Genomic DNA, 884,330 nt, shown 5'->3' with positions numbered 1-884,330 from the left:
GACATCATCAAGGAGGTCTTCAACGAGCGCGGCTTCACGGACTATGAGTCCAAGCTTACCGAAGAGGGCTCATGTCCAAAGCTCGAATACTGCGTTCAATATCGCGAGACCGACCTGGATTTCGTCTGCCGGTTGATGGAGCAGCACGGGATCTACTACTTCTTCAAGCATGAAGGCGGCAAGCACACGTTGGTGCTGGCTGACTCCAAGTCCTCGCACAGCCCCATCAACGGTCTCGCCAAGATCCCCTACATCCCGCTCTCCGGCTCCGACCGTCGCGGCGAGCAGCATATTTATGAATGGGCTTCCGAACGCCGGTTCCGCACCGGGAAGATCGAGCTCAACGATTACAACTATCAGAAGCCCAACGCGCAGATGATCAGTGACGCCAAGGGCTCCGAGCACTACACACGATCCGAGATGGAGTTCTACGACTATCCCGGCAAGTTCAAGGAGAAGTCCGACGGCGAGCGATACGCGAAGATCCAGCTCCAGGCCGAGCAGGCGATGGATCGGCGCCGCCGGGGCAACGGCGACGCCGTCAACCTTTTCCCCGGCGGACTAACCAAGCTCGAGAAGCACGCGAAAGACTCGCAGAACGTCGAATATCTCGTGGTACGGGCAGCTCACTCGTTTTCCATCGAATCCTATCGCACTGGCGGCCCCGGTGACGCCGGACAGCACGTCTACTTCGGCAGCTACGAATTTCTGCCAAGCGATCGGCCGTTTCGATCTCCCATGACGACGCCGAAGCCGAGGATCAACGGCATTCAGACCGCCAAGGTGGTGACCAAGGACGACAATTCGAGCGAGGAAATCGACGTCGAGTCGCTGGGCGAAATCTATGTTCGCTTTTTCTGGGATCGGAAGAAGAAGCGCTCATGCCGGTTGCGCGTGGCGCAAGTCTGGTCCGGCAAGCGCTGGGGCGGTCAGATCATCCCGCGCGTCGGGCAGGAGGTGGTCGTGGAATTCCTGGAAGGGGATCCCGACCGGCCCTTGGTGATAGGGACCGTCTACAACGATGAATACAAGCTGCCCTACGATCTGCCGTCCAAGAAGACGATTGCGGGATTGAAGTCCGACTCGACCAAGGGAGGCGGCGGCTACAACGAATGGAACTTCGAGGACAAGAAGGGGTCCGAGAAGATCACCGTGCACGCCGAGAAGGACTACGACGTCACGGTCCGCGACACCGAGACCAGGACCATTGGCGAGGCCGCGTTCGGCGGCGATACCCGCAAGACCACGCTCAAGAACGGCAACGACAAGCTTGATATCGAATTGGGCGGTCAGCACATCAAGCTGGCGATGGATCAGTCGGTCGATGCGGGCCTGAGCATTACCCTCACGGCCAACGTCAATATCACCCTGCAGGTTGGTCCAAGCCAGATCATCCTGTCTCCAGCCGGCATCGTCATCAACGCGCCGACCATCACCATGACCGCGCAGGCCGCCATGGCGCTCGCGGCCGGCGGCCCGTTGGTTGCCCACGGCACGCCAACCATTGTCGGCTGACAGCCATGAATCAGGTTCGGTTCAGCACAGTCCACGATCTCTTCGAAGCCTATCCGCTGGCGCGCTACGACGTCGGCAAAGCCGCTCCGGACAAGTTGTCGTTGGACTTCCTGCAGGAGGCGGCCGATGCGGGCAACTGGCACCAGGCTGTGTCCTTCTGCGCGTATCTGCTCCCCAGGCGTGTGGCCGTCGCCTGGGGCTGTCGCTCGTTGCGGCAGATGTTCGACCATTTCGACGGCAATGAAGGCAGGTCGCTCAATTTTGCCGAGACCTGGGTCCGGCAGCCGGACGAGCAATCGCGCAACAAGGCTTTGGCGGTCGGCAATGCCAACGATCCCGAGCAGCCGGCGACCTGGCTGGCGCTGGCGGCGGGTTGGTCCGGCGGAAGCGTGGTTCCCGCGGAATTCGCACCGGTCGAAGCCAAGCCGGATCAGACGGCGCGGGCGGTTCGCGCAGCCCTTTTGATCGGCCTCTGCCGGCTCACCCGCGAGTCCAGGGACCGGATAATGACGGCCTGCCTGGAGGATGGTATTCAATTGGCACGCGGCGAACCGCGCCCTCCACGCTGACGAGACGATGTGATGGTGCTTCGCTTTAACATCGAGAACGAGCCGACCCTTCCAGACGGCGGCCCCGTGTCATTTACCGTCACCGGAAGGCGTTCGGTCGACATTGGCCGGGACCGCCATCTCGACTGGACATTGCCCGATCCGGCGCGGATGATTTCGGGGAAGCATTGCGAGATCCATTATCGCGACGGCGGCTACTGGTTGCACGACGTCTCGACCAACGGCACCTTTCTCAACGGTGCCGACCAGCGCATGCGGGGAGCGCACCGGCTGCGCAATGGCGATCGGCTCGTCATCGGCCACTATGTCATTGGCGTTTCGCTGGACCTGGATGAGCCTGCCGAGGGCACGCCGAGCCATGGCGCGCAGCAGCAAGCTCCGCTCGCTCGGCAGCACGCCGATTACCAGGAACTGTGGGCTCCCGGTCGCGACGTGCCGCCGCCGATCGACCCGCAGCAGTTGCGAAAACCGCGCGAGGCCGCGCGGCCCGTCAATCCGGAATTCCTGGACTGGGCGGCGAGCGTTCCGCCGGCGGGTATGGATCCTGTCCGGCATTCGCCGCAGATGCCTCAGCGCGAGCCGCCGCTGCACGACGACATGAGCTGGGCAGCCGGTCCGGTCGCCACGCCAAAACCGCCGGTCGACGTGCTGCACGCGATGCCGACGCCGCGCCGACCATCGGTATGGGCCGACGACGAAGCGGCTGTCCCGCCACCGCCGGCTCCCTCACCGGCAGGGCATATGGGAGCGCCGCGGCCGCAACTGGCCGAGCCGACACCGGCCACGGCCGCGCCGATCGGCAACCCCGAATTTGCGCGCCTGGTTGCACGTGCTGCCGGGCTGCCCGACGGTTTCTTTGCCGACAAGACCGAAGCCGAACTCGCGGAACAGCTTGGCGTCATCCTGCGCATGACGGTGGAAAACCTGATGGCCCTGCTGCAGGCGCGGACCCAGGCCAAGCAGCTGACGCGCAGCACCAGCCAAACCACCATCCAGGCCATCGAGAACAATCCGCTGAAATTCTCGCCGACCGCGGAAGACGCGATGCGTATCCTGTTCGGGCCGCCGACGCGCAGTTACCTCGATGCGCCGCATGCCTTCGCCCAGGGCTTCAAGGACCTCAAATCCCACCAATTGAAGACCTATGCGGCAATGCAGCATGCCGTCCGGGGACTGATCGCCAGTATCGATCCGACGCTGATGGCGCGCGAGCTCGAGCTTCAGCGCGGCGCAAGGTCCTTGTTTGGCTCGAACAAGAGCAAGCTCTGGGATGAATTTTTGACGCGCTGGAACGCGCATCTCGGTCGCGACGAAAGCGCGCCGATCGATACCTTCATGCTGCATTTCTCCGAATATTACGACCGCACAGACAAATCGGGGTCAAAGTGAACTGTCGGTGACGATGCAGTCGCCGATCATTGCCAAGTGGATGTAGGAATGTCCTGGTACAGCAAAGTTTTCTGGTCGGAAGGTCTGTTCCTGCGGCCGCATCATCTGCAGCAGAACGATCGCTATCTCGAGCATCTGCTGGAAAAGCGCGTTCGTTACACGACACCGTACCCCTGGGGCTTCGCCCAGCTCGAGATCGACAACGATCTTACTCAGCAGAGCAAGTTCGCCGTGCGCAGTGCGACCGGCGTCATGCCGGACGGAACGCCGTTCGATATTCCTGCCGACAGTCCGATCCCGGAAGCCATCGAAGTGCCGGATTCGGCCGCTGGCCAGATCGTCTGGCTGATGATGCCGGTCGCGGCGCCCAATACGCGGGAGGTGGATGAGGATCGCACCGACAGCGCAAGTCGCTACGTTCGGACTGCCGAGACGTTTATCGATTCAACCTCGGCGCTGCGCATCGAGGAAGAGATCGACATTGTCTATCCGCGGCTCTCGTTCGAGCTGCGCAAGACGAGCAAGCCGGGATACATGGGGCTCGGCATCGCTCGCATCCTCGAAGTGCGCGACAAGAATATCCTGTTCGACGACAAATTTGTGCCGCCGATGCTGGTCTGCGCCGCGCATCCGGTTGTCGATGGCTGGCTCAATCGAATCATCGGCTGGGTTGAGACCAAGCTCGACGAGCTGGCGCGCTACGCAGTCGATCCTTCGTCCGGCGGCGGCTTGCAAAGCGTCGATTATCTGGTGCTGCAGGTGCTGAACCGGACCATTCCGGTGCTGACTCATTTCAAGCGGTCCGGCAGCGTACATCCCGAGCGGTTGTACGAGGAACTGTTGAGGTTTGCCGGTGAGCTTGCGACCTTCGCGACCACCGAACGGCGCGCACGGGACTACCCGGTATATGATCACGACAACCTCGAATACGTCTTCACGCCCCTGGTGCGCGACATCCAGGATTTCCTGAGCGCGCGGTTGGGCAGGCGGGCGATCCGTCTGGAGATCATCGAACGTGCCCAGAACGCATTTGTATCGCCGATCCGCGATCGCGCGCTGTTCCGGAATGCGACGCTGGTGCTTGAGGTCGCCGCGCGGCGGCCGCTCGTGGAGATTCAGAATGAATTCCCGCACCTGTTCAAGGTCGGGCCCAACACGAAAATGACCGAGATTGTGCACGCAAACCTGCCGGGTTTGACCCTGGTGCATCTGCCGACGCCGCCACCGCACATCCGGGCCATCACAGACCACGTCTATTTCTATCTCGATCGCAAGTCGCCGCTGTGGCCCGAGTTCAGCACAGCGGCGTCGATCGGGATGCATTTTTCCGGCGACTGGCCGGAGCTTGAGTTGTACCTTTGGGCCATCCTGGAAGAGCGGCCATGACCGACAGGGACAAGCCGGTTAATCCTTTCGGTCGGGGTGAGCGGACCATCATCCGTCCGAACCCCGGCGGGAAGATGCCGCCGGCTCCGGCCCCTCAACCTCCGGCAGGCGAGGGGCCTGCCAGCCGTCCGGCGTACTCGCCATCGCCCATGGCTACGCCGGGTGGCCCTTCGCCACCGCCTTCATTTTCTCCCGTACCGCAGAGCGCAAGCTACGCCAACCTGCCGACCAGCCAGCCGTCAGAGGAATGGATTTCGACACCGGCGCCGGCTCAGGCGCCGCAACCGATCCTGCCGCCCGGACCACCGTTGCGTGTCGACGATCTGGTTGCACCAAACGCCAATCCGGTGATGCGCGCCGGTGGCCCTTTGCTGCAATTGCTTGGCCGGCTGCGCGTCGCGCTGATGCGGGCGTCATTCGCGAGCCTGATGGAGCAGGTCGCCGACGCCATCAAGTTCTTCGAGAAGGATATCCGCTCGGCCGGCATTTCCGAGCACCAGGCCAATACCGCGAAGTATATCCTGTGCGCTACCGCCGACGATATTGTGCAGCACATACCGACCGACGATCGACACGTTTGGGCCCAATATTCGATGCTCAGCCGGTTCTTCGGCGAGCGCGTGGGCGGCGTACGCTTCTTCGAGATTCTCGACCATTTGAAGACCGATCCGCTCGTCAACTATCCAGTGCTCGAGCTTCAGCACGCCTGCCTTGCGCTCGGATTCCAGGGCATTCACCGGACGTCGCCGGGCGGGCTTGCGAACCTCCAGGTGATCCAGCGCAACCTCTATGAAACGCTGCGCCGGGTTCGGCCCAAGCCGACCAACGATTTGTCGCCGCACTGGCGCGGCCAGGCCTTGGCCGGTCGGCGGAAGCACTTGCGTATCCCCGTTTGGCTGGTGGCGGCCGTGGTCGCCGCGCTGCTGACCGGATCCTATTTCGTTCTGCGGACGTTGCTGGCTGGCCGTGCAGAGAATGCTGCGCAAGTTGCGCTGGCACTGCATCCCGGCGATCCGATCGAGCTCAAGCGCCGCGTCGTTGCGCCGCCGCCACCACCGCCTCCGCCGCCACCCCCGGACCGCATCACGCAGCTGCAGCGCATTCGCAACGCACTTGCACAGGAGAAGACGGCCTGCGCCATGACCGCGGATCAGACGGCGAGCTTCATCGTGATCAGGGTCTGCGATCTCGCATTGTTTGCCTCGGGCCAGGCAACCATCCTGGATGGTTTCAAGCCGATCGCGGCCCGCGTTGCGGCGACGCTCGACAAGGAGCCGGGCCGAATCCGGGTGGTTGGCCATACCGACAGCTCGCCGATCCGCACCGTGCGTTTCCCCTCGAACTTCGAACTGTCGGTCGAGCGCGCCAAGGCGGTTGCCGCCGCGCTGAAGCCCAGCCTGGCCGATGGTTCGCGCATCGATGTCGACGGCAAGGGATCTGATTCACCGATTGCCAGCAATTCGACGCCCGAGGGGCGTGCCAAGAACCGTCGGGTCGAAATCTTCATCGAACGCAGCGAATAGGCGGACGCCAGAAGCTCACGCGATAAGCGACAGGTACCGGTCAATATGCTCGCCAAGGACATTCTACGCATCGTTCTCTATGGAGTCGGGTTCAGCTCGCTTGGGGCGGTGATCTACCTTGCCGGTCCCTTCGTTGCTTTCGGCGACTGGCATCCGTTGGAAAATCACATCGTTCGCCAGATCGCGATCCTGCTGCTCGGCGCCGCGGCCGCAGGCATCACCGGCCTTCATTTCTTCAAGCGACGCAAGAATGCCAAAGAGATCGCCGACGGCGTCAGCGGTGCGGACCAGGCTGTCAGCGACGAGCCGGTGCTCAAGGAGCGCATGAAGGATGCGCTCGCGACACTCAAGACCGCGAGCGGCAACAAGTCCGGTTATCTCTACGATCTGCCCTGGTACGTCATCATCGGCCCGCCCGGTGCGGGAAAGACCACCGCGCTGGTCAATTCGGGGCTCAAGTTTCCGCTCGCGCGCGGGGCGACGCCGGCGGCGATCGCCGGGGTCGGCGGGACTCGCTACTGTGATTGGTGGTTTACCGAGGAGGCGGTGCTGATCGATACCGCCGGTCGCTACACAACCCAGGATTCAAACAGCAAGGCCGACAAGGAAAGCTGGCTGTCCTTTCTGGACATCCTGAAAAAGAATCGGTCGCGCCAGCCGATCAACGGCGTTCTCGTCGCGATCAGTCTGGAGGACGTGCTGACGCTGCCGAAGCAGGAACTCGCGCTTCATGCCGATGCCATCAGGATGCGGCTCCTCGAGCTGCATCAAAGGCTGAAAGTGAGCTTCCCGGTCTACGCGCTGTTCACCAAGGCCGATCTGGTTGCCGGTTTCACCGAATATTTTGCCTATCTTAGCGAGGCCGGCCGGCGCCAGGTCTGGGGCGCCACGTTCCAGACCGCCGACAAGACCCAGAATCTGGTGGGACAGGTCCCGGTCGAGTTCGATCGCCTGCTGGAACGTCTGAGCGAGGAAACGCTCGATCGTCTGCAGGACGAGCCGACGCCGCAGCACCGGGTGCAGTTGTTCGGCTTTCCGGCGCAGATGGCGCGGCTCAAGCCGCAAATCCACGATTTCCTCAACCAGATTTTCGAGCCGACGCGGTATCACGTGAACGCCAATCTGCGTGGGTTCTATTTCACGTCGGGCACCCAGCAGGGTACGCCGATCGATCAATTGATCGGATCGTTGGCGCGCACGTTCGGCGCGGAGGAGGTCGGCGCCGGATCGTACTCCGGAACCGGCAAGAGCTATTTCCTCGCCGATTTGATTTCGAAGGTCATCATCGGCGAGGCCGACTGGGTCTCGACCGATCGTGCTGCGGTTCGCCGCGCTCTGATCCTCAAGACCGCGGCGCTGTCGGTGATCGGTTTGGTGGCGATCGGGCTGATCGGTGCGTGGCTGACCAGCTACAAGCGCAACTCCGAGCTGATTGAGCAGAGCCTGCAGGCGGACAACGAGTATGCGGCCGCCGGCGCGCCGCTCATCAAGCAAACGCTGATTGCCGATCACGATCTCGACAAGGTGCTGCCGCTGCTCTATCGGCTGCGGAATGCCCCGGCCGGCTATGCCTCGCGGAATGAGCCGGTAGCACTTTCGGCGCGCTACGGGCTCAGTCAGCACGCGCGCCTGTTGTCGCCCGCGAAGGCGGCCTATCACACCGCGCTTGAGCGCATGTTCAGGCCTCGCTTGCTGTACCGCCTGGAAGAGCAGCTCAATGCGCGTATCAACGAGCCTGCCTTCGTCTATGAGGCGCTGAAGGTCTACCTGATGCTCGGCGGCCTGCAATCCCCGGACCGCGAGCTCATCCGTTCCTGGATGCAGCGCGACTGGGCGGACAACCTCTATCCCGGCGCGACCAACGCGGAAGGGCGGCGTCTGCTCGATGAAAATCTCGTCGCCATGTTCGACCTCGAAACCGAACAGCCGCCGCTGGTCGAGCTTGACGGCCGGCTGATCAAGCAGGCCCAGAATTCATTGGCGCGCCTCAGCGTGTCGCAACGCGCCTACGAGTTCCTGAAGTCGGAGGCTCGTGGATCGACCGCCGGCGACTGGATCGCCAGCCGCCGAGGCGGTCCGGACGTGGCAGTTGTCTTCGAAGCCACAAATGGGCAGCCCTTGGACAATGTGCGGGTGCCCGAGTTCTTCACCTACAACGGCTTCAATCAGAAGTTCATCGCTCGACTGCCCGGATTGTCGGAGCGCATGAAGCGCGAGCGCTGGGTCTTGGGTGACGCCGGCCAGCAGTCGGCAATCGACCAGCAGTATGACAACCTGGCTGGCGATCTGCTCAGCATCTACTCCAATGAGTTCGTGACGACGTGGCGGACTGCGCTCGGCAGTCTGCGTCTGAAGAAATTGCTCGCGGACAAGCCGAAATACGAAGTGCTGAGAGCGCTCTCGGCACCGACCTCGCCGATGCGGCAAATCCTGGAGTCGGTGCGCGATGAGACGATGCTGACCAAGGAACGCCCGAAGCCGGCGAGCGCCGGCACGCCAGCCGCGCCGCCCGCGGTGACCACGCCAGCGCTGTTCAACAATGCCCAGGATGGTACGCCTGGCGCGGCGATCGAGTCGCAGTTCAAACCCTACCATGCAGTCCTTGAAGGGGAGAGCACCCGCCGGCCGATCGACTCGACGATCGCAAACCTGAACGACATCGCGCAGAATCTGACGCTGATGGTCGAGAATCCGCAACTGACGGCGCAAGCAACGGCGGGGCTTCAGACCCAGGTTGCAGCGCTGCGCAACAATGCCTCGCGTATGCCGCCACCATTTTCCGATATGCTGCGGGCGGCGGCCGCGGAGTTCGAAGGCAGCATCGCCGCCTCCACGGCCGGTCAGATCCTGCAGTCGTTGCGCGATCAGGTCACGCCGGTCTGTCAGCAGACGGTGACCAACCGCTATCCGTTCGTGCGGGGCAGTGGTCAGGAAGTCCCCCTTGCGGATTTCGCCAAGCTGTTCAGCCCGAACGGCATCATGGACAAGTTCTTCACTCAATTCCTGGCGCCTTATGCGGATACGTCGCGGTCCGAATGGGTCTGGCGGAAGGAGAGCCCCGTCGGCCGATCGTTCTCGCCCGACACATTGAAGCAGTTCCAGAACGCCGCCTATATCCGCGATGCCTTCTTCCAAACTGGCGGTGGTGTGCCGGCGGTGTCCTTTGCAATTCGGCCGCCGGCTGCGGCCGGACCGGGCATCACAGTCAAGACCGAGATCGGCGGCACGACGATCACGAGCCCAACCACACCAGGACCAGCCCCAACTCCCTCCATGTTTGGTGCGCCGCAAGCCGCTCCTCCGCCGCCGCCGCAGAGTAATTCACCGACAACGGTGCTCTGGCCCGGTCCGTCGCCGCGGACGGCAATTTCGGTCAGTAACGAGACCGGCTCGCCATCCGTGCTCGAGCGCATCGGCCCCTGGTCATTGTTCCGAATGCTGGAGGCCGGCTCGCTGGTCGCCAAGGCGGAATCCGCCAGCGCAACTTTCATTGTTGCCGGACGTGAGCTCAACTATCAGATTTCGACCGGATCGTTGCGCAATCCACTCAACCTGTCAGTGCTCCGCGAGTTTCGTTGCCCGACCGGAATATGACCATGCGATGCGGCTTATTCGGCAAGATCGGCGCGAAGCGTGATTTCATCGCGATCGCGACGCCGCGTAACTTCCTGGAAGTCTGGGAGCCGTGGGTGCAAGCTGCCATTTCCGCGAGCCGCCATCAACTCGGCGCCGGCTGGCAGGAAGCATTCCTGACTGCGCCGATTTGGCGATTCTGGCTTGGCGCCGCGATCTGCGGCACCACCGTCGCAGGAGCGATCATGCCCTCGCTTGACGGTGTGGGGCGATACTATCCGTTGACGCTGCATGCGGTGCCGGATGGTGACGCCGCGCTGCCGCCGCCGCACATCGACCCGCAGGACGAGTGGTATGGGCAAGTGGAGACGTTTCTGCTCTCGACCCTGGACCGGGCTGCGACGTTCGAGCAGATCTCCGATGCACTGGATCGTCTCGCGCTTCCGCGTCTGCGGACGCCGGGGACTGATGGACCGCCGGTCGTGCCGCTGGGCGACGCGACGCTGGGAATGGTTTCGACGGTCGATGGGTTTGCCGAGTCGTTCGGCACGCTCTGCGGCGCCAACCCTCAAGTCTATGCCGCGGCTAGCTTCTGGTGGACCGCCGGAGGCGAAGGGTTCTCGCCGATCGCACTTTGTTGCCGCGGATTGCCGGATCCGTTTCGCTATTCCACGTTGCTGACCGGCGACGTTGGCCGCGAAGTATCCGGGACGGGATGACGCGCGATGGCACACGTCCCCTCCTTGTTCGATGTCGGTAGCGTCACTCACGCCGGACGGGTGCGGGCCCGGAATGAGGATTCATACCTGGTAAGAACCGACGTCGGCCTGTGGGCCGTCGCCGACGGTATGGGCGGCCACGAGGCGGGCGATCTTGCCAGCCGCATCGTGGTGGAGTCGCTTGATGCGATCGGCGCGCCGGACTCCGCGGCGGACCTGTTGGCGCAATGCGAGGCGCGTCTGTTCAGCGCCAACCAGCAGATCCTGGCACTCAGCCATGAAAGGCAGGGTGCCATTGTCGGGACCACAACGGCAGTCCTGCTGGTACGCGACGGCCATTATGCCTGCATCTGGGCGGGTGACAGCCGGGTGTACCTGATCAACCGCCACGGCATCACACAGGTGTCGCACGATCATAGCGAGTTGGAGGAACTGATCGCCGATGGCGCGCTATCGCGCGAAGAGGTCCAGGACTGGCCGAGCAATGCCATCACCCGGGCTGTTGGTGTCGTCGCCGATCCCGAGCTCGAGGTGGTGACCGGTCCGGCCGAGCCGGAAGACATCTTCGTGATTTGCAGCGACGGCTTGACCCGACACGTGCGGGACGACGAGATCGAGCAGCACGCGGCCACTCGCCTTGCCCAGACAGCCTGCGACGACATGCTCGCGCTCGCGCTTGATCGCGGCGGGCTCGACAACGTCACGATCGTGATCGTGCGGTTGCTCGCGCCACGATCCTCGGAGCCCACGAGGACGCCGCTCGATCCGGAGCCGCGACCATGAGCGCGAACGATCCGTTTCGGTCATCCTACCGCGGTGTGCCGGCCGGCACCCGGCTCAACGGCATCTACGAGATCGAGGCGATGATCGGGGCAGGCGGCATGGGGGAGGTCTATCGATGCCGCGAGATCCAGACCGGATCGCCCGTTGCGGTCAAGATGCTGCTTCCCGACATGGTCGACAACGAGGCGGCGCTTGTGCTGTTCCGGCGGGAGGCAGCCGCACTTCACAATCTTCCGCACGAAGCAATCGTTCGCTACTTCCTGTTCACGGTCGAACCCGCACTGCAGCGCCCGTATCTGGCGATGGAGTTTGTCAACGGGCGCTCGCTGTCGAACATGCTCGACGATGGGCCGCTGACCTTCGAGGCGCTGATCAAATTGATGCGGCGGGTCGCATCGGGCCTTCAGGCCGCTCACGAGCACGGCATTATCCATCGCGATGTCTCCCCCGACAACATTATCGTGCCGCTCGACGATGTAAGGCGGGCGAAGATCATCGACTTTGGGATCGCCCGGTCAACGCAGATGGGCGACAAGACCATCATCGGTTCCGGCTTCGCCGGCAAGGACAATTACGCGTCGCCGGAACAGGTCGGCCTGTACGGCAACGATGTCACCGCGAAATCCGACGTCTACAGCTTTGGTCTCGTGCTGTTCCATGCCCTGACCGGACAGAAGCTCGATATGGGCGGGAGCCAGTTTCAACTGGTCGAGAAGCGTCGGCGCGTGCCCGATCTCGGCGCAGTCGACATGCGCATCAGGCCGCTTCTCGAGAGGATGCTGCAGCCGGACCCGGCCTTGCGCCCGACCATGGCGGAGGTCGCCAACTGGACGCCGACGGGTTCGGCACAGCCGTCCGCAGCACCGCTCTACGGCTTCGATCCATTGGCGAATTCTCAGGCTGGTGCATCTGCGCCGCAGGAGCGGGCGCCATCGACCACGCGGGACTCCCGCCGCATCTGGCTCGGCGCCTGCGTCGCGGGGTTGCTGCTTCTGCTGGGCGGCGGTGGGTACACCTTCTATAAATTTGTCTGGAGGACATCGGGCTTGGCGGCTTTGCCGCCACCTCCGAAACTCGCCGGGACATCCACGCCGCCGAGCGAGCCTGCTCCGCCACCGCCAGCACGTCAGGAGCCGGTGAAGCTGCCGTCTCAGCCGACGTTGACGCCGTCTCCGTCCCCCGACGGGCCGGGTCGAGCCGAGCGCATCCGCAAATATGTTGCCCAATATGCGGGCGGCGACTGCTTCTTCATCCTGCCTGTTGCCGTGAGCTCAAGTGCAGCCGTCATTGAAGGCTTCGGCGCTTCGACCGCCCCGTTCGATACCTTCGACAAGGCGTTTCGAAAGGAGCAGGGATTTGAGGCGTCGGTCGGCGTCAGGCAGGTGAATCAGGCACAATGTCCGGCCGTCAAATTCCTCAGTCAGGTCGGAAGCGATCAAGCGCGTGCGCCCCGCATCAACCTGTCGGCGACGGAGCTGAAGGCCGGCGAGACCCTCAATGGGACCGTCGAGAATTTTGCCAACCGGGTGGTGGAACTGCTCATGGTCTCGGATCGCGGCGAGGTGCGCAGCCTGTCCTATCTCCTGAAGCCGGGCGTCGACTCGCTTTCCTTTGCTCTGCCGATGGAGCGTACGACCGGTCCGCAACTCCTGTTGGCCGTCGCAGCCCCGCGGGTCCTGGATTCATTGCGCCAGCCGCGACCGATGGCTGCCGACACATTCTTCCTGCAGGCGACGAGCGAAGCTCAACGCGGCAACGTCACCATCACCGCGGCTGGACGGTATGTGATGCTCACCAATTGAGCCGCCGTTCAGAATCTGCCGATCATCAGGATCTTCAGGTCGGCATCCGGCTTGAAGTCGCTCGCCGTGAACTGCCGCGCGTTGTCGGCAGATGACGGCTTGAGATGCCCCGGACAAAAACTGACCAGACGGTCGTCGCCGCCCGGATCGATCGTCAACGTGAAGGACCGGATTGGTCCCGCCCAGTTCGCGCCCGTCTTGAGCACGTAGGAAATGCGCCGCTCCTGCAGCTTTGCGGTATTGGCCTGGCTGTCACCTGTGCGCTTGTCCAATTCGGCAAGGAACGCGTCCGTAACGCAATAGTCTCTCCGGTACCGCTCGACTTCCGGACCTAGCGCTGCGCTGCGACGCAGGCCCGAGCGCAGGACCGTGTCAGGGCTGGAGCCGACGCTCGGGCGATATTGATGTTCGACGGTGACGGTACGCGCCGCTGGAAACACCTGCTCGCGAACGGCGGACGTCTTGGTTATCCAGCCGGGCGTATATTGCTGGCGACCGTTGTCGCTCATGCCGGCAGGCATCAGAAGGCCATCATCGATCAGCTTCGTGCGGGTTGTCGCCGGCAGGTCGGCGACCCGGATCTCCCGATCACCGAGCGGCAGCAAAGGCAGTTTGAACTGACGGAGGAGGGCGGTGACGTCCTTGTTGCCGACCATGGCGCGCTGGTCGATGGTCAGCGGCACCGCGTTGCCGTCGATCCTGGTTTCGAACGCGACGAAGTTGACTGGATCGCTCGATGGAAACGCAATGTTCTCGGCTTCGGACAAATCGATGTCGGGCAGCGGAAAGGCAACGGTGAGCGCAACCGGCTTGCTCGTCTGGTTGACGAATTGGTAGCGAACGCTGACCCGGTCCAGCCCGATTCGAAGCTCCTCGCTCGCCATGGCCACGTCCTTGGTGCGGACGAATTGCAGCCCGCCGATGGACAATTCTGCCGCCGAATCGTTCGCCCGCGCAGGCCAGCCGGTTGCGGCCAACAGAACGATCATCAAGGCTCGCGACCTCAACGACAGCCCGCTTAACGCTCCATTTGCCATGCCGGCCTCCATGCGGCGCCGCAGCGTGTGTCGGTGTGGGTCAATCGATCGCCTGGTAAAGGTCGCCCCATTCCGGCTTCCAGACGCCATCGGGGTCGCAAACCACGATCGCGAGCTTCATGTCATTGGCGAGACGGATTGCGCCGCGAAAGGCATCCTGGGCCGGCAGATCGGCGCTGACCTGGTCGCTGCTCAGGCGTCCCCCGCTTGCGGCGGCCGGCAACACGATTGACCCGGAGGCGCCGGCATTGTCGCGTCTCAAAACCAGCGTAATCGCGTCGGGCTGGATTTCGCTGACTTGCTCAAATCTGTTTCGGGCCATGATTTTGCACTGCAAGCTGAAGGAGTTCGGACTATCACCGTCCAGTGAAAGAGTTGAACGGGATCGGGGTTGCTCGCCACTAATTGACGCTGCACTCGTGCAGTCTTGGATTAGGCAGTCTTGGATTAGTCGGACTGACGCCGCATTCGGTTCGGTTACATTGAGGCGGATATGCTTCGTCGATCTAGCTGGATCTGGCTCTCTATCGTCGGCGCGGCCATAGCTGCCACCGGGGCTAGGGCCGACGATGCGGTCGTGCGAAGCTTTGCCGGCGGTTCGGCTGCATCCATGGTGGGGATCGTCGCGGCCAGCCAGGACGTCGAACTCGCGGGCCCGCAAGCGCTCAGCGCTGACGGGCAGGGAAACCTGTTTGTGCTCGATCAAATCAATGGCCGCATTCTGCAGTTCGACCCCAAACAACCGAACACGGCTCCTGACATCCTGAAGATGCCCGGCGATGTGCAGCCCACCGACCTCGTCGTCCATAACGACGACATCATGGTTTGGGACGGCGGCGTACGGATGCTGAAGGCGGCACCAGGCCAGTCCACCCGCGGGCTGGGCGGAGACGTGATCCAGCTGGAGGAAGTCTCATCCCGCGGAACCGACGACCAGGTCGCCATTTCGGCCTTCGCGCAGATGGGCTCCCAGGCGCTGAGCAGCCCGACCGACTTGCTGGATCAGGATACGCGCGCGGCCATCGTGAGGACCACGCGACAGCCCGACCGGCAATATATCGCCTCGCGCAGCAAGGGATCGGTGATCGCCGATATCATTCCCGACAAGGGCAATGCCGGGGTTCGGGTCGAAATCCAGACCATGGTCTCCAACGAGACCATCGGTCAGCTCGGCCTGCGGGTCCGCAACCAGCTCGGCACCGTGGAGTTTCTCGAGATCGACAACAGCGACCGCTTCTACGTGCTGGCCGAGGACATTCCTCCGTCGGGCAAGAATGCCTCCACCTTCGTCGCACGCTATGCCGCGAACGGACGGCTTGAGGGGATCTACGAGCTGCCGCTGGAGAACACGCCCGTGACCCGGCGGTTCGTCACCGTCTCGGGCGACGGCGATGTCTATTTTCTGCGCACCAAGCCGGATGGTGTCGAGGTGGTCGGTGTCGGCTTCCGCCCCCTGGGGAAGGTGTCCGTCATTGACGTCAGGCCGTCGCGCACGGCGGCCGCGCCGGCGGCGGCGCGGCCGGATATCAAGTTCAATGCGACCGCCGCCGTGCGGCCGTCCAATCGTCAGCAGGCGATCGAGACCGCCTTCGCGTTTGAGGGCATTCAGTGGAAGCTGACACCGGCCAACTACGGCAGCGATCCCGACAGCCAATGCTCCGGTTTCAGCCGTATTCGCCGGCCGTGGTATCTGCAGGGCAAGGTAAACCAGGAAGTGCGAGGCGTGCCCTATTGCTGGGGCTGCCACGGTTCGCTCGCGAATTTCCGGCAGCGGATCGACAGCGGGACGCTGGCGGGCAATGTCTGCACCCGCAACGAGCCACGGCCGGATGTGGCCGGTGTCGACTGTTCGGCATTCGTCAGCGCCGCGTGGGGGCTTTCCGTCCACTACACGACCGCCGCCATCCCCGCGATCGCCGCGCCCGTGACCAACCCCTGGGACCTCAAGCCTGGTGATGCCCTGAACAAACCGGGTTCCCACGTGATGTTGTTCCTGCGGTTCACCCCGGATCGCAAGGCCGAGGTCATGGAATCCTCGACCGGTGGCTGCAACGGTCGGGTCTGCCGCAACGTCTATCCGCTCGCAAGCCTGCTCGCGCGCGGCTACGTTCCGGTCCGCTTTCGCGCGTTCGCAGACGATCAGACGACCGTTTCCGCGAACGCCTATCAGGAGACCGAGGCGCCGACAGGCCGCAAGACGGCGAATAAACGGCGCTGAACCTGAGGTCTTGCCAAGACTACAGATGAACAAGGCTACAGATGAACATGGATCACCGCCTGCGCGCTGGTTTCCGGAGGTCCGGACGGCATTCCTGCCGCTCTGCCTTGCCGTGCGGTTCCAGGGCGGACCTGCTTGATATCGAGGTGGATCGCGATGCGAACGTTCAAGGGCTTTGATCGAAGGACCGGTTGGCTGTGTGCCGCCATCCTGCTCGCTGCGTTGATCGGCCTGCCACTCCAGCGCGCGCATGCGGCGGGTGAGCTGTCGATAAGCAATCCTGACGGTGCGGCTCTCCGGGCGCTCGTCATCGGGATCGACGACTACCAGCATGTGCGCAAGTTGAAGGGCGCGGTCGCCGACGCCAATGACATCGTGTCGAGCTTGAGGACCATGGGCGTCAGCGATGTGGTCGAGCTGACCAATGCACAGGCCGACAGGGCGAGCGTGCTGCGCGAGATCAGCTCACTGGTGGAGCGGACAAAGAACAACGATCTCGTCTTCCTGTCGATCGCGGGCCACGGCACGCAGGAGCCGGAGCGGATCAAAGGCTCCGAACCGGACGGAATGGAGAACGTGTTCCTGCTGCCCGAATTCGCGACCACGCCAGCCGGGTCGGTCGAGCGTATTCTGGGAAGCGAATTCAACCATTTCATCCGGCAGTTCGAATTGCGCGGCGCAAGGGTGATCTTCGTCGCGGATACCTGCCATGGCGGCGGAATGGTGCGCGATATCGATCCGCGTGCGGCTGAGATGAGCTTTCGACAGGTGCCGCGCTACACGCTGCTGGTCGATGAATTGAAGCCGGTGTCGAGCAGCGACGACCCGAAGTCCGAACTCGATCTCGACCACACCGCGTTCATCGCCGCGGTCGATCGGCACACCAAGGCTCCGGAAGTGCGGATTCCCGGGATCGATGGCCTGCGCGGCGCCCTGAGTTATGCCGTCGCGCGCGCCGTGGAGGGCAACGCGGACATCAATCATGATGGCAAGGTGACTTTGAAGGAGCTTTTCAGCAATGTCCGGCAGGTGGTCTATCAGCTGTCCGACCAGCGCCAGAACATCGTGACGGTATCGTCGCCGGCACAGACGCCGGAAACCGAGGTCGCCTTCGAATTGACGCGCGGCGTGGTGCTGATCCAGGGGACGGCCGCGAGAGCTGCCTCCGGCCAGGTTGCCAACGTCGCGTCCGCCGAGAAACAGATCCCTGCGCCACCGGCCGTTACGGCCAAGTCGCAAACTGCTCCAACCAGTGCCGCTGCGACCGCCCCGGCCGCGCCCAGTGCCGCACTGCCGCCGTTCCGCCTCACCACGCCGATCCGCCTGGCGGCGCTTGACGGCAAGATGAACTATTTCACCAGCGTCAAGCCACAGGACGCCAGCGTGCAGGCCGTTCAACCGACTGATAATCCCGACCTGATCTGGGATCCCGTATCCCATGACGTGATTGCCTGGGGCGACGTCGTGGCCTATGGCGTTGACGTTGGCGGCTTGACGACAGTTGTCAACCGAACCGCGGCAATCCGGGAGCTGAAGCGCATGGCGACGAAGTCGCCGCAGCTGATGCGTATCTGGCCGGATGATCGACAGCAGCGCAGCGGACAGACCGTCGAGGTCGAATTGTCCGACGTCGGTTCACGGGCGGTGCTGCTGTTCAACGTGTCCGGCGATGGAACTATCCAAATGCTGTATCCGGTGGGGTCCGATGCCGCGCTGGCTCGATCGGCAAATCTGCGGCTGCCTCTCCGGGTGGGCGAGCCGTTCGGTGCCGAGCAGATCGTTGCGGTGACCTCGCAGCAGCGGATGGTCGATCTGGAGACGGTCCTGATGCAGCTCAACCGGCGTCGTGCCTCGGGGCAGGTGATCAAGAGTCTGGAGCGCTATCTGCCGGCTGACGCGCGGATCGCGTCAATCGGCTTTTTCAGCGTTCCCTGACAAAGCTGTGACAGCCAGTCATGTCGCCAGCGAAACTGTTTTCCCGGAAGCAATCCTGGCTCGCGCTCGTACCGTTGCTGGCGGGAAGTGGGGTCGCGTGCGCGGCGCCGCCGCCATCGGCATTTCCATCTGCAGCGACGAACGTTTCCTTGCTCTGGCACGTACAGGCCCCGCGCGGCCCGGCAAATGCTGCCGGCGTGACGCTTGAGATCCTGCCGGGTCCAACTGTCAACATTGGCGGCAAGGTGTCATTCGGCGTAACCGCCCGGAAGCCCGGCTATCTGATGCTGGTGGATGTGGATGCGGAAGGGCGGATGAGCCAGATCTTTCCGACTGCCGAGCTATTGGCGCAGTCGGTCGGACCCGACATGAATCTTGTGAAGCCTGGCGTCCAATTCATTGTTCCGACCCCGGCGGCTCAGCAGCGTGGATTTGAATATGTCGTCGCGCCGCCGGCCGGGTCCGCTGTGATCGTTGCGATCCTGAGCGAGCGACGTGTGCAATTGCTCGATTTGCCAGACATTCAGCGCAAGCTTCAGGGGCCGGCCGACACGTTGAGCTACCTGTCGGATTGGACCAGTCAGCTGCGGATACCGGAGGGCGGCGGCGGAAGACTGTTGCCGAACAATTGGTCGTTCGACATCAAATCATACTCCATCAAGTAGGTAAGCGAGAATATTCCTGCGGCCGGGCTGCTGTCCGGCGTCTTGCGTGCAGGGCCCTGCGCCCTTGCCCCCGGCATTGCCGATTGCGGGAGGAGACGGCGGCCCGTACATGATCTCGAGCCGCCGTGCATGCCGTCCTAATTGCAGACCTCGACATTGCCGGTACCGCCGCCGGGACCTCCGCCGCCACGGTAATCGAGATGACACCCGCGGCGGACCGGGCGGCATAGATAAGCATCACACACGATCTGGCCGCTGCCGCCCGAGGGCCTTGCAGTCGCCTGTCGTCGTCGGGGAACATCGGCTTGCGGCTCGGAGGTATCGCGGACCGGCCGATCCGCGCGCGACGGGCGCTCATCCGTGTTGCGCTTTGCCACCGGCTTTTTCCCGCGCCGCTTCTCGCATTCGTTGTCCTCGTTCAGGAACGAGCCTTCGGCGCAGGTGATTTTGCGGCACTGGTCGCCATCGGTCTTGTAGCCGTGTTCGCAGATCAACGGGCAAACCCGGGCCGGTTTCAGCTTGATCGCATCGAGCGCATCGAGGCTTGCAAGCTTGACGTCAAGTTTGGTTCCGGCGTGCCGGTTGAACAGGGTCAGGGAGCGACGCGAGGCCGCGTTCCACTCACCGTCGATGGAGCCTGTGAAACAGCCAACCCGGCTCAACTCGCTCTGCACCGATTTGGCAAGATCCTCCTGCGGCGGCGCCGTGTTCAAGGCGGCCACCTTCGCGCCCTCGCTATTCTGGGACGGGGTCGCGGTTGCGATATTGTCCGTCTTGGCGCTGTCGGGCGTGGATCCGTTCGCGGAAAGCATGGCGACCGTTGAGGTTTGCGATGCGGTCCGCTTCCGTTCAGCCTCAGCAGCCTGGTCCTGCGCCGCCTGCTTCGTTCTTTCTGCCGCGATGCGGGCATCCTCCGCAGCCTTGAAATCTGCGGCCGCCTTTTCCTGCTCTGCTCGCTGGGCACCTTCGGACGCAAGCCGAGCCTTCTGCTGCTCCGCTTCCTGCGCTTTCCGGGTCGCGGTAACGCGCGCGTCCTCCGCGTCGATCTGACTGAGCTGAAGCTTGGCCAGATTTGCGTAATAGCCGTCGGGATGCTGGGCGAGGAACGCGCTCATGGCGGCCTTGTTACCCAGTTGCAGGGCCAATTCGTAGTCGCGACGAATCTCCGACGAAGCGTTAGCCGGCGGCGCCGCCGGCTCCTCTGCCTTTGGTACGAGCGCAACGTCCTCACCGCCCAGCGATCCGTAAACGTAGGGCTCCTGCCGGTTGCCCGTGGCTTGCAGGACATCATCGCGGACGAAGCCGAAAGCCCTGCGCAGGTCGAGGCCAGGCTTTGCAATATATTTCACCAGCGCCGTCGCGTAGGGACTGTTCGTGCTGTTGCCGTCGAGCGCGGTCAGTCCCGCCTTGGCCGCAAACGCGATCAGCGTGTTGGACACGGCGGGTTCTACCCGGGCGAGCCCGCGGCTGATCGCGCGTGAGGCGACGGTTCGCTTCATCGTGTCGGCGAATGGATTGTTGCGGCAGGCGTCAACGATCACGACGCGCAGCTGCTTCGCGGGCTCGATCGCGAGCAGGACGCGATCGAGCGAGAAGGCCTCGTCATAGATATCGGTGTCGCGTTCCAGCCTGGCATCCGTCGGAATCAGATAATTCGTCCCGTCGATCTCGATTCCGTGACCTGCATAGTAGACGATGGCGATGTCTGCATCGCGAGCTTGATCGGCGAAATCCCTCAGTGCCCGCCGCATGTCGCTCGAGGTCAGGTTCAGCCGAGACTCCACCAAATCGAACCCGGCGCCCTTCAAGGTCGCGGCGATAGCGGTGGCATCATTGGCAGGATTTGGAAGCAATGGCGCATTTTGATAGTTCGAATTTCCGACCACCAAAGCCACCCGCTTCGTTGCCCAGGCGGGCTGAGACGCCAGGAGAACTGAAGCAGCAAGAACAACAAGAACTCGGAGGAGCGTGTAGCGCATGGCGAACGTCCAAAAATCGGCTCGAAACAACGGGAGCTTTATCGAAGGTGGCCGCGCGCAAACTCCACTGCGTCAAGCGTTACGAGCGCCGGCATTCCTCCGTACAGTAACAATCCTGAGTCCAATCCATTCCTGATGTTGTCGCTTGGGGAAGCGAGAATGTTCAAGGATACACCGAAGCGTGTAGGGCCGGTGGCGGACGGCCGAATAAATGTCAGATGACCTGTAAGATATTGAAATAGCTGCTTTTTATCTTTAGCGCCGGAATGGCTGGCAGTGCCGCCATTCGGGCGGCTTCGCCAAGCGAAGCTCCATCTCTCGATAGTGATCTCGGAATTGAACTCGCATGCTCGAGCGATGCGCGTGCCGGATCGTCAGGGTGTGACGGCCGCGTCGTTAGTCTCGGTGGCATCGACAAGGTTCAGCCCGTACGTCTCGGCCGTTTGTCGCAGCCCCGGGCCTCTTCCATAGGAGCGCGAACTGCGTCTATCTGGAAGCAACGCCGATCCGTTCGAGCTGAGACGTGCGAGTCCCGAAAGAATCGAAATCTGCGTCCTCGGGAACTGGCCGTCGACGTGTGGACGCCCACCGCAGGTGTCGTTGAAATCTCTAGCGTTGGAGACGCACATGTCTATTCCGCTGAAAATCTATGTCACCTCATTTGCCGAGAAAGGTGTCGCCGAGCCTCAAAAATGGAGTGGCGAGGCCGCCAAGAAGGCACTGGATGTGGTCAATAAGATCTGGGCGAAGGCCAAGATCGCGTTCGTGATCAATGATTACGTGGAAGACAAACCGCTCGATATGGCGAAGAGCGCGCGCAACAATGATCAGCGCGTGCTGGATGTTCTCAGTCTCCGGCATGCTCCCGACAATGCGGTCCACATCTATCTCGTCAATCCGATTGTCAATCTCTCGGCCGGTGGCGGCTCATACCTTCATAGCGATCCCGAGCCGGCAAGCTTTGTCCAATGGTATGGCAATGACTTTGCCAACGGACGCGCGTGGGCCCATGAACTTGGGCATTTGATGAGTCTCGACCACGTCGACGTAGATTACGCCGATGAGAAGCAGGCCGCCCTGCGCAGCAACTTGATGACGAAGGGATTGAGCGTGGGAAGCGATTTGACCGGTCAGCAGATCAGCACGGCCAAAAGTTCAAAACTGGTGAAGCGATTTGGCGGCTGACGTCGGAACCTGTTGCTGGCGCCTTCCATGAAACGGATTACCGCCAGCCCGATCGCTCGTTCGCCCGCCAACCGCCGGAGAGACGCCATGCCCAGGATCGACCTTGCAAACGTGCCGGAACGCAAGGGGACCGGCTATCCGGCGGAGTTTGCCGCGCCGTGCGCCGAGCGGGTGCGGCAGCGTCTCGGTGATGCCGGCGGGCTCGCCGACTTCGGCGTCAACCTGATGCGGCTGCCGCCCGGCAACTGGTCGAGCCAGCGCCACTGGCACTCGGATGAGGACGAGTTCGTCTATGTGCTGGCGGGCGAAGTGGTGCTGGTGGAAGACGACGGCGAGACGGTGCTGCGGGCCGGCGATTGCGCGGCGTTTCCGAAAAACTCCGGCAACGGGCATCATCTGATCAACAGGTCGCAGATGACGGCGACCTATCTCGAGGTCGGCTCGCGCTCGCGCGCCGACGTCATCACCTGCTCCGACATCGACATGATGAGCCCGAGCTCCGACGGCCGCTTCCTGCACAAGGACGGCACGCCGTACGAATAGCCCCACCTGCCGCGGTGCGCCCGAAATCGGGCGTTGCGGATTGGCCGGCGAAGGACCAATGTTCCGGCGAGGAGCTTTGGTCGCGTCCATGGCGGAATGGTATTTCATCTGGGTCGACGGTCCGCGCGGGCCCGAGCCGCAGAAATGGTCGTCGGACGCGCTGTGGGGCCAGCTGGCGCGTCAGGACGTGATTGTGCGTTTTCCCCTGAGCGATCGCGAGGCCGAATTGTCGCTCGACCAGCTCGCAAGGCTGCACCCGGTGCCGCAGTGAGCTGCGCCGCAGTTTCCGTCGACGTTCGATCCGCCGGGTTGAACATCAGACCGAAAGATCGAAGCCGGGCGTCGCGACCTCGGTCAGGAACGAGGCGACGAACATCTTGCCCAGCACGTGCTTGGCCGCCGGCGTGCCGGCCTTGAGCCGGCCGCCGCGTGTGGCCTCTGCGAGCTCGGCAAGCGTCGGTGCCGCAAGGCTCGTGTCGGGTGCGGCGCGCGGCGCCGTCGCCGATGCGCTGAGCAGCACGCCGGCGTAGTAGAGCCGGGTGAGTGCGCGGACATGTGCGAGCCGTGCGCGCAGCGCCTCGTCGAGCGGGTGGCCGAGCCAGGCACAATGCAAAATGCTTTCCAGCTCCAGCGTGCGCGCCAGGCTGTCGCCGACAATCGCAAGGTCGACCAGCGGATCGGTGCGATAGGCGGACTCCCAGTCGATCATCCAGAGCCTGTTGCCGTCGAACAGGATGTTGGCGGGGAGCGAGTCGTTGTGGCTCGACACCGAGTTGGCCTCATCCCAGGCATACGCCGCGCGGATGCGCGCGAGCTGCTCGTTGCAGCGCTCAAGCACGCCGGGCGCGAACAGGCCGGTGTGGCCGACATGGGCCCAGAGCCGGGCCACGATGTCGGGGTAGCGCACGAAAGCGGGAAAGGTCGGCGTCGCCTGCAAGCGCGCCAATAATTCGCCGAGTGCCTTCGCCAGCGCCGGCAAGCCGCCGGGATAGCGGCCGAGCGGCTGCCGTTGCACAAAATCCATCACCGCGACGCGCGAGGCCTCGTCGACATAATGGAGTCGCGGCGCGATGCCGGCCTCGGCCGCGATCCTGAGCGACACATACTGAAACGGATTGCGCAGCGGGCTCGGCATTCCTTCGATTCGGAGCAAATAATTCTCGCCGTGCGCATCGATCCGGAACAATTGCGCCGACGTTGCGCCGCCCGAGACGGATGTGACGGCGTCGATCGCTGCGGTGCCGATCACCTGACGCAGTGCGGCATGTGCTGCGTCGCGCTCTGCCGGCGGAAGTTTATCGAGAGCACTCATGCGCAAGAAGTTAGCATGGCCGCCATGCGCGCCGAAATCGTGTTGATGCAGCGTTCGCGATCTATTGCTGGAAGCGCACGACGAAGCATGAAACAATGCTGCAAAAATCATGTTGGGAGAGAACTTGATGTCGTTCGAGCGGGGGTTGCATTGCGCCGTTGCGTGCCGATCATGGATCGCGTTGCCATTATTCTGCCTGATCAGCACGTTCGGAGTGGTGCATAACGCCGCCGCGAACGAGTCCTTGCAGATTGTGGACGCGCGCGTGCCGGCGGTCGACAAAGCGGGCGGGGACCTTCCCTTGACCATGACGATCAAGAACGAGGCCGACAGCGCCGATGCGCTGCTTCGTGTCCGCTGCCCGGTTGCGAATTTTTCCGAGCGTCATACTGTGGATCGCGGCGAAGGGGCACCGGCGATGCGCTCGATATCCAATATACCAGTGCCGGCGAAGGCAATGCTCGAGCTGAAGCGCGACGGTTATCACGTCATGCTGCTGCAGATGCGTCAGGCGCTCACGCCGGGCGAGACCTTCAAATGCGCGATCGTTTTTCAGAAAGCAGGCACCATCGAGACGGAGGTACAGGTCCAGAAGTGACCTCACATAAGTGACTCAAGAAGGCGGCGGGTGGTGCACAGCCATGCGCCGGGACTCAAGGCTTCTCGCGTGATCGCCCGTGTGTGACGGGCGGTTCGATCAATGAAGAATGCTAGATCCGGAGGAAATGAACTCATGACAAGGTTGAATTGGGTAAAGTCGCATATGCTCGCCGCGGCAGTAGCATCCGCAGCGACCTTCGCGGGCTCTTTCGCGCTCGCCGACGATGTCAGCCAGGACCGTCTGCTCAATGCTGACAAGGAAGCAGGCAACTGGCTGCACCACCACAAGAACTATTCGGCTACGCGCTTCTCGTCGCTGGCGGATATCAACAAGGACAATGTCAAGAACCTCAAGGTAGCCTGGACCATGCATCTCGGCGGCGTCGAGGGCGGCGGAATCTGGTCGCATGGCGGTCTGGAGGGAACGCCGATCGTCGAGAACGGATTCATGTACGTCACCGACGGCTGGGGGTCGGTCTACAAGATCGATGCGCATGGCGGCAAAGGCGTGCTGCTCTGGAAGATGGATCCGAAGACCGACCATGACTGGGCCGGCGCGGTCGCCTGCTGCGGCGTCGACAACCGCGGCGTCGCATTGTGGGGCAACCTCGTCGTCTCGCACACGCTCGACGGCCGCCTGATCGCGACCAACAAGGAGACCGGGCAGGTCGCCTGGCAGCGCCAGGTCGCCGATCCCGACAAGGGCGAGGTGATCACCGGCGCACCGCTGATCGTCAAGGACATGGCGATCACCGGCGTGGCCGGCGCCGAATACGGCATTCGCGGCTGGATCGCCGCGACCGACCTGAAGAGCCAGAAGGAAGTGTGGCGCACCCACACCATCCCGGGCAAGGACGAGGCCGGTCACGAGACCTGGAAGGACGACAAGGACGCCAAGGCGAGCGGCGGCGGATCGACCTGGGTCACCGGCAGCTTCGACCCCTCGACCAACACCATCGTCTGGGGCGTCGGCAATCCCGGACCGGACTGGGACAACGAATATCGGCCCGGCGACAACCTCTACACCGACTCCTCGCTTGGTCTCGATGCCGACACCGGCAAGATCAAATGGCACTACCAGCACACGCCGAACGATCCCTACGACTATGACAGCGTGGCGGAGAACGTGCTGGTCGACGTCCCCGGTCCGAACAACACGACGCAGAAGCTCGCGCTCGAGGCCGACCGCAACGGCTTTGCCTATGCGATCGACCGCAACAGCGGCAAGTTCATCTGGGGTCTGCCGTTCGTCAAGAAGGTGACCTGGACCAAGGGTCTCGACCCCGAATCCGGCAAGCCGGTGGAGTACGATCCGAAGCAGGGCGTGCAGCGCTACAACGCGGCGGTCACGCCAAGCCGGACCAACAAGGTGACGGACATCTGCCCCGGCAACATGGGCGGCAAGAACTGGCCGCCGACCGCGTATAATCCGAACCTGAAGCTCTGGTACATCCCGGTGATCGAGAGCTGCAACCGGATCACGGTCGAGGAGACGACGCCGGACAAGTTGAAGAAGCGCGAGTTCTTCACGGGCGGCGGACCGAGCCAGCCGGTCAAGATCACCGGCAGCGTCACCGCGATCGACGTCACCACCGGCAAGGTGGCAGGGAAGGCGGAGACCGAATTCCCGAACCTCGGCGGCATCCTGGCAACACCGGACCTCGTGTTCTCCGGACAGCCGTCCGGCGAGGTGATCGCCTATGACGCGAAATCGCTGCAGCAGCTCTGGCAGTTCAACACCGGCGGCGGCGTCAACGCGCCTCCTATGACGTTCTCGGTGGACGGCAAGCAGTATGTCGCGATCCTGGTCGGCCTCGGCGGTGCCTGGGACAAGTGGTTCATCGATGCCACGCCCGAACTGAAGCGGATGCAGCCGGGCTCGATGCTCTACGTGTTCGCCCTTTGACGTCGCAGCGCGGGAGGCCTCTCATCGGGGCCTCCCGCGTCGATTGGCCGCGAAAGACAAGAAACAAGACAAATGAAAAAAATATCGCTGATTGGCGCGTGGCTCGGCTGCGCGCTGGTGATGGGATTTATCGGTACCGCGCAAGCGCAGTCGGCGAACGATCCGACCGATGCGGGCAAGGCGGTGTTCAAGCGCGGCAATTGCGTCGGCTGCCACAAATGGCATGGCAATGGCGGCGGCGGCTATGGCGGCGACGCGCTGTCGCTGCGCAAGACCGAGCTGACCCGGGAGCAGATCATCGAGACCGTGACGTGCGGCCGGCCGGGCACCGGCATGCCGTTCTTCGTGCGCGGCTCCTACGACACCGCGAAATGCTACGAGATGACCCGGCAGGACGTCGCGGACCGCATGCCGCCCGAGGCGAATGTGTTCCTGCGGCCGAACGAGATCGAGGCCGTCGCCGACTACGTGCTCGCCCGCGTCAAGGGCAAGAGCGAGCCGACCTACGATGAATGCATCGCGTTCTTCGGCGATGGCTCGCGGGTCTGCAACATCTATAAGGAGGCCGGCCACGCCGCCGCGCCGTCCGCCGAGAGCGAGAAGGCAAAGCCATGAGCAAGCAAAGATCGGCAATCCGTGGCCTGGTCTTCGCTGTCACCGTCACGGCATCGGTGCCGGCGATGGCGACCGCGGGAGACCTGCGCGACATCAGCGTCGGAATGGCGATCAGCAGCGTGCCGGACGCGGGCTACATCAACCTGACCTGCGTCGGCGAGAAGACCCACAGATTGGCTGATTGGGCGCAGTGGCAGGCTTGCCAGGCCGGACCGGACCAGCTGCGCGGCATCCGCTTCGAGTACGATCGCGAGAGCGGGCGGGAAGGCACCATGGTCGGCGGCCATCCCGCGATCCTGACCGTCATGATCGACAAGGACGCCAAGATCGCGGCGCTGATGATCGAGACCGATCCGAAGGCGCGGCTCTATCTGCGCAAGAAGGCCTTCCTGCTCGGCCTGCAGGCGAGGTCGCGCTATGGCGAGGACGGCTGGACCTGTTCGAAGGCACAGCCGGGCGCCGACAAGCAGGAGGTCGGCGGCATATTTGTCGACGAGAAATGCACCAAGACCATCGACGGCCGGACGGTCGAGATCGAACGTCATCTCTATCGCGAGCCGAACAAGGAGCTCAAGGACATGACTGACGAGACCCGGATCACGATTCGCCGTGCCGGGTCTTGAGCTGCAAACTGAAACAGCCAAATTTCAGTTGCCTAACTGATCTAAAATGACTCTCTTTCTCTTCGTCATGGCCGGGCTTGTCCCGGCCATCCACGTCTTTTCTTACGCGATTGCAGCGAAGACGTGGATGGCCGGGACAAGCCCGGCCATGACGGAGCTAGTCTAGTGCCGCGCCAGCAGCACAACGACAATCAGGGCCAGGATGGCGCACAGCACCTTCCAGAAGGTCACGGGATCGCGGTCGTGCAGTGACTTGCGGGTCGTGACGGCGGGGCCGGCCCAGGTTGCGCCGTTTTCCAGTTCGTGCGCGAACTCGATGGCGTCGCCAAAACGTTGCGCCGGGTCGACGCTGAGCGCCTTGCCGATCACCGCGTCGAGCCAGGCCGGCAGGTCCGGCCGGTAGCGCGACAGCGGCGCCGGCTTGCCGAAGCGCGGCCGCGAGAACGGCTCGATCTCGCCGAACGGATAGTTCGCGGTGAACATGCGGTAGACCGTGACGCCGAGCGCGAACAGGTCGGAGGCTTCGTCGCCGGCCTTGCCGCCGAACAGCTCGGGCGCCATGTAGCTCGCGGTGCCCGGAATGTCCTCGGCGGGAAAGTCCTCCAAGAGCGGCACCCGCGCGACGCCGAGGTCGACGAGGCGCAACCCGCCATCCTTCAGCAGGATCACGTTGTCGGGCTTGATGTCGCGATGGATGATGCCGGCGCGGTGCAGCGCGGTGACCGCGCGTACCAACTTGGTTGCAATCGCGATGCCGTCGGTGAGCGACAGCCGCGGCGCGCGGCCAAGCCGCTGCTCCAGCGTTTCGCCCTCGTACAGCGGCATCGCCGAATAGAGCCTGGTCTGCCGCTCCGCCGGCACCTCGATAATTTCGCCGATCCAGAGGCTGCGCACGCGCGCGGCGACCCAGGCCTCGCGCACGAAGGCGAGGCGGTAGGAGCCCTCGCTCGCGACCCGCGGATGCGGAAATTTCAGCACCACCTCGCGGCCGGCGCGCTTGTCGGTCGCCTTGAACAGGCGGCTGTAGCGTCCGTCGGACAAGACGTCGCCGAGGCTGAAATCGTCGATCGTATCGCCGGTCTCCGGCAAATCGAGGATCGGCAGCGTCGCGATCGCGTGGGTAAGATCGTCGCGATCCGCCGGCGGCAGGTCGACGACATCGAGCACCAGCGCGGTCGTGTTGTCGCAGCTGCCGGCCACGAGGGCGGCATCGACGATGCTGCGCGCGGACTCGTCGGGCGGCGTGCGTTCCTCCAGCAATTGCTGGAGGCGCAAATCGCCGAGCGTGCCGTGAACCCCGTCGCTGCAGATCAGCAGGCGGTCATGTTGCCGGAGCCCAAGGGACGTGTAGTCGAAGCGGGCGAATTCCTCGAAACCGATGGCGCGGCTCAGCATGTGGGCGAGCTCGCCGCGGCCGGCGATATGGTCCTGCGTCAGGCGTTCCAGCCGGCCGTCGCTCAGGCGATAGGCACGGGTGTCGCCGATGTGGATCACATGGCATTGCCGCCGCGACAGGACGATCGAGGAGAACGCGCAGGCCATGCCGCTGCGCGCGGCATCGACGCGGCCCTGGCCGTAGATCCAGCTGTTGGCGGCTTCCAGCGCCCGCGCGGCGCGGCGGCGGACGCCGAGCGTCTCGGGCAGCGAATAATAGGCGTCGATGAAGCTGCGGACCGCGACCTCCGCGGCCTCGCGTCCGCCCTTGTGGCCGCCGACGCCGTCGGCGACCGCGGCGACGACGTCGCGGTGAACCGCACCCGGCTGGCCGAGGCAGGCCGCGACATAGTCCTCATTGGCGGCGCGCTTGCCGGTCTCGCTGGCGAAGCCGAGGCGCACCCCCAAATCCCGTTGCGAACCGTTCGCCACGCCCGAGCCCCGTCACGTTGCGGAGCGGAGTCCTCAGACGCGCGCTCCCGATACCGCGCCCCAGGTGGTGCGCCAGCGTACCTTGACCATGGCAAGTCCGATGAAGCCAAGCAACGCCAGCCCGCCGAAGAACAGGAAGCCGGCGCCGAAGCCGCCGGTCATGCCCTTGGCGAAGCCGAGCGTCTGGGCGAGGAAGAAGCCGCCGATGCCGCCGGCGCAGCCGACAAGACCGGTCATCAGGCCGATCTCGTGACGGAAGCGCAGCGGGATCAGCTGGAACACCGCGCCGTTGCCCATGCCGAGCGCCAGCACGCCGATCGAGAACAGCAGCACCGAGATCCAGGCAATGCGCGGCAGTTCGGTCAACGCCCAGCCGGCCGGCGTCGGCGCGGTCGGGCCCTCCGGCATGAAGGCAATGACGAGATAGGCGGCGACCACGACACCGAACAGGATCGACAGCGAGCGAATGCCGCCGATGCGGTCGGCGATCATGCCGCCGACGGGACGGAATCCCGAGCCGAACGCGACGATCAACGCGACCAGCATGCCGGCGGCGACGCCGGAGACATGATACTGCACGGTGAAATAGAGCGGCAGCGCGTTGGCGAGGCCGACGAAGCCGCCGAAGGTGATGAAGTAGAAGAACATGAACCAGCGGCTGTCGGAATCCTTCAGCAGTGCGCCGTAAGCCTGCAGCGAGACCTTCTTGCGCTCGCCCGGAGCGTCCTTGGCTGCGAACGCGTAATAGGCGAGCACCATCAGCATCGGAATCAAGAGGCAGCCGAACACGGCCTGCCAGCCCCAATGCTCGGCAATGCTCGGCGCAAGCAGCGTGTCGAGCACGACGCCCATATTGCCGGCACCGGCGATGCCCATCACCACGCCCTGATATTGCGGCGGATACCAGCGGCTCGCCTGGGGCAGGGCGACGGCAAACGAGGCGCCGCCGACGCCGAGCGCAAGCCCGAACAGCTCGATCGCGAGCTTGCTGGTCAGCCCGAAGTGCCACACCGCCGCGGTCGCGGCGATCACCACGAGCTGGGCGATGATGCCGGTGCGCTTGGCGCCGATGATGTCGGCGAGAATGCCCAACGGCACGCGAAGCAGCGCGCCGGCGAGCACGGGAATGGCAACCAGGGTGAACTTCTCGTTCACGGCCAGATTCATGTCGCGCGCGATGTAGACGATCAGCGGTCCGAGCGCGACCCACGCCATGAAACTGATGTCGAAGTACAGGAACGCGGCAAGCAGTGTCGGCCAGTGACCTGCCTTCTTGAACTCGGCTAGCTTCATCGCAAGCATCTCGCGTTGATGCGGCGGAGGCAGCCGCACAAAGCGCGGCCGTCTCAAGCGCAGACAAATGGAATGTGGGTGAATGCGGAGCGCGCTCGTCGTTGAGACGCACTCCGTCAATAGCTGTGGTGAGCAATTACCGTGCCATCGATCAGGTCGCGTCGCTTTGCCGAGCAGTCGCAAGACGTTGCCGCGCAATCGCGAACAGCGTTCCGCCGCCGCGCGTGGCGTGGCTTGCGGCAAGTGCCGCCGCGCAAACGCGCACGCTGGTGTTTTTTTGTGCGATGCGCCAAGCCCGTGCGGTCGCGCATCAAATGCGACTTCGCGAGCGCCATCGCGGCCATCGATGCTGTGATGCACAAGAGATCATCGGCGTGGCTAAAATTTCGGCCGGATGTCGGCGCGGCGTGCGGACCGGTGGGTTTTGGTCGGCCGGAAACCTGTTGATTTTGTAGGCGGATTCGTCCGCCGCGAGTTGGCACGCGTTTTGAATAACACTCAATAACGGAACATCGGTCGTCATCGAAGACGGTCTGCGCCCGCGGCTGGGCTTCCTACAACTCCAAACCTTTATCGGTGCCTATCAACGACGCACGCCGCGTCGCTGCGCAGCGCCGTCGGAATTGAAAGGCAGACCATGCTCGACAAAGTGACCAAGCAGAAGCTCGTGGTGATCGGCAACGGGATGGCCGGCATCCGGACGGTCGAGGCGCTGCTGGAGCGCGCGCCCGATCTCTACGACATCACCGTGTTCGGATCCGAGCCCTACGGCAATTACAACCGCATCCTGCTGTCGCCGGTGCTCGCCGGCGAGAAGACCGTCGACGACATCATGCTCAACACCGTCGACTGGTACGAGGACAACAACATCACGCTGCGCAAGGGGGAGACGGTCACCATGATCGACCGTCGCACCTGCGAGGTCGTCACCGAAGCCGGCGAGCGCGTGCCCTATGACCGCCTGCTGATCGCGACCGGCTCAAACCCGATCATGCTGCCGCTGCCGGGCAAGGACCTGCCGGGCGTGATCGGCTTCCGCGACATCTATGACGTCGATCGCATGATCAAGGCCTCGACCGACTATCGCAACGCGGTGGTGATCGGCGGCGGCCTGTTGGGCCTCGAGGCCGCCAACGGGCTGATGAAGCGCGGCATGAACGTCACGGTCGTGCATCTGCTCGACACGCTGATGGAGCGTCAGCTCGATCCGGTGGCAGGCGGCCTGTTGCGCAAGTCGCTGGAAGAGCGCGGCATGGTGTTCAAGATGCCGGCGCAGACCCAGGCGATCCTGGGCGAGGACCGCGTCACCGGCGTACGGTTCGGCGACGGCACCGAGCTGCCGGCCGATCTCGTGGTGATGGCGGTCGGCATCCGCCCGAATTTCGAGCTCGCCAAGAAGGCCGGGCTGTACTGCGAGCGCGGCATCGTCGTCTCCGACACCATGCAGACCTATGACGGCCGGATCTACGCGGTCGGCGAGTGCGTGCAGCACCGGCGCCAGACCTACGGTCTCGTCGCGCCGCTGTTCGACCAGGCCAAGGTCTGCGCCAACCACCTCGCGATGAAGGGTTTTGCCACCTATGACGGCTCGGTCACCTCGACCAAGCTGAAGGTCACCGGCATCGACCTGTTCTCGGCCGGCGACTTCGCGCCGGGCCCGGACAAGGAGGAGATCGTGCTGCAGGACGCCAACCGCGGCGTCTACAAGCGCATCATCCTGAAGGACAAGAAGATCGTCGGCGCCGTGCTCTATGGCGACACCATCGACGGCCCCTGGTACTTCCAGCATCTGCGTGACGGCACCGACGTCTCGCATATGCGCGAGCGCCTGGTGTTCGGCGCCGCCAATCTCGGCGATGGCGGCGTCAGCGGCCAGAGCTCCGTTGCCGCGATGAGCGACGAGACCGAGATCTGCGGCTGCAACGGCGTCTGCAAGGGGGCCATCGTCAAGGCGATCAGCGAGAAGAAGCTGTTCACGCTCGACGACGTCCGCGCCCATACCAAGGCATCGTCGTCCTGCGGTTCCTGCACCGGCCTGGTCGAGCAGGTGCTGGCGTTCACGCTCGGCGGCGACTATTCGGCGGCGCCGAAGGTCAAGCCGCTGTGCAAATGCACCGATCACAGCCACGACGACGTTCGCCGCGTCATCGTCGAGCAGCAGCTCAAGACCATTCCCGCGGTCATGCGCTTCATGGAGTGGAAGACCCTGAACGGCTGCCACTCCTGCCGTCCGGCGCTGAATTACTATCTGCTCGCGACCTGGCCCGGCGAATATCGCGACGACCAGCAGTCGCGCTTCATCAACGAGCGCGTCCACGCCAACATCCAGAAGGACGGCACCTATTCGGTGGTGCCGCGGATGTGGGGCGGCGTCACGACGCCGAGCGAGCTGCGCGCGATCGCCGATGTCGCCGAGAAGTTCAACATCCCGACGGTGAAGGTCACCGGCGGCCAGCGCATCGACCTGCTCGGCGTCAAGAAGGAGGATCTTCCGGCGGTGTGGGCCGACCTCAACGATGCCGGCATGGTGTCGGGCCACGCCTACGCCAAGGGCCTGCGCACGGTGAAGACCTGCGTCGGCTCCGAATGGTGCCGCTTCGGCACCCAGGATTCCACCGGCCTCGGCGTCAAGCTCGAGAAGTTCATGTGGGGCTCGTGGACGCCGGCCAAGGTCAAGCTCGGCGTCTCCGGCTGCCCGCGCAACTGCGCGGAAGCGACCTGCAAGGACGTCGGCGTGGTCTGCGTCGATTCCGGTTACGAGATCCATTTCGCTGGCGCCGCCGGCCTGCACATCAAGGGCACCGAGTTCCTGACCAAGGTCGAGACCGAAGACGAATGCCTCGAGGTGATCGTGGCGCTGACCCAGCTCTATCGTGAGGAGGGCTGGTATCTCGAGCGTATGTACAAATGGTGCGACCGCGTCGGTCTCGAGCAGATCAGGAAGCGGGTGGTCGACGACGTTGCGAACCGCAAGGCGCTGTTCGCCCGCTTTGCCCATTCGCAGCAGTTCGCGCAGACCGATCCGTGGGCCGAGCGCGCCAGCCGCGGCGTCGACCGCAACGAGTTCGCGCCTCTCGCCGAATTGGAGCTCGCATGACCCAGTGGATCGAAATCGGCGCATTGGCCGACATTCCACGGCTCGGCTCGCGCGTGGTGCGCACGCCGGGCGGCAACATCGCGGTGTTCCGGACTGAGAGCGACGAGGTGTTCGCGCTCGACGACCGCTGCCCGCACAAGGGCGGGCCGCTGTCGCAGGGCATCGTGCACAACAAGCGTGTGACCTGTCCGCTGCATAACTTCGTCATCGAGCTGGCGAGCGGGCAGGCGGTCGCGCCCGACGAAGGTTGCACCCATACCCATCCGGCCAAGGTCGAGAACGGCGTTGTCTGGCTGTCGGTGCGGCAGGCGGCTGCGGTGAGCTGAGCGGTCAGGTCAGGCAATGTCCGTCAAGACCACGTGTCCTTATTGCGGTGTCGGCTGTGGCGTCATCGCGTCGAAGGACGCGGCGGGTGCCGTCACCGTCGAGGGCGACAAGCAGCACCCGGCCAATTTCGGTCGGCTTTGCAGCAAGGGCTCGGCGCTTGCCGAGACCATCGATCTCGACGGGCGTCTGCTCGAGCCGATGATGGACGGCGCGCCGGCGGCGTGGGACGACGCGCTTGATCGCGTCGCCGATGGCTTTAACAGGATCATCAGGGAGTACGGGCCCGATGCGGTCGCGTTCTATGTCTCCGGCCAACTCCTGACCGAGGACTATTACGTCATCAACAAGCTCGCCAAGGGTTTCGTCGGCACCGCCAATATCGACACCAATTCGCGGCTGTGTATGGCCTCCAGCGTCGCCGGGCACAAGCGCGCGTTCGGCAGCGACACCGTGCCGGGCTGCTACGAGGATCTCGAGCAAGCGGAGCTTCTCGTGCTGGTCGGCTCCAACGCCGCCTGGTGCCATCCGATTCTGCACCAGCGCATGCTGGCGGCGAAGGAGAAGAATCCGGCGTGCAAGATCGTGGTGATCGATCCGCGCCGCACCGCGACCTGCGAGGGCGCCGATCTGCATCTGCCGCTGCGCTCGGGCAGCGACTCCGTACTGTTCAACGGCCTGTTCGCCTTCCTTGCCGGCAGCAACGCGGTCGACCGCGGCTTTGTCGGCAATTGCACGACGGGTGTCGTCGACGCGCTGAAACAAGTCGGCGGCCAGACCGTGGCGCAGACCGCGGCGACCTGCGGCCTGACCGAAGGCGCGGTCGGGCTGTTCTTCGACTGGTTCACGCGCACCGAGCGCGTCGTCACGCTGTATTCGCAAGGCATCAACCAGTCGTCGAGCGGCGTCGACAAGGTCAACGCCATCATCAATTGCCATCTATTGACCGGGCGCATCGGCCGTGCCGGCATGGGGCCGTTCTCGCTGACCGGCCAGCCCAACGCGATGGGCGGCCGCGAGGTCGGCGGGCTCGCCAACCAGCTCGCCGCGCATATGGAGATCGACAATCCCGCGCACCGCGCGTTGGTGCAGCGGTTTTGGCGCGCGCCCGTGATTGCGGAGAAGGCCGGGCTGAAAGCGGTCGACATGTTCGACGCGATCGCCGACGGCCGCATCAAGGCGGTGTGGATCATCTCGACCAATCCGGTGGTGAGCCTGCCGGATGCCGATCGCGCGCGCGCCGCGCTCGACGCCTGCGAGCTCGTCGTGGTGACGGATTGCATGCGCGACACCGACACCACGCGCCATGCCGACGTGCTGCTGCCGGCACTGGCGTGGGGCGAGAAGGACGGCACCGTCACCAATTCCGAGCGCCGGATCTCGCGGCAGCGGCCGTTCCTGGCAGCTCCGGGCGAGGCGCGCGCCGACTGGCGCATCATCTGCGACGTCGCCGCCCGGATGGGATATTCCGGCTTCGACTATGCCTCGGCTGCCGAGGTGTTCCGCGAGCACGCCGAACTGTCGGGCTTCGAGAATGACGGCCGGCGCGATTTCGACATCTCGGCGCTGGCTGCGCTCGACGACGGCGCCTATGAGGTGCTGGCGCCGGTGCAGTGGCCGGTGACATCGGAGCATCCGGCCGGCACGCCGCGGATGTTCGAGAGCCAGCAATTCTTCACGCCGGACCGCAAGGCGCGCTTCGTGCCGGTGGCACCACGCGCGGCGCGCAACGCGACCAGCCGCGACTTTCCGCTGGTGCTCAACACCGGCCGCGTGCGCGATCAGTGGCACACCATGACCCGGACCGGCAAAACCGGACGGCTATTGTCGCATGTGTTCGAGCCCTATGCCGAGTTTCACCCCGAGGACGCACGGCAGGCCGGGCTGCAAAACGAAGGATTGGTGCGGCTGACCAGCAGCTGGGGCGAGATGATCGCGCGCGTCGTGGTCAGCGCCGACCAGCGCCGCGGCTGCGTGTTCGTGCCGATGCACTGGAACGCGGAGTTCGCCGGCGAGGGACGCGTCAACGCGCTGGTCAATCCGGCGACCGATCCGCTGTCCGGCCAGCCGGAGTCCAAGCACACGCCGGTCAAGGCCGTCCCTTACGCGCCGAAATGGCACGCCTTCATCCTGAGCCGCGACGCGATCAGGCGTCCGGCAAGCGGCTACTGGGTTTACGGCAAGGCCGGCGATTGCACGCGGCTGGAACTTGCGCTCGACACTCGCCCGGAGAGCTGGCGCGACTGGGCGAGGGCGCAGCTCGGCCTCGACGGTGTCGAGATCGAATGGATCGCCTATCGCGATCCGGCCGCGGGCCGCTTCCGCTACGCGGCGGTGCGCGACGGCCGGCTCGAGGGCTGCGTGTTCATCGCGCCCGATCACACGCTGCCGTCGCGTGCGTGGCTGACCGGGCTGTTCGCCGAACAGCAATTGTCGGCCAATGCGCGGATGTCGCTGCTGGCCGGACGGCCGTTCGGCGCGGGCGAGGATGTCGGTCCGATCGTCTGCTCCTGCTTCAGCGTCGGACGGCACCAGATCACCGCCGAGATCAGGAAGGGCGCCGACAGCGTCGATGCGATCGGCCGTTGCCTGAAGGCTGGCACCAATTGCGGCGGCTGCAAGCCCGAAATCGGCAAGCTGATCGGCACCACCACGCAGCCGCGGCAGGCGATCGCGTCCTGAATCTTCGCGCGTCGCGACCGCGCCAGGGCGAAACGCAAGCAGTGCAATTGGGTCGCGATCCGCCCGGAAGCGGACTCATCATGCCTCGAGTGCTTCCGGTCTCGACCCGGCGCGGACATGTGGGGCTCATCTTACCCATCTCGCCCGAGCGTGATAACGTCCGCGGTGCTCAACTGATACGATCAATTCTTCCTTGGGATCGACAAATGACTTTGCGAGCAATTTTCGCCGCATGCGCTATTGCGGCGTCTGGGTCGCTCATGATGACAATCGACGCGCTTGGTCAGAAGCAATCGCTAAAGGATCAACTGGTTGGTACGTGGACGCTGCTCTCATGGGAGCAAAAGAAAGGTGACGGCGCCAAGGTCCAGCATTATGGGGCCGCTCCGAAGGGCGTCGCGTTCTTTGATGCGGGTGGGCGATACATCATCACAGTGATGCGCTCAGATCGAGCTAAATATGCAAGCAATACCCTGCGGCAAGGCACACCCGAGGAATACAAGGAAACCGCCGACGGCACGATAACTTACTTTGGAACGTATTCGGCAAACGAGGCAGATAGCAGCATCGCAATCCACGTGGAAGGCAGTTCTTTTCCAAACTGGAATGGCACCGAACAGAAGCGCTTTGTCGCGATTGCGGGTGACCAACTGACGCTGACCGTTCATCCCCCGGCAGGAGATATAGTTGAAGTGATTTGGAAACGAGCGAAGTGATCTGGCCGTCAAGCCTGCTTGTGGCCTAACGTCGAAGGTCCACTCGTCCGTGAGCACGCCAGCTCATTTGAGCAGGGCGGACGCCGCCCGGTTTGGCCGCCATGGGCGGCTCCTGGCCCAACCGAGACATGCGCGGTTCAAGATTGGTGCGGCGCAAATTGACCTTTGAACCCTATTTTCATGGTCGCAATTTCCTGATGTGATCTTCAATATTGCGAGCCATTTTGCTGCGACGCTTGCTCAGCGGCACCCATGATGTTGTGACTAGAACTATTAGACAGGAAGGACATCGCATGCCTTCACGCCGTCATTTCCTGACCGGCACTGTCGCGACCGGTGTCGCGCTGTCAATGCAGCATGCCGCGACAGCAGTCGCGCAGCAAAAACGAGTGATCGTCGATTCGCAGGTTCACCTGTGGCCGGCGAGCACCCCGGAAAGACCCTGGCTCCCCGGTGCCAAACCGCAGCTTCCGGAGCCCTTCACCATCGAGCGAATAATTCCCCTGATGGACGAGGCTGGCGTCGATCGCGTCGTCATCGTTCCGCCAGTGTCGCTCGAAGGCGAGCGCATCGACTATGCCCAAGAGGCGGTCAAACGATACCCGGGCCGCTTCGCCATCATGGCGCGTGTCGCTCTCGACAAGCCCGACCGCGCGGCACGGCTTGCGACCTGGCGCGACCAGCCCGGCGTGCTGGGCGTGAGGTTGAACTTCGGCCCCGGCGAAGCGGTGTGGCTGACCGACGGAACCGCGGACTGGTTCTGGCCGGCGGCGGAGAAGGCCGGCCTGCCTGTGATGTTTCTCACGTCGGGCCAGACATCGCTGTTCGCCCAGATCGCCGAACGACACCCGCAACTTACGCTCATCATCGACCACATGGGGGTCGGCGCGGGCCTGCGCCCGCGTCCTGGCTCATCGGAAAACAACGCGGTGCCGGAAGCTATCGTCCAGGCGGCGGCGCTCGCAAAATATGCGAATGTGTCGGTGAAGTTGACGTCGGTACCGCTGATTTCGACCGAGCCATATCCATTCCGTGACGTGACCCCGCATATCCACCGCCTGTTCGACGCCTACGGCCCGGAGCGCTGCCACTGGGGAACCGATGTCACCAATTCATTCGCCCGGGCCACCTACCGGCAGCGTGTGACGCAATTCACTGAGGAGCTTCCGTTCCTTACCGAAAGTGACAAGGACTGGATCATGGGTCGCGCGATCCTGGCGCGGCTTCGCTGGACGTGAACCAAGCTTGCTGCGATGCAGGCACGCCAAGGTTTCGGTTCACCTCTCCCCGCCGGAAAGAGGCGAACCTCCGTTGCCGCTCCAGCGCCGCCTGATCCCATCGCGCTTTAGCAGCCGCGGCAGATGCTCTTCAGCTTGCTGTTGAGCAGGCGGTCCTCTTCGTCCGAGGCCGCCTTGGTGTAGGGGGCGTTGCCGTGGCGCTTGTCGTCGGCAAAACCGCCGGCGCCGGTGGCGCCGCCCACGTGCATCGCGTGCCCGCCGCCATGGCCATGGCCATGGCGCGCGTCAGCCGCCGGCATAGCGACTGCAAGCAGCGCCAGCAGCAGCCCGACCGTCGTGATCGTCCGCATGTTTTCCTCCTCGTCGCGCCAAATACCGCTGACGCTGAGGCAAATCGGTGTCGGCCATCTTCACAATTTCGCGTGGCGGCAATCGGGGCAGGGGCCGGCCGGTTCCGGCCAAATACCGCCGGTGCGTCGCACATAGGCCGCCCGTGGATGGCTTCATGCCGACAATGCAGTGCTCGTCACACCAAAATGGTGTATCGGCAGGCTTGAGCGCGCGCGGGCAGCGGCCCGGCGCCACACAATCAAGATATCGCAAGACTTTGGAGGAACGTTCATGTCGGCTCTGCCACTCTCGGGCATCAAGATTCTCGACCTGACGCGGGTGCTCGCAGGCCCGCTGTCGGCCCAGATGCTGGCGGATCTCGGCGCCGAGGTCATCAAGATCGAGCGGCCCGGCGGGGGCGACGACGCCCGCGCCTTCGGCCCGCCTTATCTCACCGATCCCGAAGGCAAGCAGAACAACAACAATTCGTTCTATCTCTGCGCCAACCGCAACAAGAAGTCGGTCACCGTCAACATCGCCAAGCCGGAAGGGCAGGCGATCATCCGCGAGCTTGCCAAGACGGCCGACGTGATGATGGAGAACTACAAGGTCGGCGACCTCAAGCGCTACGGCCTCGACTACGAGACCATCAAGCAGCTCAACCCCGGCATCATCTATTGCTCGGTCACCGGCTTCGGCCAGACCGGACCTTACGCACCGCGCGCCGGCTATGACGCGATCCTGCAGGCTATGGGCGGCCTGATGAGCGTCACCGGCCATATCGACGGCGAGCCCGGCGAAGGCCCGATGAAGGTCGGCCCCTCGATCGTCGACTACATGACCGGCATGAACACCTCGATCGGTATCCTCTCGGCGCTCTACCATCGCGACGCCAACAACGGGGAAGGGCAGCATATCGACGTCTGCCTGTTCGACACCGTGATCGCGTCGCTGTCGCACTGGCTGCAGATCTACCTCGTCAATGGCAAGACCCCGCCGCGCCGCGGCACCTGGGGCAATGGCGGCATGCCGGCCGGCGTGTTCCGCTGCACCGACGGTGAGCTGATGCTGGTGGTCGGCAATGACGGCCAGTTCCAGCGCACCTGCGCCGTGCTCGGCGAGCCCGAACTCGCGAGCGACAAGCGCTTCGTCAAGAACAACGACCGCGTCGTGCACGGCAAGGAGATCATGGCGATCTTCGCCGGGCTGTTCCTGAAGCACCCGGTGGCCTACTGGCTGGAGAAGCTCGAGGAGGCCGGCGTGCCGTCGGGCCCGATCAACAATTTCGAGCAGGTGTTCAGCGATCCGCACGTGCAGTCGCGCGGCATGCGGGTGAAGGTCGATCATCCGTTCGAACCGAACCTGTCGCTGATCCGCAACGCGCTGACCTTCTCCGGCACGCCGATCACCGAATACCGCGCCCCGCCGCTGTTAGGGGCCGACACCAGGGAAGTCCTGGCGACCATCGGCTATGACGACGCCAAGGTCGAGGGGCTGAAGGCGCAGGGGATTCTGTAGGCTCGCGCGCCCTCGAGCCGCCATTCCGTCATCCTGAGGAGCGGCCACTTGGCCGCGTCTCGAAGGGTCGACGGCCCGGCCGGTGGCCGTCGATCCTTCGAGACGGCCGCTGCGCGGCCTCCTCAGGATGACGGTCAGACAGTGGAGCCCGCGCGATAACACTTCGACCGATATCGAAGCATCATTGACATCCGCCCGCTAGATTGGCGCCATCGATCCCTCATCGAAGGTGCCAATCATGAAACGGGAAGTGGTCCGCGTCGAGCCGATCTCGAGCTGGCTCGAGCGCTGGAAGGCGCCGGCATCGCCGGTCACCCGCGCCGGCAACATGGTGTTCGTCTCCGGCCTGCCGCCGTTCGATCCCGCGACCGGCGAGTTCGCCGCCGGTGCGTCGATGGAGCGGCAAAGCGAGCTGGTCATGGAGCAGCTCAAGCAATGCCTTGAGGCGGCCGGCGCCACGCTCGACAATGTGATGAAGTGCAACGTGTTCTGCACCTCGGCAAAGCACTTCACAACCTTCAACGCAGTCTATGCAAGGTACTTCCCGCACCAGCCGCCGGCGCGGATCTTCGTCTGCATCCCGGAATGGACCGGGCCGTTCGACGTCGAGATCGACTGCATCGCGATGGTGTAGGGCGCGCCGACGGAGTCTCGCATCGCGCAACAGGCTTCGCGTCACCTCGCCCCGCGTGCGGGGAGAGGTCGGATCGCATCGTGAGATGCGATACGGGTGAGGGGGAGTCTCCGCGAGTTCGGCTGCAACCGTCTGCGCGGATCGGCCCCTCACCCCAATCCTCTCCCCGCAAGAGCGGGGCGAGGAGCGCAATCCTATTGCCGGCGTTATCCGGCCTGGCTTCTTCGCGCGCGTTTCACAGATCCTGGCGCGTCAGCCGACCGTGCATCGCGACCGGCCGCGCGGCCGGCCTGCTCGGCACGTCGCCCATCGTGAGTGCCGTCACCGAGACCGTGACCACGCGGTCGATGATGCCGCGGACGTCGTCCAGGTCGCATTTGCCTTCCGACAGCCGCAGCAGGCGTTCCTTCTCGCGGATGGTGTGGTGCGCCATCGCGAGCGCGAAGTGCAGGCCCCAATAGAGCTCGGTGTCGCTGCTGGCCGGCATCGCGCGGCGCATCGCGGCGGCAAACTTGCGCAAGTGATCGACCTCGCGATTCTTGATGCGGCGGATCGGCGGCACGGATTCGATCGAGGCGCGGATCATGAAGCGCGCCGCGGTCGAGCCCTCGCGATCCGGCCCGAGGCAGCCGCGCAGGGTGGGGCCGACGAGGGCGCGCATGATGTCCTCGATCGCGGCGCGGCCGCCGCCTTTTTCCTCCGCCGCCCGCAATTCGTTGAGACGCTCGCGGTTGGTCTGGATGCTGCGGGTGACGAACAGCTCCGCGATCAATTCGTCCTTGGAGCCGAAATGATAGTTCACCGCCGCGAGGTTGACGTTCGCTTCCGCGACGATGTCGCGCAGCGTGACGTCGCCGAAGCCGCGGTCGGCATAGAGCCGCTCGGCGGCGGCGAGAATGGCGGATCGGGTCTGGTCGCTGGCCATGGCTGGGAGCCTTTCCGTTATTCCGCGGTACGCCGGGGAATGACGAAGACGACAGGGAGTTGCATTTCAAACATTTGTATGAAACTATCGTTTGAAGAGCTGGAAATGTCAATCCGCTGATCGCGGGGCAGCATTCTGGCACACCACCGCCGCTCTTCTGCGAACGCCCTTGCGAGCCGCGGAGGCGGGGTCAACAATGTCGACAAATGGCTGCGGCCCGAGTGAGCGGCCCAAGTCTAGGAAACGAGGAGCGTCCCATGGATTTCACGATGTCGCCCAAGCAGAAGGAATGGCTGGAGCGCGTTCAGGCTTTCATGAAAGCGCATGTTCGGCCCGCCGTGCCGATCTACGACAAGCAGGACGCCGAAGGCCCGCGCTGGAAGGTGATCCCGATCCTCGAGGATCTGAAGAAGAAGGCGAAGGCCGAAGGCCTCTGGAACATGTTCATGCCGCCGTCCTCGCATGAAGACGATGAATTCCATGGCGCGGGATTGACCAATCTCGAATACGCGCTGCTGTCGGAGGAGATGGGCCGCATCTCCTGGGCGTCCGAAGTGTTCAACTGCTCCGCCCCCGATACCGGCAACATGGAAGTGTTCATCCGCTACGGCACCAAGGAGCAGAAGCGCAAATGGCTGCGCCCGCTGATGGACGGCGAGATCCGCTCCGCCTTCCTGATGACCGAGCCGGCGGTCGCTTCGTCCGACGCCACCAACATCGAGACCCGCATCGAGAAGGACGGCGATCACTACGTCATCAACGGCCGCAAATGGTGGTCGTCGGGCGTCGGCGATCCCCGCTGCAAGATCGCGATCCTGATGGGCAAGACCGACTTCAACGCCGCCAAGCATCAGCAGCAGTCGCAGATCCTGGTGCCGCTCGACACCCCCGGCATCAAGGTCGAGAAGATGCTGCCGGTGTTCGGCTTCGACGATGCGCCGCACGGCCACGCCCAGGTGCTGCTCGAGAACGTCCGCGTGCCGAAGGAAAACATCCTGCTCGGCGAAGGCCGCGGCTTCGAGATCGCGCAGGGCCGGCTCGGTCCGGGCCGCATCCATCACTGCATGCGCACCATCGGCCAGGCCGAGGAGGCGCTGGAGAAGATGGTGAAGCGGCTCGCCTCGCGCACCGCGTTCGGCAAGAAGATCATCGAGCATTCGGTCTGGGAGCAGCGCATCGGCGACGCCCGCACCGACATCGAGATGAACCGTCTGCTCTGCCTCAAGGCCGCCGACATGATGGACAAGGTCGGCAACAAGACCGCGCAGGCCGAGATCGCGATGATCAAGGTCGCGGCTCCCAACATGGCGCTGAAGATCATCGACCAGGCGATCCAGGCCTATGGCGGCGGCGGCGTCTCCGACGAGGCAGGCCTCGCCCGCGCCTATGCCCACATCCGCACGCTCCGTCTCGCCGACGGTCCGGACGAGGTGCACAATCGCGCCATTGCCAGACTTGAACTTCGGAAGTATGCAAACACGTCGCACTGATCTTGCTGCGCGATCACCATTCTGAACCTCATCCTGAGGAGCCCGCAGGGCGTCTCGAAGGATGCAGGCTACAGGCGGGGCCTCATGGTTCGAGACGCGCGTTCCGCGCTCCTCACCATGAGGGTGTGACGGAGTGAACCGAAGGGAACGCATGATAGCGTTCCCCAAGAATGATTGAGGGAGCGTCATCGTGGCGGACGGCGTCAGGAAAGACGAGGAATTTTCCGGCACAAGGGAAGTCGAGGAGCGCCATCGTATCAACGAGGCCAGTCTCGACGCCTGGATGAGGGAACACGTCGAGGGTTATCAGGGCCCGCTCACGGTCCTGCAGTTCAAGGGTGGCCAGTCCAACCCGACCTACAAGCTCGAGACCCCCGGCCGCAACTATGTGATGCGGCGCAAGCCGTTCGGTAAATTGTTGCCGTCGGCGCATGCGGTCGATCGCGAGTTCCGCGTGATCGCGGCGCTTGGCAAGCAGAATTTCCCGGTCGCGAAAGCCTACGCGCTGTGCACCGACGACGCGGTGATCGGCTCGGCCTTCTACATCATGTCGATGGAAGAGGGGCGGGTGTTCTGGGATCCGACGCTGCCGACCCAGGAGCCCGACGCGCGCCGCAAGATCTTCGCCAGCAAGATCGAGACGCTGGCCAAGCTTCATCTGTTCAATCCCGAGGCGATCGGCCTCGGCGACTTCGGCAAGCCCGGCAATTATTTTGCGCGGCAGGTCGACCGCTGGACCAAGCAGTACCGCGCCTCCGAAACCCAGCACATTCCCGAATTCGAGAAGCTCGCCGAGTGGCTGCCGAAAACCGTTCCGGAGCAGAAGCGCGTCTCGATCGTCCATGGCGACTATCGCCTCGACAACATGATCTTCCACGCCACCGAGCCGCGGGTGCAGGCGGTGCTCGACTGGGAATTGTCGACGCTCGGCGATCCCATGGCTGACTTCACCTATCTGCTGATGCAGTGGACCATGCCGGGCCTCGTCAATGCCGACCTCAAGGCATTGAACATTCCGAGCCAGGATGAGGCGGCGCAGATCTACTGCGACGTGACCGGCATCCCGGTGCCCGACCTGAACTGGTATTTCTCCTACAATCTGTTCCGCTTGGCGGGCATCACGCAAGGCATCGCGGGGCGGGTGCGCGACGGCACCGCGTCGAATGCCAAGGCCCTCGAGTCGGCCAAGCGCACCGTGCCGCTGTCGCAGGCGTCTTGGGAATACGCGCAGAAGGCCGGCGCAACCTGATCCAGGAACGCGGCGCGATCCTCAGGGCTCGCGCCGCATTTCTTTTCACCTCGCCCCGCGTGCGTCGCTTGCGGGGAGAGGTCGGATCGCATGCAGCGAAGCGAAATGCGATCCGGGTGAGGGGGACTCTCCGCGAGTCCGTCCTTCACGGAGTTTGCAGAGGCAGCCCCTCACCCCAAGCCTCTAAGAGCGAGCAGGACGCCGGCGAAGCTGATGCGATGACGCGATCCTCAGGGCTCGCGCCGCCGCTGCAAAGTGCGGCATGTTTCCGCATTGTAGCGATCTGTGACTTGAGTTCGCGCTGCCGCTTTGGCAAGTCAGTCCGGTCAACGCCCGCCCTGGTCCTGATCGGACATTTTCATTTTGACCCTTTCCTCGAATCTTCGCGGCAGCCTGTTCATGGCTGCGGCCATGGCCAGCTTCACGGTCAACGACACCATCACCAAGGCGGTGTCGGCGGAGCTCAACATCGGGGAGATCCTGCTCGTCCGCGGCCTGGTCGCCATGGTGCTGGTCGCGGCGCTCGCCTGGTACCGCGACGCGCTGCGCAGCTTCCGTGCGCTGCTGATCTGGCCGGTCGGACTGCGCGTCCTTGGCGAGATCGGCGGCACGCTGACCTATCTCTCCGCGATCTCGCAGATCCCGCTCGCCAACGCCTCGGCGATCTTCCAGGCGTTGCCGCTGGTCATCACGCTCGGCGCGGCGCTGGTGTTCGGCGAGCCGGTCGGCTGGCGGCGATGGCTCGCGATATCAGCCGGCTTCATCGGCGTCCTCGTCATCGTTCGGCCGGGTGCGGAAGGCTTTAGCCAGGCTGCGCTCTTGGCGCTGGCGTCGGTCGGCTTCTGCGCGGTGCGCGATCTCGCCACCCGCCGCATCCCGAAGCACTTGCCGACCGTGTTCATCACGCTGCTCACCACCGTGACCGTAACGACGGCGGGTGCTGTCGTTCTTGTCCCGCTCGGCGGCTGGCGCCCGCTGTCCGGCAATGCGCTCGGCCTGCTCACATTCGCCGCAGTGCTGATCCTGATCGGTTACCAGTGCATCATCGTGTCGCTGCGCACAGGCGACATCTCGGCGGTGGCGCCGTTCCGCTACACCGCGCTGCCGTGGGCGATGCTGACGGGCTATCTCGCTTTCGGCCACAAGCCCGACGGTCCAATGCTCGCCGGCGCCGCGATCATCGTCGCCTCCGGCCTCTATGCCTTCTACCGCGAGCGCAAGCGCGACAAGCTGCGTCCGGCCGCGACCGGACCGGGCCTGCCGCCGGACGGGCTGTGATGCATCCGTGATCCGTAGGATGGGTGGAGCGCAGCGATACCCATCATGGCGCCGCGGATACGAGGGGATGGGTTTCGCTTCGCTCTACCCATCCCACGCAATCATTTGCAAATCACTTCGCGCAATGCGCGATCAGCCGTGCGACGAATGCGCCGCACGCCTCGAGTTGCGACATCTCGACGAACTCATCCGGCGTATGCGCCTGTGCGATCGAGCCGGGGCCGACCACGACGGAGGGCACGTCCGCCATGCTGACGAACAGGCTGGCCTCGGTGCCGAAGGCGACCTTGGCGTGGTCGTTGCGGCCGGCAAATTGCTTGGCGAGCGTGACGATCGCAGCGTCCGCCGCGGTGTCGAGCGCGGGATAATCGAGGATCTCCTCGAAGTCGATGCCGCATTCGGGATGCCGCTTGCGCATCGCTGGCTCGATCTCGGCCTTCGCCCAGGCGATGATCGCATCGGTCACTTCTCTCGACTCGGTGATGCCGATGCCGCGGCACTCGAATTCCACGGCGCAATGGTCGGGCACGATGTTCAGCGCGGCGCCGCCATGCACGATGCTGGTGAGCAGGGTCGAGTGCGGGACATCGTAGAGGCTGACTTGTTCGGCATCCGCGGCCAGCAACGCGGCGCGACGGCGGATTTCGGTGATCAGGTCGGCGGCATATTCGATGGCGTTGACGCCGTCGGGCGCGATCGAGGAGTGGCGGGCGAGCCCGCGGAACGTGGCGCGCACGCCGTGCTTGCCCTTGTGCCCGATGATCACCTGCATCTGGGTCGGCTCGCCGACGAAGCAGCCAAGCGGCTTGATCGGCTTGCGTGCGACCTCGCGCAGCATCGGCCGCACGCCGACGCAGCCGATCTCCTCGTCATAGGAGATAGCAAGATTGATCGGCGTCTTCAGATCGGCCGCGAGCATCTCGGGAACCATCGCGAGGCAGACGGCGACAAAGCCTTTCATGTCGGTGGTGCCGCGGCCGTACAGCCGCCCGTCGCGCTCGACGAGCTCGAACGGGTTGTGGCTCCAGTCCTGTCCCACAACCGGCACGACGTCGGTATGCCCCGACAGCACCAGCCCGGCCTTGTCCTCGGGGCCGATCGTGACCCACAACGAGGACTTCTGTCCGGTTTCGTCGACGATGCGCTGACTGCCGACGCCAAGCGAGGCGAGGTAGCGCTCGATGTAGTCGATCAGGGGCAGGTTGCTGCGGTCGCTGACGGTGTCGAACGCGACGAGGTCGGCCAAGAGCTTGCGGATGCGGTCGGGACGTTGATTTTGCATTGCCTGTTCGTTTGCGAGGGACTGTGCGAGGAATGACGAGTGTGCGGGCGATCCTGCCAGCGAAGTATAACAGCTGGTTGGCCTGCCGGGGCCAAGCAATATTCGGACCGTTGCCGGCGGTTATTGCAGACCCATCCTACGGCGCACGGTTGCTCGGATCCGGTCGTCTCACCCGATCGAGGGCGCGCTTCGCGGTCGTCACGAACGTGGGTCGAGATGCGGTGGACGCTGCGCGTGGTAAATCATGTCGCGAGAACGCGGATGTATGACCCGCAGCGAACCACACCTTCGATGTCGTCCCGGCGAAGGCCGGCAACTGTTATGTTGGTTTGGTCTGCAGGTACGGCTTTCGGTCTCGCATCATGGCATTGAGGACCGTGAGCAGCTTCCTGGCGACGGCGATGAGGGCGAGCTTGGCTGGTTTTCCGGCCTGTCGCAGTCGTGCATAGAAGGCCTTGAACGGATCAGCTCTGCGAACTGCGTTGAGGGCCGCCATATAAAGGGCGTCACGAATGCGCTTTCGGCCGCCCGCAATCTTGCGCTTGCCGCGGAAGGTGCCGCTGTCGACGTTGAAGGGAGCAAGGCCAGCGAGCGCTGCGAGTTGTTTCGGTCCGACCCGCCCGAGTTCCGGCATCTGCGCGATGAGCTGCATGCAGGCCACGGGACCCACGCCGGGCAGCGAACGCATTAACTTCGCATCGTCCGCGATCTGCGCTTCGGCTTTAATCAATGCGCTGATGTCGGCCTCGATCTCGGCGATCTCGCTGTCGAGGACCTCGATGAGGCGGCCGATGCGTTCGGCCATGGCGCGATCGTCGGCCTCGCTGCGCCGGTTCTTCTCCTGGGCGCGCATGAGGACCAGCTGATCCCGCCGTTTTGCAAGCCTCGCCAAGGCGCCCCGTGCAGGATCGGCGACCTGCTCGGGGGCGGGCTGCATGGCCCGCGCAAAGGCCGCCAGCATCCGCGCATCGATCGGATCGGTCTTGGCGAGTAGGCCGCTGGCCCGTGCAAAGTCGCGGGCACGGGCCGGGTTGATCCGTGCGAACTGGATCCCGGCCTGACGCAGCGCCTCGCGAAGCGCGAGGTCATAGATACCCGTCGCCTCGAAGACCACCAGCGCATCGCATTGCCAACGCGCCACCTGCTGTGTGATGGCCTGTGTCGCGTTGGCAATGCGCCTCGGCACGCCGTCAGCCTCATCAAAGATATCGAGGTGTTTCTTGGAGATGTCGATTCCGACGTAACGAAGAGCTATGATCACGGTGCCTGTCCCTGTGATGCGAGGTCTGTTGGTGCAGCCTCGTGCAACTGTTCAGGTTGATAGATGGAACGGGCGGGAGACCGAGCCGGCTCACGGCGTCAAGCGCCAAGGACCCAACGGCTTCCCGCCCACCCTCATCCTGACACACTTCCAAGACACAGGGACCCATATGTGGACGGCCCCCGTGGCACAAGAGCTTTTTGGTGAGATCGGATCGCTTGCATCCATATGTCCGGCCTGTTGAGTGCGATCGGGTCGATCGCTGGCCAAGATGGGTTGCGCGATGCGAGTTCCAAACAACCAGGCGACCTGTTGACGGCCGATGGGTCCCACGGATTGTCTCGCATCGTTGCTCGATCGATCGCTCCATCTGCTCCTGCAGCTCCGGGTCGACCGGCGAGCGAGCCCGCCGGCCGGCCAATCTGTTAGGTGGCCGGAATGGGATTCATCCGTGCCACATCGTAGCTCTCACCTGTTGCCATCAGCTTCCAGGCGATGCGGGCCACCTTGTTGGCGAGCGCCACGGCCGCAAGCTTCGGCGGCTTGCGCCGGATCAGTGCCAGCAGCCAGCGCGAGTGATGACCGCGCCCGCGCCTGGCCTGCTGGATCACCGCCGTGGCCCCGATCACCAGCAGCCGTCGCAAGTCCTCGTCGCCCGCCCGCGTAATCTTGCCGAGCCTGGTCTTGCCGCCGGTGGAATGGTCTTGAGGTGTGAGGCCGAGCCAAGCCGCAAAGTGCCGGCCGGAACGGAAGGCAAGCGGATCCGGCGTCTTCATCACCAGCATCGTCGCAATGATTGGACCGATCGAGGGAATCTGCGCCAGACGCCGACCCGTGGCATCGGATCGGTGCCAGGCCATCAGCTTGGCTTCGATCTCCCCAAGCTCGCCCTCGAGCCTGGCGTACTCGCGGCCCAGCACGACAAACAACTCGCGCGCCAGGGCGGGAAGCGTCTCGTCCTGCGCAATCCGCGCCAGCAGCGGCTCGACCTTGTCGACCCCTTTGGCTGCGATCAGGCCGAACTCCGCCGCATGGCCACGGATCGTATTGCCAAGCTGGGTGCGCCGGGCGATCAATCCATCGCGGATACCCGTCAGCATCAGCGCGGCCTGTTGCTCGGCCGTCTTGACTGGCACAAAGCGCATGCTCGGCCGGCCCATCGCTTCACACAGCCCTTCCGCATCCCGCCCGTCGTTCTTGTTCCGCATCACGTAGGGCTTCACCAGTTGCGGGGCCATCAGCTTCACCTCATGGCCGAGCTTGCCAAGCTCTCGCGCCCAATGCTGCGAGCCTCCGCAGGCCTCCATCCCGATCACCGTCGGTGGTAACTTGGCGAAGAAGTCCAGCACCTGCTTCCGCGACAGCTTCTTGCGCAACACAACCTGCTCGGCTGCATCAACCCCATGCAGCACAAAAATATGCTTCGACGTATCCATACCGATGCGGATAATCTCTCTCACGGACGGCTCCCTTGTCTGAGATTGCAACAACCTCATTCTGGCACAACTGATGCCGTAGGGGGCCGTCCACCCCATCAACCACAAATGCCGATTGTTGCGTGACGCTGGGGCCACGGCCCGTTCCAACAACACAACCCTGTGGTTATGGGTCCCGGCCTTCGCCGGGACGACGGTCGTGAATGTGGAGTCATCTGGGCCGCCGCCGGGATGACCACTGGAGACTGGCGTTGCTAGATCGGCTTGCCCGTATACGGCATCGACGCCGTCAGGCCGCCGTCGACCGGGATGGCCTGGCCGTTGACGTAGGACGCTTCATCGCTCGCCAAAAACAATCCCATCGCGGCGAGCTCGTGCGGTTGGCCGGCACGCTTGAGCGGATTGAGCTGGCCGATCTTGTCCTGGGTGCCGCGCTCCTTGGCGCGATCGAACACCGGCTTGGTCATGCCGGTCTCGATCAGGCCCGGACACACCGCATTGATGCGCACCCCGGTGCCGGAGAGCGAGTAGGCGGTGGTCTGCACCAGGCTGATGACGCCGGCCTTGCTCGCGCCGTAGGGATGTCCGCTGGCACCCGACTTCAGGCCCGCGACGGACGCGGTGCAGACGATCGAACCGGAACCTTGCTTCGTCATATGAGGGATCGAATGCTTGATCGCGAGGAACGGGCCGATCAGATTGACGCGCAGCACTTCCTGCCAATGTTCGACGGTCTGGTCGGCGAGCGGGACGAGGCCGCCGCTGACGCCGGCATTGGCCCAGATCGCATCGAGCTTGCCGTATTTCGAAACCGCCTTCTCGATGAAGGCCTTCACGTCGCTCTCCGAGCCGGCATCGGCGGTGACGGCCTCGACGGTGCCGCCGGCGTCGCGCACCAGCTTGGCGGTCTCGTTCACGCCTTCGGTGCGATCGACCGCGATCAGCTTGGCGCCTTCCCTGGTGAACAGCAGCGAGGCGGCGCGGCCGATGCCGCTGCCAGCGCCGGTGATGATGACGGATTTGCCTTCGAGGCGGCCCATGATTTTCTCCCTGTTCACGTGATCCCCGACGCGTCTGCCGCGCGACGGAATTCAAACAAAATTTCAAACGTCCGAAGCACTTGAGACGATGTGCGGCGTGACGTACAGCGAGACGGGACACTATTGAAGGGCTCATCCGATGTCCAATCCAGACAAGCCTGACGTGACGGTGACGCGGTGGTGGTGGGTTCGCCACGCGCCGGTGCGCAGCGACGGCGGCAACATCTACGGGCAAGAGGATATCGACTGCGACACCGGCGACACCCAAGTGTTCGAGGCGGTCGCCAAGATGCTGCCGCGCGATGCGGTCTGGTATTCGAGCAATTTGAAACGCACGCACAAGACCGCGGACGCGATCTGGGCTGCCGGGTTTCCAAGACCTGAAATCATGACGCAGGAACGCGACTTCGCCGAGCAGCATCTCGGCCAGTGGCAGGGTATGAACCGCGCGGCGTTTCTCGCCAGCCGTCCGCCGGGCACGGCCTGGTTCGCCGATGTCAACGAGCCCGCGCCCGGCGGCGAGAGCTACATGGATCTCTATACCCGCGTCTGCCGCACCATCGTGCGGATCACCGCCGCGGAAGCGGGCAGGAATATCATCGCAGTCGGCCATGGCGGCGTCATCAAGGCCGCGGTCGGTCTGGCGCTTGGCGGCCAGCCGGACCGCGGATTGTCCTTCGACATCGACAACGTCTCGGTGACGCGGCTCGATCACATCGCGAGCGCCGGCCTGTCGACCTGGCGGCTGCCGATGGTGAACCAGCAGCCGTGGATTGCCGATCCGCGCCACGCCGCGATGCATCAGCCGTCCGGGCCGGAAGTCAGGCCGGCGAGCAAGCTTGCGTGATCGCTGCTATCGCAACCCCGCGACGCTGCTTAAGCTCAACGCAGAATTCAAACACCGCAACATCAGGGAGAGAAACATGACCTTGTTCGACATGAAGGGAAAAGTCGCCGTCATCACCGGCTCGACGCGCGGCATCGGACGCGCGATCGCCGAGCGCATGGCCGAGCACGGCGCCAAGGTCGTGATCTCCTCGCGCAAGGCTGACGTCTGCGAGCAGGTGGCGAAGGAGATCAACGACAGCTACGGCAAGGGCACCGCGGTTGCGATCGCGGCCAACATCTCGTCGAAGGAAAACCTGCAGAACCTGGTCGATGAGAGCAACCGCGCCTTCGGCAAGATCGACGTGCTGGTCTGCAACGCGGCGTCCAATCCTTACTACGGTCCGCTCGCCGGCATCTCCGACGATCAGTTCCGCAAGATCCTCGACAACAACATCGTCGCCAACAACTGGCTGATCTCGATGGTGGTGCCGCAGATGATCGAGCGCAAGGACGGCTCGATCATCATCGTGTCCTCGATCGGCGGCCTGAAGGGCTCGACCATCCTCGGCGCCTACGCGATCTCCAAGGCCGCCGACATGCAGCTCGCGCGCAACCTCGCCTGCGAATACGGCAAGCACAATATCCGCGTGAATTGCATCGCGCCGGGCCTGATCAAGACCGACTTTGCCAAGGCGCTGTGGGACAATCCGGACAATCTGAAGGCCTCGACCGCACGCTCGCCGCTGCTGCGGATCGGCGTGCCGGACGAGATCGCGGGCGCCGCCGTGATGATGGGCTCGCGCGCCGGCGACTTCATGACCGGCCAGACCATCGTGATCGACGGCGGCGCGACGATCAGCTGACGCCGACGTCGCCGAGGTCGCGATTTGTCGTCATGGCCGGGCTTGTCCCGGCCATCCACGTCGTCCTTCGCGACCCCAAAGACGTGGATGCCCGGGACAAGCCCGGGCATGACGAGGAGCAAGGGGAGGCGTGCTCGCCTTACTCCACCGCCGCATACACCCCGTTGCGCACCAGCGAGCGGGTATATTCGCGCTGGCCCGGGCCCTGCATCATGAAGACGGCGATCAGGTCTTCGCTCGGATCGATCCAGAAGAACGTGCCGGCCATGCCGCTCCAGAAATACTGGCCGACCGAGCCGGAGAACGGCGAGATGCCCTGCTGCATGCGCACGGCGAAGCCGAGGCCGAAACTGTGGCCGGGTGACACCAGCGTGCCCTGGATCGTGACGCCGGCGCCGAGGTGATCGGAGGCCATGAATTCGAGCGTCTTGCGGCCGATGATCCTGGCGCCGTCGAGCGAGCCGCCGTTCAGCAGCATCTGCGCGAAGCGGGCATAATCCATCGTGGTTGAAACCAGTCCGCCGCCGCCGGATTCCATCGCCGGCTTCTCCAGCATGTTGAACAGCTGCACCTTCTCGTTGGTCCAGGGATCGTTGGCAAACGCCTCGGCGAGGCGGCCGGCATTGGCTTCCCCGGTGTGGAAGGCGGTCTCGGTCATCTGCAACGGCGCGAGGATGCGCTCAGTGAGGTACGCGCCGAGCGTCTTGCCGCTGACGACCTCGATGATGCGGCCGAGGACGTCGGTGGAGCGGCTGTAGTTCCACTCGGCGCCGGGCTGGCAGACCAGCGGCATGCCGGCGAGCATGGTGGCGTGCTCGGCATTGGTGATCTTGCGGCTGCGCAGCCGCGACTGCTGGTAAAGCTGCTGCACCGGGCCGTTGCCGGTGTGGTCATAAGTAAGCCCAGACGTGTGGCGGAGCAGGTCCTGGATCGTCATCTGCCGTTTCGCCGCGACCAGCTCGAGCTTGCCGTTGTTCTCGACGCCGACCTTGGTCTCGGCGAATTCGGGGATGAACTTCGCAACGGGATCGTTGAGCAGGAAGTGGCCGTCCTCCAGCAGCTGCATGATGCCGACCGAGACGATCGGCTTGGTCATCGAGAAGATGCGGAAGATGGTGTCATGGGTCATCGGCGCCGAGGCGGTCGGGCTTTGCCGGCCGATCGCGTCGAACCAGCCGATCTGGCCGCGCCGAGCCACCAGCACCGTCACGCCGGGCACGGTTCCCTTGTCGACCTCGCGCTTGAAGGTATCGGATAGCGCCTGCAGCCGCGCGCCCGACAGTCCGATCGATTCGGGCTTGGCGAGGGGGAGGGACGGGGTGGTTGGGTTGGTGGCGTGCTTGGCGGCGGTCTGGGCGTTCATGGTCTCTCCCTGGTTCTTGATTCTTGCGGCGGAGCGCCGACGTGGGGTGATGGCCGAAGTCTGACGCAGAAGTTTTGCAATGAACAGAAGCTTCGCCGCTTCGCCCTTGCAAACCGGCCATGCCCTGTGCTTGAAACGGCGCGTACCGGCGGCGACGCTGGTTCCCTGCAGGAGTGTAGCTCAATTGGTAGAGCACCGGTCTCCAAAACCGGGGGTCGCAGGTTCGAGCCCTGCCACTCCTGCCAGCTAAATCAAATACTTAGCCATTATTGCGCGGCGAACGCACCGGGAACACTAGACGCGCGGGCCCCAGTTCGGACCCAAACGGGCTCAGCCGCCTCGCGAACGGCAGTCGACAGGCTGATGCAAGGGGGCGCATTTCGGATACGTCCGACGTGGAGCGATGACGTCCTGCGGAGCAGCTTCGCTAGGACTGCATTGGAATGTATTTCGTCCTTCGTACGAAGAATTGCTCGTACAATTTGTCGTCGCCAATTTCCCTGCCGACCTCCCTCAACGCGAAGAACGGCATCAGAACGACGAACATGATCAGCGCGACGACAAGTATTTCCTCCGGACTTCCTCCGCCCAATGAAGAGATGCTTTCGCCGAGCGTCTTGCCGCGCCACAAGCCCATAAGAGCGTCCTCAACCACGTGAAAGGACAGCAAGATCACGGCATACACGGCCGACTTGTATGCGATCGGATAGATCAGTGGCCTGTGCTTCATACCTTCGGCGATGTTGAACGCCTCCGCGACGAACATGATCTTCGCCAGCACCAATGCATTGATGAAGGCGAAGCCCTGATGATAGAATACGTTTTGCTGGTTCAGGACGATCGATCTGTGAACGGCAAACAGGCCGAGCAGGACCCAAAGGTAGAGAACAATCCAGAACAACCTCCGGGCCTCCGCGACGCCTTTCTCCTTGATATGAGCAAGTTGTTGATCGCGCATTGTCCGGTCTCCGACTCTGACGCACCAATCAAGGCTCGGCACCAATCCGCCGCCGTTCCAATTCATCCGCCAGGATCGGCACGCCGAGATTGCAGGCCTGCACGCCCTGCACAACGCAGAGCTTCAGCACCTCCATGATTTCCTCCATGGTCGCGCCTGCCTTGAGGGCACCCTTGATGTGCCGTCGCGTACCGGGCGCGTACATGTGGGTGTAGGAGGCATCGAAGGCGATGCTGAGAAGTTCGATGTCCTTTGGCGAGAAAGTGCCGCTGCCGTAAATGCCCGCGCCGGTCGCCATGAATTCATCGGTCCAGGCGGGGGCGAGTTCAAGGAACGGATCCCATGCGCTGTTCCATTGCCCGACCGTCTTCATCTTGTCGCAAGCCGGCGTCGCGGTTGCTTGCATCTTTGACGAGGATACGCCCGCTACCTTGGCCTCTTCGAGCAGAATGGGGGCGCCCAGACTGCATGAATGAATCGACATCACGGACGCCATCTTGAGAACTGTGAGGATTTCGTCCCGCGTCGCGCCCGCTTCGAGCGCAGCGCGGATGTGGCGCCGTGTTCCGTCTGGATTGAGATTTGTGCAGGCGGCGTTCAGTGCGACGCTGACGAGCTCGACAAGCTTCCGAGGCATGACCTCGTGGGCCCACGGGCCGGTTGTCATCTTGACACACGCGCGTGCCCAGGTCGGGTCCCATTCGTGGAGCGTACCGACCGCCGCATCCCATGGACCTGTCCGATGCGGCGAGCGGGTTGCGGTGTTCGCTTCAGCTTGCCGATTGCTGGTCATGTCCGCACCTCAACAAGTGTCGAGCAAATGTTGCTGGGTCCCGCATCAGTGGAATGCGGGACCCGTAGCACGGTCTATTCGGCGGCCACCTGTGTCGGCGGCACCATGCAGTAGGCCATCGGATGGGAATCGCCGCCGGTCTTTGCGACCGCCTTCTTGCCGTCGGTCTCCCACACCAGGAACCCGGTCTGTCCGTCCTTGCGGGTAGGCGGCAGGCCGAGGTTGTGCAACGTCTCCTCGACGCTGTCATACCAGACGCCGATCTTCATGATCTGGCGAGCTTCCTCCGCGGTTGCGACCTTGCGACCGAACTCCTTGCATATCCGCACGGCACCTTCGATCTGCTGCACGGTGGTCCGGCGCTTCTTGTCCGGGCCCCACAGATTGTCCTCATTGCCGACGCGCACGTGCTGCCCGAGCACGATCGCCATGGCGGAGATCGGAATCAGGCCGCGCATGCTGGTCCAGAAAGTCGCAGACGCTCCCTGCGGGACCTGACGAAGGAATTCCATCCAGTGATAGGGATTGCGGCCGAGCGTGCCGCCGCCATAGCCGGCAATCGCAAGGTTCATGGGCCCCATATAGACGCCGGCACGGATCAGCCGTTCTATAAGCTCCAGCTGATGGACATGGGCCGGGACGAAATACGGTTGAATCCGATTCTTCCGCAACCGCTTCAAGTGTTCGAGGTAGAAGGCCGGCCCAGCATCAACCCACATGCCTGCCCATGCCGCCTGGACCTTTGGGTTATTCTCGAGGTGGGTGCCCTTGATGTCGTCGGCTGACATCCAGGACATGATGTCCCACTGGGTTGTGCCGGTCGCGATCGTGACGCATTCCGGTTTTGGATCGAGCTCCGTCAACATGTGTCTCGTATCATAATCGAGCCATTTCGCCTTGGCGTCGGCCGACTTGGGAGCAAACGAGATCGAGCCGCCGACCTGCAGGATCATCTTGGGCACGGCCTGCTTCAGTCGGCCGATGAAGTAGTTGAACTGGTCGAAATCGATCGATCCGTGCCCGGTGGCGGGGTCACGCACATGCACGTGGAGCATCGTGGCTCCGGCATTGTAGCAGTCCACCGCGGCCTGAACCTGTTCATCCCACGTCACCGGGATGTCGGCGTCGCCGGGAATCCACTCCGGCCCATATGGGGCCGCGGTGATGATTAGTGGCGCCATGTTCTCAGGAAGAATCGAGTCGTCAGTGTAGTACATGTCCGTCTCCCTCTATCGTGTGGTCGTTGCATTTCACTTCAAAACCGCGCCTCGCAGTTCGTTGCCGCGACAGGAAGGCTGTTCAGTCGGGTTCTGGCGGTGGAAATGCAGTGCGGTCCGCCTGCCAGATGGCAAAGCAGTTTCCCTCGGGATCCGTGAGCACCGCATACCAGCCGGTTCTGGGCACGGCTGTCTTGGGACGCACGATATGTGCGCCGATGCGCTGCGCTTCCGAAAGAGTGTCGTCCAGCGCGCTGACGGTCACGTAAGGCAGCCATGAACTCGGTCCGTCCGCTGCGCGGTAGGTCAGACCGCCCCCGAAGCTCTTGCCATTCGCCGGTTCGGTTTGAATTCGCCAATAGTCGACGCCCGGCGCCTTCTCGATCTGCCAGCCGAAAAGGCTGGCGTAGAACCGCGCGAGCTGCGCAGGAGCTTCGCCGTAGACTTCAAAGTGAGTCACCAGGCTGGTCATCGATCCTCTCCCTCCATTGTTTGGCCGCAAGCCGTCGTCGCTGCATGTTGCGGCTCCCGACCGGAATACGTCGGGAGGCTAGCCGCGCTCTCCTGTTCCGCCTCTTGCTATCTGCAACACACAAAGGAGCGCAGAAATCGTCCATCCCGCCTTGTTGAACTTGACCAACATTGCAGCCAACAACATCGCAAAGATCGTTATCGATGCAGGCAATTGCGGGCTTCTCGTCAGAATACCGAATAGCCTTTTCGTGCCAGCCATCCGATTTTGATCAAACGAGCTCGGCGCTAAAGCCTGTGACCCTTCTGCCGTAGCGCTTCCGTCAGCCGCTGACGTAAATCCTCGCTTGCCTTGCGGCCGACGTCTTGACCGATCTGAGCGGTTTGCAGCGACATCGCAGACCACTTTTCGATTAGCTTTTGTCCTGCCGGCTGACGAAAGAAAGCGTCCATCTGGAACAATTCGTCGAGCGTGAAATTGGCGGCGTAGACGGCTGCCGCCTGCTCACGCATTTCATTGTAGTAGGGCGTATAGAGATCGCCGGCTTTGGTGACAATGAGATCGTAATCGCTTTCGAGCTCAGCTCTCTCTTGCGTGACCAGAGGTTTGATGCGGAACAGGATAGCAGGAAGCAGCGCCTTGTACTGATCCCCGAGCTTCAGGGTAACCACCAGGCTTCTCGCCACCGTCATTGCGTCGGGCGGCGGTGTTTGTGCGGACGTGGTCAAAGTCAAACCAAGAAGAATGCCGCCGATGACCAATGAATGTCTGGGCATGGAAAACCCCGCAAGGTTGTGTATTCCAAGCAATCGTCGCCTATTGAGCTGCAACTTGCGCCCCCTCGACGATGGTTTCTCCGACCTCGATCGCGGGTTGGCTGCCCTCTGTCACACGGATAAACAGGTCGGGCACCTTTGCCGCGCGGTCCAGAAACCAAGCTATGACCACCATGATCAGAACGCCGGCGAAACTAACCGCAAGCTGCTCCCAGGCACCCTTGGTGTACTGCGTCAGAATCCAATGCGCCGAAAATGACAGCAGCACGCCGATACAGAAGATCGGCAGGGAATGCTGACCGCAAAGTATCGTCGGGTGCAGCCATTTTGATTTCAACGGCTTCCACTCGGGTGAGATAAAGAGTGTGACGACGGTGGCGAGCGCCAGGAAGTGCGTGAAGCGCAGCATGTCGAGGTCGGTCTTGTCGATGGGATAGATCGCCTTGACCATCCATTTCGGGATCAGCGATTCGAGGAATGCGCTGTGCCAGGTCATGACGATGACAAAGGCGAACAAGAGCCAGGCCGCGGCTATCGTGAGCGCGGTCTTCGACCACACCCATTTCGAGTACTTTGCGATTTCTCCATGCCCGCACCAGGCGGCGAACACGAACAGGAGCTGCCAGCAGAACGGATTGAAGTACCAGGTCGTGCCCGGCGGATAGGATGCGATGTTCCAGTCGAACAGCCGCGACAGGACATAGAGCACCACGGAACCGGCCAGGGTGAGATTGGGACGGCGCACCAGGCACCAGACCATGAAGGGCGCTGCGAGCACCAGCGTAATGTAGAGCGGCAGCACGTCGAGATTGACCGGCTTGTACCGCAACGTAATCGCCTGCTGAATCAGCACGTCCGGGTGCTGAAGGAAGTTGAACACGTTGAATTCGTTTTCGTACATTGGATTGTCGAACCGCCGCGCGGTGCGCGCGATCTGCGCCGTAAAGATCAGAAACAGCATGATATGCGCGACGTACATCTGAGCTGCTCGCTTCCACAGACGTTTCATCGCCGCTGCGAACTGGCCACCGCGAACAATCGGGGTATAAATCCATCCGACCAGATAGCCGGAAATAAAGACGAAGAATTCAGCGGCGTCGCTGAATCCATAATTTCGCAACGTCAGCCACGACACGAGGTCGTGGGGGATGTGATCGAGAAAGATCATCCACAGTCCGATTCCGCGAAAGAAATCGAGCCGAAGGTCGCGTTCGACGGGGGTGAAGAGAGCTAGCGAGTCCCGGTTAAGCATGTCACGCTCCATTTGCTGGATGACGCGCCATTACGCTGTCACGCTTCTCGAACGCGTCGTGAGCAGACTTCCCGAGCGGGTCTCTCGGAAATGCCCGCGACATCGCACACAGGGGCCGTGTCGAAGGCGCCCGGCCTTGCACCCGAAATACCCATGCCAGACCTCTAGTCGTTACAAAGACCACGATTGGATTGTCAGGGTACCGCGTCATCTGACGTGACGTCTCAGTTTGACATGTTGATCGAGATCAATTCATGCCGCTTGTTATTTTGCGACACGTCCCATGGTCTCGCGTCCCCGAAGTGTAGTTAACCCGTAGGCGTCAAGCCGAGGTGCAGCGAATGGAAGGGCAGCAGCGTGTCGGAGCTCTGGTCGAGCTTCCCCAGGTCTTGCGAGAACTGGGCAAGGATCCCGCAGGCGTCATCGCGGGCGCGGGCATCAATCCCGACCTGCTGCGCAACCCCGAAAACTCGATTTCATTCATCGAGTTGGGCCGGCTCATCGAGGCTGGCGTAGCTGCGACGGGATGCCAGCATTTCGGATTCCTCGTCGGGCAGCGGTCAGGGACCGCCAGCCTTGGGCTCGTCGGGCGACTGATGCATACTGCTCCGACGCTCAAGGATGCGATCCTGGACCTCTGCACCAACCAGCGACGCTATGTGCGCGGCGCAGTTACTTATCTTGTGATCCAGGACGACGTCGCTTTTTGGGGGTATGCCGTGCACTATCCGGGTGTGCAGGCCGTTGACCAGATCATTGACGGAGCGATCGCGATCGGGTTCAATATGATGAGGGAGTTGGTCGGTGCGGCGCCCGAAGAGGTGCGCACCTCTCGTCGAACCCCAAGCAACGTTGAACCCTATCGCCGTTTCTTTGGATTCGTTCCTCGATTTGATGCAGAGCAGCATGCGCTGGTGTTTCCGGCCAGTCTCCTCGACCGTCCTGTTCGCGGTGCAAACGGGGAGCTGCGCCGAATACTGGAAAAGTCCATCGCCGCTTATTGGGCCGTCGAACTACCCTGCGTCACGGACACGGTTACCCGCATGCTGCGCGCAAGGGTGATATTTCCGGACGTCTCATTGGAAGAGGTCGCTAGCGAACTGTCGGTACGACCCCGGACGCTGAACCGCCGGCTGCAGGCGGAGGGCAAGAGCTTTCGCGAACTGGTGAACCAATCACGGTTCGAAGTTGCGCGCCAATTGCTCGCAGGCACGCGGATGGATATCACCGACATCGCGCTCGCGCTCGGCTACGCGGAGCTGAGCGGCTTCAGCCATGCCTTTCAGCGCTGGTCCGGTGTGGCGCCCAGCGAATGGCGGAGCAACTGATTGGCTTTGGCCCAATCCGGTTCTTGATGTGGTCTGTATGTTGAACTCGGAGCGAAACGCTGTCCCCCGCGAGCAAACAAGCCAGTAAGAGAGCCGCATCTGGCCGAGGTCCCGGACCCCGGCCATGATCATGTTTGCCTACTTGATGAGCGGGCAGCCGCCATCCTTGAGCGGCCGGAACGCCTGGTCGCCGGGGACTTCGGCGAGCACCTTGTAATAATCCCACGGCGCCTTCGATTCCTCGGGCTTCTTGACCTCGAACAGGAACATCGAGTGCACCATGCGGCCGTCCTCGCGGACCACGCCGTTATCGGTGAAGGCGTCGCGAACCGGGGTCGCGCGCATCTTGGCCAGCACCGGCTTGGTCTCCTTGGTGCCGGCGGCCTTCACCGCGTTGAGGTAGTGCAGGGTGGCGCTGTAGGTCGCGGCCTGGTTCATCGTCGGCATCCGCTTCATGCGCTCGAAGAAGCGCTTGCCGAAGGCGCGGGTGCGGTCGTTGAGATCCCAATAGTAGGCCTCGGTGATGATCAGGCCCTGCGCGAGCTTGAGCCCGAGGCTGTGGATGTCAGAGATGAACATCACGATGCCGGCGAGGTTCTGCCCGCCCGCAACGATGCCGAATTCGGAGGCCTGCTTGATGGTGTTGATGGTGTCGGCGCCGCCATTGGCCATGCCGATGATCTTGGCCTTCGAGGCCTGGGCCTGCAGCAGGAAGGACGAGAAGTCCGGCGTGTTGAGCGGATGCCGCGCGCTGCCGAGCACCTTGCCGCCGGCAGCGCGGACCACGTCGCCGGTGTCGCGCTCGATCGAATGGCCGAACAGATAGTCGGCGGTGATGAAGAACCAGGTATCGCCGCCGTTCTTCACGATCGCGCTGCCGACGGTGTGGGCGTTGGCGTAGGTGTCGTAGGTCCAGTGCAGCGTGTAGGGCGAGCAGGACTTGCCGGTGATGTCGGAGCTCGCCGCATCCGTCACGATCATGATCTTCTCGAACTGCTTCGACATCTCCATGCCGGCGAGCGCGGTCGCCGAGGTCGGCATGTCGATGATCATGTCGACATTCTCGGCCTCATACCATTTGCGGGTGATGGTGGCGGCGACGTCGGCCTTGTTGAGGGCGTCCGCGGTGACGAGCTCGATCGGCTTGCCGAACATCGACCCGCCGAATTCCTCGATCGCCATCTTGGTGGCCTCGACATTGCCGGCGCCGCCGATGTCCGAATAGACCGACTGGAAATCCGTGAGCACGCCGATCTTGAGCGGTGCCTGCTGCGCGAGCGCCGGCCCTGCCAGCACAGCCGCGATCAGGCCGGCGGCGGACAGACTCGTGACGATGGATTTCATGATGGTGTGCCTCCCCGAGGTGTTCTTATCAGTTTGTCCGACAAAGCTAGATTTGCCCGGTTCCGGTGTCAATTCCGGCCGCCTGGGTGCGACAATCAGGCCGAATATTGCTCGTTTGACGCCCCAAAAGCCTTCGCCTATCTTTTGTCCGACAAACGACAATCGGGAGTCCGGGGGAGCTGAAGATGCCCACCACGCCGCTGTTCCGACGCATCGATGTCGCGCCGGCCTATCAGAAGGTCGCCGACGCGATCGAACGCGAGATCATCAACGGCCGGATCAAGCCGGGCGAGCCGATCGGCACCGAGCAGCAGCTGGTTGCGCAGTTCGGCGTCAACCGCTCGACCGTGCGCGAAGGCATTCGCGTGCTCGAGGAGGGCGGGCTGATCCGCCGCGATTCCAGCCGGCGGCTGCAGGCCTGCCTGCCGCGCTACAACAAGCTCGCCACGCGACTGTCCCGCGCGCTGATCCTGCACGAGGTGACGTTCCGCGAATTGTTCGAGACCTCGATGACGCTGGAGGTCGCGAGCGTCGAGGGCGCGGTGGAGCGCGCCACCGAGGAGAACATCGCCGAGCTCGCCGGCAATCTCGAGCGCAGCGCAGCTGTCGTCGGCAATCCCGCTGCGCTTGCCGAGCTCGATGCGGAATTCCATGTGCTGATGGCCAAGGCTTCGCAGAACCGCGTGCTGCAGCTGGCGCGCGAGCCCGCCGCGCAACTGTTCTTTCCGACCACCGAGATGATCGTGGGCGGCGTGCCGGAGGGCGGCGCGCGCCTCGTCGAGGCGCACCATCATCTGCTCGACGCGATCAAGCGGCGCGACAAGGAGGCCGGCGTGCTGTGGACGCGGCGGCATTTGCAGGACTGGCGGCGCGGCTTCGAGAAGATCGCCTCGCTCGATCGCTCGGTCGAGCACACCTACATGGAACACGCTTACGCCGCCCGGCAATAGCGACGGCGCGGCCAAGACAAGACGCAAACAAGACAAGACGAAAACAAGACAGCGACAACAAGCACATTCGGGAGGGACAAATGAGCGGAGACATCGCAGCAACCATCCAGCGCGCCCGCGAGCACAGCATCGGCGATCTGTTGCGCCGGTCGGCGAAGCGCTACCCCGGCAAGACCGCGCTGATCTGCGGCGAGGTGAGCTGGAGCTTTGCGGAGATGGACGCGATCTGCAATCGGCTCGGCCGCGGCCTGCTCACGCTTGGCGTTGCGAAGGGCGATCGCGTCGCGGTGCTGTCGCGCAACTCGCACGGCTTCGCCGCGCTGCGGTTTGCGGTGGCCCGGATCGGCGCCATCCTGGTGCCGATCAACTTCATGCTCAATCCGGACGAGATCAATTTCATCCTCGCCAATTCCGGTGCCAAGCTGCTCGCGGTCGGCCCCGATTTCGTGGAGACGGCTCACGCTGCGGCTGCCAAGGGCTCGGCGGTCGAGACCCTGATCTGGCTGCCGGGCGAGGATCCGTCCACTGCGCCCGACGGCATCACGACATTCGACAGCCTGCTGCACAGCGACGCCTCGGCGCCGGATGTGTCGGTGGACAGCCGCGATCCCGCGCAGATCATCTACACCAGCGGCACCGAGTCGCTGCCGAAGGGCGCGATCCTCACCCATGAAGCCGTCATGTGGCAGTATGTCAGCTGCATCATCGACGGCGGCATGGCGACCGACGACACGGTGCTGCACGCGCTGCCGCTCTATCACTGCGCGCAGCTCGACGTCTTCCTGGGGCCCGCGATCTATCTCGGCGCCACCAGCCTCATTACCGGCAAGCCGGTGCCCGACAATGTCCTGGCGCTGATCGCGGCTCACAAGATCAACTCGTTCTTCGCGCCGCCGACGATCTGGATCGCGATGCTGCGCTCGGGCGCGTTCGACCGCACCGACCTGTCGACCCTGCGCAAGGGCTATTACGGTGCCTCGATCATGCCGGTCGAGGTGCTGCTCGAATTGCAGCGCCGGCTGCCCGACGTGAAGTTCTGGAATTTCTACGGCCAGACCGAGATCGCGCCGCTCGCGACCGTGCTTTCGCCGGAAGACCAGCTGCCGAAGGCCGGCTCGGCCGGCAAGCCCGCGATCAATGTCGAGACGCGGGTGGTCAGGCCGGACATGACCGACGTCGGGATAGGGGAGGTCGGCGAGATCGTGCACCGCTCGCCGCATCTCTTGTCCGGCTACTACAATGATCCGGTCAAGACCGCGGCCGCGTTCGCCGGCGGCTGGTTTCATTCCGGCGATCTCGCGACCGTCGATGCCGACGGCTACATCACCGTCGTCGATCGGGTGAAGGACATGATCAAGAGCGGCGGCGAGAATGTCGCGAGCCGCGAGGTCGAGGAGATGATCTACCGCCTGCCTTCGGTGTCGGAGGTTGCGGTGGTCGGGCTGCCCGATCCGCGCTGGATCGAGGCGGTGACCGCGATCGTCGTGGTCAAGGCCGGCCAAAGCCTCGATGCCGACGCCGTCATCAAGCATTGCGCGGCGTCGATGGCCCATTTCAAGGTGCCGAAGCAGGTCATCTTCGTCGACAGCCTGCCGAAGAACCCGAGCGGCAAACTGCTGAAGCGTGAGCTGCGGCAGCGCTATGTCGGCGGGACGACGCTAGATCAGGCGGTGCAGAAGAGCTTCGCCGGCTAGGCTGCCTATTGGCCAGCTGTCGCCGGCGCCTTGTCCGACCATTCCGGCGGCAGGCCAAGCTTGCCGGCGGCCATTCCGACCAGGCCGGGATTGCGGCCGAACGCCTCGCAGGCCGCGTATTTCGGCTTGCCGCCGAGCGTTGCGCCAATCTTGTCGAACGATGGCAGCTCCGGCGCCTTTCCGAATGGCGTCGCGCCGGTGACGACGAGCTTGCTGAAATCGTCGCTGAAGGAAGGGGCGAGATCGTAGGCGTCACCGGCGCTCGAGACCATGGGCGAGTTGGTGAACGAATTCGCCCCGCGGGCCCAGATCATCGCCGCCTGCTGGCGGCTGGCCTGATCGCGCACCTCGGCTTCGACGGTCAGGCTGCCAAGCCCGACCGGCAACCGCGGCACCGGCACCGGCACTCCCGCGCCGAGCGCGCTCGGCAGGAAGCTGACCACCTTGGAAGTGCCCGCCGCGACCTCGTCGGTGGGGGCCGCCTGGGTGACAAGCGCGTGCACGGACAGATCCGCGGGCTGATCGGGACCAACGACCTGAAGCCGCTCGCTCAGGCCGACGCATAGCGAACGATCGATCGCGTTGGCCACCAAGTGCCGCTGCTCCTGGGACAGCGTCGGCGACGCTGCCTGCGAGAAGGTCGTCGGGACGATCCGCACCGTCTTCGCGGCGAGGACCTCGTCCTTGTTGACGCGAACCAGCGATTTCGCCAGCACTCCGTCGGACGGCGTGAGATTGTCGTAGGATGCCAATGACCCGCCCCGCGTCATCGGTGCGCTGGCACAGCCCGACAGCAACGCCATCGCAACCGCAGCGCCGGCAAGCAGGGACGGCCGATTGGGCTGACCATTGCGCGACGCCGGGCCCGTGCTCTGCGCATCAGTCGCAGCGCCCGGCAGAAATTCGACTCTCATGTACCCCTCGAACGATCGCTCACCCCACGAACGATCGCACGTCACGATAGGGCAGGGCCGCCGAGGTCGGGATTAAGAGATATTAAGTCAGATGTAGCTCGCGAAACCGCGCGACCTATTTGAGCCACATTTGGCCGTGCAGGCTTAACAAAACGCTATATTTGCGCGCTGCGCATTTGGGGCCGAGGCCTCTAAAATGCCGTGATGCAAATCCTGGAATATGACCTCGTGGCTTTCCCCGTCACCAACGCACGCATCCTCTGCGTCGAGGACGATGCCGATATCGCTCGCATGCTGGCCGAGGTGCTGCAGGACAACGGCTTCAGACCGGTGCTGGTTGGTTCGGCCGTCGAGATGGATGCGCTGCTCAAGCGCGAGAGCTTCGATCTCATCGTGCTCGACGTGATGCTGCCCGGCGAGGATGGGCTGAGCATCTGCCGACGCCTGCGCATGTCGTCCACGATTCCCATCATCATGCTGACGGCGCGCGGCGAGGACATCGACCGCATCCTCGGCCTCGAGCTCGGTGCCGACGACTATGTCACCAAGCCCTTCAACTCGCGCGAGGTGGTGGCCCGCATCCGCGCGTTGTTGCGCCGGGTCGAGAGCGGCTCTGTGTCACCCAGCCGGCCGCGCCCTTTGACCTTCGCCGGATGGCGCATCAATCCCACGACGCGCGAGCTCCATGACCCGGCCGGCGTCCGGATCACGTTGACCGGCGCAGAATTCGACCTGTTGCTGACGTTCTGCCGCAATCCGGGACGGGTGCTGTCACGCGAGCAATTGATCGAGCAGGCCTTCGGCGGCCTGATCGCATCGGTCGAGCGCAGCGTCGACGTCCATATCAGCCGCATCAGGCAGAAGATCGAGCCGGATCCGAAGGACCGCTCGATGATCAAGACCGTGCGGCTCGGCGGCTACCTCTTCACGCCTGCAGTCGAGCAGATCTGATGGGATGGGCGCAGCGGCTGATACCGCGCAGCGTCGCTGCGCAACTCATGAGCCTCGTCGCGCTCTCGGAACTGATCGGCATCATGCTCGCGGCGGTGACCATCATCTATCTGTTCGATTCTCCCTCGATCACCGACACGCAGAAGTTTCTGGCAGGGCGGGTCGCGGAGCTCACACAGCTGGTGCGTTCGATTAAGACGCCGGCAGACGCGGATGAACTGCTGGCCGCAGCCAGGCGCGGCGGTCTCGACGTCAGGCGCGTCGCCTTGGGCGAACTGGTGCCTCGAACAACCGCGGAGACGCGGTCGTTTTCCATGCGAGCATTCCGGCAACTGGCGGCCGAGCCCGGAATTGAGTTGATGGAGGACCTGCGCCATCCGGCAGGCTCGTCGTCACAGGTGATCGTGAGGCTCGACGAGGGCCACGCGCTGATGGCCGACGTTGCGGTCAAGGGCGGCCTCTGGTCCACTTTGCTCCGTCCGGTGGCCGGGGGCGCGATCATCTTGCTGATTTCGATGCTGCTGCTGTCGGTCTATGCGGTGCGCTGGGTGATTGCGCCGCTGGCGGAGGTCGCACGCGCTGCGACCTCGTTCGGCCGCTCGCCGCGGACTTCCAAAGTGCTGCGTCGGCGCGGTCCGCGCGAGATCGCCCAGGTCGCGGACGCGCTGAACGACATGCGCACCCGTATCGCAGCACTGCTCGACGACCGCACCCGCATGCTGGCGGCGATCAGCCACGACCTGCGGACGCCGCTGACGCGGCTCAGGTTGCGCTCCGAGCGAGTGCGCGAAGACGCGCTGCGCACGGCGATGCTGGGCGATATCGCCAAGATGACGCGCATGATCAACGAGACGCTGGAGTATCTGCGCGAGGATGCCCGCACCGAGGCGGCATCGTGCATCGACCTGCCGAGCTTTCTGCAGACGATCTGCTCGGACTTCACCGATACGGGCCATGCGGTGTCCTATGCCGGGCCCGCGCGGCTGCCCTATGTCTGCCGGCCCCGCGCGCTGTCGCGCGCCGTCACCAATGTCGTGGAGAATGCGGTCAAGCACGGCAGCCTGGTTGCGGTGACGCTGCGCCGCGCGGAGGCCGATCACATCGAGATCGCGGTGGCCGACGATGGTCCCGGCATCCCGCCGGCGCTGCGTGACAAGGTCTTCAAGCCTTTCTTCAAGGCCGACAGCGCGCGTCAGGACAGCGGCGGCTTTGGGCTGGGGCTGTCGATCGCCCAGGATATTGTCAAACGGCATGGCGGCAGCATCGCGTTGAAGCCGGGCGAGCCGAGCGGATTGCTTGTCTCGATGCTGCTGCCGCCGACGCCCGTCCTGGCCTAGAGGAGGCCAGACAGCGGCTGCGATGCGCGACGGAAGCGTCCTCCTGCCGCCGGGTGCCGGCTAAGCCCTTGATTTGGAGAGGCCAATGCCCGATCGGCCCGAGCCGGGCATGCGCCGGATGCGACCCCGTCGACCTTGACGTTTGGCCGGTCTCGCAGTAGATACCCGGCACTCGCAGCCGGCCCGCTTTGATGGCGGATATCCGGCGCGGCCTAATTCCCCGAACATTCGAGCTCGTTTATCGGCTCAACCTTCCAAACGAGGGCTGGGTCCGCAAGGTCGGCTGTTCGGATTCCTTGAAACGTTGCAATCGTCCGGTCACGGACGCGGATCTCACGATGGCTTTCAGCCCGTTCAAATTCCTGCAGGAAGTGCGCTCGGAGACCGCCAAGGTCACCTGGCCGACGCGCCGCGAGACGACCATCACCACCATCATGGTGTTCGTGATGGTGGCGCTGGCCTCGATCTTCTTCTTCGCCGCGGATCAGATCATCCGCTACCTCATCACCCTGATACTGGGCATCCACTGATGAGCATGGGAACTCAATTGATGGACAAGCGCTGGTACATCGTTCACGCCTATTCGAACTTCGAGAAGAAGGTCGCGGAATCGATCCGTGAGCAGGCCAAGCAGCGCGGGCTGGAAGAGCTGTTCGAGCAGGTGCTGGTGCCGACCGAGAAGGTCACCGAGGTGCGCCGCGGCCGCAAGATCGACGCCGAGCGCAAGTTCTTCCCGGGCTATGTGCTGGTGAAGATGAAGCTGACCGACGAGGCGTTCCATCTGATCAAGAACACCCCGAAGGTGACCGGCTTCCTCGGCGCGGAAAACAAGCCGATGCCGATCTCCGAAGCGGAAGCGATGCGGATCCTGCACCAGGTGCAGGAGGGCGTGGAGCGTCCGAAGGCGTCGGTGTCGTTCGAAATCGGCGAGAACGTGCGCGTGGCCGACGGCCCGTTCGCCTCGTTCTCCGGCGTGGTGGAAGAAATCGACGAGGCGCGCTCGCGCGTGAAGGTTGCGGTGTCGATCTTCGGCCGCGCGACCCCCGTGGAACTGGAATTCGGTCAGGTCGAAAAGGTGGTCTGACCGGACGGCGCGGGGTATATGCCTCGCGTCAAGTCGAGAGGCCGTGGGAGGGAGGAGGCGGTCGCCAGCCCCTTCAACCGAACCACGGAACCTGAAACCGCCGGCCCTGTCCGGCACAACAGGAGTGATAAATGGCAAAGAAAGTGACCGGATACCTGAAGCTTCAGGTCCCGGCCGGTGCGGCGAATCCTTCGCCCCCGATCGGCCCCGCGCTTGGTCAGCGCGGTCTCAACATCATGGAGTTCTGCAAGGCGTTCAACGCGCAGACCCAGAAGGAAGAGAAGAACACCCCGATCCCGGTGATCATCACCATCTATGCGGACCGGTCCTTCACCTTCGAGATGAAGACCCCTCCGATGTCCTACTTCCTCAAGCAGGCCGCCAAGATCCAGTCCGGATCGAAGGCGCCGGGCCGTGACAAGGCCGGCCAGGTGACCAAGGCGCAGGTGCGCGAGATCGCCGAGAAGAAGATGAAGGACTTGAATTGCGACACCATCGAATCGGCCATGAAGATGGTCGAGGGCTCTGCCCGTTCGATGGGTCTGGAAGTTGCGGGGTAACGGGCCATGTCAATCGGAAAGCGTTTGAAGAAGGCCCGCGAGGGCGTCGATCGCGAGAAGCTCTATCCGCTCGCGGATGCCATCAAGATGGTCAAGGAGCGCGCCAAGTCGAAGTTCGACGAGACGATCGAGATCGCGATCAATCTCGGCGTCGACCCGCGCCACGCCGACCAGATGGTCCGCGGCGTCGTCAACCTGCCGAACGGAACCGGCCGTACGCTTCGCGTCGGCGTGTTCGCGCGGGGCGCCAAGGCTGAGGAAGCCAAGGCCGCCGGTGCCGACGTCGTCGGTGCCGAAGACCTGGTCGAGAAGGTGCAGGGCGGCGCGATCGATTTCGATCGTTGTATCGCCACGCCCGACATGATGCCTCTGGTCGGCCGCCTCGGTAAGGTGCTCGGTCCGCGCGGCATGATGCCGAACCCGAAGATCGGCACCGTGACCATGGACGTCACCAACGCCGTGAAGGGTGCCAAGGGCGGCTCGGTCGAGTTCCGCGTCGAGAAGGCCGGCATCGTGCAGGCCGGCATCGGCAAGGCCTCGTTCTCCGAGGACAAGCTGGTCGAGAACGTCAAGGCGCTGGCCGACGCGGTCTCCAAGGCGAAGCCGGCGGGCTCCAAGGGCACCTACATCCAGCGCGTGGCGGTTTCCTCCACCATGGGCCCGGGCGTGAAGGTCGAGCCGGGTACGATCCTCGGCTGAGATCCTTGGCCGTGACGAGATAAAGAGGGGCGGGACCGGGTAACCGGTTCCGCCCTTTGTTTTGCAAGAGCGTTTTCCAGCGAAGTGGGTGCCGGTTCGCGTGAAGAAAACGCGTCAGAACAACCAGCTGAAGCCTCTCGCAAGAAAGAAGAACAATGCCCGATAAGGTCCTGGTCTATTCGCGTTTTCCCAAGGCCCAGCTGATCCGCTTCGGCGAGCGCTATGAGCTGCTGAACGCGGCAGGCAAGCGATGGGACGAGGCGTTCCCGCCGGCCGAGCTCGCCGAGATCCGCGCCATCATCACTGCGGGCGGCACGGCGCTCGGCACGGAGGCCATGGACATGCTGCCGAAGCTCGGCGCGATCGTCTGCTACGGCACCGGCTACGACGGCGTCGATCTCGCCGCCGCCGCGAAACGCGGCATCGCGGTCGGTCACAGCCCCGGTGCCAATGCGGCGTCGGTCGCGGACACCGCAGTCACCTTGATGCTGGCGTCGGTGCGGCGGCTGCTGGTGGCTGACAATTACGTCCGGAGCGGCGACTGGGCACGTGCAAAGCCGTCGCCGATGATGCGGCCGCAGGCCGGCATGCGCGGCCGCAAGGTCGGCGTCTACGGCATGGGCGAGATCGGCCGCAAGATCGCCGCCCGCGTCGCCGCCTTCGAGACCGAGGTCGGCTACTTCAGCCGCTCGAAGCACGACGTGCCCTATCAATACTTTCCGACGCTGGAGGCGCTCGCCGATTGGTGCAGCGTGCTGCTGGTGGCCGTCCGCGCCGGCGCCGAGACCGAGCATGCGATCAATGCCGACATCCTGCGCCGGCTCGGCAGCGACGGCTTTGTCGTCAACATCGCGCGCGGCTCGGTCATCGACGAGACGGCGCTGGTCGCGGCGCTGACCGACGGCGTGATCGCCGGCGCCGGCCTCGACGTGTTCGCCAGGGAGCCGCATGCGCCCGATGCGCTGACCGCGTTGCCGAACGTTGTGCTGTCGCCGCATCTCGGCGGCCACACGCTGGAATCGCACGTCGCCATGCAGGATTGCGTGCTGGCCAATCTCGACGCGTTCTTCGCCGGCAAGCCGCTCGCCTATCCGGTGGCGACGGCGGCCTGACCGGAGCTTCAGCTCCGGCGCGGCGCGTGACGCAGCTTGTCCGGGTTGCGGACGATGTAGATCGCCGCAATCCGGCCGGTCTCGCCGTCGATCGCCATGCTCAGCGTGTGGTCGACTTCGCCATCGAGGAAGATCAGCGCGCCCGCGCAGCCATTGACCATCATCGGCTCGACGCGAACCTCGCTGCCGGCGTTCTTGCCGGCGATACCGATGATGAAGCGGACGATCTTCTCTGCCCCCTTGATCGGCTTCAGCGCCGCCAGCTTGCGGCCGCCGCCATCGGTGATCGCGATGGCATCCTCGCGCAGCAGGTTGGCGAGGGCGGAGACGTCGCCGCTGGCCGCGGCCTTGCAGAATGCCGTCAGCAGCCGTGCGTGGCCTTCGGGCGGCTCGACGGGAACAGGGCGGTTGCCGCGGACCGATCGGCGGGCGCGCGCGGCGAGCTGCCGGCAGGCCGCCTCGCTGCGCTCGAGGGTGCGGGCGACTTCCGCGAATGGCCGGTCGAACACGTCGTGCAGCAGGAACGCGGCGCGCTCGAGCGGCGTCAGGGCGTCGAGCGCCAGCATCAGCGCGAAGGAGAGATCGTCTGCGAGTTCGGTCGCCGCCTCGGCCGACAGCGTCTCGTCGAACACCGGCTCGGGCAACCAGGCACCGACATAGACCTCGCGCTGGGCGCGGGCGCTCTTCAGCCGGTCAAGACAAAGCCGGGTCACCACGGTGACGAGGAACGCCTCGGGATTGCGAACGTCGTCGGCCGCGGCGAACCGCAGCCAGGCGTCCTGGACCACATCGTCGGCATCGCCGCGGCTGCCGAGCATGCGATAGGCAAGCCCGGTCAGCCGCGCCCGATACGGCGCCAGCGGGTCGCGCTCAGGCAGCCTGCTTGATGACATCGATCTGATGGCCGGCCACGGTCACGCGGCGACACTCCCTGGCATATCCCAGCGCCAGCTTCATCATGGGGAAGATGCGGCCGATTTGTAGGGCCAAAGCGAGGTCGATCACGCCTTTTTCGCCCCAGCGCGCGCGAACCGCGTCGCGGCAGGCATCGTCGTCGGTCGAGCGCTGCACGATGGCGTTGGCGAAGTGGAAGCCGAGCGCGGTGTCCGCGGTCATGGCGGCAACATCGCGCCGGAGCACGGCGGTGACCTGCTGTTCCGCCATTCCGGCTCCGATCGCCATGTCGACGACGAGTTGCGCACAGGGACCGCAATCTTCCGCCAGGGCGCCGGTCAGCTTGGCGGCATAGAAGGCCTCAACCGGCGCGACCGCGCGGTAGGCGGCGGCCTTCATCGCGCCGGCGAATTTGAAGAACGCGGCGGGCGATTCCTTGAGCATGGTCTCGAGATAGGTGGTGTCGTAGCCGTAGCGCCTGGAATAGGCGCGCAGCATGCGGCGCGCGATGAAACTACGTATGTCTTCTCCTTGATTTGGCAGAGCGGAATAGAGGGCGAGCGCCGCGGGCAGGACGACCGCCACCAGATCGGATGCGGCGTGGCGGTCGTGGCCGCCGGCAATCATCACGAGATGCAGCACGCCGTGGCCGGCCAGGAACGCGGCGCCCGCGACCGCTGCCGGCCACCAGGCCGGCCACAAGGCTCGCGCCGCCAGGCCGAGCCCGGCTGCGATGAAGGCGATGCCGACATCCTGGACCAAATGAGGGTTGAACGGACCGGTATCGGCGGCGCCGGGCACCAGCGACCACCAGAGGGAACCGGCTGAGAGCATCACCAGCCCATTGCCGAGGTTGAATAGGGCGAGAATTCCTGCAATCCATCGTTTCATGCGAGCCTCCAGCGCCAAGACGAGCGACGGAGACGGCGCGTGACGCCGTCCGGGAAGAAATTTTTCGCTGGGCCGGGCCGGTCGCCGAACTGGTCTGAAATTTGCTCTTGGCAAGCAGGGCAGGACCGGCTACATAGCGCCTTCCGGGCGTGCTGGCACTTGCTGGCATGTCCGTGCTCGCAATCCGAAAACCTGAGATGATAGGAGATCATTCCTTTCCGCATGCCCGCAAGGATGCTCGAAAGGAAGGAAACCCGTCGCCTCTGACGGCGTGAGAGCAGGGGCCTTCAGCGTGCTGAAGTGCCTCGATCCTGTCCAAGACTGCAGGCGCCCGCGAGAACTTCGTGTTTTCAACGGCTTAATCGCATGGCCTGCATAGACGGGTGAAGACCGGATTTTGCACCCCACGTCGCGATCAGTTCGCGGCCGGGAGGCTGGTTTGGTTCGAACCTCGACAGCCCATGGCCGCAAGGCTCTGGGAGGGCAGGCTTCTAGATGTCGTCTTGCCCGGCATGTCCGAAGGGTGTTGCGCCCCAAGGATCAGGTTTAGGGCGGGACGATGGGTGCAACCCGGCGGTCCTGTCCTCGCGGAAAGGCCGCCAACCGGAGAGAGCTTGCTGTGGAACGAGCGGCAAAAAAAGAGGCGGTCGAACAGCTCAATGAGGTCTTCAAGACCACGGGCGTCGCGGTCGTTGCTCACTATTCCGGCCTCACCGTGGCCCAGATGCAGAAGCTGCGCATGCAGATGAAGCAGGCGGGCGCGTCGGTGAAGGTCTCGAAGAACCGTCTCGCCAAAATTGCTCTTGAAGGCACTGACGTCGCAGCCATCGGTTCCCTGCTGAAGGGGCCGACCGTGATCGCTACTTCGAACGATCCGGTTGCGGCGCCAAAGGTTGCCATCGAATTCGCCAAGGCGAACGAGAAGTTCGTCATCCTCGGCGGTTCGATGGGTAAAACCGTCCTGAATGTCGACAGCGTGAAGGCACTTGCCTCACTGCCGTCGCTCGACGAACTGCGCGGCAAGATCGTGGGCCTCCTCGTGGCGCCCGCGACCAAGCTCGCTCAGCTCTCCAACGCGCCCGCGGCCAAGCTCGCGCGCGTCATTCAGGCTCATGCCTCAAAGAGCGAAGCGGCCTGACCCCTTCGCTAATCTCAAACCTGGTTCGAACCAAACGTTTAAGGAACTGAACAATGGCTGACTTGCAGAAAATCGTCGACGACCTCTCGAGCCTCACCGTGCTCGAAGCGGCCGAACTCGCCAAGCTCCTCGAAGAAAAGTGGGGCGTGTCCGCCGCTGCCGCCGTCGCGGTTGCCGGCCCGGCTGCTGGTGGTGCCGCCGCTGCTCCGGCTGAAGAGAAGACCGACTTCACCGTCGTGCTGGCTGCCGCCGGCGACAAGAAGATCGAGGTCATCAAGGAAGTCCGCGCCATCACCGGCCTCGGTCTGAAGGAAGCCAAGGACCTCGTCGAAGGCGCTCCGAAGCCGCTCAAGGAAGGCGTCAACAAGGAAGAAGCCGACAAGATCAAGGCCCAGCTCGAGAAGGCTGGCGCCAAGGTCGAGCTCAAGTAATGCGCGATCCGGGAGCGCCGCAGGGCGCTCCCGGGCCATGCAAGCGGCGTGCGACAGGTTGTCGCGTTGCGCGTCGGACACAAAAAAGTGTGGGGATCCGTGGACTTAACCCTCGAATCTCCTTTATTGCCATCCCATATGGGGTTGGCAGCGGAAAAACACGGTAGGCGGCGGGGACGGCAGGGTCCTCGGCGGAAGCCGTTGGGAGACAGTCAGATTTCGGGCTTTTTCAGTCCGTAAAGCGGAGCGTTTGGACGAGCGGGTGCAGTGATGCGCCCCGCGCGTTGTTTTGCGTTTTGGAGGTGGTTGGGGCCGGGACGGGGATTTAATTCCTGACTTTGCGCTTCGTTCCTTCGAGACGATTCGAAATTCAACCCGGGGCCGATGGCAGTCGCGTCCCGGAAGGTTCGCCCCACAAAGGCGACGAAAATGAGAGGCCACGATGGCGCAGCAGACATTCACCGGTCGCAAACGCGTACGCAAGTTTTTCGGTCACATCAAGGAAGTCGCCGAGATGCCGAACCTCATCGAGGTTCAGAAGGCGTCCTACGACCAGTTCCTGATGGTGGAGGAGCCCGACGGCGGGCGCCCCGACGAGGGCCTGCAGGCCGTGTTCCGCTCGGTGTTCCCGATCTCGGACTTTTCCGGCACCTCGATGCTCGAATTCGTCCGCTACGAGTTCGAGCCGCCGAAATATGACGTCGACGAGTGCCGCCAGCGCGGCATGACCTTCGCTGCGCCGCTCAAGGTGACGCTGCGCCTGATCGTGTTCGATATCGACGAGGAAACCGGCGCCAAGTCGGTGAAGGACATCAAGGAGCAGGACGTCTACATGGGCGACATCCCGCTCATGACGATGAACGGCACCTTTGTCGTCAACGGCACCGAGCGCGTCATCGTCTCGCAGATGCACCGTTCGCCCGGCGTGTTCTTCGACCACGACAAGGGCAAGACCCATTCGTCCGGCAAGCTGCTGTTTGCCGCGCGCGTGATTCCGTATCGCGGTTCCTGGCTCGACATCGAGTTCGACGCCAAGGACATCGTGTTCGCGCGCATCGACCGTCGCCGCAAGCTGCCCGTGACCTCGCTGATGTACGCGCTCGGTCTCGACGGCGAGCAGATCCTGTCGACCTTCTACAAGAAGATCACCTACAAGCGGACCAAGGACGGATGGCGCGTGCCGTTCGACGCCAACCGCTTCCGCGGCTATTCGACCGTCAACGACCTGATCGACGCCGACACCGGCAAGGTGGTGCTCGAGGCCGGCAAGAAGCTGACCGTGCGCCAGGCGCGCCAGCTTCAGGAGAAGGGCCTGAAGGCGCTGCGCATGTCGGACGAGGAGCTCGTCGGCAACTATCTCGCCGAGGATCTCGTCAACCCGAAGACCGGTGAGATCTACGCCGAAGCCAGCGAGGAGATCACCGAGAAGTCGCTCAAGGTGCTGAACGAGCAGGGCTACAAGGACCTGCCGCTGCTCGACATCGACCACGTCAATGTCGGCGCCTACATCCGCAACACGCTGTCGGCCGACAAGAACATGACGCGCGAGGACGCGCTGTTCGACATCTACCGCGTGATGCGTCCGGGCGAGCCGCCGACGCTGGATTCGGCGCAGGCGATGTTCCAGTCGCTGTTCTTCGACGCCGAGCGCTACGACCTCTCCGCGGTCGGCCGCGTCAAGATGAACATGCGCCTCGAGCTCGATGCGCCCGATACCCATCGCACGCTGCGCAAGGAAGACATCCTGGCGGTCATCAAGACGCTGGTCGACCTGCGCGACGGCAAGGGCGAGATCGACGACATCGACCACCTCGGCAACCGCCGGGTGCGCTCGGTCGGCGAGCTCATGGAGAACCAGTACCGGATCGGCCTGCTCCGCATGGAGCGCGCGATCAAGGAGCGCATGTCGAGCGTCGATATCGACACCGTGATGCCGCAGGACCTGATCAACGCCAAGCCCGCGGCCGCCGCGGTGCGCGAGTTCTTCGGTTCCTCGCAGCTGTCGCAGTTCATGGACCAGACCAACCCGCTGTCGGAAATCACCCACAAGCGGCGCCTGTCGGCGCTTGGCCCGGGCGGTCTGACCCGCGAGCGCGCCGGCTTCGAAGTCCGCGACGTGCATCCGACGCATTACGGCCGCATCTGCCCGATCGAGACGCCGGAAGGTCCGAACATCGGCCTGATCAACTCGCTGGCGACGTTCGCGCGCGTCAACAAGTACGGCTTCGTCGAGACGCCCTATCGCAAGATCAAGGACGGCCGGGTCACCGACGAGGTGGTCTATCTGTCGGCGATGGAAGAGGGCCGCTACCGCGTCGCGCAGGCCAACGTGCCGCTCGATGCCAAGGGCCGCTTCACCGACGACCTCGTGGTCTGCCGTCATGCCGGCGAAGTGCTGCCGGTGACGCCGGACAAGGTCGACTACATGGACGTGTCGCCGAAGCAGCTGGTTTCGGTCGCCGCGGCGCTGATCCCGTTCCTCGAGAACGACGACGCCAACCGCGCGCTGATGGGCTCGAACATGCAGCGCCAGGCGGTGCCGCTGGTTCGCGCCGAGGCGCCGTTCGTCGGCACCGGCATGGAAGGCGTGGTCGCCCGTGACTCGGGCGCGGCGATTGCCGCGCGCCGCTCGGGCGTGATCGACCAGATCGACGCCACCCGCGTCGTGATCCGCGCCACCGAGGATCTCGATCCGACCAAGTCGGGCGTCGATATCTACCGGCTGATGAAGTACCAGCGCTCCAACCAGTCGACCTGCATCAACCAGCGTCCGCTGGTGAAGGTCGGCGACATCGTCAAGAAGGGCGACATCATCGCCGACGGTCCGTCGACCGATCTCGGCGAGCTTGCGCTCGGCCGCAACGTGCTGGTCGCGTTCATGCCGTGGAACGGCTATAACTTCGAAGACTCGATCCTGCTCTCCGAGCGGATCGTGAAGGACGACGTCTTCACCTCGATTCACATCGAGGAGTTCGAGGTGATGGCCCGCGACACCAAGCTCGGTCCTGAGGAAATCACCCGCGACATTCCGAACGTCTCGGAAGAAGCGCTGAAGAACCTCGACGAAGCCGGTATCGTCTACATCGGTGCGGAAGTCCGCGCCGGCGACATCCTGGTCGGCAAGATCACGCCGAAGGGCGAGAGCCCGATGACGCCGGAAGAAAAGCTGCTGCGCGCCATCTTCGGCGAGAAGGCCTCCGACGTCCGCGACACCTCGCTGCGCGTGCCTCCGGGCGTGCAGGGCACGATCGTGGAAGTCCGCGTGTTCAACCGCCACGGCGTCGACAAGGACGAGCGTGCGCTGGCGATCGAGCGCGAGGAGATCGAGCGTCTCGCCAAGGACCGCGACGACGAGCAGGCGATCCTGGACCGCAACGTCTACAACCGCCTCGCCGAGCTGCTGGAGAACCGCCAGGGCATCGCCGGCCCGAAGGGCTTCAAGAAGGATACCAAGATCACCCGCGCGGTGCTCGACGAGTATCCGAAGTCGCAGTGGTGGCTGTTCGCCTCGCCGAACGATAAGCTGATGGCCGAGATCGAGGCCATGCGGAAGCAGTACGACGAGTCGAAGAAGGGCCTTGAGCAGCGCTTCCTCGACAAGGTCGAGAAGCTACAGCGTGGCGACGAGCTGCCGCCCGGCGTGATGAAGATGGTCAAGGTCTTCGTCGCGGTGAAGCGCAAGATCCAGCCGGGCGACAAGATGGCCGGCCGTCACGGCAACAAGGGTGTGGTGTCGAAGATCGTGCCGATCGAGGACATGCCGTTCCTCGAGGACGGAACGCATGCCGACATCGTGCTCAATCCGCTCGGCGTGCCTTCGCGCATGAACGTCGGTCAGATCCTTGAGACCCATCTCGGTTGGGCCTGCGCCGGCCTCGGCAAGCGCATCGGCCAGACCATCGACGCCTACTATCAGAAGCAGGATCTCAAGCCGCTGCGCGAGACCCTGAAGAAGATCTACGGCGAGGATGAAACCATCAAGTCGCTGAACGACAACGAGCTGGTCGAGCTCGGCCGCAATCTGAGCCACGGCGTGCCGATCGCAACGCCGGTGTTCGACGGCGCCAAGGAGGCCGACATCGAGGAGATGCTGAAGCTCGCGGGCTTCGACGCCTCCGGCCAGTCGACCGTCTATGACGGCCGCACCGGCGATGCGTTCGATCGCAAGGTGACGATGGGCTACATCTACATGCTCAAGCTGCACCATCTCGTGGACGACAAGATCCACGCGCGTTCGATCGGTCCGTACTCGCTCGTCACCCAGCAGCCGCTGGGCGGCAAGGCGCAGTTCGGCGGCCAGCGCTTCGGCGAAATGGAGGTCTGGGCGCTGGAAGCCTACGGCGCCGCCTACACGCTGCAGGAGATGCTGACCGTGAAGTCGGACGACGTCGCCGGCCGTACCAAGGTGTACGAGGCGATCGTGCGCGGCGACGACACCTTCGAGGCCGGTATTCCGGAATCGTTCAACGTGCTGGTCAAGGAAATGCGCTCGCTCGGCCTCAACGTCGACCTGCACAATTCCAAGGTGGGACCGGCGCCGACGTCGGAAGCGGCCGAGTAACGCTGTGATTGACGCCCGGCGCGAAAGCGCCGGGCCTTCGCGCTCCGCTCGGACGTTGAGTGGGGCGCGCGCTGAATAAAACTTTCGAATTTGCTGCCGGTGACGATCGGCACGCGAGGAGAAGACCATGAATCAAGAGATTATGAATCTTTTCAATCCGACGACCCCGGCCCAGGTCTTCGACCAGATCCGGATTTCGATCGCGTCTCCGGAGAAGATTCTGTCCTGGTCCTACGGCGAGATCAAGAAGCCGGAGACCATCAACTACCGCACCTTCAAGCCGGAGCGTGACGGCCTGTTCTGCGCGCGCATCTTCGGGCCGATCAAGGACTACGAGTGCTTGTGCGGCAAGTACAAGCGGATGAAGTACAAGGGCATCATCTGCGAGAAGTGCTCGGTCGAGGTGACGCTGTCGCGCGTCCGGCGCGAGCGCATGGGCCATATCGAGCTGGCGGCGCCGGTCGCCCACATCTGGTTCCTGAAGTCGCTGCCCTCGCGCATCGGCCTCCTGCTCGACATGACGCTGAAGGATCTCGAGCGGATCCTGTACTTTGAATACTACGTCGTGCTCGAGCCGGGTCTCACCGCGCTGAAGGACCGTCAGCTGCTGTCGGAAGACGAGTATCTGAAGGCGCAGGACGAGTACGGCCAGGATTCCTTCACCGCCATGATCGGCGCGGAGGCGATCCGCGAGCTGCTCAAGGGGCTCGAGCTCGAGAAGCTCGAGGCAACGCTGCGTGCCGACATGGCGGAGACCGACTCCGACATCAAGCACAAGAAGCTCGCCAAGCGTCTGAAGATCGTCGAGGCTTTCCGCGTTTCCGGCAACAAGCCGGAATGGATGATCATGACGGTCGTGCCGGTGATTCCGCCGGACCTGCGTCCGCTGGTGCCGCTGGACGGCGGCCGGTTCGCGACCTCCGACCTCAACGACCTGTACCGCCGCGTCATCAATCGCAACAACCGCCTGAAGCGGCTGATGGAGCTGCGTGCGCCCGACATCATCATCCGCAACGAAAAGCGCATGCTGCAGGAGGCCGTCGACGCACTGTTCGACAACGGCCGCCGCGGCCGCGTCATCACCGGCGCCAACAAGCGCCCGCTGAAGTCGCTGGCCGACATGCTGAAGGGCAAGCAGGGCCGGTTCCGCCAGAACCTGCTCGGCAAGCGCGTCGACTATTCCGGCCGTTCGGTGATCGTGGTCGGTCCCGAGCTGCGCCTGCATCAGTGCGGCCTGCCGAAGAAGATGGCGCTCGAGCTGTTCAAGCCGTTCATCTACTCGCGGCTCGACGCCAAGGGCCTGTCCACTACGGTGAAGCAGGCCAAGAAGCTGGTCGAGAAGGAGCGTCCGGAGGTCTGGGATATCCTCGACGAGGTGATCCGCGAGCATCCGGTGCTGCTCAACCGCGCGCCGACGCTGCATCGCCTCGGCATCCAGGCGTTCGAGCCGGTGCTGATCGAAGGCAAGGCGATCCAGCTGCATCCGCTGGTCTGCGCCGCCTTCAACGCCGACTTCGACGGCGACCAGATGGCCGTGCACGTTCCGCTGTCGCTCGAAGCGCAGCTGGAAGCGCGCGTCCTGATGATGTCGACCAACAACATCCTGCATCCGGCGAACGGCCAGCCGATCATCGTGCCGTCGCAGGACATCGTGCTCGGCCTCTACTACGTCTCGATCATGCGCGAAGGCCTGCCCGGCGAGGGCAAGATCTTCGGCGACATGGCCGAGCTCGAGCACGCCCTGCATTCGAAGGTCATCCACCTCCACACCAAGATCAAGTACCGGTGGGAAGGCCTCGACGAGGAAGGCAAGCAGTCCAAGCGCTGGATCGAAACCACCGCGGGCCGCGTCATGCTCGGCAACCTGCTGCCGAAGAACCCGAAGATCTCGTACGACATCATCAACAAGTTGATGACCAAGCGCGAGATTTCCGGCGTGATCGATCAGGTCTACCGGCACTGCGGTCAGAAGGAGACGGTGATCTTCTGCGACCGCATCATGGCGCTCGGCTTCTACAACGCCTTCAAGGCGGGCATCTCGTTCGGCAAGGACGACATGGTCGTGCCGGCGTCGAAGTGGAAGATCGTCGATCAGACCCGTACGCTGGCGAAGGATTTCGAGCAGCAGTACAATGACGGCCTGATCACCCATGGCGAGAAGTACAACAAGGTCGTCGACGCCTGGTCGAAGGCCGGTGAAGAAGTCGCCAAGGCGATGATGAAGGAGATCTCGTCCACCAAGAAGACGGCAGCGGGCGCGGATGCCGACATCAACTCGATCTACATGATGGCGCACTCCGGTGCGCGTGGTTCGCCGGCCCAGATGCGCCAGCTCGCCGGCATGCGCGGCCTGATGGCCAAGCCGTCGGGCGAGATCATTGAGACGCCGATCATTTCCAACTTCAAGGAAGGTCTGTCGGTGCTCGAGTACTTCAACTCGACCCACGGCGCCCGCAAGGGCCTCGCGGACACCGCGTTGAAGACCGCGAACTCGGGCTACCTGACCCGCCGTCTGGTCGACGTCGCGCAGGACTGCATCATCACGCAGACCGATTGCGGCACCACGCTCGGCATCAAGATGCGCGCCATCGTCGACGCCGGCACCGTGGTCGCCTCGCTCGGTTCGCGCATCCTGGGCCGCGTGGCCTGCGATGACGTGCGCGATCCCGCCACCAACGAGGTCATCATCAAGCGTGACACCTTGATGGAGGAGAGCCACGTCGATGCGATCCAACAGGCCGGCATCCAGGAAGTGAAGATCCGCTCGGCGCTGACCTGCGAGCTGATCAACGGCATCTGCGCCAAGTGCTACGGCCGCGATCTGGCTCGCGGCACGCCGGTCAACCACGGTGAGGCCGTCGGCGTCATCGCGGCGCAGTCGATCGGTGAGCCCGGCACGCAGCTGACGATGCGCACGTTCCACATCGGCGGCGCCGCGCAGCTCAACGAGCAGTCGTTCGTCGAATCGAACTTCGACGGCAAGATCGTGATCAGGAACAAGGCGATCGCCCGCAACAGCGAAGGCAGCCTGGTCGCGATGGTGCGCAACATGGTCGTTGCGATCGTCGATGCCGACGGCACCGAGCGTGCGACCCACCGTATCCAGTACGGTTCGAAGATGCACGTTGACGAAGGCGACATGGTCAAGCGCGGCCAGCGCATCGCCGAGTGGGATCCCTACACCCGCCCGGTGCTGAGCGAAGTCGAGGGCACGATCGGTTTCGAGGATCTGGTCGAAGGCCAGTCGATCTCGGAAACGCTCGACGAATCGACCGGTATCGCCAAGCGCGTGGTCATCGACTGGCGCACGACGCGCGGCGGCTCGGACCTGCGTCCGGCCATCGTGGTCAAGGGCAAGGACGGCAAGGTGATGAAGCTCGCGCGTGGCGGCGATGCCCGCTACATGCTGTCGGTCGACGCCATTCTGTCGGTCGACATCGGCGGCAAGGTGATGCCCGGCGACATCCTGGCGCGCATCTCGACCGAGAGCGCCAAGACGCGTGACATCACCGGCGGTCTGCCGCGGGTGGCGGAACTGTTCGAGGCTCGCAAGCCGAAGGATGCGGCGATCATCGCGGAGACGGCGGGAACGATCCGCTTCGGCCGCGACTACAAGAACAAGCGCCGCATCTCGATCGAGCCGATGGACAAGACCGAGGAGCCGCGCGAGTACCTGATCCCGAAGGGCAAGCACATCCACCTTCAGGACGGCGATATCGTCGAAAAGGGCGATTTCATCGTCGAAGGCAATCCGGCGCCGCACGACATCCTGGCGATCAAGGGCATCGAGGAACTCGCTGCCTATCTGGTCAACGAAATCCAGGAGGTCTACCGGTTGCAGGGCGTGCTCATCAACGACAAGCACATCGAGGTGATTGTCCGTCAGATGCTGCAGAAGGTCGAGGTCACCGATCAGGGCGACACCGACATGATCTCGGGCGAGCAGGTCGACAAGATCGAGTTCGACGCGCTCAACACCAAGGCCAAGGAGGAGGGCAAGAAGCCCGCCACGGGTACGCCGGTTCTGCTCGGCATCACCAAGGCGAGCTTGCAGACCCGCTCCTTCTTCTCGGCGGCCTCGTTCCAGGAGACCACGCGTGTGCTCACCGAAGCTGCCGTCAACGGCAAGGTGGACCCGCTCGAGGGCCTCAAGGAGAACGTCATCGTCGGCCGCCTGATCCCGGCCGGCACCGGCGCCTCGATGGCGCGGATCCGCGAAGTCGCGGTCAAGCGCGACAAGCTGATCCTCGACGAGCGCGAGAAGCAGCAGGCGGCGATCGTGCCGACGGCTCCGGAAGCGGAGCCGCTGGCGCTGCCGCCCGCGGAATAGGCATCCGCAAGACTACGGGTATGGCGAGAAGGCCGGCGTTTAGCCGGCCTTTTTGCTGCTTTCTTTGCTTGCTGCGGTGCAGGGACGCAGTTTGTTCATCTTTCCTTCAGGCAAAAAAGTGCCTTTGCTAGGGTGACTTAGACCGGCTGTTTGGCTCGCGCCGGAGACGACGGAATCCATATGCTCGACTTGGCTATCGTAGGCGGCGGCCCCGGGGGGCTGATGAGCGCCTGGTATTTGAAGCGCAAACTCGGCGACCTCTGCCGCGTTACCATCTTCGAGGCGTCGAACCGCCTCGGCGGCAAGATCGTCACGCGCAAATTCGACACTGCGCCCGCGATGTATGAGGCCGGCGTCGCCGAGATCTATGATTACTCGATGACGGGGCCGGACCCGCTGCGCGAGCTGATCCAGCATTTCGGCCTGCAGACGATCCCGATGGATGCCGAGCAGGTGCAGCTCGACGGCGAGCTGCTCGCCGACGTTCCCGGCATGCGCCGCAAATACGGGGCGAAGACCGCGGCCGCGATCGAGGCGTTCCGCAGGCGCTGCAGCGACCTGGTGTCGCCGATCGAATATTACGAGGGCGTCGGCGCCCACGACAACGAACACCCGTGGGCCTACAAGACCGCCGAGCAGGTCCTCGACGAGGAGGTCGAGGACGCGACCGCCAAGCGTTTCTTCAAGGTGATGGCGCGTTCCGACATCGCGACCGAGAGCCACAACACCAACGGCCTCAACGCGCTGAAGAACTACGTGATGGACGTCGACGGCTATATCGGCCTGTATTCGATCCAGAACGGCAACGAGCAGCTGATCGATTGTCTGCGTTCGGAAGTCAGCGCCGACATCCAGCTCAACCATCGTGTGCTCAAGGTCGGCAAGACCGCCGATGGCCGCTACCAGCTCAACATGATGAACGGCAAGGGGCCGGAGACGCGCGACTTCGATCTCGTGCTGGTCTGCCTGCCGCACTCCTGGCTCGCGACCATGCGCTGGGACGGCGAACAGCTGCGCAAGTCGATGGTCAAGCACGTCGCCTATTTCGACCGGCCCGCGCATTATCTGCGGGTCTCGATCCTGTTCGACGAGCCGTTCTGGGGCGAGAAGATCCCGGGCGCCTGGTTCATGTCGGAAGCGTTCGGCGGCTGCTGCGTCTACAATGAGGGCGCGCGCCACGATGTCGGCAAGCACGGCGTGCTGAACTGGCTGATCGCAGGCTCGGATGCGCTTGCCTTCGCCAATCTCAGCGACCAGGAGCTGATCGACGCCGCGTTGAAGTCGCTGCCGGCCTCGCTCGGCGATGCGCGCGAGCATTTCCTGGAAGGCAAGATCCATCGCTGGCTGTCGTCGGTCAACGCGCTGCCGGGCGGCCTGCCGGTGCGCGACGTCATGACCAACCACCGCCCGGAGCCGAAGGAGCACCCCGGCATCGTGGTGGTCGGCGACTATCTGTTCGATTCGACGCTGAACGGGCTGCTCGATTCCTCCGATGCCGCGACCGACATCATCCTCACCGAGATGATGCGGCTGCGCCGCGCCCGCGCGCAGGACGAGGGCGCGCTGTCCGACAAGATCGATCGCAGCTATTTCGACAATTATCGCGGCGCCGGGCCCTACAGCGAGGCCTGGCGCAACTTCACCGACCCCGCCTATCTGACGGACCTGATCAAGACGGTGTGGGGCAGGGCGAAGGGCTACAAGCTGCTGATCGCCGGCTCCGCCAGCGGCGAACTGGTCGGCGCGCTGCGCGAACGTGGCATCGATGCCTGGGGCATCGAGAACAACCGCTACATCCACGGCAAGACGCCTAAGGCGCTCAAGAAGTACAACAAGCTCGGCTCGATCGCCGACATGCCGTTCAAGGCCAACGAGTTCGACTTCGTGTTCGAGACCTCGCTGTGCCATCTCGGCGAGAAGCAGGTCGTGCGCGGGGTGCGCGAGCTCAACCGCGTGGTCAAGACCGGCGTCGTGTTCGCGTCGGTGACCTCCGACATGGCGCCGGCGGTGATCGATCGCTACGACCTGCTGCGCGGGGTGAAGAAGCTCGGCACCTGGTGGGAGTGGTCGGAATTGTTCTTCGGCAACGGCTTCGACCTGTCGATGCACCGCCGCGACTGCACCGATGCGCTGTGGACATTGACGCTGGCCGCCAACAAGGGGCCGGGGCAGTGGTACGCCGACTCCGACAGCCTGCGCTATTCCTTCTTCGACAAGGTCGAAGCCGACCTCGACGACTAGCGGCACCGAGCGGAAGCCTTTGCCGCCAGGCGACCGGCCTTGTGTCGACCAGCTGTCAAACGGCGGCAATGCTGTGCTCCGCGATTCCGCGCGAGCGTGCGGCGGCGCGTCGGCCGTTCCAAACGCTTTGCCGAATTCGTCATGATCGCATAGAATTGCGGCCGCAGTGTTATCAGCTGCGGTTTCGATTTGCGGTCATGCCGGCCGTGGAGCATCGGTTGGTTTCATGGCGCCAAAACCTCCTGCATCAGACGATCCGACGAGAGCGGCGGCCGACGATCCCGAGCTGAAGAAGAAGCCCGCGTCCGGTCCGCCCGCGGCGGCCGCCTCCACAAAGCCAGCCGCGGCGCCGGCTGACGACGAAGAGGATGAGGACGCGGACGACGAGTTCGAGCTCGATGACGACGATGATGACGAGGACCTCGTCGTCTTCACCGCCAAGGAAGCCGCCGGCGCGCTCTCCACGATCTTTGGCTTCGTCAGACCGATCCTGGCGAACTACAAGAAGCCGTTCGCCTGCGTCGCCTTCGGCGTGCTGGTCGAGACGTTGTTCAACGTCATCATGCCGCTCAGCCTGAAATTCCTGATCGACGACGCGCTCGGCGAGGAGGACTTCGGAGCCCTCTACAAGATCCTCGGCGTGCTCGCGGTGGCCGGTATCGTCACCTCGATCATCGCGGTCTGGTACGAACGCTGGGATGCGCGGCTCGCCGCCGGCATCATCGCCGACGTGCGGACGCGGCTGTTCGACCATGTCCAGAACCTGCCGTCGGCCTATTTCGCGCGCACCAAGCGCGGCGAGATCCTGTCGCGCTTCTCGATCGATCTCTCGGCGTTCGAGGGCTCGGTCAAGACCTTTGCCAACAGCGCGGCGCTGCCGGGCCTCGAGCTGGTCGCAGGCATCATCCTGATGCTGTTCCTGAACTGGCAGCTTGCCGTGGTCGCCTTGCTGGTGTTTCCGATCACCCTGATCGGGCCGCGCATCCTGACGCCGAAGGCGGTGCAGGCCAACTACGAGCAGAAGCAGAACGAAGCCGCGCTGCTCGGAATCGTGCAGGAGAACGTTGCCGCCCAGGCGGTGGTGAAGGCGTTCAATCTGCAGCGCCGGGCGCTCGGCTGGTTCACGATGCGCAACCGCGACGTCCGGGCCAAGGCCGCGTCAGCCATGTTCCTGTCGACCATGGTGGAGCGCACCGTCACCATAGCGGTGTTGCTGCTCCACCTCGTGGTGCTGGCGATCGGCGCCTATCTCGCCACCAAGGGGCAGATCACCGTCGGCACCTTCGTGACCTTCGAGAGTGCGTTCTGGGAGGTGTCGTACAACATCGCCCATCTGATGCACTTCATCCCGGTGTCGATCCAGTCGGCGGCAGCGGTGCGGCACATCCAGGAACTGCTCGACGAGCCGACCCGCGGCGCCGACCGTCCCGGCGCGCCGGATCTGCCGCGCATCACCAACGACATCTCCTTCGATCGCGTCACCTTCCAGTATGAGGGGGCGCAGACGCCGGTGCTCGACAATCTCAGCCTCAAGCTCAATGCCGGCAAGAGCATTGCGATCGTCGGTCCCAGCGGCTCGGGCAAGAGCACGCTGATCAACCTGATCCTGCGGCTCTACGTGCCGGACGAGGGCCGCGTCGCCATCGACGGCGTCGATATCCGCCGGGTGACGCGCGAGTCGCTGCGGGCGAACATGGCGGTCGTGTTCCAGGAGAACATGCTGTTCAACATGTCGATCCGCGAGAACATCCGGCTCGGCAAGGAAGGCGCGACCGACGCGGAGGTCGAGGACGCCGCCCGGAAGGCCGAGATTCATCGCTACATCATGAGCCTGCCGCAGCGCTACGACACGCCGGTCGGCGAGCGCGGCGATACCCTGTCGGGCGGCCAGCGCCAGCGCATCGCGATCGCGCGCGCGATCATCCGCAACCCGTCCGTTCTGCTGCTCGACGAGGCGACTTCGGCGCTCGACCAGACCACGGAGGCTGCGATCAACCGGACGCTGCTCAAGGTCGCCAAGGGCCGCACCATGATCTGGTCGACGCACCGCCTGACTTCGGTGGTCGAGATGGACGAGATCATCGTGATCTCCGGCGGCAGGGCGATCGAACGCGGCTCGCACGAGCAACTGCTCGCCCGCAACGGCGTCTATCGCAAGCTGTGGGACGATCAGGGACATCTGAATCACGACGAGGACGCCGACGACGCGGATGATGACGATGATGAAGATGAGGACGAAGACGAGGATGAGGAGGCGTGAGGCCCGCGCCGCGTCGCGGGCGATGGCCGAGCGGTAGATTTTACTTTTACGCCCGGTCAGCGGCTTGCGGACGTTGCCGGAAGTGATTGGCCGGCCGCGTCGTTGACGCCGCCGCCGCGGGGTTGTGCAGCCGGCGCAGCCAGCCGCGGCCGAGATAGCCGAAAAAGCGTGCCCAGCGCTGGGCCTGCCAGGTGGGCCCGCTGCCGACCGACACCTCGCGGAAGCTGAATGCCTTGGCGTTCGACCAGGCGTCGCAGGCGGTCTTGACCGGATCATCGTAGAACGCGGTGATCTTCTCCTCGCCCATGCCGTCGGTCGACAGCCAGGCCGGGATGTGGACGTTGCAGAGCTGGACGACGTCGGTGAAGACCTTGTCGGTGCCGGTTCCGGTGACGGGGCAGGTGCTGGCGAAGGCATCACCGACCAGCGCGATGCCGGCCTGCCGATAGCCGGTGCTGACATAGATGTCGGCGGGCCTGATCTTGATATCGCCCGCGATGTCGAACTCGCCGGTGAGCCGGCGCAGCCGCGGCAGCGCGGCGTTCAGCGTCTCGACCGGATTGCGCCGCATCGCCCGCAGCCAGGGATCGTCGGCCTTGCGATAGGTGAAGAGGTTGGCGCGCATCCGGTCTCCGACCGGAAACAGCGTAATGTAGGGGATGCGGTCGCTCGGCCGCTCCGAGAAATAGGTCATGGCCGCGAACGGGAAGGCGGGGCGGCCGACGGGGACGAAGTCGAACCCGAGCGAGATCGAGTGGCAGAAGCTCGTGACCAGGCGCTCGATGCCCAGCATCCGGCGCAGTCCGACGTTCAGGCCGTTGGCAAGCACCACAAGGCGCGCCGAGATCTCCTCGCCATCGGCAAGCACGAGCCGCTGCCGCTCGGAGCTGGTCGCGACGTTGATCACCTTGTCGCAGACGAATTCCGCCGGCCCGGCGATCTCGTTCCGAATCGCAGCGATCAGCGCGTCGTACATGATGCCGTATTGCCGGCTCGGCTGCCGGTCGAGCAACCGGCCGAATCGCGCGATCCAGTTCTCGCCGTCCAGTGTCGCCGAGCGGAGCACCGACTCGGCAAGGCCGGTCCTGGCGAATCGCTCGAGCTGGAGGTCGCCGCCGATCTTTTCGACACGGAAATCGAACGGATAGACCTGGTGGGGGTCGATCAGGACCGTCGGTATCCCGGCACGGCCGAGCATGGCGGCTGCGGTCGAGCCCGCAAGACCGCCGCCGATGATCGCGATGTCGGTGTACCGCATGAGAATTCCGTGGCTGTGACCCCGATTTTTGCGCTGCGAATGGCAAATAAAGGCTTAGTTTCGAAGTTTGCCTTCGGGACTAACTTGGGGAGAGTTGTTTCTATTCATATTTTACCCGGATATAATGTGATTCCGCACGCGCCCGAAGATTCGGATGATGGGCGCGGGGAGGTTGGTTGGCGGTCACATTTCGCTTGCGCCGAACCTCGGCGAAATGCGAAATCCGCAAGTGCCAGAGGCGTTTCTTTGCTTGTCGTTTTGCTTGACTTCACTATCTCTCGATTATACAAGGCGCCCACTTAACGACAGGCGGTGAGCTACGCCAGCGTCGGAACGGAACACCCGAAGGCCCTTTTTGAGGAGCCGGACGGGCACCAACCTCGACGAATGCCGCTCAAACGCTGTCGATGATAGCTAGGCAATGCCAGGACGATATTAGTTCTCTTGAGCACGTCCTCTTGAGAGTGATTTCGGATGCATGACCTCGGTGGCGGACCGAACAGCGAACGCTGATCGGTTCGGGATCGCGGTCCTCTGTGGCGTCGATGCGCTTTCCGCTCAGCGATGAGTGGTTGGCGCGATTTCGCTTTGCGCGGTTGTTTGTTCCGTGTCGAGTGGGCCGTGCGGGACGGCTAGTCCTGAGAAGAAATTTGCGGAGCCATTCAAGGTTTTCGCGCGAACTAAAGGGTGAAGGCTGCATGCCGACGATCAACCAGCTGATCGCAAATCCGCGTGAAGTGCAGAAGTCGCGTAAGAAGGTGCCGGCGCTGCAGCAGTCGCCGCAGAAGCGCGGCGTGTGCACGCGCGTCTACACCACGACCCCGAAGAAGCCGAACTCGGCGCTTCGTAAGGTCGCCAAGGTGCGCCTGACCAACGGCTTCGAGGTGATCGGCTACATCCCGGGTGAAGGCCATAACCTGCAGGAGCACTCGGTGGTCATGATCCGCGGCGGCCGCGTCAAGGACTTGCCCGGTGTGCGCTACCACATCCTCCGCGGCGTGCTGGATACCCAGGGCGTCAAGAACCGTAAGCAGCGTCGTTCGAAGTACGGCGCGAAGCGTCCGAAGTAAGCGGGAACCGATCAGATGTCGCGTCGCCATTCTGCCGAGAAGCGTGAAGTTCTTCCGGATCCGAAGTTCGGGAACATCATCATTACGAAGTTCATGAACTCGGTGATGTACGCCGGGAAGAAGTCGGTTGCCGAAAACATCGTCTACGGTGCGCTCGGCATGATCGAGGCCAAGACCAAGCAGAACCCGCTCGGCGTGTTCGAGCAGGCGCTCGAGAACGTGATGCCGACCATCGAGGTTCGTTCCCGCCGCGTCGGCGGCGCGACCTACCAGGTTCCGGTCGAAGTCCGTTCGGTGCGCCGTCAGGCGCTCGGCATCCGCTGGCTGATCTCGGCCGCCCGCGAGCGCAACGAGAAGACCATGACCGAGCGTCTCTCGGCGGAGCTGCTCGACGCCTCGAACAATCGCGGCAACGCCGTCAAGAAGCGTGAAGACGTGCACCGGATGGCGGAAGCCAACCGCGCGTTCTCGCACTATCGCTGGTAAGGCGAACAACGGAATTTAAGGAACAGTCTCATGCCCCGCCAACATGCCATCGAGGACTACCGCAACTTCGGTATCATGGCGCATATCGACGCCGGCAAGACCACGACCACCGAGCGCATCCTGTATTACACCGGCAAGAGCCACAAGATCGGCGAAGTGCACGAAGGTGCCGCGACGATGGACTGGATGGAGCAGGAGCAGGAGCGTGGCATCACGATCACCTCGGCTGCGACCACCGCGTTCTGGAACGGCAAGCGCCTGAACATCATCGACACCCCCGGCCACGTCGACTTCACCATTGAGGTCGAGCGTTCGCTGCGCGTGCTCGACGGTGCCGTTTGCGTCCTCGACTCCAACCAGGGTGTCGAGCCGCAGACCGAGACCGTCTGGCGCCAGGGCGACAAGTACAAGGTTCCGCGCATCGTCTTCGCCAACAAGATGGACAAGACCGGCGCCGACTTCTTCAAGTGCCTGTCCGACATCGTCGACCGCCTCGGCGCCAAGCCGATCGCCATCCAGCTGCCGATCGGTGCCGAGAACAACTTCAAGGGTCTCGTCGACCTCGTGAAGATGAAGGGCGTCATCTGGAACGATGAATCGCTCGGCGCCAAGTTCGACTATGTCGACATTCCGGAAGATCTGGTCGAGCAGGCCAAGGAGTATCGCGAGAAGATGGTGGAAGCCGCCGTCGAACTCGACGACGACGCTTTGGCTGCGTTCCTCGACGGCAAGGAGCCGGACGAGGCGACCCTGAAGCGCCTGATCCGCAAGGCCGTGCTGACCGGCGCGTTCTATCCGGTGCTGTGCGGCTCCGCGTTCAAGAACAAGGGCGTGCAGCCGCTGCTCGACGCCGTCGTCGACTACCTGCCGTCGCCGATCGACGTGCCCGCGATCAAGGGCACCGACGAGGACGGCAACGAGGTCGTGCGCAAGGCGGACGACAAGGAGCCGCTGGCGCTGCTCGCGTTCAAGATCATGGACGACCCCTTCGTCGGCACCATCACCTTCTGCCGCATCTACTCCGGCATCCTGCAGTCGGGCACCGGCGTCATCAACTCGACCCGCGAGAAGAAGGAGCGGATCGGGCGGATGCTGCTGATGCATGCGAACAACCGCGAGGACATCAAGGAAGCCTATGCCGGCGACATCGTCGCGCTGGCCGGCCTGAAGGAAGCGCGCACCGGCGACACGCTGTGCGATCCCAACAAGCCGGTGATCCTCGAGAAGATGGAATTCCCGGAGCCGGTGATCGAGATCGCGATCGAGCCGAAGTCGAAGGCCGACCAGGAGAAGCTGGGCGTGGCGCTGGCGAAGCTCGCCGCGGAGGATCCGTCCTTCCGCGTGTCGACCGACCACGAGTCCGGCCAGACCATCCTCAAGGGCATGGGCGAACTGCATCTCGACATCAAGGTCGACATCCTCAAGCGCACCTACAAGGTCGACGCCAATATCGGCGCGCCGCAGGTGGCGTTCCGCGAGCGTGTCACCAAGCGGGTCGAGCACAGCTACACCCACAAGAAGCAGACCGGCGGTACCGGCCAGTTCGCGGCCGTCACCCTGATCGTCGAGCCGAACGAAGCCGGCAAGGGCTACGAGTTCGAATCGAAGATCGTCGGCGGCGCGGTTCCGAAGGAATACATCCCCGGCGTCGAGAAGGGTCTCGAGAGCGTGCTGTCCTCCGGCGTGGTCGCGGGCTTCCCGATCGTCGACGTCAAGGTGCAGCTGATCGACGGCAAGTTCCACGACGTCGACTCGTCGGCGCTGGCCTTCGAAATCGCCACGCGCGCCTGCTTCCGCGAGGCGCTGCAGATGGGCAAGTCCGTTCTGCTCGAGCCGATCATGAAGGTCGAGGTGGTGACCCCGGAAGACTACACCGGTTCGGTCATCGGCGACCTGAATTCCCGGCGCGGCCAGATCCAGGGCCAAGACATGCGCGGCAACGCCAACGTCATCAACGCGATGGTGCCGCTCATGAACATGTTCGGTTACGTGAACAACCTGCGCTCGATGAGCCAGGGTCGCGCGACCTTCACCATGCAGTTCGATCACTACGCCGAAGCTCCGGCGAACGTGTCGGCTGAAGTCCAGAAGAAGTTTGCCTGATTGTCGTTGATGGCAGTCAACGATTGAACGGAGAGTCAAATGGCCAAAGCTAAATTCGAACGTAACAAGCCCCACTGCAACATCGGCACCATCGGTCACGTCGACCATGGCAAGACCTCGCTGACCGCAGCGATCACCAAGGTGCTCGCAGAAACCGGCGGCGCGACGTTCACCGCCTACGACCAGATCGACAAGGCGCCGGAAGAGAAGGCCCGCGGCATCACGATCTCGACCGCTCACGTCGAGTACGAGACGACCAACCGCCACTACGCCCACGTCGACTGCCCCGGCCACGCCGACTACGTGAAGAACATGATCACCGGTGCCGCGCAGATGGACGGCGCGATCCTGGTCGTGTCGGCTGCTGACGGCCCGATGCCGCAGACCCGCGAGCACATCCTGCTCGCCCGCCAGGTCGGCGTGCCCGCGCTCGTCGTGTTCCTCAACAAGTGCGACATGGTCGACGATCCGGAGCTGCTCGAGCTCGTCGAGCTCGAAGTCCGCGAGCTGCTCTCGAAGTACGAATTCCCGGGCGACAAGATCCCGATCATCAAGGGCTCGGCGCTCGCCGCCCTCGAGGACAAGGACAAGAAGCTCGGCCACGACGCCATCCTCGAGCTGATGCGCAACGTCGACGAGTACATCCCGCAGCCGGAGCGTCCGATCGACCAGCCGTTCCTGATGCCGGTTGAAGACGTGTTCTCGATCTCGGGCCGCGGCACCGTCGTCACCGGCCGTGTCGAGCGCGGCGTGATCAAGGTCGGCGAGGAAATCGAAATCGTCGGTATCCGCGACACCCAGAAGACCATCGTCACCGGCGTCGAAATGTTCCGCAAGCTGCTCGATCAGGGCCAGGCTGGCGACAACATCGGTGCGCTGCTCCGCGGCACCAAGCGCGAGGAAGTTGAGCGTGGCCAGGTGCTGTGCAAGCCCGGTTCGGTCAAGCCGCACACCAAGTTCAAGGCTGAGGCTTACATCCTCACCAAGGAAGAGGGCGGTCGCCACACCCCGTTCTTCACCAACTACCGTCCGCAGTTCTACTTCCGCACCACCGACGTGACCGGTGTCGTGCACCTGCCGGAAGGCACCGAGATGGTGATGCCGGGCGACAACATCGCGATGGAAGTGCACCTGATCGTGCCGATCGCGATGGAAGAGAAGCTGCGCTTCGCGATCCGCGAAGGCGGCCGCACCGTCGGCGCCGGCGTCGTCGCCGCGATCATCGAGTAACTACGCGAATAGGGAATGGCGAGTAGCGAGTGGGTCACTCCATTCGCTATTCGCTACTCGCCACTCACTAAAGAAAGAATACGGCAATGAACGGCCAAAATATTCGCATCCGTCTCAAGGCGTTCGACCATCGAATCCTCGATACGTCGACCCGCGAGATCGTGAACACGGCGAAGCGCACCGGTGCGCAGGTTCGCGGACCGATTCCGCTGCCGACCCGCATCGAGAAGTTCACCGTCAACCGTTCGCCGCACGTTGACAAGAAGAGCCGCGAGCAATTCGAGATGCGCACCCACAAGCGCCTCCTCGACATTGTCGACCCGACCCCGCAGACCGTCGATGCGCTGATGAAGCTCGACCTGGCCGCCGGTGTCGACGTCGAGATCAAGCTCTAAGGTTTTGGATTTTTACGTCCGCCGCTTGCGGACAGAAAGACAGGAAGCACGCCGATGCGCTCCGGAGTGATCGCACAAAAGGTCGGGATGACGCGGGTCTTTACGGAGACCGGCGAGCATATCCCTGTGACCGTGCTGAAGTTGGGCAACTGCCAGGTGCTGGGCCACCGCACGACCGAGAAGAACGGCTATGTCGCTCTTCAGCTCGGCTCGGGCGCCCGCAAGACCGTGTACATGCCCAAGGCCGAACGCGGCCAGTTCGCGGTCGCCAAGGTCGAACCGAAGCGCAAGGTCGCCGAGTTCCGCGTGTCCGAGGACGCGCTGATCCCGGTCGGCGCGGAAATCCAGGCGGACCATTTCGTGGTCGGCCAGTTTGTCGACGTGACCGGCACCTCGATCGGCAAGGGCTTTGCCGGCGGCATGAAGCGCTGGAATTTCGGCGGTCTGCGCGCCACCCACGGCGTGTCGATCTCGCACCGTTCGATCGGTTCGACCGGTGGTCGTCAGGACCCCGGCAAGACCTTCAAGAACAAGAAGATGCCCGGTCACATGGGCGTCGACCGCATCACCACACTCAATCTGCGCGTGGTTTCGACCGATGTCGAGCGCGGCCTGATCCTCGTCGAAGGCGCCGTTCCCGGCTCCAAGGGCGGCTGGATCTCGGTGCGCGACGCCGTCAAGAAGCCGCTGCCGAAGGAAGCCCCGAAGCCCGGCAAGTTCAAGGTTGCAGGTGGCGAAGCTGCCGAGGCTGTGGCCGAGAAGGAGGGCGTGTGAGATGGAATTGAAAGTCACGACCCTTGAAGGCAAGGACGCCGGATCCGTCGAGCTCTCGGACGCGATCTTCGGTCTCGAGCCGCGTGCCGACATCATTCAGCGCTGTGTGCAGTGGCAGCTGAACAAGCGTCAGGCCGGCACCCACAAGGCCAAGGGCCGCGCCGAGATCTGGCGCACCGGCAAGAAGATGTACAAGCAGAAGGGCACCGGCGGCGCCCGTCACGGCTCGGCCCGCGTGCCGCAGTTCCGCGGCGGTGGCCGTGCGTTCGGTCCGGTTGTTCGCTCGCACGCGACCGACCTGCCGAAGAAGGTGCGCGCGCTCGCGCTGAAGCATGCGCTGTCGGCCAAGGCCAAGGACGGCGGGCTGATCGTGATCGACAATGCGCAGCTCGAGGCCGCGAAGACCAAGGCGCTGCTCGGTCACTTCTCCGGCCTCGGGCTCACCAACGCGCTGATCATCGACGGCGCCGAGCTGAACGCCGGTTTCGCGACCGCGGCCCGCAACATTCCGAACATCGACGTGCTGCCGATCCAGGGCATCAACGTCTACGACATTCTCCGCCGCCAGAAGCTGGTGCTGACCAAGGCTGCGGTTGATGCGCTGGAGGCGCGCTTCAAATGAAGAACATCGATCCGCGCCACTACGACGTCATCATCTCGCCGGTCGTGACGGAAAAGGCGACGCTCGCCTCCGAGCACAACAAGGTGCTGTTCAAGGTCGCCGGCAAGGCCACCAAGCCGCAGATCAAGGAAGCGGTCGAGAAGCTGTTCGATGTCAAGGTGAAGAGCGTCAACACGCTCGTTCGCAAGGGCAAGACCAAGGTGTTCCGCGGCAATCTCGGCTCGCAGTCGGATACCAAGCGCGCGATCGTGACCCTGGAAGAGGGCCACCGCATCGACGTGACTACCGGACTATAAGGCGCAACGACGATGGCATTGAAAACCTTTAATCCCACGACGCCGGGCCAGCGCCAGCTGGTCATGGTCGATCGTTCGGCGCTCTACAAGGGCAAGCCGGTGAAGACCCTGACCGAGGGCAAGCTCGGTAATGGCGGTCGCAACAACACCGGTCGCATCACCGTGCGTTTCCGCGGCGGCGGCCACAAGAAGGCCTACCGCACCGTCGACTTCCGCCGCGACAAGGTGGACGTGCCGGCGGTCGTCGAGCGGCTCGAGTACGATCCGAACCGCACCGCGTTCATCGCGCTGATCAAGTATCAGGACGGCGAGCTGGCCTACATCCTGGCGCCGCAGCGCCTGGCAGCGGGCGACACCGTCGTCGCCGGCAACTATGTCGACGTCAAGCCGGGCAACGTCATGCCGCTCGGCAACATGCCGGTCGGCACGATCGTGCACAACATCGAGCTCAAGATCGGCAAGGGCGGCCAGCTGGCGCGCTCCGCCGGCACCTACGCCCAGATCGTCGGCCGCGACCAGGACTACGTGATCATCCGTCTGAACTCGGGTGAGCAGCGTCTGGTGCACGGCCGTTGCCGCGGCACGATCGGCGCGGTCTCGAACCCGGATCACATGAACATCTCGATCGGCAAGGCCGGTCGTACCCGCTGGCTCGGCTGGCGTCCGCACAACCGCGGCGTCGTCATGAACCCGATCGATCACCCGCACGGCGGTGGTGAAGGTCGTACCTCGGGCGGTCGCCACCCGGTTACTCCGTGGGGCAAGCCGACCAAGGGCAAGAAGACCCGCACCAACAAGTCGACCAACAAATTCATTCTCCTCAGCCGCCACAAGCGGAAGAAGTAAGGAACGCCGGACATGGTTCGTTCAGTCTGGAAAGGCCCGTTCGTCGAAGGTTCTCTGCTCAAGAAGGCAGATGCCGCCCGCGCGTCCGGCCGTCACGACGTCATCAAGATCTGGAGCCGCCGCTCCACCATCCTGCCGCAGTTCGTCGGCCTGACCTTCGGTGTCTACAACGGCCAGAAGCATGTGCCGGTGGCGATCAACGAGGAAATGGTGGGTCACAAGTTCGGCGAGTTCTCGCCGACCCGGACCTTCCACGGCCACTCGGGCGACAAGAAAGCCAAGAAGGCTTGAGGAATAGACGATGAGCAAACCAAAGCGCGAACGTAGCCTCGCGGACAATGAGGCCAAGGCCGTCGCCCGCATGCTGCGCGTCAGCCCGCAGAAGCTCAACCTGGTGGCGCAGCTGATCCGCGGCCGCAAGGCGTCCGCTGCGCTCGCCGACCTGCAGTTCTCGCGCAAGCGGATCGCGGTCGACGTCAAGAAGTGCCTGGAATCGGCGATCGCCAACGCCGAGAACAACCATGACCTCGATGTCGACGATCTCGTCGTTGCCGAGGCGCATGTCGGCAACGGCATCGTGATGAAGCGTTTTGCTCCGCGCGGCCGTGGCCGTTCGGGCCGTGTGTTCAAACCGTTCTCGCACCTGACCATCGTGGTTCGTCAGGTCGAGGCCGAGGCAAGCGCTTAAGAAGGGCGCAGGAGAAGACGATGGGTCAAAAGATCAATCCAATCGGGCTGCGTCTCGGCATCAACCGGACCTGGGACTCCCGTTGGTTCGCCGGCAAGCAGGAATACGGCAAGCTCCTGCACGAGGACGTCAAGATCCGCGAGATCCTGCACAAGGAGCTCAAGCAGGCGGCCGTCGCCCGCATCGTTATCGAGCGTCCGCACAAGAAGTGCCGCGTGACGATCCACTCGGCCCGTCCGGGCGTCGTGATCGGCAAGAAGGGCGCCGACATCGACAAGCTGCGCAAGAAGGTCGCCGACATCACCTCGTCGGACGTCGTGATCAACATCGTCGAAATCCGCAAGCCGGAGCTCGACGCGACCCTGGTCGCTGAATCGATCGCCCAGCAGCTCGAGCGCCGCGTCGCGTTCCGCCGCGCCATGAAGCGCGCCGTGCAGTCGGCGATGCGTCTCGGTGCCGAGGGCATCCGTATCAACTGCTCGGGCCGTCTCGGCGGCGCCGAAATCGCGCGCATGGAGTGGTACCGCGAAGGTCGCGTGCCGCTGCACACGTTGCGCGCCGACGTCGACTACGGCGTTGCCACCGCGTTCACGACCTTCGGCACCTGCGGCGTCAAGGTCTGGATCTTCAAGGGCGAGATCCTCGAGCACGATCCGATGGCCCAGGACAAGAAGATGGCCGAGGGCGACAACACGCCGCGTTCGCGCCGCGACGCCGCTTGAGGCAAAGCAGGAATTTGAGGGCTTAAAGCCATGATGCAACCTAAGAAAACGAAGTTCCGGAAGGCGCATAAGGGCCGTATCCACGGCGTTGCGACCTCTGGCGCGACGTTGGCGTTCGGCCAGTTCGGCCTCAAGGCGATGGAGCCTGACCGCGTCACCGCCCGTCAGATCGAAGCCGCCCGCCGCGCGCTGACCCGTCACATGAAGCGCGCCGGCCGCGTTTGGATCCGCGTGTTCCCGGACGTGCCGGTGTCGAAGAAGCCCGCCGAAGTCCGCATGGGCTCCGGCAAGGGTGCCCCGGAATTGTGGGTGGTCCGGATCAAGCCGGGCCGCGTGATGTTCGAGATCGACGGCGTGCCGGTGCAGACCGCGAAGGAAGCGCTGTCGCTCGCCGCCGCCAAGCTGCCGATCAAGACGCGCTTCGTTGCGCGCATTGCGGAGTAATCGCCATGGCCGAGATGAAAGTTGAAGACATTCGCGCGATGAGCGACGACCAGCGGGAAGACGCGATCCTGAACCTGAAGAAGGAGCGCTTCAACCTGCGTTTCCAGCGCGCCACCGGGCAGCTGGAGAACACCTCGCGGATGCGGGAAGCCCGCCGCGATATCGCTCGTATCAAGACCATCGCTGCCCAGCAGCGCGCGAAGAAGAAGTAAGGGGCCAGCTATGCCGAAACGTACTCTGCAGGGCGTGGTCGTCAGCGACAAGCAAGCCAAGACCATCGTGGTGCGCGTCGATCGCCGCTTCACCCACCCGATCTACAAGAAGACGATCCGCCGTTCCAAGAACTACCACGCGCACGACGAGAACAACCAGTTCAAGCCGGGCGACATGGTCTGGATCGAGGAATCGAAGCCGATCTCGAAGCTGAAGCGCTGGACCGTGGTCCGGGGCGAACACAAGAAAACGGCCTGATTAATTCGGCCTGGCCGAGGGAATTCAGGGAAATTTTGAGCGCGCTTAAGCGCAGAAAGAGGACGAGGTGCATCAATGATTCAGATGCAGACCAACCTCGACGTGGCCGATAATTCAGGCGCACGCCGTGTCATGTGCATCAAGGTTCTTGGAGGTTCCAAGCGCCGCTATGCCACCGTGGGCGACGTTATCGTTGTGTCGATCAAGGAAGCCATTCCGCGTGGCAAGGTGAAGAAGGGCGACGTGATGAAGGCCGTCGTGGTCCGGGTCCGCAAGGACATCCGCCGCGCCGACGGTTCGGTCATCCGCTTCGACCGCAACGCCGCCGTGCTGATCAACAATCAGTCCGAGCCGGTCGGCACCCGTATCTTCGGGCCGGTGCCGCGCGAGCTGCGCGCCAAGAACCACATGAAGATCATTTCGCTCGCGCCGGAGGTGCTGTGATGGCTGCCAAGATCCGCAAGGGCGACAAGGTGATGGTGCTCACCGGCCGCGACAAGGGTCGCACCGGCGAGGTGTTCGAGGTGCGTCCGGACGAGAACAAGGCTCTCGTTCGCGGCATCAACATGGTGAAGCGCCACCAGAAGCAGACCCAGACCCAGGAAGGCGGCATCATCTCCAAGGAGATGCCGATCGACCTTTCGAACATTGCGTATGTCGGCAAGGACGGAAAGCCGACCCGCATCGGGTTCAAGATTCAGGCCGATGGCAAGAAGGTTCGTGTTGCCAAGAGCTCGGGAGCAGAGATCGATGGCTGATACAGCTTACACGCCGCGTCTGCGCGCGGAGTATGACAAGAAGATCCGCGGCATGATGACCGAGAAGTTCGGTTATGCCAATGTGATGCAGGTGCCGCGCCTCGACAAGGTCGTGCTCAACATGGGCGTCGGCGACTCCGTCAACGACCGCAAGAAGGCCGAGACCGCCGCCGCCGAGCTGACCCAGATCGCCGGCCAGAAGGCGATCGTGACCTATTCGCGGATCGCGATCGCGACCTTCAAGCTGCGCGAGAACCAGCCGATCGGCTGCAAGGTCACGCTGCGCAAGACCCATATGTACGAGTTCATCGACCGCCTGGTGAACGTGGCGCTGCCCCGCGTCCGCGACTTCCGCGGCCTGAACCCGAAGAGCTTCGATGGCCGCGGCAACTATTCGCTCGGCATCAAGGAGCACATCATTTTCCCCGAGATCGACTTCGACAAGGTCTCGGAAGCGCGTGGCATGGACATCACGGTCTGCACCACCGCCAAGACCGACGACGAGGCGCGTGCCTTGTTGACCGCTTTCAATTTCCCGTTCCGGCAGTGAGTAGCTGAGCCAAAGCCACTCAAACGCGGATACCCAGGAGCCAAGCATGGCAAAGAAGAGTTCAGTCGAGAAGAACAACCGGCGCAAGCGGATGGCGAAGAACGCCGGCCCGCGCCGCGAGAAGCTGAAGGCGATCATCGCCGACAAGACCAAGCCGATGGAAGAGCGCTTCGCGGCGACGCTGAAGCTCGCCGAGATGCCGCGCAACTCGTCGCCGACGCGCATCCGCAACCGTTGCGAGCTGACCGGGCGTCCGCGCTCGAACTATCGCAAGAACAAGCTCTCGCGCATCGCGCTGCGTGAACTCGGCTCCAAGGGCCTGGTTCCCGGCCTCGTGAAGTCGAGCTGGTAAGGGGAGGGTCGGAACAATGTCTACGCACGATCCGATCAGCGATCTCATCACCCGCATCCGCAACGCGCAGATGCGCTCCAAGTCCAAGGTCTCGAGCCCCGGCTCGAAGATGCGCGCCAACGTGCTCGAGGTGCTGAAGTCCGAGGGTTACATCCGCGGCTACGCCAGCGTCGAGCATGCCTCGGGCCGCAGCGAGCTCGAGATCGAGCTGAAGTATTTCGACGGCGAGCCCGTCATCCGCGAGATCGAGCGGGTGTCGAAGCCGGGCCGCCGCGTTTACGCCTCGGTGAAGAACCTGCCGCGCGTGAACAACGGTCTCGGCATTTCGGTGTTGTCGACGCCGAAGGGAATCATGGCTGACCACCAGGCGCGCGACGCCAACGTGGGCGGCGAAGTTCTCTTCACGGTGTTCTGAGGAAGGATATTGCGATGTCACGTATCGGCAAAAGGCCGGTGGCGATCCCGTCGGGTGTGACGGCGACCGTCGAGGGCCAGACGGTCAAGGTGAAGGGGCCGAAGGGCCAGCTTCAGTTCGTCGTGCATGACGACGTCGAGGTGAAGTTCGAGAACGGCCAGGTCAAGGTCGCTCCGCGGGTCAAGACCAACCGCGCGCAGGCGATGTACGGCACCGCGCGCGCGCAGGTCGCCAACCTCGTCGAGGGCGTCACCAAGGGCTTCGAGAGGAAGCTCGAGATCACCGGCGTCGGCTACCGCGCCGCGATGCAGGGCAAGAACCTGCAGCTCGCGCTCGGCTACAGCCACGACGTGGTGTACGCGATCCCGGAAGGCATCACCATCGCGGTGCCGAAGCCGACCGAGATCACGATCACCGGCAACGATCCGCAGCGCGTCGGCCAGGTCGCCGCCGAGATCCGCGCCTACCGTCCGCCGGAGCCCTACAAGGGCAAGGGCGTGAAGTACGCCAACGAATTCATCTTCCGCAAGGAAGGCAAGAAGAAGTAACGGAGCCGGTCATGTCACTCAAGGTTACGAATGCCCGGCGCAAGCAGCGCGTGCGCCTTGCGCTTCGCCGCTCGGCAGGCGGCCGTCCGCGGCTGTCGGTGTTCCGCTCGTCCAAGCACATCTACGCCCAGGTCATCGACGACCAGAAGGGCGAGACGCTCGCTTCCGCCTCGTCGCTGGAGAAGACCATGCGCGACGCCGGCAAGACCGGCGCCGACATCGATGCGGCGAAGGCGGTCGGCAAGCTGCTCGCCGAGCGCGCGGCGCAGAAGGGTGTCAAGGAAGTCGTGTTCGATCGCGGCGCCTACATCTATCACGGGCGCGTCAAGGCGCTCGCGGATGCGGCGCGCGAAGGCGGATTGAGCTTCTAAACTTTACGAACGATGACGAGGAAAGAGGCGCAAGGCCTCCTAGAGATTGGAAAACACCATGGCAGGTGAACGCGAACGCGGCGGACGCGAACGGAGCAGGGAGCGCGAGGAGCGCGACAGCGAGTTCGTCGACAAGCTCGTCCACATCAATCGCGTGGCGAAGGTCGTCAAGGGCGGCAAGCGCTTCGGCTTTGCGGCGCTGGTCGTGATCGGCGACCAGAAGGGCCGGGTCGGGTTCGGCCACGGCAAGGCGCGCGAAGTTCCGGAAGCGATCCGCAAGGCGACCGAATCGGCGAAGCGCAATTTGACGCGCGTCGCGCTGCGTGAAGGCCGCACGCTGCATCACGACATCGCCGGCCGTCACGGCGCCGGCCGCGTCTACCTGCGTGCCGCTCCGGCCGGTACCGGCATCATCGCCGGCGGCCCGATGCGCGCGGTGTTCGAGACGCTCGGCATCCAGGACGTGGTGGCGAAGTCGATCGGCTCGTCGAATCCCTACAACATGGTTCGCGCGACGTTCGACGCGCTGAAGCATCAGGATTCGCCGCGCTCGGTGGCGGCGCGCCGCAACATCAAGGTCTCCACCCTGCAGTCGCGCCGCGTCGGCGGCGATGCCGAAGTGGTGGCGGAATAACCCGCGCGACCAGCGCTTTCTGGAGTTCAAGACGATGGCCAAGGCCAGCAAGACGATCAAGGTCGAGCAGACCGGCAGCGCAATCCGCCGCCATCACTCGCAGCGTTCGACGCTGATCGGCCTCAAGCTCAACAAGATCGGCCGGGTTGCCGAGCTGCAGGATACCCCTGAAGTTCGCGGCATGATCAGCAAGGTTCAGCATCTCGTCCGCGTCGTCGGCGAGTAAGCAGAGATAAGGAGAAGGGCGATGAAGCTCAGCGATATCGCCGACAACGCCGGCTCGCGCAAGAAGCGCATGCGTGTCGGCCGTGGCATCGGTTCCGGCAAGGGCAAGACCTCGGGCCGCGGCGGCAAGGGCCAGACCGCGCGTTCGGGCGTCCGCATCAAGGGTTTCGAAGGCGGCCAGATGCCGATGCATCGCCGTCTGCCGAAGCGCGGCTTCAACAACATCTTCCGGCTCGACTTCGCCGAGATCAATCTCGACCGTCTGCAGGAAGCGATCGACAACAAGCTGGTCGATGCGAGCGCGACGGTGAACGTCGAATCGCTGGTGAAGGCCGGCGTGCTGCGCCGCGCCAAGGACGGCCTGCGGCTGCTCGGCCGCGGCGAGATCAAGACCAGGCTGACCATCGAGGTGCACGGCGCTTCCAAGTCGGCCATTGCCGCGGTCGAGAAGGCCGGCGGCTCGGTCAAGATCCTGGCCCCCGCCAAGGAAGAAGGCGAGGCGGCGTAACATCTGCGTCATTGCCCGCGACGCGCCGGCAATCCGCAGATCGAATGATGGACTTATCGAGGCCGAGCACCAGATAATGTCCGGTGTCTGCCGGCGCCCAGGGAATTGATCTCTTTGGGGGCGCCGGCGAAGCGGGCTCCGGGAGAAAGCCGAAACATGGTCTCAGCAGCCGAACAACTTGCCGCCAACCTCAATTTCGGACAGCTGGCGAAAGCCGACGAGCTGAAGAAGCGCATCTGGTTCACCCTGGGTGCGCTGCTTGTTTATCGGCTCGGCACCTACATCCCGCTGCCCGGCATCGATCCCAACATCTGGGAGCAGGTGTTCCGTAGCCAATCCGGCGGCATCCTCGGCATGTTCAACATGTTCGCCGGCGGCGGCATCCACCGCATGGCGATCTTCGCGCTGAACATCATGCCGTACATCTCGGCGTCGATCATCGTGCAGCTCCTGACCACCGTGTCGCCGCAGCTCGAAGCGCTCAAGAAGGAAGGCGAGGCGGGCCGCAAGACGCTGAACCAGTACACCCGCTATCTGACGGTGATCCTGGCGCTGTTCCAGTCCTACGGCATCGCGATCGGCCTCGAAGGCGCCGGCAATGTCGTCAGCGACCCCGGCATGTTCTTCCGGATCTCGACCGCAATCACGCTGACCGGCGGCACCATGTTCCTGATGTGGCTCGGCGAGCAGATCACCTCGCGCGGCATCGGCAACGGTATTTCGCTGATCATCCTGGCCGGCATCGTCGCCGAATTGCCGTCGGCGCTCGCCAACATGCTGGAACTTGGTCGCCAGGGCGCGATGTCGACCGGCCTGATCCTGATCGTCATCGTGATGGCGGTCGCCGTGATCGCCTTCATCGTGTTCATGGAGCGCGCGCAGCGCCGGCTTTTGATCCAGTATCCGAAGCGCCAGGTCGGCAACAAGATGTTCGAGGGCCAGTCCTCGCATCTGCCGCTCAAGCTCAATACCTCGGGCGTGATTCCGCCGATCTTCGCCTCGTCGCTGCTGTTGCTGCCGACCACGGTCGCGAACTTCAACGCCGGCAAGGGGCCGGAATGGTTCCAGTGGATCACGACCCAGCTCAGCCACGGCCGGCCGCTGTTCCTGTTCATGTATCTCGCGCTGATCGTGTTCTTTGCGTTCTTCTACACCGCGATCGTGTTCAACCCGACCGAGACCGCGGACAATCTGAAGAAGCATGGCGGCTTCATCCCGGGCATCCGGCCCGGCGAGCGCACCGCCGAGTACATCGACTATGTGCTGTCGCGCATCACGGTGCTCGGCGCGGTCTATCTCGCGATCGTCTGCCTGATTCCTGAAATTCTGATTTCCTACGCATCGGTCCCGTTCTACTTTGGCGGCACCTCGCTGTTGATCGTCGTCAGCGTGACGATGGATACGGTGTCGCAGGTGCAGGGCTATCTGCTCGCTCATCAGTACGAAGGGCTGATCAGGAAGTCGAAGCTCAGGGGAGGCCGCCGCCGCTGATCGCGGCTCGGCTTCGAATTCAAAACACAGGTGTGCGGACGTCGCCCACCTAGCCGGGGGGCGAAACAGATATGAGATTGATCCTTTTGGGGCCGCCGGGCTCGGGCAAGGGAACCCAGGCGCAGCGGCTGGTGCACAGGCACGGCATCGTCCAGCTCTCGACCGGTGAGATGCTGCGCGCTGCGGTTGCCGCGGGCACGCCGGTCGGCTTGCAGGCCAAGGAGATCATGGCCAATGGCGGCCTGGTTCCCGACGAGGTCGTGGTGGGAATCATCGCCGACCGGATCGAGGAGCCCGATGCCAAGAAGGGCTTCATTCTCGACGGCTTCCCGCGCACCGTGCCGCAGGCCGAGGCGCTCGACGATCTGCTCCGGAAAAAACACCTCAAGCTCGACGCGGTGGTTGAGCTCCGCGTCAACGAGAGCGCGCTGCTCGCCCGCGTTGAGAAGCGTGCCGAGGAAACCCGCGCGCGCGGCGAGGAAGTTCGCCTCGACGACACGCCGGAAGTGCTGACCAAGCGCCTGGCGCAGTACCGTTCGCTGACGGAGCCGCTGATTCACTATTATTCGGAGCGGCGGAAGCTCCTGACGGTCGATGGCATGATGACCATCGAGCACGTCACCCGCGAGATCAACCGGATCCTGACCGCGCTCGGCGCGCTGGAACCGAAGGATCACGAGGATCACGCTCCCAAGGCGGCTAAAAAGGCCGCCAAGGCGGCCGTGAAGGCCAGCAAGAAGCCGGCCAAGAAGGCAGCTAAACCAGCCAAAAAGGCCGCCAAATCGGCCCGGAAGGCTGCCAAGGCGCCCTCCAAGGCCAAAGCGGCCAAGAAAGTCGTGAAGAAAGCCGCGAAGAAGGCGGTAAAGAAGGCCGCCGGCGCCGCGAAAGCCCGCAAGGGAGCAAAGACCGCCAAAAAGGCGGCAAAAAAGCTCACGAAAAAGCGAGCTAAACGCTAGGAGCGGTTGACGAAACCGACATGAATCCTTTAATAAGCCCCGCATCCAAGTTGGATAGTTTTATGACGATGCCGGGCCCCGAAGGACATGAGGGGAGGGCGTCGTGTTCGCGTTTGTGGACACAAGCCCGAGAGAGCAAGAACTTGAGAAGCCCGTATCCGTGATGGATCGGCGACAGGAGAGAAGTCCGTGGCCCGTATTGCCGGCGTCAACATTCCTACCAACAAGCGCGTCCTGATCGCGCTTCAGTACATCCATGGCATCGGCCAGAAGAACGCTGCCGACATCATGGAGAAGGTCAAGATCCCGGTGGACCGTCGCGTCAACCAGCTGACCGACCAGGAGGTCCTGCAGATCCGCGAAGTGATCGACCGCGACTATCTGGTCGAGGGCGACCTCCGTCGTGAGGTCGGCATCAACATCAAGCGGTTGATGGACCTCGGCTGCTACCGCGGCCTGCGTCATCGCCGCGGTCTGCCGGTGCGCGGCCAGCGCACCCACACCAATGCGCGCACGCGCAAGGGGCCGGCCAAGGCGATCGCCGGCAAGAAGAAGTAAGTTTTGCGAATTGCAGGTGGGGAGTAGCGAATGGAAATTCGCTACTCGCCATTTGCGTTTTGAGGTGTAGCCGCTGGCACTACGGCGGCGTCGAGATCACAGGAAAGGTTTGAAATGGGCAAGGAAGCCACCCGCGTACGCCGCCGCGAACGCAAGAACATCGCCTCCGGCATCGCGCACGTGAATTCGTCGTTCAACAACACGACCATCACCATCACCGACGCGCAGGGCAACACCATCGCCTGGTCGTCGGCCGGCACCATGGGCTTCAAGGGCTCGCGCAAGTCGACCCCCTATGCCGCGCAGGTCGCGGCCGAAGACGTCTCCAAGAAGGCGCAGGAACACGGCATGCGCACGCTGGAGGTTGAAGTGGCCGGCCCGGGTTCGGGCCGTGAGTCGGCGCTCCGCGCGCTGCAGGCTGCGGGCTTCACCGTCACCTCGATCCGCGACGTGACCACGATCCCGCACAATGGCTGCCGTCCGCGCAAGCGTCGGCGCGTTTGATCTGTAAGTCGCGGGCGGCCTCTGGCCGCCCTGCGATGGTTTTTGGAATTGACCGCGCGGACTGATCCGCGATCTCCAACGCCGGGTTCGGCCAGTCGATTTGGCCCTGTGACCGGCAAATGGGTGAAACAGTGACGATCCAGAAAAATTGGCAAGAACTCATTCGACCGAACAAGCTGCAGGTGACGCCGGGCTCGGACGCGAGCCGGTTCGCCACCGTGGTCGCCGAGCCGCTCGAGCGTGGCTTCGGCCAGACGCTCGGCAACGCGCTGCGCCGCATCCTGCTGTCCTCGCTGCAGGGCGCGGCGGTGCAGTCGGTGCATATCGACGGCGTGCTCCACGAGTTCTCCTCGATCGCGGGTGTCCGTGAAGACGTCACCGACATCGTCCTCAACATCAAGGACATCTCGATCAAGATGCAGGGCGAAGGCCCAAAGCGCATGGTCGTGAAGAAGCAGGGTCCGGGCGCCGTCACCGCCGGCGACATCCAGACCGTCGGCGACGTCACCGTGCTCAACCCCGACCTGCAGCTCTGCACGCTGGACGACGGCGCCGAGATCCGCATGGAGTTCACGGTCACGACCGGCAAGGGCTATGTCGCCGCCGAGCGCAACCGTCCCGAGGATGCGCCGATCGGCCTGATCCCGGTCGACAGCCTGTTCTCGCCGGTCCGCAAGGTGTCCTACAAGGTCGAGAACACCCGTGAGGGCCAGATCCTCGACTACGACAAGCTGACCATGACGATCGAGACCAACGGCGCGATCACGCCGGAGGACGCGGTGGCCTATGCCGCGCGCATCCTGCAGGATCAGCTCAACGTGTTCGTTAACTTCGAAGAGCCGCGCAAGGAAGTTACGCAGGAGATCATCCCCGATCTCGCGTTCAACCCGGCGTTCCTCAAGAAGGTCGACGAGCTCGAGCTGTCGGTGCGTTCGGCAAACTGCCTGAAGAACGACAACATCGTCTACATCGGCGACCTCGTGCAGAAGTCGGAAGCGGAAATGCTCCGCACCCCGAACTTCGGCCGCAAGTCGCTGAACGAGATCAAGGAAGTGCTGGCCCAGATGGGTCTGCACCTCGGCATGGAAGTGCCGGGCTGGCCGCCGGAGAACATCGACGAGCTCGCCAAGCGCTTCGAGGATCACTACTGATCCGATTTCACCGTCGTGGCCGGAGAATCTCCGGCCACGATTTTTTAATGGGCGAACGCAGGATGCCCACCTGCAAAACTTGTCGCTGAACCACCGCGGCAGATTGAAGAAGGAAGAAGTCAATGCGTCACGGCAAGGTTCATCGGAAGCTCAACCGCACCGCCGAGCACCGGCGTGCGATGTTCGCGAACATGGCGGCCGCGCTGATCAAGCACGAGCAGATCGTCACCACGCTGCCGAAGGCCAAGGAGCTGCGGCCGATCGTCGAGAAGCTCGTCACCCTCGGCAAGAAGGGCGGCCTCGCCCTGCGCCGCCAGGCGATCTCGGAGCTGCGCGACGTCGACCAGGTCAAGAAGCTGTTCGATACGCTGGCGACCCGCTACAAGGACCGCCAGGGCGGCTACACCCGCATCATCAAGGCCGGCTTCCGCTACGGCGATAACGCGGCGATGGCCGTGATCGAGTTCGTCGACCGCGACGTCGACGCCAAGGGCCAGGACTCCGGTCCGGCGCAGGACAAGGAAGCTGAGGCGGCGTAAGCCTCGCTTAGAGCCAGGTTTCGAAAACGGCGCCTTCGGGCGCCGTTTTTATTTGGTGGCCACGCTCCATCCCGGACGTCGTCCTGGCGAAAGCCAGGACCCACTACCCCAAATCTAAATTGTTGCGCGACGCTGGGGCTCAAGTCCTTCTCATAATCACCAGCGGTGGTAATGGGTCCTGGCTTTCGCCAGGACGACGAGGTGTGTTCTGCTTCCTCACGCATCGGTGAGATGCAATTGCGGCGCTGCGTGCCACGCCCGATATCTCATCGACATCAATGGAGATGACAGATGAAAATCGACCTTTCCGGAAAGACTGCACTGGTGACCGGCTCGACCGCGGGCATCGGCAACGCCATCGCAAAGGGGCTTGCCGAGACCGGCGCCGAGGTCGTGGTCAACGGCCGCGGCCAGGCCAAGGTCGATGCCGCGGTTGCCGCGATCGGGAAGGCCGTACCCGGCGCAAAGGTCCGCGGCATTGCCGCCGACGTCTCGACCGCGGCGGGCTGCAAGGCGCTGCTCGCGGCGCTGCCGGACGTCGACATCCTCGTCAACAATGCCGGCATCTTCGAGCCGAAGCCGTTCTTTGACATTCCCGACGAGGACTGGAGCCGCTTCTACGAGGTCAACGTGATGTCGGGCGTCCGGCTGTCGCGCGGCTACATGCAGGGCATGCTGAAGCGCAACTGGGGCCGCATCGTCTTCATTTCCTCCGAGTCGGGCCTCAACATCCCGACCGAGATGATTCACTACGGCATGACCAAGACCGCGCAGCTTGCGATTGCGCGCGGGCTCGCCGAGCTGACCAAGGGCACCGCCGTCACCGTCAACTCGGTGCTGCCCGGGCCGACCATGTCCGAGGGTGTCGAGACCTTCGTCAAGGATCTCGCCAAGCAGAACGGTCAGTCGGTCGAGGAGGCGGCATCCAACTTCGTCAAGCAGCACCGGCCGACCTCGCTGCTGCAGCGCTTCGCCAGCACCGAGGAGATCGCCAATCTCGTGGTCTATGCCTGCTCCAAACAGGCCTCGGCGACCAACGGCGCCGCGCTGCGTGCCGAAGGCGGCATCGTCAACACCATCGCGTGAAGCCGCGTGCCCGCCTATGTGATCTCCGAGGTCGAGATGCGCGACGCCGCGGCGTTCGAGGCCTATCGCACGCTGGCGGCGAACACCATCGTACAATATGGCGGGATGGCGGGCGCTACGTCGTGCGCGGCGGCACAGTCGAGGTGGTGGAGGGTGGCCCACCACCGAACGCGATCGTTATCGTCGAATTTCCGACCATGGCGCGCCTGCGCGAATGGTACGCGTCAGCGGAATACGCCGAAGCGTTGAAGCTTCGCGCAACCGCGCTGGAGCGACGCCTGCTGTTCGTCGAGGGCGTGCCGCCGATCTAAAGCGCGATGTGATTGGGCTGAATCGTCATCGCGCCTTAGCTCTTTATTTGAGCATGATCTCCGCGCAAACGCGTCCGCGTTTGTCGCGAGGGAAAACCGCTTCGCACTCTTCCGGATCATGCTTTAGCTATCCCTTCGCGCCGTCCAGGAATTCGCTGAAGCCTGCGGGACGGTAGGGACCGAAGCAAATCTGCTCCAGCACGCCAATTCCGGTCTGGCCGCCCTGACGGGCGCGGACCACCTGCTGGACGTGCACATTCTCGCGGGCCAGCGGGTCGAGCGTCGATGGATCGAACGACTCGCCGCCGGTCTCGAGCTCGCCCTTCCACATGCCCTGGCCCCATTGCGGATGGCCGTAGCCGAGGCCCTTCATCTGGAATTTGAGGATCGGGTCGAGCGCGATGGTCGTGGTGTGGCCGTCGATATCGACGAGGTCGATTTCAGCTGACTGCGCGAGCCGGGTGTTCGGCACGTATTTGACGCGATGCCGCGCAGTCGCCATGCGGCGGTCGAGGCCGTCGATCACGCCGGGGATCTCGGCCTCGCTTCGGTAGAGCGGCGCGGTGATGCCCTCGCGGACCAGCGCCTCGCCCTGCGTCCCGTCGAAGAAGATCGCGTGCGAGATGTGGTCGTCCCAGACCAGCGGCGCCCAGAGGAAGAACACGCTCGGCGGCGGCATCGGCGCGCCTCCGACGTCGCGTTCGCCGACATTGCGCACGCCCCAGGAGCGATCCTTGGTGCCGTAGCAGGTGCGATCGTCGACCTTGATCCCGCCATCGGGGTGGCTGATGACGCCGCTCCAGCGACCGAACTGGTCGAACCGGGTCGAATCCATCGCGCGGCGATCGCCCGACCAAAGCGTCTGGCGCGCTTCCTGGATCGCCGCGGTGCGCGCGGAGAAGGTCAGGTCGCAGGCGAGGCCCGTCGCATTGTCGTCGAGCACCACCCGGGTCCGCAGCATCGGTTCGATGACCTCGAGCCGGAACGGACCGACCTGCATCTCGGTGCGCTCGATCGGGGCCCGCCGCGAACCGTAAAAGCAGTGCTGCCGCCCACCGCGTTCCACGACGCTGAAGGCGCAATCGAGGATCTTGCGGTGCGGGTAGATCGCAATGCCGATCCCGAAATAATACGCGCCGTCGGCGGTGTAGCCGTTGAACCAGGTCCGGTCATAGACATTGCGGTCGCTGGTCGAGGGAACCGCGATCGGCTCCGGCGTCTGGTGGATGGGGAAGTCGTCCAGTTTGTTGAGCACGCCGATCCCTTTCGCTGTCCTGACGCGCTTTCCGCATGCGAACCGATTTCGCTCGAAGCCGCTTCAGTCCTGCCAGTATGAGAAGCTGTTGTGATCCAGTGCTTGCGCGCAGGCGCCGCGGGTCATTTTCAGGAACAGCGCGTCGCCGCGCTCCGAGCGCTGCACGCTGAGGGCGGAGACCACGCCCATCATGATGCCATGCAGCGTGTACCGCCGGTAATCCCGCCAGCAACGATCCCAGTCATAGTCCCGCACGCCGCGCCGGATCAGTTCCGAATGATAGAACCGCACCAGGTCGGCTTCATGAAGCCGCCGTTCGATCGGGTCGATGCCCGCCGACAGGAAATAGGCGACGTCGACGATACCTGGACCCACCGTCAGCGTCTGCCAGTCCAGCGTCGCCATCGGATGGCTATTGCCGCGGACGTCGAACAGCATGTTGTCGAGCCGGAAATCGGCATGCTGGAGGGTTCGCGGCGCCGATCGATCGGACTGGTAGCGCAATAGCGCGTCCGGAAGCCGGTCGATCAGACCAAGGAATTCCGGCTCGATCACGCCGCGATATCGCTCCTTGTAGTGACCGATGATGCCGGGCAGCACCGCGCGAAGGTCTCTGCGCCGGCCTGCGGCCACCACGAAGCACGGCACCGCGTCGAGCGTCGGGTCGCTCCATCGCGGCGCATGCAACGCGGCGGCCTCACGCATCGCTGTCAGGCAGTCCGCGATCAGGCATCCGGCGAGCTGATCACCAGCGCGCGCCGGCGCCAGGTCTTCCAGAATCAGCGTGAAGTCGTCGGTCGCCGGATCGATTTCGGCGAGAATCGGCCGCGGCGTGTGAATGGCGACGGTGGCGGCCAGCTCGCGATAGAATGCGACCTCGCGGACGTAAAGCGTGTGCGCGGAACCGGAGCGGCGGCTGTCGGGATCCGCGGCCGGGAATTTGCCGACCACGCTCGCGGGCATGTTCGGCTCATCGCCGTCATAGGTCAGGCGAAATCGATAGCTGTCGCCAACGAGGCCATTGCCGACCGGCTTACACGCGAGATCGACGACCCTGACCTGGTCGATCACACCGGCTTCACGCAGCGCCCGCGTCATCCACTCCGGATCGATCCGCGACGGATCGGCCGTGAGCAAATTCATCGGTTTCCTCCCATCCCCGTGGGCGTCACCACCGCTCCGGCTGCGTCTCGCGTCAGCCGGATTGAGGACGGGGTGATCGTTGCGCAAATCATACAGGCGATGCCGTGGCTTTGGCAAAAGCCACCCGCCGGCCTGTGGGGATATCATGCCCGGGATGTTGCCCGGGCATGAGGAAGCAGACGTGAGGAGCCTTACCAGCCTTCCAGCACGATCTTGCCGCGCGACTTGCCGCTTTCCAGCAGAGCGTGTGCGCGCTTGAGGTTGGCGGCGTTGATGGTGCCGAAGGTCTGGTCGAGCGTGGTGCGCAGCACGCCCTTGTCGATCAGGTCGGCGACATCGTTGAGCAGATGATGCTGCGCGATCATGTCAGGCGTCTGGAACGAGGAGCGCGTGAACATCGATTCCCAGTGCACCGACACCGCCTTGCCCTTGAACGCGGCGACGTTGAACTCCGGCGGATCGTCGATCAGGCCGAACTTGCCCTGCGGCGCGATGAAGTCGGCGATCGACTTGTAGTGCTGGTCGGTGAAGGTGAGGCTGGCGACGAGGCCGACCGGCGGCAGCTTCAGTTTTTCGATCTGCTCCTTCATCGGCTGCGAGTGGTCGATCACCGCATGGGCGCCGAGATCGCGGCACCACTTTTGCGACTCCGGCCGCGTTGCGGTCGCGACCACGGTGAGCCCGGTGAGGCGGCGCGCAAGCTGGATCAGGATCGAGCCGACACCGCCGGCGCCGCCGGTGATCAGCAGCGTGCGCGGGTCGAGGCTCTTGCCCGGCACCGCGCCGAGCCGGTCGAACAGCAGCTCCCACGCGGTGATCGAGGTCAGGGGCAGGGCGGCGGCCTGCGCGAAGGACAGCGACGCCGGCTTGTTGCCGACGATGCGTTCGTCGACCAGATGAAATTCCGAATTGGTACCCTGGCGCAGGATCGAGCCCGCGTAGAACACCTCGTCGCCGGGCTTGAAGAGCGAGACCTCGGGCCCGACCGCGTCGACCACGCCGGCCGCGTCGAAGCCGAGGATCTTGTAGCCGCCGTCGGTCGGCGCCGCGCGCTTGCGCACCTTGTAGTCGACCGGATTGGCCGAGATGGCCTTCACCGCGACGCGGATGTCGCGCCCCTTCGGCTCGGGCTTGGCGATCTCGAAATCGACGAGCGAATCCACCGCCTCGATCGGCAGCGATTTTTGGTATCCGACGGCCTTCATGCCTGGTCTCCGTGGTGGGCGATTGCTTGCCGTCTTACCTGTCGCGCTGGCGTCCATTTGGCAAGTACTGTAAAAACAGGGAACTAGTCCCTGTTTGTATACTATTGGGAAAATATTGCATGAAACGGAAGAATTTCGCGCGCCGGCCGGGCTGCGCGGTCGAGGCGGCGCTCGACCTGATCGACGGCAAATGGAAAGGCGTGATCCTGTATCATTTGCAGGCCGGCACCCAGCGCTTCGGCGAGCTGCGGAAGCGGATGCCCGGCATCACCCAGCGCATGCTGACCAAGCAGCTGCGCGCGCTCGAGGACGATGGCCTCGTGATCCGCAAGGTCTATGCCGAGGTGCCGCCGCGGGTCGAATACACGCTTTCCGAACTCGGCGAGAGCCTGCGCCCGGTGATCGATATTCTGAAAGCCTGGGGCGAGGGCCATCAGGAGCGGCTGTCCTGCGCGCCGGCGCCGGAGGTCATTGTGAAGAAGTCGAAGCGCGCGGCCTGATGGGCGTTCGCGCTTCACCTCTCCCGGAGGGAGAGGTCGGATCGCATCGCAAGATGCGATCCGGGTGAGGGATTACGCTCCACCGAGGAAGCGGCGCCCCTCACCCGAATTGCTTCGCAATTCGACCTCTCCCCGTTGGGGAGAGGTACGTCGCCTCAGAACGCAACCTGCGTGCGCAGCGCGACCGCGTCGAACTTCGAGCCGACGTCCGCGGTCGAGGTCGCCGAGGCCTGCTTGGCGATATCGCCGTGCAGATAGTTCAGCATGAAGCGGACGTTGTTGTTGACGTACCAGTTCAGCGCGGCGGTGTAGACGGTCTGCCGTCCACCCGCGATGCCGACCGCCTGCGCGATCTGATCGTTGAGGTCCATCGTGCTGACGCGGCCGGCGATTTCCCAGGCGCCCCAGCCGCCGCCGGCGAGCGAGAACGGATCATGCGGCTTGATCCCGCTATAGGAGGCCGTCGCCGGATTGTAGGCATGGTTCTCGCCGGTCAGCACGTAGCCGACCTGCGCGTAGCCGCCGTCGAACTTCAGGCTCGGCGCGCCGAACGGCGGCAATCCGGTGTTCGCGGAGCGATCGACATTGAACCAGTAATATTCGCCCTGCGCGATGAACGGACCATAGGTCGCGGCCGCCTCGACGCCGTACACCTGCGCGCCGGAGACATTGGCGATCGCACCGGTCGAGATCAGCGTCGTCGGATCGATGCGCAGCTCGGGCCGGTCGCTGAGCGTGAGCGTCTGCGCCTGCGTCAGCTGGTTGCGCGGCGGCTGCACCAGCCATTCCGCATCGGCGCCGATATGCACCGAATAGTTCTTGCCGCTGATCGGATTGCCGGCGACACGGATGACGCCGCCATACTGCTCGGACGTGCCGGCCGGCGAGGTCGAGGACGCGGAGTGGATGGCGCCCGACGTCGGTCCGGTGACATAGCCGCCGATCCAGAACTGGTCGTTCCACCAGCGGGTGCCGGCCGCCGAACGGAAGTCGCCGGCGGCGATATTCTGTGCGATGATGCCGACCGAGGCGCGCTCCATGAACAGGATGTCGTTGGAGCTGGTCGCTTCGTCGAGCGTCCACGGCACGTCCATGATGCCGCCTTCGATCGCCATCTTGCCGCCGAACGGCTTGAAGCCGGTGTAGCTCAGATACGCGTTCTCGATGCCGGAGGTGCCGCCGCCGGGCAGCGATCCCGGCGCCGCGCCGCCGAAACCGTCGGACGAGCCGCCGAAGTCGTAGATCAGCGAGTAATTCCAGTCGCCGAAGAATTTGCCGACGATGCCGATGCGCGCGCGGCGGACGTTCTCGCCGCTGTCGAGCTTCTGCGGCGAGGTGCCTGCGGTGTTCGGACGATAGTCGTAGCCGCCGACATCCCAGTGCACGCGGCTCGTGATCGCAACGCAGTTCTGTTCGTCCGCGGTGCAGATGGTCGGCCGGTTGTTCGGCATCGTCACCACGACGCCGGATGGCGCGACCGGGCCCTTCACCGGGATCGCGGCGTTGGCGCTCGCCACCCGCGCTGCCTTGGCGTCCGCCGCCTTCGCATTGGCGTTTGCGCTGGCCGCGGTTGCGGTATTGGCGTTGGTCTGCTTCTGCAGTCTGTCGAGCTTCTGCTCGAGCATCTTCAGCTGCTGCTTCAGCAGCGCGATCTCCGCATCGCTGCCGCCTCCGGCCGATTGTGAATAGGCCGGCGAGGCGGCGAGCGCCCCGGCCAGGCCGATGGCGATGGCACCAACTTTTGTCGCACCCATTGTGCACCCCTGTTGTGTTTGAAGTCCCCACTCACTGAACGGTCCTAGGAGCGTATCGTGACTGATGCACGACAGTGCTTCCGGGCATCGCAGTTCCGCTTGTGGTCCGCAGGCAACAAGCGGAGCGGCGCAGTGAGATGACAGCCATCATAGAAGCTTGGCGGCGCGCTTCAACGTGGCTGCCGCGGGTTGTGCACCGGTCCGGCGGGGGGCCAGTTATCCAGCCGGGCGCCCTTCAATTGCCCGGCGAACACGCCTATATTCCGGCGTTTCCACGAGAGGTGAGAATGCTCCGACCTGTCCGTTTTGCTGCCGTATCCGCTCTGTGCACCTTGGCCTTCATGGGGAATCTTTCCGCAGCCGCGGCCCAGGACCGCCGCGTGCCGTCCTCGCAGGCCGAGCTGCAATTGTCCTATGCGCCGATCGTGCAGCGGGTGCAGCCGGCGGTGGTCAATGTCTACGCCGCCAAGACCGTGCAGAACCGCAATCCCTTCCTGGACGATCCGATTTTTCGCCGGTTCTTCGGCGTGCCGGGACAGCAGCCCGAGCAGATGCAGCGCTCGCTCGGCTCCGGCGTGATGGTCGACGGCTCCGGGCTTGTGGTCACAAACAATCACGTGATCGAGGGCGCCGACCAGGTGAAGGTCTCGCTCGCCGACAAGCGCGAATACGAGGCGGAGATCGTGCTGAAGGACAGCCGTACCGACCTTGCGGTGCTGCGGCTGAAGAACACCAACAAGGAAAAATTCGCGACGCTCGACTTCGCCAATTCCGACCAATTGCTGGTCGGCGACGTCGTGCTGGCGATCGGCAATCCGTTCGGCGTCGGCCAGACCGTGACGCACGGCATCATCTCGGCCCTGGCGCGCACTCAAGTCGGGATCACGGATTATCAATTCTTCATTCAGACCGACGCGGCGATCAATCCCGGCAATTCGGGCGGCGCGCTGGTCGACATGAGCGGCCGGCTCGCCGGCATCAACACCGCGATCTTCTCGCGCTCCGGCGGCTCGCAGGGCATCGGCTTCGCGATCCCCGCCAACATGGTGCGCGTGGTGGTGGCCTCCGCCAAGAGCGGCGGCAAGAATGTGAAGCGGCCGTGGCTCGGCGCGCGGCTGCAGGCGGTGACGCCGGAGATCGCGGAGACGCTGGGGCTGAAGCTGCCGAGCGGCGCGCTGGTCGCCAATGTCGCGCCGAACAGTCCTGCGGCGAAGGCCGGGCTCAAGCTCTCCGACCTGATCGTCGGGATCGACGGCACGCCGATCGACGATCCCAACGCGTTCGACTACCGCTTCGCGACCCGTCCGCTCGGCGGCAACGCGGAGATCGAGGTGCAGCGCGCCGGCAAGCCGGTGAAGCTCACCGTGCCGCTGGAGACCGCGCCCGATACCAATCGCGACGAGATCGTGCTGACCGCGCGCTCGCCGTTCCAAGGCGCCAGGGTCGCCAATATCTCGCCGGCGCTGGCCGATGAGCTGCATCTCGACGCCGGCGCCGAGGGCGTCGTGGTGACCGAGCTCGCCGATGACGGCACCGCCGCCAATGTCGGCTTCCAGAAGGGCGACATCATCATCGCGGTCAACAACGAGAAGATCGCGCGGACCGGCGACCTCGAGAAGGCTTCGAAGACGGGGTCGCGGATCTGGCGCATCACGCTGGTGCGCGGCGGCCAGCAGATCAACGTGACGCTCGGCGGATGAGCCCCAAGGTGAACCGCAAGTGAGCCCGAAGCAACCGCGCGAGGCCGGCAACCTGTTCGCAGCGGCGGGGATGGAGCAGGACGCGCCGCACCCGCTGCCGGACCGGCTGCGTCCGCGCACGCTGGCCGATGTCGTCGGCCAGGATCACATCCTCGGCCCCGACGGCGCGCTGACGCGGATGCTGGAGACGCGCACGCTGGGCTCGCTGGTGTTCTGGGGACCGCCGGGCACCGGCAAGACCACCGTGGCGCGGCTTCTGGCCGACGCCACCGAGCTGCATTTCGAGCAGATCTCCGCGGTGTTCTCCGGCGTCGCCGATCTCAAGAAGGCGTTCGATGCCGCGCGTGCCCGCCGCGAGACCGGCAAGGGCACGCTGCTGTTCGTCGACGAGGTGCATCGTTTCAACCGCGCGCAGCAGGATTCCTTCCTGCCCGTGATGGAGGACGGCACGGTGGTGCTGGTCGGCGCCACCACGGAGAATCCATCGTTCGAGCTCAACGCGGCGCTTTTGTCGCGCGCCCGCGTGCTGGTGTTTCACTCGCTCGATACGGCGGCGATCGAGAAGCTGTTTGCCAATGCCGAGAAGATCGAGGGCAAGCAGCTGCCGCTCGATGCGGAAGCCCGCGCCGTGCTGGTGCGGATGGCCGATGGCGACGGCCGCGCCTCGCTGACATTGGCCGAAGAGGTCTGGCGCGCCGCCCGCAAGGGCGAGGTGTTCAACGCCGAGCAGTTGCAGGCCATCCTGCAGCGCCGCGCGCCGATCTACGACAAGTCGGCCGACGGCCATTACAATCTGATCTCGGCGCTGCACAAGTCGGTGCGCGGCTCCGATCCGGACGCGGCGTTGTACTATCTCGCGCGCATGTTCGATGCCGGCGAGGATCCGCTGTTCCTGGCGCGGCGTGTGGTGCGGATGGCGGTCGAGGATATCGGCCTTGCGGATCCGCAGGCGCTGGCGGTCTGCAACGCCGCCAAGGAGGCCTACGATTTCCTGGGCTCGCCCGAAGGCGAGCTCGCGATCGCGCAGGCCGTGGTCTATCTCGCCACCGCGCCGAAATCCAACGCGGTCTACACCGCGTTCGGCGCAGCGATGCAGACCGCGAAGCAGGGCGGCTCGCTGCTACCGCCGAAGCACATTTTGAATTCGCCGACCAAGCTGATGAAGTCGGAGGGCTACGGCTCCGGCTATCAATATGATCACGACATGCCGGACGCATTCTCCGGCCAGGACTATTTCCCGGAAGCGCTGGGCCGCCAGACCTTCTACGATCCGCCCGACCGCGGCTTCGAGCGCGAGATCCGCAAACGGCTGGATTACTGGGCGCGGCTGCGCAAGGAGCGGGGCGGGAGCTAGATTAGGCTGCGGCCGCGAATGACGCGCGTTCCGGTCCTGTCTGCGGGGGCGAGGTACACTTGCACAAGTTCGGAATACTAGAAATATATCCCTGAGTTGCCCGACGTGTCAAGTTGCTTGGTGCCACGCTGATCGCCGCCGGCTCCTTTGCATGGGGTTGTTTTCGACATTTTGGCAACGCCCGCCCGCCAATAACTTCATATTGCTCTAGCGATCACTTGACGCTTTTCACGAACTCCAAAATCTCGTCCGTCAGCCGCGTGTCCGGCGTGTTGATCGCATAGACCTCCGACATGTGGCTGTGCTGCGGCAGCATGAAGCTGCGGGCGCAGCCGCTCGGCCGCTTGCAGCTGGCCTGCTTCATGAGCTCGAACTGCTCGACGAAGCGCGGCGGATCGAGCTCGGCCGCGGTGATCAGGAACGGGATCGGGCTCGTGACCAGGCCTTGCAGCGAGGAGCGCTCGGCATAGCGCGAGGGGTCCGAGCCGTAATAGGCGAGCTCGGCGTCGCCGGCCGGCGAGGCCGTCAGATCATAGATGCCCGACACCATGATCGCGCCGGCGAGGCCGCCGCCCTTCACCTTGTGGAATTCGCCATGGGAGACATAGCTCGCGACATGGATCGCGCCGGCCGATTGGCCCATCAGGAAGATGCGCTTCGGCTCGCCGCCGCGGGAGGCGATGTTTTCCGAAACCCACTGCACGATCGCGCCCATGTCCTCCGCGCCTGCCGGCCACGGAAAGGCCGGCGCCAGGCGGTAGGTGGCATTGACGCCGACGAAGCCGTTCTTCACCGCCCACAGCATGATGTTGTCGTAGAACGGGCTGCCGGGGGCGCGCTTGTGGCCGGCAATGAGGCCGCCGCCATGGATGTAGATCAGCACGGCTCGCCCCGGCGCCGTCGTCTCCGGCGTGAACACGTCGAGCAGATGCCGGTCGGCGGGGCCGTATTTGACGTCGCGCCCGACCTTGACGCCCTGATAGGGCTCCTTCTGTTGCAGCGGCGCGTAGAGCGCAGCGGTCTTGGGCGGGTCGATGACGCGGCCGAGTTCCAGGAGCTTCCAGGCCAGATCTTCCGGCATCGCGGCTTCGGGCATCGGGCTTTGCTGGGCGAGCGCCGGGGCCGCGAGCATCAGGGCCGCCGCCAAAGCCGATATCGCCAGTCTCATTCCAGGCCCCCCCCGTCGATTGCCGTATTCGACATGGCCGATGCCGCACCGGATTCACACCGATTTCGCCGTGACGATTCGCGGCATTTGCGCTAGGCACAATGCAGGTCTGGAGCCGAAAAATCACCATGAGCCGCCGCATCAAGAGAACCACATCGCCGGGCGACCGCGCCAAAGGGCGCGACAAGGGCCGCGACCGGGACCGCGCCGGCGATCGTGGCAAGAGCGGATCGGCGCAGCGCAGCCGCAAGCCGGACGAGCGCAAATCCGGTGACCGCAAGTCCGGTGAGCGCAAGTCCGGCGACCGTCCGTTCGCGCACCGCGCGGCCGGAAAGCCGCCGCGCTTTGCCGAGCCGCGCCGCGACCGGCAGGAGCGGGCCGAGCCCGCCATGTCGAAAACTGCCGCGGCCGAGCAGCCATTGCCAACCAAGGTGCAGACCGTTGTCGTCACCGCCGACGAGAACGGCATGCGCGTCGACCGTTTCCTCGAAGCGCGGTTTCCGGGCCTCTCGTTCTCCCATATCCAGCGCATCGTCCGGAAGGGCGAGCTCAGGGTCAACGGCAAGCGTGCCGATTCCAAGGACCGGCTCGAGGAGGGCCAGAGCGTGCGGATTCCGCCGCTGCGGCTCGACACGCCGAAGACGGCCGGCGCGCTCTCCGAGGCCGAGGCGAAGACGCTGCAGGCGCTGAAGGACATGACGCTCTACGAAGACGACGACGTGCTGGTGCTGAACAAGCCGGCCGGTCTCGCCGTGCAGGGCGGCTCCGGCATGACGCGCCATGTCGACCAGATGCTCGAGGTGATGCGCGATGCCAAGGGGCAGAAGCCGCGGCTGGTGCATCGGCTCGACCGCGAGACCTCGGGCTGCCTCCTGGTCGCCAAGACGCGTTTCGCCGCCACGCATCTCACCGGCGCATTCCGCCATCGCTCCGCGCGCAAGATCTACTGGGCGCTGGTCGCCGGCGTGCCGAAGCCGAAACAGGGCCGCATCTCGACCTATCTCGCCAAGGAGGAGAGCGAGGAGGACAGCATCATGCGGATCGCCGAGCATGGAGACGAGGGCGCGAGCCACGCGGTGACCTATTATGCCGTGGTCGAGACCTCGGCGACCAAGCTCGCCTGGGTGTCGCTCAAACCGGTGACCGGCCGCACCCATCAATTGCGCGCCCATATGGCGCATATCGATCACGCGATCGTGGGTGACCCGAAATACTTCAACAAGGAGAACTGGCAGCTGCCCGGCGGCCTGCAAAACCGGCTGCATCTGCTCGCCCGCCGTATCGTGATTCCGCACCCGAGGGGCGGCGTGATCGATGCCACCGCGCCGCTGCCGCCGCACATGCTGCAATCCTGGAATCTGCTCGGGCTCGAGGCCGACCGCTTCGACCCGATCGAGAACGCGCCCGAGGAGTGACGGTCGGGCGCCGCTATCCGGCGCGGACAGCAAGAACGATCAAACGGCTCTGCGCTTTGCGGCTATCCTCGCGCGCCGGCCTATGCCGGCCTGCAACGGAGACTCTCCATGATCGGCACCTGGCTGCGCGTCACGCTTTTCCTGATTGGGTCGGCTGTCGCCGCGGTGACGGCGCAGGCCGAGACCATCGTGCTCCGCGGCGGCACGCTCTACGCATCGGCCGATGCGGAAGCGCTGCCGGATGCGGTGATCGTGATGACCGACGGCATCATCAGCGCGGTCGGCAAGTCCGGCGACATCCAGGCGCCGCCGGATGCCCGCGTGATCGATTGCAGCGGCAAGACCATCGTCGCCGGCTTCTGGAACAGCCATGTCCATTTCACGCAGAATGTCTGGCGCAACTCCGGCGCAGCGCCGGCCGCGGCGCTGACGCAGCACATGCAGGAGATGCTGACGCGCTGGGGCTTTACGACGGTCTGGGATCTCGGCTCCGATCCGAGCGACACCTTGCCGCTGCGCAAGCGCATCGCCGCGGGCGAAGTCGCCGGCCCCAACATCCTGTTTGCCGGCAACATCTTCCCGAAGGGCGGGCACCCCGTCTACATCCCGCGCGAAGTGCAGCTTCCGGAAGTCGCAACGCCCGAGGAGGCCACGAAATGGGCGCGCGACTGGCTGGCTATGGGTGAGGACGGCATCAAGCTGTTCACCGGCGCCTTCATGGGCGACAAGCCCGTCGTCAACATGGACCCGGCGATTGCGAAGGCAGCCGTCGATGTGGCGCATGCGCAGGGCCGGCCGGTGTTCGCGCATCCGCAGAACAAGGTCGGCGTCGAAACGGTGATCCAGGCCGGCGTCGACGTGCTCGCGCACACCACACCCGGCGAACCCAGCTACACCGGGGATCAGCTGGCGCGGTTCAAGGCGCAGGGGACTGCGCTCGTTCCCACACTGTCGCTGTTCACCACCGTGGTGCTCGATCCGAACGTCACCAACCGTCTGGTGGCTTCGACCGTCAACCAGCTCAAGCAGTTTTCGGAGAATGGCGGCACGGTGCTGTTCGGCACCGATGTCGGCTTCACCACGCTGTACGACACCACGCAGGAATTTCAGCTGATGCACCGCGTGTTGTCGGAGCGGCAGGTGCTGGCCTCGATGACGACCAATCCGGCAGGGTTCTTCAAGGCCGCGAGGAAGGGACGGGTGGAGCAGGGCTTCGACGCCGATCTCGTGGTGCTCGACGGCGATCCGCTCGGCGACGTCGGCAATTTCGCGAAAGTGAGCGCCACCATCCGTGCCGGTCACGTGATCTACCAGAAGCCGTGACGAGGGCGGGGAACTCGCATCTCGGGGGCAGCGTCGACGCATGGTGCGTTCACTTGAAGCGTTGCTGCCGCGTCACGACATATAGCTGATGAAACGATCCTTGATTATCGGCGGCGTTTTGCTCTGCGCCATGAGTGCGGCGAGCGCGCAATTCCCTCCGCCCGGCCGCTCGATGTGGGACCCGCCGGTGCCCCAGCCTCCGCCGCCGCCGCGGATCGAGGTGCCGGCCATCCCGAGGATGGATGCACCGACGCAGCCGAGCCTGCGTTCGCGGCCGCGCAGTTCGTTCGGTGACCGCGTCAGCCGCTGCCTCGACGAGGCTGCCGCCGCCGGCCTGAACCAGGCCGAGCGCGCCGCCTATTCGCGATCCTGCGCCAACCACCGGGATTAGGGCAGGGTAATCGCACTTGGAAAGAACTGATTTTTCTGCACCGTCATGGCCGGGCTTGTCCCGGCCATCCACGTCTTTCTTTGCATGAAACGCAGACGTGGATGCCCGGGACAAGCCCGGGTATGACGAGTCGAGCGTGCGAATCTGTTTGGCTATCCAAACGGACCACTTTGATTGCGTCTCATGATCTTGAGCGTGAGCAGGGCCGCCCCGAGCACAAGAAGCAGGACACCGACGACAATTGTGCTTGTCGATTCGAATGTCACACCGACTGCTGTCAGCAAGCAGCCAACAACGATAGCGATGAGCCCACCCAGCTTCTTTACCAGCAGAAGCTGTCCGTCGCTTGTGCGCGCCACCATGATTAACCTCACTCTGCAAGTGATGCGGTCATTCCACCATCGCCGCTGGCCGGTGCTGCTTGGACCAAGCAGCGGGCTCACACCCGCATACGACAATCGTACTCTCGCAGGCCTACGATGGAAATCGCTCGTTGCTGATGACTTCATTTTTGATTCAATTGCGTCGCGCGGGCGATTGGACAATCTTGCTTACCTAGCCGCGCCGAAACGTCGCATGGCTATATCGAGTGTCGCATCGCGCAACGGCGCTGCAATTCCGCGACATGCAATGCGTTTAGCGCATTTGTCGTAAAGTGTTCTGGACCAACGCAAGCATTGCAAAGGCTGTGGGAGCGGATCGTTGACTCCGCGGTTTTTTGGGAGCCTACTTCTGGTTGCCGACTAGAAGACCTGATGCAATAAGGTCGAAATCCGGAAGGAGTGCCAATGTGGCCGCCTTCGATCGCGGAACAAGCGGAGCGGCCCTACATCTCGACTGGGCACTTGCCCAAGCCCGAGATGGTGCAGGAGCTCGTGTCTCAAGCGCATCTGCGCTTCAAGCCGAACAGCGAAGGGACCAATTCGCAGGTTTATCCGGCCCTGGCCAGGGTGCCGAGTGAACTGTTCGGCGTCTGCGTGGCCGGTACCAGCGGGCGCGTCTACGGCGCCGGCGATATCGAATACGAATTCTCGATCATGAGTGTATCGAAGCCATTCGTATTCGCATTGGTGTGCGAGGCCATCGGCCCTGAAGAGGCTCGCGCAAGACTGGGCGCGAACGCGACCGGGCTGCCGTTCAATTCGCTGGCGGCGATCGAGCATGGCGCCGGGCGCACCAACCCGATGGTGAACGCAGGCGCGATCGCGACCACAAGCCTCGTGCCGGGTTCGAGCGCGGAAGAGCAATGGCGGTTCATCCATGACGGCCTCTCGCGCTTCGCGGGCCGCAAGCTTTCGCTCAACGAGGAAGTCTACGCATCGGCATCCAAGACCAATTTTCGCAACCGAAGCATTGCGCGGCTGCTGGAGAGCTACGACCGGATCTACTGCGACGCCAGGCAGGCGACCGATCTCTACACCCGGCAGTGTTCGCTGAACGTGAGCGCCAGGGACCTGGCCGTGATGGGGGCGACGCTGGCCGATGGTGGCGTGAATCCGGTGACCCGGCAGCGGGTGGTCGATGCGGCCGTGTGCCACTATGCATTGGCCGTCATGGTCACGGCCGGACTGTATGAGACGTCGGGCGACTGGCTGTACGACATCGGTCTGCCCGGCAAAAGCGGCATCGGTGGCGGTATCGTCGCGGTGTCTCCGGGAAAGGGTGGATTCGGCACTTTCGGGCCGCCACTGGATGCGGCCGGCAACAGCGTGCGAGGGCAGCTCGCCGCGAAGTTCCTGTCGCAGAGACTGGGCATGGATCTGTTCGTGTCCCAACCGGACGAGTGAAACCAGATGCTGTGAGGATCGGTGGAGCTGTCGCTCGATCGATCGCAACACCAGGCAGGTTGGAGGACGCGATGGCAACGCAAGCGATCTCGATCGGCGACATTCAACAGGAAGAGCGCGCATCATGGGTGCCCATGATTGCGATTGCGGTCGGCCAGATGATCATGTCGTTCAACGTCGCGTCGTTGCCGGTTGCGATGGGGGGAATGGTGGCCAGCTTCGGCGTGCCGCCGACCACGGTCGCGACCGGAATCGTGGCTTACTCGATGCTCGTGGCCGGGTTCGTGATGCTTGGCGCCAAGCTCGCCCAAAGGTTCGGGGCGGTGCAGGTATTTCGCGGTGCCGTCGTGCTTTTTCTGATAGCGCAGATCGCGATGACGTTCAGCCCCACGGCCTCCGTCATGATTTCCGCTCAGGCGCTTTGCGGCGCTGCGGGCGCGGTGATCGTGCCCTCGCTCGTCGCGCTGATTGCCGAGAACTATGCTGGACGCCAGCAGGCGAGCGCCCTTGGTGCGCTGGGTTCGGCAAGGGCCGCCGCCGGCGTGCTGGCATTTGTCGTCGGTGGGTTGCTCGGCACCTATATCGGCTGGCGCCCGGCGTTTGCAATTCTCATCGTCGCCTCGGCGATCGCTTTCGCTCTGAGTTTTCGCTTGCGGCCCGACCACGGTCGCGCGGATGTCCAGATCGATCTGATCGGCGTCGCTCTAGCTGCGAGCGCAATCATTTTCATCAGCTTCGGATTCAATAATCTGAACGGTTGGGGGGTGATCCTGGCGACCCCCAACGCGCCGTTTGACTTGCTGGGCGTCTCGCCGGCGCCGATCCTGATCGTGCTCGGCACCGTGCTCGGGCAGGCATTCCTGATGTGGACGCATCGGCAACAGTCCGCGGAGAAGACGCCCCTGCTGGCGTTGGAGGTGATCGACTCGCCGGAGGAGAGGTGTGCGGTCTACGCATTATTCGCGGTCGTGGCGCTCGAGGCCGCGCTGAACTTCACGGTGCCGCTCTACATTCAGATCGTGCAGGGACGCTCGCCAATCGCGACGGCGATCGCGATGATGCCGTTCAATCTGACCGTCTTTCTCTCGGCGATGCTGATCGTCAATCTCTACGACAAACTGACGCCCCGCCAGATCGGACGCTTTGGCTTCGGCCTCTGCACCGTTGCGTTGCTGTGGCTCGCCTTCGTCGTGCGCAACGACTGGAGCGAGATTCCCGTTCTCCTTGGCCTCGTGCTGTTCGGCATTGGCCAGGGCTCGCTGGTGACACTGCTGTTCAACGTTCTGGTCACGGCTTCGCCCAAGGCGTTGGCCGGGGATGTCGGGTCTTTGCGCGGAACCACGCAGAATCTGGCGGCTGCCGTCGGCACCGCGGTGGCCGGAGCTCTGCTGGTCGGTCTTTTGAGCACGATCGCGCTCGGCAGGATCGCGGCCAGTCCGGTGCTGACCAACGAGCTTCAGAGCCAGGTTGACCTCAGCAACATCACCTTCGTCAGCAATGACCGGCTGCGCAGTGTGCTCGAAGGCACGAGCGGTACGCCGCAGCAGGTCGAGGAAGCCGTCCGGGTCAACACCGAAGCGCGCCTGCGCGCTTTGAAGATCGGATTGTTGATCATGGCCGGCCTCGCACTGCTTGCTGTCATTCCGGCGGGACGGTTGCCGAATTACCGGCCGGGCGAAATACCGGACGACGGAGCGACCGGCGAACGCGAGCGATCGGCCTGATCGGGATGCTGGCCGCCGCTGAGCAGCAAGGTCTCTGCACAACAAACGAGGTGCCGGATATGGATGAACTCGACCGTCGGATCGTGCTCCGGAAAATGCTCGGCGGCGTCGCTGCTGTTGGTCTCGGAACAGGCTTGCTGACGCAAGCGGCCAAAGCGCTGCCGCTGGCCCCTGAAGATGCCCTCGTGGCGAAGACGGATGATCCGGAGCGGCCGCTTCATATGGTCGTCGCCCGGCCACCACCGCGCCCGCGTCCTCCGCCACCACGCCGCCGCTGGCATCGCCGGCGCCGCTGGACCTGTTGGTGGCACAGAGGTCGCCGCCGCTGCGGATGGCGGTGGTGACGTCAGGCACAAGCTTCGGCAGCTCGAGTGGCGCGGCCTGGAACGCGCGACCGTGCCATGGCTGCCTGGGATCAGGGAGGACGACATGGCTACCTATGAGAACAGTTCCACGATGCTCCGCGGGCTGCCTGGCCCGCCTTTATGGGTCTGCGTTCTGCTCGGCCTCGTCATGATCGCCGCGGGCCTTCTGGTTCTGGGAGACGTCGTGCTTTTCACCGTGATCAGCGCCATCTTTATCGGCTGGACCGCCATCGTTGCCGGCGGGTTCGAAATCCTGCACGCCTTCTGGACCAAGGGCTGGGGTGGATTCGTGTGGCAGCTTCTGCTCGGAGTGCTCTACCTCGCCTGCGGAATCGTCCTGCTCAGCCAGCCGGTGGCGAGTGCGCTGCTCCTGACCTATGCCCTCGGTCTCATGCTTTTGGTCTCCGGGATTGTGCGCATGCTGGTCGGCATCGGCCATTGGCAGCAGTCCGGCTGGATCATGCTGGCGTCCGGTCTGTTTGGCGTCCTGGCCGGCCTCGTCATTCTGACGGGATTTCCGGCCACCGGGCTGTGGGTGCTCGGGCTGCTGCTGGGGATCGATCTGTTGTCCCATGGCATCGGATGGCTGAGCTACGCTTTGCAGCCTGCCGCCAGAGCGGCTCAATAGGCCGTCGATCCTCCAGGGAGCAGCAGAACTCTCACCAATAGCTGAAATCAGGTCGGTCCCTCGCGCACAGCGAGATCAATGAAGGTCTCGCGCGATGCGCCATCGGCGGAGAGTGGACATGTCGGGTTTGAGGAAGAGCGTCAGGGTTTCGGCGCTGGTTGCGTCGATTGCGATGAGCCTCGTCGCCTCGCGGCCGGCGCAGGCTCAGCAGGATGGTGGCGTGCTGTTCCAGAATGTACGCATTTTCGATGGCAAGAATGGCGCGCTGTCCGGGCCGTCCAATGTGCTGATCCGGAACAACAAGATCGAGAAGATTTCGACTGCGGCGATCACGGCCGACGCGCAGGTGATCGCCGGCGATGGACGGGTGCTGATGCCCGGGCTGATCGACGCGCATTGGCATGCGTTGCTGGTACGCCCGACGCCGGCGGCCGTGATGGCCAGCGACGTCGGCTACACCAATCTTCTTGCGGCCGCCGAGGCAACGGCGACGCTCATGCGAGGCTTCACCACCATTCGCGACATGGGCGGGCCGGCCTTTTCCCTCAAGCGGGCGATCGACGAGGGTCTCGTCGTCGGTCCTCGCATCTACCCATCCGGTGCCATGATCACCATCACCGGCGGCCATGGCGACTTCCGGCAGCTGTCCGATCTGCCCAGAACGATCGGCGGCATGCTCAGCCGCATGGAGAGGATTGGTGGCGCCATGGTCGCGGACAGCCCGGATGAAGTCCGCGTCCGCGCGCGCGAGCAACTCATGCAGGGGGCGACGCAGGTCAAGCTCACGGCGGGCGGTGGGGTGGCGTCGCCGTTCAGTCCGCTCGACGTGTCCACGTTTACTGAACCGGAGTTGCGTGCCGCGGTGGATGCTGCCGAGAACTGGGGTACCTATGTCGCCGTACACGCCTATACCTCGGTCGCGATCCAGCGATCGATCGCAGCGGGGGTCAAGTGCATCGAGCACGGTCATTTGATGGACGACGCGTCGGCCCGCCTGATGGCCGAGAAGGGAATTTGGCTGAGCACACAGCCCTTCCTCGATCTGTCGGGCGCAAGTGCCCTTGGGCCTGCGGAGCAGGACAAGATGCGGCAGGTCGTTGCCGGCACCGACAGGGTCTACGGCTTTGCCAAGAAGTACAAGTTGAAGACGGCCTTCGGTACCGACGTCTTGTTCTCGCAAGCGCTCGCTGACCGGCAAGGCGCCATGCTGACTGCCCTCACGCGATGGTACACGCCGGCTGAAGCGCTCATCATGGCGACATCGACGAATGCCGAATTGCTTGCTCTGTCCGGGCTTCGAAATCCATATTCGGGCAAGCTGGGCGTGGTGGAGGAAGGTGCGCTCGCCGACCTTCTGCTGGTCGAAGGCAATCCGATCGACAACATCAAGCTGATCGAAGATCCGGCAAAGAACTTCCTGGTCATCATGAAGGATGGAAAGGTCTACAAGAATCTTCTTGGTGGTGACCGGAACAAGTAGGCGGACATGATCACAAGGTGGGCAAGCGGCAGCGTCAAAGCATCGGCTTGTAGCCGATATGGCTGCCGACGTTGGCCGGTGGAGCAGCGATCGCCGGAAGGGCAAAGGCAGTCTGCTACCGCCGAAACTGCGTCAGAAACGTCCGCAAGGAATCGTGCTGGCTCTCGACATCCGAAATCACCCAGCCGTCGGGACCGTTGACGACGATGAAGTTGAGCGTGACGGCGCGGCCTTCATTGTCGAACGTCACCGTTACGTCGGTCTTGTCGAACTGCCGGCGCGGGATTGCGATCGAGATTGGGCCGAGCCGCCAGGTCGGGCTTTGCACCAGAAAATCGTAGGGCGCATCGTCCAGCGCGGTCCAGGCACCGCGCAGGGTGGGATCGAAGAATCGGCGAGCGGTTTCCTCGTCACGCGGCAGGCCGTTGGAATATTCGGCGCTGCCTCGCCCATAATGGGCGTAGACGTTGCGGATCAGCGATTCCGGTGTGCGGAACCCGGCGTCGGCGGTGGCGGCGCCCAGGGCGGCCGCAACGAGCGAGAAACCCGCGAGGATATTGACGCGTCCCATCAGCTTTATTTGCCGTTGCCCCTGACATATCTTGCAGGGAAATCCTTCCGAACGAAAGCCGGCCGGCGCGATGCGCGAACTTTTCGACGATGTCCCAGAACAATCTCCGTTCGATCCGCAGGAGGCGGTGCGGCGCCACATCCGCACGCCCCAGCGCAAGCGGTTCTACACCAGCGCCGGCGTCGCGGAGGCCGACGGCGGATTTTCGATCACGCTCGACGGCAAGGCGATCCGCTCGCCGTCCGGCAAGCCGATCGCGGTGCCGACGCGGGCCATTGCGGACACGGTGGCGGCGGAATGGAATGCGCAGGGCGAGACCATCGATCCCATGACCATGCCGCTGACGCGGCTTGCCAACAGCGTGATCGAGGGGGTGATCGATCGCGTCGACGAGGTGGCCGACGATGCGGCCAAGTTCCTCGGCAGCGACCTCTTGTTCTATCGCGCCGGGCATCCCGAAACGCTGGTGGCGCGCGAGGCCCGGCATTGGGATCCGATCCTGTTCTGGGCCGCTGACGCGCTCGGCGCCCATTTCGTGATGGCCGAGGGCGTCATGCATATCGGGCAGCCCGAGCCTGCGATCAAGGCGGCGCGGGCGGCGTTCCCGACCGACCCATGGTCGGTCGCCGCGCTCCATGTGGTGACGACGCTGACCGGCTCGGCACTGCTCGCGCTGGCGCTGGCGCACGGTGTCCGCGACGAGGACCAGGTCTGGGCCGCCGCCCATGTCGACGAGGACTGGAACATCGAGAAATGGGGTGTCGACGAGGAGGTCGCCGCTCGCCGCGCCGCCCGCCAGCTCGATTTCAAGGCGGCTGCCGGCGTGCTGAGGGAGCTCAAGCCCTCTGCCGGTTAACGAGGGGTTTACGGCGCCGGGCTAGCCTGCGGCACGTTCCTCGCGCCTGGCCGAGACCTCCGACATGGCACTCGCCATCAATCCCGTGCTGCCGGTGCTCGCCTCGAAGCAGGCGGACAGCGTTGCGCCTGATCTCACGCTCGAGGCCGGCAGCGTCGTCAACGCGCTGGTGCTGAAAGTGCTGTCCGCCGATCTGGTGCGGATCGCGATCGCGAGCCTGTCGATCGACGTCCAGACCGAGGTGCCGCTGCAGCAGGGTCAGAACCTGCAGCTTGCGGTGTCGCAGACCAATGACGGAATCCGCCTGCAGCTGGTCGGGCAGGGCCCGGACACCGGCGACGCCGCACGGCTGTCGCCGGCAGCGTCCGACGCCACCGATGCCGCCCAGCCCGTCGCCACGGCACCGAAGGCTGTGCTGACGCCGCTCGAGCGCGTCACCATCACGGCTGCGGCACAGAATGCGGCGGCGGTGCAGGGCAGCCAGGCGCCGCTGTTTGCCAATCTCGCCGCGGTTGCTTCGGCCAATCTGCCGCCGAAGCTGCAGGCTGCGATCGCACAAGTGCTGGCGCAGCAGACCGGGCTCGACGAGAATTTGAGCGGCGATGCGGTCAAGGCCGGCTTGCAGAAATCCGGCCTGCTGTTCGAGGCGACGCTGGCTGCGGGCGTCCCGCCGGCGGCCGGCAGCGCGCCGGATCTGAAGGCTGCGCTGATCGTGCTGCGCCAGGCGCTGAGCTCGCTCGGCGCCGGTGATGCGGCCAAGCCCGCGGCCACACCGCTGCAGCAGCCCGCGCTGCCCAATATAGGCACGGCGCCGAGCATCTTGCCGCCGGCCACGCCCGACCTCGACGTTCAGGAGATCCTGCTGCCGCAGGCGCGCGTGCCGGTCGCCGAGGATATCGCCCGCGGCGGCGCCACGGGGCTCGCCGGCGCGCTCGCGGATGCGCTCGACACCGGCCCGTCATCGGGCGGCGCGCTTAATCTCATTCAGGAAGCGCTGCACGAGCTCGGCAACCCGGCACGGCAGGGCGTCGCGCCGAGGGAGATGCTGCCCGGTGATGTGCCCGCACGCGGCAACGGGCCGCCACCGCCGTTTCATGGCGCGCTGCCGTCGGCCCAGGCCGTTGCGGAGCCGTCGATTGCCCCTGGCACGCCGCTCACAACCGTCGCGCATCGCCTGTTGGAAAACACCGACGCCGCACTGGCGCGGCAGACGCTGCTGCAGGTCGCCTCGCTGCCGGATCGCGCCGACATCGCGCGTCCGCAGCTCGACGCCATGGTGCCGCGCTGGAATTTCGAGATCCCGTTCCTGACCCAGCAGGGCACGGCGATGGCGCAGTTCGAGATTTCCCGCGACGGCGGCGGCAATGAGGTCGAGGCGGCCAAGCGGGTGTGGCGCGCGCGCTTCACGCTCGATGTCGAGCCGGCCGGCCCGGTGCACGCGCTGGTCTCGCTGAACGGCGAGCGCACCTCGGTGCGGATGTGGGCCGAGCGTCCGTCGACCGCCGCGCAGCTGCGCGCCGGCGCGTCCGAACTGAGCCAGGCGCTGACCAGAGCCGAGCTCACGCCAGGCGACATCGAGATCCGCGACGGCAGCCCGCCGCAACCCGCGCCGGCGCGCGCCGGCCATTTCCTGGACCGCGCATCATGAGCGAGGCCAACAACCAGCTCGCGGTCGCACTGCATTACGACCACGCCGGCGCGCCGCGCGTGGTGGCAAAAGGCAAGGGCGCGATCGGCGCCAGGATCATCGAGGTCGCCAAGGCCAACGACATCCCGATCGAGGAGAACGAGGTGCTGGCCGGCGCGCTCTCCAATGTCGAGCTCGGCGACGAGATTCCGGCCGAGCTCTACAAGGCCGTCGCCGAGGTGCTGGTGTTCGTGCTGCGGATGTCGGGCCGGGCGCGGTAACGGGCGCGTTTCAAGCGAAGTGCGCACCGGCTCGCGTGAAGAAAACGCGACAAACAAGCGAGTCTTGTTGCCATCCTTTCACCACGATGGCATCCACCATCGTCGTCAACCCGAACCTGCCCAGGACTTGTCGTGATCCATCGCCGCCATGCGCTCGGTCTGCTTGCTGCTACGATCCTGCCGTCACGCAGCTTCGCCAACGTGTCCTACCAGCGCAGCGAGTTTCGCGAGCAGCTGCAAAAACGGTTCTTCGATCTCGGAACTGAAGGCACATTCGTCGGCTACAAGATCGAGGACTACCTGATCATCGCCAGCGACAAGGTCCGCTCGGGCGAGGGCAAATTGCCGGCCTCGACCTTCAAGATCCCGAACGCGCTGATCGCGCTCGAGAGCGGCGTGGTGCAGGATCCCGACAAGGATGTGTTCAAGTGGGACGGCACAACCCGGAGCATCGAGGCCTGGAACAGGGATCACACGCTGCGTTCCGCGCTGGCAGTATCGGCCTTTCCGGTGTTCCAGGAGATCGCCCGCCGCATCGGCGAGGAGCGGATGAAGAAGTATGTCGACATCATCGACTACGGCAACCGCGACATCGGCGGCGGCATCGACCAGTTCTGGGTGTCGGGTAATTTGCGCATCGATCCGGTGCAGCAGATCGATTTCCTCGACCGGCTGCGCCGTGGCGTGCTGCCGGTCGGCAAGCGCAGCCAGCAGCTGGTGTGCGACATTCTCCCCGTCACGAAAGTCGGCGACGCCGTCATTCGCGCCAAGACCGGCCTCACCGACAAGGAGCACGGCTCGCTCGGCTGGCTGGTCGGCTGGGCCGAGAAGGGCACCGACGTCACGGTGTTCGCGATGAACATGGACTGCAAGACCCAGGCGCAGATCGACGCGCGGATGAGCGTCACGCAGCAATGCCTCATCGATATCGTCGCGCTGTGATGACCTGACCTGCGTGTTCATCGCTGGCTGGCGCTTCGTAGCTCGACTAGCATCCTCCGATAAAATCAAGCGGAGGAATCATGCATTCGGCAACAGTCTGGCTCTCGTCACTCACGCTGGCCGCGGCCGGCGGCTGGCTCGCGGCGACGGTGTTTTCGGCGCCGGCCACCAGCAAGGAGCCGCGCTTCCCGCAGCTCACGATGGAGCAGCTCAGCGACCTGCAAAAACCGCTCGGCGAGCAGATCATGAAGGTGTCGAGCGTCGGCATCGGCGGGCCCTACAATCCGATGATCCGGAGCCCGGTGCTCGGCCAGCGGCTCTATGATCTGTTCTATTATCTGCGCTGGCAGACCTCGGTGCCGACACGGCTGAATGAGTTCGCGATCCTGATCATCGGCCGGCAGTGGCGCTCGCAGGTCGAGTGGTTCGCGCACGCGCCGCTCGCCGCCAAGGCCGGCCTGCCGCCCGATGTGATCGCCGAGCTGAAGGCCGGCAACCGGCCGTCGAAGATGGCCGACGACGAGGCCGTCGTGTACGACTTCGTCACCGAGCTGACCACGACCAAGAAAGTCTCCGACGAGACCTTTGCGCGCGCCAAGAAGATCTTCAACGATCAGCAGATCGTCGACCTCACCGCGGTCGCCGGCAATTACGTGATGGTGGCGATGATCCTGGCGATGGCGGAGGAAACGGTGCCGCCGGGCAAGGAGGAGCCGTTCAAGGTCGGCGAGAAATAGGGCGCGGTGGCGATCGGGTGTGAATTACCGCCCGATCGCCCGTTGCAAGGTCGGCATCAGCTTCGGGTCGCGGCATTGCGCGACGTTGAAGCGCATGAAGGCGGCCGCCGTCTGCGAGGCGCTGAACACATTGCCCGGTGCCAGCACGATGTTGTCGGCAAGCGCGGCGCGCGCCACGTCGGCGGAGTCGCACCCGTCGGGCAGGTGGCACCACAGATAGAAGCCGCCGCGCGGCATCAGCCAGGGGGTGACGCCGATGCGCTGCAATTTGTCGCCGACGTCGCGGCGGGCGCGGGCAAGGCGCCGGCGCAACTCCTCGACATGCTTGCGATAGAAGCCGCTCGACAGCACGCTGGCGATGATCTCGGTCGCGACCGCGCTCGGGCCGCCGAAACCGGTCGCGACCTGGAGATCGACGAGATCCTCGATCCAGTCCGCGCGCGCGGCGATGAAGCCGCAGCGCACCGATGCCGACAGCGTCTTGGAGAAGCTGCCGATCCGGATCACGCGGCTCAGGCCATCGAGCGCGGCGAGCCGCGCCGAAGGCTCAGGCTCGAAGTCCGCAAAGATGTCGTCCTCGACGATGGTGAGGTCATAGGCTGTCGCGGCATTCAGCACGCGGTGCGCGGTCTGCGGCGACAGCGTCGCACCGGTCGGATTATGCAGCGCCGAGTTGGTGACATAGAGCCGCGGCCGCTCGGCGGCGAGCGTCGCCTCGAAGCTCGCGACATCGGGGCCCGACGCGGTGTAGGGCACGCCGACGATGCGAACCTGATGCGCGCGCAGCAGCGCGCGGAAATTGAAGTAGCAGGGATCGTCGACCAGCACGGTGTCGCCCGGCCGCAGCAGGAAGCGGCAGACGAGGTCGATCGCCTGCGTGCCGGACGCGGTCAGCAAAAGCTGCTCGGGCGGCACCTCGAGGCCCTCATCGGCAAACCGCGCCATCAGGATCCGCCGCAGCGCGAGCGAGCCGCGCGTCGCGCCATAGTCGGAGAGCACGGCGTCGTCGGCCCGCGCCAGGCCGCGCAATGCGCGCCGCAGCGCTTCGGTCGGCATCCACTCGGCCGGCAGCCAGCCGCAACCGGGCTTGAGCGCGCCGGTCTCGGCATCGAGCGATTGCCGCGACACCCAGAACGGATCCACCGCGCGGTCGCGCTGCGGCTGGTCCTTGGCGAGCGCGAGCGGCGGCAGCGCCGCGGACGAGACATAGAAGCCGGAGCCGGGCCGGGCCCGGATCAGGCCCTCGGCGACGAGGCGGTCATAGGCCTCGACGACGGTGGAGGGCGACACGCCCATGGTCGCGGCCAGGCCGCGGATCGAGGGCAGGCGGTCGTCGGCGACCAGCGCGCGGCTCGCCACCTTGGCGCGGATCGCGTTCATCACGTCGGTCGTCCGCGTCGCCTTTGGTGCATCGGATTGCTGTTGCAAGTGTATGCCTACCTTTGCCCATACAGTTTTGCGGTATTGTACTGATCTGTAGCTGCCTTGGCGAGCCTTCGCCGGCTATGTTCGCGGCGAAGGCCGCGTGAGATTCGGTTGAATCGGTCCGGCCGCAATCTCGCTGCACCTCTCCCGCTTGCGGGGGAGGTCGCATCGCATCGAAGATGCGATGCGGGTGGGGGCTCTTGTCACATAGAGATAGCCTCTTCGTGGAGAAACCCCCACCCCAACCCTCCCCCGCAAGCGGGAGAGGGAGCAGTTCGCGGCTCGACCTCATCTCGCGACGCGCCCCGAAGGTGAGGTACAATGGACAAGGCTTCGATCGACGGCTGGGGCAGCGGCTTGCTCGGCGTGATTATCTTCAGCGGCTCGCTGCCGGCCACCCGCGTGGCCGTCGCCGGGTTCTCGCCGCTGTTTTTGACTTCGGCGCGGGCGGCGATCGCGGCGCTGCTCGGCGCCGCGCTGCTGGCGGTGCTGCGGCAGCCTTGGCCGAAGCGCAAGGACCTGGTGTCGCTGACCATCGTAGCACTCGGCGTCGTGATCGGCTTTCCGCTGCTCACCGCGCTCGCGCTCCAGCACATCACCTCGGCGCATTCGATCGTGTTCATCGGGCTGCTGCCGCTGTCGACCGCCGTGTTCGGCGTGCTGCGCGGTGGCGAGCGACCGCAGCCGCTATTCTGGCTGTTCTCCTGCGTCGGCAGCGCGACGGTCGGCGCGTTCGCCTTGTCGAGCGACGGATCGGCGTCGCTGACCGGCGACCTCCTGATGGTCGCCGCCATCATCGTCTGCGGCCTCGGCTATGCCGAGGGGGCTGCGCTGTCGCGGCGGCTCGGCGGCTGGCAGGTGATCTCCTGGGCGCTGGTGCTGTCGGCGCCGGTGGTGTTCGTGATGACGATCATGACGCTGCCGCCGAGCTGGCAGGGCATCGGCGCGCCGGCCTGGCTCGGGCTCGCCTATGTCTCGATCTTCAGCATGCTGGTCGGCTTCGTGTTCTGGTATCGCGGGCTTGCGATCGGCGGCATCGCCAGCGTCGGCCAATTGCAGCTGCTGCAGCCGTTCTTCGGCCTCGCGCTGGCCGGCCTGCTGCTGCATGAGCAGGTGGCCTGGTCGATGATCGCGGCGACCATGCTGGTCGTCGCCTGCGTGGTGTTCGCGCGCCGCTTCGCGTGACTCGGTCGAACTGTAAAGCGGATGCTAACCATGCCAAGTGGTAATTCATCCCGCCCGCCGCGGGGTCCCGCACTGTTACGGATCGGGTTTCAGCGATCCTTAAGTGGAGTTGCCCACCTTGCGCGCTGACGCGACAGGAGAGGGGCAGATGACCTTCAGGTTCATTGCGCCTGATGCGATCAGGTCGGCAAGCCAGCGCGCACTGCTGGAAGAGTGGGATCAATTGGCCGCCGGCCGGCCATTTCCCGCTTTTGCCGAGCTGAGGCCGGATCCGGCGATGCACGATCCCCGGCAACTCGTGGCATGGGCTGTCGAAGGCGAGGGCCGCCTGCGCAAGTTCCGCGCGATGTATCAGGGCGAGAACGTCGCCGAGGCGTTCAATTCCGCCTGGGCCGGGAAGACCATGGAGCAGGTCGTCCCGATGTCGCTCCGGCGCATCACGCTCAGGCCGGCGAAGGAATGCGCCGCGAGCGGCTGCGCGGTCTACATGGTGTTCTCGACTGTCGATGCCAGTGACCGGCAGGTTGATTGCGAGCGGCTGCTGCTGCCGTTCGGCAATGGCCTCAAGGTCGAGCATCTGCTGGCGTCGCTGCAATTGACTGTGGTCGGAAGCAGGCCCCGCATTCTCAAGCATTTCGACATGCACAGCGAGGTCCGGCTGGAGGGCAGGATCCGTTCCGGCTTCTCGACCGGCGCGACCAGCGAGGCCGCCGGCGACCAGCGCAGGGCCGTCAGGCGCAACGTCGCGCGGGCGGCGCGGCTCAGCTTCGCCCGGCGCAGCATGACCTGCATCGTCCGCAACCTCTCCGCGACCGGCGCCGCGGTCGAGGCGACCGATCCTGCCGCGATCCCCGACAGTTTCCGCCTCGTGCTGGAGATGGAAGCGACCGAGCGGCGCTGCCGCGTCGTCTGGCGCAGGAAGGGCCGGATCGGCGTCCAGTTCAGCTGAGCTTCCCGATCCGCCCGAGATGGGTGAAGCCAAAACCAACAGAATATTTCAGCCCGTAGCCGAGCGCGCGGTCGATCCCGATATGGGCGAGCCAGATCATCGCGATCGAGAGCACCAGCGGTCCTTCGCCGGCAAAGCCCAGCGTCATCAGCGCCACCGGTGCCAGATAGGTGTGCGCGGCGTTGTAGGCGATGGCGCCGACCCGCGGGCTGATCAAGTAAGCGGCGAAGCTGATGTCCGGCACCAGGAACAGCAGGACGTAGACCAGCCAGGAACCCTCCCACTTGTAGTAGAGCACGGTCATGCCGAGGAACAGCACCAGGCCCTCCAGCCGGAGCAGGGTGCGCACCCCACCGGTCGCGGCACCGGTCTCGGCCGTGGTCGTATCGGTCATCACTGTCTCCCCAGATGTCGGAAAATCCTACCGTTTTTGCGCCCGAACCCGCTCACAAGCGGCTTTCCGGTTCCGAAACGGCCGTGCTAAAGCCATTTCCGAACGAAGCGGACCGGCTCGTGCCGGGACGCGGACTGTAGCTAACACGGGCGGAAACAAATGAAAGATATCCTCGATACCCTCGAAGAGCGGCGCGCCGGCGCCAAGCTGGGCGGCGGCGAAAAGCGCATCGAGGCGCAGCACGCCCGCGGCAAGCTGACCGCGCGCGAGCGGATCGAGCTCCTGCTGGACAAGGGCTCGTTCGAGGAATTCGACATGTTCGTCGAGCACCGCTCGATCGAGTTCGGCATGGAGAAGACCAGGATCCCCGGCGACGGCGTCGTCACCGGCTGGGGCACGGTCAACGGCCGCAAGACGTTTGTCTTCGCCAAGGACTTCACGGTGTTCGGCGGCTCGCTCTCCGAAACCCACGCGCTGAAGATCACGAAACTTCAGGACATGGCGATGAAGGCGAGGGCGCCGATCATCGGCCTCTATGACGCCGGCGGCGCGCGCATTCAGGAGGGCGTCGCGGCGCTCGCGGGCTATTCCTACGTGTTCCGCCGCAACGTGCAGGCTTCGGGAGTGATCCCGCAGATCTCGGTGATCATGGGCCCCTGCGCCGGCGGCGACGTCTATTCGCCGGCGATGACCGACTTCATCTTCATGGTGAAGAACACCTCTTACATGTTCGTCACCGGCCCCGACGTGGTGAAGACCGTCACCAACGAGGTGGTCACCGCCGAGGAGCTCGGCGGCGCCTCCGTGCATGCGACGCGCTCCTCGATCGCCGACGGCGCCTTCGAGAACGACGTTGATGCGCTGTTGCAGATGCGCCGGCTGATCGACTTCCTGCCGTCGAACAACACCGACGGCGTGCCGGAATGGCCGAGCTTCGACGATATCGGCCGGGTCGATATGTCCCTCGACACGCTGATCCCCGACAATCCGAACAAGCCCTACGACATGAAGGAGCTGATCCTGAAGGTCGTCGACGAGGGCGACTTCTTCGAGATCTCGGAGACTTTCGCCAGGAACATCGTCACCGGCTTCGGCCGCATCGCCGGCCGCACCGTGGGCTTCGTCGCCAACCAGCCGATGGTGCTGGCCGGTGTGCTCGACTCGGATGCCTCGCGCAAGGCCGCGCGCTTTGTCCGCTTCTGCGATGCCTTCAACATCCCGATCGTCACCTTCGTCGACGTGCCGGGCTTCCTGCCGGGCACCGCGCAGGAATATGGCGGCCTGATCAAGCACGGCGCCAAGCTCTTGTTCGCCTATTCGCAGTGCACGGTGCCGCTCGTCACCATCATCACCCGCAAGGCCTATGGCGGCGCCTTCGACGTCATGGCCTCAAAGGAAATCGGCGCCGACATGAACTACGCCTGGCCGACCGCGCAGATCGCTGTCATGGGCGCCAAGGGCGCGGTGGAAATCATCTTCCGCTCCGACATCGGCGACCCCGACAAGATCGCCGCGCGCACCAAGGAATACGAAGACCGCTTCCTCTCCCCCTTCATCGCCGCCGAACGCGGCTACATCGACGACGTCATCATGCCGCATTCGACAAGGCGGCGGATCGCGCGAGCGCTGGCGATGCTGAAGGACAAGAAGGTCGAGATCCCCGCGAAGAAGCACGACAATCTGCCGTTGTGAGGAGAGCGTGGGGTGGGTTGGCGTGGCGCAAGCGCAACCCACCATCTTCTCTCATGATCCGCGGCGGTTACGGCTTCCGCCTTCGTTCGTTGAGCTACGGCGGACGCAGTCGCCTAACCCGCCCTACAACCCACCTGACCTTTGGACCAAGACCATGAGCTTCGTCCTGCAAGTTGCCAGCGCTTCCGATCGTGATGAGTTGGTGACTGAAGTCTGGTGGAATGAGCAGTTGGTTGCGGAAGTGCGCCGGGGTGCTGACGGCAAGCGATTCATCGATCTGCATGCGAGCCCTTCACGGATGCCGTGGTCATTTGAATTCTCAGACTGGCTCGCCGTGATGAATAAAGTGAACGGTAGCGTGTAGGACGACACTGGAGTGTGATCGTGGCCCGGCTTTCGTTATCCGACAAGCTGACGATTGCTGAGTTAGAGACGGGGCGCGAACATTTACTGCTGGAGCCCGCGTCACAAAGGCTCTTGATGAGTTTGCGGCGTAGACTGCAATCCATCACTCAAAACATCTACATAGTTCGGCATATCTCTGAACAGGCTGAGGACCTGTTTGACGTCCTCGTCGATGGCAAGCTGGTCGTCCATATCGAGTTGCCACGCGATGCGCGTAGCGAAGAGGTTGTGTTCAAGATATTCGGTGTTGACGAGTACCTGAACACTCGAACGCACCTTACAAAAATAGGACGCCGTCGACTCAAACTGGCGCTTGAGCTTGCGGAACAACACGCAAGGCGGACGGACAAAACGTAAACCATCTTGTGGCGGGGAGCGCGGCAGGTTACGGCTTCTGCCCGACCCGCCCGACAGGTCCGAACCCGATGACCGAAGACGATCCGACCGACGAGATTTCCGAGATCGAGGCGCAGATCGAGGAGCTTGCCGAGAGCGCCGAGCGCTCCCGGCGGATCATTCTCGGGTCGAAGGTCGCGATCGCAGGCGGGTTTGCGTTGCTGGCCGTCGCGCTGCTTGGGCTGTTAGGCGCCGGTCAGACTGCGGCACTCGGATCGATCGCACTGGTGCTCGGCGGCATCGTGTCGCTTGGCTCGAATGTCAGCACGCTGCGGCAGACCGAGGCTGCGATCAGCACCGCCGAGGCGCGCCGCGCGCGCCTGATCGGCAACATCGACCTGCGGCTGGTTCACGATGCGCCTCTGAAGCTGATGTGAGATAAGGGCTCGAATCTCGGCGTAGCCCGGATGAGCGCAGCGATATCCGGGACTAATCCATCGTGCGGCGCGCATCGTCCCGCATATCGCTTCGCTCATGCGAGCTACACGCTACCCATTGCACGGGGCCATGGGTGCGATCGGCACCGGCTTTCTCTGCGCCCTCTGTTCAGGTGAGGGCGGAACGAAGAGCAAGACTCGGACAAATCATGTCGCGAGAATGTGGATGTGTGACCCACAAGCGGTGCCACAAATTCAGTGTCGTCCTGGCGAAAGCCAGGACCCATTACCCCAAATCTCAATTGTTGCGCGACGCTGGGGCCACAGCTTTTCTCACCAACCCAATCCTGTGGTTATGGGTTCTGGCTTTCGCCAGGACGACGACAATATTTGCAGCCGCGGTGCAACAGACTCACTGTTGTCCGTGCGAAAGCCAGGACCCATAACCACCGAAGCAAACTGTTATGCACTATTGCAACGACGAGTCCCTTCAACACCATCTGCTGCGGTGTATGGGTCCCGGCTTTCGACGGGACGACAGCGGAGGGAGTTACTTCGACGCCAGCGGCACGTAGTCGTATTCGCCGACGCCTTGCAGGATCAGGAACGTCAGCGACGTCGTGCCGGCGTTGGTGACGAGGTGAGGGCGGGTCGGACGGACGGCGTAGACTTCGCCGACCTTCAGGTTCACCTCCTCCTTGGGCTCCTGCAGGAACAGCCGCATCTGGCCCTCCAGCACGTAGAAGGTGTCCGAGATGTTGCTGTGGGTGTGCCACGGCACCTTCTGGGTCGGCGAGAGTTGCAGCTCCATGATGCGAAAGCCGGGACGGGCGGCGTGCTGGGCGCGGCGCTCGACTTCGTAGAGATGGCTGGCGTCCTTGACCGGTTGTCCTGGTTTCATGGCGGCCTCCCTGTGGTGTTGTCCCGTCGGGCGGGAAGGCGATGATGCTAGTCCTGTTCTGCCGCGCGCGGAACGGCCGGAATGGTCATGGCGGGCGCGCACGGTGCGTAGGGCGCCTCAGGCGCGGCCGTAACCCGCCCAGCAAGACCTCACTTCATCCCCATGCAGTTCGCATAGAATGTGGTCGTCGCCGGCCAGTCGGAGAACATCGCGCGGACGCCGACCTGTTTTGCCAGCACGTCGAGCACGGTCAGCGTGTCGCCGTCGCGGTCGATCGCCGCCTTCACCGACTTGTGGTAGAACGCACCACCCTTGTTCAGCGGGCCGTCGCGCTCCAGCGACCAGCCGATCAGATCGAGGCCGGCCGCCTTCGCCGCCCTGGCGTAAGCCGACGGGACGATCTCGCCCTTTTCGTTCAGCGCCAGCATCGCGAAGATCGGCGGCCCCAGGATCGCGACGCCGGAGGCCTTCAATTCCTGCATCGACGGCTTCCAGGTCTCCGGCCGGTTCGGATCGAGGCCTGCTTTCTCGTAGCGGTCCTCGAGATAGAGCGCCGGCTCGCGAAGTCGGGTTCGGTCTTCACCCAATACAGAATGTCCTTGAGGCTGAAGCTCTGCGGGAACACGTCGCTCGGCGGAATGCCGGCGGCCTTGTAGGCTGCGAGCATCTGGGTCGCATATGTCTCCTGGGTGTAGTCGCCGTCGAACGGCATCGCCACTTCCGGCGCCTTCAGTTCGGGCGTGAATTTTGCGCCGAGACTCCTGATCAAGGCGATGCTCTCGTCATGGCTCATCAGCGTGCCGGAATTGGCGTAGAGCTCGGTGCGCCAGCGCGGCGTGCCGTTCTGGAACTCCGCCGGCGTCTTCGCATCCGGATTGAAGCCGTCCATTTTCGCGGTGAGCCGCTTGAATTCGGCGAGCGTGATGTCGCTGGTGCAGCATTTCGCCGAGGCCTTCCTGCCGGTGGCGGGATCGGCAGGGCTGAAGGGTTGCGTGCATTTTGCGGCGAGATCCGGCACCGTCAGGATGTTGGTCGTGGTGTGCAGGTCGCATTGCGAATGCCGGCACACCAGCTGGCGATCCCGCGTGAAGGTGACATCGCATTCGATCACGCCGGCGCCCATCCGCGCGGCGGCGAGATAGGATTCGCGGCTATGCTCGGGGAATTCCAGCGCGGCGCCGCGATGGCCGATCGAAAAATCGGTCTTGTGGAACGGCCCGGTGCATTGGCTGAGCTGCTGCTTCAGGGGCCCGTCCTTCATCTTGTCGACCAGATAGAACGGGCGCGGCCCGAGCTGCGCCTCGCGCGGCAGCGCGATCTCCCCAGCGGCGACGGGCAGCGCGGCGCCGAGGGCGAGCAGGAACGAGAGCAGGGCGGTGCGGTGGCGGGCAAGCATGGGTGATCCCCCTGATCAGGCATTGTCAGCAGGCCGACATATCACGGAGCATATGCCGGCCGCCTGCGCGAAATGAAACCATGGAGGGAGCGCGCGGTGAATAGCGAGGACATGAAGCGGCTGGTCGCCGACTTCAACCGTGACTGGCCGGAGGTGACGCGCACGCGCGATCTCCTGGTGCTGGCGGAGGAGGCGACGGCGGCATGATGGTTGCGTGACGTCGCGACGTCGACAACCCTCGAGTTCCATGAAACGTGAACGCGCGGTTCAGCGAGCGTTCAGCTCGCGAGGCAAAAACTCGCCGCTGCAGTTGGTCCAACTCAGCAACAAAGGGAACGCTCATGGAACGCCGGGATTTTCTGAAGATGGCCTTCGGTGTCGCCGCCGGAGCCGTCACCTTCGCAGCGACGGCGGAGGCGGCGCCGCTCGCGCCGCTTCCCCTCAACCAGGATGCACGCGCACCGGCGGCTGGCGATGCGCATCCCGCCGTCACCACGGGCGAGGAGGTCGGCCGCATGAAGCCCGAGCAAGTACGCTGGCATCATCGCCGCTGGGGTTGGCGTCACCGGCACTGGCACCGCAGGCATTGGGGCTGGCGCCGCCACCATTGGCGCCGTCATCACTGGCGCCGCTGGTGATCTCGAAAAGAAAAACCCCGCGCCAGGCGGGGTTTTGTTAGTTCGGAATCTGCCGCGATCAGATCGGGCGGCAACGGCCGTAGCGCCAGGCAAAGCCGTAGGGGCAGGCGCGGACACGCGGCGCCACCACGACGGGGCGCTCGACCACGACCGGCGGGCGCACGACAACGGCGCCCGGTGCGACGACGACGCCGCGATTCCTGACGCAGCCGCCATAGGGGCCACGGTGCCAGCCGGGGCCGCAGCCACCGGCGGCATCAGCGGCGCTGATGCCGGCGAATGCGGTCGTCAGCAGAACTGCTGCAGCAAAAAGATACTTCATGTCTTCTCCTTTTTTATTTTTTGGGCCGCGCTGCGGCACCGCAACAAGCTTTCGTCTACCGATTCGCCCGGCCGGATCATTGCAGAAGGCGTGCCCGATGTCGCCGACCATAATGTTGCGGCCTGAATGCGACATGAATGTTGCAGCTCACAGCTGCGTCAGCACGCCGCAAGCCGGCTCAGCATCACTTCGAAATATTTCGCGGACGCGGGCAGCCGCGCGCTAATGGCGAGCGTACGAAAATACATCGGAAGGCGAGGCAAGCGAGACCGGCGGTTCATCGACGCTTGCCCGAAGGCGCGCCGCTATTGGTCGGGGCCGAACAGCGCGGCGAATCGCTTCTCGCCGTTGCGCGAAAAATTGACCACGCGGCTGCCCGGCGCAGCATCGCGCGCGGCCCATTTCAGTTCCGTGAAGCGGTCCATCATGGCAGCGCCCAGCGTGCCGGCGAGATGATGCCGCCGCTCGCTCCAGTCGAGGCAGGCCTTGCACACCGGACGGCGCGGATGCGTCAGCGCATCGGCGTCGATCTGCAGCTCCTCGGCCATGAAGCGCTTGCCTTCGCCGGTGAGCTCGATCGCCTGCTTGCTCTGGCGGACCAGCTTCTGCCGTTTCATGCTGTCGAGCATCTGCACGCCGAGATCGCCGGCGAGGTGGTCGTAGCAGATGCGGGCGCGGCGCAGCGCCGGATCCTTCGGCCCGGTGCGCACCCGCATATGGCCGGCGCGGGCGGCAATGCCCTGCAGGCCTTCCAGCACGTCGGCGACGTCGGGGTCGGAGAGGCGGTAGTAGCGGTGGCGGCCCTGCTTCTCGGGCTCGATCAGCCCGCCGGCCTCGAGCTTGGAAAGATGCGAGCTCGCCGTCTGCGGCGTGATGCCGGCCTCCTGCGCCAGCTCGCTCGCGGTCAGCGCGCGGCCGGTCATCAGTGCGGTCAGCATGTTGCAGCGTGCGGGATCGCCGACCAAAGCGGCGATCCGGGAAATGTCGGGTCCTGCTTTCATAGTTCGATGATAGCCGAAGCATCGAGGTCGGACAACCCGCTATTGTTCACCGTGCCGTCATTGCGAGGATTGCTCTGCTGACGCTCGCAACGACGGAAACATGACCGGAGGCCATCAATGACCGTCACCGTATTCATCCGCTACCAGCTCGATCCGTTCAAGCGCGCGATGTTCGAGGAGTATTCGCGGAACTGGCTCTCGATCATCCCGCGCTGCGGCGGCGATCTCATCGGCTACTGGATGCCGCATGAGGGAACCAACAATGTCGCCTTCGCGCTGATCTCATTCGAAAGCCTTGCCGCCTATGAAGCCTATCGCGCGCGGCTGCGCCAGGACAAGGAGGGCGTGGCCAACTTCAACTTCGCGGAAGAAAACCGCTTCATCCTCGCCGAGGAACGGACATTTCTCCGCAAGGTCGAGTTATAGTGGGACCACGAAAGCAATGTACGGGAGGTGCCCATGATCGCCGTGATCTTCGAAGTCTGGCCGAAGCCTGAGCATCGGGATCTCTATTTCGACCTCGCGGCCGAGCTAAAGCCGATCCTGCAGGAGATCGACGGCTTCATCTCGGTCGAGCGGTTCGAGAGCATCACCGAGAAGGGCAAGTTCGTGTCGCTGTCATTCTTTCGCGACGAGGCTGCGGTGGAAGCCTGGCGCAACACGATCGAGCATCGCCGCACCCAGGCCAAGGGCCGCGCGCGGATCTTCGAGAACTACCGGCTGCGGGTGGCGAGCGTGATCCGTGATTACGGCCTGAACGAACGCGATCAGGCGCCGAAGGACAGCCGCGCGGTGCATGAGCCGCACTAGCGGGCGGATGCGTGGGTGCCTATCTCTGCGCGGCCAATGACTCCAGGGAGCGACCAATGCCACTGCCAACTGCTGACAAACGCGCCGCCTTCAAGAAGCTGCATGAGAGCGGCTGCTTCATCATTCCGAACCCGTTCGATGTCGGCAGCGCCCGCGCCTTGCAACATCTCGGCTTCAAGGCGCTGGCGTCGACCAGCGCGGGCTTTGCCTGGACCATCGCCAAAGCCGACAACCGCGTCACCGTCGATGACGTCTGCGGCCACCTGACCGCGCTGTGCGCGGCGGTCGATATTCCCGTCAATGCGGATTTCGAGGGCGGCTTCGCGGTCGAGCCCGACAAGGTCGCCGCCAATGTCGCGCGCGGCGTCAAGACCGGCGTCGCCGGGCTCTCGATCGAGGATTCCACCGGAGACGCCGCCAACCCGCTGTTCGAGCACAAGCTCGCGGTCGAGCGCATCAAGGCGGCGCGCAAGGCCATCGATGCCGACAACAGCGGCGTGTTGCTCACCGGCCGCTGCGAGGCATTCCTGTGGGGGAGGAAGGACCTCAATCTGGTGATCGAACGGCTGCAGGCCTATTCGGAAGCAGGAGCGGACGTCCTTTATTCGCCGGGCATCGCGACCAAGGAGGAGATTTCCGCGGTCGTGAAGGCGGTCGCGCCAAAGCCGGTCAATCTGCTGATCGGCGGCGCGTCGGAGCTGACGCTGCAATCGGTTGCCGATCTCGGCGTGCGGCGGATCAGCGTCGGCGGAGCGCTGGCGCGGATGGCCTGGACCGGCGTGATGAAGGCGGCCAAGGAGATGGCCGAGAAGGGCACCTTCACCGAATTCGCCAACGGCTATCCCGGCGGCGAGCTCAACAAGATGTTCAAGTAGACTTCACAAAAAAGCAGCGGGCCGCTTGGGCCCGCTGCTTCACCACTCCGGGGACGGAAGCGGATTACTTGTTCTTGTCGCCGGTCGAGTCGGACGGCGCCGCCGAGCGGTCGATTTCCTGTCCGGTCGGCTTGTTGGCCGACGGAGACGCGGGCTGCGCCGGTGCCGCGCCCGTGGTCGTGCCGGGCTGGCTGTTCGGCTTCGGCGTCACATCGCGCATGCCCGGAGGCGGCGCGGCCGGATTGGCCGGCTGCTGCTGCGCGGTCTGCGTCGATGGCGTCGTGCCCGCCTCATGCACCGATGTATTGTTCAAGCCGTAGAACAGCGCGCCGAGCACCACGGCCACCGCAACTGCAAACATCGCGATCTTGGTGGTGCTGGCCGGTCCCTCCTGGAGTTCCGGATCCGGCTGCAGCTCGTTGTCCAGGCTGTTGAAGCGCGCCTGACGGCGCATTTCGTCCTCGGTCAGGTTGGCGCGATACGGATCGTCAGGTTGATAGGCCATTGCAAAGTTCCTCCGTTAGCACCTCAAAGCTAAACGCATGGGACAATGGCTGGCGCGCGAGGATGTTCCGCGCCAATGTTGCAACCTGTTCATGCCGGAACCGTCGATTCCTTGGGTTCCAACCTGTTTCATGAGGCCTTTTCAATGTGGACCATGCCGCCCACCGATTCGGTGCTGCAAGTGCTCTCGTTCATTGCGGTTGCGGCGCAGTCGATGACGGCGGCGCTGGCGGCCGGCAGGCGCAGCATGGATTGGGCCGGCGTCTGCATGCTCGGCGCGATCACCGCGCTCGGCGGCGGCACCATCCGCGACGTGCTGCTCGGGCATTATCCGCTGCTCTGGGTCGCGCACCCGATCTACCTTGCGGTCGCAGCCGCCGGCGCCTTCGCCACCATCCTGCTGGCGCGGCTGGTGCACCGGCTCAACCTCGCATTCCTGGTGCTCGATGCGATCGGACTTGTGGTGTTCACCATGGCCGGCTGTGACGTGGCCTCGCAAGTCGACGTCCCGCTGCCGATCGTGATCGTCGCCGGCATGATCTCCGGCTGTGCCGGCGGCGTGCTGCGCGACATTCTCTGCAACGAGGTGCCGCTGTTGTTTCGCAGCGAGCTCTACGCCAGCGTCTCCGTGGTGACCGGACTGTTCTATGTGGCCGGCTCCGGGCTGCAGGTGAACGCCCAGCTCTGGACCGCGCTGACCTTCGCGCTCGGGCTGACGTTCCGCATGCTTGCGATCCGCTACCGATGGGAAATGCCGAAATTCGTGTTCAGCGGCGAGGAGCGTTGAACGGCTATTTCGCGGTCCGCGCCTTCGCGACCTCGTCCGCGGTGACGGCCGGCGCCGCGTTGCCCCAGGCATTGCGGATGTAGGTCGCAACGTCCGCGACCTCCTGGTCGGTCAGCTTCGGATACGCCGGCATCGAGCCTGCGTTCGGCGCGCGCGGCGTGGTCACGGTCTGCGCGCCGTCGAGGATGACGCGCAGCGTGCTCGCCGGATTGGCCGATTGCAGATTGGCGTTGCCGGGCAGCGGCGGATAGATCCGCGGGCTGCCTGTGCCGTCGAGCTCATGGCAGGCGATGCAGGCGCCGCGATAGATACGCTCGCCATTGCTCATCTGCGCCGGCGAGGGCGGGGTGACCTCCGGCTCCGGCGCGCCGGCGGGCAGGCTCTTCAGATAGGCCGCGATCGCGCGCACATCGGCGTCGCTCATCTTCGAGGTCGAATTGAGCACCACCTCGGACATCAGGGGGCCGGCATGGCTGTGCCCGTTGCGGCCGCTCTGCAGATATTCGGCGATGTCAGCCACGCTCCATGATTTCAGCCCGCTGCGCGCGGCGCCATCGAGCCTGGGCGCGAACATGCCTTGCACCATGCTGCCGCCGAGCGCCTGGTCGCGCCTGTCGGCGCCGAAGGCGTTCTTGGGCGTGTGGCAGGCGCCGCAATGGGCGAGGGCCTCGACGAGATAGCGTCCGCGATTCCATTCCGCCCCCTTGTTCTGGTCCGGCTGGATGATGCCCGGCGTAAGGAACAGTGCGTTCCAGGCCCGCATCAGCACGCGGTAGTTCAACGGCCAGCGCAACTCCGGCGGCGGCGCCTTGTTGCTGACCGGCGCCAGCGTTGCGAGATAGGCGCGGATCGCCAGGATGTCGTCGCGGATCAGCTTCGTGAAATACGGGTAGGGGAAGGCGGGATAATAATGCGCGCCGCTCGGCGAAGCGCCGATCCGCAGTGCGCGCCGGAAATCGTCGTCGCTCCAGCCGCCGATGCCGGTATCGCGGTCGGGGGTGAGGTTCGGCGAGAACACCGCACCGAACGGCGTGTCGATCCGCTTGCCTCCGGCGAAGGGCTTTGCCGGGTCGGCCGTGTGGCAGCTGGCGCAGTCGCCGGCGATCGTGAGCGCCTTGCCGCGGGCGACGACGTCGTCGGTCGGCACGGCGGCACATTCGCGGGTCGCGAGCGCACCGCACAGCAGCGCTGCGACCAGAATCGCACCCGTGGTTCGAAATCGTCGCCGCATCCAATCACCTTTCGGTCCACAAGACGCGTCACGCCATTTCGCCGCGGGCCGGTCCTGCGACAGAAACCGAAACGGCCCTGCAATATTCCCGGCACGAAATTGCGATTTTTGAGCGACGGGCCTGGTCGCCCAGAATTGTGCTGCGCGAGCCGGAAAATCCGACATAGACTGGTTCTAACAAGCTCGGATGACTAGCTAAAAAGCAGTCGTCGCGACCAGCGAAAAGAGGGCTAAATGGGAATCAACCAAGGGCCTATCAGCCTCGACCAGAAGTACACCCAGGGCACCGGCCACGTCTTCATGACCGGCATCCAGGCGCTGGTCCGCCTGCCCATGGCGCAGATCAGGCGCGACCGCGCCGCGGGTCTCAACACAGCAGGCTTCATCTCCGGCTATCGCGGTTCCCCCCTCGGCGGCTACGACCAGCAGCTGTTCGCCGCCCGCAAGCATCTCGAGCAGTACAACATCAAATTCCAGCCCGGCGTGAACGAGGACCTCGCGGCCACCGCGATCTGGGGCTCGCAGCAGCTCGCCCTGTCGCCGGGCGCCAAATATGATGGCGCGGTCGGCATCTGGTACGGCAAGGGCCCCGGCGTCGACCGCTGCGGCGACGTGTTCCGCCACGGCAATGCGGCCGGCTCCGCCAAGCATGGCGGCGTGCTCTGCCTTGCCGGCGACGACCATGGCGCGAAATCTTCCACCGTCCCGCATCAGTCCGACCACGCCTTCATTTCCGCGCTGATGCCCTACCTCTACCCCTCCAGCATCCACGAAATGATCGAGATGGGCCTGCTCGGCATCGCGATGTCGCGCTACTCGGGCTGCTGGGTCGGCATGAAGGTGATTACCGAGACCGTCGAGACCACGGCCGAGATCGACCTCACCGACGAGATGACGCCGTTCATCATCCCGACCGATTTCGAACTGCCGCCGGGCGGCCTCAACATCCGCTGGCCCGACGACCGCTTCGAGCAGGACCGAAGGCTGCAGGACTACAAGGGCTTTGCAGCGATCGCCTTCGCCCGCGCCAACAAGGTCAACCGCATCACCATGGATTCGCCGAACGCGCGCTACGGCATCATGGCCTCGGGCAAGAGCTACGAGGACATCCGCCAGGCGCTGCGCGAGCTCGGCATCACGCCCGAGATCGCCGCCAAGATCGGCATCCGCCTCTACAAGATCGGCATGCCCTGGCCGCTGGAGCCGGAAGGCGTGCGCAACTTCGCCGTCGGCCTCGAGGAGATATTCATCGTCGAGGAACGCCGCGAGATCGTCGAGAACCAGGTCAAGCAGGAGCTGTTCAACTGGCGCGACGACGTGCGCCCGCGCATCGTCGGCAAGATGGACGATCACGACAAGCGCTTCCTGACCTTCGCCGCCGAGCTCAGCGTGGCCTCGCTTGCGAGCTCGCTCACCGAACGGCTGCTTCGACTTAATCTCAATCCTGAAATCGCCGAGATGCTGCGCGCCAAGGCGGACTGGTTCAACGGCCGTCAGTCGACGCAGATGCAGGCGACCGCGCCCGTCAGCCGTACGCCGTATTTCTGCTCGGGCTGCCCGCACAATACCTCGACCAAGGTGCCGGAAGGCAGCCGCGCGCTGGCAGGCATCGGCTGCCACTTCATGGCGCTGTGGATGAACCGCTCGACCGAGACCTTCACCCACATGGGCGGCGAGGGCGTGCCGTGGGTCGGTATCGCGCCGTTCACCAACGAGAACCACATCTTCGCCAATCTCGGCGACGGCACCTATTTCCACTCCGGCATTCTCGCAATCCGCCAGTCGATCGCCTCCAAAGCCAACATCACCTACAAGATCCTCTACAACGACGCGGTCGCGATGACCGGCGGCCAGCGCCACGACGGCGATCTCTCGCCGCAGCAGATCACCTTCCAGCTCCACGCCGAAGGCATTCGAGAAATCTACCTGGTCTCGGAGAATCCCGGTGCCTATCCGGCCGATACCATCGCGCCCGGCGTCAAGCTGTTCCATCGCGACGAGCTCGAGAACGTCCAGAAGATGTGCCGCGACACTAAGGGCACCTCGGCGATCGTGTTCGTGCAGACCTGCGCCGCCGAAAAGCGCCGCCGCCGCAAGCGCGGCCTGATGGAGGATCCGCAGCGCCGCGTGCTGATCAATCCCGCGGTCTGCGAAGGTTGCGGCGACTGCTCGGTGCAGTCGAACTGCATCTCTGTCGAGCCGCTGGAGACGGAGCTCGGGCGCAAGCGCGCCATCAACCAGTCGACCTGCAACAAGGACTATTCCTGCGTGAAGGGTTTTTGCCCGTCCTTCGTCACGGTCGACGGCGGCAAGCTCAGGCGGCGCGCGCCGCCTGAGCTCGGCAGCATCGATAATCTGCCGGAGCCGGCCTCCAAGCCCGCGCTCGACCGGCCCTACAACATCGCGGTCGGCGGCGTCGGCGGCACCGGCGTGCTGACGATCGGCGCGCTGCTCGGCATGGCCGCCCATATCGAGGGCAAGGCCTCGATGATCCTCGACATGTCCGGTCTCGCGCAAAAGGGCGGCGCGGTGCTGAGCCACGTCCGGCTCTCCGAGCACACCGCCGACGTGACTTGCTCGCGCATCGTGACCGGAACGGCCGATCTGGTGCTCGCGGCCGACGAGGTCGTGGCGGCGTCGAAGGACACCATCACGCTGTGCGATGCGAGCCGCACCGTCGGTATCATCAACAGCCACGTGATCCCGACCGCGGACTTCATCCTGAACCGCGACTTCAACTTCCAGAGCCGCAAGGTCAACAGCGTGCTGGAGACCGAGCTGCGCAAGGACTCCGCCTTCTTCGACTTCACCAAGCCGGCCGAAGCGCTGCTCGGCGACTCCATCGCCACCAACATCATGATGATGGGCTTTGCCTATCAGCGCGGGCTGCTGCCGCTGTCGGCGGAAGCGATCCAGCAGGCGATCGAGGTCAACGGGGTCTCGATCAAGATGAACACCCAGGCGTTCCAGCTCGGGCGGCTGGCCGCGGCCGATCCGGCGCGGCTCGCCGCGATGATGAAGGGGCAGGATGACGACGCAGCCCCGGTCAAGGCGCTGGATGCGATGTCGCTCGAGGAGATCATCACCCACCGCATGGCGCTTCTGACTGACTATCAGAGCGCGCGTTTGGCAAAGCGCTACCGCAAGCTCGTCGACCAGGTTCGCGACGCCGCCACCAAGGGCGGCTATGGCGAGGCGTTGCCGCGCGCGGTCGCGATCAACTACGCAAAGCTGCTCGCCTACAAAGACGAGTACGAGGTGGCGCGGCTGTTCACCGACGGCCGCTTCGAGAAGCAGTTGCATGACCAGTTCGAAGGTGAGTTCAAGTTCAACTTCAATCTCGCGCCGCCGATCCTCGGCGGCGGGCTCGACGCGCAGGGCCGTCCGAAGAAGCGCGCCTTCGGGTCGTGGATGATGTCGGTGTTCAAGGTGATGGCGCGATTCCGCTTCCTGCGCGGCACGCCGCTCGACATCTTCGGCTACAACGCCGACCGCAGGCTGGAGCGCGATCTGATCGCGGGCTATGAGAAGGATGTCGCGACGGTGCTGAATCTGCTGTCGCCGCTCAACCACGACATCGCGGTCGAATTGCTGGCGCTGCCCGATCGGATCCGCGGCTACGGTCCGGTGAAGGAGAAGGCGATCAAGGAGGCGAAGGTTCGCTACGCGCAACTCGCCGCCGACCTCGCCAACCCGCCGCCCGCGCCGCGGCAGATGGCGGCGGAGTAGCGGGTGTTCACGGCGCTCGATGCAGCTCCGGAGCGGCTCGACGAACATGAGCAGAATTTCGTCGGGCAGATCCGAAAACATGGCTGGTTCGGTACGCATGTCGCATCGGACGACGCAGGTCCGGGGTTCTCGTACACCACTGGATTTTGGCTGAAATTCAAGCTTCCGGAATTGATCCTGTTCTCAATGTCGATGGAGAACGCCCAGGATACGTTCTGGCACATCTGGCGCCAATTCGAGGCTGGACGACGGTTTCCCGTTGGCGAGCCAACGGAGGAGATATTCGAGAATGCTCTCGCGGTGCTGCTCCCGGTCGCTGTCGAGCATTATCGATCCCATCTCGGGTGGAGCAGATGGTTTTACGGTAACGACAACTTTGAATGCCACCAGATCATATTCCCGGATCGAGGCGGAGCGTTTCCGTGGGCACCGGGATCGTCAGATGAGTTTAGGTCGGCGCAGCCAGACTTGACCGCTGGCAATTGGTCCGGGCTACGCGGTCGATAGCGTGCCTCGCGATTTCCGCGCGGACCAAGCCTGAGAAGAGGTCGCTAGCAGCACCGCCTTTGCGAGAGGACGCGAAAGTTCGCTACGCGCAACTCGCCGCCGCCCTCGCCAACCCGCCGCCGGCGCCGCGGCAGATGGCGGCGGAGTAGTGTAGTCACACATTCGGTGTCGTCCCGGCGAAAGCCGGGACCCATAACCACCGCACTTCGTTGTAGCGCGACGCTGGGGCCACAGCTCACTCTCACCACACAACCCTGTGGTTATGGATCCCGGCTTTCACCGGGACGACGATTGAGTTGCGGATACGGTCTCGCCTGACGGAATATTATCGCGCTTGCCAAGGTCGCGTCGTCGGTTCAGAAAAACGCTCGAGCGAAGAAACGCCAGCGGAGAGCGATTTGACCATCAAGGGCAAGGCCTACATTGCCGGGATCTACGAACATCCCACCCGGCACGCACCCGATAAATCAACAGCACAGCTACATGCCGAGGTCGCCAAGGGCGCGATCGAGGATGCCGGGCTCACCAAGGACGATATCGACGGCTATTTCTGCGCCGGCGACGCACCGGGCGGGCTGTGGCCGATGGTCGATTATCTCGGCCTTAACACCAGGAAGCTGCGTCACGTCGACTCCACCGAGACCGGTGGCTGTTCCTATCTGATCCATCTCGGCCACGCCGCCGAGGCGATCGCAGCGGGCAAGTGCTCGGTCGCGCTGGTCACGCTGGCGGGCAAGCCGCGCACCGGCCCGATGCCGCCGCGCGCGTCGGGCGCCGAGGCCGATTTCGAATCCGCCTACGGGGCTACCACGCACAATGCCTACGGCATGTGTGCCATGCGCCACATGCACGACTACGGCACCACCTCCGAACAACTCGCCTGGATCAAGGTCGCGGCCTCGCATCACGCGCAATACAACCCGCATGCGATGCTGAAGGAGGTCGTCACCGTTGAGGACGTGCTGAACTCGCCGATGATCTCCGATCCGCTGCACCGGATGGATTGCTGCGTCGTCACCGACGGCGGTGGCGCGATGATCGTCACGACGCCGGAGATCGCCAAGAGCCTGAAGAAGCCGCTGGTGCGCTTGATCGGCCATGGCGAGGCGATGAAGGGCCCGCGCGGCGGCAAGGATCTCGATCTGACTTACTCCGCCGGTGTGTGGTCCGGCCCGCGCGCCTTCGAGGAGGCGGGCGTGACGCCGAAGGACATTAAATACGCCTCGATCTATGACAGCTTCACCATCACGGTGCTGATGCAGCTCGAGGACCTCGGCTTCTGCAAGAAGGGCGAGGGCGGCAAGTTCGTCGCCGACGGCAATCTGATCTCGGGCGTCGGCAAGCTGCCGTTCAACACCGATGGCGGCGGCCTGTGCAGCAACCATCCCGTCAATCGCGGCGGCATGACGAAAATCCTCGAGGCTGTACGGCAGTTGCGCGGCGAGGCGCATCCGAAGGTGCAGGTGAAGAACTGCGACCTCGCGATCGCCCACGGCACCGGCGGTCTGCTCGGCGTTCGCCACGCCGCCTCAACCTGCATTCTGGAGCGTGCGTGATGTCTGAAGCGAAGAAGTACAATGCCCCGGTGACCAACCCGGAGACCGCGCCGTTCTGGGAAGCGGCGAAGGCGGGCAAGTTCATGATCAAGCGCTGCAACACCTGCGGCGAGGCGCATTACTTCCCGCGCGCGATCTGCCCGTTCTGCTTCTCCGACAAGACAGTGTGGGAAGAGTCGAGCGGCGAGGCCACGGTCTACACCTACAGCCTGATGCGCAAATCACCGACCGGTCCCTATGCGATCGCCTATGTGACGTTGAAGGAAGGTCCGTCGCTGCAGACCAACATCGTCGATTGCGATCTGGAGACGGTGAAGATCGGCCAGAAGGTCAAGGTGGTATGGAAGCCGACCGACGGCGCCCCGCTGCCGTTCTTCACGCCGGCCTAGCCTAGAAAGTACCTTTCCCCCTTGCGGGGGAAGGTGGCAGCCGAAGGCTGCCGGAAGAGGGGTTCTCTCCGCGAGAGATGCGTTTGAGGAGCCAACCCCTCTCCCAAACGAGTTTGCGTTTGATGCCGGTGCGGCCCTCTCCCGCAAGGGGAGAGGGCGCAATAACGCGCAACGGCGAAGAAAGAACAGTTCGGGAGAAAACAACAATGCCGATCGTGTACGAACAGCTGATGGCCCTGAAGAATCTCGGCCAGAAATACAGCTACAGCGACCGCGACGTGATGCTCTACGCCTATGGCATCGGCTTGGGAGCCGATCCGATGGACGAGAAGGAGCTCGCCTTCGTCAATGAGGGCGTGCTGACGCCGCGTCCGCTCAAGGTGGTTCCGACGTTTGCCTCGGTCGCGGCCTGGGGCGCCGGTCCCGGCGAGATGAACCTCAACCGCGTCATGGTGGTCGACGGCGAGCGCGACATCACCTTCCACAAGCCGTTCGCGACCGCGGCGCAGATCACGGCCGACTCGACCGTGCTCGACGTGTTCGACAAGGGCAAGGACAAGGGCGCGGTGATCCGCCACCAGACCGTGCTGAAAGACGAGAAGGGCGAGAAGCTCGCCACGCTGGTCGCCTCGCGCTTCGCCCGCGGCGATGGCGGCTTCGGCGGCCCGTCCGACGGCCAGCCCGAGCCGCACAAGGTGCCGGAGCGCGCGCCGGACAAGATCGTCGACATCACGACGCGGCCCGACCAGGCGCTGGTCTATCGGCTCTGCGGCGACCGCAACCCGCTGCACTCCGATCCGGAGTTCGCCAGGAAGGCCGGCTTCCCGCGGCCGATCCTGCACGGCATGTGCACCTACGGCATCACCTGCCGCGGCGTGCTGCAGACCTACGCCGACTTCGATCCGTCGGCCTTCAAGCAGCACGTGGCGCGGTTCTCCTCGCCGGTGTTCCCCGGTGAGACCGTGACCATGGAACTGTGGAAGGACGGCAACGTGGTGTCGTTCGAGGCCAAGGTGAAATCGCGCGGCGTCACCGTGATCAAGAGCGGCAAGACGGTGCTGGCGTAGCCGCGCGTCAAGGCCGGGATGCTCCCTCGCCCCGCTCGCGCGGGGGAGAGGAAGAAGAAAGAACAAAACGGAGAGAACAACCATGGGATTACTCGACGGCAAGGTGGCGCTGATCACGGGCGCCGGCGGCGGGCTTGGTGAAGCCTACGCGAAGCTGTTCGCGCGCGAGGGCGCGGCCGTGGTGGTCAACGATCTCGGCGGCCCGCGCGACGGCTCGGGTTCGGACAAGTCGATGGCTGACAAGGTGGTCGACGCGATCAAGGCCGAAGGCGGCCGTGCGGTCGCCAACGGCGCCGACATCTCGACCTTGGCCGGCGGCCAGTCGGTGTTCGACGACGCCATCAAGCATTTCGGCCGCGCCGACATCCTGGTCAACAACGCCGGCATTCTGCTCGACGAGACCTTCCACAAGGCCAAGGAAGCGAACTGGGACAAGGTGATGAAGGTGCACCTCAAGGGCACCTTCTGCTGCACCCAGCCGGTGTTCAAATGGATGCGCGACAACGGCGGCGGCGTCATCGTCAACACGTCCTCGACCTCGGGTCTGATCGGCAATTTCGGCCAGACCAATTACGGCGCCGCCAAGGGCGGCATTTGGGGCCTGTCCAACGTGCTGGCGATCGAGGGCCGCAAGTACAACATCCGGATCTGGACCCTGGCGCCGGGCGCGCTGACCCGCATGACCGCAGACCTGCCCCGCTACAAGGAGAACCCGGGTGCGGCGCTCGGCCCGGACGGCATCGCGCCGGCGGTGCTCTACATGGTCAGCGACCTGTCCGGCGACCAGACCGGCAAGGTCCTCGGCGTCTCGGGTCCGCGTGGCGTCCGCGAGATGCGGATGATGGAAATGGAGGGCTGGAAGCCGCCCTTTACTGGCTGGAAGGCCGAAGACATCGTCACCCACGCCAAGGAGATCTTCTTCTCCGAGGAGCAGATCAAGATGGGCGCGCGCCGGTTCTGATGTATACCGTCATTCTGGGGCACGCGAAGCGTGAACCCCAATGCGCAATTGCGCATTGTGGAATCTCGAGGTTCCGGGTCTGGTGCTGGCGCACCGTCCCGGAACGACAGACCAGAGGATAGATGCCCAAATGACAAAACTCACCGCCCAGGCCGCAGGAACCTTTGCGATCGCGCCGACCCCGTTCCACGATGACGGCCGCATCGATGAGGCGTCGATCGACCGGCTGACCGATTTCTACACCGATGTCGGCTGCGACGGCGTCACGGTACTGGGCATCCTGGGCGAGGCGCCGAAGCTCGATGCCGCGGAGGCGGAGCAGGTCGCGCTGCGCTTCGTCAAGCGTGCCAAGAAGCTGCAGGTCATTGTCGGCGTCTCAGCGCCGGGCTTTGCCACGATGCGCTCGCTGGCGAAGAAGTCGATGGATGCGGGCGCTGCCGGTGTCATGATCGCGCCGCCGCCGCACTTGCGCACCGACGACCAGATCATTGGCTACTTCAAGCAGGCGCAGGAAGCGATCGGCGACGATATTCCCTGGGTGCTGCAGGACTATCCGCTGACGCTGACCGTCGTGTTCACGCCCGCCGTGATCCGCAAGATCGTGATGGATTCGCCGTCCTGCGTGATGCTCAAGCACGAGGACTGGCCGGGCCTCGAGAAGATTTCGACGCTGCGCAATTTCCAGAAGGACGGCTCGCTGCGGCCGCTGTCGATCCTGGTCGGCAATGGCGGCCTGTTCCTCGATTTCGAGATGGAGCGCGGCGCCGACGGCGCGATGACCGGCTATGCCTTCCCCGAACTCCTGATCGACGTCGTCAATCTGTCCAAGGCGGGAAAACGCGATGCGGCGCACGATCTGTTCGACGCGCATCTGCCGCTGATCCGCTACGAGCAGCAGCCCGGCGTCGGCCTGACCGTGCGCAAATACGTGCTGCAGAAGCGCGGCATCATCTCCTCGAGCGCGCAGCGCAAGCCGGGTGCTGTCATCACGCCGCAAGCGAGGGCGGAGGTCGACTATCTGCTTTCCCGCGTGGCGCGCGTCGATCGCCGCGCCAATCTGCAACCGCAATCCAGTGCAGCAGGCTAGTCATGAATGAGATCGTTGCCCCGCGCCTTGCCTCGACCGTGCTGCTGCTGCGTGACGGGACGTCGTCACGCGAAATCGAAGTCTTCATGATGGTCCGCCATCACCAGATCGAGTTCAACTCGGGTGCGCTGGTGTTTCCGGGCGGCAGCGTCGACAAGAATGACAAGGAGATCGCCGCCGATCCCGCGCTCTATTCGGGCGGAGAAGGGCTCGACGGCGACGCACTCGGCTTCCGGATCGCGGCGATCCGCGAGACCTTCGAGGAGAGCGGCATCCTGCTGGCGCGGCCGCAGGGGTCGAAGCATCTGGTCGATGCGAAGCGTGCGAACGAGATCGCGACCGCGCATCGCGCGGCGCTGAACGAAGGCAAGATCGGCTTCCTCAAGGTGCTGACTGACAACGGCATGGTGCTCGCGCTCGACGAGCTCGTGCCCTATGCGCACTGGATCACGCCGGAGGGCATGCCGAAGCGCTTCGACACCTGGTTCTTCCTCGCCGCCGCGCCGCCCGAGCAACTCGGCGCCCATGACGGCAAGGAATCGACCGACTCGATCTGGGTGTCGACGCGCGAGGCGCTGGAGGGCGGCGAGACCGGCCGCTTCAAGCTGCCGTTCCCGACCACGCGCAACCTGATCCGGCTCGGCAAGCAGCCGAACGTCGGCGCCGCGCTCGCCGACAGCAAGGGCAAGCCGATCGTCGCCGTGATGCCCGTGATGACCAAGACCGCCACCGGCCGCCAGCTCCGCATCCCCAAGGAAGCGGGCTACGACGGCGAGGTGTTCGACGTCGGGGCGCTGGGGTAGCGCGTTATCCTGAGAGATCGAGAGCGCCTCTGACTCGGAGGCGGCGCAATACAATACTAGGCGTCGTCCCGGCCTAGTGCGCAATTGCGCACGGGGGCCGGGATCCAACCACTGAACTGCAATGTTGCGCGACTCTGGAGCCACAGCTTCTTCTGACAACACAACCCTGTGGTAATGGGTCCCGGCCTTCGCCGGGACGACGGGGGAAGGAGAGTCGCTTCTCCACATTTCGGCTTAGATCGAAATATCATCACGTCGCAGCAGTGTAGCTTCCGTCTCAACCATCGAGACGGAATCCCGCCAATGACCGCCACCCACCGCCAGCCGAGCATGGGCTTCGAGCTCGCTTTGCTGCTCGCGCTCGCCACCATGTGGGGCGGCTCCTATACCTTCATCAAGCTTGGTGTCGCGACCATCCCGCCGATCACGCTGATCGCGGCGCGCACCGCGATCGCGGGGCTGTTGCTGCTCGCCATCATGCGGATGCGCGGCGTGACGATGCCGGCGGATGGCGCGACTTGGGTCCGCTTCATCTTCCAGGCGTGCCTCAACAGCGTGATCCCGTGGACGCTGATCGCCTGGGGCGAGCGCTTCGTTGATGCCGGGCTCGCCACCATCCTCAATTCGGCCTCGCCGATCTTCACCTTCCTGTTCACCGCCGCAATCACCCGCCACGAGGCCGCGAGCCTGCGCAAGCTGTTTGGGGTGATATCAGGCATGGCCGGCATCTGCCTGATCGTCGGCGTCGATGCGTTCCGCGATCTCGGGCAGGGGATCTTGGCCGAGGTCGCGATCGTCGCCGCCACCATCTGCTACGCCTGTGCCGCGATCTTCAGCCGCGGCTTCAAGGGGCTCGATCCGATGGCGCCGGCGGCGGGTTCGCTGATCGCGGGCGCTGCGATCCTCGTTCCGCTCAGCCTTGTCGTCGAGCGGCCCTGGACGCTGTCGCCGTCGACGACGTCGCTCGCCGCATTACTGGCGCTTGCGATGTTCTCGACCGCGATCGCGTTCGCGATCTACTTTCACCTGATCCAGACCCTCGGCTCGGTCGGCACCACCGCGCAGGCTTACTTGCGGGTGCCGATCGGGGTGGCGCTCAGCGTCATGGTGCTGGGCGAGCGGTTGAGCCCGACGGCGTGGATCGGCCTCGCCTGCGTCGTGATCGGCGTCGCCGCGATGACGATTCCTGCACGAAGGATCGCCACAGCCTGACGTCATCGCCGCGATGACGATTCCCTCGCGTAAGATCGCCACCGCCTGAAGTTTCGCCCGCTGAAACCGGCGCCTTGCTGCTGTCCGGCAATCCCTGCATGCTGCCCGCAACGAGATCGCAGGGCGGGAAACGGGACGATGTTGCGGCGGATCAGCCTCATTGCCGGTGCGTGCATGGCGTTGCTGGCGATGGCCGGCGCGGTGCGCGCGCAGGACTTCCCGAGCCGGCCGATCCGCATCGTCATTCCCTACGCGCCGGGCAGCGTCGCCGACGTGTTCGCGCGCATCATGGCGCAGGACATGCAGGAGCAGTGGAAGGGGACGATCGTCGTCGAGGCCAAATCCGGCGCCAACGGCTCGATTGCGGCCGAGGAGGTCGCACGCGCCGCGCCCGATGGCTACACATGGCTATTGGTGACGACCTTCTTCACCGCGAGCCCGGCACTGAACACGCAGCTGCGCTGGGATCCGGTCAGGGACTTCGTGCCGGTCGGGCAGATCTGTCTCGCCCCGAACTTCTTCATCGTGCCGACCTCGCTGCCGGTGAAGACCGTCGCCGACTATGTCGCGCTGGCCAAGGCCAAGCTGGGCACACCGAACTACAGCCATCCCGGCAAGGGCTCGACCGGCCATCTCGGCTTCGAACTGTTCAAGCGGCTCGCCGGGATCGACGTCACCGCGATCGGCTATCGCGGCTATCCGCAGATGGTGCCCGATATCGCGAGCGGGCTGATCACCTCGAGCTTCCTGTCGGCCAACCAGGCGCTGGCCCAGGTGCAGTCCGGCAGCATCAGGATCATCGGTGCGATCAGCGACGGCCGCTCGAAATACTTTCCCGACGTGCCGACCATGGCCGAGCAGGGCTTTGCCGAGGCGCAGGTGACGCCGTGGTTCGGCTTCGTGGTGCCGGCGGGCACGCCGCAGCCGGTCGTCGAACGCATCAGCGCGGCGCTCGAAACCGCGCTAGCCTCCGCCGAGGTGCGGAGGAAGCTGGATGTCGCCGGCTGCGACGCCCGGAGCGCGCCGCTGAAACGCTTTGCCGACGTCATCGCGGCGGACGTCGCCCTCTGGGCCCGGGTGGTCAAGGAGGCCGGCATCCAACCGGACTGAGCCGGCCGCTGGCCCCTACCGGAAGCGGTGGGCCGGGGGCAGGGGTGATACAGATCACACCGGCCGGCCCGGTCCTGCAGCATGTTTCCCCAAAATCCGTAATTTCCCGTATATTGGGGCCCATTGGACCCCGGCCCTTGATGACATGACCGCTGAATTGCCGCCGAATTCGCAAGCGCCGCGTGCGTTCTCCCTCTCCATTGGCCAGCTCACGTTCGGCAGCTTCCTGCTGGTCCTGGCTGTGATCATCATCACATCCACCGCCAGCGTGATCGCGATCCGCCACATCGATACGACCTTCGCCGAGCTGCAGCGGCTGCAGAGCGTCGGCGACATCGCCGAGGATATCGACCGCCGCATGAACGAGCTGCGGCTGGCGGCGCGCGACTTCGTCACCGAGCCGGGCAGCCAGTCGGTCCAGGTCGCGGAGGCGGCCCAGTCGCTGAGCGAGATCCTGAAAAAGACCCGCATCAAGCTGGCGCCCGAGCAGCAGGACATGATCGACGGCGTCACCCAGCGGCTGGCGACCTATCGCAACGGCATCGAGCGCATCTCGGCGCTGCTCAGCCGCCGCGCCGAGCTGGTCGCCGGGCTGCCGCCGCTGCGCGAGGCCTTCGACAAGGCGGTCGCCGCAAGCAACGATGCGGCGCTGGCCAATGCGCTGTCGCAATCCCAGAGCCGGATCGCCACCGCGCTGCTGGCGCACAATACGTCCGCCGCCGAGCAGGCCGCGCAGAGCATGCGGGCGATGACCATCTCCGATCCCGCGCTGCGCGGCGCCGTCGACGATTATGCCGAGGCGATCGTCGCGGTCTCGGTGCGCGAGGGCCAGATCGCCGACATCGACAAGGAGGTGCTCGGCGCCGAAGGCCGGCTGATCCAGAAGGTCACCGAGCTGCTCCGCGAGCTCAGCTCTCGCCGCGGCCACGTGCTGTCGCGCGATTTTGCCCGGACGCTGGCTGAAGCAAAATGGCAGAGCATCGTGCTCGGCACGGCGGGCGTGCTGATCGGCCTGTTCGCGTCGGTGCTGGTGGTTCGCCGCACCGTCCGCCCGCTCGCCAGGATCGCGGGCTCGATCCGCAAGGTTGCCGGCGGCGAGAAGAGCGCGTTCATTCCCGGCGCCGACCTCGACAACGAGATCGGTGACATCGCACGCGCCGCCGAAGTGTTCCGCCAGACCCTGGTCGACGCCGACAGCGCGCGCGAGGCGGCGCTGCGCGCGCTTGCCGAGCAGCGGCTCGCCGAGGAGAGCTACCACAAGCTGTTCGAGGCGTCGGTCGAGGGCATCTACGTCACGACGCCGGGCGGCGCGCTGCTCAACGCCAATCCGGCGCTGGCGCGGATGATGGGCTATGGCACGCCGCAAGACCTGATCAAGGGCATCGACGACATCGCCACCACCGTCTATGTCGATCCCGCGGCGCGCGAGCAGTACCAGCAGCTGATGCAGCGCGATGGCATGGTGCGCGACTACGAGTATCAGGTGCGCGCGAGCGACGGCACGGTGCTGTGGCTGTCCGATTCGGCGACCGTCGTCCGCAACGACGAAGGCGAGGTGATCCGCTACGAGGGCACGGTGCGCGACATCACCGACCAGAAGCGCGCCGAAGACGCGATCGCCGAAGGCCGGCGGCTGCTGCAGATGGTCATCGACACGGTGCCCGCCGTCATCAACGTCAAGGACCGCGACCTGCGCTACGTGCTGATGAACCGCTACATGGCCGGGATCTTCGGCATCGAGCCGCAGGACGCGATCGGCCAGACCACTGGCGACCTGATGTCGCGCTACGGCGCGGCGAAGACCGATGAGAACGACAAGCGCGTCCTGTCGGCGCGGCGCGAGCTCGGCTTCTATGAAGAGGAGTACAAGGACGTCGCCGGCAACATGCGGCAATGGCTGGTCAACAAGCTGCCGATCCTCGACGCGCAGGGCGACATCGAGAACATCGTCACGGTCGCGCTCGATATCGGCGAGCGCAAGCGCTCCGAGCAGGAGATGCGCAAGGCGAGGGATTCCGCGGAAGCCGCGCTGCGCAATCTGCGCGAAACCCAGAATTCGCTGATCGAGGCTGAAAAGCTCGCCGCGCTCGGCCGCCTGGTGGCCGGCGTCGCCCATGAGGTCAACAATCCCGTCGGGATCAGCCTGACGGTGGCGTCCGCGCTGGAGCGCAAGACCGCGAATTTCGCCACCCAGGTCGAGCGCGGCGACCTGCGCCGCTCCAGCCTCAACGATTTCCTGAACACGGCGCGCGATGCCTCCTCGCAACTCGTCGCCAATCTCAACCGCGCCGCGGAGCTGATCCAGTCGTTCAAGCAGGTCGCCGCCGACCGCAACTATTCCGACCAGCGCACCTTCGATCTCGGCGACCTCACCGAGCAGGTGGTGATGAGTCTGAGGCCCGGCCTGCGCAAGCACAACCTGACGCTCAACGTCGATTGCGAGCCGAACCTGATCATGAACTCCTATCCGGGACCGTATGGCCAGGTGCTGACCAATCTGTTCCTCAACGCGGTCGCGCATGCGTTCCCGGACGGTAAGGCCGGCGAGGTCGAGATCCAGGTCCACGCCGCCGGCGGCGACAATGTCGAGGTGATCTTCGCCGACAATGGCTGCGGCATGAGCCTCGACGTGCGCCGCCGCGCCTTCGATCCGTTCTTCACGACGCGGCGCGATCAGGGCGGCACCGGGCTCGGCCTGCACATCGTCTACAGCATCGTCACCACGCGGCTCGGCGGCCGGCTCTCGCTGGATTCCGCACCGGGCAACGGCACCCGCATCCAGATGATCCTGCCGCGCGTCGCGCCGCTGGAGCAGGCCGCGGAGTAGGCCGCACTATGGCTCAGACCGACTCGTGCGTTGTTCCGTCATCCTGAGGAGCGCGAAGCGCGTCTCGAAAGATGCTCGGCGCGCGCTGGTGGCCGTCGACCCTTCGAGACAAGGGCGCGCTCCTCCAGCGACAAAGGCAAAGCCTTTGCGCGGGGGTGACGGATCCAGCAGCGAGTTTCCAATCGCTAATTGATATCCGCGAGCTTGTGCAGCGTGGCGCCGAAGATCAGGCTCGCCTTGCCGACCAGTGCGGTGCCACTCATGGTACCGCGGGTATCGGTGAAGGTGCCGGAGACGCCGATGCCGACGGGCGCGGGCCCGCCGAACAGCGGGTTGTCGGTGTCGCGCGGTGTCGTGTGGCGTTGCACAAGGACTTCGCCCTTGAACGCATCGCCCTTCACCGTGTAGCTGCCGGTGTAGTAGAGATAGGCGTCGCCGCCCAGAATCTGGCCGTCGCGGAAGAGAATGACGCCGCTGCCCTTACCGACGCGACCGTCCAGCAGGGTGACGTGAATTGAGTAAAGTCCGTTCTTCATGACGTCCCGATTGCTGGCCGCCGCGCCCACGGCAAGCCAGTTGGTTTTTTATGCCAAAGCGAGCAACCTCGTGCAATGCGGCAGGTTGATTCCCGGGTGTTCCGCGTTCGGGTGACACCCTCGGTTCCTGCCAGGCAGTGTGACGGCGCGATGACAGCGGACCGTACGCGCGAATCAAAGTGGCCCGCGAAATGCATAGCTCTGGTTGCACTGGCCGGTGAGTGCTGGAGCAAACACATGTCTGACTGGATTGAATCCGGCGGCCATTGGGCACGCCCTCGCAGACTCAATGGAACTTCGGCCCGTCATGCGGGCCACGTCATCGTATTCCTCGGGTTGATAACGCTGGTGCTGGTTGCGGCCGTGCGAATCGCGCAAGCGCGCGATCCCGACGGCCGCTACGCCAATTCGCCGCTGAAGGAATGGTTCGACGGCCTGCGCAGCGGCAAAGGGCCGTGCTGTTCGGATGCCGACGGCACAGCGGTCAGCGATGTCGACTGGGAATCCAAGGACGGGCACTATCGTGTGCGCCTCGACGGGGCGTGGATCGATGTCCCCGACGAGGCCGTGGTCACCGAGCCCAACCGGGTCGGTCGCGCCATGGTCTGGCCGATTCCGAGCTACATGGGCGTGACGATCCGCTGCTTCATGCCCGGCAGCATGACTTAGCGCCGCACGCGTGGCTCAGACGTATTTCTGGTCGCGCTCGAGCAGTTCGATTGAGATGCCCTGCGGGCCGCGGATGAAGCAGATCCGCACGCCGGGGCGGATCGTGGTCGGCTCCTTGGTGAATTCGACGCCCTTGGCCTTGATCTCGGCCGCAACCGCGTCGATGTCCTTCACCGTGAGCCCGAAATGATCGAGCCCCTGATAGGGCGTCACCGGCGCGGCGTTGACGCCGTCGCCCTGGGTCACCTCGGCAATGAACACCTTGGCGCCGCCGAGCTGGACGTCGATGCGGCCGGGGCCGCGGATGATCTCGCCGCCGAGAATGTCGCGCAGCCAGGTCGCGGTGGCCTCGGGATCGGGACTGCGCAGGTGGACGTGGTCCCAGGTGACGACAGGCATTGCGATCTCCTTGTTGTTCTCGCGCCGCTTCGGCGCGCGGCACTCGCTCTCGGGCGGCGCGAACTTAGCGAGCGGCCGGCCGTGAGACCATCCCTCCGTGCTGCCGGCCGCAAGATTACCGTCCCGGAATGAAACCATTGCGGCCATCAGCGATTGTCTTTGCGTGGCCGCTCGACCTGCGGCCGACCCGGAAGTCGCACGGTGCGGCTTCCTCTCTGTGTGGGGGCGGCCCGATCAGGCCGCCAGGGTGAGGGCACGACGATGCGGATCGGCTTGGCGTCGTTTCGGAGGTTGGCCGCCGGACGTCTCGGTGAGGGGGGCTTCTACGCCGGCCTGCTACTGCCGCTGATCGCGCTCGCCGGGATCGCCGCCTGGTTCATGCTCCCCGAGCCGAGCGACGCCGGAGACCAGGATGTCTGGCCGGTGTCTTCCTCCATGGTCCGCACCGCGCAGAATGCCTCGACCGGCGCGCAACCGGCCCAAATCACAAATCAGGCCGCGAGGGATGCGCTGGCCGCACCGGCGGACGAGCCGACCACTGTCGGCGTGGCCACCGCCCCACAGGGGACAGAGGAGGCCAGGCCGTCCGGGCCTGGCGCTGAAAGGTCGCCGCTGGACAAGCTGCGGATCGCCTCGCAATCGTGGCGGCGCGGCGGGCTGGGTTCGAAGGCGCTCGTCACCCTGACGCTGCGCAATGCCAACGATTTCGCGGTCAAGGACATCGAGATCGCCTGCGCCTTCATCCGCCGGGACGGTCGGCCGCTGACCGAGCGCAAGCGGCTGATCTCCGACACCATCGCCATGAAAAGCCGCAAAACTTATTCGCGGATGTTGGTCGGATTCGTCAATGTTAACGCAAACAAGGCGAAATGTTCGGTCGTGACCGCGAGCCGCCTCTAATTCCCGGCATCTCGAAAAAGTGACCGCGAATTGACTTGTCGGGTGAACCGTAACGGCCGGACAGGAACTAACTAATAAACCAGCCGTTAGTGAGCGACCGGCAGCGCGGACAGCGTCCGGGTGATCATGCGCAGACGATGAAATCGCCCGCGCGATGACTTATGTCGTCGCGCCGAGATGAACCGCGCCCGCAGCGCGGGGGGAGCTACCAAAATGCCTGTGGCGCGTTATTTCCTGTTCGTTGGTGGCGTGCTGCTCGCGCTGCTCTTCGTCGTCAATGTCATCGTGCCGCAGGAGGCCGTGGTCGGCGGCCAGAACCAGGGCCTGTCGTCGCCGGGCGTCGACAAGACCATGGTGCGCATCAAGTCGATCCAGAAATTGCCCGAGCGGGTGGTCTACGACACCAATTTGCCGACCATCGTTCCGGCGCAGGTCAACGCGGTTGCCGCGGCCATGCCGTCGGCTACGGGCGACGCGTCGGCGCAAGCCCGCGTCCGCAATACGTTCGCCCAGTTCATTCCGCCGGAGAAGGCTGACGCGCAGAAGGTCGCGGCCGAGACAAAGCCGGCCGAGCAGCCCGCGCAGGCCCAGCCTCAGGCGCCGAAGAAGCGTAAGGTCGCGCGCTACCATGCCCATCCCCAGCAGCCGATGCGGCTGGCACAGCCCGGCATGTATCAGCCCTACCGCGTCGCGCAGCAGCAGCGCATGGGCTTCTTCGGTGGCTTCGGTACTTGGTAAGAAAGGCCGCCCGCAGCCGGCAATCGATCCGCCGCCGCAAGCACTTGCGGCGGCATTTTCATGTCCGGGATCAGGCGGGTGGCCGGATCCGCGACGGCGTCCGAGCGCCGCCCGCTACCTTTAGCGCGGCAGGCGCGGAATCTTGTCCGCGAAGCCGTTATAGCAGGTCAGCCGCTCGTCCTCCTCCTTCACGAAGCGGCAATCGTTGACGCCCTTGGCCGGGGCGGCCTTCGGCTTCGGCTGCGGCTTGAAGATCTCGTCGTAGCAGATCAGCCGTTCCTTGGTGGCGTCGTCGATGTCCTGACAGGCCTGAAGCTTCTGGGCGACCGATTGCGGCTTGTCGGGCGCGGCAGGCTTCTCGCCCTTCTTGGCGGCCGACTTCTTGCCGACCTGGACCAGCGGCTTGTCGCCGACCATCGGCTGCGAGGTCGCCGCCGGCTTGTCGGCGTCGGCGGGGGCCGGCGTGGTGCCTTGGGCAAGCGCGGCAGCCGGGCAGAAGAGCGCCAGCGCGAGGATGATATGTTTCATGTCGAAAATGTCCGAAATGGCGTGATGACCGGAAGGATGGCGCCGGGGATCGGAAAAGCCCGGCAAGCGCCGAGACTTAACGCAAGTCTTGCCCGAATCCTACCCCCAGAGGTGACCCGCCCGGCACCGATCCACCGGCAAAAAAGTGGGGGCAATTCGTCGCCGTTCGACCCGCGGGGAGAGCGTGAATTGCCTTTGCCCGGCGGGGTGGCTATGACGACGCCATCTGCGCGACTGGCGCTTGGATGGACCACCATCGGGGAGCGCAGAGACTGAACGCCGCGCGCCTGGGCACCGCTTCGAAACGGAGGTGCCATGACGGCGAACATTCTCGATGGGCATGCACATGCCCAAATTGTCATCGACAAGATTTCTGGCGAACTCGACCGGCTGCCCCGCGCGCCGGGGCTTGCGGTCGTGCTGGTCGGCTGCGACCCGGCGAGCCAGATCTATGTGCAGAGCAAGGTCAGGATGGCCGAACGGCTCGGCCTGCGCGGCGAGGTCGCACGCCTGCCGGATGATGCCAGCGAGGCCGATCTGCTTGCCAGAGTGGAGACGCTCAATGCGCGCGACGACATCGACGGCATCCTCGTGCAACTGCCGTTGCCGGCGCATATCGACGCCTTGCGCGTGATGGCGGCGGTCGATCCCGCCAAGGATGTCGACGGCCTGCATGCCCTGAACGCCGGCCGGCTGTTTCACGGCGACGATGCGCTGGTGCCGTGCACGCCGCTGGGCTGTCTCCGGCTGATCAAATCGACCCTGTCGGACCTCACCGGCGCGCATGCCGTGGTGATCGGCAGCTCCAACATCGTCGGCAAGCCGATGGCCGCGCTGCTGCTGCAGGAGCACGCGACCGTGACCCAGACTCATATCCACACCCGCGGCATCAGCAGGATCTGCCGCGAGGCCGACATCCTGGTGAGCGCGGTGGGCAAGGCCGGCCTCGTGCGCGGCGACTGGATCAAGCCGCAGGCCATCGTCATCGACGTCGGCACCACGCGCGTCGAGAAGCCGGACGGCGGCTATGCGGTGTGCGGCGACGTCTCGTTCGACGAGGCGGTGCAGGTCGCCGGCGCGATCACGCCGGTGCCGCGCGGCGTCGGCCCGATGACGATCGCCTGCCTGATGGAGAACACGGTGAAGGCCGCAAAGGCGAGGGCGGCCCGGCTGCAATAGCGCGGGATGCCTGCGGCGATATGCGCGCGGCGGTGTTGCTCGCGTATCGCGCGAAGTTTCATGACGTCCGGGGTAATGGAAAGCCCGCACCGTTCGTCTAGCATCGCGCGACAGATGGAGGCGCGCGATGCTGTATGCGGAAGATCTCACCGAGGGCCAGACGTTCGAGCTTGGCAGCTACACGATCGGCGAGGCCGAGATCCTGGAGTTCGCCGGGAAATATGATCCGGTGCCGATCCATACCGATCCCGTCGCGGCTGCGGCCGGCCCGTTCGGCGGCCTGATCGCAAGCGGCTTCAACACCATTGCGATCTATCAGCGGCTCGTCGTGGAGGCGATCTGGACCAAGGTGGCGGGGATCGTCGGGCGGAGCTTCGAGATTCGCCTGCCGAGCCCGGTTCGGCCCGGCGCCACGCTCACCGGCCAATCCCGGATCCAGAAGATCACCATCAGGCCTGAGCGGCGCGACGCCGTCGTGATCTTCAAGACGGAGCTGGTCAACGACGAGCAGCGCCCCGTTCTTGTCCTCGTGCTCGACGCGCTGATCCACATGCGGCCGGCGGAGCAGGGGCGGGCGCAGCTCGGCTGAGGGGCATCCCGAAGTCATCCGCCTCGGACCGCGGCCAACGCCGCCATGTGTTCCCCGCACGCGACTTGTCGTCGCGCAATGTTGCGGCAATTATGACAAGCTGGCGGCAGAACAGCAGCGCATCAATGACGTCATCATCGACGAGGTCGTGCTGCCCGGTATTCACTTTGTCGATGCGCCGAAGGCATTCGACCCAAACGGATGTGCCGACGTGAAACGCAGCAGGCAGACGCACGGAGGGATCGAAGCCAGGCGGCGCAAGGCGGAAGAATGGCGCCGCATCCAGACGCAACGCGCCGCTGAACGGCAACGTCTCCGCGACTACAAGATTGCGCTGGCGCGCGACGAGGTTGCCGTAGATACGACGCGGCTCGCACCATCGAACAGCTATTCGACTCCCGATTTCGTGCTGCGCGGAACCTATCGACCGGAGCCCTTCGTCTGCAAGGACTGCGGCGTTGCCGAGGTCTGGACGCCGTTGCAGCAGAAATGGTGGTACGAGACCGCCAAGGGCGATGTATTTACCGCGGCGGTGCGCTGCCGGGCCTGCCGCACCAGGGAGCGCGCGCGCAAATCCGCCGTACGCCGCGTGCATCTGGAAGGACTCGCAAGGAAGAAGCCTCGCGTCTCGTAGCGATGGGCGTGACTTCAGAGTCGCACTTCACATCTGATACGCGGGGAACCGGTGCGCAGGCGGTCAATGCGTCGCGCGTGCGGAACGTTTCGTTGCCTGATTGGTTCGAGACCTTGAAGCCCCCGGTGCGGGGTGCGGGCGGGGAGGAACCAGCCAAGGAAACTTGTCAAGGAAACCTGTCAAGGAAACCATTGCGGCCGGAACCAACGAGAAGGAGCAGCGGATGAAACTCAATTCCACGCAAGTCAAGCAGACCATGACGCAACTGAATGCCCAGGTGCTTCCGGACGATCACCCGGCCGTGGCGCAACTGAACAGCGTGTTCGGTGAGCACACATTCTTCGTCGACACCAGCGGGCTCAAGGTGCTTGAACCGGCCCAGACCTCCGACATGCCGGGGCAGACCGGCGAAGTCGTCAGTCTCGCCGAGTGGAGCGATCCGGAGCTGACCTCGCTTCGGCCGCACGAGCCCGAGCCGACCGGCGTGCTCATCGCACTTGAACCCAGCAAGCACTGAAGCGTTCCAGCGCGAAGTGGATACCGGTTCGCGCAAGCAAAACGCCACCAAGCAAGGGGATTGAGAGCATGATCCGATTCAATCGGATCATGCTCTTTGGGCTGCATCGCGCGGCACCCGCGCCTTCCTGATGGCGACAGCCCCGACGTCGCATCAAGAGGTGCCGAAAGTCACATGGCAAATCAGCGCCGCCTGCGTATGCATCGGTTTGAGATGGGTATCCAGGCGGTGAGGGGCAGATGGGGATCGTGCGGCGCTGGAGCCCTGACGAGGACGAGAAGCTCAGAGAACTCGCCAGGGCCGGCAAGAACGCTCTCGAGATCAGCAACGAACTGACCCGCAGCGCTTCGGCCGTGCGCCGGCGCGCCGAGGTCCTGTCGGTCCTGATCATGGCAAAGGCGTTTCGCGCGCGCCCCTCGCATGTCGCCACCCATCTCGAGCGGGTCGCGATCGACGCGATCCGCAACCGCCGCCCGTTTCCCGCGGGCGTCGGCCCGAGCACCATTGCCGGAATGATCGAGAAGGGCTGGATCGTCCCGGAGATGGGGCGCAGATACAACGTGACCGACGCCGGCGTGGAGGCCGTGCGGCGGAAGATTCCGAGCGGCTGAGAGCGGAGCAGGCTGCGCGTTCGAAGCACTGCGCCGAAGCGGCTCGGCCGGCGCGGTGCGAGCGGGCGGCTATTCGACACCGAACGCAAGATTTTGCGCTCGAGACGGCTGCCTGGTCCGTTCAATGATTGGAGGCGCGACGACCAGCGGTCTCCCGTCCGCCCTCCGATCTGATCGCCCCGATGCTCAACGCCCAGCAAGCCCAAGCCGACCGATACCAGCGTTTCGCCGATCTTGCGCCTTTCATCCGCGAGGCGATCGGTACCATCGGCGCATTGACCTCGGCTCAGCGGACCAACGTGGACTTCCTCGAACGCGAATTCATCCCGGCGCTGGGGCTCAATGACGAACTGCTTCATGAGCAGCCGCCGGAGCTGCCGCCGAACTTCGGCAAGGGCCTCCACCTCTGGCAATATCCGAACCAGCTTGCGCCCTACCTCGCCTGGCTCGCGCGCAACGCGTCCGGCGTCTCCTCGTACATGGAAATCGGCTGCCGCTGGGGCGGCATGTTCATCCTGGTTACGGAATGGCTCAGGAACAGCGGCGCCGACCTCAAGACCGTGATTGCACTCGATCCGATCGCGCCGACGCCGTTTCTCTCGGCCTATTTCGATCTGCCGCAGCAGCAGGCCGCTATCGAACCGATCTACATGCAGGATGTTTCAACCTCGCCGCTGGTCGGTGCGCATGTCGACCGGCTGAAGCCGGACTTCGTCTTTATCGACGGCGATCACAGCCTGCGCGGCGCACTACGGGATCATCTGCTGGTGCGTTCCCGCGCCCGCATCATCGTGCATCACGACATCCATTCCCAAGCCTGTCCCGATACCACGCTGCTCTGGAAGGCGCTGAAGCAGTTCGAGGCGCCGAGCTTCGATATGTTCGAATTCACCAGCCAGTATCCGTCGGTCAATGGCTCTTTCCTCGGCATCGGCGCCATGAAGCGGCGATCGGCGCAGATGTAGGACCGGGAGCCGTGCAATCGCCGCGATCACGAACTCGCGGGCCGATCTCGGAGGTTCAGCTTGCTCTTGTCGCCGCCGGCCCAGGCCAATGTCTTCGGATCCATCACGCGGAACCAGAGCGGCGGGATCGCCGCCAGCCCGAACATGCCGGTGTAACCGTTCGGCAGCCGCGGGATGTCGTCGAAATCGCGGAGCGACTGATAGGGACGCATCGGGTTGGCGTGGTGGTCGGAGTGACGTTGCAGGTGGAACGTCATCAGGTTCGAGACGATGTGGTTGGTATTCCATGAGTGGCGCGGCTCGACCGCCTGGTAGCGGCCGTTCGGCAGCTTCTCGCGCAGCAACCCGTAATGCTCGACATAGTTGGCCTGGGTCAGCGCGTACCAGCCAAGGAAATGGTGCGCGACGATGAACGGCGCGACCTTCCAGCCGAACAGCGCGATCAGGATGGCCGCGACGACGAGCGTCAGCGCAAAGCCCTGCAGGATCTCGTTGTTGACCGACCAGACCGGCTCGCCGCGCCGGGTCAGCCGTTCAGCCTCGTTGCGCCAGCCGCGCTTGAACGCACCCGGCAGCTCGCGCGTTGCGAACGCATAGATCGATTCACCGAAGCGCGCGCTGGCGGGGTCCTCGGGGGTTGCGACCCAGGTGTGATGGCCGCGATTGTGCTCGACGCGGAAATGCGCGTAGCCCACCGCGCAGTTGGCGAGCATGCCGAACAGGATGTTGAGCCTGTCCGGCTTGTGGCCGAGCTCGTGCCCGATCAGGAGCGCACCGCCATTGATGGTGCCGACGCCGAGCAGCAAGGCGACATAGGACCACCACGGCAGATCCTGGGTGCCGAAGAAGGCGATCAGCGCGACGTAGTTGATCCAGGGAAACACCACGGTGATGCGCGCGAGCCGCAGGTAATAGGGATCGGCCTCCATCGCGGCGACCACTTCCGCCGGCGGATTGTGGGTGTCTTCGCCGAACACGACGTCGAGCAGCGGGATCAGGATGAAGATGAAAACGAAGGGGATCAGCGTCACCAGCGGATTGTGCGTCCGCAGGAACAGCCAGTAGGACAACAGCGGGATCAGCGGCGGAATGAACGAGAGCATCCAGAGATAGCGTTTGCCGTCCCGGTAGGTGATGGTTTCCCCAGCAGCATTGGTGCCCGTGAAGATCATCGCATTCCCTCCAGTCTCTTGCGAGGCGGCGTTCGCCGTTGTTGGGCCAAGCATGCCGCGAGGCGGGCCTGCGCCGCCAGTTCACAACAGGCCAATTTTGTGGCATTTTGCGCCAAGCCTGTTCGGCCGGTCGTTCGCAAGGGGAAGGTCGCCGACGCCATGCACGGATCGGAATCCGATGCCCTTCGCACGCCGGTGTCCGCGGCTTATGCGCGGGCGCTGGTGCGGGCCTTTGGCCAGACGCGAAGCGACCGCGACGAACTGCTGAAGGGTACCGGAATTCGGCTCGAGGCGCTCGACCAGCCCGGCGCTCACATGCCGGTATCCTCGCTGGTGGTGCTGGCGGCCAACATCACCCGCCGGCATGGCGAGCTGTGGCCATTGTCGGCCGCGGCGGTCTGGTCGACATCGCTGCAAGGCGCGCTCGACGTCGCGACCAGGACGGCGCCGACCATCGCGGATGCGTTGGCGACCGGCGCGCGCTTCGGGTCGACCCGCGCGCCCTTCGTCCGCAATCGGCTGCGCAAGACCGCGCGCGCGATCCAGATTGAAATCTCTCCCGCGGTCAAGATGGACGGAGCGCTGTGGCACGCCGTGGCGCTGGCGGTCAGCCTCAACGTGCACGCCGTGTACGTCCAGCTGCTCGAGGATTCGATCGGGCAGGCGACGCTGCAATTTCCCTGGCCGCCACCTGCGGGCGCGGAGCGGCTGCTCGAGCATTATTCCTGCGTGGTGAAGTTCAACGCTGCCGCCTTCATCTTCGAGGTGCCGAAAGCGCTTGGCGCGCGGCCGTCGCCGTTTGCCGATCCGCAATTGCACGCCAAGGCGATCGAAGCGCTCGAGGCGATCGAGAATCCGCAGCCCGACACCGCGGCGCTGGCGGGGATCGTCGAGCGCCTGATCGCGGCGCGCCTGCCGCAGCGCCTGGCTGAGGAGGAGGCCGCGCGCCTCGTCGGCACCTCGCGGCGAACGCTGGTGCGGCGGCTCGCCGAGACCGGCAGCGCCTTCCGCCCGCTGCTCGATGGCGTACTGCGCGAGCGCGCGAGGATCATGCTCGCGGCAGGCGCCCAATCGCGCGACGAGATGGCGGCCGCGCTCGGCTACACCGATGCGACGAGCTTCAGCCGGGCGTGCCGGCGGTGGTTCGGAGAGAGGGGCGGGCGGGGTTAGGGCACAGTCGATGGCCTGCGCGAGCCCACAGATCCCAGTGGAGGGTACGCAGACTCAACGATGCCTATCCCCCGTCAATGCGTATGCAGGGCGTCGTAGGCGTGGGCAAAAAACACAGCGGCGCTGAGGAGCAACAGCGCGACAATGGTCGCTTCCATCATGACACTTCCCCATTATTGTTTGGGTAGATGCTACCGGTGAAATGTTTCCGCCCGGTTTCGTCCGCTGATGAAAATGGTTTCGTGGCTGCCGTCGCACGCTGGCGCGGGGGCGTCCAAATGATGGCGCGCTCGGAGAGATTCGAACTCCCGACCCTCGGAATCGAAATCCGATGCTCTATCCAGCTGAGCTACGAGCGCGTTGCGGGTCGATTATCAGACTTGGGCGGGGAGGGCCAGCAGCCACGGAGCGCGGCACCCGGCGGTGCCCGCGCGTCCCGGCGGCCCTCTCCCTTACAGTCGTCAGAAGCAGGGATGCCGGCGGTGGTCCTGGCCGATATAGGCGGCCGCGCTCTGATAGCACTTGTTGCGCGCGGGGCCGTCGTAATAGGCGAAGCTGCCGGCAGTTGGGCCGGGGCCGTAATTGTGCAGATAGCTGATGTGGTAGGGCAGGCCCCAATGGGCGTGGTGGTGATGCCGGTGGTGGCGCGGATGGGCCGTGAGGTCGGCCGCAGCCGCCGGGGTCAGGGCCATCACGGCCAGAGCGAGGGCGGCGAAAAGCTTGGTCTTGGTCATGGGCGGCCTCCGGGCATTTACGGGAATCGGCATTGAGGGCCGCCCCAAGGCCCATTTAACCCGGAATCGGGGCCAAAAGCTGCGGGAAATCAGTCACAGCGCGCCAAATTTTGCCTTTTTGCGGATGCTTAACGGATTGCCAACACAGTCCGGCCAGAGTCTTGCGGTCAGGTCCGCCCGGGCCCGGCCTTTCCCGCGGTTTCGAACGATCCATGCGCATCACGCCCCTTGTCGCCTTGCTGCTCTCGGTTCTGGCCGCGACGCCCGCGCGGGCGGTGCTGCACATCACGCGCGACCATGGCGGCTATGTCGAGGAGTACAAGGCCAAGTACAAGCAGATCCGCGAGCGCCGCGAGCGCGTCGTGATCGACGGCATCTGCAACTCGGCCTGCACGCTGGTGTTCGGCATCGTGCCGCTGAACAAGATCTGCGTCACGCCGCGGGCCAGCATCGGCTTCCACCAGGCCTACTACGACAAGGCCTTCACCTTCGGCATCAAGGTCACCAGCCTCGAGGGCACCTCCGACCTGATGTCCTACTACCCCGACACGGTGAAGGACTGGATCCGCCGCAATGGCGGCCTCACCACCGAGATGAAGAAGATCAAGAACGGGGTCGATCTCTGGAAGATCGTCGACCCCTGTCCGGAAGAGTGGTAGGCGCGCGCGCTCCGAACCTCCGTCCTCAGGTCTTTGTTTGAAGTCTTCGGCTTCAAGTCTTGGGCCTGACGTCGCCATCCGACACCAGCAGTACGGACGCCTTCGACTTGCCGAGCACGGCCGCGGCGATGCTGCCGAAATTCAGGCTGTCGCCCTGGATGCGGTCGACGCCGATCACGACGAGGTCGGCCCGGCTTGACGCGATCTCCTGCAGGATCGCGACCTCAGGCGCGGTGTTGGCGCGTAGCCGCGTCGTCACGTTGATGTCGTAGCGCGCCGCGGTCGCCGCGATGTCCTTCAGGATCGCTTCCTCATGCGCCAGCGACATGCTGGGACCGGTGCGGCGGGCCCCCTTGTCGCGCGTGGTCGAGACGTAGACCACCTGCAGCGGCTCGCTCGAGAGGCGCGCCAGCGCGATCGCGACCTCGGCGCCGCGCCGCGAGACGTTGCTGCCCGAGACCGGCACCAGGATCTTCCGCGCATTCGCCGTCGGCTCCTTCTCGTGCACGCCCTTGGCGGCCGCGATCGCCAGCGGGCCGTCGAAGCCGGAGGCGAGGTCGTCGAGCCGCCTGTCGAAGCCGCCATCGGGGCCGGCGACCGCGTCCATGCCGACCACCAGCAGGTCGAAGCCCTTTCTGGCTTCCTCGGCAATCGCCTCCGCTGCCGTCTCCTCGCGGGCGCGGCTGATGACGTCGACACTGCCGCCGCCGTCGGCATCGGCTTCGGCGCTCGCCTTGGCCGCGCTGATGACCGCCGCTTCGGGGCTCTCCTCATCGGCGCGGTTTTTCTCTTGCAGCTTGGCGTTGGCGCCGACATGCAGCACCGTGATCGGCAGGCCGCGCCCGCCGGCGAGCTGGCCGGCGAGATGCGCGGCGAATGTCGCATTGCTGCTCTCGTCGACCGCGAGCAGCAGTCGCTCGAGATTGGCGACAAAGCCGCGCTGCTCATATTCCTCGCGCTCCAGCCGCTCCTTCTCGTCCTGGCCGAGCGGCAGCCGCGCCAGCGCGCTGCGCAGCATCGGCGGCATCGCCATCGTGGTCAGGATCGCCATGGTCACGATCATCGAGAACATGGTCTGGCTCAGCACCCCCATCGACAGGCCGATGGTGGCGATGATCACCTCGGTCGAGCCGCGCGCATTCATGCCGCTCGCCAGCGCATACGATTCCCGCCGGGTCAGCCCGCCCAGCGCGCCGCCGAAAAAGGCGCCGCCGAACTTGCCGATGCTCGCGATCAGGACCAGCGCCGCGGTCAGCCCCAGCACCGACGGATCCTTCAGCACGGTGAGATCGGCGCTGAGACCGGCGAGCCCGAAGAATACCGGCATGAACAGACTTGAGATCAGCCCGCGCAGCCGCTCGTCGATCTGCCGGGTCAGGATCGGGGATTCTCCGACCAGCACGCCGGCGATGAAGGCGCCGAGCACGGTGTGCACGCCGATCAGGTGCGTGATCATCGCCATCGCGCACATCAACAGCAGGATTACGGTGATCACCGCGGCCGAAGAGACCAGATGGTCGTTGGCCCAACGGATCAGCCGGAACACCAGCCGCCGGCCGATCGTGAAGCTGATCGCGAGGAAGGCCAGCGTGCCGAACAGCGCCTGCGCGACCGAGAGGATGTCGAGACTGCCGCGCGAGGCGAGGCTGAAGATGACGGCGATGATGATCCAGCCGAGGGTGTCGTCGATGATCGCGCTGGCGACGATGATCTGGCCGACATTGCGGCGCATGAAGTTCATTTCGCGCACCACAACGGCGACGATCTTCACCGAGGAGATCGACAGCGCCGTGCCGAGAAACAGCGAGGCGATCGGCCGCGCTTCGGGATGCGGCAGCAGGCCGCCGGGGAGCAATTCGCCGAGCGCGAAGCCGCAGACAAAAGGCACCGCGATGCCAGCGACCGAGATCGTGGTCGCGGCGCGGCCGACCTTGCGCACCAGCTTGAGGTCGGTGTCCATGCCCGTCAGCAGCAACAGGAGCAGGATGCCGAACTGTGCAATGCCGTCGATCAGCGCCCTCTGCTCGCCGGACGGCGGAAAGATCACGCTATGCGCCGACGGCCACAGCCAGCCGAACAGCGATGGTCCGAGCAGCAGGCCGCCGAGCAGCTCGCCGATCACGGAGGGCTGGCCGATCCGCTGCATCAATTCGCCGAGGCTGCGCCCGACCGCGATCAGGAGCGCGATCTGGACGAGCAGGATGTACTCGGATGGCTTGCTCGCCTTGTCGCCCGCAGCGTCGGCTGCCGTGATGCTCACGAGCAGGATGACGGTCGCCCAAATCGCCGGTTGAAGCCGCCCCCAGCGGATCACCATGGCATCTCCGATTTCCAATTCCAGCGCGGCCCGGCCGGCTTGCCGCATGCGGTCAACGCCCGGGTTCCGAAAGTGATCCACCGGGTCAGATTTTGGAACGGAGGCACCGGCGGTTCGTTTCGCTCATGACGCGTTCATCCCGGTGATGCGAATGTCTCCATGAGCGAGCCTAACCGCCGGAGCGGCTGCGACTCGGCTCGCGCGAACGGGAGGCTGCAATGGCAACCAGATCCAATCTTTCGAAGGCTGAACTCGCGCGTAGCGTTGCCGGCGCCACATCGGCATTGGTGCTTAGCGCGCTCGTCCTGTTCGTCGCCGCGCATCACCTGAGCGGCGGATAGGCAGGCGGCGCGTGCCGCGCCGATCCTTCACAGCAGGAAGGTCCCGATCAGGAGACCGGCCGCAAATGCCCAAAGCCCGAGGGTGCAGGCCGATATGACCCGGACGAGATTGCGCAGATCCACGTCCTGCCAGCTGCTATGGGACCGATACGTCAATTGCAGGCACCCCCTGCGGTGGCCGCCTTGCTTCCTAGCCTGACAGCCTGTTCCCGATAGGTGCCCAAATGAAGGCAACCAATAGTGGCGCCCGATCACGCATTTGCGAGGCACCGCCTCAAGGCGCCCGGTATTTCCTTCCTGGCGGCGAAATGATGCCCGTCCGGATCAGGCCGCCCGGCGTTTGCGGGTGCGGGCCGCCTTTTTCGCCGAGCGCGACCGCTCCGCGGCGGGACGGCCCGCGGCCGCCTTGCCGCCGAGCTTGCCGCCCTTGCGCGATGGGGAATGATCCTCGCGCGTGCCGCGGCCGGAGCCGCTCTTCTTGCCGCCGTGGGTCTCCTTGTTGACGGTCGCCCATGCCCGCCGCTCGGCCTCGCGGCTGGAAATGCCGCGCTGCTCGTAGCCTTCCTCGATGTGCTCGGCCTGCCGCTTCTGCTTGTCGGTGTAGCTCGACTTGTCGCCTCTGGGCATTGCGCTCTCCTGTCTATTTTGATCGAGACGTCCGCCGGGCTTCGCCCGGGTCGTCGTCCGGCTCGACGACCTCGAATCTGGACCGGCTGAAGCGGCCCAATCCGCTGAGCTCGTAATAGCCGTCACGTTCGATATCCCTTGTCACCTCGTAGACGCGCCCGAGCGAGAGCGTGTCCCGCTGCAACGTGTTGTCGACGCAGCGAACGTGAAAAATCTTGCCGGTTTCGGCCATGCGCTCATCCTGAATTGTTGGTCTGGTTCGGCGTTACTTATCGCGCAACGTCACGATCGCAACCGGCAGCCCTGCCGTGGGCCGATCACGAAATCTCGTTCGGCAATTTCCATTCGGGCGCCGGCTCGCAGACTTCACCGTCGTCAGGAATCTGCTTCATGTGATAGCCGGCCGGCAGCACCTGTCCCGGAGCCTCATCCGCGACCGGAACATCGAAGACCAGCCCGGAGACCAGTGCATGTTCCCACGCCTGCTTCTCCGTCGGAAAGGCCTTGTCGATTTGTCTGTCGCGATCGAACAGCGCATAGGGCATCTGGCATCCTCGAGCATTGGCTTGGCGCAGGCGGCTCGCCTGTCGTTCGCCCGATATGTCGAAAACGTCCGTGGCTGACCGGTGTTCCTAAATTCGCCCGCCAGCCGCGAAGGCCGATCCGCTACCTTGCATGATATCGCTGAGATATCTCGCCGGTGGCTTGCCGAGCGCCTTCTTGAACATGGTGATGAAGGCTGTGACGGACTCATAGCCGAGTGCGGACGAGACCTGCTGAACGCTCGCGCCGGCGGAGAGTTCGCGCAACGCGACGATCAAATGCAGTTGCTGGCGCCAGCGCCCGAATGTCAGGCCGGTTTCTCTCAGGATGAGACGCGCCAGAGTGCTCTCGCTCAGCGCCACGCGTTCGGCCCATTCGGCCATCGTGCGCCGATCGGCCGGATCGTCGGCGAGCGCTGCCGCGATCCGTCGCAAGCGTGGCTCGGGCGAGATCGGCAGATGCAGCTGCTGCAGTGGCATGCGCGGCAATTCGCTCAGCAGCAATTGCGCAACGAGCGTCTCGCTGCCGCCGTCCTGCTGCATGCGATCGGAAAACTCGATGATCAGTTCGCGCAGCAACGGCGAGATCGACAATGTGCAGCAGCGATCGGGCAGGTCGGCGGCACCGGGCTCGATGAAGACGAAGAAGATCCGCGCATTGGCGGTTGCGATATTGGTGTGGCGCGTGCCGCCGGGAAGCCAGACGCCGCAATGCGGCGGCACCATCCACAATCCGTTCGGAACGCGGCACATCACGCCGCCGCCGAGCGCAAAGACGAGCTGTCCCTTCCGGTGCGCGTGCTCGGCCGCCTCGACCTTGTTTTCGGTGACGTCGAGGCGCACGGCGATGGCCGCCGCTGCGACGTCATCCGGATCAAGGTCCGGCCAGGGATAGCGAAGTTGAAAGCCCATAACGGAGCTGGAAACCTGTCGCGTGACTGAATTTAGCGATCGATAGAACAGATATGTAAATTCTTCCGGTAGCCAAGTCGATAGCTTCGCGCATGCAGATGGGCAGGAGAGCATGCGATGACGATGATTGCGCCGATGCGCACGCTGGGCGGGCAGGGGCTGTTGTTGACGGGGATCCTGCTGATCGCCTCGACGCTCCGCGCGCCCATTACCGGCGTCGCGCCGATGCTCGGCATGATCGGTGAGACCAGCGGGATCGGCGCGGCGGAGGCCGGGATCCTGACGACGCTGCCCTTGCTGGCATTCGCGGCGATCTCTCCGGTTGCAGCTGTGCTCGGGCGCAAATGGGGCATCGAACGGTCGCTGTTCGGTGCGCTGCTTGTCATCGCGGCCGGGATCGCGCTGCGCTCGTCCGGTCCGGTCTGGGCGCTGTTCGCCGGCACCGCCACCATTGGCGCCGGAATCGCCGTTGGAAATGTGCTGCTGCCGAGCCTGCTCAAGCGGGACTTTCCGACCCGCATCGCCAGCCTGACCGGCGCTTACGCGATCACGTCCGCATTGGCCCAGGCGCTCGCATCTGTCGTCGCAATCCCGCTCGCCCAATTACCGGGATCGAACTGGCATCTCTCGCTTGCGAGCACGCTGATCTTTCCGTTGGTGGCGCTGATAGCCTGGGCACCCCAGCTGGGGACGCACGCGGCCCCGACGGTCGAGCCGGCCTCGTCGCCGCGCGGGCGCATCTGGCACTCGCTGCTCGCCTGGCAGGTGACCGGCTTCCTCGGCCTGACCTCGCTCGTGTTCTACATCATCGTCGGATGGCTGCCCGCCATCCTCGTGCAGGCAGCCTACCCGGCGGCGACGGCGGGTATGCTGCACGGCGTGCTGCAATTGGCGACCGCGGTCCCCGGCCTGATCCTCGGGCCAATGGTCCGGCGCATGAAGGACCAGCGCGGCATCGCGATTGCAGTGTCGCTTGCGACCTGCGTCTCGCTGCTGGGATTGTGGCAGCTTCCGGCGCTCGCAATGCTGTGGGTCGCGCTGTTCGGCTTCGGGGCGGGTGCTGCCTTCATCCTCGGCTTGACATTCGTCAGCCTGCGAACCTCGCACAGCCACCAGGCGGCCGCGCTGTCGGGCATGGCGCAGTGCCTCGGCTACTCGCTCGCCGCTGCGGGCTCGCCGCTCGCCGGATTTGCCCATGATGCGACCGGAGGCTGGGAGGTTGCGCTCGCGTGCTGCGCCGTCGCGACGGTGCTGATGGCCGTCCTGGGCCGATCAGCCGGCCGCGCGGCGACAATCTGATTGTCGTTCGATGCGAAATATCGCGAGCCGGATCCGGCTCGCAACAAGGCGTGGCGAGGGCCGGTCGGTTGTCTGCGCTGCAGGCGCGCGCTACAGAAGGCGGGAAGCCTCACAAGCAAGAGCCAAGGGAAAAGTGTCGTTGAGAATATCTGCCAGCACGCGCATCGTGATCGGATCGACGCTCTTTGCCTTGGCGTCGAGCGCATTCCTTTTTCTGGTTCCTCCGAGTCCGATCGACAGAAACCTGTTGCGTGGCGCCTTCCGTCTTTACAAGGGATATGCGTATCTCATCCCCGTCAAATACGTGGACGGCACGCTCGAGACTGCCCGATTGTACGAAGACGACCAGCTGCTCGGGCCCGCGAACACGGCCCAGCAAGAGATCATCGACAAGGGTGCCGGCCGATTCGCATTTTACCGGGACACCTGGAATTACTTCGGCCCGGCCTTGATGTTCTCGACAAGCGACAACACCGACCCGAATACCAACGGCAGGAAGTATCATCTCAGATGACGAACTGACCCGCGCTGTGTCCGGCTGTCGTCACGTCGTGCGTATCACGCCCAGTTCCTTCGACCGTTGGAGAAGAGCCGGCCGGTAAGGCGGGGAGGGATCGTCGTCGTCAGGGATGGCGCAATGGCCGAACTCCTGCTGGATGCGCCGGATCTCCACAACCCGATCGTTCAACCGCTGCAGATGTTCAAGCGATGTTGCCTTCCAGTAGCGGAAGGTGTCGAGCGTAATCGGCACGAAGGCGGTGCCGAACAGCGTTGGATCGGGCACGACGGTCCGCCCGAGCAGCAGGTAGCGGTCCTGACCGACGATGACGAGGGTGGCATACGGCCGCCCTTCACTTACCCTGAGGCCCTTCAACGAAAGTTCGCTCAGCTTGCTGAAATAGGGTTCCTCGCGCCAGCGGTCGGGATCATCGAGGTCGACCTGCACATTCAGCGCGTCGAGCCCGAAATGCGGCACCATGCCCGTGGTCTCGGGAAACCAATCATCATCGAGGTGGCCTTGCAGCCAGGCACAGCTGAATGAGCGGCACTGCCGGGGACGCTCGTGGTAGATCTCGCATCCACCGCCCGCCAGGATGTGGCTGCAGACCGTATTCACCGGCTTGCCGAGATCGGTCACCTCAAGCACCTTGCAGCAGAGGGTGCATGATCCACATTGCCTGACCGTCGGAGCCACGGGAAAGCCGAGGGCCCACGAGCCCTGTCGTTCGCGGAGGAGCAGCTTCTGCTTCTCCAAGGTGCTCAGTGCACGCTCGACCTTGAGGCGCGACAATCTGGTCACGCCGATAATATCTTTCGTCGTCGTCGCGCCGCTCTCGACCGCCCGAACGATGACCAACGCCACTTGATCCATTGTTTTTCTTCTTGTCCGGCTCGTGGCCGGCTCTTCTTGCAGTGTTTTTGGCCGCCGGTATTCGGCGACGGTAGATTCCAGTGCAACCCGGAACGTGCCGCGACCGACGGCTGCGAGATTCCACCGAAGCGTATCGGCGAGGGCGGCATGTCGCATCCGATAAACGTGCATGGCATCCCTGAGGACAAATCGTCGTGATTGCAGCGATAGGCGTTGGGTCCGCGAGCGTCTGCAAGGTCGGAGTGGTCTCGTGTCATCGGCAATGTCGCGAGAATGCGAATGTGTGGCTAGCAGACCGTGCAGCACGTTCAGTGTCGTCCCTGCGAAAGCACTAGGTGGTGTGGACTCTAAGGATTCCCTTTTAGGACCAAATCAGATTCAAGACTGCTTTTGGGGAGGCAGTCTTGGGCGTGATGGATCGTTTGGTTTTGAACGACGCGGCGTGGGAGCGGATGGCGCCGTTGATCATAGGCCGGCCGGACCAGAAGGGTTCGACCGGCCGCGACAATCGGATGTTCGTGGAAGGGGTGCTGTGGATCGTGCGTACGGGCTCTCCCTGGCGTGATCTTCCGGAAGCGTTCGGAGATTGGAACAGCGTGTTCCGGCGCTTCAGTCGATGGAGTGCCAAAGGCGTCTGGTGGCGGATTTTTGAGGCGATGTCTGATGATCCGGACTTCGAATATCTGATCGTCGATTCCACCATCGTCCGCGCCCACCAGCACGCTGCCGGGGCCAAAAAAGGGGGTCTGAAGATCAGGCGCTCGGCCGCTCGCGCGGTGGTCTGAGCACGAAGATCCATCTGGCCGTTCGGGGGTTGGGATGCCCCGTGCGGTTCACCCTCACCGCAGGCCAGAAGGGCGATGCACCGCAAGCCGCCGCGTTGATCGAGGGATTGCCTGCCGAGGTCGTCATGGGCGATACGGCCTATGACGCCGATCACTTGCGCCAAGCCATCGCTGCCAAAGGCGCGCTTGCCGTCATCCCCAACAACCCGTCACGCGCGCTCAAATATCCGCTCGACAAGCATCTCTATGCCCAGCGCCATCTCGTGGAATGCTGCTTCTCAAAGCTCAAGCAATTCCGCCGTGTCGCAACCCGCTTCGAAAAGACCGCTCGAAATTATCGGGCGGTCGTCACCCTCGCAGCCATCATTCTCTGGCTGCGGTAAGTGTCCACACCACCTAGGGCATGCACATATCTCTGAGGCTCCATCCTGCTGCGACGGCCAGGAAGTATTCGAGGCCATTTTTGAAGGTGATGGGGCCTGGAGGTTTAGACGACGGGTAGCCGTCCCAACCGCCAAGGCGGCCGATGATCCAGGCTGCCCAGGTGAGGCTGTCGGGCGGATGTGGGTTTTTCAGTCGCTTGCTCCTGGCCTCGAGTTGCCGGTTGAGGGCGGCAAGCGCGTTGATCTCGTTGTCGTTGAAGGCAACGCGAATGGGCTGCTGACCGCCATCGCGCGCTTGCAGAAGCTGGATGGTGATGACGGCTGCCCTGGCGGCGATAGCGACCAGTTTGAGGAGACGATCGGCGGTTCCGATCTGGCTGTCTTCGAGCTTGAGGCCTTGCGTCTTCAGGATGCGGAAGAACTGCTCGATGATCCAGCGCTGCTTGTACCATTCGACGATACGCCAGGCGTCGTCGACGGTGGCGATCTCGTGAGAGGTGATCAGACGCCAGTGCAGCGGCTCTGCGCCGGGCCCGGCATTGATCTCGCACACGTCGACCACCGCCAGCGGCAAGCTTTTCGGCAAATGGCGCAGGAACTTGCTCTGCGGGCGGGCAAGCTCGATTGCGCCAAAGCGGAGTTCGAGATGGGCCTGACGTGCCGGTCGCGCCGCGCGCGCAGGCAGTTGGATCGCCCTCCGATCCACCACAGGCATGGCGTCGGTGGCCTCATACAGGCCGGTGCGGTCGGCAAGCTTGCGATCATGCATGCTGCGCGCGATGACATGGAAGTGCTGCTCGGCCGAGCTGGCATAAAGGGCAAAGATATCGCTCTCGCGATCACCGAGGACCGTCACCGTTCCGGCAGCGGTGAGCAGCGGCTTGGCCGCAATGGCGGTGGATATCCAGCGTTGCGATTCCTTGTCAGACAAGTCACGTGCGTCATGCGTCGTGGTGCGACGCCCCTGGCGCGTCCATACCTGCCCACTCAAAAGTCCAAGACAGCTGCCATCGTCGGCATCCACGGCCAGCAGCGGATGCAGCAGCACGCCGTGGTTATTGCCCTTGCCGATTTCGCCGAGCCCGCGCCGGCGTTGCGGCGTGGTGTTGAAGTGGATCTCGCTGCTGTCCTGGATCGCCAGCACATGGCGGCCCTCTACCGCGGCAACCGTGCTGTCGCCCCAGCTTTCGATGATCCGCTCCGCCGTCACCTTGTCGTGGCCGAGAAAGCGGTTGAACCGCACCTCCAGCGCACGATCACCCCTGGAAAGCCGCCGCAGGCAGACCGTCTTGCCCGCAACCATGCGTTCGACGAGCGCCGCCCCCCTTTATCGAGACGACGATCCCCGAACCGTCCTAACGTCCAGTCAATTCGTAACAACACCCGACACCCCCGTCCAACCTGGAGCGTCGCAATAGAAATCACACGGATCGCCGATTCTGGAATCCCCTGTCTCCATCCCGAGTCAATCCGCCGCACCAAATACGTGCATGCTCTAGTGCGAAAGCAGGGACCCATAACCACCGATGGTTATCGTTGAAGGCCGCTGGAACGACGAGTCCCTTTCACAACATCCGCCGCGGAGTATGGGTCCCTGCTTTCGCAGGGACGACACTGTGGGTGAGGCGCCATCTGCTTACAGCCGCGGGCTCGCCCGCCACCCTCGTTAAATTCGCGATTGCTGGCTGCCTCATCTTCAGGCAATGACGGCCTGCAATGAACAAGAGCTTCGAGGAAACTGCCGCTCGTCTGGCGCCGGCGATCTTTGTCGTGCTGTGGAGCACCGGATTCATCGGCACCAAATACGTCATCAACAATGCGGAGCCGCTGACCTATCTGGCGATCCGGATGGCGTTCGTGGTGGTGGTGATGGCGGTCATCGCCGCGATCGCGCGGCCGAACTGGCCGGATCGGACAGGCATCTTTCACAGCGCGGTCGCCGGCATCCTAGTGCACGGCTTCTATCTCGGCGGCACTGCGATTGCAATCGCGCATTCGGTTCCGGCGGGGCTGTCGGCCTTGATCCCGGGCCTGCAGCCGATCCTGACCTCGACTATCGCCAACCGCTGGCTGGGCGAGCGCGTCACGCCGCTGCAATGGGGCGGGCTGGTGCTCGGCCTCGCCGGCGTCGTCTTGATCCTGCACAACCGGCCGATGACGGGCGAGGCGGGGTGGGGCTGGCTCGCCTCCGGCGTCTCGCTGATCAGCATCACCTTGGGCACGCTCTATCAACGGCGCTATTGCAACCGGATCGACTGGCGCGCCGGCAATCTGGTGCAGTACATCGCGGTCACGATCTTCTTCGGCATCGGCGCCTTTGTGTTCGAGACCAATGTCGTGCATTGGACCGGCGAGTTCGTGCTGGCGCTGGCCTGGCTGGTGTTCGCGCTGTCGATCGGCTCGATCGGGCTGTTGTACTGGCTGATCCGTCACCACGCCGCGACCTCGGTCGCGAGCCTGTTCTATCTGGTGCCGGCGGTGACCGCTCTGATGGCCTACATCCTGTTCGACGAGCGGTTGGATCATGTCGCCATCGCCGGCATGGCCGCCTGCGCCGCGGCGGTGCTGCTGGTCAATCGCCGCGCTTAGTCTTTGCGACGGATCTTCGCGTAAGCTGCAAGCGCGCGTTCGCGCCCCTGCTTGTGATCGACGATCGGCAGCGGGTAGGTCTTGCCGAGCTCGACGGCGGCGCTCGCCAGCTCGATCGGCGTCGCGGTCCATGGCTGGTGGATCAGATCGTCGGGCAATTGCGCGAGCTCCGGCACCCAGCGCCTGACATAGCCGCCGTCGGGGTCGAATTTCTCGCCCTGCAGGACCGGATTGAAGACGCGGAAATAGGGCGCGGCATCGGCGCCGCAGCCCGCGACCCATTGCCAGTTCGCCGGATTGGAGCCGGCATCGGCATCGACCAGCGTATCCCAGAACCATTGTTCGCCTGTGCGCCAGTCGATCAGGAGATGCTTGACCAGGAACGAGGCCGCCACCATCCGCACCCGGTTGTGCATCACGCCGCTGTGCCAGAGCTCGCGCATGCCGGCATCGACGATCGGATAGCCGGTGAGTCCGCGCTGCCACGCCTCCAAGGCTAGAGCGTTGCGCTTCCACGGAAAGGCATCGAACTGCTCCTGCAAGTTCCGATCCGCCATGTCGGGGACGTCGAACAGTAGGTGGCGGCAGAACTCACGCCAGCCGAGCTCGCTGAGGAACTTGTCGATGTCGCCGGCAAGGCGCGAGTCTTCCGCGGCGGCGAAGCGTGCGGCATGCCAGACCTGCCGCGGGCTGATCTCGCCGAAGCGCAGATGCGGCGACAGGCGCGAGGTGCCGTCGCGGTCCGGCCGGTCGCGGTCGCCGGTGTAGCCGCTGATCCCCTCATCGAGGAATCGCTTCAGCCGCGCCTGTGCCGCGGTTTCACCCGGTGTCCAGGTCTCGCGCAGGCCGCCGGCCCAATCCGGCCCGTCAGGCTCGAGCTTCCAATCATCGAGGGCGTCGCTCGCGATGCCGCCGATGGATGTGAGTCTCCTCGGCGCCGGCAACGGCTTTGGCGGATCGCCGAGGCCTTGGATGCGCCGCCAGAACGGCGTGAACACGCGCAAGGCCCGGTTGTTCTTGTTGCGGATCGCCTTCGGTTCGACGAGCAGATCGCCGCGGAAAATTTGCGAGTCGATGCTGTCACTTGCGAGCGCTGCTTCGACTTCTCTGGCAACGGCCTGATGCGGCGCATGCGCGATGTCGTTCCAGAATACGGCGCGTGCGCCGATTTCGCGCGCCACCGTGGCGATCACCGACGCGGCCGGTCCGGTGCGCAGCACCAGCGATCCGCCTGCCATGGTGAGGCTCTTGCCAAGTGCGCGCAACGACTGCGCCAGCCACCAGCGCGTCGCACCCCCGAGCCGACGTACGGCCGGCGGCATCAATGCACGGCTCTCTTCGTCATGCACATAGAGGCCGACGACCGACGCGCCGCTTGCCGCCGCCTCATGCAACGCCGGGTGATCCGACAGCCGCAGATCGTCGCGAAACCAGACGATGATTGGCTGTGCGCGGGTCACCCGGACGCAGTGAGCCTGCCGTTACTTCGGCTGCGGCACGATGCGGATGTAGGGCTTCGGTTCTTTCCAGCCCTGCGGGTAGATCGTCTTGGCCTCGTCGTTGCTGACCGAGCCTGCGATGATCACGTCCTCGCCCTGCTTCCAGTCGGCGGGGGTGGCGACGCGGTGCTTGGCGGTGAGTTGCAGCGAGTCGATGACGCGCAGGATCTCCTGGAAGTTCCGACCCGTGGTCATCGGGTAGACCAGCACCAGCTTGATCTTCTTGTCGGGGCCGATGATGAAGACGTTGCGGACCGTCTGGTTGTCCGCCGGCGTGCGGGTGAGCGGGTCGCCGGACGTCGAGGCAGGCAGCATCTCATAGAGCTTGGAGACGTTGAAGTCGGTGTCGGCGATCAGCGGGTAGTTCGGGGCGGCGCCCTGCGTCTCCAGGATGTCCTCGGCCCATTTGGCGTGGCGATCCGCGGGATCGACCGAAAGGCCGATCAGCTTGATGCCGCGCTTGTCGAATTCCGGTTTCAGCTTGGCGAGCGCGCCGAGCTCGGTGGTGCAGACCGGGGTGAAGTCCTTCGGATGGGAGAACAGCAGGGTCCAGCTGTTGCCGATCCAGTCGTGGAACTTGATCTTGCCCTCGGTGGTCTGGGCTTCGAAGTCCGGTGCGGTCGCGCCAATCGGAAGTGTCATGATCTTACCTCATCTCTTTGAAGTCACAGTGGAATTTGTACTTGAGGCTGTCTGTTCCAGTATAGGACGGGATAAGGCTTAAGTGAACGGGTTCTGAAAAAAGGTGAAACATTTCTCCTTGAGGGTGGAATTCCAAGCAACTTGTTTTGATCCGGATCCCTGCGGCGAAATATCAGCTGCGGCACAAAGGCTTGGAAATGCCCAGATAATGCCGCTTATCGCCGTCATCACGCCGGCCCTGGCTGCTATAGGACTGAACCGTGACGACGTTTAAAGCGACCAAATAGCAACCATCTAAAAATCTCGGAACGCAAGTTCCGAATCGTTAACCACTCGTTTACGCCCGCATGGAAAAGCTGGCCTGAGATAGGAATTGAAAGCTCCCACAATGTCTACCCCAAGTACCAAGACCGCTGAGCCTCTCAGCGGTGCGTTGCATCCGTCCTGCCGCAAGACTGCCGCCCATGCGCTCACCATCGTGCGCGACGGCGTGATCACCGGCGAAGGCCCGACCACCAAGGGCCGCATCCATTTCTCCCGGTCGCTCGATGCCGATGACGCTGCCTGGTGCGCGCGCATCCTGACGGCGGCCGCGGTCGAGCATCAGCCGGTCAGCCGGGCCGAGATCGAGGCGCTGTTCGCGATCAACGAGGCCGCTGCCGAGCGCAGCGATGGCGGCCGGTTCGACGATCTGCTCGCCAAGGCGATCGCCCATCATGCCGCCTCGGAGTCCGGCCTGCCGGTGCCGCCGCGCACGGTGGCGCTGTCGCCCGACACCGAGATCGATCGCTGGGCGCCGAGGCAGGGCGCCAAGATGGACACCAAGGTCCTGGAGTGGATCGCGGGCCAGATGCGCGGTCAGCGCCGCACCGGCCGCGCGCTGGCGGCGATGGTGGCGACGCTGGTCGGCGCCACTGCGCTGCCGCTCGCGGCGCAGCTCCCCAACGTGTTCGACATCGGGATGATGTAAGCCATCATCCCGCGCGACTGGAATTCGACGAGAGCGGCGGGGATCACTTCCCCGCCGTTTTCTGTTTGCCGCCGGTTTCCTCGAGCCCGAGCGTCCGCCCCGGAAATCCGGCGACGTCGAAATAGCGGGTCGAGAGTACGCGCTGGAATTTCAGCACGGTGCGCAGGCCGTTGGCCGACGGCTTCTTCGACATGATGGTGCCCTCGGCCATCTTCGGCACCATGCCGTTCGGCAGCGCCTCCGACATCACCCGGCCGATCAGGCCGCCATTGTTCGGCGCGCGCAGACCGAGCAGCTGGGCCGCGGTCATGCCGACATCGGCGTTACTGACCGGCAGCGGATCGACATAGCCCGCCTTGAAGTCGGGGCCGATCGCCGCGGTGAAGTTGAAGGTGTCGCCGCGGCTGAAGCTGCCATGCATGCCCTGGCCCTGACGCAGCACGGTGTCGGCGACCTGCACCGAGCAGTTGGTCGGGATTTCGCAACCGCTCGACCAGGAGCGGAAATTGACCACGATCGACGGGTTCGGCGTCACCGCCTTGCCCTTCAGATTGAGGTTCGACATCGCCAGCGTGCCGGGGAAGGTGCCGAGCTTGTCGTCGACAAACAGGCCGCTGACATAGTCCTGCTCGAGCAGCGCCTTGATGACGCGGTCGGCGAGCTTCTTGTCGCGGTTCGGCAGATAGATCAGGTCCGAGCCGCCATTGGTTGCGATCACGACGTCGGGCTTGGCCGGGTCCTGGCCGAGCACGCCGTTGCCGGCCTTCGGGTGGGCATTGTCGGCGACCTTCGCGTTCTTGTCGTTGGGGTCGAACAGCGGCAGGCCCAGCGCCTTGGCGAGGTCGATCGCCACAAAGCCCATCGGCAGGAAATCCTTCGGCGTGTCGCTATAGGCGATCTTGGCCGAGGGGCTGCTCTTGCTCTCCTTCGAGATCGTCGAGAAGCCGTGGTCGGAGGAGATCATGATGTTGGTGTCGGCGGAAAGCCCGAGCTCGTCGAGCGCCTTGCGGAGCTGGGCGAGGTTGTTGTCGGCGTTCCTGATGCCGGCCATCGAGGTCGGGCCGTTGATGCCGGGGGTGATGGTGTTGAGGCTGTCGCCGGTGTTGTGCTGGCTGCCGTCCGGATCGCGCGACCAGAACACCAGCACGAACGGCTTGTTGCGCGCCTTGAACATCGGCAGCACGACCTTGGTCGCGACGTCGGCCATGTGGGCCTGCTGCGCCACGTTGGCGACCGTCGTGCCGGGCGTCTTGGCGTCGCCCGCCTTGGCATTGTCGCCGCGGCTCGGGGTGGCGAGCGGAAGACCCGCCTTGGTCAGGGCCTCCTTCATCTCGTCGGAGAGCGGCACGCCGGTTTTGCCGCCGGTGGAATCGTCTATCACGATCGTGTTCTTGCCGCGATCGGTGTGGTCGAACAGCAGGGTCGGGCCGACCTTGCCGATGGCGGCGGTGCTGAAACCCTGGCCGCGGGCCATCTTCAGCAGCGTCTCCTCGTTGAGGTAGTCGCCATTGAAGTGATCGTCGACATCGGCAAGCACCGCGTCGTTCTCGATGAAGGGGACCACGGTGTCGCCTGCCGGCGCCGACGCGTAGCCGGTATAGATCGTGTTGGAGAAGGTGCCGGTGTCGCCGAGGTAGTGGCCGGTCGACAGCGCCGAGCCGTTCGCCATCGTGAAGGTCGGAAACAGCGAGTGCGAATTCTTGAAGTTGACGCCCTTGTCGCGGATCTCGGCCATGGTCGGTGCCGTCTCCGGCGTCACGATGCCGCCGCGCAGGCCGTCGGGGACGAACAGGATGAGGTTGCGGGGCTTGGCGTTCTGCGCCGAGGCGGCGCCCGCCGAAAGCGCGATCATGCTCGCGGACAGTAAGGTAATGGCACGACGCATGGTGTTATTCCCCCTGATGAAGCCCCGCGGCAGCCCGCCGCAGTCTTCGTTTAGTTTTGCCATATGACAGAAATGTTACAGCGCTTGTTCGGCGCTGTAACGGCCGGATTTTTCCCGCGGAATGCCGGTCAACACACCGTCATTCCGCAGGTTGAATCGCGGTTCTCTCATTGCGCGCAGCGCTGCCGGCATGCCCGTACCGGGCATAGAGCGCCGGCAGCACGGCAAGCGTCAGCAGGGTCGCGCTGATCAGGCCGCCGATCACGACGGTGGCGAGCGGCTTCTGCACCTCGGCACCGGTGCCGGTGGCGAACGCCATCGGCACGAAGCCGAGCGAGGCCACCAATGCGGTCATCACCACGGGGCGGAAGCGGGTGAGGGCGCCTTGCTCGATGGCTTGCCGCATCGGTACGCCGCGTTCGCTCAACTGCCGGACGAAGCTCAGCATCACGAGCCCGTTCAGCACCGCAACGCCCGACAGTGCGATGAAGCCGACTGCCGCCGAGATCGAGAACGGCATGCCGCGCAGCCAAAGTGCGGCGATACCGCCGGTGAGCGCCAGCGGCACTGCGCTGAACACCAGCAGCGCTTCGCGGGCCGAGCCCATCGCCGCCAGCAGCAACAGGAAGATCATCGCAAAACACGCCGGCACCACGACGGCCAGGCGCTGGCGCGCCGCGGCAAGATTCTCGGATTGGCCGCCCCAGGTCATCCAATAGCCCGGCGGCAGCTGCACCGATTGCGCGACTTTTGCCTGGGCTTCCTCGACCACCGAGCCGAGATCGCGGCCGCGAACGTTGGCTGTCACCACGATGCGGCGCTTGCCGTTCTCGCGGCTGATCTGGTTCGGCCCCTCGGTGAAGGAGAACTGGGCGACGCGGTTGAGCGGCAGGCTCTGTACCGGCGAACTCGGCGTCGCCTTCGGCAACGCGACCGGCAAATTGCTCAGTGCCTCGAGATCGGAGCGCACGCTCTCCGGCAATCGCACCACGATGTCGAAGCTGCGATCGCCTTCGTAGACGACGCCGGCATCCTGCCCGCCGACCGCGGCACCGATCACGTCCTGCACGGCCGAAACGCTGAGGCCGCGCCGGGCGATCGCAGCCTTGTCGACCTTGATCTCGAGCACGGGCAGGCCGCCGGCCTGTTCGACCTTGACGTCGGTCGCGCCGCGCACGCTGCGCAGCGCCGCAGCAATCTGGTTGGCGGCTTTCTGCATCGGCCCGAACTCGTCACCAAACACCTTGACCGCGATGTCGCCGCGAACGCCGGCGAGCAGCTCGTTGAAGCGCATCTGGATCGGCTGGGTGAATTCATAGACGTTGCCGGGCAGCCGGCCGACCGCCTTCGAGATGTCCTCGATCAGTTGCTCCTTGGTCAGCGATGGATCCGGCCACTGCTCGCGCGGCTTCAGGATGATGAAGGTGTCGGACGCGTTCGGCGGCATCGGATCGCTCGCCACCTCCGCGGTGCCGGTCTTGGAGAAGACGAACGACACCTGCGGAAAGCGGCTGACGGCCTTCTCGACCGACAGCTGCATCGCCTGCGACTGCGACAGCGCCGTGCTCGGAATCCTGAGCGCGTGCATGGCGATGTTTTTCTCGTCGAGCGAGGGGATGAACTCCTGGCCGAGGCGGAAGAACCCGAACAGGGCGGTGGCGAACAGCACAACCGCCACCGCGATGACCGGCATAGGCGTTGCAACCGCGCGCCGGAGCAGCGGGCTGTAGCAGCGCTTCAGCGCCGCAACGAGCCGGTTTTCCTGCTCCTGCACGCGACCGGTGATGCCGATCGCGATCAGCGCCGGAACCAGCGTCAGCGACAGCACGAAGGCCGCCGCGAGGGCAAGGATCACGGTCAGCGCCATCGGCTCGAACATCTTGCCTTCGACACCGGTGAAGGTCAGCAGCGGCACATAGACCAGGAGGATGATGGCCTGGCCATAGAGGCTCGGCTGGACCATTTCCACGGCGGACGCCCGCACCGTCGCCAGCCGTTCGTCGCGCGTCAGCACGCGGCCAAGCGCATGCTGCTTCTCGGCGAGGTGACGCAGACTGTTCTCGGTGATGATCACGGCGCCGTCGACGATCAGGCCGAAATCCAGCGCGCCAAGGCTCATCAGATTGGCGCTGATGCGGCCCTGCCACATGCCGATCGCCGTCATCAGCATCGCGACCGGGATCACCAGCGCCGTGATCAATGCCGCGCGGAAATTGCCGAGCAGCACGAACAGCACGGCGATCACGAGCAGTGCGCCTTCACTGAGGTTGCGCGCCACGGTGCCGATCGTCGCATCGACCAGCTGGGTGCGATCCAGGACCGTCTTGACCTCGATGCCGGCCGGCAAGGACGGCATGATTGTCCGCAGTTTGGCGTCGACCGCGGCCGACACGGTGCGGCTGTTGGCGCCGATCAGCATCAGCGCCGTGCCGACCACGACCTCGCGGCCGTTCTCGCTGGCGCTGCCGGTGCGCGTCTCGCCGCCGATCGAAAGCGTCGCGAGGTCGCGGATCCGGACCGGGACCCCGCCGCGGGTGGTGACGACGACGGCGCCGAGCTCGTCGATATTCTCGAGCCGGCCGCCGGACCGCACCACGAAGCCTTCGCCGTTGCGCTCGATGTAGCGCGCGCCGCGGCTGACATTGTTGGTCTCGATCGCTTTGGCGACGTCGGCAAAGGTGAGGCCGAGCGCGATCAGCTTCGCCGCATCGGGGTGGACCTGATACTGCTTGAGGTATCCGCCGATCGTATCGACGCCGGCGACGCCAGGCACCATCTTGATCTGCGGCTTGATGATCCAGTCCTGCACGGTGCGCAGATAGGCGTCTTTCTCGACCTCGCTCTGCAGCATCTGGCCGTCCGCCGTCAGGAAGCGGCCGTCGCTTTGCAGGCCCGGCGCGCCGTCGGCCTGCACCTTCTGCCCGGAGTAATGGACGGTCCACATGTAGATTTCGCCGAGGCCGGTCGAGGTCGGGCCGATCCGCGGCTCGATGCCTTGCGGCAGCCGCGCGCGGACCTCGGTCAAGCGCTCGCCGACCTGCTGGCGGGCGAAATAGATGTCGGTGGCCTCGCTGAACACCGCCGTGATCTGCGAGAAGCCGTTGCGGGAGAGCGAGCGCGTGCTCTCGAGCCCCGGCGCGCCGGCCAGGGCCGTCTCGATCGGGAAGGTGATCTGCTTCTCGATTTCCGCCGGCGACAGCGCCGGGGCCACCGTGTTGATCTGGACCTGCTTGTTGGTGATGTCGGGCACTGCGTCGATCGGCAGCCTGGTTAGCGCAAGGCCGCCGATGAACATCAGGGTCGCCGCCAATGTGACGACCACCCAGCGCCGCTGGATCGCAAGACCAATGATGCGCTCAATCATGGTCGTGCTCCGCCTCGTCCTTCTCGAACTCCGCCTTCAGCGTGAAGGTGTTCTGCACCGCGATGGTCTCGCCGGCTGCGAGGCCGGCGACGATCTCGATGTCGTCGTCGTCCTCACGGCCGGTCCGCACCGACCGTGCCTCGAAGCCGTCGGCATCGCGCACGAACACGGTCGGCGTTCCCTTGATGGTCTGGAGCGCCTTCTTCGAGACGATCACGGTCGACGGCGCATCTGACAGCGGGACCTCCGCGGTGACGAAGGTGCCCGGCTTCCAGCGGTGGTCCTTGTTGGGCATGGTCGCGATCACGCGCGCATTGCGGGTCTCGCGGTCGAGCAGGGGGCTGACGAAGATCACGCCGGCACTGGCTTCATCCTCGGTGCCGATGGCGCGGATTTTCACCGAAACGCCTTCGCGGACAGCGCCGATGTCTTCGGGTGAGACCGCGAGGTCGACCCAGATGTCATCGAGATTGACGATGACATAGAGCTCGCTCTCCTGGCCCTCGCGCCCGATCAATCCGCCGAGATCGACGCGCCGTTCGGACACCCGGCCGCTGATCGGCGCGCGCAAGAACTGCGTCCGCAGGCTCTCCGGGGGCTGGTTCGGCAGATCGGCGATCTCGCTCTCCGAGAGGCCAAGCGCAAACAGCTTCTGCCGGGCGCCATCGAGCTTGATCTGGGCGTCGTTCGCGGTCAGCCGCGTCCGCAGGAACTCGTTTTCCGACACAATGCGGGTCTCGACCAGCGTCTTCTGCCGCGCGTAAAGGGTCTGCTGCAGATCGTTGGTGAGCCGCGCGGCGAGGTATTCGCTCTTGGCGTCGGCCACCTCGCGGCTTTCGATTGCGGCGACGATCTCGCCCTTCTCGACGACATCGCCGAGGCGCTTGCGCAGTTCCGTGACCGTCGCAAGCACGCGCACCGAGACCCGGCCGATGTGATCCGCATCGGGGATCAGCGATCCCGGCGCGAGGAAATGCCGCTTCAGCATGCCGCCGCTGGCTTGCGCGAAGGTAATGCCGGCTTCGCGAACCTGGTCTTCGCTCAGCTCGATATGTCCGGGGGCCTCGTGCCGGGCCTCGGTCTTTGTGTCTGTCGTCGCAGTCTCCTGCGTCGCGGCCGGGAACCTGACCGGCCAGCCGATCCATCCCGCCGCCGCAACGACCAGTGCAATGCCGGCGGCCACGCCGGCGAAAAATAGAACAACCCGTTTCATATGCGCCTCTCCGCAGCGCAGGCCTATGGCCCTGCGCTGTCGCGACATCGATCTGTGCGGAAGCGTGCGCTGGCGAATGGCAGCAACGCACGGCCGGTCATGTCGACCGGATCAGGCGCGGGGTGGCTTGAAGGGAGAGAGGCGATCGGCCGAAGCGGGCAGCCCAGTGCTGCTGTGGCCATAGCTATGCGGCGCATAGGCGATCGGGAACGCGGTCTCCTGCGGAGACACGGACGCGACGTGCGTCAGGCAATGGTCGCCGTGAGGTGAGGCCGGATGCGCCGGAGCCTTGCCGCCGGCGCTGGCGTCGTCGATCGACTGTGCGATCGAGAAGCCGTGAGCCGCGTCGGCATCGCCGTCGGAGGTCCAGCCATGGAAGAACGACAGCACCAGCGCGAGCGAAATCAGTCCCGCAAGCAGGCTGCGCCAGCGGCGCGATCCCGTTGCGTGAGGAGAAGACTGAATCATGGTGCGCGAAGCGTCCATGGGGCCTACTTAGCGCCGTGCCCGCGCGCATTCAAGTTCGGGGCCGCGACAGATTGGCCGTGGATACTATAACGTTACGCGCTGTCTGCGGTTCGGCGCAGCAGCCATCGGCGCGCCGCGACGACCGCCCAGATCGCTTCGACGAGGCCGAACGGCCAGGCGCCCTGCAGGAAACCGTAGGCCGAGCCGAGTGCGCAGGAGACAGCGAAGGCCAGGATGAACCAGGGGCTGCGATCTTCGGCCGCATAGCAGACGAGCATCATGGTCACGGCGAATAACCCGAACAGCGTCAGCGCATCCATTCCTCAGCAGAACCCCTGTTGTAACGCTGTTGATATCTGAGCATGCTTGGGATGGAATATCCATCCAGCGCCGCCGCCCTCGCCCCACAGTCCCAGGCCGCGCCGCCCGGGGCCTCGGCTTGCTGCAACTCGTGAGCATGGAGCGGCCGAGGGGCCGGTTGCGCGCGAGTCCACGCTCTCCTTAACCGTCCGATAACTGATTTTCCTAACCACCCCTTGGGCTGTGTTCCCGTACAAGGGCATCCACAGGGGCAGGAAAATGTCGGTTGTCTCAACGAGCAGCGTGCCGGAATACCGGCGGCTGTCGATCAAGGGTGTGTTGCGCGCCAGCAGAATGGGCGCCATCCAGTGGCTCGTCCTGAGCGCCGCGCTGCTGGTGCTCGCCATCACGCTTGGCACTGGCTATCTCGCGCTGCAGTTTCGCGAGCGCGCGCTGGAGATGTCCGAGCGCGAGCTCAACAACACCGCGCTGCTGCTGTCGCGGCATTTCGACCAGCAGCTTACCGACCTCCAGCATGTCCACGACGACATCGTGAATTATCTGCGGGCCGAGCAGGTCGAGACCGCCGATCAGTTCGAAAAGAACATGTCGCTGTTGAGCGCGCACGAGATGCTGCGCACGCGGCTGGCGGCGCTGCCGCATGTCGGCGGGCTCAATCTGTTCAACGCCAAGGGATGGCTGATCAACTCATCCGAGATGTGGCCGGTGCCCGACATCAGCGTCGCTGACCGGCGCTATTTCCGGGAGTTCACTTCGGGGCGGCCGACCTCACCTGTGATCGTCGAGCCCGCGATGAGCAAGGTGACCGGCAACTGGACCACTATCTTTGCGCGCAAGATCACCGGGCGCAACGGCGAGATCATCGGATTCGCCAGCCGCGGCGTCGAGCCGAGCCATTTCGAGGATTTCGTCGCCTCGCTGGCGCTGAGCGGCGACACCGTGATTTCGATGATCCACCGCGATGGCACCATCATCGCGCGCTATCCGCAGGATGCCGGCGTGATCGGCCGCAACATCATCAACCTGCCGGTGTTCCAAAAGGTCATCAGCTTTGGCGGCAACACGTCGGGACGGTTCGTTGGCGCTTCAGGCGAGGAGAACGTCGGTGCGGTCAGATCGCTGTCGCATTTTCCAATCCTGATCCTCGCTACCACGAAAACATCGAGCGCGCTGGAGGACTGGCGCACCCAGACCAAACTGCAGTTCTGCGCAGCCGTGCTGGCGGTCCTGATCATCAGCTTCGCGGTCTTCCTGATCGTCCGCCAGCTGCAGCGGCAGCACGACGCGGCAAGCCGCCGGCTGTCCGAGAAACGCCAGCACCTCGACACCGCGATCAACACCATGACGCAGGGGCTGCTGCTGTTCGACGCCTCGGCGCGGCTCGTGATCTGCAACCAGCAATATATCGACATGTTCGGCCTCTCGCCTGATGTCGCGAGGCCAGGCTGCCATCTGCGCGACCTGATCCTGCATCGCCAGGCGATCGGCTCGTTCGTCGGCGACGTCGATGAGTACTGCGCCCGCTTCACCAATCCCAGGGGTGACGAGGTCCGGGACTCCGTGATCATGACGCCGGACGGTCGCAGCATCCGCCTGATCTACAAGCGTGCGCCCGACGGCGGCTGGGCCACCACGCTTGAGGACGTCACCGATGGGCGGCGTGCGCAGGCGCGGATCGAATATCTCGCGCATTACGATGCGCTGACCAATCTGCCGAACCGGACGCTGTTCCAGCGCCACGCGGAAGGGCTGCTGCTCGAGGCCGCCACGCGCGAGTTCGCCATCCATTACATCGATATCGACGAGTTCAAGCGGATCAACGACACGCTGGGCCATCTGATCGGCGATGAATTTCTCCGGCGCGTCGCCGAGAAGTTGCGCCAGTCGGTCGGGTCGAACGATTTCATCGCGCGGCTCGGCGGCGACGAGTTCGCGATCGTCCAGCACGACATCACCTCGGACGACGACGTCGGCGACCTGGTCGCACGCATCTATCAGTCGCTGCGCACGCCGTTCGACTGCCTCGGCCATCATTTGTCGAGCGACGCCAGCATCGGCATTGCGATCGCCCCGCGTCACGGCTCCGACCTGTTCCGCCTGCTCAAATGTGCCGACCTTGCGATGTACGCGGCCAAGGCAGCGGGCCGCAGGACCCATCGCTTCTTCGATCCGGCGATGGAAGCGCAGGCCAATCTGCGCCGCGCGCTGGAGGCCGACTTACGCACCGCGCTGGCCGAGGGCGGCTTCGAGCTGCACTACCAGCCGCTGGTCGATCTGCGCAGCGACGAGGTAACCGGCTGCGAAGCGTTGCTGCGCTGGCGGCACCCCATGCGCGGCATGATCTCACCGGCGGAGTTCATACCGGTTGCCGAGGAGACCGGGCTGATCGAGGAGATCGGGCAGTGGGTGCTGCACACCGCCTGCACCGAGGCGGCAGCCTGGCCGGCGCATGTGCGCGTCGCGGTCAACGTCTCGCCGATCCAGTTCAAGTCGGAGACGTTGGCGCTGAAGGTTGCCAATGCGCTTGCCGAGAGCGGGCTCGATCCGCGCCGGCTCGAGCTCGAGATCACCGAGGCGGTGCTGATCGCCGACGACGATGCGGCGCTGGTCACGCTCGGCCAGCTCCGCGCGCTCGGTGTCCACATCGCGCTCGACGATTTCGGCACCGGATACTCGTCGCTGCAATATCTGCAGCGCTTCCCGTTCGACAAGATCAAGATCGACCGCAGCTTCGTCAAGGAAGTGACCCGCAACAGCGGCTCGGCCTCGATCATCCGCGCCGTGGTTTCGATCGCAGCCGACCGCAACATGATCACCACCGCCGAGGGCGTCGAGACCGACCAGCAGCGCGACACCGTGCAGATGCTCGGCTGCACGCAGATGCAGGGCTATTTGTTCAGCAGGCCGGTTCCTGCGCGGGACCTGCGGACGCTGCTCGCGGCCGATTGCGTCGCCGCCTGAGCGGCTGCCGATCCCCTCTGTCAGGAACAATCGTCGCTGTCTCCGATTGAGAGTGGAAGCTCTTGAGAGGCGAGGCGGTCCATGAAAAGCAAGCTCGTGTCCGATGCGCCCAGCGCGCAGGTTCACGTCGTCGTGCTCGATAGCGGCGAGGAAGCGTTCGGCGCGCTGACGAAGTTCGCCAATGATGCGAAGGTGACGGCGGCATCGCTCACCGCGATCGGCGCGTTCGAGCGGGCAACCGTCGGATGGTTCGACTTCGCATCGAAGAGCTATCGGAAGATCGAGATCGACGAGCAGTGCGAGGTGCTGTGCGCGATCGGCGATATCGCGACCGGCGACGACGGCAAGGCCAGCCTGCACATGCACATCGTGCTCGGACTGTCGGACGGGTCGACCCGCGGCGGCCATCTGCTTGCCGGCATCGTCCGCCCGACGCTGGAGGTTGTGGTCACGGAAGCCCCCGCCAGGCTTCGCCGGCGGAAGCGGCCCGAGCTCGGCCTTGCCCTGATCGATCCCGCCGCGACCGCCTGACGCCTTCCGTCGAAAAGTTCCTGAAAATCGACCTGCCGACGCTGAGGCGCGGAACCGAACCTGCGGAACCGCGTTCCCTTGCGGGGCTCTACCAGCAGGCGATCAATGAAGACCGCAGCAACGTCCGCGGCCATGCTGCTGTTTGCCTCGTGCATGGCAAACGCAGAGAGTGGCCTTGCGTCCTATTATCGAGGCATCGGCAGGAGTGGCGAGATGACCTGCGCGCATCGCAAGCGGCCATTCGCAGCATGATCACCGTCTCCTATCTGGGAAAATCGATCCGGTGCCGCGTCAACGACCGGGGCCCGTTCGTTCGTGGACGGATCATCGATGTGTCGACCACCGCGGCCCGCGCGCTCGGCATCCTTCAGCTGGGCGTCGCGCATGTCGTGATCCAGTAGAGCGCGGCGGGCGACAGGATCAGGGCTTGGAAGCGGTCGCCCGCTGTTCGGCGATTGCCTTTCGGAGCGTCCGTGACAGGGCCTCGACCGAATAGGGTTTCTGAATCAGCTCGAAGCCGCTGTGCGCATTCTCGGCGAGCACGTTGCTGTAGCCGCTGGTCAGCACCACCGGCAGGCCGGGAAAACGGTCGCGGATGATTCCGGCGAGCTCGACGCCGTTCATGCCCGGCATGATCACGTCGGAGAACACCAGGTCGGCGGCGAACTCGTTCTCCGAGAGGATCGAGAGCGCGGCATTGGCATTGGCCGCGCGCTTGACCGAATAGCCGAGATCCTCGAGCAGCTCGGTGGAGAACTGGCCGACATCGTCGTTGTCCTCCACCACGAGGACGCGATAGCCGCGGCCGATCGAAGCCTGCTCGGTGCCCGCGCTGGCTGCGACCTTGGCGTCCGCCGGGCGCATCGCGTGCGGCAGATAGATGGTGAAGGTCGCACCGTGCCCGGGCGTGGAGGTGACCTCGATGTCGCCGTCGGATTGCTTGACGAAGCCGAAGGCCTGGCTCAATCCAAGACCCGTTCCCTTGCCGACCTCCTTGGTCGTGAAGAACGGTTCGAAGATCGCGTCGAGATTTTCCGGCGAGATGCCGGTGCCGGTGTCCTGGATCGAGACCGTGACGAAATCGCCGCTGCGCGAGGCCTGGGCGCGCAGGGCAGGGATATTCTTGACCTTCCGGACGCCGATCGTCAGCTGGCCTTCGCCGCTCATGGCGTCGCGGGCGTTGACCGCGAGATTGAGCAGCGCGGTCTCGAACTGGCCGATGTCGGCGATCGCAAAGCAGTCGGGATCCTCGATCCTGACCTCGATGTGAATCCGCGCGCCGACCAGCGGGCGGATCAGCTGCGTCACGCTGTCGACCTGCGTCCCGACATTGAACACTTCCGGATTGAGCGGTTGCCTGCGCGCAAATGCCAATAGCTGCGCGGTGAGCTTGGAGGCTCGCTCCACGGTCTCGGAGATCGCGTCGATATAGCGGCGGCGCCGGTCGTCCGGCAGCTCGCGGCGGCGCAGGAAGTCGGTCGCGGAGCGGATGATGGTGAGCAGATTGTTGAAATCATGCGCGACGCCGCCGGTGAGTTGGCCGACCGCTTCCATCTTCTGCGATTGCCGCAGGGCTTCCTCGCCGCGGCGCCGTTCGGTGATGTCGACGGCCTCCGGCACGGCGCCGACGATGGTGCCGTGCTGGTCCTGCAGCGGCCGCATCGCGAAATCGAAATAGCGTTCGCCGATCGGCAGGCGCAGCTGCATCTCGATCTTGACTTCCTCGCCGCGCATCACGGTCGCAAAGGCATTCCGGATCACGCGCGGCATGCCCTCGGTCGCGGCGAACCACGGCGTGTCCCAGAACGGCTTGCCGACGACGTCGGCGGCATCGGTACAGATGCCGGCCAGCGCCGTCTGGTTGCTGTAGAGCAGGTCGCCATCGCGATTGAGCAGCATCTGGTATTGATGGCTGGTTTCCAGGATCGCGCGCGTCTGCGCTTCGCGGGATTCGAGCTGCGCGGTGCGCTCCAGGATGCGCCGCTCCAGCGACTCGTTGAGCTTGCGAAGCTCGATCTCGGCTTCCTTCGCCGCCGTGATGTCGTGGGCGACGCCGATGAAGCCGATGTGCTTGCCGTTCGGGTCCCAGCGCGGCTGCGATTCCGAGCGCAGCCAGCGCCAATCGCCCGCGGCGTTCCGATAGCGGGCCTCGAGCACGAATGGCTTCAGCGACAGCTCGCCGGTGATCTGCTCCTGCAGGATTTGCGGCAGGTCATCCGGATGCAGCGCCTTGCGCCAGTCGAACACGATCGCTTCCTCGAATGGCAGTCCAAGGAAGTCGAGATAGGCTTGGTTGGCAAAGGAGCGGGTGCGGTCGAGCTTGGTCACCCAGATCGGCACCGGCGCGCTGTCCGCGATCAGGCGGAATCGCTCTTCGCTCTCGCGGAGGGTCTCCTGCGCCAACATCTGATCGGTGACGTCGAGATCGGCGCCGACCAGCCGCAGCGCACGGCCGCTGCGGTCGCGCTCGATCTTGGCGACGACGCGGATCCAGCGGCTCTCGCCGTCGTTCGGGCGGATGATGCGGTATTCGGCCGTGTAGTCTTCGCCGCCGGCCTTGAGCACGCCGAACAGGTGCCGGATCGTGCGTTCGCGATCCTCGGGGTGGATGCGCGCGACCCAGTTCTCATAGGTCTCGTTGACCTCTTCGGGCGGCAGCCCGTGCACCAGGAGATATTCGGGAGAGCGGCGGTTGCGCACGCCGTCGCGGAAATCGATCTCGAGTCCGCCGACCCGCGCGATGCGCTGGATCCGCGCCAGTTCCGCCTCGCGCTCCTGGAGCTCGCGATGGGCGCGATCGCGTTCGCGCGCGATCTCCTCAAGATGCTGCCGCAGCCGTTCGGCTGCCGCAGCTTCGGGAAGCACATCAGCGGGATCGGATGGGGTCATGCGCGCCGGCAACCTCTCGGTGCAGTTTCACACAGGACGCGGCGGCTTTGCCAGCTTGATTTACGGCGGTCACTTGCCCTTCACTGGTTCTTCACTTGCCACTCACTTGGCCTTGGGCGGACGGCAATTATAGGCCCGGCGGAACCCGGCCGCCTGTGCATCCTCCTCGGAGCAGAACCAGCGATCCGGATTGCCGAGGCCCGGGTAACTGCGGCACGCTTGCAGATGGTAGATGCCGACATTGCCGGTGACGCGGGCGCGCACGGCGTACTTGCCCTTGATGTTGCAGCTGGCCGGCATCGGCAGGTCGTCGGGGAAGAGCGCGTCGCGGATCTGCTGGTCGCGGTCGCCGGGGCAGGCGTTGCCGAGCAGGGCGCCGTCCTTCCTGGCCGTACGAAAGTCGCGCGGCGCCACGAAGCAGCCCTTCCAGAGCCCGGCGCGATTGTCCTTGGCGGTGGCTTCGTCCGGCTTGAATCGGCCAGTGGCCGATTCCTCGACATTGAGAGCATAGCCCTTCTGGACCAACACCTGGCTGAGGCTGGTCGGGTCGCCCTCGATCTTGCAGACGCCGAGGCGGCGCTTCTTGAAGGTCGGATCGACGCCGATATCGTCGCAGTGAACCTGCTTGCCGCCGATCAGCCTGGTCAGCTGGTCGCGCGCCTCGATCCCGCAGGTCCAGACGTCGGCGTGCTCGTCGATGCAAAGCTGATCGACCGCCGGCGCGTCGATGCCGTCGAGCCGATAGGTCGTGTTGCCGAGCTGAACGGTGCCGGCGTCCTTGATGACCGCTGACGCCGTGGGGCCTGCGGTTGCAGTCAGGCTGGTGGTTGCAGAGAGGCAGGCCAGGAGAAGCGTGGTGGCGACCGGATTTCGAAACCGCATTTTCTCAACTTCAGATCTTTGGCGGGCATCTGAACTTCTAGCACAAGCCGGTACGATCCAACCAAGGACTGTTCGCGAATAGGGGCGTGCGCACCGTCACGTCCCGATCGGCATTCCGCGACGTAGAACGGCCGGACATTGCCATTGAAGGGATGCGCATGGCCGAGTTCAATCATCAACGTCCTCGCCGAAATCGTCACCGACATCTGGACCTGCAATGCCTCGCGCGCTGGCGGCGGAAGAGAGGGGCGGCCCAGGAGACCGCGTCCGATCGAAGATCCGATTGACTTGATGAGAACAAACTAGGAACATGATGCGCCACCTGAACCCGGATAACCAATGATGTCTGCACGGCCCGAATCTGACGACGATGACGGGCTGGAAGCCGCTGTCGATCAGGCCATTTCCGCCTGCGGCGGGAATCTGCGCGCCACCATCCGGGCGCTGATCGTGGCCAACGAATTCCTGGAGAACGAGGTCAGCGAACTGATGAAAGCCGTCGCCAAGGCGCATTCGCGTGGCCGCTTCAAGACCTATTCGGGCTGAAATACCCCTCAGGCTACCGCCGAGGATTTGGCCGAGGATTTGGCCAGGTATCGGGCAGGGCGTGCATTAGACCGTTGCCTCCGGGGCAATTTGCTGTACCACGGAGTGGTTACGCCCAATCGCCCGTGCCAGATTGCGCGGGGAGGAATCCTGCCAAAGCCCAAGTGCTAAGAAGCACAAGTCCTAAGAAGCCCAAGCAAGAAGAGCATGTTCAAGAAAATCCTGATCGCCAACCGCGGCGAGATCGCCTGCCGGGTCATCAAGACTGCGCGCCGTATGGGGATTGAGACGGTTGCCGTCTACTCCGAGGCCGACCGCGACGCGCTGCATGTCGAGATGGCCGATGAAGCCGTGTTGATCGGCCCGCCCGCCGCGGCCGAGAGTTATCTCTTGATCGACAAGATCGTCGACGCCTGCCGCAAGACCGGTGCGCAGGCGGTGCATCCCGGCTACGGCTTCCTGTCGGAGCGCGAGGCGTTTCCGCGCGCGCTGGAAGCCGCCGGCATCGTCTTCATCGGTCCGAACCCCGGCGCCATCGCCGCGATGGGCGACAAGATCGAATCCAAAAAGGCGGCGGCCAACGCCGACGTCTCGACCGTGCCGGGCTTTCTCGGCGTCATCGAGGACGGTAAGCATGCGGTGAGGATTGCCGATGCGATCGGCTATCCCGTGATGATCAAGGCCTCCGCCGGTGGCGGCGGCAAGGGCATGCGGATCGCCTATTCGACGAGGGAGGTCGAGGAGGGATTCGGGCTCGCCAAGGCCGAGGCCAAGGCCTCGTTCGGCGACGACCGCGTCTTCATCGAGAAATTCATCGTCGATCCCCGGCACATCGAGATCCAGGTGCTCGGCGACAAACATGGCAACGTGATCTATCTCGGCGAGCGCGAGTGCTCGATCCAGCGCCGCAACCAGAAGGTCATCGAGGAGGCGCCGTCGCCGCTGCTCGACGAGACCACCCGCCGCAAGATGGGCGAGCAGGCGGTCGCGTTGGCGAAGGCGGTGAACTACGATTCGGCCGGCACTGTGGAATTCGTCGCCGGCCAGGACAAGAGCTTCTACTTCCTGGAGATGAACACCCGCCTGCAGGTCGAGCATCCCGTCACCGAATTGATCACCGGCATCGACCTCGTCGAGCAGATGATCCGCGTCGCCGCCGGCGAGAAGCTCGCGATCGTGCAGAAGGACGTGACGCTGACCGGCTGGGCGGTGGAATCCCGCGTCTATGCCGAGGATCCGTTCCGCAACTTCCTGCCCTCGATCGGGCGCCTGGTGAAATATCGTCCGCCGGCCGAGGCCAGCCATGACGGCATCACGATCCGCAACGACACCGGCGTGCAGGAGGGCGGCGAGATCTCGATCCATTACGATCCGATGATCGCCAAGCTCGTCACCCACGCCCCCTCGCGCGCCGCGGCGATCGAGGCGCAGGCGACCGCGCTCGACGCGTTCTATGTCGACGGCATCCGGCACAACATTCCGTTCCTGTCGGCCTTGATGAATCATCCGCGCTGGCGCGAGGGCCGGCTCTCGACCGGCTTCATCGCGGAGGAATTTCCCAAGGGATTTTCGGCACGCGCGCCCGAGGGCGAGATCGCGCGGCGGCTGGCCGCGGTCGGCGCCGCCATCGACCACGTGCTGGGCGAGCGCAAGCGGCAGATTTCCGGCCAGATGGGCGGCCGCGTGGTGCAACGCGAGCGCCGCCGCGCGGTGTGGCTCGACCACGCCGAGATCGCACTCGACGTCGCGCGCGAGGCCGACGCGATAGCTGTGCGCTTCATCGGCACCGACGGGCTGCCGGGCAATCCGCACAATCTGGTGTCGAGCTGGGTGCCCGGCGAGCCGGTCTGGCAGGGCACCGTCGACGGCAATTTTGTCGCCGTGCAGGTGCGGGCGATCAACAACGGCTTCCGCCTCGCGCATCAGGGCTTTGAGGTCCCGGTCTATGTCTTCACCGAGACCGAGGCGACCTCGGCGCGGCTGATGCCGGTGGTCTCGGCCGCCGATACCGGCAAGAAGTTGCTGTGCCCGATGCCTGGTCTCGTGGTGTCGATCGCGGTGACCGAGGGGCAGGAGATCAAGGCCGGCGAGACCCTGGCGGTGGTCGAAGCCATGAAGATGCAGAACGTGCTGCGCGCCGAGCGTGACGGCACGGTCAAGAAGATCCACGCCGCCGCCGGCGCCACGCTCGCGGTCGACGCGCTGATCCTGGAGTTCGCTTAGCACCGTCATTGCGAGCGCCAGCGAAGCAATCCATCTAACCGCGCATGATGAGAGATGGATTGCTTCGTCGCTTCAGTGCAAAATTGCTTAGCAATTTTGCCGCGGGCTCCTCGCAATGACGTGGATGGAGACACATCATGGCCTTCCGCAAACGCCGCGAAGCACTGCGATCGATTCTCAACGGATCAACCTGCATCCGCCCGGGCTCGGTCTATGACGCGACCTCGATCCGGATTGCGGAGGATCTCGGCTTCGAGCTCGGCATGTTCGGCGGCTCGGTGGCCTCGCTCGCTGTGCTCGGCGACCCCGATATTGCGCTGATCACGCTGACCGAATTCGCCGAGCAGATACGCCGCATGTCGCGTGCGTCGACGCTGCCGGTGCTCGTCGATGCCGACCACGGTTACGGCAACGCGCTCAATGTCCGCCGCACCGTGCAGGAGGTGGAGGCGGCTGGCGCGGCCGGCCTTACCATCGAGGACACGCTGCTGCCGCAGGCGTTCGGCCAGGCCAAGACCCAGCTGATCTCGCTGGAAGAAGGTGTCGGCAAGATGAAGGCCGCGCTTGATGGCCGCAGCGATCCGTCGCTCGTCATCCTGGGCCGGACCGGTGCCGTCTCGATCACTGATCTCGACGATGCGATCGCACGCGCCAGGGCCTATGAGGCGGTCGGCGTCGACGGCTTGTTCTTCACCGGCATCAGATCGCGAGGCGAACTGGAGGCGCTCTCGGCCGCGACGACGCTGCCGATCGTGCTCGGCGGCGCGCCGGAGGAGATGACCGCGCTCGACTATCTGGCAAGCCAGCGCGTCAGGATCGCGCTGCAAGGCCACGCACCATTCGCGGCCGCAACCCAGGCCGTCTTCGAGACGCTGAAGGCGCTGCGCGAAGGCACCTCGCCGAAGAACCTCAGGGGCATTGCCTCGTCCGAACTGACCGGTCGCGTCATGCGCGAGGCGGAGACCAAGGCGCGCAGCGGCGAGTTCCTTGGTCTGAAGAAATGAGCGGCGTGATCCGCCACGTCACCATCAGCGGTCGCGTCCAGGGCGTCGGCTATCGCGCCTGGGTCGACGAGCAGGCAAACGCACGCGCCCTCGAAGGCTGGGTCCGCAACCGCCGCGACGGCAGCGTCGAGGCGGTATTTGCCGGCCCCGACGACGTCGTCACTGACATGATCGCGGCATGCAACCGCGGTCCGTTCTCGGCGCGCGTTGCTGCCGTGCACGCCGCATCAGGCAATTCCGATCTTTTGAACCAGCGCCAGGCAGGGGAGCGGTTCTCGGTCCTGCCGACGGTCTAACGCGCGGCATCACGCGACCGCCGAGATCACCAGCGCTTGAATCCGGCCTTCGATCGCGCCGCTGCCGAAGCGGCGGGCAAGCGCCGACGCGGCGTGCTCGGTCGCAGCATCAAGGCCGACACCGCCGCGCGCCTCGATCTCGCCGCGCAATGGTGATCCCTGGCAAAAGCCGATCGCAGGATCATGAGGCGCATTGGCCCGGCTTTGCAGCTGAACATCGTCGATCTCGATCTTGCTGAAGCCCGCGGCTGCAAGGTCGGCGCGGATCGGGTCGGCCGCGTAGTGGCCATAAGGCGTGCGCGCCAGGAAGCGCGGCGGATCGGCCGGAAAGACCTCCGCCAATGCCTGGGTCACCACGTCGGCAAACTCGTTGTCTTCGATGCGACCCCACATGCTGAACAGGAAACGGCCGCCCGGCTTCAGCACACGGCGCGCCTCCGAATAACCCTTGGGTTTGTCGGGGAAGAACATCGCGCCGAATTGGCAGGCGACGACGTCGAAGCTCGCATTGTCGAACGGCAGGTTCAGAGCGTCGGCCTGCCGCCACGTGATGGCGGTCCCGCCCGGCATCTGTGACTTCGCTCGTTCGAGCATCGGTTCATTCAGGTCGGTCGCCACGATCCTGGTGTCGCTGCCGAGCGCGGACGCCAGCGCGCGAGTGACGGCGCCGGTGCCGGTTGCCGTCTCAAGCAGGTCGCGCGGGCCAAGAACCTTGGCGCGTTGCGCCAGATCGCGTGCGTAGGGTTCGAAAATCATCGGCACGAGGAGCCGGTCGTAGAGCTCCGGAATGGACCCAACGAACTCCTTGTCGGACGCCGGCATGCGCAATCTCCCTTGCGGCCGCGACGCGGGCAACCCGGTGCACGGCTCAATCATCCACCCGGATCAGCTTGGACGAGGAGCTCGGGGGTCACAAAGGAAAACTCCTCACCTGTAACGAATGGTATTCGCGGGGGGGGGGGCGTCGGATAGGTCAGGAGACCTGCCATGCCTCCTGCGCTTTCGTTGAACGCAGGTCAGCCTTGACTTCTGCTCCGAATGATCTGATATTTCTGTCATGACAGAAATAACCGCCAAGAAAAAACTTCCTGCCGTCGTCGAGCGCTTCATCCTGCATTGGGGCGACATGGGCGACGAATGGGGCGTCAACCGCTCGGTGAGCCAGATCCACGGGTTGCTCTACCTCGCCGAAGCGCCGATGACGGCAGAGGACATTGCCGACACCCTCGGCATGGCGCGCTCCAACGTCTCCAACTCGATCAAGGAGCTCTTGTCCTGGGGATTGATCCGGCGAGTGCCGATCCTTGGCGACCGCCGCGACCACTTCGAGGCCGAGACCGACATCTGGGAGGTCGCGGCCAAGATCGCGGCGGGACGCAAGGAGCGCGAAATCGATCCCGCGCTCGCAGCGTTGCGCGCCTGCGTCTCCGACGCGGCCGGCGATCCGGCCATCAGCCCGCTCGCGAGCAAGCGGCTGAAGGAGATGCTGACATTCACCGAGCTTGTCGACCGCTGGTACACGCAGATGCTGAACGTGCCGCGGCCGCGCCTGGTCGCGCTGATCAAGCTCGGCGAGAAGATCGTGAGTTTCCTGCCGACAGGCAGAGTCAAATAAAGGCGGCGGCGTAACGAGAGTGTGCGATGGCGTCAGCAAGGATATCCACCTTAAAGACAGCGCCGGCTTCCGATACCAAGCTGCTCGACGACCATCGCTTCCGCGCATTGCTGTCGGACGAGGATTGGGGCCGCCTGCCGGTTGCCATCTGGCGGCGCTTCTCGAAACGGTTTGAAGACGGCAACACCGTCGTCTATGTCGGCGAGGTCGAGGAGGCCTCGTGCAGCCGCATCGGCTGGTGGCTGGCGCAGGCCGCGCGGCTGATCGGCGGGCCGTTCCCGACCGGCACCGAAACGCGCGTGCCGATGATCGTCACCGTCACCGAGGACGCGGCCAGCGGCGGCCAGGTCTGGACCCGCATCTGCGCGCGCCGCGACGGCTTTCCGCAGGTGATTCATTCCGCCAAGCGTTTTGCCGGGTCCACCGGGCTCGAGGAATATGTCGGCTTCGGTGTCAGCATGGCGCTGCGGATCGCGGTCGAGCACGAGGCGCTGGTGTTTCGCAGCGTCGGCTATTCGCTGCAGCTCGGCCCGTTTCGGATGCCGCTGCCCGAATGGCTCACACCCGGCGATCTCACCGTGACCCATTCCGATCTCGGCTGCGGCGACTTCCGCTTCACGCTGGAGATCATCCACCCGCGTTTCGGCCGGCTGATCCGTCAGTCCGCTGTGTTCAGGGAGGCCACGCCATGACGCCGCTGCTTTGGACGCTTGTCGCCATCCAGATTGCGATGGGCGCATTCGATACGTTCTATCACCACGAATTCACCGAGCGGCTGGCCTGGCGTCCTTCGCAGCGCCACGAGCTCCAGCTGCACGGCGTGCGCAACATGCTCTATGCGCTGGTGTTCCTCGTGCTCGGCTGGCTGGAGGTGCACGGCATTCTAGCGATCGCCATCATGGCCGTCCTCGTCGTCGAGGTCGTCATCACCTTGATGGATTTCGTCGAGGAGGATCTGAGCCGAAAGCTGCCGTCGAGCGAGCGGATCAATCACACGCTGCTGGCGATCAACTACGGCGCCATCCTCGTGCTGCTGGTGCCGGTCCTGATCGGCTGGGCGATGCTGCCGACCGCCGTCGCGCCGGCCTATGCGGGTCCGCTAACCCTGTTCGCGACCGCTGCGGCCTTCGGCGCCGCGCTGTTCGGCGCGCGCGACTTTGCCGCGGCCAGACGCCTCGGACGAATGGCCAGCGTGCCGGCCGCGACGCTGGTCGAGAAATTGCCGGCGCGGCAGACCGTGCTCGTCACCGGCGCGACCGGCTTCATCGGCAGCCGCCTGGTGGCGAGCCTCACCATATCCGGCCATCAGGTGATTGCGTTGATCCGCAATCCGGCAAAGGCCGACATGCTGCCGCCGCCGGTGACGCTGATCACGAGCCTTGACCAATTGCCCGCCGACTCCGGGATCGACGCCATCGTCAATCTCGCGGGCGAGCCGATCGGCAACGGCCTGTGGACCGAGGCCAAGCGCCGCAAGATCATCGCCTCACGTATCGACATGACGTCTGACGTGATCAAGCTGATCGCGCGCCTCGAACGCAAGCCGTCGGTACTCGTGAGCGGCTCCGCGATCGGCTGGTACGGACTCTGGCAGGACCAGGTGCTGACCGAGTCGGCGAAATCCCACGCCTGCTTCAGTCACGAATTGTGCGAGGCCTGGGAGAATGCGGCCAAGCCGGCCGCGGATCACGGCGTGCGCGTGGCATATTTGCGGATCGGTCTCGTGGTCGGCACCGATGGCGGCTTCATCACGCGGATGCTGACGCCGTTCGAGTTCGGGCTCGGCGGCCCGCTCGGCTCGGGCAAGCAGTGGATGTCGTGGATCGAGCGCGACGACCTCGTGCGCCTGATCGCGCATGTGATTGCGAGACCCGAACTGTCCGGTCCTGTCAACGCGACCGCGCCGATCCCGGTGACCAACACGAAATTCACCGAGGAGCTCGGACGCCGTCTGCACCGGCCGGCGATCTTCCGCGTGCCGGCGGCGCTGCTCCGTGCCGTTGGCGGCGACTTCGCCGACGAGCTCCTGCTCGGCGGCCAGCGCGTGCTGCCGAACAAGGCGCTGAGCAACGGCTTTGTGTTCCGGCACGAAACCCTGCGCAGCGCGTTCGATGCGATCTTGTGAGGAGGCCCCGGATGTGCAGCACCTGTTCCCGTGCATTCGGAGGTTGGCTTGCGGGCTGTGGCGCCGCGACGGCGGTGATTTCCGCCGTCGGTCAAACCATTCTGATGATGACGTCGCACGGCGATGTCGCGCGGCTGCTCTACGGCATCGTCGTGATGTTGCCCTCCGTCGGCCGCGGTCTTCATCATCACTTGTCTGCTCACAGCAATTCCCACTGTGATCGTCGTCTGGTTCACTGAGGAGTTCCATATCCGAGCCGCGGGATTTTTCGCCTGCGCAGGCGCGGCGATCGGCGCGTTGTGCATCACTGTCCTTCTACGATCCCTGGCTGTCTGGACATCCGGACTGGTTTGCCTGTTCGTCGTGGCCGGGTTTGTTGCCGGCCTGACCTACTGGTTCGTGATGTGCGAACTGGCGGCAGGCGAAGACTCGATGTGAACCGCTACGATGTTCAACCTATGCTGCCGAGGCCACGCTCCGAAACGTCGCAGCCAGCGTCCTGAGTGCCGCGAGCTTGGCGGGATCGCCGACCTTCGAATGCAGCATCACCTTCGACGTGCCGAGCCGAGGTAGCTTGTGGGCAGGGCCGATATCGACCAGGCCCGGCGGCGCGATGCGGCGGACGAGGGGCGCGACGGCCAGCCCTGCAAGCGCGGCCGCCACCACCGCGGTGACGCCGCCGCCGACGAAGCTTTCGGTCCACGCGATGCCGGCCTTGTCCAGCGCGCGCACGGCGAGGGCGCGCACGCCGCAGGGCGGCGCCAGCGTTGCCAGCGGCAACGCATCGCCGCGCGGCCAGACGAAGCGTTTGGCGGCGAACCAGCCGAATTCGTCCTCGGTCAGTTTCTCGCCGCCGCGCCGGCTGCCTTCCTGGCGCACGATCACGGCGTCGAGCTCGCCGCCATCGTAGGCATCGAGCATTTCGCGCGAGAAGCCGATGGTCACGGAGAGGGCAAGCTGGGAGGCCATCGCGTGCAGCCGCTCCAGCAGCGGCACCAGCTCCGGGCCCGCGGCGTGATCGCTGATCCCGAGCGTGAGCTGCTGGCGCGCCGGTTTCTCGCCGGCCAGCGCGCGATCATGCACCTCGATCAGCGCGCGGGCGTGGTGCAGGAAGGCCGCGCCGTCGGCGGTCAGCCGCACCGCGCGCGGCGAGCGCTCGACCAGCCGCTTGCCGAGCACCGTTTCGAGCCGCTGCAATTTCATGCTGATCGCCGCCTGCGTGGTGCCGAGTGCTTCGGCTGCCCGGGTGAAGCCCTGCAGCTCGGCGACGAGGAGGAAGGCCTGCACGGTGTCGATGTCGAGCGTCGTCGTCATGATCAATGATCGTTATCATTGCTATCCAGCTTGATAAGATACCAAGATGATGCGCAAAGGTCTAGCTAGAGGGCGCGCGATTGACCGCGCCAACCAAGTTCAAGGAGACCGAACATGCCCCTCATCACCGTCACCTATGCGACGTCCCGTGAGAGGCCGTCGCTGAAGTCCGACATCGCCGCCGCGGTGTCGGAGTTGACCGCCGGGATTCTGCACAAGGATCCCAAGGTCACTGCTGTTATCGTGAAGTCCGCCGACGCCGCCGACTGGTTCGCCGGCGGCAAGTCGCTGGCCGAGCAGGGGCTTGCGAGCTACTGGCTCGACATCCACGTCACCGAGGGCACCAACACCAAGGACGAGAAGGCGACCTATCTCGCGGCACTGTTCAAGCGGATGGGCGAACTGCTCGGGCCGCTCCACACCGAGAGCTACGCCCATGTCGACGAGGTGAAGGGCGATGCCTACGGCTTCGGCGGCCTCACCCAGGAGCGCCGCTATATCGCCGGCAAGCTCGAGATCGTGCCGCAGAACGCGGCGTGAAGCCTATGACGTCGCTTCCGGCAGGCGCGCTGCGCTATCGCCGAACACCGCGGAAAAGGCCTGCCGGAGCGCGATGTCGACATCGGCCATCGTGACCGGCAATCCGAGATCGACCAGCGAGGTGACGCCGTAGCGCGGATCGACCACGCCGCAGGGCACGATGGCCTGGAAGTGCGATAGATCAGGCTCGACATTGATCGCGATGCCGTGGAACGAGACCCAGCGGCGCAGCCGCACCCCGATCGCGGCGATCTTGTCCTCATGGCCCGGTCCCTTGTCTGGGCGCCGTACCCAGACCCCGACGCGGTCCTCGCGGCGCTCGCCGCGGACGTTGAAGGCGGCGAGGGTGCGGATGATCCATTCCTCCAGCGAAGCGACATAGGCGCGCACATCGGGCCGGCGCCGCTTGAGGTCGAGCATCACATAGGCGACGCGCTGGCCCGGGCCGTGATAGGTGACCTGGCCGCCGCGGCCGCTCTGGAAGGTCGGAAAGCGCGGCGCGAGCAAATCGTCGGCCTTGCCGCTGGTGCCGGAGGTATAGAGCGGCGGGTGCTCGAGCAGCCATACCAGTTCGGGAGCCGAGCCCGCCGCGATCTTCGCCACCCGGTCATCCATTGCGGCGAGCGAATCGGGGTAGGGCACCGCGCGGTCCGAAACCCGCCATTCGACCGCTTCGCCGCCCGAAGGGCGCGCAAAGGTCGTCAAATCGAGGCTCTGGCGGTCGTTAACCATTAGCTAACCCTAACGTGGTCAGGTGAACCCACAATCTAGTTCCCCGTTGGCGGTCCAGAAGTGCCCACCCTCGATAAAGTCAGCGTTGATCTCATGGTGGTCCTCGGCACCACCACGATGCCGATTCACCAGGTCATGCGGCTATCCCGCGGCGCCATCATCGAACTCGATGCCACCGAGGCCGACGAGGTCAAGATCCTCGCCAACAACCTGCCGGTGGCCAGCGGCGTGGTCTTGGTCGACCGAAACCGGATTGCGGTCGAGGTCAAGCAAATGCTGCCGAAATCTCCCGGCGTTCGCAGTTAATTCCCGCATTAATCGCCTTGTCCCTGCATCCGTGATTTGTTACATGGCCCCGTCGATCCGGCGGTGCCTTCGGGGTTCCATCCGGTATCCCAAGCGCTCGTGGCGGAATTGGTAGACGCGCTGCCTTGAGGTGGCAGTGGGTAACACCGTGGGGGTTCGAGTCCCTCCGAGCGCACCACACCTCAGCTGATCCTTGAAATCGCTGGACTTTTCGGAGCATGGCCGCTCGCCGGCTATGCCGGCCCGTGCCTCGGGGGGGGGGGCAGGTCCGACGAGAGGAGGCGCGTGACGTGGAGGTGCCGGTCGATGCGGTCATGTAACACCGGTCAGGTAGATTCGCGGATGCATGGCCTTACCGGTTTGGTGTTGCCGACCGAAGCCGGCCGCTTTCCCCCGATTACGCGGCCGCAAGCCTGCCCCACCCGGAGCGCCTGATGATCTTTGCCAGCTACGCCTACCGTGTCATCTCCAACTTCGTGTTTCTGGGGCTGGTCTATTTCACGCTGAACCTTCTGGAGAAGGACGAGCAGCGCGCGACGGTCGCGATCCTGATCCTGGTCTATGCGGCGATGCACGCCTTTTCCGGCCTGCGCTCGTTCTATTTCTTCCAGCGCATCGAGCGCCTGGTGGGTGAGACGCGGCGGCCAATGTCACTGTGCTCAGGCATGCCGGCGAGATCAAATCCTATATCGACATCTTCTTCCTGGCGCTGGTGATCCTGCTCTGCGTCGCCAAGATCATGGCCAGCTAGATCACGTCAATCGGGCACGCGCTTGCCGGCCGCCGCCGCCTCGGCGCGCGGCGTGCGCTTCTTCAAATTATTGGCGACGTGGACTGAAGCATTGTCCGCGGCCGGCGGCGCGACATGCAAGGGGGCGCCGTGCGCTCTGCCGTGCGCCGCGGCGGGCGCCTGATGCGCGGCGTGCTTCGGATGCCCGGCCTGGCGCGCGGAGAACGCCTGCGCGCGCGGTACGCCAGCGCCTACGGCCGCGCGCTGCGCCAGGCGGCGATTGGCCGTCGATCGGGCCGCGAGCAAGGTCAGGTCGAGCGCTTCGGGAACGCGGAACACGTCGGACGCCGGGACCGGCAATGTCGAGACCGATGCGAACCGCGCAAGCTGCGGCTGCGGCCACAGCGTGCGGACGGGCATCGCGACCCGGGTGCGCTGTGCGTGGTCGAGGATGTCGGCATCGCGCCAATCCATGTCGGCAAGCACCGGGGCAGGCAGCGCCCGCGTCGCGGTGAACACGAAGTTCGGAATTTTGGGCCAGCGCGTGGTCGCCACCGTCTCGGTCGGTGGATGCAGGTACCATTGCTGCGGCTGGGTCGGCGTCGCCGGGCGATCGGGCGTTGCGGGCACGACATGAACGATCCGGTAGCCGCGCTCCTTCAGCGTGTTGAGGATGCGCGGCAGCGCCGCAACGGTGCGCGGCTGGATGTCGTGCAGCAGCAGGATGCCCTTGCGCTTGGCTTCGATCCGCTGGATCGCGAGGTCATAGACCCGCTGCGGCGAGATGTGGCGCCAGTCGTCCGCGGGGAAGTCGGCGCTCCAGACCTGGATGCCCTGGGACGCCAGATAGGCCTCCGGGATCTCGGCGCGCATCAGGCCGGGAATCCGGAAGAACGGCGCGAGCTTGCTCTTGTCGCCATTGAGGGCGGCGAGCGTCGAGGCGATGCCGTCGTCGACCTCCTGCCGCACCTTCTCGAGCGGCATCTTGTTCATCGTCAGCGGATGGTTCTGGCTGTGCGTGCCGACGGTATGGCCGGCCGCGATCAGCTTGCGCACGCCCTCTGGATTAAACCGGGCCTGGGAGCCGATGGTGAAGAAGGTCGCCTTGACGCACTGGCTGGCGAGAATGGCCAGCACCTGGTTGCTGTATTTCGGCAGCGGCCCGTCGTCGAAGGTCAGTACCACTTCGTGATCGGCGAGCGGCAAGGTCTCCGGATACTGCATGGTGCCGATCCGGGGATGCTCCTTGGGATCGACGACGAGGGTCCGCGAAGTGCCGAGTGCGTTGGGGTTAGGGCAGTCTGCGGCGAGGGCAGCGTACGGCGTCATCAAGCCGCAGCCCAGCAGCGCCGCACGGACCACGGTCCGCGACCGCTTCCGGATCATCACCAGGACGTTTGCAATCATCGAATCTCGGCCGCATTCCAAACGCACTGACGAATCCTTAGGTGCGGCGCCATGAATGCCGCCTTAACGGTCTGTAATCCACCTAGGGTCCCGGGTTCAATGTGTCCGGTCGGACACGGTTTTCATCGCCGCCGGGACGATGTGGACGACGTGGTAATTATGCTCCTGCAGGTACCTCAAGAAGGCGGGCAGCATCTCGGCCGTCCGCATTTGCGGGTCATGCAGCAGGATAATTCCCTTGCGGTGGCCTTCGAGCCGCCCGGTAAGCAGCTTGAGTTCCTCCTCGGGGGCCATCTTGTTCCAATCGCTGGCCCAGAAATCAGCTCCGAACACCGCAATACCGCGCTTTTCCAGGTGGCCGAGCAGGGCGGGCGTCGACTCGAAATAGGGGAACCGGAAGAACGGCGTGCTCGGAATCGTGCTCGCGGTCCCGCGCAGGGCCTTCTGGACCGCTTCGATCCCCAAGTTGATGTTCGCCTCGGCCTGATCCGTCGGCATCCTGTTGAGATGCGGATGGTCCCAGCTGTGATAGCCGATGGTGTGGCCGAGGCGCGCGATCTTGCGGACCATATCGGGATGATCGGCCGCGTTGCGGCCGACCATGAAAAAGGTGGCCTGGACGCATTCGGCCGCCAGCGCTGTCAGCACCTTGTCGGTGACCCCCGGCGTCGGTCCGTCGTCGAAGGTCAGCACGACTTCGCCATCCCTGAGCGGCAGGGTCTGCGGAAAGCTCTTCAGCCCGACGCGCGGATAGGTCGCGGGGTCGACCTCGAGCACACGTGAGGTACCGAGCGCGTCCTTGCGCTGGCATTCGGCGGCGTGCGCCGAGCCGAACAGCGCAACAGGCGCGAGCGCGACCAGCGCCGCGAAAGCCTTCCGGAGCGGTCGCGGTGCGCTCGACATCTTTCTCATTGCACTGGGCCCCACCGATTAGGTAATCCGTTCCGCACTCATCCAACCAGTTTTTCCCCTCCTGTCAAACCGGCGAAACACGGCATGGCCGAGAATTTCGACGTTGCCGAACCCGCCGAGGCCGATCCGCTGGCCCGGATGCCGATGCGGAACGAGGAGGGCGAGCTCCGCGGCGAATTCGTCGCGGCGATCACCCGGGCCATCCACGCCGCCGACCGGCCACTGCTGTGCGAGGTGGTGGCGGAACTGCACGAGGCCGATCTCGGCGACCTGATCGCGGCGCTGGAGCCGGACGACCGCGTCACCCTGGTCGAGATCACCGGCACCGATTTCGACTTCTCGGCGCTCAACGAGGTCGACGAGACCGTCCGCGAGGAGATCCTCGAGGAACTTGAGCCGGAGACGGTTGCCGAAGGCGTCCGCGAGCTCGAATCCGACGACGCCGTCGAGCTCCTGGAGAGCCTCGACGAGGAGGACCAGGAAGAGATCCTGGAGAAGCTGCCGGCGGCCGAGCGCGAGGACATCGAGCGCAGCCTGCTGTACCCGGAGAATTCCGCCGGCCGGCGGATGCAGACCGAGTTCATCGCGGTGCCGCCGGATTGGAATGTCGGGCAGGCGATCGACTACATGCGCGACACGCCGGATCTGCCTGACCGCTTCTACGAGATCTATGTGGTCGACGCCGACAAGCATTTGCTCGGCGCGGTGCCGCTCGACGTGCTGCTGCGCACGCGCCGCCCGGTTCCGGTCAAGGACCTGATCGACGAGGACCGCCGCCGGGTCTCCGCGCTGGAGGACCAGGAAGAGGTCGCGCGGGTGTTCGGCAAGTACAACCTGGTCGCAGCTCCCGTGGTCGACACCACCGACCGGCTGGTCGGCGTGATCACCATCGACGACGTCGTCGACGTGATCGAGGAGGAGGCCGACGAAGACTTGAAGGCGCTCGGCGGCGTCACCAGCGACGAAGAGCTGTCCGACACGGTGTGGACCATCGCCCGCGGCCGCTTCAACTGGCTCTTGGTCAATCTCGCCACCGCGTTCCTGGCCTCGTCGGTGCTCGGCCTGTTCGAGGGCCAGCTCGAGAAGATGGTGGCACTTGCGGTGCTGGCGCCGATCGTGGCGAGCCAGGGCGGCAATGCCGCGACCCAGACCATGACGGTCGCGGTGCGCGCGCTCGCCACCCGCGAGCTCGGCCCGTACAACGCGATGCGGGTGGTGCTGCGCGAGACCATGGTCGGGCTCGTCAACGGCATCGCCTTTGCCGTCATCACCGGCGTCGCCGCGGTGGCCTGGTTCAAGATCCCCGGCCTCGGCATCGTGATCGGACTTGCGATCATCTGCAATCTGGTGGCCGGCGCGCTCGGCGGCATCCTGATCCCGATGGTGCTGGAACGGGTGCGGGCCGACCCCGCGGTCGCCTCCGGCACCTTCGTCACGACCGTCACCGACGTGGTCGGCTTCTTCTCGTTCCTCGGCATCGCCACGCTGTGGTTCGGGCTCAAGTAACGCGCTCGCGGGCAGGGCGGCGCATGGTTCGGGCGCGAGCCGCGCCGGGCCGCTTACCGTTAATCCGAACTTAACACGCTTCATCGATGATGCCGCTATCTCCAAGGGGGCCATCACGGGGGCCATCATGCAGCGGTTGCGGCTCAAGGCGGACGGACGGATCGTCGAATTGCGCGACGGGCAGGAAATTCCGCTCGCGCCCGCACATCCCGATCAGGCGGCGATGCAGCCTGCGGCCGCGCAGCCGGCCGTACGCGATCTGCGCCGCCGGGCCCGGCTCACCCAGCTCGAATTCGCCGCCAAGCTCGGCGTGCCGGTGGAAACCATCCGCAACTGGGAGCAGGGCAAGCGCGCGCCGCGCGGACCTGCCCGCGCGCTGCTTGCGGTGATCGCCCATTCGCCGGAGACGGTGTTCGCCGCGTTGTCGAGCGAGCCGACGGCGGCTTGAGCGGGTAGGGCGTACTTCGCCATCAGTATCAACCAACTGATCGCGCACTGCGCTGGCTGTGAGTCGAAGGCTGTGAGTCGAACTTCCGCATTCTCGCGACATGATTTGTCCGAGCTTTGCTCTTCGTTCCGCCCTCTCTTGAACAGAGGGCGCAGGGAAAGCCGGGTGCCGATCGCACCCATGGGCCCCGTGCAAAAGGTAGAAAGCACGGGGGTAGGACCACAGGTGTAACCGGATACAACCCGGCTTTCCCTGCGCGATGGTCTTCCGGCTTATACGTGCTCTCCCCGGTGAGACTGGGCTTTTTTGTCACCGTCTTCGCAACGACGCATTCACGTCCTGCGAAGAGACACCTGCCGCTAGGGCGTCAGGCCTGCACGATTTCACCGTCCGCGTCATGCGCACTCGTCAGTTGCGCTTGCCGCGTCCACCGCATCTCACCGCAACACCCGTGACGATGCGCAGCGCCCCTCGATCGGGTGAGACGGGTGCATCTATACACTGAGTTGTTCTTCGGATAAAGCGAAATATTTTCGCGCGCGAGGATTGACAGGTTTTGCTGAGTTGCCCGTCGGGGCCGATTGTCGCACCCAGTGGTGCTGCGTCGGCCGTATCAGCCCGTCATCGCGCCGCTACCACTTCGCCGTCTTCCTTCACGAACCGTCCAACCGGTGAGTCCAGAAGATCGATGACGGCCTCCGATGGCCGGCACAATCGCACGCCTTTTGGCGTCACCACGATCGGCCGGTTGATGAGAATGGGATGCGCCAGCATGAAATCGATCAACTCCTCGTCCGTCCATTTCGGTTGGTCCAGGCCGAGCTCCTTGTAAGGCGTTCCTTTCTCGCGCAGCAGGGAGCGCACGGGCATTCTCATCGTGGTAATTAGCTCCTTGAGCGTCTCGCGTGACGGCGGCGCCTTGAGATATTCGATGACGACGGGATCAGCGCCGCTCTGGCGGATCATCGCCAGCGTGTTGCGCGAGGTGCCGCAATCCGGGTTGTGATAGATCGTGACGGTCATTGACGCGCCTCCATTGCTGACACCGGTGCCGAGACGCCAGTTCCGGCTTCATACCAGCCTCTCGTTGCCTTGACGATGCGAACCACCGAGAGCATCACGGGGACCTCAACGAGAACGCCCACGACCGTCGCCAGCGCGGCTCCGGAATCAAGGCCGAACAGACTGATGGCGGCGGCCACCGCGAGTTCAAAGAAGTTGCTGGCGCCGATCAGGGCCGCAGGAGCGGCCACGCACCAGGCGACGCCGAAACGCCGGCTCAGCCAATAGGCCAGCCCCGCATTGAGGTAGACCTGGATCAGGATCGGCACCGCCAAAATTGCGATGACGGTCGGCTGCCTGATGATCTGCTCGCCTTGAAATCCGAACAGCAAAACGAGGGTCGCAAGCAACGCGACGAGCGAGATCGGCTGCAGCACACGCATGGTCCGGTTGAATGCTCCGCTGCCGCTGCGCAGCAGCGCGCTCCGCCAGACCTGTGCGATGGCGACGGGCACCACAATGTACAGGACCACTGACAGCAGTAGCGTCCCCCAGGGAACGGTGATTGATGCGACGCCTAACAGGAGGCCCACCAGCGGCGCGAACAGGAACACCATGATCGTATCATTCAGCGCGACCTGACTCAGCGTGTAGTGAGGCTCGCCCTCGCAGAGGTTGGACCATACGAACACCATCGCGGTGCAGGGCGCAGCCGCGAGCAGGATCAGGCCCGCGATGTAGGACGAAATCTGTCCGGGCGGGAGCAGGGGAGCAAAGACGTGGCCGATGAAGAACGATCCCAGCAGCGCCATCGAGAACGGCTTGACGGCCCAGTTGATGAACAGCGTGACGCCGACGCCCCGCCAGTGCTCGCGAACCCGGCCCAGCGAACCGAAGTCGATCTTGAGCAACATCGGCACGATCATTAGCCAGATGAGCATCGCGACCGGCAGGTTGACCTTGGCGATCTCGGCGGAAGCGACCGCGCCGAAGAAGCCGGGCATGATGTGCCCAAGTGCGACGCCGGCCACGATGCAGAGCGCGACCCAAAGGGTGAGGTATTTTTCAAAGATGTTCATTGTTTCATGCCACGTCGTTTCGTGAGGACGTCGCGCCCTCGGAACGCCCGATCTCGCGCAGCTTGGTGCCCAGCGAGAGCTTGTCGATGCTTCGCAGTGGAAGGTTGATGAAGAAGCCGATCCGGTTCTTCAGGTATCGGAACGCAGTCATGAAGGCCGCCTGTTTTTCCAGCTCGGTGCCCGTGGCCTCGGCAGGGTCTTCGATACCCCAATGGGCAGTCATCGGCTGACCCGGCCAGACCGGGCAGGCCTCGCCGGCGGCGTTGTCACAGACGGTAAAGACGAAATCCATCACCGGCGCATCAGGAGCGGCGAATTCCAGCCAGCTCTTTGGGCGCATGTCATCAACCGGGTAGTTCAGGCTCTCGAGCGTGTGCAGCGCCAACGGGTGCACCGCGCCCTTCGGAGAACTCCCGGCAGAAAAGGTTCTGAAGCGGCCGGCTCCATCTTTTCGCAGGATCGATTCTGCGAGGATCGAACGCGCGGAATTGCCGGTGCAGAGGAACAGCACGTTGTACGGATGGTCAGGCACGGCTTCGCTCCTTTCGCGCCGGAGGGCAACACGGTTGCAAGCTTTCGACGACTGGCGCGCAGACCTCGGGCCGGCCGTCGCAGCAATCACGAAGCAGGAACACAGCGACGTTGCGAAACTCGTCCAGGTTGGCGCGATAGACGATTGATCGGCTCCGCCTCTGCGATCTGACGAGGCGGGCCCGGGTGAGGATCGACAAATGAGCCGACAAGGTGTTCTGGGGCACTTCCAGGAGACGGGCGAGATCGCCCGCGGCCAATCCCTCGGGTTCGTGTTTGACGAGCGCCCGGAATGCTTCCAGACGGGTCGACTGCGAAAGGGCTGCGAGGGCCAGAACGGCTACTTCAGTTTCCATATATCCAGATTTATGGAAATGTTGCCGAGAGTCAACCGGATTTTGCGTTCGGTGCGACCGATGCATCCGGATATTTCGAATATTCTAGAAATATCGATTGACGCGGTGGGAATGTGGATGCATGATGTGATCATGAAGATCGATGATGCAGCAGCGCGCCTTGAGGCCTTGGGCAATCCAACGAGGCTCAAGATCTATCGAGCGCTCGTCCGTGCGGGCCATGCAGGCATGCCCGTCGGTCGCCTGCAGGAGCGGCTCAAGATTCCTGCGTCCACGCTGTCGCACCACGTGAAGGGGCTCGTTTCGGTAGGCCTTGTCTCTCAGAAGCGCGAAGGCACGACGCTGGTTTGTCACGCGGAGTACGATGCGATGCAGACGCTGGTGAATTTCCTCGTCGCCGAATGCTGCATCGAGGAGTCCGGCTGCGGCGCGGCGCAATCAGCCGCCTGATTTTTTGGATTATCATTCGATTATCCTAGAAAGATGGGAGAAAGCGATGAACTCGGCAAAGACGGTCGCTATCATCGGAGCAGGGCCGGTAGGCCTCGCCGCCGCGGCCCATTTGATGGAGCGCGACATGACGCCGGTGGTGCTGGAGGCTGGCGCCGAGGCCGGCCATGCGGTGAGCCAATGGCAGCACGTCCAGCTGTTCTCGCCCTGGGAGTATAATGTGAATCAAGCCGCCGCGCGGCTGCTTGCTGACATCGGCTGGAATCGGCCCGATCCCACCGTGTACCCGACCGGCGGCGAACTGCTCGATCAGTATCTCGTTCCGCTCGCCACCCGGACACCGCTCAAGGACGTGATCCGCACATCCAGCCGTGTCACCGCAATCTCGCGCGCCGGCTTTGACAAGGCCAAGACGAAGGACCGGGAAAAGGCGCGGTTCGAAATTCGCTATCAGAACGGCAAGGGCCACGAGACGATGCACGCAGATGCCGTGATCGACAGCTCCGGCACCTGGACGTCGCCGAACCCGGCGGGCGCCAACGGGCTTGCCGCCATCGGCGAGCGCGAAGCCCAACGGAACATCGCCTATGGGATGCCTGACGTGCTCGGCAAGGATCGGGACCGATATGCGGGCAGGGCAGTTGCCGTGCTGGGGGCCGGGCATTCAGCGATCGGCACGCTGATCGATTTGACGAAGCTGGCCGAGGAGGTGCCGAGCACGCGGCCGATCTGGCTGCTGCGTGGCAGCAACCCTGCAAAGGCCTTTGGCGGCGGTGCGAACGACAAATTGGTCGCCCGCGGCGAACTGGGCGTGCACTTTGCTTCGCTGGTCTCTTCGGGCCGTGTTCAGGTCGAAGCGGGCTTTCCGGTCGCCGCGATCGGCAGTCTGGATGGGCGGCTCCGGATCGCGACCGCCACGTCCTGTTGCGGACGCAGTGTCGTTGTCGACGAACTGGTCGTCGCGACCGGCTTCCGTCCCGACCTGTCGTTCCTCGGCGAGGTCCGTCTGCGGCTCGATCCGGCAATCGAAGCGCCGTTGGCATTGGCTCCCCTGATCGATCCGAACGAGCATTCCTGCGGAACGGTACGTCCGCATGGAGCGCGGGAGTTGGTTCAGGACGATCCCGGCTTCTACCTCGCGGGCATCAAGAGTTACGGCCGTGCGCCGACCTTCCTGATGATCACCGGCTACGAACAGGTGCGCTCGATCGCCGCCGATATCGCGGGAGATCGCGAAGCGGCGGAACGCGTGGAGCTCGAATTGCCCGAGACCGGCGTTTGTACGCGTGGAGGCGTCGAGGGCGAAGGCGCTGCGAGCGGCTGCTGCGGCGGCCCGGCCCCAGCTGGAGCCGACGCCTGCTGCGCGGACGACGCATCTGCCAAGGCGGCAGGTCGCGCCGGTTGTGGCTGCTCCTGATGGACCGCGGCCGACTCACGATCATTGCGGCGCTCGGTACGGCCCAGACCCTTGCCTGGGGTTCGAGTTACTATCTGCCCGCGATACTCGCAGATCCGATCGCGCACGATCTCGGGATTTCCAGCAACTGGTTCTTCGCGGCGTTTTCCGCATCGTTGGTGATCTCCGGGCTGCTTGGTCCGCGCGTGGGCCGGCAGATCGATCGCGTCGGCGGGCGGCAGGTGCTCTGCGCCTCGAACGTCGTCCTCGCAGCGGGGCTCGCCTTGCTCGGCGCCTCCGGGTCGGTGTGGACGATGTCGGCGGCATGGCTGCTGCTCGGCATCGGCATGGGGCTCGGACTCTACGACGCTGCGTTCGGCACGCTCGGACGCATCTATGGCAACGATGCGCGGGCCGCGATCACGGGCATCACGCTGATCGCGGGATTCGCCAGCACGGTCGGCTGGCCGCTGAGTTCGCTGGGCCTCGCCACGATTGGCTGGCGGGAGACCTGCTACGCCTGGGCGATTGCCCATCTCGTTATCGGACTGCCACTCAATCTATTGCTGCCACGCACCGAACGGGCGGCTTCATCCCAAGCTTTGCATGTGAAGCCCCATATCCGGATCGATCGGACCATGGTGGTGCTTTCATTCGCCTTTGCCGCCGCCTGGACGGTGACGTCGGCGATGGCGGCACATCTGCCGCGGATCGTGGAAGCCTTCGGGGCGACGCCGGCACAGGCCGTGTTCGCGGGCATGATGATCGGCCCGGCGCAGGTCGCCGCGCGTATTCTCGAGGCGGGCTTTCTCAGTCGTTTCCATCCGCTGCTCTCGACACGGCTTGCCTGCCTTACCCATCCGATCGGGGCGTGCGTCATCGGCATCTTCGGCGGCGGAGCCGCGGCCGCCTTCGCTCTTCTGCACGGTGCCGGCAACGGCATTCTGACGATCGCGCGGGGAACGCTGCCGCTCGCGATCTTCGGATCGGAGAACTATGCCTATCGGCTAGGATTGATCGGGGCGCCGTCGCGCATATGCCAGGCACTTGCTCCGCTGGCGTTCGGACTGCTGATCGAACCAATGGGACGGGCCGTGGTCGTGGTGTCGGCGGGGCTCAGCCTGTCGGCGCTGATCGCCCTGGCCATGCTGCCGCGAACCAAATCCGCGCCTTCGTCGGCGCCTGCGGAATAATCCACATCGATTCTGGCGTGGCTACGACAACCGCTGTGTCCCCCTCGCGCTAGCATCACGACCTTTCATCCGCCGGACCGTGTCGATGAACGCCTTGATGATCGGCGAATGACCGCGTCCGCTGTGATGCGCGATGCTGTACTGCGTCTTGATGGTGCGGTCGCTGATCTCCAGCGCGCGCAGATTGGGATGCGGCACGAATTCGAAGTCGGCGACGACGCTGATGCCGAGGCCGCGCTCGACCGCTTTCCACACGCCCTCGCGGCTCTCGATCTCGAACACCGGTTCGATCCTGATGCCCTCGGCCTGCATCGTCGCCTCGAACGCGCGCCGCGTGGTCGAGCCGCGCTCGCGCAGCACGATCGGCTGGTCGGCCAGCTCGCGCAGCCTGACCGACTTGCGCTTGAACCAGGGATGGTCGCGGTTGACGAACACGATCACGCGGTGGGTGCGGTAGGGGATCATGGTCACGCGCGGATCCTCCGGCACCTCCGCCAGGATCGCGACGTCGGCCTCGAAGTCGACGATGTGGCGGAAGGTGCGTTCGGAATTGCCGAGCAGGGTCGAGATCTGAACCTCCGGATGATCGCGTTTGAATGCCGCGATGATTTCGGTGGCATGGAACGGCCCGACGGTCGCGACCCGCAGGTGTCCTTTGGTGGCCTTGCCGTGCGCGGCCAGGAGGTCGTGAGCCTCGTCGCAGAACGTCATGATGCCGCGGGTGATCTCGAACAGCGCGGCGCCGGCCTCGGTGAGCTCGGTATGCCGCGGCTTCCGGATCAAAAGCTCGACGCCATAGGTCTCCTCCAACTCCTTGACCTGAATGGTCAGCGTCGGCTGACCGACGTTGAGCACGCGGGAGGCCGCGGTGAAGCCGCCATGGGCGGCGACCGCATGGAAGGCGCGCAGCTGGCTGAACACTATTGACATAATCAATAGAACGCATCCGTAGAATGAATTTGTCAATAGCAGCCGGCGCCGTACCTTCGCGCGAAACGGAGGACGCGCTGATGGACTGGACTTATTCCAACCCGGTGAGGATCGAATTCGGAGCCGACAGCTTCGACAAGCTGCCGGGACTGATCGGCAAGCGCGCCTATGCGCTCGTGACCTATGGCGAGCCGGTCTTCGACGAGCTCGAGCGGCGGCTGCGTGCCGCGGCGGGACCGTCCGTCCTGACCATCCGCGACGTCGCGCCCAATCCGGACTACCGCCTGCTTACCGAGCAGGCCGCGCGCTTTGCCGGGCTCGCGAGCCAGCCAGAGGTGATCGTCGCGATCGGCGGCGGCTCGGTGATCGATTCCGCAAAGGTGTTCGCGGCCGCCGGCGGCGACTTCGCGACGGTCAAGACCTATCTGGAAACGCAGCAGGGCGCCGAGCGCCTCGCGGCGATCCCGATCATCGCGGTGCCGACCACCGCCGGCACCGGCAGCGAGGTGACCTGCTGGGGCACGGTGTGGGACGAGGCCAGCGGCAAGAAATACTCCCTGGCGCGTCCGTCGCTTTATCCGACCCATGCGGTGATCGATCCGCGCCTGATGCTCGGCAAGCCGCAACTCCTCACCATCAGCACCGGGCTCGACGCGCTGTCGCATGCGCTGGAGAGCATCTGGAACGTCAACAACAATCCGGTGTCGGCCAACCACGCGGTGGCCGCGGCGCGCAGCATCCTCGACGTGCTGCCGAAGCTCGCCAATGACCTCGGCAATCTCGAGCTGCGCAGCCGGATGGCGCAGGCGGCGCTGTTCGCCGGCCTGGCATTCTCCAACACCAAGACCGCGATCGCGCATTCGCTGTCCTATCCGATCACGCTGCGGCACGGCGTGCAGCACGGCATCGCCTGCTCGTTCTCGCTGCCGATGGTGCTGCGGAGCGTCAAAGGGGCGGGCGGGCTCTGCGAGGACAGCTTGAAGCAGATCTTCGGCGCCGATCTGGCGCGGGCGGCCGACGATCTCGAGGACTTCATGGCGCGGCTCGGCATCTCCTGCAATCCGGCCGCCTACAGGATCGAGCGCGCGGAATGGCACGCGCTGATCGCGGACTCGCTCGAAGGCGAGCGCGGCCGCAACTTCTTAGGATCGAAGGAACGGCTGATCGAGGCAGCGCAGACGCTGCGGATGCCGAGCTCGGTGAGCGCGTGACGACGGCGCAGTGACAAGGAGAGGCATCATGCCAGACAAGCGCAAGACAATCACCGTCAACGGGCGCCGTTACGACGCGCCGACGCGGCCAACCGTCGTGATCTGCCTCGACGGCTCGGAGCCCGGCTACATCGAGCAGGCGATCGAGGCCGGCGTCGCGCCGACCTTCGCGCGCTTCATGAAGGAGGGCACGCATGTCCATGCCGCCAGCGTGATCCCAAGCTTCACCAATCCGAACAACCTCTCGATCATCACCGGACGGCCGCCCGCGGTGCACGGCATCGCTGGCAACTACTTCTATGACACGGCGAACAACGCCGAAGTCATGATGAACGATCCGAAGTTCCTGCGCGCGCCGACCATCCTGGCCGGTGTCCATGACGCCGGCTACAAGGTCGCCGCCGTCACCGCCAAGGACAAGCTGCGCACCTTGCTTGCGTACGGTCTGGACTATTCCAGCGGCCGCGCCATCGCGTTCTCGTCGGAGAAGGCCGACCAGGCCACCAAGGCCAATAACGGCATTGATGATGTGCTCGACTTCGTCGGCCTGCCGCTGCCCGAGGTCTATTCGGCCGATCTGTCGCGCTTCGTGTTCGCGGCCGGCGTCAAGCTGGTCGAGCGCTACCGTCCGGATCTGATGTACCTGTCGACCACCGACTACATCCAGCACAAGGTCGGGCTCGGCACCAAGATCGCCAACGACTTCTACGCCATGATCGACGCCTATCTTGCGAAGCTCGATGCCCTCGGCTGCAACATCGTGGCGACCGCCGACCACGGCATGAACGACAAGTTCCTGCCTGACGGCAGGCCCGACGTGATCTACCTCCAGGACGTCATGGACGACTGGACGGGTGCGGGCGCGGCGCGCGTGATCCTGCCGATCACCGATCCCTATGTCGCCCATCACGGCTCGCTCGGCTCGTTCGCGACCATCTACACGCCGGAGGGCGCCAACGTCGATACGCTGCTGTCGCGGCTGCGTGCGACCGGAGGCATTGAGGTTGCGCTGACGCGCATGGAAGCCTGCGCCAGGTTCGAGCTGCCGCCGGACCGGATCGGCGACATCGTCGTGATCTCGACCAGGCACAAGGTGCTCGGCACCAGCGAGGCCCGGCACGATCTTTCGGGCTTGACCGAGCCGCTGCGCTCGCATGGCGGGCTGACCGAGGAGCGGGTGCCGCTGATCGCCAACCGCAAGATCGCGCTGCCGGCCGGCCACGCCCTGCGCAATTTCGACGCCTTCGACGTCGCGCTCAACCGCATCCAGTGACGCCTTCGGACCCCAAGGACAGTGCCATGAACATGCAGAGCCCGGCCGTTCGCCACGAGCAGATGCGGATCGCAGGCAGCCTCGTCGACACCGACGAGCATGTCGAGGTTTTCAATCCCTATACCAACAAGGTGGTGGGCACGGTCCCGGCGGCGCGGCCGGAGCATGTGCGCAGCGCTTTTGCCAGGGCGGCCGCGTTCAAGCCGAAGCTGACGCGCTACGAGCGCCAGCGCATCCTGCTGCGCACCGCCGAGATCCTGGCCGGGCGCAAGGAGGAATTCGCGCGGTTGATCACCGCCGAGTCCGGCCTGTGCTGGAAGGATTCGCTCTACGAGGCGGGCCGCGCCTATGACGTCTATTCGTTTGCCGGCCAGCTCGCGATCAAGGACGACGGCGAGACGTTCTCCTGCGACATCAGCCCGCAGGGCAAGGCGCGCAAGATCTTCACGACGCGCACGCCGCTGCTCGGTGCGATCTCGGCGATCACGCCGTTCAACCATCCGCTCAACATGGTGAGCCACAAGATCGCCCCCGCGATCGCAACCAACAACCGCGTGGTGCTGAAGCCGACCGAGCTGACGCCGCTGACCGCGCTTGCGCTCGCCGACGTGCTTTACGAGGCCGGGCTGCCGCCGGAGATGCTGTCGGTGGTGACCGGCAATCCGCATTCGATGGGCGATGCGATGCTCACCGACCCGGACGCCGATCTCGTGACCTTCACCGGCTCGGTCAGGGTCGGCAAGCACATCGCCAGCAAGGCGGGCTACAAGCGCCTGGTGCTCGAGCTCGGCGGCAACGATCCGCTGATCGTGATGGAGGACGCCGACCTCGAGAAGGCGGCCGAGCTCGCGGTCACCGGCGCCACCAAGAATTCCGGCCAGCGCTGCACGGCGGTGAAGCGCATCCTCTGCGTCGAAGCGGTCGCCGACGATTTCTCTGCGCTGGTGCTGAAGAAGGCGCGCAAGCTGAAATGCGGCGACCCGATGGACCCGACGGTCGACGTCGGCACCGTGATCCACGAGGGCGCGGCGAAGGAATTCGAGCGCCGCGTCAATGCCGCCGTCGCCGACGGCGCCGAGCTCTTACACGGCAACGACCGCGACGGCGCGCTTTATCCGCCGACGGTGGTCGACCGGATTCCCTACACCAGCGAGCTGGTGATGCAGGAGACCTTCGGCCCGGTGATCCCGATCATCCGCGTGCCCAACGACATCGACAGCGTGATCCGGATCTCGAACGCGACCGCGTTCGGCCTGTCGTCCGGCGTCTGCACCAACCGGCTCGACTACATCACGCGGTTCGTCAATGAGCTCGACGTCGGCACCGTCAACGTCTGGGAAGTCCCGGGCTATCGGATCGAGATGTCGCCGTTCGGCGGGATCAAGGACTCCGGCCTTGGCTACAAGGAAGGCGTGCAGGAGGCGATCAAGAGCTTCACCAACGTCAAGACCTATTCGCTGCCCTGGCCGGCATAGGGACGTCCGAACGAGGGCCGCACGCGTACGACAAGAACAACGCGGCGGCCGACTGCAATCACCAATCAATCAGGGGAGGCCTCAATGTCGATCACGTTCAGTCCGTCGGGCGTCGGCTCGGTCGGAGTCCAGAATCCGGAGCTTGCGACATCGTTCCGCCGTGCGCAGTGGCGGATGCTGTTCGCGGCGATGTTCTGCTATCTGTTCTTCTACACCGGGCGGCAAACCTTCGGCTTCGCCATTCCCGGCATCCAGGCCGAGTTCGGCGTCACCAAGGAGGCGCTGGGCTGGGCCAGCGCGGCGCTGCTCTGGTGCTACGCGGTCGGGCAGGCCATCAACGGCAATCTCGGCGACAAGTTCGGCGGCCGCCGCGTGATGAGCGCCGGCGCGATCCTCTCCTTCATCATGAACTGGGCCACCAGCCTGTCGACCGGGATCGTCAGCCTCACCGCGTTCTGGGGCATCAACGGCTATTTCCAGTCGATGGGATGGGCGCCGGGCAGCCGGTTGCTGTCGAACTGGTGGGGCCGGCACGAGCGCGGCACGGTCTACGGGCTCTACACATTCGCGGCCGGTCTCGCCTCGGTGCTGTCGTTCGTCACCTCGCTGGTCGTGGTCGGCTATTTCCAGCTCGACTGGCGCTGGATCTTCCGCATCCCGGTGGTGCTGCTGCTGCTCGGTGGCATCGCGTTCTACCTGATCGCGCGCGAGAAGCCCGAGGACATGGGCTTTGCCTCGCCGCATGACGAGGCCGACGATGTCGCTGCAAGCGAAGCCGCGGTCAGCGCCGATGAGGGCTCGCTGGCGCGCTACAAGGCGGTGCTGTCGAACTGGCGCCTTTTGGTCGCCGGCGTCGCGATCGGCTTCCAGAACGCGGCGCGTTACGGCCTCTTGGTGTGGGTGCCCGTGCACTTCCTCGGCAGCAACTGGGCCAAGGCCGGCGCCGCCTCGGTGATCGATCCGCGCTGGATCAGCATCGCGCTGCCGGTCGGCATGGCGGTGGGCGCGTTCAGCAATGGCTGGGTCTCGGACAAGGTGTTCGGCTCGCGCCGTTACCTCGCCATCGTGCTCTACATGGCGCTCGCCGCGGTCACCTCGCTGTGCATGTACGCGATCCCGACCTCGGACGTCGTTCTCGGGATGGCCGTGCTGTTCCTGTGCGGCTTCTTCACCTACGGCCCGCAATCCTCGTTCTGGGCGCTGTGCCCGGATCTGGTCGGCCACAAGCGGGCAGGGACCGCAACCGGGGTGATGAACTTCTTCGCCTATCTGTTCGCAGGTCTCGGCGAGCCGATGATCGGCCACTTCATGGACAAGCATAACCAGACCTCGCTGGTGTTCCTGGTGGTCGCGGTCTGCGCCACCTCCAGCGCGGTGGTTGCGGCCTTCATCCGCCGCTGACGAACGATCCCTATCAGCGGCTCACCGCAGGTCCGCGCTTCCGACGGGAAGCGCGGACCACTGAGCGGAACGCCGTTGTGCGTGCGATCGCTGCAGCCGCACGCGGGGACCAATTCCCTGAACTTGCCTGGCTCGAGCGAGCGATCCGGCGCCCAATCCCTGATCATTGGTGCTCAATTATAGTGCCAAGATAATAATATATACAGTGATATCAGTACGATATCATAAATTGCATGCAGAATACAAAATGTGCTTGTCGGTTCGGCCGCCTTGAAGCAGACTTCGCGCATGGCAGGAGCGGCCAGCAACCTTCAAGGACGGGGGTCGCGCCAGGGCAAAACAATCTGTCGGGAGGAGCGAGCAATGAGCGATCAGGTGTCCACCATCGCAATGGCAGATACGGCAAAGCCGAGCGGCGTGCGCTGGAAGATCTTCCTGCTGATGCTGTTCCTGATCTCGATCAACTATATCGATCGTGCCTCGCTCTCGGTCGCGATGCCGGTCATCGCCAAGGAGTTCGATATCGATCCGGCGATGCAGGGCCTGATCCTGAGCTCGTTCTTCTGGACCTACGCGCTGATGCAGGTGCCGGGCGGCATGCTCGCCGATCGCTTCAAGCCGCGCATCGTGATCGCGCTCGCGACGTTGTTCTGGGGCTTCTTCCAGGCGCTGGCTGCGCTGTCCACCAGCTGGATGCTGCTGCTGTTGACCCGGCTCGGGCTCGGCGCGTCGGAAGCGCCGATCTATCCGGCCGGCGGCAAGCTCAACGCGATCTGGATGACGCAGACCGAGCGCGGCCGCGGCGCCACCTTGCTGGACGGCGGCGCGCCGCTTGGTGCGGCGCTCGGCTCGATCGTGATCGCCTGGCTGATGGCGGCGTTCAGCTCCTGGCGCGTCGCCTTCGTCATCGCCGGCGTCGGCACCATGCTGTGCGGGCTGTGGGCCTGGTACTACATCCGCAACGTGCCGCGCGAGCATCCGTCGGTCAATGAAGCCGAGGCGCGCTATCTCGAGGAGGCGCATGCGATCGAGGATGCGGCGACGCCGCCGTCTTCGGGCGCAAGTTGGATGGCGTATTTCCGGTTTCGCTCGGTGTGGTGCATGTGCCTCGGCTGGATGTTCTTCAACACCACCTTCTACGGGCTGCTGACCTGGATGCCGACCTACCTGTTCAAGGTGCACGGCTTCGACATCAAGGCGCTGGGCGGCGCGTCCTTCATCATCTTCTTCGCAGGCTTCGTCGGCGAGCTGGTCGGCGGCTGGATCGGCGATAACTGGCGGGAGCGGGGCGGGGCGCCCAACACCGTGTTCCGCACGCTGTTCGGCATCGCGGCGATCATGGCGACGGTCTCGATCTTCCTCGTCGCCTACGTCACCAACGCGGTCGCGGTCGTGGTGCTGCTGTCGACGACGCTGTTCTTCCTGCGCTGGTGTGGCATGTACTGGGCGATTCCGTCGGCGCTGGCGGGGCGCGGCAAGTCCGGCTTCCTCGGCGGCTGCATGAATCTCGGCGGCAACATCGCGGGCATCACGACGCCCCTGATCGTCGGCTTCATCGTGCAGGCCACCGGCTCCTACTTCCTGGCCTTGATGTACTTCGCCGCCGCGGGCATTGCACTGTTGATCTGCTCGACCATGATCGATTACAGCCGCAAGCTCCCGGTCTAAAACGGATGCGGCCGAATCTGCCAAGGGTTCGGCCGCTTGATGAGGCTCACCAATGACACGTCCCGTCCGGCTCGGCATGCTGACGCCGTCGTCGAATACCGCGCTCGAGCCGATCACCTGCGCGATGCTATCGGGAATCGACGACGTCTCGGCGCATTTCTCGCGCTTCAAGGTGACCGAGATCGCGCTGTCGGAGCAGGCGCTGCGCCAGTTCGACGCCAGCGAGATTCTTCGCGCGGCCGAGTTGCTCGCCCATGCCAAGGTCGACGTCATCGCCTGGAACGGCACCTCGGCAAGCTGGCTCGGCTTCGACCGCGACGAGAGCCTGTGCGAAGAGATCACGGCGGCAACGGGTATCAAGGCCTGCACCACGGTGCTGGCCTATCGCGACCTGTTGCGGCGGATCGGCGCCAGCCGCATCGGGCTGGTGACGCCATATCGCAAGGACGTGCAGGAGCGGATCATCGTCAACTGGAATTCGCAAGGGCTGCATTGTTTTGCCGAGCGGCATCTGTCGCTGCAGGACAATTTCTCCTTTGCCGAGGTCCGCGAGGCCGAGATCGCAAGGCTGATCGAGGAGGTGGTGCGCGAGGGCTGCGATGCCGCCGTCGTGCTCTGCACCAACATGCGCGGCGCCGGCGCGGCCGAGCGGCTGGAGCGGAGGTTTGGCGTCCCGGTGCTGGATTCGATTGCTGTGACGCTGTGGGCGTGCCTCACAGCTGCCGGCTGCGTTCCGTCGCGCGTGCAGGGCTGGGGCAGCCTGTTCACGAACCCCGATCTGCGCGCGGCCACCGCGATCCACGTGGGAGGGCGCGATCTCCAATCATGACAATGCAGGCAAGCGGTGACTGAAGCCAAGACCAAAACAAAGGCGACCAGACGTACCAAGGAACCCAAGCGGGCGATGACGGCGCTGCAACGGCGCCGCCTGCGCGTGCCGCGGGTCGGGCTGCACGAGCAGGCTGCGGCGCGGCTGCGCACCATGATCGTGCGCGGCGAGCTGGCGCCGGGGCAATCGCTGGGGGAGGCCGACTTGTCCGACGCGCTCGGCATCTCGCGCACGCCGCTGCGCGAGGCGCTCAAGCAATTGGCGAGCGAGGGCCTGGTCGAGCTGCGGCTCAACCACAGCGCCGTGGTGGCGCCGTTCCGCCGCGCCGAGCTCGCCGAACTCTTCGAGGCCGTCAGCGGCATCGAGCGCTGCGCCGCCGAGCTCGCCGCGCTGCGCATGGAGCCGGAAGACTTCGAACGGCTCGCGGCGCTGCAGGACAAGATCGAGTGGCATCACGGCCGCGGCGAGCTGCGCGACTATTTTCAAGTTAATCAGCAGATCCATTCGGCGATCGTCGGCTTCGCCCGCAATGCCGTGCTGAAGGCGACACACGAGGCGCTGCTGGCGCGGGCCGAGCGCGCGCGCTTCTTCGCGCTGTCGGTGCTCGGCCGCTGGGATGAATCGGTGCGGGAGCATCAGGAGATTTTGGCCGCGCTGAAGCGCCGCGATGCGGCACGGGCCGGGCAGATACTGGCCCATCACGTGCGCCGCACCGGCGAGATCGTCGCCGAGACGCTGGACGCCAAGACGCTGGATGCCGAGGCGGACGACGCTGCGGCACCGGAGGCACCGGCAAGACCGCGTGGCCGGAAGACGAGGAACGTTGCGCCATGAAGATCCTGCTGCTCAATCCCAACACGACGGCTGATGTGACGGATCTGCTTCATGCCGCCGGCAGCAAGGCGGCGTCGGCCGGCACCGAGCTCGTGCCGGTCACCGCCGCGCGCGGCGTGCCTTATATCGCGACTCGCGCGGAGGCCCAGATCGGCGGCGCGATCGCGCTGGAGATGCTGGCCGAAGCCGCCCCCGGCGTCGATGCCGCCGTGATCGCGGCGTTCGGCGATCCCGGCCTGTTTGGCGCGCGTGAGCTGTTCGCCTTTCCCGTCGTGGGATTGGCCGAAGCTGCGATGCTGACGGCCTGCATGCTCGGCCGCCGGTTTGCGATCGTCACCTTTGCCGGCGCGCTGGCGCCCTGGTACGAGGAATGCGTCGCCATGCACGGGCTGAACGCGCGCTGCGCCGGCATCCGCGCGCTTGACGGTCGTTTCCAGTCGATCTCGCAGGTGCAGGCCGAGAAGGAGGAACTGCTGGTCGCGCTCGCCAACCGCGCGGTCGAGCAGGACAACGCCGACGTCGTCATCCTGTCGGGCGCGCCGCTCGCCGGACTCGCGGCAAAGGTCCGCGACCGCATTCCGGTGCCGGTGGTCGATCCGGTCGCGGCGGCGGTGCGGCAGGCTGAAACGCTCGCCATGCTCAAGCCGCGCAAGGCGGTGGCCGGCACCTTCCGCCGTCCCGATCCGAAGCCGACGCGCGGGCTCGCCGAGCCGCTCGCCGCAATCATCGAACACCGCTCACCGAAGGAGGGGACAAACTGATGTCCTTCGACACCATCATCCGCGGCGGCACCGTGGTGACCGCTGCCGACACCTTCGCCTGCGACGTCGGTATCCGCGACGGCAAGATCACGGCGCTCGGCCATGATCTCGGCGATGCGGCCACAATCATCGATGCCACCGACCGCCTGGTGCTGCCGGGCGGCATCGACAGCCACGTCCACTTCGCCCAGCCGTCCGGCGACGGCATCGTGATGGCCGATGGCTTTGCCAGCGGCACCCGCTCGGCGGCGTTCGGCGGCAACACCACGGTGCTGCCGTTCTGCCTGCAGGAGAAGGGCCAGACGCTGCGCGAGGCGCTGAAGCATTACCATTCGCTGGCCGAAGGCGAGTGCCATGTCGACGTCGCCTTCCATCTCATCCTCACCGATCCGACCGAGCATGTGCTGGGCCAGGAGCTGCCGGCGCTGGTCGAGGACGGCTACACCTCGCTGAAGGTCTTCATGACCTATGAGGGGCTCGCGCTGTCGGACCGCGAGCTGCTGGAGACCATGTCGGTCGCGCGCGAGACCGGCGCCATGCTGATGGTGCATGCGGAGAATTTCGACGCCATCCGCTTCCTGACCGACCGGCTGGAGCGCGCCGGCAACACCGCGCCGCGCTTCCACGCGACGTCACGGCCGATCCCGGTCGAGCGCGAGGCCACCCATCGCGCGATCTCGCTGTCCGAGCTCGTCGACGTGCCGATCATGATCGTGCATGTCTCGAACCGCGAGGCGATGGACGAAATCCGGCGTGCGCAGCAGAGGGGCTTGCGGGTCATGGGCGAGACCTGTCCGCAGTACCTGATGCTGACCGAAAAGGATCTCGATCAGCTCAACATGGAAGGCGCAAAATACGTCTGCTCGCCGCCGCCGCGCGACGTCGCCAGCCAGCAGGCCTGCTGGGAAGGTCTGCAGCAGAAGGTGTTCTCGGTGTTCTCGTCGGACCATTGTCCGTTCCGTTACGACGACCCGCAAGGCAAGCTTGCGCCGAAGGGGCGCACCAGCTTCCGCTGGGTGCCGAACGGAATCCCGGGTGTGGCGACGCGCCTGCCGATCCTGTTCTCCGAAGGCGTGGTGAAGGGGCGGATCGACCTCAACAGCTTTGTCGCCTTCAGCGCCACCAACCACGCCAGGATCTACGGCCTCTATCCGCGCAAGGGCACGATCGCGGTCGGCTCGGATGCCGACATCGCGCTGTGGGACCCGAAGCGCAAGGTGACGATCCGTCACGAGCTGATCCACGACGGCGCGGACTACACGCCCTATGAAGGGCTCGAGGTCACGGGCTGGCCGGTGCTGACCATGGTGCGCGGCAAGGTCGTGGTCGATAACGGGATGCTCGTCGGCGGCAAGGATCACGGCACTTATCTGCCGCGCGCCAAGCCGCCGAAGGCCGCGACCATTCCGTAACGCGACCATCCCGTAACAAAAGAGAGAAGGCAGGAGATCAACATGCCCTATGCTGTGACAGACGACGGAGTGCGGCTCTATTTCGAGGAGACCGGATCGGGGCATCCGGTGATCCTGGTCCACGAGTTCGCCGGCGATTTGCGCAGCTACGAGCCGCAGATGCGGCACTTCGGCAAGCGCTTCCGGACCATCGCCTACAATGCGCGCGGCTTTCCGCCGTCGGATGTGCCGGATCAGGTCTCGTCCTATTCGCAGGCGCGCGCCGCCGACGATATCCTCGCCGTGCTCGACCACATCGGCGCGCCGAAGGCGCATATCGTCGGTCTGTCGATGGGCGGCTTTGCGACGCTGCATTTCGGATTGCGTCACCCTGATCGGGCGCTGTCGCTGTGCATCGGCGGCTGCGGCTACGGCGCGGAGCTCGACAAGCGCGAGACGTTTCGCGCCGAGGCCGACGTGATCGCGAACATGATCCGCAAGGAAGGCATGCCGGCCTTCGCCGAGCGCTACGCCTATGGGCCGACCCGCGTGCAATACGAGAACAAGGACCCGCGCGGCCACGCCGAGTTCAAGACCATGCTGGCCGAGCATTCGGCGGTGGGATCGGCCAACACCCAGCAGGGCGTGCAGAAGGAGCGTCCCTCGCTCTACACGCTGGTCGACGAGATGAAGCGCATCACGGTGCCGACGCTGATCATCACCGGCGACGAGGATTGGCCTTGCCTGCTGCCGGGCATCCTGATGAAGCAGAGCATCCCGTCGGCGGCGCTCGCGGTGATGCCGAACTGCGGCCACGCCATCAACATCGAGGAGCCCGACGAATACAACCGGATCGTCGGCGATTTCCTGTCGCAGGTCGAAAGCGGCCGCTGGCCGCAGCGCGATCCCAGAGCCGTCAGTGCCTCGATTACGGGGATGAAGGATTAGCCTCGTTCACCGCCGCGCCGAACTGACTTCGCGGCCTTCATCTGCTACTAGACCAAAAGATCCGCGCTTTTCGAGCATCCTCGGAAGCGCGGATTTTTCGGGCGTGAGCAAGCCGCGACGGCCGGCGGCGCATGACTTGTTCGCATGATTGCTGACTGCTGCAGTCATCTCCAACGCGATCCCTTCAATTCCAAGGCTTTTGACTGAAACCGCGGCCACAATTAGCCGCTCGTGTGAGACGGAAGAGGTGGGGCCTCTGTCGTACGCGCGGAAATTGATCTCCCGATCTCTGCTGCAACCGAAGCGAACATCAGCGCGCATCATCGTTCGTTGCAGTCATTCGACCGACACAGCGCTGTCATCGGCGATGGATAACTTGTCGCAGGTCGACGTCATAAATCTTTCAAAAATAAAAGGGGCGCTACGGTGAAAGCCAAATTTCTTTCGACGGTCGGAGTCTGTCTGCTTGCTGCCGCTGCGGTGATGTGCAGTGCCGCCGCTCAGGACGACAACAAGGGCAATAACGGCCACGATCATCATCCGCACGACATTCACACCCAAACGCCGATCAAGCATCTCGTCGTCATCTTCAACGAGAACCGCTCGTTCGATCACTACTTCGCAACCTACCCGGTTGCGACCAACCCGACCGGCTCGATTCCGTTCACGGCGAAGCCGCATACGCCGAAGGTCAACAACCTCGCGAGCGCCAATCTGTTGACCAACAACCCGAACACCAACCCGGCCAACGGCACCGGCGCGACCAATCCGTTCCGCCTCGACCGCACCCAGGCCAACACCAAGTCGCAAAATCACGCCTACACGCCCGAACAGCAGGCGGTCGACAACGGCAAGGAAGACCTGTTTCCGAAATTCACCGGTCGCGGAACCGCCGGCGGCGTCGGCGCTTTCGGCACCAACGGGCAGGTGATGGGCTATTTCGACGGCAACACCGTCACCGCGTTCTGGAATTACGCCCAGAACTTCGCGATGAGCGACAACAGCTGGACCGACACCTTTGGTCCGTCGACGCCCGGCGCCCTCGAGGTGGTTGCCGGCCAGACCAACGGCGCGCAGAACATCGTCGGCTCGTCATCGTCGATCGCCGACGGCCAGGGCGGCCTGACGCTGATCGGTGATACCGACCCTGCCTACGATGCCTGCTCGAGCACGACCAGCCAGGTCCTGATGACCAGCAAGAACATCGGCGACCTGCTCAATGCCGAGCAGATCAGCTGGGGCAGCTTCATGGGCGGCTTCGACCTGACGCTCAAGAACAGCAACGGCACCACCAACTGCGGCCGCAGCACATTCTCGAGCAACGTCAACGGCACCGTCGTGGACTACATTCCGCACCACGCCTGGTTCCAATACTACAAGTCGACCGCCAACCCGACCCATGCGCGGCCGAGCTCGGTGAATGCGGTCGGACACACCTATGTGCCCGGCGGCAAGACGCTCGACCCGGCCAATCATGCCTACGATCTCGAGGACTTCTACGCCGCGGTGAAGGCCGGCAACTTCCCGGCCGTCTCCTACATCAAGATGCCGGCCTATCAGGACGGTCATCCCGGCAACTCCGATCCGCTCGACGAGCAGGCCGGCAATGTCGAGCTGATCAATTTCCTGCAGAAGCAGAAGGAGTGGGGCGAGACCGCCGTCATCATCACCTATGACGACTCCGACGGCTGGTACGACCACCAGTATCTTGCGCCGATCAGTGCCTCGTATGATCCGACCGCCGACCAGCTCAACGGTCCCGGCCAGTGCGGTCGCGGTGTCGGCAAGCAGACGCAGCCGAACGGCCTCAACGGCCAGCCGGTGAACGGCCGCTGCGGTCCCGGTACGCGCGTCCCGTTCCTGGTGATCTCGCCCTTCGCCAAGCGGAATTACGTCAGCCACACCCGCATCTCGCAGGCGTCCGTCGTGCGCTTCATCGAGGACAACTGGCTGCACGGCCAGCGTCTCGGCGGCGGCTCGTTCGACGACAACGTCGAATCGATCGCTGACATGTTCGACTTCGAGCGCGGCCACGGCCAGGACCACGAGTACCGGCAGGACACGCTGTTCCTCGATCCGACCGCCGGCACGGTCATCGTCAGCCCGCCGGATGATCACCATCACCACTAAAGCATGAAGAGTTAGGTTGATTGGCAACGCGAAAGCGGTGCGCTCCCTCTCCCGCTTGCGGGGGAGGGCTGGGGTGGGGGCTCCCTCCACGAGTCACGTCGCGGAGAGAGCCCCCACCCGCATCGCATCGTGGATGCGATGCGACCTCCCCCGCAAGCGGGAGAGGTGAAGCCAGTCCGCCGCCGACACTCTACTTCCCGTCTTGACGCGTTTTCTTCACGCGAACCGGAATCCACTTCGCTCGAAAACGCTTAACGACACTGGATATGACATGAACGGCCGCACCTTGTGGCTTCTCGGCGCCGGCCTGCTGTGCATGGCCGGCACTGTTGCGGCCGTCGAGACGCAGGGACTTCCGGGGACCAATCCGAACCCGGTGCAGCTCAGGCGTCCGCCGGTCGCCCCGCTGTCCGCCATGGCGCGGCTCGGCCAGAAGATCTTCTTCGACGCGTCGCTGTCCTCTTCGGGCGCATTGTCATGCGCGTCCTGTCACAGTCCGGACCACGCCTACGGGCCACCCAATGATGGACCGGTGATGCTTGGCGGGCCCGCGCAATCCCGGCAAGGGACACGCGCCGTGCCGGGCCTGACCTATCTCGAGCGGCAGCCGAATTTCAGCATCGGGCCGGAAAAGGACGAGGACGACAATGTCGTCGACTTCGCGCAACTGGCCGCGCTCGGCCAGCAGGCCGCGCGCGCCAGGAAAGTGGCGACCGGGACTGCCACCTCGGCGGTCAACATCGTGCCGCAGGGCGGACTGTTCTGGGACGGCCGCGCCGATACGCTGCAGGACCAGGCGATCTTCCCGCTGCTCGATCCCAACGAGATGGACGGCGGCAGCATCGAGATCGTGGCGCAGAAGCTGCGCCGGGCGAGCTACGCGCCGCGCTTCGCCGAGCTGTTCGGCGCTGGTGTCTTCGACAATACGCGGCTGTTGGTCGCGGAGGCGATGTTTGCCGTCGCGCGTTATCAGGTGGAGGAGCCGAGCTTCCATCCCTACACCAGCAAGTTCGACTACTGGCTGGAGGGCAAGGCGCGATTGAACGAGAGCGAGTTACGCGGCCTGCAATTGTTCAATGATCCGGAGAAGGCCAATTGCGGCGGCTGCCATACGTCGCAGCCGACCCGGGATGGTCTACCGCCGCTGTTCACCGATCATCAATATGAGGCGCTCGGCGCGCCGGGCAACGCCGCGCTCGCCGGCAACCGCGATCCCGACCATTTCGATCTCGGGGTTTGCGGTCCGTACCGCACCGACATTGCCGAGCAGACGCAATATTGCGGGATGTTTCTGACGCCGACCTTGCGCAACACGGCAACGCGTCGCGTGTTCTTCCACAACGGCGTCTTCACCAGCCTCGAGCAGGTGCTCGACTTCTATAACTTCCGCGATACCAATCCGGAGAAGGTCTTTCCGCGCGGCGCCGACGGCACGGTGCGCAAGTACGATGACCTGCCGGAAAAGTATCACGGCAATGTCGACGTCAGCGATCCGCCGTTCGAGCGCCATCTCGGCGACACGCCCGCGATGACGGCACAGGACGAGGCCGACATTATCGCCTTCCTGAAGACGCTGACCGACGGCTACCAGCCGGAGCGGTAAGACGTCGCGGCGTTCCATCGCGGAACCGAACCGTGAGTTGGCAGGGCTTCGTCATGCGCGCATAATGAGCGCATGAATGTCGTCGAAGGCAACGGTGCCAGGATCCCGGCAATCGGGCTCGGCACATGGGAGTTGCGCGGGCGGACCTGCGCCCGCATCGTCGAGCAGGCGTTGCGGCTCGGCTATCGCCACATCGACACCGCGGAGATCTATGACAACGAGCGCGAAGTCGGCGAGGGGCTGCGTGCCTCCGGCATCAAGCGCGACGACGTGTTCGTCACCACCAAGATCTGGACCACGCATTTCATGGCGAAGGATCTCGAGCGGTCGGCGAAGGAGAGCCTGGCACGGCTGCGCCTCACCGAGGTCGATCTGTTGCTGCTGCACTGGCCCAATGCGCAGGTGCCGCTTGCCGAGACGCTCGGCGCGCTGGCGCGGGTCAGGCAGGCGGGCCTGGCGCGGCATATCGGCGTCTCCAATTTCAACGCGGCGCTGATCGAGGAGGCGGTGGCGACGTGTCCCGAGCCGCTCGCCTGCGACCAGGTCGAGTACCATCCTTATCTCGACCAGGCCGATGTGATCGAGGCCTGTCGACGCCACGGCATGGCATTCGTTGCCTACAGTCCGATCGCGAAGGGACGGGTCAAGGGCGACCGCGCGCTGGCGCGGATCGGCGACCGCTACCGCAAGACCGCCGCCCAGGTCTGCCTGCGCTGGCTGGTGCAGCAGAATGTCTCCGCGATCCCGCGCACCTCGAAGCTCGAACGTCTGCAGGAGAACATCGACATCTTCGATTTCGAGTTATCGGTGGACGACATGCGCGAAATCTCGGCGATCGGGAGCGCCGGTGCGCGGTGACGGCCCCGCGACGCATGGGGTCTTTGCCTGAGCATCAAGTCTCGGAAAAATGGCTGGGTCCTGATCCCGATCATGCTAATGCCCCGCTGGCCGATTGCAGCTTTGGACCGAATGGGGATTGAGGCAGGCGGGTTCCGGCCGGTATTGTCATCGGCGGGGAGAGACATCACTGACGTGATCGAGTGGGATGAAGTTTCGGCCAAACGCGGATCTGATGGCGTCGGTGTTCGTGCACCTGATGCTGCTCGGGCTGATTTTCCTTTATTCGGAGGTCCATCAGTTCGATCCCGTCTCCGCTGACACGGTGCCGGTCGAGATCGTGACGCCGCAGGAGGTCGCCAGATCCGAGGTCGAGACCAAGCCCGAACCGGCACCGAGCCCGTCGCCGACGCCCGAGTTGCAGTTGCCGTCGCTCGACAAGCCGGTGGATTCAGCCAAGCCCGAACCATCGGCGCAGGCGGCCGCGCCACAGCAGAACGCGCCACAGCAGCCGCCGCAGAAGCAGCCGACGCCGCCCAAGCCCAACCCGGCGCCGCAACGTGCCGCGGCCGAGCCGCCGCCCGCGCCGCCGGCACCGCAAACGCCACCGATGCCCCAGCCAACGGCGCAGCAACAGGCGGCAGCGTCGTCGCCTGCCTATGCGCAGCCCGAGCCTGATCTTTCGGTCAAATACAATGTCATGCTCGGCCTGCCGCCCGACATCTCCGTGAAGCCGCCCGCCAGCGCGCCGTCCGGCCCCGGCCCCGGCAAGGACAATTTCGACGCAGCCGCCACCGAGCAGGCCGACGTCGGCTCGCGCGTGGTCGCCGAATTCCGCCGTCACCTGAAGACCTGCCTGAAACTCCCGCCGACGCTGAGTACAGGCGACGACGTGAAGATCAAGCTCAGGGTGTTCATGAAGCCCGACGGCAAGCTTGCGGCGCAGCCCTTGCTGATCGAGGCCACCGCCTCGGAAAAGGGGCCGCTGTTGCTGAAGAGCGCGACCGATGCGCTGCAGGCCTGCCAGCCCTATGCGATGCTGCCGCGGGATCGCTACGGCGAATGGAAGGTGCTCGATCTCGATTTCAGCCCGCGCGATTTTGCGTCGTAGACAAGGGTCGCGTCAGCTTCCCATCGCCTGCCAGGCATTCGAGGCGAACTGTCGGCGCCAGATCACGATCACGACCGCGGCTGTCGTGACGAACAGCACCCAGGGGCTGACGAACCAGCCGAGATAGCCGAGTGCGAAGAAGAACGCGCGCTGGCCGCGGTTGAAGTGCCGGCCCGCCGTCTCGAACAGCCGCGTGGTGCGGATCACATGGGCCTCTGCCTCCGGCGTATCGCGCTGGTCGGCCGGCGGCATCGCGCCGAACAGGATCGCCACATAGTTGAACAGGCGATAGGCCCAGGCGAATTTGAAGAAGGTGTAGATGAAGATCAGGATCAGCCCGATGCACTTGACCTCCCACAAAGCGGGCGAGGGCGTGAGGTTGACCGGCAGCGCGCCGAGCACGGCGAGCGCGTCATTGGTGGCGCGCAACAGCGCCAGCGCGCCGCCGATCGCGATCAGGCTGGTGGAGGCAAAGAACGCGGTGCCGTTCTGCAAGCTGGCCATGATCTGCATGTCGACCATCCGTGCATCGCGGTTGAGCAGATTCCGCACCCAGATCTCGCGATAGACGTGCATCCGCGCCGACAGGCTGTCGCGCCCATACGCGGTGTGCTCCAGCGTGATGGCGTAGACCAGCCATTCCAGCGCAAAGAAGCCGACGGCCAGGATGTCGGTCCAATAGCCGGTCATGTTGCCTTCCTTCGTGAGCGCGCGGCCGACTGTCCGCGCCGGGCCGCATCCGCGTCATGTACAGGTTGAACGCGTGCAATGCACTATGGCAAACTACCGTGGCAACAGGATTCCCCGGACATGCTCAAGCTCGTCATCGGCAACAAGAACTATTCGTCATGGTCGATGCGGCCTTGGCTGGCGCTCCGCGCCAACAACATCCCGTTCGAAGAGGTTTTCATTCCGCTCTACACGGACCAAGCCGACAAGGACCGCATTCTCGCTTTCAGTAAGGCCGGCAAGGTGCCGACGCTGATCGATGGCGACGTCACGGTGTGGGACTCGCTGGCAATCATCGAATATCTCGCCGAGAGATTTCCCGAGGCGAAGCTGTGGCCTGCGGATCGCGCCGCGCGCGCGCATGCCCGCGCGATCTCGGCGGAGATGCATTCCGGCTTCATGCCGTTGCGCAACGAATGCGGCATGAACCTGCACCGGCCGATCCGTGCCGTTGCGCTGTCGGACGATGCGCGCGCCAATGTGGCGCGGATCCAGGAGATCTGGGCCGAGTGCCATCTGCGCTACGGCAAGCAGGGTCCGTTCCTGTTCGGCGCATTCTCCGCGGCGGACGCGATGTATGCGCCCGTGGTGCATCGCTTCCGCACCTACGCGATCCCGGTGAAGGCCGAGGCGCAGCACTATGTCGATGCCATGATGGCGCTCCCGGCGTTTGCCGAATGGACCCGCGACGGCATTGCCGAGACGCTGCGGATCGATCGATTCGAGCACGTCTGATTCCGAATTGTGACAGCGGTCGCGAAGATCGCGGCTTGACGCCGCGAGGCCAAGGGCGTCGAATCCGGCAAGGCTGGTTTCGCAAGTCGTGAAAGGACTTAGACCATGGGCATTCTCGATTCCCTGGAGAATTCGCCGGAGCTGAAAGGCATGCTTGGCCAGCTTGGCGCGGCGGTGATCCCGGTCGTGCTCGGCGAAGTTCTGGGCAATGGCGGGCAGGGCGGCTTGTCCGCGATTGTCGCCAAGCTCGAGCAGGCCGGGCTCGGCGAGCAGGTCAAATCCTGGATCGGTACCGGTCAGAACCTGCCGATCACGGCTGAGCAGCTCCAGCAGGTGCTCGGCAGCGATACGGTCAAGCAGCTCGCCGCCAAATTCAACATTCCGGTGGACCAGCTGTCCAAGGTGCTTGCCCAGCAACTTCCGGCTGCGGTCGATGGCGCGAGCCCGGACGGCAAGCTGCCGCACACCGCCTGAGCGGCTGGAATCAGGGTTCCAGCCGGGCTCGGCGGGCAATTTCCGGCTGGCACGCAAATTGCTGCCTATCGCTCTGAAAAACCTGCAAAAATCGCACCTTCGCTATGCCCCAATCTTGCTGGATTTGGGGAGGTGCGATGTGCTAGCTTGCCGCAGGGTTCTCAAAATGCCGGCCTGAGCTATCGGGACTGTCAGCTCAGCCAGCAATCTCTAAGAAAATGGAGAGGGCGTTGAAGCATAAGTACTCGATTGGCGAGACCGTCTATTTCACGGCCAGCAACGTGGCGCGCCCCGCCGCGAGCGGCACCTATCAAGTGATCCGGCTGCTGCCGACCGACGGTGACGACTGCCAATATCGCATCAAGAGCTCGACTGAAGCTTTCGAACGGGTGGCCAAGGAGAGTCAGCTCGCGCTGTCCTGAAGGAGTTGTGCGCAAGCCGGCGGCTGGGGCGGGTTCCGCACCGCCGCCGTCAAAAGGCCCTGTTCGCAGACCCATTGTGCTGAAGGTTGGACGTCGGGGTGGCGGCGTTCGCCGTCGCCGATTGTGCTTACGCTGCGTTGAGGGACATCGCGCATGAACTGGGCTTCCTCGCTGGATCAGATCTGGCGCTCACCGACCTTCCCGATGTGGCTGACGCTGGCCGCCGCGGGGTTCTTTGGGATCGTCGTTCTGGTCACGCTGCTGCGTGCGGAAAAATCCGTCGCCAACGGCGCGCTGACCGTGATCACGCTGCTGTCGATCGCGGTTGCGGTCGCCGCGACGATCCGTGGCTTCGGCCCGGGCGGGCAGGGGGCGCCGGCCGAGGCACGGACGGCGCAACTGGCCAGCCAGACGGTGCCGGCGCTGGCCTGCGTCGACGATCTCGCCGGAGACGCCGTTCTCAACGCCTGCGAGAAGGTGCTGTTCGGTTCATCGGATACGGCGGCAGCGGCGGTCAGCTACGCGGCGGCGCAGGTCTCGCGCCTGACTGCGCTCGGCGACCTCGCGACCGCCGAGCGCAATTCGACCACCGAGTTGCAGGCGCTGCGCCGTGCCATCGAGCATGACCGCTACGGCCTGGTCGCCTATGCGCTGATGGCGCGCGACCACTGCACGCCGACCGCGTGCCCCGCGTTCCGCTCGTTCGGCGACAACCATCAGATCATCGCCAACATGAACGAGCGGACCTACGAGAACCTGATCACGCGCTACGCGGGGTCGTGGAACGCGCCGGCCGGCGCCCAGGCGTCGGCCGCCTCTGGCCTGGTCGCAGCGCTGCCGCAGTCATTGCCCACCGGCAAGCCGACCAATGCGGAGTTTCCGAGCTCGGCGAACACGCCGCCCGTCAGCATCATGACGCCCGAGCCGGCAAAGCCGGCCGCCGCCGCACCAGCGCCGGCCGCGCGCGCTGCCGCCGCGCCGCCCGCCGCAGCCCCGAAGCGGCCGCCGGCGGCGAAGCGCCCGGTCCAGATCGCGCCGGCCCCGGCCGCGTCGGCGCCGCCTCCTGCCGCCGCCAGCGCACCGGCGGCTGCGAACGAGCAATGAGCGTGATGGCGGCGGCTTGAGCCGCCGTCATTGCACTGTTCCGGCTTCGCTTCGCTCGAAATGTGCTTCTAGTCCCGATATCCACCGCCGCGGAGAGCGCTCCCTTTCCAAAGCGCGCGCCGGCCGCTACATCCGGCACATGCCGCTTCATCTCATCAAGCTCGCCGTCGGTTGTGACTCCGTCAAGGAACTCAAGGGCTGGGTTGCCGAACGGATGGCGACCGCGAAGAAAAAGGGCCTGCCGCTCCGTCACGTCCACATCACGCGGATGACGCCGAAGCGCGAGGAGGAGGTCCTTGCCGGCGGTTCGCTCTATTGGGTGATCCGCGGCGAGATCGCCGCGCGCGAGAAGATCATCGCCATCGAGCCGTTCCGCGACAAGGACGGCATCGGCCGCTGCCGGCTGGTGATGCAGCCCAAGGTGATCGCGGTCTCGCCGCGGCCGATGCGGCCGTTCCAGGGCTGGCGCTACCTGACCGCGGACTCCGCGCCGGCCGATCTCACCAAGTCGAGCGCGGCCAGCGTGGCATCGATGCCCGAGCCGATGCGTCGCGAGTTGCGCGACCTCGGCTTGCTCTGAGCAATCGAGCGGGATCCGGGATCACTGGGTCACGAGATGCAGCCGGGCCCATTCTGAGGCCGGGACCTCGACATAACGGCCACCCGCCTTGTCGGCCGTGACGTCGAACAGTTCATGGTCGATCCCCATCTCGCTGAGATATCTCCGGAACTGATCGGTGAAGATTGTCGTGAGGCTGTCGCGGTGCTCGGCAGAGACGTTGGATGCGAGCCGGTCGTAGATCTGCATCCTTGCGGTCAGGATGACGCGGTTGCCGGGCGGCAGGCTGCGATGCACCCCGCCCGCAAGCATCAATACACATGCAAGCTCGCAGGGTACACCGGAGAGCTTTTCCTTCGCATCCAGCGGGCCGCCGGGCCGCTTCAGCGCAAAGCATTCCTCTTCGGATTTTCCGGTGCAGGCCTCGACCTCGGTCGCCGCCACCGCCGCGTCGATGCCGCGACCGCGCAGGATGCGGCCGAGGCTGGCAGCGACGGTGAGGTCGGACCCCGGTTTGACGTTGATCACCACCGGCAGCTTGCGGCCGTTCTGCCGGTCGAGGATCGCCAGCAGGCGCTTGTAGGTATCCCACTGCACGGCGCCCTCGGCGGCGATCCAGTCCGAGCAGCCGGGCCCGCAGGCATCGGGTGCACCGTGCGCGACATAGAAGATCATCGCGCCGGGCGCCGAATTGACCCCGCCGACCGGCGGCCGGGTCTGCGCCTGCGCCAGGCCTGCGGCCGCGAGCGCGATGCCGAAAGCAATGCCTTGCCTGAAATAACCGCTCATTCCGATCGCCTCTGAAAGGCGCGATCATCCACGCGTCGGGCCGCGCAGATGAGGCCGAGCCCTCATTACAGGCTCGAACCTCGTTTGCGCATGAACCGCATCACACTTTCCGGATCCTGCTTCAGACCGGGATGTTGTCGATCAGGCGCGTGCTGCCGAGCTTTGCCGCCACCAGCATCCGCATCGGGCCGTCCTTCAGCGAGCCGATCGGCGCCAGGGAGGCGGCGTGGCGCACTTCGAGATAATCGAGCACGAAGCCGGCCCTGGTGATCGCCGCGGCGCCGTCGGCCATTGCGGTCGCGGTATCCTCGCCGGCGCGCAGGCGGCCGGCCGTCTCCTTCATCACCCGATGAAGCTCAGGGGCTGCGCGCCGTTCCTCCGGGGAGAGGTAGACGTTGCGCGACGACATCGCGAGACCGTCGCGCTCGCGCACCGTTTTGGATCCGATCACCCTGACGCCGAGGTCGAGGTCCGCGGCCATCTGGGTGACGACCCGGAGCTGCTGAAAGTCCTTCTCGCCGAAGATCGCGAGGTCGGGCCGGACCTGGGTGAACAGCTTGCCGACCACGGTGGCGACGCCGCCGAAGAAATGCGGTCGGAAGCGATCCTCGAGCCCGGCAGTGGCCGGCCCCTCCGGCACGATCCTGGTGGCGAAGCCGTCCGGGTACATCGCCTTCACCTCGGGATGCCAGATCAGGTCGACGCCCTCGGCGGCGAGCTTGGCGACGTCTTCCTTCCAGGTGCGCGGATAGGAGCCGAAATCTTCGGTCGGCGCGAACTGGGTCGGGTTGACGAAGATCGAGACGACGACCCGCTTGGCGCGGCGCTTGGCGAGGCGCACCAGCGACACATGGCCGTCATGGAGCGCTCCCATGGTTGGGACCAGCGCGACGGTCGCCTTCTTGGCGCGCAGGGCGTCGACGGCGCGACGAAGGGCGGGGACGGTACGGACGACGGTGGGATTTCTCGGCATCTGGTCTCGGCTCGTGGGGCAATCCGGGTGGGGACGAATCTGGGTGGGACGGGTTGGCGTTCGGCAAGTCACGCAGCTTACCAAGTCCGAACCGCTATCGGCAAACCGCCGCGACAAGCCTTACCCGATCTCGGACGCGCATGGATCACAGCTGCCGTGCCGCCGATCGACGCAGCAGTCTTGCTTGATCGGTTCGTCATCAAGCACGGCCGCAATTGATTTCCTGTCGCGGCGATGCATTTCACTTGACCGCAGCGGCGCTCGCTTTGAAGATCATTGACGGGATTTGAATCATGTTGGTGCAGGCTCGTCAGGGTCAATCCGGCTCCGCACATGTCATTGTGCTGGGCAACGAGAAGGGTGGATCGGGAAAGTCGACCACCGCCCTGCATATCGCCGTCGCGCTGCTGAAGGCCGGGCAGCGCGTCGCCAGCATCGATCTCGACTGCCGCCAGCAGAGCTTCACCCGCTACATCAGCAATCGCCAGGCCTGGGCGCGACGCACCGGGCTCGACCTCGAGCTCCCCGCACACCACTGCATCAAGTACGGCGAGACGATGCAGATCGAGGAGAACGAGAACGCGGAATTCCAGCAGTTCATGGCCGCGGTGAGCGCGGTGGAACGCGCCTATGATTTCATCGTCATCGACACCCCGGGCGCGGACAGCTACCTGATGCGGCTCGCGCATTCGATGGCCGACACTTTGGTGACGCCGATCAACGACAGCTTCCTCGATTTCGACGTGCTCGGTACCGTCGATCCCGCGACCTACGCGGTGACCGGCGAGAGCCATTATGCGGAGATGGTGCGCGACACCAGGCGCAAGCGCCGCCAGCTCGACGGCGCCTCGACCGACTGGATCGTGGTGCGCAACCGCCTGTCGATGCTCGGCTCGCGCAACAAGCAGCTGGTCGCTGACGGCTTGAAGCAGCTGTCGCTGCAGCTCGGGTTCCGTTCGGTCGACGGCTTTGCCGAGCGGGTGGTCTATCGCGAATTCTTCCCACGCGGGCTGACGGCGCTCGACGACATCGACGAGGCGACGCTCGGCACCCGCCCGAGCCTCGGCCACGTCACCGCCCGCGAGGAGGTGATGAGCCTGCTGCGCGAGCTCAAGCTGCCGCTGGACGAGCGCGGCCGCCGCCGGGCCGCCAACCGGGCCGAATGGTTCAGCCAGGTCGACAAGCCGCTGGAAGTCGACGACATCATCGGCAGCTAGGCCGTCAGGTACTCCCTCGGGCAGGTTCCAGGGCGCCTGGCGCGCAGCAGGTGACGATCGTCACTTTTGGAGGTTGCAGAAGCACGGTAGTCTTGCGGGGTTTTCGGCCACTCCGTCGCCAATATGCCGGAACAAAGCTGGCCAGATCCGGTTTTCCCAAGTCAGCCGCGTTCTCGCTCCCGTCGGCTGGTCTTGAGGTATTATCGTGCCGCAGAGCCATGGCGCTAGAAGCGAATGCACAAAGGTTGTGTGCACCGCACAATGAACGTGCTGCGAAATCCCAACTTTTAGACTTCCTGTCACAGCGCCGTGACATATATTCTCAAAAGGAGGCCGAAGAGTCTCCGGCCAAGAATAGCCCTGAAAAGGCGGGCACCTCGAGGACGTCATGAAGCGTGGAATTCTCGTTCTGCTTTCTCTCTCCGTGGTGATCACGGCGGCCTATTTCACCGCGAGCAAGTGGGCGATCCGTCACGAAACTCTCATGTTCAAGGACCCGACGCGCGATGAGCGGCCGGTCGCGGTCGACGTTGCCGTGCGCTTCGACAAGGAGATGCAGGCCGACGCTGGCATGATCACGCTGCCGGTTGCGATCCTCAATCATGGCAATACCGTCAAATTCACCGAATATTCCTTCCTCGCGAACGTGTTCGCGGCGCGCGGCTATCTGACCATCAGCATTCAGAACGACCTGCCGTCGGATGGACCGATGGTGACCAAGGTCGGCGAGCTCTATGTCGGCCGCCTGCCGCAGTACCAGCGCGGCATCACCAACATCAAGTTCGCGATCGAGGAGATGAAGAAGCGCCAGCCGAACGCGGACTACAGCAAGCTGACGATGGTCGGCCATTCCAATGGCGGCGACATCGCGATGTATTTCGCCAAGCAGTATCCGGACGAGATCAAGAAGGTGGTGACGCTGGACAATCTGCGCGTGCCGTTCATGACCGACGGCAAGTTCAAGATTCTTTCATTCCGGTCTCACGATTCGCAGTTCAAGCCGGATCCGGGTGTCGTTCCCGATGCCGACGAATGCGAGAAGGCCGGCATCACCGTCGTGAACACCAACTTCCAGCACAACGACATGCGGGACACCGGGCCCGAGAAGGCCAAGGACTCGATCCAGGCCATGCTCGATAAATTCCTGGCCGACACCGACAGCGCTGTCGCGCCGGTCGACACCAGGAATGCGCCGCCGAAGATTCTGGAGCCGGGTCCCGTCTCGCTCTACGTGCCGGTCGAGAAACCTCAGACCTTGACCGACAAGCTCAAGAAGTCGCTCTCGCTGACCAAGACCGAGACGAAGAAGGATCCATCAGTCACGAATTGACCGGGCGGCCCGGGATCCAGGCTGGCCCGTCACGTTGACCAATCCGCTGCCGCGGCCCACATAGTGTTTGCTGTACGAGGCAAGCGCTGATGGCCGGCAAGACGATCAAACCGACATCCGGAAACGATGTACGCCCGGCTCATGCGCCTGGCGTGCCGACATCCAGCGCGAACGACATCGCGGCATTCGTCGCCAAGGCGCGGGCGATGTCGCCGCATCGCGCGGGTGCCCGCGGCAGGCTGGTGTTCGCGCTCGACGCCACGATGAGCCGGCAGCCGACATGGGATATGGCGTGCACGCTGCAGGCGGACATGTTCCGCGAGGCCGGCTCGCTCGGCAGTCTCGATATCCGCCTCGTCTATTATCGCGGCTTCAATGAGTGCCGCGCGTCGGGCTGGATCTCCGACAGCGCGCAGCTCGCTCGGCTGATGAGCAAGATCGATTGCCAGGGCGGCAATACCCAGATCGGCAAGGTGCTGTCCGAGACGCGCCGCGAGGCGGTCGAGGCAGGGGTGCGCGCGCTGGTGTTCGTCGGCGACGCGATGGAGGAGAGCGCCGACGATCTCTGCGCCAAGGCCGGCGAGCTCGGCCTGCTCAAGGTGCCGGTCTTCATGTTTCAGGAGGGCCGGGACATGGCCGCCGAGCAGACGTTCCGCGAGATCGCGCGACTGACCGGCGGCGCATGGTGCAGGTTCGATCCCGGCGCGGCCGCGCAGCTCCGCGAGCTGCTGCGGGCCGCCGCGGCCTACGCCGCCGGAGGCCGCGAGGCGTTGCTGCAGCTGGCCAAGACCACGAGCGGTGCGGCGAAGCTGATCGGCCAGATGAAATAGCGCGGCGCCGCGCAGTCTCCGCCCTTTTGCCCGGCTTGATTTCTTATCGTTCGTGACCGAGGCCGTCTTGGCGGGCTCCGTCAACGCGTCGGGCCCAACCTAGTGTTTGACGTGGATCAAGGCGTCGCGGCATGGGCATTGAACCATGCAACAAATGGAGGAGCACAGGATGTCTCAGTGCCGGCCGCAAACACTGGGATTTTACGAGGATATCGACTTCAGACTTCGGCAGGCTGATCCCCGAGGGGGCTGACTGTCATGCGTTCGCGGCTTGCATTGAGCAACGAGGTCGACGCGCGATGATTGCCGGAGATTATGCCTACGGATTTTGGCGCTACCTCTCGATTGCCGGGGCGCTAGCGATATTTCTGGGCGCGGGCGCGTTCATTATGGCGACGTTGCCGCCGCGCGAACTCGTGATGGCGACCGGCGCCGAGGGCAGCGCCAACTACGAACTGGGTATCCGCTATCGCGAAATCCTGGCGAAAGAAGGCGTCAGGCTGCAGCTCCAGCCGACCTCCGGCAGCCTCGAAAATCTGAAGTATCTGCGCGACCCGCGGTCGCGGGTCAGCGTTGGGTTCATCCAAGGCGGCACGACGACCGGCAAGGAAGCCCCGGAACTGGAGTCGCTCGGCACGATCTTCTACGAGCCGTTATGGCTGTTCCGCCGAAGCGAGATTGGAGAAGGCGTACAGGCGTTGCGCGGCCGACGACTTTCGATCGGTGCCGAAGGAAGCGGCGGGCGCGCCTTGGCGCTGCAAATAATGCAAAGGACCAGGATCGACTCTATCGTCGGAGAAATTTCGGGATATGCACCGCAAGCTGCGGCGGAGAAACTGGTGGCTGGCGATATCGATGCGGCGTTTATCGTGACTGCCTGGGAGTCTCCCGTCGTGCAATCCATCCTCAATGCCAAAGGCATCGAGCTTTCCAGCGCCCAGCGTGCGGATGCCTTCGTCGCGATCTATCCCTTTCTGCACAAACTGGTCCTGCCTGCCGGGGTGATCGATCTGCTGGCGAACCGCCCGCCCGCGGATGTCGTGCTGTTGGCGCCGAAGGCCAGTCTCGTCGTGAGGGCTGACCTGCATTCGGCGCTGCAATACGTTCTGCTCAATGCCGCCGCGGAAATTCATTCGCAGCCCGGCATTTTTCAGAAAGCAGGAGAATTTCCCGCAGCCGAGTCGATCGGCATTCCGCTCAGCCAGGAAGCGCAACGCTATTACAAGACCGGGCGGCCGTTCCTGCAAGGTTATCTCCCATTCTGGGGAGCGACGCTGGTGGAGAAGGTGGTCGTCGTGCTGCTCCCGCTGGCCGCCTTGCTGTTCCCGGTGTTCAAGTTCCTGCCGCAGACCTACGACTGGATGATGCAGCTCAGGATCAGGCGGCTGTACGACGAGATCAGGTCGATCGAGAGCGAGATGAATGCCGGGGGCAGGAAGATCGACGTCAGCGCATTGAACGCGAAGCTGGATCTCATGGATCAGCGCGCGAACCAGATGCAATTGCCGAATGTCTATGCGAGCAGCCTCTATACCCTGCGGAGCCACATCGATCTCGTGCGCACCCGTCTGGCCGCAATGGCTTGACCGGGACACACGACAGAACGGCATCATGAAGCTTGTGCGCGGCGGACTCAGGCGCAAGCCCGAATTTCCAGACCTCGGCGGACCTTGCGTTGAACAGGCGTCGAATTCGGCGGCCCCCAGCATCCGTTGGAAACCGTTGGTTCAAGCGGACATCGGGTGTGCGCGGCACAATCGACCATTTTATGGGTCCATGGCGCAGCCAGTCGCCGACGTCGGCGCCACGCGGCTGCGCTTCACACTCCGGTGAGACGAAGCTCCGCATGCTTTTTGCCGCCGGGCCGCCTATATTCCAGACATGCCAACCCTGATCGCTGGCGTCGTCGCCGTTGTCGTCCTTTATTCCGCGCTGCAGATGTTTCGTGCGGCCAATCCTGCCGTGCTTGCGCGCGCGATCAAGATCGGCGGCGGGGTGCTCGCACTGGCGGTCGCGGCCTTTACCGGCGTGCGGGGCGAACTGGCAGTGGCAATTCCGCTCGGCATCTTCGGCGCCGGACTGCTCGGCTGGTCGCCGTTCGGAAGCACCGGATTTCCCAATCTCGGCGGCATGTTCGGCGGTTCGCGCAGCCAGGGACAAAGCTCGCGGGTGCGCTCGCAATATCTCGATATGACCCTCGATCACGGCAGCGGCGTGCTCAGGGGCCAGATCGTGGTCGGACCGCAGGCCGGCCGCATGCTCGATGAGTTCGACCTGTCGCAGCTATTGGCGATGGTTCCGAGCTTCGACGCCGAGAGCGTCGCGCTACTTGAAAGCTATCTGGACCGCCGCTTTCCCGCCTGGCGTCAGGACGCACAGGGCGACCGGGCACGGGGGCAGGGCCGTGCGGCGTCGGGCGGCAAAATGACGAACGAGGAGGCCTATCAGATCCTTGGCCTGCAGCCGGGAGCGTCGCGCGACGACATCAGCCGGGCTCACCGTACCCTGATGAAGAAACTCCATCCCGACCAGGGGGGCTCGACGTACCTCGCGGCCCGTGTGAACGAGGCCAAGGACACTCTGCTTCGCACGCATCTCTAACTCCGGCTACGCTACCAACGCCACAGCCGAGAGCTGCCTTCCGTTTCTGATTGATGCCCCGTCTGGCCCGCCGCTGTCCGGCGTGGCCGATCGCTCTTTCGGGAAAACTTAACCGTAAAATCTTGACGAGAAGTTTCATGTTCGTGCCGCGCGCGGCCGGCCGGCCGTTTCGCGAGGGCAAAAACAAAACGGCCGGCGCTTGCGGCGCCGGCCGTTCGAAATCAGCTGATGCCGACGATCAGTTGCGAACGGTGATGCAGGAGATCTCGGCGCGCTTCAGCGTCTTGCAAGCCGCCTCGGCCTGATCGCGCTCGAGGCCGGCAAAGCGGGCGCGATAGAGCTTGCGATTGTCCTTGGCGACCACCTCGGTGAACGGATCCGCCTTGCTGAGCAGGCCGCGGGCCGAACTGCGCGCGAGGTCGATGCGCTTGTTGGCCTCGCCCTCGGACTCCAGCGCGCCAACCTGGATGATCCAGCCGGTGTGGGCGGCGCTCGGCCTTGCTGAACTGGTCGGCGGAGCGGCCTGCACGCTGCGGGTGGCGGGTTCGATCGACGCCACGGCCTGCGATGCCGGGGCAGCGGGTGCATGGACGGCCGAGGCCGGCAGCACGCCGAGGATGCCGTTGCCGGTGCCGAAATTGGCCGGCTGCGGCGGCATTTCGGGCCTCGAGGTTTCGGCGGCCCGCGCCATCATCGCATTGGAGGTCTCGGGGACTTCGCCGCGCGCGGGGATCGTGTTGGTGATCGGGGGCGCGGACTGCGCCGGGCCGGCGGCGGCGAGCTTGATCTGGCCGGCCTTGACCTGCACCGTCTTCACCTTGACCGGTTTCATCGGTTCAGCCGAGCCGGGGATCGCGGCGATCGGCTGGGTCTGGATCACGCCTGAGGTCAGCGGCGCCGGCTCGGGCTTGGCCTGCGGCTCCGGCTTGGCCGGGAGCGGCGGCAGCGCGGCGGCCGCGGCCGCCATCAGGGAGGGCTTGCTGGCCGGGCGCGGCGCCTGGATCGCGGCAGCTGCAGCGGCGGGCTCCGACGCCGCGACCGGCGAAGTGTCCGGCGCGCGCGCATTATCCGCGTCGGCGACCTCGACATTGGCGTCGGCCGGATTGCGTTCGGTGATCGCGGCGGCGGTGCGGGTGGTCGCGGCCTTCCCGACGTTCTCGGCGAGCAGGTTGCGCATGATGGCGTCACGCGAGCCGCCGCTGCGGCCGCCGAGCACCACGCCGACCAGGAAGCGATTGCCGCGACGCATCGAGGTCACGAGGTTGAAGCCGGAGGCGCGGGTATAGCCGGTCTTGATACCGTCAACGCCCTCGACGTTGCCGAGCAGATGGTTGTGGTTGCGGATCGATTGGCCGCGGAAGTTAAACACCGAGGTCGAGAAGTAGCGGTAATAGCGCGGGAAGCGGTCCTGGATCGCGCGGCCGAGGGTCGATTGATCGCGCGCCGTCGTCACCTGCTCATCATTGGGCAGGCCGGAGGCGTTGCGATAGACGGTCCGGCTCATGCCGAGCGCACGGGCCTTGCGGGTCATCATGCGGGCGAAATCGTCTTCGCTGCCGCCGATCGCCTCGGCGATCACGACCGCGGCGTCATTGGCCGAGCGGGTGACCAGGCCCTTGATGGCGTCTTCGACCTTGATGGTCGAGCCGGGCCGCAGGCCGAGCTTGGTCGGGTCCTGCTCGGAGGCATGCTCGGACACCGGCATTTCGGTGTCGAGCTTCATCTTTCCGGAATCGAGGCGCTCGAACAGCAGATAGAGCGTCATGATCTTGGTCAGCGAGGCGGGGTGGCGCAGGCCGTCGGGACTGGTGGCGGTCAGCACCGACCCGGTGTTGCCGTCGACGATGATCGACGCGAATTGCGGGCTGTAGCTCTCGCGCGCTTCCTGGCTGTGGTGGTGACGGGCGTAGTGGCGCCGGTGACGGCGCGCCTCGGCGCTATCACTCGTGATCAGGATCGCCGTCGTGACGGTAACGAGCCCAAGAACGCCAACTCGCAGCGCCCGCGAGGAGGCCAAGGTTGTTCGAAGCATCTACTTCCCCGTCCCAATTTCTATCTAGATCACTGGCTCGTGAGGCGAAATTGTGCCCGGCGGCCATCGATCCTTGCCTGCGCAACAATCCACTTCGGGCAGAACCATCGGCCGAGGTGGCGGCTCAGGTCGCTCTTCTAGCTAAGGTGTTGTTCACAAACAGCTTTCGAGGCTGTCTGTCGGAAGGCGAACAAAGTCCGGGAATCAGGTTAGGCGGACCGAGTTTCCAAAAGATTAAGCAACCGTTGCGTAGTCCCCCGGGGTTTATCGCAAATGCCGGAGATTCGGGGTTGTGTGATTGTGCGATGCACAATATTCGTTGACTATATTGTGCGATGCGATATTGCTAGCGGCGTCAAGGGGCCGGGAGCTTCCCGGCAATGGGAATTTGCGCCTTCAAGTCTGGGAAAAGGAATTCCATCCATGGTCAAGATCGAAGACATTCAGAACTACGGCAAAGAGCATTTCGAGTCGGTCACCGCGTCGGCCAACAACCTGCAGAGCGGCGTTCAGGCCATCGCCACCGCCTATGGCGACTATGCCAAGAAGTCCTTTGAGGACACCAAGTCGTTCGTCGAGAAGCTGTCGGGCGTGAAGTCGCTGGACAAGGCGCTCGAGGCGCAGACCGAGTACCTGCGCTCGTCCTACGAGACCTTCGTCGCGGAATCGCAGAAGATCGCCGGCCTGTACAGCGACTGCGCCAAGCAGACCTTCAAGCCCTATGAGGGCCTGGTCTCCAAGTTCGCGCCCGCCGCTCAGTAAGCGTTGCCGGCCAAGACAAGCGAAAAGCCCGGCCGTTTGGCCGGGCTTTTTTGTTGTGCCTGAAGCGGGCGGCTATTTCGCCAGCCGCAGCTTGCTCAGGGCGGTTCCGATCGTGTTGAACGTCGTCAGGATCTGGGTCGAGCTGGTCAGCATGAAGAATTTGTCGGGCGTGCTGGCGCAGTTCTTCAGGACGGTCGAGGTCGGATCGGCGGGCGAACTCGTGTTCACCTGGATCGTGTAGATCGTGTACAACGGCGCTCCGTTGGAATCCTTCGCGTTCTGCAGATTTTGGCACATCAATGCCTGCCTTGCGTCGATCGGATTGCCTGAGGCCTGCGAGCTGCCGTCGCCGTATTCGGGCCAGCGGTCCTCGGTATTCAGACCGTCGGACAAGAGGATGATGACCCGATTGTAGGTCGTGTTGGTGTCCTCCGACGGCGTGTTCAGCGGACCGCCCACCAGCAGGGATTGCCACGCCCAAGCGAGCCCGACGGCCTGGTTGGTACCGCCGGTCGGCTGCATCGCGTTGACCGCCGTCTTGAGCGCGCTCCAGTTGTAGCTCAGCGGAATGATGGGCTCGAGCGACGTCGAGGCGCTGCTGCTGCAATAGAATGTGCTGTTCTCATAGTACTCGTTGGCCGGGAACAGCGTGGTGACGTCGGACGACGCCGGCAGGACGCCGGTCGCATCGTTCGGCTGGGTGCGGTCCGTGATGCAGCCCGTCCAGTTGCCGATCGGATTGGTAGAGGCTTGCCGCCAGTCGTTCTTCACCGTCGGGGTCTGACTGGTCGAGGTCCACTGGTTGTTGGTCCACCCGACAACGGCGCTGACCCGGGGCTGGCTCGTATTGTCGACCGTGTCGTTGGGGCCCGGCTGCGTCCAGTCGTGGGTATACAGCTTGCCGGTGCACTGATAGACGCCGCTGGTCGTCTTACAGCTGCAGCCGGACACCGCGTTGCCCGTGGAGTCCGTCGGACATGCACACGAGTTTGAGCCGCTGCAGAACACGCCGGTGCCGGCCGCGGTGCTCACCCAGCAGCCATTGTAGCGCGTGTGCGAGTTCGCATCGACGCTGGGGCAAATGTAGCCGGAATAACTCCCGCTCGAGGGGATGTAGTTCGTGTTGGACGTGCTGGTCGGGTTCTTCGTGCAGGTGAAGCCGCCATTGCTGTTGGTCCAGGGGCATCGCGCACCGGGTCCGACCGCGTGCCAGTTCATCGGCAGGCTCGCCTGCATGGTGCCGTTGGCGGGCTGCGTGGTCGGAGGATTGAGCCAGTCGGTCCAGTCGATCCAGCTCTGGCCGACATTGCTGGTGCCGACATTGACGACCTTGGCGAACGGAATGACGGAGATATAGACGTCACCATTGTTCTTGCTCAGCGCGCTGAGCTGGTCGATCAGTCCGCCGGTTCCGGCCACGGCGTTGCGCAGCGCGGTGATCTTGCCGTCCTGCGCCATCGATCCCGTGTTGTCGAGGGCGAGGGCGACGCGCATCTTGACGTTGCCCCAGGTGGTGGTCGTCGAGCTCTTGAAACCCAGCGTCGGAAAACCGGCCAGCTGCATGAAATCGGATTTGATGTAGCCGGATCCGCCCAGCAGGATGTTGGCCGCCGCGCTCGAGGTCGGGGTGGTGTAGTTGGCCGTGACGGAAATGCCCTGGCCGTCCTTGTTGGTGTAAAGCGCGGTGAAGTAGGTCTGCGCCTTGCTCGGGATCTCCGCAGCCGTGATGTTGCCCATGGTCAGATCCTTGGACAGCATCAGCGCGGTCGAATCGAGCGCCGCCTGCATCGCGGAGCGGGCGTTGTTGGCGCGGGTATAGTCGATCGCAGCTCCCACGAAAGCGAGGAGCGGCAGCATTGCGAAGGTGAAGATCACCGCGACATTGCCGTTATTTGCCCTGGAAAACCGGCGAGCAACCGCGCAGACGCGATCGGAAATGGCTGAACCAAGCATGGCACTCTCGTCGAAATGAATTGCGGTGGCATCTCGACCGGCGCCGCTAAACAGATGGTGAATCGGGCGCGGGAAACCCGGCAGGGTGGCGTGGGGGAGGCTCAAAAGCCGGGCAAAAGCGCTGGCTATCCTCAATGACGTCTAAATTGGCGGCCCGACTCCTTTGTCAAATCAGGCAGAAATGATTAACCTTCCGAGGGTTGCCGCGCCGGGAATCGGACCGGTGGGCCGCGCCGGGTCCGCGCTTGCGGCAGGGCCTCGCGAGGCCCATATTCGGGAAGTCGATCCGGCCGCCGGATCGGACCGGGAGCGGCAAGCTGGAAAGCATTGCTGGGGGTTCCGCGATCAGTCTTGCGGCAATCGCGACCGCCGTCCAACTGCCATCCGGTTTTCCGCCATCCGGCTTCCCTTGGGGAATTCGAACGCCTGAGCCATGTTGCGATCCACGTTGACAGTCCCGATTTCCGAGCCGGTTTCGTCGATGCCGGCGGTGGCCGCCGCGCCGGCGCCGAAAATGAGCAATGATGACAACCGCAACGGGACGGGCAGCGGCCCGTCGACCTCGGTCATCACCAAGGTCAAGCCGAAGACCAAGCGCCCGAACCTGTACCGCGTCCTGATCCTGAACGACGACTACACGCCGATGGAGTTCGTCGTTCACGTGCTGGAACGATTCTTCAACAAGGACGCCGAGGCGGCGACCAAGATTATGCTGCACGTTCACCACCACGGGATCGGCGAGTGCGGCGTTTTTACCTACGAGATCGCCGAGACCAAAGTGACGCAAGTCATGGACTTCGCGCGCAAGCATCAGCATCCACTGCAATGCGTGATGGAAAAGAAATAGCTCGCTGGAACGACTGACCCGCCGCGAGGCGCGGAACGGGTCTTGCATCGCGGTTTTTGATGGTGGTGAACGGCGTTCCCGTACGATCACGGGGCGCCGCCGCGCGACGCCCCGATGCCCCGAATTTAGAAGAAAACCATCATCGCGGGACCGGTCTTTCGCCACGATCCGTCGTAACTATATCAAAGGCGATCACGAAGGTTGTTATTGCCTGACCCGGTAATGGCGATCATGATGGCAGGGGGCCATAGAGGACGCGAATGCCAACTTTTTCCCAAAGCCTTGAACAATCGCTGCACCGTGCATTGGCGATCGCAAACGAGCGTCACCATCAATACGCGACGCTCGAACATCTGCTGCTGTCGCTGATCGATGACTCGGATGCGGCGGCTGTGATGCGGGCCTGCAGCGTCGATCTCGACAAGCTCAGGACCAGCCTCGTTAATTATCTCGAGACCGAATTCGAAAACCTGGTGACTGACGGCGCCGATGACGCGAAGCCGACCGCCGGGTTCCAGCGCGTGATCCAGCGCGCGGTGATTCACGTCCAGTCGTCCGGTCGCGAGGAAGTGACCGGCGCCAACGTCCTGATCGCGATCTTCGCCGAGCGCGAGAGCCATGCCGCGTACTTCCTGCAGGAGCAGGACATGACGCGCTACGACGCCGTCAACTACATCAGCCACGGCATCGCCAAGCGGCCCGGCGTGTCCGAGGCGCGGCCGGTGCGCGGCGTCGACGAGGAAACCGAGACCAAGGGCAACGAGGACGCCAAGAAGAAGGGCGAAGCGCTCGAGACCTATTGCGTCAACCTCAACAAGAAGGCGCGCGACGGCAAGATCGATCCGGTGATCGGCCGCAATGCCGAGATCAATCGTGCGATCCAGGTGCTGTGCCGCCGCCAGAAGAACAACCCGCTGTTCGTCGGCGAAGCTGGCGTCGGCAAGACCGCGATTGCCGAAGGCCTCGCCAAGCGCATCGTCGACAGCGACGTGCCGGAAGTGCTGGCGGCCGCGACCGTGTTCTCGCTCGACATGGGCACGCTGCTTGCGGGCACCCGCTATCGCGGTGATTTCGAGGAGCGGCTCAAGCAGGTCCTGAAGGAGCTGGAGGCGCATCCGAACGCCATCCTGTTCATCGACGAGATCCACACCGTGATCGGCGCCGGCGCCACCTCCGGCGGCGCGATGGATGCGTCCAATCTGCTGAAGCCCGCGCTGGCTTCGGGCACGATCCGCTGCATGGGCTCGACCACCTACAAGGAATACCGTCAGCACTTCGAGAAGGACCGCGCGCTGGTGCGGCGCTTCCAGAAGATCGACGTCAACGAGCCGACGGTGGAAGACGCGATCGCGATCCTCAAGGGCCTGAAGCCCTATTTCGAGGATTACCATCGGCTGAAATACACCAATGAGGCGATCGAGGCGGCGGTGCAGCTGTCGTCGCGCTACATCCACGACCGCAAGCTGCCCGACAAGGCGATCGACGTGATCGACGAGTCCGGCGCGGCGCAGATGCTGGTCGCCGAGAGCAAGCGCAAGAAGACGATCGGCATCAAGGAGATCGAGACCACGATCGCGACCATGGCGCGGATCCCGCCGAAGAGCGTGTCGAAGGACGATGCCGAGGTGCTGAAGCATCTCGAGCAGACCCTGAAGCGCACGGTATTCGGCCAGGACAAGGCAATCGAGTCGCTGGCAGCGTCGATCAAGCTGGCGCGCGCCGGCCTGCGCGAGCCGGAGAAGCCGATCGGCAGCTATTTGTTCTCGGGTCCGACCGGCGTCGGCAAGACCGAGGTGGCCAAGCAACTCGCGGCGTCGCTCGGCGTCGAGCTGCTGCGCTTCGACATGTCCGAATACATGGAGCGGCACACCGTGTCGCGCCTGATCGGCGCGCCTCCCGGCTATGTCGGCTTCGACCAGGGCGGCCTGCTCACCGATGGCGTGGATCAGCATCCGCATTGCGTGGTGCTGCTCGACGAGATCGAGAAGGCGCACCCGGACCTCTACAACGTGCTGCTGCAGATCATGGATCATGGCCGGCTCACCGACCACAACGGCAAGCAGGTCAACTTCCGCAACGTGATCCTGATCATGACCACGAATGCCGGCGCGGCCGATCTTGCGCGGCAGGCCTTCGGCTTCACCCGCTCGAAGCGGGAAGGCGACGATCACGAGGCGATCAATCGCCAGTTCGCGCCGGAGTTCCGTAACCGGCTGGATGCGATCGTCTCCTTCGCGCACCTCAATGCCGAGGTGATCGGCATGGTGGTCGAGAAGTTCGTGCTGCAACTCGAGGCGCAACTCGCCGACCGCGACGTCACGATCGAGCTGTCCGAGCCTGCAAAGGCCTGGCTGATCGAGCACGGCTATGACGAGCAGATGGGCGCACGTCCGATGGCGCGCATCATCCAGGAGCACATCAAGAAGCCGCTCGCGGATGAGGTGCTGTTCGGCCAGCTCAAGGGCGGCGGACACGTCCGCGTCATCCTGGTCAAGGACGAGGCGGCCGCCAAGGACAAGATCGGCTTCGAATATGTCGAGGGCCCGGTCACGCCGAAGCCCGAGAACCTGCCGCCGCGCAAGCGCAAGCCGCCGAAGGGTGGTCCCAACGGTGGCGGAGGCGGCACCAAGGGGCCGGCCTCAAAGGGGCCGATGGTCAAGGTCTGAGGCGCGAGCCGAGCAACGAAATGGAAAGGCCGGCTGAACAGCCGGCCTTTTTGTTTGCGGCGGTGGAGGGCTCCGATGCGATCCGCATTGTACGCGGCGTCACTCGCCCTTCAAACGCTGGCCCTCATGGACCCGGACCTGATCGGCGCCGCGGCTGCCGGCGGAGGACAGCCGCAGCGTGCTGAGCACGGCGCCCACGAGGGCAAAACCGACGCCGACCATCAGCGAGATCCGGGTGCCGTCAGCCGGATAGCGCGCCAGCAGCAGCGCCACCAAAGCGGCGCCGATGGTCTGTCCGAGCAGGCGCGCGGTCCCTAGCATGCCGCTGGCGCCGCCCGAGCGCTCGCGCGGGGCGGCGGCGATCATGGTGCGGTTGTTCGGGGTCTGGAACAGGCCGAAGCCGGCGCCGGCGAGTGCCATGCGCCAGATCACGTCGATTGGCGTCGCGTTGGCCGGCATCAAGGCCAGCGTGCCCAATCCCGTCGCGAACAGCAGCAGGCCGATGCCGCCGAGCAGGCCGGCCGGATAGCGTTCCACCAGCCAGCCCGCGAGCGGGGCGGCGAACGCGACCGCGATCGGCCACGGCGTGATCAACAGGCCGATCTGAACCGCGGAATATCCGAAATGGTTCTCGAGATAGAACGGCATCGCGACAAAGGCCAGCATCTGGCCGCAGAACGAGGCGATCGAGGTGCCGATCGAGAGCGCGAAGATCGGAATCCGCAGCAGGTCGACGGGCAGCAGCGGCGAGGGCAGATGCTGCTGCCGCCGGTACAGCAAATGCGAGGCGACTGCGGCGACGGCGAACTCCAATGCGCAGAGATACAGCGCCCCGCCGTGGCCGGCGCTGTCGATCGCGCTGATGCCGAACCCGAACGCGATGGCGCTCATCGCTGCGCTCTGCCAGTCGAACGCGTGAACCGCCGGCCTGGTGTGCGGCAGGAAGCGCCAGCCCAGCGCCAGCGTGACGATGCCGAGCGGGACATTGATGGCGAACAGATACGGCCAGGTCCCGACCGCCAGGATGAACGAGGCGATGGTCGGGCCGACCGCGGCCGAGATCGCGACCACCAGCGCGTTGACGCCGATGCCGCGGCCGAGCTGCGAATGCGGATAGATGAAGCGAACCAGCGCGGTGTTGACGCTGAGGATTCCGGCAGCGCCAAACCCCTGCAGGATGCGGGCGACCGTCAGCAGCGGCAGCGTGTGCGACAGCGCGCAGAACAGCGAGGCCAGCGTGAACAGCAACAGCCCCGCCAGATAGACGCGGCGATAGCCGATGATTTCGCCGAGCGAGGCCAGCGGTAGCAGCGAGATCGTGATCGCCAATTGATAGCCGTTGACGATCCAGATTGAGAACGCGGGGCTGGCGTTCAGATCCCGGGCAATGGTCGGCAGCGCAACGTTGGCGATCGAGCCGTCGACGACGGCCATCACGAGGCCGAGCGCGATCGTGAGAATGGCCCAATTGCGCTGCGGTTGCGGCAGCCCGTCGGGATGCTCTGTCATCGCGGACGACATGTCGTGGAGTGGCTCTTGGGTTCCGGCGTTGCGGGGATTACCGCATGCTGGATTAGCCCGGCCTTTGCAACCCCGAATGCCGGATGCCGGCCGCGACGGAAACGATGGCTCCCAGCCGAGCTGGCTCAGCCCTGGCCGAGCAACTCATTGATGCGCCGCTGCAGCTGCCGCTTCTTGATCTCGCTGCGGCGGACCCGCTCGTCGAGATCGCTGACCGGCGTGTCCGAGGTCATGATCCGGAAGGCGAGGCCGACCTTGTTGGCCTGGCGCCAGATCAGGCGGGCCAGGAACGAGCGGCCCTTGCGTGCGACGCTGAGATTCAACTCTTCGGGCAGATGCACAGCATCGCCAAATTCAACGCAGGCACCGCCTTCGCTGATATTGCGCACGACGCAATCCATCGTCGAGCCGCGTTCATTGATCTCCGCAACCGCACCAAAAAACACCTTGTCGCGTACGCTCTGGCGCCGGTCCTGCATGGGAAATCCTCCAAATGAACGGCACGACTGTACCGGTCCGCCTCAGCGAAAAGAAGGGCGCCAGGGGAACCCGTTGCAGTTAGTGTAAATATTTGCATCCGTGAGGGCGTGGATTCCCGGCTATTTTGCGCCGCAAGAGGCCCTCGGTTTCGCTCGAAAACGCTTTAGTTCGGCAGCCGGCTTTGCCGCCAGTCGCGCGGCGACAGGCCGTAATGGTCGCGGAACACGCGCCCGAAATGCGAGAGATCGTTAAAGCCCCAGGCGAATGCGATCTCGCCGATGTGGCGATGCGCGTGCGCCGGCGAGGCGAGGTCGCGCTTGCAGCGCTCCAGCCGCTGCGCCAGCACGAAGCGCTGGAACGAGGTGTCCTCGTCGGCCAGCAGGCTGTTGACGTAGCGCGGCGAGATGCCGAGCGCGGCGGCGGTCTCGGTGAGGCCGAGCTCGGGGTTCGGCAGATGCGCGAGCACATGCGCCTTCAGGCGGTAGAGCAGCGCGGAGCGGTGGGTCGAGGCGGGCAGCGCGGCGCCGCCGAGCCGCTCGCTCATCGCCATCGCGAGCAGGTCGGCAGCCTGGTCGGCGAGGCGGATCGCGTTGTCAGGATCGAGCTTGTCGGCGATCTCGGAGAGTCCCGAGATGAACTGCCAGGCGAGCCGCTGCACCGGGCGATCCGATGTGAACGTGGTCGCGGTGAGGCCCTGGGTGCCGGCGAAGCGCCGGTGCAGCATGGCGCGCGGCACCTGGAAGATGGTCTGCGTGAACTCGGCGTTGAACCGCAATTCATAGGGCCGGGTGGTGTCGTAGAATGCGAACTCGCCGGGCTGGATCACGGTCTCGCGGCCGTCCTGCACCACGCCGCCCGCGCCGCTCCGGCCGAGCGCGAACAGCACAAAATCCTCGCTGGCGCGTGCGATCCGCGACGGCGTGCGCAGCACGCGCTGCCGGCTCGACGAGACAACGGAGCATTTCACCGCGCCGAGCTGCGCGCTGGTGATGGCGCCGTGGAAGGCGGTGCCGAGATCGGACTTGCAGTCGAGCTGCACGAACACGTCGCAGACGATGTCCTGCCAGAGCGCAAGGCGCCGATGGGTGGGCGCGTCTTCAGTGGTGAACAGGGCCGGCATGATTTCCTCCCTTCACGAGTGCAAACGCTGGCCACGCGAACAAAGCAAGCTTCATACCGGGGACGGCCGGGGAATCTCCTCCGTAGTCGAATTTTCCTTCCGTCCTGGTCGAACGGCGTGCCCGGTCACGGGGCAGCATGATGTCAGAGGCCGCTAGGCCCGATCAAGCACGAACCGGCCGGAAGCGTCGGCCGCGAGGAGGACATCATGGGCATCGAACATCCGAAATACCGCGTTGCGGTGGTGCAGGCCGCACCGGCCTGGCTCGACCTCGACGCCTCCATCGCCAAGTCCATCGCGCTGATCGAGGAGGCCGCCGCCAAGGGGACGAAGCTGATCGCGTTTCCCGAGGCCTTCATCCCCGGCTACCCCTGGTACATCTGGCTGGACTCGCCGGCCTGGGCGATCGGGCGCGGCTTCGTGCAGCGCTATTTCGACAATTCGCTGAGCTACGACAGCCCGCAGGCCGAGAAGTTGCGGCTCGCGGTCAAGAAGGCCGGCATGACCGCGGTGCTCGGCCTGTCCGAGCGCAACGGCGGTAGCCTCTATCTCGCGCAATGGCTTGTTGGCCCCGACGGCGAGACCATCGCCAAGCGGCGCAAGCTGCGGCCGACCCATGCCGAGCGCACCGTCTATGGCGAGGGCGACGGCAGCGACCTTGCGGTGCATGACCGTCCCGGCATCGGTCGGCTCGGCGCGCTGTGCTGCTGGGAGCACCTGCAGCCGCTGTCGAAATACGCGATGTACGCCCAGAACGAGCAGGTCCATGTCGCGGCCTGGCCGAGCTTCTCGCTGTACGATCCGTTCGCGCCGGCGTTCGGCTGGGAGGTCAACAACGCGGCCTCGCGGGTCTACGCCGTTGAAGGCTCGTGCTTCGTGCTCGCGCCCTGCGCCACGGTCTCGCAGGCGATGATCGACGAGATGTGCGACCGCGACGACAAGCACGCGCTGCTGCATGTCGGCGGCGGACACGCCGCGATCTACGGGCCGGACGGCAGCTCGATCGCCGAGAAGCTGCCGCCCGAGCAGGAGGGCCTGCTGCTCGCCGATATCGATCTCGGCGCGATCGGGATCGCCAAGAACGCCGCCGACCCGGCCGGACATTATTCGCGGCCCGATGTCACGCGCCTGCTGCTGAACAAGAAGCCCTCGAAGCGCGTCGAGCACTTCGCGCTGCCGCTCGACAGCCTTGAGGAGATCGACGCGGCCGCGAGCTGAACAAACTACGGGCATGATCTTTTCGGAAAACCGCTTCGCACTTTTCCGGATCATGCCTTGCACGACATCCAACCGGAGGCGACTGCCATGGAATCAGCCATTCCATCTCATCTGCAGACGGCCCGATCGCGTCATCGGCGTGTGCCCGACGATTATGCGCCGCCTTATCCGTCCTTCGTCGCACGCCACAAGCCCGCGGTCACGCGCGTGATCATGGCCTATTTCGGCGTGCAGTTTCGCGGCGAACTGACTGCCGCGGCGAACGAGGCGCTCGCATCGATCGCAAAACGTTTTGCCGGCGAGAACGGCCCGACGCATTGGGATCGTGCGCAACATGTCGACCAGGCCGGCTACACCAACGTCGTCTCGGTTGCCTATTGGGACGACGCCGGGCGTTTCGACGCCTGGTTCGACGGTGCGCGCGAGGCCTGGACCGGCGGCGGTGCCACTGAGGGCCTCGGCCGCTTCATCGAGGTGCTGCGGCCGCATGTTGCGCGCTACGAGACGCTGTTCTCGTCGCTCGGCCGCCCGGAGGGTGTCGCGGTGCTCGCCGACGGCATGAACGGAGAGGTGCAGGAGCACGCCTATTGGGGCGGCATGCGCGACCGTATCCCGCTGTCGCAGACCGACGCGATGACGCCGGGCGGCGAGCCGCGTGCGGTCCGCGACGGCGCGCGCATCCGCGTGGTCGCGCATGACAATCTCTGCCTGATCCGCTCCGGACAGGACTGGAGCGACACCGAAGCGTCGGAGCGCAAGATGTATCTCGACGATGTCGAGCCGGTGCTGCGCGAGGGCATGGATTTCCTGCGCGACGACGGCGTGCCGATCGGCTGCTACGCCAACCGCTATATGCGCGTCGTTGATGCGCAGGGACGACCGACCGAGAAGTCCTACGGCCAGAGCTGGTGGAAGAGCCTCGCGGCGCTCGAGCGCTGGGCGGAATCGCACCCGACCCATGTCAGGATTTTTGGCGCGGCGATGAAATATCTCTCGACCTTGGGCCCGAGCGCCAAGCTCAGGCTGTATCACGAGGTCACGGTCGCTGCCGCCGACGAGCAGTTCTTCGAATATCTCGGCTGCCACGAACGGACCGGCATGCTCACCGCCGTACAGGTCGCGGCGGATCAGTCGAGCTGAGTTAGCCTAAGAGACGGCCGTGAGAGATAACTTCGTCATGACCGGGCTTGTCTGCGCCCATGACTGAAAAGAAGCGAAAGTGAGCATTTGCCTCCGCTTGTCGTCCCTCGGTTTGACCCTAGCATGTTCACACATCTTGAGCTTGCGGTGGCTTGTCAGTTTCCCTGAATTCTGAATCCATTGGGAGGGTTGTGCCCGATGGAGAGCGCGATGGAAGGCGGATTGGGACGGTTTGGCGACCGGCGCCTGGAAAAAGGGGGGCCCGTTTGCTGGCCCGCCTTGTCAGCGTCGGTCAATCTGGGATCAGTGTTCGACGTGTTGGTGGGGATCGGGCCGGCGAGATCCGCATCACGCGTTTCCTGCGCAATCGGCGGGTGATCCCGGAGGAGATGGTGGCCACGGCCCGGTTGCGGACCGCAGGGCTGGTCAAGGGACGTCATGTTCTGGCGATACAGGACACCACGAGCTTGCGAGACGATGGCAGGCTCGACAGTTTGAGCCTTCACGCGATGATCGCGGTAGACGCCGGTGACGGCGCATTGCTCGGGCTCATTGATGCGACGTTCCTCAAACATGTTGGCGGCAAGAAGAGCCAGCGGGCCGTGCGGGCATTTGCGGATAAGGAGAGCCGCCGCTGGCTCGATAGCACTCTCACGGCGGCTGAGTTGGCAGCTCATGGGGCGGCGTGCGTGACAGTGGTTGCCGACCGAGAGGGTGACATTTACGAGGAGTTTGCCTGTCGACCGGTCGAGACCGAGCTGCTGATCAGAGCCAATTACGATCGAGCTCTGAAGGGTGGTGGCACGCTCTACAATTGCTTGGATGAAGTGCCAGAGCTTGGCCGGGAAGTCATTGATCTACCGGCCAAGCCAGGCCAGCCGGCAAGGAAAGCCGTGTTAGCCTTGCGGACACGGCAGATCAGCCTGCTGCGGCCAAGACGCAAATACCCAGGCGAAGAGGCCGAACTACCGAAGGAGGTCACGCTCACTCTGGTGGAGGCGCGCGAGGTCGATCCCGCTGCGAACATCTCTCCGGTGCACTGGCGGTTACTAACGACACATCAAGTGACGACACTGGCATCTGCACAGCAGATCACCGGCCTGTATCGCCAGCGCTGGACTATCGAGCAACTGTTCCGCCTCATGAAGGCCAAGGGCTTCAACATCGAAGCCGTGCGCGTGGTTGAGGGCGGTCCATTCGAGAACTTAACCGCGGCAACGCTGGTCGCCGCGATCCAAGTCCTGCAAATGGTGCGAGAGCGCGATGGGGCAGCAGGCCGACCGCTCGAAGATGCGTTCAATCCCGAGGATCATTCGGCTATCGAGGCAATCTGCCAAACTCTCGAGGGAAAAACTGATCGGCAAAAAAACCCGCATCCCTCTCGCTCGCTTGCCTACGCAGCCTGGGTATGCGCGCGTCTCGGCGGTTGGACCGGATACTACGGCAAACCAGGCCCAATCACGATCCTCCAGGGCCTGTTGGCCCTCAGAGCCTGCTTTAAAAAGAAAGTTGAGTGATTTCAGCCCGTTGTGATTCCTTCGTGTTTGCGAAGACTCGAGGGAGCACAACATGTGTTGGACCGAAATCACCCGACAACAATATCGACGCGACGGACTTCGTTATGCAAGCGACATGACGGATGCGGAGTGGGAACTGATCGAGCCGTTGATGCCTGCGCAATGCCGGCGCGGCCGTCCGCGCGAGATCAGCCTGCGCGTGATCATGAATGCAATTCTCTACATTGGAGCCAGCGGCTGCCAATGGCGCGCGCTGCCAAAGGACTTCCCACCATGCTCGACGGTTCAGTACTATTTTTACAAATGGCGCGGTTCTGGATTGTGGCGCAGGGTCAATGATGCCCTGGTCCGACGCATGCGCGAACGGCAAGGACGCAACCCCACTCCAACGGCTGGGATCATCGACAGCCAGAGCGTGAAGACCGCGGAAAATGGCGGTCCAAGCGGGTTTGACATGGCCAAGCGGGTCAAGGGGCGCAAGCGTCATATCGTCACCGACACCGAGGGCTCCTTGCTGGCTGTGCAGGTGCATCCCGCCAACCTTCAAGACAATCACGGTGCAGTCCCGCTGTTGCGGCTCATCGGCCGCCTGTTCCCCAACCTGCGCCACATCTTCGCCGATCGCGTCTACCGTGGCCCTAAGCTGCTCGATGCCATCGCTGATTTGGGCCAATGGACGATTGAAATCGTCACCCGCTCGCAGAGCGTTGGAACGTTCAAGGCCGAGCCTCGACGTTGGGTCGTCGAGCGTACCTTTGCCTGGTTCGGCCGCAATCGACGACTTGCCAAAGACTTCGAGGCAACCATCGCCAGCGCGGAGGCTTGGGTTCTCATTGCAAGCATCCGCCTGCTCTCCCGCCGATTGGCCAGAGCGTGAGATCTCAATGACTTGTTTTGAGTCAGACTCTCAGGGCCATGCTCAAAGGCTGGAGGATCGCTCGCGATGTGTGAATCAACTAGGGTTTGACCGGGGGACCCGGTACGCCGAGGTTCTCCGTGACTGGCTGGTGTCTCTGGAATACCCGATCGCCCGGTCAAGCCGGGCGACGACACCGTGAGTTGGCAAAGTGCTCGTGTCTAACACCGAGCCTTACGCGACGCGCAGGCCCTTGGCGATTTCCTTCTGCGCGTCGAACTCGCGGCGCAGGCGTGCCAGCTCCTCGGCGCTCAGCGCATCGGCGTTGCTGTAGTCGCGCTTCCAGGCCGCGTCCTCGCTCCAGCGCAGCGGCGACTGCACCGTGGTCTGCGGGCCGGGCGCGGACTCCAGCACGCGCAGCGCCAGCTCCAGCGTGAACGCCTGCGAGGCGACGTCCTGCGGCTTGCCGGCGGAATTGCCGAGCGGGAAATCGGAGAACAGGAAGCGCGGCACCGCGGCGTGCTCGACGATATCCTTGGCGCAGCCCATCACGACGGTGGAGATGCCGTTTGCCTCGAGATGCCGCGCGACCAGGCTGACGGTCTGGTGGCAGACCGGGCAGTTCGGCACCAGCACCGCGGCGTCGACCTTGTCATCGCGGCAGCGCTTGAGGATCTCGGGCGCATCGGTCTCGATGGTGACGCGGTGGCTGCGGTTGGTCGGGGCGCCGAAGAAGCGCGGGGCGACTTCGCCGATCGTGCCGGCCGCGGCGAGGCGCTTCAATTGCGCCAGCGGGAACCAGGTGCCGCTGTCGGTCGCCGTGGTGTGGGTGCGGTCATAGGCGATGTGCGAAATCCGCAGATCGTGCTGCTCCGACGTGTCGCCGTCATAGACCGCATAGAACTTGGCCCCGCCATTGTATTTCGCGCCGGGACCCTGGTCGCCCCTTGCGGGGTCGAACGGTGCCGCGGTCGTGATGATGGCGATGCGGGACTGGTTCAGCGGCTTCTTCAGGGGCTGGAACGGGGCGGAGGTGTAATGCGCCCAGCGGTAGGGGGTGGTGTAGCCGATCGCCGCGTAATAATCGCGGGTCCGCTGCATATAGCCGATCGGGGCGTCGTCATCGGGGGCAAAGCCGGGTTGATCGTCGGATACTGCGGCCATTTTGCGCTCCCTTTTGCGCGCCATCATTTCAGTCCATAGCTAGACCACGAGCTTGCGGTGTCAAGCCGCGCCCGCGCGGGAACAGAATTGCCATGCGAACAGGTCGTTGCGCCGCATTGGTCATGCTTGTGCTGCTGGTGCCGCCGGCCCGGGTCGGCGCGGAGGACGCACCGGCCGCCCCGGCACCGCAGTCAGGCGCCGAGCGGCCGGCAGCGCCGCCCGCGGACAAGCCCGCTGAGAAGCCCGCGGCCGTGCCGGCGGATCAGCCTGCGCCACCGCCAGGAGAGCAGGCCGCACCATCGGCCGAGAAACCTGCGGCGCCCCCGGCGGATGCGCCCGCGACGCCTGCCGAGAAGCCCGCCGCAGCGACCGACAAGCCCGCGGACGACGCGCGCGAGAGCGACACCCGCGAGGCGATGTGCCTGATGATCGAGTCGGCGGCACGGGCGAACGATTTGCCGCTCGAATTCTTCGCACGCGTGATCTGGCAGGAGAGCCGCTTCCAGGCCGATGCGGTTGGTCCGATGACCCGCAACGGCCAGCGCGCGCAGGGCATCGCGCAATTCATGCCGGGCACGGCAAACGAGCGCGGGCTGCTCGATCCGTTCAATCCGGTGCAGGCGCTGCCGAAGTCGGCCGAATTCCTCAGCGAGCTGCGCAACCAGTTCGGCAATCTCGGCCTCGCGGCCGCTGCCTACAATGCCGGTCCGCGCCGGATCCAGGACTGGCTCGCCGGCTCTGGCTACATGCCGCAGGAGACGCGCAATTACGTCTCCGCGATCACCGGCTCCAGCGTCGACGACTGGGCCGCGGCCGGGCGCAACGGCAAGATGCCACAGCGCGCGCCGACCAAGAGTTGCCGCGAACTGATGGCGCTGCTGAAGCGCGCGCCCAACCCCTTCGTCGCAGGGCTCGAGCAGCACATCACGCTGTCGGCGGCCAAGGTCTGGGGCGTGCAGCTTGCCGCCGGCTTCAGCCGCGACAAGGCGCTCGCGATGTATGCCCGTGCCATCAAGCGGCTGTCGAACGTGATCGGCGATCAGGATCCGAGCTTGCTTTCTTCGCGGCTACGCACTCGCGGCAGCGCGACCTTCTACCAGGTGCGCATCGGCGCCGACACGCGCCCCGAAGCCGACGGCCTGTGCAACCGCATTCGCAAGGCGGGCGGGGCGTGCTTCGTGCTGAAGAACCGGGCGTGATTGCTTTGATCCCGTAGCCCGGATGAAGCGAAGCGCAATCCGGGACAGCTCTCACCGGTTGCAAAAGTGGCCCCGGATTTCGCTGGCGCTTCATCCGGGCTACCAAGGCGCATACCCGCCGTGCGCCGTCACTTGCTTGACCCATTGAGCACCGCGCCCTAAGCCGCCGCGATTGCAAAACCATCCGGTTCCCCGTGGCGCTTCCTCCGCTCGATTCTCCGCAATGGCACACCTCGTTCCGCGCCTTCCTGTGGGGTGCGCGGTCGATCGGCGCGACCGTGCTGACCCTGGTGCTGTTTGCGACCTATCTTGGCATCGGCGCGCTGGCGCATGATTCCGGCTTCTCGCTGGGCTGGACCCTGGCGAGCACCGCCTTCGTCTGGGCAGGGCCCGCGCAGATCATCGTGATCACGACGCTCGGCTCCGGCGCCACGGTGCTGCAATCGGCAATCGCGGTCACCGTCAGCGCGATCCGCCTGTTCCCGATGGTGGTCTCGGTGTTGCCGATGATGCGCACCGAACAGACCAAGCGGCGGCATCTGATCCTGGTGGCGCATCTCACCGCCGTGACGCTGTGGGTCGAGTGCTTCCGCTTCCTGCCGCAGGTGCCGCGCAACCGGCGGATCGCCTTCATCCACGGGCTCGGCTTGGGGCTGGTCTCGGTCTGCCTGATCGCCAACACGATCGGTTACATGCTCGCGGCCAATCTCACGCCGCTGTTCGCCGCCGGCATGCTGATGCTGACGCCGCTCGCCTTCCTGTTCTCCACGGCACGCAATTGCCGCGAACTCGCCGATGTCATCGCGCTGGTGCTCGGCCTATTGTTGTTCCCGCTGGCCGCGATGCTGAACAGCGGCGTCGACATCCTGGTCAGCGGGGTCGTCGCAGGCACCATTGCCTATGCCGTGCACCGGGCGAGGGCGGGCATCGTCGGGGCGCGTGCATGATCGGTTTCATCGGCGACTGGCACGCGCTTGCAATCCTGTTCGTCGCGGGCGTCATTCCCAACCAGATCTGGCGCATGCTCGGCCTGTGGTTCGGCGGCGGCATCGACGAGAACTCCGAACTCTTGGTCTGGGTGAGGGCGGTCGCCACCGCGATCCTCGCCGGGATCATCGCGCAGATCGTGGTGCAGCCGCCGGGCGCGCTCGCCAGCGTGCCGGATTGGCTACGCTACGGCGCCGTCGCCGCGGGCTTTGTCGTGTTCATGCTGGGGAGGAAATCGATCTTCGCCGGCGTGATCGCAGGCGAAATCGTCATGATCGCAGGCAAATACTGGCTCGGCTGATTGCGGCGTCCGCATTATCCGCTACTCTCGCTCCCCAAGAACAAGACAACGGGGAAACGGCATGCAGCGGCGCGCATCATCGCTATTCATTGTTGTTCTGACGGCGTTGCTGGCGGCGACGCTGCCGGCGCGTGCCGCGGACTATCCGACGCGACCGATCAAGCTCGTGGTGCCCTATGCCGCGGGCGGGCCGACTGACGTGCTCGGCCGCATCGTCGGCGAATATCTCGGGCGCGATCTCAAGCAGGTGGTCGTGGTCGAGAACAAGGCCGGCGCGCAGGGCGCGATCGGCGCCGAAGCCGTGGCGCGCTCCGATCCCGACGGCTACACGCTGTTCGTGACGGCGGCCTCGATCTTCGTGCTCAATCCGCTGCTCTACAAAAAGCTGCCCTACGATCCGGCCAGGGATTTTCGCCTGCTGTCTGTCATCACGGATGCGCCGATGATCATGGAGGTGCATCCCTCGGTGCCGGCCAGGACGATCGCGGAGTTCGTGGTCTATGCCAAGAAGAATCCCGGGAAGCTCAATTTCGGATCGGCCGGCACCGGCGGCACGGTTCATCTCGCCGGCGAGATGTTCAAGCAGATGGCCGGCGTCGAGATGACCCACGTGCCCTACAAGGGCGCCGGACCCGCGCTGCAGGATTTGCTGTCAGGCAACATCCAGCTGATGTTCGACACGCTCGGCACCGCGCTGCCGCCGGTCAAATCGGGCATGCTGCGGCCGCTCGGCGTCAGCTCGACCGAGCGCATCCCCGATTTGCCCGATCTGCCGACGATCGCCGAGAGCGGCTATCCCGATTATGCGGTCAGCGTCTGGTATGGTATCGCAGCGCCGTCGAAGGTGCCTGACGACGTGGCAGGCAAGGTCAAGGCGAGCCTCGACCGGGCCTTGAACGACGAGGCGTTCCGCGCTTCGCTGCTCAAGATCGGCTTCCCGCCGCTGCACGCGAAGAGCCAGGCCGAGATCGACGAGTTCGTGAATACCGATCGCGCGCGGTGGGCGGGCGTGGTCAAGGCGCTGAACATATCGCTGGATTGACACATGGTACGTGAAATGGAACTGCGCCAGGGCGAGGTCGCCGTCGACATGCCGACGGCGCGCGATGCCGCGCTCGTCTTCATCGGCCGCATCCGCACGCCCTGGACCTCGCGGCTGGCGACGCCGCGGCAGGGGCGGCATGACGGCCCGGTGTGCCGGCTCGAGATTTTCGAGCCCTGGGTCGCGGCGATCAAGGGCGTCGATTTCTATTCAAATCTCGAGGTGCTGTACTGGCTGCACCAGTCGCGCCGCGACATTGTGCTGCAAAGCCCGAAGAACAACGGCAATACCCGCGGCACCTTCTCGCTGCGCTCGCCGGTACGCCCCAACCCGATCGGCACCTCGATCGTCAAGCTGGTCGGCGTCGAGGGCAACGTCATTTTGGTGCGCGGCCTCGACTGCCTCGACGAGACGCCGCTGATCGACGTCAAGCCCGACCGCTGCGAGTTCACCCCGCTGGCCCCGCCGCAGGCGGGGGACTTCGAGACGGAGTAGGATCCGTAGCCCGGATGGAGCGACGCGAAATCCGGGGTGGTCTTACGACGCGGCAGAGATTCCCGGATTGCGCCGCGCTTCATCCGGGCTACGGGATCGCGTACGCGCCGTGGCCTACTTCAACGCCGCGATCAGCTTCGCCGCGCTCGCCTCCAGCACCTTGCCGTCTTCCTTGTGGCTCGCAGGCGGCAGCAGCGCGACGCCGTCCTTGCGCGGCATGACGTGCATGTGCAGATGGAACACGACTTGGCCGCCGGCTGGCTCGTTGAATTGCTGCACGGTGATGCCGTCGGCTTCGAACGCCTTCATCGCGGCGGCGGCGATCTTGTGCGATGCGCGCGCGACGTGCGCGTAGTCGTCGGGCTTGATGTCGAGGATGTTACGGGCAGGGGCCTTCGGAATGACGAGCGTATGCCCCGGCGAGCGCGGCATGATGTCGAGGAAGGCGAACACGTGCTCGTCCTCATAGACCTTGTAGCAAGGCAGCTCGCCGCGCAGGATCTTTGCGAAGATGTTGTTGCTGTCGTAGGCGGCGGGCATGGCGGCGGCTCCTCGATTGTGTTGCTTTATTGCCTAGGTGGCGACGGAGGCGTCAAGCGTCGTCGTCGACCGTCTTGCGGAACGGGCCGGCCTCGGCGAGCTCGCGGCCGACCTCGGCGACATAGTCGCGCTCGCGCTTGAGGTAATCGGCGATCGCCCGGCGCAGTCCGGGATCGGCGATGAAATGCGCCGAATAGGTGGTCTGCGGCAGGTAGCCGCGCGCCAGCTTGTGCTCGCCCTGCGCGCCGGCCTCGACCACCTTGAGCCCGCGCTGAACCGCGAAATCGATCGCCTGATAGTAGCAGACCTCGAAATGCAGGAACGGGTGGTGCTCGATCGCGCCCCAGTTGCGGCCGAACAGCGTGTCGGAGCCGATGAAGTTGATCGCACCCGCGATCCAGCGGCCGTTGCGCTTGGCCATCACCAGCAGCACGTCCCGGCTCATCGTCTCGCCGATCAGCGAGAAGAATTCTCGGGTCAGATACGGCCGGCCCCATTTGCGCGACCCGGTCTCCATGTAGAACTCGAAGAACGCATCCCAGGCGTCCTCGGTGATGTCGGAACCGGTCAGCCAGTGGATGGTGATCCCGGCGGCAACCGCCTCGCGACGCTCGCGCTTGATGCCCTTGCGGTGGCGCGAGTTCAGCGAGCCGAGAAAGTCGTCGAAGGTCTTGTAGCCCCCATTGTGCCAGTGGAACTGCTGGTCGGTCCGCTGCAGGAAACCATGTGCGCCGAGGAACCTGGCCTCGTCCTCGCGGGCGAACGTCACATGCACGGAGGAGGCCTCGGTGGCGTTGCAGAGTGCCCGCAGGCCTCGCGCCAGCGCCGAGCCGATCACCTCGCGGTCGACGCCGTCACGGATCAACAGCCGCGGTCCGGTCGCGGGCGTGAAGGGGACGGACACCTGGAGCTTCGGGTAATAGCTGCCGCCGGCGCGGTGATAGGCCTCGGCCCAGCCGCGATCGAACACGTATTCGCCCTGCGAATGCGATTTCAGATAGCAGGGCACGACGCCGACGATCCGGCCATCGAGTTTGGCGACCAGATGCCGCGGGCCCCAGCCGGTCCGCGGGCAGGCCGAATTGGAGGCTTCGGCGGCAGCGAAAAAGGCGTGGGAAACGAACGGGTTATAGCTCGAACTTGCGGCGGTCTGGCAATCGTTTGCGGAGCCGGGCGAGGCCAGCGTGTCGAGGTTATGGATGCTGTCCGCGTCCGCCTTGGGATTGGCGCAGGCGTCCCATTCGGCGGCCGGAATGCCGCCGATGTCAGCTACAGCCTCTAGGGTGATTTCAGAAGACGCCATCGAGAATGAAGACCGGTGCCTCGTTTGAGCATGATCTTTCCGGAACAGCTGGCTCCACTTCCGGATCATGCCCCGCATTCCGCCATCGCCGATGACGACCAACCTTCGCCAACATCGTGCGTCGCAGCGACGAGTTCAAGACTGCAAGAGGGTATGTCAGGTTCCCGGCACAAACCCCTCGAAAATTATCTGGTCGGCGTAGCGCGCCGCACGCTCGCGCTGTTCCGCGGTTCGGACAGTCCAGGCCAGCAGCGGACAGCCGAAGACGTTGCGGGCGATCCACGGCTCCGGCGCCGGCAGCTGGTTGACCCAATAGGCGACGAAATGCGGCTCGGTCGTAAAGCCGTGCCGCAGGTACAGCATGCTGTCGCGCTGCGCCGGCGTCAGCTTGTCCCAATGGCCGTCGTCATAGGTGCGCTGGGCGGTGATGCCGCGCGGCAGGTTCGGCATGATCTCGCGCAGTGCCAGCACCTGGTCGGGATCGAAGGACATGCCGACCACCGGGCCGGAATAGGACGCCAGCACCTCGGCCATCCGCCGCACCAGCTTGCGGTCGCCGTCGAAATGGCTCTTCACCTCGACCACCAGCGGCACGCGGCCGGCGACCAGCGCGCAGAGATCGCCGAGCGTCATCATCTGCTCGGCGGTGTCCTTGAACCTGACGGCCTTCAGCTCGGCCGCCGTCTTGGTCGCCAGCAGGCCCGAGCCCTCGGTGAGGCGGCCGAGCGCATCGTCGTGATGCACCATGGCCTCGCCGTCGGCGGTGAGCTGGATATCGCACTCGATGGCAAAATTGCCGGCGACCGCGGCGGTGGCCGCGGCCGGCATGTTCTCGATGATGCCGCGCGCGGCATCATGCAGGCCGCGATGGGCGACCGGCCGTTTCGTCAGCCAATCAGGCGCGCGCATCGATCAGGCGACTTCGAACACGCCTTCGACTTCGACCGCGGCGTCCGCGGGCAGCGAGGCGACGCCGACGGTGGTGCGGGCATGGCGGCCCTTGTCGCCGAATGCTTCGACCATCAGGTCGGAGGCGCCGTTCAGCACCTTCGGCCCGTCGAAGAAGTCGGGCGCCGAATTGATGAAGCCGCCGAGCCGCACCACGCGCACCACCTTGTCGAGATCGCCGAGCGCGGCCTTGATCTGGGCCAGCAGGTTGATTGCGCAGCCGCGCGCGGCAGCGGCGCCCTGTTCGAGCGTGACACCGGCACCGAGCTTGCCCTTGGCGATCAGCTTGCCCTCGGCGTTGAAGCAGACCTGGCCCGAGACGAACAGCAGGTTTCCGCTCCGGACGAAGGGGACATAGTTTGCGACCGGGGAGGTCGGCTCCGGAAGTGTGATGCCCTGTGACGCCAGTTTTTGTTCGACGGTACCCGCCATTTTTTGGTCCCCCAAATTGGATTGCACGAAGCCTGAAACGCGGTCAGGGCCAAGTTTGTTTCGATTGTTTCGCGCATCGTGCCGCCGGTTGCAAGCGACGGTAAGGCGAGGACAACGCGGCTATGATGTGCCGAATCGCATGGAAAGCTGCCGAAAATGACGGCATTTTCGCTGCGTACATTGCCATTTTGTCAGACTTGCCCCAGTTGCGGCGCAATACCACCGTCACTATTGTGGCGAATCCCTGCCTCCTTGAGGAAACCACATGACCCTGCCGTTCCGGACTCCGTCGCGTGCCCTGGTGTTTGCGATCGCCGTTGCCGCAGGATCCGGCCTGGTTCAGGGGCCCGCGGTCGCGGCGGCAAGCGGGCCGTTTCTCGCGCATCAGGCGCTCTACGACCTCAGCCTGGTGAAGTCGCGCGGCTCCAACTCGGTGAGCGATGCGCGCGGGCGCATCCTCTACAATTTCTCCGGCAACTCCTGCGAAGGCTATACCTCCGAATTCCGCCAGGTGTCCGAGCTCGACAGCGGCGAAGGCAAGGTGACGCTATCAGATCTTCGCTCGACGTCCTGGGAGGACGCGTCGGGCAAAAGCTACCGCTTCAAGATCGACACGCGGATGAACGACAGCGAATCGTCGCCGGTCGACGGCATCGCCGAGCGGGTCGGCGATCATATCACCGTGAAGCTGACCCAGCCGGTGAAGAAGACGTTCAATATCGACGGCAAGATCGTGTTCCCGACCGAGCAAATCCAGCACATCATCGCTGCCGCCCGCGATGGCAAATCGGTGCTCGAGCAAACCGTCTATGACGGCTCCGACAACGGCGAGAAGATCTACAACACGCTGACCGTGATCGGGCGGCCGATCGCGGGCGATCGCGCGCCGTCATCGCCTGATCCGTCGACGGCGAGCAATGCGATGAAGGCGATGACGCGCTGGCCCGTGACGGTGAGCTATTACGACAGCGACGCGCGCGCGAAGGACGGCGAGCAGACGCCGGTCTACGCGATGTCGTTCGAGCTCTACGAGAACGGCGTCTCTCGCGCGCTGGTACTGGATTACAACGATTTCGTGATCTCGGGCGCGCTCGACAAATTCGACGTCAGGGATTCCAAGCCCTGCAAGTGATACCATTCGGCGTCGTCCCGGGCAAGCGAAGCGCGACCCGGGACCCATAACCACAGGGCCGAGTTGTTGAAGGGGCTGTGGCCCCCGGCGTCGCGCAATAGTCACCTTCAGTGGTAATGGTCCCGGCCTTCGCCGGGACGACGGCGGAGCACTTTGCACGACCGCGCTGGCCGGAACCGTCCGACACGAGTAGGCTTCCCACAAACACGCGTGTCAGGGAGGCACATCATGAGCGAGCTCAACCATCTTCGCCCCAGCGGCCTGCATCACAATCCGGCTTACTCCCACGTTGTCGTCGCCTCCGGCGCGCGCACGATCTACATTTCGGGACAGGTCTCCGTCGACGAGGAGGGCCGCGTGGTCGGCGCCGGCGATCTCGCCGCGCAGACGACGCAGGTGATGCAGAACCTCGGCATGGCGCTGAAGGCCGCCGGGGCCGGCTATTCCAATATCGTCAAGATCACGACCTTCGTCGTCGGCTACAAGCCGGAGCTCCGCCCGATCATCGGCAAGGCACGCTCGGCATTCTTCGAGGGCATGGAGCCGCCGGCCTCTACGCTGGTCGGCGTCACCGCGCTCGCGGCGCCGGAATGGCTGATCGAGATCGAGGCGGTGGCGGTCACGGATTGAAGAACTCACCGCGAAGCTCGGGGAACCGTCATCCTGAGGAACCGCGAAGCGGCGTCCCGAAGGATGAACGGCCGGGGCTGGTGGCCGTCGACCCTTCGAGACGCGCGCAAGAGCGCGCTCCTCAGGGTGACGTCAACTGAGATCTACTGCTCCTCCGCGCTCTTCCCCGGCCCCTCATAGGCAATGCCCCTGATCACGGCGGCATTGCCGAACTTCTTGCGCAGATTGTCCATCGCGCGTTCGGCGTGCGCCGAGCGGCGGTCGAGCATGTCGGAATCATTGGCCTGCGCGCCCGGGCGCAGCGCGCTGACGCCGGTGCCCATCAGGCGGAAAGCGGTGCCGTCGATTTCCTTTGCAAGCATCTCGCGCGAGACCGCAAAGATCTTGGCGGCAAGCTGGGTCGGGGTCTGGATCGATTGCGAGCGGGTGCGCTGGCGGAAGTCCGCGGTCTTCAGCTTCAGCGTGATGGTGCAGCCCGAGAGCTCGCTGGTCTTCAGCCGCGCCGAGACCTTCTCGGACAGTTTCCAGAGCAGTTTCTCCAGCGTCGCGAAGTCGCGGATGTCGGTCTCGAACGTGGTCTCGCTCGATATCGTCTTGGCGCCGCGGTCGGCGACCACGCTGCGGTCGTCGATGCCGCGCGCCAGTCGCCACAGCCGGCGGCCTTCGCTCGCGAACTGCTTCATCAATTCGTTCTCGTCGGCGCGCTGCAGGTCGGCGATGATGCGGAAGCCGCGCTGCACCAGCTTCTCCTGGGTCGCAGGGCCGACGCCGTAGATGAACCCGACCGGCTTGCTCGCCAGCATCTCGCGCGCCTCGTCCTGGTCGAGCGCAGCAAAGCCCCTCGGCTTGTCGAGGTCGGAGGCGATCTTGGCGAGGAACTTGTTGCAGGACAGCCCGACCGACACCGTGATACCGATGTCGCGCTCGACGTCCCGGGCGAATTTGGCGAGCACCTTGGCCGGGATCATGCCGTGGACGCGCTGCGTGCCGGCGAGATCGAGGAAGGCCTCGTCGATCGACAGCGGCTCGACCAGCGGCGTCAGTGCCTGCATCGCCTGCCGCACCTCGCGCCCGACCCGGACATACTTCGCCATGTCCGGCGGAATCACGGTCGCGTCCGGGCAGAGTTCCAGAGCCTTGAACATCGGCATCGCCGAGCGGACGCCGTAGGTGCGGGCGATGTAGCAGGCGGCGGACACCACACCGCGCTTGCCGCCGCCGATGATGACCGGGCGATCGGCGATCTCAGGATTGTCGCGCTTCTCGACGGTGGCATAGAACGCGTCGCAGTCGATATGCGCCAGCGCCAGCGCGGGCAGGGCGCGATGACGCACCAGCCGCGGCGAGCCGCAATGGCTGCACCGCTTCACCTTGATATCGAGATCGCCGAGGCAGTCTCGGCAGAAACTGAGGGGGCCGTCGGAAGCTGCCGCTGCCGTCGTCACGGCACGTCGCGCTCCCATTTCGGGTCGCCCAGCGCCTGATGGGCGGCGGCGATATTGGTCGGGTGCAGTTCCGAGGCCTTGGCAAACGCCGTCACGGTGGCGTCGTCGCGCATCACGAAATCGAGCACGCTCGCAAGAAATTGAGGATCGGACGCAGCGTTCCGCAGCGTCTCTGGACCGATTCCGGTTTCGGCCAGGAACAGGCCCAGCCGCTCAGGATCGCCGGCAATGAAGCCGAGCGCCTGAATCGCAACGATTTCAGCAACTTCCCGGGGGTTGTGAACAGGCTTTTTCAACGCGCCGGTTTGCCTTTCCGTTAACTTATGGTCTCTATTGAGAGGCCCATCATGCCCGAGTCTTCCGCGTGTGTTCAAGCAACGGAAACCACGCTGCGGAAGTTGGACTTCGGGTTAACGGGTTAGAGCGATTCTGGCGCTAGTTTGAATTCACATTTTCGACGCGCTCCGAGCGCGGTGCGTGAGGTGCCGCAGCCGGGCCCGTCTCTTGGGTTTGGGAGGGACGGGATGGCCAAAACCGTCCTGATCGTGGAGGACAACGAGCTCAACATGAAGCTCTTTCGCGATCTGTTGGAAGCGCACGGCTATCAGACTTCGGGCACCAGCAATGGCTTCGAAGCGCTCGATCTCGTCCGCAAGCTGCGCCCCGACCTTATCCTGATGGACATCCAGCTACCCCAGGTTTCCGGTCTCGAGGTCACGCGCTGGATCAAGGACGATCCCGATCTGCGCACGATTCCGGTGGTCGCGGTCACCGCCTTCGCCATGAAGGGCGACGAAGAACGCATCCGCGAGGGCGGCTGCGAAGCCTATTTGTCCAAGCCGATCTCGGTCGGCAAATTTATTGAGACTGTCCGACGCTTTATCGGATAGGGGAGTTGTGGTGCAATGTCCGCGCGTATCCTCGTGGTCGATGACGTTCCGGCGAACGTCAAGCTGTTGGAAGCCCGTCTGTCAGCCGAATATTTCGATGTGCTGACTGCTTCCAACGGGACCGAGGCACTGGAAATCTGTGCACGCGCCGAATGCGACATCATCCTGCTCGACGTCATGATGCCTGACATGGACGGCTTCGAGGTCTGCCGCCGGCTGAAGTCGAATCCGGCGACCCATTTCATTCCGGTCGTCATCGTCACCGCGCTCGACAGCCCGGCTGATCGCGTGCGCGGCCTTGAGGCCGGCGCCGATGACTTCCTGACCAAGCCGGTGTCCGACGTCGTGCTGATCGCGCGCGTACGCTCGCTGACGCGGCTGAAGATGATGACCGACGAGTTGCGCATGCGCGCCATCACCTCGCTCGAGATCGGCATGCAGGCGCCCGAGCGCAGCGCGATCGCCGACAAGGGTACCGGCGGCCGCATCCTTCTGGTCGACGACCGGCCGTCGTCCTACGAGAAGCTGGCGCCGATCCTCTCGGCTGAGCATACCGTCGACGTCGAGATCAATCCGTCGGAAGCATTGTTCCATGCCGCCGAGGGCAATTACGACTTGCTGATCGTGTCACTCAGCCTCGACAATTACGACGGCTTGCGGCTGTGCAGCCAGGCCCGCTCGCTGGAGCGCACGCGCCAGGTCCCGATCCTCGCGATCTCGGATGCCGACAACAACACGCGGCTGATGCGCGGGCTCGAGATCGGCGTCAACGATTATCTGCTGCGTCCGGTCGACAAGAACGAACTCCTGGCGCGCGCGCGCACCCAGATCCGCCGCCGCCGTTACACCGATCATCTGCGTGACAATGTGCAGAACTCGATCGAGATGGCGATCACGGATGCGCTGACCGGTCTCAATAACCGGCGCTATATGGAAAGCCACCTCGCGACGCTCGCAGAGCAGGCTTCGATCCGCGGCAAGCCGCTCGCGCTGATGATCCTCGACATCGACTACTTCAAGGCGATCAACGACACCTACGGCCACGATGCCGGCGACGATGTGCTGCGCGAATTCGCGGTCCGGATCCGCAAGTCGATCCGCGGCATCGATCTCGCCTGCCGCTATGGCGGCGAGGAGTTCGTGATCGTGATGCCCGAGACCGACCTGCATGTCGCCGGCATGGTCGCCGAGCGGCTGCGCCGCTCGATCGCGGGCGAGCCCTTCAGCGTCGACAAGGGCGGCAAGCGGATCACCGTCACGATCTCGATCGGTCTCACCACGCTGGAGCGCAAGGGCGAGCAGGTCACCGATGTGCTCAAGCGCGCCGACACCGCGCTCTATCGCGCCAAGCACGACGGCCGCAACCGCGTGGTGTCGGCCGCCGCGTAGTCAGTCTCCTGTAGCCCGGATGGAGCCAACGGGGCGCGCGTTCGCGTGACCCGTTGGCTCCCTCCGGGCTACGAAGTGGCCTTAGCGGCCGCGCTTCACCGCGTCATAGGCCATCCGCTTGAACTCGAACGAGAACGGATGGACGAACGCCATCTGGCGCTGCGCCATCATCACGCCGGCGATGCCCGTTTTGGGCGAAATCCACCACTGCGTGCCTGCGACGCCGCCCCAATAGAGCTCGCCGGCGGCGTCAGGATGATCGATCGAGGAGGGGTTGAGGATCAGTCCGCCGGTAAGACCATAGGTCTTGCCGGGCTGCTCGCCCATCATCGCGAAGCGGATCCATTGGCCCGGTGTGAGCTGGTTGGTCATCGCCTGCGCGATCGTCTCCGGCTTCAGCAGCGTCGGCCCGCCGGGCAGCAGGCTGCGGATCAGCGCGACCATGTCATGCAGCGTCGAGACGAGGCCGCCGCCGCCGTTGAAGCGCGGCACCGGGCGCAGATAGGCGCCAGGATAGGGCGCGTTGTCGGTGCGCGTCAGCCCGGGCTTCATCGGATCCATCAGGTCGGCGCCGGCGTAGTAGGCGACGAGCCGGTTGTGGTCCTTCTCCGGAACATGGAAGCCGGTGTCGACCATGCCCAGCGGTTCGAGGATGCGCGCCTTGACGAACTTGTCGAACGGCTGGCTGCTCACCACCTCGACCAGCCGTGCGACCACGTCGATGGCAACGGAATATTCCCATGACGAGCCGGGATGGAACACCAGCGGCAGATCGGACAGACCGTCGACCATGTCGGCGAGCGTCGTCATCGGATTGAGGATCTTGCGCTCGTTGTAGGCCTTGAAGATCGGTGTGCCCGGATCGAACAGGCCGTAGCTGAGGCCGGCCGAGTGGCTCAGCAGATGGCGAACGGTGATCGACCGCTGCGCCGGCTCGGTGTCGTCGATCGACGTCGCACCCGGCCGCAGCACCTTCCGGTTTCTGAGCTGCGGGATGAAGGTCTCGATCGGATCATCGAGCCGGAAGCGGCCTTCCTCGACCAGCAGCAGCGCCGCGCAGGAGGTGATCAGCTTGGTGTTGGAGAAGACGCGGAAGATGTGATCGGTCCGCAGCGGAATCTGCGCTTCCTTGTCGGCCCATCCGACGCAGCCCGTGTCAGCGATGTCGCGCCCGACCAGAACCGTCCAGGAGATGCCGGACAGGAGATCATTGTCGATATAGCGCTGCATGGCCGCACGCGCCGGCGCGAAATCATAGCCGGTGGCCGTCACTTTCAGATCTTCCATGGTCGTTCCCCTGTTGTGCCGCAGGTCTTCTGTGTAGCAGGTCTTTGCGCGGTCGCTGTCAATCTCGCCGGACGGAATATCCAATCGGGAATGCCGTCGCCTGCGGTCGGTGTTAACAACCAAACCTGACTTCCGCACGCAACCGGATTTATCCGGCGCGTTTCTTGCCCGCGGGGGCGGGGCTGCCGACCTTGATGCCCGCATTTGCCAGCAACACCCGCGCGGCTTCCCTGGCCGCGCGCGCCATCGCCGGATCGTCGCGCACCAGATCCTGCGCGATCGAGCCGTCGACCAGAAGCGTGAGCTGGGTCGCGAGTCCCTCGGCATCGGCGACGCCGAGCTGCCGCAGCAGATTGCGAAACCAGAGGCGGCGGCTTTCCTTGAAGGCGATTGCGATGTTTCGGACCGTGCGGTCCTCGTCCTCCGGGCCGAGCTCGGCGACCGCGTTCACGAACGGGCAGCCGCGAAAATCCTTCGCCGAGAACCGTCGCTCCAGCGAATCGAAAGTTGCAAGGATCTGCTCGGCCGGCGGCTTGTCGGAGGGGCGGGGCTGCACGAAGCGGCGCTGCAGATAGGCCTCGATCAGCGCGTCCTTCGACGGGAAGTGGTTGTAGAGCGTGCGCTTGCTGATGCCGATCTCGGCCGCGATGGTGTCGACGCCGATGGCGCGAATGCCTTGCAGGTAGAACAGTCTGTCGGCGGTCTCGAGGATCCGCTCCTTCATGGTCTGTTTGGGAGGCGGGGAAGCCATGCGCCAGCCGTGATCCTCTTCGCTTGACAGTCGGCCCCCTGTATAGCCTAAGTACACAGGTCTGTGTAACCAAAACTTGCATGAATCGCAGGCCATGGCACGCGTGCCGTGCCGTCATGGGAGAATAAGAACAATGCCCCTGTTGCAGGTCCTGCGTCCCACGCTTCCCATCCTGATCGGCGCCTCCATCATGCTCACGCTGAGCATGGGGCTGCGGCAGAGCCTCGGCATCTTCATGCAGCCGTTGACGCACGACATCGGCATCTCGATATCCCACTTCACGCTGGCGCTCGCGGTGCAGAACCTTGCCTGGGGTTTTCTGCAGCCGGTCGCCGGCGCGATGACGGTGCGTTACGGCTTCCGCCCGATCATGGTGGTCGGCGCGCTGGCCTACATCGCGGGCCTCGTCTTGATGACGACGGCGCATGGGCTTGTTGCCATCATGATCGGCGCCGGTGTGCTGATCGGCCTTTCGCTCGCATGCACGGCGAATGCGATCGCAATGTCGGTCTCGGCGCGCGCGGTGCCGGAGACGGTACGCTCGACCGTGCTCGGCATGGTCTCCGCCGCCGGCTCGCTCGGCGCGCTGCTGTCGGCGCCGATCGGACAGATGCTCAATGAGGGTTTCGGCTGGCGCGTCGGACTTGCCGGTTTTGTCATTCTCTCGATCTTCATGATCCCGGCCGCGTTGTACGCCGGGCGCGTCGACAAGATTCCGCTGCCGAAGCCCGCGGCCGACGATATCGGCAACGCCACCGCGGCGACGGCGGCGAAGACCGCGTTCGGCAACGCAGCCTTCGTGGTGATGACCTGCGCCTACATGGTCTGCGGCATGCAACTCGTCTTCCTCACCACGCATCTGCCGTCGTATCTGGCGATCTGCGGACTCGATCCGATGCTGAGCGCGCAGACGCTCGGCATGATCGGCGGCTTCAACGTGTTGGGCTCGCTGTTCTTTGGCTGGGCCGGCCAGCGCTGGAACAAGCTGGCGCTGCTCGGCGCGATCTACATCCTGCGGTCGCTGGCGCTCGCCTGGTACTTCATGCTGCCGGCAACGCCCGGCTCGACGCTGCTGTTCGGCGCCATCATGGGCTTCCTCTGGATGGGCGTCGGTCCGCTGGTCGCGGGCGCGGTGGCCGAGATGTTCGGCTTGCGCTGGCAGGCGATGATCCAGGGCCTTGCCTTCATGAGCCACCAGGTCGGCAGCTTCCTCGGCGCCTACGGAGGAGGACTGATCTACGACTCGCTCGGCTCCTACACCATGGCCTGGCGCATCGGCGTCGCGCTGGGCCTCGCCGGCGGCATCATCCAGGTCGCCTTCGCCCTGATCCGGCCGGCGCAACCGCCATTGCTCAAGACCGCTTAGCTTCAGATCCCGGTGAGGTCGGTAACTGCCCCTTGTGAGGGCAGTCATCGTTATTGCCTATTTTTCGATCGGTGGCGTGCTGCGAGAATGTGCAATGGAGCGCGATGCCGTTCCGGTCGCGGATCGAAGTCGTAGCGCTTTCAAAGTGTTACGCGGCGCGCTTCGGTGGCACGAATCTTGTTTCAATTTGGCTAGAAATCTTGCCGGAAGCCCTCGCTGAGGTTCCGGCCTGGGGACTTTTGGGAAGGGCTGGCCGCGATGAGGCTAGTCGCCGTCATTCTCCAGCCATCCGCGCACCACGGCCTTCGCCGCGCCGCCGAGCAAGTCGCCCTTGTGCCTCGTGTCCGGGTCGATGCCGCTGCGACTTCGCTGCATCCCGCCACCCGCATCGCTGCACATCGCGACATCCCGATAACCGAACGTGCGCTGTCTTTCGGCGCTCGCGCTCCGAACGCGCCGCGCCCATTCCGAACACCAGCATTTCTTGTGATGGGAGGTCGATGATGGAGTCTGCGACATACACGCGCCAGAAGCTCGTGAGAATCGTGGTTGCCCTGCTGGGAGTGGCGTTCCTTTGCCTGCTGTTCAGCGATCCTGCGCTGGCCGAGGATGCGGCGGCGCCGCCCGCCTGCGGCGGCAAGATCCTTGAGAAGTGCACGCCGAATTCCGGCGACACCGCCTGGATGCTCACGTCAGTCGCGCTCGTCCTGATGATGACGGTCCCGGGGCTCGGCCTGTTCTATGGCGGCATGGTGCGCAAGAAGAACGTCGGCGATACCGTGATGACCAGCTTCGCCGTCACCTGCCTGGTCACGATCCTGTTCGCCGTCCTGACCTACAGCCTGGCGTTTCGTGCCGGCACGCCGTTTATCGGCGGTCTGGATCGGCTGTTCCTCAAGGACATCCTGAGCGACATCGGCAAGGGTGGCATCGGCAATCCCAATCCGCTCGCCGCGACCATCCCTGAGGCCGTCTACATCTGCTTCCAGATGACGTTCGCCATTATCACGCCGGCGCTGATCGCCGGCGCGTTTGCCGAGCGGATGAAATTCTCGGCGATGCTCTGGTTCATCGGGCTGTGGGCGATCTTCGTCTATGCGCCGATCGCGCACTGGGTCTGGGGACCCGACGGCATCTTCTCGGCGGGCAACGACGCTGCCTATGTCAAGGTTCTCGATTTCGCCGGCGGCACCGTGGTGCACATCAATGCCGGCGTCGCCGGACTGATGTGCGCGATCATGCTCGGCAAGCGCGTCGAGACGGGGCCGGCGCACAATATGGTGCTGACCTTCATCGGCGCCTCGCTGCTGTGGGTCGGCTGGTTCGGCTTCAACGCCGGCTCCGCCGTCACGGCCGGAATGCAGGCGGGCATGGCCATGCTGGTGACCCAGATCGCGACCGCGGTGGCGGGCTTCACGTGGATGCTGGTGGAGTGGGCGCTGAAGGGCAAGCCGACCGTCGTCGGCATCTGCTCGGGTGCCGTCGCCGGCCTCGTCGCGATCACGCCGGCCTCCGGCTTCGTCGGCCCGGTCGGCGCTTTCGCCATCGGCATCGCCGCCGGCGTCTGCTGCTACTGGGGATGCACCGGCCTGAAGCGTTTGTTCAGCTACGATGACGCGCTGGACTGCTTCGGCGTCCATGCCCTCGGCGGCATCGTCGGGGCGCTGCTGACCGGGGTTTTCGCGGTCGAGCAGTATGGTGGGACCGCCGGCGTTCTGGAGGGAAATGCCGGGCAGTTCGTCAATCAATGCATCGGCGTCGCGACGGTCTTCGTGTATGATGCCGTCGTGAGTCTGATCATCCTGTTCGTGATCAATCTCTTCGTCGGGCTTCGCGTGACGCAGGACATCGAGCGCGAGGGGTTGGATCTGGCACTGCACGGCGAGGTCGTGCAGTAGGCTTGGCGGCATTCCGCAAGGCCGGCGATGTTCGCCGGCCGGCGCGGGACAAAGCTGTTCGAGGTGATCCGATGAACTGGTTCTATTGGAACACAGCGTGGTCGCTGTTCTTCAGCCTCGTTTGGTTCATGACCATCACACACAATCCGGATGCGCAGATCGCAGATGCGCATCTGCGCGATGAGGCGTTCAAGGGCTAGCTCCGGTAATAGCGCCACATCCTGAGGAACGTCCGGTGGATCTCATCGGGCGCCCGGTCGAATGGCTCGAGATTGACGCGAACCACGCCACGGTGGTCCATGCGCCACGGCAGGCGCATCAGCAGCCGATAGGCCGGCCGCTTGCGCCAATCGGCTACCAGCGCGCTGCCGAGCGGTCCGTCGAGCGCGATTTGCAACTCGTGAACGGTCATCGCGCGCTCGGCGATCTCGACGAGGTCGATGCGCGCGATGGCGCGCCAGCGGATCAGCCCGAAGGCCTGGATGAAGATGCCGTACTGGTTGGCCCCGATGGTCGGACGACCGGCCTCCAGCAGGGGGATGTTGTAATAGGTGAAGCCGGCGGCGGCCGCCGCCGGCGCCAGCCAGTAGATCGCACCGGTGATCCAGCTCGCGGTCAGGAAGACCGCGGCCAGCGCCGCCGTGACATAGACCGGAAAGTAGATGTCCTCTCGGCCGTAGGCGACCGAATAGCCGCCGACGTTTCCCTCGTCCAAGCTTGCGATCATCTGAGCCCTGCGCCCGGGACCGGTCCGGGAATCATGAGGGATGACGCAAGCTTAGAAAGCAAAAACGGGGCCGCGAGGGCCCCGTTCGAAACGTCGGAAGCGGGCGATCTTACTTGATCTTGGCTTCCTTGAACTCGACGTGCTTGCGCGCGACCGGGTCATACTTCTTCTTGACCAGCTTGTCGGTCATGGTGCGCGAATTCTTCTTGGCGACGTAATAGAAGCCGGTATCGGCCGTCGACACGAGCTTGACCTTGATGGTGACCGCCTTGGCCATGTGCAAAACCTCGAAAATCGGGGGAATTCAGGAGCCGGCCAAATCGGCCCGCGTTTGGCCGGGAAACTAGCCACAAACCACCCAAAGTCAAGGATTTCCGAGCCAAAACACCCCCGATTCCGGGCCGATTACCCCTCGAAGAACTGATTTTTCGGCCGCGGCAGGCCCAAATTCTCGCGCAAGGTCCGCCCCTCGTACTCTGTGCGGAAAATCCCGCGCCTTTGCAGTTCCGGGACCACCTTGTCGACGAAGTCGAACAAACCCTGCGGCAGATAGGGAAACATGATGTTGAAGCCGTCGCTGCCCCGGCCGGTCAGCCATTCCTCCATCTGGTCGGCGATGGTCTGCGGCGTGCCGACGAAGGCGAGCCCGCCATAGCCGCCGACGCGCTGGGCGAGCTGGCGCACGGTGAGCTTGTCGCGCGCCGCGACATCGACGAGGCGCTGGCGGCCGCTCTTGCTTGCATTGGTTTCCGGGATCGGCGGCAACTGTCCGTCGGGATCGAAGCCGGACGCATCGGTGCCGAGGATCACCGACAGCGAGGCGATCGCGCTGTCGTAATGCACGCGGCTGTCGAGCAGCGCGCGCTTCTCTTTTGCTTCCTCGACGCTGTCGCCGACCACGACGAAGGCACCGGGCAGGATCTTCAGATGCTCGGGATCGCGGCCGATCTTCTCCATGCGGCCCTTGATGTCGGCGTAGAGTTTCTGTCCGTCGGCAAGGTTGCCGCCGCCGGTGAACACGGCTTCCGCTGTCTCGGCCGCAAGCTGCCTGCCGTCATCGGACGCGCCGGCCTGCACGATCACCGGCCAGCCCTGCACGGGGCGGGCGATGTTCAGCGGGCCGCGGACCGAGAGATATTTGCCCTTGTGATTGAGCACATGCATCTTGTCGGGATCGACGAACAGCCCGGACTCGACGTCACGCACGAACGCATCGTCGGCGAAGGAATCCCACAGGCCGGTGACGACGTCGTAGAACTCGCGGGCGCGCTTGTAGCGCTCGGCGTGCTCCATGTGATCGTCGAGGCCGAAATTCAGCGCCGCGTCCGGATTGGACGTGGTGACGATATTCCAGCCGGCGCGGCCGCCCGAGATGTGGTCGAGCGAGGCGAAGCGCCGCGCGACGTGATAGGGCTCGTCGAAGGTGGTCGAACCGGTCGCGATCAGTCCGATATTCTCGGTGACGGCGGACAGCGCAGAGAGCAGGGTGAACGGCTCGAACGAGGTCACGGTATGGCTGCGCTTCAGCGCATTGATCGGCATGTTCAGCACGGCCAGGTGGTCGGCCATGAAGAAGGCGTCGAACTTGCCCGCCTCGAGCTTGCGGATCAGCGTCTTGATGTGGTCGAAGTTGAAATTGGCGTCGGGCCACGCCCCGGGATAGCGCCAGGCGCCGGTGTGGATGCTGATCGGCCGCATGAACGCGCCGAGCTTGAGTTGACGCTTCGCCATTGCCCCGTTCCGTCCTTGATGTCGTTAGCGGAACAGATAGGGAGGCGTTTTGCGGCGCGCCATCGGGAAGATTATTTTGTTTTTGGCCGCTCTCTCGACATTGTCATTCCGGGCATCGCGCAGCGATGAACCCGGAATCTCGTGCCGCAATCTCGGGATTCCGGGTTCGATGCTGCGCATCGCCCCGGAATGACGCGGATCATCTTACGCCCCCAGCACGTCCTTCTGCATCTTGCCGCCGTAGAAATGGAAGAACGGCACCGGCGCGTCGTGGCGGAGCGGGCCGGTGGCGAGACGGCGGTCGAGCTCGGCGAGCACGTTCTTGGTCATGGCATGCGCGTCGGCGAGCGGCTCGGAGCCGATCTCGACCCACACGAGCTCCACCAGTTCGGCATCGGCATGCACCACGCCCTCGACACGATGCGCGATGGTCGAAGCGTCGGCGGTGAAGAAGCGCGTGTCGAAGCGGCGGACGCGGCCGGGCGGGGTGATCGCGCGCGCGATCAGGAACAGGCCGGACGGATCGGGCAACAGACCTGCGTCGGCGAACGGCGCCCACGGGCCCTCGAGCTTGTGCGATTTCTCGACCTTGCGGCCGAGGCAGAGCCCGGTCTCTTCGCAGGCCTCGCGGATCGCGGCGTTGGCAAGCGCGCGCGCGCGGCCGGTCGTGATCTTCGGGCTGCCTTTCAACAGATTGGCTTCGAGCTCCGGCGTGATCGGCGCTGCAACCGGCACGCGGTTGTCGGCCTTGTCGACGCGGCCGCCGGGGAAAACGAATTTGCCGGGCATGAACACGACCTTGTCGTGGCGCTTGCCGACCAGCACCTTCGGCTTGGCGCCGGAGCGATCGATCAGGATCAGCGTCGCGGCATCCTTCGGCCGGAAATACGCATGATGATCGGCTTCTTTTTCGCCTTGGTGCACGACAGCGGCGGGTGCGGCAGCTTCAGTCATTTCATCCCTTTCATTTCTTCTTGCGGCCCGGTTTAGCTAGACCGGCGGGATGTCGCTAGGGGGATTCTCGTCAAAGCCATGCATGCGCAGGGCCCATTGCAAGCCGATCACGGCTCCCTTCACCGGCTGCAATAGCGCCAGCGATGCGAACAGCGTGAACGGCAGATAGATCGCAAGCTGCAGCCACACCGGCGGCGAATAGTTAGTCTCGATCCACAGCGCCATCGGTACCACGATATGGCCGACGATAACGATGACGAGATAGGCAGGCAGATCGTCGGCGCGATGCGGCGTGAAGTCGAGGTCGCAGACCGGGCAATGGCCGTCGCATTTGAGAAACTTGCGGAACAGTCTGCCTTTTCCGCAGCGCGGACAGCGGCAGCGGAACCCGCGCTTCATCGCGCTCCACACGTCGCGCTTCTCGGGCTCGGCCGCCTCGCGAGTCCAGACCACTGTCGGCGGTGTCACTTCCATGACTTGCCTCGCTTCGATTTGCCGGACTTCTGCTGCGCCGGCTTGCGATCCTTCTTGCTGCGCGATTTCCGCTCCTTGTGTGCCTTCTTGCCCGATCCTTTTGGTCCCTTGCCAAATCCGGCGGCACGGCGCTCGGCCCTTACGCTGTCGCGTTTTCTGCCGCGCGGAATTGCCTGACCATCGGATAATAACTCAAACCGCAGCGCGCCCGCTATCGGCGCGGCTTCCACCAGACGTACATCGACGACATCGCCCAGCCGATACATGGTGCCGCTGCGCGTGCCGATCAGCGTGTGGCGGGTTTCGTCGTAGTTGAAATATTCGCTGCCGATGGTGCGGATCGGGATCAGGCCGTCGGCGCCGGTGTCGTCGAGCTTCACGAACAGGCCGGATCGCGTCACGCCGGAAATGCGGCCCTGGAACGAGGCGCCGACCTTATCGGCAAGGAAATGTGCGATCAGTCGGTCGGTGGTCTCGCGCTCCGCCTTCATCGCGCGGCGCTCGGTGACGGAAATCTGCGCGGCGATCTCGGCGAGCGTCTCCACGGTCTCATCCGTCGGCAACGCGCCTTCGCCAAGCCCGAGCGCGCGGATCAGCGCGCGGTGCACGATCAGATCGGCATAGCGACGGATCGGCGAGGTGAAGTGCGCGTAGCGGCGCAGGTTCAAGCCGAAATGGCCGTAGTTCTCGGCGGAGTATTCGGCCTGCGCCTGCGAACGCAGCACCACCTCGTTGACCAGCGGTTCGTAGTCCTCGCCGGCAACCTGCGCCAGCACACGGTTGAATTGCGTGGGACGCAGCGCGCCCTGCTTGGTGAAGGGCAGGTCGAGCGTCTTCAGGAATTCCTGCAGGTTGTGCACCTTCTCCTGGCTCGGCTCGTCGTGCACGCGGTAGATCAGCGGCAGCGCCTTCTTCTCCAGCATCTCGGCCGCGGCGACGTTGGCGAGGATCATGAACTCCTCGATCAGCCGGTGCGCATCGAGCCGCTGCGGCACGATCACGCGATCGACGGTGCCGTCGGCCTTCAGCAGGATCTTGCGCTCGGGCAGATCAAGATCGAGCGGGTCGCGCTCGTTGCGTGCAAGCTTGACCAGCTCGTAGGCCGACCACAGCGGCTTGAGGACCGGATCGAGGATAGGGCCCGTCGTGTCATCGGGCCCGCCGTCGATCGCGGCCTGCGCCTGCGCGTAATTGAGCTTTGCGGCCGAGCGCATCAGCACGCGGTGGAAGGTATGCGAGCGCTTGCGGCCGTCGGCGCCGATCACCATCCGCACCGCGAGCGCGCCGCGCGGCTCGCCCGGCACCAGCGAGCAGAGATCGTTGGAGATGCGCTCGGGCAGCATCGGCACGACGCGATCAGGGAAATAGACCGAGTTGCCGCGCTGCAATGCGTCGCGGTCGAGCGCCGAACCGGGCCGCACATAGTAGGCGACGTCGGCGATCGCGACATGGACGATGAAGCCGCCCTTGTTGTTCGGATCGGGATCGACTTCCGCATGCACCGCGTCGTCGTGATCCTTGGCATCCGGCGGATCGATGGTGACGAGCGGCACGTCGCGCCAATCCTCGCGGCCCTGCAAGGTCGCGGGTTTTGCCTCTTCCGCTTCACGCAGCGCAGAGGACGAGAACACCTGCGGGATGTCGTGGGTGTTGATCGCGATCAGGCTGATCGCCTTTTCGCTGGCAATCGAGCCGAGCCGCTCCTTGACGCGGGCGGAGGCCAGCCCATAGCCGCGGGTGCGGATCAGGTCGACGCTGATCAGGTCGCCGTCCTCGGCGCCGCCGCTGTCGGCCTTGGCGATGTTGAGCTCGCGGCCGGCCTGCTTCTTGTCGACCGGGATCAGGCGTCCGCCGCCATCGGGATTGCGGCGGAAGATGCCGAGGATCCGCGTGCGCCCGTGATCGATCACCTTGATGACGCGGCCGCGATAGGGCGTGCCGTCTTGCTCGTCCGTGACTTCGACGCGCAGCAGCGCGCGGTCGCCGACGCCGGCGGTGGTGCCGGGCTTCGGTCGCCGCGGCATCTCGATGCGGATTTTCGGGGCGGTGCCGTTCTCGTCCGAGTCCCACTCGGCGGGCGCGGCGATCAGCTCGCCGTCGCTGTCGCGGCCGGTGATGTCGGCCAGCACGGTCGGCGGCAGCGCCGCCGGCTCGTGGATCTTGCGGCCGCGTTTGGCAATCGTGCCGTCGTCGGCGAGCTCGCGGAGGATCCGCTTCAGCTCGACGCGGTCGGCGTTCTTCAGGCCGAACTCGCGCGCGATCTCGCGGGTGCCTACCTTGCCTGGATTGGCGCGGATGAAGGCGACGATGGCATCCCGGCCCGGAAAGCCATGGTCGGGTTTTCGTTTCACTTATCCTCGTGCCTTGCCGGCGCTTTTCTTCGCGGGCGCTTTCGCTGGTGCCGATGATTTTGCAGGCGACGTCTTGGCACCGGAGGCGACCGGCGCGCGCGCCTTGCTGGTCGCATCCGTCTTCGGCTTCGCCGCGGCCTTCTTCGATGCAGCCTTCTTGGCGGGCTTGGCCTCGGCGTCGCCGTCAGTCTCGGTCGCCTGGGACTTGGCTTTCTTCGCCTTGGCAGGCTTTTCCGCCTTCGCCTTCTTGGCCTTCTTGCCGCCGCCCTTGGCCGCGCGCTCGTCGATCAGCGCGATCGCTTCCGCGAGCGTGATCTGGTCGGGCGTGCGGTCGCTCGGGATCGTCGCGTTGACGCCGCCCGCCGCGACATAGGCGCCGTAGCGGCCGTTCTTCAGCGCGACCGCGCCGAGCGTCGGGTGATCGCCGAGCGGCTTGCCGGGATCGGCGCCGAAGCGGCGGCCGCTCGGGCCCTTGGCGATCTTCTCCGCGATCAGCGTGACGGCGCGGTTCAACCCGATGTCGAACACCTCGTCGCCGGCCTCGAGGCTGGCATAGGTCTTCTCGTGCTTGACGAACGGCCCGAACCGGCCGAGGCCGGCGGTGATCGGCTGCCCGGTTTCCGGATGCTTGCCGATCTCGCGCGGCAGCGACAGCAGTTTCAGCGCCAGTTCGAGATCGACATCGGCGGGCGAGGTGCCCTTTGGAATGCCCGCGCGCTTCGGCTTCTCGCCTTCGGCGTAATCCTTCTGCTCGCCGAGCTGGATGTAGGGGCCGAAGCGGCCGGCCTTCACCGTGACATCGAAGCCGGTGTCGGGATCGGTGCCGAGCACGCGGTCGGCGCTTTCGGCGCTGTCGGCCGCGAGCGGGCGGGTGTAGCGGCATTCCGGATAGTTCGAGCAGCCAACGAAGGCGCCGAACTTGCCGGCCTTGAGGTTGAGCCGGCCGGTGCCACAGGTCGGGCATTGCCTGACGTCGCCGCCATCCGCGCGCGGCGGATAGATGTGCGGGCCGAGCATCTCGTCGAGCGCATCGAGCACCTCGGCGACCCGGAGGTCCTTGATGTCGTTGACCGCGCCGATGAAGCCGCGCCAGAAGTCCTGCAGCACCTGCTGCCAGGCGATCTCGTTGTTGGAGATGCGATCGAGCTGCTCCTCCAGATCGGCGGTGAAGTCGTACTCGACATAGCGCGAGAAGAAGTTCTCCAGGAACGCGACCACGACGCGGCCCTTGTCCTCGCCGTGCAGCCGCTTCTTCTCGAGCTTGACATAGCCGCGGTCCTTCAGGACCTGCAGGATCGAGGCGTAGGTCGAGGGGCGGCCGATGCCGAGCTCTTCCATCCGCTTCACCAGCGAGGCTTCCGAGAAGCGCGGCGGCGGCTCGGTGAAATGCTGGGTGACGGCGAGGCTCTGGCGCTTCACGGCCTCGCCCTCGCTCATCGCGGGCAGGCGGCGCGAATCCTCGTCCTCCTCGTCGTCGCGGCTTTCCTGATAGAGCGCGAGGAAGCCGTCGAACTTGATGACCTGGCCGGAGGCGCGCAATTCCAGCACACGCGAGCCGGCCTTGGCCTCGATGTCGACGGTGGTGCGCTCGAGCTCGGCCGACTCCATCTGGCTCGCAATGGTGCGCTTCCAGATCAATTCATAGAGCCGCGCCTGATCGGCATCGAGCCTTCGGCCGATGGTGGCGGGGCGACGCGACAGATCGGTCGGGCGGATCGCTTCGTGCGCTTCCTGCGCGTTCTTGGCCTTGGCCTGGTACTGCCGCGGGGCGTCCGGCACATAGGCGTTGCCGTAGTCCTCGCCGATCACCTTGCGCGCCTGCGTGATCGCTTCGGGCGCGATCTGCACGCCGTCGGTTCGCATATAGGTGATGAGGCCGGTGGTCTCGCCGCCGATGTCGATGCCCTCGTAGAGCCGCTGCGCGATGCGCATGGTGTGCGCCGGCGCGAAGCCGAGCTTGCGGCTTGCTTCCTGCTGCAGGGTCGAGGTGGTGAAGGGCGCCTGCGGATTGCGCCGAGCCGGCTTGGCCTCGACGGTCGCGACCTTGAACAGGGCGGCCTCGATGGCCTTCTTGAAATCCTCGGCTTCCGCGCCGGAGCCGATGTCGAGCCGTGCGATCTTCTTGCCGTCGGCGCCGACCAGCCGCGCCTCGAAGGCGTCGCCGCGCGGCGTCAGGAGCGTCGCGACCAGCGACCAGTACTCCCTCGGCACGAACTTCTCGATCTCGAGCTCGCGGTCGCAGACCAGCCGCAGTGCGACCGATTGCACGCGGCCGGCGGAGCGGGCGCCGGGCAGCTTGCGCCACAGCACGGGGGAGAGGGTGAAGCCGACCAGATAGTCCAGCGCACGGCGCGCCATATAGGCGTCGACCAGCGCGCCATCGATCTGGCGCGGCGCCTTCATCGCCTCCGAGACGGCCTGCTTGGTGATGGCGTTGAACACCACGCGCTCGACCTTCTGGTCCTTCAGCGCGCGCTTCTCCTTCATCACCTCCAGCACGTGCCAGGAGATCGCCTCGCCTTCGCGATCAGGGTCGGTGGCGAGGATCAGGCGGTCGGCCCCCTTGAGCGCCTTGGCGATGTCGTTGAGCCGGCTCGCGGCCTTGGCATCGACCTCCCAGATCATCTGGAAATTGGCATCGGGATCGACGGAACCATTCTTGGCCGGGAGGTCGCGAACATGGCCGAACGACGCCAGGACCTCGTAGGAGGACCCCAGATATTTGTTGATCGTCTTGGCCTTGGCCGGCGACTCCACAATGACGATATTCATGTCATTCCAATAGCTTACGGGAAAACTTGAAGGCGGATTCCGCTAGACTCGCGGCCCGCCGTGTCGGGGCGAACATGGGTGCTGGGGCGGTCCCTGTCAAATCGCCAGATATTGAAGGGCGGGGCCAAGCTGTGGAGTTTCTATCCCAAGGGTTGCAAAATACGCCCTAGAGTTGCGGCGGGAAAGGGCGTATCTCTTTATATATAGGGTGGGAATCGGATTAGGCCTTTTGAACAGCACAGGGGGCGGCCGGAAGCGCAAGGCGTCCGGCCGGCGGCGACGACCGGCGGGCGACGAGACAGCTGGGGAGGGCGGCCCGGACGACGCCCTGGTCCTGATCGGAGCCGCCGCGACCGAACTCGCCAAACTTGCCCGGCGCCACAAATTCGAAGTCCTCGAGCGCCTGTTCGCGATGGCCCGCCTCGAGGCCGACGAGCAACAGCGTTCGCGCAGCCGGCGGAAGTTGTCGTGAGGGGCGCACCCAAACTCTCGCCGCGTAGTCCTGGCGAAAGCCAAGACCATAACCACCGCATTCGGTGATGAACGGGATCGCGGCCCCAGCGTCGCGCAACAACTCTCATTTGGGGTAATGGGTCCCTGTGTCTTGGAAGTGTGTCAGGATGAGGGTGGCGCTACGCCGATACGCGCTTTGCCGCTTTCCGCGCAGGCCGCGGCTTCAGAGCGGTGTCGGCCGCGCCAAGCACGCGTCCATCCTGCGAATAGAGCGCGAGCTTTTTCACCGGCTTGCCCTTGTCGCGGTCGACCAGGATGGTCGCGATCTCGTCCGGATGCTCGTCGAATTCCTCGGTCCATTGCCGCAGCGCGACCAGGATCGGAAAGATGCCGTGGCCCTTCGGCGTCAGGACATATTCCTGATAGGCGCTGCCGTCGGAGGCGGGGACGGTCTTCAGGATGCCGCGCTCGACCAGCGTGCGCAGCCTTGTGGCAAGGATGTTCTTGGCAAGCCCGAGGCTCGCCTGGAATTCGCCGAAGCGGCGGCGGCCGAGGCTGGCGTCGCGGATGATCAGGAGCGACCACCAGTCGCCGAACACGTCGAGCGCGCGCGCGACGGGACAGCTGTCGCCTGCAAGGCTGGTTCGTTTCACCTACCGTCTCCAGGAATTTGGGCCATCACGACCTTGTGTGGTTGCAATATTAAACCGTTTGCCCTAGCTAGGCAATGAAGTTTAATAATGCAACCAACTGGAGGCGGACATGAGACTGGCGAACAAGACGGCGTTGATCACCGGCGGCAACAGTGGCATCGGGCTCGCGACAGCAAAGCTGTTCGTGGCGGAGGGCGCCAAGGTCGTCATCACCGGGCGCAACAAGGAGACGCTTGCGGCGGCAGCCAGGGAGCTCGGGCCGAACGCGCTCGCGGTGGCGGCCGATGCCACCGACGTCGCGGCGCTGGAAGCCGCGGTGAAGCAGGGCGCCGAGAAGTTCGGCAAGTATGACGTGCTGTTCGCCAATGCCGGTATTCCCGGCCAGACGCCGGTCGGCGGCACCACGCTGGCCGCATTCGAGAATGTGATCCGCACCAATCTCACCGGCGTGTTCTTCACGGTGCAGGCGGTCGCGCCGTACCTCAACGACGGCGCGTCGATCATTCTCAACGGCTCGGTGATCTCCGTGCTCGGCAATCCCGGCTATTCGGCCTATGCCGCGAGCAAGGCCGGCGTGCGCGCGATGGCGCGGGTGATGGCGTCAGAATTGTCGCCGCGCAACATCCGCGTCAATGTGGTGGCGCCGGGCGCGGTGCGCACCCCGATCTGGGGCGCCGCGATCGCGACGCCGGAGGCCGAGAAGATCTTCGAGCAGCGGATCGGCAAGACCACGCCGCTCGGGCGGATCGGCGAACCCGATCACATCTCGAAGACCGTGCTGTTCCTGGCGTCCGACGACGCCGCGCATGTGCAGGGGCAGGAATTGTTCATCGATGGCGGCGCGACGGCGTCGCCGGCAGGCGCGCCGATCTATCGCGGATAGAGCCTTTCCGTTCCGACTAAATCGGAACGGGGCTCTGGTTTTATTCTGACGCGTTTTCTTCACGCGAACCGGTATCCACTTCGCTCGAAAACGCTCTGGTTTGTTTCTCATTGTAACGAACGGCCGGTGTGAAGCGCTTCACACCGGTCGATTTCGTGCGCGACTATCATCGCGTGTATTGAACCTTTGACGTACTCCCCGGACTCCTGATTGGGCGGGGAATTTTTCACCACGGAATCATTTGGAGTGCCGCCATGCCGAAAGCAGCCCGCATTTCGACGTCGATCCCGGTTTCGTCCGCATCGGAAAGTTCGGATACAACGCAGTTCGTAACCGTCGCACTGTTCTCCGGCATCGGCCTGTTGATTTCGCTGGTGGCCGTCATCCTCGGCATTCAGGGCGTCTGGTTCTGAGTTTCTCCACCTGAACGGCCTGCCGCCGCCGGGCGACGGCAGGCGCTTTGAATTACATCAGGCGGCGTTCAGGCTGCCGGCCGCCTGCAGCGCGCCCGCAACGGCCTTTTCGCGATGCTCGGGGCCGACCTGGATGCCGTCAGCGGGGATGAACTCGACATTCCTGACGCCGATGAAGCCGAACACCCCGCGCAGATAGGTCTCGAGGTGCTCGAGCGCGGCCATCGGCGTGTCGGCGCCGTAATAACCACCGCGCGAGATCGCGATGATGACGCGCTTGTTGCCGGCCAATCCCTCGACGCCGCCGGCGCCGTATTTGAAGGTCTTACCCGCAACCAGGATGCGGTCGATCCAAGCCTTGAGCTGGCTCGGAATCGTGAAATTGTACATGGGCGCACCGATCACGACGATGTCGGCGGCCAGGAACTCGTCCAGCACCGCCTGGCCGGTCGCGATGTCATCGCGTACCGACGGATCCGGCGCCGCGCCCTGGCTGGCGGCGAGGTGCAGGCCGGAGAGGTGGGCGAGCGGGGTCTGGCTGAGATCGCGGTAGCTGACGACGAGGCCGGGATTGGCCTGGCGCAGCCGCTCGACGGCGGCGGCGGAGACCTGGCGGCTGACGGAGTGGGGGCCGAGGACCGAGGAGTCGATGTGCAGAAGTTTCATGGCAGAGGTCACCTTTGGTATAGGTTTGTAACTGGCGCTATATGAGTGACCGCCCTAAATCTCCGCAAGAACGCACATTTTTGAAACCCGAGCACACCTATGGAACCCGAGCACATCGATGTAACCGCCGAGACCGGCCTGCCGCGTGGTCCCGGGACGCATCAGGACTGCCGCGGCGTGGCCTCCGTGCTGTCGCGGGTCGGCGACAAATGGAGCGTGCTGGTGATCATGCTGCTGCGCGATGGACCGCGCCGCTTCAACGAGCTGAAGCGCACGATCAACGGCATCTCGCAGCGCATGCTGACCTTGACGCTGCGCGGGCTGGAGCGCGATGGCTTGGTGACGCGCACGGTGTTTCCGACCATTCCGCCGCGGGTCGACTACGAACTGACCGATCTCGGGCGCGGACTGGCCGTGCCTGTCATGGCGCTCGGCGAATGGGCGTTCGCGCATCTGCCGGAGATCGAGGGCGCGCGAAACGACTTCGATGCGCGGAATGCCGAAGGCTGAGTTCGGAGCCTTCGCGTTCGGACAAGTAGACCCGTCATCCCCGCGCAAAGGCTTCGCCTTTGTCGCTGGAGGAGCCTGCGTAGCAGGCGTCTCGAAGGATGCACGGCCACCAGTCGGGCCGTCGATCCTTCGAGACGCGCTGCGCGCTCCACAGGATGACGGAGAGGCGTTTGCGCGAGCGAGATATTCAGCTCGTCAAATCATCGACACCAGCCCGCCGCTGTGGCGCTCGAGCCTGCCGGCGAGCTCGAGCTCGAGCAGCACCGCGCGGACCACGGCGGGTGACACATCGGCCATCCGGATCAGATCGTCGATGCTGATCGGGCTCGGCCCGAGCAGGTCGATGATGCGCTCGCGATTGCCGCTATCGGTGGCAAAGTCCAGCGGCTCGTCGTCCTCGCGCGCGCCAAGCATCACCGGCCGCTCCATGATCGGCGTCACCGCGCTGACGACGTCGGCGGCTTCGGTGACCAAGGTGGCACCTTGCTTGATCAGGTCGTTGGCGCCGGCGGCACGCGGATCGATCGGCGAGCCCGGCACCGCGAACACCTCGCGGCCCTGTTCGGCCGCCATCCGCGCCGTGATCAGCGAGCCCGAGCGATGCGCGGCCTCGACGATCACGACGCCGAGCGAGGCGCCCGAAATCAGGCGGTTGCGGCGGGGGAAGTCGCGCGCCCGCGGCACGTGACCGAGCGGCATCTCCGAGATCGCCGCGCCGTGTTCGAGCAGGGCGGCCAGCAGATCCTCGTGCTCGGGTGGGTAGATCCTGTCGTGGCCGCCGGCCAGCACGGCGACCGTGCCGCTCGCGACGGTGGCGCGATGCGCCGCCTGATCGATGCCGCGGGCGAGGCCGGAGATCACGACAAAGCCGGCATCGCCGAGATCGCGCGCAAGGGTGCCTGCAAATTTCAGCCCGGCGCCGGAGGCGTTGCGGGAGCCGACGATCGCGATCATCGGCCGCATCAGGACCTCGCGCGCGCCGCGCACGGCAAGCAGTGGCGGCGCGTCGTCGATGGTGGCAAGCCGCGCCGGATAGTGCGCTTCCTCCGGTGCGACGAGATCGATGCCGAACCTGCGGCAGGCCGCGAGCTCGGCAGCAGCATCGGCCTCGCTGCAGATGCGTCCGGGGCCGGATGCGCCGCCGCGGCGCGCGAGGTCAGGCAGGCGCTCCAGCGCATGCGCCGCATCGCCAAAATGGCGGAGCAGCGATGCAAAGGTGCGCGGGCCGACATTGTCGGAGCGGATCAGCCGCAGGCGGTTGAGCCGTTCGGTGTCGGTGAGTTTTGCGGGGCTGGGCGAGCGGTCATGCATGCGGGGCGCAGCTTCGCCCAACCTGAGATTGTGATCAACTGCGACATTGGCGCAGCCGCGCGCGACGCGCTAAAAGCGCTTGCCAAGAAGCCGCCAAAAACCGTCAAGAAACAGGATGTCCGCCGATGATTTCGCTTGCCGATCTCCAACGCCGCATCGCCTCCGGCGAATTGTCCACCGATGCCGCCATCACGCAGACGCGGGACGCCATCGCGGCGCAGGACAAAGCCATCGGCGCCTTCGTCCGCCTCGACGAGACGGCGCGTGCGCAGCAAGCCGGGCCGTTGCGCGGGATTGCGGTCGGTATCAAGGACATCATCGATACCGCTGACTTCCCGACCGAGATGGGCGCCGCGATCTATCGCGGGCATCAGCCGCGCGCCGACGCGCCGGTCGTGATGGCACTGAAGCAGGCCGGCGCCACCATCATCGGCAAGACCACCACGACGGCGTTCGCGGCGAACGATCCGACCGCAACGCTCAATCCGCACAATCACGCGCACACGCCGGGCGGCTCGTCGTCGGGCTCGGCCGCAGCCGTTGCCGCCGGGATGATCCCGCTGGCGCTCGGCACGCAGACCGGCGGCTCGGTGATCCGGCCGGCCTCGTTCTGCGGCGTCGCCGCGATCAAGCCGAGCTACCGCCTGCTGCCGACCGTCGGCGTGAAATGCTTCTCCTGGACGCTCGACACCGTCGGGCTGTTCGGCGCCGGCGTGCGCGACGTCGCGCTGGGGCTCGCCGCGATGACCAGGCGGCCTGAGCTGGTGGTTCCGTCAAAGGTTTCCGCGCCGCGCATCGGCGTGGCCACGCAGGCCTTCGCCGGTTCGCCGGAACCTTCCGGCGCGGAGGCGTTGCAGAAGGCCGCGCGTGCGGCGGAGCAGGCGGGTGCGAGCGTGCGCGAGCTCGCGATGCCCGAGATCATCGCGGAAGCCTGGCGGATCCATCCGGTGGTGCAGGAGTTCGAGGCGCATCAGTCGTTCGCCTGGGAATACGGCCAGAACTACGACGCGATGCCGCCGCTGCTGCGCGGCCGGCTCGACGAGAGCAAGGGCGGCACGCCGGCGGAGTACGACGCGGCGATGGACGTCACGCTGCGCGCGCGGCAGGTGCTGGCCGCGATCCTCACCGAGGTCGACGTGCTCGTGACGCTGTCGGCGCCGGGCGCGGCGCCCAAGGGTTTGGCGTCGACCGGCGATCCCCGTTACAACCGGCTCTGGACCTTGATGGGCGTGCCGTGCGTCAACGTGCCGACGCTTGTCGCCGAGGGCCGATTGCCGGTCGGTGTGACCGTGATCGCGGGTTTTGGCGATGACGCGAAGGCGCTGGCGGCGGCGAGCTTTGTCGAGGACGCGCTGAAGCGGTAGCGGCTGCGCTACTTCCTCTCGCCGATCTTGCCTTCGGTGCCGGCCTGCAGGCGCTGGATGTTTTCGCGGTGCATGTAGAACAGCAGCAGCGTCAGCACGGCGAACAGCGAGGCGAGCGCGTTGTGGCCGAACCACCACAGGAACAGCGGCGTCACGAACGCCGCGATCAGCGCCGACAGCGACGAGTAGCGCGTGGTGTAGGCGGTGCCGAGCCAGATCATGGCGAAGATCAGCGCCGCCGGCCAGAACAGGCCGAGCAGCACGCCGAGATAGGTCGCGACACCCTTGCCGCCGCGAAACTTGAGCCAGACCGGGAAGAGGTGGCCGAGGAAAGCCCCCAGCGCCGCCAGCATCGCCGCGTTCGGGCCGTCGATGGTGCCGGCGATGATGACGGCGACGGTGCCCTTCAGCATGTCGCCGAGCAGCGTCGCCGCGGCGAGGCCCTTGCGGCCGGTGCGCAGCACATTGGTGGCGCCGATATTGCCCGAGCCGACCGTGCGCAGATCCTGCGTGCCGGCCATCCTGGTCAGCACCATGCCGAACGGGATCGAGCCCAGCAGGTAGCCGATCAGGAAGGCGACCGGCAGCAAGCCATCAGCAGACATCGCGGTGGTTCCTTCGGTCGGTCCCGCCCGAATGGGGCAATGCCGTCAATGAAATATTAACCATAAATCCGCACCATGGCCTTGGTAATGAGGGAGCTTATCATGGCTTCTGTTCGCAGGCGGCTGGAGCAGTTTTTCTTTGTCGTTTACGTCGCGGCCATCGTCGTTGGCACAACGATGGAAGCGATGTCGCAACTCGCGTCGCGCTGAGTTCCACCCCGGTTTCAGACGTGCTCGTACACGGTCCGTCCGCCGACGATCGTCCGCGTCACGCGGCCCGAGAAGCGGGCGTCGTCGAACGGCGTGTTCTTGCACAGTGATTTGAGATCGTCGCGGTCGAGCACCCAGGGCGTGTCGGCGTCGATCACGATGACGTCGGCCGGCGCGCCCGCGCGCAGCGTGCCGCCGGGCAGGCCGAGCAGCTCCGCCGGCCGCGTCGACATCGCCCGGATCAGCGTCTTGAAGGCCATCTCGCCATTGTGGATCAGACGCAGCGCCGCCGGCAGCATGGTCTGCAGGCCGACCGCACCGCTCGCCGCCTCCGCGAACGGCAGCCGCTTGACCTCGACGTCCTGCGGATTGTGGTCGCTCATCACGACGTCGATCAGCCCGGAGGCGAGCGCTGCGACCAGCGCCTTGCGGTCCTCCTCGGTGCGCAGCGGCGGCGCCAGCTTCAGGAAGGTGCGGTAGGGGCCGATGTCGTTCTCGTTCAGCGTCACGTGGTTGATCGAGACCGAGGCCGAGACATTGTGGCCGGCGTCGCGGGCGCGCTTGAGGATCTCCAGCGACTCGATCGAGGTCAGCGAGGCCGCGTGATAGCGCCCACCGGTCAGCCCGGCGAGCCGCATGTCGCGCTCGAGCATGATCGACTCGGCCGCCGTGGGAATCCCCGCGAGACCGAGCCTTGTGGCGAATTCGCCCTCGTTCATCACGCCTTCGCCCACCAGATGCGGGTCCTCGGTGTGATGCACGATCAGCGCGTCGAAATCGCGGGCATAGGTCAGCGCGCGCCGCATCACCTGCGCGTTGGTGACGCTGCGGTCGCCGTCGGTGAAGGCGACGGCGCCGGCGGCCTTGAGCAGGCCGATCTCGGTCATCTCCTGGCCCTGCATGCCCTTGGTCAGCGCCGCCATCGGATGGATGTTGACGATCGCGGTGTCGCGGGCGCGGCGCAGCACGAAATCCACGGTCGCGGAATTGTCGATCACCGGCGAGGTGTCGGGCTGGCAGATGATGGTGGTGATGCCGCCGGCCGCGGCGGCCTGGCTGGCGGAGGCGAAAGTCTCGCGATGGCTGGCGCCGGGCTCGCCGACAAAGGCGCGCATGTCGATCAGGCCGGGGGCCACGATCTTGCCGGCGCAATTGACGATGTCGGTGCCTTCGGGGACGCCGGCGGCGCCGATGCCGCGCTTGGCGTCACGGATGACGCCGTCGGCGATCAGGACGTCGCCCGGACCGTCGAAATCACGCGAGGGATCGATGACGCGGGCGTTGGCGAGCAGGATGGGGCGGCGGTCGGTCAGCATGGCATCACGCGTTCGGCAGGTTGCGGGCGAGCGCTTCCAGCACCGCCATACGCACTGCCACACCCATTTCGACTTGTTCACGGATCAGCGACTGCGCGCCGTCGGCGACGAAGGTGTCGATCTCGACACCGCGGTTCATCGGGCCGGGATGCATCACCAGCGCATCCGGCTTGGCGTAGCCGAGCTTCTTCTGGTCGAGGCCGAAATAGTGGAAATACTCGCCCGACGACGGCACGAAGGAGCCGTTCATGCGCTCGCGCTGCAGCCGCAGCATCATCACGATATCGGCGCCGTTCAGTCCCTCGCGCATGTCGCGCGCGACCTCGACGCCCATCCGCTCGATGCCGGGCGGCAGCAAGGTCGAGGGGGCAACCACGCGGACGCGCGCGCCCATGGTGTTGAGCAGGAAGATGTTGGAGCGCGCGACGCGCGAATGCAGCACGTCGCCGCAGATCGCGATCGTCAGCCCCTCGAGCCGGCCCTTGTTGCGCCGGATCGTCAGCGCATCGAGCAGCGCCTGGGTCGGGTGCTCGTGGCTGCCGTCGCCAGCGTTGATCACGGAACCGTCAACCTTGCGCGCCAGGAGCTCGACCGCGCCGGAGGCGTGGTGGCGTACCACCAGGATGTCCGGGTGCATCGCATTCAGCGTCACCGCGGTGTCCATCAGGGTCTCGCCCTTGCGGGTCGACATCGACGACACCGACATGTTCATGACGTCGGCGCCCAGGCGTTTTCCGGCGATCTCGAACGAGGACTGGGTCCGGGTCGAGGCCTCGAAGAACAGATTGACCTGGGTGCGGCCGCGCAGGCTGGCGCGCTTCTTGTCGACCTGGCGGTTGAGCTCGACATACTCCTCGGAGAGGTCGAGCAGGCCCGTGATGTCGTCAGCGGAAAGGCCCTCGATACCCAGCAGATGCCGGTGACCGAGGACAAAAGTCGATTTCAATGATGGGGTCATTAAAGCGAGAGCTATAGGCGCGGATGGCCGGTGGGGCAAGCGCGAAGAGGGCTCGCGGGAGTTTTCCCCGAGTAAGATGTCGCCGCCTTCTCGGCAGTCCTGCCGGGGCTCGCCGCGGGACATCCGCGCCTTGCTTTTGCGGGGATTTCCGGAACAAGACGTGGATGGCCGGGCACAGGCGGAGCGGCAGCGACGCTGTCCTCCTGACGGGCTATACCCGGTCCGTGACGCCGGAGCGAGACCTCGTGAAAATTGTCGTGATCGCATGGATGGCCATCGCGTTGATCCCGGGGGCGATCGCGCCTGTCTTCGCTCAGAACTTGCCCGGCGACTTCGCGTTCCTCCGCGACATCGACCCGACCATCATCCAGGACATCCGCTACGCCAGCGCGAACAATTTCATGGGCCGGCCGATCGCGGGCTATGGCGCGGCGGAATGCGTGGTGAAGCGGCAGGTGGGGCTTCGCCTCAAGGCCGTGCAGCAGGAACTGGCCCGGCAAAGACTGTCGCTGAAGATGTTCGATTGCTACCGGCCGGCCCGCGCCGTCGCCGACATGGTGGCATGGTCGAGGAACGGCACCGAGACCGCCGCCGAGCGGCGCTACAACCCGGCCTTCTCGAAGGCGGACCTGTTCCGCCTCGGCTATATCGCCACCCATTCGGGGCATTCGACCGGGGGCGCGGTCGATCTCACGCTGGTCGATCTTGGTGCCGACAACGCGCGCAAGTTCGATCCGGCCAGGGATTATGCCGACTGCACCGCGCCGGCCGCCGCGCGCGCCCCGGAGGGCAGCGTCGACATGGGTACCGGCTACGACTGTTCCGACGTGAAGGCGCACACCGCGACGGGCTCGATCACGCCGGCGCAAAGACGCTGGCGCGCCATGCTGGTCGCGGCGATGGCCCGGCAGGGGTTCGCGAACTATGCCAAGGAATGGTGGCACTTTTCGCTGCCGGGGGCAGGCGGGCCGGCCTACGACTTCCCGATCGTCCGGGCGCGATAGGGCATTTTCCTCAAATCCGAAGCATTTTCGCAAGACGATGCTTGTCATCGCAAAAGTAGCCGAGCGCGCTTTCAACACTCCTTAATTGTGGCCCTATGAAGTGCGGGCAACACGGGAGCATGCAGCATGCGGTTCGCAGCCATCGCAATTGTTGTCGTCGGCGTCGCCGGCGTCTTGATCTACGATCGACACGACAAGAGCGCGAATTATCAGCGCGTCGATGCCCGCATCAGCGGTGTCAGCGAACAATGCTATCTGGAAAAGGTCGAGCGCGGCGTCATCACCAAGACGACGTGGACCTCCGACCTGACCCGGTGTGAGATCGCCGAGCTGCTGCGCAAGGAGCATCCGAAGTGGCAGGGCTATGACCTCAAGCACAAGATCGAGGTGAAGGTCGTCTATGTCTCGCCGGTCGACGGGGCCACGCACCAGTCGAGCCTGCAGATGTCCTATTTCCCCAATGGCAAGCCGCTGCGCGCCGGGGACGTGTTTCCTGTCCTTGCCTCCAAGACCAAGGCGAACAAGACGCGTTCGATCTGACCACCACGGTTCGACGGGACGGGAGCACAACCATGCGCCTTGGCCTTTACGGTGTGATCGCTATCGCCGTCGCGAGCTTCTATGTCTACGGCGAGCTCGACAAGCGGCTGAACTTCCGGCCGATCGACGCGCGCGTCAGCAGCGTCAAGGAGCAATGCTACATGGAGAAGACCGAGGGGGCGCGAAGCTCGACCTCCGATCTGTTGCCGTGCGAGCTTACCGAGTTGCTGGCGCGCCATCATCCGAAATGGCTGGGCGCCGACATCAAGCACAAGATCGAGATCCGGTTTGCCTACATCTCGCCGGTGGACGGCGCCGCGCATGAGTCCGACCTTCAGTTGGCGGCCTATCCCGATAACCGGCAACTCAGCAGCGGCGACATTTTTCCTGTCCAGGCTTCCAGGAAGGAGGCGAACCGGACCCGCGCCAATGACTGGGTCGACCGCTGGCTCGGCCGCCATGCGCCCAAGCGCGCAAGCATCTAAGGCATGGAAGCATCCAGCAGACCTGTACTTTTCGCTGCCCCGCGCCGGCTCGCAGGCTTATGATCCTCCGATTCCATTGCGCCGCGGCTGGCCCGTGATCCCGGCCGGAGGAGGCCGGTTGTCCGGGCCGCATGCGTATAGACCAGTTCCCGAGGAGACCATGACGCAGGCTCCGTTTGCCACCCACGACGTCTTCAACCAGTCGCCGCCGTTCGAAAATGTCGACCTGTTCACGGTGGATGCGCCGCTCGCCGCGGCGGTTGCCGCCAATGGCGGGGCGGCGGCAACGGCTGAGCTGTCCGATTTCGGCAAGCATTGGGGATCCGCTGCCATGGCGGAGCGCGGCCGCGTTGCCAACGAGAACACGCCGAAGCTGCGTTTGTTCGATGCCAGGGGCAATCGCCGCGACGAGGTCGAGTTTCATCCGGCCTATCATGAGCTGATGACGCACTCCGCACATGCCGGCGTGCACAATTCGACCTGGGCCACGGACGGCAAGCCGGCCGGCGGAGCGGCCGAGGTGGTGCGTGCGGCAAAGTTCTACATCGCTTCCCAGGTCGAGACCGGCCATCTCTGCCCGATCACGATGACGCGCGCCTCGGTCGCGGCGCTGGCCTCGCAGCCGGACATTCTGGCGAAGACGATGCCGGTCATCGGAACGCGCGCCTACGACCCCACCTTTGCGCCGTGGTGGACCAAGCGCGGCATGACCGTCGGCATGGGCATGACCGAAAAGCAGGGCGGCACGGATGTGCGCGCCAACATGACGCGCGCCGAGCGCGACGGCGGCGCCTGGCGTGTCACCGGGCACAAATGGTTCATGTCGGCGCCGATGTGCGACGCCTTCCTGGTGCTGGCGCAGACGATGGACGGGCTGGGCTGTTTCTTCATGCCGCGCTTTGCGCCCGACGGCACGGTCAATGCGATCCACTTCCAGCGCCTGAAGGACAAGCTCGGCAACCGCTCCAACGCCTCGTCGGAGGTCGAATTCCACGGCGCTCATGCCGAGCTGATCGGCGAGGAGGGCAAGGGCATCCGCACCATCATCCAGATGGTGCAGCTGACGCGGCAGGATTGCGCGATCGCCTCCGCCGGGCTGATGCGCTCGGGGCTGGCGCACGCGCTCAATCACGCGCGGCACCGCAGCGTGTTCCAGAAACATCTCGCCGACCAGCCGCTGATGCAAGCGGTGCTGTCGGACATGGCGTTGCATGTCGAGGCGTCCATCGCGCTGGTGTTGCGGCTCTGCCGTGCTTTCGATCGCGCGCCGGCCGATGCGGGCGAGGCCGCCTATATGCGGCTGCTGACGCCGGCGATCAAATACTGGACCTGCAAGAGCGCGCCCGGCTTCCTCTATGAGGCGATGGAGTGCCTCGGCGGCAATGGCTATGTCGAGGAAGGCATTTTGGCGCGCCATTACCGGGAGTCGCCGGTCAACGCGATCTGGGAGGGTTCCGGCAACGTGATGTGCCTCGACGTGCTGCGCGCGCTCGGCCGCGAGGCCGATGCCGCACTCGCGGTGCTCCGCGCGCTCGCCGACGAGACCAGGGGGCTGCCCGGCGCCGCTGAGGCTGTTGCCTCGATCGGGCAGTCGTTCCGGCGGCCGGACAGCGAGCGCGTCGCCCGGCTTGCGGTCGAGCAGTTGGCGCTCCTGGCGGCAACCGCGGCGCTCAACCAGGTCTCGCCGAAAAACGCCGAGCTGTTCGCGGCGACACGGCTTGCCGAACGCCACGCCGGCATGTACGGCGCCGTGGACTTATCCGATGCCGATCAGCGCGCGCTGCTGGCGCGGGCGCTGCCATGACCACATTGACCACCGTCATGCCTGGCCTTGTGCCGGGCATCCACGTCTTTGCTTCGACAGGGCAAGGAAAGACGTGGATGGCCGGGACATGCCCGGCCATGACGAATTGATAGAGCCGAGGTTCGCTGATGGATTCTCTCACACCGCAAGACGCGACTGCCGCTATCGAACCGCCGCCGCTCCCCCCGCGGGTCTGGAAATTCTGGGGCACCGCGCTGTGGGGCCTTCTGATCTTCGCCGCGATGTTCGTCGGCCAGGTCACGGTCATCGTCTGGCGCATCGTCGCGCAGGGCGGGGAGGTATCGACGGCCGGTATCACCCATGTGGTCGCCGACGGCCTGACGATCTCGCTCTCGGTCCTCGCCGGCCTGCCGATGGTGCTCCTGGTGCTGTGGTTCGCGATCCGCCGGACCCGGATCCCGTTCGCCGACTACCTCGGGCTGCGCGGGACGTCGTGGAAGAACGTGATCATCGGCGTCGTCGCGCTCGTCGTGCTGGTCGGAGCCTGGGACATGGTCTCCCGTGCCGCCGGCCGCGAGGTGGCGCCGGGCTTCATGGGCGACGTGCTGAAATCGGCGCAGGAGCACAGCGCGCTGTGGCTCCTGGTGATCGCCTTCGCCGTCGCCGCGCCGCTCTGGGAGGAACTGTTCGCGCGCGGCTGGCTCTATCGCGGCTGGTCGGAATCCGCGCTCGGACCCTATGGCGCGATCCTGCTGTCGTCGATCGTCTGGACCGTGATGCACCTGCAGTACGACTGGTTCTTCCTCTGCCAGGTGCTGACGATCGGCCTCCTGTTCGGCTATCTGCGCTTCCGCACCGGCTCGACCTGGCTGACCATCCTGCTGCACGGGTTGAACAATTTTGCGGCGACGATCCAGACCTGGTGGCTGGCGGGCTGAGAGTTCCCTATGCTAGGTTGAAGCTAGGCCCACCTTCGCTGCAAAATTGTTGCAGAAAAAATCCATATGTCGAACTTCGAAAATGCCGGCGCGCGGACACCTGCTTCGGCTCCGCCGCTGCGGACCTGGGATTTCTGGGAGACGGCATTCGTTATCCTGATCGCCTATGGGGTTTTTACGCTGGCAGGAGGTTGGGCCATGACGATCATCATCGCGGCGCAAGACGGCGTAGCCAGGATGTCGCCAGCTCAATTGCGGGATTTCGCGGCCCAGGGGCGATGGTACGGCGCTGGCCTTACCGTCGCGAGCCCGCTAACGATTGGCGTGCTCTGGATCGCGATCCGGAAGGTTCGCCGTGGGTTCGCAGAATATCTCGCGCTCAACTGGCCGAGCACGGCCGAAGTCATGCGCGCATTTGCAATCTTCGCCGGCATTCTGCTCGTTGAGTCGGTCATCAAATGGTGTGTCGGCGACGACGGCTCCGCGTTGGATGACCAGCGCATGTACGTGGTCAACGGGGCGGGCGGCCTGCTGATCTTTCTCATCGGTACCTGCATTGCCGGACCCGTCATGGAAGAATTCCTCATCCGCGGCTTCTTGTATCGCGGCTGGTCAGAGTCGTTTCTCGGTCCGATTGGAGCGATCGTACTGACCGCCTCCGTCTGGGCGATGACCCACACACAGTACGACGTTTATGGGAAGTTGGAGATTTTCGGGATGGGATTGGCCCTGGGTTATTGCCGTTGGCGCAGCAACTCAACCTGGCTGACGGTCATGATGCATTCTGCACTCAACACTTACATCTGCTTCGTGACAGGCCCGTACGTCTAGGGCCCAACGGCTGCGATCACGATTGGCATCGTGATGTCCGGGATCGTCTGCGGCGTGATCATCATCCGGAACCAGCGCCGGTGCGTCGCCAGCCATCGGAAGGATGGAGGATGCCAGCGGCCCCCTCGAGTGCTATGATCTGAATCAATGAACGAGCGCGGGCCGGACTGAAATCAGGCAGCGGCGGCTGCCGTCGTGCGAGCTCTTCTCATGGCTATCCTGATCCGAGCAATCCTGGCCGGCGTCGTCGCGCTGGCGTCTCTCGGCGCCATCACGCAGAAAGTGCGCGACCAGGGCGTCACCGACACCGAAATCCGCATCGGCAATGTCATGCCGTATAGTGGCGCGCTGGAGATTTTCGGCCAGATCGGCAAGGCGGAAGCCGCCTATTTCGAGATGATCAACGAACGCGGCGGCGTCAATGGCCGCAAGATCCGGTTCATGTCCTACGACGATCTGTCGGATCCCTCCAACGCCATGGATCTCACGCGCATTCTCGTCGAGACCGACAATGTGCTTTTGATGTTCGGTTCGTTCGGCACGCCGGGGAATCTGGCGGTGCGGAAATATCTCAACGAGCGGCAAGTCCCCCAGCTTTTTGTTGCCTCCGGCGATCACGATCTCAGCGAGCCGTCGCTCTATCCGTGGACCATGGGCTGGCAGCCTTCGTACCGCGAGGAAGGGCGCATCTATGCCAACTACATCCAGGCTTTCTACCCCGGCAAGAAAATCGTGGCGCTTTGGGAGAATGACCAGTTCGGGCGGGAATTGTTCAAGGGACTGGTGCAAGGGCTGGGTGACGTCGCCCACAACATCAGGGTCGACATCGCCTATGATGTCGACGATCAGCATCTGGACGGCCACGTCTCGATCCTGAAGCAATCGGGCGCCGAGGTCTTTGTATTTGCCGGAGTGCCGGAAAATGCCGCCAAGGTGATCCGGGCCGCGGCCGACCACGGCTGGCGGCCGGTGTTTGTCGTGAACCAGATGGCGTCATCGATCGAGACGGTGCTCAAGCCGGCCGGCACGGAGAATGCGACCGGCGTCATCACCGCCGCGTTCCTGAAGGATGCGAGCGATCCGGCCTGGAGAGAAGAGCAGGGCGGCTGGCACAGCTTCCTGGACAAGTATGCCAAAGCCGGCGGCAAGGATGACGCGGCGGCAGTCTACGGCTATGCCGCCGCCGAAACGATGGTCGAGGTGCTCAGGCAATGCGGCAACGACCTGTCGCGCGAGAACGTCATGAAGCAGGCTGCGGCGCTCAGGGATTATCAGGCGTCCGCCTTGCTCCCCGGCATCAAGATCAACACCGCTCAGTTCCGCCCGGTCGAGCAATTGCGGTTGCTTCAGTTCGACGGCCGTAGCTGGCAGCCGATCGGTGATGTGCTCGATACGGCGTTCGTCGGTTCGTCCGGGAAATAGCGACGATCAGGAGAAGCCGTACGAGCCGCGCCCGACTGTTGCAGGCCTTCGCTGCTTGCTGAAGCGCAAGGGCGAGTTGTGGCGCTGCTGCGACCGGCGGGCCGGTCTGTTGCGGGAGAGCGCGCGCCGCCCGGCGCGACGCGGCTACGAAAGAAATGACTTGTTGCGCGGATGGTACAGGAGCCTCCGGCCAAATCAGGTACATTGATACTGTATTGAAAGACTTTTCATCACCCGGAGCATTGCGTTGGCGTCAGACGCAGTCAGTCTGGCTGATACACCAAGTGTAGCGCACGCGGCGGCTGCTACAGCGCCATTTTGCGTGAAGATCGTGACGCGCGACGAAATCGCCGGTTGTCCCGCGTGGGTTGCCAGTTTTGCCGACCTGCGCAAGGATCACCGTTACTACGAGATCCTGGAGGATACGCTCCGCGAGCGTGTCGAATACCGGTACTTCGCGATCATCGACCGGGCGGGCTGTCTCCACGCCGTCCAGCCGTTTTTTCTTCTCGATCAGGACGTTCTCGAAGGACTCGGAGCGGAATGGCAGCCGTTGCTGGCGCGCATCCGACGCTTCGTTCCCGGGTTTCTCAGGATGCGCACCCTGATGGTCGGATGCTTCGCCGGGGAAGGGCATCTGGCGGGATCAAGCACGGTGCCGTCCGGCAAGATCGCGGAGATTCTTTGCAGCGAAATCGTCACGCTCGCAAGATCGTGCCGGGCGCAGCTCATCGTCCTGAAGGAATTCCCCGCGCGCTACCGGCCAGTGCTGGATTGTTTCGTCCGGCGCGGCTTCGCCCGCGCGCCGAGCATGCCGATGACGGCGCTCAATATCGAGCACGACGACTTCGATGCCTACATGCAAAATGCGCTGCCGCGGTCGGCGCGCTGGCAGCTCCGCAAGAAATTCAAGGCAACCGACGGTGAAGCCATCGCTCTTACCGTCACCGACGACGCAAGGGATGCCGTCGACGAGATCTATCCGCTCTACCTGCAGGTCTTCGACCGTTCGAAATTCCGGTTCGAGAAACTGACAGCCGACTATCTCCGCCGGCTCGGCAGCGACATGAAGGACAAGGTCCGCTTCTTCATCTGGCGCCGTGGCGGGAAGGTGATCGCCTTCAGCCTTTGCATGGTCGAAGGCGACAGTTTGTTCTGGGAGTATGTCGGCCTCGACTATGGCGTCGCACTCGACCTTCATCTTTATTACTACACCATTCGCGACATGATGAATTGGGCGATCGCCAACGGTTACAGGTGGCTTCGAAGCACGGGTCTCAGCTACGAACCGAAATTCCGGATGCGGCATGACCTCGATCCGCTCGACCTCTATGTGCGGCTTCGCTCTCCGCTTCCGAACGCGATCTTCAGGCTTCTGTTGCCCTGGATCGTACCGGCCCGCTATGACAAGACCCTGCGCAAGTTCGCGAACTATCGCGAAGTCTGGTAGCAGCCGATAGGCGCGGCGCTATTCCAGGCCGCTCGGATACGCCCTCTATGACCCCACCGCGGCGATCACGATCGGCATCGTGATCGCCGCCAGAATCGTCTGCAGCGTGATGATCTGGGCGAGCAGCGGCGCGTCGCCGCCCATTTGGCGCGCCAGCACATAGGCTGACGGCGAGGTCGGCACCGCGGCGCAGGCTGCGACGATGGCGAGATTGGACCCGGCAACGCCGAACCCCACCGCGAGCGCGACGGTCAAGACGGGCATCAGCACGAGTTTCAGCACCAGCGCGATACTAGCGGCGAGGCTGAGCCGGAAGATGCCTTCCAGATGCAGCCCGGCCCCGGTGACGAGCAGGCCGATCGCCAGCGACGAGCCGCCGAGCGCGTCGGCGACGTCATGCCAGATCTGCGGCAGCGGGACGTGCGCGACATTGATGACGAGCCCGATGACGCAGGCCCAGATCAGCGGGTTCTTCACGACCGTCGTCACGATGACGCCGGTCGAACGCTTTTCGGACGAGGCATATTTCGCCAGCACGGCGACGCTGAACACATTGACCAGCGGGATGATCGCGACCATCGCGACCGAAGCCAGCGCAAGGCCTGTGCTGCCATAGAGATTGCGCGACACCGACAGCGCGACATAGGTCTGCCAGCGGGTCGCGCCCTGGAAGATCGAGGTGAAGGCGGGACCGTCGACCCCGGCGCGGGCCAGCGGGCCGCGCAGCGCGAGACAGAACAGCGACATCACCAGCGCCGCGAGCAGCAGCGCGCCGCCGGCACCCGCGACCGGCACCTTGATCAGGTCGGCCTTCACCAGTGTCTGCACCAGGAGCACCGGGAACAGCACGTAATAGGTCAGCCGCTCCAGCCCATGCCATTGCGTATCGAGCGGCATCAGCGTGCGCTTCAGGACGAAGCCGAGCACGATCAAGAGGAACACCGGCAGCAGCGCCGCGATCACCACGGCCATGGTCAGCGCTCTCCGCGCAGCTTCGCGAGCCGGTCCAGCGCACCCTGCAGGATGAAGATCGCGGCGTGCTCGTCGATCACCTCGGCGCGCCGGGCGCGGCTGACGTCCATCCCGATCAGCTCGCGCTCGACCGCCGCGGTCGAGAGCCGCTCGTCCCACAGCCCGATCGCAAGCGCGGTGAGGCCGGCGAGGTTGCGGGCAAATGCCCGGGTCGATTGCGCGCGCGGGCCTTCGCTGCCGTCCATGTTGATCGGCAGCCCGAGCACGAAGCCGACGGCGTTGCGTTCGGCGGCGATCGCGAGCAGCCGCGCCGCGTCGGCCTTGAACTGTTTGCGCTGGATGGTCTCGACGCCGGTCGCCAGCCGCCGGTCCGGATCGGAGGCGGCGACCCCGATGGTCTTGGTGCCGAGGTCGAGGCCGACAAGCGCGCCGCGCTCGGGCCAGTGCGGCGCAGCTTCGATCAGGGGAAGGATGGGGGCGGGCATGCCCTTGCGATTAGCACGCGGCCGCGCGCCGAGGCAAAGCCCGGCGGCGGGCGGGCGTCCATGCGAAAACGCCACAGCGCGGGGAGCGGGCGGCCCGCGTAAGTCGGCGACCGGCTCGGGTCACGGTCACATCAACCGGCTTGGCCGCATACACCCAAAACGTTCGTGTTGTGACAAACTGTCGTTGTGATTGTGGTTCAGTTTGTGAGGGAGGTCACATGATACGCGTGAATTTCTGTTACGATATTACGTCAAGTTGTGATCCGGGGCAGCAATCGACCCGTTTCGGCCGGTCGTTTCATTGACGTGAATTCGCAAGGCTTTCACGGCGCGCCATTTTATTTTTGATTTTGAACGGAGAGCATCATGCTGATCAAGCCGACACTCGTTACCGCATCGGAGCAGCGTCTCAAGCAGGCGGATTTCTCGCCGGCAGTAGACTTTCGAATGACTCCAGATCTGCGATCGCGATGAGTTCAAGTCATGTGCTGAAGCAATCGCAGTCTTGCACATAATTTTTCCAGGAGTGAAAATGATTGAGAACCGCAAATCCTCTGAATTGAGGAAAACCTTCCGATCAGCGCAAGCCTCAAAGTTTCTCTCTAAGCATCATCTAACGCCAGAAGGCATCGATCGATATCTAGACGCGCGCGATACGTTCGATACAGCGACGATTGTCAGCACTCCGCCAAACGTCAAAGAACCAGACTTCCCGATCGTCGGAGCTAACACCGATCCGAAGACTCGGCGTACCGTCAACGATAGCAATTTCGAGGCCGACATGAGCGCGGCTCTGAGCGGTTTAGGCGTCGCCGGGTACTCTATGCGCGTGCGTCGCCGCGGACAAACTGTCTTCACCCTAAATGGCGGGTCAGCAAGGATTTCGCCTGACTCAGATGCAAAGAACTGGGACACGACTATCAAAATGCACGTGGCCAGCGTCAGCAAGCTTGTTACGTCGATGGCGGTTACGAAGCTCCTGCTCGACAAGGGTATCGATGTCGACACCTCGATAACAAACTTTCTGCCACGCCATTTTCGGGTTGCTCCGACCTCGCGGCAGATCACCCTCCGCCATCTGCTCACCATGACTTCAGGCTTTCGCCAGATCCAATATGGAGGACTAAACGACGGCTATACTTATTACGATTTTAAACAGTACGTCGAACGCGGCGTCGATCCGGCAAATTTCGGTCAGTGGAGTTATCATAACGGCAACTTCATCGGTCTTCGGATCGCAATGGCAGTCATGTCAGGCATGATCGATCCTAATGCTGAGTTTGGCGTTCCAGAAGACCCCGATGCACATGATACGCTTTGGGACGCCCTCTCGGTTGATGATTACGTCAAATACGTGAGCCGCAATATTCTGAGGCCCGCCTCCGTCACTGCAAAAATCCATCCCGCCGACGAGGACAGCCTAGCCTATTCCGCATCACTTCGAGCGCCAGGCTGGAAGGCCGACCCCTGGTTAGGTGCCGGTACCGACGCCTGGTGGTTCTCTGTCGATGAGATTCTTAGCATCATGTCGGCTTATTGGGACGGTGACGGGATTGTTCGCAAGTCCGCATCGCATCAAGCTCTTCGCTATAACTTCGGTCTTGACGACACGAAGGAGTGGCAGCTCTCGGACGGCGTACAGGACTGCTTCATGAAGAGCGGTTACTGGTCAGATGGCATGAGTCGAACGCAACAATGTTCGGTCACCTTCGCGCCAAATGATACTTTAATCGCTGTCTTCGTGAATTCACCCATCGCCTCGACGAACATCCCAAGCATCGTCGAAAGGCATCTGCAGGCAAACATCAGTTAGCGGTCCAACGAACAAGAGCGCGCCACCGCAGCCGGCTGCGAGCGGAGCGGCTGGCGCCCGTCGCCTTCCAGGCGCTCGTCCACAGAGACAACGGATCCTCTCCTCAATGAGACATGCAGTAGTTCTGTTTTGTGTGAAGACCGGTCGGGGAACGAGCGGCAAATCGCCACGGTCAACAGATGTCTGCCTCGGTTAGAGTCAGCCCGGGCATGAAGAGTTTTTGGAGACACTGATCGTGCCGATCCCCCAATTGTGATTGCCCCGCCGGTCAGGCGGCGATCACCCGCTCGTCGCCGGGAAGGCACGCGGCCAGTCCCTGCAAGGCGCTGTACTGATGCGCAGTGCGGCGCTGGATGAACAGCGTCTCGACACGCGCATGCTGCGGGTTGAGCTTGTGGATGTTGATGTCGCGCTGGACGTGATCGCGCTCGACGACGGCGCGCGGCAGCAGGGTGACGCCCATGTCGGCGGCGACGCAGCCGACCATGCCGTCGAGCGTGCCGAACTCGAAGCGGACGGCCGACGGCCAGCCGAACTCGGTGAACACCTGTTCCAGACGCTGCCGGTAAGTGCAGCCGGTGCGGAACACCAGCGCGGTCGGGCCCGACTCCGGTGTGCCGGCGCGCAACGCGGCGAGCGATTTCCAGCGCTGCGCGGTGACCAGCACCAGTTCCTCGGTGAAGGCTGATGTCGCCGACAGTTCGGCATGCTCGATCGGACCGGCGACAAAGGCGCCGTCGAGCGAGCCGTCGAGCACGGCGGCCACGAGGTCGGCGGTCGGCGCGGTACGCAAAGTCAGGCGCACCGCCGGATAACGGCGATGAAACTCGGCGAGCAGCGTCGGCAGCCGCACCGCGGCCGTGGTTTCCATCGAGCCGATCGACAGCGGACCCTTCGGCTCGCCATCGTCGCGCGCGGCGAGCACGGCTTCGCGCGACAGCGCCGCCATGCGCTGCGCATAGGGCAACAGGCGGCGGCCGGCGCCGGTCAGCGACATGCCGCGGCTGTGGCGCTCGAACAGTGCGGTGCCGATCTCGGCCTCCAGCGCCTTGATGCGCTGGGTGACGTTGGATTGCACGGTGTTCAGCTCGTCGGCGGCCCGGGTGATGCCGCCGAGCCGGGCGACCGTGGAAAAGGTGAGCAGGTCGGTCAATTCCATCTGGGACCACCGTTCTGATTTAGAGATGGTAGCGTTCTCTAGTATTCATTATCCGAGAATGTTAGGCCCGCTTAGGCTGCAAGTCCAGAACAGCAAGTCCAGAACAGGGAGCAAGCGCATGCCGATCAGCACCGAATTGACGGCACGTCTGGGCATCGAGCATCCGATCCTGCTCGCGCCGATGGACACGATTGCCGGCAGCGGGCTGGTCAAGGCGGTCAGCGATGCCGGCGGCTTCGGCATTCTGGGCGGCGGCTACGGCGACAAGACGCGGCTGCAGACCGAGACCGCGAAGCTGAAGGGGTTTGCAAAGCCGTTCGGCATCGGCTTCATCACCTGGAGCCTCGCCAGGCAGCCCGAGCTGATCGACATCGCGCTGGAGGCGAGGCCGCGCGCGGTGATGCTGTCATTCGGCGATCCCGCGCCATTCGCGCCGAAGATCAAGGCCGCAGGCGCGCTGCTGATCTGCCAGGTGCAGAGCGAGGAGATGGCACAGCAGGCGCTCGATTGCGGCGCCGATATCCTGATCGCGCAGGGCACCGAGGCGGGCGGTCACGGCGCATCGCGCACCACGCTCGACATCGTGCCGGCGATCATCGATTTCGCGGCGAGGCGCGTGCCTGTCGTCGCGGCCGGCGGCATCGCGGACGGCCGGGGCCTCGCGGCGATGATGATGCTCGGCGCATCCGGCGTGCTGATGGGAACGCGCTTCTACGCCAGCGTCGAGGCCGACGCGGCCGAGCAGGCCAAACAGCTGATCTGCGCGGCAAGGAGCGGCGAGACGGTGCGCGGCGTGGTGTTCGACTGGTCGCGCAAGCTGATGTGGCCGGCGCCATTCACCGCGCGTTCGCTTGCCAACGATCATCTGCGGCGCTGGAGCGGGCGCGAGATCGAGCTGATGCAGCGTGCGGACAAGGTCGCGGTGGAGTATGCCGCCGCAAAGGCCGCGGCCAATTTCGATGTCGCCGCGGTGTTTGCCGGCGAGTCCGTCGGCCTGATCCATGATATCGTCCCGGCGGCCGAGATCGTCGGCCGTATCGTCGCCGAGGCCGAGCAATCGTTGCAGGGCCGGCGCAACTCTCTTTCCTCTTTGACCTGAACAAGCGCGAGACACACCATGTGGCCGGACCGCCGGATTATCGACCTCTTCAAGACTGAATTCCCGATCGTGCTGGGGCCGATGGCGGGCGTGATGGATGCGGAGCTTGCGACTGCGGTCGCACAGGGCGGCGGCGTCGCCTCGCTGCCGTGTGCGATGATCACGCCGGACAAGGCGCGCGAACAGGTCCACATCTTCCGCCAGCGCGTTTCGGCACCGATCAACCTGAACTTCTTTTGTCACAAGGCGGTCGACGCCGATCCGGCGCGCGAAGCGATCTGGCGGCAGCGGCTCGCACCCTATTATCGGGAGCACGGGCTCGACCCGAACGCGCAAATCAATGCCGCGAACCGCGCGCCGTTCGATGCCGCGTTCTGCGCTGTTGTCGAGGAGCTGAAGCCCGAGATCGTCAGCTTCCATTTCGGCCTGCCGGAGCCGAAGCTGCTTGAGCGCGTGAAGGCGACCGGCGCCGTCATCCTGTCGTCGGCGACGACGGTCAAGGAGGCGATCTGGCTCGAGGAGAACGGCGCCGATGTCATCATCGCGCAGGGTGCGGAGGCCGGCGGCCATCGCGGCATGTTCCTGACCGAGAACATCGCCCAGCAGCCGGGCACTTTCGCGCTGGTGCCGCAGGTGGTCGATGCGGTGAGGGTGCCCGTCATCGCAGCCGGCGGCATCGCTGACGGGCGCGGGATCGCGGCGGCGTTCGCGCTCGGCGCATCAGGTGTGCAGATCGGCACCGCCTATTTGCGCTGCCCGGAGTCCAAGGTCATTCCGGCGGCGCGGGTGATGCTGGCGCAGGCGAGCGACGAATCGACCGTCATCACCAATGTGATGACCGGCCGCCCGGCGCGCGGCGTCGCCAACCGTCTGATGCGCGAGGTCGGGCCGATCTCGCCCGACGCGCCGGCGTTCCCGCATGCCGCGACCGCCCTCGGACCGCTCAAGGTGGCGGCCGAAAAGCTCGGCAAGGTCGATTTCACCAATCTGTGGGCCGGGCAGGCAGTGCGGATGGGCAAGGAAATGCCGGCGGCCGACTTGACCCGGGCGCTGGCCGGCGCCGCGTTGGCGCGGATGGGGACTCTGTCTCAGGCCTGACGCGCGAGCTCTTTCAGACGAGGCAGGCCACGTAGAGGATCGCGAACCCCAGCGCCGTGCCGATCGACCACAGGGCGGGGTCCCAGCCCTCCGGGCGGGGGCTGCCGTTGAGCATTGACATGACGCGCTCCGAACTTTTTGTTTGGATCAAGTAGGCGCCGTGAATGTTTCGGGACCACTTCGCGGCGGCCGCGAAGTGGTTTCGTCATGCGTTTCGCAGCCGAAATGCGTGGCAGGATGTCTTCCCCGGTCGCCGGATGGCTCCAAAGCCCCGTTGGCGGGCAAATTCACGCGGTTGCGGCGCAAAACCGGCCTCTGCTATACGGCAGGCTGACCTTTCAGCCTGACCTTTCAGCCCCGAGGCCCTATATAATGTCCGTAGACGCCACGACCGTCCGCCGCATCGCGCATCTGGCGCGGATCGCGGTCAGTGACGCCGAAGTTCCCCATCTCCAGGGCGAGCTGAACGCGATGCTGGCCTTTGTGGAGCAGCTGTCGGAAGTGAATATCGACGGTGTCGAGCCGATGACCTCGGTGACGCCGATGGAGATGAGGAAGCGCGCCGACGTGGTCAATGACGGCGAGATCGCCGACGTCATCGTCCGCAACGCGCCCGACACCGTGAACGACTTCTTCCTGGTGCCGAAGGTGGTCGAGTAACGTAAGCATCGCATTTTCAAGCGAAGTGGATACCGGTTCGCGTGAAGAAAACGCGTCAAACAAAAGCGACAAAGTCCAATGTGTCTGCTGTGCGACGATGAGAAGGCCTACAAGGCCTATATGGACTTCCTCGATGCCATGGAGCGCAAGGGGAAGGTCGCCGATCCCAACGCGGCGATGGACGCCGTGCTCGACCATCTCGAGGCGCTCGACGCCGAGCGAGCCAAGGAAAATGCCAAAGCCCGGCAGGACGACCCCGCCAACGACAAGACCCTGTCTCCGTTCTTCTGCAGCCCGATCAATAAATGACTGATTTGACATCGCTGACGATCGCCGAGGCCCGCGAGGGCCTGGCGAGCAAGTCTTTCACCGCTCGCGAACTGACCGATGCGCATCTCGCCGCGATCGAAGCCGCGCGCGTGCTCAATGCCTATGTGCTCGAGACGCCCGACCGCGCCCGCGAGATGGCCAAGGCCGCCGACGCGAAAATTGCGAAAGGCGAGGGCGGTCCTCTCGCCGGCATCCCGCTCGGCATCAAGGACCTGTTCGCGACCCGCGACATCAGGACGACCGCGTGCTCGAAAATCCTCGGCAATTTCATTCCGCCCTACGAGTCGACGGTGACTTCGCAGCTGTGGCGCGACGGTGCGGTGCTGCTCGGCAAACTCAACAATGACGAGTTCGCGATGGGCTCGTCGAACGAGACCTCGTGCTTCGGCCCGGTCACAAACCCGTGGCGGCGCGAGGGCTCCAACACCACGCTGGTGCCGGGCGGCTCGTCCGGCGGCTCGGCTTCGGCGGTGGCGGCGGCTCTCTGCATGGGCGCGACCGCGACCGACACCGGCGGCTCGATCCGCCAGCCCGCCGCGTTCACCGCAACCGTCGGCATCAAGCCGACCTATGGCCGCTGCTCGCGCTGGGGCATCGTCGCGTTTGCGTCCTCGCTCGACCAGGCCGGCCCGATCGCGCGCTCGACGCGCGATGCCGCGATCCTGATGCGCTCGATGGCGGGGCACGATCCCAAGGACACCACGTCGGTCGACATCGCCGTGCCGGATTACGAGGCCGCGGTCGGCAAGTCCGTGAAGGGCATGAAGATCGGCATCCCCAGGGAATATCGGCTCGACGGAATGCCGGCCGAGATCGAAAAGCTCTGGAGCGAGGGCGCGCAGTGGCTGAAGGCCGCCGGCGCCGAGCTCGTCGAGGTGTCGCTGCCGCACACCAAATATGCGCTGCCGGCCTATTACATCGTGGCGCCGGCCGAGGCCTCGTCGAACCTCGCGCGCTATGACGGCGTGCGCTACGGGCTGCGCGAACCGGGCAGGAACATCATCGAGATGTACGAGAACACCCGCGCCGATGGTTTTGGCGCCGAAGTGCGCCGCCGCGTGCTGATCGGCACCTATGTGCTGTCGGCCGGCTACTACGACGCCTATTATCTGCGTGCGCAGAAGGTGCGGACGCTGATCAAGAAGGACTTCGAGGACTGCTTCGCCAAGGGCGTGAATGCGATCCTGACGCCGGCGACACCGTCGGCGGCGTTCGGCATCGGCGAGAAGGGCGGCGCCGATCCGGTCGAAATGTATCTCAACGACATCTTCACGGTGACCGTGAACATGGCGGGCCTGCCGGGCATCGCCGTGCCCGCCGGCAAGGACTCGCAAGGCCTGCCGCTCGGCCTGCAACTGATCGGCCGCCCGTTCGACGAGGAGACGCTGTTCTCGCTCGGCGAGGTGATCGAGCAGGCCGCGGGCCGCTTCACGGCGCCCAAATGGTGGTGAGCGATGGCGGATTTCCGCGCCAGTCTCGCTGACACCGCGCCTGATGCGGCGCTGTCACCGCCGCTCGCCGCGTTGTGGTGGACGAAGAAGGGCGATTGGGATCAGGCGCACCGCATCGTGCAGGACGAGAGCGACGCCAACTCGGCCTGGGTGCATGCCCATCTGCATCGCGTCGAGGGCGATCTCGGCAATGCCGGCTACTGGTATCGCCAGGCCGGCCAGCCGGTCGCAAAGGACACGCTCGAGGCCGAGTGGGAGCGGATCGTTGCCACGCTGCTGGCGTAGCGCGGCTAAAGGACGCCGGTGCGGAGGCACCGCGAGCATTAACCCTGTTTCGGCCGCCATGCCGCCGCCCAGATTGGCCGTGATAGGCTTATGGAACCGGGCGGGGGCCAGCGGCAAAAGAGAGTATTCGTGCGTGGGTCGGGCATAGGGGGATGGCTGTCGGCAATGCTGGTGGCCGTGGTGGCGGCGGGCCTTGCCGGCTGCGCCTCCGTCTACAATCTGCCCGGCAATGTGCCGCTCGGCGCCGCGCTCGCCGACAACAGCAGCGCCCGCGACATTCCGGCCTACGAAGATGATCTGCTGCTCGCGCTGTCGTTCTCCGGCGGCGGCACCCGCGCGGCGGCGTTTTCGTTCGGCGTGCTGGAGGAGCTTGACCATACGCGTTCGAGCGCGGCGGGCACCAAGACGCTGCTCGACCGCGTCGACTTCGTCTCCGGCGTCTCCGGTGGATCGGTCACCGCCGCCTATTTCGGATTGAAGCGCCGCGCGGCGCTCGACGATTTCCGCCAGCGCTTCCTGCTGCGCAACGCCGAGGAGGGACTGAAGACCCGGATCTCGCTCGGCAATATCGGGCGCGCGCTCGGCGGCGGCGTCAACGACAGCCAGTTCACCGACTGGCTCGATCAGAATTTGTTCGACGGCGCGCGGTTCGAGGCATTGGCCGACGATCGCCGGCCGCGGGTCTGGATCAACGCGTCGGATATCTACAACCGCACGCCATTCGTGTTCGGCAAGACATCGTTCGATGCCTTGTGCAGCGACATCAGGTCGTATCGTGTCGCCGAAGCGGTGGCGGCATCCGCCGCGGTGCCGCTGGCATTCGCCCCGATCGTGCTGCAAACCTATCCCGGCGGTTGCGCCGCGCCGCTGCCGGCCTGGCTCGAGCGGGTGCGCAACGATCCGAATGCCCAGCCGTTGCTGCGCGCCTATGCGGAGGCCCAGGCGCATTACCGCGACGGCTCGATGCGCTACGTCAAGCTGCTCGATGGCGGCCTCGTCGACAATTACGGCCTGTCGGGGCTGAGCATCGGCTTGCTCGCCGCGCAGCGTCCGTACGAGCCGCTGAACGAACGGCAGGCGGCCAAGCTGAAGCGCATCCTGTTCCTGGTGGTCGACGCCGGCCGCGGCATCTCCGGCGACTTCGTGCAGACGCTCGAAGGGCCGAGCGGCGTCGAACTGGTGTCCGCAGCCGCCGACACCGCGATCGATGCCAGCGTGCGCTCCAGCTACGCCGCCTTCACGGCGCTCGCCGAGGACTGGTCCGGCAAGCTGAAGCGCTGGCGCTGCGGGCTGTCGGCGGCGGAGCGCAGCCGGCTCGGCGTCGGCGCCGGCTGGAAATGCGGTGACGTCGCGATCTATGTCGAGCGGCTCGGCTTCGACCGGCTCGGACCGGACCGCGCCGGCATCCTGAACGCGATCCCGACGCGGCTGTCGCTGCCGCCGGAGCAGGTCGACCAGCTGATCGCGGGCGGCGCCGACGCGCTGCGCTCGAGCAAGGCCTATCAGCAGTTCCGGCGCGGGCTCTAGATTTCGGCCGCCCATCGACACCGTCTATCCTCATCCCCGCGCAAAGGCTTCGCCTTTGTCGCTGGAGGAGCTTGCGAAGCAAGCGTCTCGAAGGATGTAGGTCGCCGGCGGGGCCTCATGGTTCGAGACGCGCGTTCCGCGCTCCTCACCATGAGGGGGTCCATAGGTGCAAGGCGGCTTGACTGGCGCGATTGGTTGCGCGAAGCCCAATCCATCCCAGATATCCTTTATCCGGAAACCGAGATCCATGACTGCATCTGCCGCCCCGCACAAACTGATCAAGAGCGCCACCGGCGATTGGGAGGTCGTGATCGGCATGGAGATCCATGCCCAGGTCACCTCGAACGCAAAGTTGTTCTCCGGCGCATCGACCGCGTTCGGCGGCGACCCCAATTCCCATGTCTCGCTGGTCGATGCCGCGATGCCGGGCATGTTGCCCGTGATCAACGAGGAGTGCGTCCGCCAGGCGGTGCGCACCGGTCTCGGGCTGAATGCGAAGATCAACCTGCGCTCGGTGTTCGACCGCAAGAACTATTTCTATCCGGACTCGCCGCAGGGCTACCAGATCAGCCAGTACAAGTCGCCGATCGTGGGCGAGGGCGAGGTGTCGCTCGAGCTCGACGGCGGCCGCAGCGTCACGATCGGGATCGAGCGGCTGCACCTGGAACAGGACGCCGGCAAGTTGCTGCACGATCAGTCGCCGACGATGTCCTATGTCGACCTCAACCGTTGCGGCGTCGCGCTGATGGAGATCGTCTCCAAGCCCGACATCCGCGACGCCGAGCAGGCCAAGGCCTACGTCACCAAGCTGCGCTCGATCCTGCGCTACCTCGGCACCTGCGACGGCGACATGGAGAAGGGCAATTTGCGCGCCGACGTCAACGTCTCGGTGCGCCGCTACGGCGAGACCGCGTTCGGCACCCGCTGCGAAATCAAGAACATGAACTCGGTCAACTTCATCGGCCAGGCGATCGAGTACGAGGCACGGCGTCAGATCGAGATCATCGAGGACGGCGGCTCGATCGACCAGGAAACCCGGCTGTTCGACCCGAACAAGGGCGAGACCCGATCGATGCGCTCCAAGGAAGAGGCGCACGACTACCGTTACTTCCCCGATCCCGATCTGTTGCCGCTCGAGTTCAGCCAGGCCTTCGTCGACGATCTCAAGGCGCAGCTGCCGGAACTGCCGGACGAGAAGAAGTCCCGTTTTATTACGGGCTTCGGCCTGTCGCCTTATGATGCGAACGTGCTGGTGGCCGAGCGCGAGAGCGCGGAGTTCTACGAGACGGTGCTGTCGGGTCTTGCCGACAAGGCGCGCGACGGCAAGCTCGCCGCCAACTGGGTGATCAACGAACTGTTCGGTCGTCTCAACAAGGAAGGCGTCGAGATCGCAGCCTCGCCGGTGTCGGCGGAGCAACTCGCCGCGATCGTCGACCTGATCGGAGAGGGAACGATTTCCGGTAAGATCGCCAAGGACTTGTTCGAGATCGTCTGGCAGGAAGGCGGCGATCCGCGCGCGCTTGTCGAGGCGCGCGGCATGAAGCAGGTCACCGACCTCGGCGCGATCGAGAAGGTGGTCGACGACATCATCGCGGCCAATCCCGACAAGGTCGAGCAGGCGAAGGCGAAGCCGCAACTGGTCGGCTGGTTCGTCGGTCAGGTGATGAAGTCGTCGGGCGGCAAGGCGAACCCGCAGGCGGTCAACGACCTCTTGAAGTCGAAGCTCGGCATCTGAACAACAGGACAATGATGTTGTCCTTGGCGCATGATCGAACCGGATCATGCTCCCTTGCATGCTCCTTCGTCACCTGCGGCGTCGTCGCGCGCGCGTGAACGCGGCGTGATCCTGCCTCACACCCTCCGTTCACGGTCGCACCAGCGTGATCGGCGCCGAATCGCCGAAACCGCGATTCGTTCGCAAATCCGGTTCGGATGACCTCAAACGAGGCAAAACCCGTCTTACCCACGAAAATTTTTTCGTTGCCAAAAATTACGACTCGGCGTCGGCGACGCGCCGCTTTTCGTCGGCGCTCGCGACTCAACGCAATGACGGTCGCGCGTCGATCGCTTGAATGCGAATTCAAGAAAGGCCTGCAATACAAGCGTTTCCTGCAACGTTGACAAATGCCGATGTCGGCGGCTGTTGGCTTTCTTGCATCGTCGCGCCAATGCATCGCCGATTTGAACGGCGACGCGCGCTGTGCGCGTTGCCACCGCTGCGTCAACACTTCCTTAAGCGGGACACTGTTTTTTTCGGTCTGTTGGTGTATTCGGGAAGCAGTGCATATCGATTCCCGAGTGCACGCAGCGAAGTAGAGCCATCTCACATACTGGAGGGCAACATGGCTAAGAAGGCAAAGAAGGCGAAGAAGGCGAAGAAGGCGAAGAGCGCAGTGAAGAAGACTGCGAAGAAGACCCGCAAGGTCGCCAAGAAGAAGTAAGCCTCTCGCCTCGAGAGGAATGTCGGCGGCTTGACGCCGGCACGTCGCGAGAGCCAGCGGACGGACTGCTGAGAGGCACATCCACCCAAGGCTCTGGCTGACGAAAGAGGGTGTCGGCGAGACATCAGGTCAAACGGCTGGATCGAATTTCGGAGAGGGCAACCTTCCCAAAACCGGTCCGGCAGAAGAAACAGAGATTTCTTCGTTCGGTGCGGAGCCCGCTTGGTTCCGCAATTTCACCGGCGAGAATGCCGAGCTGAAATCTGGTCCTGACGTGTTCGCCGACCCCCTCGTTCCGGCGGCCCGCGCAGTCCGCGCCCGGCAGCCACTTTCCCCATCCCCGTTCCGGATCGACGTTGGGCCTGACGGCCTCGCGTTGCTTTTGTCTGTGCGGCCGGCCGCACGCCGTTCCGCGGCTCGTCAATCGGTCGCACCGCCCCTCCGTCAATTTCGAAACTGATTGCCCGGCAGACCTGCCGGCGCCCGCGGCCAATGTCCGCCATGGTTATCGTTGTCCCAAGCACCAGGGTAAACCGGCGTTCACGAATGCAAGGAAGTGCCTGCGGCACAGGCACTTCTGCGATTCCTGGAAGCGCCCCTGGCGGTTCCGATTTACATCCCGTTCATCGCGATACTTAAACCGCTCTTCAAATTTGATGGGCCATGATCATCCCAACAAGCCGGCAAGACGGCACGCGGTGATCCCAAGGATCGGCGCCGGGCATGATCAAGAGATCAGCCCGGGAATGACAGGGTAGTTTTTAACAGTGGACGGGGGCCGCGCTCGGGGGAGGGTGGCCAACAACAAAAAGGGGAATGAGAATGTTTCAGGGGGTCATCGATCAGGAAAGCGCTGTCCCGGTTGCCGCAACGGCAATCCAGGACGTGCTGTTCGAACGTGGCATGTATTGGGCGAGCGGCCGCTCCGGTGTGGTCAACCTCATCGCGGCGCACAAATGGTTCAACCTGGCGGCGCTCAAGGGACGTACCGACGCGATCGCGCACCGGCGCGAAGTCGCCGAGCAGATGTCCGATGTCGAGATCGCGGCTGCCCAGCGCGAAGCCCGCGCCTGGATGACGACGCACTAAGCAAGGCAGCCGATATCGATGGGAGCCTCGGCTCCCTCGCTCCACCTAGAACCAGTATCGCGCCGCGTAGATCACGGTCATCAGCGCTCCGGCCACGATGACGAACTGCCGGACGATGTGGGCGGGAAGGATCCGGATCAGGAAGCCTCCGGCATAGCCGCCGATCACGGCGCCGAGCAGCATCGCCCAGGTCTCCGGCCACCGCACTGCTCCCTGAAAGACAAAGATCAATGTGGCAGCGAGCGACACGCAGGTCGCGAGCAGGTTCTTCAACGCCTTGATCGCCCTGATGTCGTTGGGCTCGGTGATCGACAGCACCGCGGTCAGGATGACGCCTAATCCGGCACCGAAGAACCCTCCATAGACGCACGCCAATCCCAGGGCGGCACCGCTCGCGCCGGTCGACGACAGGGCCGCGGCCCTCTCGCACCCGACGGTCCATCCCTGGATCCGCGGCGCGAGGGCAAACAACAGCGTTGCAAATGCGATCAGAGCCGGTACCGGCAGCACGAACAGCCGTTCTGGAAGCAGCAGCAGCACGCCGGCGCCGATTGTGCCGCCGAGCGTGGCGACCGCGACGTAGCTGATCGTGCGCCGCGTCGGCGGCGGCAGCTTGCCGCGATCGGCGAGCGCTGCGATCAAATGCCCCGGCGAGATCGCCACCGCATTCGACGCGTTGGCGATGACGGCCGGCAGGCCCGCCGCGAGCATCGCCGGAAAGGTGATGAGCGTCGCGCCGCCCGCCAGTGCATTGATGGTGCCTCCGGCGAGCCCGGCCGCCAGCAACAGAAGACTTGTCTGGGTATCCATCCTTCACCCTCTTGAGGGTGAGCAGGCTAGCGGCGGCGCGCCAATCGGTCTGGAACGTCTGTGACGTCACCTCAGCCGCGCCAGTAGACGCCCGGCGTCGTGCCAAAGGTGCGGCGGAACAGCCGGGTAAGGTGGCTCTGGTCGGAAAAGCCCGCATCTGCCGCGACTGCCGCGATCGGCTCGCCGGCGCGCAGCAATTGCCGGGCAAGATTGAGGCGGGCCAGCAGGCGGAAGGTATGCGGCGGGATGCCGAGCTCGCGGCTGACCATGCGGCTGAACCCTTCGCGGCTTCGCCCGAAGCCGGCGGCAATCGCTCCGATCGGCCCGACGCTCTCGGTCAGTGCGATGCCGAGCTTGTCGGTGCGCCCGGCGGGGTGGGACGGCGCGCACGACAGGATGTCGTCGGCGATCTCGCTGACCTGCCCAGGCGAGATCTCGTCGACGTTGCGCCAACGCTGCCGGAAGCGGATGATCCGCACCGACGAGCGGACGCGGCCCGCTGGAACGTAGGCGTTGAGGCAGACCGTTTCCTCGTCCGACATCGTCATCGGCGCATGCAGCATTCCGGCCGGAATGAGCGCGGCATGACCGGCAGGCACGGTGACGGTCGCGCCGCCGATGCGAAAGGCACGCGAACCCGACAGCACCAGCACGATCTGGCTCTCGTCATGGAAGTGCGGCTTGAGGCCAAGCGAGCCGGCGCCGCGCCACGATGCCAGCTCGACGATGTCTTCCCTGTCGGCTTGCTGATAAGTCCAGGCATTGGTCATGGCGAGGCGAGCGATCACTGAGGTCTCGAACCGATGGGGTGGGTGATCCCCAAGCGTAGCACGGGGGATCACCGCCCGTCATCGGACGTCACCGCTACGCAACCGAGGCGATCGGCGAGGCCGAGCGCATCGTCACTATCGCGATGAGGGCGGCGACGAGGTTGGCGGCTGCACTGATCGCGACCGGAATGAGGTAGCTGTGGCTGATGTCGTAGGCGAAGCCGGCGGCGCTCGGGCCCAGCAGCGTGCCAACAGCGACGCTGGTGTAGAGGATGCCGATGATGCCGCCGACATTGCGGCCGCCGAAATGGTCGGTGACGACAGCGGGCAGGATCGCGACCCAGCCGCCATAGAACAGGCCGAACAGCAGCGCGAAGACCGTGAGCGACCAGAAAGTGCCGGCGATCGCCCAGATCGCCAGCGAGACGGCCATGCCGAGGTACATCGCGACCAGGAATGCATCGCGGCCGACGCGGTCGGCGATGCCGCCGAGAAAGAAGCGGCCGGCGGTGCTGCCGACCCCGATCATCCCGAGCAGCAGCACGGCAAGCGTCGGCGCGACCTGATGATCGACCGCGAAGGGCACGAGGTGCACGAAGGGCACGAACACGCCGAACGCGCTGATCAGGCAGGCGGCATAGAGCCCGGCGAAGCGGGCGGTCCGCACCGCAGCGCGGATCGAGACGCCCTGCCGGAGCGGCGCGCCCGAAACCGTCTCGAGCGGATCGCCGTCCGGTCCCGTGCCGTAACGGCGCGGATCGTCCGCGATCAGCAGCGATGCACCGATCCCGGCAACGGCGGCGACAACGCCCAGCACGACATAGGCATCGCGCCAGCCGAGGCTCGTGATCAGCCAGGTCGCGAGCGGGGGCATCACCAGTGTGCCGACCCCGATCCCGCTGACGGCGAGGCCCGACGCAAAACCGCGCCGCCTGACGAACCAGCGCTGCACGGCGCCCAAGGTCGGAACGTAGGCGCAACCGACGCCGGCGCCGATACCGATGCTGTAGGCGGCATAGACTTGGAGGATGGTCTGGGCCTGTCCCGCCAGCACCATGCCGAGACCGACCAGCACCATTCCGAGGCCAGCGAGCCTGCGTGCGCCCCAGCGATCGGCAAGCGGACCGGAGATCATCCCCAGGCCGAAATACAGGAAGCCCGCGAAGGAGAACACCAGCGACACCGAGCCGCGCGAGGCGCCGAACTCCCGTTGCAGGGACTCGACGAAGGACGAGAACGTATAGGCGCTGCCGAAGCCGATCAATGTGACGACGAAGGCTGCTGTGACGACATACCAGCCGTAGAACGGCTTGGCTCGTTGATAACCAGCGTGCATGACGGCATTCCTCACGATCGTTCTCCCTGTGCCGCGTGACCACCGGTCTTGCTCGGCGGGTAGAGCAGCATCTGCGTGCAGCGAAACAGCGCGATGGTCTTGCCCGTCGCCTCGCTGCGGATCTCGGCGTCCCACACCTGGGTGGTGCGCCCGGCGTGAACGAGGCGCGCCTCGCAGCTGACGCCGCCTTCATGCGCGGCGCCGATGAAGTTGGTCTTCAACTCTCCGGTGGCGAAGCCGTTGGCGCCGTCCGGCAACGACGCGAGGCAGCCGAACCCGCATGCGGTATCGGCCAATGCGACGATGCTTGCGCCGTGCAGCAGCCCGTGCGGCGAGAAGTGTCTTGCTGCAATCTCGAAGCGGCCGCGAATGTGGCCGCGTCCGGCTTCGAGCCATTGAAAGTCCAAGAGGCCGGGCAGGCTGCCGGCTTGCGACGCGTTGATGCGGTCGACGAGCGGGCCGGTCTGGCCGCCTGCAGCGATTTCGCGGAGTGCGAGGTTGTTTGCGACCTCGGTCATGGCATGGCCCCAGCAAGAAAGTGGGATTGCCGGGGGTGCCAGAGAAGATTAGAAAATCTAAGTTCCATGGTTCGACTTTCTCTGCGTTGACGCGGCTTTCAGCATTGGATTAGGCTGATAGAGCGCCCGGAAGGCCGAGTTGGCAAACCAGATTTGCTGGTCAATTCAGATTAGAAAATCTAAATCATGGAAAGCAGGCTACCACCCCTGAACGCGCTCAAGGCGTTCGAGTCCGCCGCTCGCCATCTCTCGGTGAAGCTCGCGGCCGAGGAGCTATGCGTGACGCCGGGTGCGGTCAGCCAGATGCTCAAGACGCTCGAAGCCGATCTTGGCGTGAAGCTGTTCGAGCGGGTGCCGCGCGGCATCTATCTCACCGACGCCGGCCGCGACTATCTGCCGTCGATCCGCAACGCCTTTCGCCAGATCGCGGATGCCTCGCGCCGCGTCGCGGCGTCCGTCGATGTCGGTACGCTGACGGTGAGCGTCACGCCGTTCTTTGCGTCGGCCTGGCTGGTGCCCCGCATGGCCTCGTTTCAGGGCACGCATCCCGAGATCGATCTGCAGGTCGTCACCAGCAACACAGTGGTCGATTTCTCGCGCAGCGGCGTCGACGTCGCGGTGCGCCACGGCCTCGGCCGCTATCCGGGGCTGCGCAGCGACCGCGTCGTCACGGTGGAGATGGTGGCGGTCGCATCGCCGTCGCTGGTGGCGCGCCTCGGGCGACCGGCATCTCCCGGCGCGCTCGCAAGCTGGCCGCAGGTGCACGACGCCGATCGCAAGGGATGGAGCCTGTGGTTTCAGGCCAACGGCATCGCGGAAGTTCGCACGCCGCGCGGACCCTCGTTCGATGACAGCGGCCTTCTGCTGAAGGCCGTGCTGACGGGGCAGGGCGCGGGCCTGCTGCCGGCCGCGATGGTGGCCAATGAGATCGCGAGCGGTGAACTGATCCAGCTGCTCGAGACCGCGCATCTGGAGGAGTTCGCGTACTATCTCGTCTGTCCCGACAACAGGCAGTCGCTACCGAAGATCGCGGCGTTCAGGGAATGGATCCTGGGACCGGTCGCCCAGTCAGCCGCCGCTGGGCGGTAGCTAGCGATCCGGTGGCGGCTTACCGATAGAACGCGTTGGGCGGCACGCCAAAATGCTTGCGGAACATCGCGGTGAAGGCGCTCTGGCTGGCATAGCCCGAATCGAGTGCGACATCGACCACGCGCGCGCCGCGCGCGAGGCGTTCGAGCGCGAACAGCAGCCGTGCCTGCTGACGCCATTCGCCGAACGTCATGCCGGTCTCCCTGGCGAACAGACGATGGATGGTCTTCGACGTCAGCTTCAGCCGGCGCGCCCATTGCTCGGCCGTGGAGCCATCGTCCGGGCGGGCCACCAGCGCGGCGCAGACACGCGCGAGCCTTTCGTCGCGCGGCATCGGCAGATGCAGCGGCAGCACATCGACCTCGCGCAGCTGGTCGAGCAGCACGCGCATCAGGCGCTCGTCGGAGGTCGCGGGCGCATAGTCCAGCGGGACGCGCATCGCGGCAACGAACAATTCGCGCAGCAGCGGCGAGACCGCGAACACGCAGCTGGCCTGCGGCAGATTGGGAGCCGCGTCGGCGTCCACGAACACGGTGCGGATCTTGACCGCGCCGCACATCCGGACCTCGTGCTCGAGATCGGCCACGAGCCACACCGCGCGATTGGGCGGCACCACCCAGGTGCCCTCGGCACATCGCACGACCATCACGCCTTCGATCGCGTAGAGCAGCTGGCCGCGCGGATGCGCGTGCAGGCCGGTCGACGCGCCGCTCGGATAGTCGATCTCCATCGCCGCCATCGGCCGCGCCGTAGCGTGATAGTCGAGGTGTCGCGTGATCAGCTCGTCCAACACGTCTTCATCTCGCATGTCCCAATCTCGCTAGGCGAGGTCATTCTAGCGTGAGACGGACGTTGGCGCGACAGCTAGTTGCTGGTGTGTCCTTCACCAACGCGCTGCCGGGGTCATGTTCAAGCAGAAAGTTGCACTTCTCTATCCCTTCGTTGCCATCGTGCTGTGGGCAGGCAACGTCATCGTTTCTCGCCTCTCGGCGCACACGATCGGTCCGCAGGCGATCACCTTCTATCGCCTGCTGGTCGCCGTGCTCTTGATGTCTCCGTTCGTGGCGCGCGGCGCCTGGCGCAATCGCCATGCGATCTGGCCGCATCTCGGTCCGCTCGCGATCCTCGGCTTCCTTGCGATGTGCCTGTTCCAGAGCCTGTCGTATCTGGCGGCCGAGACCACCACCGCAACCAACATGGCGGTGTTCACCGCGCTGACGCCGCTGTTGACGGTCGCCCTCAGTGCCGCGCTGCTCGGCGAACCGCCGACGCTTGGCATGATCTGCGGCGCGCCGCTGTCGTTTGCGGGCCTTGTCTATCTCGTCAGCGGCGGCGACTTGTCGTCGCTGTTGCAGAACGGCGTTCATGCGGGCGACGCGCTGATGCTGCTGGCCGCGATCGTCTATGCGCTCTACGGCGTGCTGCTGAAGCGCTGGAATCTGCCGATCACCGGATGGCAATCCACCTACATGCAGGCGCTGTGCGCGCTGGCCGTGATGTTTCCCGCCTTCCTCGCGACGCCGGCGGCGCTGCGGCAGGTCAACGCCGAGACGTGGCCGCTGATCATCTATGCCGGCGCGCTGGCCTCGGTCGTGCTGCCGTTTCTCTGGATCCGCGGCGTCGCGCAGCTCGGCCCGAACCGCTGCGCGATCTTCATGAACCTTCTGCCGGTGCTGACGGCCGCGGCCGCGATCGTGGTGCTGGGCGAGCCGGTGAGGCCATTCCACGTCATCGGCGGCGGCCTCGCGCTGCTCGGCGTCGCCTGCGCGCAAGCCTTGCCGCGGCCGGTCAAGACGGCCCGCGATGCGCGATGACGCGCAAGTCGAGGATTGGCGATCTCGACGTTTTGATCGCATGTGAGAGGCCAGGGCAGAATAGGGCGCTACGCTCGGCGATCACCGGTTCGGTGAGACGGAGTGATCACGATGCGTGTTGCCTTGCGCGTATGCTTGCGTATTTCCCTGGCCTTGACGTTGCCGCTTGTGATGCTGTGGAGCTCGTTTGCCGGCGCCGCAACGGCGCATCACCGTCGCGCACGACAGCACCTCATCATTCGTCCAAGTGAACGGGTCGCTCCTCCGGACCGGTACGTATATCCGGGCTTTGGCCCGATCCCGCCCGGCGAGAACCGAAACCTCGATCCATCCACCCGCGGCAGCGGCTGACGTCGTCAGCGCCGCACTGATGCTTCATCGCATCGATCGCGTGCCCGCGTGCGGGAAGTTGGTCAAAGACCGAGCTATGCTGCGTCGGTCACAAGCTGGTGCTGAGAACTCTCGGCGACACGCTTTTCGAGCGTCGCAATCGTTCCCTTGAGATTGGCGTGCCGGTCATTGAGCGACCTTGCCAAGATCGGATACCTCGCGTCCGATCGGTCGTAAATGCCCGCGCGCGCCTCTTCGGTCGCGATATCCGCTTCGATCTGCTGGCAGGCCAGCATGAGGTCGGACAGCATCTTGCTGACCGTCGACTCCCGTCCGCCACGTCCGCGAGCTGTCTCAAAACGATGATGCATGTTCATTTGCGTGCTCCGAATGTCTGAGTTCGGCACATCGAGAACAGCGGCGCCGAACTATTCACGGATACATCGCAAGTTGCCTGCCAGTCGCGGGGCCGTAGGAATACGGTCGGGGCGGTGCGGCGCGGGGTATGCCACCGGGTGGCGATAGTCCGATGGGTCTCGCAGATTAGTCTCGCCGCCACGCCGGAACGCAGGCGCCCAGCGTGACGCGTTTGAAGTCTCGAGCGGCGTCCTGATCTCCAGCCTGTTCGGCAAACCTAACCGCTGCCTCCATGTCCTGAGCGGCGGACGCGCTCTCGCAGAATTGGCTTCGAATTTCAGCCCGGTATCGATATGCCCTGTAGTTCATCGGGTTGTACTGAAGCGCCAGGTTGTAGCTATTTTGCTCCTCAGTGGCGCCTCGGCGCGCTTCATCCGACTGACTGTCGAAGGTGGTTTGGCGATTGAGCGCCTGGAGTGTCCCGAGCTCCGTGTAACGCAGCGACATCGCGCCGAAACTGGCAGGAAGGGCTTCACCCGATGAGGAAGATTGCCTCGCCGAGGTGCGTTCAATTTCGATCTGTTTGTATTTGATGGCGTTGCCGTAGTCCCGCAAGCTTTGGAACGTGCTCGATATTTCGCCGGTGATCGGCGCGAGATAGGCGGTCGGGAGGCGGCGATCGCTCAGCAGGTTGAGGCATGCCCGTATCTTTGCCTGCGCAGGCGAGACATCGCGACATTCCTTGTCAACCACACGCCACTCGTCACGCGAATGCAGTGTCGGCGGCGTCTGCGCAGCAGGCAGAACCAGAACCAGCGCGAAACAGACCGCCAACCTGAGACCGCGACTTGGGCTATCCATCTATTTCGCCTTCAGCCCGATCTCGACCGGCCGGCGGATCATCGAGCGCGCTTCATGATCATTTGATGCCAAATAATCAAGCCGAGGGAAAGCTGAGTTCGTAGATGGACCTAAAAGTGAGGCCGTTCGTGACTGGGAAAGACCGAACGGCCCCAGCCGGCCCGTAGTGCCAAAATGGAAGAAATAGGCCGGCGCTCCAGCTACGGAGCCGCCGGACAATGGTTTCACCGCTGTCTATTGGCGTCGCTACCGTACGCCCGCCGCTGCGGCCGATTGCTATGAGCGCGCAGGGTCGGCCTGACGACAGGTCGTCAAAACAAATGCCGCCTTGCTACATTGCCACTCGCTGCCGAGCGCAGCGCTCGAGACCGGCCGTGGGGCAGCAACGATCGCCAGTGCAACAACCATGCAGGCCAGCGAAGCTGCGACGACGAGCCTGCCTGCTTTCGATGAGAAGCGCTGCCGCAACCAGAAGCCTAAGTCGGAGGATCGGCGAATCTGGGCGTTACGCAGAACCTGGTCGAGATCCTGGAATTGGATGCCACTGTCTTGCTGCATGGCCTTACCCCGGAAATTTTCAGGTGAAAGAAAACAATGCGGGGATCGTGGGCGCGGTTTGTTGCGCGCTCGCTTCGCGGCGCCGGGAATGATGTTTCATTCACGCGGAGGTTACCGCCGTCATACCGGGCGGGCCGACGCCCGAATTGCTCCACGGAGATCCTTGGGGACCATCGTTGGGTAGCCAGTTGTGGGGCTGGCGGAGAGGGAGGGATTCGAACCCTCGATACAGCTTGAGACCGTATGACGCTTTAGCAAAGCGTTGCCTTCAGCCACTCGGCCACCTCTCCAATGGCGCCGATATGCCCGAGTGGGCGCTGAGCCGCAAGCGGCAGATTCAGATTGCGACAAGGTGATTTGAGGGCAGCTCGGCCGTCGGCCTTTCCCGAGCCTTTATACACCGTGCCAATCGGTAGGCAGCGGAACGCGCTGATGTCTAAAATGCAAGATATAACAAATAATTAGCGTGATCTTGGGTGAGGATTGGAAGCGCCCGGCGCCAAGCCTGTTGAAAACCGGTTGCGCCGGCTCATTCCACGCTGGCGCCGCGGCGCAAATCGGCCTCGATCTGCAATTTGGTGCCGCCGCCGAACCGGGCGCGGTAGACCTGCAGGTTTTCCATGATCCGCTGGACGTAGTTCCGCGTCTCCGAGAACGGAATCAGCTCGACCCAGTCGACCGCGTCGACCTTGGGATCGCGCGGATCGCCATAGCGCTCGATCCACTTCCGCACGCTGCCGCGGCCGGCATTGTAGGCGGCGAAGGTCAGGATATAGGAGCCGCGATAGTCCTCGAGCAGGCCGCCGAGTTCGGCGGCGCCGAGCATCGCGTTGTAGACCGGATCGGTCTTCATCCGGTTGAGGTCGAAGCCGATGCCGGCGCGCTTGCAGACGTAACGTCCGGCGTCCGGCGTCACCTGCATCAGGCCGTAGGCCTGGGCCGGCGACACCACCGCCGGATTGAACGCGCTCTCCTGGCGCGCGATCGCGTAGACGACGCTCTGCTCGACCTCCGGCCCGACCTGGCGGAACGAGGGGATGCCGTTGACCGGGTAGGCGTAGTGGTCGAACGGCAGTCCGCGGTTGAGCGCGGCCTTGCCCATCAGCAGCATGCCGCGGGCATCGCCGTGGCGCGCGGTGAGCTCGCCGAGGCCGGCGAGGGCCTCTGGATCGCCATTGTCGCCCATGTCGCCGAAGATCGGGATAGCGAGCTCGCGCGCGTCGATTTCGTAGAGCAGCGCCACCGCGCGCACGATCTCCAGCCGCTCGGCGCCGCGGCCGCGCGGCGCGCTGTTCAGCGCGATCTGCGGCAGGCCGAGCTTGGCGCGCGCGAGCTGCCCGTAATAGCTGGTGGATTGTTCGGCCGCGCGTGCATAGGCGGCACGTGCCTCCTGACCTTGGCCGGCAGCCTCGGCCGCACGGCCTTGCCAATAACCGGCACGCGCCAGCGCGGTCGGGTTGGCGCTGCCGACGCCAATCCGCGCGAAATGCTGGGCGGCGAGGGCGGGATCGTTGAGGAAGCGCAGCGCGATCCAGCCCGAGGTGAATTCCTGCTCGGTCTTGTAGATGTCGCGGGCCGGCAGCGCCGCGTCACGTGCGATCAGATAGGCGGTGCGAAACTCGCTGCTGTCGATCATCTTGCGCGCCAGCAGCCGCCGCTCGATCCACCATTCGTCGACATTGTAGAGGCGAGAGGCTTCCTTCGGCGCACTCAGCATCAGCCGCGCGGCCTCGGCGAATTTCTCCTCGCGGCGGAGCAACTGAATCTTGGCGAACAAATAGCCGGTGTCGCCGGAGAGCTCGCTCGGCACGGCTTCCAGCAGCGCGCGCAGGTTCGAACCCTTGCGGGTGGCGGCGATGCGTGCCTTCGCGAGCGCCACGTAGCCGGAGCCAAGGCGCTTGGCTTCGCGCATGCCGGCGGCCTCGTTGTCGGTGCCGTACAGCATGGTGTCCATGCGTGCCTTGTGGTCGCCGGCAGTCAGCAGCGAGCCGAACAGGTCGAGCGCGGTGTTTTCGGTGTCCTCGCTCATTCCGTCGTTGCGCCAGGCCTCGCGGACCAAGCGCTCGGCATTGCCGCGGTCGCCGCCTCCGATCATCACCTTGGCGAGTGCCAGCCGGCCCTTGGCCGAGACCGGCGATTCATTCTGGAACCAGGTCCAGACCGCGGAGTCGTCGCGGCGGTCGTCCCACAGCGAGGCCTCGATGCGGCGACGCAGGAAGGTCTGCGACGGCCAGCTCGGATTGGCATCGAGGAAAGCGCGGTAGCGCTCGACCGAGGCGCCGTTGTCCTCGCTGCGCAGGATCAGCCATTCGGCAAGCTTGCGCGCGACCGGATCGGAGATCGAAGCCTCGGCCTCGGTGGCGTCCGCCGGCTTGCGCTTGCGCAGCAGCTCGACGACGCTTGCAAGCGCTTCCTTGTCCGACTGCGACGTCGAGGATGTCGCGGCCACGGCCGCAGGCAGCACCGGCTTGCGCGCGATCGGCGCGGCATGCTGGCGGGTTGCCGGAACCAGCGCGGGCGCGGGCACCGACCTGTTCGATACGGTTCCCGTTGCGACCGGAGCGGCCGGCTTGGCCGCGGTGGTCTTGGATGTGTTGGTCTTGGACGCGGTGCCCTTGGATTCCGGGGTCTTCGGAGTCGTTGCCTTGTGAGCTTCGGTCTTGGCAGGAGCGGCCTTGGCCCCATCGGTCTTCACCGCGCCGGACTTGGGCGACGTTGTCTTGTGAGCCTCGGTCTTGTGAGCCTCGGTCTTGTGAGTGTCAGTCTTGGCAGCGCTGGTCTTGGCAGCGTCGGTCTTGGCTGTACTGGCGGCGTCAGTCTTGGCAGCGCCGGGTTTGGTTGCCGTTGATTTTGAAGCCGCCGCCTTCGGAGCCGTGGACTTCGGCGCGGTCTTGGAAGGGGCAGGCTTCGAAGCCGTGTCTTGGGCAGCCGGCTTTGCGGTTGGAGCATCTTCGGCGGCCCAGGCGTCGGCCGTGATGGCGGCAAGGCCGACAACGAACGCCAGGCTCGTCGCCAGCGCCGTCGACCGCAATGTGCCTGCGCGAACGGAACGGATCACAGAAGTCCTCTGCGGCCCCGAATCATCTGGTCGTTTGGGCCATGGGTTCTTATTTGATTGAAAACGTACACAAAATACTAAGAAGCCTGCCGGTGCGGCTGTTTGCGCCAGCACAACGGCAAAATCGCGGCTGGAAACGATTTCGCGCGCCGCAGATTACCGTTGGGAATAGGTACGGTACGGCCCTTTCGCCTGTCGGCCAGACCCGATATGAATTGCCTTTCATGGCGTTTCGCAACAACCGGGTGCCGGTCGCACGGACGTGAAGCGCGCCAACAACAAGGGTCCGTCGACCTAGCCTTTAGCCTGAAGCGTTTGGAGGAAGTCCATGGCAGCCAAGACAAAATTCCGGGGATCATTCACTGCCTTGGTGACGCCCTTCAAAAACGGCTCGGTGGACGAAGCAGCGTTCCGCAGCCTCGTGAACTGGCAGATCGCCGAGGGTACCCACGGCCTGGTGCCGGTCGGCACCACAGGCGAGAGCCCGACGCTGAGCCACGACGAGCACAAGCGGGTGGTCGAATGGTGCATCGAGGAGGCCAAGGGCCGGGTGCCCGTGATCGCCGGCGCCGGCTCGAATTCGACCAAGGAGGCGATCGAGCTCGCCGAGCACGCCGAGAAGGCCGGCGCCACCGCGGTACTGGTCGTGACGCCGTACTACAACAAGCCGACCCAGGAAGGCATGTATCAGCACTTCAAGGCGATCAACGATGCGATCGGCATTCCGATCATCATCTACAACATCCCGCCGCGCTCGGTGATCGACATGTCGGTCGACACCATGAAGCGGCTGTTCGAGCTGAAGAACATCGCCGGCGTCAAGGACGCCACCGCGAGCATGGTGCGGGTCTCGCAGCAGCGCGCCGCGATGGGCGAGGATTTCAACCAGCTCTCCGGCGAGGACGCCACCATCATCGGCTACATGGCCCATGGCGGCCATGGCTGCATCTCGGTGACCTCGAACGTCGCGCCGCGGCTGTGCTCGGAGTTCCAGACCGCCTGGCAGAAGGGCGACGTCACCACGGCACTGAAGATCCATGACAAGCTGATGCCGCTGCACACCAACCTGTTCATCGAGAGCAATCCGGCGCCGGTGAAGTACGCGATGTCGCTGCTCGGCAAGCTGGACGAGAAGCTGCGCCTGCCGATGGTGCCGGTCACCGAAGCGACCCGCCAGGCGGTTCGCGGCGCCATGGTGCATGCCGGCTTGATCAACTGAGCCGGACCGCGACCGCCGTGAACAGTGCCGTGCGTAATGTCGAACAGAAGGGGATGGGCATGCTGAAGGAATTCCGCGAGTTCGCCATGAAGGGCAATGTCGTCGACCTCGCCGTCGGCGTCATCATCGGTGCGGCCTTCGGTGCGATCGTCACCTCGCTGGTCGGCGACATCATCATGCCGATCATCGGCGCGATCACGGGCGGTCTCGACTTCTCCAACTATTTCACCGGGCTTTCCAAGGCCGTCACCGCAACCAACCTCGCCGACGCCAAGAAGCAGGGTGCGGTGCTGGCCTGGGGCAACTTCCTGACGCTGACGCTCAACTTCCTGATCGTCGCCTTCGTGCTGTTCATGGTCATTCGCGCCATGAACCAGTTCAAGCGCAAGGAAGAGGTCAAGCCTGCCGAGCCGCCGAAGCCGTCCGCCGAGGCCGTGCTGCTGACGGAAATCCGCGACCTCCTCAAGAAGAGCTAAAGTGGCCGAGAAGAACGAACGTCCCATCAAGGTCGTTGCCGAGAACCGAAAGGCCCGCTTCAACTACGCGATCGAGGACACGATCGAGGCCGGCATTTCGCTGACCGGCACCGAGGTGAAATCAATCCGCAGCGGCAAGAGCACGATCGCGGAATCCTATGCGGATTCCAAGAACGGCGAGCTGTGGCTGATCAACGCCAATATTCCTGAGTATCTGCAGGCCAACCGCTTCAACCACGAGCCGAAGCGGCCGCGGAAGCTGCTGCTGCATCGCAAGCAGATCAACAAGCTGCTCGGAGCGGTCGACCGCGAGGGCATGACGCTCATTCCGCTGAAGCTGTACTTCAACGAGCGCGGCCGTGCCAAACTGCTGCTCGCGGTCGCCAAGGGCAAGAAGCTGCACGACAAGCGCGAGACCGTGAAGAAGCGCGACTGGGGCCGCGAGAAGGGCCGCCTGATGCGGGCGCGCGGGTAAGGCGGTTGATTTGTGGTCATCGCGTCGTCGCTTCAGCGCAAAATTGCTCCGCAATTTTGTCGCGAGTGCTCGCGATGACGGTGGATGGAGATTTGGGCCATGAGCCAATCGAGCCTTACCGATGTCGACTGGAGCAAGATCCCGGCGCCCACGGATGACGGCGGCGCGGCGCATCTGACCGGCATGACGATCCCGCCGGTCAGGCTGCGTGCCACCGACGACACCGCGGTGGCGCTGTCGGCGCTCAAGGGCCGCACCGTGGTGTTCGCCTATCCGCGAACCGGCGAGCCCGGCAAGATCGGGCTGGTCGACGATTGGGACATGATCCCGGGCGCCCGCGGCTGCACCCCGCAGGCCTGCGCATTCCGCGACCTGTTCGCCGAGCTGAAGTCGGCCGGTGCTGCCCAGGTGTTCGGGCTGTCGACGCAAAGCAACGAGTACCAGACCGAGATGGCGTCGCGGCTGCATCTGCCGTTCCCGGTGCTGTCCGACGACGCGCTGGAAATGACGCGCACGCTGAGGTTGCCGACGATGTCGGTGGCCGGCCTGACCCTGATCAAGCGGCTCGCCCTCGTGATCGACGACGCGCGCATCACGCACGTGTTCTATCCGGTGTTCCCGCCCGACCGGAACGCCGGCGACGTGCTGGCTTGGCTGAAGGCTAATCCGCGGAGGGACTAGAGCAAAATGATGCGATGGGGCGGTCGCAGGTGACGCTGCCAAAATATCGAAAACAACCCCATGCAAAGTAGCCGGCGGCGGCCGGCGTTCGACCAGGCAACCTTGACACGTCGGGCAATTCAGGGATATATTTCTAATATTCCGAAATTGTGCATGCCTCCGCACCAGGGCAGAGCATATGCTAGCCGAGCTCCTTGCGCACGGTCGCGAAGACCTTGCGGAACATATCGGTCGTCAGCACGCCGGTGTTCGTGTTGTAGCGCGAGCAGTGGTAGCTGTCGTAGAGCTTGAATTTGCCTGCGCTATGCACGGCACCGTGCACAAAGGGCGCGGCCGCCAAGCGAACGTCCAGCGCCTTGAGAGTCGATTCGTGGGCGATTCGTCCGAGCAGCACGATCGCGCGCAGCTTCGGCATCGTTGCGATGGTGGCACGGAGGAATTGCCGGCAGGTGTTGATCTCGGCCGGCAGCGGCTTGTTCTGCGGCGGCACGCAGCGCACCGCGTTGCTGATCCGGGCGTCGACCAGCTTCAGCCCGTCGTCCGGCCGCGCCTGATAGACGCCGCTGGCGAAGCCATATTCGAGCAGGGTCGCATAAAGCAGATCACCGGCGTAGTCGCCGGTGAAGGGACGGCCGGTGCGGTTGGCGCCCTGCAGGCCCGGCGCGAGCCCGACGATCAATAGCCGCGCATTCTGATCGCCGAACGATTCCACCGGTGAGTTGAACCAGCCCGGCTCTCGCGCGCGCGCCTGCGCGCGGAACTCGGCCAGCCGTGGACAGAGCGGACAGTTGCTGTCGGGGCGCGTGGCAGCGGCGACGAGGTTACTCGTCGAAATCGTCATCGGCTCCCCGTGGGGCCATGGTGGTCGCGCGCTGCAGGAATTGCGGGGAGTGGTGGCGCGGTTCGCGCGGGGCCGGGCGTTCCGACGGATCGCGGCCGAGCTTGGATTGCAGCTCGACAAGGTCGGTGAAGACGTCGGCCTGGCGGCGCAGCTCGTCGGCGATCATCGGCGGCTGGCTGGCGATGGTGGAGATGACCGTGACGCGAACGCCGCGGCGCTGCACGGCCTCCACCAGCGAGCGGAAGTCGCCATCGCCGGAAAACAGAATCATCTGGTCGATGTGCTCGGCGAGTTCCATGGCATCGACGGCGAGCTCGATGTCCATGTTGCCCTTCACCTTGCGGCGGCCGCTGGCGTCGATGAATTCCTTGGTCGCCTTGGTGACGACGGTGTAGCCGTTGTAATCGAGCCAATCGATCAACGGGCGGATCGACGAATACTCCTGATCCTCGATGATCGCCGTGTAGTAGAACGCACGGAGCAGCGTACCGCGACTCTGGAACTCCTTGAGGAGGCGCTTGTAGTCGATGTCGAAGCCCAGCGTCTTAGCGGTGGCGTAAAGATTCGCTCCGTCGATGAAGAGCGCGATCTTGTTGGAAACAGGTGACGACATCAAAGTGTTCTCGCGTGGTTGTTAGTGTTCTTAGCGCGGCGGTGATCAACCGCGCGCAATTTCCGGCGTTGCTGCCTAAAGTTCTGTGAATCTTTCCCCACGACAGTCACCACCGCAATTATGGTGAGGCGAGGGCAAAAAGCCTAGACCCTTGACATTGCAATGAAGAGATTTACTCGCCTGGGACAGCAACCTAGCCATGTCGTCAGACGCTCCGGCCCTTCTGGCCCCCGTCGGACCGGGTTATCAGAGCCTGTTCGGAAGGCAAATCACAAATTTACCTTGCGAAACGGGGGCTGGGCCTATAACTAACCCTCATAACCTACATGTTCGGTCCCTTTTACCACGGAGCGCCTCGAGATGGCTCGCGTCACCGTCGAAGATTGCATTGACAAGGTCGACAATCGTTTCGACCTCGTCCTGTTGGCCGCGCATCGCGCCCGGATGATCTCGTCGGGGTCGCAACTCACGGTTGATCGCGACAACGACAAGAATCCGGTCGTCTCGCTGCGGGAGATCGCCGATTCGACGATCTCGCCGGAAGACCTGAAAGAGGAGCTCGTGCACTCCCTGCAGAAGTTCGTCGAGGTCGACGAGCCCGAGCCCGACACCGTGCCGCTGATCGGTTCCGCCGGTGCCAGCGTCGACGCCGACGACACCGAGGTGGCGGTCGAGCGGATGACCGAGGAAGAGTTGCTGAAGGGCCTCGAGGGTCTGGCGCCCCCGGAGGAGCAGCCCGAGGAAGACGAGTAAGCTCGCCGTCGTTTCGAACCGATTTGCCGAAGGCCCGGACATTGCTCCGGGCCTTTGCTTTTGTTGACAATTTTGCTGTTACGGTGCGTCCTATGCGGACGCGGGAAATTGAATGGTTCCAGGGCCCGCGCGGGGTGCTGCTTCATTCGAAAGCGCACTAGATTGAGCAAAGGTGGGGCGTTCCGGTCCCGCGCGAGAGGCAACGAGTTCATGGCGTACCGACGCCGAAGTTCCATCCAGATGCAGGCTGCAACCGAAACGGTAGCGGTGGCGCCGACGTCGTCCACGGCGGAGAGGCCGGCCAAGCCGCGGACGCGAATGATGCGACAATATGACCTCGTCGAGCGCGTCCGCTCCTATAACCCCGATACCAACGAAGACCTGCTCAACCGCGCCTATGTCTACGCCATGAAGGCGCACGGCACGCAGACCCGTGCCTCCGGCGACCCCTATTTCTCGCATCCGCTCGAGGTCGCCGCGATCCTCACCAACCTCAAGCTCGACGACGCCACGATCGTGGCGGCGCTGCTGCACGACACGATCGAGGACACCGAGGCGACGCGGGCCGAGATCGACAACGTGTTCGGCCACGAGATCGGCGCGCTGGTCGAAGGCCTGACCAAGCTGAAGCGGCTGGAACTGGTGTCGCGCGAGGCCAAGCAGGCCGAGAATTTGCGCAAGCTGCTGCTTGCGATCGCCGACGACGTCCGCGTGCTGCTGATCAAGCTCGCCGACCGGCTGCACAACATGCGCACGCTGGAATTCGTGCCGCCGGCCTCGCGCCGGCGCATCGCCGAGGAGACGCTGGATATCTATGCGCCGCTGGCCGGTCGCATGGGTATGCACGAGATGCGCGAGGAGCTCGAGGACCTGTCGTTCTTCGTGCTCGATCCCGAGGCCTATGCGGTGGTCAAGCAGCGGCTCGATTCACTGGCCGAGCGCAACCGCAATTTGATCGGCGAGATCGAAACCCAGCTCTCCAAGAACCTGCAGAAGAACGGCATCACCGCGCGGGTGTTCGGCCGCCGCAAGCAGCCGTTTTCGATCTGGACCAAGATGGAGCGCAAGTCGGTCGGCTTCGAGCAGCTGTCCGATATTTACGGCTTCCGCATCATCCTCGACGATGTCGGGGCCTGCTACCGCGCGCTCGGCATCGTCCACACCACCTGGCCGGTGGTGCCGGGCCGCTTCAAGGACTACATCTCGACCCCGAAGCAGAATGACTACCGCTCGATCCACACCACGGTGATCGGGCCGGGCAAGCAGCGCGTCGAGCTGCAGATCCGAACCGAGGACATGAACCAGATCGCCGAGTTCGGTATCGCCGCGCATGCCTTCTACAAGGAGGGCGCGGGCTCGCCGCACGAGCGGCTGAAGCACGAGTCCAACGCCTTCGCCTGGCTGCGCCACACCATCGGCATCCTCTCGGAAAGCGCCAATCCGGAGGAATTCCTCGAGCACACCAAGCTCGAGCTGTTCCACGACCAGGTGTTCTGCTTCACGCCGAAGGGGAAGCTGATCGCGCTGCCGCGCAACGCCAACGTGATCGATTTCGCCTATGCCGTGCACACCGGTGTCGGCAACAGCGCGGTCGGCTGCAAGATCAACGGCAAGTTCGCGCCGCTGTCCTCCGAGCTGCAGAACGGCGACGAGGTCGAGGTTCTGACCTCGAAAGCGCAGTCGGCGCCGCCGTCGGCCTGGGAGGCGCTCGCCCGCACCGGCAAGGCGCGGGCTGCGATCCGCCGTGCCACCCGTGACGCGGTGCGCGACCAGTATGCCGGCCTCGGCCGCCGCATCGTCGACCGCCTGTTTGCCCGCGCCAAGATCGAATACGCCGACGACAAGCTGAAGGGCGCGTTGCCACGGCTCGCGCGCAGCTCGATCGAGGACGTGATGGCCTCGGTCGGGCGCGGCGAGATCAAGGCCTCCGACGTCGCACGCGCGATGTATCCGGACTACAAGGAAGAGCGGCTGGTGCGCTATGGCGCCAAGAAAGGCCTCGCCGCCAAGCTGAAGACGCAGAACCCGCCGCATCCGGCGCGCGCCACCTCGGTGATCCCGGTGCGCGGCATCAATTCCGACCTGCCGGTGAAGTTCGCGCCGAACGGCGGGGCGGTGCCGGGCGACCGGATCGTCGGCATCGTCACGCCAGGCGAGGGGATCACGATCTATCCGATCCAGTCGCCGGCGCTGAAGGATTTCGAGGAGGAGCCGGAGCGCTGGCTCGACGTGCGCTGGGATATCGACGAGACCATGCCGCAGCGCTTCCCGGCCCGCATCCTGGTCCACAATGTCAACGAGCCCGGCAGCCTCGCCCAGATCGCGACCGTGATCGCCGAGCACGACGGCAACATCGACAACATCCACATGTCGCGCCAATCGCCTGATTTCACGGAGCTGACCATCGATCTTGAGGTCTATGACCTCAAGCATCTCAGCGCTATCATCGCCCAGCTGCGCGCCAAGGCCGTCGTCGCCAGGGTCGAGCGCGTCAATGGTTAGACTTCCGCCTGTCATCGGCCCTCATGGTGAGGAGGCGTGTCAGCGCCCTCTCCGGACGATGCTTCGCATCGCTCGGGAACCATGCGGCCCGAGACGGGGCCACATCCTTCGAGACGCGGCGCAGGCGCCGCTCCTCAGGATGAGGGGATGGTTCAACTGGTTTGTCAGAGAGTGATTTGATGTCGTCTCCGCCGCTGCGTCTCGGTATCAATGTTGATCACGTCGCCACCCTGCGCAACGCGCGCGGCGGTGCGCGGCCCGATCCGGTGCGGCTGGCGCTTGCCGCGATCGAGGCCGGCGCCGACGGCATCACCGCGCATCTGCGCGAGGATCGCCGCCACATCCGCGATGAGGACATGGCGCGGCTCAAGGCCGAGATCTCCAAGCCGCTGAATTTCGAGATGGCGGCGACCGATGACATGCTGCGGATCTCGCTCGCCACCAAGCCGCACGCGGTTTGCCTGGTGCCGGAACGGCGCCAGGAACTCACCACCGAAGGCGGCCTCGACGTCGTCGGCCAGCACAACGCGCTGGCCCCGTTCATCGCACGGCTCAATGACGCCGGCATCCGCGTCTCGCTGTTCATTGCCGCCGATCCCCGGCAGATCGAGATGGCCGCGAAGCTGAAGGCGCCGGTGATCGAGATCCACACCGGTGGCTGGTGCGACGCCGTGGTCGACGGCCACCAGGACAAGGCGGAGGCCGAATGGAAGCGGATCGTCGCCGGCGCCAGGCTCGCGCAGGCGGCCGGGCTCGAGGTCCATGCCGGCCATGGGCTCGACTATGACACCGCGGAGACGATTTCCGCGCTGCCCGAAATCCGGGAGTTGAACATCGGCTATTTCATGATGGGCGAGGCGCTGTTCGTCGGCATCGCCGGGACGGTGCGTGAGATGCGTGCGGCAATGGACCGCGGCCGCGCCAGGGCGCAGGGCGCCGTCAGCGCATGATCATCGGCATCGGCTCCGACCTGATCGACATCACCCGGGTGGCCAAGGTGATCGAGCGCCATGGCGAGCGATTCCTCGAGCGCATCTTCACCGACGCCGAGCGCGCCAAGGCGATGCGCCGCGCCAACAACGAGAAGATGGTGGTGGCGACCTACGCCAAGCGCTTCGCCGCCAAGGAGGCCTGCTCCAAGGCGCTCGGCACCGGTATCCGGCGCGGGGTGTGGTGGAAGGACATGGGCGTCGTGAACCTGCCGGGCGGACGGCCGTCGATGCGGCTGACCGGCGGGGCGCTGGCCCGGCTCCAGGAACTGACGCCCGAGGGCATGCAGGCGCAGATCGACCTTTCGATCACCGACGATTGGCCGTTGGCCCAGGCCTTCGTCATAATTTCGGCGGTTGCGCCCGCCAGATGAGGCCGCGGCGCCGGATTCTGCCGGAAAACTTCAGAAAACTAAAAAATCATTGATATTTCAATGAATTGCGAAGTTTTGAGGCGACGATTGATTGCACCCCTGCGAACAACCGTCTAAAACGCCGCAGGGTTATATCGAGCGAGATGCTGATTCCGGGTTTAGGCCGGAATTTGCCCTCAAGATCAGAATCAAGGCCATTTTCCTCACGCGAAGGCCGAACGCTTCGCGCGAAGAGAACGTTCTGCCACCGCGTGGACATCAGTCCACGGGAATTGGGAAAGCAATGAGCGTGACCACCGGGACCAAATCTGAAAGCGGCTTGGGCGAGACCGTCCGGGTCGTCATCCATGCTCTTCTGATCGCGCTCGTTATCCGCACCTTCCTGTTCCAGCCGTTCAACATCCCCTCCGGGTCGATGAAGGCGACGCTCCTGGTCGGCGACTATCTGTTCGTCTCGAAATATTCCTATGGCTACAGCCACTATTCGATCCCGTTCTCGCCGAACATTTTCTCGGGCCGCATCTTCGGCTCGGAGCCGAACCGCGGCGACATCGTGGTGTTTCGCCTGCCGCGGGATGACTCCACCGACTACATCAAGCGCGTCATCGGGCTGCCCGGCGACCGCATCGAGGTCAAGAGCGGGCTGCTCTACATCAACGACGAGCCGATCAAGCGGGAGCGGCTGAGCGATTTCGTCGGCGAGGATCCCTGCGGCTCGGCGGATGCGACCGCCCGCGTCAAGCGCTGGAAGGAGACGCTGCCGAACGGCGTCAGCTATGAGACGCTGGACTGCACCGACAACAGCTACATGGACAACACCATCGTCTACACCGTTCCGCCCGGGCATTTCTTCATGATGGGCGACAACCGCGACAACTCCACCGACAGCCGCTTCCTGTCGCAGGTCGGCTACGTGCCGTTCGAGAACATCATCGGGCGGGCCCAGATGATCTTCTTCTCGATCGCCGAGGGCGAGCAGGCCTGGATGATCTGGCGCTGGCCGCTTGCCGTGCGGTGGAATCGCCTATTCTCTATCGTGCGATGAACGACGATACCGCAGCCATCAACGATCCTGCGCCGACCGGCGAGCCGAGCCAGACGCCTGCCGCCGACAGCACAGCCGCGCCGAAGAAACGGCGCAGCAAGGCGGCCAAGGCCGCTGAGGAGAAGGCCGCGATCGCGGGCACCGAGGCGCGGATCGGGTACACGTTCCAGGATCCCGCGCTGCTGACCACCGCGTTCACCCACGTCTCCGCGCTGAAGCCCGCCACCCGCAACCGCGCCGACAGCTACCAGCGGCTGGAGTTCCTCGGCGACCACGTGCTCGGGCTGATCGTATCGGACATGCTGTTCCGATCGTTCCCCAAGGCCGACGAGGGCGAATTGTCGAAGCGGCTCGCCGACCTCGTGCGCAAGGAGAGCTGCGCCGACGTCGCCAAGGCACTCGGGCTGCTCGAGGACATCAAGCTCGGCATGGTGAAGGCGGTCGAGGGCGCCCGGCTGCGCAAGTCCGTGCTCGGCGATATCTGCGAAGCGGTGATCGGGGCGATCTTTCTCGACGGCGGCTATGAGGCCGCGCGCCAGTTCGTCGAGCGCAACTGGACCGAACGGATGCACAAGCTGCGCCGGCCGCTGCGCGATCCCAAGACCGTGCTGCAGGAATGGGCGCAGGGCAAGGGGCTGCCGACGCCGGTCTATCGCGAGGTCGAACGCACCGGCCCGCATCACGATCCACAATTCCGCGTTGCGGTTGACCTGCCGGGCCTGGCCTCCGCCGAGGGCCTCGGTGGCAACAAGCGCGCGGCGGAGAAGGCGGCAGCATCCGCGATGATCGAGCGCGAAGGCGTCGGCACCAATGACTGACGAGGCCAAAGGGCAAGGGGACGCGACGCGCTGTGGCTTCGTCGCGCTGATCGGTGCGCCCAATGTCGGCAAGTCGACGCTGGTCAACGCGCTGGTGGGCTCCAAGGTCACGATCGTCTCGCGCAAGGTGCAGACCACGCGCGCGCTGATCCGCGGCATCGTGATCGAGGGCAACGCGCAGATCATCCTGGTCGACACGCCAGGGATCTTCGCGCCGCGGCGCCGGCTTGACCGCGCCATGGTGTCGACCGCCTGGAGCGGCGCGCACGACGCCGATCTCGTCTGCGTGCTGCTCGATGCGAAGTCGGGCCTCGACGAAGAGGCCAACGCGATCCTGGCCAAGCTCGAAACCGTCGCGCATCCGAAGATCCTGGTGCTGAACAAGGTCGATCTCGTGCAGCGCGAGAAGCTGCTGGCGCTGGCGCAGGCCGCCAACGAGCGGATGCGCTTCGAGCACACCTTCATGATTTCGGCGCTGTCCGGCGACGGCGTTGCCGATTTGCGCCAGACGCTCGCCAAGCTGGTGCCCGCAGGGCCGTTCCTCTATCCCGAGGACCAGATGTCGGATGCGCCGATGCGGCATCTGGCGGCCGAGATCACCCGCGAGAAGATCTACAGCCATCTGCATCAGGAACTGCCGTACCAGTCGACGGTCGAGACCGACAGCTGGACCGACCGCAAGGACAAATCGATCCGCATCGAGCAGACGATTTTTGTCGAGCGCGAGAGCCAGCGCAAGATCGTGCTCGGCAAGGGCGGCGCCACCATCAAGTCGATTGGCGCGCAGGCGCGTGCCGAGATCTCCGAGATCATGGGCGTCCCCGTGCATCTGTTCCTGTTCGTCAAGGTGCGTGAGAACTGGGGTGACGATCCCGATCGCTACAAGGAAATGGGGCTGGACTTCCCCAAGGAATAAGAGTCGACGTCTGCATGAACGTGCCCAGAAACGTGCTGTGGTTTGAGGTTCTGCTCTATCTGTCGCTGACGCTGGATGCGCTGTCGGTGGCGTTCCAGGACCGCACGCCGACCATCCTGAAGACCGAGCAGATGATCATGGGCGAGACCCTGACGGCCGGCTGCATGATCCTGCTACTGATGTATTTCGTCCGGCTTGCCGCGCAGCATCGCAAGAACTGGCCGCGCTGGGCGCTGCTCGCGGTGCTTGTCCTGTCGGTGATGTCCCTGGTGCAGGTCATCGGCGCAAGGGGCATGGAGATCGACAGCGCCATCGAGGTCGTGTCGTGCATCCTGACCACCGCCGGGCTGTATTATTCCTTCACCGGCGACGCGCGGGGCTGGTTCAACGCGTAGGGCATGACGCGTGAGGAAAGCTGCGTTCATCCGCGGAATCCTGCTAGACTCCGCACATGGAATGGAGCGACGAAGGCATCGTGCTGGGCGTGCGGCGGCATGGCGAATCCTCCGCCATCGTCGAGCTGTTGACGCGCGAGCACGGCCGCCATCTCGGCCTGGTGCGCGGCGGCGCCAGCTCGCGGATGCGGCCGCTGCTGCAGCCCGGCAACAGCGTTACCGCGGTGTGGCGGGCGCGGCTCGACGAGCATCTCGGCATGTATGCGCTGGAAGGCACGCGGCTGCGCGCGGCGACGCTGCTCGGCTCATCGCACGCGGTCTACGGCGTCACGCATCTGGCGGCGCTGGCCCGGCTGCTGCCGGAGCGCGATCCGCATGAGGACATCTACTGGATGCTGCAAGGGACGCTCGACGATTTCGAGGACGCCGGCGTTGCCGCCGTGCACTTGATCCGGTTCGAGCTCGCCATGCTGACCGAGCTCGGCTTCGGGCTCGACTTGGGAAACTGCGCGGCCACCGGGGAGACGTCGGACCTGATCTATGTGTCGCCGAAATCCGGCGGCGCCGTGTCCCGCGCCGCCGGCGAACCGTGGCGCGACCGGCTGTTGCCGCTGCCGGCGTTCCTGCGCGAAGGCGAGGGCGGGGCCAACAGCTGGTCGGACCAGGACCTGCTCGATGGTTTCCAGATCACCGGCCTGTTCCTGCTCCGCCACGTGCTGGAGCCCCGCGGGCAGGGTCATTCCGACGCCCGCGACGGATTTATCAACGCCGTAACGAGGCGGCGCCGGCTGGCGGGGACGTGATCCCGCGCCCCGAGCTGCTGTTTTGACGGGATCGAGGTCATCGAGCTCGCCTTGCAGGTCGATGGCGCGAAGCACTGACATTCCCGCGCCCCTGTCATGCAGGGCGGGACGGGAACGAGATCGCCTGGTGAAGCATTGCGGGGACGTGGTTCCATCGATGGGCGACCGATGTTTCTGCGGGGAATTGTTATTTCAGCGGCGTTGCTGACGCTGGCGCCGGACGCAATGGCCGGCGAGCAGGGGGGCGTGCTCCGTCGCGTCTCCTGCACGGTGGTTCGCTACTACGTCGCCAGATATTCGGCCGCGGCGGCCGAAAGCTGGGCCAGAGCCCATGGCGCAACCGACGCCGAGATCGATGTCGCCCGCCATTGCTCAAGGAAACTCCCGTCAAGCCCGTGCGGACGGCCGGCCAGTCGGCACAATAATTGCGCGAATCAGGTGCATCGATGCGCGGTTCGCGTGATTCGCGGCTTGCCCGATTCACCGCCAAGGTTTAACGCCTCCCCATGGGAAAACGACAGATTCCGCCGGAAGAGCCGGCCGAAATTCACGAGGTGCCGCTGCGTGACGCGCTCGAGGAGCGCTATCTCGCCTATGCGCTCTCGACCATCATGCATCGCGCCCTGCCGGACGCCCGCGACGGGCTGAAGCCGGTGCACCGGCGCATCCTCTACGGCATGGACCTGCTCGGGCTCGACCCGCGCGCCGCATTCAAGAAGTCGGCCAAGATCGTCGGCGACGTGATGGGCTCGTTCCATCCGCATGGCGACCAGGCGATCTATGACGCCATGGTGCGCCTGGCGCAGGATTTCTCCTCGCGCTACCCGCTGGTCGACGGCCAGGGCAATTTCGGCAATATCGACGGCGACAACCCGGCCGCCTATCGCTACACCGAAGCGCGCATGACCGAGGTCGCGCGGCTGCTGCTCGACGGCATCGACGAGGACGGCGTCGAGTTTCGCCTCAACTACGACGGTCAGTCGAAAGAGCCGGTGGTGCTGCCGGGCGGCTTTCCGAACCTGCTCGCCAACGGCGCGCAGGGCATCGCGGTCGGCATGGCGACCTCGATCCCGCCGCACAACGCGGCCGAACTCTGCGACGCCGCGCTGCATCTGATCGAGAAGCCCGACGCCAAGTCGAAGGCGCTGCTGAAATGGGTCAAGGGCCCGGACTTCCCGACCGGCGGCATCGTGGTCGATTCCAAGGAAGCGATCGTCGAGGCTTACACCACGGGGCGCGGCTCGTTCCGCACCCGTTCGCGCTGGACCCAGGAGGAGGGCGCGCGCGGCACCTGGGTGGTCGTCGTCACCGAGATTCCGTGGCTGGTGCAGAAGTCGCGGATCGTGGAGAAGATCGCCGAGCTCATCAACGAGAAGAAGCTGCCGCTGGTCGCCGACGTCCGCGACGAGTCGGCCGAGGACGTCCGGCTCGTGATCGAGCCGAAATCGCGCACCGTCGATCCGGCGCTGATGATGGAGTCGCTGTTCCGCCTGACCGAGCTGGAAAGCAAGATCTCGCTGAACCTCAACGTGCTGATCAAGGGCCGCATCCCGAAGGTGGTCGGCCTTGCCGAGTGCCTGCGCGAATGGCTCGACCATCTGCGCGACGTGCTGGTCCGCCGGTCCAACTTCCGCAGGACCCAGATCGAGCACCGCCTGGAAGTGCTGGGCGGCCACCTCGTCGCCTATCTGAACCTCGACAAGGTGATCAAGATCATCCGCACCGAGGACGAGCCGAAGCCGGTCTTGATGAAGACCTTCAAGCTGTCAGAGATCCAGGCTGACGCCATCCTCAACATGCGCCTGCGCAATTTGCGCCGCCTGGAGGAGATGGAGATTCGGACCGAGGACAAGGATCTTCGCAAGGAGCTGAAGGGGATCGAGGGCCTGCTCGCTTCCGAGACGGAGCAGTGGGCCAAGGTCGGCGATCAGGTGCGCAAGGTCCGCGACATCTTCGGACCGAAGACGCCGCTCGGCAAGCGTCGCACCACCTTCGCCGATGCGCCCGAGCATGACCTCGCCGCGATCGAGGAAGCGCTGGTCGAGCGCGAGCCGTGCACCGTCGTGATATCAGAGAAGGGCTGGGTGCGGACGCTGAAGGGCCATGTCGAGGATCTCTCGGGGCTTGCCTTCAAGACCGACGACAAGCTCGAGCACTCGTTTTTTGCCGAGACCACCTCGAAGCTGCTGCTGTTTGCCACCAACGGCAAGTTCTATTCGCTCGACGTGGCAAAACTGCCGGGCGGCCGCGGCCATGGCGAGCCGATCCGGATGTTCATCGATCTCGAGCAGGATGCCGCGATCATCTCGCTGTTCGTCAACAAGGGCGAGCGCAAGTTCCTGATCGCGAGCAGCGAGGGGCAGGGCTTCATCGTCAAGGAAGAGGACTGCGTCGGCAACACCCGCAAGGGCAAGCAGGTGCTCAACGTCGAAATGCCGAACGAGGCCCGCGCGATCACGACCGTGAACGGCGACACCGTCGCGGTGATCGGCACCAACCACAAGATGGTGCTGTTCGGCCTCGACCAGGTGCCGGAGATGGCGCGCGGCCGCGGCGTGCGGCTGCAGAAATACACCAGCGCGTCGCTGTCTGACGTTGCGGTGTTCGACGCCAAGACCGGCCTGACCTGGAAGGATTCCGCCGGCCGCGAGCACAGCATGACCATGAAGGAACTGGCCGACTGGCGCGGCAACCGCGCCGACGCCGGCCGGCTCGCCCACGGCCTGCCGAAATCGAACAAGTTCAACCGCGGCGTGGAGTAACTGTAGCGCTGCGCTCCATCCGGGCTACGCGGCTAACTGGCGCGGTGTGATAGTATCCACATTTCACCGCGCTATAACCGTCGCCGACGACATCGGGCGACGGTTGCCATGGCGCACAATCACGACCACGACCACAGCGGTCATTCTCACGGACATGCCCACGCCGGGCATTCCCATGCCGGGCACAGCCACGCGCCTGACAATTTTGGCACGGCCTTTGCGGTCGGCGCGTCGCTGAACACCGCCTTCGTCGTCGCGGAGCTGATCTTCGGCTATTCAGCCAACTCGCTGGCGCTGGTCTCCGACGCCGTTCACAATCTCTCCGATGTCATCGCGCTGCTGCTGGCCTGGGGCGGGGCATGGCTCGCGGGCAGGCGGCCGACCGATACCCACACCTATGGCTACCGTCGCGCCTCGATCCTGGCGGCGCTGTTCAATGCCGGGCTGCTGCTGATCGCGGTCGGCGGCATCGCGGTCGAGGCGATCAACCGCTTGCGCGAGCCGGCCGAGGTTGCAAGCTGGACCGTGGTCTGGGTCGCGGCACTCGGCGTCCTGATCAATGGCGGCACGGCGCTGCTGTTCATGCGCGGCCGCGACAGCGATCTCAATGTCCGTGGCGCCTATCTGCACATGGCGGCGGATGCCGGCGTTTCGCTCGGCGTCGTGATCGCCGCGCTCCTGATCATGGCGACCGGCTGGCAGTGGATCGATCCGGCGATCAGCCTCGTCATCGCGGTGGTCGTGCTGCTGAGTGGCTGGGAGCTCGCCCGCGACAGCGTCAACCTCGCGCTCGACGCGGTGCCGAGGGGGATCGATCTCAAAGAGGTGAGGGATTATCTCGGCGCGCTCGAGGGCGTCACCGAGGTGCACGATTTGCACATCTGGGCGATGAGCACCAGCGAGACCGCGTTGACCGCGCATCTGGTGCGGCCCGGCGGACACGACGATGTCTTCCTGCATCACGTCTGCGCCGAGCTCTCGGAGCGGTTCAGCATCCACCACGCGACGCTGCAGGTCGAGATCAGCAGCGAGACCTGCCGGCTGGCGCCGGCGGAGATGGTCTAGCCGACGCAGCCGGCCGCGCACTCGCATTCAATTGATCGCTCGACCCATGTCGACGTCTTCCACGGGCGGCGACGACACGGCACATTGCGGCCGCGCGCTGAAGCAACCGGCTCGATCAATGGAGGGCAACGTGAAGAAGGCAATCGGTCTTGCAATGTTGTTCTGGGCCGTGGGCGTGCTGCCGCATGCGGACGCCGAGCCGGCGAAATCAGGCGTCGAGAAGCTCTACATCCTCAACTGCGGCGAGGGCGTTGCCGGCGACATTTCACGCTGGTCGCCCGGCGTCAATGAAGGCAAGTCGATGGACTTCGTCGACAATTGCTACCTGATCAAGCACGCCCAGGGCTGGTTGCTGTGGGACACCGGGATTCCCGACGCGGTGACGGCGATGCCGGACGGCCTTGCGCCGGCCGATCCGAAGGCGGTCACCTGGCGGCGGCCGAAGACGCTCGCCGTGCAGCTCGACCAGCTCGGCGTCAAGCCGTTAGACATCAAGGCGATCGCCGTGTCGCACACCCATCCCGATCACATCGGCAATGTCGAGCTGTTCCCGGCCGCGATGCTGTATGTGCAGAAGGCGGAGTATGAGTGGCCCGGCGCCAACAACGCGCCGCGCTTCAAGCCCGAGCATCCCGTGACGAAGCTCGAAGGCGACCGCGACGTGTTCGGCGACGGCAGCGTCACCATCCTGTCGACGCCAGGCCACACGCCCGGCCACCAGTCGCTGCTGGTGAAACTGCCGAAGACAGGCGCGGTCGTGCTGACCGGCGATGCCGTTCACTTCAGGGACAATTGGGACAACCGGCGCGCGCCGAGCATGAACGTCAGCAAGGAGCAGACGCTGGCCTCGATGCAGAAGATCGCCGACACGCTGACAAAGGAGAAGGCGCAGCTCTGGATCAACCACGACAAGGCGCAGCGCGACGGGCTGAAGCTGTCGCCGGACTTCTACGACTGAGCCGCCTTGGCGGGGTTCGCTTTCGACCAGGTTCGAAAGATCTGCGCGGTCTCCTCGTCCATCGGAAAGAAGCTTTCGATGCGCAGCTCCTGCAGCGTGACGTCCTGCGGCGTCCCCAGCGTCGCGATCGTGGTGAACAATTGCAGGCTGACGTCGCCCTTGCGGAATAGCATCGGCAGCACCGGCCCGGATGTCGGCCCCGGCGGCGCGGCCAACGCGGCTTCGACACCGTCATAGGCCAGCAGGCGCTTGAGCAATTCCGCCGTCGCGGTGGTGCCGTCGGCGGCGGCATCGGCCTCGACACTGCGGACGAAGTAGCCGGCCACCACGGTCCAGTTGGTGAGATAGGGGCGCAACACACCGGGCGCGACCAGCGCATCGGCGAGATTGACCGCCGTGCCTGGAGCCAGCGGCCCGACCAGGAATTCCACCAATTGCCCGGCGCCTGAATTGGCGAGCAGCAGATTCCAGTGCCGGTCGACCACGACCGCCGGGAAGGGCTCCTGCTGCGCCAGGATGAAATCCAGTGCGTAGCGGATCTGGGCGAGCTCCGGTGCGGCGAGGTCGGTTTGCCGCCAGACCGGCGCGAAGCCGGCCGCGACCAAGAGCGCGTTCTGCTGGCGCAACGGCACGTCGAGCGCCGCGGCAAGCCGGATCACCATGTCGCGGCTCGGCGCGGCGCGCCCGAGCTCGAGGAAGCTGAGATGGCGCTGCGAGATATCCGCGCGCCCGGCGAGCTCGAGTTGCGAGTGCCCCTTGCGTTGCCGCCACCAGCGCAGGCTGGCTGCAAAATCGCGCTGCTGCGACATGGGTACCTGCCAAATACCTGCCAAGTAGTTGCCGGAATGATCTCGCCGGGCAAGATGCCACAAGCGAACCGAAAACGCATGGGGATCGGGATGGGCGAGTGGATCGGCGTTGCGATTGCACTGGTCTCGAGCTGCCTCGGCGGCACGGCGGCGGCGATCACGCGTTATCTGGCTGGCAACGCCGACCCGATCACATTGGCGATCCTGCGCTGGGCGATCGGCTTTCTCTGCGTGCTTCCCGCCGCGGTCCTGCTCGGGACGAAGTGGCCGCGGCGCGGGGACTTGCCGGCGGTCGCGGCGCTCGGCGTCGCCTTCTTCGGCGTGTTCTTCGTGCTCTATAATCTCGCGATGTCCTACACGACGGCGGCGCGCGCCAGCCTGGCGTTGGCGACCTTGCCGCTCTCCACCATGGTCGTCGGCGCCTTGCTCGGCATCGAGCCGCTGACGATGCGCAAATCGATCGGGGTTTCGATTGCGGTGCTCGGCGTGGCGGCGGCGCTGGCATCCGGGCTGGCGGCAGCGCCACCGGGCGCATGGCGCGGCGAACTGATCATGGCCGCCGCGGTGCTCTGCATGGCCTTCTACAACGTGCTGTCGCGGCCGTTCATCCGCCGCTCCAGCGCGCTCGGTTTCCTTGCCGTCGGCATGGGCGCCGGCGCGGCGGCGCTCGTCGTGGTCGGATCGTTCACCGGCAGCCTGGCGACGCTGCGCGAGTTCGGTCCCTCGCAGTGGATCGCGGGGCTCTATCTCGGGATAGCCAGCGGTGCGCTGGCCTTCATCCTGTGGGTGCTGGCACTTGAGCGGGCCTCGCCGACCCGCGTCGCCAACACCATGACGGTCAATCCGATCGCCGCCGGGCTGCTTGCGAAGCAATTGGTCGGCGAGCCGATCACGGCCAATCTGGTCGTCGGCCTGATCGCGGTCTTTGCGGGCATCTGGATTGCGACGTCGGAAACCAAACCGGTCTGATCAGCCGCGCGGGGCGGCCGGCGCGGTTGCCGGCGGGGCAGGCGAGTGCTTCGGCTTCAGCGTGCCGGCGTAGAACGACAGGACGAACACCAGGATAAGACCGACAAGATAGACCCCATAGGATTGCGGCGGGGTGATCGCCCATTGCATGAGGCGACGCATCGGGTTTTGCGGGTCAGTGTCGTTGTCCATGCGCTGTTGTGCGCGAGCGGCCGGACAAAAGGAAGCGGAATCGGCGCTCTTCGGCGGTCGTGTTCCGCAGGAAATGGTGAGGCGGGCGGCCTTGCAATGCCGCATTGGCGTTCGCATCTGTCACGCGACCAGCAGGCCTTCCTCCCGCACCAATTGCCCGGCATAATCCAATCTATGGAACTGACACCCCGTTTGCGCCTGATGAGTTGGCTGGTCCGCCAAGGTCTGACGGGCCTGCCGGAAAACGACCTGCTGCGCGGTTTCTGCGAGCGCTGCCGGGCCGCGGGCATGCCGCTGTCGCGGGCGATCGTCTTCATCGACACCCTGCATCCGATCTTCGAGGGACGCGGTTTCCGCTGGAACGACGGCGAGAGCAACGAGGCCGACATCTTCGAATACGGCTCGACCAGCGCCGGCGAGGCCAGTCAGACCTGGCGGCGGTCGGCCTTCTACCACATGCTCGAAAACGGCCATGACGAGATAGTGATCGATCTCGCCGACACCTCGCACGATTTCTCGATGATCGGCGAACTGGCCGAAAAGGGCCACAAGCATTTCGCCGCCTTCGTGCATCGCTTCGGCGAGGCCGGCACGATCGGCGAGATGGACTGCTTCTATTCCTACTACACCACGCGTCGTTCGGACGGGTTCGACGAGAACCATCTGGCGGCGCTGCGCGACCTGGTGCCGGTGCTCGGGCTCGCGATCAAATCGGCTGCCCAGGTCGAGATCGCCCGCACGCTGGGGCGGGTCTATCTCGGCCGCGACACCGCGGAGCAGGTGCTGCGCGGACGCATGCAGCGCGGCATCACCGAGAAGATCAAGGCCGTGCTGTGGTACTCCGACGTGCGTGGCTCGACCGCGATCAGCGAACGCATCGGCCCGGACGAGATCATCCCGTTCCTCAACGACTATGCGCAGGCCTCGATCGACGCGATCCATGACGCCGGCGGCGAGGTGCTGAAGCTGATCGGCGACGGCGTGCTGGCGATGTTCACCGGCGAGAACGTGGCAGGCGCCAAGCGAGCGGCGCTGCGGGCCGAGCACAGATTCCGGCATAACATCCGCGTGCTGAACGATCGCCGCGAGAACGAGGGTCGGCCGACCACGACGGCCTATGTCGGGCTCCATGTCGGCCAGGTGTTCTACGGCAATATCGGCAGCGAGGACCGGCTGGATTTCACGGTGGTCGGGCCCGCCGTCAACGAGGTCAGCCGGATCGCCTCGATGTGCGCCTCGGTCGATCGCGAGCTGTTGACCTCGACCGATTTCCGCACCGGGCTCGACGCCGCCGGCCGCAACTATCTGGTCTCCACCGGCCGCTTCGTGCTGCGCGGCATCGGCCATGCGCAGGATCTCTACACGCTGGATCCGGCTGTCGCCGCCGACGAGGTGGTCGGCGGCAAATACGAGCGTTACCTGGCGAGCTAGCGTCTCTCCACCGTCATTGCGAGAAGCTCGCGACAAAATTGCCGAGTAATTTTGCGCTGAAGCGACGAACCAGTCGCAATGACGGCTGAGAAGACCCGGGATCAGCAGCGCGCGGGTTCGCCGACCATGTCGGGCTGCCGCGTCAGCGACACCGCCGGCGACATCAGGATCACCAGCGCCTGGGCGGCGAAGATCGCGGCCGCGAGATAGAGGCAGGCCTCGGCACCGTAGAGGCCGCCGACGATGGCGCCGAGCGCGGAGCCGAGCGGGCGGGCGCCGTAGCTCATGATGTTGATGGCCGAGACGCGGCCGAGCAGCGACGGCGGCGTCACCGACTGCCGCAGCGTGGTGGTCGAGATCACCCACAGGATCGGGCCGACGCCGAGCAGGAAGAAGCTGAGGCCCGCGAGCAGCGGCGTCGCAATCCAGGTCGTCAGCGCCATCACGGCCGCGGCGACGAAGCCGGTGACGGGGCCGAGCCCGATCACGGTGCCGAACGCCAGCCGCTTCATCACGCGGGTGGCGAACAGCGCGCCGACCACCATGCCGACGCCGTACATCGCAAGCGTGGTGCCGACACCGGTCGCACTGAGCCCGAGATGACGCACCGCATAGGGCACGAACACGGCGAGCAGCAGGAACGACGCGGTGTTGAAGATGAACTGGGTGATGAACACCGGCCGCAGCAAGGCGTGGTGCATCACGAAGGCTGCGCCTTCCTTGATGTCCTGCAACGGATGGCGCCGCGGGGCGGGCTGCCGCGCCGGCTCGTAGATGCCGGCGAGCAGCACGACCGCGATCGCCGACAGCGCCGCGGCGAAGCCGAATGCGGGCGCGGCACCGACCCAGCCGACCAGCACGCCGCCGAGCGCGGGGCCGCTGGCGAATGCGACGGTGCGCGCGAGCTCGATGCGGGCGTTCGCCGCCGGCAATTGCCGTGACGTCACCAGCGAGGGGACCAGCGCCGGCGCAGCGACGCTGTAGGCGACCGTGCCGCAGACCGCGATGAAGCCGAGCAGGGCCAGCAGCGGCAGCGTCATCAGGCCGAGCCACAAGAGCAGCAGCATTGCGGCAAGCGCGGCCGCGCGCAGCGCTTCGGAGCCCGCCATCACCCAGCGCCGCGACACGCGGTCGGCAAGCAGGCCGGCGGGGATCGCAAACAGGATGAAGGGCAGCGTCAGCGCGGTCTGCAACACGCCGGTCTGGCCTTCGCCGACGCCGAGCAGCAGCACGGCCACGATGGGCGCAGCCGCAAGCGCAATCTGTTCGGCCGATTGCGCGGCAAGGTTGGACCAGGCCAGGCGGTTGAAGGTGGCCGGCAGGCGAGGCGTATCGGCGGACATGGCAGAATCCTTGATCATTCGACTGCCCGGTAGTGTGTGGTTGGAAGAGGCCCGATCCCACCCGTTTCCCGATAACGCCAAAAGCAGAGCCCGCCGAAGGGGATCGGCGGGCTCTTCTAGAGTCAGACCTGGCTGAAAGCCGTCACTGCTGTTTGGGAGCAGGCGCCAGTTGGCCCGTAATGGTGCCGACCTGCGCGGTTGGCGCGCTTTCGATGCCCACCGTCGGTGCTTCGGCGACCTCGGCCTTGCGCTGCGCCAGCGCGCTGGTCAGGCTGGTGAGCGCGTCGGAGCAGGCGGGGAAGCCTGCCTCCGAGAGAATCTTGTCGATCATCGGCTTGAACGCCGAGACCGACAGCAGCTGCGCGGCGAGGCCGTCGCCGAGCCCGAGGCCGCCATTGCCGTTGGCGTGGCCGTTGGCGCCGCCGCGGCCGAGCATGCTGCCGGTGTCGAAGATCCGGATGTCGGAAATCTTCTCGATCGGCTTCACCGCCTCGGCGAGCGCGCTCGGGATCACGTTGATCCGCGCGAGGTTGAGATCGTAGGCGATCATGTCGGCGCTCAGCGTGTTGCGCGCCTCCGCCTTCATCGTCGCGACCTCGGCTTCGGCCTGGCCGAGCGCCTTGACGCCGGCAGCGCGGGTGGTGGCGGCCGCCGCATCGGCCTTGGCGAGCACGTTGGTGGCTTCCGCCTTGTTGGCGGCGGCCTGGCGTTCGGCCTCGGCCATCACCGTGATCGGCATCGCGTCGGTCTCGGCCGCCTTGCGCGCCGCGATCACGTTGATGATCTTGTCGCGCTCGGCGATCTCGGTGGCGCGGGCGGTGGTGACCTTTTCCTCGGCGGCGATCGCGACCGCGCGCGCTGTCTCGGCGATGGTCTGGGCCTCCGACTGCTCCTTGCTCTTGGCTGCGACCGCGATGGCGCTTTCCTGCGCCACGATCTGGAGGTCGCGCTCCATCTCGGTATTGCGGCGCTTGACCGCGAGATCGGCCTCGATCTTGCGGGTGTCGCGGGCCTGGTTGGCCTCGGTCTGCTTGTTGGCGACCGCGAGCTCCTGCTGGATGCGGTATTCGGCCTCGTTCTGCAGCGCGGTCTGTTCGACCTGCGCCGTCTGCGCGCGCATCGCGGCGGTCTTGTTGGCGATGTCGCGCTGCTGGGCGAGCTCGGCCTCGCGCTTGGTGCTTTCGATCGTCAGCGTGGTCTGCCGCGCCACCAGGTCCTGCTGGGCGATGTTGACCTCGGTGGTACGGACGATCTGGTTGCGCTCCTGCTCACGCTCCTTGGTGATCTTGGTCAGCGTGGTGAGGCCGTGCGCGTCGAAGAAATTGCTGGGGTTGAAGTGCTTGATGTCGCTCTGGTCGAGCTTCGTCAGCGACACCGATTCAAGCTCGAGACCGTTGTTCTGGATGTCGGCACCGACCGCGTCCTGCACCGCCTTGACGAAGGTGGCGCGTTGCTCCTGCAATTCCTCGAGGTTCATGGTCGCGGCGACCGAGCGCAGGCCGTCGACGAACTTGGCCTCGACCAGCTCGCGCAGCTCGGCCGCGTCGTTGGTGCGGTTGCCGAGCGTCTGCGCGGCGAGCGCGATCGACGACGAGTCGGGTTTGACGCGCAGATAGAACTCGGCGCCGATATCGACGCGCATGCGGTCCTTGGTGATCAGCGAGTCCGGGCCGCCGCGCGCGACCTCGAGCCGCAGCGTCTTCAGGTTCACCGCCGCGGTGGAATGGAAGATCGGCAGCACGAGCGAGCCGCCGTCGAGCACCACCTTCTGGCCGCCGAGGCCGGTGCGGACATAGGCCTCGTCGCGCGTCGAGCGCTTGTAGAGTTTTGCGAACAGGAGACCGATAACGAGGATGACGATGACGCCAATAACGACGGGTACAGCAAGTTCCCACATGTGTTATGCCCTGTTGGAAGATCGTTGTTGTTCGACGAGGTCGGCTGGAGCGGCAATCGCGATGAAGCCCTTGGCGTCGCGGTCGACCAGCAGCACGCTGGCGCCGACCGGCAATGCCCCGGATTCCGCGCTGGCACGCGCCGACACGGTGTGCCAGTTGCCGAAGACATCCTTGAGACGGACCCTGCCGGGCAGGCCCTGATCGAGCGGGCCGACCGACACGGTTGCGACCTTGCCGACAAAGTCGCTGTCGTTGACCGCATAGCTCTCGTCGCGCGGAATGATGCGGGCGAGGCCGCGGCTGGTATTTCTGATCACGGGGATGCTGCCTGCGGCAGCAACCACCGCGGCAAGCGAGACCGGGATGGCGGTGCCTGCGGCATGCGCCAGTCCCTGAAGCAGAAAGCCTCCGATCGAGAAGATGCCGAGGATCAGGATGATCAGGATCAGGAGGGGAAGCCGCCCGGCGTTGATCCAGAGAAACAGGCCACTGAGAGCGTTGTGGCTCTCGGCCTCGACCGCGAAATCCTTGCCGATCAATTCGCTGATCGAAAGTCCGATCATGGTGCTCAGCAATTCGATACCGCCAAGTGCCACCATGATCGCAGCCGCGACCGCGAAGGGCCGCACGTCGGGGGCGAGCAGAATGTCGCCAACTGCACTCATTTTTCTGACTTGATCCTTTCAAGCCGCGCCGCGATTTCCTTTTCGCGATGCAGGCGATCGAGTTCGTCAAGCTCCTTGTCGCCGAGCACGCTGGAGGCGGGAACGCCGGTGACCCGGGCGATCGCCGCCATGGCGCGCTCAGCACTCAATGTATTGGTCGCGGATGGGCCCCGGCTGGTTTCGTCCTGGGCCTCGCGGATCAGGCTTTGTTCGAGATCGGCCAGGCGCGTCTCTGCCTCACGACGCGCGCCGAGCATGGCCTGCAGTGCCTTGGTCTGCTCATCGATTTCGAGCTCGATGAAATCCATCGCGCGTTCCAGCGCGATCACCTGCGACTCCAGATCAATTTGCCGTGCGACGCCGGCGCGCGCGAGATCCTCGCGATTTTCCGCAAGTGCGAGACGAATCTTTTCGTTCAGAGCAGTCGTTTCGATATCCAGTTCCTCGCGCCGTTTCCTCAAGCGGAATTCTTCGGCGCGCGACTTGCCGAGCGCATAGCGCGCCTCGTCGGCGCCGGCGTCGATCTCGCGGATCGCCTGTTTGACCAGCGCGACCTTGTTGTTGTTCTCGACATTGTCGATGGTCTGGCTCGCGATGGCGGCAAGAAGCCGGCCCATGCGCGCAAGGATGCCTTCGTGAAGCATGGTCTTCTCCTCCGATTGTGCTGATTTCGATTTGACGGCGATGTGGATTTCGTAGCCGCGTCCATCCGAGATCAAATGCGCCGGGAAGGGGCTTTCCCAGCCCGAGACATATCCCGGCACGTCGAACGGCACCAAGACACGTCCGCTGACAGTGCTAATGGTCAGTGAAGTTGGACCCTTGATCGCGAACAACTTGTCGTCGAGCGGTATCCGGCGGACGGCGGCGCCTGCGATGTAATTGGCGCGGTCGCGCAGGCCGAGCGTCACCAGCCGTGCGGGCAGGCCGGTCTCCTTGCGGATCTTCTCGTAGGCCTGGGCGTGCAGCGAGACCAGGTTGGCGCCGACGGGGGCGACCTCGGCAAGGATCGCCATCATCCGGTCGTAGGCCGCAAAGGTCGCCTCGATCGCCTCGATGCCTGAAGGGTCGGGGGCGAGGGCGTAGCGTAGCGTCGCGGTGGGCGTCTCGACGGGCAGCTTGATCATGCATCTAACGTAAAGCACTTCCTCAGTGCTTTACAAGAAGAGCGCCCGGTATCATTTTCGTGAGCCTAGATGCAGTTGCAAATGAGTTGCAATAACGGGAGAGATCGGCCATCCTTATCGAATGGATGCTCGGACCCCTGAACTGTCTTCCGTTTCCGTTCCCAATGCCGTGCCAGGCGGCTGGCGGGGCGATGCCGGACATGTGCGCAGCCTGCCGGAGGTGAACGCGACCGTCGCGGTGCCGTCGGGTGGCCTGTGGTGGCGACGGCTGCTGGCCTTCGCCGGGCCGGGCTATCTGGTTTCGGTCGGCTATATGGACCCCGGCAACTGGGCCACCGACCTCGCGGGCGGATCGAAGTTTGGCTACACACTGCTGTCGGTCATCCTGCTCTCGAACCTGATGGCGATTTTGCTGCAGGCACTCGCCGCGCGGCTTGGCATCGCCACCGACCGCGATCTCGCCCAGGCCTGCCGCGCAACCTATTCGCGCCCGGTGAATTTGCTGCTGTGGCTCGCCTGCGAGGCCGCAATCATTGCCTGCGACCTCGCCGAGGTGATCGGCACCGCGATCGCGCTCAAGCTGCTGTTCGGCATTCCCCTGATCGGCGGCGCGCTGCTGGCGGCGCTCGATGCATTCCTGCTGCTGCTCCTGATGAACCGCGGCTTTCGCTTCCTCGAGGCCTTCGTCATCGCGCTCCTGATCGTCATCGCGGTCTGCTTCGTCGTCCAGATCGCCGCCGCCGCGCCGCCGGTTGCCGCTGTGATCGGCGGCTTCATGCCGTCGCGCGAGATCGTCACCAATCCGGAGATGCTGTACATCGCGATCGGCATCATCGGCGCCACCGTGATGCCGCATAATCTCTATCTGCACTCCTCGATCGTGCAGACCCGCGCCTATCCGCGGACCGAGGAGGGACGGCGCGACGCGATCAAATGGGCGACCACCGATTCCACCATCGCGCTGATGCTGGCGCTGTTCGTCAATGCCGCGATCCTGGTGCTGGCGGCCGCGACCTTCCACAAGAGCGGCCATTCCGACGTCGCCGAGATCGACCAGGCGTTCGAGCTGCTGTCGCCGCTGCTTGGGCTGGGCATCGCCTCGACGCTGTTTGCCGTGGCGCTGCTCGCCTCCGGCCTCAACTCGACGGTAACGGCGACGCTGGCCGGACAGATCGTGATGCAGGGCTTTCTCGATCTGCGGCTGCCCGACTGGCTGCAGCGGCTGGTGACCCGCGGCATCGCGATCGTCCCTGTCATCGTGGTCGCTGCGCTCTATGGCGAGAGCGGCACGGCGCAACTGCTGGTGTTCAGCCAGGTCGTGCTGTCGATGCAGCTGCCGTTCGCGGTGATCCCGCTGGTGCGCTTCGTGTCCGACAAGCGCAAGATGGGCGCGTTCGCGATCTCACGCCCCGTCGCGGTGGCGGCGTGGATCGTCGCCGGGCTGATCGTCATCCTGAACGTGAAGCTGCTGATCGATACGTTCTTCGGCGGCTAATTTAGTCCTGCGGCTCGGCCAAGACCTCGCCTGAGGCGTCGACGCGCAGCCAGCCCGACGGCGCGAGCCGCTGCTGCGGCAGGAAGCGGCCCTTGTAGTCCATCTTCTTGGAGCCCTCGATCCAGTAGCCGAGATAGACGTAGGGCAGGCCCTGCCGGCGGGCGCGGGCGATGTGGTCGAGGATCATGAAGGTGCCGAGCGAGCGGGCCTCCAGCCCGGGCTCGAAGAACGAATAGACCATCGACAGCCCGTCGCTGAGCACGTCGGTCAGCGCCACCGCCATCAGCTCGTCGCCGCGGCCGGTGATGGCGCTGTCGGCATTGCGCTTGCGGTACTCGATGATCCGGGTCTCGACATGGCTGTCCTCGACCATCATGGCGTAGTCGAGCACGGTCATGTCGGCCATCCCGCCGTTGCGGTGGCGGCGGTCGAGATAGGCGCGGAAGACCGAATATTGCTCCGAGGTCGGCACCGCGGTGCGCTGCTCGCCGATGATGTCGGCGTTGCGGGCCAGCACCTTGCGGAAGTTGCGGGAGGGGCGGAATTCGTTGGCGATCACCCGGACCGAGACACAGGCCCGGCACTGGTCGCAGGCCGGGCGGTAGGCGATCGACTGGCTGCGGCGGAAGCCGCCATGGGTCAGCAAGTCGTTGAGATCGCCCGCTTTGTCGCCGACCAGGTGCGTGAAAACCTTCCGCTCATGGCGGCCCGGCAAGTACGGGCAGGGCGAGGGCGCCGTCAAATAGAACTGGGGAGTATCACGCGAATGCTGGGTCACGTCAGATCGTCGGGCTCCACAAACAATACAGGCAGCCGAGTGAGCATCGCCCCCCTGAGGCTAACGGTCAATTGGTTTAGGTGGGCCTAATAGAAGGCCCGCGCGGCCGGGGACATCTGGGTCCGGACCGAGCTGTTGATTATGACGGTTCCGAGGATGATGTCGTGCAGCAGCCGGCGGCGGCCGTTGAGCAGCCCGATCAGGAGCACCAGCGGCGACAGGAACGAGATCGTCGCCCAGAACAGCACCGCATGGGTGGCGCCGAGCACGAAATAGCCGCGCGCGCCGTACCAGGTCCGCAGTTCCAGATCCATCATGCGCATGCCAATGGTGGCCGAGTGCTGCCCGCCGATCGAGGCGCCGTAATAGACGATCGCCCAGACGATCGAGGCCGGCGAGACCAGCCAGAACAGCGCCCAGCCGAGACCGAGCGTGACGAGGCCGAACACCGCGATGAAAATCACCGCGAGGATCACCGGCACCGACAGCACGAACAGGTCGATCAGGAACGCAAAAACGCGTCGCGTCAGCACGCCGCGAAACAGGTCAGGCTGCATCAACGGATCGAACGCATGCGGGGGAACGCCGCCGTCGTTGCGCCAGGCCTCATTGCGCCGGGTGCCGCCGTCATCGCCGTAGGACATGACCAACCTCCGATGAAAGTCCCGCGCAGGAGATGGGAACAGGAGGCGCGTTCGCCAAGCCTGCGCGAACATTAACTAGCCGAAATATTCCGGCGATTCGGCGGCTGAATTGAGCGGTTCTACCTCCACGCCGTCATTGCGGCGGAGCGAACCAATCCACTTGTCGCAATAGCGGGCGATGGCTGTCAGCTCTCCGCCTTGATCTTTTCGGCGGCCTTCGGCGCGAAATAGGTGAGGATGCCGTCGGCGCCGGCGCGCTTGAAGCCGACCAGGCTCTCCATCATCGCGCGCTCGCCGTCGATCCAGCCGTTGGCGGCGGCGCCCGCGATCATCGCGTACTCGCCGGACACCTGGTACACGAAGGTCGGCATCGCGAAATGGTCCTTCACGCGGCGGACGATGTCGAGATAGGGCATGCCCGGCTTCACCATCACCATGTCGGCGCCCTCGGCGATGTCGAGCTCGACCTCGCGCAGCGCCTCGTCGGAATTGGCGCTGTCCATTTGGTAGGTACGCTTGTCGCCGGTCAGCGTCTTGGCCGAGCCGATCGCGTCGCGGAACGGGCCGTAGAAGGCGGAGGCGTATTTCGCCGCGTAGGACATGATCTGCACGTCGCCGAAGCCGTTGTCGTCGAGCGCCTCGCGGATCGCACCGATCCGGCCGTCCATCATGTCCGACGGCGCGATCACGTCGCAGCCGGCTTCGGCCTGGGTCAGCGCCTGCTTCACCAGCACCGCGACGGTCTCGTCGTTGAGGATCTTGCCGCCCTCGATCAGCCCGTCATGGCCGTGGCTGGTGAAGGGATCGAGCGCGACGTCGCACAGCACGCCGATGTCGGGAAACTCCTTCTTGATCGCGCGCACCGCCTGGCAGACCAGATTGTCGGGGTTGAGCGCTTCCGAGCCCTGCTCGTCGCGCAGCGACGGCTCGGTGAACGGGAACAGCGCGATGCAGGGGATGTTGAGCTTTGCCGCGCGCTCGGCGTCGCGGACGATCTGGTCGACGGTGAGCCGGTCGACGCCGGGCATCGAGGCCACCGGCGTGCGGGTGTTGTGGCCATCGACCACGAACATCGGCCAGATCAGATCATCGGTAGTCAGCACGTTTTCGCGCACCAGGCGGCGGGCCCATTCCGACTTGCGATTGCGCCGCATCCGGATCGTGAGGTCGAGCGAGGGGGAGGCGAGGGCATCGGTCTGGCGCCGCGGCGCATCGCGCAATTCGATCGGGCGCCCGAATTTGATCGCCATGTCTTCTTCTCCTCGACGGACGGCAGTTCTGGACCTGATAAAGTCTGGACCTGATATAAGTTTGATTCTAGCACCTGTCAGGGCCGCCGTCATTGCGCCGCTATTGCATCCGTGGCGCCCTTGATTTGCCGCAACGGCAATTGATTTTGCGTCCCCGGCGGGCCAAGACTGCGCCCATGAACCCCATTTTGCAGCCGCTATGCGGCGATTCGGATGTCTGACACCTCTGCACGCGATCAGGCGCGGGACAATGCCATCTCGGTGAGCGCGATCTCGTCCGACCGGATCGAGCCGGACGACAATGCGTGGACGCGGCGTCTCGTCATCTTCCTGCGCATCATGGCCGTCGTCTCGGTCGCCAAGGGCCTCTATCACTGGGCCCAGGTGACCGGCTTCGTCGGCGGCGAGGAGGAGGCCTTCGAGAACCAGTCGATGGCCTGGCAGACCGCCACGATCTATTTCGCCGTCATCGAGCTCGTCGCCGCCGTCGGGCTCTGGCTCGCGACGCCCTGGGGCGCCGTGGTGTGGCTGACCACCGTGGTGTCGATGGCGGTCATCGAGCTGATGTTTCCCGGCATCTATGGCGGCAGTCTCACCGTGGTCGGGCTCGAGGCCTTGATGCTCGCCGCCTATCTCGCGCTGGCCTGGATGTCGGCGCGCGAACGCCCGCCATAGGCCGGCGTGATGCAGTGTTGCCCCGTGGCGACAGCGCAACGAATAGCCGGCCGCGGCCGGCAATATTTGGCAGCCGTGCGCGCAACGAGAAGACAGCATCGCTGGTTCTGATAGGTGGGTGCCGACAGATCGCATCCGTTTGAGACACCCCCTTCCGGGACCGTCTCTACGGGACCTGCCGTCGGGACCCATTTCACCGGATCTCGGCGCGTGTGCCGGCCGGCTTTGCGCGGGCCGACGGCGGAACCGGTCTGGCCCCCGCACCGGATCAGCACCGCTTGCGCGCGTCGCGTGCACGTCCCGCCGATGCACTCCGATAAAATTTTCAAAGAATTTTCCGGTAACCGATCGGTCACCGTAAAGGGTTCCCTCATACCCGTTACGCCACCGTTTCGAATTCAGACGATGCTGTTTCCGAATGTGACAGGGCAGGCAGACGAAGCGTGAACAAGGCTCTGCCACCGTCAATGAAAAGTTGCGAAAAGCCTTTGATCCATGGGCTTAATCCACGATTCACTGTCTTAAATTCATGATCTCTTTATTCTCTTATTTAAGCGGATATTCAAACGGCCCCCTTACGTTGGACCTATCAGGCGGGACACAAGTTTCGTCGAATAAAGTCGATAAAAACGACAAACAGGGGAAGTGTCATGATGAAAGCCGTTGCGACAACGGCGGCGGATGCCGCCGATCGCGCTACCGGTCAAGCTCCGGTGCAGCCGCTCTATCTCGAAGCCCTGACTTTGGTGGAGCGGCTGCATCGCCGGCTCCTCGACGTCATCAAGGACGAATTCGATCGTCGTGGCCGCGCCGACATCAACTCGGTGCAGGCGCTGCTCCTGTACAACATCGGCGACAAGGAACTGACCGCCGGCGAGCTGCGCACCCGCGGCTACTATCTCGGCTCCAACGTCTCCTACAATCTGAAGAAGCTCGTCGAGCTCGGCTTCCTCGATCATCAGCGCTCGCGCGTCGATCGCCGCTCGGTCCGCATCCGGCTGACCCCGCAGGGCCAGGAAGTCCGCAAGATCGTCGATGCGCTCTATCAGAAGCACGTCAAGACGGTGGAGCAGGTCGGCGGCATCTCGAACGAGGAGTTCGCGAGCCTCAACAAGTCGCTGCATCGCCTCGAGCGCTTCTGGACCGACCAGATCCTGTATCGCCTCTGAGCCTTCCTGTTTTCGCCTGATGGCCAAGCCGGCCGCTTGAGAAGACCGGCAGCCTCCTTCAGTCCAGCCTTGCTCGAGTCAACGCATCGGTCATGCCCGGCCGATGCGTTTTTCATGCTGCACCTGCGAAAATAAATGAGCCCCGGCGAGGAACCAAGGCATTCCCTGCGGCTTATCCGTTAGCCAACGGAGAGGCAGGGATATGTTGCTCGAACGCGGGATTGAGGTGCTGAATGTCGAGGTCGTCGGTGACGCCTACGCGATCGCCTCGAACTATCTGCGCAAATCCGGAGCCATTCCCGACAATTTCGCCACCAATGAGCGCCTGCTCGGCATCATCGTGAAGCTGTTCCAGCGCGGCGAGATGAACCGCCTCCGCCTCGCCAACAAGGCGATCGCGAAGTTCGAGGCCGAGACGCTGGTGGTCGCCTGAGCGTCAACCCGGAGACTTCAATGGAAGCCGCAATCGATCGGATCATGCAGACGTATGATCTGCTGCTCAACCGCACGCCCGCTGCAAGCGACGAAGCGCGCGCGAAGGTGACAGAATACGTGCAGACGCTGTTCGACGCCGGCGAGCGCGATCCGCATCGGTTGACGGTGTGCGGGCTGACCTATCTGCGCCAGCTCGACGGCAGCACCGACCATGTCAAGGCCGGGTATACCGGGCTGTAAGGCAGCCTGGTTTCGCAGTCTGATTCAACTGTCAAACAGCTTGTGTCATCACCCGCGAAAGCGGGTGATCCAGTATTCCAGAGGCCGCGGTGATTGAACCGAAGGGCCGCGGCATACTGGATCGCCAACCTAGCGATGACAGTGCGGATGCCCACACGCGATCGTCGTCCTGGCTTTCGCCAGGACGACACTGAGTGTGTTGCGCGGTCTCACGTGACCTGCGGCATCAATCCTCGCGCGGCATTTGGTCAGCAGCGACGGGGATATCGCGACCGCTGTTGATTGTCTCGCCAATGGCGCGCGAGGCGGGTTGCGGAGGGGGCGCTCATAACCCAACGCCGCCCGCTTGAAATGCATGCGAGCGGCGATGGGCTCTAGCCCCAGGATGGATGATGCAAAATCCTGACGACAATTGGTCTGCTGACGGGTCCAGGAGTTCGTAGCCAAGAAGAGGTACCTCAACTTCGCAAGCGCCGATACCGGACGGAGCGGCGGCAAATGTCGGGTCCAGGTTAGGATTGAGCACCAAGTTGCTCCCGGCCTCAGCCTGTACCCCCTCGCTGGGGCCGCTTTTTGAGCCGGCCTTTTGAAACCTATACCGCTCTATGGATAGGTGTGGCCTTTCTGAGCAACGCGCACAGCCAACGGCGTGCGGGGAAGATCCCAAACTCGGACGAGTCGTAGTCTCGGCCTTCAGGCGTCACGATATGGATGTCGTAGCACTGTGACCGTGAGAGCTCTTTTGCCTTGCGCAAAGCTGCCTCGGCGGTGCCACGACGGTGCACGATCTCTCCAAACTTGCACCTAGCTTTTACGGTGAAGCTCATCTTTCTTCTTTTTCTTGTTTCGCTTGACGACCTCGGCCTGAGCCCGGAAGGCCTGGGCGAGGCTCTTCATTTGCTCGGCCGCGAATTCGTCAGCCGTCCGTACCGCCGCCTGCTCGGCGGTCTTGGCCTGCTTCTTCAGGTCCTTGGCGATGCCCATGTCCTGTAACTTCCACGCCGTTCCGGCAGTTCCATCCGTTCGGATCTCACGATCACGATCAAGCGAATTCTCGCCCGGCCGAACGAATGAGAGACGTCGAAAAATCGCACCTGTTTCTTCTCATTGACGCGAAGCTGGCGGGAACTTTTCACGCTCCCCGGGCTTTTTGATTTTGCTTTGGGGGCAGCCGAACGTCAGCGTTGGAGAGAGGAGCCATGAAGCGACGACGTCGGGCTAGCCAGCTTTTTCCCCTTGAAAAACGCCTTGCCCAAGAAGCCAAAAGGCTACGTCAACGGGCCAAGAACCTTCCTCCCTGTCGAGAGCGAGAGACCCTGTTGAGGCAGGCGCGGCATGACGAAACCACCGCCAATTTGACGGCGTGGCTACTGTCCCAAGGTCCGCGGGCACCCATCTAGGAGGACGCTCAATGCATACAAACCACCACCATATCGACAGTGTGGAGATTGCCTTCGTAAGCGCTGCGACCGTGTCGCTTGTCGCTCTCATCGCCTCCATGGCCTGGCTTCTGCTCGGGTGAAAATTGCCAGGTTGAAATTCGACCGAGGGCTCCATCGAGACCCTCATTCGACGGTCGCGCCGGCTTCGCCCCGAGCTGCCGGCTTTGCCCAGCCAATCGGCTGTTGCGCGCAAGACACTCGCCTTTGGATATCCCGCAGCGATTTACATAAGCTAATGCTGGAACCGCGCGGTTCTTGATGGATGGGGCTGCCTGGCTCCAATAGCTCAGCCCCGGATCAGGCAAACGGCCCCAGCACCGGCCTCCAGGCCCCCAAAGGTGCTGGGGCCATTTCGTTGTTTGGCGCATTGCGTTTCGAGCGCAGCGTCACCATCCCGTGGAGTGATCTGCCGCAGCGTCCCGCCTGCCCTCAGTGAGCAGGCGGGACGTCGGCGCTACTTGTTCTCCGGCTTCCAGGTCGTGCTTGCGCGGTCGTATTTGAAACCAGGCGCGGCCTTCAGGCTGTCCTTGGTCTCGTCGAGCGTGAGCCACCACTTGTCGTCTTTCTTTTGAGATTTGACGGCCGTGAATGGCACGATCACGTCCTTCTCGCCGGCGCCGAGAAAACCGCCGACACCGACGACGAGACCGGTCACCTTGCCGGACTTGTCGACAAGCACGTCGTCGATCGTCCCGATCTTGGATTCCTTCGGGTCGTAGACGTTCTGCTTGTAGTAGTTGGCGATGGTCGAACTGTCCGCCGGCGCGGCGGGCATGGTGGTTGCGGCATGCGCGGCGGTAGCGAACGCTGCTGCCATGATGCAGCCGATAGCCAATTTCTTCATAAGAGGTCTCCTTGCCTTCAGTGCATATGGCCGATCAGGTAGACGCCGCCGCCGATCACGATGATCGCCGGCACAGCCCAGAGAATGATGACTGGCATGCGATCGCCTCCTAGTTCGAGGTACAGACCTTGACGCTCTTCATGCCGGTCTCGGCTTCGGTGCGCGTCTTGTAGACAGTGCCCGACGGACTGACGACGGTGGTCGTCGTGTCGACCGGCTTCTTGTCGACGATCGTGCACTTCTTCGTCTTCACGTCTTGCACGACGTAGAATTCGTCCGCTGCAAATGCCGGCGTGACGAAAGCAGCAAGCAAAGATGCCGCGACAATGGTCTTAAAGTTCATGTTCTCTCCTCCAATAGCCGTATCAATCGGCCGAGGTGGAACGGGAAGAAATGGCAAAGGTTCCTAGAACCAGGCGTGCGTTGGTGATCCGTTCCGAATCAAAGCAAGCGAAAAATGACCGAAGATGGTGCGGCGATTTGCTGCACTGGCTAGCCGCGCCCTCCGGCTTGCCGAAGGCTGTGGCGAATGGTCGCTAGAGACACGCAGACGCGAGATCGGCGAGCGATTCCTGACCCGAAGGGACCGCGCTGTCCGAGTGGCGATGCGATCACGTGACCGGATGCAGCCGGCGATCGGCAGGCTGCTTTCCGAAAATTCAGGAGGAAGCCCCATGATCCCGTCCCACATGCGCCTGGTCGGCGCGGTCGTCGCGCTGTTGCTTGGGGCGAGCGGTCCGGCGCCCGCGCAGCAACTCGAGCTCAAGCTGATGGCGCCGGCGGCGCCCGGCGGCGGCTGGGATCAGACGGCGCGCTCGATGCAGCAGGCGCTGGTCGCCTCCAGTGTCGCGCGCAGCGTCCAGGTCACCAACGTTCCCGGCGCCGGCGGCAGCGTCGGCATCGCGCAGTTCGTCAACGGCGCCAAGGGCGACGGCAACCAGATGATGGTGAACGGTTTCGTCATGGTGGGCGCGCTCGCCATGAACAAGTCGCCGGTGACGCTGGATCAGGTGACGCCGATCGCGCGCCTCACCGAGGAGACCCAGGTCATTGTGGTGCCGGCGAACTCGCCGATCAAGACGGCGCAGGATCTCGCCGCCGCGGTGAAGGCCGATATCGCCAAGGTGACCTTTGCCGGCGGCTCGGCCGGCGGCGTCGACCATGTGATGGCGGCGCTGTTCGCGGGAACGGTCGGCGCCGACGCCAAGAAGATCAACTACATTCCGTTCTCGGGCGGCGGCGAGTCGCTTGCAGCCATTCTCGGTGGCAAGGTCACGGCCGGCATTTCCGGCCTCAGCGAATATGAAGGCCAGATCAAGGCCGGCAAGTTGCGCGCGCTCGGCGTCACCTCGGCGCAGCGTTTACCCGGCGTCGACATCCCGACCTTCAGGGAGCAGGGCATCGACCTCGTGCTGGCCAATTGGCGTTCGGTGGTCGCACCACCCGGCATCACGCCGGAGCAGCGCAAGGTGCTGAGCGATGCCGTCGAGAAGATGGTGAAGTCCGACGCCTGGAAGGAGATCCTGAAGCAGAAGGGCTGGGATGACGCCTATCTCGGCGGTGATGCCTTCGCGGATTTCCTGAAGAAGGAAATCGTGCGTGTCACCGACGTGCTCAAGTCCGTCGGCCTCGTGAAGTCGTGATGCCGGACGCGGCTTCCGAAAATCCTGCGCCGCGGCGCGTCGACCGCGCCGGTGTCGTCATCGCGGCCGCGCTTGCGGTGCTTGCCGCGGTGCTGGTGTGGGACGCCAGCAAGCTGCCGTCCACCACGATGTACGGCATGGGGCCGGAGGCGATGCCGATCGTGATCGCGATTGGCCTCGTCATCCTCGCCATCGGCAATCTGATCGACGCGCTGCGCGGCAAGCTGCCGCCGCGCGAGAGCATGGATCCGAAACCGGTGGGACTGATCATCGGCGGCCTTGTGCTCCTGATCGCGATCATCGGCTTTGGCGGCGGCTTCATCCTCGCCACCTCGGCGCTGTTCGTGACCACGTCGGCAGCCTTCGGCCGCCGCGCCGTCCTTACCGACATCGCCATCGCGCTCGTGATCACGACCCTGATTTATCTCGCGTTCGACAAACTGTTGACGCTGAGCCTGCCCGCCGGCCCGCTGGAGCGACTGCTGTGATGGACACTTTCGCCGCGCTGGCGCACGGCATGGCGGTCGCCATGCAGCCGATTAACCTGCTTTACGCCCTGATCGGCGTGTTCCTGGGCACGGCGGTCGGCGTGTTGCCGGGGATCGGTCCGGCGCTGACGGTCGCGCTGCTGCTACCGGTGACCTACAAGCTCGATCCCGGCGGCTCGCTGATCATGTTCGCCGGCATCTATTACGGCGGCATGTATGGCGGATCGACCACCGCGATCCTGATCAATACGCCGGGCGAGAGCGCGTCGATGGCGACCGCGCTCGAGGGCAACAAGATGGCCAAGGCCGGCCGCGGCGGCCCGGCGCTGGCGACCTCGGCGATCGGCTCGTTCGTGGCCGGCACCATCGCCACCATCGGCCTCGCATTCCTCGCGCCATGGCTGGTCGATTTCGCGGTGCGCTTCGGGCCGGAGGATTACTTCGCGCTGATGTGCGTCGCCTTCGTCACGGTGTCGGCAACCTTCGGCGACTCGCCGGTCCGCGGCCTCACCAGCCTGTTCATCGGCCTGACGCTCGGGCTGGTCGGCATCGACAAGCTGACCGGTCAGGCGCGGCTTGCCTTCGGCATTCCCGAGCTGCTCGACGGCGTCGAGGTGACGACACTCGCGGTCGGCCTGTTCGCGGTCGGCGAGGCGCTCTATGTCGCCTCGCGCCGTCATCACGCCGAGGAGAAGCTCGAGCCGGTGCGCGGCTCGCTGTGGATGACGCGGGAGGACTGGCGGCGGTCGTGGAAGCCGTGGCTGCGCGGCACGCTGTTCGGTTTTCCGATCGGGGCGCTGCCGGCCGGCGGGGCGGAGATCCCGACATTCCTGTCCTATTCCACCGAGCGGCGACTGACCAAGCATCCCGAGGAATTCGGCAAGGGCGCGATCGAAGGCGTCGCAGGGCCGGAAGCGGCGAACAACGCGTCCGCCGCCGGCACGCTGGTGCCGCTGTTGACGCTCGGGCTGCCGACCTCGGCAACGGCTGCAATGATGCTGGCGGGCTTCCAGCAATACGGCCTCAACCCGGGGCCGCTGCTGTTCGCGGAGCGGCCCGACCTGGTGTGGGGCCTGATCGCGAGCCTGTTCATCGCCAACGGCATGCTGCTGGTGCTCAATCTGCCGCTGGTCGGGCTCTGGGTGCGGCTGCTGGCGATTCCGCAGCCCTGGCTCTATGCCGGCATCCTGGTATTCGCGACCATGGGCACGATCGCGGCGAAGCCGTCGGTCGTCGAGCTGTCGATGCTGGCGGCGTTCGGCGTGATGGGCTTTCTGATGCGCCGGTTCGACTTCCCGATCGCGCCCGTCGTGATCGGGCTGATCCTCGGGCCGATCGCCGAAAGCCAGCTGCGTCGCGCGCTGGCGATCAGCCTCGGCGATCCCATGGTGCTGCTGCAAAGCCCGATGTCGGCGACGCTGCTCGGCATCGCGCTGATCGCTCTGCTGGCGCCGTTCGTGCTCAAGGGGGTCGGGCGATTCAAGGCGAACGAGGATTAGCGCGCGACCAGACCGTAAAAGGCCCGCTCCGGGGCTCGCATTTCGGAGCGGGCCAGTCTGGGCACGGCAAATATCGCCGCGACGCGAAACCTAGCGCGACAAGCTGACACCACCCTGACGACGGCGAAAAAAGCGAGGCGGCCGAATGCGGCCTCTCGGTCACATGATTTTCCGTGAACGGAATGTTCAGCTCACCATTTGTAGGCGAGGCTCGCCGTGATGCGGCGGCGATCGCCGTAGTAGCAGGAGCTGATGGTCGCGCAGCTCGCGACGTAGATCTTGTCGGTGACGTTCACGACATTGAGCGCCGCGCGCCAGTTGTTGTCCCATTCGTAATGCAAGGCGAGATCGCCCAGCACGACCCCAGGGACGCGCGCGGTGTTCGCGGTGTCGGCAAAGGACGAGCCGACATAGCGCACGCCGCCGCCGAAGCCGAAGCCCGTGAGCGGGCCGTCGCGGAAGGTGTAGTCGGTCCACACTGAGGCGAGCTGCCGCGGCGCGTTGGTCGGCACGGTGCCGATCAGCGCAGGATTGAGATCCTTGCTGACGAACAGCTCGTAATTGGTGTAGCTCGCCACCAGCTTGAAGTCGCGCGTGATGTTCGCGACCGCCTCGAGCTCGACGCCGCGCGAGGTGACTTCGCCGTTCTGGGTCTGGAACAGCGGGTTGTTCGGATCGGTGGTCAGCGCGTTCTTGCGCTTGAGGTCGAAATACGCGACGCCGAACCGTGCGTTGAGCCCGACCGGCTCGTATTTGACGCCGACCTCGGTCTGCTCGGAGGTTTCCGGCAGCAGCAATTGGCCGGCCGCGGTGGTGCCGATGACCGGATTGTAGCCCGTCATGTAGGAGACGTAGGGCGCAACGCCGCTGTCGAAATTGTAGATCGCGCCGACACGGCCGGAGAACTTGCTGTCGTCGCGGCCCTGGGACGCGCCGATCCGGTTGTTGTTGGTGAGATCGACCCAGTCCTGGCGTCCGGACAGCACGACCGTCAGACGGTCGAGCTTAACCTGATCCTGCAGATAGAGGCCGGCCATGCCCTGGGCGAGATAGCCGTTCTGATAGAGCGGGCCGCTGTACGGCAGGTTGGTGCCGTAGACCGGATTGAGCACGTTGAGATTCGTGCCCATGCCAAAACCCTGGCGGTCGTCGATGCCGTAATATTTCAGATCGACGCCGACCAGCGCGGTGTGCTGCAGCGCGCCGGTGGCGAAGCGGTATTCGAGCTGATTGTCGAGGTTGAGCTGGGTGGCGATGCCGCGGGTGTAGAAATTGCCGCGGGTGATGTCGGCGGCGGCCGGCGTCGTCGCGTAGCCGAGCCCGTAGAGGCCGGCATAATAGACGTCGACATGCGCCATGCGCGCGTTCTGGCGGAAATCGACGCTGTCGGTCACGCTCTTCTGGAACTGGTAGCCGACCATCTGCTGGTCGCGGCGGAACTGGTCGGCGCTGGGATCGCCGACGAACAGGCTGGTCGGAATCCGGCCGAACGGCGCGCTGGTGACGGTGCCGACATAGGGCAGGAAGTTCAGCGCGCGGGTGTTGCTGTGCGAGGCCATGCCGAACACGGTGAGGCTGGTGTCGGCATCGGGCCGCCAGGTCACCGACGGGGCAAGGAAGAAGTTGTTGTTGTAGACATAGTCGGTCTGGGTGCCGCCGCCCTGGGCCTGGCCGACGAGGCGGTACTGCACCTGGCCATTGCCGGGCTGCGCCGTCGCGCCGCCGATGTCGAACTGGGTATAGGCGTTGCCGAAATTGTTGACGCCGGTCTCGATGTAGCGAATGGGCTCGGCCTGCGGCAACTTGCTCACCGCGTTGACGAGGCCGCCCGGCGCCGAGCCGCCATAAAGGATGCCGGATGGACCGCGCAGCACCTCGACGCGCTCGAGATTGAAGGGCTGCAGCTTCCAGCTCGCATAGGAGGTGTAGAACAGCTGCAGGCCGTCGAGGAACAGCGACTCGTTCTGCGCGGGGAAGCCGCGGATCATGAACCAGTCGTTGCGGAAATCGGCACCATAGGTGCCGCCGATGACGCCTGGCGTGTAGCGCAGCACCTCGTCGAACTTGCTGACGATCTTCTGGTCGCGGATCTGCTCGGCGCTGATGACGGACACCGATTGCGGGGTCTGGATGATCGGCGTGCTGGTCTTGGTGCCGCTGGCGCTCAGCCGCGCCAGATAGCCGGTGACCGGGCCGTTGGCGCGTTCGTGTCCGCCGCCGGCGCCCGCGGGCTGCTGAGCGGTCTGTGGCTGCGCGCCCACTGGCGCGGCCGTTGCGCGGCGCGAGGCGCTGCGCGGGCGTGCGGCTCGTTGCGACGGCTGCTGTGATCGCGCCGCCTGCCGCTGCGGCGCTTCGACGGTCACGGACGGCAATTGCGTCTGGGCGAAGACATCGTCCGCACCGACAACCGAAAGCACCGCGACAGCCGAAGCGGCAAACCGCTGCGGCCGAATCCACGTGCACGACATTTATTCCATGCTCCATAAAAAAATCTTGAGCGAGTCGTTATCACGGTGATTTTCGCGAGCGGCCTGCGCGCGGTTAGAAGCTGTCGAAGTTGCGCGCAAAGCTTGTCCGTGTGACCGGGGGACAACGGCGCATGACGGGCAATTGCACGCATCGCGTGAGAGCTTTGAATCGATCCAGTGTTGAACGATTCAAAAATCGGACGATTCAAAAATCGTCTTGCCGTCTCGCGAGACAATGCAACGCGAATCGCGCGCGACATGATCAAGCGAGTCCGATGTCGCGTGGTTGCGCGAGTAGCGCTTGTAAACCTTAAGGCGCTGGTCGTCTTGTCCCTGAATCCCGCGCGGTCGGGAAGGGGCGTCACGTTCCATGCGGCGGCCGGCTCAGCCGTGTTCGCCGGGCCGGCTGGAACCGGGTGGCGGGGGCGGCCGTCCGGCCGGTTGGCAATCCCCGCCATCCCCACCATATCTGGCATAATTGACCGGCAGGGACCGCAACCGCTTGGCCATTTTGGGGCGATGTGATAACGCTCTGAAACCAGCTTCGACCGCCACTCGTGACCGTCCGCATCCCGCCTAAAGGCTTGCGGCGGTGGAGATATTTCGCCGATGACCTCATCCACCAAGACCGCTTCCGCGCCCGATTCCTTCTTCACGGCTGGTCTCGCCGAGGCCGATCCCGAGATCGCCGCCGCGATCAAGGGCGAGCTCGGCCGGCAGCGTCATGAGATCGAGCTGATCGCCTCGGAAAACATCGTCAGCCGCGCCGTGCTGGAGGCGCAGGGCTCGGTGATGACCAACAAATACGCGGAGGGTTATCCGGGCGCGCGCTACTACGGCGGTTGCGAGTGGGTCGACGTCGCCGAGACGCTGGCGATCGAGCGCGCCAAGAAGCTGTTCGGCGCCGGCTTCGCCAACGTCCAGCCGAACTCCGGCAGCCAGATGAACCAGGCGGCGTTTCTGGCGCTGCTGCAACCCGGCGACACCTTCATGGGCCTCGACCTCGCGGCCGGCGGCCATCTCACCCACGGCTCGCCGGTCAACATGTCCGGCAAGTGGTTCAAGGCCGCACACTACACCGTGCGCCGCGAGGACCAGATCATCGACATGGACGAAGTGCAGAAGCTGGCCGAGCAGGTCAAGCCGAAGCTGATCATCGCCGGCGGCTCGGCCTATTCGCGCGCCTGGGACTTCAAGCGCTTCCGCGAGATCGCGGACTCGGTCGGCGCGTATCTGTTGGTCGACATGGCGCATTTTGCGGGCCTCGTCGCCGGCGGCGTGCATGCCTCGCCGGTGCCGTATGCCCACGTCACCACCACGACGACGCACAAGTCGCTGCGCGGCCCGCGCGGCGGCCTGATCCTCACCAATGACGAGACGCTGGCCAGGAAGCTGAACTCGGCGATCTTCCCGGGCCTGCAGGGCGGTCCGCTGATGCACGTCATCGCCGCCAAGGCTGTCGCGTTCGCCGAAGCGCTGCGGCCGGATTTCAAGGTCTACGCCAAGAACGTGGTCGAGAACGCCAAGGCGCTGGCGGAGACGCTGCGGGGCCACGGCCTCGATATCGTGTCCGGCGGCACCGACAACCATCTGATGCTGGTCGACCTCAGGCCGAAGGGGCTGAAGGGCAACATCTCCGAGAAGGCGCTGGTGCGCGCCGCCATCACCTGCAACAAGAACGGCATTCCGTTCGATCCCGAAAAGCCGTTCGTCACCTCGGGCCTGCGGCTCGGCACGCCGGCGGCGACCACGCGCGGCTTCGGCGTCGCCGAGTTCAAGCAGGTCGGCGGCATGATCGCCGAAGTGCTGAACGCGCTGGCGCAGTCGCCGGACGGCAAGGCGCCGCTGGTCGAGGCCGCGATCAAGGAGCGCGTCAAGGCGCTGACCGATCGCTTCCCGATCTATCAGTAAAAGGTCCGTATCGTTTTTTTGAGCATGATCTCTTCGGAAAACCGCTTCGCACTTTTCCGGATCATGCTCGTGTAGAGGTCCCGTCGGATGCGCTGCCCGAGCTGCAATTCTCTCGATACGCAGGTCAAGGACTCGCGTCCGACCGAGGACTCCGCGGTCATCCGCAGGCGGCGCGTCTGCATGGCCTGCAACTTCCGCTTCACGACCTTCGAGCGGGTGCAGCTGCGCGAGCTGACCGTCATCAAGCGCAACGGCCGCCGCGTGCCGTTCGACCGCGACAAGCTGGTGCGCTCGCTGCAGATCTCCTTGCGCAAGCGCCCGGTGGAATCCGAGCGGGTGGAGAAGATGGTGTCCACCATCGTGCGCGAGCTCGAAAGCGGCGGCGAGGCCGAGGTCTCCTCGGAGGCGATCGGCGAGATCGTGATGGAGCATCTGCGCCAGCTCGACGACGTCGCCTATGTGCGCTTCGCCTCGGTCTATCGTAATTTCCGCGAGGCCAAGGACTTCGAGGCCGTGCTCGACGAATTGACCGGCGAAGAGGACCCGCGGCTCGCGACGCTACGCAAATGATCTTCCGCATTCTGGAAGACCAGTTCGCGCAGAAGGCCAAAGAGGCCAAGGAAGCGGCAAAGGCAGCCGATCTGCGCTTCATGCAGCTGGCGCTGGCGCTTGGCCGGCGCGGGCTCGGGCGTACCTGGCCCAATCCGGCGGTCGGCGCCGTGATCGTCAAGGACGGCGTCATCGTTGGCCGCGGCTGGACGCAAGCAGGCGGCCGCCCGCATGCCGAGGTCGAGGCACTCAGGCGCGCAGGCGATGCCGCGCGCGGCGCCACGCTCTATGTGACGCTCGAACCCTGCTCGCATTTCGGCCGCTCGCCGCCCTGTGCGGACGCCGTGGTTGCGGCCGGGCTCGCCCGCGTCGTCTCGGCGATCGAGGATCCCAATCCGGAAGTCGCGGGGCAGGGGCATGCCAAGCTGCGCGCCGCCGGCATCGCGGTCGACGTCGGGCTGTGCGCGGCGGAGGCCGCGCGCGACCATGCCGGACACTTCCGCCGCATCCGCGACAAGCGCCCGCATGTGATCCTCAAGCTCGCGGTGTCCGCCGACGACAAGATCGCAGCCAGCGGCCACAAGCCGGTCGCGATATCAGGCGAGGCCGCGCGGACCCGGGTGCATTTGCTACGCGCGCAGAGCGACGCGATCCTGGTCGGCATCGGCACGGTCAAGGCCGACGATCCGCTTTTGACCTGCCGGTTGCCGGGGATGGCGGCGCGCTCGCCGGTGCGCCTGGTGCTGGATCGCGCGCTGCGGATTTCGGGCGACAGCCGCCTGGTGCATTCGGCGCGCGAGACGCCGCTCTGGGTGCTGACATCTGACATGGCGGAGGCGCCTGCCGCGGTGAAGTTAGGTGCCGCCGGCGCGCAGGTGATCCGCGTCACCGCCAGCGCGCCCCAAGGGCTCGATCTGTCCTCCGTTCTGCATGCGCTGGCGGAGAAGGGGATCTCGCGGCTGCTGGTCGAGGGCGGATCGCGCGTGGCAAATTCTTTCGTGGCAGGCGGCTTGGTCGATGAAATCTGGCTGTTGCGCGGACCCGATGCGATCGGTGCCGACGGCGTTCCCGGGCTGGACGCAATGCCGCTCGACGCAATCACGCAGTCGCCGGCCTTTCGGCTTCGTGCTAGCGAAACCCTCGGTGAAGATGTTTTAACGATCTATGATCGTTCGTAGGCTGTCATGGCCGGGCTTGTCCCGGCCATCCACGACTTCCATCTAGCGTGCGGCCAAGACGTGGATGCCCGGGACAAGCCCGGGCATGACGAAGAGTAAGGGGTTTTGTTGTGTTTACCGGAATTGTCACCGATATCGGTGAGATCACCAGCCTGAAGCAGGTCGCGCAGGGGCAACTGCATCGCATGCGAATTGCCTGCGACTACGACCAGATCACGATCGCCGACGGCGCCTCGATCGCCTGCAACGGCGTCTGCCTCACCGTCGTCGCCTCCGGCACCGCCGATGGCAAGACCTGGTTCGATGTCGATGCCGCGGCCGAGACGCTCGGCATGACCACCGCCAAGCATTGGCGGCAGGGCGGCCGGCTCAATCTCGAGCGCGCGCTCAAGATCGGCGACGAACTCGGCGGTCACGTCGTGGCCGGGCATGCCGACGGCATCGCCACCATCGTCAAGCGCGAGGACCTGCCCGACATGGCGCGCTTCGAGCTGCGAACCAGCCGCGAACTGGCGCGTTTCATCGCGGCGAAGGGGTCGGTCACGCTGGACGGCGTGTCGCTGACCGTGAACACGGTCGACGATGTCGGCTTTTCGGTGCTGATCATCCCGCACACGCTTGCTGTCACGACCCTGAGCGGCTGGAAGGCCGGCAGCGAGGTCAATATCGAGGTCGATCTGATGGCCCGCTACGCGGCGCGGCTGTCGGAGATGAAATAGCTTCGGCCTGGGCATTGCGGCCAACACAGACGTCCCTATCTGCCTATGCGCCTCGGGCGATTATCAGCCCGGGCGGCCTATGCATTGCAGGCGAACCCGGCCTGAAAAATCGGGCTGATCGCGGTGACATCCGGGCCAGTATTGCCCTTGGCTTTAGCCCCTGCTGCGCCTAAAACGCTGCACAACTCCTCCCCAAGTTCCGATTGGTATTGCAATGGCTGACGCGCGGCGCGCACCCCTGAAGGACCAGACCGACATTACCGGCGCACGCGTGCTGATCGTCGAAGCGCGGTTCTATGACGACATCCAGGATGCGCTGCTGGAAGGCGCGCTTGCCGAGATCAAGGCCGCAGGCGCCAGCCATGACGTGATCACGGTGCCGGGCGCGCTGGAGATTCCGGCGGCGATCGCGATCGCGATCGATGCGGCTGAAACGAACGGCAAGCCTTATGACGCGGCGATCGCGCTCGGCTGCGTGGTGCGCGGCGACACCATCCATTTCGAGATCGTCTCGCAGGAGTCCTCGCGCGGATTGATGGATTTGGCCGTCAGCCGGAAATTCCCGCTCGGCAACGGCATCCTCACCGTCAACACCGAGGCGCAGGCCTGGGCGCGGGCGCGCGCCAGTGAACTCAACAAGGGCGGCGACGCGGCGCGTGCGGCGCTGGCGATGCTGCGGATCAAACGCCGCCTGGCAAAGGCTTGACCATGGCTGACAACAAGAAGCCCGCGAAAGCCCCCGACAGAAAGGCCAACCGCCGCGGCGCGGCACGGCTCGCGGCGGTGCAGGCGCTCTACCAGATGGACATTGGCGGCGCCGGCATCAACGACATCTTCGCCGAGTTCGAGAGCCACTGGCTCGGCAACGAGGTCGAGGGCGAGAAATATTTGCCGGCGGAAGCCGCGTTTTTCCGCGACGTGGTCTCCGGTGTGGTGCGCGACCAGGCCAGGCTCGATCCGCTGATCGACGAGGCGCTGTCGAAGGGCTGGCCGTTGAAGCGGATCGACGCCATCCTGCGCGCGGTGCTGCGGGCAGGCTCCTACGAGCTCGAGCACCGCAAGGACGTGCCGGGCCGCGTGGTGGTCTCCGAATATGTCGACGTCGCGCACGCCTTCGTCGAAAAGGACGAAACCGGCATGGTCAACGCCGTGCTCGACCAGATCGCGCGCCAGTTCCGCGGCGACGAGTTTGTGCGGAGCTGAGTGGAGACATATGATCGCTTGACCGTCACCCTGAGGAGGCCGCGCAGCGGCCGTCTCGAAGGGCGACGGCCCGGCTGGGGCCGTGCATCCTTCGAGGCTCGCTCCGCTCGCACCTCAGGATGACGGGGCTGCTATCGTGACGCAGAGCGACAAACCGATATCCGGCGAAGACTCCCTGATCGCGCGCTATTTCAAGCCGCTCGCGACCGATCCGGGGGCGTTCGGGCTCGACGATGACGCCGCCGCGCTGAGGGCTGATGGCGAGGACATCGTGGTCACCACGGACGCCATCGTCGAGGGCGTGCACTTCCTTCCGGATGATCCGCCCGACACGCTGGCGCGCAAGGCGCTGCGGGTGAACCTCTCCGACATCGCCGCCAAGGGCGCGGTGCCGGCGGGCTTCGTGCTGACGCTGGCGCTGCGCGGCGCCGAGGAGGCCTGGCTGAAGCCGTTTGCCCGGGCGCTCGGCGAGGACGCCGCAGATTTCGGCTGCCCGCTGCTCGGCGGCGACACGGTCTCGACACCGGGGCCGCTGATGATCTCGATCACCGCGTTCGGCCGGGTGCCGCAGGGCACGATGGTGCATCGCGCGGGAGCGCAGGCCGGCGACCGCGTGTTCGTCACCGGTACGATCGGAGACGCCGCGCTCGGTCTCGATGTGCTCCGGGGTGGCCCGGTCGCCGCGGCTCTGGCGGACGATGTCGTCGGGCGGGATTTTCTTGCCGCCCGTTACCGTGTTCCGCAGCCGCGCAACGCCTTGGCCAAGGCCGTCCGCACCCACGCCAGCGCCGCGATGGATGTGTCCGACGGTCTTGCCGGCGATCTGACCAAGCTTTGTGCAGCCAGTGGTGTGGCGGCCGTGATCAATGTGCCGAGTGTCCCGTTGTCGGCTGCAGCTGCAGGGCTGCTCGCGCGCAAGGCGATCGACATCGAGACCTTGGTGGCCGGCGGTGATGATTACGAGCTCTTGTGCGCGGTCCCGAGCGATCATGTCGACGCGTTTCTGCGGGACGCACGGCAGGCCAAGATCGCGGTAACCGCAATCGGCGGCCTGATCGCAGGCTCGTCGCCACCAAGCTTCCTTGACGGGCAGGGCCGGGAACTGAAGTTGAAGCGGCTGTCCTACAGCCATTTCTAGAGCGGTTTCGAGCGAAGCGGGCACCGGTTCACGTTAAGAAAACGCGTCGGAACGGAAGCCGCGCTGGACTTCCCGCGCCTGATCGCGCCGATTTTCCTTCTAAATAGCTGCCGATATCGGCGATTTCGGCCACAGGTGGCGTTGCACAGCGGTAACGATTTTGGCAAGGTCGCGCCCGATTTGAGGCAATCCGTTTTTGGGGAGGATTGTCCTCGCAAAATAAGCGCCTGCCGCCCCCTAGCGGCACAAGAAGGCGCGGGGGTTACATCAAGGATCTGAGGCAACATGACAGCTTTATGGTTGATTGTGCTCTGCGGGGCGCTTTCCATCGTCTACGCGATCTGGGCGACGCAGTCGGTCTTGAACGCGGATGCGGGTAATCCGCGCATGCAGGAAATCGCGGCCGCGGTGCGCGAGGGCGCACAGGCCTATCTGCGGCGGCAGTACACTACGATCGGCATGGTCGGTATCGTGATCTTCGTGGTGCTGGCCTACTTCCTGGGCCTGCTCGTGGCGATCGGCTTTGCGATCGGCGCCATCCTGTCGGGGGCTGCCGGCTTCATCGGCATGAACGTCTCGGTGCGCGCCAACGTCCGCACCGCGCAGGCGGCAACCACCTCGCTCGCCGGCGGCCTCGAGCTCGCCTTCAAGGCGGGCGCGATCACCGGCATGCTGGTTGCCGGTCTCGCGCTGCTCGGCGTCACCATCTACTTCATGGTGCTGGTCAAGTTCATGGGTCTCGAAGCGGGCAGCCGCACCGTGGTCGACGCCATGGTGGCGCTCGGCTTCGGCGCCTCGCTGATCTCGATCTTCGCCCGTCTCGGCGGCGGCATCTTCACCAAGGGTGCGGACGTCGGCGGCGACCTCGTCGGCAAGGTCGAGGCCGGCATCCCCGAGGACGATCCGCGTAACCCGGCCACCATCGCCGACAACGTCGGCGACAATGTCGGCGACTGCGCCGGCATGGCGGCGGACCTGTTCGAGACCTATGCGGTGACCGCGGTCGCCACCATGGTGCTCGCGGCGATCTTCTTCGCCAAGACGCCGATCCTGGTGAACATGATGACGCTGCCGCTCGCGATCGGCGGCATCTGCATCATCACCTCGATCATCGGCACCTTCTTCGTCAAGCTCGGTGCGAGCCAGTCCATCATGGGTGCCCTCTACAAGGGCCTGATCGCCACCGGCATCCTGTCGTTGGTCGGCGTCGCGCTCGTGATCAATTGGCTGGTCGGCTTCGGCAAGCTCGACGGCGTCGACTATACCGGCATGGCGCTGTTCTGGTGCGGCGTGGTCGGTCTCGTCGTCACCGGCCTGATCATCTGGATCACCGAATACTACACCGGCACCGACTACCGCCCGGTGAAGTCGATCGCCTCGGCCTCGGTCACCGGTCACGGCACCAACGTGATCCAGGGGCTCGCGGTCTCGATGGAAGCGACCGCGCTGCCCGCGATCGTGATCATCGCCGGCATCCTGGTCACCTACAGCCTGGCCGGCCTGTTCGGCATCGCGATCGCGACCGCCACCATGCTGGCGCTGGCCGGCATGATCGTCGCGCTCGACGCCTTCGGCCCGGTCACCGACAATGCCGGCGGCATCGCCGAGATGGCGGGGCTGCCCAAGGAAGTGCGCAAGTCGACCGACGCGCTCGACGCGGTCGGCAACACCACCAAGGCGGTGACCAAGGGCTACGCGATCGGCTCCGCCGGTCTCGGTGCGCTGGTGCTGTTTGCGGCCTATAATCAGGACCTCAAATTCTTCATCAGCGACGCCAACGCCCATGCCTACTTCAAGGGCGTCAACCCGGACTTCTCTCTGAACAATCCTTACGTCGTGGTCGGCCTGCTGTTCGGCGGCCTGCTGCCGTATCTGTTCGGTGCGATGGGCATGACCGCGGTCGGTCGCGCCGCCGGTGCGATCGTCGAGGAAGTGCGCCGTCAGTTCCGCGAGAAGCCCGGCATCATGCAGGGCACCGACAAGCCGGACTACGGCAAGGCGGTCGACCTGCTGACCCGGGCGGCGATCAAGGAGATGATCATCCCGTCGCTGCTGCCGGTGCTGTCGCCGATCGTGGTCTACTTCCTGATCTACGCCATCGCGGGCGGCGGCGCAGCCGGCAAGTCGGCGGCATTCTCCGCGGTCGGCGCCATGCTGCTCGGCGTCATCGTCACCGGTCTGTTCGTCGCGATCTCGATGACCTCGGGCGGCGGCGCATGGGACAACGCCAAGAAATACATCGAGGACGGCCACTACGGCGGCAAGGGCTCTGACGCCCACAAGTCCGCGGTGACCGGCGATACCGTCGGCGATCCCTACAAGGACACGGCGGGCCCGGCGGTGAACCCGATGATCAAGATCACCAACATCGTGGCGCTGCTGCTGCTGGCGATCCTGGCGCACTGAGCGGCGGACACAACTGAAGCGAAGCCCCGCGGTGAAAGCCGCGGGGTTTTATTTTTGAAGCAGACGCGAACAACACGGAGATCAATCGATGTCGCTCTCATCCGCACGGAACTACGCGCTCCGCGCTTCCAAATCACAGGATCAGAAGGAGGCCATCGAGCTGCTCTCGAAGGCGATCCTGGAACTGGCGATGTCGATTGAAGCAACCGACGCCAAGGTCAAGAAGATCAACAAGTCGTCGTAGCATGAGGCGCAACATGCTCAGGAATGCTTGTGACGGCGGCCGCTACTTGACCTCCATCTGCAAGCCTTCCTTCTCGATGATCGCCGCGAACTTCTTCGTCTCCGCATTGACGAAATCGGAGAACTGCTGGGGCGTGCCGTAGTCGGCGCGCGCGCCCATGCCGGCGATGTTCTTCTTGACGTCGTCGCGCTCCAGCATCGCCTTGACCTGGCGGTTCAGCTCGTCGAGCACCGGGGCAGGCGCGGTCTTCGGCAGGAAGACGCCGAACCAGGACGAGACGTCGAAATTTGCCAGTTCCGGCGCGCCCTCGCGCATCGTCGGCAGGCTCGGTGCGGAATCGCTGCGCTCCGGCGTGGTGACACAGAGGCCGTTGAGCTTGCCGTCCTGCACCTGCGGCAGCGACGGATAGAGATTGTCGAACAGGATCTGGATGTCGCCGGCGAGCCCGGCCTGCAATGCGGGACCGGCGCCGCGGAACGGCACGTGCGTCATCTTCAGCCCGGTGAGTTGCAGGAACCAGGCGCCGGTGAGGTGAGGGCTCTGTCCGGTGCCGGACGAGCCGTAGGTGAGCTTGTCGGGGTTCTTCTTCAGGAAGGCGATCAATTCGGGGATCGACTTGAGGCCGGTCGATGGATGCGCCGACACGATGTTCGGAATCCGGATCATGTTGGAGACCGGCTGCAACTGGTCGGCCTTGTAGGTGAGGTTGCGGAAGATGCTGTAGGCGATCGCGTTGGGACCGGGATTGCCGATCAGGATGGTGTGGCCGTCGCCCTTGGCGCGCGCGACCTCGGATGTGCCGATGGTGCCGCCGGCGCCGGAGCGATTCTCCACCACCACCGACTGGCCCCAGAGCGGCTGCAAATGCGCGGCGAGCAGCCGTCCCATCACGTCGGTTGAGCCGCCCGCCGCCGCCGGCACGATGATGCGGACGGTCTCGGCTGGCCGCCAGTCGCCGGCGCCGAGGCTCGCGCGCGGCAGGATCGACGCGGCCGTCAATGCGGCCGTGCCCGACAATACCGTACGACGGGAAAATCTCTTGGCTCTCATGCGTTTACCCCCTGCTCAGGCTCTTGTTGCGAGCAAACTAGGGGACCGCTTGCCCGTCGGGCAAGCGACAACTTGGCGCAGCGGCCTATGCTTTGGACTCCAGTTTGACGCGTTTCTTCACGCGAACCGGAGTCCACTTCGCTCTAGTTGAAGCTCAGCAGCTTGAAGAGCGGTGTCAGGTAGGACATTTCCTGGCCCGACGTCGGCGTGGACCGGCTGACGAAGTCGAAGATCTTGCCGTCCTTCAGGCCGTAATTGGCGAGCCGGCGCACCTGCCGGTTCTTGTCGAAATAGACCGCGATCACGCGCTGGTCGATCACCCGCTGATTCATGAAGGCGACCGGGCGGGAGGTCCGCTGCGAGATGTAATAAAACACCTCGCCGTCCAGCGTTGCGACCGTCGAGGGCGTGCCGAGCACGATGAGCACCTGGTCCTGGCTCGCGCCGATCGGGATTTGCTCGAGCGCCCCTTCCGGCAGGATGTAGCCCTTCTGGAATTGTTCGCCGGCGCAGCCGCCGAGCGCGGCGCAGACGAGGCCGATCGCCGCGACGGCGCGGAGACGCGAAAAAAACCCGCGCGCGGAAGCGGCGCGAGACTGTCGTGAAAGCGTGTGGTTCATCGGCGGAACTGATCCGTCCCCTTGCATCGGCCGAGGCATTGACGTACCGGGCAGCTCAATGGATTGCAATCATGCCGAGCTCCAATGGGCGACCTCTCAACAGGCGACCCTTTGGGGACCGGCAGCCGGAACCCGTCATGCTTTGGCCGTTCAATCACTTCAGAAGACCCCGGGTGCCCGCGCGCAGCACCATTGAGACCATCTATGGCATGATCGTGACGCAGGCGCGAGAACCGTTGTTTTACCGTGACTTGGGCGTTCCGGACACGGTTAACGGCCGTTTTGACCTGCTTCTGATGCACTTGTGGCTGGTGCTGCGGCGACTGAAATCCGTCGAGGGTGGCGCGGGGCTGTCCCAGGCCCTGTTCGATCATTTCTGCATCGATATGGACGACAATCTGCGCGAAATGGGCGTCGGCGACCTCACGGTGCCGAAGCGCATGCAGGCGTTCGGTGAAGCCTTCTATGGCCGCACCGCGGCCTATGATCTGGCGCTGACCGACAGCGAGACGGCCTTGGCCGAGTCGTTCTGCAAGAACATCCTCAACGGTCAGAACATCGACAAGGCCCGCCAGCTCGCCGTCTATGCCAGGGTGGCGATGGAAGGGCTGGCGCGCGCCGATCTCGCGGCGTTGGCCAAGGGCGCGTGGCGCTTTCCGGTACCACAGGCTGCGGGGACGGCGGCATGAGCGGCGGCACCACAGGGCAGCCCGATGCACGGCGCGACCGCGACCCCTGGCGGGTTCTCGTCAATGTCGCGCAGATCCCGGAGACCGGCCTGCATCGCGAGATCGCGGCCGACGAAGCGGCGCGCAAGGCGATGGCCGAAGTTGCCGGGTTGCGGGAAGTCGTCTCCGCGCATGCGGAGTTCGATCTGCAGCCCAAGCGCGACGGCAGCTACCACGTCACCGGCAGAGTTAAGGCCAGGGTCGGGCAGACCTGCGTGGTGACGCTCGATCCGATCGAGAACGAGATCGATGAGCCGATCGACGTGGTGTTCGCGCCGCCCGAGCAGATTCCCCAAATGGCCGACCTGGTCGACGACGCCGACGGCAGCGATGAGGAAACGCCGGACCCGCCGGAGCCGATCGTCGGCGGCTTCATCGACATCGGCCGGCTCGCCACCGATGCGCTGTTCCTCGGCGTAGACCCGTATCCGCGCAAGGTGGATGCGGTCTTTGAACAGAAGCCTGAAGCGGCTGATCCGGAAAATCATCCTTTCGCGGCGCTGAAGGCGCTGAAGGAAAAGCCGGACGGCAAGAAGCCCAAGGGAAGTTGAGGCGCCTGGCGCCACATTTGCGGGGATGGCTTGCCTGCAAGCTTGCGCGAGCGGGGTTCCCAATTACTTCAAATATGCGTCACAATGCATTGAAATACAATGTATTTCTGGTATGTTTGAATGTGTTGCGTGACGGTTCGGCAGCTGCCTCATTTGCGGTCAAGAGGTTGTGTCGGATCGAGGACACGCTATTGTCGCGGCCCGGCCGGGACGCGAGTTGGTGTTTCGCCGCGCGCCGTTGACGGCGGTGACTTCAAGCTCGCGGTCTTCGTCTGAAGGCTGCGGGAAAGCAGGCTTCCGGGACGTTCATGCCTCAAAAGGTTCGAATAGCGCTTGACGCCATGGGGGGCGATGTCGGCGCTTCCGTCGTCATTCCCGGCGCCGCAATCTCGTTAAGCCGTCATCCCGACAGCGAATTCCTGCTGGTCGGGGACCGGGCCCAGATCGAGCCGGAGCTCGCCAAGCATCCGGCGCTGAAGGCGGTATCGAAAGTGATCCATACCGACGTCGCCGTGAAGAACGATGAGAAGCCGAGCCAGGCGCTGCGGCGGACCCGCAGGGCGTCCTCGATGTGGCTCGCGATCGACGCCGTGAAGCATGGCGAGGCCGACGTTGCGGTCTCCGCCGGCAACAGCGGCGCGCTGATGGCGATGGGCAGCCTCAATCTGCGGACGCTGCCCGGTGTCGACCGCCCGGCGCTTGCCGCGGTGTGGCCGACGCTGCGCGGCGACTCTGTCGTGCTCGACCTCGGCGCCACGATCGGCGGCGACGCCCGCCATCTGGCGACGCTGGCGGTGATGGGCAGCGCCATGGCGAGCGTGCTGTTCAACCGCGAACGGCCGACCGTCGGCCTGCTCAATATCGGGTCCGAGGAGATCAAGGGGCACGGGGAAATCCGCGAGGCGGCCGAGATGCTGCGCGCGATGAACTCAACCCAGTTCAATTATATCGGCTTCGTCGAGGGCGACGCGATCGGCAAGGGCCTCGCCGACGTCATCGTGTCGGAAGGTTTCAGCGGCAACATCGCGCTCAAGGCCGCCGAGGGAACCGCGCGCCAGATGTTCACGCTGCTGCGCGAGGCCATGTCATCGAGCTGGCTGGCGCGGATCGGCTATTTGCTGGCCCGCGGCGCGTTCCAGAAGCTGCGCGACAAGCTCGATCCCAACAAGTCGAATGGCGGCCTGCTGCTCGGCCTGAAGGGCGTGGTGGTCAAGAGCCATGGCGGCACCAACGCGGAAGGCTTTGCCTATGCGGTGGATGTTGGCTATGAGATGGCCCACTTCGATCTCCTCACCAAGATCAATCAGATGCTCAATCGCGACGGCAGCGCCCTGGTGCAGGCGCAGACCGCGCAGGAGGCTGTCTCGTGACTGCTATACGTTCGGTAGTGCTCGGCTGCGGCTCATATTTGCCGGAGCGGGTTTTGACCAATGCCGAACTGGCCAGCCGGATCGACACGTCGGATGACTGGATCGTGCAGCGCACCGGCATCAGCGAGCGCCACATCGCGGCCGACGACGAATTCACCTCGCATCTGGCGATCAAGGCGGCGCAGGCCGCGCTCGCCCATGCGCAAGTCGATGCGCAGTCGATCGACCTGATCGTGCTCGCGACCTCGACGCCCGACAACACCTTTCCCGCCACCGCGGTCGCCGTCCAGCACGGGCTCGGCATCAACCATGGCGTCGCCTTCGACCTGCAAGCGGTCTGTTCCGGCTTCGTTTTCGCGCTGGCCACCGCCGACAATTTCCTGCGCGCCGGCACCCACAAGCGGGCGCTGGTGATCGGTGCCGAAACCTTCTCGCGCATCCTCGACTGGGACGACCGCGGCACCTGCGTGCTGTTCGGCGACGGCGCCGGCGCGGTCGTGCTGGAGGCGCAGCAGCATTCCGGCACCACCAGCGACCGCGGCGTGTTGACGACGCATCTGCGCTCCGACGGCCGCCACAAGGCGAAGCTGTTCGTCGATGGCGGGCCCGGCTCGACCAGGACGGTCGGGTATCTCCGGATGGAGGGCCGCGAGGTGTTCAAGCACGCCGTCGGCATGATCACCGACGTGATCGTCGACGCCTTCAACGCCACCGGCTTTACCGCCGAGGACATCACCTGGTTCATCCCGCACCAGGCCAACAAGCGAATCATCGATGCGTCGGCGCACAAGCTTCATATTGCGCCGCAGAAGGTGGTCCTGACGGTCGACAAGCACGGCAACACGTCGGCGGCCTCGATCCCGCTCGCGCTGTCGGTCGCCGTGAAGGACGGGCGCGTCAAGAAGGGCGATCTGGTGCTGTTCGAGGCGATGGGCGGCGGCTTTACCTGGGGCTCGGCGCTCGTGCGCTGGTAGCGCATCGCCAAACAGTATCGACAGGTTGCCGGTATCTTTCCTGCGCCTGGGCGTTGGTCACTGTTGACCATTGCGCGCTAAGCTTTTAATTTCAGTCAAGAAATTGTTCGCCGAGAGTGCGGGGCAGGCGATGACCACGGGAACCGGAAAAACAGTTACGCGCGTCGATTTGTGTGAGGCGGTCTACCAAAAGGTGGGTTTGTCGCGCACGGAATCGTCGGCATTTGTCGAGTTGGTGCTGAAGGAGATCACCGATTGCCTGGAAAAGGGCGAGACGGTGAAGCTGTCCTCATTCGGCTCCTTCATGGTGCGCAAGAAGGGCCAGCGTATCGGCCGTAATCCGAAGACCGGCACCGAGGTGCCGATTTCGCCGCGGCGGGTGATGGTGTTCAAGCCGTCGGCGATCCTGAAGCAGCGGATCAATGGCCATGTCGTCACCAATGGCGACGGCAGCAAGGCCGACTAGAGCGTTTTCAAGCGAAGTGGATACCCGGTTCGCGTGAAGAAAACGCGGCAACACTAGAATCCGGAGCTCCGGTCCGATTCGATCGGAACGGAAGGGCTCCAGGCATTGAGCTCAAAGGAGCGGGCATTTGGACAAGGCGCCGGATGCGTTCCGTACCATCAGCGAGGTCGCTGATGAACTCGATATTCCACAGCATGTGCTGAGATTCTGGGAAACGCGCTTCGCGCAGATCAAGCCGATGAAGCGCAGCGGCGGACGCCGCTATTATCGCCCCGACGATGTCGACCTGCTCAAGGGCATCCGCCGGCTGCTGTACGGCGAGGGCTACACCATCCGCGGCGTGCAGCGGATCCTGAAGGAGCACGGCATTAAGTCGGTGCAGGGCATCGCCGACCAGACGGCGGCGGTCTCGTTCGGCGCGGTCGAGGAAGCCGTCGGCAACAGCATGGCCGAGCCCGATGACCTCGAGAGCAGCGACGGCCTCGATTTCGACGGCGAGGAGGGCGACGGCGACGAGAAGGGAATCGACTACCGCTTCGTCGATCCCGACGAGGATCCGATCCTGTCGACCTACAAGGCGCACGCTCAGCCGGGCAAAGCGCCCGCCGCGCCGCCGGTTCGCCCCTCCGTCCCGTCAGTCGATCGGGAGCGGCTCGAACGCGTGCTGCAGGAGCTGGTCGCCTGCCGGCAGATGATCGACGCGGCGATGAAGGACGGCTGAGGCAAGGACGCCTGCCAAGGGAACCGGCCTCGGAATACAGTCTTTGAGAGCCGCCCCGCCTTGCGCGAACGCAGGATCGCAGCTAATGGAACGGCATCGGAGCGTGGCGCAGCCCGGTTAGCGCACTAGTCTGGGAGACTAGGGGTCGGAGGTTCAAATCCTCTCGCTCCGACCAAAATAACCAAGTAAAAACAGATACTTGGCGAAATGGTCGAAAACCCAAAAACTCCCAAAATCCTCTCTGGGTTAGGCATGGGTTAGGAAATCAAAAACACACGGTGAGATCAAGTGACATTGGTCGCCCGTGCCGATGTCCTTCCCCAAAAGAAAATCGCCAGCACTGAGGCTGGCGATTGTCCGTCTCAAGCGACCTTCCGGTCCAGTTCGCGCTGCCACTCGACAACCTCGTCGAGGTACCAGGCGACGCGCCCCGATGCGATCGGGCGAGGCTTCGGGAAGTTGCCTTCCTCCACCTGGCGCAGCAGCGTCGATCTGCTGAAGGGCACCTTGGCCAGCACCTGCTTCATGGTGATCATCTGGCGCAGTTCGTTGTCCTGCTTCACAGGCTCAGGGGCGTCGGTGTCCGTCATTTCTTCTTTCCAAATACAGTTTCGATGGTGGGCTCGTTGGCGTTGGATCGCTCAGGAGCGGTCCAGCGTCTCATTGGGTTCTTGGCTCCCTTGACCCTGAAGTCCTGCTCCTGCCGCGCACGGTTGAGCTGGGTGACCATCACCTTGAAGCCGGCGAGGCAGGCCTGGTCCGGATCGCGGAAGGTCTTCGGCTGGCCGTGCTGGTCGTGGACCCACATGGGTGGCTTGCCGGGGATGCCGAAGGTCCCGAAGAAGAGACCATCGACCTGACCGTGACCGACAGCCGTCGAGTAGTAGGAGGTGGCGAGCTTCGTTTTCATGCCACCTCGGCGAAGACTGACCGCTCCAGCATCTTCCGGTTCTGAACCCAGCCACGGAGGTTGCCGTGCAGCTCGGGCTGCTTCCAGTGGTCATGCCTCGGCCGGATGTCGCTCCAGACGTCGCCCTTCACGAACACGTCCGGCGTGGCCTGGTGCTCAGCCGGCGAGGCGTGGAGCGGGCGCGATCCGACCAGGCGATCGTACAGGTCGAGGTCCGCATAGACGCTGGGCTTCTTCCCGTCGTGTGTCAGGTACGACGTGCGGGCGCAGCGAGCGACAGAGATCTTGATCAGCTCCTCGATCGAGCGTTCACCCATGAAGGTGCCCACATACTGGCTGTTCATCGTCGCCATGTGGCGTGCCTCGTAGGGGAGCGGCTGGATGCAGTGCCGGTCGCTCTCCGTGATGAAGGGCAGATGCCATTCACCAGGCTTGAGCTGCGTCGGGACGCTGCCTTCGAATGCACCCTTGATCGCCTTGGCGAGAGCTTCGATTTCCGGCTGGGCGTCCTTGTGGTCCCGCAGCTCGAAGAAGTTGTCCCATTCGGTCGCAGTGATCAGCACGTTGATGTGGGCGAACGGCTCCAGGAGTCGGTTGACGACCTGCTTGTGGTAGCCGGCATCGTCGTAGGCGCGGGCGAATGCGATGGCGTAGTCGCGGGCTTCCAACCACATCTGCTGCGGGCTCAGCAGCGAACCCTTGCGGACGTTGTCGTTGGCGAAGGGGTGCGGGATGTAGTCGGCGAACGGATGCGTGATCGGCGCGTCGTTCTCCTGATCGGCCTGCATGCCCTTCTGGTTCTTGCCCCAGTGGATCGGCATGGCCGTATCGTTGAGGATGTCGTCGATCAGGCGCTTGACCGGGATGGCCCGGGAACTCGAAGCGTTGCGGCTCAGGTTGCGGTCGTACATCACGCCGTCCGGGATCGTGAGGATCTCCATCAGGTCCGGGGTGGACGTGAGCACACGATGCGTCAGCTCTTCGGCGTGGATGAAGCGCGGATATCTGGCGAGAACCGTCTTCAGCTCGATGCCGGCCGGCGAGATGCTGTGCAGGATTTTGGTCGCGGAGATGGTCATAGAGGGTCAGTTTTCCGTTCGGTTGGCGATGAGGCGTTCAGCCTCTTCCTTCGAGTCGTAGGGGCCGATGGCGTCCCAGCAGCCTTCGGGCTCCAGTTCGAGGATCCACCAGCCGGACAGCTCCTCACCGACCTCCTCGGGCGGGAGGAACTTGACCTCGGTCTGGTTCATGGTTGCGTTGGTCAACGGAACAGCTCCTTGGCTTTCTGGATTTTGCTGTCGAGGCACAGCGAGACGTGCCCGGACGAGACGCGGGCCTGGCAGTTGTCCAGCGGTCGACCGCTGAGGATCAAAGCGAGGGTGAGGCCGATGCCGACGCCGACCAGGAGGGTGAGGACATCCTTCATGCGCTCACCGCCTTCATCTGTTCGCCCGGGACCAGCTCCAGGAGCCACTTGACCCGAGACTGCAGCCGCTTGATTTCCGCGCGCTGCTCCCGGTTCTCGGTCAGCTGTGTGTTGTTGTGCTGGAGCAGCTCGGTGACTCGAGCCGAGTGCTCTTCCTTCGCCTCCAGCGAGGCCACGAGACTGTCGAGCAGGAATGGCATGGTGCGGATGAAGCCGACGAGGGCCTTGGCGCGATCGGCCGCGGTTGGGGAATGCCCGGTGAATGCGTAGACGATGCCGCCTTCACCCAGGACCATGTTCATCTCCGTCTTCTCTTCCATCTCCGGGAAGGCGACGCGGGTCCGTGCCAGTGTCACCTCGTAGTCGGCGAGGTGCTCTTCGTCGGTCTGCTTGGGCGTGATGGCCCAGATCGGGTCCTGGACCTGTGCGAGCAGTCGTCTCGCGTCGGCCACGTAGGCAAGCATCTGTTCTTTGGTCACGGTGGTGTCGGTCACGTCCTGCTCCTGAAAATCCAAATCGAAAAAAGCGGCCGCCCGGGTGAGGGCGACCGCCTGTAGTCCGTGCCGTTACTTCGGCTGGACGAGCTTCGCGATGTCGGGCTTGGCGTTGGCGAAGCCCTGCAGCACCTTCTCGAACTCCGAGCTGTGAGCTGCGATCCAGTCACGGTTGGCGACGAACACGGCATCGACCTGGATGGTGTTGACAGCCTTCGAGCCGAACACGCCGGAGGGCTGGATGCCTCGGTAGGTGCCGGCCGGGATCTCACCGTAGGTGTAGACCTGCTGGCCGCGAGCATCCTTCGCGCCGTTCGCCATGTCGCGGTCATCGGTGCCGACGAGCACGATGCTGTCCGCATACTGCGGCGCCTCGTTCTTGAGGAACGGAGCGTTGAGTGCGGTGATGATCAGCGCGCACTGAGCTTCCGAGCCGTCCGAGACCATGCTGAGCGCGAGGGTGCCGGTCGCATCGGTGGTGCGGACCTTGCCGTAGCGCTTCTTGTCGGCCATGACGAACGCGGCCCAGGTGGTGTTGGCGCCGGAGCCTTCGGGGCCGACCGCGACCGTGTAGGTCTCGTTCAGATCGACCATGCGGGCCGAGGAGTAGGCTTTCCGGTTGCAGATCAGGTTCGCCTGCTCCTGATAGAGCACACCAGCACGCTGCAGGGCCGAGATCGCCTTGGCATTCCTGCTCGAATAGACGAGCAGGGCGTCGGACTGCACGAATGCACCGTCGCACTCGCCGGCCGTGACCTTGTCGAGGTTGTCCAGCGATCCCTTGCTCTCGATGACCTCGATGCCCGAGGCGTGGCGCTTCAGGTGCTGACCAGCAGCGTAGTAGTTCAGCTTGGCGTTGCCGGTGCAGAGACGGAACTTCGTCGCGTCAGCGGCCTGGGCGGTGGTGACTGCCGACAGACCGAGGGTCGCAGCAGCGAGCAACAAAAACAGCTTCTTCATCTCTTCTCCTTTTGCGAGCCCCACCACGGGGCCCGCTCTCCAAAATCGAGACGTTTGCTTTTGAACAAACGTCAGGGCATCAAAAGAACCAGCGGCGGATCGGATAACCGCGGGCGATCTTCACGGCGACGGTGACCACAAAGAAGAGGCCGAATGCGCCGAGGGCGTGGTTGAGGAGGAGCGCTACGATCATGCGCTGACCGGGTTGGGCAACCCCGTCTCCGGATTGTAGGCCTGGTCCGGACGGCGGCTCAGGCGGGTGAGGTCTTCTCCATTCATCGCCAGTCTCTTCATCTCCTGGATGAGGAAGGTGACGCCGACGCCGATGTTCGGGAAATCACCGCCGTAGCTGCGGAAGCCGCTCCAGTTCTCAGGATAGATCTGCGGCGGCTCGTCGAAGGCGGTGGCATCGTGGTTGCGGCGATCGAACACCGCGTCCAGCTGGCCGACGCCGGCCTGGAACAGCTCACCATTCGAGACGTCCACGCGCTCGTTGGCCGGTCCCCACATTTCGTTCTGCCGCGCCAGCTCGTTCACGATGAAGTCGAGGGCGGCCTTTTCTGCTGCGATTGCGTCCAAGTCAGTTAGCTCCCGTTTGCATTGCTTATTTGCATTCAAGCGAACGAATCGTCAAGAGGAAAACTCAACGATCGTCGCCATCTCCTTGCAGTGTGCCGCGATCGACACGCCCGCGCAGTTCCATGATGTTGGCGAGCGCGATATCACCGAGGCTCATGCCCATGCCGTGGGCGAGCGCAGCGAGATACCACAGGTTACCGCCCATCTCCTTGACGATGTCCTGCTTGCGCTTGGGGGTGAGGACGCCGCCGTCGTCCCGGAAGATCTTCTTGACCTTGTTCTGGACCTCGCCGGCCTCGCCGAGGCCCAGCGCCGGGTACCAGAGCTTCATGTCGTCGCCGTACTTGATCGTCCTGATGGACTGTTCCTGGTAGAGGTCGAAGCCACGGATCAGCTCTTCGGCTCTGATCGGCGCCTTCGTGTCGATATCGGTATTCACGATGCTCACGTCTGCTCCTTGAATCGTAGTTCGTCGGCGAGGTCTTGGAACATCCGGACGACGTCTCGCTGGTTGCGACCCGACTGATCGTTCCAGTCGAACGGATGCTTGTGGAGCTGATCCTTGATCAGCTTGACGAAGCGCGCATACGCGCCCCGGTCTTCCTTGCCAGCTGCTCGGCGGATCGCGCCCTCGATGTCGAACGCGCGTGCCTCCTGGCTGAACACGGGGCAGGGCTTACCTTGCCGGTCCCGTGCGCAAGTCTTCTGCGTCCACCGTCCGGGCTTCGAGAAAAGCAACAGGCACCGCTCCGCAATTTCGAGTTCGGTGTGCATTGCGTTTGCTGAACTCCCATTCAAATGACGCAATCCGATTGATGTCGCGGCGACCGAGCCTCATGAGGTCGAACGCCATGGGGACTCTCGACGGGAGGACGACGAAATCAGGCGGCGTGTAGACCGCCTGATCCGTTTCCTTGTCGATGATCCAGAGGCGCTTGTGCCTCTTGGCGACTTTTAGCTGCACCCGGTGGTCTCGCCACACGCCTCGCACTTCAAACAGGTGCCGTTCCGCACCATGGTGAAGCTGTTGCAGTTGCCGCACTCGTCCCCGGTGAAGCCGGACATCTTGGCGACGGCACGCTTGTCGGGAGCCGCGTCAGCGATTTCCTTCTCCTCCGCAGCCGGAGCGGTGATCACGACGTTGTTGATCACCGTGACAGGCTTATCGACGCCAGTGCCCATGGCCGTGTGGTTGCTCTCCTCGGGGGAGACGTGGGCCAGGTCATCGCGACCGAGGTAGTTGATCGCGATGTCCCGGAAGACGAAGTCGACGATCGACGTCACCTGCCGGATGCGGTCGTGCTCCTGGACGAACCCGGAGGGCTCGAACCTGAAGAACGTGAAGGCGTCGACGAACTCGTCGAGCGGCACGCCGTACTGCAAGCCGAGGCTCACAGCGATGGCGAAGGCGTTCATCATCGACCGGAAGGACGCACCCTCCTTGTGCATGTCGATGAAGATTTCACCCAGCCGACCGTCCGGATATTCGCCGGTCCGTAGGTAGACCTTGTGGCCACCCACGATTGCCTTCTGCGTGTAGCCGCCGCGCTTCGACGGGAGTTTCTCCCGCTTGCGCACCAGCTTCTCGACCACCTGGACCAGCGTCTTCGGCGCCTCGGCCGGCTCGTCACCGGTCGGTTCGTCGTCGACGAGGGCAGAGCTGAGCGGCTGCGACAGCTTCGAACCATCGCGGTAGATCGCGTTGGCCTTCAGCCCGAGCTTCCAGGACATCCGGTATGCCTTTGCCACGTCCTCGACGGTCGCGGTGTTCGGCATGTTGATTGTCTTGGAGATCGCACCCGAGATGAATGGCTGCACAGCTGCCATCATCAGGATGTGACCCTCGGTCGCGATGAACCGCTTGCCCAGCTTGCCACACGGATTCGCACAGTCGAAGATCTGGTAGTGCTCCGGCTTGAGACCGGGGGCGCCTTCCAGCGTCATCGTTCCGCACACTTCCGTGTTGGCCTTTTCCAGCTCAGCGTCGGTGAACCCGAGATCCTTCCACTTTGTGAGGAAGCGGATGTCGAACGTCGACTTGACCTGGGCCTCCGGGATGATGATCGACGCAGCCCGCAGGGCTAGGTCGAACTTCGACGGCAGCACGCCCGTGCCGATGGCGTACTTCGAGATCGCGTCGATCTGCGTCTCGGTGTAGCCGAGCTTGCGGAGCGCAGCCGGGACCTGCTGGTTGATGATCTTGAAGTAGCCGCCGCCGGCCAGCTTCTTGAACTTCACCAGCGCGAAGTCCGGCTCGATGCCCGTGGTATCGCAATCCATCAGCAGGCCGATCGTGCCGGTCGGGGCGACGACGGTCGTCTGAGCATTGCGGTAGCCGTAGAGCATGCCGAGATCGAGCGCGTCCGCCCAGATCGCCGTGGCCTTGCCGGCCATTTCGGTCTGGGGCAGAGCGTTCCAGTCCAGCCGAGGCGGACAGATGCTGAGGCCATCGAACTGTGTCGAGCCAGCCTCAGCCGCGGCGTAATGGTTGGACATCACACGCAGCATCGCGTCCCGGTTCTCCGCGAACTTGACGAACGGACCCAGCTCCCGCGCCATCTCGGCGGAGGTGCGGTAAGCCACGCCCGTCATGATCGCAGAGATGGCGCCAGCCATCGCCCGACCTTCGCGGGAGTCGTACGGCAGACCCATTGCCATCAGCAGGCCGCCGAGGTTGGCGAAGCCGAGGCCTGTGGTCCGGTACTCGTAGGAGAGCAGAGCGATTTCCTTGGAGGGGAACTGCGCCATCGTCACCGAGATTTCCAGAACGATCTGGATCAGGCGACAGACGTGGATGAAGGCATCAACGTCGAACTCCCACGGGCCACCTTGCTTCAGGACGTTCTTGCCGTAGAACTTCAGCAGGTTCGCCGAGGCCAGGTTGCAGGCCGTGTCGTCCAGGAACATGTACTCCGAGCACGGGTTGGAGGCGCGGATGCGACCGCCAGCCGGGCAGGTGTGCCAGTCGTTCATGGTCGTGTTGAAGTGCAGGCCGGGGTCGGCCGACTCCCACGCGGCGCGGCAGATCTGATCCCACAGATCGCGAGCAGGGACCGACTTGACGGTCTCGCCCGTGGTCCGCGACTTCAGATGCCACATGTGACCGCTGTCGACCGCCTTGAGGAAGGCGTCCGTCACCGACACGGTGTTGTTCGAGTTCTGGCCCGACACCGTCTCGTAAGCCGGCGACTGCCAGTCGACATCGAACTCCGGGAAGTCGAACGGCTCGCCCATCTCAGCGAGCTGGAGAACGCGCTGGATGTAGCTGTCCGGCAGGAACGCCGCACGAGCCGCACGGATCGCGCTCTTCACGCTCGGGGTCTCACGGCTCTCGCCGTCGCCCCAGGCCTCGTAGATGGCCATCAGGTGCTTCTTGGCAGCCTTGGAGCCTGCCACGAGCGCCGCGACCTTCTTCTCCTCCTCGACCTTCCAGCCGATGTACTCCTCGATATCCGGGTGATCGACATCGACGACGACCATCTTGGCCGCGCGCCGCGTCGTGCCGCCCGACTTGATCGCGCCGGCAGCCCGGTCACCGATCTTGAGGAAGGACATCATGCCAGACGACTGGCCGCCACCGGACAGCTTCTCGCCCTTGCCACGCAGGTTCGAGAAGTTGGAGCCCGTGCCGGAGCCGTACTTGAACAGGCGGGCCTCGCGGGTCCACAGGTCCATGATGCCGCCGTTGCCGACCAGGTCATCCTGGATCGACTGGATGAAGCAGGCGTGCGGCTGCGGGCGCTCGTAGGCGTTCTCCGAGAGAACGGCGCCGTAGCCCTGGTGGGACATGTCATGAGCCCACAGCTCGTTGACGTACCAGTGACCCTGCGCCGGACCGTCGATGCCGTACGCCCAGTTGAGGCCCGTGTTGAACCATTGCGGCGAGTTGGGCGCGAACATCTGCTGAGCCAGCATGAACCGCAGCTCGTCGTAGAACGCGAGAGCGTTGGCTTCGGCATCGCGCAGCTTGAAGGCGTCGCCCTTCTTGGTGCCTTCGGGAGCGAAGTAGCCGCTCTTCCAGCCCCAATAGGTCCAGCAGCCGGCGAGGCGATCGAACACCTGCTTGGCCGAGGTCTCGGAGCCCAGGTGGGCCGACCGGGTATCGGGATCACCGTTGCTGGCGTAGGGCACGGAGCGCTGCAGCCAGACCGGGACCATGTCTTCATGGACCTTGCTGACCTGGTCGGGCACGCCGGCCTTGCGGAAGTACTTCTGGGCGAGCACGTCGATGGCAACCGGAGACCAGTGGTCCGGCACCTCGATGTTCTCCATGCGGAAAACGATCGAGCCATCCGGGTTCTTGATCTCGCTGGTCGCCCGCTTGAACTTGATCTTGTCGTAGGGCGAGTTGACGCCGGCAGTGAAGAGTCTGTCGATTCTCATAAGTGACTGTTTTTCTCGTTGATGTTGACTCAGCCGCCGCGCTTCGCCGAGGCGTACGGGTAGCGCTTGGAGTTATCGATGCGGGTCTCGCGCTTGAGCGGCACGAACTTCACCGGCAGCTTGCCGATCTCGGAGAGGATCTTCTTGATGCGCTCGCCATCGCTCTTCGGATTGAGCACGCGCAGCTGATCGGTGAGGGAGTCGACGGCTGCGCTCTCCTCGCGGGTCAGGCGGCGCCGCGCATGGAGGGCCGTGTAGGAGTTCTCGTAGGTGTACTTCGGCTTCGGAGCAGGCTTCGGTCTGCTCAGGAAGTGAAAGGCCTTCATGAGGCCGGTCAGGATGTCGTTGGCTGCTTCCACTTGGTGCTCCATTTGCATTCAAACAAACGTCAGGGCAGAGAACGAATGCGGCGTCTGATCTGCTGTCGGGTGAAGTTGGAAACGTACGGGGTGCGCGGTGACGATGCGAAAGGCACCTGGGCCCACGATGTCCGGACTCGGAAGTGGACCACGTAGTGTCTTCTGTTCTGGTCGAGATAGAACTCGTCAATCTCGCCATTATCCATCAGCTGCTGCGCCTCCTTCTTGATCTCTCGAACGTGTGCCTTCATGCTTCCCTCTCTTCGGGAACGACCTTTTCGGCCACGCCCGTTTGGGCCGCTTCTCGCGAGGCATCTCCACATCGGGAGCAACCTTCGCCAGCATGCGGCGTCTGAACTCTTCGGTGTCCTTGGCAATGCGCTTTGTCCGCGCGATCTCCGTCACGTCGGAACCACGCTTCGAGGCCTTCGACCCAAAGGTCTTGGCGGCGTGACAGTCGACGTGTTTGGCGAAGATGTGCTCCACGTCGTTTGACGGGGGCACAGTGTCCTTCGCCTCTGGATCCCAGCAGCGCAGCTGCACTGCCGGGATATGATCGAACTCGGTGTCGACGAGCTTGCCCAGGCGTTCACCACAGGACGAGCATTTGCTGTCCTGCCGGATCACCACCTGGAGCTTCACCTTGTCTGGGATCGCTTTTCTAAAACCAGGCGGCGGTGCGAGAGGGAGGGGGGCGTCCATGCGCTTTTCGTATTTGCATTCATGCAAACAGTCAAGCGGCAGGACGACCTTTTTTCTCGTAGGCGGCGAGGCCGGCGTCGGTGAATTGCCCGTCCGCCGCAGCGAAACCCTTGCGGACCAGTGCGATCAGGCTGAGCCGTTCGAGCTTCGTGGCGGCCACGGACCCGATGTCCCAGCCACCTCGATCGCGCCAGTACTTCTGTGCAGGAACCCAGAGATCCATGAACTTCCGCTGTGCCTTCGACAACCGAGGTCTGGTCATCAGTCCCGCTCCGGGTCGACGTAGAAGCGCCACTCCAATCCCTCACGGTGCCACTGGCCGGCGCACACCGGGATGACCTTGTTCGCGGAGTTGAACTCGTTGTCGTTCGCGTGGTCCTCGTCGCCGATCAGCTCGCGCAGCTCCTGGGTGGGGATCAGCGTGCTTGTCCAGACCAGCTCGGTGTTGCCGACCTTGATCTTGGCAAAGTCCGTCAGCGAGTTCTCGATCTGCGAGATGGCGTGACGCAGGTCGGCCAGCTCGGAGAGGTACATGGCGGCGTTGGTTGGTCCGCCGCCGGGGTCGGTGCTGTCGAGACCAAAGCGGCCGATCTTGCCGTAGATCCGCAGGCAGCGGCCGATTACCTCAACGACTTCGCCGGACTCCTCAACGACTCTGGCGACCTTGCCGTCGACTGTGGTGGGTAGGTATCTCGGGTTCATGCGCTGATCTCGATCTTGAGCTTATCGTTGAGGATGGCGTCGACCTGTTCCTTGACGTGCGCTTTGACGCGAACGTTGACCTGGTCCTCGATCATCTTCTCGAGTTTTTTCCGGTTCCAGTGGCCCCAGACCACATGGCTGATAGCCCGGATCACGAAGTTCTCCACTTCGTCCGTGTTGCGGAAGCGCTGGGCGGTTACACCCGTCACTTCCTGCCGGACCAAGGCCTCGATGCCGTCGCGGCTGAGACCCAGCTCGTTGAACAGGATGTTTCGGACCGCCATGTGGATGGCGGCGTGGGACGGGCGGGATTCTGTCTCGCTCATTTCAGGCTCTTCATTTCGATCTTGAGGGTGGTGAGGTTATTGCCGACCAGGTAGGCAAGGATTCTCATGGCCTTGAAGTGCCAGACCCTGGTGCCGTCGGGCTTGACGATGTTGAGCCTGCCTCGCGGAAACCGAGGCGGAGCCTTCCAGCCCTTCGGCGTGGTGAGAAGGATGCCCGCTTCCTCGGCGGGCATTTTGTTGAGTGTGTAGAAGTTGATGTTCTCCACACACTGTCTGACGATGTCGTCAGCGTGCATATGGCACCTTGGTGATCTTGCCGGCGGCGATCCGTCTCTCCAGCATCTTGAAGGCAGCCTTCAGGGAAGGGGCGACGCAGCAGAAGGCGCCACCCCAGAACCCGGTCTCGCCGCAGATGATCGGGCGATAGAACTTCACGCTGCCACCACCTGTGGATAGAGCTTCGCCAGCTCCGTCTTGACGCGCTCGACGACGCGGCCGGAGAAGTTGTCCGGGTGCCGTGGATCGGTGATGATGCCGTCCTCGACCACGACGTCCTGGGCTTCCGTGTGCGGATTGTCAGCGTGCCACAGGCCGTAGAAGTTTCGGATGCCCCGGTGCGCGAACACCAGGCAGCCGGCATGATCCGGCGGCGGAGGACGGTACAGCACCGGACTGAGCGTGAAGGGGAACTTCCAGCTCCACGGATCGAGCCAGCGCCTCAGCGCGACCTCGTCCTTGCGGATGCGCTGGATCACGTCGGCGACGATGCCGTCTTCGTCCAGATACGATCCGAACCAGTCCACGGCCTGCGGCTTCTCGCCCTTGCCGATGCCACGGATCAGGTTGGACAGCTTGTTCATCAGGTTTGCCATTACGCGGCCTCCTCATTGCGCCGCTCTTCGTTGTCGTTCGCGGCCTTGTAATTCGATTGTGCCCTGGCTTCCTTGAGCAGCTCGTCCAGGTCGATGCCCGGGATGATGTGCGCCTGGATGGTCTCCAGCGCGGCGTCGAAGTAGGCCTTGAACTCCTCCTCGCCCATCGCATCGAACGCTGTGGAGGAGGGGATCATGATGATCTCGCCGGCCGTGGTCATGACCGGCCGCACCACGCCGTTGGACAGCAGCAGCGTGTCGTGCAGCGAGTCCTCGGTCGCGAACAGGTCTGTGTTGTGAGTCACTAGGCGGAGGATCACCCGGTACAGGCGATGCCTGGGACCGCTGCGCGGCTGGGCGAATTGCGCCCGCACCGGGACGTTTTCCGGGATCGCCTGGAACATCTCCACGTCGTACGCGGCATGCGGGATCAGGAGCCCGTCCACCTTGCGGACGAGGATCCATTTGTTCTTGGACTTATTGCTCGCGCTCATTTGTCCTCCAGTTGGTACGTTGCCCAGTCCTGCAGCAGCTCCATCCAATCGCGCTGCTCGGTTGGCTTCCACCAGGGTGGCGTCTCTTCCATGCGCCCCTTGACCGTCTGATGGAGGTCGCGAGCCAGCTCCTCCGTCTCGTCATAAGTCAGCGCCTTGATCGCTCTCGCGATAGCGTCCAGCTTGTTGCTCATGTCACTCTCAGATCAGCGATCCCTGACGGGCGCGCTGGTTGGTGGATCTCGGCTTGGGTTGGGGTCTCGGCCTGTCGTCGCGCTGCAGCTGCTCGACCTTCACCCGGCAGGCTTCGACGAGCGTGTCGATCTGGTCCTGGGTGAGGCCGTAGTCCTCGCGGTGGGCCCGTTCGTCGGCCCACCACTGACGCAGCGAGGAGGCTGGACCCTCTGAGATCGAGATCCCCCAGAGGGCCAGCTCCACGTAGGCCGCAGCCTTATCCGGCATGGGCCGCGCGCTTCAGCTCCTGCGACTTGTCGCTGAGCTTACCCATGACGTAGGCCTCGCCGTTCGACGAGAGCTTCTTCATGTCTTCGATGAAGGCCTTGTCGGCGGCGATCTCCATCGCCTGCTTCGTGCGCTCGATGCCGGCGATCTTGTCGGCCCAGAACGTCACGATCTTCTGGCCCTCTTCCTTCGAGACCGAAGCCTCGCGAGCCGGGGGCTTGTCGTCGTTGGCAGCCGGCCGGCGCTCGTCACGCCGATCGTCGCGACGGTCGTTCGACCGGTTGTCTGGGTCCTGGTTGAAGTCGTCGGCTTCTTCGGACGAGTAGGCGTCGCCGTGCAGATCGGCCAGCTTCAGGATCACGCGATCCTTTGCCCGCTTCTCCGCCATGGCGTACGGATACGCCGCCATCTTGCCCTTGACCTTGTAGTTGCCGCCGACCTCGTTCTCCTTCGAGATCAACGCCTCGCCGATCGACCACTCGGTCTTTCCATTGGCCTCGCCCATGACGAGGATGACGGCTTCGTCACGCTCGGCACGCAGGATCTCGGGCTTGGTCCACTTGATGCCGATCGCGGCACCCAGGCGCTCGACGTCCTTATGCTTGACGACGGGCGTTCCCTGGACTTCCCAGATGGAGTCGCGATCGATGTCGACCTTGTGCTTGTCGAAGACGTCGTAGATCTTGTCGAGCTTCGGGTTCTTCCGTGCCATTGTTCTCTCCTGTGATTAAGCGGCTTCGGCCGCGGTGGTGGGTTTGTCGTTGCTGTTGGCGGCCTTGCGGGAACGGGTCGCCTTCGGCTTGGGCTCCGGCTGGGGACGACCAGCGTCCTTGTCGGCCTGAGCAACCGCTGCCTTGTCGATCTTCACGAGCATCTTGCCGTCGCTCGAATAGGAGATCGTCACGCCCTTGCCGCACGCTTCCTTGGCGTCCTGCGGCATCTTCTTCTTGATCGCCTTCTTCGCGGTCTCGTGCGCATCGACGGCGGACTTGGTCTCCACCATCTTCTGCGCGAGGTCGCACCACTCGTTGTCCTGGCTCATGTCGGCGACACGAACTTTCTCGAGCAGCGGGATCTCGATGGTGGGCGTCCCGGGCGTGCGGCCGGTCTGGACGCAATCCCAGAAGTCCTGCTCCGCCTGGAGCATCTTGGCCTGGTAGAAGATGTCGGCCTCGACCTCCATGACGACGTGCTGGGCGGCGCCGGTGATGATCGACAGGTACGAGAGCGGCAGGTCCATCACCATCATGTTGTGCTGGCACTGCGCGTAGTACTTGTCGTAGGCCTTCTGCTTGTCGAAGCCGAAGGGCATCATGAACTTGAACTCGACCATCGCGATGACGGGAGCCTCAATCGCCTTGCGAACGAGTCCGTCGAGGGTCGCGTGAGCCTTGTCCCAGTCCTTGTAGAAGACCTTGTCCTGCTCGTTGGTCACGGCCAGGTTCATCTGGAACTCGAACCAGTCAGCGTTCAGCTGCTCGGTCGTGTTGCCCATCTGGACCAGCAGGATCTCGGACATATCCTCCTGCTCTTGCTCGCCGCGCTTCTCGCGCCACAGTCGCTCAATGGCGCGCTGATCGCCGGACATGATGATCCGCGCGTCCGATCCGCCGAGGGATGTCATGCGGGCAGCGCGAGCCTCATCGCTCATGCCGAGGTGGCGGGTACGACGTAGAAACTGCATCTCACTTCTCCTGTTCAGCGGTATTCCCGCCAGATTGCTTTGTCGCCGAGGGTCTCGACGAAGGCCGCGTGCAAACGCCGCTCCTCGTCGGTCAGCCTGGACGGCAGAGGAACGGGCCGCTGGCGCGCAGCGGGTAGGTTGTCGATGGTCACTTCTTCCTGCTCGCCGAGCAGCGTGAGGCCGTACTGACGGCCACCCCGCAGTTCGACGTAGACTTCGCTCAGCAGCTCGGCGTCGAGGAGGGCGCCATGCAGCTTTCTCCTGCTGGTATCGATGTTGAAGGCCGAGCAGAGACCGTCGAGGGTGTGACGGCCACGCGGGCGCTTCGTCTTCGCCAGCTCCAGGGTGTCGACGATTTCATTCTGGAGCGGTGGCATGTCGAGCCGCTCCAGCTCGTCGTTGATCATCCCGAGATCGAAGGGAGCGTTGTGCGCCACCAGCCGGGCTTCGCCGATAAAGGCGAGGAACTGGTTGACGACCCGCTTGAACGTCGGCTTCGTCTTCAGGAACTCATTGCTGAGCCCGTGGACGGCGAACGCCTCCCGGTGAACCGGATGCGTGGGGTTGACGTACTTGTGGAACGTCTTCCCCGTTGGCAGCCAGTTGTTGATCTCGACGCAGCCGATTTCCACGATGCGGTCGACCTTGCGCTCGATGCCCGTGGTTTCGGTGTCGATGATGATCTCTCTCAAAGCGATCTCCGGGTGATCGGGTCGATCCCGTCGTCACGAAGTTGGGCGAACACCTGGTCTCGCAGCCGATCGGCGAGCGTCTGCGACGAGTCCAGGAGGGCTGAGATCGACAGCTCCACCTGCTCGGGGGAGCCGACGATGAACGACGCCTCCAGCCGGCAGAGACATGCCTCGTGGACACGTCTCGCCGCCTGGAACCGGAGGTAGGCGTCGGTGACTTCCGGGCTACGCGGCATTGGTCGGCGCGTGGACGACTGGCAGGCCACGTCCGATGCTCGGGTGAGCGAGATCGGGGTGGTCCTGCATCCATTTCTGAACGAACCAGAGCTGACCGCAGCCGCCGCCGATCGTGTCCTGACCGGCCGGATCGAACACGCGGACGTCGTAGCCGCGCTCGACCAGCTTGAGGCTGAAGTCCGAGGCCAGCGAACGCTGATGCTCATTGGTCGCCGGCATGCCCTCTGACCGCTCGCAGACGACGCTGACGGTTGCGTTCCAGATCAGCGGATCGAACAGACCCCAGAGGCGCTCGGCGTCCTCGATCGAGGAGTTGCCGTCGTGGGCGCAGTAGTTGAAGAACGGGCTGCGACCGGTGACCTCGTGCCAGATCATGCCTTCGGTCGCGATCTGGAACAGGTTCAGCTTCTTCTTGAAGGGGACCAGCGCGTCACGCGCAGCGTCGGTCGACTCGTGGACCGAGAACTGCAGGCCGATTGTCGGGATCTCCATCGAGATCTCGCGCACCCACTCGTAGTTGATCATCGGCGCCGAGGTCGAGATCAGGAGCGCTGCATTCGGATACAGCTGGTATAGTTGACGGAGCGCCGGGACCAGGCCCTTCGGGTTCAGTAGCGGCTCGCCCATGGACATGAACATGACCTGCAGGCGCTTCATCTCGGACGCCTGGATGCCGGTCTGCTCGATCGAGTGCTCGACCTGGGCGATGATCTCGTCGGCGGTCAGCGACCGGACGAAGTTGTCGCCGGCACCGCAGAAGCGGCAGCCAACCGGGCAGCCCGACTGCGTGGAGCAGCAGATCACGGTGCGGGTGGCATAGTCCGGATACTTGTACAGCACCGACTCCGCGACAGCGGTGCCATTGTCGAACACGAACTTGGCGACGTTCTGTGCGGCGTCGTCGATCCGCTTAACGTTATCCCAGGCAGGTCTCACGAGGTGATTTCCTTGAAGCTGATGCCGTCCGATGGGACGATGCAGAGATCTCTCTTCAGGCCGGCCATGATGAAGCCGGTCGTGCGGGTTCGGATTTCGTAGACAGTCTGCCGGTCGTGGGATTTCCTCGTCGGGCAGTAGAGTTTGTGAACCAGCTCGGAGTCGCCTCCGCGAGCGAGTGCGATGGCGGCTTTGGTGAGCCGATCGGACAGACGAGCTGCGTTGCACCAGCGCATCCAGTCGAGGACACCGAGGGCACGGTCGGTGTCGTTTCGCTGAGGCGAGTACTTCGCCGCGCCATCGAAGGGCTTCATCGAGCTGAAGAGACGAATGCGTTCGATCTCGACCAGCTCGGCGCGGGACATGCCGATCATGTTCCAGCCGCCGGAGCGCTGGCCCGATGTCAGCCAGCGACGCTCCTGGTCAGGCGTCTTGTCGATGACCTCGACGGCCTCGACGAGCAGCTGCCAGATGACATCGCTGTGCCGCGTTTTCTCGCCCTTCAGGGCCCACGCCAGCTCGCCACCATGGGCGAGCCAGCTGAGCGCTTGGATGCGCGCCTCAAGCGGGGACGAGTTGGTCATTCGCCACCGCAGCGTTGCCGTACATCTGACGGCGTCGCGTTGCCCGGTACTCGTAGCAGCCGTAGTGGACCCGCTTCTGCGAGAGCAGGATCTGCCCCTCGCGGGCATCCTTGAGGATGCGGTCAGCGATGACGTTCAGCTGCGCGATGTTCATGCGCTCGACGGTGCGCAGGACATCGGTCTCCGGGATCTCAACCTGGCGGTCGATCTGCAGGTGGCCGGTCCAGTAGACGAGGATGTCGCCGGCAGCGGCCTGCTTCAGCCAGTCGTAATAGTCGGACAGCGCGCCCGGCGAGATGTCGAGAACTGTGGTTTCGGTGTCGGACATCACGCCCCCACCTTGTTCTGGACGAGGGACGTGTACATGCCGACGATGTAGACCATGTTGTCGATGACACCGCCGAGATGGTCGACCGCCTGACGGTTCTCTTCGCGCTCGATCGCGGCCAACTCTTCTTCGCTGATCACGTCGTCGTCTTCGAAGTCATCGTCATCGTCGAAGTTGTCGTCGAACGGGTCGTACGGCGGCTCGGCCGCGCCGGAGCCATCGTCGAAGTCGTCATCGTTCATCGCTTGGACGATCACGACGACCTCAGGCATGTCTTCGAGGCCGAGGCACGGACCATCGGGCGGGCAGTTGCAGTCGGCGATCTGGATGCCGCCGCGGGCGGCCAGGTCGTCAGCGAGGAAGGGGAGCACGGTGGTGAAGAACGGATCTCTCATATTACCTCGGTTTGCATTCAAGCAAATGGAATGACGCGAAAAGGGGCGCCCTGGCACGCACGAACCAAAACAGGGCGCCCCTCGATTTTCCCCGCTCAACGGGGAAGCTCAGCTCTTAGAACGGGATGTCATCATCCATGTTGTCGTTGCCGCGCGCCGGAGCGGAGGAGCGGCTGCTGTTGCCACCGCGGCTGCCGCCACGGTCGTCGTTGCGGCCACCGCGATCATCGTCACGGTTGCGGCTCGACGAGCCACGGTCGTCCCGACCACGATCATCGCGTCCGCGATCATCACGGCTCGACGAGCGGCCACCGCCGTCTCGGTCATTGCCGCGGTCGTCGTTGTCACGGTTGCCACCGCCGCCGTTGCCATCGCGCTCCCAGATCTTCTGGAATGCGTCGGACTGAGCGAACTGCGGGACCACGATCTCGGTCGAGTAGCGGTCGGCGCCGCTCTGGTCCTGCCACTTGCGGGTCTGGATCTTGCCTTCCAGATAGACCTGATCACCCTTCGCCAAGTTCTTGTCGATGAACTTGATGGTGTGCTCGTTGAAGACGACGACGTTGTGCCACTCCGTCTTCTCCTTCATCTCGCCGTCGCGCTTGTCCTTCCAGCGCTCCGACGTCGCGACGCTGAGGTTCGCGACCTCGTTGCCGTTCTGCATGCGGCGGATCTCGGGGTCCTTCCCGAGACGTCCCAGCAGGGTCACCTTGTTAACTGACATGTCGTCGTCTCCTTTTCTGCGTTTGCATTACCATTCCATTTGCATTCAAGCAAGTAGGGAATCAAAAATCTAGCTTCGTGAAGAGGCCGGTCTTCTCGTTGAAGCCGACGTCGACCGAGCCTGTGTTGCCGGCGATGCGCTTGAGACGCACCTTCGGGATGAAGATGGTTCGTTCGTTCGGCGCCTCGTCTGGACGCATAGCGTGGACCACGATGCCGAGGTCCGGCTTGTTCGCCCAGTGCGCCGAGTCCGAGATGTTGTAGAGCCCGGGGACCATCTTGCCCTCCAGCTTGGTCGGGTGCGCTACAACGCAGGTCGCGCAACCGAACCGATTGCCGAACCGCTTCATCTTCTTGATCGCCTTGCCGACGTACTCGGTCAGCGACAGCGAGTTGGGCCGATTGTGCTTCAGCTCGTTCCAAGGGTCGATCATCAGCATCTTCACGCCGTAGCGGAAGACGGCTGCCGCAGCCTTGTCGAGCACGAAGTCCAGATCGACCTCGGTGTCGTCGTTCTCGTCGTAGTCGATGAAGTAGAAGTAGCGCTCGACGAATGCCTCGGCTCTCTTCCGCTCCTCATGCGACCACGCAGCCCGTTCCTTTTCGAGGAACGCAGTCATCAGTTCATTGGCCAGGAACGGCTTCACCGACTTTTCGCCGGAGAACATCGCGATCGGCCACTTGTGTCTCATGGCCAACCGCACCGCGACCTGGTTCATGAAGGTCGACTTGCCGACGTTGGGGATACCGGTGCAGACGATGAACTGTCCCTGGTAGAACTTCATCTTCTCGTCCAGCTCCTTCGAGATGCCGGCCTCGACCATCTCCGGGATCGCGATCTCGGGATAGTCGGACAGCTTGAAGAGACCCTTGACGGGCCACTCCTTGGCGTTCTCGATCAGCTCGCGCACCTTCTCCGCGCCGAGGTACTTCTTGACCTCGTTCAGATCCTTGCACGCTCGCAGCTCGCCGGTCTTCTTGTCGGGCACCACCTCGTCATCCGGGAACTGGACCCAGAAGCATTTGGCGGGGCCGATGCGTCGGACCAGCTCCTTCGCCAGCCGGCGGCCAGGCTCGTCGGCATCTGTTGCGATGATGTGATACTTCACCGCCATGATCCGCTGCATGTGACGGACCATGAACGAGAACTTGTCATCGTCCTCCGGATCGACATCGCTGGCGTCGTCCGGAACATCGATCAGGTTGCCGTTCTTGTCGCGGGCAGGGGGTGCGCCATCGGGGACGGATACGATCGTCTCGTAGCCGGACTCCTTGCCGGCCTGGACGTCGAACTCGCCCTCGACCCAGATCAGCGAGTCCGTGCCGGCTTCCAGGCGTGCCATCGTGTCCTCGTTGAGGAGGACGTCGGCGTTGTAGAGCGTTTTGACGGCGCCCTTCTTCTGCATGAACCGGCGCTCGCCATCCTGCGCCCACCGGTACTTGCAGTTCACCTCGACGCCGTGCTCGTAGTAAGGGAAGCAGAGGACGTTGCCGCGTTCATCCGGCAGAACGACGAGGTTGTCCTGCGAATCTCGCGAGAGACGCCCGCTGAAGGTCCCCATATCCACCGCCATTTCGCTGGTGAGGCCTCTGTCCTCGATCCCCCTGGCGTGCTTCTCGCTTAGCATTCTCGTAGCTGCTCCATGTGCAGTGATGACAGTTCCAAACCACGCCTGAGGCGTCGATCTTGACGCTCAGGCATTTGAGTTTCTTGTGAGCCCCCTTCCGCCTGTGGGAGCAGTTCGGGCAGATGGCGTACTGGGTGCCCATCTTCAGGGATCGGACCTTGATGCCGTTCTCCTGAAGTGCCTTCTCGACATCGACCCCCGCCATCAGATCGCCATCCCTGGTCGACCTCGCGGCCGAGCTGGTGCGCGCTCGGTTTCCCATCGGGCCTGGTTGAGCCAGACCACAGCGGCTGCGATGAACTTCTCGCGGGTCGGATCTTCCCGGACGTCGGCGTTCATCCGATCGGCGTAGTGTCGGAGACCAGCCATCAGGTCCACGAACTCGACCTCGTCCTCGTCATGGATCTTGTCGAGCTTGCGGAGCGCTTCCTTTTTGCTGTCGCCTCGCTTCTTCGGGTAGAGCTTCCAGAACTGATCCCGATAGTCCTCCGGCCACGGCGCTGTCTTGCGCGGCTTCTTCCGGTTAGCTTTGGGTTCATCTGATTGGTTCAGTGTGGGTTCAACTGATAGGTTAGGCGGCACCTCATGCCGGTGGTCACCGGCACCAGATTCCGCACCCACCGGCACGTCGTTCCGGTCCCCACCGGAATCTGATGCCTCTGACTCCGGCATTTCCTGCCGCGGCACGTCGTTCCGGTCCTTATCGTTGTCGTTTGCTGCAGTTTTCCTGGAGCTACCACCGGAACGAGATGCCGGTGGTTCTTCCGACGAGCCGGCAGCAGGCTCCGTCATGTTCAGGTAGATCATGTCCGTGGTATCGCGGCGCTTGACGCGGCGGATCAGGTTCATGTCTTCGAGGTCGGTCATAGCGTTGCGGACTGCGCGCACGCACGCCTCAACCTCGTCGGCGATCCGCTGCTGCGATGGCCAGCACGCACCATCGGCATCGTTCGCTCTGTTGGCGATCGACATCAGCACAGCCTTGCGGAGCGTGCTGCCAGTCTTGATCTTTCTCGCCCAGGATTGCGCGTCGAAGCTCATTCGTTAGTTCCCTTGGATTTGACCCGCTCAGCGGGATCGTGTATTTGCAGTAATGCAAATGAAAATGCAAGCCACGACATTTCGTGCCTGCTCAACTCGAGTCACACACCAGAATGGGTTCTATCCTCGTCGCCGGTCTTGACCCGGCCTTCGCCAATTTCGGCATCGCCAGAATGCGTCTCGACCTCGACAGCCTGGAGCTGTCGCTGGAGGCCGTCAGGACGCTCAGCACGCGAGCGGTCGAGAAGGCAGCACGGAAGGTGGTCCGGAAGAACAGCGACGATCTGCGCCGCGCCAAAGAGCTGCACGATGGCTTTCACGAGGCCATCGCCGGCTGCAAGGTAGCGTTCGGCGAGATCCCGACAGGAACCCAGGGACAGCGCGCCGCCTTAGGCTTTGGCGTAGCGCTCGGCGTACTGGCATCGTGCCCGATCCCGATCATCCAGGTGATGCCAGTCGAGACCAAGATGGCCAGCGTCGGCGATCCCAAGGCCGAGAAGCCGGCGATCATCGCTTGGGCCGCGCAGCGCTATCCGGACACCGAGTGGAAGCGATATCACGAAAACGTGATGTACCGAGGAAAGCGCACGAGGAGCGCAGGCGATTTGCACGAAGACAATGAGCACGCTGCGGACGCTACCGCCGCCTGCCACGCAGGAATCAAAACAGACCAATTCAAGCAATTGATGGCGCTGTGGAAAGCGGTAGGATTTGCAGGAAGCTAACAAATCGTTACTTTCCTGAATGTTTCCATATGGTTCCCTTGGTGGGCCAGACCGAGAACAAAAAACCGTTTGCAATTGAGCGAAACCGGCCTTACAGGTTTGCGTTAGCATCCGTGCAAACGGAGGGAACCAAGTATGTTTTGCATTTTGAATCTTTCTAGACCTCATTAGCCGCGCTGATTTGTCAGCGTTTGCTGATCATCTTAACGGTTGCGCTGCGGAAAGCATGTTATTGGAGGGCCGCCAAGTGTCTGAAGCGGTATTAGAAATGAAAACCCCGAAGAAGATCGTGATCGAGTGGATCGATCACATCCTCGACCGGAAGAAATGGGACGGAACACGTCTCGCGCGTGAAGCAAAGCTCGCGCCTTCCACCATATTGCGCCTACTCAACGATCCTGAACATCCATTTATTCCCACCCTGAAGACCCTGCAGAAGATCGCGGAGGCCTCCGGATATCCGATCCCTCGCAAGGTGACTGAAGCTCTCGGCGCTCCGAAGATGGAAGCACCGGAGAACGGTGAAGAGGAATCCAGTAGCGGGAGTAGTGAGTCTCGCCGGGCTCGTCTGCGGACGTTCCAGGTCGAGCTTCGCCATGTGTCGTCGCTGCCGGCTTCGCTGCAGGCTGCCACGACGTCGGCTCGGCGGGAGGGAACGTATGTTCCTGCTCCGGCCCAGCTGGCGGACGACGAGACTGCGTTCGCGTTCTACATGCCGGACGACAGCTTCGAGCCGTGGGTGAAGTCTGGCACCCTGATGTACGCTACCAAGCGCAGGGATCCAGTGCGGAACGATGTTTTGGTGGTGACCGACAAGAACGAGCGCACCAAACTGCGCCTGCTCCTCGGCATCGATGAAGACGGCCTTCGCATGCTGAAGCAGTTCGGCAGCGAAGAGGAAGAGCGGCTTGGGTTCGACGATATCAAGGATATCGCCATCCTCGTCGGCTTGATCAAGACGATCTAAGGGCAGGGGCCTCAGCCCCCGCCCTCGACATCGAATGTCCTCTCGATACCTGCGACCAGAGCATCAATGCGTGGCACTGATGCCGTCAGGTCGTAGATGTCGAGGCCGTTACGAAGTTCCGTCAGTCGCTTGAGCCAGGCCTCGTCGTTAGCGACCTTCTGGACGTTGACGATGCTCTCCCACTTTTCCTGGTTGATGGAGAGCGTCACCTTCTCGATCTCGAAGTCCAGGAAGTCGATGAACTCCTTGATCGGGATCGCGACCTTGTCCATCGCCGGTTCAATGATCAGCATCTGCTGACATATCTCCTCCAACATTCCGTGGAGGCGGCTCTGGAATCGAGCGTTGATCGGCTGCGGTCGCACAGCCGGCTCGACAGTCCTAGTTTGCTTTTTCGCCATTTGCTGACGCACCTTTCTTCAAGGCTTTCATGCGAACGTTCGTTTCGATCGCCTTGAGATCCTCTTTGGTCGCCCGCCATGGCTTCAGGCCGCGATCGAGCGCAGCCAGGGCCAGGGCGATCGCCTTGGTGGCGCCGCGCAATTCGTATTTGCTTATTGCCTGAGGCGTCAGACCGAGCCACTCGCCCAGCTTCGCATGGGTCAAGTTCCTAGAAAGCCTCCAGGCCCGGATTTCCGTGCCCGAAAGGAATTTCTCGGATGCAGCTCGCCTTCCTGTTGGCATGGTTTTGTTTCCCAATGCACACAAAAACGAACTGCATTTGCGCAGTCGTGACGAGGTGCTGGTGGCACCTTTTCACAGGAAGTGCAAATATTAATGCGGCGTCAATTCGGCAAGGCAGACCTGCCGATCTTAATCACGCCGCATTTGAGATCGGCGCAGCAACGATCCGCGCTGGATGGCCCAGCTTCCATTGCTCTTGAACCACCAGCAGGGCAGACGCTCGCGCTGTCGGCTCACACACGACCTTCCACTTCGGCGGCTTTTCGGTGCGCATAAACGCCACGACAACCACCAACTGTTCGGCCTTCGCTCGATTCCGCTGTTTCATGTCTCCTCTTCTATATCGCCTCCACGAATTTCTCAATCGGGCCGTCCAGCTCGTCGAAGGCGTTGACGATCGAACGGTCGCGCTTGTCATCGACCCAAATCACGATCGTTACGACGACACCTTGTTCACTAGTGTACCGTTCGATCTGGTCGACGACGCCATCCGTGCCGGGCGGCATGGTGTGCTCGATGTCATCGTGGTCTGCTCCCTTCGTTTCGATGAGCGTTTTGATCTTCTGGCCCCGCGTCAGGCCGCGCCACTGTGCCAGTCGCTCAGCCATAGACGATCTCGCCGAGCACGCAGGCCTGAAGGAAGACGTCCGCCGTCTCGGCATCACCGGTCTCTTCGATGATCTCGGCGACGCGATGGGGGTGGTTCTTCATCAGCCACGCCAGGCCATCCTTCACCTTGTCCGGCGTGAAGCTGTGCGTCACGCTGTCCTCGTCGGCCAGCACCTCGATCTCGAAGTCGCCGTCCCAGACCTTCGGGTCGGAATACCACGGGCCCTCCGTTGCCCGCTCTTTGCCCTTCTTCGAGTGGAAGCGTTCGAGCCAGTGGTTCGAGCCGCCTTCCAGTGCGGTGACGATCTGGTCGGCGAGCTGTTGCGCCGTAAGGGCGGGCGCCTCGATGGTGGTCGCAGTCATGATGCAATCCTCTTGATGTAAGCCATGTCGATTTCCCCGAAGCGTCGGGGCATCTTGGCGCGCACAGCTGCGCACCAGTCCTTCTTGGTGGGGATCTCCTTGACCTTGCGGACCGGAGCGCACTGCTCGCAGACCGCGACGTCGGATCTTCTGTGCCAGTGCCTGGTCAGGCCGAAGCAGAAGCAGCAGTTCTCCGCTGGCTCGGGAAAACTGGTGCCGTCATGCACGATGGAGATCGGCATCAATTGGTCACTTCTTCAGCGACCATCTCGTGGATCTCAGGATCCTCGCACTCGTCGCTGCACTGGTGGCAAAGCGAGACGAAGTTGTTGTCGCTCCTCTGAGCCATTTCGATAGCCTCCTCCTTCGAGTTGGCCCAGAAGCGGCCCATGTACTTGCTGGCTGTGACGCAGCCGACGACGCTGTATTGCTTCATGGTTGATCCTGATCTCCGTATCCGTCCTGGTTGCGATCGACGCGCCGATACTCTCGTGCGGTCTTCTGCACTCGGTGGTCCTGGCGGTTGGTGCGGATTACGGTCTCGATGTCGTCATCGTCGTAATCGCGGTCGAGAAGGGTGATGATGCTGAACATCAGGCAACCTCCAGACTCCGGTTGAAGTTGTTCTTGCCGGCGCCGTGGATGGCGATGGTGATGTCGGCATTGGCCTTGGTCCGGTTGCCACCGCACAGCATGCAGGAGGCGCACTGGACGGCCTTGCCCATCTCCGCCGATGCAGGGCAGTGACCCTCGCCCGGGAGCTTCGGATCGGCCTTGCCTCGGACGCGATAGGTGCGGAAGCCGAGAGCCTTGGCGAGCACGCGATCGACCTCGGTGTCGCAGGACGCCATGCAGAAGTCGGCCAGCTCGGGGATCTCGCGCCACATGTGCGTGTATCCGGTGAGGTCGGCGACCTGGCTCAGCGCCGTCTTCCAGACCTTGACCGGCACAGCTCCCGGATCACCGTAGGCGCCGACGCGGACGACCTTGCGAGCCAGAAGCTTCCGGGCCTTGGCGAGCGGCACCTCGGGATATTTGCCGCGTGAGTAAGCGTCCCAGACCACGCGAGGACCGCGCATCAGGGTGACGTAGCAGGAGCGGCCGACGTTGGTCAGCAGACCCGTCTTGTGGTCCCTGACGACCTTGCCGCGGTGAGGGCAGGTGCCGCAGATCGAGATGTCGTCACCGGTCTGCACGGCCTTCATCGGGTTGATGCCGTCGCGCAGGATGTAGATCTGAACCATCGGTCCAGTCTTTGAATTGGAGCCACCGTCCTCGAGTCCGGTGGCAATGCAAATAATCTGCTGGCCGTCGATCACGGACGGGCCGCGGTACAGAACGATGCCGTTCACGGGTCTCTCCTTTGCATTCATGCAACTAACAGGTCATGGTTGGGCTTGGTCAGGGCCAGCTCGCGCTCAGCCCTCACCAGTTGCCGGCTGAGGATTTGGATTTGCTTGTTCTTGCGAGCCTTGAAGTCGCGGAGGGCATCAGCCTCGGTCTCCGCAAACCTCTTCTTGTGCGCAGTGAGCCGGACGAACTCACCGCAGCAGTAGGCGCCCTTCGGCGTCCGGCGATCGACGTGGTACCACCGCATCTCCAGGCGGGGAGCGGTGACGCCGTACTCTTCGCGATCGGCGTCGATCACGTAGGAGTAGCTCTTCGCTTCGCAGCGCCAGAGGACATCGACGCCCTCTGGCACCGGGCCATGCGGATGGTGCAGCTTCATGGTCAGTCGACGCGACCGTCCTGGTGGAAGTCGGTCACGACCGGGAAGCGCAACATCCCGTCCGGCGTGAAGCCGAAGTGACGCACCGTTCCCTCCTTCGGCGTCTTGCCGGCGCGGCATTGAGCCAGCAGTTCGGCCGCGAACTCCTGGGAGCCCCGCATGCCGGAGCCGCATTCCTGGCCATCCGGCATCTGGAGGACGACGCGCTTGGCGACGCCGGACCAGTTGCCTTCGCCTTCCTCGACGCGGAGGATCGGGAACTCCTCGGTCACGAAGCGCTTCCGCTTCATGAGCGACCAGGGCCTGCTGTCGTACTGATACGGTTCGTTGAAGCGAACCATCTGGCCTTCGTAGCCCAGCTCCACGGCCTCGACCTCGGCGGCGTCCAGCTCCTCCAGGTTGCCCACCTTGGTGGTCGGGACGTAGATCAGCTGCGGATGACCGATCTTGGCGAGCAGCTCCTTCAGCTTCTCCGTGCGCTCGGCGAACGGCGCCGGGCTTGGAAGGTCGTAGATGTGATACTGGATCAGCTCGACGGCGCGAGCGGCCTGCTCGGGCGTGGCCTTCTGCTTGCGGATGATCGATCCCAGGCCGTTGAAGTCGGCCTTGAAATCGTGGTTGTACAGCTCGCCGTCGAACTCGATGCCGTCGTGCGCGCTGAACAGCGGCTCCAGCGCTGCCATCAGGTGACCGCAGTTGAAATGCGGCTGATACTCGCGGGAGGTCGCGCCCCACTTCCGGGTCATCATGGCGCGGATGCCATCGAGCTTCGGCTGTGACCAGACGCCGTCAGCGTAGGGGACGTCCTTCTTGAAGTCGTCCCAGGTCTCGGCGAGCATCGGGCCATTCGGCACGAACTCGAGTTCCGGGATCGTGCGGCGATACTCGCGCTTCAGCTTCTTGGCTTCTTCAGCCGAGGCCTCTAGCGCTGCCTGCTGCTCCGGAGTCGTGGCGTTGGCCTTGCCGACGTTCTTCGGCTTGGCTGTCTTCCACTTGCTCTCGACCATCTTGCCGCCGTGGATGCCGGCGATGACGCGATAGTCCGCGCCGTTGACCTCGACCTGCCAGCTGCGGATCTTGCCGTCCGAGCCACGCTTGAAAATCTGTTCAGTGATCATGATGCTTCCTTGATGGAAAGGGGCGAAGTGGCGGCCCTTAGGCCGCCTTTGTCGCTGCTACGGTTTGCTTGTTGTCGTTGGCCGGCGGCACCTTCACCTTCGGCAACGGCGGATAGAGATCGATCAGCTCTTCCATGGCTCGGGTGGCTGCCACGTACTGCAGATTGACCTCCTGCTCCTTCTCCCAGGGCATGCTGGCGTACTTCGACGGGCAGGTGTTCAGCCGATCGAGCCAGTAGACGCGCTTCCACTCACGGCCTTTCGACCGGTGGATGGTGCAGAGGGTGAGGATGCCCTTCACGTCGTCGGCGAAGATGTTGTCGATGTAGGCGGTGACCGCTGCGATCGAGTCCTGCTTGTCGTCGCGGCATGCATCCATGACGACCTTCAGCGTCTCGACCTTGTCCTCGGCCTCCTGGACCTTCGACATCTTCTTCTTCGGCAGCCAGCGCTCCTTCTCCTTCTCCAGCCAGTCCTCCAGCTTGTCCTCCAGCTCCGGGATGGTGCTGATCGACTTCCAGCGGGTGGCCAGCTTCTTGAGCGAGTTGCCGATGTCCCGGCCTTCGATGCGGCAGGGGATCTTCTCGCGGATCAGGGCGAACGCTGCCGTCACCAGCGGCCGGGTGTTGCGGCAGATGATCGCCGCGTCCCCGTTCAGACGGTCGCGGACGGTGATCATCTTCTCGAACGTCTCGGAGCTGATCTTGCCCTCGGGCGCCGAGGGGTGAGCCTCGATGTGGTTCACCCAGGTCTGGGCGAACTTCACCACGTTCTTCGGGCAGCGATAGGTGACCGTGAGCGGCATCACCTTGGCGCCGAACTCCTGCTGGATGATGTCGAGGCTGTCGTTGTCGGCGCCCGTGAAGCCGAAGATGGCCTGGTGAGGATCTCCGACAGCGATGACGCGGCCGATACCAGGCTTCATCAGCGCCTTCACCAGCAGACGGCGCACCGTGTTGGTGTCCTGCGCCTCATCGATCCAGACATTCTCGAACTGCCAGAACTTGATCTTGTAGAGCAGGGGCAGGTAGATCATGTCGTTGAAGTCGATGACGTCCGGGTTCTTGTTCGACTCCTTGAGCAGCAGGATCGCCAGGTCGATGATGTCCGATGCCTTCTTCTGCAGCGGCTCTTCGTCGAACAGGTCGAAGTGCTCGGCGATATCCTCCCAGATCGAGGTATCGTCGATGTGGCCCTGGCCCTCGATGCCGAGGCCGCTCTGCTTGGCGAGGCCGACGAGCTGACAGGCGACCGAGACGTGAGGAACGAGCGAAGGCTCGATCTTGGCGTTTTCCACCCAGTCAGCACTGATGCGCCCGACCTTCTCGTCGTCGATACGCACCTTCGGGAACGTCTTGCGGTAGTTGCGCAGGGCGATGGCGTGACAGGTCGAGGACTCAGCCTTCTTCCAGTCGATGCCGAGCTGCTCCAGCTTGCCCTTCATCTCCTTGGAGATCTTGGCGCCGAATGACAGGATGATGCTGCTGCCGCGCATCTCGCCGACCGTGCGGACGATGGTGGTCGATTTGCCGGCGCCGGCCACTGCGATCACGATGATGGAGCCGGTGCCGTTCCAGGCTTCTTGCTGGACAGCCGCTTGCTGCGGGGAGGGGACGTACATGGTTCACCTTTCGGAATTGGGTCTGGTCAGGGTTATCAGTGCATTGGCATTCAAGCAAATGATATTTGCAAAAAATGCAAATCACCGCTTCTTGCGGGGCTTCCTCGTGCGGGACAGTTCCCGAGCCTTCCGGATCAGGGCGTAGAGAGCCGATGCATCGCTGCACAGGCGTTCGTCGTCGAGATCGGCCATGATGTCTTCGGCGTGCTCGGCGTTCCGCGCCTTGTCGGTCGGCGTGTCCATCCTGGAAAGCTGGGAGAGGATCTCGCAGGCGCCTTCGACGAACTTGCGAGCCCGATCGTGCTTGGCGTCGTAGCCGCGGCCATCGATCGATGCGTCCAGGCCGTCGAGGTAGGTGGTGATCATCGGATGGAGAGCCATCACGCAGCCTCCTTGCCGGCATCGACTTCCGCGACGCGCAGCTCCTTCAGGCCTTCAACGACGCGCGTCGCATCCACCTCGTTGTAGACCTTGCAGATGTATCGCTTGTCGTCGAAGATCAGCCAGCCTTCACCGTGGAAGTTCGACATCTTGAAGGTGCGCGGATTTTCCCGCCAGAACACGGCCTTGACCTCGGCGGTCAGGTGGCGCGGCTGGATCGAGCCATAGGCGTGCTGGTCGATCAGGTTCTTGGCCTTCAGGCTGTTGAGCGAGTTGACCTCGCCCTCGCGGAGCCAGACGTAGTTGGTGGCATGGAGCGTCAGCACCTTGGCGACGATCTGCTCCTGCAGTTTCGTCAGAGTCTTAGGCATCGGTCATCTCCTTCGCGCACTCGGCGCAGTAAAACTCGTTCTCGCCGAGGGTCGTCTTGACCTCGATCGCCTTGTCGGTGTCGGCCTCGCAGCACTCGCAGATCTTGGTCAGCGCGGTGCCGGCGAAGCTCGCCCAGCTCCAGCCCAGGACGTAGGCGCCGTTGTCATCGCCCTCGGAGATGATCGCGCCATCGATCTCAAACTCTCCGTCGTCGCCGACGTCGGCCATGTCCGCGATTTTCTTGTCACGCTCCGACGCGCGGTCGTAGAAGAACTGGAGCACGTCGCCGATCTCCAGACCGGGAATAGCCGCCAGTGCGACCTGCTTCGGATCGATCGGCTTCTCGTTGATCTTCTTGCCCATGGGTCACCTCAGGTAAGCAGGGCCGTACGGACCCATCTTCGCGAGACCGTTGTGCTCGTCGAAGACGTTGCCGCGGGCGTGTTTCGCCGGCCGCGCCCAGCTCTCGGCCTTCAGCACGTCGCCGGTCGCCTTATCAATGAAGCAGTGAACGCCGCTCCCATTCACGATCCGAAATCGCTTCTGCAGCTCCTGCAGCTTCCACTCTGGCGCGGGGTTGCGCGGGTAGTTCGCCTGCCGGTGAGCCTCGGCGATGCGCTTGCAGCCTTCGAAGAAGATCTGGATTGCTTGTTGCAAGTCGGGCAAGTTCGTTACTCCTCAATTCCTTGGCGATGTCCCGCAGCTTCTGGCGGATGACTTTCGCGGTGCATTCGATCTTCATGGGTTTGCGGTGCATCCACCCGTCCAGGCGCCAGGACTCGCGGCACCCTTTGCAGTGCCACTTCGCTTCCTGGATGAGCGGGTCCACCCTCGGGTCACGCGGCATCGGCCGCGTCCCGGATGATCTCGACGATCGACGTGTTTGCGACGAAGCCGAAGTAGTCCTCGTCGTTGTCGACCGGCTCGACGTAGACGCGCTTGTCCACGTCGGTGTTGTCGACTTCGGCCACGGTGTAGATGCCGTCAGGCGCATCCTCGTCGCCTTCGACGCGGACCCGATCTCCCGGCGTCACCGCCAACACCTTCGCGGCGTCGGGCTCGGCACAGGCCTTGTAGAGCCAGGCCTGCGGCAGTTGCTCTCCGTCCAGGTACAGACCATCCTCGGTGAGGGTGGCTGCGCCGCCGGAGTGCTCCTCAACCGCCACCCGCACGTCGGCCAGCCGGACGATCTCGTCGGAGTCGTCAGAGCCTGAGGTCAACAGATCTTTGACCTTTCCGAAGTGCGTGTGGTCCGCTGCCAGGGTCCACGGACGGCCCCTGGCAATGAACGTGATTGAGGTGTCGGTGATGACGCTCGGGATCATTGGATCGCTCCGTCTCAGGCTGCTTCCGCCAGCGGGTCGATCTCGTCCTCGACCGGCTCGGCGTTCTGGTTGTTGTCGTTCAGCGCCAGCGCAGCCCTCGCCATTTCCGCCTGCTGTTGCAGGAGCTGCTGCTCTGCATGCAGGAGGTCACAGTAGTGCTTGAGCTGGCGCTGGGTTTGGGCAGCGTCCGTGCGGTTCGAGTACGAGTAGTACGGGTTCGGCTCGATGATCAGCTTGAGCAGCGCGTACTTCGAGCACAGCTCGCGGTAGCGCCGTTCCATCGCCGTGATCGGGCACTGCACCTCCGGCTTGTCGATTTCGATACCGAGCCTGGACAGGGCGGAGTGGGCCTTGTCGGTCGGGGTATCGACGGTCGAGTTGCCCCGGAGAGCGGTGCCGAGCGCCGTCAGCTCGGTCTTGAACAGCAGCAGGTCGCCCGGCGCATTGGCGAACGTCGCCGGCGTCATGCCGACGATGCCCCTCAGCGCCGAGTCGAGATCGTTGAAGGACTTCTGGTGCAGTCCGGTGAACGTCGAGACGTCGATCTTGGCCTGCAGATCGGGGATCAGGTCATCTCCGAACAGCGTCCAGTTGTCGCCGAGCGCAGCGTGATCCTCGCTCTGGATCAGGATCGTGGTGCCTTCCTCGACCAGACCCAGCTCGAAGGAGGCCGAGATGACTTCCTTCATCACGCTGAGCGAGACGCTGTTCTGTTCGGTCGAGACCTTGACGTACTCGTTACCGCGACGCCGGCTGTAGAGGCCGTTGCTGACGCGCTGCAGGTAGAAGCCGCCCTCGGCCAGGTCGACATCCTCCTGCGACACGAGGACGCCACCACCCTCGGTGACCACCATCACCCTGCGGCGACGGACGGTCTTGCCACGGGTCCGCTTGCTCGCCGGCACCTTGAAGGTGTCCAACTCGACGACCTCGGGATTGCCGAGGGCATTGAGCACTTCCTCGCGGAAGGCCCGCTTGCAGCGGATCCAGAGCACCTTCTGGCCGACCAACTGCGCCATCTGGAAGCGCGAGTAGGAGTAGCTGGGGTTGTGCTCGATGACGATTTTGGCGTCCCGGCACCAGCTCATCCGGACCGTGGTGTCTTCGAACTTGTCGAAGTGGACCCAGCCATCGGCCAGCATCCCGGTCTTGCAGTTGATCTTCGGAACGGTCGACGAGAGCGTCTTGCCGCGCCACTTCACGACCTCCCGCAGCTTCTCGGTGCGAGAGACGCCGAGAGACTGGGTTGCTTCCTCGAACAGCTCGACGGCACCGATCAGGTCTTCAGCCGTGTCGACGGCGGTCTGACAGTTTCGGATGAAGTTCTGCTCATACTCCTCGGTCAAGCGAGCCAGGGTCGCCTTGGTATTGTCGTCATAGGCCAGCTCTTCGCGGGACAGCGTCACCTTGAGCGAGCCGATCGGCGCATCGAACAGGACGGCGTCGCTGTAGTCGAGGAAGCCCGTCGTCTTGATCTGCCGCATGTCGAAGGGGTACATCACGCAACCCATGCGGACGTGCGGACCGTTGAACGGCACCGTTCCGTTCTTGTAACGGGTGTAGTTGTCGCCCTGGCTCATGACGACCGGGTCCTTCCAGTCGATCGCCGGGGTGATCTTCGGCCGCGGAGTGAACGACCAGAGGATGCTGCGAGCCCGATCATGGAACTCGCGGATGTCTTCGCGGCGAACCGGGAAAGACACCTCCAGGCCGGTCGGCTCGTCGGACGGCGCCTCGATCAGCAGGCGCATGGTCGGCGCACCGCTCTGGGAGAGCGAGAGCACGTAGGTCCGCATCATGCCGCCGTGGTAGGACGTCACGGTGTAGGAGCCGGAGCCCGAGTCCGAGATCAGGTAGGCGTACGGGCTCTTCGAACCCAGACCCCAGCCGCCGACCTGGTCGTTGCTGCCACGCTTCGTCGAAGCGTAGAGGCGGGCATAGACGTTCTTCATGTCGTCGGGCGACATGCCGGGACCGAAGTCCCGGAACGAGATCGTCGGCGAGAGCGGCGTCGGCAGCCGGATCTGCGGGATCTTGTCCTCCGGGATGTCGTCGCCGTACTTCAGGCGCGACCCATCCCACATGTTCGTCGTCAGCTCGCGGATCGGGTAGCCGATCTTGTCCTTCGCCAGGCCGGAGATCTGGGCGTAGAACGCAACCGCGTTGGCTTCGAACGAGATAGCGACTTCATCCTGCACTCCAGAGGCGACGTCCACATGCTCTTGCAATCCGAGTTTCATTGTTCAGTGTCCTTTGTTTCGTGATTTCGTGGGTGGCGATCAGGCGCTGAGCAGGCCTTCGTCGTCGAAGAGATCGAGGAAGGAGCGCTCGCGGGGCCGGTTGATGAGGTAGATGGCGTCATCCAACTCCTCGGCGCTGACCTTGATGTCGGCCAGGTACTGAGCGACCTGTCGCGGGTACTTGAAGACCAGATCCTCGAGTTCGCGCTGCCGCAGCTGCTTCAGCATCCGCATGGTACGCAGCGGACTGCTGCTGCCGAAGCTGCTGCCTGTCGACGAGCCCGACCAGGAGGAGCGCTTCACGTCCGGCTCCGTGGCCTTGGGATTGCGTTCGATGACGAACTTCGAAGCGTCGATCTTGACCATGTGGTCGCGCAACTCGAACAGATGCTGGACGCACTGCGTCTCCCGATTGGTGTGCTCGTTCTCGTATCCAACCGAGACGTTCGAGCACTCCGGCACGATGCCCATGTAGATCTTGGTGTCCGTGAGGACGCCGGTCGGATCGTTCTTGAACCGGCTGGGCAGCTGAGCTGCCAGGGAGTCGCCGAACGCATCCGACGCCGTCCGTCCCCGCTGGTGGGTGATGACGGACGTGAAGCCGCGACGGTCGAAGGCGATGGCAGCTTTGATGCCATCCAGGAATTCGGGCGTCTCGTTGGCGATGCCACCCGATCCCTTGCAGCCGACCTCCTCACCGAAGTGGAAGACGTACAGGCCTGGCACCTTCGCCTCGATCATCTTGATCATGATGAAGTTGCCGGCCGCGTCGTCGGCGCCGAGACAGTTCGACTTGGACTTCTTCGGCAGATGGATCTTGGTGCCGGTCATTTCGATCTGCTGGAAGCCTTCATCCCGGTGGACGCTGTCCGTGTGGGATGACCAGAGGATCGTCGGCTTTTCCTCGCCGATGATCATGAACCGGTTGCCGAACTTGTCGGTCTGCACCCCGAGCGGGGTGATGAACCGATCGATGTAGGCAAGCTCGGTCTTCGAGCCATAGGGACGACGATGCGACAGCATCGCCTTGAGCATCTCAAGGTCGTTGGACATTTCAGTTCCTGTTGGATTAGCGGGTTGGATCGTAGTCATACCGAGCGGCCGGCTCAGGGAGGCCCCGGAGCATCTGGTCGCGCAGTTGTCGGTCGACGAGATCGCCCATGTAGCGGGCCATCTCTTGTTGCTGGCGTGGGTCGAGCTGGGGCGCAGCCACGAACGGGTCGTCGATGATCACCTGGTCAGCACGCCGACCGGTGACGCGAGTTTCGACCGTGTTGGTGACGGCGTTATACTCACGCTCAAAGCGGCTCTTGCTCAGGTACCGCATGTCGCGGTGCCACGGCTTTTCGCCGATGAGATCACCGATGGTGACGGTGCCCCAGCGCTCCTCCTCGATCGCCTTGATCTTCTTCGCTGGCAGCTCCTTGCCGTCAGCATCGAAGCGCCACTCCACGCTGTTGTGGACACGACGGTCGCCCTTCTGAACCATCTCGGTCTTGGGATGGTTCTTCTTGGTGACGGCGCAGTGCTCGCCGTGCTCGGCGAAGTAGTCGTGGCCCCAGTAAACGCCTGGAGTGGCCATGGAGACCTTGAACTCGTTGGCGTAGAGCTTGCCGGAGCCACGGCAGGTGAAGGCGTAGGACTGGTACGCCTGGCTGGACCATTCCTGCTCGACACCGTGGATGTGCTTGAAGGTGTGCGCCGGCTGTCCGCTGCGCATCTTCGGGCAATACTGGTAGAGCAGGGAGCGACCGGCGCTGCCGCCACAGCTGATGTACTTCGTGCCAAGCGGCAGGCTTGCCAGCGTGCCGTTGTAGGTCTCGAAATAGTCGCCGTTCATGATGACCATCTCGATGTCGTCGAAGTACGGCATCACGTATTCCCAGCGCCGTTCGGGGTGCTCGATCTTGAGGAGCTTCGCGCCGTCCGGGAAGCGGATGTTGTCGCCGTGGTAGTAGGTGTAGCCCTCGGCCTTCATCGCAGCGATCATGCGCTGGATGTCGCCATAGCAGCGACCGAAGATCTTCTTCTCGGGCCAGCACAGGCAGCGCGACTGGATGCGGCCCTCAGCGTTCTTGGTGTAGGCCACAGCCAGGTCGCCAGCCCCGTAGGGCTCGGTCGGCCAGTGCGGGTCCATCCCTTCGAACGTGTGCTTGCCGTCCATGCACGAGCCGGGACCTTCTTTGTAGATGCGGACGATCTCTTCCGGGCTGAACGCAAAGAAGATCTCGCCGTTGGGATCGATGGCAGCGATCAGCTTCCGGCGGTGAGCGTCGGGGATCTTGTCTTCGGTCTCATAGAACCGGGTGATGTACCGGCCCGGGTTGAGCGAGGTCGTGCGGTCGATCGTGCCGTGCTCGTCGCTCTCGGTGAACGCGATCTTCGACGGATCGCGCGGGCAGAGGTGAGCGAAGTGATCCTTGATCGGCTCAAGGTCCCACGCCTCAGGCAGCGCCTTCAAAGCGCCGCTCGCGAGCCGCTCCTGCTGCCGGCCACGCCAGTCCGGAGCCTGGGCCATGCGCCGCGGCTGCACCTTGTAGCCGCGCTCCTCGGTAAGGGTCTTCGCGGCCTTCGCTGCCTCGCTGCCCTTGTCATAGGGGCCATAGTCCGGGATCGGCACATCTTTCATGGCACCGGCCCCGTCCGGTTCTAACCGGACCAGGTAGAACGACATTGCAGTCCTCCATTTGCTTTGATTTGCATTCAAGCTATCGTGCAGGCGCACGTATCTCTTGGTGGAGCAGGGAAAACCTTTGAAACATGAGGTTCGCCCGGCTGCCGTTCTTGGCGTTAATTTGCATTCATGCGCACGGAAGCGCAAGAGTTATTTACAAACAACCGCCTTCTAACGCGGTCTATCTCGTGGATTGTAGAAGCGAACCCGCCGCACGGGCCCGGCCTTCATCGGCTTGTTGACCATGGCTCCATCTCATTGGTGTTGAAGATTGAGGTGGAAGCTGAGGGATGGTCTGTCCCTTGCGTAGTAATACCGGATCTTTCGCATTCGCACGTCTCCGTCTCATGGAGTGGGTGGGATGAGAAGATGCAGGGTTGGTCTGTCCCGAGAGTTGAACAGGCGGAACCTCCTGATGGTCCCGCAGAAGTCTATGGTGAGCATTTGCGCTCCTCTTTTTGGTTTGACGCGCTCTCGGTGTGAGTCGTCTGTTAGTCAAGTTCCCTGCCTACAAGTCATGCTAGTTCGTAGAAGTGACGTCGAAGCCCAACCGAGCACTTCGAACATCGGCGGTTGGTGGGGACCTCATCAAGCATCCCCAGTTAGACCCGATCAGTTTTCCTCGACGACGTAGTCGATGAGGAATGACTCGAGTCCATCCTTGTGCGCCGCGTCGCATGCCTCATGGATGCTGAGGTATGCGCCGTGCCAGCGTTTGCCGGGCCATTTGGCGCGAAGCGTGTTGCCGTTCAGCCTGGCGTAGAGCACAGGCCTGCCGGCTTGTTCGTCAGAGACCTCGGACACGATCGATCCCCTCGAACGCGCGGGCCTGCTCGCGGAGGCCGGCGATTGTGATCGCGGCGTCCACACGGTCGTCCTCGATCATCGCAAGCGTTGCCTCGCGGCGCCGGCGCTCCAGGTCAGCCCACGATCCGCGATACCGGGTGATCGGTCCCTTGGTTGAAAGTCCCATGTTATTCGTCCTTCCAGTCGATGGTGAAGGTCCCCTCCGGACCTGGTATGAGCGCAGCGTCGAAGAACTCGATCGCCTTGCGGATTGCAGTCATGTTCGGCTTGCTGCCGCGCTGTGCTCGGAGCGCGGCGCAGCTGGTGAAGTAAAGCCCTGTGCCCAGCTCGGCATCGAGAGCGCGAACCGAGATGCCGTCCTCCCTGGCTCGCTTGCGGATGGCGTCTGCCAGCGGCTCGCCGAGGATCTTCAGCGGCAGCTCGTGAGAATTGAACAGGGTGACGCCCAGCTCCTGGGCGCGTTTCGTGATGTCCCACTTCGTGCGGTGCGGCAGAATGTGGGAGATGCCGGTGGCACCCTTGGTCGCAGCAGCACGCCTGATCTCCTCGTCCTCGCCGCGGGTGAATGGCGGCCGGCGGTAGGTGAAGCCGGTAGAGCTGCGCTTACCCGAGACCGATTGCCTCGACCGGCCCGGCAGCAGCGCGTGCAGATCGTGCAATCTCAAATGCCGATTGCGCCTGATGATGTCGATCTCGGCATTGGTGTACTGCTTGCCGCATCTAACGAAGAAGCCGTCACCGGACCTCTCGGCACCAGAACTTTTCGAGGCACGACGGGCATTCGATGACTTCGCTGGATTTGTCGCCTTCTTCGTGGAAGTCGTAGTCGCAAAAGGGACAATCGAAGTGGGTTCTGATGTACCCGAGGACATGTTCTGAGCAGCTATCACGGAGGTCACTCATGTGCGGGCAAACCGCTTGTTGATGTCGACGAAACGCCGCTCTTGCCGGCGCTGCCGTCCTCGATCTGATTTCGAGAACGGCTCGTGGTGTCGCTTCCAGGTGCTGGTTTCGAGCAGGAAGCGGAAGGCGGCGCCGATGTCGCGCTGCTCAGGATTTCCCTTGCAGCACGGGTGACGCATTCGGCGGTACTGTTGAAGCATTGGAGCGCTCCCTCTGCAGTCGGCAGGCGAGATAGGGGCCAGTGCTGCCGGTCATCTCGCGCAGCTCCAGCGGTTTCGGGCAGCCGATCTCCCAGTTGCCGCACTGCTCGCACGTCCCACCGCGACCGCAGCTGTAAGTGCTGGTCACCTGTGTGCAGACGAGGCGAGGCAAGGGAAGATTGCTGTTGCCTTCGTCACAGCCGGTGAGCAGCAACGCGGCGATAAGGATGATTGATCGCTTCATGCGGCGAACCCCAGCTCGTGGCGATAGCGCTGAGGCTTCGGCGCCTCGTACCAGAAGGCGATGCGCGGCGGCTCTTCGTAGACCGCGATGACGGTCGGCGCCCGACCCATCTTCTTGGTGTACCAGCTGGCCGATTTGCGGAGCGTCCGGCCGCTCTCGCGGGCAGTGTCGATCAGCAGCAGCTCGAACTTGTCCGGGACATTGGCGCCGAACGGGATGAACGGGATGCCGAGGATGTGAGAGGCGTAAACCGCGGCGACAGCGCCGGATCGGCCGGGGCCGGTGACGCAGCCGACATGCTCAACCCACTGGTTGAAGAGGACGGTTCTGATGCGCTGAGCGAACTCGGCTTCGGAGACGATGCGGATGGTCATGCCACGGCTTTCTTGTTGATGGTGTCGATGATGCAGCGGTGTTCCAGGGGATTGTGATCAGCCAGGAACTGCAGCGCTTTCTGGTGGTATTCGCTGCCGGCGTTGGCGTAGTCGACGACGAGGCGCCACGCTTCCAGGTCATCCCGGAGGCGGTCGCACTCATCGAGCTTCTGCAATTGCCAGGGACCGTTCTCGCTGCCGTCGCAGTCGAAGATGCCCCAGCCCTGGTCGAAGGCGATGTTGTTGTCGAAGGAAACTCTGTCCGGCATGTCGATCTCCAAGGGGGAAGGGTGCCCGCCCTCCGAAGAGGACGGGCAGTGGTTGGGATCAGCGGATGTTCTTGTTCAGAGCCCAGTACGGGTTGGTCCCGTCATGCGGCTTGACGAACAGCGTCTGGTAGGCGTGATCGCGGGTCTTGATGACCTCGACCTGGCGGGTGCCGAAGCGCTGGCGATAGGCCGACACGGTCTGACCCGGGGCGATCAGGCGTCCGTTCACCCACTTCGCATCCGGATGCGGCGGAGCAGCCTCGACGACCTCGGCCACGACCTCGTCGCCGGACTCGTCACCACCCTCGTCGTGCTCTTCTTCCTCGTTGAAGTCCGAGCCGTCGCCCTCGACGACTGTCGACTCGACGACGGCGCTGGCCGAGACGCGCGGCGGGATGGTGATCGGGAACACGCCGAACACGTCATCGTAGGCGTGGTTGCTCGCTCGATCGGCTGCGAACTGGGTGTCGTAGAGCGTCTCGTCGACAGAGAGGGCCCGATCCTCGTCGATGAACAGGCGAACGAACTTCGTCTGCGGTTCGGTCGAGATGTTCTCGAAGACCCAGTCGCCGCGGATGTCATCGCCGTCCAGGTCGAACTGGAGGACGACGCGCTCACCCTCGCTGTCGTGGTAGCCGGCGATCACGACCGGATGCGTGGCATCGGCCAGCACCGAGAGGATCACGACCTCCGTGAGGAAGTCCTGATTGTCGTCGGTCCGGAAGATCTCGAACGGCTTGTTGAAGTCGACCTTGCCGACCGGATACTTCGGCGGCGAGGGCGGGGCTTCCGGCGCCGGCAGCGCTTCGACAACCGGCTCTTCGGCCGTGATGGCGGCGAAGACTTCCTCGGTCGAGGTGTCAGCAGCGAAGACTTCCGAGGTCTCGGCGATCGGCGAACCGATAGCGGCGGCGAGCAGGGCGCCGTTGTCGATCTCGGTGGTCAGGCCCGAGGCTTCCGTGCCGGCAGCCTGGTCAGCCTGCAAGTCGGCTCGGTTGAGGTAGCCGGACATGCTGACGACGGATGCCGTCTCGGTTGGAGCGGGCAACAGGTTGGTCGGCTGCTGCTCGTTCGCGAGGACGAGACCGTAGGTGGACGTTTGGCCCATGGTGGGGTCCATTTGCAGTTCTCCTTTGGTGATTGCGGCCGACTGGTTGAGGTCACCCCGTCAGTGACGGCGGCCCGCGCTTGGATTGACGGGGTGTTTCGCTGCGCGCCTATAGACCGTCGTTTGCATTAATTGCAAGTGCAAATTTGCATTTAAGCAAACGTTCAGGTATAGGGAGGCATGCAGAAAACTGAATTGGTCTATGGGTTACCTTGGCTCCAAACGAAGCCGGAACGCGCTATCTTCGATGAACTTCAGTTCGCCTGCGTCTATGCAGCCGGCCCCCTCGGGGGTCGGCCGCTACGGCTCGGCGCCTCGACCAACCTCAAGAAGCGGATCGAGTGCCTGCAGCCCGGCAGCTGGGAGCCGCTGAAGGTCCATCATGCGATCTGGACCACGAACGAGGCGTTCGCCGTCCGGATCTTCAACGATGCCGCCGCCATGTTCGACAAGGCGAACCGCCGCCTGGTCGGGGACTGGTTCGACGTGACGCCGGACTTCGCCGTCCAGGCATTCCGGATCGCGGCCGAGAAGGCCAACATCAGCTTCATCTCGCATGACGCCATGCTGGACAGGGTCAGAGCCATCCGGGAGAAGCGCCTGAACAGCGGCATCGTGGTCCGTAAGCGCTAGTTCTGGCAGGCCCATCAGGCGGCTTCCTCATTGTCGTTGCAGGGTCGGCTCATGATCGGGAGCAGGCCAAGCATGTGAATGTCGAGAGTGATCGGCTCCACCCAGGTGAAGCCGGCACGGTCCCGATGCGTGTGGTTGAAGGTGACGGTGTGGACGACGACCGTGCCGAACGGCAGGCGCTTGCCCGGAGGCAGACCGATGGCGAACATCAGTCTTCTCCCCAGCAGTCTTCGCAGTCGAGGTCTTCCAGCTCCTCGGGGAGCGGCTGGCGATCGGTCGCGGGCCAGAACGGTGCCGCGAACATGCCGGCGCCGTAGGTCACCTCGCCGCCCTTGACGCCGATCTTGGCGGCCAGCGCCTTCGACATCTCGGTTCCGATCTTTTCGAGCTGATCGGTGTAGGCTTTGACCTCGTCGGGCATCTTGGCGCGATACATCGCCTCGATCATCTCTCCGAGCCTTAGTTGGTAGGCCATTTGCAGTTCCCTTCATTTGCATCAGGATTGCATAGCATTTGCATTCAAGCAAGTGCTATTTCACGAGTCCACCCAGAACGACAGCGAACGCTGCGGCCAGGAGGAGCGCGAGCCCCAGGTTTCGAACGCTGAGGAACTCGCGCGGGTCCGCCTGGAGCCTCAATTGATCTTCCTCATGAAGCCGATGTTGACCATCACGGCGCCGTACTTTTTGCAGAAGACGCGGTCGCCCTTTTTGATCTCGACCAGCAGCTCTTCGAGGTGTGAGCGGACCCGCTGCGTTACGGACGGGATCAGCTTCGTGCGGTCGTACTCCATGTCCATGATGACGAAGATCGCGTTCATGGTGGCAGGAGCGTAGGTTTCGAAGTCGGCGCCCATCCGATCAGCGGCGCGCCGTGCGCCTCCGTCGATGAACTCGTAGCTCGACGAGCACTTCTGCAGGACAGCGTAGGAGATCGTTGCCAGGGCGACGAAATCCGCGTCGACGTTTTCGGCCTTGGCGGGAGAAGAGAAGGCAAGCGCCAGCGTTACCGCCAGCGCTGCAATTGCGCGCAGTTTCATAGTCGTAGTTCCTTGTCGGTTATGGTCGTCGTCGCTGCTTGTAGGAGGCGAGGATCATGTCCATCACCTCAGCGACTCGGAGGCGGGACTCTCGCTGTTGACGAACAGCCCGGAACCGGCAGAAGCGGCCGGACTTGTCGAGCTGGGTCACCGGCACGTCTTCATAGCCGTGGCGGTAGGGTGGGGTGGTGGCCAGGATATCGACGATGGGACGCATCATCGCCAGCCAGGGGTCGTTGAGGTCGGGATCGGCCGGCTTGGCCTTGTACTGCTTCTCGATCTCGTACAGCCGGTTTGATGCGAGGGTGAAGACATCCCGCATGTATCTGGTCGGGACGCCGGCAATCGTCGGCGTTCCGTTGGGGTGATGCTGCACCCGGATGGCGAGCCGGTTCACTGAACCTCTCCGCAACCGTTGCAGACATAGGCGTTCTGATCGGGCGTCCATTCCCACTCAGACTCGATGCCGGCGTCGTTGCAGTCGCAGCCGATATCCTCCGCCTCGTACACGGGCTCGGGATACTCGTTCATGCTGTTGTCTTCCTCCGGCGCGTCCAGCTTCCATGTCAGGTTGCCGTCGCCGTCGCAGTTCCAGTCGGTGACATGGCCGTCCTTGACCATGCATCCCGTGTAGAAGCCGGGCGACTCCACCTTGGCGCACAGGGTGCATTTCGCTGTTGTGACCATCACTCGCCCTCCGGGACTTCGTCGTCGAAGTGCTCGCCGCTATCGATCGTGAGCACGTCGACCAGTTGGACCGGGCCGCTCACGGTGAGGTCTTCCAGGAACTGGATGGCCGCATAACAGCCGCCATCGCCCATCTCGTCGCCCTGGAAGATGCGCTCGTGCTCGCCGCCGGACTGGTCGCGGTAGGTGATCTTGACCTTAACGCCCATTGGCTTCCTCCCGTCGCACCTCGGCATCGCGGATCTTCAGCAGCGCCAGGTCGAGATCATCCCGAAGCTTGCGGGCCTGGACGGTGTCCAGAACCTCACAGCAGCGCGTGCCGCCCTTCGGACCGATCAGGTAGACGATGACGCGGTCGTTCGGATCGCGGTCGAATGACCCGCCGCTGGTGAAGCCGCTGATGAACTCACGCATCGTCGTCATCCTCGTCGTCGACGGGGGTGAGCTGGTCGAACGTCCACTCGGCGCCGTTGTCGTCGAGGAAGACGGTCTTTCCGTCCTTGGTGGCGGTGACCTGATCGTCATAGAAGATCACGGTGCCGTCGCTGTCGTGGACGGGCGTTCCGTCATCCTCAATGCCGCTGATCCCGCAGCGGCCGGTCAGCCGCTCCAGCGTGCCGATGATGGCCGATCCGCTCGGCGAAACGTATTCGCGTGCCATCTTAGCCCTCCGACGACGTCAGCATGGTGGTGAACGTCTCGCCGTGAGCGTTCTCGACCTCGGACCAGTCCTCGATCAGCATGTTGAGGATGCCGACCAGTTCGAGCGGGACCGGCACGTAGCAGGGATAGGCGTCCTGCTCCTGGTGCTCGGCGATGCCCTGCAGCCAGGTGTCGAGGCGGGCGCGGTTGGTGACCGGGATGCCTTCCTCGTCCAACTCCTCGTCGGACGGGTGCTCGTCGATCCAGGTGACCAGATCACCCAGCTCGTCCGCACTGCCGATCGCCAGCATCCACGCCTTGTCGAGCTGCGCCTTCGGCAGCGACTCGAGGATGGTGCGAGCTTCGAGATCGACGTCGTTCATATCGCGGATGCGATAGCCGGCGTTGATCATGATGTCGCCGATCGCGGACAGTGTGTCGCTGTCCCACTCCACGCCATCCATCTGTTCCTGGATGGCAAGCATTGCCTGATGGTCGTTCATTATGGCCTCTCGGGTTTGGCGATTTCGGTGTCGATGGTCGCGTCGATGACGTGTCCGTGGCGTCCGCGCTTCTGGTACCTATCGTGATCGATAAGGAACCACTTCTCGACGTGCTGGCATTTGGCGACGACGCCGACCTTGCCCTTCGGCACCCAGTGCGCCCAATCGCCCCACGCGGCGGTGACGATGAACTTTTCGCGGTTCTCGATCTCGAACAGCTTCTCGTCGCGGATCAGGGACTGGCCCTTCTCCAGCTTGACGCCGAAGAACTGCTCGTACTGATCGGGGTGCCAGTGGCGGAACGTCTCGACGGCGATGTCGTATTCGCTCCGGTCAGGCTTGCCCTCGATCTTGATGATGCGCTGGAAGGCGATCGGGTGAATCATGGCGGCGATCGACCACTGACAGTCCTCCTCGTACCAGCCGGCCTCGGCTCGCATGTACTTCGGGACCGCCGCATTGCGCTCGCGGGACAGCTTGATGCCGCCGTGACCTGCGGTCGAGACGGACCAGATGCCAGGCGCCAGCTCGCGCTTGTCCTGGATGGCGCCCCACGGCGACGACTTGGGGCATTCGCAGCGCTCGTACTGGGTCATCTCAGTCCTCGAATTTGATCTTGCGGAAAGCGAGATGGCTCTTCGCATAGGGGGTGATCTCGCCACGGTCGTAGGCGAGGGCGTAGGTCGGACAGCGGACGAACACGCAGTTCGATGGTTCGTCGTCCGAGTCGCTTTCGTCGTGCTCGGTGGTGAAGCCGAAGTGGCATTCGTCGAAGTGCTTGTCGCCCTTCCGCAGCGGTCGCCACCACCACTCGTCATCGTCGAGCGACCAGCCGGCATCGATCGCCGCCTGATGGATGCGGTGGACCTTCTCGATCAGGTCGAGGCCCTTGAGTGCGGCGACGACCTGACTGCGACGGATGCCGTGCATCGACTGGATCACATGTCGGATGTCATGGGTGAACAGCGGTTGCATGATCAGTCCTGCGGGAAGTGGGCGACGATCGCCTCAAGCTGCGTGCAGAGCGTGTGATGGCCGACGAATTGTCCGGTCTGCCACCACAGCCACTGAAAGGTGAAGGGAAGATGCGGGCATGCATCGTTCCCTTCGAGGCCGGCTTGGAGTCCGGCGTCGTAGTAATCGAACGGGTTCATCGGAAGCCCGGACCAGCTGGAGTCAGGTCGTACTTCTCGCCGAGCCACTTCACGAATGCCGGCGGCGCCTCGCCTTGCTCGAAGGCGGAGAGCATCCGGCTATCGCTGGGATCGTCGCGGCTCTTGCGGTCGTCGGTGACCAGCTCCTCGTAAGCCCACTGCTGGCGGGCCTGACTCTTGCAGTCATCCTCGTACCGCAGCCAGGCGAACTCCTGCGCCACCAGCTGGGCCGCGCTGTGAGCGTCGATCAGCCCGCCGCCGGTGTAGATGTAGTCGCCGCGATACATCGAAGCCTTGCCGTCCTTGCAGACAGCGTGCTTCAGCATCGCCGGGATCACCTCCCAGTCGTATGACCAGTAGCTGAAGAACTCCTCGTCGTTCGCGGTGAGGATGTCGTAAATCTCGAGACACCACAGGCCGAGAACGATCGACTGCGAGCGCATCTCGGCCGAGCCGCACTGCTCCCGCATCTCGATCCATTCCACGCGGATCGCGGCCGTGGAATGCGGGTCCTTCTTGGCTGCCTTTTCGAGCTTCGCGACCTGCGCCTCGGTGCCGAGCGTCCACTCGTTGAGGCATTCCCACACGCAGAGGGCCGCCTCCACCTGCAAGGCGGTGTAGGTCTCGGGCTCTTTCTTCTTCCTAGCCATTGTCGATCTCCTCCAGCAGCTTGACTGCGTCGCCCTTGAGGGCATTGAGGTCGAGGCGCACGGGGATGCCGTGCATCACCTCGACGGGGTTGACGAAAGCGCGAACGATCTTGAGCAGCCGCTCGACCCGGTCCTTCGCTCGATCGAGCGGACCGTCGAGGTAGGCCAGCGAGTCGCATTCGGGGCAGCGTCCGCACGGCGATGCATCGCCCGGTGTCAGGCTGCAGTCGTCGATCTCGGCGCACTCGATCGCGGTGCCGGACCAGTCACAGCTGCTGCAACAGCAGACCAGCTGGTCGGGTGGGCCCATGAACGCGATCTCGGCGGAGTAGGTGTCGCCTTCGAGGTCAGCCATCAGCCCATCCTCGCTTTCAGCTTTTCCTGGATCTCCGTCGCGACGCCGACCCATGCGTGGCCGTTGATCAGCGGCGTATTGACCGCAGCCGGCTCGGCCTTCGCGACCAGCTCCGACCACTTGTCGAGCGCATCGAGCACGAACAGCTGGGCGAGGGCGCCGTACTTGCTGTGCTCCATCAGCGATCGGACGAACGCGGTGTTCGTCTGTTGTCTTGTCGTCGCCATTTCGTCTCCTTTGCATTCAAACAATCGGTTGGACACGGCTCCGCTTTTCCTGAGTGTCAGGAAAAACTCGGCTTCGAATTGGTGTGGTTCGCGAGTGCTCTCTCCACCACTCCGCCCTATAGCCGCGGGGGGACACGGCATCGACCGAGCAGGTTTCCCTCCAACCACGCTGCATCCTTCGGGGAGCAGCAGGCCTCACAGTGTCCGCACGTGCGGCGTGCCGTATCGCGCAAGGCAGGCGCTACACTGCGAGGGCATCGAATTGCACCAGCGGATTGGTTTGCCCGCCGCTGGTCGGGCTGTGCGTCCGGTCGCTCGCGGCTTCACCGGTCCAAAAAGCTCAGTCACTATCGTTCGGGGTCACAGTGGGGGTCGCTTACTTCATGGCCGTGCCCCGTCGTCGTTGCTGTAACTCGGGACCTTCGCCTTGCGCTTCTTGTTGGGCACAACGCGGGCCTTGTACTTCGGCGTCCGCAGATCACGAGCGATCGGCGAGCGTCGGCTCTGCGTCTTTCGCTTCTTCATGTCTCGAACTCCGGTGAAATTGAATGGCCGGATTGCGCCGGCCTCGCCACTGCGTTTGGGTCGCAGCAACCTATGAGCGGGTACCCATTTCTCCGGGCCGCAAACTTCTCATCATGGTCATGGGTGGCCATCATCGCCAGGCGCGGACGAAACGCCGAAGCTAGGCCGTTTGAAAATGCGAGACGGGATGAAACCGCTACTCGCCTCGTCCTGCGGGATTTTCCCTTGCCTTTGTGTGCAGACCCACTTCAACCACACACAGGGACCTCAGGACTCGCTGGTGTTCGCCCAGCGAGGATTGATGCCGCGTCCGTCGATCGCCCAGCGGTTGGTCCGCCAGTAGAGATCGGCTTCGCAGTGACGGCGCTCGGCTGCACGGATGCGAGCCTGAAAATCTCTGAACTTCAGCTCTTCACGATCGTCCATGGCTTGCCTCCAGCTGCGCCAGCTCGGTTTCGAGCGGGTGGTAGTCCTCGAAGCGGGCATTGGCCCAGCCGTTGCGGGACATGTCCGACAGGATGCGGATCAGCGCCATGCGGCGGCGCTTGCGCTGCTTCTCGGTCATGGGTCCACCACACGGCTATGGATGACGCTGTGAAACCACTCGTTCACGTTGCCCCGATCGTCTTTGCAGTAGACGCGGCGCTCGTTGAACGACTGGACGGTGACCATCTCCTTGCGGAAGGTCGGGACCTTGTCACCGGGCTTCAGTTCCTGGCCGGTCGGTTCGTAGATCAGCCGCATCAGAGCCTCCAGTGCTGCATGCGGGCACGCTGGTCCGCACGCTCATTGTCATTGTCGGCCTTCGGATTGGCCCGGATCAGCTCACTGCCCTTGCGCAGCCAGCGCTTGCGGTCGTCATCGCGGACCACGTACTCGTCGCCGTCGAGGACTTCCTTGACCTGCCCGACGAACGACCCTTTCGCGCCGACGCGGGCAGAGCGCACCCAATCATCCTTCTCGAACTTCATGCTCCGCCGAACCTTCCCATTTCCAGATCGAGGCTGTCGGTGTTCTCGTATGTGGCGATCAGCCGATAGACCCGGCCGTCCCTGATGTGCAGGGAGGCGAAGACGATGACGTCAGACTTCCTGCACTCCTCGAACGCCTTACGGGCGTCCGCCTCGAATGCGTAAGTGTCGGTGTAGGCCTCGGTCATCGAGACGTGCGTGACCTTGGCCGATTTGCGGACGGCGCCGTTCGCGGTGTCAGTCACAGCTCGCTCCCATGAACTTGCGGACGCCGGCCGCCAGCGCGGCGTCGTCGACGCCCTTGGCGATCAGACCTTCGGCGTGCCTGTGGAGCGCCGGGATCGACATCATCGGGATGACCATGCCGGTGACGGCACGTTGGATGCGGGCGTCGTCGAGCGCCTGCTGCTTCTTGGTGCGCTTCATGTCAGCTCCTTGCCGGGAATGCCGCCCGTTCGGACGTGCGCTTCGCAGTTGGGGTACACTCGGGCCTGATCCCGAATGTGCGGGATGATGATCTCGACGCGGGCCAGCTCGGCCTCGCGCTCGGTGGCGTACTGCTTGGCGTTGCTGCGCCAGATGTCCCAGGTGTTGGCCGTGCCCATCGGGTTGAACCGATCGGTCAGGTACAGCACCTCGCGCTTGCCGCTGTTGTCGGCCGGGATGCCGTTCCACCACACGACGACGAACGTGTCGGGATTGTTGACGCGGTCGATCGTTGCCTGGGACGCCGGCCGGAAGCCTTCGGGGAACTTCATCGGCTTGCTCCCGTGGCTTTCCACTCGTGCTTCGGGCAGTACTGCCAGCACTTCGGCTCCAGCGGGTCCGCGTCACGCAGGGCTTGCGCCTCCTTGTCCGTGACGCGGACCACCTCATCCGAAAGGATGTGTTTCAGGCACTTCATCTCAGACCCATTTGGCAAATGCCGCACGGCAGGCGCGGGCATCGTTGAAACTGCGAGCGGCGGCGCGGGCGATCCGCATGGACCGCATGCCGACCGACTCGATGACGCCATCGCGGCGGATGACGAACAGCGTGGGGACGGGACGAGGGACGCGGCGGATCACTGACATTGGCGCACCTCATCCCTGGCCATGTTGTGAGCCAGCAGCAGGAGATCGGAGATCAGGACGTGCAGATCGTCCCGGGTGATGGTCGGGGCCGTCCTGAAGTTGAGGTCGACCGTGGATTTGCCGTGACCGGCGGTGGTCGCGCGGACGGTCGCTTCGAAGAACCGGGTCTGCATGTCACGCTCCCGCACAGGTCAGAGCGAAGCGGGCGGACCCGACCTTCGCGATGTTCTTGATGTGGACGAGCTGGCCGTGCTCGCGGGCGTCGGCGACGTAGTCCTCGCCCCAATGCAGGGCGAGGGCAGGGGCGTTTGCCTCGAAGTCATCCCATTTGACGCGGCCGAAGTCCGGGTTGCTCTCCCAGACCTTCACGAACGTGCCGCGCCGCTGCGGGCCGGACCCGGTGAACTGGCCGGTGTTCTTCAGGAAGGCTGCGGCATATGCGACGCGGTCGCCCGGTGCTGGCGCTGACATTCACGCCTCCACCGATTGCCAACCAGCCGGTATCCGGCCGCGCGTCGCGACCTGCTCGATCGCCGACACGTCCAGCTTGAAGAGGCTGGCGACGCCCTTCAGGTGATCGGCGAGCCGGTCGTAATCCCAGCCACGATGAAACCAGTTGTCGCGCTCGTCGTGAACGCTCTGGAGGCGGGTGAGCAGCCGCTGATGCTCCTTGAACCACGGTGGCACGACCTGACCGAAATGCTCGATCAGATTGTTGAGCGCGTTGCCGCCAGAGTTGGGCTTGTAGTCCGGCATCTCGGACATGTCGTCCATCCGCGGATCGTACCTGTCGTCCGGGATGAAGTTGCCGGCGATGCAGCAGCGACCGGTCGGGTCGCGGTACATGCACATGTCGTCAAGGCCGGTCGACGGACCGGGGGACGCGGCGAAGAACGCACAGGCAACGTCGAACACTTCCTGAGCGGTGGGTGTGTTGGTGAAAACGTGGGGCATGGGATGTCCTGTCAGGTGCTCGTGGGGGACGACAGCAGCTCGCGGAGGGCGTCGGCGCGGGTCCAGCAGTCCGACGCATTGCCGACCTCGTTCCATTGGAACGTGTGGGTCAGGGCCTTGTGCTCGGCCGCCTCGATCTCGGCGCCGATCTCGGCCGCGCTCTTGCCGGTGGCCCAGCTGAGAGCGTTGTATCGGGCGTAGGATTGACCGCGCATCGCCTGGCCTCAGAACTGGTAGACGTTGTTCTGGGTGACGATCAGCCGGCGCTCGAAGTCGATCGAGCGGAGCGCGGAGGTGATGGTCACTTCCCCCTTGGCGCCGCCGCGCTCGTCGTGGTCCTCGCCCATCTCGACGCGGGCTTTGACGACGCCGGACAGGGGTATCCGCTCGATCGGCGCGCCGATGCAGTCAGTGAAACCGAGAAGCTTGCAGGTGAACATGCGCATGGGGTGGCTCCGTTGGTGCGCGGTCAATGCACGAATGCAAACGCAAATGCAAGTGCAAATGCGCCCTAATTCGAGCAAATTCGTATGAGATAAGGAGGGGGTTCCGAGGGCAGATTCACCGCCCCGGAAATTCGAGAATAATTCCCGAGAAAATGGGCCGAGCGACAATAACCGGACGGCCCGGGGTATATTCGAAGGCCGCCTCCAGCTCCTCGATCGTGCCCATGAGCACGGGGACAGAGGCTCCTCTCTGAGAGAGGACACAGGCCGCCTCAGCCAGTATTGCCGACTGGACGGGGGTGATGCCGGACCTGCCCGAGTAGGCACGGTACAGCGCATCGAGACGAGCACGCATCGGTTCCTCCGGTGATGGAGATGGGGCGGAAAGCCCTGCGAGACAGGCACTTCCCAAGACGACGACGAACGAAATCGGGGCCGCCCATCGAGGGCCGCCGGAGCAGCTCAATCCCAAGCCAGTGACCTACAGGCAGGGAGAGATGCAGGGATGAGAGAGGGAGGGAGAGGCACTGTACCTGGCCTCATCGATCTCACCGGTCAGACGCAGATTCTCGACTTTCGGATGCAAATGGCCTGCAAACCGCAGAAGTTGGCCGCGTCGACCTTACCCTGCACATAAAAGCACATTTGCATTTTCGCGATTTCCAGCCCTATCTGACACTAAATCTAGTGCCGTACATGCCAAAATCGGTGCCTCAGTCCGCAAATCAGGGGGTTGAGACCCCATTTTCAGGGGTCCACCCACTAGATGTTGAATATTCAGGGGTGCAGCGACCCCATCATCAGGCCGGCGAAGGCGAAGGCCATCAGGATCAGGGCGCCCGTGGCGAGATCCACGCGGGCGTTCAGTATGCGCTTCATGGCGGATCCTCAGGCGTACCTGGCGAGGGGCTTCTCGCTCACGGGGTGGTGGACGGTGCCGTCCTTGATGGTCACGCGATCGGCGGACCAGACGGTTGCGGGGGCGTTCAGCGAGGCGTGGCGTTGGGCGAAGTGCAGATCGCCGAAGGGTTCGCACTCGGACCGGCCTGACCGGAACGTTTGAACGATGAAGCGGGGCACGCTCTCCCGGGGCTTAGCCTGTGTGACCGTGGGGCGGGAGGCGGGTTTTTCCCGAGGGTCAGGAAAAACTCGAGGCTGGCTCGCGTCCGCTTTCTGGATGGTCGCAGTCACGAGCGAGCGCAGGTATCCGGTCTGACGAGCGGTCAGCATGGCGTGGTCTCCGGTGTGGGGCGCGTTCAGCGCTGAGCGAAGCGGGCCTTGCGACGGGCATAGCCGGGCGTCGGAGGCTGGAAGCGGGGGCCAGTGAATGGCGTGTAACGCAGGTGGGGCTCTTTGGCCTCGAAGTGGGTATCGGCCCATGTACGGCGGGCCAGCTCGATCCTGTGCATGCCGGCGAGCGTGTCGGGGCTGACGTCCGCTTCCGGGATCATGAGGCGGGTCTCAGCCAGTGTGGTCCGGCTCTCTTCGCCGCTCTTGGGCGTGATGAGCATTTCCCGACCACCCGGAAAATTTGAAGCCAGCCAGTCCGCGTCAGACAGGGGGCGGGGGGGCGTTTTCGCATTGGCGAATGCACGATTTTTCCGGGGCATGCTCACACTCCGTGGACGGCACAAAAAAAGGCCCCCGGCGGTGAGGCCGGGAACCTTGCGATTTGCGGGGGCGATTGGCGGGGGCTTAGGCCGCCTTGCGCTTCCGGGACTTGCGGGCGGGGGCTTCCGCCGTTTCGTCCGCCTTGGGGGCTTCCGCCGGAGTTTCGTCCGCGGGGGCTTGCGGAGCGGGCGGGGGCAAAAGCAGGATGACGTTTTCCGCCGTGGGGGCTTCCGCCGAAACCGACGCGCCGACCTTGGCGTTAATGTGCGCCTGCAGCGTCATCAGTGCATCGATCGAAAGCGTATCCACTGCAGCCATGATCGCCGCCAGTTTCTCGCTTTCGGTCAACGGCGCGGGGGCTTCCGCTTCCGCCGACTCGGGGGCTTTGGCTTCCGCCTTGGCTTCCGCGCCTTCCGCGCCGCCCTTGTCCGCCTTGTCCGCCTTGGCCATGTCGTGCCATTCGGCCAAGCGGGATTGCATGATACCCCACTGCCCGGAAAGCAATTCGCCGACCTTGGCGTTCCACATGGTTTCGGCCGACTCGACCGACGCGGCGCGGGCACATTCCAGAATGACCGGCGCGTGGTTCAGGCGCATGAAAGAGGCAAGGCGCGTTCCGTAGGTCCGGAGCGTTTGCAGCGAGTCGATAAGCTTGACGTTGACCGGCTTGCCGTTGCTACCGGTTGCGCCGGTATGCTTCAGCTTGACGTATTCCGACGCCAGCTTGTTCCGCTCGCTTTCGGCCGCCTTCAAAGCATCGCCCGAAAGCCGGTCAAAGCTGGCGGTAGCGGACATGATCGCCGCCGCATGGGACTCGGTACCGCGCCAAATCATCTTGCCAGCCTTGGCGACCGGAACCAAAATGTCGCGGGTGAAAATCCATGCATCTTTCTGCGGATCATAGTTGTTATCCGTCAGAACGGCGCGGATTTGCTCGCCGCAAAGGTTCAGCGCCAGCATGGTCACGGCGTTGTAGGTCGACGACTCGGCCGCGCCAAGCGACTTAATCGCAAGGTCCGCCGCACGAGTCTGGATCGTATCGGCATACTTTTCGGTTGCGGACTGCAACACGTTGGTTTCGGCCATCTCTTGCGCGGTAGCGGCGCGGGTATCGGTAGCGGTAGCCATTTGAGTTTCGCCTTTCTCGTTTCGCCCCCGTCTTTTCCAGACCATCCGGAAAAATCCGAGGTTTTGGCATGGCTCTCCCGTTCTCTGCGAAGGTCATTCGCGAGGTGGAAAAACGCGCGGGAAAGCCCGCTTGCCTCTCCCGCTATATGCGGGCACAAAATCACCATAGGCAACGAGACTTGAGTTTAGAAGCAAAGAAAAAACGCTGCAAAATCAATAGCTTGCAAGTCGAAAAATCGGGCTTTGCATTCCCTCGAAACGAAATCGAGCAAAGAAAACGTAAGTAAATCAATGCGTTAGCAGGTATGCAAACGATGATTCCAATTCAGGAAAACGCCTCGCTTGGGAACCAAGGGAAACGAGATCGAAACGAGAACAAATATTAGACTTGAGTCTAATTGACTTGAGGTTTCCCAGCGCTCGAATCGATACCCCTACCAAAGTCTAATTTTTTATTGGACATGGGGACTGGGTTGGCCAATACCCATCAACTTCGCACCGCTAAAAGGCCATTTCCCCCAATCGACTGGGCGATGATATGAAACTTGGGCCTGAGCTTTGAAATCCAGGGCCGTGGGAGGCTCTGCGGCCCGCCTATGTAGGTTCCGAGGGGTGAAACGGGCGGCCCTTCCTGGGCCTTCCCTGGGTTTTGGGGGGCGTTTGCATTACCACAAATCCGAGGCCGCGAAAAGCGGTATGCCCTTCCAAAAGACCCCCCTGTTTTGGGGCCCCACGGCCACCGCCGCACTGGCAAAAGGGGATTTGTCCCGTGTCCTGGGACGTGGGACAGCCGACCTGAATTGCCGCATGGGTAGCGAGGGCTTCGCCCTGGAATAACAGACCAGTCACCGCCGCGGCCGGCGCGCGGCAGCGAGACCTCGGGCTGGGGGCCATGGGGTGAGATCTCGCCGTCGTGGGGTGGTTGGGGTTCTCAGCCTTGGAGGAGCTGAGGTCTTCATCGAACGCTCATTCAGGCCGCTCGTCAATGAGCATGGGGTCATTCTTGAGCCGCGGCCTACGGGTGGGAATGACCACGACGATCGCCACGCTGATCGACCACGACAAAGCGGCGGCCTATTACACGTGAAGATGCTCTTCACGATCCGTTGGCTTGAGCGGCCCCCCTTCGTGCGGTGGGCTCTCCTCACCTGGGCCACGAAGCCTGGGCGCGGCGGACCGCGGCCGGCGAGCACTTCGCGCTACCGAAATCTCGGCTGGCTGCCGAACAGATGGACGACATTGCCAACGCGCATCGGCGCGGCTGGCCGACTTCATGGCTGCGGATCTGTCCGCGCTCGACCTTCTGGTGGTCGAAATCGACGGGGTGCATCCCGGCGACGATCTTGTGGTGGTGGCCGCGACCGGGTTAGGGCCGCGTCTAACCGACCACTTCCAAAGCCATAATCACTGTACTGCTAGAACTAGTAGGTTCGCTGTTCTCAGTTCCCAGCTAAGCAAGTAGAGCCGTTTTGGAAGAAACCTGTCCTGAACATAAGGCCAGAAGGACCTGAAAAGTGCAATTGACGGTGCTAAGCAAGTCAGGAACTCGCAGAAAATGGAGAACAAGCATGGCAAACTTACGCCAGGACGACAAGTCTACACCAGGAGCAGATGATGCAGCTCGCCGTGCCGGCGAGCGGGCTGCCGAGCAGACCAGCCGTACCGGACAAGCTGCAGCTGATCAGACCGCGCATGTTGGACAAGGTGCCGCTCAAGCCGGAGAAGAAACGGCCCGATCAACTTCCGACTTTCTTAAGCAGAACCTCGAGACGGTGCAGAACGCATGGCGGATCGGCCTGGAAGCGACGACCTTAGCCGTGGGACGCTCTACCGAGCAACTTGGACGCACGCTCGGCGTCTCAGGAGAAGGGGTGCAACAGGCAAAAAAGGCAACGGAACGGTCGGCGCGCAATGCGCAAAAGATCCTTTCCACCAGTAATGCTGCTGCCAAAGTGATGAATGGAATTTCTGAAGAGTACAGCCAGATGGTTCGGCATCAAGTCGGGAAGAACATGGACTACATCAGCGAGCTGTGGACCTCGCGGACCCCTCAGGAATTTGTAGCCGCACAAAGTGATATTGTGCGGGAGTCTGTGGAAATTGCTCTGGAGGGTAGTCGTCGGATCGCCGACCTGTCGCTCAAAGTGGCCGAGGAAACCGGAAAGCAGATCAAGTGAAGTATGGAAGGAGTCCGATTGCCCCATGGGAGCGTTCTTCGTTGTAGTCGCCGCGCTTCCCCAGACAGCGCTCGTCGGATGGCTGCGCCGGGCTGTGTTGCTGGGCTGCGGCCTGATTCCGGTCCTTCGTGCCCGAGGCCCAGGCCGTCGGCGTGAGCCGCTCCAGCCTGAGCTATCCGCCCACGGCGACATCAACCCCTGAGTCGGTTCTGCAGCGCCTGCCGATTGGCAACGACGTTGCTAAGGTTCAGCTGGTCTGGCTCCCATCCTTGCGCCAATTGCCTAACCAGCTCCCGCGTGCCGTCCACGACAAAGACGCCGCAATCATAAGTGTTCTGCTGCTGGGCCATGTCGGCTAGCTCCAGGGGGAGGTTCAGCCTTCTTGCGAGATGTGCTGCATCTCTGTTGTTGAGTCCGCCGTAGGAATCGTAGTGATAGGCGACCGGCCGCCACCGGTCGCTGCGATCTACGAACAGCAGCGACCAATGGTTGCCGCGGCTATTAGGATCTTCAGGATTGCCATTAATCACGGGCAGGAACAGGAAGTCGGCTGTATCATTACCATTATCGTCATAGACGATGCGCTGGAACTCGGTTAGCACGACGCCATCGTCGTTAGAGCGCAGATAATTTAGGGCGATGAGGGGATTCACGAACCGCGTCCGGGCGGCGAGATCCGGATCGTTCCTCTGCAAATCCTGCTCCTGGAGCCCGTAATCCCTGTCGATATGCTGGTCGCCCAGCCATTCTGTGTCATCGAGCACCAGCCCGTGGCCGTGAGACGAGACTGTCGGATCTAAAGCCCCGATCTGAGCATTAGCGGAGGTGCTCGGAAACGGGCGTACAGAATTAGCATCGTCACGTGATTCGGACGGCGTGGGCGCAGTCAGATCGACCAATGGAAAACCGCGGTAGGCGTCTGAGCGAGCCCTGGCAAAAGGCGCCGCCGCAAAGTGAGCATCGTCGCGCAATTCGGACGGCGTGGGCGCATCCAGATGCACCAATGACTCAAGACCGCCGTAGGTGCCTGAGCGAGCCCTGGCAGCCGGCGCCGGCGCTGCTTCCAGCGTCGGCCACATACTCCAATCAAAGTCGAGCGGCATCTGCGGCGACCAGGTTGAGGCGGACCACGCAGGTTGCTGCCGTCCAGCTTGGACTATGTCCTGCGCCTGCCCAGGGGGAACCTCGGGCCACGATGGGCCGTCTTTCCCCATCAAACGCAGATCCCGATCGTAACCTTCCGGGAGGACCAATGGCCGACTGACAGCTCCCTGCGGCGCGCTGTGCTGCGCGGCGGCGCCCGCGACGTACGTCGCGGCCGCATGCGGCGCCGTTGCATCTTCGTGCCCGCTCGCCTGCATCATCGGCTGCGCATGCCATGGCGATGCACCCTGTTGATGGGTGGGGGCCGGGGTCGCGGCGATCTCGCTCAGCAGCCGCTCAATAGCAAGGCCTTGCGGATTGTCTAGGGTCCTCGGCCTCTTCGCTGGCCTTAACTCAGCTGCATCCTGTTCATCGTTGATGAGGATCTCCTCGCTTGGCGGGAGGTTGCTCCTGGCAAGTGCAGCCATCGGCTCTTCCGAGAACTGCTGGCCGTCCCGGCGCCAGTTCAGGGGACGAATGGAATCTCCGGGATCCGATGCCTGGTCGTGCCGCGCGACTGGCTCGAGAGATGACGACGGGCCGGGTTCGTCCATCAGCCCCAAAACCAAATCCTGCTCGTGGCGTTCCGCAGGAAGCAGTTTCTCTGGCCAACTGCCAACTTCCTGCGAGCTGTGCTGCGCTGCGGCGTCGCCGGCCCGCCTCGGCTCCATCAGTGCCGCGCCTTCGGGATCAGGACCGAGGGAAATATAGCGCTCGCGCTCCATCGCTTTAGCGCCCGCCTGTGATTTTCGGAGTTGACCTAATGCGGCATCGATCGTCCGGATGCCACCGAAGTCCTTTTTATAGGCCTCGACATCTTCATCCAACGCCCCGCCGGAAAGCCGAGTAGCAATGCCCTTCTTGTTATTTTCACGCAGGTGGTGACCGAAACTGCGAAGAGCAGTCGCATACACACCGCCGGTACTTGTCGCTGCTTCGTTTTGGTACTCTATGATGAGAGCCGCGTCCTGGAGGTAAGGATTTAGCTCAGTGGTGGCTGTGACCGTCACTCCGCCCGTCGACTGAAAGGTCCGGAGAAGACCTATTGACCTAATAAGGAGGCGACTGCCCTTACCCTTTTCGATGAACTCACGCGCATCATCGGTCAGCGACTCTTTTTCGAGCCGATCAACAATGCTCGTTTTGTTATTTGCCAAGAGCCAGCGGCCAAAGGCGCGAAGCGGGCCTACAAGGTCTTTGGCGGTGCGTTCGGCGGCGTTGCCACTGCGGAGGGCCTCCTCAAGCCCCGAAATAAGGGGAGCATCCTCGGAATAAAGAGGCTTCCTCCGCCCTCTCAAAATCCCAGTTGACTGAGCCGGCTGCGGCGCCGACGACGACGGGCCGGGTTCGTCCATCCGGCCCAAATCCTGATCGTGGCCTTCCGCAGGAAGAAATTCCTCTGGCCAACTGCCAGCTTGCTGCGACGCACTGTGCTGCGCAGCGGCGTCGCCGACCTGCATCGACTCCATCAGGGCCGCGTCTTTGGGATCAATATGCCGCTCGAGCTCCATCGCGTTAGCGCCGGCCTGCGATTTTCGGAGTTGAGCCAGAGCGGCACCGATCCTCGAATCAGCACCGGCGCCCTTCTTATAGCTATTGATATCTTCATCCAACGCCCCGCCGGAAAGCCGAGTAGCAATGCCCTTCTTGTTATTTTCACGCAGGTAGTGACCGAAACTGCGAAGAGCAGTTGCATACATCCGGCCGGTACTTGTCGCTGTTTCTTTTTTGTACTCGTTGATGAGATCCGCGTCCTGAGGGTGAGGATTTAGCTCAGTGCGGGCTGTGACCGTCACTCCGCCCGTCGACTGGAAGGTCCGGAGATGGTTCAATTCCTCTGACCAACTGCCAGCTTGCTGCGACGCACTGTGCTGCGCAGCGGCGTCGCCGACCTGCATCGACTCCATCAGGGCCGCGTCTTTGGGATCAAAATGGCGCTCGGGCTCCATCGCCTTAGCGCCGGCCTGCGATTTTCGGAGTTGAGCCAGAGCGGCACCGATCCTCGAATCAGCACCGGCGCCCTTCTTATAGCTATTGACATCTTCATCCAACGCCCCGCCGGAAAGCCGAGTAGCAATGCCCTTCTTGTTGTTTTCACGCAGGTAGTGACCGAAACTGCGAAGAGCAGTTGCATACATCCGGCCGGTACTTGTCGCTGTTTCTTTTTTGTACTCGTTGATGAGATCCGCGTCCTGAGGGTGAGGATTTAGCTCAGTGCGGGCTGTGACCGTCACTCCGCCCGTCGACTGGAAGGTCCGGAGATGGTTCAATTCCTCTGACCAACTGCCAGCTTGCTGCGACGCACTGTGCTGCGCAGCGGCGTCGCCGACCTGCATCGACTCCATCAGGGCCGCGTCTTTGGGATCAAAATGGCGCTCGGGCTCCATCGCCTTAGCGCCGGCCTGCGATTTTCGGAGTTGAGCCAGAGCGGCACCGATCCTCGAATCAGCACCGGCGCCCTTCTTATAGCTATTGACATCTTCATCCAACGCCCCGCCGGAAAGCCGAGTAGCAATGCCCTTCTTGTTGTTTTCACGCAGGTAGTGACCGAAACTGCGAAGAGCAGTTGCATACATCCTGCCGGTACTTGTCGCTGTTTCTTTTTTGTACTCGTTGATGAGATCCGCGTCCTGAGGGTGAGGATTTAGCTCAGTGCGGGCTGTGACCGTCACTCCGCCCGTCGACTGGAAGGTCCGGAGATGGTTCAATGCCGCAAGGATATTCGAGGGACGCCTCTTTTCGAACTCGCGTGCATCATGGGTCAGCGACGGGTCGTTGAGCCGAGCAACAATGCTCGTTTTGTTATTTGCGAAGAGCCAGCCGCCAAAGCTGCGAAGTGAAGTTAGATAGTCCCCAGCGTTGCGGTGGGTGGGGTTGCCGATAAGGGCCTTCTCAAGCCCCGAAATAAGGCGAGCGTCCTCGGAATAAAGGAGATGCTTGCCCTGCCGTCCTATCAAAACCCAAGTTGACTGAGCCGACTGCAGCGCCGAGGCGGCCGGCATTGCTCCACCACCTCCATCTGAGTTGGCGATCTCGCTCAATTGCCGCTCAAAGGTCGCCGCGGCTGCGGACGGAGCCGCGGGTGAGCTCTCTTGCGGGCCCGTGCTGTCCGATTGTTCATGCACCGACTTGGTCGAGGGGAAATCCATCCGTTCTCACCTTCAAAATATGAACATGGGCTTCGATCTGACATGCTGGGAATCAGCAACAAACCACCCTTTACGGCCCTCGACAGGCGCGCACCGTGAGCATCGGCAGCCGATGTTTTTGCAAGGCGACCAGCCCTGTATGTTTTGTTAAATGGGGAAGCTGTCGAGAACCTGATGACGACAATTGCCGCGCCAAGACAGCATGGTGCATGTGCCTGCGCGCTTCGCCGTCAACAGCCGAGAGACCGAAGATACCGAAGATTCAGAGACAAAATACTGCTTCTCATCGGTGAGGCGTACGGCCAGCTTTCGCGGCTCCAGCCAACATCTTGACAGGATGCGCTGAACGCGCGAGGCAAAAATCGAAACGCAACCACTTTTGGTGCCTTACAATTCAGTATTGATCTTAAGACGCCTATTGCTGAATCGGCTTGCAAATTTTGGACGCCGATCCCCCGGCTTAGGGGGGCAGAATTGCAGAATGACACCCACGTCACCCCAATAGACGAACCATTCACCTGGTCGGTGCTCGTCGTTGTCCCGGCGTCGGGTAAGCTGGGTCAATTGGGACGAACCTGTGGTTTCTGACACTCGGTGCGGGGTGGAGCGCTTCGCGCTCAGTCCATACCGTAACAGGGCGGCTGGCCTTACCGGGATTTGTAAGGGACCACCGGCATCTGGTGCCGCGGCATCTCGTGCCGGTACCACCGGCATCTCGTGCCGGTACCACCGGCATCTGGTGCCGGTACCACCGGAATCTCCTGCCGGTACCACCGGCACCAGGTGCCTACTAACCTATCAAGAAACAACACTGAACCAACATTGAACCCAAAGAGGGCTGGCTGGCCTGTCGTTTGCATTAATTGGAGCGTCATGATAGCGAAAAGCAAACGACACCATAGGCGGAGATGATCGAAGTGGACCAGGCCGAGAAGAAGCGCAAGCGCAGAGAGCCGTTTGCGACGGTCTGGGACGAGTACATCGGAAGAGCCCGCCAAGGCGCCGAGAGCAGGGGACTGAAGTTCGAAATCGATGCCCGCTACATCGAGCAGCTGTTTGCTGAACAAAACGACCGGTGCCGCATCAGCGGCCTCCCGCTGACGGCCGACCGGAAGGTTATGCACCCGACCGCGTCGCTCGACCGCATCGAAAGCCACCGAGGCTACGAGAAGGGCAACGTGCAGTGGATCCACAAGGTCGTGAACATCATGAAGAGCGACCATGACGAGGAATACTTCATCGCGATGTGCTCGCAGATCGCGGCGCACCGCGGAAACCCTGACGGACTGACGTCAAGGGAGCGAGCCGCGCTCGCCGGCCAGGCTCAGTGCTCGAAGCCCGCGAAGCGCACTTCCGGCACCCACAATTTCAAGACAGCGCCGAAGCCTGTCCGGCCGCCGGCCCCGGATCAGTTCGCCTCGGCGGGAGGGATGCTGTTCTGAGTGGCATTTCTGCACCACTTGGACCCTCGTTTGCATTCTTTTGATCGACCCTTGACGGAAACTGCATATGGGGGTATCTACTGCGCTACGTTAGCATTCGTGCAAACGGCCATCATCAAGCCCCCAACCCAGCCAGCCGGTTCCCGCCGGACTGGCCGGCGCGGGCAGAGGAACCCAATGACCCTCACGGACCTGCAATTCGTGGCGGCACTCGGCGTGCTCACCATGAAATTGCTCGTCCTGACCTTCGGGGCGCTCGCCATCACCTCGATGGCGTTTGTGATCACCGCCGTCTGCAAACGCTGACACCAAGTTACCCAGAGCCCGGTCTCGCCCACGGCAGACCGGGGCACCCTTTCCGGAGCGACCATGCCTCGCAGACGCCGACGCCAGGAAGAAGATCTCGTTCATGCCGCCGTCGAGGCGTTGGAGGATGAGATCCGATGCTGGCAGCAGCGGGAGAGGCCGTATTCCGGCGACATGGTCACGCTGACGCGCTGGCCGCTCAGCCGCATTGCTGGACCAATCGGTCCTGCCGAGGTCGACGCTCAGGCGATGCAGACCATCGAGCACATCGATCTTCAGAAAAACGAGGTTCCGTTCTTCCTCCGCTATCGCGGCATGGAGGCGGCGATCAAGAAGATCCGCGAGCTGGAAGCATGAAGCAGCTCGGTGACATCCTGCTGGGCCTCGGGCTCGGCCTCACGATCGCGGCCCTGATCGCCAACAACTGGCGGCGGTCGAAGCCTCGCGTCCATGGCTGGAGCGAAGCCGACGCCGAGCTGCTGACGATGCCGGCGCACGAGCGCCTGGCCCGGCAGCTCGCCGTCCGGGCAGGCGCCCCCGAGTTCATGTGGCGGCGGTACACGCCGCTCGCCGTTTCGATCATCCTGAGGAAGCCGTCATGAGCCGTCGTCGCCAGCTGCAGATCATCCGCGATCAGATCCACGCCGAGATGCGGGACGGCCTGACGCAGACCATGCTGATCGCCTTCCTGGTGATCGCCGCGATCGACGTCATCGCCCGGAACATCCACTGATGGCGCGGACTGGCAATTACCAGATCCCGTTCGACGAGGCCGGTAACCAGCTCCATTACCCGGAGGTCTGGACCTTCGTGAACGGCAAGCGCGGCGACGTCGTCTGGCGCGACAACGTGCCGTTCCAGGCCAAGCTGACCTACACCGGCTTCAACCGCGGCCGGTCGGCGGCCTACCTCGACTTCACCGACGAGAACGGCAAGTCGGTCACCTTCTTCATGAAGGACTTCGACAAGCTCGTCCCGCACCTGAGCGGGGGCGCCGTCACCGGCACATTCATCTTCGTCAAGCGCGGCCAGAACTACGGCTGCCAGCTGATCGAGCCCGTCGCGTGAGCGTCGGCCAGGGCAAGGCGCTTCGCGCTCACCAGCACAAGATGAACCGCAAGCAGGACATCTCCGATCGCCGCGGTCGCGAGTTGCAGGAGCGCGTCGAGCAGCGCCGCAAGGCGAGGCAGCTCCGCAAACCAGTTTCCAAGAGCCCGTGATCTGCTCCGAGCAGCACGGGTCCACCCTTCAGAGAGAACCATGCCCGCCAAGAAGAAGACCGCCGAGAAGTCCGCAGCCGTCATCACGGTCAAGGACGCGCCCGAGATGACCAAGCGCGGCCGGCGCCAGGTCGCCGAGTGGATGCGCAAGCAGGCCGACTTCCTGGAGTTCGAGGGCAAGGCGTTCTCGAAGCGCTTCACCGCGCGCTACCTCTATCGCTGATGGCCAGCGATACCTGCGATGCCTGCGGCAAAACGGAAGAAGGCGTCGCCTGGTTCGCAGCAGCCTTTCGAAAGGTACGGCTTAAAAAAGATAAGCCTGATCCCGGAAACCTCTGCGGAGGATGCGCCGGCTCCATCACCGGAAAAGAAATCGGTGCCGAAGTCTCCGGCCGAGCCAAGGCCTGATCCGATCTCGACCAGCCCGTTCGCGTTGCAAGCCTACGAGCTGATCAAGGTTCTGGATCCGCTCGTCGGTGTGGCCGAGGCGACCTTCTTCATGAACCGCAGCAACGAAATGCTCGGCGGCATCACCCCGGTGACCGCGATCAAGCAAGGCCGGCTCGACGACGTCAAGCGCGCCGTGCGCGCGGTCGCAGCAGAGAAGGGCGTCTTCCAGACGCCGTTGTGATGAAGACCAAAACCCGGAAGCCGGCGAAGCGGTATCGACCGCTCGCTTGCGGCTGCTGCGACAGCATCGACTGTCGCGAAACCATCAACCATCAAATCGAGTGGCGCGAGGCACAAGATGAGCTTGCAGACGATCACCCCGTGGTGCGCCGTAGTTGCGGCGAGCGAGACGATCGCTAGGCAGTACATGGACGCCTTCAAGCTCTCGTCCGAGATCTGGGATGCGCGCCAGCACGACACGGCGCTCGGCGCCCAGTACGAGCACATCGTGCTGATCCGGCCGCACTGGCGCATGGCGCCCGCCGAGGTCGCCCACTTCGAAAGGAACGTCCTGCCGATGTGGCTGACCCGCCTGTCGCCGAACGGCAAACTGAAAGTCATCTGAGGACATCATGGACGCCGCCGAAGTCACCGACCACAAGCCAGTTTCGATCTGGAACAAACTCAACCCGCTATGGTGGCTCGTCGGCGATGACGGCTGGAACGTGCCGGACGTCAACAACGGCGCGCCGTACCTGCCGGAGGTGACCAACATCTGGCTGCGGCGCTTCTACTGGTTCATCTGCCGCAACCCGCTGATGAACTTCGTCGGCTACGTGCTCGGCGTCGAGGACAAGAACTACTGGGTCTACGGCTCGGACCAGGTGCTGCGCACCACCGGCCGCGACTGCACCCCGCAGGCCTTCGGCTTCCGCTGGGCGGTGCTCGACCCGGGCGTCTCGTTCGGCGCCATCGCGGTCACGCTGATCGCCGCCGCGCTCGCATGGTTCATCCATCCGGCGTTCGCCGTGGTCCTCCCAATCTCGCTGTTCAAGGCGGCCGGTCTCTTGCCGTTCGTCAACTACTGGAACGGCTCTCTCGAGTTTTACCTGGGCTGGCGGCCGGCAAGCGGCGGCTTCGGCACCAAGATCATTTTCACGGAAAGCACATGATCATCGAAGCCATCATCCTCGGCGTCGCTCTCTACGCCGGCCTCTCCTCGATCGGCGACGCCATCGACAATGTCGCGGTCGGCATCGAGCAGGCCTCGCTCAACCAGATGGCGTTCTTCCAGGACGACGAAGACGACGAGGAGGGCAAGTGATGCCGTTCCCGCTGTCCATCTTCCTGTTCAGCTACGTGATCTGGCAGGCCTCGATCGAGCGCGCCTTCACGTTCAACCCGGTCGAGCTGCGCCCGTGACGATCACCCTCAATTCCTGGGCCATCCCGGTCTTCTTGACCGCGCTGCTCTGGCTCGCCGTCCAGCTCTGGCCGGTCTCCGAGAACAACGGCGGCTTCGGCTTCAGCCAGGCCTTCGACTATCTGCTCCACGCCGTTGTCGGCATCATCGCCACGCTGGTGATCTGGCTCGTTTATTTCGCCACGCGCTTCGCCATCGGCTGAGCCGGCGCGCACCAAAAGCCACGCCAATGAAACTGCTGCAACTCGCCCTCGCGGGCGTGCTGATGCTGTGCGCCCTGGCGCCAGCGTCAGCGAGGGACGTGCCGGTCCAGGTCGAGTCGGGCCGCAACGTCACGTTCATCACGGACGATCCCGGCGGGCTCATCGTGGACTTCGTCAAGAAGTACTCCGACATGCGCGACGCCAGGACGAAGGTCGTCCTGACCGGCGAGTGCGTCTCGGCCTGCACCTTGATGCTGAGCATCCTGCGGCCCGAGCTGGTGTGCGCGATGCCGGAGGCTGCCCTCGGCTTCCATTCAGCATCGACCATCACGAAGGAGCCGGGCAAGCCAGACGTCATCGAGCACGCTCCGGAGATCTCGCTGCTGGTCTTCAACAGCTATCCGGCCAAGGTACGTTCGTTCCTCGAAGCGCGCGGCTGGCGCGGTGCCAATGCACACCCGGACATCATCTGGGTGAGGGGAAAGAACCTCCGGAAGATGATCCGGCCTTGCACCGAGGCAGACATGTCATGAAGCGCCGCCGCCCGCTCGACCGCCGCAAGCTGCCGTCGATCATCAAGATCGGCATCTTCGAGTATCGGCTGCTCCACTGGAATCCGTTGGAGGCCGACGCAGAAGGCTGCAAGGGGATGTGCAACATCTTCGAGTTCTGGATCAAGGTCCGCGAGGATCTGCCGGACTCAGGCTTCGCCGAGACGCTCGAACACGAGATCAACCACGCCTGCTGGGAAGCCGCAAAGCTGAAGAGCCGTGCGGCCGAAGAGACGGTCATCAACCGACTGACCCCGGTGATGATCATGGCCCGGCGCGACAACCCGCAAATCTACGCCTGGATCGACCAGGCCATCGCCCAGAAAGAATAGCCATGCTCAACGCCATGGTCGCGTCGTCGAAGACGCACGCCGCAGCCATGATCCGTTGGCTCGGTCTCAAGCCTGAAGAGTGGGAGCCGATCGCCTACGGCGATCCGATCCATAAGATGTTCGCCAACGTGCGCCTGGTGCGCCCGAGCGAAGGCGTCGACCAGGCTCACACCGACTGGGTGCTGGAGAAGCTCGTTCCGTACATCTGTCTGACCTGCACGACGGTGCCGCTGAACTGGCGCATTCCGCAGGAACACGTCTCCTGAAAGAGAACATGAAGAAGAAGCACATCAGGAAGGTATCCAAGAACACCAAGCTGACCGAGTTGCGGCTGGAGCGTAAGCGCCGACGCAAGCGCAAGGCAGCTGGCTAACGAACAACCATCCCCGGAGCACAGAACAGGGAGCAGGGTCAATGAGCCCTGACCGACTGCTCAGCCCGGCCTGCGGCGGGGGTTTCTCCTCCTTTACCCCGCCGCGCCCGATGACAAATCAGCTCAGCTGCAAAACATCGGGCACCTGACATTCTCTTTACGTTCTCTTGCGGAAAAAAGTTGCCCGTTTTTGGAAAGACTTTTCCGGGCATGAGACGTTCCACGAACAGGTGGCGTACCGCACCGGCAACGGTGTCGGCTCTAACGGGTAAGCCAGTAGCCCCGTAGTCCTCGTAATTCTTCAAAGCGGCCCCTGAGGGGAACGGCTGATCCCCGTCAACGCGATGCAGTTGAGGCACAGGCTCGTCGACTTCTGGATTGGACGCGCCCCACCTGTTTGGCTCGTGATGACACGCGGCGGCGTTATACGCACAGCCTATCGGCGAAGAGGTCCATGGTAAGTCGCCGACGACCGTTTGAGGCCAGCGTGATGCAGGTCGAGGTCGAAAGGATCCGAGTCGTCGTCCTGTGGGATGACGACGGTCACGAGCCAACTATTATACCCCCAAGAGCGGTGACGCGACATGCGTCCAGCGCAGGAACTGCGCGATGGCGATGGTGCCCCACGAGCCCTGTAATCCGACACGAGGTGCGCCGCTCTTGTTTATCTTTCCCCCACGGTGGGCTCACCAGTTCTGCTCGCAGTAGCCTGGACCCCGTAAGCCGAACTGCAGGCCGTGATAGGTCGATCGCGCGATCGACCTTTTGGTTGCTGGTAACCTCCAACCCCGCAAGGGGCGGTGGCCCGAAGTGCGGGTCGAACAAAGCCAGAGCTTTTCCTCGGTGCTAGCCGTCGAGGGCTCGCGTAGACCGCAAGCCCTCGACCAAGATCTCTTACTTGCCGCCACCACCGGGGTCATGCCCGCCGCCAGCGATGGCCGGCTGCGAGTGGATGATGACGCCGGCCGTCCCGCCAATCACGGCGAGCATCAGTGCAACGGCCACCAGGATCTTGCGCATATAGCACCTCTCAGGTTGACGCTCTTATTAGTTCTGGTTCCACCAGCGGAAGTTCAAGAGAGGGGCGGTTCATTACAAACTTTTCATGGGTATCGGGCAACCGAGAGTATTCTTATGTTCAAGCACGGTCATTCCCGCGACAGCGGCGAGTCTCCGACATACCGGTCTTGGGTCGCAATGATCCAGCGCTGCTATGATCCGGCCAGCACGTCCTATGAGAGCTATGGCCAGCGCGGCATCACTGTGTGTGATCGCTGGCGCGGACATGATGGCTTCGAAAACTTTCTAGCGGATGTTGGCGAGCGCCCGTCGTTGAAGCATTCGATCGACAGGATCGACAACGAAGGCCACTACGAGCTTTCGAACTGCAAGTGGTCAACGGTGAAGGAGCAAAACCGGAACCGCCGATCAACTCGCTGGGTAGACTTCCGCGGGCGAACAATGTCGCTCGCCGAGGCGATCGAACTGTCTGGCCTTCCGGAGGCCAGAGTGAAGCGACGTCTCTACGTTTACAAGTGGCCTCTTGAAGACGCGCTTGCTGCTTAATTTCTCGGTGCCAGCCGACACGTCAAATGAAATGACATAGGGGTGGCTGGTTAAATGGGGCCATGTGCCAAGCCGAGTGCTCGCTGTTGCGAGCGCAGCCCGCCACCGTCTGTTGTGGCGGGCACCTATTGAGCCCCAGGATCGTTGCTCACGATAAACGCCAGCACTGACCATGCGCGCGTGTGACGCTCCCCTGGGCCACCCGGATCACAGCTGGTCTCGTGATCTCGCGGGAGGGTGGGCGCTGTCGAGGAGCAGCAGGCAAGGCCTGGCGAAGGTCATCCTCTCTAATTCGGTCGAGGGCGGAACGGCCTCCCGCCACGCCGCTGATCCTGAGAAGCACGTAGGGAAGGCGGCAAAGTACGAGCAATCGGAAGAGATGCGGGCACATGGGCAACCCGCCGACCGAACCAAAAGCCGCAAGGCGCACGCCATCCCCAAGATAGGCGTCCCGACGACTGGGCAATCCGTCGCGTGAAGAAATCGGGTAGGGGCTCCATTCTGCATCGGTGAGCCAGTGGTGGTGGCACGGTATCCAAAACCGAAGTCCGCTGGTTCGACTCCAGCCACCGGTGCCAATCAACAAAAAGAAGAAACGATGAGCACGTCGCGCTATCGCGTTATCTCCCTCAGCGGGATCACCATCGGCACTGACTTCTACGATGTGAACTCGATCGTCACGCTCACGCCCGGAGGCGCGAAGTACTTCCTCCTGAACAAGCAGATCGCGCTGGCCGACAGCCAGCCGCCGGTCGGCGTTCCGGGCGGTCCGAGCGAAGACGACGTCAAGATCGAGATCTACATCAACAACATCGGCAAGACGGTTTCGCTCACCCAGCTGCGGGACATGTTCCCGAGCTTCAAGGGTGATCCCGGCGAGCAAGGCCTCCGTGGACCTGCTGGAGCGCAGGGGGCGCGAGGGCCGCAGGGCGACGTCGGACGCGGCATCAGGCTCGCCGGCATCGTCGCCACCGTGTTCGATCTTCCTCCGGCCGCCGCCGAAGGCAATGACGTCTACCTCGCCCAGGACACCGGACACGGCTGGGCCTGGACGAATGGCGCCTGGATCGACATCGGCCCGTTCCGAGGTCCGGAAGGCAAGACAGGTCCGGCAGGCCCGAAGGGTGAGGCTGGTCCGCAGGGCCCGGCAGGCGAGCAGGGGCCTCCGGGCGACCCTGGCGATCCGTCGCTGGCGCAGCTGACGGCTGCCAACGCGGCAAGCTCGACGGCCTCAGCGGCCACGGCTTCCGACGCTGCGGACAGGGCGCTGGCCTCGGAGAATGCGGCTGCCGGTCACAAGCAGGACGCCAGCGACAGTGCCACAGCGGCTGCCGCCAGCGAAGCGTCTGCCCTCACGAGCAAGATAGCGGCGGAGCAGGCGGCATCGACCGCCACCACCGTGGTGGCCAGCGCATCGGATTCTGCTGCTGCGGCGGCGACGTCCAAGACGAACGCGGCGACCAGCGAGAGCAATGCGGCTGCCAGCGCGACGACCGCGACCAACAAAGCGGCTGCCGCGGCAACGAGCGAGCAGTCCGCTGCCACTCATGCCACCAATGCCGGCACGTCGGAGACCAATGCCGCAAACAGTGCGACCGCCGCATCCAATTCTGCCACGGCTGCAGCGCTGTCGGAAACCAATGCAGCGACCAGCAAGACGGCGGCGGCTACGTCCGCTTCGAATGCATCCACCTCTGCAGACAACGCGCAGGCAAGCTACACGAATGCGCTGAACGCCTACAACAACCTCAGGGGCACCTACTACGGCGCTCAGGCGACCGATCCTGCGACCGATCCTCTTGGCGCGGCGAAGGGATCTGGTGATTTCTATTTCAACACCACGTCGCTGACCATGCGGTACTGGAACGGCGCTGTGTGGGTCGACTTTCTGCTGCCTGGCGCCATCGGACAGTGCAAGCTGACCATGGTCAGCTCGACCACGCTCAAGCTGATCCCGTTCAACGGCAACCTGATCAAGATCAATGGTCAGCTATACCAGATCCCTGCGGCAGGCGTCACGCTGACCAACTCAGGATTTGCGGCGAACACGCTGTACTACATCTACATCAAGATCGTGGGCAGCACCCTGACGCTGCAGCAGAGCCTGACTGGTCACATCACCAGTTCTTCGGCCGGCAGCGTCGGCGTCGAGGTGATGAATACCGCTGGCGGCGAAGTGTACACGCTCGTCGGCATGGTTTTCACTGGCGCATCGAGCCAGTTCTTTGACCAGCCCGACACGCGCTGGGTCCGGTCCTGGTTCAATGAGACGGGCGTTATCTTGGCGAGGTACTCGTCGACCACGGTGGCGACGACATCAGGCACGCCGATCGAGCTGGATTCGGCAGTCCGATGCTTTGCGTTGCTGTGGGCGAATGAGCAGTTCCATCAGACGATCTCGTGTTCGTGCTTCAACAATACGCTCGGGTCGCTGACGTATCTGATCCCTGGCTGGGGCAACAGCTTCGGCAGCTGGTATGGACTGCAGCAGTACATGCACCAGGACACGGTCTCATACGCGAGATCGATGAGCAATTCCTGGACGCTTCAGAACTCAACCGATCAGGCAGTAATCCTCTCGATGTGGGGACAGGTTGGGTCCGGGACTGGCTCCTATGCCTACAAATCTAACTCCATCATGACGGTGCGCCGATGACGTCTCTTGCTACAGCTTTGTCTGAGCTTCGCCCTGGAGCCCAATGGGTACTCCGCGGCGACACCATCGGCGACCTTGAATGGCTCGACACAGAGCAGGTCGTGCCGACGCAGGCGGAGGTGGACGCCTACCTCGCGTCCCCAGTCGTGCCGCAGTTGGTGACGCCTCGGCAGATCCGGCTGGCGCTCTACCAATTCGGATTGCGCCAACAGGTCGAAGACTACGTCAACAGTCAGGACATCACCGTTCAGGACAGTTGGAACTATGCCACCCAGATCGAGCGGACCAATCCGCTCATCCTGGCCTGCAAGTCAGCTCTCGGAAAAACCGATGAGGAGCTGGACCAGCTCTTCATCCTGGCCGCGTCCATCGTCTGAGACCGCACAACGCACACCAACCAGGCCGTCCTTCGGGGCGGCCTTTTTCGTTTCAAGGACCGCAATGCTGTTCTCAATCATCATGGGCCTCTTGCCCAAGTTCGGGACCTCGTTCCTCGACTGGCTGAACAAGAAGACCGACGCAGACCTTGAGAAATTCAAGACCGCGGTCGGCGGCGACGTCCAGCTGAATGTCGCCGAGCTGCGCTACAAGGTCGAGGTCGCCCGCATGGCGGCCGACATGCGCAAGGACGATCGGGAGCACTGGTTCACCGCCTGGATGGTGCCGGTCGCCTTCGCCGTCCTGTTCTTTCACGTTGCGGCAGTCGTCTTCGACTCGATCCCGCTGCTCGGCCATGAGGTCGGCAGCTGGAAGATTGCCGCGCTCCCCGCGCCCTACAACACCATGCAGGAACAAATCGTCCTGACGATTTGCGGTGTGGCGGGCATCTCCTCACTCAAGAAGATCTTCTCCCGATGAAATCCGTTACCGACAGCTCGTTCCCCGCCGACGTTCTCCAGGCCGAGGGGCCGGTCGTCATCAAGTTCGAGGCACGCTGGTGCCAGCCGTGCAAGGCGATGACGCCGACGCTGGACGCGATCGAGAAGGAGCTGGCCGGCAAGGTCACCTTCGTCAAGGCCGATGTCGAGCACTGCGTGGCCGCCACCCAGCGCTTCAAGGTCGGCCAGGTGCCGGCGCTCGTCGCCGTCAAGGACGGCATCGTCACATCAATGAAGACGGGAGCTGCGCCGAAGCAGGAGATCCTGAAGTGGGTCGACCTGGCTTTCCCCGGCCTGCGAGACTGATGGGCTACCGGTTCGATCTGCAGAACCGCGTCGCTGTCCACGACCACGGCTTCGTCGTCCCGATCACCGACTTCTACGACAAGTTCGGCGACTACACAGAGGACCCGGAGGAGGCTGTCGTGATCGGTTTGGTCATGCCACCGGATGGCCTGTACGTCACTCTCGATCTGCGTGACATGGACGAAGACGACATCGTCACGACGCTCCAATAACAAGAAGAAAAGCACATGACTGACACGCCGCGTCGTCGGGGTCGCCCGACGAAGGAGGAAGCTGCTGCGCGCAAGGCCGCTGCAGAGGCTGCCGCCAAGAAGGAAGGCGAGGAGACTGCCTTCCTCGACGAGGTGCTTGCCGAGCCGATCAAGCGCCGCAACACCAAGCTCCAGCCGGACGAAGTGACGCTCCGAACGCTCGGCGAGCTGGGCAAGCTGTTCTGCACCCAGGAAGAAGCCGCCGCCGTGTTGGGCGTCTGCAAGAAGACCTTCTCGACCTTCCTCGGCGAATATCCCGAAGCTCGTGAGGTTTGGGACGACGGCCTGATGCACGCGAAGGTCTCGCTCCGCCGCAAGCAGTTGGCACTCGCCGACAAGAACGCGCCCGCCGCGATCTTCCTGGGCAAGAACTACCTCGGCCAGAAGGACGAGAACACCACCAACCTCAACGTCACCAAGCCGGCCAACGAGATGACCGAGGACCAGCTCCTCGAGATCGCAGGCCAGGCCGCATCACCGCGGCAGCCGCCGGCAAAGAAGTCAGACACCGTTCACTGAGGCAACATGAGCTTCGTCATCAATCTCATCGGCGGCCCCGGAGCCGGCAAGAGCACCACCGCTGCAGGTGTGTTCTTCCTCCTGAAGCTCCTCAACGTCCGCTGCGAGCTGGTGACGGAGTTCGCCAAGGAGCTGACCTACGACGAGAATTGGAGCGATCTGAAGCGCCAGCTCTACGTCACGGCTGAACAGGAACGCCGGCAGCGGCGCCTCGTCGGCAAGGTCGACTTCATCGTGACCGACTCTCCGCTGCTGCTCGGTGTCGCCTATGTTTCCGATGGGCGCGAGCGCCACGCAGTGGAGCAGTCAGCTCGCAGCCTGTTCAACAGCTACAACAACCTCAACTTCATCATCGAGCGCGTGAAGCCGTACCAGCCGTACGGTCGCAAGCAGACCGAGGAGGAGGCGAGGGCGATCGACCAGCGCCTGTTCGACGACGTGTTCGCCCGCGAGTCCCTGATCCCCATCCGGGGCGATGAGACCGCCGCCAAGACCGTCCTTCAGGTGCTCTCGAACATGGGGCTGCTACCGGAGCTGTACGACACCTACGGCACCCCGAACTAGCGAGTGACCGATGGCTGTCGACAGGCGAGGCGCCATGGGCGTCTCCGAAAGCATCCGCCAGCAACGGCGTGAACTTTTGGAGATGAGCCAGCAGCAGGCGCGAAACTTCTCCGAAGTGAAGCGAGAGATCCAGCCGGACCCTCCGCCGATCCAAATCCAAACTCCCAAAGAGGAACTCAAGATGGGACTTCCCCACCTGGTAATCGTCGGCGCCGATAAAGGCGGTGTCGGCAAGACCGTCGTGGCACGAACAGTGCTCGACTACTTCAAGGCTCAGGGCGTCGAAGCCCGAGCGATCGACACGCAGATGCCCGAGGGCAATCTCAAGCGCTTCCATCCCGACGTGACGGAAGTGATCGACCTGTCCAGCTCGGACGGCCAGATCAAGGTGTTCGACGCGCTGCCCAGCAGCCCGGTCACCGTGATCGACATCCAGGCCGGCTTGCTGACCCCCACGCTGACCCTGCTCAGCGAGATCGGTCTGCTCGCCATGGTCGAAGACGGCAAGATGAACGTGACCGTCATGCACGTCGTCGGCAGCACCGTCCAGTCGCTGAGCGAGATCGAAGGTGCCGCCAAGATCCTCACGGGTTCCCGCCACTTCATCGTCAAGAACCACACCAACGACGCCGCGTTCTTCGCCGGCCTCAACGTGTCAACCGACGCCCTGAAGATCGGCACCGCGCTGATCGACATCCCGAAGCTCGACGAGCGCGCCACCGAGTACGTCGAGGCAGCCGCGACGTCGTTCGCCAACTACGCCAAGACCGGCGATTCCTTCACCATGCGCGGCAAGGTCGGGTTCTGGGAGAAGGGCGTGTTCGCCCAATACGACGCAGCCAAGCTGCACATCGTCTAAGGAGCAGCTCATGTCTTCGATCTCGATCGTCCACCAGAAACTGCAGGTGGAAGATGCCCGTCTCGTCACCGTGTCCGACCTCGTTCAGGACACGGACGGGAAGTGGCTCCGCATCGTCAAGTTCTACGGCGACCCGACCGTTAATGGCGCTCCGACCGCCTTCGTGGAAGTCGCCGTCCGCTCCAGCAGCAAGGCCGACCTGGAGATCCAGGCGCCGGGCTTCAAGTTCTAATCCAGCAAACAAGACCCCTGACGGGATCGCATCTGACTGCCTGTGCCGAAACTGGTCTCGGTAAGGGGTATCCGCCAAAGAACCTTCCACGAGGGCGCGGACTAAGTCGCACATAGCAGCCTGCACGAGCAGTCAGATCGACCGCAATACGAAGTCCTGAATCAACAGGACGATCCTCTTGGCCAGAGGGCGTGGGGTCCTCTTTTCGCGGTGACCGGTTCGCAACGGCGGCAGCGGTGGGTCTGATCAACCTTTCTGCGTCGCTCGCCAAGACGGCGGTTCGATTCCGCCGCGCCGCTCCATCTCAACAACAAGAACAAAATGAACAACCTGATCGACGTCTCCCCGGAGGAGGCGGCGGCCGAACTCCTGCGTCGTCGGAGGGGCCGCGAGCACCTCATCGACTTCACTGAGTACACGCTCCACAAATACTACGCCGACCCGTTCCACCACCTGGTTGCCCAGAAGCTGGAGGCGGTCGAGCGCGGCGAGATCAAGCGACTGATGCTGTTCGCTCCGCCGCGACATGGCAAGTCGGAGCTGTCCACCCGCCGCTTTCCCGCCTGGTACATGGCGAGGAACCCCGAGAAGAACGTCATCTCGGCATCGTACAACGGCGACTTCGCAACGACCTTCGGCCGCGACGTCCGCAACATCGTCCAGGGCAAAGAGTTCAAGACGCTCTTCCCGGACGCCAAGATCCGCTCCGACAATCGCGCTGCCGATGAATGGGAGCTGGAGAAGGGCGGCAAATACTTCGCGGTCGGCGTCGGCACCGGTACCACCGGTAAGGGTGCAAACCTGTTCCTGATCGACGATCCGATCAAGGACCGCAAGGACGCCAACTCCGCCTCATTCCGTCAGGACCAGTGGGATTGGTACCGCGACGTCGTTTACACCCGTCTCGAAGAGGACGCCGCAATCGTCCTCACGCTGACGCGGTGGCACTACGACGACATCGCCGGCCGCCTGGTCGACCTGGCGCAGTCAGGCAAGGGTTTGCCGTGGGACATCCTGTACCTGCCGGCACTGCCCTACACCAAGAAGATCAAGCGCGAGGACGGCACCGAGGATCTGATCCTCAACGACGATGGCACGGTCCCCGGCGACGCCCTCGGACGAAAGCCGAACGAGCCGTTGGCGCCGAACCGGTTCTCCTATGCGGCTCTCACCGACCGCATGGACGTTCTGGGCGAACGGTCTTTCGCTGCTCTCTACCAGCAGCAGCCGATGGCCGACGACGGCGGCATGTTCAGCGCCGCCTGGTTCGAGCAGCCCGGCGAGATGCCGGCCCGCCGCGTCCGCGTGCGCGCATGGGATTTGGCCGCGACAGCTGACGGCGACTACACGGTCGGCGTCCTGATGTCGAAGGACATGAACGGCATCTTCTACATCGAGAACGTGATCCGCTTCCGCGGCTCCGCGCTCGAAGTCGAGAAGAAGATCTTCGACACCGCGCGCAGCGACGGACACTCGGTCCAGATCGTCATCCCGCAAGACCCGGGCCAGGCCGGCAAGAGCCAGGCCCAGAATTTCATCCGCCGGCTCGCCGGCTATCGCATCAAGGCAATCCGCCCCACAGGCTCGAAGGAGACCCGCGCTGCAGCGTTCGCTGCGCAGTGCGAAGGTCGCAACATGAAGATGGTGAAGGCGCACTGGAATGAGTGCTTCACCGATGAGTTGGAAATGTTCCCGCTTGGCACCCATGATGACCAGGTGGACGCAGCGTCCGACGCCTTCAACGAACTCCTCGGACCTCGCAAGGCCGCGATCCTTGACTGGTAAAGTCAGGACGTCCCCAAGAAATGGCCGACACTCAGATCAAATACACCCCGTCCCCCAAGACGGGTAATCCCGGGCAGCTCTCGTCTGCCGCGGAAACGATGCAGACCCGCACCGCGATGCTCCGCGCCGTCTACGGCGGCACGGAGACCATGCGGGCACAGGGCGCCACCTTCCTTCCGCAATACGAGAAGGAGTCGGACACCCGGTACCAGGCACGACTGGCTTCCACGTTCGCTCTCAACAAGCTCAGGGAGGCCGTGGATGCGGCTTCCGCCAAGCCCTTCCGAACCCTGCTGAAGGTCCAGAACGGCGATCCTGACCTCGATCTGTGGACCCAGGACATCGATTTGCAGGGCAACCACCTGCACATCTTCGGGCACCAGTATTTCAACAACTCGATGCTCGACGGCATGTGCCACCTTCTGGTGGACCATCCCGATACCTACAACATGAAGAGCCTCGCCGATCAGAAGGCATCCGGCGCTCGCCCCTTCATGAAGATGTACAAGGTCGACGACGTGGCAGCTGCCTACGACATGTATGTCGGCGGCGACACCAAGACCGTCCACGTCCGCATCCGCAGCCAGCGCGCCGAGCGCGACGGCTTCAAGGAGGTGCTCTACAACCAGATCCGCGTGATCGAGATTGACCCGACCAAGACGTCGGGCATCGTGCAGCTCTGGGAGCAGAAGGCTCAGTCCGGCGGCTCGAACTGGGACTTCATCGAAGAGACCCCGCTGCAGAACATGGCCGAGGTTCCCTTCGTGACCATGTATGCCGGCGAAAAGGAAGCCGACTACCTGGCTCGGCCGATCTTCATCGATCTCGCCTACAAGCAGATCGAGCACTGGATCTCCAGCTCGGACCAGCGGTCGATCCTGTCGGCGGCGCGCTTCCCGATGCTGGCGTGCTCCGGCGTCCAGATCGACCCGGAAGACGAGAAGCAGTTCGCGATCGGCCCCTACAAGGTGCTCTACGCGCCGGAAGCCAATGGCCGCTGGTACTACGTCGAGCCCCGCGGCACGGCGATCGAGAGCGGCGCCAAGGATCTCGACAAGCTCGAAATGCAGATGGACATGATGGCGCTCAACCCGGTCACGGGCACGCACCGTCAGTACGTGCCGCAGAACGAGCGCGACATCCAGGAAACGCGGGTCCACTCCGTCGTCCACGACATGGCGATCAACTGCCAGGACGCGCTGGAGAAGGCGATCAAGTTCATGGGGCAGTGGACCGGCAAGGACTACAGCCAGGTCCAGGTGATCCTGAACACCGAGTTCTCGAACACCAAGGATCGGATCGAGGAGGTGAAGCAGCTCGTCGCCATGTACGAGAAGCGCGGCATCTCGCGAGAGACCCTGTTGCGCGAAGTCTACAAGCGGAACCTGCTCGGCGACGATTTCAACATTCAGAACGAGCTGACCGCGCTGGCAGCGATCGACCAGGCCCTCACGGCCGGCACCGATCCGAACGCCAGCGCCACCGACCCAGCCGCCGCCCCGTCGAAGACGACGGACCCGGCAGCGGCCAACAGCAACACGCCTGCAAACGGAACCGGGGGTACCCCGAAGACGTTTGATTTCCCCAACAATCAGGATCGGCCCAAAAAGCAAATCTGATTGACGGGTGCAAATGCACATGGTAGGTGGCGCGTCCCATGGCTGAGATCGTACTGGAACTGAAAGCCGAGCAATATTTCTGCGAGCCCTGCTCATTGAAGCAGGGCACGCTGGTGCGCGAGCTTGTGCGGATGATCCCGAAGTCCGTGGTTCTGTTCGATAAGCTGGTCGGGGACGAGTACTACTGCTGCCCGATCTGCTTCGAGCCCAAGTTCACGGTCAAGGGCAAGAAGAAGGTCAAGCATGGCGCGAAAGATCCCAAAGTGGCAGCACATTCTGAACCTGGAAGCGCGGGCGAAAGGCCTCCCGGCCCCGTACTTGTCACCTGACGACGATCCTCCGATGCCCTCCGGCAGCCTTCCGCGGCCGGAGGTATTGGGTGCTCCGCCCGGCGACAAACACGTCCAGCAGATAGCAGGAGATGTCAGGATGGCTCGCAACGTCGGGCTGGCCTTCCTGCTCGGGAAGGCGGTTCCCGCCCTGTTTGCGCTGTGGCTGATCTGGCTTTTCTTCGGCAAGCACTGATTTGCATTTTCTTTGGATCGACCCTTGACAGAAACCCCATATCATGCGTATAGATTTGCTTGAATGCAAATGGAGTGACCGTGCAGCTCTTCCTCAGCAAAAACCTCGTCCAAGCCTTCCGCCTGCCACTCTGGGGTCAAGCCGCTGACGAGACGCCGCCGCAATGGCTGGTGACCCGGATTCAATCGGGTGAGCTGGAGATGAACAGCCTGGGCGGTCTGACTTACAGCACACCGTTCGGCGTGCAGTCCTGCGCCGCGGGCGACATCGTCGTCTTCTACGCTGACAATTCGATCGGGTTCGAGAAGCCCGAGGCCTTCGAGCGGGACTTCACTCCCGTGGAGGAAATTTCTCTGGCTGCCTGAGCGCTCGATTAGGCTCTGCCTGCGAGATCATAGGCACACCGTATGGGTGCCCGCTCAACACCAATCTCACTCCGACTTCTAGCCCGCCAGGATCAATCGCCTGGCGGGTCTTTTTGCGTCGTGGGTTCGCGCGCTCCTGGATTCCTCCGGTAGAGCGCGATTTCAGCGGTCTCAGCTCGCATCCTGCACAAGACGGGCAGAGATACCAAAGAGCGCGCCGCACGCCCGCGCCGCCGCTGAACAACTTCTTGGCATGTAGCTCAGCCGGTAGAGCACCTCGCTGTTAACGAGGGTGTCGCAGGTTCGAGACCTGCCGTGCCAGCCAGTCTCGTTCATCCGCCAAGGGCGGACAGAACTCTTGGGCCGCTCAGCGGCTCACCCAATTCGCCAGCACCGATCAACCGAGCCTCCCGGGATGGGACCTCGACCGATCGCTGCTGGCAACTTCGATTCCCCCGCTCCTGGGGGATTCACCGGACCACACGGCGGGACGCCATGGGGTCCTTTTATCACGAGGGGCGGGATGCCCCGCATTTCCGGGATGGATATGCTCAAAGCAGTCGTTACTGATCTCAATGAACTCGACGAGGGCCTCCGCGGCTACTACGTGCAGAAGGACGGGAAGTTCTTCCTGAACGTCACGCCGGTCGACGGTTTCCAACTCGACAACACCCAGGGCCTGAAGACGGCGCTCGGTGCGGAACGCAACAACGTTTCCGTGCTCCAGGCGCAGCTGAAGCCCTACGAAGGCCTCGACGCCGCCGCGGCTCGCACCGCGATCGAGCGTGTCACCGCCTTCGGAGACATCACGCCGGAAGCCGCGAAGACCGCGGTTGAAACGGCGGCACGACTGTCCGCACTCGATCCCACGAAAGAGGCTGAGCAGATCGCCAACACCAAGGTCGAGACCCTCAAGGGTCAACTCCAGGCACAGTGGACTGTGCGTGAGACCGAGCTGACCACCACGGTCAAGAACCTGGAGACGGCGAACAACAGCCTGACGGGGCAACTGAAGACTTTGATGGGCGACAGCCAGATCAAGTCCGAGGTCGCAAAAGCCAACCCACTGGACGACGCGCGGGATGCCGTCGAACTCCTGGTGAGCAAGTTCGTCCGCACGTCCATGAAGGACGGGAATGTCGTCGTCGATGTCATCGACGCCAACGGCAACCCGCGCATCAAGGACCACGCGGGCACCGCGTTCACCGTCGCTGATCTCGTCGCTGAGATCCGCGAGAGCCGCGCCGCTCTCTTCAAGCCTGACGAGAAGCGCGGCCTGGGGACCAACCCCAACACCCCCAGCAATCCGCCGGCCGGCGGGGTCGTGAACCCCTGGGCCAAGGAAACGCGCAACATCACCCAGCAGATGGTGCTGGAAAACACCAAACCCGAACTGGCCAAGCAGCTCAAGGCTGCAGCCGGCGTCACGGACTAACACCCCAACACGCTCATTCTTCGCAACCGCCGGGACGTTCGCGCCCCGGCGTTTGCATGAATGCAAAAAGCTGCACCCAAAGAGGGCAAAGGCCAGTCAAACTCAAGAGTGAGAAATGACTGAGACTCGTCTCGCGGACATGATCGTCCCGACCAAGTTCAACAAGTACGTCCAGGTGCTCTCGACGCAGAAGTCGGAGCTGTTCCAGTCGGGGATCATCACCGACCTCTCCAGCGTCATCGACGCCGAGATCGAAGGCAAGACGGTCAACATGCCGTTCTTCAACGACCTCGACGCCTCCGACGCCGAGCAGATCCTCGACGACACGACCGACCTGACCGTCAGCAAGATGACGACCGGCCAGGACGTGGCCGTGAAGCTTCTGCGCGGTAAGGCGTTCGGTTCGAGCGACCTCGCGGCCGACCTGTCCGGCGCGGACCCGATCGACGCGATCGCCAACCGTTTCGCCGACTGGTGGAACAAGCGCATGCAGACCGCTCTGCTCGCGACCCTGGCCGGCGCCATGGGCTCGACCGACATGGCGGCCAACGTCAACGACATCTCCACCCTGACCGGTGGTGCCGAGAACTTCGACGCCGACTCGTTCATCGACGCAGCCTTCTTGCTCGGCGACGAGCAGGGCGGTCTGAACGCCGTGGCCGTCCACTCGCTGACCCTGAAGGCGATGGTGAAGGCCGACCTGATCGACTTCGTGCCCGACTCCCAGGGCAAGCTGACGATCCCGACCTACCTCGGCAAGACCGTCATCGTCGACGACAGCATGCCGGTGACCGGCGCCGGTGCGAACCGCGTGTTCACCACCTACATCTTCGGCCCCGGTGCGGTCGGCTTCGGCGAGAAGTCGCCCAAGGTGCCGGTGGAAGTCGAGCGCCAGGCTCTGAAGGGCATGGGCCAGGAGTACATCGTGAACCGTCGCCAGTGGGTCATGCATCCGCGTGGCGTCAAGTGGCTCGGCACGAACCAGGCCGGCGTGACCCCGTCGAACACCGAGCTGGCCGACGTCGCCAACTGGAAGCGCGTCTACGATGCGAAGATCATCCGCATCGTGGCGTTCAAGCACAAGCTGGCCGCCTAATCGTCAGCCCCTGACGGTTAACAGCTGAAACACAAGACCCTCCTTGGCTCTCGAAGCCGGGGAGGGTTCTTTGTGACTCTGGAGAACAAGAATGCTTGGAGCAAAAGGCTTCCGCACCCGTGAAGCGACCGCGAACTACAAGCGTCGCATCCGTAAGCTCGTGCCGGATGAAGTCCGGGCCGCTCGCTTCGCCAACCTGCACGGCAACGACGAGCCCGAACTGGAAACGGTCGAGCCCGAAGCCGAGGTCGAGGTGACTGCGGAGACGCAGCCCGAGCAGACCGAAGCGCAGGCTGACGAAGCCGCCGACGAGGCTGGCGACGAAGGCGAGGGCGACAGCGAAGAGACCCCCGACACGGAGGGTAAGGCCGCGACGCCGAAGAAGAAGGCCAGCAAGGCCAAGAAGAAGTCCGAGTAATCGGCAGGAGTGGTCATGGGATACGCGACGAAGGAAGACATCGACGAGCTTTACGGCACCGATCTTCTCGTCAAGATCGCTGACTACGACCGTGACGGCACGCCAGACCCTCTCGTCGTTGACAAGGGGCTTCTGGCTGCCGACGAGATTTGCGACGCCTACCTGTCGGCCCAGTACACGATCCCGGTAGTTCCCACGCCCGGCGTGGTGAAGAACTGTGCGATCGACATCGCGGTCTATAAGATCGCGCTCGGCCGCGGCGGGCGTACGGATGAAATGCGGGTCCGATACGAGGACGCGCTGGCGCTGCTTGAGAAGATTTCGACCGGCAAGGTCGGCCTCGGGCTGCCGCCGGAGACTGACCCGGAGACCGGAGAGACGACGAACCCGAACGTGAAGCGTTCTGGAGGGTCGTTCGACTGCGGTAGGGCGTAATGCCCAGCTTTAGCGTCAGGATGAATGCTGAGTCTCTGGCTCAGCTGAACAAGCGGATCACGAAGCTCCTCCAGGATGCGGAGCACATGGAGCCGGTGTGGCAACAGGCCGCCGAGTATATGGTCCGCTCGACGCAGAACCGCATCAACAAGACCCAGACCAGCCCCTCCGGAGAGAGGTGGGCAGGTCTCGCGGCGCTCACGATCAAGCTGAAGGGCACCGACTGGCCGCTGTATGCGACCGGCAAGCTCGTCGGTGGCATCCACACTGGCGACGTCGACAACCACGGCTTCCAGGTCGTCTCCGACGCCAAGTATAGCTCGTACGTGCAGGACGGCGTGAAGAACAGCCGCGGCAAGTACAAGAAGAAGACGACGCCGCACTCACCAGCTCGCCCGTTCATGGGCTTTTCCGCTGAGAACGCGCGGCGCATCAGCAAGATGATCCGCGATCACCTGAAGGCAACCTAATGAGCGCGATCGTCAACTTCCGAAACAACATCATCGAGGCCATCAAGGCAGCGGCGCCTGAGATCCAGAACGTCGACTGGTACGATGGCCTCTTTGATGAGAAAGACATTGCAGACTGGACGCTGAAGACGCCTTGCGCTCGCGTCGCAGTCATGAATGTCCCGACCGAACATCACTCGACCGGCGAGCTGAACGCTTGCCTCCGCGTGGTTGTCGTCATCATCGACGAGAACCGCTACGTCCAGTTGGACGGGGACGCGGACGCCTGGGATTTGGTCGAGAAGATCGCCATCATGGCGAACCTGAATACCTTCGGCGACCCCAACGCGGCGCCCGCCACGAAGGTCATTTTCAAACGCATCAGCCAGCCAGAGCTGCGACGAGAAGGCATCGCCGTCGGTATCGTTGAGTGGACCAGCGACTTGATGATCGGTGTCAACCGGTCGGTCGAGCGCTCGTATTTCTTCCTCAACGGAGAACGGATCAACAAGGTGCCCCGCAGCCGCGTCACGGCGCTCGGCCAGATCAACCTGGCAAGCGGCGCCCACGCCGAAGAGACGCTGGACATCACCCCAGAGGACTAACCGCCATGCGCGCTCTACACGCTATGGAGCGGCGAATGCAGGATCTTGAGCGCAAGATCCAAGGCAAGGAGCGGCTCGGCAAGATCGTCGACGTCAAGTTCGAGAAGCAGCGCTGGTACGTCAAGCTCAACGATGGGCAGGACGACACCCCAAGCGGCTCGGGCGGCAAGCGCGGCGACACCGTCAAGAGCGACTGGCAGCCGTGGAAGAGCTTCTCCCACGGCACGATCAAGTCGTCGGTCCCTCCGAAGAAGGGCCAGTACGCGCTGCTCCGCGGCGTCAACGGCATGATGGAGCTGGCGACCGCCGAGCCTTACCACTACGGGCCCGAAACCCCGTCGCCCCACGACAAGCCGGATGAAGTCGTCCATCTGGTCGAGGACGAAGAGGATCAGAAGAACGGTGGCCAACAGGGCGGCTCATTCGGCGGTGCCGGCGGCGCATCTGCTGACGGCGGCCAACAGGGCGGCAACGACAAGTACAGCACCTGGCAGCGGGTCACGAAGAACCTGCACCACCTGATCATCCAGAAGAAGGGCGCCAACATGGACGCCATGGGTGATCTCGGCGGCCTCGCTGGAATGGCCGGTCTCAACGGCCTGGACATGTCGAACTTCACCAGCGCGATCGGCAACCTCGGTAACATGGGCGGCCTCGCCAACCTGAACCTCGCCAACGTCGGCGACTTCGGCCAGATCAGCAGCCTGATCAATATCAGCAACATGTCGGGCTTCGCCAATCTCGGCCAGCTCGCTCAGCTGCAGGGCCTGACGAACCTGACCTCGGTCGGCAACATCGTCCAGACCGTCCAGACAGTGCTCAACGGCGGCAGCCTTCAGGCTCCGGGTGGAGCAGCTGGCGCTGACGGGCAGGGCGCCGGCCAGAAGCAGCAAGCCTCTCGCAAGATCCCGCAGGTCGAGGAGCAAGGTCATTCCGACACCACGCAGGTGCTGACGGACCAGGAAAAGATCGTCAAGACGGTTGGCGACAAGAAGTCCTACTACCGGCAGGACGAGGACAAGGTCCACCTCCGCTACGGCGATGACGGCGAAAAGGCCGACGTCGTCATGGACAAGGATCAGGTCAAGATCCAGTTCAAGGACAAGACCGCCGTCATCAAGTGGACCGAGAAAGACCTGAACGTTTCGTTCGGTGAGGACAAGGCGAACATCAAGCTCGATGACTCCTCGATCGTCGTCAGCCAGGGCAAGGACAAGACCAAGGTAACGATCCAGGAAAGCTACGTCGAAGTGAAGGGCGCCTCTGAGTGCTCCTGCGGCGTGGATGGACGCTGGGTCTACATCAACGGCGGCCGAGTCAATCTCGGCGTCACCGGCCCGAAGGAGATGGCCGACAAACGAGTGATGACCGAGTCCGGTCCCTCGCAGGTCGTCTGGGCCAAGATTGCGTAACAAGGAACAAGAACAATGCCGCAATACACCGTCGACAAGGAAATCTGGCTGGGCGGGCTGAAGCAGCCCGTTGGCAAGGTCGTGACGCTCACGGAAGGGCAGGCCAAATATCTCGGTCACGCCCTGACCAAGGTCGAGGATAAGCCGGCTCCGGCCGCTCCCGCCAAGAAGGCAAAGACTGCTGCTGCCGGCGCAGTCGTGACGGAGGCTCCTGCGAATGGCGCTGGCAACTGAGCATCTGATCGATATCGACCGGAAGACGGGCGAATACGTTCAGGGCTGGCCACGCATTAAGCAGTCCATCGAGTGCATCCTCACCACCCGCATCGGCGTTCGACTGATGCGCCTGTGGTGGGGATCGAAATTCGTCGACATGCAGGACAAGCCGGGAAATGAGGAAACCCTCATGACCGGAATGATGGCGGCGATCTCCGCCATCAACACCTACGAACCGGAGTTCAAGGTTTCCCGTGTGTCGATCGACGCGTTCGACTCGACCGGCGACATCACCATCACCGTTGAGGGCGTCGACCTTATCGACGCGCAGCTCAAGAGAACAAAAACAACAATCTAAGGCGAGGGCCTGATGCCGAACTACGAGTCACCCGCGCTTTACATCGACTTCGCGCGGCTGCCGCCGCCCGACGTCATCGAGACCATCGACTTCGAGGTGCTGCTCAAGCGGTACCAGGACGACGTGCTCTCCAAGAACGACAAGCTCGCGGCTGCTCTGAAGCTTGAGCAGTCGCCGACCAACATTGTCCTGGAGGCGGAAGCCTACGGCGAAATGCTGGTGCGAACCCGCATCAACTCGGCGGCTCGCGCCGTCATGCTGGCCTTCTCTAAGGGCCGCGATCTCGACAACTTGGCTGCATTCTTCGGCGTCGAGCGCGCTGCCGGCGAAACGGACGAAAGCCTGCGCCGCCGAGCCCAGCTCGCGCCCGAGGCATTCTCGACCGCCGGCTCCGAAGGCGCCTACATCTTCCAGGCGCTTACCGCTGACCCGACCAACGTCCGGGACGCCACCGCGGTGAAGATGGACGACAGGGGCAGGGTGAAGATCACCGTCATGGCACGCGGATCCAATCCGGTGCCGACCACGGCGACCATCCTACTGGTCCGCGATCGTATCAATTCGAAGGGCATTCGGCCGCTCACCGACGTGGTCAGCGTCGTGCCGGTCAGGCCGATCACCACTCAGATCGTCGCAAACATCTGGCTCTATCCGGGTCCGGACGCTTCGCTGGTGATGGCCGATATCGGCAAGGCGCTGCAGAAGGTCCGCGACAACGTTTCGCTGATCGGCCGAGACCTCACCAGGTCCGCGATCATCTCCGCCCTCAACCAGGAGGGCGTCCAGTCGGTCGATCTTATCTCGCCGGCAGAGAACGTCGTAGCCGGCACCGACCAGTGCGTCATCATCGAAAGCGCCGCGATCACGCCGCAGCAGCTCAGGGTGGAGTAACATGGCGAAGTATCCGAAGCGCCTGATGGACCACATCCTGGCGCCGAACGCGACCGAATACGAGCGGACGCTGGCTTCGCAGGTCGATCGCCTCCTGGATCTGAACATTCCGATCCGGCTTCTCTGGAACCCGTGGGAATGTCCCGAGAACCTCCTGCCTTATCTGGCGTGGGCTCTCTCGGTCGATCTCTGGGACTCGAGCTGGCCGGTCACCAAGCGACGCAGCGTCGTCGCCAACGCCATCAAGCACCACCGCCTGAAGGGCACGCTGAAGGGCATCGAGACGTATCTCGATCTCATCGACAGCAAACTCCTGAAGTCGCAGACGCCTCCGAGCACGCTGTTCTCCGGTCCATCGCTGACCAAGGAGCAGCGCGAGTCCTGGCTGCAAAAGCTGCCGCAGGTCCGAACCTGGCAGGAATGGGAGAACGCCACCGCTGACTATCGCATGTTCATGGGCGGCGGGCGGGCGCATCGCTTCCTGAACGGCAAGTTTCCGTATCCCAACCGAGCTGCAGAGCGAACCGCTCGCCGCGCTCGATGGGTTGTCAACGGTACTGAGACCGACACCAAGGTCCAGAACTACGGAAGCTACTTCCGTCTCTTCATCAAGGCCCAGCTGCCTTACTCGGTCTTCTGCAACACGCCCTTCAATCTGAAGCGCAAGTTTCCGATCCCGTCGACCGCCTACAAGCGGATCGTCTCGATCGAGCCGATCATGAAGGCGCCCTGGCGCAGCTCGATCAGCCCTCAGCTGGAGCCGGTGCAGGCGCAGCCGGACCTGGTCGTCCAGGCCGGGCACGAAAGCGGAAACGCCGTCTTCTCGAATCGGGTGAACTTCCACAAGTTCTATGTCCCGTCTCGGGCTGGCTACCGTCTCTACATGCGCTACCCGGTCTACGACGCATCGGTCGAATATCCGGCGAAGCGGCGCTCGATCCAGTTCATGGGCGTGGGGCGATATGGCGTCAAGCCGAAGACTGCTGAGCTGAAGGTCTCCATGCCGTCGAAGTGGAGCAGGTTCAAGGCCCGCATCAACGAGCCCTTCGTACCGCGCTCCCGCTTCTGGACGCCGCATGACGGCACGCAGATGCTGAAGAACCGGAAGGCGGTCTCCGCCGCCAAGCGCCTGTCTGACCAGATCCTGCTCGACACCAACACCAAGCCAGGCTTTATCGCCGGCCTGCCGCGTTGGGCTGGCGATAGCATCGTCATCTGATTCCAACCATTGCACATGAGCCCATTGTCCGAGTGGACAGTGGGCTTTTTCGTGCGTCAACAAGAGGCCCTCAATGGACCGCAAAGTTATCTTTCGCGACTATCAGGAACAGGTCGCGACCGACCACAACAATCTGCAGGAATATGCCCAGCAGGCGATGGACAACATCGTTGCGGACGGCATCAGCGCATCCCGGAAGTTTTCGGGCCTGATGGTGACCAAGACCGGCCAGGTCGAAGTCACGGTTGGCGCCGGCCGGGTCTACGACTTGGGCGCCGTCTATGGTCGCCGTGCCGTCCTGACGCAGTCCGTGGCCACCTATGTGGCCGCCGCAGCTCGCCGCATCGTCACCGTTTCGGCCTATGGCCAGGAAGCGGAGACGGACATCCAGACCCGCGATTATCTGACCGACGTCGACACCGGCACGGTCGAGCCCCGCGCTGTGTCGATGACCGAGTCCCGCGATGCTCAGCTGGTCTTCACGGCCGGCGCTGAAGCCGCTGACCCGGTTCCTCCGGCGGTGCCCGCGACCCACGTCGTGATCGCCCACATCACGCTGGACACCACGCAGATCATCTCGATCGACATGCAGGATCAGAACGCGGTCGTCTCGACCGACGCTCTCGACATCCGCACCGACCTGCTGGAGACCTTCCGCGGCATCATCGAGCCGCGAGTGACCTCGCTGGCATCGGACTTGGCCGACCTCGCGAACCGCGTAAAGGGCCTGGCTGACCAGTCGGATCTCTCCCGGGTCTACCTGGACCTGGCGCGCGTGAAGGAGAGCCTGCGTTATCCGGACGACGCTTCCGGCTTCGACGCCGACTTCTTCCTGATGCCGAACAAGTCGGACTACAACAACACGCTGTTGCTCGGCTACGACGCAAAGGTCGAAGAGGGCATCCGGTTCAACGACGCCAACAAGAACCAGTTCGAAATCTCGCTGTTCTCGGCGAACGATCCGAACGCGTCTCTGGCCGGCGGCTACTTGATGCCGAAGTACAGCAACATCCTGAAGATCCAGACGGGCCCCTACACCTCGTCGCTCGGCATCTCGCAGTACGGCTATCAGGTGCATTCGATGCAGGTCGGCTACATGGCCCGTTCGCGTGTCCGGTACGGCGGCAGTTACACGGTCTGCACCAACGGCAACAACTTCAGCACCCCGGGTCAAGCGGTCGATACCACCAACCTGTACGACTTCAACACCACGGGCTTCACGACGGTTCAGAACAACGGCGCGTCGTGGGATCATCCCTACGCCTGGCAGCGCACGGACTACTACTGGATCGACACCTGGCAAGAGCCGTTCATGTACGAGGTCACCACTGACCTCTCGATCACGGGCGCGCAGGTTGCTCAGACCTTCCTGGTCTCGAACGACATCATCGCGACCCAGCTCGGCTTCTACATCACGGCCAAGGCCGCGAATGAAGACATACACCTCGCGCTCTGCGAAGTGACCGCTGGTATGCCCGACCTGTCCAAGGTCTGCCTGAAGACGACCTACCCGCAGGCCCAGATCGGCACGGGTTGGAACATCTGCCCGATCCAGCCGACCTTCCTCGGGAAGGGCAAGCGTTACGCGCTCGTGTTCATCTCGAACGCGAACCACCAGATCGGCATGACCTCCGGTCAGAACTATCTGGACGGCACGTTCTTCTACTCGACGGACGGCATCTACTACATGGGCGACCTGACCAAGGACATGATGATCCAGGTCTACGGCGCTCAGTTCGCTTCGGCTCAGGTCGCGATCGAGTTCGCTCCGATCAACCTGGACGGCGGCTTCCGGGATATCGACATCCTGGCTGAGCAGTGGGTTCCGGGTTCGTGCCAGCTCGTCTACGAGATGCGGCCGAACGGCACCGGTCAGTGGCAGCCGCTGATCGCGGACAACGCCGGCATCCTCGCCGTCGCTCCGCCGCTGGCGCAGTTCAGGGCTCGGTTCATCGGCACTCAGGACATGATGCCGATCCTGCATCTGACGGGTTCGCGCGTGACGGTCTCGCGGCCGAAGACGGTCTTCAAGCACGTCTCGACCAAGCTGACCGTGCCGGCGATGGCAAACGCCGCGAACAACCTGACGTTCGTGAACCTGCTCGAAATGTTCGATCCGACGCCGCACACCTACGGCATCTCGGTTCGGGTCGGCTCGACGGATTACACGCCGAACGCGACCGTCACCGAGCTGAAGGACTCGAAAGCGAAGCGCTACCAGAAGACTTACACGTTCAGTCTCCCGGCCGGCACCACGCAGTTCACGATCGTCCAGACCGGAACGACCAACTCTCCGCAGGTCACGTACCACGTCGCCGAGCGGGTCTTCTACACCAAGTAAGGAATCCACTTCATGGCAGACAATGAAAACGGGGCCGCTCCGGCGGCTCCGAGCATCGACCCGAACAAGAGCTATCGCCTGACGCTCGCTCGGGCCGTCGAAATCGCTCCCAAGATCTGGGCGCGTCCCGGCAGCGACGTGGTCGTCAAGGGTTCGCTGATCGCCGACTACGGCGATGCGGTCACCAGCTACGAAGAGGTCTAAGACGTGGCTCGCCGGTATGATCAGTACTACCGGGTAAAGCCGAGGGATAACCTCGGCGACCCCGAATATTGGAACCGGCGTTTCGATGACATCGATCGCCGCGTTTCTTCGAACGAGGAAGAACTCGATGCCATCGACGGTCTGACCGCCTACATTGAGGGCCTCGCTCTCAATCGGTTGGACCTGGTCTTGGCGCCAGCGCTCGACAAGATCGCGCTGGTGTCGGAGCAGGGCTTCTTGCTCGCTCACTCCAATTCACAGGTGACGCTGGACGTGAACACCACCCAGGTGTTTGCGATCCCGGATCTGGCGGAGCGCGAGCTGTTCGCGCCGTCGCCGTTCGTCACCATCGCCCGCAAGGGCAGCATGACCGACTTCGCCTTCGCCGAGCTGGTCGCTTGGGATAGGAATTCCGGGCAACTGACGGTGCGACCGCGGGCAATCTTCGGAAATCCCGGCCCATTCATCGACTGGGTAATTTACGTCGGCACCGCTATCCAAGAGGCGGTCATGGACACCCTCGCGAAGTGCGAGGCGGCCCGTGATCTGGCGCTCCAGTACAAGGCAAATGCGGATGCCGACGCTGCTGCAACGGCAGCCGATCGGGCGGCTATCGGTCTGATGAAGGGTGATACCCTTGCGGCTCGCGATGCGGCTCAGTCGTATGCAGCTGCTGCCCAGACCTGGGATCCTTCGCTCTTCTATTCGAAGGTGACAGTCGATGCGACGTTTGTCGCGTTCGGCAAAGCGCAGGGCCTCAGTGCTGCTCAGCAGGATCAGGCACGCAAGAACATCGGTGTTCTTCAGACGCAGCCGATCGCCGTTGGGACGGACTTCAATTCCATCCTCGCTCCGGGCACCTACTACAACACCGTCCCCAACAACCCCAACGCCCCCGCTGCGGGGTACTGGTACCTCAGCGTCGAGTCCTACGGGAGCAACCCGACGCACTACGCGCTTCAGCGGGCGGTTCAGCTCGACACGAACACCGCAGTCGTCATGTATGTTCGCGTCTTCGCGAATGACATCTGGACGCCGTGGCGCAAGGTCATGCTGGGGGTCAACAACCTCGCGGACGTTGAAAACGCCGCACAGGCGCGAGCGAACATCGGGGCCCAGGCGAACCTCGGCTACACGCCGGCAAACCTGGCTGGCTCTGCGTTCTCTGGCAACATCTCGGCCCCCGCCGTCATCGCGACCGGCAATGCGTGGGCCTATGGCGGCGTCCTTTATCTCAACTCGGGTGGCACCGGATATCTCCAGTACATGGGCGGAGCTGCTTACTACCTCGGTAGCGCCGGCTACATCTGGCACGCGGGCAACGTCAACCCGGTGGTCAGCATGCGAACCGTTTATGCTGGCGATTGGAGTCCAGGTTGGGGCGGAGGACTGGAAGAGCCCTATGGCGGGAATGCGGTCGTTACCGGCGTAACCGGGAACAGCGGCTATACGGCTGCTCGATATCGATACATCCAGTATCAAGTCGCCTCCGGATCCTGGTACAACCTCAACGTGGCATAAGCTGACATGAACATCATCAACCACGGCACTTGGACGCGATACGAGCCTGACCCGTATCCCGCCGATCTCCCGCCCGGGGTCATCTTCGCGAAGAACGATGCCACGGGGCAGGATTGGTACGACGCTCTCTATGGAGAGACGCCGCTCTGCGCCGCCGACAGCGTCAAGGTCACCGCGACGAAAGAGGCGGATGGATCGTGGCGCCTCCAGGCAGCGAACAAGGACGCGACGAAGGTGTTTCCGATCGGCGGCCTCTTGCTCGAAATCACCGGCTACACCGGAGCCGACCCTCAGGCTGACTTCGGTCAGAAGAGGTACGACCCAGCATCCAATGCGATCGGGGCGTTTCCCGCGCGTGCCCGCTCGGCGTCGCCGCGGCAGATCAGGCTGGCGATCAACCAGTTCGGCTTGCGTACGCAGGTCGAAGACTGGGTCAAGACCCAGGACCAGGACACCCAGGACAACTGGAACTACGCGACAGAATTTGTCGAGGACAATCCGCTGATCGTCGCCTGCGTGGCCGCCGTTGGAAAGACGGAGGCCGAGAAGACGGCGCTCTTCGACTTGGCGCTGACGTTCTAGCCGACCGACCAACACCAACAACACCCAAGCCAGGCCGCTCCCTAACCGGGGCGGCCTTTTCTTTTGGAGAACCCATGACTGTTCAATACCTCCACGGCCTCGAGACGATCGAACTCGACAGCCCTTCCGGCCCGGTTGAGACCGTCAAGTCGAACGTGATCGGCTTGGTCGGCACGGCGCCGGACGCTGACCCGGATATCTTCCCGCTCAACACTCCGGTGCCGGTGTTCGCCGACGCACTGAAGGCGGGTCAGCTGAAGTCCACCGGCACGCTGCTCGACGCGGTCGACGCCATCTACAGCCAGAAGTCGGCTGTGATCGTGGTGACCCGTGTCGCCGAGGGCGAGACCCAGGAAGAGAGCTGGTCGAGCGCGGTCGGTTCGCCGTCCGGCAAGACCGGCATCTGGTCGCTGCTCAAGGCTCGCCCGATGCTCCGCGTCGTGCCGAAGCTGCTCGTCGCTCCGGGTCTGACCGGCGGTCGCCCGACCAACGGCGTCAAGAACCTCGTGATCGGCGACCAGGGCAGCAACTACGTGCTCGCCACCACGAACATCACCATCCAGACTCCCCCGACTGGCGGTCGCCAGGCGAAGGCGGTGGCGCAGGTGGTCGGCGGAAAGCTGACCGGCGCGATCATCACCGACCCGGGCTACGGCTACACCGACATCCCGACCGTGACCATCACGGGCGCAGGCGCGGGGGCTTCGGTCACCGCAACGCTGGGGCACGTCGCCAACCCGGTCGGCGTCGCCTTCGCCTCGATCGTCGACCGCCTGCGTGCGGTGGCGTTCCTCGACGGCCCCGGCACCTCGTATGAGGACGCGGTCGAGTACCGGCAGGACTACGGCAGCCAGCGCATCTCGATCATCGATCCGGGTGTTCTGAGCTGGGATACCGAGAACTCCGTCTACGTGCAGAAGCCTGCCTCGGCCTACGCGGCCGGCATCCAGGCCCGCGTCGATGAAGAGAGGGGCTTCTGGTACACGTTCTCGAACGAGCTGATCCAGAACATCGGCGGCCCGTCGCGCCCGGTCGACTTCATGCCGAACGATCGTGACTGCGAAGCGAACATGCTCAACGCGGCCCAGGTGACGACCGTCATCCACGACGACGGCTTCCGCTTCTGGGGTGTGCGTGGCACCGGCACCGACCCGCTCTGGGCGCACCTCTCGGTCCGCCGCACCGCGGACATGGTGTACGAGAGCCTGGAGCGCGCCGAGCGCAGCCGCATGGATAAGCCGTTCAGCCTCCAGCTGCTCGCCGACATCCAGCTCGACGTCAACTCCTACCTCCGACTGCTCCGCTCCCGCGGCGCGCTGATCGGCGGCAAGTGCTGGATCGACGCCAACATCAACACCCCGGCGACCTTCGCTGCAGGCGAGCTGTCGGTCGACTTCGATCTCGAACCGCCGGCGCTCCTGGAGCACCTGCAGTTCCGCGCTCGGCGCAACCCGCAGTACTACGTCGACTTCATCGAAGAGTTCAATCGGTCGGTCGCCACCAACGGCTAAGGCGTAGCACTCCAACAACAACCCAAGAAGAGCCAACCGAGCCGCTCGATCCCTCGTGGATCGGGCGCGCTTCGGCGTGGCCGGAGAGATAAATGACCACGAGCAATCTTCGCGACTCCAACATTCTCCAGGACTTCACCGTCTGGATCGACGGCGTCGGCAAGATCGGCGAAGCGCCGAACTTCCAGCCGCCCGAGATCAACATCGCCGTGGAAGAGTTTCGCGGCGGCGGCATGGACGGCACCGTCGAAATTCCCTTCGGCATCGAAAAGATCGAGTTCGATTTCACCCTCCATACCTGGGACGAACAGATCTGGACGAAGCTGGGCTACGGCCCGGGTTCGCTCGACGTGCCGATCACGTTCCGCGGCTACCTGCTCACCCCGGGCGGCGGCGACAAGGGCGTGGTGATCACCACGCTGTGTCTGGTGAAGGCGATCAAGACGGGCAAGGCGGAAGCCGGCAAGAAGGTCGAAATGACCATCAACGTCTGCGCCAACTACTACCAGCACAACATCGACGGCAATGTCGTCGCTGAAATCGACGTCTTCAACAAGGTCACCATGATCGGTGGCGTCGACAAGAGCGCGAACGCGCGCCGGATCCTCGGCTTCACCTCCTAAGGCTCAGCCAGGCTCCCAACTCAGGCCCCGTCATTCGGCGGGGCCTTTTCTTTTTCCCCAGCAATAGGTGTGCAAACCAATGGCAAACGAAATCAAGCAGGAAACCTTCAACCTCTCCCATCCCTTCGAGTACCGCGGCGCGACGTACGTCGAGATGAAGGCTCGCCGCCCGAAGGTGCGCGACCTCCGCAACTTCATCAAGAACATGGAGAAGGACGCCATCGCCGCGATGGAGAAGGTGCTCGCCGATCTCTGCGAGGTCGACGAGAAGGTGATCTCCGAGATCGACGTCGAGGACTTCGCTCCGATGAAGAAGTGGTTCGAGGATTTTTTGAAGCCCATGGCGAGCGAATAGCCCGCATCATCCAAGACGCATTCCCGGTCTTCGAGCGTTTCCACTGGACGCTCGAAACCGTGGATCGAATGGACTTCGACGACTTCATCCTCGTCGCTGACGGCGTCCAAGCACTGAACCAACGAGACGCCGAAGCAATCAAAGCTGCCCAGGGCAAATAGCGCCCTGGGTTTTTTCTTTTGCGCATAGCCAGGGAGCTGCAATGGCCGACGAACACATGAAGATGATTGCCGAGCTGGAGTTTCGCTCCAGCGGCTCGGCGACCATCGCAGCTCTCCAGGCGAAGATTAAGGCTCTCAAGGAGCAGATCAACAAGAGCTTCGCGAAGAATGCCATAACGACGCCGATCGTGTCGCCCCAGCTGATGAGGGACCTGCAGGGGACCGGCAAGGCCATCAACGGCCTGACCAAGAAGTACGTCGACATGGCCAAGGAAGCTCGCGAACTGGGCCAGATGAATGCGCGTGTCTACAAGGGCATGCAGCGAGACATTCAGGCGCACGCGCGAGCTTGGCAGAAGGCGACGGGCTCCCAGAAGGACGACCTCGCCAAGTCGCTGAAGGAAAAGATCAAGTATCACCAGGCTTATCGCTCGGTCTACAACAAGGAAAACCAGCGCGTCCTGGGCATGACGGCGTCTCTGCACAAGGCAGAGACCGATCTGCATCTAGCCCAGTGGCGTAATCGGGACCGCATCGATCGGCAGCAGCGAGCTGCAGCGCTTCGATCTCGCGCCGCGTTTGCGGCATCCATGCGCACCGTCGCAGGATCTGTCCGCAGCGGCAGCTTCCAGGCCGGCCTCATCGGCGGCGGCTTGATGTATGGCACCGGCCGCGCCGTCAGTTCGGCGATCCGATCGGCCACCGACATGGATCGTGCGGAAGCCAACGCCCGCATCAACATGGACGAGAAGGATATCCCCGGCGGCTTCGCCGGCCTTCGTGAGCGCATTCTGCCGAAGTCCGTTCAGCTCGGTCAGGACCCGGCGCGGTTCATGCAGACCGTCGTTGAGGCCGCCAAGGCCGGCGTTCCGGAAAGGATGTCGGAACAGACGGGCGAGATGGTCACCATGCTCGCCAAGACCTTCGGTGTCGAAGCGGACCAGGCCATGGACGGCATGGGCTATGCGATCGCGCAGGAATTTGGTGCCGGCCGATTGAAGGACATCAAGGGTGTCCGTCGTCTCGGCAACATCGCCGCGTTCCTGGCTGCAAAGACCGCCGCTCGTCCCGACCAGATGTTCTCGTTCCTCCGCACCGGTATGGGTTCCGGCGCGCTGCTGGGCATGAACCAGCAGTCGACTCTGGCGTTCGGCGCCTCGGCCATCCAGGCCGGTGCTCAGGGCCAGCAGGCCGCTCGATTCCTCGGCAGCCTCGGTGAAACGCTCGCCGAACTGACGATGGAAGCGAACGCCATCACCAAGAAACACCATCGGTCCGAGAAGGACCGGCTGTTCATGAGCCTCCCCGGGCAGCTGGGGTATGGCTCGTACGGCGAGATCGAGCAGAAGCTCAAGAAGGACCCCAACAAGGGTATCTTCGACCTGATCAGCTCGTTCCAGAAGATCAAGGCGCCGCTCGATCGGCAGAAGGCGATGTCGGCAATGTTCGGCGCCGACTTCGGTCGGTTCCTGGCGAACATGATCGCATCTCCCGAGATGCTCAAGCGAACGAAGGAGCTGGCAGAGCAGGCGGCAAACCAGACGGAAGGCAACGACTTCATCAGCGAAGCGTGGGGTGAGTACAGCAAGAGCCTCGAGTTCTTGATGGGCCGCATCAGCGCCACCTGGAAGGTCATCAAGACCGAGCTGGGATCCACTTTCAAGCCGTTCGTCGAACAGCTCAGCCAGTACGTCTCTGACTGGTACGACGCAGTCAAGACCGGAGGCATGAAGGACAAGCTCACCGCAGTCCTGAACGGACTGACGGAAGGCTTCCTCGGTAAACCTGGCACGTTCCGCGACCTGCTCGAGTCGATGTTCGGCAAGCCCGGCGAGGGCGGTATCGGAAAGACCGAGACCTACTTCAAGTTTGCTCGTGGCTTCGCCACCGGTCTGCGAGAAGTCGGGGAAATGATCTCCAACGTCATGTCGAAGGTGTCCAGCTACTTCGGCGCCAACGGCGACGCGGAGGCGATGGGTCGCTTCACTGCTAAGATCATCGCTCTGGTCGGCGCGCTCGTGATCCTCGGCCCGGTCATCTCTGTCCTATCCTCGTTCGTGACTCTGGTTGGCGCTCTGGCGGCCATCTTCGGCTCACCGGCACTGGCTGCCGGCGTCGCAACTGCGCTCCAGAACTCCGGCGTCAACAAGTCGAGGATCAGGGAGAAGGGCGAGTCCTACGAGTCCTGGCAGAAGCGGATCGCCGACGACAAGAAGAGCCGCTATCACCTGCAGTCCGGTTGGGGCTTCAACCCGGCCGACGTCCACCCGATGAACTACCTGGGTGACAAGCTCGACAAGTTCGGCGGCAAGATCGAACGAGCTTCGCTCATGAGCACCGACTTCAGCGCCATGCGGCGCGGTGGCGGTCTCGGCTACGCCTACGAAGGTGCCGGCTCCTCTTTGGCTGGCGGCGGAGGTGGCAGCGGCACGCGCCTGCTCAATGGCGTCGGCACTCCCGACGCCCTGATCAAGAACGTCACGCCGGGCGGCTCGCTCCCAAACTTCGGTGTTGGGACGGGCGGCATCATCGGTCGTGGAAGGGTTAGCTCCGGTGTCGGCAGTGCTCCAGATGTTGGGACCAGCGTCCCCGCTGGCGGCCCGGCTGACATGAGCGTTGGCCAAGGCTTGGGTGGAAACGCCTTCCTCGCTGCTCGACGCGCTCGCTTCGAGCAGGAGCTGAAGGACGATCCGACCCTGAGAATGCACCTCGCTGCAATGCAGGCGACCGAGGGCGCGAGCAGGGGCGGTACGATCGAAAGCCTCATGAACCGTGCGGACATGCAGGGCAAGACCATGCGTCAGATGCTCGGCTACAGCGCCGATGGCCGGATCAACCCGAGGAGCTTCTACGGTCCCATCCGTCGAGGCGAACTTGGGCCGACGATCGAGCGACTGAAGCGCAATCCGAAGGAGTTCGCCAAGTACGACGCGCTCACGAACCGCGCGCTCGCCGGCAGCCACATCATCGGTGGTCACACCGACCAAGGCTTGCCGACCGATCCCAACGGGTCGGCGCGAACCGGCATCCCCGGGCTCAGACTCAGGGATCCGAAGACCGGCAGGCTGGACGGCAACGAGTTCACCGACTGGGTCGGTCCTGGCTCAGCCTACGGCAAGGGTCGCCAAGGCGCGATCAACTATCGCAGGTTCATCGAGCAGCACATCAACGATGTGCCGTCGCCGGCCGATGCGATCAAGAACGTTCCTGCGGCTCCGCAGTCTGGCGTCCCGATGAGGGGCGACTTTGGCGGCAGCGGCCGGGGTAGCGTCGCGATCCACATCAACGGCAACAGCCACGATCCGGAAGCTCTCGCAACGCTGGTCCAGCGCCGCGTCGACGAGCAGATGAACTGGCGGACCCACGACACGGACTCCGAATACACCTAACGCGAATAGCTCGGCCCTACGGGGCCGGGCTCTCCTCCAACAATCCGAGAGGTATCTATGGCATTCATGCTGTTGGGCATGGCTCCCGTCCTGGCGAAGGGAGAGACGGCCCCCACGGATGGCAGCGACACGATCCTCTTCTACGTTCCGCTGCCGAACCATGAGACGCCGAACTTCGAGACGATCCAGCGCGACCACCAGTTCACCTGGGTGTCGAATGATCGGCTTTCCCGTGATCCGGCGATGCAGTTTGTCGGTCCAGGTGAAGAGAACATCTCGATCGACGGAAAGCTGTACCCGTACCATTTCGGCGGTCTCGACACGATCTCGCGCCTGAAGGCGGCGGGCAGGCGAGGCAAGCCGATGGACATGATGCGGTTCTACCCGCTGAAAGACCCAGCCGGCTATGCAGCCGAGTTCGTCGGCACCTATGCGATCAAGCGGGTCCGGACAGTCGAGCAGAAGATCGGCGCGATCGGCATCGCACAGAAGATCGACTTCACGGTCGAGCTGACCAAGTACGGAGATGACGTCTACACAGGCGGCGTCGTGATCCCTGCGGCAACCGACGACAACTCGAAGCTGGGGATCTGATGTCGACTTACGTCACCAAGATTTTCGATAGGCTCGACCGTATCTGCTTCGCCAGATACGGCAACTCGTCCAACGGGATCGTGGAATGGGTGATCGAGCAGAACCCTGGCGTCGAGCTTTACGGCATCGTGCTCCCGTTGGGCATCACAATCAACCTTCCGGACGCACCGAAGACGCTGGATGCACCTCCGGTGCTCAAGCAGGTCTTCCTCTGGAAATGATCAGCGGCATACGCGAGCGCGTATAGCCGCGAAATATACGCGACAGCGTATGAAGGCCGTCCTTCGGGGCGGACTTTCTTTTTGCGCGGAGTGTAAATGGCCACCGGCTACACCCCGATCTACCGCGTCATGAAGGGCGGTATCGATATCACGGGGAACTTCAACGACCGAACCACGCAGATCAAAGTTGAGCTGATCGCTGGCGGCGGCGAGGGCGACAACTGCACCATCACTCTCGATGACCGAGACTGGGCTCTCGCCACAGTCGATCCTGGTGATCAGATCGGCGTCTACCTCGGCTACAAAGAGGTGGGCCTTGCCTATCTCGGAACCTTCAATCTCACCGACGTCGTCTACAAGGGCAAGCCGCGCAGTGTGCAGCTGGTCGGCACGTCCACCAAGTTCGGTGACCTGAACAAGGCGCCGACGACCAAGGAATACATCGGCAAGACCGTCGGCGAGATCCTCAGTGACATTGCCGGCGAGACCGGTATGGCCGTCGCGGGTGCCACTGGTCTGACCGACCAACAGGTCGAGACCAAGAACCAGATCACCAGCAACCTGCACGTCATCAACGAGCTGGAGCGCCGCTACGGCGCCGTGGCGAAGGTGGTCGACGGCAAGCTGATGTTTGTGCCTCGCGACTCCGTCACCAACGCCAGCGGCGAGCCCGTGCCGACGTTGGTGCTCAAGCCGGAGCACTTCGGCGACTGGCAGGTCCGCTACATGCAGCGCTCCGCGTTCAGCGGCGTCAAGGCGTTCTGGTGGGATGAGCACGACAAGGTCCGCAAATGGGTCCAGTCATCGACCGCTCCGATCGGGCAGGCCACTGGCGGCGAATATCCGATGGGCGAATGGTTCAAATCGGCGGCGGAAGCCACTGCGGCTGCCAACTCCAAGATGGAAGCGTTCAACCGCGCCCAGGTCGAGGCAACGTTCGATCTGGCGAAGGGCGACCCGTGGATCCGCGACACCCAGACCATCTCGGTGCAGGGCATGCGTGACCGCGTGAACGGCTCTTACGTCGTTCAGCGAGCGATCCACACGTACATCAAGAGCACTGGCATCCGCTCCACGCTCGAATGTCGCGGGCCCGGCAACGGCACCGACTTCAGCGACCGTGCGGACGACCTGCTGCTGAGTCCACTCCCGGGTGAAGTCATGGGCACCGTGCTGCCCGAGAAATGGAACTTCCCCGACGACCTCTAACGAAAGACTCCAACATGTTCAGTAAGGAAATCGTTGACGCCATCGTGGCGGCAGCGAACGCGAACGGCTGGCCTGCGTCTGCGCTGCTCGCCGTTGTCGAATGCGAGACCTCGGGGAAACCGTTCGAGCAGGACAACCACACCCCAGCGCTGCTCTTCGAGCGGCACAAGTTCTATTCCGAGCTGCAGTCCCACAAGCCAATGAAGCTGAAGGACGCCATCAAGGCGGGCCTCGCCATCCCGAAGTGGAGCCGGAACACCCAGTACAAGGACCAGGGCACCTCGGCCGGTCGATTGAATGTCATCGCAAAAGCGAGGCAGATCGACGAGGAAGTCGCCAACAGAGCGGCGTCCTGGGGCCTTGGCCAAACCATGGGCTTCAACGCCGAGCGCCTGCACTACGACAACGCGACCGCCATGGTCGAGGAGCTGTCGAAGGGCGTCGCCGAGCAGATCGAAGCCATGGTCCGAGAGATCAAGTCGAGCAAACTCGACAGGCATCTCATCGCCAAGGACTTCGCCAAGTTCGCCAAGGGCTACAACGGCGCCGGCTACAAGCAGAACAACTACGACACGCGCATGCGCAACGCGGACGCTGTTTGGGCTCGTCGCCTGGCCAACGGCTTCGAGGCCAAGCCGAGCAAGTCCGTCACGCTGCTCTACCAGAGCAAGCTGAAGGAGCTGGGCTACGCGGTCGGCAAGGTCGACGGCGACTGGGGCAACCTGACCACGGGCGCGACCTCCGCATTCCAGCGGAAGGAAGGCCTGAAGATCACGGGCCACCCCAACGACGAGACCACCGAGCATCTCGATAGCGTCGGTCCTGATCAGGCTGCCGAGCCATCGGTCGCGCGCCAGACGGCGACGGTCGACGATCTCCGGACCGCCGGCTCGGCGACGATCGCGGCGGCCGACAAGGGCTCGCTCGTGTCGAAGATCCTGGTGGGTGCGGGCGCCGTGGGTGGCGCGCAGCAGACCGGCATCCTCGACCAGGCTCAGGACATGGTCGGCAAGGCGCAGACCGCCAAGGCCGTCCTCGACTCGATCCACGACCTCGCTGCCGGCCTCGCGCCGTACTGGTGGGTCGGCGTGATCGCTGTCGGCTTCATCAGCTGGCAGCTCTATGGCGACGTCATCAAGCGCCGCCTCGCTGACCATCAAGCAGGAGTTCACCTTGGATAAGGCTATCACCAAGGCCAAGGCCATCTGGGCCAAGGCCAAGGCGATCTTCGCGACCAAGATCGGCAAGGCCCTCGCGGCCTTGCTGATCCTGGCGGCGATCATCTCCTACACCCATCACCGCGGAGTCGTCTCGACCTCCGCCAAGTTCACCGCGCAGGTAGAGCAGCTGAAGCAGCAGCTCGCCGACGCATCAGCAAAGCCCGCTCCCGTCTGCCTGGACCAGGAGCCCGACGCCGGCACGGCCGAACGTCTCAAGCAGGCTGAAACGGCGAAAGCCGCTCTCGAAAAGAAGGTCAAGGACTATGAAAAGCAGCTGGGTCGCCGGCCTGCGAAGGCTGGCGGTTTTATTCTGTCTCCCGCTGACGCTCGCAGCCTGCAAAACATTCGGTGATGCATCGCCGCAGGAGCGGATGAGCATCCAGTCCTGCATGCGCCTGGCGAACGCCGTGGAGCTTCCCCCGATCAAGGCGGGTATGGATGCCCGCGTCGTGATCGCGCGATACCGGGCCGCCCTGGTGACGGCAAACTCCAACATCGACGACACCAAGGCCTGCTTGGCCCTGCTCGACCGGGCAGAACAGGACGGTAAATTCTAATGGCTCTCGCCGACGTAACGCTCGCTGACGTGCTGAGCCTCGCCGGACCCATCATCGCGGTCGTGGGCGCCATCTCCGGCGTTTGGTACCGCATGGAGACCAAGGTGGAGGGCGTGCGCAAAGACGCTGCCGACTCTATCCACTCCGTCGAGAAGGAGCTGGCAAACTTCAAGATGAAGGTCGTGGAGGAATATGCCTCCTGGGATACCGTGCGAGCGATCGAGACCCGCCTGACCGAACGGATGGACGGCCTCTCGAACCAGGTCATGGCCATGCCGGACGCAGTGGTCGACCGCATCACGAAGTTCCTCAATCTGAAATCTGCATAAGCCCTGTGCGGGCCGGGACGCCCCGGCCATCTACCGACACCAAACCCGCACACGCAGACCCTGAGCGCTCAGGGGCAGCCGGTGAGAGCCCGGCCCAACCGTTTGCATTATCTCGTCGTGCATTTGCATTCCAGCAAATTCTATGATAGTGGCTCAGGAAGAAATCCACAGCCCTTCCGAAGGAAATCATGGCACCGCCGCAAACGCCATCCGCTGAACGCGCCCGCAGGAAACAGGTCATCGAAGACCTCCTGAGACAGGGGTACCACCCTCAGGGATCGCGCGGCGGGATCGCATCCGCGACGAAGACGGCCGAGCGCCAAGAGAACATCAACTATCCGAACTGGGTCCGCGCCGAAGAGGCGCTGAAGCGTAAGCGCAAAGAGAACTATGCGATCGACTGGTCGCTCTACGTTCCGCCTGCACCCAAGGCTACCGTCACCTCAGGTGGCGAAGAACTGTCCGCCGAAGAAGTCGACCCGTTGATCCGGGCGAAGACGCTCTCGGCCGAGGTTACCCAACTCATCACCCAATCGAAATACCCGGTCATCAACCCGGAAGCCGTCATCGTCGACACGCCGATGCTGCGGAGCTGGTCCGCCAAGCACCGTCGCTACGTCGAGAAGGAGGGCAGGCCCCGGACCTGGATGGTCGAGACCCTGCGCGTCGCGCCGTATCGCGATCCCCGCGGCAAGAACTTCATCTTCACAGGCGCGCAGAACGATGCGCTCCTGCACGAGGAGTTCTGGGTCAACCTGAAGGCCTATGCCGCCTACATCGACGCCGAGATCATCGTCGGTCCCTGGACCTACGAAACTCAGTGGTGGGCGGAGAACGACCCGCAGGCGCGCACCTATGCGCCCGAGCTGACGGAGCACCTGTGCTTCGGCCAGATGAAGATCGGTTCGAACTTCGTGTTCTGCGGCGAGATGAACACGCTGCCGACCGCGTCGCAGCCGATCTCCGACCTGGTGACCTACAGCCGGGGCCGGTGGGCCGTGTTCCCGCACGCCAAGCGCCAGCTCAAGAGCGTCCCGTCCAACGACCCCAACGTCCAGGCCCACCAGGTCATGACGTCGGGCGCCTGCACGCGGCCGAAGATCATCCCGCGCAAGGCGGGCGTGAAGTCGCTGTTCCACCAGGTGGTGGGCGCCACCGTGGTGCAGTTCGACGAGGACGGCGACGTCTTCTGCCGGCAGATCACGGCAGACGACCATACCGGGGCGTTCTACGACCTCGACGCCTACGTGGCGAACGCCGAGGTGACCACGGGCCATCGGGCTCGTGCGATCACCATGCCGGACCTCCACGTCCGCAAGATGGACCAGGCCAACTGCATGGCCATCTTCGGATGGGACATGCGGGGCGGCCGGGCGCAGTTCCGCGAGAGCATGGTTGACGTCCTCGATCCCGAGAACGTCATCGGCCACGACATCTTCGACAACGAGGCGAGGAATCACCACCACGTCCACGACAACGCCTACAGCTACGAGATGGCCTTCCGGGGCCGCGACAGCGTGGAGGAGGAAGTCGAGCAGTGCGGTCAGTTCTTGCTGACGGCGATCGGCCTGGGCGCGCTGCCGATGGTCACGGTCGGCGATCGGACCTTCATCGTTGCGGAAGGCAACCACGACATCGCACTGGAGAAGTACGCCCGAGAAGGCCGGTACCGAAACGACGGCCGGAACGTCCGCTTCGGCCTGCAGCTCGAAGACGCGTACCTGGACTACGTCGAACGGCGCTCGATCGCCATCGACAACAACCAACCCGTGCCTCGCTTCTCGCTGCTCGAACACGCGATCCGGATGAAATATCCGCAGCTCGGCGACAAGGTGATCTGGTGCCATGACGGCTACAGCCACCTGATCGACGGCATCGAGGTCGGCAACCACGGCTTCCGCGGCGCGAACGGCGCCAAGGGCACCGTGAACGGCTTCGCGCGGGCAGGGCGCAAGATGTCGATCGGCGACAAGCACAGCCCCGAGATCATGGAGGGCGTGTACGTGGCCGGCGCCATGAACCTGCGCCACGGCTACAACAAGGGCCTGTCGGGCTGGGCGGTCACCGTGATCATCCAGTACCCGGATGGCAAGCGCTCGCTGCTGACCTTGCAGAAAGGCAAATGGCGGCCTGGGAAGCGCGTCGTGCGCGTGCCGGCGCCGTCTTTCGCCGCCTGATCGTTTGCATGAATGCAAAGGAAGAACGATGAAGCCGCTCGTCTACTTGGCGGGCCCGATCTCCGGGCTCAACTTCGATGGCGCCACCAGCTGGCGCGACAGCGTGAAGGAAGTGCTCGGCGAGTGGGGGATCAAAGCCCTCTCGCCGCTGCGCGAGCAAGAACACCTGAAGCAGGTCGGCATCTTCACGAACGCCGCGGAGGAGGCTGCTCGGCTCGAGTCTCCGATGTCGATGCCCAAGGGCCTGACCATCCGCGACCGCTGGGACGCGATGCGTTGCGACGTCCTGCTGGTGAACTTGCTCGGCGCGAAGACCGTGTCGATCGGCACCGTCATGGAGATCGCCTGGGCCGACTCCAAGGGCATCCCGATCGTCGCGGCGGTCGAGGAGAAATCCAATCCGCACGAGCACGCGATGCTCATGCACTGCATCGGCTATCGCCTCACCAGCCTGTGGGACGCCTGCGATGTGACCCGGCAGCTGCTTGCCTGCTGATTTGCTTGAATTGTAACGAGGAGAGAGAAGACAAATGACGGTAGTTGGACTCGCAGGTTTCGCTCAGTCGGGCAAGACGACGGCGGCTCTGTACCTGGAGAAGAAATACGGCATCCGCCGTAAGCACATCGCCGAGCCGTTGCGGGCGATGCTCGCTGTGCTGCTGCAGGCGAACGGCATGTCGTCGGACGAGATCACGCGCTACCTGGAAGGCGATCTCAAGGAGCAGGTCATCCCGTGCCTGGGCGTCACCTCGCGCTACGCGCAGATCACGATCGGCACCGAGTGGGGCCGGGAGCTGATCAGCCAGGATCTGTGGGCCAACACCTGGGGACGCGGCATCGCTGAGGGCGAGTCCGTGATGAACGACTCCGTGCGCTTCCCGAACGAAGCTGCGGCGATCCGGAAGCTCGGCGGCGTGGTCATCATGATCAAGCGCCCGGGGACGAAGCCGGCTAAGTTCAAGTGGGGCAAGCTCGGCGAGTTCCTGTACGACCGGTTCGGGCTGATGTGGGGCGTCCACGACAGCGAGCGCATCGATCGCATCAAGCCGGACTTCATCATCCACAACGACGCCTCGGTCGAGCAGCTGCAGGTCGACCTCGACAGCGCGCTGGTGAAGCACAACCAGATGGTCAAGCAGACCAGCTTCGCCCACTCCAAGCGGAGCGCAGCGGCGAGCGTCGGCCTGGCCCTCGCTGCCGGCGCCATGGTGCGCTGATGCCGATGGTGCGCTGGAAAACAGACAGCAGGCCGCAGCGTCATGGATGGGCTCCAGGTGAGTACATCCATGCCCGCTGCGTCGGTCAGCTGTGCCAGGAGCTGGATGATTCCAGCTTCATCGGAGCCAAGCGGGCGATCATGTGCGCCGACTGCGCATACGCACTGCCGGAGCAGGTCGACGAGCCGGCAACGAAGCTCACCCAGGAGAAGCTGATCGAGATGATCAAGGACATGTTCCGACAAGTCCGGCAGATCGAACTCACCCTGGAAGAGTTCGAGGCACGCAAGGGATGAGGTTGATCAACATGGAATTGACCCGGGGTGACGCAGAGGTGATCACCCCGGAGCAGGTGTGGGCGGAGATCGGGAAGATCTTCGTGCAACGGGCTTGCGGTTTGCACCCCACTGGGCCGGTGAAGAGTGGCCGACCCCAGGTCAACGTGCGAGAGCTGTTGGCGAGGGAGGGGTGACCGCCGCCCTGTTCATCGCCATCGCGCTGTTCGGCGCGTTGGTGTCGGTCGTGGCCTTCTATGACAAGGACAGGAGGCTATTGACCAGCGGCGTACTCGTGGTCGTCGTGGCAGGGGTTCTGGCGCTGTCCGCGTGGTGACCAATGTGATGGAAGCGGGCAGCGTTCCCCATCCCTTGCACCGGTTGACCATCCGCGCCACCTTGCGGTCCCCCCGTGGCTTTGATCAAATCCGACAGTGATCCGGCTCCACATCGGAGAGCCCCGAAAAAGTTATCCAATGTCAAATGCTGCGATGAACTACTTTCGCACAGGGCAAGGCTCTGAATTTCAAGAGAAAACCCCGTTGCTAAAAGGATGTCCACAGGTCGCAATTCCGACGAGGCATCATTTTTCGGGGTATAATCGGTGCAAACAGCCGAATCGGCGTGTCGCGAAGATGCGCTCATGGGCTAGAACGTGAATCGGGCGATGCTCTGGTAAAGCACCGCCCGACGCCTGGAGGAGATCCCGAGGGCTCTCCGTCCTCACAACGTTAGTTCTCGCTCTCCCCAGGCACCTTTGTCAATCCGCTGCGCGATGTCGTTTCGCGCCACGCATGAGGTTTGCCTATGTCGGACAAGTTGTTCGTGAGTCTGTGGGTAGTGAATATCAGCGCGGAAGGCCTCTGGGCCATCGCCGCCGCAATCATCATCGTCGGTATTGTCGCCGTCGTTGTCGCTCGGCGAGCCACGTAGATGCTTCACCCAGCCGCCTTCTTCATCGCCTCAGCGAGAGCCTCGGCCATCTGCCGGGCATGAGACGGCCGAGAGAATTGCAGTAGCGGTTGCGGACGATCCAATGGGGCCAGTCCTGCTTGCCTTTGGCGCTCCCAGTCTCGGCGTAGAACGGCGGCGTCATCCCGATCCCGGTGTGGGATGCGAGAAGATGCCGAGCCAGTTCATTGATGTCCGTCACGGAAGGCGGCTCCCACGCTGCCAGTCGTCCGGCTTCTGTTCGATGAACTCAGCCCATAGTCCGGCGGCGAATTCGACGCGGCCCGAGCGGCTAGGCTTGACCGAGGAGTTGCGCCTTCGGCTCCATCGCGCTCAGCGGATTGCAGGTACCCAGCAAACGTCGCTGTAATCGCCCGCTATGAGCACCAAAAAGAGCCAGGTCATTTGGGACGCGGGTCACTCGTGGGCGCCGAAATACGCCAGACCGCCCGGGACCCAGACACTCAAGACCCGGGCGAGCCTGCCGCTTAACGCCATCCGCACCGCGGGATACGCCGATTGGGAAACTGGAGCCTCGCGGAATGGGTATTTTGTTACCGGTGTTCTTGCAATCAGACATTGAACTAATCGACCGGCGTATAGAATCCGGCTATGTGCAGCAGAAGGGCGATCTGATCTAGATTGCCGCTCCGGCGGCAAGATCCAGAGGCGTCTGAAAAACGAGTGAGGGCGCGGGCCAGTGCCGACCATAGCCGAATTCTTAAGACTCAAGAGCAACCCCTTCGAGCATTACACCGCTGAAACTGAACCTCACATCTCGGAATATGCGGTCCGTCCGCCCTATTTGCAGGCGATCGTTGCGAGAGCGATAGCACACACGACGTTTATATTATTCGGTGATCGGGGAGCAGGTAAAAGCGCCACCCGGCTAACACTTTTCAACGAAATCTGGGCGCGCAAGCCTTCGGACGATAGGCCTCTCGTCGTCAACTTTGTCGATTTCACCGCCGCTCTGCCGTCGCTCCGAAAGGGTGCCGTGAGTGAGGATGAACTGATCAAGGAAGTCGCTTATTTGGTTATCGAACAGGTGCTGACCTGGTTAGCGTCTCTGACTGAAGACGAGCGATCGACATACACCGGTGCACTGAATAACGATGAGAGCAACCTCATCATGGCTCTCCTGAAGGCGTTCTATCTGTCTCGCTCCGATATGGACCGGCAAAGGACGATGAGCGATGCCTTGCGTTTATTGAACCGAGCTTGGAAGACAAAGAGTGTGATGTGGGCGTCTCAACGATGGGACTCCCTTTCGGGTGTTGTCGCTTCGTTGGTTGACGCCTTCACCAAAAAGCAGGCCGGTGTCGAGGTCCAGGCACCCGTCGAGAAGTTGCTGAAGTCCCTTGCAGGAGGCGAGGGAGGAACTTCGCGGACCGTTCTTCAAAAGCTCGTCGATTTTGTGAGGATCTTCCCGTTTACCGGAATTGCGTTGCTTGTCGATAAGGTCGACGAAACGGATGTTACCCAGAATTCGTCGGACGCCAGTTCGCGCCTTATCCATCCCATACTTTCGCACGTTCAGCTTTTGGAAGTTGAAGGATTTGCTTGGCTATTTTTTCTCTGGACGCAAATTAAGCCTTACTTTGAGGCCGACAAATTTCCTGTCCGCCTGGATAAAATTGCGCATACCACGATCGAATGGGATGATCGATTCTTCGCAGAAATGCTGGACTCGCGCATAAAATATTTCTCGGAAGGGAAGTTGAAATTCGCTAATCTTTTTGACGCAGCGGTCGATGTTGATGCGGCAACGCGGTTGGTCATTTCGATATCTATGCGCTCCCCTCGCGAATTGGTACGCCTGATGGACACCATCATAGTGGAGCACGATATTAGAAATGCTGACTCGAATCCTCCGATGCTGCTGACACAGCAATCGATAGAGGATGGTCTGGACAAATACGTTAAAGAGCGGATTAGCGCCGTCTACCCCGACAAGACCTTGGGGCAAATATACAGGTTGCCTGATGTGCGCTTCATCAACAGAGACGTTCAGTCCGCTTTCCGTGTAAACGCTCAAAGCGCGCGAACAAAGATTAAGAATTGGGAAGATGCCGGTCTGGTCAAGCAGACAGGCACCCGCGCGCCGGAGGGAGAGCAGGGTGGCAAACCATCAAACGAATATTCGATCGTTGACGCTCGTGTTGAGCGAATCATCAAGAGGCGCCTCATCCATCTTGATGAGCTGGAAGATGCTGAAGCCGAGGAATCCTAGACGCGCGCGGATAACCCAAGTTCGGCGCTCACCGTGGCGAAAAAAGTTAGACAAATCCCGTTGATCCGTGCGACTCCTCCAAGAACGGCCAAGCCGACAGGCGACGTCGCGGTTAAGACGCACAATGCGAGCCTGAAATGCATTTTGGGGCAGGAACGATATGAACCCGGTCGAAATCGAAGAAGCGATTTCGGCTCTCGCTGAGCAGCCGTTCGATCCTCTCGAGTTCCCTTTCGCTTTCCTCCAAGCGTTCGGGAATAAGGATACTACGATCAAGCGGCTGCGCTCGGGTGCGTCTAACAAGTCCGATCTGGGCGGCGTCCTGCAAACGAACAATATCCACATCGCGGTCTGTCCGCCGGGCGAGGTCACAAAGACTCTTACCGCGCTGAAGGCCAGCCCGGCGACGGCCAGGGCGAAGGCACGATTCATCCTCGCGACCGACGGGGCGGACTTCGAGGCTGAGGACCTGGAATCGGACGATCCGCCGATTGCTTGCGCCTATCGGGACTTCCCTGATCACTTCGGTTTCTTTCTGCCGCTCGCCGGGATCTCCACCGTCAAGCAGGTGCGCGACAGCTCTTTCGACATCCGGGCCACCAGCCGTCTGAACCGCCTCTATGTCGAGCTTCTCAAGGACAACCCCGATTGGGGAACAGTCGAGCGCCGTCCCAACATGAACCATTTCATGGCGCGGCTGATCTTCTGCTTCTTCGCCGAGGACACCGACATCTTCAACGGGAAGCGTCTTTTCACGGGCACCATCGAACAGATGAGCGCGCGGGACTCGTCCAACACCCACGAGGTGATCGGCGAGCTATTTCTCGCTATGAACACGAAGATCGAAGATCGCGAGGCGGCAAAAATACGAAATTGGGCTGACGCATTTCCCTACGTCAACGGAGGTCTGTTCTCAGGCAACTCGAAAGTGCCGCGGTTTAGCAAGATCGCACGGTCCTATCTCCTTCATATCGGCAATCTGGACTGGACCAAGATCAACCCAGACATCTTCGGTTCGATGATCCAGGCCGTCGCCGACGACGACGAGCGCGGCGCGCTCGGCATGCACTACACTAGCGTGCCGAACATCCTGAAAGTGCTCAACCCGCTGTTTCTCGACGACCTGCGGGCGCGGCTTGAGGAGGCGGGGCACAACTCTCGCGTGTTGCTCAACCTGCGCAAGCGGATGTCGAAGATCAGAGTGTTCGATCCGGCCTGCGGATCGGGCAACTTCCTAGTCATTGCCTACAAGGAAATGCGGGCGATCGAGGCGGAGATCAACCAGCGGCGCGGCGAAGAGAACCGCCGTACCGAAATTCCGCTCACGAACTTTCGTGGCATCGAGTTGCGCGACTTTCCGGCCGAGGTCGCACGCCTTGCTCTCATCATCGCTGAGTTTCAATGTGATGTGCTCTATCGCGGACAGAAAGAAGCTCTGGCCGAGTTTCTGCCGCTCGACGCCCAGAATTGGATCACATGCGGCAATGCGCTGCGGTTGGATTGGCTGAGTATCTGCCCGCCTACGGGGACAGGCGTCAAGCATCACGCCGATGATCTGTTCCACTCACCACTCGATCAAGCGCAAATTGACTTCGAGAATGAGGGTGGAGAGACCTATATCTGCGGGAACCCTCCGTATCTCGGTTCGACGTGGCAATCCGAAGAGCAAAAGTCAGAGCTGCAGGCGATTTTCGACGGACGAACAAAAAGCTGGAAATCGCTCGACTATGTCGCCGGTTGGTTCATGAAGGCGGCCGACTACGGCACACAGACTAATGCGGCTGCGGCCTTTGTCGCGACCAATTCGATCTGCCAGGGCCAGCAGGTGCCGATCCTGTGGCCACTCGTTTTCGAAACCAGGCATGAAATTGCTTTCGCGCATACCTCATTTAAATGGGCGAACTTGGCGAGCTACAACGCAGGCGTCACGGTGGTGATTGTCGGGATTTCAGGTCATCTGGCCAAGACACGTCGGCTGTTTTCAGTTGCCGATGACGGAAGTGCCATTGTCAAGGAGACCGAGCACATCAACGCCTACTTGGTGACTGGCCCGGACGTAATTGTCGAGAAGGCGGCAAAGCCTCTCACCGCCGTTTCAGAAATGACTTTCGGTAGCAAGCCTGTGGACGGCGGCAATTTGCTACTTTCCCGCGATGAATTGTTGGCTCTTGGACTGGAGCGAAACGATCAGCAAAAGTACATACGACCAATATTTGGCTCTGATGAATTTATCGGAGGAAGACAACGGTTCTGCATCTGGATCGAAGACAAAGATGCACAGGTTGCGCATGTACACCCCATCATCGGGCCGCGCTTGCAAAGCGTCCGCGCAATGAGACTAGGAAGTCCAAAGATCCCAACGCAGCGAGGCGCAGAGTGGCCTCACCGATTTGATGAACGCCGCCAATCAGGTAGAGAAATTGTTATCGCAGTAGCGGCGATCAGTTCGGAGAATAGAGAGTATCTTCCGTGTGGATTGCTGCCGCTGGGAACAATTATATCTAACAAATGCTTTGCCCTCTTTGATGCACCGTTATGGAACATGGCGATCGTTGCTTCGCGACTTCATTGGGTCTGGATCGGCACGGTCTGCGTACGGATGCGAACTGATTTCTCTTATTCCAATACTCTCGGCTGGAACACATTTCCCGTCCCCACACTGACTGAGAAGAACAAGGCCGATCTCACTCGCTGCGCCGAAGATATCCTGCTCGCGCGCGAGGCGCATTTCCCAGCGACGATCGCTGATCTGTACGCCCCGGACAAAATGCCCGCCGAACTGCGCGAGGCTCACGTGCGCAACGACGAGGTGCTGGAGCGCATCTACATTGGCCGCCGGTTTCGCAATGACACCGAGAGGCTGGAAAAGTTGTTCGAGCTTTACACCAAGATGACTGCAGGACGGGGAACGACCAAGAAACGGAAGGCTGGGGCGAGTGCATGACCATTGATGCAAAATCAGTTCCCTCCGTTTCGGTTTCTTATGCCCGCAACGGTAGCTCGACCAAGGCCAATGCGCTTGGCATGCGGCCAATGCAGGAGCGCGCCTACGAAAGGCGCGGCGAGCAGTATCTTCTGATCAAGTCGCCGCCGGCCTCTGGCAAGAGCCGGGCGCTCATGTTCATCGCCCTCGACAAGCTCCACAATCAAGGGCTCAAGCAAGCGATCATCGTCGTTCCAGAGAAATCTATCGGCGCTAGCTTCCACGACGAGCCGCTGTCCAAGTTCGGCTTTTGGGCCGACTGGACCGTTGCGCCTAAATGGAATCTCTGCGACGCGCCCGGAAACGACAATGGCGGTAAGGTCAATTCTGTCGGCGCTTTCCTTGACGGCGACGATAAGGCGCTAGTCTGCACCCACGCTACTTTCCGCTTCGCGGTGGACAAGTTCGGCGTCGAGGCGTTCGACGACCGGCTGATCGCCGTCGACGAATTTCACCACGTTTCGGCGAATCCGGACAACAAGCTCGGTCTACATCTCGGCGAGTTCATCGCCCGCGACAAGGTTCACATCGTCGCGATGACCGGCTCCTATTTCAGGGGCGATGCCGAGGCCGTGCTGGCCCCGCGCGATGAAGCGAAGTTCGATACCGTCACTTACACGTATTATGAGCAGCTCAACGGCTACGAATACCTCAAGCGGCTCGACATTGGCTACTTCTTTTATTCGGGCTCCTATGCCGATGATATCCTGAACGTGCTCGATCCGGCCGAGAAAACAATCATCCATATCCCGAGCGTCAACTCCCGCGAAAGCACGAAGGACAAGATCAAGGAGGTCGAGCACATCATCGAAGAGTTGGGCGCATGGCAGGGGCCCGACCCCGTGACTGGCTTCCAGCTGGTCAAGACACCGGCCGGCCGCGTGCTCAAAATCGCAGATCTGGTCGACGACGATTCCGCGAAGCGTGACCGCGTTTCCGCCGCGCTGAAAGACCCGGCGCAGAAGAACAACCGCGAGCATGTGGATATCATCATTGCGCTAGGCATGGCGAAGGAAGGCTTCGACTGGATTTGGTGCGAGCACGCGCTGACTGTCGGATACCGGTCGAGCCTCACCGAAATCGTGCAGATCATCGGCCGCGCGACGCGCGACGCTCCGGGCAAGACTCGCGCGCGCTTCTCCAACCTGATTGCCCAACCGGATGCCGCCGACGAAGTCGTCAGCGAGGCGGTGAACGATACCTTGAAGGCGATAGCGGCGAGCCTACTCATGGAGCAGGTGCTTGCGCCCCGCTTCGAGTTCAAACCGAAGAACCCCACGAGCGGTCCGGTGGAAGGGTTCGACTATGGAGACGGGGGCTACGACCCCAACAAATGTAATGTCGGCTTCAACGGGGACACGGGGCAATTCCAGATCGAGATCAAAGGTCTGACCGAACCCAAGAGCAAGGAAGCGGCGCGCATCTGCCGCGAAGACCTGAACGAGGTCATTGCCGCCTTCGTTCAGGACAAGACCGTCATCGAACGCGGCTTGTTTGACGAGGAATTGGTGCCTGAGGAGCTGACGCAAGTCCGCTTGGGCAAGATCATCAAGGACAAATATCCAGAACTTGACGAGGAGGATCAGGAGGCGGTGCGCCAGCACGCCATCGCCGCCCTCAACCTGACGCAACAGGCCAAACAGATTGCGCTCGAGGGTGGGGCAGGCGGCGACCCCGAGCAAAGCGCCAACACGGCCCTGATTGACGGCGTGCGCAGGTTTGCGATGGACGTCCGCGAACTCGACATCGACCTTATCGACCGGATCAATCCGTTCGGCGAGGCTTACGCTATCCTCGCCAAGACGATGAGCGAGGACAGCTTGAAACAGGTGCAGGCGGCGATTTCCGCCAAGCGCACGAGCCTGACGCCGGACGAAGCGAAGGAACTCGCTCTGCGAGCCTTCAAATTCAAAAAGGAGCGGGGGCGGCTTCCCTCGATCAGTTCGACAGATGCCTGGGAAAAGCGGATGGCCGAAGGCGCTGCCGCCTTTGTTCGTTTCAAGGACGAGGGCCGCTATGACTGACCTCGACCTCGACGAACTGCGCGCCGAACTGGACGACTTCGCTCAGCCCGAAAAGAAGGGCGGACGCTCCGCGCGCGAAGAACGCATCATTGCCGGGTTCGAAGAAATCCAGCGCTTTTTCAAGGAGCACGGCCGCGCTCCGCAGCATGGCGAGGATAATGACATCTTCGAGCGACTTTATGCCGTGCGCCTCGACCGTCTGCGCGCACTTGAGGAATGTCGTTCGCTTCTTTCGCCGCTCGACAATCAGGGACTGTTGACAGGCGCGGAAAGCACCCCCGCCGCTCCCGAAGAGGCGGTGGATGAGGATGAGTTGCTGGCCGAACTGAGGGATGCGGCAGGCGCATCCGATATCACCGAACTCCGCCACGTCCGCACCGCTGCCGACAAACGCGCAGCGGAGGAAATCGCCAATCGCAAGAAATGCGAGGACTTCGACCGATTCAAGCCTCTGTTCATTCAGGTCAAGAAAGACATCGATTCCGGCATCCGCCAGACGCGGCCCTTCCAAACCATGGCTGAAATTAAGCAAGGCGAGTTCTTCATCGTCGGCGGCCAGATCGCCTATGTCGCGGAACTTGGCGAGGAATTCACGACGCAGTATGACCGTCGCGACAGCCGGCTGCGCGTCATCTATGACAACGCTACGGAAAGCGACGTGCTGCTACGCTCTCTCCAGCGCGCGCTTCACCGCGACGAGGCCGGGAGGCGGATCACCGATCCCGTCGCGGGACCGCTGTTTGCCGGCGAGAGCGCCGAAGGAGACCTAGCCAGTGGTACGATTTACGTTCTGCGCAGTAAGTCCGACCACCCGCTGGTCGCAGCCCATCGCGATGTTCTGCACAAGATCGGCGTGACCAGCGGGGATGTGGAACGACGTATCACAAACGCGAAACTCGACCCGACATTTCTGATGGCCGAGGTGGAAGTCGTCGCGACTTACGAGCTCTACAACGTCAATCGCACCAAGCTGGAAAACCTCATCCACCGCATCTTTGGCCTGGCTCAGCTCGATGTCGAGATCAAGGATCGCTTTGGGAATCCAGTGATCCCGCGCGAATGGTTTCTTGTACCGCTGTTCGTGGTCAACGAAGCAGTTGATCGGATCAAGGACGGAACGATTACAGACTACACATACGATCCGAAAGCAGCAGCATTGGTGCGTGTAGCCTGACTTCGATTGACGGCTTGCGTACAAATGGACCAAGACCGGAGTGAGGGAGCCATGACACCCGATACCGTCTTTTGGCGTCGACAGGAGCGTGACGACATTCTGAAAGAGGTGATCAAGGCTTCACAGGAGGTCGATCGGGTCGCGCTAATTTATGGCGAATTATATGAGTTCTTAGGTGATCGTCGGGACAAGCATTCAAGAGCAGCTATGGACTCAATCGGCGACCGACTGACAAAGGCGCAGGAGGAATTGGACATGCTTTTCTCGCGGCTATCGGATGCTCATCGGGCCGTAGTGCTCGCCAGAGCCGAGGCAGATGAGATCGCGGCCAATTAGGTTGACCCGCGCTTACACGACGTCTTCATTGAGAAACGGGCTACGGAGCCGAGGTGTCGAGCATAACCACGATTGCCTTCCATTCCTTCTTTTTGATGTAAGCCCGCGCCTGATCGTCGCTCTTGCCGACGAGGTATTTCAGGATCGGAGCTGCACGCCGCACGACGCCATCCGTCTCAAAGCCGGCGACGAAGTGCGGTGCTACAACGCGGACCAGATTCATCAGGTCGGAGAGACCCAGGCGCGGATGCGGCTGCGGGAATAGACCGCCTCGCGGACGCGGCCACCGTGGTTGCCGCTGATCACGATCGGATCGCCCTTGACCGTGAAGCCTGACACGACACCAACATGTCCGCCGCCGCGGCGGCCCATGGTCACGACGGCGCCGACCTGCGGAGCGATGTGCCGGTGCCGTTCCCAGGAGAGAGCGCGATCGTCGACGTCCCGCGCGCCCGTGACCTTGCGGAGGAATGCCGAGCACCACAGGGTGCTGCGCACGCCGACCCGGTGGGCGGTCTCTCCGATGAAGTGGCGAGCGCGTTCGACCACCCCTGCGCCTGCGCTGAAGCCGGGATGGAATCCGGACTGGAAGGAGTCAGCGAACGATGGCTCCTCCTGCACAACGCGCTCCACGACGCGGTGACGCGCATGGCGGTGATGATGGTGATGATGCTTTGGGCGGGCTTCGGCGGCCGAAAAAGACAAGGCGATGATCGCAGCGCCGACGAGCGCCGTGCTTAGGGTTCTCATTTTTGGGGTAGCTCCGTTGAAGGTGGATCAGATCGCGTTGCGTGCAGCGATCCGTTGGCGGTCAGCTTCGACCGCGGCGTAGGTCGGGTGCCGCGTCCACTCGTCGCCGCTCTGGATGGCGAAGGTCTGCTGCACCTGACTGATGAAGAAGCGCGCAGCCTCTTCACCCATGTCCGCGAGGATCTTGTCCCCGAAGACCATTCGGAATGTGAGCCGGGGCTGTTTGCCCTCGTCCTCGATCTTCGTCGCGGCGAAGCCGAGGGGGCCTGCGGTCACGACGACGAGGTTGGTGATTTTCTGAGTCATGCTGCGATCTCCTGCTGCGGGTTGAACTTCGAGGTCTCGTTCCCCCAGGAGTCCCAGCCGGGACGCTGCTCGCGGCTGAAGATGTCGGCCTTCGGATATGGCCCAGCCATCTTCGCGGCCTCGACGTAGCCTTGCTCAGGCTTGCGTGAGTGCTCGCGGCGGGGTTCGAGGATTGCAGAGCGGATGTCGCGTGCGTGGATCTTCGGCTTGCCGACCTTTCCGATTAGGAAGGGCTCATGGCAGTTGCGCAGCGCGTAGCCGGTGCCGAAGGTCGGCTTGCTGCCGTCCTTGACCATCTTCACCCAGACACCCTGCGTGACGTAGGTGACGCTCCAGCGTCTGAAACACTCGCGCGCCTGGTCGTACATCGGCGCGGTGGCGTAGAGCCAAACCCACATGCCATCGCGATGCGCGAGACGCTCGATATCCAGCTCGAAGATCTCTTCGAGAGTCATCGTGTCGTAGTGCTGCTCGGCGGACTTGCCTTTGCCCTTGGCCGAGTAGGTCTTGAAGGCCCACGGCGGATCGATCTTCGCGAGCCCGTAGTGGTGCTCCTTCAACGGCGCGAGGTTGAACGTCGGCGGCGGCAGGATGGGGAAGGGTTTGATCTGCATTTGGTTCTGTTTGCATTCAAGCAAACGACAGGACGCGCGTATCCCGTCGATGCTGATGGTGGTTACTTCATCAGGTCGGCGAAGGTCTTGTTGATGCGCTCGATGCGTTCGACGTTGCAGCCGTAGCACCAGGCGCCCCAGTGGGTTTTGCGGCAGGAGTTGCCGCAGCCCAGGCAGCTCGTGAGCTTGCCGGTCTTGTAGCGCTCCGGGTCACGCCACGGCTGTGGCTCGGGCGTGGACATCACTTGCTCTCCGCGGCTGCGAGCGCGGCGCGGCCGGCGTCGGTGATGCGGAACTGGTTGCCGTACGACGGATGCTGCTCCTTCACGAAGTAGCCCAGCTCGGCCAGCTTCGCGGTGGACTTCTGCTTGAACAGACCCCAACCACCGGGGCGACCGGCGGCATCCTGCAGGGCTTCGATCTCGCGCTTGTTCATGGTGTCCTCAGCGTGGTGTGACGATGACTTCGATCTCGCGGCCGATGTAGAAGGCTCGCTTGTTCCGGTCAGTCATCGGAACGTTGACGAGGATGCTCATGAAGGGCTGCCATTCAGCTGCGCCAACCGCCTTCCCCTGAGCGGTCACGCTCAGCTTGTCGCCCCTGTCGCTGGCTTCCAGTACGTGTGCATTGATCTTCACTTGTTCTCCTCTCGCCACTTCTTCGCTTCAGCGGTCAGCCGCTTATCGATGATCTCGTCGTCGCTCTTGGCAGTGATCGCCTGCACCAGTAGGCCATCGGGCAGCACCGACTGGCAGGGCTGCTTCTTGTCCGGGCGCTTGCAGGAAGGTTTGGTGAGCTTCTCGCGGACCACGAACATCTCGCGGTCGGGTCCGAAGCGCTCGATCAAGCCGTCCTTGCTGAGGCGGCCCTCGCGGTCACACTTCGAACATTTCACCCGGACATAGGGCAGGGGCCAGGCGCCGAGCTTCATTCGACCTCCGTCGTGTCGATCAGCGCCCAGGACACGCCGGCCTCATCGTAGAGCTGCCCGGCGTCGCGAACGGATGCGGCCCAGCGGTCCTTCAGGTGCTCGGGCAGCTCAGGAGCGACCACGCGCTTGATGCCAGCCTGGATGACGTGGAGGGAGCAGCGTTTGCAGGTGATGAAGGGCCAGGTGTAGAGCGTGTAGCCGTGCAGCGGCTCGCGGGCCGTGAGGATCGCGTTGATCTCGCCATGGACAACGAGGTCGTACTTTACCTCTCGGTTGTTCAGGCGCTCGTCGGTGTCGGCGATCCCACGAGGGAAGCCGTTGTAGCCGAAGGAAGCCATCGTCTTGTCGGGACGAACGATGACAGCCCCTACTTTAGTGCTGGGGTCTTTTGACGCGGTGGATACCGCCTGAGCGACCGTGAGGAAGTAGCGATCCCAGCGCGCCTGCTTGAGACGTTCCCGTGTCAATTCGGGATTGGCATCAACATCGTTGAACGCCTTCAACCATCGGACGAAACCGGAGTTCGCAACTCGGGTTGCCAGTGAGTCGGCGACGCCGCCTAATCCGCTGTCACGCAGAAACGCGGAAACGTGCGGAAATGTAAGGCTATCAGGCGATCTGGAACCCGGGAACAATCGACCCTCCGTTTGCTTTGTGATGTTTGCATTAACGCAAATGAGATGGCGTGGCAAGAGGGGACACCTATTTTCTGCCAAGGGCGCTCGGGCAAGAAATTTGTGGTAAATCCGCGCCAGTACGGGGTTTTGTGACGGGGGTTGGGTTAAGGTTACCGTAGTATAACGGGCATCCCGCACTCTTGCGTCCGGATGCAAATGCTAATAGCAGTCCCGCATAAGCCGGCCCGCCGTGGGTTCGGGAACGAGAAGCATTAAGAAAAAATGAAAACGTCGTTTGAATACCGCTCATACGTCGTCAGCTTCGACGGGGCGGCCTACCGAGCCGACTCCTCTGACGGAGAACCCTTACAATCAGATCCAGGAACGTGCTGCGCGTCACCCGCGCGATCGACACGCTATGGAATGCGCTTGGGGGGAAGATCCCAGCGCCGGTCTGGCTGCACAGTCCGTCCGATCTCATCGACGTGGACGCTGCTTCAGAAGCGATGGTCGTGGTCGACCGTCCAGCGGTATCCGTCGTTCCTTCGTTCCCGATCGCGCCCGTTGCTGCGGCGCTGCAAGCCGTCGCCTGAGGTTCTCGATGACCACCATTTACCGCAACTACGACGTCTCCAAGGTCGGAGATACCTTCGTCGGCCAGTCACGAGACGACGAGAGTCTGATGATCTCCCGCAGCCAGCAGCGCCTGATGAGCGCTATCGACCAGATGTGGGACGGCCTCGATCGCGGCTCCGCTCCCTCATGGTTCTCCGGCAGCAGCGCGATCGACCTCGATGCTGTCGAGATCGTCGATCAGAAAGACGCCCCTGAGGCGATAGCATCGGAGACCGATCCACCGCCCGCCGGGGAATGGCGGGTGCCGTATTGGCTGTTCGGGCTTGCCGCATTGAGCGTTTCGGCTCCTGTGGCCTATGCGATGGATTTCCTTCGGATCGACGCGCGCATCGACGTTATGCTCACTCTCGGGATTTGCGCGGTCGCGCTCGCGTTCGGGCGGGGCTACGCATTGACGTGTGCAGGGATCTCCGGATTCATCGTCAACTTCTTTGCCGTTGAACCATTTTTCACGTTCGACCCTCCGACCTGGAGCGAGGTTGCCAACCTGGCGATCAACTTCGCTGCAGCATGGGCGATACCAATGCTTCTCAAGGAAGGATCGACGTTTCGACGCTCAAGGGGGTGAGTCCGTACGCCAGGCATCGCTTCGTCATGTCAGTAGTTCCAGCTCCGCCCGGAAAACCAACGGCGCAATTCGGGCGCCCCTCACGCAGCATCCGTTCATTGCGGAACGGGCCTGCCGCTGCGTCATACAGCTTTCCACGTTTGTTTCTTCTCACCACAGCTCCCGGCCGATCGACGTTGTCCCAATCGGCCGGGTAGGGGTCGACCGCAATGTTGCGGTCCTCAGCCCACTGGCGAGCCAGCAGATCGGCTCCAGACATTTCTCCCTCAATGATGCAGGTGATCTTCCTGCGCGCATGGACGGCGTCGAGAACGCGAAACAGCGTGCGTTCGTCGCGGTAATCCCGGCCTCCGAAAACGACCACGCGGTGGTTCGCCTTCAGCAGGATCAAGTCCCCGTGACACCGATGCGGCGCGCAGAAGCAGACGAGGTCACAGCCGGCGAGCGACGACACATCCATCTCGGGCAGCTGTTCGCACTCGAACTTGTTGCAGACCTGGTCACGGTCGCCATCCTTCCCGATGACGAAGCGGTTGCCCCAGGGCGAGCCGCGGCCGATGTAGACTGCACCAGGGGGAGCGTCCCCATGGTGCTTGTTGTAGACTCGAGGTGCGGGCATCATTGTTCCTTCCGCCAGGGGTTTTGCTTGCCCGTTCCACCGAACTGCTTATCCCAATTCCACGCATCGGATGCGCGGCTCTCCGCCGCAAAGAGCGCGTCCTTGACCTTGTTGTAGATCGCCAGCTCTTCGGCCGAGAAGGAACGGTAGGCTTCGTTCCTCGCCGTTGCTTTTACGTTATACAGCTCCTCCGCATCTCGTTCCTTTTGCCTCTCCTCAGGGGTCATCTTGGACAGGCGCTCGTTGTCGCGGAGTATCTCTCGACGTGCGCGGCCCGGATTGTTGTGTCCCATTGCCGTGTCCTCAGCGCTTCATGTCACATGTGACGGGGGAGCCCTTGAAGTCGAAGTCAGCGACGCCCTTAGTGGCAGTGCAAAAGTCGAAACCAACCCCATCCTTCTCGGCATGCCATCCGGCCCTGCCGCAGTCCGTCTCCTTGATCGCGTAGACCGTGCCCTTCCAGGTCAGGGTGTTAGCGGCATCGTCCACCTTCAACGTGCTCGTCTTGCCGTGATCCTTACAGACGTAGTTGTAGGTCGCGGCCTGGGCCTGGCTAAGACCCATGGCGAGTGCGATCAGCAGAATCTTCTTCATCGTATTACCCTCCAAGCTCATTCTTCATCCAGCTCAGCTGCTGGCCCATCATCAGTCCCTCCATCGGGACTCTGACCCGATCGAAGCGTTGCCCCAGCGTCTCAATCAGGAATCGCCGGTAGCTTTCGCCGGCCAGGACATATGCCCACTGGCCACGAAGATCCCATTCGACGATTTGCTCAATCACACGCTGCGACCAATTGTAGCGATCCTCAACGCTCGATCCGTTCAAGGTCCGCTCGTACGGGGCGATCAGCTTGCTTGGCTCGATGATCCCGTACTCCGCCGACAGGATGAACCAGCGCTCCGAGTTTCGCCGCGCCCACTCCCTCGCCATGCGAAACCACGGCGAGATGTAGAGGTATTCGGCTAACTCCGGCGTTGCGGACTTCGTCTTGACGCAGGACACAAAGGTCACCCGCGTCGCCATCTTCTCGCCCATCGCATCTCTCTTTCCCAACGCTTCGACCTCAGGTCGGGTCGGCCTGGGCCGATTCCGCGGATTCAGGCCCAACGCTTCCCGAGCAGTCACCAAAGGGGTTTGGCAGCTTCAGCATCGAGTTCTGGAAGCTCGCGAGAGCCTCCTTCGCCGCCCTGGGAGCCGCCGCTCCCAGTTGCGTTACGACCCGTTCCAGCGAGTGCCAGTCGCCGATCACGGGCTGCTCCATCAATGCGTTCGCCTTGGCGTGCAGGTCAGCATTGCCGCGCTTGGTCGCTTTGCTGGACATCAGCGGAACTCCTTGCAGGCGTCGCCGCTGCGGAACGTCCCGGACGGGCAGGCCATGCCGGGGATGTACGGGTAGGCGCGAGGCGTGTCCTTGTGGAGTGCTTCGCATTTATCGCCCTTGCCGACATATCCGGTGGGGCATGTGCCTTCCCGATGGATGCGCTGGCGGCCATCCCGTGTCGGCGTGGGGTAGGGGCTCTCAGCCAGCGCCGGGGAGGCAATAATGGCCAGAGCGATGATCAGTGCGGTCTTCATGTCATTTCCTATGTCGGGCCGTCGCCAATGATCTGACGCAGCTCCTGGGCGAGAATGGTCACGACCTGCCGCTTCTCCTTCAGCATGTCGTATTTGTCGTAGACCTCGGTCACGTCACCGTTGACGTGGTCCAGCATCGCCTTCACGTCCTCGCGCGGCGCACCGGCCCGGCGAGCAAGTGTCGCCGCGGTTCGTCGCAGGTCATGGGCTGTGAAGTGCTTGAGGCCGAGGAACTCGCGGAGTCCTATGCGGTCCTCCGTCTTGTCTCCGTTCTTCTTTCCATTTTTCTTTCCATTCAGGGCTTGCGATATCGACGAGCGAGCGATCGGCGTCTTGCCGGTCGCGTCGTACTTCGATGGGAACAGGACCACCTGATCCTCGATCGGCTCAGGCGGATTGTTGTGACCGATCCGGCCACGCTCGGGTGTGGTCGCCTCGATGACGATGCTGGATGCCAGGTCCGAGAGCGGAACGATGACAGCGCGGTCCTTCTTCACGCGCCCTGGAGGCATCTCGTAGACAGCGTTGGCCGTTCCAAGATTGCTGACCTCGGCGGTCTCGGCACCCGCTGACTGGTAGGGTCGAACCATGGTGGCCAGAATGAACCGGGTCGCCAACATCACGCTGCGCTCAACCGGCGCATCCGGCCGTTCGAGACCCCACCACAGCGTCCTGATCTCGTCGTCCGACAGCACCCGGTCGCGCTTCTTCTCCTTGCCGCCGCGGCGCTCGAGTCCGGCGAGCGGGTTGGACGGCACGTATTTCCGGCCCGGCTGCATCGCCCACTTGAACGTCTTGTGGAGAATCGACTGGGTCCGGTTGGCGCTGACCGGCGCCTCCTCGGCGATTTCGTCGAGCAGGTCGGCGATGTCGTCGTCGGTAATGGACGCCGCTGGCTGGCTGCTCCAGGCCGACCGCGGCCGGCGCAGGTAGCCGATGTCGTTCTTCCAGGACTTCTTGTTCGGAATCGACGTCAGGAGGATCGGCCACTTCCCGGTCTCCTGGAAGATCCGCACCGCGTCCTTTCCGCACTGGCCGCCGATCACGTATTCGGCGATGTACAGATTGGCCAGGCCGTCGAAGGACAACGCCTCTTCCCGGGATATGCGCTTCCGCTCCTGGCGCACCTTGCGCCTGGGGTCCTCGTCATCGGCCATCGTCTTACGATGATCGGCGACCTTCGCGTGGGCCTTGGATAGAGAGACGTCGGGGTAGCGACCGAGCGAGAGGCGCACCGGCTTCGACAGCAGAGGGGACCAATAGAGAAAGAGCCACGACTTGGAACCGGACTTGGAGACGCGCAGCTGGAGGCCCTTGCAGCCGTCGTCGCTGACCGAGATCCGATCCTGATCTGGCGGGCATTTGAGGCCTGCGATATACTTGTCCGTGAGCTTTGGCACCCTAGTCCTCCGACTTCAAAATCCCCGGTTTTGCCTAACCCAAGGGTTAGGAAAGCGTGGTACTTGGTGATATCTATTAGCATTCATGCAAACGGTCAAGGGAAAAAGATCAATGACTTAGGCGTTTATCTACATTCCATGATGCAAATGATTTGAATGCAAGCAAGTCTGGGAGACTAGGGGTCGGAGGTTCAAATCCTCTCGCTCCGACCATTTTCTCAAAATTCGTTCGGTGAAGGTTTGAAGTGGACGCGCATCGCGCGCCGCCTGCTTACGATTGATTGCCAATGCTGTTCGCCAGTCGCGGAAAGCTGTGCGCAGAAGCCGACACGCTGCCGTCAATATTGAGCAAACGCTCGTTGAAGAGGCAGCACCAAGCCGATCGCATCGGCGGCTGTGGTGTCGATGAACAAGCGTTCATGGAACGTCACTGATTTCAGGCGGTTGGTTGCGGGGCGCATTCTGGAGGACAAAATGAAGCACGCAATCATCGTCCTTTCCGCGGCATGCCTGATGGCTTCCGCCCCCGTTGCTTTTGCACAGGGTGTTTCGAGCAAATCACCTGGACACGAGATGCAAAAGAAGGGCTCCAAGAAGGGCAGTCCCGGCGCTTCGGGCTATGCACCCGGGCACGAGATGCAGGCACGAGGATCGAAAGCCGGGAGCCCAGGGGCCTCTGGCTACGCGCCTGGTCAGACGACGGGGGCGGGCACCGGGATGACCGGCGGCAGCTCGACCAGGTCCAGATAGTTACACTGCAAGGTTGGTTTCTCGGGGTCCCGGCCGTCAGCGCCGGGGCTCCTTTTCCATAGCCCGTTCACGGATCGACCGCGGCTTGGCCCGTTTCATGCATTCCATTGAGGGGCAAATGGGGGGCCAACGTGATTGCTGAACACTTCCTGGTCTGGGCTGCGCTGCTGAGCGTTCTGGTCTTCCTGGCGTGCCAGTCGCCGGGGCGCGGACACCGATAAGTCTCCGCGTCGTACGCTTCGCAAGGTGAGCGGCGCGACCGTGCCGGTTGCCAGTCGTCCCGTCCGTTGAAGAGCCGGTCGCTTCAGGCTTCGGCCTCCATCGCAACAATCAGGCAGGCCTTTTCCAGGCGGTTGGTGAGCATCGAAAGCTTGGCCGTGAACTCGGCCAGCTCAGGCTCGCTGAACTCCTCGAAGACGGTTTTCTTGAACGCCTTGTGCTGTTCGGCGAGGCCTGCGAGATGCCTTTTGGTCTTGTCGGTCAGCGACAACCGGACCACGCGCGCATCGGCCGGGGAGGGCGAGCGCCGCAGCAGCTCCTTCTGCTCGAGCAGCTTGGATTGCGTGGTCACGAACGACGGATCGACGTGCAGCAGCTTCGACACCACGTTGATCGGCACGCCGTCATCCTTGTCGAGATCCGAGATCGCGATCAGAATCATCCATTGCGGACCGCTGACGCCAAGCGACCTGCCCCAGAACTGACGGACACGCTCCAGGTGGGAGTTGATGGCCGAAATTTCGAGCGTGAATCGCTTGATGATGTCGAGATGTTCGATGGCGCGCTGGCGCGTCGTATCCTTCCTTGTCACTGACACAGCTTCCTCTTCCCTCAGGCGCCGACTCAGCTTTGTGCTGATTTATTTCTTGTTTTCTGCGCGGCATACGTTTTTTCCCGTAAGCCGCCAACGAACGCAAGTGAACGTAAAGTAATTATGATGGTCGTGTGACGGTTGGACTATTTGGGGTGTGACAAGTTTTCCTAGGTAAGCAAAGGGCTTACAGGCAGCGTTGCCGGCGAGACACAGTGTGGCCGCATTCGCATTCCTGACTTTATAAACTATTTTGATTGGCGAACTGGCCAATGCATATTGAACCAGGCGGTAGGGGAATCTCGATCGTCCCGTTGCGGTGATCGTTCAAGTCCGTCGCACACCACAGATTGATCTGAGGGTGCGGGGTTTGGGGAAAACGGTCTTGGACAATGCGGGAGGATCACGAGGCGCTCGCGGCCTCGGACTCTCCGCATATGAGCAACTTGGAGGTTTAATATGAATTTGAAGAGCCTTATCCTGGGCTCGACGGCTGCGCTGGTCGCGGTCGGCGGGGCACAGGCGGCCGATCTTCCCGTCAAGGCCAAAGCGGTCGAGTACGTGAAGGTTTGCTCGCTCTACGGTCCGGGCTTCTACTACATCCCCGGCACCGACACCTGCATCAAGCTGGGCGGCTATGTGCGCGCTGACGTCGTGGTGAACGGCAACAGCGTGTACGGCGCGAACTACAACGGCGCCAGCGGTGCCAACAACCGTTTCACGAACGGCTACACTTGGCGTTCGCGTGAAGACTTCAACGTCGATACGCGCACCGCGACCGAATACGGCGTGGTCCGCACCTATTTCGATGCGGTGTTCACCTGGACCTCCGACACCTATGCCGGCCAGGGCAACGGCTCGACCGTGTACTCGGCGATCGGCTCGTCTTCTGCGCCGAACAACGCAGGTTCGGGCAACGTGGCTGCCGGTACGGTCGGCGTCTACTACGCCTTCATCCAGTTCGCCGGCTTCACGATGGGTAAGGCGGTTTCGCAGTTCGCTGCCCCCTGGAACGGTTATCCGGGCAACAACTACGACGCGCTCGTCGGTGGCGTGAACACCACCAACGGCATCAACCAGTTCACCTACACCGCGCAGTTCGGCAACGGCGTGTCGCTCGCTCTGTCGGCGCAGGACCAGGTTGCCTACATGCAGGCTGGTGTGAACAACCTCGGCGTCGGTGGTGCTTACGGCTCCAGCGACTACGCCGGCACGATCGCTCCGGATTTCGTCGCTTCGCTCAAGGTTGACCAGGCTTGGGGTATCTTCCAGGCGTCGGTCGCCGCGCATGACAACCACGCTGCCTACTACGGCGGCACCGAGTTGACCGGCCATCCCGACGACAAGTGGGGTTGGGCTGGTGCGTTGGCCCTGTCGATCAAGAACATCCCGACCGGCCCCGGCGACACCATCAACATCCAGGGCGTCTACACCGACGGTGCGACCCGTTACAACATCCAGGAACTGGCCAGCCAGGCCAGCTCGATCGCCATCTTCGGCGGTTCGAGCCTGCCGGGCGTCTATGGCAGCGTTGGCTTCGGAACGGCACCCGACACGGTGTTCGGCCCCGGTGGTCAGCAGCAGTCCATCAAGACCTGGGGTATGCGCGGTGCGTACACCCACAACTGGGATCCCTACTGGAACACCAGCTTGTACGGTGCGTTCGCCGCTGTTTCGTACAACGATGCGGCTAAGTCGCTCATCTGCGGCGTTGGTGGCGTCGGTGGTTCGTTCCGTGCCGCATTCGCTGGCGGCGCCGGCGTGACCGCTTGCAACCCCGACTACAACATCGCGCAGATCGGCGTGATCACCCGTTGGACCCCGGTCAAGAACCTGACCTTCTCGGCCGACGTGACCTACTCGCACCTCGATCAGAAGTATGCCGGTATCATCACCACGTCGTCGACTGCTATCGGCAAGCCGACCGCGACCTACGAGCTGAAGGATCAGGACACTGTCCAGATGCTCTTCCGCGCTCAGCGCAACTGGTAATTCCGGTTGATCTGATCACGATCCAGCAGAACCCCGGCAGGCAACTGCCGGGGTTTTTCTTTGCGGAAGATTCTGAGGAGAGCTGAGCTGCGTCATTTCGGTCCACGCGAACCACGAAGACGAGCCATGCGATTCATTAGCCGCAGACTTGTTTACTTACCTGATTTACTAAACTATATACGCCACGGCCAACACATTGCATGATGGCTCTTAGCTAGCTGCTAAGCCTCCCAAACCTCCGGCAATGCCCTGCCGGAGGTTTTTGATTCAAGGCCAGCGTTGACGATGGCGGCGCGCGTGGCCCGCGCAAGCTGCGGCCGGCGATCGGGTTGCCGTCGCCTTGCCGATTCGACGTCGTCAAGATTTGACGGAATCGATCCGCAGTGCATTCTCGCCATTCATGGGACGCTTCAAGAACAGCCGCCTGGCGCGCATGAGCAGCGGCCACTATTGCCTGATCCGGGATCTCGGGCTGGTGAAGGGCGGCAAAGGGTTGCGGCACCATGAGGTGATCATCGATTTCTCGTGGCGCGGCCTGCTCAAGCTGGCGCTGAGCGCGGGTGCCGGCGTCCTGCGGCGGCGCGCATCCGTGCGCATCGAGACCGCCGAATAGCGCGGGGCCGCGTCGCTTGGTCTGCAGCCGGGATGCGCGCGATCATCGCGTGAGGCTCACGCGCTTCGCGAACAAATATTCGAATTCGGGCGATGTGATCCCAACATTGACAGGGCTTGGCCCATGACGAGCGCGCGCTGTGCCACGCCGCGCGCTGCGCTCTGCGCCGGTTGCGATCAGCGTGGTCCATCCGCGCAGGTGCTGTCGCGCCGCTTCGCTGGAGTTGCCTCGGCGGCAGCGGCCGCGGTGGAAATTCCGGCCGCGATCGCCATCAGCGTTGTCGCGACCAATCTGTTCAGGATGTGCACGATCATCGTCTCCTGTTGTCGATGTCGGATTGTTCGCAACGCGGAATGATCTCGTTACGCCGCCGCCGCTTCAATTTGCTGCAAGCGGCTCACCTGCGCGTGAGGAGGCGCCGTTGCTGGGCGACAATTCGGTGATGTAAGGTGCCGCAGCCAAGCGGTCAGGACTGCGATCCGCGCCCGGCCGAAACAAAGAAGAACCAGGGCAAGAAAAATAAGGGAAGGAACGGATCTCACATGAAGGATTTTGCCGGAAAGATTGCCGTCATCACCGGTGGCGGCACGGGCATGGGGCGCGAGCTGGCACGGCAGCTCGTTGCCGAGGGCTGCAATGTTGCGATGTGCGACGTATCCGCAGAGGCGATGGCCGAGACCAAGCGGCTCTGCGAGGTCGAGAAGCTGCCGCAGGGCCTGCGCATCACCACCCACGTTGCCGACGTCTCGATCGAGGATCACTACAAGCGCTTCCGCGATGAGCTGATCGAGCAGCAGGCGACCGACAAGATCCACCTGCTGTTCAACAACGCCGGCATCGGCGGCGGCGGCAGTCTGTTCTCCAACACGCGCGAGCAGTGGGAGCGCACCTTCAACATCTGCTGGGGCGGCGTCTATCTCGGCGTCCGCACCTTCCTGCCGCTGCTCGTGAAGGCCGACGAGGCGCACATCGTCAACACCTCGAGCGTCAACGGTTTCTGGGCCTCGGTCGGCATGGGCGTGTCGCACACCGCCTACAGCGCGGCGAAGTTCGCCGTGAAGGGATTCACCGAGGCGATGATCAACGATCTCCGTCTCAACGCGCCGCATGTGAAGTGCTCGGTCGTGATGCCCGGTCACATCGGCACCTCGATCGTGTCGAACTCGCGCAAGGTGCAACTCGGCACCAGCTCCGATCACCTGACCGCCGACGAGCTGACGCAAGCGCGCCAGCGCCTGAAGGGGCAGGGCATCGACGTTGCCAAGATGTCGGATGCCGACATCCAGCAGCTTGCGCTCGACCGCGATCGCATTTTCCGCGACGAGGCGCCGACCTCGGCGGCCGCCGCCGCCAAGATCATCCTCGACGGCGTCAAGGCCGAGCGCTGGCGCATTCTGGTCGGCGACGATGCGCACCTGCTTGATGAGCGCGTGCGCAAGACGCCGGAGCAGGCCTACACGCCGGAGTTCTACCAGAACATCGTGACGGCGACCGGCTGGAAGGTCGGCTGAACGACCGTCCCGCATCGCGTGCGGGACGGCTTCACTCAAGCGCTACCCGCGCATCGCGCGCTGGCGCGAGCCCGCCTGATAAGCGAGGCGGTGGTGCCCCGAGCAATAGGGCATGCCGCCGAGCGGCGTGTTGCCGCAGAAGCAGAAATCATCGGCGCCCGGGGTGCTGATCGGCCAGCGGCAGCGCTGCTCGCTCAGCTCGAACAGCGAGCAATTGTTGGCGCTGACGATCGGTGCATCGTCGCAGGGCTGCTCGTAGACCGCCTGAAGCAACCCGAGCTGCTGCTTGGCGGTCGCCCGTTGCGCGGCGTGCGCGGCGGATTTCTTGCGCCGGGCCCGGCGTTCGTCCGGCGTCGTGCGCGTGAGGTTCAGCCGCGACAGCTTGCCGATCACCGCATTGCGGCTGACGCCGATATTGACGGCGATGTCGCGGCAGGAGAGGCCGGCTTCAAAGTAGATCCTGAGTTGGTCGACGCGCTCCGGCGTCCAGGTTGGTTCGATGGCAATCATCTGACGGTTCCACGTTCTGTGTTGAACCGCCGCGCCGGCACACGCCCCTGAGCTCACCACGCGATGACAAGCAATCGCGCCGTGATCTCATCCCGTTTTGAGCATGATCTCTTCGGAAAACCGGTCTCCACTTTTCCGGATCATGCTCTAGGGCGTGCGGCCGTTGTCGCGGATTGCAAGCAACCCGTCCTTGATGGCGAGCCGAATGCCTTCCTCGATCAATGTCCGTGCGACGCCCGGGACGCTCGTGCCGTGGGTGCCCTGTCTCACCAGCTTCTCGAGGTATCCGATGGTCGAGAGCGCCAGCGTGACCGGGACGCGGTCGGTTTCGGCCTTTTCCGTAGCCATGGTGAAACGCTTAACCCTGAACGCCCGTACTGAAAAGTATCTATTTAGAGTCTATTTAGGAATATGGCGGTCCGTCAAGCTGTGAACCGCAAATTGCGGGCGGCCGCATCCAGCCGCGCCGGAGGCCAGTTCCGGCGCGGTATTGTAGTCAGATTGTCTTGAATAATGAGGGTGTTAGGACCGTAACTCGACCTTGACCGGGAACTTCTTGAGGAGCCGCTCAGCGGTCTCGGCCTTGTCCGGAGGTGCGCTCACACTCAGGTACAGCCCGCGGGACGGATCGGTGACCGCCTCGACACTGACCTCGCCGGACAACCCTTCCAGCGCCAGCAGCTCGCGCGCGGCCTCGCCGGCGGCGATCTCGCGCAGCTTCGGCTTGAAGATCTTGCCGACCGGCGTGACCGGCATCTCCGCAATCACCGACACCACGCGCGGGCGCGCCGGCGGCTCCAGGATGTTGTCCTGCACGAAGGCGGCGAGCGCGTTCGGATCGATATGGGAGCCGGGCTGCGCCGAGACGAACAGCATCGGCACTTCGCCGGCGTAGGTGTCGGGACGTCCGACGGCCGCGGCAAGCGCCACGCCCGGAAACGCGAGCGCGGCGTCCTCGATCGCGCGCGGATCGATGTTGTGGCCGCCGCGGATGATGACGTCCTTGGCGCGGCCCATGATGTAGACGAAGCCGTCGGCATCGATCCGGCAGATGTCGCCGGTGCGCAGCCAGCCGTCGCGAAACGCCTCCTCGGTCTGCTTCTTGTCGACATAGCCGGCGAACACCTGCGGCCCCCTGGTCAGCAGTTCGCCGACCGGCGAGGGCCACGGCCCGGTGTGGAGCTTGCCGCCGTCGAGGATCGCAAGCTCGACCAGCGGATTGCGGGTGCCGACGCTCTCGGCGCGCGGCTTCACGCCGTGCACATCGTGAGTGATGGCACCGGCAAGCTCGGTCATGCCGTAGAGCTGCTGGATGCAGGGGCCGCCCCAGGTCGCAAGATAACGCCGCTCGATCTCCGGCGGGCAGATCGAGGCGCCGGTGGCGGTGACACGCAGGGTCGAGATGTCGCTGTCCGCGACCGGGATATCGGCGAGGGCGCCGAGTATCGTCGGCACGTTGCCGGCGATGTTGATGCGGTACTTCTCGATGATCTGCCAGAAATGCCGGACCAGCGCCGGATCGCGCGCGCCGGCGGGGCCGGGGATCACCATCGTCGTGCCGGCCGCCAGGGAATTGGCCGTGGTGCAGAACAGGCCGCCGACATGGAACAGCGGCATCGTGATCATCGCGCGCTCGCCGCGATGGAAATCGAGCGCCATCCGCGAGGATACCGTGGAGGCGACCATCGCGCGATTGGTGAGCCGCGCCACCTTAGGATGGCCGGTGGTGCCGCCGGTCGGCAGCATCACGGCGACGCGGTCGGCCTCGCTCATGTCCTTGGACTTGCCGTAGTCGTCGCGCCAGGCGGGATCAGGCCGCAGCACCTCGCCGTCGAAGGCGATGCTGCCGTCGAGCGGCACGATCACGATGCGCTTCAGGGACGGCACCTCGCGCTGCAGGCCCTCGACCCGCTCATAGAGCCCGCCCGGCATGCCTGGCGGCGGCGCCAGCAACAGCTTTGCGTTGATCGCATTGAGCTGGGCGACGATCGCTTCGCGCGTGAACAGCAGGTTGAGCGGCTCGGCGACACCGCAGGCGGCAGCGCCGAAGATCGCGACGACGGTCGCGGGGCACGCCGGGAGCAGGACAGCCACCGCATCGTCCTTGCCGATGCCCTGCTTACGGAAATAGGTTTCAGCGGCCTTGATGCAGCCCATCAGCTGATCGTTCGAGATCACGAGCGGGTTGGGATCGAGCGGCGAGCGCAGATAGATCGCGGCTTCGGCGTCCGGCGCGCCCTGCGGGCCGCGGGCAATGAGGTCGAGGATGCGCGGGCAGGCGGCGAGCGTCTTCTGCATCTCCCTGTCGCGCGCAGCTTCGTCGGCCGGCGAAAGCCTGTCCTTGAGCATGTCCATCCCCGTCCATTTTTGTTCGTTGGGACGGGGATTGTATCGAGCCGTGCTCGCGGAACACAAGTGCGGCTATTTATCCACTTGGTCATTCCGGGGCGGCTCGTAGAGCCGAACCCGGAATCTCGAGATTCCGGATTCGATGCTGCGCATCCCTCCAGAATGACGTTACCCGTGCACCACGGATTTGGCGATCATGCAGTGGATGCCCTTGGAGCCGTTGACCGTCTGCGTCACGCGCAGGTCGGCGGCCAGACTGCACAGCGTGTAGGCGTCCTCACGCGACAGATTGCGCTTCTCGCCGAGCAGCACGATCATGTCGCGCAGCGCCCGCACCACGCACTGGTCGAGATCGGGATCCATCGCCATGGTCATGTAATGGTCCGCGGTCTCGGCGCGCGGATAGGCCAGCTTGAGGTCCTTGCGCAAGGTCAGGCGGAAGCGGCCGGTCAGCGCGGTCTCGATCGCGGTGACGCAGACCTCGCCGTCGCCCTGCACACCATGGCCGTCGCCGCAGGAGAACAGCGCGCCCGGAACGAACACCGGCAGATAGAGCTTGGCGCCGGCGCCGAGTTCCTTGTTGTCGAGATTGCCACCCATCGCGCGCGGGATCAGCGAGGAGATGCGGCCCCAGGCCGGCGGCGGCGATACGCCCATCACGCCGAAGAACGGCTTGAGCGGCAGATCGAGCCCCCAGGGCATGCTGCCGACCATGCGTCCGCGATCGAGCGGGATATTGAGGACGCGTGTCTCGTGGAAATCGTCGGGCAGGGTGCCGGACAATGGCTTGATCAGATTGTAACCCCAGTCCTGTCGCAGCTGAACGTCGAGAATATCGACCTCGAGCACGTCGCCGGGTTCGGCGCCGGCAACCGCGATCGGGCCGGTCAGGATGTGTCCGGGTACCATTCGCTCGCACTTCGCATGGATGTCGTCGAGCTCCGGCGGAACGAAGAATTTGCCGCGGTCGGGCACCACGTCCGGGCCGCCGCTGACGGTCTCGATCGTGATCTCGTCGCCGCTCGCGACGGTCAGAACCGGTTTCAGCTTGGCTTCAAAGAAGCCCCAATGGCAGGTTTCGGGGCTCGACTTCAGATGATGGGTCATGTGACGGCTTTTGATTAGTTTCCCAGCAGCGTATGACGCTGTAGCAGAACTTCGCAGGGGCTTCTCTTGTTTTTTGTGCTCTCCAAGACGCTCGGCATCATGCTGCTGCCGATCAACTTCCTGATCGGCATCGGCGTGATCGGCACCGTGCTGTTGTTGACGCGGTTTGCGCGCCTCGGCCGCGGGTTGATGGTTGCCGCGCTGCTGCTGCTCGCGATCTGCGGCTTCTCGCCGCTCGGCAATGTCCTGATCTCCACATTGGAGCAGCGCTTCCCGCCATGGGACGCCTCGCGCGGCGCGCCGGACGGCATCATCGTGCTCGGCGGCTCGATCGATGCCGATCTGTCGGTTGCACATGGCACGCCGGTGGTGCGCAGCGCGGCCGACCGCGTCATCGCGGCGGCGGCGCTCGCGCGCAGATATCCGACTGCGCGCCTCGTGTTCACCGGCGGCAGCGCGAACCTGATCTCGAACGATGCGCGCGAAGCCGACTATGCCGCCGAGATGTTCGAGGGTCTCGGCATTGCCAGGTCGCGATTGATCATCGAGCGCCGCTCCCGCAACACGGTGGAGAACGCTGAGTTCTCCCGAGCGCTGGTCGATCCCAAGCCGGGCGAGCGCTGGCTGCTCGTCACCTCGGCCTACCATATGCCGCGTTCGGTCGGGCTGTTCCGCAAGGCGGGATTCAATGTCGAGGCCTATCCGGTCGACTGGCGCGTCGGCAATGTCTTCAGCTTCGCGACGCTTGCGATCGAGGGCCTGTCGCGCACCGATCTCGGCACACGGGAGTGGATCGGGCTTCTGGCCTATCATCTGGCCGGCAGAACCGATGATTTGTTGCCGGGACCGGCTGCACGTTGAGCCGCAGGCACTTGTCGCCTCCGACGGCCAATCCTAACATCGACGCAACAGGCGGCGCCAAGCCGCCGATCACGGGAGTTCACGCCATGCAACAGCAGACACCGCCGGAACAGTTCGACCTCGGCGCAATCGTCACTGATCTGAACAATCTGCTGCGGCTGAAGACCACGGTCATCGGCATCAAGATGTTCGCGTGCGTCGAGGAGATGGAGGCGATCCCGAAGATCCGCCGCCCGTCGGCGGTCCACACCACGGACCAGATCGTCAGCATGGCCTCGCGGCTCGGCTGGACCGTCGGCATCACCGGCGATGATCTGGTCGGCGCGCAATGCCGCGCCGTGATCGGGCTCGCGCCGCAGGATGAGAAATGGCTTGCCGGCGAGAACTATGTCGGCGTCTGGCACGGCACCGCCGAGGACGCGCGCAAGCGTCAGGAGGCGCTCGACGTGGTGCCTTACGGCCAGTACCAGGCGATGGCGGTGAGCCCGCTGACCAGCGGCCGCCTCAATCCGCCCGACATCTGTCTCGTCTATGCGACGCCGGGACAGATGATCATCCTGATCAACGGTCTCCAATACACCGGCTACAAGAAGTTCGAGTGGGGCGTGGTCGGCGAAACCGCCTGCGCGGATTCGTGGGGGCGGGCGCTGAAGACCGGCGAGCCGAGCCTGTCGCTGCCATGCTTCGCCGAGCGCCGTTATGGCGGCGTGCCCGACGAGGAGATGCTGATGGCACTGCCGCCGGCCTATCTGGTGAAGGCGATCGCCGGCATGAAGCAGCTTGCCAGGAACGGTTTGCGCTACCCGATCGCGCCCTACGGCATCCAGGCCGACGTGCGCGCCGGCATGGGCGTATCGTACAAGAAATAGCGCATTGCGTTGCCGCGCCCGCGATGAGAAAAGGGCGCCCAATTCGCTGCGCAGGGAGCCTGATCCATGTCCACGTCGAAACTCGACATCGTCGTCTACGGTGCGACCGGCTTCACCGGCCAACTCGTCGCCGAATATCTCGCGGCGCATTATCGCGACGGCAGCATGAAATGGGCGATGGCCGGGCGCAGCAAAGACAAGCTCGCCTCGGTACGCGACGCGATCGGCGCGCCTGCCGACACGCCGCTGATCGTTGCCGATGCCGGCGATGCCGCCTCGTTGAAGGCGATGCTGGCGCAAACCAAATCTGTCATCTCGACGGTCGGACCGTATCAGCTCTATGGCAACGAGCTGATCGCGGCCTGCGTGGAAAGCGGCACCGACTATTTCGATCTCTGCGGCGAGCCGGTCTGGATGCGGCAGATGATCGACAAATACGAAGCCGCCGCGAAGGCCAGCGGCGCGCGCATCGTGTTCTCCTGCGGTTTCGACTCGGTGCCGTTCGAACTGGGTGCGTTCTTTGTCCAGGAGGAAGCGAGGCGCGTGTTCGGCGCGCCGGCGCAGCGCGTCAAGAGCCGCGTGCGCGACATGCGCGGTACGCTGTCCGGCGGCACCGCGGCGAGCGCCAAGGCGACGTTCGATGCTGTCGCCAAGGACCTCAGCCTGGTTGCGATCCTCAACAACCCGTTCGCGCTGACGCCGGGCTTCGAGGGGCCGAAGCAGCCGCGCGGCAGCAAGCCGGCCTTTGAGGAGGATCTGCACTCCTGGACCGCGCCGTTCATGATGGCGCTGATTAACACGCGCAACGTCCACCGCTCCAACATGCTGATGGGCTTTCCCTACGGCAAGGACTTCGTCTACGACGAGATGGTCCTGACCGGCCCGGGCGAGAAGGGCGAGGCCAACGCGAAGCGTGTGATGGCGCTCAATGCCGAGAAGACCGGCCCAAGCGCGCCGAAGCCGGGCGAGGGCCCGTCAAAGGAAGAGCGCGAGAACGGCCGCTACGATCTGCTCTATCTCGCGGTCGCGCCCGACGGCCGCATGGTCCGCGCCGGCGTCAAGGGCGATCGCGATCCCGGCTATGGCTCGACCTCGAAGATGATCTCGGAATGCGCGATCTGCCTGTTGCGCGATACGCCCGACGTTGCGCCCGGCTTCTGGACGCCGGGAGCCGCGATGCAGCACAAGCTCATCAAGCGCCTGGTCGATCACGCCGGGCTGACATTCGAGGTCGAGAAGTAAGTCGCGCTACGCCGTCGGCGTCATCGCCCGGCTCGACCGGGCGATCCAGTACGCCGCGGCTTCACGGCTCAAGCACTGGCGTCTCTGGAATACTGGATGCCCCGCTTTCGCGGGGCATGACAGCTAGGCGCTACGCTGCCGCCCGCGGATCGTACGCGTACATGAAGTCCATGCCCTTGGACGACACCGGCAGCAGCAGCTTCAGCATGTGATCGCGCAGCCAGGCACCGGTCGGGCTGAACTCGCGCTTGCTGTTGCCGTTGCGGCGGGCGATCGCCACGATCTTCTCGGCGCGCGGGCGCCGCTCGTGCTCGAAGGCCTGGAACGTCATGCCGAGCTCCTGGCCCTCGCGCATCAGGATGCCGAGCCGCAGCGCGTCTTCCAGCGCCAGCGACGCGCCCTGGCCGGCATGCGGGCTGGTGGCGTGCGCGGCGTCGCCGATCAACAGCGTGCGCTTGCGCGACCAGGTTGGCAGCGTCGCGACGTCGAGCGTGTCGGTGACCACGATCTTCTCGGCGGCTTCGATGATCGCAGGGATCGGCGCGTGCCAGCCGGCATGGAAGTCGCGCAGATGCTGCCTGATCGCGTCCTGGCTCTGCAGCCGGTAGGCCGCCGCGGTCATGCCGTGCGACGGCTGCGTGCTCCACCACATCGCGCCCGTGTCCGGATCGGGGCTGCACATCCCATAGCCGAAGAAGCCGCTCTGCCCGAACGTGGTCGCCACCCTCTGGCCGATCGGCAGCTTCTCGATCACCGCGCGGGGCACGAATCCGCCGAAGCCGATCAGCCCGGTGTCGAACGGCGTCGGGCCGTCAGGGATCACGTGGCGCCGCACCGCCGAGTGCACGCCGTCGGCGCCGATCACGAAATCGCCCTCGGCGGTGGTGCCGTCGTTGAAATAGGCGATGACGGGCTGGTCGCCGCGGTCCTCGATTTTCACCAGCTTCTTCTCGAAGAACACCGAGACGTTGGAGGCCCAGGCCTTGTCGATCAGCGTCTCGTTCAACGTCGCGCGGCACATGTTCACCGCGGGCTGGCCGAAGCGCTGCTGCATGTTCTGATTGAGCGAGCCGAGCTTCTTGCCGCCCTGCGAATAGAAGTCGAAGGACTCCGCGATCGAGCCGTTGCGGATCAGCTCGTCGGCAAGGCCAAGCTCCGCCAGCACATGCATGCCGTTCGGCGCGATCTGCAGCCCGCCGCCGATCCCGGTGGAATAGGGCCAGGCTTCATAGAGCTCGGTCTCGATTCCGGCGCGGGTCAGGAACATCGCGGTGACAGGGCCTGCGATGCCGGCGCCGATGATCAGAGCTTTACGGGGACGAGAGGTCATGCCTTGCTCCATGCATCGGTGTGGGGTAGGAAAGGTCAGTTGCTAACTATCTTAGTATCTAAGATATAAGGCGAGTAAGATACAGGAGCCGCTTTGTCAAGTGCGAAGTCGCGTGCAGCGCTGATGCAGGAACTCGAGGAGGCGATGCGCCGGTCGTCGGCGCAGGGCGTGATGTACGGCCAAGCCGTTGCGAACATGGCCGGAATCTCCAACTCCGACATGGAATGCATGGACATCCTGCATCTGGAGGGGCGCGTCACCGCCGGCCGTCTCGCCGAAGTCACCGGCCTGACCACCGGCGCGATCACCGGCGTGGTCGATCGTCTGGAGAAGGCGGGTTACGTGCGCCGCGAGCGGGACGAGAGCGACCGCCGCAAGGTCTTCATCTCGGTGGTGGAGGAAAAAGCGGCGGAGATCGGCAAGTTCTACGTGCCGATGCAGGAGGCGATGCTCAAGCTGTGGAGCAGCTACACCGACGACGAATTGCGCTTGCTGCTGCGCTTCGCCAATGACGGCTACAAGGGCGTGCTGCAAGCAACCGGAGCATTGAAGGCGGTGATCGACATGCCGCCGGAGCAGCGCGCCAGTCTCAAGATGCCGCCGAAGGCTCGTCGATAATCCGTGCCGATGTCGCGCGGTAGCGCTCGGCTGCCGCATACATGCCCCACATCGTGCCCAGCATCATCCAGAAGTGCCGCCAGTGGTCGGTGTCGATGATGAAGCTCTCGCCGACGACGCCGAGGAACGCCGAGAAGACCGCGAGATAGCCGCGCTGCCACGGCACCTGCAGGTAGACGTAGCGGAAGCCGATGATCGCGCTGACGAACACCAGCGCCGGATAGCAGATCCCCGAGATCCAGCCGCCCGACATGAAGGCGTTGAGGAACGAGTTGTGGGTGTCCTCGGGGAAGTAGGTGTGGAATTGCAGCGGTCCGATGCCGAACGGCAGTTCGAGCGCCATCTGGGCGCCGAGGATGTGGCGGCCGAACCGGCCGAAGCGGCCTTCGTCATAGCTCTGGTCGAAGCTCGCGCGCTGCTTGAACATGTCGGCGACCGAGCCGATCGAGAGCAGCACCGCGATCAGCGCCACGGCCAGGATCGCGGCGATCAGCGTCATCACGATGATGCGCGAGCGCTGCGCCTGCGAGCGGCTGGTGAACACCATCAGCGCCAGCATGAAAGCCGCGGTGATCACGAGGCCGCCCCAGGCGGCGCGCGAGAACGACAGCAGGATCGCGAGCGAGATGATGCCGAACGCGATGGCGTTGCGGAACGCCTTGTCGAAGCGGTCGGAGACGACGCTCTGCAGCGTGAACAACGCCGGCAGGATTAGGAAGGCGCCGAGCACGTTCGGATCCTTGAAGGTGCCGCGGGCGCGATCGTACAGCGTCAGCAGATCGTAGCCGCCGGGCACCAGACGGAAGTAGCCGGCGATGCCCGCGAGCGAGGCGATCATCGCGCCGACGATCAGGCCGCGGCGCAGCATGTCGAGGCGGGCTTCGGTATCCTCCGACATCACCATCGCGAAGAAGATGACGGTGACGGCCATGTACCAGGAGGTGAGCACCCAGTTCACCACCTCCGGCTTGTCGAGGAACGGCACCGCGCCGATGCTGTAGCCGACATTGAGCACGATCAATGTGAACAGCAGCGGCATGAACACCAGCCGCATGCGCAGGCCGGTGCCGAAGAACAGCACGCAGGCGGTCAGCGTGACGAGCTCATACGGGCTCGGCTCGATGAACACGATGGCGCCGGACGCGCCGGCCAGCCACACCAGCGCCCGCTGCAGCGCCAGCACGCCCGCTGGTGCTGATGTCGGCGAATGGGACGTCCCGGCTGTCGCCGCATAGGCCATCGGATACTCACGCAACGCAACAGATACATACGTTTGTCATTGCCCGCGCAACGACGGCAGTTCGCTGAATTCTCAGTACGCGTTCTCGCTCTTGGTCAGCAGCGAGAACGGGGTCTTGAGCAGGATGTAGAGGTCGAACAGCACCGACCAGTTTTCGATGTAGTAGAGATCATATTCGACGCGCTTCTGGATCTTCTCGTCGGTGTCGACCTCGCCGCGCCAGCCGTTGATCTGCGCCCAGCCGGTGATGCCGGGCTTGACGCGGTGGCGGGCGAAGTAGCCGTCGACCGCCTCGTCGAACAGGCGGTTTTCCAGCTTGCTCTGCACGGCGTGCGGGCGCGGGCCGACCAGCGACAGATTGCCCTTCAGCACCACGTTGAACAGTTGCGGCAATTCGTCGAGCGAGGTCTTGCGGATGAAGCGGCCGACGCGGGTGACGCGCGGATCGTTCTTGGTCACCACCTTGGAAGCTGTAGGGTCGGCCTGGTGATGGTAGAGCGAGCGGAATTTGTAGACGTCGATCCGCTCATTGTTGAAGCCGAAGCGCTTCTGGCGGAACAGCACCGGGCCGGGGCTGTCGAGTTTCACCGCGAGCGCCACCAGTCCCAATACCGGCAGCGCCGCAACCAGGGCCAGGCCGCCGACTACGCGGTCGAACAGCCATTTCAGCACCAGATCCCAGTCGGTGATCGGCGCCTCGAACATATCCAGCGTCGGCACCTTGCCGATATAGGAATAGGAACGGGGGTGGAAGCGCAGCTTGTTGGTATGGGCCGACAGGCGGATGTCGACCGGCAGCACCCAGAGCTTCTTCAGCATTTCCAGGATGCGGGTCTCCGCTGAGATCGGCAGCGCGAACAGCACGAGGTCGACGCGGGTGCGGCGGGCGAATTCGACGATGTCATCGATCTTGCCGAGTTTCGGTGAGCCGGCGCAGGTATTGGTGGCGCGATCGTCATTGCGGTCGTCGAACACGCCGAGCACATGGATGTCGGAATCATCCTCGGCGTTCAGCGCCTCGATCAGCTGCTCGCCGTTGTGGTCGGCTCCGACGATGATGGTGCGGCGGTCGAGCCGGCCGTCATGCGCCCAGGCGCGCACCATCGATCGCAGCAGCAGCCGTTCGGCGATCAGGACCGCAAGGCCGACGCAGAAGAACGACGACAGCCAGACCCGCGAGACCTCGCCGCCGAGCTTGACCAGGAAGGAGATGCCGATGAACAGCAGGAACACGAAGGCCCATGACGAGATCATGCGCGTCATCTGGCGCAGCTGGCCGCGGAAGATCTGCACCTGGTAGATGTCGGCGGCCTGGAAGCAGACAACGGCGGCAGCCGACATGCCGAGGATCGATGCGATGTATCCCCAGTGAATGATCCCGCCGGCGAGCGGCCTGACATAAGCGAGATAGAGCCCGACGCCGACCAGGCTGAGCAGCACGAAGTCGGCGAGGCGAACCACGCCGGCGATCACGACCGGCGAGTAGGCGCTGCGAACTTTCTGGTTGGTGACGGCGAGCGCGGCCGGCGAGAGGCGCCGGCGCCGTTCGATCTGCGGCTGAGCGGCCGTCGCAGACGCTGCCGCATCCAGCATCGAGCGTGCGTTAAACGGTTCCACGAGTCCACGTCCATTCCTGCGCATGCAGATGTGCATCCGCGCGCAGCACTAAAATTCCCCCGGACGTGACTTAAGGGGACAAATCGGAAGAAACGGTTACGTGTGCAAGAAGTGGTTAACGTTTGGCAAATGCGTCGCGGTAGCCGGCCAGCACACCCTCGACCATTGCGCCCTGCGAGAAATGTTCCGAAATGCGCTCGCGCAGTCTCGCGGCGCGCGCCGTGGTCGCGGCGGGGTTGTCCAGCGCGGCCTTGATCGCATCGGCCATCGCGCCGGCATTGCTCGGCGCGAACAGGGCGTCGGTGTGGGTATCGAAGATCTCCGGGATGCCGCCGACGTCGGCGGCGATCATCGGAACGCCGGCAGCGGCAGCCTCGATCACCACATAGGGCATCGAATCGCCGCGCGAGGGCACCACCAGCAGGTTGCCCTTGGAGAAACCGTAGCGCGCCTTGACGTGACCGATGAAGCGGACGGCCTCACCGAGCGACAGCCGCTTCACCTGCTCCTTGAGGCGCTCGAATTCCTCGCCGTCACCGCCGAGCGTCAGCGTCACCGGCTTGCCTTCGGCGCGCAGCTTCGCCACCGCGTCGATCAGGAGATCGGCGCCCTTGATGCGCCGGAACTCGCCGACATAGGCCACGTCGGTGGCATCGTCGGCGCCGGGGACCGGTTCGAATTCCTCCGCGGTGACGCCGTTGAACACGCAGCGCACGAGGCCTGCCGGCTTGCCGACGGTGCGCTGATAGGTGTCGCGGGCAAACGCGCTCTCGAACAGGAACAGGTCGGTGCTGTTCATCAGGGTGCGCTCGAGCTGGCTGTAGAAGCGGCCCTTCCAGGTGTCGAGCGGGTAGTGCAGCGAGCCGCCATGCGGCGTGTAGACCCGGATCACCTTGCTCGACCGCCGCCGCAGCCGGACATAGGCGCCGGCCTTGGCGCCATGCCCGTGCACGACATCGGGTTTCAGCTTGCGGATCAGGCCGGCGATGTGGGCCCAGACCATGAAATCGGCGAAGCGCGGCTCGCGGCGTATTGCCACGCGGTGGACGCCGAGCTTGAGCCGCGGCTCGATCTCGGCAAGCGCCGCGTCGGCCCGCGCGCCGCCGGTCAGGCTGTCGGCGACGATGCCGACATGATGGCCGCGTTCGATCTGGCCGTTGGCGACGTCGAGGATGTGACGAATGATGCCGCCGACCGGGGCACGGACGACATGCAGGATGCGGAGCGGCGGTTGCTGGGTTTGATCCTGCGCCATCGATCAGAACCAGCGCTCGCCGACGAACACGGTGTCACCCGGGCCGATCGGCGTGCCCAGCGGAGCGACGAAGCGGCCCGCGCCCGATGCATCGGTGTGGGTGAGGGTGACCTCGTCGCGCCTGGCGCGCGGCGAGAAGCCGCCGGCGATCGCGACCGCGCTTTCGACCGTCATGTTGGGCACATAGGGATACTGGCCGGGGGCCTGGACCTCGCCGAGGATGAAGAACGGCCGGTAGGCCTCGATCTCGACCGCGACCGACGGCTCGCGGATGAAGCCGTTGCGCAGCCGTGCGGTGATCTCGGCGGCAAGCCTGGCAGGGGTGCGGCCGCGCGCCGGCACCGAGCCGATCAGCGGCATGGTGATCGCGCCCGCGGCGTCGATCGCATAGGCGTTGGTGAGCCCTTCCTGGCCATAGACCACAACGCGGAGCTTGTCGCCGGGGCCGAGATTATAGCCCTCGCGCGTCGGTGCGGGATCGGCATAGGCCACGGGCGCAGCATACGCCATCGGTTCGAGACCGGGGTCGCCGGCGACCGGCGACGTTCGGCCCATGCACCCCGACAGCACGAGCGCAGCGACCAGACAAATAAGGGGAGCGCGCAGATCGCGCATGCAAGGAATCCCGCGACAATATCGGCTCCGATTAACGGCACCCATGGTTAACAAAGAATGACGGGGCGGGTGGTGGCGGCCATGCCCGTCAACCCCACCGATTAACCCAGCGGCAACCTTAATGGACTGTAATCGCCCCATTGAGATGGAGTCGCGGTATCCGCGGGGGTTTGTTATGCGTTTTGCATTCTGGCGTAGAGGCAAGGATAAGGCCGTCGTGCAACGGGCGTTGCCGAAGTCTGCGCCCGTCGCCGACGAAGCTGTCGTGAAGGCGGCTGCGCCCAAGCTTGCTTCTGACAAGCCTGCGCCTGACAAGCCGGCGCGTCCGGCGGAGGCGGCCGATCTCGACCTGCACGTGCTCGGCCGCGCGCTGGCGCGCAAGCGCGGCTGGATCATCGTGCCGTCGGTGCTGGTGTTCGCGCTGTCGCTTGCCGCGGTCAACGTCGTGACGCCGCGCTACAAGTCGGAAGCGCGAATCCTGATCGACAATCGCGAGAACGCCTTCCTGCGTCCGAACGGCGAGCGCGACCTGGAGCGGACCTCGCTCGACGCCGAGGCGGTGACGAGCCAGGTGCAGCTGTTGCTGTCGCGCGATCTCGCGCGCGACATCATCAAGAAGAACAAGCTGGCCGAGCGTCCGGAGTTCGATCCGGTGCTGCGGGGCTTTTCGCCGCTGAAGTCACTGCTGGCGCTGTTCGGCATCGGCCGTGACCCGTTCAGCCTGACGCCGGAAGAGCGGGTGCTTGATTCATATTACGAGCGCTTCCAGGCTTTTGCGGTCGACAAGTCGCGCGTCATGGTGATCGAATTCCAGTCCGAGGATCCCGAGCTCGCGGCGCGCGTCGCCAATTCGATCGCGGACGGCTATCTCGTGCTGCAGCAGGCCGCGCGGCAGGACCAGGCCAAATCCGCCAGCACCTGGCTGCTCGGCGAGATCGACAAGCTGCGCACCAAGGTCGCGGATGCGGATTCGCGCGTCGAGGAATTCCGCTCGAAGTCGAGCCTGTTCGTCGGCACCAACAACATCCCGCTGTCGAACCAGCAGATGGGTGAGCTGAACACGCAGCTCAACAATGCCCGCGCGCTGAAGGCGGATGCCGAGACCAAGGCGCGGCTGATCCGCGAGATGCTTCAGGGCGGCAAGCCGATCGAGGCGTCGGAGGTGCTCAACTCCGAGCTGATCCGCCGGCTCGCCGAACAGCGCGGCACGCTGCGCGCGCAGCTCGCCGAGCAGTCCTCGACGCTGCTCGACAACCATCCGCGCATCAAGGAATTGAAGGCGCAGATCGCCGATCTCGACCGGCAATTGCGTGAGGAAGCCGGCAAGGTTTCGCGCTCGCTGGACAATGACGCCCGCGTCGCCGATGGCCGTGTCATGGCGCTGCAGGCGAGCCTGGACCAGTCGAAGAAGCAGGCGTCGTCGAGCAATAGCCAGGACGTGCAGCTGCGCGGGCTGGAGCGTGAAGCCAAGGCGCAGCGCGACCTGCTGGAGGCCTATCTCGCCAAGTATCGCGAAGCGACGGCGCGCGAGAACATCGAGGCCGCGCCGACCGACGGCCGCATCATCTCGCGCGCCTCGGTTTCGAATACGCCGGCTTATCCGAAGAAGCTGCCGATCGTGCTGATCGCGACGCTGGCGACGCTGCTGCTGTCGTCCGGCATCATCATCACGGGTGAGCTGCTGCGCATCTCCGCGCCCGGTGCGGTTGGCCGCGCCTTCGCGCCGGCGGCCGCCGTGATCAGGCGCCGCGAGCCCGTCATGGATGCCGCAACGGCGGACCAGACCGCGCCGGCGCTGCCGCCTGAACCGGCGCTCGCGTCGCCGGTCGTGTCGAAGCCGGCGGTGGAGCCCGAATTGCCGCTGGAGCCTGCGGCTGCCCATGAACCTGAGCCGCAGCCTGCGTCCGCCGAGGCCGCCGACGAGATCGATGAGCTCGCCGAGCGCCTCGTCGCTGCCGGTCCCGCCGCCCACAAGGTCACCGTGCTCGGCCCGGCCGCGGCTGAGAGCGTTACGCTGACCGCCCTGACGCTGGCGCGTCTGATGGCGCGCCAGGCCAAGGTCGTCGTCGTCGATCTCGTCGCGTCCTCGCCGGTGCTGACGTCGGCGACCGTCGATCCCGCGGCGCCCGGCCTTGCCGAATTGATGCAGGGCGAGGCGACCTTCGCGCAGATCATCACCAAGGATCGGCAGTCGCGTGTTCAGATCGTCAGCGCCGGGCGTCCGGGCTTCGATCGCTCGCATCTGCAGTCGCCGCGGCTCGCACTTGCGATCGACGCGCTGCTCAGGGTCTACGATCACGTGCTGCTCGACGCCGGTTCGGCCGTCGACCTGCCGGCCGAACTGCTGACCGCGAAGGCGCAGGCGGTCGTGGTGCCGGACGCCGCCATGGCGCAGGACGCTCGCCACTCGATGATCGAGCAACTCACGGCGGTCGGCTTCGCCGAAGTGACGATGCTGAGCAAGCCCTGCGCGGCGTCGGAAGCGGCCGTGAGGGGCCCGCGGGTGGTGGCCGCCTGACCGCCACCGTCAGCCGGTCGGGGTAAATCCGGTCGCGCGCACGATCCCTTTCCAGCGATCGGATTCGGTGGCGAGCAGTCGGGCAAAGTCATTCATCGCGATTGCGTCGACGTCGATCGACAGTTTGGCCATGCCGGACTTGACCTCCTCGGTGCGCAGTGACGCCTGGATCGCGCTGTTGAGTTGCGCGACGATTGCCGGAGGCGTCTTCGCCGGCAGGAAGATGCCGAACCAGGTCACGTCCTGAAGCGCGGGGTAACCGGCTTCCGCCACCGTCGGCACATCGGGGAGAGATTTGAGACGGCTGGGACCGGTCGTCGCCAGAGCGCGAAGCTGTCCGGACTGGACCTGGCCCAGCAGGCTGTCGATCGGCATCACCGCCGATGCGATCTCGCCTTTCAGGAGATCCTGAACCGCCCCTCTGCCTTGATAGGGCACGTGGAGATAGTCGAAGCCCGCGGTCCGGCCGAGCATCGCACCGATGAAATGCAGCGTGGTGCCGACGCCCGGCGTGCCGTAGGTCGCCTGCGTCGGGTTGGCGCGGCACCAGGCGACGAAGTCGGCGAGGCTCCTGACGTCGTTCGGGACTTTCGGGCCGACCGCCAGCAGCGTCGCGAATGAGCCGACGGTCGAGACCGGCGTGAAGTCCTGCGGTGCGTATGCGAGCGATTTGTAGGTGTGCGGAAACAGCGCGATGAACCCGAGCGGCGCGAGCAGCATGACCGATCCATCGGCCTCGGCGTTCTTCACGGTCTCGATCGCAATCCGGCCGCTGGCGCCGGGCCGCGTCTCAACGACGATGGAGTCGGCATAATCCTTCATCTGCCCGGCAACGAGCCTTGCGACGGCGTCCGGCAATCCGGGCGTGTAGCCGGTCAGGATATGGGCGGTCTTCAGGCGGGGCTGCGCGGCGACTGGCCGGACCAGGCCCGCGGCGGCGAGCGCGGCACCGGCCGCTGACGCGGTCAGGACGTCGCGACGGGTCAACATGCATGCCTCCATGGTCGTGGAGCCGCGCCGTCCGGGGCGCGACGATCTGCGTCATCGCGCGCGGAGGATGCGTGAGGCGGGGATAAACGTCCAATGCTAGTGTCTGAGGCGTCCATAACCGTTTTGGTAAGGATCGCTGATGCAGGACATCGAGCGTGCCCGACGCCGGATCAAGCTGCGCGACCTGCACATCCTGCTCGTCATCGCGCAGCGCGGCAGCATGGCGAAGGCTGCCGCGGAGCTCGCAGTGTCGCAGCCGGCGATATCGCGGGCGGTCAGCGACATGGAGCACGCGCTCGGACTTCGGCTGTTCGATCGTTGCCGTAACGGCATCGAACTGACGGCCTATGGCCATGCTCTGGTGCGACGCGGGGTCTCGATCTTCGACGAGCTTACCCAGGGCTTGCAGGAGCTCGAGTTTCTGGCAGATCCCAGCGTCGGGGAGTTGCGCATCGGCAGTACGGAGAGCATCGCAGCGGGCTTGCTTCCGGCGGCGATCGACCGCTTCACGCGGCGGCACCCCGGCATCCGCATCAATGTCGCGCAGACCGTTCTCAGCGATCTGCGTTACCGCGAACTGCGCGAGCGCAACATCGATCTGTTGCTTGGATGGACGCCGACGCCGTTTGACGAGACGGACCTGGCAGTCGAGCCCTTGCTCGATGATCGGCGCGTCGTGGTCGCGGGAAGGCGAAGCAAATGGGCGCGTGCATCCAGGCTCGAATTGGCCGACCTCGCAGACGAGCGCTGGGTGTTGCCTCCGCCGGACACCTTTCCCGGTTCCGCGGTGGCGGAGATGTTTCGCGAAGCCGGAATGCAGATGCCAAGCGCGCCGGTCACGACGCTGTCGCTTCATTTGTGCTGCCGGCTCGCCGCGACCGGCCGCTTCATCACCGTGCTGCCGGGCTCGGTCGCGCGGTTTGCCGGCGGCGATCTCGGCCTGAAGGTGCTTCCGGTTCAGCTTCCGCGAGCGGCCGCCGTCTCGGCCGCGATCGTCACGTTGAAAGGCCGCACGTTGGGCCCGACCGCTGAGATCTTCATCGCCTGTATCCGCGAGGTCGCCAAGGCGGCCGCGAGCAAAGCGGCCGCCGGCAAGTGACGGGCATTACAGGCGCCGTTCCCTTCCGGTGCAGGCGCCCGATGCCTAGTGCGCCATCATCGGCTGGCGCGCGGTTCGCTCGAGCACCGGATCGATCCGCAGCCTGATCGTGACCAGCGCGCCGATCAGTCCCATCACGGCGAGCAGCAGCAGCCCCGCCGTAAAGCTGCCGGTCAGGTCCTTCAGATAGCCGACGGCGAATGGGCCGGCAAAGCCCGACAGGTTGCCGAGCGAGTTGATCGCGGCAATGCCTGCCGCCGCTGAGGCGCCGGTCAGGATGCCGGCCGGCATCGGCCAGAACATCGGCGGCACTGCCGACACGCCGATTTGCGCAAGGCAGAGCAGAGCGACGATCAGTATCGGATTCGACACCAGCCCGGCGAGGCCGATGCCGACGGCGGCGAGCGTCAGCGCGCCGGCCACATGGTATCGCCGCTCGCCGGTCTTGTCGGAATGGCGGCCGAGCAGCACCATGCCGACCGCGCCGAACACGAAGGGCAGGGCCGCGATCAAGCCGGTCTGGGTGTCGGTGACGCCAAACGCCTTGATGATGGTGGGCAGGAAGAAGGCGACGCCGTAGCTTGCCGCGTTGAGGCAGAAATACACGAAGGCGCAGGCAAGGACCCGCGAGTCGGTGAGCGACTGCAGAACGGAAATATGCTCCACGGCCTCGGTTTGCTGCCGCTCGCGCTCAAGGGTGGTCTGGATCCACTTGACCTCGTCGAGCTGCAGCCAGCTGGCCTGGCGCGGAAAGTCGGGAAGGAAGGTCAGGACAGCGAAGCCGACCAGGACCGATGGCAGTGCCTCGCAAACGAACAGCCACTGCCATCCGGTCAGGCCGGCGCCCGACAGGTTGAGCAGCAATCCCGAAATGGGCGCCCCGATGATGCTCGAGATCGGGATCGCGAGCATGAACAGGCTGATGACGCGCGCGCGGTACACCGACGGGAACCAGAGCGTCAGATAGAAGATGATGCCGGGGAAGAAGCCGGCTTCGCAGGCGCCAAGCAGGAGGCGCAGGAAGTAGAAGATCCACTCGCTCGACAGGCCGCTCGCCGCAGACATCTGCGGGATGAAGGCAAATGCGGCCGAGACGATGCCCCAGCTGATCATGATGCGGGCGATCCAGCGCCGTGCACCGAACCGTTCCAGAAGGATGTTGGAGGGCACCTCGAAGAAGAAGTAGCCGATGAAGAACAGACCGGCGCCGAGCCCGTAGGCGGCCTCGCTGAGGCCGAGCGCCGCGTTCATGTGCAGCTTGGCGAAGCCGACATTGACGCGATCGAGATAGGCCACGAAGTAACACAGGATGAGGAACGGAATCAGCCGCCGCATCATCTTTCCGATCGCGCGCTTCTCGACATCGTCGCTCATCGTTCCCATCCCTTCCTGTTTTTCGAATCGACAGACGATCCCTGCGCTGTTCGGGGCGGCACCTGGCGCACCCGCAGCGGTTCGTCGCGTTGCTCTTGCAAGTCTTCTTCATTGTTGTGTAATCGACTGCCGCGTGACTAATGGCATTTGGGAATGGAGCCACGGCGAAACTGTCATGATGCACCGCGGTATAAACGCGGGAACCCTGGAGCGTTTTCCAGCGAAGTGGCTGCTCGTTCGCGCCAAGAAAACGCCTCAAAGCAGAATCTGGAGCCCTGTTCCGGTTTAATCGGAACGGAAGAGGCTCTTGCCGGGCAGGATGGTGGCGGGCTGTGATCAATAATCTGAAACTGCGCCAGCTGCGCCTGCTGGTCGCTCTCGACAATGAGCGCAAGTTGCAGCTCGCCGCCGAGCGGTTGAACATCACCCAATCCGCTGCATCGAAGATGCTCGCCGAAATCGAGGCGCTGGCGCGGGTTCCCTTGTTCGAGCGCACGGCGCGCGGCGTCGAACCGACGGCCTATGGGTCGATCCTGATCCGTGGCGGCAAGAGCGTGCTCGCCGATCTCGACCAGGTCACCGATGAGTTCGCGGGCTACAAATCCGGTGAGCTCGGCACTGTCTCCGTTGGAACAGTCGCCAAGCCGAGCATCGACCTCGTCGTCGACGTGATCCAGTATCTCGGCGAGAAGCTGAATCGGGTGAACATCTCGCTCGATGTCAGCACCAGCCCGCCATTGATCACGAGACTGCTGGCGCTCGAGTTCGATTTCGTCGTCGCCAGGATTCCCGCCGGCATCGATCCCCGGCAGTTCGACTATTTTGAGATCGGCGCGGAGGAGGCAGTGCTGCTCGTCCGTGCGGAGCATCCGTTGGCCGGCCGCGAGACGGTCGAGCTGGAGGACATGGCCGACCAGCAATGGATCTGCCAGCCGCGCGAATCCTTCATGCGCCAAGCGCTGGAGAGGCTGTTCATGAGCCGCGGCGTGACGCCGCCGCGCCGGGTCATCAACACCGAGTCGTTTTTCGCCTCGGTCGGAATTGCCGCGGGCATCGACGCGATCGTGCCCGTCCCCATGCTGGTGTTCGATCTGGTCGATCCGCAGCGGTTCAAGGTGCTGCGCCTGCGCGACAGGCTGTTGTTGGAGAATTACGGCCTGATCAAGCTGCGCAAGCGTGCGCTGTCACCCGCCGCGGCATTGCTGTTCGACGCGATGAAGCGGCTCGGCGTACCGAATGGCGGCGCAGAGCAGGGCGACGCGGCGAGCTGAACGCTCAGCGGAACATGCTGCGCAGGTTCTGGGCAATCTCGAACAGCGCCGGATTTTGCTTCACCGCGCGCTTGGCGCGATTGATGGCCGACAGCGCGCTGGCCGCCGGCTTGCCGCGCAGGCTGAGCGGAACGAAGCTGTCGACGACGGCTTCATCGTCCTTGCAGAACAGCCGCTTGTACTCGTCCGAGCCGATGCCGAGATCGAGAGCGCGGTAGTTCAGGCCGGCATGGCGGTCGATGATATCGCGCATCAGGATCAGGCCGGGGCTGAACTTGGAATTGGCCGACATCGTGTAGGTGTTGAACATCATCGAGAAGCGATGGCCGTCGGATACGCCGGCGAAGATCGCGATCACTTCCTCGTCGCACTCCAGCGCGTGGATGTCGATCGCATAGCCCTCGCCATCGGCGCGCGGCGCGAGGCAGGCGGCACGAACAAATTGCTCGATACCCGGCTCGGCGAACACGTTCGGCAGCTTCTGCTCGGCCATGCGCTGCGGCTTGACGCGGAAGAACCAGTCGAGCAGGCGGCAGACATCGGCGCTCTCGCTCGCGACGTAATAGCGATAGCCGGGCAGCGCCTGCAGCTTGCGCTCCTTGCCCTTGAGGCGGCGGCGGAACGAGTTGCTGACCAGCGTCGCCGGTGCCGCGCCGGGCTCGATCGCCAGCACCGGGCAGTCGTTGACCGAAGGCTGATGCGCCAGCAGCGCCAGCGGATTCGGCAGGTCCTGCCAGCGCAGCGGCTGCTGGCAGAGCACGAGCGCATCGGCGCGGGAGCGTTCGGCGATCGATCCGATCAAAGCCGCGATGTCGGCTTCCGTCGCGTTGGCGGCGAAATCCTTCGCGCACAGCGCCATGTTGAAGGTCGCATGCTTGCCGCCCATGAAGCTCGCGCAGTTCGCGCCGAGGCGGGCCTCGATTGCGAGCGGCAGCAGCAGCAGCGGGCGGCGTTCGCTGTCATGAGCGACGACGATGAAGGGCCGCAGGCCCTCGCGCTCGCCGACCTGGCGCTGCCAAGCGGCAAGGAAATCGAACCGCTGATAGGGCGTGTAGCTGTGCTGCGGTGTCTCGAAGCCGCGCCAAGTCGCTTCGGCCGCGGTGAGATCATGAAAGATGTCGACGCCGGCAACGCGGATTGCGTTCGGCCACGCCCGCGTCTCAGCCGTCTGGCCTTCGATTGCCGCCGCCATGGTCATCTCGGAATCCGAAATTTTAGGGTATTAATTTACAGTTCTCGGCTGGGGCCGACCTTCGCAGGGAAATGTCAACAAAGAGTAAGAACAATGCCGCGGCGGTGCGCGGGAACCGCCTGACGAGGACGGGGATCTTGGCGCCGGACAGCGGGATTTTACGACGGGCCCGGATGGAGCTCGCGTATTTCAGTGGCGCCTTCAGGCTGCGGGAACGCGAGAGCGGCGGCGCCGGGGTGATCCTGCGCTTCGCCCGCGTTCGTCCCGCGCGACGCGGCCGGTTTCAGCCGCTGAAGTCCGAGGAGATCACGCCGGCATTCCTCGATCGCACGATCCGCGCGCTGAAGCGCTGGCGGTATGACATCGTCGGGATCGACGAGGCTTGCCGCCGCGCGGTGACCTTGCCGGAGCGTCGGCGCTTTGCCTGCCTGACCTTTGACGGCGCCAGCAAGGACATCGTCACCCATGCCTGGCCGGTGCTCGCCAGGCACGGCGTTCCCTTCGCGCTCTATCTCCCGACGGCCTTTCCCGATGGCGTCGGCGTGGCGTGGTGGCTGGTGCTGGAGGAGATCATCGCGCGCGAAAACCGCATCAGCATGATGATCGATGGCCGGGAGCGGCACTTCGCGATTGCAAATCTCTCGGACAAATACGAGCTGTTCGATTTCCTGTCCGGCTGGCTGCGCAAGCTGCCGCCGTCGGACCTGTCCTACGCGCTGAATGATCTCGCCAGGCGCTATTCGGCCGACGCGGCCCAATCGTCACGCAATGCGTCACTCGACTGGCAGGATCTGGCGAAGCTTGCGGCCGATCCGAACGTGACGTTCGGCAGTGCGACCGTGAACTATCAGGCGCTGTCGAGCCTCAGGGATGCCGACGCGCAGCGCGAGATGGCGATGGGCAAGGCGGTGGCCGAGAGCGCGCTGCGGCGGCAAGTCAGGCATTTCGCATTCCCCTTCGGGGACCGCGAAGCATTCGGCCGTCCGCATGTCGTGATGGCCGAGGAGGCCGGCTTTGCCAGCGCGGTGTCGACCATCTCCGGGGTCGTCGAGGCGCAGGGCCGCACCAACCTCCACGCGCTGCCGCGCATCGCATGGGACGGCCGCGTGCGCTCGCTGCGGATGATGCGGGTGCTGCTGTCGGGCGTGATGTTCGCGCCGGTGCGGCCGACGCGCAGCGCGCGCAACCAGAGCGTTATTTAGGCGCGGTCGGGCCGCGACATCCAGGCGACGATCGGCATCGCCGGCAGCACCCAGCCGAGGCCCGCGACGACGTAGAAGATCGCCTGCAGCAGCCCCGAATTGGCAAGCCACGGCGTCTGGGCGACCGTCATGCCGAGCAGCGACCACACCACCACCAGGATCAGCAGGAAGATGGTTCCGAGCAGTTTGCGGGTGCGTATGGCCATGGCGGATATGTGCAACTCGTGATCAGGGCGTTTTCGAGCGAAGCCGACACCGGTTCGCACAAAGAAAACGCGTCAAAACAACATTCTGGAGCTTCGTTCCGAATTGATCGGAAACGAGGCTCCGGGCGGCGCTTGCGCCGCGGGCGCCGCGGACTATAAGGGGCTCGAAAATCCAATCAAGTCAGGGCAAATGGCCGGTATTTCCGCAAAGACATCGCAGCTCCGCGCCGTCAGGGTATGGCTGGTCGCGGTCGCCGCCCTGATCGCGCTGATGGTCCTGGTCGGCGGCGCCACGCGGCTCACCGAGTCCGGCCTGTCGATCGTCGAATGGAAGCCGGTGACCGGCGCGCTGCCGCCGCTGACCGAGGCGCAGTGGACCCAAGCCTTCGAGGGCTACAAGCGGATCCCGCAATATCGCGAGCTCAACGCCGGGATGACGCTCGCGGACTTCAAGACGATCTTCTGGTGGGAATGGAGCCACCGGCTGCTTGGCCGCGTGATCGGCGCGGCCTATTTGCTGCCGTTCCTGTATTTCCTGTGGCGCGGCGCGGTGAGCGGCGAACTCGGCCGGCGGCTATGGGTGATTTTTGGCCTTGGCGCACTGCAGGGCGGCGTCGGCTGGTGGATGGTCGCGTCCGGCCTCTCGGAACGCATCGAGGTATCGCAGTATCGGCTGGCGACCCATCTGGTGCTGGCGCTCCTCATCTTCGCGGCGATCGTCTGGACGCTGCGGCGCCTGACGGACCGTCCTTCCGTGATCGCGCCGCTCAGGCTGAAGATCACGAGTGCGGTGCTGCTCGTGCTGACCTTCGTGCAGCTCTATTTCGGCGCGCTGGTCGCGGGGCTGCGCGCGGGCAGGGTTTATAATACCTGGCCCGACATCGACGGCGGCTTCATTCCGTCGGCTGACCGGCTTTGGTTCGAGACACCGTGGTGGCGCAATCTGTTCGACAACACGCTGACGGTGCAGTTCGAACATCGCATGACCGCCTATCTGCTGTTCGTGCTGGCGATCGCGCATGCGATCGATGCCATGCGCGCGCGCGCCGGCGGCGCTGTCGTCGCGGGGGCCTGGTGGCTGGTTGCGGCGATCACGCTGCAGGCGACGCTCGGCATCCTGACGCTGCTGCATCAGGTGCCGATCGATCTGGCGCTGACGCACCAGGCCGTTGCCATCGTCGTGCTGACGCTCGCGGTGCTGCAGGCCGAGCGCTTCGCCGCGCGCCGGACCGAACGGGACCAGCCGACCCTCGTGCCGGTCGGCCAGCCTGGTTTCTGACTGAACGAAAATGGTTCTCTTTCGTCATGGCCGGGTTTGTCCCGGCCATCTACGTCTTTCTTGCGTGGATGCCCGGCACAAGGCCGGGCATGACGGAGCTAGACGATGCAGCCCGATTTCATCGATCGCATTTCGAGCCAGCCTCTCAGGACAGATAGTCGAGCCCGATATCGAGCGCAGCCGAGCTGTGGGTCACCCAGCCGACCGAGATCAGGTCGACGCCGGTTGCGGCAATCGCTGCGGCCATAGCCGCGGTGACGCGGCCGGAGGCTTCGGTGAGCGCCTTGCCGCGCGCCATGTCCACCGCCTGGCTGAGCTGCTCGGCCGTCATGTTGTCGAGCAGCACCGCGTCGACGCCGAGCGTCAGCGCCTCCTCGAGCTGCGACAGCGTGTCGACCTCGACCTCGATCTTGACGAGATGGCCGGTATTGGCCTTGGCGCGCTCGATCGCGGTGCGGATGCCGCCGGCGAGCGCGATGTGGTTGTCCTTGATCAGCACGGCATCGTCGAGGCCGAAGCGGTGATTGCCGCCGCCGCCGGCGCGCACCGCATATTTCTCCAGCGCACGCAGTCCCGGCGTGGTCTTGCGGGTGCAGACGATCTGCGCGCGGGTGCCCGCCACGGCCTTGACCAGCGTGGCGGTGGCGGTGGCGACGCCGCTCAGATGGCAGAGGAAGTTGAGTGCGGTTCGTTCCGCGGTGAGCAGGCTGCGGGCCGGGCCGTCGATGATCGCGATGACCTGGTCGGGTTCGACCGCGCTGCCGTCGGGCCGTTCGGCGCGCAGCGTGATGGCCGGCGACACCGTCTGGAAGGCCGAGCGCGCGACGTCGAGCCCGGCGATCACGCCGGGCTGCCGTGCCCGCATCACCAGCCGCGCCTGCTGGCCGGCCGGCACGATGGCATCTGCAGTGATATCGCCGGCGCGGCCGAGATCCTCGCGCAGCGCCGTCTGCACGATCGGCTCATAGATCAGGGGCAAGAGGGGATTGAGGGTCATGACAGGGCACTCCAGGCAAATGGCGTGGATTCGACGATGTCGCGCGCGGCGGCGAGTGCATCCACGCGGGTGAGGGACGACGGAACGGCCGACGCAGCGGTGTGCGGGAAATCGCTGCGGAAGTGGCCGCCGCGGCTTTCCTCACGCCTGATTGCGGCAATCGCGACCATCAATCCGATCAATGCTGCATCGGACGCCACACTGTGACCGCATGCGAGTGGATAGAGGCTGCGGATCGCGCGGGCGATCCCGTCGCGGTCGCGCAGGACGCCGAGCCCCTGGGTGAGGATCGGTCGCACGGCGGAGGGATCGGAGGCCTGTGACATCGCGTCGTCGCGCAGCATGGCGCGCGGGCCTGCACTCACGCTTTCGATGCTCTCGGCGACCCAGCGCGCGCAGACGATCGCTTCCATCAGCGAGTTGCTGGCGAGCCGGTTGGCGCCGTGCAACCCGGTGCGTGCGGCCTCGCCGCAGGCCCACAGGCCCTGCACCGTGCTGCGGCCAAAACCATCAACCGCGATGCCGCCCATGTGGTAGTGAACCGCCGGCCGGATCGGGATCAGATCATGGGAGGGATCGATGCCGGCCATCTTGCAGAACGCGCTGATCACGGGATAGCGCTGGGCGAAATCCACGCCCGGGTGCTTGCGCGCGTCGAGGAAGGTGCGATGCCCTGCGGCGCGATGGCGCCACACGGCGCGCGCGACGATGTCGCGTGGCGCAAGCTCGGCGCCGGGCTGATCGGCCATGAAGCGCTGGCCGGTCTCGTCGATCAGCACCGCGCCGTCGCCGCGGATCGCCTCGGTCAACAGCGGCATCGGCCGCGACGGCCCGTCGAAGGCGGTCGGATGAAACTGGACGAACTCGATGTCCGACAGTTTCGCGCCGGCATGTGCGGCGAGCGCGAGCCCCTGGCCGAAACATCCGCCGGGATTGGTGCTGTCGGCGTACAGCCCGCCGATGCCGCCGGTCGCGATCACGACGCGGTTGGTCGCGATCGTCAGCGCGCCACTTGCGCTCGCTGCAAGCACGCCCCTGACCGCGTTGTCCTCGACGATCAGCCGGCGCGCCTCGACGCCTTCCAGCAGCGTGATCGACGGCGTCTGGCGGACTGCCGCGATCAGCGCGCGCATGATCTCCCGGCCGGTGCCGTCGCCGGTGGCGTGCACGATGCGGTTACGGCGGTGTGCGGCCTCGAGCCCGAGGCGCCAGCTGCCGTCGGCGTGCCGGTCGAAGGCGACGCCGAGCCTCGCCAGCTGTTCGACGGCGGCGGGCGCGGCGTGGACGATCCGGCTCGCGGCGGCCGCATCGCAAAGGCCGGCGCCGGCCGCGAGCGTATCGGCGAGATGCAGGGCAGGGCTGTCATCGGCGCCGACCGGCGCGGCAAGGCCGCCCTGCGCCCACATGCTGGAAGCTTCCGCGCCGAGCGGCGATTTCGACAGCAGCACGACCCGCTCGGGCGCGAGCTGAAGCGCGGTCATCAGCCCGGCGGCGCCGCCGCCGATGATCACCGGGCGGCCGTTGAGATCGGAGATATCGGTGCTCATATCGCCAGCATCCTTTCGACGCTCTTGCGCGCGCGATCGGCGATCGCAGGGTCGATGGTGACCTCGTGCTGGTTGGTCTCCAGCGCGTGGCGGATGTTCTTCAGCGTGATCCGCTTCATGTGCGGACAGAGATTGCAGGGGCGGACGAAGTCGACGTCGGGGTTTCGTGCCGCGATGTTGTCGCTCATCGAGCATTCCGTCAGCAGCACGACGCGCGGCGGACGTTTGCTCTCGACGAACGACTGCATCGCAGCCGTCGAGCCGGCAAAGTCCGCTTCAGCGACCACCTCGGGCGGGCATTCCGGATGCGCCAGGATGGTGACATCGGGATGATCCTCGCGCAGCTGACGCACGTCGTCGGCGGTGAACAGCTCGTGCACCTCGCAGTGGCCCTTCCAGGCGATGATCTTCTTGCTGGTTTGCTTGGCGATGTTCTGCGCAAGATATTCATCCGGCAGCATGATGACGCGCTCGGCGCCGAGCGATTCAACCACCTTCAGCGCATTGCCTGACGTGCAGCAGATGTCGGACTCGGCCTTCACCGCGGTCGAGGTGTTGACATAGGCGACGACCGGTGCGTCCGGGTAGCGCGCGCGCATCAGCCGCACGTCCTGCGCCGTGATGGAATCCGCCAGCGAGCAGCCGGCCTTGAGGTCGGGGATCAGCACGGTCTTGGCCGGATTGAGCAGCTTCGCCGTCTCGGCCATGAAATGCACGCCCGCGAGCACGATGACATCGGCGTCGACCTTGGTCGCTTCCCGCGCGAGCAACAGGCTGTCGCCGACGATATCGGCAACGCCGTGGAAGATTTCCGGCGTCTGGTAGTTGTGCGCCAGCACCACCGCATTGCGGCGGCGTTTGAGCGCGAGGATCGCATCGACGTCCTCGGCGAACGTGGCCCATTCGAACGGCGGGATGACGCGCTTGACGCGCTCATAGAGCGGCGCGGTGCGGGTGAGCAGTTCGGTATCGAGTGCAGCCATTTATACTCTCCGTGAGCATAAGATGGCTTATACTTATCCTGAGCATAAGGCGTGTCAAGTGCGCGAAAGCGGGAGCTTGGTGCCGGCGACGGCCCGCTCGGCCAGCACGGCATGGCGGAAACGGAACAGCTTGGCCGGCCGGCCGACGGTATCGGCGGCCATTGCGCCAGTCTCTTCAACGAGTTCCTGCTGCTCGATCAGCCGGCGGAAGTTCTGCTTGTGGACCAGCCGGCCTGCGAGCGCCTCAACACTGCGTTGCAGTTGCAGCAGGGTGAACTCGGCCGGCATCAGCTCGAATACCACCGGACGGTATTTGATCTTCGCGCGCAGCCGCGCGATCCCGGTCGCGAGAATGCGGCGATGATCCGCCGTCATCGGCTTGCCCGGCACGATCGGCGCCTCGCGGCCGTGCGCGCGCCCGGCTTCCGGGATCAGCGCGGCCTCGTAGAGCAGCTCATAGCGCTGCAGCACCAGCTCCTCGTTCCAGTCGCGATCATCGAGGCCGAAGGTGATAGCGCAGCGCTGCCAGCGCTCGCGCTGCAGCGTTGGCGACTGTGCTGCCTTCGCCCATGCCTTCAGCTTCGGCGCGATGATCCTTGCCAGGCAACTCGGTGCGCCGGCGCGATGATCCTCCCAGGGGAAGTAGTCGTACCAGCCGGACCAATGCGCCTCGAAGCCTTCGCCGACACGATCCTCGCGGGTCAGGCCGAGATAGCTGATCGAGACGCTGTGCAGCCCCTTGGTGTCGCCGGAGCGGCCGCGGTCGGCAAAGGTGTAGAGCTGTTCGACATAGCCGAGCGGGTGGCCGGTCTGCGCTTCGACCCAGGCCCGCAGCGCGGTCTGCAGCGAGCGATGGGTGAACTCGAACGGGCCGCTCGGCAGCGCGGAGCCGCCGGCGATGGTCATGATCTTCGGCGTGCCCTCGGTGACGGCGACCAGCACCGCGACGAGATCGGCGGTCACCGCGTTGCCCGAGGCCGGTGCGCTGGATTTCTGCGGCGATCTGGCCACCCGATCGTTCCGCGCTAGCAGTAGCCGTAGACGCCGCAGGCGTAGGGCAGGCGGTCCCAATAGGTCACATAGGCACCGCCGTAGTACGGGCCGAAATAGTTGTAGGAGTGCCAGTTGCCGTAATAGCCGGGCAGCGACGACGACCCCGGCAGCAGCGGTTCGCCGGGTACGAACGGGATGTACGGCTCGGAATTGAGCGGGATCACCACGGGCTGCTCGACGACCACGAGCTGGCGTCCGCGCCGCACATAGGTCGGCGACGTGATGGTGGTGCGGTAGGCGTAATGCCGGTGCGGCAGGCCCGCCGGCAGCTGGCGCGCGGCCTTGACGGTCGCGCTCTTGGCGACGGCCGGGCCGTCGGCGGCGTCAGCAGGCGGGATCGCAAACAGCGCGATCGCGAGCGGCAATGTCCAGCGCAGCATCAATGGTCTCCCGAATCATCCGGAGCCTATCACTGCCAGTTTAAGCCGGATTGAACGTTAACGAGAGGCCCGTCGGTATTAAGCGTTAACGGGAGGCCCGTCGCCTTGGCCAAGTTGCCGGAGCGCTGCGGCGCACGGCTCCGGAACAATTGCGGGATCAGGCGCGCAGGGCCTGGTCGAGGTCGGCGATCAGGTCTTCCTTGTCCTCGATGCCGATCGAAAGCCGCACCACCTCGGGCGCCGCGCCCGACCTCACCTTGGCGGCGTCGTCGAGCTGGCTGTGGGTGGTGGAGGCCGGATGGATCACCAGCGAGCGGGTGTCGCCGACATTGGCGAGATGCGAGAACAGCCTCAGGTTCGACACCAGATTGACGCCGGCGTCATAGCCGCCCTTCAGGCTGAAGGTGAACACCGCCCCGGCGCCCTTCGGCGCATATTTGCGCTGCAGGGCGTTGTACCTGTCGCCGGGCAGGCCGGCATAGTTCACCGCCGACACGGCGGGGTGGGTGGAGAGGAATTCCGCCACCGCCTTGGCATTGTCGCAGTGCTTCTGCATGCGCAGCGGCAGCGTCTCGATGCCGGTCAGGATCATGAAGGCGTTGAACGGCGACAGCGCCGGGCCGAGGTCGCGCAGGCCGAGCACGCGGCAGGCGATCGCGAAGGCGAAGTTGCCGAAGGTCTCCTGGATCCGGATGCCATGATATTCCGGGCGCGGCTCGCTCAGCATCGGATATTTGTTGTCCTTCGACCAGTCGAAGGTGCCGGCGTCGACGATGATGCCGCCGAGCGAGTTGCCGTGACCGCCGAGGAACTTGGTCAGGGAGTGCACGACGATGTCGGCGCCGTGATCGATTGGCTTGATCAGATAGGGCGAGGCCAGCGTGTTGTCGACGATCAGCGGCACGCCGGCCTTGCGCGCAACGGCCGCGATCGCCTCGATGTCGGTGATGCTGCCGGCCGGGTTGGCGATCGACTCGATGAAGATCGCCTTGGTGTGCGGCGTCACCGCGCGCTCGAAGCTCTCGATCTCATCGGGGTCGGCCCAGGCCACATTCCAGCCGAACGCCTTGAAGGCGTGCGTGAACTGGTTGATCGATCCGCCATAGAGCTTGCGCGCGGCGATCACCTCGTCGCCGGGCTTCATCAGCTGCTGCAGCACGACGAGCTGCGCTGCGTGACCGGAAGCGACGGCGAGCGCCGCGGTGCCGCCTTCGAGGGCTGCGACACGTTCCTCGAGCACGGCATTGGTCGGGTTGCCGATGCGGGTATAAATGTTGCCGAATGCCTGCAGGCCGAACAGCGAGGCCGCGTGGTCGGCGTCGTTGAAGACGAATGACGTGGTCTGGTAGATCGGCGTCGCCCGCGCGCCGGTGGTGGGATCAGGCTGCGCGCCGGCGTGCACGGCAAGGGTGGAAAATCCCGGAAGGCGATCGGTCATTCTTTGTATCCTGTTGTGGCCTGGTCGAAACGCGCGGCATGCTGATGGCGGCGGCGCCCGCCGTCAAGCGAGTTGGGCACACCGCCGGTTTTTGGAGGGGCATCCCGCGCTATACCGGACGATCGCAGCGATTATTCCGCCGCGATGTCAGGTCGTCTCGGTCTTGTTCTTTGCCGCGCGGTCGGATGCCGCGGTCTGTCCGCCGCCGAAGCTCGTGCGGTTGAGCGACAGCCGCATGCCCTGCGTCGGGATCGGCGCGCGCTTGGAGCTCAGCGTGCGCGAGTTGACGCCCATCCACGAGATCTCGGACGACAGCCGGCCATACTCGATCTTCGGGCAGCGGTTCATCACCACCTTGAGGCCCGCGGCTTCCGCCTTCTCGGCCGCGGCGTCGTCGCGCGCGCCAAGCTGCATCCAGATCACCTTCGGCAGCGGCGACAATGTCAGCGCCTCGTCGACCACCGGCATGATGTGGCTTGAATTGCGGAAGATGTCGATCATGTCGATCGGCCGATCGATGTCCGCAAGCGAGGCGACGAACGGCTTGCCCATCAGGGTCTTGCCGACATGGCCGGGGTTGACCGGGATCATGTCGTAGCCGCGCTGCGCCAGATATTTGAATGCGAAATAGCTCGGCCGCACATTGACCGGCGATGCGCCGACCATCGCAATCGTCTTGACGTTGTTCAGGATGCTGCGGATGTAATTGTCGTCGTAGGCGTCGTGATTCATTTCGATCTTACTTGTCTTGCCACTTCGGATCGCGCTTCTCGATGAAGGCGCCGATGCCTTCCTCGGCGTCGCGCGCCATCATGTTTTCGGTCATCACCTCGGCGGCGAAGCGGTAGGCGTCGGCGAGGTTCATCTCGGCCTGACGATAGAACGCTTCCTTGCCGAGCTTGACGGTGTAGGCCGATTTCAGCGCGACCTTCTCGGCCAGCGCGATCGCGGCGTCGCGTTCGGTGCCCGCGGAGACCACGCGGTTGACGAGGCCGATGCTCTGCGCCGTTGCCGCCGAGACCGGCTCTCCGGTCAGCAGCATCTCCATCGCCTGCTTGCGCGGCACGTTGCGCGACAGCGCCACCATCGGCGTCGAGCAGAACAGGCCGATGTCGACGCCCGGCGTCGCGAACGCCGCCGCTTCGGAGGCGACCGCGAGGTCGCAGCTTGCGACGAGCTGGCAGCCGGCCGCGGTGGCAATGCCCTGGACGGCGGCGACCACCGGCTTCGGCAGGCGCACGATGGCCTGCATCATCGCGCTGCAGGCGTTCATGATTTGCGCGAAATAGGCGCGGCCGCGGTCGGCGTCGCTGCGGCGCGCGGTGAGCTCCTTGAGGTCGTGGCCGGCACAGAACGCCGGGCCGTTGGCGGCGAGCACGACGGCGCGGATGCGCTTGTCGCCGCCGATCTCGTCCAGCGCGACGTGCAGCTCGGCGATCAAGCCCTCGGAGAGGCTGTTGCGCGCTCCCGGCCGATTGAGCGTCAGTAGCGCGATACTGCCGATGGTCTCACGCAGCAGGATCGGCTGGTGTTGCGGCGCTTCGGCGCGGGCGGCTTGGACGGACATGATGAAATTCCACTTTGGTCTCTGTGACAACTTAATGTAACAGGCAGGCTGAAGCGAGGGCAGGGACGGCATGGCGACTGCGAAAATGAGCGTGGCTGACGTGGAGGAGTTCCTGCGGAGGGAATTCCCGCAGGCGTTCGTCCACGACGATGTCCGGATCGAAAGCGCCGACGGCGAGACGGCCCTGCTGCGCCAGCGCTTCAGCGAGCGCATGCTGCGGCCGGGCGGTACGGTGTCCGGGCCGACCCTGATGGGGCTGGCGGATTTCGCGATGTACGTGGTGCTGCTGTCGGCGATCGGGCCGGTCGGCCTTGCCGTGACCACCAACCTCAACATCAACTTTCTGCGCAAGGGCCAGCCGGGGCAGGACGTGCTCGCGGTGGCCAAGCTGCTCAAGCTCGGCAAGCGGCTCGCGGTGGGCGAGGTCAACCTGCTCTCCGGCTCGTCTCCCGATCCCATTGCCCATGTCACGGCGACCTATTCCATTCCAAATCAATAGGCTTTTCTACGGTATTATTGCACCATATTTGCAAACTATTGTTTTCTCTGATGTAATTCGAGTGCGTGGGCGTTGACGCGCGCCCGGCGCTTCTCTAGAAAGCTGCCCAGTTCGGCGCATACGGCGCCGATTTCCTTTTCACGGATTTCACACATGAGCACGTTCTCGGCCAAGCCCGCCGAAGTGACGAAGAAGTGGGTCGTGATCGACGCCAAGGGTCTGGTCGTCGGTCGTCTTGCCACGCTCGTCGCGATGCGCCTGCGCGGCAAACACTTGCCCACCTACACCCCGCATGTCGATTGCGGCGACAACGTCATCATCGTCAACGCCGCGCATGTGGTGCTGACCGGTCGCAAGCGCGACCAGAAGACCTACTACAAGCACACCGGCTTCATCGGTGGCATCAAGGAGCGCACCGCGAAGCAGATCCTCGAGGGTCGCTTCCCCGAGCGCGTCGTCGAGAAGGCGATCGAGCGCATGATCCCGCGCGGTCCGCTCGGCCGCATGCAGATGGGCAATCTGCGCGTCTATCCGGGTGCCGATCATCCGCATGAAGCGCAGAGCCCCGAGAAGGTCGATATCGCTTCCCTGAATCGCAAGAACACGAGGGCCGCATAATGTCCGATACGTTGCAGTCCCTCGACCAGCTCTCGCAGGTCAAGCCGGCCGCGCCCGACGCGCCGAAATACATCAAGAAGGTCGACAAGTACAACCGCGCTTACGCCACCGGCAAGCGCAAGGACGCGGTCGCCCGCGTCTGGGTCAAGCCGGGCTCCGGCAAGATCTCGGTCAACACCCGCGAGTTCGAAGTCTACTTCGCCCGCCCGGTGCTGCGCATGATGATCCAGCAGCCGCTGGTCGCTGCCGCCCGTAACGGCCAGTACGACGTGATCTGCACCGTCGCCGGCGGCGGTCTTTCCGGCCAGGCCGGTGCTGTCCGCCACGGCATCTCGAAGGCGCTGACCAACTTCGAGCCCGAGCTGCGCGGCGTCCTCAAAAAGGGCGGCTTCCTGACCCGCGACAGCCGCTCGGTCGAGCGCAAGAAGTACGGCAAGGCGAAGGCCCGCAAGTCCTTCCAGTTCTCGAAGCGCTAATTCGAGTTGTAAAATTCGCGGCAGTTGCCGCAGGCATCGAGTTGCAGAGGGCGCCGCAAGGCGCCCTTTTTGCTGCACCCGACCGGTCGTGCTTCGGCGCGAATTAGCGCAGTTTTTCATGAAAACTTGCGTGTGCGTGCAAACGAAATTGGAACTCGCACCTTCTAGCTTGCGGGCTCGCAGTGGCGCTGCATCACCGTATTTATTTGCGCCTGCGAACGTTGCATCACACCGGGCTGGGGTGAGTTCATGTCGTTCGATCCATCGACACTTTATTTGTTCGCCACCATGGTCGCGGGCATGCTCGGCGCCATGCTGTGGTTGTTCGGCAGGCAGGAGAACATTTCCGCACTGAAATGGTGGGGCACCGCCTATCTGCTCGGCGCGGCCTCGGTCGCGGTCTGGACGGTCGGCAGTTCGACGCTCGATCCGATGGTTCTGCTGGGCCTCAATGCGATCGGCTTCGCCGCCTGCGGCCTGGTCTGGAATGCCGCGCGCATTTTCCACGGCCGCAAGGCCAGCCTGCTGGGCCTCGTGCTCGGCCCGATCGCATGGATCGGCGCGATGACGACGGTTGAGGATCCCGCGATGCGCCTGACGATCGGCGCCGGGATCGTCGCGATCTACGCCGCGCTGACCGCCTCCGAACTGTGGAGCGAGCGCCGCCGTGCGATGCAGCGGCGCTGGCTTGCGATCGTGATCCCGGTCGCGCACGGTTGCGTCCTGATGCTGCCGATCCTGGTCGGCGACCTCCTGCGATTGAACGGCCAGAATTTCGTTTCCAGCTTTTGGGTTACGCTGTTCTCGATCGAGCTCGTGCTGTACGCGATCGGCACGGTGTTCGTGATCTTCATGATGGTGTCGGACCGCGCGGTGGCCGTGCACAAGACGGCTGCGTCGATCGATCCCCTGAGCGGCATGCTCAACCGCCGCGGCTTCACCGAGGCCTGCGCCCGGGTGATCGAGCGCGAGTCCGTTGCCGGCCGGCCGGTCACCGTGATGATCTTCGACATCGATCACTTCAAGTCGATCAACGACCGCTTCGGCCATCCCGCGGGCGACGAGATCCTGAAACTGTTCTCCGCCGTGGTAGTCAACAGCCTCAGGATCAGCGATCTGTCGGGCCGGATCGGCGGCGAGGAATTCGCGGCGCTGCTGCCGTGCTCGCTGGAGGAAGGTGTGCTGGTCGCCGAGCGCGTGCGCGAAGCCTTCGAGAACAGCAACATCACCTGCGAGGAAGGCGCGGTCGACACCACGGTCAGTATCGGCGTCGCCGGCGGCCCCGCCGGCACCGAACTCGAGGTGCTGCTGGCCTCGGCCGACACCGCGCTCTACCAAGCCAAGCGCGGCGGCCGCAACCGCGTCGAGGCGGCGGAGGAATTGCCGCTCTCGCTGGAGAACTGGCGGCGCAAGACCGCGGGCCTGCCGGCTTCGGCGCGGCAAAAGCCGGCAAGCGTCCGGGCATGAGTGTGGTAACGAGTGGTTAACCATTCGATCCCATGCTTTCGGGCATGGAGTCGATCCGCCCCCGCAATCCGCAGTCAGCCCTGATGTCGCTCGAAGCGGATGCGGTTTCGGCGCGCAGCGGTTTCGCCTGCCTGTTCTCGGACTCCAATGAGTACGAGACCGCGCTGATCGCCGAACGGCGCGCCCAGGGGCGATACCAGCCGCCGAAGAGCCGCTGGCCGATGGTGATGCTGGCCGGCGTGATGCTGATGGTCGCGGGAACCGTGCTGCTGCTCTCCTGACGTGGGTCACGCGGCCCGCGCCGGCTCCTCCGTCTTGAAGTGATCGATCATCACCTTGGCGATCGCCATCAGCGGCAGCGCCAGCGCCAGCCCCCAGATGCCGAACACGACGCCGAGCAGGATCTGGAACGCGAACAGCGTCGCCGGCGGGATGTCGAGCGCCTGGCGCTGGATGATCGGCGTCAGCACGTAGCTTTCCAGCGCGTGGACGCCGAGGAACAGGATGAAGGCCGACAGCGCCGCGATCCATCCTGTCGCAAGGCTCGCCAGCACCACGATCAGCCCGCCGAGGATCGCGCCGACCGTCGGGATGAAGGCGAGCAGGCCGGCCTGGATGCCGAGGATGAACGAACTCGGAATGCCGATGATGGCAAGCCCGATCCAGGTGACAAGGAACACCGCCGTCATCGTGATGATCTGCGCGATCAGCCAGCGCTCCAGCGTCTCGCCGATGCGGTCGACGATGATTGTCGCCTGCGCGCGGTACTTCGCCGGCGCGATGAACAACAGTCCGGCGCGGTAGATGCTTGGCTGGGCCGCGAAGGCGAGCCCGAGAAACAGCACGATGAAGAAGTTGCCGACGACGCTGACGGTGCCGAGCAGCACCTTCAGCGTCTGGCTGATGATGGCGCCGCCGCTGGAGGCCAGCGCGCCGGCGCCGGGGATGCCATGGGACTGGGACGATGGGGGCGTCGTCGTTGTCGTCACGGCGGTGCCTTCGCCCTTCGCCTCGCCGGCGGCATTGGTGAAATCGAGATAGCTGGTGTCGACCCCGTGCTGTTCGAGGAAGTCCTTGACGCTGCCGAGCTGCGATTTAATCGTGTTGCTCAGCACCGTGGCCTGCTGCGCGATCGTGGTGCCGCCGAGGAACACGATGCCGGACAGCAGCCCGGCCATCGCCAGGCAGACGATCGCAAGCCGCAACGCGTGGGGCAGCTTGGTCAGCCGGCCGAGCAGGGTGGTCATGGCATTGAGGGCGACCCCGAGCAGCATGCCCGCGAACAGCAGGAACAGGGTGGCGGCGAAATGCCAGGCGAAGGTCAGCAGGGCCGCGAACAGCACCACGCCGATCCCGCCGACGGCGATCGCCCATGCCAAGTCGTTGCGGGCCTGCAGGCGATGGTCAGCCGAGTCTGTCACGGGTGATTCCCCCTTCGCGACGGTCCGAAGCAGTCTTTGGCGAAAACCCCGCCGGGATCAAGCTGGCGGGACCGTGCCGGTTTGCCGCTGACGCGCTGCGGCGCCGGGCGCGATTGGTGGTGCCGTCCGGCCGGCTTTGGGTCCCGAGGGGTGCGAATCTGTGCAGGACTGCAAGCCCCCCTGTGCAGATATAGACAGTTGATCCGGCGGGAACTCGAAGGCATGATCGTCTCCGCAACGTCGCAAACTTAGAAGAATCATTGCGCGAGACTTCAATAATGAGACGGCCCGTGGTCGGCGTGATCGGAAACGCCCATCGCATCGAAAATCGTTTCACAGTCCAGATGGTCGGGGAGCGCAACCTTCGCGCGGTTGCCGAGGTGTCGGGCGCGGTGCCGCTGATGTTCGCGGGCAGCCCCGAAATCACCGAGGTCGGCGCCTTGCTCGACGTGGTCGACGGGGTCGTGCTGACCGGGGCCCGCGCCAATGTTCATCCGACCCGTTTCAACACCGAACCGTGTGCCGCCCACGAGCCCTACGACATCCACCGCGACGACGTCGCGCTGGCGCTGTCGGAGGCCTGTGTCGCACGCGGCGTTCCGATCTTCGGTATCTGCCGCGGCCTGCAGGAGATGAACGTCGCCTTCGGCGGCTCGCTGCATCCGGAGATCCGCGAGATTCCGGGCCGCATGAACCACCGGATGCCGCGGCTCGAGAACGGCGAAATCCATCCTGACCCGACCGTTGTGTTCGCCGACCGTCATGACGTCGCACTGACGCCGGGCGGCGCGTTTGCAAAAATCCTCGGCCGGGAGACCATTCGGGTCAATTCGCTGCACGGCCAGGGCATCCTCGAGCCCGGCAAGCGCGTCGTGATCGAGGGCATTGCCGAGGACGGCACCATCGAGGCGATCCGCATCGCGGATGCGCCGGGCTTTGCGCTGGGTGTGCAGTGGCACGCCGAATACGATCCGCAGCGCAATCCGATCAACCGTGCCCTGTTCGAAGCCTTCGGCGACGCGCTGCGCGAGCGGCGGCGGGCGGCGTAGGACGGTTTCACCGCCATCGTCCCTGCGCGTTTAGCATGACGTCGGTCTCCGGAAAACGAGCTGTCGTCCCGGCGAAGGCCGGACCCATACTCCGCAGCGGGTGTTGTGGAGGGGACTCGTCATTGCAGCACTGCTCAACAATGACCATCGATGGTAATGGGTCCCGCCCTTCGCCGGGACGACATTGAGTGTGTCGCGCAGTCTGTGAGTCACACATCCGCGTTCTCGCGACATGTTTTGTCCGAGCTTTGCTCTTCGTTGGGCCCTCTCTTGAGCAGAGGGCGCAGGGAAAGCCGGGTGCCGATCGCACCCATGGGCCCCGAGCAATGGGTAGAAAGCTCGGGGGTAGGACCACAGGTGTAACCGGATACAACCCGGCTTTCCCTGCGCGATGGGTTACGGCTTATACGTGCTCTCCCCGGCGAGACTGGGCTTTGTTGTCACCGTCTCCACAACGCGCATCGCGCAATGTGAAAAGACACCTGCCGTTAGGGCGTCAGGCCTGCACGATTTCGCCGTCCGCCTTGCGCGATCTCGTCAGTCACACGCTCGGCGTCCACCGCATCTCGACCCACGTTCGTGACGACCGCGAAGCGCCCCTCGATCGGGTGAGACGGGGAATTGATACACTGAGCTGCGCTTCGGATAAAGCGAAATATTTTCGCGCGCGAGGATTGACAGGTTTTTGCTGAGTTGCCCGTCGGGTCGGCTTGGCGCACCTTGGTTTGGCAAGCCATGAGCCGCGCGGCAGGCGAGTGGATCGTCCCCAACGCAAAGTGTGTTGTCCCTGCAACGTCCCAAGAGTTCCGTTGAGCGTCGCACCTGTTAGGACTTCACTGTGTGGCGAATTCCCCGTTTAATAATGGCGGACCTGAGGCAAAGATTTTACCACCAAGACGTTCATTTAAGATCAGGTTCAAGAGGCCGCTGACCAGCGCCAGCGGCCTCTTCGTGTTGCTTCATTGATCGCAAATGCAGGTATGAGCGTTGCCGCGTCGATGGCGCGCAGGAAGCAGGCACGTCACGGCATTAGCGCACTGACCATGGCCATGCCGGCGGTTGCGGTTTGGCGGTGGCGTGCGGCCGCGCCGGGGGTGGCGCCGGTTTGCGCGTTTGGGCAACATTGGCCGACGGCCGCGCGCGCGGCAGGGGTATTTCCGGGGTTACCGTTGGCTGTTCGGGGCTCACCTTTGGCTCCGCGGCGTTGGCGGTGACACCGGCCAGCTGTTCCTGGCTTGCGTTGAGCCGCTCGGTGACCGTCTCGCTTTCGCGCGCCATCTGATCCTGGGTCGCCTTGATCTGGTCGATGATATCCTTGCTGCGCGCCATTTCGGCTTGGCTCGCCTCGAGTTGGCTTGCGAGGTTCTTATGGTCGCGGACCAATTGTTCCTGCCTCACCTCAAGCTGTTCGACCGCTTGCCTCAAGGCAGCGAGATCACGCGCCATCGGTTGAAGCTGCTGCGCCAGGTCGGAAGAAAGTGCGGCGGCAGTCGGCGCAACGTCTTTCGGCGCGGCGTCTTTCGGTGGGGTTTGCGCAGGAGGTGAGGAGTGCCCAGAGGAGGCCACCATCGCCGTATCTGTGGGTGACGACCACCACCAAGCAGCGCCACCAATGCATGCTGCCAGCACAGAACCGACAAGAGCCAGGTGGCGCCAATCCGCCAATCGATGAACCGTCGCTAGCGGCGCGCGAAACGCCTTCATGGTGGTCGGCGGGTCGGAAGGAGTGACTCCCGCTTCGCGCGCGAGGTTCGAAAGCTGCTCTTCCAAGCTCGCGAGCCGCCCTTCCGCGCTCCTGTCATCCAGCATGGAATCCATTTTGTGCTCCGTATCAAATGCAAGGTCACCCGCCTTGAGAGCAGATCCGCTCTTCGGCGTGCTAACATTCAACGGGACCCGGATGGGTATTTGCAGCTTAAGCTTCCCAGGGATGAGGATGCGGCCTGTACGTCACATCGTCTTTCTTTTATCAGCTCACCCTTCCTGAACTGTCCCGACGATTTTGACCGAGATATTGTTCGTCCGCAATCGGGAACACCGCTTGCCATGGAGCGCTCGAGCTCGTGGATCGGGGCCCTGTTTGGCCGCCTCACGGTATCGAGCTCGAACATCTGATGCGTCCCGGAGCCGAGGTACTTCGAGGTGTCGTTAGTCGGCGTTGAGAGTGTCGCCAAGCGCCGGGGAGGGCTGGGCCGGACCCCGAACGCGGGGATGCGGAGCGCTGCATGTTCGGCAGGCGACCATGTCGGCATCCTGCATGGCGCGTTCGGCCGGTGCCTGACCGTGGCGCCAGACATGTACTCCGGGGCCTTCACGCGGATTCTCAGTATGTTGAGTTGCGCTGCTGGCGAGATGTCCCGCTGGTTGACAGGCCGCAGCTGTTCTTCCGGTATCGAGCGCGCGCCGGAAACGGTCTTTCTCCGTACTAATACGGATACGAAAGTGGCGGATTGCCGCGCCGGACTCGGCTAAGCAACAGGGATATTTGCTCCGGCGCCGACACCCCTTTCCGGATTACTGTTTTTCCTTTTCCATTTTCGGTGCAGCCGACACGAGGGGGTGGTCGGGATGAATTTGTCGGGCCGTCTGGCGATGGGGATGATGTTTCCCGTCGCCGCGCTCCTGCTCGCGCTGGGCTTCATCCATGGCGTGACCTGGCCGGGCATTCTGCTCGCGGGTGGCGCGGTTGCGGTGGTATTGATGACGGCTGAGGTGATTGCGAGATCGCTGTCCAGGACGCCCGCCCAGCTGGTGCGGGCTGCGGAGGCGCTGTCGCGCGGCCAGCAGGTCACGCTCGGCTCGAGCGATGACGGCGAGACCGCTCAGCTTGCGGCGACGCTGGCCGAATTGTCGGCGCAGCTGGGCAGCAGGCAGCACCTGCTGGAGAAGACCGTCGAGAGCATCCGCGATCCGGTGGTGGTCGCCGACGAGCACGGGATGATCGTGATCGTCAACGCCGCGGCGCGGCGGCTGTACAGCGTCGAACCCGGGTTTGATACCCTGACCGGCGTTCGCACCTTCCAGAACTATTATGCCGACGGCACCACCGTGATGCCGATCCCGGACACGCCGATGGCGCGTGCGCTGCGCGGCGATAACGTCGACGATTTCGAGCTGATCGTCAAACCGCAACCGCCGCAACCGGCCGTATTCCTTGTCGTCAACGCGCGGCCGCTGCGCGACGATACCGGCAATCTGCGGGGCGCGGTCGCCGTGCTGCACGACGTCACCGCGCAGCGGCGGGCACACCAGGCGCTGGTCGAGAGCGAGCAGATGGCGCAGGCCATCGTCAGGACCGCGCTCGACGCCTTCGTCCAGACCGACCAGGACGGCTTCATTCTCGACTGGAGCCCGCAGGCCGAGGCGCTGACTGGCTGGACGCGGTCCGAGGCGGTCGGCCATCGGGTGGTCGAACTGGTGTTTCCGGAGGAGCTGCGCCTTGCGCACCGGCAGCGGATCACCCGCTTCCTGCAGGAAACCGCGGCCGGCGGCATGGGCATGCGCTATGAAACGGCGTGCCTGCACCGCGACGGTCACCGGTTCTATGTCGAGGTGTCGCTCAACGCGCTGCGCCGCGGCGACGGCTGGATCATCAATTCCTTTGTCAGGGATGTCAGCCAGCGCCGGATCGCCGAGGAGCAGTTGATCCAGGCGCAGAAGTCGGAATCGCTGGGGCGGCTGACCGGCGGCATCGCGCACGACTTCAACAACATGCTGACCGTGATCACCGGCACGATCGAGATCCTCGCCGACGGCGTCAAGGACAACCCGCAGCTTGCTGCGATCGCCAAGCTGATCAGCGATGCCGCCGATCGCGGCGCGCAGCTCACCTCGAGCCTCCTGGCATTCGCGCGCAAGCAACCACTGCAGCCCGCCGAGACCGACGTCAACGACCTGGTCGGCGAGGTGGTCCGGCTGCTGTCGCAGACGCTCGGCTCGCAGACCGAGATCAGGACGGAGCTCGGCCGCAACGCCTGGCTCGCCTTCGTCGACCGCAGCCAGCTTGGTGCCGCGCTGGTCAATCTCGCCATCAATGCGCGCGATGCCATGCCTGACGGCGGCACGCTGAGCTTTGCGACCCGCAACATCCAGCTCGGGATTCCCGACGCCGTGACGTGCGGCGTCGAGCGCGCCGGCGATCATCTCGTGATCGAGGTGACCGATACCGGCACCGGCATTTCGCCGACGCATCTGGAGAAGATCTTCGATCCGTTCTTTTCCACCAAGGAGGTCGGGCAGGGCGCCGGGCTCGGGCTCAGCATGGTGTTCGGCTTCGTCAAGCAAAGCGGCGGCGGTATCGAGGTCAAGAGCGAGCAGGGGCGCGGCACCATCTTCAGGATCTATCTGCCGAAGGCCGACGGCACCGCACAGCGCGCGGCGGAGGAGGACGATCTGCCCGTCAGGGGTGGCGACGAGACGATCCTGTGCGTCGAGGACGACCCTACGATCCGGGACTATGTCACGGGCCAGCTCGAAAGCCTCGGCTACCACGTGTTGGTCGCGGCAAACGCGGACGTCGCGCTCGAAATCGTCAAACGCGGCACCGCGTTCGACCTTCTGTTCACCGATATCGTGATGCCCGGCAGCATGAACGGCCGGCAATTGGCGGAGACACTGATGGCGGGGCGCCCGGCGCTGCGGGTGCTGTTCACCTCGGGCTACAGCGACGGCGTGCTGCCTGCGCAGCAGGGGCGTGGCGGGCACGGCATTCCGCTGCTCATCAAGCCCTATCGGCGCGGCGAACTGGCGCGGATGCTGCGGCGCTGCCTTGATCTTCAGGTCGACTTTCAGGGCGATCCGGTTCCACAGCCTTATTCCGTGCAGCCCGATCTCGAACGCTTCCTGCGCGAGAATCCGCCCGGGAAGACGTAGACCGCGGCGTCGCCTGGATGCCAACGGGTCCGCAACGCGCGGCCCGATGATAAACTGCGCGAAACCCAACATCCCCGATGCGGCCGCTGGGTTTCGCTTCGCTCTACCCATGCTACGCGCTAAGCTCCCGCGACAAAGGCGCGGCCGGTCAACGGCCCGATCTCAGGGAGTATGGAATGCAGGACCGCAAATGGTCGAGGCGCGACTGGCTCAAGGTGACGGCGGCCACCGCCGCCGGCATGGTATTCGCAGAGCCGCTGCGCGCGGCGGCGCCGCCGGCGGAAGCCGTGACGCCGGAGCTGATCGCAGCCGCGAAGAAGGAAGGCAAGATCTCGTTCTACAGCGCGCTGGAACTGAACACGGCCGAGCGTCTCGCGCGTGACTTCGAGCAGAAATATCCCGGAATCAGCGTCCGCGTCGAGCGCTCCGGCGCGGAGCGCATCTTCCAGCGCATCGCGCAGGAGCAGGGCAGCGGCATCAACGCCGTCGACGTCGCCAATTCCACCGATCCCGCGCATTATCTCGATTGGAAGAAGAACGACTGGCTCGCGGCCTATGTCCCGGAGGACGTCGCCAGGCATTTTCCGGCCGACCAGATCGATCCCGACGGCACCTCGGCGACATCCTGCGCCTGGTTCGAGGTGATCGGCTACAACACCGAGCAGGTGAAGCGCGAGGAGGCGCCGAAGAGCTACGCCGACCTGCTCGATCCCAAGTGGCGCGGCAAGATCGTCAAGGGTCACCCGAGCTATTCCGGCGCGATCATGACCGCGACCTTCGTGCTGGCACGCGACCTCGGCTGGCCGTATCTGGAGAAGCTTTCGCAGCAGCGGGTGATGCAGGTGCAGTCGGCAGCCGATCCACCGAAAAAGATCCTGCTCGGCGAGCGCGCGGTGATGGCCGACGGCAACGACTATAACCTCGTGCTGGCCAAAGATCAGGGCAAGCCTGTCGAGGTGGTCTATCCAACCGAAGGCGCGCCGCTGATCATCGTCCCCAGCGGCATCTTCAAGAACGCGCCGAACCCGAATGCCGCGCGGCTGTTCCAGAGCTATTTCTTCAGCGCCGAGACCCAACAGATGCTGGCCGACGAATTCGCGCACCGTTCGTTCCACGGCAAGGTGAAGGAGAAGGCCGGGCACGTGCCGCTCGACAAACTGAAAATGCTGAAAGCCGATCCGGCCCAGGTGCAGGTGCAGTCCGAGGAGATCAAGGCGAAGTACGCCAAGCTGTTCCGGGTGTGACGCGCTGCGATCAGGCCGCACGGATCGATCGCTGCGCGCGGTAGGCCTGGAGTGAGGTGAGCGTGAGCTTGCGGAAGGCTTTTCGAAAGCTGCTCTCGTCCTCATAGCCGGTGGCGCGGGCGATCGCCTTGATCGGCTGCGCTGTGGTCTCCAGCAGCGTGCGGGCGTGCTCGACGCGGCGACGCATGATGAAGGCCTGCGGAGGCTCGTGGGTCAGTTCGCGGAAGCGGCGGTTCAGCGTGCGTTCGCTGAGGCCGAGCGCGTGTGCGAGGCCGCGCACCGTGATCGGGTTCTTGCCGGTGCGGCGCACCAGCATGTCCGCCTTGATCAGCAGCGGATCCTGGCCGAGCATGTAGCCGAGCGGCATGAAGATCGCCTGGGTGCGCTGCGCGGTGTCGATCACCGCATAGTCGGCGCAAACCTTTGCGACCTCAGCGCCTTCGACGAGCTCGACGCCGGCGGACGGCGGCTCGCCAAGGCGAAGGTGTAGTCGCGTACAAAAACAAAAGGCGCTTCCGGTGGAAGCGCCTTTCGCATCGGTGAGTGCTGTAGAGAGCTTACAGCGAGTAGTACATCTCGAACTCGACCGGGTGCGGGGTCATCTCGAAACGGGCGACCTCGGTCATCTTGAGCTCGATATAGGCGTCGATGAAGTCGTCGTCGAACACGCCGCCGTTCTTGAGGAACGCGCGGTCCTTGTCGAGGCTCTCGAGCGCCTCGCGCAGCGAGCCGCACACGGTCGGGATCTGCTTCAACTCTTCCTTCGGCAGATCGTAGAGGTCCTTGTCCATCGCCGGACCCGGATCGATCTTGTTCTTGATGCCGTCGAGGCCGGCCATCAGCATCGCGGCGAAGCCGAGATAGGGATTGGCCATCGGGTCGGGGAAACGCACCTCGACGCGCTTGGCCTTCGGGTTCGCGGTGTAGGGGATGCGGCAGGACGCCGAACGGTTGCGCGCCGAGTAGGCGAGCAGCACCGGGGCTTCATAGCCCGGGACCAGACGCTTGTAGGAGTTGGTGGACGGGTTGGTGAAGGCGTTGATAGCCTTGGCGTGCTTGATGATGCCGCCGATATAGTGCAGGCAGGTCTCCGACAGGTCGGCGTATTTGTTGCCGGCGAAGGTCGGCTTGCCGTCCTTCCAGATCGACTGGTGGACGTGCATGCCCGAGCCGTTGTCGCCATAGACCGGCTTCGGCATGAAGGTGGCGGTCTTGCCGTAGATGTGGGCGACCTGGTGGATGCAGTACTTGTAGACCTGCATCTGGTCGGCCATCAGCGTCAGGGTGTCGAACTTCATGCCGAGCTCGTGCTGGGCCGACGCCACCTCGTGGTGGTGCTTCTCGACCTTGACGCCCATCTTGGCCATCGCGCCGAGCATCTCCGAGCGCATGTCCTGCACCGAGTCCTGCGGCGGCACCGGGAAGTAGCCGGCCTTGGTGCGGATGCGGTGGCCGAGGTTGCCGCCCTCATATTCGGTCGCCGAGTTGATCGGCAACTCGGAGGAGTCGAGGCGGAAGCCGGTGTTGTAGGGTTCGGCCGAATAGCGCACGTCGTCGAACACGAAGAATTCGGCCTCGGGGCCGACGAACACGGTGTCGCCCACGCCCATCGACTTCACCATCGCCTCGGCCTTCTTGGCGATGCCGCGGGGGTCGCGGTTGTAAGGCTCGCCGGTGGTCGGCTCGAGCACGTCGCAGGTGATGACCATGGTGGTCTCGGCGAAGAACGGGTCGATCGTCGCGGTGACCGGGTCGGGCATCAGGCACATGTCGGATTCATTGATCGCCTTCCAGCCGGCGATCGACGAGCCGTCGAACATCGTTCCCTCGGCGAAGATGTCATCGTCGATCATGCTGACGTCGAAGGTGACGTGCTGCCACTTGCCGCGCGGATCGGTGAAGCGCAGGTCGACGTATTTGACGTCGTTGTCCTTGATCGATTTCAGGACGTCTTTGGCGGTCTTCATGAATACCCCTTATGGATGTACGGGTCGGTTTCCAGCGGAGAGCGACGTTATTCCCGCTTTTGGCGAGTTCGTGTGACTACTCAAACGAAATCAGGCTGCCGAAGCAGCCTTTTTTCTCTTTTGCCGTCAGAAAATCCGGATAGCACCGCCCTTAAATAGCGTCCAGCCCGGATTCGCCGGTCCGGATGCGGATGGCTTCCTCGATGTTGGAGACGAAGATCTTGCCGTCGCCGATCCGGCCGGTCTGCGCGGCGCGGCGGATCGCGTCGATCGCCTTCTCGACGAGGTCGTCGCCGATCACGATCTCGATCTTCACCTTGGGCAGGAAGTCGACGATGTATTCCGCACCGCGATAGAGTTCGGCATGGCCCTTCTGGCGGCCAAATCCCTTGGCCTCGGTCACGGTGATGCCTTGCAGTCCGACTTCCTGGAGCGCTTCTTTCACCTCGTCGAGCTTGAAGGGCTTGATGATGGCTTCAATCTTCTTCACTGAGCGCCTCCCGGGCATTGCAGATTGCAGGGTCGAGTTCGATGCGCGTGGGGCGCAGTCTGGTTGGTCTTAAGGCTTCCGGCCGGTGGCCGGAAACACGCGCAATGGTCGCATGGAGCGGCCTTGCGCGCGGCTTCCTCAAAAGCAGGGTCTATGCCAAGTTGTTAAGGTCCCCGATTTCGGAATGTTATCAGCCTTTTAACAGGCAATCGGCTGATATCGAACCACATGGGCTATGATATCCAAGCCTAACAAATAGGCAAATAGATCAAACCGTATGCAGTCGGCCAGTAGAAACCCCGCGAACGTTACAGGAATTGCCTCTCGAAAAGGCGAAGCGATTGAGGATACGGCATGGACGTTCTGACGACGACCGAGATGGAACGCGCCGACCGGCTGACCATCGCAGCCGGAACGCCGGGCTTCGCGCTGATGATGAGCGCCGGTCAGGCCGTCGCGGAAGCCGCGATGGACCTGGTCGAGGAGGGGCCGATCGTGGTGGTCGCCGGCCGCGGCAACAATGGCGGCGACGGCTTTGTCGCCGCCGCCGAGCTTGCCGCGCGCGGCCGCGAGGTCTCGGTGATCCTGCTCTGCGAGCGCGACAGCCTGCAGGGCGATGCGGCGCTGGCGGCGAAGGGCTGGAAATATCCGGTGCTGCCGTTCAACCCGCAGGCGCTCGGCAAGCCGGCGCTGATCATCGACGCGCTGTTCGGTGCCGGCCTCAACCGGCCGGTGAAGGGCGATCCGCTGGAGATGATCGGGGCGATCAATGCCAACGGTACGCCGGTGCTGGCGGTCGATCTGCCGAGCGGCATCAACGGCACGACAGGCGCCGTGATGGGGGCCGCCGTGCAGGCGGCCGAGACCGTCACGTTCTTCCGCAAGAAGCCCGCGCATCTGTTGCTGCCGGGCCGGATGTATTGCGGCCGGGTGCGCGTCGCCGACATCGGCATCGCCGCGCAGGTGCTCGACGAGATAAAGCCGCTGACCGCGGAGAACTTGCCGGAGGCCTGGCGCTGGTCGTTTCCGGTGCCCCGGATCGACGGCCACAAGTACGCGCGGGGGCATGCCGTCGTGGTGTCGGGCGATCTCGCCTCGACCGGCGCGGCACGGCTTGCCGCGCGTGCCGCGCTGCGCGCCGGCGCCGGCCTCGTGACGCTGGCCTCGCCGCGCGATGCGCTTGCCGTCAATGCGGCGGCGCTGACCGCGGTGATGGTGCGCGCGGTCGACAATCCGATCCAGTTCGCCGAGCTGCTCGGCGACAAGCGCCTCAATGCCTGCGTGATCGGTCCGGGCGCCGGGGTCAGCGCGCGGACCCGTGACTTCGTCCACACCGCGCTGTCGGCGCAGCGGCATCTGGTGCTCGACGCCGACGCGCTGACCAGCTTTGCCGGCGCGCCGGACCGGCTGTTCGAGGCGATCAAGGCAAGCGACGGGCAGCAGGTGGTGCTGACGCCGCATGAGGGCGAGTTTCCGCGGCTGTTCAGCGATATCTCCAACAAGCATCCCGGCCGTTCCAAGCTCGAGCGCGTGCGCGCGGCGGCCGAGCGCTCCGGCGCGGTGGTACTGCTGAAGGGCGCCGACACGGTGATCGCGTCTCCCGACGGCCGCGCCACCGTCGCCGCCAACGCGCCGCCGTGGCTCGCCACCGCCGGCGCCGGCGACGTGCTGTCAGGCATCATCGCGGGTTTCCTGGCGCAGGGCGTCGCGGCCTTCGAGGCCGCCAGCATCGGCGTCTGGATGCACGGCGAGAGCGCGAGCGAGGCGGGCCCCGGCCTGATCGCGGAAGATCTCACCGAAGTGCTGCCCGCCGTGTTCCGCCGCCTCTATGACGAATTCGGGATTGAGTATTAGGCGGCTCACGCCGGCCGACACGGATGCCGCCGCGGGCGTGCATCGCGCGGCGTTCGACGAGACGCTGCCGTGGCTCGCCGGCCCGCGCACGCCCGACGAAGATCGCTGGTTCTATCGCGAGCAGATGTTTGCTACCTGCACGCTGTGGGGGGGGGCGTTCGACGGCGCGGCGATGAGCGGCGTGATCGCATTCCGCGACGGCTGGATCGGGCAGCTCTACGTGCTGCCGGGCGCACAGGGCCGCGGCATCGGCGGCGCGCTGCTCGAGATCGCAAGACCCGGACCGGCTGCAGCTCTGGACGTTTCAATGCAACGCCCGCGCGCCGCTTCTACGAGACGCGCGGTTTTGTCGCGGATGAGGAGACCGACGTCATCGGCGACGAGGAGAGGGAGCCCGGCGTGCGCTATCGCTGGACGCGCGGGCCGGCGGGTGAGTGATATTGACCGGAATAGCTGACAGCAGGCAGGCCCGGGGATAGGACCGGGCTCGCGGTAAGGCGAAATATCGTCTGGCTATCCGCCACCTTTTGAGCACTTAATGCCTGTATCGACCAGTGAATGTACCCTTGAGCCTTGAGGTTTGTGGTACGGACCGGAGCAACATGACGAGTCCCTGCCGCGTCCTCATGATCTATCCGAAGTTCGTTCCGGATTCTTTCTGGAACTATACGGAGGCTTGCGAACTCGTCGGCGCGAAGTATCCGGCGGCGCCACTCGGACTGATCACCGTGGCCGCCATGCTGCCGAAGCACTGGGAGATTCGCCTCGTCAACCGTAACACCGAGCCTTCGACCGACGCGGACCTCGACTGGGCCGATCTCGTCATGATCGGCGGTATGCTCAACCAGCAGCCTGATTTTCTCCACCTGATCGATCTCGCCCACCGGCACGGCAAGCCGGTATGTGTCGGCGGGCCCGACGTCTCCTCCAGCCCGCACCTCTACGCGGATGCGGACTTCCAGGTGATCGGCGAGGCCGAGCACATCATCGAGGAATTCATCGCCGCTTGGGAACGCGGTGAGCGCAAGGGCGTGTTCACCGCCGAGAAATTCAAGATCGATGTCACGCTAAGCCCGATGCCCCGCTACGATTTGATCAAGTTCGAGCATTATCTCTTCATTGGCGTGCAGTATTCGCGCGGCTGCCCGTTTACCTGCGAGTTCTGCGACATTATCGAGCTGTACGGGCGCGTGCCGCGTACCAAAACCCCCGATCAGATTCTCGCCGAGCTGCAAGCGCTCTACGATCACGGTTATCGAGGGCACGTCGATTTCGTCGACGACAATTTCATCGGCAACAAGAAAAACCTCCGAGTCTTGCTGCCGCGGCTCAAAGCCTGGCTGGAAGAGCGGGACTATCCGTTCGAATTCTCGACCGAAGCCTCGATCAATATCGCTGACGACAGCGAACTGCTGCAGGCAATGAAGGACGCCAACTTCTTCGGCATTTTCGTCGGCATTGAGAGTCCGGATCCAGAGACCCTCGTGCAGATGAAGAAAAAGCAGAACACCAGGCGCAACATCGCCGAGAGCGTTCACAAGATCTATGACTATGGCATGTTTGTCACCGCGGGTTTCATCGTCGGGTTCGATACCGAAAAAGTCTCGATGGCACAGGCGATGATCGACTTCATCGAGGAGGCGAGCATTCCAGTCTGCATGGTTGGACTGCTCTATGCGCTGCCTGGCACACAGCTGACGCGGCGGCTGGCTAAGGAAGGCCGACTGCACGAGGGCCATGATCTCATGAAGGTCGAGCAGGCGGGCGACCAGTGCACGCTGGGCTGCAATTTCGACACCAAGCGTCCGCTTCGTGACATCCTCACGGATTACAAGGCCGTGCTCGGGCACGTGTACAGCCCGACGGGATATGCAGGACGGCTGTCGCGGCTTGCCGCCATGCTCGACCGGTCGGACCGGCGCCGCGACCTGCCGGATGGCGACATGCGCAAGAGGCTTGGCGGCATCGAAGGCGTACACAAGATCATAAGTGCCCTGCCGGAGGTTCGCGAGCCGTTCTGGAAGACCTTCGTCGAGGTCGCCAAGTCCAATCCGGGCGCGCTGCGTTACATCGTGATGCTGATGGCGCTGTACTTGCACTTCGGGCCGTTCTCGAAATACGTGATCGGTGTGATTGACCGCCGGATTGCCGAGTTGGACGCTACACCTCCGGTGAGGGCCGGGGCGCTTGTGCAATGAGTTGATCTAGTCTGCCGTTTGATGGACGGCAAAGTTCGCTACAGCTTCGGAGTGCATGGGGCCCAACGAACCATAGTTGATCCGGCACTCGCGCTTCTGCAGCACGATAATCTTGACGGCGACCGTGCAACCCGGACAGAGGCTGATCCTTGGGACGCGGCAATTCGGATTGAAGCCGCCTCTCGCCTCGGCCACGCCGGTTGCGGACATCGACAGGACGAGGACCGAAAGGCAGAAAATGATGATTGAGGTTCGAGGCATCTGAAGGTTCTTCATTGACCTACCCGCATCTGGCTCAGCCATACTGAAAGGGCTCCGGGTGAGCGGCACGTTACGTTTCATTGCCCAGGGCGAACTGGAGATCGCCGGACCTCTCCCATGAGCGTGATTGGCATTGATCGGCTGAACTGAACAACTCGTCAGATATTTGTGTTTCCGCGATCGGTTCGACTGACCTATAGGATCGGCATCCTTGTCACTTGCGCGGAACAGTCTGATGATCGCACCGAGCAGCCAGCTCTCTACCGCCGCACGGACCGCCGGTGCGCTTCACCACGACGTCGACCCTGCGTCCTATCGCGCGGCGATGCGCCACCACGCCGGTGCGGTGACGATCCTATCGGCGGGCGGGCCGGGCGACAGAACGGGCATGACGGCGACGTCGGTCTGTTCGCTGTCGGACGCGCCGCCGCGGCTGATCGCCTGCGTCAACCGTTCGGCGAGCGCGCATGGCCTGATCCGGCGCACCGCAGCCTTCGGCGTCAACATGCTGCACGCCGACCAGGCCGAACTGGCCAATGTGTTCGCCGGCCGCCGCGGCATCGAGCGGGACGATCGGTTTTCCGACGCCGACGGCTGGCTGTCGCTTGCCACCGGCACGCCGATCCTTAAGGGTGCGCTGATCGGGCTCGACTGCGAGCTGATCGACGAGCATGCGCACGACACGCATTCGATTTTCGTCGGCGCGGTCCGCGCGATGCATCTGCGGGAGGGGGAGACGCCGCTGATCTATTTTGGTGGCGCGTTCTGCGGATTGGCCCGGCGGGCCTAGGGCCGCGGCTTGAGAAATTTGTGAATCACTGATGTCAGCGCGCCGGCGGCCGGCGAGAACGATTGTCCGCGCAGCGAGACGATGCAGACCGTGCGCTCCAACGTCGGATTGACGATCGGCAGCGCCTGCATCGTCTTCCTGATCGGCCGCGGCAAGGCGACCTTCGGCAGGATGCCGACGCCGAGGCCGGCGCCGGCCAGCGCGGCCAGCGTGTAGCTGTGCTCGACCTCGAACTTGATCTTCATCTGCAGATTGCGCGTGGCGAGCGCGCGCTCCAGCATCGAGCGCAGCGCCGCCGATTTTGAGTTGAGCAGGATCGGATAGGCGGACAGCTCGGTCAGGTCGACCGCGCTGCGCTTGCGAAACGGAAACGCCTTCGTCGCCAGCGCATAGATCGGGTCGTTGAACAGCGGCGCAAACTGAAACTCGGTCGAGCCGTCCGTCTCCGGCCCGATGCCGAAATCCGCCTCGCGCCGGCGCAGGCAGTCCAGCATGTCCTCGGCCGCAAGCTCGCGCAGATTGATGTTGATGCCGGGATAGCTCGCCTGGAAGGCATGCAGCGCCTGCGGCAGGATGGTCGCGGCAATGGTGGGAACGCAGGCCAGCGACAGCGTGCCGCGCTGGATGTCGATGACCTCGCGGATCTCGCGCAGGCCGTTCTCCCATTCGCCGAGCGCGCGCCGGGCATGCGTCAGCAGTTGCAGTCCCTCCGCGGTCAGCTCGACGCGCCGCGTGGTGCGATGAAACAGGGCGGCGCCGACCTGGTCCTCCAGCAGCTTGATCTGCATGCTGACCGCGGATTGCGAGCGGTTGAGCTGCTCGGAGGCCTGGCGAAAGCTCTTGTTCTCGGCGACCGCGATGAACATGTGCAGCAGCTTGAAATTGATCTGCGACATCGTTTTGCCCCGCGGAGGATTGTCCCAAAGACCTGAACAGTTCTTAAGATAATCTCGTTAGAAAGATCAGTGCCGGACATCTAGCATGGTTGTGTTGGCCGCGGGAGACGATCCTGCGGCGCGATGCAGAAAAGATGCTCCAATGTCCTTCACCGTCACCAAGCCGCGCACGCGCCGCGTCCAGCGTTCCGAACTCGCGGTTCCCGCCACCTCGACCCATTTCTTCGAGCGCGCCGCGAGTAGCGCCGCCGATTTCATCTTCCTCGATCTGGAGGACGCGGTTGCGCCGCCGCGAAAACCCGAGGCGCGCGAGATCGCGATCGAGGCGCTGAACCGGATCGACTGGGGCAACAAGACGCTGGCGGTGCGGATCAACGGGCTCGACACCGAATGGGCGCATCGCGACATCATCGAGATCGTCAGCCGCGCGCCGCGCCTCGACCTCGTCATGGTGCCGAAGGTCGGCACCGCATTCGACGTCCGTTTCGTCGATGCGCTGCTGACGGGGCTCGAGCGCGAGTTCCCGCGCGCAAGGCCGCTGGGCATCGAGATCCTGATCGAGACCACGCTGGGGCTCGCCAATGTCGAGGACATCGTGCAGGCGTCGGAGCGGCTGGAGGCTGTGATCTTCGGCATCGGCGATTACTCGATCGACCTGCGCACCTGCGGCGAGATTATCGGCGCCTCCGATCGGCGCTATGCCGTGCTCGCCGATGCGGGCGAGGGCGGCGCGCGCCGCGTGCACTGGAACGACCAGTGGCACTTCGCGCTCGCCCGGATCGCCAATGCCTGCCGCGCCCACGGCCTGCGGGCGATCGACGGCCCCTATGCCAATTTCGGTGATGCCGCAGGTTTTCGCGCCAGTGCGGCGCGGGCGGCCGCGCTTGGTTTCGAAGGCAAATGGGCGATCCATCCCTCGCAGCTCGAAACTGCGAACGAGGTGTTCTCGCCGACCGCACGAGAGATCGGCTGGGCGCGCGAGATCACAGCCAAGATTCAATCCGCCAGCGCCGGCGGCGACGGCGCCTTCGGGCAGGACGGCGTGCTGATCGATCTTGCGGTGCTCAAGCGCGCGCAGGCGATTATCGACCGCAACGACGCAATTCAGGCGGCGGGCAGGGCGGGAGCGCGCGATGTCGCATGAGTCACCGCTTGCCGGAATTCGCGTGCTCGATATCGCAACCTTCGTGGCGGCGCCGTTCTGCGGGACGGTGCTGTCCGACTTCGGCGCCGAGGTGATCAAGATCGAGCAGCCGGGCACAGGCGATCCCCTGCGCCGGTTCGGAACGCCGAGCGACTGCGGCGACACCTATGTCTGGCTCAGCGAAGCCCGCAACAAGAAGTCGGTGACGCTCGATCTGCGCAGCGAGCGGGGCGCCGCGCTGTTTCGCGAACTGGTCCGCCAATCCGACGTGGTGCTGGAGAACTTCCGGCCCGGCACGCTGGAGAAATGGGGGCTCGGCTTCGAGGCGCTGCGCGAGATCAACCCAAAGCTCGTGATGCTGCGCATCAGCGCCTATGGGCAGGACGGCCCGCTGCGCGACAAGCCCGGCTTTGCCCGGATCGCGCACGGCTTCAGCGGGCTCGCTCATCTTGCCGGCGAGGCGGGACGGGCGCCGGTGATGCCGGGATCGACCTCGCTCGCCGACTATATTTCCGGGCTATGGGGCGCGCTCGGCGTGCTGCTGGCGCTGCGCCATGCCGAAGCCACCGGACACGGGCAGGTGGTCGATATCGGGCTCTATGAATCGGTGTTTCGGCTGCTTGATGAAATGGCGACCGTGTTCGCCAAGACCGGCTTCGTCCGCGAACGCCTCGGCGCCGACACTGTCAATGTCGTGCCGCACAGCCATTACCAGACCGCCGACGGCAAATGGGTGGCGCTGGCCTGTTCGAGCGACAAGATGTTCGAGCGCCTGGCGCAGGCGATGCGGCGGCCGGATCTCGCGACTGACTCGCGCTATGCGGCCATGGCCGGCCGCTTGGCGCGGCGCGAGGAGGTCAACGGGATGGTCGCCGACTGGATCGGCTCCATGCCGCTGGAGGCGGCGCTTGCCGAATGCGAGCGTTACGACGTGCCCTGCGGGCCGATCTACAGCATCGCGGACATCTTCGCCGACCCGCAGTACCGCGCCCGCGGCAACATCGCCGAGGTGGCCTCGCGCGCGGGGCCGATCGCGGTGCCGAGCGCGATTCCCAAGATGTCGCGCACGCCGCCACAGTTCAAGCACGCCGGCGTCGCGCTCGGCGCGCACACCGACGAAGTCCTGACCTCGCTTGCCGGCGCAACCGCTGCGGCGCTCGCCGCGCTGCGCAGCGACGGGGTGATCTGACATGCCCCAATTCTCCCGCGGCCACGAAGGAACCACGCCATGACCAGGCAGATGAAATTGATCGGCTTCCTGCAGGCCCAGAATTGCTCGAACTATCCCGCCTCCTGGCGTCATCCGGACTCGAAGCCGAATTGGTTCTCGCGCGACTATTATCAGGAGATCGGGCGGACGCTGGAGCACGGCAAGTTCCATCTTGCCTTCTTCGACGACCGCCTCGCGATCCCTGATCGCTTCGGCGACGATTTTCGCGAGACCATCCGCCACGGCGTGCGCGCGGCGAAGCTCGATCCGGTCTCGGTCGCGCTGACGATGGGATTGGCGACCGAGCGGCTCGGCATCGGCGTGACCTATTCGACCACCTATTACGAGCCGTTCCACGTCGCGCGGGTGTTCGCAACGATGGACCTGCTGCTGAACGGCCGCGCGGCCTGGAACGTGGTGACCTCGCTGAACGACTCCGAGGCGGCGAATTTCGGTGCCTCGCAGCATCTCAGCCACGATCTGCGCTACGACCGCGCCGACGAGTTCATGGAGGTCGTGCTCGGTCACTGGAACAGCTGGGAGGACGGCGCCGTCAGCTTCGACCGCGAGAGCGGGCTGTTCGCCGATCCGGCCAAGGTGCACCGGCTCGACCATCAGGGGCAGTTCTTCCGCTCGCGCGGCCCGTTCACGGTGCCGCGCTCGCGGCAGGGCCATCCGGTGATCATTCAGGCCGGCCAGAGCGGTCGCGGCAAGACCTTCGCGGCACGCTGGGGCGAATTGATCTTCGTGATCTATCCCAATCTCGACATCGCCAAGAAGCAATATGCCGACCTCAAGGGAACGCTGGCCAAGACGGGCAGGGACATCAGCATCGCGCCGGCGGTCTATCCGGTCGTCGCCGAGACCCAGGCCGAGGCCGAGGACAAGTTCGCGGCAATCAGCCGGCTCGCCAAGCCGATCGATGCGCTGACGCTGTTGTCGGAGGTGCTGAACTACGATTTCGCGGCCAAGCCGATGGACGAGCCGTTCACGTCGGATGAGCTGGCATCGATCAGCGGATTGCAGGCGATCCGCGACCGCGTGGTGAGTCTCAGCGGCAAGCCCAATCCGACGCCGCGGGACTTCGTGCAGTTCAGCGGGCGCGGGACGCTCGCCGAACTGCCGACCTTCGTCGGCTCGCCCAAGGCGGTCGCCGATCAGATGGAGCGGTGGTTCTGCGAAGGCGGCTGCGACGGCTTTGTCGTCGCCGCCACCCATGTGCCCGGCACCTACCAGGACTTCGTGCGCCTCGTGGTGCCCGAGCTGCAACGCCGCGGCCTGTTCCAGCGCGAGTATCAGGGCGACACATTGCGCGAGAATCTCGGCCTGCCGCGGCCGCAGGCTGCGCATGCAAGCGCCGACGAGGAGGCGCGCGTCTCGACCGGATAGCGCCGGCACAGAACGCGGGCGCAGAGAACGATCAAAACAAAATCAAAATCAGGGAGGCTGAGGTGACCAAGGGCGTTAACGCGGGGGGCCGGCTCGACAGATTGCCGATTGCCGGATTTCACTACCGGATCTTCGCGCTGATCGGGGCCGGACTGTTCGTCGACGGCTTCGAGATCTTCCTCGCCGGCAGTATTCTCGGCGCGCTGGTTCAGTCCGGCTATTCGGACCTCGCCCAGAATGCGCGCTTCATCTCGGCGACCTTTGTCGGGATGCTGATCGGTGCCTGGCTGGCGGGCGTCGCCGGCGACCGCTTCGGCCGCAAGTTCGCCTATCAGGCCAACCTCCTGATCTTCGGCCTCAGCGCGCTGGCGGCAACGCTCGCGCCGTCGATGAACTGGCTGATCGGGGCCCGCTTCGTGATGGGCCTCGGACTCGGCGCCGAGATCGTCGTCGGCTATGTCGTGCTCAGCGAATTCATCCCGCCGCAGCAGCGCGGCCGCTGGGGCGCCGCGCTCGCAACCTGCACCAATGGTGCGCTGTTCGTCGCGACGCTGGTCGGCTGGGTCGTCATTCCGCATCTCGGCTGGCGCTGGATGTTCGCGCTGTGCGGCGTCGGCGCGATGATCGTCTGGTTCCTGCGGCGCTCACTGCCGGAATCGCCGCGCTGGCTCGAGACGCAGGGCAAGAGCGCCGAGGCGGAGGCGGTGCTGGCGGCGATCGAGCAGGAGGTCGGCAAGGGCAGGACCCTGCCGACCCCGGCCTATCAGCCGGCCCCGGTGCAGCCGGACGTTCGCTTCACGCGCCTGTTCTCGCGGGCGTTGATCGCGCGGACCATCGTCGGCTGCCTGATCCTGATCGGGCTCAACACCGCGGTCTACGGCTTCATCGCCTGGATCCCGACCTTCTTCGTCAAGCAGGGCATCAACCTGTCGTCATCGCTCGGCTACACCATGCTGATGACGCTCGGCAGCCCGCTCGGCACGCTGTCGGGCATGTGGATCGGCGAGAAGATCGACCGCAAGCCGTCGCTGATCGTGCTGTCGCTCGCGGCGGCCGGGCTCGGGCTGATCTATCCGATGTTCATCAACCCCATCGCTTTCGTCGTGATCGGCTTCCTCCTGGTCTTCACGGTGGCGGTGATGCTGGCGCTGGCCTGGGGGCTCTACATCCCCGAACTGTTCCCGACCGAGCTCAGGATGCGCGGGTCCGGCATCTGCAACACTGCCGGTCGCCTGATGTCGATCGTGACGCCGTTCATCGTGGTCGAGCTGTTCACGAGGTTCGGCGTCACCGGCGTCGTCTCTGTGGTGGCCGGGCTCCTGGTGGTGCAGGCGATCGCGGTTGCGGTGCTCGGCATCGAGACCCGCAAGCGCCCGCTGGAGGCGTTGCGGCCGGAGACGATGGACGGCGAAGCGTCATCCGCAGAGATGCGCGGCAAGCTGCAACCAAGCCCCGGCGGGATCGCCGCCGGCGGCGAGTAGCGGGACGAAGCGCGCGATGTCCGCGTGATCAACGCATGCGGACATCCGGGCCTCGTCCGTCAGACGATACTTTTGGTGGACGCGTCGGAAGATGCGGGCTAAACGCGCAGGGTATTCCCTCGGCACCGTGAATCTCGCTCGTGAGTGGCAGGCAGAATAATTTCCTCGCTCAGGCACTGCAACAAGGCGCCTTGGCGTTGCGGGCGCAGCAGTTTGCTCAGGCCGAGCAGATTGCGACGAACATCCTGAAATCAAACCGCACGGACAGACACGCCGCGCTTCTTCTGGCGCATGCCCTGATGGGGCAGAACCGGGGAGGCGAGGCGATCGCAGCGCTCGAGCGGGTTGCGCGCCGCGGCGACGATGGAGAGGTCGAGACTTTGCTCGGCGCGCTGCTGTACGGCGCGGGCCGCGTCACCGACGGCATCGCACAGCTTCGGCGCACGGCGGCGCGCCGCCCGCCATATTTTCCGTCCTTTCAGGAACTCGCCGGGCAGCTTGCCAAGGCGGGGCAATACGACGAGGCGATCAGCACGATCGAGGCCGGTCTCGCGCTCGCGCCTGAGAGCGTCGATCTGAAGCTCGATCTCGGGCGCCTGTTGCAGGAGACCAATGACATCGCGCGGGCTGCAAGCGTCCTGACGGCGGCACGTGATGCTGCGCCGGGACGCCCCGACGTTCTCAACCAGCTCGGGCGGGTCCTGATCCTCCGTGGCGACTACGCCGCAGCCGCGGATGCGTTCCGCCGCGTGCTCGCGCAATACCCGGATGATCGCTCGACCCGCGCCCACCTCGCCACTTGCCTCTTCGAGCAGGGTGAGCGCGATGCTGCCGAGGCGGCGCTGCGCTCGGTGATGCGCGGTCAGCCCCAGCTATTTGGACGCGCGGCGTTCGTCATGGCCTCGGGATCTCACGGCCGCTTCTTCTTCTCCCAGAGCGCCGCTGCGAAGTTCCTCGGCGGGGACTGAGATTGACGCGGCGGACGACATTCCGCCTTGCCTTACGCCCTGAAGTTTCTCCGGTAGAGGTTCGGCTGCCGTTTGAGCTCGGTGCGGAGTTCGCCGACCCGCTTGGCGTCCTCCGCGGTGAACGGCGATGCCTGCGCGGTCCAGTCGTCTCGCTTGACGGGAATGCATTGCGCGATCGGAGTCCCCTTTGGGAGGACGCCTCTGAAATTCCTGTCGTGCCAGTACGCCGGAAAGTGCACCCAATTGTCGGCATAGAGGTCGGAATTGACCAGGCCGCTGAGCGTGGTGAATGGCAGGTCGAAGCGGTTGACGGGATGGGTGAAGTAGATCGCGTAGCCTTCCGGGGCTTCGACGGTCCACAGATTGTGAAATTTGAGAAAGAAGCGGCCCTCTTCAAACAGAGGGGTGCCGGTGACCTGACCCGGGTCGTGGAAGCCGATCGGTGAGCGTGGGAATTCCGGCGTGCCTCCCGGCGGTAAATCCTGGTCCCAGGTGATTTCGCCGTCCTCGACCTTGAGATCGCAAACCAGCGGCAGCAAGAACCCGCAGGTCATCGCATCCACGAACGGCGGGCAGCGCTTGATGGTGTCCTCGTCGTGCAGGTTGATCGAAGAGAACGCCGTCGCCGGCATCGCCTTGAGCCAGTCGGGAACGCCCTGCGCCGCCGGTATGGGGGCCGGTATCAGTCCGTCGAGCTCCGTCGGGCAGCGGAATTTGAGCGTCAGCTTGCTGTTGGTCGACATTGGGCGCTCCGATTTCGGATCGACCTACATGAATGCGTCGCAAAGGTGAAGCGCGCGCTCACCAGCCAGGATCGCCGCTAGGTCACGAGATACTTCGCGACCGCCGGCTCGTTCCATTCGATCCCGAGCCCGGGACCGCGGGCGGTCACCGCGCCGTCGACGATTTCGGCGGGCCTTGTGAGGATGGAGCCGGCGAAGTCGAGGAATTCGAGCCAGTGCGCGGTCGGCGTCACCGCGAGCAGGTGCGCGCTGACTTCCGCGAACAGATGGCTCGACATCGGGATCGAGGCGGCGTCGGCTTGTCCTGCGACTTGCACCCAGCCGGTCACGCCGCCGACCTTCATCACGTCGGGCATGATGAAGTCGGACGCGCCGGCCGCGATCGCTTCGGCAAAGCCGCGCGGAAACCACCAGTTCTCACCAGCCTGGATCGGCGTCGGCGAAGTCTCGCGGACTTTTGCGTGGCCGGACAGGCTCTCCTGCGGCACCGGCTCCTCGATCCAGTGCAAATCGTAAGGCGCAAGGCGGGCGATGCGGCGGGTCGCTTCCGCCGGATCGAGCGACTGGTTGAAGTCGATCATCAGCGCGATGTCGGGGCCGAGCAGGGCGCGCACGCCCTTCACGACGCGCTCGTCAATGGCGGCGTTGCCATCGCCGCCCTTGATCTTGATGCCGCGAAAGCCCTGGTCGAGCGAGCGGCGCAGCGCGCGCTCATCGGCGACAGGATCGACCACGCCGTAGCTGTCATAGGCCTTGATCGGCTTCGCCGAGCCGCCGAGCAGTTCGACCAGCGGCCGGCCGGCGAGCTGGCCGAGTACGTCCCAATAGGCCATGTCGAGACCGGATACCGCCATGCCGACGAGGCCCTGCCAGCCGAGCAGCCGAAACTTGGCGTCCATCGCCTTCATGAGGTCGAACGGCGCGACCGGCTTGCCGATGAGCTCGCGGCCGATCTCCTCGATCAGATAGGCAAGAGGCTTAAGCGTGAGCTTGCTGTAGGCGAAGATGTAGCTGCGGCCGGTAATGCCTTGATCGGTCTCGACATCGATCAGAACCAGCGGGCCGGAATCGATCACGCCGAAGGCGTTCTTCACAGGGCGCTTGAGCGGCACCACGACGCTTCGCGCCCGAACTCCGCGGATCGCTGCAACTGTCCGGCTCATGGACGTTTCCTCTTGTTGTTATTGGACACTGTACCATCGGACCAGCCGCGGCGCGGCCCAGTCGGTCGCGACCTGCTCGATCAGATAGCGGCCCGGATATTCAGCGAGGAAAGCGATGCGCTGGGTCTGGCCCGGCTCAATCGCGAGCGTGTCGAGCCAGAACGGCTTCCAGCCGTCGTCGAGCCGGTCGAGCAGACGGAAGTGATGGCCGTGCAGATGAAAGACGCTGGCGATCGCGCCGCGGTTGGTCAGCGCCAGCACGACCGACCGGCCGGCCTTGGCCTGAAAGGCCGGAGCGGCCGATGGCTTGAAGTCCGCCGGGCGGAACCATTCGGTCGGCGTGCCGAGGGTTAGCTCGAATCTTGCGGCGCTCTTGAGATCGAGCTGGGCGGGCATGTCGTTGCCCGGCAGCGGCGGTGCCGGCGGGAACGGCGCGGGGCGGACCGGCGGGTCGTTCGAGATGGCCAGCTTGCCGACCGGGCGGGCCTGCTTGCCGTCGTGCAGCAGGATCGCGAAGCTGGTTCCGGTAGGTCCGGCCGCGTCGACGAAGACATCGGTGCGGCTGCCGGGAGCCAGTACCAGCGCACCGTTGCGGGCCGGAAACGGTTCGGCTGGCTGGCCGTCGATGGCCATCACCCGGACGTCGAGGTTCTCCAGCTTGACCGCCAGCACGCTGCGTTGGCTGCCGTTGATAAAGCGGAGTCTGAGGCGGGCATTGGCCGGCGCCGAGATGTCGTATGAGGTTTTGCCGTTAATCGTATGAATTTGCGTCGAATCTTTTGGATCGTTGCCGGCCGGGATTGCGCTTCCGTCCGGCCGCAGGCGCCACTCCTCGATCAGCAGGACCTCGTCGCGATCGACCGCGACCGGCGAGGTGCCAGTCACGATCAGCGGCCGCGGCCGTGCCGGCGCCGTGCCGCCATCAGCGAACAGCGGCTCGCACAGGAAGGTGCCGGCATGCCGAAGCGGCAACTGGAAGCTATCCTTGCCCCCGGCGACAAGCAGCGCCCGGGAAGCCAGTGGCTCCGCCGCGGCGATGCCGTCGAGCCCGCGGCAATCCAGCGCGGCCGCTACCGGCAGGTCATTGCCAAAGGTGACGTCGAGGACCTCGCCGCGCTTGAAGCGGAGGTCGCTGCCGCCGAGTGACCAGACCGGTGTCTCCGGTCCGCCAGGACCCGGTCCGTCCGGACGAAGCGAGATGCGGTCGGGTTTGGCCTGGAGCGCGACCGCGGTCCGGCCCTGTGCCGAGACGGTGGCCGGCAGAGTAGGGCAAAGCGCCGCGGCGCCGAGGGCGGCGATCAGGTCACGCCGGGTGAGTGAAAATTCGGGAGTTGCGGGGGGACTTGCCATCCGGCCGATGCGGACCATTTTCAAGTGTACCTGTCCAGTCGCGATCGGTCGCAGGGCGGGCTCAACAGCGGCCATTTTTTTGCTGCGAACCGGTGGGCGCATGTTATAAGCCCGGCCGCCCGCGGCATCGCGGCCGGACTGGGATGCTTTTCGCGCGGGCGTGGCGGAACTGGTAGACGCGCTGGATTTAGGTTCCAGTGACGAAAGTTGTGGGGGTTCGAGTCCCTCCGCCCGCACCAAGCGCTTACAGCGTTTGCATGACGAATTCTTGGAGAACCTTTGGCCCCGATGGGGTGAGGGTTCGCCGAACCCACAGACGTTAGGCCGCAAGGCTCAGCGTCGAACAGATTGAACACTGCCACGGCCGCTCGGGCCGCGGCAAAAGCGGAAGAAGATTGATACCATGCAGGTCACCGAGACCCTCAACGAGGGATTGAAGCACGAATTCAAGATCAGCGTCCCGGCATCCGATCTCGATGCCAAGGCGGACGCCAAGCTGGTCGACCTCAAGGACAAGGTCCGTCTCAACGGCTTCCGTCCCGGCAAGGTGCCGGTGGCGCATCTGAAGAAGATCTACGGCCGCTCGGTGATGGCCGAGACCATCGACCAGACCATCAGCGACACCAACCGGCAGATCTTCGAAGATCGCGGCTTCCGCCTCGCCGGCGAGCCGAAGATCACGATGCCGACCGAAAAGGACCAGGTCGAGGAACTGCTGTCGGGCAAGACCGACTTGACCTACACCGTCGCGATCGAGGTCGTGCCGCCGATCCAGCTCGCCGATTTCAAGTCGTTCTCGGTCGAGAAGCCGGTGGTCGATGTCTCCGACGCCGATGTCGACGATGCCATCAAGCGGATCGCCGAAGGCAGCCGCCCGTACAATGCCAAGACCGAAGGGGCGGCGGAGAAGGGCGACCGCGTCACCATCAGCTTCAAGGGCACCATCAACGGTGAAGCCTTCGAGGGCGGCACCGGCGAGGGCATTCAGGTCGTGATCGGCGCCGGCCAGTTCATCCCGGGCTTCGAGGAGCAGCTGATCGGCATCGGCACCAACGAGACGCGCACGCTGAAGGTCTCGTTCCCGAAGAACTATCTGAACGAGAAGCTCGCCGGCCAGCCGGCCGAGTTCGAGACCACCGCAACGCTGATCGAGGCGCCCGGTGAGACCACGATCGACGACGAGTTCGCCAGGACGCTGGGCCTCGAGTCGCTCGACAAGCTGAAGGAAGCCGCCCGCGAGCGCCTGACGGCCGAGTTCGCCGGCGCCACCCGCCAGAAGGTCAAGCGCGCGCTGCTCGACCGGCTCGACGAGAGCCACAAATTCGAGGCCCCGCCGTCGCTTGTCGCCGAAGAGTTCAACCTGATGTGGAACTCGATCAAGGCCGAGATGGACTCGTCCGGCAAGACCTTCGCCGACGAGAACACCACCGAGGAAGCGGCAAAGGAGGAGTACCACAAGATCGCCGACCGCCGCGTCCGCCTCGGCCTCGTGCTGTCGGAGATCGGCGAGAAGAACAAGATCACGGTAACCGACGACGAGGTGTCGCGCGCCGTGATCGAGCGTGCGCGCCAGGTGCCCGGCCGCGAGAAGGAGGTCTGGGACTACTATCGCAGCAACGCCCAGGCGCTGGCCCAGCTCCGCGCCCCGATTTACGAGGACAAGGTCGTCGACTTCGTCCTGGAGCTCGCCAATGTGACCGAGAAGAAGGTCACCAAGGACGAGCTGTTCAAGGATGAAGACGCCGAGAAAACTGCCGCTTAATTTCGGCACCTCGCGTTAATGATGAACCGCGAAAGCACGCCTGGCGAGGGTCCCCGTCGCTAGGCGTGCAGACGCGAATCAGCTTGAACTTCTGCGACCTGCCCAGGTGGCTAGTGCGGCGAGTTGACGGCCTTGTCGGCCGGAAATTGGCCCATATCTGGGTTAAGCCTTGAGGCAGTAGTCTTGAGCCAAGTAATCTCGAGCAAAGTTCTGCATCACCCCTAACCCTTGGGTTCTTTCATGCGCGATCCCGTTGAAACCTACATGAACCTCGTGCCGATGGTCGTCGAGCAGACCAATCGCGGCGAACGCGCCTACGACATTTTCTCGCGCCTTCTGAAGGAGCGCATCATCTTCGTCACCGGTCCGGTGGAAGACGGCATGTCGACGCTGATCGTCGCGCAGCTGCTGTTCCTCGAGGCCGAGAATCCGAAGAAGGAAATCTCGATGTACATCAACTCGCCGGGCGGCGTGGTGACGTCGGGCCTTGCGATCTACGATACGATGCAGTTCATCCGTCCGCCGGTATCGACGCTGTGCACGGGGCAGGCGGCCTCGATGGGCTCGCTGCTGCTGGCCGCCGGCGAGAAGGACATGCGCTTCACGCTGCCGAATTCCCGCATCATGGTGCACCAACCCTCCGGCGGCTTCCAGGGCCAGGCCACCGACATCATGCTGCACGCGCAGGAGATCCTGAATCTCAAGAAGCGCCTCAACGAGATCTACGTGAAGCACACCGGCCAGACCTACAAGGCGATCGAGGACGCGCTGGAGCGCGACAAGTTCCTCACCGCCGAGGACGCCAAGGCGTTCGGCCTCGTCGACAAGGTCATCGACAAGCGTCCGGACGATCCAGCCGCCGCGAAGGCGGCCTGATCTGGGCAGGCATCTCGAGGCGTCGGTGTGATCTCCACATTGACGCCTCACATAACCGGCAAAAGCAGCGGTGGACCCGCGGGCGGGTGCATGCGCACAGGCGGAAAGTTCCGGTTTCGTGCTCATATACCGACGTGGTAATCCCGCAACGTTCCGTGGATTTCGGCGCGTATTCCACGTGCGATCGTTGAAAATCACGGTATTGTCACGGTCTTGAGCCGGCCATCCGATTAGCGAATTCTTGATAGTCGGGTGCCAGCATGGTTGGCTGTGATGCATCGGCTATGATCGCGGAGATTCGAATAAACCGTGATCCACACGGTCAGTATTGCGTAGGGTCTTTTTTGGTACGGAATTTGCTCTATCTACCCAAGACCCCGGTTTTGTGCCGGATTGGGTCGATCTGGCAAACAAGATCGAACGGCGGACGGAGATAATGAATGAGTAAGGTCGGCACGAGCGACGCCAAGAACACGCTATATTGCTCGTTCTGCGGCAAGAGCCAGCATGAAGTTCGCAAGCTGATTGCCGGACCGACTGTCTTCATTTGCGACGAGTGTGTCGAACTGTGCATGGACATCATTCGCGAGGAGAACAAGTCCTCGCTGGTGAAGTCGCGCGACGGCATCCCGACGCCGAAGGAAATCTGCAAGGTCCTGGACGACTACGTGATCGGCCAGAGCCATGCCAAGAAGGTGCTGTCGGTCGCCGTCCACAACCACTACAAGCGGCTCAACCATCAGACCAAGCACAACGACGTCGAGCTGGCGAAGTCGAACATCCTGCTGATCGGTCCGACCGGTTCGGGCAAGACGCTGCTCGCGCAGACGCTGGCCCGCATCCTCGACGTGCCCTTCACCATGGCTGACGCGACGACGCTGACCGAAGCCGGCTATGTCGGCGAGGACGTCGAGAACATCATCCTGAAGCTGCTGCAGGCCGCCGACTACAACGTCGAGCGTGCGCAGCGCGGCATCGTCTATATCGACGAAATCGACAAGATCAGCCGCAAGTCGGACAATCCCTCGATCACCCGCGATGTGTCGGGCGAGGGCGTCCAGCAGGCGCTGCTGAAGATCATGGAAGGCACGGTGGCCTCGGTCCCGCCGCAGGGCGGCCGCAAGCATCCGCAGCAGGAATTCCTGCAGGTGGATACCACCAACATCCTGTTCATCTGCGGCGGTGCGTTCTCGGGCCTCGAGAAGATCATCTCCGCGCGCGGCCGCTCGACCTCGATCGGCTTCGCGGCGCAGGTGCTCGCGCCGGAGGACCGCCGCACCGGCGAGATCTTCCGTCACGTCGAGCCGGAAGACCTGCTGAAGTACGGCCTGATCCCGGAATTCGTCGGCCGTCTGCCCGTCGTTGCGACGCTGGAGGACCTCGACGAGACCTCGCTGAAGAAGATCCTGACCGATCCGAAGAACGCGCTGGTGAAGCAGTACCAGCGGCTATTCGAGATGGAGAACATCGAACTGACCTTCGCCGACGAGGCGCTTGGCGCGGTTGCCCGCAAGGCGATCGAGCGCAAGACCGGCGCGCGCGGCCTGCGGTCGATCCTGGAGAGCATCCTGCTCGAAACCATGTTCGACCTCCCGGGCCTGGAGGGCGTCGAGGAAGTCGTGATCTCGCGCGAGGTCGTCGAGGGGACGGCGCGTCCGCTCTACATCTACGCGGATCGTTCCGACCGCGCCGTCGAGAGCAGCGCAAGCGCGTAAACGGCGCTCGTCTCGACCCGCCAAAAATGCACGGCTGCCGGACGCTCCGGCGGCCGCCGTGGCGCAGCAGCGGCGCTCTTGCGGCGTAGCAGCAAATGCCTGTTTAGCCTGAATTTCCGGGCACTTCTCAGACTTGACACCTCCGTGCCTGATAGCCACCTAATGCTATCGGCGAAGGGATCTCATGCGTTGAGATTCGTCGCTTTTCGATACGGAATAAGCGACTGCTGACAGCATCTTTTTCCGGATCACCAAGGCACCTTGTGGCGGTTGCGCAAGTAGGCGGATTGCGTGCAAGGGGGCAAAACAAAAGGATAAGGCCATGACGACCTCAAAACCCCGGCCAACGATCGTCCACGGCGAAAGCCACTCCTATCCGGTGTTGCCGCTCCGCGACATCGTCGTCTTCCCGCACATGATCGTGCCTCTCTTCGTCGGTCGCGAGAAGTCGATCCGCGCGCTCGAAGAGGTGATGAAGAACGACGCGCTGATCATGCTCGCGACGCAGAAGAACGCGTCCGATGACGATCCGGCACCCGATTCAATTTACGAGACCGGTACGCTCGCCAGCGTCCTGCAGCTCCTGAAGCTTCCCGACGGCACCGTGAAGGTGCTGGTCGAGGGCCTCGAGCGCGCGCGCGTCGAGAAGTACTCCGACCGCAGCGAATATTACGAGGCGACCGCGGTCGCGCTCGCCGACACTGACGCCAACTCGGTCGAAGCCGAGGCGCTGGCGCGGTCGGTCGTGTCCGACTTCGAAAGCTATGTGAAGCTGAACAAGAAGATCTCCGCCGAGGTCGTCGGCGTGGTTCAGGCGATCACCGATTTCGCCAAGCTCGGCGATACCGTTGCCTCGCATCTCGCGGTCAAGATTGCCGATCGGCAAGCCATCCTGGAGACGTTGTCCGTCACGCAGCGCCTGGAGAAGGTGCTGGGCCTGATGGAGAGCGAGATCTCGGTGTTGCAGGTCGAGAAGCGCATCCGCTCGCGCGTCAAGCGCCAGATGGAGAAGACCCAGCGCGAGTATTACCTGAACGAGCAGATGAAGGCGATCCAGAAGGAGCTCGGCGACGACGAAGGTCGCGACGAGCTGGCCGATCTGGAGGAGAAGATCTCCAAGACCAAGCTGTCCAAGGAAGCCCGCGAGAAGGCCCAGCACGAGCTGAAGAAGCTGCGCCAGATGTCGCCGATGTCCGCGGAAGCGACCGTCGTGCGCAACTATCTGGATTGGCTGCTGTCGATCCCGTGGGGCAAGAAGTCCAAGGTCAAGAAGGACCTCGAGGCCGCGCAAGCGGTGCTGGACTCCGATCACTACGGGCTCGAGAAGGTCAAGGACCGCATCGTCGAGTATCTCGCGGTGCAGTCGCGCGCCAACAAGCTGACCGGACCGATCCTGTGCCTGGTCGGGCCTCCCGGCGTCGGCAAGACCTCGCTCGGCAAGTCGATCGCCAAGGCCACGGGGCGCGAATTCGTGCGCGTGTCGCTCGGCGGCGTGCGTGACGAGGCCGAGATCCGCGGTCACCGCCGCACCTATATCGGCTCGATGCCCGGCAAGATCATCCAGTCGATGCGCAAGGCGAAGACCTCGAACCCGCTGTTCCTGCTGGACGAGATCGACAAGATGGGCGCCGATTTCCGCGGCGATCCGTCGTCGGCGCTGCTTGAGGTCTTGGACCCCGAGCAGAACTCGACCTTCAACGACCACTACCTGGAGGTCGACTACGACCTATCCAACGTGATGTTCATCACGACCGCGAATACGCTGAATATTCCCGGCCCGCTGATGGACCGCATGGAGATCATTCGGATCGCCGGCTACACGGAGAACGAGAAGGTCGAGATCGCGCGCAAGCATCTGATCCCGAGCGCGCTCTCCAAGCATGGTCTGGACTCCAAGGAATGGTCGATCGACGACGCGGCCTTGCTCTTGATGATCCGCCGCTACACCCGCGAAGCGGGCGTCCGTAACCTGGAGCGTGAGCTCTCCACACTCGCCCGCAAGGCGGTGAAGGAGCTGATGATCTCCAAGAAGAAGTCGGTGAAGGTCACCGAGGCGAATATCGAAGAGTTCCTCGGCGTTCCGAAGTATCGCTTCGGCGAGATCGACGACGAGGATCAGGTCGGTATCGTCACCGGTCTGGCCTGGACCGATGTCGGCGGCGAGTTGCTCACCATCGAAGGCGTCATGATGCCCGGCAAGGGCAAGATGACCGTCACGGGCAATCTGCGCGACGTGATGAAGGAGTCGATCTCGGCGGCGGCGTCCTACGTCCGCTCCCGTGCGATCACCTACGGCATCGAACCGCCGATGTTCGACCGGCGCGACATCCACGTTCACGTGCCGGAGGGCGCAACGCCGAAGGACGGTCCGTCTGCCGGTGTTGCGATGGCCACCGCGATCATCTCGGTCATGACCGGCATCCCGGTCCGCCACGATGTCGCGATGACCGGCGAGATCACGCTGCGTGGTCGCGTGCTGCCGATTGGCGGTCTGAAGGAGAAGCTCCTGGCTGCCGCGCGCGGCGGCATCAAGACGGTGCTGATCCCGGAGGACAACGCCAAGGATCTCACGGAGATTTCCGATGCGATCAAGGGCGGCATGGACATCATTCCGGTCTCGCGGCTGGATGAGGTCGTCGCCAAGGCGCTGGTCCGCGTGCCCGCGCCGATCGTCTGGGAAGAGGAGACCAGCAAGGTCGATGTCAAGCCCGATGCTTCCGACGAAGCGTCCGGCGGCCTGACGGCGCACTGAAGCAGGCTTCAGTCGAAATAGAAAACGGCGCCTTCGGGCGCCGTTTTTGTTTTGCCGATCCGCACGCGTGGCGGATTTTCTCGCCGCTGCATGGCAGCTTGGTCGAGGGCGTCTACTCTTTCTTCTCGACGATGAAATTGCCGATCGCGCCGAGCGCCATCAGCACGCTGGTGCCGAGGAACACCGCGGACATGCCGATATGGCCGCCGATGAAGCCGCCGGCGAGCGGGCCGATCACCTGGCCGGCATATTGCGCCGAGATCGAATAGCCGAGCATGCTGCCGGTGACCGCATCGGGCACGTTGTGCCGGATCACGCTCGCGATGCAGGGCAGCAGGCCGCCGAGCGCGAGCCCCATCAGGAAGCGGAGCAGGATCAACTGCCAGCCGCTGACCACGAAGGCCTGCGGGATCAACAGCAGCGCCGAGACAGCAAGGCAGATGGTGATGATCCGCCAGTGGCCGACCCGATCGGCCAGCTTGCCGAGATGCGAGGACGACAGCAGGCTGCCGAAGGCCGCCGCCGACATCACGAGGCCGGCGACGAATGTCACCTGCGGTGCGTCGACCAGTTGCGCGACATAGACCGTGATGATCGGCTCGATCGACATGTTGGCGACCATCAGCAGCAGGCCCGTTCCCCACATCGCGACGACAGGGCGCTTGTCCGGGACCAGCGACCAGCCGCCCCGCGCCTTGCCGCCTTTGGCCTTCGGGCGTGCTTCCTCGCGGATCAGGAACGTCGTGCCGAGGAAGGTGAAGAAGATGACGCCGCCGATCAGGAAGAAGGTCGCGCGGATGCCGATCAGCCCCGGCAGCACGCCGCCGATCAAGGGACCGACCAGGCTGCCGGCCATGATGCCGGCCGACAGCACGCCGATCGCCCAGCCGGACCGCGCCTTCGGCGTCTGCGCCGCGACCAGCACGGTCGAGCCCGACGCGTAGCCGCCGAGCAGGCCGGTCAGCAGCCGCAGGCTGACCAGCTCATAGACGTTGTGCGCCATGCCGATCAGCGACATGGCGATCGCCATGCCGAGGCTGGCGCGGATCAGCATCAGCTTGCGGCCGTAGCGATCGGCGAGCCGTCCCCACAGGGGGGCCGTCAGCGCCGCGCTGAAGAAGGTCGCGCCATAGGCTACGCCCGACCATTGCACGATCGCGGCGTGATCGGTCACGCCGAGCTGCTCGACATAGAGCGGCAGGAACGGCAGCAGCAGCGTCATCCCCACGATAGTCGTGAAGGAGCCGAACACGCAGACGATCAAATTGCGTTTCCAGGGGCCCGCGTCGAGCAGGGCTTCGCGATCGACTTCGATGTTCATGTCAGCGCAGTCCGATCACGGCGAAGCCGCGCGCTCGGAGGCCGCGGCGGTCCTCGTTGAGCGAACGCAGCAGGCGATCGCGGGTATCGGTGATGTGGTCGGCGGCCTCGCGCGCGGCGGCCTCCGGATCGTTGGCCTTGATGAGGCCGAGGATGCGCCGGTGCTCGCGCCAAGCTTGCTCGCGCGACGGCTCGGTCCACACTTCCAGCCAGCGTGCCCGCGACAGCCGGGTCATCGCGCCGGCGATCGCCTTGACGATGAAGGGATTGCCGGAGAGCCGCGCGATCTCGACATGGAAATCGGTGCCGACCCGGTGCCATTCCTCGCGCGGCGCGCCGGACTGGCAGGCGTCCAGCATTTCTTCGATGCCGGCGATATCGGCCGCGCTCGCCCGCGCGCAGGCGAGGCGCGCCGCCGTCGTCTCCAGCGGAATCCGGAACTCGGCAAGCGCCTCCAGCTCACCGAGGTCGATCGGTGCGACAATCCAGTTGCGGCCGTCGCGGCGCACCAGCTCTTCGCCTTCGAGCCGGACCAGCGCGGCACGGATCGGCGTGCGCGATCCCTCGAACCGGCTCTCCAGCCAGCGCTCGGTCAGCCGCTCGCCGGGGCCCAGGTCGAGCGACAGGATCATCTCCCGGAGCTGGTCATGGATCTGAAGCATCTGCGACATGGCGCCGTCCTTTGGCCGCCGCTTGGCGGGCACAGAATCTCGGTCTGGCAGGTTTCGTATCCCGATTTGGTATCCCAAACAAGGCAGCTATGGGATGCCGACGTTGCTCCGTTAAGGGAGGTGGGCCGAGAGCCAGGGCCCTGGACGATGGAACCGCGCCCACGGCGGTTGCTTGGTTTGACGGAATTGGAGAGCGCTCCATGCGTATCGATGGGCAATGCCATTGCGGGGCTATCACCTATCAGGCCGAAATTGATCCCGAACAGGTGTCGATCTGCCATTGCACGGACTGTCAGGCGCTGACCGGTTCGCCCTATCGCGTCACGGTGATTTGCGGCGCCGAGCAAGTCCGGCTCACCGAAGGTGTACCGAAGGTCTACCGCAAGCGGGGCGATAACGGCCGAATCCGCTTCCAGCACTTTTGCAGCGATTGCGGTTCGCCGCTGTTCACGAGCGGCGAGGACGGCGGGCCCGACGACTGGGGCATCCGCTGGGGCAGCATTCGCCAGCGCGACCGATTGCCCCCGCGACGCCAGGTCTGGTGTCGCTCCGCCGCGCCATGGATCAATGATCTCAAGGAATTGCCGGCGCGGCCCAAGGATTGAAGCTGACCGACTGGAGCTGACGGATTGAGGAGTTGCGGCCTTGCGCCTCGGGGGCAGGCGAGGCTAAAGAGGCGCGCAGGTAAGGGCGGCTAGCTCAGCTGGTTAGAGCATCTCGTTTACACCGAGAGGGTCGGGAGTTCGAATCTCTCGCCGCCTACCAGCCTTCGCCCTCCGGGCTACGGCTTGGCAAGCCAGCCATTTGAGCACGAATTCATTCGCTTGTTCGGTGCGCGGGGCGAAGGCTGTCGCGCCGAAGCTCGAAGAGCGCAGGCGGACTGGCTGCCTAAACGCGCGCGGGCGTGATTTCCCCTTTGGATCCAGCCCTACGGTTGCAGCATCCTGATGGTCGCGATCGGCCACTTCCCGATGTGGCCCTTGATCGAGATGCGCAATCCATGAGATTCGTCCAGAAACACGCCCTCGACGGTTCCTGCGGTTCCATCGGTGAGAACCGCGGCTCGTCCGACCAGCTCCGCCTCCGCCTGCACATGCTCGCGCAGGATGACGGTGGCGCGGTGTTTCACGAGCTGCAAAGCGGCCTCTGGTTGATGAGCCCTGTGGAGCAAGGCCATTGCACGGCTCTCGGTGAACGCGCGAAGAGGGCGCGATCCCGGCCGTGGGTAGTCACATGGGGATGGCCGGGACCGCGCTTGCTCCGCGCTGGCGTGGCAAGTGTCGTTCGATGACCGATCGCGCGAAAGGTGCCGAAAGTCACGCGCGCAGGTTTGATGCCGACGCTTCCGCGATGCTATTCTGTCCGCCTAACCGGGAACTCGATGCATGCGCAAACTCGCCGCGATTTTTCTTCTCACCATGATTGCCGGACCCGCATTCGCACAGTCGGATCACGTTCAGCGCTATCGCGAAGAGGTCGAGAAGTCGCCGGCCGATGCGGCCAACGAGGCGCGGCAGCAGCGCGCCTATCAGCGTGCGCTCAGCGGTGTGCCGGATCAGAAGCCGACCGATCCCTGGGGCATTGCGCGCAGCGACGGGCAGAGCGCGCCCAAGGCGAATGCCGCAAAGCCGAAGCCGGCCAAGCCCACGAGCGCAGCCGCCAAATAATCTCCGAGCGCGGATCGGGTCGATGAAACATTACGTCTGCAAATTGACCGGACCGCGTCCGACCTTTCCGCAGGACATGACGCCGCAGGAAGCCGCCATCATGCAGGCGCATGTCGCCTATTGCGGCGAGCTGCTGCACGCCGGCAAGGCGCTGGTGTTCGGGCCGGTCGCCGATCCGGCAGGGATCTGGGGCCTGGGCGTGCTGCAACTGCCCGACGATGCCGATCCGCAGGAGATCGTCGCCAACGATCCCGTCACCAAGGCCAATGCCGGATTCACCTATCAGGTGATGCCGATGCTGCGCGCCGCGACGCGCGAGAGCTGCTAGGGCATGATCCGGAAAAGTGCGAGGCGGTTTTCCGAAAAGATCATACCCAAACTTGAGACGACAGAAGCTTCCTGAAAAGGTTTGGATCGCATGAACGCAGGCCACCCGCAAAACGCCGATCAGATCGCATACTGGAACGGGCCGGGCGGTCAGCGCTGGGCCACACGGCAGGCCGCGCAGGATATCGTGCTGCAACCGGTGCTCGACCTCCTGATCGATCGCGCCGCGCCGAAAGCCGGCGAACGCGTCGTTGATGTCGGCTGTGGCAGCGGCGCCTCGAGCTTCGCACTGGCGGCGAAGGTCGCGCCGGCTGGTCACGTGCTCGGCGTCGATGTCTCGGAGCCGATGCTGACGCGGGCGCGGCAGAGCGCGCCGCAGGGTTTGCCGGTCGAGTTCGCGCTGGCCGATGCGACCGTCTATCCGTTTGTCGGCGAGAGCTTCGATCTGTTGGCCTCGCGCTTTGGCGTGATGTTCTTTGCCGATCCCGTGGTGTCGTTCGCCAATCTGCGCAAGGCGATGAAGCCGACGGGCCGTCTCGCCTTCGCCTGCTGGCAGGAGCCGCGCGAAAATCCGTTCTTCATGACGCCGCTTGCTGCCGTCTACAAGCACGTGCCGAAACTGCCGCCGCTCGGGCCCGAGGATCCCGGCCCGTTCGCGTTCGCCTCCGAGGCGAGGGTGAAGCGGATCCTGGGCGAAGCCGGCTTCTCCGGCATTGCTATGGAGCCGTGCCGGCTCGAGCTCGATGTCGCGACCGGGCGCGGCATCGATGCCGCGATCCAGGGCGCGCTCGAGATCGGGCCGGCCAGCCGCGCGCTGGAAGGGCACGCGGATGACGTGCGCGCCGCTGCGATCGCCTCGATGCGCGAGGCGCTGGCGCCGTTTGTCAAGGGCGATGCGGTGCTGCTGCCCGGCGCGATCTGGATCGTGACGGCGCGGGCCTGATCAGGCCTTCTCTTCCCAGATCATCGCCAGGTGCACGATGGTCTGCACGGCCTTCTCCATGTCCTGCCGGCTGACCCATTCGAGCCGCGAATGGAACGCGTGCTCGCCGGCGAAGATGTTCGGGCAGGGCAGTCCCATGAAGGACAGCCGCGAGCCATCCGTGCCCCCGCGGATCGAGGTCTTCACCGGCGTGAGGCCGGCGCGCTGGATCGCCTCGATCGCATGGGCCACGATCTGCGGGTGGCGATCGATCACATCCTTCATGTTACGGTACTGTTGCTTGATTTCCATGCGGTAGGTCGAGCGCGGATAGCCCTTCATGACATCGTTCACGATGCCTTCCAGCAGCGCTTCCTTCTGCTTCAGGCCGGCCTCGGTGAAATCACGCACGATGAAGTCGATCCGCGCGTTCTCCAGCGCGCCCGAGATCGCGACCGGATGCAGGAAGCCTTCCTTGCCCTCGGTGGTCTCGGGCGAGCAGGTGTCCTTGGGCAGGCGATCGACGATCGCGGCGGCGATCTTGATCGCGTGCTCCATCTTGCCCTTGGCAAATCCCGGATGGGTCGCGACGCCTTCGATGATGATGCTGGCGCCGTCGGCCGAGAAGGTCTCGTCCTCGATATGGCCGGCGGTCTCGCCGTCCATGGTGTAGCCGAAATCGGCCCCCAGCTTCTTGATGTCGACCTTGTCGACGCCGCGGCCGATCTCCTCGTCCGGCGTGAACAGGATCTTGATGGTGCCGTGCTTGACCTGCGGATTGGTGACCAGGAAATGCGCGGCGTCCATGATCTCTGCAAGGCCCGCCTTGTTGTCGGCGCCGAGCAGGGTGGTGCCGTCGGTGGTAATGATGTCGTTGCCGATCTGGTCGGCCAGCGCTTCGTGCTCGGCGGCGCGGATCACCTGCGAGGCATCGGCGGGAAGCACGATGTCGCCGCCGCGGTAGTTCTTCACGACCTGCGGCTTGACGTTCTTGCCGGTGCAGTCGGGAGAGGTGTCCATGTGCGAGCAGAAGCAGATCACCGGCACCGCCTTGTCGGTGTTGGCCGGGATCGTCGCGTAAACGTATCCGTGCGGATCGAGATGCGCGTCGGATATCCCCATCGCCTGCAGCTCGGCGACCAGCAGCCGCCCGAGATTCTTCTGCTTCTCGGTGGAGGGGCAGGTCGGTGAATCCGGGTCGGACTGGGTATCGATCACGACATAGCGCAGGAAGCGCTCGGTGACGGTGTGCTTGAAGTCGAGAGCCGGTGCCAGCATGAAAACCGCGCAAAAACAGGGGAAAGGAACAATGCGCTTTGGCGAAGTTGGTTCACGCGAGCAAACCGCGTCAAGGCGAGCTTCGAAGGACAATCCTATAACAGAAAAGCGCCACTCCGGGGCCGCGTCACGAGCCGGAATGGCGCTTTGCCTTAACGGACAGAGAAGGCGCTAGACGGCTTCCTTCAGCTCCTTGGCGGCGCGGAAGGCGACCTTCTTGCTCGCCTTGATGTGGATCTGTTCGCCGGTCGCCGGGTTGCGGCCCATGCGGGCGGCGCGCTTGCGGACCTGCAGGATGCCGAGGCCGACGATCCTGATGCGCTCGCCCTTCTTGAGGTGCTTGGTGATCCTTGTGACCATGTCGGTCAGGATCGCCTCGGCCTGCTTCTTGGACAGCTCCTGCTCTTCGGCGATGGCCGCCGCCAAATGCTTCAGCGTGATCGTCGCCGGTGTCGCTGCTTTCTTCGCCATGTCTGGCCCTCCTCGTTGCTGAATGGCTGGATTGCTGCTTTCACGCGAATGGCGCGCCGTTCGCGTCGGGAAAATGCGTCCGGAAAGGTCCTGAAAACCGCCGGTTCCGGGAACGGGCAGCGCCGGGCCGGCCACAGGAAACCCAGACGTATCAGGCCTTATTTGATTCGGGGCTTCGCTGACTACGCCGTTTCCCTTGAAAACAGGCGACAACCCGTGCCGGCGCCGCGAAAATGCCGACGCTGTGCAGGGATCCGCAACCTCCTTGACTAACCGGATGCGGGCCTTTATGCCCTCGGTCCTGCGCGGATCAATCCGATGATCGGCATCCGCGGGAGTAGCTCAGTTGGTTAGAGCGCCGCCCTGTCACGGCGGAGGCCGCGGGTTCGAGTCCCGTCTCTCGCGCCATTCATTTCAATGACTTAGCAGCGTGTTTGGCCCGGAACCATCGGACCCTCTGGACCGATGCCGTAACGAGTTGCTTGCCCTCCCGTTCACTGCACCTGGCAACTGTCGCGACAGCTCAGGACGCCGCGAGGCCAACGGCGCCGACCGGTTGAGCGGCGGCCTGCTCGCGACTGACGGATGATGCCACGCGCTGTTCGGGCGTCAGCCACCACAACAGGAACAGCAGCGCTATCCCGTTCGACAGCAGGCCTGTCGTGAGCGGCACGTTCATGATCGCCTGGACAGCGATGCCGGACGAAACCGCGATGAAGCGCGGCGACAGGTGCTTTGAGACCATCGATCCCACCGACAGGGTCAGGCCGCAGACGAATGCCGACACCGGGGCGAGCGCAAGACCGACCGATGCGATGCCCTCGGTGGCGAGGAAGGACGCGTTGAAATTGCCGTCCTGATAAATCGCTCCAAGCGTCGGGCCGAGTTCGCCGTACGGGCAGGCGGCCATGTATCGCAGGATGGAGATCTGGCAGAACCGGGTGAGCTCGTGGTGCGCAAAGAAGTCGGCGTATTGATCGAGCGCGAGCGACGGGATCGCGACGAAGCGCAGATTGATGGTGCTGAACACGATATAGTTCTTGTCGACGCCGAGAATGGCGAAAGCCGAAAGGCCGATGATCATCGGGATCAGAAATGCGACCACCGTGGCCAGCCGCGGGTCGAACCGGCCGTACAGCCAGAACAGAAACGGCAGCCAGATCGGCAGCAGCAGCACGGTCTTGTTGTTGACGACGGGATAGAAGCAAAGCGCAAGTAGCAGCACCCCGGCCGCCGGCATCCACCGCCTGCGCGATGCGAAATGCGCGAACAGGTAGGGCAGGACCGCGCCGATCATGATCCCGGTGAGATAGTTCAACAGCGCCGGCCGCACGACGGCGGTGCGGGCTGCGCCATAAGGATCGCCAAGATTGGCCCCGTAGGAGACGTCGGCGACCAGCACGGCAAGGCACGACGCCAGCAGCAGAACCGCGATGCGCTTGACGGCGGCTTCGGACAAACCGGGCCGCCAAACCGGGATATTCTGGAGCATCAGAGGGATCATCGCGGCGGCCAGCGCGGCGATCATGGCCCAGCGGGCGATGGCGTGCGGATAGTCGAACGCGCTGAAGAAGCTGAGCCAGACGAAGCCGAACACGGCTGACAGCAGCGAGAAGCCGACCAGATAACCGAAGCTGAATCGTGCCGCGACGAACGCCGGGACGAACGCGACCATGATGGCGGTGCCGAGGGCGGCCTGCGCGTTGATGCCGGATCGCCAGACATGCATCGCCGGGAATGCATGCCCGCAGGCGATCATCGAGGCGACGCTGAGGACGAAGAACCCGGGGATCGTGACCCCGACAACCAGGTCATCGCGCGTCAATGTCATCGTTCCGTCCGAATCCGAAAGCTGCCAGGCAGCTAGCCGGTCGGCCCTGAACGAAGCAAGTTAAGCAATATCTCGGTCTGTGTTGTTATGTTTCTGCCTGGCGATTCGTCACCGCGACGCCTTGTTGAATTCACAGAACGGCAACACGTTGCCTTGATCAGGCAAAGAATGCGGCGACCGCGTTGAGGTCGGATTGTCCCGGGGTGTCGCCGCGCAGATTGGCGTCGATGACGCGGCGGCAGGCGTCAACCGTGTGGGTGTCGCCCAATTCGTTGGCGGCCTCGAGGATCGACCAGACCGTGTCCAAGGGAACGTCGCCCTGCACGGTTGCCTTCGGGTCTGATAGCATCGGCGGGGCCGCGGTTAGAATTCGAACAGGTCGCGGCCGTACCGCGCCAGGTTGTGCAAGTCCGCCACCGTGCCGCGCACCGCATTGCAGCGGCGGCATTCGATGATGGTGTCGCCGGATGCGTGCGCGGGATCGGCGACCTTGATCGCCAGGCTGCCGCAATCCGTGCAGATGATCTTGAAGCCGGTTGAAATTACTTGCTGCTGCAAATTCATTGTGGCCTGCGCCTCTGTTGACGCCGACCTTGACCGACAACTTTTAAGACTGGGGTCGCGGAGCGGATCGCAATCGAGCGACCAAGTTAGGACGCGGTTAAGATTTCGCCGCGGCCGCGCGGCCCTGCAGATGCAGCGTCGGCCTGCCGAGCCCGGCCGCGGCGGCGCGCACGGCTTCGCGGGCATTGACGGTGATGATGCCGGCAGCGTGGGCCCAGACCGCGAGGTCGGAGGCGCTGTCGCCGGCGTAGATGAAGCCCTCGGGAAATGTCTTCCGCAACAGGTCGGCCTTGTTGGCGCCCTTCAGATTATGTTCGCCGTCGGAGGCGAGCACCTGGTCGATCCAAGGCAGACCCGACGCCAGCTTCCGTGCGAGCAGCGCGTCGGCAGCGGTTGCCAGCACGATGCGGCGGCCGGCCGCATTCTCGCGCTCGGCCAATGCGACGACGTCCTGGTGCAGTTCGATCCGGCTCCAGTCGATGTGCTGGCGCTGTGCGAGCCGGCGCTTCAGCGCCGCGCGGCCGCGCGTCAGCCAAGCGGCGCATGACACGACGATCAGCGGATTGCGGCGCAGGATCGAGAAGAAGCTCAGATAGAGCAGGTCGCCCGTGATCAGCGTGCCGTCGAGGTCGAGCACCAGCGGCAGCGATGCCGGGAGGCCTAGCAAAGGGGACAACCCGTCGGTGCGGGAAGCATCCTGCGGCTTCGCGATGTCGTCGCCGGCGAGGCGAGGCTTGGTCATTCGCGGCGCTCAGCCGGGTTGCGACCATGCACACGTCGATTGTGCGCACTCCGGTCTCGGTGGTCCTGCAATCGCCGTAGCCGAACCTGCTCGCAAAGGCCACACCATCCTGGTCCGTGCTTGAGACGATCGGGACCAACAAGAAAGGCCGCCCGAGGGCGGCCGTTTTGTCTGCCGAAGCCTGAAAGCGTCTTAGCGGACCGTGGAGGTGCCCGAGGAGGTGATCGCCACCGGTTTGCCGGCCTTGATGACCTGCGTCGTCTGGGCAGTCTGCGTGAAATCCGCGTTGTTCCGGGCCGAGATGCCGAGCGCCGCAATCCCGATCGCCGCAACAAGGGCAACCACCACAATCTTGAGATGGGTCGCGCGGTCAGCTGAATGGATCGAGTGGTTCATGGTCGCCTCCGGGCGTCTGTGCGCCGTCTATGGCAGGTACTGGTAAGCCCCATCTGTTTCCGGATCGTTTCGTGAGTTCCCGGAAATGGTTTCGTGCCACGGGCGGATTGGTTTCACCGTGCCTTGCGTCACACTCGCGGCCGGCTAAAACTGACCTCAGGCGCGGAAATGCGCTTGGGAGAAAAATAATAATGAAAACAATGAGAATGACCCGCCGCCGGGTGCTGGGAACCGGTTCTGCTGCAGTTGCCGCCACGATGTTTGGTAAGCCAGCCCTTGCCGCCGTCGAGTTCGATCTCAAGCTCGGTGTCAACACTCCGGAAACCCATCCGCTAACAATGCGCCTGACTGAGGCCGCCAAGGCGGTCGGCGCGCAGTCGTCCGGCCGGGTCAACATCACGGTGTTCTCCAACAGCCAGCTCGGCGGCGATCCGGAGATGCTGTCGCAGGTCCGGGCCGGCGGGATCGAGCTGTTGGCGGCGCCCAGCATGACGCTGTCGACGCTGGTGCCGCTGTCGGGGCTGCCCAGCATCGGTTTCGCCTTCCAGTCCTACGACCAGGTCTGGGCGGCGATGGACGGCGGCGTCGGCGACCTCGTGCGCGAGGCGATCACGAAGACCGGCGTCGTGCCGCTGAAGAAAGTCTGGGACAACGGCTTCCGCCAGATCACCTCGTCGTCGAGCCGGCAGCTCAACAGTGTCGACGATCTCAAGGGCTTCAAGATCCGCGTGCCGGTGACAGCATTGCTGACGTCGCTGTTCTCAGGGCTCGGCGCATTGCCGTCGAGCATCTCCTACAGCGAGCTCTATTCGGCGCTGCAGACCCACATCGTCGAAGGGCAGGAGAATCCGCTGGCGCAGGTCTCCACCGGAAAACTCTACGAGGTGCAGAAATTCTGCGCGCTCTCGAACCATTGCTGGAGCGGTTACTGGATCCTCGGCAACCGCCGCGCGATGGCCGGTCTGCCGCCCGATCTGCTCGAGCTCATCAACGCCGCGTTCGATGCCGCGGCGGTGAAGGAGCGCGCCGATCTGGTCGAGATGGACCGCTCGCTGCAGGCCGAGCTGACCGAGAAGGGCATGACCTTCAACAAGCCCGATCCCGTGCAGTTCCGGGCCGCGTTGGTGAAGGCCGGCTTCTACACGCAGTGGCAGAAGACCTATGGCGCGGATGCCTGGGCGGCGCTGGAGAAATACACCGGCAAGCTGACATGAGCGCAGCCTGACATCGCGCGCGCGATTACCTGACGCGTAATCGCGCGCGCGATCTCCCTTTGCGATGGTCGATGCATCGGCGGCGATGGCTGCCGATCGATCCGCAAGGGGAGATAAGCGATGGTCCAACCGCTTTATGCAACCGCCGGGGACGGCACAAAGCTGTTCGCACAGGATTGGGGCTCGGGCCGGCCGATGCTGCTGCTTGCCGCCTGGACGTTCAATTCCAGCATCTGGGGCAGCCAGATCGTGGCGCTCAACGCCAACGGTTTTCGCTGCGTCGCGCCTGACCGGCGCGGCCACGGCCGCTCCGACATGCCGATGGCGGGATACGATCTCGACACGCTGACCGACGACGTCGCCGCCGTGATCGAGCAGCATGATCTCCACGACGTCACGATCGTCGCGCATTCGATGGGATCGATCGAGGCGGTGAACTATCTGGCGCGTCACGGCGCCAAGCGCATCGCGCGACTGGTGCTGGTTGCGCCGACCACGCCGTTCATCGTGCAGACCGAGGACAATCCGGACGCCGTGCCGAGAGCGATGGTCGACGCGCAAATTGCGGCGATCGCGCAGGACTTTTCGAAATGGATGGGCGAGAACGAAGCGCCGTTCTTCATGCCCGACACGGCCGAGGTGACGCGGGCCTGGATCAGGGAGATGATGCTGAGCGTGCCGTTGCCGGTGGCACTGGCCCGCCGCAAGACCATTTCCTTTGCCGATCTGCGCGCCGCGGCGAGCGGGATCGATCGCCCGACGCTGATCGTGCATGGCGACAACGATGCCAGCGCGCCGTCGAGCTGACCGGTGCGAAGACGGCAAAGCTGATCAAAGGAAGCAGGCTCGCCGTCTATGAAGGCGCCCCGCACGCGTTGCCGCTGACGCACAGCGCGCGCTTGATGGCTGACCTGCTGGCGTTCATGGATGCTTAGCTCGCGCGCGCGATGTCGGCGCGGATCGAGCGCGCCGCCCAAACGAACAGCAGCGCGCCGAGCGTGGTCGTGACTGCCGCCGACAGCAGCGAGTAGCGATTGGCGCGGCCGCTTGCGGTGCGACATCGACCATGACTTCCTCCCCCGGTCTTCTTTGTTGTTGCTTGCGTTGTTGCTTGCGCGCGCGCCTTACGCCTCGCGGATGTAGTTCCCTGCCTCGAATTCGATCGGCCTCGTGTCGGCGTCGAACGACACGCCGATCGGGTCGCGGCCGCTGGCCATGGCCTCGAGCTGGTCGGAGAGCATCCGGCGGATCATCAGGATGCCGCGGTCGCTCTGGCCAAAATGCTCTTCGGAATGGATCGTCACCGCTCCCTGGCCGACCTGGGCCTCGTAGTCGCCGGGGAACTGCTGGTGCTCGGCCTCGGTCATGTCCCACCAGAACTTGCCGTTGAACTTCGAGCGCATCCGCCCGATATCGCCCGCGTTCTTGACCCGGCCGGCGACGTAGATGCGAAACGAGGTGTCGTCGATCGGCAAGGTCCAGCCGATCGATTCGACGCGCGCGAACTGCGCGACGCGTGGATTGGGCACGACGCGGAGTGTCGGGAGGGCGGCCTCGGTGACGCGATAGAACACCTTGCCGTCGTCCTGCCTGCGGATCGAACGCACCGCGACGCCGCGCGGCGACATCTCGAACCTCACCTCGGGCATCGAGGCCATCATGTTGGTGAACTGCGGCCCTGAGAACGAGCCGTGCAGCACCGGCACATGGTAGGGGTCGGCGACGTTCTCGAAATGCTGCAGCCAGTTGCAGGGGATCACGGCAGGGCCGCCGCCGCCGATCGAGGAATCGTCGGCCTCGACGAACTCGCCGTCGTCCATGTTTTCCAGGCATTCGTAGCGCGGCAGCACCGGCCGTTTCTCGGCCGGCCCCATATAGGCGAAGATCAGGCCGTAGCGTTCCTGCACCGGATACCAGGGCTGGCGCACCTTGTCCTTGAACAGGCCGCCGTCGGGCTCGCAGGGTTGTTCGAGGCAGCGGCCCTCGGTGTCGAACTTCCAGCCGTGATAGCAGCAGCGGATGCCGTCTTCCTCGACCTTGCCGTAATAGAGTGTGGTGCCGCGGTGGCAACAGCGCGCATGCAGCAGGCCGACCCGGCCATGCCGGTCGCGGAACAGGATCACGTCTTCGCCAAGCGCGCGGACTTTTCTGGGGATATCGCTGGCGTCACCGTTGAGGCCGACCGGGTGCCAATACCGACGCAGCAGCTCGCCCATCGGCGTGCCGCGGCCGACCGAGGTGAGCTCGGTCCGGATGCTGGACGGCTTCATCGCATAGGCCGTGCCGAGATCGCGGTCCCGCTGGGTGATCGTCACGTTGTCCTCCCCCGCCGCTGGTCTGGTGCCGGCGGCTGATCTATCGTTGACCAAGTCAACGATAGATCGATGACAATGTCAACGATATCGTTCAGCTTGGCAGCGCGCGGCTTTGTTGGCAGAGGTTGGTGATGACCGAGAAGCTCAGGACTGAGAGGGCCTTGCCGCCGGAGGCCGTTGTCGATTCCGAACTGGCGCCGATCACCGCGATGATGTCGTCGCGGCTGATGGTGCTGGCGAACCTGCTCAGGCGCGGCGCGATGCTGCGCTACAAGCGCCTGACCGGCCTGTCCTCGGTGGAGTTCGGCCTGGTGGCCTCGCTCGGCCGGCGGCCGCCGATGAGTGTGGTGCGGCTCGCCGAGGCCGTCGGCATGGACAAGGGGCAGATCAGCCGGGCACTCGCCGAGCTCGTGGCGCGCAAGCTGGTGACGAAGGCAGCCAATCCGCGCGACAACCGGGAGACTTTGGTCTCGCTTACCAAGGCCGGCCTGGCCGCCCATGATGCCATCGTGGCCGGCGCGCAGGAGCGGAACCGGCGCCTGTTGGAACAGCTTGCGCCAGGGGATCTCGAGCTGCTGCTCGGACACATCGATCGGCTCACCCTGACCGCCGCCGAGATGCTCGCGGCCGAACGGGGGCTGGGCTGATATGGCAAGAGCGCAGGGCACAGGATGGCCGCCGCAGCGTTGCCCATGGAGGCAAGCGCATCCGCCTGATGAGGCCAAGAGCCCGCGGGAAGGACGGTAAAAGCGTCAAAATAGCTTGTCTTGCGCCCCCTGTTGCGCTGCGCTAAAGCCTCAAGAACAATTCCAATCAACGAATCTGCGGCACGTCCGAAACCGCAGCAAGAAGGCCTCGCCGATGACCGGCATCCTGCAGAATTATCTTCCACTTGTGGTCTTTATCGGAGTTGCGAGCCTGATCGGTCTGGCGCTCCTGATCGCGCCGTTCCTGGTCGCGTTCCAATCGCCGGACCCGGAAAAGCTGTCCGCCTATGAATGCGGATTCAACGCTTTTGACGACGCCCGCATGAAGTTCGACGTCCGCTTCTATCTGGTGGCGATCCTCTTCATCATCTTCGACCTCGAAGTGGCGTTCCTGTTCCCGTGGGCCGTGGCGTTCGGAAAGCTCGGCGCCACCGGGTTCTGGTCGATGATGGTGTTCCTGGCCGTGCTGACGGTCGGGTTTGCGTATGAATGGAAGAAAGGCGCGCTCGAATGGGATTGAGCCCCACCGCCGCAACCTCCCGGCCGGCGATAGCCAAATCAGAGATCGCCATGGCTCCGAAGGGTATTCTTGATCCGTCGACCGGCAAGCCGGTCGGCGCCAATGATCCGTTTTTCCTCGAGGTCAATCACGAGCTGTCCGACAAGGGCTTCTTCGTCGCCGCGGCCGATGACCTCATCACCTGGGCGCGCACCGGCTCCCTGATGTGGATGACCTTCGGTCTCGCCTGCTGTGCGGTCGAGATGATGCAGGTCTCGATGCCGCGCTATGACGTCGAACGCTTCGGCTTCGCACCGCGTGCCTCGCCGCGGCAATCCGACGTGATGATCGTCGCGGGTACCCTGACTAACAAGATGGCGCCCGCGCTGCGCAAGGTCTACGACCAGATGCCGGAGCCGCGCTACGTCATCTCGATGGGCTCCTGCGCCAATGGCGGCGGCTACTACCACTATTCCTATTCGGTGGTCCGTGGCTGCGATCGCATCGTGCCGATCGACATCTACGTGCCGGGCTGTCCGCCCACGGCGGAAGCGCTGCTCTACGGCGTGCTGCTGCTGCAGAAGAAGATCCGCCGTATCGGCACCATTGAACGCTAAGGTTTCAGGTATGGACGACGGCAAGCTCGACGCCCTTGGGCAGACGATCGTGAGCGCGCTTCCGGGCGCGGCCACGGCGCACTCGGTCGCGTTCAATCAACTCACTATCGACGTCGAGATTGGCAGAATCGTGGACGTCGCCAGGTTTCTGCGTGACGATCCCGGCTGCCGCTTCGTCAACGTCACCGACGTGACCGCGGTCGACTATCCGAGCCGCGAGAAGCGTTTCGACGTCGTCTACCATCTGCTGTCGCCGACGCTGAACACGCGCATCCGTTTGCGCGGGCAAGCCGACGAGACCACGCAGGTGCCGTCGATCATCGGCGTCTTCCCCGGCGCCGACTGGTTCGAGCGCGAGACCTACGACCTCTACGGCGTGATCTTCACCGGTCATCCGGACATGCGCCGCCTGCTGACGGACTACGGCTTCGACGGCCATCCGCTGCGCAAGGATTTCCCGCTCACCGGCTTCGTCGAGGTTCGCTACGACGACCAGGAGAAGCGGGTGCTGTATGAGCCGGTCCGGCTCAACCAGGAATTCCGCAAGTTCGATTTCCTTTCGCCCTGGGAAGGCGCGGACTATCCGCTGCCCGGCGATGAAAAGGCCAAGGCGGAGCCGAAGCCATGAATGAACAGCCGCAAAACCTTCGTAACTTCACCATCAACTTTGGGCCGCAGCATCCGGCGGCGCACGGCGTGCTGCGCCTCGTGCTGGAGCTCGACGGCGAAGTCGTCGAGCGCGTCGATCCGCATATCGGGCTGCTTCACCGCGGCACCGAGAAGCTGATCGAGCACAAGACCTATCTGCAGGCGATTCCCTATTTCGACCGGCTCGACTACGTCGCGCCGATGAACCAGGAGCATGCGTTCTGCCTCGCGGCGGAAAAGCTGCTCGGCATCACGGTGCCGCGCCGCGGCCAGCTGATCCGCGTGCTGTATTGCGAGATCGGCCGCATCCTGTCGCATCTGCTCAACGTCACCACGCAGGCGATGGACGTCGGCGCGCTGACCCCGCCGCTGTGGGGCTTCGAAGAGCGCGAGAAGCTGATGGTGTTCTACGAGCGCGCCTCGGGCTCGCGCATGCACGCGGCGTTCTTCCGTGTCGGCGGCGTGCATCAGGACCTGCCGCCGAAGCTGATCGACGACATCGAGGCGTGGTGCGATCCGTTCCTCAAGGTGGTCGACGACCTCGATCGGCTGCTCACCGGCAACCGCATCTTCAAGCAGCGCAACGTCGATATCGGTGTGGTGCCGCTGAAGGAAGCCTGGGAGTGGGGCTTCTCCGGCGTGATGGTGCGCGGCTCGGGCGCAGCCTGGGACCTGCGCAAGTCGCAGCCCTACGAGTGCTACGCCGAGATGGATTTCGACATTCCGATCGGCAAGAACGGCGACTGCTACGACCGCTATCTGATCCGCATGGAAGAGATGCGCCAGTCGGTGCGCATCATGAAGCAGTGCATCCAGAAGCTCAAAGCACCCGACGGGCAGGGTCCGGTGGTGGTCGAGGACAACAAGATCGCGCCGCCGCGCCGTGGTGAGATGAAGCGCTCGATGGAAGCGCTGATCCATCACTTCAAGCTCTACACCGAAGGCGTGCACGTGCCGGCCGGCGAAGTCTATGCCGCGGTCGAGGCGCCGAAGGGCGAGTTCGGCGTCTACCTCGTCGCCGACGGCACCAACAAGCCCTACAAGTGCAAGATCCGCGCGCCGGGCTTCGCCCATCTGCAGGCGATGGATCACATCTGCAGGGGCCATCTGCTGGCCGACGTTTCCGCCATCCTGGGCTCGCTGGACATCGTGTTCGGCGAGGTCGACCGGTGACGATGTCCGCATCCGCACCGCGCGCAATGAGAGTTTGATCGATGTCCGTCCGCCGCCTTGCCCCGAAGGAATTGCAGCCCGCGAGCTTCACGTTCACGGACGAGAATCTCGCCTGGGCCAAGAAGCAGATCGAGAAGTATCCGCCGGGACGGCAGGCTTCGGCCGCGATCGCGATCCTGTGGCGCGTGCAGGAGCAGCATGACGGCTGGGTCTCGGAAGCGGCGATCCGCGCCGTCGCGGACCTGCTCGAGATGCCGCATATCCGCATGCTGGAGATCGCGACCTTCTACACCATGTTCCAGCTCTCGCCGGTCGGCAAGAAGGCGCATGTGCAGGTGTGCGGCACCACGCCGTGCCGGTTGCGCGGCGCCGCCGACCTGATCGAGGTCTGCCAGCACCGCATCCATCACGATCCCTTCCAGCTGTCGAAGGACGGCAACTTCTCCTGGGAAGAAGTCGAGTGCCTGGGGGCCTGCGTGAACGCGCCGATGGTGCTGATCTGGAAGGACACCTATGAGGATCTGACCAAGGAAAGCTTCGGCAAGGTGCTCGACGGCTTTGCCGCCGGCAATCCGCCGAAGCCGGGCCCGCAGATCGACCGTCAGTTCTCGGCGCCCGCGGGCGGGCCGACGACGCTGAAGGAAACCACCTGATGCGGGGCTTTCAGGTGCTGGCAAACGGGCAGGAAAACAAGGCAGGAAGGGGCGCTGCGATGAAGGCCTGGCGCACGATCGCCCTGCATACCGCTGTCGCGGCCGGCTTCATGTTCCTGCTGCAACGCTACGGCCTGAGCGCCACGCTGGAATCCAGCCTGTTGTGGGCCATCGTGTTCGGCGGCTGCGCCGCCGGGCTCGCTTATTCGCAAGCCAATCGGTGATGTTCGGAAAGTTTTGAGCATGCTCGACGACAAGGACCGCATCTTCAAGAACCTCTACGGCCTGCATGATTGGGGCCTCGAGGGCGCGCGCCGCAGAGGCGCCTGGGATGGCACCAAGGGGATCATCGACAAGGGGCGCGACTGGATCATCAACGAGATGAAGGCGTCCGGCCTGCGCGGCCGCGGCGGCGCCGGCTTCCCGACCGGCATGAAGTGGTCCTTCATGCCGAAGGAATCCAAGGACGGCCGTCCGAGCTACCTCGTCGTCAACGCCGACGAGTCGGAGCCCGGCACCTGCAAGGACCGCGAGATCATGCGGCACGATCCGCATCTCTTGGTCGAAGGCTGCCTGCTCGCGAGCTTCGCGATGGGCGCGCATGCCTGCTACATCTATATCCGCGGCGAGTTCATCCGCGAGCGCGAGCGGCTGCAGGCGGCGATCGACCAGGCCTATGAGGCCAAGCTGGTCGGCAAGGACAACGTCAACGGCTGGCCGTTCGACATCTATGTTGCGCACGGCGCCGGCGCCTATATCTGCGGCGAGGAGACCGCGCTGCTCGAGAGCCTCGAGGGCAAGAAGGGCCAGCCGCGGCTGAAGCCGCCGTTCCCGGCCAATGTCGGCCTCTATGGCTGCCCGACCACCGTCAACAACGTCGAGTCGATCGCGGTCGCGCCGGACATCCTGCGCCGCGGCGCCGCTTGGTTCGCCGGCATCGGCCGGCCGAACAATGTCGGCACCAAGCTGTTCTGTATCTCCGGCCACGTCGAGCGGCCCTGCAACGTCGAAGAGGCGATGGGGATTCCGTTCCGCGAGCTGATCGAGAAGCATTGCGGCGGCATCCGCGGCGGCTGGGGCAATCTGAAGGCAGTGATCCCCGGCGGCTCGTCGGTGCGCATGGTGCCGGCCGAGCAGATCATCGACACGCCGATGGATTTCGACTCTTTGAGCAAGCTGCGCTCGGGCCTCGGCACCGCGGCGGTGATCGTGATGGACAAGTCGACCGACCTGATCCGAGCGATTGCGCGCATCTCCTATTTCTACAAGCATGAGAGCTGCGGCCAGTGCACGCCGTGTCGCGAGGGCACCGGCTGGATGTGGCGCGTCTTGACCCGCATGGCCGAGGGCCGCGCCCACAAGCGCGAGATCGACATGCTGCTCGAGGTTACCAAGCAGGTCGAGGGTCACACCATCTGCGCGCTCGGCGACGCCGCGGCATGGCCGATCCAGGGCCTGATCGCGCATTTCCGTCACGAGATCGAAGAGCGCATCGACCAGTATTCGCACAAGGCCGATCTCGACGATCAGGGCGTGCGCGATCCCATGCACATGGTAGCTGCGGAGTAATGCTGGCGATGACGCAACAGGCCGCATGGTGGCAGAAATACGGGACGCTTGCGCAGATGGCGCAGGCGACCGTAGCGCTGCTCGGCTTTGTTGCAATCCTGCTGCAGATCAACGAAATCCGCACCTCGAACCGCGCCTCCAGCGCGCGTTCGGCGTTTCTCGGCTACACCGATCTCGCATTCCAGAATCCGAAGTTCGCTCAGCCCGACTACGAGGCCATCAAGGCCGCCGGTCGCGAAGAGCGGTCCCAATATGAGAGTTTTGTCTCGTACTTCCTCTATGCCTGCGAGGAGACCTTTGCCGCATTCGCGGAAAAGCGCGAATGGCAGGCATCGTGTGACTACGACCTGAAACCGCATCTGCCGTTCCTCTGCGAGAAGAACCAGGCGCAGCCTGCGTATCTCGCGACCTACGGCGCCGACACCCAGCAATGGGTGAAGACCTCATTGAAAACCGCGAGCGTCGCACCGCCGGACTGCAAGCTCGGAAAGACTTGAGACAGACATGAGCAAGATCATCGTCGATGGCAAAGAGATCGATGTGCCGCCGGAGTACACGCTGCTGCAGGCGTGCGAGGCGGCCGGCGCCGAGATTCCGCGCTTCTGCTATCACGAGCGGCTGTCGATCGCCGGCAATTGCCGGATGTGCCTGGTCGAGGTGAAGGGCGGCCCGAAGCCGGTCGCGAGCTGCGCCTGGGCCGTGCGCGACTGCCGTCCGGGCCCGAAGGGCGAGCCGCCGGAGATCTCGACCCGTTCACCGATGGTGAAGAAGGCGCGCGAAGGCGTGATGGAGTTCCTGCTGATCAACCATCCGCTGGACTGCCCGATCTGCGACCAGGGCGGCGAGTGCGATCTGCAGGACCAGGCGATGGGCTACGGCGTCGACACCAGCCGTTTCGCCGAGAACAAGCGCGCGGTCGAGGACAAGTATCTCGGCGCGCTGGTCAAGACCTCGATGAACCGCTGCATCCAGTGCACGCGCTGCGTCCGCTTCTCCGCCGAAGTCTGCGGCGCGCCGGAAATGGGCGCGACCGGCCGCGGCGAAGACATGGAGATCACGACCTATCTGGAGCAGGCGCTGAGCTCGGAGCTGCAGGGCAATCTCGTCGACATCTGCCCGGTCGGCGCGCTGACCTCGAAGCCGTACGCCTTCGCCGCGCGTCCGTGGGAGCTCGGCAAGACCCAGTCGGTCGACGTCATGGACGGCGTGGGATCTGCGATCCGCGTCGACACCCGCGGCCGCGAGGTGATGCGCATCCTGCCGCGCATCAACGAGGCGGTGAATGAGGAGTGGATCTCCGACAAGACCCGGCACGTCGTCGACGGCCTGCGCACGCAGCGCCTCGACCGGCCCTATGTGCGCGAGAACGGCCAGCTCAGGCCGGCGACATGGCAGGAAGCCTTTGCTGCCATCGCCGCCAAGGCCGGCCGCAGCGACGGCAAGCGGATCGGCGCGATCGCCGGCGATCTGGCCGCGGTCGACGAAATGTACGCGCTGAAGGAGCTGCTCGCGAAGTTCGGCTCGGTCAATCTGGCGGTGCAGGGCGGCGACGCGTTCGACGCCAAGGCGGGCCGCGGCTCCTACATCTTCAACCCGACCATCGCCGGCATCGACCAGGCCGACGCGATCCTGATCGTCGGCTCGCATCCGCGCAAGGAAGCCGCCGTGCTGAACGCGCGGATCCGCAAGCGCTGGCGCACCGGCGGGCTCAAGGTCGGCATGATCGGCGCCAAGGCCGATTTCACCTATGACCACGACTATCTCGGCGCGGGCACCGATACGCTGGCCGATCTCGTGGCGGGCAAGCACTCCTTTGCCGACGTCTTGAAGAAGGCCCAGCACCCGATCATCCTGGTCGGCGCCGGCGCCTATACCAGGCATGACGGCGCGGCGGTGCTGGCGCAGGCCGCCAAGCTCGCGGTCGACGTCGGTGCGCTGAAGGACGGCTGGAACGGCTTTGCCGTGCTGCAGGATACCGCCTCGCGCGCCGGTGCACTCGATATCGGCTTCTCGCCGGCGGCGGGCGGGCTGACCTCGGCGCAGATGACGACCTTCGGCACGCTCGACGTGCTGTTCCTGCTCGGCGCCGACGAGATCAAGGCGCCGGACGGCACCTTCGTGGTCTATATCGGCACCCATGGTGACCAGGGCGCGCATCGTGCCGACGTCATCCTGCCGGGCGCGGCCTATACCGAGAAGTCCGGTATCTACGTCAACACCGAAGGCCGGGCGCAGATCGCCAACCGCGCCGCGTTCCCGCCGGGCGAGGCCCGCGAGGACTGGGCGATCATCCGCGCGCTGTCCGACGTGCTCGGCAAGAAGCTGCCGTTCGACTCGCTGCAGGCGCTGCGTCAGGCTATGTTCAAGGCCTACCCGCATCTGATGCGGCTCGACCAGATCGAGGCCGGCAAGCCCGACGACGTCAAGGCGCTGGCAGGCAAGGGCGGGAGCGTCGACAAGGCGGCATTCAAGCCGACCGTCGAGGATTTCTATCTGACCAACCCGATCGCGCGGGCCTCTGCCGTGATGGCGGAATGCTCGCGGCTGGCGTCGGGCCGAATGCTGACGGCAGCGGAGTGAGCGTGACCTGATGGCTGAATTCTTCGCAAGCTCGTTCTGGACCGGCTTCCTCTGGCCGCTGATCATCATGGTCGCGGAGAGCCTGTTGCTGCTGGTCGTGCTCCTGATCGCGATCGCCTACATCCTGCTCGCCGACCGCAAGATCTGGGCGGCGGTGCAGATCCGCCGCGGCCCCAACGTGGTCGGACCGTTCGGATTGCTGCAATCCTTCGCCGACCTCCTGAAATTCGTGCTGAAGGAGCCGGTGATTCCGTCCGGCTCCAACAAGGGCGTGTTCCTGCTCGCGCCGCTGGTGTCGTGCATCCTGGCGCTGGCCGCCTGGGCCGTGATCCCGTTTGATCTCGGCTGGGTGATCTCCGACATCAATGTCGGCGTTCTCTACATCTTCGCGATCTCGTCGCTGTCGATCTACGGCATCATCATGGCCGGCTGGTCGTCGAACTCGAAATATCCGTTCCTGGCCGCGCTGCGCTCGGCGGCGCAGATGGTGTCCTACGAGGTCTCGATCGGCTTCGTCATCATCACCGTGCTGCTCTGCGTCGGCTCGCTGAACCTGTCGGCGGTGGTCGAGGCGCAGAACACCCGCGGGCTTGCGCACCTGATCGGCCTGCCGCAGCTCACCATCCTGAACTGGTATGTGTGGCCGCTGTTCCCGATGTTCGTGGTGTTCTACGTCTCGGCGCTGGCGGAAACCAACCGTCCGCCGTTCGACCTCGTCGAAGCCGAATCCGAACTGGTCGCCGGCTTCATGACCGAATACGGCTCGACCCCGTATCTTTTGTTCATGCTCGGCGAGTATGTCGCGATCACCACGATGTGCGCGCTGGCGTCGATCCTGTTCCTGGGCGGCTGGCTGCCGCCGGTCAACCTGCCGCCGTTCACCTGGATTCCGGGCATCGTCTGGTTCGCCCTGAAGGTGTTCTTCATGTTCTTCATGTTCGCGATGGCGAAGGCGATCGTGCCGCGCTACCGCTACGATCAACTGATGCGGCTCGGCTGGAAGGTGTTCCTGCCGCTGTCGCTGGCGATGGTGGTGATCGTGGCCGGCGTGCTGCAGTTCGCCGGCATCGCGCCGAAGTGAGGCCGTCATGAGTGTCAATGTCAACGCAACAGCCCGCTCGCTTCTGCTGTCGGAATTCGTCTCGGCGTTCTTCCTCGCGATGCGCTATTTCTTCCAGCCGAAGCCGACGCTGAACTATCCCTTCGAGAAGGGCCCGATCTCGCCGCGCTTCCGCGGCGAGCACGCGCTGCGCCGCTATCCGAACGGCGAGGAGCGCTGCATCGCCTGCAAGCTGTGCGAGGCGATCTGCCCGGCGCAGGCGATCACGATCGAGGCCGGCCCGCGCCGCAACGACGGCACCCGCCGCACGGTGCGTTACGACATCGACATGGTGAAGTGCATCTATTGCGGCCTGTGCCAGGAGGCATGCCCGGTGGACGCCATCGTCGAGGGACCGAATTTCGAATTCGCGACCGAGACCCGCGAGGAACTGTACTATGACAAGGCCAAGCTGCTCGCCAATGGCGACCGCTGGGAGCGCGAGATCGCGAAGTCGATCGCGCTCGACGCGCCGTACCGGTGAGGTGAGGGCATGATCCTTCCGGCGCTGTTCTTCTACCTGTTTGCTGCGGTCTGCGTGGCCTCGGCGGTCATGGTGATTGTCTCGCGCAATCCCGTGCACTCCGTGCTGTTCCTGATCCTGGCCTTCGTCAACGCGGCCGGCCTGTTCATCCTGATGGGCGCCGAGTTCCTCGGGATGATGCTGATCGTGGTCTATGTCGGTGCGGTCGCGGTGCTGTTCCTGTTCGTGATCATGATGCTCGACGTCGACTTCGTCGAGCTGCGCGAGGGCTTCATCCAGTATCTGCCGATCGGCATCGTGATCGGCGGCATCTTCATGTTCGAGCTGCTGCTCGTCGTCGGCGCCTGGGTAATCAACCCGGCCGTGACCAAGACGATCACCGCGGCGATCCCGACCAATGTCAGCAACACGGAGGCGCTCGGCCTCGTGCTCTATACGAAGTACATCCATTACTTCCAGCTCGCCGGCATGGTGCTGCTGGTCGCGATGATCGGCGCCATCGTGCTGACGCTGCGCCACAAGGCCAAGGTCAAGCGGCAGAACATCAACGTGCAGAACGCGCGCACGCCCGAGATGGCGATGGCGATGCGCAAGGTGGCGTCGGGGCAGGGCCTGCAGGATGCCGACGCGGCGGAGTGGGTGAAATGACGATCGGGCTCGGACACTATCTCGCGGTCGCCGCGATCCTGTTCACGCTCGGGATCCTCGGCATCTTCCTCAACCGCAAGAACATCATCGTCATCCTGATGTCGATCGAGCTGATCCTGCTGTCGGTCAACATCAACCTGGTGGCGTTCTCGACCTTCCTCGGCGACATCGTCGGCCAGGTGTTCGCGCTCTTGGTGCTGACGGTGGCCGCCGCCGAGGCCGCGATCGGTCTCGCCGTGCTGGTGGTGTATTTCCGCAACCGCGGTTCGATCGCGGTTGAAGACGTCAATCTGATGAAGGGCTAGGCGCAGTTATGGTTCAGGCAATCGTATTCCTGCCTCTGCTGGGCGCCATCCTCGCAGGCATCATCTCGCTGGTCGGTGCCCATGCGCGCTGCCCGAGCGGCGATATCGTCGACCATCACGACGACGCGCATGGCGACGCCCGTGCCTCCGCCGCCCATGACGATCACGGTCATAACGACCATGGCCATGACGATCACCATGTCTCCGAGCCGGCGGCCGCCGGCTCGCGCCTCGCCGAGCTGATCACCACCGGCCTGCTGTTCGTCTCGGCGGCGCTGTCCTGGTTCACGCTGGTCGATGTCGGCTTCATGCACCATGACGCGCGCGTCGTGCTGCTGCCCTGGATCACCTCGGGCGACCTGCAGGTGGCCTGGACACTGCGGGTCGACACCCTGACGGCGGTGATGCTGGTCGTGGTCAACACGGTGTCCGCGCTCGTCCACCTCTACTCCATCGGCTACATGGACGAGGATCCGAACCGGCCGCGCTTCTTCGGCTATCTCTCGCTGTTCACCTTCGCGATGCTGATGCTGGTGACGTCAGACAACCTCGTGCAGCTGTTCTTCGGCTGGGAGGGCGTCGGCCTCGCGAGCTACCTCCTGATCGGGTTCTGGTACCAGAAACCGTCGGCCAATGCCGCGGCGATCAAGGCCTTCGTGGTCAACCGCGTCGGCGACTTCGGTTTCGCGCTCGGCATCTTCGCGATCTTCGCGCTGGTCGGCTCGACCGATTTCGAGACCATCTTCCACGCCGCGCCCGGGCTGACCGGCAAGACCATCAACTTCTTCGGCTGGCAGGCCGAGGCGCTGACCCTGACCTGCCTGTTGCTGTTCATGGGCGCGATGGGCAAGTCGGCCCAGTTCCTGCTGCACACCTGGTTGCCGGACGCGATGGAAGGTCCGACCCCGGTGTCGGCGCTGATCCATGCCGCGACCATGGTCACCGCCGGAGTCTTCATGGTGGCGCGGCTGTCGCCGCTGTTCGAGCTGTCACCGACCGCGCAGGCGGTGGTGATGTTCTTCGGCGCGACCACGGCGTTCTTCGCCGCCACGATTGGCCTCGTGCAGAACGACATCAAGCGCATCGTCGCGTATTCGACCTGTTCGCAGCTCGGCTACATGTTCGTGGCGATGGGAGCGGGGGCCTATTCGGTCGGCATGTTCCATCTGTTCACGCACGCCTTCTTCAAGGCGCTGCTGTTCTTAGGGTCCGGCTCGGTGATCTACGCGATGCATCACGAGCAGGACATCCGCAACATGGGCGGGCTGTGGCGCAAGATCCCGTACACCTTCGCGGTGATGTGCATCGGCACCCTGGCGCTGACCGGCTTCCCGCTGTTCGCCGGCTACTTCTCCAAGGACGCGATCATCGAGGCGGCCTATGCGGCGCATAATCCGTTCGCCGCCTATGCATATCTGCTGACGATCGCGGCCGCCGGCCTGACCTCGTTCTACTCCTGGCGTCTGATCTTCAAGACGTTCTTCGGCGAGCCGCACGACCAGAAGCACTATGAGGCGGCGCATGAGAGCCCGGTGTGGATGCTGGTGCCGATCGGCGTGCTCGCCGCCGGTTCGATCCTGGCCGGCCTGCCGTTCAAGGAGCTGTTCGTCAACCCGCACGGCGTCGAGGAGTTCTTCCGCGAGTCCGTGAAGATGAACCCGCACATCCTCGAGAACATGGAGCACATGCCGGGCTGGCTCGCGCCGCTGCCCACCGTGATGATGGCGCTCGGCCTGTTCATCTCGTATCTGTTCTACATCCGCAGGCCGTATCTGCCGGTCGAGCTCGCTCGCCAGCAGCCGATGCTGTACCAGTTCCTGCTCAACAAATGGTACTTCGACGAGCTGTACGACTGGATCTTCGTGCGTCCGGCAAAGTGGCTCGGCTACACGCTGTGGAAGAAGGGCGACGGCTTCATCATCGACGGCTTCGGTCCCGATGGCGTCTCCGCCCGCGTGCTCGACGTCACCCGCAACGTCGTGAAATTGCAGACCGGCTACCTCTATCACTACGCATTCGCGATGCTGATCGGGGCTGCCGGATTGATCACCTGGTTCATGTTCGGCTTGGGAGGCCAGTAAATGACAACCTGGCCCATCCTTTCGGTTACGACCTTCCTGCCGGCGGTCGGTGCGATCTTGGTCTATCTGCTGGCGCGGGGCGGTGACGAGACCGCGAGCCGCACGGCGCGCTGGATCGCGCTGTGGACCACGCTGATCACCTTCGCGATCTCGCTGATCCTGGTAGCGCGCTTCGATCCGGCCTCGACCGATTTCCAGTTCGTCGAGAAGGCGTCCTGGCTCGCCACCGGCATCACCTATCACATGGGCGTCGACGGCATCTCGCTGCCGCTGATCATCCTGACCACCGCGATCATGCCGCTCTGCATCATCGCGAGCTGGAAGTCGGTGACGCAGCGCGTCGGCGAATACATGATGGCGTTCCTGATCCTGGAAACGCTGATGGTGGGCACCTTCTCGGCGCTCGATCTCGTGCTGTTCTACCTGTTCTTCGAGGGCGGCCTGATCCCGATGTTCCTGATCATCGGCGTCTGGGGCGGCCCGCGCCGGGTCTATGCGTCGTTCAAGTTCTTCCTCTACACCTTCCTCGGCTCGGTTCTGATGCTGCTCGCCATCATGGCGCTGTACTGGAACGCCGGCACGACCGACATCCCGACCCTGATGCACACCGCTGTGCCGCGGTCGATGCAGACATGGGCGTGGCTGGCCTTCTTTGCCTCGTTCGCGGTGAAGATGCCGATGTGGCCGGTGCACACCTGGCTGCCCGACGCGCACGTCGAGGCGCCGACGGCGGGCTCGGTGATCCTGGCCGCGATCCTGCTGAAGATGGGCGGCTACGGCTTCCTGCGCTTCTCGCTACCGATGTTCCCGCTGGCCTCGCACGACTTCGCGCCGTTCGTGTTCGTGCTGTCGGTCATCGCCATCATCTACACCTCGTTGGTGGCGATGATGCAGGAGGACATGAAGAAGCTGATCGCATATTCATCCGTCGCGCATATGGGCTTCGTCACCATGGGCATCTTCGCGGTGACGACGCAGGGCGTCGCCGGCGGCATGTTCCAGATGGTCTCGCACGGCATCGTCTCCGGCGCGCTGTTCCTCTGCGTCGGCGTGGTTTACGACCGCATGCACACCCGCGAGATCGCGGCCTATGGCGGCCTCGTCAACCGGATGCCGCTCTACGCGCTGACCTTCATGGTCTTCACCATGGCCAATGTCGGTCTGCCGGGCACGAGCGGATTCGTCGGCGAGTTCATGACGCTGCTCGGAACCTTCAAGATCTCGCTGCCGACCGCGTTCTTCGCCACCACCGGCGTGATCCTGTCGGCCTGCTACGCGCTCTGGCTCTACCGCAAGGTGGTGTTCGGCGCGCTGGTCAAGCCGTCGCTGATGTCGATCAAGGATCTCACCTTCCGCGAATGCGTGACGCTGTTCCCGCTGATCGCGCTGACCATCCTGTTCGGCGTCTATCCGAAGCCGGTGCTCGACATGTCGGCCGCCTCGGTCCAGCAGCTCGTCAACAATTACCAAACCGCCGTGACTGCCGTGAAGGCAGCCGCGCTGACCGTCCAGTAAGGCCCTCGTCATGAGCTTTTCCAGTGCAGGTTATCAGTTGCAGCCGGTGCTGCCGGAGCTGGTGCTCGCGGTCGGCGCCATGGTGCTGTTGATGATCGGAGCTTATCGCGGGCAGGGGACGACGCGGCTCGTCACGGCGCTCGCGATCTGTCTCCTGGTGCTGACCGGCGTGCTGGAGCTCTGGCTGCCGGCCGGCAAGCTCGTGACCTTCGGCGGCAGCTTCATCGTCGATGATTTCGCCCGCTTCCTGAAGGTCCTCGCGCTGATCGCCTCGGCGGCGACGCTGATCCTGTCGACCGAGTACCTGTCTCAGCCCTCGAGCCGCAACTTCGAGTTCTCGATCCTGGTGCTGCTGTCGACGCTCGGCATGATGGTGCTGATCTCGGCCGGCGATTTGATCTCGCTCTATCTCGGCCTCGAGCTGATGAGCCTTGCGCTCTATGTCGTCGCCGCCAGCCAGCGCGACAACGCCAAGTCGAGCGAGGCGGGCCTGAAGTATTTCGTGCTCGGCGCGCTGTCGTCGGGCATGCTGCTCTACGGCGCATCGCTGATCTACGGCTTCACCGGCACCGTCAGCTTCGCCGGCATCGCGGCGGCGGCGACCACCGGCAGCATCGGCATCGTGTTCGGCCTGGTGTTCCTGCTCGCTGGCCTCTGCTTCAAGGTCTCGGCAGTGCCGTTCCACATGTGGACGCCGGACGTCTATGAGGGCGCGCCGACGCCGGTGACGGCGTTCTTCGCGTCCGCCCCGAAGGTCGCGGCGCTCGCGGTGTTCACCCGCGCGACGCTGACCGCGTTCCCGGGCATCGTGACCCAGTGGCAGCAGATCCTGGTGTTCGTGGCGATCGCCTCGATGGCGCTGGGCTCGTTCGCGGCGATCGGCCAGACCAACATCAAGCGCCTGATGGCCTATTCCTCGATTGGCCATATGGGCTTTGCGCTGGTCGGCCTCGCCTCCGGCACGGTCGAGGGCGCCCAGGGCGTCCTGATCTACATCGCGATCTATGTGGCGATGACGCTCGGCTCCTTCAGCATCATCCTGGCGATGAAGCGGAACGGCCAGGCGCTGGAGCAGATCAGCGATTTCGCCGGCCTGTCCCGCACCAATCCGCTGCTCGCCTTCATCTTCGCGATGCTGCTGTTCTCGCTGGCCGGCGTGCCGCCGCTCGCCGGGTTCTTCGGCAAGTGGTACGTGTTCGTCGCCGCGATCAAGGCCAATCTGTTCACGCTCGCCGTGATCGGCGTGCTGACCAGCGTGGTGGGCGCGTTCTACTATCTGTCGATCGTCAAGGTGATGTATTTCGACCAGCCGCTCGGCAAGCTCGACCCGGTCCGCGTCGAGCTGCGCACTGTGCTGGCGGTCGCGGGCATCTTCAACATCTTCTACTTCGCCTATCCGGGCCCGCTGGTGAGCGTGGCCACGGCGGCGGCCAAATCACTATTTTGACGCGTGCGGTTCCGAAATCGGGATGCTGGCTTTCGGAACCAATCATGCGCATAACTCTGACATGACCTTCACGCTCGGGCCTCGGGCCATAGCGGCGGGCTACCGGCTCGCCGCCTTCGATCAGATCGGCTCGACCAATGCCGAGGCGATGCTGCGCGCCCGCGACGGCGCGCAGGGGCCGATGTGGTTCGTGACGCCCGAACAGACCGCGGGCCGCGGGCGGCGGCAGCGGGTCTGGGTCGCGCCGCGCGGCAATCTCGCCAGCACGATCCTCGAGGTGACCGACGTTCAGCCGGCAGTCGCCGCCACCCTCGGCTTTGCCGCCGGGCTGTCGCTTGAAGCCGCGCTGCGGAAGGTCAGCATCGAGGCGGCGCTGCGGCTCGGGCCGGACAGCCCGAAGTTCACCCTGAAATGGCCGAACGACGTGCTGGCCAATGGCAAGAAGCTCTCGGGCATCCTGCTGGAGGCCGAGGCCATCGGGAGCCGGCTGGCGGTCGTGGTCGGCATCGGCACCAATGTCGTCGCAGCACCCGAGGGGACGCCGACGCCGGCCGTATCGCTCGCGGCGCTTGGCATCCAGATCGGGGCGGAGGAGCTGTTTGCCGCGCTGTCGGACGCCTGGGTCGAGTTTCGCGGCATTTGGGACGACGGCCGCGGCTTCCCCGAGATCCGCAGGCTGTGGCTGGAGCGCGCGGCCGGCCTCGGCGAGAAGGTCGCGGTCCAGACCGGCTCGGCGACCCTTGAGGGCACGTTCGACACCATCGATGATACCGGCTGCCTGATCGTCCGCACCGCTGATGGCGAGCGCCTGCCCGTGACCGCCGGCGAGGTCTATTTCGGCACCGCAGCCTCGGTGAGGGCGGTCTGATGGCGCGTCCCGACGAACTCACCTTTGCGCCGCTCGGCGGCGTCGGCGAGATCGGCATGAACCTGTCGATCTACGGCCTCGGCAACCGCCACCAGCGGTCCTTCCTCGCGGTCGATCTCGGCGTCTCGTTTGGCGACGAGGAGCATCTTCCGGGCATCGACCTGATCATGCCCGACGTCCGCTTCCTCGAGAAGGAGCGCAACAATCTGGTGGGCCTCGTGCTGACGCACGCCCATGAGGATCATTTCGGCGCCATCATCGATCTCTGGCCGAAGCTCGGCTGCAAGATCTACGCGACGCAATTCAGCGCGGCGCTGTTCGAGGCCAAATGCGCCGCCGAGCGCAACCCGCCAAAAATCCCGGTCACGGTGATCCCGTCGGGCGGGCGGGTCGATATCGGTCCGTTCAATGTCGAGTTCATCCCGGTCGCGCATTCGATTCCGGAATCGCACGCGCTGGCGATCAAGACCGATGTCGGCACCGTGCTGCATACCGGCGACTGGAAGATCGATCCGACCCCGATCATCGGCCAGCCGACCGACGAGCGGCGGCTGCGCGAGCTCGGTGATGAAGGCGTGCTGGCGCTGGTCGGCGACTCCACCAATGCGGTGCGCGACGGGCGCTCGCCGTCGGAAACCGAGGTCGCCGCCACGATCAAGAAGCTGGTCAAGGCGGCCAAGGGCCGGGTCGCAGTCACGACCTTCGCCTCCAATGTCGCCCGGGTGCGGGCGGTGGCGGATGCCGCGAACGCCGCCGATCGAGAGGTGGTCGTGGTCGGCCGCGCCATGGAGCGCGTGGTGCAGGTGGCGCGCGAATGCGGCTATCTCGACGGCTCGCATAAATTCCGCAGCGCCGACTATTACGGCCATTTCCCGGCCGACAAGGTGCTGGCGCTGTGCACCGGCAGCCAGGGCGAGCCGCGCGCGGCGCTGGCGCGGATCGCCAATGACGACCATCCGCAGGTCACCCTGAACAAGGGCGACACCGTGATCTTCTCCTCCCGCACCATTCCCGGCAACGAGAAGGCGGTCGGCTCGATCATCAACAACCTGGTCATGCAGGGCGTCGAGATCATCACCGACCGTGAGCATCTGGTGCACGTCTCCGGCCACCCGCGCCGCGACGAGCTGCGCGACATGATCTCCTGGGTGCGGCCGCAGCTCTTGATCCCCGTCCATGGCGAGGCGCTGCATCTGGCCGAGCACGCCAAGCTGGCACGCGCCGCCGGCGTGCCCAAGGTCCTGACCTGCCGCAACGGCGACCTCGTCAAGCTCGGGCCCGGCGAGCCCGGCATCATCGGCGAGGTGCCGGCGGGCCGGCTCTACAAGGACGGAACCATCCTGGAGGACGCCAAGTCGCGTGCCGTGGTGGAACGACGGCGGATGGGCTTTGCCGGCTGCGCCTTCGTCGCCATCGCCATGACCGAGCAGGGCGAGCTCGTCGACGATCCCGAGGTTGATCTGGTCGGCATGCCGGAGAACAATGCGGCGGGCGAACTGCTCGACGACATCGTGTTCGATGTGGTGGTATCGACGATCGAGGGCCTGCCGAAGCCGCGGCGGCGCGATCCGGACGCGCTGGGGGAATCGGTGCGGCGCGCGGTGCGGGCGGCGCTGAACGAGCAATGGGGCAAGAAGCCGATCTGCGTCGTGCACGTTCTGACGGTCTGAGCCTAAGCATGATCCGGAAAAGCGCGAAGCGGTTCTCCGAAAAGATCATGCTCAACTAAAGGGAGAATGAGATGCTGGGCCGGCTCAATCACGTCGCGATCGCGGTCAAGGACGCCAAGCAGGCCGCGAAGATCTACGGCACTGCCTTCAATGCCGAGATTTCCGATGCGGTGCCGCTGCCGGAGCACGGCGTCATCACCGTGTTCGTGACGCTGCCGAACACCAAGATCGAGTTCATCGAGCCGCTCGGCGAGGCCTCGCCGATCGCGAAATTCGTCGAGCGCAATGCCGACGGCGGCATCCACCATGTCTGCTACGACGTGCCCGACATCATCGCGGCTCGCGACCGCATGATCGCCGAGGGCGCGCGGGTGCTGGGCGACGGCCAGCCGAAGATCGGCGCGCACGGCAAGCCGGTGCTGTTCTTCCACCCGAAGGACTTTTCCGGCGCCCTGGTCGAGATCGAACAGGCCTGAGGCCAGTATGGCGTACCAGATCTCCACTGGGCTTGCGATCTACTTCGTCCTTTGGTGGCTCGTGCTGTTCCTGACATTGCCGTTCGGCATACGCAGCCAGCATGAGGACGGCGTCGGCGCGCCCGGCACCGACCCCGGCGCGCCGATCCTGGCGCGCATGGGCCGCAAGCTGCTGTGGACCACGCTGATCTCGGCCGTGATCTTCTCGATCGCCATGTGGGCCTATCATTCCGGCTATCTCTCGATCGAGCGGCTGTCGAAACTGATGGGGATGCCGTTCTGATACGCAGTTTTCGTTGGATCTGAAGTAGCCCGCATGAGCGAAGCGACATGCGGGATCACCTTCCCGGGTATCGCTTCGCTCACCCGGGCTACGTACCGATGGGGATGCTGTTTTAGAAACTGATGCCAATGGAGCGGGGATCAACCTCGCCCTGGCAATGCGGAGGAGGCGACCACGATGAACCTGCAGTCCCAGCCGGGCTCCGGGCCGAGCGCATATCGAATCCTGCGGGAAGCCGATCTGCGGGATTATCTCGCGGAGCTGCCCGCCATCGTCGCGCAGCTCGGCGGCGCGCCGGCCGACTGGTCGATCAGCGAGGTCGGCGACGGCAATCTCAATCTCGTCTTCATCGTCAAGGGAAACAGCGGCGGCCTCGCGGTCAAGCAGGCGCTGCCCTATGTGCGCCTCGTCGGCGAGAGCTGGCCGCTGCCGCTGTCGCGGGCGCACTACGAGCACATGGCGCTGGTGCATCAGGCGCGGCTGGCGCCGATGCTCGTGCCTGCGGCGCTGCATCATGATGCGCCGCTCGCGCTCACCGCGATGGAGCTGCTCGAGCCGCACGTCATCATGCGCAAGGGCCTGATCGAAGCCACGCGGTACCCGCGCTTTGTCGAGGATATCTCGACCTTCCTGGCGCAAACGCTGTTCCTCACGTCCGACCTTGCCTTGTCGGCCGCGGAGAAGAAGCAGGGCATCGCCGATTTCGCCGGCAACCATGCGCTCTGCAAGATCACCGAGGATCTGATCTTCACCGATCCCTATCGCATCGCCCAGCAGAACCGCTGGACCGCGCCCTATCTCGACGCCACGGCCGCGGCGTTCCGCGAGGACCTCGACCTCCATGTCGCAATTAGCAGGCTGAAGCTGAAATTCATGGCGAGCCCGCAGGCGCTGCTGCACGGCGACCTGCACACCGGCTCGATCATGGTCACGGACAGCGAGACCAGGGTGATCGATCCCGAGTTCGCGTTCTACGGCCCGATGGGCTTCGATATCGGCGCCGTCATCGGCAATCTGCTGATGGCCTATCTCGCCTCCGCCGGCCACGAGCGCACGCCGGGCGAGCGCGCCTCGTTCGAGGCATGGCTGCTCGCGACCATCGAGGGCGTCTGGAGCGAGTTTTCCCGCAAGTTTCTCGCGCTGTGGCGCAGCGAGGCGAGGGGCGACGGCTATCCGGTGTCGCTGTTCGCGGGCGAGGCAGGTGCCGCGCGGCTGGAGGCGGAACGGCAGGCCTATATGGCGCGGCTGTTCCAGGACACCGTCGGCTTCGCCGCGGCCAAGACCATCCGGCGCATCCTCGGCCTTGCGCACAACATCGACTTCGAGTGGATCGCCGACGAGAAGCAGCGCGCGATCTGCGAGGCGCGCGCCCTCAAGCTCGCCCGCAATATGATGCTGGAGGCGGCGTCGTTCACGACGATCGGAGCAGTCACCTTCGCCGCGCGCGAACTGCGTCACTGGCAGCCGGATTTTGCCAGATGACCCGCTGTCATTCCGGGGCGGAGCGCCGCACCGAACTGGAATGACGACGGAGGAGGCCTGCGACAAATCACCCCGACGGGCAAATTAGCGCTTCCGTCGTCGGGCAAATCAGATGTTCAATTCCGCCCGTCTCACCCGATCGAGGGGCGCTTCGCGGTCGTCACGGACGCGGGTCGAGATGCGGTGGACGCTGAGTGTGCAACTGACGAGTGCGCATGAGGCGGACGGTGAAGTCGTGTGGTCCTGACGCCCAAGTGGCAGGTGTCTCTTCACGTTGCGCGGTGCGCGTGGCGAAGGCGGTGACAAACAAGCCAAGTCTCGCCGGGGAGAGCACGAAGTAAGCCGTAGCCCATCGCGCAGGGAAAGCCGGAGTTCCCGGTTACACCTGTGGTCCTACCCCCGTGCTTTCTACCCATTGCACGGGGCCCATGGGTGCGATCGGCACCCGGCTTTCCCTGCGCCCTCTGCTTTCAGAGGGTGAAACGAACAGCAAAGCTCGGGCATATCGTGTCGCGAGAATGCGGATGTTTGACTCACAAGCGACACACACTCGGCGTCGTCCTGGCGAAAGCCAGGACCCATTATCACGAATGCGAATTGTTGCCCGACGCTGGGGCCACAGCCTGCTCTCAACAACCCAACCCTGTGGTTATGGGTCCCGGCCTTCGCCGGGACGACGAGAGGTGAGAGCTACGTGCTCCGCTCCACTATCAATCCGCCGCTTGCTCCCGCAGCCGCTGCGCGTAGACGTTGATGATCAGCGCCGCGAGCAGGATCAGGCCGCGGATCAGGATCTTCAGGAAGCTGTCGATATTGACGTGGTCGAGGCCGTTGTTGAGCACGCCGAGCACGAACAGGCCGACGATGGTGTTGCCGATGCCGCCGCGGCCGCCGAACAGGCTGGTGCCGCCGACCACCACGGCCGCGATCGAATCCAAGAGATAGGTGTCGAACTCGTTCTGCTGGGCGCTGCCGAAATGGGCGACGCCGAGCATGCCGCCGATCCCCGAGCACACCGCCGAGATCACCATCACGCTGCCGAGGATGAGCTTGACGTTGAGGCCGGCAAATTCCGCGGCTTCGCGGTTGCCGCCGACCATGTAGACGTAGCGGCCGAACCGCGTGTAGGTCAGCACCAGGTGGCCGCCGAGCAGCATCACCGCGGCGACGATCACGATCCAGGGGATGCCGCCGATCGAGCCGGAGCCGAGCGTCGTGATCAGGTCCGGCACCTTGTAGGCGATCTGGCCGCGCACCAGCAGCGCCGAGACGCCGGCCGCGATCTGCATCATGGCGAGCGTCATGATGAAGGAGGGGATGCCGATCATGGTCAGCCCCAGCGCGTTGACGAGGCCGAGCAGCGCGCACAGCGCCAGCGCCAGCAGGATCGCGACGATGCCCGGCATCGGGACATTGGCGATGTTGACGTAGGATTCCTGCAGCGTGAAGTACGCCACGGCAATGCCGGTGACGTTGGCGATGCTGGCGATCGACAGATCGATCTCGGCGCACAGGATCACGAAGGTGAGGCCGACGGCGATGATGCCGGTGACCGAGACTTGCGTGAGGATGTTGCCGACATTGTCGATGGTCGCAAACGACGGGCTCGCGATCGCAAAGAACGCACTGAGGAAGATCAGCGTCAGGAACGGCGCGATGTTGCGCATCTGCGAGCGCAGGAAGGGCACCAGCCCGCGCGACCGCTGGTGATCCGCTCGCGCCGTCGCGCCGTCACTGCTTGCCATCATGTCTCTCCATCAAGCGCGATGAGGTGGTCATCGCGCTTTCCCTGTTTGTTTGAGCATGATCTCATCGGAAAACCGCTTCGCACTTTTCCGGATCATGCTCTAGGCCGCCTCCAGCAGCCGGTCCTTGCTGACCGCTTCGCCTGCAAATTCGCGCACCACCGCGCCGCGCTTCAGCACCAGGATCCGGTCGGCCAGCGACAGCACCGTCTCCGGCTCGGTCGACAGCACGATGATCGCCAGTCCCTTGGCGCGGAGATCGCGCACGATGTTGATCACGTCGTTCTTGGCGCCGACATCCATGCCGCGGGTCGGCTCGCACAGCACCAGGACGCGCGGCGGGTAGGCGAGCCATTTCGCCAGCGCCACCTTCTGCTGATTGCCGCCGGACAGCATGCCGAGATCGAGGCCGACCACCGGCGGCCGGATCTGCAATTGCTCGACCTGGCGCTGGGCGATCGCGCGCTCGCGCACCGGCTTGAGCAGCAGCGAGGAGATCCGCTCGAGGATGCTGATCGAGATGTTCTTGTAAACCGGCTCCTGGTGGAACAGCATGGCGCGGCGGCTTTCCGGCACCAGCGCAACGCCGGCCCGCCGGGCGGCTGCGGTGCTGCGGAAGGTCTTGGCGGCGCCGTCGACCACCAGCGTTCCGCCATCGGGCCGCAGCTTGCCGAACAGGATGCGCGACAGCTCCAACTGCCCGCAGCCCATGAAGCCGTAGATGCCGAGCACCTCCCCGGAGCGGGCTTCGAACGAGACGTCCTGCAGGCTGCGGCGCAGCGAGAGCTGATCGACCTTCAGCACCGCCGCGCCGCCGCTCGATTGCGGGAGCATCAGGTCATCGGTGTAGCTGTGTTCCAGCGCCTCGCCACCGCGGCCGATCATGGCCTCGATCAGCGCGCCCTTGGTGGTGTCCGCGGACGCCGTCTCGGCGATCTTCCGCCCGTTGCGGAACACGGTGACCACGTCGGAGACCCGCAAAATGTCCTCGATGAAATGCGAGATGAAGACGATGCTGGTGCCTTCGTCGCGCAACTTGTGCAGCGTCGCAAAGAGGCGTTCGACTTCGGGCGGGGAGAGGGCGGAGGTCGGCTCGTCCAGGATGATGATGCGTGCGCCGGAGAACAGCACGCGCGCGATCTCGATCAATTGTTGCAGGCCGATCGGCAGGTCGCCGAGCCGCGTCATCGGGTCGACGTCGATGCCAAACCGTGCCAGCTGCTCGCCGGCCTCGCGCGCCATCCGCCGCCACTGCACGAAGCCGAGGCGGTTGGTCGGCTGGTTGCCGAGGAACACGTTCTCGGCGACCGTGAGATCGGGCGCGACGCTGAGCTCCTGATGCACCATGCCGATGCCGGCGGCGTGCGCGTCGCGGGTGGAGCGGAAGCGGGTCTCCTTGCCGTCCAGCATGAAGCGGCCGGAGAACTCCGGATGCACGCCGGCGATGATCTTCATCAGCGTGCTTTTTCCGGCGCCGTTCTCGCCGACGAGACCGTGGATCTCGCCGGCGTGCAGCGCGAAGTCGACCCCACGAAGGGCTTCGACGCCGCCGAAGGCCTTCGTGATCTGGTGCAATTCGAGGATCGCCGAGCGTCCCTGCGACATGAGGACCGCTCAGATCAGGAAGTGATCCTCCATCCATTGCATGCCGGCGGCGTTGGCCTTGGTCACGACGGGACCATCGGTCACGACGTTCTTCGGAATGCCCTGGCCGCTCTTTTCGCCGCCGACCACGGCGGCGACGCCCGCGACGATCGCGCCGCCATGGATGCGGCAGGACGGATTGCGGACGGTCGCGAACATGCGGCCTTCGCTGACCGCCTGGATCGCCGGCGGCATGGCGTCGACGCCGCCGATCAGGATGTTGGTGCGGTTGCGCGCCTTCATGATGTTGTAGGCGGCGAGCGCCATGTCGTCCTTGTGGAAGAAGGCGGCGTCGATCTGCGAATATTTGGTCAGATAGGTTTCCCAGAGCCGGGCGGTCTTGGAGACGTCCCAGTCGGCGGGCTGGGTGTCCAGCACCTCGATGTTCGGGAACTGCTTGATGACCGAGTTGAAGCCCTTGGCGCGGCCCTGCGCGCCGGTGTGGCCGAGCGCGCCCTGGGTCATGATGACCTTGCCCTTGCCGCCGATCGCGTTGCACAGCGCCTGCGTCACCGAGGCGCCCATGAACTCGTTGTCGGGCGCGAGGAACGAGTGGACGTTAATTTGATCGAGAGGAGCAATAAGCGTGTCCATGTCGATCACGGGAGTGCCGGCGTCGATCATCTTCTGCACCGGCTGGGTCAGCGTGCCGATGCCGAACGCCTGGATCGCGACGAAGTCCCATTTCTGCGACGCCATGTTGTCGATCGCGGCGCGCTGCTTGACGGCATCGAGCTGGCCGTCGAACCAGGTCACTTCGACGTTGAACAGCTTGCCCCAGAACTCGGCGGCCTGCTTGCCCTGCGCGCACCACGTCGCCTGCAGTCCGGCGTTGGAGAACGCCGCCTTCAGCGGCTTTTCCGAGCGTCCCATTTCGGCGGCGAGCGCGGACGTCGTCATGCCCATTCCGCCGAACAGGCCGGCCGCAGCTCCACCTGCCGCCGCCATCTGCAGAAGGTCGCGCCGCGTCGTCGACGCCTTGTCCATCCCCTTGTCGGTCCCTGGCATTGCTTGCTCCCTCTTCGTTTTTCTGACCGTCGGCGTCAATTGCACGCGCCGCGGATAAAGCGAGTGTGTCACAATCGGAACGGTGACGCTACGGCCTCTCGTCCACGAGATGTTTCTGCTGCAGCACGATGGCTTCGATGTCGCCGAGCAGCGTGTGCCACGCAGCATCGATCTCCGCAGTCCACTGCTCGCCGAGAATGTCGCGCAAGCTGTCGGCAATCATCGCGAAGAATGCCACGAACAGTTCGCGCGGCGTGCCGTAGGCGTCGTGCGAGAACACCTCCGATTCGATCAGGCGAAAATGTCCGCGGCGCTCGCCCGCGAAATCGAGGATGGCTTCGATCGTCAGCTGCAGCATCGCGCCTTTCACAGGCTCGCTGCCTTCGGTGCGAAACATCGCCTGCGTCTCAGGATGTTCGCGAAACAGGCGGCGATACACGAACGGTGTCAGATCATCGCAAGCCGCTGCTGCGAGCTCAAAGCTGCGTTCGATCGGATTCGAGGATGGAGTCATAGCGGATTGCGATCATCACATAAAAAAAGAGCAGGGCTGAAAGCCCTGCTCCAAAAATTGTGTCGACCCTATTTGCCCCAAAAATTCGATTTGATCTTGATTGATGGGGTGACGCTGCTTATGCGCGTCGGGCTCCTCCCGAGACTTGGACCACCAGGACACACCTCGCGGCTGGCCTGAGCCCGAATTGGTAGACTATCTTTCCAGGCTTGTCATCATTTTCGGCAACGATTGTTCAATTTTCGAGCAATTTGCGAAATGATTGGGATGGCGCCACCGGCGGTTGTGACGGGAGATGTAAAACACGTGACAGGGTAAGGGGATACGACTGGTTTCGGAGCCGCCGTGACGCAAGTGCCACGCTCGGCTATTTCCGCCGGCTGGAAGAAACCGGACGCGTCGGCGATCTCGACTTCCGGTGCTCATGGTGGTTAGTTCCGTCCCGGATGGTTTTGCAATGCGCCGGCGGCTGAAGAATTTTCTGCCCATCGTCCTGGTTGCCCTGCTGGTGCAGATTCTTGCACCGATCGGGGCCTGCTGGGCGGCGAACCTTGCCGCGTCCGATCCGCTCGCGGCCGCCACCATCTGCCACGGCGATGCCGGCTCCCGAGCCGGGCAGGGTGACCAGACCAGTCACGACGCCCATGACGGCTGCTGCTCGGCGTGCAGCGTGCTGCAGACCGGTGCGCCCGTTGATAGCCCGCAAGTTGCGGCCCAGGCCGTCGTACGCCTGCCGAGCCGGATCGCCTGGCTTGATTTCGCCTCCGAGTTCGATCGTTCGCGCGCCGGCCTCTCGGCGCAAGCCCGCGCGCCGCCGCTGTCTTCCTGACGACCTTGTCGCTGCCGGTGCGTCCCGCGCCGGCAAGTGCCCTTGAGCAAGCCGGCCGAAGCGCCGGCGTCAGGATTCATCCATGTTTCGCTATCATCCGCTGGAAGCGGCAAGCGTGCTCGCGCTGGGCGCGACGCTCTGCGCATCGCCGTCCGCTGCCGAAGCCCAGGCGCCCAGCACAGAGCTACCCTCTGTCACCGTCGAGGCGCCCCGGACGGCGGTGCGCGCCAAACCGGCGGCGCCGAAGCCGCGCGTTCGTGCGGCATCCGTCCAGCGGCCTCCGAAGCCGGCGACAGCGCCGGCCGCGACGGCGGCCCCGGCGGGCGGCGCGAGGCCGGGGGAGACGCTTGCCGCGACCCGCGACGGTTTGAACCGGGCGCCCACGGGCCAGACGCAGACGACCATCGACCGCAGCCAGTTCGACAACCGACCGGCGTTCTCCGTCGCCGATGTGCTGCGGGACAGTCCGGGCATCTCGATCAAGCAGGGCAACGGCCCGCGTGATTTCGGCATCTCGATCCGCGGGTCGAATGCGCGCAACGGCTTCGGCATCCGCAATCTCGTCGTCTTCGACGACGGTTTCCCGGTGACCCAGCCGGACGGCCTGTCGCGCAGCGACCTGATCGATCCGCATGCCTATGGCGCCATCGACGTGGTTCGCGGGCCGTCATCGGCGCTCTACGGCAATTACGCGACCGGCGGCGCGCTGAATTTCCGGACCCGGCCGGGCGGCACGATCGACGGCGTCGAGTATGGCGTCGACGGTGGCAGCTTCGGTTACCTCAACAACTATCTCGCCGCGGGCAAGAAGGTCGGCAATTTCGAGGGCTCGCTGTTCGCGAGCGACGCGCGCGGCGACGGCTACATCGGCAACAGCTGGTTCAACACCCAGACCGTCAATTTCCTCGGCACGCTGCAGGTCACGCCGGACGATCGCTTCACGGTGAAGCTGATCAATAACGACCTGACGACGCGCCTGCCGATCCGCTCCTCGCTGAACCAGTTCTACCAGAACCCGTTCCAGCAGGGTTGCACGACCGGCGCGACGGCCGCGCCGGGATGCGCGACCGTGACGTTGTTCAACAACGGATTCAACGCGGCGGCAGGAACCGACAAAGAGACTGCGGTTCAGGCGGGCCTCGGGCGCGACGACCGCCGTACCATCGTCGGCGGCCGCTGGGAGCACGACTTCGACAACCAGACCACCTGGCGCAACCAGTTCGTCTTCGACGACCGCAACATCAACCAGCCGACGGGATCGACGAGCGCGATCGGCGACTTCCCGTCCTACAACTACATGAGCGACGTCGTCAGACGCGGCGATGTGTTCGGGCTGGATTCGACGACCTATTTCGGCGGCTTCTACAATACGCTCACCGCGTCGAGCGATACGCGCAATGTGATGCCGGGGGGAAATGCGACGCTCGGAAGCCTGTCGAGCAATTTGCTCAGCACGACGACGAATTACGGCGTTCGTGCGCGGGAGGAATTGAAGCTCACGTCGGCGCTGACGGCCGTTGCCGGCATTGGCTGGGAGGCCACCAGTCTGACGGGGCGGAACACCGCCTATAGCTACGCCGGCGCGGCCGGAACCACGACCACGGCGGTCACGACCGCCGATCGGCAATTCCAGAATACCGCGCCCGAGCTCGCATTGCTCTACCGGCTGAACAGCGAGTGGCAGTTCCGCGGGCGGGTGGCTACCGGATATGGCACGCCGCAGGTCGGCAATTTGTTCGTCCTGCCGAGCGGCGCCTCGGGCAACAACACCCAGCTGCGGACGCAGAAGAATCTCGGCTACGACGTCGGCGCCGACTGGACACCGAACAACGCGCTCAAAGTCAGCGTCACCGGCTTCTACGAGTTCTTCAAGGACGAGCTCGTTTCCCAGGCTACGCCGCTTGCGGGCATCTCCTACACGTTCAACGCGCCGCGCTCGGAGCATCGCGGCGTCGAACTGGCCGCCGACTGGAAATTCCTGCCGGGCTGGCGGTTCTCGGCGGCCTACACCTATCTCGACGAGGTCTACACGGAATATGTCGAAAGCATCACGAACGGAGCGGTGTTCAGTTTCAATCGCGCCGGCAACAAGATCCCCGGCATCTCACCGAACGAGCTCACGGCGCGGTTGGGCTACGACCAGTTGTCGGGTCCGTTGCAGGGACTTGGCGGGTTCGTCGAAGTCCAGCGGAAGGACAGCTTCTACATGGACAACGCCAACCTCTTGAAGGCGCCGGGCTATGAGCTGGTCAATCTCAACCTGCACTACAAGACCGATCTCGTCTCGGATTATTTCAAGGCGCTGAACCTGTACATCGAGGTGAGGAACGTCTTCGACCGGACCTACGTGGCGTCGGCGAACAACATCTCAAATTCGGTGACCGCGGCAGGCATTCAAAATCCCGCGAGCGTACTGGCAAACTCGACCAACTCGATCTATGCCGGATCGCCGCGCGCCTTCGTGGCGGGCATGAAGATTGCGTTCAAATGAGGAGCGCATCAATGACCTATCGCAAACCGGTCGCCCTGACGCTGCTTGCAACGCTCATGCTCGCGGCCTTGCCGAGCCTTGCCGTCGCACAGATGAGCCATCAGCACGCCTCCGAAGCGGCCTGCGAAGAGACGGCCCTGCGCTGCGCGACCAAGGTCACGCCCGCCTTTGGGCGGGATGGGACATTGTGGTTGGCGTGGATGGCCGGCGGCCAGATCTCCGTCGCGAACTCGAAAGACCAGGGCAAGAGCTTTTCCACACCGGTGCAGGTCACCCGGGAGCGGCTCAATCTCGATTGGGGACCGGATGCGCGGCCGAAGCTTGCGATCGATGCCAAGGGCAACATCGCTGTGGCCTTCTCGATCTTCCGCGATCAGAATTTCAACGGTCAGGTGCTGACCACGCGATCGACCGATGGCGGGCGCAGCTTCGATGCGCCGAAGGCCATCACCACGAACAATGAGAGCCAGCGGTTCGAGGCGATCGGCTTCGATCCTGCGGGGGCGGTGTTTGCCGCGTGGCTCGACAAGCGCAACCGCGTGCCGGCGCAGCAGCGTGGCCAGAAATATGACGGTGCCGGATTGTTTTTCGCGTCATCGAAAGATGGCGGAGCAACCTATTCCGACGCTCGGCTCGTCGCCGACAACACCTGCGAATGCTGCCGCCTCGCTTTGGCGTTCGACGGCGCGGGCCACCCGGTGGTCGTGTTCCGGAACATCTTTGAGGGCGGCGTGCGCGACCATGCGATCGTGACGTTCTCCGACCTGGCTACGCCCGGCGAGATACATCGGGTGAGCCGCGACGACTGGCAGATCGCGGCCTGTCCGCATCACGGTCCGGGCCTAACCGTATCGCCCGAAGGAACGTACCATGTGACGTGGTACACCAACGGCAAGGCGCGCAAGGGATTGTTCTATGCGCGCTCGCGCGACGGCGGCAAAACCTTCTCTGATCCGCTTCCGGTCGGTCAGCCGAACCGCAGCCCGTCTAGGCCACAGATTATCGCGGGGCCGCAGGGGCTCGTGATGGCCTGGAAGGAATTCGACGGGCAGAAGACGACAATCGACCTCATGACGTCGCACGACGATGGAGCGACATGGTCGAAGCCAACGGTGATCGCGGATACCGCCGACAGTTCCGACCATCCGCTGCTCGTCTCGGACAGCCGGCAGACCTATCTGTCGTGGATGACGAAGGCCGACGGCTACCATTTTCAAGCGATCGAGGGCGAACCATGAAGCGTCATTTGCTCGCTGCGCTGATCCTGCTCGCAACGCTGCCGACTGCACTGGCGGCGGGAGAGGGCGCGCCAAAGCCGTTCGAACGCGGCAGCTGGCAAAAGCTGCTGCATGCGCATGCAGGTCATCCGACCCTGGTGCACTTCTGGGGAGTGACCTGTGGACCATGCAAGGTCGAGCTGCCGCAGCTTGGCCAGTTCATGAAGGATCATCCCGGAATCGATGTCGTCACGATCAGCGCGGATCTGGTTCCCAACCTTCCGGAAGCGACGCGATCGATGCTGGATCGCGCCGGCCTCGGCGCGGCCGAAAACTGGATTTTCGACGACGGCTTTGCCGAGCGGTTGAGATTTGAGATCGATCCGGGCTGGCAAGGCGATATCCCGCGAACCATGCTGATTTCCCGGGATGGAACGATCACGACGATCGAAGGGTCGGCCGAAATCGCCGATCTGGACAAATGGTCCAGCGCCCAGTCGGCAGCAACCAGATGACACTTGAATTTCAACTTGAAAGGAAATCCGTCGCCATGAAGACATTCCACCGCATCCTTGCCTTCGCAGCGCTGACCGCTGCACTCGTGTCGGCGTCCGCACGCGCCGAGGACGTCAAGGCCGGCGACCTCGTGATCACGCAGGCCTGGACGCGCGCAACGCCGAACGGCGCCAAGATCGGCGGCGGCTATCTGACGATCGAGAACAAGGGGACGACGCCCGACCGGCTGGTGTCAGGCTCCGGCGATGTTGCCGGCAAGATCGAAGTCCACGAGATGTCGATGGACAATGGTGTGATGAAGATGCGTGCGCTCGACAAGGGTCTGACCATCGAGCCCGGCAAGACCGTGAAGCTCGCGCCGGGCGGCTATCACCTGATGATGTTCGACCTGAAGAATCCGCTGAAGCAGGGCGACAAGGTGCCGGTCACGCTCGAGTTCGAAAAGGCCGGCAAGGTCTCGGTCTCGCTGGACGTGCAGGCCGTCGGCGCGCAGGCGCCGGGCGGCGGCGGTCATTCCGGCCACGGCGACCATTCCGGTCACATGGACATGAAGAAGATGTGAGCGAGCCATGCGATCACAGACGCTCCTCATTGCCACGGCGGCGCTGCTCGCAGCGCAGCCGGCGATCGCGCATATCACGCTCGAAGGAAAGCAGGCGGCGGTCGGATCGTATTACAAGGCGGTGTTCGCCGTGCCGCATGGCTGCGCGGGCTCGGCGACGATCAAGGTCCGGGTGCAGATTCCGGAGGGCGTGATCGGAGTGAAGCCGATGCCGAAGGCGGGCTGGGCTCTCGATACGGTCACCGGCAAATACGCCGCCCAATACGACTATCACGGCGCCAAGCTTTCCGAGGGCGTCAAGGAAGTCGCCTGGAGCGGTGGCAAGCTTGCGGACCAGAACTACGACGAGTTCGTGATGCAGACGTTTCTCACCGATACCCTGAAGCCCAACACCAAGTTGTACTTTCCGGTCGTGCAGGAGTGCGAGCAGGGCGTCAGCCGCTGGATCGATATCCCAGCCGACGGGCAGGGCGGCGGGCACGACCATGGCAGCAAGACACCGGCGCCCGGCGTCAAGCTGCTGCCGAAGTCGTAACCGATGCGGCTGGTCGCAAACCTCGCAGCGCTGCTCGTGGCGTTGTGTCTTGCGACCTCGGCCCATGCGCATGCCGTCCTGGTCGGCGCCGAACCGGCCGACGGCAGTGTGGTGGCTGAAGCACCCAGGACGGTGGTGCTCCGCTTCAACGAAGCGGTGGCGCCGACGGCGGTCAGCCTGCTCGACGCCGCGGGCAAGCCGCGCGACGTCGCGATCCGCGCCGTCGACCAGTCGGTGATGGTGACACTGCCGGCGAGCCTGCCACAGGGCACGCAGGTGGTCAGCTATCGCGTGGTGTCGCAGGATGGCCATCCGGTCGCGGGCTCGCTGCTGTTTTCGATCGGCGTCGTCACCGGCTCGGCGGCGCCGTCAAGCGACGGCATGCTCCATGTGTTGATCTGGCTGGCGCGGCTCGGGCTCTATCTGGGTCTGTTTGCCGGCGTCGGCGGGATGTTCTTTGCGGCCTGGATCGCGCAGGGCCCGGCCGGCGAGCGGCTGATCATGTGGTCGCTGAAGATCGGCCTTGTCGGCGCGATCGCGTCGTTTGGACTGCAGGGCGTTGACCTGTTGAACCTGCCGCTCTCGGGCATCGTGACGTGGGCGGCATGGGCCAGCGCCGCCGGCACCAGCCTGTTTCCCGCGCTGCTGCTCGCGATCGCCGCGATGCTGATCGCGGCGATCGCCTGGCGCAGCCCGTCGTTTGGTGCTGCCTTCACCCGCACCGCGATCGCAATGATCTGTGTCGGGCTGTCGTTTGCGGTCAGCGGCCATGCCGCCACCGCCTCGCCGCAATGGCTGACGCGAGCCGCGCTGTTCATCCATGGCGTGGGCGTGGCGTTCTGGATGGGCGCGCTCGCGCCGTTGGCGGTGCTTGCCTGGCAGCGCAAGGATTCGCTGCTGCGGGTGCTGCGGCATTTTTCGACGCTCGCGGTACCGGTTGTCGCCTTGATCGCCTTGTCGGGCCTCGCCCTCGCGATCGTCCAGCTCGAAAGTTTTCACGCGCTGATCGACACCGGGTACGGCAACATCCTTGTTGCGAAACTGGTGCTGGTGGTGGTGCTGCTCGGGCTCGCTGCGCTGAACCGGTTGGTGTTCACGCCGGCCATCGCGCGCGAGTTTCATCGGACACGGCCGCTGCAGCGCTCGATCGCGCTCGAATTCGTGCTGATGATTGCCATTCTCGGCCTCGTCGCATTATGGCGCTTCACGCCGCCGCCGCGCGTGCTGGCGATGTCGAGCGATGTTCCGCTCGCGGTCCACATCCACACCGATGCCGCGATGTTCCAGGTCCTGATTGCGCCGGGCAAGGTCGGGCCGAATGACTTCGTGCTGCAGCTGATGAACGGCGATGCCAGCCCGTTTGCGGCCAAGAAGGCGACGCTGACGCTGAGCCTGCCCGAGCGCGGCATCGAACCGATGGAACGCGCCGCCGCGCGCGGTGCCGACGGCTATTGGCACGTGCGCAAGGTGCCGCTGCCGGTCCCGGGCCGCTGGCACATGCAGATCGACGCCCTGGTGACCGATTTCAAGAAAGTGACGCTGGAAGACGATTTCGAGGTCAGGTAAAGCCGCGGTCGGCGCGCTCGGCACTTCGACGGCGAGCAATTCGTTCAAATGGCCGAAAATCGCCTGATTTGAAGGGTTTTTCTTATTTGGCGGCCTTGTGTTTTCACAGCCGATCCGGTTTCACTGCAGCTCTTCCTACGCTTTCCTGATTCCCGAGTAACGCCATGCGATTGTCGCGGTTTTTCCTGCCCATCCTGAAAGAAAACCCGAAAGAGGCGGAGATCGTCTCGCATCGGCTGATGCTGCGCGCGGGCATGATGCGGCAGGAGGCCGCCGGCATCTATGCCTGGCTGCCGCTCGGCTTCCGGGTGTTGAAGAAGATCGAGCAGATCGTTCGCGAGGAACAGGACCGCGCCGGCGCGCTCGAACTCTTGATGCCGACGCTGCAGCTCGCCGATCTCTGGCGCGAAAGCGGCCGCTACGACGCCTATGGTCCGGAGATGCTGCGCATCCTCGATCGTCACAAGCGCGAGCTGTTGTACGGGCCGACCAACGAGGAAATGATCACGGAGATTTTCCGCTCCTACATCAAGTCCTACAAGAACCTGCCGCTCAACCTCTACCACATCCAGTGGAAGTTCCGCGACGAGCAGCGGCCACGGTTCGGCGTGATGCGCGGCCGCGAATTCCTGATGAAGGACGCCTATTCGTTCGACCTCGACGAGGCCGGCGCGCGGCGCTCCTACAACAAGATGTTCGTGGCCTATTTGCGTACCTTTGCCCGGATGGGCCTGAAGGCGATCCCGATGCGGGCCGAGACCGGTCCGATCGGCGGCGACCTCAGCCACGAATTCATCGTGCTCGCGGAGACCGGCGAGTCCGGCGTCTACATCAACCGCGATGTGCTGGACCTGCCGGTGCCGGGCGAGGACGTCGATTATGACGGTGATCTGACGCCGATCATCAAGCAGTGGACTTCGGTCTATGCCGCGACCGAGGACGTCCACGAAGCTGCGCGCTTCGAACGGGAAGTGCCCGAGGCTAAGCGGCTGAACACGCGCGGCATCGAGGTCGGCCAGATCTTCTATTTCGGCACCAAATATTCCGACACCATGAAGGCGATGGTGGCCGGTCCCGACGGCGTCGACGTGCCGATCCATGGCGGCTCCTACGGCGTCGGCGTGTCGCGTCTGGTCGGCGCGATCATCGAAGCGTGTCATGATGACGCCGGCATCAAATGGCCCGAGGCCGTCGCGCCGTTCCGCGCTGCGATCCTCAATCTCAAGCAGGGCGATGCCGCGGTCGATGGCGCCTGCGAGCAGCTCTATCGCGAGCTCTCGGCGAAGGGCGTCGACGTGCTCTACGACGACACCGACCAGCGTGCCGGCGCCAAGTTCGCCGCGGCCGATCTGATCGGCATCCCGTGGCAGATTCTCGTCGGACCCAAGGGGCTTGCGGACGGCAAGGTCGAAGTGAAGCGTCGCAGCGACGGCTCACGCGACAACATGAGCCCCGCCGACGTGGTCGCGAAGCTCGCGGGTTAAAGTTTATTCACGCCGCGCTGATCGGCGGGGTAATCCGGCCACATTTGGCCCGAATCATGGGATTATCGACAGATGGATGAGACCATGAGCGAGCCAGTCCGTACCCCGCCCTTTGCGCCATTCGAATGGCTGCTGTCCGGACGCTATCTGCGCGCGCGCCGCAAGGAAGGGTTCATTTCGGTTATCGCCGGCTTTTCGTTCCTCGGCATCATGCTCGGCGTCGCCACGCTGATCGTGGTGATGGCGGTCATGAACGGCTTCCGCAAGGAATTGCTGGACAAGATCCTCGGCCTCAACGGACATATTCTGGTGCAGCCGCTGGAATCGCCGCTGACCGACTGGAAGGATGTCGCCGACCGCATCAGCCAGGTGCAGGGCATCCGTCTCGCCGCCCCGGTGGTCGACGGGCAGGGGCTCGGCTCATCGCCGTTCAACGCCGCCGGCGTCTTCATCCGCGGCATCCGCGCCGACGATCTCAACAACCTCACCTCGATCGCCAAGAACATCAAACAAGGCTCGCTCGAGGGCTTTGACGAGGGGCAGGGCGTCGCGATCGGTCGCCGACTCGCCGACCAGCTTTCGCTGCATGCCGGCGACATGATCACGCTGGTCTCGCCGAAGGGCGCGGTGACGCCGATGGGCACCACGCCGCGCATCAAGCCCTACAAGATCACTGCGGTGTTCGAGATCGGCATGTCGGAATATGATTCGACCTTCGTGTTCATGCCGCTGGCCGAGGCGCAGGCCTATTTCAACCGCAACAACGACGTGTCCTCGATCGAGGTGTTCACCACCAATCCGGACAAGATCGAAACCTATCGCAAGCTGGTGACCGAGGCGGCCGGCCGGCCGGTGTTCCTGGTCGACTGGCGGCAGCGCAATTCGACCTTCTTCAACGCGCTGCAGGTCGAACGCAACGTGATGTTCCTGATCCTGACCATGATCGTGCTGGTCGCGGCGCTCAATATCGTCTCGGGACTGATCATGCTGGTGAAGGACAAGGGCCAGGACATCGCGATCCTGCGGACCATTGGCGCCTCGCAGGGTTCGATCATGCGGATATTCCTGATCACCGGCGCATCGATCGGCGTCGTCGGCACGCTGGTCGGTCTCCTGGTCGGCTTGCTGATCTGCTTCAACATCGAAACCATCAGGCAATTCCTGTCGTGGCTCACCAACACGGAATTGTTCGATCCCACGCTGTATTTCCTGTCGAAGCTGCCTGCTGAAATCGATTTTGGCGAGACGCTCGCCGTCGTGATCATGGCGCTGACGCTGTCCTTCCTTGCGACGCTCTACCCGTCGTGGCGCGCCGCGCGCCTCGATCCGGTCGACGCGCTCCGGTACGAATAAGGAGCGCACATGGCGGAGGGGGCGGAAGACACACCGGTCGTCTATCTTCATGACATCAAGCGGGAATACCGGCAGGGCGAAGCGACGCTGACGGTCCTGAACGGCGCCAATCTCGCGCTGTGGCCCGGTCAATCGGTGGCGCTGGTGGCGCCGTCGGGATCCGGCAAGTCGACATTGCTGCACATCGCGGGCCTGCTGGAGACCCCCGATGACGGCGAAGTCTATGTCGCGGGCACGCCGACCTCGCAGATGTCCGACGTCGACCGCACCCAGATTCGCCGTTCCGATATCGGCTTCGTCTATCAATCGCACCGGCTGCTGCCGGAGTTCTCGGCGCTCGAAAACGTCATGCTGCCGCAGATGATTCGCGGCCTCAAACGCTCCGAAACCGTGAAACGGTCGACCGAGATTCTCTCCTATCTCGGGCTCGGCGACCGCATTACTCATCGTCCGGCCGAGCTCTCGGGCGGCGAGCAGCAGCGTGTCGCGATCGCGCGCGCGGTTGCCAACGCGCCCCGGGTGCTGTTCGCGGACGAGCCGACCGGCAATCTCGATCCCGGCACCGCCGACCACGTCTTCAACGCGCTGATGCAACTCGTGAAGGCGACCCGGGTCGCGATGCTGATCGCGACTCACAATCTGGATCTTGCCGCGCGAATGGATCGCCGGGTGTCGCTGTCGAACGGACAGGTTGTCGAGCTCGAATAGTGCGCCGTCGCGTGAACTGGCTAGCGGTGCGCGTGAAGAAATCGCGTTAAGGCGAAGAATTCGGAGCCTTTTTCCGCTTCGCTTCGATCGGAACGAAACAGGTTCTGGCTCTCAATAAGTGGGGCGAGGCCGTCTGCCAGATGCTCTCGGCCGACCGTCGATCGACGGTCCGGCATAATAGGGATTGTTGATGCAGATCGCCGCCAGGCCGGACGCCGAGGCCTGGCACTGCGCGATCGACCTGTAGCCACAGTCGGTATCCTCACCGCCCCATCGGTAGTTGGTTTTGCAGACCGGCGAGGTCGAGTCGTATTTCTGGGCGCTGGCTGGTGTCGGCGCGACGGCACCCAGGGCCAAAAGTGCCGGCAAGAGTGCCAGAAGCAAACTGCGCATCAGAAATCTCCTCGTCGGTCGGGCGCCGGCAATGCTGATACCGAGCGCGCGCGAATAGGCACCCGCGCGCAGCGCTGGATCAACTCACATTCGCGCGCTGGTGTTTGCCGGATCGGGCGTCAGTGGATGAACAGGTCGAAGAAATTGCCCTCACGGCGGTCCCGCGGGGACACGTGAAGAGAGGAGCGCGGGTCGTTGTCGCCTGCATAATAGGGGTTGGCGACGCAGTTCTGCCCGATGCCCGAAGCGGTGGCCAGGCACGCCTCATACGACGGATAGGAGCAGTTGCTCAGGCCGGGATAGCGGTCGCCCTGAATGCAGAACGGGTAACGCACGCCGACGCCATGCGCGGGCGCAGTCCCCAGCGTTGCGAGTGCGGCCACTGACGCTGCAGCAGCAAGAATCATCGTCCGCATGTGCATTCCTTCTGCTGGGAAGATTCGACCTTGGCGACGATCCAAATCGGACAAGCCGGTTCCGGTCAACACGATCTTGCGCGCAGCTGCGGAGGCGGCCCTGAATTGTGAAGATTGTGCGGCAGTTATGTGGCAAAACTCCAAGAAGCGCCCGTAACACAGTATTAACTTCAAATTTGAGCGAAGTCGTTTGGCCCTGCCTGTTGCCGCGAAGTTACAGCAATTCCGCCGGGGGCTGCTATGACGGTGTCTCGCGGCCTTGGGGGCCTGTAGAAAAAGTTGGAACGGGAAAATGAAAAAGATTTTGCTTGTCACCGCCAGCATGCTCGCGCTCAGCGCGACTGCTGCCTCCGCGGCTGACCTCGCGGCTCGCCCTTACACCAAGGCTCCGCCGCCCATGGTTGCCGCTGTTTATGATTGGACTGGCTTCTACATCGGTATCAACGGTGGTTGGGGCCAGAGCCACGACAACCGTTCGGTCGACGGCTTCGGCGGCGTCGGAAGCTACGACGCCAACGGCGGCACCGTCGGTGGCCAGATCGGCTACCGCTGGCAGGCCGGCGGCTGGGTGTTCGGTCTGGAAGCTCAGGGCAACTGGGCTGACTTCTCCGGCAGCACCGGCAATCTGGTCGTCCCGGGCGGCATCGTTCGCTCGAAGACCGATGCGTTCGGCCTGTTCACCGGTCAGATCGGCTACGCCTGGAACAACGTCCTGCTGTACGCCAAGGGCGGTGCTGCGGTCACCGATCGCAACTTCCAGTTCCTCAACGCGGCCGGCAATCTGGCCTCCCAGACCGGCTTCGACACCCGTTGGAGCCCGACGGTGGGCGTTGGCCTCGAATTCGCCTTCTCGCAGGGCTGGTCGCTCGGCGTCGAGTACAACCACATCTTCGAAGACACCCATGGCGCGACCTTCGTGACCCCGGCTGGTGTTGCCGTGACCGGCTTCCACACCGGTGGCGACACCGACATGGTCCTCGGCCGTCTGAACTACAAGTTCGGTGGCCCGGTCATCGCGAAGTACTGATCGCTCGCTTAATTCAAGCGGCATCGAAAACCCCGGGCTTCGGCCCGGGGTTTTTTGTTGGCCTGGCGGCCACGAGCAGGGGATGGGCTCTGCTCGTCAGCTCCGGGATTCGGGGCAGACTTGATTGGGCGGGGGTTTCCAACCGAACGGTCAACGCCGCATATTCGGGGCATGACGGACCTGCAGCTGATCTCCGAACTGACGTGCCCATCCTGCGGCCATGTCTCCATCGAGACGATGCCGACCGACGCCTGCCGGTTCTTCTACGATTGCAAGGGCTGCGGCACTCGCCTGAAACCGAAAGCAGGAGATTGCTGCGTGTTTTGCTCCTTCGGAACGGTCCCGTGCCCGCCCAAGCAGGCGGGGAATTGTTGCGGTAACTAGCTCCCCGGAGCCTCCGACCAGCTCGCTATCCGGATCGGCGGCGAGACGTTGGCCGGTCAGGAATTAACCGCAGAGGTTGGGGTCTCTGGGGCGTTTAGAGGTCATTTTTGCGCCGCAACGATTCGGACGATCTCATCGTCATCGGTGGTCAAGTAACCAAAGGCCATCCATCCAGCGCACATGCCGAAAATGATCAAGGCAGTTTTTAGCCAGTGGTTCATGGAGCAAGTATGCACCCTGTGCCAGCCAATTTCCATCCCGGCCGACAGCCACAATCAAACTGACCCACTACCCAAGCAACGCTGGCAGCCCAGTTTGAGAAGTGAATCGGCACGTCCTACGCTGAGCGCAGCAACGCTTCAAACTATCGAGTCGCTGCCACTTCCTGCCACGATTAACCAAGGGAATTCTTTCGGGGTCAGTTTTCAAACTGACCTACTACCGTTGCTTGACTCCTAGAACAAAAAAGGAACAATGTTCTGCATACGTTCCAGTTCAGGGAGAGCGGCCATGTTGAAGATTTTCGTGCAGGAAGCTGCAGCGCTGGCATCGATCACGCTGTTCGTCGGGATGATCGCGGTGTGGGCCCAGCTGATCACCCAATTCTGAAAATGCGCGCGCGGGGCCAGGGGCATGGCTTGCCCTTGGGGAAAAGCGGGAGGACTTGCCGCCGCGCCGCGTTCGGCGTGGACTTGGCAGGGTTCAGGCCCCACGATGGGATTGCGAGTCGGGTCTGACGCTTTCGAGTTCCGGCCCTGGCGCTCGCTCCATCCCTGACTCAAGAGCTTCCGTAAGCAGCCATGCCGAATGCCGGATTCGTTCATCTTCACGTTCATTCCGCCTATTCGCTGCTGAAGGGCTCGATCAAGATCGCCAAGCTGGGCGAGCTCGCGAAGGCCGACCGCCAGCCGGCGCTGGCGCTGACCGATACCGACAACATGTTCGGGGCGCTAGAATTCTCCGACAAGATGGCCGGCTACGGCATCCAGCCGATCGTCGGCTGCGAGCTGGCGGTGGATTTCGGCGACGTCGATCCGAACACGCGGAGCATCCTAGCGACGACGGGCCCGGCGCGAATCGTGCTGCTGGCGGCGCGCGAGCGCGGCTACCGCAGCCTGATGCGGCTGAACTCGCGGGCGTTCCTGGAGACGCCGGTCAACCAGACCCCGCACATCAAGTTCGATTGGCTCACCGACGACGCCGAGGACCTGATCGCGCTGACCGGCGGCCCCGACGGGCCGATCGCGCTGGCACTCCGGGCCGAACAGGCGGCGCTGGCGACCACCCGCTGCGAGCGCCTGGCCAGCCTGTTCGGCGACCGCCTCTACATCGAATTGCAGCGCCACGGCGCCGACAAGGAACGCCGCACCGAGGGCGGCCTGATCGATCTCGCCTACAGCAAGGGCCTGCCGCTGGTCGCGACCAACGAGCCGTATTTCGCCAGCAATGACGACTACGAATCGCATGACGCGCTGCTCTGCATCGCCGGCGGCCACCTGATCGCCGAGACCAACCGCGAGCAACTGACCCCGGATCACCGTTTCAAGACCCGTGCGGAGATGGCGGTGCTGTTCGCCGACATCCCGGAGGCGCTGGCCTCGACGGTGGAGATCGCCGAGCGCTGCTCGTTCCGGCCGAAGACCCGCAAGCCGATCCTGCCGTTCTTCACGGTCGGTGCCGCCGCCAGCGCCGATGCCGCCGCCGACGAGGCCGCCGAGCTGAAGCGCCAGGCCGAGGAGGGGCTGGCGAATCGCCTGCGGGTGCACGGTCTCTCGCCGGGAATGACCGAGGAGGACTACAGCAAGCGGCTCGCCTTCGAGCTCGACGTCATCACCCGCATGAAATATGCGGGCTACTTCCTGATCGTCTCCGACTTCATCAAATGGGCGAAGGCGCAGGGCATTCCGGTCGGGCCGGGCCGCGGCTCCGGCGCGGGCTCGCTGGTCGCCTGGGTGCTCACCATCACCGACCTCGATCCGATGCGGTTTGCGCTGCTGTTCGAGCGCTTCCTCAATCCCGAGCGCGTCTCGATGCCGGACTTCGACATCGACTTCTGCCAGGACCGCCGCGGCGAGGTGATCCAGTACGTGCAGGAGCGCTACGGCCGCGACCAGGTGGCGCAGATCATCACCTTCGGTACGCTGCAGGCGCGCGGCGTGCTGCGCGACGTCGGGCGCGTGCTGCAGATGCCCTATGGGCAGGTCGACAAGCTGACCAAGCTGGTGCCGCAGAATCCCGCAGCACCGGTGACGCTGGCGCAGGCGATCGAGGGCGAGCCGAAGCTGCAGGCGTTCCGCGACGAGGATCCGGTGGTGGCGCGTGCGTTCGATATCGCGCAGCGCCTCGAAGGTCTGACGCGCCATGCCTCGACCCATGCCGCCGGCATCGTGATCGGCGACCGGCCGCTGAGCGAGCTGGTGCCGCTCTACCGCGATCCGAAATCCGACATGCCGGTGACCCAGTTCAACATGAAATGGGTCGAGCCCGCGGGCCTCGTGAAGTTCGACTTCCTCGGCCTGAAGACGCTGACCGTGCTCGACGTCGCGGTGAAGCTGCTCAAGCAGCGCGACGTCGATGTCGATCTCGCGACGCTGCCGATCGACGATGCGCCGAGCTATCAGATGCTGGCGCGGGGCGATGTCGTCGGCGTGTTCCAGGTGGAAAGCCAGGGCATGCGGCGCGCGCTGATCGACATGCGGCCGGACCGCTTCGAGGACATCATCGCGCTGGTGGCGCTGTATCGCCCGGGCCCGATGGCGAACATCCCGACCTATTGCGCGCGCAAGCACGGCGACGAGGAATCGGAATATCTGCATCCGATCCTGGAGCCGATCCTGAAGGAGACCTTCGGCGTCATCATCTATCAGGAACAGGTGATGCAAATCGCGCAGCAGATGGCGGGCTACTCGCTCGGCCAGGCCGACCTGCTGCGCCGCGCGATGGGCAAGAAGATCCGCGCCGAGATGGACAAGCAGCGCGACATCTTCGTCGCCGGTGCGATGAAGAACGGCGTGGCGAAGGGCCAGGCCGAGACGATCTTCGAGCTGCTCGCCAAGTTCGCCGACTACGGCTTCAACAAGAGCCACGCGGCCGCCTATGCGCTGGTGTCGTACCACACCGCCTATATGAAGGCGCATTACCCGGTCGAGTTCCTGGCGGCGTCGATGACGCTCGAACTCAACAACACCGACAAGCTCTCCGAATTTCGTTCCGAGGCGCAGCGGCTCGGCATCAAGGTCGAGGCGCCCAACATCAATCGCTCCGGCGCGACCTTCGAGGTCAGCGACAACACGATCTACTACGCGCTCGCGGCGCTGAAGGGCGTCGGCATCCAGGCGGTCGAGCAGATCATCGAGGAGCGCAACAGGAAGGGCGTCTTCACCTCGCTCGCCGATTTCGCAGCAAGGGTGAGCCCGCACGCCGTCAACAAGCGGATCATCGAGAGCCTTGCGGCGGCCGGCGCTTTCGACACGCTGGAGCCGAACCGCGCGCGCGTCTTCGCCGGTGCCGATGCGATCCTCGCCGCGTGCCAGCGCAGCCACGAGGCGGCGACCTCGGGCCAGAACGACATGTTCGGCGGCGCGGCGGATGCGCCGAGCATCATGTTGCCGCAGATCGAGCCGTGGCTGCCCGCGGACCGGCTGCGGCGCGAATACGACGCCATCGGCTTCTTCCTGTCGGGCCATCCGCTCGACGATTACGCGACCGCGCTGAAGCGGCTGCGCGTGCAATCCTGGGCGGAATTCTCGCGCGCGGTGAAGACCGGCGCCACCGCCGGCAAGGTCGCGGCTACCGTGGTGTCGCGCATGGAACGGCGCACCAAGACCGGCAACAAGATGGGCATCATGGGCCTGTCGGACCCGACCGGCCATTTCGAGGCGGTGCTGTTCTCGGAGGGCCTTGCGCAGTACCGCGACGTGCTCGAGCCGGGGGCGGCCGTGCTGTTGCAGCTCGGCGCCGAACTGCAGGGCGAGGACGTGCGGGCGAGGGTGCTGCACGCCGAGCCGCTGGATCACGCCGCCGCCAAGACCCAGAAGGGCCTGCGCATCTTCGTGCGCGACACCAAGCCGCTGGATTCGATCGCCCGCCGCCTCAACATGCCGGAAGCCGCGCCCGCCCCGGGCGGCCCCGCAAAGGCACCGGCCGTGAAGCCGGCCGCCGCGCCGCCACCGGCGGCAGGGGCCGATGGCGACGTCTCGCTGGTGATGATGCTGGACCTCGAAACCGAGGTGGAGATGAAGCTGCCCGGCCGCTACAAGGTCTCGCCGCAGATTGCCGGTGCGATCAAGGCGGTGGCGGGCGTGGTCGACGTGCAGACCCTCTAAAGGGGGACTTCGGGCGCCGAACAGGTCCGTTTCGGTACGATTTGGGCTCGGCCGTCCGCTGTAACCGGCCGTATTTCCTTGCTTCTCGCGCAAATCGCGCTATATAGCGCGCCATCTCACACGGAAACATGGCTCTCAAGGCCGTCCGGTGGCAACCGGGCCATTCAGGCGCGTTTGCTCACACGTTTCCGGAGGAACCAACCGGAGAATTGGATCTATGTCGCTGCCCGAATTCAACATGCGTCAGCTTTTGGAAGCTGGCGTTCACTTTGGCCACCAGGCCCACCGCTGGAATCCGAAGATGCAGGATTACATCTTCGGCGCCCGCAATAATATCCACATCATCGACCTCGCGCAGACCGTGCCGATGCTGCACCGTGCGCTGCAGGCGGTCAGCGATACCGTCGCCAAGGGCGGCCGCATCCTGTTCGTCGGCACCAAGCGCTCGGCCCAGGACGGCGTTGCCGACGCCGCGAAGCGTTCGGCGCAGTACTTCGTCAACTCGCGCTGGCTCGGCGGCACGCTGACCAACTGGAAGACGATCTCGGCCTCGATCAAGCGCCTGCGTCACCTCGACGACGTGCTGTCGTCGGGCGAAGCCAACTCCTACACCAAGAAGGAGCGGCTGACGCTGCAGCGCGAGCGCGACAAGCTCGACCGTTCGCTCGGCGGCATCAAGGACATGGGCGGTCTTCCCGACATGATCTTCGTGATCGACACCAACAAGGAAGACATCGCGATCCAGGAAGCCCAGCGGCTCAACATTCCGGTCGCCGCGATTGTCGACACCAATTCGGACCCGAAGGGCATCACCTATGTGGTGCCGGGCAATGACGACGCCGGCCGCGCGATCTCGCTGTATTGCGACCTCGTGGCGCGCGCCGCCATCGACGGCATCTCGCGCGCTCAGGGCGAGTCGGGAATCGACATCGGTGCGTCGGCGACGCCCGTGCAGGAAGACCTTCCGGCGGCTGCGCCGTCCGGCTTCCAGGGCCTCGCCGGCCCGCGCGGCACCGCCGACAACCTCAAGAAGCTCACCGGCGTGTCCGGTGCGATCGAGAAGAAGCTCAACGACCTCGGCATCTTCCACTACTGGCAGCTCGCCGAGCTCGATCACGACACCGCGCACAAGATCGGCGAAGAAGTCGGTCTGCCGAGCCGTGCCGACGCCTGGGTCGCCCAGGCCAAGACGCTCGCCGAAGCGGAATAAAGGTTGCGCGGCGTGGCCGGGTTTCGCCCGGCCGCCGCTTCTATTCCACGAACAACGATCTCCCTGTCGCAGACGGCGGCGCCATCGGGCGCCGCGGTTTCTGTACAGGCAAGAAGGGCATTGAACGATGGCAACGATCACAGCAGCGATGGTCAAGGAGCTCCGCGAGTCGACCGGCGCGGGCATGATGGATTGCAAGGCGGCGCTGACCGAGAACAACGGCGACATGCAGGAAGCGCAGGATTGGCTGCGCAAGAAGGGCCTCTCCAAGGCCGCCAAGAAGGCCGGCCGCGTGGCGGCCGAGGGTCTGATCGGCGCGCTGACCTCCGGCACCAAGGGCGTGCTGGTCGAGGTCAACTCCGAGACCGACTTCGTTGCGCGCAATGAGCAGTTCCAGGGCCTGGTCAAGATGATCGCCCAGGTCGCGCTGCACAACGGCGCCGACGTCGAGAAGATCAAGGCGGCGAAGGTCGGCGATGTCACCGTCGAGACCGCGATCTCCGACGCGATCGCGACCATCGGCGAGAACATGACGCTGCGCCGCGCCGCCTCGCTCGAGGTGAGCAAGGGCGTGGTGTCGAGCTATGTCCACAACGCGGTCGTCGAGGGCGCCGGCAAGATCGGCGTGATCGTGGCGCTGGAGTCCGCCGGCAAGGCCGATGAGCTCGCAGTGCTCGGCCGCCAGCTCGCCATGCACGTGGCGGCGGCGAAGCCGCTGGCGCTCGACCCGGCCGGGCTCGATCCGGAGACCGTCAAGCGCGAGAAGGACGTGCTGGCCGACAAGTACCGCCAGCAGGGCAAGCCGGAGAACGTCATCGAGAAGATCGTCGATTCCGGCCTGAAGACCTACTACAAGGAAGTCTGCCTGCTCGATCAGGCCTTCATCCACGACAGCGGCAAGTCCGTTGCCCAGGCGGTGAAGGAAGCTGAGGGTAAGGTCGGCGGGCCGATCAAAATCGCTGGCTTTGTGAACTATGCTCTCGGTGAGGGAATCGAGAAGCAGGAAAGCGACTTCGCCGCCGAAGTCGCGGCCGCCAGCGGCAAGAAGTAACCGCTGACACCAGGGCCTCCGGCGCTTTGCGCCGGAAGCCTGCCTGCGCGGATAAGAAAGCGATCGCATCATGGCTGAGCCGATCTATCGTCGCGTGGTGATCAAGCTTTCCGGCGAATATCTGGCCGGCTCCCACGGGTTCGGTATCGATCAACCGACGGTCGATCGCGTCGCCGACGACCTGATTGCGGCCCGCAAGCTCGGCATCGAGGTCGCCGTCGTGATCGGCGGCGGCAACATCGTCCGCGGCGTCGAGGTGTCCTCGCGCGGCGTCTCCCGGCCGACCGGCGACACCATGGGCATGCTTGCCACCATGATGAACTGCCTCGCGCTGGAGGCGGCGATCGAGCGCAAGGGAACCCCGGCGCAGACCCTGTCGGCATTCGTGATGCCGGAGATTTCCGAGCTGTTCACCCGTAGTGCAACGCACAAATATCTTGCCGAGGGACGCATCGTCCTGCTCGGCGGTGGAACCGGCAACCCGTTCTTCACCACCGACACCACCGCCGTGCTCCGCGCGGCCGAAATCGGCGCGCAGGCGGTGCTGAAGGCCACCAATGTCGACGGCGTCTACAGCGCCGATCCGAAGAAGGACCCCAAAGCCAAGCGCTTCGACCGCCTGACCCATTCGCAGGCGATCGAGGGCGGCTACAAGGTCATGGACGCGACCGCTTTCGCGCTTGCCCGCGAGACGTCGCTGCCTATCATCGTGTTCTCGATCGCGGAGCCCGGTTCGATCGGTGCGATTCTGCGCGGTACCGGACACGGCACGGTCGTCGCCGGCTGATGCCGCGCCTCCGGGCGTCGACAGCCGGTTTCTAGGGAAGGGAGAACGTCATGGCCGCACCTGGTTTTGACATCAACGACGTGAAGCGCCGCATGCAGGGCGCCACACAATCGCTCAAGCACGAGCTCGGCGGTCTGCGCACCGGCCGTGCCGCGGCCTCCATGTTGGAGCCGGTCCAGGTCGAGGCTTACGGCTCGCATATGCCGCTCAACCAGGTTGCGACCATCAGCGTGCCCGAGCCGCGCCTGCTCTCGGTGCAGGTCTGGGACAAGACGATGGTGAAGGCGGTCGAAAAGGCGATCGTCGATTCCAATCTCGGCCTGTCGCCCGCGACCGAAGGGCAGGTGTTGCGCTTGCGGATTCCCGAGCTCAACGAGGAGCGCCGCAAGGAGCTCGTCAAGGTCGCGCACAAATACGCCGAAGCGGCCAAGGTCGCCGTGCGCCACGTGCGCCGCGACGGTCTCGACGTGATCAAGAAGCTCGAGAAGAATCACGAGATCTCCGAGGACGATCAGGAGCGCCTGTCGAACGAGGTGCAGAAGGCGACCGACGGCATGATCGCCGAAATCGATCAGCTGCTCGCTGCCAAGGAAAAGGAAATCCTGACGGTCTGAAGGCGCTACGGGAACAGCCGATGTCGAACGCCGCCGCCCCAGCAACTGACGGACCGGATCGCACCGGCAGTCCGTTGCATGTGGCCGTTATCATGGACGGCAACGGGCGCTGGGCCAAGTCGCGCGGCCTGCCGCGCGTCGAGGGCCACCGCCGCGGCGTCGAAGCGCTGCGCCGTGTGGTGCGCGCAGCCCATGAACTCGGCATCGTCTATCTCACCATCTTTTCCTTCAGCTCGGAGAACTGGTCGCGGCCGGCCAGCGAGATCGGCGATTTGTTCGGCCTGTTGCGCCGCTTCATCCGCAACGATCTGGCGACGCTGCACCGCGATGGGGTGCGGGTGCGCGTGATCGGCCAGCGTGACGGCCTCGACGCCGACATCTGCGCGCTGCTCAACGAAGCCGAGGAGCTGACCAGGAATAACGACAAGCTCAATCTCGTGGTCGCCTTCAACTACGGTTCGCGCGCGGAGATCGCTTCCGCAGCGCGGCGCCTTGCGCGCGAGGTCGCCGAAGGCAAGCGCGACGCCAACTCCATCGATGCCGACACGCTCGGGCAATATCTCGATGCGCCCGACATTCCGGATCCGGATCTGATCATCCGCACCAGCGGCGAGCAGCGTCTGTCCAACTTCCTGATGTGGCAGGCCGCCTATAGCGAGCTCGTGTTCGTGCCGATTCACTGGCCGGATTTCGACAAGGCGGCGCTCGAGGGCGCGATTGCGGAATACGGCAAGCGCGAGCGCCGGTTCGGCGGGCTCGCTGCGAAAACCGGATCGTGACCGAGGGCGAGGCCGCGCCGGCGGCAGCAAACGAACAGGGGTCGCGCAATCTCGCGATGCGCGTGATCGCGGCGCTGGTGCTGGCGCCGGTTGCGATCGCGCTGGCCTATATGGGTGGCGTCGCCTGGTCGCTCCTTGTGACATTGGCGGCGGCTGGATTGTTCGCGGAATGGCTTGTTGTCACCGGACTCGGACGCGAGCTCCGGATCCTGGTGCCCGGTGTGATCGCGTTGCTGCTCGCCGGACTGTGCCTGATGGCCGGCCGTATCGATGCGGCCCTGATCGTGCTCGCCGTCGGTGCGGTTGTTGTGGCACTGACGTCCGGCGCGCGGCGCAACTGGGCCATTGCGGGATTGCTCTATGCGGCAGCGGCCGAGATCGCATCGGTCCTGCTGCGTCTCGACACGGCGAAGGGCTTTGCCGCGCTGATGTTCGTGCTGCTGATCGTGTGGGTCACCGATATCGGCGGCTACTTCGCGGGCCGCAGCATCGGCGGGCCAAAGCTCTGGGTGCGGGTCAGCCCGAAGAAGACGTGGGCGGGTGCGGTTGGCGGCTTCGTGGCGAGCCTGCTGGTCGCGGCCGGCTTTGCCGCCTTCGAGATCGGCTCGACCGGTCCGCTCTTGATGCTCGGCGCCGTTTTGTCGGTGGTCTCGCAACTCGGCGATCTCTTCGAATCCGCGGTGAAGCGGCGGTTCGGCGTGAAGGATTCGAGTCACATCATTCCCGGTCACGGCGGCCTCCTGGACCGCCTGGACGGATTCGTCGCGGCCGTCATTGTGGCGGCGATTTTCGGCTTTCTCCGTGGTGGCGCCGATGGCGTCGGGCGCGGTCTTATGGTTTGGTGATGAAATGAGCGCAGTTCCGTTGCGTAACAACAAGGCCGCGGCGGTGTCCGCGGTGCGGACCGTAACCGTCCTCGGTGCCACCGGCTCGATCGGCGACAGCACCATGGATCTGCTCCGCGGCGCGCGCGACCGCTACCGGGTCGAGGCGCTGACCGCGAACAGCAATGTCGAGGGCCTCGCCAAGCTGGCCAAGGAATTCGGCGCGCGGTTCGCGGCCATTGCCGATCCGGCCCGACTTTCCGAATTGAAGGATGCGCTGGCCGGAACCCGGATCGAATGCGGGGCCGGGGAGAGCGCGATCATCGAGGCGGCCGCGCGGCCTGCCGATTGGGTGATGGCCGCGGTCAGCGGCGCGGCCGGGCTGAAGCCCGCGCTCGCCGCGGTCGATCGCGGCGCCACCGTCGCGCTCGCCAACAAGGAATGTTTGGTCTGCGCCGGCGATATCTTCATGGAGCGGGCCAAGAAGGCCGGCGCCTGCATTCTGCCGGCAGACTCCGAGCACAATGCGCTGTTCCAGGCGCTGGCTTCCGGCAACCGCGAGGAACTGACGCGGGTGATCATCACCGCGTCCGGCGGGCCGTTCCGCACCTGGGCCCCCGCCGACATCGAGCAGGCGACGCTGGAACAGGCGCTGAAACATCCCAATTGGAGCATGGGGCAGAAGATCACGATCGATTCCGCGTCGATGATGAACAAGGGTCTCGAGGTGATCGAGGCGTCCTATCTGTTCGCCCTGACGCCCGATGAAATCGACGTGCTGGTGCACCCGCAGTCGATCATCCACGGCATGGTCGAGTTCTCCGATCGCTCGGTGGTCGCCCAGCTCGGCACGCCCGATATGCGGATCCCGATCGCGCACTGCCTCGGCTGGCCCGACCGCGTTGTCGGCCCGTCCGCCAAGCTCGATCTCGCCAAGATCGGACAGCTCACCTTCGAGACGCCGGACTTTGAACGCTTCCCGGGACTGCGGCTGGCGTACGAGGCGCTGCGGATGGGGCACGGCGCGACGACGGTCTACAACGCCGCGAACGAGATCGCGGTCGCCGCGTTCATCGCCGGCAAGATCAAGTTCGGCGCGATCGCCCGCCTGGTCGAGGCGACGATGAACGATTGGATCAGGTCGGGGAATCAGCCACCACTGCGCTCGGCGGATGATGCGATTTCCGTTGACCATATCGCGCGAAATAAAGCTGCCGCCCTATTGCCTCAAATTGCCTTAAAGGCAACCTAGAGGGTTGGGGGCGGAGCCTTTGGCTCTTGTCGAGGGAAAATCGAATGCCCGAGTATTTTATTCATAGTATCAATGCGTTGAGTCATGGGCTTCTCGGTACCATCGTTCCCTTCCTCTTCGTCCTGACCATCGTCGTCTTCTTCCACGAACTCGGCCACTTCCTGGTCGCGCGCTGGGCCGGCGTGAAGGTGTTGACGTTCTCGCTGGGCTTCGGGCCGGAGCTCGCCGGCTTCAACGACCGGCACGGCACGCGCTGGAAGATCTCGGCGATACCGCTCGGCGGTTACGTCAAATTCTTCGGCGACGACAGCGAGGCATCGACGCCGTCGACCGAGACGCTCGCCGCCATGACGGCGGAAGAGCGCGAAGGCAGCTTCCATCACAAATCGGTCGGAAAGCGCACCGCCATCGTCGCGGCCGGCCCGATCGCCAATTTCATCCTCGGCGCCCTGATTTTCGCGGGCATGGCGCTCTACTACGGCAAGCCGAGCACGATCGCCCGGGTCGACGGCCTGGTGGCCGAAAGCGTCGCAGCGTCGTCCGGCTTCAAGGTCGGCGATGTCGTCGTGGAGATCGACGGCAGCGCGATTCAGAGCTTTGCCGACATGCAGCGCATTGTAGCCTCGAATGCTGGTTCAGAGCTTGGGTTCAAGGTGAAGCGCGATGGCGCGATCGTCGCGCTCAAGGCGACGCCGGCGCTCAGGGAGGTCAAGGACCCCTTCGGCAATGCTCACCGAATCGGCGTGCTTGGAATCGAGCACAAGGCTCAGGTCGGCGAGGCCACCAGCGCCTCCGTCGGCGTGCTGGAGGCCCTGAGGATCGGCGTCGAGCAGGTTTGGTACATCATTTCCAGCACGTTCAAGTTCCTCGGGTCGCTGTTCGTTGGAACCGGCAATCCGGCCGAGGTGAGCGGGGTGATTGGAATCGCGAAGCTGTCAGGGCAGGCCGCGAGCGCCGGGTTCCAGTTCGTGATCAACCTTTGCGCCATCCTTTCGGTCTCGATCGGCCTGCTGAACCTGTTTCCGATCCCGCTTTTGGATGGCGGACACCTGCTTTTCTACAGCGCGGAGGCGCTGCGGGGACGCCCGCTGTCGGAGCGGACGCAGGAGGTAGGTTTCCGAATCGGGCTGGGTCTGGTCCTGATGCTAATGGTGTTTGCGACGTATAACGACATCCTCAGGATCGCCGGGTCCTGAAACGGGCTTTTTTGTGGCGTTGCCAATGGGCAACGTCTTGGAACGAAAATGGAAATGTTCAGCTCTAGTAAGTTTGCCCCCTAGGCAAATTTGGTTACAAGCTGAGCGGCAGGTTGGGAATCTGTCGGGTCGTTGGGGAACGATCGGGCATCGTTAAGATAAGGGCGCGTTGCGCATGATGTTTGGAATGCGAGTGAGGGGGGGGCTGTTCGCCGCCTTGGTCATGTTCGCCGCGCCGGTGGTTGCCACCTTGGCGACCGTAGCTGTGTCTGTGCCTGTGTCGGCGCAGACAGTCGATTCGATCACGGTGGAGGGGAACCGCCGTGTCGAGCTTGAAACCATCCGCTCCTACTTCCATCCCGGACCGGGTGGTCGGCTGGGCCAGGCCCAGATCGACGATGGTTTGAAGGCGCTGATCGAGACCGGCCTGTTTCAGGACGTCCATATCGACCAGCGGGGCGGGCGCCTCGTCGTGGTCGTGGTCGAGAACCCGGTAATCGGCCGCGTTGCCTTCGAGGGCAACAAGAAGATCAAGGACGAACAGCTGACCGCTGAAGTGCAGTCCAAGCCGCGCGGCACGTTCTCGCGCCCGATGGTCCAGTCGGACGCCCTGCGCATCGCCGAGATCTACCGTCGGTCCGGCCGCTATGACGTGCGGGTCAATCCGCAGATCATCGAGCAGCCGAACAACCGCGTCGACCTGATCTTCGAGGTCAATGAAGGCGTGAAGACCGGCGTTCGGTCGATCGAGTTCATCGGCAACAGCGCCTATTCGGCGTCCCGTCTGCGCGACGTCATCAAGACCCGCGAATCGAACATCCTGAGCTTCCTCGGCGGCAACGACGTCTACGACCCCGACCGGGTCGAGGCCGATCGCGACCTGCTGCGTCGCTTCTACCTCAAGAACGGCTATGCCGACGTCCAGGTCGTGGCCGCGCTGACCGAATACGATCCCGAGAAGAAGGGCTTCCTGGTTACCTTCAAGATCGAGGAAGGCCAGCAGTACCGCGTCGCGTCCGTCAACTATACGTCGTCGATCGCAACGCTCGACCCGAACGCGCTGCGCACCTACTCGCGCGTCAATGTCGGCTCGCTCTACAACGCCGAGGCGCTGGAGAAGTCGGTCGAAGAGATGCAGATCGAGGCATCGCGCCGCGGCTACGCCTTCGCGGTGGTCCGGCCGCGCGGCGATCGCAACTTCGACAATCACACGGTGTCGATCACCTTCGCGATCGACGAAGGGCCGCGCACCTATATCGAGCGCATCAACATCCGCGGCAACAGCCGTACCCGCGACTACGTGATCCGCCGCGAGTTCGATATCTCGGAAGGCGACGCCTACAACCGTGCGCTGGTCGACCGTGCCGAGCGCCGGCTGAAGAACCTCGACTTCTTCAAGACGGTGAAGATCACCACCGAGCCGGGCTCCTCCAGCGATCGCGTCATCCTGATCGTCGATCTCGAGGAGAAGTCGACCGGCGACTTCTCGGTGTCGGGCGGTTACTCGACCACCGACGGCGCGCTGGCCGAAGTCAGCGTCTCCGAGCGCAACCTGCTCGGCCGCGGCCTGTTCGCGAAGGCGTCGGTAACCTACGGCCAGTATGCCCGCGGCTACTCGCTGTCGTTCGTCGAGCCGTATCTGCTCGACTACCGCGTCGCGCTCGGCCTCGACCTCTATCAGCGCCAGCAGCTGTCCAACAGCTACATCGCGTACGGCACCAAGACGCTGGGCTTCAGCCCGCGGCTCGGCTTCAGCCTGCGGGAAGACCTGTCGCTGCAGCTGCGCTACTCGATCTACCAGCAGGAAATCACCCTGCCGTCGACGCTGAACAACTGTAACAACGTGCCGCTCCTGCCGGATGGAACGCCCAATCCCGCGTTCAATCCGAGCCCGGCCTATGCGAACCTGAACGGGATCAGCCTGGTGTCGACCAATGGTCTCGGCTGCTTCTATGACGGCGAAGCCTCGCTGCCGGTCCGCAAGGAGCTGGCGGGCGGCAAGACCCTCACGTCGGCGCTGGGTTACACGCTCAACTACAACACGCTCGACAACAACAAGAACCCGACCGACGGTCTGATCGTCGACTTCAAGCAGGACTTCGCCGGTGTTGGCGGCGACGTCAGCTACATCAAGACCGCGATCGACGCGAAGTACTACACTCCGCTGGTCTCCGACATCGTCGGCGTGATCCATGCCCAGGGCGGCATCCTGAACAAGCTCGGGACCTCGGATCTGCGCATGCTCGATCACTTCCAGATGGGCCCGAACCTGGTCCGCGGCTTTGCGCCGAACGGTATCGGTCCGCGCGACATCAACCCGTACGGCACCATGGACGCCATCGGCGGCACCAAGTACTGGGGCGTGTCGGCGGAACTGCAGATGCCGTTCTGGTTCCTGCCGAAGGAAGTCGGGCTCAAGGGCGCGGTCTATGCCGACGCCGGCGGCCTGTACGATTACCAGGGCCCGACCTCGTGGGCGGCGACCGGCGAAGTCAACCAGCCCGGCTGTATCAGGCCGACGAACAATCCGCCGTCTCCGGGTACGTGCCTTGGTCTGAGCTACGACGACAGCAAGGTTGTCCGTACCTCGGTCGGTGTCGGCCTGATCTGGCAGTCACCGTTCGGCCCGCTGCGCTTCGACTACGCGGTGCCGCTGACCAAGGGTGCGTTTGACCGCACGCAAGAATTCCGGTTTGGCGGCGGTACGACGTTCTAAGACCGATTGCCAACCGGACTGCGACGGATGAAATGGCGCAGCCGATCTTCTTCAAGAGTCCTCCTTCGTCATCGCTGGCTGAAATAGCCGCGTTGACGAAGGCGCAACTGGTCGACCCCGAAAGGGGTGCGCTTCAGATCAGGGGGCTGGCCTCGCTCGACGAGGCCGGTCCGATGCATCTCGCCTTTTTCGACAATCTGAAATACGCCGACCAGCTTGCCGCGACCAAGGCCGGGGCATGTCTGGTCAGCCCGCGCTTCGAGGCACAGGTGCCGAAGGGCACTGCCGTGCTGCGGGCGGCGAAGCCGTTCCAGGTGTTCGTCGAGCTCGCCCGGCAATGGCACGCCGATGCCCTGCGGCCGCAATCCTGGTTCGACACCGAGGGCATCGCGCCGTCGGCGATCATCGATCCCACCGCGCGCCTCGAGGACGGCGTCATTGTCGATCCGCTGGTCGTGATCGGCCCGCGGGTCGAGATCGGCTCGGGCACCATCATCGGCGCCGGCGCGGTGATCGGAGCCGACGTCAAGATCGGCCGCGACTGCAATGTCGGCGCCAAGACCACCATCCAGTTCGCGCTGATCGGCAACAACGTCCTGATCCATCCCGGCTGCAATATCGGCCAGGACGGCTACGGCTTCATCTTCTTCGGGCCGGCCGGCCATGTGAAGGTGCCGCAAACCGGCCGCGTGGTGATCCAGAACGATGTCGAGGTCGGCGCCGCCTCGACCATCGACCGCGGTTCCCTGCGCGACACCGTGATCGGCGAGGGCACCAAAATCGACAATCAGGTCCAGATCGGCCACAATGTAACGATCGGCCGGCACTGCCTGCTCGCGGCCCAGATCGGGCTCGCCGGCAGCCTGACGATCGGCGACAATGTCGCGCTCGGCGCCAAGGTAGGCATCAACAACCACCTCAAGATCGGCGACGGCGCGCAGGTGACGGCGATGAGCGCGGTCAAGGACGATATCCCGGCCAATGGTCGCTGGGGCGGGCATTTCGCCAAGCCGACCAAGCAGTGGTTCAGGGAAATTATCGCAGTGGAGCGTCTGGTGCGCGACAACGAAGCCAAAGGTGAGGGGCAGGAGTGATGGAGGAGGCACCGGTCAAATTCGAGCTGGTGGATATCAACGATATCCTGAAGACGCTCCCGCATCGCTTTCCGATGTTGCTGATCGACCGGGTGATCAAGATCCGCACCGACTACAGCGGCATCGGCATCAAGAACGTCACCTTCAACGAGCCGCCGTTCCAGGGGCATTTCCCGGACCGTCCGGTCTACCCCGGCGTGATGATGATCGAGGCGATGGCCCAGACCGCCGGCGTCATCGGCATCAAGTCGGTCGAGGGCACCGAGAAGCCGCGCGCGGTGTATTTCCTCACCATCGACAAGTGCAAGTTCAGGAAGCCGGTGATGCCCGGCGACACCATCGAGTATCACATGCGCTCGCTCGGCCGGCGCAAGACGATGTGGTGGTTTCACGGCGATGCGAAGGTCAACGGCCAGGTCGTCGCCGAGGCCGATGTCGGTGCGATGCTGACGGATTAAGCCGCGCCGGGCTCACGACGTTGTGCAGGTGTAGCGGCCGTCCGCGCCCGCGATCCGCAGGACGCGATTGAGGAAGACGCCCATCGACGGCGCGTTCATCAGCGCGTCGTAGGTTTCGGCGGGGACGCCGCAATAGTGCTGGTAGCTGCCTCTGACCGCGACCAGCAGCGCGCGCTGATCCGCCCTGTAGCAGACCCGCTGGACGATCGTGCTGCGGTTGATGTCGCGGCATTCGAAGCTCGAGAGATCAATCGCCGTGCTGTCGCCGAGATCGACCGTCTCCGGGCCGATTGGCGCAGAGAGCAGGCTGAGGATCAGCGCGGCGGCCCGGACCATGGGATCGGTTGCGACCTTCTCGTTTGCAACAGGCGGTCATCATACGTCACTGGACAGGGCGGGCAAAGTCGCGCTAACGACCGCCCCAATCGACAGCCTGGCGCCTCGATAGCACCTTGGCGCCATTAACGAATTCCGGACCGAAACTTCATGAGCATGATCGACCCGACTGCGCGGATTGCCGATGGCGCTGTGATCGGGGCCGGCACCGAGATCGGTCCGTACTGCATCATCGGCCCCAATGTCGTGCTTGGCGAGAACTGCAAGCTGATCGCGCATGTCACGGTCAGCGGGCATACCAGGATCGGCGCCGGCTGCATCATCTCGCCGTTCGCGGCGCTCGGCGGGCCGCCGCAGGATCTCAGCTATCGCGGCGAGCCGACCCGCCTCGAAGTCGGCGAAGCCTGCACCATCCGCGAGGGCGTGACGATGAACGTCGGCACGGTCAAGGGCGGCGGGCTCACCCGCGTCGGCGATCGCGGCTTCTTCATGAACAACAGCCATGTCGGCCATGACTGCATGGTCGGCAATGGCGTGATCTTCGCGACGTCGGCGACGCTCGGCGGCCACTGCGAGATCGGCGACTTCGTCTATATCGGCGGCCTGTCGGCGGTGCACCAGTTCACCCGCGTCGGCTCCCAGGTGATGATCGGCGGCGTCTGCGGCGTCCGCGGCGACATCATCCCGTTCGGACTGGCCAACGGTCAGTACGCAGTCCTCGAAGGACTCAACATCATCGGCATGCGGCGCCGCCAGTTCACCAAGGCGCGGCTGGCGACGGTGCGCGCGTTCTATCAAAAGCTGTTCCACGGCCCTGGCATCTTCGCCGAGCGGCTGGCCTCGGTGCAGCCGCTGGCGGGCGAGGATCCGGCGATTGCGGAAATCCTGGCCTTCATCGAGGGCGGCAAGCTGCGCCCGCTCTGCCTTCCCGCCGATAGCAATTGAGCAGCGGATGGCCGCCAGCATGACGTCAGCGGCTCCCTCGCTTTCCTCGCCGGTCGGCGTCATCGCCGGCGGCGGCGCCATGCCGTTCGCGGTTGCCGACTCCCTGGTTGCGCGCGGCATCACGCCGGTGTTGTTCGCGCTGCGCGGCGCCTGCGACCCGGCGCGCGCGCAGCGGTTTCGCCACCGCTGGATCTCGGTCGGCCAGCTCGGGCGCGCGACCCGGCTGTTCCGCGATGAAGGCTGCCGCGATCTGATCTTCATCGGCACCCTGGTGCGCCCCGCGCTGTCGGAGATTCGGCTCGACTGGGGCACGCTGCGCCTGCTCGGCCACGTCGTGCGCGCATTTCGCGGCGGCGACGATCATTTGCTGTCGAGCGTCGGCCGCATCCTCGAGCAGCAGGGCTTCCGCATGGTCGGGATCAAGGATGTCGCGCCCGATCTGTTGATGCCGGAGGGCGCCGTGACGCGCGCGGCGCCCGACAGCACGGCGCTCGCCGATATCGCGCGCGGACGCGGCGTGCTCGACGCGCTCGGCCCGTTCGACATCGGTCAAGCGGCCGTGGTGATCGACGGTCATGTGGTGGCGGTCGAGGATATCGAGGGCACCGACGGGCTGCTCGCGCGCGTCGCGCGGCTGCGCGCCGAGGGCCGCATCCGCACCAAGGCCGGCCGCGGCGTGCTGGTGAAGGCGCCGAAGAGCAGGCAGGATTTGCGCTTCGATCTGCCGACCATCGGCCCGCGGACGGTCGAGGGCGCGGCAGCCGCCGGTATCGCCGGCATCGCCGTGATCGCCGGCAATACGCTGGCCGCCGAACCGCAGGCCCTGGTCGAGGCCGCCGACGCCAAAGGGCTGTTTGTCATCGGACTGGCGGGCTGATGCAGGTGCGCAGTCCCAGCACCGTTCGCAAGATATTCCTCATCGCGACCGAGGAATCCGGCGACCGCCTCGGCGCGGCGCTGATGCAGGTGCTGCGCCAGCGCCTCGGCGATGCCGTGCAGTTTTCCGGCGTCGGCGGCCAGGCGATGGCTGCACAGGGCATCGCCTCGCTGTTTCCGATCGAGGAACTCTCGATCATGGGTTTTGCCGCTGTCGTGAAGCAATTGCCGAAAATCCTGCGATTGATCCGGCGCACAGCCGATGCCGTGCTCGCCGACGCGCCTGACATGCTCGTCATCATCGACAGCCCCGATTTCACCCACCGCGTCGCCCGTCGCGTCCGCGCCCGCAACCCGAACATTCCGATCGTCGACTACGTGTCGCCCTCGGTCTGGGCCTGGCGGCCGGGCAGGGCGCGCGCGATGCAGCGCTATGTCGATCACGTGCTCGCGCTGCTGCCGTTCGAGCCGGAGGAATATCGCAAGCTGCAGGGACCCCCGTGCAGCTATGTCGGCCATCCCCTGACCGAGCAGCTCGCCTCGCTGCGGCCGAACGAGGACGAGCAGAAGCGGCGCGATGCGCAGCCTCCGGTGCTGCTGGTGTTGCCCGGAAGCCGGCGCAGCGAGATCAGGCATCACCTGGCGCTGTTCGGCACGGCGCTCGGCCAGCTCAGCAAGCAAACGCCGTTCGAGCTCGTGCTCCCCACCATGCCGCATCTCGAGGCGATGGTGCGCGAAGGCGTCGCGTCGTGGCCGGTGGTGCCGCGGCTCGCGATCGGCGAGACCGAGAAGCGCGCCGCGTTCCGTGTCGCCCGCGCGGCTCTCGCGAAGTCGGGCACGGTGACGCTGGAGCTCGCGCTGTCGGGGATTCCCATGGTGACGGCCTATCGCGTCGGCGCCGCCGAGGCGTTCATCCTGCGCCGTGCGATCCGGGTGTCCTCGGTGATCCTCGCCAATCTCGTGATCGGCAGCGATATCATTCCCGAGTTCCTGCAGGAGGACTGCACGCCGGACAAGCTCGCGGCGGCGCTGCGCGACGTGCTTGCGGATTCGCCCGATCGTCTGCGGCAGCTCGTGGGGTTCGCGACGATGGACGGGAAGATGTCGACCGGCGACCAGCCGCCAAGCGTCCGAGCCGCCGACATCGTGCTGGCGGAGATGGGCCGCCGTTCGACCTAAGGCGCGGTGTGATTAGGTTGAATCGTCATCGCGCTTTAGCACTTTGTTTGAGCATGAAATCCGCTTCGCACTTTTCCGGATCATGCTTTAGCCAATCGATCGTGTCCGCGTTCAGCGGCGACATCCCGCCGCAACGATCCCGCTTGCGCTGAATGTTTAGACCATACTAATATTAGCAATAGCTAATATTAGTATGGAGCCCAGCCATGAAGATCGATCCGGTCGCCTATGTCGGAGCCGTCGTTCGCGAAGTCGCCTTCCGGGAACGCGACGGCAAGCCGGCGCGGGCGGTGATCGCGACCCGCAGCTACGACACCGACATCGCCGATCTCTGGGATGTGCTGACCAACCCCGAACGCATTCCGCGCTGGTTCCTGCCGATCTCGGGCGACCTGAGGCTTGGCGGCCGCTATCAGTTCCAGGGCCACGCGGGCGGCGAGATCACGACGTGTGAGCCGCCGCGCCGGCTTGCCGTCACGTGGGAGTCCATGGGCACGGTCAGCTGGGTTACCGTGACGTTGGCCGAGAATGGCCCAGACGCCACGCGCCTGGAATTGGAACACCTCTCGGTGATCGAGGGCGACTTCTGGGACCGCTACGGGGCCGGTGCGGTCGGCGTCGGCTGGGATCTCGCGCTGCTCGGGCTCGCGCTCTATCTGGCCATGCCGCCCGGCGGGGAATTCGACCGCGCCGCCGCGTCGGCGTGGCCGGCCACCGACGACGGCAAGGAATTCATCCGCCGCGCCAGCGAGGACTGGTGCAGGGCCTCGATCGCGGCGGGCACCGAGGAGGCAGCGGCGCGCAGATCGGCCGCAAATACCACGGCGGCCTATTGCGGCGAGCCGGAGCCGGGGAGCGGAGGCTAACGAGCGATGCACGCCTTCGACATCCTCGGCGATCCTGTCCGCCGGCGCATCCTGGAGCTATTGGCGACCGGCGAGCACAGTTCGGGCGACGTCGTTGCCGTCGTGCAGCGCGAGTTCGGCATCACCCAGTCGGCGGTCTCGCAGCAATTGCGGATCCTGCGGGACGCCGGTTTCGCGTCGGTGCGCGCCGAGGGTACGCGCCGCATCTACGCGGTCGAGCCGGCGCGGCTGCGAGAGGTCGACGACTGGCTCGACCGGTTCCGGGCGTTCTGGCTGCCGCGCCTGGACGCGATCGCGACCGAAGTCGCGCGGGGCAAACGAAAACGGCGCCATCAGGAATGATGGCGCCGTCCCGGATTCTCTTGAGCGATGCAGCTTACTTGCGCTTGTCGATCTGCACATAGTCGCGGCGCGCGACGCCGGTGTAGAGCTGGCGCGGACGGCCGATCTTCTGCTGCGGATCCTCGATCATCTCGCTCCACTGGCTGATCCAGCCGACGGTGCGGGCGACCGCGAACAGCACCGTGAACATCGAGACCGGGAAGCCCATCGCCTTCAGCGTGATGCCCGAATAGAAGTCGACGTTCGGGTAGAGCTTGCGATCGATGAAGTAGGGATCGCTGAGCGCGATCTTCTCAAGCTCCATCGCGACCTTGAGCATAGGATCGTCGCCGTGGCCGGTCTCCTTCAGCACCGCGTGACACATCTTCTGCATGATCTTGGCGCGCGGATCGTAGTTCTTGTAGACGCGGTGGCCGAAGCCCATCAGGCGAACTTCGCTGTTCTTGTCCTTCACCTTGGCGATGAAGTCCGGAATGTTTTCGACCTTGCCGATGTCGTAGAGCATGTTGAGCGCGGCCTCGTTGGCGCCGCCATGCGCCGGGCCCCACAGGCAGGCGATGCCGGCCGCGATGCAGGCGAACGGGTTGGCGCCCGAGGAGCCGGCAATGCGTACCGTCGAGGTCGAGGCGTTCTGCTCGTGATCGGCGTGCAGGATGAAGATCTTGTCGAGTGCGTCGGCGAGCACCGGATTGATCTTGTACTCCTCGCAGGGCACCGCGAAGCACATGTTGAGGAAGTTCTCGGCAAACGAGAGCGAGTTCTTCGGATACACGAAGGGCTGGCCGATCGTGTACTTGTACGCCATCGCCGCCAGCGTCGGTACCTTCGCGATCATTCGCATCGAGGCGATCATGCGTTGCCGCGGATCGTTGATGTCGGTGGAGTCGTGGTAGAACGCGGCCAGCGCGCCGACGGCAGCAACCATGATCGCCATCGGGTGAGCGTCGCGGCGGAAGCCCTGGAAGAACCGCGCCATCTGCTCATGCACCATCGTGTGATGGATCACGCGATAGTCGAAGTCCTTCTTCTGCGCCGGAGTCGGAAGATCGCCGTACAGCAGCAGGTAGCAGGTCTCGAGGAAGTCGCCGTGCTCGGCGAGCTGCTCGATCGGATAGCCGCGGTATTCGAGAACGCCGGCATCGCCGTCGATGTAGGTGATCTTCGACTGGCAGCTGCCGGTCGAGGTGAAGCCGGGGTCGTAGGTGAACACCCCGGCCTGGCCGTAGAGCTTGCCGATGTCGATGACATCAGGCCCAACCGTGCCGCTCAGGATCGGGAAATCGTAGTTCTTGTTGCCGATGGTGAGTGTGGCTGTCTTGCTGGATTTTGCGTCCATCGTGATATCCCCGATGAATTCGTTGCGAAAACCGACCTTGCCCAGTCGCTAAATTGCGGCCCATGGCGGGGCGGAACGGCTTGTGGAGAAAGCGTCCGGAATTGGGTAGCTCATTGCCATGTGCGCTGCAAGATGGACCCTGGAGGGGGTCCATGCAGGATCACGCCGCCTGATCGGCGAGGCGGGCAAGGCACTCCTGGCGTCCCAGCACGGCCAGCACGTCGAATATGCCCGGCGACGTTGTACGTCCCGTCAACGCCACCCTCAGCGGCTGGGCGACGGCGCCGAGTTTCAGGTTGTTCTGCTCGGCGAAATTCCGCATCGCGGTCTCGGTGGTTTCCGCCGTCCAGTCGTTGACGGCCTCCAGCGCAGTGCGCAGGCGGCCGATCAACGCGCGCGTTTCAGCCGTCAGCAGCGCCGCCGCTTTCGGATCCAGCGCGAGCGGACGATCGGCGAAGATGAAGTAGGCGCCCGCGATCAGCTCGATCAGCGTCTTGGCGCGCTCCTTCAGGCTCGGCATCGCCCGCAGCAATTGCGCACGGGTGGTGTCGTTGAGCTTGGCCTTCAGTGCGGCGCCCTCGGGAACATAATCCAGCACGCTCTCGAACTGGGTCACGAGGGATTGATCGTCGCTCTGCCGGATATAGTGACCGTTGAGGTTCTCCAGTTTGGCGAAATCGAACCGCGCCGCAGAACGGCCGATGCCTGAGAGGTCGAACGCGTCGATCATCTCCTGGGTCGAGAAGATCTCCTGATCGCCATGGCTCCAGCCGAGCCGGACGAGGTAGTTGCGCAAGGCGGCCGGCAGGTAGCCGAGCGCGCGGTAGGCATCGACGCCGAGCGCGCCATGGCGCTTCGACAGTTTCGAGCCGTCGGGACCGTGGATCAGCGGAATGTGGGACATGCTCGGCAGTTCCCACTCCAGCGCGTCGTAGATCTGCTTCTGACGCGCGGCGTTGATCAGGTGGTCGTCGCCACGGATGATGTGAGTGACGCCCATATCGTGGTCGTCGACCACGACCGCGAGCATGTAGGTCGGGGTGCCGTCGCCACGGAGCAGGACGAGGTCGTCGAGGTTCTCGTTCTGCCAGACCACGCGGCCCTGCACCTGGTCCTCGATCACGGTTTCGCCGGTCTGCGGCGCCTTGAGGCGGATGGTCGGCTTGATGCCGTCGGGCGCGGTGGCCGGATCGCGGTCGCGCCACATGCCGTCATAGAGGCGGGTGCGGCCCTCGGCGCGCGCCTTCTCGCGCATCGCGGTGAGCTCTTCCGGCGAGGCATAGCAGTAATAGGCGCGCCCGGCGGCGAGCAGGCTTTCGGCGACCTCGCGGTGGCGGGCGGCGCGGCTGAACTGGTAGATGACCTCGCCGTCCCAATCGAGCTCGAGCCACTTCAGGCCGTCCAGGATGGCGTCGATCGCCTCCTTGGTCGAGCGTTCACGGTCGGTGTCCTCGATCCGGAGCAGCATCTTGCCGCCGAGCTTCCTGGCATAGAGCCAGTTGAACAGCGCGGTGCGGGCACCTCCGATATGGAGGAAGCCGGTCGGTGAGGGGGCGAAGCGGGTAACGACGGAATTGGTCATGATCGAGCGAGACGTATGCTGAGACGGCGGTGGTGTATATCAGGAACCGGACATAACTAAACCCCCGGGCTGACCTTTTGCCCGCCAAACCAGACTTGAAACCGGACTTGGCCGGACGGCACGAATTTGGCAGAAGGTTGAGCTGACTCCTCCAGGGAACCCTTTGATGACGACTGACACGACGGCAGAGGCAGGGCGCGACTTCATCCGCGACATCGTCCAGGCCGATCTCTCCTCCCACAGGCACAACCGGATCGTGACCCGTTTCCCGCCGGAGCCGAACGGCTACCTGCATATCGGCCACGCCAAGTCGATCGCCCTGAATTTCGGCATCGCGCAGGAGTTCGGCGGCCAGTGCAATTTGCGCTTCGACGACACCAATCCGACCAAGGAGGAGCAGGAGTACATCGACTCCATCCAGGCCGACGTCCATTGGCTCGGCTACGACTGGGGAGCCAACCTGTTCTATGCGTCGGACTATTTCGAGCGCCTGTACGATTGGGCCGAGGGCCTGATCAAGGCCGGCTATGCCTATGTCGACGATCAGTCGCAGGAGGAGATCCGCGCTTCCCGCGGCACGCTGACCGAGCCCGGCAAGAACTCGCCGTTCCGCGACCGCTCGGTCGAGGAGAACCTCGACCTGTTCCGCCGCATGAAGGCCGGAGAGTTCTCGAACGGCGCCCGCGTGCTGCGCGCCAAGATCGACATGGCCGCCGGCAACATCAACCTGCGCGACCCTGTGCTCTACCGCATCCTGCACGCCCGCCATCCGCGCACCGGCGACAAGTGGTCGATCTATCCGAGCTACGACTACGCGCACGGCCAGTCGGACGCGATCGAGGGCATCACCCATTCGATCTGTACGCTGGAGTTCGAGGATCACCGCCCGCTCTATGAGTGGCTGCTCGACAAGCTGCCGGTGCCCTCGAAGCCGCGCCAGTACGAAATGGCACGGCTGAACCTGACCTATACGCTGCTGTCCAAGCGCGTGCTGACCCAGCTCGTCCGCGACGGCCACGTCTCGGGCTGGGACGATCCGCGCATGCCGACCATTGCCGGCTTGAAGCGGCGCGGCGTGCCGCCGGCGGCGGTGCGCGAATTCATCAAGCGCATCGGCGTCGCCAAGGCCAACAGCGTGGTCGATGTCGGCATGCTCGAGTTCTGCATCCGCGAGGAGCTGAACCGCACGGCACTGCGCCGGATGGCGGTGCTGCGGCCGCTCAAGGTGGTGATCGAGAATTATCCGGAAGGACAGGTCGAAGAGATCGAGGCGATCAACCATCCCGACAATCCGGAAGCCGGCACCCGCAAGGTCGCGTTCGGCCGCGAGCTCTATATCGAGCGCGACGACTTCATGGAGAATCCGCCGAAGAAGTTCTACCGCCTCTCGCCCGGCAATGAGGTGCGGCTGCGCTATGCCTATTTCATCAAGTGTACCGGCGTGGTGAAGAACGATGCCGGCGAGATCGTCGAACTCCGCGCGACCTACGATCCCGCAACCAAGGGCGGCAATGCGCCCGACGGCCGCAAGGTCAAGGCGACGATGCACTGGTTGCCGGCGGCGCAGTCGAAGCCGGCGGAGATCCGCATCTACAACCAGCTGTTCGCCAATCCGAGCCCGAACGCAGCCGATTTCGCCGCCGACCTCAATCCGCAGTCGCTCGAAGTGCTGAAGGATGCCCGCGTCGAGCCGGCGATCGCCGAGAGCAATTCGCCCGACCCGATGCAGTTCGAGCGGCAGGGCTATTTCGTGCGCGATGCGGATTCGACGCCGGACCGGATGGTGTTCAACCGCACCATCGGCCTGCGCGACACCTTCGCCAAGGAAGTCGGCGGCAAGGGCTAGCGCAGCTCCGCGCGGACAAGCAGACGGGGGATCGATGCCCGATGAATCCGACGAGATCGTCTCCGCCATCATCGCCAGATGGTCGGCGGGTTTCAGCAGGCTCGATGCGAATGCGTTAAGCGCGCTCTATTCGAAGAGCGCGTTCTTCTTCGGCTCGAACCCGACGCTGTATCGTGGCCGCGACGGCGTCAAAGCCTACTTTGACGGTCTGCCGCGCTGGCGCGCGCCGCGAGTTCAGTTCAGCGATGTCAGGGCAGAACGGGTCAATGCCGATCTCGTCAACATGGCGGGCATCGCGTCATTCTTCCTCGACGGCGATGCGCCCTCGCTCGCCGTCAAGATCACCTGGGTGATCGCGCACGAGGACGGCGGCTGGAAGATCGTCTGCCACCACGTCTCGTCGCAGACGCCGCTGATCTAGGCCTGGCGCTGGAGCGTGACGCAAAAAGTCGAGGGCCGGCGGGCCCTCGTAGTCAGGGAGAGTGCATAGTCAGTGCGCGGGGGGCCGGGCGCCACGCGCCCCGCGGCTGCCGCTCATCCAAGCGATCTTGCACCCAACTGCAGGCTATCCGGATCTCGTTGCATCGCGAGGAGGGACCAAGGTCGTAGGCTGCCGAGGGCGGCTTCCGGGTGTTGGACCGCCCCGACTGGACGAGCGACTCAGGCATCCGACGCTGTGTTGACCGGAGACGAGTCCCCTGATCGAGCACTGGGTTGGTCCGCACAGAGCGTGCGGTCGCCGCTAGAGCTTATCCCGTTCCGATTGAATCGGAACGGGGCTCTAGATTCTCGGTTTGACGCGTTTTCTTGACGCGAACCGGTACCCACTTCGCTCGAAAACGCTCTAGATGTCGTAGTACAAATGGAACTCGTAGGGATGAGGTCGCAATCTGATGGGATCGACCTCCTTCTTCCGCTTGTAGTCGAGCCATGTTTCGATCACATCGGCGGTGAAGACATCGTTGCGCAGCAGGAATGCATGATCGCGTTCGAGCGCGTCCAGCGCTTGATCCAGCGACCCCGGCGTCGACTTCACCTCCTTCGCCTCGGCGGGCGGCAGGTCGTAGAGGTTCTTGTCGATCGGGCTGCCCGGGTCGATCTTGTTGCGGATTCCGTCGAGGCCGGCCATCAGCATTGCGGCAAAAGCCAGATAGGGATTGCAGGAAGGATCCGGCGAGCGAAATTCGACACGCTTGGCCTTTGGGTTCGGCGAATACATCGGAATGCGGCAGCAGGCTGACCGGTTGCGCTGGGAATAGACCAGATTGATCGGAGCCTCATAGCCCGGCACCAGGCGCCGATATGAGTTCGTGGTCGGGGCGCAAAGCCCGCACAACGCCCAGGCGTGGGTCAGCAGGCCGCCGATGTAGTGGCGGGCGAGCTGACTCAGTTCGGCATAGTCGCCCCTGTCGTAGAACAGGTTGGTCTCGCCTTTCCACAGCGACTGATGAACATGCATTCCAGACGCGTTGTCCTCGAACAAAGGTTTCGGCATGAATGTTGCGGTCATGCCGTTCTGGCGGGCGGTGTTCTTCACCACGTATTTGTAGATCATCAGATTGTCCGCCATGCGCGTCAGCGTGGTGAAGCGCATGTCGATTTCGTTCTGCCCACCGGTCGCGACTTCATGGTGATGGGCTTCGATCTGGATGCCCAGCTGCTCCATGGTCAACACCATTTCGGTGCGGAGCGCCTGCATGCTGTCCGTCGGGGGTACCGGAAAGTATCCCTCTTTCGGGCGCGGTTTGTGTCCCAGATTGGGCGCTTCCTCCGAGCCGGTGTTCCAGCTGCCTTCATCGGAATCGATTTCGTGGAAAGCGTAATTGATGCCCTGTCCGTAGCGCACGCTGTCGAACACGAAGAATTCCGCCTCCGGACCGAAGTAGCTGATATCGGCGTGGCCTGTCGCCTTCAGGTGAGTTTCGGCTTTCTGGGCGATGTACCGGGCATCACGGCTATAGGATTGACCGGTCACAGGGTCGCGGATGTTGCAGATCAATACCAGGGTGGATGCGGTGGAATACGGGTCGAGAAAGGCCGTGGTCGGGTCCGGAACGACCAGCATGTCGCTTTCCTGGATTTCCTGAAAGCCGCGGATCGATGAGCCGTCGAAGCCAATTCCATCTCCGAGGGCATCGACGCTCGCCGCGCTCGGAGGGACGGAAAAATGTTGCCATACCCCCGGCAAATCGGTGAAACGCAGATCGATCATCTGCACGTTCTCGTCCTTGACCGCCTTCACGATATCTTCGGCTGTTGCGCACTTCGGAAACATGGCTTCACTCCTGTCATGGAGAGCCGCGTCGTTGAGATTGTGCTGCCGTTCAAGCCGCCATTGCGAGGCTCGAACGGGTCCCGCTCCACGTTCTGCGCTGCTCGCTGCCAGCCTCAGCTTTGGTGTGGCCCGCGCATCAGCTTCATGGCGTCTTCGATATGTCGCCAGGTCCTGGCCAGCTCGGCCTCGCCTCTTGCTTCGAGCTCGATGGCGTTTTGGGCAGCTTCCGCAATGGCCTTGGCGCCATGTGCCTCGAGCAACTGCCGCGCATAGTTGTGGATTTCGATTTCTCGCATGGCGTCATCCTCCTCTCGTCCTGAGCGCAACCGCAAATGCCGGTCGGGCCGCGAACCGCAGACGTTGACACCTGGTCAAGCGCACACAGTGTGCATCTTGCTGCGGCGCCATTGCAAGAGCGCTTTCCCGGGTAGCGGGGACGCCCGGCTGGACGTGGGCTACGGATCAGCAGCGGCAACACATCGCAGGTCGGACCGATGCTTTTTGGTCCGCGCCGCACCATGTCTTCGGAAGAAGGAGGTGAGGATCATGCGCATTCAACACTGGCAGGATGCTGCCAGCCTGTTGGTGGGCGCCTGGCTGGTTGCATCGCCGTTTGCTCTGGGCTTCTCCGGGGCAGCTCTCTGGATCTCCATCGCGCTCGGATTGGGCGTCGTGCTGTTCGCCTTGGAGGCATTCATCATTCCGTCCTATCTGGAGGAATGGGGTGAGATGCTGATGGGGTTGGCTCTGGTAGTCGCACCTTGGACGTTCAGCTACGAGCCAGGATCGGTCACGACGAGCAGCGTGCTCGCGGGCATCGTGGTGATCGTGCTCGCGTGCTGGGAGCTGACGATGGATCGTGATTTTGCCACCTGGTGGCACGATCGCTGGCATCACCGAGCTGGCTGAGAGGGAGCTGACTGAAACGTTGGCCTGACCGCCAACCCAAGGCGGCCGGAGATTGGACTTGCGTGGCGCGGAATCCTCTCCGTCCGGCTCCGACGTAATGCGGATACCGCTTCGCGGAAAGAAAACGCGTCAAGACAAGATTCCAGACCCCCCGTTCCGATCCCATCGGAACGGGGCGGCGCTGGTCGCCCCTCAGCAAGGTGACTCCGTCACGATGCGGCTTTCGCCTCGATCTGCTCCCAGATTCTGGTTTTGCGTGTCTCGGGCATGATGAAAACGGCGATCACGAAGCACACCGCGGGAACGACAATCGGGTAGATCAGCGCGTAGCCGATGCTGCCGGTCGCTGCGAAGGCGGCTGATGTGATGAAGGGTACCAATCCGCCGCCCCAACCATTGCCGATATGATACGGCACCGAGACCGAGGTGTACCTGATCCTGGCCGGGAAAAACTCCGCCAGAAACGCGCCGACCGGCCCGTACACCATCCCGACGTAGCAGACGAGGATGAAGATGATGAAGACGGCGACCGGATAGTTGATGTGTCCCGGCTGCGTGACCATGCCGAGCCACAGATACAGCGGATAGTAGGTGATCGCGGCAAGCAGCATGCCTCCGAGGATCACGGATTTGCGGCCGATCTGATCCGACAGCCAACCAAAGAAGATCAGGCTCGGCGTTCCGATCAACAGTGCGGCTCCCACAATGTAGGCCGAGGTAACCGCATCGACCTTGGAGACCTGCTGCAGGAAGTACAGTGCCCAGAATTGACCACTGTACCAGACCACGCCCTGCCCAATCAGGACGACGATCGCGATCAAGATGTACTTGATGTTGGCGCTGAGGAAAGCTTCCCGCCAGGGATTCCTGGTCATCTGTCCGCGTGCCTTGATCTCCTGGAAAATCGGCGTCTCCTGGAGCTGCAGGCGGATGTAGATGGCGATGGCCACCAGCAGGAACGAGACCAGGAACGGAACGCGCCACGCCCATTCGTCAAAGGCCTGATTGCCGGCCCAGGTTCGGGTCAGAACGATCACGGCCAGCGACACCACGATCCCGAGTGTCGGCGAGGTTTGTAGCCAGCCGGTGTAGTAGCCGCGGCTGTGATCCGGAACATGCTCGGCGACGTAGGTGATGGCGCCGCCATACTCGCCGCCCAGGCAGAGACCCTGGATCATCCGCAAGCCGAACAGAATGAATGCGGCCGTCAGGCCGATCGACTGATAAGTCGGGATCAGTCCGATCGCTCCCGTTCCCAGGCCCATTCCGCTCAGCGTAATGAGGAATGTATATTTGCGGCCGACCCGATCGCCCATCCATCCGAACAGGAAGGCCCCTAGCGGGCGGATCAGGAATCCCGCAGTGAACAGCGCGATCGTGCTCAGCAGGGCTGCAACGGGGTGGGATTGCTCAAAGAACTTGACCGACAGAACCGCGGCCAGGCTGCCAAAAATATAAAAGTCGTACCATTCAATGATGTTTCCCACTGACGCGGCGACAATCACGCGACGAAAATCGCTCGGTACTTGAATTGCCATGTGTCGCTCCTCTCAAATGCAAACGCTACTCCTCGCGTTTTTCAGCGATCAATCCGCTCGCGGAGTGCGCGTGGTGCGCGGCGTTACAGGCGAGATTTGCGAGTTCGTCCGCAACGCCTGATCTCAGGGGAGTTGTGGCCGCCTGAGAGGAGCTCCAGCGGCCTTCAAGTGCCGCGAGCCGTCACTGCCTCATCCCGGTCTCTCCGGGAGTGGAGGCATCGGGACAGTCTATTCCTAATGTGATCGGTATCTTAATGAGACTTTCGGCTCGATCGATTTGACGCAGGCGGCAGCTGTGGCCCGGCGCGAGGTCGGCAAGGCGCAGGACGATCCAGGTACCCGGGCGTTGCCGGTCCGTATTCTGCATCCGTTCCGCTAGTCGGGGGACGGGGCCATCCGCTAGCCTGCCGCTCGGCAGGGATCGCAAGCGGAATGGCGGAGCAGGGCACGACGCCGGGCGGCAAACGCGGCTACGCGGGGACGTGGCCGCCGCGCGCGGCTGCGCCGGCTGGCGGCTATTTCCCGGCGCGCGTCGGCATCTGGAAGCCTGTCGTCGAGACATTGCGGCGATGGGCGGGCGCGGAGGCGGGGGCGGGCCGGTTGTTGCCCTGGGTGCCGGTGGCGTTCGGCACTGGTATCGCCTTCTATTTCGCGGCCGAGCACGAGCCGGTGCTGTCGGTCGCGGCCACCGTCGCAATCCTGCTCTGCCTGCTGGCGCTGCTGCTGCGGCGGCGCAGCGTGTTTCCCGTCATCGCGATGCTGGCCGCGGTGGCCGCAGGCTTTGCGACGGCGACCTGGAAGACGGCGCGCGTTGCTCACACGGTGCTGGCGCGGCCGATGTTCTCGGTGGCGCTGACCGGCTTCGTCGAGGCGCGTGACATCCGCGAGAAGACCGATCGTTTCGTGCTGCGCGTGGTTTCGATGGAGAGCCCGCGCGACATGACGAAGCTCGATCGTGTCCGGCTTTCGGTGAAGAAGGGCACTGCGCCCGATGTCGGCAGCTTCGTAGAGTTGAAGGCGCGGCTGTTGCCGCCGCTCGGGCCGCAGCGCCCGGGCTCCTATGATTTCGGACGTGACCTGTATTTCCAGGGCATCGGCGCCTCCGGCTTCGTGATGGGCGCGGTCAAGACCAGGGAGCCGCCTGCGACCGGCGGCTTTGCGCTGCGCTACGCCGCCTTCATGCAAGGCCTGCGCGACGCCATCGACGCGCGGATTCGCACCACGCTCGACGGCGACCAGCGCGCGATCGCAACCGCATTGCTCACCGGCCGGCGCGACGCGATCTCGACGCCGGTCAACGATGCGATGTTCATCTCGGGGCTCGGCCATGTGCTGTCGATCTCCGGCTACCACATGGCCGTGGTCGCCGGCGTCGTGTTCTTCGCGGTGCGCGCGCTGCTCGCGCTGTTTCCGGCACTGACGGCGGGGCATCCGATCAAGAAATGGGCGGCGGCGGCGGCGCTGGTCGCCGCGGCATTCTATCTGTTGCTGTCGGGTGCGGAGGTCGCGACGCAACGGTCGTTCTTCATGACCGCCGTGGTGCTGCTCGCCGTGATCGTCGACCGCCGCGCGATCACCTTCCGCACGCTGGCGGTGGCGGCGCTGATCGTGCTCGCGATCGCGCCGGAGGCGCTGGTGCATCCGAGCTTCCAGATGTCGTTTGCCGCGACGCTCGGGCTGGTGGCGCTGGTGCAGATCGGGCTGCCGAACCTATTCGCGTCGCCCGACCATTCGGCGACCGCGCGGGTTGCGCTGTGGGGCGGGCGCGAGCTCACCATGCTGATGCTGGCCTCGCTGGTGGCGGGGCTGGCGACGACGCCCTACGCCGCGTTCCACTTCCACCGCGTGACGCCCTACGGGCTGCTCGCCAACCTCGCGGCGATGCCTGTCGTGTCGGCGGTCGTGATGCCGGCCGGCCTGCTGGGCCTCGTCGCCATGCCGTTCGGCTTCGACGGCGTGTTCTGGGCGATCATGGGTCTTGGCATCGACTGGATGATCCTGGTGACGCAATGGGTCGCCGCACTCCCGGGCGCGGTCGGCCGCATGGCGGCGTTCGGGATCGGGCCGCTGATTGCAGCGAGTGCCGGCATCATCCTGCTCGGGCTGCTGCGTACGCCGCTGCGCTGGTCGGGCGCGGTTCTGCTGCTGGTGGCCTCGGTCTGGGCGCTCAGGGTGCCGCAGCCGGACGTGCTGGTCTCCGGCGACGGCCGCAACGTCGCGGTGCGCGGCGGTGACGGGCGGCTGCATTTGATGCACAGCGCCAAGGATGCGTTCCTGGTCAAGGAGTGGCTGGCGGCGGACGCCGACGCGCGGACCGCCACCGATGCGTCGCTCGGCGACGGCGTCTCCTGCGATGCCGGCGGCTGCGTGACCCAGGGACTAGGCGGCGCCTTCGTCGCGCTGGCGACCCGGCCGGAGGCGCTGGCGGACGACTGCGAGCGCGCAGGCTTGATCGTGACGGCGCGGGCGGCGCCGCGGGGCTGCACGGCGTCGGTGATCGATGCCGAGCGGCTGCGGCGCCACGGCGCGCTGGTACTGCGGCGGACCAGGGACGGCTACGCCGTCGATGCCGTCAAGCCCGGCGGGATCGACCGGCCGTGGTCGCCGGCGGTTCCCGGCGACGGCGAGAGCGAGACGACGCTGCGCGCAGCCGCCGCCGCACCGCGGCCTGCCGTGGATGCGACGCCGGCCGAGTCCGATCTGCAGGGCGATGACTAGCGGTGGTCCGGCGAGGGGGCGCTCGGCAGCTCGAACAGGCCGAGATGGTATTCGTCGGAGTCGGGGCCGGCGTCGGGCTTCTTGACGAGGGTGAAGGAAGCCTCGGGAAATTGCTCCCAGACTCTCAGGTCGTCGGCCGTCACCGTCAGCCAACCGAACCGGAACATGTAGCGGCCCGGTTCCGTGACGCGTCCAGCCTTTTGCCATGTGACCTTATCGACCACCGCGCACGTCCTCCGTGCCCGATGATGCGCCAAGGCGCCGGCTGACGCAAATTTCCTCGTGCGCCCCGGAAGCGGAAGTCCGGGGGCGCCCGAAATTGCTTAGGTCATCCGCCGCCGAACAGCCCATTCCGCGGCGACGATGCGCTCAACCCAAAAACAGCGTTGCAAATGCGGAGGGCCGCCGCTCCACCACCTTCGGCTTCTGCTCGACCGGCGGATGCAGCGCCGGCAATTGCAGCACGCTGACGCGCTGTCCCTCGACCAGCTGGGTCACCAGCACATGGCTGCCGTCGGGGAATTCCACCGCGTCATGATGCCGATCGGGCACGTCGGGCTCGACTTCGTTGAACACGCCGACGCGATAGTTCAGCGTCTTGGTCCAGATCCAGCGGCTGTCGTAGCGAACGTTCTCGGCGAAAGCGAGCTCGGTGCCCGGCAGCATGCAGACCGCGACAGTGGGATCGTTTTCCGAAGCAAAACCGCGGGTCGACGTGCCGCGGAACGTCGTCGTGATCAGCGTCTCTCCGACAATGGCGGGGCGCGATGCCACGGCGTGCAGACTATAGTCACACATCGGATGGCTCCTCATTTCGAGGTAGCGACCCGTGCCTCTCTTGAGGCATTGGGGCCTCTACCAGAGTGGACGATAGCGAACGAGCTTCCGCTCGTTTCTGGGCGATTGTACGACTGGTCCGAGACCGACCCCGATCACAAACACGCGACGCTGCGCGAGAGGTATCGGAGCGCATCGGGCAGGCCGTACGCTACGCTATCATGCAAGGAACGATCCGACGTGTTGCTCGTTCCCGGCCGCCGCAAGTATTTGCAATTCAGTATTTGCGATACAGGCCGATCAGCTTGCCCTGGATGCGGACCCGGTTCGGCGGCAGGATGCGCACTTCATAGGCGGTGTTGGCCGGCTCGAGCGCGATCGATGCGCCGCGGCGGCGGAAGCGCTTCAGGGTGGCTTCCTCCTCGTCGATCAGCGCCACCACGATGTCGCCGGTATTGGCGACGTCGTTGCGCTGGATCAGCGCCATGTCGCCGTCGAGGATGCCGGCATCGACCATCGAGTCGCCGCGCACCTCGAGCGCATAGTGCTCGCCGGCGCCGAGCATGTCGGGCGGCACGCTGATGGTGTGGCTGCGGGTCTGCAGCGCCTCGATCGGCGTACCGGCGGCGATCCGGCCCATCACGGGGACCGCGACCGGACGGTTGCCGTCGTCCTCGGCGATCGGCGGCGTGCTGGCGCGCCGGCCGAGGGTGCCTTCGATGACGCTGGGCGTGAAGCCGCGTCGGCCGTTGCCGCCGCCGGCCGAGAGTTCGGGCAGCTTGATGACCTCAATGGCGCGGGCGCGGTTCGGCAGGCGGCGGATGAAGCCGCGCTCCTCCAGCGCAGTGATCAGGCGGTGGATACCGGACTTCGAGCGCAGGTCGAGCGCATCCTTCATCTCGTCGAAGGAGGGCGGTACGCCGGCCTCTTTCAGACGTTCATTGATGAAACGCAGAAGTTCGTACTGTTTGCGCGTGAGCATCTCGAGTATTCCCCCGGTTGATAGCGGCGTTCGATTCCGAGACTCTTCTGGTGGGGCCTGCAGGCGGGGCCTGACCTCAGGAGCATGTGCTCGTTGCACTTGCTTCCACGCGGCTTCCCGATTGTAGACACCAGTACTCGAAACAAATCATGAACGGACACTATATGTTCGATATGTGTTCCGCAACCACTTAATTTCCGGTGAACGGATCAGGCAACGCACGATCGGCGGGGCGTGAAAACCCTATTCGGGCAGCGTCAGGATCTCGCATTCGCTGCCTTTGACGGCCGCCGCCGCAAACGGCGGACGCACGAGAAGTGCCCGTGCCGCAGCGAGATTCGCGAGCAGCGACGAATCCTGCTGCGTCACCGGCGTTGCGATCAGCTTGCCGTCCTCGCGCGCTTCGAGACGCGCCCGCAGATAGTCCTCGCGCTGGTCGTTGGCGGCGAGGTCGCGGCCGAGCAGGGCGCTCGCGCGGCGATGATGAATCACTTTCCGGCCGCTCAGCGCCCGAATCAACGGCACCAGGAACAGGAAGGCGCAGACATAGGACGACACCGGATTGCCGGGCAGGCCGATCACCCGCATCGCGCCGAGCCGGCCATGCATCATCGGCTTGCCGGGCCGCATCGCGATCCGCCAGAACGCCATCTCGACGCCCTCGGCCTCCAGCGACCGCTTGACGAGATCGTGGTCGCCGACCGAGGCGCCGCCTGTCGTAATCAGGACATCGGCGCCGGCCTCGCGTGCCCGGCGGATGCCGGCCGTGGTCGCCTCCACCGTGTCGGCGGCAACGCCGAGGTCGACGGTCTCGGCGCCTTCGGCGCGCGCCAGCGCCCGCAGCGCGTAGCCGTTGGAATAGACGATCTGGCCGGGACGGGGCCGCGAGCCCGGCATCACCAGTTCGTCGCCGGTCGCCAGCACCGCGACCTTCGGGCGGCGGCGCACCGCAAGTTCCGGATAGTTCATGGCGGCCGCCAGCGACAGCGCGCGGTCGGACAGGTGGCTGCCGCCGGCGAGCAGCACCTCGCCCGCACGGAAATCGACCCCGGCCTGGCGGATGTGCCGCCCGACGCTGGCGGCCTCCGTGATCGTGATGTGGTCGCCGTCGACGGCGGTGTCTTCCTGGATGATCACCGCGTCGGCGCCATTGGGGATCACGCCGCCGGTGAAGATCCGCACCGCCTCGCCGGCGCCGACCGTCCGCCCGAACGGCCGGCCGGCGGCGACTTCGCCGATCACCTTGAGCCGGGCCTTTAGATCAGCCGCATCGGCGGCGCGCACCGCATAGCCGTCCATCGCCGACATCGGCTGCGGCGGCTGGGTGCGCAGCGCCGCGAGGTCGTGCGCCAGCGTGCGGTGGTAGGCGGCATCGAGCGCGACCATCTCCTCTGGCAGCGGTTCGGCGCCGGCGAGGACGGCGGACAGGGCATCGGCAACCGGCATCAGGGCCACGCTCAGAGCTCCTCAATTCCTAATGTCCAAATACCAAGTGCGGTCAAAGCCCTTGCCACGTCATCCGTCGATGTCACGTGGATAGCATGAAGGCCGCGCGCCCGTGCACCTTCGATATTGGCGGCCAGGTCGTCGAAGAACAGGATCCGCGACGCCGGGACGCCGATGGCTTTTACCACATGATCATAGGCCTCGGCGTCGGGTTTGCGGAAGCCGATGCTCGAGGACAGGAAGACGTTGCGGAAATGGCTGAGCAGCTCGGCATGGGTGACCGAGAAGTGCGCGACATGGGCCGGATTGGTGTTGGAGAAGGCGTAGAGCGGCATCCGCTCGGCGGCCGCCGCGAGCAGCGGGGCGATGCCCGGCATCTCGCCGGTGAAGATCGCATTCCAGCCCTCGAGGAACTGGGCGTCCGTGATGTCGATGCCGAGAGTCCGGCGCAGGCTTTCGAAGAACGCCGCGTCGTCGATCCGGCCGATCTCGTGATGCTTGAAACTGTCGTCGACGACAAATCGCGTGGCGAGCTCGGCGGGCGCACAGCCGGCGTGCTGCGCCCAGTGCGCCATCACCTTGTCAAAGTCGATGTCGAGCACGACGCGGCCGATATCGAACAGCAGCACGTCGACGGAGTTGGGAGAGAGTCGCGAGGTCATTGCGTGAAACCGTGTACGAGAATTGCGGGCAGGCGGCAATGTCCTCGATTTCAGTGACGGGTGTGTGGATTGTACGTGGCGTTGCATTCATCGCGAGACTGTTCCCGCGCACACCACCGTCGTCCCGGCGAAGGCCGGGACCCATCACCACCGGATTTGATCAGGAACGGGATCGTGGCCCCGGCGTCGCGCAACAATTGAGATTTGGGGTAATGGGTCCCTGTGTCTTGGAAGTGTGTCAGGATGAGGGTGGGCGGGAAGCCGTTGGGTCCTTGGCGCTTGACGCCGTGAGCCGGCTCGGTCTCCCGCCCGTTCCATCTATCAACCTGAACAGTTGCACGAGGCTGCACCAACAGACCTCGCATCACAGGGACAGGCACCGTGATCATAGCTCTTCGTTACGTCGGAATCGACATCTCCAAGAAACACCTCGATATCTTTGATGAGGCTGACGGCGTGCCGAGGCGCATTGCCAACGCGACACAGGCCATCACACAGCAGGTGGCGCGTTGGCAATGCGATGCGCTGGTGGTCTTCGAGGCGACGGGTATCTATGACCTCGCGCTTCGCGAGGCGCTGCGTCAGGCCGGGATCCAGTTCGCACGGATCAACCCGGCCCGTGCCCGCGACTTTGCACGGGCCAGCGGCCTACTCGCCAAGACCGATCCGATCGATGCGCGGATGCTGGCGGCCTTTGCGCGGGCCATGCAGCCCGCCCCCGAGCAGGTCGCCGATCCTGCACGGGGCGCCTTGGCGAGGCTTGCAAAACGGCGGGATCAGCTGGTCCTCATGCGCGCCCAGGAGAAGAACCGGCGCAGCGAGGCCGACGATCGCGCCATGGCCGAACGCATCGGCCGCCTCATCGAGGTCCTCGACAGCGAGATCGCCGAGATCGAGGCCGACATCAGCGCATTGATTAAAGCCGAAGCGCAGATCGCGGACGATGCGAAGTTAATGCGTTCGCTGCCCGGCGTGGGTCCCGTGGCCTGCATGCAGCTCATCGCGCAGATGCCGGAACTCGGGCGGGTCGGACCGAAACAACTCGCAGCGCTCGCTGGCCTTGCTCCCTTCAACGTCGACAGCGGCACCTTCCGCGGCAAGCGCAAGATTGCGGGCGGCCGAAAGCGCGTTCGTGACGCCCTTTATATGGCGGCCCTCAACGCAGTTCGCAGAGCTGATCCGTTCAAGGCCTTCTATGCACGACTGCGACAGGCCGGAAAACCAGCCAAACTCGCCCTCATCGCCGTCGCCAGGAAGCTGCTCACGGTCCTCAATGCCATGATGCGAGACCGAAAGCCGTACCTGCAGACCAAACCAACATAACAGTTGCCGGCCTTCGCCGGGACGACGGCGGGTGTTGTCGCTTGTGCGTCAAACATTCGCATTCTCGCGACATGATATGTCCGAGCCTTGCTCTTTTCACCCTATATTTTTGCTGCGGTGCTTGGCTTGCCGCGTCGGGCAACTCAGTGGCACGCGCGCGCGCGTTTTCGGCACACCAAGCGGCTTGTTGACGCCTCCCGGCGGCTTGGTGCCCGCCGGGCGTAGCTCTCACAGCCTGGACAGTGCCAGGCCGAGGTAACCGATCAGCGCACCGGTGCTGAGAATGATGACGACGAGCGCCTGCTCCGAGCGTGCTTGCAAGGTTTTCCGGGTCACGGTGTTCGACGCTCCGTCTTCGAGATCATGCGGTCCAACGAACAGCATCAATTTCCGTTCCGGTCGTTCCCGGGGAACCTTCATGACGTGCCCATGCAGACTGCACACCCGGACGAGCGACGCGACGAACGCGGAACAGGAACGCGGCTTGGCCGCCTATGAGGGCGGTGCGATCCCCGGAACGGGGAAAGCGCGGCACATCTCGACGCTGTTCGACCTCAGTCGCTTGACGACCGCTGCATCTCCCTTCGACCGGAGGGATCCCGCAATGAGCTCGGCGATGAGGCGCATTTCGGGCTCGCCCATGCCGCGCGTGGTCGCCGCCGGCGTCCCGAGGCGAATGCCGCTCGGCTTGAGCGGCGGACGCGGATCGTCGGGAATGATCTGCTTGTTTGCGGTGATCCCGACGGCGTCGAGGATGTTCTCGGCCGCGCCGCCGTCCAGGCCGACGCTGGCCACCGTATCCACGACCATCATGTGATTGTCGGTTCCGCCGGTGATCAAGGTCATGCCGCGTTCCATCAACGCTTCGGCCAGGACCTTCGCGTTACGGATGACCAGCCCTGCATAGGCCTGAAAATCGGATGTCGATGCCTTCTTCAGCGTGACCGCGGTTCCGGCCACAACGTTCATGTGCGGACCTCCCTGCAATCCCGGGAACACCGACGCGTCGATCTTGCCGGCGAACTCCCGGCGACAAAGAACGATGCCGCCGCGCGGTCCGCGAAGCGTCTTGTGCGATGTCGTCGTCATCACGTCGAAGCCCGCATCGAGCGGATTGCGCAAGGCGTTGCCGGCGATCAGGCCGCCGTAATGGCTGACGTCGGCCATGGTCAGTGCACCCACCTCATCGGCGATACTCTTGAAGGACGCATAATCCAGATCGCGCGGATAGGAGCTGTAGCCGCACAGCACCAGCTTCGGACGGACGTGCCGGGCCATGGCGCGGAGCCCATCGAAATCGATGGCGCCGCCGTTTGACGGCTGCGTCTTGTAGCGGGCGAAGTTGAAGAGCCGCCCCATGTGCGACACGGGCGCGCCATGGGTGAGATGGCCGCCGTGTGACAGGTCCATCGCCAATATCGTATCGCCGGGCTGCAGCAGGCCGAGATACACGGCCTGGTTCATTGGCGACCCGGACAGAGGCTGAACGTTGGCATGTTCGGCGCGGAACAGCGCGCAAGCTCGCTGTCGGGCAAGGTTCTCTATCTGGTCGGTAAATTCCTGGCCGCCGTAATAGCGGCGCCCCGGATAGCCCTCGGAATACTTGTTGGTGAACACCGACCCGAGCAGCTCGAGAACCTCGGGATAGGTGTAATTTTCCGACGGAATCAGCTCGACGCCGTCTTGCTGGCGGCGCTCTTCGCCCTCGAGCGCAAGGGCAACTTCCGAATCGTTGAGGTGGAGTTCATTGCGGAATGACGGCATGGTCCGGGCTCCCTAAGACGCTGGATCATCAGCTGAACGGGTGCCCAGGCGAACGGCGCTAGAACCCTTCGCGCTTCACCGTGGTCAATTCCACGTAAGCTCGCCAGTCGCGCGAGGGGCGAATGAGCCTGCGGAGCTCATCGCGAGCAGAAGGTTATCCAATCCCCGGCGCGCTCGCAAGAGTTGGTCGCTGCCGCCGCCGCGGGCTCAGCGTTCGCCGAGATCGAGCTGCGTCAGGATGCCTTGCCGCAGCGCGAGGCGGACCAACTCGATATCGGTGCCGACGCCGAGCTTGTCCTTGATCAGGGAATGCAGGTTCGCGACCGTCTTGGGGCTGAGGTGCAGCGCCTCGGCGATCTCCTCGGTGGTGTTCTCCGCGAGCAGCATCCGCAGCACCTCGAATTCCCGCGCGGTCAGGAGGTCGGCAGCCTTCCTCTCGCCGGCAAGGTGGCTGAGCGCGAGCTCGTGGTCGATATCCGGGCTGATCGCGATCTTGCCCGACAGCGCATCCATCACGGCGTGCACCAGCGTCTCCGGCGGGCTGGTCTTGGTGACATAGCCGCTCGCGCCGGCGCGGATCGCCTGCACGGCAAAGGCCGCGTTCTGGTGCATGGTGAACACCAGGATTTTTGCGCGCCTGTCCCACTGCCGGAGGCGGCGGATGGCCTCGATGCCGCCGATGCCGGGCATCGACAGGTCCATGATGACGAGGTCGGGCCCGGTCTCCTTGTAGAGGCGGTAGGCCTCGACGCCGTCGGAGGCTTCGGCGACGACGCAGAGGTCCGGCTGCTTCTGCAGCATCGCCCGGTAGCCCTCCCGAACGACGGCGTGGTCGTCAACCAGCATGATGGTTCGCGCCGCATGGCTCATGCCGCGCGCTCCACCGGTGCGGCCTCTCGGCTGGCCGCGACGGGAACGATGACGCGGAGCGATGAGCCGCTGGGCTGTCCGGTCTCGAAGCTGAGCCGCCCGCCCAGCGCGGCGACCCGTTCGCGCATGCCGAGCAGGCCGAGGCCGGACTTGAGCTGGGGATCGCCTTGTAGATCGCCGGGCTGGCCGTCATCGTCGATCGCGAGCACGATCGCGCTGTCCCCGCCGCCGGGCGCCGCCTCGCGCATCTCAAGCCGCAGCATCACGCGCGTGGCGCCGGCATGCTTGGCGGCGTTGGTGAGCGCCTCCTGCACGATGCGGTAGAGGTTGGCGCCGACGGAGGCGGCAAGGCGCTCGAACGATCCCGATATGGTGATCTCGAACCGCGGCTGTCCCCGGCTGCGGCCGTTCCAGCTAGCGACCAGGCCTTCGAGGCTGGCCGCAAGTCCGAGTTCGTCGACATCGGGCGGGCGGAGCCGGAAGAGGGCGCCGCGCAGCGTCTCCATCATGCCGGTCGCGGTCCGCGCGATGCCGTCGCATTCGGCGAGCAAAGGCGGGCAATCCGCGGCCGCGGTCTGGCGCGCCGAGGCGGCGAGCGCACGGATGGCGGCCAGCGACTGCCCGAATTCGTCATGCAGCTCGCGCGCGAGGTGCCGGCGTTCCTCGTCCTGCACCAGGATCAGTTTCTGCGTCAGCGCGTTGCGGTCGGAGAGCGCGGCAGCGAGGCGCTCGGCGAGCTGGTTGAAGACGTCGCCGATCGCCGACAGTTCGGCGAGATCGAACGGCGGCAGGCGCGCGGCGAGGTCGCCTGCGGCGATCCGTTCGAGCCCGTCGCGGATCTGCCGCGTCGGACGCAGCGCGCGCGCCAGCGCCGCATAGACCAGGGCGCAGAGCAGCGGCAGCGCGATCATGAACACCGCCATCAGCCGGCCGGCATCGTGCCAGGCCTCGGCGGTCGGCACCGCCGGATCGATCCAGGCCACAGCCTCGCCGACGGCGTTGCCGCGCGAAACCACCTGCCGTACAGTCTCGCGGCCGGGATCGAACAGGCGGCGATAGAGCGCCGCGAAGGCCAGCGGCGGCGCGGCCTGATCGGCTTGCGCGCCGCCGCAGAAGCGTTGGCTGATCTCGCCGCTATTGCTGCGAAAGGCGATGCACAGTCCCGGCGTCATGACCGTAGCGGCAACGCTGTCGAGATCGGGAAAGTCGGAACGCGCATTGTTCAACCATTGGATCTTGCTCTGCTGCAGCTCCAGCGTCTTGGCGGCGACATCGGCAACGGCCGCGATCCGCCCGCGCACCGAGCGGTCGGCCTCGACCAGGAAATAGCCGGAGATGACGGCAAAGCAGAGCGTCGAGACGATCGCCACGCGCAACGTCAGCCGCAGTTTCAGATCGCTTCCGGACCAAATCCACATTGGCGTATCCTCAGAGATCGCAGACGAGCCTCAGTGCGCGGTCGCGGGCAGGGCCGTCGCGCACATTAAACGGCAGAACGGAGGCGCCGAGAAGCGCCGCTGTCGGCGCGGACCATCGTCGTGAAATTTTCCCGGCACCGGGCGGGAGGCACTCCGCTGCGGCGCGGAGGCCAGTTGGCCCAGGATGCGACCGACCCGCCCGCGCCAGCAGCTGAAAGGCCCCAATCATGCGTCAGTCCCGTCTCGTTCTGCTCTCTGTTGCCTTGATCGGCCTGCTGGCCGGATCTTGTCCGCTGCGCGCCGAAGCCGGCAGGGCGACGGCATCCCCGCTTGGCGTCAGCATCCACGATTTCGGCTATGTTGATACGTCAGGCGAGGTGATCGACCAGACCGCCGCGCATCAGAGGCGGCTCGATGCGTTCATGCGCGCGCTGCGCGCCGACGTCGCCGCGGAGCCGCGCTATCGCCTGGTGTCATCGGCGGCGCCCGCAGGCGAGGCCCGGATCAAGGTGGTCGGCGGCGTGCAGAAGATGAGTACGCTGGTGCAGTGGGCCAAGGTGGCGGTCATCGATGTCGAAGCGAACCAGGTGCTCTACGAGAAGCTCTACACGTTTCGCGGCGACACTGATGAGGCATGGGACCATGCGCGGATGTTCGTGTCGCGCGAGGTGCGCGGCGTCCTCGCGGCCGTGCTGCCGCCGGGGCAGACCGCCGCTGCGGCGCCGATCGGGCTTGCGGTGTTCGCATTCGAGCTCGAGGACACGTCCGCGGCGCCGTCGTCCGGCCTTGCCGACGCCGATGCAGCCTACCTCGCCGATGTCACCAAGGGCGTGCGTGACCGGCTTGCGCAGTCGGGCCGCTACCGCCTGGTCGATACCGGCGGCGCGACCGCGGAGCCCGTCAAGGCGCGTGCGCTGCGTGACTGCGACGGCTGCGAAGCCGCGATTGCGCAACAGCTCGGCGCCGATCAATCGCTGATCGGCGTGATCAGGCGGGTCAGCCGGACCGAATACACGATCGGCTTCCAGCTGCGCGACGCCCGCAGCGGCGCGGTCGTCTCGCGCGGCGACAGCGGCCTGCGGATGGGAGCCGATTATTCCTGGACCCGTGGCGCGGTCCGCCTAGTCGGCGACCGCCTGCTCGAGGGGGCGGCGCAGCGCTAGTGATGCGCCGCAGCCACGGCCGCAACTTTGGCAGGCGGACCATAGCAAAGTGCGATAGCTGCTAGACACAGCGTCATCTGGCTCCGGGCTCATGCGTGCGCTATCACCGCCGTCTGATCACCGCACAGGAGCCGCCGATGCGTTTGCCCGCCATCCTCTTCGCTCTCACGCTCGCCGCAAGCCCCGCGACGGCCGAAGAGCTGTCGGGCACGCTGCAGAAGATCAAGGAGGCGAAGAAGGTCACGCTCGGCTTTCAGGAGGCTTCCGTTCCCTTCAGCTATCTCGACGACAATCAGCGGCCGATCGGCTTTGCGCTCGACATCTGCCTGAAGATCGTTGATGCCGTGAAGAAGGAGCTCGGCGTATCTGACATCGCCGTCGACTACCTCCCGGTGACCTCGTCGAACCGCATTCCGCTGATGGTCAACGGCACGATCGATCTGCATTGCTCGGCGACCACCAACAGCGCGGACCGCCAGAAGCAGGTGACCTTCACCAACACGCACTTCCTCAGCGCGACACGCTTTGCCGCCAAGAAATCCGCTGGGATCAACACGATCGACGATCTCAAGGGCAAGTCGGTCACCGCCGTTGCGGGCTCGGTGAACCTCACGCAGCTCATCAAGGTCAACACCGAACGCAAGCTCGGCATCAACGTTCTCCCGGCCAAGGACCAGGCCGAGGCGTTCCTGATGCTGGAGACCGATCGCGCCGAGGCCTACGCGCTCGACGACGTCCAGCTTGCCGTTGCGATCGCGCGGTCGAAGCAGCCTTCGTTCTACATGATCAGCGAGGAGGCGTTCTCGAAGGCAGAGCCGTTCGGCATCATGCTGCGCAGGGAGGACACCCCGTTCAAGGCGCTCGCCGACCGCGCCACGGCGGAACTCTACAAGAGCCCCGAGATCGAGGTCATGTACAGGAAATGGCTGGAAGCGCCGACCCCGCCGAAAGGTATCAATTACAACGTGCCGATGTCGCCGGCGCTGCGCCACGCTTTCGCCAATCCGAGCTCGAGCTTCGATCCCGATGTATACGAGGTTGCGAAGTAGCAGAAAGTAGCCCGCATGAGCAAAGCGACATGCGGGTAAGGTCCAGCTTGAATCGATGGCGGGACCCCGGATGTCGCGCTCGCTGATCCGAGCTACAATTGGCCGACAGGGTGGCGGAAAACAGATCGCCGCGTCCAGCCATCAATCCATGGAACGGCTTTTCGCGCGCATGGCGAAAAACGAAATAGCGTCTCATATACATCGGGCGGTTTTCTCTTAAGCTCGCAGCAGTTGTGACTGTTGTTCAGGAGCTCAAGCCGGTGACTACGCCATTTTCGCTTTCGCGACGTTCTGCGCTCGGCGTGCTTGCCGGAAGTCTGATCACCGGCGGTGCGCGCGCGGAAACCGGAGCGGGGGGCGGCACCGATCTCGGCGGCGTTACATTGCGCGTTGCCTACTACAAGGGCGGCTGGCGCCAGCTGTTGCAGGCCGCGGGCGAGGACAAGACGCCGTACAGGATCGAGTGGAAGGAGCTCAACAACGGTGTGCTCCACATCGAGGCCTTGAACGGGGACGCGCTCGACATCGGTTCGGGCAGCGAGATTCCGGCGATGTTCGCGGCGCGCCAGAATGCCAAGGTGCGCTTCGTCGCCGTCACCCATGAGGATCTCAACATCCAGGTCACGGTGGCGGCGAAAGACGCGCCGATCCATTCGATCGCCGATCTCAAGGGAAAGCGCGTCGGCTATGTGCGCGCGACCACGGCGCATTATTTCCTCGCCAAGCAACTCGAGGAAGCCGGCCTTGCGTTTGGCGATATCGAGGCCATCAATCTGACGCCGTCCGACGGCTATTCGGCCTTCGCCTCCGGCAAGCTCGATGCCTGGGCGATCTACGGTTATAACGGGCAGCTCGCGATCGCCAAGCAGGGCGCGCGGCTGCTCAAGACCGGCGCCGGCTATCTCTCGGGGAATTTCCCGATCTACGCCAATCCGAAGGCCGTCGACGATCCGCTGCGTCACGCGGCCGTGAGCGATCTGCTGCTGCGGATCCAGCGCGCTTATGCGTTCGCCAACAAGAATTTTCCGGTGTATGCGGCCGCGCAGGTGGCGGAGACGCATCTGCCGTTGCAGGACATCCTCGACCAGTTCGCCCGTCGCAGCGACGACTTCGCGCTCGCCGGGGTGACGCCTGACGTGCCGGAGACGCACCAGAAGGTCGCCGACACCTTCCTCAAGCTCGGCGTGCTCGACGCGCGCGCGGAGGTTGGAAAATTCTGGGACACCAGCTTCAACGAGGCGATCGCGGCGGGCGCAGCGAGGCTCGCGAAGCTCTGACCGCGATCTGGCCTGTATAGGCTACGTACGTCATTTGCGGGCGCGCCGGCGCGATTGTGGTCCTGGGAGACCAACAGCAGTCCGCGGGCACCTCCTATGATTTACGGCCCCAGCGTGACGGCTGGGGCCGCAGGAGGTGGTGTGTGCCTCTGGGGCAATGAATCAGAGGACAGTTTCTGAACCGCACGCTGATGACAATGTTCCAACCGGCTGCGGCCGGCGGCGCCATGCTGCCATGCAGACTGAGAAGCTTGCAGACCGCGCCGGGACCGTACCATCATGACGTCATCAGGCCCGAATCGAATGCGGGCCCGGTGGACGCCCCAGCATTCGGCCTTCGGCCCGAGAGGGTGCCGGGGTCACATTTCCGCTTGCAGCTGATCTTTTTCGTTATGCCGATTATTCTGCGGAGCCGACATTGAACCACGACGCATTGGCCAAGCTCACCGTCACCATCATAGTCCTGGTCGCGTTGCTGGTATGGCGCGTTGCCGACCAGAAGAAGTCGATTGAATGCGGAGCAAATTGCCCGACCGACCTCTCCGCGAGCCGCAAGGCCGCTCAATAGGATCGGTTACCGCCGCCTGATCAGCATGGCGCGCTGCCTAGCGCTTTGCGGGTGGGCCGCTCTTGTTGCCGGGCTGTCCCTTGATGTTCGACGGATCCTGTTCCTGGACGTGCAGGTTCTGCGAGTTCGAACCGACCGTGCCTTGCTTGGCGGGCGGCCCGCTCTTGTTGCCCGGCGCGCCGGCGATGCCGGTTCCGGAACTCTGGGCGCTTGGAGACGTCGTGGCATCTGGGGAACCGGCGGCCGTATCGGGGCGTCCCGGAGGCGTTGCGGCCGCGCCGGGCCTGTCCTGATCGCCGACGTAACCGGATTCACCGGAGTTGCGGGTCTTGGCGCCCTTGTCGGCCTCGTTTTGCAGGTTCTGGGCAACCGCGTGTTGCGCCAGGATCGGGCCGGTTGCCATGGCACCGGCGATGAGCAGTGCGATTGTGCGGGTCCTCATGAGTGTCCCTCCTCTGGGTTGCGGGGACAACACGCATCGCGATCATCATTTCCTATGCGCGTGAAAAATCGCCGCAAGGGAACAGGCATGGCGAACCTGCCGCGGCCCGCTACGGCACCGCCGTGGCGCGATCCGTTCGAGCGGCCAATTGCGGCCGCCGGCGCGCCTCTATCGGGCGTCGCGCGCTGCGTATATCGTCCGCGCCAAACACAAGATCGGTCCCGCACGCCGGGTAACGACGCATAATGAGGAAGCGATGTCCGACAAGCTGCTGTTTTCGCCAATGACCATCCGCGGCGTCACGCTGAAGAACCGCATCGTGGTGCCGCCGATGCACCAGTATTCCGCCGAGAAGGGCTTTCCGACCGACTGGCACCTGATGAATGCCGGCAAGTTCGCCGCCGGCGGCGCCGGTCTCGTGATCGTCGAATCGACCAAGGTCGAGCGGCGCGGCTGCGGCACGATCGGCGATCTCGGCATCTGGGACGACAAGTTCATCGCGCCGCTCAGCCGCCTCGTCGGCTTCATCAAGCAGCAGAGCGCGGTCGCCGGCATCCAGCTCGGCCATTCCGGCCGCAAGGCGCGTGCGAGCCGGCCTTGGGAGGGCGACCGTCCGCTCGAACGCACCGCCGAGATCGAGGATTGGGATGCCTGGACGCCGGTGGCGCCGAGCGCGATCGCCCATAGCGAGCGCTGGCCGGTGCCGCGCGCGCTGGACACGCATGAGGTGAAGGACCTCGTCGAGGCCTGGGGGCAGGCGGCACGGCGCGCCCATCAGGCAGGGTTCGAGGTGCTGGAACTGCACGGCGCCCATGGCTATCTCGTGCACGAATTCCTCTCCGGGCGCTCCAACCAGCGCAACGATGAATATGGCGGCTCGGAAGCCAACCGGATGCGCTTCCTGATCGAGGTCACCGAGGCGGTGCGGGTGCACTGGCCGGATCACAAGCCGCTGTTCGTGCGGCTGTCGGTCGAGGACAATGCCGGCTGGGGCTCGGAGCAGAGCGCGCGGCTCGCCAGGATCCTGAAAGCCGAGGGCGTCGACGTGATCGACTGCTCATCGGGCGGAATCAGCGAGATGGCGCCGATCCTGGGCAAGGAGATCAAATACAACTATCAGGTGCCGCTCGCGGAATATGTCCGCGCCCATGCCGATATCATGACCATGGCGGTCGGCCTGATCATCCACGGGGACCAGGCCGAGCAAATCCTGCGTGATAAACAAGCAGATTTGATCGCGGTCGGCCGGGAAATCCTCAATAACCCGAACTGGCCGATGGACGCCGCGCTCAAGCTCGGCGTCGAGGGGCCGTTCCGCAATGTTCCTCCGCAGTTCGGCTATTGGCTGGGCACGCGGGCCAAGCGCGGATTCGGCACCCAGCCGTCGACCTGGCAGAACGGGTTGCGGGAGACTGGGCCAAAGGCCGACGAAAGGCTGACAGGGGGCTGACAAGAGGCCGATCCGGGCACCGTGACAGGACCGTAATGGTCCGGTGACAGCGCGGCCTTGATCCGACCAAAAAGCCGTTGTGTGGTGCCCCGCGTCGGGGTGGGGCCGAATGTTGCGAAACGTTGCCGGCCGTTAGCGAAGGGATCACGGATAATGCGCAAACATGTTGGCTTCTTGCTCGGGACGGTCGCGGGCGCGTGTCTCACCCTGCTGGTGGCCTCGCCGCAGGGCGCGCATCTGTTCGCCGTCGCCAACGCCGCCGCGCATTCCGACAGCAGCAACACCTATTCGCAGCTCAATCTGTTCGGCGAGGTGTTCGAGAAGGTCAAGACCGACTACGTCGAGAAGCCCGAGGACTCCAAGCTCGTCGAGGGCGCGATCAACGGCATGATCTCCTCGCTCGATCCGCACTCCCGCTACATGAACGAGAAGGGCTGGGCGGAGATGCAGGAGACCACGCATGGCGAGTTCGGCGGGCTCGGCATCGAGGTCACGATGGAGGACGGCTTCGTCAAGGTGGTGGCGCCGATCGACGACACGCCGGCCTCGCGCGCCGGCATCATGTCGGGCGACGTGATCACCTCGATCGACGACGACCAGATCCAGGGCATGACGCTCGATCAGGCCGTCAACAAGATGAAGGGCGCGCCCAACAGCTCGATCCGGTTGAAGATCGTCCGCAAGGACGCCGACAAGCCGATCGAGGTCTCGATTACGCGCGAGATCATCCGCGTCCGTCCGGTGAAGTATCACGTCGAGGGCGGCGACATCGGCTATATCAGGATCACCTCGTTCAACGAGCAGACCACCGAAGGTCTGCGCAAGGCGATCGGCGATGTCCAGAAGCAGGTCCCGCAGGACAAGCTCGCCGGCTACGTCGTCGACCTCCGCAACAATCCCGGCGGCCTGCTCGACCAGGCGGTCTCGGTGACCGCGACCCTGATGCAGCGCGGCGAGGTGGTCTCGACCCGCGGCCGCAATCCCGAGGAAACCCAGCGCTTCACCGCGCATGGCGGCGACATGACCAAGGGCAAGCCGCTCGTCGTCTTGATCAACGGCGGCTCGGCCTCGGCCTCCGAGATCGTCGCCGGCGCGCTGCACGACCATAAGCGCGCGACGCTGATCGGCACCCGCTCGTTCGGCAAGGGCTCGGTGCAGACCATCATTCCGCTCGGCACCGGCAATGGCGCGCTGGCGCTGACCACGGCGCGCTATTTCACGCCGTCGGGCCATTCGATCCAGGCACTCGGCATCAAGCCCGACATCGAGGTGCTGCAGGACGTGCCCGACGAGTTCAAGACCCGCTCGGAGATCAAGGGCGAGGCCTCGATGCGCGGCCATCTTTCCGCCGAGGGCGCCGAGCAGACCGGCTCGCAATCCTACGTCCCGCCGGACGAGAAGAACGACAAGGCGCTGGCCGCGGCGTTCAACCAGCTGCGCGGCGTCACCGTCAACGCCGACGCCAAGAACGCCGACACCAAGGCCGCGCAGAAGCGGCCGGTACCGAACTAGGACCTGACACATGTAGCCCGGATGGAGCCAACGGGTCGCGCGAACGCGCGCCCGATGACAGGCTCCGCGAAATCCGGGAGCGCTTTGCGCGTTGCAAGGTCCCCGGATTGCGCTGCGCTCCATCCGGGCTACGCGGCTACCGTCGCCGGGGCGCGCTGCCAAAATATCGAAAACAACCCCATGCAAAGGAGCCGGTGGTGGCTGGCGCTCGACCGGGCAATTTGACATGTCGGGCAATTTCAGGGTATTCTTCCAATATTCCGAAATCGTGCAGACGCCCCTCGGGTTCTCGACTTCCGAGCAGCCTTATGCCGCGCCGGCGACGGGTTTGCGCCGGCGCATGGTGCTCGCGCCCGCAGCGGGGCCGCGGCGGTGCCCGGCCAGCAGCTCGCGGATCTGGGCGGCGGGCTTTGGCGGGCTGAACAGATAGCCCTGCATTTCCGAGCAGCCGAGCTCGCGCAGCAATTGCTGCTGCTGCGCGGTCTCGACGCCTTCCGCCGTCGTCGTCATGCTGCGCTCGGCGGCGATGTTGACGACGGCCTCGACGATGCCGGCCGAGCCTTGCGGATCGGCGATGTCGGTGACGAAGCAGCGGTCGATCTTGATCTTGTCGAACGGGAATCGCTTCAGGTAGCTCAGCGACGAATAGCCGGTGCCGAAATCGTCGAGCGCGATCCTGATGCCGATGGCGCGCAGCTGGTGCAGCGCGGCCAGCGCCGTCTCGTCGTCGCGGATCAGCACCGCCTCGGTGATCTCGAGCTCGAGCCGGCTCGCTGACAGCCCCGACGATGCAAGCGCCGCGATCACCTTGAGCGCCAGCGTGCCGCTGCGGAACTGCACCGGCGAGACGTTGACGGCCAGCCTGACCTGGTCGGGCCAGTTCACGGCTTCCTTGCAGGCCGTCATCAGCACCCATTCGCCGAGCTGGTTGATCAGGCCGGTCTCTTCCGCAATCGGCACGAATTCGGCCGGCGAGATCATGCCGCGCTGTGGATGACGCCAGCGCACCAGCGCCTCGCAGCCCGTGATCTCGTTGCTGCGCAGGTCGACGCAGGGCTGGTAATGCACTTCGAGCCCGCTGCCGGCGGCGATCGTCTGCCGCAGCTCCATCTCGAGCTCGCGGCGGGCGCGGGCGTCGGCATCCATCGCCGGCTCGAACAAGCGGAAGACGCGCCGGCCGGCCGACTTCGCCGCATACATCGCAAGATCGGCGTTCTTCATGATCTGGTCGAGATCGGTGCCGTCCTTCGGCGCCAGCGCGATGCCGATGCTGGCGTCGGTCGTGACCTGGTGGCCGAGGCATTGATAGGGCGCGCGGATCACCTCGTAGATGCGCGCGACGAGGTCGGTGACCTCGGCCTCGCTCTTCACCCCGGTCTGCACGATCGCGAACTCGTCGCCGCCGAGGCGGGCGACGAAATCGCCTTCGCCGATCACGCCGCTCAGCGTCCGCGCCACGGACTTGAGAAGCTCGTCGCCGACCATGTGGCCGAGCGAGTCGTTGACGCCCTTGAATTCGTCGATGTCGATATAGAGCACCGCAAGCTGGCTGTCGGGCGCGACATGCGGCAGCTCGCGCCTGATCTCCTCGTGGAACAGCGCGCGGTTCGGCAGGTCGGTGAGCGCATCGTAGTGGGCAAGATGCGTGATGCGCTCCTCGGCGCGGCGGCGCTCGGTGACGTCCTCGTGGGTCGCAAGCCAGCCGCCGTCGGCCAGCGGCTCGTTGACGACCTGGATCGAGCGCCCGTCGGGCGTCGTGATCACCATGGTGTTGCGGATGCCGACGTCGCGCAGCACGAGATTGACGTAGCGCTCGACGTCGCCCTGGAACGAGCCGGTCCGGTGACGATGCACGATGACGTCGCGGAAGCTGCAGCCGGGCTTGATGATGTCGGCCGACAACCCGTACATCTCGATATAGCGCCTGTTGCAGATCACCAGGCGCTGCGCGGCATCGAACAGCAACAGCCCCTGCGTCATGTTGTTGACGGCAGTGTCGAGCCGCAGCTTCTCCAGCGTCAGGCGCTGCTGCTGGGCGCGATGTTGCTGCACCAGCTTGCGCACCACCAGCGTCAGCAGGATCGCGATCGCCAGCACCGAGATGCTGGTCACCGCGATCAGGATGCCGATCTGCTCGCGCCAGTTGGCGAGCGCCGCCTCCGTGGTGCTCGTCGCGACGACGACGATCGGGAATTTGGTCAGCGCCCGCGACGACACCAGGCGGTCCTTGCCGTCGACCGGGCTGGCGAGCCGCGTCGTGCTTTGCGGCAGCTCGAACACCTGCTGCTGATTGACCGGACCGTTGCGGAAATTCCTCCCGATCAGCTCCTCGACATGGGGATAGCGCGCCAGCAGCGTGCCGTCGCGGTGATGCATCGAGATCGCGGCGCCGTCGCCGAGCGCCACGGTGGAGAAGAACTTCTCGAAGGCCGCCGGCTCGATGCCGCGGCCGACCACGCCGAGGAATTCGCCGTGCGGACCGGTCACCTTGCGGACGATAACGGTGGTCCAGTTTCCGGTGATGCGGCTGACCACCGGCGCGACCTGCATGTCGGGCGAATAGGGGCTCGACTTGAAGATCTGGAAGTAGGGGCGGTCGGCAATGCTGGCCTGCGGCAGCGGCCAGGCGCCCGAGCTGTTGATCAGAACGCCGTCGGCGTCGAACACGTTGAGGCTGCCGACATTGGACAGCGCGTCCATCTTGGATTTGAGCATCGCATGGATGTCGGCGGCCGACATCCGGCGCCTGTAATTCTCCGGCGTCGCGATTGCATTGTCGCGCATGAACGCGATCAGGTCGCGCTGGACGACTTCGAGATCGTCGAGCTGCTGGTCGAAATGCCGCGCCAGCAGCAGCACGGTGTTCTCGAGCTCACGCTCGCTGTTGTGCAGGGCGCGATCGCGGAAATTCTCCGCCATCAGCGTGGCGCCGATCGCGATCGCGGCCATCAGCACGGCGCCGCCGAGGATCAGCCAGCGGATCGGACCGCTGCCGATCACCGAGGTGATGTTGAACGAGGCGCTGCCGTTTGGATTCATGTGCCGCAATCGCTTCCAGGTGCTTCACCCGGAAGTAGGTTTCGTGCACCCCCGGCCCGCGAAAGTCGTATCCAATCGAAATGGAGCGCGGGTTAGCGAGATTGGTTAACGAAATCTTGCGGGATTCGCGGCAGGCCGTCGCTTGCGCATCGGTCGCAATCACGCGCCGGCGCGGTAGTGCCCGGACTTGCCACCGATCTTCTCGACGAGGTGGATGCCCTCGATGCGGATGCCGCGATCGACCGCCTTGACCATGTCGTAGATCGTCAGGCATGCGACCGAGACCGCGGTCAGCGCCTCCATTTCGACGCCGGTCGGCCCCGTCACTTTGACGCTGGCGCGGACGATGCAGCCGGGCAGCTTGCGGTCGGGTGTGATGTCGATCGTGACCTTGGTCAGCGCCAGTGGATGGCAGAGCGGGATCAATTCCGAGGTCCGCTTCGCCGCCATGATGCCGGCGATCCGCGCCGTCGCCAGCACGTCGCCCTTCTTGGCCTGGCCGGTTTCGATCAGCGCCAGCGTTGCCTTGCTCATCAGGACGCGGCCTTCGGCAACGGCGGTCCGTTCGGTGGCGGGCTTGGCCGAGACGTCGACCATGCGCGCGTCGCCCTTGGCGTCGATGTGGGTGAGGGCGGTGCCCGAGCCGGACGGCTCGGCTTTGGTCTTGCCCTTGCTGTTCCGCGCCATTGCGTCAGCGCGTTGCGGTGGCGCGCGGGGCGGCCTGCCGCGTCAGCAAGGCGCGGGTCGCCGCGGTGACGTCCTGCTGCCGCATCAGACTTTCACCGACCAGGAAGGTCGACATCCCGACCCGTTCGAGCCGGGCGAGATCGTCAGGCGTGAAGATGCCGCTCTCGCCGACCATCAGGCGGTCGCGTGGGATCAGCGGCGCCAGCGCCTCGCTGGTCGCCAGCGTGGTCTCGAAGGTGCGCAGATTGCGGTTGTTGACGCCGATCATCGGCGAGCGAAGTTTCAAGGCACGGTCAAGCTCGGCGCGATCATGGATCTCGACCAGCACGTCCATGCCGTAGCCGAGCGCGGCGTCCTCGATCTCCCGGGCCGCCGCGTCGTCGAGCGCGGCCATGATGATCAGGATGCAGTCGGCGCCATGGGCGCGCGCTTCCGCCACCTGGTAGGTGTCGAACATGAAATCTTTGCGCAGCACCGGCAGGCTGGTCGCCGCGCGGGCCGCGACCATGAAGTCGAGATGGCCCTGGAACGAGGGCGCATCGGTCAGCACCGACAGGCAGGCCGCGCCGCCGGCCTCATAGGCTTTGGCGAGCACGGGCGGATCGAAATCGGCCCGGATCAAGCCTTTCGAAGGCGAGGCCTTCTTCACTTCCGCGATCAGCGCGTAGTCGCCGCGCGCATGCTTGTCCTTGAGGGCGCGGACGAAGCCGCGCGGGGCCGAGGCTGATCTGGCCTGCGCCTCGACCTCGGCGAGCGGATGGGCGCGCTTCGCGGCGGCGATCTCCTCGCGCTTGTAGGCCTCGATCTTGGTCAGGATGTCGGACATCGCTTAACGCCTTGCTTGCGCATGATCTGATTCGAAAAACCGGTTCCCACTTTTTCGGATCATGCTCAACCGTTCGAAACCGCGACCAGATGCTTCAGCCGCGCCGCGGCAGCGCCGCTGTCGAGCGACTGCGTGCCGATCGCGACGCCTTCCTTGAGGTCCTTGGCGCGGCCGGCCACGATCAGCGCGGCGGCGGCGTTGAGCAGGGCGACGTCGCGATAGGCGCTCGGCTTGCCCTGCAGCACGCTGGAGAGTGCGATCGCATTGGCATCGGCGTCACCGCCCTTCAGCGCCTCGCCGCCGACGCGGCCAAGGCCGGCGTCCTCGGGCGTCACCTCCGATGTCCTGATCTCGCCGTTCTCGAGCGTCGCAACGAAGGTCGGGCCGGTGAGGGTGATCTCGTCGAGGCCATCGGAGCCATGCACGACCCAGACCCTGTCGGAGCCGAGGTTCTTCAGCACCTGCGCCAGCGGCTGCACCCATTGCCGCGAGAATACGCCGACCATCTGCCGCTTGACGCCGGCCGGGTTCGACAGCGGCCCGAGCAGGTTGAAGATGGTGCGGGTGGCGAGCTCGACCCGGGTCGGACCGACATTCTTCATCGCCGGATGATGCGCGGGCGCGAACATGAAGCCGATGCCGGCTTCCTTGACGCAGCGCCCGACTTGTTCGGGCGTCAAATCGAGCTTGACGCCGAGCGAGGCCAGCACGTCGGCGGCGCCCGAGCGCGACGACAATGCGCGGTTGCCGTGCTTCGCCACGGGCACGCCGGCGCCGGCCACGATGAATGCCGCGCAGGTCGAGACGTTGACCGAGCCGGAGCCGTCGCCGCCGGTGCCGACGATGTCGACGGCCTCCGCCGGCGCCGTGACCGGCAGCATCTTGCCGCGCATCGCGGTGACGGCGCCAGTGATCTCCTCGACGGTCTCGCCGCGCACCCGCAGCGCCATCAATAGCCCGCCCATCTGCGAGGGCGTGGCTTCGCCGGACATCATGCTGTCGAAGGCGGACGCCGCCTCTTCACGCGTCAGCGTGGCGCCGGTGGCGACTTTTCCGATGATCGATTTCAGGTCGTCCATTCGCTGGCTCAGGGTCTGTTGTTGGAGCTTGATCGCCGCGCAGCGCGTCGTCGGGCTGTCCCGATCATGCTCAATTATTTGCGCCTGTCACCTGTGCGAAGGCTGCCTGGTTGATGGTCACACCGATATCGGACTCGATCTTCGTGACATATTGCGCGACCTGCTCGTCGCTGAGCGACCGCCGCAGCGCCTCGGTGAGCTGCTTGGCCGCGTCTGACGCGAAGTCCACCGGCGGCACCGTCACGTTGGTGACGCGGAAGACCACCCACTGGCTGCCGCCGGCGACCGAGGTCTGTCCGTCGCCGTCCTTGGCGGCCCGGAATGCGGCTGCAATCACGCCGGCCGGGACGGCAGGCAGCGAGGCCTCGCGGTTGAAATTCGCCGCGGTTTCGACCTTGACGCCGACAGCGGCGGCTTCGTCGGCGAGCTTGGCGCCGCTGTCGAGCTTCTGGACGATCTCGGTCGCCTTGGCGCGCAGCTTGGTGGAGGCCTGGTCTTCGCGCCATTTGGCCTCGACCTGGTCGCGAACCTCGTCGAGGCTGCGCTCGCGCGACGGCGTGATGCCGAGCACGTCGTACCAGACATAGCCGCCGTTGAACTGGATCGGGTCGTTGTCGACGCCGACGTCGCTGTTGAAGGCCTGCGACACCACGTCGAGACCGCGCGGGATGTTGGTCGCGACCTGGCCGTTCGGCAGCCGCCCGGAGCGATCGACCGCGTCGATGGTGATGGGGGTCAGCTTCAGCTTCTGTGCGGCTTCGACGACGCTGGCGCCGCCGCCGCGCTCGTCTTCCATCTTGTCGCGCAGCTCGGCGACCTTGGTGCGGGCGCGCTCGGAGGCGATCTCGTTCTTCACCTGCTGGGCGAGGCTTTCATAGCTCGGGGTCGCGCCGGGCTCGACCTTGCCGACCTTGACCAGCGCGACGCCGAAGCGGCCCTGCACCGGCTGGCTGACGTCGCCGGCGGGCAGGGAGAAGGCGGCATCGGCGACGGCCGGATCGAGGATCGCCGACTTTGCGACCAGACCGAGATTGACGTCGGCCAGATTGAGATTGCGCTCCTTGGCGATGTCGTCGAACGACGTGCCCGACGCGATCCGGCCGCGCGCGGCCTGCGCCTCGCCGGCGTCCGGAAACACGATCTGCGAGACCTCGCGCTTCTCCGGCGTGCTGAGCCGGTCCTTGCGCTCCTCGAAGATCTTCCTGGCGTCCTCGTCCGACACCGTTTCCCACTTGCCGATCTCCTCGGGCGTGATGGCGACGAAGGAGATCTTGCGGTATTCGGGCGCGCGGAACTGGGCCTTGTGGTCCTCGAAATAGGCGGCGAGCGCCTCGGGCGAGGGCGGATCGATGGTGCCGGCCTGCGCAGCGCCGAGCGTGATGTAGTCGATCGAACGCTGCTCGTTCTGGAACCGGGTCAGCGCCTCGACCAGCGATTTCGGCGGCTCGATCCCGGACGAGATGGTGCCGGCGATCTGCCGCCTGAGGCCAACGCGGCGCTGCTCGGCGATGTAGCGGCCCTCGGTATAGCCATAGTTGCGGATCACGGCCTGGAAACGCTGCGGGTCGAACTGGTTGTTGAGGCCCTTGAAGTTCGGATCGTTGTAGATCGCGCGCAGCACCTCGGCGTCGGACACGTTGAGGCCCATGCGGCGCGCTTCCTCGTCCAGCGCGGCTTCCGCAAGCGTCTGCTGCAGCACCTGGCGGTCGATGCCGAAGGCGCGCGCCTGGTCCGGCGTCAGCGGACGGCCGAACTGGCGGCCAAGCTGCTGCAGGCGGTCGGTATAGATCTGGCGGAACTGCTCGGCCGAAATCTCGGTCCCGCCCACCTTGGCGAAGGTCGACTGGCCAAACCCCTTGAAAATGTCGGCAATGCCCCAAATTCCGAAACTGACGATCAAAACGCCCATCACCACGGCCATAATCGTCTTGCCGAGCCAGTTTGATGAGGCTTTCCGCATTCCTCGAAGCATGGGTCCAACTTGTTTTACAGGAGGGGAACCGGGTCGTGCCCAATGGGGAGCCGAAAGTCGAGGCTTTTGTCCCGCAGCAGGGCGTCACCGGGTTGAAAACCCATCATAAAGTGGCCGAAGCGCCCCCGCAACCTTGGCCGCGCGGGCGGAAGCGTCGCACGGTGTGCGCGAAGCCGCGCTCTGGAAGTCGCCGCCCGGCTCTGGTAGCGCAGGGACACGCTTGAACGATGGGACATCCGACATGACCGACGCCATCCGGCCGCTGATCGCCGGCAACTGGAAAATGAACGGCCTGAAATCCTCTTTTGTCGAGTTCGACGCGATGCTGGCGGGCGCCGGCGATGTCGCCGGAAAGGCCGATCTCCTGGTCTGTCCGCCGGCGACGCTGGTCGGGGCCTTTGCCGACAAGGCGCGCGGCTCGAAGGTCGCGGTCGGCGCCCAGGATTGCCATCCGAAGGCATCGGGTGCCCACACCGGCGATCTCTCGGCGGAGATGTTCAAGGATCTCGGCGCGGTCGCGATCATCGTCGGCCATTCCGAGCGGCGCGCCGACCACGGCGAGACCGACGCCTTGATTCGGCAGAAGGCGGAGGCCGCCTGGCGCGCCCACCTGACCGCGATCGTCTGCATCGGCGAGACGCGCGAGCAGCGCGACGCCGGCAAGACGCTCGATGTCTGCGGCACCCAGCTTGCGGGCTCGCTGCCCGATGGCTCGACCGCGGCCAACCTGGTGGTGGCCTATGAGCCGGTCTGGGCGATCGGCACCGGCCTGACCCCGACGGCCAAGGATGTCGAGGAAGTTCACAGGTTTATCCGAGGTCAGCTCACCGATCGCTTCAAGGGCGAGGGAAACAGGATCAGGATCCTGTACGGCGGCTCGGTCAAGCCGTCGAACGCGGCCGAGCTGATGGCGGTCGCCAATGTCAACGGCGCGCTGGTCGGCGGCGCCAGCCTGAAGGCGTCGGACTTCCTGGCCATCGCGGCGGGGTGTTAGGGCCGCCCATTTCACAACGAGCTCTCACACCGTCATCCTGAGGAGGCCGCAACGCGGCCGCCTCGAAGGATCGACGGCCCGGCTGGTGGCCGTTCATCCTTCGAGACGCCGCTACGCGGCTCCTCCAGCGACAAAGGCTTCGCCTTTGCGCGGGGGTGACGGGATTGGCAGTGTTGCGCAGACAGCTGCCATCGGTATCTCTGTTTGGCTACGGATTCAGGCCGCAGCGGCGCCGATCCGCTTCCAATAGATCATCGTCCCGGTGAGGCCGCCATGCGGCTTCAGCGCGTAGTCCGGGATGACGCCGGTGAGCTGAAAGCCTTGCTTTTCATAGAGCGGTGCGGCGCCGTCGTCGACGGCGGTGTCGAGCACCAGCAGCGTGCGTCCGTGCTCGACGGCGAGCGCTTCGGCGGCGCGCAGCAATGCGGTGGCGACGCCGCGATGGCGGTGGCTGAGGTGCGTCATCATCTTGGCGATCTCGGCGCGGTGCGGCTGGTTCGGTGGCAGCTTCAGCAGCAGCGTCACGGTGGCGATCAGATCAGTGCCGTCGAACGCACCGAGCACTACTCGTTCGCCGCGCGCGGCGGCAGCAAGCGAGTCCTGCCAGAATGCGTCGGCGTCCTCCGGCGACAGCGGATGCATGAAGCTGACCGAGCCGCCGTTCGCGACGGTCTCGATCAGGAGCTCGCCAAGCGCACCGCGGATCTCGGGTCCGTCGATGAGCGGCTTGATGGCAAAATGCGACATGCATCAGCTCCGGGCCAGGGCGACCACATAGGTGCAGGAGGCGTTGGTCTCGTTGGCGAAGGTCGTCTCTGCCGGCGGTCCGAATCCGAGGCAATCGCCGGCGGCGAGCACGTGGCGTGCGCCGCCTTCGGTGATGACGACGCTGCCGCTGAGCACCCAGACCAGTTGGCGGATATGCGCGTAGGAGGAGGCGGGCAGGGTCACGGTCTGCTTCGGCGGCAGCTCGACCCGCACCAGCTCGACCGGATGGTCGGGACGGCTGAACACCTGGCGGCGCAGATAGCCGGTTTCCGGATCGCGCCAGACCGTTTGCGCGGCGGCGCGCGACAGCCGTTCGCCCTGGCCTTCGGCGCGCAACATCAGGCCGGCCAGGGTGAGATCGAAAGCCGAGGCGAGGCGTACCAGCACGACCGCGGTGGGGCTGACCTCGGCGCGCTCGATCTTGCTGATCGTGGCCTTGGAGACGCCGGCGCGCTCGGCGAGGTCGGCCAGTGACCAGCCCCGGCCATCGCGTTCGAGCCGGATCCGCTGCGCCAGGCGTTGGCTCAGATCGTCTACCAAAGTATCCATATATCTATTATAATAGAAACCGCCGGTTCCGGGCAAGGCCTGGCCGGTCCGTGATCGGCGCTGCTTGTGATCATCGACAGTGCGACTATCTCGGGGGTGACAATGCCCGGTGCAATCGTGTAACAGGGCGCGACTTCACGAAAACCGTAAAGCCGATAGCGCCGTTTGTCTGGCCGCTTGGCGGCTTGTGACGGAAGGCTTGCGATGCAGACTGTCGTTATCATTGTCCACCTCATGATTGTCGCCGTCATGATCGGCGCCGTGCTGTTGCAGAAATCCGAAGGCGGCGGCCTTGGCATGGGTGGCGGCGCCGGCTTCATGTCGAGCCGCGGCACCGCCAATCTGCTGACGCGGACCACGGCGATCCTCGCGGTGGGCTTCTTCATCACCAGCCTGTTCCTGTCCTGGTACGCAGGCTATGACCGCAAGCCGAGCTCGATCATCGGCACCGGCGCACCGGCGCAGACCCAGCCGGCCGGCGGCACGCCGATGAACGCGCCGACCTCGGGCGGCATCCTCGATTCGCTGAAGAAGGCCGACGAGCAGCAGGGGCAGCAGGCCCCGAGCGGTCCGCAGGCGCCACGGTCGCAATAAAGCAGGGTGGCCATGCAGGATGCCCCGCTGGCATCCTGCATCAGAAACCCCCATCAATGCTCTGAAATCGCTTCCAGTTTGATGCAACCCACAGCCCGGCGAATTGTTTGCCGGGAACAGCCGATTCGTTTTGCGAATCGGCGGAGTCGGATTAAAGGTAAAGTCCCATGGCGCGGTACATATTCATCACCGGCGGCGTGGTCTCCTCGCTCGGCAAGGGTCTGGCTTCAGCGGCGCTCGGCGCTCTGCTGCAGGCCAGGGGCTACAAAGTCCGCCTTCGCAAGCTCGATCCCTATCTAAACCTCGATCCCGGAACGATGTCGCCGTATCAGCACGGCGAAGTGTTCGTGACCGACGACGGCGCCGAGACCGATCTCGATCTCGGCCATTACGAGCGCTTCACCGGTCGTCCGGCCACCAAGGCCGACAACATCACGACCGGTCGGATCTACCAGGACATCATCTCCAAGGAGCGCCGCGGCGACTATCTCGGCGCCACCATCCAGGTGGTCCCGCACGTCACCAACGCGATCAAGGAATTCGTGCTCGACGGCAACGACGAGTACGATTTCGTGCTGGTCGAGATCGGCGGCACCGTCGGCGACATCGAGGGCCTGCCGTTCTTCGAGGCGATCCGCCAGCTCAAGAACGAGCTGCCGCGCGATCACGCGGTCTACATTCACCTGACGCTTCTGCCGTACATTCCAAGTGCCGGCGAACTCAAGACAAAGCCGACGCAGCACTCGGTGAAGGAGCTGCGCTCGATCGGCATCCAGCCGGACATCCTGCTGTGCCGCACCGACCGCGAGATCCCGAAGGAGGAGCGGCGCAAGCTCGGCCTGTTCTGCAACGTGCGCGAGAGCGCCGTGATCGAGGCGCGCGACGTCGACAACATCTACGCCGTGCCGGAGGCCTATCACGCCGCCGGCCTCGACGACGAGGTGCTGGCCGCGTTCGGCATCACCGCGAAGATTCCGCCGGCGCTGCAGAGCTGGCACGTCATCAACGAGCGCGTCCGCAATCCGGAAGGTGCGGTGACGATCGCCATCGTCGGCAAATACACCGGCATGAAGGACGCCTACAAATCGCTGATCGAGGCGCTGTCGCACGGCGGCATCGCCAACAAGGTGAAGGTCAATCTCGACTGGATCGAGAGCGAGGTGTTCGAGAACGAGGACCCGGCGCCGTTCCTCGAGCACGTCAACGGCATACTGGTGCCCGGCGGCTTCGGCCAGCGCGGCGCCGAGGGCAAGATCCGCGCGGCGCAGTTCGCGCGCGAGCGTGACGTGCCGTATTTCGGCATCTGCTTCGGCATGCAGATGGCGGTGATCGAGGCGGCGCGCAATCTGGTCGGCATCGAGGACGCCAACTCGACCGAGTTCGGCCCGACCAAGGAGCCGCTGGTCGGCCTGATGACGGAATGGCTGCGCGGCAACGAGCTCGAGAAGCGCTCGCAGAGCGGCGATCTCGGCGGCACGATGCGGCTCGGGGCCTATCCGGCGGCGCTCAACCGCGGCAGCCGCGTCTCGCAGGTCTATGGCGGCGCGACCGAGATCTCCGAGCGGCACCGCCATCGCTACGAGGTCAACACCGCCTACAAGGACCGCCTCGAGCAGCACGGCCTGCGCTTCTCCGGCATGTCGCCCGACGGCGTGCTGCCGGAGATCGTGGAGTACGAGGACCATCCCTGGTTCATCGGGGTCCAGTTCCATCCCGAGCTGAAGTCGCGGCCGTTCGAGCCGCATCCGCTGTTTGCCTCGTTCATCGAGGCCGCAGCGAAGCAGAGCCGGCTGGTCTAACCGAGCGGCCGCCAGCTGCGCCGTTACACGGCGCAGTCCTCGCTGGCCCGGCGTTCTTTCTTGATCGGTGAAACGTTTGCACCAGCCGCTGGCGTGCCGTCGCGCGTCATCAGCTTGTATTGCGGGCGTCGCGTCAGCCGGTAGACCGCGGCCGGCGGCACGTTGAGGATGGCGCGGTCGACCAGCGTGGCGCGCAGGCCGAGCCGGTCGAGGATCGGCCGCGGCACCGGGCAGCGCATGCCGTAGGTGAATTGATAGAACGCGCCGCCGGGACGCAGATAGCTGAACGCGCCGCCGACGATCGAGATGACCTTGCGCGGCGACATGTTGAGCAGCGGCAGTCCGCTGACGACGGCGCCGACCGGCGCGCCATCGTAGAGCCGCTCCGAGGCGAGGCGCGCCGCGTCCATCCACAGCACGCGCGCGCCGGGAAAGCGCAGCTGCAGCAGCCGCATGAAATCCGAGCCGTACTCGATCAGCGTGAGATCCTGCTGGCGCACGCCGCGCTTCAACAGCTGATAGGTGAATGCGCCGGTGCCCGGACCGAGCTCGAGCACCGGGCCGGTGTCGGCGCTGATGTCGCGCGTGATGAGTTCGGCGAGTGCTGCGCCCGACGGCGCAATGGCGCCGACGCGGCCGGGGGCCGCTATCCACGCCGTGAAGAAAGACAGCAGATCATGTGACATTGGGATTCCCAACAAAGTGTCGCGGCGCTTCGACTCAGATGCGAAGCGTGACGCCCTGTTTGCGGGAGCTGCATTGCGACAACATTGCGCGAGAGCCGTTCCGATTGAATCGGAACGGCTCTCGACTCTGGTTTCGATGCGGTTTTCTTCACGCGAACCGGTGCCCATCCCGCAGCGAGTGCGGGACAGGCTTCGCTCGAAAACGCTTCGGCATCACGACGCGAACGGCGCCGGCGGTAATGTGAGGCGGAAGCACGCGCCGCCCTTGGGACCATCGAGCACGGAGACGTGACCGCCGTGCAGCCTTGCGATCTCGCGCACCATGTTGAGGCCGAGGCCGGCGCCGCGGTCGAGCGGCGCGAGCCGATAGAACGGATCGAAGATCCGCGTGCGCTCGCCCTGGGGAATGCCGTCGCCTTCATCCGATACGTCGATCGTCGCGGCGCTGCCGACATGGATGGTGATGGTGCCGCGGCGGCCGCCGTGCTGGATGGCGTTCTGCACCAGGTTGGTGAGCGCGCGCTCCAGCGCCGCCCGATCGCCGGATGTTTCCACACGGTCGACCGAAGTATCGAGCGACAGCTCATAGCCGGCCGCGATCGCGAGCGGCGCAAGGTCGGCCGCGACATTGCGTGCGACCGCGACGAGATCGACGCGGACGAACGGATTGCGGCACTGGTCGAAGCGCTGGATGTCGAGCAGTTGCTCGGCCAACGTCGCAAGGCGTGCCGAATCCTCGAGCAGGCGGGTTTTCTCCGGGCCTGGCGGCAGCGACTCCAGCCGCGTGTTGAGGATCGCGATCGGCGTGCGCAATTCATGGGCCGCGTCGGCGACGAAGCGCTGGTGCCGGGAATAGCCGTCGTCGAGCCGCTTCAGCGCGTCGTTGATGGCGGTCACCAGCGGCGCCACCTCGAGCGGCAGATGATCGGCCGACAGCCGGCTGCCGCGCTGGCGGAAATCGATCCGGCGCGCTTCGTCGGCGGTGGTGTCGAGACCGGCGAAGGCGCGCTTCACCACCATCGGCGTCGCGATGAAGGTGGCGCATGCCATCAGGAAAAGGCCGGGCAGGGCAATGGCGAGGAATGCCAGCGTGGTGGCGAGCGCGGTCTTGACGCTCGACATCGGCCCCTGCGTCGCCGTGAGCACCTGCACGGGGCCGGCGTCCGAATTGACGCGCTTCAGCCGCGCCGGCGGCTTGCGCGGATCATCCTCGAACATCTGCCAGCCGAGCCGCGCCTGGCTGATCTGGTCGAGTGCGCCACCGATCCTGGCGAATTCCGGCGGCACCGCGCCTTCCGTCAGCGAACGGCCTTCCCGGTCGCGCACCAGGAACCAGAGGTCGGGCGTGTCGTCACGGAGCTTTTGCAGTTCGGCGGTCGGGCGCAAAATCAGATCGCCCTTGCCGTCGCGTGCGACCGCGCCCTGCACGATGGAAATCACATGATCCTCATCGCGCGGAACGATCAGGAAGCCGGTGGCACACAACGCGCTGATCAGGCAGACGATCAGCATGGCAAGCAGCAGCGCCTGCAGCGTCACCAGCCGCCAGCTCAGTTGCGAGCGCAGGCAATAGTGCTCGGCCTGTTCGCTCATGACGTTTGCTTCAACAGATAGCCGACGCCGCGGATGCTGTGGATCTCGACGCCGGCGTTGGCGTCGGCAAGCTTGCGCCTGAGACGCGAGACGTGCGCATCGAGCGCGTTCGACTGGATCTCGTCCTCGAAATTGTAGACGGCTTCCTCCAGCGTCGCGCGCAGCACGGTGCGGCCGAGGCGGCGCAGCAGCGTCTCCAGCACCAGCAGCTCGCGCCGCGGCAGCTCGAGCGGACGGCCGTCGACGCTGGCCTCGCGATGGCTGCAATCGAACGCCACGCGGCCGGCCCTGATGATCTCGAGCTGCAGTCCGGCCGGCCGGCGCAGCACGGCGCGCAGCCGCGCCAGCAGTTCTTCCACGGCGAACGGCTTGGCCAGATAGTCGTCGGCGCCGCTGTCGAGGCCGGTGATGCGGTCGGTGAGCTCGCCGCGCGCGGTCAGCACGATGATCGGGACGCCGTCGGCCTTGGCGCGCAGCTTCGGGATCAGCGTGAGGCCGTCGCCGTCCGGAAGCTGCCGGTCGAGCAGGACCGCGCCATGCACGTCGGCGGAGATCGCTTCCTCGGCCTCGGCAAGGTTCGGCACGTGGTCGACCACCATGTCGTAGCCCTTCAGCGCCTGCGACAGCGCCGCCGCCATTTCGGCCTCGTCCTCAACCAGCAGTATCCGCATGTCCTTGTGGGTCCAGCTCCTGAAGGCAGGTTTTAAGGCAAGTAACATTGCAACAACATTGCGGAAATGGCCGCCTGGCGCGAGCAGGGGTGCCATGTTGTCACCCCCTCAAGACAGTCCGGAAGGCGCTGGCTATAACCGCCCGCACACAAATCTGGGAGGACTGCCAATGATCTACGAGACCCGCGTCTATCGCTGCCTGCCGGGACGCCTGCCGGCGCTGCTCAAGCGCTTCGAGACCATCACGCTGAAGCTCTGGGACAAGCACGGCATCAGGCAGGCCGGCTTCTTCACGACGCTGGTCGGGGAATCCAACCAGGAGCTGACCTATCTGCTGGCCTGGGAATCGCTCGCCGAGCGCGAGAAGAAGTGGACCGCGTTCCAGACCGATCCGGAGTGGATCACCGCGCGCGCCAAGACCGAGGAGGACGGCCAGATCGTTCTCAACATCGTCAACCAGCTTCTGGTGCCGACGGCGTTTTCGTCGGTCAAGTGACGCGGTGGGCGCAGGGGGCGCGATGACGAGACTTCGTCGCGCCCTATAACCGGCGCGGCTATTGCGGGCAGCCGGACGTCTGGTCGCCCTGGGTCACCATCGGCTTGCCGTTGATGAAGACGCCGCGGCTGCCGGAGGTCGTCTTGCCGCCGCAATGCGTGCGATCTCCCATGACCACCGCCGGCTTGCCGTTGATCAGGACGTTGGGCACGCCCTCGACGAGCGCGCCGCCATTGCTGGTGGTATCGCCGCTGCGCGCCGCCGGCTTGCCATTGACGGTCACGCCGGTGGCGCCGCTGGTGACGACCCCGGGCTGGCTGCTGGTCTGGCCGTAGGCGAGGCCCGACATCGCCGACAGGGCGATGACGGCTCCGATCATCAGCGGGATGCGCATGTCTTCCTCATGGGAATCTGTTCCGCACCAGTTTATAGGCGCTGTTTGGGCGGGATTGTGTTAGCACGGCGCACCTACGGCGTCAGCGCAACCCCCTCATCGTGCCGGATGGCTTGATCCGTCCCGCCCGGGACTGCATGGTCGCCGGCAAAAGGATGCAGCATTTTGACCAATCAGGTTTCCGCGCCAGCCGCCGCGCCGATCGTTGCCGTCGGATCGGCCAAATTCGGCAATGCCTTGCCCATCTCGATCATCGCCGGTCCCTGCCAGCTCGAGAGCCGCGCCCACGCGCTTGAAGTGGCGTCCGCGCTGAAGGAGATCGCGGCCCGGCTCAAGATCGGTCTGGTGTACAAGACCTCGTTCGACAAGGCGAACCGCACCAGCGCGACGGCGGCGCGCGGCATCGGATTGGCGCAGGCGCTGCCGATCTTCGCCGAGATCCGGTCTTCGCTCGGGTTGCCCGTGCTGACCGACGTGCATGAGGCGACCCAGTGCGCCGATGTGGCGCAGGCGGTCGATGTGCTGCAGATCCCGGCCTTCCTGTGCCGGCAGACCGATCTCTTGCTGGCCGCAGCTGCGACCGGCAAGGTCGTCAACGTCAAGAAGGGCCAGTTCCTGGCGCCATGGGACATGGCCAATGTGGTCAGCAAGATCACCGGCGCCGGCAATGCCAATGTGCTGGTCACCGAGCGCGGCGCGTCGTTCGGCTACAACACGCTGGTCTCGGACATGCGCGCGCTGCCGATCCTTTCGCGCACCACCGGCGCGCCTGTCATCTTCGACGCCACCCATTCGGTGCAGCAGCCGGGCGGCAAGGGCACCTCGTCGGGCGGTGAGCGTGAATTCGTGCCGGTGCTGGCGCGGGCCGCGGTCGCGGTCGGCGTCGCCGGCGTGTTCATCGAGACCCATCCCGATCCGGATCACGCGCCGTCCGATGGCCCCAACATGGTGCCGCTCCGTGAATTCGAGGCGCTCGTCAGGCGGCTGATGCAGTTCGACGCGCTGGCGAAGACGGCGGCCTGACCGGCGGACAACGACATGACCGCAACCAGCGGCATGCCGCCGGCCCTCAACGTGATCACGCTGGCGACCTTCGCGGCGAGCCTGTCGGTTCGCGCGCTCGATCCGGTGCTGCCGCATGTCGCCGAGGATTTCGGGGTCAGCATCGCGACCGCGGCGAGCTTTGCCGCGGTGTTCGCCTTCACCTTTGCCGCGGTGCAGCCGGCGATCGGCGCCGCCGCCGACCTGTTCGGCAAGGCGCGGCTGATGACGATCTGCCTCGGACTGCTCGGTGTCGCCAACATCCTCGGCGCGCTCTCGACCTCGTTTCCGATGCTGTTCGTGACCCGCATCCTCGCCGGCATCGGCTCGGGCGGGGTGTTTCCGGTGGCGCTGTCGCTGACCAGCGATCTCGTCGGCCCGGACAAGCGGCAGCTTGCGATCGGGCGAACGCTGGCGGGGTCGATGACCGGCAATCTGCTCGGCGCGACGGCCTCGGGCCTGATCGGCGACTTCCTCGGCTGGCGCGGCGTGCTCGCGGTGCTCGGCGGCCTCGTGATCATCGTTGCGCTGGCGGTTGCGGCCGGCTTCCGCGGCGCCGCGCTCAATCGTCCGCCGCGCACCAGCCTGAAGGCGCTTCGCCACGGCTATCGCACCATCTTCACCAATCCGAACGCGCGGATCTGCTATTCGGCTGTTTTCATCGAAGGCTGCTGCGTGCTCGGGCTGTTTCCGTTCATCGCTTCATTCCTGTTCGAACTCGGCGAGACCTCGCTGTCGATCGCGGGCATCGTGATCGCGGGCTTTGCGATCGGCGGATTGCTCTACACGCTGACGGTGGCGCGCCTGCTGCCGTTGATCGGGGTGAGGGGGATGATGATCGTCGGCGCGACGCTGGTCGCTATCCAGCTCGTCGGCGTCGCCTTCGGGCCGCACTGGAAATTGCAGATGGCGAGCCTTCTCGTGATGGGCCTCGGCTTCTACATGATCCACGGCTGCCTGCAGGTGTTCGCCAGCGAGCTGTCGGTCGAGGCCCGCGCCACCGCGCTGTCGCTGCACTCGTTCTTCTTTTTCATGGGCCAGACCGTCGGCCCGATCGCCTACGGTTTTGGGCTGCAACACGCCGGCAAGACCGCGACGCTGGTCTCGGCCGCTGCCGTGATGGTGGTGCTCGGCTTTATCTGCGCGAGATTTTTGAAGCAGACGCGGCCGGCGGATGCCGCGGCGCGGCCAGACGTCGAGCCGTAGTGATGGTACATATTTGATGAATATAAGCGTCGCCTCTTCAGGGACGCGGGTATCGAGAGGCTGAGGAATGCAAAACGCGTCAGTGGCCGCGCTTGCGTACGAATTTCTGTTCGAGGTTTATCGGAAGATGGATCTCGACCGAAAGCGCGGGAACATCAGGTCGCTCCCTGATGAAAATGGCACGCTACGCGAGGCCTTCCATCATGAATTCTCAAGTAACTGGGAGTGGCCGGGTGGTGTGCTGGAGCAACTCGGTGTTCTCAGGATTCTCCAACCAACGCGCGGCCTGTGGGGGCCGAATTTCTATCCCGTGATGACTTTGGATGAATGCTCCGTTGCCAACTTCTCGAAATTCGAAACTTTCGACAACTATTGCGTTGCAATGTCCTCTTTCGAGGTGCTGCATAGTCCTTCTGAATTCCGCGGGGAGGTCTATCTTCACAGTCGATCGCCTCACTTTCTGGACGCGGTCGCGTCCCAGGACGATATCTTTCTGATTCAGGACGACGGTCAGGTCAGGTTTGACCAGCGGCGCTTCAACGAGAAAGTCATGACACGTTGGGAAGAGCTGGAAGTTCGTCGCATCCATCCCAAAGGCGGTACTTAGGCTTCCAGGCAGCGGCGTTCCATCGACCCCGCTAGCCCCTTCCGCGATACGTCGCGACGCCCTGATCGGGAACCCAGACGCCCTTCGGCAGCCTTCCGGTCTGGAAGAACACGTCGATCGGGATGCCGCCGCGCGGATACCAGTAACCGCCGATCCGCAGCCATTTCGGTTTGATTTCCTCGACGATGCGCTTCCCGATCATGACGGTGCAATCCTCGTGGAAGGCGCCGTGATTGCGGAAGCTCGCCGCATATAGTTTAAGCGACTTAGATTCCAGGAGCCACCGGCCCGGCACATAGTCGAGCACCAGATGGGCGAAGTCCGGCTGGCCGGTGATCGGGCAGACCGAGGTGAATTCCGGGATAGCGAAGCGCACCAGATAATCCGTGCCGGCCTGCGGATTGGGGACGCGGTCGAGCACCGCCTTGTCCGGGCTATCCGGCCACGCGACGGCACGGCCGAGTTGCAGGGTTTTCTTCGCCATGGGCCTCATCCTTGTGAGAGAGGCCGAAATGAACGGAAGCGGGCGGTTCGTCAACCGTCCGCGTGCGGGGGCAGGGTGCTACGCGGGCGCGGCAGTCTGGATCAGGACCAAGCGGTCTTGGCCGGATTCACAGCCCCAGACCTCGCCGGGCCGGCCATCGAGTTGCCGGACATTTGCGCCGGCGCGGTCGCTCGGAAAGGCGTTGAAGGTCGCGCCCACCGGATCGAAGCGCATGATCGCGTTGGCCGAGAAATCGGTGAGCCAGACCTTGTCCTTGTCGTCGACATAGACGGCATAGGTCCGTGGATTGCTGCCGGGTAGCTTCCAGGCCCTCCACGTCGCGTCGGCGGGATCGTGCACCGACACGTTGCCGCTGTTCCATTCGCTGACCCAGATCCGCCCCCGCGAATCCGACCACACCCGTCGCGCGCCCTGTTTCGGCGTCGGCGGCTGGACCACGCTGGCGTTGCCGGTCGCACGGTCAATCCGTGCGATATAGCTGCCGGCAAGCGAGGCGTACCAGATGTCGCCGTTTGGGGTCACGGTGACGCCGTAGGGGCCGACGCCGCGCGGTGCCTCGAACACCTTCATCTCACCGGATTTCGGATCGAGCCGGCCGTAGAAGCCGGACTGGCCGGTGAACCAGTAGACGCCGCGCTTGTCGAACACACCGGTATTGAGATTGGCGTCAGCGGCTTTCTCAGGCAGGCGGAACAGCGTCACCTTGTGGTCGCCGGGGTCGACGCGGGCGATCGCATTCTGCCCGCCCTCGGTTACCCATGGCGCGCCGTCGGGGCCGATCGTGACGCCGTGCGGGGCCGCACCCTTGCCGAGGCTGACCAGCTTGACCGCACTGTCGCGCGGATTGAGCCGGCCCAGCGCACCGCTGCGCTGGCCCGTGAACCAGACGGTGCCATCGGGCGCCGGCGTGACATCGTGCAGGCCGGTCCCGGCATCGACGTTGAAATATTTCACCCGGAACGGCGTCTGGGCATCCTGCGCCTGCGCTCTCGTGGTCAAAATCGCGGCAGTGGTGGAGGCGAGAAACTGGCGACGGTTCATTGCGTTATCCCGGCTTCGTGAAACAATGGGCCAGCACGCGAAGGTAATCCCCAACAGCATAAACCCACCACATTGCACCGTCAGACGGGCCGGGTGGGCGGGCCGTTCACATTTGCTTGCGCGCCGTGTATGACGCGGCGCATCAGCCAACCCCATATCGAGAAAGAGCACGTCATGACTGACATCGTCGACATCATCGGCCGCGAAATCCTTGATAGCCGCGGCAACCCCACGGTCGAGGTCGATGTGGTGCTGGAGGATGGGTCAATCGGTCGCGCGGCGGTGCCGTCGGGCGCCTCCACCGGCGCGCATGAGGCGGTGGAACTGCGCGACGGCGACAAGTCGCGTTATCTCGGCAAGGGCGTCGAGAAGGCGGTTGCCGCCATCAACGGCGAGATCTACGAGGCCCTCAGCGACCAGGCCGTCGAGGAGCAGGTCGCGATCGACCAGATCATGATCGAACTCGACGGTACGCCGAACAAGAGCCGGCTCGGGGCCAACGCCATCCTCGGCGTCTCGCTGGCCTGCGCCAAGGCCGCCGCCGAATCCTTCGACATGCCGCTGTATCGCTACGTCGGGGGCACCTCGGCGCGGACGCTGCCGGTGCCGATGATGAACATCATCAATGGCGGCGTGCACGCCGACAATCCGATCGACTTCCAGGAATTCATGATCCTGCCGGTCGGCGCCACGTCGTTCGCCGAGGCGCTGCGTTGCGGTTCGGAAATCTTCCACACGCTGCGCGGCGAACTGAAGAAGGCCGGCCACAACACCAATGTCGGCGACGAGGGCGGCTTCGCGCCGAACCTGCCGTCGGCCGACGCCGCGCTCGAGTTCGTCATGAACGCGATCGGCAAGGCCGGCTACAAGGCGGGCGACGACGTCGTGCTCGGCCTCGACTGCGCCTCGACCGAATTCTTCAAGGAAGGCTCCTACGTCTATGGCGGCGAGAACAAGACCCGCTCGCGCTCCGAGCAGGTGAAGTATCTCGCCGATCTCGTCGGCCGCTATCCGATCGTCACCATCGAGGACGGCATGTCGGAGGACGACATGGACGGCTGGAAGGAGCTGACGGATGCGATCGGCAAGAAGTGCCAGCTGGTCGGCGACGACCTGTTCGTCACCAACGTCACCCGGCTTGCCGACGGCATCAAGCACGGCCGCGCCAATTCGATCCTCGTCAAGGTCAACCAGATCGGCACGCTGACCGAGACGCTTGCGGCGATCGAGATGGCCTACAAGGCCGGCTACACCGCGGTGATGTCGCATCGCTCCGGCGAGACCGAGGACGCCACGATCGCCGATCTCGCGGTCGCCACCAATTGCGGGCAGATCAAGACCGGCTCGCTGGCGCGCTCCGACCGCACCGCCAAGTACAACCAGCTGCTGCGCATCGAGCAGCAGCTCGGTACCCAGGCGAAATACGCGGGCAGGGCGGCCTTGAAGGCGCTGGCGTAGCGCCCCAACTTGATCGGGACCCAACAAACGCAAAAAGGGAGGTCGGGATGAGCGACGGCAAAAGCGGTCTGCAACTGCGTTCGCTGCTCAAGAAGAATGGCGAGCTGGAGATATCGCTGGTCAATGTCCCGACCCCCGAGCCCGGCCCCGACGAGGTCGTGGTCCGGGTCGAGGCGACCCCGATCAATCCGTCCGATCTCGGTCTTCTGATCGGCCCGGCCGACATGTCGGCCGCCAAGGTCTCCGGCAGCAAGGAATTGCCCGTGGTGACCGCGCGCGTGCCGGAAGCGGCATTGGCGGGCCTCGCCGCGCGGCTCGACGAGTCCATGCCGGTCGGCAATGAAGGTGCCGGCGTCGTGATCAGGACCGGTTCATCGGATGCGGCGAAAGCGCTGATGGGCCGCACCGTCGCAATGATCGGTGGCGCGATGTACGCGCAATACCGCACGCTGCGCGTCAACGAATGCCTGCCGCTGCCCGACGGCACCACGCCGGCGGAAGGCGCGTCCTGCTTCGTCAATCCGCTGACCGCGCTCGGCATGACCGAGACGATGCGGCGCGAGGGGCACAAGGCGCTGGTGCACACGGCGGCAGCGTCCAATCTCGGCCAGATGCTCAACAAGATCTGCCTCAAGGACGGCATCGGCCTCGTCAACATCGTGCGCAACAAGGAGCAGGCCGACATCCTGCACAAGATCGGCGCCAAGCATGTCGTCGATTCCTCCGCGCCCGATTTCATGGACAAGCTCACCGGCGCGCTGGTCGAGACCGGCGCCACCATCGCCTTCGATGCGATCGGCGGCGGCAAGCTCGCGGGCCAGATCCTGGTCGCGATGGAGACCGCGATCAACAAGACCGCCAAGGCCTATAGCCGCTACGGCTCGAATGTGCACAAGCAGGTCTATGTCTACGGCAGCCTCGACACGCGCTCGATCGAATTGCCGCGCGGCTTCGGCATGGCCTGGGGTGTCGGCGGCTGGCTGCTGTTTCCGTTCCTGATGAAGATCGGTCCGGAGGCCGGCAACAAGCTGCGCCAGCGCGTGGTGGCCGAGTTGAAGACGACCTTCGCCAGTCACTACACCAAGGTGGTCTCGTTGCAGGAGACCCTGCAGCTCGACAACATCGCGGTCTACAACAGGCGCGCGACCGGCGAGAAATTCCTGATCAACCCGAACAAGGGCTGAGGATCGAAACGCAAAGGGCCGTCGCGACAGGGGCGGCCCTTTTGCTTTGCATAGACCAATTCGGTGAAACGCTGCGTTTCCGGAACTGGACGATCCATGCACTTGCATCTTTCCTGGTGCGCCGGTAGGTGAGGGTCACCAGTTTCACGCGCAACCCGAGGGGAATTTGCTATGGCCTATCACATCGTCACCATCGTCGGCAGCATCCGCAAGCAGAGCTTCTCGCTCAAGATCGCCAATGCGCTGGCCAAGCTTGCACCGGCGTCGCTGAAGCTCGATGTGACGACGCTTCAGGAAATTTCCTTCTTCAACCAGGACCTCGAGGCCGCGCCGCCGGCGGACTGGCTCGCCTTCCGCGAGAAGCTGCAGAAGTCGAACGGCGTGCTGTTCGTGACCCCCGAATACAACCGCTCGATCCCGGGCGTGTTGAAGAACGCCATCGACGTTGCCTCGCGGCCCTACGGCAAGAGCTCGTTCATCGGCAAGCCGATCGGCATCATCGGCAATTCGCCCGGACCGCTCGGCGGCGTCAACGCGGTGAAGCACCTGCAGAACATCCTGCCGGGCATTTCCGGCCCGATCCTCGGTCAGCCCGAAACCTATCTCAACGGCGTCGGCGATGCCTTCGACGACAACGGCGAACTGACCAAGGAGTCGCTCGAGGGCGTGCTGCAGCAATATCTCGACGCCTTCGCGGCCTTTATCGAAAAGCAGAACCGCTGAGCAAGAGTCCCGTTCCGATTGAATCGGAACGGGACTCTGAACTTGTCTTGACGCGTTTTCTTCACGCGAACCGGTATCCATCCCGGATCAAGTCCGGGACAGGCTTCGCTCGAAAACGCTCCGGTTCAGCGTTCGTTAACCCCATGGCCGCATGCTCGCGGCCATGGTTTCCCGCACACGCCTCAAATCGATTCTGACCGGGCTCGCCCTCTATACGCTGGCGGCGCTGATGGTCGGCTATTTCGGCGTCAACGCCTACACCGGCAAATACGGCTTGAACGCGCGCCAGGAGCTCGATCAGGAGATCATCGCGCTGACCTCCGAGCTGGCGCGGCTGAAGAAGGAGCGGGCCGAGGGCGAGCAGCGGGTGTCGCTGCTGCGGTCGGACCGGGTCGATCCCGACATGCTGGACGAGCGCGCGCGCTTCCAGCTCGACTACGCCAATCCGCGCGATCTCGTTCGGATCAACAAGTACTGACGACGCGTTCTCAAATTTCAAAATCACACGCGCGCTATCACAAAAATGTCGCGCTGCGCTGCAGTGCGGCATAGCAAAATTCCATCGGGCGAACGCAATCCTTCCAAGGCGATTTGAGTTGGGTTAGAGAGGGTTCTCCGACTTCTCTCACCCGGAATTGCCATGGCCGCACCCAAGAAAAGCGTCGCAAAAGAATCAGGGCAGGAGAAGGCCGGCTCTCCCCCCGAATTCACCAAGGAGCAGGAGCTCAAGGCACTGCGGGACATGCTCCTGATCCGGCGCTTCGAGGAGAAGGCCGGTCAACTCTACGGCATGGGTGCGATCGGCGGGTTCTGCCATCTCTATATCGGCCAGGAAGCGGTCGTGGTCGGCATGCAGATGGCGCTGAAGCCGGGCGACGAGGTCATAACCGGCTACCGGGACCACGGCCACATGCTGGCCTGCGACATGGAAGCCAAGGGCGTGATGGCCGAATTGACCGGACGCCGCGGCGGCTATTCCCGCGGCAAGGGCGGCTCCATGCACATGTTCAGCAAGGAGAAGCACTTTTACGGCGGTCACGGAATCGTGGGCGCGCAGGTCTCGCTCGGCACCGGCCTTGCGTTCGCCAACCGCTATCGCGGCAACGATAACGTCAGCGTGACCTATTTCGGCGACGGCGCGGCCAACCAGGGCCAGGTCTACGAAAGCTTCAACATGGCGGAGCTGTGGAAGCTGCCGGTGATCTACGTGATCGAGAACAACCGCTATGCGATGGGCACCTCGGTGTCGCGCGCATCGGCCCAGCAGGATTTCTCCAAGCGCGGCGCCTCCTTCAACATTCCGGGCAAGCAGATCGACGGCATGGACGTGCGCGCGGTCAAGGCCGCCGCCGATGAGGCCGTGGCCTGGTGCCGCGGCGGCAACGGTCCGATGATTCTGGAGATGCAGACCTACCGCTACCGCGGCCACTCGATGTCCGATCCGGCCAAGTACCGCACGCGCGAGGAGGTCGAGAAAGTGCGTCACGACCAGGACCCGATCGAGCAGGTGCGCAACCGCTTGCTGGCCTCGGGCGTCAGCGAGCAGGAGCTGAAGGCGATCGACGCCGAGGTGCGCGAGATCGTCAACGCGGCCGCCGACTTCGCGCAGCACGATCCGGAGCCGGATCCGGCCGAGCTCTACACCGACATCTACCGCTGACCCACCGCGCAGACGAATTTCAAGACCGATTTCGGGAGCCGATATGCCCATTCAAGTGCTGATGCCTGCGCTGTCGCCCACCATGGAGAAGGGCAACCTCGCCAAATGGCTGAAAAAGGAAGGCGAGACCATCAAGTCCGGTGACGTCATCGCCGAGATCGAGACCGACAAGGCGACGATGGAGGTCGAGGCAACCGACGAGGGCACGCTCGGCAAGATCCTGATTCCGGAAGGCACCGCGGACGTTGCGGTGAACACGCCGATCGCCACCATTCTGGTCGACGGCGAGAGCGCAGCCGACCTCGCCAAGGCGCCGGCGGCACCAGTGCCGCAGCCGAAGGCCGCCGAGGCCGCGCCGGCCGAAGCCAAGGGGGATGCAAAGGCGGAAGCGCCGCAGCCCGCGGCGAAGGCGCCGGCCGGGCCCGCGACCGAACCGCTGCCTGATCCGGAAATCCCTGCGGGGACCGAGATGGTCACGCAGACCATTCGCGAGGCGCTGCGCGATGCGATGGCCGAGGAGATGCGCCGCGACGGCGACGTCTTCATCATGGGCGAGGAGGTCGCGGAATATCAGGGCGCCTACAAGGTGACGCAGGGCCTGTTGCAGGAATTCGGCGCCCGCCGCGTGATCGACACGCCGATCACCGAGCACGGCTTTGCCGGCGTCGGCGTCGGCGCGGCGATGGCGGGCCTGAAGCCGATCGTCGAGTTCATGACCTTCAACTTCGCCATGCAGGCGATCGACCAGATCATCAACTCCGCCGCCAAGACGCTCTATATGTCCGGCGGCCAGATGGGATGCTCGATCGTGTTCCGCGGCCCGAACGGCGCCGCCGCGCGCGTCGCCGCGCAGCACAGCCAGGACTACGCGGCGTGGTACTCGCAGATCCCGGGCCTCAAGGTGATCGCGCCGTATTCGGCCGCCGATTACAAGGGCCTGCTGAAAGCCGCGATCCGCGATCCCAATCCGGTGATCTTCCTCGAGAACGAGGTGCTGTACGGCCACACCGGCGAGGTGCCGAAGCTGGCTGATTTCGTGGTGCCGATCGGCAAGGCGCGGATCGCCCGCGCCGGCAAGGACGTCACCCTCGTCTCCTGGGCGATGGGCATGTCCTATGCGCTGAAGGCCGCCGACGAACTCGCCAAGGAAGGCATCGAGGCCGAGGTGGTCGATCTGCGCACCATCCGTCCGATGGACACCGAGACCATCATCAACTCGGTGAAGAAGACCGGCCGCGCGGTCACGGTCGAGGAGGGCTGGCAGCAGAGCGGCGTCGGCTCCGAGGTTGCCGCGCGCATCATGGAGCATGCCTTCGACTATCTGGACGCGCCGGTGGCGCGCGTCTCCGGCAAGGACGTGCCGATGCCCTATGCCGCCAACCTCGAAAAGCTCGCTCTGCCCTCCGTCGCCGAGGTGGTCGCTGCCGCCAAGGCCGTATCCTACCGGTAACGCCGATGGCCGGTCCCAAGGAGCAGCCGCTGCCGCCTGACGTGATGGGCCGCGACGATGCCATCGAGGTGCTGCGCGCCTTCGTCGTCGATGGCGGCCTGTCGATCGCGTTCCAGCGCGCTTTCGAGGAGCCGGACATGTGGGGGCTGATGCTGGTCGACATCGCCCGCCACGCCGCGCGCGCCTATGCGCGCGAGAGCGAATACACCGAGGACGAGGCGCTCGCGCGCATCGTCGAGATGTTCGAAGCCGAAATCGCCCGGCCGACCGACATGGGCCAAACCAAACCGCGGTCGCAACAAGGTCACTGACAATGCCGATCAATATTCTCATGCCCGCGCTGTCGCCGACGATGGAAAAGGGCAACCTCGCCAAGTGGCTCAAGAAAGAGGGCGACAAGGTCAAGTCCGGCGACGTGATCGCGGAGATCGAGACCGACAAGGCGACGATGGAAGTCGAGGCAGTCGATGAAGGCACGATCGCCAGGATCCTGGTGCCCGAGGGCACGCAGGACGTGCCGGTCAACGACGTCATCGCGGTCATGGCCGGCGACGGCGAGGATGTGAAGGCGGCGGCCAGCGCCGGAGCAGGCGCAGCACCGGCGGCGAAACCCGCCGAGGCGCCGAAGCCGGCTGCCCAGGCCGCGGCGCCGGCGGCGGCTCCCGCACCGGTCGCGACGCCTGCACCAAAGCCGGCCGCAGCGCCCGCAGCGGCGCCTCAGGCCGCTGCACCCGCCGCGCAGGCCAACGGCCACGCCCGCGTCTTCTCATCGCCGCTGGCGCGCCGGCTGGCAAAAGAAGCCGGCATCGATCTCGCCCGCATCACCGGCACCGGCCCGCATGGCCGGGTCATCGCGCGCGACGTCGACGAGGCCAAGTCCGGCAAGGGCCTGAAGGCGCCGGCGGCCGCGCCCGCCGCGGGCCCGAGCATCGCGCCGTCGATGTCGGACAAGCAGATCCTCGCGCTGTTCGAGCCGGGCTCCTACGAGGTGGTGCCGCATGACGGCATGCGCCGCACCATCGCGCAGCGTCTCACTGCCTCGGTGCAGAACGTCCCGCACTTCTACCTCACCATCGACTGCGACATCGGCAAGCTGCTCGCCGCGCGCGAGGAGATCAACGCCGCAGCGCCGAAGGACAAGGAGAAGAAGCCGCTCTACAAGATCTCGGTCAACGACTTCGTCATCAAGGCGATGGCGGTCGCGTTGCAGAAGATTCCGAACTGCAACGTCAGCTGGACCGAAGGCGGCATGCTCAAGCACAAGCATTCCGACGTCGGCGTCGCGGTGGCGATGCCGGGCGGCCTGATCACGCCGATCATCCGCAAGGCCGAGACCAAGACGCTCTCGACCATCTCCACCGAGATGAAGGATTTCGCCGCGCGCGCCCGCGCCCGCAAGCTGAAGCCGGAGGAATATCAGGGCGGCACCACCGCGGTCTCCAACCTCGGCATGTACGGCATCAACCACTTCACTGCCGTGATCAATCCGCCGCATGCCTCGATCCTCGCGGTCGGCACCTCGGAGGAACGTCCGGTGGTGCGCGGCGGCAAGATCGAGATCGCGCACATGATGAGCGTGACCCTGTCGTGCGATCACCGCGCGATCGACGGCGCGCTCGGCGCCGAACTGATCGGCGCCTTCAAGCAGCTGATCGAAAACCCCGTGATGATGATGGTGTGACGGGCATCCGCCATGTACGCGATCTACGGTCCGTACGTTCTGCTCGCGGCCGTCGCCGTCGCGTTGCTCGTCGCGGTCAACCGCGACATGATATCGACGATCCAGTTCAGGATCATGATGATCGGCGCCACGGTGCTGGCGCTGGCGTGGTCCGTGTTCCTCGGTGCGGTATGGCGGGAGTACGGATGAATGGCCGGCACGGCTCGCACGCGCTGGCCCTGGATCTCGTTGTTGCTGTCGGCCGCGCTGGTCTGCAATCCGGTCGGGTTCGATTTTCTGCACTCCGCGTTCTTCGCCGGCGAACAGCTGGCGCGGAACATCGCCCAGCCGATCGTGCTGACGGCCCTGGCCATCATGGCCCTGGCGATCGGGCTCGAATGGCTGGTCAGGTCGTTGATCGCAAGAAGCCGCGCCCGCGGCGCCACACGTTGAGTTGAACGGGAGCCGCCATGGCCGACACATCCTTTGACGTCATCATCATCGGCTCCGGCCCCGGCGGCTACGTGACCGCGATCCGCGCCGCGCAGCTCGGCTTCAAGACCGCGATCGTCGAGAAATCCTATCTCGGCGGCATCTGCCTGAACTGGGGCTGTATCCCGACCAAGGCGCTGCTGCGCTCAGCCGAGATCTATCACTACATGCAGCATGCCAAGGATTACGGCCTGTCGGCCGACAACGTCTCGTTCGATCCGAAGGCGGTGGTGCAGCGCTCGCGCGGCGTCTCGAAGCGCCTCAATGACGGCGTCGGCTTCCTGATGAAGAAGAACAAGGTCACGGTGATCTGGGGCGAGGCCACGATCGATGCGCCCGGCAAGATCACGGTGAAGAAGTCGGCGGTCGAGGCGCCGAAGGGCGCCAGCGGCGAGGGCACCTATCAGGCCAAGCACATCATCGTGGCGACCGGCGCGCGGCCGCGCGTGCTGCCCGGGCTCGAGCCCGACAAGAAGCTGGTCTGGACCTATTTCGAGGCGATGGTGCCGGAGCGGATGCCGAAATCGCTGCTGGTGGTCGGCTCCGGCGCGATCGGCATCGAGTTCGCCTCGTTCTTCCACACCATGGGCGCCGATGTCACCGTGGTCGAGGTGCTGCCGCAGATCCTCCCGGTCGAGGATGCGGAAATCGCAGGGCTCGCCCGCAAGCGGTTTGAGAAGATGGGGATCAAGATCCTCACCTCGACCAAGGTGACAAAGCTCGAGAAGAAGGCCGACAGCGTGGTTGCGACCATCGACGACGGCAAGGGCCAGCCGCAGACCAAGGAGTTCGAGCGCGTGATCTCGGCGGTCGGCGTGGTCGGCAATATCGAGAATCTCGGGCTGGAGAAGCTCGGCGTCAAAACCGACCGCGGCTGCATCGTGATCGACGGCCTCGGCAAGACCAACGTTCCCGGCATCTATGCGATCGGCGACGTCGCGGGACCGCCGATGCTCGCGCACAAGGCCGAGCATGAGGGCGTGATCTGCATCGAGGCGATCAAGGGCCTGCATCCGCATCCGATGGACAAGCTGATGATCCCGGGCTGCACCTACTGCAACCCGCAGGTCGCCTCCGTCGGCCTCACCGAGGCCATGGCCAAGGAAGGCGGCCGCGAGATCCGCGTCGGCCGCTTCCCGTTCGTCGGCAACGGCAAGGCGATTGCGCTCGGCGAGGACCAGGGCCTCGTCAAGGTGGTGTTCGACAAGAAGACCGGGCAGCTGCTCGGCGCCCACATGATCGGCGCCGAAGTCACCGAGCTGATCCAGGGCTATGTGGTGGCGATGAATCTGGAGACCACGGAAGAGGAACTGATGCACACCGTATTCCCGCATCCGACCTTGTCGGAAATGATGAAGGAAGCAGTGCTCGATGCCTACGGGCGCGTGCTGAATATCTGAGGCCGCGGACGGCGGCCACGGTCCCGTCATCCTGAGGAGCGCGTCTCGAAGGATGCACGGCCCGGATCGAGCAGCGGGGCTCGTCGCCCTTCGAGACGGCCGCTGCGCGGCCTCCTCAGGGTGACGGGTCCGACAAAACGAATTCGCAAAGAAAAAAGAAAGAGCGCATCTCGTGAAAGACAACGACAACCTCACCATCGAACGCCCGACTTTCGTCACCCATCTCGAATGCGCGATGGAGGGCGATCACTATCCGGCCGACCAGGTGCACAACCTCTCCAAGGCCGGCAAGCCGCTGCTGGTGCGCTACGACCTTGCCGGGGTGAAGAAGGCGCTGACGAAGGATGCGCTGGCCCAGCGTCCCGCCGATCTGTGGCGCTACCGCGAGCTGCTGCCGGTGCGCAAATGCCAGGACATCGTCAGCCTCGGCGAAGTCACGACGCCGCTGATCCGGCTGCCGCGGCTCGGCGCCAGACTTGGCGGCGGCGAGATCATTGTGAAAGATGAAGGGCGGCTGCCGACCGGCTCGTTCAAGGCGCGCGGCCTCGTGATGGCGGTGTCGATGGGCAAGGCGCTCGGCATCAAGCACATGGCGATGCCGACCAACGGCAATGCCGGCGCGGCGCTGGCGGCCTATGCTACCTCCTGCGGCATCAAGACCACGATCTTCTGCCCGGCGGACACGCCGGAGGTGAATGTCAGCGAGATCGAGCTGCAGGGCGCCACGGTGTATCGCGTCAACGGCTATATCGACGACTGCGGCAAGATCGTCGGCGAGGGAAAAGCGAAAGTCGGCTGGTTCGACACCTCGACCCTGAAGGAGCCGTACCGGATCGAGGGCAAGAAGACGATGGGGCTCGAGCTCGCCGAGCAGCTCGGCTGGGACGTGCCCGACGTGATCTTCTATCCGACCGGCGGCGGCACCGGCCTGATCGGGATGTGGAAGGCGTTCGACGAGCTCGAGAAGATCGGCTTCATCGGTTCGAAGCGGCCGCGCATGGTCGCGGTGCAGGCCTCGGGCTGCGCGCCGATGGTGCGGGCCTATGAGGCCGGCACCGAGCACGCCGCGCGCTGGGAGGACGCCCACACCATCGCCTCCGGCATCCGCGTGCCGCAGGCGATCGGCGACTTCCTCATTTTGCGCGCGGTGCGCGAGAGCAAGGGCTTTGCGATCGCCGTCGACGACGACAAGATCAGCGCCGCCCTCAACGAGGTCGCGCGCGAGGAGGGGCTGTTGCTGTGCCCCGAGGGCGCCGCGACCTATGCCGCCTACAAGGAGAGCCTCGCCGACGGCCGTGTCAGCAAGACCGACCGTGTGATGCTGTTCAACTGCGCCAGCGGCCTGAAATACCCGCTGCCGCCGATCACCCGTACGCTCGACCGGCACAAGCCGATCGACTTCTCGCAGTTCTGACGCCTCATCCGAAGGGCCATCTTGTCGAAAGGTGGCCCTTCAAAAATGATACGACAAAGAACACTGAGGGAGAACGTGATGCGGAGGCTGGTTCTGGCCGTGTTGGCCATGTTGGCGTTGACGGGGACCGTTTCCGCGGAAACCTATCCCGCGCACCCGATCACCATCGTGGTGCCGTTTGCCGCCGGCGGCCCCTCGGATGCGATGGCGCGCATCCTCGGCGAGCGCATGAAGCAGTCGCTGGGCGAAGTGTTGCTGATCGAGAACGTGACCGGTGCGGGTGGCTCGATCGGCGTCGGCCGCGCGGTGCGCTCGGCGCCCGACGGCTACACCATCTCATTCGGCCATCTCGGCACCCATGTCGCCAACGGCGCGATCTACAAGCTTGGCTACGACCTCGTCACCGATCTCGAGCCGGTGGTGCTGCTGCCGAGCAACCCGATGATCATCGTCAGCAAGAACGCCGTGCCGGCGAAATCGCTGAAGGAATTGCTGGAGTGGCTGAAGTCGCGGCCGGCGCCGCCGACCGCGGGCACCGCCGGCGCCGGCAGCGGCAGCCATATCGCCGGGCTCTATTTCGAGAACGTCTCCGGCATCAAGCTGCAATATGTGCCGTATCGCGGCACCGGGCCGGCGCTGAACGACCTCGTCGCCGGCCAGATCGACATCATCGTCGATCAGACCTCGAACTCGATCAACCAGGTCCGCGCCGGCAATATCCGCGCCTATGCGGTCACCGATTCCAAGCGGGTGGCGAACGCGCCCGACGTCCCGACGGTGGACGAGGCCGGCCTGCCCGGCTTCCACATGACGCTGTGGTCCGGCCTCTGGGTGCCGAAGGGTACCCCGAAGCAGATCGTGGCCAAGCTCAACGCCGCTGCAGTCGAGGCGATGGCCGATCCGGCCGTTCAGAAGCAGCTCGAGAATTTGGGCTTGCAGATGCCGCCGAAGGACCAGCTCACGCCGGAAGCGCTCGGCGCCTGGCAGAAGGCGGAAATCGCCAAATGGTGGCCGATGATCAAGGCCGCCAATGTGAAGGTGGATTGAACCGCGCTCGCTCCGCGTCGTCCCGGCCTAGGGCGCAATTGCGCACGGGGGCCGGGACCCATACGCCGCGGCCGATGCAAAGGGCAATCGGCTCGACGATTTGCGAACAACTGACAGCGGTGGTTATAGGTCCCGGCTTTCGCCGGGACGACGTTGCACTATTGCGGCCGCATTGTCTCACTGCGCCGGCGCCGCGTTGCTCTCCTGCGTCACGACCCGCTCGCCGTTCTTGGCCACCGCCGTGTCGGCATCCTCGAACCGCACCTGGTAGACCGCGAAATTCTCCATCACGCGCTGGACGTAGTTGCGCGTCTCCGAGATCGGGATCCGCTCCACCCAGTCGACCGGATCGACCTTGGGATCGCGCGGGTCGCCATAGGCCTTGATCCAGTCGCGAACGCGGCCGCGGCCGGCGTTGTAGCCGGCAAAGGTCATGATGTGGCAGTTACGATATTCCGACAGCAACGCGCTGAGCTCGGCTGCGCCCATCTGGGTGTTGTAGACGGGATCGGACACCATCCGGCTCCAGTCATAGCTGACGCCGAAACGCTTGGCGGTGTCGCGGCCGGCTTCGGGCGTCACCTGCATCAGGCCGACGGCGTTGGCCGCCGACTTGTCGCGCTGGTCGAACGCGCTTTCGGTGCGCGCGATCGAGTAGGTCATGCTGCGCCCGATATCGGGCGCAATCGGCGTGTGCTTGGGAATGCCGATCACGGGGAAAGCGTAATGGTCGAAGGCAAAGCCGCGCGCGAGTGCGATCTTGCCGATCTGCAGCATGGCGCGGGCATCGTTGCGGCGGCCGGTCAGTTCGCCGAGCGCTTCGAGCATCCCGACATCCGTGCTTTCCTCGGCGAGGTCGGCGGCGAAATAGAGCACGATGTCGGGCTCGCCGATCGCATAGAGCATATCGGCGGCGCGGACCCGCTCGTCCGCCGCCATGCTGCCGGCACTGGCGGCCGGCGAGGGCGCGCGCAGCTCGACGCCACCATCACGGCCGAGCCTGGCCAGCGCGAGCTGACCGTAATAGGCCGTCGGGTAGCGCGCGGCGGCCTGGTAGTCGGCCCGCATCGCCGCGGAATTGCCGAGTGCCTCGGCGGCGCGGCCGCGCCAATAGGCGGCGCGCGCCAGCACGGTCGGGTTGGTCTGGCCCTCGTCGATATGCGCGAAATGTGCCGCGGCGGTCGTGGCGTCGTTGAGATAGCGCAGCGCGATCCAGCCGCGCATGAAGTGCATATCGGAGCGGTAATAGGGATTGTCCGGCGCCGCCGCGGGCCGGATCACGTCATAGGCCGCCTGGTACTCGCCCTGGTCGAGCAGCTTGCGGGAGAGGATGCGGCGCTCACGCCACCACTGGTCGGTGTCCTGTTGCGCCATCGTCTCGGGGGCTGCCGCGATCGTCACGCGTGCCGCTTCGTCGACCTTGTTCTTCGCAAGCAGCCACTGAATTCGGCACAGCGTGTAGCCGAGATCGCGGCGGGCATCGGCCGGTACATCGTTGAGTGTGTCCTCTGCCTTGCTGGATTGTCCGCGGACCGCGCCGCAGGCTTTCACGATCGCCAGATCGTCGCTGCCGAGCCGCTGTGCCGCGCGCCTTGCGCCGGCGAGATCCTTGGCGCCGATCCGCTTGTCCATGCGCGCGCGATGGTCGTCGCGCGTCAGCAGGTCCTTGAACGCATCATAGGCGTCGCTCTCGGTGCGATCGGACAGCTCCTCCGAGCGCCATGCTTCGCCCACCAGCCGGGTGGCGCCGTCGCGGTCGCCTTCGCCGAGCAGCGTGCGGGCGAGCGCGAACTTGCCCTTGGCGCTGATCGGCTGATCGAGGGTGAAGCCGTGCACCGTGGCCGGATCGCTGCGCTCCTGCCACATCCGCGCTTCGGCGCGCTTGCGCAACAGCGTGACGCTTGGCCAGTCCGGGTTGGCGGTGACGAATGCCGCATAGCGGCTGAACGGTGCGCTCGATTCCGAGTGGCGCAGCAGATACCACTCGACGAGTTTGCGCCCGACCGGGTCGGTGATCCTGGCCTGGATCTCGGTCGCGTCGCTGGTCTTGCCTCTGCGCGCGGCAAGGATCGCGTCCCTGACCGTGGCGAGATCGCCCGACAATTGCGGCCCGGCGGGTTTCTCCGGTTCGGGCGCCTTCTCGGCGGATTTGGAGGGAGCGGATTTGGCCTTCGCGGATTTTCGTTTATCGGCGCCATGTCTGGCGTGCCGCCGCTTGCCGGAGGCACTCTCGCGCGCGGCCTTGCCGCCATGCGCCTTCTTGTCCCCGTGGCCGCTCTTGGCCTGGTGCTGGTGATGCGGCTTGGCGGTCGCCTGGACCGGAAGCAGCGCGAGCGCGGCGGCGGTGGCGAAGCACGCCAGCGGACGTAGGCAACGGTTCATTCCCTGGTCCCCCCTGAGAAACCATGAGGCACAACAGAACGCGTCATACGGCGGCACAACCGCCGCAGATTATCACTACCCTCGATTCTCGAGTCTTAATGCAGCTGCAACTCAACAGGGAAAACGCGGCGAAATATGGAATATGGCGTGTGGAACCCGCGGGAACCGGGTTTTCACGGACGAAGATGGACAGGCCGCACCGTGCTTTGACCGGTTCCGCGTGAGTTGTATCGTCGTAGCGAGCGCACGTGGGGGCTGCCGATGTCACTGCAACATCACTTTTCTCGAGCCGGTGCGTCATGACGGCTCGCCTCAGAACCGTCCTCGACGGCGGCCGCTATTTCGAAGGCCCGCGCTGGCATCGAGGGCGGCTCTGGTTCGTCGATTGCATGGCGCGGACGCTTCTGAGCATCAGCCCATCGGGCGAGTTGCAGGAGCATGCTGCGCTGACCGACGACACGCCGTGTGGGCTCGGCGTACTGCCTGATGGCGACATCGTCGTGCTGACGATGTTCAGGAAGCGGCTGCTGCGGCTTTCCGATGGAGCGCTGTCGCTCTATGCCGATCTCTCCGAGGTCGCGACCGGCACGATCGACGACATGATCATCGACGGCCAGGGACGCGCCTATGTCGGCGATCTCGGCTTCGACCTGCCGCCGCCGGAGCACCGCGGTGCCGTCGGCCGGATCATCCTCGTGACGCCCGACGGCAGTGCGCGTGTCGTCGCGGAAGGCTTGCCGTTTCCCAACGGCATTGCGGTCTCCTCCGACCATCGCCGGCTCGTCGTTGCCGAGATGGATGGCGGAGGTCTCGCCGATTACGACATCGCGCCGGACGGCGGCCTGAGCCTGCGCGGGCGGTTCGGCAGCATCAGCGATCCCGACGGCATCTGCCTCGATGCCGACGGGGCGACTTGGGTCGCGTCATTCACGGAAGATGCTTTTGTCCGGATCGATCGCACTGGTGTGGAGCGCGAGCGCATCACGGTGTCCGGCCGCCGCGCGCTTGCCTGCGCGCTCGGGGGCGCGGACCGCAGGACGCTGTTCTGCCTGAGCGCGCAGACGTCGTACGAGGAGCTACGCAAGGGCAGATCCACGTCGCGGATCGATATGGTCGAGGTCGACAAACCGGGTGATGGCTATCCGTGAGCCGCGGGCGCAGGCGCGTATCACTTCTTCTTTTTCTTCTCTTTCTTCTTCAGGATATCGGCCTGGCTCCTGAAGGCGCGGGCGAGGGAGCGCATCTGGTTGGCGACAATTGCGTCGGCCGTCGTCGATGCGACCCGCTCCGCGGTCTGCGCCTGCTTGCGAATTGTCTTGGCCATTTTCATGAAGGAACCAATCGCGCCGCGTCGCTCTGGTTCCTGCACGAGTGACCGCGTCTTGACGGCATTTCGAGGCCTTGAGTTTCGTTCTCGTTTCGTTCATATTGGCGCGCTCCGGGAGAGTGCCGCCATGGACGCCGAGCGAGACCGCGAAATCATCAGGCTGTGGAACGAGCTCCGCCGGCTGCAGCGCGACGGGCGTCCGACGGCGGTGCTGGTCCGCCGCATCGAGAAGGCGCTGGCGGCTCGGGAGCAGGAGGCCGCCTGAAGCTCCGGTCTTGCCGCGTCCCCTCTGCGCAAAAACGGTCTAGCGCCCGCCGTCCGGCCCCATGATCAGGTTCGGCAGCCAGGTCGATATCTCCGGAAAGAAGCAGAGCAACAGCACTGCGAACATCATCAGCAGCACGAACGGCAGCGTGCCCCAGATCACCTCGCTAAGCGGGATGTCGGGCGCGACGTTGCGGATGACGAAGATGTTGAGCCCGACCGGCGGATGGATCAGGCCCATCTCCATCACGATGGTCATGACGACGCCGAACCAGATGATGTCGAACTCCGCCGCGCGCAGCGGCGGCAGGATGATCGGCGCGGTCATCAGGATGATCGAGACCGGCGGCAGGAAGAAGCCGAGCACGATCACCATCACGAGGATCGCAAACAACAGCTCCCAGCGCGGCAGGTGCATGGCGACGATCGCTTCCGCCGCCGACTGCGAGATGTGCAGGTAGCTCATCACGTAGGAATAGAGCAGCGACATGCCGATGATCAGCATCAGCATGGTGGACTCGCGGATGGTCGATTTCAGGATCGGCGACAGGTCGCTGGGCGTCCACACGCTGTAGATCACGGCGATCAGCCCGAGCGCCAGGAGGCCGCCGAGGCCGGCGGTTTCCGATGGCGTGGCATAGCCGCCATAGAGCGCAATCATCACGCCGGTCAGCAGCAGCACGAACGGGATCACGCGCGGCAGCGCGCTGAAGCGCTCGGCCATGGTGAATTCGTCATGCTGCAGGATCGCCGCGTCCTTGCCGGTCGCGTCATAGACGGCGCGGGCCATGGCGTATTCCTTGCGGAAACGGAACACGGCGTAGAGGCCGAACAGCGTCACCAGCAGCAGGCCGGGGCCGATGCCGGCGAGAAACAGCCGTCCCAGCGATTTCTCGGCTGCGACCGCGAACAGGATCATCGTGATCGAGGGCGGCAGCAGGATGCCGAGCGTGCCGCCGGCGGCGATGATCCCCGCGGCAAAGCCGCCGGAATAGCCGCGCTTGCGCATCTCCGGAATGCCGGCCGAACCGATCGCCGAGCAGGTCGCGGGCGAGGAGCCGGCCATCGCCGCGAACAGGGCGCAGGCGAACACATTGGCGACGCCGAGGCCGCCGGGCACGCGGTGCAGCCAGGCATGCAGCGCCGAATAGAGATCCTGGCCGGCGCGCGATTTGCCGATCGCCGCGCCCTTCAGGATGAACAGCGGGATCGACAGCAGCGTGATCGAGGCCATCTCCTCGTAGACGTTCTGCGTCACCGTATCGAGCGAGGCCGCCGGCATGTAGATCGCCATGAACACGACCGCGACGGCACCTAGCGCGAATGCGATCGGCATGCCGGAGAACATCGCAAACAGGGTGGCAAGTCCGTAGGAGATACCAATACCAAACACGGTCATCGGCGCGCGCCACCCGTCAGCGGAATGATGATTTGCAGGAGGATCTGCACGCAGAGCAGCGTCATGCCCAGCGCCATCAGCACGTAGGGGATGGCGAGCGGCGGCGACCACATCGAGTTGGACACCTGGCCGTCGACATAGGCTTCATGCGCCAGGGTCCAGGACTTCCAGGCGAAGAAGGCGCAGAACGCGAAGCTCGCGACGTCGACCAGCCACAGCCTGATCGCGTTGGCGCGCGCCGAGAGCAGCCCGACGAACGCCTCGATGCTGACATGGCCGCGCTGGCTCTGCACATAGGCCGAGGTCATGAAGGTGGCGCCGACCAGGAGGAACACGGCCGCCTCGTCCTGCCAGTAGTTCGGGCTGTGGAACAGGGCGCGGCCGAGCACGCTGTAGCTCAGGATCACGCAGGCCGCGACCAGGGCAAGGGCTGCGAACACCACGATGATGTTGTTGCAGATGGACAGCGCGCGCCCAAGCAAGGCCACGGGCGTGTTGCCCGCGGCGATGCTTGCGGTTTCGGCCTGATCCGCGACCGGACCATGCATCATGCGGCGACGTCGCTTGCGAGCTTCAACAGGTTGGCGGCGGTAGCGGTCTTGGCGCCATAGTCCTTCCACGCGGTATCGCGCGCGATGTCGCGCCACTTGCCGACAATGGTTGCATCGAGCGCGCTGACCTTGGCGCCGGCCTTCTCGTAGACCTTGGCGACTTCGGTATCGTCGTCCTGCGCGCCCTTGCGGCCGAACGCCTCGAGCTCGGTGCCGACGGCGAGGATGATGTCCTGCTGGTTTTTCGGCAGCTTGTCGAAGATCGCCTTCGACATCATCAACGGCTCCAGCATGAACCAGTAGGAGGCGCCGGCGCCCGAGGTCAGCGATTTCGCGACCTCCTCGAGGCGGAACGAGATCAGGCTGGTGGAGGAGGTGATGCCGGCGTCGCAGGCGCCGGTCTGCATCGCGGCGTAGAGCTCGTTGGAGGGCACCGACAGCACGGCGGCGCCGGCGGTCTGCAGCACCATGTCCATCTCGCGCGAGCCGCCGCGCACCTTGAGGCCCTTGGCATCCTCAGGCGCCACGATCGCCCTGGAGCGGCTGGCGACGCCGCCGGCCTGCCAGACCCAGGAGATCAGCAGAATGCCCTTGTCGGCGAGGAAGTCGGTCAGCGCCTTGCCGACTGGCTCCTTCTTCCAGCGCAGGCCTTGATCGTAGGTGGTGACGAGGCCCGGCATCAGGCCGATATTGGTCTCCGGCAATTCGCCGCCGGCATAGGGCATCGGATACAGGCTGAGATCGAGCGCGCCCTTGCGCATCGCCGAGAACTGCGCGTTGGTCTTGATCAGCGACGAGTTCGGGTAGACCTCGGCGGTGAGCTCGCCGCCCGAGCGCTTGGCGACCTCGGCCGCGAACATCCTGCACAGCCGGTCGCGGAAGTCGCCCTTGTCGATGGTGCCGCCGGGGAACTGGTGGGAGATCTTCAGCGTGGTTGCGGCATGCGCGGTCCCGATGCCCATCCGCAGGACGGCGGGTGCGGCGAGGGCGGAAGCGAGGACGTGGCGGCGTGTGAGCATGGTTCTCCCCTGAGAGCTTCTTGAGTGGCTGTTAGGCCGGCGCGGAGCCTTAGCTTAGCCGGTCTTCGCCTGAATATTCTCTAATCTGATAGTTCGAGGCGCCCTGATAGTGCGAGCCGATACGGGGCTGCAAGTCCTGACGTTCAAGTCCTGACGTTCAAGTCCTGACATTCAAGTCCTGACGTTCAAGCCTTGCCGTTGCTGCGGCGCACACAGCCGCGGGCCGGCCCGTAGCTATTCAACCGTCGCGCGACCATCCGTCGATGATCGCGCCGCGCTGCTTCAAGAATTTGTTATTGGAGGTAACGACGGCCGGCGCAAGTGCGTCGAGCAGAGAGCGGCAAGTCGTCGCGCTCACTTTCGACCACACAAGGGATCATCACCATGACCACCAAGACCCGCCTCGGCCTTTCCGCCGCGCTGCTCTCGTTCAGCCTGGCGCTGGCGCCCGCCGCCTTCGCTCAGGACAAGATGGGCAAGGATGACGCGATGAAGAAGGACGACGCGATGAAGAAGGACGGCGGCGCGATGATGAAGAAAGACGACGGCATGAAGAAGAACTGACTGCCGTCATCGCCTGCTGTCCGCAGGCCCGCCGCTCTGGCGGGCCTGGTTGCGGCTTAGCGCTTCTTCTTGCCGCGCTCCTTGCGTGCCGCGTAGCGGGCATCGCGCTTGGCCTTTTGCTCGGCGAGCAGCGCCTCCTCGCGGGCGGTTTCCTCTTCCTTCTCGCGCGCAATGCGGGCGGCCTCGGCGGCTGCGGCCTCTTCCTCGCGGCGCTTCTGCTCGGCCTTTTCGGCCTCACGGGCTTCCTTGGCCTTGGCGCGGCGGTCGGCGATCGCCGCGCGCTCCTCGGCACGTGCCTTCACAGCGGGATCGTCAGCTCCCGGCTGGGAGCGAAACTTGTTGAGGAGGTTTTGCCGCGCCTGCAGGGCCGCTTTCTGGCGGTCGGCAAAACCCGGTTCCTTGAAGCCACTCATAGAGGAAGCCTTGCTGCTTTCTGTTCGGGTGATGGATGGGGTTGGTTCGGCGTTTCAATAAGTGAATGGCGACGAAATTGCCAGTGGCGAACGGAGGGCTGTGGAGCAAGGGAGATATGAGCCAGCGTCAAGCGGCCATCGTTCGCCCCGCGGACGCGTGGTGAGTGGCTGGTCACCAAGGGCTGTTGAACAAGGGCTGTTGAAAAGTTCAGCCGCGCTGGAGGTGCTCGCGTCGTCCGTTACCCAGGACCTTGGCGACCGTCTCGGCGGTCATCGCGCTCCGGTCCGAGGCTCGCTGGGCTTCCAGCCTGTCGCGCGCCTTTTCGGTGATCAACAGGCTGATCAGCCGCAGCCTGCTGCCCTCATCGACAGCCTCCGAGAGCAACTGCCTGTAACGCTGATAGTCGTACGTCGTTGCTTCTTGTTCGCTCATCGGCACGCCCCGCACACGCGCTCCACTTCAGCGAGTAGTCTTTCGCGAGTCGCCCTTGGATCGCAACGGAATTGCGGTGCCGACGGCCGCGGCCGTGCATTTCGTTGCGCGACTGTTGCAGAATTGATCGTACGCAACCGTGCAAACCGTCATGATGCGGACCGTGGCAATCGGGAACCGAAGCCGGCATGAGCGAATCCGACGACGGAGGCAGCCGAAGGGGCGCGCTGATCGGACTGCTGGTCGCAGTGGTCATGCTCGCGGTCGGCCTCTGGCTCGCGCATGACCTGACGGCGGCGAGCAAGATGCAGGACTGCCTGATGTCGGGCCGGACCAACTGTAATGTGATCGAGCCGGCGCGCTGACCCCGTCTTGCGGCAGTGCAATATCGATCCCACATCGAGCCCAAAGACTCGGGCTGAACTGTTTGATTCCGGTTGTGATTCCGATCACACGCGGACAGGCGGACTGCCTCGACTCCTGGAAATCGGCGGGAACCAAGGCCATGATGTCCAAGCTGTGGTCCGGAAAGGGCGCGGCGCTGGCTGCCGCAGGCGCGGCGGGTGCCGTTTTGGTGGCGTATCTATCCCTGACGCTGGCGTCGCCCGAGCCGGTGTCCAATGCGGCGCTCGGGCCGGAATGGCAATGCAGCCGGGTCGCCTTCGTGCTGACCACCTGCACCCGGGCGACCGAGGCGGAGGCTGAGGCCAAGCCGCAGGGCGAGGTCAAGGCGATCCCGGTGCGGGCGAAGGACGATTTTCCGCCGGAGCTCTAGATCTTTTTCTGGCGCGTTGTCTGCACGCGAGGCGCTGCCGATTTCGCTGGAAGGCGCGCCGGCCGGGCCGCCGCAGCGGCGCAGTCCAAGTTATTTCTTGGTGGTACCGCGCGGCTTGATCGACAGGCCGAGGCGCATGGCCATCTTCTTGATCCGCTCCGGCGAGCGGCCGGTCGCCTTCACGACCTCCTCCAGCGACTTCGAGGAGCGTGCCAGTTCCATCAGTCGTCGGTCCTCCTTGAACGACCACCGCGGCTTTCGGGCCATCTTGTTGGTTTCCTTGTGCATTGCCGGGCAACAAAGCCGCCAGGCGGGGTCGCCTGACGGCCTTGCCGGTGTGGGCCCGGACCTTGGGGAAATGTCCGGTGGATAAGCAATACTGCTTCAGAATAAGGCCGCAATTGAAACCGGAATTTAACCTAACCTATCAAGGTTACTTGCAACATTACTCGGATAGAGCGTGGCAGGAGGCCTTATGCGCAAGGTCGCCATTTTGAGTGCCGCAGCATTTTTACTGTCCGGTTGCTGGTCCGACCCGGAGGTTACGGGATCGACCAACAGCTGTGCGGCCAATCTTTACAGTCAGTACAATCCCAAGGTCATGGATCAGTGCGTCAACGCCTGCATCAAATGTGACCGCGGCAACGTGACGACCTGCACGACCTCCTGCACGCTGAAGGGCGCGCGGTAATCGATCCCGCGCATCTGATGCCAGCGAGGCCTCGCGGCGTCACGCCAACGGACCGCCTTGCGTGGCGCGATGATCGCCTTTATCGCGTCCGGGCAGCGGCGCCGTCGGCGCGCCGGACACTGAGAGCGTGGAACAGGGCGCGATGAGCGGGATTTCCTATGTCGCGGTCGACTGGGGCACCAGCAGCTTCCGGCTCTGGCTGATGGGCGCCGGTGGCAAGGTGCTCGGCGAGCGGCGCAGCGATGAAGGCATGACCGCGGCCGCCAGGACCGGCTTTGCAGCCGTGCTGCAATCGCATCTCGATGCGCTGGGTGTGCAGGCCGATCTGCCGGTCGTGATCTGCGGCATGGCGGGCGCGCGGCAGGGCTGGGTCGAGGCCGGCTATATCGATACGCCGGCGCATCTCTCGGACATCCTCAAGGGCGCCGTCGGGGTCGGCGGGCAGGCGCGCGATATCCGTATCCTGCCTGGGATCGCGCAGCGCGATACCGCCGCGCCCGACGTCATGCGGGGCGAGGAGACCCAGCTGCTGGGTGCGCTCGGCTTGAACGCGCCGGGCGAGGCGCTCGTCTGCATGCCGGGAACGCATTCCAAATGGGTGCGGGTCCGCGGTGGAACGGTCGAGCGCTTTGCGACCTTCATGACCGGAGAGTTGTTCAGCGCGGTCGCGCGCGACACCATCCTGTCGCACGCCGTCGCCGGCGCCGAGGAGGCGGTTGACGGCGATGCGTTCCGCGCGGCTGTCGCGGAGGCGTTCGCGGCGCCGGCGCTCAGCGCTAATCTGCTGTTTCGCGTGCGATCGCGACAGCTGCTGTTCGGCGGCAGCGCACAGGCCGCGCGTGAGACGATCTCGGGTACGCTGATCGGCGTCGAGCTCGCCGCCGGCCTTGCGGAGACAAAGCAGGGAGCGCCGGTGACGCTGATTGCCTCGGGCCGGTTGCAGCGGCTCTATCAGATGGCGCTCGAATGCCTTTCGATTCCGCTCGATGCCGTGGATGCGGAGGAGGCGGTTCGCCGTGGCCTCGTCGGCGCGGCGGCGGCGATCTGGAAGAACTGAGGGATCAACGCATGAGCATTCCGTTTCCGCCGATGAAGCGCCCGCTGGTCGCGATCCTGCGCGGCGTCAAGCCGGACGAGGTGCCGGGCATCGTCGGCGCGCTGCTCGACGCCGGCATGACCGCGATCGAGATTCCGCTGAACTCGCCCGAGCCGTTCCGCTCGATCGAGATCGCGGCGAAGCGCGCGCCGGCCGATGTTCTGATCGGCGCCGGCACGGTGCTGACTGCCGCAGACGTCGACCGCCTGCATGACGTCGGCGGCCGCCTCATGGTGTCGCCGAATGTCGATGTCGAGGTGCTGGCGCGCGCGCGGGACCATGCGATGATCACGATGCCCGGCGTGTTCTCGCCGACGGAAGCGCTGCTCGCTGCGCGCGCGGGGGCGTCGAGCCTGAAATTCTTCCCGGCCAGCGTGCTCGGCGCCGCCGGCATCATCGCGATCCGCGCCGTGTTGCCACCGGATGTGATGATCGCTGCGGTCGGCGGCGTCTCGGACCAGAATTTCGCTGAGTATGTGAAGGCGGGCATTCGCGCCTTCGGTCTCGGCAGCAGCCTCTACAAGCCGGGCATGACCGCCGCTGATGTTGCTGTCAGGGCAAAGGTGACGATCGAGGCGTATGACCGGGCTGTGCAGGGCGCCGGCTAGGCTCGGTGCAAGCGCGCTAATCGTCCCGCCTGCCGCCGTCGATCACCCTGAACAGCGGCGCCGCCTCACGCGGATTCTCGAGCAGTTCTTCGACCATGGCGATCGCGGCCGCGACATATTTTCCGGTCGCGGCGTCCAGCGGCCGTTCGGCTTCGTCTGACAGCGCGAGCTTTGCGCCTTCGAGCAGCTTGCGGGTGCGGACGGCGGACTCGTCGCCGGCGGTGAGGGCGGCGCGCGCGATCGATCGCAGCACGAACAGTTCGCCCTCCAGCCGCAGCAGGCGGTCGTTCAGCTTGCTCAGGACAGTGTTGAGGTTCCGCATGACGCGCTCTCCGGGCATTCGACCCGTCTTCCATACACGGTCATTCCTGACGAAATTCTTGTGACGACCACGCACCATTTGGTTGGTTGAATGGCGTCCCGGATCGCCTCATGTTCCCGGTGGCCCGGGCATTGCCATTTGACGAAGGCGTCCATGGCCCTAATAGAATGGCCGCGGTCCGGCGCCGCCCGGGAGGCGCGCCAGCTTCACCCCATCGCAACGAGGGAATAGATATGAGGATTGCCGTCGAAACGACCGTTGCCGCGCCGATCGCGGATGTCTGGCGCGCCTACACGACGCCTGACGACATCAAGCAGTGGAACGCGGCTTCTGACGATTGGCACACGACCGCCGCGACCGTCGACCTGCGCACCGGCGGCGCCTTCTCGTCGCGAATGGAAGCCAAGGACGGCAGCATGGGGTTCGATTTCGCCGGCACCTACACCAGGGTCGAGGAGCCCCGGCTGCTCGAATATTCGTTCGGCGATCGCAGCGCGCAGGTCGCATTCACGCCGGAGACTGGCGGCGTCAAGGTGCAGGTCAGCTTCGACAGCGAGGATACCCATTCGGTCGAGCAGCAGCGCGGCGGCTGGCAGGCGATCCTGGATAACTTCAAGCGTTACGTCGAAGCAAAGCGGCGGTCCTGATCCGGCGATCGGAGGGCGGCGTGACGCTGAAGCGACCGCGCGCGGCGATGCCGGCGAGCATCCGTCGCGAGCTTGATGCGACCGGACTGATGCAGGCGTTCAAGGCGCGCCCGCCGTATCAGCGCAACGACTATCTGCGCTGGATCGGCCGCAGCGTGCGAACTGCAACACGGCGCAAGCGGATCGACCAGATGCTGACGGAATTGAAGGCCGGTGGGGTGTATATGGGAATGGCTCATCGGCCGAGCAAACCAAAGTGAGACTCTCAGTGGCGTGATCGCTGCACGCCGTGCGTCCGCAACGCTCGCTTGATGTTTAAGTCGTGCGAATGTTCATCGAAGAAAAAGTCGATCTCGGAATCGTCCATCGCGGTCCTGAAAATATCGACGACCGAGGCGGGCACTCACAATCTTCGAGAGAAGCATTCTTGGATTAAGAAATTGCGAAGCGCGCTGCCGGCGCTCACGACAAGTGTTGGAACCTGCAACGCACGAACAGAAAGCGATCGCTCTCTCAATCGCCGCCGGAACTTTGTTCACGCACGGAGAACTACGGAATCGTTTTCGTGCGCTGAATGATAAAGACGGCGAGTGATTTCACGGCACAGGGCGAACATCAAAAAGAAAGGCCTCAGCGCGTGGGCCACGCTGAGGCCAAGTAGACACTTTGGTCGTGAGACACCGTCGCCGGCGCCTCGCTGCCTAACCTATCTTTGTTTCTGTGTTTCCAAATGGCCCATTTGGGCCATGCCGCGTGATAGCCAATTTGGGACATGCGCCGCTGGCACAAAGTGTGCAGAGTTGCAGCTGTCAGGATTTTGCATCACCTTCCTGGGGCTAGGGCCAGCGCCGTCCGCATCTATTTCAAGCGGACGGCGTTGTGCATTCTGGCAACCGCGCCGGCCATCGCCTGGCTGCGCTCAGGGTCAGCGATCCACCGGCCGAATCTCGAGGTTCTCGATTTTCAGGGGCGGCGTTGAGGGGACGTTCTGCTCGTTCGGATGCAACGTGATCGGCTTATTCGAGCCGCCGGCGAGTACGTTGACGCCGGCGCCGTCTGCGTGGGCGTAGCCGCCGGCGAGATCGTCGCTTCCAAGCCACGGCACGGGCGCCATCACCTTCCAGGCCATGGCGACTTCTTGATCTCCGATCTGAACACCGAGATTGCGGATGGCCGCGACATAATGACTGTCCGGCGCGCTATCGACGTGCAGCACGCAATTGAGGTTGGTCACCGGACCCACGACGAACCCGGTATCGGGGCCGCCGCGACACTCAAGCGTTCCGGCCTGCACCTGCTGCGCATTGGCGGCTGCGAGCGGCGCAGCGAGAACCGCCGCACCACACAGAGCCGAGGCGATCAAACGGCTTGTCGTACGCATGGTGCTGGACAACGCGGATCGGCGCGCAATCGGCCTACGACCCCGCGTGCGGCCTTCGCTTGTGGTTAAGAGAACCTTAGAGATTGGTTTGATTGCTGCCGACGGTCGACGTTCGCGAGCGACGGGCCAGGAAGACGACGATCAACCAACGGCGACACTTACTCATCGTCGTCCCGGCCCACACACCTCGACGGTGGATCTATCGACGTCGAACGAGCGTGCTCGCGCAAGGTCGATTTCCAGGCAGGAGATGCAACGGGGCGAAGCAACGGGGCCGGTCCTGGCACTGCCGCCAGGCCGTTCGGATCACGGCGGTGAGCCTGTCCCGAAAAATTACGCCGCCGGGCTCGAAATGCATTGTCCCGGCAGCGCCCTGTTCCAATCTGGGCCCGCAATCCCAGTCATGTTTGTGTCTGCAAAACCGGCGCCAAGGTTCGAGCGCCCCCGTAGTCATACGGCGACTGGCGTCCCGCGATGGACTGGTGTTGGCGACTTGTGCGCTGGCGAAGGTCCGACTGTCGGGATGCCTAGCCGTGCGGCGAGAGCGGCTGATCGCCGTCAATGCTCCGCCCGATCAGATATGATGCTCGAGCTTCCGCATTTCCTGCAGGCGAGCCAGGCAGAAATCCCGATACAACTCGTTGATGAAATCCCACATGACCTAATCCCCTTGGTCCAACGCCCAAGACACTACGCCGGGTTTGTTTCCGGCCGGCTTCGCGGCTTCTGGAAAACGGTTTCATTGAACGGGGAGTGGGGTGGCGATCCCGGCAGCAGGATTAACAGAATGTAGATAGAACAATTGGTTAGCGCCAAGGTTAGGCAATTTGGTGCCGTTGAGTCCCATAGCGATTTTTGGCGACTGCCTAACCTTCGGGCAGCAGTTAAGGTCAGCCGTGACTTCGCTTACTTCGATTGACGGCAACGATCAGGCTGGGTTGCTCAAGTATCTCAACCAATCGATCAAGGATCAGCCGCTCATTGGAGCGCGGACGCGGTTCAAGATATTCCTCAAGGATCTCTTGGGCCGCACTGACGGCTCGCAGGGCGATGTCTTCGTCCGACATTCCTCAGCCTCCAAGATTAACTTCGGTTAATTATTCTGCACCTGGAAGGTTCCCATTTGATTAATCCGGGATCGACCGCCGGAAAGCAGCGGCGGCGCCGAGGCCGAGAAACCAGCCTCCCATGAGCTGGCTGTCCAAAAGCAAATTGCCCGTTGGCCCGTGTGGGTGGATCCCCAGCAAGATTGCTGACAAACTCGCTCAGATGCCTGCCGACAATTTGTGGTCATCGGCGTTTGGTGGCTCGAGCGGCGGTGGGTTGCTGGGCCTGTTGGGGATTGGCGGCAGCAAGGCCAGCATTCGCTTCAGGAACCGACTCCGCGCTTGGCGGGCTGTCACTGGTTGGCAAGAACGGCCCCGAACTGATGAATGTGCCTCGAGGAGCGCAGATCATTCCGAACGACGTGCTGCGTAATCGCTGCGTGGGCGGCGGAGTGTCGGCGCCGGTCAGCGTCAGCATTGACGCTCGCGGGGCAGACGCTGCGGGGCTGGCTCGCCTGAAAACGCAGATTTCCCAGTTAAAGGCTGAATTGCCAACGCGCGTTGTCGCTGCGGTGAAGGACGCGAAGGCGAGGCGGGTTCTGGCTTGAAGAGGGGGGCTAGAAAATGAGCGAGTTCATTTTGATCGCGTCTAAGTTCAGCCTATCCATCGAAGGAAACGAGTCCCTCAAAAAGCCTGACGACCGTGTCCACGACTGCCTTCTCTTGTTCAAGAGGGAGTCCGGTGACTTCACCGTTCTTTGCACCAAGAATAAGTTTCTGCTGAAAGTCAAAGACAGCCTGTGAGCCGTTCAGCGCGTGCATCTCGACCACAGCCTGTCTAAGAGCGGTCCACAGGTGCAAAATAACCAACGCGTTCTGCGGCCCATCAAGATTTTCCGTCCGCATTTCAATTTTATCGGCCATCTTTCCCTCTATTCCCGCCGCAACTATAGCGAGTGTCTCGCTGGTGGGGATTAGCCTTTGGTCGCGCAGTACTACCCTGTGTAAAACAGTGCCTCGCAACCTAGAGGAGATCAAAAGCTGGTATTCTTGGACCAATGGCCGAGACAAAGTCTCGGCTTTTGTTGGTGCCGGGATGGACAAGGTCAGGGACATTTTCTCGTACTTCGTAGCGGCCATGTCGATGTTCGCCATGTTAGGTGCCGTCTATCAGGCGTTCAACAACCAGAAGGGCTCGGCGCTCACGCTCGGAACGTTCTTTCTCGTGGGCTCGCTTATCGTCTTCCTGCCGCAGGTGGAATTCATCAAGACTCTCGGTGTAGAGGCCAAACTTCGACAAACCGGTGGCTACACTGGCTACCGTTAGACGACTGGCCGAGATTTCCGCGCGAGCGAGTTACTTGACTATAGCTTGGGGCAACCGGTTGGGAACGCCATCAGCGAAAGACAAGCAATCAGTGCTCGACGACATCGATGCGCAATTGAGCGAGCTGAAGGTTACGCCTGAAGAGCGCGCCGTAATCGTCAAGCCATGGGTAGGAATGATAAGGGCTGATTTCTTTTTCCTGTTTAGCCGAGTTGTCCGGGAATTCGCGACGCTAAAAGCTAGCGATCTGACCGCAAAGGTCCTGGCGACGCAGAGCCGAGAGGCTCGTGAGGCGGAGATGGCTCATTCAGCGCTCATTACGCAGTGGTTCACGGAGACGAACAACTTCGGAGCTATAGAACGACTGGAGACTAGAAGCCTGTCGACGGTCATCAACGAATACTTGCCGGTGAAGGGCGGCTGGTTGTCTGATAGGGAGCTGGCGGCCTTTGCGACATTCGAACGAGAACTAGTTCGGCTGAACGATGACTGTGCAAAGAGGGGCGGATACACTGCGGAAGCCGCCGACTACTATGACCGTTACAAAGAACGGCAGAACGATAAGGAGATGGCTAAAACAACTTTGGGAGGCGTCGAGGTAGCCATCGAGGCCCACGGCTCTACCTTGAAGTTGTATGGCCGGTGAGCGGAGGATAATTTAGTGCGGCCGCAATGAACAATCGTGTGCCTCTTGGGATCTTGGCGAACCAGTTTTGGCACGAGGCTGTAGCCTATCTACGCGCCGCGGATACTCTCATTCGCGACGAATCTGCAGTGGACACAATCCCGCCAACGTACTTTTTGATGAGCCATGGCCTCGAGCTGATGCTCAAAGCCTATCTTCTCTCGCGCGACATCCCGTATGCTGACGTTTTCAAGCTACATCACCGCATTCAGGAGGCTTACGAAAGGGCAAAGAGCCTCGGCCTAGTGATAGAGATTGAACACACGGAAGCTCTGATTGAAAAGCTATCCGATTTTCACAGTGAGCATTTGTTTCGCTACCCCGTGGTCAGGCGAGACGATGGAGGTCTGATCCTGCGCGGCCACCTCGTTCGCCCGATCGAAGTTCTGCAGATCATCGAGGCCATCGGCGCCAAGATCTCGGGTCCCGTCATGCACGCACGCCTCGTTGCATCCAAGTACGGTGAATTCCCAATAGAGACCTGGCACATGGGTGTGCCGACTGGCGAAGATGGCATCTGACCCTTCGAGCATATTTCACGGCGCTCGAAATCATGTCCATCACCGGACGCACCGACATCCGAGAGATTGAGCGCTATTGCCGCGAGGCCGCACGCAAGAAACTGGCTGTTGCAGCTATGGCGAAACTGCAAACCGGATTCGATGTGTCCGATAATCGAAAATTGCCTAACCCAAGTCCGAGGTTGGAAAAATTTCTGATAAGCTATTGAAATCATTAGCAGGAAAAGCCATCTGGCGATCCCGGCAGGATTCGAACCTGCAACCCGCGGAGTAGAAATCCGCTACTCTATCCAGTTGAGCTACGGGACCGTGGCGGCCTTGTAGCACCGCCAATATGAAAAATCCGCCTTTCCGCCAAGTCCGTCCGAACCGATTTTTGTGGTCGAGCGACAAAGGCGAGCAGGGACCCGCCCTGCGTTGGCCTGTCCAGCCTGCCGGGCCGCACGACGCTGCCGCCGGGGGCTGGTCAAAGGAATGTCGGCAATGCGATCTGCGACGTTTTCGTCCGTTCATGTCCGCGCCTTCACTCCGTCACCTTTTCGCGCACTTTTGGCCCCAACGCGGCGTTCGACCGCGGGGCGTTCAGGAGCTCCATCATGATCGGATTGGTTCGTGCCGCCACGATATGCGCCATGCTGGCGTTCGCCCTGGTGGGCGCCCAGGCCGCGGACAAGGCCTTCAAGCGCGACGATCTCGCCGATTCCGCGATCAAGCTGGAAGCCCAGATCAAGAGCGAGGCCGGCGCGGTCAACAAATCGGCCGCGACCCTGCGCACCGACGCCGACGCCGCCTTCAAGCGCAATGATTTCCGCGGCGGGCTCACGATCCTCGGCCAGATCGCGGCGACCACGCCGGAGGACGGCGCCAACTGGCTGCGCCTCGCCAGGACGATCTTCCAGATCCGGTCGGCGAGCTCAAGCGAACAGACGTTCCTGATGGAGCGCGCCTCGACTGCCGCCTACATCGCCTATCAGCGCGCCGGCAATGCGGGCGAGGAGGCGGACGCGCTGGCCGTGCTCGGCAAAGCGCTTGCCGAGCGCAAGCTATGGCGCCCGGCGCTGGACAGCTTGCGGCTGTCGCTCGACATGCGCGAGGTCGCCGATGTCCGCGGCCAGTACGAGAAGATGCGCGACGAGCACGGTTTCCGGCTGCTCGATTATACCGTCGATTCCGACGCGGCCTCGCCGCGGGCCTGCTTCCAGTTCTCGGAGGAGCTCGCCAAGCGCGTCGACTTCGCGCCGTATCTCGCGCTCGCCGGCACCGACAAGCCGGCCTTGTCGGCGGAAGGCCAGCAGCTCTGCGTCGACGGGCTGAAGCACGGCGAGCGCTACAACATCAATCTGCGTGCCGGCCTGCCGTCGACTGTCAAGGAGACCCTGCCGAAATCGGCCGAGTTCAACATCTATGTCCGCGACCGCAAGCCGTTCGTGCGGTTCACCGGGCGGGCCTATGTGCTGCCGCGGACCGGACAGCGCGGTATCCCGGTGGTCAGCGTCAACACGCCGGCGGTCAAGGTCGACGTCTTCCGGATCGGCGACCGCAACCTGATCAACACGGTGATCGACAGCGACTTCCAGAGCACGCTGAGCCGCTACCAGCTCTCCGATCTCGGCGACCAGCGCGGCGTCAAGGTATGGTCCGGCGAGCTTGCGACAGCGACCACGCTGAACCAGGACGTCGTCACGGCGTTTCCGGTCGACCAGGCGCTCGGCGATCTGCAGCCCGGTGTCTATGTCATGACCGCCGCGGCCAAGGGGCCGGGTACCGACGACGACGGCACGCTGGCGACGCAATGGTTCATCGTTTCGGACATGGGCCTGTCGGCCTTCTCCGGCAATGACGGTATCCACGTCTTCGTCAACTCGCTGGCTTCGACCGAACCGGTCGCCAACGCCGACGTGAAGCTGGTCGCCCGCAACAACGAGATCCTGGCCACCCGCAAGACCGATGCCGCCGGCCATGTGCTGTTCGAGCAAGGCCTGGCCCGCGGCGAGGGCGGGTTGTCGCCGGCGTTGCTGACGGTCATGGGCGAGAAGGCCGATTACGCCTTCCTGAGCCTGAAGACCAATGCGTTCGACCTCACCGACCGCGGCGTCGCGGGCCGGGCGATCCCGGCCGGCGCGGACGCCTTCGTCTACGCCGAGCGTGGCGTCTACCGCTCCAACGAGACCGTCTATCTGACCGCGCTGCTGCGCGACGGGCAGGGCAACGCCCTGACCGGGACGCCGCTGACCATGGTGATCGAGCGCCCCGACGGCGTCGAATTCCGCCGCGCCGTGCTGCCCGACCAGGGCGCCGGCGGCCGGATGCTGGCGGTGGCGCTCAATTCGGCGGTGCCGACCGGCACTTGGCGCGCCCGTGTCTTCACCGATCCGAAGGGCTCGTCGGTCGGCGAGACCACCTTCATGGTCGAGGATTACATCCCCGAACGGGTCGAATTCGATCTGACCAGCAAGGAGAAGGTGATCAAAGCTGAAGTTCCAGTGGAACTTCAGGTCTCGGGTCACTTCCTCTACGGCGCGCCGGCCTCGGGCCTGCAGCTCGAGGGCGACATGCTGGTGGCGCCCGCGGCGAACGGCCGGCCCGGTTATGCCGGCTATCAGTTCGGTGTCGACGACGAGCAGACCGCGAGCAACGAGCGGACCCCGATCGAGGACCTGCCGGAGGCCGATGCCAACGGCGCCGCGACATTCCCGGTGAAGCTCGAGAAGGTGCCGACCTCGACGCGGCCACAGGAGGCCCAGATCTACATCCGCATGGCGGAGACCGGCGGACGCTCGGTGGAGCGCAAGATCGTACTGCCGGTGGCCCCGGCGGCCTCGCTGATCGGCGTGAAGCCGCTGTTCGGCGACAAGAGCGTGGCCGAGGGCGACAAGGCCGAGTTCGACGTCGTGTTCGTCGCGCCCGACGGCAAGCAGCTGCCGCGCAACGGGCTGCGCTACGAGCTGTTGAAGCTCGAGTCGCGCTACCAGTGGTACCGGCAGAATTCGTCCTGGCAGTATGAGCCGGTCAAGTCGACCCGCCGCGTTGCCGATGGCGACGTCAATCTTGCCGCCGACAGGCCGATGCGCCTGACCTTCCAGCCGCAGCCCGGCCGCTACCGGCTCGACGTGAAATCGACCGACGCCGACGGCCCCGTCACCTCGGTGCAGTTCGACGTCGGCTGGTATTCCGACGGCAGCGCCGACACACCCGATCTGCTGGAAACCTCGATCGACAAGCCGGAATATGCCTCGGGCGACACGATGACCGTGTCGGTCAATGCGCGCACAGCAGGCAAGCTGACGGTCTACGTGCTTGGCGACCGCCTGCTGACCACCCAAAGCGTCGACGTCAAGGAGGGCACCCAGCAGGTCAAGCTCCCCGTCGGCAAGGACTGGGGCACCGGTGCGTATGTCATGACGACGTTGCGCCGTCCGCTCGATGCCGCCGCCGGGCGCATGCCCGGCCGCGCGATCGGACTGAAATGGTTCGGGATCGACAAGAAGGCGCGCACGCTGGCCGTCGAGCTGACGCCGCCCGCGTTGGTGCGGCCGGGCTCGACACTGAAGATCCCGGTCAAGCTCGGCGGGCTCAATCCCGGCGAGGATGCTAAGGTGGTGCTGGCCGCGGTCGATGTCGGCATTCTCAATTTGACCAATTACAAGCCGCCGGCGCCGGACGACTACTACCTTGGCCAGCGCCGCCTGACCGCCGAGATCCGCGACCTCTACGGCCAGCTGATCGACGGCATGCAGGGCACCCGCGGCCAGATCCGCAGCGGCGGCGACTCTGCCGGCGCCGAGCTGCAGGGCTCGCCGCCGACGCAGAAGCCGCTCGCGCTCTATTCCGGCATCGTCACGGTCGGGCCTGACGGCACTGCCGAGGTGAGCTTCGACATCCCTGAATTCGCCGGCACCGCGCGGGTGATGGCGGTGGCGTGGAGCGCAACCAAGGTTGGCCGCGCCAATGTTGACGTGATCGTGCGCGATCCCGTGGTGGTGACCGCGACATTGCCGCGCTTCCTGCTGACCGGTGACAAGGGCACCATCAGCATGGATATCGACAATGTCGAAGGTGCAGCCGGCAGCTATGCCATCAGCGTCAAGGCGAGCGGCCCGATCAAGGTTTCGGGTAATTCGACCACGACGATGAAGCTCGCCGCCAAGCAGCGCTCCTCGCTGTCGCTGGGTCTTGAGGCCGGCAGCGCCGGACGTGCCGAGTTCGACGTCGACATCTCCGGGCCGAACGGGCTGACGCTGGCGCGGCATTATGCGCTTGACGTCAAGCCGGCAACGCAGGTCCTGGCGCGCCGTTCGATCCGCACGCTGGCGAAGGGCGAAAGCCTGACGCTGACCTCGGACATGTTCTCCGATCTCGTGCCGGGCACCGGCAGCGTGTCGGTCTCGGCGAGCCTGTCGACGGCGCTCGATGCCGCGAGCATTCTGAAGGCGCTCGATCGCTATCCCTATGGCTGCTCCGAGCAGATCACGAGCCGCGCGCTGCCGCTGCTCTATGTCAACGATCTCGCCGCCGGCGCCCATCTCGCGATGGACACCGCGGTCGACCAGCGCATCCGCGACGCGATCGAGCGGCTCCTCGCTCGACAAGGGTCCAACGGCTCGTTTGGCCTGTGGTCGGCGGGCGGCGACGATGCCTGGCTCGATGCCTACGTCACTGACTTCCTGACCCGGGCCCGCGAAAAGGGCTTTGCGGTGCCGGACGTGCTGTTCAAGAACGCGCTCGACCGCGTCAGGAACTCGGTGGTCAACGCCAACGAGCCGGAGAAGGACGGCGGCCGCGATCTGGCTTACGGCCTCTATGTGCTCGCGCGCAACGGCGCGGCGCCGATCGGTGATCTGCGCTATCTCGCCGACACCAAGCTGAACAATCTGGCGACGCCGATCTCCAAGGCGCAGCTTGCCGCGGCGCTGGCGCTGGTGGGCGACAAGGCGAGGGCCGAGCGGGTCTATGGTGCCGCGCTCGATGCGCTGAACCCGAAACCCGTGATCGAGTTCGGCCGGGTCGACTACGGCTCGGCGCTGCGCGACGCGGCGGCGCTGGTCTCGCTCGCGGGCGAGGGCAATGCGCCACGCACCACGCTGACGCAGGCCGTGCTGCGGGTCGAGGCGGCGCGCGGACTGTCGCCCTACACCTCGACGCAGGAAAATGCGTGGATGGTGCTGGCGGCGCGGGCGCTCGCCAAGGAGACGCTGGCCCTCGACATCAACGGCCAGCCGGTCAAGACCGCGGTCTATCGCAGCTACAAGGCCGAGGAGATGGCCGGCCAGCCACTCAGGATCACCAATACCGGCGACGCACCGGTGCAGGCGGTGATCTCGGTGTCGGGCTCGCCGGTCACGCCGGAGCCGGCGGCCTCCAACGGCTTCAAGATCGAGCGCAGCTATTTCACGCTCGACGGCAAGCCTGCCGATGTCAGCAAGGCGAAACAGAATGACCGCTTCGCGGTTGTCCTGAAGGTCACGGAAGCAAAACCGGAGTTTGGGCACGTCATGGTGGCCGACTATCTGCCGGCCGGGCTCGAGATCGACAACCCGAACCTGGTGTCATCGGGGGATTCCGGCACGCTCGCGTGGATCGAGGACGGCGTCGAGCCGAAGAACACCGAGTTCCGCGATGACCGCTTCACGGCGGCGATCGACCGGGGCGCCAACGACAAGTCGGTGTTCACGGTCGCCTATGTCGTGCGCGCGGTGTCGCCGGGCAAATATGTGCTGCCGCAGGCCTATGTCGAGGACATGTACAATCCCTCGCGCTACGGCCGCAGCGGCACCGGCGCCGTTGAGGTGAAGCCGGCGAAATGAGCGGAACGTTGAAGACAGCACCGGTACGCAGATCGCGCTGGCGACGGATCAAGACGGTCCTTGCGATCTGTGCCGTCGCAACGCTGAGCGCAGCCGGCGCATTCGCCGCCTGGGTCGTGTCGCTCGGACCGCTGCCGCTCGACAAGGCCCAGCAGGTCTCGACCACGGTGATCGATCGCAACGGCAAGCTGCTCCGCGCCTATGCGATGGCGGATGGGCGCTGGCGGCTGCCGGTCGACGCGAAGACGTCAGTCGATCCCACCTATCTGAAGCTCTTGTTCGCCTATGAGGACAAGCGCTTCTTTGAGCATCACGGCATCGATCCGTTGGCGCTGTCGCGCGCCGCATTCCAGCTTCTCACAAGCGGCCATATCGTCTCGGGCGGTTCGACGATCACGATGCAGCTGGCGCGGCTGATCGAGCCGCGCCACCAGCGCTCGGTCTACGCAAAGCTGCGGCAGATGGTGCGCGCGGTCGAACTGGAGCGGCAGCTTTCGAAAGACCAGATCCTCGATCTCTATCTTGCGCTGGCGCCGTTCGGCGGCAATCTCGAGGGCATCCGCGCCGCCTCGATCGCCTATTTCGGCAAGGAGCCGAAGCGGCTGTCGCTCGCCGAAGCCGCGCTGCTGGTGGCGCTGCCGCAATCGCCGGAGCGGCGGCGGCTCGACCGTTATCCGGACGCGGCCCACGCCGCCCGCGACCGCGTGCTCGAGCGCATGGTCGAGGATGGCGTGGTGTCGAAGGACGATGCCGCGCAGGCCACGGCGACGGCGGTGCCGAAGATGCGCAAGCAGATTCCGATCCTGGCGCCGCATTCGTCCGATCAGGCGATCGCGACGATGAAGGATACGCCCGTCATCAAGCTGACGCTCGACGCCACGCTGCAACGGAACCTGGAGGCCCTGGCGCGCGACCGCGCCATCGCGCAGGGGCCCGACGTCTCGGTTGCGATCGTCGTGGTCGACAATGAGACGGGCGACGTGCTCGCGCGCGTCGGCTCGGCGGATTATTTCGACGAGCGGCGGGCCGGCCAGGTCGACATGACGCGCGCCGTGCGCTCGCCGGGCTCGACCTTGAAGCCGTTCATCTATGGCCTTGCCTTCGAGGATGGCTTTGTCCATCCCGACAGTCTGATCGAGGACCGGCCGATCCGCTTCGGCACCTACGCGCCAGAAAATTTCGACATGACGTTCCAGGGCACGGTGCCGATCCGCAAGGCGCTGCAATTGTCGCTGAACGTGCCGGCGATCGCGTTGCTCGACCGCGTCGGTGCCAGCCGGCTGTCGTCGCGGCTGAAGCAGGCCGGCACCAGTCTCGTGCTGCCGAAGGACGAGGCACCGGGCCTTGCGATGGGTCTCGGCGGTGTCGGCGTCACGCTGCAGGATCTCGCCCAGCTCTATTCCGGCCTGGCGCGGCTCGGCGCCACCAAGCCGCTGCGCGAGATCGTGCAGGCCGATGACGGCCGCGACACAATGCGGCTGATGGATCAGGCTGCGGCCTGGCAGGTCGGCAACGTCCTGCTCGGCACGCCGCCGCCGGAGAACGGCGTGCACAACCGGATCGCGTTCAAGACCGGCACCAGCTACGGCTATCGCGATGCCTGGTCGGTCGGCTTCGACGGCCGCGTCACGATCGGCGTCTGGGTCGGCCGTCCGGACGGCGCGCCGGTGCCGGGGCTGGTCGGCCGCACCGCCGCTGCGCCGATCCTGTTCGATGCCTTTGCGCGTACCGGCAAGATCCCGGCGGCATTGCCGAAGCCGCCACGCGGCGTTCTGGTCGCCTCCAACGCGAAACTGCCGCCGCCGCTGCGCCGCTTCCGGCCGCTCGGCGAACTGGTCCGCAGCGGCAGCGACCAGGCTCCGCATATCCAGTTTCCGCTGAACGGCTCGCGCATCGACGTCGATCAATCCGAGGGCGGCCGCAATGCCGCGCTGCCGGTCAAGGTCGCCGGCGGGGTGCTGCCGCTGACGGTGCTCGTGAATGGTGTCTCAGCCGGGGACATCGACAGCCGGCGCCAGCGCCTGATCGACCCGCCGGGGCCGGGCTTCGCCCGGCTCACCGTGATCGATGCCACGGGTGCCGCGGATACCGTTGTGATCCGCGTGCAATGATCGCGCGGGAAAGCGGACCGGCACGGTCGGAAAGCGGAACAGCACAGTTGTTTGCGCTGCGGTTTCATCGTATGCGAAACCCATGGTGGATGGCCTCCAACCCCGGCGCTTCGGAGCAGGGCAACAGTCTGTAAAACCTGCGCATTCGAGCCGCAGGCTGTTCATGGCGTTCGAGTTCGCAACGGCCAGCCAATGGCGTTCGATCCTGTTCCTGACGCTGACCTGCCTGGTGCTGTTCCTGCCGGGCTTCTTTACCATCCCGCCGATCGACCGTGACGAGGTCCGCTTTGCCCAGGCGACCAAGCAGATGGTCGAGAGCGGCGATTTCGTCGACATCCGCTTCCAGGACGACGTCCGTTACAAGAAACCGGTTGGCATCTACTGGATGCAGGCGGCTGCGCTGAAGACCGTCTCCGCGCTCGGGGTGCCGCGCGCCCAGGTCCGCATCTGGGTCTACCGCCTGCCGTCCCTGATCGGCGCCATCGGCGCCGTTTTGCTGACCTATTGGACGGCGCTGGCCTTCGTGACGCGGCAGGGGGCGGTGCTGGCCGCCCTCATGATGGCAAGCTGCGTGTTGCTCGGGGTCGAAGCGCGGCTCGCCAAGACCGACGCGATGCTGCTGCTGACGGTCACCGCGGCGATGGGCGCGATGGCGCGGGTCTATCTGTCGTGGCAGCGCGGCGAGGACCCCGCACACCCGTCATGGGGCCCGCCCGCGGTCTTCTGGACGGCGCTGGCGGTCGGCATCCTGCTCAAGGGGCCCCTGATCCTGATGTTCGTCGGCCTTGCAATGGCCGGGCTTGCGATCCTCGATCGATCGGCGGCCTGGTTCTGGCGCATGCGCCCGGTCTGGGGCCTGATGTGGACCCTGGTGCTGGTGCTGCCGTGGTTCGTGCTGATCTTCCTGCGCGCCGGCGACACCTTCTTTGCCGATTCGGTCGGCGGCGACATGCTGAGCAAGCTCGGTGCACAGGAATCCCATGGTGCGCCGCCTGGAATCTATCTGCTGCTGTTCTGGATCACGTTCTGGCCCGGTGCACCGCTGGCCGGCATGGCGGCGCCTGCGGTTTGGCGCGCGCGGCGCGAGCCCGGCGCGCAGTTCCTGCTGGCCTGGCTGATCCCGTCCTGGATCGTGTTCGAGGCCGTGCTGACCAAGCTGCCGCATTACGTGCTGCCGCTCTATCCGGCGATCGCGATCCTGACCGTCGGCGCGCTGGAGCGGCGCGTGCTGTCGCGCTCGCCCTGGCTGTTGCGGGGCGCCGCCTGGTGGTTCGCGATCCCCGCATTCGGCGCGGTGCTGGTGATCGTCGGCGCCATCAAGGCGATCCATCAGCCGGTGTTTCCGGCCTGGCCGTTGTTCGCCGTCGCGATGGTGTTCGGCCTGATCGCGTGGTGGTTGTTCGAGGACAGCCGCGCCGAGCGCTCGCTGCTCAATGCGGTGATTGCCGCGGCGCTGATGGCAGCCGGCACCTATGGCGTGGTGCTGCCGCGGCTCACCACCGTATTTCCGAGCCAGGAGGTCGCACGCGCCTTGCGCAACGTGACCTGCGTCGGCCCGAAGGCGGCAGCCGCCGGCTTCCACGAGCCGAGCCTCGTCTTCATGACCGATACCTCTACGCTGCTCACCGACGGATCGGGCGCCGCGGATTTCCTCAGGCAGGGCTCCTGCCGCTTCGCGCTGGTCGAACAGCGCTCGGAGCGCGCCTTCGTGCAGCGCGCCGAGGCGATCGGTCTGCGCTACAACGCGCCGGTGCGCGTCGAGGGCTACAACATCTCGCAAGGCAAGGCGGTCTCGATCGCGATCTTCCGTTCCGAAGGGACGGAATGACATGCCGGCGCCGCCCGCCACCCCGGAATCCGCCAACTATTTCGGACGACTGCTGACGCTGGTTTGGCTGTCCCTTGCCCAGCTCGTGCGGGCGCCGTCGCATTCGCGCCGCGCAGAGGCGGCGCGCCGCTCCGCGCGCCACGGACTTTTGCTCGTCGTCATCGTCGGCGCCGTGATCATCACGCTGATGTATGTGTTCGATGTCACCGAGATCAGTCTGATGCCGCCACGCGGCACGCCGAGTCTGTGGTGGGTGAAGACGCTCACCGATTTCGGCAAGGACGAGTATGTGCTGTGCGCGCTTGGTCTGCTGCTGATCGCGGTCGCGTTGGTGGCGCCTGCGCTGCGCGGCGTGCCGCGCGCCACCTTGCTCGGCCTCGGAACGAGGCTGCAATACCTGTTTCTGTCGGTCGTGCTCTCGGTCGTTGTCGGTGAATTGATCAAGTGGATCGTCGGCCGCGGGCGGCCCTTTGTCGGCGGCAACGCCAATGCCTTCAACTTCCAGCATTTCGCCGGCACCGAGGCCTATTCGAGCTTTCCTTCGGGACATTCGATCACGGCGTTCGCACTGGCCTTTGCCGTGTCCGCGGTGTGGCCGCGTGCACGGTTCGCGATGCTGGTCTATGCGCTGGTCATCGCCGCGACCCGGCTCGTGCTGCTGGCGCATCATCCGAGCGACGTGGTGGCCGGGGCGCTGGTCGGGGTGATCGGCGCAATGGTCGTGCGCTACTGGTTTGCCGCCCGCCGCCTTGGTTTTGCCATTCATCGCGACGGCACCGTGGTGGCGCTGTCGGGACCGTCGGACGGGCGTCTCAAAAGGGTTGCGAGGAGCGCCTTCGCCCCATAAAAGCGGTCGCCCGACGGTCGGATCGGGCTGGTTCCATCGCCGACAACACCAACCACGAGTGCCGATTTGCCTGCTCCCGACCAGACGCCGGTCGCCGTTTCCATCGTCGTGCCCGTGCGCAACGAGGCGGACAATATCACGCCGTTGATCGCCGAGATCGCGGCCGCGCTCGACGGACGCTGGGCTTACGAGATCATCTACGTCAATGACGGTTCGACGGATGCCACCGGCGCGCGGCTGAGCGCGGTCATGGCCGAGCGGCGCAATCTCCGGCAGCTCCGCCACGCAGTCTCGTCGGGCCAGTCGGCGGCCGTGCGCAGCGGCGTGCGCGCCGCGCGCGGCGCGATCGTGGCGACGCTCGACGGTGACGGGCAGAACAATCCGGCCTTCCTGCCGGACCTGATCGCGGCGGTCGAGAGCGGCAATGGCCGCGTCGGCCTTGCCGCGGGCCAGCGCGTCGGGCGCAAGGACACCGGCTTCAAGAAGCTGCAATCGCGCATCGCCAACACGGTGCGCGGCATCATCCTGCGCGACGGCACCCGCGACACCGGATGCGGCCTGAAGGCGTTTCCGCGCGAGGTGTTTCTGGCGATGCCCTATTTCGACGGGCTGCATCGGTTTCTTCCGGCTCTAGTCCGCCGCGAGGGGCTGACGATTGCCTATGTCGACGTCGTCGACCGGCCGCGCCATTCCGGTGTGTCGAATTATGGATTTTTCGACCGGCTCTGGATCGGGATCATGGATCTCGCCGGCGTGTGGTGGCTGATCCGCCGCAAGAAGCCGACGCCGGTCGTCACAGAAGTGGTCGCTGAAGTGCCCGATGTCGCCGGCGTGCCGGGCGTGACCGAGGTGAAGTGATGCTGATTCAGTACGGTCAGGCGTTGAGCGCCTATCTCTACGACGTGTTCATCGCCAAGTTCGACTTCTGGCTGGCGTTCGGCCTGATCGCGCAACTGTTCTTCACCGCGCGCTTCCTCGTGCAGTGGATCTCCAGCGAGCGCGCCGGCCAGAGCGTGGTGCCGATGGCGTTCTGGTTCTTTTCGATGGGCGGCGGCCTGATGACGCTGATCTATGGGCTCGCCAAGCGCGAGCCTGTCATCATCATCGGGCAGGGTCTCGCCACGCTGATCTATATCCGCAACATCATGCTGATCGTGAAGAACCGCGGCCGCGGGTCGAAGACGCTCGATAGCTGATTGCCGTCGTCGTCAGAGCGGCATCAATTGCGACCGAATCTGAACCAAGGTCAAACATTCGCCCCAAGGCGTATGGCATCTACGGCTTGCCGTGGGCGTGGCGGCATCTCGAGACCGTGCCCCAGGGGATGAGGGGCGTTGATGACCAGCCGTGACGAAGCGACGAAAGCGGGTGGTTATCTGTCGGTCGTCCGCAATGTTCCGTCGCTTGGCGAGCCGCCGCTGACCGGCGAAGGCAAGTTGCCTGACCGGCGCGCCGTCAGTTTCCGCTGGATGGCGGGGACGATTCTGATCGGATCCGCCGCCGTCGCTCTTCTGGCTGGCGCGCTTCGCGGGGCGTTTGGCGATCACGCGCGATTCGCTGCCGCACCGGTCGTGTCACTTCCGCGCTTTGCAGGGCAGGTGGTTGACGAGGCGCGGCGCGGCGATCGTCTCGACCGCAGGCTCGGCTCGCAGGGCAATTCCGCTGCGCTCAAGATTGAGCAGCTGAGCGATGCCGGCGCGGTCCGTCGATTCACCCGCGTGTCAGCGCGGCTCGCGGAGATCGATCTCGAACCACATCAGGAAGCGCGGGGAGACGAAAAGGACGACGCCCGACCGGGTGCGCAACGCGACCTGCTGTCGGAGCTGCCAGCCATCATACGGACAGGTCCATCGCGGCGCCCACTGCCGGGCGGCACCAGCGCCTATGCTGACGGTGAGGACGTGCCGCATCCGCCGGCTCCGATAGGTGAAGCTGTCAACGTCACCAGCCTTCCGAAATCTCCTTCGTCGGCGCGTCACCGGCGACATGTCATCATCGCGAGAAGCGGCGACACGCTGGCCGCCATTCTGCGGGCGCTGGCGGCGGCCGCGGAGGACGCGCCGGCGATCCTCGCCGCTTTCCCGTCGCCTGACGCTCGAGAGACGCTGTCGGGTGGCGAGAAAATCACGGTCATCGAACAAGGCGAAGACGCCGGTTCGCCGCCCGGCCATGTCGCGAAAGTGTCGATCGAACGGGCCGGCTCCAATGTGTCGGCCGTCGGTCGCACCGATGGCGGCCAGTACCAGGCGATCGTGCCGGAACAGCCCGACATCGCCGCGCGGAGCGAGAGCCCGCTGCGTGAGTCGATCGATACGCATTCCGTTCCGGGCGAAACGCTGCGTGACGGCCTTAACGCGCTTGCGCGCTCCAATCACGTCGATCAGGGGATCGTCGCTGAACTGATGCGGCTCTGTGGTCGCGATTTCGACCTCGACGAGCCACTCGGCGACGCCGATGTGGCCGAGATCATCTATGCGCCGAACGACATCGGTCAGCCGGAGTTGGTTTTCATTGACCTGACGGCGGGCGGACAGACCCGGCGGTACTATCGCTTCACGGCGCCGGACGATGGCAGCTCCGATTTCTATGACGAGACCGGCCAGTCCATCACCAAATTCCTGTTGCGCAAGCCGGTCGTGAGCGGGCGCCTCGGCGACGGCTTTGGCTGGCGCATTCATCCGATCCTTGGCGACCGCCGCTTCCATGAGGGCGTCGATTATGCGGCGCCCTATGGATCGCCCATCGCGGCCGCGGGCGCCGGCGTCGTCGAGACCGAGGGGTACGAACGCGGGTACGGGAAATATATCCGCGTGCGGCACGACCGCGGCTATGAGACGACCTATGCCCACGTCGCGAGCTTCCCGTCCGGGCTGAAGATCGGTGACCGCGTCCGTCAGGGCGAGACGATTGCCTTTGTCGGATCGACCGGGCTCTCGACCGGACCACATCTCTATTACGAGGTGCGGATCAACGGCCGCAACGTCGATCCGCTTCGGATGAAGCTGTCGGGCGGCCGGCTGCTGCAAGGCGACCTGCTTGGGGCCTTCGATCGCCAGCGTGACAGCATCAACCAACTCGCCGCCGTCTCGGCGCTTCCCCAGCGGCGTTCCGGCTCCGAACATCGGCCGCCGACATAGCGAGCGCAGATCGCATCAGGCCATGGCGCCGTGGCGTGCCTTGGCCTTGCCGGGGTCAGGAGCCCGGAGAGCTCGAAGGCACGGGCGCCGCAACGTCGGTCGTCGCCATCGTGCTCTCGCGATCGGCGGCGGTCTCGCCGGCGGCATCGAGCACGGGATAGGCGACCGAGCAGATATGCGAATGGATGCGGCGAAGGTCGCGCAGCACGTCGAGATGCAGCGAAGTGGTCTCGATGGTTTCGGGCCGGCCTTCGCGCAGGCGCTCCAGATGACGCTCGACGGCGGCCAATTCGGCCGCGCGCAGCGCCGCCTTCTCGGTGAGCAGCTTGCGCGCCTCGTTGGCATCGCCCGACATGAACACGCCGAACGCGATCCGCAGCGAGTCGATCGTGCGCTTGTGGAACGCCGACAGTTCCTCAGCGCCTTCGGCGGAGAATTGCAGGCGATGCTTGATCTTCTTGGTCGCGAGTTCGCTCAGGTTCTTGTCGACGATGTCGCCGATATGTTCAAGATTGATCGCGAACGCGACGATCTCCATGGCGCGCTGGCCCTCGCGCTCGTCCAGGCTGCCGCGGGTGAGCTTCGTGACGTAAAGCTTGATCGCCTCGTTCAGCCGGTCGACGGTGTTGTCCATCTTCGACACCTGGTCGACCAGGGCGCGATCGTTGGTCAGCATCGCCGCCATCACCTTGCGCAGCATGGCCTCGGTGTGATCGCCCATATGCAGCACCTCGCGCGCGGCATCGGCCAGCGCCAGTGAAGGCGTCTCCAGCGCGCTCTCGTCGAGATAGCGCGGCCGCGATGGATCGGTCTGCTGCGCTCGCTTCGGCAACAGACGCTCGAGCAGCCCCGCCATGTGGTCGAGCAGGCCGATGAACAGCAGCGCGGTCGCAACGTTGAAGGCAATGTGGAACAGCGCCGTCGCCTTGGCGAGATCAGGTTGCCAGGCGTAGATGATCTCGGTGATCGGGCGCAGGAACGGCGCCACCAGCAGGATGCCGACGACGCGGTTGACGAGGTTGCCGACCGGCAGGCGGTAGCTCGCCGGATTGTCGCGCCGCGCGCCCTCCAGCAACGGATTGATGGCGCTTCCGAGGTTGGCGCCGAGCACCAGCGCGAATGCGGCATAGGGCGAGATGAACTGGGAAAAGGCCAGCGACATCACCAGCAGCACGCTGGCGACGCTGGAATGGACCAGCCAGGTGACGACGGCGCCGATCAGGATGCAGAGCACGGGATCGCCGGTGATCGCGGCAAGGAACACGCGCACGCCCGGAGCATTCTCGGCGGGCGCCATCGTATCGAGCAGGATATGCAGGGCCAGCAGCATCAGGCCGAGGCCGATCGAGACACGGCCGAGATCCTTGATCCGGGAGCGCGGTCCGCTGCGGAACGCGACGAGGCCGACAATGAACAGAACCGGCGCGATGGCGGCGACGTTGAACGACAGCACCTGCACGATCAGCGTGGTGCCGATATTGGCGCCGAGCATGATCGCGAGCGCCGGCACCAGGCTGACGATCTCTTCGGCGGCGAAGGAACTGGTGATCAGGGCAGTCGCGGTCGAGCTCTGGAGCAGGGCGGTCAGGCCGAGACCGGCGCCAAGGGCGGTAAAGCGATTGCGCAGCGCCCGGGCGAGCAGCAACCGCAAATCCGGCCCGAAAGCGCGCAGAATCCCGCTATGGACCATGTGAAGGCCCCACAGCAGGAGCGCCACGCCCCCCATCAGATCGAGCAGAACAATGCTTCCCATACTTCCTGGCATCCCGGCGAATTCGAGTCGAAAGGATATACGTATCGTCTATCGACTGGCGATCAACCCCTTTTTGTTCTCGTGCGAACCCAGGCGGGAGCGACGCGCGCTGCTGAGTGGATCGGCCCATCGGGATGGCCTTATGCGACCTGTAGCGTCATTCCTAAACTATACAATCTTTGATTGATAAAGGCTTGTGGGGCCCGGCGAGGGCGCCTCCGGGTAAACGAATCTCGAACGCGACCGCTCAATTGCGATGGGTTCCGCTAGGCAGTTTCCAATCTTTCCCGGGTATGACGATAGGCCAGGAAGTTGCCCAGAAAGGCTTGGGGATCAGAATGTTTATGAATCGCCGCAAGAGCGAACGCCGCCCGTGCCGGAGCGTCGCCAAAATTCAGCTGGGCACAGGGTCGTTGCCACGCGACTGCATGATCACCGATATTTCGGCCGGCGGCGTCAAGGTGATCGCCGAATATCTGGAGATCCCGCCGGAATTCACCATCATCCTGTCGACCGGTAGTCCGCGTCAGTGCCGGCTGGCGTGGCAGATCGGGCACGAGTTCGGCGCCCAGTTCGTCGACTGAATCTGCCTTTTGGCTGCTTTCTCGCCAGGCGTCCGGCACCGGATCTGGGCCGGATGACGGCGACATGATGGCATCCTTAACCGGACCTTAGGGTTAAGCTGTGAGCATCCCGGAACCTTCGCCGTTCCGAGTCTCGCTTTATGTTTGAGAAATTACCCCGACCCTCAGGCCGCGCGCGCCGTCTCGCGGGTACGGTTTCTGCCGCGATCCTGTTGATCGGGTTGTCTGCCTGTCAAACCTCCGGCCCGTCTGACATCACGGGCTCATTGGGCGAGACGGCGGAGGCCACGCCGGCCCCGGCCGATCCGCGGCGCGACATCGCGACCTACCACGAGCGCGTCCGCGCCAATCCGAAAGACACCGACGCCGCGCTGAAATACGCCCGGGCGCTGCGCGCCACCGGCCAGCGGGCCCAGGCGGTCGCCGTCATGGAGCAGGCGGTGCTGGCGCAACCCAGCAACAAGGCGCTGCTCGCAGGTTACGGACGGGCGCTCGCCGACAACGGCAATTTCCAGCAGGCATTCGACGTGCTCGGGCGCGCGCATACCCCGGAAGATCCGGACTGGCGCATCCTGTCGGCGCAGGGCGCCGTGCTCGACCAGCTCGATCGCCACGACGAGGCGCGGCAGTATTATGCGAGTGCGCTGAAGATCGTGCCGGACGATCCGTCAGTGCTCTCCAATATCGGGCTGTCCTACCTGCTGTCGAAGGACCTGCCGAAGGCCGAGGAGACGCTGCGCCGTGCCCGGGAGCGCGCCCCCGGCGACATGCGGGTGCGAACCAATCTCGCTGTCGTGGTTGGCTTGCAGGGCCGTCAGTCCGAGGCGGAAACCATCATGAAAGCCGATTTGCCGGCGGAGCAGGGCTCAGCCAACGTCGCCGCGCTGAAGCGGCTGTTGGCGCGCAGGGATGCGAGCCGCGCCGACCCCGACAAGATCCCGGTCGCAGCCAGTCGCCGCGACTAGGGCGCTAGCGGGACGCTAGCCGGCGGCCCGGCGCCCGTCGTTTCGCCGTGACTGCAGCTTCTTGAGGATCGGCGACAGGAACGACTCGCGGGCTTCGGCGAGATCGGGACGGCCGGTAAGGCGCTGCGCGATCTGCAGGAAAGTCCTTGTGGTGCGGTGACGCGCGGAGACCTCCGCGATCATCTGGCCATTGTTGGCGGCTTCACCGAACAGCCTGCAGTCGAACGGGATGGCCGCGATCGGCTGGCTCTCGATCGTCTTGGCGAAATCCTTGACCTCGATCTCGGGGCGCTTCGACATGCCGACCTGGTTCAGGCAGTAGAGCGGCGGGCGGTCGTTCGGACGCGCGGTCCTCAACAGGTTCATCATGTTCTTGGTGTTGCGCATGTTGGCGAGGTCGGGCTCGGCCACGATCAGGATATCGTCGGCACCGACGAGCACGCGTTTGGTCCAGGCGGTCCATTGATGCGGCACGTCGAGCACGATGCAGGACGTCGTCATGCGCATCGTATCGAAGATGGCATCGAACGCCTCGGCGCCGAAATCGTAGACCTGGTCGAGGGTGGCCGGCGCCGCCAGCAGGCTGAGATGATCGCCGCACTTTGCGAGCAGGCGCTCCATGAAGGCAGAGTCCGGACGTTCGGGCGAGAACACGGCGTTGGCAATGCCCTGCACCGGGTCCTGATTGTAGTCCAGGCCGGCGGTACCGAAGGCGAGGTCGAGATCGACGACGACCGAGTCCAGCCCGAGGTCGCGCGCGATGGTCCAGGCGACATTGTGGGCAATGGTCGAGGCGCCGACGCCGCCCTTGGCGCCCGCGACCGCGATCAGGCGGCCGACCGAGACCGCTTCGGAGGCCGAGAACAGGCTGCAGATCGAGCGCACGATGTCGAGCACCTTGACCGGCCCGATGACGTAGTCGTTGACGCCGCGCCGGACCAATTCGCGATACGGCGCAGTCTCGCCGGGCGTGCCGAGCACCACGACGCGGGTGCCGGGATCGCAGACCGTGGCGAGCTCGTCGAGACCTGCGAGGAAATCGTGATCCGGCTCGGTCTCCAGCATGATGACGTTGGGCGTCGGCGCCTTGTGGTAGGCGTCGATCGCTGCGGCGATGCCGCCCATATGGACGGAGAGATGAGCCTTGGCGAGCCGGCGGTCGTCGGCAGCCGCGCGCGCGTTCGCGGCGGTCGCGACGCTGGCGCAGAACGCCTGCACGGAAATCCGCGGCGCCGGCGCGATGTAGTCGTTGGCGTGCTGCGGCTCGTCTTGCTGTTCGGTCATTTCGCGGCGTCGCTCAGCTTGGCTTTCTCGGCTTCGGGGTAGGCGGTCGCGGTCGACTCACCCTTGCGGTATTTGTCGAACGCGATCGAACGGCGCGGCGTATAGGCTGCGGTCTCGGTTCGCGGCTGTTCGAGGTCGGACGGATTGGCGACCATCGCGGCAAGGTTACGCTGCGTGGCGCAGCCGAAATTGTCGTACTGCTTGTTCTGGTTGTAGCTCGGATTGTAGATCGAGGGACCGAGGTCGCTCGGCCACACTCCGCAGGGACCGGCGACGGCGGCCATCTTCGGATAACTCAGCCGAATGGTCGGAAGCGCGCGCGGATCGTCGAGATAGGGGCGCTTGGTGATGGCATGGGCGGGCACGCCCATCGACGCCAGCAGGCCGCGGATCTCCTGATACACCGCCTGTGCCGAGCGCGCGTTCGAGCTGTCGGCCGGCACGTCGATCGCAATCGCGCCGGTGCCTTCGCGGCGCCAGGTGCGCGCCAGCCCCATGACGTCGTCGCGCTGCGTTTCGGTGAGGTTGCCGCGGGCACGGCCGACGAAGACGACGATCGATTGCTCGCCTTCGGTGACGGCGATCGGATGCCGCTGCCGGTAGTCGTCCGGCACCGTGCCGGTGACGACATCGCTCGTCAGATTGCAGCCGCCGAGCGCGATCGCGCTGACGACGAGGGCGCCGAACAGCGACAGCGTCCTGGCACGACCGGCTTGTGTGTTGCGTGTCATCATAGGATCCCCCAACCCCTTCAGGTCCGCGCCTCAGTCGATGATGAAGCCGAAATTGACCGGCGTGGCGCCGATCGGCTCGCCGCGGGCGGCAACGCCGTAGATGCGATTGACGCGCGCCAGCAGCGCCGACTGCGCGTCGGAAGCCGGGGCAAATCCGTCGTCGGGACGGGACAGCTCCTTCTGTGCAACAGCGCGCACCACGTAGGGCGTCACGATGACCATGAGCTCGGTCTCGTTGTTGACGAAGTCCTGGCTCCTGAAGAGCTGGCCGAGGATCGGGATCTGGTCGACGCCAGGCATGCCGTTGATGGCCTGCTTGGTTTGCTCCTGGATCAAGCCGGCCATCGCGATCGAGCCGCCGGAGGGCACCTCCAGCGTGGTGTCGGCGCGGCGGGTCTTGATCGAGGGAATGGTCGTGCCGTTCTGGCCGCCGGTCAGGGCGTTTTCCATCGAGACTTCGGAGACCTCGGTCATCACCTTGAGGCTGATCCGGCCCTCGGTCAGCACCACCGGAGTGAAGTTGAGCGAGATGCCGAATTTCTTGAAGCTGACGGTCTGAACGCAATTGCCGATCGTGCCCGACGTCGTCGTCTGGCAGGTAACGCCGGTCGGAATCGGAAACTCGCCGCCCGAAATGAAGGTCGCCGACTCGCCGGAGATCGCGGTGAGGTTGGGTTCGGCCAGCGTCTTGACCACGCCCGCGCTCTCCATCGCGCGCAGCGTCGCCGTGACCGTCGGCACGCCGAGCTTGTTCAGGGCTGCGCCCGTCAGCCCGTTGTTGGGGGCGAGCGCACCGTTATTGGCGGTGAAGGCGTTGGCGTTGTTGAAGACCACCGCGGCGGTTCCGTAGTTCATGTTGGCGCTGAGGTCGACGCCGAGCTGCTTGACGACGTCCCGGCGGACCTCGGCGACGGTGACTTTCAGCATCACCTGGTCGCGGCCGCGGACCACGATGGAATTGACGACCTTGTCGGCGCTGCCGACCAGTTTGGCGGCGATGTCGCCGGCCTGCTGGGCCTCGACCGGGCTTGCCACCGTGCCGGTCAGGACGACGCTGTCGCCGACGCCCTCGATCTGGACGCCGGGCAGCATCTGCTTCAGCGCGGCGCGCATGCCGTTGAGGTCGCGCTTGATCGCGATGTCGTAGGAGGCGACCTGGTTGCCGTCGGCGTCGAAGAACACCACGTTGGTCTGGCCGACCGCCGCGCCGATGATATAGGCGCGCTGCGCCGAGCGGATCACGGCGTTGGCGATCTTGGGATCGGCGACGAGAACGTCCTTGGCCTCGCGCGGCAGATCGACCACTACCGACTTGCCAACGCCGAGCGAGACGGAACGCGTCTTGGCGGCGATGCTGCTCGTCACCGCGACATCTGCGTTCTTGTCGGGATCGGTCGCGCTGGCAAGGGCAGGGATCAGCATCAGCGCAGTGATCGCCGACAATGACAGCGCGCGGACCAGCGTGGTCGACGTCGCCATTTGTTTCGCACCCGTCGTCATATCGAAGCCCCCATCACTTCTGTGTCGTCAGAGAGCTCGGGATGCCGAAGCGCACCACCTTGATGCTCTCGCCCCGCTTCGGGGCATGGTCTCTGGTCTCGTCGGTCTGCTCGTTGACGTCGGCGATGCTGCGCAGCGCCAGCGCCAGCGTGCCGCTCTGCCGGGCGCGCGCCAGCGTCTCGGCCTGCTCGGGCTTGAGCTCGAGGGTCACGGTCTTGCCGACGAGGGAGTTGTTGCCGTCCTTCTCCTTCGGCGCCTGGTCGATCGCCAGCACGCGGACGTTGGACAGCAGGATTTCAGTGGTGACGATATCGCGGCCGCCTTGCTGATCGGGATTCTTGTCGCGACGCGACAGGATCACATCGACGCGGTCGTTCGGCAGAATGAAGCCGCCGGCGCCGGTCTCCGGCGAGATTTCGGTGGAGATCGCGCGCATGCCGGAGGGCAGGATCGCGGCCATGAAGCCGCTTCCATTGGCCTTGACCAGCTTTTGCTCGCGGATCGGCTCGCCGACGATGAAGGGCGCGCGTGCGATCGAACCGATAACGTCATTCATGGCATTGGCGTTGGCGTCGTGACGGATGAACGCGCTGCTTGCAGTTTCAGCCGGCCAGCGCTGCCACTGGATGTCTTCGGCCTTGACCGATTGACCGAGTCCGATGTCGGACTTTGCGACCAGCACTTCGACGGTCGGCAGTTGCGCGACGGGCGGCGCGACCGGCGCCGGTTTGCGATCGCCAACGCTCGCCAGATACATGGCCGCGAGGCCTGCGACGCCGGCGATGCCGAGGACCACGATGCGTGCCGTTTTCATGCGATTGTCTGAATGCCCTTCACACAGGGCAATCGCGTCCTTGCGGCACTGACAGCCCTTCCCGGGAGCATCACTACGGCCGCAAAAGTATAAGGGAACTTGATGGAAGGTCCGGACAATTAAGGGATTGGTGGGGATGGTGAACGGCGAGTTATCGATGCTGTCGCATCTCCGCAGAATCCCGGAGATCGTGCGCGCGCAACGTGTGCGACGTGGGGGCCGCAACGCGGCGTCACGGCCGGTCGGCCGTGGTTAATGTCGCCTACGCGCAAGCCCGCGCGTACGGATCAGAGCGCGGCCTTCAGCGCGGCAAATCCACGGTCGAGATCGGCCTTGAGGTCGTCGAGATTCTCGAGCCCGATATGCAGCCGCAGCGTCGGCCCGCCCGGCGACCATTTGGTCGCGGTGCGATAGTCGCTGCAGTCGAACGGGATCGCGAGGCTTTCGAAGCCGCCCCAGGAAAAGCCCATGCCGAACAGGGTGAGCGCGTTCAGCATTGCATCGACCGCGGTCTGCGGCACCGGCTTCAGCACGATGCTGAACAGCCCGGAGGCGCCGGTGAAGTCGCGTTTCCAGATCGCGTGCCCGGGATCGGTGTCGAGGGCAGGGTGCAGCACGCGATCGACCTCGGGCCGCGCGCTGAGCCAGCGCGCGATCTCGAGTCCGGAGCGGTGGTGCTGCGCAAGCCGCACCGATAGCGTGCGAACCCCGCGCAGCGCGAGATAGACGTCGTCGGGGCCGGCGCAGACGCCGAGCAGGCGGATCGCCTCCTGGATCAGCGGCCAGGCTTTCGCATTGGCTGCGATGGTGCCGAACATGATGTCGGAGTGGCCGCCGATATATTTGGTGGCGGCCTGCATGCTGATGTCGACGCCCTGTTCGAGCGAGCGGTGATAGAGCGGCGTCGCCCAGGTGTTGTCGTCGATCATGAGCGCGCCGCGGGCGTGCGCCACGGCCGATATCGCCCGCACGTCCGGCATCTCGAACGTCTGCGAGCCGGGCGCTTCGATCAGCACCGCGCGGGTGTTCGGCTTGAACAGCGTCTCGATGCCGGCGTCGACCAGCGGATCGAAATAGCTGGTCTCGATGCCGTAGCGCTTGAGCATGTTGTCGCAGAAATTGCGGGTCGGCCGATAGGCATTGTCGCACACCAGGAGGTGTTCGCCGGCCTTCAGCACGGCAAGCAGCGTGGTGCTGATCGCCGCCAGTCCCGACGGGGCAAGGCCGACGCCGGCGCATTGCGGGCCTTCCAGTGCCATCAGCACGTCCTGCAGCGCCCGCGTGGTCGGGCTGCCATGGCGCCCATAGGTAAATTCGGCGCGATGGGCGTGGAGGTCCTCCGCGGTCGGATAGAGCACGGTCGAGCCGTGAAACACCGGCGGATTGACAAAGCCCTTCTGGGCCTTGGTGTCGCGGCCGGCCGTGACCAGACGGGTCGCGGCCTGTTGCGGGTGGGAGGGCGTGGAGCCGTCGGAGGAGGTCATGGAGCGCTGCCGTTAGACTTTAGACTTGTTGCCGCAGCCGTGCCGCGTCGGGAAGACAGGGCCGGGCAGGGAGGTGTTACTAACAAGAGGCAGAAGACATGCGTCAACCCCTTGACCCGGCTCGTCAGTCGCTATGTGATGCGGCGCAACTACCAGTCGCCGCACGTTGAGGGGCCTGCCGCGACCTACGATCCGTTGCCCGACCGGTTTGCAGGTCAAACTGCCGGTCAAAGCGGCATTTTTGCTGCAAGGGATCATTGGGATGGCCCGTGAACGCGAGGCGATCACAAAGCAAACGTCCACCGGACGACCCTGAAAGGCCCCGCCCATGAAACGCGTATCCTTGGCTGTCACCCTTGCCGCTGCCGCCGCCCTGTCGGTCCAGGCCGCCTCGGCGCAAACCCTCAAGACGGTCAAGGACCGAGGCCAGCTGTCCTGCGGCGTCAGCGGCGGCCTGCCGGGCTTCTCGTCGCCGGACGACAAGGGGAACTGGACCGGCATCGACGTCGACATCTGCCGTGGCCTCGCGGCGGCGATCTTCGACGATCCGTCCAAGGTCAAGTTCGTGCCGCTGTCGGCCAAGGACCGCTTCACCGCGCTGCAGTCGGGCGAGATCGACGTGCTGTCGCGCAACACCACCTGGACGCTGTCGCGCGATACCTCGCTCGGCGCCAACTTCACCGGCGTGACCTATTATGACGGGCAGGGCTTTCTGGTGAAGAAGTCGCTGAAAGTGAACTCGGCGCTGGAGTTGAACAGCGCGTCGGTCTGCGTGCAGACCGGCACCACGACCGAGCAGAACCTCGCCGACTACTTCAAGGGCAACAACATGAAGTACGAGGTGATCGCGTTCGCCGGCGCCGACGAGACCGTGAAGGCCTACGAGACCGGCCGCTGCGACGTGTTCACCTCCGACGTGTCCCAGCTCTATGCGCAGCGGCTGAAACTCGCCAACCCGGCCGACCACGTCGTGCTGCCCGAGATCATCTCCAAGGAGCCGCTCGGCCCGATGGTTCGCCATGGCGACGACCAGTGGTTCGACATCGTGAAGTGGGCGCTGTTCGCCCAGATCAATGCCGAGGAACTCGGCGTCACCCAGAAGAACGTCGACGAGATGGCCAAGTCGGACAAGCCCGACCTCAAGCGCGCCTTCGGCACCGACGGCAATCTCGGTGAGCAGCTCGGCCTGACCAAGGACTGGTTCTCCCGCATCATCAAGGCCGTCGGCAATTACGGCGAGATGTACGATCGCAACGTCGGCGCCGGATCGAAGCTGCAGATCGCACGCGGGCTCAACAATCTCTGGAACAAGGGCGGCATCCAGTACGCGCCTCCGATCCGCTGATCGGCGACGAGGCGGCTGCGGCGATGACGACCGAGCCCCGAAAACCACCGCCGCAGTTCATCTTCCGCCTGAAGCGCGCGCTCGGCGGCCAGTCCGGCTGGACTGGCCTTGCCGTGCAGATCGTGTTCGCGGCGGTGTTGGCCTGGGTCGCCTATGAGATCGTGGCCAATGCCCGCGCCAACCTGGAGACGCAGCGCATTGCCTCCGGGTTCGGCTTTCTCAAAAACAATGCGGGCTTCGATGTCAGCCTGAACCTGATCCCGTATTCGGGATCGGACACCTACACGCGGGTGTTCTTTGTCGGCCTGTTCAACACGCTGCTGGTTGCGGGCATTGGCATCGTCTTCGCCACCATCATCGGCTTCATCGTGGCGCTGTGCCGGCTGTCGCCGAACTGGCTGCTGGCGCGGCTCGGCGAGATCTATGTCGAGATCGTCCGCAATCTGCCGCTGCTGTTCCAGCTATTGTTCTGGTACCTTGCGGTGCTGGCGGCGCTGCCGGGGCCGCGCCAGAGCATCTCGCTGTTCAACGCCTTCTTCCTCTCCAATCGCGGGCTGGTGATCCCGCGGCCGATCGGCGAGGCCGGGCTTGATCCGTTTCTGATCGCGCTCGCGATCGCCATCGCAGGCGCGCTGGCGCTGCGCGGCTACGCAAGGCGGGCGCTGTTTCAACGCGGGCAGGCGATCCGGATCTGGCCCTATGTGCTCGGCCTGCTGGCCGGATTGCCGCTGGTGACGACGCTGGTGTTCGGCTTGCCCATGACCTTCGAGCTGCCGCAACTCAAGGGCTTCAACTTCGCCGGCGGCGCACGGGTCATTCCGGAGCTGGTTGCGCTGGTGGTCGCGCTATCGACCTATACGGCGGCCTTCATCGCCGAGATCGTCCGCGCCGGAATTCTGTCGGTCCATAAGGGACAGATGGAAGCCGGCTCGTCGCTCGGCCTGTCGCGCGGCACCACCTTGCGGCTGATCGTCGTACCCCAGGCGATGCGCGTCATCGTTCCGCCGCTGACCAACCAGTATCTCAACCTGACCAAGAATTCGTCGCTGGCGGTCGCGATCGGCTATCCCGACCTGGTCTCGGTATTTGCCGGCACGACGCTGAGCCAGACCGGCCAGGCGATCGAGATCATCGCCATCACCATGGGCGTGTACCTGCTGATTTCGCTGGTCACCAGCGCGATCATGAGCGTCTATGGCTGGCGCATCAACCGGAGCCTTGGGGCATGACCGACGTCACCGCGTCATCCTTTGTTAGGCAGGACCTGGTGCCCGAACGCCGGGCGCCGGTGAAGACCACCGGCCTCGTCGGTTTCATCCGCACGCGGCTCTTGAATTCGCCGACCAACATCCTGCTGACGATCCTGGCGCTGGGGCTGCTCTGGTACACGATCGTTCCCGCATTCAGGTTCCTGCTGGTCGATGCGGTCTGGAGCGGCAAGGACCGCAATGCATGCCTCGCCGAGACCGCCGGCCGTCAGGTCGGCGCCTGCTGGCCCTACATCCAGGCCAAGCTCACCCAGCTGATCTATGGCTTCTATCCGGAAGCCGAGCGCTGGCGCGTCAACCTGACCTTCGTCCTCGCGGCCGTCCTGTTGCTGCCACTCCTTATTCCGCGCCTGCCGACGAAGGGCCTGAATGCGGGCCTGTTCTTCTTCGCGTTTCCGGCGGTCGCCTTCTTCCTGCTGCGCGGCGGCGGACTAGCCGGTTTCGGCGTCAGCTGGGTCGCGAGCCTGTTGCAGCTGTTCGACGACAGCATCGTCAATGCGGGGCAGGTGCTGGTCAATCTCAGCCGGAATTCGGCGATCGGGCCGCTGCTGTGGGCCGTCGGCAAGATCATCGTGCTCGTCGGCAGCCTGATCGGCTGGCTGATCTTTCCGCTGACCTCGCTGCGCGAGCAGCTCCAGATGTCGAGCCAGCCGTTGTGGTTCGACTTCCTGCTCACTACGGCGATCGTCTCGCTGATCCTGTTTTTCCTCGGCGGCGGCATGCGAACCGGACAACGGGCGCTGCTGGGGAGTCTCGCAAGCTTTGCCGGCATCGCGATCGTGATCAAGCTGATGGGGCTCGACCGCGGCGGACTGCCCATCGTCGACACCAGGCTGTGGGGCGGCCTTCTGGTGACGCTGGTGGTGTCGGTCACCGGCATCGTTACCTCGATGCCGATCGGGATCGCGCTGGCGCTGGGCCGCCGCTCGACCATTCCGCTGATCCGGATCTTCTCGATCGCCTTCATCGAGTTCTGGCGCGGCGTGCCGCTGATCACGGTGCTGTTCTTCGCAACCTACATGCTGCCGCTGTTCCTGCCGGGCAATTTCAACGTCGACGGGCTGGTCCGCGCGCTGATCGGCATCGCGCTGTTTGCCGGCGCCTACCAGGCCGAGGTGGTGCGCGGCGGCCTTGCCGCGATCCCGCGCGGGCAGGGCGAGGCGGCGAGCGCGCTCGGTCTGTCCTGGTGGAAGACCACGTCGCTGATCGTGATGCCGCAGGCGCTGCGCCACGTCATTCCGGGTCTCGTCAACAGCTTCATCGCGCTGTTCAAGGACACCTCGCTGGTTTCGATCGTCGCGCTGTTCGACCTCCTGGGGTCGTTGCATGCGACGTTCTCCGATCCGACCTGGTCGACGCCGACCACGGCCTTTACCGGCTTCGCTTTCGCTGGAATGATCTACTTCGTGTTCTGCTTTGGAATGTCGCGCTACTCGCTGTTCGTCGAAAACCGGCTCAACGCTCACCGCCGCCACTGAACAAGGTCACCATGTCCACAACCCCGATCGTCAACATTTCTGCTCTCAACAAATGGTACGGCGACTTCCACGTGCTGCGCGACATCAACCTGGAGGTCGGCAAGGGCGAGCGCATCGTGATCTGCGGCCCGTCCGGTTCGGGCAAGTCGACCCTGATCCGCTGCATCAACGCGCTGGAGGAGTTCCAGGAGGGCGAGATCGTGGTCGACGGTATCGACCTCGGCCCGAGCCTTCGCCGTGTCGACGAGGTCCGCCGCGAGGTCGGCATGGTGTTCCAGAGCTTCAACCTGTTCCCGCATCTCACCGTGCTCGACAATTGCACGCTGGCGCCGATCTGGGTGCGCAACATCCCGAAGAAGGATGCCGAGGCCACCGCGATGAAGTTCCTCGAGCGGGTCAAGATCCCGCATCAGGCCAACAAGTTTCCAGGCCAGATGTCGGGCGGTCAGCAGCAGCGCGTTGCGATTGCCCGTGCACTGACCATGAATCCGAAGGTGATGCTGTTCGACGAGCCGACCTCGGCGCTCGACCCGGAGATGGTCAAGGAAGTGCTCGACACCATGGTCGATCTTGCCAAGGAGGGCATGACCATGCTGGTCGTCACCCATGAAATGGGCTTTGCCCGCGAGGTCGCCAACCGCGTCGTGTTCATGGACGCGGGCCAGATCATCGAATCGAACACGCCGCAGGAATTCTTCGCCAACCCGCAGCATGCGCGGTCGAAGCTGTTCCTGAGCCAGATATTGCGGTGATTTCTGCGGTCATTGCGAGCCACCCAGTCGACGCAAAGCGCCGCCGGATGACAGGCTCCGCGAAGCAATCCAATCTTCCGCATCGGAAGCATGGATTGCTTCGTCGCAATAGCTCCTCGCAATGACGTCTGCGGGACGCCATTCGCTCCCTCAGACCAGCGGCAGCTCGATGTTGCTGCGCTTTTCCAGCCATTCCGGGACCGGCAGATTCTTCGAGCGCATGAAGGCCGGGTTGAACAGCTTGGACTGATAGCGGTTGCCGGAATCGCAGAGAATTGTGACGATGGTCTTGCCGGGGCCGAGCTGCTTGGCGAGCTGGATCGCGCCGGCGATGTTGACGCCGGTCGAGCCGCCGAGGCACAGGCCTTCGTGCTCCAGAAGGTCATAGATGATGGTCACGGCTTCCTCGTCGGAGATCAGGAACGCGGTGTCGACCTTCGCCGTCTCGACCACAGGCGTGACGCGTCCGAGCCCGATGCCTTCAGTGATCGAGTCGCCCGGCGTCGATTTGACCTGTCCATTCTTGAACAGTTCGTACATCCCGAAGCCGTGCGGATCGGCGCAGGCGGTGACGATGGCCGGGTTCTTTTCCTTCAGGTAGCGGCTGACGCCGGCAAGCGTGCCGCCGGTGCCGACCGAACAGATGAATCCGTCGACCTTGCCGTCGGTCTGCTGCCAGATTTCCGGTCCGGTCGAGTCGTAATGCGCCTTGGGATTGTCGAGGTTGTTCCACTGGTCGGCGAACAGCACGCCGTTCGGTTCGGTCTTGCGCAGCTGCTCGGCAAGACGCTTGCCGAGATGCTGATAGTTGTTCGGATTGGCGAAGGGCAGCGCCGGCGCCTCGACGAGTTCGGCACCGCACAGCCGCAGCATGTCCTTCTTTTCCTGGCTCTGCGTCTCCGGAATGACGATCAGGGTGCGGTAGCCGCGCGCACTCGCTACGACCGCGAGCCCGATCCCGGTATTGCCTGCGGTCGACTCGACCACGAGGCCGCCGGGCTTCAGCGCGCCGCGCCTCTCGGCCTCCAGGATCATCCATTTGCCGGCACGATCCTTCACCGACTGGCCCGGGTTCATGAATTCGGCCTTGCCGAGAATGGTGCAGCCGGTCAGTTCGGACGCGCGTTTCAGCTTGATGAGGGGGGTGTTGCCGATCGCTTCGATGACGTCTTTGTTGAATATCATGTCGGGGAATTTCTTTGCCGGTCTGTGTCTTGCTTGGCGAACCTAGTGTGCTGATCGAAAAAGGGAAGGGCTTTTGCACTGCGGCAAGACACGGGTTCAACGGGTTTGACGTCGCACGCGCGGATGGGACGGGCTCGGGGAGAACGCCGTTGTGCGGCGGTCGGGTTGGCCAGCAGAATCATCCTGTGGTCCGCGGTTTCGCACGAGGTGCGCGCTCTCGGCCAATCAAGGCCTGACGGCGCGGTGCGCGGTGGCGCGAGTTTGGCGCCGCGCCGGCACATCTTGGGATCAAATGCAACAGGAGCCGAAAAATCCCCATGAAATCTTTGTAAGAATCGTGACTTCCGGCACGGGTCCGAAACGCGCGGAAATGCCGTAAAAAATAGGGAAAAGTCGGCATTCAAGGTAGCCACGAATCGCTTGCGATGCGACGCCACGCAATCGTGACGGGGCTGTCCGCCCCATTGTCCCAAGGGTAGGATGGGACAGGCAGGTTCCATTGGAAGCATACCCCCGTGAACGTCACCCAGACCATCGCTGAACGCGTCATTCGTGCGCCACAGGCGAAGTCTGGCTTCGGCGGAGAATGGGTGTGACCCAGCCCGTGTCCGTGATGGTGCCTGGAGGCCGGTTCGGCCTCGCCGTCCGCGCGCGCCGGCTCGCGGGACGCTCGCTCGTTGCGCTCGGCCTGGCCGTTGGTTCTGCCGGCTGCATTCTGACCCAGGACATCCCTGATCCGGCGCTCGACGTGCCACAGGGCTACAAGGCCGCGCGGCTCGGCCGGCCGGGCGATGCGCTTCCGACGCTCGATTGGTGGCGGGGCTTCCGCTCCAGGGAGCTGACGCAGCTGATGGAGGAGGCGCAGACCGTCAACCTCGACATCGCGGCTGCGGTTGCACGCTTCCGCCAGGCCGACGCGCTGGCGCGGCAGGCCGGCGCGGCGCTGCTGCCGACCCTCAATCTCAACGGATCGGAAACCTACTCGCGCACCTCCGGCTCCAGCGCCAGCGGCCTCACCAATGGCGGGCGCGAGGTGGTGAACTACAACGCCTCGCTGAGCGCCAGCTATCAGCTCGACTTCTGGGGCCAGAACCGCGACGCCGCGCAGGCGGCGGAGGAGACCGCCGTCGCCAACCGGTTCGACCGCGAGGTGGTGGCGCTGACCGCGCTGGCGAGCGTCGCCAATGCTTATTTCACCGTGCTGGCGACGCAGGACCGGCTTCGCACCGCGCAGAGCAACATCGCCAGCGCCGAGCGCATCCTCAATGCGATCAAGGAGCGCTTCAAGGCCGGCACCGGCTCCGATCTCGACGTCGCGCAGCAGGAGAGCGTGCTCGCCAACCAGCGCGCGCTGGTGCCGCCGCTGCGGCAGACGCTCGCCCAGAATATCAACGCGCTCGCGGTGCTGGTGTCGCGGCCGCCGGAAAGCGTGCGCGTCTCCGGCGGCTCGCTCAACGCCGTTGCGATCCCGCGCGTCACGCCGGGCCTGCCGTCTGAATTGCTGACCCAGCGTCCCGATATCCGCCGGCAGGAAGCGCAGCTCTCATCCGCCACCGCCAATGTCGGCAGCGCGCGGGCGCAGTTCTTCCCGAGCATCCAGCTGACCGGAACGGGCGGCTACCAGAGCCAGGCGCTGGTCTCGCTGTTCCAGCCGCATGCCGCCTTTTTCAACTTGGTCGGCAGCATGACCCAGCCGATTTTCGACGGCGGCCGGATCCTCGGCAATTTCGAATACACCAAGGCGAAGCAGGACGAGTTGCTGCAGACCTACCGCAAGACGGTGGTGCAGTCGTTCACCGACGTCGACAACGCGCTGGTCGCGATCCGCGAGACCACGCGGCGACTGCAGCTGCAGCGGGACGTGCTGTCGTCGTCGCGGCGCGCCTTCGACCTCGCCGAGCAGCAGCTCAAGGCCGGCACCGCCGATATCGTAACTGTGCTAAACACGCAGCTGACTTTGTTCCAGGCGGAAGATGCCTATTCGCAGGCCCAACTGGCCCGGCTATTGGCGATCGTGAGCCTGTATCAGGCCTTGGGGGGCGGCTGGGAACCGAAGATGGAAAGACCGGTCGATGCTCTTTAAGCCCGACTCGACGGACGACGAGAAACGCACGGCGCCGCGCAAGCGGAGCCTTCTCTCGCGCCTGCTCGGGCGCATGGTGTCCCTGCTGATCACGCTCGTGATTCTGGGCGGGCTCGGCTATCTCGGCTGGCTCGCCTTCCAGCCCAAGCAAAATGGAGGCGGCGGGCGCGGCGCGGGCGGGCGGCCCGACCTGCCGGTGCCGGTGCTTGCGGCCACGCCGCATGTGCAGGACGTGCCGGTCTATCTCGACGGCGTCGGCTCAGTGAGGGCGTTGAACACGGTTACCGTGCGTTCCCAGGTCGACGGCAAGCTGATCGCGGTGAATTTCGTCGAGGGGCAGGACGTCAAGAAGGGTGACGTGCTCGGCGAGATCGATCCTGCGATCTATCAGGCGCAATACGACCAGGCGGTGGCCACGAAGGCCAAGGACGAAGCGCTGCTCGCCAATCAGAAGATAGACCTTGCCCGCTACGAGCAGCTCGCCGCCAGCAACGCGGGCTCCAAGCAGCAGGCCGATACACAACGCGCGCTGGTGGCGCAGCAGCAGGCCATCATCAAGGCCGATCAGGCCCAGATCGACAACATGCGAGCCACGCTGGGCTACACCAAGATCGTGGCGCCGATCTCCGGGCGCGCCGGCTTGCGCCAGGTCGACCAAGGCAACATCATCCACGCCTCCGACACCACCGGGCTCGTGATCCTGACCCAGCTGCAGCCGATCGCCGTGTGGTTCAGCCTGCCGCAGCAGCAGATCATGCGCGTCAACGCCGCGGCGGCGAAGGGCCAGCTCGCGGTCGATGTGTTCGGCAATGACGGCGTCACCGTGATCGATACCGGCAAGCTGACCGGCATCGACAACCAGGTCGATCCGACCACCGGCACGCTGAAGCTGAAGGCCGAATTCCCCAACACCAGCTACCAGCTCTGGCCCGGCCAGTTCGTCAATGTGCGGCTCAAGGTCGAGACCCTGCCGCAGGCGATCGTGGTGCCGACCTCGGCGGTACAGCGCGGTCCGGCCGGCACCTTCAGCTACGTGATCGGCGAGGGCGACATCGTCACCGCCAAGCCGGTCACGGTCACCCAGCAGAACGAGCATGAGGCCGTCATCGCCAGCGGCCTGACCACGTCGGACCGGGTCGTGACGACGGGCTTTGCCAATCTCGCCGATGGCGCGAAGGTCGTGGTCGGCAAGGATGACGGGCCGCCGGCCGCCGATCTCGCGCCGCGCAAGCGCAGCCGCAACCCTGACGGCAAGCGCGGGGCGCAAGGCGCTGGTCAAGGCGAAGGGCAGGGCAAGGACGGCAAGAAGGACTGGCAAGGCAAGGACGGCGAGCATCGCGGCCGGCACGAACATAGCGAAGGCGATCAGAAGGGGCAGACCGGACCGGCGCCCGCGCCGGCAGCAGGGGGCGAACAGTCGGGCGGCGCGCCGAAGGCGCAGCCATGACCGGCATCCAGACTTCGTAATGTCCGTTCTTACAGCGAGCACGCAGCCATGAGCGTCTCCGAACCGTTCATCCGCCGGCCGATCGCCACCTCGCTGCTCGGCATCGCCCTGATGATCGGCGGTGCGCTCGGCTATTGGGCGCTGCCGGTCTCGGCGCTGCCGCAGGTCGACTTCCCGACCGTGCAGGTGACGACGCAACTGCCCGGCGCGAGCCCCGACGTGGTGGCCTCGCTGATCACGGCGCCACTGGAGCGGCAACTCGGGCAGATCCCGTCACTGTCGTCGATGAACTCGACGAGCTCGTTCGGCGTCAGCCAGATCTCGCTGCAGTTCGACCTCAACCGCGACATCGACGGCGCCACGCAGGATGTGCAGGCCGCGATCAACGCCGCCGCCGGCATCTTGCCGAAGACGCTGCCGTATCCGCCGGTCTACGCCAAGGTGAACCCGGCGGACGCGCCGGTCATGACGCTCGCGCTGACCTCGGAGACGATCTCGCTGCGGGCGATGAGCGATCTCGCCGACACCATCCTCGGCCAACGGCTGAGCCAGATTTCCGGCGTCGGCCGGGTCTCGATCCTCGGCGGCCTGAAGCCGGCGGTGCGCGTGCAGGCCGATCTGGCCCGGCTTGCGGCCTATGGCATTGCGATGGAGGATCTGCGCAACGCGATCGCCGGCGCCAACGTGTCTGGGCCGAAGGGATCGCTCGACGGCGCCCAGCAATCCTACACCATCGCCGCCAACGACCAGATCGCCGCCGCCGACGCCTACCGGCCGATCATCATCGCCTATCGCAACGGCTCGCCGGTCACGATCGGCGACGTTGCCCAGATCGTCGATGGGCTGGAGAACGACCGCACCGGCGGCTGGTACCAGGGCACGCCGGCCGTCATCATCGACATCCAGCGCCAGCCGGGCGCCAATGTCATCGACGTCGTCAAGCAGATCCGCGGCGAAATCCCGCGGCTGCAGCGGGCGGTCCCGGCCGGCGTCAAGCTGACCATCGTCTCCGACCGTACCGTGACGATTCGCGCCTCGGTGCGCGACGTGCAGTTCACGCTGATCCTGAGTGTCGTGCTGGTGACACTGGTGGTGCTCCTGTTCCTGCGGTCGCTGCGCGCGACCCTGATCGCCGGCGTCGCGCTGCCGCTGTCGCTGATCACGAGCTTCGGCATCATGTATTTCGCGGGCTTCAGCCTCGACAACCTGTCGCTGATGGCGCTGACCATCGGAACCGGGTTTGTGGTCGACGACGCCATCGTCATGATCGAGAACATCGTCCGCCACATGGAAGGCGGCGAGACGGTGATGGAGGCCTCGCTGAAGGGTGCCAGCGAGATCGGCTTCACCGTGATCTCGCTGACGGTGTCGCTGATCGCGGTGTTCATCCCGCTGCTGTTCATGTCCGGCCTGGTTGGTCGCATGTTCCGCGAATTCGCGCTCACCTTGACGATCGCGGTGGTGACCTCGGCGATCGTCTCGCTGACGCTGACGCCGATGATGTGCTCGCGGCTGCTCAAGAACATCCATGAGGAGATGGCGGTCCCGGGCCTGGCCGCGGTCAGCCGTTTCATCGACCGCATGGTGGAGTTCTACCATCGAACGCTGCTCTGGGTGCTGCGGCGCCAGCGCGCGACGCTGCTGGTGACGTTCGCGACCATCGCGTTGACGCTGATCATGTATGTGTTGGCGCCGAAGGGTTTTCTGCCGCTGCAGGACACCTCGTCGATCACGGCGGTGACCGAGGCCGGACCCGACGTCTCGTTCGCCGAGATGCAGCGGCGTCAGAGCGCGGTCTCAAACATCATCAAGGCCGATCCTGATGTGGTTGGCGTGGTCTCGGTGATCGGCTCGGGCTCGGTCAATCCGACCACCAATGTCGGCCGTCTGGTGATGACGCTGAAGCCGCTCGACGAGCGGCGCGAGGGCGTCGTCAAGGTGATCGAGCGCCTCAAGCAGAAAGTCGCGGCGGTGCCCGGCATGACGGTGTACTTCCAGCCGGTGCAGGACGTGCAGATCTCGACCCAGTCGAGCCGCTCGCAATACCAGTACACGCTCACCGCGACCGACGCCGCCGAGGTCTCGCAATGGGCGCAAAAGCTCGTCGCCGAGATGCGGCGCGACCCGATCTTCCGCGATGTCTCCTCGGAGGCGCAGGAGGGTGGCCTGCGCGCGGCGCTCGACGTCAACCGCCAGCGTGCCGGCCAGCTCGGCGTCAGTCTGCAGGGCGTCACCGACACGCTGAACGATGCCTTCGCGCAGCGGCAGATCTCGACGATCTACGGCCAGGCCAACCAGTACCGCGTCGTGCTCGAAGCGCTGCCGATGTATCAGCGCGACCCGTCGATCCTCGACAAGCTCTATCTGCCCGGCGCCAACGGCGCGCAGGTGCCGCTGTCGGCGGTGGCGACGCTGGTCCGGACCACGGCGCCGCTCGCGATCTCGCACCAGGCGCAATTCCCGTCGGTCTCGCTCAGCTTCAACCTGGCGCCGGGCGAGGCGCTGGGCGACGCGGTCGCGGCCGTAAAAGCCATCGAGAGCAGGATCGGGATGCCCGGCAGCATCGTCGGGATCTATTCCGGCGACGCCGCCGAATTCGCGCGCTCGCTCGCCGGGCAGCCCTGGCTGATCCTGGCGGCGATCATCACGATCTACATCGTGCTCGGCGTGCTCTATGAGAGCTACATCCACCCGATCACCATCCTGTCGACGCTGCCTTCAGCCGGCGTCGGCGCCATCCTCGCCTTGATGCTGTGCGGGCAGGACCTCTCGGTGATCGGCCTGATCGGCATCATCCTGTTGATGGGCATCGTCAAGAAGAACGCGATCATGATGATCGACTTCGCGCTGGAGGCCGAGCGTCACCAGGGCATGTCGTCCTATGACGCCATCGTGCAGGCCTGCCTGCTGCGCTTCCGCCCGATCATGATGACGACGCTGGCGGCGCTGTTCGGCGCGCTGCCGCTCGCGATCGAAAGCGGCACCGGCGCCGAACTGCGCTTCCCGCTCGGCATTTCGATCATCGGCGGCCTGCTGCTGAGCCAGTTGCTGACGCTCTACACCACGCCGGTGATCTATCTGGCGCTCGACCGCCTCAACCGCCGGATCGAGCGGGCCGTGCCGGAGCCGGGTCCCAGCGGCCCGCCGATCGCGGGCGCCACCGAGGGCATGCAGTGATCTCGATCTCGGAGCCCTTCATCCGCCGGCCGGTGGGCACCACCCTGCTTGCGATCGGGCTGTTCCTGGTCGGGATCGTCGCCTACCATTTCCTGCCGGTGTCGTCGGTCCCGAATGTCGATTTCCCGACCATCCGGGTGTCGGCGAGCCGGCCGGGGGCCGATCCCTCGGTGATGGCCGCGACCGTTGCCGCACCGCTGGAGCGCAAGCTCGGCACTATTTCGGGCGTCGACCAGATCACCTCGACGAGCTCGCTCGGCACCACCAGCATCCAGGTGCAGTTCTCGATCGGCCGCAACATCGACCGCGCCGCGCGCGACGTGCAGGCCGCGATCAACGCCTCGCTCGCCGATTTGCCGAGCGACCTGCCGTCGCTGCCCAGGTTCCGCAAGGCCAACCCGGCCGCGTCGCCGGTATTCGTGCTGGCGCTGACCTCGAAGACGATCTCGACCAGCGCGATGTACGACGTCGCCGACACGGTGCTGGCGCAGCGCATCTCGCAGGTGCCGGGAGTGGGCGAGGTGACCGTCAGCGGCGCCGACCAGCCGGCGGTGCGCATCGCGCTCAACCCGGTGTCGCTGGCGAACGCCGGAATCGCGACCGACGACGTCCGGCTCGCGATCATCAATGCCAACCCGCTGGGGCCGGTCGGCATCTTCAATGGCGGCCGGCTGAGCGAGACGCTCTCGATCAACAAGCAGATGCGCACCGCGGCCGAATTCCGCGACGTCGTCATCAAGAGCTCGAACGGCAATTACGTCCGCCTCGCCGACGTCGCCGAGGTCGAGGATTCCGTGCGCAACTCGCGCTCGATCGCCTGGTTCAACAAGCAGCCGGCGGTGCTGATCCAGATCACCAAGCAGGGCGACGCCAACGTCATCGACACCGTCGACGGCGTTCGCAGGATGCTGCCGGAACTGAAGAAATGGATTCCGGCGGGCGTCGAGATCTCGACCCTGGTCGATCGCACCGGAACGATCCGCGCCAGCGTCGAGGACATGCAGTTCACGCTGCTGGCGACCGCTGTGCTTGTGATGATCGTGGTGTTCGTGTTCCTGCGCCGGGTGGTGCCGACGATCGCCGCCGGCGTGTCGGTGCCGCTGGCGCTGGCCGGCACCTGCGCCGGGATGTGGCTCGCCGGCTTCTCGATCGACAATCTGTCGCTGATGGCGCTGGCGATCTCCGTCGGCTTCGTGGTCGACGACGCCATCGTGATGATCGAGAACATGTACCGCAATCTCGAGCAGGGCATGGCGCCGTATCCGGCCGCGGTCGAAGGCGCCAAGCAGATCGGCTTCACGGTGCTGTCGATCTCGCTGTCGCTGATCGCGGCCTTCACGCCGCTGATCTTCATGGATGGCATCGTCGGGCGGCTGCTGCGCGAATTCTCGCTGACGCTGGTGTTCGCGATCGCGGTCTCGACCGTGGTGTCGCTGACCATCACGCCGATGATCTGCGCGCATTACATCAGGGAGGCGACCTCGGATCACGCCACCTGGTACGACCGCGTCATCGAAGGCACGCTGTCCCGTGTCGTGGCGTTCTACGCATCGACGCTGCGGATCGTGCTCGGCTATCCCTTCCTGACCCTGGTGGTGTTCTTCGCCACCGTCGCGCTGACGGTGACGCTCTACATCAAGACGCCGAAGGGCTATTTTCCGACCGACGACAGCGGCTTTGTGATCGGCTCGACGCGGGCGTCGGCGGATATCTCGTTCCAGGCGATGCTTCAGCTGCAGCAGCGGCTCGCCGACATCGTGATGGCCGACCCCGCGGTCGCCGGCATCGGCTCGTCGGTCGGCTCCGGCGGCGGTCCGGGCGGCGCCACCTCCAACCGCGGCACCATGTTCATCAGCCTGAAGCCGCCGGAGGAGCGGGGCGGCCTGTCGACCGCGCAGGTGATCGACCGGCTGCGCCGCAACCTGTTCATGGTGCCGGGCATCCGCCTGTTCATGTTCGCCGCCCAGGACATCCGCACCGGCGGCCGGCAGAGCGATTCCGACTACCAGTACACGCTCGCCTCGACCGACCTCGAGCTGTTGCAGAAATGGGCGCCGATCGTGGCCAAGCGCATGGAGACGGTGGAGGGAATCACGGACGTCTCCTCCGACCGCGATCCCGGTGGCCTGCAGCTCAACCTCGTGATCGACCGCAAGACCGCCTCCAGCCTCGGCGTCCGCGTGCAGGACATCGACAACGCGCTCAACAATGCCTTCTCGCAGCGGCAGATCTCGTACATCTACACCCAGCGCAACCAGTACGTGGTGGTGCTCGAGATCGATCCGAAATTCCAGAGCGATCCGTCGAACCTCGAGCGCATCTATGTTGCCGGCGCCAATGACGTGCAGGTGCCGCTGTCGGCGCTGGTGCACTACCAGCGCGGCCTGTCGGCGCTCGCCGTCTATCACTCCGGCGGCTTCCCCTCGACCACGGTGTCGTTCAACCTGCTGCCGGACGTGCCGCTGGAGGTCGCGACGACGAACATCCAGCAGGCGGTCGACGAGCTGCACATGCCCGAGGGCATTCGCGGCAGCTTCGACGGCAATGCCGGCGATTTCAACAAGACCAGCGGGCGGCAGCCGCTGCTGATCCTCGGCGCGCTGGTCGCGATGTATATCGTGCTCGGCGTGCTCTATGAGAGCCTGGCGCATCCGATCACGATCATCTCGACGCTGCCGTCGGCCGGCCTCGGCGCCTTGCTCGCCTTGCAGGTGACCAACACGCCGCTGACGGTGATCGCCTTCGTCGGCATCATCCTCTTGATCGGCATCGTCAAGAAGAACGGCATCATGATGGTCGACTTCGCGCTCGAAGCCGAGCGGCATCAGGGCCTGTCGTCGCGGGACGCGATCTTCGAGGCCTGCCGCGCGCGCTTCCGTCCCATCCTGATGACGACGATGGCCGCGCTGTTCGCCGGCATTCCGCTGGTCATTGCGACCGGCCCGGGCACCGAGCTGCGCCGGCCGCTCGGCATCACCATCATCGGCGGCCTGTTCGTGTCGCAGATCCTGACGCTCTACACCACCCCGGTGATCTATCTGCTGATCGACCGGCTGCGCCAGCGCCGCGAGCCGTCAGGCGTGCACGCACCCGCGGAATAGTTTGAATTGCGCGGTTGCAAGCGTATAGCGGAGCGATGTCCGAACCGACCGAAGCAAAAACCGATATTGTCGCCGAGATCGAGGAGTGCCCGCATTGCGGCAAGCCGCTGCCGCTGTGCATCTGCGACAGCGTTACGCCGATCGAGAGCCGCATCCAGCTCCTGATCCTGATCCATCCGCAGGAGCAGGACAGGGCGCTCGGCACCGCGCGACTGTTGGCGCGGCATTTCGAGAACGCCGTGGTCCGGATCGGGCTGTCCTGGCCGAGCCTTGCCAAGGCGCTCGGCCGGCCGGTGCCCGATCCGTCGCGCTGGGCGGTGCTCTATCTTGGCTCGGCCAAGGTCGAGGATCTCGATACCGATGCCGAGATCGTTGCGATCAACCGCAAGGGCGAACTCGAGCCGCATCAGCGCGCGATCCTCTCCGACATCGAGGGCATCGTGCTGCTCGACGGTACCTGGAGTCAGGCCAAGGCGCTGTGGTGGCGCAATGCCTGGATGCTGAAGTGCCAGCGAGTGATTCTCGGGCCGAAACGGCCCTCGCTCTACGGCCAACTCCGCCGGGAACCGCGCCGCGACGGCCTGGCCACCATCGAGGCGGCCGCGATCCTGCTGGCAGGGCTGGAGAAGCGGCCGGACATTGCCGCGACGTTGTCAGGTAGTTTCGAGCGCATGCTGGCCAGGTTCCGGGAAGTGCAGGCCAAAATGCCGGAATTGGCGCCAAAACCAAAGAAGCGGGATTTCCGGAGGCGCCGGCGTTAGCCATCCGGCTTGGCTGCCTATCGGAGCCAACTGGCGGTTGCGGACGGTCTACCAAGCCAAATGCCTTTGGCGCTGGCGGGGTATTTCTCACTAGCAACCTGATTGTGGGAACCGGACCGCAGTTGGGTGGACTGCCGCTGGCTCGGGAAATTCCGTCCCTTCAGGCGCTGTCGATCGGCGGTGAGCGAGCCTCCGGATGGCGTCGCGCGCGGGCACCTCGATCTTGAAGTAGGTGACGGTCGAGACGACAAGCGTCGTTACGATGAGGACGGTATAGGTCAGCACTGGCCAATGGTCGGGCGCGAAGCGGACGAATACCGCGAAAACGATGAGATGCACCATATAGACCGAGTACGAGATCAGCCCCAAAAAATGCAGAACATGGGACGCCAAAAGGCGAGATGAGGCCGAGGTTTGAGCTGTCGCGGCAAGCACGATGAGTGGCAAGAGAAACAAAACGGCCTGCGACGCCACGAGGCCATAGTAACCCAGTGTCAAAATGACAACGAAACCAGCCCAGATCGCCGCTGAATATCTTGTGCAGAAGACATAGAGCCCGTCCCGCTTCTCAAAGCTTGCGAACACAATCCACCCGGCGGTGAATCCACAAACCCCCCGACACAGATTTACCCAATAGCTCCATTGGCTTTCGGGGACATAGAGCTGGACCGCCAGCGTGCGTACGTCGAAATAGTTCGTGAACATGAGGTGGGCTGCGGTCGACAAGCCCATGATGCACAGCAGCTTCGCTGCTACCGAGCGTGGGGCTCTTAACTGCAGCAGTATTGGAAACAGCAGAATGTAGCAAAACCATTCGACGGAGATCGACCACGCCGGAGTATTCCAATGCACCCCGGATCCTATGATCGGCCATGAATTGAGCAGGGGCAGTTGCAGGACCAGATCGAATACGGCCGCCTCACGCAGATAGTTGGCCGGAGCGAGGAACAGCCACATCGCTCCTGTGATGACGAGCGTTAGCAGATACAATGGATAGAGCCTCGCTATGCGAGCCACCATAAAATTCGAGAACTGAAACGAGTTCCGGGGATAGGCATAGGCGAGCGTGAAGCCGCTCAAGCAAAAAAACAGATCGACGGCCGCATTGGGCCAATTCAGATAATACGGCATCGGCATCTTGAAGTGCGCCAGGGCAACTATTGCTGCAGCCAATCCACGAAGCCCTGTGAGCGCCTTCAGATCTGGCCGCCGCCTATGGATCGGGCCCATGCTCAACCTGTGATACGAATTCCAATCGTCGCAGTCGCAGTGCGAGCTGCAACTTCTAACGTTGCGTCGGTTTGTAGCAACCCTTGCGGGTGTAGATCCTAAGCCAGGGTTACCCGCTCACTAATCGCCACAGCCGGCGACATAAATCTTGGTTTCTCATCTCGCTGCTTGGCCATGCGCTTGGCGTCATGCTTGCTCAACTGCTTCATGAAAGTCGCAGTGGGTGTGGGCCGTCCTCGAATTGCGCAAACGCCAGCATGCGCTCGGCGGCGTCGTTCACTATGAGGGCTTCGCTGCGCTCTTCGAGCCGCCGCGGCATGACGAAGGGAACTGGTACTCAGCCGTGGCGGGGTTTCGATCCGGTATTCTGGCTATGCCGGGAGCCTAGCCAGAACAGACCGGGCACGACAGTTTCGGAAATCACACGGAACGGGAGTTTCGGAAATCTGCGAAAAGGCGACTTGGCCGCCTTGCCTAAGCCCTTGTGGGTCTGTATCAATCCGCCCGCGTCGGGGCCACGTGGCGGAGTGGTTACGCAACGGTCTGCAAAACCGTGTACACCAGTTCAATTCTGGTCGTGGCCTCCACTCATCTCATCAATGGCTTGCAGCCAGCCAATGAGAAGCCGCATTAGCTCGCGGCGTACCAACCTTCAGGAAACGGAATCAGCGGCCACGGCGCCTGGTTGTCATTGGCCGCGCGCGGTGGCGGCTGAATGCGGGGCGAGGGCTGAGCCACAAGATCCTCCTGAGCAATGGGCGCGATCGCCGTTCGCACGGCGTCCAGCAGCAGATCAAATTCGACTTCGCTCATCGCGCTCTCCGAGGTTCGAGAGCGCCATGGTCGCAAAACTGTCTTCGGTCCGGATTGAGCGATTCGTTCGAATTTTATGAAAAGAACGATGGCGCCCGTGTTGGTTAATAAACCGTTGGTGACCCCTTCGGGAACCTAGGTCGGCGTGGCCGCACCTCATGTGAGACAGATCACATCTTGCGAAAAACTCTGCCCGGAATTCCCGGCAAGACTCATAGCCGTCAAATATCGCAGGAATTTTAGGGAGCCGTGACAATGAGGGCGTGCATCGCGGGACGCAGGCCGCCTCGATCCTCGACTCTTGCCGACATGGTTTCTCCAGTGGGCAGCGTTGCGCGCTGCGGGCAGCGCCCAACAGCGCAAATCGCCTCCGCCCGCTGTTGATCGCCTCGGGCCGGAGGAAATTCCCGACGTTTGCGCGCAGTTATGTCAGCCCGGCGAGGTCGTGCGGCAGCATGGTCTTGAACTGCGTCAGCGCCTGCCGCGCCTTCCGCGGTGGCAGCGCGATCGCGTGACGCACGGCGGCGGCTATCAGCGTCATGGTCAGTGCTGAAAAGGTGGCGAGGGCGGCAGTCGGCATGTCGGGCGCAATCCGCCTGATCGCGTCGGACAACAGGCCGGAGAGCACGGCCATGTCGTCCGCATCAAGCTTCTGCAGGGCGCGGTCGGCCTGCGTCGCCTGCCAGATGTCGCGCATGACAGGCTCGCGCATGAACATCTCGTAGTAGCTGTCGACGATCCGGCAAAGCGCCGGGTGCAGGTCGCGCGCGGTCGCCACCGCGGCCAGATCGCGCCTGACGCAATCGCGCCCGACCGCGTTATGGCGTTCGGCCAGGGTGCCGATGATTGCGGCCTTGTCCGGGAAATATTGATAGAGCGAGCCGAATGCGACGCCGCTGCGCGCCACAATGTCGCTCATGCGGAAGGCCTCGCTGCCCTTTTCCGCCATGATCTCGGCCGCGCAGGCGAGGATGCGCTCGAAGCGCTCGCGGCTGCGCTGCTGAGTCGGGGCAAGCCGCGCCAGCCCGGGCAGGGGGACTTCCGCGGGCGCGGCCTTTCGTCTCGACATCTCTCTCTTCCCTGCGATCGGGGTTGACGGCTCTAATACGAGAGTTTATCGCGTTTCACAAATACGAGTATATCTCGCATTTGGAGGCGGAACGATGCGCCAGATCCTGACCTCGGGCTTGCTGTGGTTTTCCGCGCTCGGCTGCGGCTTGCTCGCCGGGCTCTATTTCGCGTTCTCGGCTTTCGTCATGACCGCGCTCGGCCGGATCGATCAGGCTGCCGGCATCTCGGCGATGAACGCGATCAATGTCGATATCGTCCGCTCGCCGTTCATGCCGGTGTTCCTCGGCACCACGCTGTCCTGCGCCGTGCTGGTCGTGCTCGGCGGGCTCAGATGGCAAGAGCCGGGCGCGATTGCGATGATTTGCGGCGGCGGCATCTATGTGGTCGGCATGTTCGTCGTCACGGTCGTCTTCAACGTTCCTCTGAACGATCAGCTTGCGGCTACCGACCCGGTGGGCACGTCGGCGACATCGGTCTGGGCGCGCTATCTCACTGACTGGACCTTCTGGAACCACGTGCGGACCATCGCCTCGCTGGCCGCGACCGCGCTGTTCATCGTCGCCATTGCCGGGCGATAGCCCGCCCCGTTTGCGCGAGGAACTGGGCTATGGCGCCCCTGACAGAATCACGGGCGCGGCGCGACCGCCGCGCTGGCGGTGTTTCCAGGCGCCCGCAGGAGCGGCGGCCGGGCCGGCGGGCTGGGCATGTACCACGCCGGGAGATGGGTAAGCCCTTGTATCGCAGAGGCTTACCGTGCGCGCTAAAGTTTCGCCGGAGGAGCCATTTGGTTCTTTGCAAGGCCGAAAGGCTTTGTTATACGCTGCCCGCTCGCGAACAGATGTTCGCCTATTCCTCGGTAGCTCAGCGGTAGAGCATTCGACTGTTAATCGAATGGTCGCTGGTTCGAATCCAGCCCGGGGAGCCAGTTCGGTCTGGCCCCATCAACAATCACAAGCCCGTGGTCCGCAGCGGACAGGCCGAAAACGTCGTCAAATCGACTCAATAGCCGTCGACACTTGCTCTCGCCGGGTCCTGAGAGGTGATTTTGATGGCCATTAACCTGATCGACCTGTCGATGCCGCAGCCGACGCTGGTTCCGAACGATGCCCCCGACATCAGCGATGATGAGTGCGTTCGCCGGCTCGCGAGGGCCGTCGAGGAGCATGATTCCGAGCATCTCGATGAAGTGGCCCGCCTGATCGGCCGACTCGCCGTCACGATCGAATAGACCGCGCCGTGGAGCGCGTTTTGGAAGCGCGTTTGCGCGCCAGCGGCGTGTTGCGTTTTGGCGGAGCTTGTTCCAAAAGATGGCCCTGTTCTAGCTTCTCCAGCGGCAATGCCGCGACTTGCAGGGTCTCCGCCAATGACCGGTTTTTCGACCGCGCGCCAGTATATGGTCGATGGTCAGGTGCGTCCGAGCGACGTGACCGATGATCGTATTCTCGATGCCATGCTGACCGTGCCGCGCGAGGTCTTCGTGCCGGCCGACAAGCAGGCGCTGGCCTATCTCGACCTCGACCTCGATGTTGCCGAGGGCGGTGCGACGCGGCGCTGCCTGATCACGCCGGCGCTGCTCGCCCGGATGCTCCAGGCCGCCGAGATCAAGTCCACCGACCGCGTCCTGGTGGTCGGCTGCGCGACCGGCTACGCCGCCGCCGTCGTGGCGCGCTTTGCCGCAGACGTCAGCGCGACCGAAAGCGATCCGGCGCTTGCCGAAAAGGCGACCACAGCCTTCGCCCAGCTCGGGATCGAGAATATCACCGTCAAAACGGCTGCGGCCGCCGACGGCAATGCCGCGGGCGCCCCGTTTGACGTCATTATCCTCAATGGTGCGACGGAAATCGTCCCGACCGGGCTGTTCGGCCAGCTCAAGGAGGGGGGCCGGCTGGTCGGGGTGTTCGGCCTGTTGCCGCCGCCGCGCGCCACCCTGGTGACGCACTCCCACGGGGATTTCGGCCATCGCGAGCTGTTCGACGCCTCGGCCCCCGTTTTGCCGGGATTCGAGCGAGTTCCCGCCTTCGTGTTCTGACGCTATCGCGGCGCACCGGCTGATAAAATCCCGTTCCGAATCAGAAGTGTGGCCCGTTTGCCCCATGTGAAGAGTTTCGACCGTGTTCCGTTGCGGGGTAGTTCCGTTGGCCCTAGCTGCGGACTAAGGTGAGGCGGGACTCACTTCGACTGAAGCGACCGCCGGACTGATTTGCGTGTGGAGACGGCGACTACAATGATTGGATTTCCGGGGATGCGTGGGGTGAAGGTTGTCACCGCGGCTGCGACTGCCGTCCTTCTGTTGGCGGAGATGGGCCCTGTGCCCGCACTCGCCGATACAATCGAGGCCGCTTTGGTGCGGTCCTACCAGAACAATCCCCAGCTGAACGCGCAACGCGCGCAGGTGCGGTCAACTGACGAGAACGTTCCGCAGGCACTGTCGGGCTACCGCCCGAAAGTCGCACTGACGGCAAGCGCGGGGTACCAATACACCGATACGCTGACGACACAGGGCGGCGACGCGAACAATCTTGTCCGCACCCAAATCCATGGCGCCAACGCGCCACGCAGCGCAGGCCTCACGGTCAACCAGTCGCTGTTCAACGCGCAGAACGCGCCCAGGGTGCGCGCGGCGGAAAGCCAGGTCTCGGCGGCCCGCGAGGCCCTGCGTGTGCTCGAGCAAACCGTGATCCTGAGCGCGGCCACGATCTACATGGATTATCTCCGCGACTCCGCCATCGTCGAAGTTCAGCGCAGCAACACGCGCGTGCTGGAACAGACGCTGAAGCAGACCCAGGATCGCTTCAATGTCGGCGAAGTGACGCGGACCGACGTCGCGCAATCCGAAGCGCAGCTTGCGGCTGGCAAAACCCAGCAGCTCACTGCCGAATCGAACCTGACGACGACGCGATCGAATTTCCGCCGCATCATCGGCAACGAGCCGCAGAATCTCGCGCCGGGCTCGCCGGTCGACCGCTTCCTGCCAACGACGCTTGCAGCCGCCGTCGAACTCAGCCTGACCCAGAATCCGAACGTCACCTCGGCGATGTACGGCGTCGACGTCAACTTCCTGCAGGTCAAGGTCAGCGAAGGTGCGCTGTTCCCGTCGGTCAACCTGCAAACGTCCGTGCAGCAGCAATACGAGCAGACCATGATCAGCCAGCGCGCATTCAGCGCGGGAACGGCGGTCCAGCTGTCGGTGCCGCTCTACCAGGGCGGTGCGGAATACTCGCTGATCCGCCAGTCCAAGGAATCGCTGGCGCAGCAGCGCCTCGTTCTCGAACAGACCCGCGATCAGGCGCGCGCCAACGTCGTCACCGCATGGGGCCAGCTGGTCGCCGGCAAGTCGCAGGTGGCATCGGCACAGGCGCAGGTGACCGCGTCGGAGATCGCCCTGAACGGCGTGCGCGAAGAGGCCAAGGCCGGTCAGCGCACCACGCTCGACGTGCTCAACGCGCAGCAGGCGCTCGTCAACGCCCGCAACGCGCTGGTCACCGCGCAGCACGACCGCGTCGTCGCGTCCTATAACGTGCTGAGCGCAGTTGGCCGCTTGTCGCCGCAGGTGATGGGTCTTTCGACCAACGTCTACGATCCGAGCGTGCATTACCAGCAGGTTCGTGACAACTGGGCCGGCGTACGCACGCCCGACGGCCGCTAAACACCTTCGCATCATCATCGCTTGTCGCGTCATGTTTGTGGTTCTGAGTTAATCAGGACCACAAACAGGCGCGTTTGCTTGCATTCGATAATTGGCCTGACATACCGTTTTGTCGGGCAGCAAGGCGATTCGCGGCGCGCCGGCGTAGCGTGATGACAGGTGCGACGCCACCTGTGATCACGCTGCATTGGGCGACACGAAGCTTGCGCAAAGCCTCGGGCGGGCTTGATCTGGGGACAAGTCGGGCGGGAGCAATGAAAATCTCCGCCCGCATCATCGGAACCGGCGAATCCTCTCGGGCTTGATGTAAAATCGTTTCGATGTGGAGTCGGAGATGACGCAACCTGCGAAGGTCCAAGAGCCCTCGATGGAGGAGATCCTGGCGTCGATCCGTCGCATCATTGCCGACGACGAGGCGAAGCCGGCCGCGGCCGAGAAGCCTGCGGCCGCCGCTGCAGCGCCGGCGCCGAAGGTCGAGCCAGCACCAGCAGCCAAGCCCGCGATGAAGAGCCCGCCGCCCGCAGCGCCATCGGCCGCGAAGGCCGCCGCGCCCGCGCCGAAATCGCCGCCGCCTGCGCCGGCACCGGCGGCCAGCAACAGTCAGGACGACATCGACTCGCTGCTCGCCAGCCTCGACGAGGCGACGCCCGCGGCCGAGATCAGGCCGTCGCCGCAGCCCGCAGCCCAGCCCGAAGCCGACGTGTTCGAACTCACCGACGAGATGGCACTGCCGGACCCGGCGGCCGCGCCGTCGTTCCGCAAGGTCGAGCCGCAGGACGACGTCGAGTTCACGGAAGCGCGGAGCCGGGCGCCGGAACCGGCCCGGGAGCCGCCGGCGATCGAGACCGCGCCCATGCAGCAGATCATCTCGGGAACCACGATGCGGGCCGTCGAGTCGGCCTTCAACTCGCTGGCCAACACCGTGCTGAGCAACAATGCGCGGACGCTTGAGGATCTGGTCAAGGAGATGCTGCGGCCGATGCTGAAGTCCTGGCTGGACGACAATCTGCCCGGGCTGGTCGAGCGGATCGTCAAGGCCGAGATCGAGCGAGTATCCCGCGGGCGTTAGCTCCGCCGCGGGCGCTAGCACCGCAGTCGGCGCGAGGCTGGCTCCCGCCGTTGGGCCTGGCAGCCCTCATTCAGCTCACCAAATGTCCCACAGCTTCGGTCTGACAAAATCAGAACCGATACCCCAGCTTGCTGTTTTGACGCGTTTTCTTCACGCGAGCCGGTGTCCACGTCGCTCGAAAACGCCCTAAACGCCGATTTGACGTGCCGGTCCGGTTGACTTGGTGCGCTCCGGCGGCTTTCTAGCCCTTTCCATGGTCCACAGCGCATTGTCATGATCGAGAAAAACTACCAGCCCGCCGATATCGAGCACCGCATGGCCCAAATCTGGGAGGAGAGCGGTGCGTTCAAGGCCGGCCGACCTGAACGCAAGGACGCCGCGCCTTTCACCATCGTGATCCCGCCGCCGAACGTGACCGGCTCGCTGCACATGGGCCACGCGCTCAACAACACGCTGCAGGACATCCTGTGCCGCTTCGAGCGGATGCGCGGCCGCGACGTGCTGTGGCAGCCCGGCACCGATCACGCCGGCATCGCCACCCAGATGGTGGTCGAGCGTCAGCTGATGGAACGGCAGGAGCCGGGCCGGCGCGACATGGGCCGCGCCAAATTCCTTGAGCGGGTCTGGCAGTGGAAGGCCGAGAGCGGCGGCACCATCGTCAACCAGCTCAAGCGTCTCGGCGCCTCCTGCGACTGGTCGCGCGAGCGTTTCACCATGGACGAGGGCCTGTCGCGCGCGGTCGTCAAGGTGTTCGTCGAGCTGCATCGCGATGGCCTGATCTACAAGGACAAGCGCCTGGTCAATTGGGACCCGAAGCTGCTTACCGCGATCTCCGATCTCGAAGTGCAGCAGGTCGAGGTCAGGGGTCATCTCTGGTATCTGCGCTATCCGATCGAGGGCCGCAGCTTCAGCCCAGACGATCCCAAGTCGTTCATCGTGGTCGCGACGACGCGCCCCGAAACCATGCTCGGTGACACCGGGGTCGCGGTGCATCCGGACGACGAGCGCTACACCGATCTGATCGGCCGGCACGTCATCCTGCCGCTGGTTGGCCGCAAGATTCCGATCGTCGGCGACGACGTTGCCGATCCTGAGAAGGGCTCGGGGGCCGTCAAGGTGACGCCGGCACACGACTTCACCGACTTCGAGATCGGCAAGCGCCACGGCCTGCCGCAGATCAGCGTGCTCGACCAGGAGGGCAGCCTCAGCCTCAACGGCAACGAGGACTATCTGCGCGGCCTGCCGGCCGGCGCCACCGAATTCGCGGAAGAGTTTCACGGCATCGAGCGCTTCGCCGCACGCAAGAAGATCGTTGCAAGGCTGGAAGAGTTCGGCTTCCTCGAGCGGATCGAGCCCAACACCCACATGGTGCCGCATGGCGACCGCTCCGGCGTCGTGATCGAGCCGTATCTCACCGACCAGTGGTATGTCGACGCCAAGACGCTGGCGCAGCCGGCGATCGCGGCGGTGCGCTCCGGCGAAACGACGTTCGTGCCGAAGAACTGGGAAAAGACCTATTTCGAGTGGATGGAGAACATCCAGCCCTGGTGCATCTCGCGCCAGCTCTGGTGGGGCCATCAGATCCCGGCGTGGTACGGACCCGACGGCAAGGTGTTCGTCGCCGAGACCGAGGAAGAGGCGGTCGGCCACGCGCTCGGCTATTACGTCGAGCAGGAAGTCATCACGCCGGAGCAGGGCCACGACATGGCGGTCGACCCCGCCAAGCGCGAGGGCTTCATCACGCGTGACGAGGACGTGCTCGATACCTGGTTCTCGTCGGCGCTGTGGCCGTTCTCGACGCTGGGCTGGCCGGACGACACCCCGGAGGTCGCGCGCTACTACCCGACCAACACGCTGGTTACCGGCTTCGACATCATCTTCTTCTGGGTCGCCCGCATGATGATGATGGGCCTCCATTTCATGAAGGAGGCGCCGTTCTCGACCGTCTACATCCACCGCCTCGTTCGCGACGAGAAGGGCGCCAAGATGTCGAAGTCGAAGGGCAACGTCATCGACCCGCTCGGCGTGATCGACGAATACGGCGCCGACGCGCTGCGCTTCGCGCTGACCCGCGAGGCGGCGCAAGGCCATGACATCCGCCTGTCGCCGCATCTGGTCGAGACCAACCGCAATTTCGCGACCAAGTTCTGGAACGCCTGCCGCTTCGCCGAGATGAACGAGTGCGTCAAGCCGGACGGTTTCGATCCGAAGGGCGCAAAGGAGACGTTGAACCGCTGGATCGCGCACGAAACCTCGCGCGTCACCCGCGAGGTCACCGAGACGATCGAGGATCATCGCTTCAACGATGCCGCGGCCGCGATCTACCGTTTCGTCTGGAACGTGTTCTGCGACTGGTACCTTGAGCTCGCAAAACCCGTGCTGATGGGCGAGGAGGGTGCGGCCAAGGCCGAGACCCGCGCCATGATCGCGTGGACCCGCGACGAGATCCTCAAGCTGCTGCATCCGTTCATGCCCTTCATCACGGAGGAGCTGTGGGCAGTGACCGCAAAGCGCGACGGCCTGTTGGTGCTGGCGTCCTGGCCGCGCAAGTCGGGCGTGACTGGCGAGCAGCTGGCCGCGATCGCGACCGCCGGTCCGGTGGTCGATCCGATCATTCCGCCGGTCATTGCCGCGCTCGACGCCGACGAGTTCAGCGATCCCGCGGCTGAAGCCGAAATCGGCTGGGTGGTCGATCTCGTCACCGCGATGCGGTCGGTGAAGGCGGAAATGAACATCCCGCCGTCGACGCTGACGCCGCTGGTGATCGCGGGCGCCTCCGCCGAGACGCGGGACCGCGCGCAGCGCTGGAACGACACCATCAAGCGGCTCGCGCGATTGTCGGATATCTCGTTCGCCGATCATCCGCCGGAAGGCGCGGTGCAGCTCCTTGTCCGCGGCGAGGCTGTCGCGCTGCCGCTGAAGGGCGTGATCGATCTCGCGGCTGAACGCACGCGGCTGGAGAAGGAACTCGGCAAGGCCGACGCCGACATCAAGCGGGTCGATGCCAAGCTCGCCAACGAGAAGTTCGTCGCCAACGCGCCGGAAGAGCTCGTCGAGGAAGAGAAGGAAAAGCGCGCGGCAGCAACGGAGCGCCGCGCCAAGATCCTCGAGGCGATCGAACGGTTGAAGAAGGCATCGTAGCGAACGACGTCGTGGCGCTCAAAACCGCTTGCTGAGGAATTTCGATCCCTTCAGCCCGTAGCGCCAGGGCAGGTCGACGGCCTTGGTGATGCCGATCCGCACCCCGGTGATGATTTCGGGCGCTTCGGTCCGCGCATGGAGCGCGATCGGGGCGCGGTCCAGCGGCAATTCGCTGTGCGCGATGGTGATGCCGAGCGCCTCGCAGAGCTTGCCGGGCCCCGAGCACAGCGCGCGCGCGTCCTCCAGCCCGCGCCGCCGGCGCATCGCCGCGAGCCCGTGGGTCGGCTCGAGCGCGCGGATCAGCACGGCGCTGGCGGAGCCCGCTTCTTCGCAGACGAAATTGACGCACCAATGGATGCCGTAGGAGCGGTAGACGTAGGAGAAGCCCGGCGGACCGAACATCACCTGGTTGCGCGGGGTCGGCCCGCGGTAGGAATGCGCTGCCGGGTCGGTGTGATGATAGGCCTCGACCTCGGTGATGATGCCGCCGGCGCCGCCGACCAGGAAGGTCGCGCCGATCAGGTCGGGGGCGACCTCGTGGACGCTGCGATCGAAGAAGGAGCGTTTCAGCGCCTTGCCGAGACGCGGCGCGGTCGCGCGGGTGGATCGGGGTTTTTGAGGCATTTTGAGGTGGGAATCGGCATGGAACGGACCGCAAGACTGCCAATATATGGGCTGGTCTGCTAGGGTCGCGGGGCGGGTTGCGAGCCGCGTCAACACCGATTACCTAAGCCCTTGGTTCGGAGCATGATCTCCAGCGCAAACCCGTTCCGGGTTCGTCGCGGGAAAACCGGCCTCCACTTTTCCGGACTTTGCTCCCGCGACTTGCAGGCATCCATGGTCACCATCGTCGACACCATTTCCACCACTCAGCTCCGCCCGCGGCACCCCGAAAAGGTGAACCGGCCGGATGCCGTGTCGCCGCCGAAGCCGGACTGGATCCGCGTCCGCGCGCCGAACACGCGCGGCTATGCGGATACGCGCCGGATCGTGAAGGAGAACGGCCTCGTCACGGTGTGCGAAGAGGCGGGCTGCCCCAATATCGGTGAGTGCTGGGACAAGAAGCACGCCACCTTCATGATCATGGGCGACACCTGCACGCGCGCCTGCGCGTTCTGCAACGTCAAGACCGGCATGCCCGGCGCGCTCGAGGCGAGCGAGCCGGAATACGTCGCGGAGGCAACCGCCAAGCTCGGGCTCAGTCATGTCGTGGTCACCTCGGTCGACCGCGACGATCTCGCCGACGGCGGCGCCGAGCATTTTGCCGAGACGATCCGTGCCATCCGCGCGCGCTGCCCGACCACCACGATCGAGATCCTGACACCGGACTTCCTGCGCAAGGACGGCGCGCTGGAGCGCGTGGTCGCGGCCAAGCCCGACGTCTTCAACCACAATCTGGAAACCGTGCCGTCGCGCTATCTGACGGTCCGTCCCGGCGCTCGCTATTTCCATTCGATCCGGCTGCTGCAGCGGGTCAAGGAGATCGACCCGACCATCTTCACCAAGTCGGGCATCATGGTCGGCCTCGGCGAGGAACGGCACGAGGTGCTGCAGGTGATGGACGATCTGCGCTCGGCCGAAGTCGATTTCTTGACCATCGGCCAGTATTTGCAGCCGACCCGCAAGCATCACGCCGTGATGCGCTATGTGACGCCGGACGAGTTCGCAGGCTACGAGCGGGTCGCCTATACCAAGGGCTTTTTGATGGTGTCGGCGAGCCCGCTGACGCGCTCGTCGCATCACGCCGGCGAGGATTTCGCCAAACTGCAGGCGGCGCGCACGGCCCGCGGCCGCTAGATTTTTGTAAACGGCGGTACGCCGGCGCCGTCACGCGCCGTTGCTTGACCGAACCTTGACCGAACCTTGACCGAACCTTGGACTGGACCAATGCAGCGCGTTCTGGTGATGGGATCGTCGGGATCCGGCAAGTCGACCTTTGCGCGGCGGCTGTCCGCGATGACAGGGATTCCGACCGTGTCGATCGATGCGCTGTTCTGGAAACCGGGCTGGATCGAGTCGGGCAGGGACGAATTCGAGCGCCGCATGACCGAAGCAGCTCGGGAGCCGCGCTGGATCATGGATGGGAACTACATGAGGCACGGTGCGGGGGAATTGCGCCGGGAGCTCTCCGATACGATCATCTGGTTCGACCTGCCGCGGTCGACCTGCATGCTCGGTATCTTCAGGCGGATTGCCGGGAGCTATGGCCAGGTCCGCCCGGAGATGGCGGAAGGCTGCCCCGAGAAGATCGATCTCGAATTCTTCCGCTACGTCTGGACCTATCGCCAGCAGCAGCGGCCGAAGCTGATCGAGTATCTTGCCGGCTTGCGGCCTGATCAATCGCTGGTGTGCTTCACCGATCGGGCGCAGGCGGATGATTATCTGAAGCGCCTCGCACTCGGGCAAAACCGTGCGAGTATCCACTGATGCCACGATTCTCAAGCAAGCGGCGGGTCCGCCACACCGCACCTCAAATGTTCGATCTGGTCGCCGACGTCGAGCGCTATCCCGAATTCGTGCCGCTGTGCCAGGCGCTCAAGATCCGCCAGCGCACGCCCAAGGACGACGGCACCGAGGTCGTGGTCGCGGACATGACGGTGTCCTTCAAGTTGGTGCGCGAAACGTTCACCAGCAGGGTGACGCTCGACCGCCCTAACCTGAAGATCCTGGTCGAATATCTGCGCGGCCCGTTCAGCAATCTGGAGAATCGCTGGAGTTTTGAGCCGAAGTCGGAAGCCGAATGCGATGTCGGCTTCTTCCTGAACTACGAATTCAAGAGCCGGATGCTGGCAATGCTGATGGGCTCGATGTTCGACGCTGCGTTTTCACGCTTTGCCGCGGCGTTCGAGAAGCGCGCGGATCAGGTCTACGGCAAGCCTCAGCTGTCGACGTAGCGAAGCCGTCCCGTTTGCCTCCCTGGAACGCAAATGCCCGGCACGAGGCCGGGCACGGCGGATGATGCGGGAGAGCGTTCGCCGACTTACGGGCAGGATCGCCGCACGCCGCCGGATGCGATGTAGGTGCCCGAAGCCGGGTCGTAGGTGCGGAAACGCTGGGAGCAATAGGCGTCGTTGTTGGCCTTGGCCTGGCTCGCCGCGATCGCGCCGCCGATGATCGCGCCGGCCGCAAGCCCGCCGATGATCGCCGCGCCGTTAGCACCACGATCGCGATAGTAACCACCGTGGTAGCCGTATCCGCCGCGATAGCCGTAGCGCGGACCACCGTGCCAGTGACGATACTGCACATGCTCGACGGAGACAGGCTCGTGCTGAAATCGCGCGGGAGCGAGCGGTGCTGCCGAGGAAGGCGCAACAGTCGACAGCGTCATGGCGCCAGCGCTGATGGCGGCCACGACCAAAGTTGCCAACTTCATCATTTTCTCCTTGTTGTGGGATTTTGCCGTTGGACGAACAATCGAAACAGCAGAGTTGGAACAACATAAAGCGGCGAAGCCGCGTCACAGTTCCATTCTAAGTGGGCGTCACTGGGCCGCAGTTGACACAAGCCGCTATAAGGTTGGCCGAGGGCGACTCGACTTTGAGACGGCCTATCCGCGCGGCGGCCGGCGGCGTTTCGCAGCGTGGCTCCGCGGCGACCGAGCCACCCTTGGCCGCAACCGGCTGGCGGCCTCGCGACGCGGCTTGGCGGCTTGCGGCGGGCGCGCAAGCTCCATCAGCATGCGCAATGCTTCGACCACGGAGCGCTGCCGCACCGTACTACGGCCGATTGCGCCAAATCGCTGTTCACGATGAACGATGCGGCCGTCGCGCGCCGCGACGGCGAAATGCACCAGGCCGACCGGCTTGCCCGGCGTCGCACCGCCAGGGCCCGCGATGCCGGTGATCGAGACCGCAAGGTCGACGCCGGCCTTTTCCAGCGCGCCGATCGCCATCGCGGTCGCGGTTTCCTTGCTCACCGCGCCGAACGTTTCCAGCGTGGCGGCCTTGACGCCGAGCATGACCCGCTTGGCCTCGTTCGAATAGGTCACGAAGCCGCGGTCGATCACGTCGGAAGAGCCGGGGATGTCGGTGAGCGCACCCGCGACCAGTCCGCCGGTGCAGGATTCGGCGGTCGCGATGGTCAGCTTGCGCATCCGGCACAGGTCGAGCAGCGAGCGGGAGAGGGCACGAGCGTCGCTGCCGCCCATGTCAGGCACTCCTGCCTTTATCGTCCCAGCCTTTATCGTCCCAACCTTTATCGTCCCACGGGAGACGGACCGTGGCGCTCGCGGTTGCCGCGATGCCTTCCTCGCGGCCGGTGAAGCCGAGCCGCTCGCTGGTGGTGGCCTTGACCGCCACGCGCGAGATGTGGACGCCGGAGATCTCCGCGATCTTCGCCCGCATGGTGTCGCGCAACGGCCCGATCTTCGGCCGCTCGCAGATCAACGTCACTTCGAGATTGGCGATCCGTCCGCCACGCGCGGTGACGCGCTCGACCGCGTATTTCAGGAACTGGTCGGAGGAGGCGCCCTTCCACTTGGCGTCGCTCGGCGGGAAATGCGAGCCGATGTCGCCGTCGGCCAGCGCGCCGAGGATCGCGTCGACCAGCGCATGCAGCCCGACATCGCCGTCGGAATGGGCCAGGAATCCCTTCGTGTGCGGCACGCGCACGCCGCAGATCATGACATGGTCACCGTCGCCAAAGGCATGCACGTCGTAGCCGGTGCCGGTTCTGATGTCGCCGAGCTGGCTTGCGAGCCGCGCTTCCTCGCGCACGAAGTCCTCGGGTGTGGTGAGTTTCATGTTGGCAGCATCACCTTCAAACGTCGCAACCGTCAATCCCGCCCACTCGGCAAGCGCCGCATCGTCCGTGAAATCGGAGCGGCCCTCGCGCGCTGCGCGACGATGCGCCTCCAATATTACGTCGAAACGAAAAGCCTGTGGTGTCTGCGCGATCCGCAGGCGCGCGCGCTCCGGCGTCGCCTCGACGTCGCCGGCATCGCCGGTGAGCTTGATCGTGTCGGTGACGGGAATCACGGGGATCGCAGCGCCGGTCCGGCCGGCCGCGGCGATCGCGCGCGAGATCACGGCTGCGGTGACGAAGGGGCGCGCGGCGTCGTGGATCAAAACGATGTCGGGCTTCTCGCTTGCAAGCGCCTCGAGCCCGGCATGGACCGAGGCCTGCCGGGTCGTGCCGCCCGGCGTCGGCGGCCGATGGCGGAGGCCTGCGACCGCTTCATCGAAAAGCGCGGTATCGTCAGGATTGACCACAGGCTGCACCGCAAACACGTCCGGGTGTCCGGAGAACGCCTCCATGGCGCGGTAGATCACCGTCTGTCCGCCGATCGTCCGGTATTGTTTCGGCCCGCCTGCGCCGGCGCGCAGTCCACGGCCGGCTGCGACAAGGATGGCTGCGGTACGCTCAGGCTTCGGCATTTTGAACCAGTGACAGGCGAATCGGGGATGAGGGGAACGGCGAGGATCGCCGCGCACAGCCCTTAGCATGACCGCTGCGCAAAAACAGAGCGTTTGCCGATGACTGTGGGAAAAGCAGATCTTGTTGCAGTGCACTTGTACTGGTGGTAGGAATGTCTAAACCGTAGGCATGAGCCTTGACTGCACAAGAATTGTGCGCAGAATAGACGATGTCAGCCGCAATGGCGTGGTTGACAGAACGACGAGACGGCTGTGACCGGCGTGCAAAGTACTCCTCGTAACCCATTGAAGATCGGCGATATTGCTGTCGCCAACCGGGTTCTCCTCGCGCCCATGTCCGGCATTACCGATGCGCCCTTCCGGCGACTCGCTGCCACTTTGGGCGCCGGCCTGGTGGTCTCCGAGATGACCGCTAGCAACGATCTGGTGAACGGCAAGCCGATGTCGAAGCTGCGTTGCGAGGCAGCCGGGGTCGGGCCGCATGTGGTCCAGCTGGCGGGCTGCGAGACCCACTGGATGGCGGAGGGCGCGCGGATCGCCGAAGGCGCCGGCGCCGACGTCATCGATATCAACATGGGCTGTCCGGCCCGCCACGTGACCGGCGGCCAGTCCGGCTCCGCCCTGATGCGCGACCTCGACCATGCGGTGACCTTGATCGATGCGACGCTGTCGGCGGTCAAGGTGCCGGTGACGCTGAAGATGCGGCTCGGCTGGGATGACCGCTCGCTCAATGCGCCGGAACTGGCGCGCCGCGCCGAGGCCGCCGGCGTGCAGATGATCACCGTGCATGGCCGGACCCGCTGCCAGTTCTACAAGGGCGAGGCGAACTGGAACGCCGTGCGCGCCGTCAAGGACGCCGTCACCGTCCCGGTCGTGGTCAATGGCGACATCACCTCGTTCGACAAGGCTGTCAGCGCGCTCGAGATGTCGGGTGCCGACGCCGTCATGATCGGCCGCGGCGCGCAGGGGCAGCCCTGGCTGCCGGGACAGATCGGCCGCCGCCTGGAGACCGGGATCGCCGAGGCCGCGCCGTCGCTCGCCGAGCAGCTCACGCATATTCGCGCGCTCTATGACGAGGTTTGCAGCCACTATGGCCTGCGCATCGGGCTCAAGCATGCACGCAAGCATCTCGGCTGGGCGCTGGAGGCTGCCGCGGCCTATAGCTGCGCGCCGGCCGCGACATTGAAGGCCTGGCGGCAGGCGATCCTGACCGCAGAAGAGCCGTCCAGCGTGCATCGCTCGCTCGCCGACGCCTACGACGATTTTGCCTGGAGTGCTGCCGCATGACGTCAGCCATGGAATTCCGCCGGCCGGTGCCGACTGACGGCGAGGCCATCCTCAATGCGCTGCCCAATCCGGTGCTGCTGGTCGCGCCCGACGGGCGGATCGTCGACGCCAATATCGCGGCCGAATCATTCTTCGAGATCTCGACCCAGTTCCTGCGCCGGCAGTCGCTGAAGGAGTTGGTGCCGTTCGGCAGCCCGCTGCTGGCGCTGATCGAGCAGGTGCGGACGAGCGGCTCGCCGGTCAACGAATACAAGGTCGATCTCGGCACGCCGCGGATCGGCGGCGATCGCCAGGTCGATCTGCACGTCGCGCCGCTGACCGAGCGGCCCGGGCATATCGTGGTGATGCTGCAGGAGCGCACCATCGCCGACAAGATGGATCGGCAGCTCACCCATCGCAGCGCGGCGCGCTCGGTGATCGCGCTGGCGGCGATGCTCGCCCACGAGATCAAGAACCCGCTGTCGGGCATCCGCGGCGCGGCGCAGCTTTTGGAGCAGCAGGCGTCCTCCGAGGACCGGCTCTTGACGCGGTTGATCTGCGACGAGGCGGACCGCATCGTGACGCTGGTCGACCGCATGGAAGTGTTCGGCGACGACCGCCCGGTGGCGCGCGGCCCGGTCAACATCCATTCCGTGCTCGATCATGTGAAGCGCCTGGCGCAGTCCGGCTTTGCCCGCAATGTCCGCTTCATCGAGGACTACGATCCGTCGTTGCCGCCGGTGCTGGCCAACCAGGACCAGCTGATCCAGGTGTTCCTCAACCTCGTCAAGAACGCGGCCGAAGCGGTCGCCGATCTCGGCACCGATGCGGAGATCCAGCTCACCACGGCGTTCCGGCCGGGGGTGCGGCTGTCGGTGCCGGGCAAGAAATCGCGGGTCTCGCTGCCGCTGGAATTCTGCGTCAAGGACAACGGCTCTGGCGTCCCGGAAGACCTGCTGCCGAACCTGTTCGATCCCTTCGTCACCACCAAGCAGACCGGCAGCGGGCTCGGCCTCGCGCTGGTCGCCAAGATCGTCGGCGATCACGGCGGCATCATCGAATGCGAGTCGCAGCCGCGCAAAACCACTTTCCGTGTGCTGATGCCGATGTACAGCGCCGCCAAGCAACTCGACCAGAGCAACCGCGATGACGTTCCGGGTACGTCCTCGCCTGCCTCTCAGGATGCACGATGAGGAACACCAATGCCTGCAGGTAGCATACTTGTCGCCGACGACGACACCGCCATCCGGACCGTTCTGAACCAGGCGCTGTCGCGCGCCGGCTATGAGGTGCGCCTGACCGGCAACGCCGCCACGCTGTGGCGCTGGGTCAGCCAGGGCGAGGGCGATCTCGTCATCACCGACGTCGTGATGCCCGACGAGAACGCGTTCGATCTCTTGCCGCGGATCAAGAAGATGCGGCCGAATTTGCCGGTCATCGTGATGAGTGCGCAGAACACCTTCATGACCGCGATCCGCGCCTCCGAGCGCGGCGCCTACGAATATCTGCCGAAGCCGTTCGACCTGAAGGAGCTGATCACCATCGTCGGCCGCGCGCTGGCCGAGCCGAAGGAGCGGGTCGCCAGTCCCGCCGACGACAGCGAGTTCGATTCGATCCCGCTGGTCGGCCGCTCGCCGGCGATGCAGGAAATCTACCGCGTGCTGGCGCGGCTGATGCAGACCGATCTCACCGTGATGATCTCGGGCGAATCAGGCACCGGCAAGGAGCTGGTCGCGCGTGCGCTGCACGACTATGGGCGGCGCCGCAACGGCCCGTTCGTCGCGGTCAACATGGCGGCGATCCCGCGCGACCTGATCGAATCGGAGCTGTTCGGCCATGAGCGTGGCGCCTTCACAGGCGCCAACACCCGCGCCTCCGGCCGCTTCGAGCAGGCCGAGGGCGGCACGCTGTTCCTCGACGAGATCGGCGACATGCCGATGGAGGCGCAGACCCGGCTGCTCCGCGTGCTGCAGCAGGGCGAATACACCACGGTCGGCGGCCGCACTCCGATCAAGACCGACGTGCGCATCGTCGCCGCCTCCAACAAGGACCTGCGCATCCTGATCCAGCAGGGCCTGTTCCGCGAAGACCTGTTCTTCCGCCTCAATGTGGTGCCGCTGCGGCTGCCGCCGCTGCGCGAGCGCATCGAGGATCTGCCCGACCTGATCAGGCACTTCTTCTCGCTCGCCGAGAAGGACGGCCTGCCGCCGAAGAAGCTCGACGCCCAGGCGCTGGAGCGGCTCAAGCAGCACCGCTGGCCGGGCAACGTCCGCGAGCTGGAAAACCTCGCCCGGCGGCTCGCCGCGCTCTATCCGCAGGACGTCATCACCGCTTCCGTCATCGACGGCGAGCTGGCGCCGCCGGCGGTGACCTCGGGCAGCACGGCGACCGTCGGCGTCGACAATCTCGGCGGCGCGGTCGAGGCCTATCTGTCCTCGCACTTCTCCGGCTTCCCGAACGGCGTGCCGCCGCCGGGCCTCTACCACCGCATCCTCAAGGAGATCGAGATCCCGCTGCTGACCGCCGCCCTGGCGGCGACCCGCGGCAACCAGATCCGGGCCGCCGACCTGCTCGGATTGAACCGCAATACGCTGCGCAAGAAGATCCGCGACCTCGACATCCAGGTCTACCGGAGCGGCGGGTAGAGGTTGACGGGGCCGGCGCGGGCCCCGCTGCCGTTATTGAGTAGTCACAAATGGTTTTGGGGACACGGCGCCGCACCAGGGGTTTGCGCCGCGGAAATGTCGCAATTCGGCAACATTGTGATATGATTGCATCAGTTCGCAATTCCCGCGGGCGATCGCTCTCAGCTCAATTGCCGGTATGACCAGCGCAGAGACCACCGCTTCAACATTACACGCGCCCCCGGCCGAGCCCAATGCAGAGGCGCGGGGCTTCCCGCTGCGGCGCTGGCTGGCGCCGTTTGCCGTGGCCATCGCGCTGCTGTCCGCCTTCCTCACCTTCGTGGTGCTGACCGGCCTGACCCCGATCGAGCCCACGTCCGAGGTGGTCCGCTCCTTCCTGATGATCAATGCCGGCACCATCCTGCTGCTGGTCGGCATCATCGTCCGGGAAGTCTGGCAGATGGTGCAAGCGAGGCGGCGCGGCCGGGCCGCGGCGCGGCTGCATGTCCAGATCGTCGGCCTGTTCTCGGTGATCGCGGTGCTGCCCGCCGTGCTGGTGTCGATCGTGGCCAACGTCACCATCGAGCGCGGCCTCGACCGGCTGTTCTCGGGGCCCACCAAGCAGGTGATCCAGAATTCGCTGACCATCGCCAGCGCCTACATGCAGGAGCACGCCCAGCTCATCAACGGCGACACGCTGGCGATGGCCAATGACCTCGCCCATGCGCGGCCGCTCTACGACCAGGATCGCATGACGTTCCTGCAGCTGATGACGGCCGGCGCCGAGTCGCGCAATCTTCCGGTCGCGGTCCTGATGGACAAGGACGGCAAGATCGTCGCCAGCGCCGAAACCGGCGTTCGCCTGAACTATGAGGCGCCGCCGCCCGATATCCTGAAGGACATCAACGAGACCGAGCCGAAGATCTCGGTCTTTCCGGAAAACTACGTCGCCTCCGTGGTCCGCCTGCGGGCCTATGACGACATGTTCCTGTATGTGGCGCGGCTGCTCGATCCGGCGGTGGTTGCCCAGCTCAAGCAGACCCAGACCAGCGCGGCCGAATATGCCCAGCTCGAGACCCGCAGGCTCGGCATCCAGGTCGCGTTCGCGCTGATGTTCGCGGTGATCGCGCTGACCATCCTGATGGCCTCGGTGCTGATCGGGCTCAACTTCGCCAACGGGCTGGTGTCGCCGATCCGCCAGCTGATGGGCGCGGCGAGCGAGGTCTCGACCGGCAATCTCAATGTCCAGGTGCCCGTCAACAAGTCGGAAAGCGACCTCGCGCTGCTCGGCGAAATCTTCAACAAGATGACGCAGGAGCTGCGCACCCAGCGCAACGAGCTGGTCGATGCCAGCGAAACCATCGACAGCCGCCGCCGTTTCATCGAAGCGGTGCTGTCGTCGGCCTCGGCCGGCATCATCGGGGTCGACGCGTCAGGCACCATCGGCGTCCTCAACCGCTCGGCGGAAAAGCTGATCGGCCACGCCGAGTCGGAGACGCTCGGCCATCCGCTCTCGGACGTGCTGCCCGAGCTCGACGAGATGATGAAGACCGCGCGCGAGGGAACCCAGCGCCTGGTGCAGGGGCAGGTCACGATCCTGCGCGACGGCCATGAGCGCAATCTGTCGGTCCGCGTCTCGGCCGAGCAGACCAGCCAGTCGCGCGACAGCTACATCATCACGCTCGACGACATCACCGAATTGGTGTCGGCGCAGCGCACCTCGGCCTGGGGTGACGTCGCCCGCCGCATCGCCCACGAGATCAAGAATCCGCTGACCCCGATCCAGCTCTCCGCCGAGCGCATCCGCCGCAAGTTCGGCAAGACCATCACCGAGGAGAAGGACAAGTCGATCTTCGAGCAGTGCACCGATACCATCGTTCGCCAGGTCGACGACATCAGGCGGATGGTCGACGAGTTCTCGCGCTTCGCGCGGATGCCGAAGCCGGTGATGGAAGGCGAGGACGTCGCCGACGTGGTGCGTCAAGCGGTGTTCCTGATGAAGGTCGCCCATCCCGATCTCGACATCGAGGCCGACATCAAGCAGTCGCCGCTGCCGGCGCAGTTCGACCGCCGGCTGATCTCGCAGGCGCTGACCAACATCATCAAGAACGCCACCGAGGCGATCGAGCAGGTGCCGCGCGAGGAACTCGGCAAGGGCCGCATCGACGTCGTGGCGCAGCGCGAGAACGACGACATCCTGATCGACGTCGTCGATAACGGCATCGGCCTGCCCAAGGTCGCCCGTGCGCGCCTGCTCGAGCCCTATGTCACGACGCGGGCGAAGGGCACCGGCCTCGGCCTGGCGATCGTCGGCCGCGTTCTGGAGGACCATGGCGGCCGCATCGAGCTCAAGGATGCCTCCGATTTCCGCGACGGCCAGCGCGGCGCCTGGATGCGGCTGCGCTTTGCCGTCACGGGCCAGGCGGCCAAGCCGGAGAGCAAGCCCGCAAGCAAGGACCAAAAACCGGACGTCAAACCGGACAAGACCGAACCGGACAGTGAAAAAAATCCGCCGGAGGAGCCGACCAACAGCCCGGCACAAGCGACCAACAATGAACCAAAAATCCAAGAACCGATCCAAGATCCCGCTGATCAAGGGCCAAATAATCAAGAGCCAAATGCGCAACAGCCAAAATTCAAAGCCGCGACGAGCGACTGACAACGCAGGTGTAACCCATGGCAAGTGACATTCTGATTGTCGACGACGAAGCTGACATTCGCGACCTCGTTGCGGGGATTCTGGACGATGAGGGCTTTTCCACGCGCACCGCGCGCGACAGCGATTCGGCGCTTGCCGAGATCGCCAACCGCCGGCCCAACCTGGTCTTCCTCGACATCTGGCTGCAGGGCTCCAAGCTCGATGGCCTGCAGCTGCTCGAGCAGATCAAGAAGGACAATGCCGATCTGCCCGTCGTGATGATCTCGGGCCACGGCAACATCGAGACCGCGGTCGCCGCGATCAAGCGCGGCGCCTACGACTTCATCGAGAAGCCGTTCAAGTCGGACCGGCTGATCCTGGTCGCGACCCGGGCGCTGGAAACCTCGCGGCTCCGCCGCGAGGTGAAGGAGCTCAAGCAACTGGCGCCTGCGGCGAGCGTCCTGACCGGCCGCTCGGCCTGCATGAACCAGCTGCGCCAGACCATCGACCGCGCCGCCAAGGCCAACAGCCGCATCCTGATCGTCGGTCCTTCCGGCGCCGGCAAGGAGCTTGCCGCGCGCACGCTGCACCATGCCTCCGGGCGCGCCGAAGGGCCGTTCGTGGTGATCAATGCGGCCGCGATCACGCCGGAGCGGATGGAGATCGAGCTGTTCGGCATCGAGGGATCGAACGGCGAACAGCAGCGCAAGGCCGGCGCCCTCGAGGAGGCGCATGGCGGCACGCTGTTCATCGACGAGATCGCGGACATGCCGCGCGAGACCCAGAACAAGATTCTGCGCGTGCTGGTCGATCAGACCTTCCAGCGCCAGGGCGGCACCAGCAAGGTCCATGTCGACGTCCGCATCATCTCCTCGACCGCGCGCAATCTCGAGGAGGAGATCGCCGCAGGCCGTTTCCGCGAGGACCTCTATCATCGCCTCTCGGTGGTGCCGATCCGGGTGCCGCCGCTGTCGGAGCGTCGCGAGGACATCCCCGAGCTGATCGACTATTTCATGGACCAGATCTCGGCCGCCACCGGCCTGCCGAAGCGGCAGATCGGGCAGGACGCGATGGCCGTGCTGCAGTCGCATGTCTGGCCGGGCAACGTCCGCCAGCTCCGCAACAATGTCGAGCGCGTGATGATCCTGGCCGGCGGCGGGCCGGAGGCGATCATCACCGCCGACATGCTGCCGCAGGACGTCGGCTCGATGGTGCCGGCGATGCCGACCTCCAACAATGGCGAGCACATCATGGGGTTGCCGTTGCGCGAGGCGCGCGAGGTGTTCGAGCGCGACTATCTGATCGCCCAGATCAGCCGCTTCTCCGGCAATATCTCGCGAACCGCGGAGTTCGTCGGCATGGAGCGCTCGGCGCTGCACCGCAAGCTGAAGGCGCTCGGGGTCGGCTGACCCCGGCGCGGCAGGCCGGCAGACCGCCGGCGGCTCGGAGCGAACCCCGGCGGTCACCGCCGGGGAGCCGGTAGATGGCTCTCGGGAGCAGTTTGGATCGATCGGCGGGGCGAGGGGAGGGCCGGTACAACCGGGGATTTATCCACTCTCCACGAGAATATTCGTCTCTTTCCCCGCACTTTCTTAGAATTGCCACCGTGTTCCTACCGACTGCACCGCGAACTGGCTTGCCTAAAAACCGCGCGTAGCCTCTAATCCTACCGCTATGCCTGCCGGAGGGGGATCTCGTGGCAGGTGGGCAGCCGGAGGAGGCTCCGTCAGAGAGCAGCAACCGGTTCAATAAAAAGAAGCACAAGCTTGCGGGACAAAAACAATGGCGGCAGACCGCGCACAAAATCTACAAGACACCTTCCTTAATCACGTTCGTAAAACCAAGACGCCACTGACGATATTTCTGGTCAACGGAGTAAAGCTGCAGGGCATTGTCACATGGTTCGACAATTTCTGCTTGCTGCTGCGGCGCGACGGCCACTCGCAGCTTGTCTACAAGCACGCGATCTCGACCATCATGCCCGGAGCTCCGATTCAGCTGTTCGAAGGTGGTGAGGACGCACCGGCTTGAGAGTGAACTGATTGGAACCCTTCAATCGTGAAGGGGGCGCCGACCGGACCAAGTCTAGGCCCGGGTCGGCAGGGAGCGGCAGCACCGGGCGGGTGATCGTCATCGGCCCGTACCTGCGCACGCGCCGTGGCGACGGCGATGCGCAAACGGATTCCTCTGTCCGCGACTATGAAGCGCGGATCGAGGAAGCCGCCGGCCTCGCCGGTGCGATCGACCTCACTGTGGTGGACTCCGTCATCGCGCCGATCAGCCAGATCCGGCCCGCCACCTATCTCGGCAAGGGCAAGGTCGAGGAGATCAACGGGCTCGTCGCCAGTAACGAGGTCGAGCTCGTGGTGATGGATTGCGCGCTGTCGCCGATCCAGCAGCGCAATCTCGAGAAGGCCTGGAGCACCAAGGTGCTCGACCGCACCGGCCTGATCCTGGAAATCTTCGGCCGCCGCGCCAAGACCAAGGAAGGCGCGCTGCAGGTCGAGCTCGCCCATCTCAACTACCAGCGCAGCCGCCTGGTGCGGTCCTGGACCCATCTCGAGCGCCAGCGCGGCGGCTTCGGCTTCATGGGTGGCCCCGGCGAAACTCAGATCGAGGCTGACCGCCGCCTGATCAGCGAGCGCATCACCAAGCTCGAGGGCGAGTTGAAGAAGGTGCAGGCGACGCGGCGGCTGCATCGCGCCGGCCGCCAGCGCGTGCCGTATCGCGTGGTGGCGCTGGTCGGCTACACCAATGCCGGCAAATCGACGCTGTTCAACCGCCTGACCCGCGCCGACGTGCAGGCCGCGGACATGCTGTTTGCGACGCTCGACCCGACCCTGCGCGCGCTCAACCTGCCGCATGGCGGCAAGGCGATGCTGTCGGACACGGTCGGCTTCATCTCCAATCTGCCGACCCAGCTGGTGGCCGCGTTCCGCGCCACGCTGGAAGAGGTGCTGGAAGCCGATATCATCCTGCATGTCCGCGACATCTCCCACGAGGATGCGGAGGCGCAGGAGCGCGACGTCGAGGCGGTGTTGCGCCAGCTCGGCATCGACCCCGACGCCGACGGCGGCCAGCGTATCATTGAGGTCTGGAACAAGATCGACCGCTTCGATCCCGTGGAGCGGGACAATTTGCGCAATATCGCCGCGCGCCGTCCGCCGGAGCGGCCATGCTTCCTGGTTTCGGCCGCAACAGGCGAGGGGATCGATGCGCTGCTCGCCGCCATCGAGGATCGCCTCGCGGCCAGGCGCTCGACGCTCAATCTCTCGATCGACGCCTCCGATGGCGCCGGCATCAGCTGGCTGCACCGCAATGCCGAGGTCCTGAACAAGGAGCTGCATGGCGAGCGCTTCGACATGACGGTGCGCGTCGACGAGACCAAGCGCGACATCGTGATGAGCCGGTTCGCGGCCGTTCCCCACGAGGCGTAAGCCCTCGCATCCGGTCCCTGCAATCTTCCGAAATATGACGATGCCGTGACGTTGCGGGCGCCGATGCGCCTGCGACGCGGCGTCGCACTTTCTGTTTGAAATCCGTGCCGCCTTGGTTCATTGCGCTGCAGAACGCAAAGCCGAGGCGGATCGATGCAGGACACCAGCGAAACCATCACGAAAGCGAGGCTCGCCGGCCAGAACGGTGATCTTGCCCAGGAGCGGGCGCCCGAAATCGTCGAGGCGCTCAACGCCCGGGAGCCCGCGGATGCCGCCAAGCTGCTGCGCTCGCTGCCGGCCGAGAAGGCGATCGAGGTGCTCGACCTGCCCGGGCTCGACAACACCTGCGAGATCCTCGCCGAGCTGCCGAAAGACACCGCGGTCTCGCTGCTGTCGGGCGTCTCCGACGACCGTGCCGCCGATATCTTCAAGGAGCTGGTCGAGCCGCTGCGCACCACGCTGTTGAACGGGCTCAATCCGGAGACCCGCAACGTTATCTCCGGGCTATTGGCCTATCCCGAGCGCAGCGCCGGCAGCATCATGACGACCGAATTCGTCAGCGTGCCCTCGAGCTGGACCATCGCCGAGGTCCTGCATCACATCCGGATGGTCGAGCGCACCCGCGAGACCGTCTACTCGATCTTCGTGATCGACCCGGTCAAGAAGACCCTGATCCAGGCCGTGCCGCTGCGCCGCCTGATCTCGGCCGATCCGCACGCCAATGTGCTGACCGCGGCGCCGGCGCGGAAGCCGCTGATGATCGCACCCGAGGCCGACCGCATGGAGGCCGCGCGGCTGATCTCGCGCTACGATCTGCTCGCCGTCGCGGTCGTCGACGGTCCCGGCCATATCCTCGGCATCGTCACGGTCGACGACGTCATCGACGCGATCGTCGAGGAATCGACCGAGGACGCCCAGAAGTTCGGCGGCATGGAAGCGATCGACGAGCCGTATCTGCGGATCGGTTTCGGCGAGATGATCAAGAAGCGCGCCGGCTGGCTGTGCGCGCTGTTCCTGTCGGAAATGCTGACCGCGACCGCGATGCAGTCGTACCAGAGCGAGCTCGAGAGGGCGATCGTCCTGACGCTCTTCATCCCGTTGATCATGAGCTCAGGCGGCAATTCCGGCTCACAGGCAACCTCGCTCCTGATCCGCTCGCTGGCGCTGCACGAGGTGCGGCTGCGCGACTGGTGGCGTGTCGCCGTGCGCGAACTGCCTACAGGTATCGTGCTCGGCACCATCCTGGGCCTGATCGGCATCATAAGGATCACGCTGTGGCAGACGCTCGGCCTGTTCGATTACGGCCCGCATTGGGCGCTCGTCGCCGCGACCGTCGGTGCCGCACTGATCGGCATCGTCACGTTCGGATCGCTGTGCGGCTCGATGCTGCCGTTCATCCTCAAGCGCATCGGCTTCGACCCGGCCAGCGCGTCCGCGCCATTCGTCGCGACACTGGTCGACGTCACCGGCCTCGTGATCTATTTCGGCGTTGCCGCGGTGATCCTGCGCGGGACGTTGTTGTAGGAGACTGCGTGGGCAGAGCGCTGCGCTGCGTCCACAAACTCACCGTCGTCCCGGCGAAGGCCGGGACCCATAACCACAAGCCGTCGTGATTGAGCCGGTCGCAGTTCCTCATCGCCTGGTATTAGTACCGTCGACTATCCGTTAGATCACGCGGTATGGGTCCCGGCTTTCGCCGGGACGACGGCGGTCTTTGCTTCGTTCCACAACGCGTCCATCTCCTCCAGCGATGCGCTATCGAGCGAACGCCCCTTCGCCGCCAGCGCCTTCTCGATATAGGCAAAGCGCCGCTCGAACTTGACGTTGGTCGCACGCAGCGCGGTTTCCGGATCGGCGTCGACGTGGCGGGCGAGGTTGACCAGCGCGAACATCAGGTCGCCGGTTTCCTCCGCGATCTCCGCCTTGTCGTTGCGGTCGAGCGCGGCCTCGATCTCGTCGGCCTCCTCGCGGATCTTGGCGAGCACGGCGCGCGGGTCGTTCCAGTCGAAGCCGACGGTGGATGCCTTGCGCTGCAGCTCCATTGCGCGCGTCAGGGCAGGCAGGCCCGCCTTCACGCTCGCCAGCAGCGATTTGTGCGCGGTCTCCTCGGGCGGCCGCCGCGCGGCGCGCTCGGCCTTCTCCTCGGCCTTGATCCGTTCCCAGGCGCTCTTGACGCCGGCCGGCTGGATGTTGCCGTCCTTGTCCGCGAAGACGTGCGGGTGACGGCGGATCATCTTGCTGGTGATCGCCTCGACCACATCGCCGAACGCGAACGCGTTCTGCTCCTCAGCCATCCTGGCGTGATAGACCACCTGCAACAGCAGGTCGCCGAGTTCCTCGCGCAAATCGTCGAGATCGCCGCGCGCGATCGCATCCGCAACCTCATAGGCCTCCTCGATCGTGTAGGGCGCGATGGTCTCGAAATTCTGCACGAGGTCCCAAGGGCAGCCGGTCACCGGCGTGCGCAGCGCAGCCATGATCTCGATCAGGCGGGAAATGTCGCGGGAAGGGGTCATGGAGCACCGCTGTATGAGAGGTATGGCCGTTATGCCAAATCGGCCCTGTCGATCCCAGCAAAACACGCCGGAAACACGGCACTGTCCACGGATTGGCTACGGCGCCGCCAGGTGCTAAATCGCGTTCCATGACCGATCAGAACGCTTCCGACACCGCGCTGGTGCTGTTTTCCGGCGGCCAGGATTCCACCACGTGCCTTGCCTGGGCCTTGTCGCGCTTTGCCCGCGTCGAGATGCTCGGCTTCACCTACGGCCAGCGCCACGCGATCGAGCTCGATTGCCGGGACCAACTGCTGGCCGGGATCAAGCGCGTTCGGCCGGAATGGTCTGCGAAACTCGGCGACAGCCACACGCTTGATATCCCGACGCTGTCGGAGATTTCCGACACCGCGCTGACCCGCGACGTCGCAATCGAAATGGGCGCGGACGGCTTGCCGAACACCTTCGTGCCCGGCCGCAACCTCGTGTTCCTCACCTTCGCGGGGGCGCTGGCCTATCGGCGCGGCATCCGCCACATCATCGGCGGCATGTGCGAGACTGACTATTCCGGCTATCCGGATTGCCGCGACGAGACCATCAAGGCATTGCAGTCCGCGCTCAATCTCGGCATGGCCAGGGATTTCGAGCTGCACACGCCGCTGATGTGGCTCGACAAGGCCGCGACCTGGCGGCTTGCGCACGAACTCGGCGGAGCAGGGCTGGTCGACCTGATCCGCGAGCACTCGCACACCTGCTATCTCGGCGAACGCGGCGCGCAGCACGATTGGGGCTATGGCTGCGGCGAATGCCCGGCCTGCAGCCTGCGGGCCAAGGGCTGGCGCGAATATGTTGCGCGGGGTGGCCCGTGACCGTGGGCAGATCGCCGTCCGCAGGGGCGCGCTGCCAAAATATCGAAAACAACCCCATGCAAAGGAGCCGGCGGCTGCCGGCGTTCGACACGGCAACTTGACACGTCGGGCAACTCAGCGATACTTTTCCATTATACAGAAATATGGCAGGGGCGATCCGGTACGCTGCGGCTTCTCGGCTCCAGCAGTCCCGTCTCTGGAATCCGTGCGCGCGGTTCTGTCCCCGTCGTCGTCCCGGCGAAGGCCGCGACCCATACGCCGCGGCAGGCATTGTAGGTAGGACTCGTCGTTCCAGCATCGCGTAACAATTTGCATTTGGGGTCATGGGTCCCGGCCTTCGCCCGGACGACGATGAGGATGAGTTCGCGATTCAAGGCGCCCCACCACGCGATGTCATCACCCGCGCATGCGCATGCAGGTGATCATGGCATTCGAGGCTACCTAAAATCCGCCGCCGTCAGCTCGATCGGCTTGCCGTGCGGGGTGCGGTCGGCGGCGCGGTCCCAGGCGTCGCGGTAGCGGTGCAGTGTCTCATGCGTCGTGACGCCCTTGGCGGCCACGAGGTGCTCGAGGGTTGCCAGCCAATGCTGGTAATAGGTCTCGCCGGTGTCGGGATCGCCGGCAGCCTGCGCGCGCTTGATCTGGTCGGCGAGCGCGGCAGCCCATTCGGTCCAGGTGAACACGCCGCGGTCATGCAGGCTCAACGCCATGGCGAATGCCTGCGCTTCCCAGGGGGCGCGGAATACCGGGCCGTCCTGATCGCGGGGGATGCTGGAGACGGCGCTGGTCGCGCGCGCAGCGGCGCCTGCATCCATCAGACAGCCTCCAGATAGGGCTCGAACGCGTCGATCGAGACCTTGATGGTCGGATCGGAGTCCGGTCCCCACAGCTCGCGTCCGTCGAACACGACGGTGTACAGCCATTGCGGATGTTCGCCGGCGTCGTTGGCGACCGTATCGGGAAATACGTGACAGCCATGATCGCGCTCGACCACCCCGACGTGACCGCGCACGTAGCGCGGCAGCCGCGTGTGGGTGGCGGGATGGATGTTCTTCGCCCGCACCCGATCGCCGGCCTTGAATTTCGCAGGTCCCGGCGCGGCGCGGCCGAACTTGCCGCGCACCATGATGCGCTCGATGTCGGCCACCGAGAACTTGCCGTGCTTGAGCGCTTTCGCCGGCGCGACGGCATGCCCAGCGGCGACGTCGTCGTTCGAGATGAAGCCCTTGTCGAGCAGCAGGGCTTCCAGCCCGAGCAGCCATTTCCTGTAGTAGGAGCTCGACAGATAGACCTGCGGGGGCAGGGTCTCGCGATAGAAGCGCGAGGCGTCGATGTTGAAGGCGCCGGCCGCGCCCATCGCGCGGACCATGGCGAGCACCCGGGATTCCCACTCCTCATGGAACATCGGCTCGTTCGGCTCGGGCTCGACCTTGCCGAACCCATCCATGCCGCCCATGTCGTGGACGCCGTTCATGACGGCGCTCCCGGTTTCTTGGGAAAGCCGGTGCCGATCATGGAATCGCGCGTCACCAGCTCGGCGAGCTGGTCTTCGCTCAAGCCCTCGGTGCCTTCGGGCCGCATCGGCAGCACCAGAAAGCGCGTCTCCGCGGTCGAATCCCAGACCCGGATTTCCGTCTCCTTCGGCAGGCTGACGCCGAAATCGGCGAGCACGCCGCGCGGATCCTTGACGGCGCGCGAACGATACGGCGAGGCCTTGTACCAGACCGGCGGCAGCCCCAGCATTTCCCAAGGGTAGCAGGAGCACAATGTGCAGACGACCATGTTGTGGCGGCCAGGCGTGTTCTCGATCGCGACCAGATGGTCGCCGACCCGGCTGACATGGCCGAGGGTGCCGACAGCCTTGCTGGCGTCCTCGAGCAACGCCTTCTTGAAGGCGGGATCGGTCCAGGCCTTGGCGACGACGCGGGCGCCGTTATGCGGGCCGATCTTGGTCTCGTAGGCCTGCACGATGGCGTCGAGCGCGGCAGCCTCGACATAGCCCTTCTCGGTCAGGATCGATTCCAGCGCACGGACGCGCAGTTCGGTCTCCGACAGTTCGGAATGGTCGTGATCGTGGTGGTGATGATCATGTTCGCTCATGCCCACAGAATAGGCGAAACCGTCGTGCTATGTCGAGGCAGGCAGTACACAAGAATGCGAGCGGGGAGGTATGCGTGGTTGATGATGTGACGATCGAGAAGGGGCTCGGACCGGAGGGACGGATCGCGGTGGTGCGGTTCGACCGCGGCGACGGTATCAACGCGCTGTCGCCGGAGGCGCTGCGGCAGCTGACCGACGCGGCGCGCAGTTTCGAGGACGATGGCGAGACCTCGGTGGTGGTGCTGACCGGCGGCGCCAAATCGTTCAGCGCCGGCTTCGACCTCAAGGATGCCGAAGGGCGTTCGCGCCAGACCATGGACATGGGCGCGCTGCGCCGGCACCTGAAGCTCGGGCCGCGGCTGACGCGCGCCTGGCAGGACATGGAGCAGGTCACGATCGGCGCGATCGAGGGGTTTTGCGTCGGCGGCGGCGTGGCACTCGCGGTCGCGCTGGATTTCCGCGTCATGGCGCGCGACGCGCATATGCGGGTGCCGGAAATCGCGCTCGGCATGAACATGAGCTGGCAGAGCGTGCCGCGCATGCTGCATCTGATGGGACCGGCGCGCACCAAGCAGGCGGTGATCCTGGCCGACGACCGGATCTCGGCCGATGAGGCCTACGAATGGGGCTTGGTGGAGCAGGTGACCGATCCCGGAAGGTCATATGAAGCCGCGATGGCGCTCGCGGCCAAGATCGCCGCCCAGCCGCCGATCTCGGTCGCGATGACCAAGCTGACGGTCAACCGGCTGGCACATGCGCTCGACGATCTCGCCAGCCACATGGACCTCGACCAGTTCGCGCTGGCCAGCCTGACCGAGGATCACAAGGAAGGCGTCGCGGCGTTCCTCGGACGGCGGAGGCCGCGCTTCAAGGGGCGCTGATACGTGTCGTTCAGGAGCCCTTCCAGGCTTCGGAATGGCGAAGGCCCTGACGCCGGGCCGAGCGTCAGGGCCTTTGCGGTGCGGAGACGACCCCAGCACCTTTCAGGGCCTGGGAGCCGACAGTGGGGTCATCCGCCTGCACCGTTGTCGAGATCTAGCAGGCAACAAATAGCATGCGCCCGTCGCCGGCGTTCGCATTTGCATATGTGAATCGGCCTCTCGTCGATCCTAGGTTCCCGGGATCAAGGCTGCGCAGTGGCGAGCGATGGTTGCTTCCTCGTTGGTTGCTATGACGAGCACATCCACTGAACTATCCTCGCAAGCAATGTGCAGCTGTGCCGCAGCGTTGGCGGATGGATCGAGCTGGACACCCAGCCATCGGAGCCGTTCGCAGACCTGCTCGCGAATCTCGCTCGCGTGCTCGCCGATACCGCCTGTGAACACCAGGCATTCCAATCCGCCCAGCGTGCCAGCCATCGCGGCGACTTGTTGCGCGATGCGGAACGTGAAGAGGTCAACCGCTTCCTTCGCGGCGGGCTCCTGGCTTGCGAGCAGGACACGCATGTCGGAGGACAGGCCTGAAACGCCGAGCAGCCCCGATTGGTGATAAAGCAGCTGCTCAAGGTCGTCGACCGACATGCCGTTCTGCTGCTGGAGGTAAAGCAGAACGCCCGGATCGATCGTGCCGCAACGAGTCCCCATGACCAGGCCGTCGAGAGGCGTCAGCCCCATCGTGGTGTCGATGCTGCGGCCGTTCCGCATGGCGCAGAGGCTTGCGCCGTTGCCGAGATGCGCCACCACGGTGCGCTTCGAGGAAAGCTCCGGCGAGATGTCGGCGAGGCGGCCCGCGATATATTCGAAGGAGAGACCGTGAAAGCCGTATCGCCGAATGCCGGCGCGTTCGAGATGTCTCGGGATCGCAAGCCGATTGACGGGCGGCGCGAGGCCATGATGGAACGACGTGTCGAAGCAGGCGACCTGCATCAGTTCCGGCCGGATCGCGCCGATTGCCCGGATTGGCGTCAGGCAGCGAGGCTGATGCAGCGGCGCCAGCGGGGTGAGGGCGTCGAGGGCGGCAAGCACCGTCCGATTGATTTCGACCGGACGCGGAAACTCGCGGCCGCCGTGAACGACGCGATGCCCGACGGCACGCAGCCGCTCGCCGAGATGATGTTCGATCCGAGCCAGGACTGCGGCAAACAGCCGATCGGGCGGCGTATCTGGTTCGACTTGCTCCAACGCGAACGACGCGCGGCCGGCCGGATCGGTGAAGACCAATCGCGACGCGCCCTCGTGCTCATCGATCTGTGCCTTGCAGAGCAGCGTGGGATCGGTACGCGAAGCATCGAAAAGGCCGAACTTGATGCTCGACGAGCCGGAGTTGACGATCAGGACCGCATCGGACGTCGGCATGGCTCAACCGCCGGATTTGGCAGGTGCTCTGCCGTCCGAGCCGTTCGGCCAGACCCAGTCTCGAACCTCCGGCATGTCCTCGCCATGCTCGCGCACATATCGCGCATGCGCGATCAAGGCATCCCGGTATCCTTGCTTGATCTGTGCGGCCTTGGTGGCGAGCCCCGGCACGCGCTCGATCGCCTCGATCGCGAGATGGTAGCGGTCTAGTCCATTGAGAACGACCATGTCGAAAGGTGTGGTCGTCGTGCCTTCCTCGACAAAGCCGCGCACGTGCATGTTGTCGTGATTGGCCCGGCCATAGGTGAGCCGGTGGATCAGATAAGGGTAGCCGTGGTAGGCGAAGATGACGGGGCGATCGCGCGTGAACAGGCTGTCGAAGTCGCGATCGCTGAGGCCATGAGGGTGCTGTTGCCTCGGCTGCAGCGTCATCAGGTCGACGACGTTGACCACGCGGATCTTGAGGTCGGGGAGGGCCTTGTGCAGAAGATCAACGGCGGCGAGCGTCTCCAGCGTTGGCACGTCACCGGCGCAGGCCATCACGACATCGGGCTCGCTGGTGGGATCCTCGGTTCCGGCCCACGTCCAGATGCCAATGCCGGCATCGCAATGAGTGGCGGCGTCCTGCATCGAAAGCCACTGCGCGGACGGTTGTTTGCCCGCGACAATGACATTGATCCGATCGTAGGTCCGCAGGCAGTGATCGGCGACCCATAGCAGCGTGTTGGCGTCGGGCGGGAAATAGACCCGGACGATGTCGGCTTTCTTGTTGGTGACCAGATCGACAAAGCCGGGATCCTGGTGGCTGAAGCCGTTGTGATCCTGGCGCCAGACATGCGATGTCAGCAGATAATTGAGCGAGGCGATCGAACGCCGCCACGGCAATTGACGCGAGACCTTCAGCCATTTTGCGTGCTGGTTGAACATCGAATCCACGATGTGGATGAACGCTTCATAGCAGGAGAAGAAGCCGTGGCGTCCGGTCAATAGATAGCCCTCCAGCCAGCCCTGGCAGAGGTGCTCGCTGAGGACTTCCATGACACGGCCGTCTTGAGCGAGATGGACATCATACGGCTCGGTCGGCTCCATCCAGACCCGGTCCGTGGCTTCGAACACGGCATCCAGCCGGTTCGAGGCGGTTTCGTCAGGCCCCATGATGCGGAAATTGCCGGCATCGGCATTCAGCTTGAGGACATCGCGCAGGTATTTTCCAAGCTCGTGCGTCGCTGCGGCGACCGTCTGACCCGGCTGCTTTACGTCGACGGCAAATGCGCGGTAGTCCGGCAGCCGGAGCTCACGTTTCAGAAGGCCGCCATTGGCATGTGGATTGGCGCCCATCCGACGGTTTGCGGTCGGGGCGAGGGCTTGGAGCTCCGGGATCAGCGCACCATCCTTGTCGAACAGCTCCTCGGGATGGTAGCTGCGCATCCAGTCTTCAAGCAGCCTGAGATGCGCGGGGTTGTCGCGGACTTGCGCGATCGGCACCTGGTGCGCGCGCCAAAAGCCCTCGACTTTGAGCCCGTCGACCTCCTTCGGACCGGTCCAGCCCTTTGGACTGCGCAGCACGATCATCGGCCAGCGCGGCCGCCCCGACCGCTTGCTGCCGCGCGCCTCGGTTTGGATCTTGTGAATGGCTGCAAGCGCCTCATCCAGGGCAGCGGCCATGGCGCGATGCATCGGCATCGGATCGTCGCCCTCGACGAAAAGCGGCTCATGTCCGTAGCCGCGAAAGAGGTTGCGGATTTCCTCGTCGCCCATCCGCCCGAGCACCGTCGGATTGGCGATCTTGTAGCCGTTGAGGTGCAGGATCGGCAGCACCGCGCCGTCACGCGCGGGATTTAAGAACTTGTTCGAGTGCCACGATGCAGCCAGCGGACCGGTTTCCGCCTCGCCATCGCCGACGACGCAGGCCACGATCAGATCCGGATTGTCGAACGCCGCGCCATAGGCGTGGACCAGCGAATAGCCGAGTTCGCCACCCTCATGAATGGAGCCGGGCGTTTCCGGTGCCGCGTGGCTTGGAATACCGCCGGGGAAGGAAAACTGCCGGAACAGCTTGCGCAGACCGTCGGTGTCTCGGCCGACATCGGGATAGATCTCGCTGTAGGTGCCTTCGAGATATGTGTTCGCCACCATGCCCGGACCGCCATGTCCGGGACCGCAAATGTAGATGACGTTGAGATCGAGCGCGCGGATGACCCGGTTGAGATGGGCATAGACGAAATTCAAGCCCGGCGTGGTACCCCAATGGCCGAGCAGGCGGGGCTTGATGTGTTCCTTGCGCAGCGGCTCGCCGAGCAGCGGATTGTCGAGAAGGTAGATCTGGCCGACCGAAAGGTAATTGGCGGCGCGCCAGTAGCGGTCGAGCAGGTCGAGATTGCCGGCGGTCGTTCTTTGTTCAATCGTTGCTTTCATGGAGCCAACTCCTCCCCAAAACTATCACAACAACGTCAGGTTGATCCCGCCGGCAATGATCGTGCTCGACCCTTGGCGAGGCCGGGCGGGACGCCAGGCAGCGATATCGGCGGCGGTTCTTGGCTGATGCATCGCGTTCGCTGGCTCCAACCGCAGGCGCCGCCCCTCGTTCCTTCGTTTGCCGCCTGGAGCGGCGCACCCCCTGCAGCCTGGCGGTGACGGCGACTGGTTTGGTCTTCGGCATCGGCAAACGAGGCATCTCCGAGCGAGATCATTGATCTCTCATATGTAAATGCCGGAACCAGGCAGAGAGATGACAAGCGGCAAGTGACTGATGTTCGACCGCGATTCGATATCCGCCATAGTCAGCCGAAGGGTGCAGTTGATGAATCTCATCGACCGCTACTTTTTCGCCGCAACGATTACCGTGACAATTGTACTCTGGCTGTACCTTGGGTTGTTGGTGGCCGGTAGCTGACGGCGTGTGCCTGGAAAACGGGACCAGTCCCACCTTGGCGTCGAAATTCCCCGCTCGCTGAAATAGGTCATGGCCGCTGTCCTGAACGCCGCGTCGGGAAACCCAACCGGCGGAACAACGTTAACACCTCGATCATCCGCGCAACTGGCAGAGGTACTGCTATGCGTACGATCTTGATCGTGGAAGACGAGTATTTCATTGCCGATGACTGCGCCACGCTGGCACGACAGGCCGGCTATCACGTCGTCGGGCCGTTCGCTTCGATCGACGAAGCCCGCCCGCACGCTTCCGTAGCCTCTGGCGCGCTGATCGACATCAACGTCAATGGAACTTCGTCCTACAAGTTGATCGATACCCTGATTGCGATGGGTACACCGGTCACCCTGTACACCGGCTACGACGCCAGCACGCTGCCCGAGAAGTATGCGCATCTCCCCGTGGTGACCAAGCCGCGCGGGTGTGCGGAAGCTCTTGGGATGCTGTGCAAGCAGATGAGCTTCGCCGGATAGCCGGCGAGCTGAACGCAGATCGATGCGCGCGCCGGGATGCGCAGCGGTGGTTGATGGGGTAGACGGCCCCCCGTGAGAGCTCGCTGCTCTTTCTACACGTCGTCCCTGCGAACACTTTCGCAGGGACGACACCGGATGTATTGCGCTGAGGTTCCCGGCGCGGCACTTTTGTTGGCAACTTTCCTGGCCGAGGTTTATTGTCTTCTTATCACCGGCCGAGGCTCTGCCCGTAGGCGTCGGTGGCTGAGAGACCGAGCGCGCTCCCGCCTGCACAGCGAGGGAGCGCGGCCATGGCTGATGTGCCCAACGCTTACCAAGCTTGGCGCGAAGAACTCGTTGCTCAGACGCACGAGGTGATCCAGCGTTCGCTCAGAATATTGCGCGAGAATCCGTCGGCCGACACGTTCGTCGGCCGCAAGACGCAAGAGCCGTTCCCCCAAGAGGAAATCCGCTACGGGAACCCATGATCTTGATCGGCGTTGGGTTCTCCGCTCAGTGCTCTTGGCGGAGGCAAAGCATGTGGGACGACTACTGGTTTCAGCTCGCCAGGTTCGAGGCCATGAAGCGACGAATTCAAGCTGGCAACGAACTCTTGCAAAAACAGCTCGCCGGTTCTTATGAACGGATACGACTGTCGTGCCGTCTATTACGCCAACCCGATCCTAACTTATCCTATGATAGGGCAGATGACACGACCCCCGGGTAATGTAGCTTGATGATTGATCCGCTGTTCGCCCGCGCTGAGCTCGCCATAGAAGAAAGTCAAACTTTGCGCGAACAAAGGAAATCGCTTACGGATCAACGAGACGAGCAACTCGCCGAGCTGCGGCAATCGGTGCATAATTCGGCGAGCGCGCGCACGGAGATCAAAGCTCACCGCGACAACTGCAAGTAAGGTTTCGCTGGTGGGATCCGGGCATGTGCAGTATGCTGATGGGTCGGTAACGTCGACGAGCGGGCTTGGATGAAGCGCTCGAGATGCGCGGACAATTCGTAACTCAGCGCCAACCGTCGCCAGGATCGCGCCAGCAACTCATAATCCTTGCGCGTCGTTTCGACGCTGGCTGTCGAGGCCCGATGGTCGGCTTCGTCGGCCAGTTGCAGGCATTCCGCGATCCGATCTGTTGAATGGTGCAGCATCGTTGTCCTTCCTGAGGAAGATGCGCCGGGTGGATGGGTCACGCCGCCGGTTCGCCGGAGATCGTGAGCCGAGACAAATCAGGCAATATGAACGTCAGCCGATCTCAACGTCCTGAGCTGCGCGACCACGAGGCGTAACTCGTCCGCCAATTGGGCGTTACGGATGCGGGTTTCCGTGACGGTTGAGAGGTCGGCGACCAGCGCGCGTTCTGCGGCCGTCTGCTCAAGTTGCTCGATACGTCTTTCGATGTCGGTCATCACGCACCCCGTCCGATATCGCGACTGGAGTATCGTGGCGGTCGCTGCAAACCTCCGCACTAACATTTGCAAATGCTCGAGCGGATTATTCGTGTCCGGCAGCGTCGTTGAGACAGGCGGTCAAGCCTGGTTCATGGGATCGCGCGCAGGATCATGCCCGCGAGCCCCTGGGCCATGGTGCGATGGTCGAACGGCTTCTCCCACAACGGGACGTCCGCGAATTCGGTGCCGAGTACGATCTTGTCGTATCCCGAGGTGAACACGATCGGCACGCCGCGCGCCTGGAGCTCGCGCGCGACCGGATAGATCATCTGCTGGCGGATGTTCACATCGAGCACCGCACCATCGATCACGCCGCCGTCGTGCAGGATGCGAAGCGCATCGGCGATGTCAGCGGCCGGACCGGCGATATCGGCACCGAGCGCGCGCAGCGCGCTGCGCATGTCGTCGGCAAGGAAATACTCGTCTTCGACGATCAGGACGCGGCGTCCTGTCAGCAATGGGCCCTCGGTCAAACGTGCAGAAAAATCAAACATATCAACTCCGGCCGCGCCCGGCATGTCGTCATCGCAAAATTGGAACGTAGGACGAATGCTCGCCTTGTTGCAAACAATGTTGGAAAGGGCAGGTTCCATGTCCCATCGAGACATCATCGCCATCGGCGGTTCGGCCGGGGTAGCGGCGCGAACTCACTGGAAAGGTCTATCGTCGGGTCGGCCGCCGCCAAGCAAACATGATCCGTCGCGCTCTGGAGGACAAGCGGCGGCCACATCGCGCTTCCCTGCAGGTAGGAGATTTCCTACTTATCCCATCGGGATAGGATCAAACTCTGGTATCAACGGGCACGGGCGAGAATGCCCGTCGGAGAATTGAGAGCCGCTGCGACCATGGATGACGTCGGCCAGCCCCAGGGCGGAGATGGAGAGCGCGAGAGTAAGGCGCCGCTGATCGTAGGCGTGGGGGCATCCGCCGGCGCTCTCGATAGCATCGAGCGGTTCTTTTCCCGGCTGCGGCTCAATCCGGATCAAGCCGTCGTGCTCGTGCTGCAGGACCACGATGTCATCGAGTATGCCCGGCTGCGCGACGCGCTGCAACGATCGGAAGGCGCGCGGGTGTCCGAGATCACGGACGGTCAGGTCGTCGAGGGCGGCGTGATCCATCTTTGCCCCTCTGACATGATCACCACGATCCAGAGCGGCCGTTTCGCCGTCCGGCGCGCCGAGCAGGCGCGCGGCGACCGGGCGACCATCGACAGTTTCCTGGTCTCGCTGGCGGAGGACCGCGCCGAGCAATCGATCGGCGTGGTGCTGGCCGGCACGGGCGGCGATGGCACGCTGGGGGTCGGGACCTTGAAGGATCATGGCGGCCTCGCGATCGCCGAACGCATTGGCGACGGCCAGTCCAACCCCCACGACGAAGGCAGTTCGGCCGCGGCGATCGCCGATTTTGTGCTGCCGCCAGAGGACATCCCGGAGCGTATCGATGTCTATTCCCGCCACCTCCGCCGGCTCGAGACCGGGACGCGGCTGCCGCCGGAATTCCCCATCACGACGGCGGCCGGACGGGTCGCGATCGACATCCCGCCGATACGTTCCGTTGGCCCGGATGTCGGCCTCGAGCGCCGCGCCCAGCGCATTGCCGAGCGCTACGCGCCCGCCTACGTCATTACCGACGGCCACTATCACATCCTGCATTTCTCCGGCCGCACCGGCCGCTACGTCGAGCCGACCGCAGGGACGGCGACGCTCGATTTGCTGCAACTCGTGCATCGCGACCTCAGGCTTGAATTGCGCACCGTGCTCAGCCGTGCCGCTGAAACCAATGAACCGGCGCATGCCGAGCAGGTGCGGCTCGGCGTCAACGGGCATCGCGTGCTGGTCGACATCACCGTCGAGCCGATCCAGGACGGCCCTGCCGGCCATCGCAATTTCGTCGTGCTGTTCAAGGATGGCCCGATCCGTCCCGTGGAGCAGGCCGAGAGCAATCCCAGCATTCTGATCGGGACCGAGCATGTCGAGCGGCTGGAAAGCGAGCTGCTCGCCACCCGCGAGCGGCTACAGGCCACCATCGAGGAACTCGAAAACACCAATGAGAAGCTGAAGTCCTCCAACGAAGAATACCAGTCGCTCAACGAGGAGCTGGAGACCTCGCGCGAGGAATTGCAGTCGGTCAATGGGGAGCTGACCACCGTCAATGGCGAGCTGGCGCACCGCGTGCAGGAACTCACCCAGGCCACCAGCGACCTGAAGAATTTCCTCGAGAGCACCCGGATCGCAACCGTGTTCCTCGACAACGATCTCAAGGTGATGAACTTCACGCCGGCGATCACGCATTTGCTGCATCTGGTCGAGACCGATGTCGGCCGCCCGATCGCGCATATCAAGGCGCGCATCCCGATCGAGGAGCTCTATGATGATGTCCGCCGCGTGCAGCGGACGCTGGCCAGCGCCGAGCGCGAGCTGACCGCGCCCGACAGCGGCACGCGCTATATCGTGCGCATCCTGCCGTACCGCAGCATCGACAATTTCATCGCCGGCGTCGTGATCAGCTTCATCGACGTCACCGCGATCACCCGGGCTGAGGAGCGGCAGCGGCTGCTGCTCGCCGAGCTGCAGCATCGCGTCCGCAACACGCTCGGCGTGGTCCGCTCGATCGCGCGCCGCTCGGCCGAGACCAGCGCGAACGTCGAGGACTATGCATCGCATCTCGACGGCCGGCTCAACGCCTTCGCGCGGACCCAGTCGCTGGTGACCCGCGATCCGGAAGGCGGCGTCGATCTGGAATATCTCGTGGTCGAGGAATTGCTGGCTTACAACGCGCGGGAGGGCGAGCAACTGAGAGTCTCCGGTCCCGGGATCCGCCTGCAACCCAAGGCCGCGGAGACCTTCGCACTGGCAATCCACGAACTCGCAACCAACGCCTTGAAATATGGCGCGCTGAGCCAACGCGCCGGGCGCATCGACGTTACATGGCGCATCGATGATGCGGCCGAGCCACGGCAACTGGTGTTCAACTGGCGCGAACGCAGCGGGCCTGAGGTGACGCCGCCGCGCCGCAGGGGATTTGGATCCGATCTCCTGGAGCGGACGCTGGCGTTCGAGTTCAAGGGCAAGGGCACGCTTGAGTTCAATCCGTCGGGACTTCACTGCACGATCGCCATACCGATGAGCCCGCAAGCGATCCATACGCCGAGCATGGGGAGCTAGATGCATCCCCCGGTGCTCGAGGGGAATTTGGCGCAGCCGGTGATCCGGCGGCTCAACGCCATGCGGCAATTGTCCGAACGGGGAATCGCGTTGCTGCAACAGGCGATCCAGGACGGGCTGCACCGCGCCCGCCCGGGCGAAGACCTCGCCACCGAGGGCGATCCGGTCGACAGCGTCAGGATCATCCTGTCGGGCTGGCTCTGCCGCTACAAGACGCTGGCCGACGGTCGTCGCCAGATCGTCAATTTTGTCCTGCCGGGCGACAGCTGCGACGCCTGCGTTTATCTGCTGTCGGTGATGGATCATTCGATCGGCGCACTGACCCCGGTTACCTACGCCGACATCAAGCGTCCGGTGTTCGAGCAGCTGCTGGCGAGCGACCGTTCGCTGGAGGAAGCGCTCTGGTGCGAAACCATGGTGAGCAGCGCGATCCAGCGGGAATGGACGGTCAATATCGGGCGGCGCGTGGCGCTGGAGCGGGTCGCGCATCTGTTGTGCGAACTCTATGAGCGCCTGCTGCCGGTTGGAATGATCGACGGCGATTCCTGCCTGTTTCCGATCACGCAGATGGATCTCGCCGATGCCACCGGCCTGTCGGTGGTCCATGTCAACAGGACGCTGCAGGAGCTGCGCGGCTCCGGCCTGATCGTGCTGCGCGACCGCATACTGACGATCAACGACCTGAAGCAGCTCAAGGACACGGCGCTGTTTTCGGCCGACTATCTGCACACCAAGCGGCACGGCTGAGACGCGGCAAGGTTCCGACGTCGGAGCTGACGCACCGACCGGCGTCAGCTGTCGAACAGGTGGAAGTGCGGCCACAGCGATCGAGTAGAGCGCATCGACGGCTCCTCGATCTCGCCCGCCGGTCACGTCCAGCCGCCATGATGGTGAAGGAACGTTCAGGAAAGTTCCGATCCTGTTCCTGCAACATGCGCGGACGCCGGTCGTTATCACGGCGTACTGGAAAGGAGGATGCCATGACGAAGCTTACTTACGCTCTTGCCGCAGTTGCGGCACTCTCGACAGCGGCACCGACCGTTGCGAGCGCGCAGGGTGTGGGCATCTATGTCGGCCGCGACCACGGCTACTACGGCGATCGATATTATGGTGGCCCGCGCGTCGACGTATACCGGCATGACCGGGGCTGGCACCACGGCTGGTACAACCATCATCGCGACTACTACCGCGACCGCGGCTTCGTGATCCGTGGTCATGACTGGGACGACGACTAACGGTGCTGGTCGCACGTCGCGATAAGCAGATCGCGATGACCAATGAGGGCCTCGCTTCGGCGGGGCCCTTTTTTGTTGGCTTATCGCATCGCGCCGGTTCGTCCGCGTAGGAACCTTGGCTTCTCCACCCGATTGTCAGGACGAGAAGGACGGAGGAGGTTTTCATGAACCAGTTGATTTATCTGGTCGGACTGATCGTGGTCATTTTGGCGATATTGTCGTTCTTCGGATTGCGGTAGGCGCGCCATGGATAACGAGCGAGGGCTTGCCGTGTCCGCCGCCAACAGGACCGGGCTTCGGCTGCAATGGAGCCCGGTCATCGCCGGCGCGTTGGCCGCGGCGGCGCTGTCGGTGATTTTGATCGGCTTCGGCGCGGCGGTCGGATTGGGCGTGAGTTCAAGCTCGCCGTCGTGGCGCGACGCATCAGCCGCGCTCGCGTTGCTGTCGGGGCTGTATCTGATCCTGCAGGCACTGGTGAGCTTCGGCGTCGGCGGCTACATCGCCGGCCGGGCCCAGCGCGTGATCGGCGCAACGCCATCCGACGAGATCGACAGCTGCGACGGGCTTCACGGACTGACCGCCTGGGCGCTCGCCATCATCCTCGGTGCTACGATCGTCGGGCTGGTTGGCCTGTCGAGCGGGCGTCCGGTGGTCCAGAACCGGCCATCTGCGACGGCCGCGGAGCCGTTGCTGAGCGCCGAGCTCGACCGTCTGTACCGGTCGCCGCGGCGTCCGGCCAATATCGATATCGGCTATGAGCGGGCGGAGGCGGGCCGCATCCTGCTGACGAGCTCCGGCCGCAGCGGCGTCAGCGCCGACGATCGCAGCTACCTGATCCAGCAGGTCGCGGCCGCGACCGGTCTGCCTGCTGCGGAGGCGGAGAAACGCGTCGACAGCGTGATGGGCGATGCCAGGACCGCCATCCAGCGGTCGCGGCGCAGCGCGGTGATTTTGGCATTCTCGGTTGCGGCGGCGCTGCTGTTCGGTGCGGTCGCCGCGTGGGCCGCGGCCGGCGCGGGCGGCCGTCACCGCGACGGGGCCGCGCTGCCGGAGTGGATGGGCGGCAGGCCGACGACGGCCGTGCCGATTGTCTGATGCAGTTGTGTATGTCCTTCAAGGGAGACGATGATGGCAACGATCTTGGTGATGGATCACTCCGGCGACACGAGGCAGCAATTCGATCCCGACAACAGCGAGCAGCTGGCCTGGGCGAATGCCCGCTTCGCCCAGCTCACGTCGGACGGCTACACTGCAGCAATTCGGCAGGCGACCGGAGAGGTGAGGTTGGTCCGCGCGCTTGACCCGACCGCCGAGGAAACCCTGTTCTATCCGAGGCTGGTCGGCGGTTGACGCCATGCTCGCCCGTCTGCGCGAGATGCCCCTGCGGTCCGCGCTCCAAGGAGCCGCCAGCACGCTGCGTGCGACGCTGGCCGCGATCTGGGATCGCTGGAAAGCGTATGAGCGAATTGAGGCGCGCGGACTTGCGCTGCTGTCCGTTTGGCTGTCACCCGAGCAGCGGGCGCAATTCGAAAAGTATAATCGCTTCGACGTCATCGGCTCGGAGTCCGGCAAGCGATACCGGATTTGCTACGGCACCTCGACCAACGTCTACGAGATGGACGGCGGCGATCGCATCGTGCTGGGCTGGTGCTTCCGGCCCGTCGGCTCGCTGGTGGCGGGCGACGTGATGCTTGCCCAGAAAATCGCGCTCGAAACCGACGAACGCGGGGCGCTCATGGTTGCCAAGCCATTCCCGAGCTCCATGCCACCACGCGCAAATCTCCCTCCGGTCAGTTAGCGCTCGGTCCGCGCTGTCTCGCGTGGCGCGAGCTGTCGCGCGTTGCCGGGGGGAGGAACGTCGATCTTCCCGCCGGGTTGTCGGATGCCGACTTGCAATGGACCTGGTCATGCGCGTCAATACCCGGCCGTCTTCGCTGAGCCTGATCTTCCGCTCCTACCTCGCGGACTTGCGACAATGGATGACGCGCTTGGTGACTGGCTACGCATTTGCATGCAGCTTCATGCTGGCGGGTGCGGTCTCGCTTCTGATCGCGATCGGGATCGGGGTTGGCGCGGCTTTCCACGCCCTTGAAGTGCATTACGGCATCTGGATCGCATATGCCGCGATCGGCGGCGCCTTTGTCCTCCTCGGGATCCTGGGGCTGGTCATGGGCCGCGTGCTGCTCGCGCGTCCTGCGCCGGCCGTGCCGCGCCCGGGCCGACAGGCCGACATGCTCAAGCGCGCGATCGCGGTGCCCGTCGTGGCGCGGCTGATCGCCTCCAATCGGACGGGAGCAGGGGGGAGCGTAGATCCCACCACCCGGGCACTGGCCGCCGGGGCTGCAATCATGCTTGTCGGCTGGCTTGCTGCATCGCGCGCCCGGCGTCAGCGCGACGCGATCCAGGACTAGCGATGGCGCCGCGCAATTGGACGAACGACCTGATGCTCGCCGGCGCAGCAGCTCTGGCGACCTTGGCGATCTCTCGCCAACTGTCCCGATCGGAGCGGCCGTCCGATCGGGAGCAGGGCGTCGAACCCACGCTGGCGGAAACCCTGGATCGCGGACGGCTTGCCGACACGCCACTTGAGATTCCGGCTGCCGGCTGGAAGGACATTCTGCTGCGCACCTATCAGCAGATCGGCGAGGACCGCCTGCTGGCCACCGCGGCCGGCGTCGTGTTCTACGGCTTGCTGGCGATCTTCCCGGCCATCACGGCGCTGGTCTCGAGCTACGGCCTGTTCGCCGATCCCTCCACGATCTCATCGAACCTGCAGAGCCTGGCGCTGATGCTGCCGGAAGGCTCGTTTGCCATCGTCCAGGACCAGATCGCCCGCGTGCTCGCGAAGGGGACCTCGACGCTTGGCCTGACCTTTGCCGGCGGCCTGCTGATCGCGATCTGGAGCGCCAATGCCGGCATGAAGGCGATCTTCGATGCGCTCAACGTTGTCTATGACGAGAAGGAAAACCGCGGCTTCGTCAAACTCAACCTGATGTCCCTCGCGTTCACGATCGCCGGGCTGATTTCCATCATGCTGATGGTCGGAGCGGTGGTCGTCGTCCCGCTGCTGCTGCGGCAGGTTGGACTGGGCACGACGGCCGAACTCGTCATTCGGCTCGGACGGTGGCCGATCCTGGTGCTCCTGCTCCTCACCGCGCTTGCGGTGCTTTACCGCTATGGCCCGAGCCGAACTAGGCCGCGCTGGCAGTGGCTCAGCGTCGGCGCCGTTGCAGCGGCCGTGCTGTGGCTGGCCGGTTCGGTGCTGCTCTCCTGGTATCTGGCGAACTTCGGCGATTACAACGCGACCTACGGCTCGCTGGGGGCGGCCATCGGTCTGATGACGTGGATGTGGATGTCCGCCATCATCGTGCTGTGCGGGGCAGAGCTGAATTCAGAGATCGAGCATCAGACGATGCTCGATTCGACCGAGGGCCTCCGCAAGCCGCTCGGAGCGCGTGGCGCAACCATGGCCGACACGGTCGGCAGGGCGTCGTAACCGGCGCAGACCCCGCAGCAGCGCACCCGGCAATGAGCATAGGAACCAATGGCATGACCCGGACTTATGCCAAAATGGTTGAGATCAACGTGCTGGAAAAACCGATCGAGCGGATCAAGCAAACCTGCGAGCTGATGGGCATCGCGGACAGGTTCGACCGCGCGCTTCCCGAGCTCGAGACCTTCCTCGAAGCCGAGATCGCGCAGGGCGAGGTCCGCGAGTCGAGGCTGACCCTTGACGGGCTCTGCTACCTGCGCCAGCTGCTGGCGCAGGCGTGAGGTACCGACATGGCATTCTCTGAGGAAATGAACCGATGCGTCGAGACCTGTCTGTCCTGCTATAGGACCTGTCTCGGCACGGCCATGAACCATTGTCTCGTCACCGGCGGCAAGCATGTCGAGCCGGCGCATTTCCGATTGATGATGGCCTGTGCGGAAATGTGCCGGACGGCGGCCCATTTCATGCTGATCAACACCCCGCATCACAAGCACACCTGCCGGGAATGCGCGGAGATCTGCGGTGAATGCGCCGAGGATTGCGATCGCGTCGGCGGCATGGACGAATGCGTGGCGATGTGCCGTGCGTGCGCGGAATCCTGCCGCAAGATGGCGGCTTGACGGCGCGGGCTCGCCGTTCGGTCAATCGGAGCTGACGTAGTGGGCGCGCCAGAGCAGCGCCGTGACGATCAGGGCGATGACCCCGGCGGCAATCACGATCCAAGGGACATAGTCGGCCATTGGCGCACCTGACGCTCCGCTTCGAGAGCCAGGCCTTTGCGAGCCAGCGCGCGAAGCGGAGCCGTGTAAGTCTAGAGTTGCGCGTGCTGGGTGGTCGGGCGCGAGATCTGGCTGAGCGCCATGCCGGTGCCATCGCTGGCCTGGATCAGGGCGATATCCCCGAGCGCGATGATTCCGACCAGGCGCTTGTCCCGGCTCAGCACCGGCAGGCGCCGAACCTGGATCGCACCCATGTTCTGCGCGATGTCCTCGAGCTCCTGATCCTCGAAACAATACTTCACCTCGGCCGTCATGACGTCGCCGACCCGCGAGTCGGGGCCGCGACCCATTCCGATGCCGCGAAGCGCGATGTCGCGGTCCGTGATCATGCCGACCAGGCGCTCGCCATCGGCAACCGGCAGCAGGCCGACACCGAGCGCGGCCATCGCTTCTGCGGCATCGCGGAGCGTATCGTCGGGGGTGCACAGCTGGACGTCAGGTGTCATCGCGTCGCAAACCTTCATGCTCGCCTCTCCATGTGGCTGGTTGCGTCAACGGCCTAACGATGCGGCCCGGAACGGCGTTCCTAACTTTGTCGCCGCGGCCAGGACGCAGGCGACCAACGGGAACGAAGCGTAGGCGTCGGCCGGCCGTGGTGCTACTTGCCGTTCTCGGTGGTCACCTCGAAGGACCTGACGATGGATCGAGCGGTGATCAGCCCTCGCTTCAAGGCTTGGTGATTCCGTTGCGCTGGGCGAGGTCGGCTTCCCAGCCGAACACCGAGCGGCCGTCGAGCGCAGGAGAACGGGCCCGCTCGTTCGCGACAAACGCCTCGAAGGAGGGGCCGGTGGCGGTTCGTTCCAGCCTGCGGGCCTGATCGTCGAGCCGCTTCAAGGCCTGCATCTCCTCGTCGCGGCCGAGCCTTGCCTGCTGCACGGCCGATTTCAGCACGCGGATGGTCTCGTCATAGACCTTGATCGGCACCGGGAAGGGATGACGGTCCTTGCCGCCATGGGCGAGCGAGAAGCGTGCCGGGTCGCGGAAGCGGTAGGGCGTCCCGTGAACGACCTCGGCGACCATCGCGAGCGACTGCACCGTGCGGGCGCCGACGCCGGGCGTCAGCAGCAGCTCGGGAAAATCCAGCGGCCCGCGATCGATAGCCGCGGCCAAGGTGCCGTGCAGGCGGCGCACGAACACGTCGCTCGAGCGCACGTCGTGATGCGCGGGCATGATCAGGTGCAGGAGGTCCGGCTGCGCAGCTGCGCTCTGCGTCAGCTCGGCATATTCGCGCGTGATGCCGTCCGGCCCCAGCGCGGCGAGCAGATCAAGCTGCGCCTGGCGTGAGCTTTCGGCGCGGTGATCGGTGAGATTGACGATCTCGCCCTGCGTCGGTCCGTCGATCGCGCTATGCGGCTCGTCGACGAAGCTGCGCAGGCCCTCGGAGTGCCAGTGATAGCGGCGGGCCTGCCGCTTGTCGCCGTTCATGCCTTGCTGGACGACGGTCCATTTGCCGTCGTCGGTGACGAAGAAGCCGTGCAGGTAGAGCTCGAAGCCGTCCTGCACCGCGGCGCTGTCGACCTTGGCCACCAGCCGGCTCGCGCGGGTCAGGGCGGCACCGTCGAATCCGACGCGGTCGCCGAGGGCGGACAGTTCATCGGGCGTGCGGCGCGAATGCTTGCCGCGGCCGCCGCAGACGTGGATTCCGAGCTCGCCTTGCAGCGGCGCCAGACCTCGCTTCAGCGCGCCGATCACGCTGGTGGTGATGCCGGACGAGTGCCAGTCCATGCCCATCGCGGCGCCGAACGACTGAAACCAGAATGGATGCGAAAGTCGCTGCAAAAAGGCATCGCGGCCGTAATGGTGGACGATGGCCTCGGTGATGATGCCGCCCAGCGTCGCCATGCGCGCCGCCAGCCATGGCGGCACGCGGCCGCCATGGAGCGGAAGATCGGCGCTGCCGGTGCGTCGGGCCATCGGGCTCCCAGATGCTGAATCGGCGTCCAATCTACCAGCAAATGCGAGGGAGTGTACAAAGCGGACGTCGCTTCATCGCGCGTCTCGTCAGGCGGCTTCGGCGTTGATGCCGCTGACGGCGAGCTTGGTGAGCGCTTCATCCGTCTTCTTTTCCTCGGCCAGGGTCTGGTCGATGAGCTTGACCGCATCCTTCATGCTGAGCTTCGTAGCCCACGCCTTCAAGGTGCCGTAGCGGGCGATCTCGTAATGCTCGACCGCCTGGGCTGCCGAGAGCAGGCCCGCGTCGAGCGCCGGCGTGTCGGCATACTCCTCCATGATCTCCTTGCCCTCGTCGATGATCCCCTCGATGGCGTCGCACTTCTTGCCGCGCGCCGGCTTGCCCATCAGGTCGAAGATCTGCTCGAGCCGCTCGATCTGTCCTTCGGTCTCGTCATGATGCTTCTCGAAGGCCGCGCGCAGGTCGTCGGACTCGGCGGCCTTGGCCATCCGCGGCAACGCCTTCAGGATCTGCTTTTCCGCGTAGTAAATGTCCTTGAGGGTATCGAGGAAGAGGGCGCTGAGATCCTTGTCCGGCATTGGTCGCTCCGTGTGTTGGGTGAACAGTTCGGAGTGCCAACACGAGTGCGAAAAGCAAGTTCCTATCCTTGATCGATGCGCGGCAAAGCGCCTCGTCGGCCGTCGCGCATTCAAGCGCGCTACGATGGAGCTTGGTCGGATTGCGAAGTCTGGATTGCGAAGTCTTGCCGCAACGCGGCTTCGGAACGAAGCCTCGGCCGGCCCGTTGGTCGATCTCATCGTTCAAGGGAGAAACGCAATGGATTGGAATCGTGTCGAAGGCAACTGGAAGCAGGTCAAGGGCAAGGTCAAGGAGCAGTGGGGCAAGCTCACCGATGACGATCTCGATGTGATCGCCGGCAAGCAGGACCAGCTCGAGGGCCGTCTGCAGCAGCGCTACGGCTATGCCAAGGATCAAGCCGCCAAGGAAGTGAACGACTGGTACGGCCGCCAGAAATGGTGAGCGGGACCGCGTTCCGGGCCCCGCTTCGGCGGGGCCTCTTGCGTCCTGGGCGGCTGAACCTGCGTGTGACGGCATCCGGTCGGCGCGCGCAGGAGTGAGCGATGGGACAGCTTCTCAGCCCGCCGGGTCCGCGCGCGGCGCACCTTTGCATCGACATGCAGCGACTGTTCGAGCCGGGAGCGCCCTGGGCGACGCCCTGGATGGACCGCGTGCTGCCATGCATCGTCGAGCTGGCGCAGCATGCGCCTGAACGTACCGTGTTCACCCGCTTTATTCCGCCGCGCTCGAAGCACGACGCGCAAGGGATTTGGCGGGCCTATTACGAGAAATGGGAATGCGTGACCCGTGAGCGGCTCGATCCGGAGTTGATCGAACTCGTGCCGGCGCTCGCCGCCTGTGTGCCGCCGGCCGCCATCGTCGACCGGCCGACCTACAACGCGTTCGGCAATGGGCGCCTGCAAGCTCATCTGGACGCGCACGGGATCGATACGGCCATCGTGTCGGGCGGCGAGACCGACGTGTGCGTGCTCGCCACCGTGTTGGCCGCGATCGATATCGGCTATCGGGTGATCGTGGCCGAGGACGCGCTGTGCAGCTCTTCCGATCAAAGTCATGACGCGCTGCTGCAGCTTTATGCCGAACGCTTCAGCATCCAGATCGAGGTGGCATCCACGGCCGATATCCTCCGGATGTGGACCCTCGACGACTGAAGCGACAACGCGCCGATGCGAGGTACTGGTATCAGGGCGGTCGGAGCAGGGGTGGCAATACCTGCTTCCTGGTGCTGAGCTGACGCTGGCGATGCGTAGCTGCGAGGCAGCCGTTCAGGGGCACCGCGGTTGGCAATTGCGCGCCTGGACGCAGCACGATTGCCTCCGCGGGAGCCGACGCAATCATGGTGATGCCGAGCAAGCCAAGCGCGCGCACCAAGCTTGCGAGCCCGGAGCGTGCCTGGCTGATACGGCTCATCGCTCGACGGCTGGAAGGTAGGACTTGGGCCGTCAATCTGCGAGACGGTAACAAGGTTCCTGATTCTCGGCCTTGTGGCGAAGGTGAGCGGAGCAATGGGATGGCCGCCGGTGATCGTAGCCACGCCCATATCCGTAATTCGCATAAGGTATATTATGGAATATTTATATCTACAATTAGATCAGATATTTAGTGGGAAATCTTCGCACCGGTCTGCAAGTTGGCGCGTGTGCTGATGTGGCCAAGCCGGTCGTCCGGCCCGTGCCGATGCCGCAGCGATCCACGCGCGCGCATCTCGTCTGAAAGCCGATATTGCCGCCGCGTACGGACGCTGCAATAAGCCCCAGCTGTGCAGAGATCGCTGGTGACCCCGCGGCATCAGGTCCGTATAGGATGGCATCTCAGAACAACAACAAGCCTCTCAAGGGAGCAACCAATGAGCTTTTCACGACGCACGCTGCTGAAGGTCTCCGCCGCTTCCGCCGTCCTCGGCGGGATTGGCGCGCCCTATGTCGCGCGCGCCCAGTCGGCCGAGTTCTCTTACAAGTTCGCCAACAACCTGCCGGAGTCGCATCCGTTCGTGGCGCGCGCCCGGGAGATGGCCGCGGCGATCAAGACCGAGACCAACGGCCGGTTTGACCTGCAGGTATTCCCGAACAGCCAGCTCGGTTCCGATACCGACATGCTGAGCCAGGTGCGCTCCGGCGGCGTCGAGTTCTTCACGCTGTCCGGCCTGATCCTGGCAACCCTGGTGCCGGCCGCCTCGATCAACGGCATCGGCTTCGCATTCCCGGACTATCCCACGGTCTGGAAGGCCATGGACGGCGAGCTCGGCGCCTATGTGCGCGGCGAGATCAACAAGGCCGGCCTCGAGGTCATGGAGAAGATCTGGGACAACGGCTTCCGCCAGACCACGTCGTCGACCAAGCCGATCACCGGTCCCGACGATCTCAAGGGCTTCAAGATCCGCGTGCCGGTGTCGCCGCTATGGACCTCGATGTTCAAGGCGTTCGATGCATCGCCCGCCTCGATCAATTTCAGCGAGGTCTATTCGGCGCTGCAGACCAAGATCGTCGAAGGCCAGGAGAACCCGCTGGCGCTGATCTCGGCGGCGAAGCTGTACGAGGTGCAGAAATACTGCTCGCTGACCAACCACATGTGGGACGGCTTCTGGTTCCTGATGAACCGCAGAGCCTGGGCGGCGCTGCCGGACGATATCAAGACCATCGTCGCCAAGAACGTCAACGCGGCGGCCGTCAAGGAGCGCGAGGATACCGAGAAGCTGAACGCCACCGTGAAGCAGGAGCTCACCGGCAAGGGGCTGGTCTTCAACCAGCCCGAGGTCGGGCCGTTCCGCGACAAGCTCCGCGCCGCCGGCTTCTACGCCGAGTGGAAGGGCAAGTACGGCGAGAAGGCCTGGGATCTGCTCGAGAAGTCCGTCGGCAAACTGTCCTGATCGATCAAGCAGGAGGCTTGCCATGGCTCATGTCGAGATGACGCCGGCCGTGGCCGGCGAGGCGGCGTCGCAGCCCCCTCGCCGCCGCTCCGTTCTCGGTTCCATCGACGCGGCGCTCGGGATGCTGGTCGAAATCCCGGCGGCGATCCTTGTCGTCGCCGAGGTCGTGATCCTGTTCGCCGGCGTTGTGTCCCGTTACGTGCTCCATGCGCCGCTGATATGGTCCGACGAACTGGCGTCGATCCTGTTCCTGTGGCTCGCGATGCTGGGCTCGGCGGTGGCGTTCCGCCGCGGCGAGCACATGCGGATGACGGCGCTGGTCGCAAGCGCGGGACCGCGGCTCTGGGCCTATCTCGACGTCGTCGCAACCTGCGCCGCGCTGGCGTTCCTGATCCTGATCGTGCGGCCGGCCTATGAATATGCCTACGAGGAAAGCTTCATCACGACGCCGGCACTGCAGATTTCCAACACCTGGCGCGCGGCGGCGCTGCCGGTCGGCACCTGCCTGATGGCGCTGTTCGCGCTGCTGCGGCTGGCCCGGGTCGGTGATTTCAAGACCTTCCTGCTGGCCGCGCTGACCGTGGCTGCGCTGATTGGCGCGTTCTGGCTGGCGCAGCCGATGCTGCGGCCGCTCGGCAATCTCAACCTGATCATCTTTTTCGTCGGCGTGGTCGGCTTCTGCGTGTTCGCCGGCGTGCCGATCGGCTTTGCCTTCGGCATGGCGATCTTCGGCTATCTGGCGCTGACCACGCGGACGCCGCTGATGGTGCTGGTCGGCCGGATGGACGAGGGCATGAGCCATCTGATCCTGCTGTCGGTGCCGCTGTTCGTCTTCCTCGGCCTGCTGATCGAGATGACCGGCATGGCGCGGGCCATGGTGGCGTTCCTGGCGAGCCTGCTCGGCCATGTCCGCGGCGGCCTGCATTACGTGCTGGTCGGCGCCATGTATCTGGTCTCCGGCATCTCCGGATCGAAGGCCGCCGACATGGCCGCCGTCGCGCCGGTGCTGTTCCCGGAAATGAAGCAGCGCGGCGCCAAGCCGGGCGATCTGGTCGCCCTGCTCGCCGCCACCGGCGCGCAGACCGAAACCATTCCGCCGAGCCTTGTGCTGATCACGATCGGCTCGGTGACCGGCGTCTCGATCTCGGCGCTGTTCACCGGCGGCCTGCTGCCGGGCGTGGTGCTGGCGATCACACTGTCAGGGTTGGTGTGGTGGCGCTACCGCGGCGAAGACCGCAGCCACGTCCAGCGCGCCACCGGCAGCGAGATCGGCAAGGCGTTCGTGTTCGCCCTGCCCGCATTGGCCCTGCCCTTCGTGATCCGCTACGCCGTGGTCGAAGGCATCGCCACCGCCACCGAAGTGTCGACCATCGGCATCGTCTACGCCTTCGCCATCGGCCTCCTGATCTACCGCAAGTTCAACTGGCGGCGGCTGTTGCCGATGCTGATCGACACGGCGTGCCTGTCGGGGGCGATCCTGTTCATCATCGGTACCGCGACCGGCATGGCCTGGGGCCTGACCCAGTCCGGCTTCTCGCGGGCGCTGGCGGCGGCGATGACCGGGCTGCCCGGCGGGTCGGCGACCTTCATTGCAGTCTCGATCCTGGCCTTCGTGATCCTCGGCAGCGTGCTCGAGGGCATCCCGGCGATCGTGCTGTTCGGGCCGCTGCTGTTTCCGATTGCGCACCAGGTCGGCGTCCACGAGGTGCACTACGCCATGATCATCATCCTGGCCATGGGCATCGGGCTGTTCGCGCCGCCGTTCGGGGTCGGCTATTATGCCGCCTGCGCCATCGGGCGCGTCGATCCGGCCGAGGGTATCCGGCCGATCTGGGGTTACATGCTGGCGCTGTTGATCGGCCTGATCATCGTCGCCATCTTCCCCTGGATATCGATTGGATTCCTTTGAGAACCTAGCGGATTGGATAGAGCCATGAGTGCAGCTCAAAATCAGTACTCGATCGGGTTGGACAAGACGCCGGCCAACTACGTGCCACTTTCGCCGCTGAGCTTCCTGGCGCGCTCGGCCGCCGTCTATCCAGACCACGTCAGCGCGGTCTATGAGGGCCGCAGCTTCACCTGGAAAGAGACCTACGAACGCTGCAAACGCTTTGCGTCCTACCTCGCGGGCCATGGCATCGGCCCTGGCGACACGGTCGCGGCGATGCTGCCGAACATCCCGGCGATGAACGAATTGCACTTCGCGGTGCCGATGACCGGCGCGGTGCTCAACGCGCTCAACATCCGCCTCGACGCGGCGTCGATCGCGTTCCAGCTCGAGCATGGCGGCGCCAGGATCATTCTGGTCGATCCCGAATTTTCCGGCGTGATCGCGGAAGCCTTGACCCTGATGAAGGGCGCAAAGCCGTTCGTGATCGACGTCGATGACGCCGCCTTCAGCTGCGGCAAGCGGATCGGCGAGATCGAGTATGAGGCGGCGGTCGCGGCGGGCGATCCTGCCTTTGTGGAGCGGCCGCCGGCCGACGAATGGGATGCGATCGCGCTGAGCTACACGTCGGGCACGACGGGCAATCCCAAGGGCGTCGTGACCCATCACCGCGGCGCCTATCTCAACGCGGTCAGCAACATCCTCGCCGGCAATCTCGGCCAGCATCCGGTCTATCTCTGGACGCTGCCGATGTTTCATTGCAACGGCTGGTGCTTCCCCTGGACCATCGCGGCGACCGCCGGCGTCAATGTCTGCCTGCGCAAGGTCGACCCGGCCAAGATCTTCGAACTGATCCCGAGGCACGGCGTCACCCACATGTGCGGTGCGCCGATCGTCTACAACACGCTGATCAACGCGCCCGATGCGCCGAAGGGCGGCAAGGCAAAGCCCGTCGTCGGCCTGATCGCCGGCGCGGCGCCGCCGGTTGCAGTGCTCGAGGGTGGCGAGCGCATCGGCATCAAGCTGACCCACGTCTACGGGCTGACCGAGGTCTATGGCCCCGCCTCCGTCTGCGCCGAGCAGCCGGGCTGGGACGAGCTGTCGGCTGACGCGCGCGCACAGCTGAAGCGGCGTCAGGGCGTGTCCTATCCGCTGCAGGAAGGTGTCACGGTGCTCGATCCCGAAACCATGCGCGAGGTGCCGCGCGACGGCGAGACCATCGGCGAGGTCATGTTCCGCGGCAACATCGTGATGAAGGGCTATCTGAAGAACGAGAAGGCGACGCAGGAAGCCTTCGCCGGCGGCTGGTTTCACACCGGCGATCTCGGCGTGCTCGACGAGCACGGCTACGTCATCATCAAGGACCGCTCCAAGGACATCATCATCTCCGGCGGCGAGAACGTCTCCTCGGTCGAGGTCGAGGACATCCTCTACAAGCACCCGGCGGTGCTGTTCGCGGCCGTGGTGGCAAAGCCCGACCCGAAATGGGGCGAAGTACCCTGCGCCTTCATCGAGCTGAAGGACGGCGCCAAGGCGACCGAGGCCGAGATCATCGCCTATTGCCGCGAGCACATGTCGGGGTTCAAGACGCCGAAATCGGTGGTGTTCGGGGTGATCCCGAAGACCTCGACCGGCAAGATCCAGAAATTCCTGCTGCGTAGCCAGGTCGGATCGGCCAAGGCGATCTCGGCCTGACAGCGCCACATACCCGCTGTCGTCCCGGGCTTGACCCGGGACCCATAACCACGAATGCCGATTGTATTGCAATGCTGGAGCGACAGCTTACTTCAACAACGATGCCCTGTGGTTATGGGTCCCTGCTCCCGTGCGCAATTGCGCACTAGGCAGGGACGACAGCGAGTATGTGGCGCCTCGCTCTGGATCAATTGGGTTTTCAGCCTGCCCGGTCGAGCGTCAGCCGCATGCCGTCATAGGCCGGGATGACGCTGGCCGGCAGGCTCTGCCGCAGCACCTCGTAGTCGAGGTCGGAATGCATGTTGGTGATGACCGCGCGCTTCGGCTTGAAGCGCTCGATCCACGACAGCGCGTCCGCAACGCTGAAATGGCTGGGATGCTGCGCGTAGCGCAATCCGTCGACGATCCAGAGATCGAGATCTTCGAGCGCCGGCCAGCTCTCCTGGGGGATGTCGTGCAGATCCGGCGTGTAGGCGGCGCCGCCAATGCGGTAGCCGAGCGCCGGGATCTTGCCATGCTGCACCAGGAAGGCCCCGAGCTTCAGCGGGCCGCCCTTCCCCTGGACCGTATGGCTCTCGCCGGCCTCGATCGAATGCCGTGTCAGGATCGGCGGATAGTCGCTGCCTTCCGGCGCGATGAAGCAATAGGAAAATCGCGCCATCATGTCCTTGGCGGTCGACTGGTTGAAGTAGACCGGGATGCGGCGGCGCTGATGCAGCACGACCGAGCGCAAATCGTCGATGCCGTGGGTCTGGTCGGCATGCTCATGCGTCAGAAACACCGCGTCGATGTGCTCGACATTGCTGTCGATCAGCTGCTCACGCAGATCGGGCGAGGTGTCGATCACGACCCGCGTGGTGCCGTGCTCCATGGTGCGCTCGGCCATGATCGAGCAGCGGCGGCGGCGGTTCTTGGGATTGCCGGGATCGCAGGCGCCCCAGCCGAGTGCCGGGCGCGGCACGCCGGCGGACGAGCCGCAGCCCAGAATGGTCAGTGTCAGCGTCATGCAGCAACCTTCGGCGCCGGCACCTTGGAGAACAGCCGGAAGAAGTTTTCGGTGGTCTGCCGCGAGATCTCCTCCAGGGAGACGCCGCGGGTTTCCGCAAGCACCTTGGCGACCTCGACGACATAGGACGGCTCGTTGCGCTTGCCGCGGAATTTGCCGGGCGCAAGATACGGTGCGTCGGTCTCGACCATGATGCGGTCGGCCGGCAGCTCGGCGGCCAGCGCGCGCAGTGCGTCCGACTTCTTGAAGGTCAGTATGCCCGTGAACGAGATCGACAGCCCAAGCGCGATCGCCTTCATCGCGAGCTCGCGGCCGCCGGTGTAGCAGTGCAGGACGGCCTTGAACGGGCCCTTCGCGACCTCGTCCTCCAGGATGCGGCCGCAATCCTCGTCGGCCTCCCGGGCGTGGATGACGAGCGGCAGCCCCGTTTCGCGGGCCGCGGCGATGTGCGCGCGAAAGCCGCGCTCCTGGGCCTCGCGCGACCCATGCTCGTAGAAATAGTCGAGCCCGGCCTCGCCGAGCGCCACGACCTTCGGATGCTTGGTCAGCTCGATCAGTTCGCTGGCCGGGATGCCATCCTCTTCATCGGCATGATGTGGATGGGTGCCGACCGAGCAGTAGACGTCGGGGAAGCGCTCGGTGATCGCGAGCAGGCCGCCGAGCCGCCTCACCCGGGTCGAGATCGTGACCATGCGGCCGATGCCGGCCGCCTCCGCGCGGCCGACGATCCCGTCGAGATCGTCGGCAAAGTCGGGAAAATCCAGATGGCAGTGACTGTCGACCAGCATGAATTTCGAACCACTCACTCGGTCTTCGGTTCCACATAGCGCGGAAAGACGCCGACAGGCGCCGGCAAAACCGTACCTGGCCTGATCCGCTCGGCGACCGCGGCAAAGCCGCGGGCGTCAGCAGCGATACCGAGGCTGTCGAGCATCTTGCCACAGGACTCCGGCATCACGGCCTGCGCCATGATCGCGATCTGACGCACGACTTCGGCGGTGACATACAGCACCGTCTTCTGGCGCGCCGGATCAGTCTTGGCCAAAGCCCACGGCGCCTCGCCGGCAAAGTAGCGGTTGGCCTCGGCGACCACCGCCCAGACCGTATTGAGCCATTGATGGATCTGCTGCATCGCCATCGCGGTGCGCGACGTCTCCAGCATGGCGTCGGCCTGCGCCAGGATCGCCTTGTCGTTGTCGCTGAATTCGCCCGGCTCCGGCAGCACGCCGCCGAGTTGTTTGGCGATCATCGACAATGAACGCTGCGCCAGATTGCCGAAATCATTGGCGAGGTCGGCGTTGATGCGCGCGACGATGGCCTCGTGATTGTAGTTGCCGTCCTGGCCGAACGGCACCTCGCGCAAGAAGAAGTAGCGCATCTGGTCGACGCCGTACTGCTCGGCGAGATTGAAGGGGTCGACCACATTGCCGACCGACTTCGACATCTTCTCACCCCTGTTGAACAGGAAGCCGTGCGCATAGACTCGCTTCTGCACCGGAATGCCCGCCGACATCAGGAAGGCCGGCCAGTACACCGCGTGGAAGCGGATGATGTCCTTGCCGATGATGTGGACGTCGGCGGGCCAGTAGCGCCAATGCTTGTCGTTCTCATCGGGATAGCCGACACCGGTGATGTAGTTGGTCAGCGCGTCGACCCAGACATACATCACGTGCTCGGGATCCTCCGGGACCTTGACGCCCCAGTCGAACGTCGTGCGCGAGATCGAGAGGTCCTTGAGCCCGCCCCGTACAAAACTCATCACCTCGTTGCGGCGCGAGTCCGGGCCGATGAAATCGGGTTGGCTCTCGTAGAGGTGCAACAGCTTGTCCTGGTAGGCCGACAGCTTGAAGAAATAGCTCTTCTCCTCGACCCATTCGACCGGCGTGCCCTGCGGGCCGCGGCGGACATTGTCCTCGCCGACGACGGTCTCCTCCTCGGCGTAATAGGCCTCGTCGCGCACCGAATACCAGCCGGCATAGGTGTCGATATAGATGTCGCCGTTGTCCTGCATGCGGCGCCAGATTTCCTGCACGGACCGGTGATGCGCCGGCTCCGAGGTGCGGATGAAGCGGTCGAACGAGACGTTGAGGCGCTCGTCCATCTCCTTGAAGCGCGCCGCGTTGCGGGTCGCGAGATCGTAGGGCGTCATTCCCTCGCTGGCCGCGGTCTGGATCATCTTCTGTCCGTGCTCGTCGGTGCCGGTCAGAAAGAACACGTCCTTGCCGTCGAGCCGCTGGAAGCGCGCCAATGCGTCGGTCGCGATCGCCTCATAGGCGTGGCCGATATGCGGCTGACCGTTCGGATAAGCGATCGCGGTCGTGATGTAGAACATGTTGCCGCGATCCGCGGCGGACACCGCGACGGATGCGGTCGCAGGAGCCGCTGCGGGTTTGGGCTGTTTCGGCGCGCGAGCTTTTGCCGGCGTCGGCGCCTTCTCGGCAACGGAAGCCGTCGGCAGAGCGGGATTCTTTGCCGCGGGTGCGACGGCTGCTGCGGCTGTTTTCTTCGGCGGAGCCTTGGTGGCCTTCGCTGCGGCCTTCCTGGCCGTGCTCTTGGCCGTCTTCTTCGCGGCCTTTTTGACGACCTTCTTCGCCGCCGATTTGCTGGCGCCCTTGGCTCCGGTCTTGGACTTGAACTTGGACTTGGCGGCCTTCTTTGCTTTCTTGGCGACGCGCCCGGCCTTCTTGGCCGCGCGCGATTTCGCCGTGGCTTTGCTGGTCGCGCGAGCGGGCGATGCCTTTTTCGTCTTCTTGGCTTTTTTCGACGATGTCTTCTTAGCGGTCGCCACCACGGAATCCTTTGCAGATCGAAACGAGATTGTCGGGAGTGTTGTCAGACGGATGTGTTGTCAGACGCGGTGTCTATCGGGTCGCATCCGCGAGCATCGAAAACACCGAGAAAACCAGCGGCTTGCGCTCCAGATTGTAGGCTTCGGTATCGCGCGCGGCGCGGACGATCTTTTCCCATACCTCCGCCAGCCGTGCAAGGCGCGGCAGGTTGGCATTGGCATCGCCCGTGCGCATGCGCTCGCTCATCCAGCGATCGATGCCGTCGATGAAAGCGGCGAGCGCGACACGGTCGCTGGTGCCGAGCGCTTCGCCCAGCGCATGCAGCTCGCGCGGATCGACGCTCGGAAGCGTCGCGAGCAGCGCGGCCGTGCGTTGCTGCAGTTTCAGCGCATCGCCGCCGAGCAGCGACAGCGCCCGCCCGACGCTGCCTTCGGATGCTGCGGCGGCTTCCAGTAGCGCCGGATCGTCCGATTCGATATCGGTTGCGGCCGCGGCCGCGCGCACCACATCGTCGGTCTCCAGCGGCCGCAGCAGCAATTTGCGGCAGCGGGACAGAATGGTCGGCAGCACTCGTGACGGTGCGTGGCTGACCAGAAGGAACAGCGATTGCTGCGGCGGCTCCTCGAGGATCTTCAGCAATGCGTTCGCGGCGTTCGGATTGAGCTCGTCGACGGTATCGACAATGCAGACGCGCCAGCCGTCGACCGCAGCGGTCGAGCCGAAGAACGAGATGGTCTCGCGCGTCTCGTCGACCGTGATGACGGTCCGCATCACGCCGCGGTCGTTGACGCCGCGCTCGAGCACAAGGAGCCCGCCATGGGCGCCTGCCGTGATCTGGCGCGCCACGGGGTCGGCCGGATCGACCCGCAGCGTCGGCGCCTGCTGCACCTGGGACGATTTCGGATTGCGAAACGCCAGCACGAACCGCGCCATGCGGTAGGCCAGCGTCGCCTTGCCGATGCCCTGCGCGCCGCCGATCAGCCAGGCGTGCGGAATTCGCCCGCTGCGATAGGCATCGAGCAAGGCGGTCTCCGCCTCGCGATGCCCGAACAAATCCGGCGTTTCGCGCGGATGGCGAGCGGCGCTCTCCTGTTCGACCTTGCGCGCACTCATGCGGGACTGTCCGCCGCAAGCGCTGCGCGCAGATGTTCGCGCAGCGCGGCCCATATCCTGGCCGAGACCGTGTCCGGATCGGCCGTGGCGTCGATCAGGACGCAGCGCGCCGGATCTTCGGCCGCGATCCGGCGGTACGCGTCGCGCAAATCCTGGTGGAACTTGATGCCTTCGGCTTCGAAGCGATCGGCGGTGGCGTTGCCGCGGCGCGCGGCGGCGCGTTGCAGTCCGACCTCGACCGGCACATCGAGGATGAAGGTCAGATCGGGCTTGAGATCGCCGATGGTCACGCGCTGCATGGCGTTGACGAGTTCGGGCGACACCTGCCCGAGCTGGCCCTGATAGGCCCGCGTGGAATCGAAGAAGCGGTCGCACAGCACCCAGATGCCCTGATTGAGCGCCGGCAGGATCACCGTGCGGACATGATCGTCGCGCGCGGCGGCAAACAGCAGCGTCTCGGCCTCCGGCCCGAGCAGCTTGCCCATCCCCGACAGCACGAGGTGACGGATGATCTCCGCCCCTGGCGAGCCGCCGGGCTCGCGGGTCACGATCGCGCGCAGCTTGGCGGCATCGAGCCGTTCGGCAAGCTTGCGGATCTGGGTCGATTTCCCCGACCCCTCGCCGCCCTCAAAGGTGATGAAGCGACCGCGCAAGCTCGGCCGTTGGACTGCTGCTTCCGCCATCTCAGAGCTTCTCGACCCCTGCGCGGAACATCCCGATGACCAGCTCCTGGGCGCCGTCGAGCGCGCGGCGCATCGTCGATCCGGTGCCGACGGCGTCCGCTGCGAAGACCGGAGTTTCCATTGCGACATTGGCGCCGCGCCACACCCGCACCACGCCGATCTTCTGGCCGGCGGTGATCGGCGCCTTGACCGGGCCGCTATAGATGACGCGCGCGAGCAGCTTGTCGTTGCCGTTCTTCGACACCATCACCTTGATCGGATCGGGGCTGACCAGCTTGACCGAGCGGCTCTCGCCGCCGAACACCCGCGCATAGCCGACCGGCTGGTTGGCCGCGATCAGGGTCCGGGTCTCGAAGCTGCGGAACCCCCATTCCAGCATCTTCTTGGCTTCGGTCGCGCGGTCCTCGGAATCCTCGAGACCGTTGACCACGACGATCAGCCGCGTGTCGTTCTGCACCGCCGAGCCGACCATGCCGTAGCCGCCTTCCTTGGTGTAGCCGGTCTTCAATCCGTCGGCGCCGGGCAAGGCGTTCAGCAGCGGATTGCGGTTCTGCTGGCGGATCTTGTTCCAGGTGAATTCCTTCTCGCCGAACAGCTTGTACCGGTCCGGGTAGGTCAGGATGATGTGGCGCGCCAGCGTCGCGAGCTCCCGCACCGTCATCTTGTTGGCCGGATCCGGCAGCCCGTTGGAATTGCCGAAGGTCGACTTGGTCATGCCGAGCTCGCGGGCGCGCTTGGTCATGAAGTCGGTCGCGAAAGTATGCTCATTGCCGGCAATGCCCTCAGCGAGCGCGATGCAGGCATCATTGCCGCTCGGGATGATCGCGCCATGCAGGAGATCGTCGACCGAGACCTTGCTGTTGATCGCCGCGAACATCGTCGAGGTGCCGGACGGCGCCCCGCCCCGCCGCCAGGCGTTCTCGCTGATCCGGTACTCGTCCGTGAGCTTGATGTCGCCCTTCTTGATGGCGTCAAACACCACCTCGGCCGTCATCAGCTTCATCATGCTGGAGGGTGCGCGCAACTCGTCGGCGTTCTTCTCGAACAGCACGCTGCCGCTTGAGGCCTCGACCAGGATCGCGGTCGGCGCATCGCCGTCGAACCCGCCCTCTTCCTTCTTGGCGCCCTGGACGCTGTTGTTGGCGGCATAGACCATTCCGCCGCAACCGATCGCCAGCGCGACCGCGGCCGCGACCAGGCCGCGCCAGCAGCGCCCGGCGCGAGCTGACAACGTGCGGGGAACTGCGGTTGGGGCTGCCATCGGCGATGTCCTGAAAGACTGCGTTCTAACAGCTGGAAGTATCGCAAACAACTGAGGTTTTTGCGCTTGTGCACGGCAAGCTGGATTGCCGCCTGCGTTGAACGTCCGTATCCTTGGAACCAGCTAACGTCAGCAGAACCGGCAAACAAGGCGGAAACGCGAATGTCATCCTCCCGCACCATTTCCGCCAACGGCATCGACATGTTCGTGCGCGAGGCCGGGCAAGGCCCGCTGGTCGTGCTCTGTCATGGCTGGCCGGAACTGTCCTATTCATGGCGGCACCAGATCGCGGCGCTGGCCGCGGCAGGCTTTCGGGTCGTCGCGCCCGACATGCGCGGCTTCGGCCGCTCCGGCGCGCCGGCCGAGGTCGGCGCCTACACGATCTTCGATACGGTCGGAGACATGGTGGCGCTGGTCGCCGCGCTCGGCGAGACACGCGCGATGATCGTCGGCCATGACTGGGGCGCGCCGGTGGCCTGGCACGCGGCCCTGTTCCGTCCCGACATCTTCACGAAAGTCGCCGGCCTCAGCGTGCCGCCGCCGTTCCGCGGCCGTGGTCGCCCGCTCGAAACCCTGCGCGACAGCGGCATCACCAATTTCTATTGGCAGTACTTCCAGCCATCAGGCGTGGCCGAGGCCGAGTTCGAGCGCGACATCCCCCACACCATGCGGCTGGTGCTCGGGCGTGGCGTCTCCGATCCAAGCTCGATGTTCGTCGACGAGGCCAGGGGCTTCCTCGGCAAGCTGCCGGCAGGAATGCCGTTGCCGGCCTGGCTGACCGAGGCCGACATTGCCGAATTCGCCGAAGGCTATCGGCACTCCGGCTTCCGCGGCGGCCTGAACTGGTACCGCAATCTCGACCGCAACTGGGAGCTGACCGCGCCCTGGCAGGACGCGCAGATCCATCAGCCGTCGCTGTTCATCGCAGGCTCGAACGATTCGGTGATCACCGGGCTGATCGGCGCCAAGCGGGTCGCGGACATGGAGCGCGTGCTGCCGAACCTCAAGCAGAAGCTGATCATCGAGGGCGCCGGCCACTGGATCCAGCAGGAACGCCCCGACGAGGTCAACGCGGCGCTGATCGCGTTTCTGAAATGATCAGGCCAACAGCCTGATCGGTAAGCGCACGGCTCAGTAGAGGCCGCGCCCGCTCAGGACTTCGGCCGGTCCGCGCGCGTCGATCGGGACATAGGCGGCCGCCGGGCTCGGGCTTGCGGCGTAGCGCGCGTCGCCCTCATAGGAGACTTCGCGCGCATTGTTCAGGGCGCGGCGGTGCGACCGGCTCGAGGCCGACATTTCCGAGGTCGCGCTCACCGAGGCGTAGTCGGCCTGGGTGTTGCCGAGGCTGTAGGGCCGCCCCTCAGGTAACGGAACGTCGCCACGGACCCGGCCCGAGGAGGACGACATCTCCGGCAAGAACGGCCGTGCGGAGGCGACGCGGACCATCGACGGGGACGGCGCTGGAGTACCGGTGCGCAAGGTCGCCATCAGCTGGCGGTCGTCGGACCCTTCGAGCGGCGCCCGGCCGACATATTCGACGCGGACGCGGGCCACGCCATTGCCTTTGAATTCAAGTAGTTCTGCGGCTTTGTTCGAGACGTCTATGAGCCGGTTGCCGTGGTACGGGCCGCGGTCATTGACCCGAACGACGAGCGATCTGCCATTGCTCAGGTTGGTGACGCGGGCGTAGCTCGGCATCGGCAAGGTCGGATGGGCGGCCGTGAGCGAGCCCATGTCGAACACCTCGCCATTGGCGGTCAGGCGGCCATGGAAATCGTCGCCGTACCAGGACGCCATGCCCTCCGCGCGATAGTTCGCGTTCTCCTCCGGCACATAGGTGCGGCCGGCGACCACATAAGGCTTGCCGATGCGATAGGTGCCGCCGCCTTTCGGCACGGGATCACCCAACGCCACCACGCGCGGGCTCGACGACACCCCGTATTTGGGGTCGACCCGGCTGGCGAACTTGTTCGAGGAGGCACAATTGGCGAGGACGAGGCACGTCGCCACCGCAACGGCGCCGCGCGCCGTCCGGATCATCGAATCTGGCCGTCTAGTCCCCATCTGCCCCAAGTACCATTCTGCCGGACCTGCGCCTACTCCGAGGCGTCGAAGTCCTTTCCGTCGCTGTGCGGCCCACCTCCGCACCAGAGCGTGACGATATCGCAACCGGAACACGGCGGAAATGGGGAGAGCCGGTCGGCGGTGACGTCTTGGTGAATGGTCTGTTGCGCCTCCTCCGTCGTTCTACGGACCTTCGCTCCCGCCAAACGCCCTCGTCTGTCCCGCTATCAGACACACTGTTGCAGCAAATCATCAGTCGGGGGGCATCTTGGATTCCAACAATTGAATCTTTTTGACTGTGCAGGGCTGCAATCGTTTTCTCATCCGCGTGGGGCGCAAAGGAAGTTTGCGATGATCGAGACGGTTACAGCGGTGATGGGCCTGGTGAGTGCGGCGATCTTCTTGGCGCACGCCGTGGAAGGCTATCGGTACCGGGCCTGACAGTCCGTTGAAGGCGGAAGGACGCGTCACCTCTTTCCAGGAGTGAATGTTCGGAAAGCTTTAATCAATTCGGATGAGCATCGATTGAAGGCAGGTGTATCATGCGTAATCACGATTTGGTCTCCGACGGGTTTCTGACCCTGACCGCAGCGAGCCTGGTGCTGCTGTGCTCGAGCCTGCTGGCGTTCGCTTTCGGCTGAACGTTTTGAGGCGCGCCCAAGGGCCGCCTTCCGTCGTCGCCCACCAACTCTCAGGTGAACAAGTGGCCGGCCGCACCTGAGGCATGAACAAGTGAAAGGCCGACCGCATCCAGTTGATGTGTACTTGTGATGTGGTTGCCGTCGAATACCAGCTCGGTCGTTGTTCCCGATGCGCTCTCAGTCAGAAAAACCGCCGAGCCGTTCTTCATATCGGTAACATCGAGAACCGGGTCGTAGTTGCCCGGCAGCAAATTGCTTGCAACAAACTTGAAGTTGTCGAAGTAGAGAAGATCGATCTGGCCCGACGAAGACTGCGTCACGATGTCGGCGTGCCCGTCTCCATTGACATCTGCAACCGCGACGACATTCCAGAATGCCAGGCTCGTTAGCGCACTCGTGGTGAGCTTGCCCGAACTATTGAAACCCAGGAAATCAATCTGTCCGCTCGACGACTGAGTGACGAATTCGGCGTTCGCGGCTCCGCTGAACAGACCGGCGCCTTTTACGTCCCAATAGCTCCCCGTCATCAGCAAAGAGCTCGATAGTTGCCCTGCACTGAAGTTAAGCAAATCAATTTGGCCATTGGACTGGGTAATGACGGCAGGATTTCCGTTCGACGCAAAATCTACGTTGCCGACGACCTTCCAGAATGCCTGCTGCGTCAGGGATGAACCGGCGAGATGGCCGGACGAGTTGTATTGCAGGAAATCCAGCCGTCCGTCGGCGAGCTGGGCGGCAGTCGAAACGGCGATGCCGGGAAGCACGCCATAAAGGGCTCGCACGCCGTCGATGTCCGATTGAGTGAGATCTGTGACTGCGGGATTGATGACCGCATTCATGATCGCCGGACTGACATTGTAGTGGTCCAGTCCGAGGCTATGTCCGATCTCGTGCAGCGCTACGACGTAGAAAGAGACTCCGCCATTGCTGACAAGCTCACCATTGACGAGATGCCAACCCTCATCCATGTCGAACGTAATATCAGCTGCAATCTCCGAACCGCCCGTATAGGAGCTCTGCTCCTCGCCGACGACGTTGTTCAGACCGTCGATGTGGCTCAGTCCAAGGCGTATTTGATTCCCGGCGGCGTCAGAGACTTCATGAAAGTCGATATTGGCCGCCGATTCCCACCGGTCGAATGCTTCCCTGATCTCGGTCTGGAACATTCCGGTCAGGAAGCTGTCGAACTGAATGAATTGGCCAGTGAAGTTCGCTGCGGCGAAGCTCCAATCAATCTCGCCGGAAGGGGTTCCAAGTGCGCTGGAGCCCCACTTGAAGCCCTCGAAGACGTAGTCAGCCATCAAACAATGCCCTTGGCTCGATGATGCCCTGTGGCCAGAGGGGAAGTCCCAGTCGTTGCGAGACGCCCCAAATCACTGTCTGCACAATGCATAATTTTACCAGCGATTGTCGATTCTGGCCACGTTGGCCTTGGTTGTCTTGACAGCATTACCCGGACTTTCCAGCTTGATCCGGCGGCCGATGGCGGCAGCTGGGCTAACGGCGAGATGATCTGGATCGGTGAAGAAGAGAGGAAACACGGATGACCGGCAGTGTCAGGGAGGGAACGTCCGCCCTTCTCGTCAGCACAGATGGCCAGCTGCTGATGCAATTGCGTGACGACCTCCCGCACGTTTCCGATCGGGGAAAGATCAGCCTGTTTGGCGGACGGCGCGAAGGCGCCGAGACCTTCCTCGAATGCGTGGTGCGCGAGATCCACGAGGAGATTGGCTACTACTTGCCGCCCGAGCGTTTCGAGTTGATCGGCCGCTATTCCGGTCCCGATCATGCAACGCCAAACCGCACGCTTCGCGGCGAGGTGTTCCTCGCGCGCGAGGTGCCCATCGACCAATTGACGGTGACCGAAGGCCGCCTCGAGATCGTCGCCATCGACGACCTCGAACGCATCAGCGGCATGCTCGCGCGCCCGGCTACGTTTGCGCTGGAGATATTCCTGAAGCGCGAACCGATGACCTGAGCGCTGAAACCAGTGCGCGGATGTGATCGTCGATCATGGCCAATGCGACTGACGGATGCGCAAAGTCGATATCGTCCACGTGCCAATAAGTCACCCTGTCGGCGACCTCGGGGAACCGGCGCTCGATCAGCGGACGGTGCTCGGCCTCCTTGAGCGCGATCACGAGGTCGGCGTCGTCGAAGTCGGCCGACGAACAGGGCTGCGGAAAGCGCGCTGCGCCCTCCGGAACGATGCCGCTGGCGCGAAGACGATCATCGGCGAAGACTGACATGGGCCCGACATTGTCGGGCGAACCCCGCTCGGCCGCGCCTCTGGAGGACGCGCGCCACGCCAGTTGTTCGGCTCTTGCAAGATGATTGAACAGTTCCTCCGCGTACCGGCTGCGATAATAGTTGCCGGTGCAGAGAAAGAGGACACGCTTCATGGGCGTCATGATGGCCAACGTTGGCCCTCGCGGTCAACAGCGTTGCGAGCATCCTTCAGCTCAAGGACCGGGCGAGTGACGGGCCGGCCCGGGGTTTCTTGAAACGACGGAACCAACCAGTCCTCAATCATCCCTGCCCGTCCCGTTGAGTTGGGTGCCAATTGCGCTGCCAATTTTGAGCAGCGGGCCGCAACCGAAAACGGCCCCAGCGTGGGTTGCTGAGGCCGTCATTCCGTCTGCTGGGGGCGCGGGCGCCAGTGAACAGGCCGCCTCGGTTCAGCAGAGCGCCGGTACATCCGCGGCTGTCTGAATTGTACTCGATGTCGTAGCGTGCCTGGCGAGGTCTCAGGGGGTACCCCACAGGGCGCATCCGGAAATGGGACCCGTTAGCAAATCAGCAACGTGATCGGCGCAGGCTTCTCTGAGGGACGGGACCGTTGGGGACGCAGCACGGTCACGTTTCGGAGGAGCTGGCGCGCCGGCCCTGAGCGTCGGCTCCTCTTTTGGACCTTGTGTGAGTTAGGCAACAGCTGTCACTCCAGGTACCTGCTAAGCAAGTGACGTTGGGAATTTCAGGGCCCTAGCGCTGGGAATGACAGGGCGCCGCCGGGACAAACCATTTCGGGCCCGGCGGCGTAATTTTTGAGATTTGCCGCGCTGACGCGTGAGAGGCGTCTCGAGATGTCTGACGACAAGATTGCTACAAAGACCGTGCTGTTAGCGCTGGCCATCGGCATTGCCGTATGGGCGACTATGGGGGCGCCCGAGCCAGGCACAAATTCGCCGATGCACGTCGCCAGCAGGCGCTGAGGCCCCTGCCGGCACGACCCATGCAGTTAAATTGACGCTGGGGATTTCAGTGTCCCAGTTCAGGAAGGAAACGCCGCCGGGCGTGTATTTTTGAGACCGGCGGCGTCTTTTCCTCGCACAGCAAGCTGGCGCGATTGCCCCGCCTGCCCGTCTGGCGGTTTAGTCTCCTCCTGGGAGATTGGGCGCTGTCGCTTTAGGTCGGCGTCATTCGAGCGGTAGAGAAAGCGCGGGCAGCGGCCTATTGCCCTGCTCGCAACCCGTTCGCCCCTTGAGCGGTAGAGCTGGCGTTGAAGCATCCGCGGCAGTCCGGCCCATGAAATGGGTCAGATTAACGCCCGATGACCACTCCACATAACCAACAGCCGAAAAGGCAACCGCTCCCACGACGAGAATACTGAGCACTGAAGCGGCGGCTGCCGACGGCAAGCTTTGGCTGCTGAAAAACGGCATCACGATTCTCCGACACCGAGCTGCCACCCGCTCTTGCATTAGGCCAACTCGCGATGATCGAGTGTGAACCGCCTCACATTTCACGGGCACTTGATGCCGAGACCGGGCCCGTCGATGCCGGTTCACGGCCCGGCGCGCCATTTTTGCCAATTCAGATCCAGGCCGCTGCCCAGCCGGGCAGACGATCCGGAAGTGGCTGGTCGAGCAGGCCAGCGACCGGCGGTGCGACTTTGATCTTCGGCCGCAATTGAAGCGTCTCCGGCCGCCTCAATCGGCGGCCTCATTCAACCGCAATTCATCGAATGGCGCTCAATTGCCTAGCGCTTTCGAACCTTGCTTGGGCCTCTGAGAGGGCACTGTCGATGGCGAGTCCCAGTCAATCATTTTCAGGCAAACGAGGAGTTCGACATAGCTTTGTACTTGCCCTGCCCCCGCCAAGAGTTCGCAACTTTCACGCGGTCCTGCCGGGACGGTTAGCCAGATCGAGTCTAGCTGCTGCCGCGCAACCGTCTCGTCACTCACGCACTTACTCGCGTCCTTCGGAAGTCCCGACGCTTTATCGTCAACGGAAACGTCCGCGCAAAGCGCCTTGATATCGAAGTTGGGAACACTGTCTGAAACTTGCACGGGCGGCTGACCAACGAGCGATAACGCCAAGAGCGCTGACTTCATAAGATCTCCCTCCCCGTCCGGTGCGCCCAGCTGGAAGGCGGATTGAGCTGGGACTGACGCGGCTTCGGAGGCTGTAGCGGCCACCCTCCGCCCACGGCGTTACATTGCGCCTCTTTCCCAATTTCTATCCACCACGAACCGCAATGCTGCGGCGCGCTACTACTTTTGCGCACGCCATTTGCCTGCCAGTTTGTTGGTTAGGACTAGTACGGAATGACAATCGCCGCGGCTGCCCCGCGGGTTTCGAAGCAGCAGGCGCGATCGACAAAAATAGTGCGGTCCAGATCACCCCGACAGTAACAGCGGGTTGGCGGTGTATCCGCAAATCCACGGTTCGCCGCCTTAACGTTAAGCCGAAAACCGATGCCCGCACCGACGTGGCGTCGTGTAGTGTCTGAGATATTTCATTTTTTCTTCGTCAAAGCCAATTGCCAAAGTTCAGCGATTTAAATCAATGATCGTGGAGTTCGGTATCGCGAGCACGATCGTGGGATCCGTGCTCGCCCTTTATGCAAGGCGGCATCGTTCAGTCATCTTGGAAGCGTGCGCAGGCGCGCTGCTGATTATCGGCCTCGCCTGCGTTGGCGCGGGGCTGCCGCATGTGTGACCCTCGTTGCACTCGCTCCGGAGTTGCAGTTGAATGCCCATTGCCGTCCCATTTGCGATGACAACAACGTGCCGAATGCGATTCGTAAAATCGGCCCGGATTACCTGCCCCTTCAGCAGGGACCGGGCGAATGACCGGCCGGCCCGGGTTTCGCTGCCAAGTTCGCGTTGCGTTCGGCGCTGCCCTACGCTAAGGGCCTGATCCGATCGATCCGGAAGGGTGGCCGAGTGGTTTAAGGCACCGGTCTTGAAAACCGGCGTGCCCGCAAGGGTACCGTGGGTTCGAATCCCACCCCTTCCGCCAATATAGTGTTCTCCATTGTTCTCCACCGTTCGGAATCTCCAGTAAAATCAGCGCTTTCTTCGGCAGACCGTATTCCTCAGTTCGCCGTTGTTCCTCACAATCAAGGCGCAGACCGTAGCTTGGGACCATAGGTTCGGAGGATGGTTTTGATTGGAGGAACACGTGGCTGGAAAACTCAAGCCGCTCGACGTCGAACGCGAAACGAAGCCCGGCAAGTATGCTGACGGCGACGGGCTCTACCTGATCGTCGAGGTTCGCTGCGAGCTGCCACCCTCAAGCCACTATCGTTACCGTCGCACTCGCTCCGCAATCTTTCCTCCGTCAGCAATCCGGTCGCTTGGGTGCAGCACGACCCGGTTCCCCGCAGCGAGCCCGGAGAGAATCTCCGCCCCCCGGTTGTTCCGGTGGCCGATGCTCACCGGCACCGTTTTGGCACGGCCGTTCTCGTCGACAAAAACGGCCCACTGGTCGCCTTTCCTGAACAACGCGGTTACCGGGACGGTCAGGGCGTCGGCGGCGCTCCACGTGGTTACATGGACGACCACACGATAGTCGTGGCCAAGCTGGGACGACACCTCCGGCGGATCCGCGAAGTCGATCGTTACCCGGACGCGCTGCTCCTCGATGCCTAGCGCCGACACCTTCAGGAAGCCGGCGGGATCCACGCGCACGACCTTGCCCTTGATCGGGGGGCCGCCCCAGCCGTCGATCCGGACAGGCGCGCCCACCTTGATCTGGACTGCATCCGTCGAGAGCAGGTCCGCCACGATCTCCAGATCGAGAGGGTTGCCGATTTCGACCAGTGGTGCTCCGGGCGGGACTGTCGCCTCGCTGTCCTGGACGATCTTCAGCACCCTTCCACTCGCCGGCGCGAGCACCCGGACGCAGCACGTCGGCTCCGCCGACGGGGCGGCATTGGCCGGGTCCATCAACCGGGCCGCCAGGCTGGTCCGCACCGCGCGACGCATGTCAACCTGAGCCTTGGCGCTCGCCAAGGCAGCCTCGTTCGTGGCCACGTCGAATTTCGCCTTGTCGAAGGCCTGGGCCGAGGTGGACTGCGTCCGCAACAGCGTCTGCGCCCGTTGGAATTCGGTCCGGGAAAAGTCCAGCGCGGCTTCGATCCGCTGCACCTCGGCTTCCTGCTGTTGGATGGCGGCATCCGCGGCCAAGACCTCGGCCTGAAGCTGGTCGCGCGAGCGCACGTCGATGAAGCCCGGCAGCGTCGGCTGCATCAGGGCGATGACGGTCTTGTTGGCGACGACCTCGTCGCCGACGTGAAGCGAAGGTCCCTGCTCTCCGAGCGGATGCGAAATCCTCAGGACCTTTCCCGCGATGGGTGCCGAGACCGTGTAAACGTGGCGCACGTGGGTCTTGCCGTCATCGTCCGCTGTGACTTCGATTGGGCCTTTCGCGACGGTCGCGAGATCGACGAGAGCCGGCCGGGGCCAGGCGAACCACGCCAATCCCCCTGCGATCGCGGCCAGGAGCGCGCCGCCGATGATGCGTTTGGCCCATTTTGCCGGCATGGCTAGTCTCGCGTCTTGAGGACCGCAACGAGGTCCAGTTTGTTGACGCGGTCCCGGATGATGAAGGCCGAGGCGACCGCGGCAAGAATGACGATCGCGCTGGCGGCAACGTAGGTGGAGTGCTCGATGACACCGCGCACGCGCATGATTTCACCGGCCAGATTGGTTTTCATGATCCACCCGAGGCCATAGCCGATGACCCATCCAGGCGCCTGGGCGATCAACGTGAGTATCGCCAGCTCCAGCAGGAGAATGCGTAACACTTCGCCCTGTGTAAAACCGAGCACCCTGAGGCTCGCGAGTTCACGGGCCCGTTCCGAAAGCGCAATCCGGGCGTTGTTGTAGACAACGCCGAAAGCAATGACTGCCGCCAGCCCGGTGTAGATGCTGGCCATTGTCGTGATGATCAGCGCAACCGCGTCGCGGAAATTCGCCAGCGAAGTGCGCTGGAGCGCCACGCCGCTGACGGTCGGCATCGCCTTGACGGCTGCGTAGAACCCTTCCCTCTTGTTGTCGTCGAGACTGAGGTTGACGCTGCTGACGACCGGAGGATCGCGCATCAGGCGCGTCAGCGCGTCCAGGTCCATCATGCCCCTGATGCCAAAATAGTCCTCCACCAGGGCAAGGACCGGGAGCGTTACCGTTCGCCGCGCGCCTTCCAGCAGATCGACCTCAACCCAATCCCCCGCCTGAACCCCCAGGATTTTTCCCAGCCATCCGGAGATGGCAAGCCCTGTCGACGGAAGCACGACTGGCCGCAGATCAACATCAATGATGCGACGGAGGTCCGCATCAGGCGGACGTCCACTGATCATGATACGGCGCTCAATGTTGCCATGCCGGATCCGGACTGGCACCTCACGAAACGGCTCAGTGGCCAGAACGCCCGGAAGTCGGGCCATCTGTGTGACCACGTTCTCGTTCCGCTTCTCGATGAAGCTCACCGTCGCGTCCTGTCGATCGGCGAGGAAATAGGTCACATCGATCAATTGCTCCATCGTGTCGCGGAGAAAAAGCGAGACCACCAGGATCGCGGTCGCGAGCGACATTCCCAACGCCGTGAAAGCTGAGCGAATTGGATGTCGTGAGATGTTGCGCAGCATCATCAGCGCCGGCTGAGAAACAATTCCTTCGAGAGAGACTGACGCGGGCACGAGTCGGTGAAAGCTCGCGGGTGCGGGCGGCTGCATCGCAACCGCCGGAGGCAAGCGCACCACATCGCGCAGGGCACGGATTGCGCCGACGAAGGCTGCCGCCGCGCTGAGCACGCCGGCAACCACATAGAGATCGGGTGCTCTCGCGAATACCAAGAAGGGAAAATGGAAAAAGTCTCCAAAGAGCGCGGTGACCCGCAACCCCAGCCATGTCCCCACGATGCTTCCGATGGCAATTCCGGTCAGGACGATGAGCGCAACGAATTTGAGGTAGTGCAGCACCACGGCCCCATCGCGATAACCCAAGGCCTTCATGAGCCCGATCTGCTCACGCTCCAGCGCCACGAGCCGACTGAGCGTAAGATTGACCAGAAACGCTGAGACCAGCAGGAAAATCGGTGGCAGCGTGCGGCTCATGTTGTTGAGCATGTCGAGCTCATGGTCGAGCCAGGCATGGGACGTCTGATCCTTGCGGCCATAGGCCGCCTGCCCGCCATAGCCGTCGAGCAACGCGTCGAGCCGCGAGATGACTTCGCGCTCCGATGCGCTGCGTTGCAGCTTCACGGAGACGGAAGAGAACGATCCGTCGAGATCATACACGCTCGCGAGAGCCTTCTCCGACATCCAGACAATGGCATAGCGGCGGTCATCCGGCATCAGGTCGCCTGGCCCGACGGTGTAGATGAACTCGGGCGACAGCGCGGTGCCGACAATGACGAGTTCGCGTTTCTTGCCATTGAGAATTGCGGAAAATCGGCCGCCCGGTGCGAACCCGTGCGCTTGCGCAAAACTTTCGTTGACGACGACTTCCTCGGCTCGCCCGGGTTCGGGCAGGCGTCCGGCCCGAACGTAAAGCCGGTTGAGCATGGGTTCGCCGACGTCCGGCAGCGAAACGAATTGTCCGGTAGCGGGTTCGGCAAAGCCCGGGATATCAAGCAATGCGAGCCTGGCAATGCGCGCATCGACAGCGGCGACGCCCGGGATTTGCGCAATTTGACCGACCAGTGCCTTAGGCGCGCGCTTCACCACCGCAAAGACGTCCGCGAACGCATAACGTTCGTAATAGGCGATACGCGTATCTTCGAGCGAGCGATGCGAGCCAACCGCCAGCACCAGTGTCGCAACACCGCCGCCGATGACCAGCGCAATCGCCAGCACCTGCGCCCAGAGCCGCTGCACATCCCGAAAGAGTTTGACATCCAGCGCAGACATCGTCTCACCAGCTCAATGTCGCCGCCTCGCGGCGCATCTCATTCTGCAGGATCCTGGAGATGCGGCCGTCGGCAAAGAACAGCACGCGGTCCGCCACCTCCTGGATGCTCGCATTGTGGGTAATGATCACTGTCGTGGTGCCGAGCTGGTGGTTGATACCGAGCAACGCCTCGATCACCCGGATACCCGTTTTCGAGTCCAGCGCACCCGTCGGCTCGTCGCAGAGCAGCACCGCGGGACGCTTGGCGATCGCGCGCGCGATCGCAACCCGCTGCTGCTCGCCGCCAGAAAGCTGAGCGGGAAAGTTGTGCATCCTCGCTTCGAGCCCGACCAGGGAGAGCGCCTCGTCGGGGCGCATCGGGCGGTCGGAAATCTCGGTGACCAGCGCAACATTCTCATACGCGGTGAGACTTGGCACCAAATTGTAGAACTGGAACACGAACCCGACATATCGGCGCCGATAGCTTGTAAGGTCGCGGTCGTTGAGGCGGGTCAGTTCCTGGTCGCGGAAGAATAGCCTGCCGCCGGTCGGATGATCGAGCCCGCCCATGATATTGAGCAGGGTCGTCTTGCCGCTGCCCGAAGGCCCGAGCAGCACCACCACCTCTTTCTCCGCGATCTCGAGGTCTACCTTGTTGAGAGCATGCACCTTCACCTCGCCGGAGACGTAGGTCTTGGTCAGGGCCTCGGCGGTGAAGACAGGTTGGCTCATGGGCTCTCCCTTCGGAGCTAATGTCCGACGCCTACGGCCGTGCCGTATTGATTTACCTCAGAGTGCCTTTGGCCTCGGTCGTACGGTGCGCCGCGGAAAATCGGCAGAGCGTGGGGCTCAGAAGACCCCGATCGTTCCGGCAACCAACTCGTGGATGAGCTCAGGAACTCGGTCAAGCTGGGCGGCGACCACTTCTTCGGTCCGCCCTCGCACCTGCTCCAGCGGGACGCCCTCCCGCGTCGCCAGATGGAGATGAACGAGGGCCGGGTTGTCTACCGGTGCGCCGATCCTGCTGACGAACAGACACCGCGCTTCCTTAACCTCCGGAACCAGGGAGACCAGCTTTTCGGCCGTCCGCGCCGCCAAGACGTTGTAGATCTTGCCGACGTGGCTGACGGGGTTCTTGCCTGCAGCGGCCTCCAGGCTCATCGGCCGGCACGGCGTGATCAGTCCGTTGACGCGATTGCCGCGTCCGACCTGGCCATCATCCCCGCCTTCCGCCGACGTGCCGGTCACCGTGAGATAGACGCTTCCGGATTCAATGTCGTCCGCCGCATTGACGATGACCTCGCACTCTGCAAACCCACGGTCGCCAGCCCAATCGCGAACCCGCGCCGCGAGGGCAGCCTTCTGCTCGAGATAGTCGTCGACACCGGCAAGATAGCGTCCGACCATGGCGCAGGCGACCGTGAGCTTGAGCCGCGCACCTTTTCGCACAGCCATGATCTTGATGTCCTCGCCCCAGGCTGGATGGTCGTGCGTGCGGGCGCGGCCGTGCAGTTCCTGGTCAACGGCCAATACAAGCCGTTCGACCGCACTTAACGGAGCGTGCCCGACCCCGAACGAGGTATCGTTGGCGAGCGGAAGGCCTTCCGCACCCCGGCGTGAGAACAGTGCCTGCAGGTCCTGCGACCCCTGCCGAACCAGAGCCTCAATCCGGACATCATGATCCGCATCCAGCGCGTGAACATTTGCCTTCAACCACGACTTGGAGCCTTCGACCGCGATCTGCGCGACAGGTATGGCCTCGTCCGAGATCGCCCGCCCGGCCAGCAATATCCTGATCGGTTCGACCACGCGGCCGCCGCCGAAGGCCGGAACGGCCTTGCCGGCGCATAACAACGCCTTGTCGACGTTGTGGTGCAGCACGCGGCCGAACCCGCTCCGGTACTCTCGACAGAGGTTGCGGGACAACGTCTCGGCAAGGGCATCGCAGATAGTATCCGGATGGCCGAGGCCCTTACGCTCGACGACTTCAACTTCGTCAGCAACGTCCAGCCGCGAAATGACAAGTTCAAACATGGGGGTGGACCACAGCGTTCATTGAACCGCCTCACGGCGATAACTATCCGTCGCACCCGCCTCGCCACCGTGGTGAGTCGTTCCAAATTTCCTTTTGAAAGTTCACGGTAAACGGCGTCGAAATCTTTGATCTATCGCAAATTTACTTGGCGCCGATCGAATAAATTTCTTTTAAGCACCGAAGCTGGCTCTAGAGCGGGCCAAGAAATCAGCGCATGCGCGGCGTGCGCCGCACTGGCGCCATCACCAAAGAGTTCATGATGTGGTGAGGCGATGATGACTGTGCAAAGCTACTCTCACAGACATCCGGCAAGCGTTGCCCCAGCGGCCACGTCCGGACTCGCCAAGGATCCCATCTGCGGGATGATGGTCGACAAGGCCACCGCCCTCACCGCGGAGCGCAGCGGGCGGACGTATTATTTTTGCAGCGCCGCTTGCCAGCGCTCCTTCGAGGACCCCGAGCGCGAACTCTCCTCAATGCGCAGGCGCGTGACCATCGCGCTCACAGGCGTTCTGGCACTCGCGATCCTGCGCGCCGGGGCTTTCATTGCGCTCGCCGCCGGGGCGACGCTCCTGACCTGGGCGCCAATTCCGGCACTCCCTTGGTTCACGTGGGGCGTTTGGCTGTTCATCCTTGTGACGCCCGTGCAGTTCATTGGCGGATGGAGCTTCTACGTCGGATCCTGGCAAGCGATCCGAAGTCGCAAGATCAACATGGACTTCCTGATCGCGCTGGGCACTACCGTGGCGTACGCCTACAGCGTGGCCGTTGTATTTGCGCCCAATATCTTGCCGGTAAAGGTGGAGGAGCGCGAGGTCTACTTCGAGGTCTCGGCGGTTATCATCGCCTTCGTGCTCCTCGGCAAGTATATGGAGGAGATCATCAAGAAGAGGTCCTCCGCTGCCGTGCGCAAGCTCATGGACCTGCGCCCTGCCGTCGCCCATGTCGTGCGCGGCGACACCGAAGTCGAGGTGCCGGCGGAATCGATCATGGCTGGCGAGGTTCTTGTCGTGCGCCCCGGCGACCGCATCCCGACTGACGGCGACGTGCTCGAAGGCGCGTCATCGGTCGACGAATCCATGCTCACCGGGGAATCAATGCCGGTCGAGAAGTGTCCCGGCAGCAAGGTCATCGGCGGCACGCTCAATCGCAGCGGCATGCTCCGGTGTTGCGCTACCCGAGTAGGCAAGGACACAGCGCTATCGCAGATCATAAAGCTGGTTGAGGAGGCGCAGGCGAGCACGGCGCAGGTTCAGCGCATTGCCGATCAGGCCACCGCCTATTTCGTCCCCGCCGTCGTAATTGTCGCGTTTATCGCTTTCGCAGGATGGTGGCTGGCCGGCAACTTCCCACAAGCGCTGCTGGCCTTCATTGCGGTGCTCATCATCTCCTGTCCGTGCGCGCTGGGCGTGGCTACGCCGGCAGCTCTCATGGTCGGTGTCGGCAAGGCAGCCGAAGCCGGCATTCTGATCCGGGGCGCCGAAGTGCTGGAAAGGGCCCGCAAACTCAACGTGGTGGTTTTCGACAAGACAGGCACGCTGACCAAAGGCGAACCGAATGTGACGGACATCGTGCCGCTCGACGGTTCTACCGAAACAGAGGTCTTGCGACTGGGGGCCGCCGTCGAAGTCGGCTCCGAGCACCCCCTTGGCGAAGCGATCGTGCGCGCCGCCAAGCATCGCGCAATCTCTCTGCCGCAGGTGGCCGGCTTCGAAGCGGTTGCCGGCCAGGGGATCCGCGGTCAGGTGGACCGCCATCAAGTGCTGCTTGGCAACAGGCACTTCTTTCATGGCCAGTCGGTCGATGTTGCGAATGCTGACGCACAGATGCAACTGCTCGAGCAGGAAGGCAAGACGGCCATGATCGTCGGCGTCGACGGCATGCCGATGGGCATCGTTGCCGTCGCTGACACGCTCAAACCGGAAGCCCGCGAGGCAATTGACTCGCTGCAAAGCGAACAGATCGAGATTGTCCTGCTCACCGGGGATAACGAGCGCACGGCGAAGGCGATCGCCCGTCAGCTCGGCATTGATCGCGTCATCGCTGAGGTGCTACCGGGCGACAAGGCCGAGATCATCAGGCGCCTGCAGCGCGAGGGGAAGATGGTAGCCATGGTCGGCGACGGCGTCAACGATGCTCCCGCGCTGGCTACGGCCGACATTGGGATCGCGATCGGCTCGGGCTCGGACGTCGCCAAGGAAACAGGCGGGATCATCCTGATGAAGGATGACGTTCGCGAAGTGGTAATCGCGATTCGTCTGTCGCGCCTCACGCTCCGCAAGATCAAGCAGAACCTGTTCTGGGCTTTTGTCTACAACTCCATCGGCATTCCGATCGCGGCTCTTGGCTTCCTCAATCCAATCGTCGCCGCAGCGGCCATGGCGCTGAGTTCGCTATCGGTGATCGTCAACTCGGCGCTGCTGAAGAGGGCCAAGGTGACGTTGGCGTGAGAGGGAGGTTCAAAATGAGTGGCAGTGCTGACAAAAGGCCCCCGGGATCAAGGATCGACCTGAAATCGGACCGGCAACCCGCAGCCTACCGTGCGGCTTGGCTGTGCTTGCCGGTCATGCTGGCGCTGAGCGGCGTCGTGCCGCTGGTGTTTGGCTTCTCGTGGCAGACGGCCTTGATCATCGTCCTGCTCCTCGCCTGCCCGGCGGCGATGGCGACCGCGGTCTATTTCGGAATGTTCGCGAAGAACGCCCATTGAAAGTGTGAGACCGTGCGATCGGTCTTCATGGGGTCTGGGCGCGAGCGCCTTTTCGAGGGAGACAGCTCATGCTCAACACACGGCATCTCATCAAAGTCGGCATGGCATGGATCAGCATCGTCTACGTAGTTTGCTTTGCCGCCGTCGCCGTCTATCCTCAGATCAGAACGCTAGCCATGAAGTACGGCCTGCACGTCGATATCGACCTCGGCACTGCCGTCACAACGCCTTTGACATTCGTGACCGGTCTGGTCTTGTGGAATCTCGCCGCTGCGGCGACCCTCGGGTTGCTTGCATTCCTGTTCAATCGCATCAGGCCTTAGGGAGCGTCGATGCGTGCCTTCATGATATCGATTGCGGCCGCGATCGTGATCGCTGCTGTCGCCATTTTACCTGCTCGCAACGTTGCGGGAGACAGCGGAGCAAGCATTCAGCTCCAGGACAAAGTACGATTCCCTCACATAGAGGCCGGCCATAATCTTGGCGGAACGGATTGATCTTCCGTCAAACAGCATTAACACCACGCCGGGACACGCCGTGAGTCGAGCTAAGGAAAACAGGAGCGCGTCCGGCCGCTAACGGCGATGGTCGTACTTGAATGGCAGAACGGCCGGAGCTGCGCCGCCGCGTTCAACCGTCAGCTTCACCGTGTAGATGTCAAGTCCGGGCAGGTTGACGAAGCCGCCATAGGTCGTCGTGCCGGAAATCTGCATCGGCTCGAGCTTCATCTTGCTGCCGGATAATCCGAGACCAGACACCTGCGCCGTCACGATGGCGTCCGATATCCGCGTGCCACCCGTCGCATCGAAGACGGCAGCTACAAGGTGATATTCGTGTGGTCCCTTGGGAATTCGGCCGTGCATCGGCCGCTCAGTGGTACTGCTCGCGGGAAGGCCCTTGACTATTTCGGCCGGGACGACGCCGAGATAGACGGTGAGGCCACCGACCGTTTTCGATAGCTCGGACTCCGCTGCAACAGCATGGGTGCTGGCTGGGCCCATCACTGAACCGACAAACGCAAACGATGCAAGAAGGGCAACCAAAGCTGGCCTACTAGCCATGGTGATACCCTCCCCTCGATTCCTGACTGAGCAGCCGGCTCAGCTTCGGAATGAACCCGGGCACGTCAGCTGCATATTTGTCGTAAGCGACACCAAATTCGGCCCGTGAATCCTCTTCCTCGCTTCTTGCCAGCCGGACATACATTATGGTCAGCACAGGAAACATCGCCAGCGTCAGAATCGTCGGCCACTGGAGCAGAAAGCCGAACATCACCAAGATGAATCCGACATACTGCGGATGGCGCACATAGCTGTATGGCCCTGTCGTAGCAAGCGAGCGCGTCTGTTGAGCCTCGTAGAGCGCTTTCCAAGCGACTGAGATCAGAATGAACCCACCCCCGATGAAGATAAAGCTCAGGATATGGAACGGTCCCGCGTGCGGATTGGCTTTCCAGCCAAAGATCATCTCCAGGAGGTGACCGGCATCATGCGAGAACCAGTCGATGTCGGGAAATCGAGACTGCAGCCAGCCGGACAGAAAATAGATCGTCAGTGGAAAGCCATACATCTCAGCGAACAGGGCCACCAAGAATGCACTGAAGGCGCCGAAAGAGCGCCAGTCCCTGGCCGTTTGGGGCTTGAAGAAGGTATATGCGAAAAAGATGAAGATCGCGGAATTGACGACCACGAGGCTCCACAAGCCGTAGGCAGGTGCTGCATCGTTCATGACGCCCCTCCCCGGTTGTTCTGTTGGCTTTGGCCGCCGCGATGGCTATGACCTCCATGCATAAACACATGCATAAGCGGACAAGCGAGAAGCGGGAGCCAGACGAGAAGACCGAGCACATGCGCTCTGTGCTCAGTGAAGAGAAGCACGCCGGCGATCGCCAGAAATCCGGCCAGCACCAAACCGGCCTTGGACTTCATGGACATGGCCTGCCGTGCCTCGTTGTGATGACCAGACTGATCCTGCACCGACATTTGGCAAGCTCCTAAGTTAGACTAGATTGCCGACCGGCCGGCTTGTTGACGCAAATCAAGAATTGCCCTTTCCCGCGGCACGCTGGCCGCTATTCGACGATAAGCTTGCCCCGAAACATTCCCATCGGACACCCAAAGCCGAACTCCCCGGGGGATTTGGGCAGCAACTCGACCGCGACGGTCTGCCCGGTCGGGAGCACGGTACTTTTTTGAAAGTCGGCGAAAATCACCTTGTCCGAACAGGACGCCGTTTCCTCCCTGCGGAAGTTCAAACGGACTGGTCGACCGCTTTGAACGACGATGGTGTCGGGCGTGTACCCACCCTTTACCAAGATCATTGCCTCCTGATACCCACTGCTGGTCTCGCTGGCGTGAAAACCGATCGACCGCTTGAGCCAGAAGAACCAGACGATAAACCCGATCAGCGCGAGTCCGGTGACGGTCACCATCCAACGATCAGGGGTCATGATGCAATCCTTCGGGGCTGAAACAGGCGGAGCCGGTTGGCGTTGGTGATGACAGTCAACGAGCTGAACGCCATGGCAGCGGCCGCAATCAATGGCGACAGCAAGAGACCTATGAATGGGTAGAGCACCCCCATTGCGACCGGAATCCCTAGCGAATTGTAGCCGAAGGCTCCCCAGAGGTTTTGGCGAACGTTGCGCATAGTTGCGCGGCTGATCTCGATTGCGGTTACCACTCCCACGAGGCTGCCCTTGATCAGCGTGACGTCGCTCGCCTCGATAGCTACGTCCGTGCCAGTGCCGATCGCGAAGCCAACGTCGGCCTGCGCAAGCGCGGGCGCATCGTTGACGCCATCGCCTACCATTCCGACGGCTTTGCCTTCGAGTTGGAGCTTCTGGACTTCGTGCGCCTTGTCGTTGGGCAGCACCTCGGCGAGCACCCGCTCGATGCCGACCAGGCGAGCAATCGCCCGCCCCGTGCGCTCATTGTCGCCGGTCAGCATGACGACCTCGATTCCGAGCGCCTTCAGCGCATCAATGGCGGCTTTCGAGTCGGGCTTGACCGTGTCCGCGACAGCAACCAGTCCAACAGCCTTGCCATCGATGCCCACATACATCGGCGTCTTGCCCTCTTCGGCGAGCCGCTCCCAGTCTGTTTGCAGTGTGTCGATCGCAATCCCTCGGTCGCGCATCAGCTTGGCGTTGCCGAACAGAACCTCCCGTCCGTCAATCCGGCCGCTGACGCCGTGGCCCGGAATAGCCGCAAATTCTTCGGTCTCCGACAGCTTCAGGCTGCGCGCTTCTGCGCCCTTCACGATTGCCTCGCCGAGCGGGTGTTCGGAGCCCCGTTCCAGCGAAGCCGTGAGGCGCAGAACCTCTGTTTCGGCGTTGCCCTGAGTTACAACGACGTCTGTCAGAGCGGGTTCGCCCTTGGTGATCGTGCCGGTCTTGTCCAGAATGATAGCGTTGAGCTTCTCTGATGCCTGCAAGGCATCACCGGAGCGGATCAGGATTCCGTTTTCCGCCCCCTTGCCGATGCCGACCGTGAGAGACGTCGGCGTCGCCAAGCCGAGCGCGCATGGGCAGGCGATGATCAGGGTGGTCACGAACACGATGGTCGCATAAACCAAACGCGGCTCCGGACCGAAATTGTACCAGGCGATGAACGCCAGAATTGCGAGGATCATGACTGCCGGCACAAAGTAGGCGGAGACCGTGTCGACCACGCGCTGGATCGGGGCTTTCGAGCCCTGCGCATCCTTGACCATGCGAATGATGGTTGCGAGCGCGGTGTCCTTGCCCACCTTAGTCGCTTTGAATTTGAAACTGCCAGTCTTGTTCAGTGTACCGCCGATCACTTCGTCGCCGACCTGCTTCTCGACCGGAATCGATTCGCCAGTGATCATGGATTCGTCGACCGCGCTCGTTCCGCCTGTCACCTCGCCGTCAACGGCGATCTTTTCACCCGGCCGGACTACCACGACATCATCGACCAGCACCTCTTCCACCGGAATGTCCCTCTCCCCGCCATCGCGAACGACCCGCGCCGTCTTGGCCTGCAAACCGATCAGCTTCTTTATCGCCTGAGAGGTCCGGCCCTTTGCCTTGATCTCAAGCGCAAGGCCGAGGACGACCAACGCGATGACAACGTCCGTCACGTCCCAGAACACTTCGGCCAGCGCCATGCGCGGGAAGAATTGCGGCCACGCCACGGTGACGACCGAATAGGCAAAGGCGGCGCTGATACCGATCGCGATCAGCGTATGCATATTTGCGGCGCGGTGCTTGAGGGCGTCCCACATGCCCGTGAAGAATTGCGAACCCGCCCAGACCATCACCGGTAGGCTAATTACCCCCAGAAGACCCCAGACGATCCGACGCGTGGTACTCCCCATCGGCATCCAGTCGCGCAATCCCGGAACCAGATCCGGATAGCTCAACGCCATCACCGGCACCGAAAATGCGGCTGCGAACCAGAACTTCCGCATCAATTTGCGATATTCTTGATCATTGGCCGCTTCGGCAGGATCAAGGATTTCCGCGCCCGGTTCGATCTTCGGCTCTGCTACGTGATATCCGCTCGATTCGATTGCCTTGCGAATCTTCGGGATGTCCACCTTCTCGGGCTCATACTCGATATCTGCCGCGCTGGGTAAGAGACCCGCGTGCGCCGACACAACGCCCGGTACCTTTTGCAGCGCAAGCTCGATATGTGTGAGGCAGGAGCCGCAGTGCATGTTCTCGATCGGCACACGCATTGTGGCGGTACCGACCGCATAGCCGAAGGAACGGACGGCGTGCAGGATGTCGGCAACCTCAGTCCGCGCAGAGTCGTAGTCAATTCTCGCCATCTTGGTGCTCGGATTGATGCTGACCGAGATAACCCCGGGGATCGCGGCAATAGCTTTCTCGATCGCCGGCGGACAATGGGCGCATTCCATGCCCCCGATCCGTAGCTCTATGTGGCCCCTCTGGACCATCTGCTGCGTCGCGGCCCCCGGGCGCCGCGCAGGAAGCTCCTTTACAATTGCGCTCATCTCATACCCCCGCATGCGGGTTCAGAAATCGTTGGAGATGGCGGACTAACGGGTGCAGGCTCGGCGGCCGCGCCTCGTCCGTACAGCGCTTCGAACCAGAATTCGTAGCCTTGATCGCGCAGCTCACGAGCCCGTGGGATGAGATCGCGCACAGCGTCGAATGCTTCGATCTCGCCATTCTTGAGCGGATTGACGTCAGCGACTGCATGACGATCCCGCGCGATCGACGCCGCAATGGGAGCCCATGCCCGCAGCCAGGGATTGGGACGGCTCTCCGGAAATTTCAGATCTTCGCCCCGTCGCTCCTCGAAGCGGACCGAATAGGCGTCATGTCCGCAATCCGGATCGCCGGTCGGGTTGTCGATCTTCATTTCATAGAAGCCCGGTGGAAGGGCTTCGATCTTCCTCAGGTTGTCAAGGATTGCGCGATGCTCAAGGCCCGCGACGCTCGCGGACACGAAGATGCCGAGATGTCCGATATGGGGATTGATGAGATAGACGATGCGCCGGCCCGCCCGCTTCAGATCGTCGGTGCCGCCGTAGACGGTCGGGATCCACCCGAGCGCCTGATGGGGCGGCGTGATGTTGTCGCCGTAGGAAGCGAAGATGATGAGCGGATTGCGGATCCGGCGGAGATCAACGACGCAGTTGGGACAAATCCTGAGCTTGCCCTGCTCCAAGGTGTTGCCGATGAACAGGTTCTCGACAATCGCCAGTATCTCCTCACGGCTCAGGAAATAGAAGCCGTTCCACCAGCGCTCGAACTTGAGAAACCGCTCTCGCTCCTCGTCCAGGTGAGTAAGCAGGTTGGCGTATTTTTCCCACACCTCTTCCGGCTTCAGGTTCTCGAAATTCTGCACCAGCCAGGCGCCATCGAACCGGCCGTCGCCGAGGATGAGTTCGTAGTTGAAATCGAGCAGCGGCGGCTTCCATGCCCGCTCGTGCGCGATCATGTTGTCGGCGCGCTGCCGAGGCGTGTCCCAGAACAGGATAGTTCGCTCCCAGACGTCGCGTTGATAGGCCAGGATGTCATCCGGAACCAGCGAGCTGGATGACCAGTTCCCGGGCCACACGCCGATTGCGACCGTCGGAGCAGCACCGGCGCCCAGTTCGCTGGACCCTGCCAGCGGCTTGACCACAGGACCAAGCTGCGACCCGCGTTCGCGGATGGGCTCAGGGAGAAAGGCGTGGCTCACGGCAGCCTCCATCACGGGAAGCCGGAGCCCTACCGCCCCTGCCCTTGTGTCGTCATTCCCGGCTGCATCTGATCGGCGCCCATCTGCCCGGGCTGCATGCCGGCCATCATGCCCATACCCATGTGCGGCGCGAGGAGCTCATCGGCCGTCTTCTTCTGGTCATCGGACAGAGTGCCGACCAGGTTTGTCAGGGCGGATTTGATGGCGCGGGTTCCTTCGAGGCGCGCGGCCAGCCATTTCTCCTGCACGGTGAGGCGATCAGTCAGGTGCTGCGTTGCGCCGCCCTGCATCATCGACGACCGCACCTCGCCGAGGCTCTTTGCGTTGGCCCGCAGCGCATCGGCGAAGGCATTCCACGCAGGCGACTGAGCATCGGTGATCTTGAGTTCGGTACGCAGGAAAGCGATCCGACCTTCGATCCGGTCGATGGTCGCCATGCCGGTCATACCGGCGCAGCCGGTTTCAGCGCCCGACTGCCCCATCATCCCCATCATCTGCATCATGTTCGCCATGGGCATGTCGCCGCCCATCATCATGCCCCTGCCGCCCATCATGCCTTGCGGCCCACCCATCATGCCCTGACCCATCATCCCGGGCTGGCCGGCGGGCGGCGCGGGCTGTGTGGCGGCCGGCGGCTCCTTTTGGTCGGGATGGTGAGCTTCGTGATCGGCGGGCGATTGCGCCCAAGACGAAGAGCTCACCGTTGCAAGCAGTAATGCAGCAGCCAGTGTCAGAGGTTTCATGGTCTTCCTTCCACTGATCAATTGAGCGGTTGTTATGACTGCCGATTTTCGCCGCCTATCGATTGATGCAAGTCAACCCTGGAAGCGAAACCCCGGGGCAGATTTCTATCGTCCTCGACGCGTTCAGGATGTGGAATTTCTTCACAGCGACAAGGGCCGCGGTCAGGGTAGTCCATGCTCCAAATCGGGTCGACGCAAGGTCGCGACCCGACATCTCGTCGCTCACATGTCACGATGGAGAAGCAAACATGACAACACGCAAGATCATTGCCGCTGCGACCGCCATGTCGCTCATCGCGTTGCCCGCGATTGCGCAGACCAGCTCCGACACCGAAAAGAACGGCCATCATTATCAGGGCGGACCGAAGACCGTGGTCCCTCACCATATGTGCAAGAAGGAGACGGTTGGCGTCTCGACCAAGGACTGACACGACGTCCTGCGCAAGCTATCCTCCAAGCTGCGCCATCAGCTGTCAGCAAATGCCGAAATCATCCAAAACGCGAACCGCACATCACGCAGGCGGCAAGACCTATCGCGCCGCGCTGCACGGCCTGCAGGTCGAACTCGTCAAGGTTCAGCGACACATCATCAAGCACGGCCACAGGGTCCTGGTCATTTTCGAGGGGCGGGACGCTGCCGGCAAGGACGGCACGATCAAACGCATCGTCCAGCATCTGAGTCCACGCGAGACCCGCGTCGTGGCACTCGGAAAGCCATCCGACCATGATCGTGCGTCGTGGTACTTCCAGAGATACGTACCTTATCTTCCTTCCGCGCAGGAAATGATCCTGTTCAACCGAAGCTGGTACAGCCGCGCCGGGGTCGAGCATGTGATGGGATTCTGCACCGACCAGGAGTACGAGGACTTCCTCGGTGCGGTGCTGCCCTTCGAGCATATGCTGATCGGCTCCGGAATTCAGATCATGAAATATTATCTGGACATCAGCAAAGACGAGCAAAAGACGCGACTGCGAGATCGCAAGACCGATCCGCTGAAGCAATGGAAGACGAGCCCGATCGATGCTGTCGCGCTGAAGCACTGGAAGGACTACACCGTCGCGCGCGATCGGATGCTGGCGGCGACGTCAAGCCGGGAATCGCCATGGATCGTGGTCCGCGCCGACGACAAACGGGCTGCGCGGCTCAACGTCATCCGCGACCTAGTCTCCCGCCTGGCGTGCCCCGAAACCGACAAGCATCTCGCATCGCCTGACCAGAGCATTGTATTCCCTCACGATGCGGCGCATGCCGGCCGCCAGCAACTCGCGCGATAGACCACGCCCGAAATGCAAGGTATTCTCCCATGAAACCGGCGCCTCAGAGTTGCGTATCCGCGGGCCTACTCTGCTCTTCCGCCTGGCCATTCTGTGAATGCAAGAATCCAAAGCGCAATCAGATTGACCAGCGGGATGAACATCACGATCGACCATAGCGGTGAGAAGCCAATGCGGCTGAGAATACGGCCCACCGGGTAAATAACCACCGCGATCATCACGATGAACCACAGCCAATGGCCGGGACCGTAGCCATACATCCAATATTCCATCATCGGCGTCTCCTGACTGAATTTACTGGAATCATCCTGCCCCGGCACCGCGCGCGGCCGTTGATCTAAATCAGTCGCTTCTCGCGGTGGATTTCTATCGTCTCCAACGCAAGCACAATGTGGAATTCTTAGCGAAGACGTTCAGTCTTGGCCTCTCCGTTGCGTCAAATCAATGTATCGTGGGAGCAAAAAAGAGAGCGCCGGACGGCTGTGGGTCGATCGGACCGGCTCTAGATATGCTGGGATGGCTCACGAGCCTTGAACCGCCGGGGACAATGTCCCCAGCAGACTGACAATTCCCACGACGAGAAGGCCGAGGATTTGCTCGGCGGCAACGTGACGGCAAAGCCTCCCGAGCACGAACTCGGACTGGCCGATGGCTGGCGCTTTCGCCAAGGCCGGAACGAGCCAGAATCGGTTGGACGCCGCAAGACAAAGCATCAAGCCGAACAGGCCGAGCTTCAGCAGCATCGCTGCCCAATAGATCCGGCCCGCGGGGCGAGAACGCACAGCCGTATTGATAGCGGCGTCGATGCGGCCGTTAATCCCACTATTGTTATGACGCTGGGCATTGCGGACCAGCTGAAATTACGCCGCCGGGACAAACCATTTCGAGCCCAGCGGCGTAATTTTCGCGTACTGCTCACTCAAAGTTCAATCTCGATCGCCATGTTCGCGCGCACGAGGGTGGTCAGGCCCGCTTTCAATCTTTTCGCTTGCCAGGTGTGGAAGGCTGGATCGGCGTTTAGTTTGTCAACCGCCGCGCCGTAAGCCGAAAACGTCTCGAAATTCACTGAGAAAACGAAATTGCCGGCTTCACCGACGGCGACAGACCAGAACCTTGGTTTGCCACCGTGCTTGCGCCAAAGCCCGGCGCTCTCCTTTGCCAATTCGAGTATTCCTGCGAGGTCGCCGCCTGGATTCGGCTTGACCACATACTGCACGACTACTGCCATGCTACCCTCCTATTGAAATGACAGGGGGCGCGCATGTGACGCTGTTTTCGATGGATGGGGCTTGATCTAGGTCAAGGAATCCAGCGATGCGGCATGCGTACTTGGCCGTCCCGCGCGAACCGCGATGGCATCATCTCTGCACGTTTGACGGTGCTGGGGATTTCAGTGTCCCAGTCCAGGAAGAAAACGCCGCCGGGCGTGTATTTGTAAGACCGGCGGCGTCTTTTCCTGGGACAGTGCCACCCTCGATCAGGCCGGCGTCACAGCGTCGATACCGAGCGATTCAGCACCGCGCGAACTGGGCCGGGCCCAGAGCCGAGACTGAAGCGGCTGCGCGACAGCCAACCACCAGATGGCCGCGACGATGGTAACGGGTTGCGCGCCGCCGTATCCGGTAACCTCCCGCAGGACGTGATCCGCATAAAGTGATCGCTCCGGCGTTGTGCGGTTGTTTCTGAAGATTGCTCGGGCTGGAGCTGCGATGGTAGCTCTGACGGGCAATGCGTCGCGCACTACCTTGGGTTTTGGCCGTTACTTTTCTGATTGGTTTTGTCGCTTCCTTTGCGGAGCTGCAGAGGATGCGCAACCGCTTCGGTGAAGTGTCTCAGCACGCCTTTCACGATCATGCCGCGGTGCGCGAATTCATGATACGAGCCGCGCTCACCGACGCGCCGGCGCCGATCGTCGTGCTGGGCGATAGCATCACCGAAATGGCTCCGCTGCCCCGGCTGCTCTGCGGACGTCCGGTCATCAATGCCGGCGTTGGCGGTCAGACCATCGCGGAGGCAAAGCAGCTCGCCGGGCGCATGCTGCAGGACCAGGGCGCATTCTTGCTCGTCCTCGCGGTGGGCGCGAACGACGCCGGATCGCCAACGGCGCAACGCGACTTCACCGACCTCATCGAGACCGTCAAGCCGCTGTCGACGCGGCCATTGGTGGTCATCGCCGTCGCAGCTGACGAACGGACCAACCGCGCGATCGAAGCCGCCGCAGCTGCGCGTGGTGTTCGGTTCGTCGACCCGCATCTGCCGCCCGGCGCGAAGATGGGCGACGGCATTCACTTCACCGCGGCCGCCTACAAGGCCTGGGTGCCGGCACTTGAGGCGGCGGTCTCGGCGGAATGCACGATGTGACGTGCAGTCACGTCTGCCGGATGAACTCCGTAATCAGGCTGGCGATTTCCTCAGGCGCATCCTCGAAACAGTAATGCCCGACACCGGCGAGGCGCCTGACCGGTGCCGTCGGGAAGATTGCGGAGAACAGCGGCAGGAAGTGCTCTGCGCGCAGCGTACGGTCCGCTTCGCCCCAGATCGCGAGCGCAGCTTTGCTGCGAATCAAACGGTCGGCGGCGGGATCGGGCGTCCGGAATTGATGCGCGCCGGTCGCAAAGCCCTTGGCCCAACCGATCGCGCCGAGGCAGTCCGCCGGACGGGCGAAGTGCGCGCCGTAGGCGGCGAGCCAGGCGTCCGTGATGACGGCGTTGTTCTCGAATCCGTTGAGCTTCAGCGTGCTCAGGATGTTGAAGCCGAGCTGTCCGAGAACCGGCTCGAGGTCGCCGCTCGCCTCGGCCTTTGCGATCCATTGAAACCACGGCGAGACCTGGGCGTTGGCGGCGACGCGATCGAACAGATCGCTCTGCCCGAACGGCGTTGGCCCATTGGCGGAGACGATGCGGCGGATCCGGTCCGGATGCCGGGCCGCCAACCCCATGCCGACCGGGCCACCGAAATCATGCATGACCAGCGTGATGTTGGTGAGATCGAGCGCGCGGACCAGCGCTTCGAGATTGTCGACATGGTCCTGCAGCCAATAGCTGCGATGCGCCGGCGTCGCGCTCTTGCCAAAACCCATGTGATCCGGAACGACCACCCGGTGCGTCGCACTGAGGCCCGGCACCAGGTGGCGGAACAGATAGCCCCAGGTTGGTTCGCCGTGCAGGCAAAGCACCACCTCGCCGTCCCGCGGACCTTCGTCGACATAATGCATCTGAAAGCCC

Annotated in this window: 924 protein-coding genes, 14 tRNA genes, 5 pseudogenes and 2 riboswitches (2 of these 945 only partly in view); of the genes and pseudogenes, 555 read left to right on the top strand and 388 right to left on the bottom strand. The window is 64.3% G+C overall.

Annotated elements, in window-relative coordinates; genetic code table 11:
• From XI02_RS27120 to XI02_RS27080, 9 genes are all read left to right on the top strand, one after another.
• Positions 1-1,515, top strand: partial view of a type VI secretion system Vgr family protein gene (locus XI02_RS27120; RefSeq protein WP_172647751.1) — the 3' portion only. It extends 354 nt beyond the left edge of the window; the window shows 1,515 of its 1,869 coding nt (coding positions 355-1,869); its start codon lies off the left edge, out of view; it ends in the stop codon at positions 1,513-1,515.
• Between the two features lie 5 nt (positions 1,516-1,520).
• Positions 1,521-2,084 (top strand): hypothetical protein, encoded by a 564-nt coding sequence (locus XI02_RS27115; RefSeq protein ID WP_016843428.1) that lies wholly within the window; start codon positions 1,521-1,523, stop codon positions 2,082-2,084.
• Between the two features lie 12 nt (positions 2,085-2,096).
• The gene (tagH, locus tag XI02_RS27110; RefSeq protein ID WP_018272198.1) at positions 2,097-3,473 is read left to right on the top strand and encodes a type VI secretion system-associated FHA domain protein TagH; all 1,377 of its coding nucleotides are present in this window, start codon (positions 2,097-2,099) and stop codon (positions 3,471-3,473) included.
• Positions 3,474-3,521: 48 nt separating this feature from the next.
• A complete protein-coding gene (tssK, locus tag XI02_RS27105) occupies positions 3,522-4,859 on the top strand; it encodes a type VI secretion system baseplate subunit TssK (RefSeq protein ID WP_018272197.1) in 1,338 nt (445 codons plus the stop codon).
• Between the two features lie 149 nt (positions 4,860-5,008).
• Positions 5,009-6,382 carry a type VI secretion system protein TssL, long form gene (tssL, locus tag XI02_RS27100; RefSeq protein WP_259245462.1) on the top strand — a complete coding sequence of 458 codons (1,374 nt, stop codon included), beginning with the start codon at positions 5,009-5,011 and terminating at the stop codon, positions 6,380-6,382.
• 45 nt (positions 6,383-6,427) lie between these two features.
• Positions 6,428-9,976, top strand: coding sequence for a type VI secretion system membrane subunit TssM (gene tssM / locus XI02_RS27095; protein ID WP_038380495.1), 3,549 nt, complete (start codon positions 6,428-6,430; stop codon positions 9,974-9,976).
• A complete protein-coding gene (gene tagF / locus XI02_RS27090; protein WP_018272194.1) occupies positions 9,973-10,674 on the top strand; it encodes a type VI secretion system-associated protein TagF in 702 nt (233 codons plus the stop codon). The genes tssM and tagF overlap by 4 nt, the downstream gene beginning before the upstream one ends.
• 6 nt (positions 10,675-10,680) lie before the next feature.
• The gene (locus XI02_RS27085; RefSeq protein ID WP_026192912.1) at positions 10,681-11,457 is read left to right on the top strand and encodes a PP2C family serine/threonine-protein phosphatase; all 777 of its coding nucleotides are present in this window, start codon (positions 10,681-10,683) and stop codon (positions 11,455-11,457) included.
• A complete protein-coding gene (locus tag XI02_RS27080; RefSeq protein ID WP_018272193.1) occupies positions 11,454-13,259 on the top strand; it encodes a serine/threonine-protein kinase in 1,806 nt (601 codons plus the stop codon). Before XI02_RS27085 ends, XI02_RS27080 begins: the two co-directional genes overlap by 4 nt.
• An 8-nt stretch (positions 13,260-13,267) precedes the next feature.
• Here XI02_RS27080 and XI02_RS27075 read toward each other — a convergent pair whose 3' ends face one another.
• On the bottom strand, positions 13,268-14,248 hold the full coding sequence (locus tag XI02_RS27075; RefSeq protein ID WP_026192911.1) for a DUF4424 domain-containing protein: 981 nt from the start codon (positions 14,246-14,248) through the stop codon (positions 13,268-13,270).
• 88 nt (positions 14,249-14,336) lie between these two features.
• The gene (locus XI02_RS27070; RefSeq protein ID WP_018272191.1) at positions 14,337-14,618 is read right to left on the bottom strand and encodes a hypothetical protein; all 282 of its coding nucleotides are present in this window, start codon (positions 14,616-14,618) and stop codon (positions 14,337-14,339) included.
• Between the two features lie 171 nt (positions 14,619-14,789).
• On the opposite strand from XI02_RS27070, the gene XI02_RS27065 reads away from it, so the two are divergent.
• The 3 genes from XI02_RS27065 (at position 14,790) to XI02_RS27055 (ending at position 19,114) form a co-directional block, all read left to right on the top strand.
• Positions 14,790-16,514, top strand: coding sequence for a hypothetical protein (locus XI02_RS27065; RefSeq protein WP_026192910.1), 1,725 nt, complete (start codon positions 14,790-14,792; stop codon positions 16,512-16,514).
• A 156-nt stretch (positions 16,515-16,670) separates the two neighbouring features.
• The gene (locus XI02_RS27060; protein ID WP_172647753.1) at positions 16,671-18,449 is read left to right on the top strand and encodes a caspase family protein; all 1,779 of its coding nucleotides are present in this window, start codon (positions 16,671-16,673) and stop codon (positions 18,447-18,449) included.
• A gap of 20 nt (positions 18,450-18,469) precedes the next feature.
• Positions 18,470-19,114, top strand: coding sequence for a DUF4384 domain-containing protein (locus tag XI02_RS27055; protein WP_026192908.1), 645 nt, complete (start codon positions 18,470-18,472; stop codon positions 19,112-19,114).
• A 137-nt stretch (positions 19,115-19,251) separates the two neighbouring features.
• On the opposite strand, the gene XI02_RS27050 is transcribed toward XI02_RS27055, so the two are convergent.
• On the bottom strand, positions 19,252-21,093 hold the full coding sequence (locus XI02_RS27050; RefSeq protein WP_063709304.1) for a caspase family protein: 1,842 nt from the start codon (positions 21,091-21,093) through the stop codon (positions 19,252-19,254).
• Between the two features lie 627 nt (positions 21,094-21,720).
• On the opposite strand from XI02_RS27050, the gene XI02_RS27045 reads away from it, so the two are divergent.
• The 3 genes from XI02_RS27045 to XI02_RS27035 all read left to right on the top strand — a co-directional run bounded on the left by XI02_RS27045 (position 21,721) and on the right by XI02_RS27035 (position 23,092).
• Entirely contained in the window at positions 21,721-22,278 is a 558-nt protein-coding gene (locus XI02_RS27045; RefSeq protein WP_018272186.1) for a hypothetical protein, read from the top strand.
• An 87-nt stretch (positions 22,279-22,365) separates the two neighbouring features.
• Positions 22,366-22,821, top strand: a complete 456-nt coding sequence (locus tag XI02_RS27040) for a cupin domain-containing protein (protein WP_018272185.1) — start codon at positions 22,366-22,368, stop codon at positions 22,819-22,821.
• Between the two features lie 88 nt (positions 22,822-22,909).
• On the top strand, positions 22,910-23,092 hold the full coding sequence (locus XI02_RS27035) for a hypothetical protein (protein ID WP_168857061.1): 183 nt from the start codon (positions 22,910-22,912) through the stop codon (positions 23,090-23,092).
• A gap of 45 nt (positions 23,093-23,137) precedes the next feature.
• Here the strand turns inward: XI02_RS27035 and XI02_RS27030 are convergent, their stop codons facing one another.
• Positions 23,138-24,133 carry a phosphotransferase gene (locus XI02_RS27030; protein ID WP_038380492.1) on the bottom strand — a complete coding sequence of 332 codons (996 nt, stop codon included), beginning with the start codon at positions 24,131-24,133 and terminating at the stop codon, positions 23,138-23,140.
• Between the two features lie 127 nt (positions 24,134-24,260).
• Between XI02_RS27030 and XI02_RS27025 the strand changes: the two genes are divergently transcribed.
• The 4 genes from XI02_RS27025 to XI02_RS27010 all read left to right on the top strand — a co-directional run bounded on the left by XI02_RS27025 (position 24,261) and on the right by XI02_RS27010 (position 27,877).
• Positions 24,261-24,731, top strand: a complete 471-nt coding sequence (locus XI02_RS27025) for a copper chaperone PCu(A)C (RefSeq protein WP_080583245.1) — start codon at positions 24,261-24,263, stop codon at positions 24,729-24,731.
• A gap of 135 nt (positions 24,732-24,866) precedes the next feature.
• Positions 24,867-26,639, top strand: coding sequence for a PQQ-dependent dehydrogenase, methanol/ethanol family (locus XI02_RS27020; RefSeq protein WP_240537244.1), 1,773 nt, complete (start codon positions 24,867-24,869; stop codon positions 26,637-26,639).
• 120 nt (positions 26,640-26,759) lie between these two features.
• On the top strand, positions 26,760-27,254 hold the full coding sequence (locus XI02_RS27015) for a c-type cytochrome (protein ID WP_172649155.1): 495 nt from the start codon (positions 26,760-26,762) through the stop codon (positions 27,252-27,254).
• On the top strand, positions 27,251-27,877 hold the full coding sequence (locus XI02_RS27010; RefSeq protein WP_063709303.1) for a hypothetical protein: 627 nt from the start codon (positions 27,251-27,253) through the stop codon (positions 27,875-27,877). Before XI02_RS27015 ends, XI02_RS27010 begins: the two co-directional genes overlap by 4 nt.
• Positions 27,878-28,039: 162 nt before the next feature.
• Here the strand turns inward: XI02_RS27010 and XI02_RS27005 are convergent, their stop codons facing one another.
• Both XI02_RS27005 and XI02_RS27000 read right to left on the bottom strand, forming a co-directional pair.
• A complete protein-coding gene (locus XI02_RS27005) occupies positions 28,040-29,713 on the bottom strand; it encodes a bifunctional protein-serine/threonine kinase/phosphatase (RefSeq protein ID WP_194483233.1) in 1,674 nt (557 codons plus the stop codon).
• 63 nt (positions 29,714-29,776) lie between these two features.
• Positions 29,777-31,036, bottom strand: a complete 1,260-nt coding sequence (locus XI02_RS27000) for an MFS transporter (RefSeq protein ID WP_026192906.1) — start codon at positions 31,034-31,036, stop codon at positions 29,777-29,779.
• Between the two features lie 128 nt (positions 31,037-31,164).
• Here XI02_RS27000 and XI02_RS26995 point away from each other — a divergent pair, with 128 nt between their 5' ends.
• From XI02_RS26995 to XI02_RS26970, 6 genes are all read left to right on the top strand, one after another.
• Positions 31,165-31,491, top strand: a complete 327-nt coding sequence (locus XI02_RS26995) for a hypothetical protein (protein ID WP_129965108.1) — start codon at positions 31,165-31,167, stop codon at positions 31,489-31,491.
• Between the two features lie 182 nt (positions 31,492-31,673).
• Positions 31,674-34,133, top strand: a complete 2,460-nt coding sequence (gene nirB, locus XI02_RS26990) for a nitrite reductase large subunit NirB (protein WP_038380485.1) — start codon at positions 31,674-31,676, stop codon at positions 34,131-34,133.
• Positions 34,130-34,459 carry a nitrite reductase small subunit NirD gene (nirD, locus tag XI02_RS26985; protein WP_038380484.1) on the top strand — a complete coding sequence of 110 codons (330 nt, stop codon included), beginning with the start codon at positions 34,130-34,132 and terminating at the stop codon, positions 34,457-34,459. Before nirB ends, nirD begins: the two co-directional genes overlap by 4 nt.
• A gap of 16 nt (positions 34,460-34,475) precedes the next feature.
• Positions 34,476-37,139, top strand: coding sequence for a nitrate reductase (locus tag XI02_RS26980; RefSeq protein WP_038380483.1), 2,664 nt, complete (start codon positions 34,476-34,478; stop codon positions 37,137-37,139).
• A gap of 260 nt (positions 37,140-37,399) precedes the next feature.
• Entirely contained in the window at positions 37,400-37,855 is a 456-nt protein-coding gene (locus tag XI02_RS26975; protein WP_018272174.1) for a lipocalin-like domain-containing protein, read from the top strand.
• A 350-nt stretch (positions 37,856-38,205) separates the two neighbouring features.
• Positions 38,206-39,093, top strand: a complete 888-nt coding sequence (locus XI02_RS26970) for an amidohydrolase (protein ID WP_063709302.1) — start codon at positions 38,206-38,208, stop codon at positions 39,091-39,093.
• 107 nt (positions 39,094-39,200) lie between these two features.
• Here the strand turns inward: XI02_RS26970 and XI02_RS26965 are convergent, their stop codons facing one another.
• Positions 39,201-39,443 carry a hypothetical protein gene (locus XI02_RS26965; protein ID WP_018272172.1) on the bottom strand — a complete coding sequence of 81 codons (243 nt, stop codon included), beginning with the start codon at positions 39,441-39,443 and terminating at the stop codon, positions 39,201-39,203.
• A 271-nt stretch (positions 39,444-39,714) separates the two neighbouring features.
• Here XI02_RS26965 and XI02_RS26960 point away from each other — a divergent pair, with 271 nt between their 5' ends.
• Positions 39,715-40,941 (top strand): CaiB/BaiF CoA-transferase family protein, encoded by a 1,227-nt coding sequence (locus tag XI02_RS26960; protein WP_018272171.1) that lies wholly within the window; start codon positions 39,715-39,717, stop codon positions 40,939-40,941.
• 238 nt (positions 40,942-41,179) lie between these two features.
• Positions 41,180-41,575 carry a RidA family protein gene (locus XI02_RS26955; protein ID WP_028339340.1) on the top strand — a complete coding sequence of 132 codons (396 nt, stop codon included), beginning with the start codon at positions 41,180-41,182 and terminating at the stop codon, positions 41,573-41,575.
• Between the two features lie 235 nt (positions 41,576-41,810).
• Here the strand turns inward: XI02_RS26955 and XI02_RS26950 are convergent, their stop codons facing one another.
• The gene (locus XI02_RS26950) at positions 41,811-42,500 is read right to left on the bottom strand and encodes a TetR/AcrR family transcriptional regulator (RefSeq protein ID WP_038380482.1); all 690 of its coding nucleotides are present in this window, start codon (positions 42,498-42,500) and stop codon (positions 41,811-41,813) included.
• Positions 42,501-42,757: 257 nt separating this feature from the next.
• Between XI02_RS26950 and XI02_RS26945 the strand changes: the two genes are divergently transcribed.
• The 3 genes from XI02_RS26945 (at position 42,758) to XI02_RS26935 (ending at position 46,517) form a co-directional block, all read left to right on the top strand.
• Positions 42,758-43,990, top strand: coding sequence for an acyl-CoA dehydrogenase family protein (locus tag XI02_RS26945; RefSeq protein ID WP_038380481.1), 1,233 nt, complete (start codon positions 42,758-42,760; stop codon positions 43,988-43,990).
• Positions 43,991-44,180: 190 nt separating this feature from the next.
• On the top strand, positions 44,181-45,239 hold the full coding sequence (locus XI02_RS26940; protein WP_018272167.1) for a phosphotransferase family protein: 1,059 nt from the start codon (positions 44,181-44,183) through the stop codon (positions 45,237-45,239).
• Between the two features lie 363 nt (positions 45,240-45,602).
• Positions 45,603-46,517 (top strand): DMT family transporter, encoded by a 915-nt coding sequence (locus XI02_RS26935; RefSeq protein WP_038380480.1) that lies wholly within the window; start codon positions 45,603-45,605, stop codon positions 46,515-46,517.
• A 112-nt stretch (positions 46,518-46,629) separates the two neighbouring features.
• Here XI02_RS26935 and argE read toward each other — a convergent pair whose 3' ends face one another.
• From argE to XI02_RS26915, 4 genes are all read right to left on the bottom strand, one after another.
• Positions 46,630-47,799, bottom strand: coding sequence for an acetylornithine deacetylase (gene argE / locus XI02_RS26930; protein ID WP_018272165.1), 1,170 nt, complete (start codon positions 47,797-47,799; stop codon positions 46,630-46,632).
• Positions 47,800-48,118: 319 nt separating this feature from the next.
• Positions 48,119-49,060 (bottom strand): transposase, encoded by a 942-nt coding sequence (locus XI02_RS26925; RefSeq protein WP_172646541.1) that lies wholly within the window; start codon positions 49,058-49,060, stop codon positions 48,119-48,121.
• 425 nt (positions 49,061-49,485) lie between these two features.
• Positions 49,486-50,520, bottom strand: a complete 1,035-nt coding sequence (locus XI02_RS26920; RefSeq protein WP_194483232.1) for an IS110 family transposase — start codon at positions 50,518-50,520, stop codon at positions 49,486-49,488.
• 230 nt (positions 50,521-50,750) lie between these two features.
• A complete protein-coding gene (locus tag XI02_RS26915; RefSeq protein ID WP_038380474.1) occupies positions 50,751-51,536 on the bottom strand; it encodes an SDR family NAD(P)-dependent oxidoreductase in 786 nt (261 codons plus the stop codon).
• A 139-nt stretch (positions 51,537-51,675) separates the two neighbouring features.
• Here XI02_RS26915 and XI02_RS26910 point away from each other — a divergent pair, with 139 nt between their 5' ends.
• Together XI02_RS26910 and XI02_RS26905 are read left to right on the top strand one after the other, a co-directional pair.
• Positions 51,676-52,383: a histidine phosphatase family protein gene (locus XI02_RS26910; protein WP_018272163.1), complete on the top strand. Its 708-nt coding sequence runs from the start codon at positions 51,676-51,678 to the stop codon at positions 52,381-52,383.
• Positions 52,384-52,459: 76 nt separating this feature from the next.
• On the top strand, positions 52,460-53,227 hold the full coding sequence (locus XI02_RS26905; RefSeq protein ID WP_026192903.1) for an SDR family NAD(P)-dependent oxidoreductase: 768 nt from the start codon (positions 52,460-52,462) through the stop codon (positions 53,225-53,227).
• A gap of 139 nt (positions 53,228-53,366) precedes the next feature.
• Here the strand turns inward: XI02_RS26905 and XI02_RS26900 are convergent, their stop codons facing one another.
• The gene (locus XI02_RS26900) at positions 53,367-54,590 is read right to left on the bottom strand and encodes a serine hydrolase (RefSeq protein ID WP_038380479.1); all 1,224 of its coding nucleotides are present in this window, start codon (positions 54,588-54,590) and stop codon (positions 53,367-53,369) included.
• A 169-nt stretch (positions 54,591-54,759) separates the two neighbouring features.
• On the opposite strand from XI02_RS26900, the gene XI02_RS26895 reads away from it, so the two are divergent.
• Positions 54,760-54,835, top strand: a tRNA-Trp gene (locus XI02_RS26895).
• 182 nt (positions 54,836-55,017) lie between these two features.
• Here XI02_RS26895 and XI02_RS26890 read toward each other — a convergent pair.
• The 6 genes from XI02_RS26890 to XI02_RS26865 form a co-directional block, all read right to left on the bottom strand.
• Positions 55,018-55,548 carry a hypothetical protein gene (locus XI02_RS26890; RefSeq protein ID WP_038380473.1) on the bottom strand — a complete coding sequence of 177 codons (531 nt, stop codon included), beginning with the start codon at positions 55,546-55,548 and terminating at the stop codon, positions 55,018-55,020.
• Positions 55,549-55,576: 28 nt separating this feature from the next.
• Positions 55,577-56,341, bottom strand: coding sequence for a carboxymuconolactone decarboxylase family protein (locus XI02_RS26885; RefSeq protein WP_038380472.1), 765 nt, complete (start codon positions 56,339-56,341; stop codon positions 55,577-55,579).
• Between the two features lie 74 nt (positions 56,342-56,415).
• On the bottom strand, positions 56,416-57,558 hold the full coding sequence (locus XI02_RS26880) for a 3-keto-5-aminohexanoate cleavage protein (RefSeq protein WP_016840566.1): 1,143 nt from the start codon (positions 57,556-57,558) through the stop codon (positions 56,416-56,418).
• A gap of 82 nt (positions 57,559-57,640) precedes the next feature.
• Entirely contained in the window at positions 57,641-58,030 is a 390-nt protein-coding gene (locus tag XI02_RS26875; protein WP_016840565.1) for a VOC family protein, read from the bottom strand.
• Positions 58,031-58,317: 287 nt separating this feature from the next.
• Positions 58,318-58,722 (bottom strand): DUF2059 domain-containing protein, encoded by a 405-nt coding sequence (locus XI02_RS26870; protein ID WP_016840564.1) that lies wholly within the window; start codon positions 58,720-58,722, stop codon positions 58,318-58,320.
• Between the two features lie 124 nt (positions 58,723-58,846).
• A complete protein-coding gene (locus tag XI02_RS26865; protein WP_038380476.1) occupies positions 58,847-60,058 on the bottom strand; it encodes an OpgC domain-containing protein in 1,212 nt (403 codons plus the stop codon).
• Between the two features lie 341 nt (positions 60,059-60,399).
• Between XI02_RS26865 and XI02_RS26860 the strand changes: the two genes are divergently transcribed.
• Positions 60,400-61,386: an AraC family transcriptional regulator gene (locus XI02_RS26860; RefSeq protein WP_050999560.1), complete on the top strand. Its 987-nt coding sequence runs from the start codon at positions 60,400-60,402 to the stop codon at positions 61,384-61,386.
• Positions 61,387-61,524: 138 nt separating this feature from the next.
• Here the strand turns inward: XI02_RS26860 and XI02_RS26855 are convergent, their stop codons facing one another.
• Complete coding sequence (locus tag XI02_RS26855) at positions 61,525-62,730, bottom strand: ABC transporter substrate-binding protein (RefSeq protein ID WP_018272156.1); 1,206 nt, start codon at positions 62,728-62,730, stop codon at positions 61,525-61,527.
• Positions 62,731-62,915: 185 nt separating this feature from the next.
• Here XI02_RS26855 and XI02_RS26850 point away from each other — a divergent pair, with 185 nt between their 5' ends.
• Both XI02_RS26850 and XI02_RS26845 read left to right on the top strand, forming a co-directional pair.
• A complete protein-coding gene (locus XI02_RS26850; RefSeq protein WP_018272155.1) occupies positions 62,916-63,680 on the top strand; it encodes a FadR/GntR family transcriptional regulator in 765 nt (254 codons plus the stop codon).
• Between the two features lie 80 nt (positions 63,681-63,760).
• Positions 63,761-65,374, top strand: coding sequence for an acyl-CoA synthetase (locus XI02_RS26845; RefSeq protein WP_038380471.1), 1,614 nt, complete (start codon positions 63,761-63,763; stop codon positions 65,372-65,374).
• A 5-nt stretch (positions 65,375-65,379) separates the two neighbouring features.
• Here the strand turns inward: XI02_RS26845 and XI02_RS26840 are convergent, their stop codons facing one another.
• A complete protein-coding gene (locus tag XI02_RS26840) occupies positions 65,380-66,288 on the bottom strand; it encodes a DUF3313 domain-containing protein (RefSeq protein ID WP_038380470.1) in 909 nt (302 codons plus the stop codon).
• 204 nt (positions 66,289-66,492) lie between these two features.
• Here XI02_RS26840 and XI02_RS26835 point away from each other — a divergent pair, with 204 nt between their 5' ends.
• The 7 genes from XI02_RS26835 to XI02_RS26805 all read left to right on the top strand — a co-directional run bounded on the left by XI02_RS26835 (position 66,493) and on the right by XI02_RS26805 (position 72,031).
• The gene (locus tag XI02_RS26835) at positions 66,493-67,239 is read left to right on the top strand and encodes a response regulator (RefSeq protein ID WP_016840556.1); all 747 of its coding nucleotides are present in this window, start codon (positions 66,493-66,495) and stop codon (positions 67,237-67,239) included.
• Entirely contained in the window at positions 67,239-68,576 is a 1,338-nt protein-coding gene (locus XI02_RS26830; protein WP_038380469.1) for an ATP-binding protein, read from the top strand. The genes XI02_RS26835 and XI02_RS26830 overlap by 1 nt, the downstream gene beginning before the upstream one ends.
• 338 nt (positions 68,577-68,914) lie before the next feature.
• A complete protein-coding gene (gene secE / locus XI02_RS26825) occupies positions 68,915-69,106 on the top strand; it encodes a preprotein translocase subunit SecE (RefSeq protein WP_016840554.1) in 192 nt (63 codons plus the stop codon).
• A 20-nt stretch (positions 69,107-69,126) separates the two neighbouring features.
• Positions 69,127-69,660 (top strand): transcription termination/antitermination protein NusG, encoded by a 534-nt coding sequence (gene nusG, locus XI02_RS26820; protein WP_016840553.1) that lies wholly within the window; start codon positions 69,127-69,129, stop codon positions 69,658-69,660.
• Between the two features lie 131 nt (positions 69,661-69,791).
• Positions 69,792-70,220: a 50S ribosomal protein L11 gene (gene rplK / locus XI02_RS26815; RefSeq protein WP_016840552.1), complete on the top strand. Its 429-nt coding sequence runs from the start codon at positions 69,792-69,794 to the stop codon at positions 70,218-70,220.
• Positions 70,221-70,226: 6 nt separating this feature from the next.
• Positions 70,227-70,919: a 50S ribosomal protein L1 gene (rplA, locus tag XI02_RS26810; RefSeq protein WP_018272150.1), complete on the top strand. Its 693-nt coding sequence runs from the start codon at positions 70,227-70,229 to the stop codon at positions 70,917-70,919.
• Positions 70,920-71,074: 155 nt separating this feature from the next.
• Complete coding sequence (locus XI02_RS26805) at positions 71,075-72,031, top strand: 2-hydroxyacid dehydrogenase (protein WP_018272149.1); 957 nt, start codon at positions 71,075-71,077, stop codon at positions 72,029-72,031.
• An 8-nt stretch (positions 72,032-72,039) separates the two neighbouring features.
• Here the strand turns inward: XI02_RS26805 and sigJ are convergent, their stop codons facing one another.
• Positions 72,040-72,924, bottom strand: a complete 885-nt coding sequence (gene sigJ / locus XI02_RS26800) for an RNA polymerase sigma factor SigJ (RefSeq protein WP_018272148.1) — start codon at positions 72,922-72,924, stop codon at positions 72,040-72,042.
• Complete coding sequence (locus XI02_RS26795) at positions 72,902-73,816, bottom strand: hypothetical protein (RefSeq protein WP_194483231.1); 915 nt, start codon at positions 73,814-73,816, stop codon at positions 72,902-72,904. The genes sigJ and XI02_RS26795 overlap by 23 nt, the downstream gene beginning before the upstream one ends.
• 619 nt (positions 73,817-74,435) lie before the next feature.
• On the opposite strand from XI02_RS26795, the gene rplJ reads away from it, so the two are divergent.
• The 6 genes from rplJ (at position 74,436) to XI02_RS26765 (ending at position 88,777) form a co-directional block, all read left to right on the top strand.
• Positions 74,436-74,954, top strand: coding sequence for a 50S ribosomal protein L10 (gene rplJ / locus XI02_RS26790; protein WP_038380463.1), 519 nt, complete (start codon positions 74,436-74,438; stop codon positions 74,952-74,954).
• A gap of 53 nt (positions 74,955-75,007) precedes the next feature.
• Positions 75,008-75,385: a 50S ribosomal protein L7/L12 gene (gene rplL, locus XI02_RS26785; protein ID WP_016847588.1), complete on the top strand. Its 378-nt coding sequence runs from the start codon at positions 75,008-75,010 to the stop codon at positions 75,383-75,385.
• Positions 75,386-75,827: 442 nt separating this feature from the next.
• Positions 75,828-79,946 carry a DNA-directed RNA polymerase subunit beta gene (rpoB, locus tag XI02_RS26780; protein ID WP_038380462.1) on the top strand — a complete coding sequence of 1,373 codons (4,119 nt, stop codon included), beginning with the start codon at positions 75,828-75,830 and terminating at the stop codon, positions 79,944-79,946.
• A 127-nt stretch (positions 79,947-80,073) separates the two neighbouring features.
• Positions 80,074-84,276, top strand: coding sequence for a DNA-directed RNA polymerase subunit beta' (gene rpoC / locus XI02_RS26775; protein ID WP_016847590.1), 4,203 nt, complete (start codon positions 80,074-80,076; stop codon positions 84,274-84,276).
• A gap of 180 nt (positions 84,277-84,456) precedes the next feature.
• Positions 84,457-86,517: an FAD-dependent oxidoreductase gene (locus XI02_RS26770; RefSeq protein WP_026192896.1), complete on the top strand. Its 2,061-nt coding sequence runs from the start codon at positions 84,457-84,459 to the stop codon at positions 86,515-86,517.
• A gap of 226 nt (positions 86,518-86,743) precedes the next feature.
• A complete protein-coding gene (locus tag XI02_RS26765) occupies positions 86,744-88,777 on the top strand; it encodes an ABC transporter ATP-binding protein (RefSeq protein WP_018272143.1) in 2,034 nt (677 codons plus the stop codon).
• Between the two features lie 46 nt (positions 88,778-88,823).
• Here the strand turns inward: XI02_RS26765 and XI02_RS26760 are convergent, their stop codons facing one another.
• Positions 88,824-90,035, bottom strand: a complete 1,212-nt coding sequence (locus tag XI02_RS26760; RefSeq protein WP_018272142.1) for an NAD(P)/FAD-dependent oxidoreductase — start codon at positions 90,033-90,035, stop codon at positions 88,824-88,826.
• A 698-nt stretch (positions 90,036-90,733) separates the two neighbouring features.
• Between XI02_RS26760 and rpsL the strand changes: the two genes are divergently transcribed.
• The 33 genes and pseudogenes from rpsL to XI02_RS26595 all read left to right on the top strand — a co-directional run bounded on the left by rpsL (position 90,734) and on the right by XI02_RS26595 (position 111,139).
• A complete protein-coding gene (gene rpsL, locus XI02_RS26755) occupies positions 90,734-91,105 on the top strand; it encodes a 30S ribosomal protein S12 (RefSeq protein ID WP_006611834.1) in 372 nt (123 codons plus the stop codon).
• A 15-nt stretch (positions 91,106-91,120) separates the two neighbouring features.
• Positions 91,121-91,591 (top strand): 30S ribosomal protein S7, encoded by a 471-nt coding sequence (gene rpsG / locus XI02_RS26750; RefSeq protein ID WP_016843741.1) that lies wholly within the window; start codon positions 91,121-91,123, stop codon positions 91,589-91,591.
• Between the two features lie 30 nt (positions 91,592-91,621).
• Positions 91,622-93,694: an elongation factor G gene (gene fusA, locus XI02_RS26745; RefSeq protein WP_018272141.1), complete on the top strand. Its 2,073-nt coding sequence runs from the start codon at positions 91,622-91,624 to the stop codon at positions 93,692-93,694.
• Positions 93,695-93,733: 39 nt separating this feature from the next.
• Entirely contained in the window at positions 93,734-94,924 is a 1,191-nt protein-coding gene (gene tuf / locus XI02_RS26740; RefSeq protein ID WP_018272140.1) for an elongation factor Tu, read from the top strand.
• A gap of 86 nt (positions 94,925-95,010) precedes the next feature.
• Positions 95,011-95,319, top strand: coding sequence for a 30S ribosomal protein S10 (gene rpsJ, locus XI02_RS26735; RefSeq protein ID WP_002712302.1), 309 nt, complete (start codon positions 95,011-95,013; stop codon positions 95,317-95,319).
• 54 nt (positions 95,320-95,373) lie between these two features.
• Entirely contained in the window at positions 95,374-96,093 is a 720-nt protein-coding gene (rplC, locus tag XI02_RS26730; RefSeq protein ID WP_018272139.1) for a 50S ribosomal protein L3, read from the top strand.
• Between the two features lies 1 nt (position 96,094).
• On the top strand, positions 96,095-96,715 hold the full coding sequence (gene rplD, locus XI02_RS26725; RefSeq protein ID WP_016843745.1) for a 50S ribosomal protein L4: 621 nt from the start codon (positions 96,095-96,097) through the stop codon (positions 96,713-96,715).
• Positions 96,712-97,011, top strand: coding sequence for a 50S ribosomal protein L23 (locus XI02_RS26720; RefSeq protein ID WP_016843746.1), 300 nt, complete (start codon positions 96,712-96,714; stop codon positions 97,009-97,011). Before rplD ends, XI02_RS26720 begins: the two co-directional genes overlap by 4 nt.
• A 12-nt stretch (positions 97,012-97,023) precedes the next feature.
• Positions 97,024-97,857, top strand: coding sequence for a 50S ribosomal protein L2 (rplB, locus tag XI02_RS26715; RefSeq protein WP_018272138.1), 834 nt, complete (start codon positions 97,024-97,026; stop codon positions 97,855-97,857).
• A 12-nt stretch (positions 97,858-97,869) separates the two neighbouring features.
• Complete coding sequence (rpsS, locus tag XI02_RS26710) at positions 97,870-98,148, top strand: 30S ribosomal protein S19 (protein ID WP_018272137.1); 279 nt, start codon at positions 97,870-97,872, stop codon at positions 98,146-98,148.
• Positions 98,149-98,158: 10 nt separating this feature from the next.
• Positions 98,159-98,545 carry a 50S ribosomal protein L22 gene (gene rplV, locus XI02_RS26705; RefSeq protein ID WP_018272136.1) on the top strand — a complete coding sequence of 129 codons (387 nt, stop codon included), beginning with the start codon at positions 98,159-98,161 and terminating at the stop codon, positions 98,543-98,545.
• Positions 98,546-98,565: 20 nt separating this feature from the next.
• Positions 98,566-99,267, top strand: coding sequence for a 30S ribosomal protein S3 (rpsC, locus tag XI02_RS26700; RefSeq protein ID WP_018272135.1), 702 nt, complete (start codon positions 98,566-98,568; stop codon positions 99,265-99,267).
• 30 nt (positions 99,268-99,297) lie between these two features.
• A complete protein-coding gene (gene rplP / locus XI02_RS26695; RefSeq protein ID WP_018272134.1) occupies positions 99,298-99,711 on the top strand; it encodes a 50S ribosomal protein L16 in 414 nt (137 codons plus the stop codon).
• A 5-nt stretch (positions 99,712-99,716) separates the two neighbouring features.
• Complete coding sequence (gene rpmC, locus XI02_RS26690) at positions 99,717-99,923, top strand: 50S ribosomal protein L29 (protein WP_016843753.1); 207 nt, start codon at positions 99,717-99,719, stop codon at positions 99,921-99,923.
• Between the two features lie 10 nt (positions 99,924-99,933).
• Positions 99,934-100,182, top strand: coding sequence for a 30S ribosomal protein S17 (rpsQ, locus tag XI02_RS26685; protein WP_016843754.1), 249 nt, complete (start codon positions 99,934-99,936; stop codon positions 100,180-100,182).
• A gap of 75 nt (positions 100,183-100,257) precedes the next feature.
• Positions 100,258-100,626 carry a 50S ribosomal protein L14 gene (rplN, locus tag XI02_RS26680; protein ID WP_011473865.1) on the top strand — a complete coding sequence of 123 codons (369 nt, stop codon included), beginning with the start codon at positions 100,258-100,260 and terminating at the stop codon, positions 100,624-100,626.
• Entirely contained in the window at positions 100,626-100,940 is a 315-nt protein-coding gene (gene rplX / locus XI02_RS26675; RefSeq protein WP_016843755.1) for a 50S ribosomal protein L24, read from the top strand. The genes rplN and rplX overlap by 1 nt, the downstream gene beginning before the upstream one ends.
• The gene (gene rplE, locus XI02_RS26670) at positions 100,933-101,490 is read left to right on the top strand and encodes a 50S ribosomal protein L5 (protein WP_016843756.1); all 558 of its coding nucleotides are present in this window, start codon (positions 100,933-100,935) and stop codon (positions 101,488-101,490) included. The genes rplX and rplE overlap by 8 nt, the downstream gene beginning before the upstream one ends.
• A 46-nt stretch (positions 101,491-101,536) precedes the next feature.
• Positions 101,537-101,842 carry a 30S ribosomal protein S14 gene (gene rpsN, locus XI02_RS26665; RefSeq protein ID WP_016843757.1) on the top strand — a complete coding sequence of 102 codons (306 nt, stop codon included), beginning with the start codon at positions 101,537-101,539 and terminating at the stop codon, positions 101,840-101,842.
• A gap of 16 nt (positions 101,843-101,858) precedes the next feature.
• A complete protein-coding gene (gene rpsH, locus XI02_RS26660; protein WP_018272133.1) occupies positions 101,859-102,257 on the top strand; it encodes a 30S ribosomal protein S8 in 399 nt (132 codons plus the stop codon).
• A gap of 14 nt (positions 102,258-102,271) precedes the next feature.
• Entirely contained in the window at positions 102,272-102,805 is a 534-nt protein-coding gene (gene rplF / locus XI02_RS26655) for a 50S ribosomal protein L6 (RefSeq protein ID WP_016843759.1), read from the top strand.
• Positions 102,806-102,816: 11 nt separating this feature from the next.
• Complete coding sequence (gene rplR / locus XI02_RS26650; protein WP_016843760.1) at positions 102,817-103,176, top strand: 50S ribosomal protein L18; 360 nt, start codon at positions 102,817-102,819, stop codon at positions 103,174-103,176.
• A 58-nt stretch (positions 103,177-103,234) separates the two neighbouring features.
• Positions 103,235-103,810 carry a 30S ribosomal protein S5 gene (gene rpsE, locus XI02_RS26645; protein WP_016843761.1) on the top strand — a complete coding sequence of 192 codons (576 nt, stop codon included), beginning with the start codon at positions 103,235-103,237 and terminating at the stop codon, positions 103,808-103,810.
• Positions 103,811-103,844: 34 nt separating this feature from the next.
• On the top strand, positions 103,845-104,036 hold the full coding sequence (rpmD, locus tag XI02_RS26640; protein ID WP_024578582.1) for a 50S ribosomal protein L30: 192 nt from the start codon (positions 103,845-103,847) through the stop codon (positions 104,034-104,036).
• Positions 104,037-104,057: 21 nt separating this feature from the next.
• Entirely contained in the window at positions 104,058-104,543 is a 486-nt protein-coding gene (gene rplO / locus XI02_RS26635) for a 50S ribosomal protein L15 (protein WP_018272131.1), read from the top strand.
• A 156-nt stretch (positions 104,544-104,699) separates the two neighbouring features.
• The gene (secY, locus tag XI02_RS26630) at positions 104,700-106,034 is read left to right on the top strand and encodes a preprotein translocase subunit SecY (RefSeq protein WP_016843764.1); all 1,335 of its coding nucleotides are present in this window, start codon (positions 104,700-104,702) and stop codon (positions 106,032-106,034) included.
• Between the two features lie 71 nt (positions 106,035-106,105).
• Positions 106,106-106,990, top strand: a complete 885-nt coding sequence (locus tag XI02_RS26625; protein ID WP_026192895.1) for an adenylate kinase — start codon at positions 106,106-106,108, stop codon at positions 106,988-106,990.
• 189 nt (positions 106,991-107,179) lie between these two features.
• Positions 107,180-107,548 carry a 30S ribosomal protein S13 gene (rpsM, locus tag XI02_RS26620; protein ID WP_016843766.1) on the top strand — a complete coding sequence of 123 codons (369 nt, stop codon included), beginning with the start codon at positions 107,180-107,182 and terminating at the stop codon, positions 107,546-107,548.
• Positions 107,549-107,662: 114 nt separating this feature from the next.
• Complete coding sequence (gene rpsK / locus XI02_RS26615) at positions 107,663-108,052, top strand: 30S ribosomal protein S11 (RefSeq protein WP_006021048.1); 390 nt, start codon at positions 107,663-107,665, stop codon at positions 108,050-108,052.
• A gap of 119 nt (positions 108,053-108,171) precedes the next feature.
• Entirely contained in the window at positions 108,172-109,203 is a 1,032-nt protein-coding gene (locus tag XI02_RS26610) for a DNA-directed RNA polymerase subunit alpha (protein WP_035631062.1), read from the top strand.
• Positions 109,204-109,325: 122 nt separating this feature from the next.
• Positions 109,326-109,742 (top strand): 50S ribosomal protein L17, encoded by a 417-nt coding sequence (gene rplQ / locus XI02_RS26605; RefSeq protein ID WP_016843769.1) that lies wholly within the window; start codon positions 109,326-109,328, stop codon positions 109,740-109,742.
• A 291-nt stretch (positions 109,743-110,033) separates the two neighbouring features.
• Positions 110,034-110,828, top strand: coding sequence for an SDR family NAD(P)-dependent oxidoreductase (locus tag XI02_RS26600; protein ID WP_018272128.1), 795 nt, complete (start codon positions 110,034-110,036; stop codon positions 110,826-110,828).
• A 6-nt stretch (positions 110,829-110,834) separates the two neighbouring features.
• Positions 110,835-111,139, top strand: a pseudogene (locus tag XI02_RS26595) (DUF1330 domain-containing protein).
• 127 nt (positions 111,140-111,266) lie between these two features.
• Here the strand turns inward: XI02_RS26595 and XI02_RS26590 are convergent.
• The 3 genes from XI02_RS26590 to XI02_RS26580 all read right to left on the bottom strand — a co-directional run bounded on the left by XI02_RS26590 (position 111,267) and on the right by XI02_RS26580 (position 114,742).
• Entirely contained in the window at positions 111,267-112,394 is a 1,128-nt protein-coding gene (locus tag XI02_RS26590; protein WP_018272126.1) for a hypothetical protein, read from the bottom strand.
• 63 nt (positions 112,395-112,457) lie between these two features.
• Positions 112,458-113,537 (bottom strand): phosphotransferase, encoded by a 1,080-nt coding sequence (locus XI02_RS26585; protein WP_016843772.1) that lies wholly within the window; start codon positions 113,535-113,537, stop codon positions 112,458-112,460.
• A gap of 191 nt (positions 113,538-113,728) precedes the next feature.
• The gene (locus XI02_RS26580; protein WP_018272125.1) at positions 113,729-114,742 is read right to left on the bottom strand and encodes a zinc-binding alcohol dehydrogenase family protein; all 1,014 of its coding nucleotides are present in this window, start codon (positions 114,740-114,742) and stop codon (positions 113,729-113,731) included.
• Between the two features lie 119 nt (positions 114,743-114,861).
• Here XI02_RS26580 and XI02_RS26575 point away from each other — a divergent pair, with 119 nt between their 5' ends.
• A complete protein-coding gene (locus XI02_RS26575) occupies positions 114,862-115,242 on the top strand; it encodes a helix-turn-helix domain-containing protein (protein WP_016843775.1) in 381 nt (126 codons plus the stop codon).
• A 155-nt stretch (positions 115,243-115,397) separates the two neighbouring features.
• On the opposite strand, the gene XI02_RS26570 is transcribed toward XI02_RS26575, so the two are convergent.
• The gene (locus XI02_RS26570; RefSeq protein ID WP_016843776.1) at positions 115,398-116,996 is read right to left on the bottom strand and encodes an OprO/OprP family phosphate-selective porin; all 1,599 of its coding nucleotides are present in this window, start codon (positions 116,994-116,996) and stop codon (positions 115,398-115,400) included.
• Between the two features lie 341 nt (positions 116,997-117,337).
• On the opposite strand from XI02_RS26570, the gene XI02_RS26565 reads away from it, so the two are divergent.
• Together XI02_RS26565 and XI02_RS26560 are read left to right on the top strand one after the other, a co-directional pair.
• Positions 117,338-118,696, top strand: coding sequence for a DegQ family serine endoprotease (locus tag XI02_RS26565; RefSeq protein ID WP_018272124.1), 1,359 nt, complete (start codon positions 117,338-117,340; stop codon positions 118,694-118,696).
• A gap of 19 nt (positions 118,697-118,715) precedes the next feature.
• Entirely contained in the window at positions 118,716-120,050 is a 1,335-nt protein-coding gene (locus XI02_RS26560; protein ID WP_016843778.1) for a replication-associated recombination protein A, read from the top strand.
• A 214-nt stretch (positions 120,051-120,264) separates the two neighbouring features.
• Here XI02_RS26560 and XI02_RS26555 read toward each other — a convergent pair whose 3' ends face one another.
• Positions 120,265-121,218, bottom strand: coding sequence for an alpha/beta hydrolase (locus XI02_RS26555; protein WP_041482665.1), 954 nt, complete (start codon positions 121,216-121,218; stop codon positions 120,265-120,267).
• A gap of 128 nt (positions 121,219-121,346) precedes the next feature.
• On the opposite strand from XI02_RS26555, the gene XI02_RS26550 reads away from it, so the two are divergent.
• The 3 genes from XI02_RS26550 (at position 121,347) to XI02_RS26540 (ending at position 124,347) form a co-directional block, all read left to right on the top strand.
• On the top strand, positions 121,347-122,633 hold the full coding sequence (locus tag XI02_RS26550) for an RluA family pseudouridine synthase (protein WP_026192892.1): 1,287 nt from the start codon (positions 121,347-121,349) through the stop codon (positions 122,631-122,633).
• A gap of 108 nt (positions 122,634-122,741) precedes the next feature.
• Positions 122,742-123,956: an amidohydrolase family protein gene (locus XI02_RS26545; protein WP_018272121.1), complete on the top strand. Its 1,215-nt coding sequence runs from the start codon at positions 122,742-122,744 to the stop codon at positions 123,954-123,956.
• Between the two features lie 88 nt (positions 123,957-124,044).
• Positions 124,045-124,347, top strand: a complete 303-nt coding sequence (locus tag XI02_RS26540; RefSeq protein WP_026192891.1) for a hypothetical protein — start codon at positions 124,045-124,047, stop codon at positions 124,345-124,347.
• Between the two features lie 152 nt (positions 124,348-124,499).
• On the opposite strand, the gene XI02_RS26535 is transcribed toward XI02_RS26540, so the two are convergent.
• A complete protein-coding gene (locus XI02_RS26535; protein ID WP_018272118.1) occupies positions 124,500-124,709 on the bottom strand; it encodes a hypothetical protein in 210 nt (69 codons plus the stop codon).
• Positions 124,710-125,135: 426 nt separating this feature from the next.
• Here XI02_RS26535 and glsA point away from each other — a divergent pair, with 426 nt between their 5' ends.
• From glsA to XI02_RS46430, 3 genes and pseudogenes are all read left to right on the top strand, one after another.
• Positions 125,136-126,134: a glutaminase A gene (gene glsA / locus XI02_RS26530; RefSeq protein WP_018272117.1), complete on the top strand. Its 999-nt coding sequence runs from the start codon at positions 125,136-125,138 to the stop codon at positions 126,132-126,134.
• 71 nt (positions 126,135-126,205) lie between these two features.
• Positions 126,206-127,858, top strand: coding sequence for an MFS transporter (locus XI02_RS26525; protein ID WP_026192889.1), 1,653 nt, complete (start codon positions 126,206-126,208; stop codon positions 127,856-127,858).
• Between the two features lie 177 nt (positions 127,859-128,035).
• Positions 128,036-128,674, top strand: a pseudogene (locus tag XI02_RS46430) (HdeD family acid-resistance protein); the annotation flags it as partial.
• A 49-nt stretch (positions 128,675-128,723) separates the two neighbouring features.
• On the opposite strand, the gene XI02_RS46425 reads toward XI02_RS46430, so the two are convergent.
• On the bottom strand, positions 128,724-128,807 hold the full coding sequence (locus tag XI02_RS46425) for a hypothetical protein (protein WP_369527355.1): 84 nt from the start codon (positions 128,805-128,807) through the stop codon (positions 128,724-128,726).
• Between the two features lie 216 nt (positions 128,808-129,023).
• Here XI02_RS46425 and XI02_RS26515 point away from each other — a divergent pair, with 216 nt between their 5' ends.
• Positions 129,024-130,331 (top strand): amidohydrolase family protein, encoded by a 1,308-nt coding sequence (locus XI02_RS26515; RefSeq protein WP_018272114.1) that lies wholly within the window; start codon positions 129,024-129,026, stop codon positions 130,329-130,331.
• 115 nt (positions 130,332-130,446) lie between these two features.
• Here the strand turns inward: XI02_RS26515 and XI02_RS26510 are convergent, their stop codons facing one another.
• On the bottom strand, positions 130,447-130,902 hold the full coding sequence (locus XI02_RS26510; protein WP_018272113.1) for a hypothetical protein: 456 nt from the start codon (positions 130,900-130,902) through the stop codon (positions 130,447-130,449).
• A 70-nt stretch (positions 130,903-130,972) separates the two neighbouring features.
• Between XI02_RS26510 and XI02_RS26505 the strand changes: the two genes are divergently transcribed.
• From XI02_RS26505 to XI02_RS26485, 5 genes are all read left to right on the top strand, one after another.
• Positions 130,973-131,758, top strand: coding sequence for an ATP12 family chaperone protein (locus XI02_RS26505; RefSeq protein ID WP_018272112.1), 786 nt, complete (start codon positions 130,973-130,975; stop codon positions 131,756-131,758).
• A gap of 64 nt (positions 131,759-131,822) precedes the next feature.
• Positions 131,823-133,406, top strand: coding sequence for a flagellar hook-length control protein FliK (locus XI02_RS26500; RefSeq protein WP_018272111.1), 1,584 nt, complete (start codon positions 131,823-131,825; stop codon positions 133,404-133,406).
• Positions 133,403-133,666, top strand: a complete 264-nt coding sequence (locus XI02_RS26495) for an EscU/YscU/HrcU family type III secretion system export apparatus switch protein (protein ID WP_016840005.1) — start codon at positions 133,403-133,405, stop codon at positions 133,664-133,666. Before XI02_RS26500 ends, XI02_RS26495 begins: the two co-directional genes overlap by 4 nt.
• Before the next feature lie 132 nt (positions 133,667-133,798).
• Entirely contained in the window at positions 133,799-134,608 is an 810-nt protein-coding gene (gene blaOXA / locus XI02_RS26490; RefSeq protein ID WP_018272110.1) for a class D beta-lactamase, read from the top strand.
• 80 nt (positions 134,609-134,688) lie between these two features.
• Positions 134,689-135,345 (top strand): carboxymuconolactone decarboxylase family protein, encoded by a 657-nt coding sequence (locus tag XI02_RS26485; protein WP_016840007.1) that lies wholly within the window; start codon positions 134,689-134,691, stop codon positions 135,343-135,345.
• Positions 135,346-135,369: 24 nt separating this feature from the next.
• Here XI02_RS26485 and XI02_RS26480 read toward each other — a convergent pair whose 3' ends face one another.
• Positions 135,370-136,725, bottom strand: coding sequence for a PLP-dependent aminotransferase family protein (locus XI02_RS26480; protein WP_018272109.1), 1,356 nt, complete (start codon positions 136,723-136,725; stop codon positions 135,370-135,372).
• 366 nt (positions 136,726-137,091) lie between these two features.
• Here XI02_RS26480 and XI02_RS26475 point away from each other — a divergent pair, with 366 nt between their 5' ends.
• Together XI02_RS26475 and XI02_RS26470 are read left to right on the top strand one after the other, a co-directional pair.
• A complete protein-coding gene (locus XI02_RS26475; protein WP_018272108.1) occupies positions 137,092-137,955 on the top strand; it encodes a DMT family transporter in 864 nt (287 codons plus the stop codon).
• Between the two features lie 148 nt (positions 137,956-138,103).
• A complete protein-coding gene (locus tag XI02_RS26470) occupies positions 138,104-138,904 on the top strand; it encodes a PilZ domain-containing protein (protein ID WP_018272107.1) in 801 nt (266 codons plus the stop codon).
• Here XI02_RS26470 and XI02_RS26465 read toward each other — a convergent pair.
• Complete coding sequence (locus tag XI02_RS26465) at positions 138,897-139,298, bottom strand: DUF4260 domain-containing protein (RefSeq protein ID WP_016840011.1); 402 nt, start codon at positions 139,296-139,298, stop codon at positions 138,897-138,899. The genes XI02_RS26470 and XI02_RS26465 overlap by 8 nt on opposite strands.
• A gap of 159 nt (positions 139,299-139,457) precedes the next feature.
• On the opposite strand from XI02_RS26465, the gene XI02_RS26460 reads away from it, so the two are divergent.
• The 4 genes from XI02_RS26460 to XI02_RS26445 all read left to right on the top strand — a co-directional run bounded on the left by XI02_RS26460 (position 139,458) and on the right by XI02_RS26445 (position 142,168).
• Positions 139,458-140,990 carry an acyl-CoA carboxylase subunit beta gene (locus tag XI02_RS26460; protein WP_028339274.1) on the top strand — a complete coding sequence of 511 codons (1,533 nt, stop codon included), beginning with the start codon at positions 139,458-139,460 and terminating at the stop codon, positions 140,988-140,990.
• Positions 140,991-141,144: 154 nt separating this feature from the next.
• Positions 141,145-141,354, top strand: a complete 210-nt coding sequence (locus XI02_RS26455) for a hypothetical protein (RefSeq protein ID WP_018272105.1) — start codon at positions 141,145-141,147, stop codon at positions 141,352-141,354.
• Positions 141,355-141,374: 20 nt separating this feature from the next.
• Positions 141,375-141,752: a hypothetical protein gene (locus tag XI02_RS26450; protein WP_129965104.1), complete on the top strand. Its 378-nt coding sequence runs from the start codon at positions 141,375-141,377 to the stop codon at positions 141,750-141,752.
• Positions 141,753-141,820: 68 nt separating this feature from the next.
• Positions 141,821-142,168: a hypothetical protein gene (locus tag XI02_RS26445; protein ID WP_016840013.1), complete on the top strand. Its 348-nt coding sequence runs from the start codon at positions 141,821-141,823 to the stop codon at positions 142,166-142,168.
• 550 nt (positions 142,169-142,718) lie between these two features.
• Here the strand turns inward: XI02_RS26445 and XI02_RS26440 are convergent.
• Both XI02_RS26440 and XI02_RS26435 read right to left on the bottom strand, forming a co-directional pair.
• Entirely contained in the window at positions 142,719-143,069 is a 351-nt protein-coding gene (locus tag XI02_RS26440) for a cupin domain-containing protein (RefSeq protein ID WP_018272103.1), read from the bottom strand.
• Positions 143,070-143,218: 149 nt separating this feature from the next.
• Positions 143,219-144,465: pseudogene (locus XI02_RS26435) on the bottom strand (glycerophosphodiester phosphodiesterase family protein).
• A gap of 341 nt (positions 144,466-144,806) precedes the next feature.
• On the opposite strand from XI02_RS26435, the gene XI02_RS26430 reads away from it, so the two are divergent.
• A complete protein-coding gene (locus XI02_RS26430) occupies positions 144,807-145,103 on the top strand; it encodes a twin-arginine translocation signal domain-containing protein (RefSeq protein ID WP_018272100.1) in 297 nt (98 codons plus the stop codon).
• A gap of 58 nt (positions 145,104-145,161) precedes the next feature.
• Here the strand turns inward: XI02_RS26430 and XI02_RS26425 are convergent, their stop codons facing one another.
• On the bottom strand, positions 145,162-145,425 hold the full coding sequence (locus XI02_RS26425) for a GCG_CRPN prefix-to-repeats domain-containing protein (RefSeq protein ID WP_016839912.1): 264 nt from the start codon (positions 145,423-145,425) through the stop codon (positions 145,162-145,164).
• Between the two features lie 305 nt (positions 145,426-145,730).
• On the bottom strand, positions 145,731-146,426 hold the full coding sequence (locus tag XI02_RS26420; RefSeq protein WP_026192884.1) for a helix-turn-helix transcriptional regulator: 696 nt from the start codon (positions 146,424-146,426) through the stop codon (positions 145,731-145,733).
• A gap of 117 nt (positions 146,427-146,543) precedes the next feature.
• On the opposite strand from XI02_RS26420, the gene XI02_RS26415 reads away from it, so the two are divergent.
• Genes XI02_RS26415 through XI02_RS26405 form a run of 3 tightly spaced genes read left to right on the top strand, consistent with a single transcriptional unit; the run spans position 146,544 to position 148,111 of the window.
• Positions 146,544-146,852, top strand: a complete 309-nt coding sequence (locus tag XI02_RS26415; protein ID WP_018272098.1) for an NIPSNAP family protein — start codon at positions 146,544-146,546, stop codon at positions 146,850-146,852.
• A 33-nt stretch (positions 146,853-146,885) separates the two neighbouring features.
• The gene (locus XI02_RS26410) at positions 146,886-147,236 is read left to right on the top strand and encodes an antibiotic biosynthesis monooxygenase (RefSeq protein ID WP_016839915.1); all 351 of its coding nucleotides are present in this window, start codon (positions 146,886-146,888) and stop codon (positions 147,234-147,236) included.
• Between the two features lie 56 nt (positions 147,237-147,292).
• The gene (locus XI02_RS26405) at positions 147,293-148,111 is read left to right on the top strand and encodes an oxaloacetate decarboxylase (protein WP_018272097.1); all 819 of its coding nucleotides are present in this window, start codon (positions 147,293-147,295) and stop codon (positions 148,109-148,111) included.
• Between the two features lie 64 nt (positions 148,112-148,175).
• Here XI02_RS26405 and XI02_RS26400 read toward each other — a convergent pair whose 3' ends face one another.
• Positions 148,176-148,616, bottom strand: coding sequence for a hypothetical protein (locus tag XI02_RS26400; RefSeq protein WP_018272096.1), 441 nt, complete (start codon positions 148,614-148,616; stop codon positions 148,176-148,178).
• 144 nt (positions 148,617-148,760) lie between these two features.
• Between XI02_RS26400 and XI02_RS26395 the strand changes: the two genes are divergently transcribed.
• Positions 148,761-149,402 carry a trimeric intracellular cation channel family protein gene (locus XI02_RS26395; RefSeq protein WP_018272095.1) on the top strand — a complete coding sequence of 214 codons (642 nt, stop codon included), beginning with the start codon at positions 148,761-148,763 and terminating at the stop codon, positions 149,400-149,402.
• 4 nt (positions 149,403-149,406) lie between these two features.
• On the opposite strand, the gene XI02_RS26390 is transcribed toward XI02_RS26395, so the two are convergent.
• Positions 149,407-150,633, bottom strand: coding sequence for a cytochrome c (locus tag XI02_RS26390; protein ID WP_018272094.1), 1,227 nt, complete (start codon positions 150,631-150,633; stop codon positions 149,407-149,409).
• 234 nt (positions 150,634-150,867) lie between these two features.
• Between XI02_RS26390 and XI02_RS26385 the strand changes: the two genes are divergently transcribed.
• The 11 genes from XI02_RS26385 (at position 150,868) to XI02_RS26335 (ending at position 165,881) form a co-directional block, all read left to right on the top strand.
• Positions 150,868-154,362 carry an indolepyruvate ferredoxin oxidoreductase family protein gene (locus tag XI02_RS26385; protein WP_018272093.1) on the top strand — a complete coding sequence of 1,165 codons (3,495 nt, stop codon included), beginning with the start codon at positions 150,868-150,870 and terminating at the stop codon, positions 154,360-154,362.
• Between the two features lie 3 nt (positions 154,363-154,365).
• Positions 154,366-154,869, top strand: coding sequence for a DUF4262 domain-containing protein (locus XI02_RS26380; RefSeq protein WP_018272092.1), 504 nt, complete (start codon positions 154,366-154,368; stop codon positions 154,867-154,869).
• A gap of 398 nt (positions 154,870-155,267) precedes the next feature.
• Positions 155,268-156,425, top strand: coding sequence for a thiolase domain-containing protein (locus tag XI02_RS26375; RefSeq protein ID WP_018272091.1), 1,158 nt, complete (start codon positions 155,268-155,270; stop codon positions 156,423-156,425).
• Positions 156,425-156,814 (top strand): Zn-ribbon domain-containing OB-fold protein, encoded by a 390-nt coding sequence (locus tag XI02_RS26370; protein ID WP_018272090.1) that lies wholly within the window; start codon positions 156,425-156,427, stop codon positions 156,812-156,814. The genes XI02_RS26375 and XI02_RS26370 overlap by 1 nt, the downstream gene beginning before the upstream one ends.
• Before the next feature lie 206 nt (positions 156,815-157,020).
• On the top strand, positions 157,021-157,881 hold the full coding sequence (locus tag XI02_RS26365; protein WP_018272089.1) for a MaoC/PaaZ C-terminal domain-containing protein: 861 nt from the start codon (positions 157,021-157,023) through the stop codon (positions 157,879-157,881).
• Positions 157,882-157,963: 82 nt separating this feature from the next.
• The gene (locus tag XI02_RS26360; RefSeq protein WP_018272088.1) at positions 157,964-158,842 is read left to right on the top strand and encodes an SDR family oxidoreductase; all 879 of its coding nucleotides are present in this window, start codon (positions 157,964-157,966) and stop codon (positions 158,840-158,842) included.
• Between the two features lie 130 nt (positions 158,843-158,972).
• Positions 158,973-159,929: a dihydrodipicolinate synthase family protein gene (locus XI02_RS26355; protein WP_018272087.1), complete on the top strand. Its 957-nt coding sequence runs from the start codon at positions 158,973-158,975 to the stop codon at positions 159,927-159,929.
• A 2-nt stretch (positions 159,930-159,931) separates the two neighbouring features.
• Positions 159,932-160,732, top strand: coding sequence for an NUDIX hydrolase (locus XI02_RS26350; RefSeq protein ID WP_018272086.1), 801 nt, complete (start codon positions 159,932-159,934; stop codon positions 160,730-160,732).
• Positions 160,733-161,035: 303 nt separating this feature from the next.
• Positions 161,036-161,944: a DMT family transporter gene (locus XI02_RS26345; RefSeq protein WP_018272085.1), complete on the top strand. Its 909-nt coding sequence runs from the start codon at positions 161,036-161,038 to the stop codon at positions 161,942-161,944.
• 138 nt (positions 161,945-162,082) lie between these two features.
• Complete coding sequence (locus XI02_RS26340; protein WP_018272084.1) at positions 162,083-163,054, top strand: tripartite tricarboxylate transporter substrate binding protein; 972 nt, start codon at positions 162,083-162,085, stop codon at positions 163,052-163,054.
• 145 nt (positions 163,055-163,199) lie between these two features.
• Positions 163,200-165,881, top strand: a complete 2,682-nt coding sequence (locus XI02_RS26335; RefSeq protein WP_018272083.1) for a PAS domain S-box protein — start codon at positions 163,200-163,202, stop codon at positions 165,879-165,881.
• Between the two features lie 185 nt (positions 165,882-166,066).
• Here the strand turns inward: XI02_RS26335 and XI02_RS26330 are convergent, their stop codons facing one another.
• Positions 166,067-166,417, bottom strand: a complete 351-nt coding sequence (locus XI02_RS26330) for a GrlR family regulatory protein (protein ID WP_026192881.1) — start codon at positions 166,415-166,417, stop codon at positions 166,067-166,069.
• A gap of 237 nt (positions 166,418-166,654) precedes the next feature.
• Between XI02_RS26330 and XI02_RS26325 the strand changes: the two genes are divergently transcribed.
• The gene (locus XI02_RS26325; RefSeq protein WP_240537240.1) at positions 166,655-167,086 is read left to right on the top strand and encodes a hypothetical protein; all 432 of its coding nucleotides are present in this window, start codon (positions 166,655-166,657) and stop codon (positions 167,084-167,086) included.
• 15 nt (positions 167,087-167,101) lie between these two features.
• Here XI02_RS26325 and XI02_RS26320 read toward each other — a convergent pair whose 3' ends face one another.
• Positions 167,102-167,485: a VOC family protein gene (locus XI02_RS26320; RefSeq protein WP_026192879.1), complete on the bottom strand. Its 384-nt coding sequence runs from the start codon at positions 167,483-167,485 to the stop codon at positions 167,102-167,104.
• Positions 167,486-167,746: 261 nt separating this feature from the next.
• Here XI02_RS26320 and XI02_RS26315 point away from each other — a divergent pair, with 261 nt between their 5' ends.
• Together XI02_RS26315 and XI02_RS26310 are read left to right on the top strand one after the other, a co-directional pair.
• Positions 167,747-168,385 (top strand): hypothetical protein, encoded by a 639-nt coding sequence (locus XI02_RS26315; protein WP_018272081.1) that lies wholly within the window; start codon positions 167,747-167,749, stop codon positions 168,383-168,385.
• Positions 168,386-168,598: 213 nt separating this feature from the next.
• Complete coding sequence (locus tag XI02_RS26310; protein ID WP_018272080.1) at positions 168,599-169,123, top strand: hypothetical protein; 525 nt, start codon at positions 168,599-168,601, stop codon at positions 169,121-169,123.
• A 120-nt stretch (positions 169,124-169,243) separates the two neighbouring features.
• Here XI02_RS26310 and XI02_RS26305 read toward each other — a convergent pair whose 3' ends face one another.
• A complete protein-coding gene (locus XI02_RS26305; protein ID WP_018272079.1) occupies positions 169,244-169,651 on the bottom strand; it encodes a hypothetical protein in 408 nt (135 codons plus the stop codon).
• Between the two features lie 220 nt (positions 169,652-169,871).
• Positions 169,872-169,951: riboswitch (ZMP/ZTP riboswitch) on the top strand.
• A 15-nt stretch (positions 169,952-169,966) separates the two neighbouring features.
• On the opposite strand from XI02_RS26305, the gene XI02_RS26300 reads away from it, so the two are divergent.
• The 6 genes from XI02_RS26300 to XI02_RS26275 all read left to right on the top strand — a co-directional run bounded on the left by XI02_RS26300 (position 169,967) and on the right by XI02_RS26275 (position 174,146).
• Positions 169,967-170,830 carry a bifunctional methylenetetrahydrofolate dehydrogenase/methenyltetrahydrofolate cyclohydrolase gene (locus XI02_RS26300; RefSeq protein ID WP_018272078.1) on the top strand — a complete coding sequence of 288 codons (864 nt, stop codon included), beginning with the start codon at positions 169,967-169,969 and terminating at the stop codon, positions 170,828-170,830.
• 127 nt (positions 170,831-170,957) lie between these two features.
• Complete coding sequence (locus tag XI02_RS26295; RefSeq protein WP_016846482.1) at positions 170,958-171,419, top strand: MaoC/PaaZ C-terminal domain-containing protein; 462 nt, start codon at positions 170,958-170,960, stop codon at positions 171,417-171,419.
• 211 nt (positions 171,420-171,630) lie between these two features.
• Positions 171,631-172,053 (top strand): zinc-ribbon domain containing protein, encoded by a 423-nt coding sequence (locus tag XI02_RS26290; protein WP_063710733.1) that lies wholly within the window; start codon positions 171,631-171,633, stop codon positions 172,051-172,053.
• 223 nt (positions 172,054-172,276) lie between these two features.
• Positions 172,277-172,570 carry a hypothetical protein gene (locus XI02_RS26285; RefSeq protein ID WP_016846480.1) on the top strand — a complete coding sequence of 98 codons (294 nt, stop codon included), beginning with the start codon at positions 172,277-172,279 and terminating at the stop codon, positions 172,568-172,570.
• Positions 172,571-172,809: 239 nt separating this feature from the next.
• Positions 172,810-173,181 (top strand): hypothetical protein, encoded by a 372-nt coding sequence (locus XI02_RS26280; RefSeq protein ID WP_016846479.1) that lies wholly within the window; start codon positions 172,810-172,812, stop codon positions 173,179-173,181.
• Between the two features lie 182 nt (positions 173,182-173,363).
• Positions 173,364-174,146: a hypothetical protein gene (locus XI02_RS26275; protein WP_018272076.1), complete on the top strand. Its 783-nt coding sequence runs from the start codon at positions 173,364-173,366 to the stop codon at positions 174,144-174,146.
• 26 nt (positions 174,147-174,172) lie between these two features.
• Here the strand turns inward: XI02_RS26275 and XI02_RS26270 are convergent, their stop codons facing one another.
• Complete coding sequence (locus XI02_RS26270) at positions 174,173-175,318, bottom strand: alkane 1-monooxygenase (RefSeq protein ID WP_018272075.1); 1,146 nt, start codon at positions 175,316-175,318, stop codon at positions 174,173-174,175.
• Between the two features lie 159 nt (positions 175,319-175,477).
• Between XI02_RS26270 and XI02_RS26265 the strand changes: the two genes are divergently transcribed.
• Positions 175,478-176,488: an AraC family transcriptional regulator gene (locus tag XI02_RS26265; protein WP_026192878.1), complete on the top strand. Its 1,011-nt coding sequence runs from the start codon at positions 175,478-175,480 to the stop codon at positions 176,486-176,488.
• Between the two features lie 282 nt (positions 176,489-176,770).
• Here the strand turns inward: XI02_RS26265 and XI02_RS26260 are convergent.
• Together XI02_RS26260 and XI02_RS26255 are read right to left on the bottom strand one after the other, a co-directional pair.
• Positions 176,771-176,847 (bottom strand) — tRNA-Arg (locus tag XI02_RS26260).
• 102 nt (positions 176,848-176,949) lie between these two features.
• Positions 176,950-177,222 carry a hypothetical protein gene (locus XI02_RS26255; RefSeq protein ID WP_018272073.1) on the bottom strand — a complete coding sequence of 91 codons (273 nt, stop codon included), beginning with the start codon at positions 177,220-177,222 and terminating at the stop codon, positions 176,950-176,952.
• 212 nt (positions 177,223-177,434) lie between these two features.
• On the opposite strand from XI02_RS26255, the gene XI02_RS26250 reads away from it, so the two are divergent.
• A complete protein-coding gene (locus tag XI02_RS26250) occupies positions 177,435-177,881 on the top strand; it encodes a hypothetical protein (RefSeq protein ID WP_018272072.1) in 447 nt (148 codons plus the stop codon).
• A gap of 52 nt (positions 177,882-177,933) precedes the next feature.
• Here XI02_RS26250 and XI02_RS26245 read toward each other — a convergent pair whose 3' ends face one another.
• Positions 177,934-180,246 carry a cation:proton antiporter gene (locus XI02_RS26245; protein WP_018272071.1) on the bottom strand — a complete coding sequence of 771 codons (2,313 nt, stop codon included), beginning with the start codon at positions 180,244-180,246 and terminating at the stop codon, positions 177,934-177,936.
• Positions 180,247-180,416: 170 nt separating this feature from the next.
• Between XI02_RS26245 and XI02_RS46055 the strand changes: the two genes are divergently transcribed.
• Positions 180,417-180,539, top strand: coding sequence for a hypothetical protein (locus XI02_RS46055; protein WP_256438759.1), 123 nt, complete (start codon positions 180,417-180,419; stop codon positions 180,537-180,539).
• A 324-nt stretch (positions 180,540-180,863) separates the two neighbouring features.
• On the opposite strand, the gene XI02_RS26240 is transcribed toward XI02_RS46055, so the two are convergent.
• The 4 genes from XI02_RS26240 to XI02_RS26225 all read right to left on the bottom strand — a co-directional run bounded on the left by XI02_RS26240 (position 180,864) and on the right by XI02_RS26225 (position 182,620).
• Positions 180,864-181,166 (bottom strand): hypothetical protein, encoded by a 303-nt coding sequence (locus tag XI02_RS26240; RefSeq protein ID WP_018272069.1) that lies wholly within the window; start codon positions 181,164-181,166, stop codon positions 180,864-180,866.
• Between the two features lie 13 nt (positions 181,167-181,179).
• Positions 181,180-181,398 carry a hypothetical protein gene (locus XI02_RS26235; RefSeq protein ID WP_016844440.1) on the bottom strand — a complete coding sequence of 73 codons (219 nt, stop codon included), beginning with the start codon at positions 181,396-181,398 and terminating at the stop codon, positions 181,180-181,182.
• 85 nt (positions 181,399-181,483) lie between these two features.
• A complete protein-coding gene (locus XI02_RS26230; protein WP_016844441.1) occupies positions 181,484-181,711 on the bottom strand; it encodes a hypothetical protein in 228 nt (75 codons plus the stop codon).
• Positions 181,712-181,798: 87 nt separating this feature from the next.
• Positions 181,799-182,620, bottom strand: a complete 822-nt coding sequence (locus XI02_RS26225) for a helix-turn-helix transcriptional regulator (protein WP_018272068.1) — start codon at positions 182,618-182,620, stop codon at positions 181,799-181,801.
• A gap of 117 nt (positions 182,621-182,737) precedes the next feature.
• On the opposite strand from XI02_RS26225, the gene XI02_RS26220 reads away from it, so the two are divergent.
• Both XI02_RS26220 and XI02_RS26215 read left to right on the top strand, forming a co-directional pair.
• Positions 182,738-183,919, top strand: a complete 1,182-nt coding sequence (locus XI02_RS26220) for an MFS transporter (RefSeq protein WP_018272067.1) — start codon at positions 182,738-182,740, stop codon at positions 183,917-183,919.
• Between the two features lie 10 nt (positions 183,920-183,929).
• A complete protein-coding gene (locus XI02_RS26215; protein ID WP_240537239.1) occupies positions 183,930-184,433 on the top strand; it encodes a hypothetical protein in 504 nt (167 codons plus the stop codon).
• A 30-nt stretch (positions 184,434-184,463) separates the two neighbouring features.
• Here XI02_RS26215 and XI02_RS26210 read toward each other — a convergent pair whose 3' ends face one another.
• Positions 184,464-185,291: a hypothetical protein gene (locus XI02_RS26210; RefSeq protein ID WP_026192876.1), complete on the bottom strand. Its 828-nt coding sequence runs from the start codon at positions 185,289-185,291 to the stop codon at positions 184,464-184,466.
• A gap of 404 nt (positions 185,292-185,695) precedes the next feature.
• On the opposite strand from XI02_RS26210, the gene XI02_RS26205 reads away from it, so the two are divergent.
• A protein-coding gene (locus XI02_RS26205) for an IS5 family transposase (RefSeq protein ID WP_085967191.1) occupies positions 185,696-186,459 on the top strand; the annotation gives its coding sequence in 2 pieces (ribosomal slippage) (positions 185,696-186,031 and positions 186,034-186,459; 762 coding nt in all).
• A gap of 13 nt (positions 186,460-186,472) precedes the next feature.
• Here the strand turns inward: XI02_RS26205 and XI02_RS26200 are convergent.
• On the bottom strand, positions 186,473-187,762 hold the full coding sequence (locus XI02_RS26200) for an IS4 family transposase (RefSeq protein WP_018272065.1): 1,290 nt from the start codon (positions 187,760-187,762) through the stop codon (positions 186,473-186,475).
• A gap of 413 nt (positions 187,763-188,175) precedes the next feature.
• Here XI02_RS26200 and XI02_RS26195 point away from each other — a divergent pair, with 413 nt between their 5' ends.
• Positions 188,176-189,048, top strand: coding sequence for a DMT family transporter (locus XI02_RS26195; RefSeq protein ID WP_018272064.1), 873 nt, complete (start codon positions 188,176-188,178; stop codon positions 189,046-189,048).
• Here the strand turns inward: XI02_RS26195 and XI02_RS26190 are convergent.
• Together XI02_RS26190 and XI02_RS26185 are read right to left on the bottom strand one after the other, a co-directional pair.
• Complete coding sequence (locus tag XI02_RS26190; protein ID WP_018272063.1) at positions 189,045-190,508, bottom strand: deoxyribodipyrimidine photo-lyase; 1,464 nt, start codon at positions 190,506-190,508, stop codon at positions 189,045-189,047. The genes XI02_RS26195 and XI02_RS26190 overlap by 4 nt on opposite strands.
• A gap of 21 nt (positions 190,509-190,529) precedes the next feature.
• Positions 190,530-191,189 carry a peroxiredoxin gene (locus tag XI02_RS26185; RefSeq protein ID WP_016844449.1) on the bottom strand — a complete coding sequence of 220 codons (660 nt, stop codon included), beginning with the start codon at positions 191,187-191,189 and terminating at the stop codon, positions 190,530-190,532.
• Between the two features lie 388 nt (positions 191,190-191,577).
• On the opposite strand from XI02_RS26185, the gene XI02_RS26180 reads away from it, so the two are divergent.
• On the top strand, positions 191,578-192,159 hold the full coding sequence (locus XI02_RS26180) for a hypothetical protein (RefSeq protein WP_026192875.1): 582 nt from the start codon (positions 191,578-191,580) through the stop codon (positions 192,157-192,159).
• A 43-nt stretch (positions 192,160-192,202) separates the two neighbouring features.
• Here the strand turns inward: XI02_RS26180 and XI02_RS26175 are convergent, their stop codons facing one another.
• The 5 genes from XI02_RS26175 to XI02_RS26155 form a co-directional block, all read right to left on the bottom strand.
• Positions 192,203-194,044, bottom strand: a complete 1,842-nt coding sequence (locus XI02_RS26175; protein ID WP_026192874.1) for an alkaline phosphatase family protein — start codon at positions 194,042-194,044, stop codon at positions 192,203-192,205.
• Between the two features lie 139 nt (positions 194,045-194,183).
• Positions 194,184-197,408 carry an efflux RND transporter permease subunit gene (locus XI02_RS26170; RefSeq protein WP_018272061.1) on the bottom strand — a complete coding sequence of 1,075 codons (3,225 nt, stop codon included), beginning with the start codon at positions 197,406-197,408 and terminating at the stop codon, positions 194,184-194,186.
• Positions 197,401-198,621 (bottom strand): efflux RND transporter periplasmic adaptor subunit, encoded by a 1,221-nt coding sequence (locus XI02_RS26165; RefSeq protein WP_026192873.1) that lies wholly within the window; start codon positions 198,619-198,621, stop codon positions 197,401-197,403. Before XI02_RS26165 ends, XI02_RS26170 begins: the two co-directional genes overlap by 8 nt.
• A gap of 111 nt (positions 198,622-198,732) precedes the next feature.
• Positions 198,733-199,089: a hypothetical protein gene (locus XI02_RS26160; RefSeq protein ID WP_129965103.1), complete on the bottom strand. Its 357-nt coding sequence runs from the start codon at positions 199,087-199,089 to the stop codon at positions 198,733-198,735.
• A gap of 92 nt (positions 199,090-199,181) precedes the next feature.
• On the bottom strand, positions 199,182-199,409 hold the full coding sequence (locus XI02_RS26155; RefSeq protein WP_018272058.1) for a hypothetical protein: 228 nt from the start codon (positions 199,407-199,409) through the stop codon (positions 199,182-199,184).
• A 259-nt stretch (positions 199,410-199,668) separates the two neighbouring features.
• Here XI02_RS26155 and XI02_RS26150 point away from each other — a divergent pair, with 259 nt between their 5' ends.
• From XI02_RS26150 to XI02_RS46420, 3 genes are all read left to right on the top strand, one after another.
• Positions 199,669-202,371: an EAL domain-containing protein gene (locus XI02_RS26150; protein ID WP_172647824.1), complete on the top strand. Its 2,703-nt coding sequence runs from the start codon at positions 199,669-199,671 to the stop codon at positions 202,369-202,371.
• Positions 202,372-202,452: 81 nt separating this feature from the next.
• Complete coding sequence (locus tag XI02_RS26145) at positions 202,453-202,902, top strand: PPC domain-containing DNA-binding protein (protein ID WP_172647825.1); 450 nt, start codon at positions 202,453-202,455, stop codon at positions 202,900-202,902.
• Positions 202,903-203,150: 248 nt separating this feature from the next.
• Positions 203,151-203,303 (top strand): septal ring lytic transglycosylase RlpA family protein, encoded by a 153-nt coding sequence (locus tag XI02_RS46420; protein WP_370143545.1) that lies wholly within the window; start codon positions 203,151-203,153, stop codon positions 203,301-203,303.
• Between the two features lie 19 nt (positions 203,304-203,322).
• Here the strand turns inward: XI02_RS46420 and XI02_RS26135 are convergent, their stop codons facing one another.
• Positions 203,323-205,791 carry a PAS domain-containing protein gene (locus XI02_RS26135; RefSeq protein WP_026192871.1) on the bottom strand — a complete coding sequence of 823 codons (2,469 nt, stop codon included), beginning with the start codon at positions 205,789-205,791 and terminating at the stop codon, positions 203,323-203,325.
• Between the two features lie 102 nt (positions 205,792-205,893).
• Positions 205,894-206,673 carry a thermonuclease family protein gene (locus XI02_RS26130; protein ID WP_016840473.1) on the bottom strand — a complete coding sequence of 260 codons (780 nt, stop codon included), beginning with the start codon at positions 206,671-206,673 and terminating at the stop codon, positions 205,894-205,896.
• Between the two features lie 339 nt (positions 206,674-207,012).
• Between XI02_RS26130 and XI02_RS26125 the strand changes: the two genes are divergently transcribed.
• The 4 genes from XI02_RS26125 (at position 207,013) to XI02_RS26110 (ending at position 210,742) form a co-directional block, all read left to right on the top strand.
• Entirely contained in the window at positions 207,013-207,219 is a 207-nt protein-coding gene (locus tag XI02_RS26125; protein ID WP_016840474.1) for a hypothetical protein, read from the top strand.
• Positions 207,220-207,426: 207 nt separating this feature from the next.
• Entirely contained in the window at positions 207,427-209,442 is a 2,016-nt protein-coding gene (locus tag XI02_RS26120) for an acetyl/propionyl/methylcrotonyl-CoA carboxylase subunit alpha (RefSeq protein WP_038380418.1), read from the top strand.
• 137 nt (positions 209,443-209,579) lie between these two features.
• Complete coding sequence (locus XI02_RS26115) at positions 209,580-210,446, top strand: oxaloacetate decarboxylase (RefSeq protein WP_016841403.1); 867 nt, start codon at positions 209,580-209,582, stop codon at positions 210,444-210,446.
• On the top strand, positions 210,443-210,742 hold the full coding sequence (locus XI02_RS26110) for an acylphosphatase (RefSeq protein ID WP_016841402.1): 300 nt from the start codon (positions 210,443-210,445) through the stop codon (positions 210,740-210,742). The genes XI02_RS26115 and XI02_RS26110 overlap by 4 nt, the downstream gene beginning before the upstream one ends.
• 9 nt (positions 210,743-210,751) lie before the next feature.
• On the opposite strand, the gene XI02_RS26105 is transcribed toward XI02_RS26110, so the two are convergent.
• Positions 210,752-211,564 carry a class I SAM-dependent methyltransferase gene (locus XI02_RS26105; RefSeq protein ID WP_016841401.1) on the bottom strand — a complete coding sequence of 271 codons (813 nt, stop codon included), beginning with the start codon at positions 211,562-211,564 and terminating at the stop codon, positions 210,752-210,754.
• A 235-nt stretch (positions 211,565-211,799) separates the two neighbouring features.
• Between XI02_RS26105 and XI02_RS26100 the strand changes: the two genes are divergently transcribed.
• Genes XI02_RS26100 through XI02_RS26080 form a run of 5 tightly spaced genes read left to right on the top strand, consistent with a single transcriptional unit; the run spans position 211,800 to position 214,920 of the window.
• Complete coding sequence (locus XI02_RS26100; protein WP_016841400.1) at positions 211,800-212,357, top strand: GbsR/MarR family transcriptional regulator; 558 nt, start codon at positions 211,800-211,802, stop codon at positions 212,355-212,357.
• Between the two features lie 26 nt (positions 212,358-212,383).
• Positions 212,384-213,049, top strand: a complete 666-nt coding sequence (locus tag XI02_RS26095) for a DUF4166 domain-containing protein (RefSeq protein WP_016841399.1) — start codon at positions 212,384-212,386, stop codon at positions 213,047-213,049.
• Positions 213,046-214,482, top strand: coding sequence for a TIGR01777 family oxidoreductase (locus tag XI02_RS26090; RefSeq protein ID WP_172647826.1), 1,437 nt, complete (start codon positions 213,046-213,048; stop codon positions 214,480-214,482). Before XI02_RS26095 ends, XI02_RS26090 begins: the two co-directional genes overlap by 4 nt.
• Before the next feature lie 11 nt (positions 214,483-214,493).
• Positions 214,494-214,721: a hypothetical protein gene (locus XI02_RS26085; protein ID WP_172647827.1), complete on the top strand. Its 228-nt coding sequence runs from the start codon at positions 214,494-214,496 to the stop codon at positions 214,719-214,721.
• Positions 214,699-214,920, top strand: coding sequence for a hypothetical protein (locus XI02_RS26080; RefSeq protein WP_172647828.1), 222 nt, complete (start codon positions 214,699-214,701; stop codon positions 214,918-214,920). The genes XI02_RS26085 and XI02_RS26080 overlap by 23 nt, the downstream gene beginning before the upstream one ends.
• An 18-nt stretch (positions 214,921-214,938) precedes the next feature.
• On the opposite strand, the gene XI02_RS26075 is transcribed toward XI02_RS26080, so the two are convergent.
• The gene (locus tag XI02_RS26075) at positions 214,939-215,796 is read right to left on the bottom strand and encodes a LysR family transcriptional regulator (RefSeq protein WP_018272050.1); all 858 of its coding nucleotides are present in this window, start codon (positions 215,794-215,796) and stop codon (positions 214,939-214,941) included.
• Between the two features lie 114 nt (positions 215,797-215,910).
• Between XI02_RS26075 and XI02_RS26070 the strand changes: the two genes are divergently transcribed.
• A complete protein-coding gene (locus tag XI02_RS26070; RefSeq protein WP_018272049.1) occupies positions 215,911-216,336 on the top strand; it encodes a 4-oxalocrotonate tautomerase family protein in 426 nt (141 codons plus the stop codon).
• 3 nt (positions 216,337-216,339) lie between these two features.
• On the opposite strand, the gene lipB is transcribed toward XI02_RS26070, so the two are convergent.
• Positions 216,340-217,068, bottom strand: a complete 729-nt coding sequence (gene lipB / locus XI02_RS26065; protein ID WP_018272048.1) for a lipoyl(octanoyl) transferase LipB — start codon at positions 217,066-217,068, stop codon at positions 216,340-216,342.
• Positions 217,069-217,128: 60 nt separating this feature from the next.
• Here lipB and XI02_RS26060 point away from each other — a divergent pair, with 60 nt between their 5' ends.
• From XI02_RS26060 to XI02_RS26050, 3 genes are all read left to right on the top strand, one after another.
• Entirely contained in the window at positions 217,129-217,374 is a 246-nt protein-coding gene (locus XI02_RS26060) for a FliM/FliN family flagellar motor switch protein (RefSeq protein WP_021080574.1), read from the top strand.
• Between the two features lie 93 nt (positions 217,375-217,467).
• A tRNA-Leu gene (locus XI02_RS26055) sits at positions 217,468-217,552 on the top strand.
• Positions 217,553-217,808: 256 nt separating this feature from the next.
• Positions 217,809-218,090, top strand: coding sequence for a hypothetical protein (locus tag XI02_RS26050; RefSeq protein WP_370143546.1), 282 nt, complete (start codon positions 217,809-217,811; stop codon positions 218,088-218,090).
• 41 nt (positions 218,091-218,131) lie between these two features.
• Here XI02_RS26050 and XI02_RS26045 read toward each other — a convergent pair whose 3' ends face one another.
• Both XI02_RS26045 and XI02_RS26040 read right to left on the bottom strand, forming a co-directional pair.
• Entirely contained in the window at positions 218,132-219,511 is a 1,380-nt protein-coding gene (locus XI02_RS26045; RefSeq protein WP_018272046.1) for a polysaccharide deacetylase family protein, read from the bottom strand.
• Between the two features lie 96 nt (positions 219,512-219,607).
• The gene (locus tag XI02_RS26040; protein WP_018272045.1) at positions 219,608-220,423 is read right to left on the bottom strand and encodes a polysaccharide deacetylase family protein; all 816 of its coding nucleotides are present in this window, start codon (positions 220,421-220,423) and stop codon (positions 219,608-219,610) included.
• A gap of 84 nt (positions 220,424-220,507) precedes the next feature.
• Between XI02_RS26040 and mgtE (XI02_RS26035) the strand changes: the two genes are divergently transcribed.
• Both mgtE (XI02_RS26035) and XI02_RS26030 read left to right on the top strand, forming a co-directional pair.
• Complete coding sequence (gene mgtE / locus XI02_RS26035; RefSeq protein ID WP_018272044.1) at positions 220,508-221,929, top strand: magnesium transporter; 1,422 nt, start codon at positions 220,508-220,510, stop codon at positions 221,927-221,929.
• Positions 221,930-222,056: 127 nt separating this feature from the next.
• Positions 222,057-222,377, top strand: coding sequence for a DNA-binding transcriptional regulator (locus XI02_RS26030; protein ID WP_018272043.1), 321 nt, complete (start codon positions 222,057-222,059; stop codon positions 222,375-222,377).
• A 621-nt stretch (positions 222,378-222,998) separates the two neighbouring features.
• Here XI02_RS26030 and arsC read toward each other — a convergent pair.
• The 4 genes from arsC to XI02_RS26010 are packed head-to-tail and all read right to left on the bottom strand — an operon-like array spanning position 222,999 to position 225,345.
• Entirely contained in the window at positions 222,999-223,400 is a 402-nt protein-coding gene (gene arsC, locus XI02_RS26025) for an arsenate reductase (glutaredoxin) (protein ID WP_018272042.1), read from the bottom strand.
• The gene (gene arsB, locus XI02_RS26020; protein ID WP_018272041.1) at positions 223,397-224,458 is read right to left on the bottom strand and encodes an ACR3 family arsenite efflux transporter; all 1,062 of its coding nucleotides are present in this window, start codon (positions 224,456-224,458) and stop codon (positions 223,397-223,399) included. Before arsB ends, arsC begins: the two co-directional genes overlap by 4 nt.
• A gap of 4 nt (positions 224,459-224,462) precedes the next feature.
• Positions 224,463-224,990 carry an arsenate reductase ArsC gene (locus XI02_RS26015; RefSeq protein ID WP_018272040.1) on the bottom strand — a complete coding sequence of 176 codons (528 nt, stop codon included), beginning with the start codon at positions 224,988-224,990 and terminating at the stop codon, positions 224,463-224,465.
• A complete protein-coding gene (locus tag XI02_RS26010; RefSeq protein WP_016847441.1) occupies positions 224,983-225,345 on the bottom strand; it encodes a helix-turn-helix transcriptional regulator in 363 nt (120 codons plus the stop codon). Before XI02_RS26010 ends, XI02_RS26015 begins: the two co-directional genes overlap by 8 nt.
• Before the next feature lie 132 nt (positions 225,346-225,477).
• On the opposite strand from XI02_RS26010, the gene XI02_RS26005 reads away from it, so the two are divergent.
• From XI02_RS26005 to XI02_RS25995, 3 genes are read left to right on the top strand one after another with little or no spacing between them, the layout of a single operon-like run.
• Positions 225,478-225,795 carry a helix-turn-helix transcriptional regulator gene (locus XI02_RS26005; protein ID WP_026192869.1) on the top strand — a complete coding sequence of 106 codons (318 nt, stop codon included), beginning with the start codon at positions 225,478-225,480 and terminating at the stop codon, positions 225,793-225,795.
• Positions 225,796-225,841: 46 nt separating this feature from the next.
• Entirely contained in the window at positions 225,842-227,212 is a 1,371-nt protein-coding gene (locus XI02_RS26000) for an NAD(P)-binding domain-containing protein (RefSeq protein ID WP_018272039.1), read from the top strand.
• Complete coding sequence (locus XI02_RS25995) at positions 227,212-228,384, top strand: MFS transporter (RefSeq protein ID WP_026192868.1); 1,173 nt, start codon at positions 227,212-227,214, stop codon at positions 228,382-228,384. Before XI02_RS26000 ends, XI02_RS25995 begins: the two co-directional genes overlap by 1 nt.
• Before the next feature lie 21 nt (positions 228,385-228,405).
• Here XI02_RS25995 and XI02_RS25990 read toward each other — a convergent pair whose 3' ends face one another.
• Positions 228,406-229,314 (bottom strand): LysR substrate-binding domain-containing protein, encoded by a 909-nt coding sequence (locus XI02_RS25990; protein ID WP_041482664.1) that lies wholly within the window; start codon positions 229,312-229,314, stop codon positions 228,406-228,408.
• 80 nt (positions 229,315-229,394) lie between these two features.
• Here XI02_RS25990 and psrA point away from each other — a divergent pair, with 80 nt between their 5' ends.
• The 10 genes from psrA to XI02_RS25940 all read left to right on the top strand — a co-directional run bounded on the left by psrA (position 229,395) and on the right by XI02_RS25940 (position 241,105).
• Positions 229,395-230,525: an iron-containing alcohol dehydrogenase PsrA gene (gene psrA / locus XI02_RS25985; protein WP_018272036.1), complete on the top strand. Its 1,131-nt coding sequence runs from the start codon at positions 229,395-229,397 to the stop codon at positions 230,523-230,525.
• Positions 230,526-230,553: 28 nt separating this feature from the next.
• Positions 230,554-231,798, top strand: a complete 1,245-nt coding sequence (gene phnA, locus XI02_RS25980) for a phosphonoacetate hydrolase (RefSeq protein WP_018272035.1) — start codon at positions 230,554-230,556, stop codon at positions 231,796-231,798.
• A gap of 26 nt (positions 231,799-231,824) precedes the next feature.
• Entirely contained in the window at positions 231,825-233,273 is a 1,449-nt protein-coding gene (gene phnY, locus XI02_RS25975) for a phosphonoacetaldehyde dehydrogenase (protein ID WP_018272034.1), read from the top strand.
• Positions 233,274-233,357: 84 nt separating this feature from the next.
• Positions 233,358-234,674 (top strand): MFS transporter, encoded by a 1,317-nt coding sequence (locus tag XI02_RS25970; protein ID WP_016846567.1) that lies wholly within the window; start codon positions 233,358-233,360, stop codon positions 234,672-234,674.
• Positions 234,675-235,037: 363 nt separating this feature from the next.
• Positions 235,038-236,342 (top strand): MFS transporter, encoded by a 1,305-nt coding sequence (locus tag XI02_RS25965; protein ID WP_016846566.1) that lies wholly within the window; start codon positions 235,038-235,040, stop codon positions 236,340-236,342.
• 52 nt (positions 236,343-236,394) lie between these two features.
• Positions 236,395-237,171 (top strand): aspartate/glutamate racemase family protein, encoded by a 777-nt coding sequence (locus XI02_RS25960; protein WP_018272033.1) that lies wholly within the window; start codon positions 236,395-236,397, stop codon positions 237,169-237,171.
• 15 nt (positions 237,172-237,186) lie between these two features.
• On the top strand, positions 237,187-238,005 hold the full coding sequence (locus tag XI02_RS25955) for a GntR family transcriptional regulator (RefSeq protein WP_018272032.1): 819 nt from the start codon (positions 237,187-237,189) through the stop codon (positions 238,003-238,005).
• Positions 238,002-238,766, top strand: coding sequence for an aspartate/glutamate racemase family protein (locus XI02_RS25950; RefSeq protein WP_018272031.1), 765 nt, complete (start codon positions 238,002-238,004; stop codon positions 238,764-238,766). Before XI02_RS25955 ends, XI02_RS25950 begins: the two co-directional genes overlap by 4 nt.
• Positions 238,766-240,178 carry a dihydropyrimidinase gene (gene hydA, locus XI02_RS25945; protein ID WP_018272030.1) on the top strand — a complete coding sequence of 471 codons (1,413 nt, stop codon included), beginning with the start codon at positions 238,766-238,768 and terminating at the stop codon, positions 240,176-240,178. Before XI02_RS25950 ends, hydA begins: the two co-directional genes overlap by 1 nt.
• A gap of 42 nt (positions 240,179-240,220) precedes the next feature.
• The gene (locus XI02_RS25940) at positions 240,221-241,105 is read left to right on the top strand and encodes an alpha/beta fold hydrolase (protein WP_018272029.1); all 885 of its coding nucleotides are present in this window, start codon (positions 240,221-240,223) and stop codon (positions 241,103-241,105) included.
• Positions 241,106-241,111: 6 nt separating this feature from the next.
• Here XI02_RS25940 and XI02_RS25935 read toward each other — a convergent pair whose 3' ends face one another.
• Positions 241,112-241,429, bottom strand: coding sequence for a hypothetical protein (locus tag XI02_RS25935; protein WP_145972846.1), 318 nt, complete (start codon positions 241,427-241,429; stop codon positions 241,112-241,114).
• 159 nt (positions 241,430-241,588) lie between these two features.
• On the opposite strand from XI02_RS25935, the gene XI02_RS25930 reads away from it, so the two are divergent.
• The 4 genes from XI02_RS25930 (at position 241,589) to XI02_RS25915 (ending at position 246,786) form a co-directional block, all read left to right on the top strand.
• Positions 241,589-243,235 carry a phospholipase C gene (locus XI02_RS25930; protein ID WP_080650432.1) on the top strand — a complete coding sequence of 549 codons (1,647 nt, stop codon included), beginning with the start codon at positions 241,589-241,591 and terminating at the stop codon, positions 243,233-243,235.
• Between the two features lie 271 nt (positions 243,236-243,506).
• On the top strand, positions 243,507-244,838 hold the full coding sequence (locus tag XI02_RS25925) for a cytochrome-c peroxidase (RefSeq protein ID WP_018272027.1): 1,332 nt from the start codon (positions 243,507-243,509) through the stop codon (positions 244,836-244,838).
• A gap of 72 nt (positions 244,839-244,910) precedes the next feature.
• A complete protein-coding gene (locus tag XI02_RS25920) occupies positions 244,911-245,696 on the top strand; it encodes an aldo/keto reductase (RefSeq protein ID WP_018272026.1) in 786 nt (261 codons plus the stop codon).
• A 187-nt stretch (positions 245,697-245,883) separates the two neighbouring features.
• Positions 245,884-246,786: a hypothetical protein gene (locus XI02_RS25915; protein WP_018272025.1), complete on the top strand. Its 903-nt coding sequence runs from the start codon at positions 245,884-245,886 to the stop codon at positions 246,784-246,786.
• A gap of 12 nt (positions 246,787-246,798) precedes the next feature.
• Here the strand turns inward: XI02_RS25915 and XI02_RS25910 are convergent, their stop codons facing one another.
• On the bottom strand, positions 246,799-247,476 hold the full coding sequence (locus XI02_RS25910) for a DUF599 domain-containing protein (protein ID WP_018272024.1): 678 nt from the start codon (positions 247,474-247,476) through the stop codon (positions 246,799-246,801).
• 120 nt (positions 247,477-247,596) lie between these two features.
• Between XI02_RS25910 and XI02_RS25905 the strand changes: the two genes are divergently transcribed.
• From XI02_RS25905 to XI02_RS25885, 5 genes are all read left to right on the top strand, one after another.
• Complete coding sequence (locus tag XI02_RS25905) at positions 247,597-248,250, top strand: glutathione S-transferase family protein (RefSeq protein WP_018272023.1); 654 nt, start codon at positions 247,597-247,599, stop codon at positions 248,248-248,250.
• Between the two features lie 105 nt (positions 248,251-248,355).
• Positions 248,356-248,724 (top strand): YidB family protein, encoded by a 369-nt coding sequence (locus XI02_RS25900; RefSeq protein WP_018272022.1) that lies wholly within the window; start codon positions 248,356-248,358, stop codon positions 248,722-248,724.
• Between the two features lie 218 nt (positions 248,725-248,942).
• Positions 248,943-249,146, top strand: a complete 204-nt coding sequence (locus XI02_RS25895; RefSeq protein WP_018272021.1) for a hypothetical protein — start codon at positions 248,943-248,945, stop codon at positions 249,144-249,146.
• A gap of 153 nt (positions 249,147-249,299) precedes the next feature.
• Positions 249,300-250,250 carry a hypothetical protein gene (locus tag XI02_RS25890; RefSeq protein WP_018272020.1) on the top strand — a complete coding sequence of 317 codons (951 nt, stop codon included), beginning with the start codon at positions 249,300-249,302 and terminating at the stop codon, positions 250,248-250,250.
• A gap of 139 nt (positions 250,251-250,389) precedes the next feature.
• Positions 250,390-250,830, top strand: a complete 441-nt coding sequence (locus tag XI02_RS25885; protein ID WP_018272019.1) for a DUF1489 family protein — start codon at positions 250,390-250,392, stop codon at positions 250,828-250,830.
• 21 nt (positions 250,831-250,851) lie between these two features.
• Here the strand turns inward: XI02_RS25885 and XI02_RS25880 are convergent, their stop codons facing one another.
• The gene (locus tag XI02_RS25880; RefSeq protein WP_018272018.1) at positions 250,852-251,598 is read right to left on the bottom strand and encodes a hypothetical protein; all 747 of its coding nucleotides are present in this window, start codon (positions 251,596-251,598) and stop codon (positions 250,852-250,854) included.
• Between the two features lie 121 nt (positions 251,599-251,719).
• Positions 251,720-252,571 (bottom strand): pantoate--beta-alanine ligase, encoded by an 852-nt coding sequence (gene panC, locus XI02_RS25875; protein ID WP_018272017.1) that lies wholly within the window; start codon positions 252,569-252,571, stop codon positions 251,720-251,722.
• Positions 252,572-252,864: 293 nt separating this feature from the next.
• On the opposite strand from panC, the gene XI02_RS25870 reads away from it, so the two are divergent.
• The 5 genes from XI02_RS25870 (at position 252,865) to XI02_RS25850 (ending at position 258,549) form a co-directional block, all read left to right on the top strand.
• On the top strand, positions 252,865-253,788 hold the full coding sequence (locus tag XI02_RS25870) for a division plane positioning ATPase MipZ (RefSeq protein ID WP_018272016.1): 924 nt from the start codon (positions 252,865-252,867) through the stop codon (positions 253,786-253,788).
• Between the two features lie 388 nt (positions 253,789-254,176).
• On the top strand, positions 254,177-255,118 hold the full coding sequence (locus tag XI02_RS25865; RefSeq protein ID WP_050999547.1) for an alpha/beta hydrolase: 942 nt from the start codon (positions 254,177-254,179) through the stop codon (positions 255,116-255,118).
• A gap of 89 nt (positions 255,119-255,207) precedes the next feature.
• Positions 255,208-255,948: a hypothetical protein gene (locus XI02_RS25860; protein ID WP_016842847.1), complete on the top strand. Its 741-nt coding sequence runs from the start codon at positions 255,208-255,210 to the stop codon at positions 255,946-255,948.
• 299 nt (positions 255,949-256,247) lie between these two features.
• Entirely contained in the window at positions 256,248-257,534 is a 1,287-nt protein-coding gene (locus tag XI02_RS25855) for a TAXI family TRAP transporter solute-binding subunit (RefSeq protein WP_018272014.1), read from the top strand.
• A 295-nt stretch (positions 257,535-257,829) separates the two neighbouring features.
• Positions 257,830-258,549: a DnaJ domain-containing protein gene (locus XI02_RS25850; RefSeq protein ID WP_194483230.1), complete on the top strand. Its 720-nt coding sequence runs from the start codon at positions 257,830-257,832 to the stop codon at positions 258,547-258,549.
• A gap of 238 nt (positions 258,550-258,787) precedes the next feature.
• Here XI02_RS25850 and XI02_RS25845 read toward each other — a convergent pair whose 3' ends face one another.
• A complete protein-coding gene (locus tag XI02_RS25845; protein ID WP_026192864.1) occupies positions 258,788-260,581 on the bottom strand; it encodes a D-alanyl-D-alanine carboxypeptidase in 1,794 nt (597 codons plus the stop codon).
• Between the two features lie 423 nt (positions 260,582-261,004).
• Here XI02_RS25845 and XI02_RS25840 point away from each other — a divergent pair, with 423 nt between their 5' ends.
• Positions 261,005-261,343, top strand: a complete 339-nt coding sequence (locus tag XI02_RS25840; RefSeq protein WP_016844841.1) for a phasin family protein — start codon at positions 261,005-261,007, stop codon at positions 261,341-261,343.
• Between the two features lie 72 nt (positions 261,344-261,415).
• Here XI02_RS25840 and XI02_RS25835 read toward each other — a convergent pair whose 3' ends face one another.
• Positions 261,416-263,296 carry a pilus assembly protein gene (locus XI02_RS25835; protein ID WP_018272012.1) on the bottom strand — a complete coding sequence of 627 codons (1,881 nt, stop codon included), beginning with the start codon at positions 263,294-263,296 and terminating at the stop codon, positions 261,416-261,418.
• 514 nt (positions 263,297-263,810) lie between these two features.
• Here XI02_RS25835 and clpS point away from each other — a divergent pair.
• On the top strand, positions 263,811-264,143 hold the full coding sequence (gene clpS, locus XI02_RS25830; protein WP_026192863.1) for an ATP-dependent Clp protease adapter ClpS: 333 nt from the start codon (positions 263,811-263,813) through the stop codon (positions 264,141-264,143).
• Positions 264,144-264,403: 260 nt separating this feature from the next.
• Entirely contained in the window at positions 264,404-266,809 is a 2,406-nt protein-coding gene (gene clpA / locus XI02_RS25825) for an ATP-dependent Clp protease ATP-binding subunit ClpA (protein ID WP_026192862.1), read from the top strand.
• 99 nt (positions 266,810-266,908) lie between these two features.
• Here clpA and XI02_RS25820 read toward each other — a convergent pair whose 3' ends face one another.
• From XI02_RS25820 to XI02_RS25810, 3 genes are all read right to left on the bottom strand, one after another.
• Positions 266,909-268,330: an MFS transporter gene (locus XI02_RS25820; RefSeq protein ID WP_018272010.1), complete on the bottom strand. Its 1,422-nt coding sequence runs from the start codon at positions 268,328-268,330 to the stop codon at positions 266,909-266,911.
• 125 nt (positions 268,331-268,455) lie between these two features.
• Positions 268,456-268,809, bottom strand: coding sequence for a PilZ domain-containing protein (locus XI02_RS25815; protein WP_016848266.1), 354 nt, complete (start codon positions 268,807-268,809; stop codon positions 268,456-268,458).
• 164 nt (positions 268,810-268,973) lie between these two features.
• Positions 268,974-269,930 (bottom strand): helix-turn-helix domain-containing protein, encoded by a 957-nt coding sequence (locus XI02_RS25810; protein ID WP_018272009.1) that lies wholly within the window; start codon positions 269,928-269,930, stop codon positions 268,974-268,976.
• 207 nt (positions 269,931-270,137) lie between these two features.
• Between XI02_RS25810 and XI02_RS25805 the strand changes: the two genes are divergently transcribed.
• The 4 genes from XI02_RS25805 to XI02_RS25790 all read left to right on the top strand — a co-directional run bounded on the left by XI02_RS25805 (position 270,138) and on the right by XI02_RS25790 (position 274,682).
• Positions 270,138-271,148, top strand: coding sequence for a carbon-nitrogen hydrolase family protein (locus tag XI02_RS25805; RefSeq protein ID WP_018272008.1), 1,011 nt, complete (start codon positions 270,138-270,140; stop codon positions 271,146-271,148).
• Between the two features lie 87 nt (positions 271,149-271,235).
• On the top strand, positions 271,236-272,288 hold the full coding sequence (locus tag XI02_RS25800; protein ID WP_041482663.1) for a phenylacetaldoxime dehydratase family protein: 1,053 nt from the start codon (positions 271,236-271,238) through the stop codon (positions 272,286-272,288).
• A gap of 266 nt (positions 272,289-272,554) precedes the next feature.
• Positions 272,555-273,805 carry an IS4 family transposase gene (locus tag XI02_RS25795; protein ID WP_018272006.1) on the top strand — a complete coding sequence of 417 codons (1,251 nt, stop codon included), beginning with the start codon at positions 272,555-272,557 and terminating at the stop codon, positions 273,803-273,805.
• A 52-nt stretch (positions 273,806-273,857) separates the two neighbouring features.
• Positions 273,858-274,682, top strand: a complete 825-nt coding sequence (locus XI02_RS25790) for an IS5 family transposase (protein WP_026191947.1) — start codon at positions 273,858-273,860, stop codon at positions 274,680-274,682.
• Positions 274,683-274,895: 213 nt separating this feature from the next.
• Here the strand turns inward: XI02_RS25790 and XI02_RS25785 are convergent, their stop codons facing one another.
• Positions 274,896-275,825 carry a glycine/sarcosine/betaine reductase selenoprotein B family protein gene (locus XI02_RS25785; protein ID WP_018272005.1) on the bottom strand — a complete coding sequence of 310 codons (930 nt, stop codon included), beginning with the start codon at positions 275,823-275,825 and terminating at the stop codon, positions 274,896-274,898.
• Between the two features lie 92 nt (positions 275,826-275,917).
• Between XI02_RS25785 and XI02_RS25780 the strand changes: the two genes are divergently transcribed.
• The 5 genes from XI02_RS25780 to tsaA all read left to right on the top strand — a co-directional run bounded on the left by XI02_RS25780 (position 275,918) and on the right by tsaA (position 279,849).
• The gene (locus tag XI02_RS25780; protein WP_244620833.1) at positions 275,918-277,024 is read left to right on the top strand and encodes a lytic transglycosylase domain-containing protein; all 1,107 of its coding nucleotides are present in this window, start codon (positions 275,918-275,920) and stop codon (positions 277,022-277,024) included.
• 194 nt (positions 277,025-277,218) lie between these two features.
• Complete coding sequence (locus XI02_RS25775; protein ID WP_018272003.1) at positions 277,219-277,971, top strand: AzlC family ABC transporter permease; 753 nt, start codon at positions 277,219-277,221, stop codon at positions 277,969-277,971.
• A complete protein-coding gene (locus XI02_RS25770; protein ID WP_018272002.1) occupies positions 277,968-278,312 on the top strand; it encodes an AzlD domain-containing protein in 345 nt (114 codons plus the stop codon). The genes XI02_RS25775 and XI02_RS25770 overlap by 4 nt, the downstream gene beginning before the upstream one ends.
• A 61-nt stretch (positions 278,313-278,373) precedes the next feature.
• Complete coding sequence (locus tag XI02_RS25765) at positions 278,374-279,354, top strand: tripartite tricarboxylate transporter substrate binding protein (protein WP_026192859.1); 981 nt, start codon at positions 278,374-278,376, stop codon at positions 279,352-279,354.
• A gap of 3 nt (positions 279,355-279,357) precedes the next feature.
• On the top strand, positions 279,358-279,849 hold the full coding sequence (gene tsaA, locus XI02_RS25760) for a tRNA (N6-threonylcarbamoyladenosine(37)-N6)-methyltransferase TrmO (protein ID WP_026192858.1): 492 nt from the start codon (positions 279,358-279,360) through the stop codon (positions 279,847-279,849).
• 114 nt (positions 279,850-279,963) lie between these two features.
• Here tsaA and XI02_RS25755 read toward each other — a convergent pair whose 3' ends face one another.
• From XI02_RS25755 to XI02_RS25740, 4 genes are all read right to left on the bottom strand, one after another.
• Positions 279,964-280,389: an HIT family protein gene (locus tag XI02_RS25755; RefSeq protein ID WP_018271999.1), complete on the bottom strand. Its 426-nt coding sequence runs from the start codon at positions 280,387-280,389 to the stop codon at positions 279,964-279,966.
• A gap of 52 nt (positions 280,390-280,441) precedes the next feature.
• Positions 280,442-281,692, bottom strand: a complete 1,251-nt coding sequence (locus XI02_RS25750) for a GNAT family N-acetyltransferase (RefSeq protein WP_018271998.1) — start codon at positions 281,690-281,692, stop codon at positions 280,442-280,444.
• Positions 281,693-281,848: 156 nt separating this feature from the next.
• Complete coding sequence (locus XI02_RS25745) at positions 281,849-282,601, bottom strand: glycerophosphodiester phosphodiesterase (protein WP_018271997.1); 753 nt, start codon at positions 282,599-282,601, stop codon at positions 281,849-281,851.
• A gap of 3 nt (positions 282,602-282,604) precedes the next feature.
• The gene (locus XI02_RS25740; RefSeq protein ID WP_016845428.1) at positions 282,605-283,072 is read right to left on the bottom strand and encodes a RidA family protein; all 468 of its coding nucleotides are present in this window, start codon (positions 283,070-283,072) and stop codon (positions 282,605-282,607) included.
• 265 nt (positions 283,073-283,337) lie between these two features.
• Here XI02_RS25740 and XI02_RS25735 point away from each other — a divergent pair, with 265 nt between their 5' ends.
• Together XI02_RS25735 and XI02_RS25730 are read left to right on the top strand one after the other, a co-directional pair.
• Positions 283,338-284,204 (top strand): cell envelope integrity EipB family protein, encoded by an 867-nt coding sequence (locus tag XI02_RS25735; protein WP_018271996.1) that lies wholly within the window; start codon positions 283,338-283,340, stop codon positions 284,202-284,204.
• 228 nt (positions 284,205-284,432) lie between these two features.
• Positions 284,433-284,834, top strand: a complete 402-nt coding sequence (locus XI02_RS25730; protein WP_018271995.1) for a RidA family protein — start codon at positions 284,433-284,435, stop codon at positions 284,832-284,834.
• A 143-nt stretch (positions 284,835-284,977) separates the two neighbouring features.
• Here the strand turns inward: XI02_RS25730 and XI02_RS25725 are convergent, their stop codons facing one another.
• Positions 284,978-286,297: a DNA polymerase IV gene (locus XI02_RS25725; protein ID WP_018271994.1), complete on the bottom strand. Its 1,320-nt coding sequence runs from the start codon at positions 286,295-286,297 to the stop codon at positions 284,978-284,980.
• Positions 286,276-286,575 carry a DUF3572 domain-containing protein gene (locus XI02_RS25720; RefSeq protein WP_016845967.1) on the bottom strand — a complete coding sequence of 100 codons (300 nt, stop codon included), beginning with the start codon at positions 286,573-286,575 and terminating at the stop codon, positions 286,276-286,278. Before XI02_RS25720 ends, XI02_RS25725 begins: the two co-directional genes overlap by 22 nt.
• Positions 286,576-286,803: 228 nt before the next feature.
• Between XI02_RS25720 and XI02_RS25715 the strand changes: the two genes are divergently transcribed.
• Together XI02_RS25715 and XI02_RS25710 are read left to right on the top strand one after the other, a co-directional pair.
• Positions 286,804-287,169, top strand: a complete 366-nt coding sequence (locus XI02_RS25715; protein ID WP_016845968.1) for a response regulator — start codon at positions 286,804-286,806, stop codon at positions 287,167-287,169.
• 15 nt (positions 287,170-287,184) lie between these two features.
• Positions 287,185-288,558, top strand: coding sequence for a PleD family two-component system response regulator (locus XI02_RS25710; RefSeq protein ID WP_016845969.1), 1,374 nt, complete (start codon positions 287,185-287,187; stop codon positions 288,556-288,558).
• 81 nt (positions 288,559-288,639) lie between these two features.
• Here XI02_RS25710 and XI02_RS25705 read toward each other — a convergent pair whose 3' ends face one another.
• Both XI02_RS25705 and XI02_RS25700 read right to left on the bottom strand, forming a co-directional pair.
• Positions 288,640-289,845, bottom strand: a complete 1,206-nt coding sequence (locus XI02_RS25705; RefSeq protein WP_026192856.1) for a serine hydrolase — start codon at positions 289,843-289,845, stop codon at positions 288,640-288,642.
• Between the two features lie 148 nt (positions 289,846-289,993).
• The gene (locus XI02_RS25700; RefSeq protein ID WP_026192855.1) at positions 289,994-290,596 is read right to left on the bottom strand and encodes a TetR/AcrR family transcriptional regulator; all 603 of its coding nucleotides are present in this window, start codon (positions 290,594-290,596) and stop codon (positions 289,994-289,996) included.
• Positions 290,597-290,729: 133 nt separating this feature from the next.
• On the opposite strand from XI02_RS25700, the gene XI02_RS25695 reads away from it, so the two are divergent.
• The 3 genes from XI02_RS25695 to XI02_RS46050 all read left to right on the top strand — a co-directional run bounded on the left by XI02_RS25695 (position 290,730) and on the right by XI02_RS46050 (position 294,060).
• On the top strand, positions 290,730-291,962 hold the full coding sequence (locus XI02_RS25695) for an MFS transporter (RefSeq protein WP_018271992.1): 1,233 nt from the start codon (positions 290,730-290,732) through the stop codon (positions 291,960-291,962).
• 500 nt (positions 291,963-292,462) lie between these two features.
• The gene (locus XI02_RS25690) at positions 292,463-293,860 is read left to right on the top strand and encodes an ammonium transporter (protein ID WP_018271990.1); all 1,398 of its coding nucleotides are present in this window, start codon (positions 292,463-292,465) and stop codon (positions 293,858-293,860) included.
• A 71-nt stretch (positions 293,861-293,931) separates the two neighbouring features.
• The gene (locus XI02_RS46050) at positions 293,932-294,060 is read left to right on the top strand and encodes a hypothetical protein (protein ID WP_256438757.1); all 129 of its coding nucleotides are present in this window, start codon (positions 293,932-293,934) and stop codon (positions 294,058-294,060) included.
• On the opposite strand, the gene XI02_RS25680 is transcribed toward XI02_RS46050, so the two are convergent.
• The 9 genes from XI02_RS25680 to XI02_RS25640 form a co-directional block, all read right to left on the bottom strand.
• Entirely contained in the window at positions 294,057-294,587 is a 531-nt protein-coding gene (locus tag XI02_RS25680; RefSeq protein WP_018271989.1) for a hypothetical protein, read from the bottom strand. The two genes, XI02_RS46050 and XI02_RS25680, sit on opposite strands and share 4 nt — an antisense overlap.
• A gap of 109 nt (positions 294,588-294,696) precedes the next feature.
• Positions 294,697-294,864: a 50S ribosomal protein L33 gene (gene rpmG / locus XI02_RS25675; protein ID WP_018271988.1), complete on the bottom strand. Its 168-nt coding sequence runs from the start codon at positions 294,862-294,864 to the stop codon at positions 294,697-294,699.
• 128 nt (positions 294,865-294,992) lie between these two features.
• Positions 294,993-296,318: an LLM class flavin-dependent oxidoreductase gene (locus XI02_RS25670; protein WP_018271987.1), complete on the bottom strand. Its 1,326-nt coding sequence runs from the start codon at positions 296,316-296,318 to the stop codon at positions 294,993-294,995.
• Between the two features lie 204 nt (positions 296,319-296,522).
• Complete coding sequence (locus tag XI02_RS25665) at positions 296,523-297,272, bottom strand: NUDIX domain-containing protein (protein ID WP_016848393.1); 750 nt, start codon at positions 297,270-297,272, stop codon at positions 296,523-296,525.
• Positions 297,273-297,308: 36 nt separating this feature from the next.
• Complete coding sequence (locus XI02_RS25660) at positions 297,309-297,746, bottom strand: DUF983 domain-containing protein (RefSeq protein ID WP_018271985.1); 438 nt, start codon at positions 297,744-297,746, stop codon at positions 297,309-297,311.
• Positions 297,737-300,097: a ribonuclease R gene (gene rnr / locus XI02_RS25655; RefSeq protein ID WP_018271984.1), complete on the bottom strand. Its 2,361-nt coding sequence runs from the start codon at positions 300,095-300,097 to the stop codon at positions 297,737-297,739. The genes XI02_RS25660 and rnr overlap by 10 nt, the downstream gene beginning before the upstream one ends.
• On the bottom strand, positions 300,098-302,869 hold the full coding sequence (gene topA / locus XI02_RS25650; protein WP_018271983.1) for a type I DNA topoisomerase: 2,772 nt from the start codon (positions 302,867-302,869) through the stop codon (positions 300,098-300,100).
• A 220-nt stretch (positions 302,870-303,089) separates the two neighbouring features.
• Positions 303,090-303,440: a hypothetical protein gene (locus XI02_RS25645; RefSeq protein WP_157183463.1), complete on the bottom strand. Its 351-nt coding sequence runs from the start codon at positions 303,438-303,440 to the stop codon at positions 303,090-303,092.
• Positions 303,441-303,501: 61 nt separating this feature from the next.
• Complete coding sequence (locus XI02_RS25640; RefSeq protein ID WP_018271981.1) at positions 303,502-303,975, bottom strand: helix-turn-helix domain-containing protein; 474 nt, start codon at positions 303,973-303,975, stop codon at positions 303,502-303,504.
• Between the two features lie 109 nt (positions 303,976-304,084).
• Between XI02_RS25640 and XI02_RS25635 the strand changes: the two genes are divergently transcribed.
• On the top strand, positions 304,085-304,858 hold the full coding sequence (locus XI02_RS25635; RefSeq protein ID WP_018271980.1) for an SDR family NAD(P)-dependent oxidoreductase: 774 nt from the start codon (positions 304,085-304,087) through the stop codon (positions 304,856-304,858).
• Positions 304,859-305,112: 254 nt separating this feature from the next.
• Positions 305,113-305,271, top strand: coding sequence for a hypothetical protein (locus XI02_RS25630; protein ID WP_016843954.1), 159 nt, complete (start codon positions 305,113-305,115; stop codon positions 305,269-305,271).
• Between the two features lie 57 nt (positions 305,272-305,328).
• Here the strand turns inward: XI02_RS25630 and XI02_RS25625 are convergent, their stop codons facing one another.
• Positions 305,329-305,937, bottom strand: a complete 609-nt coding sequence (locus tag XI02_RS25625) for an FMN-dependent NADH-azoreductase (RefSeq protein WP_018271979.1) — start codon at positions 305,935-305,937, stop codon at positions 305,329-305,331.
• 99 nt (positions 305,938-306,036) lie between these two features.
• Between XI02_RS25625 and XI02_RS25620 the strand changes: the two genes are divergently transcribed.
• Positions 306,037-306,447 carry a helix-turn-helix domain-containing protein gene (locus tag XI02_RS25620; RefSeq protein ID WP_018271978.1) on the top strand — a complete coding sequence of 137 codons (411 nt, stop codon included), beginning with the start codon at positions 306,037-306,039 and terminating at the stop codon, positions 306,445-306,447.
• A 195-nt stretch (positions 306,448-306,642) separates the two neighbouring features.
• Here XI02_RS25620 and dprA read toward each other — a convergent pair whose 3' ends face one another.
• Complete coding sequence (dprA, locus tag XI02_RS25615; RefSeq protein ID WP_018271977.1) at positions 306,643-307,758, bottom strand: DNA-processing protein DprA; 1,116 nt, start codon at positions 307,756-307,758, stop codon at positions 306,643-306,645.
• On the opposite strand from dprA, the gene XI02_RS46045 reads away from it, so the two are divergent.
• Entirely contained in the window at positions 307,753-307,887 is a 135-nt protein-coding gene (locus XI02_RS46045) for a hypothetical protein (RefSeq protein ID WP_016843957.1), read from the top strand. The two genes, dprA and XI02_RS46045, sit on opposite strands and share 6 nt — an antisense overlap.
• Positions 307,884-309,122 (top strand): amidase, encoded by a 1,239-nt coding sequence (locus XI02_RS25610; protein ID WP_018271976.1) that lies wholly within the window; start codon positions 307,884-307,886, stop codon positions 309,120-309,122. Before XI02_RS46045 ends, XI02_RS25610 begins: the two co-directional genes overlap by 4 nt.
• A gap of 8 nt (positions 309,123-309,130) precedes the next feature.
• On the opposite strand, the gene plsY is transcribed toward XI02_RS25610, so the two are convergent.
• The 3 genes from plsY to XI02_RS25595 form a co-directional block, all read right to left on the bottom strand.
• Positions 309,131-309,727 carry a glycerol-3-phosphate 1-O-acyltransferase PlsY gene (gene plsY, locus XI02_RS25605; RefSeq protein ID WP_018271975.1) on the bottom strand — a complete coding sequence of 199 codons (597 nt, stop codon included), beginning with the start codon at positions 309,725-309,727 and terminating at the stop codon, positions 309,131-309,133.
• A 224-nt stretch (positions 309,728-309,951) separates the two neighbouring features.
• A complete protein-coding gene (locus tag XI02_RS25600; protein ID WP_018271974.1) occupies positions 309,952-311,253 on the bottom strand; it encodes a dihydroorotase in 1,302 nt (433 codons plus the stop codon).
• 4 nt (positions 311,254-311,257) lie between these two features.
• Positions 311,258-312,211 (bottom strand): aspartate carbamoyltransferase catalytic subunit, encoded by a 954-nt coding sequence (locus XI02_RS25595; RefSeq protein ID WP_026192854.1) that lies wholly within the window; start codon positions 312,209-312,211, stop codon positions 311,258-311,260.
• A 269-nt stretch (positions 312,212-312,480) separates the two neighbouring features.
• On the opposite strand from XI02_RS25595, the gene XI02_RS25590 reads away from it, so the two are divergent.
• The 8 genes from XI02_RS25590 (at position 312,481) to XI02_RS25555 (ending at position 320,646) form a co-directional block, all read left to right on the top strand.
• On the top strand, positions 312,481-313,215 hold the full coding sequence (locus tag XI02_RS25590; RefSeq protein ID WP_172649159.1) for a M15 family metallopeptidase: 735 nt from the start codon (positions 312,481-312,483) through the stop codon (positions 313,213-313,215).
• 126 nt (positions 313,216-313,341) lie between these two features.
• Complete coding sequence (locus XI02_RS25585; protein ID WP_018271972.1) at positions 313,342-313,755, top strand: hypothetical protein; 414 nt, start codon at positions 313,342-313,344, stop codon at positions 313,753-313,755.
• 32 nt (positions 313,756-313,787) lie between these two features.
• Complete coding sequence (locus XI02_RS25580) at positions 313,788-314,240, top strand: hypothetical protein (RefSeq protein WP_016843964.1); 453 nt, start codon at positions 313,788-313,790, stop codon at positions 314,238-314,240.
• 160 nt (positions 314,241-314,400) lie between these two features.
• Entirely contained in the window at positions 314,401-316,044 is a 1,644-nt protein-coding gene (locus XI02_RS25575) for an acyl-CoA dehydrogenase family protein (RefSeq protein ID WP_018271971.1), read from the top strand.
• 128 nt (positions 316,045-316,172) lie between these two features.
• Positions 316,173-316,943 (top strand): CPBP family intramembrane glutamic endopeptidase, encoded by a 771-nt coding sequence (locus tag XI02_RS25570; protein ID WP_018271970.1) that lies wholly within the window; start codon positions 316,173-316,175, stop codon positions 316,941-316,943.
• 66 nt (positions 316,944-317,009) lie between these two features.
• Positions 317,010-317,774 (top strand): CPBP family intramembrane glutamic endopeptidase, encoded by a 765-nt coding sequence (locus XI02_RS25565; RefSeq protein WP_018271969.1) that lies wholly within the window; start codon positions 317,010-317,012, stop codon positions 317,772-317,774.
• A 210-nt stretch (positions 317,775-317,984) separates the two neighbouring features.
• The gene (locus tag XI02_RS25560) at positions 317,985-319,196 is read left to right on the top strand and encodes an ABC transporter substrate-binding protein (RefSeq protein ID WP_018271968.1); all 1,212 of its coding nucleotides are present in this window, start codon (positions 317,985-317,987) and stop codon (positions 319,194-319,196) included.
• Between the two features lie 331 nt (positions 319,197-319,527).
• Positions 319,528-320,646 (top strand): GNAT family N-acetyltransferase, encoded by a 1,119-nt coding sequence (locus tag XI02_RS25555; protein WP_244620832.1) that lies wholly within the window; start codon positions 319,528-319,530, stop codon positions 320,644-320,646.
• Positions 320,647-320,691: 45 nt separating this feature from the next.
• Here the strand turns inward: XI02_RS25555 and XI02_RS25550 are convergent, their stop codons facing one another.
• Both XI02_RS25550 and ruvX read right to left on the bottom strand, forming a co-directional pair.
• Positions 320,692-321,618: an AEC family transporter gene (locus XI02_RS25550; RefSeq protein WP_018271966.1), complete on the bottom strand. Its 927-nt coding sequence runs from the start codon at positions 321,616-321,618 to the stop codon at positions 320,692-320,694.
• A gap of 2 nt (positions 321,619-321,620) precedes the next feature.
• Complete coding sequence (gene ruvX, locus XI02_RS25545) at positions 321,621-322,103, bottom strand: Holliday junction resolvase RuvX (protein ID WP_018271965.1); 483 nt, start codon at positions 322,101-322,103, stop codon at positions 321,621-321,623.
• 532 nt (positions 322,104-322,635) lie between these two features.
• Here ruvX and XI02_RS25540 point away from each other — a divergent pair.
• Positions 322,636-323,916: a serine hydrolase gene (locus tag XI02_RS25540; RefSeq protein ID WP_018271964.1), complete on the top strand. Its 1,281-nt coding sequence runs from the start codon at positions 322,636-322,638 to the stop codon at positions 323,914-323,916.
• A 268-nt stretch (positions 323,917-324,184) separates the two neighbouring features.
• On the opposite strand, the gene XI02_RS25535 is transcribed toward XI02_RS25540, so the two are convergent.
• Positions 324,185-325,075, bottom strand: a complete 891-nt coding sequence (locus XI02_RS25535) for a LysR family transcriptional regulator (RefSeq protein WP_016843973.1) — start codon at positions 325,073-325,075, stop codon at positions 324,185-324,187.
• A 118-nt stretch (positions 325,076-325,193) separates the two neighbouring features.
• Between XI02_RS25535 and XI02_RS25530 the strand changes: the two genes are divergently transcribed.
• The 9 genes from XI02_RS25530 to XI02_RS25490 all read left to right on the top strand — a co-directional run bounded on the left by XI02_RS25530 (position 325,194) and on the right by XI02_RS25490 (position 335,055).
• Entirely contained in the window at positions 325,194-326,174 is a 981-nt protein-coding gene (locus XI02_RS25530) for a nitronate monooxygenase family protein (protein WP_018271963.1), read from the top strand.
• An 18-nt stretch (positions 326,175-326,192) separates the two neighbouring features.
• Positions 326,193-327,272 (top strand): nitronate monooxygenase family protein, encoded by a 1,080-nt coding sequence (locus XI02_RS25525; RefSeq protein WP_018271962.1) that lies wholly within the window; start codon positions 326,193-326,195, stop codon positions 327,270-327,272.
• Between the two features lie 372 nt (positions 327,273-327,644).
• Positions 327,645-327,932, top strand: a complete 288-nt coding sequence (gene gatC / locus XI02_RS25520) for an Asp-tRNA(Asn)/Glu-tRNA(Gln) amidotransferase subunit GatC (protein WP_016843980.1) — start codon at positions 327,645-327,647, stop codon at positions 327,930-327,932.
• 78 nt (positions 327,933-328,010) lie between these two features.
• The gene (locus XI02_RS25515; RefSeq protein WP_016843981.1) at positions 328,011-328,241 is read left to right on the top strand and encodes a hypothetical protein; all 231 of its coding nucleotides are present in this window, start codon (positions 328,011-328,013) and stop codon (positions 328,239-328,241) included.
• Positions 328,238-329,713, top strand: coding sequence for an Asp-tRNA(Asn)/Glu-tRNA(Gln) amidotransferase subunit GatA (gatA, locus tag XI02_RS25510; protein ID WP_018271960.1), 1,476 nt, complete (start codon positions 328,238-328,240; stop codon positions 329,711-329,713). The genes XI02_RS25515 and gatA overlap by 4 nt, the downstream gene beginning before the upstream one ends.
• Positions 329,714-329,716: 3 nt before the next feature.
• Positions 329,717-329,998, top strand: a complete 282-nt coding sequence (locus XI02_RS25505) for a hypothetical protein (protein ID WP_018271959.1) — start codon at positions 329,717-329,719, stop codon at positions 329,996-329,998.
• A 165-nt stretch (positions 329,999-330,163) separates the two neighbouring features.
• Positions 330,164-331,525 (top strand): patatin-like phospholipase family protein, encoded by a 1,362-nt coding sequence (locus XI02_RS25500; protein ID WP_016843984.1) that lies wholly within the window; start codon positions 330,164-330,166, stop codon positions 331,523-331,525.
• 247 nt (positions 331,526-331,772) lie between these two features.
• Positions 331,773-333,260, top strand: coding sequence for an Asp-tRNA(Asn)/Glu-tRNA(Gln) amidotransferase subunit GatB (gene gatB / locus XI02_RS25495; RefSeq protein WP_018271958.1), 1,488 nt, complete (start codon positions 331,773-331,775; stop codon positions 333,258-333,260).
• 1,528 nt (positions 333,261-334,788) lie between these two features.
• Complete coding sequence (locus XI02_RS25490) at positions 334,789-335,055, top strand: hypothetical protein (protein ID WP_018271956.1); 267 nt, start codon at positions 334,789-334,791, stop codon at positions 335,053-335,055.
• 45 nt (positions 335,056-335,100) lie between these two features.
• Here XI02_RS25490 and XI02_RS25485 read toward each other — a convergent pair whose 3' ends face one another.
• From XI02_RS25485 to XI02_RS25470, 4 genes are all read right to left on the bottom strand, one after another.
• Positions 335,101-335,865, bottom strand: coding sequence for a sulfite exporter TauE/SafE family protein (locus XI02_RS25485; protein ID WP_026192853.1), 765 nt, complete (start codon positions 335,863-335,865; stop codon positions 335,101-335,103).
• Between the two features lie 71 nt (positions 335,866-335,936).
• Positions 335,937-336,653, bottom strand: coding sequence for an AraC family transcriptional regulator (locus XI02_RS25480; protein WP_026192852.1), 717 nt, complete (start codon positions 336,651-336,653; stop codon positions 335,937-335,939).
• A 76-nt stretch (positions 336,654-336,729) separates the two neighbouring features.
• Complete coding sequence (locus XI02_RS25475; RefSeq protein WP_018271953.1) at positions 336,730-337,971, bottom strand: MFS transporter; 1,242 nt, start codon at positions 337,969-337,971, stop codon at positions 336,730-336,732.
• 11 nt (positions 337,972-337,982) lie between these two features.
• On the bottom strand, positions 337,983-338,489 hold the full coding sequence (locus XI02_RS25470; RefSeq protein WP_018271952.1) for a PaaI family thioesterase: 507 nt from the start codon (positions 338,487-338,489) through the stop codon (positions 337,983-337,985).
• A 186-nt stretch (positions 338,490-338,675) separates the two neighbouring features.
• Here XI02_RS25470 and gcvA point away from each other — a divergent pair, with 186 nt between their 5' ends.
• A complete protein-coding gene (gene gcvA / locus XI02_RS25465) occupies positions 338,676-339,578 on the top strand; it encodes a transcriptional regulator GcvA (RefSeq protein WP_018271951.1) in 903 nt (300 codons plus the stop codon).
• Positions 339,579-339,597: 19 nt separating this feature from the next.
• On the opposite strand, the gene XI02_RS25460 is transcribed toward gcvA, so the two are convergent.
• Positions 339,598-340,386: a helix-turn-helix domain-containing protein gene (locus tag XI02_RS25460; RefSeq protein ID WP_041482662.1), complete on the bottom strand. Its 789-nt coding sequence runs from the start codon at positions 340,384-340,386 to the stop codon at positions 339,598-339,600.
• Between the two features lie 97 nt (positions 340,387-340,483).
• Here XI02_RS25460 and XI02_RS25455 point away from each other — a divergent pair, with 97 nt between their 5' ends.
• A complete protein-coding gene (locus XI02_RS25455; RefSeq protein WP_018271949.1) occupies positions 340,484-341,392 on the top strand; it encodes a DMT family transporter in 909 nt (302 codons plus the stop codon).
• A gap of 425 nt (positions 341,393-341,817) precedes the next feature.
• Here the strand turns inward: XI02_RS25455 and XI02_RS25450 are convergent, their stop codons facing one another.
• The 5 genes from XI02_RS25450 to XI02_RS25430 form a co-directional block, all read right to left on the bottom strand.
• Positions 341,818-342,099 (bottom strand): hypothetical protein, encoded by a 282-nt coding sequence (locus XI02_RS25450; protein ID WP_016843993.1) that lies wholly within the window; start codon positions 342,097-342,099, stop codon positions 341,818-341,820.
• A gap of 166 nt (positions 342,100-342,265) precedes the next feature.
• Positions 342,266-342,832 carry a hypothetical protein gene (locus XI02_RS25445; protein WP_244980665.1) on the bottom strand — a complete coding sequence of 189 codons (567 nt, stop codon included), beginning with the start codon at positions 342,830-342,832 and terminating at the stop codon, positions 342,266-342,268.
• A 384-nt stretch (positions 342,833-343,216) separates the two neighbouring features.
• A complete protein-coding gene (locus tag XI02_RS25440) occupies positions 343,217-343,498 on the bottom strand; it encodes a hypothetical protein (protein ID WP_018271948.1) in 282 nt (93 codons plus the stop codon).
• A gap of 197 nt (positions 343,499-343,695) precedes the next feature.
• Positions 343,696-343,788 (bottom strand) — tRNA-Ser (locus XI02_RS25435).
• 239 nt (positions 343,789-344,027) lie between these two features.
• Positions 344,028-346,514 (bottom strand): transglycosylase SLT domain-containing protein, encoded by a 2,487-nt coding sequence (locus XI02_RS25430; protein ID WP_370144253.1) that lies wholly within the window; start codon positions 346,512-346,514, stop codon positions 344,028-344,030.
• A 370-nt stretch (positions 346,515-346,884) separates the two neighbouring features.
• On the opposite strand from XI02_RS25430, the gene dapA reads away from it, so the two are divergent.
• The 4 genes from dapA (at position 346,885) to XI02_RS25410 (ending at position 349,407) form a co-directional block, all read left to right on the top strand.
• Positions 346,885-347,775 carry a 4-hydroxy-tetrahydrodipicolinate synthase gene (gene dapA, locus XI02_RS25425; protein WP_026192851.1) on the top strand — a complete coding sequence of 297 codons (891 nt, stop codon included), beginning with the start codon at positions 346,885-346,887 and terminating at the stop codon, positions 347,773-347,775.
• A 59-nt stretch (positions 347,776-347,834) separates the two neighbouring features.
• A complete protein-coding gene (gene mscL / locus XI02_RS25420; protein WP_026192850.1) occupies positions 347,835-348,251 on the top strand; it encodes a large conductance mechanosensitive channel protein MscL in 417 nt (138 codons plus the stop codon).
• 1 nt (position 348,252) lies between these two features.
• The gene (smpB, locus tag XI02_RS25415; protein WP_016843999.1) at positions 348,253-348,726 is read left to right on the top strand and encodes an SsrA-binding protein SmpB; all 474 of its coding nucleotides are present in this window, start codon (positions 348,253-348,255) and stop codon (positions 348,724-348,726) included.
• A 99-nt stretch (positions 348,727-348,825) separates the two neighbouring features.
• Positions 348,826-349,407: a peroxiredoxin gene (locus XI02_RS25410; protein ID WP_026192849.1), complete on the top strand. Its 582-nt coding sequence runs from the start codon at positions 348,826-348,828 to the stop codon at positions 349,405-349,407.
• Between the two features lie 181 nt (positions 349,408-349,588).
• Here the strand turns inward: XI02_RS25410 and XI02_RS25405 are convergent, their stop codons facing one another.
• Both XI02_RS25405 and XI02_RS25400 read right to left on the bottom strand, forming a co-directional pair.
• Complete coding sequence (locus XI02_RS25405; protein WP_016844001.1) at positions 349,589-350,248, bottom strand: uracil-DNA glycosylase; 660 nt, start codon at positions 350,246-350,248, stop codon at positions 349,589-349,591.
• Positions 350,229-350,861 carry an NYN domain-containing protein gene (locus XI02_RS25400; RefSeq protein ID WP_016844002.1) on the bottom strand — a complete coding sequence of 211 codons (633 nt, stop codon included), beginning with the start codon at positions 350,859-350,861 and terminating at the stop codon, positions 350,229-350,231. Before XI02_RS25400 ends, XI02_RS25405 begins: the two co-directional genes overlap by 20 nt.
• Positions 350,862-351,221: 360 nt before the next feature.
• Between XI02_RS25400 and rpoZ the strand changes: the two genes are divergently transcribed.
• From rpoZ to XI02_RS25340, 13 genes and pseudogenes are all read left to right on the top strand, one after another.
• Positions 351,222-351,614, top strand: a complete 393-nt coding sequence (rpoZ, locus tag XI02_RS25395; protein WP_016844003.1) for a DNA-directed RNA polymerase subunit omega — start codon at positions 351,222-351,224, stop codon at positions 351,612-351,614.
• Positions 351,615-351,824: 210 nt separating this feature from the next.
• Positions 351,825-354,116, top strand: coding sequence for a bifunctional (p)ppGpp synthetase/guanosine-3',5'-bis(diphosphate) 3'-pyrophosphohydrolase (locus tag XI02_RS25390; RefSeq protein ID WP_026192848.1), 2,292 nt, complete (start codon positions 351,825-351,827; stop codon positions 354,114-354,116).
• A gap of 179 nt (positions 354,117-354,295) precedes the next feature.
• Positions 354,296-355,066, top strand: coding sequence for a pyridoxine 5'-phosphate synthase (locus XI02_RS25385; protein WP_018271943.1), 771 nt, complete (start codon positions 354,296-354,298; stop codon positions 355,064-355,066).
• Positions 355,063-355,479, top strand: a complete 417-nt coding sequence (acpS, locus tag XI02_RS25380; RefSeq protein ID WP_016844006.1) for a holo-ACP synthase — start codon at positions 355,063-355,065, stop codon at positions 355,477-355,479. The genes XI02_RS25385 and acpS overlap by 4 nt, the downstream gene beginning before the upstream one ends.
• Before the next feature lie 283 nt (positions 355,480-355,762).
• Positions 355,763-356,524 (top strand): signal peptidase I, encoded by a 762-nt coding sequence (lepB, locus tag XI02_RS25375; RefSeq protein ID WP_018271942.1) that lies wholly within the window; start codon positions 355,763-355,765, stop codon positions 356,522-356,524.
• Positions 356,521-357,342, top strand: coding sequence for a ribonuclease III (gene rnc, locus XI02_RS25370; protein WP_018271941.1), 822 nt, complete (start codon positions 356,521-356,523; stop codon positions 357,340-357,342). The genes lepB and rnc overlap by 4 nt, the downstream gene beginning before the upstream one ends.
• Entirely contained in the window at positions 357,335-358,258 is a 924-nt protein-coding gene (gene era, locus XI02_RS25365; RefSeq protein ID WP_018271940.1) for a GTPase Era, read from the top strand. Before rnc ends, era begins: the two co-directional genes overlap by 8 nt.
• A gap of 14 nt (positions 358,259-358,272) precedes the next feature.
• On the top strand, positions 358,273-358,653 hold the full coding sequence (locus XI02_RS25360) for a hypothetical protein (RefSeq protein ID WP_016844011.1): 381 nt from the start codon (positions 358,273-358,275) through the stop codon (positions 358,651-358,653).
• 56 nt (positions 358,654-358,709) lie between these two features.
• Positions 358,710-359,456, top strand: coding sequence for a DNA repair protein RecO (gene recO, locus XI02_RS25355; RefSeq protein WP_018271939.1), 747 nt, complete (start codon positions 358,710-358,712; stop codon positions 359,454-359,456).
• Between the two features lie 168 nt (positions 359,457-359,624).
• Positions 359,625-359,843: pseudogene (locus XI02_RS45490) on the top strand (hypothetical protein); the annotation flags it as partial.
• Between the two features lie 119 nt (positions 359,844-359,962).
• Positions 359,963-362,218 carry a DNA topoisomerase IV subunit A gene (gene parC, locus XI02_RS25350; RefSeq protein WP_016844013.1) on the top strand — a complete coding sequence of 752 codons (2,256 nt, stop codon included), beginning with the start codon at positions 359,963-359,965 and terminating at the stop codon, positions 362,216-362,218.
• A gap of 108 nt (positions 362,219-362,326) precedes the next feature.
• The gene (locus XI02_RS25345) at positions 362,327-363,283 is read left to right on the top strand and encodes a cation diffusion facilitator family transporter (protein ID WP_018271938.1); all 957 of its coding nucleotides are present in this window, start codon (positions 362,327-362,329) and stop codon (positions 363,281-363,283) included.
• A gap of 154 nt (positions 363,284-363,437) precedes the next feature.
• On the top strand, positions 363,438-364,241 hold the full coding sequence (locus tag XI02_RS25340) for an N-acyl homoserine lactonase family protein (RefSeq protein ID WP_085964945.1): 804 nt from the start codon (positions 363,438-363,440) through the stop codon (positions 364,239-364,241).
• Here XI02_RS25340 and XI02_RS25335 read toward each other — a convergent pair.
• Positions 364,232-365,050 (bottom strand): helix-turn-helix domain-containing protein, encoded by an 819-nt coding sequence (locus XI02_RS25335; protein WP_018271936.1) that lies wholly within the window; start codon positions 365,048-365,050, stop codon positions 364,232-364,234. The genes XI02_RS25340 and XI02_RS25335 overlap by 10 nt on opposite strands.
• A gap of 90 nt (positions 365,051-365,140) precedes the next feature.
• Here XI02_RS25335 and XI02_RS25330 point away from each other — a divergent pair, with 90 nt between their 5' ends.
• Complete coding sequence (locus XI02_RS25330; protein ID WP_026192847.1) at positions 365,141-366,019, top strand: DMT family transporter; 879 nt, start codon at positions 365,141-365,143, stop codon at positions 366,017-366,019.
• On the opposite strand, the gene XI02_RS25325 is transcribed toward XI02_RS25330, so the two are convergent.
• Positions 366,020-366,211, bottom strand: a complete 192-nt coding sequence (locus XI02_RS25325) for a hypothetical protein (RefSeq protein ID WP_018271934.1) — start codon at positions 366,209-366,211, stop codon at positions 366,020-366,022.
• A 174-nt stretch (positions 366,212-366,385) separates the two neighbouring features.
• Between XI02_RS25325 and XI02_RS25320 the strand changes: the two genes are divergently transcribed.
• Positions 366,386-367,642: an adenylate/guanylate cyclase domain-containing protein gene (locus tag XI02_RS25320; protein ID WP_026192846.1), complete on the top strand. Its 1,257-nt coding sequence runs from the start codon at positions 366,386-366,388 to the stop codon at positions 367,640-367,642.
• Positions 367,643-367,743: 101 nt separating this feature from the next.
• Here the strand turns inward: XI02_RS25320 and XI02_RS25315 are convergent, their stop codons facing one another.
• The 4 genes from XI02_RS25315 to XI02_RS25300 form a co-directional block, all read right to left on the bottom strand.
• The gene (locus tag XI02_RS25315) at positions 367,744-368,985 is read right to left on the bottom strand and encodes an MFS transporter (protein ID WP_026192845.1); all 1,242 of its coding nucleotides are present in this window, start codon (positions 368,983-368,985) and stop codon (positions 367,744-367,746) included.
• Positions 368,986-369,127: 142 nt separating this feature from the next.
• Positions 369,128-370,882: a flotillin family protein gene (locus XI02_RS25310; RefSeq protein WP_018271931.1), complete on the bottom strand. Its 1,755-nt coding sequence runs from the start codon at positions 370,880-370,882 to the stop codon at positions 369,128-369,130.
• A gap of 3 nt (positions 370,883-370,885) precedes the next feature.
• Complete coding sequence (locus XI02_RS25305) at positions 370,886-371,548, bottom strand: OB-fold-containig protein (RefSeq protein ID WP_069276880.1); 663 nt, start codon at positions 371,546-371,548, stop codon at positions 370,886-370,888.
• On the bottom strand, positions 371,545-372,675 hold the full coding sequence (locus tag XI02_RS25300) for a PspA/IM30 family protein (RefSeq protein ID WP_018271929.1): 1,131 nt from the start codon (positions 372,673-372,675) through the stop codon (positions 371,545-371,547). Before XI02_RS25300 ends, XI02_RS25305 begins: the two co-directional genes overlap by 4 nt.
• 121 nt (positions 372,676-372,796) lie before the next feature.
• On the opposite strand from XI02_RS25300, the gene XI02_RS25295 reads away from it, so the two are divergent.
• On the top strand, positions 372,797-374,170 hold the full coding sequence (locus XI02_RS25295) for an Nramp family divalent metal transporter (protein ID WP_026192843.1): 1,374 nt from the start codon (positions 372,797-372,799) through the stop codon (positions 374,168-374,170).
• Position 374,171: 1 nt separating this feature from the next.
• Here XI02_RS25295 and XI02_RS25290 read toward each other — a convergent pair whose 3' ends face one another.
• From XI02_RS25290 to hemB, 3 genes are all read right to left on the bottom strand, one after another.
• Entirely contained in the window at positions 374,172-374,948 is a 777-nt protein-coding gene (locus XI02_RS25290) for an arginyltransferase (protein WP_026192842.1), read from the bottom strand.
• 86 nt (positions 374,949-375,034) lie between these two features.
• Positions 375,035-375,592 carry an RDD family protein gene (locus XI02_RS25285; protein WP_018271926.1) on the bottom strand — a complete coding sequence of 186 codons (558 nt, stop codon included), beginning with the start codon at positions 375,590-375,592 and terminating at the stop codon, positions 375,035-375,037.
• A gap of 185 nt (positions 375,593-375,777) precedes the next feature.
• Positions 375,778-376,842 carry a porphobilinogen synthase gene (gene hemB / locus XI02_RS25280; RefSeq protein WP_016845014.1) on the bottom strand — a complete coding sequence of 355 codons (1,065 nt, stop codon included), beginning with the start codon at positions 376,840-376,842 and terminating at the stop codon, positions 375,778-375,780.
• Between the two features lie 213 nt (positions 376,843-377,055).
• Here hemB and XI02_RS25275 point away from each other — a divergent pair, with 213 nt between their 5' ends.
• From XI02_RS25275 to XI02_RS25260, 4 genes are all read left to right on the top strand, one after another.
• A complete protein-coding gene (locus XI02_RS25275) occupies positions 377,056-377,517 on the top strand; it encodes a DUF6163 family protein (RefSeq protein WP_016845013.1) in 462 nt (153 codons plus the stop codon).
• 650 nt (positions 377,518-378,167) lie between these two features.
• Positions 378,168-378,686 carry a transcriptional regulator LdtR gene (ldtR, locus tag XI02_RS25270; RefSeq protein ID WP_018271925.1) on the top strand — a complete coding sequence of 173 codons (519 nt, stop codon included), beginning with the start codon at positions 378,168-378,170 and terminating at the stop codon, positions 378,684-378,686.
• 202 nt (positions 378,687-378,888) lie between these two features.
• Entirely contained in the window at positions 378,889-379,119 is a 231-nt protein-coding gene (locus XI02_RS25265) for a hypothetical protein (RefSeq protein WP_016845011.1), read from the top strand.
• 20 nt (positions 379,120-379,139) lie between these two features.
• On the top strand, positions 379,140-379,361 hold the full coding sequence (locus tag XI02_RS25260) for a hypothetical protein (protein ID WP_016845010.1): 222 nt from the start codon (positions 379,140-379,142) through the stop codon (positions 379,359-379,361).
• Positions 379,362-380,165: 804 nt separating this feature from the next.
• Here the strand turns inward: XI02_RS25260 and XI02_RS25255 are convergent.
• The 3 genes from XI02_RS25255 to XI02_RS25245 all read right to left on the bottom strand — a co-directional run bounded on the left by XI02_RS25255 (position 380,166) and on the right by XI02_RS25245 (position 381,990).
• A complete protein-coding gene (locus XI02_RS25255; RefSeq protein ID WP_016845008.1) occupies positions 380,166-380,345 on the bottom strand; it encodes a hypothetical protein in 180 nt (59 codons plus the stop codon).
• 912 nt (positions 380,346-381,257) lie between these two features.
• Entirely contained in the window at positions 381,258-381,647 is a 390-nt protein-coding gene (locus XI02_RS25250; protein WP_016845006.1) for a PRC-barrel domain-containing protein, read from the bottom strand.
• A 109-nt stretch (positions 381,648-381,756) separates the two neighbouring features.
• On the bottom strand, positions 381,757-381,990 hold the full coding sequence (locus tag XI02_RS25245; RefSeq protein ID WP_016845005.1) for a hypothetical protein: 234 nt from the start codon (positions 381,988-381,990) through the stop codon (positions 381,757-381,759).
• Positions 381,991-382,321: 331 nt separating this feature from the next.
• On the opposite strand from XI02_RS25245, the gene XI02_RS25240 reads away from it, so the two are divergent.
• Genes XI02_RS25240 through XI02_RS25230 form a run of 3 tightly spaced genes read left to right on the top strand, consistent with a single transcriptional unit; the run spans position 382,322 to position 385,277 of the window.
• Positions 382,322-383,290, top strand: a complete 969-nt coding sequence (locus XI02_RS25240; RefSeq protein ID WP_026192841.1) for a tripartite tricarboxylate transporter substrate binding protein — start codon at positions 382,322-382,324, stop codon at positions 383,288-383,290.
• A complete protein-coding gene (locus XI02_RS25235) occupies positions 383,290-383,778 on the top strand; it encodes a tripartite tricarboxylate transporter TctB family protein (RefSeq protein ID WP_018271923.1) in 489 nt (162 codons plus the stop codon). The genes XI02_RS25240 and XI02_RS25235 overlap by 1 nt, the downstream gene beginning before the upstream one ends.
• Positions 383,778-385,277 carry a tripartite tricarboxylate transporter permease gene (locus tag XI02_RS25230; RefSeq protein ID WP_018271922.1) on the top strand — a complete coding sequence of 500 codons (1,500 nt, stop codon included), beginning with the start codon at positions 383,778-383,780 and terminating at the stop codon, positions 385,275-385,277. The genes XI02_RS25235 and XI02_RS25230 overlap by 1 nt, the downstream gene beginning before the upstream one ends.
• A gap of 191 nt (positions 385,278-385,468) precedes the next feature.
• Here XI02_RS25230 and XI02_RS25225 read toward each other — a convergent pair whose 3' ends face one another.
• The gene (locus tag XI02_RS25225; RefSeq protein WP_172647831.1) at positions 385,469-387,745 is read right to left on the bottom strand and encodes a TonB-dependent siderophore receptor; all 2,277 of its coding nucleotides are present in this window, start codon (positions 387,743-387,745) and stop codon (positions 385,469-385,471) included.
• Positions 387,746-388,354: 609 nt separating this feature from the next.
• On the opposite strand from XI02_RS25225, the gene glyA (XI02_RS25220) reads away from it, so the two are divergent.
• From glyA (XI02_RS25220) to XI02_RS25180, 9 genes are all read left to right on the top strand, one after another.
• Positions 388,355-389,656 (top strand): serine hydroxymethyltransferase, encoded by a 1,302-nt coding sequence (gene glyA, locus XI02_RS25220; protein ID WP_172647832.1) that lies wholly within the window; start codon positions 388,355-388,357, stop codon positions 389,654-389,656.
• An 87-nt stretch (positions 389,657-389,743) separates the two neighbouring features.
• Positions 389,744-390,226, top strand: coding sequence for a transcriptional regulator NrdR (nrdR, locus tag XI02_RS25215; protein WP_016844999.1), 483 nt, complete (start codon positions 389,744-389,746; stop codon positions 390,224-390,226).
• Entirely contained in the window at positions 390,223-391,383 is a 1,161-nt protein-coding gene (ribD, locus tag XI02_RS25210) for a bifunctional diaminohydroxyphosphoribosylaminopyrimidine deaminase/5-amino-6-(5-phosphoribosylamino)uracil reductase RibD (protein WP_172647833.1), read from the top strand. The genes nrdR and ribD overlap by 4 nt, the downstream gene beginning before the upstream one ends.
• Before the next feature lie 110 nt (positions 391,384-391,493).
• Complete coding sequence (locus tag XI02_RS25205; RefSeq protein WP_018271918.1) at positions 391,494-392,102, top strand: riboflavin synthase; 609 nt, start codon at positions 391,494-391,496, stop codon at positions 392,100-392,102.
• Between the two features lie 214 nt (positions 392,103-392,316).
• Positions 392,317-392,808 (top strand): 6,7-dimethyl-8-ribityllumazine synthase, encoded by a 492-nt coding sequence (gene ribH, locus XI02_RS25200; RefSeq protein WP_016844995.1) that lies wholly within the window; start codon positions 392,317-392,319, stop codon positions 392,806-392,808.
• A 2-nt stretch (positions 392,809-392,810) separates the two neighbouring features.
• Positions 392,811-393,305: a transcription antitermination factor NusB gene (gene nusB, locus XI02_RS25195; RefSeq protein ID WP_016844994.1), complete on the top strand. Its 495-nt coding sequence runs from the start codon at positions 392,811-392,813 to the stop codon at positions 393,303-393,305.
• Between the two features lie 136 nt (positions 393,306-393,441).
• On the top strand, positions 393,442-394,443 hold the full coding sequence (gene thiL, locus XI02_RS25190) for a thiamine-phosphate kinase (RefSeq protein ID WP_172647834.1): 1,002 nt from the start codon (positions 393,442-393,444) through the stop codon (positions 394,441-394,443).
• Between the two features lie 285 nt (positions 394,444-394,728).
• Positions 394,729-396,849 (top strand): sodium-translocating pyrophosphatase, encoded by a 2,121-nt coding sequence (locus XI02_RS25185; protein ID WP_026192840.1) that lies wholly within the window; start codon positions 394,729-394,731, stop codon positions 396,847-396,849.
• Positions 396,850-396,937: 88 nt separating this feature from the next.
• On the top strand, positions 396,938-397,093 hold the full coding sequence (locus XI02_RS25180; protein WP_016844991.1) for a hypothetical protein: 156 nt from the start codon (positions 396,938-396,940) through the stop codon (positions 397,091-397,093).
• Positions 397,094-397,135: 42 nt separating this feature from the next.
• On the opposite strand, the gene XI02_RS25175 is transcribed toward XI02_RS25180, so the two are convergent.
• Together XI02_RS25175 and XI02_RS25170 are read right to left on the bottom strand one after the other, a co-directional pair.
• Complete coding sequence (locus tag XI02_RS25175) at positions 397,136-398,143, bottom strand: tripartite tricarboxylate transporter substrate binding protein (RefSeq protein WP_026192839.1); 1,008 nt, start codon at positions 398,141-398,143, stop codon at positions 397,136-397,138.
• A 143-nt stretch (positions 398,144-398,286) separates the two neighbouring features.
• On the bottom strand, positions 398,287-398,763 hold the full coding sequence (locus XI02_RS25170; RefSeq protein WP_018271914.1) for an outer membrane protein assembly factor BamE: 477 nt from the start codon (positions 398,761-398,763) through the stop codon (positions 398,287-398,289).
• Positions 398,764-398,900: 137 nt separating this feature from the next.
• Here XI02_RS25170 and XI02_RS25165 point away from each other — a divergent pair, with 137 nt between their 5' ends.
• The 7 genes from XI02_RS25165 (at position 398,901) to XI02_RS25135 (ending at position 403,748) form a co-directional block, all read left to right on the top strand.
• Positions 398,901-399,452 carry a ubiquinol-cytochrome C chaperone family protein gene (locus XI02_RS25165; protein WP_026192838.1) on the top strand — a complete coding sequence of 184 codons (552 nt, stop codon included), beginning with the start codon at positions 398,901-398,903 and terminating at the stop codon, positions 399,450-399,452.
• A complete protein-coding gene (locus XI02_RS25160) occupies positions 399,449-400,042 on the top strand; it encodes a DUF177 domain-containing protein (RefSeq protein ID WP_018271913.1) in 594 nt (197 codons plus the stop codon). Before XI02_RS25165 ends, XI02_RS25160 begins: the two co-directional genes overlap by 4 nt.
• Positions 400,043-400,350: 308 nt before the next feature.
• Positions 400,351-401,412 (top strand): phosphate acyltransferase PlsX, encoded by a 1,062-nt coding sequence (gene plsX / locus XI02_RS25155; protein ID WP_026192837.1) that lies wholly within the window; start codon positions 400,351-400,353, stop codon positions 401,410-401,412.
• Positions 401,409-402,386, top strand: a complete 978-nt coding sequence (locus XI02_RS25150; protein ID WP_026192836.1) for a beta-ketoacyl-ACP synthase III — start codon at positions 401,409-401,411, stop codon at positions 402,384-402,386. Before plsX ends, XI02_RS25150 begins: the two co-directional genes overlap by 4 nt.
• Before the next feature lie 130 nt (positions 402,387-402,516).
• Positions 402,517-402,852, top strand: coding sequence for an integration host factor subunit alpha (locus XI02_RS25145; RefSeq protein WP_035631661.1), 336 nt, complete (start codon positions 402,517-402,519; stop codon positions 402,850-402,852).
• A 127-nt stretch (positions 402,853-402,979) separates the two neighbouring features.
• Positions 402,980-403,573, top strand: coding sequence for a MerR family transcriptional regulator (locus XI02_RS25140; protein ID WP_018271909.1), 594 nt, complete (start codon positions 402,980-402,982; stop codon positions 403,571-403,573).
• 97 nt (positions 403,574-403,670) lie between these two features.
• Positions 403,671-403,748: transfer RNA gene (locus XI02_RS25135), tRNA-Pro, on the top strand.
• Between the two features lie 187 nt (positions 403,749-403,935).
• On the opposite strand, the gene XI02_RS25130 is transcribed toward XI02_RS25135, so the two are convergent.
• The 33 genes from XI02_RS25130 to XI02_RS24970 all read right to left on the bottom strand — a co-directional run bounded on the left by XI02_RS25130 (position 403,936) and on the right by XI02_RS24970 (position 424,451).
• Positions 403,936-404,163, bottom strand: a complete 228-nt coding sequence (locus tag XI02_RS25130) for an AlpA family transcriptional regulator (RefSeq protein WP_035631640.1) — start codon at positions 404,161-404,163, stop codon at positions 403,936-403,938.
• The gene (locus XI02_RS25125; protein ID WP_172647836.1) at positions 404,160-404,483 is read right to left on the bottom strand and encodes a hypothetical protein; all 324 of its coding nucleotides are present in this window, start codon (positions 404,481-404,483) and stop codon (positions 404,160-404,162) included. The genes XI02_RS25130 and XI02_RS25125 overlap by 4 nt, the downstream gene beginning before the upstream one ends.
• On the bottom strand, positions 404,480-405,562 hold the full coding sequence (locus XI02_RS25120) for an FAD-dependent thymidylate synthase (protein ID WP_194483229.1): 1,083 nt from the start codon (positions 405,560-405,562) through the stop codon (positions 404,480-404,482). Before XI02_RS25120 ends, XI02_RS25125 begins: the two co-directional genes overlap by 4 nt.
• 6 nt (positions 405,563-405,568) lie before the next feature.
• Entirely contained in the window at positions 405,569-405,748 is a 180-nt protein-coding gene (locus XI02_RS25115) for a hypothetical protein (RefSeq protein ID WP_172647837.1), read from the bottom strand.
• Positions 405,745-405,909, bottom strand: a complete 165-nt coding sequence (locus XI02_RS25110; protein ID WP_172647838.1) for a hypothetical protein — start codon at positions 405,907-405,909, stop codon at positions 405,745-405,747. The genes XI02_RS25115 and XI02_RS25110 overlap by 4 nt, the downstream gene beginning before the upstream one ends.
• The gene (locus XI02_RS25105; protein WP_172647839.1) at positions 405,906-406,403 is read right to left on the bottom strand and encodes a hypothetical protein; all 498 of its coding nucleotides are present in this window, start codon (positions 406,401-406,403) and stop codon (positions 405,906-405,908) included. The genes XI02_RS25110 and XI02_RS25105 overlap by 4 nt, the downstream gene beginning before the upstream one ends.
• Before the next feature lie 72 nt (positions 406,404-406,475).
• On the bottom strand, positions 406,476-407,363 hold the full coding sequence (locus tag XI02_RS25100; protein ID WP_194483228.1) for a TAXI family TRAP transporter solute-binding subunit: 888 nt from the start codon (positions 407,361-407,363) through the stop codon (positions 406,476-406,478).
• Between the two features lie 189 nt (positions 407,364-407,552).
• Positions 407,553-407,942, bottom strand: coding sequence for a hypothetical protein (locus XI02_RS25095; protein ID WP_028340932.1), 390 nt, complete (start codon positions 407,940-407,942; stop codon positions 407,553-407,555).
• Between the two features lie 64 nt (positions 407,943-408,006).
• The gene (locus XI02_RS25090; protein ID WP_209944945.1) at positions 408,007-408,390 is read right to left on the bottom strand and encodes a nucleoside triphosphate pyrophosphohydrolase family protein; all 384 of its coding nucleotides are present in this window, start codon (positions 408,388-408,390) and stop codon (positions 408,007-408,009) included.
• On the bottom strand, positions 408,387-408,716 hold the full coding sequence (locus XI02_RS25085; protein ID WP_172647841.1) for a hypothetical protein: 330 nt from the start codon (positions 408,714-408,716) through the stop codon (positions 408,387-408,389). Before XI02_RS25085 ends, XI02_RS25090 begins: the two co-directional genes overlap by 4 nt.
• Before the next feature lie 180 nt (positions 408,717-408,896).
• The gene (locus XI02_RS25080) at positions 408,897-412,325 is read right to left on the bottom strand and encodes an adenosylcobalamin-dependent ribonucleoside-diphosphate reductase (RefSeq protein ID WP_194483227.1); all 3,429 of its coding nucleotides are present in this window, start codon (positions 412,323-412,325) and stop codon (positions 408,897-408,899) included.
• 29 nt (positions 412,326-412,354) lie between these two features.
• The gene (locus tag XI02_RS25075; RefSeq protein ID WP_194483226.1) at positions 412,355-412,684 is read right to left on the bottom strand and encodes a hypothetical protein; all 330 of its coding nucleotides are present in this window, start codon (positions 412,682-412,684) and stop codon (positions 412,355-412,357) included.
• A 198-nt stretch (positions 412,685-412,882) separates the two neighbouring features.
• Positions 412,883-413,386 (bottom strand): hypothetical protein, encoded by a 504-nt coding sequence (locus tag XI02_RS25070; RefSeq protein ID WP_194483225.1) that lies wholly within the window; start codon positions 413,384-413,386, stop codon positions 412,883-412,885.
• Positions 413,387-413,417: 31 nt separating this feature from the next.
• On the bottom strand, positions 413,418-413,648 hold the full coding sequence (locus tag XI02_RS25065; RefSeq protein ID WP_194483224.1) for a hypothetical protein: 231 nt from the start codon (positions 413,646-413,648) through the stop codon (positions 413,418-413,420).
• Positions 413,648-414,088, bottom strand: coding sequence for a hypothetical protein (locus tag XI02_RS25060; protein WP_194483223.1), 441 nt, complete (start codon positions 414,086-414,088; stop codon positions 413,648-413,650). Before XI02_RS25060 ends, XI02_RS25065 begins: the two co-directional genes overlap by 1 nt.
• Positions 414,085-414,414 carry a hypothetical protein gene (locus XI02_RS25055; RefSeq protein ID WP_172647845.1) on the bottom strand — a complete coding sequence of 110 codons (330 nt, stop codon included), beginning with the start codon at positions 414,412-414,414 and terminating at the stop codon, positions 414,085-414,087. The genes XI02_RS25060 and XI02_RS25055 overlap by 4 nt, the downstream gene beginning before the upstream one ends.
• On the bottom strand, positions 414,411-414,671 hold the full coding sequence (locus tag XI02_RS25050) for a hypothetical protein (protein ID WP_194483222.1): 261 nt from the start codon (positions 414,669-414,671) through the stop codon (positions 414,411-414,413). Before XI02_RS25050 ends, XI02_RS25055 begins: the two co-directional genes overlap by 4 nt.
• Positions 414,661-414,810 (bottom strand): hypothetical protein, encoded by a 150-nt coding sequence (locus XI02_RS25045; protein WP_194483221.1) that lies wholly within the window; start codon positions 414,808-414,810, stop codon positions 414,661-414,663. Before XI02_RS25045 ends, XI02_RS25050 begins: the two co-directional genes overlap by 11 nt.
• A complete protein-coding gene (locus XI02_RS25040) occupies positions 414,807-415,247 on the bottom strand; it encodes a hypothetical protein (protein WP_194483220.1) in 441 nt (146 codons plus the stop codon). The genes XI02_RS25045 and XI02_RS25040 overlap by 4 nt, the downstream gene beginning before the upstream one ends.
• Entirely contained in the window at positions 415,247-415,741 is a 495-nt protein-coding gene (locus XI02_RS25035; RefSeq protein ID WP_194483219.1) for a hypothetical protein, read from the bottom strand. Before XI02_RS25035 ends, XI02_RS25040 begins: the two co-directional genes overlap by 1 nt.
• Positions 415,738-415,935 (bottom strand): hypothetical protein, encoded by a 198-nt coding sequence (locus XI02_RS25030; protein WP_194483218.1) that lies wholly within the window; start codon positions 415,933-415,935, stop codon positions 415,738-415,740. Before XI02_RS25030 ends, XI02_RS25035 begins: the two co-directional genes overlap by 4 nt.
• Positions 415,936-415,942: 7 nt before the next feature.
• Positions 415,943-416,203, bottom strand: coding sequence for a hypothetical protein (locus XI02_RS25025; protein WP_194483217.1), 261 nt, complete (start codon positions 416,201-416,203; stop codon positions 415,943-415,945).
• The gene (locus tag XI02_RS25020; RefSeq protein ID WP_194483216.1) at positions 416,193-416,915 is read right to left on the bottom strand and encodes a hypothetical protein; all 723 of its coding nucleotides are present in this window, start codon (positions 416,913-416,915) and stop codon (positions 416,193-416,195) included. Before XI02_RS25020 ends, XI02_RS25025 begins: the two co-directional genes overlap by 11 nt.
• A 15-nt stretch (positions 416,916-416,930) precedes the next feature.
• The gene (locus XI02_RS25015) at positions 416,931-417,887 is read right to left on the bottom strand and encodes a YqaJ viral recombinase family protein (RefSeq protein WP_194483215.1); all 957 of its coding nucleotides are present in this window, start codon (positions 417,885-417,887) and stop codon (positions 416,931-416,933) included.
• 14 nt (positions 417,888-417,901) lie between these two features.
• Positions 417,902-418,579 carry a DNA polymerase III subunit epsilon gene (gene dnaQ / locus XI02_RS25010; RefSeq protein ID WP_194483214.1) on the bottom strand — a complete coding sequence of 226 codons (678 nt, stop codon included), beginning with the start codon at positions 418,577-418,579 and terminating at the stop codon, positions 417,902-417,904.
• Positions 418,576-418,815, bottom strand: coding sequence for a hypothetical protein (locus tag XI02_RS25005; RefSeq protein ID WP_028340920.1), 240 nt, complete (start codon positions 418,813-418,815; stop codon positions 418,576-418,578). The genes dnaQ and XI02_RS25005 overlap by 4 nt, the downstream gene beginning before the upstream one ends.
• A complete protein-coding gene (locus XI02_RS25000; RefSeq protein WP_194483213.1) occupies positions 418,805-419,752 on the bottom strand; it encodes a radical SAM protein in 948 nt (315 codons plus the stop codon). The genes XI02_RS25005 and XI02_RS25000 overlap by 11 nt, the downstream gene beginning before the upstream one ends.
• Positions 419,749-420,336, bottom strand: coding sequence for a hypothetical protein (locus XI02_RS24995; RefSeq protein WP_172647852.1), 588 nt, complete (start codon positions 420,334-420,336; stop codon positions 419,749-419,751). The genes XI02_RS25000 and XI02_RS24995 overlap by 4 nt, the downstream gene beginning before the upstream one ends.
• Complete coding sequence (locus XI02_RS24990) at positions 420,314-420,664, bottom strand: hypothetical protein (protein ID WP_028340917.1); 351 nt, start codon at positions 420,662-420,664, stop codon at positions 420,314-420,316. The genes XI02_RS24995 and XI02_RS24990 overlap by 23 nt, the downstream gene beginning before the upstream one ends.
• On the bottom strand, positions 420,664-421,059 hold the full coding sequence (locus XI02_RS24985; RefSeq protein WP_028340916.1) for a hypothetical protein: 396 nt from the start codon (positions 421,057-421,059) through the stop codon (positions 420,664-420,666). Before XI02_RS24985 ends, XI02_RS24990 begins: the two co-directional genes overlap by 1 nt.
• 115 nt (positions 421,060-421,174) lie before the next feature.
• Positions 421,175-421,783, bottom strand: coding sequence for a single-stranded DNA-binding protein (gene ssb, locus XI02_RS24980; RefSeq protein ID WP_028340915.1), 609 nt, complete (start codon positions 421,781-421,783; stop codon positions 421,175-421,177).
• A gap of 61 nt (positions 421,784-421,844) precedes the next feature.
• Entirely contained in the window at positions 421,845-423,410 is a 1,566-nt protein-coding gene (locus tag XI02_RS24975; RefSeq protein ID WP_194483212.1) for an AAA family ATPase, read from the bottom strand.
• Between the two features lie 204 nt (positions 423,411-423,614).
• The gene (locus XI02_RS24970) at positions 423,615-424,451 is read right to left on the bottom strand and encodes a helix-turn-helix domain-containing protein (protein WP_194483211.1); all 837 of its coding nucleotides are present in this window, start codon (positions 424,449-424,451) and stop codon (positions 423,615-423,617) included.
• 113 nt (positions 424,452-424,564) lie between these two features.
• Here XI02_RS24970 and XI02_RS24965 point away from each other — a divergent pair, with 113 nt between their 5' ends.
• Both XI02_RS24965 and XI02_RS24960 read left to right on the top strand, forming a co-directional pair.
• Positions 424,565-425,176, top strand: a complete 612-nt coding sequence (locus XI02_RS24965) for a hypothetical protein (RefSeq protein WP_194483210.1) — start codon at positions 424,565-424,567, stop codon at positions 425,174-425,176.
• A 247-nt stretch (positions 425,177-425,423) separates the two neighbouring features.
• On the top strand, positions 425,424-426,143 hold the full coding sequence (locus XI02_RS24960; protein WP_155258510.1) for a helix-turn-helix transcriptional regulator: 720 nt from the start codon (positions 425,424-425,426) through the stop codon (positions 426,141-426,143).
• A gap of 11 nt (positions 426,144-426,154) precedes the next feature.
• On the opposite strand, the gene XI02_RS24955 is transcribed toward XI02_RS24960, so the two are convergent.
• The 27 genes from XI02_RS24955 to XI02_RS24825 all read right to left on the bottom strand — a co-directional run bounded on the left by XI02_RS24955 (position 426,155) and on the right by XI02_RS24825 (position 443,176).
• On the bottom strand, positions 426,155-426,436 hold the full coding sequence (locus XI02_RS24955) for a hypothetical protein (RefSeq protein WP_172647857.1): 282 nt from the start codon (positions 426,434-426,436) through the stop codon (positions 426,155-426,157).
• Between the two features lie 88 nt (positions 426,437-426,524).
• Positions 426,525-426,749 (bottom strand): hypothetical protein, encoded by a 225-nt coding sequence (locus XI02_RS24950; RefSeq protein ID WP_028340910.1) that lies wholly within the window; start codon positions 426,747-426,749, stop codon positions 426,525-426,527.
• A 211-nt stretch (positions 426,750-426,960) separates the two neighbouring features.
• The gene (locus XI02_RS24945; RefSeq protein ID WP_194483209.1) at positions 426,961-427,155 is read right to left on the bottom strand and encodes a hypothetical protein; all 195 of its coding nucleotides are present in this window, start codon (positions 427,153-427,155) and stop codon (positions 426,961-426,963) included.
• Positions 427,156-427,165: 10 nt separating this feature from the next.
• Positions 427,166-427,435, bottom strand: a complete 270-nt coding sequence (locus XI02_RS24940; protein ID WP_028340908.1) for a hypothetical protein — start codon at positions 427,433-427,435, stop codon at positions 427,166-427,168.
• Positions 427,428-427,799, bottom strand: a complete 372-nt coding sequence (locus XI02_RS24935; RefSeq protein WP_194483208.1) for a hypothetical protein — start codon at positions 427,797-427,799, stop codon at positions 427,428-427,430. The genes XI02_RS24940 and XI02_RS24935 overlap by 8 nt, the downstream gene beginning before the upstream one ends.
• Positions 427,796-428,041: a hypothetical protein gene (locus XI02_RS24930; RefSeq protein WP_194483207.1), complete on the bottom strand. Its 246-nt coding sequence runs from the start codon at positions 428,039-428,041 to the stop codon at positions 427,796-427,798. Before XI02_RS24930 ends, XI02_RS24935 begins: the two co-directional genes overlap by 4 nt.
• Positions 428,041-428,235 carry a hypothetical protein gene (locus XI02_RS24925; RefSeq protein ID WP_194483206.1) on the bottom strand — a complete coding sequence of 65 codons (195 nt, stop codon included), beginning with the start codon at positions 428,233-428,235 and terminating at the stop codon, positions 428,041-428,043. Before XI02_RS24925 ends, XI02_RS24930 begins: the two co-directional genes overlap by 1 nt.
• On the bottom strand, positions 428,232-428,393 hold the full coding sequence (locus XI02_RS24920; RefSeq protein ID WP_194483205.1) for a hypothetical protein: 162 nt from the start codon (positions 428,391-428,393) through the stop codon (positions 428,232-428,234). The genes XI02_RS24925 and XI02_RS24920 overlap by 4 nt, the downstream gene beginning before the upstream one ends.
• Entirely contained in the window at positions 428,393-429,151 is a 759-nt protein-coding gene (locus tag XI02_RS24915) for a hypothetical protein (RefSeq protein ID WP_194483204.1), read from the bottom strand. The genes XI02_RS24920 and XI02_RS24915 overlap by 1 nt, the downstream gene beginning before the upstream one ends.
• 17 nt (positions 429,152-429,168) lie before the next feature.
• Positions 429,169-429,528 carry a hypothetical protein gene (locus XI02_RS24910; protein WP_194483203.1) on the bottom strand — a complete coding sequence of 120 codons (360 nt, stop codon included), beginning with the start codon at positions 429,526-429,528 and terminating at the stop codon, positions 429,169-429,171.
• 2 nt (positions 429,529-429,530) lie between these two features.
• On the bottom strand, positions 429,531-430,646 hold the full coding sequence (locus XI02_RS24905) for a hypothetical protein (protein ID WP_194483202.1): 1,116 nt from the start codon (positions 430,644-430,646) through the stop codon (positions 429,531-429,533).
• A 37-nt stretch (positions 430,647-430,683) separates the two neighbouring features.
• The gene (locus XI02_RS24900) at positions 430,684-432,267 is read right to left on the bottom strand and encodes a UvrD-helicase domain-containing protein (protein WP_194483201.1); all 1,584 of its coding nucleotides are present in this window, start codon (positions 432,265-432,267) and stop codon (positions 430,684-430,686) included.
• An 81-nt stretch (positions 432,268-432,348) separates the two neighbouring features.
• A complete protein-coding gene (locus XI02_RS24895) occupies positions 432,349-432,648 on the bottom strand; it encodes a hypothetical protein (RefSeq protein ID WP_194483200.1) in 300 nt (99 codons plus the stop codon).
• Positions 432,648-433,019 carry a hypothetical protein gene (locus tag XI02_RS24890; protein ID WP_194483199.1) on the bottom strand — a complete coding sequence of 124 codons (372 nt, stop codon included), beginning with the start codon at positions 433,017-433,019 and terminating at the stop codon, positions 432,648-432,650. Before XI02_RS24890 ends, XI02_RS24895 begins: the two co-directional genes overlap by 1 nt.
• Complete coding sequence (locus XI02_RS24885; protein ID WP_194483198.1) at positions 433,012-433,383, bottom strand: hypothetical protein; 372 nt, start codon at positions 433,381-433,383, stop codon at positions 433,012-433,014. Before XI02_RS24885 ends, XI02_RS24890 begins: the two co-directional genes overlap by 8 nt.
• Positions 433,384-433,386: 3 nt before the next feature.
• The gene (locus tag XI02_RS24880) at positions 433,387-433,686 is read right to left on the bottom strand and encodes a hypothetical protein (protein WP_194483197.1); all 300 of its coding nucleotides are present in this window, start codon (positions 433,684-433,686) and stop codon (positions 433,387-433,389) included.
• A gap of 170 nt (positions 433,687-433,856) precedes the next feature.
• Complete coding sequence (locus XI02_RS24875; RefSeq protein WP_194483196.1) at positions 433,857-434,345, bottom strand: hypothetical protein; 489 nt, start codon at positions 434,343-434,345, stop codon at positions 433,857-433,859.
• A 14-nt stretch (positions 434,346-434,359) separates the two neighbouring features.
• On the bottom strand, positions 434,360-436,585 hold the full coding sequence (locus XI02_RS24870; RefSeq protein WP_194483195.1) for a hypothetical protein: 2,226 nt from the start codon (positions 436,583-436,585) through the stop codon (positions 434,360-434,362).
• A 39-nt stretch (positions 436,586-436,624) separates the two neighbouring features.
• Positions 436,625-437,638, bottom strand: coding sequence for a hypothetical protein (locus XI02_RS24865; protein ID WP_194483194.1), 1,014 nt, complete (start codon positions 437,636-437,638; stop codon positions 436,625-436,627).
• A 16-nt stretch (positions 437,639-437,654) separates the two neighbouring features.
• Entirely contained in the window at positions 437,655-439,259 is a 1,605-nt protein-coding gene (locus XI02_RS24860) for a hypothetical protein (protein WP_194483193.1), read from the bottom strand.
• A gap of 612 nt (positions 439,260-439,871) precedes the next feature.
• Positions 439,872-440,063: a hypothetical protein gene (locus XI02_RS24855; RefSeq protein ID WP_172647873.1), complete on the bottom strand. Its 192-nt coding sequence runs from the start codon at positions 440,061-440,063 to the stop codon at positions 439,872-439,874.
• Positions 440,047-440,232, bottom strand: coding sequence for a hypothetical protein (locus tag XI02_RS24850; protein WP_028344211.1), 186 nt, complete (start codon positions 440,230-440,232; stop codon positions 440,047-440,049). Before XI02_RS24850 ends, XI02_RS24855 begins: the two co-directional genes overlap by 17 nt.
• A gap of 1 nt (position 440,233) precedes the next feature.
• Complete coding sequence (locus XI02_RS24845; RefSeq protein ID WP_028344210.1) at positions 440,234-440,725, bottom strand: hypothetical protein; 492 nt, start codon at positions 440,723-440,725, stop codon at positions 440,234-440,236.
• A 391-nt stretch (positions 440,726-441,116) separates the two neighbouring features.
• Entirely contained in the window at positions 441,117-441,413 is a 297-nt protein-coding gene (locus tag XI02_RS24840) for a hypothetical protein (RefSeq protein WP_194483192.1), read from the bottom strand.
• Positions 441,410-441,787 carry a hypothetical protein gene (locus tag XI02_RS24835; protein WP_194483191.1) on the bottom strand — a complete coding sequence of 126 codons (378 nt, stop codon included), beginning with the start codon at positions 441,785-441,787 and terminating at the stop codon, positions 441,410-441,412. Before XI02_RS24835 ends, XI02_RS24840 begins: the two co-directional genes overlap by 4 nt.
• Positions 441,784-442,056 carry a hypothetical protein gene (locus XI02_RS24830; protein WP_194483190.1) on the bottom strand — a complete coding sequence of 91 codons (273 nt, stop codon included), beginning with the start codon at positions 442,054-442,056 and terminating at the stop codon, positions 441,784-441,786. The genes XI02_RS24835 and XI02_RS24830 overlap by 4 nt, the downstream gene beginning before the upstream one ends.
• A 58-nt stretch (positions 442,057-442,114) precedes the next feature.
• Entirely contained in the window at positions 442,115-443,176 is a 1,062-nt protein-coding gene (locus XI02_RS24825; RefSeq protein ID WP_194483189.1) for a hypothetical protein, read from the bottom strand.
• Positions 443,177-443,344: 168 nt separating this feature from the next.
• Between XI02_RS24825 and XI02_RS24820 the strand changes: the two genes are divergently transcribed.
• Entirely contained in the window at positions 443,345-443,797 is a 453-nt protein-coding gene (locus tag XI02_RS24820; RefSeq protein WP_194483188.1) for a hypothetical protein, read from the top strand.
• A 14-nt stretch (positions 443,798-443,811) separates the two neighbouring features.
• Here XI02_RS24820 and XI02_RS24815 read toward each other — a convergent pair whose 3' ends face one another.
• From XI02_RS24815 to XI02_RS24655, 33 genes are all read right to left on the bottom strand, one after another.
• Positions 443,812-444,006, bottom strand: a complete 195-nt coding sequence (locus XI02_RS24815) for a hypothetical protein (protein WP_194483187.1) — start codon at positions 444,004-444,006, stop codon at positions 443,812-443,814.
• The gene (locus XI02_RS24810) at positions 444,006-444,272 is read right to left on the bottom strand and encodes a hypothetical protein (RefSeq protein ID WP_194483186.1); all 267 of its coding nucleotides are present in this window, start codon (positions 444,270-444,272) and stop codon (positions 444,006-444,008) included. Before XI02_RS24810 ends, XI02_RS24815 begins: the two co-directional genes overlap by 1 nt.
• Before the next feature lie 159 nt (positions 444,273-444,431).
• Positions 444,432-444,836 (bottom strand): hypothetical protein, encoded by a 405-nt coding sequence (locus tag XI02_RS24805; protein ID WP_194483185.1) that lies wholly within the window; start codon positions 444,834-444,836, stop codon positions 444,432-444,434.
• Positions 444,837-444,855: 19 nt separating this feature from the next.
• A complete protein-coding gene (locus XI02_RS24800; RefSeq protein WP_194483184.1) occupies positions 444,856-445,233 on the bottom strand; it encodes a hypothetical protein in 378 nt (125 codons plus the stop codon).
• A complete protein-coding gene (locus tag XI02_RS24795; RefSeq protein WP_194483183.1) occupies positions 445,230-445,523 on the bottom strand; it encodes a hypothetical protein in 294 nt (97 codons plus the stop codon). Before XI02_RS24795 ends, XI02_RS24800 begins: the two co-directional genes overlap by 4 nt.
• On the bottom strand, positions 445,523-445,732 hold the full coding sequence (locus XI02_RS24790; protein ID WP_194483182.1) for a hypothetical protein: 210 nt from the start codon (positions 445,730-445,732) through the stop codon (positions 445,523-445,525). The genes XI02_RS24795 and XI02_RS24790 overlap by 1 nt, the downstream gene beginning before the upstream one ends.
• Positions 445,722-445,937, bottom strand: a complete 216-nt coding sequence (locus tag XI02_RS24785; protein WP_194483181.1) for a hypothetical protein — start codon at positions 445,935-445,937, stop codon at positions 445,722-445,724. Before XI02_RS24785 ends, XI02_RS24790 begins: the two co-directional genes overlap by 11 nt.
• Positions 445,930-446,184, bottom strand: coding sequence for a hypothetical protein (locus XI02_RS24780; RefSeq protein ID WP_194483180.1), 255 nt, complete (start codon positions 446,182-446,184; stop codon positions 445,930-445,932). The genes XI02_RS24785 and XI02_RS24780 overlap by 8 nt, the downstream gene beginning before the upstream one ends.
• 1 nt (position 446,185) lies before the next feature.
• Positions 446,186-446,668, bottom strand: a complete 483-nt coding sequence (locus XI02_RS24775; protein ID WP_194483179.1) for a hypothetical protein — start codon at positions 446,666-446,668, stop codon at positions 446,186-446,188.
• Complete coding sequence (locus XI02_RS24770; protein WP_028344194.1) at positions 446,668-447,264, bottom strand: hypothetical protein; 597 nt, start codon at positions 447,262-447,264, stop codon at positions 446,668-446,670. Before XI02_RS24770 ends, XI02_RS24775 begins: the two co-directional genes overlap by 1 nt.
• Before the next feature lies 1 nt (position 447,265).
• Positions 447,266-447,643 (bottom strand): hypothetical protein, encoded by a 378-nt coding sequence (locus tag XI02_RS24765; RefSeq protein WP_194483178.1) that lies wholly within the window; start codon positions 447,641-447,643, stop codon positions 447,266-447,268.
• 2 nt (positions 447,644-447,645) lie between these two features.
• A complete protein-coding gene (locus XI02_RS24760; protein WP_194483177.1) occupies positions 447,646-447,822 on the bottom strand; it encodes a hypothetical protein in 177 nt (58 codons plus the stop codon).
• Complete coding sequence (locus tag XI02_RS24755; protein ID WP_194483176.1) at positions 447,819-448,472, bottom strand: hypothetical protein; 654 nt, start codon at positions 448,470-448,472, stop codon at positions 447,819-447,821. The genes XI02_RS24760 and XI02_RS24755 overlap by 4 nt, the downstream gene beginning before the upstream one ends.
• Positions 448,465-448,827: a hypothetical protein gene (locus tag XI02_RS24750; protein WP_194483175.1), complete on the bottom strand. Its 363-nt coding sequence runs from the start codon at positions 448,825-448,827 to the stop codon at positions 448,465-448,467. Before XI02_RS24750 ends, XI02_RS24755 begins: the two co-directional genes overlap by 8 nt.
• Positions 448,827-449,054, bottom strand: coding sequence for a hypothetical protein (locus XI02_RS24745; protein ID WP_194483174.1), 228 nt, complete (start codon positions 449,052-449,054; stop codon positions 448,827-448,829). The genes XI02_RS24750 and XI02_RS24745 overlap by 1 nt, the downstream gene beginning before the upstream one ends.
• A gap of 381 nt (positions 449,055-449,435) precedes the next feature.
• Positions 449,436-449,579, bottom strand: a complete 144-nt coding sequence (locus XI02_RS24740) for a hypothetical protein (RefSeq protein WP_194483173.1) — start codon at positions 449,577-449,579, stop codon at positions 449,436-449,438.
• Positions 449,580-449,846: 267 nt separating this feature from the next.
• Positions 449,847-450,005: a hypothetical protein gene (locus XI02_RS24735; RefSeq protein ID WP_194483172.1), complete on the bottom strand. Its 159-nt coding sequence runs from the start codon at positions 450,003-450,005 to the stop codon at positions 449,847-449,849.
• Positions 449,992-450,144, bottom strand: coding sequence for a hypothetical protein (locus XI02_RS24730; RefSeq protein ID WP_194483171.1), 153 nt, complete (start codon positions 450,142-450,144; stop codon positions 449,992-449,994). Before XI02_RS24730 ends, XI02_RS24735 begins: the two co-directional genes overlap by 14 nt.
• Positions 450,141-450,323, bottom strand: a complete 183-nt coding sequence (locus tag XI02_RS24725) for a hypothetical protein (protein WP_194483170.1) — start codon at positions 450,321-450,323, stop codon at positions 450,141-450,143. Before XI02_RS24725 ends, XI02_RS24730 begins: the two co-directional genes overlap by 4 nt.
• Positions 450,323-450,550 (bottom strand): hypothetical protein, encoded by a 228-nt coding sequence (locus XI02_RS24720; protein ID WP_194483169.1) that lies wholly within the window; start codon positions 450,548-450,550, stop codon positions 450,323-450,325. The genes XI02_RS24725 and XI02_RS24720 overlap by 1 nt, the downstream gene beginning before the upstream one ends.
• Positions 450,547-450,795 (bottom strand): hypothetical protein, encoded by a 249-nt coding sequence (locus XI02_RS24715; RefSeq protein ID WP_194483168.1) that lies wholly within the window; start codon positions 450,793-450,795, stop codon positions 450,547-450,549. Before XI02_RS24715 ends, XI02_RS24720 begins: the two co-directional genes overlap by 4 nt.
• Positions 450,788-450,976, bottom strand: a complete 189-nt coding sequence (locus tag XI02_RS24710; RefSeq protein ID WP_028344186.1) for a hypothetical protein — start codon at positions 450,974-450,976, stop codon at positions 450,788-450,790. Before XI02_RS24710 ends, XI02_RS24715 begins: the two co-directional genes overlap by 8 nt.
• On the bottom strand, positions 450,973-451,308 hold the full coding sequence (locus tag XI02_RS24705; RefSeq protein WP_194483167.1) for a hypothetical protein: 336 nt from the start codon (positions 451,306-451,308) through the stop codon (positions 450,973-450,975). Before XI02_RS24705 ends, XI02_RS24710 begins: the two co-directional genes overlap by 4 nt.
• Before the next feature lie 147 nt (positions 451,309-451,455).
• Positions 451,456-451,623: a hypothetical protein gene (locus tag XI02_RS24700; protein WP_194483166.1), complete on the bottom strand. Its 168-nt coding sequence runs from the start codon at positions 451,621-451,623 to the stop codon at positions 451,456-451,458.
• A complete protein-coding gene (locus XI02_RS24695; protein WP_028344184.1) occupies positions 451,614-451,796 on the bottom strand; it encodes a hypothetical protein in 183 nt (60 codons plus the stop codon). The genes XI02_RS24700 and XI02_RS24695 overlap by 10 nt, the downstream gene beginning before the upstream one ends.
• A gap of 1 nt (position 451,797) precedes the next feature.
• Entirely contained in the window at positions 451,798-452,094 is a 297-nt protein-coding gene (locus tag XI02_RS24690; protein WP_194483165.1) for a hypothetical protein, read from the bottom strand.
• The gene (locus XI02_RS24685; protein WP_194483164.1) at positions 452,095-452,577 is read right to left on the bottom strand and encodes a hypothetical protein; all 483 of its coding nucleotides are present in this window, start codon (positions 452,575-452,577) and stop codon (positions 452,095-452,097) included.
• Positions 452,578-452,588: 11 nt separating this feature from the next.
• Positions 452,589-452,792 (bottom strand): hypothetical protein, encoded by a 204-nt coding sequence (locus XI02_RS24680; RefSeq protein ID WP_028344181.1) that lies wholly within the window; start codon positions 452,790-452,792, stop codon positions 452,589-452,591.
• Between the two features lie 9 nt (positions 452,793-452,801).
• Positions 452,802-453,023, bottom strand: a complete 222-nt coding sequence (locus XI02_RS24675) for a hypothetical protein (RefSeq protein ID WP_194483163.1) — start codon at positions 453,021-453,023, stop codon at positions 452,802-452,804.
• Positions 453,024-453,138: 115 nt separating this feature from the next.
• Positions 453,139-453,378, bottom strand: a complete 240-nt coding sequence (locus XI02_RS24670) for a hypothetical protein (protein WP_194483162.1) — start codon at positions 453,376-453,378, stop codon at positions 453,139-453,141.
• Positions 453,379-453,911: 533 nt separating this feature from the next.
• Positions 453,912-454,253 (bottom strand): hypothetical protein, encoded by a 342-nt coding sequence (locus XI02_RS24665; RefSeq protein ID WP_194483161.1) that lies wholly within the window; start codon positions 454,251-454,253, stop codon positions 453,912-453,914.
• Positions 454,254-454,279: 26 nt separating this feature from the next.
• Positions 454,280-454,633, bottom strand: coding sequence for a hypothetical protein (locus tag XI02_RS24660; RefSeq protein ID WP_194483160.1), 354 nt, complete (start codon positions 454,631-454,633; stop codon positions 454,280-454,282).
• An 85-nt stretch (positions 454,634-454,718) separates the two neighbouring features.
• Positions 454,719-455,762, bottom strand: a complete 1,044-nt coding sequence (locus tag XI02_RS24655) for a hypothetical protein (RefSeq protein WP_194483159.1) — start codon at positions 455,760-455,762, stop codon at positions 454,719-454,721.
• Positions 455,763-457,330: 1,568 nt separating this feature from the next.
• Between XI02_RS24655 and XI02_RS24650 the strand changes: the two genes are divergently transcribed.
• Positions 457,331-457,939, top strand: coding sequence for a phasin family protein (locus tag XI02_RS24650; RefSeq protein ID WP_028344174.1), 609 nt, complete (start codon positions 457,331-457,333; stop codon positions 457,937-457,939).
• Between the two features lie 191 nt (positions 457,940-458,130).
• On the opposite strand, the gene XI02_RS24645 is transcribed toward XI02_RS24650, so the two are convergent.
• Positions 458,131-462,231: a Ulp1 family isopeptidase gene (locus XI02_RS24645; protein ID WP_194483158.1), complete on the bottom strand. Its 4,101-nt coding sequence runs from the start codon at positions 462,229-462,231 to the stop codon at positions 458,131-458,133.
• A 917-nt stretch (positions 462,232-463,148) separates the two neighbouring features.
• Between XI02_RS24645 and XI02_RS24640 the strand changes: the two genes are divergently transcribed.
• From XI02_RS24640 to XI02_RS24575, 17 genes are all read left to right on the top strand, one after another.
• A complete protein-coding gene (locus XI02_RS24640; protein WP_155258445.1) occupies positions 463,149-463,673 on the top strand; it encodes a hypothetical protein in 525 nt (174 codons plus the stop codon).
• Positions 463,674-463,850: 177 nt separating this feature from the next.
• Positions 463,851-463,979 (top strand): hypothetical protein, encoded by a 129-nt coding sequence (locus tag XI02_RS46040; protein ID WP_256438753.1) that lies wholly within the window; start codon positions 463,851-463,853, stop codon positions 463,977-463,979.
• Between the two features lie 63 nt (positions 463,980-464,042).
• Positions 464,043-464,336 carry a hypothetical protein gene (locus XI02_RS24635; protein ID WP_028340273.1) on the top strand — a complete coding sequence of 98 codons (294 nt, stop codon included), beginning with the start codon at positions 464,043-464,045 and terminating at the stop codon, positions 464,334-464,336.
• The gene (locus XI02_RS24630; protein WP_028340272.1) at positions 464,333-464,581 is read left to right on the top strand and encodes a hypothetical protein; all 249 of its coding nucleotides are present in this window, start codon (positions 464,333-464,335) and stop codon (positions 464,579-464,581) included. The genes XI02_RS24635 and XI02_RS24630 overlap by 4 nt, the downstream gene beginning before the upstream one ends.
• On the top strand, positions 464,578-464,712 hold the full coding sequence (locus XI02_RS46035; RefSeq protein ID WP_256438752.1) for a hypothetical protein: 135 nt from the start codon (positions 464,578-464,580) through the stop codon (positions 464,710-464,712). The genes XI02_RS24630 and XI02_RS46035 overlap by 4 nt, the downstream gene beginning before the upstream one ends.
• On the top strand, positions 464,712-465,047 hold the full coding sequence (locus tag XI02_RS24625; RefSeq protein WP_028340271.1) for a hypothetical protein: 336 nt from the start codon (positions 464,712-464,714) through the stop codon (positions 465,045-465,047). The genes XI02_RS46035 and XI02_RS24625 overlap by 1 nt, the downstream gene beginning before the upstream one ends.
• Complete coding sequence (locus XI02_RS24620) at positions 465,044-465,199, top strand: hypothetical protein (protein ID WP_155258443.1); 156 nt, start codon at positions 465,044-465,046, stop codon at positions 465,197-465,199. The genes XI02_RS24625 and XI02_RS24620 overlap by 4 nt, the downstream gene beginning before the upstream one ends.
• A 40-nt stretch (positions 465,200-465,239) precedes the next feature.
• Positions 465,240-465,422, top strand: a complete 183-nt coding sequence (locus tag XI02_RS24615; protein WP_028340270.1) for a hypothetical protein — start codon at positions 465,240-465,242, stop codon at positions 465,420-465,422.
• Positions 465,422-465,607, top strand: coding sequence for a hypothetical protein (locus XI02_RS44890; protein WP_196238146.1), 186 nt, complete (start codon positions 465,422-465,424; stop codon positions 465,605-465,607). The genes XI02_RS24615 and XI02_RS44890 overlap by 1 nt, the downstream gene beginning before the upstream one ends.
• The gene (locus XI02_RS24610) at positions 465,576-465,830 is read left to right on the top strand and encodes a hypothetical protein (RefSeq protein WP_035631370.1); all 255 of its coding nucleotides are present in this window, start codon (positions 465,576-465,578) and stop codon (positions 465,828-465,830) included. Before XI02_RS44890 ends, XI02_RS24610 begins: the two co-directional genes overlap by 32 nt.
• Positions 465,831-465,947: 117 nt before the next feature.
• Positions 465,948-466,214, top strand: a complete 267-nt coding sequence (locus XI02_RS24605; RefSeq protein ID WP_155258442.1) for a hypothetical protein — start codon at positions 465,948-465,950, stop codon at positions 466,212-466,214.
• Between the two features lie 7 nt (positions 466,215-466,221).
• Positions 466,222-466,761: a hypothetical protein gene (locus XI02_RS24600; protein WP_028340267.1), complete on the top strand. Its 540-nt coding sequence runs from the start codon at positions 466,222-466,224 to the stop codon at positions 466,759-466,761.
• The gene (locus tag XI02_RS24595; RefSeq protein ID WP_155258441.1) at positions 466,758-466,913 is read left to right on the top strand and encodes a hypothetical protein; all 156 of its coding nucleotides are present in this window, start codon (positions 466,758-466,760) and stop codon (positions 466,911-466,913) included. Before XI02_RS24600 ends, XI02_RS24595 begins: the two co-directional genes overlap by 4 nt.
• A gap of 94 nt (positions 466,914-467,007) precedes the next feature.
• Positions 467,008-467,214 carry a hypothetical protein gene (locus XI02_RS24590; RefSeq protein ID WP_028340266.1) on the top strand — a complete coding sequence of 69 codons (207 nt, stop codon included), beginning with the start codon at positions 467,008-467,010 and terminating at the stop codon, positions 467,212-467,214.
• A gap of 26 nt (positions 467,215-467,240) precedes the next feature.
• Positions 467,241-467,747, top strand: coding sequence for a hypothetical protein (locus tag XI02_RS24585; RefSeq protein ID WP_051447831.1), 507 nt, complete (start codon positions 467,241-467,243; stop codon positions 467,745-467,747).
• On the top strand, positions 467,744-468,097 hold the full coding sequence (locus XI02_RS24580; protein ID WP_028340265.1) for a hypothetical protein: 354 nt from the start codon (positions 467,744-467,746) through the stop codon (positions 468,095-468,097). The genes XI02_RS24585 and XI02_RS24580 overlap by 4 nt, the downstream gene beginning before the upstream one ends.
• A 2-nt stretch (positions 468,098-468,099) precedes the next feature.
• On the top strand, positions 468,100-468,363 hold the full coding sequence (locus XI02_RS24575) for a hypothetical protein (RefSeq protein WP_028340264.1): 264 nt from the start codon (positions 468,100-468,102) through the stop codon (positions 468,361-468,363).
• A 1,001-nt stretch (positions 468,364-469,364) separates the two neighbouring features.
• Here the strand turns inward: XI02_RS24575 and XI02_RS46030 are convergent.
• Positions 469,365-469,490, bottom strand: coding sequence for a hypothetical protein (locus XI02_RS46030; protein ID WP_256438751.1), 126 nt, complete (start codon positions 469,488-469,490; stop codon positions 469,365-469,367).
• Positions 469,491-469,604: 114 nt separating this feature from the next.
• Between XI02_RS46030 and XI02_RS24570 the strand changes: the two genes are divergently transcribed.
• From XI02_RS24570 to XI02_RS24310, 54 genes are all read left to right on the top strand, one after another.
• On the top strand, positions 469,605-470,036 hold the full coding sequence (locus XI02_RS24570) for a hypothetical protein (RefSeq protein ID WP_051447830.1): 432 nt from the start codon (positions 469,605-469,607) through the stop codon (positions 470,034-470,036).
• Between the two features lie 505 nt (positions 470,037-470,541).
• Positions 470,542-470,614, top strand: a tRNA-Trp gene (locus XI02_RS24565).
• Positions 470,615-470,634: 20 nt separating this feature from the next.
• Positions 470,635-472,692: a collagen-like protein gene (locus XI02_RS24560; protein WP_051447829.1), complete on the top strand. Its 2,058-nt coding sequence runs from the start codon at positions 470,635-470,637 to the stop codon at positions 472,690-472,692.
• Complete coding sequence (locus tag XI02_RS24555) at positions 472,689-473,069, top strand: hypothetical protein (protein WP_028340262.1); 381 nt, start codon at positions 472,689-472,691, stop codon at positions 473,067-473,069. Before XI02_RS24560 ends, XI02_RS24555 begins: the two co-directional genes overlap by 4 nt.
• A 64-nt stretch (positions 473,070-473,133) precedes the next feature.
• A complete protein-coding gene (locus XI02_RS24550; RefSeq protein WP_028340261.1) occupies positions 473,134-473,550 on the top strand; it encodes a hypothetical protein in 417 nt (138 codons plus the stop codon).
• Complete coding sequence (locus XI02_RS24545) at positions 473,547-473,876, top strand: co-chaperone YbbN (RefSeq protein WP_028340260.1); 330 nt, start codon at positions 473,547-473,549, stop codon at positions 473,874-473,876. The genes XI02_RS24550 and XI02_RS24545 overlap by 4 nt, the downstream gene beginning before the upstream one ends.
• Complete coding sequence (locus XI02_RS24540) at positions 473,876-474,088, top strand: hypothetical protein (RefSeq protein WP_028340259.1); 213 nt, start codon at positions 473,876-473,878, stop codon at positions 474,086-474,088. Before XI02_RS24545 ends, XI02_RS24540 begins: the two co-directional genes overlap by 1 nt.
• Before the next feature lie 15 nt (positions 474,089-474,103).
• Positions 474,104-474,646, top strand: a complete 543-nt coding sequence (locus XI02_RS24535; RefSeq protein ID WP_035631366.1) for a hypothetical protein — start codon at positions 474,104-474,106, stop codon at positions 474,644-474,646.
• Between the two features lie 6 nt (positions 474,647-474,652).
• On the top strand, positions 474,653-475,210 hold the full coding sequence (locus tag XI02_RS24530; RefSeq protein WP_051447828.1) for an AAA family ATPase: 558 nt from the start codon (positions 474,653-474,655) through the stop codon (positions 475,208-475,210).
• 34 nt (positions 475,211-475,244) lie between these two features.
• Positions 475,245-476,069 (top strand): hypothetical protein, encoded by an 825-nt coding sequence (locus XI02_RS24525; protein WP_080686718.1) that lies wholly within the window; start codon positions 475,245-475,247, stop codon positions 476,067-476,069.
• 10 nt (positions 476,070-476,079) lie between these two features.
• The gene (locus XI02_RS24520; RefSeq protein ID WP_028340257.1) at positions 476,080-476,301 is read left to right on the top strand and encodes a hypothetical protein; all 222 of its coding nucleotides are present in this window, start codon (positions 476,080-476,082) and stop codon (positions 476,299-476,301) included.
• 321 nt (positions 476,302-476,622) lie between these two features.
• Positions 476,623-478,086, top strand: a complete 1,464-nt coding sequence (gene terL, locus XI02_RS24515; RefSeq protein ID WP_051447827.1) for a phage terminase large subunit — start codon at positions 476,623-476,625, stop codon at positions 478,084-478,086.
• Between the two features lie 20 nt (positions 478,087-478,106).
• Positions 478,107-479,705 (top strand): DUF4055 domain-containing protein, encoded by a 1,599-nt coding sequence (locus tag XI02_RS24510; RefSeq protein ID WP_172647899.1) that lies wholly within the window; start codon positions 478,107-478,109, stop codon positions 479,703-479,705.
• Positions 479,706-479,743: 38 nt separating this feature from the next.
• The gene (locus tag XI02_RS24505) at positions 479,744-480,034 is read left to right on the top strand and encodes a hypothetical protein (protein WP_028340255.1); all 291 of its coding nucleotides are present in this window, start codon (positions 479,744-479,746) and stop codon (positions 480,032-480,034) included.
• Positions 480,035-480,310: 276 nt separating this feature from the next.
• The gene (locus XI02_RS24500) at positions 480,311-480,595 is read left to right on the top strand and encodes a hypothetical protein (RefSeq protein WP_155258440.1); all 285 of its coding nucleotides are present in this window, start codon (positions 480,311-480,313) and stop codon (positions 480,593-480,595) included.
• A 249-nt stretch (positions 480,596-480,844) separates the two neighbouring features.
• Positions 480,845-480,920, top strand: a tRNA-Asn gene (locus tag XI02_RS24495).
• A gap of 198 nt (positions 480,921-481,118) precedes the next feature.
• Positions 481,119-482,030 (top strand): hypothetical protein, encoded by a 912-nt coding sequence (locus XI02_RS24490; protein WP_155258439.1) that lies wholly within the window; start codon positions 481,119-481,121, stop codon positions 482,028-482,030.
• Positions 482,031-482,145: 115 nt separating this feature from the next.
• Positions 482,146-483,126, top strand: a complete 981-nt coding sequence (locus tag XI02_RS24485; RefSeq protein WP_028340252.1) for a major capsid protein — start codon at positions 482,146-482,148, stop codon at positions 483,124-483,126.
• A 91-nt stretch (positions 483,127-483,217) separates the two neighbouring features.
• On the top strand, positions 483,218-483,544 hold the full coding sequence (locus tag XI02_RS24480; protein ID WP_028340251.1) for a hypothetical protein: 327 nt from the start codon (positions 483,218-483,220) through the stop codon (positions 483,542-483,544).
• A gap of 15 nt (positions 483,545-483,559) precedes the next feature.
• The gene (locus tag XI02_RS24475) at positions 483,560-483,979 is read left to right on the top strand and encodes a gp436 family protein (protein ID WP_028340250.1); all 420 of its coding nucleotides are present in this window, start codon (positions 483,560-483,562) and stop codon (positions 483,977-483,979) included.
• Between the two features lie 20 nt (positions 483,980-483,999).
• Positions 484,000-484,449, top strand: a complete 450-nt coding sequence (locus tag XI02_RS24470; RefSeq protein WP_028340249.1) for a phage virion morphogenesis protein — start codon at positions 484,000-484,002, stop codon at positions 484,447-484,449.
• Positions 484,449-485,033 (top strand): hypothetical protein, encoded by a 585-nt coding sequence (locus XI02_RS24465; protein ID WP_028340248.1) that lies wholly within the window; start codon positions 484,449-484,451, stop codon positions 485,031-485,033. Before XI02_RS24470 ends, XI02_RS24465 begins: the two co-directional genes overlap by 1 nt.
• A 35-nt stretch (positions 485,034-485,068) precedes the next feature.
• Entirely contained in the window at positions 485,069-486,445 is a 1,377-nt protein-coding gene (locus XI02_RS24460; protein ID WP_028340247.1) for a hypothetical protein, read from the top strand.
• Between the two features lie 15 nt (positions 486,446-486,460).
• The gene (locus XI02_RS24455) at positions 486,461-486,679 is read left to right on the top strand and encodes a hypothetical protein (RefSeq protein ID WP_028340246.1); all 219 of its coding nucleotides are present in this window, start codon (positions 486,461-486,463) and stop codon (positions 486,677-486,679) included.
• On the top strand, positions 486,663-487,019 hold the full coding sequence (locus tag XI02_RS24450) for a GPW/gp25 family protein (protein ID WP_051447826.1): 357 nt from the start codon (positions 486,663-486,665) through the stop codon (positions 487,017-487,019). The genes XI02_RS24455 and XI02_RS24450 overlap by 17 nt, the downstream gene beginning before the upstream one ends.
• A gap of 12 nt (positions 487,020-487,031) precedes the next feature.
• On the top strand, positions 487,032-487,910 hold the full coding sequence (locus XI02_RS24445) for a baseplate J/gp47 family protein (protein WP_028340245.1): 879 nt from the start codon (positions 487,032-487,034) through the stop codon (positions 487,908-487,910).
• A gap of 1 nt (position 487,911) precedes the next feature.
• Positions 487,912-489,129: a phage tail protein I gene (locus XI02_RS24440; RefSeq protein ID WP_051447825.1), complete on the top strand. Its 1,218-nt coding sequence runs from the start codon at positions 487,912-487,914 to the stop codon at positions 489,127-489,129.
• Between the two features lie 73 nt (positions 489,130-489,202).
• Positions 489,203-491,470: a hypothetical protein gene (locus XI02_RS24435; protein WP_028340244.1), complete on the top strand. Its 2,268-nt coding sequence runs from the start codon at positions 489,203-489,205 to the stop codon at positions 491,468-491,470.
• Positions 491,471-491,482: 12 nt separating this feature from the next.
• On the top strand, positions 491,483-491,674 hold the full coding sequence (locus XI02_RS24430) for a hypothetical protein (RefSeq protein WP_028340243.1): 192 nt from the start codon (positions 491,483-491,485) through the stop codon (positions 491,672-491,674).
• A gap of 3 nt (positions 491,675-491,677) precedes the next feature.
• A complete protein-coding gene (locus XI02_RS24425; RefSeq protein ID WP_028340242.1) occupies positions 491,678-493,195 on the top strand; it encodes a pyocin knob domain-containing protein in 1,518 nt (505 codons plus the stop codon).
• Positions 493,196-493,201: 6 nt separating this feature from the next.
• On the top strand, positions 493,202-493,777 hold the full coding sequence (locus XI02_RS24420; protein ID WP_035631362.1) for a hypothetical protein: 576 nt from the start codon (positions 493,202-493,204) through the stop codon (positions 493,775-493,777).
• 74 nt (positions 493,778-493,851) lie between these two features.
• Complete coding sequence (locus XI02_RS24415; protein ID WP_051447824.1) at positions 493,852-495,288, top strand: phage tail sheath subtilisin-like domain-containing protein; 1,437 nt, start codon at positions 493,852-493,854, stop codon at positions 495,286-495,288.
• Between the two features lie 92 nt (positions 495,289-495,380).
• Complete coding sequence (locus tag XI02_RS24410; protein WP_028340241.1) at positions 495,381-495,911, top strand: phage major tail tube protein; 531 nt, start codon at positions 495,381-495,383, stop codon at positions 495,909-495,911.
• A gap of 79 nt (positions 495,912-495,990) precedes the next feature.
• Positions 495,991-496,266 carry a phage tail assembly protein gene (locus tag XI02_RS24405; protein WP_028340240.1) on the top strand — a complete coding sequence of 92 codons (276 nt, stop codon included), beginning with the start codon at positions 495,991-495,993 and terminating at the stop codon, positions 496,264-496,266.
• The gene (locus tag XI02_RS24400) at positions 496,227-496,427 is read left to right on the top strand and encodes a hypothetical protein (RefSeq protein ID WP_155258438.1); all 201 of its coding nucleotides are present in this window, start codon (positions 496,227-496,229) and stop codon (positions 496,425-496,427) included. Before XI02_RS24405 ends, XI02_RS24400 begins: the two co-directional genes overlap by 40 nt.
• 41 nt (positions 496,428-496,468) lie before the next feature.
• Positions 496,469-499,816: a phage tail tape measure protein gene (locus tag XI02_RS24395; RefSeq protein ID WP_028340239.1), complete on the top strand. Its 3,348-nt coding sequence runs from the start codon at positions 496,469-496,471 to the stop codon at positions 499,814-499,816.
• 57 nt (positions 499,817-499,873) lie between these two features.
• Positions 499,874-500,410, top strand: coding sequence for a phage tail protein (locus XI02_RS24390; protein WP_028340238.1), 537 nt, complete (start codon positions 499,874-499,876; stop codon positions 500,408-500,410).
• The gene (locus tag XI02_RS24385; protein ID WP_028340237.1) at positions 500,410-500,631 is read left to right on the top strand and encodes a tail protein X; all 222 of its coding nucleotides are present in this window, start codon (positions 500,410-500,412) and stop codon (positions 500,629-500,631) included. Before XI02_RS24390 ends, XI02_RS24385 begins: the two co-directional genes overlap by 1 nt.
• A 96-nt stretch (positions 500,632-500,727) precedes the next feature.
• A complete protein-coding gene (locus XI02_RS24380; protein ID WP_028340236.1) occupies positions 500,728-501,840 on the top strand; it encodes a phage late control D family protein in 1,113 nt (370 codons plus the stop codon).
• Between the two features lie 14 nt (positions 501,841-501,854).
• Entirely contained in the window at positions 501,855-503,021 is a 1,167-nt protein-coding gene (locus XI02_RS24375) for an N-acetylmuramidase domain-containing protein (RefSeq protein ID WP_051447823.1), read from the top strand.
• A complete protein-coding gene (locus XI02_RS24370; protein WP_028340235.1) occupies positions 502,963-503,412 on the top strand; it encodes a hypothetical protein in 450 nt (149 codons plus the stop codon). Before XI02_RS24375 ends, XI02_RS24370 begins: the two co-directional genes overlap by 59 nt.
• Positions 503,413-503,431: 19 nt before the next feature.
• A complete protein-coding gene (locus tag XI02_RS24365; RefSeq protein ID WP_028340234.1) occupies positions 503,432-503,617 on the top strand; it encodes a hypothetical protein in 186 nt (61 codons plus the stop codon).
• The gene (locus XI02_RS24360) at positions 503,617-503,946 is read left to right on the top strand and encodes a hypothetical protein (protein ID WP_028340233.1); all 330 of its coding nucleotides are present in this window, start codon (positions 503,617-503,619) and stop codon (positions 503,944-503,946) included. Before XI02_RS24365 ends, XI02_RS24360 begins: the two co-directional genes overlap by 1 nt.
• A gap of 188 nt (positions 503,947-504,134) precedes the next feature.
• Positions 504,135-506,123 carry a hypothetical protein gene (locus tag XI02_RS24355; RefSeq protein WP_028340232.1) on the top strand — a complete coding sequence of 663 codons (1,989 nt, stop codon included), beginning with the start codon at positions 504,135-504,137 and terminating at the stop codon, positions 506,121-506,123.
• A gap of 28 nt (positions 506,124-506,151) precedes the next feature.
• Positions 506,152-506,619: a nucleoside 2-deoxyribosyltransferase gene (locus XI02_RS24350; RefSeq protein WP_028340231.1), complete on the top strand. Its 468-nt coding sequence runs from the start codon at positions 506,152-506,154 to the stop codon at positions 506,617-506,619.
• 34 nt (positions 506,620-506,653) lie between these two features.
• Positions 506,654-507,340 (top strand): hypothetical protein, encoded by a 687-nt coding sequence (locus XI02_RS24345; protein ID WP_051447822.1) that lies wholly within the window; start codon positions 506,654-506,656, stop codon positions 507,338-507,340.
• Entirely contained in the window at positions 507,340-507,636 is a 297-nt protein-coding gene (locus XI02_RS24340; RefSeq protein WP_028340230.1) for a hypothetical protein, read from the top strand. The genes XI02_RS24345 and XI02_RS24340 overlap by 1 nt, the downstream gene beginning before the upstream one ends.
• A gap of 172 nt (positions 507,637-507,808) precedes the next feature.
• Positions 507,809-507,952 (top strand): hypothetical protein, encoded by a 144-nt coding sequence (locus XI02_RS24335; RefSeq protein ID WP_155258437.1) that lies wholly within the window; start codon positions 507,809-507,811, stop codon positions 507,950-507,952.
• A gap of 470 nt (positions 507,953-508,422) precedes the next feature.
• Positions 508,423-508,548, top strand: a complete 126-nt coding sequence (locus XI02_RS46025) for a hypothetical protein (protein WP_256438750.1) — start codon at positions 508,423-508,425, stop codon at positions 508,546-508,548.
• Positions 508,549-509,266: 718 nt separating this feature from the next.
• Positions 509,267-510,799 carry a P-loop ATPase, Sll1717 family gene (locus tag XI02_RS24330; protein WP_051447821.1) on the top strand — a complete coding sequence of 511 codons (1,533 nt, stop codon included), beginning with the start codon at positions 509,267-509,269 and terminating at the stop codon, positions 510,797-510,799.
• A gap of 160 nt (positions 510,800-510,959) precedes the next feature.
• A complete protein-coding gene (locus XI02_RS24325; RefSeq protein WP_028340226.1) occupies positions 510,960-513,743 on the top strand; it encodes a DNA methyltransferase in 2,784 nt (927 codons plus the stop codon).
• Positions 513,740-515,806, top strand: a complete 2,067-nt coding sequence (locus XI02_RS24320; RefSeq protein ID WP_028340225.1) for a DEAD/DEAH box helicase — start codon at positions 513,740-513,742, stop codon at positions 515,804-515,806. The genes XI02_RS24325 and XI02_RS24320 overlap by 4 nt, the downstream gene beginning before the upstream one ends.
• The gene (locus XI02_RS24315; RefSeq protein ID WP_028340224.1) at positions 515,799-516,980 is read left to right on the top strand and encodes a GIY-YIG nuclease family protein; all 1,182 of its coding nucleotides are present in this window, start codon (positions 515,799-515,801) and stop codon (positions 516,978-516,980) included. The genes XI02_RS24320 and XI02_RS24315 overlap by 8 nt, the downstream gene beginning before the upstream one ends.
• Before the next feature lie 51 nt (positions 516,981-517,031).
• Positions 517,032-517,316 (top strand): hypothetical protein, encoded by a 285-nt coding sequence (locus XI02_RS24310; RefSeq protein WP_155258435.1) that lies wholly within the window; start codon positions 517,032-517,034, stop codon positions 517,314-517,316.
• A gap of 40 nt (positions 517,317-517,356) precedes the next feature.
• On the opposite strand, the gene XI02_RS46020 is transcribed toward XI02_RS24310, so the two are convergent.
• Entirely contained in the window at positions 517,357-517,479 is a 123-nt protein-coding gene (locus XI02_RS46020; RefSeq protein WP_256438749.1) for a hypothetical protein, read from the bottom strand.
• A gap of 59 nt (positions 517,480-517,538) precedes the next feature.
• The gene (locus tag XI02_RS45480) at positions 517,539-517,865 is read right to left on the bottom strand and encodes a hypothetical protein (RefSeq protein WP_244980667.1); all 327 of its coding nucleotides are present in this window, start codon (positions 517,863-517,865) and stop codon (positions 517,539-517,541) included.
• Positions 517,866-517,889: 24 nt separating this feature from the next.
• Here XI02_RS45480 and XI02_RS45475 point away from each other — a divergent pair, with 24 nt between their 5' ends.
• Positions 517,890-518,057, top strand: coding sequence for a hypothetical protein (locus XI02_RS45475; protein ID WP_244980668.1), 168 nt, complete (start codon positions 517,890-517,892; stop codon positions 518,055-518,057).
• A gap of 36 nt (positions 518,058-518,093) precedes the next feature.
• On the opposite strand, the gene XI02_RS24295 is transcribed toward XI02_RS45475, so the two are convergent.
• From XI02_RS24295 to XI02_RS24265, 7 genes are all read right to left on the bottom strand, one after another.
• On the bottom strand, positions 518,094-518,372 hold the full coding sequence (locus XI02_RS24295) for a hypothetical protein (protein ID WP_028340220.1): 279 nt from the start codon (positions 518,370-518,372) through the stop codon (positions 518,094-518,096).
• Positions 518,369-518,986: an MT-A70 family methyltransferase gene (locus XI02_RS24290; RefSeq protein ID WP_051447820.1), complete on the bottom strand. Its 618-nt coding sequence runs from the start codon at positions 518,984-518,986 to the stop codon at positions 518,369-518,371. Before XI02_RS24290 ends, XI02_RS24295 begins: the two co-directional genes overlap by 4 nt.
• 62 nt (positions 518,987-519,048) lie before the next feature.
• Positions 519,049-519,228 (bottom strand): hypothetical protein, encoded by a 180-nt coding sequence (locus tag XI02_RS24285; protein ID WP_028340218.1) that lies wholly within the window; start codon positions 519,226-519,228, stop codon positions 519,049-519,051.
• A complete protein-coding gene (locus XI02_RS24280; RefSeq protein ID WP_028340217.1) occupies positions 519,228-519,422 on the bottom strand; it encodes a hypothetical protein in 195 nt (64 codons plus the stop codon). The genes XI02_RS24285 and XI02_RS24280 overlap by 1 nt, the downstream gene beginning before the upstream one ends.
• 7 nt (positions 519,423-519,429) lie before the next feature.
• On the bottom strand, positions 519,430-519,624 hold the full coding sequence (locus XI02_RS24275) for a hypothetical protein (RefSeq protein WP_028340216.1): 195 nt from the start codon (positions 519,622-519,624) through the stop codon (positions 519,430-519,432).
• Positions 519,621-519,917 (bottom strand): hypothetical protein, encoded by a 297-nt coding sequence (locus XI02_RS24270; RefSeq protein WP_028340215.1) that lies wholly within the window; start codon positions 519,915-519,917, stop codon positions 519,621-519,623. Before XI02_RS24270 ends, XI02_RS24275 begins: the two co-directional genes overlap by 4 nt.
• A complete protein-coding gene (locus XI02_RS24265) occupies positions 519,914-520,420 on the bottom strand; it encodes a deaminase (protein ID WP_210199782.1) in 507 nt (168 codons plus the stop codon). The genes XI02_RS24270 and XI02_RS24265 overlap by 4 nt, the downstream gene beginning before the upstream one ends.
• 500 nt (positions 520,421-520,920) lie before the next feature.
• On the opposite strand from XI02_RS24265, the gene XI02_RS24260 reads away from it, so the two are divergent.
• Positions 520,921-521,127 carry a hypothetical protein gene (locus XI02_RS24260; protein ID WP_194483157.1) on the top strand — a complete coding sequence of 69 codons (207 nt, stop codon included), beginning with the start codon at positions 520,921-520,923 and terminating at the stop codon, positions 521,125-521,127.
• An 8-nt stretch (positions 521,128-521,135) separates the two neighbouring features.
• Positions 521,136-521,738, top strand: coding sequence for a DUF4118 domain-containing protein (locus XI02_RS24255; protein ID WP_028340213.1), 603 nt, complete (start codon positions 521,136-521,138; stop codon positions 521,736-521,738).
• Here XI02_RS24255 and XI02_RS24250 read toward each other — a convergent pair.
• From XI02_RS24250 to XI02_RS24220, 7 genes are read right to left on the bottom strand one after another with little or no spacing between them, the layout of a single operon-like run.
• Complete coding sequence (locus XI02_RS24250; protein WP_172647905.1) at positions 521,701-522,360, bottom strand: SLOG family protein; 660 nt, start codon at positions 522,358-522,360, stop codon at positions 521,701-521,703. The two genes, XI02_RS24255 and XI02_RS24250, sit on opposite strands and share 38 nt — an antisense overlap.
• A complete protein-coding gene (locus XI02_RS24245) occupies positions 522,357-522,650 on the bottom strand; it encodes a hypothetical protein (protein ID WP_028340212.1) in 294 nt (97 codons plus the stop codon). The genes XI02_RS24250 and XI02_RS24245 overlap by 4 nt, the downstream gene beginning before the upstream one ends.
• A 10-nt stretch (positions 522,651-522,660) precedes the next feature.
• The gene (locus XI02_RS24240; RefSeq protein WP_028340211.1) at positions 522,661-522,951 is read right to left on the bottom strand and encodes a hypothetical protein; all 291 of its coding nucleotides are present in this window, start codon (positions 522,949-522,951) and stop codon (positions 522,661-522,663) included.
• A 4-nt stretch (positions 522,952-522,955) separates the two neighbouring features.
• Entirely contained in the window at positions 522,956-523,393 is a 438-nt protein-coding gene (locus tag XI02_RS24235) for a DUF6884 domain-containing protein (protein ID WP_028340210.1), read from the bottom strand.
• 28 nt (positions 523,394-523,421) lie between these two features.
• Positions 523,422-523,679 carry a hypothetical protein gene (locus XI02_RS24230; RefSeq protein ID WP_028340209.1) on the bottom strand — a complete coding sequence of 86 codons (258 nt, stop codon included), beginning with the start codon at positions 523,677-523,679 and terminating at the stop codon, positions 523,422-523,424.
• Positions 523,679-523,933: a hypothetical protein gene (locus tag XI02_RS24225; protein ID WP_028340208.1), complete on the bottom strand. Its 255-nt coding sequence runs from the start codon at positions 523,931-523,933 to the stop codon at positions 523,679-523,681. The genes XI02_RS24230 and XI02_RS24225 overlap by 1 nt, the downstream gene beginning before the upstream one ends.
• An 8-nt stretch (positions 523,934-523,941) precedes the next feature.
• Positions 523,942-525,333 carry an integrase arm-type DNA-binding domain-containing protein gene (locus tag XI02_RS24220; RefSeq protein WP_051447818.1) on the bottom strand — a complete coding sequence of 464 codons (1,392 nt, stop codon included), beginning with the start codon at positions 525,331-525,333 and terminating at the stop codon, positions 523,942-523,944.
• Positions 525,334-525,620: 287 nt separating this feature from the next.
• On the opposite strand from XI02_RS24220, the gene XI02_RS24215 reads away from it, so the two are divergent.
• Positions 525,621-525,767: a hypothetical protein gene (locus XI02_RS24215; protein WP_157183462.1), complete on the top strand. Its 147-nt coding sequence runs from the start codon at positions 525,621-525,623 to the stop codon at positions 525,765-525,767.
• Between the two features lie 620 nt (positions 525,768-526,387).
• Here XI02_RS24215 and XI02_RS24210 read toward each other — a convergent pair.
• The gene (locus tag XI02_RS24210; protein WP_026192835.1) at positions 526,388-526,900 is read right to left on the bottom strand and encodes a MarR family winged helix-turn-helix transcriptional regulator; all 513 of its coding nucleotides are present in this window, start codon (positions 526,898-526,900) and stop codon (positions 526,388-526,390) included.
• A 453-nt stretch (positions 526,901-527,353) separates the two neighbouring features.
• Here XI02_RS24210 and XI02_RS24205 point away from each other — a divergent pair, with 453 nt between their 5' ends.
• Together XI02_RS24205 and XI02_RS24200 are read left to right on the top strand one after the other, a co-directional pair.
• Positions 527,354-528,886 (top strand): porin, encoded by a 1,533-nt coding sequence (locus XI02_RS24205; RefSeq protein WP_018271907.1) that lies wholly within the window; start codon positions 527,354-527,356, stop codon positions 528,884-528,886.
• A 433-nt stretch (positions 528,887-529,319) separates the two neighbouring features.
• Positions 529,320-529,499, top strand: a complete 180-nt coding sequence (locus XI02_RS24200) for a hypothetical protein (protein ID WP_050999539.1) — start codon at positions 529,320-529,322, stop codon at positions 529,497-529,499.
• A gap of 176 nt (positions 529,500-529,675) precedes the next feature.
• Here the strand turns inward: XI02_RS24200 and XI02_RS24195 are convergent, their stop codons facing one another.
• Positions 529,676-529,813, bottom strand: a complete 138-nt coding sequence (locus tag XI02_RS24195; protein ID WP_157183461.1) for a hypothetical protein — start codon at positions 529,811-529,813, stop codon at positions 529,676-529,678.
• A gap of 228 nt (positions 529,814-530,041) precedes the next feature.
• On the opposite strand from XI02_RS24195, the gene XI02_RS24190 reads away from it, so the two are divergent.
• Positions 530,042-531,010 (top strand): SDR family oxidoreductase, encoded by a 969-nt coding sequence (locus XI02_RS24190; RefSeq protein ID WP_018271904.1) that lies wholly within the window; start codon positions 530,042-530,044, stop codon positions 531,008-531,010.
• Positions 531,011-531,052: 42 nt separating this feature from the next.
• Here the strand turns inward: XI02_RS24190 and XI02_RS24185 are convergent, their stop codons facing one another.
• From XI02_RS24185 to XI02_RS24170, 4 genes are all read right to left on the bottom strand, one after another.
• Positions 531,053-531,520, bottom strand: coding sequence for a GcrA family cell cycle regulator (locus tag XI02_RS24185; RefSeq protein ID WP_018271903.1), 468 nt, complete (start codon positions 531,518-531,520; stop codon positions 531,053-531,055).
• Between the two features lie 147 nt (positions 531,521-531,667).
• Positions 531,668-531,868, bottom strand: a complete 201-nt coding sequence (locus XI02_RS24180; RefSeq protein ID WP_016844973.1) for a hypothetical protein — start codon at positions 531,866-531,868, stop codon at positions 531,668-531,670.
• A gap of 174 nt (positions 531,869-532,042) precedes the next feature.
• Positions 532,043-533,869, bottom strand: coding sequence for an AMP-binding protein (locus XI02_RS24175; protein WP_197971308.1), 1,827 nt, complete (start codon positions 533,867-533,869; stop codon positions 532,043-532,045).
• 168 nt (positions 533,870-534,037) lie between these two features.
• A complete protein-coding gene (locus tag XI02_RS24170; protein ID WP_018271901.1) occupies positions 534,038-534,976 on the bottom strand; it encodes an acetamidase/formamidase family protein in 939 nt (312 codons plus the stop codon).
• 66 nt (positions 534,977-535,042) lie between these two features.
• On the opposite strand from XI02_RS24170, the gene XI02_RS24165 reads away from it, so the two are divergent.
• From XI02_RS24165 to XI02_RS24155, 3 genes are all read left to right on the top strand, one after another.
• A complete protein-coding gene (locus XI02_RS24165; RefSeq protein WP_018271900.1) occupies positions 535,043-535,837 on the top strand; it encodes a YdcF family protein in 795 nt (264 codons plus the stop codon).
• A gap of 86 nt (positions 535,838-535,923) precedes the next feature.
• Entirely contained in the window at positions 535,924-536,706 is a 783-nt protein-coding gene (locus XI02_RS24160; RefSeq protein WP_018271899.1) for a DUF169 domain-containing protein, read from the top strand.
• Between the two features lie 66 nt (positions 536,707-536,772).
• Positions 536,773-537,948 (top strand): trans-acting enoyl reductase family protein, encoded by a 1,176-nt coding sequence (locus XI02_RS24155; protein WP_018271898.1) that lies wholly within the window; start codon positions 536,773-536,775, stop codon positions 537,946-537,948.
• Positions 537,949-538,078: 130 nt separating this feature from the next.
• Here XI02_RS24155 and XI02_RS24150 read toward each other — a convergent pair whose 3' ends face one another.
• A complete protein-coding gene (locus XI02_RS24150) occupies positions 538,079-539,278 on the bottom strand; it encodes an NAD(P)/FAD-dependent oxidoreductase (RefSeq protein ID WP_026192834.1) in 1,200 nt (399 codons plus the stop codon).
• Positions 539,279-539,401: 123 nt separating this feature from the next.
• Here XI02_RS24150 and XI02_RS24145 point away from each other — a divergent pair, with 123 nt between their 5' ends.
• Positions 539,402-539,896: a MarR family transcriptional regulator gene (locus tag XI02_RS24145; RefSeq protein WP_018271896.1), complete on the top strand. Its 495-nt coding sequence runs from the start codon at positions 539,402-539,404 to the stop codon at positions 539,894-539,896.
• Here XI02_RS24145 and XI02_RS24140 read toward each other — a convergent pair.
• The 4 genes from XI02_RS24140 to XI02_RS24125 all read right to left on the bottom strand — a co-directional run bounded on the left by XI02_RS24140 (position 539,868) and on the right by XI02_RS24125 (position 544,623).
• Positions 539,868-541,136 (bottom strand): O-antigen ligase, encoded by a 1,269-nt coding sequence (locus XI02_RS24140; RefSeq protein ID WP_026192832.1) that lies wholly within the window; start codon positions 541,134-541,136, stop codon positions 539,868-539,870. The genes XI02_RS24145 and XI02_RS24140 overlap by 29 nt on opposite strands.
• 72 nt (positions 541,137-541,208) lie before the next feature.
• The gene (locus XI02_RS24135) at positions 541,209-542,753 is read right to left on the bottom strand and encodes an undecaprenyl-phosphate glucose phosphotransferase (protein ID WP_026192831.1); all 1,545 of its coding nucleotides are present in this window, start codon (positions 542,751-542,753) and stop codon (positions 541,209-541,211) included.
• A 115-nt stretch (positions 542,754-542,868) separates the two neighbouring features.
• A complete protein-coding gene (locus tag XI02_RS24130; RefSeq protein WP_018271893.1) occupies positions 542,869-544,008 on the bottom strand; it encodes a glycosyltransferase family 4 protein in 1,140 nt (379 codons plus the stop codon).
• Between the two features lie 3 nt (positions 544,009-544,011).
• Positions 544,012-544,623, bottom strand: a complete 612-nt coding sequence (locus tag XI02_RS24125) for a polysaccharide biosynthesis/export family protein (RefSeq protein WP_026192830.1) — start codon at positions 544,621-544,623, stop codon at positions 544,012-544,014.
• A gap of 175 nt (positions 544,624-544,798) precedes the next feature.
• On the opposite strand from XI02_RS24125, the gene XI02_RS24120 reads away from it, so the two are divergent.
• On the top strand, positions 544,799-547,141 hold the full coding sequence (locus XI02_RS24120; RefSeq protein ID WP_018271891.1) for an exopolysaccharide transport family protein: 2,343 nt from the start codon (positions 544,799-544,801) through the stop codon (positions 547,139-547,141).
• Positions 547,142-547,150: 9 nt separating this feature from the next.
• Here the strand turns inward: XI02_RS24120 and XI02_RS24115 are convergent, their stop codons facing one another.
• On the bottom strand, positions 547,151-548,131 hold the full coding sequence (locus tag XI02_RS24115) for a tripartite tricarboxylate transporter substrate-binding protein (RefSeq protein WP_041482866.1): 981 nt from the start codon (positions 548,129-548,131) through the stop codon (positions 547,151-547,153).
• Positions 548,132-548,270: 139 nt separating this feature from the next.
• Between XI02_RS24115 and XI02_RS24110 the strand changes: the two genes are divergently transcribed.
• Positions 548,271-549,230, top strand: coding sequence for a LysR family transcriptional regulator (locus XI02_RS24110; RefSeq protein WP_018271889.1), 960 nt, complete (start codon positions 548,271-548,273; stop codon positions 549,228-549,230).
• Between the two features lie 45 nt (positions 549,231-549,275).
• On the opposite strand, the gene XI02_RS24105 is transcribed toward XI02_RS24110, so the two are convergent.
• Positions 549,276-550,613 carry an MFS transporter gene (locus XI02_RS24105; RefSeq protein ID WP_018271888.1) on the bottom strand — a complete coding sequence of 446 codons (1,338 nt, stop codon included), beginning with the start codon at positions 550,611-550,613 and terminating at the stop codon, positions 549,276-549,278.
• A 323-nt stretch (positions 550,614-550,936) separates the two neighbouring features.
• On the opposite strand from XI02_RS24105, the gene XI02_RS24100 reads away from it, so the two are divergent.
• Positions 550,937-551,875, top strand: coding sequence for a LysR family transcriptional regulator (locus tag XI02_RS24100; RefSeq protein ID WP_016844957.1), 939 nt, complete (start codon positions 550,937-550,939; stop codon positions 551,873-551,875).
• 4 nt (positions 551,876-551,879) lie between these two features.
• On the opposite strand, the gene XI02_RS24095 is transcribed toward XI02_RS24100, so the two are convergent.
• Positions 551,880-553,073 (bottom strand): GNAT family N-acetyltransferase, encoded by a 1,194-nt coding sequence (locus tag XI02_RS24095; protein ID WP_016844956.1) that lies wholly within the window; start codon positions 553,071-553,073, stop codon positions 551,880-551,882.
• 167 nt (positions 553,074-553,240) lie between these two features.
• On the opposite strand from XI02_RS24095, the gene XI02_RS24090 reads away from it, so the two are divergent.
• The gene (locus XI02_RS24090; RefSeq protein WP_016844955.1) at positions 553,241-554,269 is read left to right on the top strand and encodes a polysaccharide deacetylase family protein; all 1,029 of its coding nucleotides are present in this window, start codon (positions 553,241-553,243) and stop codon (positions 554,267-554,269) included.
• On the opposite strand, the gene XI02_RS24085 is transcribed toward XI02_RS24090, so the two are convergent.
• Positions 554,266-554,475, bottom strand: a complete 210-nt coding sequence (locus XI02_RS24085; protein WP_016844954.1) for a DUF2842 domain-containing protein — start codon at positions 554,473-554,475, stop codon at positions 554,266-554,268. The genes XI02_RS24090 and XI02_RS24085 overlap by 4 nt on opposite strands.
• 190 nt (positions 554,476-554,665) lie before the next feature.
• On the opposite strand from XI02_RS24085, the gene XI02_RS24080 reads away from it, so the two are divergent.
• On the top strand, positions 554,666-555,754 hold the full coding sequence (locus tag XI02_RS24080; protein WP_026192828.1) for a COX15/CtaA family protein: 1,089 nt from the start codon (positions 554,666-554,668) through the stop codon (positions 555,752-555,754).
• Between the two features lie 145 nt (positions 555,755-555,899).
• Here XI02_RS24080 and nadC read toward each other — a convergent pair whose 3' ends face one another.
• The 8 genes from nadC to XI02_RS24040 form a co-directional block, all read right to left on the bottom strand.
• Complete coding sequence (gene nadC, locus XI02_RS24075) at positions 555,900-556,751, bottom strand: carboxylating nicotinate-nucleotide diphosphorylase (RefSeq protein WP_016844952.1); 852 nt, start codon at positions 556,749-556,751, stop codon at positions 555,900-555,902.
• Entirely contained in the window at positions 556,748-558,298 is a 1,551-nt protein-coding gene (locus XI02_RS24070; protein WP_018271886.1) for an L-aspartate oxidase, read from the bottom strand. Before XI02_RS24070 ends, nadC begins: the two co-directional genes overlap by 4 nt.
• Positions 558,295-559,281 carry a quinolinate synthase NadA gene (gene nadA / locus XI02_RS24065; RefSeq protein ID WP_016844950.1) on the bottom strand — a complete coding sequence of 329 codons (987 nt, stop codon included), beginning with the start codon at positions 559,279-559,281 and terminating at the stop codon, positions 558,295-558,297. Before nadA ends, XI02_RS24070 begins: the two co-directional genes overlap by 4 nt.
• A gap of 54 nt (positions 559,282-559,335) precedes the next feature.
• The gene (locus tag XI02_RS24060; RefSeq protein WP_018271885.1) at positions 559,336-560,292 is read right to left on the bottom strand and encodes a membrane protein; all 957 of its coding nucleotides are present in this window, start codon (positions 560,290-560,292) and stop codon (positions 559,336-559,338) included.
• A 14-nt stretch (positions 560,293-560,306) separates the two neighbouring features.
• Positions 560,307-560,714, bottom strand: a complete 408-nt coding sequence (locus tag XI02_RS24055) for a hypothetical protein (protein WP_018271884.1) — start codon at positions 560,712-560,714, stop codon at positions 560,307-560,309.
• A gap of 157 nt (positions 560,715-560,871) precedes the next feature.
• A complete protein-coding gene (locus XI02_RS24050) occupies positions 560,872-562,152 on the bottom strand; it encodes an O-acetylhomoserine aminocarboxypropyltransferase (protein WP_016840526.1) in 1,281 nt (426 codons plus the stop codon).
• 147 nt (positions 562,153-562,299) lie between these two features.
• The gene (locus XI02_RS24045; RefSeq protein ID WP_016840525.1) at positions 562,300-562,884 is read right to left on the bottom strand and encodes a CoA-binding protein; all 585 of its coding nucleotides are present in this window, start codon (positions 562,882-562,884) and stop codon (positions 562,300-562,302) included.
• A 7-nt stretch (positions 562,885-562,891) separates the two neighbouring features.
• Positions 562,892-563,719, bottom strand: a complete 828-nt coding sequence (locus XI02_RS24040; RefSeq protein ID WP_018271883.1) for an enoyl-CoA hydratase — start codon at positions 563,717-563,719, stop codon at positions 562,892-562,894.
• A 70-nt stretch (positions 563,720-563,789) separates the two neighbouring features.
• Here XI02_RS24040 and XI02_RS24035 point away from each other — a divergent pair, with 70 nt between their 5' ends.
• The 5 genes from XI02_RS24035 (at position 563,790) to XI02_RS24015 (ending at position 567,060) form a co-directional block, all read left to right on the top strand.
• Positions 563,790-564,218 carry a PaaI family thioesterase gene (locus tag XI02_RS24035; protein ID WP_016840523.1) on the top strand — a complete coding sequence of 143 codons (429 nt, stop codon included), beginning with the start codon at positions 563,790-563,792 and terminating at the stop codon, positions 564,216-564,218.
• Between the two features lie 153 nt (positions 564,219-564,371).
• Positions 564,372-564,836, top strand: a complete 465-nt coding sequence (rplM, locus tag XI02_RS24030; protein ID WP_016840522.1) for a 50S ribosomal protein L13 — start codon at positions 564,372-564,374, stop codon at positions 564,834-564,836.
• The gene (rpsI, locus tag XI02_RS24025; protein ID WP_016840521.1) at positions 564,836-565,312 is read left to right on the top strand and encodes a 30S ribosomal protein S9; all 477 of its coding nucleotides are present in this window, start codon (positions 564,836-564,838) and stop codon (positions 565,310-565,312) included. The genes rplM and rpsI overlap by 1 nt, the downstream gene beginning before the upstream one ends.
• Before the next feature lie 249 nt (positions 565,313-565,561).
• Entirely contained in the window at positions 565,562-566,779 is a 1,218-nt protein-coding gene (locus XI02_RS24020; RefSeq protein ID WP_018271882.1) for a GGDEF domain-containing protein, read from the top strand.
• Positions 566,780-566,823: 44 nt separating this feature from the next.
• Positions 566,824-567,060 (top strand): hypothetical protein, encoded by a 237-nt coding sequence (locus XI02_RS24015; protein WP_018271881.1) that lies wholly within the window; start codon positions 566,824-566,826, stop codon positions 567,058-567,060.
• A gap of 6 nt (positions 567,061-567,066) precedes the next feature.
• Here XI02_RS24015 and XI02_RS24010 read toward each other — a convergent pair whose 3' ends face one another.
• Entirely contained in the window at positions 567,067-568,200 is a 1,134-nt protein-coding gene (locus XI02_RS24010) for an AI-2E family transporter (protein ID WP_026192827.1), read from the bottom strand.
• A 278-nt stretch (positions 568,201-568,478) separates the two neighbouring features.
• Here XI02_RS24010 and XI02_RS24005 point away from each other — a divergent pair, with 278 nt between their 5' ends.
• Complete coding sequence (locus XI02_RS24005) at positions 568,479-569,249, top strand: gamma-glutamyl-gamma-aminobutyrate hydrolase family protein (RefSeq protein ID WP_021079122.1); 771 nt, start codon at positions 568,479-568,481, stop codon at positions 569,247-569,249.
• 1,029 nt (positions 569,250-570,278) lie between these two features.
• Here the strand turns inward: XI02_RS24005 and XI02_RS24000 are convergent.
• On the bottom strand, positions 570,279-571,067 hold the full coding sequence (locus XI02_RS24000; RefSeq protein ID WP_018271879.1) for a hypothetical protein: 789 nt from the start codon (positions 571,065-571,067) through the stop codon (positions 570,279-570,281).
• Positions 571,068-571,817: 750 nt separating this feature from the next.
• Here XI02_RS24000 and XI02_RS23995 point away from each other — a divergent pair.
• Positions 571,818-574,121, top strand: a complete 2,304-nt coding sequence (locus XI02_RS23995; RefSeq protein WP_018271878.1) for a PAS domain-containing sensor histidine kinase — start codon at positions 571,818-571,820, stop codon at positions 574,119-574,121.
• Positions 574,122-574,297: 176 nt separating this feature from the next.
• Positions 574,298-575,365 (top strand): ABC transporter substrate-binding protein, encoded by a 1,068-nt coding sequence (locus XI02_RS23990; protein ID WP_018271877.1) that lies wholly within the window; start codon positions 574,298-574,300, stop codon positions 575,363-575,365.
• Between the two features lie 10 nt (positions 575,366-575,375).
• On the opposite strand, the gene XI02_RS23985 is transcribed toward XI02_RS23990, so the two are convergent.
• From XI02_RS23985 to XI02_RS23975, 3 genes are all read right to left on the bottom strand, one after another.
• Positions 575,376-575,768 (bottom strand): helix-turn-helix domain-containing protein, encoded by a 393-nt coding sequence (locus XI02_RS23985; protein ID WP_018271876.1) that lies wholly within the window; start codon positions 575,766-575,768, stop codon positions 575,376-575,378.
• A 154-nt stretch (positions 575,769-575,922) separates the two neighbouring features.
• Positions 575,923-577,332: a type I glutamate--ammonia ligase gene (gene glnA, locus XI02_RS23980; RefSeq protein ID WP_018271875.1), complete on the bottom strand. Its 1,410-nt coding sequence runs from the start codon at positions 577,330-577,332 to the stop codon at positions 575,923-575,925.
• Positions 577,333-577,483: 151 nt separating this feature from the next.
• A complete protein-coding gene (locus XI02_RS23975) occupies positions 577,484-577,822 on the bottom strand; it encodes a P-II family nitrogen regulator (protein WP_011441447.1) in 339 nt (112 codons plus the stop codon).
• Positions 577,823-578,176: 354 nt separating this feature from the next.
• Between XI02_RS23975 and XI02_RS23970 the strand changes: the two genes are divergently transcribed.
• From XI02_RS23970 to XI02_RS23960, 3 genes are all read left to right on the top strand, one after another.
• Positions 578,177-579,676, top strand: coding sequence for a bifunctional ADP-dependent NAD(P)H-hydrate dehydratase/NAD(P)H-hydrate epimerase (locus XI02_RS23970; RefSeq protein WP_018271874.1), 1,500 nt, complete (start codon positions 578,177-578,179; stop codon positions 579,674-579,676).
• On the top strand, positions 579,666-580,133 hold the full coding sequence (locus tag XI02_RS23965; protein WP_307724563.1) for a GNAT family N-acetyltransferase: 468 nt from the start codon (positions 579,666-579,668) through the stop codon (positions 580,131-580,133). The genes XI02_RS23970 and XI02_RS23965 overlap by 11 nt, the downstream gene beginning before the upstream one ends.
• 145 nt (positions 580,134-580,278) lie before the next feature.
• Positions 580,279-581,874 carry a B12-binding domain-containing radical SAM protein gene (locus XI02_RS23960; RefSeq protein WP_016845650.1) on the top strand — a complete coding sequence of 532 codons (1,596 nt, stop codon included), beginning with the start codon at positions 580,279-580,281 and terminating at the stop codon, positions 581,872-581,874.
• Between the two features lie 6 nt (positions 581,875-581,880).
• Here XI02_RS23960 and XI02_RS23955 read toward each other — a convergent pair whose 3' ends face one another.
• Positions 581,881-582,150 carry a hypothetical protein gene (locus XI02_RS23955; RefSeq protein ID WP_244620831.1) on the bottom strand — a complete coding sequence of 90 codons (270 nt, stop codon included), beginning with the start codon at positions 582,148-582,150 and terminating at the stop codon, positions 581,881-581,883.
• Between the two features lie 220 nt (positions 582,151-582,370).
• Here XI02_RS23955 and XI02_RS23950 point away from each other — a divergent pair, with 220 nt between their 5' ends.
• Complete coding sequence (locus XI02_RS23950; RefSeq protein ID WP_016845652.1) at positions 582,371-582,925, top strand: flavin reductase family protein; 555 nt, start codon at positions 582,371-582,373, stop codon at positions 582,923-582,925.
• Here the strand turns inward: XI02_RS23950 and XI02_RS23945 are convergent.
• Positions 582,922-583,821: a LysR family transcriptional regulator gene (locus XI02_RS23945; RefSeq protein ID WP_016845653.1), complete on the bottom strand. Its 900-nt coding sequence runs from the start codon at positions 583,819-583,821 to the stop codon at positions 582,922-582,924. The two genes, XI02_RS23950 and XI02_RS23945, sit on opposite strands and share 4 nt — an antisense overlap.
• Positions 583,822-583,963: 142 nt before the next feature.
• On the opposite strand from XI02_RS23945, the gene XI02_RS23940 reads away from it, so the two are divergent.
• The 5 genes from XI02_RS23940 to XI02_RS23920 all read left to right on the top strand — a co-directional run bounded on the left by XI02_RS23940 (position 583,964) and on the right by XI02_RS23920 (position 590,013).
• Complete coding sequence (locus XI02_RS23940; protein WP_016845654.1) at positions 583,964-584,965, top strand: CoA ester lyase; 1,002 nt, start codon at positions 583,964-583,966, stop codon at positions 584,963-584,965.
• Positions 584,955-586,154 (top strand): CaiB/BaiF CoA-transferase family protein, encoded by a 1,200-nt coding sequence (locus XI02_RS23935; protein ID WP_016845655.1) that lies wholly within the window; start codon positions 584,955-584,957, stop codon positions 586,152-586,154. Before XI02_RS23940 ends, XI02_RS23935 begins: the two co-directional genes overlap by 11 nt.
• Before the next feature lie 39 nt (positions 586,155-586,193).
• Positions 586,194-587,564 carry an LLM class flavin-dependent oxidoreductase gene (locus XI02_RS23930; protein WP_016845656.1) on the top strand — a complete coding sequence of 457 codons (1,371 nt, stop codon included), beginning with the start codon at positions 586,194-586,196 and terminating at the stop codon, positions 587,562-587,564.
• Between the two features lie 62 nt (positions 587,565-587,626).
• Positions 587,627-589,045 carry an MFS transporter gene (locus XI02_RS23925; protein WP_038380346.1) on the top strand — a complete coding sequence of 473 codons (1,419 nt, stop codon included), beginning with the start codon at positions 587,627-587,629 and terminating at the stop codon, positions 589,043-589,045.
• A gap of 140 nt (positions 589,046-589,185) precedes the next feature.
• A complete protein-coding gene (locus tag XI02_RS23920) occupies positions 589,186-590,013 on the top strand; it encodes a tetratricopeptide repeat protein (RefSeq protein ID WP_371813990.1) in 828 nt (275 codons plus the stop codon).
• A gap of 32 nt (positions 590,014-590,045) precedes the next feature.
• On the opposite strand, the gene XI02_RS23915 is transcribed toward XI02_RS23920, so the two are convergent.
• The 3 genes from XI02_RS23915 to XI02_RS23905 form a co-directional block, all read right to left on the bottom strand.
• Positions 590,046-590,756, bottom strand: a complete 711-nt coding sequence (locus XI02_RS23915) for a hypothetical protein (RefSeq protein WP_016847725.1) — start codon at positions 590,754-590,756, stop codon at positions 590,046-590,048.
• 77 nt (positions 590,757-590,833) lie between these two features.
• The gene (locus tag XI02_RS23910; protein WP_026192826.1) at positions 590,834-591,919 is read right to left on the bottom strand and encodes an enolase C-terminal domain-like protein; all 1,086 of its coding nucleotides are present in this window, start codon (positions 591,917-591,919) and stop codon (positions 590,834-590,836) included.
• Between the two features lie 18 nt (positions 591,920-591,937).
• The gene (locus XI02_RS23905; protein WP_018271871.1) at positions 591,938-593,287 is read right to left on the bottom strand and encodes a multicopper oxidase family protein; all 1,350 of its coding nucleotides are present in this window, start codon (positions 593,285-593,287) and stop codon (positions 591,938-591,940) included.
• A gap of 136 nt (positions 593,288-593,423) precedes the next feature.
• Here XI02_RS23905 and XI02_RS23900 point away from each other — a divergent pair.
• The 5 genes from XI02_RS23900 (at position 593,424) to lon (ending at position 600,374) form a co-directional block, all read left to right on the top strand.
• A tRNA-Leu gene (locus XI02_RS23900) sits at positions 593,424-593,508 on the top strand.
• 164 nt (positions 593,509-593,672) lie between these two features.
• Positions 593,673-595,031 carry a trigger factor gene (tig, locus tag XI02_RS23895; protein ID WP_018271870.1) on the top strand — a complete coding sequence of 453 codons (1,359 nt, stop codon included), beginning with the start codon at positions 593,673-593,675 and terminating at the stop codon, positions 595,029-595,031.
• 240 nt (positions 595,032-595,271) lie between these two features.
• Positions 595,272-595,907 carry an ATP-dependent Clp protease proteolytic subunit gene (locus tag XI02_RS23890; protein ID WP_016847729.1) on the top strand — a complete coding sequence of 212 codons (636 nt, stop codon included), beginning with the start codon at positions 595,272-595,274 and terminating at the stop codon, positions 595,905-595,907.
• A gap of 440 nt (positions 595,908-596,347) precedes the next feature.
• Positions 596,348-597,622: an ATP-dependent Clp protease ATP-binding subunit ClpX gene (gene clpX, locus XI02_RS23885; RefSeq protein ID WP_018271869.1), complete on the top strand. Its 1,275-nt coding sequence runs from the start codon at positions 596,348-596,350 to the stop codon at positions 597,620-597,622.
• Between the two features lie 322 nt (positions 597,623-597,944).
• Positions 597,945-600,374, top strand: coding sequence for an endopeptidase La (gene lon / locus XI02_RS23880; RefSeq protein WP_018271868.1), 2,430 nt, complete (start codon positions 597,945-597,947; stop codon positions 600,372-600,374).
• 112 nt (positions 600,375-600,486) lie between these two features.
• Here the strand turns inward: lon and XI02_RS23875 are convergent, their stop codons facing one another.
• Positions 600,487-601,695: an MFS transporter gene (locus XI02_RS23875; protein WP_018271867.1), complete on the bottom strand. Its 1,209-nt coding sequence runs from the start codon at positions 601,693-601,695 to the stop codon at positions 600,487-600,489.
• Position 601,696: 1 nt separating this feature from the next.
• Positions 601,697-602,365: a GntR family transcriptional regulator gene (locus tag XI02_RS23870; RefSeq protein WP_018271866.1), complete on the bottom strand. Its 669-nt coding sequence runs from the start codon at positions 602,363-602,365 to the stop codon at positions 601,697-601,699.
• Between the two features lie 200 nt (positions 602,366-602,565).
• Here XI02_RS23870 and XI02_RS23865 point away from each other — a divergent pair, with 200 nt between their 5' ends.
• Complete coding sequence (locus XI02_RS23865) at positions 602,566-602,970, top strand: GFA family protein (protein WP_016847732.1); 405 nt, start codon at positions 602,566-602,568, stop codon at positions 602,968-602,970.
• An 83-nt stretch (positions 602,971-603,053) separates the two neighbouring features.
• A tRNA-Val gene (locus tag XI02_RS23860) sits at positions 603,054-603,130 on the top strand.
• Positions 603,131-603,293: 163 nt separating this feature from the next.
• On the opposite strand, the gene XI02_RS23855 is transcribed toward XI02_RS23860, so the two are convergent.
• A complete protein-coding gene (locus XI02_RS23855; RefSeq protein WP_016847733.1) occupies positions 603,294-603,503 on the bottom strand; it encodes a hypothetical protein in 210 nt (69 codons plus the stop codon).
• Positions 603,504-603,750: 247 nt separating this feature from the next.
• Here XI02_RS23855 and XI02_RS23850 point away from each other — a divergent pair, with 247 nt between their 5' ends.
• The 3 genes from XI02_RS23850 to XI02_RS23840 all read left to right on the top strand — a co-directional run bounded on the left by XI02_RS23850 (position 603,751) and on the right by XI02_RS23840 (position 605,302).
• Positions 603,751-604,032, top strand: a complete 282-nt coding sequence (locus tag XI02_RS23850) for a hypothetical protein (RefSeq protein ID WP_016847734.1) — start codon at positions 603,751-603,753, stop codon at positions 604,030-604,032.
• Between the two features lie 22 nt (positions 604,033-604,054).
• Entirely contained in the window at positions 604,055-604,360 is a 306-nt protein-coding gene (locus XI02_RS23845; RefSeq protein WP_018271865.1) for a YciI family protein, read from the top strand.
• Positions 604,361-604,450: 90 nt separating this feature from the next.
• The gene (locus XI02_RS23840) at positions 604,451-605,302 is read left to right on the top strand and encodes a class I SAM-dependent methyltransferase (RefSeq protein WP_018271864.1); all 852 of its coding nucleotides are present in this window, start codon (positions 604,451-604,453) and stop codon (positions 605,300-605,302) included.
• Here the strand turns inward: XI02_RS23840 and pepT are convergent, their stop codons facing one another.
• A complete protein-coding gene (gene pepT, locus XI02_RS23835) occupies positions 605,303-606,559 on the bottom strand; it encodes a peptidase T (RefSeq protein WP_016847737.1) in 1,257 nt (418 codons plus the stop codon).
• A gap of 171 nt (positions 606,560-606,730) precedes the next feature.
• Positions 606,731-607,030: an HU family DNA-binding protein gene (locus tag XI02_RS23830; RefSeq protein ID WP_016847738.1), complete on the bottom strand. Its 300-nt coding sequence runs from the start codon at positions 607,028-607,030 to the stop codon at positions 606,731-606,733.
• Between the two features lie 331 nt (positions 607,031-607,361).
• Here XI02_RS23830 and XI02_RS23825 point away from each other — a divergent pair.
• Positions 607,362-607,438, top strand: a tRNA-Asp gene (locus XI02_RS23825).
• 115 nt (positions 607,439-607,553) lie between these two features.
• Here the strand turns inward: XI02_RS23825 and XI02_RS23820 are convergent.
• The 5 genes from XI02_RS23820 to XI02_RS23800 all read right to left on the bottom strand — a co-directional run bounded on the left by XI02_RS23820 (position 607,554) and on the right by XI02_RS23800 (position 610,563).
• Positions 607,554-608,861, bottom strand: coding sequence for a hypothetical protein (locus tag XI02_RS23820; protein WP_018271863.1), 1,308 nt, complete (start codon positions 608,859-608,861; stop codon positions 607,554-607,556).
• A gap of 157 nt (positions 608,862-609,018) precedes the next feature.
• On the bottom strand, positions 609,019-609,210 hold the full coding sequence (locus XI02_RS23815; protein ID WP_016847740.1) for a hypothetical protein: 192 nt from the start codon (positions 609,208-609,210) through the stop codon (positions 609,019-609,021).
• Positions 609,211-609,224: 14 nt separating this feature from the next.
• A complete protein-coding gene (locus XI02_RS23810) occupies positions 609,225-609,425 on the bottom strand; it encodes a hypothetical protein (RefSeq protein ID WP_016847741.1) in 201 nt (66 codons plus the stop codon).
• Positions 609,426-609,522: 97 nt separating this feature from the next.
• On the bottom strand, positions 609,523-610,167 hold the full coding sequence (locus XI02_RS23805) for a haloacid dehalogenase-like hydrolase (protein WP_016847742.1): 645 nt from the start codon (positions 610,165-610,167) through the stop codon (positions 609,523-609,525).
• Between the two features lie 192 nt (positions 610,168-610,359).
• Positions 610,360-610,563: a hypothetical protein gene (locus XI02_RS23800; RefSeq protein WP_016847743.1), complete on the bottom strand. Its 204-nt coding sequence runs from the start codon at positions 610,561-610,563 to the stop codon at positions 610,360-610,362.
• 200 nt (positions 610,564-610,763) lie between these two features.
• Here XI02_RS23800 and XI02_RS23795 point away from each other — a divergent pair, with 200 nt between their 5' ends.
• Positions 610,764-611,777, top strand: coding sequence for a TRAP transporter substrate-binding protein (locus XI02_RS23795; RefSeq protein ID WP_026192824.1), 1,014 nt, complete (start codon positions 610,764-610,766; stop codon positions 611,775-611,777).
• 120 nt (positions 611,778-611,897) lie between these two features.
• On the top strand, positions 611,898-612,584 hold the full coding sequence (locus tag XI02_RS23790; protein WP_016847745.1) for an alpha/beta fold hydrolase: 687 nt from the start codon (positions 611,898-611,900) through the stop codon (positions 612,582-612,584).
• A 317-nt stretch (positions 612,585-612,901) separates the two neighbouring features.
• Here XI02_RS23790 and XI02_RS23785 read toward each other — a convergent pair whose 3' ends face one another.
• Positions 612,902-614,092, bottom strand: a complete 1,191-nt coding sequence (locus tag XI02_RS23785) for an aromatic ring-hydroxylating dioxygenase subunit alpha (RefSeq protein ID WP_026192823.1) — start codon at positions 614,090-614,092, stop codon at positions 612,902-612,904.
• A 131-nt stretch (positions 614,093-614,223) separates the two neighbouring features.
• Between XI02_RS23785 and XI02_RS23780 the strand changes: the two genes are divergently transcribed.
• The 22 genes from XI02_RS23780 (at position 614,224) to mtnK (ending at position 634,896) form a co-directional block, all read left to right on the top strand.
• Positions 614,224-614,739: a MarR family winged helix-turn-helix transcriptional regulator gene (locus XI02_RS23780; protein ID WP_018271861.1), complete on the top strand. Its 516-nt coding sequence runs from the start codon at positions 614,224-614,226 to the stop codon at positions 614,737-614,739.
• Positions 614,740-614,953: 214 nt separating this feature from the next.
• Positions 614,954-615,319 (top strand): NADH-quinone oxidoreductase subunit A, encoded by a 366-nt coding sequence (locus XI02_RS23775; RefSeq protein ID WP_018271860.1) that lies wholly within the window; start codon positions 614,954-614,956, stop codon positions 615,317-615,319.
• Positions 615,320-615,369: 50 nt separating this feature from the next.
• Positions 615,370-615,915: an NADH-quinone oxidoreductase subunit B family protein gene (locus tag XI02_RS23770; protein WP_018271859.1), complete on the top strand. Its 546-nt coding sequence runs from the start codon at positions 615,370-615,372 to the stop codon at positions 615,913-615,915.
• Positions 615,916-615,925: 10 nt separating this feature from the next.
• Positions 615,926-616,543 carry an NADH-quinone oxidoreductase subunit C gene (locus XI02_RS23765; RefSeq protein ID WP_018271858.1) on the top strand — a complete coding sequence of 206 codons (618 nt, stop codon included), beginning with the start codon at positions 615,926-615,928 and terminating at the stop codon, positions 616,541-616,543.
• Positions 616,540-617,736 (top strand): NADH-quinone oxidoreductase subunit D, encoded by a 1,197-nt coding sequence (locus XI02_RS23760; protein WP_016847751.1) that lies wholly within the window; start codon positions 616,540-616,542, stop codon positions 617,734-617,736. Before XI02_RS23765 ends, XI02_RS23760 begins: the two co-directional genes overlap by 4 nt.
• Positions 617,737-617,777: 41 nt before the next feature.
• Positions 617,778-618,389 carry an NADH-quinone oxidoreductase subunit NuoE gene (gene nuoE / locus XI02_RS23755; RefSeq protein WP_016847752.1) on the top strand — a complete coding sequence of 204 codons (612 nt, stop codon included), beginning with the start codon at positions 617,778-617,780 and terminating at the stop codon, positions 618,387-618,389.
• Positions 618,389-618,613: a hypothetical protein gene (locus XI02_RS23750; protein WP_016847753.1), complete on the top strand. Its 225-nt coding sequence runs from the start codon at positions 618,389-618,391 to the stop codon at positions 618,611-618,613. Before nuoE ends, XI02_RS23750 begins: the two co-directional genes overlap by 1 nt.
• Before the next feature lie 19 nt (positions 618,614-618,632).
• The gene (gene nuoF, locus XI02_RS23745) at positions 618,633-619,958 is read left to right on the top strand and encodes an NADH-quinone oxidoreductase subunit NuoF (RefSeq protein ID WP_016847754.1); all 1,326 of its coding nucleotides are present in this window, start codon (positions 618,633-618,635) and stop codon (positions 619,956-619,958) included.
• Positions 619,959-619,966: 8 nt separating this feature from the next.
• Positions 619,967-620,455, top strand: a complete 489-nt coding sequence (locus XI02_RS23740) for a hypothetical protein (protein WP_125459167.1) — start codon at positions 619,967-619,969, stop codon at positions 620,453-620,455.
• Positions 620,456-620,462: 7 nt separating this feature from the next.
• Positions 620,463-622,538, top strand: a complete 2,076-nt coding sequence (gene nuoG / locus XI02_RS23735) for an NADH-quinone oxidoreductase subunit NuoG (protein WP_018271856.1) — start codon at positions 620,463-620,465, stop codon at positions 622,536-622,538.
• A gap of 10 nt (positions 622,539-622,548) precedes the next feature.
• Positions 622,549-623,619, top strand: coding sequence for an NADH-quinone oxidoreductase subunit NuoH (gene nuoH, locus XI02_RS23730; RefSeq protein WP_018271855.1), 1,071 nt, complete (start codon positions 622,549-622,551; stop codon positions 623,617-623,619).
• Between the two features lie 7 nt (positions 623,620-623,626).
• Positions 623,627-624,121: an NADH-quinone oxidoreductase subunit NuoI gene (gene nuoI, locus XI02_RS23725; protein WP_018271854.1), complete on the top strand. Its 495-nt coding sequence runs from the start codon at positions 623,627-623,629 to the stop codon at positions 624,119-624,121.
• A 9-nt stretch (positions 624,122-624,130) separates the two neighbouring features.
• Positions 624,131-624,769, top strand: a complete 639-nt coding sequence (locus XI02_RS23720) for an NADH-quinone oxidoreductase subunit J (protein ID WP_016841824.1) — start codon at positions 624,131-624,133, stop codon at positions 624,767-624,769.
• On the top strand, positions 624,766-625,074 hold the full coding sequence (nuoK, locus tag XI02_RS23715) for an NADH-quinone oxidoreductase subunit NuoK (RefSeq protein ID WP_016841823.1): 309 nt from the start codon (positions 624,766-624,768) through the stop codon (positions 625,072-625,074). Before XI02_RS23720 ends, nuoK begins: the two co-directional genes overlap by 4 nt.
• Positions 625,075-625,082: 8 nt before the next feature.
• The gene (gene nuoL, locus XI02_RS23710) at positions 625,083-627,155 is read left to right on the top strand and encodes an NADH-quinone oxidoreductase subunit L (protein ID WP_018271853.1); all 2,073 of its coding nucleotides are present in this window, start codon (positions 625,083-625,085) and stop codon (positions 627,153-627,155) included.
• Positions 627,156-628,670, top strand: a complete 1,515-nt coding sequence (locus XI02_RS23705) for an NADH-quinone oxidoreductase subunit M (RefSeq protein WP_016841819.1) — start codon at positions 627,156-627,158, stop codon at positions 628,668-628,670.
• A 10-nt stretch (positions 628,671-628,680) separates the two neighbouring features.
• Positions 628,681-630,117, top strand: a complete 1,437-nt coding sequence (nuoN, locus tag XI02_RS23700) for an NADH-quinone oxidoreductase subunit NuoN (RefSeq protein ID WP_026192819.1) — start codon at positions 628,681-628,683, stop codon at positions 630,115-630,117.
• A gap of 61 nt (positions 630,118-630,178) precedes the next feature.
• Positions 630,179-630,985, top strand: coding sequence for a biotin--[acetyl-CoA-carboxylase] ligase (locus XI02_RS23695; RefSeq protein WP_026192818.1), 807 nt, complete (start codon positions 630,179-630,181; stop codon positions 630,983-630,985).
• Positions 630,985-632,655 carry a ribonuclease J gene (locus XI02_RS23690; RefSeq protein WP_018271852.1) on the top strand — a complete coding sequence of 557 codons (1,671 nt, stop codon included), beginning with the start codon at positions 630,985-630,987 and terminating at the stop codon, positions 632,653-632,655. Before XI02_RS23695 ends, XI02_RS23690 begins: the two co-directional genes overlap by 1 nt.
• A gap of 71 nt (positions 632,656-632,726) precedes the next feature.
• A complete protein-coding gene (gene mce, locus XI02_RS23685; RefSeq protein ID WP_016841811.1) occupies positions 632,727-633,131 on the top strand; it encodes a methylmalonyl-CoA epimerase in 405 nt (134 codons plus the stop codon).
• 7 nt (positions 633,132-633,138) lie between these two features.
• Positions 633,139-633,414: a DUF1467 family protein gene (locus XI02_RS23680; protein WP_016841810.1), complete on the top strand. Its 276-nt coding sequence runs from the start codon at positions 633,139-633,141 to the stop codon at positions 633,412-633,414.
• Between the two features lie 177 nt (positions 633,415-633,591).
• Complete coding sequence (gene mtnK, locus XI02_RS23675; RefSeq protein ID WP_018271851.1) at positions 633,592-634,896, top strand: S-methyl-5-thioribose kinase; 1,305 nt, start codon at positions 633,592-633,594, stop codon at positions 634,894-634,896.
• 710 nt (positions 634,897-635,606) lie between these two features.
• Here the strand turns inward: mtnK and XI02_RS23670 are convergent.
• The 4 genes from XI02_RS23670 to XI02_RS23655 all read right to left on the bottom strand — a co-directional run bounded on the left by XI02_RS23670 (position 635,607) and on the right by XI02_RS23655 (position 639,807).
• Complete coding sequence (locus tag XI02_RS23670) at positions 635,607-636,641, bottom strand: ABC transporter permease (RefSeq protein WP_026192816.1); 1,035 nt, start codon at positions 636,639-636,641, stop codon at positions 635,607-635,609.
• 102 nt (positions 636,642-636,743) lie between these two features.
• Complete coding sequence (locus tag XI02_RS23665) at positions 636,744-638,246, bottom strand: sugar ABC transporter ATP-binding protein (RefSeq protein WP_018271849.1); 1,503 nt, start codon at positions 638,244-638,246, stop codon at positions 636,744-636,746.
• A 9-nt stretch (positions 638,247-638,255) separates the two neighbouring features.
• Complete coding sequence (locus tag XI02_RS23660; RefSeq protein WP_194483156.1) at positions 638,256-639,293, bottom strand: sugar ABC transporter substrate-binding protein; 1,038 nt, start codon at positions 639,291-639,293, stop codon at positions 638,256-638,258.
• An 88-nt stretch (positions 639,294-639,381) separates the two neighbouring features.
• Positions 639,382-639,807 (bottom strand): globin, encoded by a 426-nt coding sequence (locus tag XI02_RS23655; RefSeq protein ID WP_016848452.1) that lies wholly within the window; start codon positions 639,805-639,807, stop codon positions 639,382-639,384.
• A gap of 457 nt (positions 639,808-640,264) precedes the next feature.
• On the opposite strand from XI02_RS23655, the gene XI02_RS23650 reads away from it, so the two are divergent.
• From XI02_RS23650 to XI02_RS23605, 10 genes are all read left to right on the top strand, one after another.
• Positions 640,265-640,636, top strand: coding sequence for a DUF2946 domain-containing protein (locus XI02_RS23650; protein WP_016848451.1), 372 nt, complete (start codon positions 640,265-640,267; stop codon positions 640,634-640,636).
• An 82-nt stretch (positions 640,637-640,718) separates the two neighbouring features.
• A complete protein-coding gene (locus XI02_RS23645) occupies positions 640,719-643,127 on the top strand; it encodes a TonB-dependent receptor (protein WP_018271847.1) in 2,409 nt (802 codons plus the stop codon).
• An 11-nt stretch (positions 643,128-643,138) separates the two neighbouring features.
• Positions 643,139-644,365: a sialidase family protein gene (locus tag XI02_RS23640; RefSeq protein ID WP_018271846.1), complete on the top strand. Its 1,227-nt coding sequence runs from the start codon at positions 643,139-643,141 to the stop codon at positions 644,363-644,365.
• Entirely contained in the window at positions 644,362-644,859 is a 498-nt protein-coding gene (locus XI02_RS23635) for a TlpA disulfide reductase family protein (protein WP_016840538.1), read from the top strand. Before XI02_RS23640 ends, XI02_RS23635 begins: the two co-directional genes overlap by 4 nt.
• A 35-nt stretch (positions 644,860-644,894) precedes the next feature.
• The gene (locus tag XI02_RS23630; protein ID WP_016840539.1) at positions 644,895-645,422 is read left to right on the top strand and encodes a copper chaperone PCu(A)C; all 528 of its coding nucleotides are present in this window, start codon (positions 644,895-644,897) and stop codon (positions 645,420-645,422) included.
• Positions 645,423-645,429: 7 nt separating this feature from the next.
• Entirely contained in the window at positions 645,430-645,957 is a 528-nt protein-coding gene (locus XI02_RS23625; protein WP_016840540.1) for a YcnI family protein, read from the top strand.
• Between the two features lie 3 nt (positions 645,958-645,960).
• A complete protein-coding gene (locus XI02_RS23620; RefSeq protein ID WP_018271845.1) occupies positions 645,961-647,523 on the top strand; it encodes a copper resistance CopC/CopD family protein in 1,563 nt (520 codons plus the stop codon).
• A 164-nt stretch (positions 647,524-647,687) separates the two neighbouring features.
• On the top strand, positions 647,688-649,007 hold the full coding sequence (gene proS, locus XI02_RS23615; RefSeq protein ID WP_016840543.1) for a proline--tRNA ligase: 1,320 nt from the start codon (positions 647,688-647,690) through the stop codon (positions 649,005-649,007).
• 72 nt (positions 649,008-649,079) lie between these two features.
• Positions 649,080-650,360 carry a lipoprotein-releasing ABC transporter permease subunit gene (locus XI02_RS23610; protein ID WP_016840544.1) on the top strand — a complete coding sequence of 427 codons (1,281 nt, stop codon included), beginning with the start codon at positions 649,080-649,082 and terminating at the stop codon, positions 650,358-650,360.
• A 9-nt stretch (positions 650,361-650,369) separates the two neighbouring features.
• Complete coding sequence (locus XI02_RS23605; protein WP_016840545.1) at positions 650,370-651,068, top strand: ABC transporter ATP-binding protein; 699 nt, start codon at positions 650,370-650,372, stop codon at positions 651,066-651,068.
• Between the two features lie 111 nt (positions 651,069-651,179).
• Here the strand turns inward: XI02_RS23605 and XI02_RS23600 are convergent, their stop codons facing one another.
• Entirely contained in the window at positions 651,180-651,461 is a 282-nt protein-coding gene (locus XI02_RS23600; RefSeq protein WP_075968965.1) for a DUF3551 domain-containing protein, read from the bottom strand.
• A 119-nt stretch (positions 651,462-651,580) separates the two neighbouring features.
• Positions 651,581-651,877 (bottom strand): DUF3551 domain-containing protein, encoded by a 297-nt coding sequence (locus XI02_RS23595; RefSeq protein WP_244620830.1) that lies wholly within the window; start codon positions 651,875-651,877, stop codon positions 651,581-651,583.
• A 292-nt stretch (positions 651,878-652,169) separates the two neighbouring features.
• On the opposite strand from XI02_RS23595, the gene XI02_RS23590 reads away from it, so the two are divergent.
• The 14 genes from XI02_RS23590 to fabZ all read left to right on the top strand — a co-directional run bounded on the left by XI02_RS23590 (position 652,170) and on the right by fabZ (position 669,594).
• On the top strand, positions 652,170-652,904 hold the full coding sequence (locus tag XI02_RS23590; protein ID WP_016840548.1) for an outer membrane protein: 735 nt from the start codon (positions 652,170-652,172) through the stop codon (positions 652,902-652,904).
• 171 nt (positions 652,905-653,075) lie between these two features.
• Positions 653,076-653,288: a GDCCVxC domain-containing (seleno)protein gene (locus XI02_RS45470; RefSeq protein ID WP_370143551.1), complete on the top strand. Its 213-nt coding sequence runs from the start codon at positions 653,076-653,078 to the stop codon at positions 653,286-653,288.
• Positions 653,289-654,088: 800 nt separating this feature from the next.
• The gene (gene dnaE / locus XI02_RS23585; protein ID WP_194483155.1) at positions 654,089-657,613 is read left to right on the top strand and encodes a DNA polymerase III subunit alpha; all 3,525 of its coding nucleotides are present in this window, start codon (positions 654,089-654,091) and stop codon (positions 657,611-657,613) included.
• A 217-nt stretch (positions 657,614-657,830) separates the two neighbouring features.
• The gene (locus XI02_RS23580; RefSeq protein ID WP_016846252.1) at positions 657,831-658,823 is read left to right on the top strand and encodes a 30S ribosomal protein S2; all 993 of its coding nucleotides are present in this window, start codon (positions 657,831-657,833) and stop codon (positions 658,821-658,823) included.
• A gap of 127 nt (positions 658,824-658,950) precedes the next feature.
• Entirely contained in the window at positions 658,951-659,874 is a 924-nt protein-coding gene (gene tsf / locus XI02_RS23575) for a translation elongation factor Ts (protein WP_018271842.1), read from the top strand.
• Positions 659,875-659,944: 70 nt separating this feature from the next.
• Positions 659,945-660,661 carry a UMP kinase gene (gene pyrH / locus XI02_RS23570; protein WP_016844335.1) on the top strand — a complete coding sequence of 239 codons (717 nt, stop codon included), beginning with the start codon at positions 659,945-659,947 and terminating at the stop codon, positions 660,659-660,661.
• 50 nt (positions 660,662-660,711) lie between these two features.
• On the top strand, positions 660,712-661,275 hold the full coding sequence (gene frr, locus XI02_RS23565; RefSeq protein ID WP_016844334.1) for a ribosome recycling factor: 564 nt from the start codon (positions 660,712-660,714) through the stop codon (positions 661,273-661,275).
• Positions 661,276-661,295: 20 nt separating this feature from the next.
• Entirely contained in the window at positions 661,296-662,054 is a 759-nt protein-coding gene (locus tag XI02_RS23560) for an isoprenyl transferase (protein ID WP_026192815.1), read from the top strand.
• Positions 662,051-662,899 carry a phosphatidate cytidylyltransferase gene (locus XI02_RS23555; RefSeq protein WP_016841821.1) on the top strand — a complete coding sequence of 283 codons (849 nt, stop codon included), beginning with the start codon at positions 662,051-662,053 and terminating at the stop codon, positions 662,897-662,899. The genes XI02_RS23560 and XI02_RS23555 overlap by 4 nt, the downstream gene beginning before the upstream one ends.
• A gap of 4 nt (positions 662,900-662,903) precedes the next feature.
• On the top strand, positions 662,904-664,130 hold the full coding sequence (gene dxr / locus XI02_RS23550) for a 1-deoxy-D-xylulose-5-phosphate reductoisomerase (protein ID WP_018271840.1): 1,227 nt from the start codon (positions 662,904-662,906) through the stop codon (positions 664,128-664,130).
• Positions 664,131-664,174: 44 nt separating this feature from the next.
• Positions 664,175-665,326: an RIP metalloprotease RseP gene (gene rseP, locus XI02_RS23545; protein ID WP_026192814.1), complete on the top strand. Its 1,152-nt coding sequence runs from the start codon at positions 664,175-664,177 to the stop codon at positions 665,324-665,326.
• Between the two features lie 175 nt (positions 665,327-665,501).
• Complete coding sequence (gene bamA / locus XI02_RS23540) at positions 665,502-668,042, top strand: outer membrane protein assembly factor BamA (RefSeq protein ID WP_026192813.1); 2,541 nt, start codon at positions 665,502-665,504, stop codon at positions 668,040-668,042.
• 32 nt (positions 668,043-668,074) lie between these two features.
• Complete coding sequence (lpxD, locus tag XI02_RS23535) at positions 668,075-669,136, top strand: UDP-3-O-(3-hydroxymyristoyl)glucosamine N-acyltransferase (protein ID WP_016841579.1); 1,062 nt, start codon at positions 668,075-668,077, stop codon at positions 669,134-669,136.
• The gene (fabZ, locus tag XI02_RS23530; RefSeq protein WP_016841580.1) at positions 669,136-669,594 is read left to right on the top strand and encodes a 3-hydroxyacyl-ACP dehydratase FabZ; all 459 of its coding nucleotides are present in this window, start codon (positions 669,136-669,138) and stop codon (positions 669,592-669,594) included. Before lpxD ends, fabZ begins: the two co-directional genes overlap by 1 nt.
• Positions 669,595-669,606: 12 nt before the next feature.
• Here the strand turns inward: fabZ and XI02_RS23525 are convergent, their stop codons facing one another.
• Positions 669,607-669,930: a KTSC domain-containing protein gene (locus tag XI02_RS23525; RefSeq protein WP_018271838.1), complete on the bottom strand. Its 324-nt coding sequence runs from the start codon at positions 669,928-669,930 to the stop codon at positions 669,607-669,609.
• A 150-nt stretch (positions 669,931-670,080) separates the two neighbouring features.
• Here XI02_RS23525 and lpxA point away from each other — a divergent pair, with 150 nt between their 5' ends.
• The 5 genes from lpxA (at position 670,081) to XI02_RS23500 (ending at position 674,138) form a co-directional block, all read left to right on the top strand.
• Positions 670,081-670,875, top strand: coding sequence for an acyl-ACP--UDP-N-acetylglucosamine O-acyltransferase (gene lpxA, locus XI02_RS23520; RefSeq protein ID WP_016841582.1), 795 nt, complete (start codon positions 670,081-670,083; stop codon positions 670,873-670,875).
• 19 nt (positions 670,876-670,894) lie between these two features.
• Positions 670,895-671,752, top strand: a complete 858-nt coding sequence (locus XI02_RS23515) for an LpxI family protein (protein WP_038380325.1) — start codon at positions 670,895-670,897, stop codon at positions 671,750-671,752.
• Positions 671,752-672,930: a lipid-A-disaccharide synthase gene (lpxB, locus tag XI02_RS23510; protein WP_016841584.1), complete on the top strand. Its 1,179-nt coding sequence runs from the start codon at positions 671,752-671,754 to the stop codon at positions 672,928-672,930. Before XI02_RS23515 ends, lpxB begins: the two co-directional genes overlap by 1 nt.
• A gap of 206 nt (positions 672,931-673,136) precedes the next feature.
• Entirely contained in the window at positions 673,137-673,796 is a 660-nt protein-coding gene (locus XI02_RS23505) for an SRPBCC family protein (protein WP_018271836.1), read from the top strand.
• Between the two features lie 6 nt (positions 673,797-673,802).
• On the top strand, positions 673,803-674,138 hold the full coding sequence (locus tag XI02_RS23500) for a helix-turn-helix transcriptional regulator (RefSeq protein ID WP_018271835.1): 336 nt from the start codon (positions 673,803-673,805) through the stop codon (positions 674,136-674,138).
• Positions 674,139-674,172: 34 nt separating this feature from the next.
• Here the strand turns inward: XI02_RS23500 and gltA are convergent, their stop codons facing one another.
• Both gltA and gltX read right to left on the bottom strand, forming a co-directional pair.
• Positions 674,173-675,474: a citrate synthase gene (gltA, locus tag XI02_RS23495; RefSeq protein ID WP_016841587.1), complete on the bottom strand. Its 1,302-nt coding sequence runs from the start codon at positions 675,472-675,474 to the stop codon at positions 674,173-674,175.
• Between the two features lie 160 nt (positions 675,475-675,634).
• On the bottom strand, positions 675,635-677,056 hold the full coding sequence (gene gltX, locus XI02_RS23490; protein WP_018271834.1) for a glutamate--tRNA ligase: 1,422 nt from the start codon (positions 677,054-677,056) through the stop codon (positions 675,635-675,637).
• Positions 677,057-677,222: 166 nt separating this feature from the next.
• Between gltX and XI02_RS23485 the strand changes: the two genes are divergently transcribed.
• Both XI02_RS23485 and XI02_RS23480 read left to right on the top strand, forming a co-directional pair.
• Entirely contained in the window at positions 677,223-678,902 is a 1,680-nt protein-coding gene (locus XI02_RS23485; RefSeq protein WP_038374150.1) for a glutamine--tRNA ligase/YqeY domain fusion protein, read from the top strand.
• A 34-nt stretch (positions 678,903-678,936) separates the two neighbouring features.
• Positions 678,937-679,323 (top strand): nuclear transport factor 2 family protein, encoded by a 387-nt coding sequence (locus XI02_RS23480; RefSeq protein WP_016841590.1) that lies wholly within the window; start codon positions 678,937-678,939, stop codon positions 679,321-679,323.
• Positions 679,324-679,746: 423 nt separating this feature from the next.
• Here the strand turns inward: XI02_RS23480 and glnA (XI02_RS23475) are convergent, their stop codons facing one another.
• Entirely contained in the window at positions 679,747-681,177 is a 1,431-nt protein-coding gene (glnA, locus tag XI02_RS23475) for a type I glutamate--ammonia ligase (protein ID WP_016841591.1), read from the bottom strand.
• 113 nt (positions 681,178-681,290) lie between these two features.
• A complete protein-coding gene (locus XI02_RS23470) occupies positions 681,291-681,473 on the bottom strand; it encodes a hypothetical protein (protein ID WP_016841592.1) in 183 nt (60 codons plus the stop codon).
• A gap of 250 nt (positions 681,474-681,723) precedes the next feature.
• Between XI02_RS23470 and XI02_RS23465 the strand changes: the two genes are divergently transcribed.
• Entirely contained in the window at positions 681,724-682,086 is a 363-nt protein-coding gene (locus tag XI02_RS23465) for an SPW repeat protein (protein WP_026192812.1), read from the top strand.
• Between the two features lie 209 nt (positions 682,087-682,295).
• Here the strand turns inward: XI02_RS23465 and XI02_RS23460 are convergent, their stop codons facing one another.
• The gene (locus XI02_RS23460) at positions 682,296-683,624 is read right to left on the bottom strand and encodes an MFS transporter (protein WP_026192811.1); all 1,329 of its coding nucleotides are present in this window, start codon (positions 683,622-683,624) and stop codon (positions 682,296-682,298) included.
• Positions 683,625-684,056: 432 nt separating this feature from the next.
• Here XI02_RS23460 and XI02_RS23455 point away from each other — a divergent pair, with 432 nt between their 5' ends.
• On the top strand, positions 684,057-686,342 hold the full coding sequence (locus XI02_RS23455) for a ComEC/Rec2 family competence protein (RefSeq protein ID WP_018271833.1): 2,286 nt from the start codon (positions 684,057-684,059) through the stop codon (positions 686,340-686,342).
• On the opposite strand, the gene XI02_RS23450 is transcribed toward XI02_RS23455, so the two are convergent.
• From XI02_RS23450 to XI02_RS23430, 5 genes are all read right to left on the bottom strand, one after another.
• Positions 686,339-686,566, bottom strand: coding sequence for a hypothetical protein (locus tag XI02_RS23450; protein WP_016841598.1), 228 nt, complete (start codon positions 686,564-686,566; stop codon positions 686,339-686,341). The genes XI02_RS23455 and XI02_RS23450 overlap by 4 nt on opposite strands.
• Positions 686,567-686,711: 145 nt before the next feature.
• The gene (locus tag XI02_RS23445; RefSeq protein ID WP_026192810.1) at positions 686,712-687,140 is read right to left on the bottom strand and encodes a hypothetical protein; all 429 of its coding nucleotides are present in this window, start codon (positions 687,138-687,140) and stop codon (positions 686,712-686,714) included.
• Between the two features lie 256 nt (positions 687,141-687,396).
• Positions 687,397-688,101: a transcriptional repressor LexA gene (lexA, locus tag XI02_RS23440; protein ID WP_016841600.1), complete on the bottom strand. Its 705-nt coding sequence runs from the start codon at positions 688,099-688,101 to the stop codon at positions 687,397-687,399.
• Positions 688,102-688,344: 243 nt separating this feature from the next.
• Positions 688,345-689,556 carry a gephyrin-like molybdotransferase Glp gene (gene glp, locus XI02_RS23435; protein WP_026192809.1) on the bottom strand — a complete coding sequence of 404 codons (1,212 nt, stop codon included), beginning with the start codon at positions 689,554-689,556 and terminating at the stop codon, positions 688,345-688,347.
• 2 nt (positions 689,557-689,558) lie between these two features.
• The gene (locus XI02_RS23430; protein WP_018271831.1) at positions 689,559-690,209 is read right to left on the bottom strand and encodes an HAD family phosphatase; all 651 of its coding nucleotides are present in this window, start codon (positions 690,207-690,209) and stop codon (positions 689,559-689,561) included.
• A 381-nt stretch (positions 690,210-690,590) separates the two neighbouring features.
• On the opposite strand from XI02_RS23430, the gene XI02_RS23425 reads away from it, so the two are divergent.
• On the top strand, positions 690,591-691,532 hold the full coding sequence (locus tag XI02_RS23425) for an IS110 family transposase (RefSeq protein ID WP_018271587.1): 942 nt from the start codon (positions 690,591-690,593) through the stop codon (positions 691,530-691,532).
• A gap of 228 nt (positions 691,533-691,760) precedes the next feature.
• Here the strand turns inward: XI02_RS23425 and XI02_RS23420 are convergent, their stop codons facing one another.
• From XI02_RS23420 to XI02_RS23405, 4 genes are all read right to left on the bottom strand, one after another.
• On the bottom strand, positions 691,761-691,916 hold the full coding sequence (locus XI02_RS23420; protein ID WP_016843803.1) for a hypothetical protein: 156 nt from the start codon (positions 691,914-691,916) through the stop codon (positions 691,761-691,763).
• 108 nt (positions 691,917-692,024) lie between these two features.
• Positions 692,025-693,296 (bottom strand): serine hydroxymethyltransferase, encoded by a 1,272-nt coding sequence (glyA, locus tag XI02_RS23415; protein WP_016843804.1) that lies wholly within the window; start codon positions 693,294-693,296, stop codon positions 692,025-692,027.
• A gap of 35 nt (positions 693,297-693,331) precedes the next feature.
• A riboswitch (ZMP/ZTP riboswitch) is annotated at positions 693,332-693,417 on the bottom strand.
• Positions 693,418-693,503: 86 nt separating this feature from the next.
• Positions 693,504-694,166 (bottom strand): response regulator transcription factor, encoded by a 663-nt coding sequence (locus XI02_RS23410; RefSeq protein WP_016843805.1) that lies wholly within the window; start codon positions 694,164-694,166, stop codon positions 693,504-693,506.
• Positions 694,163-695,584, bottom strand: coding sequence for a sensor histidine kinase (locus XI02_RS23405; RefSeq protein WP_016843806.1), 1,422 nt, complete (start codon positions 695,582-695,584; stop codon positions 694,163-694,165). Before XI02_RS23405 ends, XI02_RS23410 begins: the two co-directional genes overlap by 4 nt.
• Positions 695,585-695,811: 227 nt before the next feature.
• On the opposite strand from XI02_RS23405, the gene XI02_RS23400 reads away from it, so the two are divergent.
• From XI02_RS23400 to XI02_RS23385, 4 genes are all read left to right on the top strand, one after another.
• Positions 695,812-696,747 (top strand): DUF3280 domain-containing protein, encoded by a 936-nt coding sequence (locus XI02_RS23400; RefSeq protein WP_026192808.1) that lies wholly within the window; start codon positions 695,812-695,814, stop codon positions 696,745-696,747.
• Between the two features lie 137 nt (positions 696,748-696,884).
• The gene (locus XI02_RS23395) at positions 696,885-697,796 is read left to right on the top strand and encodes an amino acid ABC transporter substrate-binding protein (protein WP_026192807.1); all 912 of its coding nucleotides are present in this window, start codon (positions 696,885-696,887) and stop codon (positions 697,794-697,796) included.
• Positions 697,797-698,056: 260 nt separating this feature from the next.
• The gene (locus XI02_RS23390; protein ID WP_240537230.1) at positions 698,057-699,073 is read left to right on the top strand and encodes an ABC transporter substrate-binding protein; all 1,017 of its coding nucleotides are present in this window, start codon (positions 698,057-698,059) and stop codon (positions 699,071-699,073) included.
• Between the two features lie 418 nt (positions 699,074-699,491).
• Positions 699,492-699,641, top strand: a complete 150-nt coding sequence (locus XI02_RS23385) for a hypothetical protein (RefSeq protein ID WP_018271828.1) — start codon at positions 699,492-699,494, stop codon at positions 699,639-699,641.
• A 37-nt stretch (positions 699,642-699,678) separates the two neighbouring features.
• On the opposite strand, the pseudogene XI02_RS45465 reads toward XI02_RS23385, so the two are convergent.
• Positions 699,679-699,864 (bottom strand): annotated as a pseudogene (locus XI02_RS45465) (hypothetical protein); the annotation flags it as partial.
• 475 nt (positions 699,865-700,339) lie between these two features.
• On the opposite strand from XI02_RS45465, the gene XI02_RS23375 reads away from it, so the two are divergent.
• Positions 700,340-701,533, top strand: coding sequence for an NADH:flavin oxidoreductase/NADH oxidase (locus XI02_RS23375; RefSeq protein WP_050999533.1), 1,194 nt, complete (start codon positions 700,340-700,342; stop codon positions 701,531-701,533).
• Between the two features lie 153 nt (positions 701,534-701,686).
• Positions 701,687-703,045: a S41 family peptidase gene (locus XI02_RS23370; RefSeq protein ID WP_018271826.1), complete on the top strand. Its 1,359-nt coding sequence runs from the start codon at positions 701,687-701,689 to the stop codon at positions 703,043-703,045.
• A gap of 306 nt (positions 703,046-703,351) precedes the next feature.
• Here the strand turns inward: XI02_RS23370 and XI02_RS23365 are convergent, their stop codons facing one another.
• From XI02_RS23365 to XI02_RS23345, 5 genes are all read right to left on the bottom strand, one after another.
• Positions 703,352-706,084 (bottom strand): EAL domain-containing protein, encoded by a 2,733-nt coding sequence (locus XI02_RS23365; protein WP_018271825.1) that lies wholly within the window; start codon positions 706,082-706,084, stop codon positions 703,352-703,354.
• Between the two features lie 159 nt (positions 706,085-706,243).
• Positions 706,244-706,771, bottom strand: a complete 528-nt coding sequence (gene moaC, locus XI02_RS23360; protein WP_016841390.1) for a cyclic pyranopterin monophosphate synthase MoaC — start codon at positions 706,769-706,771, stop codon at positions 706,244-706,246.
• A 4-nt stretch (positions 706,772-706,775) separates the two neighbouring features.
• Positions 706,776-707,597 (bottom strand): indole-3-glycerol phosphate synthase TrpC, encoded by an 822-nt coding sequence (gene trpC, locus XI02_RS23355; RefSeq protein WP_018271824.1) that lies wholly within the window; start codon positions 707,595-707,597, stop codon positions 706,776-706,778.
• A gap of 65 nt (positions 707,598-707,662) precedes the next feature.
• The gene (trpD, locus tag XI02_RS23350; protein ID WP_016841388.1) at positions 707,663-708,676 is read right to left on the bottom strand and encodes an anthranilate phosphoribosyltransferase; all 1,014 of its coding nucleotides are present in this window, start codon (positions 708,674-708,676) and stop codon (positions 707,663-707,665) included.
• Between the two features lie 70 nt (positions 708,677-708,746).
• On the bottom strand, positions 708,747-710,648 hold the full coding sequence (locus XI02_RS23345) for a peptidylprolyl isomerase (RefSeq protein ID WP_026192806.1): 1,902 nt from the start codon (positions 710,646-710,648) through the stop codon (positions 708,747-708,749).
• A gap of 241 nt (positions 710,649-710,889) precedes the next feature.
• Here XI02_RS23345 and tpiA point away from each other — a divergent pair, with 241 nt between their 5' ends.
• Positions 710,890-711,642 carry a triose-phosphate isomerase gene (gene tpiA, locus XI02_RS23340; RefSeq protein ID WP_016841386.1) on the top strand — a complete coding sequence of 251 codons (753 nt, stop codon included), beginning with the start codon at positions 710,890-710,892 and terminating at the stop codon, positions 711,640-711,642.
• Between the two features lie 216 nt (positions 711,643-711,858).
• Here the strand turns inward: tpiA and XI02_RS23335 are convergent, their stop codons facing one another.
• Both XI02_RS23335 and XI02_RS23330 read right to left on the bottom strand, forming a co-directional pair.
• Positions 711,859-712,389, bottom strand: a complete 531-nt coding sequence (locus XI02_RS23335) for an N-acetyltransferase (RefSeq protein ID WP_016841385.1) — start codon at positions 712,387-712,389, stop codon at positions 711,859-711,861.
• Between the two features lie 3 nt (positions 712,390-712,392).
• Positions 712,393-712,959, bottom strand: coding sequence for an XRE family transcriptional regulator (locus tag XI02_RS23330; RefSeq protein ID WP_016841384.1), 567 nt, complete (start codon positions 712,957-712,959; stop codon positions 712,393-712,395).
• A 204-nt stretch (positions 712,960-713,163) separates the two neighbouring features.
• On the opposite strand from XI02_RS23330, the gene secG reads away from it, so the two are divergent.
• Both secG and XI02_RS23320 read left to right on the top strand, forming a co-directional pair.
• On the top strand, positions 713,164-713,553 hold the full coding sequence (secG, locus tag XI02_RS23325) for a preprotein translocase subunit SecG (protein ID WP_026192805.1): 390 nt from the start codon (positions 713,164-713,166) through the stop codon (positions 713,551-713,553).
• Positions 713,554-713,720: 167 nt separating this feature from the next.
• Entirely contained in the window at positions 713,721-715,352 is a 1,632-nt protein-coding gene (locus XI02_RS23320; RefSeq protein WP_018271822.1) for a CTP synthase, read from the top strand.
• Positions 715,353-715,375: 23 nt separating this feature from the next.
• Here XI02_RS23320 and XI02_RS23315 read toward each other — a convergent pair whose 3' ends face one another.
• From XI02_RS23315 to XI02_RS23305, 3 genes are all read right to left on the bottom strand, one after another.
• Positions 715,376-716,038 carry a class I SAM-dependent methyltransferase gene (locus tag XI02_RS23315; protein WP_016848388.1) on the bottom strand — a complete coding sequence of 221 codons (663 nt, stop codon included), beginning with the start codon at positions 716,036-716,038 and terminating at the stop codon, positions 715,376-715,378.
• A 213-nt stretch (positions 716,039-716,251) separates the two neighbouring features.
• A complete protein-coding gene (locus XI02_RS23310; protein WP_018271821.1) occupies positions 716,252-717,631 on the bottom strand; it encodes a HAMP domain-containing sensor histidine kinase in 1,380 nt (459 codons plus the stop codon).
• Positions 717,628-718,302: a response regulator transcription factor gene (locus tag XI02_RS23305; protein WP_018271820.1), complete on the bottom strand. Its 675-nt coding sequence runs from the start codon at positions 718,300-718,302 to the stop codon at positions 717,628-717,630. The genes XI02_RS23310 and XI02_RS23305 overlap by 4 nt, the downstream gene beginning before the upstream one ends.
• A 169-nt stretch (positions 718,303-718,471) precedes the next feature.
• On the opposite strand from XI02_RS23305, the gene XI02_RS23300 reads away from it, so the two are divergent.
• The gene (locus XI02_RS23300) at positions 718,472-718,798 is read left to right on the top strand and encodes an NIPSNAP family protein (protein WP_018271819.1); all 327 of its coding nucleotides are present in this window, start codon (positions 718,472-718,474) and stop codon (positions 718,796-718,798) included.
• 58 nt (positions 718,799-718,856) lie between these two features.
• Here the strand turns inward: XI02_RS23300 and XI02_RS23295 are convergent, their stop codons facing one another.
• Positions 718,857-719,192: a PAAR domain-containing protein gene (locus XI02_RS23295; protein WP_018271818.1), complete on the bottom strand. Its 336-nt coding sequence runs from the start codon at positions 719,190-719,192 to the stop codon at positions 718,857-718,859.
• Between the two features lie 165 nt (positions 719,193-719,357).
• Here XI02_RS23295 and kdsA point away from each other — a divergent pair, with 165 nt between their 5' ends.
• The 3 genes from kdsA (at position 719,358) to XI02_RS23280 (ending at position 722,046) form a co-directional block, all read left to right on the top strand.
• The gene (gene kdsA / locus XI02_RS23290; protein WP_018271817.1) at positions 719,358-720,215 is read left to right on the top strand and encodes a 3-deoxy-8-phosphooctulonate synthase; all 858 of its coding nucleotides are present in this window, start codon (positions 719,358-719,360) and stop codon (positions 720,213-720,215) included.
• A 15-nt stretch (positions 720,216-720,230) separates the two neighbouring features.
• Positions 720,231-721,439 carry an MFS transporter gene (locus XI02_RS23285; protein WP_018271816.1) on the top strand — a complete coding sequence of 403 codons (1,209 nt, stop codon included), beginning with the start codon at positions 720,231-720,233 and terminating at the stop codon, positions 721,437-721,439.
• Between the two features lie 67 nt (positions 721,440-721,506).
• Complete coding sequence (locus XI02_RS23280; protein WP_018271815.1) at positions 721,507-722,046, top strand: hypothetical protein; 540 nt, start codon at positions 721,507-721,509, stop codon at positions 722,044-722,046.
• 31 nt (positions 722,047-722,077) lie between these two features.
• On the opposite strand, the gene queF is transcribed toward XI02_RS23280, so the two are convergent.
• Positions 722,078-722,539 (bottom strand): preQ(1) synthase, encoded by a 462-nt coding sequence (gene queF / locus XI02_RS23275; protein WP_085964819.1) that lies wholly within the window; start codon positions 722,537-722,539, stop codon positions 722,078-722,080.
• Positions 722,540-722,608: 69 nt separating this feature from the next.
• Entirely contained in the window at positions 722,609-723,592 is a 984-nt protein-coding gene (locus XI02_RS23270) for a membrane protein (RefSeq protein WP_018271813.1), read from the bottom strand.
• Between the two features lie 174 nt (positions 723,593-723,766).
• On the opposite strand from XI02_RS23270, the gene eno reads away from it, so the two are divergent.
• The 13 genes from eno to XI02_RS23205 all read left to right on the top strand — a co-directional run bounded on the left by eno (position 723,767) and on the right by XI02_RS23205 (position 736,080).
• Entirely contained in the window at positions 723,767-725,050 is a 1,284-nt protein-coding gene (eno, locus tag XI02_RS23265) for a phosphopyruvate hydratase (protein WP_026192804.1), read from the top strand.
• A 47-nt stretch (positions 725,051-725,097) separates the two neighbouring features.
• A complete protein-coding gene (locus tag XI02_RS23260; protein ID WP_018271811.1) occupies positions 725,098-726,234 on the top strand; it encodes a zinc-binding dehydrogenase in 1,137 nt (378 codons plus the stop codon).
• Between the two features lie 171 nt (positions 726,235-726,405).
• Positions 726,406-726,957, top strand: a complete 552-nt coding sequence (locus XI02_RS23255) for an NADPH-dependent FMN reductase (protein WP_018271810.1) — start codon at positions 726,406-726,408, stop codon at positions 726,955-726,957.
• 163 nt (positions 726,958-727,120) lie between these two features.
• Positions 727,121-727,435 (top strand): septum formation initiator family protein, encoded by a 315-nt coding sequence (locus XI02_RS23250; RefSeq protein WP_026192803.1) that lies wholly within the window; start codon positions 727,121-727,123, stop codon positions 727,433-727,435.
• A gap of 162 nt (positions 727,436-727,597) precedes the next feature.
• A complete protein-coding gene (gene pdhA / locus XI02_RS23245) occupies positions 727,598-728,617 on the top strand; it encodes a pyruvate dehydrogenase (acetyl-transferring) E1 component subunit alpha (RefSeq protein WP_018271808.1) in 1,020 nt (339 codons plus the stop codon).
• A 43-nt stretch (positions 728,618-728,660) separates the two neighbouring features.
• Positions 728,661-730,067, top strand: coding sequence for a pyruvate dehydrogenase complex E1 component subunit beta (locus tag XI02_RS23240; RefSeq protein WP_018271807.1), 1,407 nt, complete (start codon positions 728,661-728,663; stop codon positions 730,065-730,067).
• 5 nt (positions 730,068-730,072) lie between these two features.
• Positions 730,073-730,378 (top strand): DUF5076 domain-containing protein, encoded by a 306-nt coding sequence (locus XI02_RS23235; protein WP_018271806.1) that lies wholly within the window; start codon positions 730,073-730,075, stop codon positions 730,376-730,378.
• A 2-nt stretch (positions 730,379-730,380) separates the two neighbouring features.
• Positions 730,381-731,748: a pyruvate dehydrogenase complex dihydrolipoamide acetyltransferase gene (locus tag XI02_RS23230; RefSeq protein ID WP_018271805.1), complete on the top strand. Its 1,368-nt coding sequence runs from the start codon at positions 730,381-730,383 to the stop codon at positions 731,746-731,748.
• Positions 731,749-731,760: 12 nt separating this feature from the next.
• On the top strand, positions 731,761-731,937 hold the full coding sequence (locus XI02_RS23225) for a hypothetical protein (RefSeq protein WP_016842485.1): 177 nt from the start codon (positions 731,761-731,763) through the stop codon (positions 731,935-731,937).
• On the top strand, positions 731,938-732,180 hold the full coding sequence (locus XI02_RS23220; protein ID WP_016842486.1) for a hypothetical protein: 243 nt from the start codon (positions 731,938-731,940) through the stop codon (positions 732,178-732,180). It abuts the gene before it with no gap.
• 17 nt (positions 732,181-732,197) lie between these two features.
• Positions 732,198-733,619, top strand: a complete 1,422-nt coding sequence (lpdA, locus tag XI02_RS23215) for a dihydrolipoyl dehydrogenase (protein WP_016842487.1) — start codon at positions 732,198-732,200, stop codon at positions 733,617-733,619.
• Between the two features lie 172 nt (positions 733,620-733,791).
• Positions 733,792-735,033, top strand: coding sequence for a threonine synthase (locus XI02_RS23210; RefSeq protein WP_016842488.1), 1,242 nt, complete (start codon positions 733,792-733,794; stop codon positions 735,031-735,033).
• Positions 735,034-735,111: 78 nt separating this feature from the next.
• Positions 735,112-736,080, top strand: coding sequence for a tripartite tricarboxylate transporter substrate binding protein BugD (locus XI02_RS23205; protein ID WP_018271804.1), 969 nt, complete (start codon positions 735,112-735,114; stop codon positions 736,078-736,080).
• A 177-nt stretch (positions 736,081-736,257) separates the two neighbouring features.
• On the opposite strand, the gene XI02_RS23200 is transcribed toward XI02_RS23205, so the two are convergent.
• Positions 736,258-738,462, bottom strand: coding sequence for a lytic transglycosylase domain-containing protein (locus XI02_RS23200; protein WP_018271803.1), 2,205 nt, complete (start codon positions 738,460-738,462; stop codon positions 736,258-736,260).
• 299 nt (positions 738,463-738,761) lie between these two features.
• On the opposite strand from XI02_RS23200, the gene XI02_RS23195 reads away from it, so the two are divergent.
• Complete coding sequence (locus tag XI02_RS23195; RefSeq protein WP_016842492.1) at positions 738,762-739,610, top strand: SMP-30/gluconolactonase/LRE family protein; 849 nt, start codon at positions 738,762-738,764, stop codon at positions 739,608-739,610.
• 20 nt (positions 739,611-739,630) lie between these two features.
• On the opposite strand, the gene XI02_RS23190 is transcribed toward XI02_RS23195, so the two are convergent.
• Complete coding sequence (locus tag XI02_RS23190) at positions 739,631-739,786, bottom strand: hypothetical protein (RefSeq protein WP_018271802.1); 156 nt, start codon at positions 739,784-739,786, stop codon at positions 739,631-739,633.
• 130 nt (positions 739,787-739,916) lie between these two features.
• Between XI02_RS23190 and XI02_RS23185 the strand changes: the two genes are divergently transcribed.
• A complete protein-coding gene (locus XI02_RS23185; protein WP_018271801.1) occupies positions 739,917-740,054 on the top strand; it encodes a hypothetical protein in 138 nt (45 codons plus the stop codon).
• A gap of 39 nt (positions 740,055-740,093) precedes the next feature.
• On the opposite strand, the gene XI02_RS23180 is transcribed toward XI02_RS23185, so the two are convergent.
• The 3 genes from XI02_RS23180 to dctP are packed head-to-tail and all read right to left on the bottom strand — an operon-like array spanning position 740,094 to position 743,022.
• Positions 740,094-741,452, bottom strand: a complete 1,359-nt coding sequence (locus XI02_RS23180; RefSeq protein WP_018271800.1) for a TRAP transporter large permease — start codon at positions 741,450-741,452, stop codon at positions 740,094-740,096.
• Positions 741,449-742,003 (bottom strand): TRAP transporter small permease, encoded by a 555-nt coding sequence (locus tag XI02_RS23175; RefSeq protein ID WP_016842495.1) that lies wholly within the window; start codon positions 742,001-742,003, stop codon positions 741,449-741,451. Before XI02_RS23175 ends, XI02_RS23180 begins: the two co-directional genes overlap by 4 nt.
• Positions 742,000-743,022: a TRAP transporter substrate-binding protein DctP gene (dctP, locus tag XI02_RS23170; protein WP_026192802.1), complete on the bottom strand. Its 1,023-nt coding sequence runs from the start codon at positions 743,020-743,022 to the stop codon at positions 742,000-742,002. Before dctP ends, XI02_RS23175 begins: the two co-directional genes overlap by 4 nt.
• Positions 743,023-743,406: 384 nt before the next feature.
• Between dctP and XI02_RS23165 the strand changes: the two genes are divergently transcribed.
• Complete coding sequence (locus XI02_RS23165; protein ID WP_018271798.1) at positions 743,407-743,586, top strand: hypothetical protein; 180 nt, start codon at positions 743,407-743,409, stop codon at positions 743,584-743,586.
• Between the two features lie 56 nt (positions 743,587-743,642).
• Here the strand turns inward: XI02_RS23165 and XI02_RS23160 are convergent, their stop codons facing one another.
• Both XI02_RS23160 and XI02_RS23155 read right to left on the bottom strand, forming a co-directional pair.
• The gene (locus XI02_RS23160) at positions 743,643-743,999 is read right to left on the bottom strand and encodes a DUF6481 family protein (protein WP_018271797.1); all 357 of its coding nucleotides are present in this window, start codon (positions 743,997-743,999) and stop codon (positions 743,643-743,645) included.
• A gap of 208 nt (positions 744,000-744,207) precedes the next feature.
• Positions 744,208-744,432, bottom strand: a complete 225-nt coding sequence (locus tag XI02_RS23155; protein WP_016842501.1) for a hypothetical protein — start codon at positions 744,430-744,432, stop codon at positions 744,208-744,210.
• 188 nt (positions 744,433-744,620) lie between these two features.
• Between XI02_RS23155 and XI02_RS23150 the strand changes: the two genes are divergently transcribed.
• Together XI02_RS23150 and XI02_RS23145 are read left to right on the top strand one after the other, a co-directional pair.
• Positions 744,621-744,797 carry a hypothetical protein gene (locus XI02_RS23150; RefSeq protein WP_016842502.1) on the top strand — a complete coding sequence of 59 codons (177 nt, stop codon included), beginning with the start codon at positions 744,621-744,623 and terminating at the stop codon, positions 744,795-744,797.
• Between the two features lie 140 nt (positions 744,798-744,937).
• Positions 744,938-745,207: a hypothetical protein gene (locus tag XI02_RS23145; protein ID WP_174770980.1), complete on the top strand. Its 270-nt coding sequence runs from the start codon at positions 744,938-744,940 to the stop codon at positions 745,205-745,207.
• Positions 745,208-745,297: 90 nt separating this feature from the next.
• Here XI02_RS23145 and XI02_RS23140 read toward each other — a convergent pair whose 3' ends face one another.
• A complete protein-coding gene (locus tag XI02_RS23140) occupies positions 745,298-745,474 on the bottom strand; it encodes a hypothetical protein (protein ID WP_167350394.1) in 177 nt (58 codons plus the stop codon).
• Positions 745,475-745,682: 208 nt separating this feature from the next.
• On the opposite strand from XI02_RS23140, the gene XI02_RS23135 reads away from it, so the two are divergent.
• The 3 genes from XI02_RS23135 to XI02_RS23125 all read left to right on the top strand — a co-directional run bounded on the left by XI02_RS23135 (position 745,683) and on the right by XI02_RS23125 (position 747,602).
• Positions 745,683-745,898, top strand: coding sequence for a hypothetical protein (locus XI02_RS23135; RefSeq protein ID WP_026192800.1), 216 nt, complete (start codon positions 745,683-745,685; stop codon positions 745,896-745,898).
• A gap of 142 nt (positions 745,899-746,040) precedes the next feature.
• Complete coding sequence (locus XI02_RS23130) at positions 746,041-746,955, top strand: 2-dehydro-3-deoxygalactonokinase (RefSeq protein ID WP_018271794.1); 915 nt, start codon at positions 746,041-746,043, stop codon at positions 746,953-746,955.
• An 11-nt stretch (positions 746,956-746,966) separates the two neighbouring features.
• A complete protein-coding gene (locus XI02_RS23125) occupies positions 746,967-747,602 on the top strand; it encodes a 2-dehydro-3-deoxy-6-phosphogalactonate aldolase (RefSeq protein WP_018271793.1) in 636 nt (211 codons plus the stop codon).
• 16 nt (positions 747,603-747,618) lie between these two features.
• Here the strand turns inward: XI02_RS23125 and XI02_RS23120 are convergent, their stop codons facing one another.
• Positions 747,619-747,924, bottom strand: coding sequence for a hypothetical protein (locus tag XI02_RS23120; protein WP_026192799.1), 306 nt, complete (start codon positions 747,922-747,924; stop codon positions 747,619-747,621).
• Between the two features lie 233 nt (positions 747,925-748,157).
• Between XI02_RS23120 and XI02_RS23115 the strand changes: the two genes are divergently transcribed.
• Complete coding sequence (locus XI02_RS23115; RefSeq protein ID WP_016842508.1) at positions 748,158-748,571, top strand: SRPBCC family protein; 414 nt, start codon at positions 748,158-748,160, stop codon at positions 748,569-748,571.
• A 20-nt stretch (positions 748,572-748,591) separates the two neighbouring features.
• The gene (locus XI02_RS23110; protein WP_016842509.1) at positions 748,592-748,831 is read left to right on the top strand and encodes a YdeI/OmpD-associated family protein; all 240 of its coding nucleotides are present in this window, start codon (positions 748,592-748,594) and stop codon (positions 748,829-748,831) included.
• Between the two features lie 665 nt (positions 748,832-749,496).
• On the opposite strand, the gene XI02_RS23105 is transcribed toward XI02_RS23110, so the two are convergent.
• Both XI02_RS23105 and XI02_RS23100 read right to left on the bottom strand, forming a co-directional pair.
• Positions 749,497-749,934 carry a DUF992 domain-containing protein gene (locus XI02_RS23105; RefSeq protein ID WP_018271792.1) on the bottom strand — a complete coding sequence of 146 codons (438 nt, stop codon included), beginning with the start codon at positions 749,932-749,934 and terminating at the stop codon, positions 749,497-749,499.
• 908 nt (positions 749,935-750,842) lie between these two features.
• Positions 750,843-751,019 (bottom strand): hypothetical protein, encoded by a 177-nt coding sequence (locus XI02_RS23100; protein WP_168388445.1) that lies wholly within the window; start codon positions 751,017-751,019, stop codon positions 750,843-750,845.
• Positions 751,020-751,294: 275 nt separating this feature from the next.
• Here XI02_RS23100 and XI02_RS23095 point away from each other — a divergent pair, with 275 nt between their 5' ends.
• Positions 751,295-751,606: a hypothetical protein gene (locus tag XI02_RS23095; protein WP_125459262.1), complete on the top strand. Its 312-nt coding sequence runs from the start codon at positions 751,295-751,297 to the stop codon at positions 751,604-751,606.
• Positions 751,607-751,658: 52 nt separating this feature from the next.
• Here XI02_RS23095 and XI02_RS23090 read toward each other — a convergent pair whose 3' ends face one another.
• The gene (locus XI02_RS23090; RefSeq protein ID WP_125459261.1) at positions 751,659-751,922 is read right to left on the bottom strand and encodes a hypothetical protein; all 264 of its coding nucleotides are present in this window, start codon (positions 751,920-751,922) and stop codon (positions 751,659-751,661) included.
• A gap of 172 nt (positions 751,923-752,094) precedes the next feature.
• Here XI02_RS23090 and XI02_RS23085 point away from each other — a divergent pair, with 172 nt between their 5' ends.
• From XI02_RS23085 to XI02_RS23070, 4 genes are all read left to right on the top strand, one after another.
• A complete protein-coding gene (locus tag XI02_RS23085) occupies positions 752,095-752,325 on the top strand; it encodes a hypothetical protein (RefSeq protein WP_026192797.1) in 231 nt (76 codons plus the stop codon).
• Positions 752,326-752,416: 91 nt separating this feature from the next.
• Positions 752,417-752,971, top strand: a complete 555-nt coding sequence (locus XI02_RS23080) for a hypothetical protein (protein ID WP_016842517.1) — start codon at positions 752,417-752,419, stop codon at positions 752,969-752,971.
• 26 nt (positions 752,972-752,997) lie between these two features.
• Positions 752,998-753,531 (top strand): hypothetical protein, encoded by a 534-nt coding sequence (locus XI02_RS23075; protein WP_016842518.1) that lies wholly within the window; start codon positions 752,998-753,000, stop codon positions 753,529-753,531.
• 32 nt (positions 753,532-753,563) lie between these two features.
• On the top strand, positions 753,564-753,740 hold the full coding sequence (locus XI02_RS23070) for a hypothetical protein (protein ID WP_157183460.1): 177 nt from the start codon (positions 753,564-753,566) through the stop codon (positions 753,738-753,740).
• Between the two features lie 23 nt (positions 753,741-753,763).
• Here XI02_RS23070 and XI02_RS23065 read toward each other — a convergent pair.
• A tRNA-Arg gene (locus tag XI02_RS23065) sits at positions 753,764-753,840 on the bottom strand.
• A gap of 287 nt (positions 753,841-754,127) precedes the next feature.
• On the opposite strand from XI02_RS23065, the gene XI02_RS23060 reads away from it, so the two are divergent.
• From XI02_RS23060 to XI02_RS23030, 7 genes are all read left to right on the top strand, one after another.
• Complete coding sequence (locus XI02_RS23060) at positions 754,128-759,335, top strand: alpha-2-macroglobulin (RefSeq protein ID WP_026192791.1); 5,208 nt, start codon at positions 754,128-754,130, stop codon at positions 759,333-759,335.
• A complete protein-coding gene (pbpC, locus tag XI02_RS23055) occupies positions 759,332-761,446 on the top strand; it encodes a penicillin-binding protein 1C (protein ID WP_018271725.1) in 2,115 nt (704 codons plus the stop codon). The genes XI02_RS23060 and pbpC overlap by 4 nt, the downstream gene beginning before the upstream one ends.
• Positions 761,447-761,528: 82 nt before the next feature.
• Positions 761,529-763,274, top strand: a complete 1,746-nt coding sequence (locus XI02_RS23050) for a glycosyltransferase family 39 protein (protein ID WP_026192790.1) — start codon at positions 761,529-761,531, stop codon at positions 763,272-763,274.
• Position 763,275: 1 nt separating this feature from the next.
• Positions 763,276-764,121, top strand: a complete 846-nt coding sequence (locus tag XI02_RS23045) for a phosphatase PAP2 family protein (RefSeq protein WP_018271724.1) — start codon at positions 763,276-763,278, stop codon at positions 764,119-764,121.
• A gap of 66 nt (positions 764,122-764,187) precedes the next feature.
• Positions 764,188-764,979: a glycosyltransferase family 2 protein gene (locus tag XI02_RS23040; protein WP_018271723.1), complete on the top strand. Its 792-nt coding sequence runs from the start codon at positions 764,188-764,190 to the stop codon at positions 764,977-764,979.
• On the top strand, positions 764,979-765,317 hold the full coding sequence (locus tag XI02_RS23035; protein ID WP_016845896.1) for a lipid-A-disaccharide synthase N-terminal domain-containing protein: 339 nt from the start codon (positions 764,979-764,981) through the stop codon (positions 765,315-765,317). Before XI02_RS23040 ends, XI02_RS23035 begins: the two co-directional genes overlap by 1 nt.
• A gap of 141 nt (positions 765,318-765,458) precedes the next feature.
• Positions 765,459-767,258 carry a M23 family metallopeptidase gene (locus XI02_RS23030; protein WP_018271722.1) on the top strand — a complete coding sequence of 600 codons (1,800 nt, stop codon included), beginning with the start codon at positions 765,459-765,461 and terminating at the stop codon, positions 767,256-767,258.
• A 55-nt stretch (positions 767,259-767,313) separates the two neighbouring features.
• On the opposite strand, the gene XI02_RS23025 is transcribed toward XI02_RS23030, so the two are convergent.
• Positions 767,314-769,011, bottom strand: coding sequence for a Na/Pi cotransporter family protein (locus XI02_RS23025; protein WP_018271721.1), 1,698 nt, complete (start codon positions 769,009-769,011; stop codon positions 767,314-767,316).
• A 338-nt stretch (positions 769,012-769,349) separates the two neighbouring features.
• Here XI02_RS23025 and XI02_RS23020 point away from each other — a divergent pair, with 338 nt between their 5' ends.
• Both XI02_RS23020 and XI02_RS23015 read left to right on the top strand, forming a co-directional pair.
• Entirely contained in the window at positions 769,350-769,595 is a 246-nt protein-coding gene (locus tag XI02_RS23020; protein WP_026192789.1) for a PilZ domain-containing protein, read from the top strand.
• A gap of 266 nt (positions 769,596-769,861) precedes the next feature.
• Positions 769,862-770,560, top strand: a complete 699-nt coding sequence (locus XI02_RS23015) for a tetratricopeptide repeat protein (RefSeq protein ID WP_018271720.1) — start codon at positions 769,862-769,864, stop codon at positions 770,558-770,560.
• 15 nt (positions 770,561-770,575) lie between these two features.
• Here XI02_RS23015 and XI02_RS23010 read toward each other — a convergent pair whose 3' ends face one another.
• The 5 genes from XI02_RS23010 to metC all read right to left on the bottom strand — a co-directional run bounded on the left by XI02_RS23010 (position 770,576) and on the right by metC (position 776,376).
• Positions 770,576-771,844, bottom strand: a complete 1,269-nt coding sequence (locus XI02_RS23010; protein ID WP_018271719.1) for an AAA family ATPase — start codon at positions 771,842-771,844, stop codon at positions 770,576-770,578.
• Positions 771,841-772,578: a CpaD family pilus assembly protein gene (locus XI02_RS23005; protein WP_018271718.1), complete on the bottom strand. Its 738-nt coding sequence runs from the start codon at positions 772,576-772,578 to the stop codon at positions 771,841-771,843. The genes XI02_RS23010 and XI02_RS23005 overlap by 4 nt, the downstream gene beginning before the upstream one ends.
• Before the next feature lie 30 nt (positions 772,579-772,608).
• Positions 772,609-774,057, bottom strand: coding sequence for a pilus assembly protein N-terminal domain-containing protein (locus XI02_RS23000; RefSeq protein WP_018271717.1), 1,449 nt, complete (start codon positions 774,055-774,057; stop codon positions 772,609-772,611).
• A 34-nt stretch (positions 774,058-774,091) separates the two neighbouring features.
• Positions 774,092-774,892, bottom strand: a complete 801-nt coding sequence (gene cpaB, locus XI02_RS22995; protein ID WP_016842117.1) for a Flp pilus assembly protein CpaB — start codon at positions 774,890-774,892, stop codon at positions 774,092-774,094.
• 287 nt (positions 774,893-775,179) lie between these two features.
• Positions 775,180-776,376: a cystathionine beta-lyase gene (gene metC / locus XI02_RS22990; RefSeq protein WP_018271716.1), complete on the bottom strand. Its 1,197-nt coding sequence runs from the start codon at positions 776,374-776,376 to the stop codon at positions 775,180-775,182.
• A gap of 328 nt (positions 776,377-776,704) precedes the next feature.
• Here metC and XI02_RS22985 point away from each other — a divergent pair, with 328 nt between their 5' ends.
• The 4 genes from XI02_RS22985 to XI02_RS22970 are packed head-to-tail and all read left to right on the top strand — an operon-like array spanning position 776,705 to position 781,219.
• Positions 776,705-777,721: an amino acid ABC transporter substrate-binding protein gene (locus tag XI02_RS22985; protein ID WP_018271715.1), complete on the top strand. Its 1,017-nt coding sequence runs from the start codon at positions 776,705-776,707 to the stop codon at positions 777,719-777,721.
• A 23-nt stretch (positions 777,722-777,744) separates the two neighbouring features.
• The gene (locus XI02_RS22980; RefSeq protein ID WP_016842114.1) at positions 777,745-778,950 is read left to right on the top strand and encodes an amino acid ABC transporter permease; all 1,206 of its coding nucleotides are present in this window, start codon (positions 777,745-777,747) and stop codon (positions 778,948-778,950) included.
• A complete protein-coding gene (locus XI02_RS22975; RefSeq protein ID WP_018271714.1) occupies positions 778,947-780,467 on the top strand; it encodes an amino acid ABC transporter permease in 1,521 nt (506 codons plus the stop codon). Before XI02_RS22980 ends, XI02_RS22975 begins: the two co-directional genes overlap by 4 nt.
• Positions 780,468-780,478: 11 nt before the next feature.
• Positions 780,479-781,219, top strand: coding sequence for an amino acid ABC transporter ATP-binding protein (locus tag XI02_RS22970; RefSeq protein ID WP_018271713.1), 741 nt, complete (start codon positions 780,479-780,481; stop codon positions 781,217-781,219).
• A 150-nt stretch (positions 781,220-781,369) separates the two neighbouring features.
• On the opposite strand, the gene XI02_RS22965 is transcribed toward XI02_RS22970, so the two are convergent.
• Positions 781,370-782,404 (bottom strand): cysteine synthase A, encoded by a 1,035-nt coding sequence (locus XI02_RS22965; protein ID WP_016842113.1) that lies wholly within the window; start codon positions 782,402-782,404, stop codon positions 781,370-781,372.
• 586 nt (positions 782,405-782,990) lie between these two features.
• Between XI02_RS22965 and XI02_RS22960 the strand changes: the two genes are divergently transcribed.
• Genes XI02_RS22960 through XI02_RS22940 form a run of 5 tightly spaced genes read left to right on the top strand, consistent with a single transcriptional unit; the run spans position 782,991 to position 792,973 of the window.
• Complete coding sequence (locus XI02_RS22960; RefSeq protein ID WP_018271712.1) at positions 782,991-784,487, top strand: efflux transporter outer membrane subunit; 1,497 nt, start codon at positions 782,991-782,993, stop codon at positions 784,485-784,487.
• Positions 784,477-785,934: an efflux RND transporter periplasmic adaptor subunit gene (locus XI02_RS22955; RefSeq protein WP_016842110.1), complete on the top strand. Its 1,458-nt coding sequence runs from the start codon at positions 784,477-784,479 to the stop codon at positions 785,932-785,934. Before XI02_RS22960 ends, XI02_RS22955 begins: the two co-directional genes overlap by 11 nt.
• 48 nt (positions 785,935-785,982) lie before the next feature.
• Entirely contained in the window at positions 785,983-789,111 is a 3,129-nt protein-coding gene (locus tag XI02_RS22950) for an efflux RND transporter permease subunit (protein ID WP_018271711.1), read from the top strand.
• Entirely contained in the window at positions 789,108-792,212 is a 3,105-nt protein-coding gene (locus XI02_RS22945) for an efflux RND transporter permease subunit (RefSeq protein WP_018271710.1), read from the top strand. The genes XI02_RS22950 and XI02_RS22945 overlap by 4 nt, the downstream gene beginning before the upstream one ends.
• A gap of 35 nt (positions 792,213-792,247) precedes the next feature.
• Positions 792,248-792,973, top strand: a complete 726-nt coding sequence (locus XI02_RS22940; protein ID WP_016842106.1) for a tRNA-uridine aminocarboxypropyltransferase — start codon at positions 792,248-792,250, stop codon at positions 792,971-792,973.
• A 90-nt stretch (positions 792,974-793,063) separates the two neighbouring features.
• On the opposite strand, the gene XI02_RS22935 is transcribed toward XI02_RS22940, so the two are convergent.
• A complete protein-coding gene (locus XI02_RS22935) occupies positions 793,064-794,203 on the bottom strand; it encodes an acyltransferase (RefSeq protein ID WP_016842105.1) in 1,140 nt (379 codons plus the stop codon).
• A 513-nt stretch (positions 794,204-794,716) separates the two neighbouring features.
• On the opposite strand from XI02_RS22935, the gene XI02_RS22930 reads away from it, so the two are divergent.
• A tRNA-Cys gene (locus XI02_RS22930) sits at positions 794,717-794,790 on the top strand.
• A gap of 43 nt (positions 794,791-794,833) precedes the next feature.
• On the opposite strand, the gene XI02_RS22925 is transcribed toward XI02_RS22930, so the two are convergent.
• Together XI02_RS22925 and XI02_RS22920 are read right to left on the bottom strand one after the other, a co-directional pair.
• The gene (locus XI02_RS22925; protein ID WP_016842103.1) at positions 794,834-795,016 is read right to left on the bottom strand and encodes a hypothetical protein; all 183 of its coding nucleotides are present in this window, start codon (positions 795,014-795,016) and stop codon (positions 794,834-794,836) included.
• Positions 795,017-795,440: 424 nt separating this feature from the next.
• Positions 795,441-796,085, bottom strand: a complete 645-nt coding sequence (locus XI02_RS22920) for a TetR family transcriptional regulator (protein ID WP_016842102.1) — start codon at positions 796,083-796,085, stop codon at positions 795,441-795,443.
• A 94-nt stretch (positions 796,086-796,179) separates the two neighbouring features.
• Between XI02_RS22920 and XI02_RS22915 the strand changes: the two genes are divergently transcribed.
• The 7 genes from XI02_RS22915 to XI02_RS22885 all read left to right on the top strand — a co-directional run bounded on the left by XI02_RS22915 (position 796,180) and on the right by XI02_RS22885 (position 803,943).
• Complete coding sequence (locus tag XI02_RS22915) at positions 796,180-796,665, top strand: DUF1772 domain-containing protein (RefSeq protein WP_172647929.1); 486 nt, start codon at positions 796,180-796,182, stop codon at positions 796,663-796,665.
• Positions 796,666-796,937: 272 nt separating this feature from the next.
• Positions 796,938-797,012 (top strand) — tRNA-Asn (locus XI02_RS22910).
• Between the two features lie 123 nt (positions 797,013-797,135).
• Entirely contained in the window at positions 797,136-797,315 is a 180-nt protein-coding gene (locus tag XI02_RS22905) for a hypothetical protein (RefSeq protein ID WP_016842100.1), read from the top strand.
• A gap of 135 nt (positions 797,316-797,450) precedes the next feature.
• Complete coding sequence (locus XI02_RS22900; protein WP_018271709.1) at positions 797,451-798,116, top strand: protein-L-isoaspartate O-methyltransferase; 666 nt, start codon at positions 797,451-797,453, stop codon at positions 798,114-798,116.
• A gap of 213 nt (positions 798,117-798,329) precedes the next feature.
• Entirely contained in the window at positions 798,330-799,733 is a 1,404-nt protein-coding gene (locus XI02_RS22895; RefSeq protein WP_026192785.1) for a TolC family outer membrane protein, read from the top strand.
• A gap of 334 nt (positions 799,734-800,067) precedes the next feature.
• Positions 800,068-800,802, top strand: coding sequence for a PopZ family protein (locus XI02_RS22890; protein WP_018271708.1), 735 nt, complete (start codon positions 800,068-800,070; stop codon positions 800,800-800,802).
• A gap of 273 nt (positions 800,803-801,075) precedes the next feature.
• Complete coding sequence (locus XI02_RS22885) at positions 801,076-803,943, top strand: valine--tRNA ligase (RefSeq protein WP_018271707.1); 2,868 nt, start codon at positions 801,076-801,078, stop codon at positions 803,941-803,943.
• Positions 803,944-803,961: 18 nt separating this feature from the next.
• On the opposite strand, the gene XI02_RS22880 is transcribed toward XI02_RS22885, so the two are convergent.
• On the bottom strand, positions 803,962-804,567 hold the full coding sequence (locus XI02_RS22880; protein WP_016843446.1) for a DNA-3-methyladenine glycosylase: 606 nt from the start codon (positions 804,565-804,567) through the stop codon (positions 803,962-803,964).
• A gap of 213 nt (positions 804,568-804,780) precedes the next feature.
• Between XI02_RS22880 and lipA the strand changes: the two genes are divergently transcribed.
• The 3 genes from lipA (at position 804,781) to XI02_RS22865 (ending at position 806,837) form a co-directional block, all read left to right on the top strand.
• A complete protein-coding gene (lipA, locus tag XI02_RS22875; RefSeq protein ID WP_018271706.1) occupies positions 804,781-805,740 on the top strand; it encodes a lipoyl synthase in 960 nt (319 codons plus the stop codon).
• A gap of 90 nt (positions 805,741-805,830) precedes the next feature.
• A complete protein-coding gene (locus XI02_RS22870; protein ID WP_016843439.1) occupies positions 805,831-806,370 on the top strand; it encodes a hypothetical protein in 540 nt (179 codons plus the stop codon).
• Positions 806,370-806,837, top strand: coding sequence for a ubiquinone-binding protein (locus XI02_RS22865; protein ID WP_026192784.1), 468 nt, complete (start codon positions 806,370-806,372; stop codon positions 806,835-806,837). Before XI02_RS22870 ends, XI02_RS22865 begins: the two co-directional genes overlap by 1 nt.
• Positions 806,838-806,923: 86 nt before the next feature.
• On the opposite strand, the gene XI02_RS22860 is transcribed toward XI02_RS22865, so the two are convergent.
• The 3 genes from XI02_RS22860 to XI02_RS22850 all read right to left on the bottom strand — a co-directional run bounded on the left by XI02_RS22860 (position 806,924) and on the right by XI02_RS22850 (position 809,318).
• Positions 806,924-807,319 carry a BA14K family protein gene (locus XI02_RS22860; protein ID WP_194483154.1) on the bottom strand — a complete coding sequence of 132 codons (396 nt, stop codon included), beginning with the start codon at positions 807,317-807,319 and terminating at the stop codon, positions 806,924-806,926.
• A 171-nt stretch (positions 807,320-807,490) separates the two neighbouring features.
• Positions 807,491-808,090: a CinA family protein gene (locus XI02_RS22855; RefSeq protein ID WP_018271705.1), complete on the bottom strand. Its 600-nt coding sequence runs from the start codon at positions 808,088-808,090 to the stop codon at positions 807,491-807,493.
• A gap of 1 nt (position 808,091) precedes the next feature.
• A complete protein-coding gene (locus XI02_RS22850; protein WP_018271704.1) occupies positions 808,092-809,318 on the bottom strand; it encodes a bifunctional 2-C-methyl-D-erythritol 4-phosphate cytidylyltransferase/2-C-methyl-D-erythritol 2,4-cyclodiphosphate synthase in 1,227 nt (408 codons plus the stop codon).
• Positions 809,319-809,603: 285 nt separating this feature from the next.
• Here XI02_RS22850 and dusB point away from each other — a divergent pair, with 285 nt between their 5' ends.
• From dusB to mgtE (XI02_RS22810), 8 genes are all read left to right on the top strand, one after another.
• Positions 809,604-810,605, top strand: coding sequence for a tRNA dihydrouridine synthase DusB (gene dusB, locus XI02_RS22845; RefSeq protein WP_018271703.1), 1,002 nt, complete (start codon positions 809,604-809,606; stop codon positions 810,603-810,605).
• Positions 810,602-811,777 (top strand): nitrogen regulation protein NR(II), encoded by a 1,176-nt coding sequence (locus XI02_RS22840; RefSeq protein ID WP_026192783.1) that lies wholly within the window; start codon positions 810,602-810,604, stop codon positions 811,775-811,777. Before dusB ends, XI02_RS22840 begins: the two co-directional genes overlap by 4 nt.
• Positions 811,778-811,786: 9 nt before the next feature.
• Positions 811,787-813,229, top strand: coding sequence for a nitrogen regulation protein NR(I) (gene ntrC / locus XI02_RS22835; protein WP_016840705.1), 1,443 nt, complete (start codon positions 811,787-811,789; stop codon positions 813,227-813,229).
• 178 nt (positions 813,230-813,407) lie between these two features.
• Positions 813,408-815,867 (top strand): HAMP domain-containing histidine kinase, encoded by a 2,460-nt coding sequence (locus tag XI02_RS22830; protein ID WP_018271701.1) that lies wholly within the window; start codon positions 813,408-813,410, stop codon positions 815,865-815,867.
• A gap of 17 nt (positions 815,868-815,884) precedes the next feature.
• Positions 815,885-817,255 (top strand): sigma-54 dependent transcriptional regulator, encoded by a 1,371-nt coding sequence (locus XI02_RS22825; RefSeq protein ID WP_018271700.1) that lies wholly within the window; start codon positions 815,885-815,887, stop codon positions 817,253-817,255.
• A 373-nt stretch (positions 817,256-817,628) separates the two neighbouring features.
• A complete protein-coding gene (gene hfq, locus XI02_RS22820) occupies positions 817,629-817,877 on the top strand; it encodes an RNA chaperone Hfq (RefSeq protein WP_006020546.1) in 249 nt (82 codons plus the stop codon).
• 11 nt (positions 817,878-817,888) lie between these two features.
• Entirely contained in the window at positions 817,889-819,283 is a 1,395-nt protein-coding gene (hflX, locus tag XI02_RS22815) for a GTPase HflX (RefSeq protein ID WP_026192782.1), read from the top strand.
• A gap of 153 nt (positions 819,284-819,436) precedes the next feature.
• A complete protein-coding gene (gene mgtE, locus XI02_RS22810; protein WP_018271698.1) occupies positions 819,437-820,807 on the top strand; it encodes a magnesium transporter in 1,371 nt (456 codons plus the stop codon).
• A 146-nt stretch (positions 820,808-820,953) separates the two neighbouring features.
• Here the strand turns inward: mgtE (XI02_RS22810) and mazG are convergent, their stop codons facing one another.
• Positions 820,954-821,799 (bottom strand): nucleoside triphosphate pyrophosphohydrolase, encoded by an 846-nt coding sequence (gene mazG / locus XI02_RS22805; protein ID WP_018271697.1) that lies wholly within the window; start codon positions 821,797-821,799, stop codon positions 820,954-820,956.
• A 128-nt stretch (positions 821,800-821,927) separates the two neighbouring features.
• Between mazG and queC the strand changes: the two genes are divergently transcribed.
• Positions 821,928-822,647: a 7-cyano-7-deazaguanine synthase QueC gene (queC, locus tag XI02_RS22800; protein ID WP_016840712.1), complete on the top strand. Its 720-nt coding sequence runs from the start codon at positions 821,928-821,930 to the stop codon at positions 822,645-822,647.
• 437 nt (positions 822,648-823,084) lie between these two features.
• Here the strand turns inward: queC and XI02_RS22795 are convergent, their stop codons facing one another.
• The 3 genes from XI02_RS22795 to nthA are packed head-to-tail and all read right to left on the bottom strand — an operon-like array spanning position 823,085 to position 824,747.
• Positions 823,085-823,462: a nitrile hydratase accessory protein gene (locus tag XI02_RS22795; protein ID WP_016840714.1), complete on the bottom strand. Its 378-nt coding sequence runs from the start codon at positions 823,460-823,462 to the stop codon at positions 823,085-823,087.
• Complete coding sequence (gene nthB, locus XI02_RS22790) at positions 823,462-824,121, bottom strand: nitrile hydratase subunit beta (protein ID WP_016840716.1); 660 nt, start codon at positions 824,119-824,121, stop codon at positions 823,462-823,464. Before nthB ends, XI02_RS22795 begins: the two co-directional genes overlap by 1 nt.
• Complete coding sequence (nthA, locus tag XI02_RS22785; protein WP_018271696.1) at positions 824,118-824,747, bottom strand: nitrile hydratase subunit alpha; 630 nt, start codon at positions 824,745-824,747, stop codon at positions 824,118-824,120. Before nthA ends, nthB begins: the two co-directional genes overlap by 4 nt.
• A gap of 74 nt (positions 824,748-824,821) precedes the next feature.
• On the opposite strand from nthA, the gene XI02_RS22780 reads away from it, so the two are divergent.
• Positions 824,822-825,628, top strand: coding sequence for an enoyl-CoA hydratase/isomerase family protein (locus tag XI02_RS22780; RefSeq protein WP_018271695.1), 807 nt, complete (start codon positions 824,822-824,824; stop codon positions 825,626-825,628).
• A 228-nt stretch (positions 825,629-825,856) separates the two neighbouring features.
• Here XI02_RS22780 and XI02_RS22775 read toward each other — a convergent pair whose 3' ends face one another.
• Positions 825,857-827,041, bottom strand: coding sequence for an acetate/propionate family kinase (locus tag XI02_RS22775; protein ID WP_018271694.1), 1,185 nt, complete (start codon positions 827,039-827,041; stop codon positions 825,857-825,859).
• 3 nt (positions 827,042-827,044) lie between these two features.
• The gene (locus XI02_RS22770) at positions 827,045-829,456 is read right to left on the bottom strand and encodes a phosphoketolase (RefSeq protein ID WP_018271693.1); all 2,412 of its coding nucleotides are present in this window, start codon (positions 829,454-829,456) and stop codon (positions 827,045-827,047) included.
• 334 nt (positions 829,457-829,790) lie between these two features.
• Here XI02_RS22770 and XI02_RS22765 point away from each other — a divergent pair, with 334 nt between their 5' ends.
• The 4 genes from XI02_RS22765 (at position 829,791) to XI02_RS22750 (ending at position 831,338) form a co-directional block, all read left to right on the top strand.
• Complete coding sequence (locus XI02_RS22765) at positions 829,791-829,934, top strand: hypothetical protein (RefSeq protein WP_016840730.1); 144 nt, start codon at positions 829,791-829,793, stop codon at positions 829,932-829,934.
• Positions 829,935-830,095: 161 nt separating this feature from the next.
• Positions 830,096-830,443 carry a response regulator gene (locus tag XI02_RS22760; protein WP_016840732.1) on the top strand — a complete coding sequence of 116 codons (348 nt, stop codon included), beginning with the start codon at positions 830,096-830,098 and terminating at the stop codon, positions 830,441-830,443.
• A gap of 290 nt (positions 830,444-830,733) precedes the next feature.
• Entirely contained in the window at positions 830,734-830,910 is a 177-nt protein-coding gene (locus tag XI02_RS22755) for a hypothetical protein (protein ID WP_016840733.1), read from the top strand.
• Positions 830,911-831,158: 248 nt separating this feature from the next.
• Entirely contained in the window at positions 831,159-831,338 is a 180-nt protein-coding gene (locus XI02_RS22750) for a hypothetical protein (RefSeq protein ID WP_016840737.1), read from the top strand.
• On the opposite strand, the gene XI02_RS22745 is transcribed toward XI02_RS22750, so the two are convergent.
• From XI02_RS22745 to XI02_RS22735, 3 genes are all read right to left on the bottom strand, one after another.
• Complete coding sequence (locus XI02_RS22745) at positions 831,317-831,583, bottom strand: hypothetical protein (RefSeq protein ID WP_129965016.1); 267 nt, start codon at positions 831,581-831,583, stop codon at positions 831,317-831,319. The two genes, XI02_RS22750 and XI02_RS22745, sit on opposite strands and share 22 nt — an antisense overlap.
• A 78-nt stretch (positions 831,584-831,661) precedes the next feature.
• Entirely contained in the window at positions 831,662-831,841 is a 180-nt protein-coding gene (locus XI02_RS22740; RefSeq protein ID WP_240537272.1) for a hypothetical protein, read from the bottom strand.
• A gap of 131 nt (positions 831,842-831,972) precedes the next feature.
• Complete coding sequence (locus XI02_RS22735) at positions 831,973-832,341, bottom strand: response regulator (RefSeq protein ID WP_018271691.1); 369 nt, start codon at positions 832,339-832,341, stop codon at positions 831,973-831,975.
• 387 nt (positions 832,342-832,728) lie between these two features.
• On the opposite strand from XI02_RS22735, the gene XI02_RS22730 reads away from it, so the two are divergent.
• The 10 genes from XI02_RS22730 to XI02_RS22685 all read left to right on the top strand — a co-directional run bounded on the left by XI02_RS22730 (position 832,729) and on the right by XI02_RS22685 (position 840,395).
• Entirely contained in the window at positions 832,729-835,047 is a 2,319-nt protein-coding gene (locus tag XI02_RS22730) for a chemotaxis protein CheB (protein ID WP_018271690.1), read from the top strand.
• The gene (locus XI02_RS22725) at positions 835,048-835,794 is read left to right on the top strand and encodes a Crp/Fnr family transcriptional regulator (RefSeq protein ID WP_016840746.1); all 747 of its coding nucleotides are present in this window, start codon (positions 835,048-835,050) and stop codon (positions 835,792-835,794) included.
• Positions 835,795-836,027: 233 nt separating this feature from the next.
• Entirely contained in the window at positions 836,028-836,282 is a 255-nt protein-coding gene (locus tag XI02_RS22720; protein WP_075968695.1) for a hypothetical protein, read from the top strand.
• Positions 836,283-836,528: 246 nt separating this feature from the next.
• Entirely contained in the window at positions 836,529-837,377 is an 849-nt protein-coding gene (locus XI02_RS22715; RefSeq protein WP_018271689.1) for a hypothetical protein, read from the top strand.
• Between the two features lie 33 nt (positions 837,378-837,410).
• The gene (locus XI02_RS22710; RefSeq protein WP_026192781.1) at positions 837,411-837,632 is read left to right on the top strand and encodes a hypothetical protein; all 222 of its coding nucleotides are present in this window, start codon (positions 837,411-837,413) and stop codon (positions 837,630-837,632) included.
• A gap of 4 nt (positions 837,633-837,636) precedes the next feature.
• The gene (locus XI02_RS22705; RefSeq protein WP_018271687.1) at positions 837,637-838,080 is read left to right on the top strand and encodes a hypothetical protein; all 444 of its coding nucleotides are present in this window, start codon (positions 837,637-837,639) and stop codon (positions 838,078-838,080) included.
• A gap of 97 nt (positions 838,081-838,177) precedes the next feature.
• Complete coding sequence (locus XI02_RS22700; RefSeq protein WP_016845947.1) at positions 838,178-838,693, top strand: hypothetical protein; 516 nt, start codon at positions 838,178-838,180, stop codon at positions 838,691-838,693.
• A gap of 2 nt (positions 838,694-838,695) precedes the next feature.
• Entirely contained in the window at positions 838,696-839,778 is a 1,083-nt protein-coding gene (locus tag XI02_RS22695) for a YihY/virulence factor BrkB family protein (protein WP_016845946.1), read from the top strand.
• Between the two features lie 53 nt (positions 839,779-839,831).
• On the top strand, positions 839,832-840,056 hold the full coding sequence (locus tag XI02_RS22690) for a hypothetical protein (RefSeq protein ID WP_016845945.1): 225 nt from the start codon (positions 839,832-839,834) through the stop codon (positions 840,054-840,056).
• Between the two features lie 9 nt (positions 840,057-840,065).
• On the top strand, positions 840,066-840,395 hold the full coding sequence (locus tag XI02_RS22685; RefSeq protein ID WP_026192779.1) for a four-helix bundle copper-binding protein: 330 nt from the start codon (positions 840,066-840,068) through the stop codon (positions 840,393-840,395).
• Between the two features lie 191 nt (positions 840,396-840,586).
• Here XI02_RS22685 and XI02_RS22680 read toward each other — a convergent pair whose 3' ends face one another.
• From XI02_RS22680 to XI02_RS22670, 3 genes are all read right to left on the bottom strand, one after another.
• Positions 840,587-841,018: a CBS domain-containing protein gene (locus XI02_RS22680; RefSeq protein ID WP_016845942.1), complete on the bottom strand. Its 432-nt coding sequence runs from the start codon at positions 841,016-841,018 to the stop codon at positions 840,587-840,589.
• Positions 841,019-841,220: 202 nt separating this feature from the next.
• On the bottom strand, positions 841,221-842,468 hold the full coding sequence (locus XI02_RS22675; protein WP_018271685.1) for a DUF763 domain-containing protein: 1,248 nt from the start codon (positions 842,466-842,468) through the stop codon (positions 841,221-841,223).
• An 87-nt stretch (positions 842,469-842,555) separates the two neighbouring features.
• On the bottom strand, positions 842,556-843,044 hold the full coding sequence (locus tag XI02_RS22670; RefSeq protein ID WP_016845940.1) for a ferritin-like domain-containing protein: 489 nt from the start codon (positions 843,042-843,044) through the stop codon (positions 842,556-842,558).
• Between the two features lie 238 nt (positions 843,045-843,282).
• Between XI02_RS22670 and XI02_RS22665 the strand changes: the two genes are divergently transcribed.
• The 5 genes from XI02_RS22665 (at position 843,283) to XI02_RS22645 (ending at position 849,494) form a co-directional block, all read left to right on the top strand.
• Entirely contained in the window at positions 843,283-843,486 is a 204-nt protein-coding gene (locus XI02_RS22665; RefSeq protein ID WP_016845939.1) for a CsbD family protein, read from the top strand.
• Between the two features lie 101 nt (positions 843,487-843,587).
• Entirely contained in the window at positions 843,588-844,196 is a 609-nt protein-coding gene (locus XI02_RS22660) for a cysteine hydrolase family protein (protein WP_016845938.1), read from the top strand.
• A 695-nt stretch (positions 844,197-844,891) separates the two neighbouring features.
• Positions 844,892-845,911 carry a TRAP transporter substrate-binding protein gene (locus tag XI02_RS22655; protein WP_038380909.1) on the top strand — a complete coding sequence of 340 codons (1,020 nt, stop codon included), beginning with the start codon at positions 844,892-844,894 and terminating at the stop codon, positions 845,909-845,911.
• Positions 845,912-845,933: 22 nt separating this feature from the next.
• Positions 845,934-847,820, top strand: a complete 1,887-nt coding sequence (locus XI02_RS22650) for a TRAP transporter large permease subunit (RefSeq protein WP_172647931.1) — start codon at positions 845,934-845,936, stop codon at positions 847,818-847,820.
• Between the two features lie 24 nt (positions 847,821-847,844).
• A complete protein-coding gene (locus tag XI02_RS22645; RefSeq protein ID WP_172647932.1) occupies positions 847,845-849,494 on the top strand; it encodes an acyl-CoA synthetase in 1,650 nt (549 codons plus the stop codon).
• A 199-nt stretch (positions 849,495-849,693) separates the two neighbouring features.
• On the opposite strand, the gene XI02_RS22640 is transcribed toward XI02_RS22645, so the two are convergent.
• The 6 genes from XI02_RS22640 to XI02_RS22615 all read right to left on the bottom strand — a co-directional run bounded on the left by XI02_RS22640 (position 849,694) and on the right by XI02_RS22615 (position 856,241).
• Positions 849,694-850,500 (bottom strand): MBL fold metallo-hydrolase, encoded by an 807-nt coding sequence (locus XI02_RS22640; protein WP_018271681.1) that lies wholly within the window; start codon positions 850,498-850,500, stop codon positions 849,694-849,696.
• Positions 850,497-851,288 (bottom strand): TatD family hydrolase, encoded by a 792-nt coding sequence (locus XI02_RS22635; RefSeq protein WP_172649163.1) that lies wholly within the window; start codon positions 851,286-851,288, stop codon positions 850,497-850,499. Before XI02_RS22635 ends, XI02_RS22640 begins: the two co-directional genes overlap by 4 nt.
• 14 nt (positions 851,289-851,302) lie before the next feature.
• Positions 851,303-853,288 (bottom strand): methionine--tRNA ligase, encoded by a 1,986-nt coding sequence (metG, locus tag XI02_RS22630; protein ID WP_172647933.1) that lies wholly within the window; start codon positions 853,286-853,288, stop codon positions 851,303-851,305.
• A gap of 73 nt (positions 853,289-853,361) precedes the next feature.
• Positions 853,362-854,402, bottom strand: coding sequence for a DNA polymerase III subunit delta' (locus XI02_RS22625; protein WP_016845930.1), 1,041 nt, complete (start codon positions 854,400-854,402; stop codon positions 853,362-853,364).
• Positions 854,399-855,085 (bottom strand): dTMP kinase, encoded by a 687-nt coding sequence (tmk, locus tag XI02_RS22620; RefSeq protein WP_016845929.1) that lies wholly within the window; start codon positions 855,083-855,085, stop codon positions 854,399-854,401. The genes XI02_RS22625 and tmk overlap by 4 nt, the downstream gene beginning before the upstream one ends.
• 1 nt (position 855,086) lies before the next feature.
• Positions 855,087-856,241, bottom strand: coding sequence for a D-alanyl-D-alanine carboxypeptidase family protein (locus XI02_RS22615; RefSeq protein WP_172649164.1), 1,155 nt, complete (start codon positions 856,239-856,241; stop codon positions 855,087-855,089).
• Between the two features lie 267 nt (positions 856,242-856,508).
• Here XI02_RS22615 and XI02_RS22610 point away from each other — a divergent pair, with 267 nt between their 5' ends.
• Positions 856,509-857,444 carry an alpha/beta fold hydrolase gene (locus XI02_RS22610; RefSeq protein WP_172647934.1) on the top strand — a complete coding sequence of 312 codons (936 nt, stop codon included), beginning with the start codon at positions 856,509-856,511 and terminating at the stop codon, positions 857,442-857,444.
• Positions 857,445-857,477: 33 nt separating this feature from the next.
• On the opposite strand, the gene XI02_RS22605 is transcribed toward XI02_RS22610, so the two are convergent.
• Positions 857,478-858,410 carry a septal ring lytic transglycosylase RlpA family protein gene (locus tag XI02_RS22605; RefSeq protein ID WP_172647935.1) on the bottom strand — a complete coding sequence of 311 codons (933 nt, stop codon included), beginning with the start codon at positions 858,408-858,410 and terminating at the stop codon, positions 857,478-857,480.
• 691 nt (positions 858,411-859,101) lie between these two features.
• Entirely contained in the window at positions 859,102-860,352 is a 1,251-nt protein-coding gene (locus tag XI02_RS22600; protein WP_016845923.1) for a matrixin family metalloprotease, read from the bottom strand.
• A gap of 242 nt (positions 860,353-860,594) precedes the next feature.
• Between XI02_RS22600 and XI02_RS22595 the strand changes: the two genes are divergently transcribed.
• Entirely contained in the window at positions 860,595-861,029 is a 435-nt protein-coding gene (locus tag XI02_RS22595) for an NUDIX domain-containing protein (RefSeq protein WP_172647936.1), read from the top strand.
• On the opposite strand, the gene XI02_RS22590 is transcribed toward XI02_RS22595, so the two are convergent.
• Together XI02_RS22590 and XI02_RS22585 are read right to left on the bottom strand one after the other, a co-directional pair.
• Complete coding sequence (locus XI02_RS22590; protein WP_172649165.1) at positions 860,983-861,462, bottom strand: low molecular weight phosphatase family protein; 480 nt, start codon at positions 861,460-861,462, stop codon at positions 860,983-860,985. The genes XI02_RS22595 and XI02_RS22590 overlap by 47 nt on opposite strands.
• A gap of 1,005 nt (positions 861,463-862,467) precedes the next feature.
• Positions 862,468-862,713: a hypothetical protein gene (locus XI02_RS22585; protein WP_141713489.1), complete on the bottom strand. Its 246-nt coding sequence runs from the start codon at positions 862,711-862,713 to the stop codon at positions 862,468-862,470.
• Positions 862,714-863,839: 1,126 nt separating this feature from the next.
• Here XI02_RS22585 and XI02_RS22580 point away from each other — a divergent pair.
• Together XI02_RS22580 and XI02_RS22575 are read left to right on the top strand one after the other, a co-directional pair.
• The gene (locus XI02_RS22580; protein ID WP_172647937.1) at positions 863,840-863,992 is read left to right on the top strand and encodes a hypothetical protein; all 153 of its coding nucleotides are present in this window, start codon (positions 863,840-863,842) and stop codon (positions 863,990-863,992) included.
• A gap of 213 nt (positions 863,993-864,205) precedes the next feature.
• Positions 864,206-864,295: transfer RNA gene (locus tag XI02_RS22575), tRNA-Ser, on the top strand.
• Positions 864,296-864,582: 287 nt separating this feature from the next.
• On the opposite strand, the gene XI02_RS22570 is transcribed toward XI02_RS22575, so the two are convergent.
• From XI02_RS22570 to XI02_RS22555, 4 genes are all read right to left on the bottom strand, one after another.
• Positions 864,583-865,821, bottom strand: coding sequence for an efflux RND transporter periplasmic adaptor subunit (locus XI02_RS22570; protein WP_172647959.1), 1,239 nt, complete (start codon positions 865,819-865,821; stop codon positions 864,583-864,585).
• A gap of 2 nt (positions 865,822-865,823) precedes the next feature.
• On the bottom strand, positions 865,824-868,187 hold the full coding sequence (locus XI02_RS22565) for an ABC transporter permease (RefSeq protein WP_172647960.1): 2,364 nt from the start codon (positions 868,185-868,187) through the stop codon (positions 865,824-865,826).
• A gap of 4 nt (positions 868,188-868,191) precedes the next feature.
• Positions 868,192-868,899: an ABC transporter ATP-binding protein gene (locus tag XI02_RS22560; protein ID WP_069278332.1), complete on the bottom strand. Its 708-nt coding sequence runs from the start codon at positions 868,897-868,899 to the stop codon at positions 868,192-868,194.
• Between the two features lie 117 nt (positions 868,900-869,016).
• Positions 869,017-870,201, bottom strand: coding sequence for a methionine adenosyltransferase (locus tag XI02_RS22555; protein ID WP_069278333.1), 1,185 nt, complete (start codon positions 870,199-870,201; stop codon positions 869,017-869,019).
• Positions 870,202-870,564: 363 nt separating this feature from the next.
• On the opposite strand from XI02_RS22555, the gene XI02_RS22550 reads away from it, so the two are divergent.
• The 4 genes from XI02_RS22550 to XI02_RS22535 all read left to right on the top strand — a co-directional run bounded on the left by XI02_RS22550 (position 870,565) and on the right by XI02_RS22535 (position 873,406).
• On the top strand, positions 870,565-872,652 hold the full coding sequence (locus tag XI02_RS22550; RefSeq protein ID WP_197971309.1) for a heavy metal translocating P-type ATPase: 2,088 nt from the start codon (positions 870,565-870,567) through the stop codon (positions 872,650-872,652).
• A 116-nt stretch (positions 872,653-872,768) separates the two neighbouring features.
• Complete coding sequence (locus tag XI02_RS22545) at positions 872,769-872,909, top strand: hypothetical protein (RefSeq protein WP_018271664.1); 141 nt, start codon at positions 872,769-872,771, stop codon at positions 872,907-872,909.
• Positions 872,910-872,977: 68 nt separating this feature from the next.
• Positions 872,978-873,232: a DUF5676 family membrane protein gene (locus XI02_RS22540; RefSeq protein WP_018271663.1), complete on the top strand. Its 255-nt coding sequence runs from the start codon at positions 872,978-872,980 to the stop codon at positions 873,230-873,232.
• Positions 873,233-873,241: 9 nt separating this feature from the next.
• Positions 873,242-873,406 (top strand): hypothetical protein, encoded by a 165-nt coding sequence (locus XI02_RS22535; RefSeq protein WP_157183455.1) that lies wholly within the window; start codon positions 873,242-873,244, stop codon positions 873,404-873,406.
• 78 nt (positions 873,407-873,484) lie between these two features.
• Here XI02_RS22535 and XI02_RS22530 read toward each other — a convergent pair whose 3' ends face one another.
• The 7 genes from XI02_RS22530 to XI02_RS22500 all read right to left on the bottom strand — a co-directional run bounded on the left by XI02_RS22530 (position 873,485) and on the right by XI02_RS22500 (position 879,831).
• Positions 873,485-873,910 carry a hypothetical protein gene (locus XI02_RS22530; RefSeq protein ID WP_244980674.1) on the bottom strand — a complete coding sequence of 142 codons (426 nt, stop codon included), beginning with the start codon at positions 873,908-873,910 and terminating at the stop codon, positions 873,485-873,487.
• Between the two features lie 52 nt (positions 873,911-873,962).
• Positions 873,963-874,637: an isoprenylcysteine carboxylmethyltransferase family protein gene (locus XI02_RS22525; protein WP_018271661.1), complete on the bottom strand. Its 675-nt coding sequence runs from the start codon at positions 874,635-874,637 to the stop codon at positions 873,963-873,965.
• On the bottom strand, positions 874,634-874,891 hold the full coding sequence (locus tag XI02_RS22520; protein WP_172647963.1) for a DUF2933 domain-containing protein: 258 nt from the start codon (positions 874,889-874,891) through the stop codon (positions 874,634-874,636). Before XI02_RS22520 ends, XI02_RS22525 begins: the two co-directional genes overlap by 4 nt.
• An 89-nt stretch (positions 874,892-874,980) precedes the next feature.
• The gene (locus XI02_RS22515; RefSeq protein ID WP_018271659.1) at positions 874,981-875,358 is read right to left on the bottom strand and encodes a cupredoxin domain-containing protein; all 378 of its coding nucleotides are present in this window, start codon (positions 875,356-875,358) and stop codon (positions 874,981-874,983) included.
• The gene (locus XI02_RS22510; protein ID WP_244980675.1) at positions 875,355-877,796 is read right to left on the bottom strand and encodes a heavy metal translocating P-type ATPase; all 2,442 of its coding nucleotides are present in this window, start codon (positions 877,794-877,796) and stop codon (positions 875,355-875,357) included. The genes XI02_RS22515 and XI02_RS22510 overlap by 4 nt, the downstream gene beginning before the upstream one ends.
• Positions 877,797-877,888: 92 nt before the next feature.
• The gene (locus XI02_RS22505; protein WP_244980676.1) at positions 877,889-879,088 is read right to left on the bottom strand and encodes a DUF3141 domain-containing protein; all 1,200 of its coding nucleotides are present in this window, start codon (positions 879,086-879,088) and stop codon (positions 877,889-877,891) included.
• A gap of 29 nt (positions 879,089-879,117) precedes the next feature.
• Positions 879,118-879,831: a Spy/CpxP family protein refolding chaperone gene (locus XI02_RS22500; protein ID WP_018271656.1), complete on the bottom strand. Its 714-nt coding sequence runs from the start codon at positions 879,829-879,831 to the stop codon at positions 879,118-879,120.
• Between the two features lie 248 nt (positions 879,832-880,079).
• On the opposite strand from XI02_RS22500, the gene XI02_RS22495 reads away from it, so the two are divergent.
• On the top strand, positions 880,080-880,259 hold the full coding sequence (locus tag XI02_RS22495; protein ID WP_172645839.1) for a hypothetical protein: 180 nt from the start codon (positions 880,080-880,082) through the stop codon (positions 880,257-880,259).
• 52 nt (positions 880,260-880,311) lie between these two features.
• Positions 880,312-881,106: a polyphosphate kinase 2 gene (ppk2, locus tag XI02_RS22490; RefSeq protein WP_172647965.1), complete on the top strand. Its 795-nt coding sequence runs from the start codon at positions 880,312-880,314 to the stop codon at positions 881,104-881,106.
• A gap of 65 nt (positions 881,107-881,171) precedes the next feature.
• Here ppk2 and XI02_RS22485 read toward each other — a convergent pair whose 3' ends face one another.
• From XI02_RS22485 to XI02_RS22475, 3 genes are all read right to left on the bottom strand, one after another.
• A complete protein-coding gene (locus tag XI02_RS22485) occupies positions 881,172-881,381 on the bottom strand; it encodes a hypothetical protein (protein ID WP_018271653.1) in 210 nt (69 codons plus the stop codon).
• Positions 881,382-881,627: 246 nt separating this feature from the next.
• Entirely contained in the window at positions 881,628-881,849 is a 222-nt protein-coding gene (locus XI02_RS22480; protein ID WP_069278341.1) for a CopD family protein, read from the bottom strand.
• A gap of 176 nt (positions 881,850-882,025) precedes the next feature.
• On the bottom strand, positions 882,026-882,334 hold the full coding sequence (locus tag XI02_RS22475; protein WP_100213607.1) for a hypothetical protein: 309 nt from the start codon (positions 882,332-882,334) through the stop codon (positions 882,026-882,028).
• 578 nt (positions 882,335-882,912) lie between these two features.
• On the opposite strand from XI02_RS22475, the gene XI02_RS22470 reads away from it, so the two are divergent.
• Positions 882,913-883,467: an SGNH/GDSL hydrolase family protein gene (locus XI02_RS22470; protein ID WP_172647966.1), complete on the top strand. Its 555-nt coding sequence runs from the start codon at positions 882,913-882,915 to the stop codon at positions 883,465-883,467.
• Between the two features lie 7 nt (positions 883,468-883,474).
• Here XI02_RS22470 and XI02_RS22465 read toward each other — a convergent pair whose 3' ends face one another.
• Positions 883,475-884,330, bottom strand: partial view of an alpha/beta fold hydrolase gene (locus tag XI02_RS22465; protein WP_172647967.1) — the 3' portion only. It continues 65 nt past the right edge of the window; only the last 856 of its 921 coding nucleotides appear in the window; its start codon lies off the right edge, out of view; the stop codon is at positions 883,475-883,477.

It is taken from the genome of Bradyrhizobium sp. CCBAU 21365 (assembly GCF_015291305.1).
GTDB classification, from domain to species: domain Bacteria; phylum Pseudomonadota; class Alphaproteobacteria; order Rhizobiales; family Xanthobacteraceae; genus Bradyrhizobium; species Bradyrhizobium elkanii.
This window is presented reverse-complemented; position numbering and strand designations above follow the sequence as displayed.

What these genes read in the sequence shown, in the direction of transcription:
- XI02_RS22935 (WP_016842105.1), bottom strand. Translation starts at nt 794,203, where the DNA reads ATGGGCCCGATCCATAGGCGGCGGCCAGATCTGAAGGCGCTCACAGGG.
- XI02_RS25505 (WP_018271959.1), top strand. Translation starts at nt 329,717, where the DNA reads ATGGCGGATTTCCGCGCCAGTCTCGCTGACACCGCGCCTGATGCGGCG.
- XI02_RS25085 (WP_172647841.1), bottom strand. Translation starts at nt 408,716, where the DNA reads ATGCACACCGAACTCGAAATTGCGGAGCGGTGCCTGTTGCTTTTCTCG.
- XI02_RS22895 (WP_026192785.1), top strand. Translation starts at nt 798,330, where the DNA reads ATGCGTGGGGTGAAGGTTGTCACCGCGGCTGCGACTGCCGTCCTTCTG.
- XI02_RS23280 (WP_018271815.1), top strand. Translation starts at nt 721,507, where the DNA reads ATGCAAAACGCGTCAGTGGCCGCGCTTGCGTACGAATTTCTGTTCGAG.
- XI02_RS23455 (WP_018271833.1), top strand. Translation starts at nt 684,057, where the DNA reads ATGGCGGAGCAGGGCACGACGCCGGGCGGCAAACGCGGCTACGCGGGG.
- XI02_RS26575 (WP_016843775.1), top strand. Translation starts at nt 114,862, where the DNA reads ATGAAACGGAAGAATTTCGCGCGCCGGCCGGGCTGCGCGGTCGAGGCG.
- pyrH (WP_016844335.1), top strand. Translation starts at nt 659,945, where the DNA reads ATGGCTGAGCCGATCTATCGTCGCGTGGTGATCAAGCTTTCCGGCGAA.
- XI02_RS24625 (WP_028340271.1), top strand. Translation starts at nt 464,712, where the DNA reads ATGGCGCGGACTGGCAATTACCAGATCCCGTTCGACGAGGCCGGTAAC.
- XI02_RS26580 (WP_018272125.1), bottom strand. Translation starts at nt 114,742, where the DNA reads ATGAAGGCCGTCGGATACCAAAAATCGCTGCCGATCGAGGCGGTGGAT.
- XI02_RS23870 (WP_018271866.1), bottom strand. Translation starts at nt 602,365, where the DNA reads ATGTCGCAGATGCTTCAGATCCATGACCAGCTCCGGGAGATGATCCTG.
- XI02_RS25695 (WP_018271992.1), top strand. Translation starts at nt 290,730, where the DNA reads ATGCCCCTGTTGCAGGTCCTGCGTCCCACGCTTCCCATCCTGATCGGC.
- XI02_RS22520 (WP_172647963.1), bottom strand. Translation starts at nt 874,891, where the DNA reads ATGTCGGTGCAGGATCAGTCTGGTCATCACAACGAGGCACGGCAGGCC.
- XI02_RS25460 (WP_041482662.1), bottom strand. Translation starts at nt 340,386, where the DNA reads ATGCGAGATGAAGACGTGTTGGACGAGCTGATCACGCGACACCTCGAC.
- XI02_RS25060 (WP_194483223.1), bottom strand. Translation starts at nt 414,088, where the DNA reads ATGAACCCGAGATACCTACCCACCACAGTCGACGGCAAGGTCGCCAGA.
- nuoE (WP_016847752.1), top strand. Translation starts at nt 617,778, where the DNA reads ATGTCCGTCCGCCGCCTTGCCCCGAAGGAATTGCAGCCCGCGAGCTTC.
- XI02_RS27085 (WP_026192912.1), top strand. Translation starts at nt 10,681, where the DNA reads ATGGCACACGTCCCCTCCTTGTTCGATGTCGGTAGCGTCACTCACGCC.
- XI02_RS23205 (WP_018271804.1), top strand. Translation starts at nt 735,112, where the DNA reads ATGCGGAGGCTGGTTCTGGCCGTGTTGGCCATGTTGGCGTTGACGGGG.
- XI02_RS24000 (WP_018271879.1), bottom strand. Translation starts at nt 571,067, where the DNA reads ATGGATTCCATGCTGGATGACAGGAGCGCGGAAGGGCGGCTCGCGAGC.
- XI02_RS23420 (WP_016843803.1), bottom strand. Translation starts at nt 691,916, where the DNA reads ATGCTGTTCGTTGGACCGCATGATCTCGAAGACGGAGCGTCGAACACC.
- XI02_RS24525 (WP_080686718.1), top strand. Translation starts at nt 475,245, where the DNA reads ATGGGCGTCTCCGAAAGCATCCGCCAGCAACGGCGTGAACTTTTGGAG.
- XI02_RS27030 (WP_038380492.1), bottom strand. Translation starts at nt 24,133, where the DNA reads ATGAGTGCTCTCGATAAACTTCCGCCGGCAGAGCGCGACGCAGCACAT.
- XI02_RS24530 (WP_051447828.1), top strand. Translation starts at nt 474,653, where the DNA reads ATGAGCTTCGTCATCAATCTCATCGGCGGCCCCGGAGCCGGCAAGAGC.
- XI02_RS22775 (WP_018271694.1), bottom strand. Translation starts at nt 827,041, where the DNA reads ATGCCGACGTCCGATGCGGTCCTGATCGTCAACTCCGGCTCGTCGAGC.
- rplP (WP_018272134.1), top strand. Translation starts at nt 99,298, where the DNA reads ATGATGCAACCTAAGAAAACGAAGTTCCGGAAGGCGCATAAGGGCCGT.
- XI02_RS24790 (WP_194483182.1), bottom strand. Translation starts at nt 445,732, where the DNA reads ATGGGCGTTAAGGTCAAGATCACCTACCGCGACCAGTCCGGCGGCGAG.
- hfq (WP_006020546.1), top strand. Translation starts at nt 817,629, where the DNA reads ATGGCGGCAGACCGCGCACAAAATCTACAAGACACCTTCCTTAATCAC.
- XI02_RS46030 (WP_256438751.1), bottom strand. Translation starts at nt 469,490, where the DNA reads ATGCGCAAGATCCTGGTGGCCGTTGCACTGATGCTCGCCGTGATTGGC.
- XI02_RS23505 (WP_018271836.1), top strand. Translation starts at nt 673,137, where the DNA reads ATGAAGATCGATCCGGTCGCCTATGTCGGAGCCGTCGTTCGCGAAGTC.
- XI02_RS46055 (WP_256438759.1), top strand. Translation starts at nt 180,417, where the DNA reads ATGGCAACCAGATCCAATCTTTCGAAGGCTGAACTCGCGCGTAGCGTT.
- XI02_RS26900 (WP_038380479.1), bottom strand. Translation starts at nt 54,590, where the DNA reads ATGAACGCCCAGACCGCCGCCAAGCACGCCACCAACCCAACCACCCCG.
- XI02_RS26130 (WP_016840473.1), bottom strand. Translation starts at nt 206,673, where the DNA reads ATGCGGTTTCGAAATCCGGTCGCCACCACGCTTCTCCTGGCCTGCCTC.
- tssL (WP_259245462.1), top strand. Translation starts at nt 5,009, where the DNA reads ATGGCTACGCCGGGTGGCCCTTCGCCACCGCCTTCATTTTCTCCCGTA.
- XI02_RS24415 (WP_051447824.1), top strand. Translation starts at nt 493,852, where the DNA reads ATGACTGTTCAATACCTCCACGGCCTCGAGACGATCGAACTCGACAGC.
- XI02_RS23525 (WP_018271838.1), bottom strand. Translation starts at nt 669,930, where the DNA reads ATGGTCCGGGCCGCCGCGCTGATCCTCAGCCTGCTCTCTGCGCCAATC.
- XI02_RS22680 (WP_016845942.1), bottom strand. Translation starts at nt 841,018, where the DNA reads ATGAAGGTTTGCGACGCGATGACACCTGACGTCCAGCTGTGCACCCCC.
- XI02_RS25920 (WP_018272026.1), top strand. Translation starts at nt 244,911, where the DNA reads ATGAATGTCGTCGAAGGCAACGGTGCCAGGATCCCGGCAATCGGGCTC.
- tmk (WP_016845929.1), bottom strand. Translation starts at nt 855,085, where the DNA reads ATGGCGGAAGCAGCAGTCCAACGGCCGAGCTTGCGCGGTCGCTTCATC.
- XI02_RS23235 (WP_018271806.1), top strand. Translation starts at nt 730,073, where the DNA reads ATGGCCGGTCCCAAGGAGCAGCCGCTGCCGCCTGACGTGATGGGCCGC.
- XI02_RS23310 (WP_018271821.1), bottom strand. Translation starts at nt 717,631, where the DNA reads ATGAGCGAACAGGCCGAGCACTATTGCCTGCGCTCGCAACTGAGCTGG.
- XI02_RS22885 (WP_018271707.1), top strand. Translation starts at nt 801,076, where the DNA reads ATGATCGAGAAAAACTACCAGCCCGCCGATATCGAGCACCGCATGGCC.
- rplQ (WP_016843769.1), top strand. Translation starts at nt 109,326, where the DNA reads ATGCGTCACGGCAAGGTTCATCGGAAGCTCAACCGCACCGCCGAGCAC.
- ldtR (WP_018271925.1), top strand. Translation starts at nt 378,168, where the DNA reads ATGATGAAAGCCGTTGCGACAACGGCGGCGGATGCCGCCGATCGCGCT.
- XI02_RS26770 (WP_026192896.1), top strand. Translation starts at nt 84,457, where the DNA reads ATGCTCGACTTGGCTATCGTAGGCGGCGGCCCCGGGGGGCTGATGAGC.
- queC (WP_016840712.1), top strand. Translation starts at nt 821,928, where the DNA reads ATGACCGATCAGAACGCTTCCGACACCGCGCTGGTGCTGTTTTCCGGC.
- XI02_RS26200 (WP_018272065.1), bottom strand. Translation starts at nt 187,762, where the DNA reads ATGGTTGCGGGCAAGACGGTCTGCCTGCGGCGGCTTTCCAGGGGTGAT.
- XI02_RS25125 (WP_172647836.1), bottom strand. Translation starts at nt 404,483, where the DNA reads ATGAAAACGAAGCTCGCCACCTCCTACTACTCGACGGCTGTCGGTCAC.
- XI02_RS26505 (WP_018272112.1), top strand. Translation starts at nt 130,973, where the DNA reads ATGCGCGAACTTTTCGACGATGTCCCAGAACAATCTCCGTTCGATCCG.
- XI02_RS26210 (WP_026192876.1), bottom strand. Translation starts at nt 185,291, where the DNA reads ATGGATCAAGTGGCGTTGGTCATCGTTCGGGCGGTCGAGAGCGGCGCG.
- XI02_RS26905 (WP_026192903.1), top strand. Translation starts at nt 52,460, where the DNA reads ATGACCTTGTTCGACATGAAGGGAAAAGTCGCCGTCATCACCGGCTCG.
- XI02_RS23175 (WP_016842495.1), bottom strand. Translation starts at nt 742,003, where the DNA reads ATGATGCATGGTCCGGTCGCGGATCAGGCCGAAACCGCAAGCATCGCC.
- XI02_RS23375 (WP_050999533.1), top strand. Translation starts at nt 700,340, where the DNA reads ATGTCCGACAAGCTGCTGTTTTCGCCAATGACCATCCGCGGCGTCACG.
- XI02_RS24835 (WP_194483191.1), bottom strand. Translation starts at nt 441,787, where the DNA reads ATGACCATCCGCATCGTCTCCGAAGCCGAGTTCGCTCAGCGCATCAGA.
- XI02_RS24240 (WP_028340211.1), bottom strand. Translation starts at nt 522,951, where the DNA reads ATGAAGAAGATTCTGCTGATCGCACTCGCCATGGGTCTTAGCCAGGCC.
- rpoB (WP_038380462.1), top strand. Translation starts at nt 75,828, where the DNA reads ATGGCGCAGCAGACATTCACCGGTCGCAAACGCGTACGCAAGTTTTTC.
- lpdA (WP_016842487.1), top strand. Translation starts at nt 732,198, where the DNA reads ATGGCCGACACATCCTTTGACGTCATCATCATCGGCTCCGGCCCCGGC.
- glnA (WP_016841591.1), bottom strand. Translation starts at nt 681,177, where the DNA reads ATGTTTCCGAAGTGCGCAACAGCCGAAGATATCGTGAAGGCGGTCAAG.
- mgtE (WP_018272044.1), top strand. Translation starts at nt 220,508, where the DNA reads ATGGCCGAGAATTTCGACGTTGCCGAACCCGCCGAGGCCGATCCGCTG.
- XI02_RS25780 (WP_244620833.1), top strand. Translation starts at nt 275,918, where the DNA reads ATGCGAACAGGTCGTTGCGCCGCATTGGTCATGCTTGTGCTGCTGGTG.
- XI02_RS22635 (WP_172649163.1), bottom strand. Translation starts at nt 851,288, where the DNA reads ATGCTGGTCGACAGTCACTGCCATCTGGATTTTCCCGACTTTGCCGAC.
- XI02_RS26600 (WP_018272128.1), top strand. Translation starts at nt 110,034, where the DNA reads ATGAAAATCGACCTTTCCGGAAAGACTGCACTGGTGACCGGCTCGACC.
- rpsL (WP_006611834.1), top strand. Translation starts at nt 90,734, where the DNA reads ATGCCGACGATCAACCAGCTGATCGCAAATCCGCGTGAAGTGCAGAAG.
- ssb (WP_028340915.1), bottom strand. Translation starts at nt 421,783, where the DNA reads ATGTCAGTTAACAAGGTGACCCTGCTGGGACGTCTCGGGAAGGACCCC.
- tsf (WP_018271842.1), top strand. Translation starts at nt 658,951, where the DNA reads ATGGCAACGATCACAGCAGCGATGGTCAAGGAGCTCCGCGAGTCGACC.
- XI02_RS26425 (WP_016839912.1), bottom strand. Translation starts at nt 145,425, where the DNA reads ATGAAGTATCTTTTTGCTGCAGCAGTTCTGCTGACGACCGCATTCGCC.
- XI02_RS25305 (WP_069276880.1), bottom strand. Translation starts at nt 371,548, where the DNA reads ATGAGTGCAGTTGGCGACATTCTGCTCGCCCCCGACGTGCGGCCCTTC.
- XI02_RS24035 (WP_016840523.1), top strand. Translation starts at nt 563,790, where the DNA reads ATGGCGACTGCGAAAATGAGCGTGGCTGACGTGGAGGAGTTCCTGCGG.
- XI02_RS24320 (WP_028340225.1), top strand. Translation starts at nt 513,740, where the DNA reads ATGACCATTGATGCAAAATCAGTTCCCTCCGTTTCGGTTTCTTATGCC.
- XI02_RS25455 (WP_018271949.1), top strand. Translation starts at nt 340,484, where the DNA reads ATGTTCAAGCAGAAAGTTGCACTTCTCTATCCCTTCGTTGCCATCGTG.
- XI02_RS26150 (WP_172647824.1), top strand. Translation starts at nt 199,669, where the DNA reads ATGTCGGTTGTCTCAACGAGCAGCGTGCCGGAATACCGGCGGCTGTCG.
- XI02_RS24360 (WP_028340233.1), top strand. Translation starts at nt 503,617, where the DNA reads ATGGCTCTCGCCGACGTAACGCTCGCTGACGTGCTGAGCCTCGCCGGA.
- rnc (WP_018271941.1), top strand. Translation starts at nt 356,521, where the DNA reads ATGAACGACGATACCGCAGCCATCAACGATCCTGCGCCGACCGGCGAG.
- XI02_RS25740 (WP_016845428.1), bottom strand. Translation starts at nt 283,072, where the DNA reads ATGGCGGGTACCGTCGAACAAAAACTGGCGTCACAGGGCATCACACTT.
- XI02_RS23410 (WP_016843805.1), bottom strand. Translation starts at nt 694,166, where the DNA reads ATGAGCCATGCGGCGCGAACCATCATGCTGGTTGACGACCACGCCGTC.
- XI02_RS22595 (WP_172647936.1), top strand. Translation starts at nt 860,595, where the DNA reads ATGACCGGCAGTGTCAGGGAGGGAACGTCCGCCCTTCTCGTCAGCACA.
- nthB (WP_016840716.1), bottom strand. Translation starts at nt 824,121, where the DNA reads ATGAACGGCGTCCACGACATGGGCGGCATGGATGGGTTCGGCAAGGTC.
- XI02_RS23100 (WP_168388445.1), bottom strand. Translation starts at nt 751,019, where the DNA reads ATGTCGGACGAAGACATCGCCCTGCGAGCCGTCAGTGCGGCCCAAGAG.
- XI02_RS24860 (WP_194483193.1), bottom strand. Translation starts at nt 439,259, where the DNA reads ATGTCGTTCTACCTGGTCCGGTTAGAACCGGACGGGGCCGGTGCCATG.
- XI02_RS23770 (WP_018271859.1), top strand. Translation starts at nt 615,370, where the DNA reads ATGGCTCCGAAGGGTATTCTTGATCCGTCGACCGGCAAGCCGGTCGGC.
- XI02_RS25725 (WP_018271994.1), bottom strand. Translation starts at nt 286,297, where the DNA reads ATGGGAGCGCGACGTGCCGTGACGACGGCAGCGGCAGCTTCCGACGGC.
- XI02_RS24925 (WP_194483206.1), bottom strand. Translation starts at nt 428,235, where the DNA reads ATGAAGCAATACAGCGTCGTCGGCTGCGTCACAGCCAGCAAGTACATG.
- XI02_RS24175 (WP_197971308.1), bottom strand. Translation starts at nt 533,869, where the DNA reads ATGCTCAAGGACAGGCTTTCGCCGGCCGACGAAGCTGCGCGCGACAGG.
- XI02_RS22650 (WP_172647931.1), top strand. Translation starts at nt 845,934, where the DNA reads ATGGCTCATGTCGAGATGACGCCGGCCGTGGCCGGCGAGGCGGCGTCG.
- plsX (WP_026192837.1), top strand. Translation starts at nt 400,351, where the DNA reads ATGCCTCAAAAGGTTCGAATAGCGCTTGACGCCATGGGGGGCGATGTC.
- glnA (WP_018271875.1), bottom strand. Translation starts at nt 577,332, where the DNA reads ATGAAGACCGCCAAAGACGTCCTGAAATCGATCAAGGACAACGACGTC.
- XI02_RS26880 (WP_016840566.1), bottom strand. Translation starts at nt 57,558, where the DNA reads ATGTACTACACTGACGACTCGATTCTTCCTGAGAACATGGCGCCACTA.
- XI02_RS23600 (WP_075968965.1), bottom strand. Translation starts at nt 651,461, where the DNA reads ATGCGCAGTTTGCTTCTGGCACTCTTGCCGGCACTTTTGGCCCTGGGT.
- lpxB (WP_016841584.1), top strand. Translation starts at nt 671,752, where the DNA reads ATGCAGGTGCGCAGTCCCAGCACCGTTCGCAAGATATTCCTCATCGCG.
- XI02_RS22825 (WP_018271700.1), top strand. Translation starts at nt 815,885, where the DNA reads ATGGCAAGTGACATTCTGATTGTCGACGACGAAGCTGACATTCGCGAC.
- XI02_RS24535 (WP_035631366.1), top strand. Translation starts at nt 474,104, where the DNA reads ATGACTGACACGCCGCGTCGTCGGGGTCGCCCGACGAAGGAGGAAGCT.
- XI02_RS25550 (WP_018271966.1), bottom strand. Translation starts at nt 321,618, where the DNA reads ATGGCCGTGGTGATCGCGGCGCTGCTGCCGGTGTTCCTCTTGATCGTG.
- XI02_RS24480 (WP_028340251.1), top strand. Translation starts at nt 483,218, where the DNA reads ATGCTTGGAGCAAAAGGCTTCCGCACCCGTGAAGCGACCGCGAACTAC.
- XI02_RS25965 (WP_016846566.1), top strand. Translation starts at nt 235,038, where the DNA reads ATGAGCGATCAGGTGTCCACCATCGCAATGGCAGATACGGCAAAGCCG.
- topA (WP_018271983.1), bottom strand. Translation starts at nt 302,869, where the DNA reads ATGAATATCGTCATTGTGGAGTCGCCGGCCAAGGCCAAGACGATCAAC.
- XI02_RS23765 (WP_018271858.1), top strand. Translation starts at nt 615,926, where the DNA reads ATGGACGACGGCAAGCTCGACGCCCTTGGGCAGACGATCGTGAGCGCG.
- XI02_RS22655 (WP_038380909.1), top strand. Translation starts at nt 844,892, where the DNA reads ATGAGCTTTTCACGACGCACGCTGCTGAAGGTCTCCGCCGCTTCCGCC.
- XI02_RS25175 (WP_026192839.1), bottom strand. Translation starts at nt 398,143, where the DNA reads ATGAGAGCCAAGAGATTTTCCCGTCGTACGGTATTGTCGGGCACGGCC.
- XI02_RS23780 (WP_018271861.1), top strand. Translation starts at nt 614,224, where the DNA reads ATGACCGAGAAGCTCAGGACTGAGAGGGCCTTGCCGCCGGAGGCCGTT.
- XI02_RS22765 (WP_016840730.1), top strand. Translation starts at nt 829,791, where the DNA reads ATGTTCGACCGCGATTCGATATCCGCCATAGTCAGCCGAAGGGTGCAG.
- XI02_RS26155 (WP_018272058.1), bottom strand. Translation starts at nt 199,409, where the DNA reads ATGGATGCGCTGACGCTGTTCGGGTTATTCGCCGTGACCATGATGCTC.
- XI02_RS24605 (WP_155258442.1), top strand. Translation starts at nt 465,948, where the DNA reads ATGAGCTTGCAGACGATCACCCCGTGGTGCGCCGTAGTTGCGGCGAGC.
- XI02_RS26875 (WP_016840565.1), bottom strand. Translation starts at nt 58,030, where the DNA reads ATGACCAGCCTGGTGACTCACTTTGAAGTCTACGGCGAAGCTCCTGCG.
- XI02_RS24050 (WP_016840526.1), bottom strand. Translation starts at nt 562,152, where the DNA reads ATGACCGATCGCCTTCCGGGATTTTCCACCCTTGCCGTGCACGCCGGC.
- XI02_RS26215 (WP_240537239.1), top strand. Translation starts at nt 183,930, where the DNA reads ATGCGAAATATCGCGAGCCGGATCCGGCTCGCAACAAGGCGTGGCGAG.
- XI02_RS26625 (WP_026192895.1), top strand. Translation starts at nt 106,106, where the DNA reads ATGAGATTGATCCTTTTGGGGCCGCCGGGCTCGGGCAAGGGAACCCAG.
- XI02_RS22975 (WP_018271714.1), top strand. Translation starts at nt 778,947, where the DNA reads ATGACCGACGTCACCGCGTCATCCTTTGTTAGGCAGGACCTGGTGCCC.
- XI02_RS26135 (WP_026192871.1), bottom strand. Translation starts at nt 205,791, where the DNA reads ATGACCCCATCCGATCCCGCTGATGTGCTTCCCGAAGCTGCGGCAGCC.
- XI02_RS22985 (WP_018271715.1), top strand. Translation starts at nt 776,705, where the DNA reads ATGAAACGCGTATCCTTGGCTGTCACCCTTGCCGCTGCCGCCGCCCTG.
- XI02_RS24170 (WP_018271901.1), bottom strand. Translation starts at nt 534,976, where the DNA reads ATGACCCATCATCTGAAGTCGAGCCCCGAAACCTGCCATTGGGGCTTC.
- rplE (WP_016843756.1), top strand. Translation starts at nt 100,933, where the DNA reads ATGGCTGATACAGCTTACACGCCGCGTCTGCGCGCGGAGTATGACAAG.
- XI02_RS25960 (WP_018272033.1), top strand. Translation starts at nt 236,395, where the DNA reads ATGACACGTCCCGTCCGGCTCGGCATGCTGACGCCGTCGTCGAATACC.
- XI02_RS26515 (WP_018272114.1), top strand. Translation starts at nt 129,024, where the DNA reads ATGAGCCTCGTCGCCTCGCGGCCGGCGCAGGCTCAGCAGGATGGTGGC.
- mgtE (WP_018271698.1), top strand. Translation starts at nt 819,437, where the DNA reads ATGCAGGACACCAGCGAAACCATCACGAAAGCGAGGCTCGCCGGCCAG.
- mazG (WP_018271697.1), bottom strand. Translation starts at nt 821,799, where the DNA reads ATGACCCCTTCCCGCGACATTTCCCGCCTGATCGAGATCATGGCTGCG.
- XI02_RS24985 (WP_028340916.1), bottom strand. Translation starts at nt 421,059, where the DNA reads ATGAGAGATCCGTTCTTCACCACCGTGCTCCCCTTCCTCGCTGACGAC.
- XI02_RS23035 (WP_016845896.1), top strand. Translation starts at nt 764,979, where the DNA reads ATGCTGATTCAGTACGGTCAGGCGTTGAGCGCCTATCTCTACGACGTG.
- XI02_RS22870 (WP_016843439.1), top strand. Translation starts at nt 805,831, where the DNA reads ATGCAGCGCGTTCTGGTGATGGGATCGTCGGGATCCGGCAAGTCGACC.
- XI02_RS27050 (WP_063709304.1), bottom strand. Translation starts at nt 21,093, where the DNA reads ATGCGCTACACGCTCCTCCGAGTTCTTGTTGTTCTTGCTGCTTCAGTT.
- lon (WP_018271868.1), top strand. Translation starts at nt 597,945, where the DNA reads ATGACGACCTCAAAACCCCGGCCAACGATCGTCCACGGCGAAAGCCAC.
- XI02_RS24865 (WP_194483194.1), bottom strand. Translation starts at nt 437,638, where the DNA reads ATGTCCAACGACCTTGAGATGCTCAAGGCGATGCTGTCGCATCGTCGT.
- XI02_RS23515 (WP_038380325.1), top strand. Translation starts at nt 670,895, where the DNA reads ATGACGTCAGCGGCTCCCTCGCTTTCCTCGCCGGTCGGCGTCATCGCC.
- XI02_RS45475 (WP_244980668.1), top strand. Translation starts at nt 517,890, where the DNA reads ATGGAATCCGGACTGGAAGGAGTCAGCGAACGATGGCTCCTCCTGCAC.
- XI02_RS23160 (WP_018271797.1), bottom strand. Translation starts at nt 743,999, where the DNA reads ATGAGTGGCTTCAAGGAACCGGGTTTTGCCGACCGCCAGAAAGCGGCC.
- XI02_RS24190 (WP_018271904.1), top strand. Translation starts at nt 530,042, where the DNA reads ATGAAGGATTTTGCCGGAAAGATTGCCGTCATCACCGGTGGCGGCACG.
- XI02_RS26225 (WP_018272068.1), bottom strand. Translation starts at nt 182,620, where the DNA reads ATGGGCTTTCAACTTCGCTATCCCTGGCCGGACCTTGATCCGGATGAC.
- XI02_RS25340 (WP_085964945.1), top strand. Translation starts at nt 363,438, where the DNA reads ATGTTGTTCTGGGCCGTGGGCGTGCTGCCGCATGCGGACGCCGAGCCG.
- XI02_RS24350 (WP_028340231.1), top strand. Translation starts at nt 506,152, where the DNA reads ATGAAGCCGCTCGTCTACTTGGCGGGCCCGATCTCCGGGCTCAACTTC.
- XI02_RS25070 (WP_194483225.1), bottom strand. Translation starts at nt 413,386, where the DNA reads ATGGACGCCCCCCTCCCTCTCGCACCGCCGCCTGGTTTTAGAAAAGCG.
- XI02_RS23285 (WP_018271816.1), top strand. Translation starts at nt 720,231, where the DNA reads ATGACCGCAACCAGCGGCATGCCGCCGGCCCTCAACGTGATCACGCTG.
- XI02_RS24630 (WP_028340272.1), top strand. Translation starts at nt 464,333, where the DNA reads ATGAAGCAGCTCGGTGACATCCTGCTGGGCCTCGGGCTCGGCCTCACG.
- XI02_RS23790 (WP_016847745.1), top strand. Translation starts at nt 611,898, where the DNA reads ATGGTCCAACCGCTTTATGCAACCGCCGGGGACGGCACAAAGCTGTTC.
- XI02_RS25560 (WP_018271968.1), top strand. Translation starts at nt 317,985, where the DNA reads ATGGCTATCCTGATCCGAGCAATCCTGGCCGGCGTCGTCGCGCTGGCG.
- XI02_RS26525 (WP_026192889.1), top strand. Translation starts at nt 126,206, where the DNA reads ATGGCAACGCAAGCGATCTCGATCGGCGACATTCAACAGGAAGAGCGC.
- XI02_RS24560 (WP_051447829.1), top strand. Translation starts at nt 470,635, where the DNA reads ATGAGCACGTCGCGCTATCGCGTTATCTCCCTCAGCGGGATCACCATC.
- XI02_RS25840 (WP_016844841.1), top strand. Translation starts at nt 261,005, where the DNA reads ATGGTCAAGATCGAAGACATTCAGAACTACGGCAAAGAGCATTTCGAG.
- rpsC (WP_018272135.1), top strand. Translation starts at nt 98,566, where the DNA reads ATGGGTCAAAAGATCAATCCAATCGGGCTGCGTCTCGGCATCAACCGG.
- XI02_RS23890 (WP_016847729.1), top strand. Translation starts at nt 595,272, where the DNA reads ATGCGCGATCCCGTTGAAACCTACATGAACCTCGTGCCGATGGTCGTC.
- XI02_RS24965 (WP_194483210.1), top strand. Translation starts at nt 424,565, where the DNA reads ATGGGTTCTATCCTCGTCGCCGGTCTTGACCCGGCCTTCGCCAATTTC.
- tssM (WP_038380495.1), top strand. Translation starts at nt 6,428, where the DNA reads ATGCTCGCCAAGGACATTCTACGCATCGTTCTCTATGGAGTCGGGTTC.
- XI02_RS23995 (WP_018271878.1), top strand. Translation starts at nt 571,818, where the DNA reads ATGAATTTGTCGGGCCGTCTGGCGATGGGGATGATGTTTCCCGTCGCC.
- XI02_RS25730 (WP_018271995.1), top strand. Translation starts at nt 284,433, where the DNA reads ATGAGCGAGCTCAACCATCTTCGCCCCAGCGGCCTGCATCACAATCCG.
- XI02_RS23345 (WP_026192806.1), bottom strand. Translation starts at nt 710,648, where the DNA reads ATGCTTCGAGGAATGCGGAAAGCCTCATCAAACTGGCTCGGCAAGACG.
- XI02_RS23125 (WP_018271793.1), top strand. Translation starts at nt 746,967, where the DNA reads ATGAGCATTCCGTTTCCGCCGATGAAGCGCCCGCTGGTCGCGATCCTG.
- XI02_RS24125 (WP_026192830.1), bottom strand. Translation starts at nt 544,623, where the DNA reads ATGCGCGATCTGCGCGCTCCCCTTATTTGTCTGGTCGCTGCGCTCGTG.
- panC (WP_018272017.1), bottom strand. Translation starts at nt 252,571, where the DNA reads ATGCCGAGAAATCCCACCGTCGTCCGTACCGTCCCCGCCCTTCGTCGC.
- XI02_RS24115 (WP_041482866.1), bottom strand. Translation starts at nt 548,131, where the DNA reads ATGTTGACCCGTCGCGACGTCCTGACCGCGTCAGCGGCCGGTGCCGCG.
- XI02_RS24555 (WP_028340262.1), top strand. Translation starts at nt 472,689, where the DNA reads ATGACGTCTCTTGCTACAGCTTTGTCTGAGCTTCGCCCTGGAGCCCAA.
- XI02_RS26965 (WP_018272172.1), bottom strand. Translation starts at nt 39,443, where the DNA reads ATGCGGACGATCACGACGGTCGGGCTGCTGCTGGCGCTGCTTGCAGTC.
- XI02_RS22660 (WP_016845938.1), top strand. Translation starts at nt 843,588, where the DNA reads ATGGGACAGCTTCTCAGCCCGCCGGGTCCGCGCGCGGCGCACCTTTGC.
- recO (WP_018271939.1), top strand. Translation starts at nt 358,710, where the DNA reads ATGGAATGGAGCGACGAAGGCATCGTGCTGGGCGTGCGGCGGCATGGC.
- XI02_RS26415 (WP_018272098.1), top strand. Translation starts at nt 146,544, where the DNA reads ATGACCGTCACCGTATTCATCCGCTACCAGCTCGATCCGTTCAAGCGC.
- XI02_RS25470 (WP_018271952.1), bottom strand. Translation starts at nt 338,489, where the DNA reads ATGACCGAGGTCGCAAACAACCTCGCACTCCGCGAAATCGCTGCAGGC.
- XI02_RS23485 (WP_038374150.1), top strand. Translation starts at nt 677,223, where the DNA reads ATGACGACTGACACGACGGCAGAGGCAGGGCGCGACTTCATCCGCGAC.
- XI02_RS23775 (WP_018271860.1), top strand. Translation starts at nt 614,954, where the DNA reads ATGACCGGCATCCTGCAGAATTATCTTCCACTTGTGGTCTTTATCGGA.
- XI02_RS22600 (WP_016845923.1), bottom strand. Translation starts at nt 860,352, where the DNA reads ATGGCTGACTACGTCTTCGAGGGCTTCAAGTGGGGCTCCAGCGCACTT.
- XI02_RS23430 (WP_018271831.1), bottom strand. Translation starts at nt 690,209, where the DNA reads ATGACCTCGCGACTCTCTCCCAACTCCGTCGACGTGCTGCTGTTCGAT.
- XI02_RS25120 (WP_194483229.1), bottom strand. Translation starts at nt 405,562, where the DNA reads ATGACCATCTCCGCGACCAAAATCCTGCACAGCATCTCGCCGGCCGGC.
- XI02_RS25275 (WP_016845013.1), top strand. Translation starts at nt 377,056, where the DNA reads ATGTCTGACACCTCTGCACGCGATCAGGCGCGGGACAATGCCATCTCG.
- XI02_RS45470 (WP_370143551.1), top strand. Translation starts at nt 653,076, where the DNA reads ATGACGGACCTGCAGCTGATCTCCGAACTGACGTGCCCATCCTGCGGC.
- XI02_RS23445 (WP_026192810.1), bottom strand. Translation starts at nt 687,140, where the DNA reads ATGTGTGACTATAGTCTGCACGCCGTGGCATCGCGCCCCGCCATTGTC.
- XI02_RS26360 (WP_018272088.1), top strand. Translation starts at nt 157,964, where the DNA reads ATGGGATTACTCGACGGCAAGGTGGCGCTGATCACGGGCGCCGGCGGC.
- XI02_RS24445 (WP_028340245.1), top strand. Translation starts at nt 487,032, where the DNA reads ATGCCGAACTACGAGTCACCCGCGCTTTACATCGACTTCGCGCGGCTG.
- XI02_RS23225 (WP_016842485.1), top strand. Translation starts at nt 731,761, where the DNA reads ATGTACGCGATCTACGGTCCGTACGTTCTGCTCGCGGCCGTCGCCGTC.
- XI02_RS23970 (WP_018271874.1), top strand. Translation starts at nt 578,177, where the DNA reads ATGGACGTTCTGACGACGACCGAGATGGAACGCGCCGACCGGCTGACC.
- XI02_RS26000 (WP_018272039.1), top strand. Translation starts at nt 225,842, where the DNA reads ATGAACTCGGCAAAGACGGTCGCTATCATCGGAGCAGGGCCGGTAGGC.
- XI02_RS24080 (WP_026192828.1), top strand. Translation starts at nt 554,666, where the DNA reads ATGGCCGGTATTTCCGCAAAGACATCGCAGCTCCGCGCCGTCAGGGTA.
- XI02_RS24670 (WP_194483162.1), bottom strand. Translation starts at nt 453,378, where the DNA reads ATGCGTGCTCGTCTCGATGCGCTGTACCGTGCCTACTCGGGCAGGTCC.
- XI02_RS25765 (WP_026192859.1), top strand. Translation starts at nt 278,374, where the DNA reads ATGCAGCGGCGCGCATCATCGCTATTCATTGTTGTTCTGACGGCGTTG.
- XI02_RS22705 (WP_018271687.1), top strand. Translation starts at nt 837,637, where the DNA reads ATGCTCGCCCGTCTGCGCGAGATGCCCCTGCGGTCCGCGCTCCAAGGA.
- gatB (WP_018271958.1), top strand. Translation starts at nt 331,773, where the DNA reads ATGACTGCATCTGCCGCCCCGCACAAACTGATCAAGAGCGCCACCGGC.
- XI02_RS26230 (WP_016844441.1), bottom strand. Translation starts at nt 181,711, where the DNA reads ATGCCCTATGCGCTGTTCGATCGCGACAGACAAATCGACAAGGCCTTT.
- rpmG (WP_018271988.1), bottom strand. Translation starts at nt 294,864, where the DNA reads ATGGCCAAGGCGGTCACCATCAAGGTCAAGCTCGTGTCGACGGCCGAT.
- XI02_RS25055 (WP_172647845.1), bottom strand. Translation starts at nt 414,414, where the DNA reads ATGAGCGAGACAGAATCCCGCCCGTCCCACGCCGCCATCCACATGGCG.
- XI02_RS24290 (WP_051447820.1), bottom strand. Translation starts at nt 518,986, where the DNA reads ATGCAGATCAAACCCTTCCCCATCCTGCCGCCGCCGACGTTCAACCTC.
- rplK (WP_016840552.1), top strand. Translation starts at nt 69,792, where the DNA reads ATGGCAAAGAAAGTGACCGGATACCTGAAGCTTCAGGTCCCGGCCGGT.
- XI02_RS24140 (WP_026192832.1), bottom strand. Translation starts at nt 541,136, where the DNA reads ATGGCCTATGCGGCGACAGCCGGGACGTCCCATTCGCCGACATCAGCA.
- XI02_RS24180 (WP_016844973.1), bottom strand. Translation starts at nt 531,868, where the DNA reads ATGGCTACGGAAAAGGCCGAAACCGACCGCGTCCCGGTCACGCTGGCG.
- XI02_RS24410 (WP_028340241.1), top strand. Translation starts at nt 495,381, where the DNA reads ATGACCACGAGCAATCTTCGCGACTCCAACATTCTCCAGGACTTCACC.
- XI02_RS46050 (WP_256438757.1), top strand. Translation starts at nt 293,932, where the DNA reads ATGAACTGGTTCTATTGGAACACAGCGTGGTCGCTGTTCTTCAGCCTC.
- rplC (WP_018272139.1), top strand. Translation starts at nt 95,374, where the DNA reads ATGCGCTCCGGAGTGATCGCACAAAAGGTCGGGATGACGCGGGTCTTT.
- XI02_RS24755 (WP_194483176.1), bottom strand. Translation starts at nt 448,472, where the DNA reads ATGGCTAGGAAGAAGAAAGAGCCCGAGACCTACACCGCCTTGCAGGTG.
- XI02_RS25330 (WP_026192847.1), top strand. Translation starts at nt 365,141, where the DNA reads ATGGGCGAGTGGATCGGCGTTGCGATTGCACTGGTCTCGAGCTGCCTC.
- XI02_RS23625 (WP_016840540.1), top strand. Translation starts at nt 645,430, where the DNA reads ATGCGATCACAGACGCTCCTCATTGCCACGGCGGCGCTGCTCGCAGCG.
- XI02_RS26585 (WP_016843772.1), bottom strand. Translation starts at nt 113,537, where the DNA reads ATGAATTTGCTCACGGCCGATCCGTCGCGGATCGATCCGGAGTGGATG.
- XI02_RS25225 (WP_172647831.1), bottom strand. Translation starts at nt 387,745, where the DNA reads ATGTCGTGCACGTGGATTCGGCCGCAGCGGTTTGCCGCTTCGGCTGTC.
- XI02_RS22925 (WP_016842103.1), bottom strand. Translation starts at nt 795,016, where the DNA reads ATGAGCGAAGTCGAATTTGATCTGCTGCTGGACGCCGTGCGAACGGCG.
- XI02_RS23590 (WP_016840548.1), top strand. Translation starts at nt 652,170, where the DNA reads ATGAAAAAGATTTTGCTTGTCACCGCCAGCATGCTCGCGCTCAGCGCG.
- XI02_RS26795 (WP_194483231.1), bottom strand. Translation starts at nt 73,816, where the DNA reads ATGAAACGATGGATTGCAGGAATTCTCGCCCTATTCAACCTCGGCAAT.
- XI02_RS26465 (WP_016840011.1), bottom strand. Translation starts at nt 139,298, where the DNA reads ATGACCGATACGACCACGGCCGAGACCGGTGCCGCGACCGGTGGGGTG.
- XI02_RS26480 (WP_018272109.1), bottom strand. Translation starts at nt 136,725, where the DNA reads ATGAACGCGATCCGCGCCAAGGTGGCGAGCCGCGCGCTGGTCGCCGAC.
- XI02_RS26170 (WP_018272061.1), bottom strand. Translation starts at nt 197,408, where the DNA reads ATGATTGAGCGCATCATTGGTCTTGCGATCCAGCGGCGCTGGGTGGTC.
- rpsK (WP_006021048.1), top strand. Translation starts at nt 107,663, where the DNA reads ATGGGCAAGGAAGCCACCCGCGTACGCCGCCGCGAACGCAAGAACATC.
- lpxA (WP_016841582.1), top strand. Translation starts at nt 670,081, where the DNA reads ATGAGCATGATCGACCCGACTGCGCGGATTGCCGATGGCGCTGTGATC.
- XI02_RS22960 (WP_018271712.1), top strand. Translation starts at nt 782,991, where the DNA reads ATGGGTGTGACCCAGCCCGTGTCCGTGATGGTGCCTGGAGGCCGGTTC.
- XI02_RS22485 (WP_018271653.1), bottom strand. Translation starts at nt 881,381, where the DNA reads ATGATGGAATATTGGATGTATGGCTACGGTCCCGGCCATTGGCTGTGG.
- phnA (WP_018272035.1), top strand. Translation starts at nt 230,554, where the DNA reads ATGCCAGACAAGCGCAAGACAATCACCGTCAACGGGCGCCGTTACGAC.
- XI02_RS23905 (WP_018271871.1), bottom strand. Translation starts at nt 593,287, where the DNA reads ATGGTCCGCATCGGCCGGATGGCAAGTCCCCCCGCAACTCCCGAATTT.
- XI02_RS23990 (WP_018271877.1), top strand. Translation starts at nt 574,298, where the DNA reads ATGCAGGACCGCAAATGGTCGAGGCGCGACTGGCTCAAGGTGACGGCG.
- XI02_RS26250 (WP_018272072.1), top strand. Translation starts at nt 177,435, where the DNA reads ATGCGCATCACGCCCCTTGTCGCCTTGCTGCTCTCGGTTCTGGCCGCG.
- trpD (WP_016841388.1), bottom strand. Translation starts at nt 708,676, where the DNA reads ATGGACGACCTGAAATCGATCATCGGAAAAGTCGCCACCGGCGCCACG.
- XI02_RS24235 (WP_028340210.1), bottom strand. Translation starts at nt 523,393, where the DNA reads ATGGGCGAGAAGATGGCGACGCGGGTGACCTTTGTGTCCTGCGTCAAG.
- XI02_RS25790 (WP_026191947.1), top strand. Translation starts at nt 273,858, where the DNA reads ATGTGTTGGACCGAAATCACCCGACAACAATATCGACGCGACGGACTT.
- XI02_RS24760 (WP_194483177.1), bottom strand. Translation starts at nt 447,822, where the DNA reads ATGAACCCGTTCGATTACTACGACGCCGGACTCCAAGCCGGCCTCGAA.
- XI02_RS22710 (WP_026192781.1), top strand. Translation starts at nt 837,411, where the DNA reads ATGGCAACGATCTTGGTGATGGATCACTCCGGCGACACGAGGCAGCAA.
- XI02_RS25580 (WP_016843964.1), top strand. Translation starts at nt 313,788, where the DNA reads ATGCGCCTTGGCCTTTACGGTGTGATCGCTATCGCCGTCGCGAGCTTC.
- XI02_RS22715 (WP_018271689.1), top strand. Translation starts at nt 836,529, where the DNA reads ATGGATAACGAGCGAGGGCTTGCCGTGTCCGCCGCCAACAGGACCGGG.
- XI02_RS24150 (WP_026192834.1), bottom strand. Translation starts at nt 539,278, where the DNA reads ATGACCTCTCGTCCCCGTAAAGCTCTGATCATCGGCGCCGGCATCGCA.
- XI02_RS22700 (WP_016845947.1), top strand. Translation starts at nt 838,178, where the DNA reads ATGGACCTGGTCATGCGCGTCAATACCCGGCCGTCTTCGCTGAGCCTG.
- XI02_RS22675 (WP_018271685.1), bottom strand. Translation starts at nt 842,468, where the DNA reads ATGGCCCGACGCACCGGCAGCGCCGATCTTCCGCTCCATGGCGGCCGC.
- XI02_RS25405 (WP_016844001.1), bottom strand. Translation starts at nt 350,248, where the DNA reads ATGACGATTTCGACGAGTAACCTCGTCGCCGCTGCCACGCGCCCCGAC.
- XI02_RS26445 (WP_016840013.1), top strand. Translation starts at nt 141,821, where the DNA reads ATGACCGAAGACGATCCGACCGACGAGATTTCCGAGATCGAGGCGCAG.
- XI02_RS26245 (WP_018272071.1), bottom strand. Translation starts at nt 180,246, where the DNA reads ATGCGGCAAGCCGGCCGGGCCGCGCTGGAATTGGAAATCGGAGATGCC.
- XI02_RS24885 (WP_194483198.1), bottom strand. Translation starts at nt 433,383, where the DNA reads ATGGGCAAGAAGATCAACGAGAAGCCGATCGATCCGAAGCAGGTCGCA.
- XI02_RS25025 (WP_194483217.1), bottom strand. Translation starts at nt 416,203, where the DNA reads ATGCCGGATAAGGCTGCGGCCTACGTGGAGCTGGCCCTCTGGGGGATC.
- XI02_RS25260 (WP_016845010.1), top strand. Translation starts at nt 379,140, where the DNA reads ATGGAAGCCGCAATCGATCGGATCATGCAGACGTATGATCTGCTGCTC.
- nuoG (WP_018271856.1), top strand. Translation starts at nt 620,463, where the DNA reads ATGAGCAAGATCATCGTCGATGGCAAAGAGATCGATGTGCCGCCGGAG.
- XI02_RS22515 (WP_018271659.1), bottom strand. Translation starts at nt 875,358, where the DNA reads ATGACCCCTGATCGTTGGATGGTGACCGTCACCGGACTCGCGCTGATC.
- XI02_RS24230 (WP_028340209.1), bottom strand. Translation starts at nt 523,679, where the DNA reads ATGTCCAGCAAAGCGACCAAGCGCGGCAATGCTGACCTGCACGCCAAG.
- XI02_RS23020 (WP_026192789.1), top strand. Translation starts at nt 769,350, where the DNA reads ATGTTTATGAATCGCCGCAAGAGCGAACGCCGCCCGTGCCGGAGCGTC.
- XI02_RS24095 (WP_016844956.1), bottom strand. Translation starts at nt 553,073, where the DNA reads ATGACCATGGCGGCGGCAATCGAAGGCCAGACGGCTGAGACGCGGGCG.
- XI02_RS24795 (WP_194483183.1), bottom strand. Translation starts at nt 445,523, where the DNA reads ATGGTCACAACAGCGAAATGCACCCTGTGCGCCAAGGTGGAGTCGCCC.
- XI02_RS27080 (WP_018272193.1), top strand. Translation starts at nt 11,454, where the DNA reads ATGAGCGCGAACGATCCGTTTCGGTCATCCTACCGCGGTGTGCCGGCC.
- XI02_RS25285 (WP_018271926.1), bottom strand. Translation starts at nt 375,592, where the DNA reads ATGTCCTACGGCGATGACGGCGGCACCCGGCGCAATGAGGCCTGGCGC.
- XI02_RS26960 (WP_018272171.1), top strand. Translation starts at nt 39,715, where the DNA reads ATGTCGGCTCTGCCACTCTCGGGCATCAAGATTCTCGACCTGACGCGG.
- XI02_RS26235 (WP_016844440.1), bottom strand. Translation starts at nt 181,398, where the DNA reads ATGGCCGAAACCGGCAAGATTTTTCACGTTCGCTGCGTCGACAACACG.
- XI02_RS26110 (WP_016841402.1), top strand. Translation starts at nt 210,443, where the DNA reads ATGAGCGGCGTGATCCGCCACGTCACCATCAGCGGTCGCGTCCAGGGC.
- XI02_RS26805 (WP_018272149.1), top strand. Translation starts at nt 71,075, where the DNA reads ATGCCCGATAAGGTCCTGGTCTATTCGCGTTTTCCCAAGGCCCAGCTG.
- XI02_RS25005 (WP_028340920.1), bottom strand. Translation starts at nt 418,815, where the DNA reads ATGCCGCGTAGCCCGGAAGTCACCGACGCCTACCTCCGGTTCCAGGCG.
- XI02_RS25950 (WP_018272031.1), top strand. Translation starts at nt 238,002, where the DNA reads ATGAAGATCCTGCTGCTCAATCCCAACACGACGGCTGATGTGACGGAT.
- XI02_RS25570 (WP_018271970.1), top strand. Translation starts at nt 316,173, where the DNA reads ATGGATTCTCTCACACCGCAAGACGCGACTGCCGCTATCGAACCGCCG.
- XI02_RS23955 (WP_244620831.1), bottom strand. Translation starts at nt 582,150, where the DNA reads ATGAAGAACCTTCAGATGCCTCGAACCTCAATCATCATTTTCTGCCTT.
- XI02_RS25600 (WP_018271974.1), bottom strand. Translation starts at nt 311,253, where the DNA reads ATGCTGACCGACCGCCGCCCCATCCTGCTCGCCAACGCCCGCGTCATC.
- XI02_RS26030 (WP_018272043.1), top strand. Translation starts at nt 222,057, where the DNA reads ATGCAGCGGTTGCGGCTCAAGGCGGACGGACGGATCGTCGAATTGCGC.
- moaC (WP_016841390.1), bottom strand. Translation starts at nt 706,771, where the DNA reads ATGGCGCGGAACAGCAAGGGCAAGACCAAAGCCGAGCCGTCCGGCTCG.
- XI02_RS25620 (WP_018271978.1), top strand. Translation starts at nt 306,037, where the DNA reads ATGGAACCCGAGCACATCGATGTAACCGCCGAGACCGGCCTGCCGCGT.
- XI02_RS22530 (WP_244980674.1), bottom strand. Translation starts at nt 873,910, where the DNA reads ATGGGCCCAGCCAGCACCCATGCTGTTGCAGCGGAGTCCGAGCTATCG.
- XI02_RS25565 (WP_018271969.1), top strand. Translation starts at nt 317,010, where the DNA reads ATGTCGAACTTCGAAAATGCCGGCGCGCGGACACCTGCTTCGGCTCCG.
- XI02_RS24975 (WP_194483212.1), bottom strand. Translation starts at nt 423,410, where the DNA reads ATGCTAAGCGAGAAGCACGCCAGGGGGATCGAGGACAGAGGCCTCACC.
- XI02_RS25515 (WP_016843981.1), top strand. Translation starts at nt 328,011, where the DNA reads ATGTGTCTGCTGTGCGACGATGAGAAGGCCTACAAGGCCTATATGGAC.
- XI02_RS24470 (WP_028340249.1), top strand. Translation starts at nt 484,000, where the DNA reads ATGAATGCTGAGTCTCTGGCTCAGCTGAACAAGCGGATCACGAAGCTC.
- XI02_RS25700 (WP_026192855.1), bottom strand. Translation starts at nt 290,596, where the DNA reads ATGGCTTCCCCGCCTCCCAAACAGACCATGAAGGAGCGGATCCTCGAG.
- XI02_RS25490 (WP_018271956.1), top strand. Translation starts at nt 334,789, where the DNA reads ATGTTTCAGGGGGTCATCGATCAGGAAAGCGCTGTCCCGGTTGCCGCA.
- XI02_RS26120 (WP_038380418.1), top strand. Translation starts at nt 207,427, where the DNA reads ATGTTCAAGAAAATCCTGATCGCCAACCGCGGCGAGATCGCCTGCCGG.
- proS (WP_016840543.1), top strand. Translation starts at nt 647,688, where the DNA reads ATGCGATTGTCGCGGTTTTTCCTGCCCATCCTGAAAGAAAACCCGAAA.
- XI02_RS24505 (WP_028340255.1), top strand. Translation starts at nt 479,744, where the DNA reads ATGGCTGAGATCGTACTGGAACTGAAAGCCGAGCAATATTTCTGCGAG.
- glyA (WP_172647832.1), top strand. Translation starts at nt 388,355, where the DNA reads ATGACCTCATCCACCAAGACCGCTTCCGCGCCCGATTCCTTCTTCACG.
- nthA (WP_018271696.1), bottom strand. Translation starts at nt 824,747, where the DNA reads ATGAGCGAACATGATCATCACCACCACGATCACGACCATTCCGAACTG.
- glyA (WP_016843804.1), bottom strand. Translation starts at nt 693,296, where the DNA reads ATGCCGTCATTCCGCAATGAACTCCACCTCAACGATTCGGAAGTTGCC.
- XI02_RS23230 (WP_018271805.1), top strand. Translation starts at nt 730,381, where the DNA reads ATGCCGATCAATATTCTCATGCCCGCGCTGTCGCCGACGATGGAAAAG.
- XI02_RS26535 (WP_018272118.1), bottom strand. Translation starts at nt 124,709, where the DNA reads ATGGTGGCGCGCACAAGCGACGGACAGCTTCTGCTGGTAAAGAAGCTG.
- XI02_RS24695 (WP_028344184.1), bottom strand. Translation starts at nt 451,796, where the DNA reads ATGCAGACCCGGTTCTTCGAAGCGACCGTCCGCGCGACCACCGCCGGT.
- sigJ (WP_018272148.1), bottom strand. Translation starts at nt 72,924, where the DNA reads ATGTCATCAAGCAGGCTGCCTGAGCGCGACCCGCTGGCGCCGTATCGG.
- nuoF (WP_016847754.1), top strand. Translation starts at nt 618,633, where the DNA reads ATGCTCGACGACAAGGACCGCATCTTCAAGAACCTCTACGGCCTGCAT.
- XI02_RS25855 (WP_018272014.1), top strand. Translation starts at nt 256,248, where the DNA reads ATGATTGCCGGAGATTATGCCTACGGATTTTGGCGCTACCTCTCGATT.
- mscL (WP_026192850.1), top strand. Translation starts at nt 347,835, where the DNA reads ATGCTGAAGGAATTCCGCGAGTTCGCCATGAAGGGCAATGTCGTCGAC.
- XI02_RS24645 (WP_194483158.1), bottom strand. Translation starts at nt 462,231, where the DNA reads ATGGATTTCCCCTCGACCAAGTCGGTGCATGAACAATCGGACAGCACG.
- XI02_RS26220 (WP_018272067.1), top strand. Translation starts at nt 182,738, where the DNA reads ATGACGATGATTGCGCCGATGCGCACGCTGGGCGGGCAGGGGCTGTTG.
- XI02_RS26350 (WP_018272086.1), top strand. Translation starts at nt 159,932, where the DNA reads ATGAATGAGATCGTTGCCCCGCGCCTTGCCTCGACCGTGCTGCTGCTG.
- XI02_RS26980 (WP_038380483.1), top strand. Translation starts at nt 34,476, where the DNA reads ATGTCCGTCAAGACCACGTGTCCTTATTGCGGTGTCGGCTGTGGCGTC.
- XI02_RS23060 (WP_026192791.1), top strand. Translation starts at nt 754,128, where the DNA reads ATGATCGGATTGGTTCGTGCCGCCACGATATGCGCCATGCTGGCGTTC.
- XI02_RS25040 (WP_194483220.1), bottom strand. Translation starts at nt 415,247, where the DNA reads ATGGCAAACCTGATGAACAAGCTGTCCAACCTGATCCGTGGCATCGGC.
- XI02_RS23705 (WP_016841819.1), top strand. Translation starts at nt 627,156, where the DNA reads ATGACAACCTGGCCCATCCTTTCGGTTACGACCTTCCTGCCGGCGGTC.
- XI02_RS25345 (WP_018271938.1), top strand. Translation starts at nt 362,327, where the DNA reads ATGGCGCACAATCACGACCACGACCACAGCGGTCATTCTCACGGACAT.
- XI02_RS25865 (WP_050999547.1), top strand. Translation starts at nt 254,177, where the DNA reads ATGAAGCGTGGAATTCTCGTTCTGCTTTCTCTCTCCGTGGTGATCACG.
- XI02_RS26420 (WP_026192884.1), bottom strand. Translation starts at nt 146,426, where the DNA reads ATGAAAGCAGGACCCGACATTTCCCGGATCGCCGCTTTGGTCGGCGAT.
- XI02_RS25410 (WP_026192849.1), top strand. Translation starts at nt 348,826, where the DNA reads ATGAGCCAATCGAGCCTTACCGATGTCGACTGGAGCAAGATCCCGGCG.
- XI02_RS23865 (WP_016847732.1), top strand. Translation starts at nt 602,566, where the DNA reads ATGCGTATCGATGGGCAATGCCATTGCGGGGCTATCACCTATCAGGCC.
- eno (WP_026192804.1), top strand. Translation starts at nt 723,767, where the DNA reads ATGACTGACATCGTCGACATCATCGGCCGCGAAATCCTTGATAGCCGC.
- XI02_RS24255 (WP_028340213.1), top strand. Translation starts at nt 521,136, where the DNA reads ATGACCACCATTTACCGCAACTACGACGTCTCCAAGGTCGGAGATACC.
- XI02_RS26550 (WP_026192892.1), top strand. Translation starts at nt 121,347, where the DNA reads ATGAGCCGCCGCATCAAGAGAACCACATCGCCGGGCGACCGCGCCAAA.
- XI02_RS24245 (WP_028340212.1), bottom strand. Translation starts at nt 522,650, where the DNA reads ATGGGACACAACAATCCGGGCCGCGCACGTCGAGAGATACTCCGCGAC.
- XI02_RS27055 (WP_026192908.1), top strand. Translation starts at nt 18,470, where the DNA reads ATGTCGCCAGCGAAACTGTTTTCCCGGAAGCAATCCTGGCTCGCGCTC.
- ppk2 (WP_172647965.1), top strand. Translation starts at nt 880,312, where the DNA reads ATGCCGAAATCATCCAAAACGCGAACCGCACATCACGCAGGCGGCAAG.
- XI02_RS24870 (WP_194483195.1), bottom strand. Translation starts at nt 436,585, where the DNA reads ATGAAACTCGGATTGCAAGAGCATGTGGACGTCGCCTCTGGAGTGCAG.
- XI02_RS26610 (WP_035631062.1), top strand. Translation starts at nt 108,172, where the DNA reads ATGGGTGAAACAGTGACGATCCAGAAAAATTGGCAAGAACTCATTCGA.
- XI02_RS25590 (WP_172649159.1), top strand. Translation starts at nt 312,481, where the DNA reads ATGGCCATCGCGTTGATCCCGGGGGCGATCGCGCCTGTCTTCGCTCAG.
- XI02_RS25880 (WP_018272018.1), bottom strand. Translation starts at nt 251,598, where the DNA reads ATGAGCGGTTATTTCAGGCAAGGCATTGCTTTCGGCATCGCGCTCGCG.
- tsaA (WP_026192858.1), top strand. Translation starts at nt 279,358, where the DNA reads ATGGTACGTGAAATGGAACTGCGCCAGGGCGAGGTCGCCGTCGACATG.
- XI02_RS26115 (WP_016841403.1), top strand. Translation starts at nt 209,580, where the DNA reads ATGGCCTTCCGCAAACGCCGCGAAGCACTGCGATCGATTCTCAACGGA.
- XI02_RS23630 (WP_016840539.1), top strand. Translation starts at nt 644,895, where the DNA reads ATGAAGACATTCCACCGCATCCTTGCCTTCGCAGCGCTGACCGCTGCA.
- XI02_RS24485 (WP_028340252.1), top strand. Translation starts at nt 482,146, where the DNA reads ATGACTGAGACTCGTCTCGCGGACATGATCGTCCCGACCAAGTTCAAC.
- XI02_RS26175 (WP_026192874.1), bottom strand. Translation starts at nt 194,044, where the DNA reads ATGCGTCGTGCCATTACCTTACTGTCCGCGAGCATGATCGCGCTTTCG.
- XI02_RS25970 (WP_016846567.1), top strand. Translation starts at nt 233,358, where the DNA reads ATGTCGATCACGTTCAGTCCGTCGGGCGTCGGCTCGGTCGGAGTCCAG.
- XI02_RS22855 (WP_018271705.1), bottom strand. Translation starts at nt 808,090, where the DNA reads ATGGGCGGCAGCGACGCTCGTGCCCTCTCCCGCTCGCTGCTCGACCTG.
- XI02_RS26890 (WP_038380473.1), bottom strand. Translation starts at nt 55,548, where the DNA reads ATGCGCGATCAACAACTTGCTCATATCAAGGAGAAAGGCGTCGCGGAG.
- XI02_RS23115 (WP_016842508.1), top strand. Translation starts at nt 748,158, where the DNA reads ATGAGGATTGCCGTCGAAACGACCGTTGCCGCGCCGATCGCGGATGTC.
- XI02_RS24585 (WP_051447831.1), top strand. Translation starts at nt 467,241, where the DNA reads ATGAAACTGCTGCAACTCGCCCTCGCGGGCGTGCTGATGCTGTGCGCC.
- XI02_RS26270 (WP_018272075.1), bottom strand. Translation starts at nt 175,318, where the DNA reads ATGATCTTCACGGGCACCAATGCTGCTGGGGAAACCATCACCTACCGG.
- XI02_RS22535 (WP_157183455.1), top strand. Translation starts at nt 873,242, where the DNA reads ATGCGTGCCTTCATGATATCGATTGCGGCCGCGATCGTGATCGCTGCT.
- XI02_RS22580 (WP_172647937.1), top strand. Translation starts at nt 863,840, where the DNA reads ATGATCGTGGAGTTCGGTATCGCGAGCACGATCGTGGGATCCGTGCTC.
- XI02_RS27025 (WP_080583245.1), top strand. Translation starts at nt 24,261, where the DNA reads ATGTCGTTCGAGCGGGGGTTGCATTGCGCCGTTGCGTGCCGATCATGG.
- XI02_RS25860 (WP_016842847.1), top strand. Translation starts at nt 255,208, where the DNA reads ATGGCCGGCAAGACGATCAAACCGACATCCGGAAACGATGTACGCCCG.
- XI02_RS26870 (WP_016840564.1), bottom strand. Translation starts at nt 58,722, where the DNA reads ATGACGGTGGCGAGAAGCCTGGTGGTTACCCTGAAGCTCGGGGATCAG.
- XI02_RS24615 (WP_028340270.1), top strand. Translation starts at nt 465,240, where the DNA reads ATGCCCGCCAAGAAGAAGACCGCCGAGAAGTCCGCAGCCGTCATCACG.
- XI02_RS25300 (WP_018271929.1), bottom strand. Translation starts at nt 372,675, where the DNA reads ATGATCAAGCTGCCCGTCGAGACGCCCACCGCGACGCTACGCTACGCC.
- rpsG (WP_016843741.1), top strand. Translation starts at nt 91,121, where the DNA reads ATGTCGCGTCGCCATTCTGCCGAGAAGCGTGAAGTTCTTCCGGATCCG.
- XI02_RS26910 (WP_018272163.1), top strand. Translation starts at nt 51,676, where the DNA reads ATGTCCAATCCAGACAAGCCTGACGTGACGGTGACGCGGTGGTGGTGG.
- XI02_RS24705 (WP_194483167.1), bottom strand. Translation starts at nt 451,308, where the DNA reads ATGAAGTTCCCCGAAGGCTTCCGGCCGGCGTCCCAGGCAACGATCGAC.
- nrdR (WP_016844999.1), top strand. Translation starts at nt 389,744, where the DNA reads ATGCGCTGCCCGAGCTGCAATTCTCTCGATACGCAGGTCAAGGACTCG.
- XI02_RS24110 (WP_018271889.1), top strand. Translation starts at nt 548,271, where the DNA reads ATGCAGGACATCGAGCGTGCCCGACGCCGGATCAAGCTGCGCGACCTG.
- dapA (WP_026192851.1), top strand. Translation starts at nt 346,885, where the DNA reads ATGGCAGCCAAGACAAAATTCCGGGGATCATTCACTGCCTTGGTGACG.
- rpmC (WP_016843753.1), top strand. Translation starts at nt 99,717, where the DNA reads ATGGCCGAGATGAAAGTTGAAGACATTCGCGCGATGAGCGACGACCAG.
- rplO (WP_018272131.1), top strand. Translation starts at nt 104,058, where the DNA reads ATGAAGCTCAGCGATATCGCCGACAACGCCGGCTCGCGCAAGAAGCGC.
- rpsN (WP_016843757.1), top strand. Translation starts at nt 101,537, where the DNA reads ATGGCAAAGAAGAGTTCAGTCGAGAAGAACAACCGGCGCAAGCGGATG.
- XI02_RS25310 (WP_018271931.1), bottom strand. Translation starts at nt 370,882, where the DNA reads ATGTGGGAACTTGCTGTACCCGTCGTTATTGGCGTCATCGTCATCCTC.
- rpsE (WP_016843761.1), top strand. Translation starts at nt 103,235, where the DNA reads ATGGCAGGTGAACGCGAACGCGGCGGACGCGAACGGAGCAGGGAGCGC.
- XI02_RS25805 (WP_018272008.1), top strand. Translation starts at nt 270,138, where the DNA reads ATGGGCATCGAACATCCGAAATACCGCGTTGCGGTGGTGCAGGCCGCA.
- XI02_RS23580 (WP_016846252.1), top strand. Translation starts at nt 657,831, where the DNA reads ATGTCGCTGCCCGAATTCAACATGCGTCAGCTTTTGGAAGCTGGCGTT.
- XI02_RS23255 (WP_018271810.1), top strand. Translation starts at nt 726,406, where the DNA reads ATGGCCTATCACATCGTCACCATCGTCGGCAGCATCCGCAAGCAGAGC.
- XI02_RS26440 (WP_018272103.1), bottom strand. Translation starts at nt 143,069, where the DNA reads ATGAAACCAGGACAACCGGTCAAGGACGCCAGCCATCTCTACGAAGTC.
- XI02_RS23240 (WP_018271807.1), top strand. Translation starts at nt 728,661, where the DNA reads ATGCCCATTCAAGTGCTGATGCCTGCGCTGTCGCCCACCATGGAGAAG.
- nadA (WP_016844950.1), bottom strand. Translation starts at nt 559,281, where the DNA reads ATGGCTGCACTCGATACCGAACTGCTCACCCGCACCGCGCCGCTCTAT.
- XI02_RS24750 (WP_194483175.1), bottom strand. Translation starts at nt 448,827, where the DNA reads ATGGCTGACCTCGAAGGCGACACCTACTCCGCCGAGATCGCGTTCATG.
- XI02_RS26340 (WP_018272084.1), top strand. Translation starts at nt 162,083, where the DNA reads ATGTTGCGGCGGATCAGCCTCATTGCCGGTGCGTGCATGGCGTTGCTG.
- XI02_RS25745 (WP_018271997.1), bottom strand. Translation starts at nt 282,601, where the DNA reads ATGCGCGCGCCTGATTGGCTGACGAAACGGCCGGTCGCCCATCGCGGC.
- ruvX (WP_018271965.1), bottom strand. Translation starts at nt 322,103, where the DNA reads ATGCCCGCCCCCATCCTTCCCCTGATCGAAGCTGCGCCGCACTGGCCC.
- XI02_RS23610 (WP_016840544.1), top strand. Translation starts at nt 649,080, where the DNA reads ATGGATGAGACCATGAGCGAGCCAGTCCGTACCCCGCCCTTTGCGCCA.
- XI02_RS22690 (WP_016845945.1), top strand. Translation starts at nt 839,832, where the DNA reads ATGACCCGGACTTATGCCAAAATGGTTGAGATCAACGTGCTGGAAAAA.
- XI02_RS23875 (WP_018271867.1), bottom strand. Translation starts at nt 601,695, where the DNA reads ATGAACATCGAAGTCGATCGCGAAGCCCTGCTCGACGCGGGCCCCTGG.
- XI02_RS22555 (WP_069278333.1), bottom strand. Translation starts at nt 870,201, where the DNA reads ATGTTTGAACTTGTCATTTCGCGGCTGGACGTTGCTGACGAAGTTGAA.
- XI02_RS26300 (WP_018272078.1), top strand. Translation starts at nt 169,967, where the DNA reads ATGACGGCGAACATTCTCGATGGGCATGCACATGCCCAAATTGTCATC.
- XI02_RS25500 (WP_016843984.1), top strand. Translation starts at nt 330,164, where the DNA reads ATGCTGGTGGCCGTGGTGGCGGCGGGCCTTGCCGGCTGCGCCTCCGTC.
- XI02_RS24395 (WP_028340239.1), top strand. Translation starts at nt 496,469, where the DNA reads ATGGCCGACGAACACATGAAGATGATTGCCGAGCTGGAGTTTCGCTCC.
- XI02_RS22970 (WP_018271713.1), top strand. Translation starts at nt 780,479, where the DNA reads ATGTCCACAACCCCGATCGTCAACATTTCTGCTCTCAACAAATGGTAC.
- rplM (WP_016840522.1), top strand. Translation starts at nt 564,372, where the DNA reads ATGAGCACGTTCTCGGCCAAGCCCGCCGAAGTGACGAAGAAGTGGGTC.
- XI02_RS25755 (WP_018271999.1), bottom strand. Translation starts at nt 280,389, where the DNA reads ATGCCCGCCGCCTACGACAGCAACAACATCTTCGCAAAGATCCTGCGC.
- XI02_RS23620 (WP_018271845.1), top strand. Translation starts at nt 645,961, where the DNA reads ATGCGGCTGGTCGCAAACCTCGCAGCGCTGCTCGTGGCGTTGTGTCTT.
- trpC (WP_018271824.1), bottom strand. Translation starts at nt 707,597, where the DNA reads ATGTCCGACATCCTGACCAAGATCGAGGCCTACAAGCGCGAGGAGATC.
- XI02_RS25895 (WP_018272021.1), top strand. Translation starts at nt 248,943, where the DNA reads ATGGAGAGGGCGTTGAAGCATAAGTACTCGATTGGCGAGACCGTCTAT.
- era (WP_018271940.1), top strand. Translation starts at nt 357,335, where the DNA reads ATGACTGACGAGGCCAAAGGGCAAGGGGACGCGACGCGCTGTGGCTTC.
- XI02_RS24550 (WP_028340261.1), top strand. Translation starts at nt 473,134, where the DNA reads ATGCTGTTCTCAATCATCATGGGCCTCTTGCCCAAGTTCGGGACCTCG.
- XI02_RS25670 (WP_018271987.1), bottom strand. Translation starts at nt 296,318, where the DNA reads ATGGCGAAGCGTCAACTCAAGCTCGGCGCGTTCATGCGGCCGATCAGC.
- XI02_RS22685 (WP_026192779.1), top strand. Translation starts at nt 840,066, where the DNA reads ATGGCATTCTCTGAGGAAATGAACCGATGCGTCGAGACCTGTCTGTCC.
- gatC (WP_016843980.1), top strand. Translation starts at nt 327,645, where the DNA reads ATGTCCGTAGACGCCACGACCGTCCGCCGCATCGCGCATCTGGCGCGG.
- XI02_RS26125 (WP_016840474.1), top strand. Translation starts at nt 207,013, where the DNA reads ATGATGTCTGCACGGCCCGAATCTGACGACGATGACGGGCTGGAAGCC.
- XI02_RS25265 (WP_016845011.1), top strand. Translation starts at nt 378,889, where the DNA reads ATGTTGCTCGAACGCGGGATTGAGGTGCTGAATGTCGAGGTCGTCGGT.
- XI02_RS24435 (WP_028340244.1), top strand. Translation starts at nt 489,203, where the DNA reads ATGGACCGCAAAGTTATCTTTCGCGACTATCAGGAACAGGTCGCGACC.
- XI02_RS26865 (WP_038380476.1), bottom strand. Translation starts at nt 60,058, where the DNA reads ATGCTTAACCGGGACTCGCTAGCTCTCTTCACCCCCGTCGAACGCGAC.
- XI02_RS23300 (WP_018271819.1), top strand. Translation starts at nt 718,472, where the DNA reads ATGATCTACGAGACCCGCGTCTATCGCTGCCTGCCGGGACGCCTGCCG.
- XI02_RS23670 (WP_026192816.1), bottom strand. Translation starts at nt 636,641, where the DNA reads ATGGCAAGCAGTGACGGCGCGACGGCGCGAGCGGATCACCAGCGGTCG.
- XI02_RS25525 (WP_018271962.1), top strand. Translation starts at nt 326,193, where the DNA reads ATGTGGCCGGACCGCCGGATTATCGACCTCTTCAAGACTGAATTCCCG.
- XI02_RS23135 (WP_026192800.1), top strand. Translation starts at nt 745,683, where the DNA reads ATGCGCAAGGTCGCCATTTTGAGTGCCGCAGCATTTTTACTGTCCGGT.
- XI02_RS25390 (WP_026192848.1), top strand. Translation starts at nt 351,825, where the DNA reads ATGGCGTACCGACGCCGAAGTTCCATCCAGATGCAGGCTGCAACCGAA.
- nirD (WP_038380484.1), top strand. Translation starts at nt 34,130, where the DNA reads ATGACCCAGTGGATCGAAATCGGCGCATTGGCCGACATTCCACGGCTC.
- XI02_RS24725 (WP_194483170.1), bottom strand. Translation starts at nt 450,323, where the DNA reads ATGCGGCTGATCTACGAACCGACCGGCCAGGAACTGAAGCCCGGTGAC.
- XI02_RS23370 (WP_018271826.1), top strand. Translation starts at nt 701,687, where the DNA reads ATGCGCAAACATGTTGGCTTCTTGCTCGGGACGGTCGCGGGCGCGTGT.
- XI02_RS24685 (WP_194483164.1), bottom strand. Translation starts at nt 452,577, where the DNA reads ATGCCCCACGTTTTCACCAACACACCCACCGCTCAGGAAGTGTTCGAC.
- XI02_RS25080 (WP_194483227.1), bottom strand. Translation starts at nt 412,325, where the DNA reads ATGAGAATCGACAGACTCTTCACTGCCGGCGTCAACTCGCCCTACGAC.
- nuoL (WP_018271853.1), top strand. Translation starts at nt 625,083, where the DNA reads ATGGTTCAGGCAATCGTATTCCTGCCTCTGCTGGGCGCCATCCTCGCA.
- XI02_RS25710 (WP_016845969.1), top strand. Translation starts at nt 287,185, where the DNA reads ATGTCCGCGCGTATCCTCGTGGTCGATGACGTTCCGGCGAACGTCAAG.
- rpsQ (WP_016843754.1), top strand. Translation starts at nt 99,934, where the DNA reads ATGCCGAAACGTACTCTGCAGGGCGTGGTCGTCAGCGACAAGCAAGCC.
- XI02_RS23655 (WP_016848452.1), bottom strand. Translation starts at nt 639,807, where the DNA reads ATGACTCCATCCTCGAATCCGATCGAACGCAGCTTTGAGCTCGCAGCA.
- XI02_RS26355 (WP_018272087.1), top strand. Translation starts at nt 158,973, where the DNA reads ATGACAAAACTCACCGCCCAGGCCGCAGGAACCTTTGCGATCGCGCCG.
- XI02_RS23640 (WP_018271846.1), top strand. Translation starts at nt 643,139, where the DNA reads ATGACCTATCGCAAACCGGTCGCCCTGACGCTGCTTGCAACGCTCATG.
- fusA (WP_018272141.1), top strand. Translation starts at nt 91,622, where the DNA reads ATGCCCCGCCAACATGCCATCGAGGACTACCGCAACTTCGGTATCATG.
- tagH (WP_018272198.1), top strand. Translation starts at nt 2,097, where the DNA reads ATGGTGCTTCGCTTTAACATCGAGAACGAGCCGACCCTTCCAGACGGC.
- XI02_RS22770 (WP_018271693.1), bottom strand. Translation starts at nt 829,456, where the DNA reads ATGAAAGCAACGATTGAACAAAGAACGACCGCCGGCAATCTCGACCTG.
- bamA (WP_026192813.1), top strand. Translation starts at nt 665,502, where the DNA reads ATGATGTTTGGAATGCGAGTGAGGGGGGGGCTGTTCGCCGCCTTGGTC.
- XI02_RS26315 (WP_018272081.1), top strand. Translation starts at nt 167,747, where the DNA reads ATGCGGATCGGCTTGGCGTCGTTTCGGAGGTTGGCCGCCGGACGTCTC.
- dprA (WP_018271977.1), bottom strand. Translation starts at nt 307,758, where the DNA reads ATGCATGACCGCTCGCCCAGCCCCGCAAAACTCACCGACACCGAACGG.
- XI02_RS24465 (WP_028340248.1), top strand. Translation starts at nt 484,449, where the DNA reads ATGAGCGCGATCGTCAACTTCCGAAACAACATCATCGAGGCCATCAAG.
- XI02_RS26145 (WP_172647825.1), top strand. Translation starts at nt 202,453, where the DNA reads ATGAAAAGCAAGCTCGTGTCCGATGCGCCCAGCGCGCAGGTTCACGTC.
- XI02_RS23270 (WP_018271813.1), bottom strand. Translation starts at nt 723,592, where the DNA reads ATGAACCGTCGCCAGTTTCTCGCCTCCACCACTGCCGCGATTTTGACC.
- XI02_RS24720 (WP_194483169.1), bottom strand. Translation starts at nt 450,550, where the DNA reads ATGAAGTTCGAGAAGGATGATTGGGTGCGCTCTGCCCGCGTCGGCGCG.
- XI02_RS23660 (WP_194483156.1), bottom strand. Translation starts at nt 639,293, where the DNA reads ATGCCAGGGACCGACAAGGGGATGGACAAGGCGTCGACGACGCGGCGC.
- XI02_RS26850 (WP_018272155.1), top strand. Translation starts at nt 62,916, where the DNA reads ATGCCCACCACGCCGCTGTTCCGACGCATCGATGTCGCGCCGGCCTAT.
- XI02_RS23075 (WP_016842518.1), top strand. Translation starts at nt 752,998, where the DNA reads ATGAACAATCGTGTGCCTCTTGGGATCTTGGCGAACCAGTTTTGGCAC.
- XI02_RS24340 (WP_028340230.1), top strand. Translation starts at nt 507,340, where the DNA reads ATGCCGATGGTGCGCTGGAAAACAGACAGCAGGCCGCAGCGTCATGGA.
- nusB (WP_016844994.1), top strand. Translation starts at nt 392,811, where the DNA reads ATGGCTGACAACAAGAAGCCCGCGAAAGCCCCCGACAGAAAGGCCAAC.
- XI02_RS22585 (WP_141713489.1), bottom strand. Translation starts at nt 862,713, where the DNA reads ATGCCGTTTTTCAGCAGCCAAAGCTTGCCGTCGGCAGCCGCCGCTTCA.
- XI02_RS26180 (WP_026192875.1), top strand. Translation starts at nt 191,578, where the DNA reads ATGTCTACCCCAAGTACCAAGACCGCTGAGCCTCTCAGCGGTGCGTTG.
- XI02_RS22740 (WP_240537272.1), bottom strand. Translation starts at nt 831,841, where the DNA reads ATGACCGACATCGAAAGACGTATCGAGCAACTTGAGCAGACGGCCGCA.
- XI02_RS23750 (WP_016847753.1), top strand. Translation starts at nt 618,389, where the DNA reads ATGCGGGGCTTTCAGGTGCTGGCAAACGGGCAGGAAAACAAGGCAGGA.
- XI02_RS25170 (WP_018271914.1), bottom strand. Translation starts at nt 398,763, where the DNA reads ATGAACCACACGCTTTCACGACAGTCTCGCGCCGCTTCCGCGCGCGGG.
- XI02_RS25890 (WP_018272020.1), top strand. Translation starts at nt 249,300, where the DNA reads ATGAACTGGGCTTCCTCGCTGGATCAGATCTGGCGCTCACCGACCTTC.
- XI02_RS22920 (WP_016842102.1), bottom strand. Translation starts at nt 796,085, where the DNA reads ATGTCGAGACGAAAGGCCGCGCCCGCGGAAGTCCCCCTGCCCGGGCTG.
- XI02_RS22545 (WP_018271664.1), top strand. Translation starts at nt 872,769, where the DNA reads ATGCTGGCGCTGAGCGGCGTCGTGCCGCTGGTGTTTGGCTTCTCGTGG.
- XI02_RS24650 (WP_028344174.1), top strand. Translation starts at nt 457,331, where the DNA reads ATGGCAAACTTACGCCAGGACGACAAGTCTACACCAGGAGCAGATGAT.
- XI02_RS27045 (WP_018272186.1), top strand. Translation starts at nt 21,721, where the DNA reads ATGTCTATTCCGCTGAAAATCTATGTCACCTCATTTGCCGAGAAAGGT.
- argE (WP_018272165.1), bottom strand. Translation starts at nt 47,799, where the DNA reads ATGCAAAATCAACGTCCCGACCGCATCCGCAAGCTCTTGGCCGACCTC.
- lepB (WP_018271942.1), top strand. Translation starts at nt 355,763, where the DNA reads ATGAGCGTGACCACCGGGACCAAATCTGAAAGCGGCTTGGGCGAGACC.
- arsC (WP_018272042.1), bottom strand. Translation starts at nt 223,400, where the DNA reads ATGACCGTCACGATCTATCACAACCCGGATTGCGGCACCTCGCGCAAC.
- XI02_RS23935 (WP_016845655.1), top strand. Translation starts at nt 584,955, where the DNA reads ATGTCGCATGAGTCACCGCTTGCCGGAATTCGCGTGCTCGATATCGCA.
- XI02_RS24910 (WP_194483203.1), bottom strand. Translation starts at nt 429,528, where the DNA reads ATGAAGCTGCACCATCCGCATGGCCCGGTGCCAGAGGGCGTCGATGTC.
- XI02_RS26040 (WP_018272045.1), bottom strand. Translation starts at nt 220,423, where the DNA reads ATGAGAAAGATGTCGAGCGCACCGCGACCGCTCCGGAAGGCTTTCGCG.
- XI02_RS23250 (WP_026192803.1), top strand. Translation starts at nt 727,121, where the DNA reads ATGGTTTCCCGCACACGCCTCAAATCGATTCTGACCGGGCTCGCCCTC.
- XI02_RS24875 (WP_194483196.1), bottom strand. Translation starts at nt 434,345, where the DNA reads ATGATCCCGAGCGTCATCACCGACACCTCAATCACGTTCATTGCCAGG.
- XI02_RS23945 (WP_016845653.1), bottom strand. Translation starts at nt 583,821, where the DNA reads ATGTCGCAGATCAATTTCAAGCTGCTGCACATGTTCATCGCGGTCGCC.
- nadC (WP_016844952.1), bottom strand. Translation starts at nt 556,751, where the DNA reads ATGACCCTCAATCCCCTCTTGCCCCTGATCTATGAGCCGATCGTGCAG.
- XI02_RS24940 (WP_028340908.1), bottom strand. Translation starts at nt 427,435, where the DNA reads ATGGCTGAGCGACTGGCACAGTGGCGCGGCCTGACGCGGGGCCAGAAG.
- XI02_RS22980 (WP_016842114.1), top strand. Translation starts at nt 777,745, where the DNA reads ATGACGACCGAGCCCCGAAAACCACCGCCGCAGTTCATCTTCCGCCTG.
- XI02_RS24510 (WP_172647899.1), top strand. Translation starts at nt 478,107, where the DNA reads ATGGCCGACACTCAGATCAAATACACCCCGTCCCCCAAGACGGGTAAT.
- XI02_RS22915 (WP_172647929.1), top strand. Translation starts at nt 796,180, where the DNA reads ATGCGCCAGATCCTGACCTCGGGCTTGCTGTGGTTTTCCGCGCTCGGC.
- XI02_RS23470 (WP_016841592.1), bottom strand. Translation starts at nt 681,473, where the DNA reads ATGCGAGAAATCGAAATCCACAACTATGCGCGGCAGTTGCTCGAGGCA.
- XI02_RS25995 (WP_026192868.1), top strand. Translation starts at nt 227,212, where the DNA reads ATGGACCGCGGCCGACTCACGATCATTGCGGCGCTCGGTACGGCCCAG.
- secE (WP_016840554.1), top strand. Translation starts at nt 68,915, where the DNA reads ATGGCTTTCAGCCCGTTCAAATTCCTGCAGGAAGTGCGCTCGGAGACC.
- XI02_RS24380 (WP_028340236.1), top strand. Translation starts at nt 500,728, where the DNA reads ATGGCCACCGGCTACACCCCGATCTACCGCGTCATGAAGGGCGGTATC.
- XI02_RS23025 (WP_018271721.1), bottom strand. Translation starts at nt 769,011, where the DNA reads ATGGGAAGCATTGTTCTGCTCGATCTGATGGGGGGCGTGGCGCTCCTG.
- XI02_RS22625 (WP_016845930.1), bottom strand. Translation starts at nt 854,402, where the DNA reads ATGAGTGCGCGCAAGGTCGAACAGGAGAGCGCCGCTCGCCATCCGCGC.
- XI02_RS24680 (WP_028344181.1), bottom strand. Translation starts at nt 452,792, where the DNA reads ATGCGCGGTCAATCCTACGCCCGATACAACGCTCTCAGCTGGGCCACC.
- XI02_RS25450 (WP_016843993.1), bottom strand. Translation starts at nt 342,099, where the DNA reads ATGAACATGCATCATCGTTTTGAGACAGCTCGCGGACGTGGCGGACGG.
- XI02_RS24545 (WP_028340260.1), top strand. Translation starts at nt 473,547, where the DNA reads ATGAAATCCGTTACCGACAGCTCGTTCCCCGCCGACGTTCTCCAGGCC.
- XI02_RS24145 (WP_018271896.1), top strand. Translation starts at nt 539,402, where the DNA reads ATGCAGGAACTCGAGGAGGCGATGCGCCGGTCGTCGGCGCAGGGCGTG.
- XI02_RS25910 (WP_018272024.1), bottom strand. Translation starts at nt 247,476, where the DNA reads ATGACCGGCTATTGGACCGACATCCTGGCCGTCGGCTTCTTTGCGCTG.
- XI02_RS46040 (WP_256438753.1), top strand. Translation starts at nt 463,851, where the DNA reads ATGACCCTCACGGACCTGCAATTCGTGGCGGCACTCGGCGTGCTCACC.
- XI02_RS25100 (WP_194483228.1), bottom strand. Translation starts at nt 407,363, where the DNA reads ATGAAGAAGCTGTTTTTGTTGCTCGCTGCTGCGACCCTCGGTCTGTCG.
- rpmD (WP_024578582.1), top strand. Translation starts at nt 103,845, where the DNA reads ATGGCCAAGGCCAGCAAGACGATCAAGGTCGAGCAGACCGGCAGCGCA.
- XI02_RS25915 (WP_018272025.1), top strand. Translation starts at nt 245,884, where the DNA reads ATGAAGTTTCGGCCAAACGCGGATCTGATGGCGTCGGTGTTCGTGCAC.
- XI02_RS24185 (WP_018271903.1), bottom strand. Translation starts at nt 531,520, where the DNA reads ATGATTGCCATCGAACCAACCTGGACGCCGGAGCGCGTCGACCAACTC.
- XI02_RS25680 (WP_018271989.1), bottom strand. Translation starts at nt 294,587, where the DNA reads ATGATCGCAAGCTTGGACGAGGGAAACGTCGGCGGCTATTCGGTCGCC.
- XI02_RS26835 (WP_016840556.1), top strand. Translation starts at nt 66,493, where the DNA reads ATGCAAATCCTGGAATATGACCTCGTGGCTTTCCCCGTCACCAACGCA.
- XI02_RS26975 (WP_018272174.1), top strand. Translation starts at nt 37,400, where the DNA reads ATGATGACAATCGACGCGCTTGGTCAGAAGCAATCGCTAAAGGATCAA.
- pbpC (WP_018271725.1), top strand. Translation starts at nt 759,332, where the DNA reads ATGAGCGGAACGTTGAAGACAGCACCGGTACGCAGATCGCGCTGGCGA.
- XI02_RS25335 (WP_018271936.1), bottom strand. Translation starts at nt 365,050, where the DNA reads ATGTCGCAGCAGCGCGATTTTGCAGCCAGCCTGCGCTGGTGGCGGCAA.
- XI02_RS24420 (WP_035631362.1), top strand. Translation starts at nt 493,202, where the DNA reads ATGAACATCATCAACCACGGCACTTGGACGCGATACGAGCCTGACCCG.
- XI02_RS23850 (WP_016847734.1), top strand. Translation starts at nt 603,751, where the DNA reads ATGCGCAAACTCGCCGCGATTTTTCTTCTCACCATGATTGCCGGACCC.
- XI02_RS22570 (WP_172647959.1), bottom strand. Translation starts at nt 865,821, where the DNA reads ATGCCGGCAAAATGGGCCAAACGCATCATCGGCGGCGCGCTCCTGGCC.
- XI02_RS23635 (WP_016840538.1), top strand. Translation starts at nt 644,362, where the DNA reads ATGAAGCGTCATTTGCTCGCTGCGCTGATCCTGCTCGCAACGCTGCCG.
- XI02_RS25575 (WP_018271971.1), top strand. Translation starts at nt 314,401, where the DNA reads ATGACGCAGGCTCCGTTTGCCACCCACGACGTCTTCAACCAGTCGCCG.
- rseP (WP_026192814.1), top strand. Translation starts at nt 664,175, where the DNA reads ATGCCCGAGTATTTTATTCATAGTATCAATGCGTTGAGTCATGGGCTT.
- XI02_RS23030 (WP_018271722.1), top strand. Translation starts at nt 765,459, where the DNA reads ATGACCAGCCGTGACGAAGCGACGAAAGCGGGTGGTTATCTGTCGGTC.
- XI02_RS22670 (WP_016845940.1), bottom strand. Translation starts at nt 843,044, where the DNA reads ATGCCGGACAAGGATCTCAGCGCCCTCTTCCTCGATACCCTCAAGGAC.
- hemB (WP_016845014.1), bottom strand. Translation starts at nt 376,842, where the DNA reads ATGGCGATCAAATTCGGGCGCCCGATCGAATTGCGCGATGCGCCGCGG.
- XI02_RS25715 (WP_016845968.1), top strand. Translation starts at nt 286,804, where the DNA reads ATGGCCAAAACCGTCCTGATCGTGGAGGACAACGAGCTCAACATGAAG.
- XI02_RS26255 (WP_018272073.1), bottom strand. Translation starts at nt 177,222, where the DNA reads ATGACCAAGACCAAGCTTTTCGCCGCCCTCGCTCTGGCCGTGATGGCC.
- XI02_RS24830 (WP_194483190.1), bottom strand. Translation starts at nt 442,056, where the DNA reads ATGCCGGACAGAGTTTCCTTCGACAACAACATCGCCTTCGACCAGGGC.
- lpxD (WP_016841579.1), top strand. Translation starts at nt 668,075, where the DNA reads ATGGCGCAGCCGATCTTCTTCAAGAGTCCTCCTTCGTCATCGCTGGCT.
- XI02_RS24970 (WP_194483211.1), bottom strand. Translation starts at nt 424,451, where the DNA reads ATGAGCTTCGACGCGCAATCCTGGGCGAGAAAGATCAAGACTGGCAGC.
- XI02_RS24430 (WP_028340243.1), top strand. Translation starts at nt 491,483, where the DNA reads ATGGCAGACAATGAAAACGGGGCCGCTCCGGCGGCTCCGAGCATCGAC.
- XI02_RS24850 (WP_028344211.1), bottom strand. Translation starts at nt 440,232, where the DNA reads ATGGGACTTTCAACCAAGGGACCGATCACCCGGTATCGCGGATCGTGG.
- XI02_RS25185 (WP_026192840.1), top strand. Translation starts at nt 394,729, where the DNA reads ATGACAGCTTTATGGTTGATTGTGCTCTGCGGGGCGCTTTCCATCGTC.
- XI02_RS24840 (WP_194483192.1), bottom strand. Translation starts at nt 441,413, where the DNA reads ATGAAGCGATCAATCATCCTTATCGCCGCGTTGCTGCTCACCGGCTGT.
- tpiA (WP_016841386.1), top strand. Translation starts at nt 710,890, where the DNA reads ATGACCGACGCCATCCGGCCGCTGATCGCCGGCAACTGGAAAATGAAC.
- XI02_RS25845 (WP_026192864.1), bottom strand. Translation starts at nt 260,581, where the DNA reads ATGCTTCGAACAACCTTGGCCTCCTCGCGGGCGCTGCGAGTTGGCGTT.
- XI02_RS23480 (WP_016841590.1), top strand. Translation starts at nt 678,937, where the DNA reads ATGCCCGATGAATCCGACGAGATCGTCTCCGCCATCATCGCCAGATGG.
- XI02_RS25235 (WP_018271923.1), top strand. Translation starts at nt 383,290, where the DNA reads ATGCCGGACGCGGCTTCCGAAAATCCTGCGCCGCGGCGCGTCGACCGC.
- XI02_RS23650 (WP_016848451.1), top strand. Translation starts at nt 640,265, where the DNA reads ATGCGCCGGCGGCTGAAGAATTTTCTGCCCATCGTCCTGGTTGCCCTG.
- ribD (WP_172647833.1), top strand. Translation starts at nt 390,223, where the DNA reads ATGATCTTCCGCATTCTGGAAGACCAGTTCGCGCAGAAGGCCAAAGAG.
- XI02_RS25110 (WP_172647838.1), bottom strand. Translation starts at nt 405,909, where the DNA reads ATGAAGGATGTCCTCACCCTCCTGGTCGGCGTCGGCATCGGCCTCACC.
- mce (WP_016841811.1), top strand. Translation starts at nt 632,727, where the DNA reads ATGCTGGGCCGGCTCAATCACGTCGCGATCGCGGTCAAGGACGCCAAG.
- XI02_RS26160 (WP_129965103.1), bottom strand. Translation starts at nt 199,089, where the DNA reads ATGATTCAGTCTTCTCCTCACGCAACGGGATCGCGCCGCTGGCGCAGC.
- XI02_RS26165 (WP_026192873.1), bottom strand. Translation starts at nt 198,621, where the DNA reads ATGAAACGGGTTGTTCTATTTTTCGCCGGCGTGGCCGCCGGCATTGCA.
- XI02_RS24805 (WP_194483185.1), bottom strand. Translation starts at nt 444,836, where the DNA reads ATGAAACTGCGCGCAATTGCAGCGCTGGCGGTAACGCTGGCGCTTGCC.
- XI02_RS24920 (WP_194483205.1), bottom strand. Translation starts at nt 428,393, where the DNA reads ATGTTCAGCATCATCACCCTTCTCGACCGCGATTACGACGATGACGAC.
- dnaE (WP_194483155.1), top strand. Translation starts at nt 654,089, where the DNA reads ATGCCGAATGCCGGATTCGTTCATCTTCACGTTCATTCCGCCTATTCG.
- XI02_RS22560 (WP_069278332.1), bottom strand. Translation starts at nt 868,899, where the DNA reads ATGAGCCAACCTGTCTTCACCGCCGAGGCCCTGACCAAGACCTACGTC.
- XI02_RS22955 (WP_016842110.1), top strand. Translation starts at nt 784,477, where the DNA reads ATGCTCTTTAAGCCCGACTCGACGGACGACGAGAAACGCACGGCGCCG.
- XI02_RS25990 (WP_041482664.1), bottom strand. Translation starts at nt 229,314, where the DNA reads ATGTCAATAGTGTTCAGCCAGCTGCGCGCCTTCCATGCGGTCGCCGCC.
- XI02_RS24995 (WP_172647852.1), bottom strand. Translation starts at nt 420,336, where the DNA reads ATGACCAACTCGTCCCCGCTTGAGGCGCGCATCCAAGCGCTCAGCTGG.
- XI02_RS25145 (WP_035631661.1), top strand. Translation starts at nt 402,517, where the DNA reads ATGACCACGGGAACCGGAAAAACAGTTACGCGCGTCGATTTGTGTGAG.
- XI02_RS25360 (WP_016844011.1), top strand. Translation starts at nt 358,273, where the DNA reads ATGAACGTGCCCAGAAACGTGCTGTGGTTTGAGGTTCTGCTCTATCTG.
- XI02_RS23405 (WP_016843806.1), bottom strand. Translation starts at nt 695,584, where the DNA reads ATGTGGATTTGGTCCGGAAGCGATCTGAAACTGCGGCTGACGTTGCGC.
- mtnK (WP_018271851.1), top strand. Translation starts at nt 633,592, where the DNA reads ATGAACCTGCAGTCCCAGCCGGGCTCCGGGCCGAGCGCATATCGAATC.
- XI02_RS23365 (WP_018271825.1), bottom strand. Translation starts at nt 706,084, where the DNA reads ATGAATCCAAACGGCAGCGCCTCGTTCAACATCACCTCGGTGATCGGC.
- XI02_RS24945 (WP_194483209.1), bottom strand. Translation starts at nt 427,155, where the DNA reads ATGAAACAGCGGAATCGAGCGAAGGCCGAACAGTTGGTGGTTGTCGTG.
- terL (WP_051447827.1), top strand. Translation starts at nt 476,623, where the DNA reads ATGAACAACCTGATCGACGTCTCCCCGGAGGAGGCGGCGGCCGAACTC.
- XI02_RS27115 (WP_016843428.1), top strand. Translation starts at nt 1,521, where the DNA reads ATGAATCAGGTTCGGTTCAGCACAGTCCACGATCTCTTCGAAGCCTAT.
- XI02_RS23830 (WP_016847738.1), bottom strand. Translation starts at nt 607,030, where the DNA reads ATGGCGAAGAAAGCAGCGACACCGGCGACGATCACGCTGAAGCATTTG.
- XI02_RS26760 (WP_018272142.1), bottom strand. Translation starts at nt 90,035, where the DNA reads ATGCGGTACACCGACATCGCGATCATCGGCGGCGGTCTTGCGGGCTCG.
- XI02_RS24385 (WP_028340237.1), top strand. Translation starts at nt 500,410, where the DNA reads ATGTCGACTTACGTCACCAAGATTTTCGATAGGCTCGACCGTATCTGC.
- XI02_RS22940 (WP_016842106.1), top strand. Translation starts at nt 792,248, where the DNA reads ATGTCCGAACCGACCGAAGCAAAAACCGATATTGTCGCCGAGATCGAG.
- XI02_RS22880 (WP_016843446.1), bottom strand. Translation starts at nt 804,567, where the DNA reads ATGCCTCAAAAACCCCGATCCACCCGCGCGACCGCGCCGCGTCTCGGC.
- XI02_RS23320 (WP_018271822.1), top strand. Translation starts at nt 713,721, where the DNA reads ATGGCGCGGTACATATTCATCACCGGCGGCGTGGTCTCCTCGCTCGGC.
- plsY (WP_018271975.1), bottom strand. Translation starts at nt 309,727, where the DNA reads ATGTCTGCTGATGGCTTGCTGCCGGTCGCCTTCCTGATCGGCTACCTG.
- XI02_RS23460 (WP_026192811.1), bottom strand. Translation starts at nt 683,624, where the DNA reads ATGGCAATTCAAGTACCGAGCGATTTTCGTCGCGTGATTGTCGCCGCG.
- arsB (WP_018272041.1), bottom strand. Translation starts at nt 224,458, where the DNA reads ATGAACATCTTTGAAAAATACCTCACCCTTTGGGTCGCGCTCTGCATC.
- XI02_RS24390 (WP_028340238.1), top strand. Translation starts at nt 499,874, where the DNA reads ATGGCATTCATGCTGTTGGGCATGGCTCCCGTCCTGGCGAAGGGAGAG.
- XI02_RS24905 (WP_194483202.1), bottom strand. Translation starts at nt 430,646, where the DNA reads ATGATCACTGAACAGATTTTCAAGCGTGGCTCGGACGGCAAGATCCGC.
- XI02_RS23145 (WP_174770980.1), top strand. Translation starts at nt 744,938, where the DNA reads ATGATGTCCAAGCTGTGGTCCGGAAAGGGCGCGGCGCTGGCTGCCGCA.
- XI02_RS24155 (WP_018271898.1), top strand. Translation starts at nt 536,773, where the DNA reads ATGTCCACGTCGAAACTCGACATCGTCGTCTACGGTGCGACCGGCTTC.
- XI02_RS26720 (WP_016843746.1), top strand. Translation starts at nt 96,712, where the DNA reads ATGAAGAACATCGATCCGCGCCACTACGACGTCATCATCTCGCCGGTC.
- XI02_RS24405 (WP_028340240.1), top strand. Translation starts at nt 495,991, where the DNA reads ATGGCAAACGAAATCAAGCAGGAAACCTTCAACCTCTCCCATCCCTTC.
- XI02_RS24225 (WP_028340208.1), bottom strand. Translation starts at nt 523,933, where the DNA reads ATGAAGACCGCACTGATCATCGCTCTGGCCATTATTGCCTCCCCGGCG.
- XI02_RS26545 (WP_018272121.1), top strand. Translation starts at nt 122,742, where the DNA reads ATGATCGGCACCTGGCTGCGCGTCACGCTTTTCCTGATTGGGTCGGCT.
- XI02_RS25585 (WP_018271972.1), top strand. Translation starts at nt 313,342, where the DNA reads ATGCGGTTCGCAGCCATCGCAATTGTTGTCGTCGGCGTCGCCGGCGTC.
- XI02_RS26860 (WP_050999560.1), top strand. Translation starts at nt 60,400, where the DNA reads ATGGAAGGGCAGCAGCGTGTCGGAGCTCTGGTCGAGCTTCCCCAGGTC.
- rplN (WP_011473865.1), top strand. Translation starts at nt 100,258, where the DNA reads ATGATTCAGATGCAGACCAACCTCGACGTGGCCGATAATTCAGGCGCA.
- XI02_RS24890 (WP_194483199.1), bottom strand. Translation starts at nt 433,019, where the DNA reads ATGCCTAAGACTCTGACGAAACTGCAGGAGCAGATCGTCGCCAAGGTG.
- XI02_RS24215 (WP_157183462.1), top strand. Translation starts at nt 525,621, where the DNA reads ATGCTGTTCGCCAGTCGCGGAAAGCTGTGCGCAGAAGCCGACACGCTG.
- XI02_RS24895 (WP_194483200.1), bottom strand. Translation starts at nt 432,648, where the DNA reads ATGGCTCTCCATCCGATGATCACCACCTACCTCGACGGCCTGGACGCA.
- XI02_RS24045 (WP_016840525.1), bottom strand. Translation starts at nt 562,884, where the DNA reads ATGAATCACGACGCCTACGACGACAATTACATCCGCAGCATCCTGAAC.
- XI02_RS23815 (WP_016847740.1), bottom strand. Translation starts at nt 609,210, where the DNA reads ATGCTATCAGACCCGAAGGCAACCGTGCAGGGCGACGTTCCCTTGGAC.
- XI02_RS24765 (WP_194483178.1), bottom strand. Translation starts at nt 447,643, where the DNA reads ATGCAACCGCTGTTCACCCATGACATCCGACATGTGATCCAGTCGATG.
- XI02_RS24600 (WP_028340267.1), top strand. Translation starts at nt 466,222, where the DNA reads ATGGACGCCGCCGAAGTCACCGACCACAAGCCAGTTTCGATCTGGAAC.
- tagF (WP_018272194.1), top strand. Translation starts at nt 9,973, where the DNA reads ATGACCATGCGATGCGGCTTATTCGGCAAGATCGGCGCGAAGCGTGAT.
- XI02_RS24070 (WP_018271886.1), bottom strand. Translation starts at nt 558,298, where the DNA reads ATGAGCACCGATATCTCCGATCTCAACGGCCGCCCGGTGATCATCGGC.
- XI02_RS24595 (WP_155258441.1), top strand. Translation starts at nt 466,758, where the DNA reads ATGATCATCGAAGCCATCATCCTCGGCGTCGCTCTCTACGCCGGCCTC.
- nuoI (WP_018271854.1), top strand. Translation starts at nt 623,627, where the DNA reads ATGAGTGTCAATGTCAACGCAACAGCCCGCTCGCTTCTGCTGTCGGAA.
- rpsH (WP_018272133.1), top strand. Translation starts at nt 101,859, where the DNA reads ATGTCTACGCACGATCCGATCAGCGATCTCATCACCCGCATCCGCAAC.
- lipA (WP_018271706.1), top strand. Translation starts at nt 804,781, where the DNA reads ATGGTCACCATCGTCGACACCATTTCCACCACTCAGCTCCGCCCGCGG.
- XI02_RS25160 (WP_018271913.1), top strand. Translation starts at nt 399,449, where the DNA reads ATGAGCGGCGGCACCACAGGGCAGCCCGATGCACGGCGCGACCGCGAC.
- XI02_RS25800 (WP_041482663.1), top strand. Translation starts at nt 271,236, where the DNA reads ATGGAATCAGCCATTCCATCTCATCTGCAGACGGCCCGATCGCGTCAT.
- XI02_RS26955 (WP_028339340.1), top strand. Translation starts at nt 41,180, where the DNA reads ATGAAACGGGAAGTGGTCCGCGTCGAGCCGATCTCGAGCTGGCTCGAG.
- XI02_RS23805 (WP_016847742.1), bottom strand. Translation starts at nt 610,167, where the DNA reads ATGACCAAGCCTCGCCTCGCCGGCGACGACATCGCGAAGCCGCAGGAT.
- XI02_RS24570 (WP_051447830.1), top strand. Translation starts at nt 469,605, where the DNA reads ATGTTCAAGCACGGTCATTCCCGCGACAGCGGCGAGTCTCCGACATAC.
- acpS (WP_016844006.1), top strand. Translation starts at nt 355,063, where the DNA reads ATGATCATCGGCATCGGCTCCGACCTGATCGACATCACCCGGGTGGCC.
- XI02_RS25485 (WP_026192853.1), bottom strand. Translation starts at nt 335,865, where the DNA reads ATGGATACCCAGACAAGTCTTCTGTTGCTGGCGGCCGGGCTCGCCGGA.
- XI02_RS27040 (WP_018272185.1), top strand. Translation starts at nt 22,366, where the DNA reads ATGCCCAGGATCGACCTTGCAAACGTGCCGGAACGCAAGGGGACCGGC.
- XI02_RS22755 (WP_016840733.1), top strand. Translation starts at nt 830,734, where the DNA reads ATGGCTGATGTGCCCAACGCTTACCAAGCTTGGCGCGAAGAACTCGTT.
- XI02_RS24375 (WP_051447823.1), top strand. Translation starts at nt 501,855, where the DNA reads ATGTTCAGTAAGGAAATCGTTGACGCCATCGTGGCGGCAGCGAACGCG.
- clpS (WP_026192863.1), top strand. Translation starts at nt 263,811, where the DNA reads ATGAGCAATGATGACAACCGCAACGGGACGGGCAGCGGCCCGTCGACC.
- XI02_RS25930 (WP_080650432.1), top strand. Translation starts at nt 241,589, where the DNA reads ATGTGCAGTGCCGCCGCTCAGGACGACAACAAGGGCAATAACGGCCAC.
- XI02_RS26275 (WP_018272076.1), top strand. Translation starts at nt 173,364, where the DNA reads ATGCTCAACGCCCAGCAAGCCCAAGCCGACCGATACCAGCGTTTCGCC.
- XI02_RS25935 (WP_145972846.1), bottom strand. Translation starts at nt 241,429, where the DNA reads ATGATGCGCGCTGATGTTCGCTTCGGTTGCAGCAGAGATCGGGAGATC.
- XI02_RS26540 (WP_026192891.1), top strand. Translation starts at nt 124,045, where the DNA reads ATGAAACGATCCTTGATTATCGGCGGCGTTTTGCTCTGCGCCATGAGT.
- XI02_RS25900 (WP_018272022.1), top strand. Translation starts at nt 248,356, where the DNA reads ATGGGCATTCTCGATTCCCTGGAGAATTCGCCGGAGCTGAAAGGCATG.
- XI02_RS24700 (WP_194483166.1), bottom strand. Translation starts at nt 451,623, where the DNA reads ATGTCAGTGATCCGCCGCGTCCCTCGTCCCGTCCCCACGCTGTTCGTC.
- XI02_RS26070 (WP_018272049.1), top strand. Translation starts at nt 215,911, where the DNA reads ATGCCCCTCATCACCGTCACCTATGCGACGTCCCGTGAGAGGCCGTCG.
- XI02_RS26320 (WP_026192879.1), bottom strand. Translation starts at nt 167,485, where the DNA reads ATGCCTGTCGTCACCTGGGACCACGTCCACCTGCGCAGTCCCGATCCC.
- XI02_RS24825 (WP_194483189.1), bottom strand. Translation starts at nt 443,176, where the DNA reads ATGGACCCCACCATGGGCCAAACGTCCACCTACGGTCTCGTCCTCGCG.
- XI02_RS23305 (WP_018271820.1), bottom strand. Translation starts at nt 718,302, where the DNA reads ATGCGGATACTGCTGGTTGAGGACGAGGCCGAAATGGCGGCGGCGCTG.
- XI02_RS24355 (WP_028340232.1), top strand. Translation starts at nt 504,135, where the DNA reads ATGGCACCGCCGCAAACGCCATCCGCTGAACGCGCCCGCAGGAAACAG.
- XI02_RS25885 (WP_018272019.1), top strand. Translation starts at nt 250,390, where the DNA reads ATGCCGCTTCATCTCATCAAGCTCGCCGTCGGTTGTGACTCCGTCAAG.
- XI02_RS24475 (WP_028340250.1), top strand. Translation starts at nt 483,560, where the DNA reads ATGGGATACGCGACGAAGGAAGACATCGACGAGCTTTACGGCACCGAT.
- ntrC (WP_016840705.1), top strand. Translation starts at nt 811,787, where the DNA reads ATGCCTGCAGGTAGCATACTTGTCGCCGACGACGACACCGCCATCCGG.
- XI02_RS23165 (WP_018271798.1), top strand. Translation starts at nt 743,407, where the DNA reads ATGACCACCAAGACCCGCCTCGGCCTTTCCGCCGCGCTGCTCTCGTTC.
- XI02_RS26390 (WP_018272094.1), bottom strand. Translation starts at nt 150,633, where the DNA reads ATGCGGCGACGATTTCGAACCACGGGTGCGATTCTGGTCGCAGCGCTG.
- XI02_RS23500 (WP_018271835.1), top strand. Translation starts at nt 673,803, where the DNA reads ATGCACGCCTTCGACATCCTCGGCGATCCTGTCCGCCGGCGCATCCTG.
- XI02_RS27060 (WP_172647753.1), top strand. Translation starts at nt 16,671, where the DNA reads ATGCGAACGTTCAAGGGCTTTGATCGAAGGACCGGTTGGCTGTGTGCC.
- XI02_RS24345 (WP_051447822.1), top strand. Translation starts at nt 506,654, where the DNA reads ATGACGGTAGTTGGACTCGCAGGTTTCGCTCAGTCGGGCAAGACGACG.
- XI02_RS26840 (WP_038380470.1), bottom strand. Translation starts at nt 66,288, where the DNA reads ATGAGAGTCGAATTTCTGCCGGGCGCTGCGACTGATGCGCAGAGCACG.
- XI02_RS23605 (WP_016840545.1), top strand. Translation starts at nt 650,370, where the DNA reads ATGGCGGAGGGGGCGGAAGACACACCGGTCGTCTATCTTCATGACATC.
- XI02_RS25050 (WP_194483222.1), bottom strand. Translation starts at nt 414,671, where the DNA reads ATGCACGCTGACGACATCGTCAGACAGTGTGTGGAGAACATCAACTTC.
- XI02_RS23795 (WP_026192824.1), top strand. Translation starts at nt 610,764, where the DNA reads ATGAGAATGACCCGCCGCCGGGTGCTGGGAACCGGTTCTGCTGCAGTT.
- XI02_RS25750 (WP_018271998.1), bottom strand. Translation starts at nt 281,692, where the DNA reads ATGGCGTCTTCTGAAATCACCCTAGAGGCTGTAGCTGACATCGGCGGC.
- XI02_RS24085 (WP_016844954.1), bottom strand. Translation starts at nt 554,475, where the DNA reads ATGGCCATACGCACCCGCAAACTGCTCGGAACCATCTTCCTGCTGATC.
- XI02_RS26475 (WP_018272108.1), top strand. Translation starts at nt 137,092, where the DNA reads ATGGACAAGGCTTCGATCGACGGCTGGGGCAGCGGCTTGCTCGGCGTG.
- XI02_RS25320 (WP_026192846.1), top strand. Translation starts at nt 366,386, where the DNA reads ATGGAACTGACACCCCGTTTGCGCCTGATGAGTTGGCTGGTCCGCCAA.
- XI02_RS26185 (WP_016844449.1), bottom strand. Translation starts at nt 191,189, where the DNA reads ATGACACTTCCGATTGGCGCGACCGCACCGGACTTCGAAGCCCAGACC.
- XI02_RS23845 (WP_018271865.1), top strand. Translation starts at nt 604,055, where the DNA reads ATGAAACATTACGTCTGCAAATTGACCGGACCGCGTCCGACCTTTCCG.
- XI02_RS23070 (WP_157183460.1), top strand. Translation starts at nt 753,564, where the DNA reads ATGTCCATCACCGGACGCACCGACATCCGAGAGATTGAGCGCTATTGC.
- XI02_RS25020 (WP_194483216.1), bottom strand. Translation starts at nt 416,915, where the DNA reads ATGGCACGGAAGAACCCGAAGCTCGACAAGATCTACGACGTCTTCGAC.
- XI02_RS23335 (WP_016841385.1), bottom strand. Translation starts at nt 712,389, where the DNA reads ATGTCGCATTTTGCCATCAAGCCGCTCATCGACGGACCCGAGATCCGC.
- XI02_RS26105 (WP_016841401.1), bottom strand. Translation starts at nt 211,564, where the DNA reads ATGCCGGCGTCCGACAAGGAGTTCGTTGGGTCCATTCCGGAGCTCTAC.
- ribH (WP_016844995.1), top strand. Translation starts at nt 392,317, where the DNA reads ATGGCTGACGCGCGGCGCGCACCCCTGAAGGACCAGACCGACATTACC.
- XI02_RS25230 (WP_018271922.1), top strand. Translation starts at nt 383,778, where the DNA reads ATGGACACTTTCGCCGCGCTGGCGCACGGCATGGCGGTCGCCATGCAG.
- XI02_RS24775 (WP_194483179.1), bottom strand. Translation starts at nt 446,668, where the DNA reads ATGAACGACCATCAGGCAATGCTTGCCATCCAGGAACAGATGGATGGC.
- XI02_RS23140 (WP_167350394.1), bottom strand. Translation starts at nt 745,474, where the DNA reads ATGGCCCGAAAGCCGCGGTGGTCGTTCAAGGAGGACCGACGACTGATG.
- XI02_RS23395 (WP_026192807.1), top strand. Translation starts at nt 696,885, where the DNA reads ATGCGTTTGCCCGCCATCCTCTTCGCTCTCACGCTCGCCGCAAGCCCC.
- XI02_RS22795 (WP_016840714.1), bottom strand. Translation starts at nt 823,462, where the DNA reads ATGGATGCAGGCGCCGCTGCGCGCGCGACCAGCGCCGTCTCCAGCATC.
- XI02_RS25245 (WP_016845005.1), bottom strand. Translation starts at nt 381,990, where the DNA reads ATGAACTTTAAGACCATTGTCGCGGCATCTTTGCTTGCTGCTTTCGTC.
- XI02_RS23085 (WP_026192797.1), top strand. Translation starts at nt 752,095, where the DNA reads ATGGACAAGGTCAGGGACATTTTCTCGTACTTCGTAGCGGCCATGTCG.
- XI02_RS25385 (WP_018271943.1), top strand. Translation starts at nt 354,296, where the DNA reads ATGTCGTCTCCGCCGCTGCGTCTCGGTATCAATGTTGATCACGTCGCC.
- XI02_RS25530 (WP_018271963.1), top strand. Translation starts at nt 325,194, where the DNA reads ATGCCGATCAGCACCGAATTGACGGCACGTCTGGGCATCGAGCATCCG.
- XI02_RS24740 (WP_194483173.1), bottom strand. Translation starts at nt 449,579, where the DNA reads ATGAAGAAGCGAAAGACGCAGAGCCGACGCTCGCCGATCGCTCGTGAT.
- XI02_RS46025 (WP_256438750.1), top strand. Translation starts at nt 508,423, where the DNA reads ATGTCGGACAAGTTGTTCGTGAGTCTGTGGGTAGTGAATATCAGCGCG.
- XI02_RS26555 (WP_041482665.1), bottom strand. Translation starts at nt 121,218, where the DNA reads ATGAGACTGGCGATATCGGCTTTGGCGGCGGCCCTGATGCTCGCGGCC.
- XI02_RS25475 (WP_018271953.1), bottom strand. Translation starts at nt 337,971, where the DNA reads ATGCACGCTGGTTATCAACGAGCCAAGCCGTTCTACGGCTGGTATGTC.
- XI02_RS25785 (WP_018272005.1), bottom strand. Translation starts at nt 275,825, where the DNA reads ATGGCCGCAGTATCCGACGATCAACCCGGCTTTGCCCCCGATGACGAC.
- XI02_RS24930 (WP_194483207.1), bottom strand. Translation starts at nt 428,041, where the DNA reads ATGCCGATCTCCATCGTGCATGACGGCACCAGTTTTCCCGAGCCAGCG.
- XI02_RS25630 (WP_016843954.1), top strand. Translation starts at nt 305,113, where the DNA reads ATGCCGAAAGCAGCCCGCATTTCGACGTCGATCCCGGTTTCGTCCGCA.
- XI02_RS25820 (WP_018272010.1), bottom strand. Translation starts at nt 268,330, where the DNA reads ATGTCGTCCGCGATGACAGAGCATCCCGACGGGCTGCCGCAACCGCAG.
- XI02_RS23760 (WP_016847751.1), top strand. Translation starts at nt 616,540, where the DNA reads ATGAATGAACAGCCGCAAAACCTTCGTAACTTCACCATCAACTTTGGG.
- rpsI (WP_016840521.1), top strand. Translation starts at nt 564,836, where the DNA reads ATGTCCGATACGTTGCAGTCCCTCGACCAGCTCTCGCAGGTCAAGCCG.
- XI02_RS23180 (WP_018271800.1), bottom strand. Translation starts at nt 741,452, where the DNA reads ATGACCGTGTTTGGTATTGGTATCTCCTACGGACTTGCCACCCTGTTT.
- XI02_RS26285 (WP_016846480.1), top strand. Translation starts at nt 172,277, where the DNA reads ATGAAACTCAATTCCACGCAAGTCAAGCAGACCATGACGCAACTGAAT.
- XI02_RS27015 (WP_172649155.1), top strand. Translation starts at nt 26,760, where the DNA reads ATGGGATTTATCGGTACCGCGCAAGCGCAGTCGGCGAACGATCCGACC.
- XI02_RS22665 (WP_016845939.1), top strand. Translation starts at nt 843,283, where the DNA reads ATGGATTGGAATCGTGTCGAAGGCAACTGGAAGCAGGTCAAGGGCAAG.
- XI02_RS23800 (WP_016847743.1), bottom strand. Translation starts at nt 610,563, where the DNA reads ATGAACCACTCGATCCATTCAGCTGACCGCGCGACCCATCTCAAGATT.
- XI02_RS22965 (WP_016842113.1), bottom strand. Translation starts at nt 782,404, where the DNA reads ATGATATTCAACAAAGACGTCATCGAAGCGATCGGCAACACCCCCCTC.
- clpA (WP_026192862.1), top strand. Translation starts at nt 264,404, where the DNA reads ATGCCAACTTTTTCCCAAAGCCTTGAACAATCGCTGCACCGTGCATTG.
- XI02_RS24105 (WP_018271888.1), bottom strand. Translation starts at nt 550,613, where the DNA reads ATGGGAACGATGAGCGACGATGTCGAGAAGCGCGCGATCGGAAAGATG.
- XI02_RS25255 (WP_016845008.1), bottom strand. Translation starts at nt 380,345, where the DNA reads ATGGGCATCGCCAAGGACCTGAAGAAGCAGGCCAAGACCGCCGAGCAG.
- XI02_RS24810 (WP_194483186.1), bottom strand. Translation starts at nt 444,272, where the DNA reads ATGGCCTACCAACTAAGGCTCGGAGAGATGATCGAGGCGATGTATCGC.
- XI02_RS25015 (WP_194483215.1), bottom strand. Translation starts at nt 417,887, where the DNA reads ATGCAGTTTCTACGTCGTACCCGCCACCTCGGCATGAGCGATGAGGCT.
- XI02_RS23960 (WP_016845650.1), top strand. Translation starts at nt 580,279, where the DNA reads ATGACGAGTCCCTGCCGCGTCCTCATGATCTATCCGAAGTTCGTTCCG.
- XI02_RS24540 (WP_028340259.1), top strand. Translation starts at nt 473,876, where the DNA reads ATGGGCTACCGGTTCGATCTGCAGAACCGCGTCGCTGTCCACGACCAC.
- XI02_RS23645 (WP_018271847.1), top strand. Translation starts at nt 640,719, where the DNA reads ATGTTTCGCTATCATCCGCTGGAAGCGGCAAGCGTGCTCGCGCTGGGC.
- pepT (WP_016847737.1), bottom strand. Translation starts at nt 606,559, where the DNA reads ATGCTGGCACCGGCTCTCGACTTCAAGCACACCGTCACCGAGCGCTTC.
- queF (WP_085964819.1), bottom strand. Translation starts at nt 722,539, where the DNA reads ATGAGGCCCATGGCGAAGAAAACCCTGCAACTCGGCCGTGCCGTCGCG.
- XI02_RS24250 (WP_172647905.1), bottom strand. Translation starts at nt 522,360, where the DNA reads ATGATGCCCGCACCTCGAGTCTACAACAAGCACCATGGGGACGCTCCC.
- XI02_RS25400 (WP_016844002.1), bottom strand. Translation starts at nt 350,861, where the DNA reads ATGTCGTCACCTGTTTCCAACAAGATCGCGCTCTTCATCGACGGAGCG.
- parC (WP_016844013.1), top strand. Translation starts at nt 359,963, where the DNA reads ATGGGAAAACGACAGATTCCGCCGGAAGAGCCGGCCGAAATTCACGAG.
- XI02_RS26010 (WP_016847441.1), bottom strand. Translation starts at nt 225,345, where the DNA reads ATGGAAACTGAAGTAGCCGTTCTGGCCCTCGCAGCCCTTTCGCAGTCG.
- XI02_RS26045 (WP_018272046.1), bottom strand. Translation starts at nt 219,511, where the DNA reads ATGATTGCAAACGTCCTGGTGATGATCCGGAAGCGGTCGCGGACCGTG.
- XI02_RS26410 (WP_016839915.1), top strand. Translation starts at nt 146,886, where the DNA reads ATGATCGCCGTGATCTTCGAAGTCTGGCCGAAGCCTGAGCATCGGGAT.
- nusG (WP_016840553.1), top strand. Translation starts at nt 69,127, where the DNA reads ATGGACAAGCGCTGGTACATCGTTCACGCCTATTCGAACTTCGAGAAG.
- dxr (WP_018271840.1), top strand. Translation starts at nt 662,904, where the DNA reads ATGAGCGCAGTTCCGTTGCGTAACAACAAGGCCGCGGCGGTGTCCGCG.
- XI02_RS25030 (WP_194483218.1), bottom strand. Translation starts at nt 415,935, where the DNA reads ATGAGCAACAAGCTGGACGCTATCGCGAGAGCGATCAAGGCGCTGACT.
- XI02_RS25295 (WP_026192843.1), top strand. Translation starts at nt 372,797, where the DNA reads ATGGATGCTCGGACCCCTGAACTGTCTTCCGTTTCCGTTCCCAATGCC.
- XI02_RS24745 (WP_194483174.1), bottom strand. Translation starts at nt 449,054, where the DNA reads ATGGCGACGACAAGACAACAGACGAACACCGCGTTCGTCCGATCGCTG.
- XI02_RS22590 (WP_172649165.1), bottom strand. Translation starts at nt 861,462, where the DNA reads ATGACGCCCATGAAGCGTGTCCTCTTTCTCTGCACCGGCAACTATTAT.
- XI02_RS26095 (WP_016841399.1), top strand. Translation starts at nt 212,384, where the DNA reads ATGGCGTCAGCAAGGATATCCACCTTAAAGACAGCGCCGGCTTCCGAT.
- XI02_RS23000 (WP_018271717.1), bottom strand. Translation starts at nt 774,057, where the DNA reads ATGGCGACGTCGACCACGCTGGTCCGCGCGCTGTCATTGTCGGCGATC.
- XI02_RS23045 (WP_018271724.1), top strand. Translation starts at nt 763,276, where the DNA reads ATGCCGGCGCCGCCCGCCACCCCGGAATCCGCCAACTATTTCGGACGA.
- XI02_RS24120 (WP_018271891.1), top strand. Translation starts at nt 544,799, where the DNA reads ATGCGTTTTGCATTCTGGCGTAGAGGCAAGGATAAGGCCGTCGTGCAA.
- XI02_RS26305 (WP_018272079.1), bottom strand. Translation starts at nt 169,651, where the DNA reads ATGAAACATATCATCCTCGCGCTGGCGCTCTTCTGCCCGGCTGCCGCG.
- XI02_RS22730 (WP_018271690.1), top strand. Translation starts at nt 832,729, where the DNA reads ATGGATGACGTCGGCCAGCCCCAGGGCGGAGATGGAGAGCGCGAGAGT.
- XI02_RS25690 (WP_018271990.1), top strand. Translation starts at nt 292,463, where the DNA reads ATGATGGAGTCTGCGACATACACGCGCCAGAAGCTCGTGAGAATCGTG.
- XI02_RS24020 (WP_018271882.1), top strand. Translation starts at nt 565,562, where the DNA reads ATGTCGTTCGATCCATCGACACTTTATTTGTTCGCCACCATGGTCGCG.
- XI02_RS26240 (WP_018272069.1), bottom strand. Translation starts at nt 181,166, where the DNA reads ATGCCCAGAGGCGACAAGTCGAGCTACACCGACAAGCAGAAGCGGCAG.
- XI02_RS24270 (WP_028340215.1), bottom strand. Translation starts at nt 519,917, where the DNA reads ATGAAGCTCGGCGCCTGGCCCCTGCCCTATGTCCGGGTGAAATGTTCG.
- XI02_RS25925 (WP_018272027.1), top strand. Translation starts at nt 243,507, where the DNA reads ATGAACGGCCGCACCTTGTGGCTTCTCGGCGCCGGCCTGCTGTGCATG.
- XI02_RS24520 (WP_028340257.1), top strand. Translation starts at nt 476,080, where the DNA reads ATGTCTTCGATCTCGATCGTCCACCAGAAACTGCAGGTGGAAGATGCC.
- XI02_RS23005 (WP_018271718.1), bottom strand. Translation starts at nt 772,578, where the DNA reads ATGATGACACGCAACACACAAGCCGGTCGTGCCAGGACGCTGTCGCTG.
- hydA (WP_018272030.1), top strand. Translation starts at nt 238,766, where the DNA reads ATGTCCTTCGACACCATCATCCGCGGCGGCACCGTGGTGACCGCTGCC.
- XI02_RS23595 (WP_244620830.1), bottom strand. Translation starts at nt 651,877, where the DNA reads ATGCGGACGATGATTCTTGCTGCTGCAGCGTCAGTGGCCGCACTCGCA.
- XI02_RS24675 (WP_194483163.1), bottom strand. Translation starts at nt 453,023, where the DNA reads ATGCGCATGTTCACCTGCAAGCTTCTCGGTTTCACTGACTGCATCGGC.
- XI02_RS26310 (WP_018272080.1), top strand. Translation starts at nt 168,599, where the DNA reads ATGCCTGTGGCGCGTTATTTCCTGTTCGTTGGTGGCGTGCTGCTCGCG.
- XI02_RS23185 (WP_018271801.1), top strand. Translation starts at nt 739,917, where the DNA reads ATGGACGCCGAGCGAGACCGCGAAATCATCAGGCTGTGGAACGAGCTC.
- XI02_RS23950 (WP_016845652.1), top strand. Translation starts at nt 582,371, where the DNA reads ATGATCGCACCGAGCAGCCAGCTCTCTACCGCCGCACGGACCGCCGGT.
- XI02_RS25660 (WP_018271985.1), bottom strand. Translation starts at nt 297,746, where the DNA reads ATGGAAGTGACACCGCCGACAGTGGTCTGGACTCGCGAGGCGGCCGAG.
- XI02_RS24090 (WP_016844955.1), top strand. Translation starts at nt 553,241, where the DNA reads ATGGAGCTCGCGTATTTCAGTGGCGCCTTCAGGCTGCGGGAACGCGAG.
- XI02_RS26085 (WP_172647827.1), top strand. Translation starts at nt 214,494, where the DNA reads ATGTGCAGCACCTGTTCCCGTGCATTCGGAGGTTGGCTTGCGGGCTGT.
- XI02_RS24785 (WP_194483181.1), bottom strand. Translation starts at nt 445,937, where the DNA reads ATGCGTGAGTTCATCAGCGGCTTCACCAGCGGCGGGTCATTCGACCGC.
- XI02_RS24580 (WP_028340265.1), top strand. Translation starts at nt 467,744, where the DNA reads ATGAAGCGCCGCCGCCCGCTCGACCGCCGCAAGCTGCCGTCGATCATC.
- XI02_RS23295 (WP_018271818.1), bottom strand. Translation starts at nt 719,192, where the DNA reads ATGCGCATCCCGCTGATGATCGGAGCCGTCATCGCCCTGTCGGCGATG.
- XI02_RS26970 (WP_063709302.1), top strand. Translation starts at nt 38,206, where the DNA reads ATGCAGCATGCCGCGACAGCAGTCGCGCAGCAAAAACGAGTGATCGTC.
- XI02_RS22745 (WP_129965016.1), bottom strand. Translation starts at nt 831,583, where the DNA reads ATGCTGCACCATTCAACAGATCGGATCGCGGAATGCCTGCAACTGGCC.
- rpoZ (WP_016844003.1), top strand. Translation starts at nt 351,222, where the DNA reads ATGGCTCGCGTCACCGTCGAAGATTGCATTGACAAGGTCGACAATCGT.
- XI02_RS22500 (WP_018271656.1), bottom strand. Translation starts at nt 879,831, where the DNA reads ATGAAACCTCTGACACTGGCTGCTGCATTACTGCTTGCAACGGTGAGC.
- XI02_RS25705 (WP_026192856.1), bottom strand. Translation starts at nt 289,845, where the DNA reads ATGGAAGATCTGAAAGTGACGGCCACCGGCTATGATTTCGCGCCGGCG.
- XI02_RS25625 (WP_018271979.1), bottom strand. Translation starts at nt 305,937, where the DNA reads ATGAAACTTCTGCACATCGACTCCTCGGTCCTCGGCCCCCACTCCGTC.
- XI02_RS26330 (WP_026192881.1), bottom strand. Translation starts at nt 166,417, where the DNA reads ATGAAGAACGGACTTTACTCAATTCACGTCACCCTGCTGGACGGTCGC.
- XI02_RS26280 (WP_016846479.1), top strand. Translation starts at nt 172,810, where the DNA reads ATGGGGATCGTGCGGCGCTGGAGCCCTGACGAGGACGAGAAGCTCAGA.
- XI02_RS23130 (WP_018271794.1), top strand. Translation starts at nt 746,041, where the DNA reads ATGAGCGGGATTTCCTATGTCGCGGTCGACTGGGGCACCAGCAGCTTC.
- XI02_RS22565 (WP_172647960.1), bottom strand. Translation starts at nt 868,187, where the DNA reads ATGTCTGCGCTGGATGTCAAACTCTTTCGGGATGTGCAGCGGCTCTGG.
- XI02_RS27035 (WP_168857061.1), top strand. Translation starts at nt 22,910, where the DNA reads ATGGCGGAATGGTATTTCATCTGGGTCGACGGTCCGCGCGGGCCCGAG.
- XI02_RS23930 (WP_016845656.1), top strand. Translation starts at nt 586,194, where the DNA reads ATGACCAGGCAGATGAAATTGATCGGCTTCCTGCAGGCCCAGAATTGC.
- XI02_RS25325 (WP_018271934.1), bottom strand. Translation starts at nt 366,211, where the DNA reads ATGGACAACGACACTGACCCGCAAAACCCGATGCGTCGCCTCATGCAA.
- XI02_RS25240 (WP_026192841.1), top strand. Translation starts at nt 382,322, where the DNA reads ATGATCCCGTCCCACATGCGCCTGGTCGGCGCGGTCGTCGCGCTGTTG.
- frr (WP_016844334.1), top strand. Translation starts at nt 660,712, where the DNA reads ATGGCCGCACCTGGTTTTGACATCAACGACGTGAAGCGCCGCATGCAG.
- XI02_RS25595 (WP_026192854.1), bottom strand. Translation starts at nt 312,211, where the DNA reads ATGACCCCATCATTGAAATCGACTTTTGTCCTCGGTCACCGGCATCTG.
- XI02_RS24635 (WP_028340273.1), top strand. Translation starts at nt 464,043, where the DNA reads ATGCCTCGCAGACGCCGACGCCAGGAAGAAGATCTCGTTCATGCCGCC.
- XI02_RS25130 (WP_035631640.1), bottom strand. Translation starts at nt 404,163, where the DNA reads ATGACGGACACCGACGCCCCTGAGCCTGTGAAGCAGGACAACGAACTG.
- rplV (WP_018272136.1), top strand. Translation starts at nt 98,159, where the DNA reads ATGAGCAAACCAAAGCGCGAACGTAGCCTCGCGGACAATGAGGCCAAG.
- nuoH (WP_018271855.1), top strand. Translation starts at nt 622,549, where the DNA reads ATGGCTGAATTCTTCGCAAGCTCGTTCTGGACCGGCTTCCTCTGGCCG.
- XI02_RS26335 (WP_018272083.1), top strand. Translation starts at nt 163,200, where the DNA reads ATGACCGCTGAATTGCCGCCGAATTCGCAAGCGCCGCGTGCGTTCTCC.
- XI02_RS22830 (WP_018271701.1), top strand. Translation starts at nt 813,408, where the DNA reads ATGACCAGCGCAGAGACCACCGCTTCAACATTACACGCGCCCCCGGCC.
- XI02_RS24490 (WP_155258439.1), top strand. Translation starts at nt 481,119, where the DNA reads ATGCCCCGCATTTCCGGGATGGATATGCTCAAAGCAGTCGTTACTGAT.
- XI02_RS23090 (WP_125459261.1), bottom strand. Translation starts at nt 751,922, where the DNA reads ATGGCCGATAAAATTGAAATGCGGACGGAAAATCTTGATGGGCCGCAG.
- XI02_RS24365 (WP_028340234.1), top strand. Translation starts at nt 503,432, where the DNA reads ATGAGCATCCAGTCCTGCATGCGCCTGGCGAACGCCGTGGAGCTTCCC.
- XI02_RS23330 (WP_016841384.1), bottom strand. Translation starts at nt 712,959, where the DNA reads ATGGATACTTTGGTAGACGATCTGAGCCAACGCCTGGCGCAGCGGATC.
- XI02_RS24200 (WP_050999539.1), top strand. Translation starts at nt 529,320, where the DNA reads ATGAGCAGCGGCCACTATTGCCTGATCCGGGATCTCGGGCTGGTGAAG.
- XI02_RS26570 (WP_016843776.1), bottom strand. Translation starts at nt 116,996, where the DNA reads ATGGGTGCGACAAAAGTTGGTGCCATCGCCATCGGCCTGGCCGGGGCG.
- XI02_RS22495 (WP_172645839.1), top strand. Translation starts at nt 880,080, where the DNA reads ATGACAACACGCAAGATCATTGCCGCTGCGACCGCCATGTCGCTCATC.
- XI02_RS23690 (WP_018271852.1), top strand. Translation starts at nt 630,985, where the DNA reads ATGGCGCGTCCCGACGAACTCACCTTTGCGCCGCTCGGCGGCGTCGGC.
- XI02_RS22480 (WP_069278341.1), bottom strand. Translation starts at nt 881,849, where the DNA reads ATGCTGCTGAAGCTCGGCCTGTTCGGCTTGATGCTTTGTCTTGCGGCG.
- XI02_RS24780 (WP_194483180.1), bottom strand. Translation starts at nt 446,184, where the DNA reads ATGGCACGCGAATACGTTTCGCCGAGCGGATCGGCCATCATCGGCACG.
- XI02_RS24820 (WP_194483188.1), top strand. Translation starts at nt 443,345, where the DNA reads ATGCAGAAAACTGAATTGGTCTATGGGTTACCTTGGCTCCAAACGAAG.
- XI02_RS22860 (WP_194483154.1), bottom strand. Translation starts at nt 807,319, where the DNA reads ATGATGAAGTTGGCAACTTTGGTCGTGGCCGCCATCAGCGCTGGCGCC.
- XI02_RS23400 (WP_026192808.1), top strand. Translation starts at nt 695,812, where the DNA reads ATGCGTCAGTCCCGTCTCGTTCTGCTCTCTGTTGCCTTGATCGGCCTG.
- XI02_RS24900 (WP_194483201.1), bottom strand. Translation starts at nt 432,267, where the DNA reads ATGTACGTCCCCTCCCCGCAGCAAGCGGCTGTCCAGCAAGAAGCCTGG.
- XI02_RS23195 (WP_016842492.1), top strand. Translation starts at nt 738,762, where the DNA reads ATGACGGCTCGCCTCAGAACCGTCCTCGACGGCGGCCGCTATTTCGAA.
- XI02_RS25850 (WP_194483230.1), top strand. Translation starts at nt 257,830, where the DNA reads ATGCCAACCCTGATCGCTGGCGTCGTCGCCGTTGTCGTCCTTTATTCC.
- XI02_RS23665 (WP_018271849.1), bottom strand. Translation starts at nt 638,246, where the DNA reads ATGTCGCAGGGACGCTCGGCGATCCTCGAATTGCACCAGATCACGAAG.
- XI02_RS23200 (WP_018271803.1), bottom strand. Translation starts at nt 738,462, where the DNA reads ATGAACCGTTGCCTACGTCCGCTGGCGTGCTTCGCCACCGCCGCCGCG.
- XI02_RS25665 (WP_016848393.1), bottom strand. Translation starts at nt 297,272, where the DNA reads ATGACTGAAGCTGCCGCACCCGCCGCTGTCGTGCACCAAGGCGAAAAA.
- XI02_RS23840 (WP_018271864.1), top strand. Translation starts at nt 604,451, where the DNA reads ATGAACGCAGGCCACCCGCAAAACGCCGATCAGATCGCATACTGGAAC.
- XI02_RS24285 (WP_028340218.1), bottom strand. Translation starts at nt 519,228, where the DNA reads ATGTCCACGCCCGAGCCACAGCCGTGGCGTGACCCGGAGCGCTACAAG.
- XI02_RS22720 (WP_075968695.1), top strand. Translation starts at nt 836,028, where the DNA reads ATGACGAAGCTTACTTACGCTCTTGCCGCAGTTGCGGCACTCTCGACA.
- XI02_RS24005 (WP_021079122.1), top strand. Translation starts at nt 568,479, where the DNA reads ATGAGACGGCCCGTGGTCGGCGTGATCGGAAACGCCCATCGCATCGAA.
- XI02_RS24280 (WP_028340217.1), bottom strand. Translation starts at nt 519,422, where the DNA reads ATGAACAAGCGCGAGATCGAAGCCCTGCAGGATGCCGCCGGTCGCCCC.
- rpsJ (WP_002712302.1), top strand. Translation starts at nt 95,011, where the DNA reads ATGAACGGCCAAAATATTCGCATCCGTCTCAAGGCGTTCGACCATCGA.
- XI02_RS22540 (WP_018271663.1), top strand. Translation starts at nt 872,978, where the DNA reads ATGCTCAACACACGGCATCTCATCAAAGTCGGCATGGCATGGATCAGC.
- XI02_RS24710 (WP_028344186.1), bottom strand. Translation starts at nt 450,976, where the DNA reads ATGAAGCGCACCAAGAAGCAGCAGGCGCTCGACGACGCCCGCATCCAA.
- XI02_RS26455 (WP_018272105.1), top strand. Translation starts at nt 141,145, where the DNA reads ATGAGCTTCGTCCTGCAAGTTGCCAGCGCTTCCGATCGTGATGAGTTG.
- rplR (WP_016843760.1), top strand. Translation starts at nt 102,817, where the DNA reads ATGTCACTCAAGGTTACGAATGCCCGGCGCAAGCAGCGCGTGCGCCTT.
- XI02_RS25610 (WP_018271976.1), top strand. Translation starts at nt 307,884, where the DNA reads ATGATTTCGCTTGCCGATCTCCAACGCCGCATCGCCTCCGGCGAATTG.
- gltA (WP_016841587.1), bottom strand. Translation starts at nt 675,474, where the DNA reads ATGGACGCAAAATCCAGCAAGACAGCCACACTCACCATCGGCAACAAG.
- lexA (WP_016841600.1), bottom strand. Translation starts at nt 688,101, where the DNA reads ATGCTCACGCGCAAACAGTACGAACTTCTGCGTTTCATCAATGAACGT.
- XI02_RS23680 (WP_016841810.1), top strand. Translation starts at nt 633,139, where the DNA reads ATGGCGTACCAGATCTCCACTGGGCTTGCGATCTACTTCGTCCTTTGG.
- XI02_RS46045 (WP_016843957.1), top strand. Translation starts at nt 307,753, where the DNA reads ATGCATGCGGGGCGCAGCTTCGCCCAACCTGAGATTGTGATCAACTGC.
- XI02_RS24130 (WP_018271893.1), bottom strand. Translation starts at nt 544,008, where the DNA reads ATGGCGCAGGATCAAACCCAGCAACCGCCGCTCCGCATCCTGCATGTC.
- XI02_RS22695 (WP_016845946.1), top strand. Translation starts at nt 838,696, where the DNA reads ATGGCGCCGCGCAATTGGACGAACGACCTGATGCTCGCCGGCGCAGCA.
- XI02_RS25835 (WP_018272012.1), bottom strand. Translation starts at nt 263,296, where the DNA reads ATGCTTGGTTCAGCCATTTCCGATCGCGTCTGCGCGGTTGCTCGCCGG.
- XI02_RS26950 (WP_038380482.1), bottom strand. Translation starts at nt 42,500, where the DNA reads ATGGCCAGCGACCAGACCCGATCCGCCATTCTCGCCGCCGCCGAGCGG.
- XI02_RS26830 (WP_038380469.1), top strand. Translation starts at nt 67,239, where the DNA reads ATGGGATGGGCGCAGCGGCTGATACCGCGCAGCGTCGCTGCGCAACTC.
- XI02_RS22760 (WP_016840732.1), top strand. Translation starts at nt 830,096, where the DNA reads ATGCGTACGATCTTGATCGTGGAAGACGAGTATTTCATTGCCGATGAC.
- XI02_RS25635 (WP_018271980.1), top strand. Translation starts at nt 304,085, where the DNA reads ATGAGACTGGCGAACAAGACGGCGTTGATCACCGGCGGCAACAGTGGC.
- XI02_RS24310 (WP_155258435.1), top strand. Translation starts at nt 517,032, where the DNA reads ATGACACCCGATACCGTCTTTTGGCGTCGACAGGAGCGTGACGACATT.
- XI02_RS25810 (WP_018272009.1), bottom strand. Translation starts at nt 269,930, where the DNA reads ATGCCGGCCCTGTTCACCACTGAAGACGCGCCCACCCATCGGCGCCTT.
- XI02_RS27075 (WP_026192911.1), bottom strand. Translation starts at nt 14,248, where the DNA reads ATGATCGTTCTGTTGGCCGCAACCGGCTGGCCTGCGCGGGCGAACGAT.
- XI02_RS26430 (WP_018272100.1), top strand. Translation starts at nt 144,807, where the DNA reads ATGGAACGCCGGGATTTTCTGAAGATGGCCTTCGGTGTCGCCGCCGGA.
- XI02_RS27070 (WP_018272191.1), bottom strand. Translation starts at nt 14,618, where the DNA reads ATGGCCCGAAACAGATTTGAGCAAGTCAGCGAAATCCAGCCCGACGCG.
- secG (WP_026192805.1), top strand. Translation starts at nt 713,164, where the DNA reads ATGCAGACTGTCGTTATCATTGTCCACCTCATGATTGTCGCCGTCATG.
- XI02_RS25535 (WP_016843973.1), bottom strand. Translation starts at nt 325,075, where the DNA reads ATGGAATTGACCGACCTGCTCACCTTTTCCACGGTCGCCCGGCTCGGC.
- XI02_RS24575 (WP_028340264.1), top strand. Translation starts at nt 468,100, where the DNA reads ATGCTCAACGCCATGGTCGCGTCGTCGAAGACGCACGCCGCAGCCATG.
- gatA (WP_018271960.1), top strand. Translation starts at nt 328,238, where the DNA reads ATGACTGATTTGACATCGCTGACGATCGCCGAGGCCCGCGAGGGCCTG.
- tuf (WP_018272140.1), top strand. Translation starts at nt 93,734, where the DNA reads ATGGCCAAAGCTAAATTCGAACGTAACAAGCCCCACTGCAACATCGGC.
- XI02_RS24935 (WP_194483208.1), bottom strand. Translation starts at nt 427,799, where the DNA reads ATGACTGCGACCACCATCGAGGCGCCCGCCCTTACGGCGCAACAGCTC.
- XI02_RS27065 (WP_026192910.1), top strand. Translation starts at nt 14,790, where the DNA reads ATGCTTCGTCGATCTAGCTGGATCTGGCTCTCTATCGTCGGCGCGGCC.
- XI02_RS26500 (WP_018272111.1), top strand. Translation starts at nt 131,823, where the DNA reads ATGGCACTCGCCATCAATCCCGTGCTGCCGGTGCTCGCCTCGAAGCAG.
- XI02_RS23010 (WP_018271719.1), bottom strand. Translation starts at nt 771,844, where the DNA reads ATGACCGAACAGCAAGACGAGCCGCAGCACGCCAACGACTACATCGCG.
- XI02_RS46035 (WP_256438752.1), top strand. Translation starts at nt 464,578, where the DNA reads ATGAGCCGTCGTCGCCAGCTGCAGATCATCCGCGATCAGATCCACGCC.
- XI02_RS25250 (WP_016845006.1), bottom strand. Translation starts at nt 381,647, where the DNA reads ATGAAGAAATTGGCTATCGGCTGCATCATGGCAGCAGCGTTCGCTACC.
- XI02_RS25180 (WP_016844991.1), top strand. Translation starts at nt 396,938, where the DNA reads ATGTCGCTCTCATCCGCACGGAACTACGCGCTCCGCGCTTCCAAATCA.
- rpoC (WP_016847590.1), top strand. Translation starts at nt 80,074, where the DNA reads ATGAATCAAGAGATTATGAATCTTTTCAATCCGACGACCCCGGCCCAG.
- XI02_RS27000 (WP_026192906.1), bottom strand. Translation starts at nt 31,036, where the DNA reads ATGAAGCTAGCCGAGTTCAAGAAGGCAGGTCACTGGCCGACACTGCTT.
- phnY (WP_018272034.1), top strand. Translation starts at nt 231,825, where the DNA reads ATGAACATGCAGAGCCCGGCCGTTCGCCACGAGCAGATGCGGATCGCA.
- XI02_RS26090 (WP_172647826.1), top strand. Translation starts at nt 213,046, where the DNA reads ATGACGCCGCTGCTTTGGACGCTTGTCGCCATCCAGATTGCGATGGGC.
- XI02_RS23260 (WP_018271811.1), top strand. Translation starts at nt 725,098, where the DNA reads ATGAGCGACGGCAAAAGCGGTCTGCAACTGCGTTCGCTGCTCAAGAAG.
- XI02_RS26510 (WP_018272113.1), bottom strand. Translation starts at nt 130,902, where the DNA reads ATGGGACGCGTCAATATCCTCGCGGGTTTCTCGCTCGTTGCGGCCGCC.
- rplX (WP_016843755.1), top strand. Translation starts at nt 100,626, where the DNA reads ATGGCTGCCAAGATCCGCAAGGGCGACAAGGTGATGGTGCTCACCGGC.
- gcvA (WP_018271951.1), top strand. Translation starts at nt 338,676, where the DNA reads ATGGAAAGCAGGCTACCACCCCTGAACGCGCTCAAGGCGTTCGAGTCC.
- XI02_RS23810 (WP_016847741.1), bottom strand. Translation starts at nt 609,425, where the DNA reads ATGAATTTGCAGCAGCAAGTAATTTCAACCGGCTTCAAGATCATCTGC.
- cpaB (WP_016842117.1), bottom strand. Translation starts at nt 774,892, where the DNA reads ATGAAAACGGCACGCATCGTGGTCCTCGGCATCGCCGGCGTCGCAGGC.
- XI02_RS22610 (WP_172647934.1), top strand. Translation starts at nt 856,509, where the DNA reads ATGTCATCCTCCCGCACCATTTCCGCCAACGGCATCGACATGTTCGTG.
- XI02_RS46420 (WP_370143545.1), top strand. Translation starts at nt 203,151, where the DNA reads ATGATCACCGTCTCCTATCTGGGAAAATCGATCCGGTGCCGCGTCAAC.
- XI02_RS23150 (WP_016842502.1), top strand. Translation starts at nt 744,621, where the DNA reads ATGAGCGAATCCGACGACGGAGGCAGCCGAAGGGGCGCGCTGATCGGA.
- XI02_RS26370 (WP_018272090.1), top strand. Translation starts at nt 156,425, where the DNA reads ATGTCTGAAGCGAAGAAGTACAATGCCCCGGTGACCAACCCGGAGACC.
- XI02_RS26470 (WP_018272107.1), top strand. Translation starts at nt 138,104, where the DNA reads ATGACCTTCAGGTTCATTGCGCCTGATGCGATCAGGTCGGCAAGCCAG.
- XI02_RS23560 (WP_026192815.1), top strand. Translation starts at nt 661,296, where the DNA reads ATGTCGAACGCCGCCGCCCCAGCAACTGACGGACCGGATCGCACCGGC.
- XI02_RS26885 (WP_038380472.1), bottom strand. Translation starts at nt 56,341, where the DNA reads ATGACCAGCAATCGGCAAGCTGAAGCGAACACCGCAACCCGCTCGCCG.
- XI02_RS22640 (WP_018271681.1), bottom strand. Translation starts at nt 850,500, where the DNA reads ATGACGCTGACACTGACCATTCTGGGCTGCGGCTCGTCCGCCGGCGTG.
- XI02_RS24440 (WP_051447825.1), top strand. Translation starts at nt 487,912, where the DNA reads ATGGCGAAGTATCCGAAGCGCCTGATGGACCACATCCTGGCGCCGAAC.
- XI02_RS22840 (WP_026192783.1), top strand. Translation starts at nt 810,602, where the DNA reads ATGACGTCAGCCATGGAATTCCGCCGGCCGGTGCCGACTGACGGCGAG.
- XI02_RS25165 (WP_026192838.1), top strand. Translation starts at nt 398,901, where the DNA reads ATGCTTTGGCCGTTCAATCACTTCAGAAGACCCCGGGTGCCCGCGCGC.
- XI02_RS23190 (WP_018271802.1), bottom strand. Translation starts at nt 739,786, where the DNA reads ATGGCCAAGACAATTCGCAAGCAGGCGCAGACCGCGGAGCGGGTCGCA.
- XI02_RS24195 (WP_157183461.1), bottom strand. Translation starts at nt 529,813, where the DNA reads ATGATCGTGCACATCCTGAACAGATTGGTCGCGACAACGCTGATGGCG.
- XI02_RS25035 (WP_194483219.1), bottom strand. Translation starts at nt 415,741, where the DNA reads ATGAGCGCGAGCAATAAGTCCAAGAACAAATGGATCCTCGTCCGCAAG.
- XI02_RS25440 (WP_018271948.1), bottom strand. Translation starts at nt 343,498, where the DNA reads ATGCAGCAAGACAGTGGCATCCAATTCCAGGATCTCGACCAGGTTCTG.
- XI02_RS22900 (WP_018271709.1), top strand. Translation starts at nt 797,451, where the DNA reads ATGACCGGTTTTTCGACCGCGCGCCAGTATATGGTCGATGGTCAGGTG.
- XI02_RS23155 (WP_016842501.1), bottom strand. Translation starts at nt 744,432, where the DNA reads ATGAGCGAACAAGAAGCAACGACGTACGACTATCAGCGTTACAGGCAG.
- XI02_RS24370 (WP_028340235.1), top strand. Translation starts at nt 502,963, where the DNA reads ATGGCGACGTCATCAAGCGCCGCCTCGCTGACCATCAAGCAGGAGTTC.
- tssK (WP_018272197.1), top strand. Translation starts at nt 3,522, where the DNA reads ATGTCCTGGTACAGCAAAGTTTTCTGGTCGGAAGGTCTGTTCCTGCGG.
- XI02_RS26495 (WP_016840005.1), top strand. Translation starts at nt 133,403, where the DNA reads ATGAGCGAGGCCAACAACCAGCTCGCGGTCGCACTGCATTACGACCAC.
- nuoK (WP_016841823.1), top strand. Translation starts at nt 624,766, where the DNA reads ATGACGATCGGGCTCGGACACTATCTCGCGGTCGCCGCGATCCTGTTC.
- XI02_RS24315 (WP_028340224.1), top strand. Translation starts at nt 515,799, where the DNA reads ATGACTGACCTCGACCTCGACGAACTGCGCGCCGAACTGGACGACTTC.
- XI02_RS23465 (WP_026192812.1), top strand. Translation starts at nt 681,724, where the DNA reads ATGCGCATTCAACACTGGCAGGATGCTGCCAGCCTGTTGGTGGGCGCC.
- XI02_RS23820 (WP_018271863.1), bottom strand. Translation starts at nt 608,861, where the DNA reads ATGACATTGACGCGCGATGACCTGGTTGTCGGGGTCACGATCCCCGGG.
- XI02_RS24055 (WP_018271884.1), bottom strand. Translation starts at nt 560,714, where the DNA reads ATGCTGCGCTGGACATTGCCGCTCGCGATCGCGCTGTTTGCGATCCCG.
- XI02_RS26385 (WP_018272093.1), top strand. Translation starts at nt 150,868, where the DNA reads ATGGGAATCAACCAAGGGCCTATCAGCCTCGACCAGAAGTACACCCAG.
- XI02_RS26400 (WP_018272096.1), bottom strand. Translation starts at nt 148,616, where the DNA reads ATGGCCTATCAACCTGACGATCCGTATCGCGCCAACCTGACCGAGGAC.
- nuoN (WP_026192819.1), top strand. Translation starts at nt 628,681, where the DNA reads ATGAGCTTTTCCAGTGCAGGTTATCAGTTGCAGCCGGTGCTGCCGGAG.
- rplL (WP_016847588.1), top strand. Translation starts at nt 75,008, where the DNA reads ATGGCTGACTTGCAGAAAATCGTCGACGACCTCTCGAGCCTCACCGTG.
- XI02_RS23695 (WP_026192818.1), top strand. Translation starts at nt 630,179, where the DNA reads ATGACCTTCACGCTCGGGCCTCGGGCCATAGCGGCGGGCTACCGGCTC.
- rplD (WP_016843745.1), top strand. Translation starts at nt 96,095, where the DNA reads ATGGAATTGAAAGTCACGACCCTTGAAGGCAAGGACGCCGGATCCGTC.
- rplA (WP_018272150.1), top strand. Translation starts at nt 70,227, where the DNA reads ATGTCAATCGGAAAGCGTTTGAAGAAGGCCCGCGAGGGCGTCGATCGC.
- XI02_RS24460 (WP_028340247.1), top strand. Translation starts at nt 485,069, where the DNA reads ATGCAGGATCTTGAGCGCAAGATCCAAGGCAAGGAGCGGCTCGGCAAG.
- XI02_RS23720 (WP_016841824.1), top strand. Translation starts at nt 624,131, where the DNA reads ATGATCCTTCCGGCGCTGTTCTTCTACCTGTTTGCTGCGGTCTGCGTG.
- XI02_RS24205 (WP_018271907.1), top strand. Translation starts at nt 527,354, where the DNA reads ATGAATTTGAAGAGCCTTATCCTGGGCTCGACGGCTGCGCTGGTCGCG.
- metC (WP_018271716.1), bottom strand. Translation starts at nt 776,376, where the DNA reads ATGACCTCCTCCGACGGCTCCACGCCCTCCCACCCGCAACAGGCCGCG.
- XI02_RS22475 (WP_100213607.1), bottom strand. Translation starts at nt 882,334, where the DNA reads ATGGCAGTAGTCGTGCAGTATGTGGTCAAGCCGAATCCAGGCGGCGAC.
- XI02_RS22750 (WP_016840737.1), top strand. Translation starts at nt 831,159, where the DNA reads ATGATTGATCCGCTGTTCGCCCGCGCTGAGCTCGCCATAGAAGAAAGT.
- XI02_RS22510 (WP_244980675.1), bottom strand. Translation starts at nt 877,796, where the DNA reads ATGGAATGCGCCCATTGTCCGCCGGCGATCGAGAAAGCTATTGCCGCG.
- XI02_RS26460 (WP_028339274.1), top strand. Translation starts at nt 139,458, where the DNA reads ATGAAAGATATCCTCGATACCCTCGAAGAGCGGCGCGCCGGCGCCAAG.
- XI02_RS25870 (WP_018272016.1), top strand. Translation starts at nt 252,865, where the DNA reads ATGTTGGTGCAGGCTCGTCAGGGTCAATCCGGCTCCGCACATGTCATT.
- XI02_RS22605 (WP_172647935.1), bottom strand. Translation starts at nt 858,410, where the DNA reads ATGGGGACTAGACGGCCAGATTCGATGATCCGGACGGCGCGCGGCGCC.
- rpsS (WP_018272137.1), top strand. Translation starts at nt 97,870, where the DNA reads ATGGTTCGTTCAGTCTGGAAAGGCCCGTTCGTCGAAGGTTCTCTGCTC.
- XI02_RS26915 (WP_038380474.1), bottom strand. Translation starts at nt 51,536, where the DNA reads ATGGGCCGCCTCGAAGGCAAATCCGTCATCATCACCGGCGCTGGCAGC.
- XI02_RS24325 (WP_028340226.1), top strand. Translation starts at nt 510,960, where the DNA reads ATGAACCCGGTCGAAATCGAAGAAGCGATTTCGGCTCTCGCTGAGCAG.
- XI02_RS26345 (WP_018272085.1), top strand. Translation starts at nt 161,036, where the DNA reads ATGACCGCCACCCACCGCCAGCCGAGCATGGGCTTCGAGCTCGCTTTG.
- XI02_RS23915 (WP_016847725.1), bottom strand. Translation starts at nt 590,756, where the DNA reads ATGTCGACCAACAGCAAGCTGACGCTCAAATTCCGCTGCCCGACGGAG.
- XI02_RS24295 (WP_028340220.1), bottom strand. Translation starts at nt 518,372, where the DNA reads ATGACTCAGAAAATCACCAACCTCGTCGTCGTGACCGCAGGCCCCCTC.
- XI02_RS24990 (WP_028340917.1), bottom strand. Translation starts at nt 420,664, where the DNA reads ATGTCCGACACCGAAACCACAGTTCTCGACATCTCGCCGGGCGCGCTG.
- XI02_RS26050 (WP_370143546.1), top strand. Translation starts at nt 217,809, where the DNA reads ATGATCTTTGCCAGCTACGCCTACCGTGTCATCTCCAACTTCGTGTTT.
- XI02_RS23740 (WP_125459167.1), top strand. Translation starts at nt 619,967, where the DNA reads ATGACGCAACAGGCCGCATGGTGGCAGAAATACGGGACGCTTGCGCAG.
- XI02_RS24160 (WP_018271899.1), top strand. Translation starts at nt 535,924, where the DNA reads ATGCAACAGCAGACACCGCCGGAACAGTTCGACCTCGGCGCAATCGTC.
- XI02_RS23910 (WP_026192826.1), bottom strand. Translation starts at nt 591,919, where the DNA reads ATGAGCCGGACAGTTGCAGCGATCCGCGGAGTTCGGGCGCGAAGCGTC.
- XI02_RS22615 (WP_172649164.1), bottom strand. Translation starts at nt 856,241, where the DNA reads ATGGTCTATGCCGCCAACAACAGCGTCCAGGGCGCCAAGAAGGAAGAG.
- XI02_RS25540 (WP_018271964.1), top strand. Translation starts at nt 322,636, where the DNA reads ATGATTGAGAACCGCAAATCCTCTGAATTGAGGAAAACCTTCCGATCA.
- clpX (WP_018271869.1), top strand. Translation starts at nt 596,348, where the DNA reads ATGAGTAAGGTCGGCACGAGCGACGCCAAGAACACGCTATATTGCTCG.
- XI02_RS24735 (WP_194483172.1), bottom strand. Translation starts at nt 450,005, where the DNA reads ATGGACGATCGTGAAGAGCTGAAGTTCAGAGATTTTCAGGCTCGCATC.
- XI02_RS24455 (WP_028340246.1), top strand. Translation starts at nt 486,461, where the DNA reads ATGCCGCAATACACCGTCGACAAGGAAATCTGGCTGGGCGGGCTGAAG.
- lipB (WP_018272048.1), bottom strand. Translation starts at nt 217,068, where the DNA reads ATGGTTAACGACCGCCAGAGCCTCGATTTGACGACCTTTGCGCGCCCT.
- XI02_RS22850 (WP_018271704.1), bottom strand. Translation starts at nt 809,318, where the DNA reads ATGCCGAAGCCTGAGCGTACCGCAGCCATCCTTGTCGCAGCCGGCCGT.
- XI02_RS24815 (WP_194483187.1), bottom strand. Translation starts at nt 444,006, where the DNA reads ATGTTCGCCATCGGTCTGCCTCCGGGCAAGCGCCTGCCGTTCGGCACG.
- tig (WP_018271870.1), top strand. Translation starts at nt 593,673, where the DNA reads ATGCAGGTCACCGAGACCCTCAACGAGGGATTGAAGCACGAATTCAAG.
- XI02_RS25735 (WP_018271996.1), top strand. Translation starts at nt 283,338, where the DNA reads ATGACCCTGCCGTTCCGGACTCCGTCGCGTGCCCTGGTGTTTGCGATC.
- XI02_RS26100 (WP_016841400.1), top strand. Translation starts at nt 211,800, where the DNA reads ATGACAGAAATAACCGCCAAGAAAAAACTTCCTGCCGTCGTCGAGCGC.
- XI02_RS22890 (WP_018271708.1), top strand. Translation starts at nt 800,068, where the DNA reads ATGACGCAACCTGCGAAGGTCCAAGAGCCCTCGATGGAGGAGATCCTG.
- XI02_RS25815 (WP_016848266.1), bottom strand. Translation starts at nt 268,809, where the DNA reads ATGCAGGACCGGCGCCAGAGCGTACGCGACAAGGTGTTTTTTGGTGCG.
- XI02_RS26005 (WP_026192869.1), top strand. Translation starts at nt 225,478, where the DNA reads ATGAAGATCGATGATGCAGCAGCGCGCCTTGAGGCCTTGGGCAATCCA.
- XI02_RS24660 (WP_194483160.1), bottom strand. Translation starts at nt 454,633, where the DNA reads ATGCCCCGGAAAAATCGTGCATTCGCCAATGCGAAAACGCCCCCCCGC.
- psrA (WP_018272036.1), top strand. Translation starts at nt 229,395, where the DNA reads ATGGACTGGACTTATTCCAACCCGGTGAGGATCGAATTCGGAGCCGAC.
- XI02_RS23940 (WP_016845654.1), top strand. Translation starts at nt 583,964, where the DNA reads ATGTCCTTCACCGTCACCAAGCCGCGCACGCGCCGCGTCCAGCGTTCC.
- XI02_RS22865 (WP_026192784.1), top strand. Translation starts at nt 806,370, where the DNA reads ATGCCACGATTCTCAAGCAAGCGGCGGGTCCGCCACACCGCACCTCAA.
- XI02_RS26195 (WP_018272064.1), top strand. Translation starts at nt 188,176, where the DNA reads ATGAACAAGAGCTTCGAGGAAACTGCCGCTCGTCTGGCGCCGGCGATC.
- XI02_RS26265 (WP_026192878.1), top strand. Translation starts at nt 175,478, where the DNA reads ATGCACGGATCGGAATCCGATGCCCTTCGCACGCCGGTGTCCGCGGCT.
- XI02_RS22645 (WP_172647932.1), top strand. Translation starts at nt 847,845, where the DNA reads ATGAGTGCAGCTCAAAATCAGTACTCGATCGGGTTGGACAAGACGCCG.
- XI02_RS23120 (WP_026192799.1), bottom strand. Translation starts at nt 747,924, where the DNA reads ATGCGGAACCTCAACACTGTCCTGAGCAAGCTGAACGACCGCCTGCTG.
- XI02_RS24450 (WP_051447826.1), top strand. Translation starts at nt 486,663, where the DNA reads ATGGCGCTGGCAACTGAGCATCTGATCGATATCGACCGGAAGACGGGC.
- XI02_RS25770 (WP_018272002.1), top strand. Translation starts at nt 277,968, where the DNA reads ATGATCGGTTTCATCGGCGACTGGCACGCGCTTGCAATCCTGTTCGTC.
- XI02_RS25315 (WP_026192845.1), bottom strand. Translation starts at nt 368,985, where the DNA reads ATGTCCGCCGATACGCCTCGCCTGCCGGCCACCTTCAACCGCCTGGCC.
- XI02_RS24770 (WP_028344194.1), bottom strand. Translation starts at nt 447,264, where the DNA reads ATGACCCAGTACGAGCGCTGCGAATGCCCCAAGTCGTCGCCGTGGGGC.
- secY (WP_016843764.1), top strand. Translation starts at nt 104,700, where the DNA reads ATGGTCTCAGCAGCCGAACAACTTGCCGCCAACCTCAATTTCGGACAG.
- XI02_RS23220 (WP_016842486.1), top strand. Translation starts at nt 731,938, where the DNA reads ATGGCCGGCACGGCTCGCACGCGCTGGCCCTGGATCTCGTTGTTGCTG.
- XI02_RS27020 (WP_240537244.1), top strand. Translation starts at nt 24,867, where the DNA reads ATGACAAGGTTGAATTGGGTAAAGTCGCATATGCTCGCCGCGGCAGTA.
- XI02_RS26405 (WP_018272097.1), top strand. Translation starts at nt 147,293, where the DNA reads ATGCCACTGCCAACTGCTGACAAACGCGCCGCCTTCAAGAAGCTGCAT.
- XI02_RS22905 (WP_016842100.1), top strand. Translation starts at nt 797,136, where the DNA reads ATGGCCATTAACCTGATCGACCTGTCGATGCCGCAGCCGACGCTGGTT.
- XI02_RS23050 (WP_026192790.1), top strand. Translation starts at nt 761,529, where the DNA reads ATGGTGGATGGCCTCCAACCCCGGCGCTTCGGAGCAGGGCAACAGTCT.
- XI02_RS26325 (WP_240537240.1), top strand. Translation starts at nt 166,655, where the DNA reads ATGTCTGACTGGATTGAATCCGGCGGCCATTGGGCACGCCCTCGCAGA.
- fabZ (WP_016841580.1), top strand. Translation starts at nt 669,136, where the DNA reads ATGGAGGAGGCACCGGTCAAATTCGAGCTGGTGGATATCAACGATATC.
- pdhA (WP_018271808.1), top strand. Translation starts at nt 727,598, where the DNA reads ATGGCCGCACCCAAGAAAAGCGTCGCAAAAGAATCAGGGCAGGAGAAG.
- XI02_RS25905 (WP_018272023.1), top strand. Translation starts at nt 247,597, where the DNA reads ATGCTCAAGCTCGTCATCGGCAACAAGAACTATTCGTCATGGTCGATG.
- XI02_RS24665 (WP_194483161.1), bottom strand. Translation starts at nt 454,253, where the DNA reads ATGCTGACCGCTCGTCAGACCGGATACCTGCGCTCGCTCGTGACTGCG.
- XI02_RS26855 (WP_018272156.1), bottom strand. Translation starts at nt 62,730, where the DNA reads ATGAAATCCATCGTCACGAGTCTGTCCGCCGCCGGCCTGATCGCGGCT.
- XI02_RS44890 (WP_196238146.1), top strand. Translation starts at nt 465,422, where the DNA reads ATGGCCAGCGATACCTGCGATGCCTGCGGCAAAACGGAAGAAGGCGTC.
- XI02_RS22950 (WP_018271711.1), top strand. Translation starts at nt 785,983, where the DNA reads ATGAGCGTCTCCGAACCGTTCATCCGCCGGCCGATCGCCACCTCGCTG.
- XI02_RS26365 (WP_018272089.1), top strand. Translation starts at nt 157,021, where the DNA reads ATGCCGATCGTGTACGAACAGCTGATGGCCCTGAAGAATCTCGGCCAG.
- XI02_RS22525 (WP_018271661.1), bottom strand. Translation starts at nt 874,637, where the DNA reads ATGAACGATGCAGCACCTGCCTACGGCTTGTGGAGCCTCGTGGTCGTC.
- XI02_RS26845 (WP_038380471.1), top strand. Translation starts at nt 63,761, where the DNA reads ATGAGCGGAGACATCGCAGCAACCATCCAGCGCGCCCGCGAGCACAGC.
- XI02_RS24015 (WP_018271881.1), top strand. Translation starts at nt 566,824, where the DNA reads ATGGAGTCGATCCGCCCCCGCAATCCGCAGTCAGCCCTGATGTCGCTC.
- XI02_RS27010 (WP_063709303.1), top strand. Translation starts at nt 27,251, where the DNA reads ATGAGCAAGCAAAGATCGGCAATCCGTGGCCTGGTCTTCGCTGTCACC.
- dctP (WP_026192802.1), bottom strand. Translation starts at nt 743,022, where the DNA reads ATGCTCACACGCCGCCACGTCCTCGCTTCCGCCCTCGCCGCACCCGCC.
- gltX (WP_018271834.1), bottom strand. Translation starts at nt 677,056, where the DNA reads ATGACCAATTCCGTCGTTACCCGCTTCGCCCCCTCACCGACCGGCTTC.
- XI02_RS24690 (WP_194483165.1), bottom strand. Translation starts at nt 452,094, where the DNA reads ATGTCAGCGCCAGCACCGGGCGACCGCGTCGCATATGCCGCAGCCTTC.
- XI02_RS24730 (WP_194483171.1), bottom strand. Translation starts at nt 450,144, where the DNA reads ATGACCGAGAAGCAGCGCAAGCGCCGCCGCATGGCGCTGATCCGCATC.
- XI02_RS24955 (WP_172647857.1), bottom strand. Translation starts at nt 426,436, where the DNA reads ATGCTGATCATTGAACCGGCGATGGACAAGGTCGCGATCCCGATCAAG.
- nirB (WP_038380485.1), top strand. Translation starts at nt 31,674, where the DNA reads ATGCTCGACAAAGTGACCAAGCAGAAGCTCGTGGTGATCGGCAACGGG.
- XI02_RS25940 (WP_018272029.1), top strand. Translation starts at nt 240,221, where the DNA reads ATGCCCTATGCTGTGACAGACGACGGAGTGCGGCTCTATTTCGAGGAG.
- glsA (WP_018272117.1), top strand. Translation starts at nt 125,136, where the DNA reads ATGTGGCCGCCTTCGATCGCGGAACAAGCGGAGCGGCCCTACATCTCG.
- XI02_RS26395 (WP_018272095.1), top strand. Translation starts at nt 148,761, where the DNA reads ATGTGGACCATGCCGCCCACCGATTCGGTGCTGCAAGTGCTCTCGTTC.
- XI02_RS26075 (WP_018272050.1), bottom strand. Translation starts at nt 215,796, where the DNA reads ATGACGACGACGCTCGACATCGACACCGTGCAGGCCTTCCTCCTCGTC.
- XI02_RS25065 (WP_194483224.1), bottom strand. Translation starts at nt 413,648, where the DNA reads ATGACCAGACCTCGGTTGTCGAAGGCACAGCGGAAGTTCATGGATCTC.
- XI02_RS26765 (WP_018272143.1), top strand. Translation starts at nt 86,744, where the DNA reads ATGGCGCCAAAACCTCCTGCATCAGACGATCCGACGAGAGCGGCGGCC.
- XI02_RS22725 (WP_016840746.1), top strand. Translation starts at nt 835,048, where the DNA reads ATGCATCCCCCGGTGCTCGAGGGGAATTTGGCGCAGCCGGTGATCCGG.
- XI02_RS24655 (WP_194483159.1), bottom strand. Translation starts at nt 455,762, where the DNA reads ATGGCTACCGCTACCGATACCCGCGCCGCTACCGCGCAAGAGATGGCC.
- XI02_RS22470 (WP_172647966.1), top strand. Translation starts at nt 882,913, where the DNA reads ATGCGCAACCGCTTCGGTGAAGTGTCTCAGCACGCCTTTCACGATCAT.
- XI02_RS24040 (WP_018271883.1), bottom strand. Translation starts at nt 563,719, where the DNA reads ATGTCCGTCCAAGCCGCCCGCGCCGAAGCGCCGCAACACCAGCCGATC.
- rplF (WP_016843759.1), top strand. Translation starts at nt 102,272, where the DNA reads ATGTCACGTATCGGCAAAAGGCCGGTGGCGATCCCGTCGGGTGTGACG.
- XI02_RS26295 (WP_016846482.1), top strand. Translation starts at nt 170,958, where the DNA reads ATGCTGTATGCGGAAGATCTCACCGAGGGCCAGACGTTCGAGCTTGGC.
- XI02_RS22550 (WP_197971309.1), top strand. Translation starts at nt 870,565, where the DNA reads ATGATGGTCGACAAGGCCACCGCCCTCACCGCGGAGCGCAGCGGGCGG.
- XI02_RS26945 (WP_038380481.1), top strand. Translation starts at nt 42,758, where the DNA reads ATGGATTTCACGATGTCGCCCAAGCAGAAGGAATGGCTGGAGCGCGTT.
- rplB (WP_018272138.1), top strand. Translation starts at nt 97,024, where the DNA reads ATGGCATTGAAAACCTTTAATCCCACGACGCCGGGCCAGCGCCAGCTG.
- XI02_RS26485 (WP_016840007.1), top strand. Translation starts at nt 134,689, where the DNA reads ATGCATTCGGCAACAGTCTGGCTCTCGTCACTCACGCTGGCCGCGGCC.
- XI02_RS26565 (WP_018272124.1), top strand. Translation starts at nt 117,338, where the DNA reads ATGGGGAATCTTTCCGCAGCCGCGGCCCAGGACCGCCGCGTGCCGTCC.
- XI02_RS23315 (WP_016848388.1), bottom strand. Translation starts at nt 716,038, where the DNA reads ATGTCACATGATCTGCTGTCTTTCTTCACGGCGTGGATAGCGGCCCCC.